This window comes from Enterococcus sp. DIV1067f, assembly GCF_050543505.1.
GTDB classification, from domain to species: domain Bacteria; phylum Bacillota; class Bacilli; order Lactobacillales; family Enterococcaceae; genus Enterococcus_D; species Enterococcus_D entomosocium.
In genome coordinates this window covers 1,745,344-2,668,089 of sequence record NZ_CP172940.1, presented here as the reverse complement: position 1 = coordinate 2,668,089, position 922,746 = coordinate 1,745,344, and the positions used below count along the sequence as shown (strand labels likewise).

830 protein-coding genes, 4 tRNA genes, 2 pseudogenes, 1 riboswitch and 6 other annotated features (2 of these 843 cut by a window edge) are annotated in these 922,746 nt (G+C 42.6%); of the genes and pseudogenes, 619 read left to right on the top strand and 217 right to left on the bottom strand.

Features of this window, described 5'->3' with window-relative positions; genetic code table 11:
* Nucleotides 1-4,060, top strand: the final stretch of a protein-coding gene (locus tag IGJ42_RS12270; protein WP_430615616.1) for a KxYKxGKxW signal peptide domain-containing protein. It extends 8,936 nt beyond the left edge of the window; the window shows 4,060 of its 12,996 coding nt (coding positions 8,937-12,996); the start codon falls outside the window, past its left edge; the stop codon is at nt 4,058-4,060.
* Between the two features lie 135 nt (nt 4,061-4,195).
* On the opposite strand, the gene secA2 is transcribed toward IGJ42_RS12270, so the two are convergent.
* A complete protein-coding gene (gene secA2, locus IGJ42_RS12265) occupies nt 4,196-6,565 on the bottom strand; it encodes an accessory Sec system translocase SecA2 (protein WP_430615613.1) in 2,370 nt (789 codons plus the stop codon).
* A 47-nt stretch (nt 6,566-6,612) separates the two neighbouring features.
* Complete coding sequence (locus IGJ42_RS12260) at nt 6,613-7,008, bottom strand: hypothetical protein (RefSeq protein WP_228085301.1); 396 nt, start codon at nt 7,006-7,008, stop codon at nt 6,613-6,615.
* A gap of 320 nt (nt 7,009-7,328) precedes the next feature.
* On the opposite strand from IGJ42_RS12260, the gene IGJ42_RS12255 reads away from it, so the two are divergent.
* From IGJ42_RS12255 to IGJ42_RS11975, 57 genes and pseudogenes are all read left to right on the top strand, one after another.
* Nucleotides 7,329-8,546 (top strand): accessory Sec system protein translocase subunit SecY2, encoded by a 1,218-nt coding sequence (locus tag IGJ42_RS12255; RefSeq protein WP_086316472.1) that lies wholly within the window; start codon nt 7,329-7,331, stop codon nt 8,544-8,546.
* A 21-nt stretch (nt 8,547-8,567) separates the two neighbouring features.
* Nucleotides 8,568-10,169 carry an accessory Sec system protein Asp1 gene (gene asp1, locus IGJ42_RS12250; protein WP_430615610.1) on the top strand — a complete coding sequence of 534 codons (1,602 nt, stop codon included), beginning with the start codon at nt 8,568-8,570 and terminating at the stop codon, nt 10,167-10,169.
* Nucleotides 10,159-11,742, top strand: coding sequence for an accessory Sec system protein Asp2 (gene asp2, locus IGJ42_RS12245; protein WP_430615607.1), 1,584 nt, complete (start codon nt 10,159-10,161; stop codon nt 11,740-11,742). The genes asp1 and asp2 overlap by 11 nt, the downstream gene beginning before the upstream one ends.
* A gap of 15 nt (nt 11,743-11,757) precedes the next feature.
* Nucleotides 11,758-12,663 carry an accessory Sec system protein Asp3 gene (gene asp3 / locus IGJ42_RS12240; protein WP_430615605.1) on the top strand — a complete coding sequence of 302 codons (906 nt, stop codon included), beginning with the start codon at nt 11,758-11,760 and terminating at the stop codon, nt 12,661-12,663.
* Nucleotides 12,664-12,679: 16 nt separating this feature from the next.
* Nucleotides 12,680-14,119, top strand: coding sequence for a glycosyltransferase (locus IGJ42_RS12235; RefSeq protein ID WP_430615602.1), 1,440 nt, complete (start codon nt 12,680-12,682; stop codon nt 14,117-14,119).
* Nucleotides 14,109-14,957, top strand: coding sequence for a hypothetical protein (locus tag IGJ42_RS12230; RefSeq protein WP_061053137.1), 849 nt, complete (start codon nt 14,109-14,111; stop codon nt 14,955-14,957). The genes IGJ42_RS12235 and IGJ42_RS12230 overlap by 11 nt, the downstream gene beginning before the upstream one ends.
* Nucleotides 14,958-14,964: 7 nt before the next feature.
* Entirely contained in the window at nt 14,965-15,522 is a 558-nt protein-coding gene (locus tag IGJ42_RS12225) for a hypothetical protein (RefSeq protein ID WP_430615600.1), read from the top strand.
* 58 nt (nt 15,523-15,580) lie between these two features.
* The gene (locus tag IGJ42_RS12220; protein ID WP_034872028.1) at nt 15,581-15,763 is read left to right on the top strand and encodes a hypothetical protein; all 183 of its coding nucleotides are present in this window, start codon (nt 15,581-15,583) and stop codon (nt 15,761-15,763) included.
* A gap of 45 nt (nt 15,764-15,808) precedes the next feature.
* Entirely contained in the window at nt 15,809-16,795 is a 987-nt protein-coding gene (locus IGJ42_RS12215) for a helix-turn-helix domain-containing protein (RefSeq protein ID WP_081117484.1), read from the top strand.
* Nucleotides 16,792-17,808 (top strand): sugar transferase, encoded by a 1,017-nt coding sequence (locus IGJ42_RS12210; protein WP_430615596.1) that lies wholly within the window; start codon nt 16,792-16,794, stop codon nt 17,806-17,808. The genes IGJ42_RS12215 and IGJ42_RS12210 overlap by 4 nt, the downstream gene beginning before the upstream one ends.
* Entirely contained in the window at nt 17,805-18,188 is a 384-nt protein-coding gene (locus IGJ42_RS12205; protein WP_430615593.1) for a hypothetical protein, read from the top strand. The genes IGJ42_RS12210 and IGJ42_RS12205 overlap by 4 nt, the downstream gene beginning before the upstream one ends.
* Before the next feature lie 71 nt (nt 18,189-18,259).
* A complete protein-coding gene (locus IGJ42_RS12200) occupies nt 18,260-19,597 on the top strand; it encodes a hypothetical protein (RefSeq protein ID WP_430615591.1) in 1,338 nt (445 codons plus the stop codon).
* Nucleotides 19,598-20,259: 662 nt separating this feature from the next.
* A pseudogene (locus IGJ42_RS12195) lies at nt 20,260-23,319 on the top strand (Cna B-type domain-containing protein); the annotation flags it as partial.
* A gap of 18 nt (nt 23,320-23,337) precedes the next feature.
* Nucleotides 23,338-24,417, top strand: a pseudogene (locus IGJ42_RS12190) (Cna B-type domain-containing protein); the annotation flags it as partial.
* Nucleotides 24,418-24,699: an LPXTG cell wall anchor domain-containing protein gene (locus IGJ42_RS12185; RefSeq protein WP_225869363.1), complete on the top strand. Its 282-nt coding sequence runs from the start codon at nt 24,418-24,420 to the stop codon at nt 24,697-24,699.
* A gap of 144 nt (nt 24,700-24,843) precedes the next feature.
* Entirely contained in the window at nt 24,844-25,800 is a 957-nt protein-coding gene (locus tag IGJ42_RS12180) for an alpha/beta hydrolase (protein ID WP_429960554.1), read from the top strand.
* 17 nt (nt 25,801-25,817) lie between these two features.
* Nucleotides 25,818-26,090, top strand: coding sequence for a GNAT family N-acetyltransferase (locus tag IGJ42_RS12175; RefSeq protein WP_005234370.1), 273 nt, complete (start codon nt 25,818-25,820; stop codon nt 26,088-26,090).
* A gap of 156 nt (nt 26,091-26,246) precedes the next feature.
* Complete coding sequence (secG, locus tag IGJ42_RS12170; protein WP_005228700.1) at nt 26,247-26,483, top strand: preprotein translocase subunit SecG; 237 nt, start codon at nt 26,247-26,249, stop codon at nt 26,481-26,483.
* A 123-nt stretch (nt 26,484-26,606) separates the two neighbouring features.
* Nucleotides 26,607-27,359, top strand: a complete 753-nt coding sequence (locus IGJ42_RS12165; RefSeq protein ID WP_005234371.1) for an alpha/beta hydrolase — start codon at nt 26,607-26,609, stop codon at nt 27,357-27,359.
* Nucleotides 27,360-27,362: 3 nt separating this feature from the next.
* Entirely contained in the window at nt 27,363-29,723 is a 2,361-nt protein-coding gene (gene rnr / locus IGJ42_RS12160) for a ribonuclease R (RefSeq protein WP_430615589.1), read from the top strand.
* A 15-nt stretch (nt 29,724-29,738) separates the two neighbouring features.
* Entirely contained in the window at nt 29,739-30,197 is a 459-nt protein-coding gene (gene smpB / locus IGJ42_RS12155; protein ID WP_008380870.1) for an SsrA-binding protein SmpB, read from the top strand.
* Nucleotides 30,198-30,490: 293 nt separating this feature from the next.
* Nucleotides 30,491-31,210 (top strand): F0F1 ATP synthase subunit A, encoded by a 720-nt coding sequence (gene atpB, locus IGJ42_RS12150; protein WP_008380872.1) that lies wholly within the window; start codon nt 30,491-30,493, stop codon nt 31,208-31,210.
* Nucleotides 31,211-31,242: 32 nt separating this feature from the next.
* Complete coding sequence (atpE, locus tag IGJ42_RS12145; RefSeq protein WP_005228705.1) at nt 31,243-31,455, top strand: ATP synthase F0 subunit C; 213 nt, start codon at nt 31,243-31,245, stop codon at nt 31,453-31,455.
* A gap of 88 nt (nt 31,456-31,543) precedes the next feature.
* Nucleotides 31,544-32,068 (top strand): F0F1 ATP synthase subunit B, encoded by a 525-nt coding sequence (gene atpF, locus IGJ42_RS12140; protein WP_005228706.1) that lies wholly within the window; start codon nt 31,544-31,546, stop codon nt 32,066-32,068.
* The gene (atpH, locus tag IGJ42_RS12135) at nt 32,055-32,597 is read left to right on the top strand and encodes an ATP synthase F1 subunit delta (RefSeq protein ID WP_430615586.1); all 543 of its coding nucleotides are present in this window, start codon (nt 32,055-32,057) and stop codon (nt 32,595-32,597) included. The genes atpF and atpH overlap by 14 nt, the downstream gene beginning before the upstream one ends.
* A gap of 23 nt (nt 32,598-32,620) precedes the next feature.
* Entirely contained in the window at nt 32,621-34,177 is a 1,557-nt protein-coding gene (atpA, locus tag IGJ42_RS12130) for a F0F1 ATP synthase subunit alpha (protein ID WP_008380876.1), read from the top strand.
* Between the two features lie 16 nt (nt 34,178-34,193).
* Nucleotides 34,194-35,096 (top strand): F0F1 ATP synthase subunit gamma, encoded by a 903-nt coding sequence (locus tag IGJ42_RS12125; protein WP_005228710.1) that lies wholly within the window; start codon nt 34,194-34,196, stop codon nt 35,094-35,096.
* Nucleotides 35,097-35,122: 26 nt separating this feature from the next.
* Complete coding sequence (gene atpD, locus IGJ42_RS12120) at nt 35,123-36,529, top strand: F0F1 ATP synthase subunit beta (RefSeq protein ID WP_005234377.1); 1,407 nt, start codon at nt 35,123-35,125, stop codon at nt 36,527-36,529.
* Nucleotides 36,530-36,560: 31 nt separating this feature from the next.
* Nucleotides 36,561-36,983, top strand: a complete 423-nt coding sequence (locus IGJ42_RS12115) for a F0F1 ATP synthase subunit epsilon (protein ID WP_005228716.1) — start codon at nt 36,561-36,563, stop codon at nt 36,981-36,983.
* 157 nt (nt 36,984-37,140) lie between these two features.
* Entirely contained in the window at nt 37,141-37,374 is a 234-nt protein-coding gene (locus IGJ42_RS12110) for a DUF1146 family protein (protein WP_008380880.1), read from the top strand.
* A 90-nt stretch (nt 37,375-37,464) separates the two neighbouring features.
* Nucleotides 37,465-38,757, top strand: a complete 1,293-nt coding sequence (gene murA / locus IGJ42_RS12105) for a UDP-N-acetylglucosamine 1-carboxyvinyltransferase (RefSeq protein ID WP_139960543.1) — start codon at nt 37,465-37,467, stop codon at nt 38,755-38,757.
* A 20-nt stretch (nt 38,758-38,777) separates the two neighbouring features.
* A complete protein-coding gene (locus IGJ42_RS12100) occupies nt 38,778-38,954 on the top strand; it encodes a DNA-directed RNA polymerase subunit beta (protein ID WP_005228723.1) in 177 nt (58 codons plus the stop codon).
* 92 nt (nt 38,955-39,046) lie between these two features.
* Nucleotides 39,047-39,322, top strand: a complete 276-nt coding sequence (gene yidD / locus IGJ42_RS12095) for a membrane protein insertion efficiency factor YidD (RefSeq protein ID WP_008380886.1) — start codon at nt 39,047-39,049, stop codon at nt 39,320-39,322.
* A 39-nt stretch (nt 39,323-39,361) separates the two neighbouring features.
* Nucleotides 39,362-39,820: a GNAT family N-acetyltransferase gene (locus IGJ42_RS12090; protein ID WP_005234382.1), complete on the top strand. Its 459-nt coding sequence runs from the start codon at nt 39,362-39,364 to the stop codon at nt 39,818-39,820.
* A gap of 126 nt (nt 39,821-39,946) precedes the next feature.
* On the top strand, nt 39,947-40,828 hold the full coding sequence (locus tag IGJ42_RS12085) for an ROK family protein (protein WP_005234383.1): 882 nt from the start codon (nt 39,947-39,949) through the stop codon (nt 40,826-40,828).
* 284 nt (nt 40,829-41,112) lie between these two features.
* Nucleotides 41,113-42,300: an ABC transporter substrate-binding protein gene (locus tag IGJ42_RS12080; RefSeq protein ID WP_008380891.1), complete on the top strand. Its 1,188-nt coding sequence runs from the start codon at nt 41,113-41,115 to the stop codon at nt 42,298-42,300.
* Between the two features lie 108 nt (nt 42,301-42,408).
* Nucleotides 42,409-43,287, top strand: coding sequence for a branched-chain amino acid ABC transporter permease (locus tag IGJ42_RS12075; protein ID WP_008380893.1), 879 nt, complete (start codon nt 42,409-42,411; stop codon nt 43,285-43,287).
* Nucleotides 43,288-43,296: 9 nt separating this feature from the next.
* Complete coding sequence (locus IGJ42_RS12070; RefSeq protein ID WP_005228744.1) at nt 43,297-44,274, top strand: branched-chain amino acid ABC transporter permease; 978 nt, start codon at nt 43,297-43,299, stop codon at nt 44,272-44,274.
* Complete coding sequence (locus IGJ42_RS12065) at nt 44,255-45,031, top strand: ABC transporter ATP-binding protein (protein WP_008380898.1); 777 nt, start codon at nt 44,255-44,257, stop codon at nt 45,029-45,031. The genes IGJ42_RS12070 and IGJ42_RS12065 overlap by 20 nt, the downstream gene beginning before the upstream one ends.
* The gene (locus tag IGJ42_RS12060) at nt 45,031-45,732 is read left to right on the top strand and encodes an ABC transporter ATP-binding protein (protein WP_005234392.1); all 702 of its coding nucleotides are present in this window, start codon (nt 45,031-45,033) and stop codon (nt 45,730-45,732) included. The genes IGJ42_RS12065 and IGJ42_RS12060 overlap by 1 nt, the downstream gene beginning before the upstream one ends.
* Nucleotides 45,733-45,735: 3 nt before the next feature.
* A complete protein-coding gene (locus tag IGJ42_RS12055) occupies nt 45,736-46,383 on the top strand; it encodes a CBS and ACT domain-containing protein (RefSeq protein ID WP_142437615.1) in 648 nt (215 codons plus the stop codon).
* Nucleotides 46,384-46,505: 122 nt separating this feature from the next.
* On the top strand, nt 46,506-46,739 hold the full coding sequence (locus IGJ42_RS12050) for a DUF2969 domain-containing protein (RefSeq protein WP_005228752.1): 234 nt from the start codon (nt 46,506-46,508) through the stop codon (nt 46,737-46,739).
* 85 nt (nt 46,740-46,824) lie between these two features.
* A tRNA-Tyr gene (locus IGJ42_RS12045) sits at nt 46,825-46,908 on the top strand.
* 4 nt (nt 46,909-46,912) lie between these two features.
* Nucleotides 46,913-46,984 (top strand) — tRNA-Gln (locus IGJ42_RS12040).
* 103 nt (nt 46,985-47,087) lie between these two features.
* Nucleotides 47,088-47,270 carry a hypothetical protein gene (locus IGJ42_RS12035; protein WP_086297747.1) on the top strand — a complete coding sequence of 61 codons (183 nt, stop codon included), beginning with the start codon at nt 47,088-47,090 and terminating at the stop codon, nt 47,268-47,270.
* A gap of 110 nt (nt 47,271-47,380) precedes the next feature.
* Nucleotides 47,381-48,088: an EAL domain-containing protein gene (locus IGJ42_RS12030; RefSeq protein WP_005234399.1), complete on the top strand. Its 708-nt coding sequence runs from the start codon at nt 47,381-47,383 to the stop codon at nt 48,086-48,088.
* 4 nt (nt 48,089-48,092) lie between these two features.
* Nucleotides 48,093-49,202 (top strand): GGDEF domain-containing protein, encoded by a 1,110-nt coding sequence (locus tag IGJ42_RS12025; protein WP_430615583.1) that lies wholly within the window; start codon nt 48,093-48,095, stop codon nt 49,200-49,202.
* A gap of 332 nt (nt 49,203-49,534) precedes the next feature.
* The gene (locus IGJ42_RS12020; protein ID WP_016612596.1) at nt 49,535-50,587 is read left to right on the top strand and encodes a GGDEF domain-containing protein; all 1,053 of its coding nucleotides are present in this window, start codon (nt 49,535-49,537) and stop codon (nt 50,585-50,587) included.
* Between the two features lie 61 nt (nt 50,588-50,648).
* The gene (locus IGJ42_RS12015; RefSeq protein WP_005225347.1) at nt 50,649-51,689 is read left to right on the top strand and encodes a bifunctional glycosyltransferase family 2/GtrA family protein; all 1,041 of its coding nucleotides are present in this window, start codon (nt 50,649-50,651) and stop codon (nt 51,687-51,689) included.
* Nucleotides 51,686-53,950 (top strand): glycosyltransferase family 2 protein, encoded by a 2,265-nt coding sequence (locus IGJ42_RS12010; RefSeq protein WP_005234403.1) that lies wholly within the window; start codon nt 51,686-51,688, stop codon nt 53,948-53,950. The genes IGJ42_RS12015 and IGJ42_RS12010 overlap by 4 nt, the downstream gene beginning before the upstream one ends.
* Nucleotides 53,925-55,754, top strand: coding sequence for a lantibiotic ABC transporter permease (locus IGJ42_RS12005; RefSeq protein ID WP_430615580.1), 1,830 nt, complete (start codon nt 53,925-53,927; stop codon nt 55,752-55,754). Before IGJ42_RS12010 ends, IGJ42_RS12005 begins: the two co-directional genes overlap by 26 nt.
* Nucleotides 55,755-56,057: 303 nt before the next feature.
* A complete protein-coding gene (locus IGJ42_RS12000) occupies nt 56,058-57,962 on the top strand; it encodes a BglG family transcription antiterminator (protein WP_430615578.1) in 1,905 nt (634 codons plus the stop codon).
* 1 nt (nt 57,963) lies between these two features.
* On the top strand, nt 57,964-58,413 hold the full coding sequence (locus IGJ42_RS11995) for a PTS sugar transporter subunit IIA (protein WP_005234407.1): 450 nt from the start codon (nt 57,964-57,966) through the stop codon (nt 58,411-58,413).
* Nucleotides 58,414-58,436: 23 nt separating this feature from the next.
* Complete coding sequence (locus tag IGJ42_RS11990) at nt 58,437-58,754, top strand: PTS fructose transporter subunit IIB (RefSeq protein ID WP_005234408.1); 318 nt, start codon at nt 58,437-58,439, stop codon at nt 58,752-58,754.
* Entirely contained in the window at nt 58,744-59,880 is a 1,137-nt protein-coding gene (locus IGJ42_RS11985) for a PTS fructose transporter subunit IIC (RefSeq protein WP_430615575.1), read from the top strand. The genes IGJ42_RS11990 and IGJ42_RS11985 overlap by 11 nt, the downstream gene beginning before the upstream one ends.
* A gap of 2 nt (nt 59,881-59,882) precedes the next feature.
* A complete protein-coding gene (locus IGJ42_RS11980) occupies nt 59,883-62,468 on the top strand; it encodes an alpha-mannosidase (RefSeq protein WP_430615572.1) in 2,586 nt (861 codons plus the stop codon).
* 103 nt (nt 62,469-62,571) lie between these two features.
* A complete protein-coding gene (locus IGJ42_RS11975; protein WP_005234411.1) occupies nt 62,572-63,426 on the top strand; it encodes a GRP family sugar transporter in 855 nt (284 codons plus the stop codon).
* Between the two features lie 172 nt (nt 63,427-63,598).
* Here IGJ42_RS11975 and IGJ42_RS11970 read toward each other — a convergent pair whose 3' ends face one another.
* Complete coding sequence (locus IGJ42_RS11970) at nt 63,599-64,567, bottom strand: AraC family transcriptional regulator (RefSeq protein ID WP_430615570.1); 969 nt, start codon at nt 64,565-64,567, stop codon at nt 63,599-63,601.
* Between the two features lie 152 nt (nt 64,568-64,719).
* Between IGJ42_RS11970 and IGJ42_RS11965 the strand changes: the two genes are divergently transcribed.
* Both IGJ42_RS11965 and IGJ42_RS11960 read left to right on the top strand, forming a co-directional pair.
* Nucleotides 64,720-67,377: a glycosyl hydrolase gene (locus IGJ42_RS11965; protein ID WP_430615565.1), complete on the top strand. Its 2,658-nt coding sequence runs from the start codon at nt 64,720-64,722 to the stop codon at nt 67,375-67,377.
* Nucleotides 67,374-69,188, top strand: coding sequence for a beta-glucoside-specific PTS transporter subunit IIABC (locus tag IGJ42_RS11960; RefSeq protein WP_061053121.1), 1,815 nt, complete (start codon nt 67,374-67,376; stop codon nt 69,186-69,188). Before IGJ42_RS11965 ends, IGJ42_RS11960 begins: the two co-directional genes overlap by 4 nt.
* Nucleotides 69,189-69,245: 57 nt before the next feature.
* On the opposite strand, the gene IGJ42_RS11955 is transcribed toward IGJ42_RS11960, so the two are convergent.
* Entirely contained in the window at nt 69,246-70,127 is an 882-nt protein-coding gene (locus tag IGJ42_RS11955) for an AraC family transcriptional regulator (protein WP_034872044.1), read from the bottom strand.
* A 151-nt stretch (nt 70,128-70,278) separates the two neighbouring features.
* On the opposite strand from IGJ42_RS11955, the gene rhaB reads away from it, so the two are divergent.
* From rhaB to tkt, 11 genes are all read left to right on the top strand, one after another.
* Nucleotides 70,279-71,763 carry a rhamnulokinase gene (gene rhaB, locus IGJ42_RS11950; RefSeq protein ID WP_430615561.1) on the top strand — a complete coding sequence of 495 codons (1,485 nt, stop codon included), beginning with the start codon at nt 70,279-70,281 and terminating at the stop codon, nt 71,761-71,763.
* A complete protein-coding gene (gene rhaA / locus IGJ42_RS11945; RefSeq protein ID WP_005234414.1) occupies nt 71,738-72,991 on the top strand; it encodes an L-rhamnose isomerase in 1,254 nt (417 codons plus the stop codon). The genes rhaB and rhaA overlap by 26 nt, the downstream gene beginning before the upstream one ends.
* A gap of 7 nt (nt 72,992-72,998) precedes the next feature.
* The gene (gene rhaD, locus IGJ42_RS11940; RefSeq protein WP_005234418.1) at nt 72,999-73,823 is read left to right on the top strand and encodes a rhamnulose-1-phosphate aldolase; all 825 of its coding nucleotides are present in this window, start codon (nt 72,999-73,001) and stop codon (nt 73,821-73,823) included.
* A gap of 84 nt (nt 73,824-73,907) precedes the next feature.
* On the top strand, nt 73,908-75,059 hold the full coding sequence (gene fucO, locus IGJ42_RS11935) for a lactaldehyde reductase (protein ID WP_430615559.1): 1,152 nt from the start codon (nt 73,908-73,910) through the stop codon (nt 75,057-75,059).
* A gap of 345 nt (nt 75,060-75,404) precedes the next feature.
* A complete protein-coding gene (locus IGJ42_RS11930; RefSeq protein ID WP_430615557.1) occupies nt 75,405-76,883 on the top strand; it encodes a BglG family transcription antiterminator in 1,479 nt (492 codons plus the stop codon).
* Complete coding sequence (locus tag IGJ42_RS11925; RefSeq protein ID WP_086316451.1) at nt 76,876-77,313, top strand: PTS sugar transporter subunit IIA; 438 nt, start codon at nt 76,876-76,878, stop codon at nt 77,311-77,313. Before IGJ42_RS11930 ends, IGJ42_RS11925 begins: the two co-directional genes overlap by 8 nt.
* 58 nt (nt 77,314-77,371) lie before the next feature.
* On the top strand, nt 77,372-77,824 hold the full coding sequence (locus IGJ42_RS11920; protein WP_430615555.1) for a PTS sugar transporter subunit IIA: 453 nt from the start codon (nt 77,372-77,374) through the stop codon (nt 77,822-77,824).
* A gap of 25 nt (nt 77,825-77,849) precedes the next feature.
* Nucleotides 77,850-78,170, top strand: a complete 321-nt coding sequence (locus tag IGJ42_RS11915; RefSeq protein ID WP_008380953.1) for a PTS fructose transporter subunit IIB — start codon at nt 77,850-77,852, stop codon at nt 78,168-78,170.
* Nucleotides 78,171-78,194: 24 nt separating this feature from the next.
* A complete protein-coding gene (locus IGJ42_RS11910) occupies nt 78,195-79,295 on the top strand; it encodes a PTS fructose transporter subunit IIC (protein WP_087665010.1) in 1,101 nt (366 codons plus the stop codon).
* A gap of 71 nt (nt 79,296-79,366) precedes the next feature.
* Nucleotides 79,367-80,059, top strand: coding sequence for a D-allulose 6-phosphate 3-epimerase (gene alsE / locus IGJ42_RS11905; RefSeq protein ID WP_422705759.1), 693 nt, complete (start codon nt 79,367-79,369; stop codon nt 80,057-80,059).
* Nucleotides 80,060-80,224: 165 nt separating this feature from the next.
* Nucleotides 80,225-82,228, top strand: coding sequence for a transketolase (gene tkt / locus IGJ42_RS11900; RefSeq protein ID WP_430615552.1), 2,004 nt, complete (start codon nt 80,225-80,227; stop codon nt 82,226-82,228).
* Nucleotides 82,229-82,314: 86 nt separating this feature from the next.
* Here the strand turns inward: tkt and IGJ42_RS11895 are convergent, their stop codons facing one another.
* Nucleotides 82,315-83,187 (bottom strand): alpha/beta hydrolase, encoded by an 873-nt coding sequence (locus IGJ42_RS11895; RefSeq protein ID WP_430615550.1) that lies wholly within the window; start codon nt 83,185-83,187, stop codon nt 82,315-82,317.
* A 169-nt stretch (nt 83,188-83,356) separates the two neighbouring features.
* Between IGJ42_RS11895 and allC the strand changes: the two genes are divergently transcribed.
* The 7 genes from allC to arcC (IGJ42_RS11860) are packed head-to-tail and all read left to right on the top strand — an operon-like array spanning nt 83,357 to nt 91,324.
* A complete protein-coding gene (gene allC / locus IGJ42_RS11890) occupies nt 83,357-84,586 on the top strand; it encodes an allantoate deiminase (protein WP_422705763.1) in 1,230 nt (409 codons plus the stop codon).
* Between the two features lie 15 nt (nt 84,587-84,601).
* Nucleotides 84,602-85,387 (top strand): (S)-ureidoglycine aminohydrolase, encoded by a 786-nt coding sequence (gene allE, locus IGJ42_RS11885; protein WP_430615547.1) that lies wholly within the window; start codon nt 84,602-84,604, stop codon nt 85,385-85,387.
* A gap of 13 nt (nt 85,388-85,400) precedes the next feature.
* Complete coding sequence (gene allD / locus IGJ42_RS11880; RefSeq protein WP_430615544.1) at nt 85,401-86,477, top strand: ureidoglycolate dehydrogenase; 1,077 nt, start codon at nt 85,401-85,403, stop codon at nt 86,475-86,477.
* A gap of 8 nt (nt 86,478-86,485) precedes the next feature.
* Nucleotides 86,486-88,240, top strand: a complete 1,755-nt coding sequence (gene fdrA / locus IGJ42_RS11875) for an acyl-CoA synthetase FdrA (RefSeq protein ID WP_430615541.1) — start codon at nt 86,486-86,488, stop codon at nt 88,238-88,240.
* Nucleotides 88,241-88,252: 12 nt separating this feature from the next.
* The gene (locus IGJ42_RS11870) at nt 88,253-89,515 is read left to right on the top strand and encodes a DUF1116 domain-containing protein (RefSeq protein ID WP_005234461.1); all 1,263 of its coding nucleotides are present in this window, start codon (nt 88,253-88,255) and stop codon (nt 89,513-89,515) included.
* A 37-nt stretch (nt 89,516-89,552) separates the two neighbouring features.
* Nucleotides 89,553-90,416: a DUF2877 domain-containing protein gene (locus IGJ42_RS11865; RefSeq protein ID WP_430615539.1), complete on the top strand. Its 864-nt coding sequence runs from the start codon at nt 89,553-89,555 to the stop codon at nt 90,414-90,416.
* Nucleotides 90,389-91,324 (top strand): carbamate kinase, encoded by a 936-nt coding sequence (gene arcC, locus IGJ42_RS11860; RefSeq protein WP_008379225.1) that lies wholly within the window; start codon nt 90,389-90,391, stop codon nt 91,322-91,324. Before IGJ42_RS11865 ends, arcC (IGJ42_RS11860) begins: the two co-directional genes overlap by 28 nt.
* 30 nt (nt 91,325-91,354) lie before the next feature.
* On the opposite strand, the gene IGJ42_RS11855 is transcribed toward arcC (IGJ42_RS11860), so the two are convergent.
* Nucleotides 91,355-92,986 carry a PucR family transcriptional regulator gene (locus tag IGJ42_RS11855; RefSeq protein ID WP_430615536.1) on the bottom strand — a complete coding sequence of 544 codons (1,632 nt, stop codon included), beginning with the start codon at nt 92,984-92,986 and terminating at the stop codon, nt 91,355-91,357.
* Nucleotides 92,987-93,116: 130 nt separating this feature from the next.
* Between IGJ42_RS11855 and IGJ42_RS11850 the strand changes: the two genes are divergently transcribed.
* From IGJ42_RS11850 to abc-f, 4 genes are all read left to right on the top strand, one after another.
* Complete coding sequence (locus IGJ42_RS11850; RefSeq protein ID WP_005234468.1) at nt 93,117-94,331, top strand: pyridoxal-phosphate-dependent aminotransferase family protein; 1,215 nt, start codon at nt 93,117-93,119, stop codon at nt 94,329-94,331.
* Nucleotides 94,332-94,482: 151 nt separating this feature from the next.
* Nucleotides 94,483-95,733 carry an MFS transporter gene (locus tag IGJ42_RS11845; protein WP_005225368.1) on the top strand — a complete coding sequence of 417 codons (1,251 nt, stop codon included), beginning with the start codon at nt 94,483-94,485 and terminating at the stop codon, nt 95,731-95,733.
* 18 nt (nt 95,734-95,751) lie between these two features.
* The gene (locus IGJ42_RS11840) at nt 95,752-97,020 is read left to right on the top strand and encodes a dicarboxylate/amino acid:cation symporter (protein ID WP_430615533.1); all 1,269 of its coding nucleotides are present in this window, start codon (nt 95,752-95,754) and stop codon (nt 97,018-97,020) included.
* Between the two features lie 359 nt (nt 97,021-97,379).
* On the top strand, nt 97,380-98,849 hold the full coding sequence (gene abc-f / locus IGJ42_RS11835) for a ribosomal protection-like ABC-F family protein (RefSeq protein WP_034872367.1): 1,470 nt from the start codon (nt 97,380-97,382) through the stop codon (nt 98,847-98,849).
* Nucleotides 98,850-99,007: 158 nt separating this feature from the next.
* Here abc-f and IGJ42_RS11830 read toward each other — a convergent pair whose 3' ends face one another.
* From IGJ42_RS11830 to IGJ42_RS11820, 3 genes are all read right to left on the bottom strand, one after another.
* On the bottom strand, nt 99,008-100,153 hold the full coding sequence (locus IGJ42_RS11830) for a cation:proton antiporter (RefSeq protein WP_005234488.1): 1,146 nt from the start codon (nt 100,151-100,153) through the stop codon (nt 99,008-99,010).
* Nucleotides 100,154-100,357: 204 nt separating this feature from the next.
* Complete coding sequence (locus IGJ42_RS11825; RefSeq protein ID WP_430615530.1) at nt 100,358-101,155, bottom strand: alpha/beta hydrolase; 798 nt, start codon at nt 101,153-101,155, stop codon at nt 100,358-100,360.
* Nucleotides 101,152-102,729: a PucR family transcriptional regulator gene (locus tag IGJ42_RS11820; RefSeq protein ID WP_430615528.1), complete on the bottom strand. Its 1,578-nt coding sequence runs from the start codon at nt 102,727-102,729 to the stop codon at nt 101,152-101,154. Before IGJ42_RS11820 ends, IGJ42_RS11825 begins: the two co-directional genes overlap by 4 nt.
* Before the next feature lie 116 nt (nt 102,730-102,845).
* Here IGJ42_RS11820 and fdrA (IGJ42_RS11815) point away from each other — a divergent pair, with 116 nt between their 5' ends.
* The 11 genes from fdrA (IGJ42_RS11815) to IGJ42_RS11765 all read left to right on the top strand — a co-directional run bounded on the left by fdrA (IGJ42_RS11815) (nt 102,846) and on the right by IGJ42_RS11765 (nt 118,537).
* Nucleotides 102,846-105,854: an acyl-CoA synthetase FdrA gene (gene fdrA / locus IGJ42_RS11815; protein WP_430615526.1), complete on the top strand. Its 3,009-nt coding sequence runs from the start codon at nt 102,846-102,848 to the stop codon at nt 105,852-105,854.
* A complete protein-coding gene (locus tag IGJ42_RS11810; RefSeq protein WP_430615523.1) occupies nt 105,844-106,665 on the top strand; it encodes a DUF2877 domain-containing protein in 822 nt (273 codons plus the stop codon). Before fdrA (IGJ42_RS11815) ends, IGJ42_RS11810 begins: the two co-directional genes overlap by 11 nt.
* Before the next feature lie 15 nt (nt 106,666-106,680).
* Nucleotides 106,681-107,931, top strand: coding sequence for an MFS transporter (locus IGJ42_RS11805; RefSeq protein WP_008379204.1), 1,251 nt, complete (start codon nt 106,681-106,683; stop codon nt 107,929-107,931).
* Nucleotides 107,928-108,860 carry a carbamate kinase gene (gene arcC, locus IGJ42_RS11800; RefSeq protein WP_008379201.1) on the top strand — a complete coding sequence of 311 codons (933 nt, stop codon included), beginning with the start codon at nt 107,928-107,930 and terminating at the stop codon, nt 108,858-108,860. Before IGJ42_RS11805 ends, arcC (IGJ42_RS11800) begins: the two co-directional genes overlap by 4 nt.
* A 13-nt stretch (nt 108,861-108,873) precedes the next feature.
* Nucleotides 108,874-110,091 (top strand): dicarboxylate/amino acid:cation symporter, encoded by a 1,218-nt coding sequence (locus tag IGJ42_RS11795; RefSeq protein WP_081343838.1) that lies wholly within the window; start codon nt 108,874-108,876, stop codon nt 110,089-110,091.
* Between the two features lie 48 nt (nt 110,092-110,139).
* Entirely contained in the window at nt 110,140-111,201 is a 1,062-nt protein-coding gene (gene allD / locus IGJ42_RS11790; protein ID WP_086297667.1) for an ureidoglycolate dehydrogenase, read from the top strand.
* Nucleotides 111,202-111,428: 227 nt separating this feature from the next.
* Nucleotides 111,429-111,911, top strand: a complete 483-nt coding sequence (gene ssb, locus IGJ42_RS11785; RefSeq protein ID WP_016613685.1) for a single-stranded DNA-binding protein — start codon at nt 111,429-111,431, stop codon at nt 111,909-111,911.
* Nucleotides 111,912-112,204: 293 nt separating this feature from the next.
* Complete coding sequence (locus tag IGJ42_RS11780) at nt 112,205-112,915, top strand: gamma-glutamyl-gamma-aminobutyrate hydrolase family protein (protein ID WP_005234504.1); 711 nt, start codon at nt 112,205-112,207, stop codon at nt 112,913-112,915.
* Between the two features lie 28 nt (nt 112,916-112,943).
* A complete protein-coding gene (locus tag IGJ42_RS11775) occupies nt 112,944-114,587 on the top strand; it encodes a peptide ABC transporter substrate-binding protein (protein WP_430615520.1) in 1,644 nt (547 codons plus the stop codon).
* A gap of 463 nt (nt 114,588-115,050) precedes the next feature.
* A complete protein-coding gene (locus IGJ42_RS11770; protein ID WP_430615517.1) occupies nt 115,051-116,805 on the top strand; it encodes an ABC transporter ATP-binding protein in 1,755 nt (584 codons plus the stop codon).
* Entirely contained in the window at nt 116,789-118,537 is a 1,749-nt protein-coding gene (locus IGJ42_RS11765) for an ABC transporter ATP-binding protein (RefSeq protein ID WP_016621448.1), read from the top strand. The genes IGJ42_RS11770 and IGJ42_RS11765 overlap by 17 nt, the downstream gene beginning before the upstream one ends.
* A gap of 137 nt (nt 118,538-118,674) precedes the next feature.
* Here the strand turns inward: IGJ42_RS11765 and IGJ42_RS11760 are convergent, their stop codons facing one another.
* Nucleotides 118,675-119,586 (bottom strand): LysR family transcriptional regulator, encoded by a 912-nt coding sequence (locus tag IGJ42_RS11760; RefSeq protein ID WP_008379185.1) that lies wholly within the window; start codon nt 119,584-119,586, stop codon nt 118,675-118,677.
* Nucleotides 119,587-119,724: 138 nt separating this feature from the next.
* Nucleotides 119,725-120,564 (bottom strand): MetQ/NlpA family ABC transporter substrate-binding protein, encoded by an 840-nt coding sequence (locus IGJ42_RS11755; protein ID WP_142971462.1) that lies wholly within the window; start codon nt 120,562-120,564, stop codon nt 119,725-119,727.
* Between the two features lie 49 nt (nt 120,565-120,613).
* Nucleotides 120,614-120,845 (bottom strand) — a binding site (T-box leader).
* Between the two features lie 201 nt (nt 120,846-121,046).
* Here IGJ42_RS11755 and IGJ42_RS11750 point away from each other — a divergent pair.
* Nucleotides 121,047-121,652, top strand: a complete 606-nt coding sequence (locus IGJ42_RS11750) for a short chain dehydrogenase (protein ID WP_086316436.1) — start codon at nt 121,047-121,049, stop codon at nt 121,650-121,652.
* Nucleotides 121,653-121,734: 82 nt separating this feature from the next.
* Here IGJ42_RS11750 and IGJ42_RS11745 read toward each other — a convergent pair whose 3' ends face one another.
* Together IGJ42_RS11745 and IGJ42_RS11740 are read right to left on the bottom strand one after the other, a co-directional pair.
* On the bottom strand, nt 121,735-122,319 hold the full coding sequence (locus tag IGJ42_RS11745) for an SOS response-associated peptidase (protein ID WP_005234526.1): 585 nt from the start codon (nt 122,317-122,319) through the stop codon (nt 121,735-121,737).
* Nucleotides 122,320-122,538: 219 nt separating this feature from the next.
* The gene (locus tag IGJ42_RS11740) at nt 122,539-122,685 is read right to left on the bottom strand and encodes a hypothetical protein (protein WP_005234527.1); all 147 of its coding nucleotides are present in this window, start codon (nt 122,683-122,685) and stop codon (nt 122,539-122,541) included.
* 717 nt (nt 122,686-123,402) lie between these two features.
* Here IGJ42_RS11740 and IGJ42_RS11735 point away from each other — a divergent pair.
* Genes IGJ42_RS11735 through IGJ42_RS11725 form a run of 3 tightly spaced genes read left to right on the top strand, consistent with a single transcriptional unit; the run spans nt 123,403 to nt 127,580 of the window.
* Nucleotides 123,403-124,260 (top strand): PRD domain-containing protein, encoded by an 858-nt coding sequence (locus tag IGJ42_RS11735; protein WP_034872360.1) that lies wholly within the window; start codon nt 123,403-123,405, stop codon nt 124,258-124,260.
* A complete protein-coding gene (locus IGJ42_RS11730; RefSeq protein ID WP_086297655.1) occupies nt 124,250-126,121 on the top strand; it encodes a beta-glucoside-specific PTS transporter subunit IIABC in 1,872 nt (623 codons plus the stop codon). Before IGJ42_RS11735 ends, IGJ42_RS11730 begins: the two co-directional genes overlap by 11 nt.
* Nucleotides 126,122-126,149: 28 nt before the next feature.
* Nucleotides 126,150-127,580: a glycoside hydrolase family 1 protein gene (locus IGJ42_RS11725; RefSeq protein WP_086316434.1), complete on the top strand. Its 1,431-nt coding sequence runs from the start codon at nt 126,150-126,152 to the stop codon at nt 127,578-127,580.
* Nucleotides 127,581-127,697: 117 nt separating this feature from the next.
* Here the strand turns inward: IGJ42_RS11725 and IGJ42_RS11720 are convergent, their stop codons facing one another.
* Nucleotides 127,698-129,302, bottom strand: a complete 1,605-nt coding sequence (locus tag IGJ42_RS11720; RefSeq protein ID WP_086373199.1) for an amidohydrolase — start codon at nt 129,300-129,302, stop codon at nt 127,698-127,700.
* Nucleotides 129,303-130,382 (bottom strand): ABC transporter substrate-binding protein, encoded by a 1,080-nt coding sequence (locus IGJ42_RS11715; protein WP_061054440.1) that lies wholly within the window; start codon nt 130,380-130,382, stop codon nt 129,303-129,305.
* A 267-nt stretch (nt 130,383-130,649) separates the two neighbouring features.
* Between IGJ42_RS11715 and IGJ42_RS11710 the strand changes: the two genes are divergently transcribed.
* The 4 genes from IGJ42_RS11710 to IGJ42_RS11695 all read left to right on the top strand — a co-directional run bounded on the left by IGJ42_RS11710 (nt 130,650) and on the right by IGJ42_RS11695 (nt 133,919).
* Complete coding sequence (locus IGJ42_RS11710; protein WP_034878421.1) at nt 130,650-131,618, top strand: NADP-dependent oxidoreductase; 969 nt, start codon at nt 130,650-130,652, stop codon at nt 131,616-131,618.
* Nucleotides 131,619-131,632: 14 nt separating this feature from the next.
* The gene (locus IGJ42_RS11705) at nt 131,633-131,995 is read left to right on the top strand and encodes a TIGR02328 family protein (RefSeq protein WP_005234536.1); all 363 of its coding nucleotides are present in this window, start codon (nt 131,633-131,635) and stop codon (nt 131,993-131,995) included.
* A 153-nt stretch (nt 131,996-132,148) separates the two neighbouring features.
* A complete protein-coding gene (locus IGJ42_RS11700) occupies nt 132,149-133,210 on the top strand; it encodes an LLM class flavin-dependent oxidoreductase (RefSeq protein ID WP_034878423.1) in 1,062 nt (353 codons plus the stop codon).
* Entirely contained in the window at nt 133,203-133,919 is a 717-nt protein-coding gene (locus IGJ42_RS11695; RefSeq protein WP_086373197.1) for an NADPH-dependent F420 reductase, read from the top strand. The genes IGJ42_RS11700 and IGJ42_RS11695 overlap by 8 nt, the downstream gene beginning before the upstream one ends.
* Nucleotides 133,920-134,154: 235 nt before the next feature.
* On the opposite strand, the gene IGJ42_RS11690 is transcribed toward IGJ42_RS11695, so the two are convergent.
* Complete coding sequence (locus IGJ42_RS11690) at nt 134,155-134,607, bottom strand: DIP1984 family protein (RefSeq protein WP_005234539.1); 453 nt, start codon at nt 134,605-134,607, stop codon at nt 134,155-134,157.
* A gap of 562 nt (nt 134,608-135,169) precedes the next feature.
* Between IGJ42_RS11690 and IGJ42_RS11685 the strand changes: the two genes are divergently transcribed.
* Nucleotides 135,170-136,822, top strand: a complete 1,653-nt coding sequence (locus IGJ42_RS11685; protein WP_430615508.1) for a peptide ABC transporter substrate-binding protein — start codon at nt 135,170-135,172, stop codon at nt 136,820-136,822.
* Nucleotides 136,823-136,915: 93 nt separating this feature from the next.
* On the opposite strand, the gene IGJ42_RS11680 is transcribed toward IGJ42_RS11685, so the two are convergent.
* Nucleotides 136,916-136,997: transfer RNA gene (locus IGJ42_RS11680), tRNA-Leu, on the bottom strand.
* Nucleotides 136,998-137,807: 810 nt separating this feature from the next.
* Nucleotides 137,808-138,047, top strand: a binding site (T-box leader).
* 92 nt (nt 138,048-138,139) lie between these two features.
* Between IGJ42_RS11680 and IGJ42_RS11675 the strand changes: the two genes are divergently transcribed.
* The 6 genes from IGJ42_RS11675 to IGJ42_RS11650 all read left to right on the top strand — a co-directional run bounded on the left by IGJ42_RS11675 (nt 138,140) and on the right by IGJ42_RS11650 (nt 144,237).
* Nucleotides 138,140-138,988 carry an SAM hydrolase/SAM-dependent halogenase family protein gene (locus IGJ42_RS11675; RefSeq protein WP_008379156.1) on the top strand — a complete coding sequence of 283 codons (849 nt, stop codon included), beginning with the start codon at nt 138,140-138,142 and terminating at the stop codon, nt 138,986-138,988.
* Nucleotides 138,985-139,539: an ECF-type riboflavin transporter substrate-binding protein gene (locus tag IGJ42_RS11670; RefSeq protein WP_005234545.1), complete on the top strand. Its 555-nt coding sequence runs from the start codon at nt 138,985-138,987 to the stop codon at nt 139,537-139,539. The genes IGJ42_RS11675 and IGJ42_RS11670 overlap by 4 nt, the downstream gene beginning before the upstream one ends.
* Nucleotides 139,540-139,565: 26 nt before the next feature.
* A complete protein-coding gene (locus tag IGJ42_RS11665) occupies nt 139,566-141,275 on the top strand; it encodes an ABC transporter ATP-binding protein (RefSeq protein WP_430615505.1) in 1,710 nt (569 codons plus the stop codon).
* Nucleotides 141,265-142,095: an energy-coupling factor transporter transmembrane component T family protein gene (locus IGJ42_RS11660; protein ID WP_430615503.1), complete on the top strand. Its 831-nt coding sequence runs from the start codon at nt 141,265-141,267 to the stop codon at nt 142,093-142,095. The genes IGJ42_RS11665 and IGJ42_RS11660 overlap by 11 nt, the downstream gene beginning before the upstream one ends.
* A gap of 445 nt (nt 142,096-142,540) precedes the next feature.
* Nucleotides 142,541-143,425, top strand: a complete 885-nt coding sequence (locus IGJ42_RS11655) for an ABC transporter ATP-binding protein (RefSeq protein WP_430615500.1) — start codon at nt 142,541-142,543, stop codon at nt 143,423-143,425.
* Entirely contained in the window at nt 143,422-144,237 is an 816-nt protein-coding gene (locus tag IGJ42_RS11650; protein WP_430615497.1) for an ABC transporter permease subunit, read from the top strand. Before IGJ42_RS11655 ends, IGJ42_RS11650 begins: the two co-directional genes overlap by 4 nt.
* Before the next feature lie 285 nt (nt 144,238-144,522).
* Here IGJ42_RS11650 and ypfJ read toward each other — a convergent pair whose 3' ends face one another.
* Nucleotides 144,523-145,413 carry a KPN_02809 family neutral zinc metallopeptidase gene (gene ypfJ / locus IGJ42_RS11645; RefSeq protein WP_008379150.1) on the bottom strand — a complete coding sequence of 297 codons (891 nt, stop codon included), beginning with the start codon at nt 145,411-145,413 and terminating at the stop codon, nt 144,523-144,525.
* 201 nt (nt 145,414-145,614) lie between these two features.
* On the opposite strand from ypfJ, the gene IGJ42_RS11640 reads away from it, so the two are divergent.
* From IGJ42_RS11640 to IGJ42_RS11620, 5 genes are read left to right on the top strand one after another with little or no spacing between them, the layout of a single operon-like run.
* Entirely contained in the window at nt 145,615-147,255 is a 1,641-nt protein-coding gene (locus IGJ42_RS11640; RefSeq protein ID WP_430615495.1) for a BglG family transcription antiterminator, read from the top strand.
* The gene (locus IGJ42_RS11635) at nt 147,252-147,680 is read left to right on the top strand and encodes a PTS sugar transporter subunit IIA (protein ID WP_005234553.1); all 429 of its coding nucleotides are present in this window, start codon (nt 147,252-147,254) and stop codon (nt 147,678-147,680) included. The genes IGJ42_RS11640 and IGJ42_RS11635 overlap by 4 nt, the downstream gene beginning before the upstream one ends.
* Before the next feature lie 12 nt (nt 147,681-147,692).
* Complete coding sequence (locus IGJ42_RS11630; RefSeq protein ID WP_005225413.1) at nt 147,693-147,974, top strand: PTS sugar transporter subunit IIB; 282 nt, start codon at nt 147,693-147,695, stop codon at nt 147,972-147,974.
* A gap of 2 nt (nt 147,975-147,976) precedes the next feature.
* Nucleotides 147,977-149,227 (top strand): PTS ascorbate transporter subunit IIC, encoded by a 1,251-nt coding sequence (locus tag IGJ42_RS11625; protein ID WP_005234555.1) that lies wholly within the window; start codon nt 147,977-147,979, stop codon nt 149,225-149,227.
* Nucleotides 149,228-149,965, top strand: a complete 738-nt coding sequence (locus IGJ42_RS11620; RefSeq protein WP_430615493.1) for an SIS domain-containing protein — start codon at nt 149,228-149,230, stop codon at nt 149,963-149,965.
* Nucleotides 149,966-150,060: 95 nt separating this feature from the next.
* Here IGJ42_RS11620 and IGJ42_RS11615 read toward each other — a convergent pair whose 3' ends face one another.
* Nucleotides 150,061-150,900, bottom strand: coding sequence for an aldo/keto reductase (locus IGJ42_RS11615; protein ID WP_016621425.1), 840 nt, complete (start codon nt 150,898-150,900; stop codon nt 150,061-150,063).
* 128 nt (nt 150,901-151,028) lie between these two features.
* Nucleotides 151,029-151,856: a manganese catalase family protein gene (locus tag IGJ42_RS11610; RefSeq protein ID WP_034872349.1), complete on the bottom strand. Its 828-nt coding sequence runs from the start codon at nt 151,854-151,856 to the stop codon at nt 151,029-151,031.
* A 186-nt stretch (nt 151,857-152,042) separates the two neighbouring features.
* On the opposite strand from IGJ42_RS11610, the gene IGJ42_RS11605 reads away from it, so the two are divergent.
* On the top strand, nt 152,043-152,984 hold the full coding sequence (locus tag IGJ42_RS11605) for a magnesium transporter CorA family protein (RefSeq protein WP_016621424.1): 942 nt from the start codon (nt 152,043-152,045) through the stop codon (nt 152,982-152,984).
* Between the two features lie 71 nt (nt 152,985-153,055).
* On the opposite strand, the gene IGJ42_RS11600 is transcribed toward IGJ42_RS11605, so the two are convergent.
* Nucleotides 153,056-153,244: a hypothetical protein gene (locus tag IGJ42_RS11600; protein WP_061054430.1), complete on the bottom strand. Its 189-nt coding sequence runs from the start codon at nt 153,242-153,244 to the stop codon at nt 153,056-153,058.
* Nucleotides 153,245-153,257: 13 nt separating this feature from the next.
* Entirely contained in the window at nt 153,258-153,479 is a 222-nt protein-coding gene (locus IGJ42_RS11595) for a hypothetical protein (RefSeq protein WP_225869361.1), read from the bottom strand.
* 425 nt (nt 153,480-153,904) lie between these two features.
* On the opposite strand from IGJ42_RS11595, the gene IGJ42_RS11590 reads away from it, so the two are divergent.
* From IGJ42_RS11590 to IGJ42_RS11580, 3 genes are all read left to right on the top strand, one after another.
* Nucleotides 153,905-154,153, top strand: a complete 249-nt coding sequence (locus tag IGJ42_RS11590) for a GlsB/YeaQ/YmgE family stress response membrane protein (RefSeq protein WP_005225422.1) — start codon at nt 153,905-153,907, stop codon at nt 154,151-154,153.
* A gap of 181 nt (nt 154,154-154,334) precedes the next feature.
* Entirely contained in the window at nt 154,335-154,736 is a 402-nt protein-coding gene (locus IGJ42_RS11585; protein ID WP_005225423.1) for an Ohr family peroxiredoxin, read from the top strand.
* A 77-nt stretch (nt 154,737-154,813) separates the two neighbouring features.
* The gene (locus IGJ42_RS11580; RefSeq protein WP_430615490.1) at nt 154,814-155,848 is read left to right on the top strand and encodes a hypothetical protein; all 1,035 of its coding nucleotides are present in this window, start codon (nt 154,814-154,816) and stop codon (nt 155,846-155,848) included.
* Nucleotides 155,849-155,908: 60 nt separating this feature from the next.
* Here IGJ42_RS11580 and IGJ42_RS11575 read toward each other — a convergent pair whose 3' ends face one another.
* Complete coding sequence (locus tag IGJ42_RS11575; RefSeq protein WP_005234590.1) at nt 155,909-156,253, bottom strand: peptidase; 345 nt, start codon at nt 156,251-156,253, stop codon at nt 155,909-155,911.
* A 292-nt stretch (nt 156,254-156,545) separates the two neighbouring features.
* Between IGJ42_RS11575 and pepA the strand changes: the two genes are divergently transcribed.
* The 4 genes from pepA to ytpR all read left to right on the top strand — a co-directional run bounded on the left by pepA (nt 156,546) and on the right by ytpR (nt 159,437).
* Nucleotides 156,546-157,622, top strand: coding sequence for a glutamyl aminopeptidase (gene pepA, locus IGJ42_RS11570; RefSeq protein WP_034872382.1), 1,077 nt, complete (start codon nt 156,546-156,548; stop codon nt 157,620-157,622).
* A 133-nt stretch (nt 157,623-157,755) separates the two neighbouring features.
* Complete coding sequence (locus tag IGJ42_RS11565; RefSeq protein WP_016613643.1) at nt 157,756-158,076, top strand: thioredoxin family protein; 321 nt, start codon at nt 157,756-157,758, stop codon at nt 158,074-158,076.
* Nucleotides 158,077-158,088: 12 nt separating this feature from the next.
* Entirely contained in the window at nt 158,089-158,550 is a 462-nt protein-coding gene (locus IGJ42_RS11560) for a universal stress protein (RefSeq protein ID WP_005225429.1), read from the top strand.
* Between the two features lie 272 nt (nt 158,551-158,822).
* Complete coding sequence (gene ytpR / locus IGJ42_RS11555) at nt 158,823-159,437, top strand: YtpR family tRNA-binding protein (protein ID WP_430615488.1); 615 nt, start codon at nt 158,823-158,825, stop codon at nt 159,435-159,437.
* Between the two features lie 76 nt (nt 159,438-159,513).
* Here ytpR and IGJ42_RS11550 read toward each other — a convergent pair whose 3' ends face one another.
* Nucleotides 159,514-160,818: a S1C family serine protease gene (locus tag IGJ42_RS11550; RefSeq protein WP_194199690.1), complete on the bottom strand. Its 1,305-nt coding sequence runs from the start codon at nt 160,816-160,818 to the stop codon at nt 159,514-159,516.
* Nucleotides 160,819-161,191: 373 nt separating this feature from the next.
* Here IGJ42_RS11550 and rlmH point away from each other — a divergent pair, with 373 nt between their 5' ends.
* From rlmH to map, 3 genes are all read left to right on the top strand, one after another.
* Nucleotides 161,192-161,671 carry a 23S rRNA (pseudouridine(1915)-N(3))-methyltransferase RlmH gene (gene rlmH / locus IGJ42_RS11545; protein ID WP_005234604.1) on the top strand — a complete coding sequence of 160 codons (480 nt, stop codon included), beginning with the start codon at nt 161,192-161,194 and terminating at the stop codon, nt 161,669-161,671.
* Nucleotides 161,672-161,736: 65 nt separating this feature from the next.
* Nucleotides 161,737-162,474, top strand: coding sequence for a tRNA pseudouridine(38-40) synthase TruA (truA, locus tag IGJ42_RS11540; RefSeq protein ID WP_005225435.1), 738 nt, complete (start codon nt 161,737-161,739; stop codon nt 162,472-162,474).
* A gap of 42 nt (nt 162,475-162,516) precedes the next feature.
* Nucleotides 162,517-163,302 (top strand): type I methionyl aminopeptidase, encoded by a 786-nt coding sequence (gene map / locus IGJ42_RS11535; protein WP_195960359.1) that lies wholly within the window; start codon nt 162,517-162,519, stop codon nt 163,300-163,302.
* Nucleotides 163,303-163,793: 491 nt separating this feature from the next.
* Here the strand turns inward: map and IGJ42_RS11530 are convergent, their stop codons facing one another.
* Nucleotides 163,794-165,776 carry a hypothetical protein gene (locus IGJ42_RS11530; RefSeq protein WP_430615485.1) on the bottom strand — a complete coding sequence of 661 codons (1,983 nt, stop codon included), beginning with the start codon at nt 165,774-165,776 and terminating at the stop codon, nt 163,794-163,796.
* Between the two features lie 665 nt (nt 165,777-166,441).
* Between IGJ42_RS11530 and IGJ42_RS11525 the strand changes: the two genes are divergently transcribed.
* Entirely contained in the window at nt 166,442-166,786 is a 345-nt protein-coding gene (locus tag IGJ42_RS11525) for a DUF7006 family protein (RefSeq protein ID WP_005234616.1), read from the top strand.
* 259 nt (nt 166,787-167,045) lie between these two features.
* Here IGJ42_RS11525 and IGJ42_RS11520 read toward each other — a convergent pair whose 3' ends face one another.
* Entirely contained in the window at nt 167,046-167,642 is a 597-nt protein-coding gene (locus IGJ42_RS11520; RefSeq protein ID WP_430615482.1) for a hypothetical protein, read from the bottom strand.
* 371 nt (nt 167,643-168,013) lie between these two features.
* Between IGJ42_RS11520 and IGJ42_RS11515 the strand changes: the two genes are divergently transcribed.
* The 34 genes from IGJ42_RS11515 to IGJ42_RS11350 all read left to right on the top strand — a co-directional run bounded on the left by IGJ42_RS11515 (nt 168,014) and on the right by IGJ42_RS11350 (nt 207,931).
* Nucleotides 168,014-168,631: a CPBP family intramembrane glutamic endopeptidase gene (locus IGJ42_RS11515; RefSeq protein WP_430615480.1), complete on the top strand. Its 618-nt coding sequence runs from the start codon at nt 168,014-168,016 to the stop codon at nt 168,629-168,631.
* Between the two features lie 249 nt (nt 168,632-168,880).
* Nucleotides 168,881-169,732: a helix-turn-helix domain-containing protein gene (locus tag IGJ42_RS11510; protein WP_430615477.1), complete on the top strand. Its 852-nt coding sequence runs from the start codon at nt 168,881-168,883 to the stop codon at nt 169,730-169,732.
* A gap of 87 nt (nt 169,733-169,819) precedes the next feature.
* Nucleotides 169,820-170,026: a DUF3955 domain-containing protein gene (locus IGJ42_RS11505; RefSeq protein ID WP_194188424.1), complete on the top strand. Its 207-nt coding sequence runs from the start codon at nt 169,820-169,822 to the stop codon at nt 170,024-170,026.
* A gap of 259 nt (nt 170,027-170,285) precedes the next feature.
* Entirely contained in the window at nt 170,286-171,137 is an 852-nt protein-coding gene (locus IGJ42_RS11500) for an Rgg/GadR/MutR family transcriptional regulator (RefSeq protein ID WP_034878435.1), read from the top strand.
* A gap of 364 nt (nt 171,138-171,501) precedes the next feature.
* Nucleotides 171,502-171,666, top strand: a complete 165-nt coding sequence (locus IGJ42_RS11495; RefSeq protein ID WP_194188423.1) for a hypothetical protein — start codon at nt 171,502-171,504, stop codon at nt 171,664-171,666.
* A 3-nt stretch (nt 171,667-171,669) separates the two neighbouring features.
* A complete protein-coding gene (locus IGJ42_RS11490; protein ID WP_087664983.1) occupies nt 171,670-172,056 on the top strand; it encodes a hypothetical protein in 387 nt (128 codons plus the stop codon).
* Nucleotides 172,057-172,513: 457 nt separating this feature from the next.
* Nucleotides 172,514-172,777, top strand: coding sequence for an AbrB/MazE/SpoVT family DNA-binding domain-containing protein (locus IGJ42_RS11485; protein ID WP_087664981.1), 264 nt, complete (start codon nt 172,514-172,516; stop codon nt 172,775-172,777).
* Nucleotides 172,771-173,121, top strand: coding sequence for a type II toxin-antitoxin system PemK/MazF family toxin (locus IGJ42_RS11480; RefSeq protein ID WP_430615473.1), 351 nt, complete (start codon nt 172,771-172,773; stop codon nt 173,119-173,121). The genes IGJ42_RS11485 and IGJ42_RS11480 overlap by 7 nt, the downstream gene beginning before the upstream one ends.
* Nucleotides 173,122-173,396: 275 nt before the next feature.
* On the top strand, nt 173,397-174,320 hold the full coding sequence (msrA, locus tag IGJ42_RS11475) for a peptide-methionine (S)-S-oxide reductase MsrA (protein WP_430615471.1): 924 nt from the start codon (nt 173,397-173,399) through the stop codon (nt 174,318-174,320).
* Nucleotides 174,321-174,668: 348 nt separating this feature from the next.
* Nucleotides 174,669-176,030 (top strand): citrate transporter, encoded by a 1,362-nt coding sequence (locus IGJ42_RS11470; protein ID WP_430615468.1) that lies wholly within the window; start codon nt 174,669-174,671, stop codon nt 176,028-176,030.
* 16 nt (nt 176,031-176,046) lie between these two features.
* On the top strand, nt 176,047-177,270 hold the full coding sequence (locus tag IGJ42_RS11465; RefSeq protein WP_430615466.1) for an amidohydrolase family protein: 1,224 nt from the start codon (nt 176,047-176,049) through the stop codon (nt 177,268-177,270).
* A 246-nt stretch (nt 177,271-177,516) separates the two neighbouring features.
* A complete protein-coding gene (locus IGJ42_RS11460; RefSeq protein WP_061054425.1) occupies nt 177,517-177,924 on the top strand; it encodes a helix-turn-helix domain-containing protein in 408 nt (135 codons plus the stop codon).
* Between the two features lie 322 nt (nt 177,925-178,246).
* Entirely contained in the window at nt 178,247-178,825 is a 579-nt protein-coding gene (locus IGJ42_RS11455) for an LOG family protein (RefSeq protein WP_101699226.1), read from the top strand.
* Nucleotides 178,822-179,262, top strand: coding sequence for a nucleoside 2-deoxyribosyltransferase (locus tag IGJ42_RS11450; protein WP_430615464.1), 441 nt, complete (start codon nt 178,822-178,824; stop codon nt 179,260-179,262). The genes IGJ42_RS11455 and IGJ42_RS11450 overlap by 4 nt, the downstream gene beginning before the upstream one ends.
* 16 nt (nt 179,263-179,278) lie before the next feature.
* On the top strand, nt 179,279-180,001 hold the full coding sequence (locus IGJ42_RS11445) for a deoxynucleoside kinase (RefSeq protein ID WP_139960047.1): 723 nt from the start codon (nt 179,279-179,281) through the stop codon (nt 179,999-180,001).
* Between the two features lie 66 nt (nt 180,002-180,067).
* Nucleotides 180,068-180,919 (top strand): helix-turn-helix domain-containing protein, encoded by an 852-nt coding sequence (locus tag IGJ42_RS11440; RefSeq protein WP_015509261.1) that lies wholly within the window; start codon nt 180,068-180,070, stop codon nt 180,917-180,919.
* Between the two features lie 201 nt (nt 180,920-181,120).
* On the top strand, nt 181,121-182,059 hold the full coding sequence (locus IGJ42_RS11435) for an FAD:protein FMN transferase (protein WP_252708488.1): 939 nt from the start codon (nt 181,121-181,123) through the stop codon (nt 182,057-182,059).
* A 24-nt stretch (nt 182,060-182,083) separates the two neighbouring features.
* Nucleotides 182,084-182,689, top strand: a complete 606-nt coding sequence (locus IGJ42_RS11430) for an NADPH-dependent FMN reductase (protein ID WP_430615461.1) — start codon at nt 182,084-182,086, stop codon at nt 182,687-182,689.
* 26 nt (nt 182,690-182,715) lie between these two features.
* The gene (locus IGJ42_RS11425; RefSeq protein ID WP_430615458.1) at nt 182,716-183,936 is read left to right on the top strand and encodes an NAD(P)H-dependent oxidoreductase; all 1,221 of its coding nucleotides are present in this window, start codon (nt 182,716-182,718) and stop codon (nt 183,934-183,936) included.
* 261 nt (nt 183,937-184,197) lie between these two features.
* Nucleotides 184,198-185,247: an FUSC family protein gene (locus IGJ42_RS11420; protein WP_005234658.1), complete on the top strand. Its 1,050-nt coding sequence runs from the start codon at nt 184,198-184,200 to the stop codon at nt 185,245-185,247.
* 235 nt (nt 185,248-185,482) lie between these two features.
* Nucleotides 185,483-187,552, top strand: coding sequence for a BglG family transcription antiterminator (locus IGJ42_RS11415; protein WP_252708485.1), 2,070 nt, complete (start codon nt 185,483-185,485; stop codon nt 187,550-187,552).
* A gap of 24 nt (nt 187,553-187,576) precedes the next feature.
* Nucleotides 187,577-187,879, top strand: coding sequence for a PTS sugar transporter subunit IIB (locus tag IGJ42_RS11410; RefSeq protein ID WP_015509266.1), 303 nt, complete (start codon nt 187,577-187,579; stop codon nt 187,877-187,879).
* A 31-nt stretch (nt 187,880-187,910) separates the two neighbouring features.
* Nucleotides 187,911-189,200: a PTS sugar transporter subunit IIC gene (locus tag IGJ42_RS11405; protein ID WP_430615455.1), complete on the top strand. Its 1,290-nt coding sequence runs from the start codon at nt 187,911-187,913 to the stop codon at nt 189,198-189,200.
* Between the two features lie 18 nt (nt 189,201-189,218).
* Nucleotides 189,219-189,611, top strand: a complete 393-nt coding sequence (locus IGJ42_RS11400; RefSeq protein ID WP_430615453.1) for a tetratricopeptide repeat protein — start codon at nt 189,219-189,221, stop codon at nt 189,609-189,611.
* A 22-nt stretch (nt 189,612-189,633) separates the two neighbouring features.
* Complete coding sequence (locus tag IGJ42_RS11395; RefSeq protein ID WP_430607092.1) at nt 189,634-190,500, top strand: class II fructose-bisphosphate aldolase; 867 nt, start codon at nt 189,634-189,636, stop codon at nt 190,498-190,500.
* Nucleotides 190,501-191,121, top strand: a complete 621-nt coding sequence (locus IGJ42_RS11390; RefSeq protein ID WP_194188416.1) for a zeta toxin family protein — start codon at nt 190,501-190,503, stop codon at nt 191,119-191,121.
* Between the two features lie 206 nt (nt 191,122-191,327).
* Complete coding sequence (locus IGJ42_RS11385; protein WP_008379067.1) at nt 191,328-191,927, top strand: NUDIX hydrolase N-terminal domain-containing protein; 600 nt, start codon at nt 191,328-191,330, stop codon at nt 191,925-191,927.
* A 161-nt stretch (nt 191,928-192,088) separates the two neighbouring features.
* Nucleotides 192,089-193,399 (top strand): NCS2 family permease, encoded by a 1,311-nt coding sequence (locus IGJ42_RS11380; protein WP_086332582.1) that lies wholly within the window; start codon nt 192,089-192,091, stop codon nt 193,397-193,399.
* A 568-nt stretch (nt 193,400-193,967) separates the two neighbouring features.
* Complete coding sequence (locus tag IGJ42_RS11375) at nt 193,968-195,446, top strand: helix-turn-helix domain-containing protein (RefSeq protein WP_430615449.1); 1,479 nt, start codon at nt 193,968-193,970, stop codon at nt 195,444-195,446.
* A gap of 242 nt (nt 195,447-195,688) precedes the next feature.
* Nucleotides 195,689-203,209: a MucBP domain-containing protein gene (locus IGJ42_RS11370; RefSeq protein ID WP_430615447.1), complete on the top strand. Its 7,521-nt coding sequence runs from the start codon at nt 195,689-195,691 to the stop codon at nt 203,207-203,209.
* Nucleotides 203,210-203,378: 169 nt separating this feature from the next.
* A complete protein-coding gene (locus IGJ42_RS11365; RefSeq protein WP_430615445.1) occupies nt 203,379-203,723 on the top strand; it encodes a DUF7006 family protein in 345 nt (114 codons plus the stop codon).
* Nucleotides 203,724-203,926: 203 nt separating this feature from the next.
* Nucleotides 203,927-204,922, top strand: coding sequence for a LacI family DNA-binding transcriptional regulator (locus IGJ42_RS11360; RefSeq protein WP_430615443.1), 996 nt, complete (start codon nt 203,927-203,929; stop codon nt 204,920-204,922).
* A gap of 146 nt (nt 204,923-205,068) precedes the next feature.
* Nucleotides 205,069-206,445: a PTS transporter subunit EIIC gene (locus IGJ42_RS11355; RefSeq protein ID WP_086297404.1), complete on the top strand. Its 1,377-nt coding sequence runs from the start codon at nt 205,069-205,071 to the stop codon at nt 206,443-206,445.
* A gap of 43 nt (nt 206,446-206,488) precedes the next feature.
* Nucleotides 206,489-207,931, top strand: a complete 1,443-nt coding sequence (locus IGJ42_RS11350; RefSeq protein WP_430615441.1) for a glycoside hydrolase family 32 protein — start codon at nt 206,489-206,491, stop codon at nt 207,929-207,931.
* Nucleotides 207,932-208,052: 121 nt separating this feature from the next.
* Here IGJ42_RS11350 and IGJ42_RS11345 read toward each other — a convergent pair whose 3' ends face one another.
* Nucleotides 208,053-208,724 carry a cyclic nucleotide-binding domain-containing protein gene (locus tag IGJ42_RS11345; RefSeq protein ID WP_005234674.1) on the bottom strand — a complete coding sequence of 224 codons (672 nt, stop codon included), beginning with the start codon at nt 208,722-208,724 and terminating at the stop codon, nt 208,053-208,055.
* A gap of 92 nt (nt 208,725-208,816) precedes the next feature.
* On the opposite strand from IGJ42_RS11345, the gene IGJ42_RS11340 reads away from it, so the two are divergent.
* The gene (locus tag IGJ42_RS11340) at nt 208,817-209,476 is read left to right on the top strand and encodes a YczE/YyaS/YitT family protein (protein ID WP_034878443.1); all 660 of its coding nucleotides are present in this window, start codon (nt 208,817-208,819) and stop codon (nt 209,474-209,476) included.
* 21 nt (nt 209,477-209,497) lie between these two features.
* Here the strand turns inward: IGJ42_RS11340 and IGJ42_RS11335 are convergent, their stop codons facing one another.
* Genes IGJ42_RS11335 through IGJ42_RS11325 form a run of 3 tightly spaced genes read right to left on the bottom strand, consistent with a single transcriptional unit; the run spans nt 209,498 to nt 211,679 of the window.
* Complete coding sequence (locus IGJ42_RS11335) at nt 209,498-209,902, bottom strand: arsenic metallochaperone ArsD family protein (RefSeq protein ID WP_430616152.1); 405 nt, start codon at nt 209,900-209,902, stop codon at nt 209,498-209,500.
* 50 nt (nt 209,903-209,952) lie between these two features.
* Nucleotides 209,953-210,930 carry an ABC transporter substrate-binding protein gene (locus IGJ42_RS11330; protein ID WP_429961423.1) on the bottom strand — a complete coding sequence of 326 codons (978 nt, stop codon included), beginning with the start codon at nt 210,928-210,930 and terminating at the stop codon, nt 209,953-209,955.
* Complete coding sequence (locus tag IGJ42_RS11325) at nt 210,927-211,679, bottom strand: polysaccharide deacetylase family protein (RefSeq protein ID WP_430616151.1); 753 nt, start codon at nt 211,677-211,679, stop codon at nt 210,927-210,929. Before IGJ42_RS11325 ends, IGJ42_RS11330 begins: the two co-directional genes overlap by 4 nt.
* 96 nt (nt 211,680-211,775) lie before the next feature.
* Between IGJ42_RS11325 and IGJ42_RS11320 the strand changes: the two genes are divergently transcribed.
* From IGJ42_RS11320 to IGJ42_RS11310, 3 genes are all read left to right on the top strand, one after another.
* A complete protein-coding gene (locus IGJ42_RS11320; protein ID WP_244732207.1) occupies nt 211,776-212,495 on the top strand; it encodes an ABC transporter ATP-binding protein in 720 nt (239 codons plus the stop codon).
* A complete protein-coding gene (locus tag IGJ42_RS11315; RefSeq protein WP_194199666.1) occupies nt 212,492-213,226 on the top strand; it encodes an ABC transporter permease in 735 nt (244 codons plus the stop codon). Before IGJ42_RS11320 ends, IGJ42_RS11315 begins: the two co-directional genes overlap by 4 nt.
* A gap of 99 nt (nt 213,227-213,325) precedes the next feature.
* A complete protein-coding gene (locus IGJ42_RS11310) occupies nt 213,326-214,105 on the top strand; it encodes a sulfite exporter TauE/SafE family protein (protein WP_194199665.1) in 780 nt (259 codons plus the stop codon).
* A gap of 63 nt (nt 214,106-214,168) precedes the next feature.
* Here the strand turns inward: IGJ42_RS11310 and IGJ42_RS11305 are convergent, their stop codons facing one another.
* The 4 genes from IGJ42_RS11305 to IGJ42_RS11290 all read right to left on the bottom strand — a co-directional run bounded on the left by IGJ42_RS11305 (nt 214,169) and on the right by IGJ42_RS11290 (nt 216,934).
* On the bottom strand, nt 214,169-215,011 hold the full coding sequence (locus tag IGJ42_RS11305; protein ID WP_008379024.1) for a hypothetical protein: 843 nt from the start codon (nt 215,009-215,011) through the stop codon (nt 214,169-214,171).
* 181 nt (nt 215,012-215,192) lie between these two features.
* The gene (locus tag IGJ42_RS11300) at nt 215,193-215,408 is read right to left on the bottom strand and encodes a DUF378 domain-containing protein (RefSeq protein ID WP_008379021.1); all 216 of its coding nucleotides are present in this window, start codon (nt 215,406-215,408) and stop codon (nt 215,193-215,195) included.
* Between the two features lie 28 nt (nt 215,409-215,436).
* Nucleotides 215,437-215,781 (bottom strand): YrhK family protein, encoded by a 345-nt coding sequence (locus IGJ42_RS11295; RefSeq protein WP_034868385.1) that lies wholly within the window; start codon nt 215,779-215,781, stop codon nt 215,437-215,439.
* Nucleotides 215,782-215,800: 19 nt separating this feature from the next.
* The gene (locus IGJ42_RS11290; protein WP_086299276.1) at nt 215,801-216,934 is read right to left on the bottom strand and encodes an alcohol dehydrogenase catalytic domain-containing protein; all 1,134 of its coding nucleotides are present in this window, start codon (nt 216,932-216,934) and stop codon (nt 215,801-215,803) included.
* Nucleotides 216,935-217,222: 288 nt separating this feature from the next.
* On the opposite strand from IGJ42_RS11290, the gene IGJ42_RS11285 reads away from it, so the two are divergent.
* Nucleotides 217,223-217,507 carry a hypothetical protein gene (locus IGJ42_RS11285; RefSeq protein WP_005234711.1) on the top strand — a complete coding sequence of 95 codons (285 nt, stop codon included), beginning with the start codon at nt 217,223-217,225 and terminating at the stop codon, nt 217,505-217,507.
* A gap of 84 nt (nt 217,508-217,591) precedes the next feature.
* On the opposite strand, the gene IGJ42_RS11280 is transcribed toward IGJ42_RS11285, so the two are convergent.
* Nucleotides 217,592-218,893, bottom strand: coding sequence for an ISL3 family transposase (locus IGJ42_RS11280; protein ID WP_430615438.1), 1,302 nt, complete (start codon nt 218,891-218,893; stop codon nt 217,592-217,594).
* 196 nt (nt 218,894-219,089) lie between these two features.
* Nucleotides 219,090-219,593, bottom strand: coding sequence for an isochorismatase family cysteine hydrolase (locus IGJ42_RS11275; protein WP_139960061.1), 504 nt, complete (start codon nt 219,591-219,593; stop codon nt 219,090-219,092).
* Nucleotides 219,594-219,835: 242 nt separating this feature from the next.
* Here IGJ42_RS11275 and IGJ42_RS11270 point away from each other — a divergent pair, with 242 nt between their 5' ends.
* The 9 genes from IGJ42_RS11270 to IGJ42_RS11230 all read left to right on the top strand — a co-directional run bounded on the left by IGJ42_RS11270 (nt 219,836) and on the right by IGJ42_RS11230 (nt 231,083).
* Nucleotides 219,836-221,152 (top strand): ABC transporter substrate-binding protein, encoded by a 1,317-nt coding sequence (locus IGJ42_RS11270; RefSeq protein WP_430615436.1) that lies wholly within the window; start codon nt 219,836-219,838, stop codon nt 221,150-221,152.
* A gap of 132 nt (nt 221,153-221,284) precedes the next feature.
* Complete coding sequence (locus IGJ42_RS11265) at nt 221,285-222,196, top strand: carbohydrate ABC transporter permease (RefSeq protein ID WP_430615433.1); 912 nt, start codon at nt 221,285-221,287, stop codon at nt 222,194-222,196.
* Nucleotides 222,196-223,056: a carbohydrate ABC transporter permease gene (locus IGJ42_RS11260; RefSeq protein ID WP_005225484.1), complete on the top strand. Its 861-nt coding sequence runs from the start codon at nt 222,196-222,198 to the stop codon at nt 223,054-223,056. The genes IGJ42_RS11265 and IGJ42_RS11260 overlap by 1 nt, the downstream gene beginning before the upstream one ends.
* Nucleotides 223,053-223,655 carry a hypothetical protein gene (locus IGJ42_RS11255; RefSeq protein ID WP_430615430.1) on the top strand — a complete coding sequence of 201 codons (603 nt, stop codon included), beginning with the start codon at nt 223,053-223,055 and terminating at the stop codon, nt 223,653-223,655. The genes IGJ42_RS11260 and IGJ42_RS11255 overlap by 4 nt, the downstream gene beginning before the upstream one ends.
* A gap of 140 nt (nt 223,656-223,795) precedes the next feature.
* On the top strand, nt 223,796-224,830 hold the full coding sequence (locus IGJ42_RS11250) for a LacI family DNA-binding transcriptional regulator (protein ID WP_081118221.1): 1,035 nt from the start codon (nt 223,796-223,798) through the stop codon (nt 224,828-224,830).
* Between the two features lie 100 nt (nt 224,831-224,930).
* The gene (locus IGJ42_RS11245; protein ID WP_430615427.1) at nt 224,931-226,265 is read left to right on the top strand and encodes a PTS sugar transporter subunit IIC; all 1,335 of its coding nucleotides are present in this window, start codon (nt 224,931-224,933) and stop codon (nt 226,263-226,265) included.
* Between the two features lie 53 nt (nt 226,266-226,318).
* Nucleotides 226,319-226,786 (top strand): hypothetical protein, encoded by a 468-nt coding sequence (locus IGJ42_RS11240; RefSeq protein ID WP_042890335.1) that lies wholly within the window; start codon nt 226,319-226,321, stop codon nt 226,784-226,786.
* Nucleotides 226,787-226,794: 8 nt separating this feature from the next.
* Nucleotides 226,795-229,032 (top strand): alpha-galactosidase, encoded by a 2,238-nt coding sequence (locus IGJ42_RS11235; RefSeq protein ID WP_275626578.1) that lies wholly within the window; start codon nt 226,795-226,797, stop codon nt 229,030-229,032.
* Nucleotides 229,029-231,083 (top strand): beta-galactosidase, encoded by a 2,055-nt coding sequence (locus tag IGJ42_RS11230; RefSeq protein ID WP_430615424.1) that lies wholly within the window; start codon nt 229,029-229,031, stop codon nt 231,081-231,083. Before IGJ42_RS11235 ends, IGJ42_RS11230 begins: the two co-directional genes overlap by 4 nt.
* Nucleotides 231,084-231,157: 74 nt before the next feature.
* Here the strand turns inward: IGJ42_RS11230 and IGJ42_RS11225 are convergent, their stop codons facing one another.
* The gene (locus IGJ42_RS11225) at nt 231,158-231,994 is read right to left on the bottom strand and encodes an NAD(P)H-hydrate dehydratase (RefSeq protein ID WP_008378992.1); all 837 of its coding nucleotides are present in this window, start codon (nt 231,992-231,994) and stop codon (nt 231,158-231,160) included.
* A 159-nt stretch (nt 231,995-232,153) separates the two neighbouring features.
* On the opposite strand from IGJ42_RS11225, the gene pepV reads away from it, so the two are divergent.
* On the top strand, nt 232,154-233,578 hold the full coding sequence (gene pepV, locus IGJ42_RS11220; protein ID WP_008378990.1) for a dipeptidase PepV: 1,425 nt from the start codon (nt 232,154-232,156) through the stop codon (nt 233,576-233,578).
* Nucleotides 233,579-233,762: 184 nt separating this feature from the next.
* On the opposite strand, the gene IGJ42_RS11215 is transcribed toward pepV, so the two are convergent.
* Complete coding sequence (locus IGJ42_RS11215) at nt 233,763-235,058, bottom strand: ISL3-like element ISEfa11 family transposase (RefSeq protein WP_422705353.1); 1,296 nt, start codon at nt 235,056-235,058, stop codon at nt 233,763-233,765.
* A gap of 262 nt (nt 235,059-235,320) precedes the next feature.
* On the opposite strand from IGJ42_RS11215, the gene IGJ42_RS11210 reads away from it, so the two are divergent.
* The gene (locus IGJ42_RS11210; RefSeq protein ID WP_016613595.1) at nt 235,321-235,614 is read left to right on the top strand and encodes a hypothetical protein; all 294 of its coding nucleotides are present in this window, start codon (nt 235,321-235,323) and stop codon (nt 235,612-235,614) included.
* Nucleotides 235,615-235,757: 143 nt separating this feature from the next.
* On the opposite strand, the gene IGJ42_RS11205 is transcribed toward IGJ42_RS11210, so the two are convergent.
* Together IGJ42_RS11205 and IGJ42_RS11200 are read right to left on the bottom strand one after the other, a co-directional pair.
* A complete protein-coding gene (locus IGJ42_RS11205; protein WP_008378986.1) occupies nt 235,758-235,964 on the bottom strand; it encodes a hypothetical protein in 207 nt (68 codons plus the stop codon).
* Nucleotides 235,965-236,095: 131 nt separating this feature from the next.
* Entirely contained in the window at nt 236,096-236,404 is a 309-nt protein-coding gene (locus IGJ42_RS11200; protein WP_008378984.1) for a DUF5960 family protein, read from the bottom strand.
* 162 nt (nt 236,405-236,566) lie between these two features.
* Between IGJ42_RS11200 and IGJ42_RS11195 the strand changes: the two genes are divergently transcribed.
* The gene (locus IGJ42_RS11195; protein ID WP_429960607.1) at nt 236,567-236,917 is read left to right on the top strand and encodes a hypothetical protein; all 351 of its coding nucleotides are present in this window, start codon (nt 236,567-236,569) and stop codon (nt 236,915-236,917) included.
* A gap of 120 nt (nt 236,918-237,037) precedes the next feature.
* Here the strand turns inward: IGJ42_RS11195 and IGJ42_RS11190 are convergent, their stop codons facing one another.
* Nucleotides 237,038-237,781, bottom strand: a complete 744-nt coding sequence (locus IGJ42_RS11190; protein ID WP_008378980.1) for an NADPH-dependent oxidoreductase — start codon at nt 237,779-237,781, stop codon at nt 237,038-237,040.
* Nucleotides 237,782-238,130: 349 nt separating this feature from the next.
* Here IGJ42_RS11190 and IGJ42_RS11185 point away from each other — a divergent pair, with 349 nt between their 5' ends.
* Nucleotides 238,131-240,782, top strand: a complete 2,652-nt coding sequence (locus IGJ42_RS11185; protein WP_086299275.1) for a cation-translocating P-type ATPase — start codon at nt 238,131-238,133, stop codon at nt 240,780-240,782.
* 58 nt (nt 240,783-240,840) lie between these two features.
* Here IGJ42_RS11185 and IGJ42_RS11180 read toward each other — a convergent pair whose 3' ends face one another.
* The 5 genes from IGJ42_RS11180 to IGJ42_RS11160 all read right to left on the bottom strand — a co-directional run bounded on the left by IGJ42_RS11180 (nt 240,841) and on the right by IGJ42_RS11160 (nt 248,027).
* A complete protein-coding gene (locus tag IGJ42_RS11180) occupies nt 240,841-242,979 on the bottom strand; it encodes a transglutaminase-like domain-containing protein (RefSeq protein WP_430615421.1) in 2,139 nt (712 codons plus the stop codon).
* On the bottom strand, nt 242,976-244,019 hold the full coding sequence (locus tag IGJ42_RS11175; protein WP_005234735.1) for a DUF58 domain-containing protein: 1,044 nt from the start codon (nt 244,017-244,019) through the stop codon (nt 242,976-242,978). The genes IGJ42_RS11180 and IGJ42_RS11175 overlap by 4 nt, the downstream gene beginning before the upstream one ends.
* A gap of 2 nt (nt 244,020-244,021) precedes the next feature.
* Complete coding sequence (locus IGJ42_RS11170; protein WP_005234736.1) at nt 244,022-244,960, bottom strand: AAA family ATPase; 939 nt, start codon at nt 244,958-244,960, stop codon at nt 244,022-244,024.
* A gap of 192 nt (nt 244,961-245,152) precedes the next feature.
* Nucleotides 245,153-246,994 carry an FAD/NAD(P)-binding protein gene (locus tag IGJ42_RS11165; protein ID WP_430615418.1) on the bottom strand — a complete coding sequence of 614 codons (1,842 nt, stop codon included), beginning with the start codon at nt 246,992-246,994 and terminating at the stop codon, nt 245,153-245,155.
* A 37-nt stretch (nt 246,995-247,031) separates the two neighbouring features.
* On the bottom strand, nt 247,032-248,027 hold the full coding sequence (locus tag IGJ42_RS11160; protein WP_005234738.1) for an ROK family protein: 996 nt from the start codon (nt 248,025-248,027) through the stop codon (nt 247,032-247,034).
* Between the two features lie 172 nt (nt 248,028-248,199).
* Here IGJ42_RS11160 and IGJ42_RS11155 point away from each other — a divergent pair, with 172 nt between their 5' ends.
* A complete protein-coding gene (locus IGJ42_RS11155; protein ID WP_034872313.1) occupies nt 248,200-249,006 on the top strand; it encodes a Cof-type HAD-IIB family hydrolase in 807 nt (268 codons plus the stop codon).
* Nucleotides 249,007-249,091: 85 nt separating this feature from the next.
* On the opposite strand, the gene IGJ42_RS11150 is transcribed toward IGJ42_RS11155, so the two are convergent.
* Nucleotides 249,092-251,242 carry a GH92 family glycosyl hydrolase gene (locus tag IGJ42_RS11150; RefSeq protein ID WP_034878458.1) on the bottom strand — a complete coding sequence of 717 codons (2,151 nt, stop codon included), beginning with the start codon at nt 251,240-251,242 and terminating at the stop codon, nt 249,092-249,094.
* A gap of 5 nt (nt 251,243-251,247) precedes the next feature.
* Nucleotides 251,248-252,300 carry a GntR family transcriptional regulator gene (locus IGJ42_RS11145; RefSeq protein ID WP_005234743.1) on the bottom strand — a complete coding sequence of 351 codons (1,053 nt, stop codon included), beginning with the start codon at nt 252,298-252,300 and terminating at the stop codon, nt 251,248-251,250.
* A 155-nt stretch (nt 252,301-252,455) separates the two neighbouring features.
* On the opposite strand from IGJ42_RS11145, the gene IGJ42_RS11140 reads away from it, so the two are divergent.
* The 17 genes from IGJ42_RS11140 to IGJ42_RS11060 all read left to right on the top strand — a co-directional run bounded on the left by IGJ42_RS11140 (nt 252,456) and on the right by IGJ42_RS11060 (nt 273,454).
* Complete coding sequence (locus IGJ42_RS11140; RefSeq protein ID WP_005234748.1) at nt 252,456-253,745, top strand: glycoside hydrolase family 125 protein; 1,290 nt, start codon at nt 252,456-252,458, stop codon at nt 253,743-253,745.
* A gap of 73 nt (nt 253,746-253,818) precedes the next feature.
* Nucleotides 253,819-256,497 carry an alpha-mannosidase gene (locus IGJ42_RS11135; protein WP_430615414.1) on the top strand — a complete coding sequence of 893 codons (2,679 nt, stop codon included), beginning with the start codon at nt 253,819-253,821 and terminating at the stop codon, nt 256,495-256,497.
* Between the two features lie 3 nt (nt 256,498-256,500).
* Entirely contained in the window at nt 256,501-257,376 is an 876-nt protein-coding gene (locus IGJ42_RS11130; RefSeq protein WP_430615411.1) for an ROK family protein, read from the top strand.
* Complete coding sequence (locus IGJ42_RS11125; protein ID WP_430615410.1) at nt 257,369-258,760, top strand: glycoside hydrolase family 1 protein; 1,392 nt, start codon at nt 257,369-257,371, stop codon at nt 258,758-258,760. The genes IGJ42_RS11130 and IGJ42_RS11125 overlap by 8 nt, the downstream gene beginning before the upstream one ends.
* A 240-nt stretch (nt 258,761-259,000) precedes the next feature.
* Nucleotides 259,001-259,882, top strand: a complete 882-nt coding sequence (locus tag IGJ42_RS11120) for an ABC transporter permease (RefSeq protein WP_086294872.1) — start codon at nt 259,001-259,003, stop codon at nt 259,880-259,882.
* Between the two features lie 13 nt (nt 259,883-259,895).
* A complete protein-coding gene (locus IGJ42_RS11115; protein WP_005225516.1) occupies nt 259,896-260,816 on the top strand; it encodes a carbohydrate ABC transporter permease in 921 nt (306 codons plus the stop codon).
* A gap of 27 nt (nt 260,817-260,843) precedes the next feature.
* Entirely contained in the window at nt 260,844-262,313 is a 1,470-nt protein-coding gene (locus IGJ42_RS11110; RefSeq protein ID WP_016613578.1) for an ABC transporter substrate-binding protein, read from the top strand.
* 278 nt (nt 262,314-262,591) lie between these two features.
* Nucleotides 262,592-263,212, top strand: a complete 621-nt coding sequence (locus IGJ42_RS11105) for a DUF624 domain-containing protein (RefSeq protein ID WP_429969283.1) — start codon at nt 262,592-262,594, stop codon at nt 263,210-263,212.
* Entirely contained in the window at nt 263,205-264,953 is a 1,749-nt protein-coding gene (locus tag IGJ42_RS11100) for a sensor histidine kinase (RefSeq protein WP_429969282.1), read from the top strand. Before IGJ42_RS11105 ends, IGJ42_RS11100 begins: the two co-directional genes overlap by 8 nt.
* Entirely contained in the window at nt 264,946-266,430 is a 1,485-nt protein-coding gene (locus tag IGJ42_RS11095) for a response regulator transcription factor (RefSeq protein ID WP_301389151.1), read from the top strand. Before IGJ42_RS11100 ends, IGJ42_RS11095 begins: the two co-directional genes overlap by 8 nt.
* Before the next feature lie 107 nt (nt 266,431-266,537).
* A complete protein-coding gene (locus tag IGJ42_RS11090; RefSeq protein WP_005234774.1) occupies nt 266,538-267,137 on the top strand; it encodes a YczE/YyaS/YitT family protein in 600 nt (199 codons plus the stop codon).
* A 188-nt stretch (nt 267,138-267,325) separates the two neighbouring features.
* On the top strand, nt 267,326-268,546 hold the full coding sequence (locus tag IGJ42_RS11085; protein ID WP_429969281.1) for an MFS transporter: 1,221 nt from the start codon (nt 267,326-267,328) through the stop codon (nt 268,544-268,546).
* 123 nt (nt 268,547-268,669) lie between these two features.
* The gene (locus IGJ42_RS11080) at nt 268,670-270,001 is read left to right on the top strand and encodes an APC family permease (protein ID WP_430607043.1); all 1,332 of its coding nucleotides are present in this window, start codon (nt 268,670-268,672) and stop codon (nt 269,999-270,001) included.
* The gene (locus tag IGJ42_RS11075) at nt 269,998-270,957 is read left to right on the top strand and encodes a D-2-hydroxyacid dehydrogenase (protein WP_016613573.1); all 960 of its coding nucleotides are present in this window, start codon (nt 269,998-270,000) and stop codon (nt 270,955-270,957) included. Before IGJ42_RS11080 ends, IGJ42_RS11075 begins: the two co-directional genes overlap by 4 nt.
* 168 nt (nt 270,958-271,125) lie before the next feature.
* The gene (locus tag IGJ42_RS11070; RefSeq protein WP_194188398.1) at nt 271,126-272,157 is read left to right on the top strand and encodes a YibE/F family protein; all 1,032 of its coding nucleotides are present in this window, start codon (nt 271,126-271,128) and stop codon (nt 272,155-272,157) included.
* On the top strand, nt 272,154-272,915 hold the full coding sequence (locus IGJ42_RS11065) for a YibE/F family protein (RefSeq protein ID WP_121261909.1): 762 nt from the start codon (nt 272,154-272,156) through the stop codon (nt 272,913-272,915). The genes IGJ42_RS11070 and IGJ42_RS11065 overlap by 4 nt, the downstream gene beginning before the upstream one ends.
* 17 nt (nt 272,916-272,932) lie before the next feature.
* The gene (locus tag IGJ42_RS11060; RefSeq protein ID WP_121261907.1) at nt 272,933-273,454 is read left to right on the top strand and encodes a GNAT family N-acetyltransferase; all 522 of its coding nucleotides are present in this window, start codon (nt 272,933-272,935) and stop codon (nt 273,452-273,454) included.
* An 82-nt stretch (nt 273,455-273,536) separates the two neighbouring features.
* On the opposite strand, the gene IGJ42_RS11055 is transcribed toward IGJ42_RS11060, so the two are convergent.
* The gene (locus IGJ42_RS11055; protein ID WP_429969279.1) at nt 273,537-274,535 is read right to left on the bottom strand and encodes a LacI family DNA-binding transcriptional regulator; all 999 of its coding nucleotides are present in this window, start codon (nt 274,533-274,535) and stop codon (nt 273,537-273,539) included.
* Between the two features lie 255 nt (nt 274,536-274,790).
* Here IGJ42_RS11055 and IGJ42_RS11050 point away from each other — a divergent pair, with 255 nt between their 5' ends.
* From IGJ42_RS11050 to IGJ42_RS11035, 4 genes are all read left to right on the top strand, one after another.
* On the top strand, nt 274,791-276,062 hold the full coding sequence (locus IGJ42_RS11050) for an extracellular solute-binding protein (protein ID WP_429969278.1): 1,272 nt from the start codon (nt 274,791-274,793) through the stop codon (nt 276,060-276,062).
* Nucleotides 276,063-276,201: 139 nt separating this feature from the next.
* Nucleotides 276,202-277,437 (top strand): carbohydrate ABC transporter permease, encoded by a 1,236-nt coding sequence (locus IGJ42_RS11045; RefSeq protein WP_016613570.1) that lies wholly within the window; start codon nt 276,202-276,204, stop codon nt 277,435-277,437.
* Between the two features lies 1 nt (nt 277,438).
* Complete coding sequence (locus tag IGJ42_RS11040) at nt 277,439-278,293, top strand: sugar ABC transporter permease (RefSeq protein ID WP_008378938.1); 855 nt, start codon at nt 277,439-277,441, stop codon at nt 278,291-278,293.
* A 9-nt stretch (nt 278,294-278,302) separates the two neighbouring features.
* Complete coding sequence (locus tag IGJ42_RS11035; RefSeq protein WP_429969277.1) at nt 278,303-280,360, top strand: beta-galactosidase; 2,058 nt, start codon at nt 278,303-278,305, stop codon at nt 280,358-280,360.
* A gap of 91 nt (nt 280,361-280,451) precedes the next feature.
* On the opposite strand, the gene IGJ42_RS11030 is transcribed toward IGJ42_RS11035, so the two are convergent.
* Complete coding sequence (locus tag IGJ42_RS11030) at nt 280,452-281,966, bottom strand: flavocytochrome c (protein WP_008378933.1); 1,515 nt, start codon at nt 281,964-281,966, stop codon at nt 280,452-280,454.
* A 572-nt stretch (nt 281,967-282,538) separates the two neighbouring features.
* Between IGJ42_RS11030 and IGJ42_RS11025 the strand changes: the two genes are divergently transcribed.
* Both IGJ42_RS11025 and IGJ42_RS11020 read left to right on the top strand, forming a co-directional pair.
* Nucleotides 282,539-283,261, top strand: a complete 723-nt coding sequence (locus tag IGJ42_RS11025) for a metal ABC transporter ATP-binding protein (RefSeq protein WP_194188393.1) — start codon at nt 282,539-282,541, stop codon at nt 283,259-283,261.
* A gap of 1 nt (nt 283,262) precedes the next feature.
* A complete protein-coding gene (locus IGJ42_RS11020; protein WP_008378930.1) occupies nt 283,263-285,020 on the top strand; it encodes a metal ABC transporter permease subunit in 1,758 nt (585 codons plus the stop codon).
* A 27-nt stretch (nt 285,021-285,047) separates the two neighbouring features.
* On the opposite strand, the gene IGJ42_RS11015 is transcribed toward IGJ42_RS11020, so the two are convergent.
* The 3 genes from IGJ42_RS11015 to IGJ42_RS11005 form a co-directional block, all read right to left on the bottom strand.
* The gene (locus IGJ42_RS11015) at nt 285,048-285,221 is read right to left on the bottom strand and encodes a hypothetical protein (RefSeq protein ID WP_005234804.1); all 174 of its coding nucleotides are present in this window, start codon (nt 285,219-285,221) and stop codon (nt 285,048-285,050) included.
* Between the two features lie 134 nt (nt 285,222-285,355).
* On the bottom strand, nt 285,356-286,216 hold the full coding sequence (locus tag IGJ42_RS11010; protein ID WP_005234806.1) for a metallophosphoesterase: 861 nt from the start codon (nt 286,214-286,216) through the stop codon (nt 285,356-285,358).
* 173 nt (nt 286,217-286,389) lie between these two features.
* A complete protein-coding gene (locus IGJ42_RS11005) occupies nt 286,390-287,106 on the bottom strand; it encodes a hypothetical protein (protein WP_005234809.1) in 717 nt (238 codons plus the stop codon).
* Nucleotides 287,107-287,291: 185 nt separating this feature from the next.
* Here IGJ42_RS11005 and IGJ42_RS11000 point away from each other — a divergent pair, with 185 nt between their 5' ends.
* From IGJ42_RS11000 to IGJ42_RS10930, 15 genes are all read left to right on the top strand, one after another.
* Entirely contained in the window at nt 287,292-288,062 is a 771-nt protein-coding gene (locus IGJ42_RS11000) for a TatD family hydrolase (RefSeq protein ID WP_429969276.1), read from the top strand.
* Nucleotides 288,055-288,627 carry a ribonuclease M5 gene (rnmV, locus tag IGJ42_RS10995; protein WP_005234813.1) on the top strand — a complete coding sequence of 191 codons (573 nt, stop codon included), beginning with the start codon at nt 288,055-288,057 and terminating at the stop codon, nt 288,625-288,627. Before IGJ42_RS11000 ends, rnmV begins: the two co-directional genes overlap by 8 nt.
* The gene (gene rsmA, locus IGJ42_RS10990) at nt 288,624-289,511 is read left to right on the top strand and encodes a 16S rRNA (adenine(1518)-N(6)/adenine(1519)-N(6))-dimethyltransferase RsmA (protein ID WP_008378923.1); all 888 of its coding nucleotides are present in this window, start codon (nt 288,624-288,626) and stop codon (nt 289,509-289,511) included. The genes rnmV and rsmA overlap by 4 nt, the downstream gene beginning before the upstream one ends.
* A 130-nt stretch (nt 289,512-289,641) precedes the next feature.
* Entirely contained in the window at nt 289,642-290,253 is a 612-nt protein-coding gene (locus tag IGJ42_RS10985; RefSeq protein WP_042890476.1) for a hypothetical protein, read from the top strand.
* 138 nt (nt 290,254-290,391) lie between these two features.
* Complete coding sequence (locus IGJ42_RS10980; protein ID WP_016621560.1) at nt 290,392-291,162, top strand: C39 family peptidase; 771 nt, start codon at nt 290,392-290,394, stop codon at nt 291,160-291,162.
* A 399-nt stretch (nt 291,163-291,561) separates the two neighbouring features.
* Nucleotides 291,562-292,530 (top strand): homoserine O-succinyltransferase, encoded by a 969-nt coding sequence (locus tag IGJ42_RS10975; protein ID WP_244732169.1) that lies wholly within the window; start codon nt 291,562-291,564, stop codon nt 292,528-292,530.
* A complete protein-coding gene (locus IGJ42_RS10970; protein WP_429969274.1) occupies nt 292,520-293,719 on the top strand; it encodes a MalY/PatB family protein in 1,200 nt (399 codons plus the stop codon). The genes IGJ42_RS10975 and IGJ42_RS10970 overlap by 11 nt, the downstream gene beginning before the upstream one ends.
* The gene (locus IGJ42_RS10965) at nt 293,709-294,803 is read left to right on the top strand and encodes an aminotransferase class I/II-fold pyridoxal phosphate-dependent enzyme (protein ID WP_430615401.1); all 1,095 of its coding nucleotides are present in this window, start codon (nt 293,709-293,711) and stop codon (nt 294,801-294,803) included. The genes IGJ42_RS10970 and IGJ42_RS10965 overlap by 11 nt, the downstream gene beginning before the upstream one ends.
* A 255-nt stretch (nt 294,804-295,058) precedes the next feature.
* Nucleotides 295,059-295,889 carry a MetQ/NlpA family ABC transporter substrate-binding protein gene (locus IGJ42_RS10960; protein WP_005234826.1) on the top strand — a complete coding sequence of 277 codons (831 nt, stop codon included), beginning with the start codon at nt 295,059-295,061 and terminating at the stop codon, nt 295,887-295,889.
* Nucleotides 295,890-295,939: 50 nt separating this feature from the next.
* Complete coding sequence (locus IGJ42_RS10955) at nt 295,940-297,520, top strand: ABC transporter substrate-binding protein (protein WP_301389159.1); 1,581 nt, start codon at nt 295,940-295,942, stop codon at nt 297,518-297,520.
* 72 nt (nt 297,521-297,592) lie between these two features.
* Nucleotides 297,593-298,552, top strand: coding sequence for an ABC transporter permease (locus tag IGJ42_RS10950; RefSeq protein WP_005234830.1), 960 nt, complete (start codon nt 297,593-297,595; stop codon nt 298,550-298,552).
* The gene (locus IGJ42_RS10945; protein ID WP_430615398.1) at nt 298,552-299,382 is read left to right on the top strand and encodes an ABC transporter permease; all 831 of its coding nucleotides are present in this window, start codon (nt 298,552-298,554) and stop codon (nt 299,380-299,382) included. The genes IGJ42_RS10950 and IGJ42_RS10945 overlap by 1 nt, the downstream gene beginning before the upstream one ends.
* A gap of 3 nt (nt 299,383-299,385) precedes the next feature.
* Nucleotides 299,386-300,264, top strand: a complete 879-nt coding sequence (locus IGJ42_RS10940; RefSeq protein ID WP_144330505.1) for an ABC transporter ATP-binding protein — start codon at nt 299,386-299,388, stop codon at nt 300,262-300,264.
* Entirely contained in the window at nt 300,264-301,154 is an 891-nt protein-coding gene (locus tag IGJ42_RS10935; RefSeq protein WP_144330506.1) for an ATP-binding cassette domain-containing protein, read from the top strand. Before IGJ42_RS10940 ends, IGJ42_RS10935 begins: the two co-directional genes overlap by 1 nt.
* Nucleotides 301,151-301,543, top strand: a complete 393-nt coding sequence (locus tag IGJ42_RS10930) for an OsmC family protein (protein WP_016613552.1) — start codon at nt 301,151-301,153, stop codon at nt 301,541-301,543. The genes IGJ42_RS10935 and IGJ42_RS10930 overlap by 4 nt, the downstream gene beginning before the upstream one ends.
* Before the next feature lie 54 nt (nt 301,544-301,597).
* Here the strand turns inward: IGJ42_RS10930 and IGJ42_RS10925 are convergent, their stop codons facing one another.
* On the bottom strand, nt 301,598-302,254 hold the full coding sequence (locus IGJ42_RS10925) for a Crp/Fnr family transcriptional regulator (protein WP_061054390.1): 657 nt from the start codon (nt 302,252-302,254) through the stop codon (nt 301,598-301,600).
* A gap of 222 nt (nt 302,255-302,476) precedes the next feature.
* On the opposite strand from IGJ42_RS10925, the gene IGJ42_RS10920 reads away from it, so the two are divergent.
* The 4 genes from IGJ42_RS10920 (at nt 302,477) to IGJ42_RS10905 (ending at nt 306,202) form a co-directional block, all read left to right on the top strand.
* Nucleotides 302,477-303,742, top strand: a complete 1,266-nt coding sequence (locus IGJ42_RS10920; RefSeq protein ID WP_429969271.1) for an MFS transporter — start codon at nt 302,477-302,479, stop codon at nt 303,740-303,742.
* Between the two features lie 31 nt (nt 303,743-303,773).
* Complete coding sequence (locus IGJ42_RS10915; RefSeq protein WP_005225550.1) at nt 303,774-303,956, top strand: hypothetical protein; 183 nt, start codon at nt 303,774-303,776, stop codon at nt 303,954-303,956.
* A gap of 230 nt (nt 303,957-304,186) precedes the next feature.
* Nucleotides 304,187-304,288: riboswitch (THF riboswitch) on the top strand.
* A gap of 26 nt (nt 304,289-304,314) precedes the next feature.
* Entirely contained in the window at nt 304,315-304,845 is a 531-nt protein-coding gene (locus IGJ42_RS10910) for a folate family ECF transporter S component (protein WP_005234846.1), read from the top strand.
* 130 nt (nt 304,846-304,975) lie between these two features.
* Entirely contained in the window at nt 304,976-306,202 is a 1,227-nt protein-coding gene (locus tag IGJ42_RS10905) for a glycoside hydrolase family 3 protein (protein WP_194193055.1), read from the top strand.
* Nucleotides 306,203-306,273: 71 nt separating this feature from the next.
* Here the strand turns inward: IGJ42_RS10905 and IGJ42_RS10900 are convergent, their stop codons facing one another.
* The 10 genes from IGJ42_RS10900 to IGJ42_RS10855 form a co-directional block, all read right to left on the bottom strand.
* On the bottom strand, nt 306,274-307,125 hold the full coding sequence (locus IGJ42_RS10900) for an Rgg/GadR/MutR family transcriptional regulator (RefSeq protein WP_008378897.1): 852 nt from the start codon (nt 307,123-307,125) through the stop codon (nt 306,274-306,276).
* Between the two features lie 404 nt (nt 307,126-307,529).
* Nucleotides 307,530-307,718: a hypothetical protein gene (locus IGJ42_RS10895; protein WP_005234854.1), complete on the bottom strand. Its 189-nt coding sequence runs from the start codon at nt 307,716-307,718 to the stop codon at nt 307,530-307,532.
* Between the two features lie 130 nt (nt 307,719-307,848).
* Nucleotides 307,849-308,001, bottom strand: coding sequence for a hypothetical protein (locus IGJ42_RS10890; protein WP_429969270.1), 153 nt, complete (start codon nt 307,999-308,001; stop codon nt 307,849-307,851).
* Between the two features lie 213 nt (nt 308,002-308,214).
* Nucleotides 308,215-308,469, bottom strand: coding sequence for a hypothetical protein (locus IGJ42_RS10885; protein WP_430615394.1), 255 nt, complete (start codon nt 308,467-308,469; stop codon nt 308,215-308,217).
* Between the two features lie 6 nt (nt 308,470-308,475).
* Entirely contained in the window at nt 308,476-308,637 is a 162-nt protein-coding gene (locus tag IGJ42_RS10880) for a hypothetical protein (protein ID WP_430615392.1), read from the bottom strand.
* A gap of 103 nt (nt 308,638-308,740) precedes the next feature.
* A complete protein-coding gene (locus IGJ42_RS10875) occupies nt 308,741-309,325 on the bottom strand; it encodes an AAA family ATPase (protein ID WP_005234861.1) in 585 nt (194 codons plus the stop codon).
* A 116-nt stretch (nt 309,326-309,441) separates the two neighbouring features.
* Nucleotides 309,442-309,813: a hypothetical protein gene (locus tag IGJ42_RS10870; RefSeq protein WP_429969269.1), complete on the bottom strand. Its 372-nt coding sequence runs from the start codon at nt 309,811-309,813 to the stop codon at nt 309,442-309,444.
* A gap of 257 nt (nt 309,814-310,070) precedes the next feature.
* Nucleotides 310,071-310,556: a tetratricopeptide repeat protein gene (locus IGJ42_RS10865; protein WP_429969268.1), complete on the bottom strand. Its 486-nt coding sequence runs from the start codon at nt 310,554-310,556 to the stop codon at nt 310,071-310,073.
* A gap of 57 nt (nt 310,557-310,613) precedes the next feature.
* Complete coding sequence (locus IGJ42_RS10860; protein WP_061054384.1) at nt 310,614-311,141, bottom strand: GNAT family N-acetyltransferase; 528 nt, start codon at nt 311,139-311,141, stop codon at nt 310,614-310,616.
* A 24-nt stretch (nt 311,142-311,165) separates the two neighbouring features.
* On the bottom strand, nt 311,166-311,378 hold the full coding sequence (locus IGJ42_RS10855) for a hypothetical protein (RefSeq protein ID WP_008378885.1): 213 nt from the start codon (nt 311,376-311,378) through the stop codon (nt 311,166-311,168).
* A gap of 720 nt (nt 311,379-312,098) precedes the next feature.
* Nucleotides 312,099-312,152, top strand: a sequence feature (sodium ion sensor (DUF1646 type); this cis-regulatory element may regulate processes involved in with the transportation of sodium ions).
* A gap of 112 nt (nt 312,153-312,264) precedes the next feature.
* On the opposite strand from IGJ42_RS10855, the gene IGJ42_RS10850 reads away from it, so the two are divergent.
* From IGJ42_RS10850 to IGJ42_RS10805, 10 genes are all read left to right on the top strand, one after another.
* Nucleotides 312,265-312,597 carry a V-type ATPase, subunit F family protein gene (locus IGJ42_RS10850; protein ID WP_172634712.1) on the top strand — a complete coding sequence of 111 codons (333 nt, stop codon included), beginning with the start codon at nt 312,265-312,267 and terminating at the stop codon, nt 312,595-312,597.
* A complete protein-coding gene (locus IGJ42_RS10845; protein ID WP_429969267.1) occupies nt 312,575-314,536 on the top strand; it encodes a V-type ATP synthase subunit I in 1,962 nt (653 codons plus the stop codon). The genes IGJ42_RS10850 and IGJ42_RS10845 overlap by 23 nt, the downstream gene beginning before the upstream one ends.
* Entirely contained in the window at nt 314,533-315,003 is a 471-nt protein-coding gene (locus IGJ42_RS10840; protein WP_005225567.1) for a V-type ATP synthase subunit K, read from the top strand. The genes IGJ42_RS10845 and IGJ42_RS10840 overlap by 4 nt, the downstream gene beginning before the upstream one ends.
* Before the next feature lie 13 nt (nt 315,004-315,016).
* On the top strand, nt 315,017-315,601 hold the full coding sequence (locus IGJ42_RS10835) for a hypothetical protein (protein ID WP_016621539.1): 585 nt from the start codon (nt 315,017-315,019) through the stop codon (nt 315,599-315,601).
* 3 nt (nt 315,602-315,604) lie between these two features.
* Nucleotides 315,605-316,591: a V-type ATPase subunit gene (locus tag IGJ42_RS10830; protein WP_429969266.1), complete on the top strand. Its 987-nt coding sequence runs from the start codon at nt 315,605-315,607 to the stop codon at nt 316,589-316,591.
* Entirely contained in the window at nt 316,581-316,889 is a 309-nt protein-coding gene (locus IGJ42_RS10825; protein ID WP_005225570.1) for a V-type ATP synthase subunit F, read from the top strand. The genes IGJ42_RS10830 and IGJ42_RS10825 overlap by 11 nt, the downstream gene beginning before the upstream one ends.
* A gap of 15 nt (nt 316,890-316,904) precedes the next feature.
* The gene (locus tag IGJ42_RS10820; protein WP_016621536.1) at nt 316,905-318,692 is read left to right on the top strand and encodes a V-type ATP synthase subunit A; all 1,788 of its coding nucleotides are present in this window, start codon (nt 316,905-316,907) and stop codon (nt 318,690-318,692) included.
* Nucleotides 318,676-320,073 (top strand): V-type ATP synthase subunit B, encoded by a 1,398-nt coding sequence (locus IGJ42_RS10815; RefSeq protein ID WP_016621535.1) that lies wholly within the window; start codon nt 318,676-318,678, stop codon nt 320,071-320,073. The genes IGJ42_RS10820 and IGJ42_RS10815 overlap by 17 nt, the downstream gene beginning before the upstream one ends.
* Nucleotides 320,054-320,683: a V-type ATP synthase subunit D gene (locus IGJ42_RS10810; RefSeq protein WP_008378868.1), complete on the top strand. Its 630-nt coding sequence runs from the start codon at nt 320,054-320,056 to the stop codon at nt 320,681-320,683. The genes IGJ42_RS10815 and IGJ42_RS10810 overlap by 20 nt, the downstream gene beginning before the upstream one ends.
* Nucleotides 320,684-320,760: 77 nt before the next feature.
* Complete coding sequence (locus IGJ42_RS10805) at nt 320,761-322,137, top strand: TrkH family potassium uptake protein (protein WP_086296973.1); 1,377 nt, start codon at nt 320,761-320,763, stop codon at nt 322,135-322,137.
* Between the two features lie 43 nt (nt 322,138-322,180).
* Here the strand turns inward: IGJ42_RS10805 and IGJ42_RS10800 are convergent, their stop codons facing one another.
* A complete protein-coding gene (locus IGJ42_RS10800; protein WP_016621533.1) occupies nt 322,181-322,840 on the bottom strand; it encodes a hypothetical protein in 660 nt (219 codons plus the stop codon).
* Nucleotides 322,841-323,161: 321 nt separating this feature from the next.
* Here IGJ42_RS10800 and IGJ42_RS10795 point away from each other — a divergent pair, with 321 nt between their 5' ends.
* The 6 genes from IGJ42_RS10795 (at nt 323,162) to IGJ42_RS10770 (ending at nt 330,707) form a co-directional block, all read left to right on the top strand.
* On the top strand, nt 323,162-323,533 hold the full coding sequence (locus IGJ42_RS10795; protein ID WP_016613534.1) for a MarR family winged helix-turn-helix transcriptional regulator: 372 nt from the start codon (nt 323,162-323,164) through the stop codon (nt 323,531-323,533).
* A gap of 171 nt (nt 323,534-323,704) precedes the next feature.
* Entirely contained in the window at nt 323,705-324,817 is a 1,113-nt protein-coding gene (locus IGJ42_RS10790) for an NADH-dependent flavin oxidoreductase (RefSeq protein WP_429969265.1), read from the top strand.
* Nucleotides 324,818-325,163: 346 nt separating this feature from the next.
* Complete coding sequence (locus tag IGJ42_RS10785; protein ID WP_430615386.1) at nt 325,164-326,210, top strand: hypothetical protein; 1,047 nt, start codon at nt 325,164-325,166, stop codon at nt 326,208-326,210.
* Nucleotides 326,211-326,438: 228 nt separating this feature from the next.
* Nucleotides 326,439-327,275 carry a BglG family transcription antiterminator LicT gene (licT, locus tag IGJ42_RS10780; RefSeq protein ID WP_005234912.1) on the top strand — a complete coding sequence of 279 codons (837 nt, stop codon included), beginning with the start codon at nt 326,439-326,441 and terminating at the stop codon, nt 327,273-327,275.
* 116 nt (nt 327,276-327,391) lie between these two features.
* Nucleotides 327,392-329,263: a beta-glucoside-specific PTS transporter subunit IIABC gene (locus IGJ42_RS10775; protein ID WP_429969264.1), complete on the top strand. Its 1,872-nt coding sequence runs from the start codon at nt 327,392-327,394 to the stop codon at nt 329,261-329,263.
* Between the two features lie 16 nt (nt 329,264-329,279).
* Nucleotides 329,280-330,707 (top strand): 6-phospho-beta-glucosidase, encoded by a 1,428-nt coding sequence (locus IGJ42_RS10770; RefSeq protein WP_139960097.1) that lies wholly within the window; start codon nt 329,280-329,282, stop codon nt 330,705-330,707.
* A gap of 106 nt (nt 330,708-330,813) precedes the next feature.
* Here IGJ42_RS10770 and IGJ42_RS10765 read toward each other — a convergent pair whose 3' ends face one another.
* Nucleotides 330,814-332,517, bottom strand: a complete 1,704-nt coding sequence (locus tag IGJ42_RS10765) for a sensor histidine kinase (protein ID WP_139960098.1) — start codon at nt 332,515-332,517, stop codon at nt 330,814-330,816.
* Nucleotides 332,514-334,037 carry a response regulator transcription factor gene (locus IGJ42_RS10760; protein ID WP_139960099.1) on the bottom strand — a complete coding sequence of 508 codons (1,524 nt, stop codon included), beginning with the start codon at nt 334,035-334,037 and terminating at the stop codon, nt 332,514-332,516. The genes IGJ42_RS10765 and IGJ42_RS10760 overlap by 4 nt, the downstream gene beginning before the upstream one ends.
* A 168-nt stretch (nt 334,038-334,205) precedes the next feature.
* Here IGJ42_RS10760 and IGJ42_RS10755 point away from each other — a divergent pair, with 168 nt between their 5' ends.
* The 6 genes from IGJ42_RS10755 to IGJ42_RS10730 all read left to right on the top strand — a co-directional run bounded on the left by IGJ42_RS10755 (nt 334,206) and on the right by IGJ42_RS10730 (nt 340,212).
* Complete coding sequence (locus IGJ42_RS10755; protein WP_008378836.1) at nt 334,206-335,495, top strand: ABC transporter substrate-binding protein; 1,290 nt, start codon at nt 334,206-334,208, stop codon at nt 335,493-335,495.
* 61 nt (nt 335,496-335,556) lie between these two features.
* Nucleotides 335,557-336,432, top strand: a complete 876-nt coding sequence (locus tag IGJ42_RS10750; RefSeq protein ID WP_005225588.1) for a carbohydrate ABC transporter permease — start codon at nt 335,557-335,559, stop codon at nt 336,430-336,432.
* Nucleotides 336,429-337,250 carry a carbohydrate ABC transporter permease gene (locus IGJ42_RS10745; protein WP_008378833.1) on the top strand — a complete coding sequence of 274 codons (822 nt, stop codon included), beginning with the start codon at nt 336,429-336,431 and terminating at the stop codon, nt 337,248-337,250. Before IGJ42_RS10750 ends, IGJ42_RS10745 begins: the two co-directional genes overlap by 4 nt.
* Before the next feature lie 40 nt (nt 337,251-337,290).
* Nucleotides 337,291-339,483, top strand: a complete 2,193-nt coding sequence (locus IGJ42_RS10740) for an alpha-galactosidase (protein WP_429969263.1) — start codon at nt 337,291-337,293, stop codon at nt 339,481-339,483.
* Between the two features lie 190 nt (nt 339,484-339,673).
* Complete coding sequence (locus tag IGJ42_RS10735) at nt 339,674-339,952, top strand: (4Fe-4S)-binding protein (RefSeq protein ID WP_008378829.1); 279 nt, start codon at nt 339,674-339,676, stop codon at nt 339,950-339,952.
* Nucleotides 339,940-340,212 (top strand): GNAT family N-acetyltransferase, encoded by a 273-nt coding sequence (locus IGJ42_RS10730; protein WP_005234932.1) that lies wholly within the window; start codon nt 339,940-339,942, stop codon nt 340,210-340,212. Before IGJ42_RS10735 ends, IGJ42_RS10730 begins: the two co-directional genes overlap by 13 nt.
* A 69-nt stretch (nt 340,213-340,281) precedes the next feature.
* Here IGJ42_RS10730 and IGJ42_RS10725 read toward each other — a convergent pair whose 3' ends face one another.
* The 5 genes from IGJ42_RS10725 to IGJ42_RS10705 all read right to left on the bottom strand — a co-directional run bounded on the left by IGJ42_RS10725 (nt 340,282) and on the right by IGJ42_RS10705 (nt 345,833).
* Nucleotides 340,282-342,036 (bottom strand): ABC transporter ATP-binding protein, encoded by a 1,755-nt coding sequence (locus IGJ42_RS10725; protein ID WP_429969261.1) that lies wholly within the window; start codon nt 342,034-342,036, stop codon nt 340,282-340,284.
* Nucleotides 342,033-343,763 carry an ABC transporter ATP-binding protein gene (locus tag IGJ42_RS10720; RefSeq protein WP_313151197.1) on the bottom strand — a complete coding sequence of 577 codons (1,731 nt, stop codon included), beginning with the start codon at nt 343,761-343,763 and terminating at the stop codon, nt 342,033-342,035. Before IGJ42_RS10720 ends, IGJ42_RS10725 begins: the two co-directional genes overlap by 4 nt.
* Nucleotides 343,764-343,778: 15 nt before the next feature.
* Nucleotides 343,779-344,318 carry a GNAT family N-acetyltransferase gene (locus IGJ42_RS10715; protein WP_429969260.1) on the bottom strand — a complete coding sequence of 180 codons (540 nt, stop codon included), beginning with the start codon at nt 344,316-344,318 and terminating at the stop codon, nt 343,779-343,781.
* Nucleotides 344,319-344,467: 149 nt separating this feature from the next.
* Entirely contained in the window at nt 344,468-344,827 is a 360-nt protein-coding gene (locus IGJ42_RS10710; RefSeq protein ID WP_429969259.1) for a hypothetical protein, read from the bottom strand.
* Between the two features lie 73 nt (nt 344,828-344,900).
* Nucleotides 344,901-345,833, bottom strand: coding sequence for a helix-turn-helix transcriptional regulator (locus tag IGJ42_RS10705; RefSeq protein ID WP_313151199.1), 933 nt, complete (start codon nt 345,831-345,833; stop codon nt 344,901-344,903).
* Nucleotides 345,834-345,910: 77 nt separating this feature from the next.
* Between IGJ42_RS10705 and IGJ42_RS10700 the strand changes: the two genes are divergently transcribed.
* The 8 genes from IGJ42_RS10700 (at nt 345,911) to IGJ42_RS10665 (ending at nt 354,159) form a co-directional block, all read left to right on the top strand.
* Nucleotides 345,911-346,375 (top strand): VOC family protein, encoded by a 465-nt coding sequence (locus tag IGJ42_RS10700; RefSeq protein WP_042890471.1) that lies wholly within the window; start codon nt 345,911-345,913, stop codon nt 346,373-346,375.
* A gap of 193 nt (nt 346,376-346,568) precedes the next feature.
* Complete coding sequence (locus IGJ42_RS10695) at nt 346,569-347,696, top strand: LCP family protein (protein ID WP_008378814.1); 1,128 nt, start codon at nt 346,569-346,571, stop codon at nt 347,694-347,696.
* A gap of 176 nt (nt 347,697-347,872) precedes the next feature.
* Nucleotides 347,873-348,790, top strand: a complete 918-nt coding sequence (locus tag IGJ42_RS10690) for a cation diffusion facilitator family transporter (protein ID WP_144330518.1) — start codon at nt 347,873-347,875, stop codon at nt 348,788-348,790.
* Between the two features lie 771 nt (nt 348,791-349,561).
* A complete protein-coding gene (locus IGJ42_RS10685) occupies nt 349,562-352,228 on the top strand; it encodes a cation-translocating P-type ATPase (RefSeq protein WP_429969258.1) in 2,667 nt (888 codons plus the stop codon).
* Nucleotides 352,229-352,437: 209 nt separating this feature from the next.
* The gene (locus IGJ42_RS10680; protein ID WP_008378808.1) at nt 352,438-352,845 is read left to right on the top strand and encodes a MarR family winged helix-turn-helix transcriptional regulator; all 408 of its coding nucleotides are present in this window, start codon (nt 352,438-352,440) and stop codon (nt 352,843-352,845) included.
* A gap of 14 nt (nt 352,846-352,859) precedes the next feature.
* Nucleotides 352,860-353,495, top strand: a complete 636-nt coding sequence (locus IGJ42_RS10675) for a nitroreductase family protein (RefSeq protein WP_008378805.1) — start codon at nt 352,860-352,862, stop codon at nt 353,493-353,495.
* 14 nt (nt 353,496-353,509) lie between these two features.
* Nucleotides 353,510-353,797 carry a putative quinol monooxygenase gene (locus IGJ42_RS10670; RefSeq protein ID WP_429961381.1) on the top strand — a complete coding sequence of 96 codons (288 nt, stop codon included), beginning with the start codon at nt 353,510-353,512 and terminating at the stop codon, nt 353,795-353,797.
* 2 nt (nt 353,798-353,799) lie between these two features.
* Complete coding sequence (locus tag IGJ42_RS10665; protein ID WP_016613516.1) at nt 353,800-354,159, top strand: DUF1304 domain-containing protein; 360 nt, start codon at nt 353,800-353,802, stop codon at nt 354,157-354,159.
* Nucleotides 354,160-354,291: 132 nt separating this feature from the next.
* On the opposite strand, the gene IGJ42_RS10660 is transcribed toward IGJ42_RS10665, so the two are convergent.
* The gene (locus IGJ42_RS10660; RefSeq protein ID WP_005234954.1) at nt 354,292-354,894 is read right to left on the bottom strand and encodes an ECF transporter S component; all 603 of its coding nucleotides are present in this window, start codon (nt 354,892-354,894) and stop codon (nt 354,292-354,294) included.
* A 109-nt stretch (nt 354,895-355,003) separates the two neighbouring features.
* Between IGJ42_RS10660 and IGJ42_RS10655 the strand changes: the two genes are divergently transcribed.
* From IGJ42_RS10655 to IGJ42_RS10645, 3 genes are all read left to right on the top strand, one after another.
* Nucleotides 355,004-355,624 (top strand): TetR/AcrR family transcriptional regulator, encoded by a 621-nt coding sequence (locus IGJ42_RS10655; RefSeq protein ID WP_005225615.1) that lies wholly within the window; start codon nt 355,004-355,006, stop codon nt 355,622-355,624.
* Nucleotides 355,625-355,991: 367 nt separating this feature from the next.
* Nucleotides 355,992-357,482 (top strand): NlpC/P60 family protein, encoded by a 1,491-nt coding sequence (locus tag IGJ42_RS10650; protein ID WP_429967948.1) that lies wholly within the window; start codon nt 355,992-355,994, stop codon nt 357,480-357,482.
* 33 nt (nt 357,483-357,515) lie between these two features.
* Nucleotides 357,516-359,378: a glucosaminidase domain-containing protein gene (locus tag IGJ42_RS10645; RefSeq protein WP_429967947.1), complete on the top strand. Its 1,863-nt coding sequence runs from the start codon at nt 357,516-357,518 to the stop codon at nt 359,376-359,378.
* A 71-nt stretch (nt 359,379-359,449) separates the two neighbouring features.
* Here IGJ42_RS10645 and IGJ42_RS10640 read toward each other — a convergent pair whose 3' ends face one another.
* A complete protein-coding gene (locus tag IGJ42_RS10640) occupies nt 359,450-360,073 on the bottom strand; it encodes a hypothetical protein (protein WP_429969256.1) in 624 nt (207 codons plus the stop codon).
* Between the two features lie 489 nt (nt 360,074-360,562).
* Here IGJ42_RS10640 and IGJ42_RS10635 point away from each other — a divergent pair, with 489 nt between their 5' ends.
* The 3 genes from IGJ42_RS10635 to IGJ42_RS10625 all read left to right on the top strand — a co-directional run bounded on the left by IGJ42_RS10635 (nt 360,563) and on the right by IGJ42_RS10625 (nt 363,245).
* Complete coding sequence (locus IGJ42_RS10635; protein WP_005234961.1) at nt 360,563-360,940, top strand: DUF7006 family protein; 378 nt, start codon at nt 360,563-360,565, stop codon at nt 360,938-360,940.
* 138 nt (nt 360,941-361,078) lie between these two features.
* The gene (locus IGJ42_RS10630; RefSeq protein ID WP_400451138.1) at nt 361,079-361,846 is read left to right on the top strand and encodes a putative ABC transporter permease; all 768 of its coding nucleotides are present in this window, start codon (nt 361,079-361,081) and stop codon (nt 361,844-361,846) included.
* A gap of 205 nt (nt 361,847-362,051) precedes the next feature.
* Nucleotides 362,052-363,245, top strand: a complete 1,194-nt coding sequence (locus IGJ42_RS10625; RefSeq protein ID WP_429969255.1) for a 3D domain-containing protein — start codon at nt 362,052-362,054, stop codon at nt 363,243-363,245.
* 299 nt (nt 363,246-363,544) lie between these two features.
* Here IGJ42_RS10625 and IGJ42_RS10620 read toward each other — a convergent pair whose 3' ends face one another.
* Complete coding sequence (locus IGJ42_RS10620; RefSeq protein WP_429969254.1) at nt 363,545-365,014, bottom strand: helix-turn-helix domain-containing protein; 1,470 nt, start codon at nt 365,012-365,014, stop codon at nt 363,545-363,547.
* Between the two features lie 861 nt (nt 365,015-365,875).
* Between IGJ42_RS10620 and IGJ42_RS10615 the strand changes: the two genes are divergently transcribed.
* The 19 genes from IGJ42_RS10615 to rfbD are packed head-to-tail and all read left to right on the top strand — an operon-like array spanning nt 365,876 to nt 384,511.
* Nucleotides 365,876-366,745 (top strand): hypothetical protein, encoded by an 870-nt coding sequence (locus IGJ42_RS10615; protein WP_429967944.1) that lies wholly within the window; start codon nt 365,876-365,878, stop codon nt 366,743-366,745.
* Between the two features lie 45 nt (nt 366,746-366,790).
* Nucleotides 366,791-367,723, top strand: a complete 933-nt coding sequence (locus IGJ42_RS10610; protein WP_005234969.1) for an LCP family protein — start codon at nt 366,791-366,793, stop codon at nt 367,721-367,723.
* A gap of 15 nt (nt 367,724-367,738) precedes the next feature.
* Nucleotides 367,739-368,518, top strand: coding sequence for a YveK family protein (locus IGJ42_RS10605; protein ID WP_008378786.1), 780 nt, complete (start codon nt 367,739-367,741; stop codon nt 368,516-368,518).
* A gap of 9 nt (nt 368,519-368,527) precedes the next feature.
* Complete coding sequence (locus IGJ42_RS10600) at nt 368,528-369,235, top strand: CpsD/CapB family tyrosine-protein kinase (protein ID WP_005234973.1); 708 nt, start codon at nt 368,528-368,530, stop codon at nt 369,233-369,235.
* A 23-nt stretch (nt 369,236-369,258) separates the two neighbouring features.
* The gene (locus tag IGJ42_RS10595; protein WP_008378782.1) at nt 369,259-370,023 is read left to right on the top strand and encodes a tyrosine-protein phosphatase; all 765 of its coding nucleotides are present in this window, start codon (nt 369,259-369,261) and stop codon (nt 370,021-370,023) included.
* A gap of 12 nt (nt 370,024-370,035) precedes the next feature.
* Nucleotides 370,036-371,853: a polysaccharide biosynthesis protein gene (locus IGJ42_RS10590; protein ID WP_429967943.1), complete on the top strand. Its 1,818-nt coding sequence runs from the start codon at nt 370,036-370,038 to the stop codon at nt 371,851-371,853.
* Between the two features lie 12 nt (nt 371,854-371,865).
* Nucleotides 371,866-372,480, top strand: a complete 615-nt coding sequence (locus IGJ42_RS10585) for a sugar transferase (RefSeq protein WP_429967942.1) — start codon at nt 371,866-371,868, stop codon at nt 372,478-372,480.
* Nucleotides 372,477-373,301 carry an NAD-dependent epimerase/dehydratase family protein gene (locus IGJ42_RS10580; RefSeq protein WP_429967941.1) on the top strand — a complete coding sequence of 275 codons (825 nt, stop codon included), beginning with the start codon at nt 372,477-372,479 and terminating at the stop codon, nt 373,299-373,301. Before IGJ42_RS10585 ends, IGJ42_RS10580 begins: the two co-directional genes overlap by 4 nt.
* Before the next feature lie 23 nt (nt 373,302-373,324).
* The gene (locus IGJ42_RS10575; protein ID WP_429967940.1) at nt 373,325-374,464 is read left to right on the top strand and encodes a glycosyltransferase; all 1,140 of its coding nucleotides are present in this window, start codon (nt 373,325-373,327) and stop codon (nt 374,462-374,464) included.
* 12 nt (nt 374,465-374,476) lie between these two features.
* A complete protein-coding gene (locus IGJ42_RS10570; RefSeq protein ID WP_429967939.1) occupies nt 374,477-375,388 on the top strand; it encodes a glycosyltransferase in 912 nt (303 codons plus the stop codon).
* Nucleotides 375,389-376,297 carry a glycosyltransferase gene (locus tag IGJ42_RS10565; RefSeq protein ID WP_430615375.1) on the top strand — a complete coding sequence of 303 codons (909 nt, stop codon included), beginning with the start codon at nt 375,389-375,391 and terminating at the stop codon, nt 376,295-376,297.
* Between the two features lie 13 nt (nt 376,298-376,310).
* Nucleotides 376,311-377,474: an O-antigen ligase family protein gene (locus tag IGJ42_RS10560; RefSeq protein WP_429967937.1), complete on the top strand. Its 1,164-nt coding sequence runs from the start codon at nt 376,311-376,313 to the stop codon at nt 377,472-377,474.
* 5 nt (nt 377,475-377,479) lie between these two features.
* Entirely contained in the window at nt 377,480-378,703 is a 1,224-nt protein-coding gene (locus tag IGJ42_RS10555; protein ID WP_430615373.1) for a CDP-glycerol glycerophosphotransferase family protein, read from the top strand.
* Between the two features lie 12 nt (nt 378,704-378,715).
* On the top strand, nt 378,716-379,699 hold the full coding sequence (locus tag IGJ42_RS10550; RefSeq protein WP_429967935.1) for a glycosyltransferase family 2 protein: 984 nt from the start codon (nt 378,716-378,718) through the stop codon (nt 379,697-379,699).
* Nucleotides 379,696-381,129, top strand: coding sequence for an oligosaccharide flippase family protein (locus tag IGJ42_RS10545; RefSeq protein ID WP_429967934.1), 1,434 nt, complete (start codon nt 379,696-379,698; stop codon nt 381,127-381,129). The genes IGJ42_RS10550 and IGJ42_RS10545 overlap by 4 nt, the downstream gene beginning before the upstream one ends.
* A complete protein-coding gene (rfbA, locus tag IGJ42_RS10540; RefSeq protein ID WP_429967933.1) occupies nt 381,129-381,998 on the top strand; it encodes a glucose-1-phosphate thymidylyltransferase RfbA in 870 nt (289 codons plus the stop codon). The genes IGJ42_RS10545 and rfbA overlap by 1 nt, the downstream gene beginning before the upstream one ends.
* 2 nt (nt 381,999-382,000) lie before the next feature.
* Nucleotides 382,001-382,582, top strand: coding sequence for a dTDP-4-dehydrorhamnose 3,5-epimerase (gene rfbC / locus IGJ42_RS10535; RefSeq protein WP_144770828.1), 582 nt, complete (start codon nt 382,001-382,003; stop codon nt 382,580-382,582).
* Nucleotides 382,583-382,595: 13 nt separating this feature from the next.
* Entirely contained in the window at nt 382,596-383,624 is a 1,029-nt protein-coding gene (rfbB, locus tag IGJ42_RS10530; protein ID WP_429967932.1) for a dTDP-glucose 4,6-dehydratase, read from the top strand.
* Nucleotides 383,625-383,674: 50 nt separating this feature from the next.
* A complete protein-coding gene (gene rfbD, locus IGJ42_RS10525; protein WP_429967931.1) occupies nt 383,675-384,511 on the top strand; it encodes a dTDP-4-dehydrorhamnose reductase in 837 nt (278 codons plus the stop codon).
* Nucleotides 384,512-384,566: 55 nt separating this feature from the next.
* Here the strand turns inward: rfbD and IGJ42_RS10520 are convergent, their stop codons facing one another.
* Complete coding sequence (locus IGJ42_RS10520) at nt 384,567-385,181, bottom strand: helix-turn-helix domain-containing protein (RefSeq protein WP_429969248.1); 615 nt, start codon at nt 385,179-385,181, stop codon at nt 384,567-384,569.
* A gap of 636 nt (nt 385,182-385,817) precedes the next feature.
* On the opposite strand from IGJ42_RS10520, the gene IGJ42_RS10515 reads away from it, so the two are divergent.
* On the top strand, nt 385,818-388,721 hold the full coding sequence (locus tag IGJ42_RS10515) for a MucBP domain-containing protein (RefSeq protein WP_430615368.1): 2,904 nt from the start codon (nt 385,818-385,820) through the stop codon (nt 388,719-388,721).
* An 81-nt stretch (nt 388,722-388,802) separates the two neighbouring features.
* On the opposite strand, the gene IGJ42_RS10510 is transcribed toward IGJ42_RS10515, so the two are convergent.
* Nucleotides 388,803-389,474 carry a CPBP family intramembrane glutamic endopeptidase gene (locus IGJ42_RS10510; RefSeq protein WP_430616149.1) on the bottom strand — a complete coding sequence of 224 codons (672 nt, stop codon included), beginning with the start codon at nt 389,472-389,474 and terminating at the stop codon, nt 388,803-388,805.
* A gap of 234 nt (nt 389,475-389,708) precedes the next feature.
* Here IGJ42_RS10510 and IGJ42_RS10505 point away from each other — a divergent pair, with 234 nt between their 5' ends.
* Nucleotides 389,709-391,271 (top strand): polysaccharide deacetylase family protein, encoded by a 1,563-nt coding sequence (locus tag IGJ42_RS10505; protein WP_429969246.1) that lies wholly within the window; start codon nt 389,709-389,711, stop codon nt 391,269-391,271.
* Between the two features lie 71 nt (nt 391,272-391,342).
* Here the strand turns inward: IGJ42_RS10505 and IGJ42_RS10500 are convergent, their stop codons facing one another.
* Nucleotides 391,343-392,227: a helix-turn-helix domain-containing protein gene (locus IGJ42_RS10500; protein ID WP_429969245.1), complete on the bottom strand. Its 885-nt coding sequence runs from the start codon at nt 392,225-392,227 to the stop codon at nt 391,343-391,345.
* Between the two features lie 1,153 nt (nt 392,228-393,380).
* Between IGJ42_RS10500 and IGJ42_RS10495 the strand changes: the two genes are divergently transcribed.
* The 12 genes from IGJ42_RS10495 (at nt 393,381) to IGJ42_RS10440 (ending at nt 421,706) form a co-directional block, all read left to right on the top strand.
* Complete coding sequence (locus IGJ42_RS10495; RefSeq protein WP_430615366.1) at nt 393,381-402,773, top strand: Ig-like domain-containing protein; 9,393 nt, start codon at nt 393,381-393,383, stop codon at nt 402,771-402,773.
* Between the two features lie 102 nt (nt 402,774-402,875).
* Nucleotides 402,876-404,345, top strand: a complete 1,470-nt coding sequence (locus IGJ42_RS10490) for an adhesive domain-containing protein (protein ID WP_086332526.1) — start codon at nt 402,876-402,878, stop codon at nt 404,343-404,345.
* A 14-nt stretch (nt 404,346-404,359) separates the two neighbouring features.
* Nucleotides 404,360-404,668: a hypothetical protein gene (locus IGJ42_RS10485; RefSeq protein ID WP_016620539.1), complete on the top strand. Its 309-nt coding sequence runs from the start codon at nt 404,360-404,362 to the stop codon at nt 404,666-404,668.
* Nucleotides 404,665-405,312, top strand: coding sequence for a WxL domain-containing protein (locus tag IGJ42_RS10480; protein ID WP_005235021.1), 648 nt, complete (start codon nt 404,665-404,667; stop codon nt 405,310-405,312). The genes IGJ42_RS10485 and IGJ42_RS10480 overlap by 4 nt, the downstream gene beginning before the upstream one ends.
* 111 nt (nt 405,313-405,423) lie before the next feature.
* Nucleotides 405,424-406,467 (top strand): DUF916 and DUF3324 domain-containing protein, encoded by a 1,044-nt coding sequence (locus IGJ42_RS10475; RefSeq protein ID WP_430615363.1) that lies wholly within the window; start codon nt 405,424-405,426, stop codon nt 406,465-406,467.
* Nucleotides 406,468-407,124: 657 nt separating this feature from the next.
* A complete protein-coding gene (locus IGJ42_RS10470) occupies nt 407,125-407,853 on the top strand; it encodes a LytTR family transcriptional regulator DNA-binding domain-containing protein (protein ID WP_430615361.1) in 729 nt (242 codons plus the stop codon).
* Between the two features lie 28 nt (nt 407,854-407,881).
* Nucleotides 407,882-413,812 carry a bacterial Ig-like domain-containing protein gene (locus tag IGJ42_RS10465; RefSeq protein WP_430615359.1) on the top strand — a complete coding sequence of 1,977 codons (5,931 nt, stop codon included), beginning with the start codon at nt 407,882-407,884 and terminating at the stop codon, nt 413,810-413,812.
* A 270-nt stretch (nt 413,813-414,082) separates the two neighbouring features.
* Nucleotides 414,083-415,759, top strand: coding sequence for a potassium-transporting ATPase subunit KdpA (gene kdpA / locus IGJ42_RS10460; protein WP_430615357.1), 1,677 nt, complete (start codon nt 414,083-414,085; stop codon nt 415,757-415,759).
* A gap of 12 nt (nt 415,760-415,771) precedes the next feature.
* Nucleotides 415,772-417,802, top strand: a complete 2,031-nt coding sequence (kdpB, locus tag IGJ42_RS10455) for a potassium-transporting ATPase subunit KdpB (protein WP_430615355.1) — start codon at nt 415,772-415,774, stop codon at nt 417,800-417,802.
* A gap of 41 nt (nt 417,803-417,843) precedes the next feature.
* Entirely contained in the window at nt 417,844-418,380 is a 537-nt protein-coding gene (locus tag IGJ42_RS10450) for a potassium-transporting ATPase subunit C (RefSeq protein ID WP_086299310.1), read from the top strand.
* Nucleotides 418,381-418,392: 12 nt separating this feature from the next.
* Nucleotides 418,393-420,993 carry a sensor histidine kinase gene (locus IGJ42_RS10445; RefSeq protein ID WP_086299311.1) on the top strand — a complete coding sequence of 867 codons (2,601 nt, stop codon included), beginning with the start codon at nt 418,393-418,395 and terminating at the stop codon, nt 420,991-420,993.
* Nucleotides 420,994-421,004: 11 nt separating this feature from the next.
* Complete coding sequence (locus IGJ42_RS10440; protein ID WP_016613477.1) at nt 421,005-421,706, top strand: response regulator transcription factor; 702 nt, start codon at nt 421,005-421,007, stop codon at nt 421,704-421,706.
* A gap of 286 nt (nt 421,707-421,992) precedes the next feature.
* Here IGJ42_RS10440 and IGJ42_RS10435 read toward each other — a convergent pair whose 3' ends face one another.
* Nucleotides 421,993-422,424, bottom strand: coding sequence for a GNAT family N-acetyltransferase (locus IGJ42_RS10435; RefSeq protein WP_016613476.1), 432 nt, complete (start codon nt 422,422-422,424; stop codon nt 421,993-421,995).
* 282 nt (nt 422,425-422,706) lie between these two features.
* On the opposite strand from IGJ42_RS10435, the gene IGJ42_RS10430 reads away from it, so the two are divergent.
* Complete coding sequence (locus IGJ42_RS10430) at nt 422,707-424,047, top strand: peptidoglycan DD-metalloendopeptidase family protein (RefSeq protein ID WP_016613475.1); 1,341 nt, start codon at nt 422,707-422,709, stop codon at nt 424,045-424,047.
* Between the two features lie 77 nt (nt 424,048-424,124).
* On the opposite strand, the gene IGJ42_RS10425 is transcribed toward IGJ42_RS10430, so the two are convergent.
* Nucleotides 424,125-424,493 carry an iron chaperone gene (locus IGJ42_RS10425; RefSeq protein WP_005235074.1) on the bottom strand — a complete coding sequence of 123 codons (369 nt, stop codon included), beginning with the start codon at nt 424,491-424,493 and terminating at the stop codon, nt 424,125-424,127.
* Between the two features lie 418 nt (nt 424,494-424,911).
* Here IGJ42_RS10425 and IGJ42_RS10420 point away from each other — a divergent pair, with 418 nt between their 5' ends.
* The 23 genes from IGJ42_RS10420 to IGJ42_RS10310 all read left to right on the top strand — a co-directional run bounded on the left by IGJ42_RS10420 (nt 424,912) and on the right by IGJ42_RS10310 (nt 452,034).
* The gene (locus tag IGJ42_RS10420; protein WP_430615352.1) at nt 424,912-425,424 is read left to right on the top strand and encodes a hypothetical protein; all 513 of its coding nucleotides are present in this window, start codon (nt 424,912-424,914) and stop codon (nt 425,422-425,424) included.
* Entirely contained in the window at nt 425,408-426,763 is a 1,356-nt protein-coding gene (gene celB, locus IGJ42_RS10415) for a PTS cellobiose transporter subunit IIC (RefSeq protein ID WP_016613472.1), read from the top strand. The genes IGJ42_RS10420 and celB overlap by 17 nt, the downstream gene beginning before the upstream one ends.
* A 101-nt stretch (nt 426,764-426,864) precedes the next feature.
* Nucleotides 426,865-427,593: a GntR family transcriptional regulator gene (locus IGJ42_RS10410; RefSeq protein ID WP_008378710.1), complete on the top strand. Its 729-nt coding sequence runs from the start codon at nt 426,865-426,867 to the stop codon at nt 427,591-427,593.
* A 790-nt stretch (nt 427,594-428,383) separates the two neighbouring features.
* A complete protein-coding gene (locus IGJ42_RS10405; RefSeq protein ID WP_430615350.1) occupies nt 428,384-429,469 on the top strand; it encodes a DivIVA domain-containing protein in 1,086 nt (361 codons plus the stop codon).
* A gap of 137 nt (nt 429,470-429,606) precedes the next feature.
* Complete coding sequence (locus IGJ42_RS10400; protein ID WP_422705855.1) at nt 429,607-430,914, top strand: hypothetical protein; 1,308 nt, start codon at nt 429,607-429,609, stop codon at nt 430,912-430,914.
* Nucleotides 430,911-431,285, top strand: coding sequence for a hypothetical protein (locus IGJ42_RS10395; RefSeq protein ID WP_005235091.1), 375 nt, complete (start codon nt 430,911-430,913; stop codon nt 431,283-431,285). Before IGJ42_RS10400 ends, IGJ42_RS10395 begins: the two co-directional genes overlap by 4 nt.
* Nucleotides 431,218-432,597 carry a glucosaminidase domain-containing protein gene (locus IGJ42_RS10390; RefSeq protein WP_034872257.1) on the top strand — a complete coding sequence of 460 codons (1,380 nt, stop codon included), beginning with the start codon at nt 431,218-431,220 and terminating at the stop codon, nt 432,595-432,597. Before IGJ42_RS10395 ends, IGJ42_RS10390 begins: the two co-directional genes overlap by 68 nt.
* Nucleotides 432,590-433,633, top strand: coding sequence for a hypothetical protein (locus IGJ42_RS10385; protein WP_008378699.1), 1,044 nt, complete (start codon nt 432,590-432,592; stop codon nt 433,631-433,633). Before IGJ42_RS10390 ends, IGJ42_RS10385 begins: the two co-directional genes overlap by 8 nt.
* Nucleotides 433,634-433,646: 13 nt before the next feature.
* Nucleotides 433,647-435,101, top strand: a complete 1,455-nt coding sequence (locus IGJ42_RS10380) for a hypothetical protein (RefSeq protein ID WP_430615348.1) — start codon at nt 433,647-433,649, stop codon at nt 435,099-435,101.
* Between the two features lie 38 nt (nt 435,102-435,139).
* Nucleotides 435,140-435,463 (top strand): hypothetical protein, encoded by a 324-nt coding sequence (locus IGJ42_RS10375; RefSeq protein WP_016610400.1) that lies wholly within the window; start codon nt 435,140-435,142, stop codon nt 435,461-435,463.
* Between the two features lie 22 nt (nt 435,464-435,485).
* A complete protein-coding gene (locus IGJ42_RS10370) occupies nt 435,486-436,184 on the top strand; it encodes a type IV pilus modification PilV family protein (protein ID WP_254908531.1) in 699 nt (232 codons plus the stop codon).
* A gap of 42 nt (nt 436,185-436,226) precedes the next feature.
* The gene (locus IGJ42_RS10365) at nt 436,227-436,913 is read left to right on the top strand and encodes a PulJ/GspJ family protein (RefSeq protein WP_101699182.1); all 687 of its coding nucleotides are present in this window, start codon (nt 436,227-436,229) and stop codon (nt 436,911-436,913) included.
* Nucleotides 436,900-438,948, top strand: a complete 2,049-nt coding sequence (locus tag IGJ42_RS10360) for a type II secretion system protein (protein WP_422705859.1) — start codon at nt 436,900-436,902, stop codon at nt 438,946-438,948. Before IGJ42_RS10365 ends, IGJ42_RS10360 begins: the two co-directional genes overlap by 14 nt.
* A gap of 14 nt (nt 438,949-438,962) precedes the next feature.
* Nucleotides 438,963-440,537 carry a GspE/PulE family protein gene (locus IGJ42_RS10355; protein WP_430615346.1) on the top strand — a complete coding sequence of 525 codons (1,575 nt, stop codon included), beginning with the start codon at nt 438,963-438,965 and terminating at the stop codon, nt 440,535-440,537.
* A 91-nt stretch (nt 440,538-440,628) separates the two neighbouring features.
* Complete coding sequence (locus IGJ42_RS10350) at nt 440,629-441,939, top strand: type IV pilus twitching motility protein PilT (RefSeq protein ID WP_430615344.1); 1,311 nt, start codon at nt 440,629-440,631, stop codon at nt 441,937-441,939.
* A gap of 3 nt (nt 441,940-441,942) precedes the next feature.
* Nucleotides 441,943-443,154, top strand: a complete 1,212-nt coding sequence (locus tag IGJ42_RS10345) for a type II secretion system F family protein (RefSeq protein ID WP_430615342.1) — start codon at nt 441,943-441,945, stop codon at nt 443,152-443,154.
* A 75-nt stretch (nt 443,155-443,229) separates the two neighbouring features.
* Nucleotides 443,230-443,754, top strand: coding sequence for a type II secretion system protein (locus IGJ42_RS10340; RefSeq protein ID WP_008378681.1), 525 nt, complete (start codon nt 443,230-443,232; stop codon nt 443,752-443,754).
* Between the two features lie 96 nt (nt 443,755-443,850).
* Entirely contained in the window at nt 443,851-444,603 is a 753-nt protein-coding gene (locus IGJ42_RS10335; RefSeq protein WP_008378680.1) for a prepilin peptidase, read from the top strand.
* Between the two features lie 108 nt (nt 444,604-444,711).
* A complete protein-coding gene (gene pilM / locus IGJ42_RS10330) occupies nt 444,712-445,758 on the top strand; it encodes a type IV pilus biogenesis protein PilM (protein ID WP_086316320.1) in 1,047 nt (348 codons plus the stop codon).
* Between the two features lie 2 nt (nt 445,759-445,760).
* The gene (locus IGJ42_RS10325; RefSeq protein WP_016620510.1) at nt 445,761-446,384 is read left to right on the top strand and encodes a hypothetical protein; all 624 of its coding nucleotides are present in this window, start codon (nt 445,761-445,763) and stop codon (nt 446,382-446,384) included.
* A complete protein-coding gene (locus IGJ42_RS10320; RefSeq protein ID WP_086316318.1) occupies nt 446,377-447,003 on the top strand; it encodes a hypothetical protein in 627 nt (208 codons plus the stop codon). The genes IGJ42_RS10325 and IGJ42_RS10320 overlap by 8 nt, the downstream gene beginning before the upstream one ends.
* Nucleotides 447,004-447,024: 21 nt before the next feature.
* On the top strand, nt 447,025-451,068 hold the full coding sequence (locus IGJ42_RS10315; RefSeq protein ID WP_430615339.1) for a pectate lyase-like adhesive domain-containing protein: 4,044 nt from the start codon (nt 447,025-447,027) through the stop codon (nt 451,066-451,068).
* A gap of 252 nt (nt 451,069-451,320) precedes the next feature.
* The gene (locus IGJ42_RS10310) at nt 451,321-452,034 is read left to right on the top strand and encodes a demethylmenaquinone methyltransferase (protein WP_430615337.1); all 714 of its coding nucleotides are present in this window, start codon (nt 451,321-451,323) and stop codon (nt 452,032-452,034) included.
* A gap of 97 nt (nt 452,035-452,131) precedes the next feature.
* Here IGJ42_RS10310 and IGJ42_RS10305 read toward each other — a convergent pair whose 3' ends face one another.
* The 5 genes from IGJ42_RS10305 to IGJ42_RS10285 all read right to left on the bottom strand — a co-directional run bounded on the left by IGJ42_RS10305 (nt 452,132) and on the right by IGJ42_RS10285 (nt 456,890).
* Nucleotides 452,132-453,937: an ABC transporter permease gene (locus IGJ42_RS10305; RefSeq protein ID WP_430615335.1), complete on the bottom strand. Its 1,806-nt coding sequence runs from the start codon at nt 453,935-453,937 to the stop codon at nt 452,132-452,134.
* A gap of 13 nt (nt 453,938-453,950) precedes the next feature.
* A complete protein-coding gene (locus IGJ42_RS10300) occupies nt 453,951-454,703 on the bottom strand; it encodes an ABC transporter ATP-binding protein (protein WP_005235131.1) in 753 nt (250 codons plus the stop codon).
* 7 nt (nt 454,704-454,710) lie between these two features.
* Nucleotides 454,711-455,073 carry a YxeA family protein gene (locus tag IGJ42_RS10295; RefSeq protein ID WP_005235132.1) on the bottom strand — a complete coding sequence of 121 codons (363 nt, stop codon included), beginning with the start codon at nt 455,071-455,073 and terminating at the stop codon, nt 454,711-454,713.
* Between the two features lie 168 nt (nt 455,074-455,241).
* Nucleotides 455,242-455,592, bottom strand: coding sequence for a hypothetical protein (locus IGJ42_RS10290; protein ID WP_008378669.1), 351 nt, complete (start codon nt 455,590-455,592; stop codon nt 455,242-455,244).
* The gene (locus IGJ42_RS10285) at nt 455,589-456,890 is read right to left on the bottom strand and encodes a DUF1576 domain-containing protein (RefSeq protein ID WP_218192944.1); all 1,302 of its coding nucleotides are present in this window, start codon (nt 456,888-456,890) and stop codon (nt 455,589-455,591) included. Before IGJ42_RS10285 ends, IGJ42_RS10290 begins: the two co-directional genes overlap by 4 nt.
* Nucleotides 456,891-457,252: 362 nt before the next feature.
* On the opposite strand from IGJ42_RS10285, the gene IGJ42_RS10280 reads away from it, so the two are divergent.
* Entirely contained in the window at nt 457,253-459,046 is a 1,794-nt protein-coding gene (locus IGJ42_RS10280) for an oligopeptide ABC transporter substrate-binding protein (protein ID WP_008378667.1), read from the top strand.
* A 311-nt stretch (nt 459,047-459,357) separates the two neighbouring features.
* Here the strand turns inward: IGJ42_RS10280 and IGJ42_RS10275 are convergent, their stop codons facing one another.
* A complete protein-coding gene (locus IGJ42_RS10275; protein ID WP_008378664.1) occupies nt 459,358-460,221 on the bottom strand; it encodes a helix-turn-helix domain-containing protein in 864 nt (287 codons plus the stop codon).
* Nucleotides 460,222-461,269: 1,048 nt separating this feature from the next.
* On the opposite strand from IGJ42_RS10275, the gene IGJ42_RS10270 reads away from it, so the two are divergent.
* From IGJ42_RS10270 to IGJ42_RS10260, 3 genes are all read left to right on the top strand, one after another.
* Complete coding sequence (locus IGJ42_RS10270; RefSeq protein ID WP_008378663.1) at nt 461,270-462,112, top strand: PRD domain-containing protein; 843 nt, start codon at nt 461,270-461,272, stop codon at nt 462,110-462,112.
* 169 nt (nt 462,113-462,281) lie between these two features.
* Nucleotides 462,282-464,183: a beta-glucoside-specific PTS transporter subunit IIABC gene (locus IGJ42_RS10265; RefSeq protein WP_016613444.1), complete on the top strand. Its 1,902-nt coding sequence runs from the start codon at nt 462,282-462,284 to the stop codon at nt 464,181-464,183.
* Nucleotides 464,184-464,274: 91 nt separating this feature from the next.
* On the top strand, nt 464,275-465,744 hold the full coding sequence (locus IGJ42_RS10260; protein WP_008378658.1) for a glycoside hydrolase family 1 protein: 1,470 nt from the start codon (nt 464,275-464,277) through the stop codon (nt 465,742-465,744).
* Between the two features lie 20 nt (nt 465,745-465,764).
* Here the strand turns inward: IGJ42_RS10260 and IGJ42_RS10255 are convergent, their stop codons facing one another.
* From IGJ42_RS10255 to IGJ42_RS10245, 3 genes are all read right to left on the bottom strand, one after another.
* Nucleotides 465,765-465,980 (bottom strand): hypothetical protein, encoded by a 216-nt coding sequence (locus IGJ42_RS10255; RefSeq protein ID WP_061054308.1) that lies wholly within the window; start codon nt 465,978-465,980, stop codon nt 465,765-465,767.
* A gap of 346 nt (nt 465,981-466,326) precedes the next feature.
* On the bottom strand, nt 466,327-466,584 hold the full coding sequence (locus IGJ42_RS10250; protein ID WP_061054307.1) for a hypothetical protein: 258 nt from the start codon (nt 466,582-466,584) through the stop codon (nt 466,327-466,329).
* Nucleotides 466,585-466,690: 106 nt separating this feature from the next.
* Nucleotides 466,691-467,926: a helix-turn-helix domain-containing protein gene (locus IGJ42_RS10245; RefSeq protein ID WP_016613441.1), complete on the bottom strand. Its 1,236-nt coding sequence runs from the start codon at nt 467,924-467,926 to the stop codon at nt 466,691-466,693.
* Nucleotides 467,927-468,026: 100 nt separating this feature from the next.
* Here IGJ42_RS10245 and IGJ42_RS10240 point away from each other — a divergent pair, with 100 nt between their 5' ends.
* From IGJ42_RS10240 to IGJ42_RS10210, 7 genes are all read left to right on the top strand, one after another.
* Nucleotides 468,027-470,228: a glycoside hydrolase family 3 N-terminal domain-containing protein gene (locus IGJ42_RS10240; RefSeq protein WP_144330550.1), complete on the top strand. Its 2,202-nt coding sequence runs from the start codon at nt 468,027-468,029 to the stop codon at nt 470,226-470,228.
* 19 nt (nt 470,229-470,247) lie between these two features.
* On the top strand, nt 470,248-471,600 hold the full coding sequence (locus IGJ42_RS10235; protein ID WP_061054305.1) for a PTS sugar transporter subunit IIC: 1,353 nt from the start codon (nt 470,248-470,250) through the stop codon (nt 471,598-471,600).
* A gap of 9 nt (nt 471,601-471,609) precedes the next feature.
* Nucleotides 471,610-472,515 (top strand): ROK family protein, encoded by a 906-nt coding sequence (locus IGJ42_RS10230; protein WP_061054304.1) that lies wholly within the window; start codon nt 471,610-471,612, stop codon nt 472,513-472,515.
* Nucleotides 472,508-473,872, top strand: coding sequence for a glycoside hydrolase family 1 protein (locus IGJ42_RS10225; protein WP_430615331.1), 1,365 nt, complete (start codon nt 472,508-472,510; stop codon nt 473,870-473,872). The genes IGJ42_RS10230 and IGJ42_RS10225 overlap by 8 nt, the downstream gene beginning before the upstream one ends.
* A 3-nt stretch (nt 473,873-473,875) precedes the next feature.
* The gene (locus IGJ42_RS10220) at nt 473,876-474,847 is read left to right on the top strand and encodes an alpha/beta hydrolase (RefSeq protein ID WP_430615329.1); all 972 of its coding nucleotides are present in this window, start codon (nt 473,876-473,878) and stop codon (nt 474,845-474,847) included.
* A gap of 2 nt (nt 474,848-474,849) precedes the next feature.
* Entirely contained in the window at nt 474,850-476,550 is a 1,701-nt protein-coding gene (locus tag IGJ42_RS10215; protein ID WP_430615327.1) for a DUF4091 domain-containing protein, read from the top strand.
* Between the two features lie 245 nt (nt 476,551-476,795).
* A complete protein-coding gene (locus IGJ42_RS10210; RefSeq protein ID WP_005235175.1) occupies nt 476,796-477,683 on the top strand; it encodes an SDR family oxidoreductase in 888 nt (295 codons plus the stop codon).
* Between the two features lie 83 nt (nt 477,684-477,766).
* Here the strand turns inward: IGJ42_RS10210 and IGJ42_RS10205 are convergent, their stop codons facing one another.
* A complete protein-coding gene (locus IGJ42_RS10205; RefSeq protein WP_430615325.1) occupies nt 477,767-479,272 on the bottom strand; it encodes a helix-turn-helix domain-containing protein in 1,506 nt (501 codons plus the stop codon).
* Between the two features lie 182 nt (nt 479,273-479,454).
* On the opposite strand from IGJ42_RS10205, the gene IGJ42_RS10200 reads away from it, so the two are divergent.
* Genes IGJ42_RS10200 through IGJ42_RS10190 form a run of 3 tightly spaced genes read left to right on the top strand, consistent with a single transcriptional unit; the run spans nt 479,455 to nt 483,277 of the window.
* Complete coding sequence (locus IGJ42_RS10200) at nt 479,455-480,030, top strand: WxL domain-containing protein (protein WP_008378634.1); 576 nt, start codon at nt 479,455-479,457, stop codon at nt 480,028-480,030.
* Nucleotides 480,031-480,046: 16 nt separating this feature from the next.
* Nucleotides 480,047-481,096, top strand: coding sequence for a DUF916 and DUF3324 domain-containing protein (locus IGJ42_RS10195; protein ID WP_430615323.1), 1,050 nt, complete (start codon nt 480,047-480,049; stop codon nt 481,094-481,096).
* Between the two features lie 18 nt (nt 481,097-481,114).
* Nucleotides 481,115-483,277 (top strand): lectin-like domain-containing protein, encoded by a 2,163-nt coding sequence (locus tag IGJ42_RS10190; protein WP_430615321.1) that lies wholly within the window; start codon nt 481,115-481,117, stop codon nt 483,275-483,277.
* Nucleotides 483,278-483,331: 54 nt separating this feature from the next.
* Here the strand turns inward: IGJ42_RS10190 and IGJ42_RS10185 are convergent, their stop codons facing one another.
* Complete coding sequence (locus IGJ42_RS10185) at nt 483,332-483,508, bottom strand: hypothetical protein (RefSeq protein WP_005235184.1); 177 nt, start codon at nt 483,506-483,508, stop codon at nt 483,332-483,334.
* Between the two features lie 455 nt (nt 483,509-483,963).
* Here IGJ42_RS10185 and IGJ42_RS10180 point away from each other — a divergent pair, with 455 nt between their 5' ends.
* Entirely contained in the window at nt 483,964-484,332 is a 369-nt protein-coding gene (locus tag IGJ42_RS10180; RefSeq protein ID WP_005235188.1) for a DUF7006 family protein, read from the top strand.
* Nucleotides 484,333-484,610: 278 nt separating this feature from the next.
* On the top strand, nt 484,611-484,973 hold the full coding sequence (locus tag IGJ42_RS10175) for a hypothetical protein (protein WP_008378626.1): 363 nt from the start codon (nt 484,611-484,613) through the stop codon (nt 484,971-484,973).
* Nucleotides 484,974-485,023: 50 nt separating this feature from the next.
* On the opposite strand, the gene IGJ42_RS10170 is transcribed toward IGJ42_RS10175, so the two are convergent.
* The gene (locus IGJ42_RS10170; protein ID WP_008378623.1) at nt 485,024-485,458 is read right to left on the bottom strand and encodes a MarR family winged helix-turn-helix transcriptional regulator; all 435 of its coding nucleotides are present in this window, start codon (nt 485,456-485,458) and stop codon (nt 485,024-485,026) included.
* Nucleotides 485,459-485,516: 58 nt separating this feature from the next.
* Nucleotides 485,517-485,927: an organic hydroperoxide resistance protein gene (locus tag IGJ42_RS10165; protein ID WP_034872372.1), complete on the bottom strand. Its 411-nt coding sequence runs from the start codon at nt 485,925-485,927 to the stop codon at nt 485,517-485,519.
* Between the two features lie 183 nt (nt 485,928-486,110).
* Here IGJ42_RS10165 and IGJ42_RS10160 point away from each other — a divergent pair, with 183 nt between their 5' ends.
* Together IGJ42_RS10160 and IGJ42_RS10155 are read left to right on the top strand one after the other, a co-directional pair.
* Nucleotides 486,111-486,386: a hypothetical protein gene (locus IGJ42_RS10160; RefSeq protein WP_016620494.1), complete on the top strand. Its 276-nt coding sequence runs from the start codon at nt 486,111-486,113 to the stop codon at nt 486,384-486,386.
* A complete protein-coding gene (locus IGJ42_RS10155) occupies nt 486,383-487,342 on the top strand; it encodes an SPFH domain-containing protein (RefSeq protein WP_005235198.1) in 960 nt (319 codons plus the stop codon). The genes IGJ42_RS10160 and IGJ42_RS10155 overlap by 4 nt, the downstream gene beginning before the upstream one ends.
* Before the next feature lie 65 nt (nt 487,343-487,407).
* Here IGJ42_RS10155 and mprF read toward each other — a convergent pair whose 3' ends face one another.
* Nucleotides 487,408-489,954, bottom strand: a complete 2,547-nt coding sequence (mprF, locus tag IGJ42_RS10150) for a bifunctional lysylphosphatidylglycerol flippase/synthetase MprF (protein WP_430615319.1) — start codon at nt 489,952-489,954, stop codon at nt 487,408-487,410.
* Nucleotides 489,955-489,956: 2 nt separating this feature from the next.
* On the bottom strand, nt 489,957-490,682 hold the full coding sequence (locus IGJ42_RS10145; RefSeq protein ID WP_008378615.1) for an alpha/beta fold hydrolase: 726 nt from the start codon (nt 490,680-490,682) through the stop codon (nt 489,957-489,959).
* A gap of 266 nt (nt 490,683-490,948) precedes the next feature.
* On the opposite strand from IGJ42_RS10145, the gene IGJ42_RS10140 reads away from it, so the two are divergent.
* The 3 genes from IGJ42_RS10140 to IGJ42_RS10130 all read left to right on the top strand — a co-directional run bounded on the left by IGJ42_RS10140 (nt 490,949) and on the right by IGJ42_RS10130 (nt 493,352).
* Complete coding sequence (locus IGJ42_RS10140; RefSeq protein ID WP_430615317.1) at nt 490,949-491,974, top strand: NAD(P)/FAD-dependent oxidoreductase; 1,026 nt, start codon at nt 490,949-490,951, stop codon at nt 491,972-491,974.
* Between the two features lie 200 nt (nt 491,975-492,174).
* The gene (locus IGJ42_RS10135) at nt 492,175-493,050 is read left to right on the top strand and encodes a cation diffusion facilitator family transporter (RefSeq protein WP_086332491.1); all 876 of its coding nucleotides are present in this window, start codon (nt 492,175-492,177) and stop codon (nt 493,048-493,050) included.
* A 131-nt stretch (nt 493,051-493,181) separates the two neighbouring features.
* The gene (locus IGJ42_RS10130; protein WP_005235207.1) at nt 493,182-493,352 is read left to right on the top strand and encodes a hypothetical protein; all 171 of its coding nucleotides are present in this window, start codon (nt 493,182-493,184) and stop codon (nt 493,350-493,352) included.
* Between the two features lie 112 nt (nt 493,353-493,464).
* On the opposite strand, the gene IGJ42_RS10125 is transcribed toward IGJ42_RS10130, so the two are convergent.
* Nucleotides 493,465-493,728, bottom strand: a complete 264-nt coding sequence (locus IGJ42_RS10125) for a hypothetical protein (protein ID WP_275626638.1) — start codon at nt 493,726-493,728, stop codon at nt 493,465-493,467.
* Between the two features lie 172 nt (nt 493,729-493,900).
* Here IGJ42_RS10125 and IGJ42_RS10120 point away from each other — a divergent pair, with 172 nt between their 5' ends.
* From IGJ42_RS10120 to IGJ42_RS10085, 8 genes are all read left to right on the top strand, one after another.
* Nucleotides 493,901-494,386, top strand: coding sequence for a GNAT family N-acetyltransferase (locus IGJ42_RS10120; protein ID WP_430615315.1), 486 nt, complete (start codon nt 493,901-493,903; stop codon nt 494,384-494,386).
* 306 nt (nt 494,387-494,692) lie between these two features.
* On the top strand, nt 494,693-495,991 hold the full coding sequence (locus tag IGJ42_RS10115) for a PTS sugar transporter subunit IIC (RefSeq protein WP_005225702.1): 1,299 nt from the start codon (nt 494,693-494,695) through the stop codon (nt 495,989-495,991).
* A 28-nt stretch (nt 495,992-496,019) separates the two neighbouring features.
* The gene (locus IGJ42_RS10110) at nt 496,020-496,271 is read left to right on the top strand and encodes a hypothetical protein (protein ID WP_005235223.1); all 252 of its coding nucleotides are present in this window, start codon (nt 496,020-496,022) and stop codon (nt 496,269-496,271) included.
* 1 nt (nt 496,272) lies between these two features.
* A complete protein-coding gene (locus IGJ42_RS10105; RefSeq protein ID WP_035006620.1) occupies nt 496,273-497,367 on the top strand; it encodes a DUF871 domain-containing protein in 1,095 nt (364 codons plus the stop codon).
* Between the two features lie 4 nt (nt 497,368-497,371).
* On the top strand, nt 497,372-498,484 hold the full coding sequence (locus tag IGJ42_RS10100) for an amidohydrolase/deacetylase family metallohydrolase (RefSeq protein WP_430615313.1): 1,113 nt from the start codon (nt 497,372-497,374) through the stop codon (nt 498,482-498,484).
* Nucleotides 498,468-499,574: a DgaE family pyridoxal phosphate-dependent ammonia lyase gene (locus IGJ42_RS10095; RefSeq protein WP_430615311.1), complete on the top strand. Its 1,107-nt coding sequence runs from the start codon at nt 498,468-498,470 to the stop codon at nt 499,572-499,574. The genes IGJ42_RS10100 and IGJ42_RS10095 overlap by 17 nt, the downstream gene beginning before the upstream one ends.
* Nucleotides 499,571-500,320: a 2-dehydro-3-deoxy-phosphogluconate aldolase gene (gene dagF, locus IGJ42_RS10090; RefSeq protein ID WP_200124811.1), complete on the top strand. Its 750-nt coding sequence runs from the start codon at nt 499,571-499,573 to the stop codon at nt 500,318-500,320. The genes IGJ42_RS10095 and dagF overlap by 4 nt, the downstream gene beginning before the upstream one ends.
* A gap of 10 nt (nt 500,321-500,330) precedes the next feature.
* The gene (locus tag IGJ42_RS10085) at nt 500,331-501,335 is read left to right on the top strand and encodes a sugar kinase (RefSeq protein WP_016620482.1); all 1,005 of its coding nucleotides are present in this window, start codon (nt 500,331-500,333) and stop codon (nt 501,333-501,335) included.
* A 106-nt stretch (nt 501,336-501,441) separates the two neighbouring features.
* Here IGJ42_RS10085 and IGJ42_RS10080 read toward each other — a convergent pair whose 3' ends face one another.
* The 8 genes from IGJ42_RS10080 to IGJ42_RS10045 form a co-directional block, all read right to left on the bottom strand.
* On the bottom strand, nt 501,442-502,020 hold the full coding sequence (locus IGJ42_RS10080; protein ID WP_042890962.1) for a TMEM175 family protein: 579 nt from the start codon (nt 502,018-502,020) through the stop codon (nt 501,442-501,444).
* 99 nt (nt 502,021-502,119) lie between these two features.
* Entirely contained in the window at nt 502,120-502,680 is a 561-nt protein-coding gene (locus IGJ42_RS10075; RefSeq protein ID WP_008378578.1) for a TetR/AcrR family transcriptional regulator, read from the bottom strand.
* Between the two features lie 2 nt (nt 502,681-502,682).
* A complete protein-coding gene (locus tag IGJ42_RS10070; protein WP_016620479.1) occupies nt 502,683-503,606 on the bottom strand; it encodes a phytoene/squalene synthase family protein in 924 nt (307 codons plus the stop codon).
* Nucleotides 503,596-505,083: a phytoene desaturase family protein gene (locus IGJ42_RS10065; protein WP_005235239.1), complete on the bottom strand. Its 1,488-nt coding sequence runs from the start codon at nt 505,081-505,083 to the stop codon at nt 503,596-503,598. Before IGJ42_RS10065 ends, IGJ42_RS10070 begins: the two co-directional genes overlap by 11 nt.
* The gene (locus IGJ42_RS10060; protein ID WP_005235241.1) at nt 505,080-505,796 is read right to left on the bottom strand and encodes an ABC transporter ATP-binding protein; all 717 of its coding nucleotides are present in this window, start codon (nt 505,794-505,796) and stop codon (nt 505,080-505,082) included. The genes IGJ42_RS10065 and IGJ42_RS10060 overlap by 4 nt, the downstream gene beginning before the upstream one ends.
* An 11-nt stretch (nt 505,797-505,807) precedes the next feature.
* The gene (locus tag IGJ42_RS10055) at nt 505,808-506,872 is read right to left on the bottom strand and encodes an ABC transporter permease (protein ID WP_016613416.1); all 1,065 of its coding nucleotides are present in this window, start codon (nt 506,870-506,872) and stop codon (nt 505,808-505,810) included.
* A gap of 316 nt (nt 506,873-507,188) precedes the next feature.
* The gene (locus IGJ42_RS10050) at nt 507,189-507,836 is read right to left on the bottom strand and encodes an HD domain-containing protein (protein ID WP_430615308.1); all 648 of its coding nucleotides are present in this window, start codon (nt 507,834-507,836) and stop codon (nt 507,189-507,191) included.
* Nucleotides 507,837-507,858: 22 nt separating this feature from the next.
* Nucleotides 507,859-508,749, bottom strand: coding sequence for a dihydrodipicolinate synthase family protein (locus tag IGJ42_RS10045; protein ID WP_430615306.1), 891 nt, complete (start codon nt 508,747-508,749; stop codon nt 507,859-507,861).
* A gap of 336 nt (nt 508,750-509,085) precedes the next feature.
* Here IGJ42_RS10045 and IGJ42_RS10040 point away from each other — a divergent pair, with 336 nt between their 5' ends.
* From IGJ42_RS10040 to IGJ42_RS10030, 3 genes are read left to right on the top strand one after another with little or no spacing between them, the layout of a single operon-like run.
* A complete protein-coding gene (locus IGJ42_RS10040; protein WP_430615304.1) occupies nt 509,086-510,918 on the top strand; it encodes a beta-glucoside-specific PTS transporter subunit IIABC in 1,833 nt (610 codons plus the stop codon).
* 46 nt (nt 510,919-510,964) lie between these two features.
* Nucleotides 510,965-512,428, top strand: coding sequence for a glycoside hydrolase family 1 protein (locus IGJ42_RS10035; protein WP_005235257.1), 1,464 nt, complete (start codon nt 510,965-510,967; stop codon nt 512,426-512,428).
* 20 nt (nt 512,429-512,448) lie between these two features.
* Nucleotides 512,449-513,297, top strand: coding sequence for a PRD domain-containing protein (locus tag IGJ42_RS10030; protein ID WP_005235258.1), 849 nt, complete (start codon nt 512,449-512,451; stop codon nt 513,295-513,297).
* Between the two features lie 67 nt (nt 513,298-513,364).
* Here the strand turns inward: IGJ42_RS10030 and IGJ42_RS10025 are convergent, their stop codons facing one another.
* A complete protein-coding gene (locus tag IGJ42_RS10025; RefSeq protein ID WP_430615302.1) occupies nt 513,365-513,730 on the bottom strand; it encodes an HIT family protein in 366 nt (121 codons plus the stop codon).
* 209 nt (nt 513,731-513,939) lie between these two features.
* On the opposite strand from IGJ42_RS10025, the gene IGJ42_RS10020 reads away from it, so the two are divergent.
* From IGJ42_RS10020 to IGJ42_RS10005, 4 genes are all read left to right on the top strand, one after another.
* Nucleotides 513,940-514,920, top strand: a complete 981-nt coding sequence (locus tag IGJ42_RS10020) for an aldo/keto reductase (RefSeq protein ID WP_430615300.1) — start codon at nt 513,940-513,942, stop codon at nt 514,918-514,920.
* A gap of 75 nt (nt 514,921-514,995) precedes the next feature.
* A complete protein-coding gene (locus IGJ42_RS10015; RefSeq protein WP_005235261.1) occupies nt 514,996-515,400 on the top strand; it encodes a MerR family transcriptional regulator in 405 nt (134 codons plus the stop codon).
* Nucleotides 515,401-515,466: 66 nt separating this feature from the next.
* Nucleotides 515,467-516,027, top strand: a complete 561-nt coding sequence (locus IGJ42_RS10010) for an NAD(P)H-binding protein (protein ID WP_086332477.1) — start codon at nt 515,467-515,469, stop codon at nt 516,025-516,027.
* A 168-nt stretch (nt 516,028-516,195) separates the two neighbouring features.
* Nucleotides 516,196-516,813 carry a YitT family protein gene (locus IGJ42_RS10005; RefSeq protein WP_008378566.1) on the top strand — a complete coding sequence of 206 codons (618 nt, stop codon included), beginning with the start codon at nt 516,196-516,198 and terminating at the stop codon, nt 516,811-516,813.
* Between the two features lie 52 nt (nt 516,814-516,865).
* Here the strand turns inward: IGJ42_RS10005 and IGJ42_RS10000 are convergent, their stop codons facing one another.
* From IGJ42_RS10000 to IGJ42_RS09985, 4 genes are read right to left on the bottom strand one after another with little or no spacing between them, the layout of a single operon-like run.
* Nucleotides 516,866-517,630 (bottom strand): ABC transporter permease, encoded by a 765-nt coding sequence (locus IGJ42_RS10000; RefSeq protein ID WP_086332476.1) that lies wholly within the window; start codon nt 517,628-517,630, stop codon nt 516,866-516,868.
* On the bottom strand, nt 517,627-518,538 hold the full coding sequence (locus tag IGJ42_RS09995) for an ABC transporter ATP-binding protein (RefSeq protein WP_086332475.1): 912 nt from the start codon (nt 518,536-518,538) through the stop codon (nt 517,627-517,629). Before IGJ42_RS09995 ends, IGJ42_RS10000 begins: the two co-directional genes overlap by 4 nt.
* Nucleotides 518,535-518,762 carry a PLD nuclease N-terminal domain-containing protein gene (locus tag IGJ42_RS09990; RefSeq protein ID WP_005235274.1) on the bottom strand — a complete coding sequence of 76 codons (228 nt, stop codon included), beginning with the start codon at nt 518,760-518,762 and terminating at the stop codon, nt 518,535-518,537. Before IGJ42_RS09990 ends, IGJ42_RS09995 begins: the two co-directional genes overlap by 4 nt.
* On the bottom strand, nt 518,755-519,945 hold the full coding sequence (locus IGJ42_RS09985; protein ID WP_086299351.1) for a helix-turn-helix domain-containing protein: 1,191 nt from the start codon (nt 519,943-519,945) through the stop codon (nt 518,755-518,757). Before IGJ42_RS09985 ends, IGJ42_RS09990 begins: the two co-directional genes overlap by 8 nt.
* Before the next feature lie 167 nt (nt 519,946-520,112).
* Here IGJ42_RS09985 and IGJ42_RS09980 point away from each other — a divergent pair, with 167 nt between their 5' ends.
* Nucleotides 520,113-521,279: a glycerate kinase family protein gene (locus IGJ42_RS09980; RefSeq protein ID WP_086332474.1), complete on the top strand. Its 1,167-nt coding sequence runs from the start codon at nt 520,113-520,115 to the stop codon at nt 521,277-521,279.
* A gap of 69 nt (nt 521,280-521,348) precedes the next feature.
* On the opposite strand, the gene IGJ42_RS09975 is transcribed toward IGJ42_RS09980, so the two are convergent.
* Entirely contained in the window at nt 521,349-521,687 is a 339-nt protein-coding gene (locus IGJ42_RS09975; RefSeq protein ID WP_016613408.1) for a RidA family protein, read from the bottom strand.
* Between the two features lie 269 nt (nt 521,688-521,956).
* Between IGJ42_RS09975 and IGJ42_RS09970 the strand changes: the two genes are divergently transcribed.
* Nucleotides 521,957-524,521 (top strand): HAD-IC family P-type ATPase, encoded by a 2,565-nt coding sequence (locus IGJ42_RS09970; protein WP_430615297.1) that lies wholly within the window; start codon nt 521,957-521,959, stop codon nt 524,519-524,521.
* A gap of 16 nt (nt 524,522-524,537) precedes the next feature.
* Here IGJ42_RS09970 and IGJ42_RS09965 read toward each other — a convergent pair whose 3' ends face one another.
* A complete protein-coding gene (locus IGJ42_RS09965) occupies nt 524,538-525,989 on the bottom strand; it encodes a helix-turn-helix domain-containing protein (protein ID WP_087665207.1) in 1,452 nt (483 codons plus the stop codon).
* 812 nt (nt 525,990-526,801) lie between these two features.
* Nucleotides 526,802-527,014, top strand: a binding site (T-box leader).
* Between the two features lie 66 nt (nt 527,015-527,080).
* Nucleotides 527,081-527,326 (top strand) — a binding site (T-box leader).
* Between the two features lie 58 nt (nt 527,327-527,384).
* Between IGJ42_RS09965 and trpE the strand changes: the two genes are divergently transcribed.
* From trpE to IGJ42_RS09925, 8 genes are all read left to right on the top strand, one after another.
* Nucleotides 527,385-528,791, top strand: coding sequence for an anthranilate synthase component I (gene trpE, locus IGJ42_RS09960; protein WP_430615295.1), 1,407 nt, complete (start codon nt 527,385-527,387; stop codon nt 528,789-528,791).
* The gene (locus IGJ42_RS09955) at nt 528,772-529,368 is read left to right on the top strand and encodes an aminodeoxychorismate/anthranilate synthase component II (RefSeq protein WP_430615293.1); all 597 of its coding nucleotides are present in this window, start codon (nt 528,772-528,774) and stop codon (nt 529,366-529,368) included. The genes trpE and IGJ42_RS09955 overlap by 20 nt, the downstream gene beginning before the upstream one ends.
* Nucleotides 529,368-530,402, top strand: a complete 1,035-nt coding sequence (gene trpD / locus IGJ42_RS09950) for an anthranilate phosphoribosyltransferase (RefSeq protein ID WP_430615291.1) — start codon at nt 529,368-529,370, stop codon at nt 530,400-530,402. Before IGJ42_RS09955 ends, trpD begins: the two co-directional genes overlap by 1 nt.
* Before the next feature lie 26 nt (nt 530,403-530,428).
* Nucleotides 530,429-531,187: an indole-3-glycerol phosphate synthase TrpC gene (gene trpC / locus IGJ42_RS09945; RefSeq protein WP_086316286.1), complete on the top strand. Its 759-nt coding sequence runs from the start codon at nt 530,429-530,431 to the stop codon at nt 531,185-531,187.
* Complete coding sequence (locus IGJ42_RS09940) at nt 531,184-531,831, top strand: phosphoribosylanthranilate isomerase (RefSeq protein ID WP_422705906.1); 648 nt, start codon at nt 531,184-531,186, stop codon at nt 531,829-531,831. The genes trpC and IGJ42_RS09940 overlap by 4 nt, the downstream gene beginning before the upstream one ends.
* Nucleotides 531,828-533,021: a tryptophan synthase subunit beta gene (gene trpB, locus IGJ42_RS09935; RefSeq protein ID WP_315040054.1), complete on the top strand. Its 1,194-nt coding sequence runs from the start codon at nt 531,828-531,830 to the stop codon at nt 533,019-533,021. Before IGJ42_RS09940 ends, trpB begins: the two co-directional genes overlap by 4 nt.
* Nucleotides 533,018-533,794: a tryptophan synthase subunit alpha gene (trpA, locus tag IGJ42_RS09930; protein ID WP_005235298.1), complete on the top strand. Its 777-nt coding sequence runs from the start codon at nt 533,018-533,020 to the stop codon at nt 533,792-533,794. Before trpB ends, trpA begins: the two co-directional genes overlap by 4 nt.
* 703 nt (nt 533,795-534,497) lie before the next feature.
* The gene (locus IGJ42_RS09925) at nt 534,498-536,678 is read left to right on the top strand and encodes an AAA family ATPase (RefSeq protein WP_430615288.1); all 2,181 of its coding nucleotides are present in this window, start codon (nt 534,498-534,500) and stop codon (nt 536,676-536,678) included.
* Nucleotides 536,679-536,997: 319 nt separating this feature from the next.
* On the opposite strand, the gene IGJ42_RS09920 is transcribed toward IGJ42_RS09925, so the two are convergent.
* Both IGJ42_RS09920 and IGJ42_RS09915 read right to left on the bottom strand, forming a co-directional pair.
* A tRNA-Arg gene (locus tag IGJ42_RS09920) sits at nt 536,998-537,071 on the bottom strand.
* A 145-nt stretch (nt 537,072-537,216) separates the two neighbouring features.
* On the bottom strand, nt 537,217-537,915 hold the full coding sequence (locus IGJ42_RS09915) for an O-methyltransferase (protein WP_034872576.1): 699 nt from the start codon (nt 537,913-537,915) through the stop codon (nt 537,217-537,219).
* A gap of 575 nt (nt 537,916-538,490) precedes the next feature.
* Between IGJ42_RS09915 and IGJ42_RS09910 the strand changes: the two genes are divergently transcribed.
* From IGJ42_RS09910 to leuD, 4 genes are read left to right on the top strand one after another with little or no spacing between them, the layout of a single operon-like run.
* Nucleotides 538,491-540,011, top strand: a complete 1,521-nt coding sequence (locus IGJ42_RS09910) for a 2-isopropylmalate synthase (protein WP_430615286.1) — start codon at nt 538,491-538,493, stop codon at nt 540,009-540,011.
* A complete protein-coding gene (gene leuB, locus IGJ42_RS09905) occupies nt 540,008-541,072 on the top strand; it encodes a 3-isopropylmalate dehydrogenase (RefSeq protein WP_142971930.1) in 1,065 nt (354 codons plus the stop codon). The genes IGJ42_RS09910 and leuB overlap by 4 nt, the downstream gene beginning before the upstream one ends.
* Nucleotides 541,053-542,435 (top strand): 3-isopropylmalate dehydratase large subunit, encoded by a 1,383-nt coding sequence (gene leuC / locus IGJ42_RS09900; RefSeq protein ID WP_016612253.1) that lies wholly within the window; start codon nt 541,053-541,055, stop codon nt 542,433-542,435. The genes leuB and leuC overlap by 20 nt, the downstream gene beginning before the upstream one ends.
* On the top strand, nt 542,435-543,022 hold the full coding sequence (gene leuD / locus IGJ42_RS09895; RefSeq protein WP_016612252.1) for a 3-isopropylmalate dehydratase small subunit: 588 nt from the start codon (nt 542,435-542,437) through the stop codon (nt 543,020-543,022). Before leuC ends, leuD begins: the two co-directional genes overlap by 1 nt.
* Nucleotides 543,023-543,039: 17 nt before the next feature.
* Here the strand turns inward: leuD and IGJ42_RS09890 are convergent, their stop codons facing one another.
* On the bottom strand, nt 543,040-543,693 hold the full coding sequence (locus IGJ42_RS09890; RefSeq protein WP_034872574.1) for a uracil-DNA glycosylase: 654 nt from the start codon (nt 543,691-543,693) through the stop codon (nt 543,040-543,042).
* A gap of 169 nt (nt 543,694-543,862) precedes the next feature.
* Nucleotides 543,863-543,933 (top strand) — a sequence feature (ribosomal protein L21 leader region).
* A gap of 19 nt (nt 543,934-543,952) precedes the next feature.
* Here IGJ42_RS09890 and rplU point away from each other — a divergent pair.
* The 37 genes from rplU (at nt 543,953) to IGJ42_RS09705 (ending at nt 576,502) form a co-directional block, all read left to right on the top strand.
* Complete coding sequence (rplU, locus tag IGJ42_RS09885; RefSeq protein WP_430615283.1) at nt 543,953-544,261, top strand: 50S ribosomal protein L21; 309 nt, start codon at nt 543,953-543,955, stop codon at nt 544,259-544,261.
* Nucleotides 544,262-544,287: 26 nt separating this feature from the next.
* On the top strand, nt 544,288-544,632 hold the full coding sequence (locus IGJ42_RS09880) for a ribosomal-processing cysteine protease Prp (protein ID WP_005225752.1): 345 nt from the start codon (nt 544,288-544,290) through the stop codon (nt 544,630-544,632).
* Nucleotides 544,633-544,644: 12 nt separating this feature from the next.
* On the top strand, nt 544,645-544,938 hold the full coding sequence (rpmA, locus tag IGJ42_RS09875) for a 50S ribosomal protein L27 (RefSeq protein ID WP_003126181.1): 294 nt from the start codon (nt 544,645-544,647) through the stop codon (nt 544,936-544,938).
* 109 nt (nt 544,939-545,047) lie between these two features.
* Complete coding sequence (locus tag IGJ42_RS09870; RefSeq protein ID WP_005235322.1) at nt 545,048-545,512, top strand: GNAT family N-acetyltransferase; 465 nt, start codon at nt 545,048-545,050, stop codon at nt 545,510-545,512.
* A 463-nt stretch (nt 545,513-545,975) separates the two neighbouring features.
* Nucleotides 545,976-546,911, top strand: coding sequence for a phosphate/phosphite/phosphonate ABC transporter substrate-binding protein (phnD, locus tag IGJ42_RS09865; protein ID WP_005235326.1), 936 nt, complete (start codon nt 545,976-545,978; stop codon nt 546,909-546,911).
* Between the two features lie 95 nt (nt 546,912-547,006).
* Nucleotides 547,007-547,795: a phosphonate ABC transporter ATP-binding protein gene (gene phnC / locus IGJ42_RS09860; protein WP_005235328.1), complete on the top strand. Its 789-nt coding sequence runs from the start codon at nt 547,007-547,009 to the stop codon at nt 547,793-547,795.
* Nucleotides 547,792-548,574: a phosphonate ABC transporter, permease protein PhnE gene (gene phnE / locus IGJ42_RS09855; protein WP_005235330.1), complete on the top strand. Its 783-nt coding sequence runs from the start codon at nt 547,792-547,794 to the stop codon at nt 548,572-548,574. Before phnC ends, phnE (IGJ42_RS09855) begins: the two co-directional genes overlap by 4 nt.
* Nucleotides 548,571-549,362, top strand: a complete 792-nt coding sequence (gene phnE / locus IGJ42_RS09850) for a phosphonate ABC transporter, permease protein PhnE (RefSeq protein ID WP_008378503.1) — start codon at nt 548,571-548,573, stop codon at nt 549,360-549,362. Before phnE (IGJ42_RS09855) ends, phnE (IGJ42_RS09850) begins: the two co-directional genes overlap by 4 nt.
* A gap of 145 nt (nt 549,363-549,507) precedes the next feature.
* The gene (locus tag IGJ42_RS09845; protein ID WP_008378502.1) at nt 549,508-550,416 is read left to right on the top strand and encodes a diacylglycerol/lipid kinase family protein; all 909 of its coding nucleotides are present in this window, start codon (nt 549,508-549,510) and stop codon (nt 550,414-550,416) included.
* 96 nt (nt 550,417-550,512) lie between these two features.
* Nucleotides 550,513-551,046, top strand: a complete 534-nt coding sequence (locus IGJ42_RS09840; protein ID WP_016620451.1) for a GNAT family N-acetyltransferase — start codon at nt 550,513-550,515, stop codon at nt 551,044-551,046.
* 230 nt (nt 551,047-551,276) lie between these two features.
* Complete coding sequence (locus IGJ42_RS09835; RefSeq protein WP_086333089.1) at nt 551,277-554,051, top strand: sigma-54-dependent transcriptional regulator; 2,775 nt, start codon at nt 551,277-551,279, stop codon at nt 554,049-554,051.
* A gap of 229 nt (nt 554,052-554,280) precedes the next feature.
* Nucleotides 554,281-554,775, top strand: coding sequence for a PTS system mannose/fructose/N-acetylgalactosamine-transporter subunit IIB (locus IGJ42_RS09830; protein ID WP_026008065.1), 495 nt, complete (start codon nt 554,281-554,283; stop codon nt 554,773-554,775).
* Nucleotides 554,776-554,843: 68 nt separating this feature from the next.
* Nucleotides 554,844-555,836: a mannose/fructose/sorbose PTS transporter subunit IIA gene (locus tag IGJ42_RS09825; protein WP_008378493.1), complete on the top strand. Its 993-nt coding sequence runs from the start codon at nt 554,844-554,846 to the stop codon at nt 555,834-555,836.
* A 30-nt stretch (nt 555,837-555,866) separates the two neighbouring features.
* A complete protein-coding gene (locus IGJ42_RS09820; protein WP_008378492.1) occupies nt 555,867-556,670 on the top strand; it encodes a PTS mannose/fructose/sorbose transporter subunit IIC in 804 nt (267 codons plus the stop codon).
* A gap of 20 nt (nt 556,671-556,690) precedes the next feature.
* On the top strand, nt 556,691-557,602 hold the full coding sequence (locus IGJ42_RS09815; RefSeq protein ID WP_005235347.1) for a PTS system mannose/fructose/sorbose family transporter subunit IID: 912 nt from the start codon (nt 556,691-556,693) through the stop codon (nt 557,600-557,602).
* Nucleotides 557,603-557,718: 116 nt separating this feature from the next.
* On the top strand, nt 557,719-558,084 hold the full coding sequence (locus IGJ42_RS09810) for a DUF956 family protein (RefSeq protein WP_005235348.1): 366 nt from the start codon (nt 557,719-557,721) through the stop codon (nt 558,082-558,084).
* A gap of 74 nt (nt 558,085-558,158) precedes the next feature.
* The gene (locus tag IGJ42_RS09805) at nt 558,159-558,398 is read left to right on the top strand and encodes a GlsB/YeaQ/YmgE family stress response membrane protein (protein ID WP_005225767.1); all 240 of its coding nucleotides are present in this window, start codon (nt 558,159-558,161) and stop codon (nt 558,396-558,398) included.
* A gap of 214 nt (nt 558,399-558,612) precedes the next feature.
* The gene (locus IGJ42_RS09800; protein WP_005235349.1) at nt 558,613-559,677 is read left to right on the top strand and encodes a M24 family metallopeptidase; all 1,065 of its coding nucleotides are present in this window, start codon (nt 558,613-558,615) and stop codon (nt 559,675-559,677) included.
* 209 nt (nt 559,678-559,886) lie between these two features.
* The gene (locus tag IGJ42_RS09795; protein WP_005225770.1) at nt 559,887-560,312 is read left to right on the top strand and encodes an Asp23/Gls24 family envelope stress response protein; all 426 of its coding nucleotides are present in this window, start codon (nt 559,887-559,889) and stop codon (nt 560,310-560,312) included.
* On the top strand, nt 560,305-560,769 hold the full coding sequence (nusB, locus tag IGJ42_RS09790; RefSeq protein ID WP_005235350.1) for a transcription antitermination factor NusB: 465 nt from the start codon (nt 560,305-560,307) through the stop codon (nt 560,767-560,769). Before IGJ42_RS09795 ends, nusB begins: the two co-directional genes overlap by 8 nt.
* 293 nt (nt 560,770-561,062) lie before the next feature.
* A complete protein-coding gene (locus IGJ42_RS09785) occupies nt 561,063-561,914 on the top strand; it encodes a bifunctional methylenetetrahydrofolate dehydrogenase/methenyltetrahydrofolate cyclohydrolase (RefSeq protein ID WP_005235351.1) in 852 nt (283 codons plus the stop codon).
* The gene (gene xseA, locus IGJ42_RS09780; RefSeq protein ID WP_005235354.1) at nt 561,915-563,267 is read left to right on the top strand and encodes an exodeoxyribonuclease VII large subunit; all 1,353 of its coding nucleotides are present in this window, start codon (nt 561,915-561,917) and stop codon (nt 563,265-563,267) included.
* Nucleotides 563,248-563,469: an exodeoxyribonuclease VII small subunit gene (locus tag IGJ42_RS09775; protein WP_086299366.1), complete on the top strand. Its 222-nt coding sequence runs from the start codon at nt 563,248-563,250 to the stop codon at nt 563,467-563,469. The genes xseA and IGJ42_RS09775 overlap by 20 nt, the downstream gene beginning before the upstream one ends.
* Nucleotides 563,466-564,362 (top strand): polyprenyl synthetase family protein, encoded by an 897-nt coding sequence (locus tag IGJ42_RS09770; protein ID WP_005235358.1) that lies wholly within the window; start codon nt 563,466-563,468, stop codon nt 564,360-564,362. Before IGJ42_RS09775 ends, IGJ42_RS09770 begins: the two co-directional genes overlap by 4 nt.
* Nucleotides 564,359-565,180, top strand: coding sequence for a TlyA family RNA methyltransferase (locus IGJ42_RS09765; protein ID WP_005235360.1), 822 nt, complete (start codon nt 564,359-564,361; stop codon nt 565,178-565,180). The genes IGJ42_RS09770 and IGJ42_RS09765 overlap by 4 nt, the downstream gene beginning before the upstream one ends.
* Nucleotides 565,181-565,277: 97 nt before the next feature.
* Nucleotides 565,278-565,727, top strand: a complete 450-nt coding sequence (argR, locus tag IGJ42_RS09760) for an arginine repressor (protein ID WP_005235362.1) — start codon at nt 565,278-565,280, stop codon at nt 565,725-565,727.
* A 15-nt stretch (nt 565,728-565,742) separates the two neighbouring features.
* Nucleotides 565,743-567,416 carry a DNA repair protein RecN gene (gene recN / locus IGJ42_RS09755; protein WP_005235363.1) on the top strand — a complete coding sequence of 558 codons (1,674 nt, stop codon included), beginning with the start codon at nt 565,743-565,745 and terminating at the stop codon, nt 567,414-567,416.
* 96 nt (nt 567,417-567,512) lie between these two features.
* Complete coding sequence (locus tag IGJ42_RS09750; protein ID WP_172634716.1) at nt 567,513-568,244, top strand: alpha/beta hydrolase; 732 nt, start codon at nt 567,513-567,515, stop codon at nt 568,242-568,244.
* A gap of 399 nt (nt 568,245-568,643) precedes the next feature.
* A complete protein-coding gene (locus tag IGJ42_RS09745; RefSeq protein WP_008378479.1) occupies nt 568,644-569,498 on the top strand; it encodes a phosphate ABC transporter substrate-binding protein PstS in 855 nt (284 codons plus the stop codon).
* Between the two features lie 97 nt (nt 569,499-569,595).
* Nucleotides 569,596-570,516: a phosphate ABC transporter permease subunit PstC gene (gene pstC / locus IGJ42_RS09740; RefSeq protein ID WP_005235375.1), complete on the top strand. Its 921-nt coding sequence runs from the start codon at nt 569,596-569,598 to the stop codon at nt 570,514-570,516.
* The gene (pstA, locus tag IGJ42_RS09735) at nt 570,516-571,400 is read left to right on the top strand and encodes a phosphate ABC transporter permease PstA (protein ID WP_008378478.1); all 885 of its coding nucleotides are present in this window, start codon (nt 570,516-570,518) and stop codon (nt 571,398-571,400) included. Before pstC ends, pstA begins: the two co-directional genes overlap by 1 nt.
* Nucleotides 571,401-571,413: 13 nt before the next feature.
* On the top strand, nt 571,414-572,220 hold the full coding sequence (gene pstB / locus IGJ42_RS09730) for a phosphate ABC transporter ATP-binding protein PstB (protein WP_005225783.1): 807 nt from the start codon (nt 571,414-571,416) through the stop codon (nt 572,218-572,220).
* A 31-nt stretch (nt 572,221-572,251) separates the two neighbouring features.
* A complete protein-coding gene (gene pstB, locus IGJ42_RS09725) occupies nt 572,252-573,010 on the top strand; it encodes a phosphate ABC transporter ATP-binding protein PstB (RefSeq protein ID WP_005235379.1) in 759 nt (252 codons plus the stop codon).
* Between the two features lie 11 nt (nt 573,011-573,021).
* Nucleotides 573,022-573,699: a phosphate signaling complex protein PhoU gene (gene phoU, locus IGJ42_RS09720; RefSeq protein ID WP_008378477.1), complete on the top strand. Its 678-nt coding sequence runs from the start codon at nt 573,022-573,024 to the stop codon at nt 573,697-573,699.
* Nucleotides 573,700-574,222: 523 nt separating this feature from the next.
* Nucleotides 574,223-575,785, top strand: coding sequence for a daptomycin-sensing surface protein LiaX (gene liaX, locus IGJ42_RS09715; protein ID WP_016612240.1), 1,563 nt, complete (start codon nt 574,223-574,225; stop codon nt 575,783-575,785).
* Nucleotides 575,786-575,834: 49 nt separating this feature from the next.
* The gene (locus tag IGJ42_RS09710; RefSeq protein WP_086332457.1) at nt 575,835-576,143 is read left to right on the top strand and encodes a PspC domain-containing protein; all 309 of its coding nucleotides are present in this window, start codon (nt 575,835-575,837) and stop codon (nt 576,141-576,143) included.
* Nucleotides 576,143-576,502, top strand: a complete 360-nt coding sequence (locus IGJ42_RS09705) for a phage holin family protein (protein ID WP_005225788.1) — start codon at nt 576,143-576,145, stop codon at nt 576,500-576,502. The genes IGJ42_RS09710 and IGJ42_RS09705 overlap by 1 nt, the downstream gene beginning before the upstream one ends.
* Nucleotides 576,503-576,565: 63 nt before the next feature.
* Here the strand turns inward: IGJ42_RS09705 and IGJ42_RS09700 are convergent, their stop codons facing one another.
* Nucleotides 576,566-578,266 carry a M3 family oligoendopeptidase gene (locus IGJ42_RS09700; RefSeq protein WP_086332456.1) on the bottom strand — a complete coding sequence of 567 codons (1,701 nt, stop codon included), beginning with the start codon at nt 578,264-578,266 and terminating at the stop codon, nt 576,566-576,568.
* Nucleotides 578,267-578,423: 157 nt separating this feature from the next.
* Between IGJ42_RS09700 and hprK the strand changes: the two genes are divergently transcribed.
* From hprK to IGJ42_RS09670, 6 genes are all read left to right on the top strand, one after another.
* The gene (gene hprK / locus IGJ42_RS09695; RefSeq protein WP_005235388.1) at nt 578,424-579,359 is read left to right on the top strand and encodes an HPr(Ser) kinase/phosphatase; all 936 of its coding nucleotides are present in this window, start codon (nt 578,424-578,426) and stop codon (nt 579,357-579,359) included.
* A gap of 14 nt (nt 579,360-579,373) precedes the next feature.
* Nucleotides 579,374-580,204: a prolipoprotein diacylglyceryl transferase gene (lgt, locus tag IGJ42_RS09690; protein WP_005235390.1), complete on the top strand. Its 831-nt coding sequence runs from the start codon at nt 579,374-579,376 to the stop codon at nt 580,202-580,204.
* A gap of 75 nt (nt 580,205-580,279) precedes the next feature.
* Nucleotides 580,280-581,308, top strand: coding sequence for an NAD(P)H-dependent glycerol-3-phosphate dehydrogenase (locus tag IGJ42_RS09685; RefSeq protein WP_008378474.1), 1,029 nt, complete (start codon nt 580,280-580,282; stop codon nt 581,306-581,308).
* Nucleotides 581,309-581,325: 17 nt separating this feature from the next.
* Entirely contained in the window at nt 581,326-582,243 is a 918-nt protein-coding gene (galU, locus tag IGJ42_RS09680) for a UTP--glucose-1-phosphate uridylyltransferase GalU (RefSeq protein WP_008378473.1), read from the top strand.
* 160 nt (nt 582,244-582,403) lie between these two features.
* Nucleotides 582,404-582,829 (top strand): DUF948 domain-containing protein, encoded by a 426-nt coding sequence (locus IGJ42_RS09675; protein WP_005235398.1) that lies wholly within the window; start codon nt 582,404-582,406, stop codon nt 582,827-582,829.
* A 14-nt stretch (nt 582,830-582,843) separates the two neighbouring features.
* On the top strand, nt 582,844-583,524 hold the full coding sequence (locus IGJ42_RS09670) for a YtxH domain-containing protein (RefSeq protein WP_005235400.1): 681 nt from the start codon (nt 582,844-582,846) through the stop codon (nt 583,522-583,524).
* An 82-nt stretch (nt 583,525-583,606) separates the two neighbouring features.
* On the opposite strand, the gene IGJ42_RS09665 is transcribed toward IGJ42_RS09670, so the two are convergent.
* Nucleotides 583,607-584,485 carry an NAD-dependent epimerase/dehydratase family protein gene (locus IGJ42_RS09665; protein ID WP_086299372.1) on the bottom strand — a complete coding sequence of 293 codons (879 nt, stop codon included), beginning with the start codon at nt 584,483-584,485 and terminating at the stop codon, nt 583,607-583,609.
* Between the two features lie 54 nt (nt 584,486-584,539).
* A complete protein-coding gene (locus IGJ42_RS09660) occupies nt 584,540-585,640 on the bottom strand; it encodes a M24 family metallopeptidase (RefSeq protein ID WP_008378471.1) in 1,101 nt (366 codons plus the stop codon).
* A gap of 194 nt (nt 585,641-585,834) precedes the next feature.
* Here IGJ42_RS09660 and ccpA point away from each other — a divergent pair, with 194 nt between their 5' ends.
* Nucleotides 585,835-586,833, top strand: a complete 999-nt coding sequence (gene ccpA, locus IGJ42_RS09655) for a catabolite control protein A (protein WP_008378470.1) — start codon at nt 585,835-585,837, stop codon at nt 586,831-586,833.
* 178 nt (nt 586,834-587,011) lie between these two features.
* Here the strand turns inward: ccpA and IGJ42_RS09650 are convergent, their stop codons facing one another.
* Nucleotides 587,012-589,414, bottom strand: a complete 2,403-nt coding sequence (locus tag IGJ42_RS09650; RefSeq protein WP_086299374.1) for a transglycosylase domain-containing protein — start codon at nt 589,412-589,414, stop codon at nt 587,012-587,014.
* A gap of 262 nt (nt 589,415-589,676) precedes the next feature.
* Here IGJ42_RS09650 and tyrS point away from each other — a divergent pair, with 262 nt between their 5' ends.
* The 4 genes from tyrS (at nt 589,677) to IGJ42_RS09630 (ending at nt 593,334) form a co-directional block, all read left to right on the top strand.
* Nucleotides 589,677-590,939 carry a tyrosine--tRNA ligase gene (gene tyrS, locus IGJ42_RS09645; RefSeq protein WP_008378466.1) on the top strand — a complete coding sequence of 421 codons (1,263 nt, stop codon included), beginning with the start codon at nt 589,677-589,679 and terminating at the stop codon, nt 590,937-590,939.
* Between the two features lie 70 nt (nt 590,940-591,009).
* The gene (locus IGJ42_RS09640) at nt 591,010-591,921 is read left to right on the top strand and encodes an AEC family transporter (RefSeq protein WP_005235411.1); all 912 of its coding nucleotides are present in this window, start codon (nt 591,010-591,012) and stop codon (nt 591,919-591,921) included.
* Nucleotides 591,922-592,009: 88 nt separating this feature from the next.
* Nucleotides 592,010-592,903 (top strand): deoxyribonuclease IV, encoded by an 894-nt coding sequence (locus IGJ42_RS09635; RefSeq protein WP_008378462.1) that lies wholly within the window; start codon nt 592,010-592,012, stop codon nt 592,901-592,903.
* A 44-nt stretch (nt 592,904-592,947) separates the two neighbouring features.
* Entirely contained in the window at nt 592,948-593,334 is a 387-nt protein-coding gene (locus IGJ42_RS09630) for a cytidine deaminase family protein (RefSeq protein ID WP_430615278.1), read from the top strand.
* Between the two features lie 140 nt (nt 593,335-593,474).
* Here IGJ42_RS09630 and IGJ42_RS09625 read toward each other — a convergent pair whose 3' ends face one another.
* Complete coding sequence (locus IGJ42_RS09625) at nt 593,475-594,092, bottom strand: FMN-dependent NADH-azoreductase (RefSeq protein ID WP_005225804.1); 618 nt, start codon at nt 594,090-594,092, stop codon at nt 593,475-593,477.
* 162 nt (nt 594,093-594,254) lie between these two features.
* On the opposite strand from IGJ42_RS09625, the gene IGJ42_RS09620 reads away from it, so the two are divergent.
* From IGJ42_RS09620 to IGJ42_RS09535, 18 genes are all read left to right on the top strand, one after another.
* Nucleotides 594,255-594,950 carry a response regulator transcription factor gene (locus tag IGJ42_RS09620; protein ID WP_008378457.1) on the top strand — a complete coding sequence of 232 codons (696 nt, stop codon included), beginning with the start codon at nt 594,255-594,257 and terminating at the stop codon, nt 594,948-594,950.
* Nucleotides 594,947-595,894 carry a sensor histidine kinase gene (locus IGJ42_RS09615; protein ID WP_086332453.1) on the top strand — a complete coding sequence of 316 codons (948 nt, stop codon included), beginning with the start codon at nt 594,947-594,949 and terminating at the stop codon, nt 595,892-595,894. The genes IGJ42_RS09620 and IGJ42_RS09615 overlap by 4 nt, the downstream gene beginning before the upstream one ends.
* Before the next feature lie 89 nt (nt 595,895-595,983).
* The gene (locus tag IGJ42_RS09610; protein WP_008378452.1) at nt 595,984-596,760 is read left to right on the top strand and encodes an ABC transporter ATP-binding protein; all 777 of its coding nucleotides are present in this window, start codon (nt 595,984-595,986) and stop codon (nt 596,758-596,760) included.
* On the top strand, nt 596,732-598,822 hold the full coding sequence (locus tag IGJ42_RS09605) for an ABC transporter permease (RefSeq protein ID WP_429946699.1): 2,091 nt from the start codon (nt 596,732-596,734) through the stop codon (nt 598,820-598,822). The genes IGJ42_RS09610 and IGJ42_RS09605 overlap by 29 nt, the downstream gene beginning before the upstream one ends.
* Nucleotides 598,823-599,087: 265 nt before the next feature.
* The gene (locus tag IGJ42_RS09600; RefSeq protein ID WP_429946698.1) at nt 599,088-600,746 is read left to right on the top strand and encodes an Ig-like domain-containing protein; all 1,659 of its coding nucleotides are present in this window, start codon (nt 599,088-599,090) and stop codon (nt 600,744-600,746) included.
* 182 nt (nt 600,747-600,928) lie between these two features.
* Nucleotides 600,929-601,978, top strand: coding sequence for an LPXTG cell wall anchor domain-containing protein (locus tag IGJ42_RS09595; protein WP_005235425.1), 1,050 nt, complete (start codon nt 600,929-600,931; stop codon nt 601,976-601,978).
* A 298-nt stretch (nt 601,979-602,276) separates the two neighbouring features.
* Nucleotides 602,277-603,800: a helix-turn-helix domain-containing protein gene (locus IGJ42_RS09590; protein ID WP_086333088.1), complete on the top strand. Its 1,524-nt coding sequence runs from the start codon at nt 602,277-602,279 to the stop codon at nt 603,798-603,800.
* 252 nt (nt 603,801-604,052) lie between these two features.
* Entirely contained in the window at nt 604,053-604,961 is a 909-nt protein-coding gene (locus IGJ42_RS09585) for an ABC transporter ATP-binding protein (RefSeq protein WP_086332451.1), read from the top strand.
* Nucleotides 604,962-604,963: 2 nt separating this feature from the next.
* Complete coding sequence (locus IGJ42_RS09580; RefSeq protein WP_430615273.1) at nt 604,964-605,767, top strand: ABC transporter permease; 804 nt, start codon at nt 604,964-604,966, stop codon at nt 605,765-605,767.
* Nucleotides 605,768-605,874: 107 nt separating this feature from the next.
* Nucleotides 605,875-606,093 (top strand): YneF family protein, encoded by a 219-nt coding sequence (locus tag IGJ42_RS09575; protein WP_005235432.1) that lies wholly within the window; start codon nt 605,875-605,877, stop codon nt 606,091-606,093.
* Nucleotides 606,094-606,291: 198 nt separating this feature from the next.
* Nucleotides 606,292-608,040, top strand: a complete 1,749-nt coding sequence (locus tag IGJ42_RS09570; RefSeq protein WP_086332450.1) for an ABC transporter ATP-binding protein — start codon at nt 606,292-606,294, stop codon at nt 608,038-608,040.
* Complete coding sequence (locus IGJ42_RS09565) at nt 608,040-609,815, top strand: ABC transporter ATP-binding protein (RefSeq protein ID WP_005235438.1); 1,776 nt, start codon at nt 608,040-608,042, stop codon at nt 609,813-609,815. Before IGJ42_RS09570 ends, IGJ42_RS09565 begins: the two co-directional genes overlap by 1 nt.
* Before the next feature lie 668 nt (nt 609,816-610,483).
* Complete coding sequence (locus IGJ42_RS09560; RefSeq protein WP_008378434.1) at nt 610,484-611,836, top strand: SLC13 family permease; 1,353 nt, start codon at nt 610,484-610,486, stop codon at nt 611,834-611,836.
* 62 nt (nt 611,837-611,898) lie between these two features.
* On the top strand, nt 611,899-614,028 hold the full coding sequence (locus IGJ42_RS09555; protein ID WP_430615271.1) for a hydantoinase/oxoprolinase family protein: 2,130 nt from the start codon (nt 611,899-611,901) through the stop codon (nt 614,026-614,028).
* Complete coding sequence (locus IGJ42_RS09550) at nt 614,025-614,759, top strand: hypothetical protein (protein WP_430615269.1); 735 nt, start codon at nt 614,025-614,027, stop codon at nt 614,757-614,759. Before IGJ42_RS09555 ends, IGJ42_RS09550 begins: the two co-directional genes overlap by 4 nt.
* A 148-nt stretch (nt 614,760-614,907) precedes the next feature.
* Entirely contained in the window at nt 614,908-616,017 is a 1,110-nt protein-coding gene (locus IGJ42_RS09545; protein WP_430615267.1) for a LacI family DNA-binding transcriptional regulator, read from the top strand.
* 414 nt (nt 616,018-616,431) lie between these two features.
* Nucleotides 616,432-617,274, top strand: coding sequence for a BglG family transcription antiterminator LicT (gene licT / locus IGJ42_RS09540; protein ID WP_005235451.1), 843 nt, complete (start codon nt 616,432-616,434; stop codon nt 617,272-617,274).
* A 197-nt stretch (nt 617,275-617,471) separates the two neighbouring features.
* Nucleotides 617,472-619,391: a beta-glucoside-specific PTS transporter subunit IIABC gene (locus tag IGJ42_RS09535; RefSeq protein ID WP_005235453.1), complete on the top strand. Its 1,920-nt coding sequence runs from the start codon at nt 617,472-617,474 to the stop codon at nt 619,389-619,391.
* Nucleotides 619,392-619,467: 76 nt separating this feature from the next.
* Here the strand turns inward: IGJ42_RS09535 and IGJ42_RS09530 are convergent, their stop codons facing one another.
* Nucleotides 619,468-620,388, bottom strand: coding sequence for a MurR/RpiR family transcriptional regulator (locus IGJ42_RS09530; protein WP_005235454.1), 921 nt, complete (start codon nt 620,386-620,388; stop codon nt 619,468-619,470).
* A 260-nt stretch (nt 620,389-620,648) separates the two neighbouring features.
* On the opposite strand from IGJ42_RS09530, the gene IGJ42_RS09525 reads away from it, so the two are divergent.
* Together IGJ42_RS09525 and IGJ42_RS09520 are read left to right on the top strand one after the other, a co-directional pair.
* The gene (locus IGJ42_RS09525) at nt 620,649-622,040 is read left to right on the top strand and encodes a 6-phospho-beta-glucosidase (protein ID WP_430615265.1); all 1,392 of its coding nucleotides are present in this window, start codon (nt 620,649-620,651) and stop codon (nt 622,038-622,040) included.
* Between the two features lie 20 nt (nt 622,041-622,060).
* Nucleotides 622,061-623,494 carry a 6-phospho-beta-glucosidase gene (locus tag IGJ42_RS09520; protein ID WP_430615263.1) on the top strand — a complete coding sequence of 478 codons (1,434 nt, stop codon included), beginning with the start codon at nt 622,061-622,063 and terminating at the stop codon, nt 623,492-623,494.
* Between the two features lie 231 nt (nt 623,495-623,725).
* On the opposite strand, the gene IGJ42_RS09515 is transcribed toward IGJ42_RS09520, so the two are convergent.
* Nucleotides 623,726-624,196 carry a glutathione peroxidase gene (locus IGJ42_RS09515; RefSeq protein WP_005235460.1) on the bottom strand — a complete coding sequence of 157 codons (471 nt, stop codon included), beginning with the start codon at nt 624,194-624,196 and terminating at the stop codon, nt 623,726-623,728.
* A gap of 153 nt (nt 624,197-624,349) precedes the next feature.
* A complete protein-coding gene (locus tag IGJ42_RS09510; RefSeq protein WP_008378420.1) occupies nt 624,350-625,735 on the bottom strand; it encodes an MATE family efflux transporter in 1,386 nt (461 codons plus the stop codon).
* 185 nt (nt 625,736-625,920) lie between these two features.
* Here IGJ42_RS09510 and trxB point away from each other — a divergent pair, with 185 nt between their 5' ends.
* From trxB to thrB, 6 genes are all read left to right on the top strand, one after another.
* On the top strand, nt 625,921-626,853 hold the full coding sequence (gene trxB, locus IGJ42_RS09505; protein ID WP_430615261.1) for a thioredoxin-disulfide reductase: 933 nt from the start codon (nt 625,921-625,923) through the stop codon (nt 626,851-626,853).
* A gap of 147 nt (nt 626,854-627,000) precedes the next feature.
* Nucleotides 627,001-628,728 carry a phospho-sugar mutase gene (locus IGJ42_RS09500; RefSeq protein WP_016620427.1) on the top strand — a complete coding sequence of 576 codons (1,728 nt, stop codon included), beginning with the start codon at nt 627,001-627,003 and terminating at the stop codon, nt 628,726-628,728.
* A gap of 246 nt (nt 628,729-628,974) precedes the next feature.
* Nucleotides 628,975-629,268 carry an ArsR/SmtB family transcription factor gene (locus IGJ42_RS09495; RefSeq protein ID WP_005235473.1) on the top strand — a complete coding sequence of 98 codons (294 nt, stop codon included), beginning with the start codon at nt 628,975-628,977 and terminating at the stop codon, nt 629,266-629,268.
* 116 nt (nt 629,269-629,384) lie between these two features.
* Nucleotides 629,385-630,635 carry a homoserine dehydrogenase gene (locus tag IGJ42_RS09490; protein ID WP_101699152.1) on the top strand — a complete coding sequence of 417 codons (1,251 nt, stop codon included), beginning with the start codon at nt 629,385-629,387 and terminating at the stop codon, nt 630,633-630,635.
* A gap of 2 nt (nt 630,636-630,637) precedes the next feature.
* A complete protein-coding gene (gene thrC / locus IGJ42_RS09485; RefSeq protein ID WP_005235476.1) occupies nt 630,638-631,696 on the top strand; it encodes a threonine synthase in 1,059 nt (352 codons plus the stop codon).
* Nucleotides 631,693-632,562 carry a homoserine kinase gene (thrB, locus tag IGJ42_RS09480; RefSeq protein ID WP_429961308.1) on the top strand — a complete coding sequence of 290 codons (870 nt, stop codon included), beginning with the start codon at nt 631,693-631,695 and terminating at the stop codon, nt 632,560-632,562. The genes thrC and thrB overlap by 4 nt, the downstream gene beginning before the upstream one ends.
* Nucleotides 632,563-632,641: 79 nt before the next feature.
* Here the strand turns inward: thrB and IGJ42_RS09475 are convergent, their stop codons facing one another.
* Nucleotides 632,642-633,529 (bottom strand): pyruvate, water dikinase regulatory protein, encoded by an 888-nt coding sequence (locus IGJ42_RS09475; RefSeq protein WP_008378409.1) that lies wholly within the window; start codon nt 633,527-633,529, stop codon nt 632,642-632,644.
* Between the two features lie 95 nt (nt 633,530-633,624).
* On the opposite strand from IGJ42_RS09475, the gene IGJ42_RS09470 reads away from it, so the two are divergent.
* From IGJ42_RS09470 to recO, 9 genes are all read left to right on the top strand, one after another.
* Nucleotides 633,625-634,056 (top strand): Fur family transcriptional regulator, encoded by a 432-nt coding sequence (locus IGJ42_RS09470; protein WP_008378408.1) that lies wholly within the window; start codon nt 633,625-633,627, stop codon nt 634,054-634,056.
* 160 nt (nt 634,057-634,216) lie between these two features.
* Nucleotides 634,217-634,393 (top strand): 30S ribosomal protein S21, encoded by a 177-nt coding sequence (rpsU, locus tag IGJ42_RS09465; protein WP_002356740.1) that lies wholly within the window; start codon nt 634,217-634,219, stop codon nt 634,391-634,393.
* A gap of 33 nt (nt 634,394-634,426) precedes the next feature.
* A complete protein-coding gene (locus tag IGJ42_RS09460; RefSeq protein WP_005235483.1) occupies nt 634,427-634,876 on the top strand; it encodes a GatB/YqeY domain-containing protein in 450 nt (149 codons plus the stop codon).
* A 186-nt stretch (nt 634,877-635,062) separates the two neighbouring features.
* Entirely contained in the window at nt 635,063-636,022 is a 960-nt protein-coding gene (locus IGJ42_RS09455) for a PhoH family protein (RefSeq protein ID WP_016612213.1), read from the top strand.
* Between the two features lie 21 nt (nt 636,023-636,043).
* Nucleotides 636,044-638,245, top strand: coding sequence for an HD family phosphohydrolase (locus tag IGJ42_RS09450; RefSeq protein ID WP_016612212.1), 2,202 nt, complete (start codon nt 636,044-636,046; stop codon nt 638,243-638,245).
* A complete protein-coding gene (gene ybeY / locus IGJ42_RS09445) occupies nt 638,245-638,721 on the top strand; it encodes an rRNA maturation RNase YbeY (RefSeq protein ID WP_430615258.1) in 477 nt (158 codons plus the stop codon). The genes IGJ42_RS09450 and ybeY overlap by 1 nt, the downstream gene beginning before the upstream one ends.
* Nucleotides 638,705-639,094, top strand: coding sequence for a diacylglycerol kinase family protein (locus IGJ42_RS09440; RefSeq protein WP_016612211.1), 390 nt, complete (start codon nt 638,705-638,707; stop codon nt 639,092-639,094). The genes ybeY and IGJ42_RS09440 overlap by 17 nt, the downstream gene beginning before the upstream one ends.
* Before the next feature lie 35 nt (nt 639,095-639,129).
* Entirely contained in the window at nt 639,130-640,029 is a 900-nt protein-coding gene (era, locus tag IGJ42_RS09435; RefSeq protein ID WP_430615256.1) for a GTPase Era, read from the top strand.
* Between the two features lie 93 nt (nt 640,030-640,122).
* A complete protein-coding gene (gene recO, locus IGJ42_RS09430; protein ID WP_101699151.1) occupies nt 640,123-640,896 on the top strand; it encodes a DNA repair protein RecO in 774 nt (257 codons plus the stop codon).
* On the opposite strand, the gene IGJ42_RS09425 is transcribed toward recO, so the two are convergent.
* Nucleotides 640,890-641,696, bottom strand: coding sequence for an AraC family transcriptional regulator (locus tag IGJ42_RS09425; RefSeq protein ID WP_430615254.1), 807 nt, complete (start codon nt 641,694-641,696; stop codon nt 640,890-640,892). The two genes, recO and IGJ42_RS09425, sit on opposite strands and share 7 nt — an antisense overlap.
* A gap of 121 nt (nt 641,697-641,817) precedes the next feature.
* Between IGJ42_RS09425 and IGJ42_RS09420 the strand changes: the two genes are divergently transcribed.
* The 5 genes from IGJ42_RS09420 (at nt 641,818) to glyS (ending at nt 649,127) form a co-directional block, all read left to right on the top strand.
* Nucleotides 641,818-643,830: a beta-galactosidase gene (locus IGJ42_RS09420; RefSeq protein ID WP_430615252.1), complete on the top strand. Its 2,013-nt coding sequence runs from the start codon at nt 641,818-641,820 to the stop codon at nt 643,828-643,830.
* Nucleotides 643,830-645,587: a glycoside hydrolase family 35 protein gene (locus IGJ42_RS09415; protein ID WP_005235498.1), complete on the top strand. Its 1,758-nt coding sequence runs from the start codon at nt 643,830-643,832 to the stop codon at nt 645,585-645,587. The genes IGJ42_RS09420 and IGJ42_RS09415 overlap by 1 nt, the downstream gene beginning before the upstream one ends.
* Before the next feature lie 299 nt (nt 645,588-645,886).
* The gene (locus IGJ42_RS09410) at nt 645,887-646,126 is read left to right on the top strand and encodes a hypothetical protein (RefSeq protein ID WP_008378255.1); all 240 of its coding nucleotides are present in this window, start codon (nt 645,887-645,889) and stop codon (nt 646,124-646,126) included.
* 15 nt (nt 646,127-646,141) lie between these two features.
* Nucleotides 646,142-647,053 carry a glycine--tRNA ligase subunit alpha gene (glyQ, locus tag IGJ42_RS09405; protein ID WP_005225852.1) on the top strand — a complete coding sequence of 304 codons (912 nt, stop codon included), beginning with the start codon at nt 646,142-646,144 and terminating at the stop codon, nt 647,051-647,053.
* 1 nt (nt 647,054) lies between these two features.
* Nucleotides 647,055-649,127: a glycine--tRNA ligase subunit beta gene (gene glyS, locus IGJ42_RS09400; protein WP_086332442.1), complete on the top strand. Its 2,073-nt coding sequence runs from the start codon at nt 647,055-647,057 to the stop codon at nt 649,125-649,127.
* 329 nt (nt 649,128-649,456) lie between these two features.
* Here glyS and rlmD read toward each other — a convergent pair whose 3' ends face one another.
* Nucleotides 649,457-650,833: a 23S rRNA (uracil(1939)-C(5))-methyltransferase RlmD gene (gene rlmD / locus IGJ42_RS09395; protein WP_008378249.1), complete on the bottom strand. Its 1,377-nt coding sequence runs from the start codon at nt 650,831-650,833 to the stop codon at nt 649,457-649,459.
* Nucleotides 650,834-650,947: 114 nt separating this feature from the next.
* Between rlmD and recX the strand changes: the two genes are divergently transcribed.
* From recX to IGJ42_RS09375, 4 genes are all read left to right on the top strand, one after another.
* The gene (gene recX, locus IGJ42_RS09390; protein ID WP_008378247.1) at nt 650,948-651,742 is read left to right on the top strand and encodes a recombination regulator RecX; all 795 of its coding nucleotides are present in this window, start codon (nt 650,948-650,950) and stop codon (nt 651,740-651,742) included.
* A complete protein-coding gene (mutY, locus tag IGJ42_RS09385; RefSeq protein ID WP_430615249.1) occupies nt 651,735-652,886 on the top strand; it encodes an A/G-specific adenine glycosylase in 1,152 nt (383 codons plus the stop codon). Before recX ends, mutY begins: the two co-directional genes overlap by 8 nt.
* A gap of 93 nt (nt 652,887-652,979) precedes the next feature.
* Nucleotides 652,980-653,513, top strand: a complete 534-nt coding sequence (ntdP, locus tag IGJ42_RS09380; RefSeq protein ID WP_005225863.1) for a nucleoside tri-diphosphate phosphatase — start codon at nt 652,980-652,982, stop codon at nt 653,511-653,513.
* A gap of 161 nt (nt 653,514-653,674) precedes the next feature.
* On the top strand, nt 653,675-654,637 hold the full coding sequence (locus IGJ42_RS09375) for an N-acetylmuramoyl-L-alanine amidase (RefSeq protein WP_430615247.1): 963 nt from the start codon (nt 653,675-653,677) through the stop codon (nt 654,635-654,637).
* A gap of 57 nt (nt 654,638-654,694) precedes the next feature.
* Here IGJ42_RS09375 and IGJ42_RS09370 read toward each other — a convergent pair whose 3' ends face one another.
* Nucleotides 654,695-655,138, bottom strand: a complete 444-nt coding sequence (locus tag IGJ42_RS09370; protein WP_430615245.1) for a GNAT family N-acetyltransferase — start codon at nt 655,136-655,138, stop codon at nt 654,695-654,697.
* Nucleotides 655,139-655,280: 142 nt separating this feature from the next.
* Here IGJ42_RS09370 and IGJ42_RS09365 point away from each other — a divergent pair, with 142 nt between their 5' ends.
* From IGJ42_RS09365 to IGJ42_RS09330, 8 genes are all read left to right on the top strand, one after another.
* Complete coding sequence (locus IGJ42_RS09365) at nt 655,281-656,396, top strand: AI-2E family transporter (protein ID WP_008378242.1); 1,116 nt, start codon at nt 655,281-655,283, stop codon at nt 656,394-656,396.
* Between the two features lie 112 nt (nt 656,397-656,508).
* Nucleotides 656,509-657,885, top strand: a complete 1,377-nt coding sequence (locus tag IGJ42_RS09360) for a hemolysin family protein (protein ID WP_005235523.1) — start codon at nt 656,509-656,511, stop codon at nt 657,883-657,885.
* Between the two features lie 238 nt (nt 657,886-658,123).
* Nucleotides 658,124-659,140 (top strand): lipoate--protein ligase, encoded by a 1,017-nt coding sequence (locus IGJ42_RS09355; protein ID WP_430615243.1) that lies wholly within the window; start codon nt 658,124-658,126, stop codon nt 659,138-659,140.
* 10 nt (nt 659,141-659,150) lie between these two features.
* A complete protein-coding gene (locus IGJ42_RS09350; protein WP_144330601.1) occupies nt 659,151-659,876 on the top strand; it encodes a methionine ABC transporter ATP-binding protein in 726 nt (241 codons plus the stop codon).
* Nucleotides 659,863-660,531 carry a methionine ABC transporter permease gene (locus IGJ42_RS09345; protein ID WP_086332439.1) on the top strand — a complete coding sequence of 223 codons (669 nt, stop codon included), beginning with the start codon at nt 659,863-659,865 and terminating at the stop codon, nt 660,529-660,531. The genes IGJ42_RS09350 and IGJ42_RS09345 overlap by 14 nt, the downstream gene beginning before the upstream one ends.
* Before the next feature lie 5 nt (nt 660,532-660,536).
* Nucleotides 660,537-661,352, top strand: coding sequence for a MetQ/NlpA family ABC transporter substrate-binding protein (locus tag IGJ42_RS09340; RefSeq protein ID WP_016612200.1), 816 nt, complete (start codon nt 660,537-660,539; stop codon nt 661,350-661,352).
* 192 nt (nt 661,353-661,544) lie between these two features.
* Nucleotides 661,545-663,125 carry a peptide chain release factor 3 gene (locus tag IGJ42_RS09335; protein ID WP_430615240.1) on the top strand — a complete coding sequence of 527 codons (1,581 nt, stop codon included), beginning with the start codon at nt 661,545-661,547 and terminating at the stop codon, nt 663,123-663,125.
* A gap of 664 nt (nt 663,126-663,789) precedes the next feature.
* Nucleotides 663,790-664,527 carry a hypothetical protein gene (locus IGJ42_RS09330; RefSeq protein ID WP_430615238.1) on the top strand — a complete coding sequence of 246 codons (738 nt, stop codon included), beginning with the start codon at nt 663,790-663,792 and terminating at the stop codon, nt 664,525-664,527.
* 174 nt (nt 664,528-664,701) lie between these two features.
* Here the strand turns inward: IGJ42_RS09330 and IGJ42_RS09325 are convergent, their stop codons facing one another.
* Together IGJ42_RS09325 and IGJ42_RS09320 are read right to left on the bottom strand one after the other, a co-directional pair.
* Complete coding sequence (locus IGJ42_RS09325; RefSeq protein WP_430615236.1) at nt 664,702-665,754, bottom strand: WxL protein peptidoglycan domain-containing protein; 1,053 nt, start codon at nt 665,752-665,754, stop codon at nt 664,702-664,704.
* A gap of 19 nt (nt 665,755-665,773) precedes the next feature.
* Nucleotides 665,774-666,256 (bottom strand): hypothetical protein, encoded by a 483-nt coding sequence (locus IGJ42_RS09320; RefSeq protein ID WP_118214898.1) that lies wholly within the window; start codon nt 666,254-666,256, stop codon nt 665,774-665,776.
* 1,031 nt (nt 666,257-667,287) lie between these two features.
* Between IGJ42_RS09320 and IGJ42_RS09315 the strand changes: the two genes are divergently transcribed.
* Both IGJ42_RS09315 and IGJ42_RS09310 read left to right on the top strand, forming a co-directional pair.
* The gene (locus tag IGJ42_RS09315) at nt 667,288-667,755 is read left to right on the top strand and encodes a hypothetical protein (protein ID WP_101699139.1); all 468 of its coding nucleotides are present in this window, start codon (nt 667,288-667,290) and stop codon (nt 667,753-667,755) included.
* Nucleotides 667,756-668,228: 473 nt separating this feature from the next.
* Nucleotides 668,229-669,548 (top strand): helix-turn-helix domain-containing protein, encoded by a 1,320-nt coding sequence (locus tag IGJ42_RS09310; protein ID WP_223347168.1) that lies wholly within the window; start codon nt 668,229-668,231, stop codon nt 669,546-669,548.
* A 161-nt stretch (nt 669,549-669,709) separates the two neighbouring features.
* Here IGJ42_RS09310 and IGJ42_RS09305 read toward each other — a convergent pair whose 3' ends face one another.
* Both IGJ42_RS09305 and IGJ42_RS09300 read right to left on the bottom strand, forming a co-directional pair.
* The gene (locus IGJ42_RS09305) at nt 669,710-670,021 is read right to left on the bottom strand and encodes a DUF1827 family protein (protein ID WP_008378223.1); all 312 of its coding nucleotides are present in this window, start codon (nt 670,019-670,021) and stop codon (nt 669,710-669,712) included.
* A 151-nt stretch (nt 670,022-670,172) separates the two neighbouring features.
* Complete coding sequence (locus tag IGJ42_RS09300) at nt 670,173-672,434, bottom strand: ATP-dependent Clp protease ATP-binding subunit (RefSeq protein WP_185932199.1); 2,262 nt, start codon at nt 672,432-672,434, stop codon at nt 670,173-670,175.
* A 271-nt stretch (nt 672,435-672,705) separates the two neighbouring features.
* Here IGJ42_RS09300 and IGJ42_RS09295 point away from each other — a divergent pair, with 271 nt between their 5' ends.
* From IGJ42_RS09295 to IGJ42_RS09265, 7 genes are all read left to right on the top strand, one after another.
* On the top strand, nt 672,706-672,897 hold the full coding sequence (locus IGJ42_RS09295; protein WP_005235564.1) for a hypothetical protein: 192 nt from the start codon (nt 672,706-672,708) through the stop codon (nt 672,895-672,897).
* 160 nt (nt 672,898-673,057) lie between these two features.
* Nucleotides 673,058-673,324 (top strand): phosphocarrier protein HPr, encoded by a 267-nt coding sequence (locus IGJ42_RS09290; RefSeq protein ID WP_003126335.1) that lies wholly within the window; start codon nt 673,058-673,060, stop codon nt 673,322-673,324.
* Complete coding sequence (gene ptsP / locus IGJ42_RS09285) at nt 673,324-675,051, top strand: phosphoenolpyruvate--protein phosphotransferase (protein WP_008378209.1); 1,728 nt, start codon at nt 673,324-673,326, stop codon at nt 675,049-675,051. The genes IGJ42_RS09290 and ptsP overlap by 1 nt, the downstream gene beginning before the upstream one ends.
* A gap of 265 nt (nt 675,052-675,316) precedes the next feature.
* Nucleotides 675,317-676,327, top strand: a complete 1,011-nt coding sequence (locus tag IGJ42_RS09280) for a glycosyltransferase (protein ID WP_005235568.1) — start codon at nt 675,317-675,319, stop codon at nt 676,325-676,327.
* 31 nt (nt 676,328-676,358) lie between these two features.
* Nucleotides 676,359-677,591 (top strand): glycosyltransferase family 4 protein, encoded by a 1,233-nt coding sequence (locus IGJ42_RS09275; RefSeq protein ID WP_005235570.1) that lies wholly within the window; start codon nt 676,359-676,361, stop codon nt 677,589-677,591.
* Between the two features lie 74 nt (nt 677,592-677,665).
* Nucleotides 677,666-678,541, top strand: a complete 876-nt coding sequence (locus IGJ42_RS09270; protein ID WP_005235572.1) for an NAD(P)-dependent oxidoreductase — start codon at nt 677,666-677,668, stop codon at nt 678,539-678,541.
* An 83-nt stretch (nt 678,542-678,624) separates the two neighbouring features.
* Nucleotides 678,625-678,855 carry a YkuJ family protein gene (locus IGJ42_RS09265; protein WP_005225886.1) on the top strand — a complete coding sequence of 77 codons (231 nt, stop codon included), beginning with the start codon at nt 678,625-678,627 and terminating at the stop codon, nt 678,853-678,855.
* A 68-nt stretch (nt 678,856-678,923) separates the two neighbouring features.
* On the opposite strand, the gene IGJ42_RS09260 is transcribed toward IGJ42_RS09265, so the two are convergent.
* Nucleotides 678,924-679,856, bottom strand: coding sequence for a GIY-YIG nuclease family protein (locus IGJ42_RS09260; RefSeq protein WP_005235574.1), 933 nt, complete (start codon nt 679,854-679,856; stop codon nt 678,924-678,926).
* 320 nt (nt 679,857-680,176) lie between these two features.
* Here IGJ42_RS09260 and fabT point away from each other — a divergent pair, with 320 nt between their 5' ends.
* From fabT to IGJ42_RS09140, 24 genes are all read left to right on the top strand, one after another.
* Nucleotides 680,177-680,617 (top strand): fatty acid biosynthesis transcriptional regulator FabT, encoded by a 441-nt coding sequence (fabT, locus tag IGJ42_RS09255; protein WP_008378199.1) that lies wholly within the window; start codon nt 680,177-680,179, stop codon nt 680,615-680,617.
* Between the two features lie 9 nt (nt 680,618-680,626).
* Nucleotides 680,627-681,589: a beta-ketoacyl-ACP synthase III gene (locus IGJ42_RS09250; RefSeq protein ID WP_005235580.1), complete on the top strand. Its 963-nt coding sequence runs from the start codon at nt 680,627-680,629 to the stop codon at nt 681,587-681,589.
* Nucleotides 681,590-681,641: 52 nt separating this feature from the next.
* On the top strand, nt 681,642-681,866 hold the full coding sequence (locus tag IGJ42_RS09245; protein WP_005225890.1) for an acyl carrier protein: 225 nt from the start codon (nt 681,642-681,644) through the stop codon (nt 681,864-681,866).
* A 123-nt stretch (nt 681,867-681,989) separates the two neighbouring features.
* Complete coding sequence (gene fabD / locus IGJ42_RS09240; protein WP_430615232.1) at nt 681,990-682,913, top strand: ACP S-malonyltransferase; 924 nt, start codon at nt 681,990-681,992, stop codon at nt 682,911-682,913.
* 9 nt (nt 682,914-682,922) lie between these two features.
* Nucleotides 682,923-683,660 carry a 3-oxoacyl-[acyl-carrier-protein] reductase gene (gene fabG / locus IGJ42_RS09235; protein ID WP_008378189.1) on the top strand — a complete coding sequence of 246 codons (738 nt, stop codon included), beginning with the start codon at nt 682,923-682,925 and terminating at the stop codon, nt 683,658-683,660.
* A 12-nt stretch (nt 683,661-683,672) separates the two neighbouring features.
* A complete protein-coding gene (gene fabF / locus IGJ42_RS09230; RefSeq protein WP_016610185.1) occupies nt 683,673-684,911 on the top strand; it encodes a beta-ketoacyl-ACP synthase II in 1,239 nt (412 codons plus the stop codon).
* Nucleotides 684,912-685,394: an acetyl-CoA carboxylase biotin carboxyl carrier protein gene (gene accB, locus IGJ42_RS09225; protein ID WP_101699135.1), complete on the top strand. Its 483-nt coding sequence runs from the start codon at nt 684,912-684,914 to the stop codon at nt 685,392-685,394.
* Between the two features lie 4 nt (nt 685,395-685,398).
* Nucleotides 685,399-685,827 (top strand): 3-hydroxyacyl-ACP dehydratase FabZ, encoded by a 429-nt coding sequence (fabZ, locus tag IGJ42_RS09220; RefSeq protein WP_005225895.1) that lies wholly within the window; start codon nt 685,399-685,401, stop codon nt 685,825-685,827.
* Nucleotides 685,828-685,834: 7 nt separating this feature from the next.
* Nucleotides 685,835-687,199 (top strand): acetyl-CoA carboxylase biotin carboxylase subunit, encoded by a 1,365-nt coding sequence (locus tag IGJ42_RS09215; RefSeq protein ID WP_005235585.1) that lies wholly within the window; start codon nt 685,835-685,837, stop codon nt 687,197-687,199.
* 12 nt (nt 687,200-687,211) lie between these two features.
* A complete protein-coding gene (gene accD, locus IGJ42_RS09210) occupies nt 687,212-688,081 on the top strand; it encodes an acetyl-CoA carboxylase, carboxyltransferase subunit beta (RefSeq protein WP_430615229.1) in 870 nt (289 codons plus the stop codon).
* Nucleotides 688,074-688,859 (top strand): acetyl-CoA carboxylase carboxyl transferase subunit alpha, encoded by a 786-nt coding sequence (locus IGJ42_RS09205; protein WP_005235587.1) that lies wholly within the window; start codon nt 688,074-688,076, stop codon nt 688,857-688,859. The genes accD and IGJ42_RS09205 overlap by 8 nt, the downstream gene beginning before the upstream one ends.
* Nucleotides 688,860-689,049: 190 nt before the next feature.
* On the top strand, nt 689,050-689,895 hold the full coding sequence (locus IGJ42_RS09200; RefSeq protein ID WP_005235588.1) for a transporter substrate-binding domain-containing protein: 846 nt from the start codon (nt 689,050-689,052) through the stop codon (nt 689,893-689,895).
* 22 nt (nt 689,896-689,917) lie between these two features.
* Nucleotides 689,918-690,607 carry an amino acid ABC transporter permease gene (locus IGJ42_RS09195; RefSeq protein ID WP_005225900.1) on the top strand — a complete coding sequence of 230 codons (690 nt, stop codon included), beginning with the start codon at nt 689,918-689,920 and terminating at the stop codon, nt 690,605-690,607.
* A gap of 16 nt (nt 690,608-690,623) precedes the next feature.
* Complete coding sequence (locus tag IGJ42_RS09190; RefSeq protein WP_430615227.1) at nt 690,624-691,349, top strand: amino acid ABC transporter ATP-binding protein; 726 nt, start codon at nt 690,624-690,626, stop codon at nt 691,347-691,349.
* 360 nt (nt 691,350-691,709) lie between these two features.
* Nucleotides 691,710-692,234: a YqeG family HAD IIIA-type phosphatase gene (locus tag IGJ42_RS09185; RefSeq protein ID WP_086332431.1), complete on the top strand. Its 525-nt coding sequence runs from the start codon at nt 691,710-691,712 to the stop codon at nt 692,232-692,234.
* A 1-nt stretch (nt 692,235) separates the two neighbouring features.
* Nucleotides 692,236-693,354 (top strand): ribosome biogenesis GTPase YqeH, encoded by a 1,119-nt coding sequence (gene yqeH, locus IGJ42_RS09180; RefSeq protein ID WP_194188502.1) that lies wholly within the window; start codon nt 692,236-692,238, stop codon nt 693,352-693,354.
* Nucleotides 693,355-693,369: 15 nt separating this feature from the next.
* Nucleotides 693,370-693,681: a ribosome assembly RNA-binding protein YhbY gene (gene yhbY / locus IGJ42_RS09175; protein ID WP_005225905.1), complete on the top strand. Its 312-nt coding sequence runs from the start codon at nt 693,370-693,372 to the stop codon at nt 693,679-693,681.
* Nucleotides 693,682-693,693: 12 nt separating this feature from the next.
* On the top strand, nt 693,694-694,335 hold the full coding sequence (locus IGJ42_RS09170) for a nicotinate-nucleotide adenylyltransferase (protein WP_016620357.1): 642 nt from the start codon (nt 693,694-693,696) through the stop codon (nt 694,333-694,335).
* Nucleotides 694,325-694,924, top strand: a complete 600-nt coding sequence (gene yqeK / locus IGJ42_RS09165; RefSeq protein ID WP_430615224.1) for a bis(5'-nucleosyl)-tetraphosphatase (symmetrical) YqeK — start codon at nt 694,325-694,327, stop codon at nt 694,922-694,924. The genes IGJ42_RS09170 and yqeK overlap by 11 nt, the downstream gene beginning before the upstream one ends.
* An 11-nt stretch (nt 694,925-694,935) precedes the next feature.
* Nucleotides 694,936-695,277, top strand: a complete 342-nt coding sequence (gene rsfS / locus IGJ42_RS09160; RefSeq protein WP_034878521.1) for a ribosome silencing factor — start codon at nt 694,936-694,938, stop codon at nt 695,275-695,277.
* Nucleotides 695,277-696,005 (top strand): class I SAM-dependent DNA methyltransferase, encoded by a 729-nt coding sequence (locus tag IGJ42_RS09155; protein ID WP_430616148.1) that lies wholly within the window; start codon nt 695,277-695,279, stop codon nt 696,003-696,005. The genes rsfS and IGJ42_RS09155 overlap by 1 nt, the downstream gene beginning before the upstream one ends.
* Nucleotides 696,006-696,032: 27 nt before the next feature.
* Nucleotides 696,033-697,199, top strand: coding sequence for a nucleotidyltransferase (locus tag IGJ42_RS09150; protein ID WP_430615222.1), 1,167 nt, complete (start codon nt 696,033-696,035; stop codon nt 697,197-697,199).
* A gap of 79 nt (nt 697,200-697,278) precedes the next feature.
* On the top strand, nt 697,279-698,001 hold the full coding sequence (locus IGJ42_RS09145; RefSeq protein ID WP_005225911.1) for a YebC/PmpR family DNA-binding transcriptional regulator: 723 nt from the start codon (nt 697,279-697,281) through the stop codon (nt 697,999-698,001).
* A 210-nt stretch (nt 698,002-698,211) separates the two neighbouring features.
* Nucleotides 698,212-698,871: a hypothetical protein gene (locus IGJ42_RS09140; RefSeq protein WP_034872543.1), complete on the top strand. Its 660-nt coding sequence runs from the start codon at nt 698,212-698,214 to the stop codon at nt 698,869-698,871.
* Between the two features lie 62 nt (nt 698,872-698,933).
* Here IGJ42_RS09140 and helD read toward each other — a convergent pair whose 3' ends face one another.
* Nucleotides 698,934-701,216, bottom strand: coding sequence for an RNA polymerase recycling motor HelD (gene helD / locus IGJ42_RS09135; RefSeq protein ID WP_430615220.1), 2,283 nt, complete (start codon nt 701,214-701,216; stop codon nt 698,934-698,936).
* 140 nt (nt 701,217-701,356) lie between these two features.
* Here helD and IGJ42_RS09130 point away from each other — a divergent pair, with 140 nt between their 5' ends.
* The 12 genes from IGJ42_RS09130 to rbfA all read left to right on the top strand — a co-directional run bounded on the left by IGJ42_RS09130 (nt 701,357) and on the right by rbfA (nt 711,839).
* Nucleotides 701,357-702,229: an aminoglycoside 6-adenylyltransferase gene (locus tag IGJ42_RS09130; RefSeq protein WP_034872541.1), complete on the top strand. Its 873-nt coding sequence runs from the start codon at nt 701,357-701,359 to the stop codon at nt 702,227-702,229.
* Nucleotides 702,199-702,696, top strand: a complete 498-nt coding sequence (locus IGJ42_RS09125) for an ASCH domain-containing protein (RefSeq protein WP_005235615.1) — start codon at nt 702,199-702,201, stop codon at nt 702,694-702,696. Before IGJ42_RS09130 ends, IGJ42_RS09125 begins: the two co-directional genes overlap by 31 nt.
* Nucleotides 702,697-702,784: 88 nt before the next feature.
* Complete coding sequence (locus IGJ42_RS09120; protein ID WP_005225916.1) at nt 702,785-702,961, top strand: 2-hydroxymuconate tautomerase; 177 nt, start codon at nt 702,785-702,787, stop codon at nt 702,959-702,961.
* A gap of 310 nt (nt 702,962-703,271) precedes the next feature.
* Complete coding sequence (gene thrS / locus IGJ42_RS09115) at nt 703,272-705,212, top strand: threonine--tRNA ligase (RefSeq protein WP_005235617.1); 1,941 nt, start codon at nt 703,272-703,274, stop codon at nt 705,210-705,212.
* A gap of 174 nt (nt 705,213-705,386) precedes the next feature.
* A complete protein-coding gene (locus IGJ42_RS09110; RefSeq protein WP_008378150.1) occupies nt 705,387-705,821 on the top strand; it encodes a DUF4234 domain-containing protein in 435 nt (144 codons plus the stop codon).
* Nucleotides 705,806-706,159 carry a DUF2752 domain-containing protein gene (locus IGJ42_RS09105; protein ID WP_034695542.1) on the top strand — a complete coding sequence of 118 codons (354 nt, stop codon included), beginning with the start codon at nt 705,806-705,808 and terminating at the stop codon, nt 706,157-706,159. The genes IGJ42_RS09110 and IGJ42_RS09105 overlap by 16 nt, the downstream gene beginning before the upstream one ends.
* Before the next feature lie 207 nt (nt 706,160-706,366).
* On the top strand, nt 706,367-706,840 hold the full coding sequence (gene rimP / locus IGJ42_RS09100) for a ribosome maturation factor RimP (RefSeq protein WP_008378146.1): 474 nt from the start codon (nt 706,367-706,369) through the stop codon (nt 706,838-706,840).
* A 21-nt stretch (nt 706,841-706,861) separates the two neighbouring features.
* Entirely contained in the window at nt 706,862-708,076 is a 1,215-nt protein-coding gene (nusA, locus tag IGJ42_RS09095) for a transcription termination factor NusA (protein ID WP_008378144.1), read from the top strand.
* A 16-nt stretch (nt 708,077-708,092) separates the two neighbouring features.
* Nucleotides 708,093-708,389 carry an RNase P modulator RnpM gene (gene rnpM / locus IGJ42_RS09090; protein ID WP_005225922.1) on the top strand — a complete coding sequence of 99 codons (297 nt, stop codon included), beginning with the start codon at nt 708,093-708,095 and terminating at the stop codon, nt 708,387-708,389.
* Nucleotides 708,382-708,684, top strand: coding sequence for a YlxQ-related RNA-binding protein (locus IGJ42_RS09085; RefSeq protein ID WP_005235626.1), 303 nt, complete (start codon nt 708,382-708,384; stop codon nt 708,682-708,684). Before rnpM ends, IGJ42_RS09085 begins: the two co-directional genes overlap by 8 nt.
* Before the next feature lie 12 nt (nt 708,685-708,696).
* Nucleotides 708,697-711,456, top strand: a complete 2,760-nt coding sequence (gene infB, locus IGJ42_RS09080) for a translation initiation factor IF-2 (RefSeq protein WP_430615218.1) — start codon at nt 708,697-708,699, stop codon at nt 711,454-711,456.
* Between the two features lie 32 nt (nt 711,457-711,488).
* A complete protein-coding gene (rbfA, locus tag IGJ42_RS09075) occupies nt 711,489-711,839 on the top strand; it encodes a 30S ribosome-binding factor RbfA (RefSeq protein WP_005225925.1) in 351 nt (116 codons plus the stop codon).
* A 51-nt stretch (nt 711,840-711,890) separates the two neighbouring features.
* On the opposite strand, the gene IGJ42_RS09070 is transcribed toward rbfA, so the two are convergent.
* Nucleotides 711,891-712,469, bottom strand: coding sequence for a phosphatase PAP2 family protein (locus IGJ42_RS09070; RefSeq protein ID WP_005235629.1), 579 nt, complete (start codon nt 712,467-712,469; stop codon nt 711,891-711,893).
* A gap of 122 nt (nt 712,470-712,591) precedes the next feature.
* Here IGJ42_RS09070 and truB point away from each other — a divergent pair, with 122 nt between their 5' ends.
* From truB to iadA, 4 genes are all read left to right on the top strand, one after another.
* A complete protein-coding gene (truB, locus tag IGJ42_RS09065; protein WP_016610162.1) occupies nt 712,592-713,518 on the top strand; it encodes a tRNA pseudouridine(55) synthase TruB in 927 nt (308 codons plus the stop codon).
* Nucleotides 713,519-713,520: 2 nt separating this feature from the next.
* Complete coding sequence (gene ribF, locus IGJ42_RS09060) at nt 713,521-714,474, top strand: riboflavin biosynthesis protein RibF (protein ID WP_034878526.1); 954 nt, start codon at nt 713,521-713,523, stop codon at nt 714,472-714,474.
* A 239-nt stretch (nt 714,475-714,713) separates the two neighbouring features.
* A complete protein-coding gene (yfcC, locus tag IGJ42_RS09055) occupies nt 714,714-716,405 on the top strand; it encodes a putative basic amino acid antiporter YfcC (RefSeq protein ID WP_176273503.1) in 1,692 nt (563 codons plus the stop codon).
* Nucleotides 716,406-716,435: 30 nt separating this feature from the next.
* Nucleotides 716,436-717,620: a beta-aspartyl-peptidase gene (gene iadA / locus IGJ42_RS09050; protein WP_142437131.1), complete on the top strand. Its 1,185-nt coding sequence runs from the start codon at nt 716,436-716,438 to the stop codon at nt 717,618-717,620.
* A 136-nt stretch (nt 717,621-717,756) separates the two neighbouring features.
* On the opposite strand, the gene IGJ42_RS09045 is transcribed toward iadA, so the two are convergent.
* Nucleotides 717,757-718,623: an aldo/keto reductase gene (locus IGJ42_RS09045; RefSeq protein ID WP_005235638.1), complete on the bottom strand. Its 867-nt coding sequence runs from the start codon at nt 718,621-718,623 to the stop codon at nt 717,757-717,759.
* Nucleotides 718,624-718,740: 117 nt separating this feature from the next.
* On the opposite strand from IGJ42_RS09045, the gene IGJ42_RS09040 reads away from it, so the two are divergent.
* From IGJ42_RS09040 to IGJ42_RS08990, 11 genes are all read left to right on the top strand, one after another.
* On the top strand, nt 718,741-719,388 hold the full coding sequence (locus IGJ42_RS09040) for a hypothetical protein (RefSeq protein WP_430615215.1): 648 nt from the start codon (nt 718,741-718,743) through the stop codon (nt 719,386-719,388).
* 443 nt (nt 719,389-719,831) lie between these two features.
* A complete protein-coding gene (gene hemW, locus IGJ42_RS09035; RefSeq protein ID WP_008378119.1) occupies nt 719,832-721,022 on the top strand; it encodes a radical SAM family heme chaperone HemW in 1,191 nt (396 codons plus the stop codon).
* Nucleotides 721,023-721,204: 182 nt separating this feature from the next.
* A complete protein-coding gene (hrcA, locus tag IGJ42_RS09030; RefSeq protein WP_008378117.1) occupies nt 721,205-722,248 on the top strand; it encodes a heat-inducible transcriptional repressor HrcA in 1,044 nt (347 codons plus the stop codon).
* A gap of 38 nt (nt 722,249-722,286) precedes the next feature.
* Nucleotides 722,287-722,874, top strand: a complete 588-nt coding sequence (gene grpE, locus IGJ42_RS09025; protein WP_005235647.1) for a nucleotide exchange factor GrpE — start codon at nt 722,287-722,289, stop codon at nt 722,872-722,874.
* A gap of 52 nt (nt 722,875-722,926) precedes the next feature.
* Complete coding sequence (dnaK, locus tag IGJ42_RS09020) at nt 722,927-724,756, top strand: molecular chaperone DnaK (protein ID WP_005235649.1); 1,830 nt, start codon at nt 722,927-722,929, stop codon at nt 724,754-724,756.
* A gap of 126 nt (nt 724,757-724,882) precedes the next feature.
* Nucleotides 724,883-726,052: a molecular chaperone DnaJ gene (dnaJ, locus tag IGJ42_RS09015; RefSeq protein WP_005235650.1), complete on the top strand. Its 1,170-nt coding sequence runs from the start codon at nt 724,883-724,885 to the stop codon at nt 726,050-726,052.
* A 187-nt stretch (nt 726,053-726,239) separates the two neighbouring features.
* A complete protein-coding gene (locus IGJ42_RS09010) occupies nt 726,240-727,340 on the top strand; it encodes a glycerol dehydrogenase (protein WP_008382170.1) in 1,101 nt (366 codons plus the stop codon).
* 405 nt (nt 727,341-727,745) lie between these two features.
* Nucleotides 727,746-728,711, top strand: a complete 966-nt coding sequence (locus IGJ42_RS09005) for a PLP-dependent cysteine synthase family protein (RefSeq protein WP_016611883.1) — start codon at nt 727,746-727,748, stop codon at nt 728,709-728,711.
* A complete protein-coding gene (locus tag IGJ42_RS09000; RefSeq protein ID WP_430600993.1) occupies nt 728,701-729,846 on the top strand; it encodes a cystathionine gamma-synthase in 1,146 nt (381 codons plus the stop codon). The genes IGJ42_RS09005 and IGJ42_RS09000 overlap by 11 nt, the downstream gene beginning before the upstream one ends.
* 2 nt (nt 729,847-729,848) lie before the next feature.
* Nucleotides 729,849-730,493 carry a class I SAM-dependent methyltransferase gene (locus IGJ42_RS08995; RefSeq protein ID WP_430615213.1) on the top strand — a complete coding sequence of 215 codons (645 nt, stop codon included), beginning with the start codon at nt 729,849-729,851 and terminating at the stop codon, nt 730,491-730,493.
* Nucleotides 730,494-730,505: 12 nt separating this feature from the next.
* Nucleotides 730,506-730,961 (top strand): S-ribosylhomocysteine lyase, encoded by a 456-nt coding sequence (locus tag IGJ42_RS08990; RefSeq protein WP_008382180.1) that lies wholly within the window; start codon nt 730,506-730,508, stop codon nt 730,959-730,961.
* 95 nt (nt 730,962-731,056) lie between these two features.
* On the opposite strand, the gene IGJ42_RS08985 is transcribed toward IGJ42_RS08990, so the two are convergent.
* Nucleotides 731,057-731,812: a Tat pathway signal sequence domain protein gene (locus IGJ42_RS08985; protein WP_430615211.1), complete on the bottom strand. Its 756-nt coding sequence runs from the start codon at nt 731,810-731,812 to the stop codon at nt 731,057-731,059.
* Nucleotides 731,813-731,917: 105 nt separating this feature from the next.
* On the bottom strand, nt 731,918-732,460 hold the full coding sequence (locus IGJ42_RS08980) for a hypothetical protein (RefSeq protein ID WP_016620337.1): 543 nt from the start codon (nt 732,458-732,460) through the stop codon (nt 731,918-731,920).
* A 390-nt stretch (nt 732,461-732,850) separates the two neighbouring features.
* On the opposite strand from IGJ42_RS08980, the gene IGJ42_RS08975 reads away from it, so the two are divergent.
* Nucleotides 732,851-733,090, top strand: a complete 240-nt coding sequence (locus tag IGJ42_RS08975; RefSeq protein WP_008382185.1) for a hypothetical protein — start codon at nt 732,851-732,853, stop codon at nt 733,088-733,090.
* A gap of 51 nt (nt 733,091-733,141) precedes the next feature.
* Here the strand turns inward: IGJ42_RS08975 and IGJ42_RS08970 are convergent, their stop codons facing one another.
* Both IGJ42_RS08970 and IGJ42_RS08965 read right to left on the bottom strand, forming a co-directional pair.
* On the bottom strand, nt 733,142-733,879 hold the full coding sequence (locus tag IGJ42_RS08970; protein ID WP_005235668.1) for an amino acid ABC transporter ATP-binding protein: 738 nt from the start codon (nt 733,877-733,879) through the stop codon (nt 733,142-733,144).
* Nucleotide 733,880: 1 nt separating this feature from the next.
* Nucleotides 733,881-736,034, bottom strand: a complete 2,154-nt coding sequence (locus IGJ42_RS08965; RefSeq protein WP_244731756.1) for an amino acid ABC transporter substrate-binding protein/permease — start codon at nt 736,032-736,034, stop codon at nt 733,881-733,883.
* A 270-nt stretch (nt 736,035-736,304) separates the two neighbouring features.
* Between IGJ42_RS08965 and uvrB the strand changes: the two genes are divergently transcribed.
* The 7 genes from uvrB (at nt 736,305) to whiA (ending at nt 746,358) form a co-directional block, all read left to right on the top strand.
* Complete coding sequence (gene uvrB / locus IGJ42_RS08960; RefSeq protein WP_008382187.1) at nt 736,305-738,296, top strand: excinuclease ABC subunit UvrB; 1,992 nt, start codon at nt 736,305-736,307, stop codon at nt 738,294-738,296.
* Nucleotides 738,297-738,309: 13 nt separating this feature from the next.
* Entirely contained in the window at nt 738,310-741,126 is a 2,817-nt protein-coding gene (gene uvrA, locus IGJ42_RS08955; RefSeq protein ID WP_430615210.1) for an excinuclease ABC subunit UvrA, read from the top strand.
* Nucleotides 741,127-741,434: 308 nt separating this feature from the next.
* Nucleotides 741,435-742,688, top strand: coding sequence for a hypothetical protein (locus tag IGJ42_RS08950; protein WP_016611874.1), 1,254 nt, complete (start codon nt 741,435-741,437; stop codon nt 742,686-742,688).
* A 3-nt stretch (nt 742,689-742,691) separates the two neighbouring features.
* Complete coding sequence (locus IGJ42_RS08945) at nt 742,692-743,402, top strand: amino acid racemase (protein WP_005235674.1); 711 nt, start codon at nt 742,692-742,694, stop codon at nt 743,400-743,402.
* A 113-nt stretch (nt 743,403-743,515) separates the two neighbouring features.
* A complete protein-coding gene (rapZ, locus tag IGJ42_RS08940) occupies nt 743,516-744,406 on the top strand; it encodes an RNase adapter RapZ (RefSeq protein WP_016611873.1) in 891 nt (296 codons plus the stop codon).
* The gene (locus IGJ42_RS08935; protein ID WP_008382192.1) at nt 744,403-745,404 is read left to right on the top strand and encodes a gluconeogenesis factor YvcK family protein; all 1,002 of its coding nucleotides are present in this window, start codon (nt 744,403-744,405) and stop codon (nt 745,402-745,404) included. Before rapZ ends, IGJ42_RS08935 begins: the two co-directional genes overlap by 4 nt.
* An 18-nt stretch (nt 745,405-745,422) precedes the next feature.
* Nucleotides 745,423-746,358, top strand: a complete 936-nt coding sequence (whiA, locus tag IGJ42_RS08930; protein ID WP_005235679.1) for a DNA-binding protein WhiA — start codon at nt 745,423-745,425, stop codon at nt 746,356-746,358.
* A gap of 88 nt (nt 746,359-746,446) precedes the next feature.
* Here whiA and IGJ42_RS08925 read toward each other — a convergent pair whose 3' ends face one another.
* Complete coding sequence (locus tag IGJ42_RS08925) at nt 746,447-746,962, bottom strand: DsbA family protein (RefSeq protein WP_430615208.1); 516 nt, start codon at nt 746,960-746,962, stop codon at nt 746,447-746,449.
* A 227-nt stretch (nt 746,963-747,189) separates the two neighbouring features.
* Here IGJ42_RS08925 and nifJ point away from each other — a divergent pair, with 227 nt between their 5' ends.
* The 4 genes from nifJ to glmM all read left to right on the top strand — a co-directional run bounded on the left by nifJ (nt 747,190) and on the right by glmM (nt 754,508).
* On the top strand, nt 747,190-750,873 hold the full coding sequence (gene nifJ, locus IGJ42_RS08920) for a pyruvate:ferredoxin (flavodoxin) oxidoreductase (RefSeq protein ID WP_430615206.1): 3,684 nt from the start codon (nt 747,190-747,192) through the stop codon (nt 750,871-750,873).
* 270 nt (nt 750,874-751,143) lie between these two features.
* Nucleotides 751,144-752,025: a diadenylate cyclase CdaA gene (gene cdaA, locus IGJ42_RS08915; RefSeq protein WP_005235688.1), complete on the top strand. Its 882-nt coding sequence runs from the start codon at nt 751,144-751,146 to the stop codon at nt 752,023-752,025.
* Nucleotides 752,022-753,113, top strand: a complete 1,092-nt coding sequence (locus IGJ42_RS08910; RefSeq protein WP_016620048.1) for a CdaR family protein — start codon at nt 752,022-752,024, stop codon at nt 753,111-753,113. Before cdaA ends, IGJ42_RS08910 begins: the two co-directional genes overlap by 4 nt.
* 39 nt (nt 753,114-753,152) lie before the next feature.
* On the top strand, nt 753,153-754,508 hold the full coding sequence (gene glmM / locus IGJ42_RS08905; protein ID WP_430615204.1) for a phosphoglucosamine mutase: 1,356 nt from the start codon (nt 753,153-753,155) through the stop codon (nt 754,506-754,508).
* Nucleotides 754,509-754,797: 289 nt separating this feature from the next.
* Here the strand turns inward: glmM and glmS are convergent, their stop codons facing one another.
* On the bottom strand, nt 754,798-756,609 hold the full coding sequence (gene glmS / locus IGJ42_RS08900; protein WP_430615202.1) for a glutamine--fructose-6-phosphate transaminase (isomerizing): 1,812 nt from the start codon (nt 756,607-756,609) through the stop codon (nt 754,798-754,800).
* A gap of 445 nt (nt 756,610-757,054) precedes the next feature.
* Here glmS and IGJ42_RS08895 point away from each other — a divergent pair, with 445 nt between their 5' ends.
* From IGJ42_RS08895 to yihA, 7 genes are all read left to right on the top strand, one after another.
* The gene (locus IGJ42_RS08895; protein ID WP_005235701.1) at nt 757,055-757,345 is read left to right on the top strand and encodes a hypothetical protein; all 291 of its coding nucleotides are present in this window, start codon (nt 757,055-757,057) and stop codon (nt 757,343-757,345) included.
* Nucleotides 757,346-757,377: 32 nt separating this feature from the next.
* Complete coding sequence (gene sppA / locus IGJ42_RS08890) at nt 757,378-758,409, top strand: signal peptide peptidase SppA (RefSeq protein WP_005235703.1); 1,032 nt, start codon at nt 757,378-757,380, stop codon at nt 758,407-758,409.
* A 2-nt stretch (nt 758,410-758,411) separates the two neighbouring features.
* Nucleotides 758,412-759,242: an RDD family protein gene (locus tag IGJ42_RS08885; RefSeq protein WP_429960750.1), complete on the top strand. Its 831-nt coding sequence runs from the start codon at nt 758,412-758,414 to the stop codon at nt 759,240-759,242.
* Nucleotides 759,243-759,279: 37 nt separating this feature from the next.
* Nucleotides 759,280-760,227, top strand: a complete 948-nt coding sequence (locus tag IGJ42_RS08880; RefSeq protein ID WP_301389851.1) for a hypothetical protein — start codon at nt 759,280-759,282, stop codon at nt 760,225-760,227.
* 119 nt (nt 760,228-760,346) lie between these two features.
* Complete coding sequence (gene tig / locus IGJ42_RS08875) at nt 760,347-761,630, top strand: trigger factor (protein WP_005235710.1); 1,284 nt, start codon at nt 760,347-760,349, stop codon at nt 761,628-761,630.
* A 225-nt stretch (nt 761,631-761,855) separates the two neighbouring features.
* Nucleotides 761,856-763,100 (top strand): ATP-dependent Clp protease ATP-binding subunit ClpX, encoded by a 1,245-nt coding sequence (clpX, locus tag IGJ42_RS08870; RefSeq protein WP_005235713.1) that lies wholly within the window; start codon nt 761,856-761,858, stop codon nt 763,098-763,100.
* A 70-nt stretch (nt 763,101-763,170) separates the two neighbouring features.
* Nucleotides 763,171-763,755, top strand: a complete 585-nt coding sequence (gene yihA, locus IGJ42_RS08865; protein ID WP_008382206.1) for a ribosome biogenesis GTP-binding protein YihA/YsxC — start codon at nt 763,171-763,173, stop codon at nt 763,753-763,755.
* Between the two features lie 129 nt (nt 763,756-763,884).
* Here yihA and tnpA read toward each other — a convergent pair whose 3' ends face one another.
* The gene (gene tnpA / locus IGJ42_RS08860) at nt 763,885-764,337 is read right to left on the bottom strand and encodes an IS200/IS605 family transposase (protein WP_430615199.1); all 453 of its coding nucleotides are present in this window, start codon (nt 764,335-764,337) and stop codon (nt 763,885-763,887) included.
* A gap of 316 nt (nt 764,338-764,653) precedes the next feature.
* Between tnpA and IGJ42_RS08855 the strand changes: the two genes are divergently transcribed.
* Entirely contained in the window at nt 764,654-765,535 is an 882-nt protein-coding gene (locus tag IGJ42_RS08855) for a helix-turn-helix transcriptional regulator (RefSeq protein WP_005235716.1), read from the top strand.
* 111 nt (nt 765,536-765,646) lie between these two features.
* Here IGJ42_RS08855 and IGJ42_RS08850 read toward each other — a convergent pair whose 3' ends face one another.
* Nucleotides 765,647-765,823, bottom strand: coding sequence for an SPJ_0845 family protein (locus IGJ42_RS08850; RefSeq protein ID WP_005235717.1), 177 nt, complete (start codon nt 765,821-765,823; stop codon nt 765,647-765,649).
* A gap of 130 nt (nt 765,824-765,953) precedes the next feature.
* Between IGJ42_RS08850 and IGJ42_RS08845 the strand changes: the two genes are divergently transcribed.
* Nucleotides 765,954-767,285, top strand: coding sequence for a hypothetical protein (locus IGJ42_RS08845; RefSeq protein ID WP_016611865.1), 1,332 nt, complete (start codon nt 765,954-765,956; stop codon nt 767,283-767,285).
* Between the two features lie 42 nt (nt 767,286-767,327).
* Here the strand turns inward: IGJ42_RS08845 and IGJ42_RS08840 are convergent, their stop codons facing one another.
* From IGJ42_RS08840 to IGJ42_RS08830, 3 genes are read right to left on the bottom strand one after another with little or no spacing between them, the layout of a single operon-like run.
* Nucleotides 767,328-769,253 carry a PTS fructose transporter subunit IIABC gene (locus IGJ42_RS08840; RefSeq protein WP_005235722.1) on the bottom strand — a complete coding sequence of 642 codons (1,926 nt, stop codon included), beginning with the start codon at nt 769,251-769,253 and terminating at the stop codon, nt 767,328-767,330.
* A gap of 13 nt (nt 769,254-769,266) precedes the next feature.
* Nucleotides 769,267-770,184 carry a 1-phosphofructokinase gene (gene pfkB / locus IGJ42_RS08835; RefSeq protein ID WP_008380122.1) on the bottom strand — a complete coding sequence of 306 codons (918 nt, stop codon included), beginning with the start codon at nt 770,182-770,184 and terminating at the stop codon, nt 769,267-769,269.
* Nucleotides 770,181-770,936 (bottom strand): DeoR/GlpR family DNA-binding transcription regulator, encoded by a 756-nt coding sequence (locus tag IGJ42_RS08830; protein ID WP_420657524.1) that lies wholly within the window; start codon nt 770,934-770,936, stop codon nt 770,181-770,183. The genes pfkB and IGJ42_RS08830 overlap by 4 nt, the downstream gene beginning before the upstream one ends.
* A gap of 205 nt (nt 770,937-771,141) precedes the next feature.
* Between IGJ42_RS08830 and IGJ42_RS08825 the strand changes: the two genes are divergently transcribed.
* From IGJ42_RS08825 to coaE, 27 genes are all read left to right on the top strand, one after another.
* Complete coding sequence (locus tag IGJ42_RS08825) at nt 771,142-772,608, top strand: alpha-amylase (RefSeq protein ID WP_420657525.1); 1,467 nt, start codon at nt 771,142-771,144, stop codon at nt 772,606-772,608.
* A gap of 214 nt (nt 772,609-772,822) precedes the next feature.
* Nucleotides 772,823-775,066 (top strand): DNA helicase PcrA, encoded by a 2,244-nt coding sequence (gene pcrA, locus IGJ42_RS08820; protein WP_430615197.1) that lies wholly within the window; start codon nt 772,823-772,825, stop codon nt 775,064-775,066.
* Between the two features lie 13 nt (nt 775,067-775,079).
* On the top strand, nt 775,080-777,110 hold the full coding sequence (gene ligA, locus IGJ42_RS08815) for an NAD-dependent DNA ligase LigA (RefSeq protein ID WP_086299399.1): 2,031 nt from the start codon (nt 775,080-775,082) through the stop codon (nt 777,108-777,110).
* A 215-nt stretch (nt 777,111-777,325) separates the two neighbouring features.
* A complete protein-coding gene (gatC, locus tag IGJ42_RS08810; protein ID WP_005225977.1) occupies nt 777,326-777,631 on the top strand; it encodes an Asp-tRNA(Asn)/Glu-tRNA(Gln) amidotransferase subunit GatC in 306 nt (101 codons plus the stop codon).
* The gene (gene gatA, locus IGJ42_RS08805; RefSeq protein WP_005235733.1) at nt 777,631-779,103 is read left to right on the top strand and encodes an Asp-tRNA(Asn)/Glu-tRNA(Gln) amidotransferase subunit GatA; all 1,473 of its coding nucleotides are present in this window, start codon (nt 777,631-777,633) and stop codon (nt 779,101-779,103) included. The genes gatC and gatA overlap by 1 nt, the downstream gene beginning before the upstream one ends.
* Nucleotides 779,100-780,530 (top strand): Asp-tRNA(Asn)/Glu-tRNA(Gln) amidotransferase subunit GatB, encoded by a 1,431-nt coding sequence (gatB, locus tag IGJ42_RS08800; RefSeq protein ID WP_005225979.1) that lies wholly within the window; start codon nt 779,100-779,102, stop codon nt 780,528-780,530. Before gatA ends, gatB begins: the two co-directional genes overlap by 4 nt.
* 10 nt (nt 780,531-780,540) lie before the next feature.
* Nucleotides 780,541-781,575 (top strand): diacylglycerol kinase, encoded by a 1,035-nt coding sequence (locus tag IGJ42_RS08795; protein ID WP_005235735.1) that lies wholly within the window; start codon nt 780,541-780,543, stop codon nt 781,573-781,575.
* A 371-nt stretch (nt 781,576-781,946) separates the two neighbouring features.
* Nucleotides 781,947-782,246, top strand: a complete 300-nt coding sequence (locus IGJ42_RS08790) for a YlaN family protein (RefSeq protein WP_008380108.1) — start codon at nt 781,947-781,949, stop codon at nt 782,244-782,246.
* 2 nt (nt 782,247-782,248) lie between these two features.
* A complete protein-coding gene (locus IGJ42_RS08785; protein WP_005235746.1) occupies nt 782,249-783,412 on the top strand; it encodes an FtsW/RodA/SpoVE family cell cycle protein in 1,164 nt (387 codons plus the stop codon).
* Nucleotides 783,413-783,434: 22 nt separating this feature from the next.
* Nucleotides 783,435-786,863: a pyruvate carboxylase gene (locus IGJ42_RS08780; protein ID WP_005235747.1), complete on the top strand. Its 3,429-nt coding sequence runs from the start codon at nt 783,435-783,437 to the stop codon at nt 786,861-786,863.
* Nucleotides 786,864-786,878: 15 nt separating this feature from the next.
* Nucleotides 786,879-788,009, top strand: coding sequence for a CAP-associated domain-containing protein (locus tag IGJ42_RS08775; RefSeq protein WP_086316172.1), 1,131 nt, complete (start codon nt 786,879-786,881; stop codon nt 788,007-788,009).
* A complete protein-coding gene (locus IGJ42_RS08770) occupies nt 787,996-788,424 on the top strand; it encodes a YlbF family regulator (RefSeq protein ID WP_086316171.1) in 429 nt (142 codons plus the stop codon). Before IGJ42_RS08775 ends, IGJ42_RS08770 begins: the two co-directional genes overlap by 14 nt.
* Entirely contained in the window at nt 788,411-788,755 is a 345-nt protein-coding gene (locus IGJ42_RS08765) for a YlbG family protein (RefSeq protein ID WP_086316170.1), read from the top strand. Before IGJ42_RS08770 ends, IGJ42_RS08765 begins: the two co-directional genes overlap by 14 nt.
* A 100-nt stretch (nt 788,756-788,855) precedes the next feature.
* On the top strand, nt 788,856-789,410 hold the full coding sequence (gene rsmD / locus IGJ42_RS08760; RefSeq protein ID WP_430615194.1) for a 16S rRNA (guanine(966)-N(2))-methyltransferase RsmD: 555 nt from the start codon (nt 788,856-788,858) through the stop codon (nt 789,408-789,410).
* A 1-nt stretch (nt 789,411) separates the two neighbouring features.
* The gene (gene coaD, locus IGJ42_RS08755; protein ID WP_086316168.1) at nt 789,412-789,906 is read left to right on the top strand and encodes a pantetheine-phosphate adenylyltransferase; all 495 of its coding nucleotides are present in this window, start codon (nt 789,412-789,414) and stop codon (nt 789,904-789,906) included.
* Nucleotides 789,896-790,948: a SepM family pheromone-processing serine protease gene (locus IGJ42_RS08750; RefSeq protein WP_005235759.1), complete on the top strand. Its 1,053-nt coding sequence runs from the start codon at nt 789,896-789,898 to the stop codon at nt 790,946-790,948. The genes coaD and IGJ42_RS08750 overlap by 11 nt, the downstream gene beginning before the upstream one ends.
* 92 nt (nt 790,949-791,040) lie before the next feature.
* Nucleotides 791,041-791,454, top strand: coding sequence for a DUF1149 family protein (locus IGJ42_RS08745; RefSeq protein ID WP_008380094.1), 414 nt, complete (start codon nt 791,041-791,043; stop codon nt 791,452-791,454).
* A 22-nt stretch (nt 791,455-791,476) separates the two neighbouring features.
* On the top strand, nt 791,477-791,848 hold the full coding sequence (locus tag IGJ42_RS08740; protein WP_005235761.1) for a VOC family protein: 372 nt from the start codon (nt 791,477-791,479) through the stop codon (nt 791,846-791,848).
* Between the two features lie 163 nt (nt 791,849-792,011).
* Nucleotides 792,012-792,746, top strand: a complete 735-nt coding sequence (locus IGJ42_RS08735) for a metallophosphoesterase family protein (RefSeq protein WP_086316167.1) — start codon at nt 792,012-792,014, stop codon at nt 792,744-792,746.
* A 135-nt stretch (nt 792,747-792,881) separates the two neighbouring features.
* Complete coding sequence (locus tag IGJ42_RS08730) at nt 792,882-795,068, top strand: Tex family protein (protein ID WP_429961889.1); 2,187 nt, start codon at nt 792,882-792,884, stop codon at nt 795,066-795,068.
* Nucleotides 795,065-795,529, top strand: coding sequence for a SprT family protein (locus IGJ42_RS08725; protein WP_086332403.1), 465 nt, complete (start codon nt 795,065-795,067; stop codon nt 795,527-795,529). The genes IGJ42_RS08730 and IGJ42_RS08725 overlap by 4 nt, the downstream gene beginning before the upstream one ends.
* Nucleotides 795,530-795,643: 114 nt before the next feature.
* Complete coding sequence (murC, locus tag IGJ42_RS08720) at nt 795,644-796,978, top strand: UDP-N-acetylmuramate--L-alanine ligase (protein WP_005235767.1); 1,335 nt, start codon at nt 795,644-795,646, stop codon at nt 796,976-796,978.
* A 141-nt stretch (nt 796,979-797,119) separates the two neighbouring features.
* Nucleotides 797,120-797,593 (top strand): MaoC family dehydratase, encoded by a 474-nt coding sequence (locus IGJ42_RS08715; protein ID WP_005235769.1) that lies wholly within the window; start codon nt 797,120-797,122, stop codon nt 797,591-797,593.
* The gene (locus tag IGJ42_RS08710; protein ID WP_005235771.1) at nt 797,586-798,278 is read left to right on the top strand and encodes a Bax inhibitor-1/YccA family protein; all 693 of its coding nucleotides are present in this window, start codon (nt 797,586-797,588) and stop codon (nt 798,276-798,278) included. The genes IGJ42_RS08715 and IGJ42_RS08710 overlap by 8 nt, the downstream gene beginning before the upstream one ends.
* A gap of 125 nt (nt 798,279-798,403) precedes the next feature.
* On the top strand, nt 798,404-801,049 hold the full coding sequence (polA, locus tag IGJ42_RS08705; RefSeq protein WP_430615192.1) for a DNA polymerase I: 2,646 nt from the start codon (nt 798,404-798,406) through the stop codon (nt 801,047-801,049).
* A gap of 15 nt (nt 801,050-801,064) precedes the next feature.
* On the top strand, nt 801,065-801,907 hold the full coding sequence (gene mutM, locus IGJ42_RS08700) for a DNA-formamidopyrimidine glycosylase (protein WP_016611848.1): 843 nt from the start codon (nt 801,065-801,067) through the stop codon (nt 801,905-801,907).
* Nucleotides 801,904-802,497 carry a dephospho-CoA kinase gene (gene coaE, locus IGJ42_RS08695; protein ID WP_016611847.1) on the top strand — a complete coding sequence of 198 codons (594 nt, stop codon included), beginning with the start codon at nt 801,904-801,906 and terminating at the stop codon, nt 802,495-802,497. Before mutM ends, coaE begins: the two co-directional genes overlap by 4 nt.
* Nucleotides 802,498-802,671: 174 nt before the next feature.
* On the opposite strand, the gene IGJ42_RS08690 is transcribed toward coaE, so the two are convergent.
* Nucleotides 802,672-803,451, bottom strand: a complete 780-nt coding sequence (locus tag IGJ42_RS08690) for an ABC transporter ATP-binding protein (RefSeq protein ID WP_086332401.1) — start codon at nt 803,449-803,451, stop codon at nt 802,672-802,674.
* Between the two features lie 177 nt (nt 803,452-803,628).
* Here IGJ42_RS08690 and IGJ42_RS08685 point away from each other — a divergent pair, with 177 nt between their 5' ends.
* The 12 genes from IGJ42_RS08685 (at nt 803,629) to IGJ42_RS08630 (ending at nt 813,849) form a co-directional block, all read left to right on the top strand.
* A complete protein-coding gene (locus tag IGJ42_RS08685) occupies nt 803,629-803,958 on the top strand; it encodes a hypothetical protein (protein ID WP_008380072.1) in 330 nt (109 codons plus the stop codon).
* A 246-nt stretch (nt 803,959-804,204) separates the two neighbouring features.
* A complete protein-coding gene (locus IGJ42_RS08680; RefSeq protein ID WP_016611844.1) occupies nt 804,205-804,846 on the top strand; it encodes a FusB/FusC family EF-G-binding protein in 642 nt (213 codons plus the stop codon).
* Nucleotides 804,847-805,049: 203 nt separating this feature from the next.
* Nucleotides 805,050-805,520, top strand: coding sequence for a transcriptional regulator NrdR (gene nrdR / locus IGJ42_RS08675; RefSeq protein WP_005226004.1), 471 nt, complete (start codon nt 805,050-805,052; stop codon nt 805,518-805,520).
* A gap of 13 nt (nt 805,521-805,533) precedes the next feature.
* Entirely contained in the window at nt 805,534-806,910 is a 1,377-nt protein-coding gene (locus IGJ42_RS08670; RefSeq protein ID WP_005235791.1) for a replication initiation and membrane attachment family protein, read from the top strand.
* Nucleotides 806,910-807,842, top strand: a complete 933-nt coding sequence (dnaI, locus tag IGJ42_RS08665) for a primosomal protein DnaI (RefSeq protein ID WP_008380067.1) — start codon at nt 806,910-806,912, stop codon at nt 807,840-807,842. Before IGJ42_RS08670 ends, dnaI begins: the two co-directional genes overlap by 1 nt.
* A 23-nt stretch (nt 807,843-807,865) precedes the next feature.
* Complete coding sequence (locus IGJ42_RS08660) at nt 807,866-808,324, top strand: hypothetical protein (protein WP_008380064.1); 459 nt, start codon at nt 807,866-807,868, stop codon at nt 808,322-808,324.
* Between the two features lie 95 nt (nt 808,325-808,419).
* Nucleotides 808,420-809,115, top strand: a complete 696-nt coding sequence (locus tag IGJ42_RS08655; RefSeq protein WP_008380063.1) for a tRNA (adenine(22)-N(1))-methyltransferase — start codon at nt 808,420-808,422, stop codon at nt 809,113-809,115.
* On the top strand, nt 809,112-810,230 hold the full coding sequence (locus IGJ42_RS08650; protein ID WP_301280254.1) for a Nif3-like dinuclear metal center hexameric protein: 1,119 nt from the start codon (nt 809,112-809,114) through the stop codon (nt 810,228-810,230). The genes IGJ42_RS08655 and IGJ42_RS08650 overlap by 4 nt, the downstream gene beginning before the upstream one ends.
* Before the next feature lie 11 nt (nt 810,231-810,241).
* Nucleotides 810,242-811,474 carry a peptidase T gene (pepT, locus tag IGJ42_RS08645; RefSeq protein ID WP_430615189.1) on the top strand — a complete coding sequence of 411 codons (1,233 nt, stop codon included), beginning with the start codon at nt 810,242-810,244 and terminating at the stop codon, nt 811,472-811,474.
* Nucleotides 811,475-811,575: 101 nt separating this feature from the next.
* Complete coding sequence (locus tag IGJ42_RS08640; protein ID WP_008380060.1) at nt 811,576-812,484, top strand: diacylglycerol/lipid kinase family protein; 909 nt, start codon at nt 811,576-811,578, stop codon at nt 812,482-812,484.
* 33 nt (nt 812,485-812,517) lie between these two features.
* Nucleotides 812,518-812,790 carry a DUF1294 domain-containing protein gene (locus IGJ42_RS08635; protein WP_005235800.1) on the top strand — a complete coding sequence of 91 codons (273 nt, stop codon included), beginning with the start codon at nt 812,518-812,520 and terminating at the stop codon, nt 812,788-812,790.
* A 27-nt stretch (nt 812,791-812,817) separates the two neighbouring features.
* A complete protein-coding gene (locus IGJ42_RS08630) occupies nt 812,818-813,849 on the top strand; it encodes a lysylphosphatidylglycerol synthase transmembrane domain-containing protein (protein ID WP_016620081.1) in 1,032 nt (343 codons plus the stop codon).
* A 39-nt stretch (nt 813,850-813,888) separates the two neighbouring features.
* On the opposite strand, the gene IGJ42_RS08625 is transcribed toward IGJ42_RS08630, so the two are convergent.
* Nucleotides 813,889-815,415, bottom strand: coding sequence for an ABC-F family ATP-binding cassette domain-containing protein (locus IGJ42_RS08625; RefSeq protein WP_430615187.1), 1,527 nt, complete (start codon nt 815,413-815,415; stop codon nt 813,889-813,891).
* Nucleotides 815,416-815,722: 307 nt separating this feature from the next.
* On the opposite strand from IGJ42_RS08625, the gene clpB reads away from it, so the two are divergent.
* From clpB to lepB, 4 genes are all read left to right on the top strand, one after another.
* Nucleotides 815,723-818,329, top strand: coding sequence for an ATP-dependent chaperone ClpB (gene clpB, locus IGJ42_RS08620; RefSeq protein WP_005235805.1), 2,607 nt, complete (start codon nt 815,723-815,725; stop codon nt 818,327-818,329).
* A 165-nt stretch (nt 818,330-818,494) separates the two neighbouring features.
* Nucleotides 818,495-820,036, top strand: coding sequence for an ABC transporter permease/substrate-binding protein (locus IGJ42_RS08615; protein WP_005235809.1), 1,542 nt, complete (start codon nt 818,495-818,497; stop codon nt 820,034-820,036).
* On the top strand, nt 820,033-820,986 hold the full coding sequence (locus IGJ42_RS08610; protein ID WP_005235811.1) for an ABC transporter ATP-binding protein: 954 nt from the start codon (nt 820,033-820,035) through the stop codon (nt 820,984-820,986). The genes IGJ42_RS08615 and IGJ42_RS08610 overlap by 4 nt, the downstream gene beginning before the upstream one ends.
* A 167-nt stretch (nt 820,987-821,153) precedes the next feature.
* Nucleotides 821,154-821,723, top strand: a complete 570-nt coding sequence (lepB, locus tag IGJ42_RS08605) for a signal peptidase I (protein ID WP_060792036.1) — start codon at nt 821,154-821,156, stop codon at nt 821,721-821,723.
* A 59-nt stretch (nt 821,724-821,782) separates the two neighbouring features.
* Here lepB and IGJ42_RS08600 read toward each other — a convergent pair whose 3' ends face one another.
* The 4 genes from IGJ42_RS08600 to IGJ42_RS08585 form a co-directional block, all read right to left on the bottom strand.
* Entirely contained in the window at nt 821,783-821,968 is a 186-nt protein-coding gene (locus tag IGJ42_RS08600) for a hypothetical protein (RefSeq protein WP_005226019.1), read from the bottom strand.
* 276 nt (nt 821,969-822,244) lie between these two features.
* Nucleotides 822,245-822,910: a hypothetical protein gene (locus IGJ42_RS08595; RefSeq protein ID WP_008380055.1), complete on the bottom strand. Its 666-nt coding sequence runs from the start codon at nt 822,908-822,910 to the stop codon at nt 822,245-822,247.
* Entirely contained in the window at nt 822,911-823,396 is a 486-nt protein-coding gene (locus tag IGJ42_RS08590) for a nucleoside 2-deoxyribosyltransferase (protein ID WP_010748216.1), read from the bottom strand.
* Between the two features lie 51 nt (nt 823,397-823,447).
* On the bottom strand, nt 823,448-824,662 hold the full coding sequence (locus tag IGJ42_RS08585; protein WP_005235821.1) for a GNAT family N-acetyltransferase: 1,215 nt from the start codon (nt 824,660-824,662) through the stop codon (nt 823,448-823,450).
* A gap of 145 nt (nt 824,663-824,807) precedes the next feature.
* On the opposite strand from IGJ42_RS08585, the gene lepA reads away from it, so the two are divergent.
* Nucleotides 824,808-826,643: a translation elongation factor 4 gene (lepA, locus tag IGJ42_RS08580; protein WP_005235823.1), complete on the top strand. Its 1,836-nt coding sequence runs from the start codon at nt 824,808-824,810 to the stop codon at nt 826,641-826,643.
* A gap of 72 nt (nt 826,644-826,715) precedes the next feature.
* Here lepA and IGJ42_RS08575 read toward each other — a convergent pair whose 3' ends face one another.
* Together IGJ42_RS08575 and IGJ42_RS08570 are read right to left on the bottom strand one after the other, a co-directional pair.
* Nucleotides 826,716-827,783 (bottom strand): type I restriction endonuclease, encoded by a 1,068-nt coding sequence (locus tag IGJ42_RS08575; RefSeq protein ID WP_144330393.1) that lies wholly within the window; start codon nt 827,781-827,783, stop codon nt 826,716-826,718.
* A 451-nt stretch (nt 827,784-828,234) separates the two neighbouring features.
* On the bottom strand, nt 828,235-828,576 hold the full coding sequence (locus IGJ42_RS08570) for a helix-turn-helix domain-containing protein (protein ID WP_185953751.1): 342 nt from the start codon (nt 828,574-828,576) through the stop codon (nt 828,235-828,237).
* 463 nt (nt 828,577-829,039) lie between these two features.
* Here IGJ42_RS08570 and IGJ42_RS08565 point away from each other — a divergent pair, with 463 nt between their 5' ends.
* From IGJ42_RS08565 to IGJ42_RS08555, 3 genes are all read left to right on the top strand, one after another.
* A complete protein-coding gene (locus IGJ42_RS08565; protein WP_144330391.1) occupies nt 829,040-829,990 on the top strand; it encodes a zinc-binding dehydrogenase in 951 nt (316 codons plus the stop codon).
* Nucleotides 829,991-830,263: 273 nt separating this feature from the next.
* Nucleotides 830,264-830,515 (top strand): hypothetical protein, encoded by a 252-nt coding sequence (locus IGJ42_RS08560; RefSeq protein ID WP_008380019.1) that lies wholly within the window; start codon nt 830,264-830,266, stop codon nt 830,513-830,515.
* A 498-nt stretch (nt 830,516-831,013) separates the two neighbouring features.
* Nucleotides 831,014-833,056: a glycosyl hydrolase 115 family protein gene (locus IGJ42_RS08555; RefSeq protein WP_185933410.1), complete on the top strand. Its 2,043-nt coding sequence runs from the start codon at nt 831,014-831,016 to the stop codon at nt 833,054-833,056.
* An 85-nt stretch (nt 833,057-833,141) separates the two neighbouring features.
* Here the strand turns inward: IGJ42_RS08555 and IGJ42_RS08550 are convergent, their stop codons facing one another.
* Nucleotides 833,142-833,654, bottom strand: coding sequence for a GNAT family N-acetyltransferase (locus tag IGJ42_RS08550; RefSeq protein WP_430615183.1), 513 nt, complete (start codon nt 833,652-833,654; stop codon nt 833,142-833,144).
* A 289-nt stretch (nt 833,655-833,943) separates the two neighbouring features.
* Complete coding sequence (locus IGJ42_RS08545) at nt 833,944-834,933, bottom strand: AraC family transcriptional regulator (protein WP_430615181.1); 990 nt, start codon at nt 834,931-834,933, stop codon at nt 833,944-833,946.
* A gap of 177 nt (nt 834,934-835,110) precedes the next feature.
* Here IGJ42_RS08545 and IGJ42_RS08540 point away from each other — a divergent pair, with 177 nt between their 5' ends.
* The 8 genes from IGJ42_RS08540 (at nt 835,111) to IGJ42_RS08505 (ending at nt 843,917) form a co-directional block, all read left to right on the top strand.
* Nucleotides 835,111-836,388, top strand: coding sequence for a PTS sugar transporter subunit IIC (locus IGJ42_RS08540; RefSeq protein WP_430615179.1), 1,278 nt, complete (start codon nt 835,111-835,113; stop codon nt 836,386-836,388).
* A 72-nt stretch (nt 836,389-836,460) separates the two neighbouring features.
* Complete coding sequence (locus IGJ42_RS08535) at nt 836,461-837,927, top strand: glycoside hydrolase family 43 protein (protein ID WP_430615177.1); 1,467 nt, start codon at nt 836,461-836,463, stop codon at nt 837,925-837,927.
* The gene (gene bglX / locus IGJ42_RS08530) at nt 837,920-840,163 is read left to right on the top strand and encodes a beta-glucosidase BglX (protein WP_430616146.1); all 2,244 of its coding nucleotides are present in this window, start codon (nt 837,920-837,922) and stop codon (nt 840,161-840,163) included. Before IGJ42_RS08535 ends, bglX begins: the two co-directional genes overlap by 8 nt.
* A 246-nt stretch (nt 840,164-840,409) precedes the next feature.
* Complete coding sequence (locus IGJ42_RS08525) at nt 840,410-841,102, top strand: flavodoxin (RefSeq protein ID WP_430615175.1); 693 nt, start codon at nt 840,410-840,412, stop codon at nt 841,100-841,102.
* A 469-nt stretch (nt 841,103-841,571) separates the two neighbouring features.
* Nucleotides 841,572-842,453 carry a LysR family transcriptional regulator gene (locus IGJ42_RS08520; protein ID WP_430615173.1) on the top strand — a complete coding sequence of 294 codons (882 nt, stop codon included), beginning with the start codon at nt 841,572-841,574 and terminating at the stop codon, nt 842,451-842,453.
* A 164-nt stretch (nt 842,454-842,617) separates the two neighbouring features.
* The gene (locus tag IGJ42_RS08515) at nt 842,618-843,184 is read left to right on the top strand and encodes a flavodoxin (RefSeq protein WP_430615171.1); all 567 of its coding nucleotides are present in this window, start codon (nt 842,618-842,620) and stop codon (nt 843,182-843,184) included.
* Nucleotides 843,153-843,497, top strand: a complete 345-nt coding sequence (locus tag IGJ42_RS08510) for a carboxymuconolactone decarboxylase family protein (protein ID WP_430615169.1) — start codon at nt 843,153-843,155, stop codon at nt 843,495-843,497. Before IGJ42_RS08515 ends, IGJ42_RS08510 begins: the two co-directional genes overlap by 32 nt.
* Complete coding sequence (locus IGJ42_RS08505; protein ID WP_430615167.1) at nt 843,498-843,917, top strand: cupin domain-containing protein; 420 nt, start codon at nt 843,498-843,500, stop codon at nt 843,915-843,917.
* 211 nt (nt 843,918-844,128) lie between these two features.
* Here the strand turns inward: IGJ42_RS08505 and IGJ42_RS08500 are convergent, their stop codons facing one another.
* The gene (locus tag IGJ42_RS08500; RefSeq protein ID WP_142968422.1) at nt 844,129-844,983 is read right to left on the bottom strand and encodes a LysR family transcriptional regulator; all 855 of its coding nucleotides are present in this window, start codon (nt 844,981-844,983) and stop codon (nt 844,129-844,131) included.
* 117 nt (nt 844,984-845,100) lie between these two features.
* Here IGJ42_RS08500 and IGJ42_RS08495 point away from each other — a divergent pair, with 117 nt between their 5' ends.
* From IGJ42_RS08495 to IGJ42_RS08460, 8 genes are all read left to right on the top strand, one after another.
* Nucleotides 845,101-846,015 (top strand): ACP S-malonyltransferase, encoded by a 915-nt coding sequence (locus IGJ42_RS08495; protein WP_430615164.1) that lies wholly within the window; start codon nt 845,101-845,103, stop codon nt 846,013-846,015.
* Nucleotides 846,016-846,020: 5 nt separating this feature from the next.
* Complete coding sequence (gene mdcA, locus IGJ42_RS08490; RefSeq protein ID WP_430615162.1) at nt 846,021-847,667, top strand: malonate decarboxylase subunit alpha; 1,647 nt, start codon at nt 846,021-846,023, stop codon at nt 847,665-847,667.
* A gap of 25 nt (nt 847,668-847,692) precedes the next feature.
* Entirely contained in the window at nt 847,693-847,992 is a 300-nt protein-coding gene (locus IGJ42_RS08485) for a malonate decarboxylase subunit delta (RefSeq protein WP_005226050.1), read from the top strand.
* A complete protein-coding gene (gene mdcD, locus IGJ42_RS08480) occupies nt 847,982-849,664 on the top strand; it encodes a biotin-independent malonate decarboxylase subunit beta (RefSeq protein ID WP_086372983.1) in 1,683 nt (560 codons plus the stop codon). The genes IGJ42_RS08485 and mdcD overlap by 11 nt, the downstream gene beginning before the upstream one ends.
* 3 nt (nt 849,665-849,667) lie before the next feature.
* The gene (locus tag IGJ42_RS08475; protein ID WP_005231351.1) at nt 849,668-850,261 is read left to right on the top strand and encodes a malonate decarboxylase holo-ACP synthase; all 594 of its coding nucleotides are present in this window, start codon (nt 849,668-849,670) and stop codon (nt 850,259-850,261) included.
* Nucleotides 850,262-850,285: 24 nt separating this feature from the next.
* Complete coding sequence (locus tag IGJ42_RS08470) at nt 850,286-851,371, top strand: acyltransferase family protein (RefSeq protein WP_086372982.1); 1,086 nt, start codon at nt 850,286-850,288, stop codon at nt 851,369-851,371.
* 12 nt (nt 851,372-851,383) lie between these two features.
* A complete protein-coding gene (locus IGJ42_RS08465) occupies nt 851,384-852,241 on the top strand; it encodes a triphosphoribosyl-dephospho-CoA synthase (RefSeq protein ID WP_301389459.1) in 858 nt (285 codons plus the stop codon).
* 172 nt (nt 852,242-852,413) lie between these two features.
* Complete coding sequence (locus IGJ42_RS08460; RefSeq protein ID WP_008379977.1) at nt 852,414-853,457, top strand: AI-2E family transporter; 1,044 nt, start codon at nt 852,414-852,416, stop codon at nt 853,455-853,457.
* 71 nt (nt 853,458-853,528) lie between these two features.
* Here the strand turns inward: IGJ42_RS08460 and IGJ42_RS08455 are convergent, their stop codons facing one another.
* From IGJ42_RS08455 to IGJ42_RS08440, 4 genes are all read right to left on the bottom strand, one after another.
* The gene (locus tag IGJ42_RS08455; protein ID WP_430616128.1) at nt 853,529-854,005 is read right to left on the bottom strand and encodes a GNAT family N-acetyltransferase; all 477 of its coding nucleotides are present in this window, start codon (nt 854,003-854,005) and stop codon (nt 853,529-853,531) included.
* Between the two features lie 177 nt (nt 854,006-854,182).
* Nucleotides 854,183-854,407 carry a hypothetical protein gene (locus IGJ42_RS08450; RefSeq protein ID WP_005235901.1) on the bottom strand — a complete coding sequence of 75 codons (225 nt, stop codon included), beginning with the start codon at nt 854,405-854,407 and terminating at the stop codon, nt 854,183-854,185.
* A 159-nt stretch (nt 854,408-854,566) separates the two neighbouring features.
* Nucleotides 854,567-855,532 carry a Gfo/Idh/MocA family protein gene (locus tag IGJ42_RS08445; RefSeq protein ID WP_086299428.1) on the bottom strand — a complete coding sequence of 322 codons (966 nt, stop codon included), beginning with the start codon at nt 855,530-855,532 and terminating at the stop codon, nt 854,567-854,569.
* Nucleotides 855,529-856,422 carry a MurR/RpiR family transcriptional regulator gene (locus IGJ42_RS08440; RefSeq protein ID WP_430616127.1) on the bottom strand — a complete coding sequence of 298 codons (894 nt, stop codon included), beginning with the start codon at nt 856,420-856,422 and terminating at the stop codon, nt 855,529-855,531. The genes IGJ42_RS08445 and IGJ42_RS08440 overlap by 4 nt, the downstream gene beginning before the upstream one ends.
* A 204-nt stretch (nt 856,423-856,626) precedes the next feature.
* Between IGJ42_RS08440 and IGJ42_RS08435 the strand changes: the two genes are divergently transcribed.
* The 4 genes from IGJ42_RS08435 to IGJ42_RS08420 all read left to right on the top strand — a co-directional run bounded on the left by IGJ42_RS08435 (nt 856,627) and on the right by IGJ42_RS08420 (nt 860,922).
* Nucleotides 856,627-857,652 carry a Gfo/Idh/MocA family oxidoreductase gene (locus IGJ42_RS08435; protein ID WP_016620121.1) on the top strand — a complete coding sequence of 342 codons (1,026 nt, stop codon included), beginning with the start codon at nt 856,627-856,629 and terminating at the stop codon, nt 857,650-857,652.
* Nucleotides 857,653-857,724: 72 nt separating this feature from the next.
* Nucleotides 857,725-858,165, top strand: a complete 441-nt coding sequence (locus IGJ42_RS08430) for a heme-binding protein (RefSeq protein WP_308810356.1) — start codon at nt 857,725-857,727, stop codon at nt 858,163-858,165.
* Between the two features lie 23 nt (nt 858,166-858,188).
* Complete coding sequence (locus IGJ42_RS08425; RefSeq protein WP_430616126.1) at nt 858,189-859,166, top strand: Gfo/Idh/MocA family protein; 978 nt, start codon at nt 858,189-858,191, stop codon at nt 859,164-859,166.
* 430 nt (nt 859,167-859,596) lie between these two features.
* Entirely contained in the window at nt 859,597-860,922 is a 1,326-nt protein-coding gene (locus tag IGJ42_RS08420; protein ID WP_430616125.1) for a dihydrolipoyl dehydrogenase family protein, read from the top strand.
* A gap of 242 nt (nt 860,923-861,164) precedes the next feature.
* Here IGJ42_RS08420 and IGJ42_RS08415 read toward each other — a convergent pair whose 3' ends face one another.
* The 4 genes from IGJ42_RS08415 to IGJ42_RS08400 all read right to left on the bottom strand — a co-directional run bounded on the left by IGJ42_RS08415 (nt 861,165) and on the right by IGJ42_RS08400 (nt 863,418).
* On the bottom strand, nt 861,165-861,332 hold the full coding sequence (locus IGJ42_RS08415; RefSeq protein WP_005235914.1) for a hypothetical protein: 168 nt from the start codon (nt 861,330-861,332) through the stop codon (nt 861,165-861,167).
* Nucleotides 861,333-861,640: 308 nt separating this feature from the next.
* Complete coding sequence (locus tag IGJ42_RS08410) at nt 861,641-862,435, bottom strand: hypothetical protein (RefSeq protein WP_005235915.1); 795 nt, start codon at nt 862,433-862,435, stop codon at nt 861,641-861,643.
* Nucleotides 862,425-862,964, bottom strand: coding sequence for a sigma-70 family RNA polymerase sigma factor (locus IGJ42_RS08405; protein ID WP_051013026.1), 540 nt, complete (start codon nt 862,962-862,964; stop codon nt 862,425-862,427). Before IGJ42_RS08405 ends, IGJ42_RS08410 begins: the two co-directional genes overlap by 11 nt.
* 61 nt (nt 862,965-863,025) lie before the next feature.
* Nucleotides 863,026-863,418 carry a hypothetical protein gene (locus tag IGJ42_RS08400; protein ID WP_008379958.1) on the bottom strand — a complete coding sequence of 131 codons (393 nt, stop codon included), beginning with the start codon at nt 863,416-863,418 and terminating at the stop codon, nt 863,026-863,028.
* Nucleotides 863,419-863,579: 161 nt separating this feature from the next.
* Between IGJ42_RS08400 and IGJ42_RS08395 the strand changes: the two genes are divergently transcribed.
* Nucleotides 863,580-864,824, top strand: coding sequence for a glycosyltransferase (locus IGJ42_RS08395; RefSeq protein WP_144330307.1), 1,245 nt, complete (start codon nt 863,580-863,582; stop codon nt 864,822-864,824).
* 16 nt (nt 864,825-864,840) lie between these two features.
* Here IGJ42_RS08395 and IGJ42_RS08390 read toward each other — a convergent pair whose 3' ends face one another.
* Nucleotides 864,841-865,326 carry an AmiS/UreI family transporter gene (locus IGJ42_RS08390; RefSeq protein ID WP_429947602.1) on the bottom strand — a complete coding sequence of 162 codons (486 nt, stop codon included), beginning with the start codon at nt 865,324-865,326 and terminating at the stop codon, nt 864,841-864,843.
* 341 nt (nt 865,327-865,667) lie between these two features.
* On the opposite strand from IGJ42_RS08390, the gene IGJ42_RS08385 reads away from it, so the two are divergent.
* Nucleotides 865,668-865,922, top strand: coding sequence for a LexA family protein (locus IGJ42_RS08385; protein ID WP_016620130.1), 255 nt, complete (start codon nt 865,668-865,670; stop codon nt 865,920-865,922).
* A gap of 32 nt (nt 865,923-865,954) precedes the next feature.
* Here IGJ42_RS08385 and IGJ42_RS08380 read toward each other — a convergent pair whose 3' ends face one another.
* Nucleotides 865,955-866,941, bottom strand: coding sequence for a DNA/RNA non-specific endonuclease (locus IGJ42_RS08380; protein WP_429947601.1), 987 nt, complete (start codon nt 866,939-866,941; stop codon nt 865,955-865,957).
* 409 nt (nt 866,942-867,350) lie between these two features.
* Here IGJ42_RS08380 and mgtE point away from each other — a divergent pair, with 409 nt between their 5' ends.
* Both mgtE and rsgA read left to right on the top strand, forming a co-directional pair.
* Nucleotides 867,351-868,715 carry a magnesium transporter gene (mgtE, locus tag IGJ42_RS08375; RefSeq protein ID WP_016611788.1) on the top strand — a complete coding sequence of 455 codons (1,365 nt, stop codon included), beginning with the start codon at nt 867,351-867,353 and terminating at the stop codon, nt 868,713-868,715.
* Nucleotides 868,716-868,867: 152 nt separating this feature from the next.
* Complete coding sequence (rsgA, locus tag IGJ42_RS08370) at nt 868,868-869,809, top strand: ribosome small subunit-dependent GTPase A (RefSeq protein WP_430616122.1); 942 nt, start codon at nt 868,868-868,870, stop codon at nt 869,807-869,809.
* Nucleotides 869,810-870,125: 316 nt separating this feature from the next.
* On the opposite strand, the gene IGJ42_RS08365 is transcribed toward rsgA, so the two are convergent.
* The 4 genes from IGJ42_RS08365 to IGJ42_RS08350 all read right to left on the bottom strand — a co-directional run bounded on the left by IGJ42_RS08365 (nt 870,126) and on the right by IGJ42_RS08350 (nt 871,545).
* The gene (locus IGJ42_RS08365; RefSeq protein WP_400450955.1) at nt 870,126-870,476 is read right to left on the bottom strand and encodes a DUF2200 domain-containing protein; all 351 of its coding nucleotides are present in this window, start codon (nt 870,474-870,476) and stop codon (nt 870,126-870,128) included.
* A gap of 96 nt (nt 870,477-870,572) precedes the next feature.
* Nucleotides 870,573-870,860 (bottom strand): hypothetical protein, encoded by a 288-nt coding sequence (locus tag IGJ42_RS08360; RefSeq protein ID WP_400450957.1) that lies wholly within the window; start codon nt 870,858-870,860, stop codon nt 870,573-870,575.
* The gene (locus tag IGJ42_RS08355; protein ID WP_016611786.1) at nt 870,857-871,135 is read right to left on the bottom strand and encodes a hypothetical protein; all 279 of its coding nucleotides are present in this window, start codon (nt 871,133-871,135) and stop codon (nt 870,857-870,859) included. Before IGJ42_RS08355 ends, IGJ42_RS08360 begins: the two co-directional genes overlap by 4 nt.
* Nucleotides 871,136-871,176: 41 nt before the next feature.
* Nucleotides 871,177-871,545, bottom strand: coding sequence for a hypothetical protein (locus IGJ42_RS08350; RefSeq protein WP_008379938.1), 369 nt, complete (start codon nt 871,543-871,545; stop codon nt 871,177-871,179).
* Nucleotides 871,546-871,758: 213 nt separating this feature from the next.
* On the opposite strand from IGJ42_RS08350, the gene IGJ42_RS08345 reads away from it, so the two are divergent.
* Complete coding sequence (locus tag IGJ42_RS08345; protein ID WP_086316130.1) at nt 871,759-872,145, top strand: hypothetical protein; 387 nt, start codon at nt 871,759-871,761, stop codon at nt 872,143-872,145.
* Between the two features lie 160 nt (nt 872,146-872,305).
* Here the strand turns inward: IGJ42_RS08345 and IGJ42_RS08340 are convergent, their stop codons facing one another.
* The 23 genes from IGJ42_RS08340 to IGJ42_RS08230 all read right to left on the bottom strand — a co-directional run bounded on the left by IGJ42_RS08340 (nt 872,306) and on the right by IGJ42_RS08230 (nt 895,370).
* Nucleotides 872,306-872,716 carry a hypothetical protein gene (locus IGJ42_RS08340; protein ID WP_144330359.1) on the bottom strand — a complete coding sequence of 137 codons (411 nt, stop codon included), beginning with the start codon at nt 872,714-872,716 and terminating at the stop codon, nt 872,306-872,308.
* Between the two features lie 1,465 nt (nt 872,717-874,181).
* Nucleotides 874,182-874,334, bottom strand: a complete 153-nt coding sequence (locus IGJ42_RS08335; protein ID WP_008379912.1) for a hypothetical protein — start codon at nt 874,332-874,334, stop codon at nt 874,182-874,184.
* A 120-nt stretch (nt 874,335-874,454) separates the two neighbouring features.
* Nucleotides 874,455-875,303 carry a sce7725 family protein gene (locus IGJ42_RS08330; RefSeq protein WP_016611778.1) on the bottom strand — a complete coding sequence of 283 codons (849 nt, stop codon included), beginning with the start codon at nt 875,301-875,303 and terminating at the stop codon, nt 874,455-874,457.
* 15 nt (nt 875,304-875,318) lie between these two features.
* Nucleotides 875,319-875,987 (bottom strand): hypothetical protein, encoded by a 669-nt coding sequence (locus IGJ42_RS08325; RefSeq protein ID WP_008379910.1) that lies wholly within the window; start codon nt 875,985-875,987, stop codon nt 875,319-875,321.
* 87 nt (nt 875,988-876,074) lie between these two features.
* Complete coding sequence (locus IGJ42_RS08320) at nt 876,075-876,713, bottom strand: hypothetical protein (protein ID WP_034872646.1); 639 nt, start codon at nt 876,711-876,713, stop codon at nt 876,075-876,077.
* Nucleotides 876,714-876,849: 136 nt separating this feature from the next.
* On the bottom strand, nt 876,850-879,117 hold the full coding sequence (locus IGJ42_RS08315) for an AAA family ATPase (protein ID WP_301388657.1): 2,268 nt from the start codon (nt 879,115-879,117) through the stop codon (nt 876,850-876,852).
* A gap of 18 nt (nt 879,118-879,135) precedes the next feature.
* The gene (locus IGJ42_RS08310; protein WP_005235941.1) at nt 879,136-879,615 is read right to left on the bottom strand and encodes a DUF6530 family protein; all 480 of its coding nucleotides are present in this window, start codon (nt 879,613-879,615) and stop codon (nt 879,136-879,138) included.
* Nucleotides 879,616-879,907: 292 nt separating this feature from the next.
* Nucleotides 879,908-880,168 (bottom strand): TfoX/Sxy family protein, encoded by a 261-nt coding sequence (locus IGJ42_RS08305; RefSeq protein ID WP_430616144.1) that lies wholly within the window; start codon nt 880,166-880,168, stop codon nt 879,908-879,910.
* 255 nt (nt 880,169-880,423) lie between these two features.
* Nucleotides 880,424-881,272, bottom strand: coding sequence for a DegV family protein (locus IGJ42_RS08300; RefSeq protein ID WP_430616119.1), 849 nt, complete (start codon nt 881,270-881,272; stop codon nt 880,424-880,426).
* Nucleotides 881,273-881,365: 93 nt separating this feature from the next.
* Nucleotides 881,366-882,640, bottom strand: a complete 1,275-nt coding sequence (locus IGJ42_RS08295) for an LCP family protein (RefSeq protein ID WP_430616117.1) — start codon at nt 882,638-882,640, stop codon at nt 881,366-881,368.
* 116 nt (nt 882,641-882,756) lie between these two features.
* Complete coding sequence (locus tag IGJ42_RS08290; RefSeq protein ID WP_005235950.1) at nt 882,757-883,227, bottom strand: GNAT family N-acetyltransferase; 471 nt, start codon at nt 883,225-883,227, stop codon at nt 882,757-882,759.
* Complete coding sequence (pheA, locus tag IGJ42_RS08285) at nt 883,202-884,083, bottom strand: prephenate dehydratase (protein ID WP_086299442.1); 882 nt, start codon at nt 884,081-884,083, stop codon at nt 883,202-883,204. Before pheA ends, IGJ42_RS08290 begins: the two co-directional genes overlap by 26 nt.
* A 1-nt stretch (nt 884,084) precedes the next feature.
* The gene (locus tag IGJ42_RS08280; RefSeq protein ID WP_008379901.1) at nt 884,085-884,591 is read right to left on the bottom strand and encodes a shikimate kinase; all 507 of its coding nucleotides are present in this window, start codon (nt 884,589-884,591) and stop codon (nt 884,085-884,087) included.
* Complete coding sequence (aroA, locus tag IGJ42_RS08275) at nt 884,588-885,877, bottom strand: 3-phosphoshikimate 1-carboxyvinyltransferase (protein ID WP_008379900.1); 1,290 nt, start codon at nt 885,875-885,877, stop codon at nt 884,588-884,590. The genes IGJ42_RS08280 and aroA overlap by 4 nt, the downstream gene beginning before the upstream one ends.
* Nucleotides 885,878-885,886: 9 nt before the next feature.
* Nucleotides 885,887-886,972, bottom strand: a complete 1,086-nt coding sequence (locus IGJ42_RS08270; protein WP_422705956.1) for a prephenate dehydrogenase — start codon at nt 886,970-886,972, stop codon at nt 885,887-885,889.
* Nucleotides 886,973-887,016: 44 nt separating this feature from the next.
* On the bottom strand, nt 887,017-888,183 hold the full coding sequence (gene aroC, locus IGJ42_RS08265) for a chorismate synthase (RefSeq protein WP_422705957.1): 1,167 nt from the start codon (nt 888,181-888,183) through the stop codon (nt 887,017-887,019).
* A gap of 19 nt (nt 888,184-888,202) precedes the next feature.
* Nucleotides 888,203-889,258, bottom strand: a complete 1,056-nt coding sequence (aroB, locus tag IGJ42_RS08260) for a 3-dehydroquinate synthase (protein WP_422705958.1) — start codon at nt 889,256-889,258, stop codon at nt 888,203-888,205.
* 36 nt (nt 889,259-889,294) lie between these two features.
* Nucleotides 889,295-890,320, bottom strand: coding sequence for a 3-deoxy-7-phosphoheptulonate synthase (gene aroF / locus IGJ42_RS08255; protein WP_422705959.1), 1,026 nt, complete (start codon nt 890,318-890,320; stop codon nt 889,295-889,297).
* Between the two features lie 40 nt (nt 890,321-890,360).
* Entirely contained in the window at nt 890,361-891,230 is an 870-nt protein-coding gene (locus IGJ42_RS08250; RefSeq protein ID WP_422705960.1) for a shikimate dehydrogenase, read from the bottom strand.
* A gap of 413 nt (nt 891,231-891,643) precedes the next feature.
* A complete protein-coding gene (locus IGJ42_RS08245; RefSeq protein ID WP_005235966.1) occupies nt 891,644-892,402 on the bottom strand; it encodes an ABC transporter ATP-binding protein in 759 nt (252 codons plus the stop codon).
* Nucleotides 892,402-893,286: an ABC transporter permease gene (locus IGJ42_RS08240; protein ID WP_008379889.1), complete on the bottom strand. Its 885-nt coding sequence runs from the start codon at nt 893,284-893,286 to the stop codon at nt 892,402-892,404. The genes IGJ42_RS08245 and IGJ42_RS08240 overlap by 1 nt, the downstream gene beginning before the upstream one ends.
* 78 nt (nt 893,287-893,364) lie before the next feature.
* Nucleotides 893,365-894,417, bottom strand: coding sequence for a tryptophan ABC transporter substrate-binding protein (gene trpX, locus IGJ42_RS08235; protein WP_010748363.1), 1,053 nt, complete (start codon nt 894,415-894,417; stop codon nt 893,365-893,367).
* Between the two features lie 377 nt (nt 894,418-894,794).
* Nucleotides 894,795-895,370 carry a hypothetical protein gene (locus IGJ42_RS08230; protein ID WP_430616113.1) on the bottom strand — a complete coding sequence of 192 codons (576 nt, stop codon included), beginning with the start codon at nt 895,368-895,370 and terminating at the stop codon, nt 894,795-894,797.
* Between the two features lie 126 nt (nt 895,371-895,496).
* On the opposite strand from IGJ42_RS08230, the gene IGJ42_RS08225 reads away from it, so the two are divergent.
* Both IGJ42_RS08225 and efbA read left to right on the top strand, forming a co-directional pair.
* Entirely contained in the window at nt 895,497-895,895 is a 399-nt protein-coding gene (locus IGJ42_RS08225) for a DUF1622 domain-containing protein (protein ID WP_005235970.1), read from the top strand.
* 108 nt (nt 895,896-896,003) lie between these two features.
* Nucleotides 896,004-897,704: a fibronectin-binding protein EfbA gene (efbA, locus tag IGJ42_RS08220; RefSeq protein WP_086332386.1), complete on the top strand. Its 1,701-nt coding sequence runs from the start codon at nt 896,004-896,006 to the stop codon at nt 897,702-897,704.
* A gap of 253 nt (nt 897,705-897,957) precedes the next feature.
* On the opposite strand, the gene IGJ42_RS08215 is transcribed toward efbA, so the two are convergent.
* The 21 genes from IGJ42_RS08215 to IGJ42_RS08115 form a co-directional block, all read right to left on the bottom strand.
* Nucleotides 897,958-898,449 (bottom strand): pyridoxamine 5'-phosphate oxidase family protein, encoded by a 492-nt coding sequence (locus tag IGJ42_RS08215; RefSeq protein WP_016620151.1) that lies wholly within the window; start codon nt 898,447-898,449, stop codon nt 897,958-897,960.
* Nucleotides 898,449-899,366: a helix-turn-helix domain-containing protein gene (locus IGJ42_RS08210; protein WP_086332385.1), complete on the bottom strand. Its 918-nt coding sequence runs from the start codon at nt 899,364-899,366 to the stop codon at nt 898,449-898,451. The genes IGJ42_RS08215 and IGJ42_RS08210 overlap by 1 nt, the downstream gene beginning before the upstream one ends.
* A 364-nt stretch (nt 899,367-899,730) precedes the next feature.
* Nucleotides 899,731-900,588, bottom strand: coding sequence for an IS3 family transposase (locus IGJ42_RS08205; protein WP_430616140.1), 858 nt, complete (start codon nt 900,586-900,588; stop codon nt 899,731-899,733).
* A gap of 35 nt (nt 900,589-900,623) precedes the next feature.
* Complete coding sequence (locus IGJ42_RS08200) at nt 900,624-901,316, bottom strand: helix-turn-helix domain-containing protein (RefSeq protein WP_074935028.1); 693 nt, start codon at nt 901,314-901,316, stop codon at nt 900,624-900,626.
* Between the two features lie 201 nt (nt 901,317-901,517).
* Nucleotides 901,518-902,195: a carbonic anhydrase family protein gene (locus IGJ42_RS08195; RefSeq protein ID WP_016620153.1), complete on the bottom strand. Its 678-nt coding sequence runs from the start codon at nt 902,193-902,195 to the stop codon at nt 901,518-901,520.
* Between the two features lie 157 nt (nt 902,196-902,352).
* On the bottom strand, nt 902,353-902,988 hold the full coding sequence (pyrE, locus tag IGJ42_RS08190) for an orotate phosphoribosyltransferase (protein ID WP_005226111.1): 636 nt from the start codon (nt 902,986-902,988) through the stop codon (nt 902,353-902,355).
* Nucleotides 902,985-903,704: an orotidine-5'-phosphate decarboxylase gene (gene pyrF, locus IGJ42_RS08185; protein ID WP_015509722.1), complete on the bottom strand. Its 720-nt coding sequence runs from the start codon at nt 903,702-903,704 to the stop codon at nt 902,985-902,987. Before pyrF ends, pyrE begins: the two co-directional genes overlap by 4 nt.
* Entirely contained in the window at nt 903,704-904,627 is a 924-nt protein-coding gene (locus IGJ42_RS08180; protein ID WP_005226113.1) for a dihydroorotate dehydrogenase, read from the bottom strand. The genes pyrF and IGJ42_RS08180 overlap by 1 nt, the downstream gene beginning before the upstream one ends.
* Nucleotides 904,627-905,403 carry a dihydroorotate dehydrogenase electron transfer subunit gene (locus IGJ42_RS08175; protein ID WP_086332384.1) on the bottom strand — a complete coding sequence of 259 codons (777 nt, stop codon included), beginning with the start codon at nt 905,401-905,403 and terminating at the stop codon, nt 904,627-904,629. The genes IGJ42_RS08180 and IGJ42_RS08175 overlap by 1 nt, the downstream gene beginning before the upstream one ends.
* Before the next feature lie 21 nt (nt 905,404-905,424).
* Nucleotides 905,425-908,610 carry a carbamoyl-phosphate synthase large subunit gene (carB, locus tag IGJ42_RS08170; RefSeq protein WP_086332383.1) on the bottom strand — a complete coding sequence of 1,062 codons (3,186 nt, stop codon included), beginning with the start codon at nt 908,608-908,610 and terminating at the stop codon, nt 905,425-905,427.
* Between the two features lies 1 nt (nt 908,611).
* Nucleotides 908,612-909,691, bottom strand: coding sequence for a carbamoyl phosphate synthase small subunit (locus tag IGJ42_RS08165; protein WP_086332382.1), 1,080 nt, complete (start codon nt 909,689-909,691; stop codon nt 908,612-908,614).
* Nucleotide 909,692: 1 nt separating this feature from the next.
* Nucleotides 909,693-910,976 carry a dihydroorotase gene (locus IGJ42_RS08160; RefSeq protein WP_086332381.1) on the bottom strand — a complete coding sequence of 428 codons (1,284 nt, stop codon included), beginning with the start codon at nt 910,974-910,976 and terminating at the stop codon, nt 909,693-909,695.
* Between the two features lie 36 nt (nt 910,977-911,012).
* Nucleotides 911,013-911,939 (bottom strand): aspartate carbamoyltransferase catalytic subunit, encoded by a 927-nt coding sequence (locus IGJ42_RS08155; protein ID WP_086332380.1) that lies wholly within the window; start codon nt 911,937-911,939, stop codon nt 911,013-911,015.
* A gap of 47 nt (nt 911,940-911,986) precedes the next feature.
* Complete coding sequence (locus IGJ42_RS08150; protein ID WP_005226119.1) at nt 911,987-913,267, bottom strand: solute carrier family 23 protein; 1,281 nt, start codon at nt 913,265-913,267, stop codon at nt 911,987-911,989.
* 19 nt (nt 913,268-913,286) lie between these two features.
* Nucleotides 913,287-913,823, bottom strand: a complete 537-nt coding sequence (pyrR, locus tag IGJ42_RS08145) for a bifunctional pyr operon transcriptional regulator/uracil phosphoribosyltransferase PyrR (protein ID WP_005231374.1) — start codon at nt 913,821-913,823, stop codon at nt 913,287-913,289.
* Nucleotides 913,824-914,066: 243 nt separating this feature from the next.
* The gene (locus tag IGJ42_RS08140) at nt 914,067-914,975 is read right to left on the bottom strand and encodes an RluA family pseudouridine synthase (protein ID WP_086332379.1); all 909 of its coding nucleotides are present in this window, start codon (nt 914,973-914,975) and stop codon (nt 914,067-914,069) included.
* Nucleotides 914,959-915,444, bottom strand: coding sequence for a signal peptidase II (gene lspA, locus IGJ42_RS08135; RefSeq protein ID WP_430616108.1), 486 nt, complete (start codon nt 915,442-915,444; stop codon nt 914,959-914,961). Before lspA ends, IGJ42_RS08140 begins: the two co-directional genes overlap by 17 nt.
* Complete coding sequence (locus IGJ42_RS08130; protein WP_430616106.1) at nt 915,441-916,148, bottom strand: CBS domain-containing protein; 708 nt, start codon at nt 916,146-916,148, stop codon at nt 915,441-915,443. The genes lspA and IGJ42_RS08130 overlap by 4 nt, the downstream gene beginning before the upstream one ends.
* Nucleotides 916,141-916,548: a hypothetical protein gene (locus tag IGJ42_RS08125; protein ID WP_430616104.1), complete on the bottom strand. Its 408-nt coding sequence runs from the start codon at nt 916,546-916,548 to the stop codon at nt 916,141-916,143. Before IGJ42_RS08125 ends, IGJ42_RS08130 begins: the two co-directional genes overlap by 8 nt.
* 228 nt (nt 916,549-916,776) lie before the next feature.
* Nucleotides 916,777-918,447, bottom strand: a complete 1,671-nt coding sequence (locus IGJ42_RS08120; protein WP_422705962.1) for a formate--tetrahydrofolate ligase — start codon at nt 918,445-918,447, stop codon at nt 916,777-916,779.
* Between the two features lie 209 nt (nt 918,448-918,656).
* On the bottom strand, nt 918,657-919,067 hold the full coding sequence (locus IGJ42_RS08115) for an EbsA family protein (protein WP_061054167.1): 411 nt from the start codon (nt 919,065-919,067) through the stop codon (nt 918,657-918,659).
* 65 nt (nt 919,068-919,132) lie between these two features.
* Between IGJ42_RS08115 and IGJ42_RS08110 the strand changes: the two genes are divergently transcribed.
* Entirely contained in the window at nt 919,133-919,549 is a 417-nt protein-coding gene (locus IGJ42_RS08110; protein WP_005236004.1) for a ribonuclease HI family protein, read from the top strand.
* On the opposite strand, the gene cls is transcribed toward IGJ42_RS08110, so the two are convergent.
* The 3 genes from cls to alaS all read right to left on the bottom strand — a co-directional run.
* Entirely contained in the window at nt 919,529-920,995 is a 1,467-nt protein-coding gene (gene cls / locus IGJ42_RS08105; RefSeq protein ID WP_008379854.1) for a cardiolipin synthase, read from the bottom strand. The genes IGJ42_RS08110 and cls overlap by 21 nt on opposite strands.
* 24 nt (nt 920,996-921,019) lie before the next feature.
* Entirely contained in the window at nt 921,020-922,162 is a 1,143-nt protein-coding gene (locus IGJ42_RS08100) for a cation diffusion facilitator family transporter (protein WP_005236009.1), read from the bottom strand.
* A 277-nt stretch (nt 922,163-922,439) separates the two neighbouring features.
* Nucleotides 922,440-922,746, bottom strand: partial view of an alanine--tRNA ligase gene (gene alaS / locus IGJ42_RS08095; RefSeq protein WP_005236010.1) — the 3' end only. It continues 2,336 nt past the right edge of the window; the window shows 307 of its 2,643 coding nt (coding positions 2,337-2,643); the start codon falls outside the window, past its right edge — the gene reads right to left on this strand; the stop codon is at nt 922,440-922,442.

Below are 922,746 nucleotides of genomic sequence, written 5' to 3'. Positions count from 1 at the left end.
ATCAGCAAGTATAAGCACATCAATCAGTGATTCATCATCATTGAGTACAAGTGTTTCGACATCTCTAAGTGCGAGTGATTCAGCAAGCTTCAGTGGCAGCACAAGTGTAAGCAACAGTGAGTCCATAAGTACAAGCACGTCGATCAGTGATTCATCATCATTGAGCACAAGCATTTCGACATCTCTAAGTGCGAGTGATTCAGCAAGCTTTAGTGGTAGTACAAGTGTAAGCAACAGTGACTCGACAAGTACAAGCACGTCGATCAGCGATTCATTGTCTGTAAGTACAAGCATTAGTAACAGTGAATCAGCAAGCCTGAGCACATCAGTCAGTGATTCATCATCATTGAGTACAAGTGTTTCGGCATCACTAAGTGCGAGTGATTCTGCAAGTTACAGTGGTAGCACAAGTGTTAGCAGTAGCGAGTCCACAAGCGTAAGTACGTCATTAAGTGATTCATCATCGCTAAGTACAAGTATCAGTAACAGTGAATCAGCAAGTCTGAGCGCATCAATCAGTGGTTCATCATCATTGAGTACAAGTATTTCGGCATCCTTAAGTGCGAGTGATTCTGCAAGCTTTAGTGGTAGCACAAGTGTAAGCAATAGCGACTCCACAAGTGCAAGTACGTCGATCAGTGATTCATCATCGTTAAGTACAAGTGTAAGCAACAGTGACTCGACAAGTACAAGCACGTCGATCAGTGATTCATCATCGTTAAGTACCAGTGTGAGTGATAGTGATTCGACAAGTACAAGTGCCTCAATTAGCGATTCAATGTCTGTAAGTACAAGCATCAGTAACAGTGAATCAACAAGCTTGAGTACGTCCATCAGTGACTCTTCGTCATTGAGCACAAGTAGCTCAGTATCACAAAGTGCGAGCGATTCTACAAGCTTTAGTGGTAGCACAAGCGTAAGTACTAGTGAATCAACAAGTGCAAGTACGTCGATCAGTGACTCGTTATCTCTAAGCACAAGTACTTCGTTGTCATTAAGTGCGAGCGATTCTACAAGCTTTAGTGGCAGCACAAGTGTAAGCAACAGTGAGTCAACAAGTACGAGTACGTCATTGAGTGACTCATTATCAGTAAGTACAAGCATTAGTAACAGTGAGTCAGCAAGTATTAGTACTTCACTAAGTGATTCATCATCATTGAGTACTAGTGGTTTAATGTCACAAAGTGCAAGCGACTCTGCAAGCTACAGCGGTAGCACAAGTACAAGTAATAGTGAATCAACAAGCATTAGTACGTCTGTGAGCGATTCACGGACTAGTGAAAGTCAAAGCTATAGCAGCAGTACTTCAGCCAGCTTGAGCATGAGTACTAGTGTCAGTACTTCGGTTAGTGACTCTGCTTCAATTAGTACAAGTAGCAGTAATAGTGAATCGAATAGTTTGAGTACGTCAATTAGTGATTCACGTTCAAGTATGAGTGAAAGCTTTAGCAGCAGTACCTCAGCAAGTATTAGTCTAAGTACTAGTGACAGTACTAGCTACAGTAGCAGCACCTCAGCAAGCATAAGTACAAGTACTAGCGATAGTACAAGTATTAGTAATAGTGCTTCTGAAAGTATGAGTGAAAGCTTGAGTATCAGTACATCAATGAGCGACTCATCGTCAATCAGTGCTAGCTTGAGCAATAGCGATAGTCTTTCAGAAAGCAGATCACTAGCAAGTGAAAGTCAAAGCTACAGTAGTAGTACTTCTGCGAGTCTAAGTCTCAGCACAAGTACTAGCAGTTCATTAAGTGATTCATCGTCAACTAGTGCGAGCGACAGCTACAGTTTGAGTAATAGTTTGAGCCAATTGACAAGTGACTCACTTTCCGAAGGTATTAGTTTAAGTAATAGCCTAAGTAATAGTTTCAGTCAAAGTACTTCAGCTAGCACGAGTTTGAGTTCAAGTACAAGTCTAAGTGAACAATTATCTCAATCAGTCAGTGCCAGCGAGTCACGGAGTGATAGCCTAAGCTATAGTAGCAGCACATCAATTAGTACGAGTGAAAGTAGCAGTACTAGCTTGAGCGAATTACTATCTCGTTCAACCAGTGCCAGTGAATCACGGAGCAATAGCTTGAGCCAAAGCACAAGTACTTCGTTGAGTGGCAGCAACAGCTCTAGCTTAAGTTTAAGTGAAATGAACTCTCAATCTAGCAGTGCGAGCGAATCACGGAGTGATAGTGTAAGCAATAGCATGAGCACATCAACTAGTGACAGCTTAAGTTCTAGTACGAGTGTAAGTGATTTACTTTCTAGATCAGAGAGTGCAAGTGAATCTAGAAGTGATAGCCTAAGCTATAGCGGTAGCACGAGCGTAAGTAACAGCTTAAGTTTAAGCGCGAGTCTAAGTGATTTACTATCTAGATCTGAAAGTGCCAGCGAATCACGTAGTTTCAGTACGAGTGATAGTGCAAGCACATCACTCAGCAATAGCGATAGTGCAAGTGATAGCTTAAGCGATCTATATTCAAGATCGAACAGTTCTAGCCTTTCAACCAGTGACAGTACAAGTACAAATGATTCTGTCTCAGCAAGTGCTAGTGAGAGCACCAGCATTTCACAATCTACTAGTACAAGTCTAAGCGAATCGGCATCAATCAGCACATCGCTTAGCGAAAAACAAGAAGTGATTGAATCTCAAAGTGTGAGTGCTTCGACAAGTGATTCACAAAGCTCTAGCACCAGTGAATCAGTTAGCGTCAGCATCAGTACTAGCGAAAGCGAGCGGAATAGTACGGAAGTTACACCTAGCGAATCAACCTCCATTAGCGAAAGCATTAGTACAAGTGAAAGTGTCCGAGATTCCGAATCGGTTAGTTCAAGTGACAGTACAAGTTTGAGTCAATCTATGAGTACGAGCGATCAAGCCTCCGCTTCTGAAAGTACAAGCAACAGTTCTAGCATTCGTGATTCTGAGTCTGAAAGCGCAAGTATTTCTACGGAAGAAAGCCGCAGCTTCAGTACAAGTGAGTCGATTTTTGCAAGTGAGAGCACATCAATCAGTCAAAGTGACAGTACAAGTATGAGCGAATCAGCTAGTGAAAGTACTAGCATTAGTGACAGTGAACGTGGTTCAATGTCTGATAGTGCAAGTGTAAGTGATTCGACTTCAACCAGTGACAGTAAAAGTGTGAGTGAATCTGTTAGCGAAAGTACCAGCATTAGTGACAGTGAACGTGGTTCAATGTCTGATAGTGCAAGTGTAAGTGCTTCGTCTTCAACAAGCGAAAGCCTAAGTGTGAGTGAATCTGTTAGCGAAAGCACCAGCATCAGCGATAGTGAACGTGGTTCAATGTCTGATAGTGCAAGTGTAAGTGATTCGACTTCAGCAAGCGAAAGCCTAAGTGTGAGTGAATCAGCAAGCGAAAGCACCAGCATCAGCGATAGTGAACGTGATTCAATGTCAAATAGTGCAAGTGTAAGTGATTCGACTTCTATCAGTGACAGTACAAGTGTAAGTGAATCTGCAAGCGAAAGCACCAGCATCAGTGATAGTGAACGTGATTCAGTATCACTTAGCGCCGAATCAAGTGATTCAGGGTCAACAAGCGACAGTCTGAGTGCTAGCAACTCGGCTAGTCAGAGTGAAAGCTTTAGTGCCTCTGATCGAGATTCAGTCTCCATGAGCGCTAGTGAATCAATCAGCGATAGTACCAGCGTGAGTGACTCTGCTTCGCTAAGCACAAGTACAAGTGATATCAACTCTGATATCGTCAGTGAATATCACAGTAATAGCTTGTCTGAGAGTCTATCAGAGCTGCAATCACAATCAACTAGCCAAGATCATTCACTTTCGGCAAGTGAGTCTAACAGCGGCTCTACTTCAACACCATCAAGTTCTGATCAGAACAATGGAGTAAATGGAAATACAATAACGCCAATTGGCAACACAGAAGTAGGGAGTCATACGACCGGTGCAACTGGTTCTACTCTTCCTAAGACTGGCGAATCTGATGCAAGTGGTATTCAAATGTCTCTTGCTGGAATTGCCACGCTGTTAGCTGCTATTGCTTTAATGAAAAAGAAAAAAGATGAAGCAAAGCGTGAAACAGAGTAACTCGTTAGTTTTGTTTTGTGAAGAGCTAGGATAAATTTCCTAGCTCTTCTAAAATGATAAAAATACTTCTATTAAATAAAAAAGCATCACAGTTAGGCAAACTAACTGTGATGCTTTTTTATTGGCTATGGTTGGCTATGGAAATTCAACATCGAATGAACCATCTTCTGTTTTTACCAACTCGGATAATAATAAATTTCTGACTGCTTCTAGATAAATGGCTTCACGCATTTCAGTAAAAGAACGATGTGCTTCTACTTGAAATTCATAGATGGGGCGATGTTGTCCCCAGTTTCGCCCATTGATGACTGTTTTCAATTGTTGCAGGTTGTCTGATTGTTCGATCCAAAGAGTATCTAAGGCTTTTAAAAGAATGATTCGCTTGAAAAACAGTTGTTGGAAACTATCTGGCATAAATTGTTGAATGTGAATCAAACGCTCTGAAATCAGATCCAATAAAAATTTTTTGACCGTTCGCTTATTAAATTTATCTAGTTTCTCGATTTCAAAAACATCAAAATTATAGTCCAAATTATTAAAGATAAAATCAAGGATCGCTTGTTGATTTAGGTTCTCTTTTTTAGTGGTGAATTGATTGATTGTTTCTTCTATGCATTGATTAATGATGTTTTCTAACTCGACAGGGGTACCTTTCATAATGCTGTTTCTCATGCTGTACATTTTGTCTCTTTGAATGGTAATAATTGAGTCAAATTCTAGCGTCGTTTGACGTCCGGCAATTTCTTGATTTTTGCGATTGCTTTGTGACTGATTGATTAGTTTATTGTATTTTTTCTTTTTTAAGGGCGTGAGATCACTGGATAATTCTTCTTGTTCAGTTAATAATTCTCGTTCGTCGGCGGCCCATTTGGGTGCACTTTCAACCACGATTTTGTCTTCCATAGATACATAGAAAATACTGTCACCCGGATCTCCTTGACGTCCAGAGCGGCCCCGAAGCTGATTGTCAATTCGGTCACTGGTCATCCGCTCAGTTCCTACTACTAATAGACCACCATTTTCCCGTGCGTCTTCTTCCAGTTTAATATCTGTACCACGCCCAGCCATTGAAGTAGCCACAGTTACGGCACCTTTTTTACCAGCTTCTGAGATGATCCAGGATTCCTTGGTCGCTGTTGTAGCGTTTAAAAGATTATGAGGGATTCGATTCTTTAAGAGAATCAGGGAGTATAACGTCGACATTGAGACTGATCCTGTCTCAATCAATACGGGGCGTTCTTGCGTCAAAGCATTTCTTACTGCTTCTAAAGAAGCCATGATTTTCGACTGATTGGTCACATAGACCAGATCCTGATGATCTTTTCGGCGAATGGGTTTATTTGTCGGAATTTCGATTACGTCAATATCATACGTTTCTCGAAATTCGTCGGCGTCTGTTTTGGCAGTACCAGTCATTCCGGACAAAATTTTAAATTTTCGGAATAGGTTTTGGTAGGTAATGGAGCCCATGGAGCGGCTCTCTGTAGTAATCTCTACGCCTTCTTTCGCTTCGATTGCTTGATGAAGGCCAGCTTGTAGTTTTGTTCCAATCAGCTTACGTCCATTTGCTTCATCAAGCAAAAGAATCTCGTTGTCCTCCACAACATAGTCTTTGTTTAAGTGTAAGAGATAATTGGCCCGTAAGGCAATGACTAAATGACGGTAAAGACTTTTCCATTTTTCTGAAAGAATAGTTTCAATACCTAAGTAGTCTTCGGCTTTTTTTATGCCTGCTTCTGTAAACCAAGCGTGACGTTTGTTTTCACTTCTCATAAAGTCTTTACCTTCAATCAAGCTTTTCACAAACCAATCAGATAGCGTAAAAAAATTTGACTGAACTTTGGGTGCTCCTGAAATGATCAATGGCGTTTGCGCCATATCAAGTAATATTGCATCGATTTCATCTATCAGTACATAATTGAAGTGGGTGACATATTGTTCGTCTGGAGAAACAGCCAAGTTGTCAAATAAATAGTCAAATCCCAGTGCGCTATGCGTCGTATAGACGATGTCTGCTGCATAGACCACCTCTTTATCGATTTCTTCTCCTTCATCTTCATGTTCAGGAACACCTGCAGCCACGGATAGTCCTAGAAAACGATAGACTTTTCCCGTTTCTTCAATATCTCGCAAGGCTAAATACGTATTAGAAGTAATCAAGAAATTGCCTTTGCCTCCCAGACCATGTAAATACATCGGCATGGTTGCGGTCAATGTTTTTCCTTCTCCGGTTTTCATTTCAGCAACATTGCCGTAAAAAAGAGCAATTGCGCCAAGAATTTGAACAAAATAAGGCTCCATTCCTAAGACACGACGGTCTGCTTCGACAACGACAGCATAGGCTTGCGGGAGTAAACTCTCCAGTTTTTTACCCTGTTCGAGTTGTTGTCGAAAATGAATGGTTTGCATTTGCAATTCTTGATCTGATAATTGCCGATAGTTTTCTGCAAGACTTTGAACTTTTCTCGCCAACCGAATATACTTGCGAAACTTTTTATCTTTCATTTTTGTTGTTCCTCCTTTCAAAAACTTAAATTGCTTGTGGCTTAAGCTTAATCAGCAATGCTTTCTAATTTAGCACGAATCATGACGTCGTCTAGTTCAAAAAGATATTCCCTCATCAAATCATTGGCTTCTAAAAAAAAGACGATTTTTCCCTTCTGAGTAACTAGTTTCATCTTTCTTGATGCAATAAGTGGTTCTTTGTTTTGATCCAGTAGCGCTTCACCAGAACTTGTTACGAAGTGAAGTGAAAACGTATAGGTTTTGGTGCTATCCATATTATAGTAGGGAAATTCACCATGATAGATGGACTCTTGATCAACTGCTTCCAAAGAGTCATCAGTCCGCAAAACGACAGCTTTTAGGTTTAACTTAGGCGTCGGTTCATTGTCAGGGACCCTAGATTCTGCAGTCGGTGTTTCGTTGACTGTTAAATTTTCTTTCAAAAAAAAGATACCTCCTAAGAGCAAAACGAGAGGTATGATGACTTCAATTAGTTTTTTCATAGTAACGACCTTCTTTTGGGGGCTATTTCTCAGGAAATTCTCCCTTTTTTTTTCCAATCCTTGTATTTCTCTGATGACTATTTAAAGTGAGTAGTTTTTACTTATTTGAATTTAAAACGATGATACCACAATGACCAACCTCACCTTTTCCTTTTTTTTTTTCATTTCAACAAAAAACAAGTACAAAAGGCAATTTTAAACCTGTTACTATTTTGTTAAACCTTGCAGATTAAAAAAAAGTAAGAAAATTGGAGATGAAAATGAAGAATCAAAAAGAACTCATTCGAAGAATAATCGCGAGCTTTTTCCTTTTGTTCATTGTTGAGATAGGTAAGCATATCCAGGTTCCTTTTTTTATTTCAGAAAAGATACCAGAGGAATCAACTAGTTTGATTCTGAAATTTTTAGCGACATCAACCGGTGGGAATTTTACTGTTCCAACGCTTTTTTCTTTAGGGATGGGCCCGTATATGACTGCCCTGATCATCTGGACAACGATCAGCATGATTGATACAGAAAGTATCGGAAATCTTTCCACCAAACGAATTGGGTATATTCAACGCAGTTTGACTCTTTTATTTGCTATCCTTCAAAGTTGCGCACTGGTTTTAAAATTTCGTTCCTCAATGATTGATCAAAAAGCAATTGGAGGCTCTATTGTCCTGTTGTTTTTAGGAGCAGTTCTTCTTTTGACGGCTGGGGGATTGTTCGTTGCATGGCTAGCTGATATCAACATTGATAAAGGAATTGGAGGTCAAAGTCTGTTTATTGTTCCAGGTTTACTGATGAATATCCCAGCTATGTTAATTTCGGGACAAACAGAATCCGTTCATTTAAGTCAAAACTTTCTTATCGGGTTAGTTATGGTGACCTTAGTTTTTATTTATCTCACACTCTTCCTTTACAATGCAGAATACCGTATCAATATTGAACGGACAGGTATCGACAGTCGCTTTAACAATTCGTATATTCCTATTCGACTTTTACCTGCCGGGGCAATGCCTTTCATGTTTGCAGTAACTGTCTTTTCAATGCCGCAGCTTTTACTATTGAACGAAAAGTGGGGAGACACAGGCTTTTCAAATTTTATTACGACTTACTTTTCCTTTAATAATGTGCGGGGTGTTTTCACTTATGGTCTGATTCTCTATGTTTTAGGTTACGGATTTAGTTTTATAAATGTTCGACCATACGATATAGCCAAAAATCTAAAAGAGACGGGAGATTACATTTTAAATGTTGCTCCTGGTAAACAGACAGAGCGATATATATTGAAGCGTTTATCAACCGTTGCATTACTTGGCAACAGTTATCTTGTGATCGTTTCAATGATTCCCTTATTGATAGGATTGCAAAATCAAATCATTTCCAACTTAGCTTTTTATTTCGGAAGTATTTTTATGTTGATCATCATTTTAGAAACTATCACAAATGAAATACGGTTCCTCTTTTCCAGACATACTTACCGGATTTTTTAGAGGATGTTAGGAGGCAATTTTTTGAATTATTTTATCCCTGATTGGACGACCAGTAGTGGCAATTTAGAAAGTGATTATATGATGAATATCATTCAGCTTTTCAAGAACAATCGAGAACCGTATCACTTATTGTTATTGGAGCATATACCGTTTTTACGTTATCAGATGCATGCATATGAATTAGAAGTAGCGCAAATGACTTCGCTTTATGATCGCTTGCAAGACATTCAAAAAACCAATGGATTTCCCTTAGATGTCGATGACTTGCCTCTTGCTCAGAATGTGGAGAAGGTCTATACACCGTTTGGGATCACGCTGATTAAGGAAAATCAACCATTTGGTGAAATTCGGTTCAATTCATTTGGTTTTGCAGAACAGATGTCTATAATGACGGAACCTTATCGACAAATTCTCTTCTTCGATGATCGGGGATTTATTTCTGCAAAATCGTTCCAGAATGACAAAGGAGAACAAGTAAAGAAGATTTACTATAACGAATCAGGAAGGGAAAAATGTGTGGAATACTTTAGAGAAAATCCACACATTGAGCTGATAAATCCTCAAAGAATTGGGCTAAATAAAAGTCAGTATCAAAGCATGGATGAACTTCTTTTAGAGATGATGAATCAATTTCAACTGAATCTTGAGCCAGAAGATCAAACAATTTGTTTGACAAATGAGCGGAGTCTACGATTGGTCAAAACGAACGAGGAACGAAAAAGAGTGATCCAGATCGTTTCTGATGCCCACAGACTTTCAACTTGTGCATCAGATGAAAAAGCAGCATTATGGGCTGGCGAAAATAAAATCATTACGGATTCGACTAGTAATCAAACAGCGCTTTTCTCTTTAATGAAACAGTCCGGTGTCAATGACCTATCTCGGATACAGCGCATACCTATTTACACAACTTCTTTTCAGCTGGGCAATAGCAACTCCATTCCCCAGCTGGTTCTTTATTGGAACGCCGGTGAGCTTAACGAAGACGTTCGGAGAATCCATCATCTATTACTGCAAAAAGTTATTCAGAATGATCGTTATGACTTAATTATCGAAACGACGACATTCCAAAGCGAAGTCGTTTTACGAGAAGCACAAAAAGAACTGGTTGATACTCACTTCGGTGTCGATAGTGAATCTGAGGAGTATCAAAAGGTATTAAAATATTTTGAAGCAAAAAAGGCGAAAAAGTTATTTAAAACGGATGAAGAGGCGATTGAAGAGATCCGAGAAAGCAAAAATTGGCGAAATCTAGTAGAGGCAGTTGATGTCAATTTTAGGATTCACTTTCGTTTGGATTCTCATCTCACCACGATTCGTCAGGATTTCAATGAAACACGGTTGTATATTGATTTGTCTGCTGAAGTTGATGTCCAGAAACAAGCACTAGCTGTTAGTGCAGGGATTCCTCAGCTTGTTAGGAAGAAAACCGATTATGTGGATGACCAAAAGAATGGGCAAATCATTGGTCAAATTAGAGAATTAGATGCAGCAATCGCTTTTTACATGGACGATTTAAATAATTGGAACCAAGCATTAGTGGAAAATATTAGTTATATTGAGCGTTTTAGTGAGGAAAATATTATTAAACAATGGAGGGAGTTGCTAGAGGGTGTCGTCTAAACAGATTCAGGTATTTCATGTTGCAGCTGTTTCTTCTGAGGGGCAAAAGCAGCTTTCTCCTTTGTTTGCCTATCAGTGGCTTCCGTTGGCCTATGATTTCAGAAAAGATGAGCAGGAGCTACAGCTGTTTAAGAAAGACAAATATAATACCAAATACCATCGGGCAATTTTTCTTCTAGAGGAAAATGCCGCGATTCTTGAAAATTTGGAATATTTAAAACAATTGCCAGCCTACCAAATATTTTACGAAGAAAATGGGCGGCTATCTTCAGAAGTTCAAGCGCTATTCACATTAAAAGCAGCGAATCCTTTTGATAAAAAGCAGCTAGAAAATGTTTTTCGTACGATCAATGAGCAATTCTCAGCAAAGCAACAAGGATATAAGCTATCTATGGATCACATGAAATTTAATAAAACTGTCCCGTTGCAGATCGTTAAAGAAGGACATGCAGCCTGTCAGGTAAAGGCACACCTGACATCAGACGATCAGCAAATAATTACTTGGAAAATGACTAACCTGATTCCTAAAAATGAACGCACCTGTTTTTATCCGGAGATCGCAGATGTTCAAGGAGAAGTGACACTAAAAATCAAACTCTTTTTCATTAAAGAAAACACGAATCAAGTCATCCAAGTGATTGAGATCCTTCACGATCAAATCATAAATGGGGAGCCGGTTTACTTCAAATTAGATCAAAATTCATACATCAATGTTTCGTTGTATGCCAAAGGAAATCGAGGGCAATTTACGATCGGGCAGATGCACCTGCGAAGAGCAATGGCGGATGAAAGTGTCATGATTCCAGGAGGTGGTCGGATTCGGGATGAAGAGAATCTGGGGGGAGAAGTGATCTATTACTTTAATCCGGGAGATTTAAAACCTCCATTGGCGGTTTATTTTTCTGGCTATCGTTCAGCGGAAGGATTTGAAGGGCGTGGGATGATGGGAAGTATGGGTTGTCCGTTTCTGCTGATTGGTGACCCTCGTTTAGAAGGTGGGAATTTCTATCTAGGCAGCCAGAAATTCGAACAAGAAATCGTAGCGATCATCTTAGGGAAACTAGCACTGCTAGGATTTGAAAAGTCAGACCTCATTTTATCCGGATTATCGATGGGCACGTTTGGGGCGCTGTATTTTGCTAGCGATTTAAGCCCAAACAGTGTCATCGTGGGAAAACCGTTGACGAATCTTGGTTCCATTGCTCTAAATGAACGCATCAATCGACCAACTGGATTTCCAACCTCATTGGATATGTTGCTATACAATATTGGGGTTGTTTCAAAAGAAGCGAGCAGTCAATTGAATGAACGGTTCTGGAGCAAATTCAAAAGTGGCGATTATCGGGAGACAACCTTTGCGATCGCCTATATGAAACAAGACGATTACGACATGGAGGCATTTCCAATGTTGTTTGAATTTTTAAAAAATAATTTCCCCATGACTCGTGTTCTGTATAAAGGCATGATCGGCCGACATAACGATAATAGTCCTGCCATCAATAATTGGTTTTTGAAACAATACAAAAATATTCTCGTGTATACATTTCACCGCGATATCAAGAAAATATTATAGGGAATGAGGGAGTCGATGAATAGTTTATATCGTATCAAGTGGGGGATCGACTTTAATGACAATTATAATTATGGCGCAAAAATAGCTTATATGCCCTCTGGGGATGTCTTGTACTCTTCTCCTTTGATGCCTCCAGGCGTCAGTATTAAATCTTGGTATTCGAAAACAGAATTTCATATTAGTCGGAAATCACCAATGCTACCAATGTTACTGCCTGGATACAAGTACGAGTTAACACTTCATGCTGCATTCGATCGTAAGGAAGCAGTACAGCTATTGGTGGAATTTTTTGATAAGGATGGGTTTTTCCTTGAAAAACTAGTCTTCGAAACAAACCAAGAATGTTTTCTCTTTCCGCAAGGTGCCACTGATTATCAGATTCATATGGTAAACAAAAAGCATCAAGAGATTCATTTTAAGGAATTGGTTTTATCCACTAAGGAGAATCAAGCATTTGAAGTGGTTCCTATAAATGCAACCACTGGAGCAAACCAAGGCTCAAACATAGCAACCAGCGTTGTTGCGGTTACACCGTTGGTTGAGAAACATGCTGCCTTATCGGTCGTATTTGAAAAACAGAACAGCTATGTCAAAGAATATTCACTTTCAGATTTTGAAGTAGGATTGTTTGTTGAACCGGATACTAAGGCTGCATCATCGTATTTGGAAGTATTGCTTGAACAAATCTATCAGCGAAGCGACAGTCCCGAAAAAATCAACCTTAAAATGGGACAAAATTTTTCTTTGCTGGAGTCTTGTTACCACGAAGATTTTTCTGTATTAGCTTTATTATTTGCAAAGCCAAATGAAGAAGCCGAAGCACCCGAGCTTATGGATCGTCTGCAAAAAAAGATCGCACTTAATCAAAGGGCACTAAAAGTTTTAGAGAATGTAAAAGAAAACAGGAAAAAATCAACCTAATAAAGAGGGGGACATCATGAATTTTTTTGTAAATAAAGCAATGGGGATTGGTAATTCTGGTGTGGAACATGCACAGTTCTATCGTGCTGCTTGTTTTGATAGAAAAAATATTCCCTATAAGTATATTTTTATGGAGCTAGTGAAGAATATCCATGAAGCCATGGCGGCTTGGAAAATACCAGATGATAAAGTCATCTCCATGTGGGAATATTTTGCACTAGAAGGTGATTATTTAAGGCAAGGGGCTAAAGCAGTTTTTACTGCACAACAAGATCTCTTAGTAGATGCTACGAACACACATAGAATCAAAGAAACCATCACGTCATCAGGATTAAAAATCGTTGAGCATATGGAAAAATCTCCTAGTCCAAAAAAGGAAGGCTTACTGCTAGTTTCGGATTATCGGGTAGAGATTTTTGACTATCGAACGAATCAAAGAAAAATCATGTACAGTTATCGAAATGATTCGCATCGAGGAAGAGTAATGACGAATATTCATTTGTTTGCTTTCAAAGGCAAACATCGTTTCTTTAGAAATGAAGTCTTATTGCAGCGATTTTTCTTTAAACAACTGATAGAAGAATTCCCAGAAACCAAAAGTATCATCATTGATCGGGGGGAGGAAAGCGAGGCTGCTTTATATGATCATTGTCCTCCGGAAATCAAATTGATTGAGATCGTTCATGCCGATCATTTATCTGATCGTGACGTAGCTAGCGCACCTCTTTGGAACAATTACTATGAATTTGCTTTGACGCATTTGGAACAAGTCGCTCATATCGTTGTTGCGACAGAATTGCAAAGGCAAGATTTGTTGATCGATTTCCCAAACGAGTCCAAAAAAATTGTGACGATCCCGGTGGGAGGGATTCGCGATGTGACAGAAGATTCATTTGAATTAGGCAAACAACAGGCAGAAAAGTTTGTGACAGTCTCTCGTTTGGCATCCGAAAAGCACATTGATCTTGTGATGCGGGCAATTGCTGCAGCAAAAAAAGAACATCCAACGATCTCTTTAGACATCTATGGTCAAGGGGGAGAAGAAGGTAAGTTAAAAGCAGTGATCAAGGAGTTGAATGCAGAAGAGTACATTCGGTTAAAAGGGCATTCTCATGCAATCAATGAAGTATATCCTGATTATGATGCATTTATCTCTGGTTCTTTTTCAGAAGGTTTCGGATTGACTTATATTGAAGCTTTAAATGCAGGATTGCCAATTGTAACCTTCAAGGCTCGTTTTGGGGCCATGGAGTTGATCAAAGAAGGAGTCAATGGTTATTTGAAAGATTTTTCTAGAACTGATGAAGCTTATACTATTCAGCAACTAACAGATGGCATTCGTCAGTTGACTGCTTCTGATCTGAACCAACTTAAAGCCAATACCCGCAAGTCTGTACGAATGTTTCAAGACGCGATAATTGCAGAGAAATGGAGTGAGTTGATCGATGCATTATGAATTAGTCACCGTGATCCGACCAAATGACCGAATTTGGATGGCACAAAAATCACGAATCAAAGAAGGAAGTCAAGTGTTGTCCATCTCACCGAGTCCAAATTTTCAAGCGATGCTCCAAAAAGAAGCATTGCAGGGAATAAATATTTTAGATCAAGTGACACAGCGCAGTCACGATCCAGAAGCCTTTCTGTTTTTTAACCAAGTACCAACAGCTTACTCTACAGAAGTTTATATGAACGAGGACCGGACCATTTCCTTGATCACTGATGGAGATGAAGTAGGTAAAGTGAGCTTGTATCCTATGACTAGAAGACATGTCAAAGAAGTTCGCTACTTTTATCCTGATGGCACGACAGATTTCATTGAAGAATATGCCGCAGATGGGAAATTATTCTCAACTATTTATTACTGCAATGACCAGGTTCAAGAGATTGCTTTTTTCAATGATCAGCAACAAAGTATTCTGAATTACTATTTTTATCAAGGCACCATCAATTTAGTCACGATTCGTGATACAGAAACATTCAAGGTAACTCAAAAATTTAACACAACACTTGATTTCATTCGTGATCAGTTAGCTTTTCGGTTAACAGAAAATGATACAGTTGGCATTTCATATATGGGGTTAGAATTATTTTCTCTAGCAAAATCCAACTCGACAAATACACTTTATCTGGAAGAATCGCCGCTTGATGGCAAAGGGAATATCAAAGGGAACTTAATGAGTATTTTAGATGACCGCGTTCCTTATATTCATAAGGTAGAAGTCGATCAAAAGAATTATCAGTTGTTGGCAAACAAAAATGTATGCTTGGACAAAGTTGTGTTGAAAGGATGAAGACAAAATGAAAAAAATGAAAACCACTGAATTGTATGAGCAAATTATGTTGTTAATAAAAGAGAACAGCGGGTCCATGCTCACTTTTGAGAAGGAACAAGAGGAAGCAAAGAAACTTTTTGCTCATCAAAACGCATTGATTGATCAGCTGATTCAAATCAATCAAGAAATGAAAGCAATGATGAACAAGTCAGAAAACGATATCGATCTAAATGTGATCCAAACATTAAAAAAACAATTCAATGCATCTTTTGAGCAGCAACAGGAGGAGCAAAATAAATTACAAATGATTTATGAGAAGCTCTTTTCTGCTTATGAGGTTGAAAAGCAAATGCTTCGAACCTATTTTTTGAATGAAACCGAGCAGATCATTGAACGGTTAACCTCAACCGTCGAAAGACAAGATAACGATGTGAATCAATTGAGTCAAGAGCTGATTGATGAGCTTCGGGCAGTGGAAGTAGCAGAGGTAGTGAATGAGATAGCTACAAACGAAAATGAACCAGTAGAAAATGTTTCAGAACTGAGTGAATCACTACAACTGGCACACGATCAGAACCAGTAGATAAACCAGTTTTCTTCATAGTTGTTTGCCGAAAATAAACTGGGAAGAGGTGATTTCGTTGGCGAATAATCAGCTAGAAAAAACGATTCAAGCGGGATTTCAAGAAGAACGAGAAAACGTAAGAAATCACTCAGAAGAAAAGAAAAAGGGCAAAGCGATCACCATCGTGCTTTCCTTAGTTATGTCGATCGTGATCCTTGGATCGTTGGTTTATTCTTTATTGGAAGCATTACAGAAGTAAGAATAAAAATAGGTCCTGCATTTTAGAAAAAAGGATTTGAAAAATATGGAAACTAGATTACTAAGCGTTTGTCGATTAATTAGCACGATCAACCCAGACTTAAAGATACCTGATACATCAGTCGTTGCTGTCAATATTGATCGCGAGAAATTAGAAGAGATACGCAAATGTAAAGGACTATCTGTGAAATCTTTTGAAAGAAAGATTGGGTTATCTCGCTCACGGTACTATAGATGGGTACAATATGAGATCGACTTGCCCTTCGAATTGGTTGTTGGCATCAAGAAAATGTTGAGCATATCTGATACCGAATTGTTAGACATGTTTGCAATGTCAACAGATGAACAACTTCATCTATTAAGTGTATTGATTTATAGCTCTTTATCAACGAAAGAGGACATGTTTGTTACCTTTATGAAAGTCAGAAAAGAGTTAGAAAAATTTCGCTCCTCTACTGAGGATAATACGATGTTTAAACTTATGTTGGCCTATTCTGACCTCGTATTTGGTTGTATGAACCAGAAAGTTCCGGATGCAAGTTTAGAAATGCTTGAAACATTTTTTCTGGGAACTGATTTTTATACATTATTTGACAGCCTTTTATATTTAGCTACATTACGCATCAAACAGCGCTATGGCTTGCACGCTTCATCTTTAGAAAAACAAATTTTTTTGTTAGAGAGCTGCCTTTTAAAGAAAATAAATTCGACTGATTTTACGGAACTGCGGCCAGTCTTGGTAGGCGCCGTATTAGATTTATCAGAATGTTTGGTAGACATCCAACGCTGTGATGATGCGGTTCAATTACTTCAACATGCAAGTCGTTTAATGGAGGAACATTGGCATATTGATGTCTATAATCAGACAGTTCTAAAACTAGTCAAATATTTGCTGCTTACAAGGAATACTGCACAAGAAGATCCTGCTGTACAACTGTTTTCTAAAAATTTGAAGGGTGCAGAATGGTGCTTACCGAAAGATGAAGTGATGTTTGTGCGGGCAATGATGGAAAAGGAGATGGGACAAGCGTGAATCGGTGGGTGACGACGATCATTGAATCGAATGCAGCAGATTCAGTCAAAAAAGCGAAAGTAGATGTTTTTCACATTGCCAATGGGATGGATTATCAACCTTTATATATTTATCGTTATATCGATGAGAATGAAGATGATTATGCACTTATGTCAAGGATTGATGGCATTACAGCTGGTGTCGCTTATGAAGATATCGTGGTCTATCAATATCCAAGTTATAACGGAGCCCATTTTGACCGAATGTTCTTACAAAGAATGAAACAAAGAGGGATTTACACGAGTTTATTCATCCATGACGCTGAGATGTTGCGTGGGAAAGTCGATTTTGATGAATCTGCTCTTTTCAATGAAGCAACAGTATTGATCGTTCATAGCCAAGCTATGCAGACAGCCTTAGTCGAAAGAGGCGTGACACGGAGAATGATCCAAAAACCATTTTTCGACTATCAGCATCAAGAAGTTAGTGTCAGTCATGAAAGACCAGAAAAACGAGTTGTCTTTGCAGGAAATTTGGCAAAAACCCGTTTTCTACAGCAGTGGCCCAATCGCACGGAAATTCTTGTATACGGCGATAAAAACGACAGTCATTTTGGTCCGAATGTTCATTATTGTGGTGTTTTTGAGCAAGAAGAATTGGTTCGTAGGATGGAGAAAAATGGTTTCGGACTTGCGTGGGATGATAAGTTGCCTGATGGTGGTGACTACCAACAATATACGAAGTATAATGCACCGCACAAAATCTCGTTGTATCTCTCGTTAGGAATCCCTGTCATTGTATGGAAAGAAGCAGCTATAGCAGAGATGGTACAGAAACTGGAGCTTGGCATTACTATCAACGCAATTGAAGACATTGATCATCAATTAAGTGAGTTAACAGATGAAGAGCTGCTGCGGATAAAAAATAATGTTCTTTCATTTAGTTGTTTACTGCAATCAGGAATATTTACTAGAACGGCACTGATGGATTCAGAAGTGAAAATACTCCTAGGCAAAGGAGCAAGTCAAGCATGAAACAATCGATGAGTACAAAGAAGTTATCCGCAATCATTCAAATCAGCGAACTAGATCAGATGTTGACTGATTTGAAACAAGCGATCGAACAACGGGATAGTAAAATTGCGCGATTACAACAAATGATTTCAGAAAAACGACAGTCAGCCATTGGTTATCGCGATTTTATTGTCTTAAAGAATAGCCAAGAAGAATTGAGAGAGTTATGCAAAAAAATTGACTTGCAGCTGGTCAAAACCAATGAGCTTTTACGGCATATACGTAATACAAAAGTAATTTTCAGCGACTTGTTGCTTTTAGAAGCAGAAGTCAACGAACAAATGAGTAAAATTCAGGAACTGTCCAATGCATTCTTTATCCAAGAAGAGGCAGGAAAATAGAGGATGAAATAGCAATAGTGTTATTAGGGAAGCTGTAAGTCATGATAAATAGGGAAGTTAGGGGGATTAGTGTGAACAAAATCATTGCATTAGACATTGATGAATTTCGAGTAGGCGTTGTTGGCTACGGTTATCAAGATGTCAGAAGTTCTGTTTATTCAGAAGTCAAAAAAAATAATCTACAATATCTTTTAGGAAAGAATAATGAACCGATCTACCTAAAAAACAAAGTAGGGAAACGAATACTTCTCGGGGGCAGCGAGAAAGAAATCACTTGGGGGCTCGACAAGTTGTATAGTCGACGATCAGAAGCCTATCAAACATTTGGCAATCCGTTGGCAACCCTGGGAGACCAAAAATTTAAGACATATATCAAAACGATACTCTCTTATTTAGTAGCGAAAAGACCCTCACTTTTTACTGAAATTGCAGAGGATTACTTTAGCTGTTCATTATGCCTTGGCGTAGCAACAGAAAATTTTGAGCGGCTTGCTGACATTGAGAGACAACTGGCAGATGAATTCGAGACAGTTGTTGATGGCACGCACTATCGGATTCGCATCGAGCGAGTAAAGCTGATCCCAAAATCTCTGGGCGCAATTTTTGAAAGCAAACGAAATGATATTCATTTGATGTTAGGTGTGGAAGAAATTCTGGCTGGGTTGACCTATGTGATTGAAATCAATGATCATTCACTCACTTGTGATAGCTACGAAAATGGGGAACTGATCAAAAGTTCAAAAGTCACAGACGGCTTGTTTGAATTGGCAGGCAACGTGGTACAAGCTTATCAAGAAAATGAGGGGGATCCTCCCGCACCTATCTTTGCGCTGGATCATGGCGTCGTTTACGATATGCTTGTCACAGCTAAGAAAAACAATCCATTTGTCGTGACGATCAATGGAGGTCAGACAATAGATTTAACTGAGATCGTTAAAAAAGAGACGACTGCTTTGACAGATCAATTGATTGATTATGTAAACAGTGATCAAGATATTCAATATGCTGATACAATTCTAATCAGAGATATTCCTTCAGAAACGATCAACGAAAACACAGTAAATCAGACACTCACCAAGATGGGGTTATCTTGTAAAGTGTTTAACAATAAAAATGCTCTTGGCGTGTATCTTTTCGGAGAGTTATTTTGGAAAAGTCAACTGAATGCTTCGATAGATCACTTTGAGGATAATAGTCCATTTCCAATGAAGCCAGACGGTTTAGAGTCGAAAGTGAATGCAGAACCTTTACCAGTTGAGATGTCCCTCGAATCTTCAACTAACCAAATTGATTCTGAGCTACCAGAAGCTACCAAGCAAAAGAGTCATCATAGAAGCTTATCTGTAGAAGCAATCTTTGCGGAACAGTCGGAATTGCTTGATTTCTTGATCAGCAACGACAAAGAATAGTCAATTTGGAGAAGGAAACGTGAATTTCGAGCGGATTGCAATAACCTTTCCCTTTTTCCAATGGTCAGTCTTTTGTACTAGATCAGAACATCGGACTTTGCAATAAAGTCTTGTCGTCAATAAGGATTGATATGTTGTACAAAAATCACACTTGGGACTGAAGAATCAATTATGAGTCATCAGTCCCAAAAATGATAGAGACGTTTCTTTGTACAGTAAAAGTTAAGAGAACTTATAAATAGAGGGAAAATAACAGTAAGATTTTAAAGAATCTGCTAAAATTTTTGTAACCAAAAATGAAAATAATATGATTGTTTATGAAAATTTTCATTTTCAGTTTACAATTATTTTTTTTTGACAAGTGAAATTTTAGCAAGTAGCTAATCACTCCTGGTGTTTAAGCGTTTTGAAGGAAAGAGCTTTTATCACAAACAAAAGATTCTTTCTGGATTTTGAGTATTTATCATGAAAAAAATATTCTAATGTTTTTCAAACTAAAGAAATCCTATTTCATTTTCACAAATTCCCTTGAGAGCAGGAACCATTTTTTGGCTTTTGCTCTCATTTTTCTCACAGAATCAAAATTTGGGTCATTTTGCATTTTCTCTTTTTTCCGATTAGGATAATCACCTGAGTAAAATTTGTTGTTTGGAGGAAGAGAAATGCGTACTTATGTGAAAAAAATAGCTTACCCAATGTTCATGCTGTCCTTACTTATTTTATCCTATTTGGCGCCTTTATTATCAGTCATCACAGCCAATGCGGACACCGAGGAGAATCCCAAAACAATCCTATTTCAAAACGAAAAGGGCATAGCGCAAGTGACATCATTACCAGATCCTACCACAGGGGAGATCACTTGGACGATCCAAGTAGAAAAGAATCAACAAGCAGCAAATCAACTGGCATTCAGCTTGAGTGAAGGGGAACAAACGGTTCTGCCGAACTCGATTCAAAGCAGCGGCACGCCATTTACATATGATCCGCAAAGACAGCAGCTGATGGAAGAAACCGCTAGCAGTTCTTTTAGCCAAATGACGCTAACGTTTCAAACAAAAAGTCTTCAAACATTGACAATCAAATCCGCCTTTCTTCAAACAGATGAAAAAAATGGACAAGTGAAAGAAGACATCATCAACACAACAGATGTAGCAGTTGTTCTACCTGAAAATGAATCCACAGAAGCAACGAGTACAGAAGCCGTACTTTCTGATACTCAGGATCAAACAGAGGCTTCTGAAAAAAAGGTTGTATCAACAAGCAGCGAGTCACAACAACAAACGGCGTCAAATACTGCATCAAAAACCATAGAATCAACGCCTGATACCCAAGCAAGTGCGTCAGCAGCTTCACAACTTTCAAGTGGGGGCATTTTTAAAAATGATGTTCCTGAAGTTGATGACGCACTTCTAGGAGAAGCGCAATATTTTCATATTTTTGCTAACCATGCGACGCTAAATACACACACGAACGGAAATTTGGCCGTTGGTGAATTAAACGGAAATGTCAATTTTGGGACCAGTATTCAGGATGGTTCTTTGCCAACAGAAATCAATTATATTCAAAAGGTCAATTCCATCGCAAACTCTTCTTTTGTATCAGGAAGTGATAGTAGAAAAAACAAAGTTGTTTTTGGCCCATCAGTCACAGTAGATTTAGCAGATCAAAATCAGCAACCTGCCGTTTTTGTAAATGGTCAGAGAATGGATCACTTGAAGACTTCCGAAGTTTTTCAAGATCAATCCGTGAGTGAGCCTTATATAGACTTTGAACAGGCATTTTCAACGTTACAGGCGACGTCAGAAAGACTGGGAGCTTATCCGCAGACACCCGGTGTAACCAAGGATTTCACTGATAATAATCAGCGGGTCATCAATACAGCCGATGCCGAAGATGAGACACAAGCGGTTGTTTTGACCTTGACAGACGAACAAGGAAATCCACTTGATGATGGTGTTTACGAACTTCAAAACAACAAGACGCATAAGGAAGTCGATGAAGAAGTCACAAATGATGATGGGCAGGTGATCGAAGCTGGTCTTCCAGAGGGAGAATATTCCTTTGTGGAAACGGAAGCGCCAGACGGCTATCTGATTGATAAAAAACCCATTTCTTTTTCAGAAGATACAATTGCGAAAGAAGATCAAAAGGTTGTTGTTTCTCTTTCAAAAACGGAATTAGAAAAAGATACGCCAATCACCATTAAAGGGCTAACAAGAGGAAATACGCCTGTAATCATCAATGTGGACACTGAGGGAGCCAGCACCGTTAATGTTAAGTCCCAAATCAAACTAGAATATACGGATGGTACGTCTCGTAATAGCCATGAAACAGAAGAGTTTGATGATGCTGTTATCTTATGGAATTTTGTTGGCCAATCAGAGGGCCAAACGATTTCGATTAATAGTCCATTCCAAGGAACCATCTTGGCTGTTGGTGATACAGTCGATGTCCATCAAAATGTTGACGGCAGTATCATTGCTGATACAGTGCTGGTCAACGCAGAAACCCATCGCTGGGATCTGCAAGCAAATGAAACAATCGTGCCGACTATTAAACTAGCTGCCATGAATCAATTACTTTCTTTTGATACAACGACAATCAGCGGGACCAAAACGTGGGATGATTATGACAACAAATTCAATACCCGTCCGACAAGCATTATGGTTCAATTATTGCAAAACGGTGAAGTATTCCAAACAAAAACGGTTACCCAAAGTAAAGAGGGGGACTGACATTATGAATTTACTGATCTACCGAAAACTGACGAATCTGGTCAGACTTATGAATACACAATCCAAGAAACACCTGTTGAAGGGTATTCTACTAAAGTAAACGGTTATGACCTGGTCAACACGTACCGCAATACTGAAACGACAGAAGTAGCCGGAACAAAGACATGGAATGACTACGATAACAAATTCGAAACAAGACCAGAAAGCATCACTGTCAAGCTGATGCAAAATGATAAAGAAATCGACAAGCAAGTCGTAAAAGCAGATAACCAAGGCGACTGGACTTATCACTTCGAGAATCTGCCTAAGTATGATGAAAAAGGTCAAGCATACACCTACACGATCCAAGAAGAAAAAGTTTCAGGTTACACCACTGAAATCAACGGCTATGACCTAGTCAACACCTATCGCAATACTGAAACGACAGACGTAGCTGGAACAAAGACATGGGATGACTATGGCAACAAGTTCAATACCCGCCCTGAAAGCATCACTGTCGACTTAATGCAAAATGATAAAGAAATCGACAAGCAAGTCATAAAAGCAGATAACCAAGGCGACTGGACTTATCACTTCGAGAATCTGCCTAAGTATGATGCCGAAGGAAAAGTGTACACGTACACGATCCAAGAAGAAAAAGTTTCAGGTTACACCAGTGAAATCAACGGTTATGACCTAGTCAACACGTACCGCAATACTGAAACGACAGACGTAGCTGGAACAAAGACATGGAATGACTACGATAACAAATTCGAAACAAGACCAGAAAGCATCACTGTCAAGCTGATGCAAAATGATAAAGAAATCGACAAGCAAGTCGTAAAAGCGGATAACCAAGGCGACTGGACTTATCACTTTGAGAATCTGCCTAAGTACGATGCCGAAGGTAAAGCTTACACCTACACGATCCAAGAAGAAAAAGTGCCAGGTTACACCAGTGAAATCAACGGCTATGACCTAGTCAACACGTACCGCAATACTGAAACGACAGACGTAGCCGGAACAAAGACATGGAATGACTATGACAACAAATTCGAAACAAGACCAGAAAGCATCACTGTCAAGCTGATGCAAAATGATAAAGAAATTGCCAAGCAGGTCGTAAAAGCGGATAACCAAGGCGACTGGACTTATCACTTTGAGAATCTGCCTAAGTACGATGCCGAAGGTAAAGCTTACACCTACACGATCCAAGAAGAAAAAGTGCCAGGTTACACCAGTGAAATCAACGGCTATGACCTAGTCAACACGTACCGCAATACTGAAACGACAGACGTAGCCGGAACAAAGACATGGAATGACTATGACAACAAATTCGAAACAAGACCAGAAAGCATCACTGTCAAGCTGATGCAAAATGATAAAGAAATTGCCAAGCAGGTCGTAAAAGCAGATAACCAAGGGAACTGGACCTATCGCTTTGAAAATTTGCCTAAGTATGATGAAAAAGGTCAAGCATACACGTACACGATCCAAGAAGAAAAAGTTTCAGGTTACACTACTGAAATCAACGGCTATGACCTAGTCAACACCTATCGCAATACTGAAACAACGGTAGTATCGGGAACGAAGACGTGGAATGACTATGGCAACAAGTTCCACACCCGTCCAGAGAGTATCACTGTGAAGCTGATGCAAAATGATAAAAAAATTGCCAAGCAGGTCGTAAAAGCAGATAACCAAGGGAACTGGACCTATCGCTTTGAAAATTTGCCTAAGTATGATGCCGAAGGAAAAGTGTACACGTACACGATCCAAGAAGAAAAAGTGCCAGGTTACACCACTAAAGTCAACGGCTATGATTTAGTAAACACGTACCATAACACCGATACAACAGACGTAGCTGGAACAAAGACATGGAAAGACTATGATAACAAGTTCAATACCCGCCCTGAAAGCATCACTGTCGAATTAATGCAAAACGGTAAAGAAATCGACAAGCAAACCGTAAAAGCAGATAAAGAAGGCAACTGGACCTATCGTTTTGAAGATCTGCCAAAATATGATGAAAAAGGTCAAGCGTACACCTATAGCATTCAAGAAGTGGCTGTCAAAGGATACAAGTCAGAAGTCCATGACTATGATTTGATCAATACTTATGTCGAACCAAAAACGCCTGAGACACCGAATGATCCTAGCGGTCCCAAAGTACCAACACCTTCTGACAAGTCTGATAAACCGAAAAAAATAGCCGGAAACGCCGAGCAAAAGCTGGATGACAAAAAGAACCAGACAGAGTCATCACAGACAGATAATGAAAAACGATTGCCAAAGACAAATGAGGAATCCTCTTATGAACTAAGTGTTCTTGGAAGTATTTTACTCACCATGATCGCCTTCCTATTCTATAAACAGAAACATATTTAACCAAACAAATCTTTGTACTGCTCCTTCGCTAGAAGTCAGTACAAAGATTTTTTCTTAAAAAAGTATAGGACTTATTTAAGACTTGCGACAAAACTTTGGCTGAAAACCGGTGTAAATGGTAAACTAAAATGAAGGGGGGATCCTATGGTTTGGCTATTGCTACTACTGCTAATTTTTATTTTTTTGGTGTACTATGTATATCGCACGTCTGTGATGAAAAAGGGCGTACGCTATTTTGTTTCGGCAATTATTATGCGTAACAATGAATGGTATGAAAAAGAAGGCAGAAAGAAACTGGGGATTCCATACAAAGAGCGGATCGCGAAAAGCAGTTCGGCTTTTTGGTCACAAGGTTCGGAATGTACGGTAACGACCACCGATGATCTGATCCTGAGAGCAGAAGTCTTTGATCAGTGTGCTAAAACGTGGGTGATCTGCTTGCATGGGTATCGCAGTGATGGGCAAGCAGACTGTCAAGATGCGGCCGAGAAATTCTGGGCTGCGGGTTACAATGTTTTAGTTCCTGATTTGCGTGGACATGGCCGTAGTGAAGGCAAAGAGATCGGCTTAGGGTGGCTAGATCGGATGGATCTGCTTTTGTGGATCGATAAGATTTTGGAAAAAGACCCACAAACCCAAATCTTCCTCTATGGTTTAGGGATGGGAGCGGCGACTTTGCTGCTGGCCAGTGGAGAAGTCATGCCGGTGCAAGTTGCGGGTTTGATCTCAGACAGCAGTTATACGTCCGTTTATAGTGCCATTCGGGCAAGTCTACCACAATTTTCTCGGTTACCCGTCAAGCGCTTTTTGCGATTAGCCAATCGTTACAGTAAACACTTAGTCGGCTACCCCTTCCTACAAATCTCAGTGACCCGACAAGTCGGCAGCAACCATTTACCTGTGCTGTTTTTACAAGGAGAAAAGGATACGTTTCTTTCTGAAAAAGAAATCAATACTTTAATGGAAGCAACGGCTGGTCCGAAACAAAAAGTCCTTTTTCCCAATATGGGACATTTACAGGCAGTTAAAGATGCCCCAGAATATTGGCCAACCGTTTTGCAATTTATTGAGAAGATCAAACAAAAAACAGACATTGTCTGATAGAAAGGGCGAAAACAATGGAAATAAAAGAAGAAAATAAGCGTTTTGCTTTATATGATGGAGAAACAGAAATTGGTGAGATTACATGGCAAGAAACACCAGATGATGTACTTGAAGTTGATCACACCTTCGTCAACCCTGATTATCGTGGACAGCAATTGGCGCAAAAATTGCTCAAAGCAGTTGTTGAAAAAGCACGACGGGAAGAGAAAAAAATTATGCCTGTCTGCTCCTTTGCGGTCAAAGAGTTCAAAGAAAAACCAGAATATGATGACGTACTCGTTCGCTGATTTGAACGAAAGCGATCTATGAGAAAAAGGCTGTCAGAAAGGACAGTCTTTTTTTTAAACCGTCACGCAACGAGCAATGACAAAAAGGGAGTAGTAATTTCTAGCGGAAAATGCTAAAATAGAAAGGACGACTTTAGCAAGCAAGGAGGAGCTAACGTGTATAATATCTTATTAACTGCTGTAATTGTTATTTCGATTTTAATGGTCATTACGATCATGATGCAGCCTAGCAAGCAAAATAGTGCAGCTAGTGCCTTTACTGGCGGTGCGGATCAATTGTTTGGTAAGCAAAAAGCCCGTGGATTTGAAGCAGTGATGCAGCGCTCAACGGCCATTTTAGGGTTTGTTTGGATGGTCTTGCTCTTTATTTTGGCTTTTCTTTCATCAAACTAATCATTTTGCTAGCGAACCTCTCGTAAAGAGAGGTTTTTTTCTTTTTAAGGGGAAGATTTTGATCGCATTTGTCGAAGTATTCTTCTTAACTATGGTAGAATTGGACGTGAGGTGAAAGGAAACATGAAAACATTTAATCAACCAAAACCGGTTTTTGCTGAACACGGCAAGCGAGCAGTCATTTTGTTCCATGCCTATTCAGGTAGTCCTAACGATGTGCGTATGCTTTGTCGTTCGTTAGAACAAAAAGACTACACGGTTTATACTCCGATGTTTACTGGACATGGTACGCCCAATCCAGATGATATCTTAAATCAAGGGATGGCTGTTTGGCAGCAGGATGCTGCAGATGCAGTTACTTATGTAAGAGAAAAAGGCTATGAAGAAGTTGCCGTTCTTGGACTTTCGATGGGCGGGATTTTAGCGATGGATCGTTTGACACAAGATCCAACATTGATGGGGGGCGGACTGTTTTGTTCGCCATTATTTGAAACCAAGAATGAAGTGCCAGTCAATTTTGAAAAGTATGCTGAAATGGTCATACCCTATGCTGATTTAGACGAGGCGACCCAAAAAGAAATATTGGCAGAAGTCCCTCGTAAGGTCAGAGAGCAACTGCAAGGAATCGAAACAGTCGGACAAACCACAGCTGGGCATTTAGGGAAAATCGAGCGCCCAGTCTTTCTAGCACAAGCAGGAAAGGATCAAATGATCGATCCACAGACGGTTTTCAAAACAGCAGGGGCACTGTCCCATGTTCCCTATACGCTTCAATGGTATCCCGAAAGCGGTCATGTGGTGACCGTTGGACCAGAACGGAAAAAATTAGAGCAGGATGTGTTTGCTTTCTTAGAAACACTTGCTTGGAAAGAGTGAGTTATGACAGAAACGATTAAAACAAAAATCATTCAGTTTCTCGAAGAAAGCCGCAAAAAAAGTTTTTCAATGGAAGAAATTGCTGAAGGTCTAGGACTTCAAAAAAGTTCAGACTTTAAGAATCTTGTTCAGACAGTAGCGGCGATGGAACGAGAAGGCAGCGTGATTTTTAACAAAAAAGGCAAAGTGAAATTACCCATGAAACGAGTGTTTGTGGAAGGAACCTTCCGTGCCAACGAGCGGGGCTTCGGCTTTGTCACTTTGGATGAAGAAGAAGACGATATTTATATCCCTAAAGAAGCAACAGGCTATGCCATGGACGGCGATACCGTTGCTGTGGACATCGTGCACGTTGCGGATCCTTTCTCAGATCGTGGTGCAGAGGGGAAAGTCGTTGAGATCAAACAACGGGCCATCAGTCAGTTGGTCGGCGAGTTTACATTATTTGATGAAAAAGAGATCGAAGAGTCGGATCTATATGGCGTTGTTCAGCCTAAAGATAAAAAACTAAGTGAATTAAAGGTGTTTATTGGTGCTCAAGGGATTCGACCTGTAGATGGGAGCATTGTGATCGTTGAAATCAGCCATTACCCAGAAAAAGGTTATTCGAAAAGCTTAGAGGGGTTGATCACGAAAGTTGTAGGACATAAAAACGATCCTGGAATGGATATATTATCGATCGTCGTGGCGAACGGGATTCCAACAAAATTCGAGGAAGAAACCTTAGCAGCGGCAGATGCAGTACCAGATACGATCGATCCTGCCGACTTTCCGGAACGGCGGGATTTACGAGATCAACAGATTGTAACAATCGATGGAGCGGATGCCAAAGATTTGGATGATGCGGTGACCGTAAAAGCATTGCCTGACGGTAGCTTCTATTTGGGCGTGCATATCGCCGATGTTTCTTATTATGTGACCGAAAACAGCGCATTGGATAAAGAAGCGTTTGATCGGGGAACGAGTGTCTATCTTACGGATCGTGTGATTCCGATGATCCCACAGCGTTTATCAAACGGGATCTGTTCGTTGAATCCGAATGTCCCAAGGTTGACTATGAGCTGTGAAATGTGGATCAACCAAGAGGGGATCGTCACAGATTACAATATTTTCCAAAGTATTATTCAAACAAGTGCCCGTATGACGTATCAAGCAGTCAATCAAATCATTGAAGACAATGATCCAGAAACCACCAAAGAATATGCGGAATTAGTACCGATGTTCCATGATATGGCCGCCTTGCATCACGTGTTAGAAGCGATGCGCATCAAACGTGGGGCAGTTTCTTTTGAAGACCGAGAAGCAAAAGTCTTGGTCGATGGAGAAGGACACCCGCAAGAAATCGTTCTACGAGCACGGGGCGTCGGCGAACGATTGATCGAATCATTCATGTTGGCAGCCAATGAAACCGTGGCGCGTCATTTCAATCAGAAGCATTTACCATTTATTTACCGGATCCATGAGGAACCAAAAGAAGAGAAAATGCGCCGCTTCTTTGATTTTGCATCTGCTTTAGGGATCGTAGTCAAACAGACCAATGGCTCGATCTCACCAAAACAATTGCAAAAAGTGGTTGAAGATGTCGCAGATAAGCCAGAGGCAATGGTTGTCAATACAATGCTGCTAAGAAGTATGCAGCAAGCGAAGTATTCAGAAGAAAACGTCGGCCACTATGGTTTGGCAGCGGAAGATTATACCCACTTTACATCACCGATCCGTCGTTACCCCGACTTGATCGTACACCGCTTGATTCGTTCTTACAGTGAAGATGTCTCTGAAGCCAACCAAAACAAATGGGCGGAAATCTTGCCTGACATCGCCATGCACAGCTCCCAGATGGAACGACGAGCAGTCGATGCAGAAAGAGAAGTCGATGCGCTTAAAAAAGCTGAGTATATGGCCGATAAAGTAGGAGAAGAGTTTGACGGTATCATCAGTTCCGTCGTTAAGTTTGGCTTGTTTATTGAACTGCCTAACACGATTGAAGGGTTGATCCATATCAATAATCTGAAGCAAGATTACTTCCATTATTTGGAAAACCATCTGGCACTTGTGGGTGAACGGACAGGCCTGACCTTTAAAATTGGTCAGAAAGTTCGCATCAAAGTCGTAAAGGCTGATCCAGAAACAAGAGAGATCGATTTCGAACTGGTAGCAGCAGAAGAAGTTGAAAAACTGCAAGCACCAAAAGCCAACAAACGTAACAACAATCAAAAAAATGAAGCTAGCCGCCGTGGAAAAAAACAACGAAACCCTGAGAAAAACCAAGGGAAACGCTTTGAGCAATCAGGCAAAGGCAAGCCGAAAAAAGCTGGCAAAGTGAAAAAGAAAAAACCTTTTTACAAAGGAATCAAGAAAAAATAATTGGAGGGATGGCCCGTGCCTAAAGGAGAAGGGAAATTAATCGCCCAAAACAAAAAGGCCCGCCATGATTACACGATCCTCGATACGATCGAAGCGGGGATCGTCTTACAGGGAACAGAGATCAAAGCGATCCGTAACAGCCGGATCAATTTGAAAGACGGCTTTGTACGCATTCGTAACGGTGAGGCATTCTTAGTCAATGTGCATATCAGTCCTTACGAGCAAGGAAACATTTTTAATCACGATCCATTGCGGACGAGAAAACTGTTGCTACACAAAAAGCAGATCGCTCGTCTGATTGGCGAAACAAAAAATACCGGTATGACGATTGTGCCATTAAAGGTGTATATCAAGGATGGTTATGCCAAAGTTTTGATTGGTTTAGCGAAAGGAAAACGCGAATATGACAAGCGGGAATCCTTGAAACGCAAAGATCAAGAAAGACAAATTGACCGAGTTCTTAGAAATTTCTAATTTTCTAAGAACTTCTTTTAGAATCCGATAGAGGTTATTGCTTTGAAAATCACGCTAAATTTGGTAGCATTTAAGGGAAAGCTGTTGATATAACAGGCTTTTTCTTCCACATAGCGACACGAGAATTTTTCAATTAATTTAGGATTTTTGGCATTGTGAGTTTTTTGTCTAATTTTCTTGAAAATGCTTTGAAATTTTCCATTCGTGGTGGTATGATACCGATTGTTATGAGAGGAAACGCATTGTAACACCAGATTTTTTTCTGGAGATGACAGGAAAAGAGGTGAGAAAGATTGGAAGATAAATCGCTTATGTTTCATATCGGTCCTATATGGTTTGATGGAACTGTAGCTATGATGACAATCATTTCTTGTATTATTGTTTTTTTGGTGGTCTTTATTTGTACACGTAACCTGCAAATGAAACCGAAAGGGAAGCAGAACTTCATTGAATGGGTCATTGACTTTGTTCGTGGCATCGTGGCGGACAATCTACCAGGATCTCAAGTGAACAACTTTCATTTGCTCGGTGTAACAATGTTTCTTTTTGTGTTTGTGGCAAATGAGATCGGCTTAGTCACAAAAATCGTGACGACAGATGACATTACCTTATGGAAAAGTCCGACAGCAGACCCGTTTGTTACATTGACACTTGCACTTATGGTTATTTCCTTGACACATTTCTTTGGGATCAAGTCGTTGGGCTTCAAAAATTACTTGATCAATTCGTATCTAAAACCGGTGGGCTTTTTATTGCCGCTAAAAATCATCGAAGAATTTACGAATGTCATCACGTTAGGCTTGCGTTTATATGGAAATATATTCGCTGGTGAAGTGTTATTAGGATTGATTGCCAACATGTTTATTAGTCTTGGTTGGTGGTCATTGCCGATCGTGATGCCGCTAGAAATGATCTGGATTGGCTTCTCGCTCTTTATTGGAGCGATCCAAGCTTATGTATTTGTTACATTGACCATGGTATTTATGAGCCACAAAATCGTGGCAGAACATTAATCGAATCGACATACAATTAGGAGGAAAAAAGAATGAACTTTATTGGAGCAGGATTAGCAATTATCGGAGCAGCAATTGGTGCAGGGTATGGTAACGGACAAGTAATCGCAAAAACAATCGAATCAATGGCACGCCAACCTGAAATGTCAGGTCAACTACGTTCAACAATGTTTATCGGGGTAGCGTTAGTCGAAGCTGTACCGATTCTAGGGGTAGTTATCGCGCTGTTATTAGTCTTCCGATAAGACGAGCACGAAAAGGCAGAAACGAACAATTGCACTCGTTTTTGCTTTTTTCTAATGAAACAATGACTTTCAGAAAGGAAGAATCGTTATGCTAAATCAGTTGGTTATAGCGGAAGTTCAAAATCCAATGCTTGGCAATATTATCGTTGTCAGCGGGTCAATTCTTCTTTTGCTATTCTTATTGAAACATTTTGCATGGGATGCCATCAGCAGCATGATGCAAAAACGGGAAGATAAAATCGCCAATGATTTGGATTCAGCGGAACAATCACGCTTGAATGCAGCAAAATTAGAAAAAGAACGCCAAGAAAAATTGGCACGTTCTCATTCTGAAGCTGCGGAGATCATCAAGAGCGCCAAAGATAGCGGGGAATTGAGTCGGCAAAATATTTTGAGCGAGACCAAAGAAGAAGTGGCTCGTTTGAAAGAAAAAGCAAACTCAGATATCACCCTTGAAAAAGAAACTGCGTTAAAAGAAGTGAAAGATGATGTTGCAGAACTTTCGCTTCAAATCGCAGAAAAAATCTTAGGCCGCGAATTGACTCCCGAAAATCATGAATCCCTAATCAATCAATATATCGAAGGATTGGGTTCAGTTAATGAAACTCGATAAATTCACAGTGGGAAAACGTTATGGAAAAGCGTTGTTCGAATTGGCGATGGAAGAACAGCGCTTGACAGAAGTTTACCAAGAATTATTGACCTTGCGTCAGATTTATCAGGAAATTCCAACATTCGGCCAAATCGTGACCGATAACCGTTTGGATCTTCATGAGAAAAGACAATTAGTCGATCAATTGCTGAAGGGCTTTGAAGGTTTAGTCAGAAATTTCTTGGAGATCGTTTACGAATATGATCGCATGGATGATTTATTGCTGATCATTGATGAATACGAACGTCTTTACGATGAATATCAAGGTCTTGTTCTCGGAACGATCACAACGGCTGTTGCTTTGTCAGCAGAACAAAAAAGCAAAATCGAAAAGCAAATCGCCGATAAGCTTGGGTACAAGCAGGCACAATTGAAAGAAACGATCGATCCAACGATTTTAGGCGGTGTCATCGTTGAAGCAAATCATCAAGTGATCGACGGTAGTATTAAGAGCCAACTGGATTATCTGCGACAAAAAATCGGCAGATAAACAAGAGATAAGAGGTGAATCGGATGGCCATCAAAGCAGAAGAAATTAGTGCCTTGATCAAAGAGCAAATTAAAAATTATCAGAACGAACTTTCTGTAGAAGAAATCGGTACTGTCACATATGTTGGGGACGGGATCGCCCGCGCCCACGGTTTAGAAAATGCCATGAGTGGAGAACTGCTTGAGTTTTCAAACGGTTCTTATGGGATGGCACAAAACTTAGAGTCAAACGATGTCGGAATCATCATCCTAGGTGATTTTGAAACCATTCGTGAAGGGGACAAAGTAAAACGAACTGGTAAAATCATGGAAGTTCCTGTCGGCGATGCATTAATTGGCCGGGTAGTAAATCCATTAGGGCAACCAATCGATGGTTTAGGTCCGATCGAAACAGATAAATCACGCCCAGTCGAAGCAGCTGCACCAGGTGTTATGCAACGGAAATCCGTTTCGGAACCAATGCAAACAGGGTTGAAAGCTATTGATGCTTTAGTACCAATCGGTCGTGGCCAACGGGAATTAGTCATCGGTGACCGGAAAACCGGAAAAACAACGATCGCTATTGATGCGATCATCAACCAAAAAGGGCAAGACATGATCTGTATTTATGTCGCAATTGGCCAAAAAGATTCAACTGTTCGTGCACAAGTGGAAACATTGCGTCGTTACGGTGCGCTTGATTACACGATCGTGGTCTCAGCAGGTGCTTCACAACCAGCACCACTGCTTTATATCGCACCTTATGCGGGGGCTGCGATGGGGGAAGAATTCATGTATAACGGCAAACATGTTTTGATCGTCTTTGATGACTTATCAAAACAAGCGGTCGCTTATCGTGAACTTTCTCTACTTCTACGTCGTCCGCCAGGTCGTGAAGCATACCCAGGGGATGTCTTCTACTTGCATTCTCGTTTATTGGAACGTGCAGCGAAATTAAGTGATGAACTAGGTGGTGGATCGATGACGGCATTGCCGTTTGTTGAAACACAAGCAGGGGATATTTCAGCCTATATCCCAACCAACGTGATTTCTATCACAGATGGACAAATTTTCTTAGAAAACGACCTTTTCTATTCTGGTGTTCGTCCTGCCGTAGCGGCTGGATTATCCGTTTCACGGGTTGGGGGGTCTGCGCAGATCAAAGCAATGAAAAAAGTTGCCGGTACCTTGCGTTTGGACTTGGCTAGCTATCGCGAACTAGAGGCCTTTACGCAGTTTGGGTCTGATCTAGATGCTGCAACACAAGCCAAATTAAACCGCGGTCGTCGAACCGTTGAAATCTTGAAGCAAAAACTGCATGAACCACTGGCAGTAGAAAAACAAGTCGTGATTCTTTATGCCTTGACGCATGGATTCATTGATAGTGTACCAGTCAATAAACTATTGGACTTTGAAGCAGAATTATTTGAATATATCGAAGCAAATGCAGCGACGATTTTTGAAACCATTCGGACAACGAAAGACTTGCCAGAAGAAAGCTTGTTAGATGACACCATTAAAGCATTCAAAGATATTTTCATGGCATCCAACGGTTCTCGGGTGACACCCCAAGATAAAATATCGACAATGCAAAACGCATAAAAAGAGGTGAGAGAAAATGGCTGCTTCATTAAATGAAATCAAGCAACGAATTGCCTCAACAAAAAAAACCAGCCAAATCACAAAGGCCATGCAAATGGTTTCAGCTGCAAAATTAACAAAATCTGAAGCTCATTCGAAACAGTTTCAAGTGTATGCCAACAAAGTACGTGAAATCGTGACGCATTTAACTGCGCAGCAGCTTTCCGATCTTGCAGGTTCTGGTCCTAAAGATGGTGTGAACTATAACAGTATGTTGGTTAGTCGTCCGGTCAAACGCACAGGCTACATCGTCATCACTTCTGATGGCGGTCTAGTGGGCGGCTACAATAGTTCCATCTTGAAGCAAATGATGACCATGCTGGATGAAGACCATGCAAAAGAAGAAGAGTATGTCATGATTGCCATTGGTGCAACTGGCGCTGACTTTTTCAAAGCACGGGGCATCAATTTGGCGTACGAGCTAAGAAACCTTTCGGATCAACCAAGCTTTGACGAGGTGCGTAAAATCGTAACATTGGCGACAACGATGTACCAAAACGAAGTCTTCGATGAATTATATGTGTGTTATAACCATCACATCAACTCATTGACTAGCCAATTTCGTGTGGAGAAAATGTTGCCGATTTCCGATCTAGATCCTGAAGAAGCCGAAAGTTATGAACAAGAATACTTGTTTGAACCTTCCAGAGAAGCAATTTTGAATCAATTACTGCCTCAATACGCTGAAAGCTTGATTTATGGTGCGATTGTTGACGCAAAAACAGCCGAGCATGCTGCCGGAATGACAGCGATGAAAACAGCAACAGATAATGCCAAAAATATTATTGGGGACTTGACGATCTCTTATAACCGAGCGCGCCAAGGAGCGATCACCCAAGAAATTACTGAAATTGTGGCGGGGGCATCCGCGTTAGAATAGTTTCAAGAACGAATGGAGGAATACGAATGAGTTCAGGCAAGATTGTTCAAGTCATTGGTCCCGTTGTTGACGTGGAATTCTCTCTAGACCAATCATTACCAGATATCAACAATGCGTTGATTGTTTACAAAAAAGATGAGCAGAAAACAAAAGTTGTGTTAGAAGCTGCCTTAGAACTTGGCGACGGCGTTATCCGTACGATTGCCATGGAATCAACAGATGGCTTACAACGAGGAATGGAAGTAATCGATACAGGCGCCTCCATTTCTGTTCCAGTTGGGACAGAAACCTTAGGACGGGTGTTTAATGTCTTAGGGGACACCATCGATTTAGAAGCACCGTTTCCTGAAGAAGCACCCCGCAGTGGGATCCACAAAAAAGCTCCTGACTTTGATGAATTGTCAACAAGTACCGAGATCCTTGAGACTGGGATCAAAGTTATCGACTTATTAGCCCCTTATTTAAAAGGGGGGAAAGTTGGTCTTTTCGGTGGTGCCGGTGTTGGTAAAACTGTCTTGATCCAAGAACTGATCCACAACATTGCCCAAGAGCATGGGGGGATCTCTGTCTTCACAGGTGTTGGTGAACGGACACGTGAAGGAAACGACCTTTATAATGAAATGAAAGAATCTGGCGTTATCGAAAAAACAGCCATGGTGTTTGGACAAATGAACGAACCACCAGGTGCCCGGATGCGGGTTGCCTTGACTGGGTTGACCTTAGCGGAGTACTTCCGCGATGTAGAAGGACAAGACGTGCTCTTGTTTATCGATAATATCTTCCGATTTACTCAAGCTGGTTCTGAAGTATCTGCCTTACTAGGTCGGATGCCTTCTGCCGTTGGATATCAACCGACACTAGCAACCGAAATGGGACAATTGCAAGAACGGATCACTTCAACAAAAAAAGGATCGGTTACTTCTATTCAAGCAATCTATGTTCCTGCCGATGACTACACGGACCCGGCACCAGCGACTGCTTTTGCCCATTTGGATGCAACAACCAACTTGGAACGTAAATTGACTGAACAAGGGATCTATCCAGCTGTTGATCCGCTAGCTTCTTCTTCTAGTGCGTTAGCACCTGAAATCGTTGGTGAAAAACACTATGAAGTAGCGACTGAAGTACAGCATGCGTTGCAACGTTATCGCGAACTACAAGACATCATCGCTATCTTAGGGATGGATGAGTTGTCTGATGAAGAAAAAACGTTAGTGGCTCGTGCGCGTCGGATCCAATTCTTCTTGTCGCAAAACTTCCACGTAGCGGAACAGTTTACTGGACAACCTGGTTCTTATGTACCAGTTGAAGAAACGATCAAAGGCTTTGCTGAGATTCTTGAAGGAAAATATGATGATCTTCCAGAAGAAGCCTTCCGTAGTGTAGGACGAATTGAAGACGTCATTGAAAAAGCGAAAAAAATTGGCTATTAATTAACCAGCCTTGAAGAAAGAGGGGAACCTCATGGATCAATTTTTAACAGTCAATGTGGTGACACCTGCTGGTTTGGTTTACGATCATCACGCGAAAATCGTGGTTGCACGTACGACAGATGGTGAGATCGGTATTTTGCCGCATCATGCCCCAATCATCGTTCCTTTGACGATTGATGAAGTCCGGGTCAAACGGATCGATTCAGATACTCACGTCGACTGGGTCGCCGTCAATGGCGGTATCCTTGAAGTGCGGGACAATGTTGTCTCCATCGTAGCCGATAGTGCGGAACGTGATCGTGATATCGACGTTTCACGGGCAGAAAGAGCAAAACAACGTGCAGAACGTCAAATCGAAGAGGCCAAACAAGTCGAAGATATCGACCAGCTTCGTCGCGCAACGGTTGCTTTGCACCGCGCCATTAATCGAATCAACGTGTCAAAACATTCCTAAAAAAACAAGGGCATCTTGCCTTTGTTTTTTTTATTTGAGAAAACGTTTTAAAAACTTTTTAAAGTCTTTTCATGAAGGTTTCAAGAAAGATTATTTTTTATCTTGACATCTTTGTGGTATGATAGGAATGTTCAATTATGAAAAAGGAGCAGGAAGTATGCAAGTGTATGGAATTGATGCAATCATTCGAATCGTGAGTCATTTAGCGTTCATCTATTTAGCATTTTGGGCATTGCAATCTGTGCGGATCGATGCTTTTTTTAAAGCCTTACGAACGACTCAGATACGAATGGTCATGGTGTTTCTTGCGATTGCATTAGGCTACACCGCCAGTACTTTTTTCCTTGAGTTGATTGCGTTATGTCGTAATTTATTTTTAACAGGTTTTTAAGAATTTCATTAATATATGCAAAAACACCGAATATTATGCTATAATTGGCAAGATTTGTGTGAGTCACTGCATTATTTGGAGGGAACATAAATGGAAGAGATGATCGTTCAAGGTGGTAATCGATTAACTGGAACAGTGAAGATCGAAGGGGCAAAAAATGCTGTTCTACCTATCTTAGCGGCAAGCTTATTAGCGGAAGAAGGAACAACGACATTAACAAATGTACCGATCCTTTCCGATGTATTAACAATGAAAGAAGTGATTCGGCATTTAAATGTCGCAATCGATTTTGAAGAAGAAAACAATACGATGACGATCGATGCATCACAAGAGTTAGCGATCGAAGCACCTTATGAGTATGTAAGCCAAATGCGCGCTTCAATCGTAGTCATGGGGCCTTTGTTAGCCCGTAATGGTCATGCCAAAGTGGCAATGCCTGGCGGCTGTGCAATCGGCAAACGACCAATTGATTTGCATTTGAAGGGATTTCAAGCACTAGGCGCTCAAATCATCCAAAAAGATGGATACATAGAAGCGATCGCCGATGAGTTAAAAGGCAATAGCATTTACTTGGATTTCCCAAGTGTCGGCGCAACGCAAAATATCATGATGGCTGCCGTAAAAGCTAAAGGTATCACCATCATTGAAAACGTCGCTCGTGAACCTGAAATCGTCGATTTAGCAAACATTTTAAACAAAATGGGTGCCAAAGTCTTTGGTGCAGGAACCGAAACGATGCGTATCGAAGGGGTCGATCACCTTCATGCGGTGGAACATTCGATCGTCCAAGACCGTATCGAAGCAGGAACCTTTATGGTTGCAGCAGCGATGACCCAAGGAGACATCATTATTAAAGATGCGATCTCAGAACACAATCGTCCATTGATCTCAAAATTGATCGAAATGGGCGCAGAAGTGACTGAAGTAGCTGAAGGGATTCGTGTCGTTGGACCTGAACAATTGAAGGCAACAGATGTGAAAACAATGCCTCATCCAGGTTTTCCTACGGACATGCAAGCGCAAATGTCTGCTATTCAACTTTTAGCAGCTGGAACGAGTGTTGTGAACGAAACTGTATTTGAGAACCGTTTCCAACATTTAGAAGAAATGCGTCGGATGAATGCTCATGTCAAAATAGACGGCAACGTAGCAGTGATCGAAGGCGGCCATGAATTGCAAGGTGCGCTGGTCTATGCAACGGATTTACGTGCAGCAGCAGCGTTAATTTTATTAGGTCTACGTTCAACTGGTCGGACACGTGTCCGTAATCTAAAATATTTGGATCGTGGCTATTACAAATTCCATGAAAAATTGCAGCAATTAGGTGCTTCTGTGGAACGAGTTTCTGAAGCAGTTGAAGAAACCGTACCAGTAAACGCATAGTAGGAGTAGGAGAGAATAAAGTGAAGTTGAACCGTTACATTCTAACTAGCTTGATAAAAATTCTAATCGTCATATTATTAGCTATTTTATTGTTCTTAGCCGGAACGATGATTGGCTATGGGGTGATTGGCGACGGTAGTCCTTTTAAAGTCTTCTCTCCAAGTCTTTGGAATCATATCTTTGAGTTTATGAAGTAACCCCAAACTAGGACTTATGCCTCGTGCTGAGTCCTAGTTTTTTCTATCTGTCTTCACTGAATCGTGATCATAAAAAGAAAGGTTGGCAAGAAATGAGTAAACTTTTGATTGGCTTTGTTCGTTTCTATCAACGTTTTATTTCCCCATTATTTCCTCCTAGCTGTCGTTATTATCCGACTTGCTCAGGATACATGATCCAAGCGATCCAAGTCCATGGCGCAGCCAAAGGAGGTTTGATGGGGGTAGCTCGTATCTTACGCTGCCATCCCTTTGTAAAAGGCGGTATAGATTACGTACCCCAGACGTTTACTTTAAAACGAAATACGCAAGACAAAGTCAAACCAACGTACCGTTATCGGAAAAGTTAAAAGGAATCAACAAAAATGTAAAAAAGGAGCCAAAAAGCCATGATTCGTCCAATCGACTCTAATGAAGCGTATCCTTGGGCGTTGCTGCTGGATGCAGATCCTGAAAAAGCAGTCGTAGAAAGCTATCTATATAATAGCCAAACACTTGTTTATGAAGAAGCTGGAGAAATGATTGGTGTGCTAGTTTATCAAAATCAAGGCAACAACTGGGAGATTATGAATGTGGCCGTTTCTCCAGAAAAGCAAGGAATGGGCATTGGTCGTCAATTGCTGCAAGCTGCCGAAGAAGCGATCCTCAGTCAACACCTTGGGGCAAAACGGCCGATTGTAGTGATCAAAACTGGTAGTCTGCCCTCTGCAGCCCTGACTTTGTACCAAACGCAAGGCTATGTTGAAAAAGACCGGATGGAAAATTATTTCACCACTCACTATGCTGAACCGATTTTCGAAAATGGGCAGCAGTTGATCGATCAAGTTATTTTGGAAAAGCAGCTCTAATCCCATAGAGACAGTCTATGGCGATTTTAGGCTGTTTTTTTTATTGTTCTCGGAAATCGCTTTCTTCAAGTGGGGACTTACGGTAAAATAGATAGTATCAGAATAATAAAGGATTGAGGGAAAAAAATGGCGATTTTAGTCTTTGATATGGGTGGTTCAGCAGTAAAATATGGCGTCTGGGCACAGGATTCTTTGGTGAGTAAAGGCAAATTTACTACACCAAGCACGTGGCAAGAAATGAAAGCCCAGTTGCAGCAAGTAAGAGCAAGCGTAAACGAAGAGATCGAAGGGGTCGGGATCAGTGCTCCAGGTGCAGTCAATGCCCAAGAACGTCGAATCGACGGTATCAGTGCGATTCCTTATATCCATGGGTTTGACATCTACTCTGAACTCGAAGGAGTGTTTGGGGTACCAGTAACCATCGAAAATGATGCTAATTGCGCTGGGATGGCTGAATTCTATCAAGGAGCGGGCAAAGAGTATCAGCAAGCAGCTTTCGTTGTGATCGGAACAGGCGTTGGCGGTACCCTGTTTCAAAATGGTGAGCTAGTCCGTGGGGCACATTTATACGGCGGTGAATTTGGGTTGATGATTTTAGATCAAGGCAAAACATTTTCGCAACTAGGGACAGCGGTTCAGATGGCTTGGCGTTATTGTGATCGAATTGGTGTAGATCGAACCACAATTACCGGCGAAGAGGTCTTTCAACGTGCAGAAGATGGGGATGCCATTGCGATCGAGGAAGTCAATAAATTTTACCGCTATTTAGCGCAAGGACTATTCAGTATTCAATTTGCTTTTGATCCTGAAGTGATCATTATCGGTGGCGGTGTCAGTGCCAAAAATGGCTTGTTAGAAGAAGTGAATCAACGGTTGAAAAAAATGTTGGCAGATCAAGCTTTAAATGATTTTGTCCCACTGATCAAGCTATGTGACTATCGCAACGATGCCAATCTAGTTGGGGCGGCAGCCAATTTTCAAGCATTGTATCCACGAAATAGCCGCTAACATCTTGATGTAATGTTTTCAAACGTCCTTTTGACAAAAAATGAAGCAATTCGAAACGATCAAAAAGTAAGCAAAGGAAAAAAAACTTTGCTTGCTTTTCTTTTTGTTCAAAAAAATGAAAAGCGATTCCATTATTGATGGAACAGTGTTTTAAAAACACCATTTTTTCCTAGTAAAAAAAATAAATTCTGAATAGGTGAAATATTCTGATAATTCGTTGACATTTTCCAGATTTTTCAGTATATTGGATAACATATTCAGGGGAAGTGAAGGAGAGGAAAATTATGAAAAAGAAATTTGCGTTTTTGTTTGCGAGTTTGTTTTTGTTGACAGCATGTAGCGCTGGACCAACAGGTGGATCAACGGATGGCAGCGGGGCTGCTGAAGGTGGCAATAAACAAGAGGGAGATACCATCAAGATCGGAACCAACTTAGAGTTGTCAGGAGCCGTAGCTGCTTATGGGACGGCTGAAAAAGAAGGAATCGACTTAGCAGTAGAAGAAATCAATGCTGCCGGCGGTATTCTTGGAAAACAAATTGAAATTATTTCGAAAGATAACAAATCAGATAACAATGAAGCTGCAACGGTAGCAGCCAACTTAGCTACAAATGATAAAGTTGTAGCCATCATTGGTCCAGCAACTTCTGGTGCTACGAAAGCGGCTTTGCCTAACGTGACCAGAGCACAAGTACCAATGGTTACACCTTCAGGTACTGACGATGCGATTACTTATACTAGTGGGAAAGTGCAAGAATTTGCCTTCCGTTCTTGTTTCCAAGATAGCTTCCAAGGAACGATCTTAGCGAAATATGCGGCTGAAAATTTGGATGCATCAAAAGCCGTGATCTTGGGAGACAACTCAAGTGATTACGCAATTGGATTGACGGAAGCATTTAAAGAAAGTTACCCAGGCGAAATTGTCTTAGAAGATAACTTTACTGAAGGCGACAAAGATTTCCAAGCAGTTCTTACAAGAATCAAAGATGTCGACTTCGATGTCTTGTTCATTCCAGGCTACTACACAGAAGCTGGTTTGATCATCAAGCAAGCGCGAGAATTAGGAATTGATCAAGCAATCATTGGTGCCGATGGATTCGGTGATGAAAAAATGGTTCAAACAGCTGGTGCAGAAAATGTCAGCAATGTTTACTATACCGGTCACTTCTCTACCAAAGCACCAGCAAACGACAAAGTTGAGCCGTTTGTGGCAGCTTTCAATGAAAAGTATGGCAAAGAACCTTCTGCTTTTAATGCGTTAGCCTATGATGCAGTTTACATGATCAAACAAGCAATCGAAGATCAAAACTCAGCAGATTCATTGGCAATTGCAGCTGGTTTGTCTGAACTGAAAGACTTTGTCGGCGTGACAGGTGAAATCACAATGGATGAAAATCATAACCCTGAGAAATCAGCAGTTGTTTTAGGATTGACTGACGGGAAGGAAACCTCAGCAGACACTGTGGAACCTTAAAAACCTGTAGTTGTTTGGCAGTGAAAACTGGGACAGACCTGATGTGTTTGTCTCAGTTTCTTTTCTCTAATGAGAAGAACCATAATAAATGATATTGGAAGTGAGTATATGGAAATGATGATCCAACAATTGATCAACGGCTTGTTTCTAGGCAGTATCTACGCCTTGTTAGCGTTGGGTTATACGATGGTGTATGGCATCATCAAGCTGATCAACTTCGCCCACGGAGAAGTTTATATGATTGGTAGTTTTATCGGTTACTTTTTGATCAATCAATGGCAATTGGGCTTTTTCCCAGCGTTATTCATTTCGATGATCGCCAGTGCAGCACTTGGGGTAACGATTGAATTTTTAGCCTATCGTCCTTTGAGAAATTCCACGCGAATTTCGGCATTGATTACGGCAATCGGGGTTTCTTATTTTTTGCAAAATGTCATGATCTTTTTCTTTTCTGCCAACGTGCGCCCGTTTCCGCAAGCAATCGAACGAAAAACCTATTCCATCGGGTTTGTTCAAGTAAGTAATGTCCAGTTATTGATTTTGGCTGTTTCGGTTACCTTAATGATTCTCTTGCAATTGATCGTGAAAAAGACCCGTATGGGAAAAGCGATGCGTGCAGTAAGTGTTGATGCAGATGCAGCGCGTTTGATGGGGATCAATGTTAATCGAACGATTTCCTTTACCTTTGCCTTAGGCTCGGCTTTAGCTGCAGCTGGCGGGATGCTGATCGGTTTGTATTATAATTCCATTGATCCATCAATGGGGGTCGTTCCTGGTCTGAAGTCTTTTGTTGCGGCGGTTCTCGGCGGGATCGGGATCATTCCTGGTGCAGCTTTAGGCGGCTTTGTGATCGGTTTAGTGGAGACAGCAGCGACAGCGCTTGGTTTTTCTGATTACAAGGATGCTTTAGTGTATGTCATTTTAATAATTATATTGTTGGTTCGTCCAGCTGGGATCCTCGGCAAAAATATCAAAGAGAAAGTGTAGGTGGCAGAAATGAAAAAGAATTTACGTTACAACTTAATCTGGCTCGCTCTGGCAGCTATTCTTTATTTTGGATTATTTGCAGCCTACAATGGCGGAATGATTAATTTGTTCTCTGATGCGATCATCGTCAATATCGGAATCAATATCATCTTGGCAGTCAGTTTGAATCTAATCATCGGCTTTTCAGGGCAATTCTCCTTAGGACATGCTGGGTTTATGGCAATCGGTGCTTATGCTGGCGCGATCCTGTCGGCAAGCAATCCAACCTTTGGCGGCTTTTTAACTGGTTTACTAGTGGGGATGCTGGTTTCAGGTGCAGTCGCATTAGTGGTTGGGATTCCGACCCTCCGTTTAAAAGGCGACTATCTAGCGATCGCTACCCTAGGTGTGGCAGAGATCATTCGGATCTTGTTGGTGAACCTACGAGGCTTGACCAATGGTCCTGCTGGAATTTTCGGATTGCCCCAATTCAGTAATTGGCAGATCGTCTTTCTCTTTGCCGTTCTATCGATTCTTGTCGTTTCAAACTTTATCCATAGCGGACCAGGCAGAGCGACTTTAGCGATTCGGGAAGATGAGATCGCTGCAGAATCGATGGGGGTCAACACAACGAAATACAAGGTAATTGCGTTTGTGATGGGGGCAGTGATGGCAAGCATTGCTGGTACCCTTTATGCCAGCTATCAGCAGTCGGTTTTTCCACGAGATTACGGTTTTATGAAATCGATCGATGTGTTGATCATCGTCGTTTTTGGAGGGCTTGGGAGTACCACAGGAGCGGTTGTTTCGGCAGTAGTGCTAGGAATCTTAAACATGTACTTGCAAGGCTTCTCTGATTTGCGCATGATCATTTATGCATTGGCTTTGATCATCATCATGATCTTTAAACCAAGCGGACTTTTAGGGACCTGGGAATTCTCCGTAAAAGGACTGTTGGACAAATTTAGAAAAAAGGGGGATGACAACGATGCCTCTATTAGAAGTTAAAAGCTTAACGAAAAACTTCGGTGGTTTAGCTGCTGTTTCTCATGTAGACCTCCATCTAGATACCAATGAGCTGGTCGGGTTGATTGGACCAAACGGTGCCGGCAAGACAACGCTCTTTAACCTCCTGACAGGTGTTTATGAGCCTAGTGAAGGCGAAGTGCTTTTTGAGACCCAAGGTAAGCCAAAACGTTTAAATGGCGTGAAGCCTTATAAAATCGCGGATTTAGGCCTTTCAAGAACCTTCCAAAATATTCGCTTGTTTAAAAACTTGACCGTAATGGATAACGTCTTGATCGCTATGAACAGTAAGCATAAAGAAGGACTACTGACGAGCATCTTGCGTTTGCCAAAGTATTACAAAAACGAAGAATCCATGAAGAAAAAAGCCTTAGAGCTGTTACGGATCTTTGATATGGATGGCAAAAGCCAAACGTTAGCGAAAAATTTGCCTTATGGCGAGCAACGCCGTTTAGAGATCGTACGCGCATTGGCTACAGAGCCAAAAATTTTGTTTCTTGACGAGCCGGCAGCGGGGATGAATCCTCAGGAAACAACAGAACTGACAAAGCTGATCTATAAGATCCAAAAAGATTTTCAATTGACGATCCTCTTGATCGAGCATGATATGAGTTTGGTCATGGAAGTGTGCGAACGGATCTATGTACTGGAATACGGGCAAGTCATCGCCCACGGTGAACCAGAAGAGATCAAAAACAATCCACGGGTAATCGAAGCCTATCTAGGAGGGGAAATCTGATGCTGGAAATTCAAAATTTAAGTGTTCACTACGGCATGATCCAAGCAGTTCATGATGTTTCCTTCCACGTCAATCAAGGAGAGATCGTTTCGCTGATTGGTGCCAATGGTGCCGGAAAAACCACGATTTTACGGACGATTTCTGGATTGATCCGTCCTTCAAAAGGCTCCGTCACTTTTGAAGGAAAGCAAATTGAGAAAGAAGCACCGCAAAAAATCGTCGCAAACGGCTTGTCGCAGGTGCCAGAAGGGCGGCACGTCTTTTCCGGTTTGACGGTTCAAGAAAACTTAGAGATGGGCGCCTTCTTGCGTAAAGACAGTGGTGTCAAAGAAGACTATGAACAAGTTTACCGCAAGTTTCCTGTATTGAAAGAACGCCTCTCGCAAGATGCGTCGACATTATCTGGCGGTGAGCAGCAGATGTTGGCAATGGGGCGGGCATTGATGTCAAAACCGCGCTTGCTTTTGCTGGATGAGCCATCGATGGGCTTGGCGCCAATTTTTATCAAAGAAATTTTTTCCATCATTCAAGAAATCAAGCAGCAAGGAACGACTGTGCTGCTGATCGAACAAAATGCGAAAATGGCTTTATCGATTGCTGATCGCGGCTATGTATTAGAAACCGGGAAAATCGTTTTAGAAGGTACCGGAGAAGAATTACTAGCAAGCGATGAAGTAAGAAAAGCGTATCTAGGAGGTTAAATAATGAGCGTAAGTGATTTTATGACGAAGACGGTCATCACCGTCGATTCACAAACACCGATCTTTGATGCAATAGATGTGATGAAGCAGCACGATATCCATCGTCTACCTGTCGTTGATGATGGCAAATTAGTAGGGTTGATCACGGAAGGAACGATCGCTGAAGCAACCCCCTCAAAAGCGACAAGTTTAAGTGTTTATGAAATGAACTATCTCTTAAATAAAACGACAGTCGCTGATATCATGTTGAAAAAAGTGACTACGATTGAACCAGATGCACTATTAGAGGACGCCATTTCCGTCATGCGTAGTGAGAACGTGGGGGTTTTACCAGTCATGGATGATGATGACCTAGTGGGAATCATTACCAACAATGATATTTTCGATGCCTTTTTGAAAATCACTGGCTACCACGATGGCGGAACCCGAGTATCGATCGAGATCACGGATGATCATGTGGGGGTTTTAGCAGACGTGACGAAACTCCTTGCCGATCATCAAATGAGTATTTTGACGATTGTGGTAAATCGGATGGCACTAAAAACAGTTGTTGAGATCCAAGTAGAATCACGGCAAGTCGCAGCAATCGAGAAAATTTTAAGTGATGCAGGCTATACCGTGACGAGTGCTGTCTTGACGAACCAGAAGTGATCTAAGGAAAAGTAGCTGATCGTAAAGATTGGCTACTTTTTTTACTTCTAGAAGAGATTTTCTTTTTCTTTTGCTGCTTTTCTGTTAAAATAGGAAGGTGCTGTAAAGAAAGAGGTGCAACCATGTCTAAGAAAAATAAAGATATCGAAGTACGTATTGAAGAAACAACAAAAGCCATTCATGGCAAAGACTATACCGTCAATGAATTATTCATCGGAAAAAAACGCATTGGTGAGATTTTAACAACTGGACCAAAAGAATTTCAAAGCTTTTTAGGGGATGAAGATCTAGGTTCGAGCAGAAGCTTAGAAGCTGCCATCGAGATGATTATTCGTCAATGGAATTTACATGAATAATTTCTAGAAAAATTTACTTTTTGCTCTTGCAATTTGTTATCTTTTTCGGTATTATAACTATTGTCAGGTTTGAGAAAAACCTTTTGGAGGAGTAGCGAAGTGGCTAAACGCGACGGACTGTAAATCCGTTCCTTAGGGTTCAGTGGTTCGAATCCACTCTCCTCCACCATTATTGGGGTATAGCCAAGCGGTAAGGCAACGGACTTTGACTCCGTCATGCGTTGGTTCGAATCCAGCTACCCCAGTCAAAGAGATACGTAGAAAAAAACAGCAAGCACTCTTGCTGTTTTTTTGTTATTTAAAAAGAATCGTGTTTTTTATAAGTACTTAAAGAAACAGGAGACTGATATGGAAGAAGCCACTTTCAACAAGCTAGTTTCTACGAAATTGAAAAAAGCAATGGTTGCTTTGGGGCATTTCTATGAAACAGGCATGGAGTGGAACGGAAAATCACAGTCGATTCTTTCACAGAAATTTCTTTCAGAGAATTTAAAATATTTGGGCATTTTTGGTTCTGTTTGGTATACTTAGGCAAATCAGTTCCTTTGAGAGAACCATTTTATAGCATGAGAAACGAGCGATGACAGGAATATTACCGATTTTCGGAAGTGATAACTTTACTAGATGGGGGCTTAACGAAGATGGGAAATGAAACGACTTGGGAGAACACAGACCGCCTTTATCTGTTGTGTCAACCAATCATGCAGGTAAAATCGCTAAGTCAGCAAGAGGTGAATGGCTATGAAGTCTTGCTACGTAGCGAGAAGAACAACCGATTTCCACAGCAAGAATTCAGCACAATGATTCAAACTGAAAGTGGCAATCAGCAATTGATGAGATGGTATGCCAAGGAATTGCGGCGTTTATGCAAAAAAAAGCCGGAAACCCGCTTTAGTGTCAATATACATCCACAACAGCTGCTGTGGCAGTCTACGTGGTCCTTTTTTGAAACGATGGCTGTTTATAAGGCGCAGTTGCAGATTGAATTGACGGAACACCCCGTACGCATACAGCAAGAGTCATTTGATTTGTCTGTAGCCATTGCAAAAATTAAAGCTTATGGTTATGTGATTGCGGTCGATGATATCGGTTGCGGACAAAATACCCTCTCGTTGGTCTTTGCCAATCTTGCCAGCGTTGATTGTTTGAAATTTTCGTTGTTACCGTTTATTCAGCTTGATGAGGAGATTGGCTTCAGCTTTTTGGCTTGTTGGCTGAAGGTTGCCCAAAAATATCAGCTTGAGCTGATCGTTGAAGGGATCGAGAACCGCGAAAAAATGGTCCAGTTGCTTGAGATGGGGGTGCATTTGCAACAAGGATATTTATGGTCTAAAGGAGAGCGATTGTGATGGAATGTTAGAACGAGGCGTGCTTTTGGCGTTTGGTTTGCCGCTGATGATTGCCAGTTTACTGGTGACCGCAGATGTTTTTGTACGAAGTGTGCAAAAAATATTGGTTTCTCGTCCATTTAAGTATTTTATTATTGGTATTCTGACGTTTACGCATTTGTATTTTATTCTTTCTTTTTCAATGAATTCAGTTGGGTTTATCTGTTATCAATACACAACTGCTTTTATTGCGAGTCATTTTTTCTATGGTGATCGTGGCAAGATCTTGATTTTGATAACGCCGTGTATGGTCGTCTTTTATTTGTGGTTTGTCGGTTTTTCTGATGTGGGTAAAGCTTTTTATCTTCCATTATTCGGAGTGGGGATCTTTGTCCTTGATTTTCTTTTATCAAAAGTCAAGCTGATCCGTCCGCAACAGCAATTTTATATGATGTATTTTTTGACCTGCCTGCTCTCACCGCGTTTTTCGATGCTAGTCCATCATACGACGACCTATGACTGGGAAGCGATGCTGGCAGTATTTGTTGGTTCTTTCGTGCTGCTAGGAAGTTTTATGTGGTTGCATCGATTGATTGAGGGGCAAGAATACCAAGTACTGGCAGAGCTGGCGAATAGTAAGATCGATGCGTTGACCGGCTGCTTCAACTATGGGACCTATAACCAGGATCTGCTTCAAGCCGTTTCACAGAAAAAGACTGTGACGATCGCCATGATTGATCTCGATCACTTCAAAAAGGTCAACGACCGTTATGGTCATATCGCCGGAAATGAGTTGTTGAGAACCTTTGCCTCACGGACGACTACTTTTTTAGAGGCGCATTTTGCCGAGACCTATTCCTTTTATCGTTATGGCGGCGAAGAGTTCTGTCTCGTGATCGAAGGGGATGTCAAAGAACGGACCGTAGCTGCAATGACGACACTGTGTCAAACCATTTCCAGCAGTATGTTTCCTGTGGCTAATTTTGAAAAAGGGACGATGTCTTTGTCTTGCGGCGTTGAAGCGAGCACCGTTTGTCATGGGGATATCTTGGCAGCCGTCGAAAGAGCCGATCAAGCACTCTATCTCGCAAAACAAAGTGGCCGAAATCGGGTGTGCACCTTGCCTGAGACGTAAAAAAATAATGGAAAAATAATTTACACAAATTCACAAAGAATTAAATCTTTATGCACAAAAAGTTAGTAATAATAAAGAAATAATGTTATTTATTTACAAAATATACATTTTGATTATTTTATTTATCTTGAGAATCTTCGCATATCAACAAAAAGATTGAAACTATGTATAATTTCTGGTAAATTATTCTAAATCAAGAGTGATAAAAACTGTCAATAATAAATAGTGATCCTTACTTGATGCTTTGTCCGCTTTTCCAATGAAATGTCTCTGGAATTGTCCCGTCGAATCAGCAAGTAAGGGTTCTTTTTTTTAGAAAGGAAGCACAGGAAATGGCAAATACGCTGGTTGTCAATACACTCGCAAATTTAGGCGCAATTATCATCAATATTTATTTGTTATTCAAAATCAGTGATGGCTTCGTAGGTCAAGGGACATTCAAAGCGAAACAGATCGCAGCGGCGATTGCTTGTGAAACCGTGGTGGGGATGCTGATGATGAATTTCTCTTACGTCGTATACGAAACGCGATTTGACCTGCGCTTTTTACTTTACGCTTTTTCCATGAAATATCTGGGGTGGAAGGTGACCGTACCGACGATGGTCAATCTAGCGTTAGGGCGTTTCTTGTTTGAAGTATCAAAATCTTCTTGGCTGAACTTATATCTTACGTTTTTTTTGATGGTGACACTGACATTTCTGCATGCCTGGGCCAAACGGCGATTTACTGACAAACAAGAGTTGTTCCTATCAATAACCTACTTGATCGCTATCTCCTTTCTTTTTGGTTTTTATTTGACGGGTGATATTCAAAAAACGACCCTAATTTATATAGTTTATGGCATTCTCGCCTATACGTTGGCGTTTTTCCTTTACTCGATAGTAAATGATATGCAGCGCATTTTGGCATTGGTCAAAATCGATGATCTTACGCAGTTGAATAACTTCCGTAAGTTTCAAGATGACCGCCAACGCCTAGATACGACCGATGTGGACTTATCGATCGCTTTGATCGATATCGATCATTTCAAAAATTACAATGACCGTTACGGACACCGTGCCGGGGATGTGATTTTGCAAGAAATCGCTCGTATTTTTTCGACCTACTGTACGGCGAGCAATCCGGTCTATCGCATCGGTGGGGAAGAGTTTGCAATCTTGATTCAAGGAGACGCACAGGCTGCTGCTTATCTCCTTGAAAAAATTCAAAAGCGCATCCGTTACCAAGAAATCATCTTGGATGCCGGTGATTCGGTCAGCATCACGTTGTCGATTGGGATCGCACAACGGCAAAGGGGTGAGTTGCTACAGCAAACGCAAGAACGTGCGGATCAAGCATTGTATCGAGCCAAACGCAGCGGTCGCGACCAACTCTGTCTTTACTGATGGGGGTGGCTTCTTTTCTTTTTTTTGTTTTCAAAAATACTACCTTAAATGAGGGGCGCATATGGAAAATAGTTTAATCATGATTCCTTCGCTAGAACCGGACCACAAACTGCTGGCTCTGGTGGAGAAAATTCGTTTGCATAACCAGCACCTGCCGATTTTGGTCGTGGATGATGGCAGTGGGGCAGCTTATCAGCCTGTCTTTTCAGCATTGGCACAGCAGTTTGGCTGTCAGGTTTTGACCCATCCAAAGAATCTTGGAAAAGGCGCAGCCATCAAAACCGCCCTCACCGAAGTGCTGACAAACCAGCCAGCTGTTGAATTTATGGTGACCATTGATTCGGATGGGCAGCATGAGTATACCGATATGATGGCTTGCTTAGCAAAGGCCCAAGCCCATCCCGACAGTATTATTTTAGGGACCCGATCCTTTGGCAAAGAAGTGCCTTTGCGGAGTAAGTTCGGCAACATTTTGACCCGAAATATCCTACGTTTAGCGACTGGTCTTGCCATCGAGGATTCGCAGACGGGCTTAAGGGTTTTCCCTCGGAAATTCATGACAGATTTGTTGGCGATCTCAGGTGAGCGCTTTGAATATGAAACGCGGATGCTGATCGAAGCCCAGAAACGGGGGTGGCCGATTCTCTCGCAACCGATCGCCACCATCTATATTGAAGAAAATGCCTCTTCCCATTTTCGGGTCTTGGCAGATTCCGTCGCTATCTATAGCGTCTTTTTGAAGTATTTGTTTTCATCTGTGGTCTCCTTTTTTGTCGATGTGATCGCCTATGCGTTATTGATCCATTTCTTGTCTGTCATCGATCTGTCCTCCATCGTGATCGCTTCGTTGGGTGCCCGCTTGATTTCGGCGATCGTCAATTACTACATCAATCGCGAGCTTGTTTTTGGTCAACGGACAAAGAACAGTATGCTGCAGTATTTTTTATTGGTGATCGTACAGATTTTGCTGTCCTCTTTCCTCGTCTACCTGATCTATTTGATCCTGCCGATCGGGGATTCTGTGTTGTTAAAAATAGGCGTCGATTGCCTGCTCTTTTTCTTTAGTTACCATGTGCAAAAAAATGTCATCTTTAAGGAGTGATTGAGGTGGAACAAAAACGTTTGCCTTGGGCGAAAAAAGTCGTTTACTTTCTAGCGTTTGTCTTTTCGCTGATCTATTTATCATGGCGGGGGCTGTATACATTGCCATGGCACGAGTCTTGGTTTGCCCTGCTGTTTGGTTTGCTGCTTTGGGGCAGTGAGATCGTATCGAACTTTACGGGCTTGCTGTTGATTTGGAACAAAAACAAAGCAAAGCCTTTTGAAAAACCGATCGTGCCAGAAGCCGACTATCCGGCGATCGATGTGTTGATTGCTACTCATAATGAAGAAGTGCCGCTTTTATTAAAAACGGTCAATGCGGCAGTTCATATGAAATACCCCGATCCAAAAAAAGTTCACATCTATTTGTCAGATGACACCAACCGTCCAGAGGTCAAAGCACTGGCAGATAAATTTGGCATCGGCTATATCGGATTGATCGGCAATCAGCATGCCAAGTCAGGCAATCTCAATCATGCATTATCAAAAACCAATTCGCCGCTAGTGGCGACCTTTGATGCAGATATGATTCCTTACTCAGATTTTTTGCTGGAAACAGTGCCATATTTTGTGGCAAATCAGCAGGAACGCCGCAATGACCAGACCATCAAACCGTTGGGCTTTGTTCAAACACCGCAAAGTTTTTACAATGCGGATCTTTTTCAGTACAATCTTTTTTCAGAAGCGGCGATCCCTAACGAGCAGGACTTCTTTTCCAGAGAAGTCAATGTTTTGAACAACGCCCATGATACCGCTATTTATACAGGTTCCAATACGGTGATTGCACGAGAAGCGATCGAAGCCGCTGGCGGATTTCCGACGGACACGATCACGGAAGATTTTGAATTAGGCGCCTTGATCAATTGCCAAGGTTATCGCAGTTTATCAACACTGCAGCCAATGGCCAGCGGTCTGTCTCCAATTGATATCCCAAGTGCCTTAAAGCAGCGGATTCGCTGGGGAAGAGGAGTGGTCCAAAGTGTCCACAATCTCCATCTTTTTAAGAATAAGACGTTGTCTTTGGCGCAAAAAATGGTTTTCTTAAACAGCTATTTGTATTGGTGGTCGTTTCTACGACGGCTACTATTTATTTTCGCGCCGATTTTGTACACCGTCTTTAATGTAAGGGTCGTAGAGACAAACTTTTGGGTCTTGCTGCTGTTTTGGCTGCCAAGCTATACGTTCTTGCATTTGGCGATGCAGGATTTGAGCAGTGATATTCGAACGCAGCGTTGGGGCGAGATCCAGGAAACGATTTTTGCACCTTACCTAGTGATTCCTGTCTTTTTGCAAGCCATTGGCATCAAAGAGACCCGCTTCAAGGTGACTAATAAAGCAGCAACTCAGTCTAAAAAAGACTTGTTGTTTGTGGTGCCGCATTTGTTGCTGTTGACTTTGACGATTATCGGCTTAGTGAAGTTTAATTACGGCAAATTCGGCTCAGAGATTTTCTACGGCAGTGTGTTGACCTTCTGGCTGCTGACCCATTTCTTTAACTTAACCTTTGCGGTCTTATTTTATCTCGGTCGCCCGATTTATCGAACGACGGAACGGTTCAGAGCCCATTATCCTGTTGAAGTTTCCGACCAAGACGCCAGCTATTCTTTGATGACAGAAAATATCTCAGAAAATGGCTTGTCCTTCGTTTCTGACGTTCCTCTTTATTTTCCGCCAGATGCGCCGCTGACTTTTAAAATCACTCGTAATGGCTACCAAGCAGAGATGACTGGAAATATTGTCCGCGTCTTTTCTGGAAAAGATCGCTGGGTCTATGGCGTTGCTTTAAACCAGTTGACAGAAAAAGATTACTTAGCCTATCTGCAGATCATTTATGATGGCTTCAATCAAAGCCTGCCGGTTCTGCGGGATCCGTGGATGACCTTCTTTGACAGTCTTTTTGAAAATCTCGGTAAGCATCTGCTGCAAGCCAAACAAAAGCCATTGCCGCCTCAACGAGTGCCCATACTGACCATTGATCAAAAATGGCACTTTGATGAAGGAACCTATGCGGTCACAACATTTGGTTTTGATCAGTTCACGTTGGCAAAAACAGAAGAGGTCGAGATGCCGGTCCATCTAAACTTACCGATCAGTAATCTTGTGCTTCACGCTGAAAAAGCGACGCTTCAGCCAAAAGAAAATCAAGTGATATATCAAGTAAGCAATCTTTCAGAGCTGCGTTCCACAGTAGCCCTCCAAGAATGGGTAGACAGCTTGCTGAGAAAGGAGGCAGACGATGATCGAGATCCTGCTGCGATTTAGTCTATTTGGTTTATCATTAGCTGGCTATGCCTATCTTTTTGTACGAGTTTGTCATTTTACCAAATACATTAGCTGGATCGCTGCCTGCTGTTTGCCGATCCTCGTTCTTTCCTTTGTCGCATATGGTCCCAAAGGATGGTTGATCTGGGGGGCCTGGTTTTTATTTGGTCTTGGCTTACTATTATGCGTTTGGCGTTTTTGGCAGGAGCGCCATCAGGTGCGGTGGGGTTTACAAGAGCCCATCATGCTGTGGTTTTATGGCTATTTTGCTTTGTTCGTTTTAACCTTGCTTCACAGTCATTTGACCCACTATGACAACTTCTCTCATTGGGCGACGATCGTTAAATTCCTTTATACGCAGGGACAATTGCCAACGGCAACCGATGCCATCATCAGTTTTACTTCCTATCCTTTAGGCAGCTCACTGTTTGTTACTTATACAGCAATCATCGTTGGCTATCATGAGAATATCTTGCTGATTGGTCAATTGATTTTTATTTTCTGTAGTCTGTATAGTTTTTTTGCGATTATTCGTGATCCGAAAAGAAAGCTGGCTTTTGTCTTGGTATTCACCAGCATGGCCGTATTCAATTATTTTAATATTGCGATTCGAATGAATAATTTGCTGGTAGACTTCATTCTTCCCGTTTTAACTTTGGCAGGAATCTCCGGGTTATTTTCTTTAAAAGGCAAAGTGCTGCCTTCAATCAGCTACTTTCTTTTGATTGGCGCCTCTCTTGATTTGGTCAAAAATAGTGCTGTCTTTTTTCTGCTGATTTTAGGCGGCTATTTACTAGTCTGCTTATGGCAGGCATCAATTCGTTGGCGGCAACGGCTAGGCTTGATGATTGTAGGATTAGCTGCCATTGGGCTATCTGTCCTGCCGGCGATTCTTTGGAACCTGCATGTCAAAGCGAATTTTCCTAAATCGAAGCATGAAGTCAGCGTGACCGCTTATAAACAGATTTTTGGCGAAAAGGATTCACAGATACTGCAGCAAATTACGGATATTTTTGTCAAAACGATCACGGATGTTACGACGGTTTCCACGCAAGGGATTCTCTTGATCCAGGTCATCCTGTTGGGTAGTTGGCTATTTGTCCGATTTATCATGAAAAAACGCAATCCATTTTTCAAAGAACTGCTGTTGATCGATGGTATCATTGGTGGGTATTATTTAGGAATCTATGCCATGTTCTTGTTCTCGATGCCCACTGATGAAGCATTGTCTTTGGCAGGGTTCGATCGCTATGCCTCAAGTATCGTGATTTTAGCACTTGGATTAATGACCTTTTTCATGGTCAGAGGCATTGATCATTTGTATCATGAACAAGCGATCGATCGGCGAAACTACCGTAGTTTTGCCAGCTTGACCACGAAAAAAATCTATCAATACAGTACCTTGATTCTGCTATTTTTTGCGACATTGCTGATCCTTTCAGAGAATAATGGCATGCGTTATACCAATCGTGAATATGCTGCTTCGATTCCAGCACAAGTTTCAGCCGTTACTGGCGATCACTTTGACCTAAACGAGAAAAAATATTTGATGGTCAGTACTAACAAAGAAGCAGTAGATAGCTACTTAGTTGGCTATGTCGGAAAATATTACTTGTTTTCACCTAATGTCGATGGCCGAGAGAATTTCCTCTTATCCGATGCTGAATTTCGCACGCTATTAAAGCAATACGATGAAGTCGTCGTCTTAGAAGAGCACTATACCTTTAATGCCATGACGAAGAAGCTAACAGGCAAGACCTTTGCCCCTGGTGTTTATTCGGTGGCGGAGGTGTTGGGGCAATAAATGAAGGAATTTCTCAAGCGCGTCTCCTTATTAGAGAATCAATAGTAAAAATACCAATGAAACAGACGTATCGTTTGTTCATTGGTATTTTTTTTCTGTTCCCACTGAGTAATATCCTCTATACTATGAAAATACCAAAGGATATGTAAATAATCTGTATTAAACGAAAGGGTACACATGAATAAAAAAACGGCGCAATATTTTCAGTGCCTATGATTTACTGTAATCAATGCAGTAAAAGTAAGTGTTTTCATTTTTTTGAGAAACAGCTACCATTAGAAATGTAGACGAGGTGAAAGTTTCATGATCAGTGAACGGGAAAAAGCAATTATTCGATATCTCTTAGAGAATGGACCAACAACGGTTGCTAAAATTGGGTTGCATATGTCGCTTTCGCAAAAGACAGTTTCGCAATCGCTAAAGAGAATGGATGAATTTTTGCAGGAAACAGCAATAAGGCTTGTTCGCAAACCTAGAGTAGGTGTATTTCTTGATGGCGATTCAGCTGAAATTCTAAAGTATCTTGATGGGAACGAGGAATCAAACTTACCGACGAGCAAAAAAGATCGTATTCAGTTTCTTTGCTTTGAAATACTGAAACAAAAAACGTATTTTACGCGTCAACAACTGCAAGATGCACTTTACATCAGTAAATCAACTTTAGAAAATGACATGGGGCAGGTAAGCGAGATCTTTCGTCATTTTAACGTTACGATTGAAGTTTTACCGGGGAAGGGTTCCTTTTTGAATTTGTCAGAACAAGAAAAACGTCGTTTAGCATTTGATTTGATCTACTATTTCTGGGGTGGAAATTGGAAAATAACACAAGAGCAGCAACGCTATTTGCATTCGATTCAAGGAATTCCTCAGTTTGTTAATGATTTTATTGACCTGACAAAAATTTCTTTAGTTGATACGCTCTTACAAGAGTATTTGAAAAAAGAACAAATTACGCTTAATGATGCTGCCTATCACTCACTATTGCTTCATCTAATCATCATGATTGATCGGGTCAAAGAGAAGAATTATCTGACTTTCGAAGAAAGAAGCCATCCTTTGATGGAGAATAGAGCTTTTTATCGATTTATCGCATCAATAGAAGAAACGTTTTCTCTGTCGTTGCCAGTTTCGGAAGTTCATTATATTTCGCTTCATATCTATGGGGATTCGTTGATGAAGAAGAATGACTCCGATGATTTGCTTGATGAAACGATACGAAAATTGATTCATGAGACGATCTCCCTACGCAATGAAAGTCTTTTGTTAGGATTGGTATCACATATCAAAGAAGCTATTTATCGCATTCAAAAAGGATTAGTCATTCATAACCCGTTTCTAAATGATGTGAAGAAGAATTTCCCTTTGTCTTTTGAGGAAGCGCTTCGATTAGCTCATGCCTTAAATTGGCAGTTTTCGATTTCGATCCCCGAAGATGAGGTTGCTTTTCTGGCCGTACACATCCAAGTGATGAAAGAACAGCGAGAAGAAAAACAACCGCAGAAAGTGAGTGTCTTATTAGTTTGTAGCAGTGGGAAAGGCACTTCACAGCTATTAGCTGCTCGCATTCGGAGAAATTATGAGCAAATCGATATTTCCAGAATTCTTTCTATTCAAGAGTTGATTCAGACCAATATTTATGAGGACTTGATTTTATCGACAGTGGATTTAAAAATCGATTCGATTCCAACAATCAATGTTTCACCTGTACTGAATAAAGATGAGCAGCGAAAAATAGAAACCTTTTTAAAAAATGTCGAAGAAAAGCAAAATGGTTCTTTCAGTCAGTTTGCGAAACTGATTCACGAGGACTTGATTTTTTTAGATCATCATTTTGAAAATTATCAAGAGGTGATTACATTTATTGGAGAGCAGTTGGTTACTCGTGGGTATGTGATCGAGGAAATGATTGATTCTTCCCTAAAAAGGGAACAGCTTTCCTTTACTTCTTTTGGACGATTCGCAACGCCTCATGGGACGCCAGAATACGTGAAAAAATCAGCGATTGTATTTTTACGTCTTAATAATGAGATCCACTGGGGAGAAACAAAGGTGAAATATGTCTTTTTCATCTGTATCAAGGATGAAACTGTACAAGACCTTGAGGAAATCTATGACACGATGCTTAATGTGATGGAATCAGATGAACGAACCTTCCTCCTTAAAGGGACGAAAGATGAATTAAAAAAGTATTTACAAGGGGGAACATAAAATGAATATAGAAACACTACTACCTTTTGAACATATTGTTCTTGGTCTAGAGGCAACCACTAAAGAAGAAGTGGTCCGTCAATTAGCAAAAATATTAGTAATTGAAGGAATCGTTCAATCCGAAAATGAGTATGTTCAATCAGTCATGGAAAGAGAAGATCACTCGACCACAGGAATAGGCAATAATATAGCTATCCCTCATGGAAAAAGTCGTGCAGTTTCTGAACCCGCAATCGTTTTTGCTCGGTTAAAGGCACCATTAGAATGGCAATCTTTAGATGATGAACCGGTAACGGTTGTGATTATGCTTGCTATTCCTGAAGAACATCAAGGAGACACCCATTTACGGATTTTATCAGAAATTGCCATGAAATTGATGGATGAAGACATCACAGAAGCGCTGAAAAGCGAAACAGATAAAGAGATTATCGCGAAATTATTAAGCGAATAAAATGGAGAAAAGGGGAAAGACGAATGAAGAGAAAAATTATTGCAGTAACGGCGTGTGCCACAGGAGTTGCTCATACCTTTATGGCGGCACAGGCGCTAAAAAAAGCAGCAGCGAAACGTGGCGATTTAATCAAGGTTGAGACACAAGGAGCAACAGGTATCGAAAATGAATTGAACGAGCGGGATTGTCAAATTGGGGAAGTCGTGATTTTTGCCGTTGATACGAAAGTGAGAAATGAGGAGCGTTTCAATGGCAAAATGATTCTCAAAGTCCCGGTAGCAGCCCCTATAAAAAACGCAGAAAAAGTAATTGAAGATGCATTAAAGCTGATTGATCAATAAAGAGGAGGAAAATCAGATGAAAAAGTTGGCAAGTGAAATGAAAAATCATGTTTTAACAGGAATATCTTATATGATTCCTCTAGTGATTGCCGGAGCAGTTATCATGGCGATTTCTCGAGTAGGTGGATCAATATTTGGGATTGTTGATATTTGGGACGCCTCTCATGGAGAAAGTGCGAATACGATCATCCGATTACTCCATAGTTTAGATGGATTCGGTGGCATTGCGTTAGGACTGATGTTTCCCGTAATATCGGCATTTATTGCTTATTCGATTTCCGATAAGCTAGGGATTGCCCCTGGTCTTGTTGGAGGTATGTTAGTAAAAGACATTAACGCAGGCTTCTTAGGCGCAATTGTTTCAGGGCTGATCGCTGGGTACATCTGCTTGTGGATCAAAAACCATATCAAACTGCCAAAATCGATGGCATCGGTAGTTCCAGTGTTCTTAGTTCCTGTTTTAGGTACTTTAGTCACTGTCCTACTTGTGAACTATGTGATCGGTACACCATTTGCAGCTATCAATGTGTGCTTAGAGTCATGGTTGAACGGATTGAGTGGCGGAAATGCGGTCGTGATGGCGGCAGTTGTAGGGGCAATGGTTGGATTTGATCTTGGAGGGCCAGTAAATAAGGCAGCTGTGACAACCGCGATGGCTTTATTGACAAGTAACGTTTATGCACCAAACACTGCAGCACAAGTGGCGATTATCATTCCGCCAATTGGTTTAGGATTAGCGACTGTTTTTGCAAAGAATAAATACAATAACGAACTAAAAGAAGCAGGAAAATCGTCGATCATTATGGGACTAGTAGGTATTTCAGAAGGAGCGATCCCATTTGCGGTGGAAAATCCACTAAAAGTGATCCCAGTGAATATGATTGGTTCAGCGATTGGTTCTGCAATGGCTGTAGGTCTAGGAGCTGTCAATACAGCGCCAATCTCTGGTTTTTATGGTTGGTTCACCGTAGAAAAATGGCCACTGTATGTTTTATCGATTGCTACTGGCTCATTATTCATTGCGATTTGTACAAGCTTGCTACGTTCAAAAGATGCGGGGAAAGAAACAGATGCCACGATGGAAGAGTTTGACGAAGCGGCTTGGGAAGAGCAGTGGGCAGCATAGCTATGACAAATGTACACATAGTAAACCACACCCATTGGGATCGTGAATGGTATTTTACTTCGATGGACTGTGTCGTTTTGAGTGACCAATTATTTAGTGATGTACTAAAAGAACTAAAGAGGCAACCGACTGCATCTTTCGTGCTAGATGGACAACTGTCTATTCTGGACGATTATTTAGAACTCTATCCTGAGCGCTTGACTGAGGTCAAAGAGTTGATCGCCAATGGTCAATTGTTCATCGGGCCTTGGTACACCCAAACAGATGCCTTTTTCGCTTCTGGTGAGTCCATCATTCGAAATGCCATGATTGGTATATTTGATAGCAAAAAATATGGCAGCTATATGCCGATCGGCTATTTGCCAGATACATTTGGTTTTAATGCTCAAATGCCAACCATATTGAACGAAGTTGGACTTGATAACATTATCTTTTGGCGAGGCATCGATTTAGGGGAACAGGTCAAATCCCCTTACTTTAAATGGACGAGTTTAAGTGGGCAAGGTTCACTGTATGCGGTGAATTTTCCTCAAGGATATGGTGCACAGCAGCAATTGGAGCCAACGAGCAGTTATGTAGATGGCAGACTCGATAGAGGTGTTGATTTTATTAAGAGCTACGCGAATGAACCTGAAATCTTGATTCCAACTGGAAATGATCAGTTAGGCATTGTTTCTGCCATAGAAGAAAAACTAACGAAAATCAATCAGCTTGGAAAATACAAGTATCAATTGAGCACCTATCCAGCATTTATGGAGATCGTCCGTCAAAAAGAACTGGAAGTTTATCAAGGAGAGTTTCGTGCACCGGTTTTTGCACGGGTTCACAAAACGATTGGTTCTGTACGAATGGATCTGAAACGTGAGATTTTTCGATTAGAAAACAAATTAGTTTTAGAAATTGAACCAATGTTAGTTATTGCGAAAGATTTAGGGATCGAATTAAGCAATCGCTTGCTAATGAAAGCTTGGAAAAAGTTATTTGAATGTCAAGCCCATGATAGTTTGGCAGGCTGTGTATCAGATAGTGTTGCACAAGATATCAGTCATCGGTTAAAAGAAATCAGTGAGATTTGTGAGAGCATTGAAAATTTGATTTTAAAAAGAATCAGTGAAGGACTCGCTTTACAAGCCAACCAATTTCTGATTCTTCATCCAACACCAGTGCCATTTCAAGGAGAGAAATTCGTTAAGATCGTATCCAGAACCAACAATATCAAGGTTATTGGAGCTGATTCATCTGTACTTGAAGCAGTGTATATCCCAAGCAGGAAAAATATTATGGAAGAAACTCCGGCTGGCAACCGTTTTATTGAAGAAGAGGGGTATTATCTGTTAACCGTTCAAGTGACCTGTGCCTTTTCAGGCCTTGGTTATCAAGTCCTTACATTTGAAGAGCAAGAGACAACTCCCGATTCGTCTTTAGATCAAAACACATGGATTAGAAATGGAAAATACATGCTTTCCTTTGAAGACGGCCATCTGATTTATTCAGATGGAAAACAACAGATCGTGGATTTCTTGTCGATCATCGATGATAGTAATGCCGGTGATACGTATGACTATTCGCCTATTTTGAATGATCAACCGATCACGCTTCGTTTTGCCAGCTGCAAAGGGAAGCAAGAAACATTGGCTTTAGAAGGAAGTTTACAGCTACCGTATACGATCGAAGAACGGATGAAAGGAATCGCCACCAAAACATTCGATTATACATTGACCCTCCAACTGACAAAAAATGGTGAGGTAAACGCAAAGCTACGTTTTAAAAATACGCTTTTAAATCATCGGATTCGAGTGAAAGCTCGATTAAACAAGCCGATAGAAAGAGCGGTTGCGGCCATTCAATTTGGCTATCTTGAAAAAAGAAATCAAACACTGGAAAATTGGCAAGAAAAATATGCAGAAAAACCTGTCAATATTGAACCATTTGAAAAACAAGTGGTTGTTTATGATCAAGAGAACGCCCTCGTTTTTTATAGCGAGCAGAGCAAAGAGTATGAATATATCGATGACTCCTTATATGTAACGGTACTAGCTACAACCGACTCTCTAGGAAAACCAGATTTGTTGTATCGACCAGGTCGTGCTTCTGGCGATACAACCAAAAAGGGACATATTATGATGGAAACACCTCTTGCTCAAATGGAAAACTATGAGATGGTCTTCGATTTTTCCCTAAGGGTCGCATCAACAGCTATTTCTGAAGATTTGTTGGCTACTTGGAAAACTGTTAAAGAACAGCCATCGATTTCTTATCAATTGCAAGATTTGAATTACTTTATTTATCGTATAGACAATAAAATTCAAAAGCGCATTGATCCATTATCTCTGACCGACATGTCTCTTTCTTTGTTGTCTTGCAGCTTAGAACCAGGTGTGGGAGTCAGTGCGCTCCATAATGCGTATTACTCTGAGGGAATCGTTGTCCGTTTCGTCAATTCAACGAACAAAGAACGTCCTCTTGAGCCCAAAAAATTATTTAATGGGTACGAATATCAGCGAATCAATGCCTTAGAAGAACCGCTTGAAGCGGATCATATCATCCACGCTTATGGAGTAGCAACCTATTTATTAACTAAAAACTAGGAATAAAGAACACAAAATTTGTCGAGAAGGAATTGCTTCTGTAACGCTTTCCTCTACAAGATTTTGTGTTCTCGCTTTTTTACAATATTTAGAAGGAGTTTTTATGTCCGTACAACTTTTATTGCTTGCCTCACTGCCTGCACTAGGATGGGGCTTAATGCCAATCGTCGCTAAATTGATGGGAGGAAAATCAGAGGAACAACTGCTAGGAACAACAATCGCAGCCTTGATTTTCGGTAGTGTATTTGGTTTCTTGAATCAAGTGAGTTATGCCATGGTGCCATTTTTCATCAGTTTATTATCTGGGGTTTTTTGGGCTTGCGGACAATACTTCCAATTTCTCGCTTTGGAGAAAGCGGAGGTTTCTAAAGTAATGCCCGTCTCCGTCGGGACCCAATTATTATTTGTTACATTAGCATCTGGCTTCTTTCTCAAAGAATGGACAGATTTAACGACTGTAATTTTCTCAATCATGGCATTAGGAGTCATACTAACAGGTGTTTTCCTTGTAACTAAGACAACTCATCAGCAAACAGGCTTAACACAGCAAGTACTTCTTTATCTATGTTGTTCTTCAGCTTTTTTGATGCTATATGTGACAGTCACTGGTCTGTTTCAGATAAGTGGCGCACAGATTTTCTTGCCTCAGGCAGTAGGGATGTTTCTCGGGGGAAGCGTAATTTCCTTGAAAAGTAAGCAACAGTTGCGTTTCCGCAAAATAATCCACAATTTAGGTACTGGTAGCACATGGGTTATCGCGAATACTTCGTTATTCGCTGTATCGTCTTCTTTAGGTGTAGGCGTAACCTATTCATTTTCTCAAATGAGCTTACTTGTTGCTACTTATGGAAGTATTGTCCTCTTAAAGGAACAAAAAGTTGGCAGAGAAAAGCAATTTGTAGCTCTTGGTAGCTTGCTCTATATTGTTGGTGTATTAGGGATGAGTTGGTTGAAATAACTTTGCACCTGAGCAATTTTAGTTAGTGATCAATAAAGTAGCAGATAACAGTTTAACCAATAAAGAACTTATCTTAAAAATCAAAGAGTGGGTAACCACTCTTTTTTTTGTTTAGAACATGAATATTTAACTTATGCCACATTTTTTTATTTAAGCAAGTAGCGACATAGAATCATTTTTTCTTTTTTGGCGTATGCCCATAATACAGTTTGTATTTTTTATAGAAAAAAGTGATATTGGTGAAACCTGCTTCAGCCGCACATTGGGTGATTGGTTTGGTGGAGGAAGCAATTAAGTTGTGGGCGAGATTCAATTTCTTTTCGATAATCAATTCGGTCAAATTTTTACTAGTTTCTCGTTTGATCAATGCACTTAAATAGGAAGGAGAATAGTTAAAAAGGGTGGCGAGTTTTGGCAAAGTAACCGTTTGGAAGTTCTCTTCGATATAGGTCAAGATCGCTAGAATGTGCTTTTTTTTTGCCGCTTCTTGCTTGTTGGTCTGATAGTCGAACTCACGTACGAGAAAAGTGAAAAGAATGGCTATTAGATTGCTGATGATTCGTTTACTACCAATGGCTTTTTCATAAGTTTCTTTCAGCATTTCTTGAATCACAGCATGGATCCGATCATCTTTATTGTTCTTAAAGACAATATATTGGTCATGCGCGTGCTTGTCTGACAATGCAGTCAGAACAAAATCAAGCACGACCCCTTCATTAAACTGTTCTCGACTAATCAATTGAGCGAAATAATCCCGCTTGATCAAAAGATTGATCAAAACATCGTCTTCACCAGTCATTTCAATCGAATGGGGAATTCCGGTATCAATCAGACAAATTTGTCCTTTTGTCAGCGTAACTTTCTGATCATCGATCAATTGGGTGCATGTTCCTGAGTAGATATAATTTAATTCGATAAAACTGTGGTTATGATAAGGAACTGGACTGAAGCGGCTTTGCTTTAACAGAGTAAAGTTTTCTTGTTCTTCCATCAGATTATCGAATAAGTAAACTTGTCGGCCATTGATCATCACTTTTTCCAGCTGTTGATAATAGTCAGAAAGGTGGTTTGGATGGTCTCTGTGATAGCATTCCCGCTCAGATAACTGAAAAAGCTTTTTTTCCATTTCTTCGGTTGTCATTATGATCTCCTCCTTTCGTAAATCTAAAAATGTGATAATTATCTGCAAAGAAGATGACATTGTTTCAATCTGCAGAATTGCTTATGATACATTTGAAAGCGTATTTATTATGATTTTAAATGAAGTTGAATGAGAAAGAAAGAGGAATTTGTATGAAAAAGATAACGAATTTATTGAACGAAAAATATGATAATCATATTTTTCCGTTTTTATGGATGCATGGAGAAGAGAAGGAGACGATTCAAACTTACATCAATAAAATTTACGAAGCCGGCATCCGATCTGTCTGCATCGAATCACGCCCTCATGAAGAATTTTTGAAAGCGCAATGGTGGGACGAGTTGGCGATCATCATTGAAGAGTGTGAAAAAAGACAAATGACACTTTGGATTTTGGATGACAAGCACTTTCCAACAGGCTACGCCGCAGGAGAAATTGAGAAGAATCATCGACATTTGCAGAAAGAATTTTTGAATTTTCGACAATTTGATTTTGTAGGCCCAAAAAAGAATGCTGGAATTATGTTGGATTGGTGTTTCAATGCAGAGCGACCGAATATTTTGAATTCCGAAGGGGAAACGGTTAACGAGAGTGGCAAATCATTTTTTTCTGCTGAAATCATCAGCGCCGTTGCGGTCAAAAAAACTGGATTTAAGCAGATCAGCGAGGAGGAGTGGATCGACCTTACAGACTCAATGATTGATGAGACATTGTATTGGTCTATTCCTGAAGGAGAGTGGAGTATCTTTGTCTTTTACACGACACAAGAAGGAGGGGAAGCTTCGACACAAGGGTACTTGAATCCTTTGGTACCAGAAGCAACGGATGTTTTGCTGGAAACGGTTTATCAAAGTCATTATCAACACTTTGGAGAGAAATTTGGCACAACGATCCAAGGATTTTTCTCAGATGAACCGCGGTTTGGGAATATCAAGGGTCCTGATGCAGTCCTTGGAAAAGTAGATATGCCATTGCCGTGGCGGTATGATTTGTTGACTTTGTTAGCAAACCAGCTAGCCATATCTGAAACTGAGCTTCGAGGGCTGTTGCCGGCTCTCTATCGTGGTGAATCAAAACAGACGGCTAAGATTCGTTACAATTATATGTCGTTGGTTTCTGAGCTATATAGTCAACACTTTTCTCAGCGGATCGGACGCTGGTGTCGGGAACATAAGGTCGACTATATCGGACATGTGATTGAGGATAACAATGCCCATGCACGTTTAGGCTATGGGGCAGGTCACTTCTTTCAATCGATGAAAGGACAATCGATGGCAGGGATCGATGTCGTTTTGCATCAATTGATGCCGCAACAAAATGACGGATACTTTGAAGCCATGACATCTACTGGCTGGGATGGCGAATTTTTCCATTACGCATTAGGGAAAATGGGGGCATCTTTAGGAAACTTAGACCCTGTGAAACAAGGTCGAACGATGTGCGAAGTATTCGGTGCATATGGTTGGTCAGAAGGAACCAAACTGATGAAATGGCTAACCGATCACATGCTGGTGCGAGGGGTCAATCATTTTGTCCCTCATGCTTTTTCAATGAATGACTTTCCTGATGCCGATTGCCCGCCACACTTTTATGCGCAAGGCCATAATCCACAATTTGAGGGCTTCAAACAGCTGATGACGTATATGAATCGTTTGAGTTATCTATTTAGCGACGGGAAACATCAAGCGGATATTGCTGTGCTGTACCATGCTGAAGCGGAGTGGGCAGGCGCTTATATGCCGATTCAAAAAGTTGCTCGTGAACTGATGGAACATCAATACGAATTTGAAATCGTTTCGGTTGAGATGATGCTTGATGCGCAATTTACGGATCAAACGTTTGTCATCAATGAGTATGCCTTTCAAACACTAGTCATTCCATATACTGAGCGAATGTCTGGTCCATTGATCAAAAAGCTGACAGCTCTCGCAGAATCTGGAATTCAAATTATTTTTGTTGAGGAAATGGTGAAAGAAGCCCTTGAACAAACTCTGCTTACCCATGAACTGCGGCTTCTCGCTCGCCTTACGGAAGTAACACCGCTCACAGCACTTACTGATAACGTTGGCTTGAAGGTACGGGATCGTTTAGAAACATCAAAAGCTCTGCCGTATTTGCGCTACTATCATTATCAGCAGCAGACAGATGAAATATTCATGCTTTTCAATGAAAATGACAGTGAATCGCTGCAGTTTCAGGCTGTTTTTCCTGCTAAGAAGCCTTTAGTTCAATATGATCCAGTAGAAAATAAACTGAAACCTGTGTCATATAAAAATGGCAGCTATGAGATTCATTTAGCACCAGCAGAGAGTATGATTCTTTTTGAAGCTACCTCGGAACAACCATTGCGTATTGATAGAAGCAAACCAGTGAAAGAAGTTCATCTAAACGATCAGCCATGGCAAGTCACTTTCGAAGGAATCGGGAAAGAGCAAGCGGTAGTTGCCTGTCAAAAACAATATTCGTCATTGCCTTTACTGGGAGTCGGTGATGACTTCAGTCGGTTTAGCGGGAAAATCACTTATACCGTGGACTTCCCTAAAGCAGCAGGAGAGGTTTTATTAAGTATTAAAGATGCTTCAGAAGTTGTGACTGTTTCAGTGAACGGTCATTGTGTAGGCACAAGAATCAGTACACCGTATACATTTGAGTTGACGGACCTGCTTCAAGAAACGAATAATTCCATCCAGATTGAAGTGATCAATAATTTAGGTCGCAGTATGCGGGATTATCTTTCACAGTTTGTCCTGTTCGAGCCTTTGGGGATCACTGGCGAAATCAAACTTTTTATTGAGGAGGAGCAAAAATGAACAACCAGCAGTTGGCAACAGAGGTTTTAAAGGAAATTGGTGGAAAAGCCAATATCGAATCGGTGACCCATTGCGTCACACGTCTGCGTTTTGTATTGCATGATACAGATACCCCAAGTAAGGAGACCATTGCTAGTCTTGACGGAGTGATTTCAGTCGTTGAACAGGGCGGACAGTACCAGATCGTTTTAGGAAATCGTGTAAACGATGTCTATGAAGCGGTCCTGCAACAAGTCGGCGAATTAATAGAAGACACTACCCATGAAAAAACAAAAAAATCTCTTTTTGATCAGTTTACCTCCACGATTTCAGGGATTTTCACGCCAGCTTTAGGCGCTATGGCTGCGTCAGGAACGATCAAAGGGATCTTGACGATTTTATCAGTAGCAGGCATTTTGTCAGAAACTTCGGGAACCTATATCGTTTTGTATGCATTGTCTAATGCTTTCTTTTACTTCATGCCAATCTTATTAGGTGCTTCGGCGGCAAATTATTTTAAATTAAACAGCTATGTCGGAATGTTGATTGGGGCATCATTGATCTATCCTACTTTGCTGCCGTATGCGACAGAAGGTAGTTTGACCTTTTTGTCGATTCCCGTGAATATGATGGACTATACTTCTTCCGTTTTTCCGGCAATCATTGCTGTCTGGGTGGCAGCCAAAATCAATGGCTTCGTTCAGAATTGGCCGTTGAAAGATTTGCGATTCATGGTACAGCCTCTTATCGTGTTACTAGTTTCTGTCCCCCTTGCCTTGCTGGTCGTTGGTCCAATTATATCCAACTTATCAAGTCTACTGGCAACGCTTGTTAATAATGTTTATCACTTCAGTCCGGTTTTGGGCGGGCTGGTGATTGGGGGACCATGGATCTTGATGGTCATGTTCGGATTGCATTGGGCATTCATTCCAATTTTTCTTAACAACATGGCGATGCAAGGATTCGATCCTGTGATGGGTCTGCTCTTAGCGAACCAAATGGCAATGGCTGGAGCTGTCGTGGCGGTTGGTCTACGAACGAAAAACGATAAAACGAAAGCACTCGCATACTCAACAGGTCTGACAACCCTGATTGGTGTCAGTGAACCAGCATTGTACGGAGTATTACTTCCTTATAAACGTCCGTTGATCGCTGCTGTCATCGGTGGAAGTTTAGGTGGTGTTATTGCAGGATTTATGCAGACAGTGCAGTATTCTTTTGGTGGTTCAGGATTGTTGGGTATTCCTTTGATTATCAATCCAGCAGGAATCGATGGTGGATTTTATGGTGGGATTGCTTCGCAGGTAGTAGGGCTTGTTGCGGCATTTCTAATCACCTATTTTTGGGGAATTGTAGAACCTGAAAAAAGGAAAGCAGTCAATTCAAAAGAGCCAGTGAATACAAAAATCAATTTTCAAGAAGTCGTTCAAGGAGAAGTCGTTCCCTTAACAGAGGTTCCTGACAAAGTTTTTTCAGAAGGCTTGATGGGGCAAGGGAAAGCAATCAAACCACAATCAAACACCTTTTATGCCCCTTTTGATGGCGTGGTCACTGCTTTATTTCCAACAAAGCATGCGATCGGCTTGACCAGTGATCAAGGCGTTGAACTTTTGATCCATATCGGTGTTGACACAGTAGAGCTAGAGGGAAGGCACTTTACGACCCTTATTGAAGCAAATCAAGCAATCAAAAAGGGCCAGCCGCTGATAAAAGCCGATCTCGCAGCTATCCAAGCAGAGGGATATGCGACCATTACGCCAGTTGTGGTAACGAATGCGTCAGCATTTGAGAAGATCATGAATGAAAAAGAGTCACTTATTGTTGCCAACTAAAACCTTAGATTCAATGAAAAGAAACATGAAATCAGTGAATGATTTCATGTTTCTTTTTTACCGTCCATTCTCCGTTTGTCGATAATCACTAGGTGAAATGCCGACTTTTTTCTTGAATAAACGGCTGAAATAGGCGGTGTTTTCGATGCCGATCGCCAATGAGATCTCTTTGATGGAAAGACGAGAATAGCGCAAAAGGTCTTTCGAGTAAGAGATGCGTTTGCTGATCTGGTACTCGATGGGGGGCAAGCCCATGTATTTGGAAAACTCCTTGACGATTTGATACTTATTGATATGGTACCTTTCCTCCAAAGATTCCAAGGTGATCCCTTGACGGAAATCCTCTTCTAGCTGGTCACGAATCTGCAAAATATAAGGCGGGATCTCACTATCCGAAAAATCGAGATGATATTTTTGCAGGAGCAGTTCATTGAGTAGCTGATGGATCAAAACAGAGCTTTGGAAGGCAGTTTTCGCATTTGGTTCTGGCTGTAACATCAATAAATCTTGTAAGACCAAATGGATCGGATTTTGGCGGCTGCTGGCAGGATTTGTGTGAAAAACTGGACTGCCATTTTTGAGAAATTCATCATAAAACGCTGCGACGTTGGCGCCATATAGATGGATCCAGTCCATTTCCCAGGGCTCTTGACTAACGGTGCGGTAGTACTGATAGTCTAGGCAGTCGATAAAAAACACATCACCTGCTTTTAATTGATAGCTTTTTCCTTTGTAGCGCAATTCACCGCAACCGGACAATGTATATTTGATCAAATAAGAAGGCAGGTTCTCTCGTTCTGTAAAGTAAGGTTTGCTGGCTTTGAAATAGCCGATTTCTTGAATGTAATAGAAAAGTTCACGCTGCTTTTGGGTTGAAGTATTGATGTAACGCAGTGAATCGGTTGACCATGAGTGGTTGGCTTTTTCCCAGTAATCCATCGGATCCTCCTTTTTACCAAGATTGTGCAAGTCTTTATCAAAATTGTGTGATGAAACTCGTTGATTGTCAAGCTAAAATTGAGGCAACAAGAATGAATCAGTAAATTGTAATCGATTTATTTTTAACCAAGATAATGAAAGGTGGAGACCAGTGAACACATTTATCGCAATCGATATCGGCGCATCAAGCGGTCGTCTGATGTTGAGCCGTTGGGAAAATGAGCAGATCACTTTAGAAGAGATCCATCGCTTTAAAAACGGCTTTCGTCCCCTTGAAGGCTTTGACCGCTGGGCGATCGATTATTTGATCCAAGAGATTTTAGTAGGACTGCAAAAAGTGAAACAAGCCGGTATCAATGACTGCTTCGTCGGAATCGACACCTGGGCAGTGGACTACTGTTTGATCGATCAAGCAGGCGAACGTTTAGGCGACCCAGTCGCTTATCGAGATAGTCGCACCAATGATGCGATCGCGGCTTTTGGCCAGCGCTATTCTTTGCAAAAACTGTATGAGAAAACAGGCATTCAGCTGCAGCCCTTCAACACGATTTTTCAATTAGCCACAGAAGAAGCGCAACTGTTGCAAAAAGCCGACAAACTGCTGTTGATTCCAGATTATTTGGGCTACGTTTTTACCGGCAAGATGGTCACGGAAAAAACCAATGCCTCGACGATGCAGCTTCTAAATGCCAATACCCAAACATGGGATGTAGAATTATTAGCTGAGATTGGCGTAACAGAAGGACTGTTCCCACCATTGGTTGATGCTGGGACGGTTTTAGGCGCACTGCAAACTCAGAAGTTTCCAGCCTATGATTTGCCACAAGCGACCTTTGTCACTGTCGCTAGTCATGATACGGCTTCGGCGATCATCGGTACACCCGGAGAAGGGTCAGAGTGGGGCTACATCAGCAGCGGGACATGGTCATTGCTGGGGATCGAAACCAAAGTACCCAATGTTTCCCTTGCCGCCTTTGATGAAAATTATACGAACGAATGGGGTGCCCACAACACGATTCGCTTTTTAAAAAATATTATGGGCATGTGGCTGATCCAAGAAGTGGCTCGGCAGCAAGATTATCAGTATTCCTATGCAGAACTGGCGGAATTGGCGCAAGCAACGCCTGCTTTTCAACAGTTTGTCGATGTCAATGATCCTCGTTTTTTGAATCCAGAAAATATGATTACTGAACTGCAAGCGTATTGTCGAGAAACCCAGCAGAAAGTTCCAGAAACCGCAGGGGAACTGGCTCGCTGTGTGTATGATAACTTAGCGCTTTGTTATGCCAGCGAATTGCAAAAGCTGGAACAGCTGACAGGTACGACGAACAAGCTGCAAAAACTGCATATCGTGGGGGGCGGTTCCAACAATCGCTTTTTAAATCAACTGACGGCTGATGCTGCGCAGCTGACGATCGAAGCTGGCCCAAGTGAAGCAACGGCGATCGGCAATCTTTTAATGCAGATGATGAGTGCTGGCATCTTCACGTCGCTGGTTGAAGCACGCCGCGCGGTCAAACACTCATTTCCTTGCAGTGTTCATGAACCACAGCCTTTTGATCACAAGATTTTAAGCAACTATCAACGTTTTATAGAAGGAGAAGGAAAAAATGACAACGATTCAACAGCGTTATGAAGAAGCTAAGACAGCATATGCCAAATTAGACGTCGACACGGATGCGGTTTTGAAAAAATTAGCCGATGTGAAAATCTCGATGCATGTTTGGCAAGGGGACGATGTGCAAGGATTTTTGAGTGATGAAGCGTTATCTGGTGGGATCTCTGTAACAGGGAATTATCCTGGTGCTGCGCATACCCCTGAGGAGTTGCGCCAAGATTTAGAAAAAGCCTACTCTTTGATTCCTGGAAAACACAAATTGAACCTTCACGCCATCTATTTAGACACCGAGGAAGCAGTGGATCTAAATGAATTGGAGCCTAAGCATTTTGAAAAATGGGTTGCTTGGGCGAAGGAACAAGGCTTAGGTTTAGACTTCAATCCAACCTTTTTCTCACATCCCATGTTCAAAGATGGCTTTACCCTTGCTTCACCAGATGAAGAAGTTCGTCAGTTTTGGATCGAACACGGCAAACGTTCGCGTCAAATCGCTGCCTATATGGGCAAAGAAACTGGGCAAGTCTGTGTCAATAATTTCTGGGTGCCAGATGGCTACAAAGACAACCCGATCGATCGTTTTACACCACGGGAACGCTTGATGACAGCATTAGATGAGATTTTTGCTGAAGAATTGCCAGCGGAATACACGGTAGATGCCGTGGAAAGCAAGTTGTTTGGTCTTGGTGCCGAAGCCTACACCGTCGGCTCTCATGAATTTTATATGGGCTATGGCTTGACGCGCGATAAATTGATTTGTTTGGATGCTGGACATTTCCATCCAACCGAGGTGATCTCCAATAAATTGTCTTCATTGGCACTATTTAGCAAAGGCATTTTGCTGCATGTCAGCCGTCCTGTACGCTGGGATAGTGATCATGTCGTGATCATGGATGATGAATTGCAAGAGATTGGCCGCGAATTGGTTCGCAATGACTTATTGCCAAAAACCAACATTGGGTTAGATTTCTTTGATGCGACGATCAATCGGGTCGCTGCGTGGGTGATCGGGACGCGCAATACTCAAAAAGCGTTGCTAAAAGCGATGCTAGAACCGATCGAAGAACTAAAAGCAATCGAATTGTCAGGTGATTTCACCACTCGTTTAGCCATGACGGAAGAATTAAAAGACTATCCGTATGCAGATGTTTGGAATTACTTCTGTGAAAGCCAAGGGGTACCAGCAGGTCTGGATTGGCTATCAGAAGTGAAAGCCTATGAAGAAACCGTCTTAAAAGCCAGAAAGTAGGAGAACGATGAAAAAGATTGATATTTTACAAGCGAATTTTGTACAAGAAATGATGGAAACAACAGCAAATCTTTACCGTTTAGGGTGGGATGAGCGCAACGGCGGCAATATTTCTTACTTATTAACAGAAGAAGAGATCTTGCCTTTCATCGATCCGCAAAGCGTCTTGCGGGAAATCCCCATGATTTTTGATGCCACGGCACTGGCTGGCAAGTACTTTATCGTGACAGGTTCAGGAAAATACTTTAAAAATGTAGCGGCACATCCAGCGGAAAACCTTGGTGTGATCCGAGTCAAAGAAGATGGGCAAACATTGGAATTGCTTTGGGGCTTGGAAAATGGTGCGGTGCCAACGAGTGAACTGCCAAGTCATTTCATGAGTCATATCGCACGCTTGTCGGTCGATCCAGAAAACCGAATCATCATGCATAACCACGCATCTCATCTTTTAGCCATGAGTTTTACCCATGAGTTGGATGAACGCAGTTTCACGAGGACCCTGTGGCAGATGTGTACGGAGTGCTTGGTGGTCTTCCCAGAAGGTGTTTCCATCATTCCTTGGATGGTTCCAGGAACGAACGAGATCGGCGAAGCAACAGCTGCTAAAATGAAAGAAACCCGTTTGGTACTTTGGCCGCAACATGGCATCTACGGTGCTGGCAAAGATATGGATGAAGTCTTTGGCTTGATTGAAACGGCAGAGAAAGCTGCGGAAGTGTACACCTATGTTAAAGCGCAAGGCCCAATCTTACAAACCATTACAGATGAAAATCTGAAAAAATTGGCTGACGCTTTCAAAGTCACTCCCCGAGCAGGCTATCTTGAGGTATAAGTAATGGTAGAAGAATAGAAAAGGCTCTCAGTCTTTTCTATTTAAACTATATTGTGAATAAACAAACAAATGGAGGTAGGAAGAATGGCAAATAGAATGATTTTGAATGAAACATCGTATTTTGGAAAAGGAGCGATCGAGAACGTACCGACCGAATTCAAAGCACGAGGGTTCAAAAAAGCGGCTGTGATCACCGACAAAGATTTGGTGGAATTTGAAGTAGCAACCAAAGTGACGAAATTATTGGATGAAGCAGGTGTCGACTATGCGTTATATGATGGGATCGTGCCCAACCCAACGATCCAAAATGTCAAAGACGGCTTAGCCTTTGTCAAAGAAGCCCAAGCCGATTGTATCATTGCGATTGGCGGTGGTTCACCGATCGATACGGCAAAAGCGATCGCAATCATTGCTACGAATCCTGAATTTTCAGATGTGATTAGTTTGGAAGGCGTGGCAGACACGAAACATCCATGCTTGCCGATTTTAGCGGTACCGACAACTTCTGGGACTGCAGCCGAAGTAACGATTAACTATGTGATTACAGATGAAGAAAATCATCGGAAATTTGTTTGTGTAGATCCTCACGATATTCCTCTAGTAGCCTTTGTGGACAGCGATATGATGATGGGGATGCCGAAGAGCCTGGCAGCTGCAACGGGGATGGATGCCATGACCCACGCCATCGAAGGCTTCATCACCAAAGGCGCTTGGGAAATGACTGACATGCTGCACATCAAAGCAATCGAGATCATCGGGCGCTCATTGAGAGATTCCGTGAATGGCGATCAAGCAGGACGAGAAGCGATGGCACTAGGGCAATACATTGCCGGTATGGGCTTTTCAAACGTCGGCTTGGGCTTAGTCCACGGCATGGCACATCCATTGTCCGCTTGGTACAACATTCCTCACGGAGTAGCGTGCGCGTCTTTGTTGCCAACCATCATGAAATACAACAAAGACTTTACGGGTGAAAAATACCGTGAGATCGCGATCGTTTTAGGCATTGAAGGGGCAGAAACGATGTCACTTGAAGACGTCCGAGATGCTGCTTGCCAAGCAATCGATCAGTTAAGCAAAGATGTGGGCATTCCAGCGACCATTTCTGAATTAGGCGTCAAAGAAGAAGATATCCCAGCCATCGCCAAAGATGCCTTGAACGATGTCTGCACACCAGGCAACCCGCGGGAAACGACTTTAGAAGAGATTATTGAGCTTTATCGTTCGATGATGTAAAAGCTCAAATCGTTCCTTTCAATGAGCGTGCTTATTTCGCTTGCTGTATAGGCGCTCAAACCTGGATTGCTCCTTAACGACGGTTGAAGGGTTTGGATAAAAGGCGTTTTCCTTCTCGTTTCATGGGAACTAGCAGCTTTTCTTATTCCAACAGTTGAATAATGAACATTGATGATAACACTGACTTTGTTACAGCCATTTTGAAAAATGGCTGTTTTTTTTGTCCTTAACGTTGTATTGTAATTCTTATTATTGATCATCTTTGTCCCATGAAGGGGACAAAGAATGATAGAACGCTTACATTTCCTAGTGCTATGATAAGTGTGTAGAAAGGAGAACGGTTACATGACTGTTATGGAACAACGAAAGAGAAAAATCATCCATATTCTTTCCAATACGAGAGAATTTGTCACGGCCGATGAACTATCCGCAGCGCTTCGACTTTCTACAAAGTCGATTTATCGCATCGTAAAAGCAATCAATGAGGATGCCGCGATTGACTATGTGATTCTCTCAGAAAAAGGGAAAGGCTACCGCTTAAGTTTCCATCATCAAGAAAAGTCCCAGAGTCAGAAAGCGGAAATGCCGAATGCGCTGACACCAGTGGAACGCCGGAACAAGGTGATGGAGGAGCTATTGCTTATTTCCCCAAAAAGAAAGAATATTTTTTCCCTGTATCAGCCTTTTTATGTGAGTGAAACGGTTATCAACAGTGATGAGAAATTAATTTCTGAAGCTTTGCAGCGTTTTGAGCTGACGGTTTCCCGCAAAAATAAAATGATCGGGGTGAACGGTGCAGAAAAAAATATCCGTCGTGCATTGCAGGATTATATCCAACAAACCCGCAATATCCGCTTGGATGATCTGCATGTGACGAATGAGGCGTTCAACCGCTATGATGCGGAGTTTGTTTTGCGACAGCTGAATTTGATTGAAAATCACCTAGGATTAGTAATACCACATCCTTATAACATTAATCTTTTTTCTCACCTGTATATCTTATTGCGACGGTTTCGCAAAGTAGGGAATTCATTTAATGAGGATATTTTAGATGAGAAAGAGAAACAGCAAATGCAAGAAAACCCAGAATTAGCCACCATCGCCAAAGAGATCATTGGCAATAGCGAACAGTACTTGCATACGAAATTACCGGAAAACGAAAGCTATTATATGTATCAATACCTCGTCTCCTCACGGATGCAAAAGGCCACGGATGAATTAGAGGATCTGTCAGAACAAGTAAAACTAATTTCTAATGCATTTATAGAAAAAATGAGCACTCAGCTGCAGCGGTCATTTGAAGACGAGGAGTTATTCGGTAAATTGGCTCGCCATATCAAACCAATGATCAATCGGTTGCGACATGGGATCGAAGTCAAAAACAATCTTTTGGAGCAAATCAAATTAGAATATACAGATTTGTTTTTTGCTACCGAAGAGACTGCAAGAGAAATCTGCCAAGTGTACGATTTGCCAGCGCTCACAGAAGATGAAATCGGCTTTGTCACCCTTTACTTTGCTCAAGCGATCGAAGAACATCCTCAACAACTCAAGGTAATGATCGTCTGTACTACAGGAATCGGGACCTCCGAATTATTAAAAGTAAAAGTGCATAAGAAATTTCGTGAGTTAGCAATCACCGCTGTCCTACCTTCTCGTGATGTGGAAGCGGCTTTAAAGCAACACCCGGATACGGAGATGATCATCTCAACCGTTCAATTAACGATCGATAGTCCGATTCCGGTTGTGATCGTGAGCGCCATGCTGACGATGGAAGACCAAAAACGCCTTGAAGTGATGATTGGGAGGGTGAGAAATGACTAAATTCCCTTTGTCCCTTACTTTAGTTTCAACAGAAGCAGGAGAGACGAAAGTCGATGTTTTAAGGAAGATTGCAGGTGTTAGCCAAACAATCGGGCTGACGGAGAGCAAAACCCTGCTATTTGAAGCACTGCAAGCCCGAGAAGCGAGCGGCAATACGATGATTGCTGAAGATTTTGCGCTACCGCACATTGAAAGTGCTGTGGTGAAAAAAAGCGGAATCGTTCTAGTCAGAGGTGAAGAAGTCCTTTGGCAGGGAACGCTGCAAGCAAAAACGATTTTTGCGATCCTGATGAAGACTAACGAAACAACCGCGGTGAAACAAGCAGTCATCCGCTTAATGAAATGTTTCGCCTATGAAGAAAATCTGCAATTCATTGCAGAAAAATCAAAAGAAGAAATCGAAGCCTTCCTTCTCAACCAATGCGGCTGATAGGAATGAATGGTCAATTCAGTAAGGCAAGAGGTACTCAACTAGAGGAGGAAAACGAATGGATATTTCAACAGTGATTGATCCAAAAATAATCAAAACCAACATGGAGGCCGCTTCTAAAGAAGAAGCCCTGCAGCAATTGAGTCAGCTTTTATATACCAATGAGTACTTGACGGATCAGGCAGCATTTTTAAAAGATGTCTATGAGCGGGAAGCAGTTGGTCAAACAGGGATTGGTAATTACATTGCCATTCCCCATGGAAAAAGTGCTCATGTGAAGGAGAGCGGCGTAGCAATCGGGGTTTTAAAACAAGAGATCCCTTGGGAAACGTTGGATGGCAAGGGAGTGAAAGGAATTATCTTATTTGCCGTCGGTGATGACACGGAAGGGGCGCAAAAGCATTTGAAACTGCTCTCTTTGTTCGCTCGGAAATTAGGAAATGACGAGGTGACGGCTGCCTTGTTGAAAGCAAAAGAGCCGCAGCAAGTGATTGAAGCATTTCAAGGATAACAGAAAATTTAAGGAGGAATTATTTATGAAAATCGTCGGAGTATGTGCATGTACAGTAGGGATCGCTCACACTTATATTGCGCAAGAAAAGTTAGAAAATGCGGCTAAAAAGGCAGGTTACGAGATCCATGTGGAGACACAAGGAACGATCGGTCGTGAAAATGAATTGTCACCTGAAGCGATTGCGGCTGCAGATGTCGTGATTTTAGCAGTTGACGTCAAAGTAGCAGGACGTGAACGATTTGAAGGGAAACGGATCATTCAAGTGCCGACCGAAGTTGCCATCAAGTCCCCAAGCAAATTGTTGGAAAAAGCCAAAGAGGTCGTTCAACAGCAGGCGGTCTAAGCAAACCGAAGGAGGAAGGAAACTATGGAAAAAATCAAAGCATTGAATTTAAAAGGACATTTGTTGACAGCCATCTCCTATTTGATTCCGATCGTCTGCGGTGCCGGATTCTTGATTGCCATTGGCATGGCTTTCGGCGGCACCAGTCAGGGACAACTGGTGCCAGGTGAATTTACGATTTGGGATGCTTTAGCTACGATGGGAGGCGCAGGACTCGGGTTGCTTCCGGTGGTCATTGCGACAGGAATTTCTTATGCGATTGCCGAAAAACCGGGGATCGCGCCAGGGTTTATTATTGGTTTGACAGCCAATGCCATTGGTGCAGGTTTTATTGGAGGAATCTTGGGCGGCTACTTAGCTGGATATCTTGTAATTGCTATTTTACGATTTATTAAAGTACCAAATTGGGCGAAAGGCTTGATGCCGACATTGATCATTCCCTTTTTGACCTCTTTGATCGGTGGTCTGATCATGGTCTATATTATCGGTACACCGATCACTGCCTTTACGAACTTACTAACGAACGCATTAAATAGCTTAGGCTCCTCTTCATTATTGGTTTTTGGTGCCGTCATCGGCTTGTTGAGCGGCGTTGATTATGGTGGACCAATCAATAAAACGGTCTTTGCTTTTGTTCTGACGATGCAAGCAGAAGGGATCAATGGACCGATCACTGCACTGCAATTAGTCAATACTGCAACACCGATCGGCTTTGGTTTAGCATTCTTTATTGCAAAACTGTTCGGCAAAAACATCTATACGCCTGTAGAAGTGGAAACGTTAAAATCTGCCGTACCAATGGGTGTGATCAATATCGTTGAAGGGGTGATCCCAATCGTTATGAACGATATCGTCCGAGGGCTGATCGCAACAGCTATTGGCGGCGCTGCTGGCGGGGCTGTTTCAATGGTCTTAGGAGCAGATGCAACGGTACCGTTTGGTGGTGTGCTGATGCTGCCGACCATGACTCGTCCGTGGGCTGGGGCAGTAGCTTTGCTGGTAAATATAGTAGTGACTGGGATCACCTTGGCTTTGATTAAGAAAAATGTCACTGAAGAACAAGTAGTCGCACAAGCAGAAGTGGAAGAAGAAGAAATCGATTTAGATGATATTCAAATTTTCTAAGAAAAGCGATTCAATTGGAAGAAGAATCGTTCCTCTCAGTAGAAGACTGATTGAGGAGAAAGGATAAGTCTATGAACAAAGTTGAATTTTCACCGTCATTGATGACGATGGATCTAGATAAATTTAAAGAACAAATCACTTTTTTGAATGACCAAGTTGACTCCTATCATATTGATATTATGGATGGTCATTACGTACCCAATATTTCCCTATCCCCATGGTTTATTCAAGAGGTCCGCAAAATCAGTACGTTGCCTCTGTCCGCTCATTTGATGGTCACTGAACCTGCTTTTTGGGTGCAGCAGCTGATCGATATCAACTGTGAATGGATCTGCATGCACGCTGAGGTTTTGGATGGATTAGCATTTCGTCTGATCGATCAAATCCATGATGCTGGATTAAAAGCCGGGATCGTTTTAAATCCTGAAACGCCAGTATCGGTCATTTTGCCTTATATCGATCTTTTGGATAAAGTCACGATCATGACGGTTGATCCAGGGTTTGCGGGCCAACGCTTTATTGAAGGGGCGTTAGATAAAATTGTTGAACTGCGGGAATTACGGGAAGAATACGACTATCACTATGTCATTGAAATGGACGGTTCCTCCAATCGGAAATCCTTCAAACGGATCGATGAAGCCAATCCAGACATCTATATTGTCGGACGCAGTGGATTGTTTAGTTTAGATGACGACATTGCCAAAGCATGGTCGATCATGGTCGCAGATTATCAAGAAATGACTGGAAAAGTTTTGAGCAGCTAAGCAAAGCCGAAAGCAAAAGAATCGGACGACCAAAGTTAGGACTGTTAAAAAGAGGAGCATTCGTTGCCTATTAGCCAGTAAACTTTGGACGTCCGGTTCTTTTCAATTGTGAAAAGGCAGCGAATAGAAACATGCTGGCTGAAGAAAGTGAAGGAGGCAATTTAATTGAAAAAATTATTTGATAAAATCGATCAATTAGGAGTGAACACCCTTCGTACATTAAGTATCGAAGCCGTACAAAAAGCCAATTCAGGACATCCGGGATTACCGATGGGGGCAGCACCCATGGCCTATGCCTTGTGGACCAAACACTTGAAAGTCAATCCAACGACTTCTCGCAAGTGGGTGGATCGTGACCGTTTTGTTTTGTCTGCTGGACACGGTTCGGCGTTATTGTACAGCTTGTTGCATGTGTCTGGTTACGATGTGACCATTGAGGATCTAAAAAACTTCCGTCAATGGGATAGCCGCACGCCAGGACATCCAGAAGTCGATCACACAGACGGCGTGGAAGCAACCACTGGACCTTTAGGACAAGGGATCGCCATGGCAGTCGGTATGGCAATGGCCGAAGCCCACTTGGCTGCAACCTACAATCGCGACAAGTATCAAGTCATCGATCACTATACCTACGCTCTATGTGGCGATGGGGATTTGATGGAAGGTGTTTCGCAAGAAGCTGCATCCATGGCGGGTCACATGAAATTAGATAAACTGATCGTCTTGTACGATTCAAACGACATTTCCCTAGATGGTCCGACCTCAAAAGCCTTTACAGAAAATGTCGGTGCGCGTTTTGAGGCGTATGGCTGGCAACACATTCTCGTTGAAGACGGCAATGATTTAGAAGCGATCTCGAAAGCGATCGACGAAGCAAAAGCTGAAAGCGACAAACCAACCTTGATCGAAATCAAGACTGTGATCGGATACGGTGCGCCAAATCAAGGCACCTCTGCCGTTCATGGTGCGCCGATCGGTGCCAAAGGCATTTCAGCAGCCAAAGCGATTTATGGCTGGGAATACCCAGAATTTACCGTACCTGACGAAGTTGCCGCGCGCTTCAAAGAAACCATGATCGATGAAGGACAAAAAGCTGAAGCCGCTTGGAACGAAACTTTCCATGCCTATGAAGCAGCCTACCCAGAACTTGCGGCGCAATTCAAACAAGCCTTTGCGGGTGAATTGCCAGCAGATTGGGCTGCAGCATTACCAAGCTACGAAGTTGGCAGCTCACAAGCTAGCCGGGTATCCAGCAAAGAGATGATCCAAGCCTTATCCAAAGCCGTCCCTAGTCTCTGGGGCGGATCGGCTGACCTTTCTGGTTCCAACAACACGATGGTGGCAGCAGAAAAAGACTTTGAACCTGGCCAATACGAAGGCCGCAACATTTGGTTTGGTGTCCGAGAATTTGCGATGGCGGCAGCCATGAACGGCATCCAATTGCATGGCGGTACGCGAATCTATGGCGGGACCTTCTTCGTCTTCGTTGATTACTTGCGTCCAGCGGTGCGCTTGTCTGCGATCCAGCATGCACCTGTGATCTATGTCTTGACACATGACTCCGTGGCGGTTGGGGAAGATGGACCGACCCACGAGCCGATCGAGCAATTAGCTAGCGTCCGTTGCATGCCAAATGTCCAAGTGATTCGTCCAGCAGACGGCAATGAAACCCGTGCTGCTTGGAAACTGGCTATGACAACAACGGATAAACCAACGGTCTTAGTCTTAAGCCGACAAAACCTACCAGTGATCGAAGGCACGCAAACTGGTGCGGATGAAAATGTCGCAAAAGGTGGCTATGTGATTTCAAAACAAGCCGGTGAAACACCAGCGGGGATTTTGATCGCCACAGGTTCTGAAGTGAATCTTGCGGTTCAAGCACAAGCTAAATTGGCAGAAGAAGGCATCGATGTATCGGTGGTCTCCTTACCAAGCTTTGATTTGTTTGAAGCACAAAGTTCAGAATACAAAGAAAGTGTCTTGCCAAAAGCAGTGAAGAAACGGGTAGCGATTGAAGCGGCTTCCCCATTTGGTTGGGAACGTTACACCAGTTGTCATGGAAAAGTGATCGCGATCGATCACTTCGGTGCATCAGCACCTGGCGACAAAGTATTAGCAGAATTCGGCTTTAGTGTTGAAAATGTTGTGAATACTTTTAAATCACTATAATAAAATAACAGGCGATCTTTAAAGGGGGATACTCCTTTGAAGATCGCCTGTTTTTATTTATTAAGGAAACGCGGATAAGTTTACGCTCATTGTTTCTCTATTATTAAAAGGAGCCATGAAATCATCTGTCGATAGCAGTCATCAGCGACAGTGTTTGGTGTCCGATCAAAGTCATGCTGATCTAAATCGAGCCAAAGTGTTTTGGCACGGGGGACTTGTGCTGCGAAAGCTTCGGAGGCGCTGAAGGGAACGTCTGGATCTTTTTTGCAATGAACGACAAAGCAAGGAGGAAAGTCTTTGTAAGCGGCAGCAGGAATCGCCAAGGCTGCCAGCTGTTCCCGATTGCCTAAATAACGCTGCCAGTTGCCATATTGACGGGCGGAAAGGTACAAAGGGAATCGTTTTTCTAACGTGCCGTGGGTGATTGGTTGGCTTTCGATCATAGCTTCGGCGTCGAGTGGCGGGACTTTCGGAAATTGCGTGTAAAAGCGTGCCGGCTGCAAAAATTCTTTATAAAACAACTCTTGGTATCCGTAAAATCGGATCAAGCCTTTTTGCTCCGGATGCTTTGTGCGTGCGGTCTGTAAGGTCGCTAAAAAACCGCCGGCGGAGCGACCGAATAGAATGTACTCATTTGCACCAACGCCGCTGAAGTGCCAGCCCTCTGTCAAAAACCATTCCACTGCCTTTTTTGTATGAAGGTAAATGTCGTTCAGCGCTACTTCGGGAGCCAGTGGATAATCAAAGAGATAAAGGCTAACACCGGCAGCCAGCAATTGGTGGACATAATCCTGCGGAAGGTCTTCTCGCTGACCATAGAGGAAGCCACCACCATGAAAATACAAAAGGCTGATCCGAGGCTGCGCTGCTTTTAGGATCGTCACTTCTAACGGCAAAGTGCCGTAGGTGTCAAATTGGATTTTTTCTGTTTGCGCAAAGGCATTTTTAGGATAAACCATTGTTTTCTTCCTTTCTCTTCTTCGATAGTATAAGGAAGAGTATAGGAGAAGGAAGCGGTTTAAAAAACAGCGTTATGACTAAAAATAGAAACGGTTTTGTCGAAAGTGAACAATGATGTCCTTCAGTAACACGCTTACAATAACCGTATAAATTAAAGGAGGCAGAACAATGGAGTTGAAAAAAGAAGTAGCGGCAATGATCGATGCATTATCTCAGATTGGGAATGATCCAACTGGAGGAATGACTAGACTGCTTTATACCGATTCATGGAAAGAAGCGCAATCATTTGTAGAAAAACAATTAAAAAAAACTGGCTTAACGACGTCCTATGATGCAGTCGGCAATCTCTTCGGCAGAATGGAAGGCAGCCAGTATCCAGAAGAAACGATTCTTTCAGGGTCACATATCGATACCGTCGTCAACGGTGGCACATTAGACGGTCAATACGGGGTCGTTGCTGCTGCTTTAGCGATCAAGTATTTAAAAGAGACCTATGGGCAACCTTTACGCTCCTTGGAAGTCATCTCAATGGCAGAAGAAGAAGGCAGTCGTTTTCCAACCGTTTTTTGGGGAAGTAAAAACTTTGTCGGAGAGGCCAAAAAAGCCGATGTTGAAGCGATCGCAGATTTTGAAGGCAATAGCTTCGTGGCAGAGATGCAACGCCAAGGCTTTGATTTTCGCGACCCACAAGAACCGGTTCGATCAGACATCAAAGCCTTCGTGGAAATCCATATCGAACAAGGCAGTGTTTTAGAAAAAGAAAACTTGCAGATCGGAGTCGTCAATAGTATCGCTGGTCAAAAGCGCTACACCTTTGTCTTAAAAGGACAAGCCAATCATGCAGGCACCACACCGATGGGCTATCGTCAAGATGCTGTGTATGGTTTTGCCAAAATGTGTGCCGCAGTGATTGACCGTGGCTTAGAGCTTGGGGATCCATTAGTAGTGACATTCGGTAAAGTTGAGCCAAAACCGAATACGGTCAACGTGGTTCCTGGTGAAGTGTTGTTTACGATGGATTGTCGCCATACCGATGGGCAACTATTGGATGCCTTTACTGCTGAAGCAGAACAGATCATTCAAGCGATCGCCCAAGAGCATGACCTGACAGTGGAGATGGATCTATGGATGGATGAACGCCCTGTGCCGATGGACGATACGATCGTTGCCACGGTGGAACAAGCGGTGAAGCAAACCGGCAAACGCTACAAAGTGATGCATAGTGGGGCGGGTCATGATTCCCAAATCATTGCACCACATTTTCCAACGGCGATGCTGTTTGTACCAAGTATTGATGGGATTAGCCACAACCCAGCCGAAGCAACGACTATCGAAGATTTAACAGCTGGGGTAGAAGTTTTAGCAGCTTCCCTTTACGAGCTAGCATACAAAGAATAGAAAGCAGGGACACACATGGGATACAAAAATAATAATACGGGCTATTTAGATGGATTGCTGCAATCACGAGCAGTTATTAGAAAAAATAATTTTGCGATCTTGCCGCATGATGGGCTAGTGAATAATGTCATTCCAGGCTTCGAAAACTGTGAATGTTCGATACTCGGCACACCAAAATTAGGGGCGTCTTTTGTCGATTACATCATTTCATTCAAAAAAGATGGCGCCAACCAATTGGGCTTCGGCGGACCAGATATCGAGAGTTTCTTGTATGTCATCTCGGGCAAACTGGAAGTGAGTGATGGTAAAGAAACCCATACATTGACGGACGGAGGCTATATCTATCTGCCTGCTGGAGAAAAACTGTATATGAGAAATCTCCAAGAAGAAGCGACAGAAGTGTTCTTATATAAGAAGCGTTACCAACCGTTAGAAAATCACCAAGCCTACAAAGTAGTGGGGAATCTTTCAGAGTTGATACCGATCCAATACGAAGGGATGGAAGACGTCTTGCTTTGGGATTTCTTACCGAAAGAGTTGGGTTTTGACATGAATATCCATATCCTTTCCTTTGAACCAGGGGCAAGTCATGGCTACATTGAGACCCACTACCAAGAACACGGGGCGTACTTACTGTCAGGTAAAGGGATGTATAACTTAGACAATGAGTGGTTCCCAGTGGAAAAAGGCGACTATATTTTCATGAGTGCCTATGTACAGCAAGCGGCCTATGGTGTCGGTCGTGATGAACCATTGACCTATATTTATTCCAAAGATTGCAACCGCGATCCGGAAATTTAAAGGAGTTTAGAAAATGGAAGAGACGGTTATTGTACAGTCACAAGAGTTACAGCAATTGATCCAAAAAAAATTATCGGCTGCTGGTTTGTCTGAAGCGCACGCAGCCATCGTTGCAGAGCATTTGGTCTTTGCCGATGCCAGCGGGATCCACTCTCATGGGGCTGTACGGGTAGACTATTACGCAGAGCGGATCGCTAAAGGTGGAATGAATCGCACTCCACAGATCACGTTTGAAGAGACTGGGCCTAGCAGCGGGATCGTTCACGGTCAAAATGGCGCAGGGCAGGTCGTTGTATTAGAAGCGACAAAGCATGCCATTGAGATGGCCAAACGTTCTGGGATCGCGGCGGTTGGTGTACGGAAAACGAGTCATAGTGGGGCGCTATCCTATTATGTCAAAAAAGCTGCAGAAGCTGACTTGATTGCATTATCTATGTGCCAATCAGATTCAATGGTGGTTCCTTTTGGCGGTAAAGAAAATTATTTTGGTACCAATCCAATCGCATTTGCCGCACCACGAAAGCAGGGGGCACCGGTGGTCTTTGATATGGCAACGACGGTCCAAGCGTGGGGCAAAATATTAGATGCTCGCTCCAAAAATAAAGAGATTCCTGCGACATGGGCCGTGGATGCTCATGGCAAGCCAACGACGAATCCACATCATGTCCACGGCTTACTGCCGATCTCAGGGCCAAAAGGCTTTGGGTTGATGATGATGGTGGATATCTTATCAGGAATGCTCCTTGGGCTGCCTTTTGGCAAGCATGTTTCCTCTATGTACAACGATCTGACGAAAGGTCGCGACTTAGGGCAATTTATTTTGCTGATCGATCCGCAACGCTTTACAGATTTAGACACATTTAAAGAGTCAGTCGAAACGATGATCGAAGAGCTGCACGACATACCGGCTGCTGAACAGTTCCAGCAAGTCTATTATCCAGGCGAGATCAATCAACTAACCTATGAAAAATATATGGCAGAAGGCATTCCCATCGAGAAGAACATTTATCGCTATCTCATTAGCGACACGGTTCATTTTGACCAGTATTCTGGGTCAGATGCCTTTGCACAGACAGGAACAGGAGAGTGAGGAGACCCATGTTACACACTATTATTCAAAAAAACAATTACCAAGATTCCATTGTTTTAATGCTTTTGACCAATCGTCTACTGACGATCGCAGGGATCAACAACGCTTCGGTCATGATGGGCACACCTGCCAATAAGGACATTTTCAAGACGGGTGGTCTTAATACCGAGGAGATGAGCAATGCGACATCCAACGATATGGTGCTCGTTTTAGACCTCGAAGAGGAAAAAATCATCGAAACAGTCCTGTCAGAAATCGATGCCTTCTTATCGGACCAAAGCAATAGTGCAGGAGAGGAAACCCAAAGCGTCAAAACTTGGGAAAAAGCCTTAGATCTTGGAAAAGATGCGAAGGTCGCTGTCTTATCGATTCCCGGTACTATGGCAGCACCAGAAATTGAAACCGCATTAGCAGCGGGCAAACATGTATTTTGTTTCAGTGATAACGTTTCATTGGAAGAGGAAGTTCGGCTAAAGAAACTGGCGCATGAAAAAGGACTTCTTTTAATGGGACCAGATTGTGGCACAGGGATTCTCAATGGGATACCAGTAGCCTTCACCAATGCCGTCCGTAAAGGGAAAATCGGTGTTGTCGGCGCTTCGGGTACTGGCATCCAAGAAGTCACCACTATTATTCATAAATTAGGTGCCGGTGTGACACAAGCCATCGGAACCGGTGGACGAGATCTCAAAGAAGCCGTCGGTGGGATCACCATGAAAGATAGCATTCTTGCCTTGGAACACGATCCTGATACGGAGGTGATCGTGGTGATCTCCAAACCACCTGCACCACGTGTCCGAGATGAAGTGTTGGCACTTTTAAGAAGAGGAACAAAACCTGCAGTCACGATTTTTCTTGGGGAAGAGCCAACGGACCACGAAGAAAATCTTTACCGAGCCTACACGCTGGAAGAAGCGGCTCAATTAGCCGTGCAGCTGCTACGTCAAGAACAGATTGGACTAGAGCCAGTGAAAGAGGAAACAGCAGCTGCCACTTTCGGACCTGAACAACAAAAAATCAAAGCTTACTATTCTGGCGGAACATTGGCGTACGAAGCAGCGATGCTTGTTAAAGCAGGATTAAATCTGGAACAAGAAGATACCTATCAGGAAGGGTACATCTTAAAAGCAGCTGGCCATGAGATCATCGATTTAGGTGATGACATTTATACTCAAGGCAAGCCCCATCCGATGATCGACCCAACAAAGCGGATCGAACTGTTGAAACAAGCGGGGGAAGATCTTGAAACGGCAGTGATTTTGTTAGATATCGTTTTAGGGTACGGCTCTCATCAAGATATGGCGAGTGAATTGGCACCGACCATCAAATCATTGAAGGAAGAAGCACAAGCAGCTGGTCGGGAGTTAGCGGTGATCGCTACGATCGTTGGAACTGATTTAGACCCCCAAGATAGCAACGAGCAAGCAGAGATTTTAACCGCAGCTGGCGTGATTTTGTGTCAAAGCAATGCCCAAGCAGTCAAAAAAGCTTTAGCAATGCTCGGCCATCCCTTTTCCCCGATTAGTCGTAAGCTGTTGCCAAAAGCAGTGACAACTGCCGATGGGTTGCCAGAGCCATCTGAAAAGAGCCGCGAATTGTTGTCGAATGACGCGTTCATCAATGTAGGGTTGCGTAGCTTTGCAGAAGCGATCCAGACGCATCACGGTCAAGTCGTTCAATATGACTGGCAGCCAATTGCTGGTGGGAACGTAACGTTACAAAAAGCCTTACGTTTCTTAGCACAAGTGTCACTATCAGAGTAGGAGGAAGTTATCGTGTACGAAACTATTGAAGAAGCAAACCAAGCCGTTATTGCCAAGATCGTTGCCGGTTCGCCTTTTTTGTTGGATGTCGTTCCAGCAGTCAGTGTCATTCCAGAATTAGGTGAAGGAAAAGTCCTATTGCACGCAGGACCACCGATCCGCTACGACCAGATGATCGATCCGATTCAAGGCGCTTGTGTTGGAGCGGGACTTTTTGAAGGCTGGGGCGAAACGGAAGAAGAGGTACGTCATTTATTAGCATCTGGGGAAGTTCAACTGATTCCTTGTCACCACGTGCAAGCGGTTGGCCCAATGGGGGGCATCACCTCTGCCAATATGCCGGTTCTCGTGGTGGAAAACAAAACAGACGGCAACCGAGCGTACTGTACGATGAACGAAGGGATTGGGGCAGTTTTACGTTTTGGCGCCTATTCTCAAGAAGTCATTGATCGCTTGCATTGGATGAAAAATACGTTAGCACCAGTTTTAAGTGCTGCACTACAAACAAAACCCGATGGCTTGAACATCAATGTCTTAGTCGCAAAAGCAATCGCCATGGGGGATGAGTTCCATCAACGGAATATCGCTGCTTCGTTGGCGTTCTTAAAAGAAGTAGCACCAGCGATCGTTACCCTTGAAGGATTTGAAAAAGAAAAACCAGAAGTCATTCAGTTTCTAGCAGACACGGATCAGTTTTTCTTGAATATCATGATGGCTTCTTCAAAAGCGGTGCTTGATGGCGCCCGGACGATTGAAGAAGGAACGGTTGTGACAGCAATGTGTCGCAACGGGCATGAATTCGGTATCCGTATTTCTGGTATGGGGGACGAGTGGTTTACCGGTCCTGTCAATACACCAAAAGGGTTGTATTTCTCAGGATTCAGTGAAGAAGATGCCTCTCCAGATATGGGCGACAGTGCCATTACGGAAACCTTTGGTGTTGGGGGAATGGCGATGATTGCTGCCCCAGCTGTGACACGCTTCGTTGGTTCCGGCGGATTTCACGATGCGTTGAAAACCAGCAATGAGATGTTAGAGATCTCCATTGATACCAATCCGAATTTTCCCGTTCCTACATGGGACTTCAAAGGGATCTGTTTAGGGATCGATGCTCGGAAAGTCGTGGAAACAGGGATCTTACCGGTGATCAATACAGGGATCGCCAACAAACAAGCTGGACGGGGACAAATTGGGGCCGGGACAGTGACACCACCAATGGATTGCTTTGAAAAAGCTGTCTTGGCTTATGCAAAAAAATTAGGATTTGAAGAATAACTCAGGGGCTGAAAACGTGAAAAGGAGCAACCTAGCGATGATACAGGCAAAATGGATCGACCAAGCTTTATTTGAACCCGCATTTATCAATGGCAACTGGATCGTTCACAGTGTGTTTCAGCATAGTTTCAATCTGCAAGATCCTCGTCAGGATCAGCTGATCTGTGTCTCCAAACAAGCGGCTCGCGTGCCCAAAGGGATGATTTTAGCTGCCGACGATTATGCAGCGTTGGCGACAGGCTTAGTTGCTGGTACCACTCTTTTGGTTCAGCAACGGGTGATCCATTTTCCGCATCATCGTCTGTCTTTTCAAAAGGCAGCCATGTTTACAACCACCTTCCCAGCTGGCACAGCCCCATTTGATCGAGAACTGTTTTGGTCAACCCTCCAACATGTCACGGAAAAGACGGGGATTCAAGAAGCTGTTTCACAAACCATCAGCAGCAATCATCCGTTTTATGACGCAATCGATCAGCTATGCACGCCTTCATTTAAAGAACAACGGCAAGCAGTCGCTTATTTAGTCGGACGGGGTGTCGGATTGACCCCCACAGGCGATGATATGCTAGTTGGTCATTTGCTGGCTCGCCGAGTGATGGGGCAAGAAGATACCCGCTTGGTGGCTTATCTACAAAGAAGGCTGTTGACAGTCAATGATTTGACGACTGACGTCAGTAAACATTATCTTCTGCATGCGTTGACAGGCGCATTCAATCAATCGGCGTTATCCTTGACCAGGTGTACCGATTCAGCGGCTTTTTACCAAGTAATCAAAGAGATACTAGCGATCGGTCATACCTCGGGGGCTGACTTTTTGGCAGGGTTTGCTCGCAGTATCAATCAATTTCAAAACAATAGAAATGAGGAATTCATATGGCAAAACGAGTGGTCATCGCTCTAGGGGGCAATGCAATTTTAAAACCGAATCAACCAGCGACCGTAGAGACACAGCTTGCAAATATCCAGTTAAGTGCAGAACAGATCGCTAAAATCGAGAAACTTGACCATCAAATCGTTGTGACGCATGGCAATGGGCCGCAAGTCGGCAATATTTTACGACAAAATGAAGAAGCCAAAGAAGTCGTGCCGCCTTTTCCACTGGATGTCTGCAATGCAGAGTCACAAGGCTTTATCGGTTATTTGATGGAGCAAAGCATCAAAAATAAAATCGATCAAGAAGAACTGACCAGCAATGTCGTGACCTTATTGACTCAAGTGGAAGTGGCAGCGGATGATCCCGCGTTTGAAAAGCCAACGAAGCCGATCGGCTTGTTCTACTCAGAAGAAGAAGCAAAAACAATGGCTGAGGAAAAACATTGGGTTATGGAAGAAGATGCTGGACGTGGGTACCGTCGCGTCGTGCCATCCCCACAACCTGTGACGATCCACGGCGTGGAATCAATGGTTCATTTATTGAATCAAAATACCATCGTGATCGCTGGTGGCGGCGGTGGGATTCCAGTCGTAAAACAAGCGGAAGGCTTGAAAGGGATCGAAGCAGTCATCGATAAAGACCGAACTGGGAAAAAATTGGCAGAACAAGTGGATGCCGATGTATTTATGATGCTGACCGACGTCAGCAACGTTTATATCAATTACGGAACACCGGAGCAAGAAAAATTAACGGGTTTATCCGTAAGTGAAGCGCAAGCATATTTTGATGCGGGGCATTTTGCAGAAGGCAGTATGGGGCCGAAAATGGAAGCAGCGATTGCGTTTGCCAAGCAAGGAAAGACGGCAATCATCTGCTCATTGGAAGAAGCAGACTTAGCATTGTTAGGTGAAGCAGGCACAAGGATCGCTGGGTAACACCAGCGATCCAACTGCTTGATTCGCCTATTAGTCGCCTTCTTCGGACAGCTCAAGGGCTAAGCGCAGATCCAGGCTAATGCTAGGATCATGCACGTTTTTTCCTAGTAGCTTTTGGCACTGTTCGATGCGGTATTTGATCGTATTGCGATGAACGAACAAGGCTTTGGCGGTGCGGGTGATCTCACATTGATAATCCAAGTAAGCCCGTAAGGTTTTGCGCAATTCGATGGTGGCATCTTCTTGCGGAAACGCCAATTCTTTGAGGATCGTGCGGCAGAAATAATGGATATCTTCAGGGCTCATTTTTTCAAATAGACTCCGCATTCCCCGTTGATGGTAGAAAGAGACGATGGGAGAATCATGTTGGCCTCTTCGTTCTTCATAAGCAGTCTTTGCTTCAATGTAGGAGCTGGCTAAATCATTGATGCTTTCACAGACACTCCCTACACCAAAGGCCATTCGAAAAGGCAACCGATTGGTCAAAGCATTGGCGGTCTCAATCAAATGGTCTTCTAAGGCATCACACTTATGCTGCACGAAAATCGCAAAGTGATTGCTGCCCTTTAAGCGAAAGAGACAAACATCTTTGATGCGATAAGGCAGTTGTTCACTAAACCACTGATAGACCAAGTCACTTTCTTCTTTTAGGTATTTGTCTTTGTCTTTGGTTTCTTTGGTTGGTTCACAGGCACCATAGATGACACGATAATGGCGGGCTTTGACCAACCCGTAAGTCTTTCCGAGATCTAACCAATCTTTTTGTTCCTGTTTGGAAGATTGCTGGTATTCGATCATCCGTGTTAAAAAGTCACTTTTTAAATCTTCAAAAGATTCTTGCACTTTTTGGTTTTTGTAGAGCATAAACGACAAGACCAATGCTGCTTGTTCCAGCGCAAAATCCGAGACAGGATAAGGAATCGCCTCAGGATTCAAAATGACTAAATAATGCGGGAAATAAGTGGAGGTTTCAATGGCATAATAAGAAATTTGTGACGTTTTTTCATGGAGATCTTTGATAGGGATCGCCCCACTTTTTTCACCAGTAAAAACCCCTTTCGTTTTTCCTAATTGATGGATGTAGTACTCCGCGGGTTTTGTCATGCGGGTGAAATGCTTGGAGTGGGCAATCACTTGTTTAAAAGGATTCAACAAAATGATCGGTGTATTGACCATTTGGCCAAAATCAGCGATAAAGCGAGCGATGCTGACATCCTTCATCAAGGAAGCAGAGAACCGTTTTTGGATATCTAAGGCATAACTCAGCTGCTCGGTTTTGGTGTTCCATAGTAAATTCAAAAGCTGGTGCATCAAACGGCCCAGCGGCATCGTGGCAGGTACTTCTACGATGGGGAAACCTAAACTATCGGCGTAAGCGATGACTTCAGGATCGATGACATCCAAAAAACGACCGATCTTGATGCCTAATCCAGCGGCATTTTTGGCTACGAGGGAATCGATCAGTTCAAGCAGTGCTCCTTGATTATCTTTATAAACCATCGCCGTGCTTAAGATAAAGGTATGCTCAGGAATATAGTGGGCGATATCGGGGGTCTCAGTGATTTCGATACTGTCGACGGGAATTTCCGCGGTAATGGGATCTGTCAACAAACGCAAATTGGAAAAGCGTGGTGTAGCAAGCAATTCAGCAACTAACTTCATAGAGAAACTCCTTTTAGAATTGAACAAAACAAACAAAAACATGTCCTTTTTTAGCTTTATTGTACAACAAACTTGGAAACGTTGACAAGGCGTTGGGCAGTGAAATCAAAAAGAGAAATGAGGGGAAAAGATGTATAAAGAGTTAACGATCGCACAACGTACGATCATGACACCTGGGCCTGTAGAAGCCCATCCAGCTGTTCTTCAAGCAATGACCAATCGTATTTTGGGACAGTTTGATCCGAATTTTTTGGCGATCATGGATGAGGTCAAAGAAATGATCAAACAACCGTTTGGAACCAAAAACAAAGAGGCATTTGCCATTGATGGGACTTCCCGAGCTGGTTTAGAAGCGGCGCTGATCGCTTTGATCGAACCAGGGGACAAAGTCTTGATCCCCGCCTATGGGCGCTTTGCTTTCTTACTTGGAGAAATCTGTGAACGTGCCCAAGCGCAAGTCAAATATGTAGAAAAAGAATGGACGGCTCCTTTTGCACCCGCAGAGGTCATCAAAGAAATCGACGCATTTCAACCCAAGATCGTGGCGATGGTCCACGGGGAAACTGCCAATGGGCAAATGCAGCCGTTAGCAGAAATCGGGCAGTATTGTCGCGCAAAAGATATTTTCTTTGTCGTTGACATGGTGGCGACTTATGGTGGCGTGGCCCTGTCAGTCGATGATTGGTGTGTCGATTTGGCAATTGCCGGTACACAGAAGTGTTTAAGTGTGCCGTCTGGTCTTTCATTAGTGACCTACAACGATCGCGTCGAAGCCGTCCTTAATGCCCGTTACCAAAAAGAATTAGGCTTGAGCAAAACGGATCGAAACAAGCGGCACATTATGAGTAATTACTTGGATTTGAGTCAATTGCAACGCTACTGGAACAAAGAGCGAATCAACCATCACACAGAAGCGACGAGTATGATCTATGCGCTTCATGAAGGATTACGGATGTTGCTAAACGAAGGCCTCGATGCAGCCTATCAACGTCATTTGACGAATGAAGGGGCGTTGGTCGCTGGACTGGAGGCAATGGGGCTTTCGATTTATGGCGAAAAAGCAACCAAAATGCCGACAGTTACCCCCATCTTTATTCCAGAAGGTGTTGATGGCGAAGCTGTCCGAGAAGAGATGCTTCACTCCTTTGGTGTAGAGATCGCTAGTTCATTTGGTGATCTAAAAGGAAAAATCTGGCGGATTGGAAATATGGGCTACAGCAGCCGCAAAGAAAATATTTTACATGTCCTAGCCGCGTTAGAAGGGGCACTATTGTACCAGCAAGCACCAATTTCTGCCGGCAAAGCGCTCATCGCTGCGTTAAATTACTACCAAAAAACGACTTAAAATTTTAGCACAAATGCACAACGACTGAAAGCGTTTTGTGAAAAATGACAAATGCAATAGTCGGCAAAAAAACGTACACTAAGACTATCTTAAAGCGCTTTCGTTGGCGTGCTTCACAAACTTTACTTGTGTAACTGATGGAGGGAAAAAAATGGAAATCAATAAAGAACGTGGTGGGCTTGCCTACTGGAAACAAATTATTATCTTAATGTGTTCAGGCTGGGTCACTATCTGGATTTATCGCGCTGCGTTATCACCGGTCTATCCGCAAATCAATGAGTCACTTGGCGGCAATATTTCTGATACAGCATTAGGATCGATCGCCAGCTTTTACTTTTTCGGCTATGTGATCATGCAGATCCCTGCCGGCTTTTTAGTGGATAAGATTGGGAAGAAAACAGTTCTGCTCCCAGGATTTGTGGTATTTGCACTGGCAGCTTTACTGATTTCACAAGCCTCTTCAATCTCCATGATCTATACCGGTAGCTTTTTAGCAGGGATCGGCTGTGGATCATTTTATGGTTCCGCGTATTCTTTGACCTCACAGAACATTCCGAAAGAAAAGAAGAGCTTCTCAACAGCGATCGTCAATAGTGGTTCTGCCGTTGGTTCAGGGTTTGGGATGATCTTATCAAGCTTTATCGTTATTCAGATGAATATGCCTTGGCAAACAATGATGTATTTATCCGCTTTCTTGATCGTTTGTATGACGATCGCTTTCGCATTGGTTATCCGCAGCAACAAAGAAGACGTAGCTTTCTTGGAGAGTCAAGCAGCAGCTGAAGAAGAAACAACGGATCAGCCGAAAGAAAAAGTTTCCCTTTCGACCTTGTTCTCCCTGCGGATGCTCTTTACGTATGTGTTATATTTTGCGACGTGTTATGCCTACTATATGACGGTTACTTGGCTACCAAACTTCTTAGGAACAGAACGAGGCTTCCAAGGAGTCGCAATCGGCTTCTCTTCTTCATTGGTGGCATTTGCTTCGATTCCTGGGGCCTTGTTCTTTAGCCGCTTGGCAGACAAATACATGCATAAAAAAGTTACCTTTATCGTTATTTTAGAAGTATTAGCGGCGTTGATGTTATTAGTAACGGTGCAAGCAACAAATTCGACTTTCTTAATGATCGCGTTGATCTTGTACGGGTTCCTTGGAAAACTAGCGGTTGAACCAATCATCATTTCTTGGCTAGGGGAAAATGCACCAAAAGTTGGGGTCGGTACGACATTAGGGGTCTTCAACTTTTTCGGCATGATGTCTTCCGTTATCGCACCAACATTGACCGGATCGATCTCGGATGCAACAGGGTCAAAAGTAATGGGCTTTTATATCGCAATTATTTTGTTGATCGGTGGTACATTCTTATTCTTGACTGTAAACTCTAAGAAAACAGCAAAGTAGAAAAGTGAGGAACAACAGATGAAAAAACGATCCTTAAAAATCAGTTTGACCAACCAAATCATGATTGCAACGGTATTGGGGATTTTTTGGGGCGTTTCCTTTCCCGGTTTAGGTGATCAAATGCAGCTAGTCGGGGACTTCTTCTTGCGACTGATTCAAATGTCTGTGGTCGTGTTGGTCATGGGCTCGGTGATTGAAGCGGTGGGGGGACTTGATCCAAAAGAATTAGGTGGGATCGGCGGGAAAGTCTTCCTCTGGTTTACCGGTTCGACCCTCGTCGCCGCTATTTTCGGTCTCTTGTTCGCCTTGATCCTCAAGCCCGGCGCAGGCCTTGACCAGTCGCTGCTGCAAAGTACAGAAACTGCATTAAGTACCAGCAGCATAGAAGAAGTCATCTTGAACTTTGTTCCACTGAACATTATTCAAGCCATGGTGGAGCAGAATATGATCCAAGTGATTTTTTTTTCGCTCTTCTTTGGCCTTGCCTTGAGCTTAATCAAGCATGAAAAAAAGAATCAGCTGTTTCTAGATATGATCGGTAGTTTTAATCATATTTTGTTAAAAATGGTCAGCATGATCATGAAGTTGGCGCCGATCGGGATTTTCGGCCTTGTTGCTTCCTTGGTAGAAGATACCGGCATTCGTGTGTTGGGAATGTTAGCCAGTTTTTTATTGACGTTAGCAGCGGCATCTTTGCTCTTTTTGTTTCTTTGGTTTCTCTTGACGTCGCTCTATTGCAAAGTTTCCTTGTTTCGTTTGATAAAGAATATGTGGCGTCTATCGGTGATTTCCTTTACGACCACCTCTTCTGCTGTTTCATTGCCGTTTCAAATCGAAGATGGCAAAGAACGATTTGGGATCAGTGATCGAATCAATAAGCTCGTGATGCCTCTAGGCATGACCTTAAATAGCAATGGGCTCTCCTTATTTTTAGCCCTGGCAATCGTAACCGTTGCTCAGGCGTACCAGATCCAATTGAGCTGGGGGGATCTTTTGCAAGTGGTCTTGTTGTCCTCGTTGGCATGCTTGGGAACGATCGTCGTTCCAGGCGGCGGATTAGTCACACTGGCTACGGTTTTACCTATGTTAGGACTGCCTAATGAAAGCATCGCCTTACTGGCAGGGATCGATTGGTTTTCTGGGATGTTTCGGACCCTCTTGAATGTTGACCCTGACGTCACGGTGGCGTTGATCGTTGCTCATGATGAAGGAGAACTGGATCGTGCAATCTTCAATGGTGAAAAAGCCCAGGTCAAATTAGCAGAAAAAATCACCGATGGCGTATAAGACCAATCATTCTTGTGATGAAACTTTACTCTTTTTTGGAAACGTGCTACGATTGATTCGTTGATAGACTAAAGAAGCTTCCTGAAATACCGTAAACGGTAAACAGTAGCGGCTGATTTTCCGCTTGTCATTCAACAGACAACTACGACAAAAAGAGGAGGAAAAAACATGACAGCATCGATGAAATTGTGGATTGACCTTTTGAATAGCTAATTTAAATCTATTTCAAAAGTCTAGGCAATCGTGATTTCAAGGGATGAGTGTCCTCTTTTTTCCAATTTCTTATTAAAATCAGGGTATAGCGGTAGGCTATGCCCTTTTTTTGTGCTTGCGTTTTCCTAGACGGGAAGGACAGACTGATGGAACAATTAAGTGTAAAAATAAACAATCTAATCAAAAATTATGGGGCCAAAGAAGTACTGAACATTGAAGAACTGAGTGCCTATCAAACGGATCGTATCGGGATCGTGGGCGCAAACGGGCAAGGCAAGTCTACCTTGCTGAAGTTGATTGCGGGAGTGGTCGATCCTGATTCAGGAACGATCCAAAAAGAAAATTCGTTTCACTATTTCCCGCAAATCGCTGAGGTGACTGAAAAGACGGAGGCCCTTGACTGGGCGCTGTTCGGTCGTTTTTCGATCCCAACAAATGAATTGGCGACACTAAGCGGCGGGGAGGAGACCAAATACCGGTTGGCACAAACGTTATCTTCCTATCAGTTAGGACTTTTGCTCGATGAGCCAACGACCCACTTGGACCAGCAAGGAATTCAAGTCTTGATTGATGAACTGCAGTATTATTATGGCACCCTGATCGTGGTCAGTCATGATCGGTATCTATTGAATCAGCTGGCAACGAAAATCTGGGAAGTCGATCAAGGCAAAGTCACCGAGTATTCTGGCAATTATGACAGTTACCGACAGCAAAAAGAGCAAGCGGCACAGCGTGTTGCCTGGGAGGCTGCGCAGTATCAGCAACAAAAACAGCAGTTGACCCAAGCGATCCAAAAGAAAAAAGAACAAGCGATCAAGAGCAGTCGCATTTCTGAAAAAAAGCGGCAGCAGAACATCCGACCAGACCGTTTGTCGTCATCAAAACAAAAAGACACGGTGCAAAAGTCATTGCAAAAAACAGTCAAAGCCATGGAAAGCCGCTTGGATCAGTTGGAAGAAGTGAAGGGTGTTGCCCGGCAGCAGGTGATTCGTTTTCCGGTAGTCCCTGCAGTGGAGCTGCATAATAAACGACCGATTCGTGGGGAGCAAGTAACCATTCAAAGAGGGGCGAAACGTTTGCTAGACAGCAGCAGTTTCCAGTTTGCTGCCGGGAAGAAAATCGCTATCGTGGGTCCGAACGGTTCGGGAAAGTCGACTTTACTAAAAGAAATCATCGCAGGCGGAGAGGGAATCTATGTATCACCGAAAATCGTCTTTGCGGTCTACGAGCAAATGGGCTATCGAAAAAACAGCACCACACCGCTTTTGACGGAATTGATGGCTCAAACAGACTATCAGGAACCACTGGTCCGCAGTATTTTACACAATCTGGGATTTAGCCAGATTGACGTGATGAAGCCAGTCAATGTGCTAAGCGGCGGGGAAGCGACACGGGTCGAGCTCGCACGCATCTTTACTCAATCTGCCAATGTCTTGATACTTGATGAACCGACGAACTTTATTGATCTACCGACAATCACCGTCTTGGAACAATTGATTCGCAGCTATCGAGGCATCGTTTTGTTCACATCTCACGATCAAGCGTTTATCGATGCCGTCGCGGATGACGTGTATCTAATCGATCATGGGAAATTAACATTGGTTTCTAGTAACTAGCAGCATAGTCGCTTTTATACCTGTATAGAGAAAAACAGCGCGGGAAAGGAAGCGACCGCCCAACGTTCGATCAACAATCGGCCGTTGAGCGGTCACTACAAAACCCGCGCTGTTTTTTTTTTGCAATCATCGGTATCGCCTCGCTGTTGCTACATCGCTTAATAAATCTTTTTCGTAAAGTATTTTAAGATCAGGGGAGAGATCAAGGTACTCAACAAGACAACGATCACCAAAGGGGAATACAATGCGGATGAGATCAATTGGTTTTGTTGACCAATCTGCAAAATGATCAATGCCATTTCACCTCGGGAAATCATTCCAGCTCCCACCATCCAAGCACTGTTGTTTGAGAATTTCGCGATTTTCGCCCCGACATAGCCGCCGACCAATTTGGTCATGATCGCGACCACGGTAAAGGCAAGAATAAAGAATAATTGCTCATTTAAGCGGGAAAAATCAACTTCTAAGCCAACGCTGACAAAGAACACCGGAATGAAGACGGCGTAACCTAATGCTTCGACACTGTGTTCCACTTCCTCACGAACCTTCGTTTGACTGACAGCGATCCCTGCGAAGAAGGCACCAATGACCGAGCTTAACCCAACGAGGTCAGCAAGATACGCCATTCCTAAGCAGATGATCAGTGACATGATGATCACCGCGGAATTTGCAAATAGCTTTTCTGCAAGTGCCAATAAGAACGGAGCAATCCATTTCACTAATAGAAAAATCAACACAAAATAAATCAATTCTACCAATAAGGTGACCGGCAGTGGTGTTGCTTGGCTGCTTTCGCCGCCTAAAAAGGAGAGGCTAAGACTCAAAACCAACACGACCAAAATATCATCCACGACGGAAGCACCAAGAATCGTCGACCCTTCTTTCGTATTCACCACATTCAACTCTTTCAATACTTCGACAGAAATACTGACTGAGGTGGCAGCTAATACGATCCCGAAAAAGAACGCTTCTGTGGGACTGCTTTGAAAACCGACCCCCGTGGCATACCCGAAGAGCATAGGGAACACGATCCCCAAAAGGGCAACGAGCATCCCTGGACGAAAATAGCGTTTCAATAAAGAAATATCACTTTCCAATCCCGCTAAAAACATCAGCAAAATAACACCAATCTCTGAAAAATCATGAACCAGAATATCTGGATGGACCCAATTGAGTCCTGCGCCTCCTAATAAAACCCCCGCTAACAACTGCCCGATAACAGCAGGAACGCCCATCCGTCTCGCCAGATGCGAGAAGAGGGTCGTCGTGATTAGGATCAAACACAAAATCCCGACAAAATGCATAAAACCTCATCCTTCTTTCCTATAACATACTCCCCTTTAGTATAGCATTCTCTCTTGAATTGAGCCTGTATCAAGCCTTTTTTTATTAAAAGAGTTTCATTAAACCACACGTTTTTTGAGATAAGGAGGAAGCGAAGGCAATCAGAGTTTTTCTGTGCACTCGTCGAAATAAAAAAACATTATTTTCACTTTACTTGTATCAAATTATTGTTTGAGCCAACGGGCGAGCTGCTGAAACACCATTTGGACTTGCGGCTCCTCGACGTTTTTCAAAAAGTCGTGGGGCAAATCATAGACAGGGACAAATTTGCTTTTAGGCACTTTCTTCAAGCCTTTGCTGTAACGAAAAGGAACTTCCTCATCGGTACTGCTGGCACTGCTGAAAATTGGAGGAAATTGAGCAAGCAGCTCAGGATCAATGGCATAGTCAGAAAGATCCTCAGCTGTTAGCCCATAGATCGTGGCGAGTTCTTGCTGTTGGACCCAATAAACATAAGGCAAATAGCGCTGAAACTGCGGATCATCCCAAACGATCTCGGTTTGATCCAAAGGAGGAACTTGCTCTTTGCTTAAGAGCGGCTGCTGCAAGACTCGTTTGTTTTCAATAAAAGAAAGATCGGTATACCCATAAAAATTGACTAGTTTTTCAGGCAATCTCTGTTGTTCCTTCAGTAATTGCTGGGTCAGCGCCAGCATCAAATAACCGCCAGCTGAGCGTCCGCAGAAACAAAACGGATTATCTTTAAGCACAGTTGCTTGCAATTCTTGAAAATTTTGCCAGTTCAGCGCCAAAATCTCCGCTAACGAGGAATTGGGCGCCAGTAAATAATCGACTGTGAGGACGCTGTATTGCTGCTCTTGAAATAGTGTGATCAGTGATGCGGGAATGTCTTGACGGGTTCCATAAACAAAACCGCCGCCGTGAAAGTAAATCACGTATTTCTCCGAAGCAGGATAAAGGGACACCGAAGCACCGGTGGTCAATTGCCATTCTTTTTTCATTTTGCTTGACTCCTTTTCTGAAGCTCTAATAAATAGGTGCCGATCTCGTAATTGACTAATTGGATCGGACTTGTCAGATCGATCTCTAGTAGCTGTTCGATTTTGCTTAGCCGATAACGAATCGTTTTGGCATGAAGAAACAAGGTTTCAGCCGTATTTTTGTAATTGCGATTCGTGATAAAAAAGGTATACAGCGTTTTGAACAGCTCTTCATTTTCTTCCGAGAGTTGATACAGCTTCGGGGGAATGCTTTGCTGCAGCTTTTCCAGTTGGTTCTCCTTGATAAAGGAACTAAAGATACCTAAGTCGCTATAGGCAATGATCGGCGCCAAATAAAACTGCCGATTGAAGCGGATCGCATCCAAACACTCTGGCAGGATCTCTTTGATCTGTTCCTTGCGCAAGACTTCGCTGACCACCAAGCAGCCATGTTCATCGGCTAACAGGGCATCATCAAAATGTGTCTGCAGCATCTGTTTCGTCACCTGGTGGGCGATCGATTGGAAATTATAGAGGATCACCAAATAATTGTGGTGTTCAAAAAAGACGTGGGGTGTTTTCAACGCCCGTAGCTTGTGCAAAACGACGGACTTACGCTCCTTATCTTTAAAGCTGTTGGAAGCAAAGGCAATGCCTTGGTAGAAATCGTAGCGATCCAGTTGCGCTTCTTCTAACAAAAGATCCAGCTCAGCCAAATTGCTAGGAGTGTTTTGCAAGATCGCATCGGCAAGATTGTTCATGCGATTGTAGCGCTCTTTCTTCAACAAATACGCCATTTGGAGGCGTTCATAGATGACGTCGATCACATTTTCAATAATCATGACTTTTGCCTCAGGGATCTGCGAATCTTTCTGATAAACGATCAAGGTACATAAATCATTGTAAGGATTGATGATCTCTACTTTGATGGCAGTCACATATTGATTGTTCTCATGAGAAAATAATTCTAAATATTCGTAGTGGTTCTTGGTAAACTCGACGGTTTTCATGGGTTCTTGCTTGGTCACCACGAAATTCTTAAAGGATTGACCGACGGACACATGCACATCTAAATGGGGGATGCGCAAAGAACAAGGCTTTTCGATCAATTGATAGAACTCCTGCATGATCTGATCGAAAGAAGAGTGGTTGCGCTCGACTTTCATGAAGCGCTGGCGAACTTCGTAATAGGTACGCAGCAGCTGGGTTTGGTGATTCAGCAATGGTTCGTAAACCGCTAGCATGATGGCTTCATAGCTGACTTCTTGCTGCACTTTGATCAAAGGGATCTGATAAGCAAAGCTAAGCTCAATCACCCAATCTGGAATCATAGGGATCAAGCGATCCACTTTGATCACTAAACCGCTGACACCGATTTGCTGCATTTTTTCAAAAAAAACACGCAGTTCCTCAGGGGATTGGTCTTTGAAGGCATAAAAAGAAGTCAAAATCAATTGATGGGCTTTGCTCCACTTCTCAATGTCCATCGCTTCCAGCACCATGACGGAACCGACGGAATTTGTTAAACCAATGGAGCCAGTCAGGATTTTACTTTTTTCAAAAAGCGGCAATTCAACCAATTCTTTTAATTTCATAAAATGCTCCTTTTTTCTCTTTTGGATAAAAAGTATAGCATTTTTTTAGAACTTTATCCAATGAAAACGCAAACAATGCTCGTTAGAATGAGAGTATAAGAAAAGGAGGAGAACAAATGCTGCACACAGTAATCTTAAAGAATAACTACCAAGATTCCATTAACTTAATGCTGCTGACGAATACGATCAATGATCTAGGCGATGTCGAAATGAGTCAAATCATGATGGGGACGGATGCAAACAAAGACATATTAAATAACACTGGATTGCTTTCTAAAGAGGCAGAAGGTGCTTCACCCAACGATATGATGATCGTGGTCGATAGCCAAAACGAACAGATCATGGATCAAGTAATGCCAGCGATCGATTCATTTTTAGCTGATCTTTCAGCAAAAGATCAAGGCAAAGAAACGCCAGCGGCGGCTTCATGGCAAGAAGCCTTGAGCGCAATGCCAGATGCCAATGTTGCATTATTTAGTATTCCTGGGGAATATGGCGCAGCCGAGATGGAAAAAGCGCTAAAAAATGACTTGCATGTTTTCTCGTTTACGGACAATGTCGCTATCGAAGATGAAGTGCGTTTGAAAAAGCTGGCTCATGAAAAAGGCTTATTGATGATGGGGCCTGACTGTGGGACTGGTATTATTTCTAGCATTCCGATTGCCTTCACGAATGTCGTGGCACCAGGAAACATCGGTGTTGTTGGTGCCTCTGGTACGGGGATTCAAGAAGTGACGACGATCATTGACCGATTAGGCGGTGGTGTCGTTCATGCCATCGGGACCGGCGGACGTGACTTAAGCGACAAAGTTGGGGCGATCACTGTCAAAGATGCCATCGTTGCTTTAGAAAATCATGAACCGACAGATGTGATTTGCGTGATCTCGAAACCACCTGCAAAAGAAGTGCGGGATGAAGTCGTTCAATTGCTACAAAGTATCAGCAAACCTGTAGTAGCGATTTTCTTAGGAGAAAAACCAGAAGCCCATGAAGGAAAAGTCTATTTGGCACATACTCTGGAAGAAACAGCGCGCATTGCTGTTGATCTTGCCAATGAAGAACCAGTCAAGGCGAACTATTTTGAACGCGTGGAAACCCCAGATGTGCCCAAGCTCGCTGCCGACAAAGTGGTTAAAGGTCTTTATTCTGGCGGAACATTAGCTGCCGAAGCAGGAATGCTGATCTCCGAATCCTTGAATTTAGAAGGCCTTGTAAAACAAGAAGGCTATATCTTACATTCCCACGGCTACGATGTGATCGACCTTGGTGATGATATCTATACCCAAGGCAAACCGCATCCAATGATCGATCCTGAAGTGCGCATCAAAAAAATCGAAGACTATGCGCAAGATGAGCAAACCGGGGTCATTCTATTTGATGTGGTGCTAGGTTACGGCGCGCATGCAGATATGGTAGGAGCTTTGTTACCAGCTATCGAAGCTGCACAGCAAACAGCCCAAGCAGCTGATCGAGCGTTGTACTTTGTTGCTACCGTCTGCGGAACTGAAAAAGATCCGCAAAACTACCAAGAAGCAGTCAACCGTTTGAAAGCAGCTGGCGTCTATGTGGCACCAAGCAATGCTCAAGCAGTGCAATTAGCCCTCGCTTTAAAAGGGGCGACTCTTTCTGAAGCAGACAAAACAGTCAATGACTATACTGGTAGCAAGGTTGAGGTGCCGACAGTCAGCGAGAAAGTAATGGAGCTGTTGACCACCAAACCACGGATCATCAATGTTGGCTTGCAAAGCTTCAATGAATCGATCCTGCAATATGGCGGGAAAACAGAACAATTCAACTGGCGTCCTCGTGCTAACGGCAACAAGAAAATGATCCGTATTTTAGACGCGTTAGAAGAATTTGACGAAAAAATCACAGCTGAAAACCAAGCAGTGACGGATAAAATCAAAAATGCCCAACCATTCTTGATCGATGTCGTTCCGGCTAAATCAGTGATCGCTGAATTAAACGAAAGTCAGAAAACCTTGCTGCATGCAGGACCGCCGATCCAATGGTCGGAAATGACGGGACCGATGCAAGGATCTTGTATCGGCGCTGCCTTGTTTGAACGCTGGGCGAAGGATGAAGACGAAGCCCGCCGCCTACTCGAAAGTGGGGAAGTCCGCTTTATGCCATGTCACCATGTCCAGGCAGTCGGTCCAATGGGCGGGATCACTTCAGGGAATATGCCTGTCTTTGTGGTTGAAAACCGCCTTGTCGGCAACAAAGCCTACTGTATTTTGAACGAAGGGATCGGTAAAGTCTTGCGATTCGGTGCTTATTCACAAGAAGTCATCGATCGTTTGGATTGGATCAAAGACGTCTTAGGACCAACCATTGCCAAGGCATTAAAACTAACTGAAGAAGGCATCAATTTGAATGTATTGATTGCCCGGTCGATCACAATGGGGGATGAATTCCATCAACGAAATATTGCAGCATCATTGAACTTCTTGAAAGAGATCGCGCCGTTGATCATCCAAACAGAAATCGATGAAAAGCAAAAATATGAAGTGATCAAGTTCTTAGCAGATACCGATCAGTTCTTCTTGAATATCATGATGGCAACCGGCAAAGCCATCGTTGACGGTGCCCGTGTCGATGCCAAAGGAACGATCGTGACCACCATGACGAGAAACGGCGTCAATTTTGGGGTTCGTGTCGCCCAAACAGAAGACCAATGGCATACTGCACCAGTCAATACGCCGAAAGGTTTGTACTTTACTGGGTTTACCGAAGCAGATGGCAATCCTGATATTGGGGACAGTGCCATTACTGAAACCGTCGGTGTCGGAGCAATGGCGATGGTAGCCGCACCAGGTGTAACACGCTTTGTCGGCGCTGGTGGCTTTGAAGATGCGCTAGAAACTTCCAATGAAATGGCAAAAATCTGTTTCGGTCATAATCCGACCTTCTCGATCCCAACATGGGACTTCCAGGGGACTTGTTTGGGGATCGACATCCGGAAAGTCGTTGAAACAGGCATCACCCCAATCATCAATACTGGGATCGCCCATAAAGAAGCAGGTGTCGGTCAAGTCGGTGCAGGGACGGTGCGTGCACCGTTAGGCTGTTTTGAAAATGCCTTGACGGCTTATGCGAAGGATCTGGGGATCGATGTTGACTGAGAAAATCAAAATCAGTGATTATCTAGACCCATTGCAACGATTCGGTCGTACCGGTCGGGTGCATAGCGTGTTTGATCGTTCATTCAATGTGATGATCGGGCAGCAGCTGGTCAATATCAACAACTATCGCAACTATTTGACTGGCTTCGGAGTCTTTTTACCAGATGCATTGTTTGAGCAAGTCCTGCCTTTGATCGAGGTCGGCAATCGCGTGCAAGTCCGAGAGCATGGTCTGACCTTTTACAGCACAAAAGGAACATTTTCTCTTTCATTAGAGGAAAAAGAATTGGTTTCGCTGCAGGTGAAGGAGCTATCCTTCACCTCTGCGGAATTGCAGTTTTTGAAAGAAATCCTGCTTCAACAAAAACTAGAAACCAAGATTGGGTTGCCCGAAGATGAGAAAACCCAAGCAGTGTTTGCGGCATTGCGGCAGCCTGTCTCAGATTGGGAACCAATCATTGCTCACCTGATTGGCCGCGGCAAAGGATTGACACCTAGCGGCGATGATCTTTTAGTTGCCTATCAAGCGATGCTCTATGCCTTGCAGCAGCCGGAAGCTGACGCGTTAGCGCAAGCATTGGCAAAACCGCTGTCTACGACGGATGTCAGCCTTGCTTATATTCAAAGTGCCAGTCAAGGGTATGTCAATTCGGTGATGCTGCAATTATTTAAAGACTTAAAAAAGCAAAACCCACAGGTGATTGAAAAAGATGTGCAGCAGTTGATGTCCGTTGGTCATTCGTCAGGCAAAGATCTTAGTTTTGGGTTGTTGTTAGCGTTGGAGTCATTGTCACTTGAGGAAAAAGAATAGAAATGGGGAGAAATCATGGAAATCAGTAACCAGAAAGATGCGGTCAAAGTAAGCAATTCTTACTGGAAAAAAGTCGTTGCTATTTTCTTTGTCGGCTGGATTTTAATGTACGCCACACGGACGATCTTCAATCCAATCATGGGTGTGATCGGAGAAGAATTCAATTTAAGCAACACACAACTAGGACTTGCCAATAGTATTTTCTTTTTGACATATGCCGTTGCGCAAATTCCTTTTGGCATCATCGGCGACAAAATCGGTCGCAAATTGGTGATCGCCCTAGGTTTTGTTTTATTGGCAGTGACTACTTACTTCAGTGGGCTAGCCACAAGCTTCGTTTTGTTCTTAGTGATTCGTGCCATTGCAGGGATTGGTCAAGGTGCCTATTACGGTCCGCAATACGCATTGTCTACCGAAGCGATTCCCGACAACAAACGGACCGTCGGAAATGCCATTATCAACAGTGGGATGGCGTTTGGAACGTCTGGCGGGTACTTGCTTTCTAGTAAATTGGTCTTGGATAACGGGGGCCATTGGAGCCAACCCTTCTTCCTAATGGCGTTTCCGACCTTGATTGTCGGTGTCTTGTTCTATTTTGTTTTGAAAGAAAAAGTGATTCGTCCAGAAGATGAAGGACAAGAAATAAAAGAAGAGGGGCCAAAAGAAAAGATTTCCTTGAAGCAGATTTTTTCAAACCGCAATCTCGTGGCAGCCTTTGTTCTATGCTTTACCAGCATTTATGCAAACTTTGTGATTATAACTTGGCTGCCGCAATTCTTGATTGCCGAGCGTGGCTTTGAAGGGGCGAGTGTCGGCTTTATTGCTTCCTTAGTCCCATGGGCATCGATTCCAGGTGCGTTGATTTTTGCTCGATTGAATGATAAAACTGGCGCGACGAAAAAATTAGTCTATTTATTGGTCCCATTGGCAACCCTTTCCGTATTTGCCATTGCCTTTGTAACGGATCGTACCTTATTGATCACTGTTTTGATTTTGTATGGATTGACTGGCAAGCTGGCGCTTGATCCAATCGTCGTGACCTTTGTGACGAAAAACGCACCAAAAGGCGCCTTAGGAACGACCTTGAGTGCCTATAACTTTATCGGGATGTCGGGGTCGATCTTAGCACCTTATGTTACTGGCTTTTTAGCCGATTCTTTAGGATCGATGCAGGTCGGGTTTTACCTGTCTTGTCTATTACTGCTGATCGGATTAGGTGTTTTTGCCGTATTAGCAAAGGAAAATCAGAAGGAGAGCATAAAATGAGTTTGAATGTGATCGCGTTAGGCGGCAATGCTATTTTAGATAAAGACCCTAGTGATGAAGGACAAAAAGCAGTTGTTGCGCAAGCAGCACGTTATATTGCCGATTTTGTCGAAAAAGGGGAAAAAGTCATTGTTTGTCACGGCAATGGACCACAAGTCGGCAACTTACTGTTGCAGCAAAAAGCAGGGGAAAGTGAAAAAAATCCCCAATTGAAATTAGACAGCTGCGTGGCAATGACCCAAGGAAGTATCGGTTATTGGCTGCAAAATGCCTTGATCAATGAGTTTGCCACACGACAAGCACATCCATCGGTGATCTCATTAGTCACCCAAGTTCGTGTCGATCCAGCAGATCCATCGTTTGAGAAACCTTCCAAACCAGTCGGACCTTTTTATAGTGAAGAGGAAGCCAATGCTGCGATGGCAGCCAATGGCGGGGTGTATCAAGAAGACGCTGGGCGTGGTTACCGCAAAGTGGTTCCATCGCCGAAACCGCAAGAAATTGTTGAAAAAGAAGCCATCAAAACATTGGTCGATGCAGGTGTGATCACGATTTGTGCCGGTGGCGGTGGCGTACCTGTCGTTCGCAACGATAATGGGTTTACTGGCGTGGAAGCCGTCAACGACAAAGACTTTACCGCCAGTGTCTTAGCAAAAGATGTGCAGGCCGATCGCCTGATTATTTTGACCGGTGTCGACAATATCTACATCAATTACAATCAGCCGAATCAGCAAGCCTTAGGGGAAATCAGTGTGGCACAAGCCAAGGGCTACATCGAGGAAGGCCATTTTGCAGCGGGCAGTATGTTGCCAAAAATAGAAGCTGCGATTGATTTTGTTGAAGAAGATGCAGCCAGAACCGCGATTATTACCTCAATCGAAAAGTTAGCTGAACTGGATCAGCATACAGGAACCATACTTCGAAAATAAAGAGGGGATCAAAGTGAAAGCAAAAAAACTACCGATGGTGACGCAGATCGTTATTGCCGTTCTTCTAGGGATTCTTTGCGGTTTGTTCTTTGGGCAAGCCGCTTCATTCCTAAAAATCTTGGGCGATCTTTTCTTGCGTCTGATGCAAATGGCGATCCCGTTATTGATCGTTGGCCAAATCATTCAAGCAGTTGGGGGGATTGCCCCGAAAGAACTCACTCGTTTGGGTGGAAAAACGATCGCTGTCTTTGGGATTTCCTCCTTATTCGCTGCTGCATGGGGCGTGCTGATGGCGCTCTTCTTTGCTCCAGGCAAAGGGATCGACTTTTCACAAGCTGCCGGCGAACCTCTGCAAGCACAAGAAATTTCTATATCAGAGACTGTAATCAACTTTATTCCCACGAATATTTTCGATGCGTTGAGTAAAGGGTCAATTATTCAAATCATCGTTTTTGGGTTGTTCTTTGGTGTTGCTCTCAATCGCTTTATGCAAAAGAAACCTGAGTCATCTCTTTATGGGCTGATCGTGGATCTAAATGAGGTTGTCATTGCTATCATTCGTTACGTGATGATCGTGGCACCAATCGGTATTTTTGCTTTGATCGCTTCAACGATCAGCTCCCTGGGCTTGCAGATCATTTTGCCATTAGGCAGCTATTTGCTCGTCTACGGTCTAGCCACCGTCACGTTCCTTGGGCTGTGGCTAGTCTTATTGACCGTGTATTGTCGGATCAATCCGTTACGATTGATCAAAAATATGAAGAATATGTCGGTCATGGCATTGGCGACAACCTCCTCTGCCATCACGCTGCCGATCGCTATGGAAGAATCCCAGAACAAATTAGGACTCAGTAGCCGCATCACCAATTTGGTATTGCCATTGGGCATGTCTTTGAACAGCAATGGGTCAGCGATGCATATGGCGATTACCGTCATGACAATCGCCCAAATGTATCAAATCAACTTTGACGGGATCCAAATGGTGACGGTAGCTGTAACTGCGACTTTCGTTTCTTTAGCCAATGCAGTTGTTCCCGGAGCGGGGTTAGTTTCCTTGGCAATCATCGTTCCCCAGCTCGGTTTACCAATCGAAAGCATTGCGCTATTTGCTGGTGTCGAATGGTTTGTTGGCATGCTGCGGACAATTTTGAACGTGAACTCAGACGTCTATTCAGCGCTGCTGATCGCTAAGTCAGCCGATGAACTGGATTATCGCGTGTTTAATCAATAAGAGAAGCCGTTGCCAAGCGTGCTTCTCTTTTTCTAAGGAGGAGAAAAGATGGAAGAAATGAGCAGACGTTCTCTGCTGGAATTAGAAGCATTGATGAAAAAGAAACTATTGGCTGCTGGTTTGCCAGAAGCCGCTGCCAGTGAAACAGCGGCGCATTTGACCTTTGCGGATGCTTGCGGGATCCATTCTCATGGTGCCGTGCGGATGGACTACTATGCCGAGCGTTTAGTAAAAGGTGGCATCACGCTGGAACCAAACATGTCTTTTGAAAAAACAGGCGCCGCTACCGGAATTTTCCACGGAGATAACGGCATGGGGCATTATGTGTGCAATGAAGCGATGGCGATCGCCATTCATCTGGCAAAAGAAGCCGGGATCGCTGCAGTAGGAATCGAGCAGACCAGCCATAGCGGGACGATGGCGTATTACGTCAAACAGGCTGCTGAAGCCGACTTAGTAGCGATCGCCATGTGTCAATCGGATCCGATGGCGGTGCCTTTTGGTGGGACCGAAAACTATTTTGGCACCAATCCAATCGCGTTTGCTGCACCACGAGCCAATCATCCACCGGTGGTTTTTGATATGGCGACGACGGTTCAAGCGTGGGGCAAAATTTTGGATGCTCGCTCGAAGAAGCAGCAGATCCCCGATACTTGGGCAGTAGACGAGCATGGCTTGCCTACCACCGATCCCTATGCTGTCCAAGGATTATTGCCAATCGCTGGTGCTAAAGGATATGGCTTGATGATGATGGTGGATATTTTAGCTGGCTCGATGCTAGGCTTGGCTTTTGGTAAACAGGTCACCTCCATGTATGCGGACTTGACGGAAAAACGCCGCTTAGGACAATTCCTTCTTGTGATCGATCCATCTCGTTTTACCAACACCGAAACCTTCAAGCAAAGCATCGATCAGATGGTGACTGAGCTGCATGCAATCCCGCCAGTAGAAGGGCAATCACAAGTCTACTATCCTGGAGAGATCAGCCAAATACACTTTGAAAAAGCCCAGCAAGAAGGGGTCATGATCCCCAAAGCGATCATCGACTACCTCGAAAGCGAAACCCTCCATTTTGATCGCTATGGTAGTCAAGATTCCTTTGCTAAATAAAAATCCGCAAAAGGCAGTTGGTTCATAGGGGGATTGAACCAATTGTTTTTTGCTGTCTGGAGCAAAGAGAAGTTTTCAGTCAGAAAATCGCACATTATTGGCAGGATCAGATGAATTCTTTGAGTTGGTTCATTTTGTTCAAAGCATTTCTTAAGCCATTCGACCTTTGATTGCTTGTTTTTTGGAATGTGGTAGAATAGGTCGCATAAGTTAAGATCACTCAAGAAATGAGAGAAAAGCGAGGATGCAACGTGGCAATGAATAAAGTGGTTCTTACTGGGAAAATCGCAGAGATGCCTAGTAAAGAAGCGTTTGATGCGGCGGACGATCAAAGCGTACGTTTTGATCTTGTCATTGTGTCTCAATGGCAAAACAGTGAAGAAGTGCACCATGAATGGTTTGCTTGCGTCATTCATGGAAAGCAGGCAGAGACCTTTTTACGGTATACTCAAAAAGGGGCAAGTATCAAAATCAATGGACACTTGCAAGGCTGTCCTTATGAAACACCAGAAGGTCAGAGACTTTGTGCGGCAGAAGTGGTGGTGGATAGCTTCCAAATCATAGAGTTGGCAGAAGAACCAGCGGCGCCTTTTCCTAAAAAGCGGCCATCGACACTTGATGAAACGACGCAAACAAAGTCGATCCGTAATGAAAAAGATCCCCTAAAAACACAGATGCTGGAGTTTTTAAAAGACAATCGATTATTTTAATGACGAAACATGCGGAAAGCAACGGCTTCTCGCATGTTTTTTTACGTAGAGAAAGCATTGGCAAAATTCAACTATATCTGACTAGCGGTGTTCTTTATTGCTTATCAAAGAGGGGGTTAAATAGAATGGTGATTGTAATAAATGATCGCGAAAGTGAAAATAGTGTTTCACAAAAAGTGCGGATTGGTTTAGAATAGTTGAAACATATCTTGAGAAAAAGTGCGGCGCTTGCCTTGTTCAACTGCTAGATACCGCTTTTTTTTGAAAAAATCGTTAATCAGGGAGGGATGTCGATGGGCAAACCAATTATAGGGATCGCTGCGAATGAAGTGCAAGATGCTGGCGATGTGCTGCATCATTTGCCGATCGCCTACACACCATTAGGGTATGTGCGAGCGATCCAGCAAGCGGGCGGACTGCCATTGCTCGTGCCAATCAGTGAGCCAGCTGCAGCCAAGGACTATGTTTCACAGATCGATAAACTGGTATTAGCTGGTGGACAAGATGTTTCACCCAAGTTTTATGGGCAGGAGGCCCATCAGGCAACTGGAAGCGGCTTGTTGGCACGGGATGAGTTTGAACTAGCGCTGATCGATGAAGCGCTGCTGCAAAAGAAACCAATTTTTGCGGTTTGTCGGGGAATGCAGCTGGTCAACGTGGCATTCGGTGGCACGCTGCAGCAAGACATCAGTACCTTCAGTGAGATCATTCATATGCAGGCGCCGATTCCGAAAGAAGTGCCGACCCATGCCATCGTGACGGCTGAAAAAAGCATGTTGGCTCGTGTTTACGGTCAAAAAACAAAGGTTAATTCCTTTCATCATCAAGCGGTGGATCGATTGGCTCGTCCATTGCAAAAGACAGCTTGGAGTCCTGATGGCATCATTGAAGGCATTGAACACGTGGGTCAGCGCTTGTTGGCGGTTCAATGGCATCCTGATTTTGCCTATGATGCGCTTATACAAGAACAAGCGGTTTTCAAGTATGTCGTTGACGTATTGTAAGAAAGAGGATCACGCAAGGAGGAGAAAAATGAAAAAGAGAATGATGGGTATCACTGCTTTCACAGTATTGGTTTTAAGTGCCTGCAGTACCACGAGCCCCACGACGGATTCTGGACAGCAAGAGGAGCAAGGAGCCGTTGCGCAAGAAATTCAAGTGTCAACCGCTGGCGCCTTATCAACCCTTGATAGCGGACAATACACGGATGTCAATAGTTCCGATATGATCGGACAAGTGGCAGAAGGGTTATACCGTCTGGATCAAGAGGGGGATCCTGAGCTTGCGATGGCCGCTGAAGAGCCTACGGTATCAGAAGACGGACTGGTTTATACCTTCACCATTCGTGATGCAAAATGGAGCAATGGCGATCCTGTTACTGCGGATGATTTTGTCTACGCCTTTCAATATGTTGCTAATCCAGAGAATGGTTCTAGTAGCAGTAATCAAATGGATGTGTTGAAAAATGGCAGTCAAGTGCGTCAAGGGGACGCTGAGGTGAGTGAGTTAGGTGCAAAAGCATTGGACCAGCAGACGTTAGAGCTGACATTGGCAAGTCCAATCTCGTATCTGGATCAAATTTTGGTCGGGACACCTTTTATGCCAAAAAACCAAGCGTTTGCTGAAGAAAAAGGTGCCGATTATGGGTTATCAGCGGAAAATTTTGTCGGCAATGGCCCATTCTTGATCGAAGGGTGGAACGGGACCAACGAATCATGGACGTTAACGAAAAATCCTGATTATTGGGATGCTGAGAATGTCCAATTGACCAAGATCGACGTGCAAGTAGTGAAGGAAACGGCGACTGGTGTCAGCCTTTTTGAAACAGGAGAACTGGACTACACCACCTTAACGGATACTTACGCGCAGCAATACCAAAACTCAGCTCAAGCCAACTATGTGCCAAAGGCGCTGGTGGGGTATTTAAGTGCCAACCAAAAACGAGAAGTCACAGGCAATGTCAAAGTACGTCAAGCAATTTTACAAGCCATCGACAAAGAGGCATTTGCCGAAAATATCTTAGGTGATGGGTCCACTGCATTGAACGGCTTTGTGCCAAGCAACTTTGCCAAAGATCCTGAAACAGACCAAGATTTTCGTGAAGAAAATGGCGATTTACTGCCGTACGATTTAACAGCCGCACAAGAGCTTTGGGCACAAGCCAAAGAAGAGTTGGGACAAGAGGAAATCACTTTGGAACTGTTGTCAGCAGATACAGCAGCAGCCAAGAAAACCATCGAGTTTGTCCAAGGGCAGTTAGAAACCAATTTGCCAGGATTAACCATCGATGCCAAGTCGATTCCTTTACAAAACCGTTTGGACTTGCAATCCCAAGGTGAATTTGATCTCGTTTTTGGGACTTGGACACCAGATTACGCGGACCCGATCAACTTCTTAGAATTTTATGATTCAACAGGTGGCTTGAATACGTCTGGGTATGCTAGTGAAAGTTACGATCAAGGGTTAGCAGAAGCACGGACGACTTTAGCAAACGACCCAGCTGCCCGTTGGGACTTATTGAAAGAACTGGAAAAACAATTGATCGTTGAAGATACAGCCGTTTTGCCGTTATATCAAGGGGCGGTGGCGTATTTGAAAACAGATCGTTTGCAAGGGGTGCAAGTGTTTCCTTTTGGACGAACAGTATCCTATCGCCTAGCATCTGTCACAGAATAAACAGGTAGTAAGAAAACAGAGGAACTTTTTTTCAACCAAGTGTGCTGATCAAACAGCGTTTGTTGAAGAGAAGGGCATCTGTTTTTTTATTTTAGCCAAAATCGTTGCAACTCTTGGGGTAAAACAGGAATTCGTTTTCAAAAAAAGGTTGTTAAAAAGGGCTGTTTTCACATCTGTGTTTTTAGAAAAGTCAATCTTTTTTAAAGAAAATTAATAAAAGTTGTTGCATTCTCAGAAACTTATCTGTAAAGTGTTAGGTGTAGTCAGCAAAATAAAAAGAGAAGGAGGGATTACGATGCAAAAAGTATTTGATAAAAAAACAACCAAATTGAATAAAGTGAATCCCTCATTCGGTAACCATTAGTGTACAGATAATGTCTATAATAACGACGTTTATGCTCTGTCCTTTTTCCGAAGGGACAGAGCTTTTTTGTGTACTTTTTTAGAATGTGAGGGATAAAACATGAAGTATGTATTAAAACAATTAACAACGTATTTTAAAGAACATAAGGTGCGCTATACCTTCGTATTCGTCTTTATGGTGATTGCTAGTGCGATGTATGTCGCACCAATCTATATCTTGCGCTTATTCATTGATGCGCTGATCCAAGATAATTTTGATTATTCGATACTGGTCCAATACGTGACCCTCTTTGCTGGAGCTATCTTGTTAGGATATCTGGCCGAATTTGTTTGGACGTTTAATTTATTTATTGGTTCCTACGATTTGCAAAAACAATTGCGGGAACAATTGATGAGCCACTTTCTTAAAATGGGGGCGCCGTTTTACCATCGTTTCCGAACAGGCGATTTAATGACTCGTTCCAGTGACGATGTCCAAGTGATGGGGATGACCGTTGGGTATGGACTGATGGTTTTCTTAAATACTAGTTTGTATCTAAGTTTTATCGTGGCGATGATGGCTGGGACGGTTTCTTGGCTATTGACGTTGATTGCCTTGATCCCAATGCCGCTTTTAGCCTATTACATTTTCAAATGGGGCTCGCAAGTCGATAAGGCGTTTACGGAAGCGCAGAATTCTGTTTCTGAGATGAACAGTGAAGTGTTGGAGATCATTGATGGCATTCGGGTCGTCCGAGCTTATGGACTAGAAGGAGCCACCACTGAACAGTTTCAAAAGAAAACACTGGAAACAAGAGCAAAAAACAATATCGTTTCTGAGATCGATTCCCGTTTCGGGCCGCTGATTACCATCATCTTAGCGATCAGTTTTGTGATGAGCTTTGGTGTTGGGGCGTTTCTTGTTGCCAACCAAACGATCACCATCGGTGCGATGGTCTCTTTCCAAGTGTACTTGACAATGGTCGTTTGGCCGATGATCTCAGCAGGAGATCTTGTGAATGTGATGCAACAAGGTGCCGCATCCTGGCGTCGGATCAATGAAGTGCTGCAGACGGGTGATGAATTAGAAACTCCTGGTGAAGCCGACCTGCAAGCCATCAATACGATCCGTTTTGAAGCATACCATTTCCAATACCCACAAGCAGCTCGTTATGTGTTAGAAGGACTGGATTTGACGATCACTCGTGGAGAAGTCTTAGGGATCGTTGGGAAGACCGGTAGCGGAAAAACGACGCTGCTAAGACAATTCGGTCACCGCTATCCATACTCTGATCAAGTACCCTTGATTAACGAGCAGCCGTTGACGACCTATCAAACAACAGCAGTGCGCAACCACTTTGCAGAAGTGCCGCAAGAACATACCTTGTTTTCACGAACAATTCGCGAGAACTTGCTATTCGGACAGCCAGATGCTTCAGAAGAAGTGTTGTGGGAAGCACTGGAAGCCGCTTGCTTTAGTGAAGACATCAAGCGGATGCCAGAAGGGCTCGAAACGGTCGTCGGTGAGAAAGGCGTTTCCCTGTCTGGTGGACAAAAACAACGCTTGTCCTTAGCACGGGCGTTTATACGAAACAGTGAAGTCCTCTTACTGGATGATGCCCTTTCGGCAGTTGATGCCAAAACGGAACAAGCCATCATCACGAATTTGAAAACGATGAAGCAGGCACCGACCTCCATCATCGTGACCCATCGATTGTCCGCCATCACCGAAGCGGATCAAATCATCGTCTTAGAAGACGGACGGATCACACAGCGTGGTACCCATCAGGAGTTGATCGAAACGCCAGGCTGGTACCAAGAACAGTATTACCATCAACAGTTAAAGGAGGACGATACAAGTGTTCTCAACGATTAAGCGTTTGCTCACGTATTTGAGCTATTATAAAAAACAATTTACCGTGGGCGCAATCTTGCTGTTGTTGGCAGCAGCGCTCGAACTGACTTCACCACTGATTGCCAAACAGCTGATCGACCGAGTGATGACACCGGCGGTTGACAGCAGAAACCTAAACACGATGCTTTTGATCCAATTACTCGCTGGGTATTTGCTGGTCAATTTGATTGGTTCTCTCTTTCGTTATATCAGCTTGCTGCAATTGCGAAAAATGTCCAACAGTATTGTCAAAAAAATGCGGGATCAGCTTTTTGACCATATGCACAAATTACCGGTTTCTTACTTTGACCAGATCCCAGCTGGTAAAGTCGTCGCACGGATTACGAATGACACCGAAGTTTTGCGGTCTAATTTCTACGTGATCGTGATCAGTAATTTGTTAAGCAACATTATCCAAATCATTGGTGCGTTTATTGCATTATTTCTTTTGAACCGCACCTTAGGAGCAGCGATGCTGATCCTGATCCCGATTTTAGGAATCTGGCAGCATTTTTACACAAAATATGCCTCTCGTTACAATTTAGCAATGCGGGAATACATCTCACAAATCAGTGGGCAGTTAAATGAATTTGTCCAAGGAATGGCGATCATCCAAGCCTTCCAACGAGAAAATCAGTTGCAGAAAGAATTTAATGAGACAGTAGAGAAATGGTTCAAAACCGGACGTAAATACCTCTTACTCGATTCAAGTATCGCTTGGGGATTAGGCAATTTGTTGCGAAATTCAACGATCTTGATTTTGATCACGACCTTGGCTGCCTTTTTCCTTGATGGCCGCTTGGCGATCTCAGCAGGCTTGCTGTATGCCTTTATTGATTACATCAACCGCCTGTATGATCCCATCGAAGGGCTTGTCCAAACCATCACCAATGTGCAGCAATCATTGGCAGCCGGACAGCGGGTCTTTGAGTTTGCTGATCAGCCGGTTGAAAAACAACAAAGTGAGCAGCTGACTGTCACGAATGGCGATGTTTCTTTCCAACAAGTGACCTTTGGCTACGATCCTGAGCAAGCAATCTTGCACGATATCAACTTTGACGTTGCAGCAGGAGAGACCATTGCTCTAGTCGGTCATACTGGTTCTGGAAAATCGAGTATTTTGAACCTGTTGTTCCGTTTTTATGATCCGCAGCACGGAAAAATCGTTGTGGATGGACAAGTGATCGCTGATTTTGATCGTCATAGTTTAAGAGATTCAATGGCGATCGTCATGCAAGATCCCTATCTATTTACTGGAACGATCGCCAGCAACATCGGAATGAACGATCCAACGATCACCGAAGCGATGATTATCGATGCCTTGAAACAAGTCGGCGCTGACTACCTTTTGAGCCGCTACGAAAAAGGCATCCATCATCCAGTCGTTGAAAAAGGCAATGAGTTTTCTAGTGGAGAACGCCAGCTGATCAGTTTTGCCCGTGCATTGGTGTTTGATCCGAAAATCTTGATTCTGGATGAAGCGACGAGCCATGTGGACACTGAAACAGAATCCATCATTCAAAAGGCGATGACCATCTTGCAAAAAGGACGGACGACCTTTATGATCGCTCACCGTTTGTCAACGATCAAACAAGCAGATCAAATCTTGGTCTTGGATCAAGGGAAGATCGTGGAACGGGGAACCCATTCGAGTCTTGTCCAAGGGCAAGGAATCTATCAGCAAATGTATCAAATGCAGGCAGAGCAGCTGTAATCAGCGGTGATTGCCGACAATGTTAACCGTAAAAGAAAATCCTTGAGCCTCCTGCATGGGAAGTGGCTCAAGGATTTTTTATATAATGCGAAGGAGCAGCCAATCATCTATGGGGAGTTGGAAGAGGAGGCCTTCGCTTATATATCAATAGGAAAAGCTGTAAGATGATGCCGTAATTTTGCTAAGAAACGCTCGCCGATCACTGATAACGGGCGATCGTTCTTTTTAATGAGGATGATCTCACCCTCGGACGCGTCGATCAAAGGAAGAAAAGCCAAGTCTTGGCGTTCTGGTTGGGCAACGATCCCCGAGCCGGTTCCATAAAGATCCGTCTGTTGTAATAGCTGGACCATCGTGCCTCGATCGCTGACATGCACCACTTGAGGGCTTTGAGCGAAGTCGATCAAATCTTCTGAGAAGAACGAATAGCGTTCATCTTCTTGCAAAAAGCGTACTTGTGGATAAGGGGCGAGATCTCTTAAGGAAAGCTGCCTTTTTTCTGTCAAGGGATGAGCTGCTCGCAAAAAGACATGGGGGCGAAACCGTCCCAACGCCTCGAAGGACAATTGGGCGCCTTGCAGCAGTCGTTCCAATCCTGCTTGGTTTTGCTCATTCAAATAAAGGATCCCAAATTCACTTCGATATTGTTGCACGTCCGTGATCACCTTTAAGGTCGTGGTTTCTAATAAGCGAAACTGGCGGCAGTCGGGAAATTCCTGCAGCAGCTCACTGAAAATTCCAGCCGTGAAATCATAGTGCTGGCTTGCGATAGCGAAGGTTTGACTCGCTGCTTGCTTGCTGGAAAAACGCGTTTGCAGCTGCGCCACTTGACTCAAGATCGGCTGGGCATGGTCTAGAAATTCCGAGCCTTCGGCAGTCAAGCGGGCGCCTTGATTCGTACGCTCGAAAAGCTGGACCTCCAATTCTGTTTCCAACTCTTTCACGGCTTGGGAAAGACTTGGCTGCGAAAGATACAGCCGTTTGGCTGCTTCACGAAAACTTCCATGGTCAGCGATCGCTTGCACGATGCGCATTTGTTGAATATTCAATTTTTGACCTCCTTTACAAAGATTCAGACGGGGAATGGTCCACTAATCAATAGTAGTCATGTCTTTTCCTTCTATAGTAATAGAAGCTTCTTTAAAAAATACGACGATATTTGCTGCTTATTGCTACTTGTGAAGCGGTCATTGCAATTCTTCAGGAATAAACCAATAACCCGTTTGATTCTCTTCTGCCAGCAGTTCTTTAAAGGCTTCAGAATGATAAGCTGCCACCACTGCCTGTGCCCAGTCACTATCTTTGTTGGCTTTTTTTACCGTTGCCACCAGTTCATATTCTTGCAAAATGTCTTCACTTAATAGGCTTTCCTCTGCAGCGATTCCAGCACTATAAACGATGCTGCCGGGAATCACCGCATAGTCTAAATCTGCTAAGCTGCGGGGGATTTGGGCAGAATCCATCTCGACGATGTCCAGGTCATAAGGATTGTTAGTAATGTTTCTCAAAGTCGCGTCAATGGGCGCCACTTCGGAGTCAAGCTCGATCCAGCCGGCTTTTTGTAGCAGCAACAGGGCCCGGGCACTATTTGACGGATCATTGGGGATCCCGATGGTATCGTTTGCTTCAATCGCTGTTAAACTGTCCTTTCTGCCAGGATACAAGCCGGCTGGAACGGTAGGAATTGGTGTGATACCCACTAAATCGGCATCCGTGTTTTCATTGAAGTTTTCTAAATAGGCGGTGTGCTGATCGACGTTTAAGTCGATCTCGCCATCGTTCAATGCAATGTCCGCTTCCAAGACCCCAGTAAAGCCAATATCCGTCACAGTATAGCCAGCTTCTTCTAAAATCGGTTTGATTCCTTTGAGAAACAGTTCGCTGTAAGGCCCTGGTGTCGTCCCCAATCTGATTTCTGTCTGCTGTTCCTCGGCATTTCCCGTTACTTCTTCTTGATTGCCACAACCGGCAAATAAAACTAAGGACAATAAACCAAAGCCCACACCCAATCGAATCTTTCGTTTCATAACTTTTCCTCCTTTTTTATAAAAAAAGCCTTCCCAAAGAATAGTCTTTGGGAAGGACGATCATTTCGCGGTACCACCTTCGTTTGTTTTTTGCTGAAACAAAAAACCTCAGTCAGTTCATCAAATAAACTGCATTGCGCTATCGGGCTTTCTCCGTCGGGGATTGTTCGTCCACGAATGCTCAAAGGTCATTTTCGGATCGTCTTCCTTACTCGTTTCCACCAGTTCCGAGTTCTCTTGAAAGAAAGGGGGGATCGTACTCTTCTTCTCACTGCATGTGTATGAAATTAGTAGTATCTTAGAACAAGATGAGAAAGTTGTCAATTGCTTTCGTGATAGGTGATTCCAATCACTACGCAGGTAGTAGGGGAACAAATGGACAAGGGCAAGAATAGACCTAAAAAGCAGGAAAAACAGATGAATGGTCGAAATCGCTTGGTTGGGTTAGAATCGAAACACAAAACAAAAAAAGAGGCGAGCAAATGAAATTACTTTTGATTGGACATACCGGCACACTTGGGCAGCTTTTAGTTGAAGGCTTTCAGCAGCTACCAGAGGTGGAGCTGATCACGGCTAGCCGTAGCAGCGGCGATCATCAAGTCGAAATTGCGGATGCAGCCAGTGTCAGCCAGCTATTTGCAGCTACTGGGAAAGTGGATGCCATTGTTTCCGCTGCGGGAAGCACAGTGTTTAAACCCTTTGAGGAATTGACGCCAGCAGATATTCAACAGTCGGTGGCTTCGAAGCTGCAAGGACAAGTCAACCTTGCGTTGATTGGCCAGCATTTTCTCAATGAAGGTGGCAGTATCACGCTGACTTCTGGAATTATCAAAGACGAATTTATCCCAATGGGCACGCCTTCAGCACTGGTCAACGGCGGTTTAGAAGCCTTCGTGGCATCGGCAGCTTTTGAGATCGGTCAGGGGATACGAATCAATGCAGTCAGTCCCAATGCGCTTGTGGGCTCTTGGGAAACCTTCGCCGATTCTTTCAAAGGCTTTATTCCCGTTGGTGACGCACCCGTTTTTGCAGCGTATCAAAAAGCAGTCTTTGGAATCATGACTGGCAAGACCTTCACCGTTTATTAAGAAAAAGCAGAAGTAGAAAAAAACCGCCAAATCAAAGCTGACTTGGCGGTTTTTGTTCTGCTGAAAAAGAAGTAGCAAGCAGTTAAGAAGAGAGCAATTGGGTTTTCAGCTTGGGCATTTCTGCTTTGAGTTGTTGGCGAGCAAAAGCCAAGTCATTGATCCAAGAAGCAATCGCTTCTTTTTCTAAGAACAGAGGCATTCGATCATGGACTGGTTCAACAGAATCGTTCGCGGCAGTCGTTAGAATGATTGATTCGGTTTCGATCTGATCCTCTTTTTGAAGGATGCGATAAAAACCAGCAGCATAAATCACGTGATCTTGCGAAAAGAGGAACTTTTCTTTTTCATGATTCCATTCATAGAAACCAGACATCGGAAAGACACAGCGATGCTCTTGGAAAGGCTGGCGAAAAGTCGGTTTCTCTTCAACGGTCTCAGAACGCGCATTGATCATCAAATGCCCTTTTTTAAAGCCGGTAAAGCCCCATCTTGTCACACCAGCTACAACTTGTTGTTGTTGATTTGCACCGATGGTTACGACGTGATTGGAGGGGAAAACATCATTGATAGCGACAGTCTGTTGGCGCTTGCGGGCTTTCGCCGCGGCTTCTTGATAATATTCTGACAATTCGCCAGTTGATGGATCAAATAAGTATCGGCCGCACATGGACAGGTCACTCCTTTTTTTGGATTGGCTGGTGCCTTTGTTTCAGTATAAAGACTCAAGGCGTCAAAACCAACTAACTTGCTTCACAGCGTGATTCGACAACGAAAGGATAGGGGCGGTTATGTAAAAAGTTAGTACCGCGAAAAGAGTTAAAAGAAATCAGATAACAAAAAAAGGCAGTCACCTACTGAGGTTGACAGCCTTTTTTATTCTAGTTGGTTAGCCAATTTTTTTAACTCTCCCGCCGATTTTATTTGCGAAACGTTCAGCATCTTCTCTGCAAGTATAGGTCAATGCAATTGTTTTGTCCCGTGTTCTTTTTCCTTCGGCGGTTAGATAACCATGAAAGATTTTAATCGCATACAATCGATAAACACCTCCTTATCCTTCGTAATAATAACAAATTTACCGCTTACATTCAAGAGATATAGTAAAACTTTATTTTTTGTTAGTTATTTTATTAAGAAATTGTTCAAACGCTTAAGAAAAGATTGAGGGATAAAGGGAGGTGTGGAATAGACCAATGCGCATTTGAAAGGAAAGACGAAGGAACCTAGATGTATAAAGTTACTGCTACTTGCTTTCCAGCATAGAAGGACAAAAAATGAGAGCGATTTTGTTTTGAAATTTAAACAAATAGACCAATCGAGGAATAGCTAAGATAGGTGTCAAAAGTAGAGAAGAGAATCTATTTTCGTTTTTGCGTGTTATTGAGACATTTTCCCCTCAAAAAATGGTTTGTAGAAAGAAACGATGATTCAAGCGCTGCATAAGCACGAAGATTGTTGTTTATTGTGCCGGCAAGTTGTTGGTTTGGGGATAAAAAAAGCAAAAGTTGTTCTTAAAACACCAGTCTGACAAAAATAGCTTTTGTGAGAAGCTCAACGGGGGCTTAACGATCGTGCGAAAAAATTTAAGGAAGCGATTGACAAGTTTTTTTTGAAGTGCTATGATACCGATGTAATTAGATAACGGTTACAGAAGTGCTGTGACCAAGAGGCGTGTTACTGTAAGAAGGCAAACCTCATATTCCACCAAGGGTGGAGTATGAGGTTTTTTAGTGTTTTTAAGGTGGAGGAAATCATGAAAATAAAGAAGTTTTTAAATAATAATGTTGTCTTACTAAAGAAAGGCAGCAATGAAATTATCGGATTTTCTACAGGCATCAGCTTCAATAAGAAGGTAGGAGATGATGTAGAAGAACAAGATTTTGAAAAGATTTTTGTATTGGATACTCACGCAATGTTGGAACATTTTAGCTATCAATTAGGAAAGTGCGATCCGAAATACGTAGCGATCGTTGCTAAAATCGTGGCTTATGCCAAACAGAATTATCGCTTAGCAGTCAGCGACTATATTTATTTGACTTTGCTGGATCATATTGATTTCACTGTTCATCGGATCAAGCAGCAAATGACTTTTCATAGTCCTTTGCAATGGGATATTCGGCGATTTTATCCCGATGAATATGCCATTGGGGTGTATGCTGTCCAACTTATGGAGCAAGAACTAACGATCGATGTACCAACAGAAGAAGCGATCTCCATCGCATTGCATTTTGTAAATGTCCAATCACAAAAGAAGGATATGGCGGTTACCAATCAAATCGCGAAATTTATAGAAGACGTACTGACGATCGTAAAGTATGAGTACAAACAAAATTTTGATGAGAATAGTTTCCATTATTCTCGCTTTGTCACGCATCTGCACTATTTTGCACAAAATGTGATCAATCATACACTTCCCAGCTATGAAGCGTCGACGCTCTATGCACAAATTGAGAAGATGTATCCGCAAGCGTTTCACTGTGTGGAAAAAATCAAGGTTTATATCAAAAATACGTATGATATCAACATCTCAGAAAATGAAGAAATTTATCTATCACTCCATATCCAGAAATTGACGGAACAAGGAGAAAGGGAGAAAAACAATGGACTATAAACAACTAGCCAATGAAATTTATGAAAATGTCGGCGGTGGTAAAAATATCCAGCACGTGACCCATTGTGCAACAAGACTGCGTTTCACGCTGGCCGACGACAAAAAAGCTGACAGTGAAGCAATCAAACAGTTAAAAGGAGTGACTGGACTCGTTCAGGGAAATGGTCAATACCAAGTGATTATTGGGCCAGATGTATCGAGTGTATACGCTCAACTACCGACGACAGAAACGACGGCTGATCAAAGCAGTAGCGATCAATCGATCATCTCACGACTCCTTGACTTTATCGCAGGCTGTTTTACACCGATGATTGCAATCATAGCAGCTGGAGGAATGCTGCAAGTGGTCCTTTCACTATTGGAGTTATCAGGAATTTTAGCTGCAACTGACGATACGTATCTCGTATTGTATCAAGTATCGCAAGCAGCCTTCTTTTTCATTCCCGTTTATTTAGGAAATTCTGTGGCCAAACGATTGAAAATTGATCCTTTCTTAGGAAGCTACGTCGGAGCGATTTTTGTGATGCCAGGATTGACGGCCCTTCTTAGCCAAGAAGGAGGAATCACATTATTTGGATTGCTCGTACCGAATGTGAGCTACAATGCCTCCGTTTTGCCAGTTTTATTAAGTGTCTGGGTTATGTCTTATGTCTATCGGTTCGCCGATCGGATTTTACCGAACAGTGTCAAATTTATTCTACGTCCATTGATCGCCATCATCGTGATCACACCGCTGGCTCTATTGCTAATCGGACCATTAGGTGTGACGATCGGCAACTATGTGTCACAGTTTTTGAACTACTTAACAAACAATTTTGGTCCGTTAGCCGTCTTGTTTATGGGTGCCTTTGCTCAATTGCTAGTAATGACGGGCATGCACACGACGCTGACCCCTATTTTATTAACTTCTTTGGCAACGTACGGGTATGATGATTTGATCGTCCCTGGTATGCTGCTTGGATTGGCTGCCGAAGCAGCGATTTGTTTAGCGGCTGGAATCAAAGCTAAGGATACGGAATTTAAACAAGTGAGTTTTTCATCGGCAATTACTGCCTTGATGGGTGTGTCTGAACCTGCTTTGTACGGAGTAACCTTACGTCTGAAAAAACCGATTGTCGGAATGATCCTTGGGGGTGCTGCTGGGGGACTTTATTTTGGTTTGATGAAAATCAATACGCCAGTAGTCATTGCTTCATTTGTGGCGCTTCCATCATACAGCAGTGTGTTTCATGCGCTGATCGGCTCATTGATTACTTTTGCGATTGCCTTTGCTTACACCTGGGTCATGGTCAAAGATGCAGATTTTCCTAATAATAATCAGCCGCAAGCAGTCAAATCTGGAGCGCAAGATGTGACAGCCAAAGCAACTGATGTTTCTTCTGAAACGAAGAAAGAACAATCAGCGATTGAAAAAATTGTATTATCACCTTTAAAAGGAACTGCCGTTCCATTGACAGAAACCAATGATCAGGCGTTTGCTTCATTGGCATTAGGCAAAGGAATTGCTGTTAAGCCACAAGATCAACAGGTGATTGCCCCATTTACGGGACAGGTTTCTGCCGTTTTTCCAGGAAATCATGCGATTGGACTTACCAGTACCGAGGGGATTGAACTTCTGATCCACATCGGTATTGATACGGTGAATATGCAAGGAAGTGCCTTTGAACGACTAGTCAATGAAGGTGATCAAATCACTATGGGAGAAACATTATTGCACTTTGATGCAGAAAAAATCGCTCAGGCAGGGTATGAAGATACCGTTATGATAACTGTTACCAATACGGCAGACTTCTTAGATGTTGTGGCACTTGCCCAAAATCAAGAAATTAAAGCTGGCGATCAGTTATTAGCCATTTTTTAACCATTAGAAAGAAGAAAGGATGACAGCAATGAGTTTCCCAAAACATTTTTTATGGGGCGGCGCTTCGGCGGCAAACCAATATGAAGGCGGCTATAATGAGGGCGGAAAAGGGCTCGCTTGTGCTGACTTGATCAGCGGTGGCAGCCATACGACTTCTCGGAAAATCACAGCAAAAATTGAAGAAGAGTTGTTGTATCCAAGCCACGAAGCAACTGATTTTTATCATCATTATCAAGAAGATATTGCATTGTTTGCAGAAGCTGGATTTAAAGCTTTCCGCATGTCTATCAACTGGACCCGGATTTTTCCCAAGGGCAACGACGCTGAACCGAATGAAGAAGGCCTGGCCTTTTATGATCGCGTGTTTGACGAGTGTCGGAAGTACGGGATTGAACCAATTGTAACCATTGCTCATTTTGATGTTCCCGCATATTTGAGCCAAGAATACAATGGTTGGGCGAGTCGTGAAGTGATCGACTTTTATGCGAGATATGCGGCGGTGTTGTTTGAACGCTATCACGAAAAAGTAAACTATTGGATCACTTTTAATGAAATCAACACGGCCACCTTAAGTATCGGAAACTTTTTATCACTGGGACTGCAAGTTGGTGAATCTGAATTTATCAATCAGCCGGATAATCTACAGCAACGCTACCAAGCCCTGCATCATCAATTTGTTGCCAGTGCAAAGGTTGTCGCTTACGGACATGAGCATTATCCAGACCTGAAAATCGGCTGTATGATTTCTTATATGCCACGCTATCCTTATACTAGCCATCCAAATGATGTATTACTAGCCAAACAAGAAGAAAATATGCACTCGAAATTTTGTGGCGATGTGCAGGTCACAGGGAAATATCCTTATTATGCAAAGAAATATTTTGCTGATCATGGCTTTGCAATCGAGTTTGCACCAGAAGATCAAGCGATCCTAGCTAAGGGAACAGTGGATTACTACACGTTTAGTTACTATCTAACACTTTGTGTCTCTGCAGATGAGAAAGTTACCAAAAATGGGCACAGTATGATTGGCGGTTCAGGCGTAAATAATCCTTATCTAGAGCAGACGGAATGGAATGCGATGATTGATCCAGTAGGATTGAGAATTGCGTTGAATGATATTTATGATCGCTACCAACTGCCATTGATGATCGTGGAAAATGGGATCGGGGTTTCAGAAACTGTTGCTGAAGATGGACAGATTCATGATGATTACCGTATCGATTATTTAGAAAAGCATATTGCTGAAATGGAGAAAGCCATCGATGATGGTGTCGAGTTGATTGGTTACACGATTTGGAGTGCCGTTGATATTGTCAGTGCTTCTACAGGAGAAATGAAAAAAAGGTATGGCATCATTTTTGTGGATAAATATGACGACGGGACAGGGACTTTAGATAGAAAGAAAAAAGACAGTTTCTATTGGTATCAAAAAGTGATTGAACGAAACGGCTTATGATTAAATACTCCAGTACTTGCGGTGTACAAGTGCTGGAGTTTTTTTGCGTATCAATTTCAGCGCGTACAAAACAAAAACCACGCGTAAAACACGCGTGGTCCATATCAGGGGTTCATGTTAGTTGCCCCGATAAACAAATCGTCCATCAAATACGGTGGCTTCAACGGTCGTTTGAAGCAATTCTTCGGCAGTTAAAGGCAAGATGTTTTGTGACAAAATACAAAGATCGGCTAAACAGCCAACTTCTAATTGACCGATATCTTGCCGACTCAAGGCTTTGGCGGCGCCTGCGGTGTGGGCATAGAGGGCATCGGCGATGGTGATTTTTTCCTGTGGCATCAATCCGCCTGCTGGCTGGCCATTTTTTTCTTTCCGAGCAACCGCATAATACAGCGAGTCTAAAGGGGGCACGTCGATCACGACCGGCGTATCAGTCCCAAAAGCCAAGGTGGCACCTTGCTCTAGAAAGGATTGAAAAGGAAACATTTGACTGGCACGCTGAGGTCCTACTTCTTCATCGAGGGTCTCATAACCGACTAATAAATGGCTAGGCTGTACGGAGAGTACCAGTTGTTCTTGGCGAACTAGTGGCAAATCGGCGGCATCCATCACTTCCAAGTGTTCCAAGGTATTGGCTTTTCCTTTAGAAAGCGGGTGAGCAGCAGCACTTTCTTGATAAAAGAGGAGTGCTTGTCGAATCGCTTCATCACCGATGGTATGGATGCGCATCGGCCAGTCTTGCTGGTTAGCTTGTAATATAAAGCGGCGCATCCGTTGAACATCGATCAACGGCATCCCGACATCACCAGCAAAATACGGTGTTTCATATTCCGCTTTTAAAAAAGCGGTGTGAGTACTCGTCACGCCGTCAAAAAATTGTTTGACGCCGCCCATTTGTACTTTTTCGGAGCGATACGTACGGTAAGTTTCTTTTAGTTGTGTGATGTCTTCTCGCATGGCTGGATAAAAGACAGCGCGCAAGGTCGCTTCTGCTTCCGTTTGTCGATAAAGATTGGGGTAGACCAAATCGTCCCAGCTTTCTCCTGTCAAGGCAACATCGCCGATCGTCGTGATGCCGTATTGATTGAGCTGTTTCATATAGGTCAGAAAAGCAGCAGGGCTTTGAGCTTGGAATGACTGTAAGACCTTTGCTAAATAATGAATGGCGATCGCTTCTAAAAAGCAGCCGCTTAATTGTCCGCTGTTTTCGTCAAGCAATGCCTCCCCGCTGATCCCCGTTGGCAAGTTCTCAGGTGTGATCCCTAAAGCAGCGATCCCTTGGCTATTCAACCAAATGCTGTGGGCATCACCGGAAATCAGCATGACAGGCGTGTCGGCACAATAGTTGTCGATCGAATCTTTCGTTGGGTAGACTTGCTGACCGAAATCACTGCTGAACCAGCCGATGCCGATTTTCCATCCATGGGTGATGGGCAGCGCGGGCACTTGCTGGGCAACGGCTTCTTCTGTCACTCCCGTAAGATGGGTCAGTGCCCCTTGATGGAGTAATGCGGAAAGATAAAAATGAACATGAGCATCAATAAAGCCCGGGATGATCATTTGTTCTTTGAGATCAATGACCTGGGTGTCTTCAGCAAGTGTTGGCAGCGCTGAAAGAGGACCCACAGCCGTGATTTTCTGGTCTTCTATCAGGAGAAAGCCCGCAAAAGTCGTTTTCGTTTTGGTATCAAAGATGTGTTCAGATTTTAGTAATAGTGACAATTATAATCCCAACTTCCATTCAAGGAAAAGGTCGTTGTAAAGCTCAACCGCTTCTTTTCCTAAGTATTCATAATGTTCCATTTGTTCCATCGCACTTGGCTCAGGGTAGAAAGCTTTGTCAGCAGTCAGTTCAGCCGGCAGCATGGCTTTGGCCGTTTCACTCGGCGTGGCATAGCCTACGTATTCGGCATTTTGTGCGGCATTTTCTGGGCGGAGCATAAAATTGATGAAGGCGTAGGCTCCTTCAAGATTACCAACGGTTTTCGGGATCGCAAAATTGTCTGTCCAAATCGCACCGCCGTCATTGGGAACGATATAGGTGACGGCAGGATTTTCCGCCATCACATAAGCGGCATCGCCCGAATACCCGATTCCTAAAGGGGCATCGTTGTTGATCATCAAGGTTTTGATCTCGTCGGTCAAAACTGCTTTGACATTGGGACGGATACTTTCCAGCTTCTTCAAGGCTTTGGCGACTTTGGTCGGGTCTTTTTCATTTTGGGAAAGACCGAGCGTCTGTAACGCGATTCCTAAGGTTTCGCGAGCACCATCCACCATCAATACATCATTTTTAAATGCAGGGTTCCATAAATCCCCCCAGCCATGGATCGAAGAAACATCGACTTCTTCAGTATTTGCCATGATCCCGATCGTGCCCCAAAAATAGGGGATCGAATAGGTATTGTTTGGATCAAAGGCTTGATCCATCAAAAAAGGCGACAGATCTTCCGTTCCCGTCAATTTCTGATGATCTAAAGGCACTAACAGTCCTTCTTCGATCATTTTCGGAATGATCGATTCGCTAGGGAAAACCAAATCATAGCGTGAGCCGCCTTGTTTGATTTTTGTTTCCATCGCTTCGTTGGAGTCAAATGTATTATAAATCACTGAGTAACCAGTCTCAGTTTCGAATGTTTTGATCAATTCGGGGTCAATATATTCGCCCCAATTGTAAATAATCACTGTATTTTTGTCGGACGACGTTGCTGCCCCCGATTCTTTCGTTAACACCGAAGCACCGAAAAACAGCAATGCGGTGATGCCGATCACACCGCCAAAAAATACCCACAACCTTTTCAATTCATCAATTCCTTCTTTCTTTACAATTTCGTATTTCTTGAGTAGCGTAATTGATTTTTAAAGAAAAGGCAATAAAAAAATGAAGAAAAAATAAACCCGTTTCTTTCAAGGCTTAGCAGGAGGAATGGCCAGGTGGCTGCGGCAGTTTCCAAACATATCATTTGTCAAATTTCTTCCTTTTGCCTAAGCTAGGGAAGTGAGAAATCAAGGGATGGAAAAACAGGAACCTCTCTTTGATGAAGAATGAATGTAAGGAGTGAAGCATCAATGGAAACACGTGCTGTCGTTATTGAAGCCTATGGTGGAAAAGACCAATTAAAAGAAGCAACGGTCCAATTACCAGAATTAAAAGCAAATCAATTATTAGTCAAAGTTGCCGCAACATCCATCAACCCAATCGATTGGAAATTAAGAGAAGGCTATTTGAAACAAATGTTTCCATGGGACTTCCCAATTATTTTAGGATGGGATGTCGCAGGGGATATCGTAGAAATAGGCGCTGACGTGACAGAATTCAAAGTTGGTGATGCAATCTATGCCCGCCCTGAAACGACTCGTTTTGGGACGTATGCTGATTATGCCATCGTGGATGCTGAGTTAGCAGCGATTAAACCAGAAAACCAAAACTACGCAGAAGCAGCTGCAGTGCCATTAGCTGGTTTGACTGCTTACCAAGCGTTGTTTGAACACGGTCGTTTAAAAGAAGGGGAAAAAGTCTTGATCCATGCCGGAGCAGGCGGAGTTGGTACCTATGCGATCCAACTGGCCAAAGCAGTTGGCGCTTACGTCATCACGACGGCTAGTCCACGTAACCATGAGTTATTGCAAAAACTTGGTGCCGATGAGATCATCGATTACCACACGACAGATTTTGAAGAAGTCTTGCAAGACATCGATTTGGTCTTTGATACGATGGGGGGCGACACCCAGAAGAAAAGTTTCACTGTCTTAAAACCTAAGGGCCGTCTGATCTCGATTTTGAGTATTGAAGACGAAGACTTGGCAAAAGAAAAAGACATCTTCGCCAAAGCAGTTTGGTTACGAACCAACGGCAAACAATTGGCAGAATTGACAGAGCTGATCGAAGCAGAAAAAGTCAACAGTGTCATCGGTGCAACCTTCCCATTGACGGCACAAGGAATTTACGATGCCCACGCATTGAGTGAGACACATCATGCGGTCGGCAAGATCGTTATTGAAAATCAAGACAATTTCATCAGCCAAGACGCAGAATAAAGGAGGCTGAACCGATGCGCTTATGGCATGAAGCACTGATACTTGCTTTGCCTCGGCAGCAGCTGTTAGGCCAGCATCGTGAAGCAGCAGCCTTACGAGGGTTAGGCTGGGGCAAGAAGCATGCAACCGTCGATTACGTTTTTACTCATCCACCCTATAAATTGTTTCAATACCATCAGTTAGTGCTGGATGAAATGACTCGTCGAGGCTATCGGCCAGCACCTGAATGGTACGATCCGGCGTATCGTGGCAAAAATCTGCCGCTGGAATCATCCGTTCAAGCCGTCCCTTTGACTACGCCGATCTATCCAGAACATGATGAAGCATACTTGGAAGAATGCTTAGTGAATCTCCATCGTAAGGGGATCTATCTTTAAAGACCAAACACTTTCCTGAATTTTTGTTCGGGAAAGTGTTTTTTTCGCTTTAAAATCGGTAACTTACAAAAAGTAAGCATATTGTTCGCAACTTTTTTTGTTCCTTGTTATAGTGAGAACAGAGAATCAGTAATGAGAAATGAGGAAAAGAAAATGACCATCAATCACAGAAATCTTGAATTTGGGTTAGATACTTTTGGCGATCTAGCCTTTGATGATACAACGAAAGAACGAATCAGTTACAGCGAATCGTTGCGCAATATCGTAGCAGAAGGAAAATTAGCCGATGAAGTCGGCATCGATGTCATTGCCTTAGGGGAGCACCATCGGGAAGAATATTCGATCTCAAGTCCTGATACGGTACTAGCGGCTTTAGCAATGGTTACCAAAACCATCAAATTAGGTACCGGTGTAACCGTCTTGAGTTCGGATGATCCTGTGCGGGTCTACGAACGGTTCGCGACCGTTGATGCGTTGTCGAACGGTCGCGCACAAATCATGCTGGGACGAGGATCTTTTACTGAATCATTCCCTCTATTCGGCTATGACTTGCAAGATTATGAAGAACTATTTGAAGAAAAAACAGCAATGTTCAGTGAATTGAGAAAAGGCAAACCATTAACTTGGGAAGGCAAGTTTACGCAATCCTTAAAAAATGCCGACGTTTTTCCAAAAATTGAGGGGCATCAACTAGATACCTATGTGGGTGTCGGTGGAACCCCTGAATCGATCATTCGTGCCGTCCGTTATGGGTTTCCTGTTATGTTAGCGATCATCGGTGGCGAACCCGCTCGTTTTGCGCCCTATGTTGACCTATATAAAAAGGCAGCGCAGCAACTAGGGCAACCGATTTTACCAATCGGCATGCACTCCCATGGTGTGATCGCCGACACCGATGAAGAAGCCTATGAAATCGGCTGGAACTACATCAAAAAGAGCATGGACAAAATCGGTCTTGATCGCGGCTGGCCAGCCATGAGCAAAGAGCGCTTTGACTTTGAAGTCGAACATGGGTCTTATTATGTAGGCAGTCCAGAAACCGTGGCGCAAAAAATCGCTCGTATGATGCCGCAAGTCGGAGTACAACGCTTTGATCTGGTATACGGTACTGGCGGCCAGCTGCAAAAAGACCGTTTCAAAACGATTGAATTGTATGGAACCAAAGTGATTCCACGGGTGAAAGAATTGTTGGCAGCAGGTGATGGCAATGCCTAAAACCATCGGTATTTTAGGCGCAGGCAAGTTAGGCTTAGCGCTCGCAAATCTTGGTGCCCAGGCGGGCTATCGGGTCTTGATCGCCAGTACGAAGCCAGCAGAAAAAATCGCCTTGTCCGTTTCTGTGTTGGCTCCGGGAGCGATCGCAAAAAATGCCGCTGAAGTGATGGCGGAAGCTCAAACGATCATTTTGGCAATCCCATTGAGTAAGTACCAACAGCTGCCGGCAGAAGCATTGGCTGGCAAGCTAGTGATCGATGCCATGAATTATTGGTGGGAAGTCGATGGCAAAGAAACAGAATACTCATCCATCGAGCAGACTTCTTCGGAACGTGTGCAACGCTATTTTTCCCAAAGTAAAGTAGTCAAAGGATTCAATCATATGGGGTACCACGACATCCAAGAGGAATCCTTGCTGACGAGAACGGCTGCTCAAGGAACTACCAAAAAAGCCATCGCCATTGCTGGTGATGACCAAACCGCCCTCGATCAGACAGACGAAATCGTTGCCGCTTTCGGTTTTGATCCCTTTCCTATCGGTGCTTTAGCTAATGGCATCATGTTAGAACCCGGCAGCCCTTTCTTCGGAGCCAATCAAAACAAAGAGGGATTGACGGCATTGATGAAGGAGTTTTGGAGCAGTGAGAAAGGGCAAGCGTTTCTGGCGCGTCCTTCCGCTGTGAGTAACAAGCAGCAGGCTTCGCAGTAAAAGAGCCGCCTCCATGTACGACTGGATACGATAAAAACAACCCTCTTCTCAAAAAAGAAGAGGGTTTTTCCCATCCAGTCAAATCAGCACGTGGTCGCTAAAAAATACAATGTGATTGTTACGATTGTGATTCGTAAGCAGTGGTTGTTACGTTTACGTCTCTGCCAGACGTTCCATAGTGTACATATCAGCCTGTACCTGCTTTGTGCTCGCCTTTGACACCCACCCATATTGATTAAAGATCGACCAGCCAGTTGGTTTGTTGGATCTTTCCATCTAATTCTCGCAGCTGCTTGGCGGTCGCATTCAATTGCTCCGTTAGCGTTTTTGTATCGATCGTACGCACCAGTCGAATTTCGTTGCGACCTATTCGGGGAGCTGCTTTGGTTTCATCCAGTGCTTGCGTTAGCAGTGCATGCTTGCGGCGCAGCTGTTCTCGCTGTTCTAGTGCTTCCATCAGCAATAACGCACTATCTGCTAAAGAGGCAGTCGCATTTTTCCGATTGATGGCAACGACTAATTCTGAATATTGTTGATTGATCTCATCGTATTCCTTGAACAATTCTGTGATACTACGATCCAAGGTATCGCCTTCTTGGACTAACACACTGCTAGAGATCTCGTTACGTAATTGAAACAGACGATTGTTCAAATCCCGTCTTAAAAGTAACGCTTCTGCTAATTTCATTTTGGCACACTCCTTTTTACAAATGAGAACAGCTTATCTAGTTCTTATCCTAGAGAAGAACGTGATGAAAGGCAAGCAAGATGCAAAAAAAGGTCTGCCAGAAAAATCATAAAAAACTGAATATTCGCAATTCTTGTTGACTTCCAAAAACACCAATAGTATACTTTATAACAATCATGAAATAGACAAAAAAACGTCATTTACCTGTTTTTTAGATAAAAAGAAAGACGATGAAGAGAAGAGTAGCTTTGGAATCTGTTAGAAGAGAACCCGGATGGTGAGAAAGGGCAGCAGAAAAAAAGTGAAGATGAGCTCTGAGTGATCTGATTTGTTCACGCAAATCAGACGGAAAGCAGCCGTTATCGTGCCAAGTATCTTAGCGTACTGTTGAGGTGCCATTTGTGAGGATGGTGCGAAAAAGGGTGGTAACACGAAAATCTCGTCCCTTTGTTTGTCAAAATTGATAAGCAAAGGGATGAGGTTTTTTCTTTTTATCGATGAATGCGTTTTTTGCCGTCATGAAAAACACTTGCGTTGGTTGCGCAATCACATAGGAGGAAGAATGGAAATGATCTGGAAGAAGCGTTTATTGGTTGCAGCAGGAGTGATTGGGTTGACCCTTTCCGGCTGCACGACAACAGGAAATACCGAGGGATCAGAGGCTGAAACTAACGGAGCGCCGAATCAAGCGATTGCGGTGAGTCTACCGGCTGAGCTGACGACTCTCGATACGACTCAAACGACGGATAAAGCAACATTTACCATCGTTCAACATTTATTCGAAGGGCTTTACCGTTTCGATGAAAACAGTGAACCAGTTCCGGGCTTGGCAGAAGGAGTCGAAATCAGTGAAGATGGCAAAACCTATACCTTTACCTTGCGAGAGGATGCGAAGTGGAGCAATGGCGAAGCGATCACTTCAGCTGACTTTGCTTATGCGTGGAAAAAGTTAGTCGATCCAGCAACGATGGGACCTAACGCCTATTTGTTAGATAATGTAGTTAATAGTAAAGACATTCGTGAAGGCAATGCAGATATAGAAACGATTGGTCTGGAGACCCCAGATGACGCGACCTTTATCGTGCAGTTGGAGCAGCCACAGCCATCCTTTTTATCCTTGATTTCCATCGGCTGGTTGGCACCGCAAAACCAAGCCTTTGTTGAAGAAAAAGGTGATACCTATGCTCGTACAAGTGAAGATTTGCTGTATTCTGGTCCCTTTACCTTGACCGATTGGCAACAGACTGGGGATGAGTGGACATTGGTGAAAAATGACCAATACTATGATGCTGATGTCGTTCAATTGGAGGAGATCAAAGGCTCCACCATCAAAGAAGAAAATACTGGGATCCAATTGTTTGAAAGCGGCGACCTGGATTTGCAAAAAATCAGTGGGATCTACGTTCAACAATATGGAGACAATGAAGAGCTAGTTACGCAAAATGATGTTGCGAACTTTTTCTTAGACTTTAACAAAACGGCCAACGATGCCTTGGCAAATGTTCATGTGCGTAAAGCGATCGCGTTGGCGATCGACAAAGAAAGTCTCGTGGCTAATGTGTTGAACGATGGAGCGAAAGTTTTAAACGGGCTGGTCCCCACCGGCTTAGCTACGAATCCAAATACTGGCGAAGATTTTCGAGCATATAGCGGTGATTACAACTTGTATGATTTAGAGGCGGCCAAGGAAGAGTGGGAAAAAGCCCAAGCGGAAATTGGCGAAAGTACGACGTTGCGTTTATTAGTGACAGATGATGACAATGGTCAAAAAATCGGGGAGTACTTGCAAAGCCAACTGCAAGAAAACTTGCCAGGCTTGTCGATCTCCATCAACAAACAGCCACGTGCCAGCTTGAATCAATCAAGAGCAAATAGTGATTACGAGCTTTCCGTTTCTGGCTGGATCGCTGGAAGTAGTGACATGGATATGTTCTTTATCTTATACAAAAATGGCGCTTCCTTTAACTACGGCGGCTATGTCAACGAAGAATATACGGCATTGACGGAAGATGCTCGCACCGTTCATGCCAATGACCCCGATCAATATTTTGAAGATTACAAAGCGGCAGAAGAAATTTTGTTGGAACAAGATGCTGCGCAAGTCCCTCTATACCAGAGTGCTTCAAATTATCTGATCAAATCAAATGTAAAAGACATCCAATTCCCAGCCTATGGCGCGCATTTCTTTTTCCGCACCGCCTATGTCAGTGAATAAGGAGAAAAATAGCTGAATGAAGAGCGCATGTTTATTCGATGAACATGCGCTTTTTGCAACAAAAAAAGCAGTTCAGAAAGCTGAACTGCTAAATGCGGAAGATGGGAGTTGAACCCACACGAGATAAACTCACACGCGCCTGAAGCGTGCGCGTCTGCCATTCCGCCACTTCCGCATAAGATAAAGATAATCCTTTCTAGGAAGAAATGCAAGTCCATTCTCACAAAAAGGAGCCCGCCAGCGGGGACTGGCGGGATAGGAGTAAAAATGAAAAAGTGTTAGGGTTGTTGGTTGGTATGCATTTATAATAGCGTGAAAATGTGAAAAAAAATTGACGAATCAAACAGAATTCTGAGAAGAAATCGCCAAGAAAAAGTGAAACCATGTAAAACAGTCAGAAGACAAAAAGGAGCCCGCCAGCGGGGACTGACGGGATAGGAGTAAAAATGAAAAAGTGTTAGGGTTGTTGGTTGGTATGCATTTATAATAGCGTGAAAATGTGAAAAAAAATTGACGAATCAAACAGAATTCTGAGAAGAAATCGCCAAGAAAAAGTGAAACCATGTAAAACAGTCAGAAGACAAAAAGGAGCCCGCCAGCGGGGACTGACGGGATAGGAGTAAAAATGAAAAAGTGTTAGGGTTGTTGGTTGGTATGCATTTATAATAGCGTGAAAATGTGAAAAAAAATTGACGAATCAAACAGAATTCTGAGAAGAAATCGCCAAGAAAAAGTGAAACCATGTAAAACAGTCAGAAGACAAAAAGGAGCCCGCCAGCGGGGACTGGCGGGAAGGAGTAAAAATGAAAAAGTGTTAGGGTTGTTTGTTGGTATACAAGTATCATACCGAGAAAATATGAAGAATTTTCGAGCGAAATTCAGGAATTGCGTGAATCTTTTGACAAATTATGCCTTCTGTTTGAATTTTTTCTTAAAAGAGAATTGACAAAAGGCACAAGCTTTGATAATTTAAATGAAACAAAATGCAAACGCGATGAAAAAGAAAGTAGAATCAAGGAAGTTGTCTAGCAGAGAGTTCCGGTAGGTGGGAAGGAACGACAACGAATGATTTGAAAATGACTTTGGAGCGGATTTTCTGACTAATTAGGAAAATACGGTTGCCCCGTTAACAAGCGACAGTCTCCGAGTGTTTTCGGGTACTGAATGAGGTGAAGCCTGTGAAGGTTTTGCAGATTAAGGTGGTACCGCAGGTGATGCCCTTAGCTTTGGCTAAGGGCTTTTTTTGTGTCTGCACGGTCAGCTGTTTCAAGCGCAGGTTTTGTTAAAAAGGAGAAAGGTTGTTGGGAGGAGAGAAAAATGCACAAATTAGTGGTTCAAACCGATTTTGGTTTGCAAGATGGAGCGGTTAATGCGATGTACGGGGTAGCTTATCAAGTGGCACCAGAGCTGGTCATTGCTGATTTGACTCATGAGATCGAGCCATACAACATTCATGATGCCAGCTATCGTCTGCTGCAAAGCGTCACCTATTGGCCGGCAGGAACGGTCTTTGTTTCAGTGGTCGATCCTGGCGTAGGGTCTGATCGACGAAGTGTGGTTGCCAAGTTGGCGACCGGACAGTTGGTTTTGACACCAGATAATGGCACACTGACCTATTTAGCGACTTATATCGGAATCACTGAACTACGGGTGATCAATGAGGCAACTGAGCGGTTGGCAGGATCAGCCGAAAGCCATACATTTCATGGTCGGGATGTTTATATGTATAACGCCGCGCGTCTCGCCAGTGGCGCCATCAGCTTTGATGAGCTAGGAACACCTGAACCTAAAAAAGCGATCCAAGTCTTTGCCATTGAAAAGCCAAGCCAAACAGCAGAAACGATCACTGGCACGATCGATATTCTTGATATTCGTTTTGGTTCGTTGTGGACGAATATTCCCCATACGTTCTTTAAGCAATGGCAGGTACAGTACAATGAGCCGCTGCTCGTCAGTATTTATTACCAAGATACGCTGCGTTATCAAGAAGAAGTGCGCTTCGGACGCTCTTTTGCGCAAGTGTCGGAAAATGAACCTGTCTTATATGTCAATTCCCTATTGAATATTGGTTTAGGGCTCAACTTGGCTTCATTTGCTGAAACCTATAAAATCGGGACTGGCACGAATTGGAAAATTACCCTCAAAAAAAGGAGAAATGAAAAATGAATCAATCAAAATTTACAGTAAAACACATTGTTGCTATCGGAATCGGTGCTGCCGTCTTTTTCGTCTTAAAACGTTTCGTCACGATTCCGACTGGTTTTCCAAATACAGATATCGCCACAGCCTATCCTTTCTTGGCATTATTAGGCGTTGTCTACGGTCCAATCGTTGCTGGTTTAGCGGGCTTTATCGGCCATGCCCTAGGAGATTTGACGACTTATGGTCCGTGGTGGTCTTGGATCGCCGCCTCTGGGATCTTAGGTGTGTTCTTCGGACTTTTGACTCGTTGGATTCCAATCCAGCAAGGAACCTTTGGCGCTAAAGAAATTCGGACCTTCTTGATTGGTGAATCGATCGCAAATTTGGTCGTCTGGGTGATCATTGCCCCAATCGGTGATATTTTGATCTATGGCGAACCAGCGAACAAAGTCTTTGCGCAAGGAGTCATTGCGGGATTGACCAACGCAGTCGTAACTGGGATAATCGGAGTGATCCTGCTAAAAGCCTATGCCCAAACCAAAACCAAAAAAGGCAGCTTGAGCAAGGAATCCTAAACAAAGAAATGTGTGAAGGCTAAAAAATGAAACAAAAAATCATTCAATTTACGAATTTTTCTTTCCAATATGATGCACAAGCGGAACCGACCTTGAAAAACATCGATCTAACGATCTATGAAGGAGAAAAAGTACTGATCGTCGGTGCTAGCGGTTCTGGCAAAAGTACATTAGGAAAATGTTTGAACGGTTTGATCCCGCAAAATGACGAAGGTAGTAGTACCGGAGCATTGACGATCGGTACCAATGCCTTTGGGCAAGCTTCCATCTACGAGCTGTCTTTGAGCGTCGGCACGGTGCTGCAAGACACCGATAGCCAATTTGTAGGCTTGACCGTAGCAGAAGATATCGTGTTTTCCTTGGAAAACGATCAGCGTAGTCAAGCTGTGATGCAGGAGGCGCTGCGCGTTTGGGCAGAAAAGACCGACTTAATGGATCATTTGTCAAAAAAACCGCAGGAATTATCGGGTGGCCAAAAGCAGCGTGTTTCAATGGCAGGTGTTTTGATCGATGAAACACCGATTCTACTGTTTGATGAGCCGCTAGCCAACTTAGATCCGCAAACAGGTGTGGAAGCCATCAAAATGATCGACCAGCTGTATCAAGAGAAGCGTTTTACTACCATCATCATCGAACATCGCTTAGAAGAAGTGTTAGCCGCCGCTGTCGATCGCATCATCGTGATGGAAGAAGGCCGCATCATTGCCGACAGTACACCGAATGAACTATTAAAAACGGACATGCTGCAGCAAGTCGGCATTCGTGAACCACTGTATTTAGCCGCCTTAAAAAAAGCGGGGGTTCCTGTGACCGATGCTGCTGATTTGGTCGCGGTAGAAGCATTTGCATCACCTGAGATTGCCGAAAAACTGACTAGGTTTCAAAAGGAATATCCGAAATCGGCACTTCCTAGCCAACAGCCGCCGTTGTTGGAAGCGAAGAATTTATCGTTTTCTTACCAAGTGGGCAAACCAATCTTGCAGGCACTGGATTTTACCATCCATCAAGGAGAAATGATTAGTTTGGTTGGGCATAATGGCGCAGGAAAATCGACCTTGTCCCATTTGATTACCGGCTTTTTGACACCGACTTCTGGCAAGTTGCTTTGGCAAGGAACAGACATGGGCAATGATTCCATCAAAGAACGAGCGCAAAAAATCGGGTATGTTTTGCAAAACAGCAATCAAATGCTGTCAAAAAACTTCCTGTTTGACGAAGTTGCCTTAGGCTTGCGCAACCGAAATGTCCCAGAGGCTGAAATCACAGAAAAAGTTCATCAGACCTTGAAAATTTGTGGTCTTTATCCGTTTCGCTCATGGCCATTGTCGGCACTAAGTCATGGGCAAAAACGCCGAGCCGCCATTGCAGCGATCCTCGTCTTAGATCCTGAACTCATTTTATTGGATGAGCCGACAGCGGGACAAGACTATCGCCATTACACCGAAATGATGCAATTTTTACAGGAGTTGAACCTGCGGGGATTAACGATTGTTATGATCACCCACGATATGCACCTGATGTTGGAGTATACACAGCGGACGATCGTTTTGACGCAAGGAACGATTTTGCTGGACGCACCGCCAGAAGTTGTTTTAGCAGACAAACAAGTGGTGAGTGCCGCGAACCTTAAAGAAACTAGCTTGTATATACTGGCGACCCTTAACCAGTTGACAGATCCCGCCGCTTTTACTGCCGCCTTCATTGCCAGCGAGAAGGAGGGACACTATGGAGAGTAATCTAATCGGCTATCTTGACCGCAAAACGTGGATCCACCAATTAAGCGGTGCCGCAAAACTGATTTGTTTTTTGCTGCTATCCGTTATCGGGATGATCTCTTATGATACGCGTTTTCTTATTGGACTGGCATTGTTTTCGGTCTTTCTATTTGCCAGTGCTGGAATTTGCTACCGAGATATCGCTTTTGTATTAAAATTTATCATCTTCTTTTCGATTTTGAATTTGGTGGCGGTCTATCTTTTCGCTCCAGAATACGGGGTGGAGATCTACGGGACGCGCCACGTGATTTTCGAAGGGATCGGTCGGTATACATTGACCCAAGAGCAAGTGTTTTATGAGTTGAATCTGTTGATCAAATATTTTGTCACGATTCCGCCAGGGTTGATTTTCCTGTTTACCACTAATCCAAGCGAGTTGGCGTCCAGTATCAACCGCATCGGGATTTCCTACAAGATCGCCTATGCAGTCGCACTGGCTTTGCGTTACATCCCTGATATTCAAGAGGATTTTCGAACCATTGCCAAAGCGCAGCAAGCACGGGGCGTGGAGCTTTCTAAAAAAGCACCTTTGCGCAAACGAGTGGCAGGCAATGTCGCGATCGCGATTCCTTTGATTTTTTCCAGCTTGGAACGGATCGACCATATTTCTGCTGCCATGGAGCTAAGAAGGTTTGGCAAGCATAAGCAGCGTACCTGGCTGAAAGCTAAGCCGATCCAAGGCAAAGATCTCTTGGCGATTGCTGTCGTTTGCTTGATCGTGGCGCTTGGATTGTTCTTGATGGTCCTTAATGGCGGACGCTTCTACAATCCGTTTCGTTAACAAATCAACACATGAAAACTTAAAAAAACGGACTCATTGTCAATAATGAAAGTGGGACGGATGAATCAACTCTGATTCATCCGGTCCCATAAATGATCGAGACAAAAAACGCAGGACAGTCAGTCAATTGACTTTAGCGAGTGCTACATTTGCTAAAGCCAGTTGCTGCTAGGTCTGCGTTTTTTTGCCGATAAAAAAAAGGAGCCCGCCAGCGGGGACTGGCGGGATAGGAGTAAAAATGAAAAAGTGTTAGGGTTGTTTGTTGGTATGTATTGATAATAGCGGGAAAATGTGAAAAATATCGGAAGAGAAAGCAATAGAAGTGTGTCAATCTGTTGATGATTTTCGTAAAACATTCCAGCGGAACCCTTTTAGATCTTTGATTGACGGAAACACGAAATAAGGCTACACTGATGGCATCAAAGCAGTACAAGGAGGGGACAGGATGGATGCCATTACGATCAACGGATTAAGCAAACAATACAACAAGAAGTACGCCATCGAGAATGTATCATTGCAAGTGGCAGAAGGAGAGATTTTTGGCTTTATCGGACCAAATGGTGCGGGAAAATCAACGACCATCAAAGTATTGTTGAATTTTATTAAACCGGATGCAGGGCAGGCGGCTATTTTTGGACGAGATTGCCAACAAGCTGCCAAAGAAATCAAAACGTTTACTGGATATGTTTCCAGTGATGTACGGTTTTATTCAAAAATGACGACAGCAGAATTGCTGGCATTTACGGCAGATTTTCATCAAGTCAAGCAGCCAAAAAAAGAGATTCAGAATTTGATGGAGCTTTTTCAAATTGATCCAAACAAATCGATCGCAGAACTTTCTTTGGGCAACAAGAAAAAAGTCGGGCTTGCGAGCGCCTTGATTGCACAACCGAGAATGTTGATTTTAGATGAACCGACCAATGGCTTAGATCCCTTGATTCAAAAACGGCTGTTTGAAGAGCTCCTTAGAAGAAACAAACAGGGGATGACGATTTTTCTATCTAGCCATGATTTGCATGAAATTCAGACCTATGCCCATCGGACCGCCTTTATTCGTGAAGGACAGATCATCACCGTGAAAGAACTGAGTGAGGAAGAAAATTTCGGCAAAGTTGTAACGCTCACGAATGAGGGGAGCCTCTCATTAGCCGGCTTGGAAAACGTACAAGTTCTTGCTCAGGAATCACACACCTTGCGTTTTTTCTATCAAGGGGACATGAATCAGCTGGCACATTTTTTAACCAATCCTGCCATTAAAGAGTTCACGATCGAACACCCAACCCTTGAACAGCAATTTATGCTGCTCTATGAAGGAGGTTCTCAAAAATGACTTTAATGAAAATCGACCTTAAAAATACCTTCAAAGGCTGGCTGGTCTGGACGATCCTTTTTGCAGCAATCATTTTTGGATTTACGGCTATCTATCCTCAAATGATCACGCCAGAAATGAAAACGTCCTTAGACCAGATGTTGGGCTCTTTCAGCCCAGAATTACTAGGCATCTTTAACATCCAACTGACAGGACCCTCAAGCTTGGTTTCACCGACAGGCTTTTTCGGGTACTACTTTCAATACTTATTTATCGCCGCGTGTATTTATGGGATGCTTTTAGGCTTGAACAGTCTGATCACTGAAGAATCAGAAGGAACGATCGAGTATTTATATGCTCAGCCTATTAGCCGCAGAGAAATCGTTGGGTGGAAGTTCCTCGCCCGATTGTTGCTGCTGACTGGCTTTTGGCTGATTGCCTATGGCAGTAGTCTGGCCTCGTTTGCTCTATTCAAACTACCAGGAGACGACCTGTCCTCTTTTATAGAAGAAATTAGCAAAATCTTCGTTGCCGAGTATGGTGTCTTAGTCTTCTTCCTCTATCTAGGTTTCTTTTTATCCACGATCTTGCGTTCCAGCAAACAAACCGCCAGCGTCGGCTTAGGCTGCGTGTTCGGTCTGTATTTGCTTGGCATCGTGGGGGAACTCTACGATAAATTGGAATGGCTGGCAGGACTTTCGCCTGTGCGGATGGCATTACCCGTCCAACTCATGGATAACGGCGCCACATCAGTCCTATGGGTCCTGCTGATCGGTGTATTGTGTTTCTTTGGCACCTTTTACCGTTACGAGCGCAAAGACTTGCAGGTCTGAGCACAACAATCAAAAAACAAAAAAAGAGCCTGTCAGCGGGGACTGACAGGCAAAGGAGTAAAAATGAAAAAGTGTTAGGGTTGTTTGTTGGTATGCTTATATAATAGTCTCGAAATGTGAAAAAAGTATGACGAAGCAGGCACGTTTTTGCGAAAAAATCATTGCGAAAGTTAAGAAAGCGTAAAGCATCCCTTCACCAAAAGGCTTGAAGGGGCAACAAGAACCTAAAATCACTCCGAAGCAGCAGGCGGTTCATGCTGTTTCGGAGTGATTTTTTAGTTGAAGCTACTTGCTCAAATCAAGGCTATCGACATTGAAGGTGTCGCCATGTGCTAAGTCACCATAATGATAGCCACGGTTAAACCAGTCCACGCGCTGCTGCGATGTGCCGTGCGTAAAACTATCTGGAACAACATAGCCTTGGTATTCTTTTTGCAGCGTATCATCCCCGATGGCATTGGCAGCCGTGATCGCTTCTTGAATATCGCCAGCTTCTAAAATCGGCTGTCCTTGATAGGTTTCGCCTTGCAAATATTTCGCAAAGGTACCAGCTAAGTAGTCAGCTTGCAACTCCAAGCGAACGCTGTACTGGTTGTACTCCTTCTCTGAAACTTGCTGGCGGATTTTGTCCAATTGTTGGGTGATCCCCAGCTCATTTTGCACATGATGACCGACTTCATGGGCGATGACATAGGCCATTGCAAAGTCGCCGCTTGCGCCATATTTATCAGAAAGCTCATTGGCAAAACTCAGATCAAGGTACACATTCTCATCTGCTGGGCAATAAAACGGACCAACCTGTGACGTGGCATAGCCGCATGCCGACTGGACACTTCCCGTAAATAATACGAGTGTTGGGTCTTGATAGGTTTCTTGCCGCTCTTGAAAAACGTCTTGCCAGTAATCTTCTAAATAGCCGAACACGACTGCGGAAAACTCTTTTTCTTCCGTGTACTCACTGGTGCCCACATTTTCTGTCTGGTAATTGGCTGCTTGTCCGCTGCCACCCAAGACATCCGGCAACGAATTTAAATCACCACCGCTAAACAGGAAAAATAAAACAGCGATGATCACCGTACCGATCCCGCCACCAGCAGCCAACATCCCACCTGAGCCAGATGATCGCCCCGTTCGATCATCGACATTGCTGCTTTGTCTACCCCCACGCCATTTCATGTTATCTCCTCCTATATAAATCCTAGCTTAATTATAAGAGAAAGGCGGCAGATTGTGAAAAAAAGCGCCTTGAAATTGTTATAAAATGCCTTCAGGATCCTTAAAAATCAAAGTGTACACTCCTTTTAATCATTCTTTAATCTAACAATTAGCCTTCTAATTTGGTACAGTAGCAATAAAATAGATGTAGAGGGTGAGCGTATGAAAATGAATTATTCGGGGACATCGGAACGAAGGATTTTGATTTTTAAACGGTTGATTGCTGGCGAGCACCTCAGCTATCAGCAGTTAGCAGAGGATTATTTCGTTTCCCGCAGCAGTATTGCAAAAGATATTTCTTATTTAAAAGAACTGTTTCAAAAAGAAAGCTTACGTCTGAGATTTGATAATTCAGGTACATTTTTTGAAGGAAGTGAATCCCAGATCCATCGGGTGCTCAAACGCTTTTGCTTAATGATGCTGGATCAACCAGCGGCGTTTTCCTTGTTGGTGGAACCAGCGAAATACCAGGAAGTAAATCAGGCGTTTCGTCGAGCGTTAGTGGAAAAACAAGTGGAAATGCCCGACAGCTATATCCAAAGTATCGTCCTTTCCATCGTGCTGCTGATCGAACGGGCGAGTCATGCGGAAAACTTAGTGATTGAAGAAAATCGCCAAGTGGGGAAACTGTTTTTGGAGTTCGACAAATATCCGTTAGTCTATGAGCTACTGAAAGAAATCGAAGAACAGCACATTTATCAATTTTCACCAAAAGAAGTGCAATATCTAACCTACCTGATTGTCGGTAGCGGCTTGAAATTTTTTATGAAAAGTGAAAAAGTTCCTTTCGTCTTTCGGGGGAAAGTGCGCAACTTGATTCAAAAAATCAGCGAAGGCTTAGGCACCGACTTGACCCAAGACAATCGATTGGAAGAAGATGTGACGATTCATCTGTATCAACTGCTGTTGCGGATCGAAGCGCAAACCACAGTCATCAACCCTTTGTTACAGGAAATCAAACAAAACTATCCTGCCTTGTATGGCGTGGTCTGGTTCTCGCTCCATGATTTTTTGAAAGCGTATCAAGTGGGGATCTCTGATGATGAGATCGGATTTGTCACAATCCATTTTCAAGCAGCGATCGAGCGAATGCGCCGCATGAACAAAATCATTTTTGTCTGTCCCAATGGCGTCGGCACTAGCTCGTTTGTCTCTGCGAAAATTCGTCGCATTCTGCCTGAGATCGACAGTATCGAAACCGTTTCAGTAGAAAAATTAAAGCAGATGGACATCTCGGCGATCGATTTTATTATTTCAACCATCGATCTTGTCGGGATTCAAAAACCTGTGGTGCGGATCTCGCCTATGGTGACCAATCGCGACATGAAGCGGATCATGAATCACTACATCGATTTAGTCATCGATAATGAGGCGGTGGTCGATCAAAATGGTTTACTTCTTCAAGCCCAATCGATGATCCAGCCAACCGTCTTTTTCGAGCGATTTGCCAGCAAAACAGAAGCCATCAATTTTCTGATCGAACAAACCCCTTTTAGTGATGAAAAACGAAAAGCGCAGTTTCAGCAATCCGTCATTGAAAGAGAGCAGCTACAATCAACCTATTTAGATAATGGCTTTGCCATCCCTCATGGCAATCCGAATTATGTCGAAAAAACAGCCATCTCGATCCTGCTTTTGGATCAGCCAGTAGAATGGGGCAACCAAAAAGCCGACATCATTATTTTATTGATGATCCGAGAGGATGAGACGCAAAAGGTGGAACCAATGATGAAATTGATCATGCAAGGAATCGAAAACAAAGAATGGTTCCTATCAAAAATGTTGGAGGTTAAATCAGAATGAAAGTGAAGGATTATTTGCCTGAGAAGCATATACAGACGGATGAGACAGTGGCAGATTGGCGCTCAGCCGTAAAATTAGCCAGTCAGCCCTTGCTCGATGAAGCGCTGATCACGTCAGAATACATCGAAGCGATGATTCAAAGCGTGGAAGAAAATGGTCCTTACATGGTGTTGGCGGATTACTTTGCGCTGATGCATGCCCGTCCTGGAGAAGGGGTTTTGGAGCAAAGTATGAGCCTTTTAGTAACGAAACAGCCCATCGATCTTGAGGGCAAACCGGTGCGGATATTTCTTGTCTTAGCCGCCGCAGATAGTGAAAGCCATCTAGAAAGCTTGAAAGAGATCATGGCGATCTTTATGGATGAAGAAAAATACAACGTGATATTAAACGGCGATCGGGAACAAATTTGTCAATTATTCCATTAGGAGGAAAAGAATATGAAAATTTTAGCAGTATGTGGATTTGGTGTAGGAAGCTCAATGGTATTGAAGATGACGATCGATAAGGTGATCAAAGAGTTAGGGTTGACGGCAACTGCCGAGAATACTGATTTATCAACGGCAAAAGCGACACCAGCAGATGTCTATTTTACGAGTAATGAATTATTGAATGAGTTAAAAGCATCCGTGAAAGCACCCGTTTATCCAATCAAAAAGTATATGGATAAAGAAGAAGTCAAACAGCAAATGGAAAAATTTTTAGCTGAAAGAGAGGGATAATCATGAATTTTGTCACGGATTATATTTTAAAAAATCCGCCAGTCCTACTGGGGATCATTGCCATGATTGGGTTATTGGTACAAAGAAAGCCCTTCGCAGAAGTCGTCAAAGGAACCTTAACAGCTTCCTTCGGGATGGTGGCATTGACGGCTGGGGTAAACATGTTGGTGGGAACGATCGCACCGATCAATGCTGCGGTTCAAACACAATTAGGCGTTGCTGTGTCAGATGGACTCTCTGACATCACCTTTACGGCAGAATACGGCGGAACAGTTGGTTTAGCGATGTTTTTCGGCCTGATCATTCATTTATTGATTGCTCGCTTTACACCTGTGAAGACGATTTTCCTCACCGGTCACATGTTGTGGTGGTTCCCATTCGTCATCGTCGCTGGGGGCGTTGAAGGCGGACTTACCGGAATCCCACTGTTGATCTTAGGGGCGGTTCTATCTGCTTGTTACTGGTCCTTCATGCCATGGATCATGCGTAAATATGTGTGGGATGCCACAGGCGATGATTCATTCTTGATCGGTCATCCAACGGGGATCTTGTCATTGGTTTCAGGCTTTGTTGCAAAACGGGTCGGAAACAAAGAAAAATCGACGGAAGATTTGAAAGTGCCAGAAAATCTATCGTTTTTCCGTGAAATATCGATTACTGGCGCGTTAGTGATGTTTTTGATGAATATCGTTATCGGTCTGATTGCGCCCGTATTAGTTCCTGAAGGGGGCAACTTGGTGATGTTTGCGGTTGATGCTGGCTTGAACTTCGGTGCAGGATTATTGATCATGTTGTATGGGGTACGTCTATTGATCAACCAAATCATTCCCGCCTTTCAAGGGATCGCAGAAAAAGTCGTTCCTGGAGCAAAACCAGCTTTTGATGTGCCAATCTTGTTCAACTACCGTCCAAATGCTGTAATCATCGGCTTTATCGTGGCGATGATCACCTCAACGATTTTAGTGGTGATTGCCAATACCACCAACGTCTTTGGCATTTTGATCGTTCCTTTAGTCATCACCAGCTTCTTTGAATGTGGCGGTGCTGCGGTGATCGGTGAAGGACAAGGGGGCTTGCGAGGGGCCATTATTGGTACGATCACAGCTTCTGTCGTTATGGTAGCACTCGTTGGGATCTCTGCAGCGTTATTCTCAACGACGATTCAAAACTGGATCTTGATTTTCGGTGGGAACGATTTATCTCTATGGGGCATCCTTGGTGAATTGATCGGCAAGCTGTTTGGAGGGTTTTAAATGTTTCAATACTTTGAAAAAGCAAAAGAACTATTGTCTATTGTAGAAGAAAAAGAAGCACCAGCGATTGAGCAAGCCATTGAATTGCTGACGCAAGCCAACTTGACCAAAAAAGCCATCTACATTTTTGGCGCTAGTCACGCTGGGATCTTAGCCGAAGAGATGTATTATCGAGCAGGCGGCATGATGACGATCAACGCGATCTTTGGAAGAGAACTGATGCTTGATCGCAGCCCAATCACCTTCACTAGTAAAATGGAGCGCTTAGAAGGCTACGGTAGTGCCTTGGCGGCGACACAGCCCTTTACAGCAGACGATGTGCTGATCTTGCATTCGGTGTCTGGGCGAAACCCAGTTATCATCGATATGGCGCTTCATGCCAAAGAAAAAGGGGTCAAGATCATCGCATTAACGAACCTTACCTATTCGAAAACAGTCAGCAGCCGTCATACATCAGGCTTGCGTTTGTTTGAAACGGCGGATATCGTCATCGACAATCATGGGGAGATTGGCGATGCTGCGTGTACGATTCCAGACGTAGAACAAAAAGTCGGACCTACATCCACCGTAGTCGGCGCAACGATCTTAAATGCGATCATCGTTGAAGTTTGCCAAAAACTAAAAGAAGCCGGTGTCGACTATCCGCCGATTTTTTACTCAGCGAATCTAGACGGCGGGGATGAATTGAACCAGTCCCTGTTTGAAAAGTACCAAGAAGCGATCCATTATCAGCTGTAAGTAGGGAAGCAAATTCGTTTATTATTGATATTAAAACATCATCTGTTACTCCGTTGATCAAGGAGCAGCAGATGATGTTTTTTAGGTATCATTGTTTATTCAAACTCTTCATACTCATTTGGGTCTTGACCATCGATGCGGCCGTCTGCTTTGTTTAACTGATTGATTTGATTGATTTCATCTTCAGTCAGTTCAAAGTCGAAGATCGCAAGATTTTCTCGTTGATGGGCGAGGTTTCTTGATTTAGGTAGGGGCAAAATGCCACGTTCCACATGCCAGCGCAAGATGATTTGACCAGCTGATTTTTGGTATTTCTCAGCTAATTCAGTGATCAGTGGTTCTTTCAGGGCATCGCTGCCGCGGCCTAATGGGCTCCAAGCTTCAGTTACGATGCCGCGTTTTTTGTTCTCTGTAACCATTCGTTCTTGGACCCAGTAAGGATGGATCTCAATTTGATTTAGCGCAGGGGTCACACCAGTTGCTTCAATGATGGCATCCAAATGTTCTGGCTCGAAATTGGAAACGCCGATGGAACGGATCAAACCTAATTTCTGGGCGGTCACTAAGGCTTGCCAAGCTTCGACATATTTGCCGCGTTTTGGTAATGGCCAGTGGATCAAAAAGGCATCGAAGTAGTCGAGTCCCATGCGAGCAAGGGATTCTTGAATGCTGGTTAAGGCATCATCATAGCCATGGTATTTTCCCGGTAATTTTGAGGTGATATAAAATTCTGAACGTGGGATACCAGAGCGACGGATCGCTTTGCCGACAATGCCTTCATTGTCATAATTGGTTGAAGAATCGATTAATCGATACCCGTCAGCGATCGCTGCTTGCAGCTGGCTCAACCCTTCGCCACCGCGGATCTGATAGGTACCGATGCCCACGGCGGGGCGTAAATTGCCGTCGTTTAATGTCAGTAAAGGTGCTTTCATAAAATGATTCCTCCTTTTCTTTACATTCTACTCTAACGCTTTTTTGCCAGGAACGTAACCAACTTGCTCAGACAAAGAAAAAAGAGCAACGGTTTCTGTTTCAGAAACAATTGCTCTTTTTGATTAAATTATTTTTCAGGCGGTGTGCCATACATTTTTGGTGTGACTTGATCGAGTTTTGGCGCTTTTCCTTCGATCTTTGGTTCGTCTAGCCATTGGTATTCGCCTTCACCATCAAGGGCTTTGCCTTTCGCCCAAGAGCCTTCTTTACTTTGGTCGCCTTCTGAGAAGTTATAGAAATCATAAGCGATATCTAAGCGTTCGTTTTTGCGGTCAAAGGTAGTCGGCACTAAAATCGAGCCTTCGTTTTCTTCCAATTCTTTCACGGCAGCTGCCCAAAGATTTTGGTGGTAGCTATCACGCGCTAATAAGACCGAAAGTAAGTCTTTGACCCCACGGTCATCGATCATTTCATAGATGCGTGCTACTTGCAGACGACCTTGTGATTCTGCATTTAAGTTGGCACGGAAATCAGCAAGCAAGTTGCCACTAGCAATGATATACGCACCTGACCATGGATTGCCGACGCTATCAGCAGGACGTGGTCCTAAGCCGGCAACGATGGCATGTTGCGGATTCATTCCGGAAATGATCGCACCGATCGTTGGGTCTTTTTTCATGGCAGCTTCCTGATCTTCCACAGGTGCACCTTCCAGCAGACGTGCAACCATCGTTGCCAACATTTCAACGTGTCCAAGCTCTTCAGTAGCGATATCCATTAACATGTCTTTGTATTTTTCTTCCCCACGGCAGCTCCATCCTTGGAATAAGTATTGCATGGCAACACTCATCTCTCCATATTGTCCACCGATTAATTCTTGAAGGTATTTCGCAACTAACGGATTTGGTTTTTCTGGTTTAGCTTCAAACTGTAGTTCTTTTTGATGACGAAACATACTATTCCTCCTAAAATTTTTTATTGGGCCCATAAAAAGTTTCTCATGAATCGAAAGGTTCGTCTAATAAAATGCACTTAGTTCAAAATGAAAAAAGCTCCAAAAAGAAAAGCCATTTACTTTGACAAAAAGCGAGAAGCGTTAGATAGTTAAATTAAGAGAGAATTAGAAAAGGAGCGAGTCACCATGTTTCAGTATTACAAAATGGACGACCGAAAAATAAGGGAATCCTCGGAGGAAGATTACAATTGGCTGGTGGTTTCTGGGACAGATCCAGAGGAACAACGCCACTTGTTAGATAAGTATCAACTGCCCGAAGATATTTTTATTGGCGCCAATGAACCGGAAGAAGTCTCACGTTTGGAATACTTACGTAACACTAAGTTAAATCATCCGATTCTTTATACCTTGATCGATTTGTCAGAAGTGACACAAGACCGCATCGAAGATCGTTTAGAACCGGTGACGTTTATTTATACCAAAGATCTTTTAATCACGTATGTCTCTCATCAATCTACACTGATTAAACGCCTGATTGAAAAGCATGAGCAAGATATTCAACGGTATGAAGATATTGTTGCCTACTCGACGCTGATGATCTACACCCATTACATCAAAGGTCTGCAGGAAATGAAGAAACAGATCGATGCACTAGATGAAGCAGCCCGTAAAACGACGGAAAACAACGAATTGTTTAATTTAGCCGATACCGAACGAGACATGGTCTATCTGGATCACACCTTACGGGATCAGAACCATACTGTCGATCGTTTGATGGATCGCAAAGAATTTTTGGATCGTTTGGATAATGAAGCACTCGTTTATGACATTAAGCTACGACAGAAGTTTGCCATGAAAATGGTCACTATCTATCGCGACTTGTTAGAAACCATTGGTGGCTTGTTCTCCGATATGATGGACAACAATCTAAACCATCTGATGAAATACTTAGATTCTGCGGCATTGGTGGTGGCTGTGCCGTCCTTGATCGCGGGGCTATGGGGGATCAACACCGGGGGACTGCCAGGAAAAGACAATGCCATCGGTACGATCATTGTCTTTGGTTTGGCTATTTTAGTTGGGATATTAACCGCCATTTACTTGTCACGGAAAGACTTTTCAAAATAAAAAGCGCCGCTGCTCTGTGGCACCGTTCATCCATAAAAGGAGAATGGTGCGACGAAGCAGTTGGCATTTTTTTATTTTAACCCGCTGTCCAAATTGCTGTCGAGAATCCAGCGCTGAAAGGCGAGGAAGACCAGCAGCAAAGGCAAGATGTAAATTACCAAGGCAGCAATCAAAATCGTCCAATGGATATTTTCCGCGCCCACCAAGCTGCGGTTCGCCACTTGCAAGGTGTATTTTTTCGGATTATTCAAGACGATCAAGGGCCAGATATAATCATTCCATCGCTACTGGAAGGAGAAGATCTCCAGTGTCATAATGATTGGTCGGGCAATCGGCAGCATGGTGATGGCGATGATAGAGGAAGAAAAAAATGGCATCGTATTTTGTAAGCGCATAGCTGCAGTCGGCACTGACTAGAATCCTCAATAAATCCGCGTAAGGCAAATCAGGAACTTCTACAGTCACACCGTTTTTTTCTGAGTATTTTCCCGTCATTTTCAAATAAGTACCGCTTTCGCTGGGAGCTCTAGAAGCAAACATGGGAATCTGCGAAGACATTTCCAATCGGCAACGATCGAAACGTCCTCTAATGAAAAATAGCTGAAGTGCTGAAAAGATAGCTGTCCTAAAACGCACTGAGGAGTAAAAAGTGCCAATTATCTGACAAAATGAGAGTGGCTCTCCCTCAGTTTAGCGAAGAAGATGCAAAATGAAAAATAAAGCGATTTCAAAAAATGCACGAATATTAAAAAAAACGAATTAAAGCTCTTACAACGATAATTAAGAAGTACTGGTAAACGTTAATATAACAAGGTTTGAAATTTTTTTTTGCAAATTGAGTGCAAATCTTTTGTCTAAAACGGGGATTAAGCGTAACATAATATGTGTAATAACTACTTAAAAGAAAGAAGGAGAAAAATATGCATTGGTTATGGGTATTAATCGTAGGAGCTATTATCGGTTTGATCGCCGGAGCTATCACAAATAAAGGTGGATCAATGGGTTGGATCGCCAACATCGTTGCAGGTTTAGTAGGTTCAGCTATTGGACAAGCAATCTTAGGTTCTTGGGGTCCATCACTTGCTGGAATGGCAATCGTCCCATCAATTATTGGTGCGGTTATTGTAGTTGCTGTTGTTTCATTCTTCTTAGGACGTTCAAACGGCTAGTCCATTCAGCAATTGTTTCCATTCATTTATTTCGGGTAGTAATTACCTCGAATAGACAGGCAAATCCAGATTTTCTGGGTTTGCCTTTTTTGTTTTTAAGGAAGCATAAGCAATCCTTTTGTCATATCGGGAAATTGTCGTTACACTTGAAGTAGGTCAAAAAAAGAAAGGAAGAGGTTCAATGAAAAAGCAATATGAAACAGCGATGATCAATCGAGGCGGACGTGTCGGAGAGGTCGAAGCACCAAATGGCAGTTTTCACCTGAAAATCGACAAACCGGGTCTTCACAGTGAGGGCACAAACCCAGAACAATTATTTGCCGCTGGCTATGCTTCTTGTTTCAACGGTGCCGTACAGCATATGCTGAAAGAGCATAACATCGAATCCGAATCCGAAGTTAAAGCAAGAGTGTCTTTGTATCAGCATGAGGACGGCAGTTACCAAATCGGCGTGATTTTAGAAGTGTCGTTACCAGGCGTTGAAAAAGCCGAGGCAGAGAAAATCGCAGAAGAAGCCCATGATTTTTGTCCGTATTCTCGGGCAACTCGTGGCAACATTGATGTCGAAGTACAAGTAGTCTAAGCATTATTGCAGCTAGACAAACAATCAGCGGCTGATGAATCAGCCGACAAGAGGGAATTCATCAAGGAGGCCAATCAATGAGACAAACAGAGATCTTGCTGCTTTTGGGCGTGTTTGTGGTTGGCCTTTTTGTGGTGTACTGGCTGAAAAAGCACCGACATGCGCGCCACAATCAAGCACTGGCAGCTCAGCTGAAGCGTTATCCCAGCGTGCGGAAAGCGTGGCTGGCAGCCGGGGCAAAAAGGGAAGCAGTCCTTTTGGTTCCCGGTTTAAAAAAAGCTACTGCCGCAGTTGCAACGACGGCAACGGCGAAAGCAGAAACGAGGCTGTACAAGCATGCGGATCAGTGTCAGGCAATGACTCCACAAGGGTTGGCCGTTTCGGAGGACTATTTGTTCCTCTCTGCGTACTGTTCGCAGCAGGAACATCACTCACAGCTTTATATAATAGAAAGAACGAGCGGACGGCATCTGAAAACGGTGGTTCTGCCAAAACGCCCCCATGTCGGCGGATTAGTCTTTGATCGAGCAACGCAAGTGCTGTGGCTAACCATCACTGGGAAAGGAATGGGACGAGTGGCGTGTGTTTCTTTGCAGACACTGCTGGAAGATGATTCCTTGGCAACCAGTCAGCCGATCGCTTATCAGCAAGTCATCGAATTGGCAGGCATCACTCACAGCTCCTATTTGGCAGCCGATAGCGGTGAACTTGTCTCAGGGACCTTTGCCTTGAAAAACGGTGGTGTGGTGGCGAATTATCCGCTGCCTGTTCTTTCAGACAGCGGTCGCAAAGCATCTCCTCGCATCAAGCCGCGTAAGAGAAGGGTCACCACCACGAAAGTCCAAAGTGTCGCCTTTACCACTGAATACTTGTTGCTGGCACGTTCCTTTGGACCAGGGTCGGCTGAGTTATGGGTCTTTTCAAAGGATGCAACGGTGCTGACCCGCAAACATGCGTTGCGGCGCATCAAGTTTCCCCATTACCTTGAACAGATCGTGGTAGAAAAAGGGCAGCTGTACTGCTTGTTTGAAAGTGGGGCATGGGCGTATCGCCAAAAAGGCGGCAGCATCGATGAAGTCGTGGTATTGGACCTTGCGACCTTACTTCAGTAAAATCACTGCTTAAAAAGAAAAAAGACCAGCCTCTTAAGAAGCTGGTCGTAAGTGCAGTAATTATTCCACGATTGCTCGTTGGATATCTAAGACGGTGCCGGTATGAGCATCTGCCAAAAATTCATAGGTGACAAGCTGTCCGTCTTCGGTGCGGGTGATGCCGCCAGTATATCCTTGGGAAGTGATCGCAAATTTGCGCAAAGGTTGTTTTTCGAAATTGATCCAAGAACCTTCGATCGGTCCTTCTTTGATAAACGCCGCTTTTATATTGTCTAAGACATCATCGGCATTCATGGCTTGCCTTTTCTTCAACCAGATCGTTGAAAAAATCCCTCCTGCAAAGCCAAGACCTAAACCGATGGTCAGTCCATTTTTAAAATAATGCAATGGATGCTCATTCTCCATCTAATGTCCCTCCTAAAGTAAGTTTTCCCGAATGTTTTGATCTCGGTGAAAGCACAGGTTCTCTTAACAATAGTTTACCATAGTTTAGAAATATTCTATAAGAAAAATAACCAACAATAGAAATTTGCGCTATAATAAAGAATATCAGTAGGAATAAGGAGGAAGAGAGCACATCCGTTGTTTCACCCAAAAATTGCTGGAAAACACAGCAACAGCAAGCGTTGCTTTTTCAAAAAAAGCAGCTTTGTTTCTTTGGGGCAGCAAACAACCGATACGTGTTTCTCGAATGATCATGGAAGAAAAAACATTTCAACGCATCAAAGAACTAACGGAGTTACAAGGAACCAGCGGGTTTGAACACGACGTGCGAGCGTATATGCGTGAAGCGATGACTCCATTGGTAGATGAAATCCAACAAGATGGCTTAGGCGGCATCTTCGGTTTGCGTCACCACCAAGAAGCAGATGCACCACGAGTGATGTTAGCTGCTCACATGGACGAAGTTGGTTTCTTATTGACGACGATCACCGATCGCGGCTTATTCAAAGTCACTCCTTTAGGTGGATGGAACCCTTATGTGGTATCTGCTCAACGGTTTACATTGAAAACAGCGAAGGGCGATTACCCATGCGTTTCTTCTTCAGTACCGCCACATTTGTTGCGAGGAAGCAGCGGTCAAAAAAATGTCGAAGTGACAGATATTTTGTTTGATGCTGGTTTTGAATCAAAAGAAGAAGCAGAAAGCTTTGGCGTACGTCCTGGCGATACGATCGTCCCACAAGTGGAAACCATCAAAACAGCGAATGGGAAAAACATCATCTCGAAAGCTTGGGACAACCGTTACGGCTGTGCGGTCGTATTAGAAGCACTTGAAGCCTTGAAAGAGGAAACATTAGGCCATACGTTGATTGCTGGTGCCAACGTTCAGGAAGAAGTCGGCTTACGGGGTTCTCGTCCGTCTGTGACGAAATTCAAACCAGACTTGTTCTTTGCAGTAGATTGCTCGCCAGCGGATGACACAGTCACGAAAAATGGCACCTTTGGTCATCTAGGAGCCGGGACTTTGATGCGAATCTATGATCCAGGCATGATCATGTTGCCACGGATGAAAGAATTCTTGTTGGATACAGCAGAAAGCAACAACATTCCTTACCAATACTTTGTTTCAAAAGGTGGTACCGATGCTGGTGCAGCACACATGGCAAATGAAGGGATCCCAAGTTCTGTCATCGGTGTTCCTGGACGGTACATCCATACTCACCAAACCTTATTCAGTATCGCTGATTTTGAAGCGGCACGGGAAATGGTGATTCAAGTCTTGAAAGGATTGGATCGTTCAACCGTTGATACGATCTTAGCAGGACAATAAGCGAGAACGAACGAAAGCAAAGAGACAGCCACCCGTTGTCTCTTTTTTTCTGCAGGGCTTTGCAAGATCAGCATGTCAGTTGGTAGTCCCTGAAAGAAAGGTGTATACTTAAAGAAAAGAAAGTGGTGAGTATTTGATTATTCCAAAAGATTTAGCAGAGTTAGCAACATATGTGGAGAAAGGCAAAAATGTCTTCTTTTTCACCGCCGATTGGTGTGGCGATTGCCGCTACATCAAACCGCAATTGCCTGAGATCGAAGCGGACTTTCCAGATCTTCAATTTGTCGAAGTCGACCGTGATGAATACATGGATGTAGCGGTTGAATGGAATATTTTTGGTATTCCTAGCCTCGTCGTTATCGAAGACGGCAAGGAGCTGGGACGGTTAGTTAACAAGGATCGCAAAACCAAAGAAGAGATCGAAGCCTTTTTAACCAGCGTACAATCAGCATAGGAGGGGAAAAAGATGGAAGCACAAAGATATCAAAATATTTTAGTAGGGATCGACGGTTCAGATCAAGCGATGTCAGCCTTCAAAAAAGCAGTGGAAGTCGCTCGTCGAAACCAAGGGAAGGTTTATGCCGCAACGATCATCGATCAGCAAGTGCCGACCATGATGGGTTATGCACCTTTGGATAGTTCCATCTTAGAACAAGAAAAAGACACGGCGAAAAATCTGATCGACGACTGCAAAGCCTACGCAAAATCAGTGGATTTTGATCTAGTAGAAGGCATCGTCGCTTACGGCTCCATCAAAGACGCCCTTGCCACCCAATTACCGGATCAATACGACATCGATTTGATCATGGTGGGGCAATCCGGGCTGAACGCCGTGGAACGCTTCATGATGGGGAGTGTCGCCAGCTTCGTTATCCGTGAAGCCCGGTGCGACGTGCTGATCGTATCTCCTGAAGAAACCAAAGCGTAAGGTCATTTTTGAAAAAATAAGCTTGTCGCTGCCGTGTTCTTTTCCTTAGTTCGCATGGTAGTAACAAGTGACAAAAGGAAGTTCCTGAGAATCAGCGATTTTGCTCGCTAATGAAGCATTGTCTTTAGCAAATGAGCAGTAGCTGGTTTTCAGGCTTTTTTGTCTTTGAAAATAACTAGAATTTCAAGGAAAACAAAGAAATTCCATGACGGATGCCGAAAAATTTGTTAAGATTATGGGCGGAATGTGTAAGTACCTAAGGAGGAAAAAACGTGATTTTTGCTTATAACAAAGAATATGTCAGTGATACACTGCTTGCCATCACAGCAGATGATAAAGGATTAGAACAAACCGTCGAACGCAAAGGCAATGTTGCCCAAATCAAAAATGAAGAAGGCACGATCGTTGGCTGGAACTTTTTTGCGATCTCAGAAGTGATGACGATCGAAGGCCGTGGTCAAGTGACGTTGACGAAAGAACAAATCCAACAATTGAACAGCATGATCAAAGAAGCAGGATTCAGCGAAGAACTGCCTGCAGACACAGAACCAAAAATCGTCGTTGGCTATGTGAAGTCTTGTGTGGAACATCCAGACAGCGACCATTTGTCTATCACGGAAACAGAAGTTGGAGATGGGGAAGTCTTGCAAATCGTCTGTGGCGCTGCCAATATTCGTAAAGGATTGAAAGTCGTTGTCGCAAAACCTGGCGCAATGATGCCGGATGGCTTGATGATTTGGCCGGGGACGCTTCGTGGCGTAGAAAGCTTCGGAATGATCTGTTCTGCTAAAGAACTACATTTAGAAGGTGCCCCAATAAAAAAAGGCATCCTTGAGCTGCCTCAAGATGCCGTTGTAGGTGAAGCTTTTCCGGTCGGTAAAGCCTAAAAAAATGAACTGCCGCTTCCTGTTTTTGCGGCAGTTCATTTTTTGATTGTTTCGATTGGTTTTGGTGATTGGCTGCTTAGTTGCTGCTGTCTGTTGATTGTTCGTTGATCGATGTATCAACGGAAAGTTTTACTTCTGCTGTTTTTTCTTCATCGCCACGATAGAAGGTTACAGTGATCGTGTCACCGACTTTGTGTTTGTACAACGCAGATTGCAGATCCGTTGTGGTGCTGACTTCTGTATCATCGATTTTCGTGATAACGTCATATTGTTGCAATCCTGCTTGTTCTGCTGGTGTTGCATTGTTGACTGAGTAGATCACAACGCCTGAAGTTACAGATGAAGGAACTTTCAAGATTTGTTCTTGTTGTTGTGATGTGATGGAACCTAAATCGATCGTTTGGATACCTAGTGCAGGTCGGACCACTTTGCCGTCTGCTTCTAGTTGATTGATGATTTCAACGACATCGTTACTTGGGATCGCAAAGCCCATTCCTTCGACACTAACGCCTGAAGCAGAGCCCGAGGTGCTGGCGATTTTACTTGAGTTGATCCCAATCACTTGACCATCAACGTTGATCAGTGGACCACCTGAGTTCCCTGGGTTGATCGCAGCATCCGTTTGGATCGCATTGATACTGATCGTACCACCAGATTCGTTTTGGCTTGTTACTTGACGATTCAAGGAAGACACGATCCCTTGTGTCACAGAGTTTGCATAGTCAGAGCCTAGAGGAGAACCGATCGCGATTGCTGGTTCGCCGACTTTCAAGGCACTTGAATCGCCAAATGTTGCGGCAGTTGTAACTTTTTCAGAAGAGATTTTTAAGACGGCTAAGTCTGTGTAAGAATCGGTACCTACCAATTCAGCTTTGACTTTTGTACCATCTGCTAAGACAACTTCCAAACCATCTTGACCCTCAACGACGTGGTTGTTGGTTACGACATAGGCATCGTCGCCATCAATTTTGTAGATGACCCCACTACCTTCAGAAGAAGCTTCTAAGGCGCTGTCGTCTTCGCTTTGGCTATCGCCTTCACTTTGTCCACCTTGCTGACCAAAGAGGCTGTTCCAATCGTTGCTTTGACTTTGTTGTAAATTAATGATGGAAACGACGGAATCTTGTACTTTTTCAACTGCTTCAGTGACATCGCTGGTCACATCAAGTTTGACATTAGATACTTGTGTTTGCCCGTTAGAATCTTGGACCCCACTGTTGGTCGTGGTTTCTGGTGTTGAACTCAAGGATGAACCCATTGCCAGATATAGACCGCCGAAGGTCAATAATCCGCCGACCATACCGCCTAAAATCCCAATACCTAATCGTTTTAATAAACCAGGAGAAGTTTTCTTACCTGGTGTGACATATTTTCTTGCCATTACTATTTCCCCCTTAATGAATAATTCGTTATAATCAGTATATTCCTTCTATCTGAGATTAGTCTACTAAGAGATTTTGAAAAAAATATGAAGAAGTTGCGTAAGAATCTGTTTCAAACGATGAAATTTTCTTCGTAAGACCCGTTCATTTTTGAATAAAAATAGCAGAAAAATCTGGGGAGAAGTAAAGGTCTTTTTATCCACAGTGTGTGGACAAACTTGATGGGGTTGGTTGGGTGGATGAAGAAATCGTTGAAGTGTCGCAGTTTTATAGATAAGATAGAAGGATTTCAAAGAAAGTCAAAGTGTGTAAAAGGTTGTGGATAGCATTGTCCACATTTTCATAAAATAAGGGGATAACGAGGAGAAATCTATGAAAATCAAAATCGTCACGGTAGGAAAACTAAAAGAAAAGTACCTCGTTCAAGGAATCAACGAGTACGCCAAACGATTGGGGGCATACGCAAAGCTTGAGTTTATCGAAGTACCAGATGAAAAAGCACCAGAAACCTTGAGTGAAGCCCAAATGCTGCAAATCAAAGAAAAAGAAGGCCAGCGCATTTTAGCCAAAATCAAAGACACCGAATATGTCTTTGCCTTAGCAATCGAAGGCACCAATCCCACCAGCGAAGCCTTCGCCAAACAAATCGATCAACTCGGCATCCAAGGAAAAAGCCAACTGACCTTCGTCATCGGCGGCTCCCTAGGCTTAAGCCAAGAAGTCATGACTCGCAGTGATGCCAAAATCTCCTTTGGCAAAATGACCTACCCCCACCAACTCATGAAACTGATCTTATTGGAGCAGATTTATCGCGCGTATCGAATCAATACGGGGGCGCCGTATCATAAGTAAATATCTTAAGCAGTATAATAGAAAAAATTAACCACCGGTACTACCGGTAAAAAGGAGCAACAACCATGCGAAATATCAAACTAACGATTGAATACGACGGCAAGCGCTACTTAGGGTGGCAACGACTAGGAGATTCTGAAAAAACGATCCAAGAAAAAGTTGAAGGGGTCATCAAATTATTGACGGGAGAAGAAATTGAGATCGTGGGTTCTGGTAGAACCGATGCGGGCACGCATGCTCGAGGACAAGTGGCAAATTTCAAGACGACCCATCAAATGAGTTTGCCAGAGATGCAGCAGTTCTTTAACCGCTATTTGCCGCAAGACATCGTTGTCAACAAGATTGAAGAAGTGCCTGAACGATTCCATGCACGCTATCACGCTAAAGGCAAGCAATACAGCTATTATGTTTGGAACAACGCGATCCCATCGGTCTTTGCTCGCAATACCAGTTTTCATTGCCCGCAGCCCCTTGATTTGGAAAAAATGCAGCAAGCGGCTGAGAAGTTGATCGGCACCCATGATTTTATTGGCTTTTCTGCGTTGAAAAAATCAAAAAAATCAACGGTGCGCACAATCGATGAAATCACTATCACACCAGAAGGCGACCTATTGCGGTTTACCTTCAAAGGCAACGGCTTTTTGCATAAAATGGTCCGAATCTTGACAGGCACACTGATTGCCATTGGCGATGGCACGCTACCGCCAGAAGTGATCGATCAAGTGTTAGCCGATAAAGTACGACAAGCAGCTGGTGAAACAGTGCCTTCTCATGGCTTATTTCTAGATGAGGTGTATTATTAAAAGAAACATGGTAATGGCTATTTAAGGAAAGGAGATCATCTATTGATCACATTAAAATCCCCACGAGAGATCGAACAAATGAAAACTTCTGGTCGTATCTTGGCAAGTATTCACGAGCAGCTACGGGAAAAAATCGTTCCCGGTATCACCACGAACCAAATCAACGCCTTTGTCCATCAACAGATAGAAGCTGCAGGGGCAACAGCCGCGCAAATCGGGTTTGAAGGGTATGAATTTGCGACGTGTATCAGTGTCAATGAAGAGATTTGTCATGGTTTCCCTTCAGAATATGTTTTAAAATCAGGCGATGTCGTCAAAGTCGATTTTTGTGTCGATTACAAAGGAGCAATCTCTGACAGCTGTTGGACATATGCTGTAGGAGAGATTTCGCCAGAACATCAAGCACTGATGGAAGTAACGAAAGAAGCCTTGATGAGAGGCATCGAGCAAGCACAGGTTGGCAACCGAGTCGGCGATATTGGTTATGCGATCCAAAGCTTCGCTGAAGAAAAAGGGTATGGTGTCGTGCGGGACTTTATTGCTCACGGCATTGGCCCAACCATTCATGAAGAACCATTCTTTCCTCATTTCGGGTTACCTGGCAAAGGAATTCGTTTGAAAGAGGGCATGACGATCACCATCGAACCGATGATCACGACCGGCACTTGGCGCATGAAGATGGACCCAAACGGCTGGACAGCACGCACCATTGACGGCAGTTATTGTGCCCAATATGAACATTCGATCGCCATCACCAAAGAAGGTCCTGTCATCATGACGTTGCAAAAGGAAGAAACGCCAACATCACTTAATGTCTTTGAAAAATAACTGTGTGGAACTTCCGTAACATGAGTATTTCCTACTTCTCTTAAAGGGCATACCTAACTGATGGTACGCCCTTTCGATGTGTGCTTTTTTCAAAAAGACTCATAAAAGAACTCAGTAATCAACGAGTGCTTGTCTATTCATATTGGTATTTTTGATGGAGTCGTTCATATAGTATATCGTGTCCTTAGTTGTTTTGGGGTGATTTAAACAAACTAGAGAATGATCTTTTTTCTACTTAAAATGAAAATGAGATTGGAGAGTCAATTCTGATTCATCAGTCCCATAAATTATATCGCCTTTTTTATAGATTAAGAAAAGAGGGGCAGAAACTTAAAATTTTGATCTCTATTTTATTAATATTTTCATAGATTATTAGTACTAGCGATCTATGAAAATATATTAACTTAAGTTTACAAATAATAATACTTTATATGTCAAATTTCAATAAAGCATAAAAAGACTAGCCATATAGAGCTAGTCTTTTTTATATCTTATTTCTTGTAACCTTTTCTACTTTTAAATGATAAACCTAACAGACTTAGACTAGCCAAAACAAAACCAATGATTCGTAAACTTTCTTGAAAAGTAAAAGAGTCGACGTCTCCTGTTTTAGGCATCATTGCTAGGCTTGAAGATTTTAAGAGTGTGGATTTCACGTCATGCCTTGAAGACCTAGTAGGCAGGGGAATCGTCTCTCTATTTACCTGATTTTCTTTTTTTGTTAAAGATTGCGCTGTTTGTTTACTTTCAGATTTCATGAGCGCTGTTTTGAATTGGATTGTTTTAATTGTTTGCTTTTCTTCAGAAGTCTTAGGGACAGGTCGGCTTGTTTTCTGTTCACTTAGTTGTTCCAATTTCATAATTACTGGTTTTTCAATAATTGGTACTCTACTAGCTTGAATAAACTGTTTATGATCAAAAGGGTTTAAATTTTTAGGGATATCTCCATCGATAAGTGATGGCTGTTTTTCGACTAGTACATTAGTTGCAGGAGTAATCTTTTCTGTATTTGTAGAGAATGTATTATCAATTATAGTAGTCGCAAAAGTATTGATTGCTTGCATAGAAAAATTAAAAGTATTCATTTGTGGAAATTTTTTAATAGGAACATTTATTGTCATTTCTACTGGTTGGCTAGGTATCATACTAGGTACTTCTTTTAGCTGTTTATTTATTGGATCCTCGTATTTTTTATTCGGTACTTTTTGCTCAGAGACAGGTTTAACTGGTGCGATATACTCGGCTTTTGTAGGAACAGCAGGAGTAGCAGGAACCAATTGAACCGGTGTATTCGGCTGCAAATCAGGCACGTTTATCACAGGAGTTGCAGGAACAGCTGGCGTATTCGGTACTTTTTGCTCAGAGACAGGTTTAACCGGTGCGATATACTCGGCTTTTGTAGGAACAGCAGGAGTAGCAGGAACCAATTGCACAGGCGTATTCGGCTGCAAATCAGGCACGTTTATCACAGGAGTAGCAGGAACAGCTGGCGTATTCGGTACTTTTTGCTCAGAGACAGGTTTAACCGGTGCGATATACTCAGCTTTTGTAGGAACAGCAGGAGTAGCAGGAACCAATTGCACAGGCGTATTCGGCTGCAAATCAGGCACGTTTATCACAGGAGTTGCAGGAACAGCTGGCGTATTCGGTACTTTTTGCTCAGAGACAGGTTTAACCGGTGCGATATACTCAGCTTTTGTAGGAACAGCAGGAGTAGCAGGAACCAATTGAACCGATGCATTCGGCTGCAAATCAGGGACATTTATCACAGGAGTAGCAGGTACAAAGGGCGTATTTGGTACTTTTTGCTCAGAGACAGGTTTAACTGGTGCGATATACTCGGCTTTTGTAGGAACAGCAGGAGTAGCAGGAACCAATTGAACCGATGCATTCGGCTGCAAATCAGGCACGTTTATCACAGGAGTTGCAGGAACAGCTGGCGTATTCGGTACTTTTTGCTCAGAGACAGGTTTAACCGGTGCGATATACTCGGCTTTTGTAGGAACAGCAGGAGTAGCAGGAACCAATTGAACCGATGCATTCGGCTGCAAATCAGGGACATTTATCACAGGAGTAGCAGGAACAGCTGGCGTATTCGATACTTTTTGCTCAGAGATAGGTTTAGCTGGTGCGATATACTCGGCTTTTGTAGGTACCGATGGTGCAGATGGGTTTTCTTGCTTAATAATCGGCGGTGTTTGATTAGGTTCAGCAGGCGTTAAAGACTGCTCAGGTTTTTGCTGACCGGGAGTATTCGGTGGTGTAATGATACCGTTATCCCCTGAAGTTTGGTTATACCATACATTATTATCATTAACCCAAGTTTCACCATTTTCACTGGTGGCTTTTTTTTGTGTTTGATCAGTTGTTACATCAACGCCATTGATGGAGTCTGCATTGGCTTGAGCCTCAGTCGCGATTACGGTAGTTATGCTAGCTAATATGATTGATGTGGCAATGATTTGTTTTTTCATGATTAAAATTTCTCCTCAAATTCGATTTGTGATTGGTTTTTCTCGTAGAAATACAAGTATCTTGTCTAAGAACTTAGAATAAGATAGTCAATCCACGGCAAAATAAAAGACAAATCTCCATGAACACCAGTGAAAATGGAAGTAAATACTGAATGGTATTTAAATTCAATGAATTATTTCATGAAAATTTCTTGATTCTGTCTGACAAAACTTATCATATAAGGTTTTGGCTTATTCTACATAGAAGGTCTTAAATTTAGTACCTCAATGATAATTATGGTGAGTGCTATTATATTATTTATTGAAATTCTTGTTCTAAAACAGCCCATTGTTTCTTCTTTTGTTTCTAGTAATCATATTCTTACTTGTATTCAAAGATAATAAGGACAAAATGGTTAATTAATTTTTCTGAATATGTGTGTACATAAAGATGATTAATATCTCTTTTGTAACTCAATTCCATGAATAACAATAAACTTCCAAAGTCATATGTTCTTTTATAAGTCCTAAATTAAAGACTTTTTTTTCTTTGACCAAATTCAAGAGGTAAAATAAATGGAAATTCGCAGACTGCTTTTAAAATGACAAGTAGAAGAGGAAACATTTTGAATAAACGAATAGGTATTGTGCGGATCTCTTAGAATAAATTTGAAAGGAGATAACAAGTGACAATAAAATCAGCTAACGAATATTTCTTATTTTTCGATGATTTTTTCGAAAAATATAACTATCCATTAATTAACGAGTACTATATAACGACAAAAGAAAATTTCATTAAATTGATTCAGAATATTTCTACCAAAAATGCGTTTGCAACCATCAAAGAATTGGTACGAATCGATGCTAAGTTGCAAATTTTATCTAGTTTAATTGATGACAATATTTTCAAATTATCTGAAACTGAAATAATAAGATTGGCAGAAATAGATAGCGGAACTTACTATGAAGAAATATTCAGGATGGATGGAATGACAAATATTAGTAAGATTCACTCACTTATACTTCTATAAAATAAATGACTTCAGGAGACTGTTCAAAGTGAATTTTATTCAGATAATATAAAATTTTAATATGCGATTTAAATATATATTTACAATAAAAAGACAGGTCAGAACTTTACTTTCCTGACCTGACATTTTTATTTATGACGGGTTGCTTTTTTATTATTTACCTCAAAGTTTATTATCTATTGAGCAGAATACTTTGTATAAACCTATTTAATGTTAGGGTTCATGATTTACAGTTTGATATTAGAAGAACTAAACAAATTTATGAATTACCTTGATTCACTTTTTCAGTTTGATTCTTATTGGCGTCATCGACAGCTTTTGCTGCATCATCGCTACCTTTTAATGCTTCTACACTATCTTTATTACTGTCAGGAAGCACATTGTGCTCAGACAGGATACTATCAACTGCAGTTTTAAGTGCGCCTAGTTGTTCATCTTTTGCAGCTGCTACGGCACTTCCTTTATCTTCAGCAGTTTTTTTATCAAGAGCTGCACTGGCTTGCGCTTCTGTGACAGCGTTATTGGCATTTGTAAGTTGTGTTCTTAAATCAGTAATTGTGTTATTTGCCGTTTCGAGATTATTTTCGACAGCTTTCTTCTCATTCTCAGCTTTTATTTTATCAGCTTCTGCTTTTGCTTTATCTACTAACGCTGTTGCCAAGTCTGTCTTAGTGCCGCTTAAAGTTCGGGATAAGGCATGAACACCTTGGTAGATAGCTTCTGTAGTTGCCGTGGAGTCACGATAAAGTGCAGTGCTGGCTGCAAATGTTGTAACACTCCCGAATATTGTACAAAGTAAGCCAGTGGCTATTAAAGATTTTGATAATTGCTTTTTTTCATGTTCTAAATTCTCCATTTATTTATTTTGTTGCAAAATCTATTTTAGGTTATTTTAGGTTCAAATTACCTAAAAAGACAGATATTTCATACTTCAAAAAAGTAAAATATAGGTACATATAATATAAATAATGATTTATCTATATGATCGTATGTTTCATTTTTAGCAAGCACGATAATGCTGGGAAAATTAGTTGTCCTTGGTATAGTATCAGTCTTTCTCAATCTTCCTGGTATTCAATATGAATATGTTATAATTAAAATACAAAACTTTACAAAATTTTGTATGAAACAGAAAATTAGTATGTATATTTATTTTTCCCGAGAAGGCTACCATGTTTGAATAGTTTTAAAATAATAATCAGATAAAAATAAGGAGGTTGGGTAAATATGAAAAAACAATCAGCTAATTTCTTGTTATTGACTACTATAGGAATTGCTTTGATTTATCAAATTTTATCTTTTATAAATTTTCCCGAGCTACTTCATGTCGTTTTTGGAACGGTTTGGAATTTAGTATTTGCCTTTATTGCCGGGTATTATTTATTAAGAAAGGACTTTCTAAATCAGTTCAAGCACTTCAACTTTAAATCATTCGCCTGGGGATTACCTCTTGTTTTGTTTTCTGGAATGCTTTTTTCATTCCTCTATTCATTAATTTTTGGGCAACCTACGCCGAATGCGATTAATGATACACTTTCAGTAAAAATGATTTTGTTTCAAGTGCCCTTTATGCTGATGGGAGAAGAACTATTAAGTACAAATATCCTAATCGCTCTTCAGAAAAAAGGCCTTTCTTTTTTCTGGTCAACAATTATCTGCAGCATTCTTTTTGCATTCTGGCACATTCCTGCGTATGGATTTCACCCTATACAATTAATATTCACCCTAGCACCGGCTAGGTTAGCACTAAACTATGTATGGAAGAAATCATCTAGTGTTTGGGTGAGTTGGATCTGTCATTTTATCTATGACTCGCTAGGCTTTGTTATCTTTTTTCTCAAATAGTGTTTTTTTAATTCCTATATTGATATATAGACGAATAAGAGAATTAGCAAGAACTTGCTAGTTCTCTTTTTTTCTATTTATATAAAGAACCTTATTGTTCAATACATGACTCGTAATAGTTATAAAAAAATTATTGTTTCGAATTTTTCGGTCTCATATTTCATACCTGATGATCCAAAAAAAGAAAGATTACTATAATAAGAAATGTAAGAAGTTTTTTAATACAATCTTATGATAGGAGGATAATAAATGTATGGAGAAACGTTAAGGAAAATTCGTCTGAAAAAAGGGTTAACTCAAAAAGAAGTGTATGAAAACATCATATCAAAATCATATGCAGTAGAATTCGAAAAAGGAAAGCATCAAATTTCTACTTATATATTGCTTGAAATTTTACAGAATCTATCTATAGAAATAGACGAATTTTTATTTATTGCTAATAACTATAATATGAACGAAAAAACGTATTATGATTATACGTACAGTAAGTTAGCCAACAAGCATGATATTGAAGGTCTAGAAGATTTATTAAAAACATTAAAAAGTAGGGAAGGTAGATTAAATGATATTAGAATAGCTGAAGTAAGGTCTCGTCTCCGAATTTTACGAAATTTCAGAGACAATGGTGTTTATGATACAAATGTGATTTTACAAGAAGATAGACAGACTATTTTAACCTACCTAATTGAGAGGGAAAGTTGGACACTTCAAGAAATTAAGCTTTTCGCTAATACGATAGATTTGTTAGACAATGAATCAATATTTATTCTTTTTAAAAGAGTTTCTCGTGTGCTTGAATATTATGCCGATCTAGAGAAGGGGAAAGAAATATATTGCGCATTGATTATAAATTTATTGGAATATACATTTAAGAAAAAGCAATACGACTATACAGAAATATTACTTATCCAATTGGATCTTTTATCATCCAACTATAAAGAGTTTTTTTTTAGAACCGTTTATAATTTTTTTGAGGGACTCTTGGTAATGAAAAAACTTGATCAAGAAAAGGGAAGAGCTATTGCAGAAAATATGTTAGATATTATGAAAAAATTAAACCAAGAACCACTAGCGAAGTTGTACGCCCTTTTATTGATTTAACGGATTTTTTCATAGATGATAATAAATCCATTACTTGTTAAACTGAACCAATCATTTAAATAAATTAAAAAGCAGGAGGAATATAAAATGAAACAATTTGGCAGTTCAATTTTCTTTTTTTTATTAGCAGTAGTGCTCTTTATGGTTAGTAACTTGGTAGGGTCGCATCTGGACTCAAGAGGATTTGTTGTAGAGCCAGCATTCTTTTGTATACCACTAGGATATTTATCAATCTTTATTTCAATTTCTATAACTACTACTAAGCTATTAAGAAATAAATTAAAGACTAAATGATACAGATGAGATGTTTTTCACGATTAGGACTTCTTGTTTTTAATCTAAACGAAAGAAAAAGAGGAGCGAATGAGATGTATCCAAGTCATTCACTCCTCTTTTTCTTTCATCTTATAGGTTAAGTCACTATAATGATCAGAAAACAAATTGTATAATAAGATCAAATATTATTTTAAAGAAATTTAATGAATAATATGCTAGCATACATATTTCTTTGTTGATATGGATGAGAGAATCTTGAATGTGAGAGGAGTACTATATGTACGGAGAAACTATAAGGGAAATAAGATTAAAAAAAGGATTTAGCCAGAAAGATGTATATGGAAATATTATATCTAAATCATATGCTATTGAATTTGAAAAAGGAAAACATCAAATATCAGCCAATATACTGATGCAAATATTAGACAATATTTCTATGGACATTGATGAATTTATGTTTATTTCTAATGGATACCAATTAAATGAACAGAATAACTATAATTATATTTATAATAAACTGGCGAACAATCAAGATATCAAAGGACTCAAACATCTTTTAGAAGATCTGCAAGTAAAATCCGGCAAGTTAAATGGAATTAGAATTGCTGAGGTCAGATCTCGGATACGCCTCTTAGAATATTTTGAAGAGTATGGGGAATATAATACCAAAGTAGTTTTAGAAGCTGATAGACATACCATTTTAACCTATCTGATCGATGTGGAAAGTTGGTCTCTGCAAGAAATTCAACTATTTACGAATACACTCGAATTTTTAGATAGTGAAATTATTCTAGTTTTTTTTAAAAGAGTTTCAAAATTGATGGAACGTTATGTGAAACTTGAAAAAGGAAGAGAAATATATTGTGTTTTGTTGATCAACCTAATTGAATATACATTTAAAAGACAGCAGTATGACTATACAGAAGTATTATTAACACAGCTAGATTTACTATCAACCGATTATAAAGAATTTTTTCACCGAACGGTATATAAGTTTTTTAGCGGGTTACTATTAATAAAAAGAGGGCCTGAGCAAGAGGGAAGAGATCTTACACAAAAAATGCTTCAGATAATGAGAGATTTAAATCAAGACTCTTTAGCTGAGCTTTATTCACAATTAGTTTCATAATTATATAGGGCATGTAGTTTTCGATTGTGCATCTATTTAAAAGTAGATATTAAGACTTAAATTAGAAAGCTATTTAAGTTTTAAAATACTATGGTTTATTTTTCATTCTAAATATGTTTACTAATTTGAATTAGATGGTCAAATTAGATGAATTTGCCCAAATAGGAAGCTGAAGGTATTTAAAGAGAATTATGATTTATATTAATTAAAGGGATAATAACTATAAACATAGTTGTCAATAACTTATTTGGGGAATGAATATTTATATAGAAATTGTTGGGAAGTCCATTATATCGGACTTTTTTTATTTTCTTCTTAAATAGCCTTATTATAAGATTTACATTGTAAGGAAAGAGGAAATCAAATGGAAGAATTAACATATAAAACATACCGATGCGGATCCCTTAAGTTCAAAAGCCCAATCGATCAGAAACGTCAGAAAGAAATTGAGAGAAAATGTAATCGACAAGAGGTTCAAAAGTTAGCACAGATACTCTTGAAGCAAGAGTTATTATTAATAGGAAATTAATCTATGAAAAAATCAACTCTTTCATCTGTGATTGTATCTGGTATAACTTGCGCATTGGTAATTTTATTTGGCTATGTATTGGCAAAATCGGAGCACCCAATAAATCGGTTTGTCGAGGCGATGAAGGAACCAACGTTTATGGAGTCTATTGGGAGTACCGAACAATCAGGAAGGAGCACAAGCGAAACTATGGCGCCATCTACATCGGAGCCGCAATGGTATAACCAAGCAGAAAGTTTGATATCGGATTTTCATGAACGGATGACTTTGGCACAAAACCAAAACACTACTTTCAATATTGGCGCCACTGTCGACGAGTTAGAACATGCTATTCAACTGATGGCACGGTCTAATCAAGATAGTGGCATGTTATTAATCTATTCTAGGTAAATATTATATGACCACGGCTACCCTACAGATAATCCAAATTTTGTTGAAGACTTAATAACAAGAGCATTTCATAGTGCTGGGTGGCAAGTTGCGCCTAATGAAGAAGGTTTCACCGAATCAAGCAACTAATCATAGTATGATATTATACAATTTTGATTTTTAAGAATGCGACAGAGTCTAATTTATGTATTTTGTTCTTGTTGTGAGATAATATTGGTACAATATTATTGAGGATCAGAAACTTAATAATTTTTGATCCTTTTTCTATTCTTCATTTCAAAATTCCTTTAGTAGCTCAATTAGTTAGGATAGAAAGATCCTAATTTAGGACAGCAGAGTAAACTTTTAAGAACAATTCTTTTTAAATGAATTTAGGTGCTTCGACAAAAGGATAATTATGTATATACTCCGTCGTGATATATCTTATACTATGTATATATAGAAAGAGGTGTCGCGCATGGAAATGTTACCTATAAAAAAATGGGGCAATAGTAACGGTCTTAGATTGCCAAAGTACATTATGGAGTATCTTGGCATTCATACTGATGACAAAGTGAAGATAATACAAGAAGAAGTAAACGGGCATAAGCGACTAATCATCGAAGCGGCAAATTCAGAAAACGAGTTAACGATTGAAAAGTTATTTGAAAATTACACTGCTGAGAGAAATCAGGTGGAAATTCAACGTTTAGGTGAAGCCGTAGGGAATGAAAGGTGGTAAAAAAAACTAGACAAGGTGATATTTTGTTGTTGGATACAGCTCCTCGTTCTGGACATGAACAAACGGAAAAAAGGCCCTATATTGTTTTAAGTCATGACATGATTGCAGATTATAGTAACGTTGCCACCATTGCTCCGATTTCTAGTACAAGTAGAAACTATTCGTTATACGTAAGTATTGATCCAGATTATGGCATGAAAACAACAGGAAAAGTATTGCTAGATCAATTAACGACAATTGATTATGAAGCCAGAGCATGTGTTTTTTTGGAAAAAGGGCATGAGCACTTGGTTGATGAGTTATTGATAAAAGTTAGAACAGTATTTCAAAAAGTAAGTAGATAAAAACAGCATGATCATCTAATCGATGTTGACCATGCTGTTTTCTTTTATTCTATAGACAGTGTGTCCGTAAACTTATACTCCTTTGTAATCTTTGAGATAGCAACGCCATTCTCAAAAGCCTGAACGATTTATACGCCAACCCATACAAAAGCCAAAAACGTTCGAGGATTTCTCTCGAACGTTTTTTGGGCATCAAATTGGTCGAATCGGCGAAACTATGGTACAGTGCAACCAAACAAGGAGCGAGAGCCGCTCCTTCATGAGACAAAGGGGCAATGGTGATGAAGCAAACAACGATGGCGTGGCTGTCAGAAATCTATAATTTGATCTTGCATCCTGGCACGAGACAGTGGGAACGAGAACAACTGGTGCAAGTAAAAAATACACTGGAAACTCAGCTGGCGACCAAACAAAAAGCAGGCAAACACGAAAAGGAATCGTCAAATAGTCTTGAAGACCAACAGACCAGGCGGGTTTTGGAAAAACTAGAAACGTCGTTGCGTCCTTTGGCACTGAGAAACAATCTGACCCCGAATGTCGCCGAGTTTTATCAAACAATCAGCCAGCCAGCACCGAAAAAGGCAATGAATGAAGAAACAAGCAAAGCCCAACCAGCAGAAGTTTCCATGGAGCCGACCGAAACAGGTGGAAAAGCACAAGAAGTGGCTATTTTTGCTGGCGGCTGCTTTTGGTGTATGGTAGAGCCTTTTGAAGACCAGCAGGGCATTCTTTCCGTTTTGTCGGGGTATACTGGGGGAACAGTCCCGAATCCGACGTATGATCAAGTACTAAGTGGAACAACAGGGCATGTCGAAGCAGTAGAGATCATTTTTGATCCCAAAATCATCACCTATCAGGACTTGTTACAGTTGTATTGGCAAGTGACAGACCCGACTGATGCTTTCGGACAATTTCAAGATCGCGGCAATTTTTATCGTCCAATCATTTTCTATACGACTGCTGAGCAAGAAGTGCTTGCGCAACGAGCCAAAAAGGAACTAGCACAATCTGGTTATTATCAGCAACCCATCGTGACCGAGATCCGCATGGCTGCACCCTTTTGGCCAGCGGAAAACTACCATCAAGCATTTTACAAGAAGCAGCCCAAGCGCTACCAGCGGATCAAGCGAGCGCGCAAGCAACTGATGCTTTTTTATAAACTGAAACGCTGGACAAACCGAGGGGAAAAACGATCATAGGCAGAAGATACATCAAAAAAGCGGGGCTCCGAGAAAAGGCCAGAGGATCAAATGAAGGCTCTTTTCTCCACAAGCCGCGCTTTTTTCTGCGCTTTTAGCCAATTGGATAAAAAACGTAGATTTATTTTAGAATAATGTCCAAAGAAAGCGTTAACAACAAGAATTATAATAGAGAAAGAAAAAGTGGCGAAAAAGGTCGAAAAAGCAGGTGTCTTTTGCTTGATTCCTTTCTTCGAGGAAAGAAGGTGGGAAACACCAGAGAATAATCAGCGGAAAAATCAATCAGCAACACCCCATAGCAACACAACATTTATTATATGAAGATTCATATAAGTTAGGAGAAATGTGATGAAAAAAAAGGGAACGTTCGTCTCACTGTTTATGGCTCTCATTCTTTTTATCTTTTCAGAAAGAACAGTGTTTGCGGCAGAAGCGATCAATGAGATCGTTGCACCAACTGGAGTCAAAGCATTTTTAGTACTGATTCCGTTAGTGTTAGTACTGGTTTTACTCTTTAAAAAAGTAGATATGATCATTGCTGGCTTGATTGCTGGGATATTGGCGATGATTATTGGCGGGATCAGTTTAGCTGAAGCCAATTCGCAACTGTTGGAAGCTATTCCGACGATGTTAAGTATTACGGTGCCAATCATCAATTCCGCTGTAGCGATGGCGGTCTTCAAAGCCGGTAGTTATACGGCAGCCTTAACCTTAGCCAAAAGAGGGACCAAAGGAAAAGTGGAATATGTGGCTGGTTTTATTGTCATCTTATTGGCAGCAGCGACTTATATGTCTGGGATCGGCGGCGGGAGTGCAATGGTGATCGCACCGTTAGCATTTGCGGCAGTTGGGGTGGTACCCGAATTGATCGCAGCGATGTCGTTGGCAGCAGCGGTCTCCTTTACGACTTCTCCTGCCTCTTTGGAATCTAGTATCGTGTCTGAACTAGGCGGCTTTAGTGTCGCTTCTTATGTCGATCAAATGCGCCCATTTTGGTTGTTATTCGTTGGTTTGGCGATTTTATTGGCATTCTTCGGGACCAAGCGTCGTCATCTGGGCTTCAAAGAATCAGCCAATCAAGAGTATGAGAACAAAAGCAATGGCGAGTTGTTCAAAACGACACTGCCTGCGATCTTCTTGCTTTTTGCGGTCATCTTTGGTCCGTTGATCAATGACCTGATCGGCTTTGTCCTCTTTACACCGCTAGTTTATATGGTGGTCACGTTGGCGTTGATTTTTGTTTGTACCGACTTTTCGATGAATCAATCGGTGGAAGCGATGGTGGACGGATCCACGTATATTTTGACCCGCTTGTTCCAAGTGGGGATCTTTTTAGCCTTCATCAACGTAATCGCTGAAACTGGGACGTTTGCTGTAATTGCAGGTGCGGCACAAAATGCCCCCGCAGCGATCGTCGTTCCCGTGGCGATCTTGACGGGTGTCTTGATTGGGATTCCCGCAGGTGCCTATGTCGGCTCCGTTTTAACATTAGTGCTACCAGTTGCCGTTTCATTAGGCTTCCCAGTCTTAGCTCTTGGCTTTGTAACGATGGGGGTTGGCCTCGGCAGTCAAATGAGTTTCGTCAACATTACGATGCAAGCTTTATCTTCTGGTTTCCAAATTCCGATTCTGGCTGTAGTCAAAGGAAACGTGAAGTGGTTGAGTTTAGCAGCCGTATTATTATTAGTCATCGGCTTAGTGTTTGGCTGATGGATAGGAGGAAAACATGGATTTATTGATCAAGCAAGCACGTCTTGAAGACGATGCAGTATTAGTAGACATTGCAATTTCAGAAGGAAAAATCACCGCAGTTGCACCCAACATTGAAGAATCAGCAGCAACAACGATTGAGGCGAAAGGCAAAGTGGTGATCCCTGGATTGATCGAAAGCCATATCCACTTAGACAAAGCCTTGATCGCCGATCGTGAGCCCAATAATTCAGGTACATTGCAAGAAGCGATCCAAGTTACGGCAAAACTGAAACCGACCTTTACCGAAGAAGACATTTACGATCGGGCGAAACGCGCATTAGAAATGCTGATCGTACATGGCACGACTGCTGTGCGCACCCATGCCGAATTTGATCCAGCACAAGGCTTCACTGGATTTGACACCATCATGCGCTTAAAAGAAGAATACCGCGACTTGATCGATATTCAGGTCGTTGCCTTTCCGCAAGAAGGGATTTTTAAAGCTCCAGGGACGGATAAAATGATGATCGAAGCGATGGAAAAAGGCGCCGATGTCGTTGGCGGCATTCCTTACAATGATGCGCCAGCCAATGAACACATCGACTTGATCTTTGAGATCGCCAAACAATTTGACAAAGACATTGACTTGCATCAGGATTTTGCTGACGAAGCAGACGATACATCGATCGTCTACCTGTGTGAAAAAACCATCGCAGAAGGCTACCAAGGTCGGGTATCTGTAGGACATTTGACTGCGCTGCACGCCATGGAACCGGATCAGCTGGCAGAAGTTATCGATTTGATGGTCAAAGCCCAAATCAATGTGATGCCGTTGCCTGCGACCGACTTACACTTAGGTGCTAGAAACGATGCCTACAACGTTCGTCGTGCCGTGACGCCGATTCGCAAATTACGTGATGCCGGTGTGAATATCTGCTTAGGCAGCAACAATATTCGTAACGCCTTTACGCCATATGGCAACGGTGATTTGATTCAAATCGCTATGTTGGCTGTGCCAGTGGCACACTTAGGCGGCGCCGATGACCTGCCGACGGTCTTGCCAATGATTACGACCAATACCGCCAAAGCATTAAATATCAAAGACTATGGGATCGCTGTTGGCAACCGCGCAGATTTGATTCTTTTAGATACCCAGAGAAAAGCCGATGTGCTGATCGATATTCCTGAACGTTTAGTGGTCATCAAAAATGGCCGTGTCACTGTGGAAGTAAAAAAAGAAGTGACGATCCACCGTTAACAACAGATCGTGTTTTCTCAAGTAGTACGATTTATTCGTGCTACTTTTTTTGTAGTAATATAGTCGAGATAAAAAAATCATTTTCTAGTCATTTGTTCTTTTTTCATCTATGATAGAAAGAAAACCGCTATCACGGAGAGTTCGTTTAAGAAAATCCTGTCAAAACTGTTTGACAACGCCATGATATCAATGGATTTGAGCAGAAACCACAGCAGGTCTGCGTTAAGGTAGAAGAAGGAGGCCAAGATGACGATTGGGGAAGCACTAAAGAACCATCGAGTCACACAGCAAATGAGCCAAGAAGAAGTAGCAAAAAAAATTTTAGTGACCCGCACATCGATCTCAAATTGGGAAACCGGCAAGACGGTACCAGACAGTTTGAATTTATTGAAACTGAGTACCCTTTATGGGTGCAGTGTCGATGAGCTATTAAAAAAGGAGCGAGCAGGAATGAAAAAGAACTTTCGTACGATGACCTATGGTGCTGGATTGAAAGACGGAACGATGCGTTTGAAAATCGAGACTGATGCCAGCAAGTTTTTCCCACGAGGGGTTGAAGTCAAAGCATCCGTCGATTTAGAAACAGGAGAAGTGACCTTTTTTGTCGAGCAAGAGGATTTGAAAAAGCTGAAAGCAGCCACCGACGAAAAATAATTTTTTTATACAGATTTTTGCTAAATTTTGCTTGGACAAGAGAAAAAAAGTGATGGATAAAAAAACACGAGCCTACCTGCATCGTGTTTTTTTATGTGGGATGAAAGAGGACTGAGGCAATCGATGGAAGCTGATTCTGTTTTTTCTTATCTGCTATTTTCAAAGTTTGTAACGTTTAAGGGAAAGCGAAAAGATGTAAATGGATATATACAATATATAGTGAATAGATCGATTTTTATCTAAATGAAGCACAATATGTAGTATTTACTTTTTTAATAGATTGTGTAAAATAGCAGGTGTAGTGAAGAAGGAGCTGTTGTTTTTGAGAGTAACTGTATTTTGCGGTACCCGTTTAGAAAATGAGGAAAAGTTGGCAAAGACCGCTCGTGCCATCGGCAATGCCTTAGCAAAAAATCACATCGAGTTGATTTATTGCGCCCCTTTGGCTGGCTTGATGAGGGAGATCGTTAATGGGGTCTTTGAAAAAGAAGGCGCAGTGACGGGGATCTATCCATCAGGTTCCTTTGCAGAAGATTTGCCGTCAATCGTCACTGGATCAAGCACATACACCGAGTTCTATACGGATACGAGGGAGGAGCAAACACAACAATTGCTGGAAATGAGCGATGCCTACCTTGTATTACCTGGTGGATTTGGTACACTAGAGGAGTTGTCATCAATATGCTCTTTTATGACTCTTGGGAAATTGCCAGTCAAGCCAATCGGTGTGTTGATGAACGAAGTCTTGAAGGATGGACTGAAGCCACTGCTAAAAATGTTTGAAGCTTCCAGCTTTGCTTGGGCTGAACTGCCGGAAACGCTCTTTTTCCTATCTGACGTTGAGTCGTTGATCCAACGATTGGCGGCGAAGGGGTCAGGAAAGGAGTGCTTGGCAGGATGAAGCATGTCTATTTAGCTGGACCGTTTTTTTCAAACGAACAAGTCGCACGACTCAAACAGGTAGAACGCAGTTTAGCTGAAAACCCACAGCCTTTGGCGGTCTATTCGCCGCGCCTGTATCAAGAAGGTTCATCTGAAACCAATACACCGGAATGGGCGAGAGAAATTTTTGAAAAAGACGTGCTGGAATTGACACGAGCCGACGTCGTCGTTGCCGTTTTGGATTACCATGAAGGAATCACTGATCCGGGAACAGCCTTTGAAATCGGCGCAGCACACGTACTAAATAAACCAGTGATCGCTTTTCAGGAAAAAGCCGCGGCGGTCAATCTGATGTTGACGGAGTCGGTACAAGCGTATTTGACTGATTTGACGGCACTAAGAGCGTATGATTTTGAAGAGATGGCGCACCGAGCATTTGTCGGTGACTATATTTAATAAAGGATGGATGAATGTGTTATTAATCGCAGGTACGATCGGGGCAGGAAAAAGCAGTTTGACTGATTTTTTATCGAAGGAAATGGCGTCGAAGCCTTTTTATGAAAACGTGGAGGACAACGATGTTCTGCCATTGTTTTATTCCAATCCAGAACGATACGCCTTTTTATTGCAGATTTTTTTCTTAAACAAAAGTTTTTTAGGGATGCGAGAAGCTTTGTCGAATGATGACAATGTCATTGATCGCTCCATCTATGAGGACAGTTTGATGTTTCATCTAAATGCGGATCTAGGTCGAATCGCACCGATGGAGGTCGAACAATACGATAACCTGTTGAATACGATGCTTCGGGAATTGGAAGAATCGGCGCCGTTGAAACATCCAGATTTAATGGTTCATATCAAGGTTTCCTTGAATACGATGATCGAACGGATCAATAAACGTGGTCGTTCCTATGAACAAATTGCCAATGATCCGACATTGTACGACTATTACAAAGAATTGAATCAGCGATACGATGAATGGTATGAAAACTTTGACGTTTGTCCGAAAATGCAAATTGATGGGGATCAATTGGACTTTGTTGCCAATGAAGACAACCTCATGGTGATCCTCGAGATGATCCAAGAAAAATTGGCAGAAGTCCGTCAGACCCATGGCAAAGGCCACTATTGTACGGACAAAGCCATCGCAAAAGGTGATTTTTCTAAGAAAAACGCAGCATCTGTGACAAGCTGACCCAGCAGTTGAGGACGGCTTACGAAAAAAAGAAGTGTCTTATCGACAATGGGAGGGAGCAAGGCGATGAATGTTGAACGATTTATTGAGGCGAGGAAACAGGCAGGCTTCTCGCAGCAAGAACTTTCGGAAGGAATCTGTACGCAAGCCACTTTGAGTAAATTTGAAAACAACGGGCAGGCACCGTCCCTCAAAATTTTGATCAAATTGTGTAATCGGATCGGCTTGCCATTGGTCGACTTGTTTTCTTCCATGAATGTCGCAACGACCAAAATCAAAGAAGAATTGGCAAAAGCCGAATTCTACTTGATCACGAGCGAGTATGAACAGTTGGCTGCATTGTTAAGTCAAATCGAAGTGAAGTTGATCGATGAACCAGCATTAAAAGCGCAATATGATTATTTAAAAGGCTTTGAAATGATTTTTAATGAAGCTGCGATTACCGATGTCTTGTTTCAATTCGATCAGTTATTGATGAATGAAACGGCGGAGGAATTGTTTGATCTCTTAGCGTATACTGGGATCGGTTTGGTGTATGCCAGAGAAGAAGAATGGGCAAAGGCTGAATTTTATGTGACGAAGGTCTTTGAGAAAATTTATACCTATCCGATCAAAACGATCGAAGACACGTGGCGGGTGTTGAACATCGTCTTTCATTGCGGCGTCTTTTATGCCAAAGTCGATGATTTGGAAACTAGTGATACCTTGTTGAATTATGTGTTGGCGATTTGTTCCGACAATCATTTGACTTACTACTTGGCTCGCGCGGCAGCCCAACTGACCGAAAATGCCATTCGCGAACAACAGCCGAAAGAAACAATTTTGGAAATGTTACACGATGCACGAGCATATGCCAAAATCAATAAAAATGTAAAATTACTGGCGCATTTAAAAGCGGTCGAAGAAACGATCGAATAAAAATATATTTTCGACAAAAAAGTTTTGTTGCGCAAATGCTTGATAAATAGCAGTCCTTTCGACGAAGGGACTGCTTTTTTCGATTTTTCTTATATAAAAAAATATATAATCTTGTTGACAAAAAAATATATCGAGAGTATTCTTTAATTGTGAAAAAACTAACATAATTTGAAATGCATCGTTTTTAGGAGAAGGGATTCTATGAAGGCAGCAGTGAGAGAAGCCGCTCGCACGATTCAGCGGATGGGCACGTTCATTGAGTTAAAAGTCGCTCATACAAAACCAGAAAGTTTACTGGACGAGCTGGAGACCCAGCTGAAAGTATACGACCATCGCTTTAGTGCCAATAATCCGCAATCGGAATTGAATCAGCTGAATCAGTTGGCAGGACAAAAGGGGCTTGCGCTTGATCCAGAATTGTACCAGCTGATCGAAATCGGCAAACATCATAGCTGTGCTCCCCACAGTCAGTTGAATATTGCCATCGGTCCACTGGTCCAAGCATGGCGTATCGGGTTTGAAGATGCCCGCATCGTATCAGAGACGCAGGTCAAAAAATTGCTTGCGCTAACAGACCCGCAACAGATCCAATTGGCAGCAGGCAAGGTTTTTTTGAAAAAAGCTGGAATGAGGATCGACCTCGGAGCATTAGCAAAAGGCTACATCGCTGATAAGTTACGCACCCTTTGCCAAGCCCGTGGAGTAGCGTATGGATTGATCAACTTAGGCGGAAATATTGTCTGTTTCGGCGCTGCACCAAATCATTCGGACGGACATTGGCGGATCGGGATCCGAGACCCCAAGGGCGGTCGGGCCGACACCTTGGGCATTTTACCGATCAAGGACCAAACCGTCGTCACTTCGGGGATCTATGAGCGGGTCTTGACCACCGCTGAAGGAACGTATCATCATTTGATTGATCCTCAGAGTGGCTTTCCTATCGAATGTGGGTATTTGAGCATCACGATCGTTGCAGCGACATCGTTACTGGGGGAAATCTGGACTTCGCGCTTGTTTGGCAAGCCCATTCCAGTTGTTTTGCAAGAGATTCAGCAGCAGCCAGAAATCGAAGGAATCATCGTAACCAAAGAAAATGAAGTCATTGCCTCTAAAGGCATTCAGGCAAGACTTTTAAGATAGCCCAACCAGAAAGGAAGAGACAGGATGAAATTTATCGGATTCGTGGGAACCAATACCACTCGTTCCACCAATCGTACGTTGTTGCAGTTTATGAAAAAAATGTTTGCCAATGAGGCAGAGATCGAACTAGTCGAGATCAAAGATCTTACAATGTTCAACAAACCAGAATCAAAGGAGTTGCCCGTACAAGTAACCCAGCTTGCCGAAAAAATCGCAGCAGCAGACGGTGTGATTATCAGTACACCAGAATACGATCATGCCGTACCCGCAGCGTTGATCAATGCCCTGAACTGGTTGTCCTATGGAATTTTCCCTTTTGTTGACAAGCCAGTGATGATCACTGGTGCTTCTTATGGGACGTTAGGTTCTTCTCGTGCCCAAGCCCATCTAAGACAGATTCTGGACTCTCCAGAGTTAAAAGCACGGATCATGCCTAGCTCTGAATTTCTATTAGGTCATTCGCTGCAAGCGTTTGACGAGCAAGGCAACTTGATCGATGAAGAGCAGACCCAAAAACTGCAAGGACTGTTCAACGATTTTCTATTATTTGTAAAAATTACCAGCCAGTTGCAGCACGCCCATGCCGCTAATCAAAAAGAAGCTGCTGAATTTTCATGGGAAACCATCTAATCGCAAAAGATAGGAGCGTAAAGACAATGAAATTGATCGGAATCGTCGGATCAGCCGCTGAAGTCTCCACCAATCGTCAGCTGCTGAACTTTATCAAAAATCAATACAAAAAGGAATTCACGTTAGAACTTGTAGAGATCAAAGACTTTCCTCTCTTTAATCAAGAGGAAGATCAAACCCAAAGCCCAGCCATCCAGCGTTTGAATCGGCAATTGCTGATGGCAGACGGTGTGATCATTGCTACACCAGAGCACAACCATACCGTGACGGCAGGACTGAAAAGCTTGCTAGAATGGCTTTCATTCAAGATCCATCCTCTGGAAAACAAACCAGTGATGATCGTGGGTGCCTCTTACTACGATCAAGGAACTTCAAGGGCCCAGCTGCATCTGCGCCAGATTTTGGACGCACCGGGAGTCAATGCTTTAGTGATGCCAGGGAATGAGTTTTTGTTGGGCAAAGCCAAAGAAGCTTTCGATGAAGCGGGTGATTTGATCGATGCCCGAACGGTTGCTTTTTTAGATGCGACGATCAACAGCTTCTTGCAATTTATCAAAGTCGTTTCTGCCTTAGCGGGTCCCAAACAATTGCCGCCCGAAGACCTCTACGCCACAGGGAAAATCGCAACCACCGTGGAAGGGGTGGATATGTATGATGATCAATGGCTGGAAAAAGCCGCTGAAGCAGTCGGTGCTGTTTCTGGCAATACCTACGTCAAACTAAATCGCGGCTTGCTGACAGTCGATCAGATCAATTACTTCTTAGATTCGATGCCGATGGAATTGACATTTGCCGATAGCAACAACCAATTCTTGTATTACAATCTGCGCGAAGAAGCCCAAAATATGCTGGCAGCACGTGTGCCAGGACAAGTCGGCAATCCGTTAGCAAAATGCCATCCTGAAAAATCCTTCAAAAATGTTGAGTGGGTGATCCAACAGCTGCGCAGTGGGGCAACCGACGCGGTTCGGGTCAATGTGCCGAAACAGGTGCCAGAAAAATACATTGTCCACAATTATCAAGCGATGCACGATGAAAACGGCGAATATGCGGGGATCAACGAATACATCCTTGATTTCAAGCCAATCATCGAATGGTATTTGCAACAAACCGGTCAAAAACTTGTCGGCAATGAAGACGCCATTTCCAGTGCTTCTGTGCACCAAGAACCGACCGATGCGGTCACTAGTGCCAGTACTCATGACGCACCTGCAGCAGATGCGGTCACCAGCGCTTCAGTGAAATAAGGGTTGTCTAAAGGGAGAGAAGGAATCGCTAGAAGCATTCGCTTGCAATCAGTTGCCAAGCGAATGCTTCTCTTTTTGCTGCTTTTTCATGAATAAACGGTTTTCTATGAGCGTTTGATTTGATCAAGGACATCATTGCGAGGATTTCACAAAGTTTCTGAAAAAAATTTGCATATTCATCTTTTGCTTCGTATACTAGTTTAGGACGTTGTTTATAAAACGCTGTATCATCGTACATATTTTTTTGATAGGAGGAATTGCATGAAAGACAAACGAAAAGTCTTGCGTCCATTAGGATCAGGGTTTGCGATGGCGGTTCCTTTGTTTATAGGGATTCTTGTTCAGGACCCTTTGATAAGTTCTGTGGGGGCGATGGGGGCTTTTTCATACTTAGCTTTTCAACATCGGTCCCTTTTTTATAATCTGCGCGCCATTTTGACCCACGGCGCTGCGCTGCTGCTGGCATTTATTTTAGGCGCTGGGACAGCACTGATTCCTTGGAGCGCGCCTTTTATCATCGGTGCGTTATCGTTTTCTGCGTTTTTGTTGTCAAAAGTGATGCGGATCCCCAAGCCGGATTATTTCTTCGTGTTGATGCTTTATGCCACCGGCTTTAACTTTCACGCCGCTCATCTTGGAGAAATCTTGCACCACAGTTCCTATTTGCTTTACGGCATCGCAGGCTCATTGCTTGCTGGACTGGTGATTTCGTTAGCTGAACAGCTACCGTTGAAAGAAGAAAAAACGGCCTTTCAACAACTGAGCTTGCACGAGAAATATTCGCTGGCATTATCTCAGCAACCAGAAATGGTCATCAAAGCACTGCACTTTTCTTTGATATTGTTTATTGCGACCTACATTGCCTATCTGTTGCGGGACAGCAACGGGTATTGGATCTTGATTTCCGCTGCTGCCGTATTGGCAGGGGAACATATGGAAAAAATCAAAAATCGCACGATCGGCAGGGTACTGGGAGGAATCGTAGGGCTGCTGCTGGGTTTCTTATTGATGTCCTTGCATATGCCCCTTGAAGCGATCGCAGTTGTCTTGATCATTCTAAACATATTGACGGAGTTTTTTATGCCAGTCAATTATACCGTTGCTAATTTCTTTACCAACCCACAAGTCCTGCTGTTAATGACGATCGGTACTAGTTTTACGCCACTGAAATTGATCCCATTGCGTTTTTCAGGGGCATTGATTGGCAGTGTGCTGGCAATGCTGTTGATCTTTCTAATGGATTGGGCAGTAAAGCAAATGGAGCAAGCGCTGGGAAATAAGCCAGAAGACACGACGGATCAAACACAATAGAATGCACCATCATCGAAAAGCAAGAGCAGCTGCTCTTGCTTTTTTTGTATCTGATCCTCTATCTAAACGTTTTCTCCATCGGATAGGAAAAATAAGGAAAATATGAAATAATCGAGCAAAGATTCCTATTTCGAAATAGAAGCGTTTACATTTTTGCAAACTAAAGTGGCAGAAACATCTACTTTTTTTGTTGTAAGCGAAATCATATACTCAAATCAGAGAAGGAGAGAAAGTTGTGAAAAAACGAATCGTAGATGTTTTGCATCGCCTGTTGGTGACTGATTATCCACTATCCATCGAGCAACTGGCAGAAGAGACCGCAGCGAGTGGGCGGACGATCCGCAATGATTTGAATGAGATCAACACGTTTCTTGCTGACTTACACATCGGACCGATCCAAACCCTTCGAGGAAAGGGCATCCTTTTGAAAATGCCCTCAAAGCAGCAAGCCATCGTTTGGCAGGCATTACAGGCACAACAGTCGGAATATATGACCCGTGAAGAGCGGAGTTTTGATCTGCTACTGCATCTGACATTTTCAAAAGAGATCCTGGTGTTGAATAAAAAAGAAGAAGCGTACCAGATATCGAAAAGCAGCATGGATGAAGACATGCGCCGTTTGCGGGCGGACATCAATAAATATGGCATTGAGATCATTAGTCTAGGAAAAAAAGGACTGCGGTTGAATGGATCGGAACGAGCGATTCGGACGATGATTTTTGACATCATCAATCAGCGGATCGGTAGGCTGCCACTTGATAAACAGACCCCAGATTTAGTCTTTACAAAATTGCTTTATCGCTATTTGCCGCAAAAAGAAATCAAGCAGATCCAACAAGTGATGCAAGCAGTGTTGCCGCCAAATCAAAATGAGCTGTACAGCAGCCAAATCTTATTGTTTACCGCCATTTGGCTGATGCGCATCAGAATGAAGGAATTTATCACTCGCATGAATTGGTCTACTTCCAGCAATCCGCTCCAAGGGTCAGCCTATATTCAGGCGATCGCTGAAACCTTTTCGATCGAGCCACCAGAAATCGAAGTCAACTATCTTTCTTTCATCATCGAATCACTGAATTTTAAAGATTTGTCCAATTCCATCGAATGGGCGCATGCGCAACTCTTGTCGCTGCAGCTGATCCAATTTGTGGAATGCCAAACCAAGATCCCTTTTAGTAAAAAGGAAGAAGAGTTGTTAGAGGGATTGTATAAACATATGGCAGCGCTGATCGTTCGAGCCAAGAGCGGCATTCAAGTACCCAATCCGATCAAAGAGACCGTTCGCAAAAATTATGGACAAATCTACCAAGCCGTCAAGGGATTCGCCCCCACGATCGAAGAGATCGTCGGTCAACCACTATCAGAAGATGAACTGACATTTCTCGTGATTCATTTTTCTACAGCCCTAAGTTCATTGAACCACGAGATTATTACGATCTATAAGGCGGTCGTCGTCTGTAACCATGGAATGGCAACCGGCAATCTGCTGGCAGCCAGCCTCAAGGAGAAGTTTCCAGAAGTAGAAGTTGCGGCAGTCTTGAATTCACAAGAAGTCAATTTGATCACGAAATTCGATGTGGATCTGGTTTTTTCAACCTATGAGATCGATTATCGAGAAAAGCCGGTATTACTGATCCCACCGATCATCAATGAAGAAAATCACCAAGTGATCCGCCGTTTCTTAAAAAACAATGAACAATTCAAGCGGATCGCCTTTGACCAAAAAAATGCCACGCTGTTCTTCAATCAATTGCTTACAGTCATTGAAGAAAGCGGTGGGACGGTCGATGCTGCCGCCTATCGCAAATTGACACACTTGTTTGAACAAAATCAATTAGCCATTAATGCAAGGGAGATTCAGCCAATGTTAAAAGATGTTTTATCCGCTAGTCATATTCAATTAAACGTTCCTGTTCAAAATTGGGAAGAAGCCATTGAACGCTCGGCGCAGCCGCTAGTAAAAGAACAGATCATCGAAAAACGCTATATCGAGGCAATGGTTGCGGCGGTGGAGGAATACGGTCCTTATATCGTCATTGGCAAACATTTGGCGCTTGCGCATGCCCGACCAGAAGATGGCGCCCAGCAGTTGGGTGTGAGTGTCCTCACCTTGGCGCCGCCAGTCGCATTTGGGAACCCAGAAATGGACCCTGTCAAAATCATTTTTTGCTTGGCTGCGGTGGACTCCTACTCTCATCTTGCCATCATGAAGGAATTGATCGAACTGATCAATGATGAAGAAAAAGTCACGCAGTTGCTGGCTTGTTCCACGATTGAAGCTTTTCAATCATTGCTATTTTCATAAAAAACAAGAAAAGGGGAAAAAATCATGAACAAATTATCGATCTTATTCGTATGCGGTGCAGGTCTTGGCAGCAGCTTTGCGGCTCAGATGTCAACAGAAGATGTCTTAACGAAATTAGGAGTGGAGGCGAAATTGGATCATGTCGATATCTCATCAGCAGTATCAATGAAACCAGACATCATCATTACGGCAGAGAATTTTCGGACGCAATTTGAAAAGTTTGCTTTGGACCCGACAACCGCAATCATTTATTTACGCAACATCGTTTCAAAACCAGAAATCGAAGAAAAAATCATCCCAGTATTAACGGAAAAAGGCGCACTGTAAGGAAGAGGCATGACGAAGGGAGTTTGAAAAAATGGGCATCATCAATTTTATCATTGATAATATTTTAACGCAGGCATCGATCACGATCGCTTTGATCGCGATGTTAGGGCTGTTGCTTCAGAAAAAGTCAGCAGGTCAAGTCATTTCAGGAAGTTTGAAGACGCTATTGGGCTTCCAGGTTTTAAGCGCTGGTTCTAGCATCATCGTCGGTAGTTTGACCTATTTCGGCGAGATTTTCACAGAAGGATTCGACATGCAAGGCATAATCCCTTCCATCGAAGCCATCAACGGGCAAGCGATGAATGAGTTGGGCTTGGGTCGGGACATAGCGCTGACATTTTTAGCCATCTTTGTTTTTAATATTTTATTGGCACGCTTTACAAAATGGAAATATATTTTCTTGACGGGTCAAGCCATTTTATGGATGGCGACCATGACGACGGTCTTTGGCTATTTCGCTGGTTTACGGGGCGTTGTCTTGATTCTTGTCGGTGGGTTGATTGGGGCGATCTTTGCCGTAGCGATGCCAGCGATGGCTCAGCCCATCATCCGCAAAGTCACTGGGGCAGACGACATTGCTCTCGGACATTTCTGTACGATCGGTTACCTCTTTGAAGCAGGCGTTGCCTATCTGTTTGGAGAAAGAGGCGAGAAGAAAAAATCGATCGAAGACATCAAACTGCCACGTTCTTTTGAATTTTTACAAGATACCTATCTTTCTGTCATGGTCGTGATGGTTCCACTGTATATCGTGACGGTCTTGTTTGCTGGAGAAACCTTTGCTTCTACGCTCTCTGGTGATCAAAACTATATCATGTATGCCTTCTTGCAAGCCATCCAATTCGTGGTTGGGGTCTATGTTTTGTTAGCCGGTGTGCGATTGCTCTTAGGCGAGATTGTCCCGGCGTTTCGTGGGATCGCCATGAAATTGGTGCCCGATGCAAAACCAGCACTCGATTGCCCGGTGTTCTTCCCATATAGCCCAAACGCAGTTATTTTAGGCTTCATTACTACAACGATTGGGACAGTCATCGCCATGTTCGTTTTACCAGTCTTTGGCTTGGCGATGATCTTGCCGGGGATGCTGACGAACTTCTTTGCAGGCGGTACCGCTGGGATCTTCGGCAATGCGGTCGGTGGACGTCGAGGGGCGATCATCGGAGGGATCTTTCACGGCTTCTTCATTACGTCACTGCCAGCCCTACTTGTAACGATCTTCAATCAAATGGGCTTTGTTAACGCTACGGCAACTGATGTGGATACCGTCACGGCAGCCTTGCTATATGCTTGGATCATCAGTCCCTTATTGAAAAACTTTTAATCGCTAGGAGGAAGACCCATGTTCTCTTTTTTCAAAAAAGAAAAAAAGCCCACAGAAACACCAGCGGTTCCTTTGACCGCTGAAGAAAGCCAAGAGGCAGAAGCGCTTATTGCAAATCTAGAAAGTCAGTTGCAAGCAGAAACCGACATCGACGAACAGGCAAAATTGTATGAAGTGTTAGGCTTAGCCCAGGCAAAACTTTCTCGCACAGAAGAAGCGATCGACGCATTGGAAAAAAGTTTGCAGGCGAAGAAATCGATCGGGGACGGCTACAAAAAACTGATGTCCCTTTACAATGCTCAGCGTGCCGCCGCCGCACGAAATGGCGACGATGCAAAGATCGACTATTACATGGATAAAATGGAAGAAATGCGGCAAATCGCCAAACAACTTACGATCAGCGGCAATTAAACTAGACGAGGTGGAATCAAGGATGTATACAACATTAAAAGAAGTAACGAAAACAGCAGAAGCATTGAATTTTACAGTGGGGGCTTTTAATACCCATAATTTAGAAATGCTGCCAAGCATGCTGCGGGCAGCCAAAGAGATGGGGGCACCTATCATCATTCAAACAAGTATCGATACGGCGAAATACATCGGCTATGATGTCTTGGTCAATGTCGTCAAAACGATTGCCGATCACGAGCTGGTGGACGCTGTCTTGCATTTGGACCATGCCAGAGATTTCGATGAGATCAAAGCGGCGATTGATAGCGGCTATAGCTCGGTGATGTATGATGGTTCGCATTTGCCCTTCAAAGAGAATATTTTGAAAACGCGCGCAGTCGTAGAATACGCCCATGCCCATGGGGTGTCCGTCGAAGGAGAACTAGGAACGATCGGCGGCACAGAAGAAGGCATTCATGTGGAAGAAGACGATAAAGTCTTCACATGCCCAGAAGATGCAGTAGAATTTGTCGCTGCTACTGGCGTCGATGCGCTAGCCATCGCTATCGGAACCAATCACGGCCAATTCCGCTCCAAAACCGAAGTGAATGTTGCGTTATTGAAGAAGATCCATGCAGTCGTCGACGTGCCGCTAGTCATTCATGGAGGAACTGGCGTCAAAGAAGAAGATTATCCTGAATTGATCAATAACGGCATTCGCAAGTTTAATGTAGGTACTGAATTGTTGGTCAATTGGACGAAGATTGCGAAAGAAAATTTTGGGGCAACGGAAGTCAACAAATCATTGCGCCACAACGTGATCCCATCCAATGAAGCCATCAAAGAAATCGTCAAGCACAAGATCGGCCTTTTCATGAATACGAAAGCGCCGACTGCGATCGGCAAATAGATGGTACGCAAAAAGATGCTTGTTTTATTGGCAGGCAGCCCTGGGACTGGAAAAAGTTATTTACTGAATCTGCTGAAGGCACGTTTTCCCGATCTTTTCGCTCTTACGCCAGATGAAATCAAAGAGTGCTATGCCGAATCCCTTGGCTTTGATTCATTGGCAGAAAAAGCCCAGATCGAAAAGCAGTATGTTTGGCCTTTTTACTATCAGTCATTGGGCTTGTATATGTCTCTAGGAAAACGCTTGGTGGTCTCGGAATACCCCTTTAGTGAAAAGCAGAAGCCCTTGCTGACTTTTCTCGCTCAAAGTTATGGCTACGACTGCTTGACCATACGTTTGACTGCCTCGTTTGAAACCTTATGGGAAAGACGTTTCATACGTGATCGAGCGGATGACCGTCATTTGAGTTTTATCATGGAACGATACCATTACGGGGATGTGCTGGAAGATAGACAAGCTGCAACCAACCATATAACCAAAGAAGCGTTTCGGCAAATCATCACCGATCGCCGTTACGATGACTTTCAGTTAGGGGAGCTTATCGAAGTCAATGTGGAAGATTACAAGCAAGTGGATTATCGTCCGTTGATCGAGAGAATCGCAATTGAGCTAAGTAAATAAGCAAAGCAGTGGGCGTTATACCTGTTCTAGGTACATGCCAACTGCTTTTTTTTATGAGCTATTTCTCATGACTCAGCTTTTGGGGAAGTTTAGCTGTCACAGCAAGACGGATTGTTTCTTATGTCTCAGAAGACTTTCTTTTGCAAAACCGCCGATTTCCTCTAGAATAAGAAGCATAACAGAGAAATGGAAAAGGCGGGGAATGGATGAAAGATTATTTTGCGCAATACAAACGCCTGTTATCGATCGCTGAAGCAGGTTTGTACTATGGCAAAGATGTGTACGATAAGGAACGATACCAAGAAATCAAAGAGTTGGCATTGCATTTGATGAGTACCGTCGTGGATCAAGACGCAGCTGCGTTGACCCTTTTAACAGAAAAAAATGAGGGGTATCCTACACCTAAAGTCGACGTACGAGCATTGATCCAAAAAGACGAAAAAATCTTGCTAGTGGAAGACAGCCTGACGAAAGAATGGTCACTGCCGGGTGGCTATGCAGAGATTGGCTTGACGCCTCGGGAAAACATCAAAAAAGAAGTGCTGGAAGAAACCGGTTTGCTAGTAGAGGTGAAGGAGCTGCGAGCAATTTTTGATACGAATCTAAGACAAGACATTCCGCAAGTGTTTCAATACTATAAGTTGGTCTTTGAATGTGAGGTTCTGGCAGGGGACTTTATCAAAAACAGTGAAACCTCCAACAGCGATTACTTTGCGTTGAACGAGTTGCCAAAGCTTTCCATCAAGCGCACCACCAAGGAACAGCTGGAGCAATTGGTGAATGAGAAGTCGTTACACGTTGATTAGAAACAACTAAGGGTAAGATGTTGGAAAAAGCGTTTTATTGGTTTTTTTAACCGGATAATATTTACTTGCAGATAAAGTTGGTTTATGATTGATTTCGTCGTTTTCATTATAAAAAAATCAAGCAATGGCGACACCTTTGCTTGATTGCTGGAGGAGTAAAAATGAAGAATCAAATCAATTCCTTTTTTGGGCTAGATACCTTACAAACAACGGTCAAACGAGAAATCTTAGCTGGTTTCACCACCTTTATCTCAATGGCCTATATTTTATTCGTCAATCCAACGGTCCTCGGGGCATCTGGGATGGACGAAGGTGCCGTCTTTACAGCAACGGCGTTAGCCAGTGCATTGGGCTGTATCTTGATGGGGGTTTTAGCAAAATACCCGATCGCTACAGCACCCGCATTAGGGATCAACGCCTTCTTTTCTTATTCAGTTTGTATTGGAATGGGGGTTCCATGGCAAACAGCATTAGCGGGTGTGTTTGTGGCATCACTGATTTTCATCGTGATCACGATCTTCAAATTAAGGGAGCTGATCATTGATGCGATCCCTGCTGATTTAAAATACGCCATCTCTGGCGGGATCGGTCTGTTCATCGCCTTTTTGGGACTGAGCGAAGGCGGGATCATCGTTTCCGACGATTCGACCCTTGTGGCACTGGGCTCATTGAGTGTCGGTACGACGTGGCTGACGATTTTTGGTCTAGTGATCACTGCCGTCTTGATGGTTCGCAGAGTTCCTGGTGGAATTTTTATCGGGATGGCCGCAACAACTGTTTTAGGTCTTTTGACTGGCTTGATCCAAGCACCATCCAGTATCGTTTCTGCTGCACCAAGTATTTCTTCCACATTCTTAGTGGCGCTAAACCATGTAGGAGACATCAACTCCCTGCAAATGTGGGTCGTAGTACTGACTTTCTTACTCGTCACTTTCTTTGATACCGCAGGCACCTTGGTGGGGCTTGCCAACCAAGCAGGCTTCATGAAAGACAACAAAATGCCGCGGGTCGGCAAAGCACTTGCTTCTGACTCCACCGCCATGCTCGCCGGTTCTTTATTAGGGACCTCACCAGTAGGGGCGTATGTGGAATCTTCCGCTGGGATCGCCGTGGGCGGTCGTTCTGGCTTGACTGCTGTGACGACTGGAATTTTCTTCTTGTTCGGCTTGTTCTTTTCACCATTGCTATCCGTTGTCACTTCTCAAGTGACGGCACCAGCACTGATCGTCGTAGGTGTATTGATGGCGCAATCGCTGCGAGAGATCAAATGGCACGAAATGGAAATCGCAATCCCAGCCTTCTTGATTCTATTAGGCATGCCGTTGACCTACAGCATCTCCGATGGGATCGCGTTGGGCTTCATCTTTTACCCAATTACCATGTTAGCAGCCAAACGCGGCAAAGAAGTCTCACCAATCATGTACGCCTTGTTCTTTGTCTTTCTTGGGTTTATGTGGATTTTGAATGTGTGAGGGACAATTTAAGAGTAGGAATTGTATTCCTATATGAAATGAAAAAACAGTCAAGCTTGAGGCTTGGCTGTTTTTTTATTTGGAATAACTGGAAAATAGATGTGAACATTGATTTTTAAAATGTCTATATGATAGTACGTATGATTGAGGATTTTCTATTCAATCAGAAATAGTCAGAGTTGTGTTCTAACTACTATTGAGAAGAACGCTACCTCTCAATAAAAAAGTGATTTGATTTTCAACTTATAATTTTTCACCATATTTAGCTTTAAGGTGAAATATAAAATATCCTGAGAGATGTTGTTTCAGTTTTCCATTCTTATTTTTTACAATTTCTTCAACTGATCTATTTCATTATAATATCTTGTTAAAATTGTGGTAGCTGTTTAATATACTGTTTGGCTTCGCTTTAATTATTTTTAAATTATCATTAAATAGAAATAGTTTATAGGAAATGGATATTTTTAGCTTATTTTTTCAAATATCATAGATCAAATAAGGTATGATTAAATGAATATACAATGTTAAGATAGGTATAGTGATTTTGATTTGAATTGGAGGTGTGTAGATGAAAAACTTACAACTGAAGTTTATTGCTGACCCGACAACTGTTCGTTGGTTTCGGATACTAAACCTTTTTGAACGCACTCAAATAGCGACCAAAGGCCAATTAGCTAAACTAAATGAAGTTTCTGAACGGACGATTTTAACTGATATAAACAAGTTAAAAGAATATTTTTCTGATAGTGCTAAAATTGTTTCAACCAATAATGGCTATCTTTTCGAAAAAAAGAATTCCCTACGATTTATTGAACAAAAAGAAAAGCTATTGCAAAATGAAATTCTGTTTGAATTGTTAGGGAATATTTTCTATGGTGAACTAGAGGATGTAGCGGAATTGATCGACCGTTTTCACCTTTCTGAAACGTCTTTTCGACGCTATTTGAGACGAATTGAGCCGGTTCTTAAAGAATACGGCTTAAAACTATCACTTACTCCAATTGATTTAAAAGGTGATGAAGCAAACATCCGAAAATTTTTCAAAGACTTTTATTATGAAGGAGAAATGACCCCTCACACGTTGGTTCCTCCTAAAGAGATTCATGGATTAATCTATCAGACTTTTTTATCGAAGTTAACTGAAGCATCAGTTGGAACAGGTACTTCACCGATTGAATTTTATTACAGTCTATATATTGCTATTGAGCGAGTACGACAAGGAAAAACAATCAAAGTACCATCAAAGCTTTATAAAAATGTAATGAATAGCAAGGACTCCAATAATCTACTTTTGATCCAGCAAAGAATTCAAAAGAACTATCAAGTTGAATTAGGAGTAAACGAGCTTTGTTGGTTATATTTAGCTACTATTGCCAAGCGTCCTTTTGATCGAGTCGATCAAGATAAACTATTTTGTGAACTGTTACAATTAAATGATTCTTTAACTGATCTAACGGAAAATTATCTAAAAAACTACTTTCCAGAATTACACACAACCGAACTATTTTGGGTTTTCGACGCTTTTTTCCTTTCGAGATATATCAATCACTTGATTTCTCCGGTCCAAAATAAAATAATGTCTGAGATTATAGAAAAAACCAAGTTTGAATGTAAAGAATCATACATGAAAAATCGCCATTTTCTGCGCTCCTTTCTATTTAAATTAGATCTAACAGAAGACTTTTTGGAAGATATGGCGACTAGCTTAACATTGCTATCAGAAAGACTGCGGGAACAATGGTTATACAAAAGGAAGAAAATTGTTTTTTTATTAGAGGGCGATCTATATGTTTGTCAAATGATAAAATCTCGAATTTTTCAATATTTTGGTGATCGGCATCAAATCTTTTTCATTACGATTCCTGCTTTGACGGAAGATTTTTTGAATCAAGAAGATATTGATCTAGTTGTCACGAATTATAGTGAATATCTATCAGAGTATAATCTAAGTACCAACTGGTTACTATTAAAAACAGTACCTGATAAACAGGACTGGGAACTATTATTCAGAACAGTCGAACCTCAAATGTTCGAACTTATAAAATAATTAAATAATAAACATATTTTTAGTCTATTCGAAAGCAGGGAAAGCCTTTTGAATAGGCTTTTTTATGCTGTATTTCCCCCCAGGGTGAAAAATACGATTTTTGTATTCAAAAGCAACCTTATATACTCTTCTTTAGAACTTAGTTTCCTTTTATGACTATACGGATTTCGAAGGTGACTGCCTGAATAATAAATGATCATGATTTGAGAAATTGAAGCGAAAAGAATAGGAGTGTTAGGAAAGTGACACGCAAGTTAGGGTATATTATGTTGGTCATTACAATGGCATTAGGACATCCCATCACTGTATTAGCAAATACAGTTGTAGATGTTTCCCAAAATGACAGGGTTAAAAATAATCAGGAAATGACGGATCTTTCTATTGGTGAAGCTTTTACAGCTGAAGAAACGGAGGGGAGTACGGAGCAGTTTGAAGAGAGTCGATTGACAGATGCAGAACAATCGACGCTACCTACTGAAGAGAGTTTAGATACTACTGAATCTGTGGACCCTAGCGAAACAGAAACCAGTATAGAGGCAGAAACATCTGAAAGCTCTTCTAAGGATGAATCCAGTGAAGCTAGTTTAGATAGTAAGGTGGAAGTCAATCAAGAGGAATCAGGAGAAGTGGCTGAAGGTCTATGGGGAACCGTTCCTTGGACATGGGATGAGGAAACGAAAACAATTGCGTTAGAAGAAGGGGCAGCCGGCACGTCAGCCACAGCACCTTGGAAAACCTACACGAATGTTGTTCAAATTTCTGTTAATGGCAAGGTTATTTTTCCAGAAGACGTTTCATGGTTGTTTGGATCACCGCAAGCGCAAGCAGCAGAACGTCTAACTGATTTGCTGACGATTGAGCATGCAGGAAATATTGATGTGTCAAATGTGACAAACATGGATCGCATGTTTCATGGCGTTACTACACTAAAAAATATTGATGTATCAAATTGGAATGTATCGAATGTGACGGACATGAATGGAATGTTTGGACAAACCAGATCTTTAGCAAGCTTAGATGTGTCAAATTGGGATGTATCAAATGTACAAAATATGGGAGGAATGTTTAATTCAGCAGAGTCTTTAACGAGTTTGGATGTTGCAAGTTGGGACGTATCAAGCGTGACGAATATGCGTAGCATGTTTGGTCTAGCCAGATCCCTATCCGACTTAGACCTTTCAAACTGGGATGTTTCCAGTGTAACTGATATGGGCTTGATGTTTAATGCGGTTAACTCTCTCTCAAGCTTGGATCTTTCACGTTGGGATGTTTCGAGTGTAACAAACATGTCGGATATGTTTGGAATAGCGACTTCATTAACCACGATTGATGTGTCAAACTGGGACGTGTCAAATGTCTCATCGATGTTGAGGATGTTTAGTTCGGCTAGAGCGTTAACGAGTCTTGATCTTTCGAGCTGGGATGTAACGAATGTTGCAAATACAAATAATATGTTTGAATCAACTCAATCTCTACGTGAGCTGACCTTAGGTGAGAAATCAGTCTTTGCTTCAAACGTTAGATTGCCAAGGATCAATGCAGGTCTACCTTACTCTGGAAGATGGATAGAGCGTATCAATGATGAAGGGGAGAATGGTTTAACTCCAGTAACTTATGCTTCATCTGATGAATTTATGAATCAGTATGATGGTACTAACCCAGGAACGTACGTTTGGGAAAGATTAATCTCAGCACCAGTGACTATACGTTATGAAGATACCGAAGGGAATGAGTTATCTGAACCAGACATGCTAGATGGGGAGGTAGGAGAACGATACATAAGTGAGCCAAAAGAGATTCCCGGTTGGTCTGTTGTAGAAACACCAGCCAATGCATCAGGTAGATTTACTGAAGAAGAACAGGAAGTCATTTATGTCTATGAGCGATCAGACTCATTAGTCAGAGGAACATGGGGAACCGTTCCTTGGACATGGGATGAGGAAACTCGAACAGTTGTGCTAGAAGAAGGAACAGCTGGCACGCCAGCCACATCCCCTTGGCGAATAACTTATAGAAATGTTACTCGAATTGTTGTAAATGGTACGGTCATTTTTCCAGCCAATTCAGCCTATATGTTTTCTGGTCATACCCTTGATACACGATTAACAAGTCTGGAGACTATCGAGAATGCAGAGAAAATCGATGTCTCGAATGTAACAAACTTTGGTTACATGTTTCATAGCGCTAGCGCATTACGTTCAGTGAACGTTTCAAATTGGGATACATCTAATGGAACAATCATGAACTATATGTTTAATGGAAACAGCAGCTTAACTGAATTGGACGTTTCAAATTGGGATACCTCCAATGTCACTGGTATGTTCTTTATGTTTCAAAATGTGAATCAGTTAACCGAGCTGGATGTCTCCAATTGGGAAACAGGCAATGTTACGAATATAAATAATATGTTTAATGGTGTTAGAAGAGTGACCAAGTTGGATGTCTCAAACTGGGATACCTCTAAAGTCGAAGGAATGCAGGGGGTCTTTCAAAATACTGCTAGTTTAACAGAAATCGATGTCTCGAATTGGGATACCTCTAAAGTAAAACGAACAGACTATATGTTCTATAATAATTTGACCGGTGATTGGGTCAGTAAATTGACTACGATTGATGTTTCAAATTGGGATACTTCAAATATAGAAAACATGATGAGTATGTTTGGGGGAGCAAGAAACTTACTTCATTTAGATGTGTCAAATTGGGATACCTCAAGCGTTACCAGTATGTTTAACTTATTTGAAGTAACACCGAAAATAGAAGAATTGGATTTATCAAATTGGGACACCACAAATGTTGGTTCTTCTAGTTCTGCATTTGCTGTTGCTAGTGGGATGTTTAGAGGAATGAATGGACTCAAAAGATTACATTTAGGAGATAAGACGACCTTTTTACATCTAGCAGAAAATCTCCGTCCTACTTTGCCAGAGAATGTGATGCCTGCTGAACTGTATACAGGTAATTGGATCTTTGAAAAAGACCTTGAGGGGAATCTTTCCACCGAACATTTAACCCTGACACCAACTAACTTTTTTCATGAATATGACGGAAGCAAGACTGGTACTTATGTGTGGGAAAAAAAGGAAGCACAACCAGTTACAGTTCGATATGAGGATGTCGATGGGAATCCACTGTCGACTGAGACAATTTTAAACGGTACGATAGGACTTCCTTATGAAACTGAAGCAAAGGAAATACCAGGGTGGTTCTTGACAGAAACACCGAGTAACGCTTTTGGAATATTTACCGCAGAACCTCAAGAAGTGATCTACGTTTATGCTCGATCGGATGCAGCACCTGTAACAGTCAAATATGAAGATGCCGAAGGAAATCAATTATCGGAACCGACGATCTTAAGCGGGAAAGTTGGTCTGCCATATGAAAGCGAACCAAAAGAAATACAAGGCTGGTATGTGCCTGAGACACCCAGCAATGCTCATGGGATTTTCGGAAAAGAAGCGCAGGAAGTAATTTATGTCTATGCTCGATCGGATGCGGCACCTGTAACAGTCAAATATGAAGATGCCGAAGGAAATCAATTGTCAGAACCTACGATTCTAAGTGGGAAAGTTGGTCTGCCATATGAAAGCGAACCAAAAGAAATCCCGGGCTGGTATGTGCCTGAGACACCAAGCAATGCTCATGGAACTTTTGGAAAAGAGTCACAGGAAGTGATCTATGTTTACGATCGATCCGATGCGGCACCAGTGACGGTCAAGTATGAGGATACTGAAGGAAATCAACTATCTGAATCAACGATCTTAAGCGGGAAAGTTGGTCTACCATACGAAAGCGAACCAAAAGAAATTCCAGGCTGGTATGTGCCTGAGACACCAAGCAATGCTCATGGAATTTTTGGCGAAGAAGCGCAGGAAGTAATTTATGTCTATGATCGATCGGATGCGGCACCAGTGACGGTCAAGTATGAGGATACTGAAGGAAATCAACTATCTGAATCAACGATCTTAAGCGGGAAAGTTGGTCTACCATACGAAAGCGAACCAAAAGAAATTCCAGGCTGGTATGTGCCTGAGACACCAAGCAATGCTCATGGAATTTTTGGCGAAGAAGCGCAGGAAGTAATTTATGTCTATGATCGATCGGATGCGGCACCAGTGACGGTCAAGTATGAGGATACTGAAGGAAATCAACTATCTGAATCAACGATCTTAAGCGGGAAAGTTGGTCTACCATACGAAAGCGAACCAAAAGAAATTCCAGGCTGGTATGTGCCTGAGACACCAAGCAATGCTCATGGAATTTTTGGCGAAGAAGCGCAGGAAGTAATTTATGTCTATGATCGATCGGATGCGGCACCAGTGACGGTCAAGTATGAAGATACCGAAGGAAATCAACTGTCGACACCGACGATCTTAAGCGGGAAAGTTGGTCTGCCCTACGAGAGTGAACCAAAAGAAATTCCAGGCTGGTATGTGCCAGAAACTCCGAGTAATGCTCGTGGGATTTTCGGAAAAGAAGCGCAAGAAGTGGTCTATGTCTATGACCGATCGGATGCAGCACCTGTAACAGTCAAATATGAAGATGCCGAAGGAAATCAATTGTCAGAACCTACGATTCTAAGCGGGAAAGTTGGTCTACCATACGAAAGCGAACCAAAAGAAATTCCAGGTTGGTATGTGCCAGAGGCACCAAGCAATGCCCATGGGATTTTTGGCAAAGCCCCACAGGAAGTGATCTATGTTTATGATCGATCGGATGCGGCACCTGTAACAGTCAAATATGAAGATAACGAAGGGAATCAGCTTTCGGAACCAACGATTTTAAGCGGGAAAGTCGGTCTGCCCTACGAAAGCGAACCAAAAGAAATTCCAGGCTGGTATGTGCCTGAGACACCAAGCAATGCTCATGGAATTTTCGGAAAAGAAGCGCAAGAAGTGGTCTATGTCTATGACCGTTCGGATGCAGCACCAGTGACGGTCAAGTATGAAGATACCGAAGGAAATCAATTGTCAGAACCAACGATTTTAAGCGGGAAAGTCGGTCTGCCCTACGAAAGCGAACCAAAAGAAATTCCAGGCTGGTATGTGCCTGAGACACCAAGCAATGCTCATGGAATTTTCGGAAAAGAAGCGCAAGAAGTGGTCTATGTCTATGACCGTTCGGATGCAGCACCAGTGACGGTCAAGTATGAAGATACCGAAGGAAATCAATTGTCAGAACCAACGATTTTAAGCGGGAAAGTCGGTCTGCCCTACGAAAGCGAACCAAAAGAAATTCCAGGTTGGTATGTGCCAGAGGCACCAAGCAATGCCCATGGGATTTTTGGCGAAGACCCACAGGAAGTAATTTATGTCTATGATCGATCTGATGCGGCACCAGTGACGGTCAAGTATGAAGATACCGAAGGAAATCAACTGTCGACACCGACGATCTTAAGCGGGAAAGTTGGTCTGCCCTACGAAAGCGAGCCAAAAGAAATCCCTGGTTGGTATGTGCCAGAGGCACCAAGCAATGCCCATGGGATTTTTGGCGAAGACCCACAGGAAGTGATCTACGTTTATGATCGCTCTGATGCAGCACCTGTAACAGTTAAGTATGAAGACACAGAAGGGAAGCAGCTCTCGGAGCCAACGATATTAAGTGGGAAAGTTGGTCTGCCCTACGAGAGCAAGCCAAAAGAAATTCCAGGTTGGTATGTGCCAGAAACGCCAAGCAATGCTCAAGGAATTTTTAGCGAAGACCCACAGGAAGTGATCTATGTTTACGATCGATCCGATGCGGCACCAGTGACGGTCAAGTATGAGGATACTGAAGGAAATCAACTATCTAAATCAACGATTTTAAGCGGAAAAGTTGGTCTGCCCTACGAAAGCGAACCAAAAGAAATTCCAGGTTGGTATGTGCCAGAGGCACCAAGCAATGCCCATGGGATTTTTGGCGAAGACCCACAGGAAGTAATTTATGTCTATGATCGATCTGATGCGGCACCAGTGACGGTCAAGTATGAAGATACCGAAGGAAATCAACTGTCGACACCGACGATCTTAAGCGGGAAAGTTGGTCTGCCCTACGAAAGCGAGCCAAAAGAAATCCCTGGTTGGTATGTGCCAGAGGCACCAAGCAATGCCCATGGGATTTTTGGCGAAGACCCACAGGAAGTGATCTACGTTTATGATCGCTCTGATGCAGCACCTGTAACAGTTAAGTATGAAGACACAGAAGGGAAGCAGCTCTCGGAGCCAACGATATTAAGTGGGAAAGTTGGTCTGCCCTACGAGAGCAAGCCAAAAGAAATTCCAGGTTGGTATGTGCCAGAAACGCCAAGCAATGCTCAAGGAATTTTTAGCGAAGACCCACAGGAAGTGATCTATGTTTACGATCGATCCGATGCGGCACCAGTGACGGTCAAGTATGAGGATACTGAAGGAAATCAACTATCTAAATCAACGATTTTAAGCGGAAAAGTTGGTCTGCCATACGAAAGCGAACCAAAAGAAATTCCAGGTTGGTATGTGCCAGAGACACCAAGCAATGCTCAAGGAATTTTTAGCGAAGACCCACAGAAAGTGATCTATGTTTACGACTGCTCGGATGCGGCACCTGTAACAGTTAAGTATGAAGACACCGAAGGGAATCAACTGTCGGAACCAACGATTCTAAGCGGAAAAGTTGGATTGCCCTATGAAAGCGAACCGAAAGAAATTCCTGGGTGGTATGTACCAGAGACACCAAGCAATGCTCAAGGAATTTTTAGCGAAGACCCACAGGAAGTGATCTATGTTTACGACCGCTCGGATGCGGCACCGGTGACAGTCAAATATGAGGATACCGAAGGAAATCAACTGTCAGAACCAACGATCTTAAGCGGGAAAGTTGGATTGCCCTATGAAAGCGAACCAAAAGAAATTCCAGGCTGGTATGTGCCAGAAACACCGACTAATGCTCAAGGAATTTTTAGCGAAGACGCACAGGAAGTAATCTATGTTTACGATCGCTCCCATGCGGCACCAGTGACGGTCAAGTATGAAGATACCGAAGGAAATCAACTGTCAGAACCAACGATCTTAAGCGGAAAAGTTGGTCTGCCATACGAAAGCGAACCAAAAGAAATTCCAGGTTGGTATGTGCCAGAAACACCGACTAATGCTCAAGGAATTTTTAGCGAAGACGCACAGGAAGTAATCTATGTTTACGATCGCTCCCATGCGGCACCAGTGACGGTCAAGTATGAAGATACCGAAGGAAATCAACTGTCAGAACCAACGATCTTAAGCGGAAAAGTTGGTCTGCCATACGAAAGCGAACCAAAAGAAATTCCAGGTTGGTATGTGCCAGAGGCACCAAGCAATGCCCATGGGATTTTTGGCGAAGACCCACAGGAAGTGATCTACCTTTATGATCGCTCTGATGCGGCACCAGTGATAGTTAAGTATGAGGATACTGAAGGGAATCAACTATCGAAGCCAACGATTCTAACTGGGAAAGTCGACATGCCATATGAAAGCAAGCCAAAAGAAATTTCTGGTTGGACCGTGATGGAAATACCAACCAACGCCTCTGGAACGTTTACGAATGACGTCCAAAAAGTGATTTATGTCTATCAAAAAGAAGGAAATAATGGTGGACAAACTTCGCCTGAAAAAGAGAATCCAGAAAATGACAAAAGAGATCCTGCAGATCCAAAACTTCCCCATACTGGGGAAATGATGGCGGGGCAACGAATCATGCTCATTGTTGGATCACTACTACTATTAATTACCTTAATCATTATCTTTGACAAAAAGAAAAATAAAGACAGGTAAGACTTACATTAGTCAATATTAAAAAAAGCAGCAAAGCCCATGAAGGTTTTGCTGCTTTCTCAAATCTAAAACTAGTTACAAAATAGAGTATTCAATAAATGAAAAGGGATGCGTAGTCCTTTTATGGTATGTGAGAATAATCAGTAAGAGCGGAGAGGAGTATAAGAAAATGTTGTTTGCGACGAAAAAAGAGTATATCAATTATTTTCAAAAAGAGATAGATCGTTTGCCAAGAGAGAAAGACACGCTGGAAGACTATTTAGAAAAACAAGTAGAACGATTAAATCAACTAATTGAAGCAATTTCGAAAGAAACCTTTTGGGAGGTCATTCCACAAATTCTTGGGATTGATGCAAAATTGGGCCTTTTAGTTGATTTATCTAAGTATGAGGAGTTTTCAGACAACGACATCATAAGAATTATTGAGAGCGACTATAAAAATTATTTTAAAGAATTGTGTGGGTATGATCTTAGTATGGAAACGAAAAACTCAATCGTTTTTAATGTCTGCTGAAGACACTCTTTTTTATTGATCTTAGTACTTGTAAAAAAGAAGATATCTGAATCAATACTTTGTCTGCAATTATTTTTATCAGCACTTAGCATTAGGAGATGAAAAAAATACTTGATCTTTCCCTCCTATTTGTTTTTTACGCAAAACCTGCGCTTTTCTTTCAGTTATTGTTATAATAAAAGAAAATGCGAAGGTGGGAAATCATGACAACGATCAAGGACATTGCTGAAAAGGCGGGAGTAGCGAAAAGTACGGTTTCCCGCTATCTGAACAATGGCTATATCAGTGAAGAAAAGCGCAAAAAAATTGATCAGATCATTGCTGAAACTGGCTATCGCCCCAATACATTTGCTCGTTCGCTGAAAGCCCAAGACACGAAATTGCTGGGCGTGATTATTCCTCGGTTGAATTCACCCTCGACAAATGATGTGTTGAAAGGGATCGATACGACGGCACGGGAAAACGGCTATCAAATGCTGATCACCAACTCTGATCAAAGCGATGAACGGGAATTAGAAAATATCGAAATGCTGGTCAAACAAAAAGTAGCAGGGATGATCCTGTTTGCGCGCAAAATCACGCCGCAGCTGCAAGCGGTGCTGGCAGAGGTTCCTATGCCTGTTTTATTGTTAGGTCAACAGTTAGCTGGCATTCATTCCATCGTCCATGAAGATTATCAAGCTGGCAAAACCATGGCAGAATATGCAGTCAGCGCTGGCCACCGACGTTATTTATTTGTTGGTGTCAGCGAAAATGATTATGCGGTAGGTGTCTTGCGGAAAAAAGGATTTCTTGATGTCTTGGCACAAACGCCCAACGTCAAAGTCGACTTTATCGAAACGTCTTTTTCAAGAAGAGAAACGTACCAAAAAGCCCTTGTGTTCTTGAAAGATCAAACGGCAACGTACATCGCCTGTGCTACCGACAATATTGCTGTTGCTGTATTGAAAGCCGCCCATGAACTAGGGTATCAAGTGCCGCAAGACTTTTCCTTGAACGGCTTTGGCGGCTATGATTCGACGGATTATGTCTATCCGACCATCACAACGACCCAATATCCCTATGTCCAATTAGGCATCGATGCCGTCTTAACAATCCAAAAACTGACGCAAGGGGAAGAGGTTCCTGAGGTGATCGAATTACCGAATCGATTAGTGGTCAAACAGTCGACTGCCAAGCGTGAAAAGCAGGAGAAATAAAGCAAATATTTTTAGAGAAAACAGGACGACCATTTGCGGCGTTCTGTTTTTTTATTTTCTTTGCTTGCAAATGCAAACGGTTTCTGTTAATCTACAAATGTAGAACCGGTTCCACAAATGAACCGACGATCAAAGGAGTGGGAAAAATGAAGGAACAAAAAACGATCGACCAAGTGTTAGAAGCTGTTGGCGGCAAAGAAAATGTCAAAAACTTTGAACACTGTGCCACACGTTTGCGCTTGATTTTGAAAGACGATCAGTTAGTAGATAAAGACAAAGCGGAAGCAGTTGAGGGCAGCAAGGGCTATTTTTTCAACACGGGACAGCATCAGTTCATTTTTGGAACAGGAAAAGTCAATGAAGTGTATCAAGCCTTCGCCGCTGAAATGGGCAATGACGCCTCCGCTGAAAAAGCTGGCTTCAAAGATGATGTTTATTCGAATCTGTCACCCGTCCAAAAAGTTGTCCGCACGTTGTCAGATGTCTTGGTGCCATTGATTCCAGCTTTGGTAACGACAGGGCTCTTGATGGGGATTCGGGGGTTATTGACCGAGTTGGGGGTCACCTATAGTGCTGACTGGTTAGCCATGTTTGAAATGTTAACGGATACAGCCTTTGCCTTTTTACCTGTTTTGATCGCCTATAGTGCGACGAAAAAATTCGGCGGTAATCCGATCATCGGGATCGTGGTAGGGTTAATGATGGTGGCACCGCAATTGCCGAACGCTTGGGCAGTTGCCAGCGGGGATGCAGAGCCATTGCACTTATTCGGTTTATCGATCTCTGGGTATCAAGGGTCGATTTTTCCAGCAATTATTGTCGGGATCTTAGTTTCTAAGCTAGAAAAATGGTTCCGTAAATTTGTTCCACAAATGATGGATTTGATCGTGACACCATTCTTAACGATCGTCATTACTTTAGGTTTGATTTTGTTTGCGTTAGGACCAATCTTGCAAGTAGCTGAAAGAGCAGTCATCAACAGTATCGTCTACTTGGTGCAAGCGCCATTGGGCATCGGTTATATCATTTACGGAGGGGTTCAGCAAGTGATCGTGATCACTGGATTGCACCATTCGTTAAGTATTATTGAGTTAGGGTTATTGAATACGACAGGCGAAAACGTCCTACAAGTCTTAGGTACAGCAAGTATGGCGGGACAATTCGGGGCTGCGATCGCTGCGGCATTTATTTATAAAAACAAAGTCAAACGCTCAAATGCCATCAGTGCGGCGGTTCCAACCTTATTTGGGATCACTGAACCTTTACTATTTGGGGTCAACTTACGCTCGATGCGGATTTTTGGCGCAGGCATGCTGGGGGGCGCAGTCGGCGGGTTTGCGACGTATGTCTTCCAATTAGCTGCCACTGGGATGGGCATCACTTTTATACCAGGACTGTTGTTGTATACTGGAGATTTCGGTGCCATGCTGAAATACGTTGTCGTGATTTTGATTGCCTTTGCAGTCGGTTTTGCTGGTGTCCAATTGCAGCGCAAACCGCTAGCCAAAGAGTTGAATCAATAAATAATCCCTTGCTGTTCATCGGCAAGAGAAAAGAGGTACCGCATTGTTAACGAAGGAATACTGGGCACAGCTTGCCCAAACACAAAACGAATTAGCAGAAAAAATCAGTGCCGATGCGTGGCGCTTGAACTATCATTTGATGCCAGAAACAGGATGGATGAACGACCCGAATGGTCTTTGTCAATTCAAAGGCGTGGTTCATTTTTACCATCAATATGTACCGCAAACGCCCCATGGCGGAGAACCACCCCACTGGGGACACAAAACGTCGACGGATTATGTCACGTTTCAAGAAGAAGCGCTGTTTCTTACTCCCGAACATGAGTATGACAAAGATGGAGTCTACTCGGGTTCTGCCTTTATCGAGAATGACGCGATCCATTTCTTCTATACTGGGAATGTCAAACATCCTGGTGATCATGACTATACCTTTAGTGGACGAGAACAAAACACGGTCCATGTAATCAGCAAAGACGGCTATACCGTCGAAAAGCAAGAAGTCGTGATTCCTCATGAGGACTACCCTGAAGGATTTACCGATCATATTCGTGACCCAAAGGTTTTTGCCCACGAAGACACCTACTATATGCTGCTAGGCGCGCGTACGTTGGAAAACGAAGGCAAAATTTTGATTTATGAATCGACGGATTTAAATGAATGGACCTATCGAGGAATCTTTTTCGGTGAGGACTATGCTCTAGGCTACATGTGGGAATGCCCAGACTACTTCCATTTAGATGGCAAAGATGTGTTGGTCTTCTCACCGCAAGGCTTGGCAGCCAAAGAACATGCCTACCAAAATATTCATCAATCAGGGTATCTGATTGGTGAGGTGGATTGGGAGACCCTGACGTTTAAAGAAACTTCTGCGTTTCGTGAACTTGATTATGGGTTTGACTTCTATGCCCCGCAAACCTTTGAAGATGAGCAGAAACGTCGGATCTTGTGGGGCTGGATGGGGCTAGGGGATACCAGTCCTGAATACAGCAATCCGACGATCCCTCGCGGCTGGCAGCATGCCGCAACGCTGCCAAGACAGCTTTCGGTCAAAAATGACCAGTTGTATCAAGAACCTTTGCCAGAATTCCAAAAATTGCGAGACAAGCAAGTCAGCCAAAAAATTGTGCTTTCAGAGAAACCGCAGCACTTGTCTTTCGATGAATTGGCATATGAGTTGCAAGTTACGGCGGAAGCCCCATTGCAGCAGTTCCAGCTTGGACTTTTGCAAGATACGACTTTGGCTTATGAAGCTGGTGTCTTCACGATCCATCATGGCGTTTCTGGCTACGGTCGTAAACAGCGCAGTGTCAAGGTCGATGAACTGACGCAGCTGCAGATTTTTGTCGATACGTCTTCGATTGAGATCTTCCTAAATGGCGGGCAATATTGTTTGACCTCTCGCGTGTATCCAAAACGGACCGAGGCGATCGCTCTCAGCGGAACCGGCACGGTTACTGTCAATGCTTGGGCATTGGCGAAAAAATAAAGCAACGATCCGAAAACGACAGCAAACAGTTGGTTTTTCTTGTTGCACCCCCAAGAGTCAGCTTTTTCTCTGGCTTTTAGGGGGGCATCATACCAACTATTTCGCTGTCGTTATTTGCTTGTTACTGCTTTTGTTGGTTTTGGATAAAGGTCTGCAGCGCAGGCGCATCGATCCGATAGCCGTCTTCAGTTTTTGTGACTAGTTTTTGCGTTTTGAAATCTTTTAAGGTATACGTCAAATGGCGATAGCTCACGCCTAAGTATTCTGCGGTCTCCGTCAATTTTTCTTGAAAAAGATCATCGATCGAAGCTTCCAACAGTAGATGAGCAAGGCGCCAAGCTAAGGGATAGGTTTGATTGACGGAAAAATGATCCATACGCAGCAGCAATTTTTCACCGATAGTTTTGCCTAGTGTTTGTACGAAAGCCAGGTCTTGCATGAGCCCGTGAGCTGCTGCTTGCATCGGAATGCCCAGACATGTTGTTTCACCGATCGCAACCACGGCTTTCGGTACTGTTTCGGCGCCAATCAACGTGAGATCGCCAATGCAATCACCAGGATGGAGAAACTGCAGCAAGGCACGTTTGCCGTTTTCTTGCGTTTGAATGATCTTGGCTTTGCCAGTCAATAGGACGAAAAAGACCGACATCGGCACCGTTTCTTTTTGGATCGCTTCTCGATGATCAAAGGTCCAGAGGGCACTTTGTTGTAAAATCTCCTCAGGAATCGGCAAGGGGCAGCTTTCTTTGATTGGTACCTGCTTTATTGCCAAGGCATAAGCGGTTTTTTTCACTTTTTTCCTCCAAACTAGGAGAAATCTCCTATTTGTTTTTAGTCAGTATAGCACATACTTAGAAAAGCAAAAACGAAAGTGTGGGAGAAAAAATGAATAAAAAGCAATGGATAGGATCAGGGATTTTTTATGGGCTGAGTGCATTCGGGATCAGCTTGACCATTAAAGCAAGCGTTGGGGTCAGTAGTTTTAATGCCTTGAATGTTACGCTGGCAACGATGTCAGGAATCAAAGTCGGCACCATCACAACAGCCATCAACTTGGGCTTTTTAGCTGCCTGTTGGCTATTGGATCGGCGGCAGACGTCCCTCAAACAAAAAGGCAGTGAGTACTTGATTATGTTTTTCGCTTTGCTGGCTTTCGGCTATTTGATCAATGGCTTTGTTTACTACTTCTTGGCATCGCTGCACTTGACGAATTATTGGAGCCAACTAGCTGCTTTGATCGGTGGGATCTTAATTTCTGGAACGGCGACGGGGCAAGTCCTACGGTTGCAGGTCTTGAAATTTCCAATCGAGCACTGGTGTCATTTGCTGGCGCAACGCAGTCGTTGGACATTTAAGCAGTACCGTTATGGCGTTGATGCAGTCTGTATTTCGGGGGCACTCTTGCTAGCAATCAGTTTGGGCTTACCGCTAGCGGTGAGGGAAGGGACGGTCATTAGTTTCTTTTTGCTGTCAGGTGCCATCGCTTGGTCGAAAGAACGTGATTTGACTTTGGGAATACCGACACGGCAAAAGCGTCAAGGGTAAATCCTTCAACGCCTTTTGATCTTACGCATCGAATTGCAAAGTGATCCCGGATTTGGTCAATTGTTCCCATTCACGGATCGTTGGCAAGCGACCTTGGCAAAATAGCTGATCGTCGACATAAACGAGTGGCAGACAGCTGCGGCCATTGCTTGCTAATTGCTGCTTGACGGCTTGATTCGTATGAAAAGGGGCAGGATCTTCTGTAAAGAAGTATTCGTCGATCGTTAAAGGTTCGTTATGAAATGTTTGATGAGCCTGGGTCCTTTCTTCATTTATTTTTAACTGGTGAGTCAAGTGTGCTTCCCAAGTATCTTCTTTCTGGTAGGCATAAACAGCGATCGTTGGCATTAAATCATATCCTTTCATGGCAGCTGATTTGTCAAAAGTATACCTGAATTTCTTGCCACGAGCAAAAAAGAGTGTCAAAAAGAAGTGAAAAGACAAAAAAGACGCAAATGCGTCTTTTTTGTTGTTTCTTATTCGTCAGCGGGTAAAAAATCGAAATTGGTCAACTCGTTGTAGGAATATGCTTGGTCGATTTGTCCTTTGTCTTTCGTCCAAGCAATGATCGCGTCGTATTGCTCTTGCGGTACAGCTTGGGCATAAGGATAGTCTTCCTGGCTGTCTAAGTAAGTGCTCATAGCATCTGGGAATTGATAGTCTGCCAAGATGTCGGCATAGTCTTTTGCTGAATGAGCATTCATATAATCGATGGCTTCGTTGTAAGCAGTATAAAATGCTGTTAGGTCTTGCGGGCGATTTTGGATGACTTCGTCCATAAATTGCAGTGTGCCGCCTTTGATGCCAGCTTCTTTAGAGCTGCCTAAAACAATCGCCCCTTGGGCAGCCAACATGCTGGCTTGCGGTTCCGTATAAACAGCGCCATCGACTTGGTCATTGAGCAATGCTTCGGAACGGGCAGAAAAAGAAGCGATATCCACGATGTCATAAGTAAAATCATTTTCTTGTGCAAATTGATCCATGATGTATTCTAAAATGAAATTCGGTACAAGGGTGATTTTTTTATCCGCTAACCCTTTCATCTCAGTAATCCCTGAATTCGGTGAAGCGAGAATCTTGAAGTTTTCCAAAATATCAGAAGTGATCGTCATATCGATGCCGTTTTGCTTGAAGGTCGCTTCTGTCATGACATCGCTGATAGTACCATCCAACTCGCCTGCCTGCACTGCCACATTGCGGTCATTTGGGGAAGTGAAGGATTTGAGTTCCACAGTCAATCCTTGCTTTTCGAAAAAGCCTTCTTCTTTTGCTAGAATGATCGGAATCGCTGATTCTGCTGGTAATACCCCGATCGTCAATGTTTGATCCGTGACCGCAGCTTCTGTACTGCTAGTGCTGGAATTGCTGGTACTTGCTGTTTCGCCAGTGTTGCCGCAGGCGGCAGCGCCGACAGCGAATAGTGCTAGGATACTTGCTAAAATCGTTTTTTTCATTGGTTCATTTCCTCGTTTCTAAATCGTTGTTCAAAAGCAGCCATTGGTAGTGAGAACGGGATGACTGCCCGATGGAGTTCCATTGGCTTGGTTTTTGTCGTATTGATGCCTGGTTTGGTTGTAAATGCCAGAACAAAGCCTTCATGTTCTAGTGTTGCGATCGTCTGCTGATCATAAAAGCCAAAGGGATAGGCAAAAACATCCTTGATGGCCACGTGCTGATTGCAGCTTCGTAAGTCTTGCGCAAAGGCTGCCGGTGTTTCCCACATTGACCGCCCTTGCTGGTTCTTGCGTTCGTGAAAATGAGCGGTATGATTGGCATATTCGAAGACATCGCTCATTTCGGCTAATTCGGCACTGCTCAATGTCCGCGAAACTTCTGGTTCGTAAGGCTGAGGGGCATCAAAAAGCCAGCCGGTCACGACAAAGGCAGTGGCCTTGAAACCAGCTTCCTTCAACAGTGGGTAGGCATATTCTTTCATTGATTGATAACAGTCGTCAAAGGTCAGCAACACGGATTTTTCTGGTAGCGGCTGCTGCCGGAAATAAAAATCTTTGACTTCTGCAAGGGTCAACGTATGGTAATTTTCTGCTTTCAAAAAGTCGATTTGTTGTTTAAAATGAGAAGTGCTATTGAATAAGGGCAGAGGCAAGGCATCTTGATAGCCGTCTGCGACTTTGATCGGGCGCACCTGATCATAAAGTTCTGCTTCGGGACGTATTTCATGAAATACGAGGGTCTGAAACATCATAAACCATCCTTTCTTGTCAATCACGCAAAAAATAGTATAGCATAAAATGTGAAAACCAACACAAATAATTTTAAGAAAGAAGTTTATTCTCTGATGAGTATTCGATTCGATTCCGTTTCCTTTACGTATGGGGAAACCGTCATTTTTAAGGATCTTTCGTTTTGTTTTGAACAAGGCACGACCTATGTGCTGCTGGGAGAATCGGGGATTGGCAAAAGCACGCTTTTATCCTTGATCAAAGGGTTGCAGCGACCGCAATCAGGCACGATCACTTACCAAGGCTGTTCCCCTGACAACATCGAGGTCGTTTTCCAAGAACTGCATTTGTTTCCTTGGCAAACAGTCTACCAAGCGCTGGAAATGCCGCTGCTTATCAATCAAACACCCAGTGAGAGCCGTAAAAAAAGGGTCACAAGCTGTTTGGCGGAGTTGGGATTGACGCAGGTGCAGGACCGCTATCCACATCAGCTTAGCGGCGGTCAAAAACAGCGGACCGCCATGGGGCGGGGACTGATCACACAGCCCGATGTTTTATTATTGGATGAGCCGACTGCTTCGCTGGATCAAGAAACCAAAGCAAACGCCCAAGCCTTGATCGCTGCCCAACAGCAGCGCTGGCAAAACGGCTTGATTGTGGTCACCCACGATCCGGAAGAAGCAGTGTTTTTGGGGCAGACGATTTTGTTACTAAAAGATCAGGGCGTTACGCCGATCAGTAATCCATTTTACGGCAGCCAGCAGGAACGAGACTCATTGGCTTTTTATGAAGTCGTCTTGCAGTTGAAAGAACAAATGAGGGAGGCGAGGCAATGAAACCCATCAAATCTTTTGTTTGGGGCTTCTGTTCGTTTGTCGTGGTTTGGTGGGGTGTAAGCTGGGTGACCAACAATCGCTCGTTGCCTAATCCTTTAGAAACCGCTGAACGTTTTTGGGCATTACGAGAAGTCTTACTGATCCACGCAGGTGCCAGTTTGCTACGGGTGTTTGCGGCGTTGAGTGGGGCGTTGCTGGTCGGGGTGCCGTTAGGAATCTTGATTGGGCGATCCAAAAGAACGGATCGGCTGCTTGGTCCACTGCTTTACTTTTTATATCCGATTCCTAAAGTTGCGTTTTTACCCGTCTTTATGATTTTCTTTGGCTTAGGCAATCTCTCAAAAGTTCTCTTGATTTTTGCGGTAATCGTCATTCAAGTGATCGTCTCGATTCGTGATGCAGTCACAAAGATTCCGTCAGCTTACTTTCAGGTCATGAAAAATTATACCAATCAATGGCGCCATGTCTTGCGCTTCGTTATTTTGCCCGCACTCATGCCCGCACTTTTTGCCAGTGTGCGGGTCAGTATCGGGATTGCGTTGGCTTCCCTCTTTTTTGCCGAAAACTACAACACGACGTATGGTGTCGGCTATCTGATCTTAAGTGCGTGGTCAAAAATGGACTACCCGCAAATGCTTTCCGGAATCCTTCTGATTGCTTTGATGGGCTATCTGCTTTTTGCCAGTATCGATTGGTTGGAAAGAGTGGTTTGCCGTTACCGGCAATCTTAGAAAATGAATGGTTGCTCCATTGTATGATAGTATTTATTGATAAGAAAAAGCGATCGAGCAAGAAAAACGAAGTTGATCGCAATACTAAGGAGTGAGCGAGTGATAGGGTTTATCTATTTTATTGTCATTGTTTTGGCGAATGCAGTAGGCGCTGTTTCGGGTATGGGTGGTGGTGTATTGATCAAACCGATTTTCGATTTTATCGGTGCCCATTCTGTTGCTGCGATCTCTTTTTACTCGGCGACAGCGGTCTTCACGATGTCCATCGTTTCGACAGCTAGACAATTAGCCAGTGGACGAAAAATCAATTGGTCGATTGCCTTGTGGATTTCTGGCGGCGCTGTGTTAGGTGGTATCTTAGGAAATGTTGCCTTTGAACGACTATTGCTGGTCTTTCGAGACGACAAGATGGTTCAGCTGATCCAAATCCTTTTGACTGTGCTGACACTATTGTTTGCTTTTTTATATACAAAATATAACTGGCGCGGGTTTGCGTTGGAAAAAGTCGGCTGGTATACAGCTTGCGGCTTGATCCTTGGTTTTTTAGCCAGTTTGCTGGGGATCGGCGGCGGACCCATCAATGTTTCTTTATTGATGCTGCTGTTTGCCATGCCGATCAAAGAGGCGACGATTTATTCCATTTGTACGATTTTTTTCTCACAGCTGGCAAAAATTTTGACGATCGCTTTTTCGACAGGTTTTGGTCTATATGACCTCAAGGTTTTATGGTTTGTCATTCCGGCAGCCATTGTTGGGGGACTCATCGGGGCAAAGGCTAGCAATGTCCTTTCGCCCCAGCGGGTGACACTGGTTTTTCAAACAGTGATCGTTTTGGTTTTGCTGATCAATATTTACAATGGCATGCAACTATTTTTCTAATTCAATCGGCTTGCTTAACTATGAAAAAGCGGCACCTATTCACGGGGATAGGTGCCGCTTGTTTTATTGCCATTCGGATTGATAATTTCCTTTGAGATCATAGACATAATTGATCTCGGTTCGATTACGAATCCCATTTAAACCAACGGTCCAAGTCCATTCACCTTGGAAGCCGTTTAAAATGACGATGCTGACACCAGGAACATAGTGATCTAGCTGAGCTGCTCGCGCCTCAGAATCCTTGATGATCTTGGGAATGACGCCCCAGTCGATGGCATCAAAGGCAATGGTATCTTCCATCGAAAGCTCGATCGTATCGTCGTCTTTTTTCCATTTGGTCAACAGATTTTCTGGGTAATACCAATACTCGTCTTGTAGGCCTGTGTTTGGATTGATCACTCGCGCAACTGCATAAATGCCGCTTTTTAGCGGGACATTGCGGATGTGAAAACTATAGCTGACCAGTTGCAGCTCTTTGTCCTTGAATGAAGATTGATTTGGCAGCGCCGCCATAATTTCTTTGGCACTGGTTTCTTCTCGAAAGAGTTGGCGGTCTACAGGTAAAAAGGTGGAAACTACGCCAATACAAAAGAGAATCGCTGGCAGCAAGAGCAATGAGAATAACCAGTAAAATGGCGATTTTTTGTGTTTTTTGAGACCGATGATCAGACCGATCAAAAAGACCAGCAGGATCCCTGCTACCCAAAAGTAGGGGAACAAACGAATGATCTGATGCCTGGTTTCAACGACTTGGTATTCATTCAGACCAAACCAATTTTCCGCGATGGTGAGGTTATTTAAAACAATAATTCCGCCAATAATACCTAGAATAAATAAGAAAATCAATAGCAAAAGCATCCGACCGAGTATCCGACGTATCAGCGAGGGTCTAGTAGGTGGGGTCATGAGTCACGTCCTTTTTATATTTTCGAAAATAGTAGGTTAAATACAAGAGTAGTACAACTGGTGTTTTTTTTCAATGATTGTAGACAAAAAAACTACATCCACAGATGCGACCTCAAAAAGTTAGACCAAAAATCTAACTTTTTTGGGGTCAGGACACCGCAGATGCAGGTTTTATTTTCAATTAGTCGAGGGTTTGTTGGCGGGCGATAGCTGGAAAGAATTTCAGGCTATACAATGCACTGATCCCAACTAGAATATAAATGACGCGGGCAATGATCGACGTGCTGCCGCCGGTGATCGCTGCGACAAGGTCAAACTCGAAGGCGCCGACCAGCAGCCAATTGATACCGCCGATGATCAATAGCGTCAGTGCGATCCCATCAAATGTTTTTAACATAGGAAACTCCTCTCTAGTTGTCGCCCCATCAACGTTCATCGTCGGTGATGGTGACATCTTTTTCTTTCTCGCCGTCTTGATTGCGCTCATTATAAATATAGACATGGCGAACGATTTTAATCAGCGGGCGAATGGTCAAAAAGACTCCGCCGATCAAATAGGCGATCGTTCCGTATATCGCAGGCAAACTAGTTAATGAAACGATACTCCCGAAAATATAAAACAAGCCCGTCAAAATATCATTCGTAAGTGAGATCAACATGTAGCGATTTTGAAAGTAGATGCGAAAGCGGCTTGCCTTGATGATCACATCTTCTTCTTTTCCCGGATCGAATTGATGTTCACTCCGTTTGATTTTTGGCATAGGTGCCATCACTGCTCCTTTATTTGTGCTAAGGTTTCAAGACAACTTTGATGTTCTTGTCTTCTTTTTTGTCAAAAATCTCATACGCTTTGGCAGCATCTGCTAAAGGCATCGTGTGGGTGATGATCTGTGACGGGTCAAACAAACCGTCCGCGATCATATCATAAATTTTTGGCATCAAATGGATCACAGGTGCTTGCCCGTGTTTGACATCAATGTTGCGCATAAAGAATTCTTGCAATGGATAAGAAGAAGCAGGTGTCATGTAAACGCCAGTGATTTGGACGGTACCAAATTTTTTGACTGCCTTGGCGGCCATCTGGATCGGTGAGATTGTTCCACTTTGCAAGCTGACTAGATTTTTGGCTTTTTCTTTGACGGGTTCTAAACCATCCATCCCAACACAGTCGATGATCACATCAGCGCCACCTTTGGTCAGTTCATACAATTCATCGGCACTAGTAGCCAGATCATCCAATTGGAATGTTTCGACTTGATTGTAGCTGCTGGCTTTTTCTAAGCGATGAGCAACAGGGTCCACGGCAATCACCCGCTTAGCGCCTGCCATCACAGCAAATTTTTGCGCAAACAAGCCAACTGGTCCTGAGCCTAAGACGATCACGGTATCATCTTTTTTGACGCCGGCATTTTGGACGCTCCAATATGCTGTAGGTAAGATGTCAGATAAAAACAATACTTTTTCATCAGGGATCGTTGATTCAGGTACGATAAACGAGGTGAAATCTGCGAACGGTACGCGCAAGAATTCGGCTTGACCGCCCCAGTGGTTGCCGTTCATTTTTCCAAAACCGAATAAGCCGCCATACAATGTATCTTCTGAAGAATTGTCGCATTGACTTTCCATCTCATTTTGACAAAAGTGGCAGTGACCGCAACCGATATTGAAAGGGATGACGACGCGGTCGCCTTTTTTTAGTTTCTGTATTTGACTGCCGACTTCTTCGACAATACCCATTGGTTCGTGACCAACGACATAGCCTTCTTCCAAAACCGAGCCGCCATGGTGGTAAAGGTGGAGATCAGAGCCGCAGATTGCAGTTGCGGTGATTCGGATGATCGCATCCGTCGGTTCTAAAATCGTTGGATCTTCTACACGGCGAACGTCCATTTTTTGATTTCCTTGCCAGGTTACTGCTTGCATCATTTTTCCTCCTTGTTTGTTCAGATAAGTTCGGACAATCACTAATTTTTCCAACAACATGTTTTTACTTTTCAGTAACAGATAAGTTAATTCTGCAAGGATTTTAACGATTTGACAACGAAAACGCTCAAAACGGTTGATTAGGATTTTTCTTCATCAATGGTTTAAAAAAAGAAAAACAGATGATTTGCTAAAAAAGTGAAAGCGTGACACTATTAAAGTGAAGCATGCATGTGTTACGAGTATCTACTGGAACCTGCATCAACCAGTGACAAGAAATGAGGAGGGATGATCATGGATCTAACGATTCGAGGAAAAGCTTCCTGCACCAATTGCAATGAAAACTTTGATGGGAAGCTGGTCGTTCATTTACAAGAAGACAGCGAGGGGCAATTAACCATGGTACCACCGTTGGAAACGAATGAATTGGCAGAAGATGAAATCGCTATTCATTATACTTACGGGGAAGTGAAGGAAGCCATTGAAGGAACCTTCGTATGTCCAAACTGTCAGACTGAAAATGAGGTTCGGATTGAAATTCCGACCGAGCTATTAGATGGCTCAATGAATTGAATGAATAATTAAATTGAAAAAGCTGGCTCTTCGACATTTAGTGTTGGTAGAGAAAAATACAACTGAAAATTTAGTCATAACCAGTTAGGCAGCGTGCTTAACTGGTTTTTGTTTTACTTGGAAGATTAAGCCTTGAATGAGATAAATTCTTGCTCGAAAGTTGTGGAAATTTAGATAGCCGTAGGCTACTCGTTTTATCACTTTTATCTTGTTGTTTGTTCCTTCTAATGCCCCATTACTATACCTGGTTTTTAAAGCATATTGAATCCCTGATTTGTATTTATTTAAAAACGTCAGCTTCTTACAAAACCATTGTGGGAGGCGTTGATCTAAGCTGTTGATCGTATCGAAAAAGCTTTGGCTGTCCTTGTGTTTAAAGTGATAGAGGAGGAGCTGACAAGTCTCGTAAGCCCTTGTTAATTGCTCGTCATAACTCAAAAGTTCATCGACGATCGCTTTTTGCGTCATTGGTCTACGAAAGGATCGATCATATTGATAATTGGAACTATCCAGATCATAGGCATGCTTAAGGAGTAATTTCCAGAATCGCTTCAATCGTCGATACTTTGTCGGTTCCGTTTTTTGAAAGCTGTTCATTGTTTTAATTCGCAACTGGTTTAACGCACGAGTGATTTGTTGGACAATGTGAAAGCGATCGGTCACGATTTTTGCGTTTGGGAAGACCGCCTTTACAAGTTCAAAATAAGGGGCATTCATATCCATCACGACGTATTTCACGTTCGCTCGTGCTTTTCGGGTGAATTTAAGGAAATATGGTTTTAAGAATGCAAGGCGACGATTCTCCAATACACCGATCAATTGTTGGGTCTGCCCATTCATAAAGACAAAACTCATTTTTCCGCTGCAGGACTTCATTGATTTGAACTCATCAAAACAAAGGACCGAAGGTAACGTATCAAAACGAGGATGATACGTTTTTAAACAGGTGTGTAGGACACGCAGAACGGTTACGTCAGAGACAAAATAGCGATCGGCAATTTCTTTTCTTGTTGTATTCTTGGCCAGCTCCAAGGCGATTTGAATCTTTAATTCTTTTGAAAGATAGCAGTTTTCATCCACCAAGTTTGTCTGAGCATTGAATGTCGACTGACATTCTTTACAGTAAAAGCGTGTACGTACCAAGCGTAATTCTGTTTTTGTTGCTCGATAAGGCAAAAGTTGGACTTTTGTTTTGTGTGAGCCATTCTTGATGATTTGTCCTTCATTTTTGATGCCACATTTACGGCAATGGCTTGGTATATAGCTAAGTTTGGCATGGATAAGATTGGTGCGAAACCCCTCTTCTTCTATAGTCTCTAACCATTCTTCTTCGAAGAATAAATTTTCATCTGTTAAACCTAACAATTTTCTAGTACAATGATCCATGGAGATATCCTTTCTTGGTTTGGTTTTGTTTTAGACGACTAAATTCTACCAGTTAGGCTATCTCTTTTTCTATCTTTTTTTACAAAAAAAGTGTTGGTAGAAAATCCGTAGATTTTCCACCAACACTAAATATTGTAGAGCCAAAAAGCTCCCTGTTCCTTGAACAGGGAGCTTTCGTTATTTATTGGTCATTGGTTTATTTTGTTCCATCAATGATTTGGACATTGAAGTCTCGTAAGATGTCGAGTCCTTGCGACTCGTGATTTTTACCGGCGACTAATGTTTTATTGATGGTGAAATCAGCGTCAGGAAAGGCGCTTTGGATCTCGATCGTATTGGAAAGGACACAGATGTTGGTTTCAACACCGGTGATTTCGATTTTCTTTTTTTCCTCGGGTTCAAATAGATTTTTCTTGATGTCGATCAAGACTTCAGGTGGAATACTGTAATAGTATTTCTTGACGACTTTTTCATTTTCGAGAGGCTTAAGTTCTGGGATAAGCTGCAGGGCAGCGGCTTCTTCATCAGGCGTTCCTTTGACTTCGATTGGGATGTCGCGGGTGTGTAAGATGTACTCCCCATTCGCCCGCGCTTGTTCTAGGCGCTTCGCGATTCGTTTGACGAGAGCGGCGCTATCTGGCACATACGCTTCGTTCGCTTCATCGAGAATTTGGTTTTGCATATCGACAATGACTAGCATGTGGTCACTCCCTTTCTATAAACATCGTTTTTCAAATGATCTAACGAGAGGTTGAAAAATAGGTGCTATTTCTATGATGCCCCACTTTTTTTAAATTTTCAAAGAAAACGCTCTTCTTATCGTGAAACGGTAAAAATGTTATTTTTTTATTCGAATAACGATGCTTTTTGTTTGCTGAAAAGAAGAAGTAGTGATAGCTTTTAAATAGTACATTAAAAATAAATGAAAGTAGGTTAGGTTAAATGAGAAAGTTATTTTATATGGGGACTTTGCTTTTTTCAGTTGGTGTACTGGCGGCAGGATGTGGCAATAGTGAAACCGCTGATTCCTGGGGGAATGAGTCAGCAGATGGCAAAACGACGTTGGATTTTTGGTCCTTCTGGGGGTCTGGTGCAAGACAAGAAGTAATTGAAGAAATTATTGATGATTTTAATGCGTCACAAGATAAAATCGAGGTCAAATACAGCTACCAGCCTTGGGGCGATATTTGGACAAAATCACTGTCGTCGATCACTGCTGGTAATCCGCCTGATGTTATTGTACAAGATATTAATTCTGTTGCTCAGCGGGCAGAAGCGCAGCAAGCAACGAATTTAAGTGAGTATATCGAAGAGGGCTTTTCTGATGAATTTTATCCGCAATTATGGGATACGGTGGAGTACGAAGGGGATGCCTATGCCGTTCCATTCAATACAGATACGCAAGTGATTTTCTACAATAAGACACTCTTTAAAGAGGCAGGTATCAGTGAAGAGCAACTGCCCCAAACGTGGGAGGAGTTAGAAACAGTTGCTCGTAAATTAGATGTCAAAAACGGTGATGACTTTGAGCGGATCGGTTTTTACCCATTGTGGAATTTAGGCGCCGATGTGTGGGCCTTGAATGCCGACGATGGCGTCAGCTGGTTTGACAAGGATGAGAACGTCAAAATCGATACAGACAACAAAGTGGAAGCGTTGGAATGGATCTTAGACTGGCAAGAGTATTATGGTCAAGATACCATCAATCGGTTAGAAGCTGAATTTGGTTCAGGTGTTGCCGATCCATTCATTTCTGGATTAGTGGCGATGCGTGCGCAAAACATCAACTACTACTCAAGTTTAGCGGAAAATGCACCGGATGACTTTGAATTTGGGGTCATTCAAATTCCTGAAAAAGAAAGTGGTTCTGGTCACTGGTCATGGGGTGGCGGGTTCGTCTTAGAAGTGCCATACGGAACCAAAGATCCTGAAGCGTCCTATGAGTTTATCAAATACTTGTCGACACCAGAAGTTCAAGAGAAATTTGGTGAGAAAAGCTTTGATATCATGGCGAATCGAACAGCCAACGAAAACTTGGTCAACAACGACAATCTAGATGAAAACGGCCAAATGATCTACCAAATGGCAGATGAAAACTTTGCCAATACGGTGATCACACCTGTACCATTGACAGCTCCTGATTTCAGCAGTCTTGTCAATGAACAGATCGACCAAATCATGCTGGGCAGCAAAACACCGGATGAAGGGTTGGCAGATGCGCAAAAAGCGGTGGAAGATCTCGTTGAGCAAAACAAATAAATTTCAAAACGAGCGTTTTTAAAAAAGAAGGAAAGTCCAGTCGGTTAGCGGACTGGGCTTTGCTTTCTGCTTTGCGAAGCGGACGTGATTTCTTGAATAAACAATGAGTAAAAATAGAATGGAGTGGAAGGAATGCCAAAGAAGCGTTCAAAAAGTAAACGGCAAGAAGCTCTTTGGGGCTACTTCTTCGTAGCACCATTTTTGCTTGGGTTCGTGATCTTTATGTTAGGGCCCATGCTGTTTTCCTTCGTAGGAAGCTTTACCGATTACAATCTGACTTCAAAAATGAATTTTATCGGCTTTAAGAACTTTACCCGCATGTTTACGCAAGATACCCTGTTTTGGAAATCTCTTTATAACACGGCGTATTTTGTACTCTTCAATGTTCCCTTAACAACGTTATTCAGTGTTTTTCTAGCCACTTTACTGAATCAAAAAATCCGCGGAATCAGTTTTTTCCGAACGACCTTTTACTTACCAGCGATCCTTTCAGGGGTTGCCGTCTACGTCTTATGGATGCAATTATTATCTCCTTCCGCAGGATTGATCAATACCTTCTTGAGCTGGTTCAATATCAAAGGTCCGGCATGGCTGTTTGATCCAGAATGGACGAAACCAGCGTTGATTTTGATGAAGATTTGGAGTTCAGGGGGCGCGATGCTCTTGTATCTAGCTACTTTGCAAAATATTTCGCCGACGCTGTACGAATCGGCTGAGATCGATGGAGCGGGGGTTTGGGCGAAATTCAAAAATATTACGATTCCTTTGATCACGCCGATCATCTTCTATGATGTGATTACTTCAACGATCGGTTCTTTTCAAATTTTCCAAGAAGCATACGTGATGACCAAAAATGGTACCGGCGGTCCGGCGAATTCGCTGCTATTCTATAATTTGCATATGTGGAACAAAGCATTTGTTGCCTTTGATATGGGTTATGCGATGGCAATGTCGATGATCTTGTTCTTGATCGTCCTAGTCTTGACCTTTATCAATCTCAAGCTGGCACCACGCTGGGTTCAATATACCGGAGGTGGCAGCTAATGGAAATGACGACAAAAACGCGAAGCAAATCAAGCCAACAGCGAGTCAAGAAAATCATCAGCTATGTGGTGATGTCGATCATCGGGATCGTGCTGCTGATTCCGTTGCTGTGGATGGTCTTTACGTCATTGAAACCGATGGAGGAGATCGTGCGTTACCCGCCGACCTTTTTCCCAGAAGAAATCAATCTTGGCAATTATTTGGAGACCATCAACGCCTTTCCTTTTTGGCAGTATGCAAAAAATACGTTATTCATTACTGTCTTAGTGGTCTTCGGGAATGTCTTATCAAATTCCTTCATTGCTTATGGGTTTGCAAAATTGGCCTTTCCAGGAAAAAATCTGATCTTTGCCCTCGTCTTGTCTACCATGATGATTCCTGGCTTTGTGACGATGATCCCGCAGTATGTTTTGTTTTCCAAAATCGGCTGGGTCGGCACCTATCTGCCGCTGATCGTTCCAGCGTTTTTCGGGAACGCCTTTAACATTTTCTTGATGCGGCAGTTTTACTTGTCTGTCAACAATGAATTGATTGAAGCCGCTAAGATCGATGGCGCCAATCATCTTTATATTTGGAGCCATCTAATGATCCCATTGACGAAACCCGCACTGATCACGATTGCCATCAACTCCTTCAATGGGGCGTGGAATGATTTCTTAGGGCCGTTACTGTATATTCAAAACCAAGAAAAGTACACGCTACAGATTGGCCTGCAAGTCTTCCAAAACCAATCAACGACCCAGTGGAACTACTTGATGGCAGGAGCAACGCTTGTGCTATTGCCGACGATCTTGCTGTTCTTCCTCGCACAACGCTACTTTATTGAGGGAATGGATCTGACGGGAGGTTCCAAAGGATGAGAACAAAAGTTACCCCGCAACGCTTAAACCAAAGGCTGCTGACTGGCGTCAATTGGCTCCCGCATTTGCTGGTTTTACAAGGCATGTGGCTGTTGTATTCCTTGCCTTTGATTACCAGTACCACTGCTAGTCGAGCATTGATCGGGACTTTGGTGGAACTGCGGAACGATGGCTTGGAAGCAAGTAGCAAAGCTCGTTTTCAGCAGGTGTTTCATCAACAGTGGGCAACGAGAAAAGGGCAAGATCGTTTGCTCAGTCTATTCTTTCTGCTGCTTTTAGTGGACAGTTTTGTCTTTCGCCGTCTGCAGCACCCGCTGTTTCAGATCGCTAGTTACGCGTTAGCGCTCACCTTTGGCTTGTTTTGCTTGGTCTTACTTTATCAAACGAGGCTGCTTCACACCTATCCGCAGCAGCCCATCTCATTGTTTTATAGTTTTTATCAGTTTGCGCGTTCACCAAAACGAGTACTGGCGCATCTTTTAGTAACAGTGACACTTGTCTTGACCTTTTTGCTGTTTGGTCCTGTCTACTTATTGGTCTTAGGAATCAGCACCTTGTATTTGGTCAATGTCGTGCTCTGTGACAAAGCGTTCAAATAGAAAACAAACGGGTATCCCGGAACTTCTTTAGTGAAAAGCTAGGGAGTTCCGTTTTTTTGTGAAAAGAAGGTTGACAGGGTCGAAAATTATGCCTATGCTGAAGGTGAATTTAGTAAACAGTAAACAGATGAGGTGCAGCTATGGCAAGTATGAGAGATATCGCGAAATTAGCCGGGGTGTCGGTAGCAAGTGTTTCTAGAATCCTTAACAATGATGAAACCTTCAGTATCAATGAACACACGCGGCAACGAGTCATTGAGATCGCCAACCAAATGAACTATTCAAAAGAAAAAAATCAACCCCATTCCCGTGAAGTCGGCGACCAAAACACGATTGCCATCATTACCCGCCACGATCGAGAGTCGGAAAGAAACGATCCTTACTTTATGATGATCCGCAATGGGATCGAAAAAGAAGCGGCGAAGTGGCGCTTAAAAACGATTCGGGCCTTTTCCATGCGGGAGCCTCAAAAAGATTTGGCGCAATTGGCGAAGTATGGCGCAGTCATTATTATTGGAGAGATGACCAGCGATGCTTTGGCAGAGATCAGTCAGCAAAATGCCAATATTATCCTGGTGGATAATTATAGTGAAGCACCCAGCTACGATTGCATCCAAACCGATTTTGCCCAAAAGACCCACCAGATCCTCACGATGTTAAAAGAGAAGGGTCATGAGAATATCGCCTTTGTGGGTGGTGTTGCCAGCCGAGTGACGATTTCTGGCGAAGTCGTTTACGATGAACAAGAGATTCGAGCAGAAAACTACCGCCAATGGATGCTGCTCAATAAATTGGAAAAGTTCACAACCGTGCTGCAGGGGAAATGGTCACCAGAGACTGGTTTGCATTTTGGTCAGCAGATCGCGCAAATGAATCCTCGCCCCACAGCGATCGTCGTTGCCAGCGATCCTATGGCTGTCGGGGTTTACAAGGCACTCGCTGAAGCGGGGCTATCGATTCCTAAAGATGTGTCAGTCGTTAGTTTTGATGATATCGAAATGGCGCAATTTATGACGCCCGCACTGTCTTCCGTCAAGATGAAAGCTGAAGAGATGGGGCAGATGAGTGTCGAATTAGCGAAAAATAAAATCCTTGGGGTGCGGACGATGCCTGTTCGCGTCGTTTGTGGCAGTGAATTGATCATTAGAGAATCGATTGCCGAAAAAGATCAGTGACGTCTGATCTTTTTTTATTTTAGGGGTTGTGTAAACATTAACTAAACAACTATACTGATTGTAGTAAACGTTTACAGTTAAAAATAAAGGAGAAAACGAAATGAAGTTTATTGATAAATTAGCCGAAAAGATGGTGCCTTTTGCTCAGATCATTGCCAACAACAAATACTTGTTAAGTCTTCGTGATGGGTTTATGGTCGCTTTTCCTGCAACAATGTTTGCGTCAATTATGATTATTATTCAAAATCTGCCTGCTACTTTCGGACTCTCGGAAAAACTTCCAGAGGGATTCATCACGTTTCTAAACGACTTTTTTGGTCCTATCGGAAATGCGACCATGAGTATCACCGCTATTTTCGTTGTTTTTGGGATCGGCTATCAGCTGGCTGGCAAATATGGACAAGCCAAATTATTTGCGGGTGCCATCTCACTGTCTTCGTTTTTGATGCTGCTGCCTTTTGGCTCATCCGAAGAGTTAGGTACAGTGATCCCCTTGTCGAAATTAGGGGCTGAGGGAATGTTTGTTGGAATCATCACGGCCATTATCGCTACGCAGATCTATTGCAAAATCAGTGCGGCTGGGCTGACGATCAAAATGCCAGATTCGGTTCCGCCAATGATCGCAGAATCATTTGTCGCCATCATTCCTGGTGCGGCACCGTTGTTCCTTTTCAATTTGATCCGCTACTTGTTCACCTTTACTTCATGGGGCAATGCCGTTGATTTCGTTTATGAGATTTTGCAAAAACCATTGATGGGCTTAGGCGGTACGTTGCCAGCAGTACTGATCGCCGTCTTGTTCACCCAATTCTTCTGGTGGTTTGGGATTCACGGGACACTAGTGGTCAATGCGGTGATCGATCCAATCATGAATGCGTTAGCGATTGAAAACTATGAAGCTTACAAAGCAGGGGCTGAACAATTGCCCCATATCATTAACACTACGTTTATGGGCGTGTTCGTCAATCAAGGAATGCAGCTGGGGATCTCGATTACAATGGCCTTCTTTATCGCTCGTTCGATTCGGATGAAAAAATTAATGAAGACGGTGATCGCTCCATCTGTTTTCAACGTATCTGAACCGATGACCTTTGGTTTGCCTATCGTCCTGAACCCGATCGCTTTTGTCCCATGGATCTTAGCGCCATTAGCTAGTACGACGATCTCTTACTTTGTGATTGCCGCAGGCTTGGTGCCACGACCAATCGGAGCAACGGTGGTTTGGACGACCCCGGTCTTCTTATCTGGTTGGTTAGGCACGGGTTCTGTTGCCGGCGCAATCTTACAGTTAGTGACGGTTGCCGTAATGACCTTGATCTGGGTGCCATTCTTGATCGTAATGGATCGCGGCTACTTGAAAGAAGAAAAAGCGGAAGCGGCATTAAATGAACAAGCGACATCTGAGACGATCAATCAAAGGGTAGAAGAAAGATAAGCCCAGAAACGGAAAGGAATGCAATAAGCGCATCCTTTAGAAAGGAATTTGTGATGAGAACCGATACATTGTCTTGCAGTTATCAAATGAATACCACACCTACGGACTTTTCCCGTGTGTTATTGGCGGAACAAGAGAAATTCTTTCTAGCCAAACAAGCCCAAGAACCGTTCGGGGAAGGTTGCCGTATTGAAACGATGATTCAAACCAAAACCGCTCCGCGGATGGTACCAGCCGTTATGACGGTCAAAAAAATTGCCGCGGATGCGCTGTGGCTTTGTACGACCCATGAAGAAGGAGTGATCGATCAACGGTATAGTTTTGCTCCAGGACGAAAAGGGAAGCTGCAAGTCACGTATTCGGAACAAAGCCGTTTTGAGCAGCAGAAAACAACCTACAGCTTTATGTTGGCGGCGCTGTTTTACAAATTCTTTTTCAATCGTGGTGTCAAAAAACGCTTGCGTTATCTTGAAGCAGCTTGTCAACGAGCAGGGACAAATGAAAAAAATGGGGAAAATTGAGGATAGCAATGATAGAAATAAAGAACGAACAACTCTTTCACTTATACAATGAAAAAATCAGTTATATCATAAATGTGTTACCAAATCAGCAACTGGGTCATGTCTATTTTGGGCCATCTCTAGGCACACTGGCGCCGTTTGATCAAGCGTACCTTGAGAAAAAAGAGAATAAATCGGCAGGAACCGTCAAATTTTTTGAAGCAGACAATCTTTTTACCTTGGCAGACCGTTTTCAAGAATTGCCAACGTATGGGACTTCTGATTTTCGAGAAGGGGTAGTGTCGGTTTTTGAGGAAGAAACCCCACTTTATGTTGATTTTAAACTTGTGGCTTTTCACTGTTTTGAGGGCAAAGAACGAAAGCTGGCGCAACCAGCCAGCTTCGCGGCTGCCGATGAAAGCCAAAGCATCGTCTTTGAATTAGTAGATCAAGAGCGACAGCTGGAAATGGCGATCACCTATACGATCTTCAAAGGATCAGGAACCATCACGAGGCAGCAGACACTGACCAATATGGGAAGCAAGCCTAGAACCATCCAGCGCTTTTTGAGTGGTGTCTTGGAGCTGAAAAATCGCGATTTTGAACTGCTGCATCTTTCAGGCGCATGGCTGAAAGAACGGCATATCAAGACGGTCCCTTTGACCCAAGGGACGATCAGTGTTGGCTCGTTAAAAGGAGCGTCTGGTCATCAGCACAATCCTTTTGTCGCCTTAAAAGAACAGCAAGCCACCAATGACACTGGTCACGTCTACGGTGCCAACCTGATTTATTCTGGTAACTTTTTGGCGCAAGCAGAAATGGATGAATGGGACAACGTTCGATTGATGTTGGGGATACATCCTGAACATTTCAGCTGGCAGCTTTCACAAGGAGAAACCTTTGAAGCGCCGGAATGTCTCTTCACCTTCACCGCTGCTGGCCTGAATGGTTTGAGTCAAGAATCCGCCCAATTTATCGAAAAGCATGTGATTGCCCCTTATTGGCAAAAGCGGCAGCGGCCGATCGTCTTTAATAACTGGGAAGCGACTTATTTTGATTTTAATGAAGAGAAGCTGTTGACCTTAGCCCAAGAAAGCAAGGCGTTAGGGATGGAGTGCTTTGTGCTGGATGATGGTTGGTTTGGAAAACGTAACAACGACCGCAGTTCATTAGGCGATTGGGTGGCGGACCCTGCCAAATTTCCAAAAGGAATCGGCTCTTTTGCTGAGAAAATTCATGCCATGCAGCTGCAGCTGGGGATTTGGTTTGAACCGGAAATGGTTTCGCCAGATAGTCAGTTGTACCAAGAGCATCCTGAGTGGGTAGTCAAGCATCCTTATGAGCGGATCTCTGTGGGGCGCGGGCAATACGTGTTGGATTTTGCCAATCCAGCAGTGGTCGAGGCAATTTTCGAAGCGATGCAAAAAGTGATCCTTGAAACCAAGCTGGATTACATCAAATGGGATATGAACCGCAATATCACGGAAGCTTACTCTCCTTACTTAGCGGAACAGGGAATTTCTCAGACGGAGTTTTATCATCGTTATATTTTAGGCCTTTATCGCTTATATGAAAAAATCTTAGCGGCGTTTCCGACCCTTTTGATTGAAGGCTGTGCTGGCGGCGGGGGCAGATACGATTTGGGGATCTTGTTTTACAGTCCGCAGATTTGGCCTAGTGATGATAGTGATGCAGTGGAACGTTTAGCCATCCAAAGCGGAACGTTGCTAGGGTATCCGTTGTCCTCCTTCAGCAATCACGTGTCGGCGGTACCAAACCACCAAGTCGGCCGGGCAACTTCTTTAGCCTTTCGGCAAACCGTCGCAATGTTTGGGCCTTTGGGGTATGAACTCGATCTCTTTCACTTGTCTGAAACCGAAAAGCAGGCGATCAAATCCCAAATCGTCTTTTATAAAAAACAGCGGCAATTGCTGACCTTTGGCACTTTTTACCAGCTGCAGCAGTTGGACCATGCCAATGAAACGACTTGGGCAGTGTATGATCCGCAAAACGAAGAAGCATTGGTTGCTTTCTTTCGCGTGTTGGCACAAGCCAATCCGACGGCGGAAGACTTTTTGCCCGCACCCTTTCTCGATGGCCAACAGGTGTATCGGGTCAATGGCGAAACTGTCTCTGGTCAGCTGTTAAGGCAATTAGGGTTGCGTAAACCTTATCAGTTTAATGCCGTCAACCATGGAACAGCGCAAGTCACTGGCGATTTTCAATCATTTGTCTACCAGTTACAAGCCAAAAAAGGAGTAGAATGATGAGCAATCAATTGTTTGATCAGCAGTTTATGCATGGCGGGGATTACAACCCCGATCAATGGCTGGCTTATCCAGAAATCTTGCAAAAGGATCTTGCTTATATGCAGCAAGCCCATGTCAACACCGTCACATTAGGGGTGTTTGCTTGGAGTGCCTTAGAGCCGCAAGAAGGCGTTTATCAGTTTGACTGGTTGGATCGTGTGTTTGATCAGATCCATGACATCGGCGGCAAAGTCATTTTGGCCACTCCTAGCGGTGGGCGTCCTCAATGGCTGAGCCAAAAGTATCCCGAAGTCAATCGGACCAACGCCCAAGGGCAAAAACATACCCATGGGTTTCGCCACAATCACTGTTACTCTTCACCGATCTATCGGGAAAAGGTGACGCAAATCAATCAGCAGTTGGCAAAACGTTACGGCAAGCATCCGGCATTAGCCATGTGGCATATCTCCAATGAGTACTCTGGGGAATGCTTTTGCTCCTATTGTCAAGAAAACTGGCGCAGTTGGCTGCAAAAGAAATATGGTGATTTAGCCACGTTGAATCATGCCTGGTGGACTTCTTTTTGGAGTGGTACGTACTCCGATTGGTCGCAGGTTTTACCGCCTTCGCCTCTAGGAGAACACAAAGTGCATGGCATGGATCTTGATTGGAAACGATTTGTTACAGATAGGACGATCGATTTTTATTTGCATGAATGTACGCCGATTCGCCAACTGACACCGGACATTCCTGTGACGACGAATTTTATGGCGGAAGGACATGCTACCCAAGATTTTATTCCTTTAGAAGGCATTGACTACAGCAAGTTTGCTCGTCATGTGGACATCGTTAGCTGGGATAGTTACCCTGATTGGAACAACAACTTTGAATCTTTGGCAGCGACAGCAATGAAATCTGCCTATGTGCATGACCAGTACTGGTCTTTGAAGAAACAGCCCTTTTTAGTGATGGAATGCACGCCGAGTTTTGTTAACTGGCATTCCTTTAATAAAGCGAAAAAGCCTGGTGTCCATCAGTTGAGTGCCATGCAGCAGATCGCTCACGGCTCAGATAGTACCTTGTATTTTCAATGGCGCCAATCCCGCGGCAATTCAGAAAAATTCCATGGGGCAGTCGTGGGACATGATGATTCCACGGAGAATCGGGTCTTCAAAGAAGTTGCGGCTTACGGCAAGCGCTTGGAAAAAATCAAAGAGATTCAAGGAACCACAAGAAAAAAAGCAGTGGCGATCCTTTTTGACTGGGAAAGCAACTGGGCATTGAAGCGAGGCGGCGGGTTTGGTCGACCAACCAGACGGTATCCGCAAACGTTGCAGGAGCATTATCGTTATTTCTGGGAACAAGACATCGCTGTCGATATTTTGACGCCAGAGCAAGATTTTTCTGACTATCGGTTGGTGATCGCTCCGATGCTTTACTTGATGTCATCGGAGACGATGGCAAAACTTTGCCAGTACACGGAAGCTGGTGGTACCTTGATTTCCAGTTACTTTAGCGGCATGGTCAATGAAACCGACCTGTTGTATATGGGGGGCTTGCCACAGCCGTTGCGAGGGTTATTAGGCATCAACGTGCTGGAGCTGGAAACTCTTTTTGACACTGAACACAATCAAGTGGTTTTTCAAGGACAGCCCTTTGAAACACGGGACTATTCTGCAATCATCGAAGCCGAAACAGCGGAGGTACTAGGGGTGTATCAAGCGGATTTTTACCAAGGAACACCTGCGATCACCAAACATACCTTTGGTGCAGGCACCGCCTACTATCTGGCGGCTCGCACCAACTATGACTTTTTCGAACAGTTTTATGCCTCTTTGGTCCGTGAGCTGTCCTTGGCAGAGGAAAGGATCGCGCATGCCAATCCTGCAGTCTCGATCCAAGGCAGGATCAGTCCAGAACGAACGTACTTTTTCATCATGAATTTTTCTGAGAAAGAGCAGACACTACACTTGATCAAAGAAGTCGTTGATTTAGAGACCAATCAAGCAGTTCCTCCAACAGCAACCTTGGCGCCGTATGAAGTGCGAGTGGTTTATTTTAACAATTAACTGACCATTGGAAAAAACGTCCCTTTCGACAAATACAGAAAGGGACGTTTTTTTGGTGAATGGTTTATAAGAAATCATTCGGGATCAGATGCTTGGTGCTTTTTCATCCATTGAGGCAATGCGGCACTGATTTGTGTCGGCAACACGACATAGTGCTCTTTTGCCAAGTCTTCGCCAATCAGGCTATGGAGATAGACAGCCGCTTGGATCGTTTCCTCTGTTTTTTCAAACTGTGCCAAAAAGCTGGTGATCATGCCTGCCAGTGTATCCCCCATGCCGCCGGTCGCCATTGCGGGTGTTCCTAGGGGATTTTGGGCGATGCTGCTACCGTAAATTTGCGTGCGATGGCTTTTTAAGACCACCAGACTTCCGAGTTTTTGTTGGGCTTGCTGATTGTTTTCTTCGGTCTGGTCGGCAATTGCCAGTCCGCTGAGCCGTTGCCATTCCATCTGATGCGGCGTGAAGACGACTTGTTCAGGAAAGGGGATGATCAGCGGATATTTGGCAGCCAAATTGATCGCCGAACCATCGATCACCAACCATTGGTGTTCTTTTTGGGCAGAAACGATCCGCTGCAGCAGATCAAAATTGCTTTTTCCTTCTCCTAATCCGGGACCAATCAGTAGGACGTCCGCCGATTCGGTGACCGTATCGATCAGTTCTGTTTGCTGCCAATCGACAAACATCGCTTCAGGCAAGCGGGCGTGCAGGGCGGTTCGGTTGACGCCATCGGAGATCACAGTGGTCAAACCAGTTCCCCCATATACACAGGCTTGCGCCGCCATTAAGATCGCCCCACCGAATTGGCGGTTGCCCCCTACTAAAACGGCCCGGCCAAAGGTACCTTTGTGGCTTTTTGTCGGGCGCTGTTGGATCACTTTGGATAAAATCGCAGAATCAAGTTGCTCCATGCAATGACTCCATTCGTTAATCAAAATCGAGTTATATTTATTATACCTGTTTCCTAGAAATTTCATAGAAAAGACCCATGGAAAAAGGCGCAATTTTTTTTCCTTTTTTGGTTTAAGAGTGTTATCATAAATAGCGAGAACAGAAATGGAGGGAACACTATGACAATCGATTGGAAAAAAGAGGTCGAAGCCCGCAAAGACGATTTGCTGAACGACTTGATTGATCTATTGAAAGTGAAAAGTGAAAGAGAAGATGATAAAGTGACTGCGGACGCGCCATTTGGTCCTGGACCTCGTGATGCGTTGCTACACATGCTAGCTTATGGCGAACGTGATGGCTTCACAGTCAAAAACGTCGATAATTACGCTGGTCACATCGAATTTGGTGAAGGAGACGAAACATTAGGGATCTTCGGTCACATGGATGTTGTTCCTGCAGGTGACGGCTGGTCAACCGATCCTTATGATCCAGTCATCAATGACAACAAAATCTATGCTCGTGGTTCTTCTGATGATAAAGGTCCTTCAATGGCCGCCTATTATGGGATGAAAATCATTAAAGAATTGGGCTTGCCATTATCGAAAAAAATCCGTTTTGTCGTTGGTTCTGATGAAGAAAGCGGCTGGGCAGATATGGATTACTACTTTGAGCATGAAGAAAAGCCTGATTTTGGCTTCTCGCCAGATGCCAATTTCCCAATCATCAATGGAGAAAAAGGAAATGTGACATTAGGGATCCATTTCCAAGGCAACAATGAAGGAGACTTCACGCTACAAAGTTTCACTGCTGGCTTGCGAGAAAATATGGTACCAGGAACGGCAACGGCAAGCTTCATTGCTCCATCAACAGAAGAAGCATTAGCGATCGAAAAAGCCTTTTTCGATTACGTTGAAGCCAATCCAGTGACGGGCACAATTGAAACAGAAAATGAACAAGTGACGATCGAATTAGTCGGTAAAGGTGCCCATGGTGCCAGCCCACAATCAGGAATCAATGCGGGAACCTTCTTAGCTGTCTTCTTAGATAACTATGCCTTTGGCGGCGGCGCAAAACAATTCATCCATGCAGCAGCAGCCTATGTCCATGAAGATTTCTACGGTGAAAAATTAGGTGTGGCGTACGAAGACGAAAAAATGGGTAAATTAACTATGAATGCTGGCTTGTTTGCTTTTAAAGCGAACCAAGCAGGAACGCAAGCAGACAACTTTATCGCCTTGAACTTCCGTTATCCTAAAGGTGTAACTGCGGAAGGACTTGAAATCGGTGTGGAACGCACCGTCGGTATGGAAGGGGCCACCGTTACTCGCAATGACCGCAACATGGAACCTCACTACGTGCCAGCAGATGATCCATTGGTAGAAACTTTATTGGCGGTTTATGAAGAACATACCGGCGAAAAAGGCTTTGAACAAATCATCGGCGGTGGCACATACGGCCGTCTATTGAAACGCGGCGTTGCCTATGGCGCAATGTTCCCAGGCTATGTTGACACCATGCACCAAGCCAATGAATTCATGAGCTTGGATGACCTATTCAACGCAGCGGTGATCTATGCAGATGCTATCTACCGTTTGGCGAAATAAAGAGACATTGATACCGTCTATTCTTTTTTAGCGGAGTCGATTTATTGATACTTAGATGAATAGAGGCAATAAAGGAATAGCAGTACGACTGATTGTTTTAATGGCTCTTTGTCAATAAGGACTGATGAGTTGCGTAAAATCAAATCTGGGTCAGAATGAACCACATTCTGGCTCAGATTTTTTGTTATCTTACATTGATTAATTGATTGATCAAAAAGATTCTAATTCTCATGTTCTCGAATGATTTAAATCCGTAGGATACTCGTTTCATTGTCTTTATGTGGGTATTCTTCGCTTCAATTTTTCCATTGGAATAAGGATAGATCATTGCGTTGGTGATACCTTCTTCATAGGTGAGAAGGTTTTGAAGCTTCTCCCGAAAGCCGTCATCTAACGTTTCAGGAAGTTCTGCCAATAAGGAGAAAAATAAGTCAGGGTCTTTGTCTCGAAAGGCTTCGACTAATTCATGAAAAAAGGGATACGCCTCCTTTAGGGGCGCAGAAAACTCAAGCAATCGATCAATCATCATTGCTTCAGTGAGAAATGGGTATTTTGGTGCTCGGAAACTTTTCCATGTTTTGTACTCATAATGGTTGATGCTTGCACGATTTTTTAGCAAAAAGCGCCAGTTCTTTTTCAGTTTTTCTGCCTGGCTTTTCTGTCCTGCTTTACGAAGTTCATTCATTTCACGGATACGCAACTCATTGAACGCTTGATTCATGTGTTTGACAATATGAAACCGATCAATCACTATTTTCGCATTTGGCAGAACACGTTTGGTGAGCTGGAAGTAGGCAGCGTTCATGTCTGTAACCAAGAATTCTACTTCTTCTGGATTGGTACACCCTAAGAAATAGCTTGTTAATCGGGGTAATTTACGCGTAGGCAAAACATCAATTAATTTTCCTGTTTCGCCATCTGCACAAATAAAGCTCATTTTATCTTCTATGGAAGCGTGCGAACGAAATTCATCAACCATCAATACTCTGGGGAGAATCTTCTTAGATTGCTTTGGCAAATAGCTTTTAAACTCTTTCAACGTACGAATAACGGTGGTCAAAGATACCTGACAGCTTTTCGCAATAAAAGATAAAGATACTTTTTCAGTCAGTAAAGAAGCAATTTTATATCTAACATGATTTGCGATTGAATGTCTGGGTTGGACAAAATAACTTTGAGCCGTCCAATGGGTGCGACAGTTTTTACAGGTATAGCGTTGCTTTTTTAGGCGCATAACCAAAGGCATCTGATTGTATTGTTCAAAACGGACAATCGTTTCCTTTTTTCCATTTTTCACTATAATTGCTTTCCCGCTTCCATCTACCACAGTAGAACCACAACTTCTACAAGCACGAGGAGTAGGCGAGAGAACAGCATCGACGACCAACGTCTTTTTCTTCTGAAGGGTCTCGTAAGAGACCTCTGTAATCATCAAATCTTTCTCTATTATTCTCAGCATTTTTTTGATAGAATCATTCATATAGCATATCGTCCTCTCAGTTGTTTATTTTGTGGTGATTTAATCATACTAGAGAACGATATGTTTTTTAATACCTAAAATGAAAATGGGGCTGAAGAATCAATTCTGATTCATCAGTCCCATAAATTATAGAGCCGTTTTAATCATTGTCGTACTGTTATTTTATTACTTTAGAAAATAAATATTTTATTTTCGTTGGGTTATTTTATTATTGACATCAAATCATCCGAATGATTTACTTTTTGTAAGGAGTTGAAAAGTGATGCCTGATTTGGTGAAATTTATTTTGGTTATTCTGGCGATTTGGGTGGTTTATCAAATATTTACGACGGTTTTATTTACCCTTTCCCAAAAAGCAGTTGCCAAACGAATCAAAAGCGGGAAGATGTCTGATCAGCAATTGGCGAATTTGTACCACGCTGTAGCACGAGCAAATCAAGGAAGCAATTTCCAAGCGATTTTCTCTTATGGGCTCTTTTACCGCAGCCATGCAAAGCAAAGTGATGCGGTCTATGAACTGTATCGCGCGGAAATGGCGAAAAGAAATCTGCTGTAACCAACTGTGAAGCAGCTGCTTTCGAGAATATTGCTCGAAGTAGCAAAAAAGCCTAGGTCCTGTACAACAAGTGCAGAACCTAGGCTTTTTGGGTATTTACTCGGCAGCAAGCTGTGACAGATAAACACAGCTCTTTGATTCAGCTATTTCTTGTCTTTGTTGCTTTTTTGATCCATGCCGGCACCGATCGCTACACCTAGTGCGATGCCTAAACCCATGCCTAATGCCAGGTTGTCAAAAAACAGCATCCCAAATGCAGCACCTAAGGCCATTCCGACACCGATCCCCAATCCCATATTGTTAGAAGCGGCTTCTTTTTCTTCAGACGTTTGCGGCGGTTTTTTCGTCATTGTGAAAAACCCCTTTCTTTTTAGTATAGAGGGGTTTTGTTTTGATGACAAACATTCGAACTGCTGCTCAGTGATTTTCATGAGGAGAGAGCAGCCGCTTGGTACAGTAAACGGGGGTGGGGACCATTGGTCTATCTTCCGCCGGGCAAATAGTTACGCTCGGGGTTGTAGCGGCGAATAATCTTATTTTCAGCAAGTACGTGCTCATAATAATAAACAGGCGCATCCTTAGTCTCTAGTCGAAAAACAAAGACGAGCGGAACCTTTAAGACGGAATAGCGCGCGGGGATCGCAATATATGATTTTTGATTGCGCTCCATCGTCAGTGCGAATTCATCAAACAAAAGCGCCACTGGTGTGGGAAAGTTTACCAATTCATAATAGTGTTTTTCAAATGCATAGGTTTCTTGTTTTGCATAAGCAATTTTTGCAGCTGGCATACGCATTCACCTCACTTGAATTATACGAACATTTGTTCTGCTTGTAAAGTGGAAAATCGCCAGACGAGGAAAAAGGGGATGCGTTCTCTATGAAAAAGATGTTTTGCTAACAAGAAATTTGCTACACTAGAGAAAAGAAGGAATCAAAAAGGAGCAGATACCATGGATTATGAACGCTTTGCACGATTACAGGCACGCTTTACCGATGAAAAACTGCTGACCAATGAAGGGGTCTATCGGTTGCGCTTGTCAGGGAAGGCGCAGTTCGAACTAGCCTTTATCAAAACCGGACCCTGTGGCGAGTCTGTCTACCAGCCGCTGATCAAGGGCACTTTTGCTGAAAAAGAAGCAATCCCTACCTATTTGCTGGATCTTGCGGCGCAGCCTATGACGCAAATCAGTCAGCGAACCTCCGAAAATGAAGCAGTGTTAGATAAAGCGTTAGTAGCATTAATGGAAAAATGTGAGCAGGCAGTTGCCGTCAACGAAGCCGCACAAGAAGCCGCACGTTAATTAGCGCGACAAAGATACAAGAGCAGCCTGAACCTGATTTTTTACACCAAGCAAAAAAACGATCCTGACAAGATTCCTTGCCAAAGATCGTTTTTTATTTTCCCGTGGTGATTAGTGTCCTCATTCGCCGAAGTGGTCTGAGAAGCCTTGTTGCTTCATAAAGGCAGCGACATCTGGACGTCGCGGTTCACGGAAAAATTCCGTCATTTTCGTTTGCCAATTGGTTTGCTGTTGATTGCTGCTGCGCTGTGCATAATAGGCTTCCGTCGTTTGGTTGTACTGGGCTGTTTGCTCCTGCGTCAGCGGTTGATACTGATCGACACTTACGATCGCTTCTTGAGGCAAGCGGACTTTCGGCTCATTTCTATGTTGCGGATAACCGATCGTCAAGCCGAATAACGGAAACGTCAATTTTGGTAAGCCGACAAGTTCTGCGATACGAGGCAAATCATTGCGGATGCCGCCGATGTAGCAAATTCCTAAGTCTTGTGCTTCAGCATATGCTACCATATTTTGGGCAGCGATCGTCGTATCAACGACAGACACAATAAACGGTTCCATCGTGGTTAAGTGGGTATCCGGCAACCCTGCTTGGGTCAGCAGCTGCTGATGCTTATGTAAGTCGGCGACAAAAAGATAGAAGACCCCCGTTCGAGTGATGTAATTTGGGGCACCGGCAATTTTTTCGATAGCAGCCAGTTTTTCAGGATCACTGACCTCAATGATCGAATAAGCTTGAACAAAGTTCGAACTGGAACCACTTTGGGCAACCGTCACTAATTTTTGCTTGAGTTCCTTTGATAGTGGCCGGGGTTGAAAATCTCTGACAGAGCTGTGGCGGGTAAAAGTATCAAAAAGATCCATCGTTTTTCCTCCTGTAACGTACAAATTTCTTTTTTCTTTAGTGTAACAGAAAAAAAGGAATGGGAACAAAAAGAATGTTTTCAAAAAATTTTCAAATTGATGTTTTATAGTTGCCAAGCACAACAGTTTCCGTTATGATAATGATACATTCTTATTATTATTCCTTAGGGGAGTAACCGGTGGCGCAAGCTGCGATAATATCAACAGTAAGTAAGCTGGCGACAGCTTTCTGGTATTATTTGAAATGGTGAGACCTAAGACAAGCGTATACTTGTCTTAGGTCTCTTTTTTTCTAGCAGAGTGCCTAAGGAAAATAAAATTAAAAGGGGCAAAAAAATTGGCGAAAGAAATGTATCAAAAAGAAATCTCGGAAATTATGGCAGAGGTCCAGAGCAGTCCAGAGGGGTTGACGCAGCAAGAGGCAGCCAAGCGGTTAGAAAATGGCCTGAACCAGCTGAAGGAAGCACCTAAGAAATCAAGCTTTGCCTTATTCTTAGATACCTTCAAAGATGCGATGGTGATCGTCTTGTTGATTGTGGCAATCATCCAAATGGTTATGGGTGCACACGTTGAGTCCATCGTTATCTTCGCAGTACTCTTGTTGAATTCCGTCGTCAGTGTGATACAAACGAAAAAAGCCGAAGGATCGTTAGACGCTTTGAAAAGCTTGTCAGCACCAGATGCTAACGTCATTCGGGATGGCAAAGAACAAAGTGTGCTGGCGAAAGAATTGGTTGTCGGCGATATCGTTATTTTAGAAGCTGGGGACTATGTACCAGCAGATGGTCGATTGATTGAAGAGGGTTCTTTGAAGGTCGATGAAGGAATGCTGACTGGGGAATCAACGCCAGCGGAAAAAGAATTAGGTGTGATCGATCGTACCGCACCGATCGGCGACCGTGACAACATGGTCTTCAGTGGAACGATCGTCACTTATGGGCGTGGTCGGTTTATCGTAACCGCGACTGGTAATGTGACGGAAATCGGTCAAGTGGCTGGCTTATTGGAAAGTACGGTTGAACACAAAACGCCATTGCAACGAGGATTGGACAGCTTCAGTAAAAAACTGAGCTTGGCGATCTTGGTCCTTTCATTGATTATTTTAGGGGTTCAAGTAGCACGGTTGTTCTTAGGTGACGGAACAGGTGATATGACGGAAGACTTAGTCAACGCCTTTATGTTTGCGGTAGCCGTAGCCGTAGCAGCGATTCCAGAAGCATTGCAATCGATCGTGACGATCGTCCTTTCGATCGGAACAAAACAAATGGCGAAGCGTCATGCCATCATTCGAAAACTACCGGCGGTTGAAACATTGGGTTCAACGAGTATCGTTTGTACAGATAAGACAGGGACCTTGACCCAAAACAAAATGACCGTTGTTGACTACTATTTACCAAATGGGCAAACGGGCACGTTCCCCGATGAGCCAACTACCTGGACATTGCCTGAAAAACGCTTAGTAGAGATCAGTGTCTTGGCCAATGATGCTGCCATCAGTGAAGATGGGGCGAAGCTAGGAGACCCTACTGAAATTGCTTTTCTGGATTACAGTGAGAAACTAAATCAGCCATATCGGGCGATTCGTCAACAGTTTCCTCGTTTGCAAGAATTGCCTTTCGATTCTGATCGTAAATTGATGTCCACCTTACATGAGATCGATGGCGAACATTTGTTGTTGACCAAAGGTGGTCCAGACATCGTCTTTGGCCGCAGTACCAAAGTCTTGATCGATGATCAAGTCGTTCCTTTAACAGATGAAATCAGAAATAAATTGCAGCATCAAAACGAAGAATTCTCAAAACGGGCATTACGGGTCTTGGCGTTTGCTTACCGTCCATTGACCGATATCCAATCACGAGAATTGACACTTGAGGATGAAAACGAGCTGATTTTGGTTGGTTTGATGGCAATGATCGATCCTCCTCGTAAAGAAGTCAAACAAGCCGTAGCAGATGCCAAATCTGCCGGTATCAAAACAGTTATGATCACAGGGGACCACAAAACGACAGCCGTGGCGATCGCACAAGAGATCGGTATTTCAGCTGAGGGCGACTTAGCCTTGACTGGTACGGAATTGGATGCTCTTTCTGAAACCGAACTAGCGGATCAATTAGACAAAATCACGGTTTATGCTCGTGTTTCGCCGGAAAACAAAATCCGTATCGTGCGGGCTTGGCAAGACAAAGGCAAGATCTCTGCCATGACCGGAGATGGGGTCAATGATGCCCCCGCCTTGAAACAAGCGGATATCGGGATCGCAATGGGAACCGGAACGGACGTTGCCAAAGATGCAGCGGCGATGGTCTTGACGGATGATAACTTTGCCTCGATCATTCGTGCCGTAGAAGTTGGCCGAAACGTCTTTGACAACATCAAAAAAGCCATTTCGTATTTGTTTGCTGGAAACCTAGGTGCGATCATTGCGATCGTCTTTGCCTTAGTGATGGGTTGGGACAATCCATTTACTGCCTTGCAGCTACTCTTTATCAACTTAGTCAACGACTCATTACCAGCAATTGCTCTGGGAATGGAAAAAGCCGAACCAACCATCATGCAACGTCAGCCTAGAGATCCAAATGCAGGTATCTTCACTGGAAAAACTTTGATCTCAGTAACGTATCGCGGTATTTTGATTGCCGCTGTCGTGATTTTGGCACAATGGTTAGGGATGAGCCAATCACCTGAGTTAGGTGTAGCGATGGCCTTCTCAACACTTATCTGGAGCCGGACATTGCAAACATTGCCAGCACGCTCAAATACCGAGACTGCTTGGCAAGCTGGCCTTTTTGCCAATAAAATGGTGTGGTTGGCGATCGTCGTTTGTGGTGGACTATACAGCATTACCTTGATTCCTGGCATCCGTGAAGTCTTTGCGATTCCAGCAACCTTCACTTTAGGACATGTCGGTCTATGTATCGCAATGGCTGCTGTGGCAGTTGTTTTGATGGAAATCACAAAGCTGATTATTATTGCCGTTCAAAAACGTCAAGGAAACGCCTAGAGCAAAAAACGTATCGATCCTTTGATCGATACGTTTTTTTGTCGTTTCTCCTCACCGCTTAGTTGATTTTTTTCAGCTGACTGATTTGGGCAGCGACTTGCTTCAAGAAGGCTTCTTGGCCAGCCGGCTGTTCTTGACTGTAAAGGTAGGCTTCGTATTGCTGCGTCAAGCGGATAAAATCACCATGAAACAGTGGATAGAATGCTTCGAGTCGTTGGGCATAATCGATCAACGGCTCCGCCTCGTTACGGTACAAAACTTTCGTCGTTTGCCTTAAAAACAAAGGATAGGCAGCAACTAGCGGCTGTTTGTTAAAGCGGCAGATCAACCATAAACGAATACGGAAAAACGAATGGCGGAAATAGAAAAGCAGGCCAAGTCCTAGGAGAGCTAAGCCTCCAAAGAAGCCATTGCGCAGCGTTTGTTTCAGCTCCTCAGTCAACCAAACATCATTGGTAACCGAGGCTGTTGCAGAACTGCTGGTCGTGGTTTCACTACTTTCTGTTTCCGTGCTGCTCGTTGGTGTTGTCTCGCTGCTAGCGGTCGGTGTTTCTTCTGAGCTAGTAGATTCTTCGGTCAACACGGGACGATCTGGATTTTGGAAACTAGGTGTCGGTTCAAAAGGCACCCAACCGTATCCGTCAAAGTAGACTTCCACCCATGAGTGGGCATTCAAGTTACGGACAGTATAAGTAGTGATGCCGTTTTCTGTCACGGGGGATCCAGGAGAAAAGCCTTTAGCCCAGCGAGCAGGGATCTCTAAACTCCGTAGTAGCACGACCATTGCCGTGGAAAAATTGTCGCAGTAGCCGACTTGTGATTCAAATAAAAATTGATCAACGTAATCTTGCTCTTCTGCAGGCACGACGGCATCGGTCTTGGAATAGCGGAATACGAGCGGATCTTTCAAATAGCTTTCAATTGCGGTGACTCGGTCAAACAGACTGTTGCTGTCAGTGGTGATCGCAGCGGCGAGATCTCGTACCCGCTGCGGCAAAGAATCGGGTAATTGGATATAATCGATCGGAGAATCCGGATAGATCAAAGGCAGATTTTGAAGATTTTCTGCGGAAAAATCTGGATGGTCCCAATCGAGGGTCAAGGCCGTGTCTGGTAGTGAATCAATCAAATCGACCCGTTGAATAGCGTCGCTGATTTGAAAGCCACGCGCGCCGCTTTCAAGGGATAACCTACTGCGGCCATAGGGCAATGGCACATAGTCTCCATGGTTTTGGAATTGGATCCGCACTTGTTCATTCTCAGGATAGGTTTGTTGATAGCTCTGGTCAGCGATGGTGACATCGTCTGCTTCCAAGCGAACGTCTTCGCGGCTCGTACTGATCCAGCCTTTACCAGAATAAAAGTCTTTGCTTTCCACCCGCCAGTAATGCGGGGTTTCTTGTTGCGCTTCAAATAAAATCGTCGCATCATCAAGTAGTGGTCCGCCTAATTGACGATCATTTTCACTGAAACCCGTGCGAGAACCAGTGGGGGTGCCATGTTCTTCAATAAATTGATAAAAACCCAGCTGATTCAGATTTGTCCGTATAGGCGTGGAACGGGCTGCCAACTGATCCCGCACGCTCGTTTGCGGCAAGTAGACAGCAGTGACGGCTAAGCCACCAATCAATAGCATCACACCAAACCAAGGGGCGATCGTTTGACTGGATCGAAAGGTGCTGCGCTGGATCATGGAAGAAGCCAGTGCGCAAAGAAAAATACCAATCAAATGCCACGTCAAGTCAAATTGATTAAAAATCACGACTGTCAGCAAGTAGCCGATCATGGTACCGTAAATCAAGAAAAAGCGTTGATAAGCAATCGGTAAGATCGCTAAAAACAAGACCCAACTAACGATCAATGTCACCGCCGCCAGTTCGGTGATATAGCCGACTTCACCACTGAGGATCTCTTGAAAGGCACGGTGCAGGTCTAGCAAAAAACGCAGTAGCCAGTCAAAAGAAAAGGCAGTCCCATAAGGAAAGATCCGATACAAGACGATCAGCCAAGCGGCTGCCAGCAAAGGCAAACTGTAACGGACTTTCGGCACGACGGTCAAAATCAAACAGATACTAAAGGCATAAGTTAACAGGGTGAACTGATTGCCAAGGTCATAAACTGCGATAAACGGCAAGATCACCAGTGATAGACTGAGAAAGGTCAAAAGACCAATCAGTGCTTTCTTAATAAATCTCATCCTACCACCTCCTCAAGTTCATTCAACTGCCTCATTAAATCAGCGTAGGTAAACACTTGGCAGCTGTTTTTTGCTTCCAACTGACTGAGGTAGTTTTCCAGTTGTGGGGTGAAAACCGGGGTAATGAAGATAAGATGGCTGCCAGTCAAGAGCGGTACCCCTTCAGGAACTTTCTCGAAGGGAAGGATCTGGGCATAGGCAGCGGCATCCGTTTGGTAAGGAGAAGTCAATCCGTCACCAATCAAGAGCGGCTGAAAAAGTCGTTGATTTTGTGAGAAATGGTGGATCGAATAAAACAGTGTCAAGGTCTCTTCAAAAGCAGGATGATCTTCTCCCCAAAAGAGCAGAAAGATGTCTTGTTCTTCTTCGTATTCTCGTTCGCGATAGATCAATTCCTGTTGTTTGCTGGATAATTTCCAATCGATATTTTTTAATGAATCCCCTAACTGGTATTGACGGAACTGTCGAATAGAAAAATTGGGTTCCCCATGGGTTTGGCTGCGGACTTGCTGTTTAAAAAATGGCAATAGGGCAACGGCTTCTAGCTTCAATTTCGGTAGGATCAAAATCGATTGTTTCGCACCTGCAGCGTAGCTTTTTTCAAAAAAGCCAAAGAGATCATGGCTGTACAATTGAACGGGCAATTCTTCATAGCTGCCGCGCTCCTTTGGGGTCCAAGGCAGATGGAGCCGAATCAGATTGCCTCGATAAAAGGCGCTGTGATGACTATTCTTGAAACGATCGTCAAACTGCAAGGTGAAATCGACCAGCGGCAGCAGCGTCGGGCGATACTTGAAGACTTGCAGCGGTAAGGTGATCGCTGTCTGTGTTTCAGCTTGGATCGATTCTTCTAAAACGATTTGGACCTTCTTGAGGGAGGGCAGCAAGAATACTGCGTCAAGCAACAATAACAGAGTCAGTAAAAACCAGAGGCTCCAACCGGCATTATTATTAAAGATCACACAGTAAGCCAGCAGCAAAAAATAGGCAGCGCTAAACAACAGGAGGCGCAGCACGCGTTCAAGCTTTTTTTTCTTCATCGCTATTTCCTCGTAGGGACAGGCACCCGTTGGATCATCTGTTTCATCAAATCTGAAAGGGTCTCCGCGCTAGCATGAACGCCGCCTTTCAGTAATAAACGATGACCGAAGACTGCTGGTAAAATTCGCTGCAAGTCTTGCGGCGTGACAAAGGTCCGTCCTTCCGTCAACGCTAACGCTTTTGCCCCTTTTAAGAAGGCGATCCCACCACGAGGACTGATACCAAGGTCAATGGCATTATGCTGGCGGCTCGCTTGAACCAGCTGCAATGCGTAACGGGCGACCCGCTCATCGACATACACGTCGTCCACCATCGCTTTCAAAGCGGTCACTTCATCAGCATGTAAAATGGTTTGGATCTGATCCAAGCTTTGCTGTCGTTTTCCAGTCAAGAGGGCGAGCTCATCTTGAAAATCTGGGTAACCGATATGCAGGCGGAACAAAAAACGATCCAATTGGGCTTCGGGCAAGGGATACGTTCCTTCATATTCGATTGGGTTTTGGGTAGCTAACACAAAAAAGTGGGGACTCAATGGGTACGTTTGATTGTCGATGGTGACATGATTTTCTGACATGGCTTCTAAGAGCGAGGCTTGCGTCCTTGGTGTGGTTCGGTTGATCTCATCTGCCAAGAGGACGGAGGTGAAGATCGGGCCGGGACGAAACTCGAACTGGTGGCTTTGGGAATTAAAAATCGACACACCTAACACATCGTTAGGTAAAAGGTCTGGGGTAAACTGTACCCGCTTGTAGTCACTTTGAATGGCTTTGGCTAACGATTTGACCAACATCGTTTTCCCAACACCAGGGATATCTTCGAATAAAACGTGTCCGCCAGCAAGCAGCGCAGCCACGGTAAATTGGATCACATCTCGTTTGCCTAAAATCACTTTTTCCACTTCTGCGATCAAGGCATCTATTTTTTGTAATTCAGCGGTCATCTGATAACCTCCCTACATTCGTTTCTTCCATTGTAACGGTTTTCTAGGACTGTCGCAATTTTCGTGTAACAATTAAAGAAAATTTCAAGAATATTCAAAAAAAGAAAAATCCTTTCTGCGGATTTGCGAAAGAAAAACAAAAAACTTCCGAAGCGTTTCCTCGGAAGTTTGCGTTTGATAGAAAAGAAGCGACTAGAAGATGTGGTGTAAGAGGTCAGCGGCGATCTGGTCCGCCTGCCGTAAATTCCAAGCATCGGTTCCTGGCTGAGCAGTGGCAGCCGTCAGCCAGTGGATGCCTTCTGTGGGAATCCCGAAACAATAGAGGGCAGTGTAGGGGCGTTCATCTGGTCCAAGGACCTGATTGGTCTCAGGATCGATGGCGATAGCACCCGTCTCAAAAGGCACCTCATTGGGTATCGGCAACCGGTGCGGGTGAATGATCCGATCGTTTAGCAGTTGCCGCAATAAGGAATTGTTGGTTCGACGAATCGCTGTCGATGGAATGCGGGCCTCAATTAGTTGCGTCGCGTGATAGCGTGTGTCGGGAAATCGCTTTGAATACGTACAATAAGCCTCCTCAATCTCAACAGTCATGTCAGGACCTAGTAAGGTCACCACTCCGGCTTCCATCAAGGCGACCAGTTCCTGCAGTCGTTGAACCGGCGGACCGATCGATAAAAAGCTGTTAAAGGGAACGAAAGACTGCCAAAAGAGTGTTTTCAGGTCTTTTGCTGGCATTAGCTGATGATCGAGAACAAACCGAATCGGGTCACGCAGATCTTTGAAGACTTCCAAGGCACTGCTGATAGGTCCCGCTAGATTGCCTTTTTCGGCATCTTGGATTTGGGTACGTAATAGCGCAATGAAAAAGTCTTGCAAGGACTGCTGCTCTTTCTGAGCAAAGGGATCGGCTAGTTGGTGCCATGACCACCATTCCCTCTTAGGAAGCTGCCATTTTTTTAGCAAGTCTTCAGATCCTTCCGTGGCAACAAAGGCGGTGGTAAAAGCGTCAAGCTGCTCTTTGTCAAGCCGCTGTTTTTCTAAAAGCAGCGTCTGATAATAGACGAGTTCTGCCTCTTTCTTTAAATAGAAGAGCAGTGTCTTGCCAGCAACCGTTTTGGCTGCTTGCCAAGCAGCTAGGCGTTCAGGGGTCAAAAAAACGGGCTTTCGCTGCTGCGTTGGTGTTTTTTGATTGCGGCCACGAGGATGATACGGGACACCCCGACGAGAACCGGCGATGATTTGCGGTTCTTCACCAGAAGGTTGATAGACGAGGGATTCATTGACTTTGACGAAGGTTCCGCCCCGACCACTGGTCAAGCGGGTGACGTAATCGTAAAAGGCAAGTCCTAGTCCCCGTAAAATCACAGGTTCTCCGGCTTTCACAGCCGTTAGATCCGTATCTGCCGCATTGGCTGGCGGTGCATAAAACCAGCCATTATTTTCTGCGGCAGCCGCCAATTGTTGTTCCCCTGATGACAGTTGGGCCTGTGAATGGCCTGTAGCTAAGACGACGGCATCAACAAGGAATGTTTGGTGAGCCGTCGTCAACTGGTAGCGATTTTTGGAAAGAGGGATCAAAGAGCTGACACTATCTGACAGATGGTTGACGGTAATGGATTCAGGTAGCTCTATTAACAACTGCTGATAAAACCACTGTTGATAGAGTCCATATAACGCCCGCGAGCAATGCCCGTTAGGATCAAGTGAATCAAGTGCTGTGCATTTCGCAATGAGCTCAGGGGCATGGATGGCTGCGAAATGTTTCCCTTCTGTCACTGCCCATTCGTATAAGGTAGGTCCTTTGACCACGGGGCCGCCGGTGCTTAATGTGTCATCCGTGAAAAGGGTGACTTGGCTGGTCACAGAATTCAATAGCAAATCTGCCGATTGGTCCGTGCGCCAAACTGCCCCAGGAAGAAAAGGATCAAACAGCAGCAAGTCGATGGCTTGTTTGTTTTGTTTGCTATGAGCAATCAGCCGTTCTGAAAGTGAAAGTCCACGAGGACCAGCACCAATGATCGCTATTTTCATATCACACCACCTCAATTATTCTATGGTCTTTGTGTCATCAACGGGCTAAGTCAAAAGGTGTCTTGCGGAAAATCAGCCAGTGCATGCCTAGCACCATGGCTTCCTCGATAGCATCGATATAATGGAAAGCGGGCTGATTGGGTTGTTGCTGCAGCAATGGATTTTTTTGGATCGCGTCTAAGAGATCGGTTTTTACTGCATCACTGCTGGCTAAAATGATACAGTGGGGGGCAAAAGCTGCATTGTAAAATGGCAGTAAGCTTGTCAGGCGCTGGACCAAAGCCGTGCGGTCTTGCGGTGCCCCTTGATCCAAGTAGCCGGGTAAAAATTTTGCCTCTCCCGCTAGGGCATCTTTTCCTTCTAAAAGCGCACCATTGACTAGGAGCGTGATACCGGGCATGCTTTTTTCGGGATTGTACATGCCAACGATGGTTTGCTGCAAGGAGATCTGTTGGGCGATGCAATAGCCGATTGTTAAAATATGGGCATCGTTTTGACAGTAGAAGGGCAGTGCAGTGACCTCTGCCACGAGGGCTGCCAGCTGCCAACCGTTAAATTTTTCATACCAGCTGGAAGTCACGGTTCCTCTACTGATTTTTCCTGGTAAAAAGAGGGCGATCTGTTCCACAAAGGGAAATAATGCCAGCTCGTTCGTTACACATTCTTGAAAGCGGTGAGGGGCAACATCAGGAAAGGGCTGGTCGTGTTTTGCCAAAACCTTCCCCTTACGATCGATCAGCATGGACCAAAGAGCCAAGGAGCCATCGTGATCGATAAAGCTAAGCAAAAGAGAATGACCTCGGTCTTGATTTAGCTGATAGGTCACTGCTGGTCGTCCTAGCTCTTTTTGCTCCAGCGGACCTTTCGTGATCTCCCCCTCTGTTAACAATTCTTTTAATAATGAGTTAGTGGTGACCATGCTGATGCCGGTTTTCTTCACTAAATCGGAGGCGAATAATGCCCCGTTTTGAAACAAAGTTTTTAAAACCAGCTGTTTGTTTTGCTGGCGAATGGTATGGGTGGTAGAAGCCATAAATGTTCTCCTTAATGAAGTGATTTAATTAAGTATACCGACGGGATGAAACGATGTAAAGTTTTTAAAAGACTGACTTGACGGAAAACTTGAAAATAAGTATACTTAATTAATAACGTTAATTAAGTGATTTGGAATGAAGAGGACACGAGGTAGAGGGGAAGAGAAACGTATGATCAAATTAGTCATCACAGATTTAGACGGTACATTTTTGAACAGCCAAGGCAGTTTTGATCGGCCTTATTATGAACAAGTCAGCCAACAAATGAAAGAAGCGGGTGTTGCTTTTGCTGCGTGTACCGGCAAACAGTGTGAACGAGTGGAAGAACTGTTTGGTGAAGCAGCAGCGGATGTTTGGATTCTTGGGGATAGCGCGACCCGCATCAAACATCAAGGAGAGTACATCTTTGAATCGCTGCTGCCAAACGAATTAGGGCGGCGGATCATTGCGAAGCTCGCTGCGATTGCGCAAGATCATGTGATCATCGCTTGTACACCGACTGCGGCGTACATTGCTGACACAACCAATGAAGCGGATGCGCAGAAAGTGCGTGGCTCTTATCGGGTGGTCAAAACGGTGGCGGATTATCAAACTATCACAGAAGATTTTGTGAAGCTCACTATTTTTGATCCCAAACTACGTTGTTTTGAGCATGTCCAACAGTTAAGCGAATTTACCAATGAAGCGTACATCGTGGCTTCGGAAGCCGCTTGGATCGATATCACCAATCAAGGCGTCCACAAAGGAACGACTGTGGCACACTTGCAAGAATTGCTGCACGTCACACCCGAGGAGACAATGGTTTTCGGCGATGGCTTGAACGATTTGGAGTTGATGGCAGCTGGCACGTTTAGTTTCGCCATGAGCAATGCCTTTGAGGAAGTCAAGGCAGCGGCAGCGTTTGTGACCAAATCAAACGATGAAAATGGCGTGCTGAAAACTATCGAACGTCTGTTACCGCTACAAATGAACCAATAAAAAAATCGCTCCCTGGCAGGGACAGCGTGCACTTTCAATTGACTGAAAGTAGACTGCTGCCTGTTGCTAAGGAGCGGTTTTTTCGTTATGCATGTGGTTGACTGACGCTATAAGGATAGGCATCGGCTGACCACTCTTTGCTACGAGGGACGATACCTAGCTGGAAGTTCAATGTACCACCGGCAGTCAATTCTTGGTGGGTGAAAAATAATCGCTCGAAGGGTTCTTCGTTCAATGTAATTTTATCCACGAAGAGCTGTTGCGGCGCATTGGGCGTGCTCTTGATCACTAAGTCTTTGCCTGAAGCAAGATGCAGTGTTGCTTGATCAAATAAGGGCATGCCAATGACATATTCGCCTGTCCCCGGTGTGACTGGATAAAAGCCCAAGGCATTGAAGATGTACCAACCAGCCATGCTGCCGTTGTCTTCATCGCCAGGAAAGCCTTTTGGTGAGTCATTGAAGCACTGTGTCAGTAACTGCTTGATCAAGGGCTGTGCCATTTCTGGTTTGCCCAAATAGCTGAATAGATACGGATAGTGGAAGCTTGGCTGATTGGAGATCGCCAGCTGACCAAAATCGAGTGCGGCCATCTCACTCATTTCATGGATCTCGAACCCGTAGCCTTCTGTCGTATAGCGAGGTTCTTGATTGCACAAGTCGATCAGTTTTGCTTCAAAGGCCGCTTTGCCGCCGTGTGCAGTGATCAAGCCAGCGAAATCATGGTAAACAGCAAAACTACTTTGCCACGCACTGCCTTCTGCATAATCCAAGCCCCAGCGTGTGTCACTAAACTCTGGACGAAAAGCGCCATCTGGGTCTTTTGCCCGCATAAAGCCGGTCTCCTGATCGAAAATGTTGCGGTAATTTTGCGATTGCTGCTGATAATAGTCTGCTTGCTCGTCACCCAGCTGTTGCGCGACTTGTGAGATACAAAAATCACTGTAACAATAATCAAGGGTGTGATTGACCGATTCATGATGCGTCAATGGCACATACCCGTAAGTCAAATAGTCCGTCGTGCCGCGCCGACCATAATTGGGATTTTCACTTTGGACGGTGGCACCTTTTTTCATCGCTGCTAAAAATTCGGGCATCAAATCGGGACGAATGCCTTTTACTGCGGCATCAGCGATCACGGCATCGATCAGCGTCCCGGGCATCAACCCCCGCTCATCAGGTGATAGCCATTTTGGTAAAAAGCCGCTTTCGCGATAACTGTTCAAAAAGCCTTCCAGCATGTCTTCCAATTGTTCGACAGCCAAGAGTGAAAAGAGCGGGTAGACAGTTTTATACGTATCCCAAAAGCCGTTGTTTGTGTACAGTGGTCCTGGTTTGATCGCTTTTGCCAAGGTATCCCAGTGCACTTTGCGACACTCTTGATCGATTTCGAAGAAGGTTTGAGGAAACAAGAATAAGCGATAAAAATTATGATAAAAAGTAGAAACTTGTGCTTGATCGTGATGCTCGATCTCGATTTTTTGCAAAAAATGATTCCATTGCTGTTGGACAGAAGCCAGATAATCGGCAGGAGCCCATTGCTGTTCCCGCTGCAAGTTCAAACAAGCTTGTTCGCGACTGAGAAACGAGGTTGCAAAACGGATCGTCTGTGTTTGGCAATTATCAAAGCGGAGAACGACGAAGGCTTCTTTGCCTGTCAAGGCACCTTCGATCGCCGTGATGGGTGTTTCAAAACGATAGACGAAATGGAAGGTGAAGCTTTCGTCTTCGCATCCTGAAAATACGATCAGTTGACCAGCCACTGTCTGTTCATCCAACTGTTCTAAGACATAGTCACCCGGCAGTGACAAGCCAAGACCCGGCTGATCCCCGCAGTTTTCAATAGACAGCACACCGCCATACATACTGGGAATCAAAGTCGTTGTTGTTAAATACCGCTGCGTCTTGATTTTAAGAAAGGCTGGATTAAAGGTGCTTTCTTCCGGACGATACGAGCTTTGCGCATGGAAAAGGGTATTTTCAGAAAGCGTGCCGTTTATCGGCAGCATCGTCAGATGGCTGAAATCCCCCATCCAAGGGCTAGGCTGATGGGTGATGCGAAAGCCCTGAAAGGTTCGATCTTCTGGATGAAACCACCAACTGCCTCGTTGATCGCTGGTTTGCGGGGCAAAGTAGTTCATGCCAAAAGGAACCCCTGCATAAGGCAGGCAGTTGCCATGGGAAAAACTATATTGGTTGTCTGTTCCGTGTCGTGTGTCGATCATTGATACGTTCACTTGGTTCACTCCTTTAATTGGGTTGATTCTCTTTTGATCAAAGAAACAGCCACTAAATGGGTGGTCGTCTCCGTTGGTACTGGGGGTGCTGCCTTCGCAGCGTTGATTTTCTCAATCACTTGGTTTCCTGCCAAGCGCCCCATCTCCGCAAAATTCTGCCCGATGGTCGTTAGTGCTGGATCAACGAGGGCAGCGGCTTGGATATTATCGAAACCAACCAGGGAAATGTTGGCAGGGACGTGCAAATCTGCTTGACGCAGTGCACGCATCAATTCGATGGCGATCAAGTCATTTTCACAGACGGCTGCCGTGACCTGATGTTCTTCCAGGTAGGCAAGCGCATTTGCGATACTGGCAGCTGTGTCGTCGAGCTTGGTGCGAAAGGTTCTTTGGGCTTTTTTCAGCGCATCGATGTAACCTAGATAACGCTGACGGACGGATTGTGGATGATGGGTATCACCAAAAATATAAGCGATCCGTTGATGCCCCAACGCAAGTAAATGCTCCGTAGCTAGCTGTCCACCTTGAAAGTTATCTGGCATGACCGCTGGAAAATCAAACTCATGCAGCTTTTTATCTAAGGTCACGATAGGAAAGTGTTTTTCAGCACATTCGAACAGCAAGTCATAGTAAGAAAACGTATTGCTGGCGTAATAGATCAGGCCGTCGAATTCTTGCATCAGCTCAGCTGCCGTCGTTTTTTCCAAATAATCCACTGGTGTCATCAAAAGTTCAAAGCCGTGTTCTTGCATCACGGGGTAAATGCCTTCGGTAAAGTTTCCTAAAGAGAGATCATTGGCAAAGGGCAAGACAAACAAAATTCGTCCAGTCGCTTTTTTTTCCTTCAATTCTCGGACAAAGCTGCCGCTGCCTTGCACGCGATAGATCAGCTGATTTTGTTCCAGTTCCGTCAAGGCTCTTTTAGAGGTGATCCGACTGACTTGGTATTGTTCAGATAGTTCTTTTTCAGTAGGGACACGACTGCCCGGAGCTAATCGCCCTTCAACGATGGCTTCGTGAAGCTCCGAGTAAATTTTTTTATATAATGGTTGTTTCATAAGAAAACCCCTTTTGATATATCATATTTGTTAGCATACCATAAACCGATAAAAATGAAAACCCTTTAATTATTTTGAAAAAGCGCTAGACATTCACATGATTCATGATATACTAGGTTCATAAATTGATATATCAAATCAGGGAAGGTGATGGAATGGTTTATAAAGAAATACCAACTTCAGTAGCAATATTTATGGAAACGATTACGGATCTATGCGGAGAAACGCATGCCGATTGGGCGAAAAATTTTAATGCAGCTTTTGCCAATACACTATTAACGACGGTCAAGCGTCATGAGGATGGCACGACCTTTTTACTGACGGGGGATATTCCAGCCATGTGGCTGCGAGATTCCACTGCGCAAGTTCGTCCGTATTTAGTGATCGCCAAAGAAGATGAAGACTTAGCAAGTATGATCAGCGGGTTGGTCAAGAAGCAATTCTACTATATTACGATCGATCCTTACGCAAATGCCTTTAACGAATCAGCCAATGGCGCTGGCCACCAAACAGACGATACAGAAATGAACGATTGGATCTGGGAACGCAAATATGAGATCGATTCTTTGTGTTATCCGATCCAACTGGCCTATCTGCTATATAAAAACACAGGCAGAACAGATCAGTTCAATGATGATTTTGTAACAGGCATCAAAAAAGCCTTGGAGGTGTTTGTAACAGAACAAAACCATGAGGAATCCCCGTATCGCTTTGAACGGGATACCTGGCGAAAAGAAGATACCTTGACTCATGACGGCAAAGGCGCGCCGGTGAAACCCGTTGGCTTGACTTGGTCAGGTTTTCGACCAAGTGATGATGCCTGCAAATACGGCTATTTGATTCCCTCCAATATGTTTGCGGTGGTGGTCTTAGGCTATATCCAAGAAATCTTTACGACGGTTTTAGAAGACACAGCGATCGTGGCACAAGCGAAAAAATTGCAAGCAGAGATCGAAGCAGGGATTAAAGCATACGGGTTGACCAAAAATCAAGCTGGCGAAGAAGTCTACGCGTATGAAGTGGATGGATTCGGCAATGGCACACTGATGGATGACAGCAACGTGCCGAATTTGATCGCCGCCCCTTACTTGGGGTATGGCAGTATGGAAGATCCCCTTTATCTTCAGACCCGTAAAACGTTGTTAAGCAGTGAAAATCCGTATTTCTATGAAGGCAAATACGCTAAAGGCATTGGCAGCTCTCATACGCCAGAAAATTATGTGTGGCCGATCGCCATGGCAATGGAAGGCATGACCACCACTGACAAAGAAGAAAAGAAACGAATTTTGGATCAGTTAGTGGCGACAGATGCGGGTACAAATTTGATGCATGAAGGGTTCGATGTCGATGATCCTTCGCAATACACGAGAGAATGGTTCTCTTGGGCGAACATGATGTTTTGTGAATTGGTCATGGATTATTTCGATATCCGAGTGGAAAAATAAGCAGCACGACCCACGACCGTTCGAGTGACACAAAAAGCAGTCCAACGACGCAAACAGCGAGGAGTAAAAATCAATGAAGAAACAAGTTTATATCATCTCTCACAGCCACTGGGATCGGGAATGGTACATGCCTTACGAACAGCATCACATGCGGCTAGTTGAATTGATGGATGATCTTTTAGAGTTAATTGAAAATGACCCTGAGTTCCACAGCTTCCATCTAGATGGGCAGACGATCATCTTGGATGACTATTTAGAAGTGCGACCTGAAAAACGCGAAGCGGTCAAAGCGGCCATCAAACAAGGGGAATTACAGATCGGTCCGTTTTATATTTTGCAAGATGACTTTTTGATCAGTGCTGAATCAAACACCCGTAATATGCTGATTGGAATGGCAGAAAGCAAAAAGTGGGGCACCCCTGTTATGTTGGGGTATTTCCCAGATACTTTCGGCAATATGGGGCAAACCCCGCAAATGATGCTGCAAGCCAATCTTGAAAGTGCTGCATTTGGACGTGGCGTCAAACCAATCGGCTTTGACAACGAAGTTTTACCCGATGATCAATTTACTTCCCAATATTCTGAAATGCATTGGGAAGGACCAGATGGCAGTCAAATCTTTGGTCTACTTTTTGCCAACTGGTACTCCAATGGCAATGAGATTCCGGTGGATAAAGCAGAAGCCGAAGCTTTTTGGACGCAAAAATTGCAAGATGTAGAGAAATTTGGTGCCACCAATCATTACTTAATGATGAATGGGGTCGATCATCAACCTGTCCAAAAAGACATTTCGGCAGCGATTCGTACAGCTAACGAGCTTTTCCCAGAGTATGAATTCAAACACGCCAGCTTTACCGAATACCTTGAAGCGGTGCAAGCAGATCTGCCAGATGACCTAGGAACTGTCACCGGTGAATTGACCAGTCAAGAAACCGATGGTTGGTATACTCTAGCCAATACCGCCTCTTCCCGAGTCTATCTGAAACAATGGAATACAAAGGTTTCCCGCCAATTAGAAAATGTCGCTGAACCATTAGCAACTATGGCTTATGAAGCAAGCGACAGCTATCCTCACGATATGTTGGATCATGCGTGGAAAACACTGATGCAAAATCATCCTCACGACAGTATCTGCGGCTGTTCAGTGGACGAAGTACACCGAGAAATGATGCCGCGCTTTGAAAAAGCCAATGAAATTGGTAAGTTCGTGGCAGATGAAGCGTTACGCAATTTAGTAGCCGCCATCGACACGAGCAGGTTTCCTGAGGAGAGTCGTCCCTTTGTGGTCTTCAACACCACTGGCAGCACCCGTTCTGGTTTAGTGGAAGTCGTGATCGAACTTGAGCGTAAAACATTCCGTGAAGGATTGCCAAGCAAGCTTTACCACGAATTATTGGCGAAGCCAAAAGGTTCTTATTCGGTGATCGATGAACAGGGGAAACCTGTTGCTGCGATCATCAGTGAAGAAGAGGTCCTTTTTGACTATGAATTGCCTAAAGATGCCTTTCGGATTCCTTTCATGAAACGCTTTGTCACGGTCCAAGTAGAAGCAAACCAGTTGCCAGAATTCTCATGGCAGACCTTTGCCCTAGTGGAAAAAGCCGCTACGCCAGTAGAGAGTGCACCGATCGTTTCAGAAGGAGGGCGTAAACTTGCCAACGCACATTTGGAAGCCGTCATTACTGAAAACGGCAGCTTGACGATTACAGACAAAGCAACCCAAAAAACGTATCGCAATTTACTGGTTTTCGAGGATGTGGGGGATATCGCCAATGAGTACATCTTCAAACAACCAGAAGGGGATCAAGCAATCTTATCGACGCAATTTCCGCATCAGGTGACGATCGAACAAAACGATCCGCTGGTGGGAATTGTGCGACTGACACAAGAATTACAGATTCCTGTTTCAGCAGATGACCGTTTGTTAGAAGAACAAAAAGCTGTCGTCGATTTCCGTTTCCGTAAAGCACAGCGGAGTCAAGAATTGGTTGCTTTCAAGATCGAGACGGAGATTCGCTTAGAACGAACCAGCAACCGCCTGGCATTTAAAACCACCGTCAACAACCAAAGCAAAGATCACCGACTGCGGGTTTTATTCCCAACAGGGATCATCACGGATTTCCATGAAGCTGACAGCATTTATGAAGTCGTAAAACGGCCGAATCAGGTTTCCAGTCATTGGGAAAACCCAACGAATCCGCAGCATCAACACGCCTTTGTCAACTTGCATGATGAAACAGGCGGCATGACGGTTTCTAATTTTGGTTTGAACGAATATGAAATCGTGAAGGATCAGATCTGCTTGACCTTGTTGCGCTGTACGGGAGAGCTAGGCGATTGGGGCTACTTCCCAACACCAGAAGCGCAATGCTTAGGCAGCCACACCTTTGAATATGGCGTAGCCTGTCATGGGGCTCCTGAAGAACGTTATGAAACGTATCGCCAAGCACAAGCTGCCCAAGTTCCTTGGACGGCAAGCCAGACCGACAAGCATCAAGGCAAGCTAGCCAGCAGCAACCAATACATGGAAGCTCATGGAACGACGGTAGCTATCACCGCCTTAAAACGCAATCGCCAAGACCAGCAGATCGTTTTGCGGGGCTATAATTTGGCGGATCAAGCCACTGCCTTTCATGTGCAAAAAGAGCAGGCGACACTCTGTCTGTTGAACCTATTAGAGGAAGAACAAGCATCGTCCGTCAATGAGAAATTACACCCATATGAAATTCGAACCATTGGAGTAAAGGAGTGAGAAATGATGGTTTACGGAGGAATTGAAGCCGGCGGCACAAAAATGATTTGTGCCGTTGCCGATGAACAGCTGACGATCATCGCCCAAGAGTCGATCCCAACGACAACGCCAGAGGAAACGTTAGCGGCGATCTTTGCCTTTTTCGATCCCTACGATCTCGTGTCATTAGGGGTCGGTTCCTTTGGTCCGATCGGGATCGATCCAACCCAAGCGACCTATGGCCACATACTAGCCACGCCGAAACAGGGCTGGCAGCAGTTCGATTTTCTCGGTGCGTTGAAGAAGCGCTACCCAGAGACAGCATTTGCTTGGACAACAGATGTCAATGCTGCCGCTTATGGAGAATTACGCCAAGGAGCGGCACAAGGCAAAGACAGCTGTGTCTATTTTACGGTAGGGACCGGCATTGGCGCCGGGGTCGTTCGTGAAGGAAAGATTTTCGAAGGGATCGGTCATCCAGAAATCGGTCATATCTATGTCAAACGTCACAGTGAAGATATGTATGCTGGTACATGCCCGTATCACGGCGACTGTCTGGAAGGATTAGCCGCAGGGCCTTCTTTGGAAGGACGTACGGGGATCAAAGGACAAGACTTGCCGCAAGCGCACGAGATTTGGGGGTTGCAGGCCTTTTATCTAGGGCAAGCGCTGGTCAATATCACGTTAACTTTAGCACCTGAGATAATCATTTTAGGCGGTGGGGTCATGAATCAGCCGCATTTACTCGCTCAAATCCAACAAGCCTTCCTGAAACAAATGGCAGGCTATATGGAGACACCACCAGTGGAAGACTACATCGTCACTTGGGGCTTGCCGAACAAAAGTGGCATTATCGGCTGTCTCTTGTTAGGCAAAGAGCAGGTGACTGCCCATGACTAACCTGCATTTTCCTAAAGATTTTTGGTGGGGAGCCGCTGCCAGCGGTCCGCAAACTGAAGGACGAACGGCCGATGATGGCAAAGGGGATTCGATTTGGGACTATTGGTACGCAACGGAACCAGAACGCTTTTATCAAAAACGGGGACCCAAAGATACCGTCCAGCTGCTGCAGCGTTACCCAGAAGATGTAGCATTGATGAAAGAGATCGGCTTTAATTCTTTTCGAACCTCGATCCAGTGGAGTCGCTTGCTGCCAGAAGGAAGAGGAGCGGTCAATCAACAAGCGGTGGCGTTTTATCGCGAGTACTTCGCCACTTTGATCGAAAATGGCATCGAGCCTTTCATCAATTTGTATCATTTTGATATGCCGATGGCACTGCAAAAAGAAGGCGGCTGGCTCAATCGCGAGACTGTCACAGCATTTGCAGATTATGCCGCTTTGTGTTTTGAGTTGTTCGGTGATCAAGCCCGTCATTGGTTCACGCAAAATGAACCGATCGTGCCAGTGGAGATGGGGTATTTGTATCAACAGCATTACCCAGCAGAAATCAACTTGGCACATGCGGTGCAAGTCGGCTACCATGAAGCACTCGCCAGCGCTTTAGCGATCCAACGCTTCCGTCAGTCTCAGCAATCAGGCGAAATCGGCATCATCTTGAATTTGACACCGACCTATCCGAAAGATCCGAATGATGAAAAAGATGGCCAAGCGGCGCAACTGGCAGATGCCTTTTTCAACCGTTCCTTCTTAGATCCAGCGGTCAAAGGCACCTTTCCGGAAGAATTGATCACTGTCTTAAACGAGTTGGCGATCATGCCAGAAACCAGAGCAGAAGATTTGCAGATCATTAAAGAAAACACGGTCGATCTCTTGGGGGTCAACTATTATCAGCCGCGGCGGGTGCAGCAAAAGCGTTCTGCCAAAACAGCGGACACTCCAATGCCAGAAGATTACTTCGATGTTTATGATTGGCCAGAAAAGAAAATCAATCCCCATCGAGGCTGGGAAATTTATGAACGAGGCATTTATGATACCTTGATCAACCTACGAGACAACTACGGCAATATCCCTTGTTATATTTCAGAAAACGGCATGGGAGTCGAAGATGAAACACGCTTTATCGATGCCAGCGGTCAGATCCAAGATGAGTACCGCATCACCTTTATCAAAGATCATTTGCGGTATGTTCACCAAGCAATCCAAGAAGGCAGCCGGTGCCGCGGGTATCACATGTGGACTTGCATGGATAATTGGTCTTGGCTGAATGAATTCAAAAATCGTTACGGGTTTATTGCCGTTGATTTGGCTACCCAAAAACGCACCATCAAAAAGTCAGGTGAGTGGTTCCGCAAAGTGATTCAGCAAAACGGCTTTGTCGATTGATCCTTTGTAAAAAACAACTCAATGAAGCGTCCTATCTTGCAAAAGGTAGGACGTTTTTCTGGTTTTTAGAGAATAAAAACAAAATATAAACAAAGACCTTTAATTTGTTTCATTTTATCTTTAGTTTGTTCCTTATTTTTTAGGGATGAAAGCGTTATTCTAGTAGCATGAAGGAGATGATGAGATGTGAAGAAAAAGGGGTTTTGGAGGAATGTCTGGCAATACAAAGCGTTAATATTGATGGCTTTGCCAGGTGTTGTCTGGTTTATCTTTTTTTTCTATATACCTGTATTCGCAAATGTGGTGGCGTTCAAAGATTTCCACATTTCACCAGACGGCTTTTTTGCCAGTTTGAAACAAAGCCCATGGGTCGGCTTTGATAACTTTAAATTTTTATTTGCATCCAATGATGCTTGGCTGATCACTAGAAATACCCTACTCTACAATATCGTATTTTTAGCATTCAACCTATTCTTTGCGATTGCCTTTGCCATTATAATGAGTGAGCTACGCAATAAGCGTTTGGTAAAAGTTTATCACACGATGTCACTGTTGCCGTACTTCCTTTCTTGGGTGGTTATTTCGTACTTTGTCTATGCCTTTTTGAGTCCAGACAAAGGGATCATCAACCAATGGATCACGGGTATGGGCGGTGAAGGAATCAACTGGTATGCTGATCCGAAATGGTGGCCGTTTATTTTCGTCTTTATGAATGTCTGGAAGAGCTTAGGCTACAACAGCATCATCTATTATGCGTCAGTGGTCGGGATCGATCAAACGTATTACGAAGCCGCGATGGTCGATGGTGCCAGCAAATGGCAGCAGATTAAAAATGTGACGTTGCCACAACTGATTCCAATGATTTCCGTCTTGTTGATTTTGAACATCGGTGGGATCTTCCGTGCCGACTTCGGACTTTTCTATCAAGTCCCACGAAACTCTGGGGCGTTGTACCAAGTCACCTCCGTTTTAGATACGTACATTTATAATGGACTGACTGCCACAGGCGACTTCGGGATGACCGCAGCTGCCGGCCTTTATCAATCAGTGGTTGGGGCATTATTATTACTAACAGCGAATTTGGTTGTTCGTAAACTAGAACCAGATTCAGCATTATTCTAAGGAGGATGGATAAATGAAGAAAAAAGTAACGAAAGTCGAGATCCGCTCCTTTAACCCAACGGTCAACCTGATTTTTAATATCGTGATCGGTCTGTTCGCGATTTCCTGTGTCTTGCCGTTTCTCTTTGTGATCGCGATCTCATTGACCAGTGAAACCTCTTTGGCAGAAAACGGCTATCGCTTTTGGCCACAAGAATTTTCGTTCGCAGCATATACCTACCTGTTTAGCGGACAAATGAGCAGCAAAATTTTCCAAGCATTTGGCGTATCTATTTTTATCACTGTTTTTGGTACCTTCGTCAATGCAACGATGACTTCGCTATATGCCTATGTCATCTCTCGCTCAAATTTTCCATTCCGTCGGTTCTTTACGATCTTCGCTTTGATCACCATGTTATTTGCGCCAGGGATGGTTGCCAATTACTTAGTGATGGTCAACTTGATCCAATTGAAAGACACGATTTGGGCATTGATCTTACCCCTTGCCTTAGGGCCTTTTAATATCCTTGTTATGCGGACCTTCTTTAAAAAGACGGTACCAGATAGTATTATAGAATCTGCGCGGATCGACGGTGCCAGCGAAATGAAGATTTTTCTGTCCATCGTGTTGCCCTTAGCGGTTCCAGGGATCGCAACAATCAGTCTATTTGCCGCTCTTGGCTATTGGAACGACTGGTTCAATGCATTGTTGTATATTCAAAAAGACTCTTTAGTGCCGTTACAAGCACTTTTGATGCGGATTCAAAGCAACTTGGACTATCTAGCCAAAAGCTCCGGCATGGCTGCCCAGATCCAAGGCGGTTTGGCCGCTTTGCCAAGCGAAACTGCTCGCATGGCAATCGTTGTTGTTGCAACCTTACCGATTGCGATCACCTATCCATTCTTCCAACGGTATTTTGTCGGTGGTCTGACAATTGGTGGCGTCAAAGAATAATCAAATAAGTATAGGGAGGAAACAAAAATGAATTTGTGGAAAAAAACAGCTTTTGCTGGGATGGCCGCAGCGGCAACTTTGGGAATGGCTGCCTGTGGGTCGAACGGCGCAACATCCGATTCAGAAAACAATGCAGACGGCGTAACGACTTTATTGATGTATCAAGTCGGGGACAAGCCAGAAAACTTTGATCAATTAATGGAGATCGCCAATAAACGCATTGAAGAAAAAACCAACGCTCGCATCGATCTGCAGTATATCGGCTGGGGTGATTGGGATCAAAAAATGAGTACCATCATTTCATCGGGTGAAAACTACGATATTTCCTTTGCCTCAAACTATGTTGCCAATGCGCAAAAAGGCGCGTATGCAGATTTGACGGAGTTAGCACCAAAATATGCCAAAGAAGCGTATGATCAATTAGACGAATCTTATATCAAAGGCAATACGATCGACGGAAAATTATATGCCTTTCCAGTCAACGGCAATATTTATGCCCAACAAGTCTTGACCTTCAATAAACAATATTTAGACAAATATGATTTGGATATCAGCGGGATCGAATCTTATGCAGATGCCGAAGACGTGTTGAAGAAGTTCAAAGAAGAAGAACCAAACATCGCACCGTTTGCGATCGGACAAACCTTTAATGTTTCTGGAAACTATGATTATGTGATTGGGAAAGATTACCCATTTGCTGTCAAATTGGATGGCGATACAACGAAGATCATCAATCAATACGAAGATGATGAACAAATGGAAAACTTGAAATTGATGCACAAATGGTACAACGAAGGCTTGATCCCAACCGATGCAGCCACCAATACAACTGGTTACCCATTAGAAGGCAACACATGGTTCATGCGTGAAGAAACCCAAGGACCAATGGATTACGGCGACACGATCTTAAGCAATGCCGCAGGTCATGAATTGGTTTCACGTCCAATCACGAAACAATTAAAATCAACCGGACAAGCGCAAATGGCAAACTTTGTCGTAGCGAATGTTTCGAAAAACAAAGAAAAAGCAGTGGAAGTGTTGGGCTTGTTGAACAGCGATCCTGAATTGTTGAATGGATTGGTTTGGGGTGTCGAAGGTGAAGCATGGGAAAAAATCGAAGGCCAAGACAACAAAATCCGTCTCCTTGATGGCTACTTGCCAAATACCCGGATGGCTGCTTGGAACACTGGGAACAACATGATCCTTTACACACAAGAATCCATCACAGACGATATGATCAAAGAGCGTGATGAAAACATTGCTAACGCGGAAGCATCACCAATCTTAGGGTTCAACTTCAAGACTGATAATGTGAAAACAGAAATCACGAATATCGCCAATGTCATGAACCGTTACAAAGCAAGTTTAGCAACCGGAACGATCGATCCAGAAGAAAATGTTCCGAAACTAAACGAAGAATTAAAAACCGCTGGCTGGGAGAAGGTCCGCGATGAAATGCAAAAACAATTTGATGAGTACCGCGCAAGCCAAGAATAAGCAACAGGCGCCGCTCACCAATCAATAGATCAAGCAAGCCGGAGGCTAAACGCATCAGGACCAATGGTTCCCACGTCTAGCTTCTGGCTGCTTTTTCTTTAAAGTAAGTAGCAAAATCTTTGATGAAAAAATAACGTTACTTTTGTTTTTTAACCTTCAAGCAGCAAGCATGGAGCATCTAAAACGTACATAGCATTAAAAGATTCTCAGGTAGCTTGAGTAGGAAGCTAAAATCATGCTACATTTTCGATAGGGAACAAATAAGGGAGGAATTTTAAATGGAAGAAACAGCAAATAGTGGGTTGGTCAAGGGCTTTCGCTTGATTTGGGCGATCGTGAAGTTGAATTTGTTTTTCGTCGTATTGACATTGGCAGGTGGCGGAATCTTAGGGATCGGTCCAGCGTTTCATACCATTAGTACTTTGATCCACGAAGATGGACTGAATTATGAGAATCAAAGCTTTCGTAGTGCATGGCGCATTTGGCGCAACGTCTTTGTCAAGGCCAATAAGCAGTTTTATCTGTTCTTCCTACTGACAGGGTTCTTAGTGTATAACCTGTATTTAGCTACCCAGATCCAAGGCTTGATTTGGTTGATGATCTCTTTTGTTTTAGTTGTTGTCAGTGGATTGAGTGTTTTACTGTACCTGTTAAGTGTGGTTTTTGACACGTCCTATGAGATTTCCTTGTGGAATAACCTGAAATTGTCCTTTGTGTGTCTGTTTCTTCATATGGCGACCTTTCTAAAATTGCTGGTTGGGATCGCTAGTATTCTAGTTTTTACTTGGATGATGAAAGGGCTCTTGCTCTTTGGAACCTTCAGCTTACTGATTTTATGGTGCCATGTGGCGATCAGTCAGGAAAAAAACGTCATTGATCGGGATTTGGCACATGACTAAGTGGCGTTTTCGTTTGTTCAAACACGATTTTTTGATCAATCAGTTGATGCAGCTGTACAGTGTACTCTTGGTGATCATCTCCATCATTATTATGTTGGTCCTGACCGCTTATACCGGAGCGGATCGTTTTACTACGAGTGAACGTTTAGTGGAGAGCACAAGCTTGCAGCTGGATGCTTACGTGCAAGATCAAAATACCGTTGTTTCAACGGTACTTGGCGAATTTACTAGTTCAGATACCGCCTTTGAATCATTACGCAACTATTTGCAGCTTTCACTGCCAGATTATTTTTCCTATAGTAATGATATTTTTCGCCAGACGGGACAGAGTGTATACTTGCCCAATATTCTCTATCGTTTGATTCGTAATCATCCTAGTATCGAAGAGATCATCATTCAATTGGATGAAAGCAATGAGACACTAGTGGCAACGCCGGATACACCTTATGGAGAAAAACACAGCGGCAAACAGATTGATTTAAAAAATCGTCTGTTTTTTGTTCGTTCGATCGCCCAACCAAGTAATTATGCCCAACCCTTAGGACAAGTCTACGTGATCTTTCGTTCAGACGATGTTTTAGCCAATCGACAAGAAGACAACCAAATTCATGGAATCAACAGTTTTTTGTATACCTCAAATGGTCAGCGGCTGTACAAGGATGCCACGAACCTCAGCAAGGAAACTTTAGCCAAAATTGATCAGGCGGTTGCTCACGGAACCATTCACGACACTCTTTCGAAAGACTTTTATATCAAAAAACAAACCACTGTCAGCGGAGAAGTGTCCCTTGTTTTGTTGTCAAAAAGGGTGATTTGGCGGGATATTTTTTCCAGCGCCATTTGGATCTTTAGTTTTGGGATTGGGATTCTATTATTGGTCCTATGGGTGCTTCATCGCACCTTTAAGCGCTATACATCGCAAGTAGAGCAGATCGTCTATGCGACGAAAGAAGTCAGCCAAGGGAATTTTGACAAACGGATCGATACCGCCAATGTCCAACAAGAACTGAAAGAAATCGCAGAAGCCATTAATCAAATGACTTACAGTATCAACGAGTACATCAAAGATATTTACACACTGGAGATCAAACAACGGGATGCCGACATGCGGGCATTGCAAGCCCAGATCAATCCGCATTTTCTCTATAACACCTTAGAATACATTCGAATGTATGCCTTGAGCCGCAACCAAGAAGAGCTGGCAGATGTCGTCTATGCCTTTTCGGCACTGCTACGGAACAATACGACGCAAGAAAAGACGAAGACCTTAAAAGAAGAAATCGATTTTTGTGAAAAATATGTCTACTTGTTTCAGATGCGCTACCCAGATAAGATCGCCTATCATGTAACCATCGATCCGACATTAGAACAGTTGGAATTACCGAAGTTCACGCTGCAGCCGCTTGTCGAAAACTATTTTGTTCACGGTATCGATTATCAGCGCAATGATAACGCCATCAGTATCAAAGCTTATAAAGAAGCCGATCAGATCGTGATTGAAGTCAAAGACAATGGCAAAGGCGCAGATCCGCAGCAGTTAGCGATGATTCATGAAGAACTGCAAAATCAGGAGATCGGAGCCCAAACCTCGATCGGGATCAAAAATGTTCACGAACGGTTGCGGGGGATGTTCAACGGCGCCTATCAAATGGATGTTACGTCTCAAGCAGCCGCTGGGTTTACGGTCAAGATCCGTCTAGATGAAAACAATTTGCAAAGGGGGCATGAGGCAGATGTATAAAGTAATGTTCGTTGATGATGAATATATGATCTTGCAAGGGCTGCAAATGATCTTGCCTTGGCAAGAGCTGGGCTTTGAGGTGGTGCATACAGCGAAAAGTGCTAGTGAGGCCCTCGAGTATCTACAAGAACATTCCGTTGATTTGCTGATCACGGATATTCGGATGCCAGAAATGAACGGCATCGATATGATCCGCCAAGCGCAAGCGTTTGGGAATCGATTTTTTTCGATCATTCTATCTGGTTATCAAGAGTTTGCCTTTGTCAAACAAGGCATGGCGTTAGGTGTGCGTAATTATCTAGTCAAACCTGTTAACAAAGAAGAACTGCGTAGCAGTGTTCAAGCGATTGCAGCTGAGTTAGAGGAGCAGCAAAAACTGTTGGCAGAAAAAGAACTTTATCAAGAATCAAGCCTGCTGCTTTGGTTGAATGATGAATTGAACGAAAGCGAGTACCTCCATTTGCTGGCGCAGCAGAGGGTGCCGCTAGCAGCCCCCTTTACCGTTTTGCAGTTCAATGGGACTGCCGAGATCTTACAAAAAATCACGACGTTTTTTCAGCAACACGATCAGCCATTGATCTTACCAGGGCGATTAGATGAAAACCAAGTGATCATTACCGCAGCCGGACCAAGACAACAAATCAACGCTGTCTTAAAAGCATTAGCCCAGCAACTTAATAGTAAAGACTGGCAGTTGATCATGAGCGAAACCATCAACGAGTGGGAGAATTTGTATAAAGCCTATGAGAAAATCAAGCAAGTTCAATCGCTGCAAGCCTTCTATCCAGATCTGTTTTTACAAGAACAGACGATCCACGTGGATATATTAGAGCGAAACGAAGAACTACCGTTTCTATCTTTTAACAAAGCGCTGACCATCGGGGATGTTAAAACGATCCAACATGAGCTAGATAAAATGTTCGCTATTTTGGAACAAACCCAAGCAGACCCTGAACATGTTCGCTATGTTTCTTTTTTGTTGTTCAATGATATTTATCGGCAACTGCCGGTGCTTTCCCAAGAAAACCATGAGCAGATTTTAGCACGAATCCGCGAGTCCAATACATTGGCAGATTTGCGGCAACTCTTTGATGATGTGCTGGAATTGGCTAAATCACAACCGCCGCAAAAACGTTATTCAGAGATCGTTCAAAAGACGATCCAGCTGATTGAAGAAGGTTATACCCATGATTTGACGGTCAAATCAGCGGCAGAAGAACTGCACGTTAGTGTTGTTTATTTGGGGCAGCTCTTTAAGAAAGAAACGGAAATGAGCTTTAATCAGTATGTCAATCTGGTGCGCATCAAGCAAGCCCAACAGCTGCTGCTTCATTCGAAAGCCACGATCAGTGAGATCGGGGATCGCATTGGTTACAACAATACCAACTATTTTTCGAAGATGTTTAAGAAGTTAAATGGCTTGACCCCCAAAGAGTTTCGCGATACCTATGAACAGCATTATGAATCTCTTGATTGAATTTAGATTTCTTCAAAAAAAATCCGGTTTTTGTGATTAAATGATAGTAATTGTGACGCTTTCACGGTAAACTAAGAGAGGAAAAATAAAGAAGAGAGCGTGATGTTGTGAAAGAAACCAAAAAATTTGCACAAGTTTTGATAGGTACCGGGCTGATTGCGTTAGCCATATCCTTATTGATCACTGCCCATCAAGGATATGATACGATCAGTACGTTTTTGTTAGGAATTTTGAATTTTATCGATGTCCCTTTTTGGATAGCCAGTTTGTGTTTTAACATTGTTGTTTTGTTGATCGTTGCAGTCTTTGATCGTGCCGAATTAGGCATTGGCAGTTTTATCAACGGGATCGGCTTAGGCTTGTTGATTGGGATCTTTGAACCAGTGATGGACAAAGTATCAATTCATTTGCCTTTCTACCCATGGATCGCTATTTTCGCGGCACCGATCTTATTTGGCATCGGCGCCGGCATTTACGTTTCTTCCAACAAAGGTTCAGCGGCGTTAGAAGCCTTGACGGCCTTGATCTACAAACGAAGCAAATTGACCCAAAAAACGATCCGTATCGGCTTGGATGCTGCGATGGTCTTGATCGGTTTTGCGTTAGGCGCCAGTGTGGGGTTAGGTACTCTCTTGTGTATCGTCTTTATTGGCCCAATCTTTGAAGCCACCATGAAAACCATCGCTGCCCGAAGGAAAAACGCCTAGCCTTGAGAATAAGTCGGAAAAAGCTGTTTGTGAGGGCAGCTTTTTTGCTGCTTCCATTTAAGGAAATCATCTGAAGAAAGAGGAATCCTGATTTCCTTAAGATTCTCTGGGTAAAAAAAGTGTTTTCTCCATGGTTCCCGACTGATTGGACTTGGTATACTGATAAGACGAGTAAAGGAGAAGTGAAAATGAAAAGTTATCGTTCGACGATTGCGGCTTGCTTTGTAGGGTACATCGTTCAAGCCGTGATCAATAATTTTGCCCCCTTATTATTTTTGACCTTTCAAAGCCAATACCAGCTACCAATCAGCCAGATAACTTTGTTGGTCAGTTTTAACTTTTTGACTCAGTTAGCCGTCGATTTTGCAGCAATCTTTTTTGTAGACCGTATCGGCTATCGTATTTCGATCGTAGCGGCGCATTTTTTTGCAGCGATCGGCTTGATTGGTCTAGCCGTTTTTCCCTTATGGTTTCCGACCCCGTTTAGCGGATTGTTAGCAGCGGTTTTGTTGTATGCCATTGGCGGTGGCTTGCTGGAAGTCTTAGTCAGTCCCATCGTTGAAGCCTGTCCAACGGAACATAAGGAAAAAACGATGAGCATGCTGCACTCGTTTTATTGCTGGGGGTACGTGGGGGTCGTTTTGTTCTCAACGGCGTTCTTCATGGTGTTCGGTATTCAACAGTGGCCGATTTTAGCGATCGTCTGGGCGCTGATCCCGTTGGTCAATTTGTATTTCTTTACCAAAGTCCCGTTGGCGCCAATCGTTGCCGAAGGAGAACGAGGGTTGACCACTCGGCAGCTCTTTTCCTTGAAAAGCTTTTGGCTGTTTCTGGTGATGATGGTCTGTGCTGGAGCCAGCGAACAAGCAGTCAGCCAATGGGCATCAACCTTTGCTGAACAGGGCTTAGGTGTTAGTAAGACACTAGGCGATTTGGCAGGACCGATGGTTTTTGCCTTGATGATGGGGATCTCCCGCTTGCTTTACGGCAAATTTGGAGAACGAATCGATTTGAAACGCTTTATGTTTTTGAGTGTTTTGCTTTGCCTACTGGCGTATATGATGATCGGCTTTGCTTCATTGCCATTGATCGGGTTCCTTGGCTGCGGCTTAAGCGGTTTTGCCGTAGGGATCATGTGGCCGGGGGTCTTTAGTCTTTCTGCGCAATACATTCGCAACGGCGGGACGGCGCTATTTGCTTATTTGGCATTAGCGGGAGATCTAGGATGTTCAATCGGACCCGCTGTCGTCGGTAGCATCGTCGAATGGACGGGACAACAGCTGCAGGTTGGGATTTTAGGTGCGATCATTTTCCCGATCATCTTGCTGGCAGGAATTTATTTGGTTCAACAAATGCACAAAAAACGACAGCTTCCGTTGCTGGTTTTTCAAGAATCCACAAAAGAATAAAAAAATTTTGGAGCAAATGCCGTCTTTTCATGGTATTTGCTTTTTGTTTTCTGAAATTCCTCTAGTCAAGATAGTTTCTATCCGCTATACTTTGACTTATTCATTTAAAAAGGAAGTGATGTTGTGAAAAGTCAATTGAAAAAAGAAATCAGTTTTTTTGGGGCATTATCGACAGTAATGGGAACGGTGATTGGCGCCGGCGTGTTTTTCAAAGCAGCGGCTGTGGTCCAGCAGACCCAATCGACTGGATTGACCTTGTTGGTTTGGCTGCTTGCCGGCTTTCTAACGATTTGCGGCGGCTTGACCGTGGCAGAGTTAGCGACGGCGATTCCTGAGACCGGCGGACCTATTCGATATATCGAAAGAATTTATGGGAAATTACCCTCCTTTTTATTAGGCTGGGCACAAAGTATCATTTACTTTCCAGCGAACGTGGCGGCTTTAAGTATTATTTTCGCAACACAATGTTTGAACTTATTTCATCTACCTAGCAATTATTTGCTTCCTTTATCGATTTTGACCGGAACGAGTGTGACCTTGATTAATCTTTTGGGAACAAAAGCTGCAGCTCAAGTCCAGTCCGTCACCTTAGCAGTCAAGCTGATTCCGATTGCGGTGATTATCGTGGCTGGCCTGATGACACCAGGGCAAGTATCGGTCTCATTGGTGGATTTTTCTTCCAATACTCAAGGCTCCCTTGCAGCTGGTATCAGTAGTGCCCTCTTAGCAACCCTTTTTGCTTATGATGGCTGGATGGGGGTCGGCAATGTCGCTGGAGAAATGAAGCGACCCGAAAAAGATTTGCCTAAAGCCATCATCTTTGGGTTGAGTTTTGTCACCTTGGTGTACGTGTTGATCAATGTTGCGTTTTTAAAAACATTGCCGATCGATCAAATCGCTGGTAATTTGAACAGTGCCTCAGAAACTGCGATGGCCTTGTTCGGCAGTTTTGGCGGAAAACTGGTCACGATCGGTATCTTGATCTCTGTTTATGGCGCATTGAACGGCTATACAATGACTGGCTTGCGGGTCCCATATGCGATGGCGTTGGAAGATGAGATTCCTCTCAGTAAGACCTTTGCGACCCTAAGCAAAACCACCAATGCACCCTATGCGGCGGCCTTTTTACAATTAGGGATCGCTTGTATCATGATGCTTTTAGGCACCTTTGATCTTTTGACCGATATGCTGGTTTTTGTTATGTGGTTCTTTAGTGTATTATTGTTTGTAGGAGTTTTTCGTTTGCGAAAAACAGAACCGCAGATGAAGCGTCCGTATAAAGTTCCCTTCTATCCAATCATTCCCTTGGTTGCGATTTTAGGCGGCTGTTTTATCTTGATCATGACCTTGATCACTGACACGTGGTTAGCAGTCGTGGGAATCGGCGTGACGTTACTAGGAATTCCCGTTTTTTATGGAAAAGCAAAAGGAAAAGCGAGAGGGGCGAAAGAATGAAGATCGTTGTACTTGATGGCTATGCGTTGAATCCAGGGGATTTGGCTTGGCAAGGGTTTGAAAAATTAGGAGAGGTGACGGTGTATGATCGTACCTCATATACAGATAAACAAGAAATAATTGAGCGAATCGGTGATGCCGAAGCGATTTTGACAAATAAAACACCGATCACCGCTGATGTGCTCAAAGCATGTCCGCAATTGACCTACATTGGGGTATTAGCAACTGGATACAATGTCGTTGATTTTGCAGCAGCGAAGGAACAAGGAATCACCGTGACCAATATTCCTAGCTATAGTACCAATGCAGTGGCACAAGCGACCTTTGCTTTGCTGCTGGAAGTGACGAATCAAGTGGGACACCATAATCGTTCCGTGCATCAGGGCGACTGGCAAACCAGCAAAGATTTTTCTTATTGGCAGACACCGTTGATGGAATTGGCAGGCAAAACGATTGGGCTGATTGGATATGGTGCGATTGCTCAAGCAGTTGCCACGATCGCTCATGCGTTTCAGTTGAAGGTGATCTATTTTAATCATCGACCAAAACCAGCACAAGCGGATTGGGCAAAACAAGTTTCGCTGGCGGAATTGTATCAAGAAGCAGATATCATCAGCCTTCATGTTCCGCAGTTTCCTGAGACAGAAAAAATGATCGATCGCACAGCATTGGCACAAATGAAATCTTCTGCGATCCTGATCAATACCGCCCGTGGCGGCTTGATCGATGAAGCGGCAGTTGCTGAAGCGCTGAAAACCGGGCAGATCGCAGCCTTGGCGGCAGATGTCGTTTCAAAAGAACCGATCGCAGCTGACAATCCCTTATTACAGACGCCAAATTGCTATTTGACACCGCATATCGCTTGGGCACCCGTCGAAACGCGGCGTCGTTTGATGGGGATCGCTGTGGCGAACTTAAGCGGTTTTAAAGCAGGTACACCGCAAAATGTCGTGTAAGCAAAACGAGCAAGTAAAAGGACTTTGACAAAGCAGGCGACTAGCAAAGCAGTTAGTCTCGCCAACACAGTAACCATTTCGACCAGTCATCCAGCCTCACAAGGTGATTGGTCGTAGGACTGGTGGTTTGTCTAAGTCTTTTTTTGCTGAAAATGAAAGGAGACGGTCTTGAAAAAGTATTATTATCTAGCGGCCTTTGTTAGCTTGCTGGTCTTGAGCTGGCTGATCCAAACCCAAAGCAGTCGCTTTTATACACAGCCGATCATAGAAGTACAAACGGTTCAAGTCACCGCCGACCAGCAGCAGATTCAAGGGATCCTTCGCAACGGAGAAGAAGCTGGGGCACTGCGGACAGTCACTACAGAATACACGCCGAATGGTGCGATTCATCCGTTGTATCAGACCGGACAACAGCTGCTTTTGCAAAAAGAAGGGGATGGCTGGAAGGTACAAACACAAAAACGGGATGGGTATCTCTTTTTCTTCCTTGCCTTATTCCTGATGGCAGTAGTCGCAATTGGTGGCAAAAAAGGCTTACGGGCTTTGCTTAGTATCTTTGTGAATACTGGCTTGCTGCTCCTTTTTCTTTGGTTTCACAAAGGCAACAGCTCCTTTTCATTGGTCTTTTTGATGATCGTTTTTACGATCGTCTCGTTGGTTATGACGATGGGGATTTCTTATGGCTTTCGCACGATCGACAGCCGCAAAATCATTGCCTCCTTAGCCAGCGTTCTCTTGGCGTTTTTTCTCTGTCGATTCGCCATGGATCTTTTGCAAGATCATGGGTTGCGCTATGAGGAAATGTCGTTTCTGACCCGTCCGTATCGCAGTGTCTATCTAGGAAGTCTGCTGATTGGCGCAATCGGTGCCAGCATGGACAATATCGTCATGCTGATTGCCAGTTTAGATGAGATCCAACGCATCAATCCCCAGACGAGCCGCAAGGAACGATTAGCGATCGGTCGGTCCATCGCGCAAGATACGACTTCTTCGATGATCAATGTCTTGTTGTTTGCCTATTTAAGTGGGAGTATGCCAGCGCTATTGTTTTACCTAGCCAATGGCTGGCTGCTTTCGCAAGCATTGCCGATGCATCTTTCTTTAGAAATAGTGCGTACAGTATGCGGCGGCTTTGCGTTGGTTTTATCGGTACCGTTGACGCTCCTTTGTTTTGAAGTGCATAGGAGGAAAGCAAAATGACTGTTTTGTTTGTGTTGATCTTGCTTTTTCTCTTGCTGACTTTCGCTGTTTTTCGGATCGAAGGGCTGTTTCAAGTCACAGGTCTGTTTATGAATGTGGCCGTCTTTCTAGCGCTACTGGTCCTGATTGACCGAGGGGCACCGATTTTACCAGCGGCTTGTGTTGCCTTTTTAGCCGTGGCGGCGATCACCTTGTTTTTCGTGAACGGCGTCAATCAGAAAACCAAAATTGCCTTTGTCTGTGTGTTGGTCTTTCTAGGGCTTTTTCTACTATTATTTCCTCTTGTGCTCTCTGCAATGAATCTTCATGGGTTTTCGGCAGAGGAACTCGATGAGTTGGCGATGTATTCCTTTGATGTAGCCATCGATTTTAAGGCATTGATGACTGCGATCATTTTGATGAGTTTTTCGGGGGCGGTGGCAGATGGGAGTATGGCGATCAGCACTGCGACCTATGAACTTTTTCAAGCAAACCCGCAAGTCTCAATCAAGGCATTAAGTAAAAGTAGTATGACAGTGGTATCAGACGTATTGTCTTCGACGATCAATACCTTATTGTTTGCCTTTATGGGAAGTAATCTGGCGTTGATTGCGTGGTTTCAAGATTTGTCGATCTCCTTTGGTGAAATGATCAATTCAAAGGCGTTCGTCTCAGAATTGATCGTTTGTTTGATCACGGGTCTGGCAGCGGTGATTATTTTACCCATCACCGCATGGTCAGCGAGTTGGTATTTTTGGAAAAGGAACCGAATGGAATAGAAGGGAGCGCAACAACTATGGAACCACTAATTGAAACCGAGCGATTATTGTTGCGAGAAATGAGTCATGACGATCGTCCAGCGATTGAAAAGATTTTGCAAGATCCAGAAGTCATGATTGCCTATGAAGGACCCTTCAGTGAGCAGGAAGTCACTGGTTGGATCGACAAACAGCTGCAACGCTATCAAAACGATCACATTGGCTTGTGGCTAGTGATTGAGAAAGCATCCGGGCAAGCGATCGGTCAATGCGGCTTGACGTGGCAAGACGTCAAGGGAGAAGCTGTTTTAGAAATTGGGTACTTGTTTCAAAAGAACTTCTGGCATCATGGGTTTGCCACAGAAGCCGCCCAGGCTTGTAAAGACTATGCGTTTGGAACGCTGAATGCCGATATTGTTTATTCGATCATTCGTGAGTCCAATCAAGCCTCCATAAATGTGGCATTGCGCAATGGAATGAAGCTGGTGGATCGCTTTGTTAAACACTATCGACAAGTGGACATGCCGCATCTTGTGTATGCTGTGGCGAAAGAGAGGTGAAAAACGAAAGAATGCTTTTTTCGATTTAGACAATGAAACGCCCCTAGAAAGTTAGCTTTTTCTAACTTTCTAGGGGCGTTTTTTAAGCTTGCGTAAAGCTTTTTCGCTCGATGAGTTCAGCCCCTAAAAGGACTGTTTTGGTGATCGCTCGAGGATGAACGATCTGATCCACCAGCAAATCGATCGCGGTTTTGGCGATTTCCTCCACATCGATGTTAAACGTTGTTAGTGGGGGAGCCACAAATTTTGCGATCTCATTGTCATTGATACTGATTAATTCCAAGCGATCAGGAATGATGATAGATCGTTCATTTAACGCTTGGAGCACACCAACTGCGACGGTGTCAGAAGCCACAAAGAGCGCCTCTGGCAAATTGTCACCAAGGGATTCCACCATTTTTTTCGCCAAACGATAGCCGGTTTCAACGGAAAAATTGCCACCAGTAAACAGGAACGCCTCATCGAACGCATCTCGACGAGCCAACGTTTGACGGAAGATGACCTCGCGACTATCCATTTCTGCACGTTGGGTATCAGGATTTAGATAAGCACCACCAATAAAACCGATCTTTCGGTATCCTTTTGTTAAAAATAGATCGATCGCCAGTTGCGTCATTCGATCAGTATCAGGTTTGACCGTATCGAACAGTTCTGGACAGGGGTTGATTTCCAAAAGGACGCCATAGGGGCAAACGGATTTGAACTGCTGCGTTTCATTCTCAGTGAAAGAGCCAATCCCAATAAATCCGGCGACTTCTTGCAGTGTTTCTAAAACATCATCTTCATGGGTGATTAGTTGAATTTCCAAATTGTTGATTTTCGCATATTTTTCTAAAGAGATACGCAATTGTCGAAAATAGACATCTTGCAGCTCTTCTTGTTCTGTCAGCCAGAAAAGGACGGCGATTTTTTCTAGTGTTGTTTTTATTTTTGAGCGATCATAACCTAGTGATAAAGCGGTATGAATAATTTTTTGACGCGTATCGGCTGCGATCGACAACGATTCGTCGCCTTTCAATAATCGGGAAACAGTCGCTTGTGAAAAGCCTGATTGCTCGGCAATTTTTTTTATTGTAACCAATCTTCTTCACCTCTTTCTTCTAGTATACGCTAACAACTTTACCAAGTAAATGAATTTACTAAATATATTTACTGAATAGTGGAAGTTAATAACATAGAGGTATTTCGAAAAAAATATTTGTGTGATAAACCTTGATTTTATCCGTTTATTTACTCCTTTTAAGAAATTAATTTAGTAAAACTATTTACATATTAAGTAAAATAATTTATTATAAACAAGAAGATAGCGTTTGCAAAATAAAGAAAAGGTGGAGAAATGATGATGAAAAAAATGTCTCGAGTTCTTTTTTTAAGTGTAGCAGCTTTAGGATTAGGTGCTTGCGGTCCACAAAGTGAAGGGACAGATAGTACTGCAGCAAATAGTGGCAGCGATAATGACTATGATCTATTGGTCTGGGAAGACCAAGCAAAATCAGCTGGGATTGAAGAGGCAGTCAAACAATTTGAAGAAGAACACGATGTGACGATCAAAGTGGTCGAAAAAGCCTATGGTGGACAGATTGAAGATTTACGATTGGATGGACCCGCTGGTACAGGTGCGGATGTCATCACAATTCCTGGTGATCAAATCGGTACAGCAGTTACCGAAGGGTTGTTGAAAGAATTAACAGTCGATCAAACGCTACAAGATCTGTATACGGAATCAGCAATGCAATCGCAAATCGTTGACGGCAAAGTCTATGGTTTACCGAAAGCGGTTGAAACACAAATTTTGTATTATAACAAAGAACTAATTTCTGAAGAAGACTTGCCACAAACAACGGATGAGTGGCTGGAGTATTCCGAGTCTGTTTTAGGTGCTGACAGTTATGGGTTACTGGCATTGTGGGATCAAATTTATTACGCACAAGGTGTATTGAGCGGTTATGGTGGTTATGTTTTTGGCGAGAAAGCCGATGGATCCTATGACCCTGAAGATATTGGATTAGCTAATGAAGGCGCGATCGAAGGGGCAGACTATATCCAACAGTTTTATGATGCCGGTGTTTTTCCATCCGGATTGGTCGGTGAACAAGGAATCAATGTGTTGGACTCTTTATTTACGGAAGGAAAAGCTGCAGCTGTCGTCTCTGGTCCATGGAACTTGTCTCCTTATAAAGAAGCGGGCATCGACTATGGTGTGAAAGAATTGCCATTATTAGGCAATGGTGAACATATGGGCTCCTTTATCGGTGTCAAAAGCTACAACGTAAGCAGTTATTCCCAAAACCCTGAATTAGCTGAAGCGTTCGTGAAATTCATCAGCAATGAGGAAAATTCAAAAGTCCGTTATGAAAAAACGCAAGAAGTACCAGCGGTTGCTTCATTGGCAGATGATCCAGCAGTTCAAGAAAGCGAAAGTGCTGCAGCCATTGCTGCTCAGTCCCAATACGCAGAACTAACGCCTGGGATCACTGAAATGAATTCAGTATGGGAACCAATGGATGCCGCATTGCAGACAATTGCTACTGGAAAGGCTGAACCGAAAACAGCTCTACCACAGGCAGTCGATCAGATCAAATCAGCCATTGCAGTAATTCAAAACTAAAAAGTCGTTACGAGGACAAACGTTTCGGATGGTGATTCAGTACTAGGAATCAAGTAATGCCGAACGAAACGTTTGTCAGCGGCTTTTTCTTACAGGGGGCGAAAATGTGAAAAACACGCAGTCGTATGCAAAACGAGCAATGCTATTCTCGATAATACCAGGATTCGGTCAATTTTATAATCGGCAAAAAATCAAAGGCGCTTTATTTTTCTTCTTTTTTGCTATGTATCTTGTCGTCTTTAAAGATTTATTTAATATGGGACTTTGGGGCATCGTGACATTAGGCGTGGAAGTGCCGAGAGACAATTCCATCTTTTTATTAGCAGAAGGATTAGTTGCCTTGATCGTCATCGGTTTTGGTCTGTTGTTCTATTATTTAAACATCCGTGATGCCTATAAAAACGGCGAATTAAGAGACAATGAGCTACCAGTCAACTCTATCCGTGAAAGCTACCAGGCACTATTAAGAGAAGGCTATCCTTATTTAATGAGTAGCCCAGCATTTTTCTTACTCGTGTTTTCTGTTATTTTTCCGATTCTCTTTAGTATCGCGTTAGCTTTTACGAACTATGATCTCTATCATTCTGCACCTGCCAATTTAGCAGATTGGGTGGGATTAGAGACCTTTAAGAAGATTTTTACTGTCGATATTTGGCGTAGTACCTTCTTCAATGTTCTAGGCTGGACAGTTATCTGGACCTTGATCGCCTCAACGTTACAAGTTTCTATCGGAATATTTTTAGCGGTGCTGGTGCATCAAAAAGAACTACGATTCAAAAAGTTCTTTCGAACGATTTTGATCCTCCCATGGGCAGTTCCGGGATTTGTTACGATCTTGGTATTTTCAGGAATGTTCAATGATTCCTTTGGTGCGATCAATAATACGATTTTGAATTTCTTCCAGATTTCACCGATTCCTTGGCTAACGAGTGCGAATTGGACCCGTTTAGCTTTGTTACTGATTCAAGGCTGGCTAGGCTTTCCGTATATTTTTATCGTGACTACAGGGACGCTGCAATCCATTCCTGATGATTTGTATGAGGCGGCGACCATCGATGGTGCTTCAGCTATGCAAAAATTCCGACGAATCACATTGCCATTACTGCTTTATGCAATGGCACCAATTTTGATTACGCAATATACGTTTAACTTCAACAATTTCAATATCATTTATCTGTTTAATTCTGGCGGACCGGCAGTTCCTGGTTCGACCGCTGGTGGTACCGATATTTTGGTTTCATGGATCTATAAGCTCACGATGCAAAATAGTCAATATGCACTAGCAGCAGCATTGACGATTCTCTTATCGATCGTCGTGATCGCGATTGCTTTATGGCAATTCCGCCGAACAAATTCATTCAAGGAGGTTGGATAACATGAAGGCAGCAAGTATGAAAAAACAAAAATTTGTCCGCCTATCCTTGACATATCTTGTACTGATTTTTACGGTAGTGGTGATCGTCTACCCTTTACTATGGACGATCGGGGCTAGTTTTAATCCTGGGAACAGTTTAATAAGTACGAGTCTGATTCCGACGAGTCCGACATTAAGTCACTACACGAAATTGTTTGCTGGTGACAACTCGCTATATTATAGTCAATGGTATTTGAATTCATTGAAAATCAGTGTATGCACTATGTTCCTGTCACTGATCTTTGTCTCCATGACGGCTTATTCCTTTTCACGGTTTCGTTTTACAGGCCGTAAAAATGGATTGATGCTGTTCTTACTACTACAAATGATCCCGCAGTTCTCTGCCTTGATCGCAATTTTTGTACTGGCGCAAATGCTCGGCTTGATCAATAGTCATTGGTTGCTGATCTTGATTTACGTTGGGGGTCAGATTCCCATGAACACGTACTTATTGAAAGGATATTTTGACTCGATTCCGTTAGATTTAGACGAGAGTGCCAAGATAGATGGTGCAAGCAATACGCGAATATTCTGGCAAATTTTGATTCCATTATCTCGACCAATGCTGGCAGTGGTTGCCATGAATGGTTTCACCGGACCACTGGGAGACTTTGCCCTGTCTTCAGTGATTTTACGTAATCCTGAGTACTATACATTACCCATCGGGTTATACAAATTAGTCACGGATAAAATGGGTGCCAGCTATACGACTTTTGCGGCAGGGGCCATTTTGATCAGTATTCCGATCGCGCTCGTCTTTATTGCATTACAAAAACATTTTGTCACCGGTTTGACCGCTGGCGGCACAAAAGGATAGGAAGAGAAGATGACAAGATATAACTTAGAAGAACGCTTTTTACATGGTGGGGATTATAATCCTGACCAGTGGCTAAATTATCCCGAGATCTTAGCCAAAGATTTAGAACTAATGGAAAAAGCTCATGCTAATACATTTTCCCTTGGTATTTTTGCTTGGAGTGCCTTAGAGCCAGCAGAAGGGGTGTTTCAATTTGAATGGTTAGACAAAATCATGGATGAGCTTGCCGAACGAAACAGTAACGTCATTTTAGCGACGCCAAGCGGCGCGCGTCCTGCCTGGTTGTCTAAAGCATACCCTGAAGTTCTCCGGACCAATGAAAAACGGGAAAAAATGTTACACGGTGGGCGACACAATCACTGCTTTTCTTCGCCAATCTATCGTGAGAAAGTGGCGATCATCAATCGGAAATTAGCTGAACGCTACCACGATCACCCAGCACTATTGATGTGGCATATTTCCAATGAGTATTCTGGAGATTGTCATTGTCCTATTTGCCAAGAAAACTTTCGTCAGTGGGTCAAGCAGAAGTACCAAACGCTAGCAGCCTTGAATGAGGCCTGGTGGGGACCGTTCTGGAGCCATACCATCACCGATTGGTCGCAAATCGAATCTCCTTCACCGATCGGCGAAATGCAAGTTCATGGACTAAATCTAGACTGGCATCGTTTTGTAACCGATCAGACTATTGATTTCTATGAACATGAGATCAAAGACATTCGTCGTTTGTCTCCAGATGTGCCGATCACAACGAATTTCATGGCAGATACCCGTGATTTGATTCCCTTTTATAGTCTTGATTATGGAAAATTTGCCCAGCATGTGGATGTCATTAGTTGGGACTGTTATCCTGCTTGGCATAATGATTGGGGAACGACAGCTGATTTGGCAAGTAAGGTTGGGTTTATCAATGATCAATATCGTAGCTTGAAAAAGCAACCATTTTTGATCATGGAATCAACCCCTAGTGGTGTGAATTGGCATCCAGTCAATCGCACGAAACGTCCCGGGATGCATCTTTTGTCTTCTATGCAATTTATTGCTCACGGTTCAGATAGTAATCTTTATTTTCAATGGCGAAAATCTCGAGGCTCATCTGAGAAGTTCCATGGGGCCGTCGTGGACCATGACAACGACGAGCAAAATCGTGTTTTTCAAGATGTAGCAGAAGTGGGGAAAGCCTTAGAAGAAATCAAAGAAATCAAAGGATTGCACAAAAAAGCCAAAGTGGCGATCATCTATGATTGGGATAACAATTGGGCGCTCAATGATGCGCAAGGTTTTGGTTTAGAGAGCAAACGCTACCCACAAACGTTGCAAGAGCATTACCGCTATTTTTGGGATCATGACATCGCGGTTGATGTCATCACGAAAGATCATGACTTTGATGCTTATCAATTGATCATCGCTCCGATGCTTTACCTCTTACCAAAAGAAACTATGAAAAAATTTCAACAGTATACGAAAAATGGCGGGACACTGGTTTCCACTTATTTGACGGGGATCGTGAATGAAACGGACTTGACCTATTTAGGAGGATGGCCCCAAGAGTTAGAAGAACTGTTTGGTGTGTCTGTGAAAGAAATCGATACGTTATATCTGAAGCAAAAAAATCTGCTTTTAATGAAGGAACAGCAGTACCAAATTCATGATTATTGTAGTATTGTCCAAACAAACACCGCCCAAACGTTAGGGGTGTACGGTGCAGATTTTTATCAAGGTCAAGCTGCAGTGACCGTAAATGATTATGGTGAAGGAAGTGCCTACTATCTTGGGGGACGGACGGATCAAGCCTTTTTGGAAGACTTCTATCAAGAAGTAACACAACAGCTTCGCTTACAAAATGAGTGGGTCCGCCAAGGTTCAACGAACGTGTCGATTCAAAGTAGAGAAAGTCAGCAAGAGCAGCTCGCTCCGACTACCTATTATTTTGTGATGAATTTTTCCGAAGAAAATCAAGAAGTAGAGGTAGCAACTTCAGGAATCGACTTGCTTACAGGAAAAACGACAAACCAACTTCTTCAGTTGGCGCCTTATGAGGTGCAGATCATCAAAGTGACAGCATAAGATCAATAAAACTATTGTGTCAATTATATGAGAAAAAAGAAGTACTAACGCTGATGAAAAGCGTTAGTACTTCTTTTTTATAGAGAATGGTTTAATTTTCTTGCGCAAATTCGGCAGCTTTTGTTCCTGCTTGGCGTCCGAAGATGATGATATCGGCAACTGCATTTCCGCCAATTCGGTTTTCACCATGCAACCCACCAGTTACTTCTCCGGCTGCAAAGAGACCTGGAATGATCTCGTTATCCGTAGCGATCACTTCTGTGTTCGTGTTGATCTTCACGCCGCCCATCGTGTGGTGGATACCAGGAGCAATGGCGATGGCATAGTAAGGTCCTGTTGACAAATCGTTGTCCATTGCTGTGCTGCGTCCAAAGGCTTCGTCTTCACCAGCAGCCACACTGCTGTTCCAGGTAGCGATCGTTTCAGCAAGCGCTGCTTCTGGCATGTCCAATTCTTTTGCTAATTCTTCGATCGTGTCAGCGGATTTGACTAACCCTTGTTGCTCGTAAAAATCAATGGCTGTTACGCGTTCTTTGACACCTGCATCAAAAACTAACGTTGCCGATTTTTCAGGTAGGGCAATAATCGCTTCAGAGACTTTGTCTCGTGTTTCCATTTCATTGAAGAACCGTTCGCCTTCTTGATTGACCAAGATCGCGCCTTCTCCACGGACAGCTTCAGTGATCAACAGTGATTTAGACTGATCCACTGTTGGGTGGATTTGGATTTGCTCTAAATCAACCGTTTGTCCGCCTAACGCTTCGATCATTTTGATTCCATCACCAGTCGAACCCTCTTGGTTCGTTGTCACGTAGTCTGCCAATTCTGGTTTGTACTCGGTGATCATGTCGAAATTGGCACCGAAACCGCCTGTTGTAACGACAACTGCTTTGGCATCAATGGTTTGTTCGTTTCCTTCTACTTCAACGGTCACCCCGTTGACTTGACCATCTTCTTCATTGATTTCTTTGACATCGGCATTTACAAAAATTGGGATTTCCAATTCATGGATGTTGCGCATCAAGCCATCAACTAAGTATTCCCCAACCGCGGAACCATCAGATGGACGGTGCGTTCTTTTTTCACTCATCCCGCCAGTCGTTGTTAAGTTGTCTAAAGTGATACCCATGGAATCTAACCAATCGATCGCTTCTGCTGAATGATCCACAAAGTAGCGCAACAATTCTTCATCATTGGTGTTGTGACCGCCAGCTAATGTTTCTTCATAGAATAGATCGTTTGAATCTTCAATGCCTTCTGCTTCTTGGAATTTGGTTTCTGAAGCGTTCATTCCTGCAGAAGATTTCAATGTATTCCCACCAGAAATTGGCATTTTTTCTAAAATAACTGGGTTTGCGCCAGCTTCCTTTGCTTGGATCGCAGCGGCCATTCCAGCGCCACCCGCACCGACAATCACGACATCGTAGCTGTCTGCAAGTTCGCTAGGGTCTGTGTATTCTTGACCAGATGCAGCTGAAGTTGCATCTGTTTCTTCATTAGCAGATGAACCAGTACTTGTGCTGCTGCTTGTTTGTGAATCAGCGCCACAAGCACTCAAAGTTGCTAACGAGGTTAGGACTAATAGTGTTTGGAAAATTTTCTTCATTGTTTTTATTCCTCCTAAAACTTTTTCCAAATCAAAGACTAACATAGTTGTCATGTTATTTTTAGGTTTTGTTCGAAAAATCACATAATAATTAGAAAAGTTTAATTTATAAAGCGTTTTAGTCGAGATGAAAGGGTTTCTTGGTCATCATAAAAAAGAGTAGATTCGTGAATTTGTGGAAATAGAAGAATTACTAATTCTTTGATTTGTTTGGTATTAATCATGAAGGGAGTATGAAATGAGATTTGATTTGTCTCTTTTCTGTTATTGAAAAAAAGTACGTCACTGAGGTGCCGAGGAACGATCTCTTTTATTGAAAATAAATTAAACGCTTTGCGATCAAAAGATAGAAAGAAATTAGTGGAATCAGTATTTGTGGTCGCCAATTTTTATTCAATAAATAGAGATAGAATCTTGGGTTTCAAGAACCATTGCCAAAAAATTGCGGTGTTTCTTAAAAAAATCAAGAGAACTGTCTTGCAAAACCAATCCTTTCTTGTATAATAAAAATAAGTTAGGTCTACCTAAAAAATAAATAAACTATCCTTAACTATGGAAATGGAGTGAAAATAATGATTACTTTTTCAGAAATATCCGCAGCCTATGATGGCAATCATCAAGTGATCTCGGATTTGTCGTTTCAAGTAGAGAAACCAGCAATCGTAGGGATCATCGGACCAAATGGGGCAGGGAAGTCGACGCTGATCAAAGCGGCGTTGAAGTTGATCCCTTCCAGTGGGAACATGAGTGTCAACAAAAAAGCGTTAAAAGACTTTCAAAAGGAAATTGCCTATGTCGAACAAAAGACAGCGGTTGATTACACGTTTCCGATCACAGTCAAAGAAGTCGTATCTTTAGGCTTGTATCCTAAGATGCGCATGTTCCAAAGAATGTCGGCCTACGATTGGCAGAAAGTGACAGCCGCTCTGGCAGCGGTAGAAATGGAATCCTTTGCGGAGCGTCAGATTGGGGAATTGTCCGGTGGGCAGTTTCAGCGGGTCTTGATTGCTCGAACGTTGGTGCAAGATGCTAACTATATCTTCCTCGATGAGCCCTTTGTAGGGATCGATGCCACCAGTGAAGCGATCATCGTCGGCCTGTTGCGTAACTTGCGAGATGCCGGAAAGACGATTTTTATCGTTCATCATGATCTGGGGAAAATCACCGAATACTTTGATTACTTGGTTTTTCTCAATCAAACCCTGATCGCTGCGGGACCAGTCAGTGAAGTCTTTACCGAAAGCAATTTGAAGCAAACATTTGGTGATGCGATCATCGTGAAAGGAGGCGTTTAACATGTTGACAAGCTTTTTTACGAGTTTAAGTAACTATCATTTCTTACAAAATGCCTTGATCACGGCAGTCGCGATCGGGATCGTCGCAGGGGTGATTGGTTGTTTTATCATCTTACGAGGGATGTCCTTGATGGGGGATGCAATCTCTCATGCGGTCTTACCAGGGGTAGCCTTGTCTTATATCTTCGGCGTTCACTTTTTTGTCGGGGCAATCTTCTTTGGGATTTTAGCCTCCATGATCATTACCTATATCGCCAATAACAGCCTGATCAAAAGCGATACGGCGATCGGTATCACCTTTAGTTCGTTTCTAGCTTTAGGGGTTATCTTAATTGGGGTAGCAAACAGTTCGACTGATTTGTTTCACATTTTGTTTGGGAATGTGCTAGCGGTGCAAGATAGCGACAAATGGCTGACGATCGCTATCGCTATCCTTGTGCTGGCAGTGATCATCCTCTTCTTCCGTCCACTGCTGATCACTTCTTTTGATCCGATGATGGCAAAGGCCTTTGGGATGAAAGTGCAAGCCTATCACTACTTATTGATGTTCTTATTAACTTTGGTTTCAGTGACAGCGATGCAAAGCGTCGGAACGATCTTGATCGTGGCTTTATTAGTCACTCCAGCAGCAACGGCTTATTTATATACAAAACAATTGAAGCATATGATGATCATCGCAGGGGTTTTAGGTGGTCTCGCCTCATTTATCGGCTTGTTTATCGGGTACAGCTTTAATATTGCCGCAGGATCAAGTATCGTTTTGACCGCAGGAGCCTTTTTCGTGATCGGTTTCTTGTTCTCACCAAAACAAAAGACCAGTCCAGTCAAGCGCTGGTCAGCGACAGCGGTTTTAGCAACGGCAGCTGTAGCCGGTGGCTTCTTTTTGGCACAGCAAAACGGACAGATGGCCCAAACAGAAGGGAAACTTTCAGTAGTAGCGACCAATTCGATCATTGCTGATATTACGGAAAACATTGCCGGTGATCGAATCGATCTTCACAGTATCGTACCAGTGGGGCGTGATCCCCATGAATATGAACCTTTAGTGGAAGATGTTCGAAAAGCGACCGATGCTGATCTTATCCTTTACAACGGCTTGAATCTAGAAACTGGCGGCAATGGCTGGTTTACCAAATTGATGAACAATGCCAATAAGGTAGAAAATGAAGATTACTTTGCCGTCAGTGATGGCGTGGATGTGCTTTATTTATCTGATGATGAAGACCACAGCAAAGCCGATCCTCATGCATGGTTAAATCTAGAAAACGGCATGATCTATGCCCGTAACATCGCTCAACGCCTGAGTGAAAAGGACCCTGACAATCGCTCTTTCTATGAAGAAAACCTTGAACGCTACTTGGCTTCATTAGAAGAACTGGATCAGCAAGCGAAGGAAAACTTCCAATCGATTCCTGAAGAGAAGAAATTGATCGTCACCAGTGAGGGAGCCTTCAAATACTTCTCTAAAGCCTATGGTGTACCGTCTGCCTATATTTGGGAAATCAATACCGAAGAAGAAGGTACCCCTGCGCAAATCAAAAACTTAGTGGATCAGCTGCAAAACTCAGCCGTCGCTTCCTTGTTTGTCGAAAGCAGCGTCAATACTCGTCCAATGCAAAGTGTTTCTCGTGATGCGGGCATTCCGATTTTCGGAACCGTCTTTACCGATTCGATTGCAGAACCGGGAGAAGAAGGCGACAGCTACTATAACATGATGAAGTGGAATCTCGAGACGATTTATCAAGGCTTGAATCAATAATACAAAAACATCCTTAGCTCGTTCTGGCTAAGGATGTTTTTTCGTCGTATTTTTGTGCTGGAGAAAAGCAAAGAGATAAAATCCGCAGCCCATCAAGGCAGCAAGAAATGCGATGACAGGAAAGTACAACCCCTGACCGTAAACATAGGCTGTATAAGCAAAGAAGGCGATCAAAAACCAGAGTGTTCCTGAGATGACCATTTTTTGGTTCCTCCTAATTGTTTAAAAGTATTTATTTGGTATATTTTAACACGATAGGGGCAAAAAGAAAATCAGCGAATCGAACGTTTGCTGAAACGATTTGCTGATTTTTTCCCAATTACAACGATGAACAGTTAAGAAACGTTCAATTGCTGTTGCGGTTCTAAATGGTAATAAAGGATCTCTGGCGGGACGCCGAGTCGGGCGGGAATCTTGGTCATACCGACCCCACTGGAAACACTCAATAAGGTCTCATTTCCTAAAAGGTAGAGCCCATCGGTATATTTCAACGCGCCCTTTGTTTTCGCATAATAAAAAGGCAAGCGAATCTGCCCGCCATGGCTATGGCCAGAAAGAATCAAGTCGTAGTTTGGCAGATTGGTGATCCGAGAAACATAATCGGGTTCATGGAGCAAAAGCAGCTGCCATTCTGCTAAGGTTGCTTCATAGGTAAAACTGACTTTCGGACTTTCTATATCGATACCGACAATATTCATCGACGTCTTGTCATCAGAACCAAAAACCGACTCATTATCAAGTAAGGTAAACCCTGCATGCTGGTATATTTCCTTAACAAAGTAATGACCGTCATTCAAATGGTCATGGTTCCCCATAACTGCGATCTTACCCAGAGGCGCTTGCAATTTTTTCAGCTTTTCGATCAGTCGCTTGGTTGAACGATGCGGCCATTTTTTATAATTATCGATCAGATCCCCCGTGATGATGATCAGATCCGGCTTGTTTTGGATCGTTGATCGAATGATGCGATTCATTCGTCTTGGTTTAAACCAACGAGAAAAATGGAGATCACTGATATGGGCAATCACGATATTGCTTTCTGCTTGGTAAAGGTCATAAGCTTTTGAAATATCTAAGACGGTGCGCTTGTCTTTTTTTATGAGATAATGCCGTTGTTTGAGAAGATGCGGTTCAATAATAAAGGAGTAAACTAGCAAGCCCGTAAGGAGGAATGCAATAAGAATGAGGGTGTACATGGCGTGGCTCCTTTTTTGATTTGCTAGTTTCTAGCATAGTAGATTCTTACAAAAAAAGCAATCATACGGAAGCAAAAATAACAAAAAATATCCATCGTATTTCGCTTGATTTTTCCATTAAAAAAGATACAAAAGAAGCTGCAACAGCCTATCTTTTGTATCCTAGATCGCAATTATTTGATTTTCACCAATCGTTTGAAGCGTGCCTTGTGTTTGACAGGGATCAAAGCCATGACACAATCATAAGGGACAGAGATGATCGCCCATGCGAGACTTTTACTTGAAGCAAAGGGATAGTTTTGCTGTAAGACAAAATGGCCACTGATCAAGGCAAAACCGATACTCCCGACCCACAGCCATTGCGGGTCCCAATTCGTGAAGTGCTGGAGGGCTGTGATGACAAACGGATAGCCGTAAAAGTACAATGCAGTCAAAACGAAAGTGACATTTTTGGTTAATTGACGCAAGGTCAGTAAGAAAAACAAGCCAGAAAGAACGATACCCAATGGAGGAAACAGACTAACTAAGAAGGAATAAACGATGCCCCATAAGATCATGCCTGGGCCTTTGACGAGAGCAGCTATGACAAAGACAAAAAGTAGGAATAAGAGCTGTTGCGAAAAACTTGCTGCCGTCAAAAGTCCGAAGAAACCAACCAATAACCAGTGAGAAAAAGTCGCTGTTTGATTCTTTTGTGGCGTCTGCTGCTGCAGTTTTAGCCATGTAGCAAAATTGGGGAAATCTTGCTGGAAATTTCGCTGAAAATCGCTATTGAATGCTTGATGGGCATTTTGCTGCCGATAGTAGTGATATTGATTTTTTAACGTGCCTTTAGTTGCTGCTTTTTGGCCAGAAAAAAAGCGGCCGGGATCAATTTTTGATCGTTCCATATTTCCACCTCCATACGATTTCGTTACCCTCAGTATAGAGAAAATAAGCTTCGGCGTCCTCCAACTTTGGGCGGATTTTTTTTGCTTGCTGAAAGTTTTCTTAAACTGCTGAAAAAAGCGGAGAGGATTCGTTTCTTAAACCGTCAAAATATGCTAGAGTATAGAAGGACTAAGGAGGAGATTTCATGATTTTTGATTCTCATACACATTTGAATGCAGAACAGTTTAACGAAGACATTCCCGAAACCGTCGCCCGTGCGCATGAACTAGGAGTAACGGAGATGGCGGTCGTCGGTTTCGATCAGCCAACGATTGAAAAATCGTTAGCATTAAGCAAAGAATATCCTGGCATTTACAGCATTATCGGTTGGCATCCCACCGAAGCTGGTTCTTATACCCCACACGTAGAAACCTATTTGCAAGAGCGCTTGGAACGACCAAAAGTCGTTGCCTTAGGTGAAATCGGTTTAGACTACCATTGGATGGAAGATCCGAAAGAAGTTCAAGAAAAGGTCTTTCGTCGGCAAATGGCAATCGCTCGTGAACATCAGCTGCCCATCAGTATTCATACCCGTGAAGCCTTAGAAGATACCTATGCGATCTTAAAGGATGAAAAAGTCCAAACAATCGGTGGTATTATGCACAGCTTTAGTGGAGACGGAGAATGGGCGAAAAAGTTCTTGGATATAGGAATGTACATTTCCTTTAGTGGTGTCGTGACCTTCAAAAAGGCCACGGAGGTACAAGAAGCTGCACTAGTCGTACCACAAGATCGGCTACTCGTTGAGACTGACGCGCCGTATTTAGCCCCTGTTCCTTATCGCGGCAAACGCAATGAACCCGGCTATACCCATTATGTGGTGGATAAAATCGCGGAGCTGCGGCAAGAAGCGGTCGCTGATGTTGCGGCCTACACGACAAAAAATGCCCACCGCTTGTTTAGGATCAATGACTGATAAACCGAAAATCGAAGAAATCATTGTCGTCGAAGGCAAAGACGACACCCGTCGATTGCAAGAAGTGTTCGAAGTAGATACGATCGAAACGATCGGTTCAGCGATCGATGATACGATCCTTGATCAAATCGAGCATGCCCAAGAAACACGAGGGGTCATCGTGTTTACCGATCCCGATTTTTCGGGAGAAAAGATCCGCAAAATCATTATGGAAGTGGTTCCGGATGCCAAGCATGCCTTTTTACCGCGCAGTCAGGCAGCACCGAAAAGCAAAGGCAGTTTGGGCGTGGAACACGCCAGCCATGAAGCATTGAAAGAAGCCTTGCGAAAAGTCGTAACCCCGATTGCTTCAAATGAAGTCAGTGAAGGAACCATTGATCGCCAACAGTTATTAGCGTATGGCTTGATCGCAGGCGCTGGAGCAAAAGAGAAACGAGAGCGGCTAGGAGATCTTTTACGCATCGGCTATACGAACGGCAAACAATTAGAGAAGCGGCTGGCAATGTTTCGTATCACCGATGCAGAGTTGGCAGAAGCTATGAAAACAGTGGAGGAAGAATTGTGAAGGAAGAACGGGATATAGCAACCCCCTCAAGAACCAAAGAGATTTTAGCGAAACATGGCTTTACCTTTAAAAAAAGTTTAGGACAAAACTTCTTAACAGAACCGAATATTTTACGGAAAATCGTAGAAACAGCAGGCATCGACGAAACGACAAACGTCATTGAGGTTGGACCTGGAATCGGTGCGCTGACCGAACAGTTGGCAAAACACGCCAAGCAAGTGTTGGCGTTTGAAATCGATGATCGGTTGATCCCTGTATTAGCTGATACGATGCAGCCTTACGCAAACGTAAAGATCATTCATCAAGATGTCTTGCAAGCAGACCTATCAACGACCATTCGGTCAGAATTCAGCGATACGGCTGCTTCATTAAAAGTTGTCGCAAATCTGCCTTATTATATTACTACGCCTATCATGATGCACTTTTTAGAGTCTCAGGTACCAGTAGATGAAATGGTCGTGATGATGCAAAAAGAAGTGGCTGATCGAATCTCAGCAGTTCCCGGGACCAAAGCCTATGGCTCGTTGTCGATCGCTGTGCAATACTACATGGAAGCAAAACTGGCATTCATCGTCCCGAAAACCGTTTTTGTACCCCAACCGAATGTTGATTCGGCTATTTTGAAATTGACGCGCCGTCCACAACCAGCGGTCGCAGTCACCGATGAAAAAGAGTTCTTTAAATTAACGAAAGCAGCCTTTCAGTTGCGTCGTAAAACCCTTTGGAACAATTTGCAAAATAGCTATGGAAAAGATGAAGAAACCAAACAGTGGTTGGCAGACAGTTTAGAAGCAAGTGGGATCGATCCGAAACGTCGTGGAGAAACGCTGTCGTTAGCGGAATTTGCCAAATTAAGCAATGAAATGCAAGCGCGCAAAGGATAACTTCTATAAAAACGGATGTTGAATAAACATTCGTTTTTTTTTTTTTTTTTGTGTGTCTTGACACCTTGTGGAAATACCAGTAGAATAAGCAAGACAGAACTGTCATGACACATTTAAGGAGAGAGTATAAATGAAAAATCATTCCATCCGCCATTTAACGATCGCTGCATTGTTAATCGGCATGGGGATCGTCATTCCCATGGTAATGCCCAAAATCGTCATCGGACCTGCATCTTTTACCTTAGCTAGCCATGTTCCCGTATTTGTGGCGATGTTCTTTTCACCAGCGATGGCGATCGCTGTAGCTTTAGGAACGACCTTTGGCTTTTTCTTAACACTACCACCAATCATTGCATTACGGGCATTGTCCCATGTTGTTTTTGCAGTCATCGGTGCCTTTTATTTACAGAAGCACCCAGATATTTTACTGAAAGATGGCAAACCCTCTTTATTGAATATCAAATTTCAGAGCTTTAACTTGATTATCGGACTGATTCATTCTGCCGTTGAAATGGCAGTCGTTGCCGCCTTTTACTTCACAGGAAATGTACCAGGGACAGCATTCGATGGCAATTTCTACTATTTCTTGTTCGTTTTGATGGGGATCGGTGGCTTGATCCATAGCTTGATCGATTTCAATTTGGCTTATTTTGTTGCAGGTGCCTTAAGCAAACAATTTGATATTCGTTCGTTTTCAAAAGCAAAAGGACGCTTTATTCAGAAACAGAAGAAAGCGGCATAAGCGCCAGTTTGAATAGACCCGCTGCGTAAACGGGTCTATTTTTTTGTATTCAGATTAAGAAAATACTCCTTCTTAAAACGTTTATTATAGTGAAATAATAAACAGAAATAAGTTATAATATAAAAGAGGAGGAAGTAGATGAAGAAGAAAAAGTTAAAACGGTTACTTTTAGGTATGTTCGTCTTGATGCTCTTCTTTCTGCTGATTTTTTATGACAGTAAGAATGGGCAGTCCCCCTTTGAAAAGATAGAGGATGAATTGACACTAGCACTTTCGGATGAAGAACAAACACCAGAGCCTGAATACAGTGACGTTATTCAATTGGATGTTCCGTTAGAAAATCAATTCGATGAAGTTACGTTAGGAAATGGTTGTGAAGTAACGGCTTTATCGATGCTCTTGAATTTTTACGGATTTGATACCAATAAAAATCAATTGGCAGAAGAATTAGTGTATGTCCCACTTTATGAGGATTTTAATCACCATGGAGATCCGCGAGAAGGCTTTGTTGGAAACATCTATGGCGGCGATAGCGCGATGGGTGTTGACGTAGAACCGATCACTGATGTCGCCGAAAGTATTGTAAAAGAGCAATATGAAGTCGTTAGTGGACGAGACAAAAGTTTTGATGAGATCGTCAAAGTCCTGCAATCTGGGAAACCAGTTTGGATGATCGCGACGTTAGAATTACAAGTACCTACCGATGCTGATTTCTTTCAATGGAATACCCAAAATGGCGAAATCCTTGTGACTGCATTGATCCATTCGGTAGTGATCACTGGCATCGATGGTGATACGATGTATGTCAACGACCCTTATGGGCATAAGGATCGCGAAGTCAGCAAAGAAGACTTAGCAGCGATCTATGAAAAAATGGGTCAGCAATACTTATATTTAGAAGAAATCTAAGAAAAAGTCTCAACTTGCCGTTGACAGTAAATGAAAAAACAATTATAATTTTTTAAAATTAAACAAAGATTTCGATAACGTTGAAGAGAAGAGTAGCAGATCAACAAAGGTACAGAGACTCCGGTTGGTGAAAAAGGAGACATGCGGTGATCAGTGAAGATGAGCTCTGAGTTTTTTTGTTGGTTCACGCCAGCAAAACGGCATGCGCCCGTTACAGCGCCAAGTATCATAGTGTACTGTTGAGGTGTTATTTGTGAGAATAGCACGAATTAGGGTGGTAACGCGCATCAAGTCGTCCCTTTTATCCATAAGGATAAAAGGGCGGCTTTTTTTGTTTTTCACAGCCGAAACTGTTCGCTTTCTCTTCAACAAGAAATTTATCTGTAAGGGGTTGAAGCAATGCCAATCATTATTCCCAAAGAATTACCCGCTGCAGCGGTCCTGCAAAAAGAAAATGTCTTTGCCTTACTGCAGCATAAAGCGGCGAAGCAAGAGATCCGTCCCTTGAAAATCGCGATCGTCAATTTGATGCCGAAAAAGATCGCTACAGAAAATCAGTTGTTGCGTTTACTTTCCCAAAGTCCACTGCAAATTGAGGTGACTTTACTAAAAATGAAATACCACGAAAGCAAAAACACCTCTGTCGATCACATGGAAAAGTTTTATCAAGAATTTTCAGTGATCCAGCCGCAACGATTCGATGGCTTGATCATCACCGGAGCCCCAGTTGAAAAAATGGCATTCGAAGCCATTGACTATTGGCAAGAACTACAAAAAATCATGGATTGGAGTCAGACGAATTGCACTTCAGTCCTACATATTTGCTGGGGGGCACAAGCGGGGCTTTATTACCATTACGGTATCGACAAAGTGTTGTACCAAAGCAAATTGTTCGGTGTCTTCGAACAAACAGTCACGCATTTTCATCCACTGGTTCGGGGCTTTGACGACGTCTTTTATACACCGCATTCGCGCTATACTGGCATCGATGATGTCCAGCTGGCCCAAGCGCCTTTAGAAATATTGGCAGCGGGCGTTGAAACAGGGCCTTCCATCTTCGTATCAGAAGATCATAAAAATGCCTTCTTGCTAGGACATTTTGAATACCATTCAGCGACCTTGAATGAAGAGTACTTGCGAGACATGGAACGGGGCTTAGATACCGCGTTGCCCAAAAATTACTTTGCTTATGACCGCTTAGGGGGAAAAATCACCAACCGTTGGCGGGGACATGCCTCTTTGTTTTTCAGCAATTGGATCAATGAAACCTATTTGCGAACGCCGTATGACCTGTCCGTCATGCCAACGAAAGAAGGTTACCGAATTGGCAGTGAGCCAGAAGGTCGGGTGAGTATCAATGACGATTGAGCATTTTCTCTCCCACTATGCCAGGCAGCGAAAAGGCACCAATTCTTTAAAATGGGATCTTGTGGATCAACGGTTCCAAGGAGAAAAGCTTTTGCCTTTATGGGTAGCTGATATGGATTTTGCGGCGCCAAAGGCAGTGGAAGAAGCCTTGCAGCAACTGGTTGCTCAAGGAACCTTTGGCTATGCGATTCCCCCCTCAGGCTATTTTTTAGCCTATCAAGCTTGGCAAGATCGCCACTGGGGGACGAAATTCGAAGAAAAATGGCTCTCGTTTTCCACAGGGGTCGTCCAATCTTTGGTTGATTTGCTTCATTGTTTCACAGAACCTGACGATGGCATCTTGATCCAGCCGCCCGTCTATTATCCCTTTTTTGACAGCATCAAAGAGACGAAAAGGCGCTTGATAGAAGCACCCTTGCAAAAGGTGAAGAATTCCTATCAAATCGATTTTGCTGCTTTTGAAGCCAAAATCATTGAAGAAAAAGTGAAACTATTTATTCTCTGCTCCCCCCACAATCCAGTAGGGCGGGTCTGGCAAGAGAAAGAATTGCATCAGTTATTGGCCATTTGCCAAAAACATGAGGTTGTCGTGATCGCCGACGAGATCCATCGTGAACTGATACTCGGTGAGCAGCAATTTGTTTCAGCCGTGACAGTGGCACAGGGGTTCGGCTTTGAGAAGCTGATCGTTCTGGATTCGCCCTCAAAAACCTTCAACTTAGCAGGATTGTTACTCTCTCATGTTTGGATTCCTGATTTAGAGATGCGCAGAGCCTATCAGGCTTGGTGCCGACAATACAAGCAGACGGAAGTCAATCGTTTGGGATTGGTGGCTGCGAAAGCCGCGTATGAATCGGGGGATCAATGGCTAGATGACCTGCTTTTGGTGATTGCTGCCAATGAACAAATGGTCCGCCAGCAACTGCAAGAAGCATTTCCCAAAATTGAGCTCCTGCCATTAGAAGGAACCTATCTTCTCTGGGTCGATCTGAGGCAAGTCATCGCCAAAGAACGAACCAAGCAGGTGGTCCAAGATACTGCCGGTCTCGCAGTCGATTATGGGGAATGGTTCGCCAAAGACGGTCAGGGCATGATTCGTCTGAATCTTGCGACAACACCAACGATCATTCAAAAAGCCCTTGATCGTTTGATCGAGGCAATCAAAAAGGAGGAACGACATGACCATTGATACAGCAACTTTTCTGGCCCAATTAGGCAATCATTCGGATCAGCAAACCGGGGCGATCAGTCCGCCAATTTATCTTTCCACGACCTTTGCACATCCTGAATTGGGGCAAAGTACCGGCTATGATTATACTCGGACCAAAAATCCGACCCGGGATATTTTAGAAGCGGGTCTTGCCGAATTAGAAAAAGGAGCTCGGGCAGTAGTGACCAGCTCTGGCATGAGTGCGATCGCTTTGATTTTTGACTTATTTACCAGCGGGAGTCGCTTTTTGGTTTCTCGTGATTTGTATGGCGGCAGCTTTCGCTATTTTGCGGAATTGGAAAAAAGCCAACGGGCATTCTTCGATACCTTCAGTACTGTAACAGAATTAAGTGAAAAATTAACTGACGAGGTAACGGCTGTCTTTTTAGAGACCCCAACGAATCCTTTGATGACCGTGACGGATATTGCTGAAACCGCCAAGCTTGCTCACGATCATGGGGCACTATTGATCGTGGATAATACCTTTTTGACGCCGTTACGGCAGTTGCCATTAGAAGAAGGCGCGGATCTAGTGATCCATTCAGGCACCAAATTCTTATCTGGTCACAATGATATTTTGGCTGGTGTCGTGATCGCCAAAGATGCGCAAGTAGGGGAGCGTTTGAATTATTTAGCCAATACTTCAGGCCCGACTTTGAGCAGCTTTGATACGTGGTTATTTATCCGAAGTTTAAAGACGCTGCCGTTGCGCTTTGAACGACAGGAAGCCAACGCCAAGGAAGTCGGCCGTTTTTTACGAGCCCATCCGGCGATCAAAGAGGTGCTGTACCCGAATGCCGGCGCGATGATCAGTATTCGGGTGCTTGATGAAACCAAAATCAGCGGCTTTTTAGCAGCATTACAGGTCTTTACCTTTGCGGAAAGCCTAGGTGGTGTGGAAAGTCTCATCACGTATCCAACGACACAGACCCACGCGGATATTCCTCAAGAGGTACGAGAATCTTATGGGTTGACGCCGGATCTTTTACGGATCTCCATTGGGATCGAAAGTCGTAAAGATTTGATCGATGACTTAGAAAATGCACTGAAGATATTCAAATAACCCGACCACAGATCAGCTAGTTAAAAACTTACTTTTGTAGAGTAATTTTATTGACAGTTTTAGTTGTATAGGATAAAGTTACACTACATATGAATAGTGAGTCCGATGTTTTCAGTTGACGGCAACAGGCATTTGCCATTTCTCCTTTGAAAAAACAATTTGTTTTGAGAAACAGAGGTGAAATTGGTCTAGTTGAGCAATACGTCAAGAAAACGGGACGATTGATCTGAGGAGGGAACAAAAGGGGAAAAAGGGATGAAAAGAAACGTAGTAAAGGGATTGGCAACAGGGGCTCTTGGATTGCTGGCATTGTTCAGCTTCGCCGCTTGCGGCAGCAGTCAAGCAGATGAGGAAGCCACCGTTGTCAAATTGGGTGTCGTGGGTGAGCAAAACGAAGCCTGGGAACATGTGCAGGAAGAATTGAAGGAAAACGAAAATATCGACTTGCAATTGGTGAAATTCACCGATTATCGTCAGCCAATCGTGGCGCTTGAGGATGGCTCAATTGACCTTCACGCAGCATTGACGGAGATTTTTATGGACAATGTCAACGAAGAAAGTGGTTATTCCAACACGACGATTGCCTATACGACATTAAACCCACTTGGTATTTATTCCGATAAAATCACCGATGTCAACGAATTGGCAGATGGTGCTACGGTGGCTTTACCCAATGATGTCTCAAATGAGAGCCGTGCACTATTACTCTTACAGACCGCCGGTTTGATCACTTTGGATGAATCAAAAGGTTTACTGCCAACAACCAGTGATGTCATTGACAATCCCAAAGCCCTGAAATTTGAGCTACTTGACTCCAATCAAACTGCTCGGGCAATGACCGATGTCGACATTTCTTTGATCAATAATGGCATGGCCGTCGATGCTGGTTTGGTTCCTACAGAAGATGCGATTTTCTTAGAACCTGTGGCTGATTCCTCCAAGCCTTATTATAATGTGATCGCTGCGCGAGCAGACGAAGCAGACAATGACGTTTACCAAACGGTCGTTCGATATTATCAGACCGATGAAGTAAAAGCAATCATCGAGGAAGTAACAAAGAAATCTAGTATACCTGTATGGGAATAGAAAGTTAAAAACGACTATTACTATATAGGAACAGGAAGTAGGATGGAAAAATGATAAATTGGAAAAAAGGTTTAGCAAGTGTTGCCGTCGTTGGACTAGGATTTGTTCTAGCAGCCTGCGGTGGATCAAATACAGAAGAAACGTCAACCAGTAGTGCAGCTGGAGCTGGGGATGATTCAACATTCACTTATGCGATCAGCGGGGACCCATCGTCCACTAACCCGATCAACACCAGTGATCGTTGGGGATTGACAGTGACAAACATGATCTATTCTCCACTAGTTACAGTGGAAGCAGACGGAACAACACAAAATGCGTTGGCAGAATCAGTGGAACCAGCTGAAGACGGCCTTTCATTGACAGTACATTTGAAACAAGATGTGAAATGGTCAGATGGCGAAGACTTTACCGCCGATGACGTTGTTTTCACATATGAACAAAAAGTCAAAAAAGAAAATGGCAATGCCGATTCCCTTTGGGTCGACGACCAACCAATCGCGATCGAAAAAGTGGATGAATACACCGTCAAATTCGTGTTGCCGACACCGAGTGCGGCAGCGATCAGTAATATTGCAACCGAAACATACATCATTCCCGAGCATATCTTTAAAGATGTTACCGACTTCTCTGTCAGTGAACTGCCTGAAAAACCAGTCGGCACTGGTCCGTATCAACTGAAAGAATACAAACGTGGTGAGTACTTTACTTTTGAAGCCAATGAAAACTATTATGGCGGCAAGCCTTCGATTCAAAATGTGACGTTGCGCATCATCGAAAGTACCGATACTGCGAAAGTCGCTTTGCAAAAAGGGGAAGTGGATGCAGCCGTTGTCTTGCCTTCAGATATTGAAGATTTAGATGATGATCAGATCTCTGTTTATCCTTATACTGAAAACCGTGTCGGTTATCTAGGCTTGAACACTCACTCAGATGCTTTGCAAGATGTGAAAGTTCGACAAGCAGTTTTCTATGCGTTGAACAAAGATGAATTAAATCAAGCGGCGTATTTAGATGAAGAGTATTACGCAACACCATATTCATTCTTGCCACCAAACAATCCATACGTTACTGATGATGTTGAAAAATATGAGACGAATGCTGAAAAAGCAAAAGAACTTTTACAAGAAGCTGGTGTGACTGATTTGTCATTGAATTTGGCTTTCAACTCAACCGATCCAGCCCAAACGATCCAAGCTACGTTGATCCAACAACAATTGCAACAAGCAGGCATAACGGTTACACTTGAAGGTGGCGATGGTACAGCGATCTTTACCGAGTTGAAGAAACCTGATTCAACGAAGTACAACTTATTCCTTGGCGGGTATATCATGGGAAATGACCCTGACTTATACGGCAGTCTATTTGAAACTGGCGGTAGTGCCAACTACTTCCAAAGCAATAGCGAAACCATTGACAATTTGTTTGCCCAAGCAGCAGTTGAATTAGACACGGACAAACGTGAAGCATTGTATGATGATTTGCAAAAGGCCATTGCTGATGAAGCGATCATTTACCCAATCGTTGACAACAAGAAAATCCTAGCGGTCAATAACCGAATTGGTAATGTAGAAGATGCAGGTTTGATCCCAATCTATACATTCGAAGATATGTCTAAATTGACAATCAAGTAAATCCATTGGCTGTGATAAAGAGGAATCTTTTTTATCACAGCTTTTTTCTATGAAAAAGAAAGTAGGTCAGTTATGTTTCGATACATTGCAAAACGAGTATTGCAAGCAATCCCTTTGCTGTTTGTGATCTCTTTTATCGTTTTTTCACTTATACATATCGCACCGTATGATGTGATCGACTCCATCACGACACCCAATATGTCGCAAGAGCAAATCGATCTTTTGCGGCAGCGCTATGGCTTGGATCAACCCTTTTTGGTTCAATATTTTCTTTGGATCAGAAATATTCTTACCGGTAATCTTGGATTTTCTTTGGTGTCTCAAAGTAGTATTTCACAAGAACTTGCGACTCGGATTCCCAATACCATGCGCCTAGTGATCCCCGCTTATTTGACTGCCTTGTTGTTGGCCATCATTTTGGGCCTGTTGGCTGCTGCCAACAAAGGAAAGATTTGGGATCGGATCATTGACGCTGTGGCATCTCTAGGAATCGCTGTGCCGACCTTCTGGTTTGCGATGATCTTGATTTATGTATTTGGTTACTTATTAAATATGTTTCCAATCATTGGCATGTATACGGTCGGTAAAGAAGGGGATTTTGGCGATTTTCTGCAGCATTTTATTTTGCCATATACCACATTGACAGTCGCCTTCTTTCCAGATTTGACGCGGTATATCCGCGCATCAGCGACACAACAAGTTTCAGAAGACTACGTGATGGTGCAACGGGCATTTCATGCCAGCAAATGGCAGATTTTCAGCCGTCATATTAGTCGAAATATTTTGATTCCCGTTGTCACCCAAATCGGCTTGGCGTTGCCGATGTTAGTTACCGGTGCGATCATTACAGAAACGATCTACGGCTGGCCGGGCGTCGGCCCTTACTTGATGAGTGCGACGAAAAGCCTCGATTATCCTGTGATCATGGCCATCATGCTGTTGTCAGCAACACTGGTCATCTTAGGGAATTTGTTAGCGGATGTATTATACTCCGTGGTTGATCCACGTATCCGTAAAGGAGGGAGTAAGTAATGAAAAGTTTCAAAAAAATCAGTGAAGTCATGCTTGCTTCGCCCATCTATACCTTTTCTGTCGTTTTCCTGACGTTATTGATTATTTTGTCGCTTGTTGCACCTTTGATCCCCATCGATCCTAATGCAACGGATGTCAGCAACATGTCACAGCCGCCGAGTTGGTCTCATTTATTTGGAACCGATGAAGTGGGGCGAGATTACTTTATTCGGGTCGTCTACGGCGGTCGGGTATCATTGTTTGTAGGTGTTTTGGCAATGATCACAGCGACGTTTATTGGGACTCTTGTCGGTCTTGTTTCTGGCTACTTTGGCGGTTGGATCGACAACCTGCTGATGCGGCTCGTCGATGTATTGTCATCGATTCCTTGGTTGGTGTTAGTGATCGTTTTGAGCGTCTTTTTACGTCCCGGACTAACTACGATTATTATTGTGATCGGCGGCTTCTCCTGGATGAACATCGCTCGTTTGATTCGTGGTGAAACGTTAGCGGCGAAAGAACGGGAATATGTCGCTTACGGGAAATTTATCGGACGTTCTTCATTTAGTATTATCGTGAAGCATGTTTTCCCAGCAGTGCTTCCTACCTTGATCGTTGCGGCATCTGCAAGTATTTCAGGAGCGATCATGACCGAATCGGCTTTGAGTTTTCTAGGCTTAGGAATACAGCAACCGATGGCTTCGTGGGGCAGTCTGTTGCAAAACGCGCAAAACAGCTTGCAGCGGGCACCATACATGGCGATTCTTCCAGGGCTCTTTGTTATTTTCACCATCTATTCCTTTAACAATATCGGCGACATGATCAAACATGTCTTGCAGAGAGAGGTGTGACCGATGAAGACAGAGTTATTAGCGATCGAAGCGTTGAATGTGACATTTCAAAGCAAAACCGGTCCGAAACCGTTAGTAAAAAATCTTGATCTGGTAATTCCTAAGGGCAAAGTCGTTGGGATCGTTGGCGAATCTGGCAGCGGCAAAAGTATGACCATGAAAAGCGTCATGGATCTTTTGCCTGATAAAGTGACCGATCACTATACCAGTTATACATTTGAAGGAGCAGCAGTGACCGATCGTCGAACATTACCGATCGCCATGATTTTTCAAGACCCGATGACTTCGTTAAATCCTTTGCGCACGATTGGCTATCATTTGATCGAAGTGATTCGCCGCTCACAAAAAGTATCGAAAAAAGCAGCACAAGAAATCGCCGTCAAAGAGTTAGAAAAAGTCGGCATACCTTTTCCAGCACAACGCATGAAACAATATCCTCATGAGCTATCTGGGGGGATGCGTCAGCGGGTGATGATTGCCATGGCTTTGTTGGCGCAACCGAAATTGCTGATCGCAGATGAACCGACAACGGCTTTAGATGTGACGATCCAAGCACAGATTTTGGCATTGATCAAAAACCTGCAAAGAGAGAACCAGCTTTCCGTCGTCCTTGTGACCCATGACTTTGGGGTCGTTGCAGGAATGTGCGACTTTATTAAAGTGATGTATCAAGGCCGAGTCGTGGAAGAAGGAACCACGGAAGAAATTTTTTATCAGCCGGAACATCCTTATACGAAACAATTATTGCAGGCGGCCCATTTAGGCGACAAGCATGCCGAATTAAAAGTCTTTGACTATCATGAGACATTGGTAGATGAACTGCAAGAAACGCAACTATCTAAGACACATCGCGTCTGGCGCAATCAGGAGGTGACAGAATAATGGGAGAACTGATTCGCGTAGAACATGCGACGAAAATCTTTCGCAGTAAAAACTGGCGCGGCACTGTCAGTGAAGTCCGAGCGGTCGAAGATGTCAGTCTAACGATCCATCGGGGCGAGACATTGGGGCTAGTGGGGGAATCTGGGAGTGGGAAAACCACTTTAGGACGCAGTATTTTAAATTTAGAGACCTTAACAAGCGGGGAGATTTTCTTTGAAGGCAAAGAGCTAACAGCATTGACGGCAGAAGATCGCAAAGCAGCGTATCAGCAAATGCAGATTATTTTCCAAGATCCGTATTCATCATTGAATCCCCGTATGACGGCACTTGAACTGGTGATGGAGCCGTTGTATCATGAAACGAAAGATGCTGCTCGAGCGAAAGCCAAAGAAATCTTAGCGATCGTCGGGATCACCGGTGATGATGTCCATAAACTGCCTCGCAGTTTCAGCGGCGGACAACGGCAACGGATCGGTATCGCTCGTGCGGTGGTCAATCGCCCGGCGTTCGTCTTGTGTGACGAACCGACTTCGGCATTAGATGTCTCCATTCAGGCTCAGATTATCCAATTGCTACTGCGTCTACAAAAAGAGTTTTCATTGTCTTATTTATTCATTTCCCATGACTTGTCCGTGATTCGTCATATCAGTGATCGAACAGCCGTCATGTATCAAGGGAAATTAGTTGAATTGGCACCTACCGACCGTTTGTTTGAAAATCCGCTGCATCCTTACACGAAGAAATTATTAGCAGCAGCGCCGATCGCTGATCCTGTGTTAGCAAGAGGTGCGATGGAACAAACGGAAATTCAAAGCACGATTACTTTGACACCATTGTATGAATGGGTCGAAGTTGAACCAGATCATTTTGTGAGGAGAGAAAAACGATGACAGTAGAAACATTGACGATCCATCAAGGAAGCGACAAATTTGAAATGACGACCCCAACTGGCAATTGGGTGTTAGCACGGGAAAAAGGCTATTCGCCAGTCCAAATGCTTGTGAGTGCGGTAGCTGCTTGCGGCGGCTATGTATACGCATCTGTCTTAGAGAATTCAAAGGTTGAAGCAGAAATCGAAAAGATCGAAGTCAGCTATGACCGGGACGACAACAAAAAAGCCCAACCAGTCAGTGCTATCCACATTCAGTTTTATGCGAAAATCGCTGAAGCCGACCATGACAAAGCGACGCGTTGCCTAAAACTCGTTTCACCAAATTGCCCCGTGATCCAATCATTAGATCCAGCGATCGAAGTGACGGAAACAGTGACGTTTATTTAATCGAAAAAAGACTTTGTGTGCCTGAAACCAAAAGGCGTACAAAGTCTTTTTTGATCAATAAATAATATTCTCCCGAATAAAATCGATATCTGTCACTAAAAGTTTTCGATCGACACTCTTTAGGGCGCCAGATTCTCGTAATTTTTGCATCATTCGATTGACACTGCTGGCAGAGGTAATGCCGCAAAAGCGAGCGATCTCTTCATTGGTGACTTCAAAGTCGATCAAGACGCCCTCTGTTGTTTGAACCCCAAAAGTTTCATAGAGCTCATTGATTTGGGTACAGACAGCACCGAATTTGCCGTTCATCAGCATTTGCTGCATCTTTTTCATCGTATCCATCAAGTTTCTCCGATAATACTCTTTGACATAATCCTGTAGCAGACGGTCACGATTGACATCTGCCCAAAATTGATCCCGCACGATTTTGTATAATTCGGCTTCTTCTGATTCAACCCGCACATTAAAAGGGGCTTCGACTTCTTGAGAGGATTCGTCTTTAAACAAAGAGACGATCTCGAAATCCGTCAAATAGCGCAAGTTGAATTCGCGCCCTTCATGGGTCACTACGCTAGTTTTGATGATGCCTTTTTTTAAAATATAGACGTACCGATCCGGGATGCCTTCATACGTCAAGTAACTCTTTTTCTTGCGGATAACGACCGGTATTGCTTGTTTTTCTAAATAATCACGTAATATCTGTTTCTCCACCCACGTTACTCCTTCACTTCATGCCAACCCAACATTTTCTGAAAAAAAGATGAAATATCCTCTATTCAAGCTTCATTAAAAGACATTTCTAGTGAAAAAGCAATAACAAATGTTAATGTTTCTTGTTAATGCTCTTTTTTAACAGCAAAAGCGCATTTCAAGTAGAGGAAGTTTCGGTATAGTAAAACGCATCACAGCACAAACAGGAGGAATGGAAGAAACATGTCAGACAGGGAAACCAATCAAGAAGGAATCGTCAGCTCGACGCCGTCAACCAAAAATGAAAAACTATGGAACAAAGGGTTTATCACGATTACCTTGATCAATTTTATCGTCTTTCTCGTGTATTATTGTTTTGTCGTCATCACTGCGAAATTTGCCACTCAGGAGTTAGGGGCATCCACCGCACAAGCTGGCTTGGCAGCGGGGATCTACATTATCGGAACCTTGATCGCTCGCTTGTATGTTGGAAAAATTTTAGAATTAGTTGGTCGTAAAGCTGTTTTGCGCTGGGGGATATTGTTTTATGTCATTACCACCGCTGCTTATTTGGTCTCAGTCAACATTTATATTTTAGATACTGTGCGCTTTTTCAATGGCTTTGCTTATGGTGCTGTCTCAACTGCGGCTAATGCGATCGTCACAGCATATATCCCAGCTTCCAAACATGGCGAAGGGATCAATTACTATGGATTAAGTACCAGTTTAGCAGCGGCAGTCGGGCCTTTTATTGGCATGCTATTATTACCGACCGTCGGCTTTGATTTCATTATTTGGTTAGCAACCATCTTATCAATCGCAACAGCCATCGCGTGTTTCTGGTTCCCAGTCAAAAATATCCCATTAACAGAAGAACACAGAGCACAACTAAAAAAATGGTCCATCAAAAGCTTTGTCGAACCAAAAGTCTTTTTCATTTCCGGGATTGCCTTTTTGATCGGGTTGGCTTATTCCAGTGTTCTCGGCTTCTTGTCAATCTACGCCAGTGACCTTGGGTTAGAAACGGCCGGTGCTTTTTTCTTCATCGTCTATGCACTTTCCGTGACCTTCACACGACCAATGACTGGCAAACTATTTGACCGCCATGGCGCAGATGCGGTCATGTATCCTAGCTTTCTTTTCTTGACCCTTGGTCTTTTCCTATTGAGTATTACCGGCAACAGCTGGATGTTGTTGCTTGCGGGTTGCTTTGTCGGCTTGGGCTATGGCACCTTCATGTCGAATGGCCAAGCCGTTTGTCTAAAAGAGGTCGATCCTCACCGTGTCGGCGTAGCGCTCTCCACCTATTTCATCGGGCTGGACCTCGGCTTAGGCGTAGGTCCCTATGCATTAGGAAGCTTGCACGGTCTGTTTGATTACTCGCAGATCTACATCTTATGCGGACTGATCCCAGTCGTCGTTCTTGTTTTATACAAATTGTTTTATAAAACGAAACGCGCAGTTGCCGCCGTTGGTACTTTGAAGCAGCCAATCAACGAAGGAGAATGACCTCAACCATTACAAAAAGGAGTGTTTCACCATGGATAACAATCAATTGATTATTGAAGCATTGAACAAATTAGTGACGAACATCAACGAATTAAATGAAGAAATGCACGCTATGAAAGAGGTCACCGCAACGATGACCCATGAACAACTTGCTATCGATCATCAATTACGCGACATCAAATCGGTATTGATCAATGACAATTTAATTGGATAAATTGTCATAAGGCATAAAATGAAACAATAAACAGGAATGAACGCTTTTTTTGAGAATGTTTGTTGCTCACTTACTGGTGGCAGAAAAATTCACATAAGAAAAGCGTTTTTTTGATGCGCAAAAAAGAAAAGCGAACATTGGCAGAGTTTGTACAAGAAAATAAGCAAGAAAAATTGTGGCAGTCCGCGCTTGTATGCTATAGTGTGTCTGGGTAGTAATACCTAATAAAAATCAGAGTAGGAAATAAAGCGTTAAGTGCTGAAAGGATGGGATGTTGCCTTTCGGACGAAGAACGGTCATTCGTTCGCGGTTTTATTTTCGCATTCGCTGCATGAATTTGTAGCAACTCTAAAAGGAGATGCTCGCTATGAAAAGAAAAGTCGATGCACACATGATTGCGGTCATGGGACTTTTGATTGCCTTGATGGTGGTCTTGTCGCAAATCTTGGGGTTTGAAACCTCCTATATCAAAATCACATTTTCCTTTGTACCACAGCTGATCATGGGTATGCTGTTTGGTCCGTTTTGGACCGCAGTTGGCTCGTCATTAGCTGATATCGCAGGAATGGTGATTTTTCCAAAATCAGCCTACTTTTTCGGCTTTACCATCAATGCCTTTGTTGGTGGACTGATTTATGGCTACTTCTTCTATCGGAAAGAAGTCACATTAAAACGAGCGGCAACGGTCGTCTTGTTAAATACTATTTTGATAACCTTGATCTTAACTCCGATCTGGTTAGCTATGATGCTGAATATTCCTTTGACAAGCTGGGCCATCTGGTCGGTCCGCTTGCTAAAAGCAGTCATCATGTTCCCGATACAAACTGCGTTGATTTACATCGTAGGGCGTGCGGTACCATACAAACGGCTGATCCGACGGTTCGTTTAACGAGTAAAAAAGAACGATAACATCCATTGAAGTGAATCATCTGCGAATATTTCGTCAGTGGTTCACTTTTTTCTTTCTAAGGATGGGCTTAGTCATTCTCAATAACTTGTTTAGAGGGGAAGGTGAACCTATGAATAAAAAAGGACTCGCTATGGGACTGTTTCTTTTCTTAGTCTTAGCAGCAATGGGAGGGATGAAGTGGGTGATAGAACAGCAAAAACAGCAAACGGAGGAGTCATCCGTGATCCAGCAAAGCAGCTCGAGAGACGAAACAAAGGAAGAAAGCAGTGCAAGCCAAGAAACCACCTCAGTTTCCACGTCACCTTCTGTTTCCACTTCCACGCAAGAACAGTCAGAAGAGGCAATAGAAGAAAAAATCGCCACGATGAGTTTGGAGGAGAAGGTCGGGCAATTGTTTTTTGTGCGTGTACCTGAAAGCAATCAAATCGAAGAACTTCAAAACTATCACTTTGGCGGCTATCTGTTATTCGGCCGTGATACCGAAAATGAGACGGCGGAGAGCTTGAAACAGAAAATTTCAGATTACCAAGCAGCCAGCGCCATTCCGCTGTTGATCGGTATGGATGAAGAAGGGGGCACGGTGACTCGCATCAGCCGCAATCCGAACCTTACGGATCAGCGTTTTCTCTCACCACAACAGCTATATGCCCAAGGTGGATGGTCGGCGATCGAAGAAGATACAGCAAAGAAAGCGGAAATTTTAAAAGCGTATGGCATCAATGCCGGGCTGTTTCCCGTTGCCGATGTTTCCACTGATCCGCAGTCCTTTATCTACGACCGAACCATTGGCATGGATGCGCAGGGCACGAGTGCGTTTGTAGAACGTGTGGTTCATGTTTTGCAGAAACACCACGTGGGGTCAACCTTGAAGCATTTTCCCGGCTATGGCAACAATCGTGACTCGCATGTCGCCATCGTCACCGATGACCGCCCGCTATCTGCACTGCGGGAAACGGATTTTCTGCCTTTTGCCGCAGGGATCAAGGCTGGTGCCGATAGTATTTTGGTGGCCCATACGATTGTCAATAGTATCGATAACACTGTACCCGCCTCAATTTCAAAACCCGTGCATGAGCTGCTCCGAAATGAATTGCATTTTGAAGGGGTCATCATGACGGATGACTTGGATATGGCAGGACTTTCTGAGTTCATTCCGCAAAATGAAGCCGCATTACAGGCGTTGCAGGCGGGAAATGATCTAGTGATCTCATCTACCTACCAAGAACAGATCCCCTTTGTCGTACAAGCGGTTGAAGATGGCCGCTATTTGGAAGCTGATTTGAATGCTTCCGTCAAACGAGTTTTGCTCTGGAAAGAAGCATTGCATTTACTTTAAGAAAAAATAAACCTGCTGTTTCCTCCGTGTAAGAGAGTCGTTCTCTTACTGAGAGGAAGCAGCAGGTTTTTTTAGATACTATGAGCCAGTACCTCTAATTCTTTGGCAAAGGCTTCTTGTCCAATAAATCGCAGATAGTCCAAGGCTTTTTCAATCGTGGCCATTCCCAGCGTACGATCTCCTTGGAACAAGGCGTAAATGCCTTCGAAATAACGAATCATCAGGCGGATACGATCATTGTCCGGCGGCAGGTGATCGGCTAGATACGTCAGCACATGCGCCAACTCGGCAGGTTTTTTGCGATCGATAAACAAGAAAGCCGCATTCGTCAGCAATTTTGTGTAGATTTGATAATTGATACTTAGCGTATTGCTGTAAAAAATTTTTTTATTCAGGTGTTTCATTTGATACAAGATGTACTCGTCAGAAAAAAGGAAAAGCAGATTGGTAAATAAGGAGATTTCAAACTTTCCCCACGTGTCGATTCGTTCCAAGTATTTCTTGATGGTCGCTTCGATGATGCAACGTTCTTCCTCGTCGGTAACTACGCCTTTTTTCTCTAAAATCAAAAAGAATTGACTATACAATACATAATAGAAAAAATCCTTCGTGGTTTTATACAGTGCTTGGGCTTTGTTGATCAAAGAGAGTACTTCAGAATAATTGCTTTCATAGTAAGCGGTGGTCAACTGTTTGGATAGCTGTTTTTTCTCGCTGACTTGATTGTCATCCAAGCGATACTCAAATTCTTCTAAGGTGACATTTAAGCGGTCCAAATATTGGTGCAAAATATCAAAGGCGATGCGATGCCCTTTTTGTTCAAAGGTTGCCAGTGTACTGCGTTCTGAAATGTTCTCAACCAATTTTCGCTGTGAGATATTTCGTTCCGTTCGTAACTCTTTTAACAAGTCATTGGCCTTCAAAAAATCCCTCCTAAAAAAAGTGGACGGAAAAATAGTCCAAATATGTTACAGCATTATTTTGCGGGTAAACTTGAAGAAAGTCAATTAAAGGAGGAGAAATGGATGTTTGATTTTTTTAGTTTTCCCTGGGAAGTTGTAGAACTAATGGCTAACGTTTTTTCTTTCTTCAAATAATCGATCCTTTGTGATTGGTTAGCAATTGATTTTTTAACAGGAAAAAAGTATAAGTGGTTTCACGTAATAAGTTACTGTTCATTCGCGCATTCAAACGCCCTCTCCCCAAACAGCTTACCCTGTCAAGGTGCGTAGGTTTGCCGAATCCCTTTTAAAAAAGGAGCAAACACAACAGCGAGTGATTGCTCTTTTTTTGTTGGTCAAAAAACCTGCATACGGCATCGCAACAGTCAGTTTTGCTTTTTCTTAAACATTGGTTCATTCGGATCAGAATAGTAATCAGGATTGAATTCATCATCGATCGATACCCCGAAAAGAGAAACGAGACTGGGAAGAAACCCAATCACGCCGAGGACGACGGCAACTGGAAGGTAGAATTTTTTACGCTTGTACCACGGAAGTTGCGATTTCTTTTCCATAGGAAATCCTCCTTTTCACTTAGTGTAACATGTTCTTAAGTCGGTGTGAATAAATATGATGTTGATAAAATTTCGTTTGGGGGATGTGTATCATTCGTTACACTGATTTAGGAATTGTATAGGATCAGTTTTAGATGATCATGGCAGAATAGCCGTAAAAACTTGGGCGATACTGAATCTCAACAATTTTTAAACCATTATCCTGAATAAAGTCTAAATACTGGTTGACTTTATTCTCAAAGGATTTTTCAGAAAAACCACTTGAAATTATTTTTACGTTCATTGCGTCACTCCTTTTATTAAGATAAAACCATTATATATTTGAACAGAATTAAAAACAATGAAAGTATTCAAAATAAATAAACTATGTTCTTTTTATTTGTTTTATATGAGCAATAATTCTCTTTTGTGTTATAAGAATATATGTATTAGATAGCTGGTAATACAAAGAGAAAAAGAACCGAGTAAGAAAGCAATTCTTCTTACTCGGTTCCTTTTATTGAAAATAATCCTTGGCTTGGTCCATCAAGGTTTGAAAGTCTGATTCGTTTTTTCTTATTGCCTCTGTTAGGGTAAACAAATAACCGTTGGGGTCTTTGATGGTCATTTCAAGGGCATTCCAAGGCTTTTCCATCAAAGGTTCCACGATCCACTTTGCGGGAATTTTCTGAGCGATATTCTGAAGATCATTCATCGCTACATTCAAAATTGCCCCATCGCCAACAGTGAACGCTTCTGCTGCAATCAGCATCAAATCTTAGTAGTCAGCAAGACGCAGGTGGTCCATCATCACTTGATTTTCTTGATTGCGAAACTGATACAATGACTGGAAACCCAAGATTTCTGTGAACCATTTCGATGATTGCACAATATCTTTTGTCTTCATTTGGTAAAACATTGGCATAACATAAACTTTCATTTTGACACCTCCTCTTGATTAGAGGATACCGCTTGACGCAGCGTCAAAGTCAATAGACATTTTCGTAGTGAAGCAAAGCTTGATAATGGCGTTTCTTTGGCACTTAAGTCAAGGAAAAATGGGCAATAATTTTTTGACTCACTTCATCAGGTGACAAGTGGGTATTGTTGATTTTCAGCGAAGGAATCGTTGGGAAAAGGGTAGTTAATTCCTGTGGCAGGCTTTCTAAGCGATAGTTTTCATACGAAGACAAAAGCTCATTTCTAGAAAAAGCCAGCGCTCTTTTTGACGGCTTTGCGGCTAAACGGTCCTCATGGCAATTGCGCTTTAAACGTTCCTCAATATCAGCCACTAATTCGATAAAATAGACCTCTTGTCGGGCATCGGTAAATAGCTGGGCGATCTCTTGTAAAAAAGCTAAATCTCCCGCTTGATCGAAATCAATCAAGACCGTAAAGATGATTGATTTTGTCGTATTATTGGCTTCATTATGAACAAAGGCTTTGAAGAGTTCGATCCGCGTTTGATTAGACAAAGCAAATGCTGCTGGGCTATAGCCAAGAAAATTCGCAAATAGATCAATGGTCTGGTGATTGAATAATAGTTTTGCATCCAATCGTTTTTCCAGTTCTTTCCCCACAGTCATTTTTCCTACCGCTTGCGCGCCAATCAAGACGATCAATGGCATCACAACACATCCTTTTTATCAATCGTAACAAAGGTGGGCTATCGTGTAAATCCGTTCTTAGAAAGAAACGATTGAGAAGCTGGATTTTTTTATGTGGAAACCAAGGATGCTCTTTTTTAGGTAAAAAGGAATGAGCGAAATTTATCTGAGACAGGAAAAAAGATCATACAGCATAGTAGTACGGTTTGGAACAACAAAATGACTAGTAGATTGATCGTTTCAAATCGTGAATAAAGATAGAAGTGGATCAGCCATTCGAAGACATTGACAAAGACTAAATAAAGGTAGTGCGCTTTTTTGACCTTGCAGTTTTTCAACCAATAATAGCTTAAGTAATAATCCAGCAAGATCATCAATAATAGAAAAAGTTTGCTAAAAGCCGTCAGATTGTCATGCTGGGAGGCAAGTTTTTGAAAAAATAGCAAAAGTGTGGGTGTCGGAATATAAATAATCAATAAGGATAGAAAAAAATAGACAATAAAGGGCATAGTCATTCCTCCAAAATATTGATAAAAAAAGCATAGATAAATTAGCAAATTTGACCGTGCACGTCAATTGGTTTTGTTATCGAAATTTTCGATAATGGATGATTGGTATTGATTGAAGGAAAAAGGATCATAGGAAAGTCGATGGCTATTGATTCAGCAAAGCGCTGATAGCGAAGGAGTAATTAAGGGACAGGAAAAAAGAAATACTCCCTTTCTTTAATCGAGAAGGGAGTGGTTGATTGATCCGACGGAAACATCTAACCCCATGTCTCATTGAGTTTATCCGCATAAAACAAAAGTGCCTGTCGGTAAGACTGGATGTCTGGATCGCTAGAGGTTTCGGCAAGCAGGGTCAATAATCGTTCAGCGGCTTGCTCATACTCGGCTAGATTAAACAGTGTCATGGCATAGAAGGTTTGCAAAGCATGATTTTTTGGAAACAGCTGCATCGCGTGTAAAAACACTCCTTCGGCTTTTTGATACTTGCCGAGGGCACGATAGGTGCTGCCTAGACCTAGGTAGGCATCTGGCAAGTCGTTTTCTGATAAACCTAACGCGATTGCTTGTTCATAATAAGGAATTGCCTGTTGTTCTTCCCCTAAAAGATCATAGCTCCAAGCCGTTTGGTAGTGGACAAAGGCATCTTGGGGATTTTCGGCAGCTAATTGAATCAATTGTTCATTTGATTGTTGCAGCTTTTTTTCAGCCCGCAGTTGGATCGCAGCAGCTAGTCGTTCATTCATTGGTTCGAAGCTCCTTTTCAAATAGTAGAAAATGACACGGATAACTTGCGAGCCTAGCTAAGGGGAAAGATCAGCCCAGCTTTCACCTGCAAAGGAAAAACCGCATGCTTCATACAGCTTGTAGGCTGGCTGATTTTCAACCGTCACTACCAGATAAAGGTGAGTGAGTCCCATGGCTTTTGCTCGTTGGATCACTTCATTCATCATTAGCTTGGATAAGCCTTTGCCTTTAAAGGCTGCGCTCATAACAACAAATAATAGCAGGGGAAGCTCTTGAAACGTGCTGGTTACTACGGCACCGATAGGATAATTATCCATTTGCAACTGAAAAGAAAGCTCTGGACTCAAGGGACCGTATTTTCCGTCAGCAGTCTCTCTCAGCTCTCTTTGCCAGTCAGCAATCGATTCCCCTTCGTCATCCGTCGTTTCATGATAGGCCGAATAAAAAAGTTCTGCGACACTTCGAGAATCCGGGATAAAGGGGTCAAAAGAAAGGGCGGATTCTTGTAAAGCTTTGGGGGTATGTTGTAAGTCACAAGCCATAATGATTCGTTTCATAGAAGCACTCCTCTCTGCTCGTTTCATTTATTATAGCAGAGCAAAGCTTTCTCAAGATCGTTTTTTTCTAATGAAAGCCCAGATACAACGAATTCCTTCGTAGATTGCAGTAAAGACAGCAACCAGAAACAAAAACGACATGTAATGGATCAAAAAAGCCAGTTGAAACCACAAGCCATAGACCATCGGCAGGACGACGAGCAAACAAATTCCTAATTCGATGTTTCGCTTTCTTCTTATTTGAAACCAACGTTCATCTGACATCCTTTTTTCCTCCTGTTCATTCTTTACACACGCTCTCGGATAAATATCCATCTTTTTATAAAATATTCAATATAGTTGCGATATTTTGATTAAAAACTAGAAAACTAGTTTATTTTTTGGTAATCTTGAAGATAAGATTAGAAATAGCTGTTGTTTTTTATTTTGACTTATTATCCCACGAAAGACAAGGTGAGCACAATGGAAAGAAAACCGATGTATTTAAAAAATGGGCTTCCTCTAACAATGGAGCCCGGTAAGATTTATACATGCCTTTACCGAGGCGGTTATTTCATTTGTGAAGAAAAGGGCCAACCGCTGCCATCGATAAAAAGAGAAGCGAAATAAGCGAACTTCTCACTTAAGATTTGTCAGGGATCGAACGGGTTGTTGGAATTGTTATCTCCTTTTTAGTACCAATCAAATGATGTCTAGCATTTTCAAAAAATCTCAACGTTCTTCATTCAGACCATTCTAAGGCTTAAATTGATTTTGACCGATTTCAATTTAGTAAGAACAATCCGATCCCTGACAAATGTTAGGTGAAAAGTCCCCAAGAGACTGAACGAATAGTAATGGTTATTCGGACAGCCAATAGCAGTGGAATTACGAGCGAACATACAATAGTAGAAATCGTCTTTTTCTCATAAAAAACGATTCTACTTGAAGGGAACATTTTTTTTTGCTATAATAGTTCAGGAATTGAAAAATAAAATAGACAAAGGTTGAGCATTTTTTATGCTTCAAGGATCAGGTTTGCCAAGGGGTGAGGCAAACGTTCTTGGAGGAATGCTGGCCTTTTTTTTGTTATCAGCATACTTCTTCGTGAGGTATGCTTTTTTTGTTTATTTTTCAGTTGAGAATATAAATCACTATGGGAGGGAAATCGATGAGAGAAGCTTTGACTCGTTTACGAGAAGCAGAAGAAGCCAATGAACAGCAATTGCTCGCTTTGAAAAAAGAACTGCAGTCGGAAGAAGCGCAGCAGCAACAAGCATTGCAAGAGCGGGCTTCCGCTTTGGAAGAAGCCCTTGCTCAAGAACAAGCAACAGTCGAAGACCAGTTGGAACAGTCACTAGAAGCACAAAAGCAGCAGCTGGCAAAAGAGACCCAGCAAGTGTTAGATCGTTACCAAAAAAATATGCAAAGCTTCCAAGAGCAAGCGGTTCAACAGATCGTTGAAGGAGTGATCGGAACTTATGGCAGTAACCAAACTAAATAAATTAACGTTGATCACCCCGAAGCACTACCAAGAAAGGTTATTGACGAAGCTGCAAACGATGCAGTTTGTTGAAATCGAGAACGTATTTGAGCAGGAAGCGAACGAAACTTGGCTACGGGAATTTTTTGCAGGAGCCACCCCAGAAGGTGCTTCTCACCAACCAATGATTCGTCGACTGCAAGAAGCAATCCGCTTTATTCGCCAAAATGGTGATGCGAAAAAAGGCACGGAATGGCAACGAGATGCCTTGCGGCTGTCGGACTTTGAAACAAGCTTCGATGAAGCCGCAGCATTAACGGAGCTGGTTGAAGTCGAGAATTTGCAGGAGCGCTGGGTAGAGACGATCGAAGCGATCGAAGCAGCGACGCAGTCGGAAGAATGGGCGACACAATGGCAAAATCTTGACGTGCCGTTGGAGATCGAAGCACCTGCTCATACAAGTTTTTTTGCTGGGCGTGTCGAAGGCCCACGCTGGGAAGATCTAGCTGAAGCCTTGCGACAATTGGAAGAGGTTCATATCGAAGTGATCTATTCTGAGCCAAAAAAAGTCAATTTCAGCTGCCTATTTTTAGCAGCGATCGAAGAGCAAGTGTTCCAATTGTTTCACCGATATGGGGTGAAGAAAGAAACCGGTCTAACATCCGAATCACCAAAAGTGGTTTTGCAAAACGCGAAACAAGCGTTGACTTCCTTGACCCAGCAGCGCAAAGAACTGATTACAGAAATCAGTCAGCACAAACAACGGCTGATCCTGTTACAGCAAGCGGAAGAACTGTTTTTGACTCGTGAGAATCGGGCAATGATGCAACAGCGCTTAGCAGCTGGTCAGACCTTTGCCCTCTTGCGCGGCTGGATCGCAGAAAAGGATCAACCGTTAGTGGCGGAAATGGTCCAAGAATCCTTTGCCAACGAGATTTACTATTCGTTTGAAGAACCCACTTCAGAGGAGATCGCTGCTAATCAAGTGCCAACGAAGCTAAAAAACGCCTCGTTTATTCAACCCTTTGAAATGTTGACGGAGATGTACAGCCTGCCAAAATACGATGAGATCGATCCAACCCCATGGATGACGCCCTTTTACTATGTTTTCTTTGGTATGATGGTGGCTGACTTAGGTTATGGTGCATTAATGGCTGTAGCGACCACGATCGGGCTGCACGCCATGCGTTTGCCCAAAGGGACCAAACGGTTTCTGAAATTGTTCCAGATTTTGTCCGTGCCAACTATGATTTGGGGCGCAGTCTACGGCTCTTTCTTTGGCGCTACATTGCCCTTCCAACTTTTATCACCCTCCGAAGATTTTATGGCGATCTTTGGTCTATCCATGATTTTTGGTGGGATCCAACTGTTTACAGGCCTTTATTTAGCAGCCAAAGAAAATATCCGCAAAAAGGATCTTTTAGGTGCAGTCAACGATGGCTTTGCGTGGCTAGGACTTTTGAGTGGTCTTTTAGTGGCAGCCGCAGGCAATCTTTTGATCGATGTCCCAGCACTAACAACCGTCGGCTTGATTTTAGCAGGCTTTAGTGCCTTATTGATCATCGTGGTACCGATTCTGAAAGGGAAAACCAAAGTGGGCGGCTTCTTTTTAGGGTTGTATGACTTGTACGGTGTGACAAGTTACATCGGCGACTTTGTCAGCTACAGCCGCTTGATGGCATTAGGGATCTCCGGTGGGAGTATCGCAGCAGCTTTCAACTTATTGGTGGGCTACTTGCCGCCAGCCGCTCGTTTTTCTGTAGGCATTCTCTTATTGGTTGTCCTACAAGCTTTAAACATCTTTTTATCGTTACTGAGTGCATATGTGCATGCCGCACGTTTACAATATGTAGAGTTTTTCGGAAAATTTTTCACTGGTGGGGGGCGCCAATTTGAAACCTTCAAGCCAAGTGAGAAATACGTTGATTTTGATAAAGAAAATGGAGGAGACAATAAATGATTGATTACTTAATTAATAATAATGGTGGTATGGTGTTTGCAATTATCGGAATGGGGATCGCTACGATCTTTTCTGGGATCGGTTCAGCCAAAGGGGTGGGCCAAACTGGTGAAGCAGCGGCAGCCTTAACGACGAATCAGCCGGAGAAGTTTGGACAAGCCTTGATTTTACAATTACTTCCCGGAACGCAAGGGCTATACGGATTCGTTATTGCGTTTATGATCTATGGTAGCTTAAGTGGTGAAATGTCGACAGTGACTGGTATGGCGTATTTGATGGCCTCACTGCCAGTTGCCTTTACTGGCTTATTCTCAGGAATGGCCCAAGGGAAGGTCGCTGCAGCTGGGATTCAAATTTTAGCGAAGAAACCAGAGCATTTCTTTAAAGGGGTCATGTTCTCAGTAATGGTTGAGATGTATGCCATCTTAGGTTTTGTTATTTCTTTCTTACTTTTAGGAACGATTTAAAGGGGGCGAAGGTATGGACGCAATCGACAAAATGATTGCTGAACTAGACCAAGAAGCGCAGACAAAACGGGAACGTTTGGCTGCCGCTGAACGTGCTAGGATCAGTGAAACGATGGCACGTGACTGGGCGAAAAAAGAGTCGGACTTGCAGCTTCGTGCCCAGCAAGCAAAAAAGCAAGCCGAAAAACATTATCAGCAAGCCCTGAATCGCCAAGCAAGTGCCGCTAAGCAGCAGCAAATGGTGAAACAAAACGAATACTTGACACAACTTTTTGAGCAAGCGTATCAAAAAATGGTTGCCTGGACGCCAGAAGAGCTGCAGTCATTTGCTGAAAATGTGCTGCAGCAGTTGCCGATCAGTGGGACGGTGACCTTCCACGCTGGTCCTGAGCAAGCAGCCCATCTAGATGCCGCTTGGCTTACGTCTTGTCAATCAAAACTACCGTATCAAATCAAAGCAGGCGCACCATTGACAGAAGCGGGCTTTTTGGTAGATGACAACGGCATTCAATACAATTTAACCTATCAGGTACTGCTTGATGAATACAAGAAAGAAACCCGAGAACGGTGGTTGCAGATCATACAACAAGGAGGTTGATCCATGAGGAACTATCATCAATTGAATCCAATCATTCGGCTGAAAGAGATGACGTTGTTAAAGTCGCAAGAAGTCGAGCAAATGATTGCGGCAAAAGGGTTTGCTGAAGTCGAAGCTGTCTTGCAGCAGACCCATTATCAACGCTATTTGAAGCCAGATTTTTATGAACGATTCGAAACCTATCTCGATGAAGAATTGTTAAAGACGATCAAAGAATTGGCCGAGCTGGTTCCTGATCAAGAGATCCTCCGACTGTATATGATGCCTTTTACTTTCCATAATCTAAAAGTCTTGACCAAAGAGTCAGTCACTGGAAAAGATTATGATCATCTACTGATCGAAGACGGTTTTTACACGATCGATGAGTGTCGGACCGCCATCAAAACGGGAACCTCAGAGGTATTGCCTGAGAAAATCGTGACTACGATCCAAGAGGTGCGGGAGTACTTAGAAGGCGGCGCCGTGCTGCAAGGCATCGATATCATTTACGATCGCCGGTATTTACATGAACAACGGCGACTGGCAGATGAAATTAAGATCCCTGAGCTACAAGAAGCTGTCATCAAGATGATCGATCTGACCAATCTAACGATCGCCGCTCGTTGTGTACTTCAAAAACGATCGCGCAGTTTTATGGAGGCAGTCTTAGTGAGTGTCGGCAGTATCCCGAAAGAAGAATTTTTAGCGTTTGCGGATGCGTCCTATAGCGACTTTTTAGCCTTCTTATTAGAAAGTGATTATCAGGAAGTGTTGCGGCCTTTGATTCATGAACAGGTGATCGACTTTGCTGGCTTGGCACTTTTACAAGACAATTTGATCACAGAAAGCTATGGTCAAGCTCAAACGGATGCTTTAGGACCACTGCCTTTACTCGCATTTTTGAATGCTAAGGTTTTGGAACTGCAAAATCTGCGTATCTTGCTGGTAGGCAAACGCAGCGGCTTTACGGAAGAACAAATCAGAGAAAGGATGCGGCACTATGACTCATAAAATCGGCGTGATCGGCGAGAAAGAATCCGTCATTCCTTTTCAACTATTTGGCTTTCAGGTCTGCTATGCCTCGGAAGAAAAAGAAGTGAAGCAGGCGCTGGCAAAATTAATGAAGAACAGTACGATCATCTACCTGACTGAAAAATGTGCCGAGCTGATTCCCGATGAATTAGCAAAAGTCCAACAAAAAATGACACCTGCAGTCATCTTGATTCCTGATTACGATGGTTCCCGAGGAATCGGCAAACGAATGATTCAAGAAAATGTCGAAAAAGCAGTTGGGCAAAACATACTATAGAGAGGAGCCGATGTTGTGGAAAAAGGAACAATTATTAAAGTATCCGGTCCATTGGTGTTAGCCAAAAATATGGGCCATGCAAGTTTAGAAGATATCTGTTATGTAGGAGATTTAGGCGTGGTCGGTGAGATCATCGAAATGCGCGGCGACGTCGCTTCGATCCAAGTCTATGAAGAAACGTCCGGGATCGGACCTGGTGAACCAGTCGAAACCACCGGTGAACCGCTATCCGTAGAATTGGCGCCTGGGATCATGTCACAAATGTTTGATGGCATCCAACGTCCCTTAGAAACCTTCATGTCTGTCACCCAAAGCAACTTCTTGACGCGTGGGGTGCAATTGCCTGCGTTGGATCATGAGAAAAAGTGGCCTTTTGTACCGACCGTGGAAGTCGGCGCGGCAGTCAGTACCGGGATGGTCATCGGCACCGTGCAAGAAACACCGTTGATCAATCACAAGATCATGGTTCCTCATGGCGTTTCAGGAACAGTCAAGGCTGTTTATGCGGGGGAATTTACGATCGATGAAACGATTTATGTTTTAGATACACCCAAAGGAGAACGGTCTTTCACGATGCTGCAAAAATGGCCCGTTCGTCATAGTCGTCCTGTAAAGCAAAAACTGAATCCAGTCGAACCAATGATTACTGGCCAGCGAGTGATCGACACCTTCTTTCCAATCGCTAAAGGCGGGGCGTCAGCCGTTCCAGGACCTTTTGGTGCAGGGAAGACTGTCGTTCAGCACCAAATCGCCAAATGGGCGGATGTCGACCTAGTCGTCTATGTCGGCTGCGGCGAACGCGGCAATGAAATGACCGATGTAATGAACGAGTTCCCAGAGTTGATCGACCCTCGCAGTGGTGAATCTTTAATGGCGAGAACCGTGTTGATCGCTAACACCTCCAATATGCCGGTAGCCGCTCGGGAAGCGTCGATTTATACTGGGATCACGATTGCGGAATACTTCCGAGACATGGGGTATTCCGTGGCGATCATGGCGGATTCCACCTCACGTTGGGCAGAAGCACTGCGGGAAATGTCTGGTCGTCTGGAAGAAATGCCCGGGGATGAAGGGTATCCGGCTTACTTAGGCAGCCGCTTGGCAGAGTATTATGAGCGTTCTGGAAAAGCGATTTGCTTAGGTTCTGATCAAGAAGGCAGCATCACTGCCATCAGCGCTGTTTCACCATCAGGCGGTGATATTTCAGAACCAGTTACCCAAAATACGTTGCGGGTCGTTAAAGTCTTTTGGGGCTTAGATGCCACCTTAGCGCAAAAGCGTCATTTTCCATCGATCGATTGGTTGAAGAGCTATTCTTTATACGAAAACGAATTGGGTGCCTTTTTGGACCAACAAATGCAAGTAGATTGGTCCAAACAAGTAACAGAAGCCATGCGGATGCTGCAAAAAGAATCTGAGTTGTCAGAGATCGTTCGACTTGTCGGCATCGACGCTTTATCCGAAAAAGATCAGTTATTGCTGGAAACCACCAAGTCTTTGCGAGAAGATTTCTTGCAGCAAAACGCTTTTGACGACGTTGATACGTTTACCTCTCGTGAAAAGCAGTTCAAAATGCTGGAAACGATCTTGCTGCTCCACAAAGAAGCGGAAGATGCGTTGACACTAGGTGCGTATCTTTCAGAAATCTATGCAGGGACCGAAGAATTGCGAGACAAAGTGGCACGTATGAAGTACCTGCCTGAAGCAGAATTAGCAAAAATTCCTGCTTTGCATCAAGAGATCAAAGCAACGATGAAAGAAATTTTACAGAAAGGAGACCGCACTGATGATCAAGGAATATAAAACGATTGGAGAAGTCGTCGGACCATTGATGGCCGTCGATCGCGTCTCCGGTGTCAAATACGAAGAGTTGATCGAAGTCCGCATGCAAAACGGCGAAACGCGGCAAGGACAAGTACTGGAGATCCAAGAAGACAAAGCGTTGGTCCAAATTTTTGAAGGAACCGGCGGGATCAATTTGCGAGAATCTGCGGTCCGCTTTTTAGGACATCCTTTGGAATTAGGCGTTTCCGAGCAAATGATCGGACGAGTCTTTGACGGCTTAGGTCGGGTCAAAGATGGCGGAGTAGAGATCGTCCCAGAAAAATTTATGGACATCAACGGCGAAGTGATCAATCCAGCAGCGCGGGATTATCCTGATGAGTTTATTCAAACGGGGATCTCATCGATCGACCACTTGAATACGCTCGTTCGGGGACAAAAGCTACCGATTTTTTCTGGTTCTGGTCTGCCTCATAAAGAATTGGCTTCGCAAATTGCGCGTCAAGCACAAGTGTTGAATTCAGAAGATGATTTCGCTGTTGTGTTTGCTGGCATCGGGATCACCTTTGAAGAAGCTGAATATTTCATGGAAGATTTTCGTCAAACGGGCGCCATCGACCATTCTGTCGTCTTTATGAATCTAGCCAATGACCCAGCGATCGAGCGGATCGCTACTCCCCGAATGGCACTGACGGCGGCCGAATACTTGGCTTATGAAAAGGGCATGCATGTCTTGGTGATCATGACGGATATGACCAACTACTGTGAAGCTTTGCGGGAGATCTCCTCTGCTCGTCGTGAAGTGCCAGGACGTCGCGGCTATCCTGGGTATCTATATACCAATCTATCCACGTTATATGAACGTGCTGGACGGATTCGCGGCTTGAAAGGTTCAGTAACCCAGCTGCCGATCTTGACCATGCCAGAAGATGACAAAACCCATCCGATTCCCGATTTGACCGGCTATATCACCGAAGGACAAATCATCTTGTCTCGTGATTTGTATAAAAACGGCATCCAGCCGCCCATCGATGTCTTGCCGTCATTGTCACGGTTAAAAGATAAAGGGACCGGCGAAGGCAAGACACGTAAAGACCATGCCGCAACGATGAACCAGTTGTTTTCTGCGTATGCTCAAGGAAAGCAAGCCAAGGAATTGGCAGTCGTTTTAGGAGAATCGGCATTGTCGGAAGTAGATAAAACCTATGCCAAATTTGCAGAACGCTTCGAAAATGAATACTTGAACCAAGGGTACCGCACCAACCGTTCGATTATCGAAACCTTGGAATTAGGGTGGGACTTGTTGGCGATACTGCCAAAAGTCGAACTGAAGCGGATCAGCGATGCCTTACTGGCGGAATACTTACCGGGAGAGGAGAACAATGGCGCAAAAAACCGTTAATCCAACCCGCATGGAGCTGTCGCGCCTCAGCAAACAATTGGCGACAGCCAAACGCGGACATAAATTATTAAAAGACAAACAAGACGAACTCATGCGTCAATTTATTGAATTGATCAAAAAGAATGACCACTTGCGTAAAGAAGTAGAAGAACAATTGCAGCGTGCCATGAAGGCATTTCGCTTAGCCAATGCCACGATCAATGAAAAATACATTGAAGAAATGTTTATTTTACCAGCAACTGAGGTCTCCCTTGAGTTATCCACGAAAAATATCATGAGTGTGGAAGTGCCAGTGATGCATTTTGATTATGACGATACGGTGATGCAAGCGCCGATCGAATATGGCTTTTTGAATTCCAATGTTCCGTTAGATAATGCGGTCGCCCGTTTTACCGACGCCATGCCGAAGCTGTTGGAGCTAACGGAAATCGAAAAGACCTGTCAATTGATGGCAGGGGAAATCGAACGTACTCGCCGACGCGTCAATGCCCTAGAATATTTGACGATTCCCGAGCTGGAAGAAGCTATTTATGGAATCAAAATGCGGCTGGAAGAAAATGAACGAGCAAACGTAACAAGAATGATCAAAGTGAAGAATAAATCAAAATAAAATGGTATGATAAGTGAAAAACAACTGCAATAAACTAGGATTACCAAGCCATTGGTTTTTGCAAAAGGTCAAAGGAAATGAAAATGAAAAAAAGAAATCGTTTGAAAAAAAAGCTGGCATCGCAACGCTTTTTGATTCCGCAGATCGTCACACTGGTCTTCGTTTTGTTGATATTGGCAGGAACTGGCTTACTGATGCTGCCGGCTGTCACCCAAAGTGGTGAAGGTACCAACTTTTTAGATGCACTGTTTACTGCCACATCGGCTGTTTGCGTGACGGGTCTTTCGACCTTGACAGTAGCCGACCATTACAATCTCTGGGGCCAAGGGATCTTGCTGATGTTGATTGAGATCGGTGGGATCGGCTTCATGTCGATTCCCGTCTTCTTTTACATCTTGGCGAGAAAAAGAGTCCATCTTAGTACCAGGATGATTTTGCGGGAATCATTGAATCTGGATCGGATGTCTGGAGAGATCCATTTGGCATGGTACCTGATTCGGATCGCCTTTTTGATCCAAGTCAGCGGGATTATCTTGCTGGCTTTTGCATTCGTGCCCCGTTTTGGTTGGGAGCAAGGCCTTTGGTACAGTGTTTTTCATGCGATCTCGGCCTTTTGTAATGCTGGGTTTGATTTGTTCGGAAACAGCATGGTAGGGTTTCAAAATGACCCGTTTGTGCTGGGGATTATCAGTTTCTTGATCATTGCCGGCGGTCTTGGGTTTCTCGTTTGGTTCGATCTCCTGCATACGGCGTCCAAAAAACGGTCCCTGCATAGCCGCTTGGCATGGATCGCTATGATCGTTTTGGTGGTTTTTGGAACGGCAGGGTTCTTTTTGACCGAAGCCAATTCACAGTTGATCACGGGTGACTCGGTCATCGAACGTTTTTTCCAATACCTCTTCTTAGCGGTCACCCCAAGAACCGCGGGATTTTTCAGTATTGATTACGGACAAATGAGTCAAGCAGGCTTGATGCTGACGATGATTTTAATGTATATCGGCGGGACCTCGGGATCAACGGCTGGGGGATTGAAGACAACGACGTTTGCAGTCTTGATCATCAAGATCCGCAGTTTATTGAAAGGGCGCAGTCGAGCGGAAGTGTTCGGTCGCACGATCAAAGAATCTGCTGTATCGCGTGCCTTTACGTTGTTCTTCCTTACCTTGACGTTATGCTTCGTAGCGATTTTCTTATTGTCGATCACTGAGCGTATGCCGCAAACCCCAAACTTTGGGTTGCCAACCATTGCCTTTGAAGTTTTTTCCGCTTTTGGAACCGTGGGGTTGACCATGGGGTTGACGCCTTACTTGTCGGTTTTTGGCAAACTACTGATCATTTTTTTGATGTTCATTGGTCGAGTCGGCATCATGACCGTTGCTTTTTCATTGATGAAAAAAGCCAACAAACAAGAAGCTGGCTACAAATATCCTGATGAAACCGTGATGATCGGGTAACGAAACAGGGAAACGAAGCACGCTTCGTTTCCCTGTTTTTCGTTTATTGAAGTACTTCTAACATCACATCTCGTTGATCATCGCTGACATTCCCCGCATAATTCGGTGTGATCAAAGATAGACCACCCTTTTTATTTGTAAATAGATACATGTTTTGGTTAAAGTCAGGATTGCTATTGGGTGTGATCTCTTTTGAAAAGGTTAACTGGGTATTCACCTTTACTGTACGAATCCCATTGTCATTTGCTGAAAAGATGCGAATCTCCTTTGTTGCGATCGTATCGACTTGTGCTTCATAGCTTGCGCTGTCGCCGATCGAAATGATCAAAGGACTCGTGTTTTGAATCGTGACAGCATCTGGTACATTGACGCCATGGAAATAAAAAGTCAGTGAAGGACCATATTGGGAAAGATCAACGGCATATGGAAACTCATTGGCGGATACTGAGCTTGCTGTTGTTTGCGTTGCGTCAGAGTGATCCGTCGATTGCTGGCTTGTGGTTGAAGTTTTTGAAGTGGAGCTTGACGCTAAGGAGCTGCTTTCAGTCGTTTGCGTCGTCGTGCTTTGTTTGCTTTCAGTAGACACACGACTCTGACTTAGCTCGCTTGTTGATTGCGCGGTATCTTTTTCGTTGTTACAGCCTGTCAAAAGCCCCAAACTGACGAGCGTCAGTGTCCCAATCAAAGAAAATGTTTTTTTCATTGTTTACTTCATCCTTTCCTTAGAATACTAAAGCATCTAAAATAAGCAAACTATTGTGTCGAAATGCACAATTTTGCTGACATAGCGTTTAAATATTCTTTAATGTTAAAGATATTGTAATCCAGAACACTGAAAAAGAATAGGAAGTTTTTGCTGAATTTTTCGCCAATTCTATCATAAAATATTCATTAACGTCCGCAGCAGCTGGCTAGTTTTGTATAATAAAGTTTCAGCCATAGTGGCGAAGCTTTCTGGCGGCTTGCGTAACGCAGGGATCTAGATTAAAATACCTTGGTATAGGAGAATGGGGTGGTGAAGAGGATGGAAAAAGAACGGATGGGCCAATGGTTAGCCTTCACGAATCAGCATCAAGCGATCGAAGCTCGCTTGGAACAAGCCCTCAAAGCAGAAAGCAATCTGTCTTTGAATGAGTATTACGTGCTTTATTACTTAGAAAAGACCCCCAATCATAGCATGCGCCTCAACGATTTGATCGCCCATTTTGATTTGAGTCAAAGTGCGATGTCACGCATGATCATGCGCATGGAAGACAACCTGTGTGGTGTGATCGAACGGCATTCTTGTCAAGAGGATAAGCGGGGGATCTATATTGATTTGACCCAATCAGGGGAAAAGAAACTGCAGCGCTCAAAAGTCGTTTTTGAAAAAGTCTTGGAGGAAATGCTAGACTAAAGATGTTTTCACTTGTTTTCTCCTTGATTCTTTTGTAATATAAATGCATGTGCATGTATATTTTGGTAAAAGAGAAAAAAATGCACCGATTTGCTTTAAGTATCTCCTTAGGTAACCAAGCCAGTCAGATTTACAAAGCGAGATGAATCCAATGGAAAAGGTGGGAAACCCATGCGAAATGTAACAGACAAAGCAACATTTAAGCGCGGATTACAGTTGAAAAATCGAATCATTATGGCACCAATGACGACCAAGATGTCTTTCTTTGATGGAGTGATTACGAAAGATGAGTTGGCTTACTATGGCTTACGCTCTGGGGAAGTCGGAGCAGTCATCACAGCGGCAGCCAATGTCCAAGAAGATGGCAAGGGCTGGGAAGGGGAATTAGGCGCTTATGACGATGCCTTTTTACCTGGATTAAGCAAATTAGCCAGCACCATCAAAACAAATGGGACCAAAGCCATTTTACAGATTTTTCATGCCGGTCGGATGACGGATGACTCAGTTCTACGAGGCACACAACCCATATCCGCCAGCGCGGTTGCAGCTGAACGACCAAATGCCCAAGTTCCCCGAGAAGTTACGGTGGATGAGATATTAGCGATTATTGAAAACTTTAAAAAAGCTACCGAACGGGCGATCAAGGCGGGGTTTGATGGCGTAGAACTCCACGGAGCCAATACGTATTTGATTCAACAATTCTTTTCTTCTCACTCAAATCGTCGATCCGATGAATGGGGTGGCTCACTAGAGAACCGTTATCTTTTTATTGAGAAGCTCGTCGATGAAGTATTGGAAACAGTAGACCAATCAGGTGTGAAGGAGTTTATCGTCGGTTATCGGTTTTCACCGGAAGAATTCGAAGAACCAGGGATTCGCTTTGAAGATACGTTGTTCTTAGTGGACCAACTGGCAGAAAAAGGATTAGACTATCTGCACATTTCTCTTGCGGATTATACCCGTAAATCGATTTCAAAAGCGTATCAAGAAAAATCGATGTTGGCGTATGTCTATGAAAAAATCGCTCAGCGGGTTCCTTTGATTGGTGTAGGGGATGTCCGAACGTCGAAAGATGCCGCGGGCTTGCTAGAACATGCAGATTTTGTTGCAGTGGGGCGGGCATTGTTGATCGATCCACATTGGGGACAAAAAGTCTTAGACGGTCAAGATGAGTTGATCCGCACCACGGTTTCTACTTACGAACGTGAGGAACTCGTATTACAAAACGGCGTTTGGGGTTTTATGGAAAACATGATGCCAGATCGACTAAATGAAGAAAAATAAGTAGACAACCACCTTTGCCTTGGGCAAAGGTGGTTTTTCGCGATTGCCACTCATTTGGGTCACGTTGAGAAAAGCTGTTTTTTTCTCTAATGAAACCTTGTTAGCTTCAAATAGCGAATCAAGAGAAGAATTTGAGAAACAAGCCTGTAATCGGAAGAAAGAGCGTGGAAAGATTTTTTTAGTTAAAATACACGAATGAATTTTTGTTTTATTTTAATAAATAGTCAAACAATTCAGAATCATTCATTTTTCTTACAAAAAGATAGCGCAAGTCGAGTTGATTGATAAAAAAACAATCAGTTGTTAGACTGAATACAGGTTAAAAAAACAAAAAGGGGATGTAATGATGAAAAAAGGATTCAGAAATTATTTAGGTTCAGATGAGCGGGAGGCAGGCTATAATTTGTCTTGGGGTTCTATCTTTGCAGGGGTCGTAACATTTATCGCATTGTTCATGACACTGTCAATGATCGGCTCAGCAATCGGTTTTGGTTTGGTGGAACCAACATCAAATAATCCATTAGATGGTGTGGGTACAGGATTATTGATTTGGACAGTCATTACCTTTGTCTTGGCATTATTCGGTGCAGGTTTTGTTTCAGGTGTGGCGGCTCGACGTGTTGGATTGGTTCATGGTTTCTTAACATGGGCAACTAGTATGATCGTGATGATGGTTATGCTCTCTTACTTAACGATCGGTGCATTTTCTGTAGTCGGTTCACTTTTAGGAAACGTTGCTTCTGCTGTTGGCAGTGGCGTTGAAACAGTTGCCTCAGGTGCTGGCGATGTCGCTTCAAAAGCCTTCGATGAAATAACAGGAAACATTGAAGACGTCAATACAGATGAATTACAAGCGAATGTCAATGATGTTTTACAAGATACCGATGTTCCTGAATTGCAACCAGACTACTTGCAAAATCAATTGTCTGATGCGACGAACGACATCAAAGATGCCGGCAAAGACATTGCAACCAATCCAAATGATGCTGATAAAATCATTGATGATTTAGCAAGCAAATTACAAGATCGTGCTACAACGATCGGTGATTCAGTCGATAAAGAAGCAATCTCAAATGCAGTGGCTCAAAACACAGATCTAAGCCAACAAGAAGCGGAAGAAGCAACGAACAATATCGTGAACGGCTTACAAGATGCTTCTGATGAAGCACAAAAACAAATCGAAAATGCACAACAAAATCTTGAACAAGCCAAACAAGACATTGACCAAGCAGTGGAAGACGCTCGTCAAAAAGCGGAAGAAGCAAGTGATGCAACAGCCAAAGCGTCTATTTGGGGCTTTGTGGCAATGGTCTTAGGACTCGCTCTTACGTCAATCGGTGGTGTGGTGGGAGCAAACTTAGTTAAAACTGCTGACCACGAAAACCGTATCTAATTTTACCTCTCATCAAGAGAGCTAGCGATTTATAAACCAGTGAACAGCGTTCTGCCGAAGATTCAAATGGCAGCAGCGCTGTTTTCTGCTTTTAAACAAGCGGTTGAAAATCCCCATTGACGAGTGATTTTTCTCATGCTACACTGGCTCTGAGGATTGTTACCGCTTTAGGCGGGCTATACCTATTTTTTTGTGTGAAGAAATCTAAAGAAGAATAGGGTCGTTAAAATGAACGTAACAAAAGTGATCAATAACAACATTGTGATTTCTGAGAATGAGGAAAAACAAGAATTGGTCGTCATGGGCAAAGGCTTAGGCTTTAAGAAAAAGCCGGGCGATGCGATCGACGATACCAAGATTGAAAAAGTCTATCTCAGTACACAAGAGTGGAATGTCACAAAACTAACCCAATTACTTTCTTCTATCCCTATCGAACATATTCAAGCAGCGAATGAGATCATCAGTTTTGCAAAAGTTTCCCTTGGGAAAAAGTTGAGCGAAAAATTGTTTCTGACGCTGACCGATCATATCAATTATGCTATCGAGCGCTATCAAAACGGCATGGAAATTAAAAATGCCTTGCTATGGGAGATCAAGCGGTTTTATAACCATGAATACCTCATTGGCAAAGAAGCGTTATCGATCATTAAAAATCGCTTGGCGATCGAGCTGCCGGAAGATGAAGCCGGCTTCATTGCTCTGCACATCGTCAATGCTGAGTTGGATATGGCGCAGGTCAGTCAAGTATCGGAAATGGCGAAGATCATTCAGCATATCCTAAACATCGTCAAATATCATTTTTCAATGGAGCTTGATGAGTATTCCTTGAACTACGAACGCTTTGTGACCCATTTGAAATTTTTTGTCCAGCGCTTATTCAGCGGTACAAAGCTCGATGATGCAGGAACCGGCAGTTTTATTTTTATGTTGAAAGACCGCTACATGAAGGAATATGCGTGTGCGTTGAAAATCAGTGACTACATCAACAAAGAATTCGGTAGACCGTTAGAAGAAGACGAATTGATCTATTTAACTATACACATCAAACGAATAACAAGTGCTTAGGATTGTTACTGGATTGGCAGGCTATACCTAAATGAACTCCCAAGGGGTTTGTTTAGGTATTTTTTTATGGTTTGACACACAAAAAACAAGCGAAAGACCAAAATAGGAGGAACGACATGAATTACAAAGAGTTAGCAAAAACGATCATCACCAATGTTGGTGGGGAAGAAAATATCCAAAGCTTGACCCATTGTGCGACACGCTTGCGCTTCAACTTGAAAGATGATAGCAAACCCCAAGAAAGTACTTTAAAACATACACCAGGGATCATGGGTGTGGTCAATAAAGGTGGGCAATACCAAGTAATCATCGGTAGTGATGTTGGCAATGTCTACAACGAAATCACTGCCCAAACCAATTTGACTAGTGACCAAGAAACAGTAGAAGACGATCGCGGACGTGTTGCGAAAGTCATCGATACGATCACCGGGATCTTCACTCCAATATTACCAGCCATCACGGCAGCTGGGATGCTAAAAGCGGTTCTTTCATTGCTAGTGGTCTTCAATGTCTTGACGGCAGAGAGTCAAAGTTACCAAATATTAAACTTTATGGCGGATGCGGCGTTCTACTTCTTGCCAATTTTGCTGGCTGCTTCTTCTGCACAAAAATTCAAAGCCAATATGTACTTAGCTATGATGGTGGGGGGGATTTTACTCCATCCGAACTTTATCGCGATGGTGACAGCAGTCAATGAGGTAGGCGGCGGCATCCATTTATTCGGCTTGCCGATTTCACCAGTGAGTTATTCATCATCGGTTATCCCAATCATCTTGAGTGTTTGGTTCATGTCTTACGTTGAACCGATCGCCGATAAAGTCTCGCCAAAAGCAATCAAATTCTTCAGCAAACCGTTGCTAACGATCTTCGTCGTAGGGACAGTAGCATTAGTTGCTTTAGGCCCTCTAGGCTACATGATCAGTGAAGCGATCTCTACAGGGATCCAAGCCTTAGAAACGGTTAGCCCATGGATCGTTCCATTACTGATTGGTGCCTTCACACCATTGTTCGTGGCAACTGGTACCCACTATGGATTGGTTCCTATCGGTATCAACAACCGGATGACCACAGGTTATGACACAGTGATCTACCCTGGCATGCTGGCTTCAAACGTCAGTCAGGGAGCTGCAGCTATCGGCGTTGGTTTTAAATCAAAAGATTCTACGATCAAACAACTGGCATTTTCTGCTGGTCTGACTGGGCTATTCGGCATTACTGAACCGGCGTTGTATGGGGTCAATTTGCGGTTTAAAACACCCTTGTATGCAGCAATGATCGGTGGCGGATTTGGTGGTCTATTTATGGGGATCATGCGTGTCCGCAATTTCTCAGGCGGATCACCAGGCCTGTTGACTTTGCCAAGCTATATCGGCGATGACACCTTACGTCATTTGACCAATGCTTGTATCGGTGCGGCAATCAGTATCGTGATCACATTTATTGCGACATTATTCTTATACAAAGACCCTGTCACAGAAGAAGCACCTGAAGCAACACCGGCAGACAAAGCGCAAGAACCCGCACATCAAATCAGCGGCGCAGAGATCAAAGCACCTTTAAAAGGGGAACTAAAAAGCTTGCAAGCAGTCAATGACGGCATGTTTTCGGAAGAGATTCTTGGACAAGGGGTAGCGATTGAGCCAACCGTCGGAGAAGTGCTAGCTCCAGTAAACGGGACTGTCACAGCAGTCTTTGATTCAAAACATGCCATTGGCTTGACTAGTGAGGAAGGCATTGAGCTGTTGATCCACGTGGGGATCGATACGGTGCAATTGAATGGCGAAGGCTATGCCTATCAAGCAGAAAAAGGGCAAAAAGTATCAGTCGGGGATCCATTGATTACGTTTGATATTGAATTTATCAAAGAAAAAGGCTATCCAGTAATCACGCCGATTGTTATCACCAACAGTACTGAAGTGGGGGACATTTTGACGGCTAACAGTGGCCCGATTACGTTTGGCGATCAAATCATCAAAGTGATCGGCTAAAAAAGGAGAATAAGACATGGGATTTCCAAAAAACTTTTTATGGGGCGGTGCAACAGCCGCCAATCAATGTGAAGGCGGGTTTGATCAAGGCGGGCGTGGGCTTGCCAATGTCGATGTAATTCCGACTGGCAAGGACCGCCGAGCAGTTATTACCGGCAAGCGTGAGATGCTTGCCTTTGAAGAAGGGTATTTCTATCCAGCCAAAGAAGCGATCGATATGTACCATCATTTCAAAGAAGATATCGCCTTGTTTGCGGAGATGGGCTTTAAAACCTATCGTTTATCGATTGCTTGGTCAAGAATTTTTCCGAAGGGGGACGAAGAAACCCCTAATGAAGAAGGCTTGCGCTTTTATGAAGAACTATTTTTAGAGTGCCGGAAATACCAAATCGAACCCTTGGTGACGATCACTCATTTTGACTGTCCGATCCATTTGATCAAAGAATATGGCGGCTGGCGCAACCGCAAGATGATCAGCTTTTATGAAAATCTTTGTCAGGCAATCTTTACTCGATACAAAGGATTGGTGAAGTACTGGCTGACCTTTAACGAAATCAATATGATCTTGCATGCCCCGTTTCTCGGTGCAGGGCTGACCTTTGCTGAAGGCGAAAATGAAGAACAAGTCAAATACCAAGCTGCTCATCATGAGTTAGTCGCAAGTGCGTTGGCAACAAAAATCGCCCACGAGATCGATCCAGAAAATAAAGTTGGCTGTATGCTGGCTGCGGCTAGTTATTATCCTTACAGCTGCAATCCGAAAGATGTCTGGGAAAGCAAAAAAAGCGATCGCGGCAACTATTTCTTTATCGATGTGCAATCGCGAGGAGAATATCCAAATTATGGTTTGAAGATGCTAGCTGATAAAGGAATCACTTTGGAACGAACCGCCGAAGATGCGGCTTTATTAAAAGCCCATACCGTCGATTTTATTTCCTTTTCATACTATGCCTCTCGGGTTGCTGCTTCAGAAGATTCCGGTGTTGAGAAAACGGAAGGCAACTTGTTCCCGACCATTAAAAACCCGTATTTAGAAGCGTCAGAATGGGGCTGGCAGATTGATCCGCTTGGTTTGCGAATCACGATGAATGATCTCTATGATCGTTACCAAAAGCCGCTTTTCATCGTCGAAAACGGTCTAGGAGCGGTGGATACGCCAAACGAAGATGGAAAAATCAATGATGTGTATCGCATCGACTATCTACGTGCGCATATCGCTGCGATGAAAGAAGCGATTGACCAAGACGGTGTGGAACTGTTGGGCTATACTTCATGGGGCTGTATCGATTTGGTTTCTGCAGGAACCGGAGAAATGAAGAAACGCTATGGCTATATCTATGTCGATCGCGACAATGAAGGCAATGGCACATTAGCCCGCAGCAAAAAGCAATCCTTTTATTGGTACAAAAAAGTGATTGCCTCAAATGGGGAAGACTTGGCTTAAGCCAGTTAACTAACGATTATCATTAAGGAAAGAAACGCCAGCGGAACAGAACTGCTCATGGAAGCAGCCTGGTTCTGTTGGCGTTTTTCTTATTTAACGAAAGAAATTATTCTGCTTCCTCCCGCTGGATCGGCAGCAGCAAGCGAACGGTGGTTCCTTCGTTGATGCGTGATTCTACAGTCAATCCGTATTTTTCCCCATAGAGCAGCTTGATACGCTGATCAATATTGTCCAAGCCAATACCCGAATAGTGTTCAAAGTGGTTCGCGGAGCTGGTTGGGTGCTCTTCATTGAACCCGATGCCCGTATCGATGATCTCAATTTTCAGGCCTTCCTTACTGACACGAGAAAAAATCTGGATCAATCCTGAATCCTCTTCGGGAAAGGCATGCAGGTAGGCATTTTCGATAATCGGTTGCAAAATCATCTTCGGTACGAGAATATCTTCGCAGCCATCTTCTGAAAAAATCGTTGACTGGATGCGATTGCCGTAACGTACGTTCATTAAAACGAGGTATTCTTCCACGATCGCTAGCTCATCCTTTAAGGGGACGATCTCTTTGCGGTTAAAGGTGTGCCGCAACAATTGGACAAAGCTTTCAATCGCTTGGGTGGCGGCTTCTTGTTCGTTTTGCCAGATCAAAAACTTGATGGCAGTCAATGTGTTGTAGACAAAATGCGGTTGGATCTGCATTTGCAACGAGCGGATCTCGAACTTGCGTTTTTCGGCTTCTGTAACCATTAAATGATCGACATAAGATTCCAAGTCCTCTAGCATCAAGTTATACGCACGCCCCAATTCTCGCGTTTCGTATGTCCCGTTGATGGTAACCTTGTCGCTGAAATCGCCTTGTGTGACCGCAGGCAGCTTGGCAATCAGCTGATAAATCGGTTGGGTGATGTTGCGGATGATCCAAAATGCCAGCAGACTAAAAAGTAAAATACTGACGACAGAAATCAAAAGAGCTGGCTTGATCAGATTCATATTGCGTACTAGATGCGATTCATCCAAAACATCGTAAAAAGTAAAATGATACGAATAAAGGGGCAGCTGATTGATGCTAGTATCTCTTTTGACCGTGACGAGGCGATCTTCAAACGGCTGGCCTAAAAGGCTCGGATCAGAAGTGGAAAGAATTTGATTTTGTTCATTGACGATATAGATCGAGTGGAGACTGGTATCTAAGAGTTGACGATAAATTGAAGAAAAATCAGATTCCTTTAAGAAAATCAGGGCATAGCCGAAAATCGTTTCTTCTTTCATCAATTTGCGCACGTACATCAAGCCAGGGGAGTCGCTGGTGGAGGTACTTAAGCCTTGGTCCAAGAAATAATACTGACTGATGGCGACATTGTCATTGATTTGCTGGATAAAGGTACTGGCGAGAAAATCATCCACCGATTGATTGCGAACCGCATCGTTTTGAAAAAAAGTACCCCCGTTGACCCCAATCAACACTAAGTTTGAGGGGATGTCTTGAAACAAAGAGCGGGTGTCTTTTAATTGCTCGTTTAATTCTAAAATCGTACGGCCTTGATTCATGTCGCCTTCTAAGTATGTTTCAACGGCTTTGCTTTCATCGACGATATCAAAAATTCGATGGATATTCTCGTTCAGACGCTCATAATCTTCTTGGATTTTTTCCAGTAGCAGCTGATTGGAACTCTGGTACGAAGCAACATAGGCATCTTTCGAGCGACCATAGATCACGACGACGGTTAGCAGACAAACACTAATGACCCCGACGACAACAAAGAGGAAGATCCGACTGAATAATTCATTTTTCTGAATCCATTGGTTGATTTTCATAATTGATTCAACCGCCGATACTTCGATGGGGTGACTTGGCATTCTTTCTTAAAGATGCGAGAAAAATAGCTGATATCCGAATACCCGACCGCTTCACTGATTTCAGATAGATTCAGATCAGATTGTGTCAGTAGTTCTTTGGCTTTATCCAAGCGGGTTTTCTTTACATACTCAGAAAAGCTCATTTTCAGTTTCGCAGAAAGAAAAGCCGAAAGATAGGTGTAACTAAAATGAAAGGTTTCAGCCAGTTCAGACAAAGACAGACTTTTAGTGTAGTTGTCTTGAATGAAGCGCTGGATCGCAACGAGTAGATCATCTTCATCCAGCGGTGATAAGGTCGTCAGCTGTTGACGAATATCATCAATGGTCGCCAACAACAAATCAGAAAAATCTTCCAAATACTGCACGTGACCGATGGCATGCAAAAATTCGGCTTTTAAGCGGCTAAAGCGTGGAGCAGTGGGAAATTCTTCTTCCAAGCGGGACAGTAACGTGTAAAAAATACTGCTGGCCTGCTGTTTTAAAAATGTCGGATCGACATTGGATAAGATCATGTCATTAAAATATTCCTCAATTCTGGTGATTCCTAATAAAAAGTTGTTGTCTAACAAAGCCCGTAAGAACTTCTTCGTATCAAAGCGATCACTTTCAATGTACAAAAAGAGTTCTTGTTCTGGCACCAACCGTTGACGTTTATAAAAAAACGATTGTCCTTGGCTTTTGGCTTTGAGGGTCACAAAATGGTCCCGCAACTGTTCAATCTTTTGAAAGGGCACACTGAGAGTAAAGAAGGCGTCTGGCTCGGTAAAACGCAACTGTTCCAACGTTTCTTTCAAAGAGGAATAAACATCCGTTCCTTCTGGATAACTGATCACTAAGCCGGCATCTTTGTTACTGGTTTGAAAAAAGAGCGTCTTTACCTGCGGTTGTGATTGAGTAAATTCCGTTAATGCATGCAGCAGCTGATCATTGGCACGAAAGCCGCTAAAATTGGTGGTCAAAATTTGGGCTTGCTGTTGCGACTGATCTAATGCAAGGTAGTCCGCCAAAGGAGCCAACGGTTCTTCATACCCTGCTAAATAGCGATTCAACGATTCTTGCAGCTGCGTCTCCTCAGTCACGGAGCCTTTTGTATGTGACAGCTTTTGTGTGATGTTGTGTAGCGTCTTCAACAAGAGTGTCGGTGTCAGTGTCGGTTTTAAAAGATAATCTACGGCACCATTTCTAAAAGATTGACTGACGTATTGGAAATCATCGTAGCTGCTCAAGACCAAAAAATGGACTTCTGGATATTGTTGTTGAATGATCGTTGTGAGTTGAAGGCCGTCCATTTGTGGCATTTTCAAATCCGTAATCACGATGTCGGGATTCAGCTCATGGATCAGCGCCAATGCTTCTTGCCCGTTCGCTGCATCGCCTAAGAGACGGAACCCTTCTTGCTCCCAACGTATCATATGTTTCAATCCATCTCGGATCGTTGCCTCATCATCAACGACTAAGACCGTGCGTAAAATAGTCATGGTATCCCCCCTATATCTCTTCTTTATTATAAACGCTTTCAAAAAAGAAAGGTATTGTAACTTTTTTCTATTTTTGGACAAATTTAGTAAGCTCTTTCATAATCATTGAATACGGTTACAAAATCAGTGTATAGTTAGCCTTGTAAATAAAAGGAAAGAGGGATAAAAATGAAAAAACTACTTGCATCGATGGTAACGGCGGCTGCAGTGCTGACTTTGGCGGCTTGCGGAAACAGCAACACAAGCTCTGGGGATTCCGGCGAGTCCTCAAACAAAGTCACGGTCTGGGCATGGGATGAGACCTTCAACATCAAGGCAGTCAATGAAGCCAAAAAAGTGTATGAAAATCAAGATGTCGATGTGGAAGTTGTGACGATGTCGCAAGATGATATCGTCCAAAAATTAAATACTAGTCTGGCATCAGGAAATACGGACGGACTGCCAAATATCGTCTTGATCGAAGACTACCGCATCCAAGGGTACCTTTCTTCTTATCCAGATGCGTTTAGTGATCTAACGGATATCGTGAATGAGGAGGATTTCTCCAGCTATAAATTTGCGGTCAATAAAGTCGACGATGTCATTTATGGGGTGCCATTTGACAGTGGCGTCGCAGGACTATTTTACCGCACAGATTATTTGACCGATGCAGGCTATGAGCAAGCGGATCTCCAAGATATTACCTGGGATGATTTTATCAGCATTGCCAAAGATGTCAAAGAAAAAACGGGTCACGCTATGATGTCGTTAGACCCAAGCGATCTTGGCTTGGCACGAATCATTATGCAATCGGCAGGCGAATGGTATACCGGTGAAGATGGCTCCACCGTGACCATCAAAGACAATGAATCCTTCAAAGCCGGTCTAAATGTCTTGGCAACATTGTTGAATGAAGGCTTAGTTGAACAAGTTTCCGATTGGGATGGCGGGGTCAATGCTGTTCAATCGGGGAATGTTGCGTCTGCGCCAACCGGTGCGTGGTATTCTAGCACAATTCAAGGCGCTGAAGATCAAAGCGGCAAATGGGCGATCGCTCCGATCCCATCCATCGCTGGCGATAGCAATTCAGTCAATGCTTCCAGCATCGGCGGAGCAGGCTGGTACGTGATCAAAGGGGTTGACGGCGAAGAAAATGCCAAAGACTTTTTAGCCAATACCTTTGCTTCAAACAAAGAATTGATGGGTACATTAGCTACCGAGATCGGTCTAGTTTCAACCATGAATGCTGCAGAAGAAACGGAAGAATATACGTCGGGTCTTGATTTCTATGGCGGTCAAAAAGTCTTCCAAGATTTCTCACAATGGTCACAAGAAATTCCAGCCGTGAACTACGGCAATCACACCTATGCCATTGAATCCGTCTTGACTGAAAGCTTGCAACGAGTGATCAACGGTGAAGACATCGATAAAGTATTAGAAGAAGCACAATCACAAGTGGAAGCACAAATTGCAAACTAATCGAACAACTTTGCAGAAACTCGTGAGCGATCGCGAGTTTCTGTGTTAAGGGGGAATTACAATGAAAAACAAAACAAAAAATTGGTTTGCAAACGGCAATGCCTTTATTACCTTACCCGTCATTTTGATCACGATGCTGGTCTTTATCCCGATGGTCTCGGCATTGTTCACATCATTCCAATCAGGACCACCGACAGCGATGACCTTTAACGGTCTTGGCAACTATCAGCGGATGTTGAGCGACTCAACCTTTAAAAAAGCCTTTGGCAATACGTTTTTATACTTATTAGTCCAAGTTCCGATCATGCTCTTTTTGGCGTTGATCGTATCGAACATATTGAATGACAAAAAATTGAAATTTAAAGGGCTGTTCCGCACCGCCTTGTTTTTACCATGTATCACATCCTTGGTTTCTTATTCCTTGATCATGAAAAGTCTCTTTTCGGCAAACGGGTTAGTCAATAACTTTTTGACGCAGCTACATCTGATCGATGCGCCGATCCAATGGTTGACAGATCCTTTTTGGGCAAAAGTACTGATTATTTTTGCCATCACGTGGCGTTGGACCGGCTACAATATGATCTTTTTCATCTCAGGCATGCAGAATATCGATCCAAGTATTTATGAAGCGGCAGAGATCGATGGCGCTTCAAAATGGGATCAATTCTTCAAAATCACGATTCCCAACTTGCGTCCAATCATCCTATTTACCACGATCACTTCAACGATCGGTACGCTGCAATTATTCGATGAAGTTCAAAATATTACTGGCGGTGGACCAGCCAATGCTACGACGACCTTGTCACAATACATCTACAATTTAAGTTACAAATTCACGCCAAACTTTGGATATGCCGCTGCGGTCTCCTTTGTTATCGTGATTGCAATCGTGATTTTATCGATCATCCAAACGAAAATAGGAGGAAAAGAAAATTGAAAACAATCTCACTCACTTTAAAATACGTCTTTCTTGCGATTTTGGCTTTCATCTCTATTTTTCCATTTGTTTGGATGATCCTAGGGATGACCAATCAAACCTTTGATATCGTTGCCGGGAAAATCATGATTGGGGATCAGTTGGTCATCAACTTCCAAAATCTTTTTTCTTCCGATTTGAATTTTACTCGGGCATTAGGAAACTCAGCGGTGATTGCCGTGATTACGACCTTCTTTGCACTGTTGTTCTCCTCCATGGCAGGGTATGGCTTTGAGATCTATCGGACGAAAACCAAAGACCGTATCTTTAATATTCTATTGCTGTCGATGATGGTACCTTTTGCCGCTCTAATGATCCCGTTATATCGGATGTTCAGCAAGCTTAGCGGCACACCAATCGGGATCAATACCTTCGCTGTCGTGATTTTGCCCTCGGTCTGTACCGCCTTTTTGATTTTCTTTTTCCGCCAAAACATCAAGGCATTCCCTAGAGAATTAGTCGAAGCTGCTCGGATCGATGGCTTGAATGAACTGAGTATTTTCTTTAGAGTCTACATGCCGACGGCTAAAAATACTTATGCAGCTGCCGCGATCATTACGTTTATGGGCAGCTGGAACAATTATTTGTGGCCATTAGTTGCCTTGCAATCACCAGACAAACGGACCGTTCCACTGGTTCTTTCGGCTATGGGTGCTTCTTATACACCTGATTATGGCATGATGATGTGCGGCATCGTGATCGCCACACTGCCGACGGCCATCATTTTTTTCGTTTTACAAAAACAATTTGTCCAAGGGATGCTGGGCTCCGTGAAATAAGCGGGACATCAGCAAACAAATACAAAGTAGAGGGTACGATATGATTCTTTTTGACAAACAATTAAACGTCTTTCATTTAAGCAACGATCAAATCAGCTATCTCATACAAATAGAAGAAGGGGGCAATGTGGCACACCTTTATTTTGGAAAAAAAATCGCTCATTATTCTGGCGGCTATCGTTATCCACGTCTTGATCGGTCCTTTTCGCCCAATCCCCCAGACAGCAGCGACCGACTTTTCTCATTAGACACCTTGATGATGGAATTTCCTGGCAACGGCTTCGGAGATTTTCGAGAAGCAGCTTATAGGATTCGCCAGTCTAACGGTAGCCGAGTCAGCCATTTTGTCTTTAGTGATTACCAGATTCAACAAGGCAAACCCGCCCTAGCAGGATTGCCTCAGACCCATGGTGCCGTCGACGGGATCGAAACACTGATTCTGTCCTTAAAAGATGATGTGACGGGACTCGAACTGCAGCTGTTTTACACGATTTTCGAGGATGCGGCAGTGATCGTCCGCTCAAGTAAAGTAATCAACCACGGAAACCAGCCTGTTACGATCGAGCAGCTGGCGAGTCAAGCGCTCGATTTTCCTAACCGTCCCTTTGATTTGATCCACTTGCCGGGGGCATGGGCGAAAGAACGCCAAGTCACCCGAGAACCAATCAATCGCGGCATCAAGCGTTTGGACAGCAAGCGTGGTTCCAGTAGCCATCAGCAAAATCCCTTTGCCGTCATACTGGAACCTAATGCTACGGAGTTTGCTGGGGAGTGTTTTGGTTTTAGTTTGCTGTATAGTGGCAACCATGAAATTATCATCGAAAAAGATCCTTACCATCAGACTCGTGTGATCATGGGGATCAACAGCCATCAATTTGCCTGGCAATTGCCGCCAACTGAAAGCTTTCAAGCCCCAGAAGCCGTGATTGCTTATAGTGAGGCTGGCTTGAACCAGCTGTCAGCCACCTATCATGACTTTTATGATGAGCATTTGATTCGGGGCAAATACAAAAAGCAAGAACGGCCGATCCTGATCAATAACTGGGAAGCAACGTACTTTGATTTCAATGAAGAAAAACTGGATGCCCTCGTTGATGAAGCGAAGGAGCTGGGAATCGAACTGTTTGTTTTGGATGACGGCTGGTTTGGTCAGCGAGAAGATGACCAAACCTCATTAGGCGATTGGTTTGAAAACGAAGGCAAGCTAGCTTCTGGCTTGGCAGGATTTGCCCAAAAAGTCCATGACAAAGAGCTGCAATTCGGGCTTTGGCTGGAACCAGAAATGGTTTCGGGCGACAGTGAACTGAACCGACAACACCCCGATTGGCTGTTACAAGTACCAAATCGCAAGCCAGCGCTTAGCCGCAGTCAGTATGTGTTGGACTTTTCTCGACAAGATGTCAGAGACCATCTCTATCAGCAATTATCCCAACTGTTTGATACGGTTGCCATCGACTATATCAAATGGGACATGAACCGCAGTCTGTCGGATGTCTATTCCTTGCTCCTCGATCCTGCCCAGCAAGGGGAGGTCGCGCATCGCTATCTGCTGGGCTTGTACGAGTTCCTCGAGAAACTGACCACTGCCTATCCGACGATCCTGTTTGAAGGCTGTTCTGGCGGCGGCGGGCGCTTTGATGCCGGTTTCTTGTATTATATGCCGCAGATTTGGACCAGCGACAACACCGACGCCATCGCCCGCTTGAAGATCCAGTACGGTACCAGTCTGGTCTATCCGCCATCCACCATGGGTGCGCATGTCTCAGCGATCCCGAACCATCAGACCCAACGGGCAACGGATCTAGCGATTCGCGGCAATGCTGCGATGTCCGGCTTGCTGGGCTATGAGCTTGATTTAACACAGCTGACAGCAGAAGAAAAAACGCAAATCAAAGAACAAATCACTTTTTATAAAAAACATCGGCGCCTGCTGCAGTTGGGCCGCTTTGTTCGACTGCTCAGCCCTTATGAAGGCAATGACGCCGCCTGGCTGTATGTTTCTCAGGATAAAAAAGAAGCGATCGTCTTTTACTTCCGAGTCTTAGCTGAAGCCTCTGCACCATTGGTTACTTTAAAGCTGGCTGGTCTTGATCCTGACCTCACCTATCAAAGTGGGGGAGAGAGCTTCGGTGGCGATGAATTGATGCAACTCGGGTTGTATATCGATCCTCATTTAGCCGGGGATTACGCCACGCAGCGGTTTCATTTTGTTGCAAAAGTGCCCCACGAATGAAAAAAGCGTCCCGTCAAAGCAGCATGTTTTGACGGGACGCTTTATTGTGCTGCCGCAAGCTTTTGGCTAATGATCGGCAACTGAGAGGCTATTTTAGAACAAATGATTTATTTTTTTCTCGAGAAGTCGTATGATGAAGGAGGAGGCAGGCAGTTTGCTTCTGACAATCAGTAAGAGGAGGGTGTTCAACATGGACGAACAGCCACTAGCGAATGAAACAGAAGAAGGGTTGATTGCTGCAGGATATCGGAAGTATCGTGGTGAAGCGATCGATATTTATTACAACAAAGAGATCTGCACCCACAGCGGTAATTGTGTGCGGGGCAATCCCGCCATTTTTGAAGTTGGACGGCGTCCCTGGGTGATTCCTGATAATGGGGAAGCAGCCCAAGCGGCACAAGTGATCCATACCTGTCCAAGCGGTGCATTAAAGTATGTGTTAAAGGAGGAACAATCATGGAAATCTTAGAAGAAAATGCTCGATTTGTGTTAAAAGACGGTGACAAAGAAATTGGTGAAATGACGTGGTCAAAAGCCGGTGAAACGCGTATGATCATTGATCATACCTTTGTCGATCCTGCTTATCGGGGACAAGGACTCGCCGAAAAATTAGTGGCAAAAGGGGTGGAAAAAGCCCGCAAAGAACAAAAGAAAATCATTCCTTTGTGTCCCTTTGCCAAAAAAGAATTTGAACGCAAACCAGAATATGCGGATGTTTGGAACCAATAAATCAACCAAAACAACCCCCACCAACTCAAGAGGCTCTCTTTGAGGTGGTGGGGGTTGTTGTATGACTGATCAATGTTGGAATTGAGCATGGTACAGGCGATAGTAATAGCCTTGTTCTGCCAGTAATTCTTCATGGGTTCCTTGCTCCACGATTTGACCGGCATCCATTACAAGGATCTTGTCTGCTGCTCGAATCGTTGATAACCGATGGGCGATCACAAAGCTGGTTTTGCCTTCCATCATTTTCAAAAAGGCATCTTGAATTTTTTTCTCAGTCAGAGTATCAACCGAACTGGTTGCTTCATCCAAAATCAGCATTGGTGGGTTACTGATCATCGTGCGGGCAATCGTCAATAGCTGTCGTTGTCCGTCAGAGATCTTGATGCCTTGATGACCGATCGGTGTATCTAGTGTTTCTGGTAAGCGCATCACATATTCATACATATAGGCATGCTTTAGGGCATCATAGATTTCTTCATCTGTGGCAGTGTCATTTCCGTATTGCAAGTTTTCTCGTAAAGAGGCATCAAAGAGCCATGTATCTTGCAAGACCATTCCGAAGCTTTGCCGTAATTCTTCTCGTTTCAACTGACGAATATCGGTGCCATCGATCTTGATCGCGCCTTTATCGACATCATAGAAACGCATCAACAAATTGACCAACGTCGATTTACCGGCACCGGTTTTTCCGACGATTGCGACGGTTTCTCCAGGTTTTGCAGTAAAAGTGAAATCTTCGATCAATTTTTGACCAGGATCATAAGCAAAAGACACCTCCTCAAAGGTAATCTCGCCTTTGATCTCTCCCAGTGATTGAGATTCTTGATCATCGGCTGTTTCTGGCTCTTGATCCAACAGCTCAAAGGTTCTTGAAAGTCCAGCCAATGCCGTTTGGATCTGGGTCGTAATTCCTGACAATTCAATGAATGGTTTCGAAAACTGACTGGAGTAGATCGTAAAGCTGGAAATCATCCCAACCGTGACAGCACCTGTACCAGAAAAGTAAAGCAGACCGCCGACAAAGCCGACTGACAGATACGCCAAATGATCGACGAATCGTGAAAGGGGATTGGTCAAAGAAGAAGAAAACTGTGCCTTTTGCCCACGGACATTCAATTCTTGGTTGATCGTTTCAAAACGGTTTTGGTTGATGGTTTCTCGATCAAAGGCTTTGACGATTTTTTGATTGCCGATCATTTCCGTAACAAAGCCAGAAATTTCGCCGACGATTTCTTGTTGCCGAGCAAAATGCGATTGTGACGTTCGTGCCACGATCCAGTTGACCAAAAAGATGATCGGGGTCGAAACCAATACGACCAACGTTAAGGGCACACTCATTTGCAGCATGACGACTAAGGCGATCAAGACGACCGAAATACCAGAAAACAGCTGGTTGAAGACTGCAGCGACGGCAATGGAAATATTATCCATGTCATTGGTAAAACGACTGACGATGTTGCCGTGGGAGTTTTGGTCATAATAGCGCAAAGGCAATGTATTGAGATGCGCAAAACCTTTTTTGCGCAAATCGGCGACAGATAAATACGCCACGCGGTTACCCAGTCGCTGGATCAACCATTGACTGACCACAGTCACTAAAACCACTCCGGCAAACAGAAGCAAAATACGATAGAGAGTGCTAAATTGCACTTGATCAGCACCTATCAGCTGATCGACGGCTTGACCAATCTGATACGTCATATAAACTGAGGAGACACCAGCAGCAATCCCGAGGACAACTGCTGCCCAAGTTTCCTTCGCATAGGCAGTCAAATAAGGGAGGTAGCGACGAAAGGCCGACCAATCGAATGATTTCTTTTTCATGCTTCTTCCTCCTCTGCCTGTGATGCGACGATTTCTTGGTATTCTTTTGAAGATGCCAACAGCTCTTCATGGGTCCCTTTGCCTACCAAATTCCCTTGGTCTAAGACTAAGATCTGCTGCGCATCTTGAATGGAGCGAACCCGTTGAGAGATAATGATGACCGTGCCACGAATGCTTTCTTTTAAAGCCATCCGCAAATCAAGATCGGTTTGATAGTCAAGGGCACTTAGAGAATCATCCAAAATCAAGATATCTGGTTTAGCGATCAATGCTCTGGCAATCGTTAACCGTTGTTTTTGTCCCCCAGAAAAGTTCTTGCCCCCTTCAAAAATCGGGGTATCCAGTTGCTGCGGCAAGGCTTCAACGAAGTCGCGGCTTTGAGCGATTTCGAGTGCTCGCCAACACTCTTCATCGGTGGCATCTTTTTTGCCCCATTGCAAGTTTTCTCGAATCGTTCCCGTAAACAGCACGGCGGTTTGAGGCACCATGGCGATTTTTTGGCGTAATTGCTGTAAAGGCCATTTCCGCACATCGTGTCCGTCAACGATCACTTTGCCATCTGCCACATCGTAGAAGCGGGGGATCAATTGGGTCAAGGCAGATTTCCCACTCCCGGTTGGTCCAGTGATACCTAAAATAGACCCCGGCGCGACTTGGAAATCAATGTTTTTCAAGGCTAATCCGTATTCTTTTGAAAAGCGGAAATCAACGTGCTCAAAGCGAATCGCTCCGACGTTGTTTTTCGGCTGATCCATAAAGACTTCTGAAAGCTCGTCGCCGATCGACGGCTCAGTGGCTAACACTTCGTTGATCCGTGAACCAGATGCTGCCGCACGGGTAAAGATGATCACTAAGTTGGAAACCACGATCAAAGCTAAGAGCATTTGATTCATGTAATTGACCAGTGCCAATACTTGTCCTTGCTGCAAATTGCCAATATTGACCTTGAATCCACCGATATAAAACAACGCGATAATGCCGACATTCATGATCAAGGTGGTGGCAGGCGTCAATAAGGCAGAGAGATTTGTGACCCGTAAATAGACCTCACTTAAATCATCAGTTGCCTTATCAAAGCGTTTCGTTTCCGTTTTTGTGCGGGCAAAGGCACGAATCACCCGAATCCCGCTTAAATTTTGACTAACTAGCTCATTCAACTCATCTAAATGGACTTGAACTTTCTTATACAATGGCACGGTTTTGGCGATGATCCAGAATAAGACGATACAAAAGAGCGGTAAAACGAGTAGGAAAATCAAGCCAGCTTGCCAATCAATGACAAAGGCCATAATCACAGAACCGATACTTAAGAAGGGCGCCCGGACAACCAGCCGAATCAGCATCGCCAAAGCAATCTGCATCTGATTGATGTCGTTGGTCATTCGAGTAATCAACGTATCAGTACCGAATAAGTTCAGTTCGCTATGGGAAAGGGTGTTGATTTTTTTCATCAAGCGATTGCGTAATTCTGTCCCGAATCCTTGAGAAGCGACGGAAGCATAATACTGACAGATGACGGCACAGATCATCCCCACCACGGACATCACGATCATCCAGATCGTCATTTCAACGACCTTCGACCAATTGTTTTGCCGTAGGCCCTCATCGACTAAAGCGGCCATCTGCAAAGGCAGAACCAATTCAAACACCGCTTCTAAAAATTTGAAAAACGGACCAAGAATAATCTGTTTGCGATAATCCTTGGCGTAGCGTAACAAGCTTATCATAAAAAACCTCCTAAATTATTTCGAATGAGCAGGATATTCACTGGCTAAACAGGCAAAAACCAAACTATCGGTCCATTCCCCCTTGTTCCACCAGTCTTGGATAAAATGTGCTTCTTGGCGCAATCCAATCCGTTGGCAAAGCTTGGCTGAGGCCTGATTGCGGGCATCTAGCGTCGCTTGTACCCGATGGATCTTCTGACTGGCAAACAACCAGTCCATCAACTCTTTCAAGGCTTCTTGAGCAAACCCTTGTCCGCCAAATGACGGATGGAAGGCATAGCCGATTTCAACGGAAGACGGCTGACCAGTAGACCACACCGACAAATCGCCGATGACCGTTTGATCGTGTAGTACCGCCAAAGAAAGACCTGCTTGGTCCGTCAAGGTGTGCTGTTGACATTTTTTGGCAAAAGCCGCCGCTGCCGTTTCTGTCTGCCAAGGCTCATGAAGTAAGAAACGGCAAACTTCCGCTTGCTGATAAATAGCAAAGGTATCGGCAAAATCACTTTCTTGAAACGGACGGATCGTTAACCGTTCACTTTCCATACATACCATAGACAGCCTCCATTTCTTTAGGGACATCTTACCATAGAACGAAATAGCCGAAAACATTATCAGAAAAATACAACAACTTTCTTGTAAAAGAGTGTAAATTTCATGAAAATTCTTTCTTTTACAATTAGAACTTGCCAGTTGCTGCCTATTTACCACGCCTGCCAGCGGGCAAGAAAGGTTTTTTGCCAATCCCCCAAGGGCAAAATCACTCGCTGCATTTGAAAACGGTAGGTTTCCCCTTTATAAGTAAAGCGAATCGGGACGAGCATCCCTACAACAGGATCTTTGTGCTGTTTTTTTAGCTCAGCAAGCGGCACGATTTTGTGCTGCAGGACTTTTGTCGAGAAAAGATTCAATGCCAAAATCGTCAATTGCTGATCATCTAAGACGAGCAGGGTACGGCTGGTGATGGCATTGAAGGACTGCCATTTTGCATAGCCGATGGCAGCTCCTTCCGTCAAATAGGGGGTTGCCAACGCTTGGAAGGTTTTTTTATTTAAAAGAAACATGGGTAGAAAACTCCTTATAAGTAAGAATCGTTTTAGGCAGAGTGTCAACCATCATCGAACAGCGTGAAGACGCTTAGTCAGTTGTAAATGGCTGCAGCATCCGCCGAACTTTTTCAGTATACGCCTGTTTGAGGGCTAACGGTTCGATTTCTTTGATGGTTGGCCCAAATTGCAAGAGAAAGTCAGCTAGAAAATCAAGCTCATTGTCGGCAATGTGTCCTTCTAAGCAAAGCTCACTAGGACGTTCCACCACTGCCATATCAGGATATTTTTCTTGCCACAAGCGTTCCTTTGCCGATAGATCAAAGCGGATGTGATAGCCCAGTGTTTGTGTCAACACTTGTTGCTGCAGCTGTTTTTCAGCTAACTGCTGCAAGGTATAGCCTGTTTTTTCAGTCGGAGCAAGTCCCTGCATTGCATCACAGCGATAGCGGCGAAAGGCCTGCTTTTGACAATCAAAGGCCAAACAATACCAGTAACCAGCACGAAAATCCAGCTGATAGGGTTGTACGGTCTTGTTCGTTTTTTGATAACGCTGATAGGTAAATTGGATGACCTGTTCTTGTACGATTGCTGAAAAAAGCGCTGAGAGGATCGGTGCACTCGTCAATTGAGGCACCCCTTGAAACGAAACCGCCGTCTCCATTTTTTCTAACCAGTCGGTATCTCCTTGATAAAAAGACTGCAAAAGTTTTCGCCGCAGCCCTTGATAGCTCCGATCAAAAGGAGAATCGGACAGTTTTTGTAAGAGCTGTAAAGCAAAGAAAAGGGTATAACGTTCATTTTTGTCAAAGTACAAGGGGGTCAGTTGATTTTTTAAGATCTGATAGCCGCCATAACGACCGGCTTCTACCACGAGAGGCAAGCCCAGCTCTTCCAACGATTGGACATCGCGGACGGCTGTACGTTTTGAAATCGCAAAGGTTTCCATCAAATCAGCTAGATGAAAAGTGGTTTTTCCTTGTAAATACAATAGCTCCTGAGTTAAACGTTCTGATTTTTTCATTTCTTTCTCCAATGGTGCCAAGTTTTGGCAATATTCACAGTTACACTTATGGTAACAAGAAAAGGAGGAACCAACAAATGATCGAACCAAAAATCGCTTTATTTTTGACCTTAGACGGCAAAGCCCAAGAAGCCATCCACTTTTATCAGGAAACATTAGACGCGACCCTCTTATTCGCCATCACCAACCAAGAATATCAAAAAAAACTTGATCCAACGCTGGAGATTCTTGCAGGTCAAGAACAGTATCTTTCTCATTCCATCCTACAAATCGGAGATTTCCAGTTGCAGCTGGCTGACAATCCATTGATCGAAGGGGAGCCCATTCAAGCAGGGAATCACTTATCCTTGAGTTTGACGATAGACGACACCAAAACAGCTCAAAAGCTTTATCAACGACTAGTGGAAAAGGGCAGTCAGGTGATCCAGGCACCTAGTGAAAATCCGTTTGCGTTTTTTTATGCAAGTGTTCGCGATCCATTTGGTGTAATTATTCAGCTTACTGTCGAAAAAGAAGTTGATCCATCAAAAAAGGGTGAATGAAAAAAATCGTTTTTTAATAAAATATCCATAGAAGTTGACTAATTATCCAGCTTTCTTTCATCATCAGAATTATTTTTAAGGAATGTTTAAAGGACTTCACAGAAAAAGAATAAAACTTCTTAAAAAAATAGGCGGATCGCAAAAATTCTGGTACAATCGGGGAGAGCAATTCAGGAGAAATGAAGGAGGCACTATGGATAGAAAGACGAGATATAAACAGCAAAGAGCCCACAAAGCGCGCAACAAACGCGTGATTATTGGAGGAATCTTTCTTTTCGCCATTGCAGGCATCGTTTTATTTGCCGGCTATACGTATTATGCAGCAAAAAATTCAGTGGATAAAATGTTTAAAGAATCCGCTGTAATCAGTTCCAATAAAAGTAAAGAAGACAACTCATTGAAAGCTTCTGATGTTAATTCAAAGTTTGGGATCTTGCTGATGGGTGTCGATAATGACGCGGAACGTGAAAAGACAGAACATTTGGACAGTGCCCGTACCGACAGTTTGATTTACATGGTATATGATGGCGAAAACAAGAAAATCGATATGGTTAGTCTCCCTAGAGATATTTGGACCAATATTTATGATGGAACAGGAACTGGGACAATTGCTACTACAGCCAAGATCAATAGTGCATTCACGATTGGTGAGGAAGACGCAACGATTGAAACAGTCCAAAACTACCTGCAATTGCCAATTGACTATTACGTAAACATCAATTTTACAAGTTTTGAAAAAATAATCGATGCGATTGGCGGAATCACTGTTGATGTGCCTTACGACATCAACAAGAAATATACTTCAGACAACACGGGAGAAACGTTGATTCCAGAAGGACGTCAATTGTTGAACGGTGAACAAGCCTTGATTTTTGCCCGTATCCGGAAAATGGATACTGATGTGGATCGAGGAAACCGTCAGCAAGAAGTTATTGAAGCAGCGATCCACCAAGCTTTGAAAATCAATAATGTCACCAAGTACCAAGAAATTTTAGATTCTGTCAGCGAAGATGTGAATACAAACTTTAAGTTTGAAGACTTAGTATCTTTAGCGGGCAATATGTTGTCTGGGTTCGATATTCAAAAACATACCTTTGAATGGTACGATGGGGAATCTTATGATGGACAATCGATCGTATATATTCAAGACTATTCTTACAATGAAATCCGTAATGATATGCTGAAAGCCTTAGGTCAAGCACCAGCAGATTCGCAAGCAGATGCCAATACAGAAACACAAACCGGTGTTGGAAACGAGACAGGTGCAGGAACTGGTGACGGATACGGCTCGGATGTCGTTGATGACGGAACCGGCTACTAATCAAGAGAAAAAAGTCAGGAACATTCCTGACTTTTTTTATACCCTCAGACCTTTAAAAATCGATTGAAAACAAGTTCAGTCTCTCAAGCCGCTTTCGTTTGCATCTCAGAAGTGCAGTGCTATTCTTAAGAAAAGAGACAACTTGTTGCAGCAAGTCATACACTGGGGGAGGAACCATGATGGAAAAACAGCAAGAACAAAAAGCCCGTAGAATCGTTTTGCTGACCCACGTCTTAGGGTTGATCATGAAAGCCATCGGCTACTTCTTTAGCGGCAGTGCTGTCTTGATGAACGAAAGTATCCATAGTCTGATCGATTGCATCAATCAAGGACTTCTAGCCATCGGTGAAAACCGAGCACAGCGAGGACGCAGTGAACTGCATCAGTTTGGTGAAGGACGAGCGACCTATTTTTTTAGTACCGTAGTTGCCATGACAGTTTTTTTAGGCGGTGGGATTTTAGCGGTTGTTGAAGCCAGCCGTGATCTACTAGACCCAACCCACGAAGTGGAACAGCTCCAGCTGGTGGCAGCGATCTTATTTGTCAGTTTGTTCATTGAAGTGACGGCTGTACAAGAGGGATGGCAAGAAGTCAAAGAACAAAACAAGCAAAACCAGCCCCTCGTCCGTTTCTTAAAAGAAAGCCGCGATTCCGATCTGCTTTTAGGCTTCACGGAAAATTTGTTTGCCTTAGGTAGTGTGACGATCGCCATCGCAGGAATCTCATTGACTGCTTTGACAGGCAATCCGGTATTTGATTCCCTCGGGGGCATTTTAGGTGGATTGTTGTTGATAGCTGCTGCTGTCTTTTTAGCCAAAGAATTTTATAGCCTTTTGATTGGCGAAGGGGCATCCGCATCAGATTTAATGGCGATCAAACAAATTTTAGCCAACCCTGCCATCATTCAAATCAAAGATTTACGAACCCTCCATCTAAGCCCAGAGGAACTTTTGATCGTCGCCGACCTTAGCTTGAAACTAGCGCCGGATGAAGAACCAAGCACGTTTATTGATACCATTGAGCAGCAAATAAAGCAGGCTTTGCCTGAACTGAGGGTCTATTGCTATATCGAGAGTGAGGAAATTACCTCTTAAAGTAGAATAAATACGAAGCATTCTTCGGTTGGTGATTCACAATTCAACCCAGGAATGCTTGTTTTGGGTAGTGGTGAGCTCGTGTTGAATGAACACAAAGGATCAATGGCTTGTTTTAACTTTAGGCTTTTTTGACGATCAGGAATTAGATTGTAAGCGGAAAGATGCAGCGGTTTATCTATTTTTTTAGCAGTAAACAGTTTTTTTGTTCAAAAGTTTGTGTTTTTTTGTTAAAATAAAGTAAGGACAGTGAGCGATCTCTTTTTAAAGTTATTTTTTTGCTAGAGTTGTAACATTGTAAATCACAACATAGCGAAAGCTCAGGTTATTAAGAAAACGCCGAAACGAGTGCCTGTTTGCCATTACTGGCATGCTGTCAAATCGACACCAAAAGCTGAGGTGCTAATTTTGTCACGACTGTTTTTTTACTTTACTTGTGAAGCAAAATCCTTTGCGAACATCTTCATCCATGATAGGTTAGAAATAGGCCGAATGGTTTTTTCACAAAGTACGTACATAGAAAGATCACTTGCGACTACCAAAAAAAGTTACTTCACTGCTCGCAAAATGATCGACGCTCAACACACATACCTTTTCCCTCAGCCAGTCAATCTGCGCTTGCTTTTCTTATTGGTTATATTCCCTTCAATCAGCAATTGCCTGAACCGATTCAAAATCAAAAAATGACTGTGCAAGGTATCTGTACCGATTTATCCCTTCAGAAACGTGGAAACCCTCGGCAAGAAGTTTACAATTAAAAGGAGGAATTTGATGGAAAAATTTTACCAGCAAAAGACTGAAGAGACCTTGAAACATTTTGAAAGTGACCGCAAGCAAGGCCTAAGCGGGAAAGAAGCCGACAAACGCTTAGAAAAATACGGAGAAAACACGATCCAGCAACAAGAATCCCTTTCTGTATGGGAATTGCTGTGGCATAACTTGAACAACTTGATTGTTTATCTCTTGCTAGCAGCTGCGTTACTCTCTTTTGCGATGGGGGAAACGGTTGAAGGAATTGCAGTATTGATTGCCGTGGTGATTGCTGTAATGACCGGTTTCATTACAGAATTACGAGCACAAAAATCAATTGATTCACTTCAAAGCATGATTTACACTACCGCAAAAGTGATTCGTGATGGAGAAGTAATGGAGATCGAGTCGGCAAAGATCGTTCCAGGCGATATTCTCGTTTTGGAAGAAGGGGATGCTATTGCGGCAGATGCCCGCTTACTTGAAACGAGCAACTTTGCCTGCATCGAATCAGCGCTGACCGGTGAGTCAGAAGCTGTTGAAAAAGATGCACGAGAAACTTATGAAGAAGATGTTCCATTAGGCGATCGCCGCAATGTCGTTTTCGCAGGAACTGCGGCAACTCGCGGAAATGCCTATGCAGTAGTGACAGAAACCGGCATGAAGACCGAGGTTGGAAAAATCAGTGATATGCTGACGGGGGACAAAAAGCGTCAAACGCCGTTAGATATCGAATTGGACAAGCTAGGAAAAGCAATCATTATTGCAGCACTCTTTGCTGCGGTGGCAGTTTTGATCGCTGGGGTCTTGACGAATCAACCATTTGTCGAAATGATCCATATCTCGATTATTTTAGCGGTCGCAGCGATACCTGAAGCAATGCCAGCCGTTTCGACGATCACATTGTCTCGAGGCATGCGGACGATGGCCGAGCACAAAGCACTCGTCAAATCGTTATCAGCCGTAGAGACTCTTGGCGCCACCAGTATCATTGCCAGTGACAAAACTGGGACGCTGACAGAAAACCAAATGACGGTTGCTGAGATCATTTTAGGTTCAGGAGAAATGTTCAAAGTGACAGGAAATGGGTATGAACCCAACGGAAAATTCTATAAGGCAGACTCGGATGATAATTCCGAGATCGATGCAGCCAATCATGATGCGCTGCAAGGGATGATCGCAAATGGCGCTTTATGTACCACCGCCACTTTACGTGAAAACGAGGGACAATACGAGATCCTCGGTGATCCAACGGATGGTGCGTTCGTCGTTTTAGGTCAAAAAATCGGTATCGATCGGCAAAAAGAGCAGGATAGCGGGCTGAAGAAAATCGCAGAAATGCCCTTTGATTCCGACAACAAATACATGGTGACCGTGTATGAAGGAGAGCAACGGACATTGATTATCAAAGGGGCACCAGATGTCTTGATTGATTTAGCCGATGCTGATGCCAAAGAAAAAGAACAGCTTCATGAATACAATGACACGTTAGCCAGTCATGGGCAGCGGGTGATCGCTGTCGGTTATATCGAGGATTATCAAGGTGGAATGGACAAAGCAGAGCTGAAAGCAGCACTGCAGGAAATCAAGATCCAAGGCTTTGCGGGCATCGTCGATCCGCCACGAACAGATGTCAAAGAAGCAGTGAAGGTCGCCCAAGAAGCGGGGATCCGAGTGAAGATGATCACGGGGGACCATCCGAAGACCGCATCAATGATCGCCAAAGAAATTGGCTTAAAAGATCATGAAAAAACCATGACAGGTCGCGAGATCGATGAATTGGCAGGGCAGGAAGGCTTTAACGAAAAAATCGAAGAAGTCGCTGTCTTTGCTCGAGTCTCTCCAAAAAATAAATTACAACTTGTGGAAGCCTTGCGTGAAGAAGGCGATATCGTTTCTATGACTGGCGATGGCGTTAACGACGCGCCGGCACTCAACGGCGCCGATATCGGGATCGCCATGGGGATTCGTGGGACAGAAGTAGCCAAAGAATCTTCCGATATGATTTTAACGGATGACCGTTTTGGAACAATCGTCGATGCCATCAAAGAAGGACGCATCATTTTTGACAACATCAAAAAATATGTTTCTTTCTTATTCTCATGTAATATGGTTGAGATCGTGACGATCTTTTTAAGTGTCATCTTCTTGATGCCAATGCCGATCCAACCGCTGCATATCCTTTTCTTAAATCTAGTCATCGATATTGCGCCAGCAATGGCGTTAGCCTTTGAACCAGCAGAAGACGATATCATGAAACGTCAGCCACGGTCGAAAGCTGATGGCCTCGTCAACAAACGCTTCTTAGGACGCATCATTTTAAGTGGTGTTGTGATTGGTTTGGTGGCGTTTGGCTTCTTCAATTTCTTGATGTTGACGGATCACGAGTTGCTTTATGCACAAACAGCGACCTTTACCTTTATGGCAGTAGCACAATTGATGCATATTTTCAACGTTCGTAAGAGCAGCGGTTTTGGCTTAGACAAAACTCTCTTGAAAAACAAACCGTTGATGGGGGCATTGCTCCTTTCCGTAGGTTTGCAGCTTTCAGCAGTCTATGTACCGTTTATGAATGAGCTATTAGACACGATGCCAATTCAAGCCGGCACGTGGGGGATCATCTTCGCTGCTGCAGCGATCTCTACACTGATTGTGATGGGCTTGAAGAAACTCTTCCAATTAAAATAAAATAAATTCTCCAGTATTTTCTCAATACCGGAGTAACGAAGACCCGCAGCCTAATGGCGCAACTTCGCCAAAGGATTCTTGATTCGATCCTTGATGAAGTTCGCCTAGCTGCGGGTCTTTTTTGCTTACTCTTTACAAGCAAAAGAAAATGATTTATACTTGACTAGTCAACAGTTGACAAGTCAATGATGAAAGGAGCGGTTTATGCAATGAATTTACGTGAGCTAAGCGGATTGCTGTATCGGATGAAAATCGTGAATCAAGAATTAACGGCGATCTTTGAAAAAGAGACTGGCTTTAGTCTGACCCGTTATCAGTTGCTGCAGTTTTTGAATGAGCAAGGACGCTGTACCCAAAATCAAGTACAGAATGAATTGAAGATCGATAGTGCAGCGGTCACTCGGCATTTGAAGATTCTCGAAGAAAAACAATTTGTGACACGGGAACGAAACAAAGACAATAACCGCGAGATTTTTGTTTCTTTGACACCGAAAGCACAAGCCGATTTGGCTAGTTGTGCTTCAAAGCATGCCAGCTCTGAGGAGTCGTTAGGCATCAATTTGACCGAAGAAGAAGAAGCACAGCTTCTAACATTACTTATGAAATTAGTTCCATGAAAGAAGGCAAACCCATGACAGAATACAGCAATAACAATTTTTCAGAGATTACCTTTGGCCGAAAATCGGTCCGTGTCTATGATGAAACCTACAAAATCCCTCATGAAGAAATGTTGACCATGATCCAAGAGTCAACGACAGCACCTTCCTCAGTCAATATGCAGCCTTGGCGCTTTGTCGTTGTGGAAAGCGATGAGCAAAAAGCAAAATTGAAACCGTTGATTCGTTTCAACGTCCGACAAAATGATACATCTTCTGCAATGGTCTTGATTTTTGGCGATATGCTTTGTCATGAACTAGGAGAAGAAATTTATAACAAAGCAGTAGCAGAAGGCAAAATGCCAGCGGAAGTACGTGACCAACAATTAGCAGCGATCATTCCTCATTACGAAAATCTTACAAAAGAACAAATGAATGATGTGGTGAAGATCGACGCTAGTTTAGCAGCGATGCAATTTATGTTAGTTGCGCGGGCGCATGGCTATGAAACCAACCCAATCGGCGGTTTTGAAGCAGATCAATTAGCAGAAGCTTTTGGCTTAGACAAAGAACGTTATGTTCCTGTCATGATCCTTTCAGTCGGAAAAGCCAAAGAATTAGGCTATGAATCCGTTCGGTTAGACGCAGAACAAATTACGACATTTCTATAAGAGGAGGGAAAACGATGGAAATCATCAATGCAACGTTTTACATCAAAGAAGAAAAGCGGGCAGATTTTTTAGCCGCTGTTACCCCATTAATAGCATCGGCAAGAACTGAGGATGGCTGCCACGGCTATCATCTCTATGAATCATTGGAAGAGAACAATCGGTTTGTCATGGTCGAAAAATGGGCGAATCAAGAAGCGATCACCGCTCACAATCAAAACCCGCTGCTGCAACAATTATTCCAACAAATGCCTGACTTTGCAACCAAACCGAGCGAGATCGTTGTCGCTCATCAAGGAGAATAAAGATGACGATTTTATCGACGATTTTGATTGTACTGGTTGCCTTAGAGTTTTTCTATATTCTCTATTTAGAAACATTTGCCACTACGTCCAAAGCAACGGCGCGGGTCTTCAACGTGACGAAAGCAGAACTTGAACGACCGATCGTTGTGACCTTGTTCAAAAACCAAGGGGTTTACAATGGACTCATTGGTTTGGGGTTACTGTATAGTATTACCTTTGCTTCAGCACCATTGGAAATCAGTCGCTTGTTGCTGATCTACATTATCTTAGTAGCTGCATATGGCAGTGTGACTAGCGACAAGAAAATTATTTTGACCCAAGGCGGTCTAGCGATCCTTGCCTTGCTGTCCACCTTTTTTTAACCAATAAAAGAAGAAGCCCCCTAATCTAAGAAAGCCTTTCTATACAATAGAAGCTTTCTTAAATCGGGGGCTTTTAATGTTTGGGCAAAGAGTACTCAGAACGTGAAAAAAATGATAGGATAAGAGAAGGGACTAACGATTTTCTGGACGTAAACTGGTTGCCGCAAATAAGGCTTTTACTAGAATGGGTGTTAAGATCGCAGCTGTGATCACCTCAGAGATTCCATTCGTTATAGCAATTCCACCGAGGGTCACGAATAAAGCCGAAGCATCGACACCATAGGTATTGGCAACTAACCCAGTATATAAGGTTCCCATTAGGGTTAAGACCAAAACTGTATTTGTGATGGTCCCAAAGATCGCTGCAACAATCGAAGCAGCGACGACTTTTTTGGTCTTTTTGTAAATGATCGTAAATAAGAGACCAGCCACTAAGCCAACCAACACACGGGGGACCACCGAGATGATTGGGTTGGTGAAAACGGCAATGTCCAAGGGCGTTGTCGGGGAGGTAAACGCACGGATCATGGTAAAAATGCCCCAGACTAAGCCAATGAACATCCCGTCTTTTGTCCCTAAAACGATGGCAGCGACGATTACCGTGATATGGATGATCGTCAAACTAGTGATACCGATCGGAATAAATCCAAGGAAAGGCACCATCGTCTGTAAAATAATAATAGCAGTCAAAATGGCACGAATGACAAGGCGATAGGTTTTGCTTTTTGTATTCATTGTAAAAACTCCTTTTTTATAATGACACTCGTGTCATTTTTAAGTTAGGTTGATTATACAACAAAATGACACGAGTGTCATTAATAATGTGATGAAAGGAGCCAAAAAAATGGCGAAGAAGCAGCAGAGTGAATTGACTACAGCTGAAAAGAAAAAACAACAAAAGCGTGATTTGATTCTTGAAAGTGCCAAAGTCGTCTTTAGTAAGAAAGGTTTGATTGATGCGACAATGAAGGACATTATCGAAGAGTGCGGCATTAGTCGCGGCGGCATTTATTTGTACTTTCGTTCGGTGGATGAGATTTTTTTGGCAGTGTTAGAGCAGCGTTCCAAACGAAAATTTGATGATGTACGAGAGATGATCATGGAGCAAGTACCCTTTGAAACGATTTTAAACAAATATTTTTCCGACCATCGCAAGCGTCTACTCCACAGCATTTCTGACGGTATGCTGCGAGCCGTCTATGAGTATTACTATACGCATAAAACCGAAGCCTCCAGTTCACTGCAGCAAGCTCAACTCGCTGAGACGAAACGGACGATCCATGAGATTTTTCAAGTGGGCGTTCAGCAAGGTGTATTAAAAGATGAAAACTTGGCAGTGATTGCAGAAAACTATATGTTCGTGATTGAAGGATTAGGGATTTTGGCTCTGACCGGTCACATCACAGAACAGACCATTGATGACCAAATCGCCGTAATGAGACAACTACTCCCTTATCGTGAATAACACAGACAAAAAAACTCGCTCTTTTCTAGAAAACACTAGGAAGGAGCTTTTTTCGTCTGTTTATAACTTTGTGAATCAAGCATATTTTGCAGAAAATTAATGTAATAAAAGTGAAATCTACAACATTATTTATTTTTTCTTAAGAAAAAGGACTTTTTCTATGAAGTTTTCTTGAACAGTTGATACATAGGGATTCAATCGGCGTGTCGGTGGGATAGGAGTGGGGAACATGTAATAAAAAAACAGAGCTTATTTATGTAACTAAAATGTAAATCGCTTACGGATTGGGTTTGTTGCTGAACTATGGTAAAATGAAAATGGTCAAATAAATGAAAAAAAAGTTTTAAAATTGAATTTGGAGGATCAGATGAAGAAGAAAATCTTTGCAACAGTGTGTATGTGCGGCATTGTATTGTCATCATTCGGCGGACCTGTGACCGTTTTTGCTACGAATCACGATCAATTGATCGAACAAAAAAATAACGAAATTGATCAGTTGAGACAGCAACGTCAAAGCGTACAAGGGGAAATTGACGGATTGTCTGCAGAAATTGATTCGTTAAATCAAGAAGCAGCAATCATTTTAGCGCAGCAAAGTGATTTGTTGCAAGCGATCGAAGGATTGGATCAGGAAATCAGTCAGTTAGAAGAGCGCATTGCCAAACGCTCAGAAAACATTGAAAAGCAAGCCAGAGAAACACAAGTTAATGGAAAAGGCGACCATTTTCTAACAGCGGTACTAGAGGCGGACTCTGTCAGTGATCTAGTCGGTCGTTTGCATGCGATGACGACGATCATTCGAGCGAATAATGAAGTGATCGAACAGCAAAAAGCCGACCAACAAGCTGTTGAACAAAAGCGTGCGGAATCACAAGAAAAAGTGGCAGAATTGCAAGCAGCACAGAGCCATCTGGAAGCACAAAAAGGTATTTTGGAAGCAAGCCAAGCAGAATTAAATGTCTTAGTTAGTAATTTAGCCTACGAAGAAGCAACGAAAGAAGAAGAAAAAGAACAGCTGCGTGCGGAAAAAGAAGCCTATGAAGCGGAGCAAGCGAGAATTCGTGAAGAAGCTGCCCGAGTAGCTGCTTTACAAGCCCAAGCGGAACAAGCGGCGCAACAGCAGGCAGAACAAGCTGCAGCGGAAGAAGCAGCCTTGAATGAAGCAGCTGTTCAAGTAGAGAGCACAGAACCTGACGCAGAAACAGAGAGCCCAGCGCCAGTGGAAGAGCCAGAAGCACCAGCAGAAACGCAACCAGAGGAAACGCAAGAATCTGAACCGGTTGAAACACCAGAGGTTCCAGAGGAAACACCAGTAGATACACCAGAAATTCATGAGCCAGAAACACCAGTGACACCTGCAGCACCGGAGACGCCAGCGGACAGTGCACCTGCAGTTCCTGCACCAACGCCAGCACCGACGCCAGTTACACCAACACCGGCGCCAACGCCTGCTCCGTCACCTGCACCGATCGTGACGCCGCCAGCACCTTCTGCACCAGCATCAACAAATGGTGCTGCAATCGTGGCAGAAGCCTATAAGCATATCGGAAAACCCTATGTGTGGGGTGCCAAAGGACCGGACAGCTTTGACTGTTCTGGGTTTACTCGCTATGTCTTTTTACAAGTAACAGGGAGAGATATTGGTGGATGGACGGTGCCACAAGAAACAGCCGGTACAGTGATTTCCGTTAGCCAAGCACAACCAGGAGATCTTTTATTCTGGGGTTCATCAGGTAGCACCTATCATGTAGCCATTGCTTTAGGTGGCGGACAATACATTCATGCACCACGCCCAGGACAAAATATTTCTGTTGGCAGCACCGCTCATTTTACACCTAGCTTTGCAGTAAGAATGTAAGAAGTAGCTAGCTGTAGTTTTAAGGAGAGACAAATGGAAGAAAGAAAACAACTTCGTTATCGTGCGAAGAAACAAAAAAGAGGGCTTCTTTACCGTAAAAGTGCGGCGGCAACCGCTGCACTTGTTAGTACGGTGAATATTTTGCCGATGAATGTTTTAGCAGATACACTCGAGTCAGCAGAAGCCCAAAATGGTGTTCAAGTAGTTGAAACAGCAGAGTCAACCCAAGACACATCGACGCATGATTCAGTGAGCATTGTAGAAGATCAAGAAGTGAACGAGGGATCACCAGCAACTCAAGGTAGTACCGATCCATCAGAAGCTGAAAGTGCGGATGGAGTAGACATCCAAGAGGTACCCGAAAATGCACCAGCAGATGATGCTTCTGAACAGAATGAAGCAGAAACCGATAGTGATATTCCTGTTCTGTCAGAAGAAGAGCGGATCGCCATTGAAACGAAGGTCATGCCCAACTACAATAATCCAATGGCACGTTCCAACAATCAGCAAGCATTTATTCAGCAAGTAGGACCAATGGCACAAGAAGTTGCCGGGGCAAATGACCTCTACGCTTCGGTCATGATTGCCCAAGCGATCTTAGAATCAGGTTGGGGGCAATCCACGCTGACCACTCTTGCAAATAATATGTTTGGTATCAAGGGATCTTACAATGGACAATTTGTAGAGATGCAAACCATGGAAGATGACGGGAATGGCAATCTCTATCCGATTATTGCTAGGTTTCGTAAATACCCCTCATTAAAAGAATCTTTTCAAGACAATGCGCACGTTTTGAGAACTACCTCATTTTCGCCGGGTGTTTTCTTCTACCATGGGGCATGGAAGTCTAATACAAATTCTTATCGTGACGCGACTCAATGGCTGCAAGGACGTTATGCCACCGATACTTCTTATGCAAGTAAGCTAAACAACTTGATTGAAACGCACAATTTGACCCAGTACGATACATCAAGTGGTGGCGGTTCAAATGATAACAACAGTAACAATTCTGAGCAGGCGATCAATAAGCAATTCAGAACAAATGCAGCACTCAATATCCGTTCGGATGCTTCCACTAGCGCCTCGATCGTTGGTTCATTGGCTGCCAATGCAACATTTGAAGCAGTAGCGCAAAAAACTGGTACCAGTGTGAACGGCAATACGACGTGGTATCGAATTCAAGGACGTGGCTGGGTAAGTGCTGCTCACGTGACGGAGATCTCATCGAATACGGGTGGGAATGATAACAACAATAATAATGGTAACAACAACAACAACAATAACAACAATGCCGAACAAAGCATCAACAAAGAGTTCCGCACAACTGCTGCCTTGAACATCCGTTCAGATGCATCGACTAGCGCTTCTGTTGTTGGCTCCTTGGCAAGTAATGCGACATTTCGAGCAGTCGCTCAAAAGACGGGAACGAGTGTCAACGGAAACAATGTGTGGTATCGAATTCAAGGACGCGGCTGGGTGAGTGCTACGTACGTGACAGAAGTGAACGCTGGAAGTAATAGCTCTGAGCAAAGCATCAACAAAGAGTTTCGTACAACCGCAACATTGAATATTCGCTCTGATGCGTCTACCAGTGCCAGAATTGTTGGTTCTTTGTTAAACAACTCCTCTTTTCGCGCGGTTGCGCAAAAGACCGGAACCAGTGTGAATGGCAACAACGTCTGGTATCGAATTGAAGGGCGTGGCTGGGTAAGTGCAGCGTATGTTCAAGAAACGAACACTTCCTCATCAAACAGCACCACCTATACCGTACGTTCGGGAGACACTCTATGGGGCATTTCGCAACGCTACAGTGTGACTGTGAATCAGTTGATGCAGTGGAATAATCTTTCTGGCTCATTGATTCTTGTAGGACAGCGTCTTGTAGTCCGTAGATAAAGTAGATAAAATGAAAAAACATCTGGAACCATTTTTGCGGCTATTTGCCAAAATGGTTCCAGATGTTTTGTTTATTCTTCTTTGAAGCTGTTCATGATCGCTGTTAGCTCGTCTTTTGAAGAGTCGTATAAGCTTTCTAACGTCCAACCATACAACTGAACATAATTATTGTCGGTTTCAAGTACATAATAAATATAGTGGATATTTAGCCCTTCAACTGTCGCTGGGAAATCAACGAAATAGGCCTTCGTGTCAGGAATTGGTAAAAAGGTGGCGGTCGTATCGAAGCTTGTTGCCAAATTTTCTTGAACCAATCCGAGATAAGTTTCTAAATCGGCAAAATCTTGTTTCGATTCAACGACTGCAGCTAAGTATTTCGTTTCTAACGCATCTGACAACATGAAATCATTGTCAGGATTCAATGAAGTGAAATCGGGTACCTCTTGCCAATTACTAGGCAAATCGATGGTATAGTTTGTTCCACTCACGCCTGTGATGGTTTGTTCCGAACTCGGTAAAGCCGCTTCGCTGGAAGAGCCCGTCGATTCTTGCGTGACTTCTGTTGACGAAGTCATAGATAAGCTTGTAGCGCTTGCATTTTCCGTGCTTTCTGAAGCTGGTTTCTCCTCTTTTGGCGTACAGCCAGCAAAAAGAAGTGTGAACCCCAATAAACTAAAAACAACACTTTTTCTCATTATTCTCACGTTCCCCTTTGTTTTCTATTTTCAAATAACCAACATTATTTAGTTAATCGTATAATAGGAAAGGAAATAACGCAATAAAATATTCTCAGTTACTGCATGAAAAGAAAAAAATAAAGGATTGTTAAATAATAAATTTAAAAAAATGAAGCCGAAATAACTGACTGTTACCGCTTATTTTCACTTTTTTCTTAGATTGATGCAAAAGTTGATTATAAATACGGGGCGACTTTTGCTATGCTTTAGAAAAGAAAGGAAGCATTAAAAGAATAGTGAAGTTAAAAATTGTGTCGGTTATATCTATAAAATAATAGTGTGTTTTTTATTTATCTATTTGTTTTGAATAATTGTCAGAATTTTGTTGCGAAATACTATGGCTTCTTTCGATACAAAAAGTAGGGCGACATCAGCGACAGCCGGATAGAGAAAGATAGCTCAAAGCGGCGAGGAATAGAAGAAACATAAGATCTACGTTTAAAAAAAATGGAACTAGGGGGAAGGAAATTGTTTTATCAATCAGTAAATGAGTATCTAGTAAAAATGAGAGAAGGATTATCTGCTGAAACCATTAAAGGTGAAATGCCATCAGTCTATGCGTACTGGTTAGCACAGGAAGCAGAATTGAAAAAAATATTGAAAAACAAAGACATGGCTTTTTGGATGGATATCCAAAGAGTTCTCTTGATCGATGCAAAATTAGTATTACTTCGCAGTTATATCAATGACTACGATTTTCACGGATTTTCCGAAGATGAGATCATTGCAAATGTGGAACAAGATCATTTTACCTTTAACAAAGAACTGTGTGGCTATAGTTTGAAAGAACAAGTGCACCCATCAATTATTTTTGGTGATCAATAAGCAACGAAAAAAGAACGTTCAAACAGGGAATAAGCTACTGCACTGATTCAAAATAAGACTGATTGATTTGTGGTATGATTGTGATGACAAGTACGATTGCACAAATCATTGTGACAGTTTGAAAAGGAGCGGATAGGTATGGTTCAATTTGAACGGATCATTTTATTATTTTTCTTGTACTCATTTATCGGTTGGCTTTGGGAAACCATTTATTGCTCACTAAAAGCCAAGCACTTTGTTTATCGGGGCTTCCTTGTTGGTCCCATCACACCCATCTACGGCTTTGGGATTCTTGGCGTTGTCTATTTATTGCGGCCATTGCATGAGCAAGTGATTCCACTGTTCTTTGCGGCAGCGTTGTTGGTTACCGTGCTTGAATATGTGACAAGTTATTTACTTGAGCGTTTTTTTCATGCCTCATGGTGGGATTATAAAGAAGTCCCATTAAATATCAATGGACGGGTGGCATTGCCGATTTCTCTTTTTTGGGGCGTGTGCTGTGTGCTCATTGTTCGATTTGTTCATCCGCAAATGCTGGAGATTGTTCAAACATTGAGTGCTCGCGTAGGATTCTTATTGCCAGTTTTCTTATTGATGGTTCTCTCTTTTGATATGGGCTATACCCTAGCTAACTTGGTTGCCTTTCAGAAAGCGGTGCAACAGGTCAATCAAGCCTTTGAACAGCACAAAAAAGAATTGGCTGAAAATATTGAGCTATATAAAAACGATTGGCAAGGGCGCTTCGCAGCGTTTCCAGAAGAATGGCGCGTATTAAAACAGAATCTACCGAGATTGAATTTCCATCAAAGAAGACTCTTAAAAAACTTTCAAAAGTTAGAAATCAATCAGATAAAAAGCAGTCAGGAATTGTCTCGATTTATTGAAGCGATCCGTAAGAAAAAATAGGTTTGTTACGGTAAGGTTACAAAAAATAAACCCTTATCAATGCTGATTCTTCCCACTTCTGACTCATTTCAGTTGAAAAAGACGATTAAAACACCCACTTTTACGATAATTTGTAACAAATTGTAAAGGTCCTGCAATAAAATTCTTCTTAAGAATTTGTATAATAGGATATGTTGGAAAACATAGTGAGAAGTGAGGGAATTTTTTGAAGGCAAAGAAACTACGAACAATCGTTGTCGCTGTCTTTGCGGCAGGAATCGTTTCTCCAATCTTTGCGCAGGCTGAGTCACTTGAATCATTGCAAGAGCAAGAAAGTGCCGTCATGCAGCAAAGTCAGGAAATCAGTACGGAAGTACAGATTGCATTGACTGATGTGAATGCGAAATACAGTGAGGTAGAAGAGCTAAAAGCTCAAATCGCTGAAAATGAAGAATCATTAGCAACAACCAAAGCAGAAATCAAAACTGCACAAGAAACAATTGAAAAGCGTGAAGCAGTCGTTGCGGAACGTATGAAAGACATCCAAGTCAATGGCGGGGCTACCAGAGACTGGACGGTACTGTTAGAATCATCAAACATCCAAGATTTTATCAATCGTGCCTATGCGATGACGATGTTACAAAACTTGGAAAAAGAAAAGATCGATTCATTAACAGCTGAAAAAGAAAAGCTAGAAGCTTTAGAAGAAAAAGCACAGTCAACACAGCAATCATTGAAAGAAAATCAAACCGCATTAGAATCAGAAGCCAAAACACTGGATTCAAAAATTGCGAATCTACAAGCCCAATTGAAAGAAAACGAATCAACCTTGGCACAAATCGCTTCAAGCAAAGAAGCTGAAACAGCTCGCTTAGCTGCTGAAAAAGCAGCAGAAGAACGAGCAGCCAAAGAAGCGGCAGAACAAGCAGCGAAAGAAAAAGCAGAAAAAGAAGCAGCCCAAGCTGCCGAACGTTCAAGCGCTTCTGAATCACAAGCGGCTGCTTCATCGAGCAGCAATACGACTGAAAGCAGCACCTCATCATCGAGCAGCTCTTCAAGCAGTAACAATAGCTCAAATAGCAGCTCAAGCAATAACAACAACAATAACAATAGCAACAACAGCAATACAAGTAGTGGTCGGACATTGATGATGGAATCAACTGCCTACTCTTATAAAGAAGCTGGCTCCAGTTTCTTTACAGCAAGCGGTACAGACTTACGTAAAAATCCAATGGCAGTTGCCGTGGATCCAAGCGTGATTCCGTTAGGCACCTTAGTCAATGTTGAAGGCTATGGCGTAGCACTAGCGCTTGATACTGGTGGCGCGATCAAAGGAAATATCATTGATGTTCACTTTGATAACGTAGCACAATGTATCCAATGGGGACGTCGTCAAGTAAAAGTAACGATTCTTGATTAATCAATCAACTAGCAAGAAGCAGCTCACTGAATGAAGTGGCTGCTTCTTTTTTTGCTTTTAATAGAATAAGGCATAAGTAGAGAGCGTATCGCTGTGTCAGTGCCGACCCGAACGGATACGCTCTGTTTTGATTTAAATTGCCCATAAGTCCTTACAATCGTTTTCTCAGTTATTTATTTTGTGGTGATCTAATCATACTAGAGAACGATATGTTTTTTAATACCTAAAATGAAAATGGGGCTGAAGAATCAGTTATGATTCCTCAGTCCCATAAATTAAAGAGCCAAGATTTTCATTTATCAAGGATTGAAGTTGGCATTCAGTTTTTCTTCTAAAGCTTCCCAGTCATGCTCATCGGGAAAAGTTTTGAATAGCAAATAATCAATGTCTTGGGCATATTCGGTAATGTATTCCGTATAGTTGGTGACGATCAAATCAATTTGATTTTTTTCCAAATAGCCTGCCGACAATTCATTAGAGTCTGGAAAATAAAATGTCCGAGAGCTGCGCAAATAACGAACAGATTTGCATTTTAATAATTGACATAAATAAAAGGGGCCTTCAAACAAAAAAGCGACATTCTTCTTTGCTTGCCAGTACAAAGATTTAATAGAGGTAACGTACATCGTAAGACTCGTTCCTAAGTGTTCCAGTGTGATACTGTCCCAAATTTCTCTGGCTAATGGTTGCGTCAACAGATAGTTTTTAAATAAATGGTAATCATCCATATACGCCTCTTCGACAAAATGAACGGTATCCGAAATCATATGGTTTAATAAGGGGGATAATAATTGCTTGATTTTTGCTACCGTAAAAAAGGATTCTACTAAGAGCCGGTCACGAGCGCTATCTTGAGTATCTGGCAAACAATCCTTGACAAAGGCTGCAGCAAGCTGCTTAATTTCAGGCCAATGATTATACTCTTTACAAAAGGTTTGTTCGATCGCCAAGTTGCTGATCGAGCGACGGGTTTTCACCAATAAGAACAAATAAAGGACTTCCTCATAGGGAAGTTCTTTTTGGTATTGTTCATTCATTGCCTCGTTGATTTCAGAAAATAGCCGAAAATCATTATATTGCTCAAATATTTTTTTTATTTGCTTAGGCAACTCGATACCTTGACCCGCACAATGGCGCTCAAAGGTGATATACAAGTAGTAATTGAATTCACCAAATGAACAAGCATGCTGGTCAAGTTGATAACATCTAGAAAAAGCGCTAGCAGTGATATTTTGGATGGCGATCGGCGGAAAAATCGTATGGGCAGTAATTTCCGATTCGTAATAGAAATCATGGAAAAACTTGCGAATATTGATCTCCTCACCAATAAAGCAAATAGGATTGGTTTGGATCTCCAAACGATAGAAAGAAAAAATCGGTTGCACTTTCCGCAAATAGCGAAGAACAGTGCTTTCTGATATATGGTATTTCTCAGCCCATTCAGATGAGCTATAAAGATCATTGTGGAAAATACTTTCGATGATATGGAAGAGAATCTCATTGGCAATCAGCGCACGTTTTTTCGTTAAATAAACAGCGGAATGTTTGATCGAAAAAATATACCCCTTGTGAGAAGAGTCGATCGATAAACAATCGCCAAAGTACTCTTTTAGATCCGTCACATCCGTAACGATCGTTCGCGTGGTACTTCCTGAAATTTTTGCCAAACCTTGAGTCGAACATTGATAATTTTTCTCGAATGCCCTCAAAATTTTCAGCCATCGAATCGTTGCAGTATTAGTAATAAAATTTATTTGAAAATTTCTCAAGACGTGGCTCCTTTCATGAACAAAATCGCAAATCTTACTTATTCATCTTAAAGAAGATAGGGAAGAAAAAACAAATCATGTATTTCATCAATTGGTGAAATCTATACCTGAGTCTATGCGAGATTTTTTGCATTTTCTATAAATCAACTGACGATCGGCATATATATAGGTAGAAACACGTTTTTCCCAGCATGTCGAAGAAGATTGATGGAAATTGAATAGCCAGAGAGGGGGCGAGACGATAAGTTTTTAGTGGTGGAATAAAAATTAAATGATTATTGTTTTTCGGGGGGGCGATTGAATATTAAGGAGAACAGAATTGAAGAAAAAAGTCACTTTGCGAAAGACAACTTATAATTTTAACAGGGACGATTGACGTAAATAAATAGCAGCCGCAAAGGAAACCCTAAGTGCGCCAAGAAAAGAATTCAGCTTTGCCAAATTAATTTATAATAACAAGAAAAGTGTATAAAAATACTTTCTGAATTTCTTATCTTTTCTATTTATAATGAAAAGATGTTGAGAAAGTGAACGAATATAATCTCTTAAGGTTATTTTTCTATAATGTGACAACCTTCAAAGGTGATGAGAACAACGATTATAACTGAATTATTCATTATTTAAAATGAGGGTTTAAAAAAACTGTCAAGTAAAGTAGACGTTATTTATGGTTTTTTAAAATAACTGATGTTTGGCATTATATAAGTCTTTTATTGACGAAAAATATACCTTAATAAATAAAAAACGGGAATTTCCTTTATTTAATGATACATTTCTCTTATAATAAACTAGAATTGCCTTTATTATGTGAGAGGAAGGCAGAATGCTTAAACAAGCACAATTGAAGTAGGGAGTGTGTTCATGGGAAAGCCGTTAATAAAGACTTTGACTGTTTTAGCCGTTGGTATTGGCGCCGTTGCAATTTGTTTTATTGGTTACCGACAAAATAACCAAAGGCAATATCAGCAACGAGTCGAATATGCACAGACAGCGATTGCCAGCGAAAAAGATCGCATCAATGAGTTGTCAAATGAAATTGCTGAATTTTACAGCAACGAAGATCAAACGTTTTTGCGAAAAGATCTTAAAGAAGAAGACGTTCTTAAAACAGTCGCAAAACTTTCTGCAGTGAAAGTATCTGCAGACGATTATGGGATCGATGATGATGCACTGCCAAGTGAGTCAGTGGAGATCCAACAAGAAAAAACCGCCCTTGATGATCAGCTAAAAGACATCGAGGCAAAATTAAAAGTACAAGCGGATACGGAAGCCTTATTTACTGAAGGTGTTTCAAATTGGCAAAGTGCTGAAAATGATGTCATCATTAGAGCTGATCTAAAAGAAACGGATGTCGGGAATGTCCGTGAAAATCTGAGCTTTTTTGAGGATAGTAAATGGAAAGAGTTAGTTGTTTCCTATTTAGAATATGCGGATACTCAATTGGACCGCACTGCAAAATTACAAGAAACTTTTGATGAAATGCTTGATGGGGATGAGGTGACAAGTGAAGTCACCTTAGAAAAATACCTGAGTGCAGTCGACAGTATCAGCAAAGTTCGCAACGAAGAATTGAAAGAGAAATTCACCGAATTGGCAGATAAAGTCGCTACCCAAATGGGGTACACAGGATACAGCACGTATACACCCCCCGCTTCAACGGAAAGTTATTCAGAGGATACATCCGCAGGAGATGGCACCTGGACAGATCAAAGTTCAGACACTGTTTACTAATTTAAAGATGTATCGAAGAAAATAGAGATAACTGGAGGAAAGCAAATGTCAAAAGGAAAAAAAATCTTTTTAATCATCTTTTCAATCGTTGCAGTTTTAGTCATCGGAATGATCGGTGTCGCTGCAAAATTATATTTTGATGTATCAAACTCAATTCAAGAAACCTATCAATCAGTCGAACGTGATCGAGAAGATCGTCTACGTGAAAATGATGTCGACCTATCCCAAAAAGATTCCTTCTCGGTTTTACTGATGGGGATCGATACCGGTGATTTAGGAAGAGTCGAACAAGGACGTTCTGATACCATGATGGTGGCGACCATCAGCCCACAAGACAATCAGACGACGGTGGTGAGTATTGGAAGAGATTCCTATGTTGATATCGTTGGACATGGGACGACAGATAAAATTAATCATGCCTATGCTTTTGGTGGACCAGCGATGGCAATGAATACCGTAGAAAAATTCTTGGATATTCCGATCGATCATTATGTATCAATCAATATGGCTGGTTTGAAAGAATTAGTCGATGCGGTTGGCGGCATTGAAGTTGATAATGAAATCACCTTTTCGCAAGATGGCTTTGATTTTGCTATCGGACGTACATCACTAAATGGCGAACAAGCCCTTGCCTATTCAAGAATGCGTTATGAAGATCCAAACGGCGATTATGGACGTCAAGAACGCCAACGTAAAATCGTTGAAGGGATCGTTAAGAAAGTCTTGAGTCTTGATGGAATCACCCAATATCAAACGATCTTAAATGCCGTTGAGCAAAACATGAAGACAGATATGAGTTTCGATGACATGCGAACCTTAGCATTTAACTATCGCAGTGCCTTTCAAACGATCAAACAAGATCAGTTGCAAGGGGAAGGATTCATGCAAGACGGCATCTCATATCAGCGTGTGAGTGACGAAGAACTAGCAAGAGTTCAAAAAGAGTTGAAAGCTCAACTAAATCTAGAGAATGAATAGGAAAGTGGAGAAAAGATGGAAGAAACAATTAGCTTAAAAGAAATATTCGCAATTCTACGGAAACACTTAGCTGCTATTTTTATTTCAATGTTTGCTGGTTTAGCTTTAGCAGGAATATTCACCTTCTTTGTCATTACACCGAAATACAGTTCACAAGCTCAGTTGATTGTGACATTGCCGCAATCCGAAACTACCAATGCCAACGATGTGAATACAAACTTGCAAATGATCAATACGTATAAAGATATGATTGTCAGTGACTTGGTTATGACACAAGTAAAGGATCGTTTGGAGTCTGAAAATAACCTTGACTTGACTGTCGGACAATTGAAAGAATCCATTTCGATCAACCAGTCACAGAACTCACAGATGTTTTCCATTCAGGCAACTAGTACAAATGCAGTGTCAGCGCAAAATATTGCCAATACGACAGCATTGGTCTTTCAAGAAAATGCTCAAGATGTTATGAATGTTGATAAAATCTCAATCATTTCAAGTGCGGTAGCTAGTACTACACCAGTTTCACCTAACAACAAACTAAATTTAGCCATTGGTCTGGTATTAGGGATCATGGTCGGTGTCGGTTTAGCCTTCTTATTGGAGCTACTAGATCGAACTGTCAAAGATGATAAATTTGTAACCGAAACATTAGGCTTTACCGTATTGGGTACTGTACCCCAAATGTCACCAAAAGAATTGGCTGCGACCATTCAGAAAAAGCCAAGCGCACCATTTATTAAGAAACCACAAGGCGACAAAACGGCAGAATCACGCCGTAGTCGTAGCCGGGTCTAGGAGGGAACAATGATGGCAAAAAAACAAGAACGTACTGGGACACAGACACATGCAGTAAGCTTGATCACGCTAATTGATCCTTCTTCGCCAATCTCAGAGCAATATCGTACGATTCGTACAAACATTCAATTTGCATCTTCAGCAGATAAACAAATTAAGACCATTGTTGTTACTTCTTCTGGTCCAGGGGAAGGCAAATCGACAACTTCAGCTAATCTAGCGGTTGTTTTTGCAAAATCAGGACAACGAGTATTGTTAGTTGATGCCGATATGCGAAAGCCTACTGTATACAAAACATTTAGCTTAAACAATGCGAGTGGATTGAGTACCGTATTAAGTACCTCAACGAGCGTCCTTGAAGCAGCTCAAAAAACGGTGATTGATAATTTATCTGTCTTAACCAGCGGACCAAAACCACCAAATCCATCTGAGCTACTTGGGTCAGCACGAATGAACCAAGTGATGGAAGAAGCGAAAAACCTTTACGATGTGGTTATCTTTGATATGCCACCAGTTGTAGCAGTCACCGATGCACAAATCATGGCATCTAAAGCAGATGGGACGATCTTAGTGGTTCGAGAAAATGTTGCACGTAAAGAATCCTTAACAAAAGCGAGAGATCTTTTGAATATGGTTCAAGCAAGAATCATTGGGGTGGTCTATAACGGTGCCGAACACTCGAAAGATTCAGGTTACTACTATTATTATGGAAATTAATTAATTTGAAGGAGACGAGAGAAATGATTGATTTACATTGCCACATTTTACCAGGAATTGATGATGGTGCAGAAGACATCAATGCGAGCATTGCTATGGCTGAAAAAGCGATTAGCCAAGGAATTACGCATATCCTTTGTACCCCACATCATAACAATGGAAAATACCGCAATCCGAAGTCAGAGGTCATTTCTCTCGTTACTTCTTTACAAGAAGAATTAGACGCACGGAACCTGCCCTTGACAGTTCTTGAGGGGCAAGAGGTTAGGATAACAGGAGATTTAATTGAGGATATACAGAAAAATGACATCCTTTTTACAGATCTTGATGATACGTATATCTTGATAGAATTTCCTACGATTGAAGTGCCTACGTATACAGAACAAATATTCTTCGATTTACTACAGCTGGGAAAGATTCCAGTCATTGTCCACCCCGAGCGGAATGCTCATTTTAGAAAAGACCCTAACAATCTCATCCCTTTTTTGGATATGGGCTGTTTGGCACAGTTAACTGCGCCAAGTTATGTCGGCGTATTTGGAAAAGAAATCCAAAAAACAGCAAAAACAATGGTTGAACATAATCTTGTTCAGATGGTCGCTTCGGATGCTCATGGCGTTACAAAACGCACCTTTAATTTAAAAGAAGCTTATGAGCAAATTGAGCAAGATTTTGGCATGCTCAAAGTAACATTGATGAAACAAGTAGCAAAAGATTTGATAAACGGGGATCAAATCAGTTTTCCAGCTTTTACAGAAGTGAAAAAAAAGAAATTCGGGTTATTTTAGGGGGCAACTGGGTTGTTTGAATTAACGAGAAGAAGAAAAATTGTAACTTTGATAGTTGTAGATAGTTTATTGATCATAGCAGCGAATATAGCAGCAGTTTATTTTATGAAACCCTTTGTGGCGATTCCAAAAGAATTTACATTGATGTCGGTGAGCCTTTCTGTCGGTTTCTATCTTTTTTATGGTTCCGTGTTTCGTGTTTTTTCTCGAATCAATCGTTACACGAACTTGAAAGAAATGATTGCTATCTTCTTGGCTGTATCATGCAGCGCTTTTACTTGTAACGTGATCTTGTTTTTCGGTGATGAAACCTATAGCGTGCGCTTAGTGATCTTTACGTACTTTCTTTCGCTCTTTCTGATTATTGCTAGTCGATTGATTTGGCGGATCTATATTGAAAGAAAAAACATGAGGGGGACGTCCAATGAGGTTGTCAAAAATACCCTGATCGTCGGTGCAGGAGAAGGCGGCCGTATTCTTTATAATAGCTTTGTAGGTTCGAAAACGGCAAGTGACATTAATATTATCGGATTTGTCGATGATGATCCGAATAAACGAAACACTTATCTTTCTGGGAAAAAAGTCTTGGGTTGTATCAGTGATTTACCTGATTTGATTCAAAAGTATGAGATCAATATGGTTACGATCGCTATTCCATCCTTGTCACGGAAAAAATTGCGGAGTATTTTTAGCTTAATTGAACCTTTGCATGTCAAAGTCAACACGATGCCATCAATGGAAGAAATCGCCTCTGGAAAAATCAGCACATCACGTTTGAAGAAAATCGATGTCGTTGATTTGCTAGGCAGAGACGAAGTCAAATTGGATATCGACTCCATCAAAGATCAAATTACTGGAAAGACGATATTAGTGACTGGTGCTGGTGGATCGATCGGTTCCGAAATCTGTCGCCAAGTGATCCAATTCAATCCTAAAAAACTAGTTTTGTTAGGACACGGAGAAAACTCGATTTACTTAATTGACCGCGAGTTGAACATCAATTTTAAAGACAATATTACCGAAATCGTTCCCCTTATAGCCGATATACAAGATCGTGAAAAGATGTTTGAAATCATGAACGAAGTCAAACCGGATATCGTTTATCATGCAGCAGCCCATAAGCACGTACCGTTGATGGAATACAATCCTAAAGAGGCAGTCAAAAACAATATTTACGGAACTAAAAATACTGCTGAAGCTGCTAAAGCTGCGAAGGTGAAAAACTTTGTAATGGTCTCTACAGATAAGGCCAATAATCCGCCAAACGTCATGGGGGCAACAAAGCGCATCTCTGAGATGATTGTTACCGGCTTAAATGAAAAAGGTTGCACGAAATTTTCTGCTGTACGTTTTGGTAATGTCTTAGGTTCAAGAGGCAGTGTGATTCCAGTATTCCGTGAGCAAATAGCAAAAGGCGGACCAATTACAGTGACTGATTTTCGCATGACTCGCTATTTCATGACGATCCCAGAAGCTAGCCGCTTAGTTATTCAGTCAGGCGCACTTGCTAAGGGTGGCGAAATCTTTATTTTAGATATGGGCGAACCGGTGAAAATCGTTGATCTTGCGAAGAATATGATTCGTCTAAGTGGTTATAGCGAAGAAGAGATTGAGATTATTGAAACTGGGATTCGACCTGGGGAAAAATTATACGAAGAATTACTATTGGATAAAGAACGGAATGATGAAGCAGTCTTCGAGAAAATCTTTGTTGGCAATATCAAAGGTTATTCCTTGGAAGAGGTACTTTATTTTGTAGAAGCACTTCCTAAAGAAAGTGCTACTTTGGCTAATGAAATTGTGAAATTTGCAAATGCTTCAAACAAATAGGAGTGGGTTTTGTTGTATAAGGATGGATTGAAACGAATCATTGATTTTATTTTATCGTTAATGGGGATCGTTGTGTTATCACCAGTTTTATTACTTTTATGCTTAGCAATAAAACTAGATTCTAAGGGACCAATTATTTTCAAGCAAAAACGGGTTGGAAAGAATAAAACCTATTTTAATATTTATAAATTCAGAACAATGAAGATTGATACACCAAAAGAAATGCCGACACATCTATTAGCAGACCCTGATTTTTATATCACCAAGGTCGGAAAATTTTTAAGAAAAACAAGTTTAGATGAATTACCTCAATTATTCAACATTATCAAAGGTGATATGGCTGTCATTGGACCTCGTCCGGCTCTCTGGAATCAATATGACTTGATTGAAGAGCGTGATAAGTATGGAGCAAATGATATTCGTCCAGGATTGACTGGGTTAGCTCAGATTAGTGGTCGAGATGAGCTTGAGATTCCAATTAAGGCCAAGTTAGATGGCAAATATACGGATAATATTAGTTTAAGGATGGATATAAAATGCTTCCTTGGTACGATTACTTCTGTTTTCAAAAGTGACGGTGTCGTTGAAGGCGGGACTGGAACGATGAAGAAGGAGGAAATCGAATGAAAAGAATCCTAATTACAGGAGCGAACAGTTATATCGGTACATCCTTCGAGAAATGGATGCAGCAATTTGGCGATAATTATCAAATTGATACAGTTGATATGCATGGAGATCAATGGAAAGAAAAAGATTTCTCTCAGTATGATTCTGTTTTTCATGTTGCTGGAATTGCTCATGCAGATGTATCAAAAGTCAGTGAAGAAACGAAACAACTTTATTATAAAGTGAATTGCGATCTTGCAGTTGAGACAGCAGAAAAGTACAAAAATGATTTAAATGGAAAAAATGGACAATTTATTTACATGAGTTCGATTATTATTTATGGTGAGGAAACAAATATAAATAGAAAAAGAATTATAACAGCTCATACTGAACCTAACCCTTCTAATTTTTATGGTGACAGCAAGTGGCAGGCTGAAAAAAATTTAAAAATGCTGAAGGATAAAAATTTAAAAATAGTTTTTGTTCGTCCGCCAATGATATATGGACCAAACAGTAGAGGAAATTATCAGCAATTGGTTAAGATTGCAAAAAGGATTCCTGTTTTTCCTAATGTTAAAAACGAAAGGTCTATGTTAAACATTTTTAGATTATGTGAGTTTATCAAGAATAGAGTGGACAATTCTGATGAAGGAATATTTTTCCCACAAGATGACCAATATGTTAGAACAAGTTATATGGTAAGGGATTTAGCGCTAGAACATGGAAAGAAAATCTATTTGTTTTCGTGGTTAAATTGGCTAATCTATTTAATGGGTTATTTTCCGGGGAAAGTAGGCAAGATTGTCAATAAAGCTTTTGGAAATTTAGTTTATGAAAAATAGATATATTTTAAGGAGTTTCAGGTATGAAAAGAGCGCTATTCGTTGCTTCAGTAGCTTCCATGATAGAGCAATTTAACTTAGACAATATCCAAATTCTTATTGATTTAGGATTTACAGTGGATGTAGCTACTAACTTTACAAATCCAGGTACTATTACAGAGACAATTGTTGAGAATCTGAAAAAGAAATTAAAAGAAAAAGGAGTTAACTGCATTCAAATTGATTTTCCAAGGGGAATAGGTACTTTTAAGCAAGATAAGCAATGTTATGAAAAGCTAAAACAATTATCTAATAACAATTATGCTTTGGTACACTGTCATTCTCCGATTGGTGGAGCAATTACACGATTAGCATTTAGAAGTACACAAACTAAAGTTATCTATACTGCTCATGGATTTCATTTTTTTAAAGGAGGTCCAGTAAAAAATTGGCTAATCTTCTATCCAATTGAAAGGTATCTTTCAAGATATACTGATGTATTGCTAACTATAAATAATGAAGATTATGAAATAGCTCAAAAATTTCATGCGGAAAAAGCGATCAAAATTCCAGGAGTAGGTATTAAAAAAGTTGATCACCCAGTAACTACAAAAAATGAAAGAGAGCAATTAAGAAAAAGACTCGGTATCGATGACGATGCATTAGTAATTATTTCTGTAGGCGAGTTAAGTAAAAGAAAAAACCATGTTACAGCAATAAAGGCTCTACATAATCTTGATTTTAATTTTCACTATATAATATGTGGAACTGGCGATGAACTTGCTTTTTTAAAACAGCTAGTCAAGGATTTTAGTCTGGAAGAAAAAGTACATTTCACTGGCTATCAAAGTAATATAGAACCTTACTTGGAAATTTCTAATTTGTCAATCTTTATTTCGAAAAGAGAGGGTCTCGGATTAGCAGGTTTAGAAGCTATGGCAGCAGGTGTCCCGCTTATCTCTTCATATGTTGGTGGTATAAAAGATTATACGGAGGATGGGATCACTGGTTTTGTAATAAAGGATCCCTCAGATGAAAACGAATTATTAGAAAAACTGCAACAGTGGGTATCGCTTAGTCAAGATGAAAAAGTATCTATGAGTAGGAAGTGTGAACAGATTTCTCAAAATTATACGATTCAAGAAGTTAATAAAATAATGTCTGGAATTTATTCTAATATGTGAAGGAATGTAGATATGTATAATGTAACAGTCATAATGTCAACATATAACGGGGAACGATTTATTGAGGAACAAATAGAAAGTATTTTTGCACAAGTCAATTGTAAAGTAACCCTTTTTATACGTGACGATAATTCGACGGATAATACGCTATTTATTGTAAACAAATTGCAAAATAAATACCCGATAGAGATTATTACAGACCAGAAGAACTTTGGTCCGGCTGTAAGCTTTTTAACAGCTCTTAGAAAGTGTCCAAACAAAACTGAATTTTATGCATATGCTGATCAAGATGATGTCTGGTACTCTGATAAGTTAAATAAGGCATGCTCTAAATTAAGCTTGTTTTCACAAGAAGAGCCCTCGTTATATTGCTCTACTTATGATGTTGTTGATGAAAATTTAGATGTACTATTCACAAGAAATTTAAATGAATATGGGCAAATAACTATGGAAAAGACTTTAATGGGAATATCTCCATCAGGATGTACAATGGTATTTAATCAAAGTCTAAAAGAAAAAATTGATAAGTCAACACCAAATTATATGAGAATGCATGATTTTTGGACATTATTAACACTTCAAGCCTATTCGGGGAATTTGTTCATTGATAATGAGCCAACAATGGCTTATAGACAACATGGTAATAATACAGTTGGTTTTTCAAATAAGTTCGAAATGAAACACTGGAGACGCTTATTTTTAAGTATTAAAAATAATAATGAGCGACTAAAACAAGCACAATCGGTTTGGGAAAATTACAAAGATATTTTGAATGATAAAAATAAAATAAGTATTCTAAAACTATTGAGATATAAAGATAGTTTAAAATCAAAATTTGACTTAATCTTGGATGATACCTATGATTCCTGCATACCTCGAATAAACATTCTTTTTAAAATATCTATTTTGATGGGGATTTTTTAAATGAACAAAACAAAAGTGAATGTATTACTCTCATATTATAATGGAGAAAAATATATAGATGAATTAATAAATAGCATTAAGAATCAAGAAGGTTCACTGAAGATAAAAATAATAATTAGAAATGATGGCTCTGATAAAGTTTTGGACAATGATTTATTATATGAAGATGTCGAAGTCATTAATTGTCATAATATAGGTGTGAAAATGAGTTTCTTGAAACTCATTGAATTGTCTGATGATGATGCTGAGTATTTTTGTTTTTGCGATCAAGATGATATATGGGATACTGATAAAATAATTTCGGCTATTAAGAAGCTTGAAACAAGTAATGATAGACCATCATTGTATTTTGGGAAAACGAGATTAGTAGATAATAACAAAAAATACATAGGAGAAGATTCTTTTGAAAAAGGCGTTTTTAGTTTTGGAAGAACCCTAATTAAAAATAATGCTATAGGATGTACAATGGTTTTTAATAAGAAACTTCGAGATTTGGTTCGAACAAATACAGAGAATTATAAATCTTTTTCAAAAGAATTACTTCATGATCATTTACTTTATATGATATGTTTAGGAATGGATGGATTCGTTTATTATGATGAGTTTCCTCACATTAATTATCGCCAACATACGAATAATGTTGTTGGAGGAACTAGAACATTTATTGATAAGATTAAGTCTAATGGTTTGACTGGTAAAAAAAATGTCAGGTTGGATTGGGTAAATGAACTATATGCAAATTTTGGAGATGTATTAACAAATGAGAATAGAAATTTATTATTAGAAATTATTAAATACAGATCAAATATTAGACAAAGAATCAAATTTTTTTTCCTAAATCCATTACCAACAAAATCATTACTAGAGAAATTGAATATTAGTTTGTTATTTTTACTGGGAAAATATTAGGATAGAGGTAAGTATGAATAAAATTTTAAATAAGAAACTAGGATTTAATGATTTTAATAAATATATGATCATATTTTTTCTTTTTTTTGCATTATTAACTCCAGCTGATTCTTTGAAGTTAAAGTTATTAAGTTTTGTCTGTATATTAATTATAAATATCAATAAAATATTAAGTTTTCTCACAATGAAAAAAAATCTGTTTTATACCTTCTTTATAGTAATTTTTCCTTTCATGTTATTTGTATTGTCGTCATTAAAAAATCAAGATTGGATAGAGCTGGTAAAGTTCTTTTATATTTTTAGTTATCTATTGCTGATTCCGATATGTGAGTATAGGGGAATCAATTTGTTGAAATATTTCATCTATGTTTTGAATGTTATAGCGTTTATAATTGTTGTTAGTGCTATTTTAGATAGCGTTGGTATATTAACAATTAACACTAATCCGTTATTAATGTTTTTAAATGATGCAGGAGAAGCTCAAATAAGTGTATCTCAATTTGCTATCTTTCACTATGTTATTTTTTTGAATGCTTCTCCTCTTGTCCTGATTTCTTTTTCATACTACCTTTTTAAGAGAAATTATAGTTTAGCTTTAATTCATTTCTTAGCATTGATATGGTCTGGAACTCGTGCAAATATTTATCTGGGAATTGCAATGATACTATTATATATTTTCTTTGATAAGAGAATTAGAATAATGAAACCTTTACTAGTTTTAAGTTTAATTATTATAGTTATTCTTTATGGAAGGGGTTTTTATGAAAGAGTAACCAGAATAAACTGGGCAAAAAGTTATGGTGATGAAATTAGATCTTTAAATTTGGAATCAATCAAGTTAGCTATGAATAATTCCTGGGCAAATTATATTTTTGGGATGGGAGCAAGGTCCTACTATTTTAGTTATGCTAGAAATGAGTTAATTAATCAGTCTGAGTTAAGCTATGTAGAATTACTTAGGCAAATCGGATTGATTGGATTAGTCCCTTTTATGTCATTTCTAATAAAGCCTATATATCGTCTTCTGACGAATAAAAACTTTACTTGGCTAGCACTCTCATTTGCATTGTATTTGATTAAATGCTATTTTGATCCTTTTTTATTTACTTCAACTGGTTTCATCTTGATAGCTGTTGTATATTTTGAATATAGAAAAACGCAAATGGAAGTAGGATAATTTCAATGTTTTATATTTACAAGTTTAGCTTAAATATTATTATGAATTTTATTGTATGTGTATTAAATGTTTTTATAAAGAGAGAAAATAATATTGTTATATTTGGTTCTTGGATGGGCAAAACTTTTTCTGACAATTCAAGATATTTATTTCAGTATATGCACAAATACACAGATAAAAAAGTAATATTTGTAACAAGGAATAGTGATATTTTAAAAGAATTAAATGATATAGGTTATAAAGCATATAAACTTCATAGCTTTAGTAGCTACTATTATCATTTGAAGTCAGGAATTCATGTGGTATGTAATGTTCCATTTAAAACCAAGCAGTACAAAGGTGATATCTTGGGAGAATTATCATATGGGGCTAAAAAGATACAATTATGGCATGGAATTCCATTGAAAGGAATTGGACGTAATGCTAATAACAGTGAGTATATGTTTGATAATAAAATAATCAATAAAATTTTAGCACTCGCCAAATCTAATACATTTTTTAATAGTTTTGTTAAAGTTTCAGGCGGTTGGAATAATTATCTTATGCTTGCTACGAGTAAACAAATTGGACATATTTTTTCAGATGCATTTAATTTACCAGAAAAAAACATCGTAATTTCGTCGTATCCACGCAACTGTGAATGTTTAGAATTAATCAGCGATGAAGAAGTAATCCTCAGAAAAATAAATGAATCTAAAAAAAAATTTTTACTCTACGTACCTACATTTAGAGAAACTAGTGTAAGCATTGACAATCCCATTGAAAATAAAGATTTTAGAAAGTATCTGAAAAAAAACGATATTATTTGGATGCAAAAAAAGCATCTGGCTGATAAGAGTACTAACAGTGAGCATAGCAATGATGTCGAGACAATTATGTTACCTGCGACATTTGATCTGAATGTTCTTGTATCAAAAATTGATATTTTAATAACAGATTACTCTAGCATTTCTTTTGATTGTATTTTTTTTAATAAACCAGTTCAATATTATGTTCCAGATATAGAACACTATGTTAACGCAGAAAGAGGCTTCTCGCTTACTTTTGATGATTATACTGCAGGTTGGATCTCTAAAAATTTGAGTGAGTTAGAGCAAAATATTAGTGATCAGATCAATAATCGTGAAACGTATGATGATATAAATAGAAAAGTTATTCAAGTGAGGAATAAAGTTTACGATAATGATAAAGCAAGTTATTCTTCAATAGTTCAGGATTTATTTAACTAAAAGGAGTAAGTTATGATTGGAATATCTGTAATAATACCAGTGTATAATTCAGAAAAATATATTAGATATACATTAGATAAAATTGCTAAGTGGAATTACCCTAATTTAGAAATTATTTTTGTGGATGATGGTTCAACAGATAATACCTTTGAGATAATAAAAAATTCACAAATAAAAAATATTAAAGTGCAACATCAAGAAAATACTGGGGTGTCAAAAGCAAGAAATATGGGGTTTCAACTAGCAGAAAAAGAGTATGTTTTTTTTATGGATTCGGACGATTACGTAAAGGATACTTTTTTTTATGAAATGGATGAAATAATAGAGAAGAATAGTAAAGTTGACTTAATAATTAGTAAATTCATGTTTCTTTTTGAGGGGGATAATAAAAAAGTATTGCAAGATTTTGGTACTTTTTGTGGAGTAAAAGATTCGATAACAAGTTTGAGATTACTTCTTTCCAATAAAATAGGGCCATTGGGAAGAAATGTCTTATTTTCAAGAAAGTATATTTTGGATACATTTGGCACCAAGCCTTTCCCAGAAGGAAGGACAAAAGAGGATGGGGCTACTGCTTACCAATTTATTGGATATTCCAATAAAATATATTTTTATAATAAAGCATGCTACTATTATAGGCAGCGAAGTGAGTCAATGGTTCATTCATATAAATTAGAAGATATGGATAATATTATAAAAAATTCAGAAGAGCTATTATATTTTGTAAAAAAAGCTAATTTAAATCAATTTGTTGCCTTATCTACAAACTTTATATTTCATAATTTGTTTCAGGAATATAGGAAACAAGTGATTCTAAATATAGACAACAAAGAGTTAAAGATGAATAAACAAAAGATTAATTTATTTCTAAATGATTTCATTGATGTAAAGTTGCTCTCACACAAAAACTTTTTAAAACTCTTATTATTCAAGGCGAATTTATTTGAGAATGTCTTAAAAATTAATCTGAGAATTAATAGAGGAAGAAAAGTATGAAGAAATTTATGTCCAATATAATTTACAATTCACTTTATCAAGTTTTTATATTGATTGTTCCAATTGTAACAATACCATATGTTTCTAGGGTTCTGGGACCGTATTATATAGGTGATTATAGTTATTACTCTTCTATTATATTGTTTTTAGGGTCTCTTATACTTTTTGGTAAGAACCAACAAGGTGTAAAAGAAATCGCACAGAAAAATTTTGATGAGAGAAAGCAAGCTTTTTATGATGAATGGATCATTCAAATCATTTCATTTATTCCTATAATGATTTTAAATATTACTTGGTTTTACTTTGTTAGTGAAGACTTCCTAAAGATATTTTTTTTGTTTTTTCCGTACCTCTTATCTTTTCTTTTTGATATATCATGGTTTTATATAGGTATTGGTGAAATAAAAAAAGTTGTTACTAGAAATACAGTAATTAAAATAATTAGTATTATATGTATTTTTATTTTTGTCAAGAATGAAACTGATTACTATCTATATATAGCGATTAATAGTTTTGGGACAGTAATTTCTAATATTGTTTTTTTTATTTCTCTAAGAAAATATTACAATAAAAGTTCGAAAATAAAGATTAGAATAAACTCCAATTACTTAGGCGAGTCACTAAAATTATTAATTTCAGTAATTGCGGTTCAAATATACACAAATATTGATAAGCCAATAGTTGGAACTTTTTCTGATCAGATTTCATTAGCATATTATACGCAATCACAAAAAATAGCGAGGATTATAATCGCAATAATAGTTTCATTTAGTACTATTATTATGCCCAAATTAGCACGCTTGAAAAAAGATGGTAACAAAAATGTTATGCTAAATATTTTTCGAAAATCGTTAGACTATACAACAATAATAGCGTTACTTTCAACTTTGTTACTAATCTTAAATGCTAAAGATTTTGTACCATGGTTTTTTGGAACTGAATTTTCTCCTATGATTCCAGAGATGATAGTATCATCTTTATTAGTATATCTTATATCAATTGGTGGGGTGTATAGTAGTCAATTCAGTTTGGCAAATGGTGATTATAATGGGTATACAATACCTTTAGTTGTTGGAGCTGTTTGTAGTATGCCTTTGCTAGTGATATTGACATCATCTATGGGATCAATCGGGTCAGTAATAGCCATCGTTACGACTGAATTTTTAGTTTTCATATTTAGAGTAATTTTAGTAAAAGATGAATTACCAGTCCTAAAATTATTTAAAAATCAACTTCCTTACTATTTTTCTTTTTTCTTTACAATGTTTATCTTCTTTTTATTCAATCTTGATTTTATAAATAACGTTTTCATTAGAATGGTAGTGAAATCAGTATTTACAACGTTTATATTTATTATGAGTATCTATGTTTCAGATAAAAATATTAGAAATGATATTTCAAAATTTAGGAAAAAAGGAGAATTAGTATAATGAAAGGAATCATTCTAGCTGGCGGATCCGGCACGCGTCTGTATCCATTAACTAAAGCAACTTCGAAACAATTAATGCCAATTTATGATAAACCGATGATTTACTATCCAATGTCTACTTTGATGTTAGCAGGAATAACAGAAATAATGATAATCTCTACACCGCAAGATACCCCTCGTTTCCAAGAATTATTTGGCAATGGACGAGAATTAGGACTTCAGATAGAATATGCTGTTCAACCAACACCAGATGGACTTGCCCAAGCTTTCATCATTGGGGAAGAATTTATTGGAAATGAGAGTGTCTGCCTGATTTTAGGAGACAATATCTACTATGGCGGTGGCTTATCTAAGATGTTACAAAAAGCTGCTCAAAAAGAAGAAGGTGCCACGGTATTTGGTTATCATGTCAACGATCCAGAACGTTTTGGTGTGGTAGAATTTGATGAGTCGATGCAAGCTGTTTCGATTGAAGAGAAACCTGCTATGCCAAAGTCTAGCTATGCCGTGACAGGTTTATACTTCTATGATAATCAAGTTGTTGAGATTGCTAAAAAAATTGTCCCTTCTGAACGAGGAGAATTGGAAATCACCGATATCAATCAAAAGTATCTTGAAAAAGGAAAACTCTCAGTAGAAGTGATGGGACGGGGATTTGCTTGGTTAGATACAGGTACACATGAGTCCTTACTAGAAGCATCCACGTTCATTGAAACCATTGAAAAGCGACAAAATCTTAAAGTTGCTTGTTTAGAAGAAATTGCTTATCGAATGGGTTATATCAATCAGGAACAATTGATCGCATTAGCACAACCTCTGAAAAAAAATCAATATGGTCAATATTTATTGAACCTGGCAAGTGAGGCATAAACATGGGAAAACTAACTGTAACAAAAACAAAATTGACAGATGTCTTGATTATAGAGCCAGCTGTCTTTGGTGATCATCGCGGATTCTTCACCGAAAGCTATTCCCAGGCCGATTTTCAAGAAGCAGGAATCACACAAAACTTTGTACAGGACAATCATTCTTTATCTGTCGAAGCAGGTGTTTTGCGAGGACTTCATTTCCAAAAAGGAACTGCCGCGCAAACCAAATTGATTCGTGTGGTGACGGGAGCCGTTTTAGATGTAATCGTTGATATCAGAAAAGGTAGTCCAACCTATGGAGAATGGGAAGGGTATATTTTATCTGAAAGTAATCAGCGACAATTGTTGGTCCCTAAGGGATTTGCTCATGGGTTCATGACATTGACTTCAAACGTAAACTTTTTGTACAAGTGTGATAATTATTATGATGCTCAGGCTGATGCAGGTATTGCATTTGATGATCCTGATTTGGCGATCGATTGGCCCATTGCAAAAGAAAAAGCGATTCTTTCGGAAAAAGACCAACATCACCCAACTTTAAAAGCGTTTGAAGAACAAAACCCGTTTATTTATGGCGAGATATAAGGAGCGAGTGGACATGAAAAAAATCATTGTAACCGGAGGGGCAGGCTTCATTGGGTCAAATTTCGTTCATTATGTCGTTAATCATCACCCAGAGATCCATGTCACTGTTTTAGATAAACTAACTTATGCTGGAAACAAAGAAAATCTAGCGGGTCTTCCAAAAGATCGTGTAGAGTTAGTGGTTGGCGATATTGCTGACAGCGCATTAGTCGATCAGTTGGTCCAGCAAACCGATGCGGTGGTTCATTATGCTGCAGAATCACACAATGATAACTCATTGAAAGATCCATTTCCTTTTGTTCAGACAAATCTGATTGGTACCTATACATTGATTGAAGCTTGTCGAAAATACGATGTGCGTTATCACCACGTATCAACCGATGAAGTGTACGGCGATCTACCGTTACGAAAAGATCTTCCAGGGCATGGGGAAGGACCAGGGGAGAAGTTTACCGACCAAACAGCCTATAACCCATCTAGTCCCTATTCTTCCACAAAGGCTGGCTCTGATTTATTAGTCAAAGCTTGGGTTCGTTCGTTCGGTTTGCGGGCAACCCTTTCTAACTGTTCCAATAATTATGGTCCCTACCAACATATCGAAAAATTTATTCCACGCCAAATTACGAATATTCTGAGTGGCATTCGACCAAAATTATATGGTGAAGGAAAAAATGTTCGCGATTGGATCCATACAAATGATCATTCTTCAGCAGTATGGACAATCTTAACAAAAGGTCGAATTGGCGAGACTTACTTGATTGGTGCTGATGGAGAAGCAGACAACAAATCAGTCATTGAAACGATTTTAACATTGATGGGAGAGCCAAAAGATGCCTATGATCATGTGACTGATCGCCCCGGTCATGACTTGCGGTATGCCATCGATTCCTCAAAATTAAAAGAAGAATTGGGTTGGCAGCCGATGTTCACGGATTTTGAAGAAGGTCTAGCTGATACGATCGACTGGTATCGAAACAATCCTTCTTGGTGGCAAGATGAAAAAGCACAAGTTGAGAAAAGTTACGCAGAACAAGGACAATAAGGAATCAAAAGCAGGAGAGATCCTGCTTTTTTGAAAGGAAGCGATCATTTATGTACTTAATCACAGGAGGAAATGGCCAATTAGGCAGTGAATTACGTCATCTATTTGATGAAAAAGGTATTGACTACGTGTCTACCGATGCGAAAGAGATGGATATCACAGATGAAACGGTCACGATGGAGAAAGTAAAAGAAATCCACCCATCGGTTATCTTTCATTGTGCTGCGTATACCGCAGTTGATAAAGCAGAAGAAGAAGGCAAAGAATTAGATGAGTTAATCAATGTCACCGGCACAAGAAATGTGGCCCTGGCTGCAAAAGCTATAGGAGCAAAACTTGTTTATATCAGTACTGACTATGTTTTTGATGGAGAAAAGCAAGTTGGTGAATACCAAGTCGATGATCAAGTAAATCCCCAAAATGAATACGGAAGAACCAAATTATTAGGAGAACGAGCTGTACAAGGAATATTGGATGATTACTATATTATTCGTACTTCTTGGGTTTTTGGACGGTACGGACACAATTTTGTCTATACCATGCAGCGATTAGCTAAGGAACATAAGACTTTAACAGTAGTCAATGATCAATATGGGCGCCCAACTTGGACACGAACATTAGCAGAATTTATGCTTTATGTTATCGAAAAGCAAGCACCGACTGGAATTTATCATCTTTCCAATGATAACAGCTGCTCATGGCATGAATTTGCGTGCGAAATACTAAAAGATTCAGATGTAGTTGTCAAGCCGATTCCTTCTTCCGAGTTCCCACAAAAGGCGAAGCGACCACAATATTCGGTGATGAATCTTTCAAAAGCAAAAGAGTTGGGATTTGAAATTCCTACATGGCAAGAAGCTCTTTCGAAAATGCTTTATTTAGATTAAGTTACTTGCAATAGTAAATAGTAAGAAATTTTAGATGTATTCATCTGATTGATTTTTACATCTCAAACTTCCGCCAATCAAACAAATAAATCACCCCAATTGCTTTAAACATCAAATAGACAAAATGACCATAATTATGGCCGATCAGATGTAACGCATCAGCGGAAGCTCCTTTATTCGACCAAAGAGTAAAACCTAATATAATGGCTAAGATCAACAGACCTTTTCCTAATGCAAAGACAATTGTTTTTGCAGGGAGGGGTCTTTTTTTTGTGAGGAAAAAGCTGAATAAAAGGACAAAATTAACTAGTAACAGAAAATGTGCAGCAGCTGTCCATAGGGTCATTGTTCCTGTAGGTGTTAAGAAGTCGGTGAAAACGCAAGCGACGACTGCAGTTAAATTAAGCAAGTATAGAGGAAGGCGAAAGTTTGGGTTCTTTTCGTCACTCTTTATTTCTGGTTCTTCTGCTAATTGTTCTGGTTTTAGTAGTGACTCTAAATCGATTTGATAGAGATCACTTAATTTGATCAATGTGTCGATGTCTGGGGTACTTCGATTGTTTTCCCAATTTGAGATCGTTTGTCTAGTAACAAATAATTTTTCGGAAACTTCTTGTTGGGTGAGTCCTAATTTCAAGCGACTCTCTTTTATTTTTTCAGCTATAGTCATTTCAATGCTCCTTCTGACCTATCCTATCATAAAGCGGTTCAAAGAAACAATTGTAAAGCTCCATTTAACGAAGAAATGCACAAGTGTATTTCTTCGTTCTCAAAAAATGAAAATAAAATGAGTTTAGCTTAGAATTTCGCATTGGATATTCACGGCAACTCGATTATTTTTAGTGTTTTTTTCTTTTAAATAATACCTAATTCTATTGTTCTGAGTTGGAAACTTGAAAAAAATATCTCTTTTGAAAATTAGGAGGTATTTTTATATGAGTCATTCAAAAAAGAAAGGAAATCTTAGGTGAAAATAGTGTCCTGTTTTCGGGAAACGGAAATCGTTGATAAAACAAGGATGCAAAGAAGCTTTGCGCTGATTTGCACTGGATTTGCTTGAAGGGAAGGGTACTTGAATTATAAAATTCTGAAGAGGTGATGTAGTGCAATGATAAATGAATCAGGTATACACAAGATAAAGGGCATTTCATGAGTCCGCATAAAAACTTCAGCTAGGAGTGGAGAATACTATAAATAAAAAAATGTTTGTAAATTAAAATTTAATAAATTATAATGATTTTCAGGCGTGAAAAAAGCTTGAATAAAAAAGTATAAATTTTGAAAAAGAAGGTTAAGGTGAAAGTTTGTGAAAAAGAAATTTAAACATATTATGTCTTTAATAATCCTATTAAGTGCTGCGGTGGTAACGCCAGCATTTCAGGTAATGGCGGAAAGCGAAGGTTTTTCAGATTCCCAACAGTTGGAGCAAGACGAAAAGATAGCTACACCATCTAATGATACAAATGATTCAACGGAAGCAGATAATGCTGCGATGACATCAATGACCTCATCGAGTGTGGATGCTAAAAACGAGCAAACGCAAGTCAACAGTGATAATGAAAAAAATATTTCTGAATCAGATATTAAAGAAGATTCTGCTGTAAGCACTGTAGATAAGGTCCCCTCATCTGTTAATGCTTCAGCTGCAAGAGTTGTCAATGGGCAACTGACGGTTCAAGTGTTAGATGGTAATTCAAACCAACCGATCCAAGGAGCTTATTTCACATTGACCTCCTCGACATCTGGTGAAGTGACATTGTTAGTCACGGACAGTTCAGGAAAGGTTACAATTCAACTTCCTTCAGATGGCTATTTTATTAAGCAAGTTGGTACCACGAATCAAAGACAAAACTATGCATTCACGTCGGTTGGAAATTCCATCACCTTGCAGCCTGGGGAAACGAAAACACTTGAACTCTACGAGCGTTTAATTACGGGTGAGTATGCTTTTGGAAACAGTCCCGATACGATTCATATTCCTGTAAACAGTACGTTTGATTTCTCAACCAAAGCATTAGGCATTGAGGCGTTTAAACTAAATTTTAGCGGCAATATAGAAAAAAGCATTTCTGACTCGCAAATCTATCCTTACTACACCAATGTTGACCCAAGCAACCCAGGTTCCTATGTAGCAATTTTTATGGCTCGACAAGCCTCCTATAGCGTGAATACCACACATGTGGTCAATGTCATTGTCGATCTGGAGCAGATTGGAGAGGTAAATGTCCGATACCTTGATGGCCAAGGGCAAGAAATCCATGAGATGCAGACCTTGACCGGTACGATTGGTGAACCATATGATGTCAGCAACGAAGAATATAAGTTAACAATTGATGGCTACACGTTAGATGAAACTAAGTTACCAGAAAACAGTAAAGGTATCTTGGGAGAAACAGCACAGACGGTCACCTATGTGTATACAAAAAATCCCGTACCAGCAGCAGATGTAACAGTCGAGTACGTAGATACAGAAGGCAAAGAAGTTCATCCTTCTCAAACGATCAGTGGAAATGTAGGGGACCCATACGATGCTAGCACAGAACAATATCAATTAAAAATCGAAGGCTACACTTTAGACGAAACTAAACTACCAGAAAATGGTATCGGTGTATTTGGCGAAACGGTGCAAACAGTCACTTATGTGTATACAAAAAATCCCGTACCAGCAGCGGATATCACGGTCGAATATATAGATACCGAAGGCAACGAAATCCACGCTTCTCAGACGATTAGCGGTAATGTGGGCAATCCATACGATGCCAGTACAGAGAACTATCAATTAACGATCGACGGCTATACACTGGATGAAAGCCAACTGCCAGAAAATACCACAGGAGTATTTGGTGAAACGGTGCAAACAGTCACTTATGTGTATACAAAAAATCCCGTACCAGCAGCAGATGTAACGATTGAGTATGTGGATACAGAAGGCAACGAAATCCACGCTAGCCAAACGATTAGCGGTAATGTAGGTGAATCATACGATGCCAGCGTAGAAAAATATCAATTAAAAATCGAAGGCTACACTTTAGACGAAACTAAGCTACCAGAAAATGGTATCGGTGTATTCAGCGATACGGCCCAAACTGTTACCTACATTTACATAAAAAATCCGATACCAGCAGCGGATATAACAGTAAAATACGTTGATACAGAGGGCAATGAAATTCATGACTCCCGAACCATTAGCGGAAGTATAGGTGATTCATACGATGCCAGCACACATCAATATAAAGTAACGATCGAAGGCTATACTCTAGATGAAACCCAGTTGCCAGAAAATAGTAAAGGTATTTTTAGCGAAACCGCGGAAACAGTTGCGTATATCTATATAAAAAATCCGGTACCAGCAGCTGATGTCACAGTGGAGTACGTGGATACAGAAGGCAAAGAAATTCACTCTTCACAAACGATCAGTGGAAACGTAGGCGAATCTTACGATGCTAGTACAGAAAAATATCAACTAACAATCGAAGGCTACACCTTAGATCAAAGTCAATTACCAGAAAATAGTAAAGGTTTGTTTAGCGAAACAGCACAAACAGTCACATACATCTACACAAAAAATTCTGTACCAGCAGCGGATATAACGGTCGAGTATGTGGATACAGAAGGCAAAGAAATTCACCCTTCTCAAATCATAACTGGAAACGTAGGCGAGTCTTACGATGCCAGCACAGAAAAATACCAAGTAACAATCGAAGGCTATACCTTAGATCAAAGTCAATTACCAGAAAATAGTAAAGGTGTGTTTGAAGAAACAGCACAAACTGTCACCTACATCTACAAAAAAAATCCGATACCAGCAGCGGATATAACAGTGGAGTATATGGACACCGAAGGCAAAGAAATTCACCCTCCACAAAGGATCAGTGGAAACTTAGGCGACTCTTATGATGCCAGCACAGAAAAATATCAACTAACAATCGACGGCTACATATTAGACGGAAGTCAGCTGCCGCAAAATGCCAAAGGCACATTCGGTAAGCAGGGGGCAACTGTGACGTATGTTTATACAAAAGAAAACGTAGCAACAGTGGATAGTTCTGATAAAAAAGAAAAAGACCCAACAGCGACTGTCACTTCGAAAAAAAGCAATTCTGCGCAAAGATTGCCGCAAACCGATGAGCAGGGGACGTTGTTCCCATTTGTAGTTGGTTTGTGCTTCGTCGCCACAGCAAGCTGGCTTTATTTCAGAAAGCGAAAATAGCGATCAAGTAAGTCATTGGGGAAAGGCGTTACTGACTATCAAAAAAAGACAGCTACGATTCAGCTGTCTTTTTTTGATTATTTAACGAAAGAATGAAATAAAACCGAGTCCATCATAAAGAAAATGGCAGATCCAGCTGACCCAAACACTATTGGATTTTTTCCAGACGTAGTTGAGTGCCAATCTTGCGGGCATCAAGGTGATCAATAATTGTGCTGGATGAAAACCGTACGCTGGGATATGCCACAAAGCGAACAGCACACTGCAAATGATGGAAGACCAGAGGAAAGAGAATCCTTTTTTCTGTAAAGCTAACAAGAGATTGGTACTAAGCAACTCTTCTCCCATCAACATGAAGGGTACTTGTAAAAAGACCATTTGGACAGTGATGGTTTCGCCGATCGAGTTAGTTGTTGTTTGTCCAAAAATAGCGGCATAAATAAAGGAAAAGAACACGCCAGTCAAAATGACGAAAGGCACACCCCATAATAAAACGATGAAACGAAAATGTTTGAATTGTTCCAAAAAGGTCCTTCGTAAGAGAAAGTACCCTGCACCAAATGCCAAAATCACATTCCATACAGTACCAATGATGGATAAAACGGAATCGCTTAGGGGTGTATAGGGAAGCATTTGATAGGTTAAACCGATGACTAATGTAAGAATAAATAAATACGTTGCTGACTTGTGTTTCATTTTGAACACATCCTTTAAAGTAATTGCCACACGCTGAATTATAAACAGAAAAAACATCAAAGTACAAAAAGATATCTCTCATTATTTTTAAACGAAAATAAAACGGAGTGAATACGATATCATGGCTGATAGGCTTGCTTTTATTAGTATCAGAATAAAAGATTTCTTAGAACAATTCTCAAAAATGGTGAACAAAAAGAGAAGTTTATAAGAATCTCTGTAACACTGTTGAAATATTATTACGCTTATGTTACATTTTGTTTACGTTATTATGTTTTAGGGAGAATGTTTATGAAGAAATCAAGTAATTATTCAAATAATTCACAACATAAAGAAGCGACGTCTGAAAAACAAGCACCTTTTTCAAGGGTCGAATCACATCAAAAGCAAACAACGGGAACGGCAAGACGCACGCAAATCAACGATCGTCAAGTTTCTAAAAAGAAGCCAACCCATCGCAAGTATCTCTTTTCATTGATGACGCTGCTGACAATCGTCATTATCGCCACTGGCGGCTATATTGCTTTCACGTTGAAGCAGCAAGAAGCCTTGGCACGGGAAAAATATGAGGCTGCTGCTGAAAAGTTATTGGCATCGATCCAAGAAGAACAAGCTAAAGAGGGAATCCCAGCAAAACTCGAAACATTGTCTAATGGGGACAAGAAAGAATTGATTTTCCGACCAAAAGAAGAAAGTACGATTCCTGTCAAAGATGCAAGCAAGAAATTGTCGACCATGGCGAACAAATTATGCAAAAAACACACCGACAAAGAGACAGTCACCGTTGCTCGGATTGAAGCACAAGCGGTCGCATCGAAAGTGTCAACCTATTCTTTAAAAGCGGACAGCTATGTTTGGAATCGGGAAACTGGTCGCTTTGAAGATGCGGATAGCGTGGTTGCCGATCCAATTTTTATTTCCGAGAAAACCGGCAATGAATTATCCTTGAAAGACTTGGTTCCAGACGAGGGCAGCTTGCTAGGGATCCAGCAAGTCATTCAGCAAAAGATTTTAGACCAAGCCAAGGAACCTGATAAAGTCATTGATGCGGTCTTGGCGATGGATCGAATCACCTATGAGTCGAAATTTACGTATGATCCTGAAAAAATAACGATTCAGTTGCCACAAAATCAAACTGGTGTATCTGAGATCACGTTGGCGTACAAAGAGATTGCACCGTTTATTGATCCGGAACTTGTTAACGCGGATCAATTGAAAGAGCAACAATCGACATTGGACGAAAACAAAAAATATGTTGCACTGACTTTCGATGATGGCCCTAACGACACAACCACATTAGATCTTTTGAAGATTTTAAAGGACAACGATGTCAAAGCAACGTTTTTTGAATTAGGACAAATGGTGGATCGATATCCTGAAGTATCGAGAAAAGTCCATGAGGAAGGGCATGAAATTGCCAGTCACTCCTATTCACATCCGCAATTAAATACGTTGTCGCCGGAGGATGTCAAAGCTGAAATAACTAAGACCGACAAAGCAATCTATCAGGCAACAGGAGTCTTACCTAAGAATTTGCGCCCGCCGTATGGGGCGATTGATCAACAGAGCGCCCAAGCGGCAGGAAAATCGATCATTCAATGGAGTGTTGATACCGAGGATTGGAAGCTAAAAGATTCGAATAAGATTCTAAAGGTCGTACAAAACAATGTCTACGATGGATCGATTATTTTGCTTCATGATATTCATCCGAAATCCGTTCAAGCTGTACCAGGTATTATCCAAACGCTGAAAGCGCAAGGTTTTGAATTTGTGACGGTGGATCAGTTGTTAAATAGTAAACAAAAACCAATGTATCAATATTTTGGTGAAACAGATGAACGTAGCGTTAGCTAATAGCTGAAAAAGGAAGTGATGATCGCTATCACTTCCTTTTTTTATTAACGAACGCTGCAGTTGCCGCTTTATCACTCGGAGGAGGCAAATGCTCGGAGATAATCTTCATCCAATAGCAAAGCAAAATCATCGGCAAGGGCTTCTTGATCCAGTTCTCGCATAATAGCCAACATCTTTTGCGTGATCGTTTCACCAGCTTTTTGATCGCCGGTTCTTATGAGCAACACGCCTTGGAAAAACTTGCAGACGGTTTGGTGGAAAAATTCTTTGTAGTCTGTCGCTAAAAGTTTCAATTGGACAACGAGAACTTCCGTCGCATCGTACTGCTGGTGTTTTAGCGTATATTCAATCAAATTGATCAGCAAGGCGCAGTAAATTTCACGACCTTTTTCCATATCGATGTAGTACTCGAGCATCTTGGATACTTTTTTGAAAAAGAAGAAATTATGGTCGTTGTCCAGAAGATCGATGGTGTTGCCAAATAGTTGGATTTCTTGTAACGTCCAGCTCTCAACATCAATGAGGTAAGAAGTGATCGTTTGGCGATCGCATTCTAAAACAGCACTTTGTCGATAGACCCCATGTTCTGCCAAGCATTGTAGCATGCGAATTCGTGAGCGAACCTCTGCAATACGGATATTGTTCAGTCTACTAGTGGTTTTTTGTAGTTCCTGTAACAGCTTTTGTAAATTTGGCAGATCGTGTTTGTTTGAATATTGATTATACCGATGATTATAGCTGTTTTGCTCATCCAGGCGATAGCCATTCGCGATATAGAGAAATTCATCGATATCCATTGAGAGATTTTCTAAAATTTGCAACAGCAAGTTGGCAGCAATTTGATGCTTGCCTTTTTTGAACTCGATGGCATAAGACTTTGAAATAATCGTGCCATAGACTTCTTTTTGGGTGAAGCCTTTTTTCAATCGGATTTGTCTGATCGTTTCGCCATACATAAGAAAGCCTCCGCTCTCGTTGAATTAATGAGATCTTGTATCCCCATTATAGTAAAGTAAAGCCAATAGAGGAATCTAAAAGGTCTTTTATTTCAGACTTTCCTTGATTTGGTGGAAGAAATCGTTCAGTAATCTTTGTGATAGAGGATCCTCAGAGGGGGATCGTAGAAAAGCGTGAGAACATTCGGTTCTCACGCTTTTTTTAGACAAAACTGAGGCAGATCAATAGAAAAATCATTACTAGCCAATGCATCGTTTGTTGCTCCTTAAGTCGTATTAGAAGAAGCCAATTGGGCAGCGGTGTTTCCTTCTTACCAACAAGTATAACCGCTTCGAGTAGAATGAACGTTTACGTCCGAAATGTAGGACCAAATAACTAGGTGAGGATGAAAAGCAGTGAAGAGCAACTGAAGAAATAATCGTTCATAATAGTGCAACGTTGATTTTGATAGAATAGTTTCATTCTTTTTTCACAGAACTTTCTGCGAGCGTTTCGATTCCTTTTTTTCGTTAGCAAGAGTTATTTTAGGTGATATAGTGAAAAAACGTCTAAATTATTTTTGTTTTTTTATTTGCGGAGGTAAAAAACGAGGTTAAAATCATGAAAAAACACAATCATCATTTTTCTCTATCCAGATGTATAAACATGCAATTGAAATCGTATTCATTATATTGATTAAACATAAAAAAAAGAAAGGTTAACTGACGAAAAAAGGCAATATTTTATCATTATACATTTGTTTATAAGATAAATATAAATAATTTCTGCTTGTTTATAAAATAAACCTTTTATGTTTTGAAAGGTGAAATTAAGTGTTTTTTTAATTATTTATCGTGTTTATAATTTGTTGGAAAGAAATAAATTTGCTAGAATTTTGGTACACAGTGTGTTCGTTTAGTTATTTTATTTTTTAGTTTCACAAGAGTGAGCTAATGTGCTTCTAAACTATTTGAACAAAAATCACTGGGTTTTTCAGAAAGCATGCGAAAAAATCTTCGCTTTGCGATCGGTTACTTTTTGTTTTCTCTCTATGCCTTTAGGTGTTGGGTTGAAATAGATTTTCATCTGGTTTTAAAGGGGGAAAGAAGGATTCCAGAGATCATCAGTTTTATCTTTTGTCGGTTAAATTTTTTTCGAACAGGAGGAGAATGAATGAAAGGCATTAATTATAAAAAGCTCATGGATTCAAAGAAAAACACACGCGTTCGAACAAAGAAAAATATTATTGCGAATTTAACTGTCAGTGGAATGTTGTTGACAAGTACGGTGGTCGTGCCAGCAAGTTTGTTATGGGCACCAACGACGGTTGAAGCTGCTTTGGTTTCAGCTGAACTTTTCTCAGATATCACAGCGTCTAATAACTCAGGCACGAGTGCGTCTGCACCTTATGCAACTCCTGGTGCAACGAACCAAGTCAATTTCTCGATTTCTGGATCGAATGCAGTAACGGTTGATGTCTTGAATGGGGATAAAGTCGCGGTTGTTGGGGTTCCTCAAGGCCTTACTGGTTTGGTTCAACCGGCAGGGAATGCATCGATTTCCACCAATGTGATACTCCAACTGGGGAATTTCCCAGCCTTGCAAACACTGATCGGTACAGTCACATCAGCAGTCAATACCTTGATCAGCACGGTGGATGGAATCGTCAATCAAAATTTAGCTGATGCACTTGATATTCCGCCAACAATCGTTGGCGGCTTGCCAAATCCGTTGTATACGGCGGCTTCAATCGTGGATGTTAGCCAAGTGATATCCGTCAACTTAGATGAAATCACTACCCAGTTAGACTTATTAAATCAACTTGGACAATTTGGCCAAGCGAATTTTGAAGTTCCAGCTGGACTAACCGATAACGAACGTGCCCTGATTGCCAATGTGGATGATGGTTTATTTATCGTTATCAATCAACGCATCAATCAAATTCTCGATAATTTACAAGCAGCCCAGATTCAAGTCAGTATTTTGGATGGTGCAAGTGGGATTCCAGGCATCGGTACCTTGATCGGTCAAATCAATACGTTGGTACAAAGTACCGTTAATACAGCTAAAGCCACTTTAAACGCAACGGTTGAAACAGCACAAACAGTCTTCAATGCAACGACAGATTTAGCAGATCAAATCGCTTCTGCATCTGTTTTAGGTCAAACCAATGTGGTCATTCCAACGAATGTCACCAGTCCGACCTATGCACAATTGGTTGAAAACGGCGTGGCGAATCCATCTAATCCTTACGAAGCCCGCTTCGAAGGAACGATGTCTCAACTTGATTTGATCACCATTGATTTATTTACGGATGCTGACGGCAATAACTCGATTTGGTTTGCGCCAGATACACCAGAAGATCAAACCGATACACCAACAATCAATCCATTGACAGCAGGGGAAACGACGATCAGCGGAACAGCTGAGCCAGGCGCAGCCATCACATTGGCGATCAACGGCGGTGCACCTATTACAACAACCGCAGATGGTGACGGCAATTGGACGGCAGATGTCCCTGAATTGGTGGAAGGCGATACAGTCACAGCAGTAGCGGAAGCTGATGGGGAATCGGCGAGTGAGCCTGCAACGGCAACGGTAGCAGCACCAGTGGTTAATGCACCAACGGCTTCGATTACAGGAAATAGTACCGATGGGTACCCTGTGACGGGGACAGCCGCAGCAAATGCAGCCATTGAAATCACCAATGCCGAAGGTGAAGTCGTTGGCTCTGGTACGGCAAATGAGAACGGCAACTACAGTATCACGTTGAACCCAGCAGATGTAGCAGAAAATGAAAACTTGAATGTTGCCGCAATCGTCACTGCCGGTGGGCAAACTTACCGTAGTGGTAATACGCCAATCGTCGTTCCAGCAGACGATGCGGAGCAACAAACGGGAACACCAACGATTCAACCGGTGACTGCCGGGGATACAAGCGTCAGCGGAACTGCTGAGCCTGGTGCCTCGATTACTGTGACCGTCAACGGTGCAGATCCGATCGTGACGGAAGCCGATGAAGAGGGCAATTGGCGTGTTGATGTGGACGAAGTGTCAGAGGGCGATACGGTTTCAGCTATCGCCGAACTAGCAGGACAAACGCCAAGCCAACCGGCTAGCACCACCGTGTCCGCCTTAACAGTCAACGCACCAACGGCTTCGATCACAGGAAATAGTCAAGAGGGCTATCCAGTGACTGGAACCGCAGCACCAAATGCGGCCATTGAGATCACCAATGCGGATGGCGAAATTGTCGGAACAGGTACCGCCAATGAGAATGGTATTTATACAGTCACGTTAGATCCAGCGGATGTTGACGCGGAAGAAACCCTGAATGTGACAGCGGTTGTGACCGCTGGCGGCGAAACCTATCGAAGCAACCCAACACCTGTTGTGGTGCCTGCAGATATCCTGCAGACGGAAACACCAACGATCGATCCAGTCAGTGCTGGAGATACGACCGTTAGTGGGACAGCGGAACCGGGGGCAACGGTAACGATCACGCTTCCTGAAGGCGATCCAATCACGGCTGAAGCCGATGATGAAGGCAACTGGGAAGCAACGGTTCCTGAATTATCAGAAGGCGATTCCGTGACCGTCGTAGCTGAGTCTGAAGGCAAAGATCCGAGTGCACCAATCACCGTGAGTGTAAACGGTTTAACCGTGGCGGCGCCAACGGCTACGATCACCGGAAATAGCACAGATGGGTATCCAGTAACGGGAACAGCGACTGCCAATGCAGCAATTGAAATTTTGAATGAAGTAGGAGATGTCGTTGGTAGCGGAACAGCTGATGAGGATGGCAACTTCACGATCACCCTTGATCCTCAAGAGGTGACAGCTGGCGACAACTTACGAGTGGAAGCGATCGTGACGGCTGGTGGTGAAGACTATCGCAGTACAGGCACACCGCTTGTAGTTCCTGCAGATGATGTCGAAAATTTAACTGAAACACCAACGATCGACCCAGTAACAGCTGGGGATACGACCGTCAGCGGAACGGCTGAACCAGGGGCAACGGTGACGATCACGTTGCCTGAAGGCGATCCGATCACGGCAGAAGCCGATGACGAAGGCAATTGGGAAGCGACGGTACCAGAATTAACGGAAGGTGATACGGTAACAGTCGTTGCCGAAGTAGAAGGCAAAGAGCCAAGTGCACCGATTACCGTGACCGTTGATGGTGTGACTGTCAGTGCACCGAGCGCTTCCATCACAGGCAATAGTACGGATGGCTATCCGGTCAGTGGAACAACCACGCCGAATGCGGCAATTGAGATTTTGAATGAAGCAGGAGATGTCGTTGGTAGCACGACGGCGGATGACACGGGTGTTTATACCGTCATCTTAGATCCAGCTGATGTGACGCCAGAAGAAGCCTTGCAGGTGGTGGCAGTTGTGACAGCGGGCGGTCAAGACTACCGCAGTAATGCCACGCCAATCACGGTACCAGCAGACATTGAACAAACAGGGACACCAACGATCGATCCGGTCACAGCAGGTGATACCACGATTAGCGGAACGGCAGATCCAGGTTCGACGGTTACTGTTACGATTACCGGTCAAGAACCAGTAACGGCTGAAACGGATGACGAAGGAAACTGGCTTGCGGAAGTGCCAGCAGTCTCTGGTGATGATACAGTCACAGTCGTTGCGGAAGCCGAAGGCAAAGAGCCAAGCGCGCCAGTCAGCGTTGGAGTCAATGGAGTCACCGTTGCAGCACCAACAGCGATCATCAGCGGCAATAGTACCGATGGCTATCCAATCACGGGGACTGCTCCAGCGAACGCAGCGATCGAAGTGTTGAATGAGTCAGGCGATGTGATCGGTACTGGGACAGCCGATGGGGATGGAAACTATACGGTAACCATCGCACCATCCGATGCAGCACCAGAAGAAACCTTGTCTGTCGTTGCGATCGTTACAGCAGGCGGAGATCAGTACCGCAGTCCTGCCACACCGGTGACGGTCCCAGCAGATGAGCTTGAACAAACAGCATCACCAACCATCGATCCAATCAATGCCGGGGATACGACGATCAGTGGGACCGCAGAACCAGGCGCTACGGTGACGGTAACGATCCCAGGTGAAGAACCTGTTACTGGTGAAGCCGATGACGAGGGGAACTGGACAGTTGAAGTTCCTGAAGTTTCTGAAGGAGAAACCGTCACAGTGGTCGCACAAGCACCAGACAAAGACCCAAGTGCACCGATCAGTGTTGGAGTCAATGGGTTGACGATCGCTACACCAACCGCGACGATCAGCGGCAATAGTACCGCAGGTTACCCAGTAACGGGGACGGCACCAGCCAATGCAGCCATCAAAATCTTGAATGCCGATGACGAGGTCATAGGTACTGGCACCGCCAATGACGAAGGCCAATATACGATCACGTTAACGAGTAATGACGCGTCTCCAGCTGAAGCCTTACGGGTGGTGGCGGTAGTCACAGCCGGTGGTCAAGAGTACCGCAGTGCGGCTGCACCAATCACAGTACCTTTGGATCAAACTGCAGTCCCAACGATTGAATCGGTGACAGCCGGCGACACGACCATCAGTGGTACGGCTGAACCTGGCGCGACAGTCTCAGTCACGATTGGTGACGCAGAGCCAGTCACTGCCGAAGCGGATGACGAAGGCAATTGGACGGCAACTGTGCCCGAGGTTTCTCAAGGAGAAATTGTTTCTGTGGTAGCGACCCTTGATGGGGAAACACCAAGTGATGCAGCTACGGTCGTCGTAAATCCACTCAGTGTGGCGACACCGACAGCAGCGATCAGCGGCAATAGTTCGGAGGGGTATCCAGTAACCGGAACGGCCACGCCAAATGCAGCGATTGAGATCTTAAATGCAGCCGGTGAGGTTGTTGGTAGCGGTGAAGCAAATGAGGAAGGTGCTTACAGCATCACCTTGAGCAGTAGTGATGTTGATCCTTCAGAACCACTTCAGGTGGTGGCAGTGGTAACAGCTGGCGGCGATGAATACCGCAGTGCGCCGCTTTCCATCGTGGTACCAGCAGACCAGACGACCACACCAACGATCGAGCCAGTGCAAGCAGGGGATACATCCGTCGGAGGAACTGCCGAACCTGGTTCAACGGTAACGGTGGAGATTCCTGGAGAAGATCCAGTGACTGCCGAAACGGATGAGGAAGGCAATTGGACGGTCACCGTACCAGAGCTTTCAGAAGGCGACACGGTCACAGTGGTTGCTGAAGCTGAAGGCAAAGACCCAAGTGCACCAATCAGTGTCGGTGTCGGTGCCTTGAACGTGGCAGCACCAACGGCAACGATCACTGGCAACAGTACTGACGGCTATCCAGTCACAGGGACAGCACCAGCCAACGCAGCCATTGAAATCTTAAATGATGACAATGAAGTGGTGGGCAGTGGGACTGCCAATGGAGACGGTGAGTATACGATCACCTTGACAGAAGGTGTTTCACCAGCAGAAACCTTGCGAGTGGTGGCTATCGTATCAGCCGGCGGTCAAGACTATCGCAGTCCGGCAACTACTATCGTGGTGCCAGAAGATAACGCAGAAGACCAAACAGCGGCACCGACTGTCGCACCAGTGATTGCTGGGGCTACAACCGTTAGCGGAACGGCTGAACCTGGGGCAGATGTAACGGTTGAACTACCAAACGGCGATACTGTTACAGTGGCAGCGAATGACGAAGGTGAGTGGACGGCAACTGTGCCGACGGTTTCTCTGGATGATGTCTTGACAGTTACTGCCTTGGCAAACGGCAAAACAGAAAGTTTACCAGTAACAGTGACGGTGCAAGGGCTGATCGTGGCAGCACCAACGGCAACGATTTCTGGCAATAGTGCAGATGGCTATCCAGTAACTGGTACAGCACCAGCTAATGCGGCAATCGAAATCTTAAATGCTGATGATCAAGTGATTGGCACAGGGACGGCCAATGAGAATGGTGTTTACACCGTTACCTTGACCAGTGAAGAGGCATCAGCAGGAGAAACGGTCCGTGTCATTGCCATCGTTTCAGCAGGTGGGGATGACTTCCGTAGTCAACCAACGGCTGTCGTGGTACCTGCGGATCAAACGGCGACACCAACGATCAATCCAGCAGTTGCCGGCGCAACAGAAATCAGCGGGACAGCCGAACCAGGAGCAATAGTCAACGTGACGGTCGGTGAGCAAGACCCAATCTCAGCCGAAGTTGACGAAGAGGGCAATTGGCAAGTTGATGTGCCAGAGCTTTCCGAAGGGACGACTGTTACGGCAGTAGCAGAAGTAGAAAATGAAACACCAAGTACACCAGCAACGATCACAGTCGGTGCATTAACGGTGGTGGCTCCTAGTGCGTCCATCAGTGGCAATGCAGCCGATGGTTATCCAGTGACCGGAACAGGACCAGCGAATGCGACCATCGAAATCTTGAACGAAGCTGGCGAGACAGTTGGAACGGGTACGACCAATGATGCAGGGCTTTACACGATCGATTTGACCAGTGAAAATGTCTCTCCTGAAGAGAACTTGACGGTAGTTGCGGTGGTCACAGCTGGTGGTACAGATTATCGTAGTCCAGCGACACCAATCATGGTGCCAGCTGAACCGGGTGAAAATCAAACAACGGCACCAACGGTTGATCCAATCAAAGCAGGCGATGAAACAGTTAGCGGAACGGCAGAACCAGGCTCAACTGTGACTGTGACACTACCTGACGGCACAGAAGAAACCGCCGAAACAGATGATGAGGGCAACTGGAGTGTCGATGTGCCTGAATTGTCTGAAGGGGATACCATCACAGTCGTCGCAGACAGTGACGGCAAAGACCCAAGTGATCCAATCACTGTCATCGTTGAAGGAGTGACTGTCGCAGCACCAACAGCTTCCATCAGCGGCAACAGCACGGATGGCTACCCAGTGACTGGTACAGCACCAGCCAATGCAGCGATCGAGATCTTGAACGCAGACAATGAAGTCGTTGGAACAGGCACTGCCGATGGAGACGGCAACTATACAGTGGACTTAACTGCTGAAACTGTCGATCCAGAAGAAACCTTAAATGTCGTTGCCATCGTAACAGCTGGTGGGAAAGAGTATCGCAGTAATCCAACAGCGGTCATCGTACCAGCAGATACGGTAGTGGATCAGACAGCTGCACCAACGATCAATCCAATCACGGCAGGAGATACCAGCATCAGTGGGACCGCAGAACCAGGTTCAACCGTGACGATCACTGTACCAGATGCGGAACCAATCACGGCTGAAACGGATGACGAAGGCAATTGGACAGCAGAAGTACCAGAAGTTTCTGAAGGCGATGCAGTCACTGTTGTGGCTCAATCACCTGACAAAGAGCCAAGCGCTCCAGTAACAGTTGGTGTGGGGGCGTTGACGGTCACTGCTCCTAGTGCAACCATCACAGGCAATAGCACGGATGGCTATCCAGTAAGTGGAACGGCACCAGCCAATGCCACCATACAAATCTTGAATAGCGATGGACAAATCGTCGGTTCAGGAACCGCAGACGCGGAAGGAAACTACAGTATCACTCTTGAACCAACAGCTGTTGCACCAGCGGAAAGCCTAACAGTCGTCGCAGTTCTGACAGCTGGCGGCAAAGAATACCGCAGTAATGCGACACCAATCGTGGTACCTTTGGATCAAGAAGAGCAACAAACTGCAACACCAACGATCGATCCAGTCAAAGCTGGCGATACGACGATCAGCGGGACTGCCGAACCAGGTTCGACGGTGACGGTAACGATTGGTGAAAATGAACCGATCACAACTGAAACGGACGAAGAGGGCAATTGGACAGTCGAAGTACCTGAAGTTGCGGAGGGTGATACCGTCACTGTTGTGGCACAATCCCCTGAAAAAGACCCTAGTGCACCAATCACAGTGAGTGTGGATGGCATCACGGTTTCAGCACCGACCGCTTCCATCACTGGCAATCCAGAGGATGGTTATCCAGTGACGGGGGTGGCAGCACCAAATGCGGCGATTGAAATCGTGAATGAAGCGGGGGATGTCGTTGGATCAGGCAATACCGATGAAAATGGCAACTACACCATCACGCTCTCTGGTGAAGATGTTTCTCCTGAAGAATCATTGAACGTCGTTGCGATCATTACAGCCGGCGGCAAAGACTACCGAAGTAATGCCACACCAATCGTAGTGCCCGTTGAGAATACGATCGATCAAACGGCCACACCAATCATCGAACCAGTCACAGCTGGTGACACGACCATCACTGGTACTGCTGTACCGGGATCGATGGTCACCGTGACGGTAATGGGAGAAGAAGCGGTTGAAACCGAAGCAGATGAAGCAGGAAATTGGTCAGTGGAAGTTGCAGAAGTTTCTCGAGATGAAATCGTAACAGCAGTGGCGCAAAGTGAAGGAGAAACCACCAGTGAACCAGCAACGACCGTTGTTAATGGCATCACGGTCAACGCACCTTCAGCGTCCATTACGGGTAATTCCCAAGAAGGCTATCCAGTAACCGGAAACGGGCCTGCCAATGCAGCAATTGAAATCCTTAATGAAGCGGGTGATGTCGTAGGAACAGGCACGACCGATGAAAATGGTGACTATACGATCACATTGACTAGTGAGGATGTCGCACCAGAAGAAAACTTATCGGTTGTGGCGATCGTTACTGCTGGTGGGGATGACTACCGCAGTAATGCGACGCCAATCGTCGTACCTGTCGATGATGAAAATATCAAGACAGATACACCAACCATTGACCCAGTCACGGCTGGTGATACAACGATCAGCGGAACGAGTGAGCCGGGTGCTACGATCACCGTTACCATCAGTGATCCGTTAACAAGCAGATTCCTAACCATCTTTGCGGCTGAAGGACCGATCACAACGATCGCCGATCAAAATGGCGACTGGCGTGTTGAGTTATCCGCGGAAGCGACGGAAGGTGAAACCGTTACGGTTCTTGCCTTAGCCGAAGGCGAAACCTTAAGTGATCCGACGACGACCGTAGTCGGTGCCTTGACGGTTGACGCACCGGTTGCCACGATCACTGGCAATCCTACCGATGGCTATCCAGTCTTCGGGAATGGGCCAGCCAATGCGACGATCGAAATCTTGAATGAAGCGGGTGACGTTGTCGGAACTGGAACGACCAATGGAAATGGTGCGTTTAGCATCACATTAGATCCAGAGGATGTTTCACCAGAAGAAACCCTTAACGTTGTGGCGATCGTTACAGCAGGTGGCAGAGAATACCGCAGTGCTGCAACACCAATCGTGGTACCAACGGGTGACAATGGCACGGATGGTTCAGATGGTACTGACGGCACGGACGGTACCGATGGCACGGATGGCACCAATGGTTCAGATGGTACGAATGGTACCGACGGAAGCAACGGCGCTTGGGGCAACTGGGGCAATTGGGGAAACAATAACTGGAATAGCAACAATAACAACCAAAGCTGGTGGGGAAGTAAATTCTTACCGAAAACGGGATCAGAAGGAACCTGGTACGCTTCAGTAATCGGAGCAGCAGTCTTCGTTGTCGGAGGAATCGGCTTGTTCTTCAAAGCAAGAAAGAAAAAAGACCAACAAAAATAGCATGACTTTACCAGCGGAGTGGACATCCTCCGCTGGTATCTCTAGTGAACAATAGTTTTGAAGCAATGATCATCGTTTCGTAAAGAAAGGGTTAGAAATGGTATGGAAAGCAGAAGGAGGGAAAAACGTCTTTACAAATGGACGATCGCTCAGTTGATTTTCTTGTTGACCAGCATCAGTTTCGTCAATTTGTATCTTTTAACAACGACAATAAAAGCCGAAGCAGCAGTGAATGTTTTAGATGTGGAGATTTTAAGCAATTTAACGAGTGCCAATACAAGTGGCACCTCAGTAAGCGTTCCATGGCCAGGTAGCGTGACAAATCGACCAGTGACTTTTTCTATTAAAGGCAACGGCGGGTTGAACGCTTCTGTCAATGTCAGTGGGGAAGATAAATTTGCTTTATTAGCGATCCCAGCAGAATTGAGAACTAGCATTAGTGCCAATGGATCCGCATCGATCAAGACGTCGACCACAGTCAATATTGCCAATGTCCCACTTTTGAATGCGATCTTAACAGCGCTTGATTCCTTGACCAGTTCACTAAATCTCAACCTTGGGATTGTTCAAATCGATTTGACAGCGATCAATCAGCAGATTTCTTTACTAAAGACTGTCGGAAATATTGGGAATGTTGAATTTACCAGTCCGTTGCAGTTTACGACCCAGAAAGAAGCTTTATATGCCAATATGAGTTCGAACCTTGGTGTCGTCTTAGGAACCAATGTCCCGCAAATTCTACGGAATTTAAGTACCGCGATTCAAAATACCCAGATCCGAGTGATCGGCATCGATATTGGCGGCGTCGTGCGCGCATTGCTGCAAGGGTTGCTCAATACTCTGCTTAGCACCGTGAACTCAGCGTTGAATGATTTGACAACTGTCCAAGAACAGCTGGCGGATGCAGCTGTTTTAGGAGCAACGGATGTTCAAATTCCGACGTTACTTTCAGGTCCGGGTCAGTTGACTGCAAATTGGACCGCTAATTTTTCCGCTTCTGTTTTGAAAGCAAAGCCGACGGACATCAATCTCTTGAACTTTAGTGCGCTAAATATCAGCAGTCGCCAAACCATGATTTATTTCATGGTCGAAGCACTGACGATGGATCGGACGAATCTACCGACTCAGCTGAATTTTGGCCGACATGCCATTCAAACGAAAAAGAGTGAGACGTGGCGGGCAACCGCCAACGGCGATCAAAGCGCAGCTGCTACAACTGGGATTTTACGGATCAATGATACCCGCAATCGGCAGAAAAAATGGCAAGTAAAGGTCAGACAATCCACCAATTGGGTCAATGGTACACGCACATTGCCAGCCGCCGAATTAAGGGTTCAGCTTGGCACTGTCAATTCGACCTTTACGGATGGTCGAGTGGTTTTACCTGATAATGCAACGATTGCCCTGCAGCAAAATGTCGAAAAAAATGTGGTGGCGTTGGAAAATGCGGCATCGACTGGTGGACTGACCGTTAATTTTTCCCAGTTCAATTTATTTGTACCTGAGAAAACACCTAAATTTCAAGGTCAGTATCGCGCCACAGTCGTGTGGACCGTTTCCGATACACCTTGAAAAGGAAGAGCAGAATGAAAAAGAATTCCCTTGTGCTGCTTCTGATTTTGATGATCGGCAGTTTCTGCAGTTTCGTTCCATCAGCAGTAGCCAATACGACGACCGGCAACATTGAGTTTTATGAAGGACCAACGGAAACAGCTAGCAGTGATTCAATTGATGAAGAAATTGAACCACCGCCCAGTCAAGAAACGGTCACTAACGTAGAAGAACCACTGCCGCAGCTTGCTGAAACCAATCACTTTTGGCTGCCCTTAATAGGTGGATTCTTCATTAGTCTGACATTGATCATTTGCATCAAAAAAAGGAGGATGGCAAAATGATTTCAAAGAAATCGGTAATAGGCGCATTGGGGGTATTGACCGCCCTTAGTATTGTGACCACGGTGCAAGCGGACGATACGACCGGTGTCGTAGAATATACCTCTGGTGGCATCGTGTTTGACCCGGATAAAGGCGGGAGTGATCCCAATACGCAGCTACCAACGAATTTAGATTTTGGTGCCCATGAGATCCAAACAGAAAATGCCGAAACGTGGGTGGCTACTACGGATGGGACTGGACTACCTGGCGATGGGTCCACGCTGCAAAGAGGGGCAGTTGCAGTCAGTGATAACCGAGGACAGGCGAACTCTTCTTGGGCAATTAAAGTACGGCAAGCAACCCAATTTACGGCAGGAGACAGTACGTTGGACGGTGCGGTATTAACGGTAGATACGGGTACATTGACCAACAACTTAAGTTCGCCGCCAACCGGAACCAGTGATATTGCCAATGGCGAGCTTGATTTTGCGGCGATCAACAATGAATATGCTTTCTTGACCGCCAATGCTGGTGAAGGGATCGGTGAAACGTCGATGCCTCTAGAACAATTTACCCTTTCGATCCCAGCCAATACGGAAAAACAATCGGCAACCTATCAAACGACCCTCGTTTGGACGATCAGCAGTGCTCCGACGACCCCATAGGTTAGTAGTCATTGCTTAACAGTTAGCAGAAAAAAAGCAGCTTGCCTAAGCGGCTGCTTTTTATGCTAGCTGATTTTTCTTTCCTATTTTGTGTAGAAAGGATCTGACAGGATGCATCAGAACAAACTTCGAGGCAAAGGATTTCAGTATTGGGTAGTAAGTATTCTAACGGTCTTATTTTTCATTGGTACTAGTAGTACGGGGGCAGCAGATTCACTTGATACCTTCGATGTTCAAATCAAATTGCCGGAGTCACAGCGGGACAAAGAGTTAATGTACTATGATTTGTTGCTGGAGCCCAAGGTAGAAGAAAAACTAGCAGTCATGGTTTCCAATAAAAGCGAGCAACCAATCAATCTACAGCTATCGTTTAATCGAGCGGTCACGAACATGACTGGCGTCGTTGAGTACTCTGGGGCAAATGAGGAAGCAACGCCTTCTGCTCCGTTCGCGATCGAAGAACTCGTTACTTTGAGTGATGAAACACTTTCATTAGCCCCTAATGAACAAAAAGAAATCACCTTGACAGTCCGGATGCCATCTAAATCCTTTGATGGGATTTTGGCAGGGGGACTATACGTACAGCAAACCGGCAGTGAAGAATTTCAAGGGAATGTTCAAAACCTATTAGCAAGAGAAGTGGCGGTATTGCTCCGAAATAAAGAGTCAGACATCCCGCCAGCGGTCCGAATTGAAGAAGCCCATTTGGAAGAGATCAACCGCCGCAATGTCATCATCGTAGCGGTGGAAAATGCAGCAGCCGATTATCTCAGTAAAGCCACGCTTGCTTATGAAGTGTTTCATGAAGGAAAAGCAACAGCCATCAAAGGAGAAAAAGAGATCCAATTAGCGCCCAATGCATTAATGAATTACGCACTTCCGCTGGATGGAAAGGAACTGCTATCAGGAGAGTATGAAATAAAAGCGACCCTCAAAGCAGCCGATCAAGAATGGCAGGGAGAGCCGACCTTCCAAGTTGCAAGGCAAGAAGCGCAAGAAAGAAACGAGCAAGATGTCAGTATTGAAGAAACCGCTTCGCCGATCCTTCTCTATCTATCGATTGGTGGTGTTTTATGTTTGATCATCGCTTATCTGATTTGGCATAATCGAAAACTAAAACGAGCATTAAAAAAAACAGATGATAAAACCCCATGAGCACTTGTAAGAAATTCCGTATTAATATAGAAGGAAAAAAAGAAAACAATTAAAATTCACGGGATGCATGTAAATCAGAAGCATAATAAAAGCAGCAATCAGGCCATTTATTGTTCGAAATAAATGGTTTTTTGTCGTGTCCATGAAGATTCGATATGGTAAATTAAGTAGAAAATTTTTTTTGATTGCATCTTGCAGCAGCGAACGATCACTTTTATTTTGATGGAAAATCTTCAGAGGAAACAGTTGATTACCCTTAACCGGACTGCCCAAAGAGAAGGGTAGCTTTTTTTTGCGAAAAAACGAAGAATAAATAACGATTAATATTTTATTTGAACGAAGGTTATTTTTTTGGAAATCATTAGAAAGGTTGGGCAGTAGTCGGTAAGTTTTGGAATTGTTAATTAGTTAAACTACTTAAAAAAACATAAGTTTTATTGTTGTTTGCGCTTTCTGTCTTATAAATGTGTTAAGAAAGCAGTACGACGGGAACTCCTTTACTATAATAGGTTTAGACCAATTATAAAGTCTTTTCTTACTTTGTTTTTAATTTAAACTACCTTTTTTGCATAAACGTTTCGCTAATTCGTTTGAAAGTGCAAGCAGGCATTTTTAATTAAGAATACAATTAGAAATGATGTGAAAAGGAGAATTAAGATGTCTGCAAATTTGAGCAATTTCGCTGTTTATATAGTAGATGACAACTTTTTTAATGGAAATTTGATGAAAAAAATGATCACTGAAAGTCATGTTCCTTATTCTATGGTGGAGGTCATTTCACCGGAAGAACTAGATTCTTTTCTTGAAGGGTACTTAACAGATGTTAACGATTTATTTTTATTTTCCATTGAAATGATGGGCTTTGATCGAAGTTTTCAATTAGCAGGGCGATTGAGGGAGCAGTGCAAAAAGTGTCAAATTGCTTTTTATGGTGCCTATGCGTCCAAAATCGAAATCAAGAAACTGAATCTTATCTGTCCTTTAGGAATCATCGATACAGAAGAAAAGGATGTGGCAATGCAGTTAAGAAATTTGTTAACAGAAGCAATTGAAGTGAAACGATCATTGCTGGGAAAAAAACACTTATTAAAAATTGTTAGTAAACGAGAGTTGATGATCGTTGATGCAGAAGCAATCAACTACATAACAACGATCAAAGGTGAGCGAAACCGAATCGTATTCCATCAAAAGAAGTCAGTTGAGTGCATTGAAACTTCGTTAAAGGTCATCAAACAGCTAGATTTGCCTGAGTATTATAAAGTATTCAAATCGTACATTATTAATGCGCGACAAATCAAAATGATTGATCGAACAAACAATGTTCTTTGCTTTTTTAATGGGGAAGAATTAGAAGTTGGAAAAAAAATCCGTAAAGCAATCAGTTAAAACTACATATATTTAATGGAGGAAAAAAATGAAAAAGAGAAATAAACGAATTCGTCATGGCATTGTTGTTACCGCTTTAGGTCTGTCCCAAGTGATCACTCCGGTCATGGCGCTTGCGGAAACCACGGAACAGGAACAGACCATTCGTACTTTAGATAACTCAAATCATCTGCTGGAATCAACCAGCGGCGTTGCCAATGAAACAAACACAAGCGACGCGCAAACAACTGAGACTACTCAAACGGATCGTTCTTCAGAAGAAAGCGGCGAAGCAACCTCCAAGACGGATGCAGCAACAACGAGTCAAAGTGAAACGCCTGCTACAACTTCATCAACGCATACAGCAGACACTACAGATTCGACGCAAACAAGTTCTTCAGAAACTGAATCGAAAGAGGCAAAAGGAGCCGAAAAGAGTTCCCGTGTCAGCACCCGCATCAATGGACAAGAGCTTTTAGAAAAAGGCACATTACTGACGATTGCTGGTGAGGAGTTCAGTCAAACGGAAGAAACGCGGATTTTAAACAATAGTCCGGTGAAACTGAAATTAGACTTTGAAATCAATGACGAAGACTATTTAGCCGGCACCACTGCTGTTTTTGACCTGCCGGAAGGCCTTGGTTTTAGTGATATGCAAGGAACAAATGAAGCAATCAATGCTTCGTGGGCAGTAGATAGTGCCGCCCATCAATTAACGATCACCTTTAACCAATCCATTCATGATGCATCGTTTTCGATCGAGTTGACCAGTTATCTTTATTCAGAAGACAAGCCTCAGCTAACCATTGAGATGGGCGATCAAAACCAGACAAGCTACGCCATTGATTTGTATGAAGAAGTTGACCCGATTCAATATGTGTCAGAAAAAAATGTCTTTGGGATGCAAGGAATGGTTTACTACAATACCGATCGGACATTATCTGGAACGGAAACTCTTTCACTGCATTTGGTTGATACGCCGGGTGCGTCCTTCAAAAAGATTGAGACCCAACCGTTAAAAGTCTTCAGCTATGAAGTGGATATCAAAGGAAAGATCAAGCCAGAAACACAAACAGCATTGACTGAAGGGACGGACTACACAATCACCTCAAATAGTCTCTACAATACTGCTGTTGAAGTCAAACAAATGGACAAGCAAAAGGCCTATGGTGTTTCTTATCAATTCACGATGAGTTTGACCGCGTTGACGGATTATACTTCTTCTTTTTCAAAAGGGTATCCGACGACCGGATTTGGTTCGGTACAGCTAAAACAAACAGCTGCCCAAAACAGAGGGTTTTCCTTCACGGCAGCAACCAGTAAAGATGAAAAAGAAGTCGATTCTAGGTATTATATGGGGGTTGCTTCTGCCAGTTTTATGAATGGCCTTTCTAAAGGAAACTACTATGTATCAATTCATCAAATGCCGACGGAGATGAAAGCAGGTCAACAAATCATTCTTTCGAGTCAAAACGGACAGCCGATCACGGCGAAACAGTTAACAGCAAGAGACGCCTTCTATCAAAATGTGACTTTTACGGATTATTTTTCTGTCGAAAATAATGGGGACAAACTGATTGTGACGGCCACAAAAGACAGCAATCTCACTCTTGGTTCCACGAACATAACCGTACCCTTTGATCAGAAAGATATCATCCTCAATGTCTCGACACCGTTAATTGCTAATAAAGAATTCAAAATCGTTGAAGACAACTACGTCGAACCAATCAGTGTTCTTAATCCCAATAACGCTGAAACTGCTTGGGGAAATTATGATCAAAATGGTGCCTATGCCAGTGACACTTCAGTCAATATCGAAGGCAGCACCTCACAACCGATCGAAAATTTACAAATGTTTATTGAACATCCCGAGTATCTTTCTTTAAGAAAGGTACCAAAAGTCGGCTTCTATTATACTTTAGGAACTGATTATACGATTGAAGAAGTAGCAGGCGGAACGATGGTCACCTTTACGTCGCCCATTACCTATTCTGTTCAATTTGATATTGGCTTCAATTATGTGCCAGATAGTTTAGCACCGACAAAATCAATTCCTAACGATACAATTCCAATCACGATTTCCGCGACAGGACTTGACACGGTTCATACCTCCGTCTATACCGGAAGAAAACTGTATTCTGAACGCACGCTCCAAAGCAGTAAGAATCAGTTTTTAGTCAACGCTCGTCAAGATACCATCAGTGATTTGACTGTTGAGACCCATGTTCCGAACAATACGGATGTTGTGTTTTCGATCATCGATGTTTCCAATGAACAAGTCAGTGGCATTTATCCACAGTACTGGGATCGTGGTTATTATGATAATCAAGCCATGAAAGAAAGCGATCCGAATTATCCAACGATCACCCATGATGAGGCAACCAACTATTACACCTTTGACTTTGGGACGACGAATCGACGCTACATCATTTCCTATCAGTACGCCAATGGTTGGCAGGAAATGAGTACGATTTATGTACCTGGTTTTGCAAAAGAGCCGCTATCAAATAATCAGCAAGGCTCAACTACCGTTTCGGTTTCCAATACAGCGACGGATATTATTGGGATTACTCAAAATACCGTGAATAATACAAAAAACATGACTCAGGTCAAGGTCACAACAAAAAATATCGATGATGGCTCGAAAAAAGTAGCAAATCCAACGATCCTTCTAAAATCATTGGGAAATACCAATGGTGAAATCGATCTTAGGTCAATCAATGTTTCAAATGTGCCAGACGATAGCTACGAAATCAAAGAAGTTGACGGAGACGTACAGCTTGTCTTTTCAAACTATGTTTTAACGAAAAATATCGAAATCAGTTACAACGTACTTTCACAAAACGCCGGCCAAATCTCAGCTTCAGCAACGATCGTTTCTGATACGATTGATACCTTGTCGGAAGCCAAACGGACGGCTACTTCGACGGTGACTAACCTGCAATTTTCGGCAGGTGATTCAAACGGGATCATTTACAAAACTAGTGCGTCACTTGATGTTTATAATACCGAAGAACCAACTCAGAAAATCGCAGGCGTTACATTGATGCTTTGGAATCAGTTGACTGGAGATGTTATTTCTGTTGTAACGGATGAGAAGGGAGAGTATCAATTAGCTGATATTTATACAGGGACCTATACGCTTTATGTTTCTTACGTCCCAGAAGGCTACGTTGTGCCCCAGGAGCTTCAACTCGGAAAAGAAGTCCAAGTGAATCGAACGGGCAATCATTTCTCTGTGGGCATCACGCCAGAAGAAGACTTGTCGACGATCGACGCCAAAGATAGCACGATCTACGTGGGAGATGAATGGCATGCTGAAGACAACTTTGTTTCAGCGACAGACAAGCATGGCAATGCGTTGACCTTCTCGGAAATTACCGTCAACGGTGAGGTCGACACATCTAAAGTCGGCACTTATGAAGTCAAATACATGAATGGCACCGTGAGCGAGACAGCGACGATCACTGTGGTGGCTAACCAAGAAACGGTGGCAGCCAAAGACAGCACGTTATATGTGGGCGATGCATGGACAGCAGCTGATAATTTTCTAGCGGCAACGGATAAAGACGGCAACACAGTGGCAATCACAGAAGTGACCATCAACGGCGAAGTTGATACGGATACACCAGGAGAATACCAAGTAATCTATCGTAATGGCAAAGCCGAAGCAACAGCGACGATCACGGTCTTAGCAGACCAAACTTCGGTTAAAGCCAAAGACAGCACCTTATACATCGGGGACGACTGGCATGCGGTTGATAACTTTGTTTCGGCAACGGACAAAACCGGAGCGAACGTTCCATTTTCAAATGTGACAGTTAGTGGAGCCGTGGATACTTCCAAAGAAGGCCAATATTTAGTGGTTTATCAAAATGGCAATCAAAAAGCAGTCGCCACGATCACCGTGGTTGCCAATCAAGAAACAGTCGTTGCCAAGGATAGTACACTTTATGTTGGAGATGCATGGGAGCTTGCGGACAACTTTGTTTCAGCAACGGATAAGAAGGGGCAACCGTTAAGCTTGGCAGAAGTCACCACCAGTGGTGACGTGGATACGAAAGTACCAGGAGAATACCAAGTAATCTATCGCAATGGCAAAGCCGAAGCAACTGCCACGATTACCGTGTTAGCGGATCAAACGAGCGTTCAAGCTAAAGACAGTACTTTATATGTCGGTGATGAATGGGAAGCCGCCGACAACTTTGTTTCCGCAACGGACAAAACCGGATCAAACCTACCATTTTCAGGAGTGACGGTTAGTGGGTCAGTCGATACCTCCAAAGTAGGCGAATATCCAGTGGTTTACCAGAATGGCCATGTTAAAGCAACGGCGACGATTACGGTCGTTGCCAACCAAGAAACGGTAGTCGCCAAAGATAGTACGATTTATGAAGGCGATGACTGGCAAGTCGCCGATAACTTTGTGTCGGCAACAGACAAAGACGGCAACGCAGTAAAACTGGCTGATATCACAACGATAGGTACAGTCGACAGCGCCATACCAGGGAAATATGAAGTAATTTATCGCAATGGCAAAGCTGAGGCGAAAGCGACGATCACCGTGTTAGCTGAGCAAACATCAGTTAAAGCCAAAGATAGCACCTTATATGTCGGGGAAGACTGGCAAGCAATCGACAACTTTGTCTCAGCCACAGACAAAACCGGAGCAAACCTACCATTTTCAGGAGTGATTGTTAGCGGATCAGTTGATACGAGCAAAGAAGGTCAGTATAAAGTTACTTATAGCAATGAGAAAATGGAAGCTATTGCTACGATTACGGTCGTTGCCAACCAAGAAACGGTAGTCGCCAAAGATAGTACGATTTATGAAGGTGATGACTGGCAAGTCGCCGATAACTTTGTGTCGGCAACAGATAAAGACGGCAATGCAGTAAAACTGGCTGATATCACAACGATAGGTACAGTCGACAGCGCCATACCAGGGAAATATGAAGTAATTTATCGCAATGGCAAAGCTGAGGCGAAAGCGACGATCACCGTGTTAGCTGATCAAACAAGCATTAAAGCTAAAGACAGTACCTTATACGTCGGCGACGATTGGGAAGCTGCCGACAACTTTGTCTCAGCAACAGACAAAACGGGAGCAAATCTACCGTTTTCAGGAGTGACGGTTAGTGGCACAGTCGATACCTCCAAAGCAGACGAGTACCCAGTGGTTTATCAAAATGGCAATGTAAAAGCAACTGCGATGATTACCGTGGTGGCTGACCAAGAAACGGTAGTTGCCAAAGACAGTACGATTTATGAGGGTGAAGACTGGCAAGCAGCCGATAACTTTGTGTCGGCAACAGACAAAGACGGCAACGCAGTAAAACTGGCTGATATCACAACGATAGGTACAGTCGACAGCGCCATACCAGGGAAATATGAAGTAATTTATCGCAATGGCAAAGCCGAAGCCACTGCCACAATTACCGTGTTGGCAGACCAGACCTCTGTGACTGTGAAAGATAGCATGATTTATGTTGGTGACAACTGGACAGCTGCCGACAATTTTGTCTCCGCTACAGATCGTGATGGTAAGACACTTACGTTGGAGCAACTGTTGGTGGACGGTTCGGTTGATACCAAAAAAACCGGAACCTATCAAGTCACCTATTCAATCGTAACCGATGAAGCAGCAACCCCTAACTTTTTCGCACGCTTATTTGGTACTGACTCACAAGAAGCAGTCACCGCCACAGCGACGATCAAAGTCATTGAAAAAGCAGAAGAACCAGAGGAAAATGATCAGCAGCCAGAGAAAGATGATTCTAATAAAGGGCAAGAAAAACCAACGGATGCAGGACAGCCTGGTAAACAAAGCAAAGCGACCGCAAAGGACAAACGGGTGTTACCAAAGACTGGTACAGCCATCACTCAAGGCTATTCAATTGTAGGAGCGAGCCTTGTGGCACTAGCGGGGATCGTCTTCTTTCGTAAGAAACACACGAACAAAAGCAGAAAAACGAAATAAGTCTCAATGACTCTAGCAGCGGATATCGTGAAGGATATCCGCTGTTTTTGTTTTTGTTTTTTTAAAACCTGCTGTATTGCGGTTTTTTTGTCCGATAAGCAGCCGTATAAAGAAGATATAAAGATGCTAGCAGAAGATTTACACTATTTTTATTTCTTTTTGCGTATGCTTACGTCATGAAGGAGTGAAGAATATGAATCTTGTTTTAGGAATAATCGGAGTGATCGTAATGATCTATCTCTTTTGGTACTTGTTTGAGGGGGGAGAACGATGAGTAGCTATTTTGTGCAAGGCTTTTTATTTTTACTGATCTTACTAGCAGCAGCGGTTCCTTTGGGCTGGTATATCAAAGAAATCATGCAAGGAAAAACACCGCGGTTTGTCCGCTTTATTCAACCCATTGAACGGTTGACCTATCGAGTGATTGGTTCGGTCAGCAAAAAAGAAATGACCGCCAAAACCTATCTATTTTCCGTCTTGGCCGTCAGCGTCTTTTCCATCATCGGATTGACCGGATTATTGATGGTCCAGCACTGGTTACCGCAAGGGGCGGCCGTTGAGAATTTGTCCTTTGACTTAGCATTGAACACAGCCGTCAGTTTTGTGACGAACACGAACTGGCAAGCTTACGCTGGGGAAGAAGCACTGACCAATCTTTCCCAAGCATTAGGATTAACGGTGCAAAATTTCTTATCTGCGGCAGTAGGACTAGCTGTACTGTGTGCCTTGATTCGTGGGCTGCAGCAAAAACAAAAACGAACAGTAGGAAATTTTTGGCAAGACATCACCCGTTCCTTGCTCTATATCCTTTTACCACTCTCATTGATTTTAGCAATCTTGCTCCTGTCTCAAGGCGTCGTCCAAACGTTGAGGAGCGGCGTGGAAGTCAATGGATTTGAAGGGAAATCCTTTTGGATGGCGCTCGGGCCGATAGCGAGTCAAATCGCCATCAAGCAATTAGGGACCAACGGCGGCGGTTTCTTTGGCGCTAACGCCGCCCATCCATTTGAAAACCCAACGATGTTCAGTAATTTTTTAGAAAACTTAGCGATCTTGTTGCTGCCAGCTGCTGTGATTTTTGCCTTTGGCTTTTGGATCAAAGAGTGGAAACAAGGACGTACGATCTTGATCACCGCAACCGTCTTTTTGATCCTGGCTTTTATTGGCGTAGTGATCAGTGAAGCTTATGGGCCGCAATTCAGTCAAGTGCTTGGGAATGCCAACCTAGAAGGCAAAGAAGTACGTTTCGGTATCGGTTGGTCGAGTCTCTGGGCAGTGAGTACCACCGCCGCTTCCAGTGGATCAGTCAATGCCATGCTGGATAGTTTCACACCACTCGGGGGTGCGATCCCGATGTTCTTGATGCAGCTGGGGGAAATCATCTTTGGCGGTGTCGGCAGCGGGCTTTATGGCATGATCGCTTTTCTATTATTGACGGTCTTTATCGCTGGTTTACTCGTGGGACGAACACCAGAATATATCGGCAAAAAAATCGAAGCTTTTGATATTAAAATGACGAGTATCGTTATTTTGACGCCATTGCTACTGACGCTTTTCGGGGCTATGTTGATGACCTTGCATCCTGACATCATGAGCTGGCTAACCAACCAAGGCGCCCATGGCTTTAGCGAACTATTGTATGCAGCAACTTCCTTCAGCAACAACAACGGGAGTGCCTTTGGCGGCTTGACCGCAGATACTGTTTTCCTGAATAGTTTGGGTAGTATCTTGATGTTCGTTTCACGTTTCGTTCCCATCGCAGCCATCTTGTATCTGGCAGAAAACATGGGTGCCAAAAAGAAAACCGTTCGTAATGAAGGAACCTTGTCAACCACGAGTCCAGTCTTTGTCACGATGCTAATCATTGTGATCATCGTGATCGGTGCACTGAGCTTTTTACCAGCGATGGCTTTAGGACCAATCGCAGACTTTTTTACAACGAAATAGGAGAGAGAAAAAATGAAAAAAATCTATCAATGGGCGGTCGGCGAATCCTTTAAGAAATTGGACCCTCGCCAACAAATCAAAAACCCCGTGATGTTTGTGGTTTACCTAGGGGCGATCTTGACAACGATTTTATGTTTTCAAGAACAAACGGTCCCGTTGTGGTTTAGCATCAGTGTGACCGTCTTCTTATGGTTGACTATATTGTTTGCCAATTTTGCCGAAGCAGTGGCAGAAGGGCGCGGCAAAGCACAAGCGGATAGTTTGAAGCAAGCCAAAAAAGACATCATGACCTACAAAGTCATGTCCTTGGAAGATGTCGCCAAAGAGGCTTTTATCGAAGTCCGTTCCTCCGATTTGAAAAAAGGCGACTTGGTTTATGTTCCTTCTGGCGAACAAATTCCTGCCGATGGGGATGTCGTGGAAGGTGCTGCTTCGGTGGACGAAAGTGCCATCACAGGAGAATCAGCACCTGTCATTCGTGAATCTGGTGGCGACCGTAGTGCAGTCACGGGAGGAACCTTAGTCGTTTCCGATTACTTGGTCATTAAAGTGACCGCTGAAAATGGTCATTCTTTTTTGGATAAGATGATTGCGATGGTGGAAGGGACACAGCGGAAAAAAACACCCAATGAGATTGGCTTGCAGCTGTTCTTAGTGACACTGACCATCATCTTCTTGGCTGTTTCCATCACATTGATTCCCTTTACTGATTTTAGCAGTCAGTTATCTGGTCGGGGAACGGCGATTTCCAGTGTGATCGTGATCGCTTTACTGATTTGTCTCGCACCAACCACGATCGGCGCCTTGATTTCCTCGATTGGGATCGCTGGAATGAGCCGTTTGACCAAAGAAAACGTCATCGCCATGAGTGGACGCGCGATTGAAGCTGCAGGAGATGTGGATGTTTTGCTGCTGGATAAAACAGGAACCATTACTCTGGGAAACCGCCGTGCCAGCGAGTTCTTACCGGTACCGGGGGTCACCGCCAAAGAGTTAGCAGATGCAGCGCAGTTGGCATCTTTTGCCGATGAAACGGCAGAAGGACGCAGTATCTTAATTTTAGCCAAAGAAGCCTTCAATATTCGTGAACGGGTATTTCAGCAAGCTGATGTCCATTGGATCGATTTTAGTGCCAAAACACGGATGTCTGGGATCGACTATCGTGGTGATGAGATCCGTAAAGGAGCTGCTGATACGATCAAGCAATACGTGACGGCAAAAGGGCAGACCTATCCCACTGCATGTGACGAGATCGTGGAAAAAGTCGCTAAAGCTGGTGGAACCCCATTGGTCGTAGTGAAAAATGGCCAGGTACTCGGGGTCGTTTATTTAAAAGACATCGTGAAAAACGGCGTCAAAGAAAAATTTGCCGACATGCGAAAGATGGGCATCAAGACGATCATGATCACTGGAGACAACCCTTTGACGGCAGCTGCTATTGCTGCCGAAGCGGGCGTCGATGATTTCTTAGCCGAAGCAACACCAGAAAACAAAATGAACCTGATTCGCGAATATCAGGAAAAAGGGCATTTGGTGGCGATGACGGGGGATGGAACCAACGATGCACCCGCACTCGCCCAAGCCGATGTGGCAATGGCGATGAATACCGGTACGCAAGCAGCCAAAGAAGCAGGGAATATGATCGACCTTGATTCCAGCCCAACCAAATTACTGCAAGTGGTGCAGATCGGTAAACAGCTGCTGATGACCCGTGGGGCATTGACGACCTTTAGTATCGCGAATGATATCGCCAAATATTTCGCAGTGATCCCTGTCCTGTTTTATGCGATTTATCCAGAACTTGCAGCGCTGAATATCATGAATCTTGGTAGTCCCTTAACGGCGATTTTGTCCGCAGTCATTTACAATGCAGTCGTGATCATCGCCTTGATCCCTCTGGCGTTAAAGGGGGTCAAATACCAAGAAAAACCAGCCAGCCAAATGCTGCGGCACAATCTTGTCGTCTACGGCCTAGGCGGCATCATCGCACCATTCATTTGTATCAAGCTAATAGATTTGCTTTTGTCAGCTGTTCTACTATAAGAGAAGTCCATCAGAGTCAAAGAGTCATTTAGGAGGAAAACATGATGAAGAACACCCTCTTTGCCAGTATCAAATTTTTACTATTTAGTACCGTGCTATTTGGCGGTCTCTATACATTATTGGTCACCGGTGTCGGACAAGTCTTTTTTGCCCATCAAGCCAACGGCAGTCAGATCGTGGAAGACGGAGCGGTTAAAGGGTCTGAGCTGCTTGCACAACCCTTTGACCAAGCAGGTTACTTCCAAGGCCGTGATCGAACCGTTTCACAATTGTCGCCCTATGATCCGACCCAAAAAAAGACTGTAGCTGAGCGGACAGCGGCGTTACTGGCAGAAAACCCAACCCAAACCAGTGTGCCGATCGATCTCGTGACCGCTTCGGGTAGTGGCGTTGATCCTGATATCAGTGTCGAAGCGGCACTTTTTCAACTGCCGCGGATCGCTGACACAAGAGGCATCGATGAACAAACAATTCATGATATAATAAACAGAAATAAAGTAGCTGATCTGTTCTCCACGAGAGAATATGTCAATATCATGACCTTGAATCAGCAGCTCGATCAATTACCCGAAGAATAGGGGGAAGCATCTATGAGTGAAAACAACCAGCAGACGATCCCAGAAGAGATGCTGCTGCAAGCCGGATTTGGCCCCAAACGTGGCAAGCTGCGGGTATTTTTCGGTTTTGCTGCCGGTGTCGGAAAAACCTATACGATGTTAACCGAAGCCCATGAGTGTTTGCTCATGGGCAAAAATGTGGTGATCGGCTATATCGAACCCCACAAACGTCCCGATACCAATCGATTGCTTGAAGGGTTACCACAAGTACCATTAAAGCAATACCAGCACAAGCAATTGACCCTATATGAGCCGGATATCGATCGACTGATCCAACTAAAACCAGATATCGTCTTGATCGATGAGTTAGCACATACCAATCCCATTGGTGCGCGAAACAAAAAACGTTACCAAGATGTTGATGAACTTTTGCATGCAGGAATCACCGTCTACACGACCATCAATGTCCAGCATATCGAAAGTCTGAATGACATCGTGGAAAAGGTCACGGAAGTGGAAGTCAGAGAAACTGTACCCGACACCTTTTTCCAGCACGCCAGCTTACGAGTGGTGGACGTTGAACCAGACGAACTGATTGATCGGTTGGAACAAGGCAAAATCTATGCCGATGAAAATGCCAAGCGGGCACTAAAAAACTTTTTTACGCCAGAAAAACTTGATCATTTACGTGGATTAGCGATCCAAAAAGCTTCCAATCATATCAATCAAATGAACGGCGGTCGAAAACGAGTCCAAAGCAAGCTTTTGACGATCATTGATGATCGCTTGCCGAAAATGGCAGAGAAATGCATTCGTTGGACCGCCCGCTTAGCCCAAGGAGTGGGGGCGGAATGGACGGTGATTCAAGTTCGATCGTTAGATGATACACCTACCGAGGTGCCATTGGCAGAGCGTTTGGGAGCAGAAGTCATCAACATCGAAGCGGATGACAGTTTTGAGACCATCGTAGAGTATGCCAAAATGACGGGTGCCAGTGACATTATCATGGGGAAACAGGTTTCTCAGAAGTGGTTCCAAAAATTGTTTGTCGAGGATTTGGAAGACCGCTTGATTCGGCGCCTTGATGATATTGAGATCCATTTGATTCCTTTTAAAGAAAAAATGCAGCGACCACGGCTGACGTTTTCGCAATTATTTGAAGGCGGTGGTCGAGATTTCAGCTTGACCTTTGGGCTGATCATGCTCGCTACCATAGTGACAGAAGGCATGCAGTACTTACATTTCGGCGATCAGAATTTGATGCTGGTTTATATCTTTTTTGTTCTCTTAGTGGCACGTTACACGAGTGGCTATCTATGGAGTGCCATGGCATCGATCATTAGTGTCCTTTCTTACAACTGGTTCTTTGTCGAACCTTTGTATTCCTTGACGGTCTATAAAGCAGGCTATCCAATCACATTAGTGATCATGCTGATCGTTGCCTTAATGATCAGTAATTTGATGGTTCGATTGAAGACCCAGGCAGAAAATGCCAAGGAAAAAGAGCATCAAATGGAGATATTGTATGAGTTGAACAAACAATACATGGAAACGCGGAATGAGCAAGACATTTATGAAAGTACGACCACCTATTTGGCACGCTTACTCCAGCGAGAAGTGGCGTTATATGACAGGGAAGGTCACTTGAGAAGTCTGCATTCTTCAAGAGAAACATTGTCTCAAATGACTGGCAAGGATGAGAAAGCCGTCGCTTTTTGGGTCGTGAAAAATCAAAAAGAAGCCGGTCGCGGCACAGATACTCTGATTGGTGCCAATGGATTTTACTTGCCGATCGTTTTAAACGGCAAACCACTAGGCGCCCTTGGGGTAGAACGCAACGAGGAGCATCAGTTGGCCAATAGTCAATTGAATTACTTGCGCCTTGTGATCACCCAAATTGCTACCGTGTTGGAGCAAGTCTCTCTGGCGAGTGAGAAAGAACAGATCCAATTAGAAAACGAACGGGAAAAAGTCCGCAGCAATCTACTGCGTGCGGTTTCTCATGACTTGCGGACGCCACTGACGACGATTTCTGGCATTGCCGAAACATTGAGCGAAACCGAAGGCGCGATCAAAAAGGAAACGAAACAAAAGCTGCTAGGAGATATCCAAAGTGAATCCCAGTGGTTGATCCGCATGGTCGAAAACTTACTGTCGGTGACCCGCATCAATTTGACTAACATGGCGGTCAAGCGCAGTGAAGAACCAATCGAAGAAATTATCGAAGCGGTTTTAACGCACCTAAAAAAAGTCTATCCGCAACAAAAAATCATCGTGAAGATGCCCGATCAGCTGATTTTTGTCAAAGTCGATCCAATCTTGATCGAACAAGCCTTGTTTAATTTGATTGAAAATGGCGTACGCCATGGAACCGCCGATACACCGATTTTCTTGCGAGTTTTTCAGGAGCAAGAAGTGGTCATTGAAATCGAGAACCAAGGGGAGATCCCCCTAGGGCAATACCAAAAAATCCAAGCGAATTTGACTAATGACACCGAAGTGCCGGTGGATTCCAAAAATGGACTAGGCATCGGACTGAGTATCGTTAAAACCATCATCCATGCCCATGAAGGCAAATTGGCGATCGAAACGAAAGCTGGCAGTACCATCTTTCGTATTTATTTAAAGCAGTAAGGAGGAAGAGCATGCAGCGACATTTTTTATTGATTGAAGATGATTCGAATATCGTTGATTTTATGGAGGTCGTCTTGCAAAGAGAACACTACAACTTTACGTCAGTTGGCACGGGCATGGAGGCATTGATGCTCTTGCAGGAAGAAACTATCGACTTCATCTTGCTGGATCTGGGCTTACCGGACATTGACGGCATGGAGCTGCTGAAAATCATTCGTAAGCGCATGAACACACCGATCATCGTGATCTCTGCCCGCAAAGATGAACAAGACAAAGTGCAAGCGTTAGACCTCGGTGCCGATGATTATGTAACAAAGCCCTTCAGTACCAATGAATTATTTGCCCGTATCCGCACGGCATTGCGGCACAAGGAGTCAGCTGCCTTTAGCAGCAGCCCGATTCTCGTAAACAAGGAGTTAACGATCGATTTTGAGAAGAAAATCCTGTACAAGAATCAAAATGAGATCCATTTGACCAAAAACGAATACCGCATCATGGCAGTAATGTTCAAGAATTTAGGCAAAGTCGTCACTTACGATACGCTGACCAGTGAAGTCTGGGGACCTTTTGCAGCGGATGCACAAACCTTACGAGTCAATATCTCAAACATTCGCAAAAAAATCGAAACCAATACGCTGCAGCCAGAATATTTGATCACTGAAATCGGTGTCGGGTATCGCTTGCGGGAGTATCCAGCAGAATCTTCTGTATAAGTTCGATTCAATCCTAAACAGCCTCCTCCTAAAATTTAGGAGGAGGCTGTTTACTTTCATTGCATCGATGACCATAGTATCCACTGCTTTATACCATTTGACAGTGCCAATCCAAAGGAAGATGGGACTGCACGAAGGGGAAAATGTCGCTCATTCAAATTTTGTATATTTGTCCTATATGTATTGCTGGGAAATATGTTGTTTGATCAGTTATACTTTTTTTATTAAACAGTTTCCAAAGGGTTCGTTAACTAACAGGTAGAAAAAAATAGGAAAAAGAGCAGCATCAACGATGCCACTCCATGGTGTTTTCGATTTCATTGGTATCAGAATCCAGTTGTTCAGAAACGATGGTAAAGCCGTTTTTGAGATAAAACGCAATAGCAGCTGTATTTTTTTGGTAGACATTCAGAGTCAGCTTCTCGTGTTCTGCTTGTGCTTTTTGTAAAAGCTGCTTGCCAATGCCGTGGGCACGATAGTCTTTCAAAACGAAAATACCAGCGATATAATCACCCAACATCCCGATGAAGCCGACGGGCTGATCATCCACCGAATAGGTGTAAATAAGGGCATCAGAGAAGGCTTTTTTCACAAAATCATAGTTATCTTGCCAATGGGCAGCCGAAATAAAGTCATGGGCATCCAAATTACTTTGCAGCCAAATCTGGGCGATGGTTTCTAATTCAGAATCAGTAAATTGGGTCACTTGTTGTATCATGAGATCCTCCGTTTTTATTCAGTATAGCATAGGTACATTGCTGATTGCTGCAAATAGCGGCACTTTTGTAGGCAATCGGTCAGGAGACGAACCGCTTGATAAGTAACGAAGGTTAAATGACGAAGAAAAGCAATCTTTTTCGTTGAAATATTCTAACAATTTTGTTTCAGCTAGATGTCAATTTCTTGCAGCCAGATGTTATTTGTGTGAAAACAACCCCAAGAATGAAATCTTTCGGTATGCTAGAGAAAGCGATAAGACACATCTAGTTAAGGAGAAAAAATGAAAAAGACACTTTTGGTTGCAAGTTCACTTGTTTTGCTGACGCTGCCTGTCGTGACGGTATCCGCAGACAGCTTTGATCAGAAGATCCAGCAGCAAAATGAAAAAATCAATGACATAAAAAATGAATCTACCTCATTAGAATCACTGAAACGCTCCACAGAGGCAGAGATTCAATCGATTGAAGGAGAAATCCAAGCAATCCTACAAAAGAAAACGACGACGGAAGAAGAAGTCAATTCCTTGGCACAAGAGATCCAAGTCCTTGAAGAAAAAATCATCAAGCGCACAGAGGTACTGGCTAATCAAGCGCGTGACATTCAAACGTCGGAACCTTCCAATCGGTTGTTCCAAAAAATCGTTGATGCTGAATCCATCGGAGAAGCCATTCAACGGGCGATCGCTTCAGTAACGATCATGAATGCCAGCAATAGCATCGTCGAACAACAGCAAGAAGATATCGCAACGAGCCAGCAATTGGAAAAAGAGTTGCAGGAACAATTGGTTGTGATCGAAGAGCAGTCAAACGCATTGCAAGGAAAACAAGCGGAATTAGCTGATGTCAAATTGAATCAAGAAGTTGAACTAGCGGACCTTGCCTTGGCATTGAACACCGAAGAAGAGAAAAAAGACCGATTGGAAGCGGACCAAGCAGAAGCAAAACGGCAACGAGAAGCAGCGTTGAAGCAACTGGCTGAGCAAGAAGCACAAGAAGCAAAAGCGCGCAAAGAAGCAGAAGAAGCAGCAAAACGCCAGCAAGCAGCAGAAGCCGAGTCAGCTAAAACTGCTGAAAATCCTGCCGTTCAACAAGCAGCAGTGGCAGCAGCACAGCCGAAGACGGAAGCAGCAGTGGCGCCAGAAACATCGGTGGCTCCAGAAAAAACTGCAGCTACTCCTGCACCTGTGAAGCAAGCAACTGAGCCAAAAGAACAAGCAAGCACAGGTGGATGGCAAATGCCAGTCGATTCGGTTCATATTTCGAGTCGTTTTGGGTATCGAACAGATCCAACAGGGGCATCAGGAAATCAACATAATGGCATCGACTTTACCGGGGGGACAGGAACACCGATCTATGCGATTCAAGCAGGCGAAGTTGTCGAAGCGGGCTATGGTCCGTCAACTGGTAACTATGTGATCATCAAACATGCCAATGGCATTTACAGCTACTACATGCACTTTAGTACACTGCCAGCTGTCTCGGTCGGACAAAGCGTCTCAGCTAGACAATATGTAGGCGGTATGGGAACGACTGGAAATTCAACTGGCGTCCATCTACATTTAGGGATGTCAACAAGCTTATGGTCAGGATTCTTTGATCCGGCACCAGAATTGGGCTTATAATAGTCAGAAAATCCGCAGAAGCGAACAGGCTTCTGCGGATTTTTTGGTTGCTATTCTTTTACGAAGTCTCAATTGGCTCAGCGCCAAAAGCGGGTCATCTCCGCTTTGTCTTTCAGGTTGAAAGCGATCATGTCTTCAATCAATGCTTGATCGATCGGCTCAGTCCACTTGATGCGAAAAATGTTATCCGTATGGCTGTAGCCAGCTTTTTCAATGGCATCGATAAACTGTTCAAGACACTTGGTTTCTGGAGAGACAGAAAAGTGCGGTTTTGAAACGCTGAAACCGATAATAAAGGTTTCATGGGCGGTGAACATCGGCTGATTCCATTTAATGACTGGAACGAGGTCAGGAAATTTCTTGGTAATAGCGGCAAATAAGGCACGCAGTTTTTCTTGTTTTACTGGATCTTCAATGCTGGTTAAGTAAGTTTCTAATACATCCATTGGGAGATCTCCTTTCGTTTTAAGGAACGAGTACAGGCAATGTCGATTAATAAAAATAACGCATGTTTGAAATCAACTATTTTGTTACTTAGAGTGTACTGTAAAGTTAGTAAGTTGACAAACCTGTTGCCTTGCATGGGGGATAAAGCCTTCAGAAACAAACATTTTTTGCAAAAAGTAACGCTAAAAACAACTTTTTTTCTGCTCGAACAAAAGCCAAACATCAGGAACATTCCAGTATTATCCTGCACGGTTCCTTGAGATCAGCTTAACTTTTCAGAAATAACAAATGAAAAAGCAGATTATTTTCAGAGAAAACTTTCAAAAAGAAATCGGTTGCATTCAACAAGAATTCTGCTAGAATATAACTTGTTCGAACAAGTTGTTGAGCGAAAGCAAAAAGAAAGGAGGAGGACTTGTGACCAAAAGGAAACCGGTAACCCAAGCAGCCAAGAAAGAATATGCAAACAAAAGTATGCGGTTTAATCGTTTTTTACTTTTTCGTTATATGACTGCGATCTTTTTCTTTGTCAATCTTTATTGGACCCTAATGAGTCTGTCTCAATGGACATGGGCTGGTTTGATTCCCATTGCCTTATTGATCGTTGATGGACTTATACTTATTGAACAAACTCAAAAATATTGGCAGCAATCGAATCGTTTACTGGTGACAAAAATCGGATATTGGCTCCAATTCGGTGTCAATCTGATTGCAATTCTATTTATTTTGATCGGACAGCAAGCAACATTGATTCCTTTTATGAATCAATCGGGTAGAGGCATCTTACTTGCCTTGTTTACTGTCGGCATGATCGCGTGCCTGTTCATCCAGCGTAAAGCGTGGTTGATCGAGCATGACCGCGACAAATATTTCACGTATTTGACTACATTTGAAACTCAAGGAGGAACAGTCAATGGATTCAGAAAATAACAAAATGTTTGCCTTCTTGGACCGCTACTTAATGGGTCCAATGGGGAAAATCTCACAATTACGGATCGTTCGTGGGGTCATGGCAGCCGGGATGGCGTCGATTCCTTTCACTATTGTAGGATCTATGTTCTTGATCATCAGCGTTTTACCCCAAAGTTTTCCTGTATTAGAGGGCATTTGGAGCACATCATTTGATAAAGTAGTTAATCTATATATGCTGGGTAATACTGCAACAATGGGGATTTTAGCACTATATTTTTGTATTGTCTTTGGATATGAGTATACTAAGATTCAAGCACAAGAAGAAAAACTTGTTTTAAGTCCAGTCAATGGGGCATTGCTTTCAATGATGGCGTTCTTTATGTGCTTACCGCAACTAGTGTTTGAAGGCGGAGTAGCCACGCTAGTAGAAGTGATTTCTGACGATCAAAAAATCATTAATGGTTGGGAAATCGGAGGAGGCGTTACTCGTTTAGGAACAACTGGGATCTTTACAGCGATCATCATGGCGATCATTGCGGTAAAAATCTACGCGTTTTGTGTGAAGCGCAATATTGTCATCAAAATGCCTGATACAGTGCCTACAGGTGTTTCTTCCTCATTTACTGCTTTGATTCCTACAGCGCTAATCGCACTTACTGTAATCGTCATCAATGGTGTATTAGTCGCAATGGGCACAGATATTTTCAAAGTCATTGCGATTCCTTTTAGTTTCGTGACGCAATTGACCAGTACTTGGGTCGGACTACTTGTTATCTACTTCTTCATGCATGCGCTCTGGATCGTGGGTATTCATGGGGCAACGATCGTGACCTCATTCTTGACGCCAATCGTATTGTCGAATATGGTGGAAAACCAAAATGGTGCCAACATTGCCTTTGCGGGTGAGTTTAACAATAGTTTCGTAACGATCGGTGGTTCAGGAGCGACGTTAGGAATGGTGATTTTCATCGCCTTCTTTGCAAAATCAGCGCAGTTAAGTGCTTTAGGAAAAGCAGCGATCGTGCCATCCTTCTTCAATATCAATGAACCGATTTTGTTCGGGATGCCAGTGGTATACAACCCGTACACAGCGATCCCATTCTTCTTAGCACCGATGGTTTCAATGTCCGTTGCTTATTTTGGCATCAACTTAGGCTTTGTTAACCCACCGATTGCCCAAGTAGCGTGGCCGACCCCAATTGGCTTATCCGGCTTTATTGGTTCAGGTGGTGACTGGCGTGCCTTTGTCTTAGCAATCATCTGTGCAGTCGTTGCTTTCTTGATTTGGTTCCCATTCATCAAAATGTATGATGGCAAATTATACAAGGACGAACAAGCAAACGCAACGAAGGCATAATCAATCCGTTTTTTTGATAAGCCGGCTATGAAAAATAGCTGGCTTTTTTTACGCCAAAGATCATAATAGTAGTAGAGAATCCGAAGGAAAGGAGTAGGCAGATGACGAAACTCAGTATTGAAGACTTAGCAGCAGAATTGATCAGAAAGATCGAAGCCGGTGATATTGGAAATGAGCAGGGGAAGATGCCTAGTGAACGAGAGCTTTTGGCAATTTATCCAGTTTCTCGTTATACGTTACGCCAAGCCCTCAATAAGTTGAGCAAGATGGGCTGGATCTACCAGATGCAAGGCCGCGGCTCGTATATTCGTTTTCATAACAACCAAAAACCGACCATTGAACAAGGTGATCTTGGCTTCAATGAAGACTTGACACGGGGCGAGAAAAACATTCGAACGGTCAAAGCCTCAAAGCGACTGGTCAAAGTATCAGAGGCGTTGTTTCTCCCAAGTCAAAAACAATTTGCGAAAGATCAGCACTTTATCGAAGTCCAACGGTTTCGCACGCTAGATGACAAACCGTATTTGATTGAGCGTTCCTATTATATACCTGAAATCGTAGGGGAGATCTCCGAAACAATGATGGAGGGGTCAATGTTCCAAGCTTTGGCAGAAGAAAAACAACTGACAGTTGCCTTCATCGACAAGTTCATCCAAAGCAAACCGCTATCACAGGAACAAGCTGCGTTTTTTCATCTAGAAGAAGGCATGCCCGCACTGATCGTACGAGACGACAGCTATCTGAGAAATGGGGAGCTATTAGCCTTTTCGATGATCCATTATGATTATCGGATGGCGACATTATACATGCATAAAAAGTTATTCGTTTAAAGCAAACTGATTTTCAAGAAACGGTTCTTTCTTTTTTTGAAGGCAAGAGAAAAGCAGCCCATCAGGGAGAAAAAAGACTTACAGTTGCTGAGCAGCGGACTGGAACCGGCTTTCAAACTGAGAGAAAAAGGATCGCTTCCAATGGATGAAAGATGACTGAGCAGTAAAACTATATAATAGGTAAAGAATCGATCAGCGACCTTGGCTTATAAGGTCGCTGTTTTTTTTTGAGGGGATTGATCGGCGGTTAGGAAGGCGTGATTGTTGATTTAAGATAAAGATCGTTTAAAGAAGACTATTCGTTTCCTTAATACGAGGATATTTTGCTCATTTTTTAACAATATCATGTGGATAACCGACTTGCTCTGACAAATATTTCATCAAGTGAAGAAATATCTGATTTTTCAATCTGTTTTTGCTTTGATACTATCAAATAGACAACAGATGTTTTGCGAACGGAAGCCGTCTTTTCGTTTAATGGCTATTTTATTGAGAAACAGGCCGATTCACTGACTTGATTTCTATCCTCCAAAATAAATGGAGGTCGTGGAAATCATGGGGTGTGGTGGTTTTGCTTTCTTTTTTTGAACGAATGATGGCAAGAAGGAAACGGACATCACTGCTCAAAAGGTCACAGCAGAAACGTCAGCTCGTTTGAAAGAACGACCGCGGATAGAACAGCAAAAGTGCAACTTTTCACGAAAGCAGACGAACAAGCAGACCAATTTGTAGACACACTAAATTGTTAACGAATCAAATCATCGATGAGTGAGGAATCAGGAGGGGTAACATGGCATTATTTCGCAAAAAGAAAGATGAAGAAACTTACGAAGGCGTTCATGTCTACGACGAGGAATATGATGAAGAAGAGTACGACGAAGACGAGTACGATGATGAAGAATATGATGACGATGAGTATGACGATGAAGAATATGAGGACGACGAGTACGAGGACGATGAGTACGATGATGAAGAATACGAGGAAGACGAGTATGACGATGATGCCCAAGAAGAGCTGCTGGCATTAGAAAATACCGTTTCACAACTGACCAAGACCGTCGAACATTTGACCAAGCAATTGGAAAACAAACAAGAATCCATCAATCGGATGGCTTCGCAAGCGACGCAACAAGAAAGTATCATTTATGAAAATAAGCAGCTGCAAATGCGTTACAACGAGTTACAGCAGCAGTTAAAAGAAGCAGAACGTCAACAAGAAGCCCTCAAAACCAATTATGAGCAGGAAATTGAGCAGTTGACGAGTCAAGAAGACGAATTGATCGATGTGGAAGAAGAGCTCGAACAATTGCGTCAAAGAGAGGATGAATTACTAAAAGAATTAGAAGAGAAAAGCAAACAAGTCCAAGCTTTTGAAGAAAAAGCGATTCATTTAGAAGAAAAAGCGGCGATAATCGAAAACTACAAATTAAAAGAAGTCGAAAGCATGCGGCGGATCACTTCGCTTGAAAATGAAAATCAACAGTTGAACTTGCGCTTGCAAGAAGCGGAAGCGAAATATCGGGATCTCGAACGTTCAAGAGTCGAACAATTGGCAGATAAGAATGTCTTACAGCGTGACTTGGAACGTGAGCTGGCAAAGGTCGAACAAATGAAGGACGAGCTGGCGACGATTTTGATCGAAGCAAAAGAAAAAGCACGGGAAACCGCTGCTGAAGCAGAACTGGAAGCCGACAGAAGACGTCAGATGGCGGAAAATGAAGCCCACAAGATCATTTCAGAAGCATCGATGGAAGTGATGAAAATCCGTCAAGAGATCAAGCAATACCAAGAACGACTTACGACGTTTCATCATGAATCGAAAGGGTTGTTTGAGCAGTTGATCCAACATAGCAAAGTGTTGAATCTTCCAGACTAAAAAGAAGGTTATGAGTCGGAATAGACGAAAAGGTCTGCTAAATAATTTCCGAGAGCGACACGACAAAGGAGGGAAACCCACTAGGACCATATGTGCTGTATAAGAAATCACAAGCAACAACTACGACTTGATTTCTTATGAGCATGTTGGTCATTGGGACGAATGTGACGAATGATATTTTAAAAATTGCCATCTATCCAACCTTGAGTCCAAATCTTGAGGAATTATTTTACAAACAAGAGGCACTTCCATCAGTAATCACTGCCTGCGACAACCTCTATCAAAAAAAGTGGCCGCTCAAATCGTCGATTCGCAAACAAGTGACGCATTACTTTGAGCAATTTTATTCCATCGAAGCCTTCACCCATCATATCGAGATGGAGATCTTACGGAAAAAAATCGATTACTCAAAATTACGCATTCCCTTGGAACAGCAATTTCCTCAGTTTGTGTGGACGCAAATCGGCATCAATCATGTGTCCGATGAGAAAAGCAATTTGTTTTTGGAGTTTGTACCAATCGCATACACAGAAGAAGAGTTTCCCTTTACGATGCAGTTGCATGCTAGCTTGCAGCAGCAAGCCCCCGCTGGTGTAAGTGATGCGAACGACTTTAAAGAGCAACTGGTAAAAATCGTACAAAGCGTGATCGACGAACAAAATGTCACGTTTGTGAGTCGCCCGAAAGCGCAAGTCCATGAAGAAAAACGTCAGGGCAAAACCAATGCAGTGAAAAAAGAACTGGAAGACACGCTCGAGTTCCAAAAGGTCAGTGCGGATGAGCCACCAAAGTTCAAAAAGAAAGTTCGAAAAAAAAGCAGCAAAAAAAAACAGTCAAAAAAAGCCAAGCAATTGTCCAAAGTCAACGCCAATGAATTAGCGTTGGAGGAAGAGGCGAAACGAGAACGAGCAAGCAAAGAGCGCTTGCGCTTGGCCAATCAAAAGCTTGAGATCTACATCGAAAACTTAGAAGCCTCTTTGATCAAAAATAGTATCCACTATTTAAACAGTTTGACCGATGAAGAAGACGAGAACTGGCATACGCAATTGAAAATCAGCTTACGAGAATATACCTATCTTTTTCAAAAAGCCAAATACCTCGAACAGGTTTGGCGCATCAATGACAATCTCGTACAAAAGATCGAAAAAATGACCTTGAACGAAAAAGAATTGACCTATGAGAGAGGGCAAGTGCAGCAAGTGGTCGACAACAACCTATCTGCTAAAGATATCAGTTTGGTTTTTTATGAATGCAGCGTGATTGAGTCACGAGTCAAATTGTATGAGCGACCATGGTTTAGAAAACCTTACGCACGCATTATGAAGATGGACTATGACAATCTTTTACGAAAAGCCGCTTACTTTGATCTTCTCCAAAGCGAAAGCTATCTATTAGAAAAAAAAGCATTGATCGAAGGCAATACAGACGTTAGGAGCAGTCTATGAGAACCCAAAAGCAAAAACAACGATTCTTATTCTTATACCGCATCTACTTTATTGCTTCTTTGATCCCATTAGCGGTATTTTTGCAGCTGACCGCCTATTTTTATCTCTCTGCCTTTCGAGAATATGTCACTATCAGTCACTTGTTTTTACTCGCTCTTTTGCTAGGTTTTACGATGTATTTGCGGAACAATGCCTTTCATTATCAATTGCTGCTTGTGCAGCTTGAGAAAAATGAAAGCAAAGACCATGAACGACCAAAAAAAGGCACCAGCAAGAACAGCCCCAAGGAGGAGGATCAAGAAGATGAAAAAGCCCAGAAGAAACGTAAAAAGTCTGTTAGCGATCGGAGCATTTATCGGAATCATCAATAATCAAACGATTTCTGAAGCCATGGTTCGATCGATCTTAGGTGTAGAACCATCTACTTATATGGAAACCATCGATGCACAACGAGAAAGTCGTGGGCAATCGATAACGGATGCCCTCCGACCGGTCTCTTACGAAGGAGCTGACAGGATAACGGAGCAACTTGATACTCCTCCAGAACAAACAAAAGAAACCCTTCCAGAAGAAGCGGAGCAGGGCGAAAAAGGAACGGAAGTCCAAGTCGTAAATGATGTGGAACGACCGGCAGACGAGGGACAGACAGACGAGGAAGAAATGGAGAGCGGCACGGATGAAACAGAAAATCAAGAGGCCGAAGACGTTCCGTCGACGCCAGATCCTTCAGAAGGCGATCAACAGCCGAATCAGCCTGCTGGACCTGAAACGAATGAGCAAGAAACCAACGATACCAACAGCAGCAACAATAGCGGAAACAACCAATCAAATGGGAATCAAACCAATCAGGACAAAGAAAAAGAGCCCGATCCAATCACTGAAGAACCCGAATCGCCGATCGATGAAGAAGAGCGGGAAAGCAACTTTCAATTTTCGGTTTCTCGTAATCTAACGACACAACAATTCATCAATGAGATTGGTTCTGACGCGCAGGATGTTGCCTATAACAATGATCTTTATGCTTCAGTGATGATCGCACAAGCCATCTTGGAGACTGGCTCAGGAAATAGTGCCTTATCCAGTCCGCCAAACCACAATCTCTTTGGCATCAAGGGCAGCTTTCGTGGGCAAAAAGTGACCTTCAATACGCAAGAAGATGATGGAAGTGGTGCGTGGTATACGATCTCTTCCAATTTCCGTAAATACCCAAGTTACCGTGAATCCATCGAAGATTACGCTCGCTTACTAAGAGGAGGCATCACAGGCAACCCGCGCTTTTATGCCCCCGTTTGGAAAGAAAATGCCCCAACTTATCGGGAAGCAACTGCGTGGTTGACAGGGCGCTATGCTACGGACATCCATTATGACCAAAAGCTGAATGCGTTGATTGAGGCCTATGATCTAACCATTTATGATAATGAGCCGACCGAAGAGATTTTGGAAGAGATTGAACGCACACGTGCACAAGCAATCGAAGCAGCCCGCAAGGAAGAAGCGGAGACGACCCGTTCGTTGTTTGAAGACTTGCAAAGAAGCGCGGCAAATCGTCGAGGCTCAGGGAATTTGCCAGCGTCCATTCGGACCGTCAAGGATCGCTTGCAGGAAAATGCCAATGCCAATACTTATGCAAACCAATTAAGAGGGATGGAACGAGCGGGCAGCGAGGTAGATGCCAATGAGTAATCAGTCGCAAGCACCTAGAAGAAAAAAACGTCCGCCACAGCCTGCCAAACGTGAAAAAAAACGAGACCAATCAGAGGATACACCGAGAAATCCCCGAATCGAAAAGTTTCAGGCGCAAGGAAAGCAAGCCAGCCCTTCTAGTGGCAAGAAACGACCAAAAAAGCCGACCCAAAAAGAACCGACAGGACAGGCGCCTGTGAAAAAGAAACGAAAAAAAGCGGCTGGCACAGCGAATCGCCCCAAATTACCGACCGAAAAGCAGCATCCTAGCAAGCAAAAAGAAAGAGCAGCTGCCAGTACGACCAGTGAAGCACCACGCAAAAAGAAAAAGCGTCCACCGCAGCAAGCACGTCCAAGTCAGCACAACGAGCAGGGGAAAATCAAAAAATCAAGTCATCCTAATGCCAAATCAAAAGGGACCCACAAGCACGGCAAAAAACCAGCGGAAGTTTCCCAGAAACGACGTCCCCCGCAAAAAGGCAAAGCCGCGACGAAGAAACCAACAGCCAAAAAGAAATCTGGCAATCTCGTACTGAAAATCATCTATCTGATTTTCTTGGTTTGTAGCATGACTGTCCTATTTACGTTTATCGGCTTATATGTGACTGATCAAAACGAAATGACAGTTTTTAATCATCGGGTGGTGCGTTTATCAGATAATGGGATGGCGAATCTTGACAGCTCCGCATTACGCACACAAGATTTGATCATTTTAAGAGAACAAGCCTTCACTCAAGTACAGCCAAACGGGCTCGCGGTCTTTACAAATGGCTCAGGAACCGGCTATATTGCTCGCCGAGTACTATCGATCGAGGCTGACGAAGAGCAGGGCTATCATTTATCCGTCATTGGTGATGGACAGGCATTTGGGGAAGAAGCCATCGAAGCAGACCGTTTCGTTGGAGAAGTCTCAATGAGTATCAACCATGTAGCAGATGTGTTTCGTTTTATTGATCAAAACTTGATATTATCCATCATCTTCTGTGTATCATTGATCGCCTTATTCATTCTATTAGGCATTTATCTCTTTACTTGAGAGCCGTCATTACTTGAGAAAAGAGGAAACAAGGGTGCAAAAAAAAATTGTGTTAAGAAATAGTATCGCGGGTCTGCTTTTCTTTCTTTTGTTGCTTAGCATCTTGATTTGGCAGAATAATCAGTCTATTCATATTCGTCGATTAGCGGATGAAAATGAAGTGTTCGAAAAAATCGAGATTTTGGAAGAATGGCAGGAACGAATGACCCTTACAGGGACGACGATCCAACGATCCGTTCGGGTAATGAACGCTAGTGAAGTGCCAGTCTTTGTCCGAGCAAGTTTTGAAGAAGTGTTGCGCTATATCGCGCCAGACAGTGAGGAAGCAGCTTTTGAGCAGGCGGCAGATGCGAGTGATGCGCCAGACTTATTACCAGTACTGTCTCGCTTTGATGAAAACGAAATTTTAGCAAGGGGGTATCAGAACGTGACCCAGCAGATCCCAGAACTCATTGGAAATGCTCTTGATGGTCAAGTGATGGTTTGGATCAGCGATGAGACGATCGAAGAGTTGGCACCCACGCCTCCCTTGGATGCCTTCGATAGTGAAGAGATGCAGGAGTTATTGGGGGAACTAGACGCTGAAGAACAGGAAAATCCTGAGAACTTCTACGATCGCACCGAAGGCAATGAAGAAATGGAGGAGCTACCGTCATCAGACTTGATCGATGGTCCACCAGATCTCTGGCAAGAACCGGTCCTTGTCGAAGCTCACTTCAGCTATTCCTTTCGACGAAACCAACAACCGGTCATGCAGAAAATGAGTGGGGAACTGCTGCTGCTCAATCCTGCTGATCCGGTTGCTGAGTGGACCTTTGAAGCAGCCAACTTGACCTATAGTTATTATCTTGAAGGGTATCGTTATTTTGTTCGAAACTGGGCGGAGTCGCAGCTAGCCAGCCCCTTTTCCACCAGTGAGGAACCTACGGGATTCACGTATCTCGGAGAACAGGGAACGATTGACCAGTCGTCATTTGATTACACGACGACAGAATCTGGGTTAGGCAGTGCCTTTCACTTGCCAGAGATGATCAGTGCGTTTCCCGATGCTGCTGGCTTGTATCCGACCCAAACGGTGAAAACGCTAAGCAGCTTTGTCTCTGAAAGTCCCGCCCAGATCGATTCAGAAGCCATTATGATCGAATTCGGTTCTTTGAGCGATTACCGTCAGATTGATCGAAATACTTGGATCTATAATCCCGATGATGGCTGGTTTTATTATAGTTTCCCTTTGGACCGATCCTATCAAAGTGAAGACGGTTATGGCGTCACCCGTTCACTGATCGAACAAGTGATGATCGATACAAGTGTCGCAGACGATAGCCATCTTGCCTACGAACTTTTACCGAAAGTCGAAGTCATTCAGGCTTCTGATCGACAATCATTAAAGGAGGTCTTTCAGTTAGACAATGATCGGCCAGAGAGTGCCACTGCGATCATCTATCGGCATTTGCACTCACTTCAATAAGTTGCTAGAAAATAAGTCAAGGAGAGATTCACGTGAAAATGGTCATTGAAGAAATTGAATACCGTTATTTTCTTCAATACGGGAAGTATTTGGATTATTTCTATCAACAATACATGCAAGCGAATGTCGAAGATCCTGATGTTGAAAAAGGGATCGCCGAGATTCAGCGACTGGTTGAAGAAGAAAGGTATCATTATATCAGGGAACGAATCCGCATCACACGCAAAGCCAAAAAAAGTATTCCATTAGCTGACTACCCTGATTTCAATAAACTGATTCACTGGGGGTTTACCCTTAGCAAATTATCTTTTCTTGACCCAGATACAAGTATCAACCAGCTAGAAGAAAAGGATTCTCCTTGATCGGAGGCTAGGCAAAAAGCAGGTGATAAAACTGAAAAACGGCAGACATGCACATAGTGTACTTGATGAATCGGGGTTCAGCCTGGTTGAGATCCTTGGAGCGATCGTCATTCTCGGGATCGCAATGGTCATGATCGCCATGCTGATCATCCAAAACAACCTGATCCTTAGCTACAATACCCGAATGGAAGAAGCCATCGCAGCACGAGATGATGTCAAGGAATGGCTAATATACCGGGCACAGACTCAAGACTTGGCGGATTTGAATATCGGGATCTTTACGGCTAGACCTTCTTGGATGATGGTCGATCCAGATGATCCCTCAGAAGTTCGCCGACACCATTTGGTCCTCGATAATTCAGGGATTCAATACAATGCGCAAGGGCAACCGATGTATGAAGAAATCCCGATTGCTGTAGATGATCTCAATCGGGGCCGATTTATTCGCAAGGTGGTATACGATCATTCTGGCGCTCATTTGCCGCAGCCCTTGGTAAATTCGGAAGAAAATCGCCTCTATATGGGAACGTACTTGTCGGAGAATGAAGAAACCACCAACTATTTGGTCAAGGTCTCCATTCGCGAAGACCCCAGTCATGGACTGCGAGAAGACAGTTACGACCGTCGTCAGCTCGGGCTCGGACTTATTATTCAGGTCTTCGATAAACAAACGGGCGCATTTTTGACAGAAACGTATCTGCATTGGGTAGTAGACTATTGAAAGGGCTGGCTGTTCTTGCGGAGTTGCAAAGGAGGGGCGCAGATGAAGCATCGATTACAGGATGAGCAAGGAATCACGCTTGTCGAATTGTTAGGGGCGATGGTCATATTCGGCATCATCATTGCACTCTTTTCTGGGACACTCTTTTTGATCGTCCAAGCCTCTGTTCGTCAAGGTCGAATTGCTGCCTTTCAAGGGATAGCGAATGAAATCTTGGCGCAAGCAGACCAAATCGCCAAAATTGATGGTATCTATGAACATGCGGGGTATTTAGGAAAATATGATAGTCTTCTTTTCCACGAGGAACATATTGTCAAAACAATGCCCGAAGGAACCTTAGGGGCAACGATTACGGAAGAGGGCAGTCCTCGAATGGTTGTGACGGATATCACAGATACCAACAATATTCGTGCCAGAGTCTATGATACGAAAGATCCTACGATTAAGTTAAAGATCATTCAACAAAAAAATGAGAATGAAGCGACGTTGACCCATCACTATACGCCAAATTATCGCGATACGTTCAGTATCCAGACCAAGTTTTTCGTTTTATTTTACACGGAAACGATCAACTTTGCGGATTATTATGATGATTTGACTGGCTGGTGGCAGATGGAGGATCTGGTCACTGATTACCACAAGCAGATTATCTATAAACGAGAATTTACGATCAATTATCGTGACAATGAGAAAGCAAGAGGGGGGGTACCCGGGAATGGAAGATGGTAGACAAAATGAAGCTGGTTTTGCGCTGATTTATGCCCTTGCGGCGATCATTCTTTCCTCTTTGATGATTGGCTTGGTCTTCCTTGTTGCTCGAAATGTCAATTCACAAATTCGAACGATAGATAGCTTCCGTCGAGTGGAAGATGTACACGAATATTCCTTTCAACTCGCTTCTCAGGAGCTAAAACTGAGAATAGATGATTTCATCACTCGAACCATGCAGAATGGCGGCTTCTATTCTAATAATAATGACTGGCAAGACCATCTAGATAACGAATTGAGATTTGTGCTGGACGAAGTCGATGTGAATGAGACCATCGATGATAAATTTTCTTTTACCTCCTCTGTCGTTGACTATGAATATAATGAGATCGCCCCTTATGTAATGACCAAATCTGGTGGGGAGCAAGGATGGATCCAATCCGCCTCGATGCTGCCAGATAAAACCAATCTTCAAATCATTATTCGAATTCAATCGCAAGTCACGGATCAGACGCAATTGGCTGAAGGGCAACCGCGAGTACATACAGCTTCTGCCGAATATATCTATGAAATGCAGCTTGAAGAAGAAGACCTCGAACAAAGACAAACACAGCTGGATATTTGGCGAAACATTTTTTATCCCTATTACTTACCCTCTACAGCAGGGCAAGCTGTATCCGCCGATACTTGGGTTCGAAAATTGTTTGAAGTCGCCGATTTTCAACGCGTACGTCCATCGTTTGATTATCTCGCTTTTGAATCGGATGACTTCTTGCAATTCGGGTTTGCCAACAATGTCCTGCAAGATTTTCAAGACGGCAGATTTTTAGATTTTCGAACAAAGCCGATTCTTAATTGGCTGCATTTCGATGGTTCCTTTTTCTTTAATCATGGGGTCCAGATGGAAGGACAGGGAAGCGGGCAATTTTCGGCAAAAAGTCTGCTTGCGATCCAGAATGATGGCGGACAGCCTAGTAACGGGTTGAACGTGATCAAAGACATCTTCTTGCAAGCCGGTTTAGGAATGTATATCGATTTGGGCAGTCGAGCTGGCAGTCGCTTGGTCCTCTCACAAGCATATACGGATATCCTTGCTGGAAACGTATGGATCAACAACACCAATAGTTCGGCTTCGAGAGTTGAGCAAGAAGGGGTTCTCTTTGCTGAAGGCCATCTGAATGTTTCCGTAAATTCACCGGATGCGGGCACTGGGTTAGGCGAATTAAATACCAATTATTTTAATTTTTATCATCGAGAAGCTACGAAACAGAACCCTGCGGCAGATGATAGTTTGACGTTTATGAAGCCGTCGATGGTTCTGACGAGCAGCAATTTTTATGCGGGACCAGTCACGGAAGGCTCGATCGTGCATAGTACCGAAGATACGGAACGAAGGATTACTGTTTATGGTGATTTTATGCTGACGAATACGATGATGCCTAGTGGTGGAACGATCGATGATTTCTCGTATTTTCAGAATCAAAATCAATTCACAGTGCCCCATGACCCGTCAAGAATCACATTGGATGGCAGCAATACCATAATGGAGGTTCACGGGCTTTCATTTATCGATGCGCCGAAAACTGCTCGTAGATTGGCATTAGCAGAAGCCGGCAGTTCCGCGGTTTTTGATTCTTATTATGAAGATCCAGCGTATTGGAATCAAATCACCTTAAAAAATGGTGCCCAGCTGATCTTGGGTCATACAGGCGTTGAACCCTTTCATTTAGCTGTGGATAGAGAGTCGACCTTTGTCATGGAAATACTGCCAGATTTGGCATTATTTGACCCGACTTTTTTAGCAACAGGGGCTCATAACCGTCGTCTTGAAGGAACGGTCGTTCTCGTACCTTACTATATGGATGACCAGGTGGAACTAGAAAATCAACTGCAACAATTAGGCGTCAATTATCGCGTCCGCGACTTTGAAAGTCAGGCGCAATCGGGGGAGGTAACGATCCTCAGAAGTTTTTTGGATCGAAACATGTGGTCTGATGATGAAGCATATTTAACCGTTACACGAATGTTTGACTATATCAACAAACTCGATTATTGAAAGGAGGGCGCCAGTTGCCGCAATCAAGTGAAAGAACGCCACGTAGAAAACCTAGAAGGCCTCTCAAAAAGTCAGAGAACACCACAAGTTCAACCACTGCTGAGAAAACACAAACAGGCAACCTGTTTGACTTAGAGATCAGCTCAGAGGTTTTGTCCTTGATCCCCCGCTCGTTTGCCAAACAGCACAGCGTCTTTCCATTAGAAAAAAAAGGCAACCGCTTGACCGTTGCGATGGCAAACCCTGGGGATTATGCGGCGATCAATGAAATGCGTTTGATCACTGGGTTATTGATTCGTCCGCAAAAAGCCCACAATGCCGATATCCAACAACTGATCGTTCGCGATTACCCTTCTGAGATCAGTTTGGATGGCTTGAGCGACTCTCTCGTTGAAACCATCGACCCAGAAGGCGACTCAAAATTAGATGATTCGCCAATCGTAAAATTGGTCAATACCCTGCTGCAAGATGCGGTGGATCGGGGCGCCAGTGATATCCATTTCGATCCCCAAGAAAAAGGATTAGTCGTCCGCTTACGGGTCGATGGGGAGCTTCGTACCCATGAAAACTTGCCTAAGAGTATTCAGACTGGTGTTACTTCACGACTGAAAATCATTTCCTCCTTGGATATCACCGAAACACGTGTGCCACAAGATGGTCGGGCAATGATTCGTAACGGGGGCAACGTGGTTGATTTGCGGGTCTCGGTTTTGCCTGTCATTCATGGGGAGAAAGTCGTGATTCGGGTGTTGGATCGCTCCAGTGGCATTCGGCGCCTAGATGAGTTTCGCTTTGAACCGAAGGTATTGGCGACCTTTAAAGCGATTTTGCATAAACCCCATGGAATCATTCTTGTCACAGGACCGACAGGATCAGGGAAATCATCTTCCTTGTATGCGGCGCTGCAAGAGTTGAACACGCCGGAGATCAATATTATCACCGTCGAAGACCCAGTAGAGTTTCAGCTGCAAGGTATCAACCAAGTGGCAGTCAACAGCAATGTCGGTTTGACCTTTTCCGCTGGGTTACGGTCGATCTTGCGACAAGACCCCAATGTCGTGATGGTGGGAGAGATTCGAGATGGCGAAACGGCGGAGATTGCGATTCGGGCTTCCATGACCGGGCACTTGGTAGTATCCACCCTGCATACCAATGATTCCGTCAGCACCATCAATCGCTTAGTCGACATGGGGGTAGAACCGTTTCTGGTCGCTAATGCGTTAGAAGGCATCTTAGCTCAACGGCTCGTCCGAACCCTTTGTTCTTCTTGTAAGACAGTAGGACCAGCCAGCGACAAGGACAAGCAGTTATTTGAATCCTATGGCATCACGGTTACGGAACTGGCACAGCCTGTGGGCTGTCCAAAGTGTGGCAATACGGGATTCAAAGGGCGAATGGCCGTCCAAGAGCTGTTGACGATCGATGCCAAGCTGCGTCGTATGATCACGAACAAAGCGACTAACGACCAGCTGATGGATTATGTTCAGGAACGAAAGATGCGCTTTTTGTTGGATGATGGGTTAGACAAAGTGCAACAAGGCTTTTCCACCATCGAAGAAGTCTTGAAGGTGGTCGCTGCAGAAGAGTGAGGCGCTGATTGATTTATCGGTGATCCAGGGATCACCGGAGAACTACATACATTGTTTTAGAAGAAAATGCACATAGAAAGGGGCTGGTTTAATGGATCAAACGAGAGTGGCAACACAAGAGCGAGCAACCAAAAGGACGACGAGAGAAAAAACAGCTCCGACCCGTACCCGCATTCGGGAAAATCGTGAACTGAGAGAAAAAAAACGTGCCCACAGTCGCCAGAGCGATCAAGACCGATCTGTCTCGACGCGGGAGATCATTCAAAAAGCAGAACGGCAAGCAGTGACAAAAACGACGACTGCCAACAGTACACAGGGCGTCAATCGCAACGAAGCGGCGCAATTTGCTGCCATGTCACCTAAAGAGCGGATCGATCATTGGTTGATGATCGCCGTCGAACAAAAAGCATCGGATATCCATTTAGTCGAAGGCGTCCCACCGATTTTTCGTCGCCACGGCGACTTGCTACCGATCGAAGGGGTGCCGACCATCAACACCAAGGACATCGAAGCCATTGCCGAAATCCTTTGCAACCAACGGCAATGGGAGGAATTCAAGGAAAAAGGCGAAACCGATTTGGCCTACGAATTAGGCGACATCTGCCGCTTTCGGGTCAATATTTTCCGTCAAAAAGATACCGTTTCGATCGCCTTGCGGCAGATCCCCATCGAGATCCCGAAATTAAGCAAACTCGGTATGCCGACCGTCTTGCGGACTCTGATCCATAAAAGCCAAGGCTTGTTCTTAGTTACAGGGCCGACCGGCTCAGGGAAATCAACGACACTGGCTGCGATGCTGGACTATTTGAATGACACCAAAAAGACGCATATTTTGACGTTGGAAGACCCGATCGAGTACATCCATAACCACAAAAAAAGCATCGTTGCCCAGCGCGAAGTCGGCAGCGACACCCTGTCCTTTGGCAATGGCTTACGAGCTGCCCTGCGTCAAGATCCAGACGTCATCTTAGTAGGGGAGCTGCGGGATTTTGAAACAATCTCGATTGCTTTGACGGCAGCGGAAACGGGACACTTGGTATTAGGAACCTTGCATACGTCAAGTGCCCCAGCGACTATTGAACGGATCGTCGATGTCTTTCCTGCCGATCAGCAGACTCAGATTCGTACACAGCTTGCTGGCGCATTACTAGGGATCTTGTCCCAGCGCTTGCTGCCAACGATCGATGGCAACGGACGGGTAGCAGCAACCGAAATGATGCTCAATACCCGAGGGATCGCCAGCTTGATCCGTCAAGGGAAAACCCACCAGATCCATAATATGCTGCAGATGGGAAAAAACGAAGGCATGCATACCATGAGCGCTTCTTTAGAAGAACTCGTTGCTGCGGAACGGGTCGATGCCGATGTGGCAGATAACTTGATGGAGGAAGGGGGCGAATAGCCGATGGCACTCTTTGCCTATCAAGGCACCAATGTCCGAGGCGAAACGTTTTCTGGCAGCTTACGTGCCAATTCCTCCGTTGAAGCCCGCCAAAAGCTGCGCCAAAAGCATATCAAAGTCAACAGTTTGATCGAACAGCCAGAAACCTTGGCGAATAAAGAGATTCAATTGTTCAACAAAGTATCTCTAAAATTATTAGTTGCATACTTACGCCAGTTTTCGACATTGATCGCTTCGGGGATTACGATTGTTGATGCTTCACGAATGCTGGAAGAACAGCAAAAAAATCCGAATTTCAAGAAAATTCTTGGCGAAGTTCGGGATGAGATTGATAGCGGACGCCCGCTCTCAGAAGCCTACAAAGATCATCCCAATGCCTTTCCGACACTTCTGACCAGTGTCATCGCTGTTTCGGAGATGTCTGGATCACTGGAAGGAAATTTGAAGGATATGGCGGATTACTATGAAAAAAGCGCCGAAAACCGCAGCGGGATCGTCACAGCGATGGTCTATCCGATTATTTTAGTGATTTTAACCTTTATCGTGGGGATCATTTTATTGGTGATGATCGTACCGATGTTCGTGGAAGTATTTGAAGGATTTGATGCGGATCTGCCGACGATCACCGTCGTAACGATGGCGATCAGCGAGTTCCTTCAGACCAGAGGGTGGGTTTTAGCCGTCTTGATCGTCGGATTTTTCGTCGGACTGTGGATCGCGCGACGCAATCCAACCTTCGATTTCGCTTTTCAAAGTTTTCTATTACGTATTCCGTTGGTGGGCGATATGATCACCAAAAATAGTTTTTCATTATTTATGACAACCATGTCGACACTGCTTAGCAGCTCTGTCGGTATGGTGACCGCCTTGAATATGAGTCGGGATGTCGTTTCCAATAAATACATCAAGCGAATCATCGATAATTGTGCCTTTCAAATTGAAGAAGGTGGCAAGATGAGTGATATCTTTCGTGGCAACATGATGGTCCCGATGTTAGTGACCCAGATGGTCGAGATTGGCGAAAGTACTGGTTCCCTAGAGGACATGCTGAAACGATTGAGTATCATCTATCAAAAAGAAGTTGATGAAACCAGTAAGCGACTGAAAACGATCATGGAACCGATTGTCATCTTGATAATCTGTGTGATCGTTGGCTTGATCGTTGCGGCGATCATGATCCCGATGTTCGATTTATTCGGTGCGATCCAAGGGTAATGAATTTTGGTATTATCAAGCCACCTAGACGGCTTGTTTAATATATATGGAAGAAACAGGAGGAGTAAACACACTATGATTGATGCAATTTTAGCAGAAGAAACAACGGACAATCGATTGAATAAATTATTGAAAGACGAGCGCGGCCTCTCCTTGGTCGAGTTGCTGGCAGTAGTCGTTATCTTAGCGATCATCGCTGGGATCGGGGTTATTGCGATTGGGAACGTGATTCAAAATGCTCGAGAAGATGCAGTTGTTTCTGATATTCAACAAGCTTTCTCAGCAGCAGTGCTCTATCAATCAACTAATAGCAACTTGAATGACGGGACAGCTAACGCGGTTTTAGATTTTACCTTAGAAGATGTAATGGATGATGGATTACTAAACAGTACATCATGGGAAGATACTGATAATGTTATGTTTTATATCGGATCAACAGGTGCTTTAACAATGTATGCTCCAGCTGGCGTTTTAAAGGCTGGACAAGAAAATAGCAACGAGATAGGTGTTCTCGGTACTGGGTTAACACAAAATCAAATCAATGGTTTAACTCGAGAGTATGTATTTGGAGATCCTCAACCAGCTCCTCCACCGTTATAAGATATTAATTTTTTTAGGAAACTAAAAACACCTCAAGTCACTAACCTGACCTAAGGTGTACGGCAACTCAACCCCCCAGGAAAAAAGGAGTTTTTTATGAACGAAATTTTGCAACAGATCCCAATGGGCCTAATCATTGGTTATCTTTTCATCATAGGAATGTGTCTAGGTTCTTTTTTCCTAGTGGTTGGTTGGCGGGTTCCCAAAAAGGAATCCCTGCTGACTCGCTCGCACTGTGATGACTGCCAACAGACATTGGGTGCAAGGGACCTCATTCCAGTTTTATCATACCTTATTTTAAAAGGCAAGTGCCGCAAGTGTCAAAAAAAGATCCCGCTGATTGCTTTTCTTTATGAAGTGTTGATCGGCATGCTATTTACGGGTACGACCTTGCTGTTTTGGGGCACTGCTGAAGTGATTGCCGCTTGGTGTTTATTAGCCTTATTAGCCATTATTTCTGCCAGCGACATCTTCTATCAGCTGATCCCCAATAAAGTGTTAGCCCCTTTTTTCGCTGGAGGGATCGGTTTACGGTTGATCCAACCGCAAAATGAATTTTGGTGGTATTGGCTCGTTGGCTTCTTTGCTGGCTTCTTGCCATTGTATCTCTTAGCGGAGCTCAGTAAAAAAGGCATGGGTGGCGGCGATATCAAATTATTTGCCGTCTTAGGCGTGTATATCGGCCCTGTGCAAGTCTTGACGGTTTTATTTGTCGCTTCTTGCTTGGCAGTGATCTTTTACGTGATCCAAATGCTACGGGGCAAAGTCAAAAGCCGCTACATTGCTTTTGGTCCCTTTATCGCCATTGCTACCGGCATGGTTTATCTTGGCAGCGGCTGGTTCCTTTGAATTGGGTTGCTGACCTTGGCGTTTGCTTGATTTGCTAAGCAAGCGTTGTACATAGAAATAACGTTGGTTCCTTCATATAAAACCAACAAGAAGAAAGCAGGTCCTCGTATGTTTGGCAAAAAAACAATTCCCCGCTTAGTAGGGATCGACATCCAAAAAAACTGCATCCGTTACTGTACCAAAAAAGGTGACCGTCTCAAATACGGCGAGCTGGTTGTGAATGGTACGATTTTTAAAGATGATAAGCTGCGCAATCCTGATAGTCTTGAAGCCGCCTTCAATGAGATTGCCAAACGCTTGGGATTACGCACGATGAGTGTGGTGATCACGGCACTAAATTCTCGTCTGCTGATCAAACAGATCCCAATCGGTAAGATGAACTCGGAAAAAGAGATTCGCGAGTACTTGTATTTTGAATTGGGGGAGTCCATCTCTTTGCCTTTTGAAAACCCGATTTTTGATCTACTGATCCTTGGTAAAGGTAACAAGGAAAAAGCACCAAAAGCACAAAAGAAAAAAGCCAGCAAGAAGGAAGAGAAAGCAGAACCGCAAGCTGTGGTCATCCAGCGGAATCGGTTTACCATCAATGGCAATGTGCCAGTCGTGGTCACATCAGAGCCGATTTTGATTCAACTCGGCGACACATTGAAAAAAGGCGGCCATCAGCTGATGGGCGTCGATTGCAGTTTTCTGGCGTATAGTCGTATGTTTCAGCGACAGATCAACTGGAGTGAAAATTTTGTGCTGGTCGAGTTAGATGCTGGCATCGCTAATATCACCTTTTTTGAAGAATTGGTGCCGACTTACGTGCAGTATGAAGATTATAATCAAGCCAACTGGAAATATATTGAAAAAGCCCAATCTGTGCAAGTGAACTTTAGGGAAAGTGCGGAGATCCAAGCACTGGAAGGGTTAGCAGAAACCTTGAATTCGGTGATTGCTTACTATTATCAGGAAATCTCGCCTGATTGTGAATTGAAAAAAATCTACTTAGTCGGCGGTCATCCAATGCTGCGGAAAGAAGTCCAAGAAATATTTCATGAGTTGTCTTCTTTGCCGGTCAAAACGATTTCCGCAAAAGTAAGTGAAACCAGCAAGAAAAAAATTCCCGACCGCTATATCTTGGCTGCGGGATTAGCGACGAAAGAGGTGTAACCATGAACATCAATCTATTGCCTAATAAATTTATCCGTAATCGGGCGTTTGAAGTCATTCTTTCGGTTTCGCTTCTCCTTTCGTTAGTAGTCGTTGGGGTTTGTGGGTTAGGCTTTTGGTATTATCAAAGGCTGGTGACCAATAATCAAAGCAATATCATGTCTAGTCAAGCAGAGCGCATCGTTTTCCAGCGCCAGTTAGAAGAGATGCTAGCGTCAAAATCTCAAGACCTGCAAGAATTCATTGCCTTGCAAAAGCAAGAGAAATATTTCACAGCGCCTATTATGGAAACCTTTGAGGAAGTGGCATCAGGAATCGATGTGACCATCAATTCGTATAATTTGCTGCTAAATGGCGAGGGGACAATGTCCGAAACAGCCCAAGACGGTACACCATTGTTTCCTTTGGTGAGCATGGCAGTCCAAGGGGATGTTTATGAAAGTCTGATTCGCCTTAAATCGGCTTTTGAAGCAATCGATTGGGTACATCATGTGACTTATCAATCTTTTTCTCATAGTTCAACGCCGCAAGATGGGCGCATCACTGTCTACCTCTCACGAATCGCTGCACCACAAGTGATCAGTGAAGAGAGCGAAGAGGAAAGCGAGGTGGAAGCGGATGACTAAAGTCTTTTTCTCCAAAAAACACATCATCATCTCCGCGGTAATTGCGCTAGTTCTCGCTACCTCCGTACTTATTTTCTGGCTATTTTTACTGAATCCCAAACGTGCCGAAGGGATCGAATTGGCTCAGGAATTAGCTGGGATCGAAGCAGAGATCCGCGACATTCAGGAACAGCTGGTTTACCTGCAAGGGGAACCAGACCTTCTTTCCTCAGAGACGGTCAATGAGGTGCCGATCATTCCCAATGGCATGGCGATCGAGTCTTATTTTACCGATCTCGCTGCCCTTGAAACGGAATTGCCGATCACGATTTTGCAATCGACCTTTAATGAGGAGATGCTTTACCCTACACCAGAACAAATGGCAGATCAGACTGGTGACAATCCTTTGGCTACGCAATTTCGGGTCACAAGGATCGGCTTTGACCTCCTGAGTGAGACGAATGAAGGAATCGTGCGTTTTATTGATCGGATGGAAAACCTGAATCGCTTTTTAAAAGTTGAATCAGTCGAATATCGGCAAGGAAGCAATACGTCAGGAGCAGATGCGTTTTCGGCAAGTGTCGTTATCAAGCTGTATTATCTATCAAGCTTTGAAACGGGACAAGAACTGTTGGAGTAATCAAAGGAAAGGGGTGCCTAGATGAAATCATTTACTGTTCTAGCGACTGTCTCGAAAATCAAACTGGCTGCCGCTGCATTAGGGGTCTTTATCGTTATTTCTGTCTTGTATGCGGTCTTTGCTATCCATGGTGGCAATTCTTATGAAGTGTCCGGTCACTTTGACCCAGAAACAGGACAATATGTAGTGACGATCGAATCGGAACAAGCCGCTGGCGAGACGCTTTTCTTGATGGCAAATCATGAAGCGCTGGTGTCATTAGAAATGTTTGAAATGCTTGAGCTTGAGGAAGCGACCTTGCATCCAGCTGAACAAGAGGGTGTTTATGGTGTGGCGATCGAAGTGGCGCCTACGGAAGAAACGTTGTCCTTGGCATTACCAGTTTCTTTAGGAGAAGAAGAAGCCATCGAATTTGTCCTTAAGCGGGGAAATCGGACGCTGCAAAAAATCGCTCCGCCTTCTCTCGAGGAACGACAAGCCTTGCGATTGGAAGCTGACAAGGCTGTAGAAGAAGTAGCCTTGCTTGACATTCAGCAGCAGGAAACCAATGAGTCAGCGGCAGTCGAACTGCTTTCAGAACGGGCGACGCAAGGAGAGCGTGCCGAAGTTTCGGACTATCAAGCGCTGCGGGCTGCTTTTAGTGATTCATCGATCTCTGAAATCGTGTTTCTCGCTGACATTACCGCTGATTATACGGATGAGGCCAACAATCGTTTAACAGCGTTGGATCGGTCGGTGTCCATCGATGGGAATGGCTTTACCTTAACCACACCGAAGCGTTTCAACACGAACGGGACACCAAACTATAGCACGAATCCTACTGGACGTTTCTTTGAACTGACGACTACCCATGATCATCAGCCAGCGGTCTTTGAGTTGAAAAATATGACGATCGATTTTCAGGGAAACAATCTAGGATTAAACGCGTTGATCTATCAACAATCGTTGGCAGCCTCAGCTTTTTGGACGGTCAAAATAGAAAATATCGAGGCAAAAAGTGGTGTGCTAGAGGGAAGTACAGGCAATAATTTCCTTTATTTGCAACAAGGAAATCTCGAGATTCGCGGAACGTTCCATTGGGTGGCTCACAGGAACCCAGCCGCGGGCAACAGTTCAGATACTGGCAGCTTTAATGTCAAAAGTGTCTTGATCACAGATGAGGCGGATGTCAAGATCTCAAATACGCAGCCGATTTTTCGGCTCCGACCAGACAACAATAATATCTCAACCTCGTTTCGGGTCAATAAGGGTTCCAAAGTAGATCTCTATAGTGTCCAGTGGCAAGCAATTTGGGCAAATCTCGAAGGACGTACTAACGAGGTGATTTTTGAAGTCGATGGAGAAGGCACGGTCTTAAATGCCTCATCACAAATGAATTTAGCGGGAGCGAACGGCGCAATAATTTCCTTGATTGGACAACGGGATGAAACGCAAAATAAGTTTTCTCGTACGATTATTTCTGGTGGTGCGGTCGTAAACTCCTATTCTAGAGCGCCTGCTCCCACGAGTGGTGTACCGAGAGGAACCACTGCTTTTGTCAATCAAATTTCAAAAGCGGGATCGACCACCAAACTCGGCGGCAATGTGACGGTAACTGGGGAAGGGTCGCAGTTTAATATGTTTGGTGATGGGCAACATCATGAGTATGGTTCAGTTATGCGGTTTCGCTTAGTCGGGGAACAGACCTTTGTGCTTGCCGACCAAGGGAAAATGAATATCGTCAAATACCACGGAAATGCGGCTGCAGTGCGGATGTACGGGCGGAACAACGAGTTCTATGTGGAGTCAGCCGGTCAGTTGAATATCTTTAACCATGCAGGCACCAGAACTGCGGCAGATGATGGCATCTATATTGATGAAACAGGTTTTGCCGTATTTGATCAGTACAATGATGAAGAACGAGAATTTGACCCATCTGCTGATTCCACCATTACTGCCAGTAATGGCTCAGATACGGCTGGTCGACAAGGCATTCAATTTCCTCTTGATGGCAGTGGAACTTCGGTTTTTCATGCACAAGGTGAAAACAGTCGAATCCATATCTATGCACATCGTGGACCTGCTGTTTGGATGCAAGGCGGAGAAGCCGAGTTCTTAGCTGGAAAAGACGCGACTTTTCGAATGGAAGGTCGGACCCTAGGTGCAAATAATGGAATAATCAGTTCGGTTGCCAGAAGCAATTTTGTGATTGATGAACCACTGTTTTATGACTTCCGAAATAATCGTCCGAATGGCGGACAAGCTTTTTCTAATTCGAACCGTAACAGTACCTTTATGTCTAATCGTGTTGGACTAGCGGTTTGGGAAAAACGCAACGAAGTGAATCTAGATGGTGATCCGGACAATTTCTGGAATCCATTGAGCTATCAACTAGGCAATGTCAATTTTGCACAAATCGTTAGTCCGCAGCCGGGAGAGCCTTTTTCAAATGAGTTCAACAGTACGACTTTTAGGGGCGGGAATGCCTACACGCGATTTTCTGCCAATAATTATCCGCCAATGATCCAGCACTTAGTGACCCCGACCAATGCCGACAAAACCTTTTATGCCAAAGCGGTCGTTCCGTATGAATACACGGGGGCGATTCGCGATGCTTGGGATGATGAGGTCTGGGTAGAAGTTGCTTTGAAGGACGAAGCAGGCAACCAGCTTGAAACGCAATGGCTTTCCTCCAAATCAACTGTCGATGTTTTTGGTGAGGTGCATAATGGTGTGATCGCATGGACGCGGGACGACTTTTTCAAGACAGGTCAACGTTTTGAAGTGCTGCGTGCCCACCGAGGATTAGACCCAACGATGGAGGATGTTGATGATTCGATTTTCATTCATGCAACAGAAGAGAGTATTGCCGCTTTGCCTGATGCGGTCGTCGTGGATGTACGACCACCGACTGGTCTGCAAGTGGCAGAGGATCAGGTCTTTAATGAACGGACGACAACAGTTTCGGGGATCATGGATTTTCATTCTCCGCAAGACGACCAGCCAAAAGAGCGCGTCGCCATTTATGCGAGTACCGCGCAAGGATTGATCCGTGATGCTTCAGGTGACCCATATGTCATTACGCTTGATGCCGAACAAGGCAACTCCGTGCCATGGCAGTATCAATTACCACGTCGCCTTGATCCTGAAGAGGATGTGTATATCGAATTTTACGCGAAAGATTTTGCAAATGATCGTTACGACGATTTCGTAGGAACCTTACCAGATACGACCACGACGGAACCCAATGGTCAGTTGGGGAGCACGAATCCGTCCGCCAGCGATTACGAGGACTATTTAGGGTATCGTGATGCCATTGGCGATGAACGTTTCCCACCAGCGCTCTCCTTTGAAGTCACCAGTATTCGACCTTCTGACCCATCGATTACGTTGCGAGTACCGCAAAGCTTTGATCGTGATGAAGAAGGCAATCCGATTATCACAGTGGGTAATCAATTGATCTTGCGGACGATCGTAGAAAGCAACGATGCGCGAAATTCTGGGAAAGACGATATTGAGAATGCTGTCGTGACGTTAGATATCTCGCCGAATTTATTGACGTTCTTAAATGTCGATGCGCTCGTGTACCAAGACAATATCGCCTCGGCTAGTCTTTCTGGCGATCGTATCACGATCCACTTAGAACGACCAATCGCACCGGGGGATCGCATGGAATGGAACTTGACTGCTCGAGTGGATGAACAGGCAGCTGCTGGTAATGTTCTGACCCCGGTAACGATCAACGGTAGAGTTTCGGGGAATCAGCCAGAGACGGAAAATATTCTGATAGGGGAAGACAGTCTCACGCTTCAGACCGGCACACGCGCTGTCACTGGTGAGTTGATCAATCTTGCTGTTCATAACAATCAGCTGCAGATTTTTTATTCCAATCTTAGTACCTTTGACGTCTATATGGATGGCACCTTTTATCGAACATACAACGTGCAGCAAAGACCCGTAACGGATTCTGTCACCCTTGATATTCCTGTTCATGACATCCGTAATTTGATTTCTGTGCGCTACAAAGATGAAAATGGCGCAGACCGTGTTTCTTATTGGAACAATATCTGGGACTTCATCGATTAAACGTGAACAACCTTTTTTAAAACAAACAGAAGAAGAACAGTCTTTCACTGCTGGATCCGCTTGTTGCTGACCGAATTGCCTTGGTCAACAAGCGGGGAGCTATGTAGGAAAGGCTGTTTTTTTGTGGGGAAATTACTGGAGGAAAAGGGGAAAGCAGGGTTTTTGTTCCGCAGGTTTTTTCGTGCTAGACTAAAAAGCAGAAGCACGTGAAGCAACAGCAAAACGGAGGGAACAAAGAAAGGACGTGCCGCAATGGCAACAACAGCCAAAGAAACCAAAGTACATGATGTATTTGAATCGATCGCTTCCCGTTATGATCGAATGAACGGTATTATCTCCTTTCAGCTGCACAAACGGTGGCGCAAGGACACCATGAAACGGATGGCAGTACCAATGGGTGCTGAGATATTAGATTTATGCTGCGGGACCGGGGATTGGGCGTTTGCTTTAAATGAAGCGGTCGGTCCGACGGGGCAAGTGACCGGCGTTGATTTTAGCGAAGAAATGTTAACGGTTGCCAAAGCAAAGGCAAAGAAAAAGCAACAAACGCAGATCCAGTGGCAGACTGGCAATGCGATGGCATTAAGCTTTCCAGACGAGCACTTTGATTATGTGACGATCGGGTTCGGGTTGAGAAATGTCGCGGATCGCCAACAAGTCTTGGCGGAGATCCATCGGATGCTGCGCCCAGGCGGGAAAATCGTTTGTCTGGAAACATCACAGCCCACACTGATCGGCTGGCGGCAACTGTTTACTTTTTATTTTCACCATGTCATGCCGTTATTTGGCAAATTGTTCGCCAAAAGCTATCAAGAATATTCCTGGCTCCAGGAGTCTGCGCGGGATTTTCCTGACAAGGAGGCATTGAAACGGGAGTTTCAGGCAGCTGGCTTTGATGTGTTGCAAGTCAAAAGCTATGCAGGAGGTGCGGCCGCGATGCATATGGGCGTTAAACCTCAAAGCTAACGGCGTTTTTTTTCGATAGAAGAGCGACGAAATGAAAGAGACCATCAAGCGGATTGATGGTCTCTTTGCGTTGAGCAATTCAGAAAGTCTGTACGAGTTATTTTTTGTTTGGTCGTAAAACGATGTTGGTGTATAACCAGATGGTCACCACGTAATAAATGGCATAGAGAGCAATAAAGATGCCAAAGGGCAGCCATAGATCGTGGTACGGATCGATCATCAATGTTGTGAACATTTGTAATCCGAACAAGACATGGATCATCCCTAAGATACCAGGAACTAGGAAGAGCACACCAATCTCTTTGCGGATCGATCCTTTCAATAAGCTAGTCCGGGTTCCGATTTTTTTCAACATCGTATAGCGTTGAATGTCGCTGTTGGCCCCAGAAAGAATTTTAAACATCAAGCAGCTTGCTAACATCGTCAAGAAGGCGATCCCCAAGAAAAAGCCCATAAATTCAAAACCGGAGAAGAGACCATTATACGTGTCATAGACGAAGACCCGTTGCGAAAAATTCGTATCGGCAGTTTCAGTAGTATTGGTTTCTTGGTTTGTTTGCGCCAATTCATGTAATGCATCGTAACTTGTTTGAAAGTCTTTGACTTGCACCATTCGCAAGCTGGATTCAGGGGCATTGATTGTGTCAAAAGCGGTTTGATCGACAACTTGGATCTCTTTGCCTCGTTGTTCTGGCAAGAGGTAGCTACGCAATTGGTCCTGCGCGGTGATATCTTTGGCTAATTGGTCTCCCGACAGCTTGTTGTAGGTAACGTTGATACTCAACTGATTCGTACTGGTGCTGAGCAAGTTGTTCTTGTTGAATTGATCTTTATTGTAATAAAGGGTGTCGTCTGTTTCCTTCAGACTATAAGTGACATCAAGAGTCGGCTTTAAGGCTGCAACTTTTTCGTCAGAAGCATTTTGGGCATTATTCAAATACAAGTCATAAGGGGCAACGGATTTTGCCATAATTGGGATCTCGTTTTTGAAGCCCAGACCAACAGTCAAGGCACCTAATGCAAGAGCAAAGAGCATGGCTACCATCGATAGCATCTGCGTATAATCACGAATCCGAAAGCTTAGCTGAGACAAGGTGAAATTGTTTAACCTTTTCAAAGCAATGGCATCGGTCCTCTTCAGCAAAGATAAAATCGTGATGATCACGGAACGAAAGACAAGGTAGGTCCCTAAAATAATAGTAACTAGGGCAACACCGATCCCCACTAATTGGAATTTCATCAAGTCGCTCATCATATAATAACCGACTGCTAAAGAACAAATCCCTAAGACAGTTTGCAAAAAGAGCATGAAAGGACGTTGCTTGACTTGCGCCGGAGTGCTGGTTTCTCGTAACAAGGCTAAAATTGATTTCTTGGCAATTGCCCGTGCATTAAAGATAGCAGCGATCAAAAAGAGAATCGAGAAGAATGCAAGTGTCACGACTAATGCTTGTAGATTAAAGGCCGCATAATGGCTGATCTGTAAATTTAATTGGTTCACTAGTAAGGTATTGACACCACTGGCTAATCCAATACCTAGTAAAGAACCAACAGCAGTGGCGGCGATCCCGACCAAGAATGTTTCAATGAAAATCATTTGGGCGATCTTACGTCCTTTGGCTCCTAACATCATAAACATGGCATAGTCTTTTTGCCGCATCGCCATTAAGAAAGAATTGGCGTATAAAATGTATGCAAAGGTGATGATTCCTAGTAAGACAGAACCAAAGCGAAAGATAAAAACCACCATACTGATGATCGAGTTGCTTTTTAAAAAGGCTTCATTGCTGGCCATTGATTCGAACATATAGAAGATGGCTGAGGCCATGACTAAACCAGAAAAGAGGACGATATAATCCTTCAACCGGCCTTTGATTCCGGTAAGTGATAATTTCCAAAGCATGTGTTCTTCCTCCTTATTGTTCCAAGTTTCCTAGAATGACAAGGATCTTGCGGTAAAATTCTTCCCGGCTTTGATCCTCACGTTTCACTTCTTGATGGATCTTCCCGTCCTTGATAAATAAAATACGTTGGCAATAGCTGGCAGAAAGGGGATCATGAGTGACCAATAAAATCGATACTTGGTCATTGGTATTCAAGTCGTCCATCATATTTAATAAGTCTTTGGCACTTTTTGAATCCAAGGCACCTGTCGGTTCATCCGCAAAAAGAATCGTTGGTTCCGTGATCAAAGCTCGAGCGGCTGCCACCCGTTGTTTTTGCCCACCTGAGATTGCTGCCGGATAGTTGTCGAGGATATGCGTGATAGACAAACGTTCTGCGACTCGTTTGATCCGTTGTTGGATGATCTTTGGTTTGACCCCTTGTAAAGAAAGGGGCACCGCAATGTTTTCAGAAGCTGTTAAGTTTTCTAGGAGATTGAAATCTTGGAAGATGAAGCCAATTTCACGGCTGCGAAAATCTGCCAAGGCATCGCCTTTTAGTTTGGTGATGTCGCTGTTGTTGATGCGGATCGTACCTTTGGTTGGATGATCCAAGGTTGAAAGAATGTTCAACAAGGTAGACTTACCGGAGCCTGAAGCTCCCATGATTCCGATAAATTCACCTTTTTCAATATCAAAGCTGATGCCTTTCAAGGCTTCGGTTTGTTTTTCGTTGGCTTTTCCGTAAACTTTAGTAAGTTCACTTGCTTGAATAATTTTTTCCATGATTAAGTTACGCTCCTTTTAATTGAGTTAGTGCTTTTGCGGGAATGTCTTTTTCTTTGACCTCTTCATAGCTGGTCACGCCTTTTTTCTCATTCCATGTAAGTTTCAAATAGGCTTCTTTACGCAAAGGCCGCTCTTGGAAACCATTGAAATCAAGGGTTTTGCTTTTGCCATTTTCGTCATAAGCCGGTAGTTCATAGTGGTATTGAGTATAGACATTGCCACTGTCATCTTTAGAAGTCGTTTTTTCGCCATCTGTCGTGATTTGGACATAATAGCTGTCGCCCCCCATGATGACTGATTCAGCAATTTGCAATGCACCAAATCCCACAAGCACGACAACTGCTAGTCCAATCAAAAATTTTTTCATAAATAGGTCACCTCGTTTTTTATTATGATGAAAGTATAACGCTAGTTTTCTGAAAAGGAGTGTGAAAAATCTATCAATAAACTTTCAATTTTGTCACGAGGAACGAACAAAAAAACGTTTCTGAATTGTGTGATCCACAAATCAGAAACGTCGTTTGCTTGTTACTCTTCAGTCATATTTTTTGCGAAACAGTTCAACGACTAGTTGTCCCTCATCATACATAATGGCGGCTTCATCGATCATTAATCCCAATAAATAGTAATCTTTTTCTTCATGGATCGTTTGATGACCGCCCAACAGTTCAACGTAATAGTTTTCCAAGGTACTGTCTCTTGGTGTATTGAGCATGTTGATAAAATGTTCTAGATCAGAGGGCTGTTCAGGGAAAGGGCCCTGCACGACTGCTTTGAAACCTTCTGCTTCAAAGGCCATCTCGCTCGTTATCTTTTGACAGTCATGGGACAAAAAGTAGGTGACTACTTCATCGACGATTCGTCGTGCCCGTTCTTTTTCAATCATTTTTTTCGCCGCCTTCTGATTTGTTGGTATTCATCTAACAATGGTACCATTGCCGCCGCGACAAATCCACTGGAAAAACCGTTATTGTATAAGTTCAATCCTCCATGTAAATAAGTGATATTTGTGACCAGTGCTGCATGGACGATGCCTGCTAAGATACCAGCTACAGGACCATAATACCCACTGATCGGAGCTAAACTTGTTCCAAAGATCGCTGTGAGTAATAAGCTGAAGGTGGATACATCAGAAGTCAAACCGACTTTGGTGGCTAAGACCACCCCAATCATCACGGGCAAACTATTTTTCCAATGGTTTCCAAAGGCACTGAAACCAATCACGGTCAATACAGCCCCTAAAAGTGGACCGGAAAGCTCGCCTTGCAGCAGGAAAATAAAGACTAACATCAAGAGCCCCATCATTGCCATGTTCATCATGGTGATTCCTAGTGAAAAAATTGTGACATAATCGGTCATCAGTTTCCCAGAAGTTTTAAAAAGATCCGTTAAACCTTTTACCGATCGTTTATTTAAAAAATAACCAATAAAAAACAAGAAAAAACAAAGGATGAGCAAGAAAGCCGTCAGATAATAGTGATAGTCAGTCGTCAATTGCTTGTTCGAATAGACTTCCATGTCGAATAATCGTAAAAAGCTAGTGAAAAACATAGTGATAATACCGGTAGCAAAGCCAATATTGTACAAAGAAAATCCTTGATGGAATTGTAAAAATTGTGCTGCCAGTGGGGGGAGTGTTAAGCCAATCAAAATGCCGATTCCATAACCTAACGCGATTCCTAGGGGCAAAGGTAAGCCTAAGCCAAATGCTAAGTAACTAATGACGGGTGAGGCAGCACTACCAAATAAAGCGACAAGTGAGTACTGGGTTGAGGGCCGTTGCTGTATGTAAGAGTATAGATAGACACCCAAGGGAATGGGGATTGAGTTAAAGATGTTTTTTCCAAAAAAAGAAAAGCCGGATATGGTAAAGAAAGCGGCGATCATCGGACCACTAATAATGGTTCCTTGCTTTTTAGCAAGCAGGATACTAATCAAAGTCAATAAGCCGCTATTCAAAAAGGCGCTTCCGAGATTGCCGATTGCAAAATAATCAGAAATCAAATTGCTAGGGGCATTCAAAATAGCCAACGATCCTTGCCACAATGCCTGAGGCGGCGAGGTGAACAAGCCGAGTAGAATCAACACACAGCTGTAAGCCAGAAGCAACCGCTGAGTTAAGAGCTGTGAGATCGGTGCAAAAGGTTTCGATTTCGTTTGTAAGAAAATTCGTTTGTCTGACATAGTTTCACTGAACGCTCCTTTTTTTTCATAGTATCACATCTTTTCTCGTCTAAGAAGGTTTTTTTGACAGTTTCCACAAGGCGTTTTTCGAAAAATATGAGAGAAAAGGAACGTCATAAAAGAAAAACTTAAGAATATTTGAAAAAAAGCAATAGCGATTTATCAATGATTTTCGTCTTATTTTCAATAATTTCATAGATTGATGAAATTATTGACGGAAAGAGTTTTGAGAAAATTGTTATAATTTAGTTAATCTCGTTCAGATTTTCTAATAAAAAAGCCATTTTAAGATAAAAAAAACTGTTTGCTTGGTTTTTTTATCAGTGAATCACAAATGAGGGGATTTAATAAGGAGGAAGAGTATGAAGAAAACGAAGTTTGGCATGATTACTTTATTGGCAGCGCTTGTTTTAGGGGCTTGCGGACAAAGTAACGGAGGTGGAACAGGTTCGACAGATACAGGAGAGTCGTCATCAGACGCTGCAGCATCAGATATCAGCACATTACCGCTAGCGGTAGTCAATGATGATGAAGTGATTGAAGGTGGAGTTTTAGACGTTGCTGTAGTAATGGACACTCAGTTCCAAGGATTATTCCAGTGGGAGTTCTATCAGGATGCCTATGACCGTGACTTTATGTTACCAAGTCATGAATATCTATTCTTACAAGATGAGGATTTTAAGATTATTGATGGTGGACCTGCAGACTTAGACTTGGATGTCGAAAACAATAAAGCGACGATCACATTACGTGATGAACTAAAATGGTCGGACGGGGTAGATGTTACAGCCGAAGATGTCATTTTTTCTTATGAAGTCATTGGTCATCAAGACTATGATGGCGTTCGCTACAATAATGACTTTACTAATATTGTTGGAATGGAAGAATACCATAGCGGTGAAGCAGATACGATTTCTGGGATCACAGCAGTTAGCGATAAAGTAGTTGAGATCGAATTTAAGGAAATGCATCCTGGAATGCAGCAATCCGGTGGAGCAATTTGGAACGCGGCATTACCAAAACATACCTTTGAAGGTATTGAAGTAGCAGATATGCCATCCAGTGATCCTGTACGGACAAACCCAATTGGTTTTGGTCCTTACAAGATGACGAATATCGTACCTGGGGAAACCGTAGAGTATGTTCCGAATGAACATTATTATGGGGGAACACCAACATTAGAAAAAATTGTGATGCGTAATGTTCCATCTGCATCGATCAATGAAGCACTAAATGCAAAACAATATGATTTAGTATTGAAAATGCCAACAGATACGTTCGATACGTATCAAGATATGGATGGCTACCAAATGTTAGGACGACCAGAACAATCTTACACCTATCTTGGTTTTAATTTAGGAACATGGAATGACGAAACAAATAGTGTTGATTTTGATCCAAACGCAAAAATGGCCAACAAAGCATTGCGTCAAGCAATGGGCTATGCTATCGATAATGATGCGATTGGTGAGCGTTTCTACCATGGCTTGCGTTCAAATGGTACAACATTGATCCCACCGGTTTATGGTAGTTTGCACAGCACTGATGTGGAAGGTTACCACTTAGATATGGATAAAGCAAATCAACTCCTAGATGATGCTGGCTTTATCGATGTTGATGGTGATGGCTTCCGGGAAGATCCAGATGGCAATAAATTAACCATCAATTTTGCTTCAATGTCAGGTGGAGAAGTGGCACAACCACTGGCAGATTACTATGTCCAACAATGGCAAGAAATCGGTTTGGATGTCCAATACTCTACAGGACGTTTGATCGACTTCCAAGCATTCTATGACAAGTTGAAAAATGATGATCCAGATATCGATGTTTTCCAAGCTGCTTGGTCTACTGGATCAGATCCATCACCAACTAGCTTATGGGGACCAAATTCAGCCTTTAACTACACTCGTTACGAGTCTGAACGCAATACAGAATTGTTAGCAGCCATCGATTCAAATGATTCCTTCGATGAAGAAAAACGTAAAGAAGCATTTGATGCATGGCAAGAATATGCATTTGAAGAAGCGTTTGCTATTCCGACATTGTACCGTAACCAAGTTTTGCCGGTCTCTGATCGTGTCGCAAACTTTACGTGGGCATATGATCCAGATCATAATCCATGGGCACGAGTTGGAGTGACTTCAGAATCTCGCTAATCGATTTGTTGAATCACTGAAATCAAAAAAGAACAACGCTTTTGTCGTTTTCTGAAAAGCCAGCTCAGTTTACTTCTATAGTTAACCGGAGGGATGAGTTGTGCAAAATCAAATCTGGGTCAAGATAAACCAGATACGTTTTAAGATTTTAGCCCGAAAACCAGTTAGGTCTACGCACCTAACTGGTTTTTTGTGTACAAGTTAGGCTAGCATTTGACTGAAAAACGCCTGTCCTTCAATAAGCAGACAGGCGTTTACGAAAAAGATAAATCATGTTTGTAAGGATATAGGATGATTCAAAGGGAAAAATGTTAAATGGAGATATTCGTCACGGTATGAATCAAGTTTTGCAGGTCATTTTTATGGTTCTGGTAACCGGCTTGTTCGATAACGATTAAGCTGTTTCTTAACACTTCTTTGTTTAATTGAGAAGATTGCAAATAGGAGTAAATTTCTTGATACAAGACTTGATGGATTTTCAAATAAAAATACAGAGGTGTATTAGGCAAGGGATGAGACAAAAGCAGAAACTTGTTAAGCAGATAGGAATCCTTACTTTCACTGGCAAAGGCGCAGCCATTTAAGATCACAACACTTAACAAATTTGCATAAAAGGGATCATTGGCATAGCGAAGAATTTTTTTGATCCCATGATCTAAATAGTAACTGATGGTTTCTTGGTCGAAAATAAATAACAAATTTGAGAATAAGTTCAACTCAAAGCGCCCCCAGGTTTCGATATCAAACAAGTATTGCTTTACCAGTTCAACTTCTTGGGTGTAAGCTCCTCGATTCATCAGAAATGATTCACGGTTGAGCAGCAGCAGGCCTTGGACATACAAAGAATAATAAAAAAAATTTTGTGTCTCAAAGTAGCGTTCCTCAAGGCTAGTCAAGTAGTCGATAGTCAGTGTTCGATCATAATATCGGGTATAGAAATCTTGCACCAGCTGACGTTTCTGACCAGTGGCTTCGCTGTCGATCAACAGACTGAACTCATGAACCGTGATATTCATTTTGTCTAAGTAGTCAAACAAGGTTTGTGAAGAGAGATTTGTTTTGCGATTTTCGAAAGAAGAAAGGGTGGTGCGAGAGGAAATACCTTCGGCAAGCTTGGCTTGCGAGATTTTGCGATCTGTGCGCAGTTTCTTGATTAAAGAGCCTTGCTGTTTCATGGGGGACCTCCTTAATTGTGACGCATTTCTGAACAATGTGATTTTAATAACATGTTATCAAATATAATAGGGTATAGCAAATAATAAAGGAGGTCGTTTTTCATGGAATTTGAACCATTTGGTCCTTGGGAAATCAACCCATTTAAAAACTAGTACAGGCTTTCATTTAGATACTTGTCATTGAAGGATCAGTGACAGATTGATAAATGAAATTTAGTTTACGTCCTGCTTTTTTCGCGGCGAACTGCGAACATTCTAAGCAGGAAAGAGAAGATCTTGAAGAATCGAAAGGTTATTTGGTTGATTCCCCCACTCAAAGAGACCTTTTCGTTTGTGGAAGTCATGAAACGCATGAATCGCGCAAGGTGGTCAGTCCCATTGAATGTCTGTCATGCACCAGACCTTCCCCAATTTTCTGATTCTTTGTGATTGATCGTCTTTCAAGCATCATACTTCCAGCTATGACCGTAATGCACGAAGATTACGGTTTTTTTGTGGTCTTATTGTGCTACACAGTAAACCATGTATTTCAAGTGAACTAAAAGACCAAAGCTAGACAAGAAATTCAGTGAGAAAGATAGTGAAAAAAAGTCAAAATCAAAAAAAGAAAAACGTTTGCAAAAAAAGTGTTGACATTTTTTCTCAGAATGAGTACTATTATCTCAACGGAACACGAGAGTGTTCTCATTACTGGATTCGTTACTGTTCGGCAGGCAAGACCAGAGGAAAAAAGTGCATTGATTACCCAAAGTTTCTTGGGTTGTACACTTTTTTGCTTTGGTCTTCTTTTTTTGCTCCATTATTTCTATTCGCTAAAAAAGAACCGGTTCCAAGGTAAGGTCCAGTCATTGATCATCAAAGGAGGGGAGAAGTAAAACGCAATGAAGTGCCAGCTAGGTTTGACGATATCCTGCAGTACTGCCTGGAGCAGACATTCACCTCGTCACTTAATGGCAAGTCAGAGAAAGAAAAAAATACAAGACCTTCTGCATAGACGTCAAACGATGCAAAGTTGTGTATGCGCTATGCTGATCAAGGAGGATCGTTCGTGAAGATTATCAAGAGGATCAACAACAATGTTGTACTTTCAAAAGAAGATGAAGTTGAAGTGATCCTAATGGGAAAAGGGATCGGCTTTCAAACGAAACCGGGTGACCTGATTCCGGCTGAGCGAATCGAAAAAAAATACTACCCAGAAGATGACTTGACAGTGGAACATATGTCGAAAGTCATGACGAAGGCTGACGAGAAACAAATGGCCGTCATTTATGAAATCGTGCGTCTTTTTCGGGAAAGTGTTGGAACCGATTTCAATCCAAACGTTTATTTCACACTGATGGATCATATCTTGTTTGCCATCAGTCGTCAAAAGCAAGAAATTGTTTTGACCAATCCCATGCATTGGGAAATCAAGAAAATCTATGCCAAGGAATATGCGGTCAGTGTCCAAGCGGTCGAGTTGATCCGCAAAGAGCTGTATCCCGATTTTTCGCAAGAAGAAGCTGCGTTTATCACTTTGCATTTCGTCAATGCGCAAATTGAAAAAAGCGCCAATCAAAGTGCCTATGAGCACACCGAGTTGACCAACAATATTTTACGGATCGTTAAGTATAGCATGAACATCGAGTACGATGAGAATTCTTCCTACTTCCAACGGTTTGTGACCCACATTCGCTATTATTTAATTCGACAAAGTCAAGAAAAAGAAGAGCCAGTATTGGCTAATCCGATGATTGCCTTGGCTTTCAGCAGCTATCCGAAAGAAAAAGAAACCGCAGATTCGATCAAAGAATACTTATTTGAACAAAAGGGCTGGCATGTCAACGATATGGAATTGATGTATTTGATTCTGCATATCGGTAACTTAGCCGCTCACTCAAAATTAACCTAAGAATGGAAATGGATTCGTTACAGTTCGGCTGGCAAGACCTGCACTTTCTTACAATACTCGTTGAGGAGACCCGTCTCGTTTTTTATGGGTGATACTCCTGCTTGTTTATTGTAGAAATGGCCGGTCTTTTTATTTTTATTAAATGATCTATTAAAAAGGAGAAATCAAAATGGCAAAATATACTGAATTAGCACAAGACATTTTGGCCCACGTTGGCGGCAAAGAAAATGTCTCTTCTGTAAAACACTGTGTGACTCGCTTACGTTTCCACTTAAAAGACGAAAGCAAAGCAGACACAGATTATTTGCAAAAACGTGACGGTGTCGTGACCGTTGTCAAAGCAGGCGGACAATACCAAGTGGTTATCGGTAATCATGTGCCAGATGTTTACGATGAAGTGCTGAAAGTCGGCGGATTAGCCGATGGCGGCAGTCTTGATATCGACGAAGGCGACGAAAAGAAAGGCAGTTTGTTTGACCGCTTTATCGATGTCATCTCAAGCTTGTTTCAACCGTTCTTAGGTCCATTAGCGGCAGCCGGTATTTTAAAAGGGATCACGGCGCTACTTGCAGCAACTGGGATGGAAGCGACCAATGGAATCTATGTAGTAATGAATACCCTAGGCGATGGTTTGTTCCAATACTTACCTATGATCTTAGCCGTAACTGCTGCAAAGAAATTCAAGATGAATACCTATACAGCATTAGCGATTGCAGGTGCGATGGTCTATCCTGGTTTAGCAGAAAGCGTTGCTGAAGCGAGCAAAGTCTTTGGTCTAACCTTGACCTTACCAGCAGGTGGCTACTTTAATAGCGTATTGCCGATTATTTTAGCGATTTTTGTCGCTTCGAAAATTGAACAGTTTATGCGCAAAGTTACACCTGATGTAGTCAAAATGTTTGTGGTTCCTTTTGTAACGATTTTGATCACTGTGCCGTTGACCTTCTTTGTGGTAGGTCCAGTCGCAAATACAGCATCTAGCTGGATCGGTATTGCTTTCCAAGCGGTTTATGATTTCAGCCCAATCATTTATGGATTTGCTTTAGGGGCATTATGGCAAGTATTGGTAATGTTTGGTCTTCACTGGGGTCTTGTGCCATTGGCGATCATGGATATGGCGCAAAACGGCTCTTCGATTATTTTGACCGCCGCAGTGCTACCATGTTTCACGCAAACGGGTGTGCTAGCAGCGATTTGGTTGAAAACGAAAGAACCAAAAGTCAAACAAGGCGCAATGCCAGCATTGATCTCATCGATCTTCGGTGTGACTGAACCTGCGATCTACGGTTATACTTTGCCAATGAAAACACCATTTATCGTTTCTTGTTTAGTTTCAGGTTTCGTTGGTATCTACTTGTCAATCTTTAACGTTACTGGTTACGCAATGGGCGGTATGGGTATCTTCTTGTACCCTGCATATATCGATCCAGCAACAGGCAGCTTCCATAGCGTGATCCACTTAGCCATCGGTACAGTTATTGCAATCGTAGCGTCATTTATCATCATGATGTTATTGAAAGTACCAACTTTGTATACAACTGTTGATTCACCAGTCGACGGTCAAGCAACACCAGCAGCACCAGCACCAGAAGTAAAAACCGTTTCTGCCAGCGTCAAAGATGAAACAGTCAAAAGCCCAGTAACCGGTCAAGTGGTTGCTTTAGCAGATGTGGAAGACAAAGTCTTTTCTTCAGGTGCTATGGGAAAAGGGATCGCCGTTGAACCAGCGATCGGTGAAATCACTGCTCCAGCAGATGCAGAAGTCAAAATCTTGTTTCCAACAAAACATGCCATCGGCTTAGTCACTGAGGATGGGACAGAATTATTGATCCACATCGGCATGAATACGGTGGAACTTGAAGGCAATCACTTTACTGCCTACATCAACCAAGGAGACAAAGTCAAAGCCGGTCAAAAATTGATCTCTTTTGATACTGAAGCGATTCGTGCGGAAGGCTATTCCTTACTGACACCAGTCATCGTCACAAACTCTAACGACTACAGTGACATCCAAACGACACAGTCAAAAGAAGTAACAGCGAACGACAATTTGATCGAAGTCGTAAAATAAATGCGTTTATCGGCACGTCGTAGGATCAGTAAGAATGCTTTCTTACTGATCCGCTGTGTCGATCAATAAAGAAAAAGAAAGTAGGCTAATCATGACAGAAAAACAATTTCCAAAAGGCTTTTTATGGGGCGGCGCCACTGCAGCCAACCAATTTGAAGGAGCATGGAACGAAGGCGGACGTGGCCCAGCGACATCCGATACGGCGATCGCTGTCAAACCAGAAGACCGTAAAAACATGGCAGAATTTGCTGCACCAATGACTCGGGAAAAAGTCTTGTTTGCCTTAAATGACAAAGAGGGCTTGTATCCAAAACGTTGGGGATCAGATTTCTACCATCGTTACAAAGAAGATATCGCCTTGTACGCAGAGATGGGCTTTAAAACGTTCCGTCTGTCCATCGCTTGGTCAAGAATTTTTCCAAATGGTGACGATGTTCAGCCAAATGAAGAAGGCTTGCAATTTTATGACAACGTGTTTGATGAGTGTGCAAAATACGGGATCGAACCCTTAGTGACCCTCTCTCACTACGAAACACCTATCGGGATCGCGTTAAACTATGGCGGCTGGAAAAATCGCCAAGTGATCGATTTGTTCGTCAAATACGCAGAAACTGTGTTGACCCGCTACAAAGACAAAGTCAAATATTGGTTGACCTTCAATGAAATCAATATCATGGGGATCTCTGGCTATGTTGGCGGTGCCTTGTTATCCGAAGATGGCACGCAAAACCTTTCTGACATGTATCAAGCTGTGCATCATCAATTTGTGGCTTCTAGTTTAGCAACAAAATTTGCCCACGAAATCAATCCTGATATCAAAGTAGGGATGATGTTGGCACGGATGCAAGCCTACCCAGCTACACCAAATCCAGCAGATGTGATGGAAGAAATCAAGCGTGACCACGAGAATCTCTTCTTCTCTGATGTCCAAGTTCGTGGGAAGTATCCAGCGTATACGAAGCGCTTCTTTAAAGAAAACGGCATCGAAGTGACCTTCGAAGATGGCGATTTAGACATTCTTGCGCAATACCCTGTCGACTTCATGTCCTTTTCTTACTACATGAGTTCTATTGCCCGCCACAATCCTGAAGAAGGCGGCGAAGCAACGGCCGGCAACTTTTCTTTAGGCGAATCAAACCCATACTTGGAAGCCTCTGACTGGGGGTGGCAAATCGATCCAATCGGCTTGCGTGTGACTTTGAATAACTTGTACGACCGCTACCAAGTACCATTGTTTATCGTTGAAAACGGCTTAGGTGCCTTGGATACGGTGGAAGAGGATGGTTCGATCCATGACAGCTATCGAATCGATTATTTGAAGGCGCATATCGAACAAATGTATGAAGCGATCGAAGATGGTGTGGAATTGATGGGCTATACGCCTTGGGGTTGTACCGACTTAGTTTCGGCTTCAACGTCAGAAATGTCGAAACGCTACGGCTTTGTCTATGTAGACGCGGATGATGAAGGAAACGGTAGCTTTGACCGTTCCCGTAAAGATAGTTTTTACTGGTACAAAGAAGTCATTGCTACCAATGGCGGTAGTTTGTTACAGGATTAAAAAATAAACCAAAGCGGCTCTCAAAAAAGAGAGCCGCTTTTTTGTTGTGCTCGGTAAAAAAAGAAGAGAAAGGGGGTTAGCAGCTGCCATGCTAGAAAGATCAATGAAACAGTCAACGCCCATTTTTTCATTTTGGGCTTAGGCACAACGGCTTCGGGCATCAAATAGACAAGAGAGAATACTGTAAGAAAAAACAACAGGGTCAGTGGTTGGACGACAAACGTCAGCCAGTTCATAGGGCAAGCTCCTTTTATGAGGATTGATGATTTGTTCTTTCGTGTTATTATTTTGCAAATTCATTATATATTTAGTTCGTTAAAAAGGCAAGGAGCTCATGGAATAACGATTGTGTGCAGGAAGGGGGGAGAAAAACGAGTGGCACATCCTTGTATTTTGATTCGAATCTTTCTAGAGTAACACAGTAAGCTTGAGGTTAGAATCAGAACTAGCAATAAAAAAGCCCCTTTTCAGGGGAGGGGAGTTCTTTAAAAAGATAGGAAGAAACCCGTGTATTTGATGAAGCTATTGGTCCCTAGTTACTGGGGACCTGACTAATTTACGTGGAAAACCCGCCACTGTCATTCACCGTTTTCTGATCCTCAAGTAGAAAATAAAACAAAGAAGACTAGCCGAAATCAAGAAACCCATAAAATAGAAAGTTAGCTGCATGTCAGTCATCGTATAGGAATACTCTAAAATCTTACAAACAAAGATCACTAAAGAAACCGTGATGGATAAGGAAACCCATGTGAAACGCGGCAATCGTTTCGTTACGATGATCAATCCTAACGAAAAAAAGATGACTGGTACCCAAAAGATCAAGCGAGCAAGTTGGATCATTTTATCTCTCCTCATTCAAATTGATTTGAGTAAAAGGATAGCTTACAACGTTTGTTATTAAAAATAATAACCATTGTTTCTGAGCATTTTTTCGGAAATTGTGTTTTCAACTTAAAGCATGGGCGTAATGCTGTTCTTTAAATTCTTTTGGTGTTTGCCCCGTAACTGCTTTGAAATTGCGGATAAAATGGCTTTGATTGGCAAAGGCTAATTGGGTGCTGATTTTTTCGTAGGAATAGTCTGTGAACAACAATAAATGTTTGGCTTCACTGATTTTTCGTTCCTGAATGTAACTGTGGATCGTTTTGTTCATTTCTTTTTTGAACTGATTACATAGATGGGTCTTATGTTTTTGAGTGATGGCTGCGAGGTCATCAATGGTCACTTTTTCATAGAGATGGCTGTCGACATAATTAACAATCGTCTTGACCAACAGTGATTTTTGCGCCAGCGGATAGCTATGCAGAAGCTCCATAAAGCGGTAGGTGGCTTCTTTGATATAGCGGAGGCACTCCTCGGCAGAATGAATATAAACCAGACCTTGGATCAATGAATCAGATAAGCCGAATGCTTGGTTGACTGGTACTCCTTCATCAATGCTCATGCGGGTCACGACAGCGACAAAGGCCGAAAACTTTAGTTTTAAGCCTTCCAGTTCATGAGGGGAAAGGGAAACACTGTAGGTCTCTTTCATTTTGTTAAATACCCAGACTACTTTTTCCGGCTCGTTTCGTTTGATGTAGTCAAGATAGCGCAATTCAAAATGATAGGAATCAAAGGTAGCTTCATGCACACGGCGTTCATAAAGATTGGTTTCCAAGCTAAGATCTGTTTGCATGGATCGGTCGTGGGATTCAGTTTGGTAATGCCAATGGATTTGGTCTTTTGCCAACGGCTGCTCCGCAAACAGCGTATAAAGCAGCTGGATGTATTCTTCAAAGGAGTATTTGTCTTCTTTGGAATAGTGCACATTGTAGTGGTATTCATGTTCAAGAAATAGGTAAGACGTATCTGGTGTACCAATCACTCCACAGGGTCCGATGACCATATAACAGGTTTTTCCAGCTAACTGAAACGCAAAACAACCAAGCATATATTTGCCGAAATGATAGAGATTTGCAACTGGGCCGTTCGTTTCTTCCAAATAGTGTTTCAGAGGATTCTTGGCTGTTAAGGTGAGTGGGGGATACAGCGGAGTCCCTTCTTGATCCAAGAGAATCATCGGGATCAAATATTTGCGATAAAGCAGATCCATGGCGGTCGTAAGTGTTGTTTTGTTCATGAGACACCTCAAAGTCCAAACATTGTTTTTTCTTTTAGTATAACGTAAATTTTTTAGCATTCAATAAACAATTTATTATAAACACTAGTTTTTTAGTATATCTAAGGAAGGATTCTTTCTATAATTCAGATAAATAAAACGGTTACAGGAAGGAGTAAACATGGATAGTAAAAAATTGAAAGAATTGTTTCAGCAATTGACGCCAGAAGAAAAAATCGCTCAGACGATTCAATTGAATGGCAGTTTAGTCATTGAAAATGAGGTGATGACTACTGGCCCGATGCAAGATTTAGGGCTTCCACCAAATTTGAAGATTCACGAGATTGGTTCGATTTATAATGTGAACGATTACCAAAAATTGATTCAGTTACAGAGGGAAACGTTAGCACACAGCCGACTCAAGATTCCTATGCTGTTTATGTCGGACGTCATCTACGGGTTTCGGACCATTTTTCCGATTCCCCTTGCCCAAGCAGGTTCCTACGATTTTAATTTGATCGAGCAAGCCGCTGAGATGACCGCCAAAGAATGTTACCAAAATGGCCTTCATGTGATCTTTTCACCCATGCTGGATCTTGTTCGCGATCCTCGCTGGGGCAGAGTGATGGAGTCGCCAGGAGAGGATGTGTATACGGCAAAACGTTTTGCTAAAAGCGTCGTGACCGGCTACCAAGGCAATCTTGATCAAGGAGTGGCAGAAAATCACGTTGCTGCTTGCATCAAACATTTTGCTGGTTATGGTGCACCCGAAGCGGGCAGAGAATACAATACGGTCGATATGTCCAATCAGCGCTTATTCAATGAATATTTGCAACCCTATCAAGCGGCGATCGAAGCCCAAGCACTGCTAGTGATGACAGCCTTCAACCTATTGAATGGTGAACCTGCAACGGGTAGCCGCTGGTTGAACCGAGAGATTTTGCGCGAACGTTTCGGTTTTGATGGGGTACTGGTCTCCGATCATGCCGCCATCAAAGAATTGGTCCCCCACGGTTTTGTCAAAGATGAACGGGAGGCCGCTCAGAAAGGTTTGGAAGCGGGCGTTGATTTTGATATGATGACATCGGTCTATGCAACTTACTTACCAGAACTGATCAAGCAACCTGAACTCGCGGCTTTATTAGACGAAGCAGTTTGGCGTATTCTGGTATTAAAAAATCAACTAGGACTGTTTGAAGACCCTTATCGAGGGTTGAAAACGCAACAGACGGGAGAAGTTTTGTCGGATGAAGCCAAAGAGCTAGCCGTTAAGCTAGTAGAAAAAAGCTGTGTGCTGTTAAAAAATGAGGGCAGCTTACCTTTGAAAAAGGACCAAACCGTCGCTGTGATCGGTCCTTATGGAGAAAGCCGGTTGACCTTAGGTTTTTGGGCGTCAGTCAGCGGCAAGCCACAAGACACGATTCCTTTAAAAACCGGTTTGCTGCAGCATTTCGCACCCGAAAACTTGATCTTTGCTCGTGGATACAATCTATTCGACTCGTATGAGCAATTTGGTCCTTTAAAAGCCGGGATCGAACAGCTGAATGGACCGATCGAACCAGAAGATCAGTTGCTTTTGGAAGCCATGGAAGCCGCCGAAGCCGCCGAAGTTATCGTCTTGACTTTTGGAGAGCAGTTTTTGGAGAGCGGCGAAGGGGCATCAAAAGCTCATTTGCAGCTGCCATTGAAACAAATTCGTTTGATCCAAGCGTTGAAAAAGACTGGCAAGCCTTTGATTGGCGTGCTTTACACTGGCAGACCGTTAGTCTTAACGCAAGTGGAAGCATTATTTGATAGTCTGTTGCTGGTTTGGTATCCGGGAACGATGGGCGGGATCGGAATCGGCAATCTGCTGAGTGGGCAGGCTTCTCCGACAGCAAAACTGGCGATGACCTTTCCTCGGAGTGAAGGACAGATCCCACTATACAGTGCCCAACTGCCAACGGGCAGACCTTTGACAGATAGTGAGCATTCTGATCGCTTTTTGTCAAAATACCGAGATGAATCAAATGAACCCTTATTCGCATTCGGAACAGGTCTTAGTTACAGTTCGTTTACTGGTGAATGGCTTGGTAGTGAAGTATCTAGCGAGACAATCCATTTGGCTTATCGAGTGAAAAACCAATCGGCAATAGCTGCAGAAACCGTCATCCAACTTTATCTCATGCAGCGTCCAGCGGCAATGGTTCGTCCAAGTCGCCAATTAATTGCGAGTGACCTCATCTCATTCGCGCCCCAAGAAGAAAAAGAGCGCAGATTGTCACTGCCGTTGTCAGAACTTGTTTTCTATGACAATCAAGGGAAGAAACACATAACCAAAGGTACTTATCGATTCCTAATGCGGATCGATCAAAAAGAAACGATGCTTAGTGTAACGATCTAAACTAAAGGAGTGAGAAAGAATGGAAAAATTAGAAGCATTTTTAAGTAGCAAACTATTACCAATGTCACAAAAATTACAACAAAACAAAGAATTGGCCGCTTTGATGGAGGGGTTTATTCGAACAAGTCCCATCACTTTAGGAATTGCGTTTATCACGATCATTGGAAATTTTCCGATTCCTGGTTGGACGGACTATTTGACGAAAATTGGCATCTTCCAGCATGTTGAAGCGATCACCAACGGAGCAACTGGCGTTTTTGCCTTGTATGTTGTATACAGTTTGGCGTATTCTTACGCAAAACAATTAGGAAGCAATGAACGCAATTCAGCGATTATTTCTTTAGCTAGTTTCATTATGTTGATGCCTCAAACCGTTGCAACGACTGTCATGCAAGATGGTCAAGCAGTGGAACAAACGATTGGAGCTTTGAAGCTTGATTTCTTAGGCGGACAAGGACTGTTTATCGGCATGCTGACCGCTTTATTGGTGACACGTTTCTATGCTTTCTTATCAAGAAAAAATATTATGATCAAGCTACCGGATAGTGTTCCCCCAATGGTAACCCAATCCTTAGCACCAGTGTTTGTGGTCACGATTATTTTTGTCGTCGTCTTTGTCATACGCGTCTTGTTTGGGTTTACTTCATCCGGCTCGATTTTCCAATTCTTTATCGATGTGATCAATGCGCCGTTGAACTCCTTAGTTGCTAGCCCGCTATCGATCATCATCATTATGGAATTATTAGCTGTTTTATGGTTTTTCGGAATTCATAATGCAGTTTTACAAGGACCGCTCGGGGCGATTAGTATGACCATGGTCGTTTCAAATATTGCCGCTTACCAACAAGGACAAGCGCTGCCTTATCTGATTCCTTCAGTGATTTATATGGGCATGTATGCTGCTGGCTTCATGGGCTTTGTGACCTTCTTTATGATTCGCAGCAAATCGGCAAAAATGAAACAATTAGGAAAATTGTCGTTTATCCCGTCGATCTTTAACATCACAGAGCCAATCATGTTCGGGATGCCGATTATTTTGAATCCGTTGTTCTTTATTCCGCAAGTCTTTACACAATTGATCGCTGGCTTTGTGACCTGGGGATTGGCAACAACGATCCTCCCAATCAGCTTGAATCCAACCATGAGTCTATTGCCATGGACCACACCGACTTTTATCAAAATGCCCTTTTCAGGAGGGCTTAACTACACGATCTTAATGATCATCTGTATGCTGATCGGTATTGTTATGTGGTATCCGTTTCTAAAAATTGCGGATAAAAAAGAGTACGAATTAGAAATGGCTGCTGAAAAAAAGCAAGCAAGTGAAGCAGCAAAAATGACAGAAAAAGTCGTGGAAGAAATTCAAGCGTAAACAAAGGAAGTGGCACATTTGGTTTATTTAGGAATTGATATCGGTGGGACGCACATCAAAACGGGATGGGTTGAAAACAATGAAGTCACCGACGGACGAAGTTTTCCCACCCCGGCAACGCTGGCGGCATTTAGTGAAACTATCAAAACGATCCTCCAAAGCTATGCCCGTCAAGTTTCTTTCACGAAAGTGGCTATCGCAGTCCCTGGTTCAGTTAATGAAACAGGGACGGTCTTCTTTGGTGGTGCCTTGCCATACCTTGATGGGGTAAATTTGCCAGAATTGATCTGCCAGTTAAGCGATGGCATGGTGACAGAGGTTACTGTCGAAAACGACGCAAAAGCCGCCGCGCTAGGGGAAATGAAAGCCGGCAATCTGCAAGGGATCCAAAATGGTGCGGCGATCATTTTAGGAACCGGCGTGGGAGTTGGTCTTTGTCTCAATGGAAAACTCTATCGTGGGCATCATGGACAAGCTGGTGAAGTCAGTTTTATGATTCGTGACCGACAAATGAGAGGCGCGGACTCTTTTGTGGGGATCGGTCTTTCGGCTGTCGGATTAATTGAGCGTTTGGCTGCTAGTATGGCTATCGCGCCTGATGGTCCTTTGGTCTTTGATACCCTTACGAAAACTGCTGATCCTGAGGCAGAGGCTTTATTTTTAACTTATACCAAAGAAGTCGCTGTCTTGTGTTTCGATCTTCAGTGTCTTTTAGCTCTGGAGAAAATCGTTATCGGTGGCGGGATCAGCCGTCAGCCACGCTTGATCGAAGCCATAGCTAGCAGCTATCAAACTATTTTTAAAACCGCACCAATCATTGAGAAAACGCTGCAGCCAGTTGCGATCCAAGCCGCTTATTTTCAAGCGGACGCCAATTTGATCGGCGCAGCCAAGGAGGAACCGTGGGATGAGTAAATTTCCGGAAGCATTTTTGTGGGGAGCATCCACTAGTGCTTATCAAGTAGAGGGCGCATGGGCAGAAGACGGCAAAGGTCCCTCAGTGCAAGATATCAAAGAGATTCCGCAAGGGACCACTAATTTTAAAGTAGCATCAGATCACTATCACCGATATGAAGAAGATGTGAAATTGTTTAAAGAATTAGGGTTAAAAGCCTATCGTTTTTCCATATCATGGAGTCGAGTCATTCCCGATGGTCAGGTCAACCCAGCAGGATTGGCGTTTTATCAAAAACTGATCGATCTGCTACTAGAAAACGAGATTCAACCGATCGTCACCGTTTTCCATTTTGACCTGCCCGTTGCGATCGCGAAGCAAGGTGGGTGGGAAAACCGAGAGACGATCCAAGCATTTGCTGATTACTGCCAAGTACTGTTCGAAAACTTTGGTCATCAAGTACCGCTATGGCAAACCATCAACGAGCAAAATGTGATGGCACTTGCTGGTTCGGTCATTGGTACGAGTCAAAAATCCATGAAAGAAAAATTTCAAGAAAATCACCATATGCTAGTGGCCCAAGCATTGGTGACCCAACAGTTTCATGCCGGTAATTTTAGCGGCAAGATTGGCCCAGCACCGAATATCGCCAGTGTCTATCCAGCTTCTGAAAAACCAGCCGATCAGCTGGCAGCTCTTTCTATGAGTGCGCTGAGAAATTGGTTATTCCTAGATGCGGCTGTTTTCGGCACATACAACCATAACGCATGGCATTTGTTAGAGACGATTGGTGCAGCACCGACAGTCACTGAAGCAGATCGAAAGATTTTGGCAGCTGGAACATGTGATTACATCGCATTGAATTATTATAATACGATGACCGTCAGCAGCTATTTTCAAAAAGAGACAAAACTCGATCAACAGTCTGGTTTCGGGATTCCTGGCTTTTTCCAAGTAGTAGAAAACACCCATTTGCCCATGACTGAATTCGGTTGGCCTATTGATCCAGAAGGCTTTCGCTTTACGTTGAACGAAATCTATTCCCGTTATCGTCTGCCTCTTTTGATCACGGAAAACGGAATCGGTGCCAAGGATGTTTTGACAACTGATGGTAAAATCCACGATGATTATCGCATCGACTACTTGCAGCAGCACATAAAACAGATGGCATTGGCGATCGAAGACGGCGTCGATGTGATCGGCTATTGTCCATGGAGTGCGATTGACCTAGTCAGTACTCATGAAGGCATCGCTAAACGCTACGGGTTTATCTATGTCAATCGTACGGACGAGCAGCTGTTGGACTTGGCGCGATACAAGAAAGATAGTTTTTATTGGTATCAAAACGTCATCGATAAAAACGGGTTAGGAGAGTAAGCGATGTTTTTTCAGGAATATCTATTTGATCCAGAAGCGCAAGCCGGTTTGACAGTGTACCTGCATGAGGAAAAAGCCGAGTATGAACGGGTGGGCGATCGTCCGTTTGTCTTGGTGATTCCCGGTGGCGGCTACTCCTTTTGTAGTGAGCGGGAAGCTGAGCCGATTGCTTTAAATTTTGCTGCCCAAGGTTTTCACGCCGGGGTCTTACGCTATCATGTAGGGACACATCGCAGTTTCAGCCATTCCTTAGCAGATGCCGAAAAAGCGATTGTCAAAATCCAAGAACTTGCAAGTGAATGGGGAATCGATGCCGAAAAAATCGCTGTGATCGGCTTTTCTGCCGGCGGCCATTTGGCAGCGGCGTTATCAACACTCTCCTCAATGAAACCGAGCTTATGTATTTTAGGCTACCCAGCGATATTGTCTTCATTTGCTACTGTGATGAAGATCGATGCCCCTTCATTAGAGGAATGTGTCACAAAAGATACGCCGCCCACCTTTTTGTTTTCAACCTTTGAAGACAATGTCGTTCCTATCGAAAATTCATTGGCGTATCTGCAGGCCCTAGAAGATCACGAGGTTCCCTTTGAAAGTCATATTTTCCAAAAAGGACGTCACGGTCTTTCTTTGGCGACCGAACGCTTCGGTAATCGTAAAGAAATGGTTGATCCACGTTTTGCCCGTTGGTTTGATGAATGCGTCGAATGGCTAGAGTTGAACTGGGCAGATAAAGTTGCCCAGCCAGCTTTGTTTCCTGATTTAGGGCAGTGGCCAATTCGGGCATTACTCGAGTCAGGTGAAAACAAACGCTTGCTGTTGCAGGCTTTTCCATCATTGGCAGACAAAAGCCGCTTAAAAATCGTAAAAAACATCAGCTTGCAGCAACTACTAACGATCATGCCAGAAGCTTTTGAGAATGTTTCTTATCAAGCGCTTGTTTTGCAGCTGATTGATCCTAGAAAGGAAGAGTAAAAATGAAAGCAATCCTGGTCCATGAAAGCTATAAGGCTTCAACAGAATTGATCACCCAAGAGCCACAAGCGATTGAACAGTTATCAGCTGTTCGTAACAGTACTGCTGCTTGTCAGTTGCTGCTGCACGATGGCAACCGCAATCATTATATTATTGGCGACGAGTTTTCGATCCCCGATGAAATCGAGATTCCCATGATACGCGTTGAGATTTTTAGCGAATTGCCGGTCAAAGCGCAATTCGTCGACTATTATGTCGGTCAGCAGGAATTGGCGTACGCCGATAAATTACTTGAACGAACTGCCAAAACCTATCCTGGCGATCGCTTTGCGCCTCTTTATTTGGAGTGGCAGATCGATGAGACAATCAAACCGAAAGTTTATCCCGTGAAAATCAAGGTCTATCGGGCACACTTGACTAGCCAAGAGGAGTGCTTGTTAGAAAAGAACCTAACGATTGAAGTGGGCACTTTTACTTTTCCAAAAGAATATTTAGAAACGTTCCACTTAAATATGTGGCAGCAGCCCAGCAATTTGGCTCGCACCTTTGACGTTCCGTTATGGAGCGATGCCCACTTTGACTTGATCAAGGAAATGGCTGAGAGTCTCGCTGTGATCGGACAAAAAGCGATCACAGTGATCGCCGGAGAGATTCCTTGGAAGGGCTGGTTCAATTACATCGTCAAAGATTATCCCGCCAATTTATATGAGTATTCGATGGTAAAGGTCAAAAAGACGCCAGACGGAGAACTTTCCTGCGATTTTTCTGTGCTGACACGTTACCTTGATTGTTTTTTTGCTGCGGGTATCAAAGAAGAAATTGACGTGTTTGGTTTATTAGGGGTCTGGGAACCGCCATTTTTTCCGTTAGTCAACTTGGACCATCCAGAAAAATTGGTGATTCGCTTTTATGATGAAGGGAAAGGCGCCTTTGGCTTTATTAATCAAAAAGCTGAGTTGCAGGAGTATCTACGCCAAGTATTTGATTATTTTAAAGGAAAGAATCTGTGGGAGAAGGTTCGCATCGTTTCTGACGAACCGAAGAAACATCAAATCGACAGTTTCCGAGCCTCGTTAGCTGTTTTAAAAGAAATTGATCCGTCGATCCAGATCAAAGCTGCTTTTGATAAAGAAGACGTGTTATTTGAGCTGCTGCCAGTGATCGATCATCCTGTGACTTCCTATTACTGTACTTGCAACCATTACGAAACACTAGCACAAAGCCATCCGGGCAAGATGCAGTACTATGTCTGCAATTATCCGGACAAACCAAATACCTTTTTGCATAGTCCCCTGTTAGAGACGCGAATGCAAGGAATCTTATCGTATCAGTTCAAAACAGACGGCTTTCTGCGTTGGGCCTACAATTGCTGGCCAGAACATGCTCGGTCCGATATTCGGTACAATACGAGCTCACTACCGATCGGTGATCTTTGTTTCGTCTATCCTGGCAATCACGGACATTTATTGTTGTCCCTAAGGTATAAACAACTACAGCGGGGGATTGAAGATTTCTATCTCTTGAAGACCGCTCAAGCTGCACAACCGCATCAAACCGACGCCGTAGTAGCAGATTTTCTTAAAGTTACAGACACGAAACACTGGATGATCGACAGCCATCACAGTCATCCCGATGTTTTTCTACAGACCGCGGAGGAGATTGAGGCCTTTCATCGGGCCCTCCTCGAACTGCTAGAAAAGTAGCAAAATCAAACACTGCACCCAGAAATTTCACTACGATTTTCCAGAAGAATAGTGAGATACCTGTGGGCGTTTTCACTACTGATTCACGCAGCTTTTTCGTTTTACTAGGCATCTGTTTTCTTACAGATGCTTTTTTTCTGGTGAGCGTTTCGTTTTTCATTCCCTCCATCTTCCTTTACACTTTTAAGTAAGGTCATAACAAACTATGACAAATAGAAGTAGAAATAATCAAGGAGGAAACGAGCATGTCAGAAAAAATCAACAATCCGTTAACGAAGTATTATGATGGCAAATTTGAAAAACAGGTGCAAGAAGCACCGGCAATTCAAGGAAAGATGCAGCCAGTACCTGATTGCGGGGAAGAAAGCTACGCAGGTTCAGGCAAATTAGCTGGACGCAAAGCATTAGTGACCGGTGGTGATTCTGGTATTGGTCGAGCAGCAGCGATTGCTTTTGCCAAAGAAGGCGCCGATGTTGCAATCAACTATCTTCCTTTTGAAGAAGAAGACGCGCAAGAAGTCAAGGCAGTCATTGAAAAAGCCGGACGCAAAGCAGTTTTGATCCCAGGAGACTTGAAAGATGAAACTTTCGCTCGTCAATTGGTTCATGAAGCAGCCAAAGAATTAGGCGGGTTAGATACGTTGGTTCTAAATGCTGGGATGCAACAAGCGGTGAAGGACATCAAAGAGTTGACTACACAACAAATTCAAGATACCTTTACAACGAATATCATCTCGATGTATTGGACAGTCCAAGAAGCGTTGGATTATCTGCCAGCTGGTGGGAGCATCATCACGACCACTTCGATCCAAAGTGCGGAGCCTAGTGCCCATCTTTTAGACTATGCAGCCACGAAAGGTGCTATTACTTCCTTTAGTAAAGGGCTAGCTGCTCAATTAAGTGAAAAAGGCATTCGGGTCAATACGGTGGCTCCGGGTCCAATCTGGACACCACTTCAAATTTCGGGTGGACAGCCACAATCTGCGATCCCAGAATTTGGTCAAAAAGAACTGATGAAACGTGCTGGACAACCAGTCGAATTAGCACCAGTCTATGTTTTCTTAGCCTCTGATGAAGCAAGTTATGTAACTGGTCAAGTTTACAGTGTAACTGGCGGTAGCTTCTTCGCTTAAAATTCCTAGGACTAAAATAGTAGAAAAAAAGCTCGAGCAAAGAGGCTCGGGCTTTTTTTGCGGATGAAAATGGAATCGGCAACTTATTTTCCTTGTTCGGCAAACATCTTGGTCATCATCAGTTGATTGATCTTTGCAAAAACGGCTGCCCACTCTTGCTCGGCTTGCAGGTTAGACAGTAAGACTAATTTTTCGGAAAACATCACTTCTTCATAATTATCCGTGATCAATAAATCTGCGGCTTCCATTTGTTTGACGAAAGTCACAGAAGCTTTAGAATAAATCGAACGAATCCTCGTCTCAATCATTTGCTTTGTGCGGTATTGAATCGTCGTTTGAATATAGATCGACACGGTCGGGGGCGTATTCATCTGTGTTTCCAAATACAAGAGATGAGCCAGATAAGGCAACTGTGTCTGTTCAAAATACTCTTTATCCAAGTCAGCAAATAGATACTTTTCAACATGGGTCAGTAAAAGTGTGCAGATTGCTTCATAGGTTCTGTCTTTGGAAGGAGCATTTTCAGTCAACAGTTGGTGTTCTAGCTGCCACACTTCCAGAAGATCGATGCCGATAATGATCGATAGATTGAAGACCAGCATACAGCTGCTTAATAATTTTTCGAATTCGGCGGCTTCCTGACTTGGAGCAAAGGTATCGTGCCAATCTTTGATCATTGCAGTGAAAAAGCGCACAAGATCAGTATCAGAATGTTTGATCTCTTGGATGATCGTTTGATTCTTTTCTTGGGGAACAACCCCTGGCAAAAAGACATGCAAAAAGAAATTCAAGTAAAGATACTCTGACTGAAGCATCTTTTCTGAGGCATAATCGGCACTCAAAAAAAGTGATTCGAGAATTTCTTCTGGTAAAAAACAATAGAAATTCATCAATCCCATGTATTTTTCAGGAATCGGCGGTAAATATTTTTTCTGGATCGTTCGGCTGACCACTGCTTGCCAAAATGCAGCGAGTTTATTTTTCGTCAACGGATCAAAGTGAGAAACAGCAAAGAATGCCGTAAATTCTTCGACATTTTTATGGGAAACACTCGGCAAAAGCCACAAATCAGCAGGCGCACTTTGGGTCAAGAAACTGTAGGTGAAAATACGGATATCAAGCTCTTTTCCAGCAAGAACGATGCGATTATTCAGGTCTGTTCGAATTCGGATTTGAAATTTTTCCAATAGTTGGTTGATTTTCTTGATCAACCGATACATATGCGATTGGCTGACATGCAAATCCAAACATAATTGAGTCAAGGTCATTTGCGGGCGCCCAATCAAGTAATGAATCAGGTTGTATTGTGTGGAGTTGAGCAAGTAATGATACATCAATTGTGCATAGAAAGGTTCATCATCCTCTGTTCGATCAAGAAAATACTGATTGTAATGATTTTTTGATAGAAGCAGGTGAGGTGAGAGCAGCTGCAAATCTTCATTTAAAAAATAGATATATTTTTGCAGGCTTTTTTGCGGGATATTCAAAACTTCTGACAGTTGGACCAATGTCACTCCGTTGGAATTGCAGACAACTTTGAAAATCTCTAATTTCTTTTCTTCTGCGGGAGAAATGAATTCTCGATACATAAGGGATTCTCCTTTTTGGCGTTTTTTTACGCTAAATCTGTGAACCGTATGATAACCATGATGGATTATACTTATGATAGATGAGAATAGAATGAAAAAACACCAATTAAATTATTATTTTTAAGGCTGTTTTTTTGATGACCCTCGGTTTCTCATAAAAAAAAGTGAAGGAAGAGATGAAAATGAACAAAAAGGTACGAATGTTAGGTTTGGTCGGAATGGGTTTAGGAATGGCGCCCACTGCGGCAGCTGCAGCAGAAGCGAATCCAACGGCTTCAATGACGAGTCAAGCAACACTAACGATCGAACAAGGAATCTTGTCACTGGATCAGGTGACCAATTTTAACTTCGGTACAAGCAGTATCCAAGATATCGCTACCGATGAACAAGTAATTCAAACAACGTCGGATGAAGTGACATCGATCACGGATTACCGTGGACCAAATCAAGCTGGCTGGCAGTTGACTGCGCAATTATCGAAAATGACGAATGCCAGCGATAACGAGCTAGCAAATGCCAAAGTCACTTTAAATGGTTCAACGGCTTCGGGCGATGCAACGCTAGTATCGGGCACCGAATTGATGGTAGGGGCAACAGAACCTACATTGATCGCTTCTGCTAATGGGACGACCGGCTTAGCAACCAATGACTTTAACTTTTCCAATGCTTCATTAACCGTACCAAAACAAAATGTGAACAGCGGCACTTATAGTGGAACGATCACTTGGACATTATCAAACACCTATCAAGCAGAATAGCAAGGAAAGGGCGACAATGAAAAAACAAATCAAGTGCTTCGTACTCATTAGTTTCTTTATCAGTTTGTGTTGCTTTACGAAAGTCACCGGTCATGCACAGACCACACGGTTCACTGTAACCCCAGAACTTCCCCAAAATCAAGTCAGTGACGTCAGTTATTTCGACTTACTGGTAAATCATGAGACCGAACAGAATTTGACCGTTGCCCTTCATAATACAAGTTCAGAGCCGTTGACCATTAAAGCAGCAGCACTAAATAGTTATACGGCCTCTACTGGGATCATCGCGTACCAAGCAGAACAGACCGCCGAAGAGAACCAAGGAATCTCGTTTAGTCAATTGATTGAAAATCCGAGACAGACGATCCAGCTTGACCCTGGAGAAAGTCGTCAGGTCCATTTTACCCTTTCAATGAAGGCAAAAGAATTTGCAGGAGAAATACTTGGTGTGTTTGACTTTGAAGAAGAACCGGCGGAAACAACTGAAAGTCAGCAAACAAATCTGCAAGCCAACTATAAAATTCAACAAGGGGTCCGCTTGCGTCAGAATGTAGCAACCATGCCTGACCCCCAGTTGTCTTTGGTCAATTCTGAGGCGGTGGAAAGATATGGTTCTACAGCTTTCAAAAGTAGGATCCGCAATGATCAGCCCACAGCCTTTGGCAACATCACTGTCAAAACAGTGATACGTGAGCAAGATAGCGGCAACAAGGTCGGTGGGTTTTCTGCAGAGAATTTTCAAATAGCTCCGAATTCGGTTTTGGAGCTGTTTAGTGCCTTTGATCAGAACATTCTCGAACCGGGGACCTATCTATTACGGATTGAGTTGAATGCGCCTAAAGGAACATGGGTGTTTGAGGATTCGGTGGTGGTTGATCGCAAGCAAGCCAACCTTATCAACCGTCAGACAACGTTAGGTGCAGCGTATCTTCAAAAACAGTACTGGCTCTATGCAGGAGGGCTACTTCTCTTCCTGTTTGTCCTACTTCTCTTGTTCATTTTATATAGGAGACGTAAAAAAGCAGAAGCAGATGTTAGGCTGTCAGTGCAAGAAGAATCAGAATGAAGAAAGCGGAGGACAGTGATGAAAAAGTTTGGCATTATCCGATGGGGCTATGTGTTCTTTTTTAGCATTTTGCTGCTATGTGGGAAACAAGAAATCGTCCATGCTGCGGTATCTGCGCCAGATTTTCCTACGTTAGCGATTGACCATTCTCTGATCACTCCTGTGGGACAAGCGGGGTCGCCACAAGGGGAACCGGGCGTTAATTATGTTCAGATTAATGATGGAGCTACTACCAACTCCAGTGGTGGTGTCTGGTTCAATAAGCCGGTTTCTTTTACTCGCTCTTTTCGGTTAGAAATGGCATTTTGTATCGATAATACAGCAACGGACAGCGATGGGCTCGCTTTTGTGATGCAAAGCAATGGCTTAAATGCGCTGGCAGAACAAGCAGGACCGACGATTGGCGTCTGGTCAAATACAGGAGGAACGACTCCTTTAAATACGGGGGCAATCCCGCAAAGTTTTGCGATTGAATTCGATACGTTCTATAATAATGCCGGTTTGACTGGGGACGGTATGATGGATCGCGATGTTCCTTCCGGCCATCATATCGCATGGAATTTTCCCGGCTCAAATGACGCATATACCACCGATGGCTGGCTGATTATCGATAAAGTCTTAAATCATCGTGATACGGTATCAGTGAGTGATATTTCCGATGGGGTGTGGCATAGTTTTACAGTAGTTTTTGATCAGCCAACGCAAACGTTGCGTTACACCGTACCAGATTTCGGTGTTGATGTGACGGTACCTGTTGATGACACCTTCAAATCAAATTTGAACCTGACTAATAGTGCACCGGTCTATTTTGGTTTTACTGGTGCAAACGGGGGCTATGTTCAAGAAAAAGCAGTGGCGTTTGTCGATGTTGAAGGATTAGTAGAACTTGAGATGCGAACCGGTGTTTTTGAAAAAGACCCAGTCAAACTATTGTTGGATACTGGTACGACACTTTCCCAGCCAGCCACTGTCGACAATAGCAAAACCATTACTTATGCGACCTATCTCTCCTATAAAAGCACCAGTGATCTAGCTGACTTGGAATCGGGAATCTTGCTCTCATCGCTTTTTCCAAAAGGACTATCATTAGTTCCCGAGGCGGTTTATTTTGGAAAAGCCAGTGAAATCATGGTTAATGGCATGCCGGAAGGCGGAACTGCCTTACCTTTTGTCATTGAAAATGGGCAATTGGTTGCGACACTGCCTGACATGGTCAAAGGGAATGAATACATCGTTCACTTTTCCGTCAATTACACAGAAGCGCCGCTCAATCAGAATTTAGATATAGCCATCCCTGTCCAAACTGTTTTTAATGGAAATGCTTTTGTTTCCAGTATGACGTCAGGTGATCCAGAAATTCATTATTATCAAATGACTGGAATCTTTCCACCAACGCTTACAACAGGTTCGGCGTCATTGGCAGAAGCAAAAGCAGACCTGCAGATCGTGCGGCAAAAGCGCAATTCCTATATACCGATCACGATTGATGACCAAAACTCGACCCAAGCCAAAATATATGTCACGGAGTTCTTTACGGAGGATGTGACAATCACCGAAACCGATTTCTCTGAAGCAGCGTTGGTTGAACGGGGAACATTGTCGGAGCCGCTAACGGATACATTGGTGTTAGACACCGAAGAACTAGAACCAGGCACAACCTATTATCTGGCTTCCTATGTGATCGATACAGAAGGCAATCGATCGGCGACACGTTATTATGGCATTGACTTTCGAGGGATCGTGGTATTTGAGCGTGCGCCTGCTTCAATCAACGCAGCGGCAGTGACCTTGAATGAACTCGCACGATCCATCAGAGACGATGGCTTTGCTTATTTAACGATTTCTTTTGATCAAGAAGCTCTTTTGTCTGTCAGCAATACCAGCGAAGGGACCTGGCAGTTAAGTGGACAGATAAAGGATTTTATGCAAGAGCAGCAACTATTGGCAGAGGAAATTCAGTTGGTACTCTATGATCCGGTGACCAATCAGCTGGTGGCTTCTGTCACTTCTGAAGAACAAGTGATTTTCCAGCAGGAGCCAACAGGAGCAACGGACTTAACCTTGGATCTTCAGGAATATGATTGCTACTTTCGCTTTGTCCCCAATTTAGATTTGATTTTACCAGGTACCTATACAGGCACAGTCAACTGGCTGTTGGAGAGTACAATCATTAATGAATAGAAAAAAAAACGCCTAGAAGGCGTTTTTTTCGTCTAAAAGTTTATGTCGGTCCCTTTAACTTTGGCGGCTTTTCGCAATTTTTAAAACTAATGATAGGCCTGCTAAAGCAAAACTGCCGTATTTAACGAATTTTTCCAAGGATTCTAAGGTTTGCTGTTTTTTGTGTTTGCAGTCTGGACAGCTTTTTTCATGGGCATTCATTTTTTTTCCACATTTACAATGACTCTTCATCTGTGATCCACTCCTCGTTTCGTTTTATTTTGATGACTTTCTATAATTTAATTATACATGTTGTATAAGGTTCTGTCTGAAATTATGCTGTGTAAGACGTTTGTTAAAATGAGAAAAAACCTACGTTTATTGGGGGGAGGCGTGGAAGTGTGTAATTGCGAGGCTATTGGCAGTTACAGAGCCCGATGGGTAGGAATCGCTATAGATAAAAAAGGAAGGAAATCTGACAATTTTCTCATTTTCGATAGGTGCTGAATCGCTTTGCTTATCAGTTTAGCAAAATTTTGCTATTGTGGAGTAAGATTAGGGGACAAGAAAAGACGCTTCTCTTTTTTTTCTATATTCTATCCTTAATCTGAGAACGAAAATCACCGATAGTATGCTATATATAAGAACAAGGAGCCATCCTTGACAATGTCGAATATGGCATTTGAATGAAAGGATTGATGAAATAAGTGATTTCTTCAATAATTTATACCGATACAAAGGCTTATTTAGATAAAGTGCTAGACCAAGCACTGTTGGATCTACTAAAATCTGATTATCCTAAAGTCTATGAACACGTGCAAAACTTGATTGTTGCTATGGAACAAACGATCCAACAAATTGACAGCACAAATTTTTGGCGGTTGATGCCGGAAATTTTAGGCTATGATTCTCGCTTTGTTTTGTTGAACTCGCTGCAATTGTCAGAAGACAAACTGTTGACCGAAATCGAGATTATTCAGATGATCGAACGTGATTTTCCGAATTTGAATAAAGAATTTTGTGGCTATTCCTTAAAAGAACAAGAGCATGAGAGTTTGATCTTCAGTGTTCAATAAACACTTCTCGTAGGAATATCAAGTAGAGTAAGAAAACGACTAGCTGATCTAGTCGTTTTTTTTTATCAAGAAAAAGAATAATTAAACATGTTATTTATCATTAAAATAAAAATTATTTTGAAATTATGAATAAAATAGATTATTATTGGTATATAATCCTTTTAGTGAAAGAAAAAACAATCGAAAAAAGGAAGAGGAAAGCCAGCTGACTGAAATAGCTGCGATTGTTTTAATTTAGAAAATAAGAACCAGCCTCATCGGCATGGAAAGGAGCAATTATGGATTACTTGAGTTTTTCAAAAAAAGAGTGGGAAGTCTTAGTTTGTTTTTGGGCTGTGGATGAACCTCTGTGCTGTACAGAATTTAGTGAACGTTTCGGCTTAAACCGTAACACATCACTGTCCGTGATTCGCAAGTTAGTAAACAAAGGAGTTCTGGAGATTGCAAGTATCAAAATGAGCGGATCAGTCTTGGCTCGTCGCTTTCAGCCAGCTGTAAGTGAATTGGAGATATTACAGACAGGCCTAACCGATGACCAGATTTTTGAATTAGTGAAAATCGCCATCAGAAAAATCGAAGATCCTGAACAATTAACCCAGTTGCTAAATGTGATTGGTGAATTGAAAACTAAAGCTTCTTAAAGAATACTCGTTTGCATGATAAAAAAATGATCCGCTGTGAAAACAGCGGATCATTTTTCTTGTTCTTGAAATTTTTGTACCATTTTTGTCGTCAATTGATGGAGCACGGACAGTTCTTCCGGTTCAAGAGGCAAGAATTCGGTCACTCTGTAGGGGATCTCTAACGCTTGTTCATGGAGCGCTTTGCCTGAGTCAGTCAATGTGACCCGCAAAGAACGTTCATCGTCTTGATTTCGATTTCTTGCTAGGTAGCCTTTTGCTTCAAGCTTTTTTAAAACCGGTGTCAGTGTGCCAGAGTCGAGACATAATTGCTTCCCCAATGCTTTGACACTGATCGCTTCATCTTCCCATAACACCAACATCACTAAATATTGGGTATAGGTCAAATTCAACGGGTCCAGTAAGTCTTTGTACTGTTTGATAATTTCTTTTGAAGCGGCGTATAGAGGAAAACACAATTGGTTTTCTAACGCTAAGACATTCATGTTTTCACCCCTTTTTCTAATATCCGCCTCTTATCATAGCTGTTTTTTCAACGAAAGTCTACTCGCTAACGGCTTTGACAGTCACTTCAATGTTGCCAGCTGTGGCTTTTGAATAAGGACATACGGTATGAGCGATCTCAAGCAATTCTTGTGTTTCTTCTGTTGACAATCCTTCGATTTGACCTTCGATCTCAACACCCAAGACAAAACTGGATTCGCTTTCTGCGTATAAGGTCACTTGTGCGCTCACCGTAGAAGCACCATCGATTCCTTTGCTGCTTTTCACCAATTCAAGGGCACTGTTGAAGCAAGCACTAAAACCAGCTGCAAAAAGTTGTTCTGGATTGGTAGCATTTTCGACACGTTTGCCAGGTGCAGTGATGTTTAGCTCAAATGAATGATCGGGACTGTGTACTTCTCCTGAACGGCCACCAGTGTTGATCATTTTAGTCGAATACATTTTTTTCATCATTTCTTCACTCCTGATTTTTATATTTTGTACAATTAAATTGTATGCAATTCAAATGAAAAATGCAAGGAATTGGTTTTCGTTCTATTTTTTTTCTAAAAAAAAGCGGAATCAGCATAAGTTTACTGTTCTCTTGGGTGAAACGTGCTATCATAGTTAGTAACACTTGTAATAGATTAACAAATGAGTTTGAAGCTTCAAATTTACTGCATGAAAGCAAAGAGGGTGAAAATCATCGTAGATTATATGGAAAAACGAGCGGTAGGGCGCTATTTTCGATCGTTGACGGATCATTATTCAGGCTATATACGGCTTTATGGCACCTATACAGAATATCGGGTGATTGCAGGGATTCCTGCTGAAAATGTCATGTTAGAGATTATCGGGGTTGAAAACGGTGTCTTATTGACCCGTGTAAACAATACATTATTTGAAAATGGAAGAGGGTTTTTACAATGATCATTATCCAAATTATTTTAGTTATTTTAGTATTAGTGATTCTGATTTGGCTGATTGCAAGCACTGCTGTGATCGTTCGTCAAGGGGAAGTCAAAGTTGTCGAAAGTTTTGGGAAGTACGTTCGAACGTTGGAACCAGGGCTTCATTTTCTTGTTCCGATTTTGTATACAGTTAGAGAAAGAGTGTCCTTGAAACAGATTCCTTTGGAGATCGAACCCCAAAGTGCAATCACAAAAGATAATGTAATCGTTCAAATTGATGAAGCAATCAAATACCATGTCACAGATGTGCGTGCCTTTGTCTACGAAAATGAAAACTCCGTTGTTTCAATGATCCAAGATGCCCAGTCGAACTTGCGGGGAATCATCGGGAAAATGGATTTAAATGAAGTTTTAAATGGGACTGAAGAAATCAACGTAGCATTGTTTACTTCAATCAAAGATATCACGGCAGGCTATGGGTTAGCGATCGACCGAATCAACATTGGGGAAATCAAAGTTTCGCAAGAAATCATTGAATCAATGAACAAATTGATCACTGCCTCTAGAGACAAAGAATCGATGATCACAAGAGCCCAAGGTGAGAAATCTTCTTCAGTCTTGAGTGCAGAAGCCAAAGCTTCTCAAATGACGATCGACGCCGAAGCCCGAGCGGAACAAACTCAAATCGATGCCGAGGCGCGGGCAAAGCGTGTACGGATTGATGCCGAGGCGGAAGCAGAACGAATCGCGAAAATCACTGAAGCTGAACGCAAACGGATTTTAGCCATCAATGAAGCAATCAAAGAAAGCCAGCTCGACGAGCGCTCACTATCATATCTAGGGATCGAAGCCTTCAGAGATGTGGTGAATAGCAATACCAATACGGTCATTCTGCCATCAAATATGACGGAACTGGGAAATATTCCAGTCGTCAAACAACTTTGGGAAAATGCACCATCTAAATCGGCTGAATAAGTTAAGCACAACAATTGAAAAAGGTTCCCATACTCCGAAAAGAAAGAGGAGTATGGGAACCTTTTTTACTTCGTTTTTTCCGCCGATTGATTATCGACGATCAAGAGGGCCATCATGACATACCCGATCCAACTATCCCGAGAGTATAAAATGTAGCGAGGGGACCAAGAAGCGGCATATTTCTGTTTGTATTCGCGTAACCCTTCAAAAGAATAGAAACGAGAACCAAAGGTGTAAACGAGATAGGCGATCCGCTCTTGCAAGAAACTGCTGCGGAAAGTACCAACGTTGGCTAATGGTGCCATGCCTAAATCAAATTGTTGGTAGCCTTGTTCTTTAAAATAGTCGAATAGCTGAATAAACAAGAAATCCATCGTTCCATTCGGCGCTTTTTCAGGATCGTGGCGCATCAAATCAATGGATGCTAGGCCTGTTTGATAGGTGGGCATAAAGGAAGCGAATGCGACGATCTCCTGTTGCTGATTTCGGACGACAGCAATTGGTGCGGTGCTTAGATAGGATTCTGAAAAGAACCCAAGGGAGAACCCTTTTTCTTTCCGTCCATCTAGCCAGTTGTCAGAAATTTCCTTAAGCGTTGCAAATGTTTCGGCTGAAAAGGGTGGGGTGAGCACATCAAAAGTAAAGCCTTCTTTAGTAATCTTATTGTTCAATGCTCGCTGTCCCTTCATTTTCTTTCCTGAGAGGGTGAAGCTAGGTAGATCCACATAAGCTTTCTCACCGAATTTGATAAAGTCATACCCAAATTCATGCAGCAGCATCACCATTTCTTCACTACTTTCATAAAAGACCGGCAGATAATTCCATTGATCCATTTCTGTTAAGAAAGTTTCCAGTGCCTGTGGAAAGTCTGCTTGCTTCCCAGAAGGATCCCCCATGACTAAACATTTGTTATTAAAGGTCGTAAATTGAAAAAAGACCGTCGGCTCGCCAATTTCTGGATACACGTATACTTTCTTGTCTTTTAGATACACCAGATGGCTGTCGCTGTTGCCACCGTAAGTATTTAAAACATGTTTCACTTTATCAGTGGCAGCACTGACGCCTAATTGGTGTTTTGGTCCCATCAAGTACCGGGCAAACAGCAGCATCGCAATGGCGACGAATAAAATCGCAACGAACCCTTGCAGCCATAATTTTTCAGAAGGGAAAAGCAAAAAATCCATCGAATGGTGATGCGTTGGATGTCGATTGATATGAGGCATATTGTAGACCCCGATAATGACATAGAGGATCGTCAACGAACCAATTAACAAACCATCGATCGTCAGCCATTCCCACGAGAAGACGAGTTGTTTACGGAACAACTCGCTTTTTGAAAAAATCATGATTGCTAATAATAATAGAAGAAACAGCATGGTCGAAAAACGGAAGCCCGCAAAAATAGCATAACCGATTGTTGCTGCAATCAACAAAAGCGTCGGCACGTACGCGCGACTGACACGGGCAGATATCCCTCGACCGGCAATTAAAAAGAGGTAACCGAGAAAAATACTCGGGTACTGCATCACAAAATTCAAGCGAATCGGATTGAGGTGGGCTAACCATTTGATTTGATCAAAGGCTTCTGGAATCGTGGCGGAGAGCACCAACATCGTTCCCGTCAAATAAAGCAGCAACACTTCGATCTTGTGGAACACTTCCAACAACAAGCTTTTTGGAATACCAGAAAAGCGCTGGTTGAGGGAGACGCCGACATTTTTTGAGAAAAAAAGCAAACCGATCAAAAAGGGAATGATGTAATAAAACAGGCGGAAAAGCAACAGCCAAGCAATGACACTTTCACGGGGAATCTGCAGTGAGCCCATTCCCATGATCATCATTACATCAAAGGTTCCAAGTTCTCCGGGAATCATCGAAACGATCCCAATCACGGAGGCAGCGATGAAAAGTGGCAACAATTGAAACACATCCACCGAGATGCCCATCAAGAGACCAGTCGTAAAGAAGGCTGCAAAAACACCTAGCCATTCTAATAAGGAAGCGGCGATCAACTGCAGACGATCACGCCGTTGCAGTCCACCTAAGTAAGCATTTTTTTTGGAAAAACTAAGGGCATAGACAACTGGAAAATAAAGACTACCGCCTAAAAGCCAGATCCAATACTGTTGCAGATAATCTGTCGTTGGACCAAATAGGACGAAGGCTAGTGCAGCAAGGGATAAAATCGAAAGACCAGACATCAGGTAAATAAAAATCTTCGAAATTGCTTGGGCAACTTCTTTGCCTTTTTTTCCTTTGCCGTAAAATTCCGAGCGTAATCCGATGCTGATGAAGCCGCCGAAGCCGATTAAGTTGTTCATAGTGTTGATGATCCAGCTGGTTTCCAGCAAATAACGGCGATCAGGTTTGTCCCCTAATAGGAGGTTCAAGACAATGTCATATAAGACCATTGGCAAGACACATAATAACCCAATGACAGCCATTAATGCCACTCGCCAAAGTGCCAGTTGCGCAAACAACTCTTTTAATTGATCAATGGAGATCGTCTTGCTTAATGAAAGCAGTTCGCCCAACACGATCACGGCTACTGCAATCAAGAAGAGTGTTTTAAACAGTGAGCGGTGGTCGCGGAGCCAAGTAAAGATTCTCATAGTTATTCACCGACCTTTTCTAAAAAAGATAATACTTTCGTGTTAAATACCTCTGGATTCTTTCGTGCAAAACTATGTCCTTGTCCTTTGACGACGATAAAATTGGACTGAGGGATACTGTTTGCAATATAAAATGAATGGGAAAGCTTGATCGAATCACGTTTACCGACCAAAATCAATGTCGGCACACTGAGGTGATTCAAATCGGCTGTAGATAAACCGATTGGACGAAACAACAATCCCAAAATAGGGAGAAAGCCCCGCATTCCTTTTGAGAATGGGGAACAAAGCCAAACGATCAGATATTGCAAGACACTCCCCATTCGAGAAAAGAGTCTAACTCCCCGTGGCTCAGTATTGCCCGAGTTTAAAATCATACAACTAACATACTCAGGGTAAAGATGACAAAAGACCATTGCTAGATTAGCCCCATCACTAAATCCTAATAGGGCGATTTTAGACAAATTTTCTTGCTGAATGATTGCTAAAAGATCCGTTGCCATTTTAAAAAAATCGATCTTTTTCTGTGTGTTAGTGGACTTGCCATGCCCACGGCTATCGATTAAGTACAATTGATGTTTTTGTCGCAATGCGTCGACCTGCTTTGAGAAATAGGCACTGCTACCGCCGTTTCCGTGCAATAAAAAAAGAGGGCATCCTGAACCGGTTTTTTCATAATAGAGGACAGACCCATCCGGTAAGGGTGCGTAACATTTTTCAACTTCCATTTTTTCACCTACTTTCTAAGAGTATACCTTGAAGTCAGTAGCTATCACAAACATATCACTAGATAAAATGAGAAAAAATAACATTCTACTCATTTTTTCTTTAGCAGATATTTAGGAAAAGGCTTTTTTCTTTACAATGTAAATAAAAATAATCGGCTAAGTTAATTAATTTGTTTTCAGAAAATTCTTTACAAACACGGTTTCGTTGACTATAATCGAACTAACTAATTGAGAATGATTTTCATTTATGAAAGAGAGGCTAGCCAATGACCACTATAGCAGATGTTCTGATTATCGGAGGAGGGCCCACGGGGCTCTATGCGAGTTTTTATGCTGGATTACGTGATCTATCGGTCGTATTGTTTGAAGCACAAGCCGAATTAGGCGGGAAGATCAATTTTTATCCTGAAAAAATGGTCTGGGATGTGGGTGCATTGCCGCCAACCAAGGGGAAGAAAGTCAAAGAACACTTGATTGAACAGGCTAAGTTGTTTGATCCAACGATCTATCTGAAAACGAAAATCATCGAATTGACCAAGGGAGACGATCTTTTTTATGCAGTGGATGACAAAGGGAGGACCCATGTTGGACGCACCGTTTTAGTTTGTATTGGCGGCGGTGTCGTTTCTCCGCAAAAATTGCCTTGTTTCATCCATAATAATGTCGACAACTATATCCACTATCAGTTTCCTGACCAGCAAGCGATCCAAGGCAAACATCTTGTGATCTCTGGCGGCGGGGATGCAGCAGTTGATTATGCGATTGAAGCGGCGTCTTATGGGGCAAAAGTTTCGCTTTGTTATCGGGGCGAGAAATTGAAGGCCCATGAAGCACAAGTAAAGAAGATGAAAGCAGAAGGGATTCAAGTGCTGATGAATCACACGATTGACGGGGTGAATCAAGCCGAAACCTTCAATATGGTTCTAAGATTAAAAAACAGTGCTAACCAAGAAACGATCGATTTTTTATGCGATCATTTGTTGATCCAACATGGCTATGACCGGGACAGTGCCTTGTTAGATAAAGTTTCCTTTGATCTCGCACGTCATGAAGATTTTTATCTCAATTGCGAGATCCCCACAAAAACTAGCCATCCCGGTGTGTTTGCAGCTGGTGACATCCATTACTTCAAAGGCAAAGTGAATCTTTTGGCAGGCGCCTTTCAAGATGCTGCGCAAGCAGTTAACCAGATCAAACAGTATTTAGAGCCCGCTAGTGTCCCACAAGCGATGGTTTCTTCCCATAACGAGAAATTTAGTGAAAGAAATCGACAGCTGCTGGTGAACGAGTAGCAGCGATTCTTTGTGAAAGAAAAAAAGCAAAAAACAGGATTCCCTTGGAAGTCCTGTTTTTTTGGTAACCTCAGAACAGAAATTCGTTTCACTAGAAGTGAATGTTTGCCACTCCTAAAAAATAAAATCTCTCAAATAAATGATGCAATTGATGAAAATTTCAGCTATTATTTTCAAGTTGACTAATTGGAGGGGATGACATGAATCAAACAAGATATGCAGAATTAAAACAAGCAGAAAGAGGCGCTATCTTAAGTATCGTTGCCTACATTTTTGTTTCCATCGCCAAACTAGTTATTGGTCGTTTGGCAAACTCTGAAGGATTATGGGCGGATGGATTAAACAATGCGACGGATATCGTAGCTTCTATCGCTGTTTTGATCGGTTTGCGTTTGGCTCAAAAGCCAGCAGATGAAGACCATAAATATGGTCATTGGAAAGCAGAAAATGTGGCGAGTCTCGTAACATCCTTGATTATGCTGGCGGTCGGTCTGCAGGTTTTATGGTCCTCCATTCAAACGATTCTACTCGGTGAAACGCAAAGTCCCGATATGATTGCGGCAGTCGTCGGTATCATTTCAGCTATTTTGATGTATAGTATGTATTACTACAATAAGCGATTATCCGCTCGCGTAAAAAGCTCCGCTTTGCTAGCAGCTGCTAAAGACAACCGCAGCGATGCGTGGACGAGTATTGGAACGGCGATCGCTATTTTTGCCGCCTCATTTGGTATCGGTTGGTTAGACAGTTTGACTGCGATCGTGGTAGCTCTTTTGATTATCAAAACCGCCGTTGACATTTTTCGCGAGAGTGCCTTTTCACTTTCTGATGGGTTTGATGAATCGTTAGTCGTGGAGTATGAAGCGGCAATCGCTGGTTTTTCTGAAGTGAAATCTGTTAAATCGATTCGAGGAAGAATGTATGGTGCCAATGTTTTTCTCGATGTCGTCGTGACGATGGACAAATCTTTGACGGTTGAAAAGAGTCATAACGTGGCAGATGCTATTGAAGATCTCTTAGCTGATCGTTTTCAGGTGTTTGATACTGACATCCACATTGAGCCAGCTACCGAATAAATTTTCTGGCAAAACCTTGGTAGGACAAGGATGTAAACCACCCGTTTCCTGTTTGTAAACTGAAAAGTTCTTACGGAACCTGCTCATTCATGGCAAACTAGAGGTAACAAAGGAAGAAAGTAGGGAGCCCTATGAATAATAAGCAGGTAGTAGAAAATGAATTAGTTATTTCTTTAGATAAAATGGATGAAACAGAAATGATGGCAATTTGCCAACAATATATTGCGGCTATCGATGATAGCCAAGTCCTCTTCGCTTTACTGAAAAAAGTTCAAGCCTCTAAAGCAGCAGTAAGCAAATAAAAAAACCGGCATCTTATGCATTGATGTTCCCCGCAGCGAAAGCGAAGGAGCATTGATCAACAGGAAAAGATGCCGGTTATTTTTCGATTTGTTCAAGTCTTTTTAAAAACTTTTAAAGGACGTTTAATAGTGCGGTTAATCCATAGACGAGCAAAGAGGCTATACCTAAAGGAATAATGCGTCGAAATATAATCTCTTTCAAGCGCTTGCCTGCTTGTCGTTCTTTTTCATAGTTAGAATCATGAGCGTGTGCTTTAAATTGCTGAGGAGAACGAGAAAAGATCAAGCCATTGGTCATCGATAAAACCCATCCAATCAACACCATGAAGAAAGAAACAAAAATGATTGCCAGTAAAAGTAGTTGTAAGAGTTGCATCGTGTTGCTACCTCCTTTTCGTCACCTTTTTTTTCACTTCTAGTTTACCATCTTTTGAAACTTTTAGGGATCTTTATTCAACGTGCCCTTTCTTTTTTTGGTTCTTCCCTTATAATAGAGATATTTATAAGCGAGTTTCTGTTTCGCACAGCAACAGAGAGAAGGGATTCTTATGGCAATTACACAAAAAATCATTCAATCACCAGAAGACTTCAAAACGTTGGATCGTTTGATCAAAGAAATCTGGCCAGAAGTGTTTACACCAATCATTGGTTCGGATCAAGTCGCGTATATGCTGGCTCATTATCAATCACCAGCAGCGATTCAAAACGAAGTCCAGCAAGGAGCCGTCTATCTTTTACTAATGGAAGGTGACCAAGCAGTGGGGTATACAGCGTATGAAGAAACGCCGCAGCAGATTTATTTAAGTAAATTGTATCTCCACCAATCCACTAGAGGCAAAGGCTATGCCAGCCAAGTCTTTGATTGGTATGAGGAAATCGCCTCAGGCAAAACGTTGCATTTAAACGTCAACAAACAAAATCAGCAAGCGATCGCTGTTTATGAACATCGCGGCTTTGAACGCGTTTCTGAACGCACCGTTACGATTGGTTCGGGATTTGTTATGGATGATTTTATTTATGAGAAGAAAGTATAATTAAGTAGAAAATTCATTTGATAAACCAAAAAACATTAAATGAATCAAGAATCTTATTTTTGATTTTAATATCGTGCCTATTGGGAAACATTGCCAATAGGTTTTTTTGTATCTAGCTAATTCTAAAATTCCTTATCAACATATAAATTTTTAAGTCGTGCTACTGTGTAAAATTACAATGAATAAATGTTCTTTTGAGCTGTTAAAATAGTTTCGTCTATTCGTAAAAAACATATTTACTCCCAGGAAGCACTGTGCTATTATCCTTGTATAAACATTATAATGTTATAAACTAAGGAGGCAATTATGAAAGGGTTTGTAGAATTTATTGAACAGAAATTGATGCCGATTGCAAATAAAGTGGGGATGCAACGGCATATGGTAGCGATTCGTAAGGGGATCATCGCTACTTTACCATTAACGATCGTTGGGTCGTTCTTCACGATCTTACTGAATTTTCCCATCGAATCAGTCGCTGCCGTGATCGAACCGTATCGGGAAGTTTTGGATATTCCCTTTCGTTATACAGTCGGGTTATTGGCATTGTATGCAACGTATGGGATTGCTTCATCGCTAGCCAAAAGCTACAAGCTGGATTCATTGACTGCAGGTATTTTAGCAACGATGTCCTTTCTTGTAACCGCTGCACCACCGTTGCGAGTCTTTGATTCTGTGGAAGGTATCATTGATGCGGGACGTTATATCAATGTGGCCAACCTAGGCTCCGGCTCTTTGTTTGGCGCGATCGTCACGGCAATCTTGTCCGTTGAAATCTATCGTTTCTTTATCGTAAAAAACATTACCATCAAAATGCCAGATGGCGTGCCACCAGAAGTGACGAATTCATTCATGGCGTTGATTCCTGGAGGAGCGATCCTGATTTTGTTCTGGGTGATCCGTCATATGTTAGGCTTTGACATCAATGGCTTTTTAAGTAACTTGTTGATGCCGTTAAAAGACGTGCTTGCTGGTAATAGCTTGTTTGGTGGTTTGCTGACTGTCTTCTTGATCTGTTTCTTCTGGGTACTGGGAATTCATGGACCAGCCATCATGGGTCCTGTCATTCGTCCCTTCTGGGATATTTCCATCGCTGAAAATATGGAAGCCTTCCAAGCATCTGGCAATGCGCATGAATTGCCTAATATTTTTACGGAACAATTTTTACAATGGTTCGTATGGATCGGTGGAGCCGGTACGACCTTAGCGTTGGTCGTTTTGTTCTTCTTCTCCAAATCAAAATACTTGAAACAATTGGGACGTTTGTCCATCTTGCCAGGCCTATTCAATATCAATGAACCAGTGATTTTCGGTGCACCGATCGTAATGAACCCAATCTTAGGTATTCCTTTCTTGGTGGCACCGTTGATTACGACAACGATTTCTTACTTCGCTACCATTACCGGTGTTGTACCGATGATGGCTGCCAGACTTGGGTTTGCCATTCCAGCACCAATCGCCGCCTGGATGAGTACGGACTGGAGTATCGCAGCAGCGATTTTAGTGATCGTCAACTTCTTTATCACACTCGCAATCTATTACCCATTCTTTAAAGTCTTTGAGAAACAGCAGATTGCTCGAGAGCAAGAAGAAGAAACAGCCGCTTAAGCAAAACAAAAAAGAGTGAGGTGCAAACATGGGGATTTATGCCATTTGTTTATTTTTTGGTTGTCAAATTTGGTTAACAAAATCAGCACAAGGGAAAAAAATTCAAGAAGTGCCGTTTTGGCGGATGCTTTTGTTCGGGATTCTTGGCGTTGCTGCAGCGATCCTACTGAGCCGTCAGTTTCCGTGGGGACCATTTTTGACGATGACGGCGACGATTGTTTGCAGTTCGCTTTTACTGACACGTTTTACTGCTTTTTATGAAGAAATGAGGATGAGATAAGTTGAAAAGAAAACTAGGAGTATCGGTGTATCCCGATCACAGTGATTTTGAAACAGATAAAGCCTATCTGCAATTAGCCCATGATTATGGCTTTAGCCGCATTTTTATGAGTATGTTGGAAGTGAGTGACGGCAAAGAAAACGTGCAGAAAAAATTTAAAGCGTTGATTGATTTTGCCAAAGGATTAGGCTATGAAACGATTTTAGACGTGGCACCAGCCATCTTTTCTGAACTAGGCATCTCCTATGATGACTTGACCTTTTTCCATGAACTAGGTGCCGATGGGATTCGTTTAGATTTAGGTTTTGACGGCAACAAAGAAGCGATGTTGACCTACAATCCCTTTGGTTTAGCTGTTGAATTGAATATGAGCAATGATGTGGCGTATTTAGACAATATTTTGACCTATCAAGCCAACATTCCTTACTTATACGGCTGCCACAATTTCTATCCGCAAGAAGGGACTGCCTTACCCTATGATTTCTTTGAAAAATGCAGTCGTCGTTTCAAGGAAAAAGGCATTCGAACCGCCGCATTTATCTCTTCTCAAACGGGAACGATCGGACCTTGGGATATCAATGATGGCTTACCGACCTTAGAAATGCACCGAAGAATGCCTGTAGAAACTGCCGCAAAGCATTTGTTTGCCACAGGCTTGATTGATGATGTCATTATCGGCAATGCTTATGCTTCGGAAGCAGAATTGGCGGCACTAGGAGCGATTGATCGCTACCAGACGGCATTTGCGATTGAATTTGTGCCTGAAATCAATGAAGTTGAACGCCGAATCGCCCTTGACGAGCAGCATTACCGCCGAGGCGACATCACTGACCGGATGATCCGTTCCACAGAAGTTCGTAAAAAGTATAAGAACCATGACAATCCTGCCCATGACCACGAAGGCGTCTTTCAACGAGGGGATGTTGTGATCGGCAATGATCGTTTTGGCAAGTACAAAAACGAGCTGCAAGTCGTGCTAGAGCCTCACTCAGACCCACGAAAAAATAAAATCGGTTCGATCGTCGAACAAGAGTTAGTTCTGCTGCCCTTTATCCATCCTTGGTCGAAATTCACTTTCACAGAGAGGAAGGTGTAACGAAATGTTTGATTTGATTATTCGTCAAGCCCGCACGATCGATGAAGAAGTATTTGATATTGGGGTTCAAGACGGCAAAATCACTGCTTTGGCACCCACGTTGAAGGAGCAGGCGAAACAAGAGCTGACCTTAGCAGAAGGGGAGTTCTTGTCAGCTGGTTGGATCGATGACCATGTCCATTGTTTCGAGGAAATGACGCTCTATTATGATTATCCAGACGAGATCGGTGTCAAACGAGGCGTCACGACCGTTATCGATGCGGGGACGACTGGCGCCGAAAATATCCATCGGTTTTATGATTTAGCCAAAGAAGCCAAAACCAATGTCTTTGCTTTAGTCAATATTTCCAAATGGGGGATCGTAGAGCAGGATGAACTTGCGGATCTGTCAAAAGTCAAAAAAGAATTGGTCAAAGAAGCGTTGCAGAAGTTTCCTGACTTTATCGTCGGGATCAAAGCCCGAATGAGTAAAACGGTGATCGGCGAAAATGGCATCACGCCGTTGAAATTAGCCAAAGCGATCCAAGCTGAAAATCAACCGTTGCCTCTGATGGTCCATATTGGTTCAGCACCACCGAATTTAGCAGAGATTCTCGCTGAATTGGAAGCAGGTGATGTGGTGACCCATTGCTTTAACGGCAAAGCCAATGGGATTTTGGATCAGACGAACCAAACCATCAAGCCTTACGTCTTTGCTGCCTATGAAAAAGGCTTGGTCTTCGATATTGGTCATGGGACAGACAGTTTCAATTTTGACGTGGCGGAGACGGCCTTTGCCAATCAGCTAAAGGCTTCTTCCATTAGTACGGATATCTACATCCGCAATCGTACCAATGGACCTGTTTTTGATTTAGCGACGACTATGGAAAAATTAGCGGTCGTAGGGTATGATTGGCGTGAGATCATCGAGAAGGTGACCAGTGCCCCTGCGAAGCAATTTCATTTACAGAACAAAGGCGAGATCGCATTGGGATATGATGCTGATTTTACGATTTTCCGCTTTGAAGAGGGCGAAAAGGAATTGACGGATTCTAACGGCAATCGCCGAATCACGACACAACAGATCGTGCCGCAAAAAGCGGTGATAGGAGGGGAACTTTTTGACACTGAATATTGAAGAACTAGGCTTGAAAGAAGTCATCAATGCTTCCGGCAAAATGACGATTCTAGGTGTCTCGAAAGTCAGCGAAGGCGTGCTTGCAGCCCAGCGCTATGGCGGGGAGCATTTCTTTGAAATGGCAGATCTAGCAGAAAAAACCGGTGCCTATTTAGCAAAATTGTTGAAAACGGAAGATGCGCAAATCGTTTCTTCCGCTTCGGCGGGAATCGCCCAATCAGTGGCGGCACTCATCGGTCAAGGAGACAGCTATCATTTGTACCACCCATATAGTGAGAAAATCAGCAAGCGGGAGATCATTTTGCCCAAAGGCCACAACGTAGATTATGGCACACCGGTGGAAGTGATGGTGGCGCAAGGCGGCGGAAAAGTCGTAGAAGCAGGCTATGCCAATATGTGCACACCCGAGCACATTGAACAGATGATTACGCCCGAAACGGCGGGGATCCTCTACATAAAGAGTCATCATACCGTTCAAAAAAGTATGCTGACGGTAGCAGAAACGGCCCAAGTTGCCAAGGCACACGATCTTCCATTGATCGTTGATGCGGCTGCTGAGGAAGATTTGTTTGCCTATACCCAAGCAGGTGCTGATTTAGTGATCTATTCAGGTGCGAAAGCACTGTCAGGACCAAGTGCTGGCTTAGTGATCGGCAAGCAGCCCTATGTCTCTTGGGTGCGCCTGCAATCCAAAGGTATTGGTCGAGCAATGAAAATCGGTAAAGACAATATTCTCGGATTTACCCAAGCCGTGACGGATTATCTAGCGAAGGGAACAGAATCTGGCGCTTCGATGCAAGAGCGCCTACAACCATTTATTGCAGCAATCAATGAAATCACTGGTTTCGAAGCAAAAATCGTTCAAGACAGCGCCGGCAGAGACATTTATCGAGCGAGTGTCAAAGTGAAAGAACCAAGTGCTAAAGCAGTGATCGACGCGCTAAAAGCGGGAGAGCCAGCGATTTATACCCGTGAATACCAAGCCAATAACGGCATTATTGAATTTGATATCCGAGCAGTCAATGAACAAGAAATGGCAGTGATTACCGATCGCTTACAAGAAATTATGTTAGGAGCAACCCAAAAATGAAAACTTCACCCAATTATTTCGCTGACCGTGTCTGTCTGAATGTGTTAGCAAACTCTATTGAAAATGCGAAAGCTTGTTATGAAGCAGCAGAGGGCAACATCGTCCTAGGTGTTTTATCAAAAAATTATGCTAGCGATGAGGCAGCCATCGCTGACATGAAAAACTATCAAGCGGCAACAAATAATGCCCTTTCTGTAGGGCTTGGTGCTGGCGACCCCAACCAAAGTGAAATGGTCTCCCGAATTTCCGCTGTTCTGCAGCCACAGCATGTCAACCAAGTATTCACGGGGGCAGGGACCTCACGAGCTTTGTTAGGACAATCTGAAACGATCGTCAATGCCCTTGTTTCACCAACCGGAAAAGTCGGCTATGTCAATATTGCTACTGGACCATTGAGTTCACAAACTCCAGCTGCAGAAGTCCCCGTCGAAACAGCGATCGCTTTATTAAAAGACATGGGGGCTAGTTCTATCAAGTATTTTCCAATGAAAGGGTTGGCTCATAAAGCAGAGTATCAAGCAGTAGCAGAGGCTTGTGCTGCGAATGATTTTTATTTGGAACCGACCGGCGGCATCGATTTAGAAAACTTTGAAGAAATCTTGCAGATCGCTGTTGATGCAGGAGTAAAAAAAATCATTCCACATATTTACAGCTCGATCATCGATGGCGAAACAGGGGACACACGCCCTGAAGATGTACAGACATTAGCAGAAATGACGAAAAAGGTGTTGGCAGCAGCCAAATAGGGAGGGATCAATGATGCGGATCGGTGCTTACGGTGAGGTAATGATGCGATTGACGCCACCAGAATATCGAACACTGGAACAGACCCACTCTTTGCGTATGGATTTTACAGGAACAGGGGTCAATCTGTTAGGCAATTTGGCGCATTTCGGCTTAACGACGTCGATGCTGACACAAGTGCCAGCCAACCGTTTAGGGGATACGGCGAAAGCCAGCTTGCGTTCCTATGGGATTCAAACAGCATTTGTTGGCAAAAAATACAGCCATATCGGCAGTTATTTCGCCGAGATCGGCTACGGCGCTCGTCCGACTTACGTGACTTATCAAAATCGCCATCATAGTTCCTTTGGCGTTTCAGGTCCAGAAGAATATGCCATCGATGGATTTCTAGAAACAGTCGATCTCATTCATATTTGCGGGATCTCTCTTAGTTTGACTGAGAAAACCTGGCAAACTGCATTGGCTTTGGCGAAACAGGCCCATGTAAAGCAGATTCGCGTCTGCTTTGATTTTAACTTCCGCCCAAGCTTGAATGAAGAATTAAATCGTGAGGTACTAAAACAACGGTATGAAACGATTCTACCTTATTGTGATCTAGTTTTCGGCTCTGTCCGTGACTTGGAGGAGCTGCTGGCATATCCCTTAGAGGAAACAGAAGGTGCCGAGCTTGCGTTGATCCAATCCTTTATTGACCAGTATCAACTAGAATGGTTCTGCGGGACACGCCGTCTAGCCGTGGAAGACAAGCAATTTATCAGTGGAAGAATCATTACGGCGCAGGATGCCTATGAAACGGCACCGCAGCTGCTGCAAGTATTGGATCGGATCGGGGCAGGGGATGCCTATGCCGCTGGTGTATTATTAGGCTATGCCGAAAAATGGTCGCTCCAACGCACCGCTGATTTTGCAATCACGAATGCTGTATTGGCTCATACGATGCTGGGAGATGTCCCATTAACCACCAAAGAACAAGTGGAACAAGTCTTACAGGCACCAGGAAAAGACTTGATTCGCTAGAAAAAACACTTGCGTCCTTCTCTTGATGGATAACTGCGCAAAAGCAGAACAATCGGCTGCTTTTGCGCAATCATCCATCGATTTTAGGAGAAGACCGCAAGTGTTTTTATTGTTTTAAAAAGGTTTCTACTTTTTTCTCAGGGATCACCCACAACAATAGCACGAGACTATCCAGCGTGATGATAAGTAGTGGATGGACCAGCCAGCCGAGGAGCAATGCCAGCACGTTGATAAACAACGTAAAGTAGAGTTTCTTGTATCCGCGAAACAGTTCTACGATGGCTTGATTGTCAGGGTTGGCACGCACCAAAGACTTTCCTACAAGGAAATAGCTGAAATCCGTCAATAAAATGACAGACCCGTATAGCAGCTGAGGGGCAAGAGCGACTGGATAACGACTGACCCATGACGTTACAAAAGGAAAGAGGGTTAGTGCCAGGATCAATAAATGATTCGCCCACAAGGTCCAACCGTCAATTTTAGATACTACTTGAAATAGATGATGGTGATTGTTCCAGTAGATCGCTAACATCACAAAGCTGATCAAATAAATAATAAATTGCTGTTCCACTCCTAAAAAAGAGGCAAAGGTATCGCCTTCGGGCTGGTGCAATTCCAGTACTAATAAGGTCATTACGATCGCAATGACCGCATCCGTAAAGGCTTCGATTCGATTTTTTGACATGTACATCCATCCTTTTATGTTCCAGTTTACAGGATCAGTGTACGCGATTGTCAGAAATTCGTCTAATAATTTTTCTCGCGCATTACCCAATTGGACTCGCTATTTCGCAATTGGCCCACTGCCTAGTGCACCGAATAAAAACAAATCGATCGCTTCTGGCATTTTGTCTTCTTTTCCCGGTGAGTCCAAGTGAGCCGCCATCAGCACTAACAACTGGCTGGTAACAAATTCTGGATCGACATCCGAACGAAGATTGGAATCACTGCGACGGAACAAGTCAAGAAACGGTTCTTTGTAATTTTTCCGCCAAAGCAAGTACAGTTTTTTTGAAGTGTCCTCAGAAACGGTATGCTGAATGTCGTGCATCATCATATAAAAATTGATGCGATGCCGACTTCTTAAAAAAAGAAACATGTTTAAGATTTTTTCAGAGATCGTCAAGGAAGTATCTTCAACAGTCTGATTTAGTTTTCCAGAAACCTCTTGTGCCAAAGAGACCATCACTTCATAATAGATGGCTTCTTTGCCTTTGAAGTGATAATAAAGATTGGGTTGGGTGATGCCGACGGCTTCTGCGATCTGTCTAGTAGAAGTTGCTTGATACCCCTGCTGCATAAACAGGTTTTCTGCGACTCGTAATATTTTTTCTCGCAAGTTCAAAGTCAGCCCTCCCAACGTTCCTGACGAAGCATTTTTTTCGCGGTAAACAAAAGTTGGATTTTCCGTTGTTTCGGTACCGCTGTTTTTTCAGCAAATACTTGATAGTTGTTTTTGCGGATCACAGTCAAGATTTCCCGATAGATCAAAGCAGCTGCTAATAGAGCTTCACGGCAATCTTCATCGATTTGCGGCATCATTACAAAAGATTCCTGATAAAGCGTCTCAGCAAGTTGCGCTTCGTGTTCCCACATCTCGATAAACTGCTGGTTTTGATTGCCAGCTGCTAATGCCTCTCGCGAAAGGTTGAATTGCGCCAAGACCGTTTGTGGCAAATAGATGCGGCCCATTCGCAGATCCTCGCCAATATCACGTAAAATATTGGTGCGTTGCATCGCTTCACCCAATTTTATGGCGGGCTCTTGAATCGCAGCGGCTGTTTGTGAGAGAATCGGCAAGAGCATCAGACCCACACTGCCGGCTACGTAGTAACTATAGTCGGAAAGCTCTTTTTCAGAGGTGGGCTGCTGGAAGTCAAGGTCTTGTTTTTGTCCCACCAATAGATCGAAAAAGGGCTGAAACTGTAGGTCAAACTGTTGGAAAGAAAGGGTCAATGCCCGCCAAATGGCTTCATCAGGATCTTCTTCCTTGATGGCTTGCGGCAAGTCGATCGCATCGCCGGTTAATAGTTCTTGTATTTTTTCCAAGCGTTTTTTCATGGCTTCGATCAACAATGGGTCTTGCTTTTCATCGACGGCATCATCGGCACGTCGACAAAAGGCGTAGACGGCATAGACGGCGCGTGCTTTGTCTTTTGGCAATTGAGAAAAGGCGGTATGAAAGTTTTTCGAATGCTTTTTTATGATGGCCTCACAGTATAAAAAATCGTTGTCGTATTCATCAAAGACGCTTAATGATTTAACGGTCATCTTTTAACAACTCCTCCACAGCTAACTTGGCACTTTGCATCACGATTGGCACACCCGCTCCCGGATGCGTACTGCTGCCGCAGAAGTATAGGCCTTCTGCATAATCAAATTTATTATGGGGACGATAGTAATTGCTTTGCGCCAAGGTTGGTTTCAAGCCAAATGTCGCACCGTTGTAAGCATTGAACCGATCATTGAACGTATCTGGCGTATACATTTTTTCATACACGATGTGTTCATCGATATCCGTAAAGATCGTTTTTTCTTTTAATAATCCAATGATCTGCTGGCGGTAGCTTTGGATCGTTTCATCCGTCCATTGATCAAATTTAGATAATTCAGGTACTGGGACTAAAACATAAAGACCTTCTTGACCATCAGGTGCTAAGGAAGCATCTTTCAGGGTTGGACGATACAAGTAGAAGGATGGATCTTCTGGCAGCTTGCCAGCCTCGAAAAGATCGTCTACATTGCGTTTGAAATCATTGGCAAAATAAATGCTATGGAGTGCGCTATCTTCATATTTTTTGTCCAGTCCTAAATAAAGCAAGAAACAAGAACAAGAGTAATCCATCGAAGCGATTTTTTGATTGGTGTATTTGCCGCGTTTTGATTCATCAGGAATCAAGCTTTCCATAGCATAAGGAAAATCAGCCGCACAAATCACGGCATCTGCGGTGATCGTTTCTCCATTGACACGAACGCCTTTGGTTTGCTTGTTTTCGATCAATAATTCATCGATTGGGGTATTGTAATGGATCGTTCCGCCTAATTCTTGGAACAAACGTGCCATACCAGTGGCTAATGTATACATGCCGCCTTTGATGAAATAGACCCCATACATCAACTCGATCATAGGGATGATGGTATAAAGGGACGGCCCTTGGTAAGGGGAGACACCGATATACAAGGTTTGAAACGCCAATGATTTTCGCAGGCGATCATCTTTGACAAATTTAGAAATGGAAGAGTAGGCGTCACTAAACGTTCGCAGCTTTAACCCTGCCCATAATGATTTGGGATTGTAAAAGTCTCGCCATGTCCGAAACGACTTGGTGATGAAGGACTCTTTGGCGATCACATAGCGTTTGTAAATATCTGCTAAAAAGGCAAAATAGCCTTGAGCATCTTCTTCCGAGATCGCTTCTAGCGTTTTGGTCAATTCTACTAAGTCGTTTGAGAAGGTCAGCGGTTCGTCTTGAGCAAAATACAGCTGCAGCATCGGATCGACTTTCTCCATAGGAATATAGTCATTCGGATCAACGCCAGCAAATTCAAACACTTCACGATAAATTTCAGGCATCATCACGATGGTGGGTCCCACATCAAAGGTAAAGCCGTTTTCCTTGATCTGATTCATTTTGCCCCCAGGTTGACCTTCTTTTTCGTAGAGGGTGACGTCATAGCCAAGTTTTTGCAAACGGACAGCAGCAGCTAATCCTGACACGCCCGCACCGACAACAATAATTTTTTTCATGCTTGCTCCTTCTGCGAATCACTTGATTCGGCTTCTTTTTTCGTGTGTTCTTTTTCTTCTAAAACGCCATCCTTCATGACGAGGACCCGATCACAATAATCTGTCAAACGGGTATCATGGGTCACCATAATGGTGGCTTTTTGTTTTTCTTTGGTTTCTTTTGCTAAGATTTTGACGACTTCGACGGCTTTTTTTGAATCAAGACTCGCCGTTGGTTCATCTGCCAAAATGATGGTGGGATCATGATAGAGCGCTCGGGCAATAGCCACACGCTGCCTTTCACCACCAGATAGTTCATCGGGGTATTTGTTCTGCAGCTTTTCAATCCCTAGTTGTTCAAACAATTCAGTAGCTGATTGCTCTTGGGGTTCTTTGCTGACCTTATCCACCAATTGAAGTTGCTTTTTGACCGTCAAAAAAGGGACAAGGTTGGAAGCTTGTAAAATAAAGCCGATCTTTTTGAAACGAGTTTTTGCCCTTTGCTTTTCTTTTTGTTTACTAAAGGGTTCGTCATTGATAAATACTTCGCCTTCAGAGGGAGCTTGTAGACCACCGGCAATCGTCAGAAAGGTACTTTTCCCAGAGCCGGAAGGACCGATGATGGCGACAAATTCGCCTTTTTCTACCGAAAAGTTGGTTTCTTTCAAGGCTTCAATCGTCGCGTCCCCATCTTTAAATGATTTTTTGACTTGTTTGAATTCAATGGCACTCATGTTTTTTCCTCCTATCCGATTGCTTTCAATGGGTCGATTTTTACAATCGTTCGCACCGAGAAGAAAGCACCTAGCATCGCGATCAGAATCATCATTACACTGATACTAGCAAAGAATAATAGATTGATTTGGAATGGGACTGCCGCAGGTAACACGAGGGCGGTACCGATCGTTGCCAACCCACCGATCAAAACACCCGAGGTTGCCAATAAGAACGTTTGGGCAATCACCGAAAAAGCAATGTAGCGGCTAGAGATCCCTTGGGCTTTCATGACACCGAAAATTTCTGATTTTTGCATCGTTAGCACATAGATAAAAATACCGATAACGATGGCAGCGATCACGATCAAGAACCCGATCATAAATCCAAAGGTCAGCACTTGTGCGTTGTAACCAGGCAATTCATTAATAAATTTGCTGATATCCGTAGCGACTAGATCATCTGGCACTTCTTTGATTTTGCCACGAGTTACGATCGCGTTGATACGGGCATTTTCTGAATCATCTTCTTTTTCAAAACGAATTTCTTGATAGGCACCGATCGAGGTGTAGAGGACCGGAGCAACACTGAAGCGGGCGTTATCTGTAAAACCGACGATTTTCAATTTTTTGTCACTGCCGGCTAATTTGATGGTGTCACCAATGGAAATCCCGTATTCTTCCTCAATGCTGCTGTCTGCGACCGCTTCATCATCTGACGCAAACATCTCGCCATCGATAATATTTGGTGCTAGAAATTGATCTGGATCAATGCCGAAAAAGGTGACATCGACTTTTTCACCGTTGTCTTCTTTGGTCACTACCCCAGCGGTTTGCGCCAAAACAGCTTTTTCTGGTGCATCGACTTCGTCATAAAGACTGCGAGGAAGCATCGACATGTTTAAATTATCATTTGCTTCTTCAGTCAACAAAATTTGATCTGCCTCCCATTTGTCGACCGCCATCCGATTATCTTGAGCCAACCCATACGCTAAGCCAGTTAAAAAAAAGACCAGATAGGCGATTAAAAACATGACTCCTGTTACTAGGGCGTAACGCAATTTGGAATGGCGTATTTCATTGATTGCCAAAAACATAACGATTCCTCCTATTATTTTATCACTTGATAAAATAAAAATACCATTTTTTTTATTTTCAGCAAACTATCTTGCTTACAAAGAGTAAATTCGGTGAAAAAAGCAAGGTTATTTAGAAGGGCGTCTGTCGATTGAAGAAAACCAATTACTGCTCTTTTATTTTGATAGAATCGTTTGAGCAATGAAGGAGAGGGGCGACTTCCGTGAAAAAAGAACTAGGATAACAGTAAAAGCCCTCTGATTCAGCGCACGCAAACACTTGGCGTATTTTGAAATCAGAGGGTTTCTATTTAAAGTCTGGTGTTGGATCAAAGTGTCAATCGTCAATTTCTTTGCTTGTAGGGATAACTAATGGCACGATTTTTTCAAAGGAGTGGCGGAAGCTTTCAGGTTGTGCTAATTTTTGATAGATGATCGCCAAACCGTCTTGGTTTTTGCGATAATCCAACCAAACCTTCAGCTCACTTTGAGGACCATATTTCTTTGAAATGTACTGATACGCTTCTTTGTGCAATTGTTCTAGATCTGTGAGCTGCTTTTTCTCATAAGCAAAAAGCAAGGTTCGCTTGAGGATTCGCTCAAAGTCTAAGTCGCGATCGGCTTCGGAAATAATTTTGCCATAAAGCGAGCGAGGCTCATAGGGCAGCGAGGCGCGATGGTCTTCTACTGCTTCGCCGATCATTGAAATGACTGGAGGAGAGAAAAAGCGTGGCAACACAGCATCTTGTTCAACGATCTTGCGGGAATTGCTTTCGTGGTTTTTGCGGCCATAGAGCAAGCCGATATCATGGTAGCCAGCTACCGTATAGACGATATTCAGGTCAACAGGCAATGTTTCAGCAATCTCAAAACTATTTTGGATCACTTGGTGGACGTGCGCTGGGGAGTGACTGCTATCCAATTGGTTGTATTGCGGGATGATGGAGCTTTCAATATAGTGCTTTAGTTGTGGATCAATCTTCATTTGTCTGGTTCTCCTGCCTTTCTTATGCTAGATGAGGGGGAATTGAGCCAGTGTTAAACCGATCACTCGTTTCTAGACCTAGCGGCTGACGACAAAAGCCAAAGGGCTGTCCATCAATGGTGATTTGCTGCTTGAGCCACGGAAGGTAACTGATGGTATCTGTTGGATCGCCGGCAGCTGCTTGTTCCATTTTCTGCCATTCATTCGACGTAGAAATCGTTGCAACACCTTTGAGTAACCCTTGCCAAATCACCTGGATCTCCTCGGGACAAAGGTTGCCTGCCATTGATGACAGACCATTAAATCCTAGTGCGACCTTTTCCGACAAGTCCGCTTCACCACCAGCATAAAAGCGAAAATCGACAGCCGCCTTTGTTTTTAGTTGAGGCACTCGCTCCTTACTGCCAGCTTCTTTTAAGCCGATCACCCGAGGGTCAGCGATCAAGGTCAAGAGACTTTCTGCAGATAAATCAAAGCCCGTGCGGCGGGGATTGTTGTATAAAATAACTGGTTTTTCGCAAGTATGGATCAATCCCTGAGCATAGAGTACGGCTTCCTTTTGGGTCAGGCAAAGATAAGGGGGAAAGCCTAAAACCACACCATCGATTCGGGGATTTTTGCTGATTGTTTCTGCCAACGCGAGCGTTTCATGAAATACAATGCCAGCTAAACCGAAGAGAACTTCGAAATCGGCTGCCCAGCTGGTTTCTTGCGCTAAGGCATGTAGAAGCTGTTTTTTTTCTGTTAAAGTCAATGAATGCTGTTCACCGGTGGAGCCACACACCAAAACCGATTTGATCCCTTGCTTTTGCAGTTGCAAGATATGAGCGATCGTCCTTTTCGTGTCAAGTCTTTCTGCATGGACAAATGCTGTTGGGACGGCAACATGCAGTGAGTGATTCAATGAAGTCATCCGATTCATCCTTTCTTGTGATACGTTTACTCAGCGATGTTCTTCTTGCTTCTGGTGCAAGCCAAGGAAGACGAAATAACTGATTATCCACTAAGTGTAGCAAACTTCTCGTTTCAGCAAAAGGCTTAGCAAAATATTTTTAAAACGGTGGTTGCGTTTTCAAATGAAGCATGGTATTATGCAAGTAATAAAACAGGCATGTGACTGGTAATGCAGGCAGGACCTATAAAAAACATGGAAGGGATCGTTGGATTCCGTTCAATGTTTTTGTAGGTGTTGCCTGCTTTTTTCTTTGTTTGGCCAACAAAGGAAAACTAATTAAAGGAGAAGAAAATTATGAATCTAAAAGAAACGGCAACTACCATCGTTGAGTTGATTGGCGGAAAAGAAAATATCGCACATTTGGAACATTGCTCCACACGCTTGCGCTTTACCTTAAAAGACAATGGCCTCGTACAAAAAGATGCCTTGGAAAAAGTCGATGGCGTGATTGGTGTGCGACAAAATGTCCAATGCCAAGTCATCATCGGCAATGATGTCGTCGAAGTGTATGATGAGGTTATGAACGTGTTAGGTCATGAGCTAACAGCGGATGGAGGAAGTGAAGCGAAACAAAAACAATCGTGGGGTGCTGTCCTGCTTGATTTTATTATCTCGATTTTTCAACCGTTGATTCCAGCAGTCGCTGGTGGGGGCGTCTTGAAATCCTTACTGTTACTTGCTTCTGTCACTGGATTGATGGACAATACGAGCCAAACGTATCAAATTTTGAATCTGATCGGTGGCGCACCATTGTATTTCTTACCGATTTTAGTGGCGATCACCACGGCAAATAAATTAAAGGTCAACCAATTGGTGGCGGTTTCCGCTGTCGGTGCCTTGATTTTGCCTGAACTAACGACACTATTGACAGATGGCGCAGCTTTCATGAGCTTCGGTTTACAAAATATCGCTTATGCGTCACAAGTATTTCCAGCAATTTTAACGGTTTTATTTTACGCTCAAATTGAAAAACTGTTTACCCGAATCTCACCAAAACCGATCCGTATCTTCTTTGTTCCAATGATGAGCTTAGTTATTACGGTTCCAGTTGCTTTATTGATTTTAGGCCCATTAGGCTTTGAAGTCGGAACGATTTTTTCAGCAGCGATCATTTGGCTGTATGCCCATTTAGGTTGGGTGGCAACAGGGATCTTAGCCGCTGTTTTACCATTGATGGTGGTTACCGGTATGCACAAAGCTATGATTCCTTATGCTGTTTCGTCTATGAGTGAGATGGGGGCAGAGCTGTTATACTTACCTGCCTCATTGGCACATAACATCGCAGAAGCCGGTGCTTGTTTTGCGGTGAGTGTTCGGACCAAAGACCAAAAACTTCGTTCAACCGCTGTTTCTGCAGGCATCTCCGCCCTTTTTGGCATAACCGAGCCTGCTTTGTATGGGGTGACGATCCTGCACAAACGAGTGCTTTACGGCGTGATGGCTTCCAGCCTAGTTGGTGGTGCAGTGGCTGGGTTATTTGCCATCAAGGCCTTCGCATTAGTTGGTCCCGGTCTAGCAAGTATCACTATGTTCGTCGATGAAGCCAACCCGATGAATCTTGTGTGGGCATTAGTCACGTTAGGGGTATCCTTTACTGTTTCCTTCGTCCTTGTCCTTTTCTTATTCAAAGACAAAACAGTGGAAAATAAGACGACAGTTGCCGATCCGAAAGCCGAAGTATTGAGTAAACCAGTAGAAGGCCAAGTGGTAGCCCTATCTGAAGTCAACGATGAAGTCTTTTCAAGCGGTATGATCGGAGAAGGTTTCGGGATCATCCCGACGTCTGGCGAATTGATCGCACCAGAAGATGGCGAAATCACGATGTTGTTTGAAACCAACCATGCGATCGGGTTAAAAACTCGTAATGGCGCAGAATTGCTCTTTCATATCGGCTTGGATACCGTTCAATTAGAAGGCAAACACTTTACCCCTTACGTGAAAGCGGGGGATCAAGTGAAACAAGGGCAACCCCTGATTCAATTTGATCTAGATGCCATCAAAGCAGCTGGGTTTGATCCAATCGTGATCTGTGTGGTCACCAATCAAGAAAACTTTACGGTCAAACCGATCGAATCAACCGATGAGCACAACGAACAAGGTGTTTTATCGATTGCACCGATCGTCTAAACCAATGAGCAATGCAACAAAAACAATGTAAAAGGGGATTGAAAAAATGACTGAAACAACTTTTCCAAAGGACTTCTTATGGGGTGGCGCTATCGCCGCAAATCAAGTAGAAGGGGGATGGAATCTTGGCGGCAAAGGCTTGTCGGTAGCGGATGTGGCTACTTACAAACCTCATGTCGACGTGAAAAACTTTGCAGCACATATGAGCGTGACTGTTGAAGCCGTCAAAGAAGCAATGGCGGATTCAACGGATACCATCTATCCAAAACGCCGAGGGATCGACTTCTATCATCGCTATCCAGAAGATTTGGCTTTATTTGCGGAGATAGGTTTTAAAGTATTGCGTTTATCGATTGCATGGACCCGCTTGTTCCCAACTGGGGAAGAAACGACACCCAATCCAGAAGGGATCGCTTTTTACCGCAATGTCTTCCAAGAAATGCAGCGTTTGGGAATCAAACCGATCGTAACGTTGTCTCACTATGAGATGCCGTTAGCGCTTAGCTTGAAGTACAATGGCTGGGTGGAACGTAAAGTGATCGATGACTTTGTCCGTTTTGCGACCGTTTGCTTTGAAGAATTTGGGGAGTATGTGGAGTATTGGCTGACCTTTAACGAAATCGACAGTATCCATCGTCATCCCTTTACAACAGCAGGTCTCATTCCTGAGCAATCAGAAGCTGGTAAGGAAGAGCAAGACGTGTATCAAGCCCTCCATCACCAATTTGTGGCCAGCTCATTAGTGACAAAAATCGCCCATGAAATAAATCCCGACAACAAAGTCGGCTGTATGATCACGAAGTTGATGACGTATCCATTGACTTGTGACCCATTGGATGTTGAATTAACTTTAAAGAAAAACTTGGAAAATGATTTTTATGCGGACGTTCAAGTCAAAGGTGCTTATCCGCGAATGATTGAAAAAGATCTGGAAAAACGGGGCATCAAGATTGAAATGGCACCAGAAGACCGCCAAATCTTAAAAGATCACACCGTTGATTTTCTTTCTTTCAGTTATTATATGTCTATGGCTGAATCAGGCGACCCACATGCGGAACGGACACCGGGCAATACGGTTTTAGGGGTAAAAAATCCCAAGCTGCCGTCAACTGAATGGGGCTGGCAGATCGATCCTAAAGGCTTGAAAATCTCCTTGCTTTCATTGTATGATCGGTATCAAGTGCCATTGATGATCGTTGAAAATGGTATGGGTGCCGTGGATGTCCTTGAAGACGGTCAAGTGCATGATCCGTATCGGGTCGATTATTTCAAGGCACACTTCAAACAAATGAAGGAAGCCATCGATGAAGGAGTCGATTTGATTGGTTATACTTCATGGGCACCGATCGATCTGGTCAGTGCTGGGACGTCACAAGTGACGAAACGCTACGGCTTCATTTATGTGGATGCCGATGATGAAGGAAACGGCAGTTATGACCGTTTGAAAAAAGATTCCTTCGATTGGTACAAAGAAGTGATCGCTACCAATGGCGCAAGTTTGGCAGAATAAACAGTGAGGAGCGAGAGTGCATGATTTACATCAAGAAAGTCTTAAATTCAAGTGTCGTACTTGTTGATAAGGAAGGCCAGGAAATGATTGCACTTGGGAAGGGGATCGGCTATGGAAAGAAAGTCGGCGACAGCATAGCCGATACCCAGATCGATCAAGTTTTTCTGCCAATCGATGAAAAAAAATCGGGTCAGTTTGCCGATTTGGTGGATGAGATTCCGTTGTACTATTTTGAAATGACCAAAGAAATCGTTCAGCTGGCGCAAAAAATGCTGCCCTATCCGCTAAATTCAACGATTTACCTTACCTTATCGGATCACTTGCACTTTGCTGTGGAACGTCAGCAAAAAGGCTTGAGTGTGACGAATCGACTCTATTGGGAAATCAAGAATTACTATACGGAGGAATTTCGAGCCGCCGAACAGGCACTACGCTTGTTGAAAGAGAAGTATCAAATTGATCTGCCGGAAGAAGAAGCCTCCAATATCGCGTTTCATTTGATCAATGCCCAGTCGAACACCGAGGAAAATCAAGATGGGTTGAAAAAAGCCAAATTGATCGGGTTGATCGTCAATATGGTACGCTACTCGATCCAGCAAGACGTCAACACCAATTCGATCCATTATAATCGCTTTATCACCCACGTGCGTTTCTTCGTTGACCGGTTCTTTTTGGATGGTCTGCTGCAAGAAGAAGACGAAGGACTATACCGTCAAATGTGGGCTCTTTATCCAAATGCTATGGAGATCGCGACAAAAGTCAAAGCCTATATCGATAAAGAATATCAAACGAAGATCCCTGTCAATGAAATCGTCTATCTAGGCGTTCATATCAATCGGTTGATGAACCATTCAGCGATCAATTCCTAAGCGTCCTCATTTTTAACAAACACAAACAAGCCGTTTCCCTTTGCTGGAAGAAACGGCTTGTTTGTATTTAGTAGGCTTGCTTGTCAGGAATCACGCCTCGAACGCCGCCTTTTGGTTCCTCCACGTCGCCTTGGTAGCGTGGGATCAAATGACAATGGCAATGAAAGACCGTCTGTCCGGCAGCCTCCCCGCAATTGAAGCCGATGTTGAAGCCGTCTGGTCGATAGGTTTCCAACAAATAGGCTTTGCCTTCCTGCAACAAAGCCTGCAAGTCTTGTAATTCCTCTTGGGTGAGGGCAAAATAATCCCTTCGATGTTCTTTGGGGATCAATAGCAGGTGTCCAGGGGTGACGGGAAACTTATCAAAGATCGCATAAAAGCGTTCGTTTTCAATGATCGCATGTTTTGAGGCAGTCCAAAAAATACAAGTCAAAATCTTCCGCTCCTTTTTCTCAGCTAGATAGCGTATCGATACTTATCTTTAGTGTACCAAAAGCTGATTCGAAATGAAACGCACGACAAAAAGCATGTCATTATGAGTCATTTGCGAGTAAAATGAAAAAAAGTTTGCTGATTCGCTTGACTTAGAGTGCACTTCAACCTGTATGCTTAGTGTAACTTAAAAAACAGGAGGACGAGCAAATGAACTATGTAAAATTTGGCAATACGGGACTTGATGTGTCACCATTATGTTTAGGGACAATGGGATTTGGCGATCCCAATAGTGGCTTTCATGAGTGGGTGTTAGAAGAAGCAGATAGTCGCGAAGTCATCAAAAAAGCCTTGGATCTAGGCATTAACTTTTTTGATACGGCAAATGTCTATTCTTATGGAGCGAGCGAAGAAATCGTCGGTCGAGCATTGAATGATTTTGCTCCGCGGGATGAGATCGTGGTTGCCACAAAACTGTATTCAAAAATGAAGCAACGGCCAAACAGTGGAGGGCTGTCTCGAAAAGCGATCTTTTATCAAGTCGAACAAAGCTTAAAACGCCTACAAATGGACTACATTGATTTGTATATCATCCATCGTTGGGATTACCACACGCCAATTGAAGAAACCATGAAGGCCTTACATGATTTGGTGGTTTCTGGAAAAGTGCGCTATATTGGTGCATCCGCGATGTACGCTTGGCAATTTGCCAAAGCACAAGCAGTTGCAGAGAAAAATGGCTGGACCAAATTTGTTTCGATGCAAAATCACTTAAACTTGCTTTATCGAGAAGAAGAGCGAGAAATGATGCCCTTGTGTGCCGATCAAAAAATTGCCGTGACGCCATATAGTCCTTTGGCTGCTGGACGTTTAACAAGAGATTGGGGTGCAGAGACCAAACGGTACTTAACGGATAAAACCGCCAATCAAAAGTACGACAAAACGATGGAACAAGACCGGGAGATCGTGGCACGAGTCGCAAAGATCGCTGACCATCACCAAAGCAAACGGTCGCAAATCGCCTTGGCTTGGTTATTGCAAAAAGAACAAGTGGTCGCACCAATTATTGGCGCAACAAAAGAAAGCCACTTATTGGATGCTTTACCTGCCCTTGATCTAAAGCTGACTGCCGAAGAGATTGCTTATTTGGAAGAGCCTTACTTGCCTCATGCAGTGGTAGGAGCGGAATAACGAGTAACAAAAGGGCTTCTGGCTCGTAGCATACAAAACGATCTAGGAAAAAATGCAAAACAAGGAAGTGAAGCCATGAATATCAAAAAAGTCAGTGAACTGAGCGGTGTCTCAGCTGATACCATCCGTTACTATGAAAAAATTGGGCTGATTCCGCCGGTCAAACGCAATAAAAACGGTGTTCGTGAATTTGATGATGACGACTTAAAATGGATCACCTTTACTAGGCAAATGCGTAATGCTGGACTATCGATTGATGGGTTGAGTCATTACCTGGCTTTATTTGAAGAAGGGCGAGGGACGGTTCCTGAGCGCAAGCAGCTCTTAGCAGAACAAATTGCGGTACTCAGGGAGAAAATCTCAGATATGACGGAAGCTGTTGAACGTTTAGAATACAAACTAGAACATTACGACGAGCATGTTCTGCCGACAGAAGAACGATTGCGTCAACGAAAAGCCAATTTGGTCACTAAGTCTTAATGACTGAATTCGCTACTATGGAAATTGAAACGTTCTGCTCAATGGAATCCAATAGAAAGGAAGCTTATGAAACGACTTGCGATTTTAGGTGCTGCTGGAACGATTGGGCAGCTGACACGCCAAACACTTTTAGAAAGAACCAATTTCTCCCTAGTACTCTATGCCCGCCAGGCAACGGAGCGTTTGCAACAGATTGATGCTGCGCGTGAGACGATCATTGATGGTGACTTTCTCGATTTAGGGCGACTCGTTCGGGCATTGCAAGGTTGCCAGTCGGTTTTTTTGACGGATATCCATGATCCGCGGGCAACGCTGCGGGTGATCGAGGCGATGAAATTAGCAGAGGTCAGCCAATTGATCAGTGTCGCACCAGAAAGAAACCTTTGTCATTCAGAGGCATTAAAGCAATTGGTGTCCGCAACTGATCTTTCCCTTTCCCCGAAAAAGCATCAGCTGCTTTTGCAGCAAAAAAATCGCTTGATGTCCTATCAATTGATTAAAGGATCAGAATTGTCGGTTTACTTTGTTCATTTGCCGTCAGAGAAGAAACGTATGGCGAATAGAAGAGCATGGCGGGAATCTGTTGTAGAAGAAATCCTTTCCGCTTGTGATTGCTGTGCAGCTTAACAGCAATCTTAAAGGAATGAAAAAATAGCAGAATACTTTCTTGAAGGTCAGAATCAATTTTTTCATGTTTTCATGAAAAAATTGGTTCTTTCTTTTACGATTTTTTTGATAGAATAGACAGAAGCTTTTATACATAAAAATAGTTGCCAGATCGAAAGGAGAACGTTGATGGAAACACTTATCAAAAAAAATCTTGCTTTATTGCTTGGGGTGCTATGGATCTGCATCGCATTAAACTTCTTCCTTTTACCTCACAGCATTGCTTCTGCCGGTGTCGGGTCGATTGGCTACCTCATCGAAACTGGCTGGTCGATCAATCGCCATATCGTTGTCTGGGGTATAAATTTATTGATGCTGGCCCTTGCGTTTTTACTTTTGAAACGAGAGGTCTTTGTCAATACAGTTATCGGTAGTTTGGCATTTCCCGTTCTTCTAGCACTTTTACCAGAAATTATGCTGCTGCGCTTTTATTCCATCTCATTGATTTTAGGTAGTTTCTTCTTTAGCTTCGGCATCTTTTCGCTCTACAAAATTGGTGCGTCTAATGGCGGCGTGACGATTCCGCCACTAATTTTGGAAAAATACTATGGCATTCGCAGATCTAGTGGGGTTTTCTTGACCAATTTGATCATCATCTTATTGAACCTTCTGATCTTTTCTTGGCAAGAAGCACTTATTTCTGCCTTTTCAATCTACTTGATTGCCTTCTTCATGCGGCTCTTCATGAGAATCGAACAAAAAATGCAGGCCAAGAAATCTGTGAAAGTCCAAGGAACAGCAAAATAGAGTAACATATCAGAAGCAAAACATCGGTGCAAAAAATCTGCACCGATGTTTTTTAATATTTTCTTTTTCTTAGAACAGCTATGGAACCAGTCAAACAAGCGATGATCAAAAAGCAAGTTAACAACAGTGCTGGCAGCAGTTCCCCTAGTTTGATTTGGTCGGTTAAGTAGTTAGGAAATTGGCTGGAAAGGGAATATGGATTCCAGTTTGTTACTTGACTCCATAGGTTGCCTAACATGCCCATCAGATAACAGACGCCAATAAACAACAAACCTTGATAGATACTTTTAGCAAAGCTGGAACCTAGCAGCAGGATGCTGATTGCTAGTAAACCGAAAAGCCAATAGCTGACCAAAGCGCTAGGGACTTGAGCAGCACTGGAATCATCGAAATAAATCATCGTATAAAAAGCACTGACACTGGCACTTAGGAGGTAACTCAAAGACCAAAGAATCATTAAATAGCAAGCTTTTGCTATGACGATCGTGGTTTTTGGTAAGCCTCTGGTGATCAGCTGAATAAAGGTACCCTGATTTATTTCGGCTGAGAGCGTATCGGTAAAAAGAATCACAAATACTAGCAGGCCAATCGTGCCGATGTTGCTGTAAAACTGAAGCCACGCATCGATCGATGTCGGATCAGCAATCGTGATTTCAATCGATTCCGGCATCATACTGGCCATCAGATCTGGCATGATTTTGGCAGTAAAGGGAGAAAGCATACCAATCAGGGCAAACAGGATCAAGCAAATCAGTAGTTTTTTGCTGCGAAGACCGCCGAGAAACTCTTTCTTTAAGAAAACAAGAAACGCATTCATTTGATCACCTCCAAATAAATCGACTCTAACGATGGTTCGATTCTTTGAAAGGATTCTGGGACAATGTGTTGTTCGTTCAGCAATTGTAGCAGCTGTGAACCGATATTGGTTCCAGTTTGTTCATCGATCAGTAATTGATTGTTCTTTCTTTTTGCCGATATGCCGTGGATTGCTAACACTTTGGCAAATTTTAAATGGTCACCTTCGTCGGTAAAGACAATCCCAAAGACGGTTTTTCGATAACGGTTTTTTAAGGAATCCATCGTTTCGAACGCACGGATCTGACCTTTGTGCAAAATCGCAATATAATCTGACAGCTGTTCGACATCTGCGAGAATATGAGAGGAAAAAAGCACTGTCGTTTCTTCTTTGATTTTTTCCAATACATCAAGAAATGCTTTGCGTCCTAGAGGGTCTAGTGCGGATGTTGGTTCATCACAAATCAAGATGGCGGGGCGGTTGATCAGAGCTTGGGCTAACCCTAGACGTTGCTTCATGCCGCGAGAAAAGCCAGCGATTTTTTGTTTCGAAGCTTTCAGGCCTACCAACTCTAAGACTTCCATCACTCGCTGAGGCTGAAAAGATTCTTTATTTGGCTGAATTTTTCCGCAGAAAGTCAAATATTCTACAGCTGTCATAAAAGAGTAAAACTGCGGCAAATCTGGTAAATAGCCGATCCAGCGATTGGTCTTGGTTGAGCCAAATTGTACTGGTTCGCCACAGACAGTGATTTCGCCTTCATCAATAGGGAGTAACCCTAAAATCGCTTTCATGGTGGTTGTTTTGCCGGCGCCGTTTTCCCCTACAAATCCCACGACACTCCCTTTGGGGACCGAAAAGGATAGGTCTTGTAGCACTTGTTTATGCCCAAAACGTTTGGATAAGTGATTGATCTCGATCATCTTCATTGTTGATCCCCTTTTCCAAAAGCAAAATAAAGGATAGGACCGATCAGGCTAACAAAACAGGCGATGAAGAGCCAAAGAATACGAGAGCCGAACTTAAATTGTTCTTGTTTTAAAATATCTCGAACTGCCAAAACGATCAAGATCAATTGCAAAAGAATCAGAGGGATCAGTATGGGCAAATAATCAGATATATTTTCTGGTACGTTTAGTGAAAAACTATTCATGTGAGTCACTCCTTTGCGAATTAGATACTTGTTCAGCCAGATTGCTCAAGCGCTGAAACAACTCTTTAAATGGGGGTTTTTCTTGATACGGTTCAAACAAGGGTGTCAGCTGTGCTATTGCAAGAAATTGTTTTTTGACACTACCTGAGTTACGCGGGATCTGACTCCCTAATTCTAATTCACTGATCCACTCATCGATGCTGTTGAAATAATCATCTCCTTTCAAAACGATTTCCTCTGGAGTAGCTTCTAATGTTTTGACATACAGCGTTAATGCTTGTAACAATAAGCTTTCTTTTCCTAAAGCAGCAAACGAAACCATCCCAGCGGCTAGAAAATTCAGTAAAGAGAGGGGATGCAATTCGGCCAGTTGGAAGCTCTCGCTGAGTGCCAGTCCACGTGCATAGGTTTTTTCCAGTTGCTCCTCGTCTTGTGTGAGCATTGCTAAATAATTCGTTAGCAAACTCATAAAAATAATTAAGTACTGGTAAATCGCACTTTGCGTAACGATCTCAGCTTGTTGCAACTGATTGTTTTGCTGAAATGCTGCGGCAATCAACGGTTCGCTAGGTAAAAAAGAGAGAGTTTTCGTGCCAAGGATCGCCAAGACTTCTTCTGGCTTGTTTCTCATCAGAAGACAATAAGCATCGATCTGTTTCGCTTGTTGTGCCAGCTCACTGTCTCCTTGGTCCATGATCCGTTGGTACAGGGTTTCTGCTTCCTTCAAATAGGTATTTTTCTTTGCTTCCATCAAAGCGTCTTCGTAAGTTTGCCCTTTCGGGACGCCTTCTACGGGGACATCCGGCAACAGATCCCAATGATTCAAGTAAAAGGACCCCATTTGTAATAAGAATGGATAACAAGAGTAATACCGTTTGGTAAAACTTTGAGCAAGAGCGAGAACTTCCGTTGGTGTTTTTGTTTGGAAGGCGTCTTTTAATAATTGGTAGATTCGCTGGATCTCTTTAGGTGATAGCTGCGAATCTAAAATCAATAATTCATCGACGCTGCAATCAAAATACGCCGCTAATAAGGGCAGTGAAGTGATATCTGGATACGTCTGTCCCGTTTCCCATTTTGAAACGGATGCTTTTGACACGTTCATAAATGCTGCTAATTCTTGCTGCGTAACGCCTCTGTGTTTTCTTCTCCGGGCGATTTCCTCGCCAATTGGTAAGTCCATAGTACACCTCCGATAGGTTTGTTTGATATACTTCTATCATAAGAGGAGAAGGGATAACTTACAATGGATTACTAGTTAACTTTTGGTTGATTTGATTAACCATAGGTTGATTATTAACGTAGGTGCCCCCATCTCTGACAAAGAGATGATCTAGAAGGAGAGGCAGAATGATGAAAATTGTAGCAGCGATTGATTCCTTCAAAGGAAGCGCCACTTCCGCAGAATTAAATCAAGCGGTCTTAAGCGGGTTTTCAGACCAGTGGGAAAAATGTAGTATTCCCATCGCTGATGGGGGAGAAGGCTCAATAGCAGCAGTCTTTGCTGCGTTTGGAGGCAATTACGAAACGGTTCCAGTGACCGACCCATTAGGTGGTAAGTTGCAAGCCCGTATGTTGGTCACAAAAATCAATGAAGAAAAAATCGCTTTGATTGAATCTGCGGAAGTGATCGGATTGCAACTCGTGGAACCTAGTGACGAGACCACCCGCAATAGCTCTTCTTTTGGTTTAGGCCAAATGGTCTTAGCAGCTTGCAGACAAGGAGTGAAAAAGATTTACCTGACCCTTGGCGGTAGCGGCACTTCTGATGGGGGCGTAGGCTTTTTACTTGCGTTAGGAGCAACCATTCAAAGAAACGAGCGAATGGAAAACAATCCTTTGCTGCAGGCAGAATCTCTGGAGCTCAGCCAGTTGAACCCTCTGCTTGCACAAATTGACCTGTTTGCTTTAGCCGATGTAACAAATCCTTATTCAGGTGAACAAGGATTTGCGTCAGTTTTTGGTTCACAGAAAGGGGCAACCAAAGAAACGATCCAGCAGTTGGATCAACAAGCAAAGCGTTTGGCTGAACACATCAAGCGGACCACGGGGATCGATTTGGAAGTCCCTGGTTCTGGTGCAGCTGGGGGCCTTGGTGGTGCGGTTTATTTGGCAGGTGGTCAGTTGGTTCCGGGATTTTCGACGATTGCTTCCTTGATTGGATTTGAGGAAAAAATCAAAGGAGCAGACTTATTGATCACCGGTGAAGGTCGTATCGATGGCCAAACAGCTAGGGGGAAAGTACCCTACGGTGTCGCTTTGATCGCTCAAAAACGCCAACTCCCAATTGTTGCAATCTGTGGCTCCCGAACCGAACGTCTCGGTGAACTGTCGCAATTGCTTCCAACAGTCTTCAGTATCCAACAAGGACCAGTTTCCTTGGCAGAAGCGATGGAAAAAAAGCGAACCTTGATTAATGCTCAACAGATTGCTCAAGCCATCGCCGGCTTTGTGGAGCAGTGGCAAAAAAAGACCGGATCAGCTCCTTCAGAAGTCACTGATTTTCCAACCAAATAAGAAGCAAACACCAAAAAACTTCGTAGGGAAGGCAATCGCCAGTACGAAGTTTTTTGGTGTTGCGCCTTTTTAAGCCAAGGTGGCTTGTGCTTCAATCTCCACTTTAAATTCAGGGGCAACCAAGCCGGCAACGATGACGAGACTCATGGCCGGTTTGTTTTCTGCCAAAATGGTTGTGAATGCCGTACGGACAGCAGCTAAGTAAGCAGCATCCGTTAAAAAGACGGTCATTTTGACCACTGATGACCAAGACAGTTGATTGGCTGATAAATGCTCTTCGATTTTCTTCAAAACGATGGCTGTTTGCTCTTGCGGGTCCTCAGGTGTGGCTCCGTCTTGTGACGGCGTTTGACCAGAAATGAAAAGAAAAGGTCCTTGCGCGATTTTTGTATCGGTATAGATTGCCATTAATTTGGCTCCTTTCTTCTATCTTACCTTTGGATGATGGGGACAGATAGCAATTGATTGGGTGTGTCTTAGTTTACTTGATTACACCTGCAAAAACAATCAACAAACGTTTTCTGTTGGTTTTGTGAAACCACGGGACGAAGCCGCCCTTCCCCTTTAATAAAAACACTCATTTTTTTCAGGCTCCACTGAAATTATCGCCAGAATTTTATGGTTTTAATGTCTTATACTATGTTCAGATCAAATAAATAAACAAGGAGGAAAAAAATATGAATTGGTACAAAAACACAACAGAAGAACTATTACATACGTTGCAAACAACACGGCAGGGCCTTTCCTCCGAAGAACGCAACCAGCGTTTAGCAAAGCAAGGTGAAAATAAAATTACTGAGGCTGCGCAGATCCCTACATGGAAGAAAGTCGGCAAGCATTTTACAGACTTACTGATGTTGGTCTTAATCGTCGCAGCCGTCTTAAAAGGGGTTTCGGGTGATTATATCGAAAGCGGCATTATTATGGCGGTCGTCGTCATCAATGGATTAGTCGGCTACTGGCAAGAGCGTAAAGCCCAAGAGTCACTGGATGGGTTGAAGCAATTCATGGGGCAAGAAGCAACAATTTATGTTCATGGCCGCAAGAAGAAAATTGCTGTTTCTTCCTTAGTAAACGGAGATTTAGTCGTTTTAGGACCAGGAGATGTCGTACCAGCAGATATGCGCTTGATCGAAACCCATGATCTTGTGATTGAAGAGTCTATCTTAACCGGCGAATCTGAGCCAGTTCAAAAAATGACCGAACCCATTACTCAAGAAAGTACGATTGGTGACCAGCGGAACATGGCGTTTTCTGGTACCCATGTAGAAAGCGGAACTGCCAGCGGGATCGTCGTTGAAACAGGAGACGATACACAAATCGGCCAGATCAATCAAGCAATTCAGTCTGTGAAAGCGCAAGAAACCCCGTTGATCAAAAAAATGAAGCAATTGAATCACCAAATCTTTAAAGGCATTATCGGATTAGTGATTTTCTTGATCTTCTTTACTACCTTCCGCTACGGCTTTGATCTTGATCTCTTGTTCTCATCAGGTATCGCATTAGTTGTAGCAATGATTCCTGAGGGCTTGCCAGCCGTGCTGACCATGATTTTATCGATGGGTGTCAAGGAAATGTCTGAGGAGCAAGCAATCATCAAAACGATGCCATCAGTGGAGACACTAGGTGCCATGACGGTGATTTGTTCAGACAAAACAGGAACCTTGACCAAAAATGAAATGACGGTCGTCGATGTCTTAGTTGAGTCAATCGTGGATAAAGCAACGGTGCTTGATATCATGGCAAATTGTCAAGATTTGAAGCAAGACGAAGGACAAAAGGCGGCTGAACTCGTTGGAAACCCAACCGAAAAAGCCTTGTTACAATACGCAGAATTAGCGCAGCAACCATTGCGTAAAACAGTCGATAAAATTCCTTTTAGTTCCTCTTACAAGTACATGGCAACACGCCATCAAAATCAAGAAGAGCCGAATGACTCGGTAGTGTTTGTCAAAGGTGCGCCCGAAGTGTTGCTTGAGAAAAGCCAACTGACTTCAGATCAAAAGCAATGGTGGTTAGATGAAAGTGCAAAATTAGCAGCGAAAGGGCAGCGACTGATCGGCTTTGCGCATCTGACGCTGTCGGCACAGGAGTCCTTGTCCCACGAAGCACTCATCAATTTAACCTTTGTTGGGATCGCTGGCATCATTGATCCTCCGAAAGACAGTGCCATCAAAGCGGTAAAAGAGTGCTTGCAAGCGGGCATCCAAGTCAAAATGATCACAGGAGATCATGGCAAGACCGCTCAAGCTATCGGCAAGCAAATTGGATTGAAGCACACGAATCACGTGTTGGAAGGGCTGGAAATCGATCTGCTGTCTGAGGAGGAGTTGCAGCAAGCAGTCCAAAAGACAGATATCTTTGCTCGAACGACCCCAGAGCATAAATTACGGATCGTTAGTGCTTTGCAGGCGAATGAAGAGATTGTCGGAATGACCGGCGATGGTGTAAACGATGCACCAGCGCTGAAAAAAGCCGACATTGGGATCGCTATGGGGATCAAAGGCAGTGAAGTAACCAAGCAAGCAGCCGATATGGTTTTGGCAGACGATAATTTTCATACGATCGCCAATGCCGTCCGAGTGGGTCGACGGATCTACGATAATTTGAAGAAAACCATCAACTTCTTCTTACCAACGGCTGTTGCACAAGGATTGATCGTTATTGCGGCACTCTTGTTGAACCGACCACTGCCACTGACACCTGTACAAATTTTATGGGTAAATATGGTGACAACCATCACGCTTTCTTACGCACTCGGTTTTGAGAAGGCAAGTGCGGATGTCATGAATCGACCACCACGGCCAATCAAAGAAGGTATCTTATCTTGGTACAGTCTGTTCCGCATCTTCTATGTCTCGCTGTTAATCATGATTCCTTCCTACGTCTTAGCGATTCAGTTTGAAGGAACGGTCCTTCAACAAAGCATGCTACTGCAAAGTATCGTCTTTGCTCAAGCAGTCTACTTACTGAACTGTCGTGAGCTGGTAAAGCCGGCGTTGAATCGCCAACTCTTTGCCAATAAAGCACTCTTAGTCTCCCTGGCACTACTGATTGTATTGCAGGCAGCGATTTTCCTAACACCTATCGGACACCAGCTTTTAGGGATTGGTTCTTTGACGCTGATGCAGCAGTTGAGTATTGCAGCCAACGGGGCACTTCTTTTCACAGTCGTCGAAGGTGAGAAATTTATTACAAACAAGCTGCAAGGACGTCAAAAAGCTGCCCCAGTGAAACAATAAAGGCAGCTTGATGATTCTAGTGATAACTTAAATAATAGGTTTGAATGAGCTCAGTCACTTGATTGAGCTCATTTTTGGTCGGTACCATCGATAAATAAAAGACTGGGACAGGGGCATCATCTAATGGGAAGTTTGACAAAACAAAATCAACGTCGGTTGCCGATAGCCCTTCTAGTTGACCTGGTTCGATCGCCGATAGTAGAATACGTGCTCCGAGAAAGTCATTCAATTCTTGCATAAGGTAAGCTTTCCATGCTGGCTCCCCTTGAAAGATAAAGTATCCCTTTGCCCGGATAGGGTTGATTTGTAAAATAGCCTGTTGGATCAACAAGGTGGTGGTTGACCATAAAGGAAAACTCGTTTCCCTTTGACTGTTTGTCTGTTCTTCTAAAAAGTCATGGATCGTTGCTTCTATCGGTAGCGAATAGGGCTGATTCAAGCGCTGGATCTCGTGAAATTCTAACCCAAACCATTCTGAGAGTTTGGCAGACTCTTGCGTTTTGATCAAGAGCAGCAACAGATTCTCAATCAGCTGCGTCCCGCTAGCGAGAGGTAGCTGCAACGAGCGGGCTAATTGTTCGACAAAATGGGTCGTTTTATCGTGAATGGTTTGATACGTTTCAAGAGTCGCTTGAATCGTTTGGGACCAATCGTTATTGTAGTTCCAGCTTTCTAAAAAACAGTAGAAGCTAAAGAAGTGTTCGCTGCATTCTAAATATACGCCTTCTTTTTGGTAGAGATAACTTAATGGCTGTTGGAAAAGACCGTAGAGGGGATCATCCCCATTAAATTCGAAGGAATCCATGCGGCAATTGGCCTTGATACGGATTGTATTGATAAAAAACCAGCAAGTACCGAAGATTTGTTCTACGTCGATTTGGAGTTTATCTTTGCCCAGACGCTGTAAAAAATGTTGATAGTGGGACTCATGAATTGTATATTCCTCAAAAAAGTAATTGTTATGGGTATAAGGCAGTAAAAGTCGATGGAAAAAGACCCGAATATTGATCTCACTTCCTTCAAAGCGGATCACGCGATTTGTGATGCGAATCCGTATGGAAAAATCCGTCAAACTTTTATTTAATTTTGTAATATGCCGCCGCAAAGTTTCATAGGAAGTTCCCGCTTGGCCAAGAATTTCTTGCGTGCTAAGTTCGCTGGAAAAAAGCAATGCTTTCATTAAAGAAACACCGATCGATTGAGGGAAAAACGTTTCCCATAGCTGACTCATCAACAATGGCCCATCATGGGTCAAAGCAAAGCCATTACTGGCGGCTTCAATCTGCCAACCTTCGGGTAATTGTTGACGAATATAGGTTATATCAGAAAAAACCGTTCGTTCCGTCGTATCGATCAATTTTGCTAGTTGCTTGGCAGTGATCATTTTGTGATTCGCCAGTTGTTCCAAGAGAAGGATCTGACGTAATAAATCCTTCTCGGTAATGATTTTTTTCATCATCCCATCCATGACAAAAACTTCCTTTCTGAGTCTTTCGTGTTCTTTTTGATTTTATACGAAAAAGGCAAGTTTTGCTATTTCCAATTCACCGAATGATGTTTTTCTATTAAAAAAGATGGAATGGGTATCCTTCTGAGTAACTGTCTAAAGGAATGAGGTTTTTTATGTGTTTTAACGGTTAGAGGTCTATCATATGTTCGTATTTCTTCATTCGCAAATACAAAGAATAACTTTCTTTCGATAATTTTATTTTTGAGGAAAAAAGACTCTTTTTGCGAGAGGCGTAGAGTTTTCGATGGAGAGCAGAGTCGATGATCCATTCAATTTCTGCTTGTTCTTCCTCTGATAAATCGGCATTTTTCTCATTGGATTGAATGAGAGAGTAAGTAAATTCTAAGCAGCTCATTTTATAAATAAAGGTGGAGAAATATAATTTGTCTATGTGCATTTAATCACCCTTTCTTATATCCGGTTCAATCATATAGAATAATATTTTGAATAACAATTCTGTTTTTTCATGATGTCATGAAAATTTTGGGTAAATGTCTATTTTTTGGTAAAAGATAGCGAATATTTCGTAGCTTGATCTTCACGAAAGGGTTATAAAAAAACAAATATTATTTAAATGGATCAGCAACTATAATTAAGTAATCTGAAAGAAGTGAAGGGCATTTTTGGCCTAAAGAATGTGTCGTCATTTTGGTTAAGACAAACCGTTGCAGGATGTTTTCTTGTTTTGTCAAAAGGAGTCAAAAAAATAAAATTCGCTTTTTCCTGTTGACAGATCAACAAAAGCCGCGTAATATAGCTACCAATAACTCATTAAGACTAGACAAAAGAGAAGTATGAGGACGTTCGTCTTGCAGAGAGCTGATGGTGGTGCAAATCAGCAGATTGACGCTTCAGAAATGGACTTTTGTGTCGAAAGGCTGAAATCAGTAGGCTTTTTCCGGGAACTCCCGTTACAGAGAACGATCGTTGATAGACGATCTAGAGAACCAATTGAGGTGGCACCGTGAGTAATCGCCCTCAGGCAGACAAGTTTGTTTGCCTGAGGGCTTTTTTGTTTTTCTTGCCCTTCAACCAATTAAAAAATAAACGTAAAATCAAACTAAGAGAAGTACTTGAGTCTTTTTTGGTTACAGAAAGTCGGCGGTGATGAGAGTCCGGCACCAAGAAATCAAGGAAATGGCCTTAGCCGATCATTTTTTGAACCCTTTTTTGGCAGTAGGAAAATGCGGGAACTCCCGTTATAGAGGAAGACCGTTGTTAGACGGTTGATAGAGAAGAAGTTGTTTATTTGGGCAACTTCAATTGAGGTGGTACCGCGATCATTCGCCCTCAAGCAGACGTTTTTATGGCGTTTGCTTGAGGGCTTTTTGTTTACAAAGAAAGGAGCAGCTTATGTATCGAATGGAACGAATCAACAGCGATTGTTTGACACCTGTCTCAGTTTTTTTACGGATTCAAGGGGCGCATAAATGTTTATTGGAAAGTATTCCCAGAGAAGAAGATACCGGACGCTATTCGATCCTTACCTTTGATCCCGTTCAGAAAATGACCTTTAAGGATGGTGTTTTTCAAGTGGAGGATCTTTTGAAAAAAACGGTCAACAAGTACCCGTGTCAGGATCCTTTAAAAGAAATGGAAGGGTATGTAGTCAAAAAGGAAATTAGCGCTTTACCGAATCTACCGCTGCAAAGTGGGGCTATCGGGTATGCGGGCTATGATATCGCCGCTTGCTATGAAGACATCGGACAACTGCCCGCAGATGAATTGCAAGTGCCTGATATGGCCTTTTGGCTTTTCGAAACTTTTCTCGTTTTTGACCATCAGACGGAAACTTTAACGATCATTCTTGAAAATTGCTATAGCCAAAGAGGAACCGTCGAGATGGAGCAGGTAATGCAAGCAGTGAAGCAGCAGTTAAGGACACCAGTCGCCGCTGAGACCCGTGTATTGTCAAATGAAAAACTGCATTTTACCAGCAATGTTACTCAACATGCCTATGAAGCGATCGTTCAAGAGGCGAAAGCCCGAATTACGGCGGGAGACATGTTCCAAGTCGTTCCTTCGCAACGTCTGAAAGCGTCATTTAAACAAGAGCCCTTTGACTATTACCGCAAACTACGAGTGACAAATCCTTCCGCGTATCTCTATTATCTTGATTTCGATCACGGATTTAAAGTGATTGGTAGCTCACCTGAAAGCCTGATTTGCGTTCAAGGCGACGAAATCACCACGAATCCGATCGCTGGTACCCGCAAACGAGGTGCAACCAAAGCAGAAGACGAAGCTTTGGCAAATGAACTATTGGCAGATGAAAAAGAACGTGCAGAGCATCAGATGCTGATCGATCTTGGGCGCAATGATTTAGGGCGGATCGCTGAACATGGTACGGTTCATGTTCCTTTATACATGGTGATCGAGAAATACCGCTATGTCATGCACATCGTTTCGGTAGTGGCTGCCAAGCGCAGAGCAGGTGTGACGGCAATGGATGCCTTGAAAGCAACCCTGCCAGCAGGCACGGTCAGCGGGGCACCAAAGATTCGTGCCATGACTCGCATCTATCAGTGGGAAGCTGTTCGAAGAGGGGTCTATGCTGGTGCAGTTGGTTATTTTTCACGAAATGATCAAGCGGATTTTGCCATCGGGATTCGGACATTGGTATTGAAAGACGAGATCGCTTATGTCCAAGCAGGGGCGGGGATCGTTTATGATTCTGATCCCTCATCTGAATACCAAGAGACATTACACAAAGCCAAAGCACTATTGGAGGTGTCAGCCAATGATTTTACTCGTCGATAATTATGATTCCTTTACGTATAACTTAGTCCAGCAATGTCCAGCGGATACGATCGTCTTGCGAAATGACGATCCAGAGCTTTTTATTGTTGCTAAAGAAGCAGATGGCATCATTTTTTCCCCGGGACCAGGCCGTCCCGAAGAGGCAGGATTCATGATTTCTTTGATCAAAACATACCATGATAGCAAGCCGCTTTTAGGCATCTGCTTAGGTCATCAAGCCATTGGTGAAGCGTTTGGTGCCAAAGTGGTCCAAGCACCAGCTATTATGCACGGCAAGCAATCGACCCTTACGTATCAGAAAAAAGGCGTATTCGAAACCTACCTAGGAGACATGACTGTCATGCGCTATCACTCGCTTGTCATTGAGCCAGCGACACTTTCAGCGGAATTTGAGGTGTTGGCTGAAACAGAAGGGATCATCATGGCGATTCAGCATCGCGAAAAACCAATCGTAGGACTCCAATTCCATCCAGAATCAATGGGAACAAACGAGGGGGTATTTTTCATAGAACAGTTTCTTAAACTCGTCTCGGATAATACAGAAAAAACACAAGATGAAAAAAGGAGGAATCTTTAATGCAAGCACTAAAAAAGCAGCCGCCGCAACAAATCACTCAGCAATTATTTAATGGCCGTCATTTAAGTTATCAGGAGATGCGTCACTTTGCTCAAGGAATTTTAAGCGGGGTGTTTTCAGAAAGTCAATTGGGCGCAGCATTAGTTGCGATGAAGATCAACGGCATCACATCTGCCGAATTGACTGCTTTAGCAGAAATTATGTTAGAGCATGCCGTGACCATTCCTTATGAAGGAGGAGACACCATGGACAATTGCGGCACTGGTGGCGACCACGCCAATAGTTTTAATATCTCTACTACGGCTGCCTTCGTTTTAGCAGCTGGGGGAATCACGATGGCAAAACACGGCAATCGCAGTATCTCTAGTCGTTCAGGCAGTGCCGATGTCTTAGCATGCTTGGGGGTGGCAATTCAAGCATCACCAGAAAAAATCGCCGATCTATTAGCGACAGTCGGCATTGCTTTTCTCTTCGCCCCGTCGTTGCATCCGGGCATGAAAGCAGTGATGAAAATACGGCAAGAATTAGCGACACCAACGATTTTTAATCTATTAGGCCCTTTGATCAATCCTGTTCCGTTGACTACGCAACTGATCGGTACTTACGCTGGCGAGAGCTTGGTAGACACCGCTCAGGCGTTAGGCAGTCTTGGTCGGCAACGAGCAATGGTGATCCATGGATGTAATGGGATGGATGAAGCCAATTTGGCAGGTGAAACGGCGATCAGTTTTTATCACGAACGAAAGGTGACGAATTTTTCTTTGGATCCGCAAGCGTATGGCTTTACGCCAGCACCGATCGAGGCGATCGTCGGCGGAGATGCGGCTCAAAACGCTGCGATCTTAACAGCAGTTTTGAAAAATCACCCTTCCGTTTATCTAGAGACAGTGGTCTTAAATGCAGGGTTAGGCTTTTATACCAACGGCAAAGCCGCCACCCTAGCGGAAGGCTTTGCGATGGCACGAGCGTGTATCGCTTCGGGCGCGGCCTACGACAAACTGCAGATGCTGATTCGTCAGTCAAATAGCCATTAACTACGAAAGCTGTAAGGAGGAGAATCATGGATTTTTTAGAAACGATCATCCAGAAAAAAGTTGAAGAAGTTGCCGCGATGCCACAAGAAATCGAAAAGGTCGTAGCGAAACGTCCATCATTTTATCAGCAAGTCAAGGACCAACCACAAAAGATGCACCTCATTGCTGAAATCAAGCGTGCTTCACCCTCAAAAGGAGATATCAACCAAGGGATTGACCCAGTCACACAAGCGCAAGCTTATGAAGCCGCGGGTGTCAGCGGGATTTCCGTTTTGACCGACCAGCAGTTTTTTAAAGGCTCGCTGGCAGATCTTGAAGCAGTCAGTAATGCCGTTTCGGTGCCTATACTATGCAAAGACTTTATTATCGACAGAAAACAATTGATTCGCGCCAAGAATGCGGGTGCCAGTATTGTTTTATTGATCGTGGCCGCTTTAAAACCAGAACGCTTAGCCATACTTCATCAAGAGGCAATAGCACTAGGGTTGGAAGTACTCGTTGAGACTCATAATGCGGCTGAATTTCAACAAGCCCAAGCCTTAGGGGCCAAAATCATCGGCGTCAACAATCGTGACCTAAAAACCTTTGACGTTTCCTTGGATGTCAGTGTTGCTTTAGCACCTCAGCCGTCAGAGGCGGTTTACATCAGTGAATCTGGTATTCGAACTTCCTCCGATGTGCTGCAGCTAGCACCGTTTTATCATGGAGTCCTCGTTGGAGAAACGTTGATGAGAAGCAATCGAATTGCTGAAACAGCTGCAGATTTGCAGGTGAGCCGCCGATGACCAAAGTGAAAATTTGTGGACTCACCGAACGGCTGCATGTCGAAACTGCCATCAGTGCAGGAGCAGATTACCTTGGCTTTGTTTTTGCCGAAAGCCGTCGGAGAATCGATCCGACACAAGTCCGCAAGATAACGGAGCAAGTACCCCAAAATGTAGGGAAAGTCGGGGTTTTCGTTTCTCCAAGTTTTGAAGAAGTGCAAGTGGCAATTCAAGCCGCCCAGCTGACAGCGATTCAGCTCCATGGAAAGGTTCTGCCATCTTTGCAAACAGCCATCCAGACAGGCATTTTTGCGCATCAAAAGATCGCAGTGATCCAAGCCTTTGATGGAGAAGCAGAGACTTTAGAACAAGATTTCCTAAGCTGCGATGCAGATTTTGGGTTATTGGACGCTCCAGTAAGAGATCACCCTTATGCTGGCGGCAACGGCCAATCCTTTGATTGGCAAAAAGCGGCGAGAAAACCGTTGCCGTTGTCTGAGCGATTTTTTATTGCTGGCGGTTTGCACGCGGAAAATGTAGAAGAGGCGATCCAACTTTTTAGGCCTTATGCTGTCGATGTTTCTTCAGGCGTTGAAACCCAGGGGAAGAAAGACAGTCGGAAAATCGAACAATTTATTTACTTAGTAAAGGAGAAGATAAAATGACCCAATACCCCACAGAAGCAGGTTTTTATGGTTCTTTTGGCGGGCTGTTTGTGCCAGAGACATTGATGTATGCAGTCAAGCAATTGGAAACTGTCTATCGTGAAGCACAAGCGGACGCAAGTTTTCAAGCAGAATTACAGGAATATTTGCAAGAGTATGTAGGAAGAGAGACCCCCCTTTATCATGCACAGCGCTTGTCACAACACTTAGGCGGTGCCAAAATTTATCTGAAGCGAGAAGATTTGAATCATACGGGCGCCCATAAAATCAATAATGCGCTAGGGCAAGTGTTATTAGCAAAGCGGATGGGGAAAAAGAAAGTGGTAGCGGAGACCGGTGCTGGACAGCATGGCGTCGCCACAGCGACTGCGGCCGCGTTGTTCGGTATGGAATGCACGATTTTTATGGGTGCGGTAGATGTTCAGCGCCAAGCACTAAACGTCTTTCGAATGGAATTGTTGGGAGCAAAAGTGGTTTCAGTCACTTCAGGCAATCAGACATTGAAAGATGCTGTCAATGAAGCGCTGCGTTACTGGGTCGCAACCGTCGAGGACACCCATTACGTGATGGGTTCCGTACTCGGTCCGCATCCTTTTCCAGAGATCGTTCGAGATTTTCAAAGTGTGATTGGCAGTGAGACACGACGGCAACTATTAGAAAAAGAAGGACGACTACCGACGACAGTCGTTGCTTGTGTTGGCGGCGGCAGCAATGCGATGGGAATGTTTTACCCTTTTATCGATGATCAGACCGTTCGTTTGATTGGCGTTGAAGCAGCTGGGAAAGGTGTGGATACTACTGAGCATGCGGCGACCTTGACGAAAGGCAGTATCGGTATTTTACATGGTACCAAAATGTATCTGCTGCAAGACGATGATGGGCAAGTGATCGAACCTTATTCGATTTCAGCTGGTTTGGATTATCCAGGGGTCGGTCCCGAGCATTCTTACTTGAAGGAGATTGAGCGAGCGGAGTATTTCGCTGTCACTGATGAAGAAGCCGTTGACGCCTTTTATCTCTTGTCTCAAATCGAAGGCATTATTCCTGCTTTGGAAAGTGCTCATGCCGTTGCCTATGCCCTAAAGCTAGCCCCAATCATGACACCCGAAGAACGCTTAGTGATCTGCTTGTCTGGGCGAGGGGACAAAGATGTTCAACAAATCAAAGACCGGAAAGGAGCAGCGAAATGACCAGCAAAACATTGACGATGAAACTAAAGGAGCGCCAAAAACAAGGCAAGCCACTATTTGTTCCTTATATTATGGCGGGTGCCAACGGACTGGAACGCCTGCCAGCAGAAATCGAACTGTTGACGACACATGGCGCAGCCGCCATTGAAATCGGCGTGCCCTTTTCAGACCCAGTCGCAGATGGAGCGGTCATCCAAGCAGCTGGAATGCAGGCATTAGCCAATGGGACCACTTTAAAAAAGATCATTGCTTTGCTGCAAACCATCCATTCCGAGGTTCCACTGGTATTGATGGGGTATGCCAATTCATTCTTTCATTATGGGATTGAACAGTTAGCAAATGAGTTAAAAGCGACAAATGTGAAAGGGTTGATTATTCCAGATTTACCTTTTGAACATCGATCACTAGTAACCCCTACTTTTGATGCGGCGGATCTCGCGCTGATCACACTGGTCTCTTTGACCAGTCCTCCAGACAGAATTCAGACGCTGATCGAAGACGCGGAAGGATTCGTTTATGCTGTGACAGTGAACGGTGTCACTGGAGAAGATCGCCAATACAACGAACAGCTGGATCAGCATTTGCAAGCCATTTCGGAAAAAAGTCCGATTCCAGTATTAGCTGGTTTCGGGGTCTCGACCCACGCAGATGTGCAGCGCTTTGCCAGTGTGTGTGAGGGGGTAGTGATCGGTTCAAAAATCGTAGCAGCGCTACAAAACGAGCCACTGCCTAAAGTCAGTGAGCTGTTAGCAGAACTTGTTGGTAAGCCATAGAAAACAATGTGAAGGAAAGAACCCGAGTTGGGTTCTTTTTTTTATGAGAAAATAGTATTCGAGATACTGATGGGTTGCTATGGAAAAAAAGAACGTGATATGTGAAGTGGAAAAGAAAAAAGGTTGATGGAAGATCAGCCTAAATTGTTGTGATTATGCCAGTGTATCGGTGTCGATGGTGACTGTCTCGCATACAATGTTTAGGAAATTTAGGTTGTTTGCTTGCGCCAATAATAGTAGTGAAAATTTGCAGTCTCCTTTTTGTGTTGGGATTAATGTGTGGCATTTTTCGTAAACCTATTCAAGGAGCATCAGAAGTTCTTCTTTTTTATTAGTATTATGTTAAATAGGATTCCTCGTAGTAAGTATATTATTGTTAAACAAGATTCAACCTGATGAAAAGAAGCTTTATTATTATGTGTTTGATCTTGTAATTTACATGATATGATTTATTGGCGAGATACATATTTCTTTAACGGAAAAGCATTTAGACAATCAAATATAAACGAAGTAATTGGATTCAAAAAATAGACGAAAATATTGTTGAATTTATTATGATATCTATTTTATAAACGTTTTTATATTTAATTTTACAATTTAACTAGGTATGCTTCAATTCGTTTTGCTATAATGAAATAAATCACAATCTGTTTCTTATATTAGAACAAGGTATTTACTTATGAGAAGAGACAAGGAGGCAATTATGAAGCTGGATTTTAGTAGCACAGTATTTTTTTCGAATAGTGATATTGAATTTGACAAACCTATTAATTTTGTTTTTGGAAAAAATGGTACTGGTAAATCGACAATTACTAATCTTGTGAATGAACAGTATGGCGATAGTCTAGATATTCGTGTATTTCAAGGTTTTGATTCTATTATCGGAGAAGATAAAAAATTGAATGCAGTTACACTCGGCGAAGAGAATACTTCTATAAACGAACAAATTACAGATAAAGAGGCTGAAAAAGACAATTTAATTTTAAACATAGAAAAAATGTCAAAGGAAATTAGGGAGCCTGAAAACAAAAAGATAGTGAATGTATTTTCGAAACTTGAAGATAGTAAGAAGGAAAAGAAGAACAAGAATAAAGAAATCGAGTCATTCTATACTCAGTCTGCAGCAAAAATAGCTAAGGATAACCGACTAGTTGAAAATGCACGCACATACCGTAAAGACACCTTTAAACGCGAGATTCCATATGCAAATCTTCTTGAACAAAACGATATTAAAAAAAATAACAGTATACTAAAATCAGAAAAGAAAACAGCGAAAACTATAACATTTCCCAAAATTAATTTTGCTAAATATCAAGAGTCTGTGAATGAGATACTTGAAGCTAAAGTAGAAAGTAAAATAGTGCTAGAAGAATTATCTGATAATCCTCAAAAAACCAACTTTGCAGAAAAAGGAATTCATATACACAATTCGGGAGATAAATGTTCCTTTTGTGGAAATATAGTTACAGAAGAACGATTGACCAAACTAAAAAAATATTTTTCGGCAGATGAGGTAGAGCTTTTAAAAAAAAGAATTCTAAACGGAAAAGAGAAAATTGAAGCTTTGAGAAACACTATTTCAGCTTTAACAGTAAACACAAATGATTTTTACCCTGATTACTTAGAAAGGGTAGGAGATCTCAACAATAATATGACCTTATTAGTTAAGAATCAAATTTCTTTTTTAGAAGCTCTTTTGTCTGCCTTAAATGAAAAAGAAAAGAACTTGTTCAAAGAGGATGCAGCATTAAATTTAGATTTTCCAGAAAATTTTGATGATGTTATTTTTGAATATGAGGAAATAGTAAATTTGAATAATAATTTTTCAAATAATCTGAAAACTAAACAAAGTGAAGCAATGCGTGCTTTAAGACTTCATGAAGTAAAAAAAACAATTGATAAATTCAAGTTGGATTCTGAGCTAGTTAAGTTGGAAGCACTAGATAGAAGAGAAGCAGAAGCACAAAGTAATTTTAATGTTGAAGTAGCTAAAATAAAAAATGAGAAAGATAAAATTGGTGAAATTGACAATGAAATATCTGCTCTCAAAAACAAGACAAAAAATACTGAAAAGCTTGCGCATAATATCAACAACAAGTTAAGATATTTGGTATCATTTGAAATGATCAGAAAGAAAGTTGATGATCAAGAATTTTACGAAATAAAAAACCATCAAGGAGAAATAAGACCCATAACTGAGTTATCAACGGGCGAAAAGAATATTATTGCATTTTTATATTTTATTGAAAAACTCTCGGAAGTTTCAGATTTATCGAATGTTACTAACAAGGTTATTGTTTTTGATGATCCAATGACTTCAAATGATGATACAATGCAATACTTGATTATTGATGAACTACAAAAAGTAATAAAAATGTGCGATAAGAAAAGTTGTTCAGACCAGTTCATTTTGCTTACACACAATACTTTTTTCTACTTGAACTGCTCGTTTGAGATTAAAAATAGAAGAGATAAAAAAAATGCTTTTGAAGAAAGCAATTTTTACAAGTTACAACGATGTGATAATCAAACAAAAATTAGTAGAATTGAGAATAAAAATCAAGACTTTAAGACAAACTATGAAGCTTTATGGCATGAACTAGTATTCTTGTACACAGAAGATAAACCCGAAATGATGTTAAATCCTATCAGACGTATTATTGAAACATATGTTGTCTTCAATGGAAAGGAAGACTTTTATAAGAGCAACAAAGATGCAAAAAATTTATTTAATACTAATTCTCACTATTTTCCAGATTTGGAGGCTGATTTAAATGGGAAAGGTAGAGAAGATATCAAAAATATGATGAAAAAATGTTTTGATGATAATGGAGCGGTAGTTCATTTTAATAAACATTGGAAGAATGCTACAAAAAATGGATAAGACGGGACTGTGACATAAGTCCAAAAAGAAAACCACAAGAAATGACGACTAAGGCTCATTTCTTGTGGTTTTCTGGATAAAATAAAAAAAGAGCACCAATCGCCGCCGATGCCTTCAAAGATGTGAACACCGCTAGTAATCCTAGAGAAACTAAAGTTGTAGAAATCATCAATCTTTAAAAGAAATGTTTATGAGAAAGACAAGGTTTGACTGAATTTTTAATACGAAGCAGTGGGAAATAGGTTCGTGATAATCTCATAAAAAAAAGCTAGGAATCAAGATTCCTAACGATTTGCTAGCGCTGTGCACGATAATATAACGTTCCAGGAGGGATTCGAACCCCCGACCGTTCGCTTAGAAGGCGAATGCTCTATCCGGCTGAGCTACTGGAACAAATAAATTTCAGCGAATGCTCACTTCGCCTAAGCTGTTGAAATCAATCAGCAACAAATAACATTATAGAAAAAGGGCGCAGCAATGTCAATCGCTTTTCGCCCTTTTCTTATTTTTTCTTTGAAAAAAGGAAGCGCAGCTGCCCTCAACCTTTCTCAGGTTCCTCAAGAATTACGCTATCTGCTTCTTTCGTAATGAGAATCACACCATCTCCTAAAGGGACAAGCGTGGAGGTCAGCTGAGGATGGTTCATCACGGTATCCAAGAAAAGATTCAATTTGCGATGGATCGCTCGCTGGTTACGAGGGATTTCTTCGATGGGGTGTAGAATCGTTCCAGCTTGAAATACGTCATCCACCATCAGCACACCGCCTTTGCGTAATAGACGCAGACATTCTGGTAAAAATTCAATGTATTTTGATTTGGCGCTGTCCATGAAGATAAAATCATAAGGGCCACTCAATGTAGGTAGAACGTCTGCCGCTTGTCCTTCTAATAGCGTGATTTTTTCTTCATTTCCTAAGCGAGCGTAAGTTTCTTTGGCTTTGCGGATCATGACGTCAAAGCGATCGATCGTTGTGACATGACCATCTTTCACACATTGCGCCATCAAGCTTGAAGAAAAACCGATCGCTGTGCCGATCTCAAGGATTTCTTTTGGCTGGAGTTGTCCTAATAAAAACTGCAAAAAGACCACTGTTTCATGTGGGATGATTGGCACTTCTTTTTCATGAGCGGCTTGCTCGATTTCACCAAGTTCGCCGGGTAATTGCTTTTGTTTTTCACGCATAAACGCCACTAGTTCTGGTTTGACTACTGGACGATGCATCATTTCGTTGCGCATCTTCATCCTCCTAATTTATCGCTGCCCCTTATTATACGAATAACTCACCTTAAGTTCAATCTTTTCGAGTCTTTGGAACAACAAAAAAACCAGTCATAAGACTGGCAGGATAAAGGGGTGAAAAATATTTTTGGGATATTTCTATCATAACGGTGTTATGTGGAGGTTTGGTTAAAATCCTGTGAAGATCTCGTCAGGTTCTGCTTAAATTTTCATCAAGAAGAAAAGCAACCCATCAACAGGGCAAAAACGAACTTTTTATCGAAATATTCAGAAAATTCAGGGAAAAGTGTTGACAGAGGAACCTGCTGTTTGGTATCTTCATAACAAGATAAAAAAAGTGATAGGTGACGACGATGGATAAACGATTGAAACAAACAGCTGCATTTTTATTATTATTATCGTAAGGACTCTTTTTCTATGACCCGCCTTTTTTAAGGCATCATTTGAAGAGTCCTATTCGCATTGCATGAAGGAAACCCTTTATGGAGTGCTTTTTTTATACCATTTTTTCAATTGTGTTTGAATGAGGTCGCGCCAAGCGTGCTCCTACCACTGCTAAGGAGGAAATAGTGATGAGAAAAATCCAGTTTTTTGATACGACATTGCGAGACGGTGAACAGACCCCGGGAGTCAACTTTAATACGAAAGAGAAGGTTCAACTGGCGCTGCAATTAGAAAAATGGGGCATCGATACGATCGAAGCAGGTTTTCCGATTGCATCAGAAGGAGATTTTCAAGCAGTCAAAGCGATTGCTGGGGCGGTGACGAAAATGACCGTTGCAGGACTTGCCCGTTGTCAAAAAAAAGACATTGATCGTGCCTATGAAGCTCTTTATCAAGCCGTCGATCCACAGATCCATGTCTTTCTAGCAACGAGTAAGGTGCATCGCCAGTACAAGCTGAATATGACGAAAGCAGAAGTACTCGCTTCCATCAAAGAACATGTGACTTATGCGCGTGAACGCTTTGAAAAAGTTCAATTCTCGCCAGAAGATGCCACCCGCACCGATAAAGCCTTCTTGCTTGAGGCGGTTCAAACAGCGATTGATGCCGGCGCGACGATCATCAATGTGCCCGATACAGTAGGATTTACCAATCCTACAGAATATGGTGCGCTTTTTGCCTATTTGATCGCCAATATCAAAAGCGAGCAGCAGATCATTTTTTCTTCCCATTGTCATGATGACTTGGGAATGGCGACAGCCAATGCGCTGGCGGCTATTGAAAATGGTGCTGATCGGGTGGAAGGAACGATCAACGGGATCGGCGAACGAGCGGGCAATACTGCATTAGAAGAAGTGGCCTTGGCGTTGCATATTCGCAATGATTTCTATCAGGCTACCTCCAACATCAAATTAAACGAAACAAAACGAACCAGCGATCTGGTGGCACGTTTGTCAGGAATCACGGTACCGAAAAACAAAGCGATCGTCGGAGGCAATGCTTATGCCCATGAATCAGGGATTCATCAAGATGGCGTCTTGAAAAATCCTGAGACCTACGAAATTATTACCCCACAGTTGGTGGGGGTAGAAACCAACTCGTTGCCTTTAGGCAAACTTTCTGGCCGCCATGCGTTTGTCGATAAAATGCAGCAACTGGGCTACCAGTTTGACCAAGAAGAAACCAACGAATTGTTTAAACGCTTCAAAGAATTGGCAGATAAAAAGAAGCAAGTGACCGAACAAGATTTGCTGGCTTTGGTGGCCGATCAAGGCCGCAGCCAAAAAGGCGGCTGCGAGTTGGACGCCGTTCAGCTACAATACGTGTCCAATGGCCATCAAGGAGCAGTGGTTTCTATCATCAAAGACGAGGAAAAACAAGTGGCATCAGCCATCGGTGCCGGCAGTATCCAAGCTATCTACAACTCGATCGATCAGATTTTCCAGCAGCAGCCGAAGTTGTTAAATTATGAGATCACTGCCTTGACCAGTGGGGAAGATGCGCAAGCGGAAGTGCACGTGGTCATTGAATGCCAGAAAACCAATGAAAAAATCAGCGGGATCGGCTTAGACTTTGATGTCTTGCAGGCGTCAGCCAAAGCATATGTACAGGCTAGCGCAGCTCTAAAGAATCGAGGTGTCCTTGTTTGAAAAAGATCGTGGTTTTAGCAGGAGATGGCATCGGACCAGAAATTATGGACAGTGCCCTTGCGGTATTGAAAGCGGCTTGTCCGAACCATCTCCAACGCTTTCATTTTGACCAGCGGCCATTTGGTGGGGCGGCGCTGGCACTTACTGGAGAGCCATTGCCGCAAGAAACACTACAAGCTTGCCAGCAGGCGGATGCGATCCTTTTAGGAGCCATCGGTGATCCAGCTTGGGAAAACGCACCGACAACACCCGAGAAAGGACTTTTGAATCTGCGTCAAGCGTTAGGTCTATACGCCAATATTCGACCCATCAAAGTAGTTGATGCGGTGATTGCTTTGTCTCCCATCAAAGAAACGATCCTTCGAGGGACAGATTTTGTCATCGTTCGTGAGTTGACTGGCGGTATCTATTTTGGCGAAAAAGCAGAAAAACCTGAAGAAGCCTACGACATCAATCATTATCACCAAGCAGAGATTCGACGGATTTTGCGTAAAGCCTTTGAGATCGCCCGTACGCGGAAGAAGCGGGTTCTCTCTGTCGATAAAGCAAATGTGTTGGCGACTAGCCGGCTTTGGCGCCGATTAGCGGAAGAAACGGCACAGGATTTCCCGGATTGTCAGTTGACTCATCAATATGTTGATTCCGCCGCTATGAAAATCATCCAAAATCCCAAAGACTTTGATGTAATCGTGACCGAAAATCTCTTTGGCGACATTTTAAGTGATGAAGCCTCGGTTTTGCCGGGGTCATTAGGGGTGCTACCAAGCGCAAGCCATGGTGCAGAAGGGGTTTCTTTATATGAACCGATCCATGGCTCGGCACCGGATATTGCTAGGCAAAATTGTGCCAATCCGGTTTCCATGATTTTGTCTGTCGTGATGATGCTAAGAGAGTCCTTTCAAGAGGAACAGCTGGCAGATACCATCGAAAGTGCGTGTTATGAGGTAATGAATGCGGGAATCTTGACCCGTGATTTAGGTGGGACGGCAACGACAACTGCCTTTACAGAAGCGGTTATTGCACAGTTAGGAGTGAGCAATTATGGGGAAAACGCTGTTTGATAAACTATGGGATCGGCATGTGATCACAGGAGAAGAAGGGCAGGCGCAGCTGCTTTATGTCGATCTGCATATGATCCATGAAGTGACGACGCCGCAAGCCTTCGAAGGATTGCGGCAAGCGGGACGGACAGTTCGCTGTCCCGAAAAAACCTTCGCAACAATGGATCATAATGTGCCTACCAAAGATATTTTTACCATCACCGATCTGGTTGCAAAAAAGCAAATGGATACGTTACGTAAAAACTGTCATGATTTTGGGATCGAATTGTGTGACAATGGCTCTGCCAACCAAGGAATTGTCCATATGGTTGGCCCAGAAGTAGGCTTGACCCAACCAGGAAAAACGATCGTTTGCGGTGATTCCCATACTGCCACCCATGGTGCTTTCGGCGCGATCGCATTTGGGATCGGTACGAGTGAAGTGGAGCATGTCTTTGCGACACAGACGATTTGGCAGACAAAACCGAAACGCATGGGAGTTGAGATCACCGGTCAGCTGCAGCCGGGGGTGTACGCCAAAGATATTATTTTGGCATTGATCGCGACGCATGGCACAGATTTTGGTGGTGGCTATGCCGTAGAATTCTTTGGCGAAACGATCCGCAACCTGACGATGGAAGAGCGCATGACCATTTGCAATATGTCGATCGAAGGTGGGGCGAAAATGGGCTTGATCGCACCTGATGAAACGACCTTTGCTTATGTGAAGGATCGACGCTTTGCGCCACAAGCGTTTGCCAGTGCGGTGACGGATTGGGAAACCCTGTATACCGATGAAGGTGCCAACTATGATGCCCTGATCACCTTAGACGCAGCAACCTTAGAACCTTACATCACTTGGGGCACCAATCCAGAAATGGGAGTACCGGTCAGCGAAACGTTTCCTGAAGTGCGAGATCACAATGATCAGCAAGCCTATGAATATATGGCACTGCACCCCGGACAGACGGCTGCCGATATCCCCATCGAATACATCTTTATCGGATCGTGTACCAATGGTCGTTTGTCTGATCTGCAAGAAGCAGCGGCGATTTTGAAAGGTCAGACCATCAAAGAAGGGGTCACTGGCATTATCGTTCCTGGTTCACGCCCTGTTCGTAAAGCAGCGGAAGCTATCGGTTTAGACAAAGTCTTTATTGAGGCTGGTTTTGAATGGCGGGAGCCTGGCTGCTCCATGTGCCTAGGAATGAATCCTGATAAAGTACCAGAAGGCGTCCACTGTGCCTCCACGTCAAACCGGAATTTTGTTGGACGGCAAGGGAAAAACGCTCGGACGCACCTTTGTAGTCCAGCAATGGCGGCAGCAGCTGCGATCCATGGGCGTTTTGTCGATGTACGAGAAGTGGTTGGAGGTGTTGGTTAATGGAAGCTTTTACGCAATTTGAAGGTACGACGCTGCCTTTGATGAATGACAATATCGATACCGATCAAATCCTACCGAAAAATTATTTGAAGCGCGTTGAAAAAACGGGGTTTGGCGAATTTTTATTTGACGATTGGCGCTATTTGCCGCAACGCAAGCCTAATCCAGCATTTATCTTGAATGATCCAGCATATCAGACCGCTCAAGTCCTCGTCACTGGTGATAATTTTGGTTCTGGCTCTTCTCGAGAGCATGCGGCATGGGCGCTGTTGGATTACGGCTTTAAAGCCGTGATTGCTGGCAGCTTCGGTGATATTTTCTATATGAATGCCACCAAAAACGGGCTGCTGCCCATCGAGCTGCCTTTGACTGTTCGCCAAAGGATCGCCTCGCTGCCTGCTTCTGAAAAAATCAGCATCGACTTGCCGAGGCAATGTGTGATCGTTGCCGGGGAGGAGCATTTCTTTGCAATCGATGCTACCTGGAAACACAAATTGATCCACGGTCTCGATGAGATCAGTATCACCTTGCAGGAAGAGGCGAAAATCACCGCCTATGAGCAGACGATTCCAGCGTATTGGCAGTAGGGCTAGGGGACTGGTCGTTATTCGTCGGCTGGTATTTGTGAAAGAATGTTTCTTAACCCTCGCCAATCAGCTTCGATTTGCGGAGTCAACGTCCGATTATAAAAGATCGCAGCGGGATGATACATCGGCACGATCAGATATTCTTTTTCCGACCATTGATAGCCATCCTTTGTCGGATTGCTTTCTTGAATTTTGGAACGGATCACTTCGCCATGGTGGTCTTTGATATAATAGGCGTTGCCTAATAATCGCTGTAGTCCGATATTGCCAACAGTTGCAATGACGGGCGGATCCACGATGGACAACTCGTAGTCAAGCAGTGGTGCGTGTAGCAAGACTTCCTTTTTGGTAGGTGTCCGATTGGGATGGACGATCTCATGGGCACCGCTGCGCTTGTTGATTCGTTCTTTGACGGAATATGGACGGCTGCGGACAGCGCTGGTGATGTAGACATCCTCACGGGTCAAACCGGCTAAAGCCAACGATTTCATCAATTCTTTTCCTGCTTGTCCGCTAAAAGGAATAAAATTCTCGATTTCGGTTCGACCAGGGGCTTCACCAACGATCATCAATTTGGGCTGCAGCGGTCCTTGACCTGGAACAAATCCTTCCAACGGATAACTGCGGGATGCCTGTTGAACGGCAGTGGCTAATTCTTTGGGGTATTGCATGAAAACTCCTCCCATTCTGTTTCGCTTGTGCTCTTTCTTCTATAGTAATAGAAAATAAAAAATGCACAAAAGGAAATGACTAGTAGCAAAAGAATTCTGTCTTTTCCTTAATTAGTGATTGACTTTAGGAAAACATTTTGATAAAGTTAATCTGTTGTAATTGTGGACTCCACAGCTACAACCGCACAGAACAAGTAGTAAGTACGAAAGTCACTTGGGATGGCGAGTCTAAGTATATTATAAGGAGGTGCTGTAGAGCATGTACGCAATTATCAAAACTGGTGGTAAACAAGTAAAAGTTGAAGTGGGTCAAGCAATCTACGTTGAAAAATTAGACGTTGAAGCTGGACAAAAGGTTACTTTTGATGAAGTTATCTTAGTAGGTGGCGAATCAACAAAAGTAGGTGCCCCAATCGTTGCAGGAGCAACTGTTGAAGGAACTGTTGAAAAACACGGCAAACAAAAGAAAGTCGTAACTTTCAAATACAAACCTAAAAAACATTCACACCGTAAACAAGGTCACCGTCAACCTTACACAAAAATTGTTATTGACGCGATCAACGCTTAATTCTTACGAAAAGCAGGGTAACGAATATGATCAAAGGGACATTCAAACGAAATGACTCTGGTCGGATTGTTTCTTTTGAACTAGCTGGACACGCACAAGCAGGAGAATACGGCAAAGACATCGTCTGTGCTGCAGCATCCGCTTTAGCGATCAGTGCAGTCAATGGGATCGATGCTTTGGCTGGCGTTGCGCCAAAAGTTGAAGCAGATAACGAAAATGGTGGGTACTTATTAGTCACACTGCCTTCTCGTTTGACCCAAGAGCAGTCGAATATCGCACAAATTCTTTTAGAAAATTTGTTGATCGGCTTGCAATCAGTTCAAGAAGAGTACAACGATTATATCCAAATCAAAACTACTAAAGAAAACTAGGAGGTGCATCTCATGTTGATGAAAATGAATTTGCAATTCTTCGCTCACAAAAAAGGTGGGGGTTCTACTTCTAACGGACGTGACTCTCAATCAAAACGTTTAGGTGCGAAACGTGCTGACGGTCAAACCGTTTCAGGCGGATCAATCCTTTATCGCCAACGCGGTACTAAAATTTACCCAGGGGTAAACGTAGGTATCGGTGGAGATGATACATTGTTTGCAAAAGTTGATGGCGTTGTTCGTTTCGAACGTAAAGGCCGCGACAAAAAACAAGTATCTGTTTATCCAGTAGCGCAAGAAGCATAAGAAAATGACATCCAGATTACGTAAAAGTAACCTGGGTGTTTTTTTATACACCAATGAAACCGTTTTAACGAAATAGTTATTTATAATAGCTTAGATAAGGAGTGAAGCAATGATTCAATTAAAAGAAATCACGAAGGAAAACTATCGTGCGTGCATGAATTTGAAGACAACGAAGGAGCAAGAAGATTTTGTTGCGCCCAATTGGTACTCAATGTTAGAGGCGATCTATGAGGAACCACGTCAGGCATTTGCCCTCTACAATGGTGAGGATATGGTCGGCTTTCTCTTATTTAGTTTTTACGAAGCGGATGAGGATTATCCAAAAGCTTCGTGGTGGATCGAGCGGTTTATGATCGCAGAAAAATTCCAAAATCAAGGGTTAGGCAGTCAGGCGTTTCTTGCTGGGTTAGATTGGTTCAAAACCCATATCCAAGCGCAAGAATTAAGGATCTCCGCTGTAGATGGCAACGAGATCGCAACAAAGCTTTACGAACGAAACGGCTTTGTCTTGACAGGTGAAATGATTGATAACGAGCATGTACTCTTGTTGCAGCTGCCAACGGATCAAGGGTAAATGACTCTTTCTACAGTAAAAAATGAGGTCAAAGGCAGAGGTTCTTAAGGGGATTCTCTGCTTTTTTTATTGGTGTTTTTCCGGTCCAAAAAGTGTGCCGTCATTTTCTGGCTAGATTTTTCAAGAAATTTTGTGCACTTAGGGTAAGAATTACGAGTATATCCATGCTTTGTTGTTCACAAAGTTCCTTTTGCGATTAACGAAATCTTTACACGTTGACAACACAAACCTTATATTCATTTGATACTCTGAGGAAGTAGAACAAATGGAAAGAAACTTTCGAAAAACGTTGATTATTGAGAATGTGCTCACGAATGATTTTGGTAAAAACACGAACATTATCAAAAAAGAAAACGTTCGTAATTCGAAAAAGATTGTTTTTGGTTCGTTGATTTTTTATAATCAAAAAGGAAAGTTCGGAATTCCGTGAGTTCGATTTTTTTAATGAAAAGGAGAAAAAGTGATGAAAGTTTGGAAGAAAACGGCAATGTTTGGTTTAGGTTTGGTGGCAGCAGTTACGCTGGCGGCATGTGGCTCAGGTGGAGCAAGTACTGACTCGGCGGCTGAAGAAGCAGGATATGTACCAGAAAAGTTGACCGTTCAATTTGTTCCATCACAAGCAGCAGAAACATTAGAAGCAAAAGCAAAACCACTTGAGCAATTATTAAGTGATGAATTGGGGATTCCAGTCACTGTGAGTGTTTCCACTGACTACAATACAATCGTCGAAGCAATGGCTTCGAAACAAGTAGATGTCGGCTTTTTACCGCCGAATGCCTATGTTTTAGCAAATGAACAAAGCAATGTTAAGGTGCTATTACAAGCACAGCGTTATGGCATCAAGCAGCCTGGTGGGGAATCAACGGATGAATTGGTTGATAGCTATCGCTCAATGATCGTCGTAAAAAGCGGCAGCGATATCAAAGAGTTGGAAGATTTAAAAGGCAAAACGATTGCCACGCAAGATGTTACTTCTTCTGCCGGTTATGTTTGGCCAGTAGCAGAAATGAAAAAAGCAGGCATCGATATCAATACGGATGTGACGACTGTTCAAGTCAAAGGCCATGACCAAGCGGTCTTATCTGTCTTGAATGGCGACGTTGACGCAGCGTTCGTTTTTGAAGATGCCCGCAACACGGTCAAAAATGATTACCCAGAAATCATGGATGAGGTAGAACCAATGTACTTTACCGAACCGATCCCGAACGATACGATCAGTGTTCGCAGCGATATGAGTGAAGAGTGGGACAAAAAAATCCAAGATGCCTTTATCGCGATCGGTAAAGATGAAGAAGGAAAACAAATCATCTCTGATATTTACTCTCATGAAGGATACGTTGTTTCACAAGACAGCAATTTCGACATCGTAAGAGAGTATGCGGAACAAGTCGGACAATAACTAATAGATGAATAGATCGGGAGGGTACCGGTAGTTGAGGTACCCTTTTCGAATGGAAAGCAATTTTTACCTAATGGAAAGAAAGTAGGAGAATCATGGCTCTAGAGAACGAAACGATTATTTCATTTCAGAATGTGACCAAGCAATACCCAAATGGGGTATTAGGTTTGAAGGACTTAAACATCGATATCAAAAAAGGGGAATTTGTCATCGTAGTGGGTTTATCAGGAGCAGGAAAATCAACGATGCTGCGCTCCATCAATCGACTGCACGAGATCACGAGTGGCGAGATTTTAATCGATAGCAAGTCGATCACAAAAGCAAAAGGAAGAGAGCTACGCTTGATTCGTCGAGACATTGGCATGATTTTCCAAAGCTTTAATTTGGTGAAACGTTCGAGTGTCTTGCGAAATGTCTTAACTGGGCGAGTAGCTTATCACCCAACGATCAAAATGTTGCTTGGTTTGTTCCCGCAAGCGGATAAAGAGCTGGCTTATCAATCGCTGCAGCGGGTCAATTTAGCAGAAAAAGTCTATACTCGAGCCGATGAATTGTCTGGCGGTCAGCAGCAGCGGGTTTCGATTGCCCGTGCTTTGACGCAAGAGCCGAAGATTATTTTAGCGGATGAACCGGTTGCTTCCTTAGATCCTTTAACCACTGAAAAAGTCATGAATGACTTAAAACGGATCAATCAAGATCTGGGGATTACCATCGTAGTCAATTTGCATTCTGTCCAATTGGCAAGAGAGTACGGCACGCGGATCATCGGGTTGCGAGACGGAGGCTTGGTTTTTGATGGCCCTGTCAGTGAAGCGACCGATCAGCGATTGAAACAGATTTATGGCAGCGAGATCATAGAAGAGCAGGAAGGGGCAGGACAATGACGACAAATACGTTGCCGAAACGCAGCGGACTATGGAAAAATGTTCTGTGGCTCGTCATTTTTTTAGTGGTATTGTTCGTTAGCGGCTCTATTTCAGGCGTTGATTTGGCACGGTTCTTTAGCAATAGCAGTCAAATGAATGTCATTTTACAAAAGATGGCTCATCCTGATTGGGCATATGCCAAAATCATTGTTGAGCCGATTTTGCAAACGATCCAAATGGCGATCATCGGCACGACCTTTGGTGCACTGGCGGCCTTTCCGTTTTCGCTTTTAGCAGCACGAAATATCATGACGAATCATTGGATCAGCGGTTGTTTCCGTTTTGTTTTAAATATCATTCGGACAGTACCTGATTTGATGCTGGCGGCTTTATTTGTTGCCATTGTCGGAATCGGTCCCGTTGCCGGGGTGATCTCCATCTCTGTGTTTTCTTTTGGGATGATCACCAAATTGTTTTATGAATCGATTGAAACGATTGATGAAGGTCCGATCGAAGCAATCACAGCTTCTGGAGGATCGAAGTTTGACATCATCCGCTATGCAGTCGTACCGCAAGTCATGAGCCATTTTCTTAGTTACTTGCTTTATGCCTTTGAGATCAATGTGCGGGCATCGACGATTCTTGGGTATATCGGCGCAGGCGGAATCGGTGTTTTCTTACAACGATCTTTAAGCCAATTTCGATATGACCAGACGTCGATTATCGTCTTAGTGATTTTTGCAGTTGTTTTGGTGATTGATACCATCAGTAATAGATTAAGGGAGCGATTGTTATGATGTTGCCAGCAGAACCGAAAAAGAAAAAAATACGGAATTGGCTGATCGCAGTAGTCGTTATCCTCCTTTATATTTGGGCTTTTGCTGGCGTGCCTTTTGCGGGTGTTAAAGAAAATGTCGGTCAAATTGTCGGCTCAATCTTTTATGGCCTGATCCATCCTGATTGGGGCTATGTTTATACCGGTGATGGCGAAGATTTGATCAGTTTGATGATCGAAACCGTTGCGATCGCCTTTGTGGGTACGTTTTTATCCTCAATATTAAGTATTCCTTTTGCCTTTTGGGCGGCGCGCAGCAAAAACAGCCCTCGCTGGCTATCAGGTTTCGGTAAAATCGTGCTGACGGCGATTCGAACGTTTCCAGAAATCGTCTTAGCGATCATGTTCATCAAAACAGTGGGTCCCGGATCCTTTGCTGGTGTTTTGGCAGTTAGTGTCCATTCCATTGGGATGTTGGCGAAACTCTATAGCGAAGCGATCGAGAACATGGATCACGGTCCTTCAGAATCGGTCGTTAGTGCGGGAGGAAATCGTTGGGATGTGTTAGGCTTTGCGACATTGCCACAATTGATTCCAGAATTTCTTTCTTTTACCTTGTATCGTTTTGAACTGGCTGTCCGTTCAGCTTCGATCTTAGGGATCGTAGGGGCAGGTGGGATCGGTACGCCGATGATCTTTGCCATCAATGCGCGATCATGGAGCCGTGTAGGAATCATTTTATTAGGGATCGTTGTGACGGTCACGATCATTGATTTTATTTCTGGGCGCTTGCGTAAACGATTGGTTTAATAAAATGAGGTGCGTACTCGAAAAAACACAGTCTGCATAGGCTGTGTTTTTTTGCAGCGGATAGGCGGATGTCGTTTAAGACAGGTTTCGTGAAACTTGTTATACTGGATTCATAGAAAATGAACCCAAACAAGGAGGCTGTTTTATGAAAGCATTATTGATCGTCAATCCAAGTTCTGGTGGGGAACAAGCGAAAGAATTTGAGGAGATGGCAGAAGAAAAGCTGCGGGAAGCTTTTTCAGAAGTCGTTGTCAAACATACCGAAAAAGAAGGAGATGCTACACGTTTTGCCTCTGAGGCAGCAGCAGAATTTGACAGTGTCTTCGCAATGGGCGGTGATGGTACCGTCAATGAAGCGGTCAATGGCTTAGCTCCTCATGACAAACGACCAAATTTCGGTTTCTTCCCGCTGGGCACAGTAAATGATTTAGCCAGAGCATTAGCGATTCCACTAGATCCCAAGGAAGCCATCGAATCATTTGCAGTGGATCACACCCGCAAAATCGATATTGGGCAGGTTAATCAAGACTATTTTACCAATGTAGTGGCGATTGGTATGATTCCAGCGGCGATCAACAATGTGGAAGTTGAAGAAAAAACCAAGCTGGGAAAAATGGCCTATTTTGTTTCTGGTCTACGGGAAGTGCGGAAAAATGAAAGTCATCCGTTTGAAGTGACCGCCGAAAATAATGGCGAAAAAACGACGATCGCTGTGGAAAGCAGTACGATGATCGTTGGTTCATCCAATACGATCGGCGGTTTCGAATCTCTTTTGCCTAAAGCGAGTACCGATGACGGCAAATTACATCTGATCTACTTAAAGGATACGAATCTTTGGGAAACTGTCAAAAGCGTGCCTGAGCTTCTCAAAGGAGTTACGGAATCAAATGATGTTCTTGGTTATCAAACTTTTGATAAAGCAACGATTCGTTTGACGGATGGGGCAACGATCGAAACGAATGTCGATGGTGATCCAGGGCCGGAATTGCCAATCACAGTAGCGGTGCTGCCGCAACATCTTACCGTGTATTGCGGAGTTGAAAAAGCCCGTTAAATCATTCATAACTAGGAAACTATCCGTCAAAAGCGGATTGTTTTTTTTATTCAGAAAGAGTATACTGGGAAAAAATTTACTGAAAGAAGGGGTTCTATGACGATACGTTCTGCCACGATTGCAGATGCCCAAGCCTTGACAGCAATCTATGCTTATTATGTAGAAAATACACCGATTACCTTTGAAACTGAGGTGCCATCGGTTCAAGAATTCGCGGAACGCATCGCCAAGACCTTGAAACGCTACCCGTATCTCGTTGCAGAAGAGGCTGGTGAAATTGTCGGTTATGCCTATGCGTCAGCCTATAAAGAACGGGCGGCGTATGATTGGACCGTTGAAGTAACCGTTTATTTAGCGCCGGATGCCAAAGCAAAAGGGCTCGGCACCGCTCTTTATCAAGGGCTTGAAGAAAAATTAAAAGTGCAAAACGTGGTCAATCTGACTGCGTGTATTACAGGAGGCAATCAACAAAGCGAGGCTTTTCATGAGAAGCTTGGGTATCGGAAAGTTGCTGATTTTGCGCATGTCGGCTATAAGTTCAATCAATGGCACGATGTGATTTGGATGCAAAAAGAACTGCAATGGTTTCCTGATCAGGTGCCAACGTTCATTCCCAATGAAAAAGCCTAACACATCCTGACTTTTGAATATCTTTTTTTGGCAAAATGCTTTATGCTGAGAGTAGCATGTGAAAGGACGTTCTATTGTTCTTTCGAACAAAGTATTTTGCTTTTTCTGTGTGGAAAAAAAGTTGCTTTTTTATAGAAAAATGAGTAAAGTATTCAAGTGGAAAAAACAAGGAGGCGAAGCTGTTGGGCAAGCGAATCGAACGGATTTATCAATATATCGTCGAAAATACGATGAGCGGCTTAGGGGAAAAGAAGGGGTTGTCTACTTCAGAAGTTGCCGATCATTTAGCCATTCAGCGCAGTAATGCCAGTAAGGATTTAAATAAGCTTGTTAAAGAAGGGCGCGTCGAAAAAAGCGACTCGCGGCCTGTTCGTTATTGGGCGGCAGGGGTCGATCCCAGCAGTAAGGAAAAGTATGTCCCAAGCTACAAAGAAAGTCGCCCGCAAAGAGAAAAAGCCTTCCCTCAACGAGTACAAGGAAAACCCTCTGACCGAGATATTTTTGCGACGATCATCGGTGCCAACGGAAGTATGAAAAACGCTGTTGAGCAGGCGAAAGCAGCGATCTTGTATCCGCCGAAAGGGCTAAACTGCTTGATCACAGGGCCTACTGGTTCTGGGAAAACGTACTTTGCCCATGCGATGTTCCAGTTTGCCAAAAGCAATCAAGTAATTGCCGATGACAAAGAATTGATCGTCTTTAACTGTGCGGACTATGCAAATAACCCAGAGCTTTTGATGAGCCATTTGTTTGGTTATGTACGGGGGGCATTTACGGGTGCCGATCAAGAGAAGATTGGTATTATTGATCAAGCGGATGAGAGTATGTTGTTTCTCGATGAGATCCATCGATTACCGCCAGAAGGGCAAGAAATGATTTTTTACTTTATGGATCATGGAACCTTTAGCCGTCTAGGAGAGACGGGCAAAAATCATCAAGCGAATGTCCGAATCGTTGGTGCTACTACCGAAGACCCCAACTCAACGCTATTAGATACCTTTACCCGACGCATTCCCATCAATATTCAACTGCCCTTTTTTGAGAAACGACCCGCATCAGAAAAAGTCGATCTCGTTCGGGTATTAGTCGGGCAAGAGGCGACCCGTATTCAGCGGACGATCTCCTTGACAGAAGATGTGGTCAAAGCGTTGATCGGCAGTGTCAGTTTTGGGAATATCGGTCAATTGAAATCCAATGTCCAGCTAGTCTGTGCACGGGGCTTTTTGAATCATATGCAACAAGATGAGATTGAAATCGATTTGATCGATTTGCCAGAAGGGATTCGTTCAGGATTGATCGTTTTGGGGAATCGCCGCAATGAGCTGGCAGAGCTTTCTAAGATCCTTGAACCGAAGATCAGCATTCAACCGAATCAAAACTTAAACAATATTCAATCAGATTCCTATGAATTGCCTTATAATCTTTACGATATTATCGGCGACAAGGCTGCTCTGCTAAAAGCAGATGGGTTAGATCAAGAAGCGATCAATCATTTTATCTCAACAGATATCAATGTTCACCTAAAGTCTTTTTATAAAGATCACGGGTTTTCCTTTAACTCGGTCAATAAATTAAGTGAATTCGTCGATCAGAAAGTGATCAGTGTAACAAATCAAATCTATGAGCTGGTTCGACAACGCTTAAATTATGATTTTCAGCAAAATTTCATCTATGCCATGAGCTTACACATCAGCTCGTTTTTGAAAAAAATCCATTTGGGAGAAGAACGACAAACCAATGACAATATTCGTCAGATGGTAGCTGATTATCCTCAAGAGTTTGAAGTCGCCAAAGAAGTCCGCGATTTTATTGGTGATAGTTTCCAAGTGGCGATTCCTGAGAGCGAATCTTATTATTTAGCGGTTCTTCTGGTTTCTCTTAGAACCTCTCATTCCTCTGGGAAAATCGGCGTCGTCGTTGCAGCCCACGGCAACAGCACAGCCAGTAGCATGGTACAAGTGGTCAAACAATTGCTGGAAGTCGATCAAGTGACAGCGGTGGACATGCCATTAGATATGCCCCCGGCTGTGGCGTTGAAAAAAATCGTGGATAGTGTACGGGCAGTCAATGATGGCAGTGGGGTGATCCTCTTAGTCGATATGGGGTCCTTAGCGACCTTTAATAATGAAATCCAGCGAGAAACGGGTGTGGCTGTTCGAACAGTCGATATGGTGACCACCTCCATCGTCCTAGAGACGGTCCGTAAAGCGTCAGTGATCGGCACGGACCTCGATCAGCTCTATGATTCATTACGGAAGTTCCGCGGATATGGAGCGGTCACTGTGGAAGAACCAGTGACACAAAACCACCATCCTAAAGCGATTCTAGCGGTCTGCGCTTCGGGAAAGGGAACGGCGCAGCGCATCAAAGAATTGATCCAAAGCTCATTGTCAAAACGTCAAAACCAAAATGTCGAAGTGGTGACGTTATCGGTGGCGGATCTGAGGACGGACTTGGATCAGATTCAACAGCGCTACCGTCTGATTGCCGCAACAGGGATCATCGATCCCCATATCGACGCACCGTTTATTTCATTAGAACGTTTTATTGACCAAGATGTTGATCTTTTGTTGGATGATATCCTATTAGAGAATGATTTGAGTTTTGAAGATGAAGTACAGCTAGATGATCGGCAGGCGAAAGAAATCTGTATCCGGTATTTAGAGGAAAACTTTACCTATGTCAATGCGAAAAAAGTAGTAGAGCCGTTGTGGAAATTTGGCGAAGAGATCATTCACGATTTGGATTTGGTAGGGGCGCAGCAAGGCTTTCAGATCAATTTTGTGATGCATGGCGCAGGTATGCTGGAGCGGATCTTACTGCGGCAGCCATTGACTGTTTCTGAAATTGATTTAGCAGCGATGGAGGAGAATCCGCTTTATGGCCAATTGCATGTGCATGTCCAATCGTTTTCACGCTTGATGAATATCGAAGTGCCTAAGACTGAAGAGTACTATCTGCTAGAGCTGATCAAAAACCATCACGAAAAAGAAATGTATTTTTAATTCTTACAAATAATACAGATACACTAAAAAAGATACAGTATTTTTTAGTGTATCTTTTTTAGTGTATTATCTGAATGCTGATTCTTAAGGTTTTTTCAAGAATAGTGTATCGGAAAAACTTGGCACGCTTCTTGCTTCTATATAAGTGGATACAGGAGGTGATTGAAAAAAGAACAGATCCTCAATATGAAAAGCGGATCGATGGATGTAGGAGGCTTGCGCAATGGGAATGGATATACGTCTTGCCCGAATCGACGATCGGTTGATTCATGGTCAGGTCGCCACAGCTTGGTCGAAAATGACTGGTATCAATCGAATCATCGTGGTCAGTGATGAAGTCGCAAATGACCAATTACGAAAGTTTCTCTTGAAAGAAGCTGCTCCACCAGGGATCAAATCCAATGTGGTGACAGTAGCGAAAATGCTTGAGGTGGCGCATAACACATTATTTAATACGCAAAAAGTCATGTTATTATTTACCAACCCTCAAGATGTCGTGACTCTGGTTAAAGGAGGCATTGACATTCGTTCCGTCAATATCGGCGGTATGAGTTTTTCAATGGGAAAACGAATGATCACTAATTTCGTGTCAGTCAATGATCAAGATCTTGCTTCATTGCTTTACTTGCAAAACCAAGGCATTGAAGTGGAGATACGCAAAGTTCCAGCTGATCGTAAAATCTTTTTGAAGGATATTTTGGAAAAAGAAGGTAGTCACCCTTAGTTTTTCGATGTTGTTTTTTCTTTCGTATTCGTGTCACATTTTTCAATTTTGATATAGGAGGTAAAAAGATGGTAGGAATTATCCTAGCAAGTCATGGAGAATTTGCTAACGGCATTTTGCAATCTGGTTCAATGATCTTCGGCGAACAAGAAAATGTTAAAGCTGTTACATTGATGCCAAGTGAAGGTCCAGATGACATCAAGGCAAAAATGCAAGAAGCAATTGCTACATTTGACGATCAAGAAGAAGTATTATTCTTAGTTGATCTTTGGGGTGGTACTCCTTTCAACCAAGCGAACAGCTTGTTTGAAGATCACAAAGACAAATGGGCAATCGTTGCTGGTATGAATTTACCAATGGTGATCGAAGCCTATGCTTCACGTTTTTCAATGAATACAGCGCATGAAATTGCTGCGCATATCGTTGAAACAGCTAAAGAAGGGGTCAAGGTCAAACCAGAAGAACTTGAACCAGAAGAAGCTTCAGCACCAAAAGCAGTGCAAGACGATCAACCTAAAGGATCACTTCCTCCGGGAACTGTTCTAGGCGATGGCAAAATCAAAATCGTACTTGCTCGTGTCGATTCACGTTTGTTGCATGGTCAAGTTGCTACAGCTTGGACAAAATCAGTGAATCCATCTCGGATCATCGTTGTTTCTGACGCGGTGGCAAAAGATGACTTGCGTAAAAAACTGATCGAACAAGCAGCTCCTCCAGGAGTAAAAGCGAACGTCATTCCAGTGGACAAAATGATTGAAGTTTCTAAAGACCCTCGTTTCGGGAATACGAAAGCTTTACTATTATTTGAAAACCCACAAGATGTATTACGTGCTGTTGAAGGTGGCGTTGATATAACTGAAGTGAACGTTGGTTCAATGGCTCACTCTGTTGGGAAAGTTGTTGTAAGTAAAGTATTGTCGATGGGTACAGATGATGTGAATACATTTGAAGATTTGAAAGAACGCGGCATCAAATTCGATGTGCGTAAAGTACCAAATGACTCTCGAGACAACATGGATGAAATCTTACGCAAAGCCAAAAATGAATTGGCAAATAAATAGAAACGTATTCAACTAAATAGGAGGTCTATCATGACTATTATATCTATGGTATTAGTAGTACTCGTTGCCTTTTTAGCTGGTATGGAAGGGATCTTGGATGAATTCCAATTCCATCAACCGCTAATCGCGTGTACTTTGATCGGTTTAGTGACCGGTAATTTGGAAGCATGTATCATTTTGGGCGGATCATTACAAATGATCGCACTTGGATGGGCAAATATCGGTGCCGCTGTTGCACCTGATGCTGCATTGGCGTCTGTCGCATCTGCAATTATTTTAGTTTTAGGTGGACAAGGAACTGCTGGTGTTGATACAGCGATTGCCGTTGCGATCCCTCTAGCTGTTGCTGGGTTGTTCTTGACAATGATCGTTCGTACATTGGCTGTGCCAATCGTTCACTTTATGGATGCTGCTGCTGAAGAAGGCAACATTCGTAAAATCGAAATGTGGCACGTGATCGCTGTATGTATGCAAGGGGTTCGTATTGCGATTCCTGCAGCTGCATTGTTGGCTATCCCTGCTGCAACTGTTCAAAACTTCTTAGAATCAATGCCTGCATGGTTAACTGATGGTATGGCTATCGGTGGTGGTATGGTTGTTGCCGTTGGTTACGCAATGGTTATCAACATGATGGCAACTCGCGAAGTATGGCCATTCTTTATTATCGGTTTCGTAATCGCAGCTATCTCTCAATTGACATTGATCGCTATCGGTGCCTTGGCAGTAGCAATCGCATTGATCTACTTGAACCTAACTAAAATGGGCGGATCATCAAATGGAGGCGGCGGCAGCAACACTGGCGACCCTCTAGGCGATATCTTGAATGACTATTAGAATCGAAGGAGGAGAAAAAAATGGCAGAAAAAATTCAATTAAATAAAAAAGATCGTTTAGCCGTAGCATGGCGCTCTACCTTCATTCAAGGTTCATGGAACTATGAACGTATGCAAAATGGTGGTTGGGCATTCTCAATGATTCCAGCAATCAAAAAATTATACAAAACAAAAGAAGACCGTGCCGCTGCTTTGAAGCGTCACTTAGAATTCTTTAATACTCACCCATATATCGCATCACCAATCTTAGGTGTAACTTTAGCGTTAGAAGAAGAACGTGCCAATGGCGCGCCTGTCGATGACGTAGCGATCCAAGGGGTAAAAGTTGGGATGATGGGTCCTTTAGCCGGTGTCGGTGACCCTGTGTTCTGGTTTACTGTACGTCCGATGTTAGGTGCATTAGGTGCTTCTCTTGCTTTAGGCGGAAACATCTTAGGCCCAATCATCTTCTTCGTTGCTTGGAACATCATCCGTTGGGCATTTATGTGGTACACACAAGAATTCGGCTACCGTGCTGGTTCTAAAATCACAGATGACCTTTCAGGTGGTTTGCTACAAGATGTAACAAAAGGTGCTTCTATTTTAGGGATGTTCGTATTAGGGTCACTTGTTCAACGTTGGGTATCGATTTCCTTTGCACCAGTTGTCTCAAGCGTACCGCTTGATGAAGGTGCTTATGTCGACTGGGCGAACTTGCCTTCTGGTTCAGCTGGTTTGCAACAAGCCTTCCAACAAGTAGCTGAAGGCCGTGCATTGACTGATACAAAAGTAACAACATTGCAAAACAACTTGGATCAATTGATTCCTGGTTTAGCTGCACTATTGCTTACTTTATTATGTATGTGGTTATTGAAGAAAAAAGTTTCTCCAATCGTCATTATTATCGGTCTATTCTTAGTCGGTATCGGTGGACACTTGATCGGATTGTTATAATCTTTTCAATGATAGGTGCTTGGGGAGACCCAAGCATCTTTTTATTTATTCGCCAAACATGCCGCAAACACGTATAATAGGTAACGATAAGACGATATAGAATGGAGTAAGTGCAAATGGTACAATCCCTTAATACAAAAGTTGATTTGACGATCGATGCTACGTCTTTTTTAGGTATCAATGAATACGGCAAAATAATGATCGGCGATAATGCCTTTGAGTTTTATAATGATCGTGACAAACGCAAGTTTATTCAAATTCCTTGGGAAGATGTCGACTATGTGATCGCTTCGGTCTTGTTCAAAGGACGCTGGATCCCACGGTATGCGATTCGGACCAAAAAGAATGGGACATATACCTTCTCATCAAAAGAACCAAAAAAAGTTCTTCGGGCAATTCGCGAATACGTTGACCCAGATCATATGGTCCATTCTCTTGGATTTTTCGATATCTTGAAACGGGCAATTACCCGTAGAAAATAACAAGAGAGCATATGTTTTTCCAATTGATTCTCAATATGTTACCCTTTTTATAAGAAAGTTTAGGAGGGGTTATTATGCACTTTTTATGGACATTGATCGTGGGAGCGGTCATCGGTTCAATCGGTGGCGCCATCGCAGGAGAAAAACGCGGTTGCATTTTTGATATCGTGGCAGGACTTGTGGGCGCATCAATCGGACAAGGCTTATTCGGCACTTGGGGACCGCAAGTGGCAGGAATGGCAATCGTGCCAGCAATCATTGGGGCAGTCATTTTCGTGGCTGTCGTATCATTCTTTTTGGGACGTAAAAGATAATTATCAAAGAAGCAATCCGTTGATTGGGTTGCTTTTTTTGTGGATTAAAGTTATCTAGAAAAGAACAACGAGAGAGCCAACTAGAGTCTTTTTAAAACACCATTCTTTAGGTTCGTATTGTTTGATTTTTTAGAAAACTTTTCGCTTACTTTCCGCTTTTTCTGGAAGTTTGTTATAATACTATCGTATAGAACAAGAAAGTAGGGAACGATACATGTTAAGAGTTGAAAAATTACGTGAAGCAATGAGAAAAGATTCGATTGATGGGTTCTTGATCACCAGCCCATACAATTTGCGTTACTTGACAAACTTTACTGGTACAACTGGTTTAGCAGTCATTACGTTGGACAAAGCTTTTTTTGTAACTGATTTCCGATATACAGAGCAAGCAGCTGCCCAAGCCCAAGGATTTGAGATCGTAAAAAATAGTGGACCGATTTTTGAAGAAGTTGCAACTATCTGCCAAAAGGAAGAAATCAATGTCTTAGCATTTGAAGAAAGTTTCGTCAGCTTTGCTGAATACTCCGTCTTAGAAGACTTGATTGAGGAATCCTCATTAGCTCCTGTATCTGGTATGATCGAGGCATTGCGGGAAGTCAAAGATGAGGAAGAGATCGCATTGATCCAACAAGCCTGCCATATCGCCGATCAAGGGTTCGAACATATTTTGAAAATGATCCGCCCAGGGATGACCGAAATCGAAGTGGCGAATCAGTTAGATTTCTTTATGCGTTCATTAGGTGCCACAAGCGTATCTTTTGAAACGATTGTGGCCAGTGGTCTTCGTTCAGCAATGCCCCATGGGGTTGCCAGTGAAAAAGTGATTGAACAAGGCGATCTGATCACGTTAGACTTTGGCTGTTACTATCAAGGCTATGTGTCTGATATGACCAGAACTTTTGCTGTGGGGGATCCTGGCGATAAATTGAAAGAAATCTATCAAATCGTGCTAGAAGCACAAGAAAAAGTCTTGGCAGCAGCAAAACCTGGAATGACCGGAATTGAGCTAGATGCGATCGCCCGGGATCACATAGCTTCCTTTGGCTACGGGGATGCTTTTGGTCATTCAACAGGCCATGGGATTGGTTTAGAAATCCACGAAGGACCAAATGTCTCCTTCCGTGCTGATAAAGCATTTGTTGTCGGAAACGTCATTACAGATGAACCAGGCATCTATCTTCCAGGAATTGGCGGCGTTCGTATCGAGGATGATCTTTTGATCACTGAAACTGGTAATAAAGTGTTGACACATTCACCGAAAGAATTGATCATTCTCTGATTCATCGACCTTGTTTTTCAGAAAATTCATTGAGAATAGTGGGTTATTATAGATTCTCAGTGCAGAAAATGATAAACTTAGAGCGAGAAGAAACACTGTGCCATGGATGTTATTGATTGAATCAAGCGCTGGCTTGCTTCAAACGGAAAAAACGAGCGATTTTTTTACAAACAATACGGTACAGCTGTTTAGAATGGAGGCAAAAACGTATGAATGAAGATAAAAACCTTGTATTAAATGCAAGTCCTGAATTAGGCGAAATCGTCATCGCGCCAGAAGTGATCGAGATCATTATTGGGATCGCTGCTTCTAAAGTGGAAGGTGTCTATGGGATGCGAGGAACACTGGCAAACAGTGTCACTGAATTACTAGGCCGCGCAGCTCATGGCAAAGGAGTCTACTTAACGATCGATGAAACAGGGATCAAAGTGGATATCTACTGCTATATCACTTATGGGATGTCAGTGCCTAAAGTGGCAATGGAGATCCAAGAACGGGTCAAACAGCAAGTCTTATTTATGACAGATGTGCAACTGGCTGAAGTAAATGTTCATGTTGTGGCAGTCGTGCCAGAAAAAGTAGATTTACCAGACATCGAAGAATTATTTGGAAACGACGAGGAAGAAAATGAGTAAAGAATTATCACGGCATGAAATACGGAAAATGGCGTTACAAGCTTTATTTCCACTAGACTTTAACAAAGATTTAACGAAACAAGATGCCATCATGCATGCCATCGAGTTGGAACACCATGAATTGATTGATGAAGAACAAGAGCATTTTGTCCCTGTTTATTTAGATCAATTAGTGGCAGGTGTCTGTCATTACAAAGAAGCCTTGGATGAAGTCATTCAAAGTCATCTAAAAGCCGGTTGGAAAATCCAGCGTTTATCAAAAATGGACGTGACGATTTTACGAATCGCTTTGTATGAAATGATCTATGTGGATAATGTGCCGAATCGTGTGGCTTTGAATGAAGCGATCGAATTAGCGAAAACCTTTAGTGACGATCAGTCAAGAAAGTTTGTCAACGGTATTTTATCGACAGTCAATCAAGAGCTAGAAACAAAAAACAACCAAGTAAGTGAGTAGTTTTCAGCCTTAACACTATCGAACAAAAGAAAACAGCCTTTATTCGATCGAGGCAGAAACCGAACGATTTATGAGCAACCGCCTTGTTTTGACGGTCCTGCTTGATCGTTCGGTTTTTTTGCATACACTTTGTCGGTTTGACCTCGTTTTTTCCGAAAAAAGGGAGCCTTAGACGGTGTTTTTCTTTTCAGAAAATGCTATGATAGAAAACATGAAGAAGCAGATCGACAAACGATTGGTGCGTTTCTTTTTACAAAATAAGTCAGTATAATCAGGTTGGAGGAGTTGTCAGAATGGGTACATTGATCAATGGAAAAGAATTGGCTGAAAAAATGCAAGCGGCGTTTCTTTCAGAGACAGCAACACTAAAAGAGCAGGGTGTGACACCGGGATTAGTTGTTTTACTTGTTGGAGAAGACAAAGCAAGCCAGACTTATGTGAAAAATAAAGAACTAGCTGCGGCGAAAATCGGCATCAATTCCCGTGTTGCCCGCTATCCTGAATCCATTACTGAGGCAGAATTATTAGCAGAAATCGAACAGTTCAATAACGATGATGCCTTTCACGGCATTTTGGTTCAACTTCCTTTGCCAAAACATATCAATGAAGAAAAAGTGCTGTTAGCCATCAAACCGGAAAAAGATGTCGACGGTTTTCATCCAATCAATTTAGGAAAATTATTTGCCGGTGTACCTGACCGAATTCCTTGTACCCCTTATGGCATCATGAAAATGTTTGCTGCGTATGGGATCGAATTGGAAGGGAAAAATGCTTTAGTTATCGGCCGCAGCAACATTGTCGGAAAACCGATGGCGCACTTGCTCTTAGGGGCAAATGCCACCGTGACTATTGCTCATTCAAAAACCAAAAATCTGCCTGAGTTAGCGAAGCAAGCGGACATTTTAGTCGTGGCGATCGGCCGCGGTCATTTTGTCACAAAAGACTTCGTAAAAGAAGGGGCCGTGGTGATCGATGTAGGAATGAATCGGGATGCCAATGGCAAGTTGATCGGCGATGTGAAATTTGATGAAGTCGAACCGATCGCTAGCTATATCACCCCGGTACCTAGAGGTGTAGGACCAATGACGATCACGATGTTGATGGCCCAAACGATCGAGGCAGCAAAGGAGACAATGAAAAACTAAATGGCGCAAGAATATTTAACGGTGACCGCATTAACAAAATATATCAAGCGTAAGTTTGACGTCGATCCGTATTTAGAGCGGGTTTATTTGACGGGGGAGATCTCTAATTTTCGTCGTCGCCCCAATCACCAATACTTTAGTTTAAAGGATGATGGTGCAAAAATTTCGACCGTCATGTTCAAGGGCGCTTTTGACAAGCTGCGCTTTCAACCAGAAGAGGGCATGAAAGTCATGGCGGTTGGACGTATCACCTTGTATGAGGCAAGCGGAAATTACCAGATGGTGATCGATCACATGGAACCAGACGGTGTCGGTGCCCTTTATCAAGCCTATGAACAATTAAAGCAGAAATTGGCAGCGGAAGGATTATTTTCTGCACCGAAGCAGTCGTTGCCGAAATACCCGAAACGCATCGCAGTCTTGACCAGTCCTAGTGGGGCGGTGATCAGAGATATCATCACGACGACCCAGCGGCGTTATCCCATTGCTCAGATCGTTTTGTATCCAACCGTGGTACAAGGCAACAAAGCCGCGGATGATGTGGTGAAAAATATCCAACGAGTCGAAGCCGATGGTACCTTTGATACTATGATCATCGGACGTGGGGGTGGGTCGATTGAGGACCTCTGGCCTTTCAATGAAGAACGAGTGGCAAGAGCCATTTTTGACGCAAAAACCCCCGTTATTTCTTCAGTGGGGCATGAAACTGATACGACAATTGCCGATTTAGTGGCGGATGTGCGGGCGGCAACTCCGACCGCAGCTGCCGAATTAGCAGTGCCCGTCCTATCAGAAGAGATTTTGCGGATCGAAGAAAGACAAGCCCGATTAGAGCAAGCTTTTATGCACCAGATCCAGTACAAACAAGAACGCTATCAGCGAGTGATTGGATCATATGTTTTTCGACAACCAGAGCGCTTGTATGAGGCACAGTCCATCAAACTCGATCAGTTGCAGCAGCGGATGCAGCAAGGTCTGCAAACCTTGCTTTATGACAAGGATCGCCATGCACAGCAATTGATTTCACGTTTAGCACAACAACAACCAAAAGCGCGATTGCAAGCTAGTAACCAAGAGGTCAGTTATCTTTCCCAACGCTTAATGAAAGCTATGAAAGATATTTATGCAGCAAAAGAAAATCAATTTGCAAATGCAGTCCAATCTCTTGATTTGCTAAGCCCACTGAAAATCATGGGTCGGGGCTACAGCTATACCACGAAAAATGAGCAGGTGATCAAATCGATTGATACGATCGAGCCAGAAGACCAGCTGACGATCCATTACCAAGATGGCCAAGCACTTGTCGAAGTTATTAGTACAGAAGGAGTTAATCATGGCAAATCCAATATTTGAAGAATCATTACAAGAATTAGAACAAATTGTAACCCGTTTGGAACAAGGGGATGTTCCCTTAGAAGAGGCACTAGATGCTTTTCAAAAAGGGATGGTTTTGAGTAAGCAATGCAAGGACACTTTGAGTAAAGCAGAAAAGTCCTTAACAAAAATGATGACAGAATCTAACGAAGAAGTGCCTTTTGAAGAGGAAAACCAATGAGTGCTTTAACAGAATTCACAAAAGAACACGCCCCATTGATTGAAGAAGTCATGGAGCGCTTTGTCAAAGAACACACCTCTGATCAACGATTGTTTAAAAGCATGCAGTATTCGATCCAAGCTGGCGGCAAACGTATTCGCCCGCTTTTATTGGCAGCAACAGTCGCCGCTTTTCACAAACCCGTCAATACCGCGGTGTACCAGTGTGCGGCAGCCCTAGAAATGGTGCATACGTATTCGCTGATCCATGATGATCTTCCAGCAATGGACAACGATGATCTGCGTCGAGGCAAACCTACCAACCATAAGGTTTTTGGTGAAGCTTTAGCGATTTTAGCTGGAGATGGTCTTTTGACGGCTGCATTTCAATTAGTCGCTATGGCGGAGATCGAAGCCAATCAAAAAGTCTTGCTGCTGCAGCAATTGAGTAAAGCGGCGGGAACACAAGGCATGGTCGCCGGCCAAGCAGCTGATATTCAAGGAGAAAACCAAGCCCTTAGTCTTGAGGAACTGATGTCCATTCATGAACGGAAAACTGGAGAATTGATCCGCTTTGCGGTGATTGCTGGAGGTGTCTTAGCCGACCAGACGGAAGAAGTTCTGCATGAATTGGATCGCTTTGCCCAGCATATTGGGTTAGCCTTTCAAATTCGCGACGATCTGCTGGATGCCACTAGTACGACCGAAGAGCTAGGCAAAGTTGTCCGTCGAGATGACGAATTGGCGAAAAGTACCTATCCTGCTTTACTTGGCTTAGCAGGCGCGCAGCAAGCCTTGACAGAAGAATTAGGCAAGGCCAAAGAAATTCTGGCGCAATTAAGTCAATACGGTCAATTTACGCCGGATGTTTTATTGGCATTTGTGGAACGATTTGAGATTCGAGGGAACGCATGAAGAAAGAACGAGTAGATGTTTTAGCTGTCCAGCAAGGCCTGTTTGAGACCCGAGAGCAAGCCAAACGGGGAGTGATGGCTGGATTGGTGTACAAAGAAAAAAATAATGAGCGCCTAGATAAGCCGGGAGAAAAAATTGCCGCAGATACACTGCTGCAGATCAAAGGCAAAAAGCTGCCTTATGTTTCTCGTGGTGGTCTCAAGTTAGAAAAAGCACTCAAAGTCTTTGATTTTGACGTAACCGATAAAATCATGTTAGACATCGGCGCATCCACCGGTGGTTTTACTGATGCGGCATTGCAAAATGGTGCCAAAAAAAGCTATGCATTGGATGTCGGTTACAATCAGTTAGCCTGGAAGCTGCGGCAAGATGAGCGAGTGATCGTAATGGAGCGGGTCAACTTCCGTTATGCAAAACCAACTGATTTTTTAGACGGTCTTCCAGATGCCGCTACGATCGATGTTTCTTTTATTTCACTTAAACTGATTTTACCCCCGCTGTATGATATTTTGGTAGCGGATGGCGAAGTGATGGCGCTGATTAAACCGCAATTTGAAGCGGGCAAAGAAGCAGTCGGGAAAAATGGGATCGTTCGTGATCCCAGAACCCATGAACGAGTTTTGGAGGAAGTACTAGCATTTGCTAAGAAAACAAATTTCGATGTCTTAAACCTAAGTTTTTCACCAATCACTGGTGGCGAAGGGAATATCGAGTTTATCGTACATTTAAAGAAAAGCCTGCAAGAAGGTACCGCAGCAGGGATCGATATCCCGAAAGTTGTTGCATCAGCACATGAGACCTTTCATCAACCAAAATAAAGAATGGAAGAGAGTGGACATTTTACTTGTCGGCTCTCTTTCTTTCTTGCGCAAAATAGGATAAAATTAGTAGGAATTCATTCAGGAGGAACAAGAGATGAGAAAAAAAGAACGGCATCGCTTGATTACACGATTGTTAAGTGAACAAGATATTCAGAAACAAGAAGATTTTGTCGAGTTGTTAAAAGATCGCGGCGTCTCAGTCACACAAGCAACAATATCAAGAGATATCAAGGAATTGAAGTTAGTAAAAGTTCCTTCCCAAAAAGGTGGCTATCGCTACAGTATCCCACAAGAGACAACGGAAGACGTGAGTGGTAAACTAGATAAAATCCTAAAAACGGCTTTTGTTTCTGTCGATCGAATGGACAAATTTGTGATCCTGCGCACACTGCCAGGTAATGCCTCGGCTTTGGCGAATTTAATCGATAAACGTTATGCCAAGGAATTATTTGGCACGTTAAACGATGATGACAACGTCTTGATGATCACTAGAACAGAAGCAGATACCGAGAACCTATTCAGGGATTTCCAACGTTACGTTTAGAAGAGGAGGCAAGGGATGCTTTTAGAATTGTCGATCCAAAATTTTGCGATTATTTCCAACTTGCACTTATCTTTCCATGAGGGAATGACGGCACTGACAGGTGAGACAGGTGCCGGGAAATCAATTATTATCGATGCGATGGGTTTGCTAGCAGGCGGTAGAGGTTCCAGCGACTATTTGCGTCAAGGAGCAGAGAAATGCCGTTTAGAAGGGATCTTCGAATGGCCGAATCAGCAGGAGTTCAAAGACTTGACCGCAGATTTAGGTATTGATGAAGAAGAAGTTTTGATCGTACAACGAGATATCTCTCAATCGGGGAAAAATATTTGTCGTGTCAATGGTCGAACCGTTACCTTGTCGGTTTTGCGTCAAATCGGTTTATTCTTGGTCGATATCCAAGGACAAAATGAGCATCAAGAGCTGCTGCAGCCAGAAAAACATTTGACCTTGATGGATGGGTTTGGGGATGATAGCTTTAAAGCGGAGCTTGCGGATTACCGTCAAGCCTATCAAAGCTATCGCTCTTTAGAAAAACACGTCAGGACCATTCAAGAAAATGAACAGCTATATGTCCAGCGAATGGACATGTTGCGTTTTCAACAAGAAGAAATCGCCCAAGCAGAATTGATGGAAAATGAAGAAGAACTGCTGATCGATGAACGAGAAAAACTGACCAATTATCAAAAAATCGTGGATGCTCTAGGGCAAAGCTATGGTGCCTTATCTGCCGAAGAAGTCAATAGCCTAGATGGGGTCAGTGTAGCTTTATCCGAGATCCAGTCAATCGCCCATCTTGATCCGGCTTACGAAAAAATCAGTGAAGTGATCCAAAGTGCGTATTACTTGTTGCAAGATGCAGCTACTGATATTTCGCGGCAAGTCGACAATCTTGAATTAGATGAAGGCCGACTGGAAGAAGTCATTTCGCGGCTGGAAACGATTCGTCAATTGAAGCGCAAATACGGGGAGTCGATTCCTGTGATTCTTGCTTACTATGATGAGATCAGTAAAGAAATCAGCGAGTCTGCCTATACAGAAGGTCAGTTGGAGCAATTAGAAGAAGAGCTTGCCCAAAAAGCTGAAGCAGTTTGGCAGCTGGCGGAAGCCTTGCACGTCAAACGACGTGAACTGGCTCATCGTTTAGAAAAAGAAATCGTTCAAGAGTTAAAAGAGCTGTATATGGAGCACGCACAATTTGAAGTACGGTTTGCACCTGGCTCAAAACAATTGAGTAGCAGCGGATTTGACACCGTAGAATTTTATTTGACCACAAATCCTGGTGAAGGCATGAAGCCGTTGGTGCGGGTTGCTTCTGGGGGAGAACTTTCACGGATCTTACTGGCCCTCAAATCAATTTTCTCTCGGAAACAAGGAATCACCAGTATTGTTTTTGACGAAGTTGATACTGGGGTTAGTGGCCGAGTAGCCCAAGCAATTGCTGAAAAAATCGCCAAGATCGCAGCCAATTCGCAAGTTTTGTGTATCACTCACTTGCCGCAAGTAGCTGCTGTAGCGGATAATCAATATTTTATTGAAAAAGCAATCCAAGAAGGACGGACAGAAACCCACGTCCGTAAACTATCTAAAGAAGAACGGGTGGCAGAGATCGCCCGTATGCTCTCAGGTGCAGAAATCACCGATTTAACGATCGAACATGCACGAGAACTATTGGCACTTGCACACCGATAAAAATTGGGAAACATTCGTAGAAAGATTCAGGAGATGATGGACCAGCAAGTTTCGTCTGCCATCCTTTCCTGATCTTCTTTTTTGCAGGAGGATATGATGAGAAAAAGAACAAAAGTTTTGATTGGTGTATTGGTCACCGTTGTTATTTTAACTATTGCCGGTTGGATCGGTTGGCAACAACTACACTACCCAGCAGTTGATGCTGCAGTCACAGCTGCGAAAGAGGCAGAAGATGAGGGGAATGCCCTTTATTTTGTTGGAGATGAAGAAAAGCCATTGGTTATTTTCTATCCCGGCGCCCTTGTCGATGCGGAAAGCTATAGTGTATGGGCAGCAGGTTTAGCGGAAAAAGGCTATCCTGTCGCGATCGTTAAAATGCCCTTTAACATGGCTGTTTTATCAGGCAATCGTGCAGAAGAGGTCTTGAAAGAAATTCCCCATAACTCCTATGTCATTGGTGGTCATTCATTAGGTGGGGTAATGGCGAGCCGTTTTGCAGCGAATCAATTGGCTGCAAACGACAAGGATTTAAAAGGGGTCTTTTTCTTCGCAAGCTATCCCGATGAAAAAGGGTCTTTGGCTGATCAGTCGATTTCTGTGCTATCGTTGACAGGGAGTCAAGATCAGGTGGTCAATCAAGAAAATTGGCAAGCTGCCCGCAGCTTCCTTCCAGAATCTACCACGTTCCAAACGATCGAAGGCGGCAATCATGCTGGCTTTGGTACCTATGGGTTACAAAAAGGAGAAGCCGCCGCTGATTTATCAAATGAAGCGCAGCAAAAAGCCATCGTTGTGCAGATGGCTGCGTGGCTAAGTGAATTAGAGTAAAAAAAGACGGCAGAAGATGCATAGAAATGCTTCTTTCTGCCGTTTCGATTCAACAGACATTTTGGGGAAATGTTGATGAAATCGTGAAAACGCTGAACATAACAACATATTGTACTTGATTGGGGAAGCAAGATTAATAATTATGTTCTTTTAAAATACGTTTCCTCTCACAGTATAGCATAGCATACCTTCTGGATGCACGTAATTTAATTAAGAAATTCTGTCATTTTTTTTACGAAACAGTTATTTTGAAAAAGAAAAAAAGCGTTTTAAATAAACGAACGGACGCTGTTCCAGAAAAAAAAGCAAATAATAATTTTCATTAAATTCAACTAATGGTAAAATGAAAATAATTGATTTTTAAGATCAATGACTTACGAAAGTACAAGGAGCGTTATGATGAAAAAATTTAAACTTCTAAGTCCTATTATCGGATTGGTTATTTTACTCTCAGGATGTGCAAGCTGGGCAGATAGAGGAGAATCGATCACCGCAGTCGGTTCCTCTGCTTTGCAGCCGCTAGTAGAAACAGTTGCAGAAGAATTTCAAAACTCAAATCCAGGACGGTTCATCAATGTCCAAGGAGGCGGAAGCGGAACCGGACTAAGTCAAGTCCAAGCCGGTGCAGTCGATATCGGAAATTCTGATTTGTTTGCGGAAGAAAAGCCAGGAATCGATGCTGATGCCCTTGTTGATCATCGGGTGGCAACGGTGGGAATCACACCAATCGTTAACAAAGGAGTTGGTATCACAGACATTTCCACAGAAGATCTAAAAAATATCTTCTTAGGAAAGATCACCAATTGGAGCGAAGTCGGTGGAAATGATCTGCCGATCGTTTTATTGAACCGGGCGACAGGTAGTGGTACGAGAAGCACGTTTGAAAAATGGATCATGGATGGCGAAACCGCTATTCCTTCTCAAGAGCAAGATTCTAGTGGGATGGTACGCTCGATCGTTTCTGATACACCAGGGGCTATTAGCTACGTTGCATTTTCTTATGTGACTGATGAAGTCAATGTCCTTTCAATTGATGGCGTTGAACCTACGATTGAAAATGTGACGACGAATGATTGGAAAGTTTGGGCGTATGAGCATATGTATACAAAAGGAGAACCAACCGGATTAACTGCTGAGTTTTTAGAATATATGCTTTCTGACGAAGTCCAAGAGCATATCGTTGGGGATCTAGGCTATATTCCAATTTCCATCATGCAGGTGGAAAGAGACTGGGAAGGCAACATTGTTGAATAATCTTTACACAAAATTTACACAAGCTTTAACAGAAATTGATGTTGAACCGATAAACTAATGGTTATGAGTTTAGTTTGATTTTTGAGGAGGAACCCTCGTGGAAAATGTAAAAGAAGTGTTAACAAAAAAATCTAAGCGCGCAAGAATGGAACAAAGAGGAAAACTAATCAGTTTTCTTTGTATCGCGTTGATTGTTTTGGTTGTGATCTCCATTTTTTATTTCGTTGCTAGCCGAGGATTAGCGACATTCTTTGTAGACAAAGTCAATGTGTTTGACTTTTTGTTTGGTACCCAATGGAATCCGAGTGCTGTGGGACCTGATGGACAACCGTTAGTTGGTGCCTTGCCGATGATTCTAGGATCGTTCTTCGTAACGTTCTTATCAGCGATCGTGGCAACACCTTTTGCCATCGGTGCAGCCGTCTTTATGGTAGAAATCTCACCTCGTAATGGAGAGAAGATCTTGCAGCCGGTCATCGAACTTTTAGTCGGTATCCCTTCAGTTGTTTATGGATTCATCGGTTTGTCTGTCGTTGTACCAGCAGTCCGCTCCGTTTTTGGCGGTACTGGTTTTGGGATCTTGGCAGGGACGTTTGTCCTGTTTATCATGATCTTACCGACAGTGACTACGATGACTGTCGACGCTTTGCGGGCAGTTCCACGGCATTATCGTGAAGCTTCGTTAGCTTTAGGTGCGACTCGCTGGCAAACGATTTACAAAGTTGTTTTACGAGCAGCTGTTCCTGGTATTTTAACAGCGGTTGTTTTTGGAATGGCGCGGGCGTTTGGTGAAGCATTGGCGATTCAAATGGTTATTGGTAATGCGGCATTGATGCCAACTAGCTTAGTGACACCAGCTTCAACATTGACTTCTATCCTAACGATGGGTATCGGAAATACGATCATGGGGACAGTCCAAAATAATGTTTTATGGTCATTAGCCTTGATCTTGTTATTGATGTCCTTACTATTTAACATTGTTATTCGCTTTATTGGGAAGAAAGGAGCCTTGAAATAATGAATGCAAAACGTTCAGATAAAATTGCTACCGGCGTCTTGTATGCCGTTGCTGGAATCATTGTTTTGATTTTGGCTTCCTTATTACTGTACATTTTGGTTCGGGGGGTTCCTCACATTAGCTGGGAATTTCTGACCTCTTCTTCAAAAGCGTATCAAGAAGGCGGCGGGATCGGCATCCAATTGTTCAATTCCCTTTACTTGCTTTTAGTAACAATGATCATTAGCTTCCCGATTTCTTTAGGAGCGGGGATCTACTTATCAGAGTATGCAAAGAAAAACTGGTTAACGGATATCATTCGGACATCGATCGAGATTTTGAGCTCACTGCCTTCAGTGGTTGTCGGTCTCTTTGGTTTCTTAGTCTTTGTTATTCAGTTTGGTTATGGCTTTTCAATTATTTCTGGTGCCTTGGCATTGACCTTCTTCAATTTGCCACTATTGACGAGAAATGTAGAAGAATCACTTCAAGCGATTCATTACACGCAACGTGAAGCAGGCTTGTCTCTTGGGTTGTCACGTTGGGAAACGGTCACACGCATCATTGTTCCAGAAGCAACACCAGGGATTTTGACTGGGGTCATTCTAAGTTCTGGTCGGATTTTTGGTGAAGCGGCAGCGCTGATCTATACTGCAGGACAAAGTGCACCGGCCCTTGATTTTACAAACTGGAATCCATTGAGTGTTTCCAGCCCGATCGGTCTTTTCCGACAAGCGGAGACGCTGGCAGTCCATATTTGGAAAATCAATACAGAGGGCACGATGCCTGATGGCGCACAAGTTTCAGCTGGAGCTTCGGCAGTATTGATCATTGCCGTCTTGCTATTTAACTTTGGCGCCCGTGCAGCTGGCAAACGGTTGTACAAGAAAATGACGTCAGCATAAGGAGAATGACAGTATGAACGATTACAATTGGGATGATCGAAATATCATTACCTTCGATAAACCAGAAGATGTGGCGCTTTATACCACTGACTTGCATGTATGGTATGGATCAAATGAAGCCATCAAAGGCATTGATCTACAATTTGAAAAGAATAAAATCACCGCATTGATCGGTCCCTCTGGTTGCGGAAAATCAACGTATCTGCGTTCCTTGAATCGAATGAATGACGGAATCGCAAATACGAGAGTCACAGGAAACATCATGTACAAAGGGGTCGACGTGAACACGAAAGAAGTCGATGTCTTCGAAATGCGTAAGCGGATCGGCATGGTTTTCCAACGACCAAACCCTTTCAGTAAATCGATCTATGACAACATCGCCTTTGCTTTGCGACGTCATGGAGAAAGAAACAAAAAGAAATTGGATGAAGCAGTCGAAACCAGCTTGAAACAAGCCGCACTTTGGGATCAAGTAAAGGACAGCTTAGACAAAAGTGCTTTGGCATTGTCCGGTGGACAGCAGCAACGTCTGTGTATCGCTCGAGCAATTGCGATGAAACCAGATATTTTGCTTCTAGATGAACCAGCTAGTGCCCTTGACCCCATCTCAACCGGGACAGTGGAAGAAACTCTTATCAACTTGAAAAACGACTATTCAATCATCATCGTGACCCACAACATGCAGCAAGCTGCTCGGATCAGCGATTATACCGCCTTTTTCTACTTAGGAAATGCGATCGAGTACGATGAGACCCGTAAGATATTTACTCGTCCAAAAATTAAAGCAACAGAAGATTACGTATCCGGTCATTTTGGCTGAGCCGATTCGATCAGTAAACGGAGGCAAAACAATGGCAGAAGAAATTATTACATCGAAAGATCTGCATTTATACTACGGAAAAAAAGAAGCATTAAAAGGAATCGACCTTTCCATCAAAAAAGGCGAGATCACTGCGATGATCGGTCCTTCAGGTTGTGGGAAATCGACCTACTTGCGTTCTCTTAATCGAATGAATGATTTGATCCCTGGTGTGACAATTACAGGAAGTGTTGTCTATAAAGGGAAAGACATTTATAGTCCGAAGCAAGACATCGTTGATTTGCGTAAAGAAATCGGAATGGTTTTTCAGCAACCGAATCCATTTCCCTTTTCAATTTACGAAAATGTGATTTATGGGTTAAAATTAAAAGGAGTCACGGACAAGGCGATTCTTGATAAGACGGTAGAGGAAAGCTTGAAAGCAGCGTCTGTCTGGGAAGATGTCAAAGATAAGCTTCACCAAAGTGCGCTATCTTTATCCGGTGGACAACAGCAGCGGGTATGCATCGCTCGGGTATTGGCTGTCGATCCAGAAATCATTTTGCTGGATGAACCAACCAGTGCGTTAGACCCAATTTCATCTGGGAAAATCGAGAATACCCTTTTGGCACTGAAAGAACGCTATACCATGATCATCGTGACTCACAACATGTCACAAGCTTCAAGAATCTCAGATAAAACCGCGTTCTTTTTGGACGGCAACTTGATCGAGTTTAATGACACGAAAAAAGTGTTCCTAAGTCCAAGCAAAAAAGAAACAGAAGATTATATCTCAGGAAGATTTGGTTAGGAGGAAAAGGGATGTTGCGTACACAGTTTGAAGAAGAATTATTAAATCTACACAATCAATTTTATGAGATGGGGATGCTAGTCAGCAGCGCGATCCACAAATCCGTACGAGCATATGTCAGACATGATAAAGCAATTGCTCAAGAAGTGATTGAAAATGATTTGGCGATCAACAATATGGAAGTTCGTTTGGAGAAAAAGAGCTTTGAAATGATTGCTTTGCAGCAACCAGTAACCACCGATCTACGAATGATCATTACTGTAATGAAAGCCAGCTCTGACTTGGAACGAATGGGAGACCATGCAGTATCGATCGCGAAGTCAACGATTCGGGTCAAAGGTGAAACACGGATCGCCGAAATCGAAAAAGAAATTTCTGATATGTCGGATTATGTGAAGAAAATGGTCGATAATGTTTTAGTTGCCTATGTAAAAACTGACCAAGAAGATGCCCGTATGATTGCCCAAATGGATGATCGGGTCAATGAGTATTACAAAGACATCTATTACAAAACGATCGAGAGTATGAAAGAAAATCCGGAAACCGTTGTTAGTGGAACCGATTATTTATCTGTTGCACAGTACTTAGAACGTATCGGTGACTACGTAACGAATATTTGTGAATGGATCGTGTATCTTGCTACTGGGAAAATCAGTGAATTGAATACAAACCGTACGGAAATGATTTAAGAAACCAGCTTAGGTTCTTGATCACTTATCTCTTTTAAAAGAGATGGGACAGACCGCCGAAAGAAGTTGACCTTTAAGGAGTAACTTCTCTCGGCGGTCTTTTTGATTTGGAAGAATCACTGAAATAGATGACGTGAACAAGATAGACAAATTATAAAATGGCTTCCCTAAAGATGGACAATGGAAATCGATTCTATCGTACCCGAATTTTTCAAGTTGAACCTTCTGCTCTTTTCATCCCCGACGCAGTGAAATGAACAATAGATCATTTACTCTAGCAGGCCTATTCCTCAAGGCTGCTATTAGCTGAAACTTTTGTTTCCAATGGTTTTTCGTGGTACTGTTAAGATAAGGAAGATCGTTTTGTGCCTAAAGTAATGAAGAAAAGTGCCGGTTCTGCTTGCCAATCTGCAGATTGAGAAAAACTTGGTACTTAAGACCTATGACACTTTTGCAAAAACAAGGCATAATAGGTTCGTAAGCTAAACTTGCAATCACACATTTGCTGAAGGAGGCAATTTCCATGAACGAAAGAGAACGTATATTGGATCTAGTAAAAAAAGGTGTGCTTTCTACAGAAGAAGCCTTAGATTTACTAGAAGGTATGGCAAAAGCCAAAGACGAAAAACAAATTAACAAAGCTGCTGCTGAGGTAACCGCGGATAAGAATGCGACAAGCCCATTTGATGATACTGAAAATGACGATGAGATGTTCACGTTTGACGGCGAAGAAAAACTTCGTCAAAACGAAGCGCAAGACAAAGAAAATCTTGAAAAGATTCTTGATGGCTTAGCAACGGAAGCCAACCAAGCATCTGCTGAGTTGGACGAAATCAATGCTGAAATTCTTGGCGTCAAAGAAGAATTAAAAGAAGCGCAAGAAACTCTGATGCAATTGAATACCAAAGAAGAATTGGATCAATTGTCAGAAGAGGAATTGGCAACACGTCATGAAACAGAAGCGACCATTACTGGCTTAGAAGAAACGTTAGATGGCTTAACCGAAGAAAAAGCAGAATTGGAAGCAAAACTAAAAAATATTCGCAAAGACCAATGGTCTCAAACGAAAGAGAAAATCTCTCAAAAATTAGATATTCCAGAAGATTGGAAAGAGCAAGCGACCGATACTATCAATCAAGTAAGTGAAAAAATGGTCGATGCCAGCACCCACTTCGGACACTTCTTGAAGAAAACGGTTCGAGCAGTAACGGATTCTGTTAACGACAACATGGAATGGAAAGATATCAACTTGAAAGTTCCCGGTGTTGCAGCGACGAAATTTGAACACACATTCAGCTATGACGAAACGGCAGCGACATTGATCGATGTGAAGTTAGCCAACGGCAATGTTTCCTTCCAATTATGGGATGAACCAGGTGTCAAAGTAGATGCCAAAATCAAACTATATGGTAAAATGGATGCGGCGGAGCCTTTCGATGCTTTTGAAGCAAGAAGCCAAATCAATGTCGATGATGAACGCATCTCCTTCCAAATTCCAAACAAACGCATTCGTGCCGATCTGGTTTTCTATTTACCAAAACGTACCTATGATCATGTGGCAGTAAAACTATTGAACGGAAATGTTACATTCAATGAATTGGATGCAAAAGATGTTTATACAAAATCAACAAATGGCAATATCGATTTCCGCAAAGTAAACGCATCGATGTTAGAGATTGAAGGCGTGAATGGAACGATCACTGTTCAAGAGGGTGAGATTTTAGATGCCATCATCGAAACAGTGAATGGCGACGTGACGTTGACAGCCACACCACAAAACACCGGTATTTCTTTAGTAAACGGCAATATCCGTGTGACCTACAAAGAAGAAACGGTCCAAAAATTAAACGCCAGCTCTGTAAATGGCAATGTTAAAGTAGCATTACCTGCAGGGATCGGTTTTGAAGGGATCGCCAAAACAAGTTTAGGTAGCATTAACAATCGCTTAAGTGAGATGGAAGTTGTACGGGAGAAAAAAGAACGCCTAAACCAACTATTGCAATTCCGTCGGGTTGCCGATAAAGTCGCACAAATCGATCTATCCACAACAACAGGAAATGTCTTTATCAAAGATACAGATAAATAAGAATAGTTGAGTATACACTCATTAAAGAAAAGAAGGAAGGTGTAGATAAATGAACAAAAAATTAACAAAATCAGCCAATAACGTTGTCATTACAGGGACTCTAGGGGGTCTGGCAGAATACTTACGAATTGATCCAACTATCGTTCGCGTGATCTATGTCTTTCTATCTTTAGTGACTGCTGCGTTTCCTGGAATCACTTTATATATCATCATGGCGGTCTTGATTCCTTCAGGACGCAAGAGCACCTCAGGATATGGTCATGACAATCGATATTACAAACAAAACAAATACAATGAAGCAAATCGTCCCCGTAAAGAAGCGGAAAAGGTAGAGGATGAGGACTGGAGTGACTTCTAGTGTCTTATTTTCAACGGCTTATCATGAATACACTGACGTTTGTCACATTGGCGGTTCTATTACCAAATATGATCCACGTTCAAAGTATTATGACTGCAGTGATCGCCAGTTTTGTACTGTCGATCCTGAATGCTTTGATTAAACCAATTCTGATCGTCATTTCATTTCCATTGACTTTACTGACGCTTGGGTTTTTCACCTTTGTGATCAATGCGCTCATGCTGAATTTGACTTCGTATTTTGTTGGGTCAGCCAACTTCGGCTTTTCCTCGTTTGGGGCTGCTTTATTAGTGGCACTGATCATGTCAGTGATCAATATGATCGTGACCGAACACCATATCGAAAAATATTCACGTTAAAAAGACGTTTCACGTTTTCTCCTACTAGCTACGAAGCTAGTGGAGAAACGGAAACGTCTTTTTTTAGTTTAACTGTTCTTCTTTGATGGCTGACAGATACGTATCTACTGCCTGTAACGTTTCATCAAGCGCTCCTTTTTCAAAAGGTGAACGTAGATGAGCCAGAGCCAGGATCTCAAGAAATGTTTTCGTGCCGCCGACTTCGCAAATGGCCAAATAATCTTGCCAAGCGGTTTCGTCTTTTGCCACGATGAATCGATACCAAAATTGGAACGCACACACTTGTGCCAATGTGTAATCGATATAGTAGAAAGGTGATTCAAAAATATGCCCCTGTCTGAACCAATACAAGCCACGATCAAGGTCTGGATACTCTGAATAATCCCGTTCTGGACAGTATTGGCGCTCTAATTCCCGCCAACGGGCTTTGCGCTGTGCTGGTGACCACTCAGGATGCTCATAAACCTCTTGTTGGAAGTGATCCACTAAAACGCCATAAGGCAGAAATTGCAGGCTGCTAGCAAGATGCGCAAATTTGTATTTTTCTGTTTCTTCTTCGAAAAAGGCATCCATCCATGGCCAGGCGATAAACTCCATCGACATTGAATGGATCTCGCAAGATTCATAATTGGGAAAGAGAATTTCCGGTTCTTTGATCCAACGAGAGCGAAAGGCTTGAAAGGCGTGGCCAGCTTCGTGGGTCAAAACATCGACATCGCCCGAAGTACCGTTAAAGTTGGCAAAGATAAATGGCGCTTGATAGTCTTGGATAAAGGTACAGTAGCCGCCAGATTGTTTGCCTTTTTTGCTTAGTAGATCAAGTAGGTCATGCTCGACCATAAAATCAAAAAATTCGCCAGTTTCAGGGGATAGTTCCTGATACATCACACGGGCTTTTTCTACTAGTTCTTCAGGAGTTCCTTTAGGCTCTGCGTTACCACTAGGATAAACAAGTGGCAAGTCGGTAAAGGTTGCCTGAGTCAATTGATTACGCTGCGCCTGTCTTTGGTACAGCTTTTGGGTAATTGGGACGACTTTTTCTAAAATTTCCCGACGATAGGTCTCGATCATTGAACGATCATAGTCCCAACGATTCATTTGGGTATCCGCAAAGGCAACATAATTTTCAAAGCCGAGCTTGTGGGCGATCTTAGTACGAACCTTGACCATCTCGTCATAAATTTGGTCAAAACGTTCTTCATTTTCCGTGAAGAAAGCCGTTTGTTTTTCAAATGCTTCTTTACGAACGCTGCGATCTTTATTTTCGGTAAATGGTCGCAGTTGTGCGAGGGTATAGGTTTCTCCTTGGAAGTCGATTTGGGCAGAAGCGACCAATTTGCTGTAATCGGAAGCCAATTGGTTTTCTTTTTGAAACAATTCGATCAAGGCATCATCAAAAAGCTTCACGCGGCTTTCGGCAAACAAGAAAAGTGTTTCTGGATATTCGGCTTTTAATTCATCTAAGACCGGTGAAGCCAAGAGTGCTTGATAGAATTGAAAATCCAGAGCTTCAAAATGAGGCTGGTATTCATTCCAGAAGGTATCTTCTGTTTCATAAAAGGCATCGTTGGTATCGATCGAATAACGGATCGAAGCCAAGTTCATTGCGGTATCGATCGTTCCTCTTAGTTCGTTCAAAGCATCAAGAGCTTGCTTCGCCTCCGAGAAGGTATCGGCTGACTGAAGGTTTGCTAATGCTTTTTTGAATGTTTCTTGATAGACTGGAAAATCAGGGCGTTGATACGTGTATGCTGAAAATTTCATTAAAAATCCCTCCTTAGTAAAATAATAACACAAACGAAAAAGAATGAGGACTTCTATTGGCGAAGGTAGTAACTTTACTGATAGAATGATAAAATAGAACCAGAGTGTCGTTTACAAGAAGCAGCGGCAAGAATCATTGAGAAAAGAGGGGAAACCTATGGCAGAAACCGTCAAAGTCAGCGAGCTGGCGGAGGCTTTAAATTTAGAGATAGTTGAAGGAACTGAAAACAGTTTAGAAAGAGAAATCATTACCGGCGATATTTCCCGACCTGGTTTGGAATTGACGGGTTATTTTAATTACTATTCCCATGATCGTCTGCAATTATTCGGCAGCAAAGAGATCACCTTTGCGGAACGAATGATGCCAGAAGAACGCTTGATGGTGATGCGCAAAATGTGTGCCGATGATACACCGGGATTTATTGTTTCTCGCGGCTTGGAAGTACCAGCAGAAATGATTCAAGCCTGCAAAGAACATGAGATTACGATTCTACGTTCGCCCATCTCAACGTCACGTCTGCAAGGAGAGCTTTCTAGTTTTCTCGATGGGCGTTTAGCAACAAGAACCAGTGTCCATGGGGTATTAGTGGATGTCTATGGCTTGGGCGTTTTGATCCAAGGCGATAGCGGAATTGGTAAAAGCGAAACAGCATTAGAGTTGATCAAACGTGGGCATCGGTTGATCGCTGATGACCGTGTGGATGTGTATAAGCAAGATGAGTTGACTTTGGTGGGGGAACCGCCGAAAATCTTGCAACACTTGATCGAGATCCGGGGAATCGGGATCATCGATGTCATGAATCTTTTTGGTGCCAGTGCCGTACGAGGGTATATGCAGGTTCAAGTAGCGGTGTATTTAGAAGCTTGGGCGAAAGACAAAAAGTATGATCGACTAGGAACCGATGATACGACGGTTGAAATTGGTGGCGTTGATGTACCACAAATCAAAATCCCCGTGAAAACTGGTCGAAATGTTGCGATCATTATCGAAGTTGCTGCCATGAATTTCCGGGCGAAAACGATGGGTTATGATGCAACGAAGACCTTTGAAAATCGATTGACGCAATTGATCGAAGAAAATTCTGGAAACTAGAGAGGATAAGATAGATGTTAGGTTTAGTAAATCGAGTCGCATTTGAATTATTTGGTTTGCCGATTTATTGGTATGCGATCATTATCGTATCAGGCGTGATCATTGCTATGTGGTTAAGTACGAGAGAGGCGGTTCGTGTCGGGCTCAAGCCAGATGATGTGACTGATTTTATGTTGATTGGATTGCCAGTATCGATCATTGGTGCGCGGCTTTATTATATTCTATTTGACTTGCAATACTACATTGATGACCCGAGTCAAATTTTCAATATTCGGTCTGGTGGGATCGCTATCTACGGTGCATTGATTGCCGGGGGGATTTGGCTGTACTTTTTCTGCCAACGAAATTTTATTTCTCCCTGGACCTTTTTAGATATCGCTGCACCAAGTGTCCTATTGGCACAAGGCATCGGGCGTTGGGGCAACTTCATGAATCATGAAGCATTTGGAGCCGAAGTCAGCCGCTCCTTCTTAGAAAGTTTGTATATACCGAAATTTATTATCGATAATATGTATATCGACGAAGCGTATCGGCAGCCGACGTTTCTTTATGAATCGGTTTGGAATGTGATCGGATTTATCGTTTTGATTTTCTTGCGCAAGAAAACTGGGTTATTAAAAGAAGGCGAAGTTTTCTTGAGCTACTTAATTTGGTATGGGTTCGGACGCTTCTTTATTGAAGGAATGCGCACCGATAGTTTATACTTATTTGGGGATATCCGTGTGTCACAAGCACTTTCCGCTTTATTATTCTTTGGAGCGATTGGGCTATTGATCTGGCGTCGGAAAAACCAAACTTTAAAAGACTACAATCGCAGCTTTGGCAAAAACCAAACGATTATCTAAACAGTTATTTTATCGAAATTATGGTAAAATGATAAAGTGCATGAATTTGCGAAAAGGATAGAGGAGGTTTCCATAGTGAAACAGAAAATCGCCGTTTTAGGTCCCGGATCATGGGGGACTGCTTTGGCACAAGTCTTGTCTGAAAACGGACATGAAGTGACTATTTGGGGCAACAATCCCGCCCAAATCGATGAAATCAATACGTATCATACCAATCGGCATTATTTGCCTGATTTGAAATTACCTGAAAATATTTTAGGCTGCAAAAATCTAGAAGAGGCGATCCAAGGGGCAGATGCTGTCTTGTTTGTAGTACCAACCAAAGCGATTCGTGCCGTGGCACAAGAATTCACTAAGAAGACAACCGGTAAACCAGTCATCATCCATGCCTCAAAAGGATTAGAACAAGGCAGTCATAAACGAATCTCAGAAGTACTTGCCGAAGAGATCCCAGCAGATAAACGGCAAGAAATCGTTGTCCTGTCAGGACCATCACATGCCGAAGAAGTCGCTGTCCATGATATTACCACGATCACGGCAGCTTCAGAAAATGAATCGGCTGCTAAATATGTACAAGAGCTATTTATGAATGATTACTTTAGAATCTACACCAATAACGATGTGATCGGTGTCGAAACTGGCGCCGCGCTGAAAAACATCATCGCTATTGGTGCCGGAGCGATTGCTGGACTGGGCTTTGGGGATGATGCGAAGGCTGCGATCATGACCCGTGGGTTAGCAGAAATCAGTCGTCTCGGTGTGGCAATGGGTGCAAATCCATTAACCTTTATCGGATTGAGTGGTGTTGGCGATTTGATCGTCACGTGTACCAGTGTCCATTCGCGGAATTGGCGTGCCGGAAACCTATTAGGAAAAGGCCATAGCTTAGACGAAGTGTTAGACAATATGGGCATGATCGTTGAAGGAGTTTCAACCACCAAAGCTGCCCGCGAATTAGCAGAAGCTTTGTCAGTGGAAATGCCAATCACAGAAACGATTTATTCGGTCTTGTATGAAGGCAAAGACATCAAGCAAGCAGCTAAAGATATTATGCTGCGAGACGGCAAAGAAGAAAACGAATTTACGGTAGATCAATCATTATGATTAAAGGAGCGAGTCACATGAATGTCAAAAAAGCAGTTATCCCAGCAGCCGGTCTAGGTACCCGATTTTTACCAGCTACAAAGGCAATGGCAAAGGAAATGTTGCCGATCGTTGACAAACCAACGATCCAATTTATCGTGGAAGAAGCTTTACAATCAGGGATCGAAGATATTTTGATCGTAACAGGAAAAGCAAAGCGTCCGATCGAAGACCATTTCGATGCCAATTTAGAATTAGAGATGAATCTAAAAGAAAAAGGCAAGACAGAGCTTTTGAAATTAGTGGAAGAAACAACTGACGTAAATCTGCATTTCATTCGCCAATCTCATCCGAAAGGATTAGGCCATGCCGTATTACAGGCTCGGGCATTTGTCGGAAATGAACCGTTTGTAGTCATGCTAGGTGATGACTTGATGGAAGATCAAGTGCCATTGACGAAACAGCTGATCGATAATTATGAAAAAACGCATGCATCAACGATCGCTGTCATGGATGTTCCTCATGAAGATACATCAAAATACGGAATCATTGATCCTGGTATGGAAGTTGAAAAAGGTTTGTTCAATGTCAAAAACTTTGTTGAAAAACCAGCGCCAGAAAATGCGCCAAGTGATTTAGCAATTATTGGTCGCTACTTGCTGACCCCTGAAATTTTTGATATTTTAGCCAATCAGGAACCTGGTGCTGGCGGCGAGATCCAATTGACGGATGCCATCGACACATTAAACAAAACCCAACGCGTGTTTGCTCATCAATTTACCGGCAAGCGTTACGATGTAGGAGACAAATTTGGTTTCTTAAAAACAAGTATTGAGTATGGTTTAGTACACCCTGAAGTCAAGGACAACTTGAAAGAGTATTTGATCGAGTTAGGAAAAGAACTAGCTCCGGCTCAAAAAGAAGTCAAAGAAGCACCGAAAGAGTCAAAAAAATAACAAAAACTCCTAAACAAGGCAATTTCTGATGAAATTGCTTTGTTTTTTTATTATTTCCTGTTGAAAGCGGATAATTTTCTTAAAAATGCAGTCTTTTATTTGTAGAAAGTGCAGTGAAATGCTATTCTTAATATAAGTAAATGGGGAAAGGAGCCATTCTATGTCAGGAGGAGAACTAGCTGCATTGATTGCTGCGATCGCATTTGTCGTATTGGTCATTTTCGTCGTTCGTTTGTTGATGCAAGTCAGCAAGACAATGACCAAAGTAGACAAAACGGTCGAAGAAGCAAACACAACCATCCGTGTCATTACCAAAGACGTTGATATTCTTTCAAAAGAGGTTGAAGGTCTTTTGGTAAAAACGAATGAGCTTTTACAAGATGTGAACGGAAAAGTCGCAACCATCGATCCTTTGTTCACAGCAGTTGCAGATCTAAGTACCAGTGTTTCAGAACTAAATGTTTCTGGAAAAAATTTAATTACGCGCGTGGGTAGTCTTGGCCGGACCACTGCCAAAGCAACGGTAGCTGGAAAAGTCGGTCAAACAGCCATGAAATTTTTCAAAGACAAAAATAACCAAAAATAAAAGGAGGACTTTCAATGAGTAAAAAAGGCGGATTTTTATTAGGAGCAATCATCGGAGGAACAGCGGCAGCAGCAGCAGCACTTTTGTTGGCGCCAGAATCTGGTAAAACATTAAGAAATAAATTAGCAAAACAAGCAGACGATTTATTAGATAAAGCATCTGATTATGGTGATTTAGCCAAAGAAAGAAGTACGGATCTTGTCGATATCGCTAAAGATAAAGCAGCAAAATTAAGCGAGCAAGCATCTGACTTTACCGGTTCTTTAACAGCGAAAGTCGATGACTTAAAAGAAACAGCAGCTGGTTCATCAGAAGAAACCGTTGAAGAGTTAAAGAAACAAGCAGGTGATCTATCAGAACGCTTCAAAAAATCAGCAAGCGATGTGAAAGAAACAGCGAAAGATGCCAAAGAAGATGCAGATGATACAGTCCAAGATATCATCATTGATGCAAAATCTTCTGCAGCGGATATGAAACAAACCGTCAAAGAAGGGGCACAAGAAGCAAAACCTGTAGTTGAAGAAGCCAAAAAAGACGGTCAAGCAGCCGCAGCTGATTTGAAAAAAGAAGCTGGAAAAGCAGCGGATGATGCCAAAAAAACAGCGAAAGCAGAAACAAAAGAAGCTAAAGCTGACTTGGAAGATGCAAAAGAAGAATTAAAAGATACATTAGAAAAAAACAATCCTGAAGCATAAGCAAGGATACAAAATTTGATTACTTTAAAAGATAAAAACGTTCGCCAGTTAAATCGGCGAACGTTTTTTGTGACTTCAGTAGCTATTCGTTTGATGCTTGGGTGATTTCCCAATCGCAAAGTTGATAGATCCAATCCCGCAGTTGACTGAATGGAAACCCAATTCCCTCAGCGAGAGCAACGTTGATCGAATAAACAGGTGTACCATTGTAAGGGCCTTGATCACCTGTTTCTGAAAAGAGAGGGGAAAGACCGGTTTTTTCCGTTACGTATTGCAGCACTTCTTCTAAAGAAATCGTGCCTTTTGACGCACCGTTGATGGGTCCTGTGAAAGAGCTGGTACCTAAAAACGCTAAAAATTGGCCAGCTTCTTGGGCATCCACAAAGCCCATTTGATGCGTTAGATTATCGACAGCCATTGGCTTTTGCTTTATCAGATGGTCGATGTAAAAGGCAAAACGTTTTGTATAATCATCTGCACCGATCACGTAAGGAAAGCGGACAAAAACGGACGGAATCTGACTGTAGTTTTGGGTAAGAATCTCTTCAACGGTTCGTTTGCCTTCAGCATAATTGACTTCCTCAGAGCAGACAATTTTGACCGCTTCTTTGGCAGGGTCAAAATCCGTTTCTTTCAAATCGAAGTGCAGTTCATGATAGGCAGACATCGAACTAGTGACAATGTAGCGTTTGGGTGTGACATGACGCAGTAGAATCTCAATGTCGTTGGAAGTATAAGCAATATTGTCGTAAATAACATCATAGGTTTCTTGTGTCAACGTCGTTTTGATACTTTCTTCATCCGTGCGATCAAAGACAAGTCGGTTGACTTGATCGCCAAAAGAATCAGTCGTCTTCCCTCTGGTAGCGATCGTGACATCACAGCCTTGATCCACTAAAGATTGGACCAAATATTTACCGAAAAAACGCGTGCCGCCTAAAACTAACACTTTTTTACTCATAAGAACACTCCTTTTCATGTAATTACAACATATTGCGCCGTTTCATTAAAAGAATCAAGATAAAATCAACAATTCTTTTTTTGTTTTGGTAAATGGTACACAGCCATCTGCAGTGACATAGATGCAATCTTCAATACGAACACCGACTTGATCTGGCAAATAAATCCCTGGTTCGATAGAGAAGCACATGCCTTCTTCAATCACTAAATCATTGCCAGTGATCAAAGAGGGGAACTCATGAACCGTGGTCCCGATGCCATGACCTAAACGATGGTTGAAGTAGTCGCCATAGCCATAACCCGTAATCACATCACGAGCGATCTTGTCTAATTCTCCAGCGGTGATCCCAGGTTTGACCGCTGCTTGAGCCGCTAGTTCTGCTTCAAGAACGATGTCATAAATTTTTCTTTGTAATGCAGTCGGTTCTTTATAGGCAACCGTTCTGGTTGCATCGCTGCAATACCCTTTCCAGATGACTCCTAAATCAAATAAGACGAGTTCATTAGCAGTCACTTTGCGATCCCCAGGTACGCCATGAGGACTTGCTGCATTGGCACCAGCTAATACGGTCGTATCGAAGGACATATGGGAAACCCCACGTTTTTTCAACTCGTACTCAATTTCTGCCACGATTTCCATTTCGCTAACGCCTTCTTTGATGGCAGCAAACCCAACCTCAAAAGCAACATCTGCCCAGTTGCCAGCTTCTAGTAAGGTGTCAATCTCAGACGCGGTTTTTGTTAATTGCATTTTTTGAATCACCGGGGTCACATCTAAAGAAAAATCGGTTTTTGGCAAGAACCGTTTCAATGCTTCATAGCGCTCGACGGAAAGGTCATTTTTTTCTAATGCCAAGGAAGAAACCTCGTAACGAGAGGTCAATTCTTGGCAGATTTTCGCCCAAGGGTCTTCACTATCGAGATAACCGATAATGTCAAAGGGCCAGCCGCTATTTTTTGCTTCTTCTACTTCCAGAGCTGGTGTGAAAAGAAAGGGATCTTTTCCAGGTGCGACGAACAAAGCAAGGACCCGTTCATGAGGTTCACTTTTAAAACCAGAAAAATAAGCGATCGTTGCTGGATTAGAAATATAGGTAACATCGGCGCCATTGGTTTTCAACCAGGCATTTAACTCATTGATTTTTTTATCATTCATTTGATAAAACCTTCTTTCAAGTATTCTTTTTCTATTTTATCATGCTTTCGAAGAGAATAGGGGAGGGGAAAGTAGGAAATTGCTAAGTTTTCATGAAAACAAAATTAAAACGGTTGCAAATCCAGAAAAAATTTGCTATCCTAACAAAGAAATGTAAATAAGATTTTCTGAAAATAGAATAAGGGAGATATATCATGGAAAAACAAACAATTACGATTTATGATGTTGCACGGGAAGCGAATGTATCGATGGCAACTGTTTCGCGGGTAGTCAACGGAAATCCAAATGTAAAACCAGCAACTCGTAAGAAAGTGCTGGAAGTGATCGACCGCTTGGATTATCGTCCAAACGCAGTTGCTCGAGGGTTGGCAAGTAAAAAGACCACAACTGTTGGTGTTATCATTCCTGATGTCAGCAATATGTTCTTCTCATCACTTGCTCGTGGGATCGATGATGTAGCGACCATGTATAAATACAATATCATCTTAGCCAACTCTGATGGCGATACGATGAAAGAAGTCAACGTATTGAACAACTTGTTAGCAAAACAAGTGGACGGCGTTATCTTCATGGGTCATCGCATCACGGATGAAATTCGCGGGGAATTCTCTCGCTCAAAAACACCAGTCGTTTTAGCTGGTTCGATCGATCCTGATGAACAAGTAGGAAGTGTCAATATCGATTACACAGCAGCTGCCAAAGATGCTGTTTCATTATTGGCGAAAAACAATCAAAAAATCGCTTTTGTCAGCGGTGCTTTGATCGATCCAATCAATGGCCAAAACCGCTTGAAAGGCTATAAAGAAGCCTTGAAAGAAAACAACCTTGACTATTCTGAAGGGTTGATCTTTGAATCACCATACAGCTTTAAAGAAGGCTTAGCATTAGTTGATCGCATCATCAACAGTGGTGCAACAGCAGCTTATGTTACAGACGATGAGTTAGCCATCGGCGTCTTAGATGGTTTGTTAGACAAAGGCGTTAAAGTTCCTGAGGATTTCGAGATCATCACCAGCAACAACTCATTATTGGCTGAAGCAGCTCGTCCACGCTTATCAAGTGTGACGCAACCATTGTATGATATGGGTGCCGTTGCGATGCGTCTATTAACTAAAATGATGAACAAAGAAGATGTAGAACAAAAAACGATCGTCTTGCCTTACGGTATTTCAGAAAAAAGCTCTACGAAATAAGCAGCGATTTAATAAAAAGACTAGTGGAGCAACGCTTTGTTGTTCCACTTTTTGCTTCAACGATCGTTCGTGTGGGTAGAAAATCTATGGATTTTCTACCCACACTTTTTTTGTATAAAAAAACTGATCAGCACAAGGCTGATCAGTCATCATCATCATTTGTATTAGGTTGGTTATTTTATTGCTCGTCCTCGTCGTCATCATTTGCAGTAGGTGTAACATTGTTGGATGCGTTATTCGATGATGTATTCGACGAACGATTTGTTGAACGGCTAGAAGATGCTTTTTTCCAATAGTCAGCATAGTTTGCATCTGAACCACCGAGTCCAAATTTGAAATCGACCGTATCTGGTCCGCCAGTTGCCCAATAAGAAGTAACGGTACTACTTGGATTCGTATAGGTTCGATTATCGACTCGCACGGTTCCTCCTGGTTGGGTACCAGTAAACTTGGAAACTTGAGCTTTTTTGACATCACTAGAAAGTTCAAACTTCTGATTTACACCAAAGACTTCTTGGTTTGTTTGATAGATACGATTGATCAAGTAAGCCATGTAATTGGCTGTCCGAGTTCCTGCTGCACTATCGGTAGCTTTATTGTCATCCCGCCCTGACCAGCTGCTGATTGTGATCGATGGGGTGGAAACGACTAGCCAAGAGTCAGACCAATTATTGGTAGACCCAGTTTTACCGACCCAATCGGCATTCCCGAGGTTCCAATCTAATCCGCTGATAACCGATTTAAAGGAACTGGTTTTTTGCTCATCGATAACACTACGCATCATGTCGGTCATGATGGAAGCTGTCGCTTCAGAAAAGACTTGGACCGGTTTGGCTTCATGCTGATAAAGCACTTCGCCTTCATTATCCTTGATTGATTCGATGATGTAGCCTTGCTGATAGACACCGTTATTGGCAAATGTTTGGAAGCCATTTGTTTGATTCAACACTGTGACATCGGTAACCCCTAATGGCGCTGATTCATATGCCCAGCTGTTATCTTCAGGATAGCCCATTTTGCTCAAATAATTTGAATAGGCATAAAAATGATCGCCTTCTTTTTCCCACAGATCTTGGAAAATATTTGTCGCTGCGATATTACTGGATACTTCCAATGATTCGCGAATCGACATAAAAGTATTGGTTCCACGGTTTGTGGCATTGACGATCGGCTCACCGGCGTTTTCTCCTGTCCGCCATTTTGCGGCATAATCAGAAACCATTGATTCAGAGCCCATCAAGCCACTTTCGATCGCCGGTCCGTAAACCAGCATTGGTTTGATACTTGAACCTGCTTGGCGTTTAGCATCAAAGGCATGGTTGAATTGATTGTCAGCATAGTTACGACCACCAATAAAGCCTAATACTTTCCCGGTGGCATTGTCCATCATGACGTTGCCGACTTCGATGGTGGAGTCGCCCCAGTTGTCTAACATATAGCCGTATTTATCGACGGCATCTTGCATTGCATTATAAATATCTTTATCGATCGTTGATGTGACGGTATAGCCACCATTAACCAGTTTTTGCTGCGCCAATTCGAAGTATTTTTGGTAGGTTTCGTCTTTGGCATATTCTTCGTCACTGACATCATCTTCATCTGCCAGCTGTTTGGCAATAATGTCTTTTGCTTCATTTAACACAGTGTAATAAAGGAAGCTTTGATCCGTTTGTTCAATGGCTTCTTGTTTTTTGAAGTCTTGCTTCAAGTCATAATTAAGCGCCTCTTCGTATTCTTCTTTCGTAATATCGTGGTTACGATACATACTGAAGAGCACGAAGTCTTTCCGCTCTAAGCCAGCGGTCAAGTTTTCCTTGATCTCGCCCGTATTTGTATAAGGGCTGTAGACGATCGGGCTTTGTGGCAGACCCGCAATAAAGGCTGCTTGCGGTAAAGACAGGTCAGCTGCGTTAACGCCAAAAATTCCTTGCGCCGCTTCTTGCACACCTGCGATATTTTGCCCTTTATTGTTCCGGCCAAAAGGGGAGATGTTTAGATACATGGTGACGATCTCATCTTTATCGAAAAATTTCTCCACTTCCATGGCTAATAAAATCTCATTGGCTTTGCGTTTGAAGGTCGTTTCACTGGAAAGGATTTGTTGTTTCACCAGCTGCTGGGTCAAAGTGGAACCCCCGCTGCCGCCAAAGCCTGTCGCTTCGGATAATAACGCCCGCACGACTGCTTTTGGTACGACGCCATTATGAATATTAAAATATTCGTCCTCTGTTGCGATGATCGCTTTTTTCAAGTAGTCTGAAATTTGATCGGAATTAACCGACGTTCGCATCAGATCTGAGCGAATCGTTGCGATTTTACTGCCATCAGCGTATGCGAGTTGAGAAGTCTCTGTGATGTCGGTCAGTTCTTTCTGCAACTCATCTTTAGAAGGAGCTGCGGTATCTTCCACAAGAAAAGCAAAGTAGCCGGCACCGATCCCTAAAGCTAAAGAACCGCCTAGCACCAGTAAAGAAATAGCCACTAAGAACAAGGCATGTAAAACCCTAAGACTGATATTGAAATAGAACCAGCCTCTATTTTTGTTTTCTGTATTCTTTTGATTTTTCGTTTTCTGGGACAAAAAGAGTCACCTCAATAAATTAGAATAGATTCCGTGTAATTATAGCAAAAAACAAGGCGCTTGGGTAGCACCCTATCTGTTATCGAAAGAAGTGTGCGAGAAAATGCCAGTTGGTATTTGTATTGAACCAGCGATAATAAGGGAAAACGAACAGATTTGCCTAAAAGTTTCTTTTTTGGTAAAGGACTTTGAGAGAAAGACTTTTCATTGCCCTCTTTTTCAGTTAAGATGAACAATGAAGCAATTATTAGGAGGAGAAAGAATGAGTACAGACTTTTTTGAAGAACTAAAGCAACGCGGATTAGTTCATCAGACCACAGACGAAGCAGCCTTGACCAAACAATTAAATGAAGAGTCTGTGAAACTATATATCGGCTTTGATCCTACCGCAGATAGCCTGCATATTGGTCATTTATTGCCTATTTTGATGTTGCGCCGTTTCCAACAAAACGGACATGTGCCGATCGCATTAGTTGGTGGCGGTACAGGAATGATCGGTGACCCATCCTTTAAAGATCAAGAACGTCAATTAAACACATTAGATACCGTTTTGGAATGGTCACAAAGTATCAAAAGCCAATTATCTCGCTTTATTGATTTTGATGACCAAGAAAATCCTGCCATCATTGCCAATAACTATGAATGGTTAGGGGAATTGAAACTGATTGATTTCTTACGGGACACGGGGAAAAACTTTACCATCAACTACATGATGAGCAAAGAAAGTGTCAAACGTCGGATCGAAACAGGAATTTCCTACACGGAATTTGCATACCAGCTTTTACAAGCCTATGACTTTTTGAACCTTTACGACAACCACGGTTGCTTGTTGCAATTAGGTGGTAGCGATCAATGGGGGAATATCACTTCTGGAATCGAATTATTGCGTCGTGAGCGTGAAGTCCAAGGGTTCGGTTTGACTATGCCATTGATCACAAAAGCAGATGGAACGAAATTTGGGAAAACAGAAGGCAATGCGGTTTGGCTAGATGCCAAGAAAACAACGCCTTACGAGTTCTACCAATTCTGGATCAATACGGATGATCGTGATGCAGTCAAATTCTTGAAATATTTCACCTTCTTATCATTAGAAGAAATCGCTGCGATCGAAGCTGAATTTAACGCTGCACCAGAATCTCGAGCAGCACAAAAAGCTTTGGCAAAAGAAGTCACTACTTTGGTTCATGGGGCAGAGGCTTATGAACAAGCCGTACGCATCTCAGCAAGTTTATTCAGCGGCAATATCAAAGAATTGAACGCTGAAGAGATCGAACAAGGCTTTAAAGGGGTTCCTAGTCATCAGGTAACAGCGGATGATTCTTTGAACATCGTTGAAGTGTTGACGACTGCTAAAATCGAACCATCAAAACGTCAAGCAAGAGAAGACGTACAAAATGGGGCCATCTACATCAATGGGGAACGCGTCCAAGACCTAACGTACGAGATCCAAGCAAGTGATCGGATCGGTGGAAAATACGTCGTGATTCGTCGTGGCAAGAAAAAATATTTCTTATTAACATTTTAATCGCAAAAAGCGAACCGACCTGTTGGTTCGCTTTTTTTCAAATTTTTGTAGAGGAAGGGTCTTTGTTGGAATGGGAAATATAGTGTTGAATGCCGCCGGTTTATTTGCCATGATCTTCTTAGGGTATTTTCTTAAACGGCTAAATGTCCTTTCAAAAGCGGATGGCTCGATCTTATCCAAAATTATTTTGAATGTGACGTTACCGGCAGCAATCATTTTGAATTTAGCTTCAATGCAAGTACAAGTCAGTGCGCTTAGTTTGATTGTGATCGCTTTGATCATTACGGTCGTCCAGATCCTCTTCGCATTTTTCTTGACCAAAAAAGAATCGAACACGCTGCAACAGTTTGCTATGTACTGCGGGTCAGGCTTTAATATCGGCAATTTTGCAATTCCTTTTGCCCAAAGTTTTTATCCTTTAGGGATTCCACTGATTTCGCTGTTTGATATGGGGAACAGTATCATGTTGGCAGGGGGAACGACGATTTTCATCGAGTTCTTGATTGGAAAGCGGACGACGTTTGAACCAGGAAAAATCTTTTTGAATCTCCTGCGCTCGCCAACATTTACCATTTATCTAGTGATGCTGATTATCCGCAGTGCGGATTGGAGGATTCCCGAGTCAGCCTTGGCGCTCGTTCAGCCAATCGGGATCGCAAATACGTTTCTGTCCATGTTTATGATTGGCTTATTTTTGGATTTCCGCTTACCGAAGCACACTACGCCAACGGTAATCAAAATTTTAAGCTTACGCTACGGACTGGCTTTCGTGCTGTTCGCGGCTTTCTATGTTTTACCGATCCCAGTTTTATTAAAACCAGTACTTTGTTTGTTAGTGTTTGCTCCGATCCCTTTATTTGGGGTCATTAATTCCGTGATTGCTGGGATGGAGGAAGAGGCGGTGGGATTTGTTTCTTCCATTAGCTTTTTGATAAGTATGCCGCTAATGACGGGTGTCCTGATGTTATTTGGACTCGCTTGATAAAAAAATACGGCAATGAGCAAAATAATCGCTTTACAAGGTGCTTTTATCGATAATAGAGAAGACTAGATTTAGGAGGAAAAGAAAAATGTTGATTGGTTCACACGTTTCAATGAGCGGCAAAAAAATGCTTTTAGGAGCAGCAGAAGAGGCGGCTAGCTATCAAGCTACTACGTTTATGATCTATACCGGAGCTCCGCAAAACACGCGGCGCAAACCGATCGAAGAGATGCAGATCGCAGCTGGACAAGATTTTATGACGGAAAAGGGAATTTCGAATATCGTTGTCCATGCCCCTTACATCATTAATTTAGGTAATACCATCAAACCAGAAAACTTTGGCTTTGCCGTTTCGTTCTTACAAGAAGAAATCCAACGAGCCCAAGCTTTAGGTGCAACTCAAATCACGTTGCACCCCGGTGCCCATGTCGGTGCAGGACCCGAAGCTGGGATCAAGCAGATCATTAAAGGCTTGAACGAGGTCCTTGAAAAAAATCAAACCGCCCAGATCGCATTAGAAACAATGGCAGGTAAAGGCACCGAGATTGGTCGCAGCTTTGAAGAATTGGCAGCAATTATCGATGGCGTTACCTTAAATGAAAAATTATCCGTTACACTAGATACTTGTCACACGAATGATGCCGGCTACAATGTCAAAGAAGACTTTGACGGCGTCTTAAACGAGTTTGACAAAATCATCGGATTGGATCGCTTGAAGGTCATCCATGTCAATGATTCAAAAAATCCACAGGGCAGCCACAAAGACCGACATGCGAACATTGGTTTTGGCACGATCGGCTTTGAAGCCTTGAATAAGATCGTTCATCATGAGCAATTATCAGCGTTACCAAAAATTTTGGAAACACCGTATGTCGGCGAAGACAAAAAGAACAAAAAAGCCCCTTATGGCTATGAAATCGCGATGCTGCGGGAAAAGAACTTTGATCCTGAGCTATTAACAAAAATCATGGCGGGTGCTTAAACGGTTCATTTAACTATGAACCAGCTTATTTTGGAGGAAGAAAAATGGACTTTCAGTTGCTGATCGATGCCGCGAAACAAAAACTGGGATTCAGACAGCTCTCTCAATTTGCAGAAGCAGGGAGTGTCGCGGCAGCTCTGGCTACTGCAGATGGACAGATTTATACAGGGATCTGTATCGATACCAGCTGTTCCATGGGTTTTTGCGCCGAACAAGCTGCGGCTGCGCAAATGATCACCGATGAGCAGCAGCGGGTGTTACAGATGGTTGCAATCAATTCGGCAGGTGAGCCGATCCCACCTTGTGGTCGTTGCCGTGAATTCATCAGCCAGCTGGATCCTGCCAACCACAACACGCAGGTCATGATCGCAGCAGGAAAAATCATGACGATAGAAGAGCTGTTGCCTTTTGATTGGAAAGCATCAAAATAAAAAGAGATTTAGCCCCTTAGACCGCTCTGTTCTAAGGGGCATCTTTGTTTTATCGATCCAATGGACGATCAACATGTTTAGATAAAAAAACTCCTCAACCAGCAATAGTGCTTTGTTGAGGAGTTGATCGATAGCAATGATTAGAATTTTTTCGCAGCTGCTGCTACGCGTTCTAAACCTTCAGCAATGATTTCTGCTGTTTTAGAAGGATCTGCATTGTGACCTTCGATGATTACTTCTTCTGTGATGTTCATGCCGAACATACCACCGAAAACTTTTTCCATAAAGGTTACAGCGTTTTCCATTGCGCTCATTTCGCCTGAGTAAACACCACCACGGGCATTCAGTAGAACGATTTCTTTGTCTTTCAACAATTGGTTCATTGAACCATCTTCGTTATAAGAGAAAGTAAAGCCAGCTTGGAAGATATAGTCGATGAATGTGTGCAAAGCTGCTGGGATCGTTAGGTTCCACATTGGGAAAGCGAAAACGATGGTATCTGCTGCTGCGAATTTGTTCATCACATCTTGACGGACAGTCATCAATTCTTGTTCTTCTTGGTTTAATTCTTGTTCTTGTGAAAGTTTGCCAAATGCTTCAAATAACGTTTGACCGATATAAGGCATTGGTTGTGCGTACACATCAAAGGTTACAACGTCCACATTGTTCGTATCAAGATTTTCAACGAACGTATCAAACATTTTTGCAGATACTCCATCAGGACGGTTATTGGCTTTAACAACTAAAATATTTTTCATTTTTTTCCACCTTTACTTTAAGTAAGTTTTAATCACAAAACGTAGTATACTATAAAATAATTTTGCTTACAATAAATAAGTGTACTTTTTTTAAAAAAGCTGGAATTTTGCAGTATTTTTCACGTAGTTTTGGTAAACTTTAGAGAAAACAGGAGGGGTTCTATGAAAATATTCGTGGTCGAAGATGACAAATCGTTAGTCAAAATGATGGAAAATCAATTATCCCGCTATGCGTATCAAACCTTTGTTCCAGAAAATTTCGCTGCGGTTTTAGCTGAATTTTTGCTGATCCAACCTGATTTGGTTTTGTTAGATGTCAATCTGCCTTATTATGATGGGTTTTATTGGTGCCAAAAAATCAGGGAACATTCATTGGTTCCAATTCTCTTCATCTCCGCACGTGACGGCAATATGGACCAAGTGATGGCATTAGAATACGGTGCTGATGATTATCTGGTCAAACCTTTTTCTTATGACTTGCTGCTGGCTAAAGTGAAGAGCCATATTCGCAGAGTCTATGGGGATTATGCACAGTCTGATCGGGCGAGAAGCTTGAAAGCTGGCGAATTGACCTATTATCCGGAAGCGTTGAAGATGGTCTATCGTGAAGCCAGTGAATGGCTGACTGTTCGAGAAGGAGAATTATTGACCCTTTTAATGTCAGCGCACCCAGAAATGGTCAAACGGGAACGGATTTTAAATCTATTATGGGATGATGAGCGTTTTGTTGATGACAATACGCTTTCTGTCAATGTTGGCCGTTTGCGAAAAAAATTGGCGGCAATGGGCATCAATGATCCGATCCAAACGATTCGCGGAAAGGGTTACGCCTTATCGGTAGTAGGTACAGAAGAATGAGAGCATATGTAAGTGTTCATTTACCTAAACTACTCGTTACCTTCCTAGCCATTTCATTGTTCGTTTTAGTGATTTGGTTGGATGGCTATCGAAATTACCTCGTGATTGGTTATGGTCTGCTTCTATTCGGGCTGTTCATTGTTCTTGTTTATTTGGCAGATTACCTTTCCAATACTACGTTTTATCATTATATCAAGCATGGAAGAGCGACACACCGAAGCAATGGCTACCTTTCCAGGCAATGGCGCAAGCAGTTCGATGGACAAGAGCAGCATGAGCAAGAGCGGCTGACAGAATTAGATCAGCACCATCAAAATCATATTCGTTTCATGAATATCTGGGTTCATCAAATGAAAACACCTGTCTCAGTTTTGGCGCTAATGGCTGAAAGTGAAGAAGTCGATAGCTATGATCTTTTGGCTGAAACAGATCGCTTAAAAAGTGGCTTGGCGACTGCGCTGAATTTTGTGCGCTTGGAAGATTTCACGGAGGACTTCGTTATCGAGTCAGCCTCACTGTTGGAATTGTTAAAACACAGTATCGGTGACCAGAAGCGGAATTTCATTCGCAGTGAAGTCTATCCGAAGCTGATGAGTGAAGCAGATATCACGGTGACAACAGATAAAAAATGGCTAGGTATTTTGCTCTTTCAGCTCATCAGCAACGCCGTCAAGTACTCAAAGCCAGACAGTAAGGTCTATTTTGAGATCGATCCTTTTTCTAGAAAATTGACGATCTCAGATGAAGGGTGCGGAATTGCAGAAGCGGATCTGCCAAGGGTTTTTCGCCCCTTTTATACAGGTCAGAATGGTCGGCAAACAGGCGAGGCAACTGGAATCGGACTTTACTTAGTCGAAACGATCAGCAAGCAATTGGATATCGATATCGCTTTGGTCTCTAAGGAGAATCTAGGCACGACGGTTACATTAACGTTTCGGACGTAAAGACTTTCTTACAATTTTGTAAGCTTTCTATCATGAAATCGATAACTGATTGCGGTGCCGCCTGCTAAACTGGTAGCAAAGGAGTGAAGATGATGGCTTTACTAGAATTGAAAAATGTATCGAAAACCTATACAGGGGAAGTGTCTGTTGAGGTTTTACAGCAAATCGATCTCAAAGTGCCAGAAGGAGAATTTATCAGCATTATGGGTCCATCTGGCAGTGGCAAGACCACCATGCTGAATTTGGTGGCAACATTGGATAAACCGACTTCAGGTTCGGTGATCATCAAGGGCGAGCAGCCCCTAGAATTATCTAAGCAAAAACTCGCGGAGTTTCGTCGTCGGCAACTAGGTTTTGTTTTTCAAAACTACAATTTACTTTCGCCATTGAGCGTGCTTGAGAATGTGATTTTACCACTGACATTGGATCGGGTGCCGGTTCTTGAGATGAAAGAACGTTCGGAACAGCTATTACGTGAGCTTGGGATCTATGAGAAAAAAGACAAACGCATCTATCAGCTTTCCGGTGGAGAGCAGCAGAGAGTTGCGATTGCTAGAGCTTTGATCCATCAACCGGAATTGCTTTTAGCAGATGAACCGACGGGCAATCTTGATTCAAAGGCAGCACGAGATGTCATGGAAATACTAAGTCAGATGAACAAGCAACTTAAGGTCACCACCATGATGGTCACCCATGATCCTTATTCTGCCAGCTTTTCTGATCGGGTCGTTTTCATCAAAGATGGAAAGCTGTATAACGAAGTCTATCGCGGGGCTGATCAACAGCAATTTTATCAAAAAATTCTTGAAGTCCTAGCACATTTAGGAGGTCGCCGTCATGAATTTCAGACAGTTGATCATTCGTAATCTGCGGGGGAATTTTCGAACCTATGCGGCCTACTTCGTCAGTAGCGCCTTTGCGGCGATGGTGTTTTATATCTTTAGTCTTTTGCTCTTTCATCCGCAATTGGAAGAAAATTTGTCCAATAGCGGTACACTTTCAGAATTGGCGAAGGTCGGTCTATCCGTCGCACTTGTGGTGATCGCTTTACTGTCGCTGTTGTTTTTATGGTATACATTTGTGGTCTTTTTAAAACGACGCAAACGTGATCTGGCAATCTACTTGATTTTGGGGATCGAAGAAAAAGATCTGCGAAAGATTTTGTTTGTCGAAAATGCCCTTTTAGGAACCTGTGCCACAGTGACCGGTATTGGGTTAGGGATTTTATTGACGAAATTATTGCTGCTGATTGCGCAAAATGTCATGTATCTAACAGAAGGACTGAAATTTATGGTTCCTATGGAAGGTTTAGGATTGACCTTTGGGATCTATGTCTTTATTTTTCTCTTGATCTCCTTTTTCAGTACCCGCGCCTTGCAAGGAGAACAGATCATCTCATTGATCAAGGAAAATGAAAAGCCACGTCCTGAACCAAAAAGCCATTGGGCATTGGCTTTTTCAGGAATTGTGCTGTTACTAATTGGCTATGGATCGGTCTTTTATTTTAGCTACCAAACGTACTCGATGCTGCCGCTTATGCTAGGAGTCTTGTTGACTGTTGCGGGCACGATTTTGTCATTCCATCAGTTCAGCGTATTTCTATTGAAACGATTAAAGAAACGCCCGACCTTCTTACGAGGGACTCGGATGCTGACTATCAGCGAATGGATTTTTCGCATGCGAGACAATGCGGCGATGTATAGTCTGATTGCTATTAGTACCTCCGTGGCATTCGTTGGGATTTCCGTGATGCTGGCGATTGGCAGTTCTTCTTTTTCTTCGATCCAAGGAATTAGTGTAGCCTATGTATTTCCGTGGTCTGGGCCAGAAGACCTCGATCATACCGAGGGAAAAGTAAACGAAATTAAAACTGCTATAGAAGAAAAAGGGTATGCGCCTGTAACGGATAGTGTTTCCTTACTATGGGCATATGCGAATCTTGATGAATCTGCAGTTACGAATGATTCATTCTATACGACGAATGGCTTTTCAATTATGCGAGAAAGCGACTATCAGAAAATGATGAAACAAATTGGTGAGGAAGCTGATTCTGTTGCAGATAATCAAATAATGACACTTAGTGCTAATTATTCACGTCGAAAACAGCTTCTAGAAGTCCCTGAGAACGAACGTACAAGTATCTATCCAATCGAATTGGGATCAGAGACCGGTATAAAAAAAGATGTTACGATTGTCCACAGTCCCTCAATGCTTTCTCTGGATTACTTTGGACTGTCAGTTGTGACAGATAAAACCTTTGAGGAGTGGCAAGCCCTCTTGCAAAAATCCACCGACGATATGGAATCTGGTTTTATTTGGTTAGACTATCCAGAATGGGCTGAAACACCTGAATTGGTATCTGATTTCAATGGGGATTTAGATAAAGAAAATGCCTTGATCGATCAGCAATACGAAGAGCTCAGTCAGGAGTTTGAAGCCAAAGGTGACTATACGGATGAAGAGTGGTCAGAAGCGGCAAAAGACATTCCGATGCGTACGTCTTATACCTCGAAATACCAAGTTTTCCAAGAAAATCGTCAGGGAAATGGCATCATTTTAATGATCACGGTATTACTGGGTTCGGTTTTCTTTATTTTCTCCGCTTCGATTATCTATTTCCGTTTATTTGCAGATTTAGATAAAGATGGGGCGTACCATCGTTCCTTGCATATTTTAGGTGTGTCGCCGAAGGAGCGGCACAAAGTTCTGCGACGCCAGCTGCAAGTAATGTACTTCTTGCCAACAGTCGTTGCAATGATCCATTTCGCGGTAGCGATGACCGCTTTGCGTATCTTAGTAGAATTGCCTGTTTGGCAATACTACGGTGTGATCGCTAGTCTCTTTTTGATTTTTCAAATCGTTTTTTACTTGATTTGTCAATATCGATACTTCCAGCAAATTGATAGGATCGCCGATCCTACAGAGTAATTTATTCTTCAAGCCAAATCTCTTTCAGTTTGTACTGATTGGGATTTGGCTTTTTATTAGCTAGTTTGTCTAAATTTCTATCCATGAAGCCTTTTAATTGTGCAAATCATTGAAAAGCAGATAAAATTAAGTAACGCTCATTTTGTCAAACAAACGAAGAGACACTGTTAGAACACGACAACTGTCAGATGCAAAATTCATTTCGAGTACAGTGAAGGCTGCGGTCGATGGATTTAGGGAAGCACTTATTTGAGGGAGGAGACCAATGATCACACGACTTGGAAAAGCATTTGCAGTCTTACTGTTGCTGATTCCTTTATTTGCTGGTATCCGGATTGTTTATGGGGAAACCGATGTGGGTGCCAACCTGATCACAAATGTATCGATCGTTAATAGCCGCAACGAGGTCATCACAAGTATTGAAAAGGATGATTCCTTCAAAATAGATATGACCTGGAGTTTGGAGGATTTAGGAGATTTAAAAGCCGGTGACAAAGCGACTGTCACCTTGCCAGTTGAGATTGAAGGCGTCAATAATACGTATGCTTTATACGATGAAAATAACAACTTAGTGGTCAATGTTACCCAAGTTGGCAATCAGCTGACCTTTGTTTTCACGGAATTTGTCGAACAAAATACCAATGTACACGGGGACTTTTATTTTTGGACAAAGTTCAGCGATGAAGTGACAGAGAACCAAATCAACAACATCAACTTCGAAACAGTAAATGGAACGCAATCGGTGCCTATTTTTATTCAAGCAGTGGATGATACAGGGGAGGGAGCCTTACTCACCAAACAAGGACTGTATTTAGGTACGCAAGAACCCAAACGGATTATTGATTGGCGTGTGTACATCAACTCGTTTGATACAAATCAAGTGACGATCAAAGATGGAACGTTTATTGATATTTTAGGTCCCCATCAGACACTCATCAGTACGACTGCCCGAGTGGTTTACGGCCCCAGCGTTTCCAACCCAACGTATGTTGAGCAAGTACCGATCGTTTTAAATAGTGATGGCTCCTTTGAAATTCCTTTGCGGGATACGGAGGAACGGATCTACATTACCTACAAAACAGAAACGGATGGTTCATTGGAACAATATACCAATCGGGGCATCCTTGATGCCGTGGTCAATGATGTGCCAAGAACAAGCAGTATTACTGGCTATACGCCACGCTATGGTGGCGGTGGTGGCGGAACCGGTGAACCAGGGGAGTCCAGCAGCACGGAACCAAGTAGTGAAAGCAGCACCAGTAGTACTACCGAACCAAGTAGTGGAAGCAGTACCAGCAGTAGCACAGAACCAAGTAGTGAAAGCAGCACCAGTAATAGCACGGAACCAAGTAGTGAAAGCAGCACCAGCAGTAGCACAGAACCAAGTAGTGAAAGCAGCACTAGTAGTACTACCGAACCAAGTAGTGAAAGTAGTACAAGTAGTAGCACGGAACCAAGTAGTGAAAGCAGCACCAGCAGTAGCACAGAACCAAGTAGTGAAAGCAGCACTAGTAGTACTACCGAACCAAGTAGTGAAAGTAGTACAAGTAGTACCACCGAACCAAGTAGTGAAAGCAGTACAAGTAGTAACACGGAACCAAGTAGTGAAAGCAGTACAAGTAGTAACACGGAACCAAGTAGTGAAAGCCGCACTAGTAGTAGTACGGAACCAAGTAGCGACAGTAGCACCAGTGAATCCACCGAAGCAACTAACAGGAGTAGTTCTAGTAATACTGGGGCGGTGTCACCTGAAAATTCATCCTCTGGGATCAATAAGTTATCCAAAACAAATAATTTGCATAATCAATCAGAAAAACAGCACTTTCCTCAAACGAATGAAGTGTCTAATCATTTATGGATTGCAATAGGAATGGTTTTAGCAGGATGCGCATTGAAGTTAGGTTGGAGTAAATTTATCAGGTAGATAGAAACTGAAATTTTGGAGGCAGTTTTATTACTTGGAAGAAAAATTAATAAAGACTTATTTAAAGGAAAGATGCCATTTTATGGCCACTTTCCTTTTTTTTTCGGCGCATGTTTTCTCTGAGATTTTATTATAATTTCTTTATCAAGTTATCTTGAAATATTCATTTAGGAAGTGAGGAAATGAGAAAACTGGTTGGTGTATTAATCACAATACTGCTAATAGGGTTATTGATTCTTGTGTTTGGTTTCGATCATACTTCAGCAAAAGAACGTTCCAGAGGAAATCTGTCGTTTTCTGTACAAACGAACCGAGTGATTTATGACGAAGCCTTGAAAATGATCACGGTTCCGGTACGTCCGAACAAAACACTGACTTCACAAAAGGTTCGTGTCTTACTAACTTATGGTTGGGATGGGAACGGACACAGTGAAAAAGTGATCGGCGAAACAGTTTTAACGAAAGTCGATTGGTTTTCAGGTGTTGAAAACTACTTAAGGATCCATGCGGAGATGGCTATTGATGAGATAAAAAGTATGGATAAAGTTGATTTAGTTGTTATATATGATGGTGAAACAACAATAACTGAAAACCTGAAGCCCGGTCATTGGCAAGTAACCGCGCCGCCAAGCAGTAATGAGAGTACGACAGCTGAGACAAGTAAAAGCTCAAACGAAACGGTAGCAACAAGCGCTTCCTCTAGTAGTATCGAGCCGAAATTTAGCGAGTCTCAATCGACGAGTCCAACGACTTCTGAGGCTGAAATTACCAGTGAAGACATCCAAAGCACACAAAGCACTATCGATATCAGTGATTCGGAAACCGTCAGCACCCAACCAGTCACTAAAAGCGAGCCAAGTCAGACAGAGAGCTGTCAAGAAAACGCAGCGACAGCCATAACGTCTACCGAGAAGGAATCTGCTTCGTCAAAGCATTCAGATTCACAAAAGAAAACCAAAGGATTGCCAGCCAATCAATCCCAGAAAAGTCAGGCGAGCGTTTCATCTAGTGTCCGTACAGAAGAGCACCAAGCGACAACATCTTCTCAAGACAAAAAGGAACAACTTCAACCCACGGAGATAAGCAGTGGCAAGGAGGTCAATGCAGCCGTACTACCGAAAACCGGCAGCAAAACTACCAATCTTCGCTATCTACTCTTTGGTCTAGTAGTGGTTCTGACTGTGTTTCTTTACTGGCTGAAGCGAAAGTTATTTTATGATGAGAAGCTGTAACGAACATACCCAAAAATCATGAGAAAATTGATAACCCACGATTGGAAATTTCTTCCCCAGAATGCACAATCACGTGTTGTTTTGCCGTAATTCATAATTAGTCTGACGATCGTTTTGAGGCGTCAGACTTTTTTTATGAAAATATACAGATAACAAAAGGAAAATTTGTTAAAAGTAATTTGACAGAAAAGAGGGCACAGTGGTACGATCACCAAACATTCACAGCTTACAATTTTGTAAGGTGATAGATTCAAAGCAAAAAACAGCTTTGGCTGACCATACAAGCGAGGGAATTTTCATGTTACACGCACTTTTGGATACCACAGAAAAACAAATTTTTCAGTTTCTAAGTTATTGTTACGAAACGAACAAACCAAAATATACAATTAAAGAGCTTTCTGATGTTTTCAATAGGAGAACGAATAAAATGCAGTCGATCGTGCAACAAGTCGAATGGTTTTGTGCCCGCTATCCTCAGTTTACGTTGATTTATGATGAACAAGAAAAAGAAGTGGTGATTGCTTTTTCTCCACGATTTTTATTGAGTCAAGCATATAATGTATTGTTACAGGGAACCGTTGGGTTTATCTTACTCGATGCACTCTTTCATGGGGACTATCACTCCCTTGAACAACTCAGCCTCAAAACCTTCAGCAGTCTCCGAACGGTCCAACGAAAATTGAAAGAACTAAATCACATTTTGGCGAACTATCATTTGTCCTATAGTCTGAAGAAAGGAGATCCCTTGACAGGTGAGGAATACGCAATCCGCTATTTTTATCATTTAACCTATTGGCAGATTTTCGATGAGAAGCACTCACAGGTCGTGGCATCGATCAAGGATAAAGAAAGCGTTATGGCTTTGTTTGAAACTCATGCTTCTTATATGAGAAAAATCGATATCGATAAGTTTCTTAATCTATTCGCTATCTCCCTGCAAAGAATTCATCAAAAGCATCCAATCACTTTTTTACCAGAGGAAGTAAGTACCTTTGAACATCCACTGATTGAAAGGAATCAGTTTTTTGAGGTCTTTTTAAAGCCATTATTCAACGGCAATCACCTTTCTCTAACTGAAATCTCGGAGCCTGAATGCAGCTTCTTGTATTTTATGTTTGGCGTAATGAACACCTATCTTGAAGAGGATCTTTGCGAGGCGGAACTCTCGTGGTTGACCCAACCCAAGTATCAGCCAGAAGTATTACTTGTTGAACAACTAGCCCAGTGTTTTCGTCTGAGGTTTACCGATGCTGAAAAAAACTATTTACTAGTTAATTTCGTAATGATCCATTCTGCTTCCAACCTTTTTGGTACCCGACAAAAAAGTGATAGTTTTGGTAAACCGACCGACAAGCAAGAGCTACAAGCGGCTTTCCCAGTGCTTTATCCGACCGTGAAACGATTTTTTGAGGAAGCGACTGTTTCTTTACCTGATTTGCGTGCATTGCTGCAAAAGAATGACCGATTGATTTTCCAATACTGTATGTTATTGAGAGTTATTTTTATCAAATATGAACAGCCAGTCACTTTCTCGATCCATTCGAAATACGGAAAAACGCAAGAACTTTGGATGAAGAACCGACTATTGAATGCAACGCATCGAGCGATGGCGCATCTTTCACTTACTCAAAAACCAGATTTGGTCATCAGTGATTATCCGATTCATCAAGAATTTTCTGAGGAAGAACAGCCCTATATCTTTTATTGGAACGGTCAACCAAGCGCAAAGGAGTGGAAACAACTTAAACAAACGATCAAACAGATCAGAAGTGCCAAGAACAAGGCAGCTTTTGAAAAGCTCGTTTTTGCCCAATCGATTTGATCGTACCATGTAAATAATCAGCCGCGTGGGTTGGCTGAGCAGACAGAACTTATAATTTCGTAAGTTTCGGCAGTAAGGCGAAAGTGAAAAGCGACTTTGATAAACACAGGTGTCAAGAAGCAAAAACAGGAACATCGTCGTTCCTTTTTCGCTTCTTGACTTTTTTTTACAGAGATGGCATGGTATACATATTATCATAACGTTTTTTATTTAAAATCGTTGCAGAAAAGGTGTTAGGAAGAAGGGGTAACTTTGACAGAAGTATTAGCACTGCAAAATGTTTCCAAATTGATTGGAACCAAACGAATCATTGAGGATGTTTCCTTTGTGGTGGACCAAGGACAAGTCGTTGGTTTATTAGGGCCTAATGGGGCTGGGAAGACGACGATCATTCGGATGATTGTTGGGTTGATGAAGCACAACACAGGATCGATTGCCATTATGGGGAATTTACTGGATTCTTCTTTTAAAACCGCGATTGCCTCAGTCGGTGCGATCGTTGAAAATCCTGAGTTTTATAATTATATGACAGGCTATGAAAATTTGATGCAGTATCAGCGCATGGCGAAGAAAAAAAGTACGACAGCAGAATTAGAAGCTCTTATTCGTCAGGTACATTTAGAAGGACACATCCATCAAAAAGTCAAAACCTATTCATTAGGGATGCGTCAGCGTTTAGGTGTTGCCCAGGCATTGGTCCATCAACCAGACTTATTAGTTTTAGATGAACCGATGAATGGCCTGGATCCTAAAGGCATGCGGGAGTTTCGAGAAATGATTCTTTCTTTGAGAGAAAAAGGCGTTTCTGTCTTAGTTTCCAGTCATCAATTAAGCGATATCGAACAAATTGCCGATCATTTGATCGTGGTGCAAAAAGGAAAAGTCACTCATCAAGTAGCAATGGCAGAGTTGAAAGCAGAGAAAAATGTACTGATTATTAAAACTGATGATAATGCGGAAACAGAAGCAATGTTAAAAGCTTCCTTTGAGGTCGAGGTCTTGCAGGTTGCAGATGAATTGCAAGTCACTCTAGCAACAGATCAGCGTTCGGCAATCGCTGCAGCGATCGTGACGGCTGGGATCGGCTTGAAAGAACTACGGACAAAGCAATCTTCTCTAGAAGATACATTCTTGGCTTGGACCGAAGAAGGAGGTTTGTAAGCATGCTGACATTGATTAAAAATGAATGGATCAAATTAACCAAAAAACGTTCTACTTGGATCATGCTGCTTTTATTGGTTCTAATGACTTTTGGGTTGACCTATGTGGTTCGCTTAGGTAGTCCCGAGATTGGTGCCAATGATTTATTCGCTTCTTTGAGCGACATGACTTCCTTTTTAAACTTATTTGTGGTGATTGTGGCAGCTTCTTCAGTGGCGGAAGAGTTCAGTCGTGGAACAATCAAGTTCTTATTGATTCGGCCTTTTTCCAGAAGCCAAATCTTAGCAGCAAAAGCCATCAACACGTTTTTATTTGCGCTTTTAGGGACTGCTGTTTTACTAATCAGTAGTTTAGCAGCCGCCAATTTATTTTTAGCAGCTGAATCACCTTTTGCTGCTACTGGCTACAACGGGCTAGCGGCGATTCTCGTTGCCTTTGTTTTTGCGGGAACCAACTTGCTATTGATTGTCTTTTATATTGCATTGACCATCTTTATCTCAGCCGTCATTCGCTCTCAAAGCCTGGCGGTTGGCTTAGGCTTGGGTATGTTGTTTGGAAGCAGCATCATCAACTCGATCATGCTTTTTGCTCAAGAAAAATACCCATGGCTGCAGTGGAACCCGTTTAATTTTATGAATATCAAAGAGCAGATACCGAGTTTATTAAATAGTCCTGACATGCAGATGACTGCCTTTGATCCGGGATTGGGCTATTGGGAAATGGCGATCGGGATCCTTGTTTATAGTGTTTTAATCTACCTTTTAACAAATTGGTTATTCAATAAAAGAGATGTCGCATTAAGTTGAGGAAACGAGTGAAAGTTTTTGGATAAATCCAACTTTCACTCTTTCTTTTTGTGTTTTTTTCTAGTAAAATGATTCATTGAGAGTACAAGAGAAAGGAGAGTTTTCAAATGGTTAGTGTAGGAATCGTAATCGTGATCGCTGTTGTTGCAGCATTACTAGGCGCTGTCGGCGGCTTCTTTTTGGCGCGTAAATATATGCAAGATTATCTAAAGAAAAATCCTCCCGTTAATGAGGATATGCTTCGCTCGATGATGATGTCAATGGGTCAAAAACCTTCTGAGAAAAAGATTCGTCAGATGATGCAGCAAATGAAAAACCAAAAGTAGGTTTTTTTCTAAGAAGCGGGCTGATTTTATCAGCTCGCTTTTTATTGCGGCAAAATGAAGAAACTAAAAGAATGTCCCCAGGCTGCTTTTTCTATTTACGTTCTGTGAATAGCGGGGTAGCAATCGAATCTGAATCTAATAAATATTCGGAAAAATCGCAAAATTTAGGCAACAGGTCACAAAGAAATGGAGAGTGTTATGTCAATATTTAGGAAGTTAGGTTGGTTTTTTAAACAAGAAAAGAAACATTATTTGTTAGGCGTAGGCTCTTTAGTCCTAGTCGCCTTGGTACAGTTGGCCCCTCCCAAAGTTATCGGGATCATCATCGATGAAATTGCTGAAAAAGAGATCTCGATGCAGACGATCTTTTTTTGGGTCATGATCTTGATTGCTTCAGCTATCGCTCAATATGTGTTTCGTTTTGTCTGGCGAACGCATATCTGGGGCAGTGCCGCTCGGCTAGAAAAAACGTTACGCAGACAGTTATTTGCACATTTTACAAGGATGGATCAGTTGTTTTATCAAAAGCATCGGACAGGTGATTTGATGGCCCATGCCACCAATGACTTGAATGCCATCCAGAATGTGGCAGGGGCGGGGATCTTGACCTTTGCTGATTCCTTCATCTCTGGTGGAGCTACCATCATTGCGATGGTTCTCTTTATCGATTGGCGGTTAACGATCATTGCTCTATTGCCGCTGCCTTTCTTAGCAGTCATGGCACGGGTTCTTGGTAGCAAATTGCATGATGCGTTTCGTGACTCGCAAGAAGCATTTTCTTCCATCAACGACAAAGCCCAAGAAAGTATTACTGGGATGAAAGTCATCAAAACCTTTGGACAGGAAAAAGAGGACATCGCTGATTTTCAAACCAAAATCGACCATGCCATCATCAAAAACCGCAAAGTCAATTTTCTGGATGCCTTATTTGATCCGTTTATTACGATCATCATTGGAATCTCCTATGTGCTGACGATCATCGTTGGCGGCAATTATGTCATGGACGGTACCATCTCGATCGGTCAATTGGTATCTTTCATCAGTTATATCGGTATGTTAGTTTGGCCAATGTTTGCCATCGGACGCCTGTTCAATGTGCTGGAACGAGGCAATGCAAGTTATGATCGGGTTGCCGAATTATTGGCGGCAAAGACCCATATCATTGAAGCCAAAGATGCGGTCGATACCCCAGCCCAAGGAACGGTGAACGTTCAAATCAATGATTTTCACTATCAAGGAGATGATTTTGCCCTGCAAGACATCCACTTTACTTTGCCTGCCGGGCAAACACTTGGTGTGGTCGGGAAAACTGGTGCAGGAAAAACCTCTTTGATGAAGCTCTTGTTGCGAGAGTATGATTCATTTGATGGGGCGATCACCTTCGGGGGCATCGACAGCAAGCAATACTCTTTGAATGCTCTTTTGGGTTCGATCGGTTATGTTCCGCAAGATCATTTCTTATTTTCCATGACGATTCGAGACAATATCCGCTTCGCGCAACCACGGTCTTCTCAAGCAGAAGTTGAAGCGGCTGCTAGATTAGCAGTGATCCACGAGGATATCAGTCAGTTTCCTGAAGGGTACGAAACGATGGTGGGGGAACGTGGTGTTTCTCTTTCCGGCGGACAAAAACAGCGTTTATCCATTGCCCGTGCCTTGATCACTGACCCAGAATTATTGATTTTAGATGACGCCCTTTCAGCAGTAGATGCCAAAACGGAAGAAGCTATTTTACAACAATTACGGACATTCCGTCAGAATAAAACAACGATCATTGCTGCCCACCGCCTAAGCAGTGTCAAGCATGCAGAAGAAATTCTCGTGATCGACAATGGGAAAATCAGTGAACGTGGGACCCATGAACAATTATTGGCTGCAAATGGCTGGTATAAAAAAATGTGGGACAAGCAGCAACTAGAAGCCAAAATCGAAGGGAGTGAAGCCTAATGCAAGAATCAGAATGGAGCAAATCGATTCCCTTTAAAGAGCAAAAAAACATCATCAAACGAATGTTTCTTTTTGCCAAACCGTTTCGAAAAACCTTCTATGCAGCGATCTTTTTTGCTTTTGTGCTATCGATCATCAATATCTTGTTGCCTTTGATCATTCAAACCTTTATGGATAATTATTTGACCAATCAGACGGCGACCCAGCAAGTCATTTATTTCTTTGCTGCGTTGTATTTCTTTGGGGTGTTGGTAAAAGCCGTGATTTGGTTTTTCCAATGGTTCCTTTATTCAATGGGTTCTTTAAAAACCTATCAATATATTCGAGCAAAATTATTTGAAAAATTGCATAGTCTTGGGATGCGCTATTTCGATCAGACGCCAGCGGGTTCAATCGTTTCACGGGTCAGCAACGACACAGAAACATTGTATGAATTTTGGTATGTCTTCTTGATGGTATTGACAGGAATTTTTGCGGTGGTTTCTTCTTTTGCCGCCATGTTCCGCATCAACGTCAAAATTGCCTTACTAAACTTGATTTTTCTGCCAATCCTAATGGTAGTCATCTGGTATTATCAAAAATTCAGCTCTCGTATCTATCGTCAAATGCGGGAAAAACTGAGTCAGCTGAATACGAAATTGAATGAATCGATTTCTGGCATGCAGATCATTCAGCAATTCCGCCAAGAGGCGCGGCTGAATGAAGAATTCGAAGCGACCAACGATGATTATTTGAAAACTAGATACGCCATGATCCGCACGAATGCGCTGCTACTATCACCAATCATTAGTTTGTTGTATGCCTTAGCGATTGCCTTGTCATTGACGCTCTTTGGGTTTGATGCTTTAGAATCGCCGATTGAAGTTGGGTTAATTTTCGCCTTTACGACCTATATTCAAGGATTCTTTAATCCAATGACACAGATGATGGATTTTCTCAGCGTCTTTACTGATGGGATGGTAGCCGGCAGCCGGATTTTGAAGATTATGGATAACGAAGAATATACGCCGCAGCAAAACTCCGATGCCAGTCAAACCATCACCAAAGGAAAAATTGAATTTCGCGATGTCAGTTTTTCCTATGATGGAAAAAACAACGTATTGAATCATATTTCTTTCATCGCCTATCCAGGTGAGACCGTGGCTCTAGTCGGTCACACAGGAAGTGGCAAGAGCTCGATCATCAATGTGTTGATGCGTTTTTACGAATTTGGGGAAGGGCAAATTTTGATCGATGATCAAGATATCCGCGACTTCACGATGGAAGAGCTTCGGAAAAAAGTTGGACTCGTATTGCAAGATGCTTTCATGTTTTATGGGGACATCGCTGACAATATCCGCTTATTGAATCAGGATATTCGTGAAGAACAGATCGAAGCAGCAGCAAAATTTGTTCAAGCAGATGCCTTTATTCAAAAACTACCTGGTAAATACCACGCCAAAGTGATTGAACGGGGTGCCAGTTATTCAAGCGGGCAACGGCAATTGATTTCCTTTGCCCGAACGATGGTGACCGATCCGAAAGTGCTGGTCTTGGATGAGGCGACTGCCAATATCGATACTGAAACAGAAGGACTGATCCAAGAAGGCTTGGCAAATATGCGTCAAGGGCGAACCACGATCGCGATCGCCCATCGATTGTCTACCATTCGCGATGCTGAGTTGATTTTGGTGCTTGATAAAGGCTCGATCGTCGAACGAGGCACCCATGATGAACTTTTGGCTCAAAAAGGGTTGTATGCCGATATGTACCGTTTGCAGGCAAGTGAAGTTTAAACGGCCAATAGACCTTAAAATACCACGTAGGTATTTTAAGGTCTATTTTGTATAAATTGAACAAATGAAGCAAAAATTTCTATTTGTGATTGACAGCGTTTTCACCCTTTGCTATCATGTAGACATTAAAACAACTAGCACCTAGTCAAACAAATGATTAATCGGTTAGGATCCTTTTCGGTTTAGACTAGTAATTACGCTCGGTCAGGCGAGCGTCAGAGGAGCCTTATGTGAAATGTTGTGCAAACAAGAGGATCGAATCATAGAGGAGAAACAGGAGGGAAGCGGCTCTAAGCAAAAGGCAAGCATCCTGAGCCTATCTTTTACGAAGAGCCCAACCGACGAGAGTGGAATATGGAGGTTGATTTGAATAGTGGCAGCTCCCCATCGAGAAGGGATCGAAGGAGAATCGAGTGGAAGCTTAAAGATAGTGGATAAGCACGAGATATTATTCGTTGTTTTATTTTTTTAAAATTTTTGTTAACCGGTTAACTAAAACGGTTAACAAAAAAGAGGAGGGAAGCAAACGTGGGAAATGGTCACAAGTTTAGCCGATTATTTCATGATAAAGGTCGCATTCAGCGAGAATAGGGGAAGTAGCAAACGTAGAAACTTGCAACACGATGTATGAACAAAAAAAGTTCAAATGGAAAGATGAGGGAAAATTTATGGTAGAAATTATAATTGGTATTTTAATGATCGTTTCTTTCTTAGGAATGGTTTGGTACTGCGTCAAAGGGTTCAACCTGATGGTGGGTTTCTTCGTTATGGCAACACTTTGGACCGTTTTAGCTTTTATTGGCAATGCGTTGAGTCCGGATTTAACAGCTTTGAATTTTGTCGATACGATCACAAATATTTATCAAACAGGACCCGCCGGTTTTGCTAGTTCGATTCTGGTCAATATTTTCTTCGGTTCCTTCTTTGGTCGGATTTTGATGGATACAGGGATCGCAGCAACGCTGATTCGCAAGGTTGTTGAGCTTGGTGGGGATAAACCACGGATCACCATGACCCTTTTATGTACTGTTACTGCTTTATGTTTCACATCCATGACGGGCATTGGTCCTGTAATCTCTATCGCAGTGATCGTTATGCCAATTTTGCAAGCGTTGGGTATTCCAACAGCGATCGCTTTATTCGCTTTTATGGGTTCCATCATGGCGGGAATTTTTGCCAATGTAACAAATTTTGTGCAATACCAAGGTATTTTAGCGGCATTACAACCTGACGGAAGTCAATCCATGATGGAATATGGGTTTTCCGATTATTTCACATTCGGCATGATTGCACTAGTCGTTTCCTTACTTGTGACATTGGTTTTTGCCAATATTGCTTTAAGTCGTGCGAAATCATCAAAAGTCAAAGCGTGGGCTTCCACACCTGGCGCAACTTCAGGCGATGCTCCTTGGTATTCTTGGGTAGCTGTGATCGCACCAGTCTTACTCGTTGTGTTTGCTGAATTTCCTATTATTCCAGCATTTATTCTCGCAGCTTTGTACGCCTTACTGACTTGCGGAAAATTAAAAGGTGGTTTCGTGAATATTTGCCGCATGTTAGCTAAACAATTTGCAGATGGTGCTGTCGATGTTGCGCCCCTGGTAGGTTTCTTATTAGTACTGGCTATGTTTAATTCAGCTGCAAGTCTAGCGGTTCCTTTCTTTGAACCAATCGTTGGCGGTCTAGTTCCTCATAGTACCGTGGCTCTTGCGATCTTATTTGCCATCTTAGCGCCCCTTGGTTTCTTCCGCGGTCCTTTGAACTTAGTCGGATCAGGAGGCGCAGTAGCGGCAGTGATCTTAGCTGCCACAAATTGGGATCTGGCATTCATTTTTCCACTTTTCGCTGTGGTCACGATCGCTCCTCAGCATTTGGATATTACTCAGTCATGGGTAGCATGGGGGCTAGGACATCATAAAGTTGGTTCTAAAGATTTCATGAAGTTTTCGATACCAGCTGGGTGGCTTTCTAGTGCGATCCTGTGTATCATTGCGCTCATTTTGTTCGGTTTGAATAACTAGTCGATGAAAGAACGTAGCTAATCAATAAATCATGCAACTATGGATGTAGGAGGAAAGTGGAAATGAGTGAATTAAGAAAAGTTAGAATGGGGATCGATGTAGGCGGTACCCATACAAAAGCTGTCGCTATCGATAATCTGACTCACGAGATCATAGGAAAATCCAGCGTGAAGACCACTCATGATCATGAACGGGGGGTAGCTGCTGGCGTTGTCGAGAGTTTTCAAAATTGTATGAAAGAAAATGATATTGACCCAAAAAGTGTGATTTTTGTTGCTCATTCAACCACCCAAGCAACGAACGCTTTGATTGAAGGGGATGTGGCTGACATTGGTGTTTTCGGTATGGCTCGTGGTGGTTTCGAAGGATTTCTGGCAAGGCGTCAATTAAAAATTGCCGATATCGTTCTAGGGAATCAGCGATCCATTAAGATCATCAATGCCTTCTCAAAACTCAAAGGAATGAATAAAGCGAGTGTTGAAGAAATGATCGATGATCTAGTGAGGCAAGGATCAGAAGTGATCGTCGCTAGTATGGCTTTTGGTGTAGATAATAATGATGCTGAGAATCTAGTGATGGAAGTTTGTACAGAAAAAGGAATTCCATGTACTGTTGCTTCAGATATCACGAAACTTTACGGATTGACCAGAAGGACACGAACTGCCACTATCAATGCAAGTATTTTACCTAAAATGTTATCTGTCGCAAATTCCACGGAAGTCTCTGTGAAGGAGTCTGGTGTAGATGTACCCTTAATGATCATGAGAGGCGATGGTGGGGTTATGGAGATTGCTGAGATGAAAAAGCGGCCAGTTCTGACCATGCTCTCGGGTCCGGCAGCTTCAGTAATGGGTTCACTGATGTATTTACGAGCATCAAATGGCGTGTATTTTGAAGTAGGCGGCACAACCACCAATATCGGTGTCATTAAAAACGGACGGCCAGCGATCGACTATTCTGTCGTGGGCGGACATGAAACATACATTTCCAGTTTGGATGTACGAATCACGGGCTGTGCAGGGGGGTCCATGATTCGCGCAACTGCTAATGGAGTGGTAGATGTAGGACCTCGTTCTGCACATATTGCCGGTCTTGACTACGCAGTTTACTCTGATCCAATCAACTGGACAGGAGGAACGGTGGAATTCTTTAGTCCGAAAGAAGGCGATCCTGCAGATTATGTTGCAATCAAATTTGATAATGGTGATCGGGTAACCATCACCAACTCATGTGCAGCAAACGTGTTGGGCTTGATCAAACCGGAACATTTCTCTTATGGGAATATCGAAGCGGCTCGAAAAGCGATGGGCGTATTAGCGGATTATTGTGGCACGACGATCGAAGATATCGCGACTCAAATCATGGAGCGTTCTTACGCAAAATTAGAGCCAGTCATTTTGGCTTTAGCAGAAAAATACAAACTAGAAAAAAGCCAAATTTCATTAGTAGGAGTTGGTGGCGGCGCTTCGTCATTAATTATCTACTTGTCAGAAAAAATGGGCGTAAAATATTCGATTCCGGAGAATGCTGAAGTGATTTCCTCTATTGGCGTCGCCCTAGCGATGGTACGAGATGTCGTTGAACGGATTATTCCTTCACCTTCGAAAGAAGACTTGCGATCAATCAAAACAGAGGCTATCAATAAAGCCATTGAGAGTGGGGCTACCCCAGAAAGTGTGGAAGTCTTTATCGAAATCGATCCTCAAACGTCTAAAGTCACAGCCATTGCAACTGGTTCCACCGAAGTCAAGACGACGGATCTTTTAGCAGAGGCAACCGTCGAGGAAGCCCAAGAATTAGCAGCGGGCGATTTAGGTCTACCTACTAACGAAATTGATCTTTTAGAGAAAAGCTCGCATTTTTATGTGTTTGGAACCCGTGTTTCTACAGGAGACAATCCGGCAATTCGAATCCTTGATAAAAAAGGCTTTATTAAAGTACAACGAGCTTCAGGGAAGGTCATCAAAACCACCGCGGAGAATTATGTGCAAGCAGTCGAGCAACTATGGGATGATTTGGCGATCTATCAGACAGAAGTGATTTTGCGTCCAGATTTCTATATTTGTGCCGGACCTCGGGTGATGGATTTTTCAGTAAACGATTTGGAGGCATTGATGTTGTTGATCGATATCGAAATGTCGACTTTAGATTCTAATGAAGAAGTGATGATTCTGGCGGCGAATTCCCTATGATCAAGCAGAGGTTTTTCTTAAAACAGCAACATACGGTTGATCTGGCATTATTAGAAAAGTGGTATGAACAGCTCATGCCCATGAGCGAATTCAGTTGGGGAGTATTTGAGTTTACCCGCGAGATGCTACGTAATAAAGTGAGGGAAGAGGAAAAAAACGAAATCATTGAAGAAGCCATCTTATGTGGTAGAACATGGGCGCAAAAAATGCTCGACCAGTTTGATTTGAAAAAACAGGAAAAGGCAGATCGTGCCTGGTACTTGGCGAATAAGCTTGGTTTATCAATTACGGAAAGATCTGGAAAACCGACGAAGTTTCGCATGGTCTTTGCGCAGTTTGTCATGGAGCGCTCCATTGAATTGATCACTGAACCCATTGCTGCCTACACTGTGCTGACTCAATCTTCGCAAATATTGCCTAAACCAGCAGTTGTCCGAGGGATCTTGATCGCCCATGAAATTTTTCACTATTTAGAAGAGCAACATGGTGCCACGATGTACCATATCACCAAAACGATCCCACTGTGGCGCTTTTTTTCCTACGAGCACCGGTCAACGGTTGGTTGTGCTTCGGAAATTGCTGCGATGGCTTTTGCAAAAGAACTGTGTGAGGCAGACTTTGTGCCTCAAATATTAGATATTTTGCTTTCTTATCCGTTGGAAGTGGACTTTTCAAAAAATATATATGAAGTCGTGCAGCAAGAAATGCGCCACATTGAAGCAATGGGCTAGTTCTTTGAAAATAGCTCACTTAGCGGCTTCTTTACGATCCGTCACTATTGAGATAGGACAGTCCGTGTCGAACGAAATCGGTCCTTGTTCATTTTTCAAGGGTTCCATGATATAATTGACCAACAGCAAAAAGCAAGGCGTGGATTGAATGGCAAATGAGAAAATCACCATTAAGATGGTGTCAGAAAAAGCAAATGTTTCAAAAACCACCGTTTCTAGATATTTGAATGGCAAATATGAATTTATGTCAGCAGAGACAAAAAAGCGCATCGAAGAAGTGATCGCAGAGCTTGAATACCGTCCAAATGCGCTAGCACAGGGGTTGAAAAACAATAAAACGGGATTGATCGGCATCGTTGTCAGCAATATCATGATCCCGGAAGTAGCAGCTTTAGTTCGAGGCGTCAATGATTATTGTATACGAAAATCTTTTCAGGTGATTCTTGTTGAAATCGATCAAAAAAATATTTCTCAGCAGGATCAAATCCAAGCGTTGATCGACCGTCAAGTGGAAGGGCTTATTCTATCGTCGAATCAGGACGAAGCATTCGTGAAAAGCTTGACTGAGCAAAAGGTCAAAATCGTGCTGGCTGATTGCACGATCGAAGAATTGATGATTGATACAGTCATCGTTGATAATGAAAAAGCGACGGCCGAGATGATTCAACGTATTTATTCAGAAGGCTTTGATCGAGTCGCTTACTTTACACCACCGCTCACAACGCCTAGTCGGAAGAAAAAACTTGCTCTTTTTCTGGAAAGTTCTAAAATCGCAGTCAGAAATCCTGAGCAACTAGCATTTGAGATCGAAGAAACACAAGTGGCATTTGACGCGTGTAAGGAATCACTAAACGAATTGTTGAAAAAAAATCAAGGCTATCGTTTAGCAATATTAGCTGAAAACAGTGAGTTGATGTTTGCATTGATCCATGTGATCTATAGCTTGGGCTTGCGGATTCCAGAAGACGTTGCGATCGGGGGCTATGATGATTTAGGCTGGAACAAACTTTATCATCATGAAATGTCTGTGATTGAAAAACCGTCGTATGAAATTGGTTCGCAAGCTGCTGAACTTTTAGTCAAGCGGATCTCAAAAGGGAAAATGCAGTATAAACCAAAAGTGATCGAAGTACAGCCAAAAATCAAAATGAGTGGTTCGACACAAGTGAGTGACAATAGTTTTGATAAAATCGTTATCCGTATGAACCAAGAAAACCAGCCTTACATCAAAAAAAATTATCGTAAACAAGATGATTAGCTTTTTTTGAAAAAACAAGAAGCAAATGACATAATAGCCGACTCCCCATCATTAGACTGATCAGTCAAGTCTTTGGGGAGCGGTTTTTTATCGTTCGTTAAGGTTTTGTCTTTATCTAAGATAAGAACGAATAAAAATTGATCCCTCGTGTTTTCAACAAACGATCAATAGATTCGTATTAGGTGTCAGTAAAAATAACGAACAACGATTGACAGCGCTTTCTACCTTTGCTATGATAAAGATAATAGAACTGGTTCTAATGGATAGTGATTGTTGATTTTTAACAAGCTAAACCTGATGAAGCTGCGGTATTTGCGCTGCTTTCATGAGGTTTTTTCTGTGTTGACTGTTGGCTAAACAATAAAGACAAGCAATGAACCATATCCGCAATGATAAAGTAAGTGGGGGTAGGACATGAAAATCAGTAAAGTGTTAAACAATAATGTTGTGATCACTACCGATCAAAGTCAAAACGAGATTATTGTTATGGGGCGGGGGATTGCCTTTAAGAAAAAAGTGGGAGATGACATTTCTTCAGAAACGGTCGATAAAGTATATCGCTTAGAAAATCAGACGATCTTATCTCAATTTCAAGAGCTGCTTGCTGACTTACCACTGGAATATCTTGAATTATCCAATGAGATCATTGAGTATGCTCGGCGAGAATTGTCATCCCCCATCAATGATTCCATCTACATCTCGCTGACAGATCATATGCACTGTGCCATTGAACGATCGAAAAAAGGAATGACGGTCAAAAATGTCTTATTGTGGGATATCAAGCGTTTTTTCCCCGATGAGTACCAAATAGGCTGCAAAACAGTAGAAAAAATCAAAGAACATTACGGGATTCAGCTGCCAGATGATGAAGCTGGCTTTATTGCTCTGCATCTGGTCAATGCGCAAACCGAAAATGGTGACCAAGGCAATATTGCTGAGCTAACCCAAACGATGCAAGACATCATTAACATTGTTAAATATTTTTTCAAAACCACCTTTGATGAAGAGTCCGTTTATTTTTATCGCTTCACTACGCATTTGAAATTTTTTGTCTCAAGAATGCAAAACCATACCCCTCATACGGATGAAACCGATGAAGATCTTTTGGCTATGGTCAAAGTGAAGTACCGAAATGCGTATCAATGCGTACAAAAAATCGCTGAACTATTAGAAAATCAATATCAGTATCAAATGTCCAGTGACGAAAGTTTGTATTTAACGATTCATATTGCCAGACTTGTGCAAAAAAATCGTTGATTGAAATAAAGAAGAAAGGAGAAGGAGTTTTACTCAGTGCAAGATATAGAAGAAAGAATAATTTTTTGGCAATGATTTTTATTAAAACGTATTTTTAGGACCGCTAGTTAAGAAGCAGCATATCAAAGACGAAACATTTTGGATAGTGACATTCAGTTGGCTAAACCTTCAATACAAAAAAATTGGAGGAATCAAAAATGGGTAAATATCGTGAATTAGCAGAAAAAATTGTCGCAAATGTCGGTGGGAAAGAGAACATCAATAGCTTGACGCATTGTATCACACGCCTGCGTTTTAAATTAAAGGATGAAGGCGTCGCAAATGATGAAGTCTTAAAGAACATGGAAGGTGTCGTGACGGTCATGAAGAGTGGCGGTCAATACCAGGTGGTTATCGGAAACCATGTGCCAGATGTCTATGCAGAAGTGATCGATGTTGCAGGAATCAGTGGTGATGCTGAAGAAACAGCCTCAGGTGGCAACTTGTTTGATCGTTTGATCGATATTTTGAGCGGCTGCTTCCAACCCTTCTTAGGTGCTTTGTGTGCGGCTGGGATGATCAAAGGACTAAACGCACTGTTGCTTTTTATTGGTACAACAGGTTTGATCGATTATACAACAACGACTGGTACCTATGTGATGTTCAATGCGATCGGTGATTCGATCTTCATGTTTATGCCGGTGATTTTAGGGTATACGTCAGCAAAAAAATTCCGCTTAAATCCAATGGTGGGAATCGTGATCGGGTCGGCGCTTTGCTATCCGACGATTCAAGGATCAGCCTTGCAAGCGGCATTTGTTGCCGGAGCTGGCGAGGGAGCTGCTGCACCTTATAGCTTATTAGGCTTGCCAGCGTATGAAACCTTCTTAGGGATTCCGTGGGTTGGTGCGACATATACTAGTAGTGTGGTTCCAGTAATCTTTATCATCGCATTCGCTGCACAAGTTCAAAAATTGGCGAAGAAAATCATTCCGTCTGTTGTCCAAACATTTTTAGTGCCTTTCTTGGTTTTATTGATTGCATTGCCAATTGGCTTTTTGGTGATTGGACCTGTGATCAGTATGTTGACGGATCTTTTAAGCTCAGGATTTGAAGCATTGATGGACTTCTCTCCAGCGATTTATGGTTTGTTATTAGGCTTCTTCTGGCAAGTCTTGGTTATTTTCGGCTTGCATTGGTCAGTTGTGCCACTACACATTATGCAAGTGACACAGCTCGGCTACAGTCAAATTTTGGTAGCATCATTTGGTGCCAGCTTTGCCCAAACAGCGGTAGTGATGGCTATGTACTTTAAACTTAAAGACAAAAAACTAAAAGCTCTATGTCCACCAGCCATTATCTCAGGACTTTTTGGTGTAACAGAACCAGCAATTTATGGGATCACGTTACCGAAAAAAATGCCGTTTTTCTTCTCAATGATTGGTGGGGCGGTCGCAGGTGCCTTCTTAATGATCAATGGCACAACGAGCTATACCTCTGGTGGTTTAGGCGTCTTTGGAATCTTTAACTATATCACTCCAGAAGGCGATGCCAGTGGCATGTGGTTCTCGGTCATCGGGATCTTGATCGCTGCAGCGATTGGTTTTGGTTTGACGATGGCTTTCTGGAAAGATGATGCGGTGGAAGAAGAAATCGCAGAAGGACAACCAGCGATGACTGTTCGGAAAGAAGTAATCACTTCCCCTGTTGAAGGAACGATCGCACCACTAAGCAGTGCAAAAGATGAAGCCTTCGCACAAGGGATTCTAGGAAAAGGCATCTTGATCCATCCCTCAAAAGGCGAAGTTGTGGCTCCTTTTGACGGAACAGTAATGACCTTGTTCCCAACCAAACATGCCATTGGGTTGATCTCTGAGAACGGCTTAGAGCTTTTGATCCATATTGGTTTAGATACTGTTCAATTAAACGGTGAATACTTTGAAGCCCATGTGAAGCAAGGAGACACGGTGACTCGCGGACAAAAATTGATCACCTTTGATAAGGATGCATTGATCAAAGCTGGATTTAATATTGAGACCCCAGTGTTAGTCACCAACTCCGCCGATTATTTGGATATCATCGAGTCAGACAAACGTGAGGTAGGCTGTTCCGATGATTTGATCACGGCTTTAGTTTAGCCAAAAACTTTCTAACAAGTTCTGCGTAAGGTTAAAAGCGATCGCCCATGTGAAGCGATCGCTTTTTGTCAGTCATTTAATTGGGAAACAGTGAGTCTTTATAATGAAGATTTTTATCGTAGGTTGGCTCAGCGATTATCGTCGATGATGTAGGGCGCTTGTCATAAGCCATGCCAATATCGATCAAATGCTGCAAGTTTTTTTCATAATGCTCCGAAAAGACGACTGCGTACAACAAATCCAGCAAGTAGCAAACGGACGTATTGATCGTAAAGTTGGCGATCTTTGAGTAGAGCCGTTCTCTTGTCGTGATATTCAAAACACAATTACTTAATTTCGCCAAGGAGTTCTCCCCGATACTCGTCATGCCAATGATGGAAACCTGCCGCTCGGCAAGGATCTTCCCGATTTCTTTGACCATTTTGTTTTCACCGGTGTAAGAAATCAAGATCGCGGTCGTATCGGAGGTACAGTTAGATGCCTCGTAAGCACTCTCGCCGAAGGTGTCGCAGACGTGAATGTTTTTTCCTAAACGCCGCATCTTCAAAACAAAGTCTTGAGAAATCAAGGTATTGGCATTACTGGCGAAGATCTTGATATGGTTGGCGTTGAGCAACGATTGTTTCGCTTTTTGTAATTCATCATGATGGATCAAGGAAAGCGTATCTTCAATTGTTGTTTGTTCAAGCTTTGCCAACTTTTTGGCGATGGTCATAATGCCGTCATGGGAGGAAAAAGGGAAGTTCGCATCTACATCAGTAAAATGGCTGCTCATATAAGTTTGCTCTTCCACAAAGGCCGTTTTTAAGTCGAGCCAACCATTGAAGCCTAATTTTTTGGCAATCCGAATAAAAGTAGAAGGATGAACGTAGGTCTTTTCTGACAATTCCTTAATGGTTTGATCCGCCATCGCAGTCGGGTTGGCTAATAAATAATCGATCAACGATCGTTCCGCTGGTGCTAGTTTGATTTGGCGCATTTTTTCTTGTAACAACATGGTATATATGCTCCTTTTTACATTTTTTTATGATTATTTGTAAATGGTTTTTACAAAAATTCGTTTTTATTCAGTACCTAGCGAATCGTTTACATCCTAATTATTCCTTATTTGATGCTCTTTGTAAATCTTTTTTACAAAACATCTGCAAGAAGAAGCGAGATTTGCAAACGCTTTTTCTAAATATGCTATTTACATTGAATCAAATGTTTTTATGAATGATAATAAGAATGTAAATAAAATAGCAAAGGAGCAATACAATGACAAAAGGAATTAAAATTGCAACCATTGGTGGCGGCAGCAGCTATACCCCGGAGTTAATGGAAGGCTTTATCAAACGCTATGAAGAATTGCCGATTCGTGAGATTTGGCTAGTAGATATCGAAGCAGGAAAAGAAAAATTAGCAATCGTTGGTGCGATGGCACAACGGATGTGGGATGCGTCACCCTACGATGTAAAAATCCACATGACATTGGATCGAGAAGAAGCGTTAAAAGATGCTGATTTCGTTACGACTCAATTCCGAGTAGGATTGCTGCATGCCCGTATCAAAGATGAACGAATTCCTGCCTATTATGGCATGATTGGTCAAGAAACCAACGGCCCTGGTGGTATGTTCAAAGCGTTTCGTACGGTTCCAATCATTCTTGAAATCGTTGAAGACATGAAACGCTTGTGTCCCGATGCCTGGTTGATCAACTTTGCGAATCCAAGCGGTATGGTGACTGAAGCAATCGTGCGTTACGGAAAATGGGACAAAGTCATCGGGTTGTGTAACGTGCCTGTCATGGCAACGATGGTTGAACCTGCGTTGCTTGGCAAAGAACCTGACGAATTGATTTACAAATTTGCAGGATTGAACCACTTTCACTGGCACAAAGTTACCGACTCACACGGCAATGACGTTACGATGGACATTATTGATAAAATGTATGAAGAAGACAATGGCTTACCGAAGAATATCTTTGATGTACCATTTTACAAAGAACAGCTGGAACAAATGAAGATGATTCCTTGCGGGTATCACCGTTATTACTATCGTCAAGAAGAAATGTTGAATCATGCGATCGAAGAGTACAAGACTGTCGGTACACGCGCACAGCAAGTGAAACAAACCGAAGCCGAATTGTTTGAGTTGTACAAAGATCCTGAATTGGATCATAAACCAGAACAGCTGCAAAAACGTGGTGGTGCTTACTACTCAGATGCAGCGTGTGAAACGATTGCTTCCATTTATGCTAATAAAAATACCCAAATCGTCGTTTCAACCAAAAATGAAGGCGCCGTTCCAGATCTTCCTGCCGATTGCGTAGTCGAAGTAACAGCTTACGTTGGCGGACAAGGGGCTAGAAATGTTGCCTTTGGTGAGTTACCGACAGCTGAAAAAGGTTGGTTACAGGTAATGAAAGCAATGGAATTATTAACGATCGAAGCAGCTGTGACGGGGGATTACAATATCGCATTACAAGCCTTCACCATCAACCCATTGGTTCCATCAGGTGATACGGCAAAACGTGTCATGGACGAACTGTTTATTGCCCACAAAGATCACTTGCCTAAATTTAAGGAAACGATCGCACGTCTTGAAAAAGAAGGCGTAGAAGTACAAGATGAAGTAGCCCGCGAACTTGATCGCGAACTAGTTAAATAAAGAGAAAGTAGGAAAGAAACATGGCATTTAGAAAAGACTTTTTATGGGGCGGCGCAACAGCTGCCAATCAATGTGAAGGAGGCTACCAAGAAGGCGGACGCGGCTTGGCAAACGTTGACGTGGTACCGATCGGCAAAGATCGTTTTCCAGTCATTACTGGTCAAATGAAAATGTTCGATTTTGATGACGAACATTTCTACCCAGCAAAAGAAGCGATTGATATGTATCATCGCTACAAAGAAGACATCGCGCTATTTGGCGAAATGGGCTTTAAAACCTACCGTTTGTCGATCGCTTGGAGTCGGATTTTCCCTAAAGGGGATGAAACAGAACCAAATGAAGACGGCTTGAAGTTCTATGAAGATCTTTTCAAAGAATGCCACAAATATGGGATCGAACCATTAGTAACGATCACTCACTTTGATTGCCCAATGCATTTAGTTGAAAAATACGGAGCATGGCGTTCTCGTGAATTAGTCGGATTCTATGAAAACTTGTGTAACGTGATTTTCAACCGCTACAAAGGATTAGTAAAATACTGGTTGACCTTCAACGAAATCAACATGATTCTACATGCGCCATTTATGGGAGCGGGACTTTATTTTGAAGAAGGCGATAACGTTGAGCAAGTGAAATATCAAGCGGCTCACCACGAGTTGTTGGCATCCGCAATCGCAACGAAAATCGCTCACGAAGTTGATCCTGAAAACAAAGTAGGTTGTATGCTGGCTGCTGGCGCGTACTATCCATATACAAGCAAACCAGAAGATGTCTGGGAATCACGCAAAGCAGATCGCGAAAACTATTTCTTTATTGATGTTCAATCACGTGGGGAATATCCACAATATGCGCTGAAAGAAATGGAACGCAATGGGATCAAAATCAAAATGGAAGAAGGCGACCTTGAGCTGTTGAAAGCTCACACCGTAGACTTTATTTCTTTCTCTTACTATTCTTCACGCGTATCAACAACGGACGCTGAATTGTTAGAACAAACGGCTGGCAATATTTTTGCCTCTGTGAAAAACCCATACTTGGAAGCAAGTGAGTGGGGTTGGCAAATTGATCCACTTGGTTTGCGGATTACAATGAATGACATTTATGACCGTTACCAAAAACCATTGTTTATCGTTGAAAATGGTCTAGGCGCTGTGGATACACCAGATGCAGATGGCTATGTGGAAGATGATTACCGCATCCAATATTTGGCAGAGCATATCCAAGCAATGAAAGATGCGGTTGAACAAGATGGTGTCGACTTATTGGGTTACACTACTTGGGGTTGTATCGATTTAGTTTCAGCTGGAACAGGTGAAATGAAAAAACGCTATGGTTTCATTTATGTGGACCGTGACAATGAAGGAAACGGCACCTTGAAACGAACAAAGAAAAAATCATTTGATTGGTACAAACAAGTGATTGCTTCAAATGGTGAAGATTTATCGAATAACTAATCAAAAGAAGCTGCAGTTGATCCCGTTGAGAAATCAAAGGGGATCAACTGCAGTTTTTTTAAAGTCTTTTTGAAATCTTTGTAACGAATGGTTTCTTTAAGAAGAAATAGACATTCAGATATTTTGACAAGCGCCAATGTGATTGTTGTATAATGTTTATGTTGTAGCAATCACAAAAAGGTGACCTTAAGGATGACATGTTTTGTCCTCAAAATCGCCTTTCTCTGTTTTTTAAAGAACTTTTTCAATTTCTGGAATCATTTTTTGAGGATTTGTCTGGGGAGCGAAACGCTCAACGACTTTACCTTGGCGATCCACCAAGAATTTCGTGAAATTCCATTTAATGGCTTTTCCTAGCGTGCCAGGTGCTTCTTCTTCCAAATAGCGAAACAAGGGATCCGCGTCTTTTCCATTGATCACTGTTAACTTGTGCATCGGAAAGTCGACACCATAGGTGGTTCGGCAAGCGGCTGCGGCTTCTTCGGCTGACCCGACTTCTTGTTTGAACTGATCAGAAGGAAACCCTAAAACGACCAATCCTTGGTCTTTATAAGTTTCATAAAGACCTTGTAATTCTTTGAACTGCGGGCTCAAACCACACTTCGTAGCTGTATTGACGATCACTAGCGGTTGACCTTCGTATTTTGCTAGCGAATAAGTTTCGCCATTTTCCAATGTTGCTTGGTAGTCATAGATTGACATAGCAAACGCTCCTTTTAATGTAAATCGTAGTCGATAGCTTCTGAGACAAGTATAGAGCAAAGTCTTCAAAAAAACCAAGCAAACTTCTTGGCGCATTTTATTTTTTATGGAAAACAAAAAAGTCCAGCAGTCACCGAGACCGCTGGACTTTAATTATGCTTCTGGCAATACTTCGGGTTCTGTTTCTTGTGGATGAACGACAGATTTAGTTTTCCATACACCGGAGTGCCAACGATAAATCATTAAGACGCTGCGCAATGCTTCGTCAATGGCATAAGCGATCCAAACGCCGATCAAGCCGAATTTAAAGACGATCGCCAGTGAATAGGAAAACGGTAAGCTGATGACCCATAGAACAACTAGACTACAGATCAATGGGAACTTCACATCGCCACTTGCATTTAAGGAACCCACAAGGATCATATTGACTGCACGCGCCGTTTCTAAAACGATCTCTACCAAAAAGACACCTTTGGCAATCTCGATCACTTCCGCGTTGGTGGTAAAGATTCCCATGATTGGCTCAATAAACAAGTAAGTCAATAAACAGATCGTTACCGAGGCAATGATCCCGATCACCATCGTGCGCATGCCTCGCTGATGCGCGCGATCGTATTCTCCAGCACCGACATTGCGGCCAATCATGATTTGATTCCCTTGACTCAATGCGGAGGCAATCAAATAAACAAATTGGGTGATAGCTGTTACGTAAGATTTTGCAATCAAGACGCTGGCACCAAGTTGAGCCACGATCATCGTCACTACGACTTGCGCTCCTTGATAGGAAAGAGACTCGCCAGAAGAAGGCAATCCGTAAGTCAAAATGTTTTTCATCACACCCCAAGAGACATTCGAGAAACGGGCAGATAAAACAGAAAAATTCACATGCTTCTTCAGCAACATTGCGGCAATTATTAAACCAATCGAATTACCAAAGACGCTAGAAAATGCCAATCCGGTCACACCAAAATTCGGTAAACCAAAGGGGCTATATAAGACAAAGTAATTCCCAATGACGGCTAGGATACTAGCAAACATCGGCACCAATAACGCAGGTTTTGTGAAACTGTGGCTACGCATGACAGCAATTATGACCGCCGTGATCGATGAAAGGAACAGACTTCCCCCATACACTTGTAAGTATCCATGACCTAAAGCAACTAATTCAGCATCCAATCCCATGAAACGAAGGAGATAGGTTGAGCCGAAAAGGAACATTAAGCTGATCAAAATCCCGATGAACAATGAGCCAAAAAGAGCGGTATTGATGACTTTCGGTATCTGGTCGCGTTTTTTCGCACCAATCAATTGTGCGATAATGATCTGAGTACCCACGGTGATGAAACCGTAAATAAAGACCGTTAAATTCAATAGTTGATTGGCAGCACTGACGGCCGCTACTGCTGGCTCGGAGTAATGAGAAATCATCCAAACGTTGACATTCCCAATAACGACCCGCAAAAATAGCTCAACAAAAATCGGCCAGCTGAGGAAAAGCAGTTCACGGTCTGATTTTCCTAAAAGTTTTTTCTTATTCAATTGTAAGGACTCCTTATTTTCTATATAATAGACGTATCGTGAAAATTTTACAAAAATTGAAAAGAAAGTCAATGTAATTTTCAAAAGTAAAAGCAGGAATATCTTATTATTTTTTGTAAGCAGATGAGTTGAAAGAATTTGCTTTTGAAAGTAAAGTATGGGTAGTCCAAATTGGAGGGAAATATATGTATGATGTAATTATCATCGGCGCAGGCCCTGCGGGGATGACAGCAGCGCTTTATGCGTCAAGATCGAATTTATCAGTACTAATGATTGAACGAGGCGCACCTGGCGGTCAAATGAACAATACGGCTGAAGTTGAAAACTACCCAGGATACGAATCAATCTTAGGCCCTGAATTAGCATTTAAAATGTATGAAGGTGCCATTAAATTTGGTGTTGAAAATGCCTATGGGATCGTTCAGAGCATCACGGATCAAGGTGAATTCAAAGAAGTTGCCACCGAAGACAAAACTTATCAAGGGAAAACAATCATCATTGCCACAGGATGCGTACATAGAAAGTTAGGCGTCAAAGGCGAAGAAGAATTCGCGGGACGCGGTGTTTCATACTGTGCGGTTTGTGACGGTGCCTTTTTCCGTAACAAACGCTTGATTGTTGTTGGCGGAGGCGACTCGGCAGTCGAAGAAGCTATCTACTTAACACAATTTGCTTCCGAAGTAACGATCGTTCACCGTCGTGACGAATTACGAGCACAAAAAATCATTCAAGACCGCGCATTTACCAACGAGAAAATCTCTTTTATTTGGGATTCTGTTGTTGAAGAAATCAAAGGCAATGAGATGGTCGTGACTGGCGTGGAAATCAGAAACGTAAAAACGGATGAAGTGACAGAAGAAGCTGCTGGCGGTGTCTTTATCTATGTTGGCTTAGATCCGTTGACAGAACCATTCAAAGCCAGCGGTATCACGAATGATGCTGGCTGGATTTTAACCAATGAGCAGATGGAAACTTCAATTCCTGGTGTTTACGCGGTTGGCGATGTTCGTGAAAAAGGCTTGCGTCAAATCACGACGGCAGTCGGCGATGGCAGTATTGCTGGTCAACAAGTGTTTGATTTTATTGAAACACAAAAGGATGCTCAATTAACGAAATAGTTTAATGGAATCAGCTGTTATTTTTAAAGTGTCAATCACTTTTGATAGCAGCTGTTTTTATTTTTCGTTTGGTTATTCTTTGAGAAATCTGTAAGTAGTGTTATACTAATTTTAGAGCATTTTAACGGAAAAAGGAGAGGTTATTTTATGGCATGGGAACAAACATTTAATCAATGGAAAAACAGTGAACACTTAGATCCACAATTAAAAGAACAATTGACCGCATTAGAAGCAGATCCTGCGATGTTAGAAGACGCTTTTTATATGCCTTTGGAGTTTGGGACTGCCGGTATGCGAGGAATTTTAGGACCTGGTATCAATCGGATGAACATTTATACGATTCGTCAAGCAACCGAAGGATTGGCTCGCTTTATGGATACACAAGATCCTGAAACAAGACGTCGTGGCGTAGCGATCGCCTATGATTCCCGTCATTTTTCACCTGAGTTCGCGATGGAAGCGGCAAAAACATTGGCAAAACACGATATTCCAGCCTTCGTCTTTGAAAGCTTACGTCCGACGCCAGAATTATCTTTTGCTGTGCGTTACTTAAAAACCTTTACTGGAATCATGATCACAGCTTCTCACAATCCAGCCGAATACAATGGCTACAAAGTATATGGGGAAGATGGTGGACAAATGCCACCAGCAGATGCGGATGCATTGACAAAATTCGTTCGGGAAATTGAAAATCCGTTAGAGATCCCTGTATTAAGTGAAGAAGAAGCCAAAAACAGCGGCTTGATCTCTATTATTGGCGAAGAAATCGATACTGCCTATCTGAAAGAGATCAAAGAAGTCACGATCGATCAAGAATTGATCGATACGGTGGGCAAAGATTTGAAACTTGTCTATACACCACTTCACGGAACAGGGCGGATGCTTGGGGAGAAAGCGTTGAAACAAGCTGGTTTCCAACAATTCATTATTGAACCTTCTCAAGCGGTTGCTGATCCAAATTTCAGTACAGTAAAATCACCGAATCCAGAAGAGCACTCTGCCTTTGAATATGCGATTGCTTTAGGAGAAAAAGAAGGTGCTGACCTGTTGATCGCAACAGATCCAGATGCCGATCGCTTAGGAGCTGCAGTAAGAATGCCAGATGGCAACTACCAAGTGTTGACAGGTAATCAGTTAGGCGCATTGATGATCCGTTACATTTTAGAAGCCCATAAAACAGCTGGGACATTGCCAGAAAATGCAGCAGTCTTAAAATCGATCGTTTCTAGTGAATTACCAACAGCGATCGCTAAATCCTACGATGTGGATATGATCAACGTATTGACCGGCTTTAAATTTATTGCCGAAAAAATCCAACAATTTGAAAAAGACCATTCTCAAACCTTTATGTTTGGCTTTGAAGAAAGCTATGGCTACTTAGTAAAACCATTCGTACGGGACAAGGACGCGATCCAAGCGCTCGTTTTATTAGCAGAAGTGGCTGCTTTTTACAAACAATCAAACAAAACATTGTATGACGGTCTGCAAGATATTTTTGAAGAGTACGGTTATTATGCAGAAAAAACGATTTCTGTAACGATGAGCGGCATGGAAGGGGCAACTAAGATTGCTGCCTTGATGAAGACTTTCCGTGAAAAAGCACCTTCTGTCTTTGCAGGAACCCCTGTCGTACAAACAGAAGACTTTAAACTGTTGACTCGTGTGGGCTTAGATGGTCACCAACAAAAAATGACCACACCGCCTTCTGATGTTTTGAAATACACCTTGGAAGATGAAAGCTGGATTGCGGTTCGTCCTTCTGGGACCGAACCGAAAATCAAGTTTTATATTGGTGTAAAAGGCGAAACGGCAGAAGCAGCAGAACAAAAAATTGCTGATCTGCAAGCAGCGATTGAAGAAATCACAGGTGAATAAAGTCATCTGCTGCCTTCATAATCAAAAAATTGCAATTTGACTGAATGATCCGAGTGGTAGAAAAAGAAGCATTTGTTTCGCCAACGAACAGTTGTTGAGGGACCTAAGCTTCTAAAGGGAATTTTCTGACACTTGGATCTATTCTTGTCTTTTATCTAATTACTTCTCCTTGTTTGGCGGCCGCTGATTGACAAGCCGTCTATCAAGGGCTAAAATGCAAAAGGAAATAAGAGAGGATGTGGCGCGATGACTCCGCCTAAATTAGAGGAAATTCAGCAAGTAACGCAGATTTTTAAGATGCTTAGTGATCCGACCAGATTAAAAATTTTGTTGTCCCTTCAAGAGGGTGAACGCAATGTCACTTCAATCGCGGAACAAGTACATATGGAACAATCAGCAGTCTCTCATCAGTTGAAACTCTTGAAAGATAATCGGATCGTAAAGTCGGAAAGACAAGGAAAAACCATCCTTTATAGTCTTGATGACAAACATGTTGTGGATATTTTGCAAAAAACATTCGAACATATCCATCACCGTTAAAACTAGGGCGAGAATTTCTCAAAAGTCCTAGTTTTTTCTTATTGTTTTTGGTATGCTAGTGGAAATATTAAAATTGGATGAACGGTTTTTAATAACGTTTTCAGTTAGGGGGCATTATGGGTAAGCAATTGAACATTGGATTATTAGGAATGGGTGTTGTCGGCAGCGGGGTATGCCAAGTGTTGGCAGAGCAAAAAGAAGCCATTCTGGCACGCACAGGAGTCAGCGTGCAAATCACGAAAGCATTAGCTTCGCCTTATGAGGATAAGTCTGCGTTAGCAGCTAAGTATGGGTTTGCTTTGACGAATGAGGCAAATGAGTTGTTTGAAGATGAGACCATCGACGTAATTGTGGAATTGATCGGGAAGATCGATCCGGCAAAAGCGTTTATTTCAGCTGCTTTAGAAAATAAAAAGCATGTTGTGACGGCAAATAAAGATCTGATTGCCACCCATGGACCTGAACTGCTGGCAATTGCTGAAAAAGCCGGTGTTTCTCTTTATTATGAAGCCAGTGTGGGGGGAGGAATTCCGATTTTGCGCACATTGAGCACCCACTATCTACCTGATACGATCACAGGGATTTTTGGCATCGTCAATGGGACGACCAATTATATGCTGACGAAAATGACGGAAGATGGCATGACCTATGAAGATGCGTTGTCACAAGCTCAAGTAAAAGGTTTTGCCGAATCAGATCCTTCCAATGATGTTGACGGTATCGATGCGGCTTATAAAATGGTGATCCTGACCAAATTTGCTTTTGGGAAAACAATCGACGTTGCTGATGTTGCAACAAAAGGTATTCGCGGATTAGCTGTAGAAGATATTAAGCAGGCACAAGCTTTTGGCTATGAAGTGAAATTGATTGGCGCAGCTCAAAAGACTGATGACGGTTCCCTTACTGTATCGGTTGGGCCGGTGTTAGTGCCAAAAAACCACGCCTTGGCGACGATCCAAAATGAGTTCAATGGTATTTTTATCAAAAGCGACGGAATTGATCAGTCGATGGTTTATGGACCAGGGGCTGGATCGCGTCCGACAGCCACTAGTGTGGTTGCCGATTTGACGGTATTGGCTAAAAACAAAACATTCGGGATCGTTGAACCTTTTTTAACCTTTGAAAAAGAAACTGCATTGGCTTCGGTACAAGAAGTTCCTGTGCAACACTATGTTTCCTTTTCAAGTAAAGACCTTAATGCAGCTTCTTTCCCAGAATGGTTTGAATCAAAGCACACAGCATTTGATGAAGCAAGCCAACGAATAGCTGGAATCACGAAGCCAATCAGTGAAAAGGAACTAACAGTAGCACTCAAGGCATACGCGAATACGCAAAACGTGCAAATAATGAAAGTGATGGAGGAATAAACATGTATCAAGGATTATTGCATCAATACAAGGAATATCTCCCAGTTAATGAAAATACCCCAGCATTGTCGCTGGCTGAAGGAAATACACCTCTGATTCCATTACCAAGTCTTTCAAATGAATTAGGGATCCAATTGTATGGAAAATACGAAGGCCTGAATCCGACAGGCTCATTTAAAGACCGCGGCATGGTGATGGCGGTGGCAAAAGCGGTGGAAGAAGGTGCGAAAGCGATCGTTTGTGCCTCGACAGGAAATACTAGTGCAGCCGCAGCCGCTTATGCGACCAGAGCAGGAATCAAAGCTTATGTCGTCATTCCAGAAGGCAAGATCGCTATGGGGAAACTGGCGCAAGCGATCGTTTATGGAGCGGACATCATTTCGATTCCAGGAAACTTTGATGAAGCGTTAAAAGCAGTCCGGGATATTGCGAAAACAGAAGCTGTGGCATTAGTGAACTCTGTCAATCCTTATCGTTTAGAAGGACAAAAAACAGCTGCCTTTGAAGTATGCGAACAGCTAGGACAGGCGCCTGATGTTCTTGCAATTCCAGTTGGTAATGCTGGGAATATCTCGGCTTATTGGAAAGGATTCAAAGAATGGCATGAGAAAAAAGGCACCACGTTGCCAAGAATGCATGGGTTTGAAGCTGAAGGTGCTGCTGCGATCGTCCGTGGGGAAGTCATCGAACAGCCAGAAACGATCGCTACAGCGATTCGGATCGGCAATCCAGCCAGCTGGCAGTTGGCAGAAGCCGCTCGTGATGAATCAAATGGACACATCGATGCAGTAACCGATGAGGAAATTTTGAATGCTTACCGTAAAATTGCTGCGCAAGATGGTGTGTTTATTGAACCAGGCTCAGCTGCATCGCTGGCTGGTGTCATCCAGCACGTGAAAGCAGGGAAAATCAAACCAGGTGAGACTGTCGTTGCCGTCTTTACTGGAAATGGTCTGAAGGATCCTGATACAGCTATCAAAGCGACAGAAGTAACCATCAACAAGATGAGTGATTTAGAAGAAATGCGCCAGCATCTTCGTGAAGGAGTTGCCAAGTTATGAAGATCCGCGTTCCTGCAACCAGTGCGAATTTAGGGCCTGGCTTTGATTCCTGCGGGATTGCCCTGTCAAAGTATTTGTTCATCGAAGTTTTAAAAGAAAACGATACATGGGAAATCATCCATGAGCTAGGCTCAGAGATCCCAAACGATGAAACTAACTTACTTTTGCGTGTGGCACTAAAATTAGCACCAGACATGAATCCCCTGAAGATCCGTATGAGTTCGGATATTCCTTTGGCACGAGGCTTAGGCAGTAGTTCCTCGGTGATCGTCGCTGGTATTGAACTAGCCAACCGAATGGCACACATGAATCTGAGTGCAGCACAAAAGCTTGAGATCGCAACTGCCATTGAAGGGCATCCTGACAATGTTGGACCAGCGATCTATGGAGATTTTGCAGTTGCTGCTTATGACCATCAGCACAAGCATACGTATTTAGTAAAGCATCATTTTCCAGAATGCGAGATCATTGCCTATATTCCTCATGAAGAACTTTTGACTGAAGCAAGTCGTCAAGTCTTGCCGCAAACACTTTCTCACGAGCAAGCAGTTGAGGCCAGTGCGATCGCCAATGTTATGATCGCAGCGGTCATCAATGGCAATCTGCCTCTTGCAGGGAAATTAATGCAGCAGGATCGTTTTCATGAAGCCTATCGGGAAAAGCTTGTGCCACACTTGTCGACCATTCGCCAGATTTGCGAAGAAGAAGGCGGCTATGGCTGTTTCTTAAGCGGCGCTGGACCAACGGTCTTAGCGATCGTCCCAGAGGAACGGGCAGAACGAATCTCAAAACTTCTACATGCCTTGGAGAGCAATGCGTATATCGAACAATTACAAATCGATCGTGAAGGGCTGCAAGTTTTTTAAAACACTTTGAAATGATAGATATCCTAAAAAAGATGAGCAGACGGCAGTCTGTTCATCTTTTTTTATTGCTTTATCGTTGTCAGTCTTTTGTCTCTGAAGTGTAATAGCTATGGTCTTCTAAGTTTAATGCATTTAAAATCATTGAGGCGGTTTCTTCGATGGAAAGGGAAGCGACATTGATCACGACACAACCTAATTTCTCATAAAGATCATTAGCAAACGTCAGCTCTGCTTTGATTTTTTCAATATCGGAATATGCAGAGTCAGGGTTCAGGCCATAAGAACGCATCCGTTCTTTGCGGATACTGTTTAACACATTCGGATCATTTGTTAACCCGACGATTTTTTTCGGATCGATTTCCCAGAGCTGTTTCGGGATGTGGGCTTGTGGAACCAAAGGCAAATTAGCGACTTTTAAGTTTTTGTTCGCTAAAAATAGACTCAACGGTGTTTTTGAGGTTCGAGAAACCCCTAGTAACACGACATCTGCTTCCAAGAAGCCACGAGGGTCTTTTCCGTCATCGTACATGACCGCAAATTCCATGGCTTTGATGCGTTTGAAATAATTTTCGTTCAGGTGGTGCAAAGCCCCTGGCTCTCGCGAAGGTGCTACTCCAGTGCGGCGTGCCACTTCACTGACAGGCGGTGTTAATACGTCGAAATGATAGAGATCCGCTTCTTCACAAAAATGATTCGTCAAATCCACGAGTTCTTCTTTGATCAAAGTGTGAAGAATAATGGCATTGTGTTTCTTAGCATCTGATAATGCTTTGATCAAGTGCTCTTTCGTGTGGATAAACGTGCGTCTAAAAAGGTTAAATTCGACGCTGGGGTACTGTGCCATTGTCGCTTGGGCAAGCTTCGATGCTGTTTCACCGGCAGAGTCCGACAAAACGAACATCGTCACTGCAGCACTGGTTTGCAATTTTTCTTGCAAGTCTAGTTGTTCTGGTTCATTTGGCTTCATAAGAAAAATCCTCTCTTGCTTTTTTATTGATTTCATTATACCATACTTAAGATTGATAGAATCGGAATGATTTTGATTTATCAGGAGGGTCTACGATGAAAAATCAAACGCTCATAGAGCATGCCATGACAACGTTGAAAGAAAATGGCTTTAAAAATACGAAAAAAAGAGAAGCGATCATTACCTATTTAGTGAAACGCAATCGCTATTTACCGGCAAAAGAAATTCATGAATACATGTCGGAAAAGTACCCTGGCTTGAGTTATGATACGATCTACCGGAATTTGCACGATTTTTCTGAGATCGGTATTTTAGAAGAAACAGAACTGAACGGTGAGATGAAGTTTCGCTATAACTGTTGTGCAGAATTAGAAGACCATCATCACCATCACTTTATTTGCACGGTTTGTGGCAAAACAAAAGAACTGCATATTTGCCCAATGGACTTCTTTCAAGAACAGCTTCCCGGTTGCTTGATCGAGGGTCATCGCTTCGAGATTTTGGGTCGTTGTGAAGAATGTCAATGAAAACCCAAACAAACTTGACAGTATCGAAGACTTTTTTAACAGAATGCCTTGACACTTTTTCAGGGGTTAGCTATAATTTTTAAAGGACAGTCGTGTTTTTTGGGATTTTATTTCAATAACAACTACGGTTACTTTTTAAGCTCGGAGGGAGGGAATTTACATGTCAAAAACAGTCGTTCGCAAAAACGAATCACTTGACGATGCTCTTCGTCGCTTCAAACGTTCCGTGTCAAAAGCGGGTACTTTACAGGAATCTCGTAAACGTGAATTTTACGAAAAACCTAGCGTAAAGCGTAAGAAAAAATCTGAAGCAGCTAGAAAACGCAAAAAATTCTAATTTTCTACTGTTTTGAGAATTGGAGCTGGTAGTGTGACACTACTAAGTACACTGAATGATGACATGAAGACAGCGATGAAAGCCAAAGACAAGGAAACCTTGCAGGTGATCCGCATGTTGAAAGCATCAATTCAAAATGAGCAGATCAAAAAAGGTTCTGACTTGAATGAAGAAGAAGAGTTGACCGTTTTATCTCGTGAGATGAAGCAACGTCGGGACTCTTTACATGAGTTTGAGAAAGCTGACCGAAATGATCTAGCTGAGAAAGTCAAAGTTGAAATTGCAGTTGTTGAAAAATATTTGCCAGCACAACTTGATGAAGCGGAAATCCGCCAAATCGTTGCTGGAGCGATTGAAAAGACTGGTGCTTCTTCTTCCAAAGAATTTGGAAAAGTGATGGGTGCTGTAATGCCGCAAGTCAAAGGCAAAGCAGACGGCAATCAAGTCAATGCGATCGTTAAAGAATTATTGGATCAAATGTAAGCTCACGCCGCGAGTATGGATGACATGCTCGCGGCTTTTTTTCTGATTTCAAAAACTTAAAAAAAGCATAAGGACAAAAAGGAAACTACCCTTGGACTTTATAAGTAATTTTTCTTTTTTCCATCTTATGTTATTATTAATAAGAACGCCAAAAAAGGAGCTGTAACATATTTGACAGACAAAACTATGACGATCGAGATAACACTTAGTGAGAACGATGACGTTCGTTTACTCTTAGGTGCTCACGATAAGAACATTAAAATCATTGAAGACTCGACGGGGACGGTCATTCACACTCGTGGGGAGCTGATCCAAATCGTCGGCGAAGCGGAAGCTACAGAAAAAGCACAATCCGTGATCCGAGCGTTGCAAGAGTTGATCAAACGAGGCATCAATATCAGTACTCCTGATGTGATCACAGCTTTGAACATGGTAAACAAAGGCAGTCTTGATTATTTCAAAGATATGTATGAAGAAGAAATCATCAAGGACCGTAATGGGAAACCGATTCGGGCAAAAAATGCCGGTCAAAAGAAATATATCGAAGCTGTCCGTAAACATGATGTGGTCTTTGGGGTCGGACCAGCCGGAACCGGAAAAACCTTTCTGGCCGTCGTAATGGCGATCGCTGCTTTAAAGAAAGGTCAAGTGCAAAAGATTATTTTGACACGGCCCGCGGTTGAAGCAGGAGAGAACCTTGGCTTTCTGCCAGGCGATTTGAAAGAAAAAGTCGATCCTTACTTGCGACCGGTTTATGATGCGTTGTATCAAATTTTCGGGATGGATCATACCAATCGTTTGATGGAACGAGGCGTCATAGAGATCGCCCCATTAGCATATATGCGAGGGCGTACATTAGAAGATGCCTTTGTCATTTTAGATGAAGCGCAAAATACGACGATCGCTCAAATGAAAATGTTTCTGACGCGTTTAGGATTCAACTCCAAAATGATCGTCAATGGCGATACGAGTCAGATCGACTTGCCAAAAGGGACTTTAAGCGGTTTGATCCATGCGGAGCGAACGTTGCAGGAGATCCCTAAAATTGCTTTTGCTAATTTTGAAGCAGGAGATGTGGTGCGGCACCCAGTTGTGGCCGATATCATTCGAGCTTATGAAGAAGCAGATCTTAAAGACAAGCGCTGATCGTCTTTCAGGAGGAGAACTATGATCATTCAACCACTACGGAAACTTAGAGAAAGACTCGGGAAGTTTTATTTACCAGTTTTGATGTTTCTCTTCTTTCTTTTTTCGATTGGTATCATGTACACCAGTGTCAAACAGAATAATGTCGATTATAGCGAAGGCCAGGTGGCGGAAGAAAACATTCGTGCCAATAAAACGATCGAAAACACTACTGCAACGGAACAAAAACGCAAATTGGCAGCAGAAGCGGTTCCGCCAGAGTACACCTATCAGGATACTCTAGCGCAGACACAGCACGATCGCATCGACCACCTTTTTGACTTAGTTGATTCAGTCAAAAAATCAACGGATGAGACACATGCAAAAGAAGTTGCTGAGGCGGATGAGGATGAAAATATCCCTAAACCGAGTACGGATGAATACATTGCAGCCTTAAAAAAAGAGTTTGAAAAAATGAGTGATGATGAACTCGATTTCTATCAGTCATTGACGAATAATTTTTTGTCGACATTGTTTTCATTAAGTACCGATGAATTGAATACGGTACGAACCTATGCGTTGCAGCTAGTAGACGAGCAAATGGCCAAACAGATCCGTCAAACAGAACTCAGTACTTTCCGCTCAGAGGCGGAAGACAAGATCCAATTTCTAGATGTTACTTCGGATATGGCGTCCGTTTTACGCTTCATTGTCAATCAAGGAATCGTCGTCAATGATATTCCCAATGAAAAGCGGACGGAAGAAGCGAGACAAACCGCCATGGATGCTGTTCCACCGGTAATGATCTATCAAGGGGAGATCATTGTTCGTGAAGGATCACAGATCGATGCCAACGCATTGGAAAAGCTGCAGCTTTTAGGAATGACCAATCAGACCTTCTCAGTTTTTCCATTAATCGCCTTAGTTTTAGCGACCTGCTTACAAATGCTCATGCTGTTTTATTATACAAGACAGACAAAAGATGTTGAAAAGCGAATGAACGCCGTCACTTTTTATATTTTGGCGATGGCATTCAGTATCTTGATCATGAAATTTTTCCAACTGTTCCAATCAGAATTAGTGACCTTTATCCCGCTCTTTTTCCCAGCAGCCTTTACACCGCTGATTCTAAGCATTTTCTCCAGCAGACGTTTAGGGATATTAGCCGCGATTTTCCAAGTGGTCAGTGCACTCTTCATTTACTTTGATTCCAGCGGGACCAACTTGTTGACGACTGTTTTAGTGACCTATCTCTTCTCTGGGTTGATGGGGACGATGATCAAACGAGCACGTATCGCCAGTCAAGGGAAAATCGCAGTCATGTGGGTGATCGTTTTCCCATTACTCTTAAGCATCATGTTGGTCATTTTCCAAGGAATGGATTTGGCCCGCGGCAATACGTGGACAACACTCGTCTGTGGATTGGCCGGCTCGCTTCTTAGCTATTTGCTGACGATGGGGCTGCATCCATATATCGAATTATTGGTAACGGATGAAAGTATGATCGTGTTGAATGAATTGAGTAACCCGAACCACCCGTTATTGAAGCAGTTGCTGGAAGAAGCACCAGGGACCTATCATCACAGTATGATGGTTGCTAATCTTAGCGCCAATGCCGTCGCCGAGATCGGTGGGCAAAGCTTACTGACCCGCGTGGCTTGTTATTACCATGATATTGGCAAAGTCAAACATGCCAATTTCTTCGTAGAAAATTTACCTGCTGGTGCCGAAAACCCGCATAATTTTTTGCTGCCGGAAGACAGCAAACAAATCATCTTCGGTCACGTGATCGACGGAGCGGAAATTCTCGAAGAAGCCAAAATGCCGCGGATGGTGATCGATATTTGCCGTCAACACCATGGCACAACTCTGATGCGTTATTTCTATGTAAAAGCTCAAGAGCGTAATCCCGAGGTGACGGAAGAAGATTTCCGTTATCCTGGGCCAAAACCGCAGACACGAGAAGCGGGTGTCGTGAGTATCGCTGACAGTTGTGAAGCAGCTGTTCGAGCGATGGAAAATCCGACCAATCAAAAAATTCAAGAATTTGTTGCGAATCTCATCAATGATCGGATCTTAGACGGTCAATTAGATGAAACGGGACTAACGTTGAAAGAAATCCGGATGATTGAAAAATCACTGGTCAACGGACTATGCAGTACCTTCCATTCACGGATCAAATACCCAAAAATGAAATCGGAAGCAGAGAAAATGAAAGAAGAACAAGAAAGAAGAGAGCGCTAATGGAGATTACCTTTTTAGATGAGACAAATTCAGTGGGGGAAACGAAGATCAAAGAGATCGAAGGACTTCTGCAATTTGCTGCAGGACATTTAGACCTTCCAGAGGATACGGAAATGTCCGTCACGTTTATGGACAATGCAGCCATCCAAGAAATCAATCGGGAGTATCGCGGCAAAGATATGCCGACAGATGTCATCAGTTTTGCCTTCGAAGAAGAAACGGCGGAGGAGATGCCGATTATTTTTGACGAAGCCCTTGAAGAGCTGCCGCGTGATCTAGGAGACATTATGATCTCCATTGAACGGGCAAAGGAACAAGCTGCTGAATATGGGCATACCTATGATCGGGAACTTGGTTTCTTGGCGCTGCATGGTTTCTTGCATATCAACGGCTATGATCATATGACACCAGAAGATGAAAAGGAAATGTTTGGATTGCAAAAGGAAATACTGGATGCCTATGGACTCAAAAGATAAGAATATTGGGAAAAATAAACAGTTTATCTCGTCAATCGAATTTGCTTTCACCGGTATAAAAACCGTCTTTAAAGAGGAACGTAATATGCGTAAACATGTTGGGTTAGGCATCGTTGCGATCATTGCAGGCTTTATTTTCCGATTGAATCAAATGGAATGGCTTTGGCTGCTGTTAGCCGTTTTCTTGGTCTGGATCGTGGAGATCATCAATACAGTCTTTGAGAATGTCGTTGACATGTTTACGGACTTTCATTTCCATCCAATCGGGAAAAAAATCAAAGATATGGCAGCTGGTGCTGTGCTGATGACCGCAGTTTTTGCATTAGTGGTCGCAGCGATCATCTTCTTGCCAAAATTACTGCAGCTCTTCTGATACGCACTAAAACCACAAGATAAAGGGGAACAACAATGACAACACACAAATCAGGCTTCGTTGCGATCGTCGGACGGCCAAATGTTGGAAAATCCACACTTCTAAATCGAGTTGTAGGACAAAAAATCGCTATTATGAGTGACAAGGCGCAAACGACTCGTAATAAAATCCAAGGGGTCTATACGACAGATGACGCACAGCTCATCTTTATCGATACACCAGGGATCCATAAACCCAAACACCGTCTAGGTGATTTTATGGTGGAAACCGCCTATAGCGCACTTCGTGAAGTTGACGTGACACTATTTATGATCAGTGCCGATCAAAAGCGCGGCAAGGGTGATGATTTTATCATCGAACGGTTGCGTCAAAGCCAGATGCCGGTTTTCCTAGTGATCAATAAAATTGATAAAGTCCATCCGGATGCTTTATTGGCAATCATTGAAGATTACTCCTCACAAATGGACTTTGCTGAGATCGTACCGATTTCTGCAACGGAAGGCAATAATTTCGAAACGCTAATGAAACTATTGGTCGATGAAATGCCTGAAGGTCCTCAGTATTTCCCAGAAGATCAAATCACGGATCATCCAGAATACTTTATCGTTTCCGAGTTGGTACGGGAAAAAGTCTTGCTGCTGACCAGAGATGAAGTGCCTCACTCGGTAGCGGTCGTCGTTGACTCCATGAAACGAGATCATAATGATAAGGTGCATATTCAAGCGACGATCATTGTCGAACGTGACAGCCAAAAAGGCATTATCATCGGTAAAGGCGGTAAAATGCTGAAGCAGATCGGGACGAAAGCCCGTCTAGATATTGAACACTTATTAGATGACAAAGTCTTCTTGGAATTATGGGTGAAAGTTCAAAAAGATTGGCGCGACAAGCAGACCTTCTTAACGGATTACGGCTATCGTAAAGATGAGTATTAAGGAAAGGCAGATCCATCACGGTCTGCTTTAAAGAGGAAAAACTGATGCAGTTAGCCAACTGGATCAGTTTTTTTCAAGAAATGAGGTGCGACGATGAATCTTGTTGAAACAAAAGGAATTTTGCTTTTTTCAAAGGACCATAAAGAAAAAGACAAGCTAGTCAAAATCTTTACGGAATCTGCCGGGAAGCAAATGTTTTATGTCAAGGGTGCTCATCGGAAAAATAACCCCTTGGCACCAGCGTTGCTCTCCTATACTGAAGCCACCTACATGGGAACCATCAAAACGGAAGGCTTGTCCTTTTTAAACAATGCCAAAGACATTCATCCTTTTCGTACGATCCAAAGTGATATTTTTATTGCTGGTTATGCGACCTACTTGTTGAATTTGGCTGATTCTGCTATCGATGATCGGGTCTATGACCCACATCTATACCACTTTTTACATGAGGCATTGCACTTAATGGATCAAGGGAACGACGCAGAGATCATCACCAATATCTTTGAGATCCAGATTTTGCATCGTTTCGGGATCAGCCCGAATTGGACCCATTGTGCCATCTGCGGAAAAACCGACGGTCGGTTTGACTATTCCTCAAAATATAGTGGCATTTTATGCGAACAACACTGGGGGATGGACGAACGTCGCTATCATGCGGATTCTCGTGCGATCCATTTTATTCGCTTATTTTCGCAAATATCCTACGAGCAGATTGCTTCGATCAAATTAAAGCCAGAAACGAAAGCAGCGATTCGACAAGTGATCGATCTATTGTATGATGAATATGTGGGCATTCATTTAAAAAGTAAGAAGTTTATCGATCAGATGGGGCAATGGCAAGACGTCTTAAAACCGAAAAATCAATGATAGAGTTGGCGAAACTTCAATGGAGTTAAGCCGACTCTTTTTTTGAATAATGCGGTAAAGTGACTCGCATCCTGAAACCCTACAGCAAAAGCGGCTTGCTGAATGGGCAGATCCGGCTGTGCCACCAAAAGCTCTTTGGCACGGGTCATGCGATAGTTTAATAAGTATTGGGCGGTGGATTGTCCTAAAAAACGCTGGAACAACCGAGAGAGATATTGAGGCGAAACATAGACTAAACCAGCCAAGTTTTTGATCGTGATCGCCTGATCATAATTGGTTTCGATTTCTTGTATAACAGGGACCAGATATTGTTGAAACAAGGGGTGTTTTTCGGTTGGATTCCCAGAGCGCTCTTGCATGATCGCCAGCAAAAAACGATAACACTCACTAGAAGCCCGTAACGGATCCCAGCTTATTTTTTGGTCTTCTTTAATGCGTTGTTTGATCCAAGTCATATAGGAAAAAGTTTTAGAATCTTCAACTAAAAGATAAGGTTGACTTGTAAATTGTTTTAATATCTCAGCTGCCAAAGGTCCTTGAAAGGTAGCGAAGGAGGTTTTCCAATCTGATAAGGGATAGTAGCGATGAGGAGTGAAAGGGTAAATCAAGATGCCTTCACTGGGACGTAAAATAAAGGATTCTTGACCAAAGGTGACGCGACCTTCTCCTTGTTCTGTCTGAAGCCAATGAAAGTAAGGGTAGCCATCGAGACGAACAACGTCATCTTGTGGCCAATCGTTGCCGATACTTTCAAGCGACAAAGGCAACTGCTGGTTTGTTTGATAAAAATAAATAGGCATGTTCAACCTCCATGTTTCGAAAAGTTATAAAATAGTGTTTCATGTATTATACTACAACAAAATGAAAAGCCTTACAATAAGAGAGTGGAAATCATTTTATTTTAAAGGAGCGTTCACTTATATGACAAAATTTTTTGATCGAATTCTATTCGGCGGCGATTATAATCCAAATCAGTGGCCGAAAGAGATTTGGGAAGAAGACATTCGGATCTTTAAAAAAGCAAGTATCAATAGCGCGACCGTCAATGTTTTTTCATGGGCAAAGATCCAACCCTCTGAAAATTGTTATGATTTTGAGGAATTGGATCAAATCATCGAAAAATTAAGTACGGAGGGCTTCGACATCGTCTTAGCCACTTCCACAGCCGCTTTGCCAGCTTGGATGTTTAAGAAGTATCCGGAAGTCGCTCGCACCGATTATGATGGACGCCATCATAAGTTTGGGCAACGGCATAATGCCTGTCCCAATAGTTTGGTTTATCAAAAATACGCAGAACGTCTGGCAACGAAATTAGCCGAACGTTACGGCGAAAATCCACAAGTGACTTGTTGGCACATCAATAATGAATACGGCGGCGAATGTTATTGCGAGAACTGTGAAAAAGCGTTTCGTGTTTGGCTAAAGGATAAATATCAAACGATCGAAGCACTGAATAAAGCCTGGAATATGGAATTTTGGGGTCATACTGTATATGAATGGGATGAAATCGTTCTGCCAAATGCGCTGTCAGAAGGAATCGGCTATGACAAGACGGCATTTGCAGGAATTTCTATTGACTACCGACGCTTCAACTCGGATAGCCTTTTAAAAAACTATATGATGGAGCGGGACGCTATTCGGAAAATCGATCCCACGACACCGATTACAACGAATTTGATGGGAACCTTTAAAGGACTGGATTATTTCAAGTGGGCGAAGGAAATGGACCTTATTTCGTGGGATAATTATCCAGCGTATAATACGCCATGGAGTTTAGTAGCCATGACACATGATCTAATGCGCGGCTTGAAACAACAGCCCTTTATGCTGATGGAACAAACACCCTCCCAACAAAACTGGCAACCCTATAACTCATTAAAAAAACCGGGACAAATGCGGGCGCAAAGCTATCAAACGATCGCTCATGGGGCGGACACGATCCAATATTTCCAATTGCGACGTTCCATCGGTGCTTGTGAGAAATTCCATGGAGCTGTTATCGAACATGTCGGTCATGAAGACACGCGAGTTTTCCGAGAAACGGCAGCTCTTGGTGCTGAATTAGCGCAGCTTTCAGACATTATTGGGACGCAAACTCAAGCACAGGTTGCCGTGATTTTCGATTGGGACAATTATTGGGCATTAGAATATACGAGTGGTCCGACCGTTGATCTGAAGTATGTAGAACAGATCCATCGCTACTATCGTTATTTTCATGAACAAAATATTGCCGTCGACTTGGTTCCCGTGGATGCTGACTTGTCAAAATACAAATTAATCGCAGCACCTGTTCTCTACATGATCAAAGAAGGAATGCAAGAGCGGCTCACTGATTTCGTCAAACAAGGTGGTTCTTTACTTACCACGTATATGAGCGGTATCGTTGATCAATCTGACAACGTTCACTTAGGGGGCTATCCTGGGCCATTGCGGAAGTTAGCTGGCATCTGGGTGGAAGAAATCGATGCATTAGCCCCAGAACAATCAAACGGCGTTTCCTTAGTCAATGAAGAACTGACAGGAACCAGTAATTTAGTCAGCGATCTGATCCATTTAGAAACCGCCGAAGCGCTAGCGCATTACACAAGCAATTTCTATGCAGGAATGCCGGCAGTGACGAAAAATATGTTTGGCGATGGCACCGTCTATTACTTTGGTGGACAGTTGGAAGATCAGCTGCAAGATCAGCTTTTCAAAACGATTGTCGAAGAAAACGATATCACCCCAGTGATCGAGGAAGCAACAAAACTAGAAGTTGCCTGTCGTGAAAATGCAGAGGCGAAATTCTTCGTTATCATCAATTTCCACGAAGAAGCACAACCGTTGCCAGCAATGTTTGTTGGAAAGACGGATCTTCTGACGGGTGAGGTTCTTTCTTCAGAAATGATGCTGACACAATACACCACCTATATCGTCAAAGAGGAGCGTAACTGATGCGAACTTTTGCTATCGAAGATGACTTTTATCTAGACAAAAAGCCGTTCAAAGTGATCTCTGGAGCGATCCATTATTTTCGGGTCGTTCCTGAATATTGGCAAGATCGATTAGAGAAACTACGCTTGATGGGTTGTAATACTGTGGAAACCTATGTTCCGTGGAATCTCCATGAAGCACAGGAAGGCGTCTATCAATTTGAGGGGATCCTTGATTTGCGGCGATTTATCCAAACGGCACAAGAAGTAGGGCTTTATGTCATTTTGCGACCAGCACCTTATATTTGTGCAGAATGGGAATTTGGGGGACTGCCTTATTGGCTTTTGCAAGATCCCATGATGAAGCTTCGGTTTGATTATCCACCATTTATGGAAAAAATCACTCGTTATTTCGCCCATTTGTTTCCACAAGTGCGGGATCTGCAGATCACCCAAGGCGGTCCGATTTTAATGATGCAAGTAGAAAATGAATACGGCAGCTACGCCAATGATAAAGAGTATTTGCGGAAAATGGTGGCTGCGATGCGGCAACAGGGTGTAGAAACGCCGTTAGTGACCTCTGACGGACCTTGGCACGATATGTTAGAAAACGGCACTATCAAAGACTTGGCATTGCCTACGATCAACTGCGGCTCCAACATCAAGGAAAACTTTGAAAAACTTCGAAGATTTCACGGAGAAAAACGGCCACTGATGGTCATGGAATTTTGGATCGGCTGGTTTGATGCTTGGGGTGATGACCATCATCATACAACATCAACGGCTGATGCAGTAAAGGAACTTCAGGATTGCTTGGCAGAAGGTTCTGTCAATATTTATATGTTCCATGGCGGGACCAATTTTGGCTTTATGAACGGGTCAAACTATTACGAGCGCTTAGCGCCGGATGTCACTAGCTATGATTATGATGCCTTGTTGACAGAATGGGGAGAACCTACTGCCAAATACCAAGCCTTCAAAAAAGTGATCGCTGACTATGCGGAAATTCCTGAGTTTCCCTTGAGTATGAAACTTGAGCGAAAAGCTTATGGAACATTCTCAGTGAAAGAACGAGTCTCCTTGTTTTCGACGATCGACACGATCAGTCAACCGATCATAAGGAATTACCCTTTATCGATGGAAGCCTGCAATCAAGCGACAGGTTATATCTACTATCGCTCACTGATTGGGCCTGCACGGAAGATTGCCGACTACCGTCTGATCAATACGATGGATCGTGCCCATACGTTTATCAACCAGGAACTTTTGCGCATCGATTACGATCGAGAAATCGGTCAATCCTACAGTTTCGATCTATCAGAATCAGAAAACGAGTTGGGGATCTTGGTGGAGAATATGGGGCGGGTCAATTATTCCGTTAAAATGAACCATCAGCACAAAGGCATTAAAGACGGTGTGATCATCAATGGCGCATTCCAAAGCAACTGGGAAATCTATCCCTTGCCGATGGATAATTTGCATGCCATTGATTTCCAAGGGAAATGGCAAAAAGGCCAACCAAGTTTCTCACGCTTTGAATGTGTTTTTGATGAATGTGCAGATACCTTTATCGAATTGCCGGGCTGGGGCAAAGGGTTTGTCCAAGTCAATGGTCATATGATCGGCCGTTTCTGGGAAAAAGGACCGCAGCAGCGCTTGTACGTCCCGGCGCCGTTTTTAAAAACTGGAATGAATGAGATCATTGTTTTTGAAAGTGATGGGAAAATCGCTGATGAGATCGTCTTTCATGATCAGGCGGATTTAGGTCCAGAAGGATAAAAGTTCAAATTAATCATTGACAAACCCTAGCTTCAACTACTATCATAAGGGTAATCGAATCCGTGCTATGACCGGAAGAAAGAAAGAAGACCATTCCATGAAGCGAACTTGGGAGAGTGAAAGCCAAGTTGGAACCTTATTTCGCAGGCGTCCGTGAGCATGATCAATGAAGCTGCCGACTTGTCGGAAGTAGGGTGGAACCGCGAATGTATCGTCCCTATATCTATACACTTTGTATAGATATAGGGACTTTTTTATGTTTCACACCAAGAATAGCCAAAAACAAAGGAGGTTTTTTTATGTTATTTGATATGACGATTCCAGCAAGTGCGTTTACCGAAAAAAAGCTCAAAGTATTAGCAAGTATTCCACTTCAGGTTCGCCTTTTAAAGGATGAACAGCTTTTACATGAATTTACAACGAGTCCAGACCAAATGCTTTACGACTTATCTGATATTTTAGAAGCAGATGCCGTGGTCGAAGTAAAATTGATCCCCGGATCAGTTGTCGAGTTTTATCCTGTCGTCAATGCGTTATAAGAAAGGAAGAAAAAGATGAGTAAACTAACTGTGCAAGAGATGATTTTGACTTTGCAAAAATTCTGGTCTGAAAACGGCTGTATGCTGATGCAGGCCTATGATACAGAAAAAGGGGCTGGAACCATGAGCCCATACACATTTTTACGTGCAATCGGTCCAGAACCATGGAACGCCGCTTACGTAGAACCTTCTCGCCGTCCAGCTGATGGCCGCTACGGGGAAAACCCAAATCGTTTGTATCAGCACCACCAGTTCCAAGTCGTGATGAAGCCCTCTCCTGAAAATATCCAAGAGCTTTATTTAGAAAGCTTGCGTCTTTTAGGGATCGATCCATTAGAACATGATATTCGTTTCGTCGAAGATAACTGGGAAAACCCCTCAATGGGTTGTGCAGGTCTTGGTTGGGAAGTTTGGTTAGATGGGATGGAGATCACCCAGTTTACTTACTTCCAACAAGTTGGTGGCTTAGCGTGTAAGCCAGTGACATCAGAGATCACTTACGGCTTAGAACGTCTAGCATCTTATATTCAAGAAGTTGAAAGTGTCTACGATCTTGAATGGTCTGCAGGTGTCAAATATGGTGAGATTTTCCGCCAACCTGAGTATGAACATTCAAAATACTCCTTTGAAGTCAGTGACCAAGACTTGCTTTTAGGGAACTTCGATCGTTTTGAAAAAGAAGCAAAACGCTGTATCGATGAACGCTTAGTTCATCCAGCTTACGACTATATCTTAAAATGCAGCCATACCTTCAACCTGTTGGATGCTCGTGGCGCAGTCTCCGTCACTGAACGTGCTGGGTACCTCGCACGTATCCGTAATATGGCCCGTCAAGTAGCAAAACTATTTGTAGCAGAACGGGAAAACCTCGGTTATCCATTGCTTGATCCAGAAGTGGCGCAAAAACTGATTGAGGAGGGAAAATAAGATGGCACAAAACCTATTATTAGAAATCGGCTTAGAGGAATTACCTGCGCATGTCGTAACCCCAAGTATGAAACAATTACAAGAAAAAACGGCAGCTTTCTTAGATGCTCATGCATTACCTTATACAGCGATTGAAGCTTATTCGACACCTCGTCGTTTGGCAGTCTATGTCACCGGTCTTCCTGAAAAACAAGCCGATACACAAGAAGACGTCAAAGGGCCAGCGAAAAAAATCGCCTTAGACGAAGCAGGCAATTGGTCGAAAGCAGCTCAAGGATTTGTTCGGGGGCAAGGATTGACAACCGATGACATCACCTTCCGTGAATTAAAAGGTGTTGAGTATGTCTATGTAACGAAACATACCCAAGGTCAACCAACCGTTGAGGTATTGAAAGGATTGCAGGAAGTAATCACGAGTTTGACTTTCCCAGTAACGATGCACTGGGCAGACTACGATTTTGAATATATCCGACCAATTCATTGGATCGTCGCACTCTTTGGTGAGCAAGTCATTCCTTTCCAAATTCTTGATATTGTTACCGGACGCGAGTCAAAAGGTCATCGTTTCTTAGGTGAGGCAGTCACGTTTGATCATGCGGACGACTATTTGGAGAAAATGAAGCATCAGTTTGTCATTGCTGATCCAAGCGAACGTCAACAAATGATCACCTCACAAATCAATGCGATCGCTCAAGAAAACAACTGGCGGATCGATTTAGATGAAGACCTACTCGAAGAAGTGACAAATCTGGTTGAATACCCAACAGCTTTTGTAGGGGACTTTGAAGAAAAATATCTTTCTGTACCTGAAGAAGTGTTAGTTACTTCTATGAAAGAACATCAACGCTACTTCGATGTCCGCACCCTTGATGGAGAATTGCTGCCGCATTTCATCTCTGCCCGCAACGGGGATGCCGTGAAAATTGATAATGTCATCAAAGGAAACCAAAAAGTACTGACCGCCCGTCTAGAAGATGCTGAGTTTTTCTATAATGAGGACAAAAAATTGACCATCGACCATTGCGTGGAAAAGCTTAAGCAAGTCACCTTCCACGAAAAAATTGGCAGTTTGTATGAAAAAATGCAGCGTGTTGGATTAGCTGCACAAATCATCGGGAATACTGTTGGTTTAACACAAGAAGAACTGACTGATCTCCAACGGGCAGCTCAAATCTATAAATTTGATTTAGTGACAAATATGGTGGGAGAATTCCCTGAATTGCAAGGAATCATGGGGGAAAAGTATGCCTTGATCCAAGGAGAAAAACCAACAGTTGCCCAAGCGATTCGTGAACACTACATGCCGATCTCAGCAGAAGGTGAACTGCCGCAATCGAAAATCGGGGCTGTTTTAGCCATTGCGGATAAATTGGACAGCTTGCTTGCGTTCTTCGCTGTCGATATGGTTCCAAGTGGTTCAAACGATCCTTACGCACTCCGCCGGCAAACGTACGGAATTATCCGCATCCTAGCTGAAAAACGCTGGTATTTCCCATTTGCTCAGTTACAAGAAGAGATTCGTGAAGCTATTAATGCCCAACCGGAAATTTTTGGTATTCAACTTGCCGCAGGTCAAGAACAAGTGACCGATTTTGTGAAAGGCCGTCTGCGTCAATTCTTACTCAGCAAAAATACGCGTCATGATGTCATTGAAGCTGTTTTAGGCGCACGCCAAGCAGATATCAGTACGCTATTTGAAACGGCTCAGATGTTAAGAGAACATTTGCAAGACACCGACTTCAAACCATCGATGGAAGCCTTGACCCGAGTAATCAATTTAGCGAAAAAAGCCGAATTGGAACAAGTAGCAATTGATCCTGCCTTGTTTGAAAACGACTCTGAAACTGCCTTGTATGAAGCGGTCTTAACAGTAGAGAACAAGTTCCCACATCAAACGATGGAAGAAAACTACCAAAGCTTAGTGGCACTGCGCCCATTGATCGAAGCTTATTTTGATCAAACAATGGTCATGGTGGAAGATGAACAGATTCGCCGCAACCGTTTTGCCTTGTTGGATAAAATCGCGAAGATGAGTCTGGCAGTGGCTAGTTTAGATGCTTTGATTACGAAATAAAAGAAGCTTGCAGTTGCACGTTTCTAAATAAAATAAGCTGGAACTGAAAGAATCAGTTCCAGTTTTTTTTCTAAATTTCTCGATTTTTTTGTACTTAGAATTGCTTTCTTGCAGTGTTAAATATTATATAATAAAAAACATTTTGACCCATTACTTTTCAAGGGATCGAACGATTCTTCGGCTTTAATGATTGGGGATTTGATGATGCTTATAATGATACAAAGATTCTCATCATACAGACCGATTCATTTTTCCATTGAAAATACGCTGAAACGATAGGTGCAATAAAATAGCCTGGCAGATCACAAAATGATTTGTCAGGCGAATGTTTATTTGCGGGTCAATTTTACCACCACTTCGCAGCGGGCGGTTTGTGGAAACATATCTACTGATTGCAGATATTCTACGTGAAACACTTTGGCTAATTGGACTAAGTCTCTTGCTAAAGTAGAAACATTACAAGATATATAGACCATCTTCTTCGGTGGTTGTTTCAGCAAAGCTTGCAATAATCGTTCATCCAAGCCTGTCCTTGGCGGATCAACAATGATGCTATCAGGTTTGAAGCCTTCATTGAACCATTTTGGTAATAGCTCCTCCGCAGTTCCCGTTTCATAATGGGTATTTTGGGCACCAATACGGTGGGCATTTTCTTGGGCATTTTCGATCGCTTGAGGAATAATGTCCATGCCGCGGACTTCTTTGGCATAAGGTGCCACACTCAACCCAATCGTCCCCACACCACAGTAAGCATCAACAACTGTTTCATTTTTGCTTAAGTCAAGGGCTTTTAACCCTTCTTGATACAAGACGCTGGTTTGCTGCGGATTCAGCTGGAAGAATGCGCGGGCGGACAAGTCGAAGGTCAGTTCATTCAACCGTTCTTCGATCGCTTCTTTGCCCCAAAGATGAATCGTTTCCTCTCCCATGACGACGGACGTTTTTTTGTTTTGCACATTTTGCATGATGGAAACGACTTGCGGCAAGCGCTGATTGATCTCGCGAATCAGCGCATTTTTTTGCGGCAGTTTGACAGAATTGGTAATGAAAACAACTTGGACTTCGCCAGTGGCGATCCCGATGCGAACCATCAATGTTCGTAAAATCCCGCTATTTTTTCGTTCATCGTAAATCGGGATCTGGTATTTGTTCAACAATTGGACGATGCCGTTGATCACTTTTTGCGTATCTTGTTCTTGTACGAGGCAATCATCAATGGCGACTAAGCGATGAGACTCCATTTCGTATAAACCCGCTTCGATTCGTTTGGTTTGACTGTTGTAACGCAATTGAAATTGTGCTTTGTTACGGTAATGCCAAGGAACATCCATGCCTAAAGTATCCCTTAGTTCAAACTGTTGGTAACCTTTTGGCTTAAATTTTTCAAGTGCTTGTTTCAATAGGTCTTTTTTGAAGTCTAATTGTTTGTCGTAGACTAAGTGCTGCAATTGGCAGCCGCCGCACCGGTCGTAAAACTTGCAGGGTGGTTGGATGCGATCGCTGCTTGGCTTGATGATTTTGGTCATCTTAGCTTCAGCAAAGCGGGGAGAGGCTTTGGTGACTTCGGCAATGACCTGTTCCCCCGGTAGAACACGGGGAACAAAGATGATCAGCTTTTTGTAATACCCGATGCCTTCTCCGTTGATCCCCAAGCGTTTGATCGTTAGTTGTAGTTTTTGTCCAAGCTGGACTTGTGTATTTGCCATGTGAACTCCTTAAATAAAATAGTCAGTTCATTTTACCACATTTTTTCAGCTTGATTAGAAGGAATTTCATCGTAGTTGTGGTAAAATAGAATGTACGTTCGCGAGGTGAAGAAGATGAATACAATTATTCGTATCAATAAAGGAAAAGGACCATTTTATGAAGTGGCGACATCAGAAGGTGAAACGCTGCGGGTCTCAGAAGATCTTTTGGTCCGTTTTCGGCTATTAAAAGGCAAGGAACTGAGTGAAGAAGAATTAAAAGAAATCAAAAAAAGTGCGGGGTTTGATTTAGGCTTGCAGCAAGCCATGAACTATATCAGCTATCAGCTGCGTTCTGAAATGGAAGTCCGTACCTATTTGAAAGACAAAGAAATCGAAAAACAAGACCGAGACTTAGTCGTTGAACGTCTGAAAGAGTTGAATTTGATCGATGACAAAAACTACGGAGAAAGCTACATTCGCACCCAAGTCCGCATGAGTGATAAAGGACCCGTGGTCATCAGTCAGCAATTGAGAAAAAAAGGATTAAAAGATCCCGTGATTCAGGAAGTATTGCCTTTGTATACCGAGGAAATGCAGTTTGAAGTCGGGTATCATACGGCTGAAAAAGCGATGCGTCGTTTTCACAACAAAAGCCATAAAGAAATGATCCAAAAGATAAAAATGCATTTGATGCAAAAAGGTTTTCATCAAGGAGTCATTCAGATGATTTTGGATGAATTACCGATGGAAAAAGATGAGGACCAAGAAAATGAAGCGCTCCAAAGAGAAGGGGCCCGACTTATGCGGCGGCATCAGCGGTTACCATTGATGAAACGAAAAATGAAAATCAAGCAAGGCCTTTATCAAAAAGGGTTTGCCATCGATGATATACAACGATTCTTAGATGAGGAAGTAATGGATGAGTAAGCAATGGGAAACTTGGGATGAAGAAAAAATCAAGACGTTCCAAGAAACATTTTTAACTTGGTATCATAAAGAAAAACGCAATCTGCCTTGGCGGGCGACCAACGATCCGTATGCAATCTGGATCTCAGAGATCATGCTTCAACAAACACGAGTGGAAACAGTGATTGGCTATTTCTATCGTTTTATGGAACAATTCCCGACGATCCAAGACTTGGCGGCAGCCGAAGAACAAAAGCTTTTAAAGGTTTGGGAAGGTTTAGGTTATTACTCTCGTGCCCGTAACCTTAAGGCTGCTGCACAGCAAATCGTTGCCGAATTCGACGGAGAAATGCCCCAATCAATTGAAGAGATTCGCTCATTAAAAGGAATTGGTCCCTACACAGCTGGAGCCATTGGCAGTATTGCTTTTGGCTTGCCAGAACCGGCAATCGATGGAAATGTGATGCGGGTCGTCAGTCGGTTATTTTGTATCGAAGCAGATATTGCGAAAGCCAGCAGCCGAAGACCATTTGACGAGGCGATGAGAACAATCATTTCCCCCGATGAACCTGGTGAGTTTAATCAAGCCTTGATGGATCTTGGCTCACGAATCTGTACACCCCCTACACCGAAATGTGAAGAGTGTCCCATCAGTCAGTATTGTCTTGCTTATGCGGAGAATCGACAAACAGACTTTCCAGTGAAATCGAAAAAAGCAAAGCCAAAAGATGTCTATTACATCGCAGGCGCCATCGAAGATCAAGGCTCGTTTTTACTCGTGCAGCGACCTGAAACAGGCTTATTAGCTTCTATGTGGCATTTTCCTTTGGTAGAAGTGACGAAAGAACAGTACGAGGCTCTGCAGCGAACATGGGCAAAAGAGGAGCAGCTGCAGTTGGATTTGATTGCCGAAGATGATGCGCTCGAAATTTTTCCTGATCTGCCTGTCGTTTGGCAAAAACGACATTTTGGCGAGATCACTCATATCTTTAGTCATTTGAAATGGCACGTCCTTTTATTTTACGGTAGAAAACGGGGAGAAATCCCATTACAAGACAGCGAATGGGCTGCCAAAGAATCCTTTGAAAACTATGTTTTTCCAAAACCTCAGCAGAAATTAGTCGAGCAATTAAAGAAATATCAGAAACTCGATAAAGATTTCTAGGCAAAGCTTTCTTTTATTGCTATAATATTAACGATGTCGGTGTAATGAACACCCAAACAAAACGCAAGTTTTCTTGCTGAGGGAAGGGTTGCTATGCGAGTTCCAAAAGAAGGAGAGTTTGTCAGCATTCAAAGCTACAAACATGACGGCAATTTGCATCGAACGTGGCGGGATACGATGGTCTTAAAGACCAGTGAATTCTCAGTGATAGGGGTCAACGATCATACATTAGTGACCGAATCAGATGGAAGACGCTGGGTTACCCGTGAACCAGCAATTGTATATTTTCATAAAAAATACTGGTTTAATGTTATTGCAATGATTCGAGAAAAGGGGGTTTCCTATTATTGTAATCTTGCTTCACCGTATTTACTTGATGAAGAGGCATTGAAATATATCGATTATGACCTTGATATCAAAGTATTTCCTGATGGCGAGAAACGTTTACTAGATGTGGATGAGTATGAATTGCACAGTAAGATTATGCAATATCCGCAAGACATTGATTTTATCTTGAAAGAAAATGTCAAAATTTTAGTAGATTGGATCAATAATGGCAAAGGACCCTTTTCGCAAGGGTATGTGGACATTTGGTATGATCGCTACAAGCAGTTGTCTCAAAAATAAGTAAAATGGGTCGAATCGCTCATTTTCCCTAAGAAACTTCAACCAAGTTGGTTGGAGTTTTTTTGTGTTTCTAATGGATTGCTTCAATCAGCAGGTTTTAAGTTCTGTTTAAGCTGACAGTCCCATGATAGAGAGACCAAGAAAATTAGTGGGGGAAGCACATGAAGAAAAAAGGGAAGCTTGTTATCGGGACCACCATGATTCTGCTTTTTGCAGCGGGGTTTGCTGTGTTGAGAAACGACCAATCCGCTCGTGAGGAGAGTCAAGAAAGTACTTCTCAAACTGAGCTTAACGCTCAAACTGAAGAGACCGCTCAGACTGCCAGTATGGTTCAAATTTATGTAGATCCCTCAGAATACGATGCAGCGATTGAAAGTGAGAACGATTATGTACCGATTTATCAGTCAACAAGTCAAGAGACAGTCATTGGGAAAATCCATCGGGGAAGTTGGGCAACCTTCATCAGTCAAACAGAAGACATGGTTGAAATTCAAACAGACGATGGGGTAACTGGTTATATTGAAAAGCAATCAGCATCGATTCAAGAAGTCGCGCTTTCGGCAATACCAAAAGATTTATCGAACTTCAAAGTCGTCCTTGATGCAGGTCACGGTGGCGAAGATTCTGGGGCACTTTCGACAGATCAAACGATCATGGAAAAAGACTTGACGCTAGCAACGGTCCAAACGATCGGCGAAGTGTTGACAGAAGCAGGTATTCAAGTCAGTTACACTCGCACTGAAGATCGTTATCTCTCGCTGTCTGATATCACCGCTGCTTCGCTTTCAGAAGAACCAGATTTATTTATCAGTATTCATTACGATAATTCAGAAATACCAAACAGTAATCAAGGACTGACAACTTACTATTACTATACTGGGGCAAAAGAGATGGCAGAAACGATCACTGCCAATTTGAGTTCTTCGGTGGCATTGAGTTCCAACGGCACTCGTTTTGGTAACTATTATGTGTTGCGAGAACAATATCTTCCAGCAGTTTTGTTGGAGTTAGGCTATTTGAACAGTGACACTGATCTGGCAGTGATTACAAGTGAAGGGTATGATCAAAGGGTGGCGCAAGCACTGCTGGCAGCGATTGAAGAGATCGTTGAAGCAAAGGAATAAAAAACGGCGACTACAAAACAGAGGAAGGATCTGTTTTGTGGTCGCTGTTTTAAGGAATCACTTCTCGTTAAAGGTTTTGCTCATTTTGATATGGGGCATATCCGCGTCTAAAAAAACATCGCCTTCAGGCTGATAGCCTAACTTCAAGTAAAACTCTTTGGCGTTTATTTGTGCCCCTAAAGTGACTTTTTTGATTCCTTGTTTTTGAATGAAGGCTTCCGCACCTTCGATCAGTTGACTGCCATAACCTGAACCTCGATAAGCAGCGGGGACCGCCATTCGCTGCAACTTCACTTCATGAGCAGAGATAGGTAAGAAACGCAAGGTTGCGACTGCTTCATTATCGTCGTCATATAAGACAAAGTGGACTGCCAATGCTTCATTTTCATCTACTTCCAATGCTAATGGAACACCTTGCTCTTTCACGAATACTTGATTTCGTATTTTCAATGACGCCAAATAAATGTCACTCAGCGTATCTTTTGTTTGTGCAATATGCATAAAAAATTCACCTCAGCTAAGATTTCTCCGTTATTTTTAATAGTATACCACTTTTTTTACAAATTTTTTTTGTTTGCGGCTAAAGTCGCAAGCTTTTTTTTTCAAAATCATCTATAATGTTATAAAAAAGGGAGGGAATCTTTTGTTCGACAAATTCAAACAATCAAAACTGTTCTTTTGGTCATTGGAAGCATTGGTTTTAGTGACACTCGTGTTTGTGTTAAGTAAAGTCAATTTTCTATTTGCACCGATTGGCACGTTTTTTTCTACTTTATTTGCACCAGTATTGATTGCTGGCTTTCTGTATTACCTGCTAAATCCAATCGTCTTATTTTTGATGAAAACCACAAAAATAAAACGACTGTTTGCTGTCATATTGGTTCTGTTGTTATTAGTAGCAGCAATCATCTTGATTTTCGTCAGCGTTATTCCTAATCTAGTGAGTCAGATTACTTCATTGGCGGAAAATATTCCAACATTTGCCAAAAATATGGAAAGCTGGATCTCAAGAATCGCAGATGATCCATTTTTCAAACAAATCGATATCGCGCAGCAGTTAGAAAACCTAAATCTTTCTTATGGTTCTTTGCTGCAGCAGTTTCTTAGTGGGTTATCCACTAGCTTAGGATCGATCGTCAGTACGATTGCTTCCGCGACGATGATCATCGTTACAGTACCATTCATCCTTTTTTACATGTTGAAGGATGGAGAAAAGCTAGTTCCTAATCTGAAAACTGTCTTTCCAGAAAGAAGACGAGATCAGATTGTTGGGTTGCTAGGTGACTTAAACAAGACATTATCCAATTACATTAGTGGGCAAGCGATCGAATGTATTTTTGTCGCTACCTTCACGTTTATTGGTTACTGGATGATCGGCGTTAACTATGCCTTTCTTTTTGGGGTAATTGCAGGCGTCACAAACTTGATCCCTTATTTAGGCCCATATCTTGGTTTGATTCCGGCGGTGTTAGTGACGGTCTTTGATGAACCATTTCGCGCATTATTATGCTGTATCGTGGTTCTGGTCGTCCAACAATTAGACGGAAATGTTATTTACCCGAATGTAATCGGAAAATCATTGGCGATCCATCCGTTAACGATCATTTTGGTCTTATTAGTTGCTGGAAATCTAGCTGGCTTGCTGGGGATTTTCCTAGGTGTGCCATTTTATGCGATTTGCCGAACGATCGTCGTCTTTATTGTTCGCCTGATCAAAGACGACAAAATCAAGAAAAATCAGGAACGGTTGATCGAATAATCAATGACTGGTGTTTTTTATTGCAAAGAAAAAAACTTTGTGATAGGATTTTATCGTGGGCTAAGCCCACGATTTTTTTTAGAAAATGAAAAAATAAGGAGAGAATGCTATTATGAATGCTGACCCCGAGAGTCAGTCGCTTCTAGCGCAAATTTTATTATTGATCGTTTTGACATTGATCAACGCTTTTCTAGCGGCCTCTGAGATCGCAGTTGTCTCAGTTAACAAAAACCGTGTGGAGCAAAAAGCGGAAGAAGGAAATGTCAAATCACAAAAATTATTGAAAATCATTGATAATCCAACAAATTTCTTGTCAACGATCCAAGTTGGGATTACCTTGGTGAATATTTTATCTGGGGCATCTCTGGCAGATACCTTGTCGACCCGTTTGGCACCTTTATTAGGTGGAGGGACGGCGGCTAAAAGCTTAGCGAACATTATTGTTTTAGCGATCTTGACGTATGTGTCGATCGTTTTCGGTGAGTTGTATCCAAAACGGATCGCCATGAACAAATCAGAAGAAGTTGCCCAGTTCACTTCTGGTGTCATTCGAACGATCGGGATTATTGCAAAACCTTTCGTCTGGTTCTTATCTGCTTCGACAAGTTTATTGGCGCGCATCACTCCAATGGAATTTGACGATGAAGACACGAAGATGACCCGTGATGAAATGCGGTATATGTTGGAAACAGAAGGGGTCTTTGAAGAAGATGAATTAGAGATGCTGCAAGGGATCTTTTCATTAGACACGAAAGTCGCCCGGGAAGTCATGGTTCCTAGAACCTCAGCCTTTATGGTGGACATCAATGACTCAGTAGAAGAAATTTTGACTGAAATTTTAGCAGAAAATTATTCTCGTATTCCTGTATATAATGAAGATAAAGACAAAGTCGTAGGGATTTTACATACCAAAAATCTTTTGAAATGTGCGTACAAATACGGCTTTGATACGATGGACATCAAACAAATCCTGCAGGAACCATTGTTTGTGCCAGAAACGGTCTTTATCGATGATTTGCTTTATGAATTAAAGAAAACCCAAAACCAAATGGCGATTTTACTTGATGAATATGGCGGCGTCGTTGGGTTGGTTACACTAGAAGACTTGCTAGAAGAAATCGTCGGCGAGATCGATGATGAATCAGATGAAGTCGAAGAGCTTTATGAAAAAATCTCTGATAAAGAATATGTCATCCAAGGACGCATGTTGATCGATGATTTTAATGAAGCCTTCAACATGAGCTTGCATATGAGTGATGTGGATACGATGGCAGGATATTTGATCACTGCTTTAGGATTAATCCCCGATGAAGGAGAAAAACTATCCTTCGAAGTGGACAATGTGAAGCTGATCTCTGAAGAAATGGAAGGATCACGCGTCTTGAAGATCCGGGTGATTTTCCACGACCCAGAAGAAGGGGAAGTGGAACCAGAGGAAGAGCGGCGCTATTTCCGTAAAGATTTTGAGGAAGATGAGCCTCGCCGTTAAAGTTCCGTATAAATGAAATGAGAAAGACCAAGGCAGTTGCTTTGGTCTTTTTTGTCCGTTTTTTTACGTATTCCCCTTGATTTGTATGGAAGAAACGGTTACGATAAATTTATTGAATAATACAGTTTAAAAACAGATAAAAAAACACATGTATCTTATCGTTAAGCAGTTTGATTGCAATTTTCCGTAAGAAAAGCGAGAATATCCATAGAAATATAATGAGAATGAGGGGCTTGAAATGAAATTTTACCGTATGCTTAGTGAAGATATCCGTTACAATTTGGCGACTGAAGAGTATTTGATGAATAACGTAGATGTTTCGGAGCCTTGTCTTCTGTTATACATACAAAAACCATGTGTTATAATCGGCAGAAATCAAAATGCGTATCAAGAGATTGATTTTGACTATCTAAGAAGCCGTAAGATCGTTTTGACTCGCAGAACGTCTGGTGGTGGAGCGGTTTATGACGATCTAGGCAATATGAGTTTTAGTTTTGTCACCAAAAAAGATGCCACGAGCTTTGGTGACTATCAAAGTGCAACACAACCTATCATGAAAGGCTTAGCGGCAATGGGAGCCAAGGATGTTGAAGTACATGGCCGTAATGATCTGTTCATTGATGGGAAAAAGTTTTCTGGCAATGCGATGTATACAAAAAAAGGCCGGACGTATTCCCATGGCACATTGATGTATGATGTGGATCTAGAAGAATTGACGAAAGTTCTACATGTTGCCCAAGAAAAAATTGCTTCTAAAGCCACGAAATCAGTTCGGAAAAGTGTGACGAATATCAAGCCCTTTTTGGCAGAGCAATACCAATCAATGGATACCAAGGAATTTCGAGATACACTGCTTTGCCGAATCTATGAAGTAGAATCGATTGATGAAATCAGTGAGCAAGAGATCGTCTTAACGGAAACCGATCGACAAGCGATCCAAACACTGTTTGAAGAACGATATGCCAATAATGAGTGGATTTTTAATGAAGCGCCTGCTTTCGAATGGCAAAAAAGAAAGCGGTTTGAGCAGGTTGGGATTGTTGAAGTCGATTTTACTGTCGACAAAGGCAAGATTGCAGCGATTCAAATTACCGGTGATTTTTTTGGACAAAAAGAGATCAGTGAACTTGAAGCGATGTTGCAAGGTATTGATTTTGAAAAAAGCACCATTAGCCGCTTGCTAGAGGGAATCGCCATCGATCAGTTTATCCATCAGATGACCGCTTCTGAATTTTTAGCATTGCTGTTTGATTAGGAGGAAAAAGATGTTAGAAGCGATCAATCTCACAAAGCGTTACGATCGAAAGGTTCTCGGTGGTTTGTCTTTTTCTGTTCAGGCAGGAGAAATCGTTGGGGTCGTCGGCAAAAGCGGCTCAGGAAAATCGACGTTGTTGCGGCTTTTAAACTTGATTGAAACCCCTGACAGCGGGGAATTACTTTTTGATGGCAAAAAAATCGATACATCGAATAAAAAGCATCTGCTACGTGCACAACAAGAAATCGGCATGATTTTTCAAAATTACAATCTGTTACACAATCGAACCGTTTTCGAAAATGTCTATTTGCCCTTGAAGTTAATGGGAAAGTCAGCAGATATGGTACTTGAGATGCTTTCGTTTGTTGGCATGGAAGATAAAGCCCACATCTATCCGGCCAAGTTAAGCGGCGGAGAGAAACAACGAGTGGCTATTGCACGGGCTTTGATCCGTGAGCCCAAAATCTTGCTGTGTGACGAGCCCACTAGTGCGCTGGACGAAGATACGAAAGCCGATGTTCTTGCTTTGCTCCAAAAAGTTCAACAGACGTTTCAACCAGCTGTCGTCTTTGTCAGTCATGAGCTATCGGCCGTCCGACAAATTTGTCAACGTGTGTTTGTATTGGAGGATGCCGTCTTTGAGGCGGAGTTTGCCAATCAGCCACAACCAATCGTCCGCATTGAAAGCTCTTATGTGAACAAAGTGGAGAGGAGTCTGCTGCATGACGATCAGTGAGAGTATTTTGTATTATCTGCCTGAATTGCTGCAATCTTTGAAAGAAACAGCGATCATGATGGGCATTTCGATGCTCGCAGCCATTGTCTTAGGTCTACCGTTAGGTGTCTGGCTTTTTCTCAGTCGCAGCCGAGGGAAAAAAATCTCATTTCTTTATGAGTGTTTGAATCTCGTTGTGACGATCATCCGCTCGTTTCCTTTTTTATTATTTGTTGTAGCTTTGATCCCGTTGACGCGGATGCTTTTAGGCAGCTCATTTGGACCGATTCCCGCCAGTTTTCCTTTGAGCATCGTTGCTATGAGTATTTTTGCTCGTTTGACGGAGCAAGTGCTGTTGGATGTTCCAGAAGAAGTTTCTTATTTGGCGAAATCTCTTGGTGTCAGTCAATGGCAGTATGTTTGGTCGTTTTTACTAGTGGAAGCTAGAAGCGGCTTGATTTTATCTTTAACGACGACAGCAGTCAGCATGGTTTCTTATTCGACGGTGATGGGGATCGTTGGTGGCGGCGGTATCGGCGATTTTGCGATCCGTTATGGGTACCAGCGTTATGAGTATGGCGTGATGTATTTTGCAATTATCATCATGATTCTTTTGGTCTTTATCCTGCAAGGGATTGGCAATCAAGCAGCAAGAAAACTTGATAAACGAAAATAGGAGGAATGAAAGTGAAAAAAGGATTTGTTTTAGGATTGAGTGTATTGGCATTAGGTGTATTGGGGGCTTGCGGTACAGGTTCTGATGAGGCGAGCGAAGAGAAAATCATCAAGGTCGCTTCGCAAACGACGCCAATGACCGATGTCGTAAAGGTTGCAGCTGAAGCAGTGGAAGATGGCTGGGAAATCCAATTGGTCCAAGTCAATGACAATATCCAGTACAATGAGTTGCTGAATAATGACGAGGTTGATGCTAACTTTGCGCAACATGAACCATATATGCAAATGTATAATGAAGAAAAAGATGCAAACCTAGTGGCACTAGATAAAATCTACAACGCAAAAGTCGGTTTTTATTCCAAAGAGTATACGGATATCAATGATATTCCAGAAGGAACGAAAGTCGCATTGCCAAATGATGTGTCCAATGAAGGTCGAGCGTTAGCGATTTTAGCAGAAGAAGGATTGATTACCCTTAAAGAAGGCGTTGGTGTCAATGGGACATTAAAAGACATTACCGAAAATCCGAAAAAATTTGAGTGGTTATCTGTCGATTTACTGAATCTTGCGGAAGCCTATGATGAACCAAACGTATCTTTGGTATATAATTACCCAACCTATATCGCGAAAATCGGTTTGAAACCAGCAGATGCCCTTTTCTTAGAAAAAACCATCGATGATCGCTTTGCTATCTCATTGGTTGCTCGAGAAGACAATCAAGATTCTGAAAAAATCGCTGTATTGCGCCGTGCCATGACTAGCGATAAAGTTCGTGAGTTTTTAGAAAACGAGCATAGCGATACCTTATTGCCAGCATTTTAATTTATTTCTATCAAAATGGAAGGAGCGCCCTTTGCCTAACTCTCTAAAAGAGAGTAGTCAAAGGGGTTTCTTGTCTTTTTTTGCTTTTTTATCACCCTTATCCATGATATACTGATTTGGTCAGAAAACTAGCGACAGTCTAAAATAGACACTGTTCGCATTGTAAATACAAGAAATGGAGCAATAGAATCAATGGATAATCCAAAATTAAAACAACAAGTCGATAGTCGCCGTACCTTTGCGATTATTTCCCATCCGGATGCGGGGAAAACAACCATTACAGAACAATTATTATTATTCGGTGGCGCGATTCGCCAAGCTGGTACGGTCAAAGGGAAAAAGACTGGTAATTTCGCAAAGTCCGACTGGATGGAAATCGAAAAACAACGGGGGATCTCCGTTACCAGTTCCGTTATGCAGTTTGATTACCAAGGCAAACGGGTCAATATTTTAGATACCCCTGGGCATGAGGACTTTTCTGAAGATACCTACCGTACCTTGATGGCGGTGGATAGTGCTGTCATGGTGATCGATAGCGCAAAAGGGATCGAAGCACAAACGAAAAAACTCTTCCAGGTCGTTAAAAAACGTGGTATTCCGATTTTTACTTTTATCAATAAACTCGACCGTGATGGCCGCGAATCATTAGAATTATTAGAAGAACTAGAAGATCTTTTAGAGATCGAATCATTTCCAATGAATTGGCCGATCGGCATGGGGAAAGGCTTGGAAGGACTGTATGATATCCACAACCAACGGGTCGAATTTTACCGTCCTGACAATCACGGTGGGGAACGTTTAGTTGCCCTAGATGAAAATGGTCAATTCCCAGCAGATCATCCATTTGCCGAAGATGGGCTGTTCCAACAAGTTTTAGAAGAAGTGGAATTGCTGCAAGAAGCTGGCGACGCCTTTGATACAGAAAAAATCGCTCGGGGCGATCAAACCCCTGTATTCTTTGGTTCTGCTCTCACAAATTTTGGCGTACAGACCTTTTTAGAAACCTTCTTGACTTTTGCACCAGCACCTTACGGACATAAAACACTAGCTGGTGAGGAAGTCAGTCCTTATGAACCAGAAATGTCTGGGTTTGTATTCAAGATCCAAGCAAACATGAATCCTGCCCATCGTGACCGGATCGCCTTTGTCCGCATTTGTTCAGGAACCTTTGAACGAGGCATGGACGTTACTTTAGAACGTACTGGCAAAAAAATGAAACTCAGTAATGTGACTCAATTTATGGCTGATACCCGTGAAAATATTGAAGAAGCTGTCGCCGGAGATATCATTGGTGTCTATGACACGGGGAATTATCAAATCGGTGACACGATTTATGAAGGAAAACTAAAAGTTGCTTACGAAGAGCTGCCATCGTTTACTCCGGAACTCTTTATGAAAGTTACTGCGAAAAATGTGATGAAGCAAAAATCTTTCCATAAAGGAATCTATCAGTTGGTCCAAGAAGGGGCTATCCAGTTGTACAAGACGTATCTTAGTGATGAGTATATCATCGGTGCTGTCGGGCAACTGCAATTTGAAGTTTTCCAATATCGCATGATGAATGAGTACAATGCGGAAGTCATCATGACCCCAATGGGCCACAAGATCGCCCGTTGGATCGATCCGAAAGACTTGGATGAGCGTATGAGCTCCAGTCGTAACATTTTAGCGAAAGACCGTTTCGACCAGCCATTGTTCTTGTTTGAGAATCAATTTGCGATGCGTTGGTTCGCAGATAAGTACCCAGATGTCGAATTGAAGAGCTTGATGTAAGAGCCGTTTCCCGCGAGCCTGTCTAGGTATGCGCAACTCTGTACGTAAGGCTGATCTTTTTGAATTGAACGATCGTAGAAAGTCCTTTCTTATCAAAATGGATAAGAAGGGGCTTTTTTTGCTGAAAACGTGCTTTTGATACAGAAGGAAGGCTGTGTGATTGGGGCAATGGTCCAATGATCAGACAATTATCCTAATTTATAAGCATTCTTTTAAAAGAAGATAAAAAGAGTTGGAAAAAGAGCGTAGTATTAAAGATGACCGCAAGGAAGTGCACTTGAAATGAATAGAAAAATATCATAGGCACATTTGGTGATTCAGGAAATTTTCACTTGTTTGAAAGTAGAGGGAAAGCAGAGAATAGATTGCCAGTGATAGAGGTCATTTAATCATTTGATCGAGGGATAAGTTCTTTTTGTCAGATGCTACTAGTGAAGACTAAACTTTCTTTATCTGAGCATGATTCGGTTATAGCCCTTAAAACTTCATTTGAAGCACTGCTAACAGATGGCTTAAGTTTTCCGTTGGTGAACCATGGCTTCATAAATCCAAAATGAATTAGTCTCATTGCTAGTCTACTAGTTATCTATAGATCGATTTTGCTAAAGCGAATGATTATTTGTTAAATAAAAGTGATTTCTGAAAGAAGAAAGGGGACCATGTAGTGCTAAAAAGTTTGTTATTCATATTTTCGGCGATATTTTTCTTTCCAACAGTAGAGGCTGCGGCTGATGAGGTTTCCGAAACGTTGATTTTTGATTTGAACACGATTGACTTTAATGACGAACACTATTATTTGTTGAAAACCACACAAGATCTTCAGTTGACCGTCGATAGCAACGGCAGTGAAGGTGCTTTTGGCGTAGAGATCACAGCTGTCGGGAAGGCATTTTCAGCAGAACTAAACAGCGTGAACGGTTCGGAAGAGAAAATCATTCAGATTGAGGATACTGATGAAGCATCAATGATTCTTAACGTAGCTGCAACATTGAACATAAAGGAATATCTTGATTCCAACTCTGAGCACTACCTATCAGTCACTTTTACAGCAATTGATGATTCAGAGACCTTTACGAAAGATATAAAAATGAATCAGACGGATGAGGAAAAAGAAGAGATATCGGATGAGAACTTAATGACTGAAGACCAAGACGATGAAAAGCAAGAAGACAATGGCATCGAAGATGATTCTGAGAGCCAAAAGGAAGAAGCAGAATCTATTTACGACGAGCAAGCAAACTTGGAAGAAGACTCGCTTGATAAGGATTGTACCAAACTAGAAGATTCAATCAGTGATGTTGAGGATGAGGCTGGTACTGAGTTTTTTTTAGGGAAGAAAAGCCAATGTGAGACAGCAACATTTTTTTCAAAAGAAGTGATCATTGAAAAAAAATATGTTTAGATTTATATTAGGAAAAACCGCTTATTTGATATGAGCGGTTTTTCTTGTCTCACTTCTTCTATTTCTTCCTAAAGAGGAAACCATGGAGAGAAGATACGCAACATTTCTTTAAAAAGGAATCTCTCAATAATTGATGACCAATGGAATAAGTAGAAGCAGAACAAAAGAGAGGAACTAGCCCTCTCTTTTTCTTTTTGATTTTAAAATGTAGATGACTGCAGCTGCCAGCGCTGCAATGAGAACAAAGATGATCCAGATAAGGATTTGATTATTTGTCTGAACGTTGGCGGCGTTCGTTGGACGGTTCTCTTTTTTGAAGTTATCCAAGTCCTCTTTCTCATAAGAAAAAGTAGTGGTGATCGCTTTTCTAGTTGTTTCTATTGTTAAACGGTATTCGCCTTCAATAAGCTCACTATCGTCTATTAAAGGAATCTGCATTCTTGGTTTGGTTAACGGCGTTAAAAGAACGGAATCTGCTAACTCTCCAGAGGCAATTGTTTCTCCATTTGGGTTTATTAGTTCGTAGAGCGCATTGTTTAAGTTGCCTAAAATAGGATTATAGTTGAGGGCATAAAATTGTAGGTTTACCGTGTCCTGAAGAGCAACAAATGAGAAATCTTGATAAATAATATCTTGAATATCCTCATATTTGCTAAAAATTAAGTTGATAAAAATGATAGACTCGTAGGCAGACGCAATACTAATAGAATCTTCAGCTGTTTGAACACCTAATATTTGCTTGAAATTAATTCCACCCATTACAGTACCTTCAAGCTCTATGTCGTCTGGAACATTTATGGTAATGCTGACACCAACAGATTCATTAGGGGCAATTTCTATTTGATTCTCTTTGTCTATAGCATCTGAAGCGATAGTAACATAATTTGAAAAGTCGTATTTATCATCGAGAAGGTTCTCTGTATTCGAAGTGTACAAAATAGAGGATTCTCTTGAAATAGCAGTTGAAGCAAAGGGAGTGACCACTATTGATGAATCACCAGCTCCGATGTTTTCCAATTTAATGTCAAATGTATACTTTTTATCAACATCAGAAGGAAGAGTAATAGTATTTCTTGATGTTTCATACTCGGTATCGCTAAGCGATAGTTTTAAAGTATTCGTTGTCTCATTCGCTGTTGCAATATTTATATTTGCGATTATTGTCAATATGAGGAAGAACACAGAAACTCTTAGAAAGGAGTATCTGTGTTTTGATATTTTATCCATATGTTATCCTTTTTAAGAATTAAAGGTCTTGGCCATTGTCTGAGTCAGTAGTATCTGATGCAGTAACTGTGATAGTGGGTGTGCCATCTAGCAAAGCAGTTTGACGATTGAATGTGAAAGTTGTATCTACGCTGGTAGCTACTGATTGGGAAATAGCTTCTGCTTCAACGGCAACATCACCATTTTCGGTGATAACGATTCCTTCAGAATCAGAAGAAACTGTAATTGTAACTTTATTAACTGAACGAGTTAAGTTTGTTAATGTTCCGCCAACGTTTTCAATAGTTCCTGTCATTGTTCCGTTGACAAATAATGCTGGACTTATTTCGAACGTTTCGTTTAAATTCATATCATTAAATGCAAAACTAGATGTTCCTTCTGTTATAGTAACAGCAAATGGAACAGAGGGAACCTCTGGCATAGCAACATCTGCTGTCGCAGTGATTCCTCCTACTAGTAGTAAAGATGTTGCCAATGTAGTACCCAAAATAACTTTTTTCATAATAAAACCTCACTTTAATTTTTGCAGATGATTTACTGCTTAAATAAAGTATACAATGATGATGTATTAAGTTATTATCCGTTTTTGCGCTATTTTTAATGAAAAAGTAGAAAGTATTTTATTAATCTGATTTTTTATAAAATAATTTAATCAAATTTTCTAGTAGTCCAGTGATGTTGATTATCAAGTCAACATATCTTTCTGTGTAGCAATTGTCCGTGCGGTAATGATTTATATGAAAATAATTTTGTTGCAATGTTACAATTTGGCTAATATTTTAAGTCAAGATCTTCTCAGAGTTGAAAGAATTGTCGTTCCAACTAGGATTCGACCTAGCAAAGTAATTATATTGTTATTCGTAGTCTCTGAGAATTTGCTCTGAATCAGTCGCTGTAAGGGGAATCAGTTCTGAAGATTCATATCTGTTATTTCTTTCGTGAACATCTGCAATTCAGTAGAATACAATCTTCTATCATTTTTAAGATACTATTTATAGAAGTAGTTTTACGAGTATGAACTATTGCATAGGTGGGGATTGAACGTATTGTTCTATTTATGCATTTCTATTGAATGGGCAATCAAAGTCATAGATTTGAAAATTATCAATTAATGTTTTTATTCAATTTGTAATCTGTACCTATAAATCTTCTACCTTAACGGGACAGAGATATTAAAGGTTGCTTCAAGCTTAAAATTATAAATCCGTACTTGTTTCATTTTAAAAATATCTCAAAAAAATTAGCTGTTTAGAATTACTATCTCATCAATACTAGATTTTAGTAGGATTCATAATATTAGGAGAATATACAATAAGACTCTTTGAAGAAACCTTAGAGTTTTTTTGTCTCTTTTATTTTTATGAAGTTGCTACTCGTTTCTAATTAACAGGTCTTTTAGTCAGTAGAAAGAAAAATGAGGAACAATGATTATTTTATTTGTAGTTTTTTTGAAAAAAAGACGATAAAAATCGGCTGGTTCTTACTATATCCTTAATAGCAGAGGATCAAAGTTCTTTTAAGGAGTGAATCAAAATGCTGCAAACCAGAATAAATTTCAGTCGACAAAAGAATGCTACCATGTTGACTGTGCGCTTTTTCAGCAACAAGACGAATACGATTTTAGAGAGAAATTTAATTGTGGATCAAGAAGATGATCGCCAATCGGTTCTTGACTACTTAGCACAATCACTAGGGGAAATCAACATCTTGCAATACTCTTCGAAAAACGTTTTGTGTATCGCTGAACGTTCAAGGTTAGAAAAAGCAGGCGGCAGTCATCGATTGGAACATTTTTGGGGAGATGTGATCAGCTATATCGTTGAGTGCGTGGATAAATCTGGTGTTCATTATGATTTGCATGTCATTGGCAATGTTGATTCGGATGATGAAGAAATCATGCGGTCAATCAATCAAATGAGTGATGAATTGTCGATCATCAACATTTATGAATACAAAGATTGCTGGCTAAAAAGAGAAGATATTTTATTACAAGCTCTTTGAAATGAACTTGATTCCTCAAAGAAGTTTGTCCAGCTAGAAAATGATTTTACTCTCCAAGTCACTTACCAATCAATGAAAGAATACGAATTTTTTCTAAGTTTATGGAAACAGCTAATTCACAGGTTCTTTTTCATGGTTTCCAACACTTTTATGTTACAAAAAATAAGAATCGTTTCACAAGTTTTTCTCACCCGTACTGTTTTAAAGAAGAGGGGATTTTTCTGAAGTTTTTATTAAAATTGTCCGTTTAATGAAAAAAGAGGCTTGAATTTAAGTTTATTTTACTATAATTGGATACTGGGATACTTTTTAAATAAGGCGGGTAAAAAATTTTGGAGTATATAGAAAAATTGTATAGGTTTTATTTAACCAAAAAACAGGTAGATAAATTAACTATTGTTAGAAATATCATTTTGGAGAAGCAGCTATCTCTCGATAAAATATGTGAAACGACAAACAAATCTTTGTATCAGGTGAAAATATTGATCAATGAAATCGCCGAAGATATGAGAGAGTTTACGACTTTTGACGAGTCAATTTTTTTGCTGAAAAAGAGAACTGTTTATTTGTCACGAGAATTAAATGAAGAACAAAGCCTGCATATTTTTGTGAATCTAAAGAAAAAATATTTCTTAGAATCTCCTTATTATCGTCTATTATCCTATTTGTTAAGAAAAAGAAAGACCCGTATGGTGGACATCTCGGAAGAATTGATTTTTAGTATTTCTTATTGTTATAAATTGATCAGCTATCTTAAGAAAATGCTGGTTATCCAAAATGTTCCGATTACTATCAATAACAATACAGATTCCATTGATTTGACAGGGGCAGAGCCGTGTGTGAGGATGTACCATTATTTAGTTGAGATCATGGCTTGTAATGTATACATCAATCAGCGAACCCGTGCCAGCGTTGAATTAGCAGCTAAAGAATATGAGCCGTTAAAAACCACAAAAGTGAAGCACGACATTATGTTTTCAATCATTGAAAATGCGGTGTTGAGAGGCTATATTGTCAATGAGTTAGACGATGCTTCCATCACTATTTATGAGCAAATCAAGCAACTAGATGGGGAAAAGCAAGTGATCAAGCTGCTGCCGATCAGAAGTCAGCAAGATATTGAGAAAGAACAGATTTTTTATCATTTCTGGGTTTTTCTTTTCATACCTGAAACGATCTCGGATCAAGAAAAACTACTTTTGGGCCAAAAGCTGAGAAATCTTTTAGGAAATCCGCTGGTCGAATTTTCTGCCGATGTTGTAGCTGTCTTGTCGCAAAAGTATAATCTTTCTAAAGAGATCGAAGAATTCATTACCTATGAATTAGTGATGAATACATGGGGCTGTCTTCATCTCTTTTTGGATAGTTTTGTGTCTACTGAAGATTTGTCCTCTACGAACGAACGAGTATTAGAGGTGGAAGAGCTGATTGCAGCTGCCTTGCAGCGCCATTCGTTTGTAATAGAAAAAGAAGCCCTCTTCTTAAGGAAAATCGCTCAGATCACAGCGTCTTATTTACCTATCCAGGAAGAGGAACCGATTCGTATTGGTATTTCTCTTTTGAACCATCCAGAATATATTCCGGTCATTAAAAACAAACTGTTGAAAATTTACAATGAAAATGTGATTCACTTTAGTTCGAATTTAGGAGACTCAGATATATTGGTTTCTGATGGCGTGCTAATCCATAATGAGTCGCAGAAATTCACATTTTTTGGCAATGTTCATAGTACCAAGGATTGGCACAATCTAAATGTGATGATCCAGTCGATGATTTCTAATAAATATACTTAAAAAGAGAGCGTATGGCTCTCTTTTTTTACTTGAACATCAGGTATCGTTGGTCGAAGTACTAACCAAAAGAAGGAAGAGAGAAGACAAAAAAAGATATCTATAAAAGAGGGCTGCGACAGTCACCTTTTATAGATATTTTTTAAACCCATGATCAGGCAAAGCTAACGTGATGAGGATAGCGTTTTTTTGATGGAGATTTCCACCACTTCGGGCATTTGGATCACAGAGATCGTTGCAGGATCATAAGAGCCATCAGGTAATTTTTTCAAGAAGTAATTTTTGATTTCTTCAACTTCCGTCGGGCGAATAGTTCTTTTTTTATTGATCAGCAAAATTTCATTGTGGTTCGGCGCTGAGGTAAAGATCACGGTTGTATCTCCGGCTGTGTAAACCTTTACAAGTTCCGCGTCGGTATTTTCAAGTTGATTCAATACTAGTCGAGAATGGCTGTTCGTAACATTGATTAATTTCACCAGACTCACCTCACATTCTATGTATTTATTAATAACATTATAGGGCGTTTTTTTTCAAAAGAAAAGCCAGACAACTCGGAATTACCCAATTTTTTGGCAAAACATGGTTGTCTGGCAAAGGAAACGTTTCGTTACACGTTTTGGCAGCTTGTTACTCGTTTGTTCCCGATGCTTCTTCTTCAGAAGCCGGATTGGCTTCTTCAAGAGGTGCAGGGGACTCAGCGGAGGTCACAATGATTATATCTGCATCTTCTAATTGTGCTTTTAGTTGATGTACTTGTGGATGCTCAAGATAAAATTCTGCAATGCCGTCTTCGATTTGATCTTGGATGGTTCTACGCAAGGGGCGAGCCCCCATCGTTGCACTGTAACCAAGATCCACCAATTTTTCTTGCACGTCTTGTGGAACGTCGATATGCAGTTTTTGTTGGCTAAGGGTTTGATTGACTTCATGCAGCATGAGAGACACGATCGATAACAAGTTTTCCTTGCTTAAAGCTTTAAATTCGATGATGCCGTCAAAGCGGTTGAGAAACTCTGGTGTAAAGTAATTATTCAATTGATTCAAAACGGAACGAGTGATACCTTCACGCGCCGCACCGAAGCCAACGTTAGCTTCAACTTTGCCGGTTCCGGCATTACTTGTCATGATGATCAAGGTGTCCTTAAAGCTGACGGTACGTCCTTGAGCATCGGTCAAGCGACCATCATCGAGAATTTGCAAGAACATATGCAATACATCAGGATGGGCTTTTTCTACTTCATCTAATAGAATCAAGCTGTAAGGATTCCGACGAACTTTTTCAGTCAATTGACCTGCTTCTTCATAGCCAACATAGCCTGGAGGAGAACCAATCAATTTGGATACACTGTGTTTCTCCATGTATTCTGACATGTCGAAACGAATCATTGATTCTTCAGAACCAAACATTTCATAAGCTAATTGTTTTGCTAATTCGGTTTTCCCGACACCGGTTGGACCGACGAATAGGAAAGAGCCGATCGGACGGTTTTGTTTGCCTAAACCGACGCGATTTCTGCGGATCGCTTTTGCAACTTTGTCGATTGCTTCGTCTTGACCAATAACTTTAGCTTTCAAGTCATCCGCAAGATTCCTCAACTGGGTTTGTTCTTTTTCTTTTAATTCCCCAACAGGGATATTTGTCCGTTCTTCAACAATTTGTTCCATGTCTTTTTCGGTGATGACAGGCGTTTCTTCTTCGCTGATTTGACGTTCTTTCATTTTTTGAAGCTTGTTGATTTGATCGCGATAGTAAGCAGCTTTTTCAAAATCTTCTTCTCGAGAGGCAGCTTGTTTTTGTTCTTCCGCTTCTTGTAATTTCTTTTCGATCGTTTTTGGATCAACGATTTGGATCGTCAAGTTTTTCTTCGAACCTGTTTCATCTAGCAGATCGATCGCTTTATCAGGCAAGAATCGATCTTGAATGTAACGGTTAGAAAGGGTAGCGGCAGCTGCGATCGCTTCATCCGTATATTTCACATGATGGTAATCTTCATAACGCGGTTGTAGGCCTTTTAAAATACGAATGGTTTCTTCCACAGAAGGTTCATCCACACGTACTGGTTGCAAACGCCGTTCTAAAGCGGCGTCTTTTTCGATAATGCGGTATTCATTTAACGTCGTTGCTCCGACCATTTGTAGTTCTCCACGGGCAAGAGCTGGTTTTAAGATATTTCCAGCATCCATATTTCCGTCGCCGGCTGCACCAGCGCCAACGATTTCATGGACTTCATCGATAAACAAGATCACATTTTCCGCTTGCTTGATTTCTTCGATCAATTTTTGGATGCGTTCTTCAAATTGGCCACGAATACCTGTGCCTTGAACAAGCGACGCAACGTCCAAACGAATAACTTCTTTTTCCATCAATTTTTGTGGCACATCACCATCAACGATTTTTTGGGCTAACCCTTCAACAACGGCAGTTTTCCCAACCCCAGGTTCACCAATCAATACAGGATTATTTTTGGTTCGGCGATTAAGGATCTCGATCACGCGTTTGATTTCTGAATCACGACCGACCACTGGATCGACTTCACCATCACGAGCCATTTGAGTGATATTGATGCCATATTCTCCCAGCAGACCCGCAGGCGCTTGGTTATTGCGTGGTGGTTGCCCGCCAACAAAACCGTTACCGCCAGTTTGTGTCGGTGGGGTTTGTTCATAAGGGGTATTTCCTTGCTGCATTTGACGAGACATTTGACGGAATAAATCATCAAGATTGCCAAATCCAAAAGGATCTTGCGCCATTGCAGCTGCAGCATTCCCAGATTGTGCTTTTAATTTTTGGTAACAACTTTGACAATAATCGAGTTGTTTTCTTTGACCATTGACATTGGCATATAAATGAATTGAAGCTTCATTTTTGCCGCAATTTTGACAAAGCATAGATTCACGACCTTTCATATTTGTTCCAACAACCCTATTTTACGGCGCATTTGATTGCTTGTAAAAGAAAAGGGGCTGTGGGCAAAGTAACGGTCACCTTCAAGGTAATGTGTTATTGACCTTTACTGACCATAATTCTATTATACTAACTTTTTGTCAGACTGCAAGAATTTTACCTTTAAAAATTTTCCCTTCGATTTCACTTATAGAAGCGGTCTTTTAAATAAAAAGTAATTCCTATATAATAGAAAGAAAGAGGTGAGAATAGACGTTGGAGAACAGAGATTTTGCTGCAGAAGTAGTACGTTTACGCAATGGAGAGATCCAAGAATTGATTGTCCAACAGCCGGAATTTCTGGCGTTTAGAGATGTCTGGCTCCAGTTGGAAGACCGGTCTTCTTTTGTCGGAGAAGCGGGATTAAATGGGAAGATCATCTACCGTTACGTGCAAGAAAATAAATAGGACATTTATTTCAATCGTTTATTTAAGAGAAAACGGTTGTCTATCGAGGAAAAAAATGGTAATCTTAACAGTTGAAAGGGCGATTTTTTTCGGGTATCATTGCATGCATGGAAATTTTGCCTTCACACAAAAAAACGTATCATAAAGGAGATTGATCAATATGGAAAAGAAAGATTTTCACGTAGTTGCTGAGACAGGGATTCACGCACGTCCAGCTACATTATTGGTTCAAACAGCAAGCAAATTCAACTCTGATATCAACCTAGAGTACAAAGGTAAATCAGTAAACCTTAAATCAATCATGGGCGTAATGTCATTAGGTGTTGGCCAAGGTTCTGATGTAACTATCACTGCTGAAGGTGCTGACGAAGCAGATGCAATCGCTGCAATCGTAGAAACAATGAAAAAAGAAGGTTTGTCTGAATAATGGTTGAGATGCTAAAAGGAATTGCTGCTAGTGATGGTGTAGCCGTTGCGAAAGCCTACCTGTTAGTACAACCTGATTTATCTTTTTCAAAAGTATCAGTTGAAGATACTGCAGCAGAGGAAGCACGCTTAGATGATGCGTTAGCGAAGTCAACAGCGGAATTACAACAAATCCGCGACAAAGCAGCGCAAACTTTAGGTGAAGCAGAAGCACAAGTATTTGATGCTCATTTAATGGTTCTTTCAGATCCCGAGATGATCGGTCAAATCAAACAAAACGTGACAGATAACAAAGTCAATGCAGAAGCTGCATTGAAAGAAGTTACTGACATGTATATTGGTATGTTTGAAGCAATGGATGACAATGCTTACATGCAAGAACGGGCAGCTGACATCAAAGATGTTGCTAAACGTATCTTGGCGCATTTGTTGAATGTGACTTTGCCTAATCCTTCAATGATCAACGAAGAAGTAGTCGTTGTTGCGCATGACTTGACACCAAGTGATACCGCACAATTAGACCGCAACTTTGTTAAAGCTTTTGTAACAGATATCGGTGGACGTACTTCTCATTCCGCAATCATGGCACGTTCTCTTGAAATCCCAGCAATCGTTGGAACGATGGAGATCACTGCAAAAGTGAAAGCGGGCGACATCTTAGCTGTTAACGGCATTATCGGTGACGTTATCGTCAACCCGACAGATGACCAAGCGGCTGAATTTGTTGAAGCTGGGAAAGCCTACGCAGATCAAAAAGCAGAGTGGGAAAAATTAAAAGATGCTGAAACAGTTACGGCTGATGGTAAGCACTTTGAATTAGCTGCGAACATTGGTACACCAAAAGATTTAGAAGGTGTCCACAACAATGGTGCAGAAGCAGTCGGTTTATACCGTACTGAATTCTTGTACATGGATTCTCCTGATTTCCCAACAGAAGAAGACCAATATAAAGCGTATAAAGCAGTTCTAGAAGGAATGGCTGGAAAACCAGTGGTTGTCCGCACAATGGATATCGGTGGCGATAAAGAACTTCCTTACTTAAAATTGCCTCATGAAATGAATCCTTTCTTAGGCTATCGTGCATTGCGTATCAGCTTGTCTGAACTTGGGGACGACATGTTCCGTACCCAACTTCGTGCGTTGTTACGTGCTTCTGCTCATGGTAACTTACGTATTATGTTCCCAATGGTGGCAACATTGAAAGAGTTCCGTACAGCGAAGAAAATGTATGAAGAAGAGCGTCAAAAATTGATTGACGAAGGCGTTGAGATTTCTAACGAGATCCAAGTCGGAATCATGATCGAAATTCCAGCAGCAGCTGTCTTAGCAGACAAGTTTGCGAAGGAAGTTGACTTCTTCAGTATTGGTACCAATGACTTGATCCAATACACAATGGCTGCAGACCGCATGAATGAACGCGTGTCTTACTTGTACCAACCATACAACCCATCCATCTTACGCTTGATCAAAAACGTGATCGATTCAGCGCATGCTGAAGGCAAATGGGCTGGTATGTGTGGAGAAATGGCCGGCGATCAAACTGCTGTGCCACTTCTTGTAGGTATGGGCTTAGATGAGTTCTCAATGAGTGCAACATCTGTTCTGAAAACACGTAGCTTAATGAAACGTTTGTCAACCACTGACATGCAAGAATTAGCAAAACGTGCTTTAGAAGATTGCGATACAATGGAAGAAGTTGTAGAGTTAATCGAACAGTATGTAAAATAATCATTTCTAGGCAACAAGCAATTTTTGCTTGTTGCCTTTTTTTGTTTTAAGAAGACATTTTGTTTGATTTGACTTGCAACAACTTACTACTTTTTTCAGACAACGAACAGTTTTGTCATATCTTGGAATTAAGCTATGATTCCCTGAGTTTTTCCCGTATCATGGTTAAATGGGGAACAAAATCTAGGACCATGGTAGGAGTATCTCTGCGATCGCCTATGGTATACTAATATCAGATATAAGCATTTCCAAGGAGGAATCATCTTTGAAAGTACTTCTTTATTTTGAAGGAGAAAAATTATTAGCTAAATCAGGTATCGGTCGCGCATTGGCCCATCAGCAACGAGCGCTGACATCTGTCGGGATTCCTTTTACTCTTGATAAAAATGATGAGGATTATGACATTCTTCACATCAACACGTATGGAATCAATAGTATGCATATGGTCAATAAAGCCAAAAGACAAGGAAAAAAAGTGATTTACCATGCCCATTCTACAGAAGAGGATTTTCGGAATTCATTTATCGGTTCAAATCAGCTTTCGCCATTATATAAAAAATATTTGATCAATCTTTATTCCAGAGCCGATCAATTGATCACCCCGACCCCTTATTCGAAAGAACTTTTGGAAGGGTATGGTATCCAAGTGCCGATCGAAGCGATCTCAAACGGGATCGATCTTGACAAATATCAGCCGGATCATGAGAAAGAAAAAGCCTTTCGTGAGTATTTTCAGCTTTTACCTGATCAAAAAGTCATTATATCGGTCGGCTTGTTTTTTGAACGAAAAGGCATTCTTGATTTTGTAGAGATAGCTAGACAATTGCCTGAATATACGTTTATCTGGTTTGGTCATACACCAATGATGACGATTCCTAAGCAGATTCGCGACCTTGTCAATGAAGACCATCCAGAAAATGTGCTGTTTCCCGGCTATATCAAAGGAGACATCATCGAAGGGGCATATTCAGCGGCTGATCTGTTCTTCTTTCCTTCCTATGAAGAAACAGAAGGGATCGTGGTCCTTGAGGCGTTAGCCAGCCACCAAAATGTGCTTGTTCGGGATATTCCAGTATATAAAGGGTGGCTAAGCAATGGGCACAATGCATACATGGAGAAAACCAATCAAGGGTTTATCGAGAAAATCAAAGGAATCGTAGATGGCACGTTGCCACAGTTAAGTGAAGCGGGTTATGAAACGGCCAAGCAAAAGAGTATTGATGAAATCGGATATGAGCTAAAAGAAGTTTATACAAAAGTGATGAATACGGAATAAAGAAACTAATGTAAAGTTTGGAGGTACCGTTTTGAAAATCGGATTTTTTACAGACACCTACTTCCCCCAGGTAAGTGGTGTGGCGACATCGATCAAGACATTGAAAGAAGAGCTTGAGAAAAAAGGCCATAAAGTGTATATCTTTACTACGACCGATCCCAATGCTGATCTAGACGAAGAAGATATCATTCGCATGCCAAGTGTCCCGTTTGTGTCCTTCAAAGATCGGCGAATCGTAGTGCGCGGCATGTTGTATGCCTATTTGATCGCCAAAGAGTTAGAGTTGGAATTGATCCATACCCATACCGAGTTTGGCTCTGGGATGTTAGGGAAAATGGTGGGGCGCAAATTGCAAATTCCTGTGATCCATACCTACCATACGATGTATGAAGACTACTTGCACTACATCGCCAATGGGAAGGTCTTACGGCCGTCTCACGTGAAATATCTTTCGCGGCTATTTGCCAACCACTCGACAGGTGTTGTTTGTCCAAGTGAACGAGTCATCGATACGCTGAGGGGGTATGGTGTGGTTTCACCGATGCGGATCATCCCCACAGGGATCGAAGTCGAGAAGTTTCGTCGACCGGACATTACATCTGAAATGAAAAAAGAATTGCGGGAGAAATTAGGCATCACTGAGGATCAACCCATGCTGCTTTCCCTCAGTCGTATTTCTTATGAAAAGAATATCCAAGCGATCATCGATGGGATGCCGGAAATTCTAACCAAGATTCCTGATGCGCAATTAGTGATCGTTGGGAAAGGTCCGCATAAAGAAAAATTAGAAGAAAAAGTGGTGGATATGGCGCTAACTGACCATGTTCAATTTGTCGGCGAAGTGGCGAATGATAAAGTGGCGATCTATTACCACGCTGCCGATTACTTCGTCAGTGCCTCTACTTCAGAAACACAAGGACTGACATACACGGAAGCAATGGCTGCTGGGACCCCATTAGTCGTTGAAGGCAATGATTACTTAAACACCTTGATCGATGATCCATCGTTAGGCGTCACCTTTGAGAGTGATCGGGATTTCGCAAAAGCATTTATTGATTATTATGAACAAAAGATTCCTGCTGATCCCGAAGTTCTTTCTAGGAAGATGTACGAGATCTCGGCATTACGCTTTGGTGAGTCGATGCTGTCTTTCTACCATGATATGGTTGCCTATTATGAAACCGAACGCATCGAGAAAGAAACCGAGCAGACGTTAGAAAAATTCAAAGTAAAATTAAAGGCATTTCGCCGAACGATCGATTAAACAGAAAATTTTCGCAAGTTCATGTTTTTAGCGTATACTAAAGACATGAACTTTTTTATTTTGGAGGGATCTGCATGAAATTAGGATTTATCGGTACTGGTGTCATGGGTCAAGCGATGGTTGGTCATCTCTTAGCTGCAGGACATACAGTGAATGTTTACAATCGGACGAAAGCAAAAACAGATGAACTCGTTGCGAATGGAGCAATTTGGTGTGACACCCCAACAGAAGTTGCATCAGAAAGTGAAATCATCTTTACAATGGTTGGGTATCCATCCGACGTTGAAGAGGTTTACTATGGGCCTCAAGGGATTTTTCAAACGGCTGTGACGGGCAAAACATTGGTGGATTTTACAACCAGCACACCTGATTTGGCAGAACGAATCTACCAGACAGCGAAGGAAAAAGGAGCAGCGAGTATTGATGCGCCAGTTTCTGGTGGTGATCTTGGTGCGAGAAACGCCACGCTAACGATTATGGTTGGTGGCGATGAAGAAGCTTACCAACAAGTAAAACCACTTTTTGAAGTATTAGGAAAGACGTTTCAACTTCAAGGAGGGGCTGGAAAGGGGCAGCATACGAAAATGGCCAATCAGATCATGATTGCCGGCACCATGACGGGGATGACAGAAATGCTGGTCTATGCGAACCAAGCGGGTCTAGATTTACCACGAGTGATTGACACCCTTTCTGGCGGTGGTGCAGCCAATTGGTCCATGACGAATTACAGTCCACGTATCCTAAAAGAGGATTATTCACCAGGTTTTTTTGTCAAACATTTCATCAAAGATCTGGGGATCGCTCTGGATGAAGCCAAGAAGATGGGATTGGATTTGCCAAGCACCACTTTAGCTAAAAAATTGTATGATCAGTTGGCTGAAAAAGGCTATGAAAATGACGGAACGCAGGCGCTGATTAAACTTTGGTGGCAAGATGGAAAAAAATCTTAAAATGACAAAAAAAATACGAAAAATCAATGCAAGATAGAGGATGTTTTGATACAATATAACGGACAGAAAAAGGAGGCTTACGAATGAAAAGTTCGCAATTAGTCGCTATCATCAAACGTTTAGAAGCGATGGTCGAAGCGCAAGACAATGAAGTTCAAGTACGTCGTTTTGAAAAAGAAGGCGTCGAAAAATGTACCGTTACTTATGACAATTCGACAGAAACGTTTGAATTAACGGAAGCAGAATCAAGTCAATCTTATCAATTTGATAATGTTGATATTGTAGCCATGGAAATCTATGATTTGATCCAATAAGAATGAGTGGGACGTTCGTCGTCGCTTTCTCATTTCTATACAGCAAGCCTACTTGGGCTTGCTGTTTTTTATTTTTCTGCTGCTTTTTCTTGGCGATACAGGTGATTAAGGATGATCCCTAATGGATCGAGATCTTCCGGGGCTAAAGGAAGCGCAGCGCTTGATGGCGGAAGTGGCTGGAATTTTTCTTCGGGAGAAAGAATGTTTGTTTGGATCAACTTACCAAAGCTGACTTGATAGTATTTGAGTTGAGTCGTCTGTGATACTGGCTCCTGGGGAATCGAAAAAATCACTTCCGGTTCTTGAATGAACTGATTGACCCTCACGATTTCTTGGTAAAAGCTTTCTGCTAGATGGATCTCTCGCTGCAGTACACTAGCTTGTTCAAACAATAAGTGATCAATCAGGTATGCCAAGCGTTTTTTAAGGAGTGAAAAACAGTCGGTCTTCTTTCCTGCAAAAAAACAGCCGATCTCTCGCCACTTCTCTTCCAAGGAATACGCCTCCATTTGAGGGAGTTGCTTACGTAAGGTTAATAGCGTCAGTTCGTTGACAGTCGGCAATTGAAACGTTTCTGACAATAATTGAAACAACACAGGCAATTTTTTTGTTTGTCGAAAGGGGCCATAACTGCCAATTTGTGGTGTTTGAGTGATCGTGAAGCTATGATTCGTCAAATCAACAAAGCAATAGTTCGCTGAATGGTTCATTTGGCGGTTGTAGATAGGATGAAAAGCTTGGATCAAACGACATTCAAGTAATAGTGCATCCAATTCGGTATCTGTTTCGATGGTTTCAAAATCAACGACATTATAAACAAGTCGAAGTACCTTATTGGCATGCTGCTGGTTTTTTCGGAAGTAGGAAACGACACGCTGCTTCAATGATTTGGCTTTTCCCACATACAAGACTTCGTTGTGTTGATCTTTCATTAGATAAACGCCAGGCCTTTCAGGGAGTGCATTTGCTTTGTTTTTTAGAAACTCTTTGTTCGGATTCATCGATCTTTCCTCTCCTTCCTTCAAAGAGTAGCAGATGAAGCTTAAGAGAGCAACGTTTGCTGGCCATTGACAAGAAAAAATTAGAAATAGAGTGGAAGCAACGCAATGATAAACTTTGACATTCAAAGGAAATTTCTCTATAACGGAAACGGATTATTTTGTCAACTCGCAGCTTTTAAAATCTTAGAAAATCAATTCTTAAATAAAAATGCGCTTAAAAATAAAAAAAGTTCGAAAAAATTCTTGCATTTCTCAATAACTTCCGATATAGTTTGACTATCAAATGATTTGATTATCAAAGTATTCGGATGGTGAAGGTTATGGAACCCAATTTAGAAACAGTTAATGACTACTTAGTCAGCGTCTTTAATGACATCTTAGTGATTGAAGAATCTGAATTGAAAAAATCTCAATTCAAAGACCTTTCAATTACCGAAATGCATACCATCGAAGCCATCGGGATGTACAAAAAAAAGACCACGACTGAAGTTGCCAAAGAGCTTTCGATCACTGTTGGGACTTTGACCATCGCGATCAATCGTTTGGTGAAAAAAGAATATGTAGAACGGATTCGCAGTGAAGATGATCGGCGAGTCGTCAAACTAGGTTTGACGAAAAAAGGAAAACTCCTTTATCGTGTTCATCAGCATTTTCATCGTGAGATGGTGAAGGGTGTCTTGAGTCAGATGTCTCCTGAAGAGGAACAGGCACTGTTGAAAGCACTGAAAAATCTGCATGACTTTTTACAAGATTATAAGTGAGAATAATGGATGAATATGTTTGGAAAAATTACCGCGACTGCAAGTTATGTTCCAGAAAAAATCGTAACAAATGATGATCTATCAAATTTGATGGATACTTCAGATGAATGGATCCATTCTCGCACGGGAATCAAACGAAGAAGAGTCGCTGTCGGCGAAAACACTTCAGACCTTTGTATTCGCGTCGCTCAAACGCTCTTGCAAGATGCTCAGCTTTCAGCAGAAAGTCTGGATTTTATCTTGGTAGCGACGATCACACCGGATTTCAATACACCGGCGGTTGCTTGCCAAGTCCAAGGGGCGATTGGGGCAGTCAATGCCTTTGCTTTTGATATCAGTGCAGCATGTGCTGGTTTCGTGTATGCATTGTCTATGGCTGAAAAACTGATTCGAACGGGCGCTAAAAAAGGATTGGTCATCGGTGGAGAAGTACTTTCAAAAGTCTTGGATTGGAACGACCGTTCGACGGCTGTTTTATTCGGAGATGGTGCCGGCGGTCTATTGTTGGAAGCATCTTCAGAGCAGCATTTGCTCAAAGAGTCTTTAAAAGCAGATGGGACGCGAGGCATGTCCTTAACATCTGGTTTTCGCACGAATGAGAATCCTTTTTCACAAAACGCTCCGGCGTATAGTGCTTGTATGCAAATGATTGGACGAGAAATCTTTGATTTTGCGACGCGTGATGTGGTCGCCTCGATCAATGATCTGATACAAGATGAAGCAATTGATTATTTTTTGCTTCACCAAGCAAATTCACGCATTTTAGACAAAGTTGCTCGCAAGCTGAAGCAACCCCGTGAGAAATTTTTGCAAAATATGCAAGATTATGGCAATACTTCGGCAGCCTCGATTCCGTTATTGCTAGATGAAGAAATCAAACGAGGTACACTGTCCCTTGGCAGTGGTCAAAAAGTGGTGTTCTCAGGTTTTGGCGGCGGATTGACATGGGGAACTATGTTAGCCACCTTATAACTTGTTCACGAAACAAAATTACTATTGAAAAACACATTGGAGGAATATACACATGGTATTCGAAAAAATTCAAGAAATCGTAGCAGAAGAATTAGGAAAAGAAAAAGAAGAAATCAAATTGAACACGAACATCCAAGAAGATTTAGAAGCAGACAGCTTGGATCTTTTCCAAATCATTAACGAGATCGAAGATGAATTCGATGTGAAGATCGAAACAGAAGATGGTATCACAACCGTTGAAGATCTAGTTAAATATGTAGAAAAACAACAAGCATAAAACAAAGGCTAGGCAGACAGCCTAGCCTTTCCTTTTTAAGAACGTGTTTTTGCTGATTCATAGACGAACTGCAAGAATCCATGTTCTCCAACAACAACGAACAAAGTAATGAAGGAGTGCAAGATGAAGACAGCCTTTTTATTTAGCGGTCAAGGTGCACAGTACCCCAAAATGGGGGAAGAGCTCTATCACCAAGAAGCAATCGTTCGTGAGACGTTTGAACAATCCAGCACTATTCTAGGATATGATATGGCCGAGTTATGCTTTACTGAAAACGAACGTTTAAACCAGACGGAATATACACAGCCTGCCATTTTAACAGTAAGCACAGCTTTTTGGCGACTTTTGGATGCGCAAGGAATCGAAGCAGATGCTGTTGCTGGCTTAAGTTTAGGTGAATATACAGCCTTAGTCGCTAGTGGCGCGCTTGATTTCAAGACCGCAGTCGCATTGGTGCAAAAGCGCGGTCGGTATATGGCAAGTGCGGCGCCTGCAGGTGTTGGGAAAATGGTTGCTGTGATGAACACACCCGCTGAAACGATTGAAGAAATCTGTAAAGAAGCAAGTCAAGTGGGGATCGTGACACCAGCGAATTACAATACGCCGCAGCAGATCGTCATTGGCGGTGAAGCGCCGGCAGTGGATAAAGCGGTGGAATTGTTACAAGCTGCTGGAACCAAACGGGTGATTCCTTTAAATGTCAGCGGTCCTTTCCATACTGCTTTGTTGGAACCGGCATCGCAGCAATTAGCACAGGAATTAGCTCAAATTACCTTTGATGAGTTGCAAGTACCTGTCATCAGCAATACGACCGCGCAGCCGATGCAGCAAGACCAAATCAAGGAACTGTTGACGCTGCAAGTGAAATCGCCAGTGCGTTTTTACGAAAGCATTGCGACACTGAAGCAGCTTGGCATCCAACAAGTCATCGAGATCGGACCAGGAAAAGTATTGAGCGGTTTTATGAAGAAAATAGACAAAGAAATCCAGACTGCGCGTGTAGAAGATAGCCAAACGTTGGCAGATACACTAGCCCAATTCAACTAGGAGGAATTTATGGATCTGCAAAATAGAAACGTCTTTGTAACTGGTAGCTCGCGAGGGATCGGTTTTACCATCGCGGAAGCCTTTGCCAAAGAAGGAGCGAATATCGTTTTAAATGGACGAAAAGAAATTCCCCAGTCACTGATCGATCGCATCACCAGCTACGGCGTGAAATGTGTAGCGATCAATGGGGACATTTCTGATTTTGATCAAGCGGCAGCCATGCTTTTGGAAGCAGAAGCGGCAGTCGGACCGATCCACATTTTAGTCAATAATGCCGGAATCACGAATGACAAATTATTGTTGAGAATGAAACCCGAAGATTTTGATTCAGTGATCAAAATCAATTTGACTGGTACCTTCAATATGACGCAGCACGCGTTGAAAAAAATGATGAAGTTGCGAGAAGGCCGCATCATCAATTTGACGAGTGTGGTCGGCTTGACGGGAAATATCGGGCAAGCCAACTATGCGGCAAGTAAAGCTGGCGTGATCGGTTTTACGAAATCTGCCGCTCGTGAAGGTGCCGCTCGGGGGATCACCTGCAATGCGATCGCCCCAGGATTTATCGAAACAGAGATGACTGAAGTGCTGTCGGATAAAGTCAAAGAACAATCATTGGCAAATATTCCATTACAGCGTTTTGGTTCCACACAGGATGTTGCGCAAACAGCAGTCTTTTTAGCAAAAAGCCCCTACATCACTGGTCAGGTGATCAGTGTAGACGGCGGGATGGCAATGCAAGGGTAGGAGGAAGAAAAGATGAATCGAGTAGTAGTTACAGGATACGGCGTCACTTCTCCAATCGGAAATGACCCAGAAACTTTTTTAGCAAGTTTACAAAACGGGACCAACGGCATCGGCCCGATTACAAAATTTGACGCAGAAGCAACAGGGATCTCAGTTGCTGCTGAAGTCAAAGATTTTCCGTTAGAAAAGTACTTCGTTAAAAAAGATACGAAGCGGATGGATCTTTTTTCCATTTATGGAATTTATGCGGCCTTAGAAGCGATGGAAATGGCGAAGTTAGATACAGAAACCATTGATGTGGATCGTTTTGGCGTGATGGTTGGTTCGGGGATCGGCGGCTTGCCAACGATTCAAGACCAAGTGATTCGAATGCATGACAAAGGAGCAAATCGGGTATCACCAATGTTCGTACCGATGTCGATCGTAAATATGGTTGCCGGCAACATTGCGTTACGGGTAGGTGCGAAAGGCATTTGTACGACGACTGTTTCCGCCTGTGCTTCTGGTACCCATTCAATCGGTGAAGCTTTCCGAAACATCAAGCATGGCTATGCAGATGTCATGATCGCTGGTGGTTCAGAAGCGACGATCTGTGAAATCGGTATTGCTGGTTTTGCTTCTCTGACGGCGTTAACCACTGAATCAGACCCTGACAAAGCTTCCGTTCCGTTTGATAAAAATCGTAGTGGATTTGTCATGGGTGAAGGTGCTGGCGTCTTCATTTTAGAATCATTGGCGCATGCACAAAAACGTGGGGCAACGATTTTAGGTGAAGTCGTAGGGTACGGTGCGAACTGTGATGCCTACCATATGACTGCGCCAAACCCTGATGGATCAGGTGCTGGAAAAGCAATGAAATTAGCGATGCAAGAAGCGGCGATTACCCCAGCTGAAGTTGGTTACATCAATGCCCACGGTACAAGTACGCCCGCCAATGACAGTGCAGAAGCGACATCGATCCAATACGGATTGGGCGAAGACTATAAAAAACCATATGTCAGCAGTACAAAGTCAATGACTGGTCATTTGCTTGGGGCGGCTGGTGGAATCGAAGCCATTGCTTCACTATTAGCATTACAACATCAATTTATTCCACCAACAATCAACGTGACAGAACAAGATCCTGAGATCGACTTGAACGTTGTTATCAATCAAAGCCAACCAGCAGAATTGACCTATGCCATGAGTAATTCGCTTGGGTTTGGCGGTCATAATGCAGTGATCTTGCTGAAACGTTGGGAGGAAGCGTAATTGGAAACACATGAGATAAAAGAGCTGCTCAGCCAATTCGATCAATCGACGTTAACTGAGCTTCAATTAAAAAAAGAGACGTTTGAACTTTATTTTAATAAAAATACGACAAGTGGGCTACAAAATGCACAATCTACACCTGCGTCTGCTCCTGCAGCGAATGCTGCGCCAACTCCTGTTGTACCAACGCCTGCTGTCTCAGCGACACCTGACACAGTAGAAGCGGCGAAACCTGTCTTAGAGGGCAAAGAAGTTGTCTCGCCATTAGTGGGTGTCGTTTATTTGAAACCAAGTCCTGACAAAGATAACTTTAAGCAAATCGGCGATCACGTGAAAAAAGGCGATATTCTTTGTATCGTTGAAGCGATGAAAGTCATGAATGAAATCGTCAGCGACGTCGATGGCGAATTGGTTGAAGTCTTGGTTGAAAGCGAACAAATCGTTGAATTCAATCAACCATTATTCCGTGTGAAAGAAGGGTAAAGCAATGAGCGCATTAACGATTCAAGAAATCAAAGAAATCATCCCTCATCGTTATCCGATGCTTTTAGTGGATCGCGTTGAGGAGTTAGAAGAAGGCAAACGGGTCGTTGCGAAGAAAAACGTTACCATTAATGAGCCGTTTTTCCAAGGCCATTTTCCCCATGAACCAGTGATGCCTGGAGTATTGATCGTGGAAGCAATGGCGCAAGCAGGTGCTGTGGCATTATTGTCATTGGAAGACTTTCGTGGGAAAACTGCCTACTTTGGCGGTTTAGACAAAGCGAAATTCAGAAAAAAAGTAACACCAGGCGATACCTTGATCTTAGAAGTAGAAATAATCAAAGTGAAATCTGCAGCTGGCATCGGCAAAGGAATTGCCTATGTTGATGGGAAAAAAGTGGCGGAAGCAGAATTGACTTTCATGATTGGATAGGTGAGACATGTTTTCTAAAGTATTGATCGCAAACCGTGGCGAAATCGCCGTACGTATCATTCGCGCTTGTCGCGAATTAGGTATTCAAACGGTCGCCGTTTATTCAGAAGCAGATAAAGAAGCGTTGCATACAGAGCTTGCCGATGAAGCGATTTGTATCGGACCTGCCAAAGCAGCCGACTCTTATTTGAATGTACAGCAGATCCTAAGCGCTGCGATCGTCACAAAGGCTGAGGCGATCCATCCTGGATTTGGCTTTCTTTCAGAGAATAGCCGCTTTGCTGCGATGTGCGAGGAATGCAATATCGTCTTTATTGGGCCAAAGAGTGAGACTATCGATGCAATGGGAAACAAAATCAATGCAAGACGCTTGATGATCGAAGCAGAAGTACCGGTCATTCCCGGAAGCAAAGGCGCGATTTCTGATGTGGAAGAAGCTTTAACGATCGCTGAAGAGATTGGTTACCCAGTCATGCTCAAAGCTGCGGCCGGCGGTGGCGGTAAAGGGATACGGAAAGTCGCAGATAAAGAAGCATTGCCTCATCATTTTGCTTCGGCGCAGCAAGAAGCGAAAGCGGCATTTGGCAACGATGAAATGTACATTGAAAAAATCATTTATCCTGCTCGACACATAGAAGTGCAAGTGTTAGGTGATTCTTTTGGTAATATTATCCACCTTGGTGAACGCGATTGCTCGCTACAACGCAACAACCAAAAAGTGTTGGAAGAATCTCCTTCTGTGGTGATTTCTGAAAGCAAACGAGCAGAGCTAGGAGAAGCAGCGGTACGTGCCGCACAAGCGGTAGGGTATCGCAATGCCGGCACGATCGAGTTTTTAATGGCAGACACTGGGGCGTTTTATTTCATGGAAATGAACACTCGAATCCAAGTGGAACACCCCATCACTGAAATGGTGACGAACATTGATCTAGTCAAAAAACAACTCGAAGTTGCTAGTGGTGAACCGCTAGGCTTGACACAAGCAGACATCAAGATGACAGGTGCGGCAATCGAATGTCGGATCAATGCAGAAAATCCAGCCTTCAATTTTGCACCGTCACCAGGAAAGATCAACAATTTATTTCTGCCTGGTGGAGGCTTGGGTGTACGGGTAGACAGTGCCATGTATTCCGGCTATACGATCCCGCCTTATTATGATTCCATGATCGCTAAAGTGATCGTTCACGGCGAGAACCGTTTTGAAGCATTGATGAAAATGCAGCGGGCGCTAGCCGAATTAGTGACCGATGGTGTCATTACGAATGCAGAATTCCAAATGGACTTGATCAGTCACCCGAAAGTGATTGCGGGAGACTATACAACCGCCTTTTTACAAGAGGAATTTTTGCCAAATTGGACACCTGAACAATAGGAGGGAAGATGAGTGGCTTTATTTAAGAAGAAAAACTACATTCGCATCAATCCTAATCGAGGTCAGCTGCCAACGAACGAACCAGTCGTACCAGATAATCTTTGGGCGAAATGTCCTAGTTGCAAACGAACGCTTTATACGAAGGAGATGGGGGCAGAGAAAGTCTGTCCTCACTGCGGGTATAATTTCCGAATCAGTGCCTGGGAACGGATCGCTATCACGATTGATGAGAAAAGTTTTGAAGAATGGGACACAGATGTAACCACAAAAGATCCTCTTGAATTTCCTGGATATTTGGATAAAGTCGCACAAATGCAAGAAAAAACTGGGTTGCATGAGGCTGTCCTCACAGGAGAAGCAAAAGTTCAAGGATTGCCGTTAGCGATCGGGATCATGGATGCGAATTTCATCATGGGCAGTATGGGAACGGTCGTGGGGGAGAAGATCACCCGTTTGTTTGAACGTGCGATCGAAAAACAGCTACCAGTTGTTCTTTTTACCGCTTCAGGTGGTGCGCGGATGCAAGAAGGAATTTTGTCACTGATGCAAATGGCAAAGATCTCCGCGGCAGTAAAACGCCACAGTAAAGCTGGCTTGTTTTATCTAACGGTTTTAACGGACCCGACCACCGGTGGCGTTACCGCTAGTTTTGCGATGGAAGGGGATATCATCCTGGCAGAACCGCAAGCATTGATCGGTTTTGCTGGACGACGTGTGATTGAACAAACCATTCGTCAGGAACTACCTGAAGATTTTCAAAAGGCAGAGTTCCTGTTAGATCATGGCTTTGTCGATCAAATCGTTCCACGGACGAACTTGCGGGAGAAAATCTACCATTTGATTTCTTTGCATACGCGGAAAGGATGGAATCGCAATGACTAGAGCAGCCCACGAAATCGTTGAACTCGCTCGCAGCAAAGACCGCTTGACGGCACTGGATTACTTTGAAGGCATTTTTTCTGAGTTTGAAGAGTTTCATGGAGACCGTCTGTTTGGCGAAGATGAAGCCGTTGTTGGCGGGATAGCTTGTTTAGATGGCAAGCCAGTGACCGTGATCGGTATTCAAAAAGGCCGTAATCTACCTGAAAATTTACGCAGAAACTTTGGCTCACCACATCCTGAAGGCTATCGAAAAGCGTTACGCCTAATGAAGCAAGCAGAAAAATTTCAGCGACCTGTGGTCACATTGATCAATACAGCAGGGGCGTTTTGTGGTATTGGCGCGGAAGAACGGGGAGAAGGTGAAGCGATTGCCCGTAACTTGATGGAAATGTCCGATTTAACGGTGCCGATCTTGGCAATCATCATTGGTGAAGGCGGCAGCGGCGGTGCCTTAGCACTGGCATTAGGCGATGAGGTTTGGATGATGGAACATTCGATCTATGCCATTTTATCTCCCGAAGGCTTTGCTTCGATCCTATGGAAAGATGGTAGCCGGGCCAAAGAAGCTGCTGGTTTAATGAAGATCACTGCCCAAGAACTATTTGAATTAGGCGTTATTGAAAAAGTGATTGCTGAAACCCATGAAGAGGCCTTTTTACCGAAAGAGCAATTGATGGAACAGATGAAAGCGGCAATTTCAACGAAACTCGCTGAACTTTCTACGTTGCAAACAGAAGAATTGCTTGAGGCAAGGTATCAGCGTTTTCGCCGATTTTAACAACTAGGATATCCACTCTGATTAGAGAGAGGGTATCCTAGTATTTTTTTATTAAAAGTGTTATTGAATAAATCGTGCAAATGACGAAGTTTTTAGTTTAAAATTTAATTATTCTGTGCTATTATGTATATATTCTGAATATAAGAAGATTATATTGCATAAATATTTGTTTTGAAGAGGAGCGTTTTTAATGAAAAAATTATTTGGAGCACTTGTTGTATTGACGGGGATTTTGGTTTTAGGAGCTTGTGGAAATGGCGGCTCATCGAGTACTGGCAGTTCTAGTGCCAGCGGTTCGGCGGATAACCAATTGGAAGCCATCAAAGCAGCCGGTGTGTTGAATGTGGCAACTTCTGCTGACTTTGCCCCCTTTGAATTTCATGCCTTGATTGATGGCAAAGATACGATCGTGGGCGCAGATATCGATATGGTCAATGAGATCGCTGATCGTCTTGGTGTCGAAGTGAATATTTTGGACCTTGATTTCAATGCTGTCTTGACTGCTTTGCAACAAGGAAAAGCCGATATCGCTGTTTCAGGCATCTCAGCAACTGACGAACGTAAACAGACTTTTGATTTCACCGATAACTATTTTACACCAGAACAAAAAGTAGTTGTTAATAAAAACAATGAGTCGGCATTTGATTCAATCGAAAGCTTGTCTGGCAAAAAGGTGGGCGCTCAAAAAGGCTCGATCCAAGAAATGATCGTTCAAGACCAATTAGCGGATTCGCAATTGGTTTCCATCGCCAAAGTTCCGAATCTAGTCAATGAATTGAAACAAGGATCGATCGATGGTTTGGTGCTTGAAAGTGCGGTGGCTGAATCGTATGTTGCACAAAATGATGACCTCGTGATCACTGATGTAGCATTAGAAGCGTCTGAAGGCGATTCTTATGCAATTGCTTTACCTAAAGGGAGTACCGAACTACAAGAAGAGCTAAACAGTATTTTGAAAGAATTGATTGAAGATGGTACAATCGATGAGTATGTACAAAAGAACACAGATCTAGCCAACGAAAATGCGGCGCAATAGATAGAACGGAGTAGACACAATTATGGATTTATCCTTTTTAGCGATATATTACCCTTATTTTCTTTCTGGTGTGGTGATCACCATCGTGATCTCTATCATCACCGTGATCTTTGGAACGATTCTAGGGGTGATTTTTGCCCTAATGAAATTATCAAAAGTGACGCCTTTGCGCTGGTTTGCTAATGCGTATATTGAAGTCATCCGCGGCACACCAATGTTGGTGCAGATATTGATCGCTTTTGGTCTTTTGCAAGGCATGTTTGCCTTGCCGACAGTCTCGATCGGTGTGTTGAGTCTTGATTTTGGGCGGTTATTTCCTGGGATCATTGCGCTCTCACTTAATTCTGGGGCATATGTTGCTGAGATCGTCCGAGGGGGAATCAATGCCGTTGATTACGGTCAAACAGAAGCGGCTGGTTCTTTAGGGCTGCGGCCTTTTCAAACGATGCGTTATGTCGTATTGCCACAAGCACTACGCAACATCTTGCCGCCACTAGGCAATGAATTTATCGTTTTGATCAAGGATTCCTCTTTGCTTTCAACGATCGGCATCTACGAGCTGATGAATAGTGCGCAGATCGTTGTCACCAGTTCTTTCCAACCATTAACGCCTTTCTATGTGGCGGCGGTCATTTATTTCATCTTGACGTTTACGACTTCGCGACTATTGAGTTTATGGGAAAAGAAACTAGGAAAAGGCTATCGTCGTTAAAAGGAGAAGACAAGCTATGATGTTAGATATTCAAGAGTTACACAAAACCTTTGGCAGCAATCAAGTGCTAAAAGGGATCACAACGACGATCGAGCAAGGAGAAGTCGTTGTGGTGATTGGACCATCTGGTTCAGGAAAAAGCACGTTCTTACGCTGTTTAAACTTACTAGAAGTACCGTCAAGCGGAAAAATCTTTTTTGAAGGAACCGATATTACCGATCCAAAGAATGATTTGTATAAGATGCGGGAAAAAATGGGCATGGTTTTTCAAAATTTCAATCTTTTTCCGAATATGACGGTTTTAGAAAACATTACTTTGTCCCCGACGAAAGTCAAAAAGGTAGCAAAACCAGCTGCTGAAACACTAGCAAAGCAACTATTGAATGATGTAGGTCTGCCTGATAAGGCAAACTCCTATCCACAAAGTCTATCTGGTGGACAAATGCAACGGATCGCTATTGCACGTGCCTTGGCGATGGAACCGGATGTGATGCTCTTTGATGAACCGACTTCTGCGTTAGACCCTGAAATGGTTGGCGAAGTATTGTCTGTCATGCAGCGTTTGGCTCAGCAAGGAATGACGATGGTCATCGTCACTCATGAAATGGGCTTTGCGAAGGAAGTCGCGGATCGGATTTTATTTATGGATCAGGGAATCATTATGGAGGAAGGAACGCCAGAACAGCTCTTTGATCATCCGAAAAACCCGAGAACCATTGATTTTTTAAGTAAAGTATTGTAAAATGCGAGAAGCTCGCAGTTGCAAATGACAATTTTGGACTTTTTCTAAGCATCCTTTCAGTAAAAGGATGCTTTTTTGACGGAAAAAAAGACTACTTTAAAGAAGTGATGGAACAAACTGTTGTTTCGACACCTTCGTTTTTCAGTTCTTTTACAAGAAACCTGCAGAAACTAGCGCACTTGCTAGTATTCAAAAAGATTCTATTGTATAATTACAGGTTGAAGAGGTCTGATCCTTTTAGAAACTGCCTGCTTGCTTGTCAACAGCTAGTACAGTTTCTTTTTAAAGATCGACTATGTGGATCGATGACTAGTCGCCGACTTTTAACATGCGAAGAAATCAGATAGTAAAGGAGATTCTATGTTTTCAAATTATAAACCGACTTGGATGGTCGATGCGATTTATAAAATCACCCCTAGCCAACTAAAGGCACAGGGGATCAAAGGGATTTTGACCGATCTTGATAATACCTTGATTGCTTGGAATAATCCTAATGGAACCGAAGAATTAAAAAACTGGTTATTGGAAATGAAAAACGCTGGCATACCGGTGATTGTCGTTTCTAACAACAATAGTGAACGCGTGGCACGGGCTGTTGCGCCTTTTGGTTTGAAGTACGTACACCGCGCATTAAAACCTTTTTCAAGAGGGATCAAACAAGGCTATCAACAATTAGGCTTGAAAAAAGAAGAGGTTGTCATGATCGGCGATCAAATCATGACGGATGTACGAGGTGCCAATCGTGCCGGTGTTCGTAGTATTTTAGTGAAACCAGTGATCCCAACGGATTCTTGGAAAACCCAATTTAATCGAGCCGCAGAAAGAAAAATCATGAACTATTTATTGAAGCACAACCCAGAGTTAAAATGGCGTGGAGGAATTTAATATGACAGAAGGAATCGAAGAAATTCACTGTATCGGCTGCGGGGCAGTGATTCAGACAACGAACCCCAATGAATTGGGCTACACCCCGCAATCCGCATTAGAAAAAGGACTTGAATCAGGAGAAGTCTATTGTCAACGCTGCTTCCGTTTGCGCCATTACAATGAGATCCAAGATGTTTCCCTCACCGACGATGATTTTCTGCGTCTGCTAAATGAAATCGGGGAAAAAGAAGCCTTGATCGTTAATGTCGTCGATATTTTCGATTTTAATGGTTCATTGATCCCAGGACTGCACCGCTTTGTCGGCAATAATCCTGTTTTATTAGTGGGCAACAAGGTGGATATTTTACCGAAATCTTTGAAAAAATCGAAAATGACCCAATGGATGAAGGAACGGGCTCACGAAGTCGGTTTAAGACCCGTCGATGTATTGTTGACGAGTGCCAAGAAACCGGGTGAAACCCAAGCGTTGCTACAAGCGATCGAAACGTATCGTGAAGGTCGTGATGTGTATGTGGTTGGTGTGACGAATGTTGGAAAATCAACATTGATCAATCAAATCATCAAACAAACAGCAGGGATCAACGAGCTGATTACCACTTCGCGATTCCCTGGAACTACATTGGATAAAATTGAGATTCCATTGGACGACGGGCACTTTTTGATCGACACACCAGGAATCATTCATCGTCATCAAATGGCACACTATTTAGGTAAAAAAGATCTGAAAATCGTGGCACCAGCCAAAGAAATTAAACCGAAAGTGTATCAATTGAACCCTGAACAAACCTTGTTCTTAGGGGGACTTGCCCGTTTTGATTTCATACAAGGAGAACGAAGTTCGTTTGTTGCCTATGTAGCGAATGATGTAGCGATCCATCGGACCAAATTAAGTAAAGCCGATGAATTTTATGAGAAACATGTTGGTGGGCTGCTGCAGCCGCCACGAGCAGATGAAGTGGCGGATTTTCCTGAACTCGTCCGTTTCGAATTTTCTATCAAAGAAAAAAACGATATCGTTTTTGCTGGACTTGGCTGGATCACGATCACCAAACCATGTGTCATCGCCGGGTGGGCGCCAAAAGGTGTCGATGTGCTTAGACGCAAAGCATTAGTATAAGGAAGAAGGAAGATTATGGACTTACGAGGAAAACAAAAAAGATTTTTACGAAGTGAAGCGCACCATCTAAACCCGATTTTTCAAATCGGCAAAGGCGGCTTGAATGACGCGATGATGGCGCAAATTGAAGAAGCACTAGAAAAACGAGAATTAATCAAAGTCTCATTGCTCCAAAATACCGATGAGGTTGCTGACGAAGCAGCTGAAACGATCCGGGAGAAAGTCGGCTGTGAAGTAGTTCAGATCATCGGACGAGTGATCGTTTTATTCAAACCGTCTAGTAAAGAAAAATACCAAACGATTTCAAGCAAAGTTCGTTCAATTTAGGAGGTAGAAGGCATGCAAGGACAAACATTTGGAAAGGTACAAACGGTTTTAGAGACACAAACACAAGAACTTGTACCGAAAAAGCAAGTGGGCATTCTTGGTGGAAATTTTAATCCAGTACACTACGCACATCTGGTCATGGGTGAGCAAGTAGGGCAAGCATTAGGGCTGGATAAAGTTTATTTCATGCCTGAGTATTTACCGCCTCATGTTGATGAGAAAAAGACAATCCCCGCTGAGCATCGTTTAGCGATGTTGAAGTTGGCGATCGCCGATAATCCGCGATTTGCTGTAGAGACCATTGAGTTGGAACGAAAAGGTAAGAGTTATACGGTTGATACGATGCGGGAATTGACAGCTAAGAATCCAGATACCAATTATTATTTTATCATTGGCGGGGATATGGTGAACTATTTACCAAAATGGCATCAAATCGATGAGCTGATGGAATTGGTAACTTTTGTGGGGGTTCGCCGCCCGGAAGTGCCGATCGATAGCCCATACCCGATTATTTGGATCGATATTCCTCTAATGGATGTCAGCTCAACAACAATTCGTAAAAAAGTGCAACAAGGTTGTTCGGTTCGCTACTTATTGCCAGATAATGTGTTACACTATATTCAAGAAAAGGGGTTGTACTTGGATGAAGAGTGAACACTACACACAAGCAGAACGGGAACTTTTGATGCAAAAGGTCCAAATGCAGATGAGTCAAAAGCGCTTTGAGCATGTGTTGGGTGTCGAAAAAACGGCCGTTGCCCTTGCGGAAAAATATGGTGCTTCACCGGTCAAAGCCAGCATCGCTGCTTTGACGCATGATTATGCGAAGGAACGCAGCGATGAAGAATTTCAATTAGTCATTCGTAGAGACGGATTTGAATTGGATCTCTTGAACTGGAACAATGCTATCTGGCATGGACTCGTCGGTGCTGATTTCGTTCAACGAGAATTAGAGATCGATGATGATGAAATCTTACAAGCGATCCGTTTGCACACAACCGGAGCTGCCAAGATGAGCCTACTAGATAAAATCATCTATGTGGCAGATTATATCGAACCCGGGCGTACGTTTCCTGGAGTCGTTGAGGCTAGGGAAATCGCAATGATCGACTTAGATGCCGCTGTTGCTTACGAAACGAAACATACCTTGCTTCATTTGATCGAAACAGAAGCAGTTATCTACCCAAAAACGATCGAAACCTACAATTTTTGGGTAGCCAAATATAGGAGGGAATTACCATAGATAGTCAGAAAATATTAGAAATTGCTGTAAAAGCCGCCGATTCAAAACATGCCGAAGATATTATGGCATTAGATGTGCGGGAAATCTCTTTGCTAGCAGATTACTTTGTGATCTGTTCAGGAAATAGTGAACGTCAAATCAATGCGATCATTGATGAAGTCATCGATAAAGAAGAAGAAAGTCAAGTATCTGTTCGCCGTGTCGAAGGAAAAGATGGTGGAAAATGGGTCTTGATCGACTTAGGTGACGTAATCGTTCACGTATTCAGTGCCTCAGAACGTGCTTTTTACAACCTAGAAAAATTATGGTCTGATGCGCCGCTTGTGGATCTTAATGAATGGGTCGTGGCGTAATGGCTTACGAAACCTTCGCATTTGTCTATGACGAAGTAATGGATTCCAGTCTCTATAAAAAGTGGCTGGATTTTTCTTGTCGTCATTTAGGAAAAAGAAAACAGCTGTTAGAATTGGCTTGTGGAACCGGTGCGTTAGCCGTTGAATTTGCCAAGGCTGGGTTTGATGTGACTGGGTTAGATCTTTCAGAAGAGATGCTGATGATCGCTAGTCAACGGGCTGAAAAAGAAGAGGCGGCTGTGCAATTTGTTGCGGGTGACATGCTGGATCTCGTAGATATTGGCACCTATCAAGCTATTACTTGCTATTCTGACTCCCTTTGCTACATGGAAGACGAGCAGAGTGTGCAGCAAGTGTTTGATGGTGTTTACAGTTGTTTAGAAGAAGATGGCGTCTTTTTATTTGATGTGCATTCCTTATATCAAATCGATGAAGTCTTTCCTGATTATAGCTACCATTACCAAACGGATGAATTTGCCTTTCTTTGGGAAAGCTATCAAGGAGAAAAAGACCATAGCATTGAACATTTCTTGACCTTTTTTGTTGCACAAGAGAATGGGTTGTTTGAACGCTTAGATGAGCTTCATCAAGAAAGAACCTATCCTATCGAAAGCTATTTAAGAATGTTAGAAAATGCTGGTTTTGCTAATGTTGAATGCTACGCCGATTTTATCGATACGAAACCAAATGAAAAAAGCCGTCGCTGGTTTTTTGTCTGCCATAAGTAACCGTTATGTAAAACAGGAGGGATGTCGATGAAGGCTTGCGGACTAGTCGTAGAATACAATCCATTTCACCATGGACACCAATACCATGTGGAAAAAGCACGGCAAGTAACGAACGCTGATGTCGTCGTTGCGGTGATGAGTGGAAATTTTTTACAGCGTGGCGAACCAGCAATCATCGATAAATGGCAGCGAGCTCAAACGGCATTGCAAAATGGCGTCGATTTGGTCGTTGAACTGCCATCCGCTTGGGCCGTCCAGTCTGCTGATTTTTTTGCAGCGGGAGCGATTAGGATCTTACAAGATCTGCAATGTGATTCTTTGTGTTTTGGAACAGATACGAAACACCCCTTCGACTATGCTAAGTTTGCTCAATTTGAAAAAGAAAATCAGCGGATGATCGATGACGCATTTCAACGCTTAGCTAGACAAAATACTACCTATAGTCAAAAAATGAGTGCGGTCCTCAGTGAGCTTTATCCCGAGTACCATGCAGAAAAAGACCAGCCCAATCATCTATTGGGTATGGCGTATGCACGGGAAGTGCTGCATTATGAAAAATCAATGCGCTTGGTCCCCATCCAACGCGTTGCGGCGTCTTATCATTCAGAACAATTCGATCATCCCACGATCGCCAGTGCAACAGCCATTCGCCAAGCAATCAAACAAGGTGCAGCTGTTGTGGATTTTGTTCCTGAAGCCACACAAAACTTTCTTTCACAAGCAACAGTCGACTGGGAAGCCTTTTGGCCGTATCTTCAATACCAGATCATTTCTGCCCCAATCGAAAAATTAGCTGCTATTTACCAGATGGAAGAAGGATTAGAATATCGACTAAAACAATATGTGACGGCGGCGGATTCTTTTGCAGATTTTATCAAGTTGTTAAAGACGAAACGTTATACCCAAACGCGGCTGCAGCGTCTTGCTTGTTATGTATTGTTCCAAGTGACAAAAGCTGAAATGAAGGAAGCTCAAGAACATTCCTTTATTCGAGTCTTAGGGTATACGAAGCAAGGGCAGCACTATTTAAAAGAGGTCAAAAAAGAGCTGACCCTGCCGCTGATCGCTAAATTTGGTAAGCAAGAAGCACAGCGCTATGGCTTGTCATTGCGGATCGACCAGATTTATCAGCAAGGGAATCCTCAAATCTCAGAACAAAATTTTCGAAGAATTCCGCTTTCTATTGATAAATAAGTGAAAATTGCTTCACAGAACGCCATTTGACAAGTATAATGAATAAGGATTTTTAAAAACAAGAAAGCGAAGTGAAATCATGGGTCGTAAATGGGCAAATATCGTAGCGAAAAAAACTGCTAAAGATGCAAACAATAGCCGAGTTTATGCAAAATTTGGAATCGAAATCTACGCAGCAGCAAAATCGGGTGATCCTGATCCTCACGCGAACCAAAAATTACGCTTTGTTATCGAACGTGCGAAAACCTACAATGTGCCAAAACACATTATTGACCGTGCGATTGAAAAAGCCAAAGGTTCTGGCGATGAACAATACTCAGAACTTCGATATGAAGGATTTGGACCAAATGGATCAATGGTGATCGTCGATACTTTGACAAACAACGTCAACCGTACCGCAGCCGATGTTCGGGCCGCTTTTGGTAAAAACGGCGGGAATATGGGTGTTTCTGGGGCAGTTGCTTATATGTTTGATAACACAGCATTATTTGGCTTTGCTGGTGACGATGCCGATGAGATCTTAGAATACTTGATGGACAAGGAGATCGATGTTCGTGATGTTGTTGAAGAAGATGGACAAATTATCGTTCACGGTGAACCAAGTGACTTCCATGCCATTCAGGAAGCCTTGAAAGAAAAAGGAATCACCGAATTTTCAATTGCTGAAATGCAAATGATTCCTCAAAATGAAGTAACCTTGACTGGCGATGATCTAGAAAAATTCGAAAAAATGATCGATGTATTAGAAGATCTTGAAGATGTTCAAAATGTCTATCACAATGTGGCAGACGCTGAAGAATAAGACATACTGGCAGCCTAGAGGTGATCTGGCTGCCAGTTTTTGGTGTTTTTTTCATCAACCTTCCGTTGTTTAGTCAAGTGAAAAAAACAAGAGAGCGAGAAGCACTTCTCTTGAAAATTCTTCAATATTCATCGTCTTTTCAGTTGGTTTCCAGACATTTTATATGTTATGATTTACTACATAAGCAAACAACTCGTTAGGGGGGCAGACATGGAAGAAAAAATCGTTTTAGAGCCATTTAATCGAATCTTAAGTGGTTTTGAAAAGCTAGCAGAAGTGTCTGTATCGATTTCTGACTGCTCGGCTCTTTGTCGGAAATATCAAAAGTATGGGGTGGAAGGGTATCGTCTAGGCGATTATCGTGGTTCTTCTTATTTGAATCGTTATTTAAATGTCGTCGTTGATCGCGCACCCTTGTTAATTTATAAAGAGCGATTCTTGATTCCTTTGGTCTTTCGCATGTCGGAATACTCTGAACGGCTCTTTATCGATGATTATCGAATGGAAGGGTTCTTCTTGCTGTTGGATTGGCTTTTGGAACACCGACCAGAAAAAGCAATTATTGATTATAAGCGAACGCGTGCTTTACCTCACAGAAAAGAATTGGTGATCGATAGTTCTTATGTGCTTTTTCGATTGACGGAAATTCTCGACGGTGCTGGTTTTCCTCTTAGTCGCTTTACAACGATCGAGGAATTTAGTCAATGGAATCGTACCCATCGTTTGATCGATAATGGCAGTATCGGACGTCATACAAAATTATTTGTTCCAGAAGATCCGGAACACGTTTCTGAGCTGCAGATGATTTTGACAATCGTTGGGATGCGTTATCCAGAAACCCGCTTATTTATTGGCGAATTAAAAGGCTAAAAAACATCACAATCGGCTGGTTTCATTTGAGAATCAGTCGATTGTGATGTTTTTTTGTTAGGTTATTCGTTAATCCGTGATGCTTCTTGAAACTGATAAGTGGCAGGATCAGCTTTCACTAGAAGCGGCAATTCTTCTTGGGTAAGGACGGTCAACTGATGCATCGCCCGTGTCGCCATTGTATAAAAAATCAATTGGTCTTGTTCAGTCGCGAAAGTGGTACCTGGTGTCCAGACAAATACTTGGTCAAACTCTAGCCCTTTTGCTAAAAAGGCCGGGAAGATCATGACATTGCGTTTCATGAAGTCTTCTTCAGAGGTGATCAGCTGCACTTGTTCCTGCATTGTTTCTGCCAGCTGGGCATATAACTGCTGGCAATCCTTTGCGGTTTTACAAATGATCGCGGTGCGCCAACGCTGATTCTCAGCTGCCTTTCGAATTCTGGTTTCTAAGAAAGCCAGATTTTCAGATTCAGTTCCTTTAACAATTGTTGGTACCGCACCTTTACGAGCCGTCAATTCCACTTGATCACTGCCAACTAAAAATTGATTGGCGAAATCTGTGATTTCCTTAGTCGAACGATAGCTGGTTTTCAATTGATAACGTTTCACGCTTTCGTGGGGGAATAATTCTGCTAATGCTCCGACGATCGTTTCATTGCCATAAACTTTTTGGTTCAAATCGCCGCACAGGGTGATACCAGCCTTTGGATAAAGCTGACGCAGCAGAGCCACTTGTGCTGGTGGAAAATCCTGCATTTCATCGATAAAGATAAAACGAGCTTTTTCTTCGACGTGAACAGGATAAAGCTGTTTGATCAGTAAGAAAAACAAAACGGCGTCTTCTTGTTTGATTTGTCTTTGGCGCATTTCTTGGCGAATGTTGGCAATCCTTTGCTGCCAAGCCGCAGCCTCGATGCCAGTTTCTTTGACTGCAGCAGACTCAACCGATTGTAAAAAGTGTAAGTATTGCTTGGCTTGGTTGATAAACTGAAAGTTTTTCACTCCCCGCGTCAAGGAACGGAACTTCTTACGCACGATCTGCTGTCTGAGTTTCTTCCGCAAACGGCGTTCGTTTTCTTCGCTGTATTCTTGATGAGGATCGTTGGCAAATACTTGTTGCAATTGCTCTTCGGTCGCTTCTTTGACCCAGTCTTTTTTGGCTTCATCTTTTTCCAAGCCGCCGATTTTTTTTAATAATTTTGTTTGAAGCAGTTGGGTTCTTTGGTAAATCGGCAATTCATGATTGGTTTCTTGGTACCAGCGGCGAATCTGTTCTTTTGTCAAATAGGTTTGCCCTTGGATTTTTAGATCACGGAACAAGGGGCCGATCGGTGCAATCGAACGGACATAACGGTTGATTTTTTCCACCAAGAAAAGACTACTTTTGATTTTTTCAATGGCATCATCGTCGCCGCTTAAAAAGTTCTCTTCTTGTTGGGTTTCTTTTGTTACTTCATAGCCAGTCAGAATCAATTGGATAAAGTGGTGGAAGGTTCTTGTGGGCACTTCACTTTCCCCTAATGAAGGCAGGACCATGGATATATAGTCAGAAAACAAATGATTGGGTGAAAACAGCAAGACTTGTTTTTCGTCCAGCCATTTGCGATTACGGTAAAGTAAAAAGGCGACCCGTTGCAATAAAGCAGAGGTTTTCCCACTTCCAGCAATCCCTTCGATCAGTAAAAATTTATTGGTGGTATCACGAATAATTTGGTTCTGTGCTTTTTGGATCGTTGAAACGATGTTACGCATTTGAGAAGAAGAGGCCTCATCCAAGATTTCCAATAAAAATTCGTCATTGATGATCTCCGAAGTATCGACCATCGATAAGATCTCACCATTTTGAATTTTAAACTGGCGTTTTAAGAGCAGCTCTACCGTAAAACGGTCGGTGTCTGTTTCGTAGAAGGTTTCACCAAGTTCTCCTTCATAGTAAAGATTAGCGATCGGTGCGCGCCAGTCAATGACGATCGTTTCTTCCTCTTTGTCTCGTAAAGAAGCGATCCCTAAATAGAGGGTCTCGGTTTCTTGCTCTTCTTTGAAATCGATTCGAGCAAAGTAGGGATTGCCTGCCATCGTTGTTAGGGTTTTGACGCGTTTTTCTTGTGATTCTGCGGTTTGATACTTGATCAGCAGTTCTTGTTCATGCTGCTGGTACTCGATCACTGATTCATAAAAGGCTTCACTGTCGCCTCCGCGAATTTTCTTATCGGCGATTTCTTTTAATTGATCATCCATTTTAGCGGCTAATTCTTGTTTTTGCTGCGAAAGGATCGCTTGTTCTCTGTGGATCAGAGCAATGGTTTCATTGACATGTTGTTGTTCTTTTTGACGTTCGTTCACGAAGGATCCTCCTTAAAAAAATTGCGACATAAAATTATAGCATATTTTCCCTGTGAATGTCGTGGAAAAAAAGAAACTATGCTAATATTTATAAAAAGAGCTTAGGTGTTCAAAAACGAAACGAAATAGAGGTGGAAAAGGTGAGAGAAGAAGCAGAATTGCGCCAATTGATCCTGTCTGTTGGGAAACGTGTTGGGGCACGTGCCATCGGTTTATCTGGTTCACGGACCGATCCACAGGCGCCAAAAGATATTTTGCAGGATTTTGACGTGGTCTTCGTGATGGAGGATATTCAGCCTTTGGTCGATGATTCTTCATGGTTAGAAGCCTTTGGATCAATCATGATCAGGCAAACACCGGAAGCTAGCACGATTTATCCGCCGAGTTTGGGCGGGTGTTTTACGTACTTGATGCATTTTTTAGACGGAGTAAGAATCGATCTCATGCTATGTCCACTTGCACTGGTCGATCGTCTTGCTAAAGAACCAGGCTTGCAGCCGCTGCTTGATCCAGACCAATTACTAAGTTTTGCTAATCAAGCAAATCATTCGCATTACTGGATCAAGCGCCCGACCCAAGCCGCTTTTCAAGAACACTGCAACGAATTTTGGTGGGTAAGCACGTATGTCGTGAAAGGGCTGCTTCGAAAGCAACTAATTTATGCTACGGATCATTTATACACCATTTGTTGGCAAGAATTGTTATGGATAGAAGATTTGTTTGTTGCCCATGCTCAGCAATTTCAGGTGAGTACTGGGAAAAATCATAAATACCTGCAGTCGTTTCTAACGGAAAAGGAGTGGCGGGAATTGACCTCATTGCTTGATTTTTCCACGATCACTGCTTGCGGTCAGTCCCTTTTGAAGATGCAAAAACGATTTGATAAGCAAGCAAAGAAAATCAGCGAGAAATTAGGGTTGGCCTATGATTGGCAAGAAGCTGAGAATGTCCAAACATATACGAAGTATTGGAGTGAAAAAAATTGGCAGATGAGACCAGAGAACCAAAAATAAAAGACAGTCAGATTCAAGCGTTTTGGCAGCGGTTTTTAAAAGCAAATCCAAGAAATCAATCTTCTCTGACCTATGAAGATGCTTGGTCCTTTGGTGATACTTCAGAAATGGCGGATGAACTGGCAGCACTTGTTTTAGCTGGCAAAAAGACAGCGACGACCTCCGCCGCTGCGCTCTATGAAATCGAGCAAGAAGCATTGCCACAATCAGAAACGTATAGTGTCCTTTTAGATGGTTCGGATGTACCAAGAGCTGTTCTTTATTTAGAGTCAGTGTCGATCGTGCCATTTGATGAAGTGACAGCAGCGTTTGCCTTTTTAGAAGGGGAAGGAGATCGCACTTTGGCTTATTGGCGCCGTGTTCATGAAGCTTTTTTTCGACGAGCTTATGCCTCAGCGGGGTTGTCTTTTCACGATCAAATGCTATGCGTTTGTGAAAAGTTTTCTGTCGTGTATCAGGAGGAATAAAGACACGTTTTTCTTTGGAAATCATGGGAATAGCTTTTGTCTTTTTGAAAAAGGTGTATAATCAAAAGCAAACAAAGGAGGAAATCGTATGCCATTTATTCATGTCGAACTAGTTGAAGGGCGTTCGCAAGAACAACTGACGAATATGATGAAAGAAATCACTGAGGCGGTCCATAAAAATACGGGTGCCCCTAAGGAGCATATCCATGTCATCATCAATGAAATGAAGCAAGGAACCTATGCTGTGAATGGCGATTGGAAATAATTCTCTTGCTTTTTCTTGTAGGTAGTGGTTTAATTGAGCCATAATCGATCAATAAAAAAGACACCTGAGTTTGAGAGTCTTCGATAAGAGAGGGAAATCTTGGCTGAAAATTTCCTGGAAGAAAACCAAAGGATGACCACTTTTTTAGACCTCTGTCGAAACGGAGGCGGTTGAACCGTTATCTCATGAAGAGGAAAACAGACTTTTTCTGTTTTCGAACAATAGGTGGAACCACGAGTGATCGTCCTAGTATCGTAACCGATACTAGGACTTTTTTATTGATTGAAATCATTCAAAGGAGGACATTCATATGTCATTATTTATTACATTTCCTGATGGCGCAAAAAAAGAATTTGCTGTTGGGGTAACAACTAAAGAGATTGCTGAAAGTATCTCGAAAAGTCTTGCAAAAAAAGCCTTAGCTGGAAAAGTCAATGGACAACTGATCGATCTTTCACGTCCGATCGAAGAAGATGCAACGATTGAGATCGTGACACCCGATCATGAAGACGCCTTAGGTTTACTTCGTCATTCGACAGCTCATTTAATGGCTCAAGCCATGCGCAGACTCTATCCATCGATCCATTTTGGAGTAGGACCTGCAATTGATTCTGGTTTTTACTATGACACAGACAATGGGGAAAACCCAGTAACTGCGGAAGATCTACCAGCAATCGAAGCAGAAATGATGAAAATCATTAAAGAAAATCTGCCAATTGAACGACGTGTATTAACAAAAGAGGAAGCTTTGGCTCTTTTTGCTGAAGATCCATACAAAGTTGAGTTGATCACAGAATTACCAGATGACGAAACGATTACTGCCTATCAGCAAGGAGAATTTGTTGACTTATGCCGCGGCCCTCATGTCCCATCGACAGGTCGTATCCAAGTGTACAAATTGTTATCAGTAGCCGGAGCCTATTGGCGTGGAAGTTCTGATAATCAAATGATGCAAAGGGTATATGGAACAGCCTTTTTCGATAAGAAAGACTTGAAGGAATTTATTCGTTTACGAGAAGAAGCAAAAGAACGCGATCATCGTAAATTAGGGAAAGAATTAGAATTGTTTATGTTGTCCCCTGAAGTCGGCGCGGGTTTGCCTTTCTGGTTGCCAAAAGGAGCAACGATCCGTCGTACGATCGAGCGTTATATCGTGGATAAAGAAGTTAGCCTTGGGTACCAACACGTATACACACCAATCATGGCAAACGTGGATTTATACAAAACATCAGGGCACTGGGATCATTACCACGAGGACATGTTCCCACCAATGGATATGGGGGATGGCGAAATGCTGGTTCTACGACCAATGAATTGCCCGCATCACATGATGGTTTACAAAAATGACATCCATTCGTATCGTGAACTACCAATTCGGATCGCTGAATTAGGAATGATGCACCGCTATGAAAAATCAGGGGCACTATCAGGGTTGCAACGGGTTCGGGAAATGACCTTAAATGATGGTCATACATTTGTTCGTCCTGATCAAATCAAAGAAGAATTCAAACGGACACTGGATCTTATGGTGGGCGTTTACGAAGACTTTAATATTACTGACTATCGTTTCCGTTTAAGTTATCGCGATCCACAAAACAAAGACAAATATTTTGATGACGATGCGATGTGGGAAAATGCGCAAACAATGCTAAAAGCGGCCATGGATGAATTAGAATTGGATTATTTTGAAGCTGACGGTGAAGCAGCTTTCTACGGACCTAAACTAGATGTCCAAGTGAAAACAGCTTTAGGTATGGAAGAAACCTTGTCAACGATCCAATTGGATTTCTTATTGCCTGAACGGTTTGATCTAACATATGTTGGTGAAGATGGCGAAAACAATCACCGTCCAGTGGTGATCCACCGCGGCATCGTTTCAACGATGGAACGTTTTGTGGCTTACCTGACAGAAGTCTATAAAGGGGCATTCCCGACTTGGTTGGCACCAATCCAAGCATCGATCATTCCGGTCTCAGTCGAAGCCCACAGCGACTATGCTTACGAAATCAAAGAACGCCTGCAAGCGCAAGGACTGCGAGTGGAAGTGGATGACCGCAACGAAAAAATGGGGTATAAGATCCGTGCATCACAAACCCAAAAAATTCCTTACCAAATTGTTGTTGGGGATCAAGAAGTCAATGATGCGACAGTCAATATCCGTCGCTACGGCAGCAAGGAGACCCAAGTCGAAGAATTGAATCTGTTTGTTGATGCAATGGCTGCTGAAGTGAAAAATTATAGCCGAGCATAGCTTTTGGTTCAAAGAAAACGAATGATTTTATAGTATAGGCACCTGCTTTCAGCAGGTGCTATTTACCTTTTTTAATCTATATAAAATAAAATGATTAGATTTTTTTTGTTTTTGTGAATAAAATCGTGTATAATTAGTATGTGATAAAAAGGAATAAACTAGAAGGAGTTTGTGATGAATTATAATTACGGAGTTAGAAAGAAATCGGTTGTATCGGTCATTTTATTAACATTTATTACTTGTGGCATTTATACATTCTTTTGGATGTACCAAACAACCAAAGAGCTGGCAGAATACAGCGGGGATAATCGTCTTTCGCCAGAGACGTCGATTTTACTCACGATCCTTACTTGTGGATTGTATCAAATTTATTGGTGGTACCGAATTGCGGATATCTTTATGAGTGCACAACAGCGAGCGAATATGCCTCGTCTGAGTGACAACAAAATTCTTTTTGTCGTCTTGAGCCTGTTTGCTTTTGATTTCATCAACATGGCGATTTTACAAGGTGATATGAACCAAATGTGGGAAGCGGCTGATCAAAATGCCATGACCTCATCTAACAATACAAACGATTCGTCTGATTCAGATGATTGGGTAGATTATTGATTTGTCCGTTTAAATGGTTAACGGGGTTTCCTTGTCCAGGTTGTGGCATGACGCGCGCCTACTTGCACTTATTTCAGGGTGATCTTGAAGGTGCGCTGCATTTTCATCCCTTGTTTTGGTTAGTGCCGATCGTATTCGGAATCGTTTTATTCAAAAAAAATCCGAAAATCAGCAAACTTTACTACAGTCACAACCTGTGGGTGACATTGACACTTTTGGTACTAGTGGTTTATGGTGGTCGGCTCTGGCTTCATTTCCCACATGACGCGCCAATGGACTTTGATCCAGAGAGCATTTTCCCACAACTACTACGTCGGATTGGTCAAGTGATTCACTAACAGCCATTCACCCAAGCATTAAAAATCTTTAAGAAAATGCTTTGTTTTTTTCTGAAAGCGAAGGGAACAAGTGACAGTAGTTGAATCTTTATGAAAATTGTGTTATATTTACAATGTAATGATACTTAGAGTGAGTGAGCGGTTTTTTCGCTCACTCTTTTTAATGGAATGAAGTTCGTTTCGTTGAGAAATAAAGGAGGCGATGTTGTGAGTACGGTAGTGGAAACTGTTACAGATATAGTGACCCCTATTCTGGATGCGCAAAAATTTGAATTAGTTGAAGTAGAATTCGTGAAGGAAGGGAAAAATTGGTTTCTTCGTGTGTTCATTGATAAAGAAGGCGGAATCGATATCGAGGAATGTGCCTTTGTCAGTGAACAACTTAGTGAACAATTAGACCAATGCGAACCTGATCCTATTCCACAGGCCTATTTCTTGGAAGTTTCTTCCCCTGGCGCCGAGCGTCCATTGAAGAAAGAAGCAGATTATCAACGGGCAGTCGGCGAGTACATTCATGTTTCTTTATATCAACCGATTGATGGAGAAAAACAGTTCGAAGGCTTTTTACAGTCATTCGATGAAAATCAGCTAGTTATGAAGACCCGAATCAAAACCAGAGAAAAAGAACGAACGATCGACCGGAAAAATATTGCCAAAGCTCGTTTAGCCATTCAATTTTAAACACGGAGGAATGAAAGAATCATGAGTAAAGAAATGTTGAATGCATTGGATGCATTAGAAGCAGAGAAAGGCATTTCAAAAGAGATTGTCATCGATGCCTTGGAAGCGGCATTGGTTTCAGCGTACAAACGTCATTACGGGCAAGCACAAAATGTGGAAGTAGAATTTGATCAGAAAAAAGGCAATATCCACGTCTATGCAGTCAAAGAAGTGACAGAAGAAGTCATGGACTCGCAACTAGAGGTTTCATTAAAAGAAGCGATGACAATCAACCCCGCTTATGAAATCGGCGACAAAATCCGCTTTGAAGTAACGCCTAAAGATTTTGGTCGTATTGCGGCGCAAACGGCAAAACAAGTCATTTTGCAACGGGTCCGTGAAGCGGAAAGAAACATTATCTATAACGAATTTAGTGCGTACGAAAAAGACATTTTGCAAGGAATCGTTGAACGCCAAGACAATCGTTATATCTATGTAAACTTAGGCAAAATTGAAGCCGTGCTTTCAAAACAAGACCAAATGCCAAATGAGTTTTATCAACCCCATGATCGGATCAAAGTATTCGTTTCTCGTGTTGAAAATACTTCAAAAGGACCTCAAGTATTCGTTAGCCGCAGCCATCCAGATTTGCTGCGCCGATTATTTGAACAAGAAGTGCCAGAAGTATATGATGGTACTGTAGAGATCGTAAGTATTGCTCGTGAAGCAGGGGATCGTGCCAAAGTTGCTGTTCGTTCCTTTGATGCCAACGTCGATCCAGTCGGCACTTGTGTTGGCCCTAAAGGTCAACGGGTTCAAGCGATCGTCAATGAACTAAAAGGCGAAAACATGGACATCGTGGAATGGAATGAAGATCCAGCGATCTTCATCGCCAATGCGTTGAATCCAGCAGAAGTCAGCGACGTTATTTTTGATGTTGATAATCCGAAGGCTTGTACTGTTGTCGTGCCTGATTACCAACTATCATTAGCGATCGGTAAACGCGGACAAAATGCTCGCCTAGCAGCCAAATTGACTGGCTTCAAAATCGATATCAAATCAGAAACAGACATGGAAGAATTTTATGCGAAGCTGGATGAAGGCGACTATATCGATGAGTATGATGCCAATGCTTCAGAAGCTGCTGAAGAAATCAGTACAGAAGCAACAGAATCTGCAGAAACAGTTGATGAAGCGATCCTTCCATCAGACATGACTGCGGATGATTATGAAAATGTTGAGTTTGACGAAAAATAGTTGAGGTGAGATCGTGATGAAAAAACGAAAAATTCCTTTACGAAAATCAGTGATTTCAGGCGAAATGCTACCTAAGAAAGAAATGCTTCGTATCACTCGTTCAAAAGAAGGCGTTGTTTCCATCGATCCGACAGGAAAAATGCCAGGTCGGGGAGCTTATATAGCGATCGAACCGGCTGAAGCCCAGAAAGCATGGGATAAGCGTATCTTGGATCGAGTGCTGGAAACGAAATTGACAGATGAATTTTACCAAGAACTATTGGACTATGTAACGCACCAAAAAGCGCGAAAAGAGTTATTTGCAAATGAATAAAACCAAAGCATTAAATATGTTAGGACTAGCCATGCGTGCTGGGAAATTAGTAACTGGTGAAGAAATGACTTTAAAAGAGATTCGCAATGAGAAAGCTGCTTTAGTCATTATCGCCAGTGATGCTGGTAAAAATACACAAAAGAAAATTAAGGACAAAAGTTCTTATTACGAAATTCCGCTCCTAGATGCATTTTCTGCTGATGAAATCAGTGCGGCCATTGGGAAACCAAGAATGGTCATTGGCATCTTAGATCAAGGATTTGCAAGGAAGGTGCAGGAATTAATATTAGGTTAGGAAGGTGATTGCATGGGAAAAAAAAGAATTTATGAACTTGCAAAAGAATGGAATAAGTCGAGCAAAGAGGTTGTTGAAAAAGCACAATCTTTAGGCTTTGATGTCAAAAATCATATGGGCGCGATCTCAGATGGAGAGGCGCAAAAATTGCAGCAGTCATTAGGCGGCAATCCAAATGGTAAAACATCTGCAAACTCAAATCCCGCAAATCAGAAACCAGCCAACCAGCCGGAAAAACAAGAACAAAAGAAATTTAAAACGCAAAGAAATAATCCTAACTTCCAAAACCGTCATAACAATCAAAGTCAACAGCGAAATACGCAAAGCAATAACCGTCCTGCTGGTCAAGGACAAGTAGATCGCACGAACAGTCAAGGAAGTAACAGACCAAATAACCAAGGAAGTCATAATCGAGTGAATAACCAAGAGAATCGTAACAATCAAGGGCAACAAAACCGCCCAACAAACCAAGGACAACAAAACCGTCCGAATAATCAAGGGCAACAAAATCGCCCAACAAACCAAGGACAGCAAAACCGTCCGAATAATCAAGGGCAACAAAATCGTCCGAACAATCAAGGACAGCAAAACCGTCCAAACAACCAAGGACAACAAAATCGTCCGAACAATCAAGGACAGCAAAACCGTCCGAATAATCAAGGGCAACAGAATCGCCCAACAAACCAAGGACAACAAAACCGTCCGAATAATCAAGGGCAACAAAATCGCCCAACAAACCAAGGACAGCAAAACCGTTCAAATAACCAAGGGCAACAAAACCGTCCGGCCGCTCAATCTGCAGGAAATACGCAAGGGGCAGACCGTAACAATAACCGTCCGCAAGGATCGAATGATTCTCGTGGAGGAAATCAAAACCGCGGCAAGTCAAACTACGGTGGACGCAACAATAATTTCAACAATAACAATCGCAACAAATTCAATAAAAAAGGCAAAAAAGGCCGTCAGCAGACGGAAAAGAAACCGCCAGTTCCAGCACGTAAATTCCGTGAGCTACCAGAAGTATTGGAATATTCAGAAGGCATGAACGTAGCGGATATCGCGAAAAAAATCTACCGTGAACCAGCAGAGATCATCAAGAAACTCTTTATGATGGGGGTTATGGTCAATCAAAACCAACCTTTAGATAAAGATACGATTGAACTGCTTGCTACCGATTACGGAATCGAACCACAAGAAAAAGTTCAAGTGGATATCGCAGACATCGATAAATTCTTCGAAGCAGAAGAACAAATTGAAGAGAATTTAGTATCACGACCACCTGTTGTGACGATCATGGGTCACGTTGACCACGGGAAAACAACATTGCTTGATACTTTACGTCATTCACGCGTAACAAGTGGTGAAGCTGGGGGAATTACGCAGCATATTGGCGCTTACCAAATCGACATCAATGGCAAACCAATTACTTTCTTAGATACTCCTGGACACGCGGCCTTCACTAGTATGCGTGCACGGGGAGCAAGTATCACCGATATCACGATTCTTGTTGTCGCAGCTGATGATGGAGTGATGCCACAAACAGTGGAAGCGATCAACCATGCGAAAGCAGCAAAAGTGCCGATCATCGTTGCAGTAAACAAAATCGATAAACCAGGTGCTAACCCACAACATGTGATGCAAGAATTAAGTGAACATGAGTTGATCCCAGAAGCTTGGGGTGGCGATACGATCTTCGTTGAAATCTCAGCGAAATTTGGGCAAAACATTGAAGAATTGCTTGAAATGATCCTCTTAGTAGCAGAAGTCGAAGATTTGAAAGCTGATCCTACCCAACGGGCGATCGGTACAGTCATTGAAGCGCGCCTTGATAAAGGAAAAGGTCCTGTAGCAACACTATTGGTTCAACAAGGGACTCTTCATGTAGGTGATCCAATTGTTGTAGGGAATACTTTCGGTCGTGTTCGCGTAATGACGAATGATTTAGGTCGTCGTGATAAAGCAGCTGGACCTGCTACACCAGTCGAAATCACAGGATTGAATGATGTGCCTCAAGCAGGTGATCGTTTCGTTACTTTTGAAGACGAGAAAACAGCTCGAGCAGCGGGTGAAGAACGTGCAAAACGTGCTTTGATGGAGCAACGCGCATCAAGCAGTCGTGTGACATTGGATAACTTGTTTGAAAGTCTAAAAGAAGGCGAACTGAAAGAAGTAAATGTCATCATCAAAGCAGACGTACAAGGTTCAGCTGAAGCATTAGCTGCTTCATTGAAGAAAATCGATGTTGAAGGTGTGCGAGTGAACATCGTCCATTCAGCTGTTGGTGCAATCAATGAAAGTGATGTAACGCTAGCAGCAGCAAGTAATGCCATCATCATCGGATTCAACGTCCGTCCAACACCGCAAGCCAAACAGCAAGCGGAAGCGGAAAAAGTCGATATTCGTTTGCATCGCATCATCTACAAAGCGATCGAAGAAATCGAAACTGCGATGAAAGGGATGCTTGATCCTGAATTCGAAGAAAAAATCACTGGTCAAATGATCGTTCGTGAAACATACAAAGTATCTAAAGTGGGCACGATCGCAGGTTGCTACGTAACGGAAGGCAGTATTCGCCGTGACAGTGGCGTCCGCGTGATCCGTGACGGCATCGTTATCTATGAAGGCAAACTTGCCAGCTTGAAACGCTTCAAAGATGATGTCAAAGAAGTGAAGCTAGGGTTTGAATGTGGCGCGATGATCGAGAAATTCAACGATCTTAAAGTTGATGACGTGATCGAAGGCTATGTCATGGAAGAAGTACCGACAAAATAACGGAATGACAACTATACAAGGAGGCTTTTTGAATGGCTAACTATCGAGATCGCCGAGTGGCACAAGAAATCTTAAAAGAAGTCAATCAAATTCTTCGTAAAAAAGTTCGTGATCCTCGCGTGCAAGATGTGACGATCACAGATGTACGAGTAACTGGAGATTTACAGCAAGCAACGATCTTTTACAGCACCCTAACGGACTTAGCTTCAGATAAGCAAAAAGCCCAAGCAGGACTGGAAAAAGCAACTGGCTTGGTTCGTCGTGAATTAGGTCAAGCGTTAACGCTCTATAAAGTTCCAGAAATCCAATTCGAATTGGATGAATCAGTACAATACGGGAATAAAATTGATGAAATGATTCGCGCATTGCACTCAGAAGAATAAAAAAAAGAGCAGCTTCCAATCGAAGCTGTTCTTTTTTATTTGAAAAGAGCATCAGGTATTCATCAGTAAAGTTACCAGTCCAGCAACACCTGTCCCCAAGAGCCAGCCTCCGATCACATCTGTTAAAAAATGGATCCCTAAGTAGACTCTGCTAAAGCCGATCATAAAGCTTAACAAAACTGCCAGCAGAGTCATCGGAAGGACTGCTGAGGGAACCAATTGTCCAAGATTCAAGGCGATCGTTCCGTACATGGCAGCGGATGTGGCAGCATGGGCACTAGGAAAGCTGTGATCTTTTTCTTCAACTAAACGATGATCGATCGGACGATCTCGTCGGACGATCCGTTTGATCAGGTAAGCAGCTGCTGATACTATGAAGATACTGACTGCTGTTTTTGGTGCAAGATCCGCCCGCGATGATGGAAAGACAAACAATAGTAAAGCGATCGCAACTGTCGGAAAGGCTTTTCCTAAATTGGTAAAAAAGTGCATCATGCGCGTCAAAGAAGGCGTACGGCTTTGGATGATCTGCAAAGCAAACGCTTCTTCCCAACGCTGCATCGTGCCGAGCTGAATCATGATCAAAAAGATGGCAAATCCAATAAATGACCCTATCGTTAAAACAACCATTTTAGGACCTCCTTATATGCTTAGTTTATCATGTAATGAGAAGGAGCGAAAAGGATTTTGTCGTGCAATGAATTTTTTTTATATGTTATAATAAGCAAGTTGAAGTGAAATGGAGGAATAAGATGGACGGGATTTTACCATTATGGAAAGAGCGTGGACAAACAAGTCACGACTGCGTGTTTAAATTACGAAAAATATTAAAGACAAAAAAAATCGGACACAGCGGCACACTAGATCCTGACGTGGATGGTGTCTTGCCCATTTGTATCGGAAAAGGAACGAAGATCGTCGAATACTTGGTTGATTCTGGAAAAGTCTACACCGGGGAAATCACCTTGGGCTTCAGTACCACTACAGAAGATCGGTCGGGGGATATCGTTGAACAACAAGCACTAACTCGTCCGTTTACGAAGACAGAAATCGATCAGGCAATGAAACAGTTGACGGGGACGATTACCCAGATCCCGCCGATGTATTCGGCGGTCAAAGTCAATGGCAAACGACTTTACGAATATGCTCGCAACAATGAAACTGTCGAGCGGCCACAGCGCAAAGCAGAAATTTATTCCTTCAAACGAATTTCAGAGCCGGTTTTTCATGAGGACAATACGCAAAGCTGGCGTTTTGAAGTTTCTTGTGGAAAAGGGACTTATGTTCGCACGTTAGCGGTCGACACAGGGAAATTGCTGGGTGTACCCGCGCATATGTCTGATTTGACTCGCTTAAAAAGCGGTGGTTTTTCTAAAGAACAATCTTACACGATTGCAGAGGTGCAAAAGGCAGTCGATGAACAACGTGTTTCGGAACTACTGCTACCGGTGGAATATGGGGTATCGGAGTTTGTTCAAGTGACGATCGATGCGGACCTCTGGCAGAAAGTAAAAAATGGCATGCGCTTGCCTTTCAGCGTGTTTGGATTACAAGAGCGCCCAGAGGAATTAGTGGCGATTTTTTATCGAGAACAATTGATCAGTATCTATAAAGCTCATGACAAATACCAAGATATGATGAAACCGGTAAAAGTCATCCGTACAGAAATAGGAGAATGAACATGGAAATCATTGAAATGAGACACCCTTATGATCACGCAACGATTCCTGAAGAGGAGATCGTCTTAGTGTTAGGCTTTTTCGATGGCGTACATCTAGGTCATCAGAAAGTCATTGAAACAGGACGAAAGATCGCAGAAGAAAAAGGGTTAAAATTGGCATTAATGACCTTTAATCAACATCCCTCGATCGTTTTCCAAAAAGTCGATCCTGAAAAAATGCAATACCTGACCAGCTTGGCTCAAAAGGAAGCGCATATGGAAAAGCTTGGAGTAGATATTCTTTATATCATTGAGTTTACTTCTGCTTTTGCAAATCTGGCACCACAAGTGTTTGTGGATGAATACATGATCGGTCTGCATGCAAAAGTTGTTGTTGCTGGATTCGACTATACCTACGGCAAGAAAGAGATAGCCAACATGGCGCTGTTACCAACATATGCAGAAAATCGTTTTGAAGTTGTGACTGTCGCGCAAGAATCGTTTGATGAAGAAAAGGTTAGCTCCACACGCATTCGCTCTGCCCTACAAAATGGCGATATGGCACAAGTCAATCGCTTGTTAGGGTATATTTATGAATTTGAAGGAACCGTCGTTCACGGTGATGCTAGAGGACGAGAACTTGGGTTTCCAACCGCGAATATCAAAGTAAAGAGCACCGTTCGGTTGCCAAAAGAAGGCGTCTATGTGACGGAAATCAAAGTCGGTGACAAGTGGTATCCATCGATGGGATCGATTGGTCACAATGATACGTTTGGTCAGGGGCGCCAGTTAACAGTTGAAATCTATATTCTCGATTTTCACCAAGATATCTATGGTGAAACCGTGGCGATCCGCTGGCATCATTTCTTACGTGATCAAGTCGCTTTCAATGGCGCACAAGCGTTGATCGAACAATTAAAGCAAGATGAACGAGACACTGAAACTTATTTTGATGGGCTTTCTGAAGAAAACTAAGCATTCGTAGTGAAAAGAAGCGTTTCTGGCTTCTTTTCACTTTTTCTTTTTCTTTCTTTTTATAACGTAGTTTATTTGAATTCTAATGCTTTCCCCATGAGGAAAAAACGTTTTTTCGATATACTAAAAAATAGGCAAAAATGATAATTTATGCAGAACGCTGCAAAGGGAAAGGGAGAGAAAAAGTGACAATTGGAAGAAAAGCGAAAAAGGGGAAAGAAAAGAAAGATTTAACTAAAATGAAAACGCCTCATACGTATGTCATCATCTTTGGGGTCGTATTGTTGGCGTGGTTGCTGACTTTCTTAGTTCCCGCTGGAAAATTCAGTACACAAGAAATCGAGTATACCGATGCAAATGGGGAAATAAGTACCAGAACGGTCTTGATGCAAGATTCGTTTCGTTATGCCTACCCGTTAGATAACGAATACGTCTATCAACAGTTGAATCAATTGGAAGACGATCCACAAGAGTTGGAAGAATTAGATGTCGATCCTGAGGCTTTAGCAGCTGTTCTAGCTGAAGGGCCTAAAGAGTTGTCCCAGAGTCAATTAGATGAGGTGGGACTGACCGATGACACGCTTTACAGTCTTTACGGCGAAAAAATTTATGATACTTCTGAAAAACTGCACAAAACAGCCAAGGTTTGGGGAACTGATGACTTTAACGGTTTCGGCTTCTTAAATTTTGTTTTTGAAGGATTGGTTTCTGGTGATAAATACGGCTCAGCAGTTGGGATCGCAGCACTGATCCTAGTGGTCGGTGGTGCGTTTGGTATTATCATGCAAACCGGAGCGATTGATGCGGGGATCTTTGCATTTATCAGCAAAACTCGTGGATTAGAACGCTTGGCATTGCCGCTGTTGTTCTTTGCTTTTTCATTTGGGGGCGCTACCTTTGGGATGGCAGAAGAAGTCATTCCGTTTTCGATGGTCATGGTGCCTTTCGTGATCGCATTGGGGTATGATTCGATCGTGGCGGTCACCGTCACCTATGTCGCCTCCCAGATTGGAAATGCCACCTCGTGGATGAGTCCGTTTAGTGTGGCAGTAGCTCAAGGGATCGCAGGTATTCCCGTTCTTTCAGGCGCAACGTTCCGAATCATCATGTGGGTCGTGGTTACCGCACTATCCGCAGGGTACCTCATGATCTATGCCGAAAGAATTCGCAAGAATCCTGAGAAATCGCTAACGTATCAATCGGATGCGTATTTTAGAAATCACCTTGAAAAAACCTCCAGTGAGCAAAAACCATTTTTATTAGGTCATAAATTGATCTTGGTTGAAATGCTGGCGGTTTTGATCTGGATCGTATGGGGTGTGACGCAGAAAGGCTACTATATTCCCGAGATTGCTTCTCAATTCTTTGTTATGGGCTTAGGGGCAGGAATCATAGCGGTTCTTTTCAAATTAGAAAATATGGGCTTGAATGACGTGGCGAGTGCCTTTCAATCTGGTGCCTCAGAATTGGCAGGAACTGCAATCGTTGTGGGGATGGCCAAAGGGATTCTTCTGGTTCTCGGCGGTTCTGATGCCAATGTGCCGTCAGCGTTGAATACAATTTTGCACAGCATCGGCGGTTTGTTAAGCAATGTTCCAGCATTTATTGGTGCCTGGTTCATGTACATTTTCCAAAGCTTCTTCAATTTGATCGTGACTTCAAATTCAGGTCAAGCTGCATTAACCATGCCGATCATGGCGCCATTAGCCGATCTTTTAGGTGTCTCTAGACAGATCGCTGTCTTAGCTTATCAATTAGGCTCGGGCTTTATGGATGCCTTCACTCCAGTATCGGCAAGTCTGATCGGTGTCTTGGGTGTCGCAAGAATCGAATGGGTGAAATGGGCGAAATTCCAGATCAAAATGCAAGGTTTCTTATTTGTATTAGGAACGATTTTTATCTTTATTGCGGTCGCAATCGGCTTGCAATAAGAAGCAATCAGGCACAAGGAGGAAGCACTTATGAAGGTGATACGACAAGCAGAGGTTTACGCTCCTGACTATTTAGGAAAAAAAGATATTTTATTGAATGAAGACAAAATTATTGCCATTCAAGATTCGATTGAAGGAGGATTCTCAGGGGTTCCTCTTGAAGAAATCGATGGCAGAGGGTTACTCGCTGTGCCCGGCTTTATTGACTGCCACTTTCATATCTTAGGAGGTGGCGGGGAAGGCGGCTTTCAAAACCGGACACCAGAAGTGAAACTGAGTCAATTGACCTCTGCAGGAGTAACGACAGTGGTTGGCTGTTTAGGGACTGACGGAGTAGGCAGAGATATGACTGCCTTGATCAGTAAGGCGCGTGGACTAGAGGCGGAAGGCATCACGACTTATCTTTATGACGGTTCGTATCGATTGCCTTTGACGCCCGTCACGGAATCCATCATCCAAGATTTTTTGACTATCGATAAAATTATTGGTATCGGTGAAATTGCCGTTTCTGACCATCGTTCTTCACAACCGAGTTTCGAAGAATTTACCCGTGCGGTGGCGGATGCCCGTGTCGGTGGGATGCTTTCTGGAAAAGCAGGAATCGTAAACGTCCACTTAGGTGGAGGGAAGAAAAAATATGAGCTGCTTTTACGAACCATCGAAGAGACAGAGATTCCAATCAGTCAATTTTTACCAACACATGCCAATCGAACCAGCGAGCTTTTCGAAGCAAGTATTGCTTTTGCAAAAATGGGTGGAACGATCGATTTTACGGCAAGTGAGGATCCTGATTTCTGGGAAAAAGAAGACGATGAGGTTCGCTTCAGTAAAGGTTTGAAGCGTTTGTTAGCAGAAGGGATCGGGCTGGATCAATTTACCATGACCTCTGATGGGCAAGGCAGCCTCCCGTACTTTGATGAAAACAATCAATTCATAGGTCTGGGTGTCGGCAGTTCGCGAGCGCTGATGGTAGGCATTAAAGAAGCAGTCCAAAAAGAGCAGATTCCATTGGAGATCGCCATTCGAGCAATCACTTCCAATCCAGCGAAAGTATTGAAGCTTGATCAAAAGGGACGTCTTGCAGCAGGGATGGATGCTGATATTTGCTTGCTGAACAAAGACTCATTAGCAGTAGAAACGGTTCTAGCAAAAGGCAGAACAATGGTAGAAGAACAAGAAGTAAAAGTGTGGGGTACCTTTGAACAACTAACATAAGAAGAATTCAGTTTTAACAGACTAAGAAACGGTTGTTTTTCTAAACAGAGTTGTAGAAGAAAATAAGCAGCCCGATCCATGACCAGTATTTACTGGACTTGATCGGACTGCTTTTTTCAATTAAACGCAAGTATTCTTAAGCTTGCAACTCATCCAATTTCTTCATGTCTTCTTCAGAAATTTCAAAGTCAACTTTGGCATTGTCAGCAATGTATTCTTCATGAACGGATTTTGGCAATGGCAGAATGTCTTTTTGTAGCAAGTAACGAATTGAAAGTTGTGGAATAGATTTTCCATAGGCTTCAGCAATCGTCTTCACTGCATCGTTATCGAGTAAACGACCAGTAGCGATTGGTGAATAGCCTTCCACTAAAATTTCGTGCGCTTTGCAAAATGTCAATAGTTCTTCATTTGTGCGGCCAATATGGTAAATAAACTGGTTGACCATCGGTTTCACATCGCAATGGTCAAAAATATTTTGCAAATCTTTTTGATCGAAGTTGGAAACACCAATCGATTTTACTTTTCCACTTAAGTAGGCTTCTTCTAATGCTTTCCAAACATCGATGTTTTCAAGATAAAAATCTTTGTTTTCTGGATTGTTTCCCATGATTTTCCAAGGACGAGGGGCATGGATCAAAATCAAATCGATATACCCTAAGTCAAGTTTTTTTAGAGAAGCATCAATGCTATCAACCGCTTCTTGGTAGGTCTTTAACTCAGCAGGTACTTTCGTGGTAACAAAAATTTCATCGCGGGCAACGCCTGAATCGCGCACAGCTTTCCCAACCGCTTCTTCGTTTTTGTAAGCTGCCGCTGTATCGACATGTCGATAACCATTTTGAATGGCAAATTTTGTTGCGTTGTAAGCATCTTCTGGAGAAGATTGCCAGGTTCCAAGGCCAATCTTAGGAATTGCCAGTTTGTTCTGCAAGGTAAATGTTTCTTGTAATATCACGTATCTCAACCTACTTTCATCGCTTTTTTTTGTTACATCTTCCATTATAAAACGTTTTCTTGTTTGAAACAAATCAGACGCTGAAACTTTTGAGGGAAATTGACTTTCAAAAGGATCTTTGATACATTATCAGCAACCTAAACACAGAAAGATGTGGAAAAAATGGATTTTGTTAAAGAAGATTTTGCCTATTATCGGCGCTCTTTTGAATTGATGTATCGCAGTTATTTCCGTAGAAGAATGATTGCCCTTGGTGTGGCGATTTTGATTATCTTAGGTTATTTACTTTTGTTACAAGAAAGTTTGCTTTTAAATATCATTTTGCTAGTTATATTGCTAGGCATAATGGCGTGGTTGGTTTCACTTTATCAGCGAGCGAGTGAGGTCGTACTTGCTTTCGAAGAAGAAAATCAGGTGCCGCAAATTCATCAACTGACAGAATTTGAGGATCATTATGCGTTCCAAATGAATGATGGAACAACGATGCGCGTGAAGAAAAACGGCAATCGCAACTTTCCTTCCAATAATAAGCAGTACACGTTGATGGCAGGCTATAAAAAAGTTTTCTTTGTGCAACAACCCTTGATGATTTTTTATTATGACCTCTTGGAGATGAAGTATGATGAAGCGTATCGTTTGAAACGAAACCGCCAAAACGGGTTCAATCGTTGGTCGCGTTATTTCAGTTTTCGCTCCTTTAAGGGATCGATTGGCTATGTCTTTCAATTCTTGCTGGGAAATATTTTCTTCTTATTTATTGCGTATCGGTTGATCCGCTATCTGATCGATATTTTGCTGCACATTTTATAACTGTTACCAAGGTGAAGATTCTCATCGTTTTCATAGACTGGTGAAAAAGATGATAGGACTTAATTTTTTTAAAAAGGTATACTTAAGTCAGATAAGACAAGCAATTGTCTTTCATGAATAAGAGTCCTGCTCTTGTTAAGTAAGCCGTCAACAACAACTTATCTATTGTGGCGCTAACAGTTTGGGGGAAGTGTTAGTTCTTGTAACAAACAGATTTTTTTCTGGGCGGGATAAGAACAAAAGCGGTATTTTACCGTACTTAATAAGAGTAGTGCTCTTTATTTTTTCTATGAATATTTGAAGACATCACTTCTTGGAAGTGGTGTTTTTTCTTGCTTAAAAATAGTCCAAGTGATAGGAGAATTCTAAGAACTATGCTACAATGAGTGCCGGTGCTCTCAGCGGTGGGAGCAAAAAAGAAGGTAGAGGAGAATTACTTAGGAATGCCTGAAGGTCAAACAATAAACGATCCATCTACAAAAAGCGCGCAAAATATTTCTGCGTATATACATATACCTTTCTGTGAACATATCTGCTACTACTGTGACTTCAACAAAGTGTTTTTAGAAGGGCAGCCAGTGGATGAGTACATCGAAGCGTTACTAAAAGAAATTGAGCTGACCCTCTTGCGTCAGCCTCTCAATGAGGCGAAAACGATTTATATCGGCGGCGGGACGCCAACGTCGCTTTCGGCGAACCAACTGGATCGATTGCTGTCAGGTGTGCATGAATTGCTGCCAACACACACAACCAAAGAGTTTACAGTGGAAGCAAATCCTGGTGATTTGAGTGAAGAAAAAATGCTGGTTTTGAAAAACCATCAAGTCAATCGCTTGTCGATGGGGGTCCAGACCTTTGATAATCGCTTGCTTAAAAAAATTGGCCGCAAGCATACCGCTGAAGATGTTTATTCAACTATTCAGCTGCTGGAAAAACATGATTTTCAGAATGTGACGATCGATTTGATTTATGCACTTCCGGGACAAAGCATAGAAAGCTTCCGTGATACACTGACGCGAGCGATCGATCTCGGGTTGCCTCACTATGCGATGTATTCTTTGATTTTAGAAAACAAAACCATGTTTATGAACTGGGTTCGCCAAGGGAGAATGGCACTGCCTTCTCAAGAAGCTGAAACGCAGATGTTTGATGAGGCGATCGCCGCGATGACAAAAGCTGGATTGAACCAATATGAAATCAGTAATTTTGCACGACCAGGGTATGAGTCCTTGCATAATCTAGTGTATTGGAACAATGAACATTATTTTGGCTTTGGGGCAGGCGCCAGCGGGTATCTTGGACAGACTCGCTACAAGAACAAAGGTCCAATCCAGCATTATTTGAAACCATTACAGGAAAATCAGTTGCCAATCCACGAAATCGAAGAATTGACAACCAGCAATCAAATGGAAGAGGAACTGTTTTTAGGCCTTCGTAAAAAGGTCGGCATTTCAAAAATACAGTTTGCAGAAAAATTCGGGAAGTCTTTTCAGGAAATCTATGGTTCAACGAGCGAACAGTTGATTCAAAAAGGCTGGTTGGCTAGTCAAGGTGACCGTGTCTTTTTAACGAAAGCTGGGATGTTTATTGGCAACGAAGTGTTTGAAGCATTTCTCTTGGATGGAGAAAAATAAGAAAGAACGAGTAAGAGAAGTAGCCATTTCGTGCTGCTTCTTTTTTTGATTTCTTTTTTAGCACTCTCTTAGAAAGAGTGCTAAAAAAGTGATGCAAATACTTGACATTCCTAGCAAATATGGTATATTTATAATCGTGTTAGCACTTAATAGGAATGAGTGCTAACGGAGGAGTGGATAAAATGTTGACACCTAGACAACAAATGATTTTACACCTCATCATCCAAAATTATACGAATACTGGTCAGCCCACGGGCTCGAAGCGATTGATGGAAGATGGGGTTGAAGCTAGCTCTGCCACCATTCGTAATGAGATGAAGGCGCTGGAAGAAGCTGGACTTCTGTTAAAGACACATTCATCTTCAGGGCGTGTGCCGTCAATAAAAGGGTATCGCTATTACGTTGATCACTTATTGAAGCCATCGGAAGTTGACCAAAACGAAATTCAAACCATTCGTCATTCTTTTGGAAAAGATTTTCATGAAATCAATGAAATCATCCAGCAGTCTGCCACGATCTTGTCCAACTTGACTAGCTATACAGCGTTGTCTCTCGGGCCAGATATGAAGGAAAGGAAATTGACCGGTTTTCGAATCGTCCCATTGAATGCACGACAGATCATCGCGATCATCGTGACGGATAAAGGGAATGTCGAAAATCAAGTCTTTACTCTTCCTGAATCGATGAGCAGCGAAGATTTGGAAAAAATGGTAAGGATCATCAACGACAAATTGATCGGTGAGCCTCTAATGACGGTCTACCATCGTTTAAGAACAGAGATTCCTATGATTCTGCATAAGTATTTTCAAACGACTGACGGAATCGTTGATCTCTTTGATACGATGCTGAGCCACATTTTTCAAGAAAAAATCTTCGTCGGCGGGCGAATGAATCTTCTGGATTTTGAACCGACGCAAGATGTTAGTCAGTTCAAATCGATGTATTCATTTATGAAAAATGCAGATCAGCTGACACAGCTGCTGGCGCCAAGAGATTCTGCGATTCAAATCAGAATCGGCTCTGAGCTTGGCAATGACTTGTTACAAAATATGAGTCTGATCCAAGCTAGCTATGAAATCGAAGGTCATGGACAAGGAACGATCGCTTTATTAGGTCCATCAAGTATGCCGTATTCACGGATGTTTGGTTTGATGGAAGTTTTTCGAGGCGAGTTAGCAAAAAAATTGGCCGATTATTATCGCGCATTAGACGCTGCCAATGAATAAGCGGCAATGAAACAAATCGTAGAAGGGATGGTTGAAACGTGACGGAAAAAGAAGAGCGTTTAGATGAAGAATTAGATAAAACTGCTGAAGAAACCGCAGAAACAACTGAATCTTCAAATGAATCAACTGAAACTGAAGCACAGACTCCTCAACCAGAGGAAGAAACAGTGGAAAAAAGCGAATTGGAACTTTTGCAAGAAAAGAATAATGAATTGGAAGATCAATTCCTGCGTGCTCGTGCAGAGATCGCAAATATCACTTCACGTAACCGCAACGAGCGGGAACTTTTACAAAAATACCGCTCGCAAGATCTTGGCAAAAAACTGTTGCCAGCAATCGACAATTTGGAACGAGCGATGGCAGCAGATGTCGATCAAGACCAAGCGGCGAATTTGAAAAAAGGCGTTGAAATGGTTCTTGAAAGTCTTCGTCAAGCCTTAAAAGAAGAGGGAATCGAAGAGATTCCTGCTGAAGGTGCAATGTTCGATCCGAACTTGCATCAAGCGGTGCAGACTGTACCTGCCTCTGATGAAACACCGGCAGACACAATCGTTACTGTCTTGCAAAAAGGGTATAAATTGCATGATCGTGTCTTGCGTGCAAGCATGGTCATCGTTGCACAATAGTTCTTTCTATCTATAAGTAGATGTTTAAATTAAAAAAGGGAGTGTATTACTTATGAGTAAAATTATCGGTATCGACTTAGGAACAACAAACTCAGCTGTTGCTGTCCTTGAAGGCGGCGAAGCAAAAATCATTACGAATCCAGAAGGAAACCGTACCACACCTTCTGTTGTCTCATTCAAAAATGGTGAGATCCAAGTAGGGGAAGTTGCAAAACGCCAAGCAGTGACAAATCCTAATACGATTTCTTCTATTAAACGCCATATGGGTGAAGCTGGATACAAAGTAGAAGTTGAAGGCAAATCGTATACACCACAAGAAGTTTCCGCAATGGTTCTTCAATACATCAAAGGATTTGCTGAAGACTATTTAGGGGAAAAAGTTGAAAAAGCAGTCATCACTGTTCCTGCATACTTCAACGATGCACAACGTCAAGCAACCAAAGATGCTGGTAAAATTGCCGGTCTTGAAGTAGAACGGATCGTCAATGAACCAACTGCCGCAGCTTTAGCTTATGGGTTAGATAAAACAGATAAAGATGAAAAAATCTTGGTCTTTGACTTAGGTGGCGGTACTTTCGACGTATCGATCCTTGAATTAGGTGATGGCGTCTTTGACGTATTATCAACTGCTGGGGACAACAACCTAGGTGGGGATGACTTTGATAACAAAATCATCGATCACATGGTAGCAGAATTCAAAAAAGAAAACGGCATTGATCTTGGAAAAGACAAAATGGCTTTGCAACGTTTGAAAGATGCTGCTGAAAAAGCGAAAAAAGACTTGTCAGGTGTAACAAGTACACAAATCAGCTTACCGTTTATCACAGCTGGCGATGCTGGTCCATTGCACTTGGAAATGACCTTGACTCGTGCGAAATTTGATGAATTAACAGCAGACTTAGTAGAACGTACAAAAATTCCAGTACGTCAAGCTTTGAAAGATGCTGGTCTATCACAATCAGAAATCGACGAAGTGATCTTAGTTGGTGGTTCAACTCGTATTCCGGCAGTAGTTGATGCTGTACGTAAAGAAACCAATAAAGAACCAAACAAATCAGTAAACCCAGATGAAGTGGTAGCGATGGGGGCTGCGATCCAAGGTGGCGTGATCACTGGGGATGTGAAAGATGTTGTCTTACTAGACGTTACACCATTATCATTAGGTATCGAAACGATGGGTGCTGTCTTCACAAAACTGATCGATCGTAACACAACGATCCCTACAAGTAAATCACAAGTCTTCTCAACTGCAGCAGACAATCAACCAGCCGTCGATATCCATGTCTTGCAAGGGGAACGTCCAATGGCTGCTGATAACAAAACATTAGGAAGATTCCAATTGACGGATATTCCACCAGCACCTCGTGGCATCCCTCAAATCGAAGTAACATTTGATATCGATAAAAATGGGATCGTTAATGTTTCTGCAAAAGATTTAGGTACACAAAAAGAACAAAAAATCACGATCAAATCATCTTCAGGTTTATCAGATGAAGAAATCGAACGCATGGTAAAAGATGCTGAAGCAAACGCTGAAGCTGACAAACAACGCAAAGAAGAAGTTGATCTACGCAATGACGTCGATGCATTGTTGTTCACTGTTGATAAAACATTGAAAGAGCTTGAAGGCAAAGTGGATGCAGACGAAGTCAAAAAAGCGGAAGAAGCTCGTGATGAGTTGAAAGCTGCGGTTGAAGCAAACAACTTAGAAGAAATGAAAACGAAACGTGATGCTTTGAATGAAATCGTACAAAACTTAACCGTTAAATTATACGAACAAGCAGCACAACAACAAGCACAAGAAAATCCAGAAGCTGCACAAGGCGGCGCAGACGATGTGGTTGACGCCGACTTTGAAGAAGTAGACGGTGACGATAAATAATCGCTGTTTGTGAAAAAGCCAAAGTCACCGCTTTGGCTTTTTCTTATGAATTTGCGAAACGTATTTTTCTAGAGCGAATTATATGCTAAAATACGAGAGACGCAAGAATAGAGTGGAGGGAAGCCAATGGCAGACAAAAGAGATTATTATGAGGTCTTAGGTCTACAAAAAGGGGCTTCGGATGACGAAATCAAAAAAGCTTATCGTAAGCTTTCAAAACAATATCATCCAGACATCAATAAAGAACCTGATGCAGAAGCAAAGTTTAAAGAGATTTCTGAGGCCTATGAAATATTAAGTGATTCCCAAAAAAGAGCTGCTTATGACCAGTATGGTCATGCTGGTACCGATCCGAACTACGGAGGCGGTTATGGCGGTGGATTCGGCGGCTTTAACAGTGGCGGATTCTCCGGTGGCGGTTTTGGTGGATTTGAAGACATTTTCGAATCGTTTTTTGGTGGTGGAGGCGGCAGAGCAGCCAATCCTAATGCACCTCGACAAGGAGCAGACTTGCAATATGCGGTTGATCTTTCCTTTGAAGAAGCGATTTTCGGAGTGGAAAAAACTGTTCAATACAATCGTGAAGAAACCTGTCATACCTGCGGCGGGAACGGGGCAAAACCAGGTACTTCACCAGAAACCTGTCATAAATGTCATGGTGCAGGTACTATCAATGTTGAACGTCAAACACCGCTTGGTCGTGTAATGAGCCGTCAAACCTGTGATGTTTGTCATGGAACTGGGAAAGAAATCAAAGAACCATGTACAACCTGTCATGGTACTGGCCATGAAAAGAAAAAACATAATGTAAAAGTCAACGTGCCTGCAGGTGTCGAAGATGGACAACAAATGCGTTTATCTGGCCAAGGGGAAGCTGGAACCAATGGTGGTCCTTATGGGGACCTATACGTTGTTTTCCGTGTGGAAGAAAGTGATATTTTTGATCGTGACGGTTCAGAGATTTATTACGAGTTGCCGTTGAACTTTGTCCAAGCAGCTTTAGGAGATGAGGTCAACGTGCCAACCGTTCACGGGAATGTGAAGTTAAAAATCCCAGCTGGGACCCAAACAGGTACGAACTTCCGCTTACGCGGTAAAGGAGCACCTCGCTTACGGGGAGGAGGCAATGGCGATCAACAAGTCAAAGTGAAGCTGATCACACCTAAGAACTTAAATGAGGAACAAAAAGAAGCATTGCGGGCTTATGCAAAAGCTAGTGGTCATGAAACCACCGAACAACAACCAGAAGGTTTTTTTGATAAAATGAAAGATGCTTTTGGTGGGAAAAAGAAATAACAAGTAAATAATCCAATTCATGCCCTTATAAAACCATCAGTTTTATAAGGGCATGAGTGTTTGTATGGCTATAAATGTGCAGTATGTGCGAGAATCGAATCTTCTTGGCCATCTTTTTTTCTTTTCCTTTGAAATCGCTTGCTTAGTGTGTCACAATAAAAGTAGACCAATTGAAGGAGGAGATACAATGGAAAGAATATTTGCGAGTCCGTCACGATACGTTCAAGGAAAAGGAGTATTGAAGGATGGTTTATCTCACATTAAAGATCTAGGAAAGAAAGTGCTGCTTTTGACCGATGAAACAGTTTGGAAAATTGCCGGGGAAGATTTATTTGAAAATCTCAAAGCGGCTGATTTAGGTCCGGTAAAAGAAATTTTTGGTGGAGAAGCTTCTGCAAATGAAATCGATCGTATCGTCTCTAAAGCCAAAAGCGAATCCATTGAAGTAATTGCTGCATTAGGTGGCGGGAAAGCCATCGATACTGGGAAAGCTGTTGCGGATGAATTAAACATACCGATTGCTGTTTTGCCAACGATCGCTTCTACTGATGCACCAACTTCGGCACTTTCTGTTATTTATACAGATGAAGGTCGCTTTGAAAAATATCGTTTTTACAACAAAAACCCTGAACTTGTCTTAGTGGATACAGCCGTTATTGCGAAAGCGCCTGCCAAATTACTTGCAGCGGGTATTGCGGATGCACTAGCAACCTATGTCGAAGCACGCGCCGTTGCCCGAAGCCATAGTAAGAATATGGTGGGTGGTATTCAACCAATTGCCGGCATGGCAATCGCTGAAAAATGCGAAGAGATTCTTTTTGAGAATGCACTGAAAGCCTATCAAGCAAATAAAAAACAAGTCGTTACCGAAGCTTTTGAACAAATCGTGGAAGCCAACACTCTGTTAAGTGGTTTAGGCTTTGAAAGTGCTGGTTTGGCAGCAGCTCATGCGATCCATAATGGCTTGACAGCCCTTGAAGGAGACGTCCATGATTTGACTCATGGGGAGAAAGTTGCTTACGGGACACTTACACAATTGATGCTGGAAAACGCGGATCCTGATGAAATTGACCAATATATTGAGTTGTATCAGGCGTTGGAATTACCAACGACATTAGCTGAAATGCATCTTTCTGATGTTAGCGATGCAGAGCTTATGAAAGTCGGTAAACAAGCAACCATCGAAGGGGAGACGATTCACAATATGCCGTTCACGGTATCCGCAGAAGATGTTGTAGCCGCGATCAAAGCCGTGGATGCCTATGTGACTGCTTATTATCCTCTTTAATGTTATTTTATAAACGTTCATTGATCGATACTTGTTGATTAAAAAAATATTTGACAAAAAAAAAGAGTCGTGCTATTTTGATAACAAGCAAATTAAAGGAGGGAACAAGACATGACGAACTTCAACACACAAACTACCTGTTGTTGTTGTATGGTGCAAAAAGCAGCATACCCATTTGTCATGCCTATTATTAGTTCCTTTGTCGCAGCAGATCGCTGATTTTTTTAGTGATTCGCTTCTATCCGGATAAGACGACATTTTTTTGGGGTACTGATGTAATAGTCAGTACCCCTTTTTGTTTGCTTTTTTTTACCGCTTTCAATGGCGACGGCTGATGATTGCAAGCCAAAATATGTATATGAAGCTTACAAGTTTTGCCTAAAAATCTGAATAAGGAGCCAAACGATGATCGTTAAAAATGTAAAAGAATTGATAGGGCATACCCCGCTCTTTGAATTTGATGCCGCAGCTTTAGGCGGAAAAAAGGGAAGTAAAATCTATGCGAAACTTGAATATTTAAATCCTGGTGGCAGCATTAAGGACCGCTTAGGAAAGTACTTGATCGATGAGGCATTTCGTGAGCGTACAATCAATCATGAGACAACAGTAATTGAACCGACAGCCGGAAATACCGGGATTGGCTTAGCTATTGCCGGGATCGAGCATGGACTAAAAATGATTTTTGTTATTCCAGAGAAATTCAGCATTGAAAAGCAGCAATTGATTGAGGCATTAGGCGCAACTATCGTTCATACACCAACGGAAGCTGGCATTCAAGGGGCAATCGAAAAAGCAAAGGAATTAGCAAAAGGACAGCCGAATAGTTTTATGCCATTGCAGTTTCATAATCAGAACAATCCTGCAGCCTATCAAGCAACATTGGGGCCTGAGATCTATCAGGAATTACATGGAAAAATTGACAGCTTTGTTGCAGGCGCTGGCAGTGGTGGTACTTTTGCGGGTGTCGCGACGTACTTAAAGAAGCAAAAATCAAGCACTCGTCTTGCTGTTGTTGAACCGGAAGGATCAATCTTGAACGGCGGTCCTGCCCATGGCCACGAGATTGAAGGGATCGGTGTTGAGTTCATTCCACAATTTTTTGACGATTTGCTTATTGATAACATTTATACGATAAGTGATGCCGAAGGCTTTGCCTTTACTCGTTACTTGGCAAGAAACTATGGTCTGCTTGTTGGAAGTTCAAGTGGAGCCGTGATGGCAGCATCAGTAAAAGAAAGCCTCGAATTACCAACCGGAAGCTCGATCGCCACAGTCTTTCCCGATGGTGGCGACCGCTATCTATCAAAAAAGATTTATGCTGGCGAATCAGCAATCACACCATTCATAGGAGGAACAAACAATGCATTTTAATACAAAAGTAATTCACGGCGGTATCAGCGAAGACGAACTCACCGGTGCAGTCAGTGTGCCAATCTACCAAACATCTACCTATCGGCAAAATGCTCTAGGTCAGCCAAAGCAATATGAATACAGTCGTTCAGGCAACCCAACTCGTTTTGCCTTAGAAGAATTGATTGCGGATCTTGAAGAAGGCGCTCAAGGGTTTGCTTTTGCCTCTGGATTAGCAGCCACCCATGCGATCTTCACGCTTTTTCAGACAGGAGATCATGTCATTTTAGGAGATGACGTTTATGGGGGGACATTTCGTTTGCTTCATCAAGTATTAGAAAAAAGTGGGTTGACTTATTCACTTGTCAAAACCGATGATTTAGTTGCTATTGAAACAGCAATTCTTCCGGAGACCAAAGCGATTTTTCTGGAAACACCGACGAACCCGCTGTTAAAAATCACGGATATCAAATCGGTTGCGAGACTAGCTGCCCAGCACGATCTCTTGACGATCGTGGATAATACCTTTGCGACGCCATATTTTCAAAAGCCGCTACAATTAGGCGCAGATATTGTGATTCACAGTGCTACCAAGTATCTCGGTGGACACAGTGATGTAGTAGCTGGATTAGCGGTTGCCAAAGAGCCGCTAATCGCCGAAAGAATTGCCTTTTTACAAAACGCTATTGGCGGTGTATTGGGGCCTCATGATAGCTGGTTGATCCAACGAAGCATCAAAACACTTGCTTTGCGGATGAAAGCACATCAAAACAATGCGATGAAAATTGCCCACTACTTACAAGCACATCAAGCTGTCGCAAAGGTCTATTATCCAGGATTGATTGACCATGAAGGTCATGAGATCGCCAAATCACAGATGTCTGGGTATAGCGGTATGATATCTTTTGAACTAAACGATGAATCGAAAACAGCAGAATTTGTTGAATCATTAAAGATTTTTACTTTAGCAGAAAGCTTAGGTGGCGTGGAAAGCTTGGTAGAAGTGCCAGCCGTGATGACCCATGCCTCGATCCCTAAAGAAATTCGTGAGCAATCTGGGATCAAAGATGGCTTGATTCGGTTGTCGGTGGGCATCGAAGACGGTGAGGATCTGCAGGCAGATTTAGAGCAAGCGTTTGAAAAGGCAGGTAGCTAGTGATGGGGAGAGAGTTTATTCCAATTTTTTCTGACTGGGCAGCTGAGTACGATGAAACAGTTGCAGGTAAGGATGAAGAATATCGAGCGGTTTTTTTCAAATATGAACAGTTACTCGCTGAAATAGCTGAAAAAGCAGGGCAGTCTGTGGTAGAATTTGGTAGTGGCACTGGAAATCTAACACAAGCTCTGCTTGATCAAGGAAAAAGCGTGCTGGCAATCGAGCCATCGCCAGAGATGCGGCGGATCGCCAAGTCAAAACCCAGTCTTTCTAAAGTGACTTTTGTAGATGGTGATATGGAGATTTTTCCTGAAATCACGGATGTAATCGATACGATCGTTTCTACCTATGTTTTTCATCATCTTACGGAGGACGAAAAACAACGGGCAATCGGCAAATATGCGGCGATGCTGCCAAAAGGCGGGAAAGTGCTTTTCGGGGATACGATGTTTCTTTCCCTAGCCCGAAAAATGGAGCTAATCGATGAAGCGCGGCAAGCTGGACACCAGCGACTAGCCGCTGATCTGCAACGGGAGTACTATCCAGTTACTGCGGATATCGAACGATATTTTCGCCAACATGGGTTTACCAGTCGTTTTAAGCAAATCAATGAGTATGTTTGGCTTGTGGAAGCACAAAAAGAGTAGGAGAGAAGTACAATGAAAATGAATGTTGAAAGCTTTAATTTGGATCATACGAAAGTCAAAGCACCTTATGTACGGGTTGCCGATAAAAAACAAGGAACAAATGATACCATCATCAAATATGATGTTCGTTTGAAGCAGCCGAACCAAGCACATATGGATATGGCAAGTCTGCATTCTTTAGAACATTTGACGGCAGAGTTGATTCGTAATCATGCAGATTATATCGTGGATTGGTCACCCATGGGATGCCAAACCGGCTTCTATCTGACTGTCTTGAATCATGACGATTATGAAGAGATTTTGACAGTCCTAGAAAAAACCATGAAGGATGTTTTGCAAGCAACTGAAGTACCTGCCAGCAATGAAGTGCAATGCGGTTGGGCGGCGAACCATACCTTAGAAGGTGCGCAAAAATTAGCGCAAGAATTTCTTGATGAACGTGACAATTGGTCGACCGTTTTTGCCTAAACAAAATAGAAGTAGAAAAAAGGTGCCTGCGTTTGTATTCGCGGACGCTTTTTTTGTTAATCCCGCAAAGAGAGGGGGGATTCACTATTTTTCGTTTATGGTTCTACCGCTTGGACGGTGATGCCGACTCCATTCGGATTGTAGGTATGACTAATGTAAAACTCAAATCCTTCATGAACAAAGAAAAGTCTCCGAATGGCGCTAACGTCCCTGATGTGAGCATCTAAACCATACTGTACGATCAATGTCTCTTTGATCTCCTCAACATCAGCCTCTTTCTCGAATTGTGAGAAATCAATACCGAAAAATTCTGGGACATCAACCAATGTGATTTTCGCTAATCTTTCATTACCAGAATCATCAAAGTCAAAATCAAAGCTGATTTTGGACAGTTTGTCCCGTGAACCTAAAGGCACTCTTTTTGTCTCGAGAGCGCTGCTATCAACCATTATTGATAACAAATCAATGGCTGAATCAGGTAAGCGAGTGGTTACTTTTCTTACTTCATCAACCATTGCTCCTTGATCGGGAGAAAAAACTTTTCTAGTCTCTTCTGTGACGATCACATTTTCGCGGCGCCGCTTTCGGTTGATGGCACTGCGCTCTTGGTTTACCCGATCACTACGTTTGATGAGATCGAGGCCAAGATCGCTGATGGACTCAGGGGAAGGTCTTTCTTCCAGTAAAGCAGTTAAGTAATCGATCTCTAAAAACTGCTCGTAGGCAGCTGCCGGCTGGTTTTCGCTGTAGAAGAGGGCAGCGCCAAGCAAAAAACAACTGATACCCAAAGAAAGCAAAAGGCTTCTTTTGCTATGCTCCCGGATTTTTTTTCTAAGTCGACTCAGTTTCATTTGATCCTTCAACTCCCAAGTTTTTTAGATGACTTCTGATAAAAGTGGTGATTGAATTTCATCATGCGTTTTACCAATATCAGTCACGTGAGATCGCTTAATGGATTACTCAATTTCTGATTCAGAAAACTGATCATGCCAGGCCACATCAGAAACGGTTCGGTTAATAAGAGTGACAATGATTGCTTCACCATCGGAATTGATCCAGGCATTGGATTCCACACCTACGACTGCTAGTCGCCAAGAAGGAAGGCCACCCATGGTTTCAAGAACTTGATCGCAAGACATTCCTATTTGCAGTTGATGGAGCAAGTCTTTGTTGACTGTTCGATTCCACCGTCGCGGCAGCCCGATCTGCAATTGTTCACAATACGAAAATTGAGGGGCAGCTGTTTCGGTACTGCTCTGAGCTTGTGCAACGTCATCAGGAGAATGAGTTGTTTCTGATGCGGGTTCTGATGCATGGTTCTCAGTTCTGGAAGAAGAAGCTCTGGTTTCTGAATCAGCTGACAAAGATTGAGAAGACGACGTTGCTTCTGGTGAAAAACTGCTTTTGGTGTTGTCATCCATGATTTCGTCAATCAAGGTACAGCCAGTGAGAAAGAGGGAGAGTATCATTAGTGGGAAAAATAAAATGATGGTTTTCATAAGATAGGTTCCTCCAAAATGATTTTATTGGCCTTACTATGTTATTTTAATGTTGGTTTTTTATTAGGAAAACCCCGTCATTTGCTATAAAATAAAAAAGAAAAATGTTTGTATACCTATTTTGGTTTGGAGGGAGTGTTGTTTAATAAGTGTAACATGTTGCTTCTGATCTGGCTACTTGATTTCAAATGTCCTTTCATGGTTTTAGTAAAATTAGTATCTGCAGCTTACGATGGTGAAAAGGAAATGTTATAATAGATTTAACTACTCAATAAAAATTTGCTATTTTAAAGGTGAACCCTGTTTACTCTTACCAGGTCAACAGGAATCAGCATACCGTTTGCTAAGAATTTATGTAAGGATTCATAACAAGGAGAGGAGGGAATGAAGATGAGCATCTTAAAGCAGTGGCAAGCAAAACATCAAGCGAAAAAAGAAGCAAAAAAACAAGCGTTACGTTTAAAAAATGCGCAACTTCGTGCAGCAGGGAAAGAGCCATTGAAGGGTTGGGGAAAGATGGTTGATACTGGCGTCGGAGGGGCGAACAAAGCCAACCCTATCGATACAAAAGTATTTTTAGGTGAAAATCAAAAGCGGATTTCAGAAGAAACCAAACGAAAAAATCAATAAAAAAAAAGACCTCTGCAACAGTCCGAGAAAAGAGCTGTTGCAGAGGTTTTTTTAGATATTCAATACTTTGTCTAAGAAATCTTTCGTACGATCGTGCTTAGGGTTGGAAAAGATTTGCTCAGGTGTACCGTCTTCCAAGAAATTACCGCCATCAATAAACATCACACGGTTTGCTACTTCTTTGGCAAAGCCCATCTCATGAGTAACGATTACCATGGTCATTCCTTGTTTTGCCAAATCCTTCATAACATTGAGTACATCTCCAACCATTTCTGGATCGAGGGCGGAGGTTGGTTCATCGAACAACATCACATCGGGATTCATTGCTAAGGCTCTAGCGATTGCCACTCGTTGTTTTTGTCCTCCAGACAGATTGTCAGGGTACATGTCTTTTTTATCTGCCAAACCCACCGTCTCTAATAAACGAATCGCGTTTTGTTCCGCTTCTTGCCGAGAAGCATTTTTTAGATCCATCGGAGCTAAAATAATATTTTCTAAAACCGACAAGTGAGGGAAGAGATTGAAATGCTGAAACACCATGCCGATATGTTGACGAACAGCATTGATATTGGTGTTTTTATCCATCAGATGTGCGCCGTCAACGATAATATCGCCGCTGGTTGGTTCTTCTAAGCGGTTCAAACAGCGTAAGAACGTCGATTTCCCAGATCCTGAAGGGCCGATCACACAAACGACTTCTCCTTCAGCGATTGAAACATTGATATTGTTCAATACGGTATTGTCGCCGTATTTTTTTACAAGATTTTCAACTAAGATTTTTTCTTTCATGCTATTTCACCTTCTTTTCTAAAACTTTTGCAAGTTTCGTTAAAGCTGTGATCACGACTAAGTAAATAATCGCGATGATCAAGTAGACATAGGTACTTTGTGTGGTTCGTGCAACGATGATTTTCCCAGTTTGCAATAATTCTACGACTCCAATAACCGAGATGATCGTTGTATCTTTCAACGAGATAACGAATTGGTTAACGAAAGATGGAATCATGATTTTGATCGCTTGCGGTAAAATGATTTTCTGCATTGTCCGAGTGTAGGTCATCCCCAAACTACGAGAGGCTTCCATCTGACCTTTTGGCACCGCGTTGATCCCACCACGGACGATCTCAGCGATATAGGCACTGGCATTTAAGGTCAATGTAATGACCCCGGCTGCAAAGTCCGGAATCGTGATACCAATCGCATCGGAAAGACCGAAGAAGATGAAGAAAGCCAATACCATCATAGGAATACCACGAATGATATCAACATAGATCCCTGCAAAAACCCGCAATGCTTTGATTGGAGCAACACTGAATAGTCCAAAAATGATTCCGATCACTAATGCTAAGGCAAAAGAAATCAATGCTAGTAAAAGGGTATTCCATAATCCTTTTAATAAGACGTTATAGTTGTTGCTGATCAAACCAGTGATCGTTGATTCATCCACTCGTTTTTCTGTGGCAGATCCATCTTCAATGTATTTATTGATGATTTGATCGTACTCCCCAGTCCGTTTCATTTCTTTCAATGCTTCATTGAACATTTGGATCAGTTCAGGATTTTGGCCTTTTTTCACCGCAAATCCGTACTGACCACCAGATTCTTTTTCAATCGGTGTCACTAGTTTTTGACCTTGGCTGATGGCATAACCAATCACTGGATAATCATCCATCATGGCATCGATTTGCCCACCGTTAACAGCCGCATATAATTGATCGGCAGCATCATAATATTTGATGGAATAGCCATATTTCTCTTCGTTGGCGATCAAGAAGTCTGCACTTTCTGTCCCAACTTTTGCACCGACGGTTTTTCCATCTAGATCTTCATAGGATTTGATGGAATCATTGCCTTCTTTTACAGCGAGCTGAATGCCGCTTTCAAAGTAAGAATCAGAGAAGTCGTAGGATTGACGACGCTCATCAGTGATTGTCATCCCAGCGATCATCCCATCTGCTTGGTTACCATCCAAGGCTTGCAAAGCTCCGGAAAAACCGATGAAATTGAATTCGATGTTGAACCCTTGCAATTCTGCCGCTCGGTTCATTAAATCAACATCGATCCCTACATACTCATTGTCTTCATTTTGGAATTCAAATGGAGCGAAGGCGGAGTCACTAGCAATTCGGTAAACATCTTTCTTTGGTTCGACTTTCACCATTTCACTAGTGTCTGCATCTGTATCAGACGTTGTGATGTAAGTATTGACGATTTCGTCGTATTTGCCGGAAGCTTTCATATTGGCTAAACCAGCATTGAATTTTTCAAGGAGTTCTTGGTTTTGGCCTTTTCTGACGGCAAATCCGTAAGAAGCACCTTTTTCAGGTTCGCCGACAAGTTTCATCGGTTCGCCATTGTTGATAGCATAGCCAAGCACTGGATAATCATCAAAAGCGGCTGCCACAGTACCATTGCGTACAGCGCCATATAGTCCAGTAGCGTCATCATATAATTTGATGTCGTAGCCATATTGGTCTTTATTGCTTTCTAGAAAGCGAGCACTTTCGGTACCAACCTTTGCACCGACCGTTTCGCCTTCAAGATCCTCGTAGCTAGTAATACTGTCATTGTCAGCAGCTACTGCCATTTGAATCCCACTATCGAAATAAGGATCAGAGAAATCAAAGGTCTCTTTACGTTCATCTGTGATACTCATCCCAGCGATCATGCCATCTAACTGATTTGATTGCACGCCTTGAATGGAGGCGTCAAAACCTAAAGGACGTAAATCAACTGCAAAACCTTGATCTTCTGCGATCGCATTTAATAAATCTATATCGATCCCAACGTATTCATTATTTTCATTTTGGAATTCGAAAGGAGCAAATGTTAAATCTGTTCCTATCTTATACGTAGTTTCCTCCGCACTTGCTGACTTTACTGATAGCGTAAAAATGCTGATAATCAGCGCGATTAAAGCGAAGGACATGTGTTTTCTTTTCAAGAAAATTCCCCCTTTAGATATAACGTATTTATAGATTATATGGATTTTTTCTTCAACACACAAGTCTTTCTCTTTAAAAATATGACAAAATCGTTTAAACCTCACATCAGATGTTAGAAAATCAAACATGTTAAGTTATGCTTAATCGCATGAAACTTTCATAGCAAATGATGGCGAAAGTATGTTCGCTATGATATACTTATTTATGGAAAAGCGGCAGCGAGTTTTTCTTTTTTTGTTGTCGTTTAGAATAATCGAGGGGGAATGAAGATGATCGAAAGAACAACTTCCCATGAATTTGACTTAGTATCAAAATATCAACCAGCTGGGGATCAACCAGAAGCGATCCATCAATTGGTTGACGGGGTGGTCGGTGGAAAAAAAGCACAGATTTTGTTAGGAGCCACTGGGACCGGTAAGACTTATACGATTTCTAATCTAATCAAGGAAGTCAATAAACCGACATTGATCATTGCCCATAATAAAACACTGGCTGGACAATTATATGGCGAGTTCAAGGACTTCTTCCCAAATAATGCAGTCGAGTACTTTGTCAGTTACTATGATTACTATCAACCAGAAGCGTATGTTCCTTCCAGTGATACATACATCGAAAAAGACTCCAGTGTCAACGATGAAATCGATAAGCTCCGTCACTCGGCGACAAGTTCTTTATTAGAGAGAAACGATGTGATTGTTGTAGCTTCTGTCTCTTGTATTTTCGGTTTAGGTTCGCCGATCGAGTATGCAAGACAAGTTGTTTCTTTACGAGTAGGGATGGAAAAGTCTCGGGATCAACTATTAAAAGAATTAATCGAGATCCAATTTGAACGAAACGACATCGATTTTCAACGGGGGCGTTTTCGCGTGCGCGGCGATGTTGTGGAGATTTTCCCAGCTTCTCGTGATGAGCGAGCGTTGCGCATTGAGTTTTTTGGCGATGAAATCGATCGGATTCGTGAAGTTGATGCCTTGACGGGCGAGATCATGAGTGACACCGAACATGTGTCGATCTTTCCGGCAACCCACTTTGTGACCAATGAAGACCATATGGAACATGCGATCGCTTCAATCCAAAGTGAACTCGATGAACGACTGAAAGTTTTGCGAGCAGAAAATAAGCTGCTGGAAGCACAGCGTTTAGAGCAGCGAACCAACTATGATATTGAAATGATGCGAGAAATGGGGTATACCTCAGGGATCGAAAACTACTCTCGCCACATGGATGGACGAAAAGAAGGGGAACCGCCTTATACGTTATTGGATTTCTTCCCAGATGATTTTCTATTAGTAATCGATGAATCACACGTAACGATGCCCCAAGTTCGTGGGATGTATAATGGTGACCGTGCTAGAAAACAAATGTTAGTGGATTATGGCTTCCGTTTGCCTTCTGCACTGGACAACCGTCCGTTACGCTTGGAAGAATTTGAGAAACATGTCAATCAAATCGTCTATGTGTCAGCAACACCTGGACCCTATGAATACGATCAAACCGATACCGTCGTTCAACAAATCATTCGACCAACTGGTCTGTTAGATCCGGTGATCGAAGTACGACCGATCATGGGTCAAATTGACGACCTCGTGGGAGAAATCAATGAGCGAGTCGAGCGAAATGAACGGGTCTTTGTGACGACCTTGACGAAAAAAATGTCTGAAGATTTGACGGATTACTTCAAAGAATTAGGGATCAAAGTCAAATACTTGCACAGTGACATCAAAACATTGGAACGAACAGAGATCATTCGAGACCTGCGCCTCGGTGAATTTGATGTACTGGTCGGAATCAACTTACTGCGAGAAGGGTTAGACGTGCCGGAAGTTTCTCTGGTTGCGATTCTTGATGCCGATAAGGAAGGCTTCCTGCGCAGCGAACGCTCATTAGTCCAAACCATTGGACGGGCAGCCCGAAACTCTGAAGGAAAAGTAATCATGTACGCTGATAAAATGACTGATTCGATGCAGCGAGCGATCGATGAAACGGCGCGACGCCGAAGTATCCAAGAAGCCTACAACGAAGAACATGGGATCGTACCGAAAACCATTATTAAAGAAATTCGCGATCTGATCGCGATCACAAAAGTGGCAGAAGAGACCGGTGAATACACCACGACTTCTTATGAAGAACTGAGTCGTGAGGAAAAAGCAACCTTGTTGTTGAAGCTAGAAAAAGAGATGAAAGATGCTGCGAAAGCATTGGATTTTGAAACGGCTGCTACCTTAAGAGATACTATTCTTGAGCTAAAAGCTGCTGATTAGAAGGAGAAACACTATGGCAAATGATAAAATCGTGATCCATGGGGCACGGGCCCATAATTTAAAAAATATCGATGTGACAATTCCCAGAGACCAACTCGTTGTTGTTACTGGTCTTTCGGGTTCAGGGAAAAGTTCCTTAGCTTTTGATACGTTGTATGCCGAAGGACAACGCCGATATGTAGAAAGTCTATCGGCGTATGCCCGTCAGTTTTTAGGTCAAATGGATAAACCAGACGTAGATAGCATTGATGGACTTAGTCCAGCGATTTCTATCGATCAAAAAACCACCAGCAAGAACCCGCGATCAACAGTAGGGACGGTTACTGAAATCAATGATTATCTGCGGCTTCTTTACGCTAGAATCGGTCACCCGATTTGTCCAAATGATCACATCGAGATCACTAGTCAGTCGGTTGAGCAGATGGTGGATGAAGTTTTGGCATTACCAGAACGCACCAAGATCCAATTGTTGGCACCGATCGTTTACCAAAAGAAAGGGCAGCACAAAAAAGTCTTCGAACGTATCCAAAGAGAAGGCTATGTAAGGATGCGCGTAGACGGTGAAGTCTATGATGTTTCTGAAGCGCCTGAATTAGAAAAAAATAAAAAGCACGATATTGCCATCATCATCGACCGGATTGTTGTGAAGGAAGGCATACGTTCACGCCTGTTTGATTCTTTTGAAGCGGCATTACGGTTAGCGGACGGCTATGCGGTAGTCGATGTGATCGGCCAAAAAGAAATGCTCTTCAGTGAACATTATTCTTGTCCTTATTGCGGTTTTACGGTTGGAGAATTAGAACCACGCCTCTTTTCATTCAATGCGCCTTTTGGTGCTTGTCCAGACTGTGATGGTCTTGGCGTGAAGCTAGAAGTCGATGTCGACTTAGTGATTCCCGATCAAAGCAAAACGTTGCGTGAAGGCGCACTATTGCCATGGAATCCAATCAGTTCACAATATTATCCGCAAATGCTGGAACAAGCCTGTCAAGAATTCAATATCGATATGGACACACCATTTGAAGAATTGCCAGAAGAACACAGAGATATTATCCTGAATGGTTCGAATGGGGAGATGTTCCATTTCCATTATGAGAATGATTTTGGTGGGGTGCGTGATGTTGAGGTCGCTTTTGAAGGGATCTTACCAAATATCAAACGCCGTTATCATGAAACCAACTCTGATTTTACCCGTGATCAAATGCGTTTGTATATGACAGAGTTGACTTGTAAAACCTGTCATGGCTATCGCTTGAACCCGCAAGCGCTGTGCGTGCAAGTCAATGGGAAGCATATTGGTGAAATGAGTGAGATGGCGATCAACAATGCCTTGAACTTTGTCGAAGAATTGAAACTAACGGAACAAGAGCAAATGATTGCACGTCCGATCGTGAAAGAAGTCGATGATCGTTTAAGCTTCTTAAAAAATGTCGGATTGGACTATTTGACCTTGAGTCGTGCGTCAGGCACACTCTCTGGTGGGGAAGCGCAACGAATTCGCTTGGCAACACAAATCGGCTCCAATTTGTCTGGGGTGCTTTACATTCTTGATGAGCCATCGATCGGTCTTCACCAACGAGACAATGATCGCTTGCTAGATTCATTGCGGAAAATGCGTGATCTCGGGAATACCCTGATTGTCGTTGAGCATGACGAAGACACGATGCGGGCAGCAGACTACTTGATCGATGTCGGTCCGGGTGCAGGACATGCAGGTGGCGAGATCGTCGCTGCAGGCACTCCCGATGAAGTCGCTGCCAATGAGTCTTCTTTAACAGGTCAATACTTATCTGGAAAACGAGAAATCCCAACACCGACGGAACGCCGCAAAGGCAATGGTGAAAAGATTCGTGTGACCGGTGCTTCTGAGAATAACTTGAAAAACATTTCGGTCGATTTTCCATTAGGAAAGTTCGTCGCAGTTACAGGGGTCTCTGGCTCTGGTAAATCAACATTAGTCAATGAAATTTTGAAAAAATCCTTGGCGCAAAAAATCAATCGGAATTCGAACAAACCTGGCCGCTTTAAAACCATTACTGGTTATGAAGCTATTGAGAAATTGATCGATATCGATCAGAGCCCGATTGGTCGGACACCTCGAAGCAATCCGGCAACGTATACCAGTGTCTTTGATGACATTCGTGATTTATTTGCTAAAACCAATGAGGCGAAAGTCCGTGGTTATAAAAAAGGCCGCTTTAGTTTTAATGTAAAAGGTGGACGCTGTGAAGCATGTAAAGGGGACGGAATCATCAAGATCGAGATGCACTTCTTACCTGATGTCTACGTACCTTGTGAGGTTTGTCATGGCAAACGTTATAACTCAGAAACGTTAGAAGTTCATTACAAAGGAAAAAATATTTCGGAAATCTTAGATATGACCGTGGAAGATGCAGTGGAATTTTTCCAACATATTCCCAAAATCCATCGAAAATTGCAAACGATCGTCGATGTCGGTTTAGGTTATGTCACTATGGGACAACCAGCGACTACTTTGTCTGGTGGGGAAGCGCAACGGATGAAGCTTGCCAGTGAACTGCACAAAAATTCCAATGGCAAGAGTTTTTATATCTTAGATGAACCGACGACTGGTCTGCATACGGATGATATTGCCCGTTTGTTGAAAGTTTTGGAACGATTTGTCGACGCTGGCAACACCGTTTTAGTGATCGAACACAACTTGGATGTCATCAAATCAGCGGACCATGTGATTGACCTAGGTCCAGAAGGTGGCGAAGGCGGTGGCACGATCATTGCAACTGGTACACCAGAAGAAATTGCTGCGGTTTCAGACAGCTACACCGGTCATTATTTGAAAAAAGTCCTTTAAGCAGATGAAAAAGCACTCACTTTTTCACTTGTCTGTCAATAGGTTTCGCTAAAGTTTAAGGAAGCGTGAAATATCTGCAAATTTCATGATAAGGGCTTGAAATCAAAATTTTATTTGATAGAATAGCAATAGGTATACGTATATTCGCATTGAATAAACTGCCTATAAGTTCTATCCGTTCAAAGTGGGAGAAAGCAATCAAAGATAGATACTTTGATTGCTTTTTTCTTTGTGGTATTATAATGCTATTGTAATCAAACGAAACGAGAGAGGTCGTTTTTCGTATTCAAAAGAGAGAGTGATTTTTGATGAGTCAGGAAAATTTTCTTCCCATATTATTAGGAAGTGATATGAATGTTTATGGTATGGCCAGAGCGTTCCACGAAGCATATGGTATTCAATCAGTTGCCTATGCAGGCGCCGAACTTGCACCAACCCGCTTTAGTAAAATTGTAAAAATCAATCAAGTGGAAGGTTTTGACCATGATCCCGGATTCACTGAGACGTTGATCAAGTTAGGAAAAAATACTTACAATGATCCTGCAATGAAATATTTGTTGATTCCTTGCGGCGATGGTTATGCGGAACTGTTGGCGAAGCATAAAGAAGAATTGGCGCCCTATTATACCTTTATCGCTAACGATTATTCTTTACTAAAAAGGTTGATCAACAAAGTAAGCTTTTACGAAGTCTGCGAGGAATATGGCTTGCCTTATCCTAAGACCTTCATTTTAACGCCTGAACTGTTGACGGAAGGAACGTTCAAAGGAGAGCTGCCTTTTGATTTTCCTGTGGCATTGAAACCGGCAAATAGTGTAGCATGGCTGTCAGTTGATTTTGAAGGACGCAAAAAAGCCTTTATTATTGATAATCGAATAGAATTTGAAGAAATCGTTTCTCGCATTTATCAAGCGGGTTATCAATATGAAATGATCGTCCAAGATTTTATTCCCGGTGATGACAGCAACATGCGGGTTTTAAATGCCTATGTTGATGAGAATCACGAAGTTCGCGTGATGGGCTTAGGTCATCCTTTACTAGAAGACCCAACCCCTGGCGCTGTTGGGAATTACGTAGTGATCATTCCAGACGAAAATGATCAAATTTATCAAATGATCCGTAAGTTTTTAAAAGAGATCGAGTATGTTGGATTTGCCAATTTTGACTTGAAATATGATGCGCGAGACGGGCAATATAAACTATTTGAAATCAACTTGCGCCAAGGAAGAAGCAGTTTCTTTATTACCTTAAGCGGATTGAATTTGGCAAAGTTTATCACTGAAGATTTAGTCTTCGAAAAACCTTATACAGAAACGGTTTATGGCAAAGCTGACGCGCCAGAAGCGAAATTATGGCTAGGGGTACCAAAAAACATCTTCTTGACTTATGCAAAAGAAAATCCTGCGAAAGAACGAGCAAAAAAATTATTAGCAGAAAATCGCTGGGGAACGACCGTCTTTTATAAAGAAGACTTATCTCTGAAGCGTTGGATTCTGTTAAAGAGAATGTTCCATCTATACAACAAACGATTCAAAACGTATTTCCATACGAAAGAAGGCTAGAAGATGGAGAATTTTTTTAGTATTTTAGGCGGCATGGGAACGTTAGCGACGGAAAGTTTCGTCCGCATTTTAAATCGACGGACACAGACCCATAAAGACCAAGATTACTTGAACTATGTTTTATTCAATCATGCGACAGTACCGGATCGGACGGCATATATTTTAGACAATACGTTAGAAAACCCTGTTCCTTATTTAATGGACGACATCGAAAAACAAAATTTATTAAAGCCAAATTTTATTGTGTTGACTTGTAACACAGCGCATTATTTTTTTGATGAGTTGCAAGCGGCTACTGAGATTGAGATTTTGCATATGCCTCGTGAGGCAGCGAAAGTCGTTTTTGAAAAAGGCGTCACTGGAAAAGTGGCCTTTCTTGGGACAGAAGGCAGTGTCAAAGCCGGCATCTATGAGAAAGAATTGCGCCAGTTGGGACTTGATGTCTATCTCCCAGAGCCAGCGATCCAAAAAAAGGTCAATACATTGATCTATGATCGAATCAAAGAAAATGATCATCTGGATCAAGAACTTTACTTTGAGATACTGGAAGAAGTCACCGAACGCATCGGCTGTGAAAGCGTAGTACTTGGATGTACCGAGTTATCCTTGATGGATGAATTTGTGACTGACAATCCTTATCCAGTCGTGGATGCCCAATCCATTTTAGTTGATCGGACGATTGAAAAAGCATTGGCAAATCGCCAAGCAATCTAAAGCTGATAGCGACGTTAGCGGCATTTTTTGAGCTAACGTCTTTTTTTATGCCGGTGTTCCAATGATACGCCCGGCATGATATAATAGAGTTGTTTCAGAAAGGAGTTTTACCTATGACTGAAGTGGATCATTTAGAATTGGTCATTATTACTGGGATGAGCGGAGCCGGCAAAACGGTCGCTATCCAGAGTTTTGAAGATATGGGGTACTTTTGTATCGACAATATGCCCCCAAGCTTGATCCCTAAATTTTGGGAACTGATCAAAGAATCAGGAAAAGTGACAAAAATTGCCTTAGTTGTCGATCTGCGTTCAAGATCGTTTTTTGAAGAAATCCAAAGTATGCTGATCGATATTGAAAACACGAATTTTATCGACACACGGATGCTCTTTTTAGATGCATCGGACAATGAATTGGTGTCAAGATACAAAGAAACGAGAAGAGCACATCCTTTGGCGATGGATGGCTTAGTTACGGAAGGCATTCGCAAAGAGCGAGCGATCTTAAACGATTTGAAGACGCGTGCCAGTATTGTTATCGACACAACGTCGTTGACCCCACGGCAACTGAGAGAAAAAATCAATCAAGAATTTCGTGCTTCTCATGAGACAGGGTTTCGTATTGAAATACTTTCGTTTGGCTTCAAGTATGGCTTGCCGATCGATGCTGATATCGTGATGGATGTTCGTTTCTTACCGAATCCCCATTACATTCCAGAGTTGCGTCCTTTAACGGGTAAAGATGAACCCGTGTATGATTACGTCATGTCTTTTCCAGAAACGGAAGAATTCTATCAGCAATTTAGTACACTGTTGCAAACGATCATGCCAGGCTATGTCAAGGAAGGCAAAAGCAGCTTGACGGTGGCTATCGGCTGTACTGGGGGTCAACACCGTTCGGTTGCATTATCGGAGCGCATCGGTGCGGTTTTGGCAGAAGACTATCGCGTCAATATTACTCATCGCGACAAAGATAAGCGCAAAGAGACGGTGAATCGTTCATGAAAATGAAAACGTACCGGATCAGAAAGCCGAAGATCGTTGTGGTAGGTGGCGGAACTGGGTTACCAGTCATCCTGAAGAGCTTGCGGAATCAAGGTGTCGACATCACAGCGATCGTTACGGTCGCTGATGATGGCGGTAGCAGCGGCGAGATCCGCAATTTGGTTTCCTCTATTTCACCACCGGGGGATCTGCGCAATGTTCTGGCGGCTCTATCTGATATGCCGCAATTGTATAATGATATTTTTCAATACCGTTTTAAAGCGGAAGACAAATTTTTAGCCAATCATGCCCTTGGGAACTTGATTATTGCGGCGATTGCTGAAATGCGTAGCAGTACCTATGAAGCCATTCAAATTTTGTCGAAAATCATGCATATCGATGGACGAGTATATCCTTCCTCAGATCTGCCATTGGTGTTGCACGCTGTTTTTAAAGACGGCACCGAAGCGGTAGGCGAGTCCAAAATCGCGGTTGATCGCAAAACGATCGAACGGGTCTTTGTTCGTAATCAAGAAAATAATGATGAGCCGAAAGCAGCTCGTAAAGTTGTTTCATCAATTATGGAGGCAGATATGATCGTCTTGGGTCCTGGTAGTCTCTTTACTAGTATTTTGCCCAATCTCATGATCAGCGAGATCGGCCAAGCAATGTTGGAAACACAAGCTGAAACGGTTTATATTTGTAATATCATGACCCAAAAAGGTGAAACCGAACACTTTAGTGATGCCGACCATGTGAGAGTCTTGCATAAGCATTTAGGCAAACCCTTTATTGATACGGTGTTAGTCAACACCGAGAAAGTTCCAGAAGGATATATGGACCCAGAGATTTATGATGAATATCTTGTACAAGTGAAACACGATTTCCAAGGACTGCGAGAAGAAGCCAGCCGTGTCATTTCAGCTGACTTTCTGGAGCTTAGAGATGGCGGAGTTTTTCATGACGGAGATAAAGTGATTGAAGAACTTCTACGTATCGTTTACGGGGCCAAAATCTAAGAAAGGAGGGATTTTTTTATGTCCTTTGCAGCAGAAGTAAAAAAAGAATTGACTGCATTAGAAGTTCATCGCGAACATGCCAAGGCAGAACTGGCAGCTTTGATTCGGATGAATGGGTCATTAAGTATCAACAACCAGCAATTTGTTTTAAACGTTCAAACAGAAAACGCGGCGATTGCCAGACGTATTTACTCTTTACTAAAAGATCATTACGACGTGCGCAGCGAGTTGCTGGTCCGTCGCAAAATGAAATTAAAAAAGAACAACGTCTACATCGTTCGTTTGAAGCAAGAGACAAAGCGCGTGCTTTTGGACTTAGATATCATGGACGGGCTGATGTTTCAAAGCCATGTTTCTGATGAGATCATGGGCAATACTCAAAAAATGCGTTCCTATTTACGAGGGGCTTTCATGGCATCAGGATCGATCAACAATCCAGAAACTAGCCGCTATCACTTAGAGATTTATTCCATCTACGAGGAGCATAACCAAGATATTTGCGATATGCTAAACGCATATGGTTTGAATGCCCGTGCATTAGAACGTAGAAATGGGTATATTTCTTACTTGAAAGGCGCTGAGAAAATCGCTGATTTTTTGACACTGATCGGCGCCACCAATTCCATGTTGAAATTCGAGGACGTGCGGATCGTGCGAGACATGCGTAACTCAGTCAACCGTTTGGTGAATTGTGAAACCGCCAATATGAACAAAACGATCGATGCTGCTTCGAAGCAGATCGACAATATCGAGTTTATTCAAGATCGAGTTGGCTTGCAAGCTCTACCTGAAAAGCTACAAGAAATCGCCGAATTACGTTTGGAACATCCCGAGGTCAGCTTGAAAGAGCTAGGAGAAATGATTCCATCAGGAGCGATCTCGAAATCAGGGATCAATCATCGCATTCGAAAAATCAACGAATTTGCCGATCATCTTCGTGAACAAGTCAGCTAGTCGAATGGAATAAAAATGAATCAAAAGAGCAGGAGCAGATTTGACGTGGATGTTCGCGTCAAATCTGCTCCTGCCCTTTTATTTGTGGTTACTCATTGATCAATGCAGTTAATTCCTCAGCAGTGATCGATTCATCAAAAATGTGCCCATTTAAGATAATCGTTGGCACAAATTGAATGTTGGCGTTTTTCGCTTCTTCCACAATTTCTCCGGCGATCGCAGGATGATTTTGTTCAGATAGCCCTAAGGTATTTTTCGCATATTCTGCCACTTCATTTAAAGATAGACGACCCCATTCGTCTTGTGTTTGATAAATTTTTGTAATCTCAGCGATCGTTGCCTGAGGATCTGTACTGGAAACAAACCGATGCATCACATTGCCTCGTTGCAATGATTCTTTTTCTTTGTCGAATAATTTGATGACACGGCGTAGTTTCCCAGCTGTGACAGCTTCACTTAAGGTCGGTAACGATTCCTCAAACCATTGCCGACAATAAGGACAACGCAAATTCATAAATTCGACGATCGGTTTAGCGGAAGGGTCTCCGATATGTATCCCTGTTACCGCATTTGTTTCTTGTGCTTTGATGATTGAAATATCCATTAAGATTCCTCCTTTTTCTTTTAGTTTACCGAAGTTTCTACTGAAAGAAAAGCCTCAGGTATTTTGATCCGAGTCTGTGAAATGAGGAGGGAAATTAGCTAAATACTATGTATTTCGTTTCACGAAATAAAGAAAATTACCCAGCCGGTGCTTTTATATTCCTTGATTTTCAGCTATAATGAATTGTGTTTTATTGTGCAAAATGATGATTAAAGGAAGTTATATAGATGAGAAAAAGAAAAACAATGGATGGCAATACGGCAGCTGCCTATATTTCCTATGCCTTTACGGAACTTGCGGCGATCTATCCGATAACCCCTAGTTCAACCATGGCTGAATTAGTGGATCAGTGGTCTGCTCAGGGAAAGCATAATCTTTTTGGGCAGCCGGTGAAAGTGGTTGAAATGCAATCTGAAGCAGGGGCGGCGGGTGTGGTTCACGGCTCATTAAAAACCGGCGCCTTAACGACGACCTATACGGCATCTCAGGGACTTTTGTTAATGGTACCAAATATGTACAAGATTGCTGGGGAAATGCTGCCAGGCGTCTTTCATGTCGCCAGCCGAGCAGTAACAACCAATGCCTTGAATATTTTCGGAGATCATACCGACGTAATGGCCACTCGACAAACAGGCTTTGCTATGCTAGCGGAAAGCAGTGTTCAAGAAGTAATGGATTTAGCGCCAGTCGCTCATTTAGCAGCAATTGAAGCCAACATTCCATTTTTAAACTTTTTTGATGGTTTCCGAACCAGTCACGAGATTCAAAAAATCGAGGTGCTGGACTATGAAGAACTCGCACAACTGGTTAATCATGAAAAGTTGGCTGCTTTTCGTCAAAAAGCGATGAATCCGAATCACCCAACAACGAGTGGGACGAATCAAAATCCTGATATCCATTTTCAACAGCGGGAAACGATCAATCAGCACTATCAAACATTGCCTGAGATCGTTCGTTTTTACATGAAGAAAATCAATGCTTTAAGAGGAACCAACTATGATTTAGTGGATTATTATGGTGCTGCGGACGCCGAAGAAGTTATCGTTTCGATGGGGTCCTCGACGCAAACGATCCAGCAAACGGTGGATCATTTGTGCGCTTCTGGACGCAAGGTGGGAGTCTTGTCGATCCATCTGTATCGACCATTCCCATTAGAAGTCTTCTTAGAAAAAATGCCTGCTACCGTCAAAAGTATCGCTGTATTGGATCGCAGCAAAGAACCTGGTGCCAACGGAGAGTCTTTGCTTTTGGATGTGCAAAGTGCCATGTATGATGCAGCGATTCGGCCGACGATCATTGGTGGACGCTATGGTCTTGGGTCAAAAGATGTAACGCCTGATCAAATCGTTGCCGTTTATGACGAATTGATTAAGCCAAAAGCGAGCCAAAAGAAACGCTTCACCATTGGGATCACGGATGATGTGACGCAATTGTCGTTGCCCTCAAAAGGCACGCTAGATCTAACTGATCCATCCACCTTCCAAGCGAAATTCTGGGGATTCGGCTCTGATGGGACCGTTGGGGCGAATAAGTCAGCAATCAAAATCATCGGTGATCATACCGAAAAATATGTGCAAGGCTATTTCCACTATGATTCGAAAAAATCTGGTGGTCTAACGGTTTCCCATCTGCGATTTGGGGATACCCCCATTCGTTCTACCTATCTGATCGAACACGCGGATTTCGTTGCATGTCATACGCCTGCGTATTTGCATACGTATGATTTGCTGAAAGGACTCAAAAAAGGCGGAACCTTTTTATTAAATACGACCTGGTCACAAGAGCAAATTTTAAATAATCTACCGAAGAAGATGAAACGTTATCTTGCTGAAAACGAGATCCGTTTTTATACCATCAACGCCATGCAGTTGGCAATGGAAGTTGGCTTAGGTGGGCGGATCAATACCGCGATGGAAACAGCCTTCTTTTACTTGGCAAACATCATTCCGACCGAGGAAATCTTGCCGATTTTAAAAGAAGAGGCGCTGAAAAGTTATCGGCACAAATCGATGGCGATCGTTGAAAAGAACCAAGCAGCCATTGATCGCACCATCGAATTATTACAAGAAATCCCTGTTCCAAGCGAGTGGGCAACAATCGAAGTGCCGGAAAGGACATCCACTGCTATGACACAATTTGTGCGGGAAATTGTGGAACCCATCAACCGTCAAGAAGGCAATCAACTATCCGTCGGCACCCTCGTAAGGAACCAAATGACTGAAGGGGTGATCCCTGTCGGGACAACAGCGGTTGAGAAGCGGGGCATCGCTGTTGAAGTGCCCGAGTGGCTATCAGATCGCTGTACCATGTGCAATGAGTGTGCCTTCGTCTGTCCTCATGCGGCGATCCGCCCGTTTTTGGCAGATGAAGATGAATTAACCGAAGCACCGAAAGGCTTTATCGTCAGAGAGATGCGAGGAGCGAACGGCCAAAAATATCGAATTCAAGTTTCCGTTGAAGATTGTACAGGTTGCGGCCTTTGTGTGGAGGCATGTCCCGCCAAAGGGAAAGCCTTGACGATGCGTCCTTACGAAGAACAAAAAGAGCAAGCTTTAAATTGGGCTTTTGCGATGACTTTACGCCAAAAGGAAAATCCAGCAAAACCAGGAACTGTTTTGGGCTCCCAATTCAATAAGCCCTTATTGGAGTTCTCTGGTGCTTGTGCGGGCTGTGGGGAAACCCCTTATGTCAAACTTCTGACCCAAATGTTTGGTGATCGCATGATGATCGCCAATGCGACCGGCTGCTCTTCGATTTGGGGTGGAACCTCACCAGTATCCCCTTATACAACCAATCACTTAGGACAGGGTCCAGCTTGGTCAAACTCGCTGTTTGAAGACAATGCCGAATATGGCTATGGCATGTTCTTAGCCAATCAAACCCGACGGGAGAAATTAGCAGCCCAGTTGCAGTCATTGAAAGCCGCTGTATCAGAAGAATTGCAGGCTTTGATTGATGATTGGGACCTTCATCGAGAAGAAAGTGCGGGGACACAGCAGCGAGCAGCAAAATTGATCGCCGCCTTAGAAGCTGAGGCTTCCACGACACCTCAGCTGAACAAAATTCTGCAGGAAAAAGATTTGTTTGTTAAGCCAAGCCAATGGATGATAGGTGGCGATGGCTGGGCATATGATATTGGGTTTGGCGGTATCGACCATGTTCTCGCTTCTGGTGCAGATGTCAATATTCTTGTGTTAGATAATGAAGTTTATTCCAATACGGGGGGGCAAGTCTCCAAAGCGACACCAACTTCGGCTATTGCTAAATTCGCTGCTAGTGGCAAGTTTGTTTCCAAAAAAGATTTAGGAATGATGGCGATGACCTACGGACATGTCTACGTCGCACAAATCGCATCTGGTGCTAATCAAATGCAAACGATCAAAGCCTTTGAAGAAGCCGAGCGGTTCCCGGGACCGTCAATCATCATTGCCTATACGCCATGTATCACTCACGGTCTTGCTGGCGGAATGCGTCAATCCTTGAAAGAAGCGCAAGAAGCAGTTGCATCAGGGTATTGGAGTCTCTACCGCTATAACCCGCTGTTGGCAGAAAATGGGAAACAGCCAATGACGCTCGATTTCAAAAAGCCAGCATTTGATCAAATGCCTGCCTTTATGCAGACCCAAGTCCGATTTGCTTCCTTGCAGTCTGCCAATCCCAATGCGGCGCAAGCCTTGTTTAAAAAAACCGTTTCAGATGCGAAAACTCGTTTCTATAACTATGCCCGCTTAGCAAGTCAAGAAGAAAAAATTCGAGCAAAGCTTGAAAAAAATGTAAGTACTGATACAGAACAACCAATGGCAGTAAAAACGGAGCGTGTGCGAAGAGAAAAACAGCCGTTAAGCGAAGAACAGCTCGCTGAAAGAGCAGCACGGCGTGCAGCGCGCGCAAAACGTCGTCAGCAAGAATAATCGCTAGCTGAGGAACGACCCTGGAAAAACGCTTTATCACGTTTTTTCAGGGTCGTTTGTTGTTTTTCCTATGAAATGCATGCAAGAAGCTCTTTTAGATGAAATCTTCTAAGACCTTTGACAAACAATGATTTCATGATAATGGTAAACTAAATAAAAGAGCTGTTTATTTTTTCAAAACTTTTTCATAAATTTGTTTTTTTTCAAATCTTTGAAGAGGTCCTATGTTATACTATTATCTGAAGTCTTAAGAATAAAGGAAGGCTGTTTATGTTGATAAATTTCAGGGATTTTTTTAATTTAGATTATTGGAGAGAATTGCTCTCATTTGATATATTTTCTTGGTCTTTTTTAGTAAATGTTTTAGATGTGATCGTTGTTTGGTACTTGGTTTATAAGCTTATCCAGCTTGTGCGAGGGACAAAAGCGATCCAGTTGTTCAAAGGAGTCGGACTGTTCATTGTTCTAAGGTTTTTGGCTGGTATCGTAGGATTAAAGACGCTATCTTGGTTGATGGATCAAGTCATTACTTATGGGGTGATCGCCGCAATTGTTATTTTCCAACCAGAAATTCGACGAGGGCTAGAGCATCTTGGACGCAGCTCCTTCTTCAAGACTTCTAAAAACGAAAAACGGCGGGATGAAGTTTTGGTCCAAGCATTGGACAAAGCTGTTCAATATATGGCAAAACGAAAGATCGGTGCATTGATCACGATCGAGCGGACGACTGGTTTAGAAGAATACATCGAAACTGGGATTCCCTTAGATGCGGATGTGACGGGCGAACTACTGATCAATATTTTTATTCCTAATACACCGCTGCATGATGGTGCAGTCATTTTAAGAGATGATAAGATCGCTGTTGCTAGTGCCTACTTGCCATTGTCAGAAAGTCCACTGATTCCGAAAGAATTCGGGACACGTCATAGAGCAGCTGTTGGGATATCAGAAGTCAGTGACGCATTGACCATTATCGTCTCAGAAGAAACCGGCGACGTTAGTATTACGCTAAATAATCGCATGCTGACTGAACTTTCTCGCCAAGAGTATCTCGACGTGTTGAATCGCGAATTAGTTCCGGAAGAAAAACCTGGCAAACGCAACTTGCTGCAATCTTTCTTTGAAGGGGTCAACAAAGGAGGAAGAAAATGATCAAGAAAGAGCGTCGTCAAAACGTATTTTATGGTATACTAGCGCTGTTCTTTAGTCTGGTTTTGTTTTTCATCGCCAGCGGATCAAGCCTGCAAGTCAATCTTGCGGGAACATCAAATCCTTATGAGGAAGAGATCGAAAATGTACCGATTCAGACCACCTACGACACGGATGAATACTTCATCCAAGGATTTGAAACAACAGTGGATGTGACTTTATCTAGTCGAAATCGTGTACAATTGAATGCAGAACGTAGTGAGGAAACACGGAGCTTTCGAGTCGTAGCTGATTTGACTGGGCTCGATGAAGGAACCCATGAGGTCCCTTTAGAAGTAAAAAATCTTAGTTCAAGCGTCACAGCTGAAATCGAACCAAAAACAGTCACTGTGACGATCGAGAAAAAAGTGACCCAAACGTTTACCGTTGAACCCGTCATCTCCACTGACGGAGCAACGAGTGGTTACGGCGTCGATTCAATGAGTGTCGATCCGCAGAAAGTAGAAATCACAACTGGCGATCAAACATTAGCTGAAATCGACCGAGTGGTAGCGATCGTAAATCCAGATGATATCACTGGGGATTCGATCACTGTCAATGGAACCATCGAAGCCTGGGATAGCGACAACAATCCATTAGCGATCATCGCGGATCCTGATTCGGTAGATGTTGCATTGGTGATGGAGGCTCCAAGCAAAGAAATTGAATTGTTTGTTACACAACAAGGGACAACTCCAGACGGGATCTCCCATTACATTTATCGCATGAGCAGTATCAGTGCCGTTCTGACAGGACCACAAAGTATCTTGGATGAAACCCAACAGATCGGTGTGCCGGTGGACGTTAGTGAGATCACGACAACGACGGAACGGACAGTAACCATTCCAGTGCCTGAGGGGACAACAATCAATCCAACGGTCGTGACGATCCAAATCACACCGGTTGCAGAAGCTACTACGGAGAATCAATCAAACAATGATAGCAATGAAGCAGTGAATAGTGAGAATTCTCAAGACAACTCTTCAACAGACGACACGACGAACGAACAAACAGAGAATTCCGCAAGCAGCACGACGACAAGTAGTTCTTAGTCGTTTGACTGTAGAGAATGAATAAGAGAGGTTATTAAAATGGGAAAATATTTTGGTACTGATGGTGTTAGAGGAGAAGCTAACAAGGAATTGACACCTGAGTTAGCATTTAAATTGGGGCGTTACGGCGGCTATGTACTAAGTCAACATGAAACCGGGGACCGTCGTCCTCGCGTATTGGTTGGGCGAGACACACGAATTTCTGGACAAATGCTAGAAAGCGCATTGATTGCTGGTTTGTTATCCGTTGGGATCGAGGTATTTCAATTAGGCGTTATTTCCACACCAGGAGTGGCATACTTGACGAAAGTACAAAAAGCAAGCGCAGGTGTGATGATCTCTGCCTCTCACAATCCTGCACAAGACAATGGGATCAAGTTCTTCGGAAATGATGGCTTTAAATTAGTCGATGAACAAGAAGCTGAAATTGAAGCATTGCTTGATGCGCCGGAAGATACACTTCCTCGACCTTCTGCCGATGGCTTAGGAACGGTGGATGAGTTCCCAGAAGGGTTATTGAAATACTCTCAATTTCTACGTCAAACGATTCCTGACGATTTAGAAGGGATCACGGTTTGTGTCGATGCAGCAAATGGCGCAACAGCTACAAGCGTTAATCGTTTGTTTGCCGATCTAGAAACAGAATTCTTCACAATGGGGACTTCCCCAGATGGGTTGAACATCAATGATGGTGTTGGTTCGACTCACCCCGAAACATTAGCCGAATTCGTCGTTGAAAAAGGGGCCGATGTTGGTCTTGCATTTGATGGAGATGGCGATCGGGTCATCGCAGTTGATGAACTAGGAAATATCGTTGATGGCGATAAGATCATGTATATCTGTGCAAAATATTTAGCAGAACAAAAACGCTTGAACCAAGGAACGATCGTTACAACAGTCATGAGCAATTTAGGGTTCCACAAAGCAGTGGAAGCAATTGGTCTGAAAGATGTGATCACACAAGTCGGTGACCGTTATGTCGTAGAAGAAATGCGTAAAAACGATTATAATTTCGGTGGCGAGCAATCAGGGCATATGATTTTCTTGGATTTCAATACGACAGGTGACGGTTTACTATCAGGAATTCAACTATTGAATATCATGAAACAAACGGGCAAGAAACTGTCGGAATTAGCAGGAGAGGTAACGATCTATCCACAAAAACTTGTCAACATTCGAGTGACAGATAAAAATGGTGCGATGGATGTTCCAGCTATCCGTAAAATCGTGGAAGAGACAGAAGCAGAAATGAACGGCGAAGGCCGTATCTTGGTTCGTCCTTCAGGAACAGAACCATTGCTTCGGGTGATGGCAGAAGCACCAACCATTGAAAAAGTCGATTACTATGTTGAAAAAATCGCAGCGGTCGTTCGAGAAGAAATCGGTGCGGAATAAATGAAGAAGTAAGACGATCAAAGATATTCTTTGTTCGTCTTTTTTGTCTACTTACCAGCAAGAAGCCAACTTGCGAACTAGAGAAACTTGTCAACGAATTTGTCGACAACGCTTAAAAGGGAACACGCCGTGGGCAAGCCTTGCGAAGTATAGTTGCTTTTAAAAGTCTTTTCGGATTTGTTGTGCATAAAACAAGAAAAAAGAACCCCTAGGAACGATCGAGTCATCGAACGAGGAGTTCTTTTTATTAAACAGAAGATAATCAATTCGGTTTCAGTTTTTTTAAAAACTATTCAACGGTAACGGATTTTGCTAAGTTTCTTGGTTTATCAACATCGAATCCGCGTTGTAAAGTGGCGAAGTAAGCCAGCAGCTGTGTTGGAACGACTGCCACTAAGCTGGTTACCAATGGATGAACATTTGGCAAAATGATTTGATCAGTCGCTTTTGCTAACTCTTGACTAACGATCACAAGGGTGTGAGCCCCACGAGATTCGACTTCTTTCAAATTGCCCCGCGTATGAGAGCCAGTCACTTCTTCCGTGATCACACCGATCACTGGTGTACCTTCTTCGATCAACGCGATGGTGCCGTGTTTTAATTCACCAGCCGCAAAGCCTTCCGCTTGGATATAAGAAATTTCTTTTAATTTCAATGCCGCTTCCATTGATACATAGTAATCATTCCCACGACCAATGTAAAATGCATTACGGGTTTCGGAAAGAAAATCTTCAGCAAATTGACTGATAACAGCTTTTTCATCCACTAAAGCCTCCATTGCAGAAGCAACGATGCTTAGTTCATGGAACACGTCAAAATCCAATGCTTCAGGGACAGCTTTTTCATCACCAATGGCTTTTGCTAATAAGGTCATGACAGCGATCTGTCCGGTATATGCTTTTGTAGAGGCAACGGCGATTTCTGGACCAGCATGAAGCAATAAGGTATGGTTCGCTTCTCGAGAAAGAGTAGAACCAGCAACATTGGTAATCGTGAGACTAGGAAGACCTAACTGGTTGATCGTCACTAATACTTGACGGCTATCTGCCGTTTCACCACTTTGTGATAAGAACAAGAAGAAGGGTTTTGCTGACAAGAATGGCATGTTGTAGCCAAACTCACTAGATAAGTGAACCTCAACAGGGATCTGTGTTAGCTTTTCTAAAATGGATTTTGCTGCCCAACCAGCATGATTACTGGTACCACATGCGATGATGTAGATTCGATCGCTAGCAAAAAGTTCGTTTTTTAACTCTGGATCGATTACTACTTCACCGGATTCTCCTTGATATTCTTGGATCAAGCGGCGCATCACGGTTGGTTGATCATCGATTTCTTTTAACATGTAGTAAGGGTACGTTCCTTTTTCGATGTCAGTCAGATCTAGTTGTGCTTCATAAGATTCACGGTACACAAGGTTTCCTTTTGGATCTTCGATTTCGATCGCATCGGCTGTTACGGTCACCATTTCGCCATCTTCGATCTCAACAAAATGAGTCGTTTGATCGAGCATTGCTAAGGCATCGCTGCAAATGACATTAAATCCATCTCCCAAACCGATCAATAAGGGACTTTTATTTTTAGCAACATAAATGGTTTCTGGATCTTTTTTTTCTACTAAAGCAAAGGCATAAGAGCCGCGAATCAAGGACAAAGCTTTTTTAAAGGCCGCTTTGGTCGTGCTGTTGTCTTGCTCTTTCAACACTTCAATCAAATGAACAACGATTTCGGTATCTGTTTGACCTTCAAACTGGTGGTTGCTTAAATATTCTTGATGAAGCTCTTCAAAGTTTTCGATCACACCATTATGAACCAAAACGAGTGCTTGGTTTGCCGAAGTGTGAGGATGAGCATTCATTTCTGATGGCTTGCCATGGGTCGCCCAACGGGTATGTCCGATACCGATCGTTCCTGTTACTTCAGAAGTCACTTTTTCTTCCAAGTTTTTGATTCTTCCTTGGGCTTTCACTAAATGATCCGAAGTCCGATCAGCGACATAAAGGCCTGCTGAGTCATAGCCCCGATACTCTAAGCGTTCCAATCCGTTTAAAATAATTCGTTCTGCATTTGATTTTCCTACGATTCCTACAATTCCACACATAATGATAATCCTACTTTCAAAAAATTTAGTTTGGCATTATGTATTTCTATCTGCGCAGCAAGTCTTTGTCATCATCTTACGATGAGATTTGTTCTTGCCTGTAGAGTGCAGTCCCTAGAGTCATCCGCCGAATGTTTCGATAAACTCTTTCCTCGTCATCTGTTTCCAGATCAGGCGCTATCCATATTGGTCTATCTATCCTCCTTGTGAGATATTTTATAGAAATACAAGCAATATCATAATATTTATTCCTGTTTCTGTCAACTGTAAGTTATATGAAAATAATTGGTATAGTTATTGGTAAGGTTGATTTGAACCAGTCTAAAGGGAATCAAAACAGCTGACATAGCTTTGTCGAATAAGATTCCTAAGAAATTTCCTCATAAAGCTATGCTTTTTTTTTTAAGTTCGCTACAATAAAAAAGTAAGAAAGTGAGGGAATGAAATGCCAGAATTTGTAAATTGTATGACTTTTTCAGAGCTAAAGAAAATAGTAGCTGCGATAGAAAAAGATCCTAATGTCACAGATGAAACAAAGGTCATGTTGGATACGGGCTGGGACAGCTTGCAAGAAATTTTACCCGGATCAGTCACCGTGGAAACCGCGCAAACATTCAAAGTCCAGGATGAACTAACAAAGGAATTTTTTGGCGGCTACGTCTTAGCTGAAAAAAGCGAGAAATTTGATGCGGTTGGAGACGAAGAAGCAGTGATCGTCATCAAAAATCTATACTAAATTATGGGAAAGGTGAAAAGTTAGGTGGGAAAATGAATAAAAGAAGATGGATCGCAGCGGCGATCGCAGCAGGGTTATTTATCTGCTCGGGGGTTTTTTCAGTAATCACAAATCGTCCAGAGCAAGAGGAAACTCAAACGCTGCAAGGGTTAAATGCTTTGTTCTACGGAAGTAATGCGATCGAAGAGACAACGTTAGTTGCCGGAGATCAAGACAATCGCATTGTTCGCTTATCTTTAGAAGGAACGATCGCCAGCAGCTCCAGTGGCGGCTTATTCACAACAGAATCTTATGATCATCAGCGATTTTTAGAAGAACTACGGATGATCCAAGAAGATCCAACTATTGGGGGCATCTTGATGGAAGTCAATACCCCAGGAGGCGGCGTCTATGAAAGTGCCGAGATTGCTCGTGAATTAGCAAAAATCAAAGAGTTAGGGATTCCGATGTATGTCAGTATGAAAAACATGGCAGCCAGTGGCGGTTATTATATTTCGGCAGGTGCTGATAAAATTTTCGCAACGGATGAAACGATTACCGGTTCGATCGGAGTGATCATGTCGGGGCTCAACTATGCCGGCTTATTCGAAAAGCTAGGGATCGAAGACAATACGTATAAAAGTGGTGCACTAAAAGATGTAGGTTCAGCAACGAGAGAGCCAACAGAAGCCGATAAAGAAGTCTTGCAGACCTATGTCGACAATGCTTATGGTCGGTTCGTTAAAATTGTGGCTGAAGGACGCGGCATGACAGAAGAAGCCGTTAGAAAGATCGCTGATGGCCGCATCTATGATGGTCAGCAAGCGGTGTCTGTTGGCTTAGTGGATGAAATCGGTTTTCCTGAAGATACATTAGCAGCAATGCAAGCAGATCTAGGCTTGGAAGATGCAGAGATTTTCAGCTATGACGTTTCATCTACTGGATTTGCTTCTACTTGGTTAGGTTCAAGTTTAGCCGAACTGCAAGGACTAAAAGAATCAAATACAGAACGAGTGATCCAATTGATGGAAAGCTTAGGAACAAGCGATGCCCCTAAACCTCTTTATTATTATGGAGGTGAATAACTATGACAGATAAAAACAAGTATTCCACTGGCACATCGTCAACGGATGACAGTCACACAAGTACAACAATCGATCAAAGGGAACAGCGCGAAACCTCCACACCGTCAACCGGTCATACGGATGTGCGAACTGAAGCGCAGGTTTCAGAAACAGCCGAACCAGTAAACGCCAGCAAAGCGATGAAGAACGCACAAGTAAACCATCCCGATGATTTTTATCAACAAGTCTTGACGTCTTTTCAAGAAGAAGAGTATAACCAAAGTGAGATCGAAGAAAGACAAAAAGCGTGGCAGCATTTTGAAGAACCTGAAAAACAGACCGAAGACAAACGGTTCTTTAATGACTTTCCTAGCTACTTTTTTGCCGGTTTTTGGATTCGTTTGTTTGCTTTTTTAGTGGATCTTCTAGTGATCCGGGCAATCACGCAAATAACGATTGGCAGTATCTATAATCTAGCGAATCTAACGGCAACCAATCAGCGGTTTGGTCTTTACAACATCTGTGCCTTAGCGATCTATCTGGGCTATTTTGTTCTGATGACGAAGCTGAATCATGGCCAAACAATTGGGAAAATGCTCTTTGGCATCCGAGTTATTTCTTTTGTAGAAGAAGAACTCAGTTGGCAAACGGTCTTGATTCGCGAACTTTGCGGGCGCTATGTGCTGCAATTCAATGTTTTCTTTTATCTCGGTTATTTACCAATCGTCTTTAATAAAAATAAGCAGCAGGCTGCGGATTATTTTGCAGAAACAAGTGTGGTAACCATCAATTTGATCAAGGCCTTTAATAAACAGGTGGATGCCAATCACGTAATGATTGGTGCACAAAACTAACTAGCAGATCAAGCAATTAGTAAAGGAGGGATCGTGAATGGGTGAGACGATTGATTTCCCAGGACCAAATGAGCGGCTTCGTCTGGCGGCAGAAAAAGCCTACCAGTCAAAAGAGTTTTTGCAGGCTTATCGTTTGTACAATGAACTTTATCAAAAAAACGCCAGTTTTGAGATCAATCAATGGCTCGTGGAATGCTTGCAACAGCTGAATGATTTTGCCAAAGCGTTAGATCTTGCGGAAGACTATCTAGATGATTATTTGAAACAAACTGATGGTTTTTTACAAATTGGTCATCTGCTGATCTTGGATGGTCAATACTTAAAAACTCGGCGCTGGCTTACATTAGGTCAGAAAACAAAAATTCCAAAACGCTATCAGGAACAGTTGGCTAGTGAACTAGCTAAAGTAGAAGAAGTACAACAAATTTTAGGATTGGAAGATTTTCATGGGAAACGCAAGCATTTACGCGCATTAGATGAAGCCAATCAACCGGTGAGTGCAACAGAGTGGCACGTTTTTACCCAAGCAATTACCAAATCACAATTTATCTCGCTGATGCATGACACGTTGGCTTCCATCAAAAATCCGTATTTGCTACCTAAATTAGTGGATGAGCTCGTGCGTCTTGAAGTGGACGAACCTTTTGACCTAATCGATTACCTTGGGAATATGCAGCAAATCGTTCCGAAAGAATTAAAACTTTTACAGGAGGATGACGCTGTTAAAGCGATCCATAAAGCGATCGAAGAAACGATCGCCCAAGAGGACCCGATTTTAGCGGAAAGTGTCTCAGCAGAAATCGATGATCATTTAACGATAAGTTACCCGTTTTTACCGGCAAAAGAAGAGGCAAACGCATGGGTGGCAAGCTACATTGAAGATTATCGCGGGTTATTTGAAGAAAAAGAACAGCCAAAAGCAGACAATGAAATAGAAGAACGCAAACGACACTTGCGCAATATCCTACGTTTGAGCATTCGCTGAAAGAAAAATTCGCAACTTTCATGGTAAAATGTTTACAATTAAACAACGTTAGTGTACTATTTAAAGGTATGCATGAAGCTATTTCATATGTAAATCAATTAATATTCGGAGGGAAATAAATGACTGCAAAATGGGAAAAAACAGGCACCAATGATGGTGTTTTGACATTTACGATCGCTCAAGCGGAAATCCAAAAAGGCTTGACGACTGCATTCAATAAAGTGAAAGGCAATCTTAACGTACCTGGCTTCCGTAAAGGGAAAGTTTCACGCCAAGTATTTAACCGTATGTACGGCGAAGAAGCGTTGTATGAAGATGCATTGAACGCTGTTCTTCCAGAAGCTTATGAAGCTGCTGTAAAAGAAGCAGGGATCGATCCTGTTTCGCAACCAAAAATCGACGTTGACAGCATGGAAAAAGGTCAAGACTGGGTAATCAAAGCAGAAGTTACTGTAAAACCTGAAGTAAAACTTGGTGATTACAAAGATTTAACTGTTGAAAAACAAGACCGTGAAGTAACAGAAGAAGACGTTGATGCACGCATCAAACGCGAACAAGAAGCACAAGCTGAATTAGTTATCAAAGAAGACGAAGCAGCTGAAAATGGCGACACAGTCGTTATCGACTTTGAAGGCTTCTTAGGAGAAGAAACATTTGAAGGCGGCAAAGGTGAAAACTACTCACTTGAACTTGGCTCAAACTCATTCATCCCTGGTTTTGAAGAACAATTAGTAGGAACAAAAGCTGGCGATAGCAAAGACGTTACCGTGACTTTCCCAGAAGATTATCAAGCAGAAGATTTAGCTGGTAAAGAAGCAGTCTTCAAAGTAACGGTTCACGAAGTAAAAGCAAAAGAACTTCCTGAATTAGATGATGAATTCGCAAAAGACGTTGATGACAGCGTTGAATCATTAGCTGAATTAAAAGAAAAATATCGTGCTGAATTGACTGAAACAAAAGAAAAAGCAGCAGAAGATGCAAAAGATGAAGCTGCGATCCGTCAAGCAGTTGAAAACGCAGAAATCGTTGAATTACCACATTCAATGGTACATGATGAAGTACACCGTTCAATGGATGAGTTCTTGAACAATATGCAACGTCAAGGAATCTCACCAGAAATGTATTATCAATTAACTGGTTCAACTGAAGCAGATCTTCACACACAATTTGAAGGCGAAGCAGAAACACGCGTGAAAACAAACCTTGTCATTGAAGCAATCGCTAAAGAAGAAGGTTTGGAAGCAACAGAAGAAGATATCGAAAAAGAAATCAAAGAACTTTCTGAAGCTTACAATATGCCAGTAGATCAAATCAAACGCGTCTTAACAGAAGACATGTTGAAACATGATATTACAATGAAAAAAGCAGTTGAACTTGTAACAGGTACTGCAAAAGAAGCGTAGGCAAAACTCTAAAAACGGCGAACATCTAGTGGTGTTGGCCGTTTTTTCATGGGAGTAAATAGGGGGTATTTCGGAATTACTAACAAATGATAAGAAAACGTTAGGCAAAGTAAAAATGACTTTTTCTTTCAAAAAAGTTATGATATGATTGTTTAAGACTGCAAAGTTAGTAAACCAAATTCCACTCCTTTAAATAGGTTGGAAAATTTTCAAGGGGTGAACAGTATGTACGATAATACAAACGGTAATGAAGCTGTTCGTTGTTCTTTTTGCGGAAAAACGCAAGAAGAGGTGAAAAAGATCGTTGCAGGGCCTGGGGTCTATATCTGTAATGAGTGCATTGATTTGTGCAAAGAAATCATTGATGAAGAGTTTTACGAAGAAGCAGTTCGGGAGTTTACCGAAGTGCCGAAACCGCAAGAACTATTGAATGTCCTCAATGAATATGTGATTGGACAAGATCGTGCCAAACGAACATTGGCTGTAGCGGTTTATAATCACTACAAACGCGTCAATGTAGAAACGACAGCTGAAGATGTGGAGTTACAGAAAAGCAATATTTGCTTGATCGGACCAACAGGTTCAGGTAAAACATTTTTGGCACAAACGCTAGCACGTTCACTGAATGTGCCTTTTGCAATCGCTGATGCAACCAGTTTAACAGAAGCCGGCTATGTCGGTGAAGATGTGGAAAATATTCTTTTGAAGCTTTTACAAGCTGCTGATTATAATGTAGAAATGGCTGAAAAAGGGATTATCTATATTGATGAGATCGATAAAATCGCCCGTAAGAGTGAAAATGTATCGATTACTCGTGATGTCTCCGGTGAAGGTGTTCAGCAAGCTTTGCTGAAAATCCTAGAAGGAACCACTGCTAGTGTGCCGCCTCAAGGGGGACGGAAACATCCGCATCAAGAGATGATCCAAATCGATACGACCAATATTCTCTTTATCGTTGGTGGGGCGTTTGACGGGATCGAAACAATTGTTAAAAACCGCTTAGGTGAAAAAACCATTGGGTTTGGTACAAACAACAAACGTCTTGAAGAAGGCGAGAGCGTGATGCAACAGATCATTCCTGAAGATTTGCTTAAATTCGGTTTGATCCCTGAATTTATCGGCCGTTTGCCAGTGATGGCTGCTTTAGAGAAATTGACGGTAGATGATTTAGTGCATATTTTGACTGAACCAAAAAATGCCCTTGTCAAACAATATCAAAAATTGATGGCATTAGATGACACAGAACTCGAATTTGAGCCAGAGGCTTTACGTGCGATTGCTGCGCAAGCAATTGAGCGAAACACCGGTGCTCGTGGATTACGTTCGATCATCGAAAATATCATGATGGAAGTCATGTTCAATGTTCCTTCTGATGAGTCGATTCAAAAAGTCACTATTACGGAAGAAGCTGCGAAAGGACTTGGCGAACCAAAAATCATTTACAATGAAGAGACAAAAAAAGCAGTCTAATCGAGACCAAGTCGGATAGTTTCATTGCTATCCGGCTTTCTTTTTGAAAAAAATGAAAAGGAGCGATCCAATGAAAGTACATGAAGCTGAGATCGTCATTAGTGCTGTTTCACCAGCACAATACCCAGATACACCCTTACCGGAGATTGCCTTAGCAGGGCGCTCCAATGTCGGTAAATCTTCCTTTATCAATACATTGATTAACCGTAAAAACTTAGCCCGAACCTCGTCAAAACCGGGGAAAACCCAAACATTGAATTTTTATTTGATTGAAAATACGCTGCATTTTGTCGATGTCCCTGGCTATGGCTATGCAAAAGTATCAAAAACCGAGCGAGCAAAATGGGGAAAAATGATTGAAACGTACCTCGAACAAAGAGAGCAGCTGCGAGCAGTAGTATCTTTGGTAGATTTGCGCCATGCACCTTCCCAAGAAGATGTTCAAATGTATGAATTTTTAAAGTATTATGAGATCCCTGTGATCGTTGTTGCCACCAAAGCAGACAAAATCCCTCGTGGGAAATGGAATAAGCATGAAAGTATGATCAAAAAAGCGTTGTCCTTTGATCCAGCTGATACGTTCATTCTTTTTTCTTCCATTACCAAACAAGGAAAAGAAGAAGCATGGAAAGCCATCGAAGCAGCAATCAAATAATTTTGAGTAAATATCCACCCGTGAAACGGGTGGCTTTTTAACAGCCCTAGAAGGGCTCACCACTCGCTAGCCCCTTAAAAGGGGCTTTTTAAATGACCACCAACCGCTCATAGCCCTATCTCTCTTTAACTATTTAAATGGATCTACATACTCTTGTTTACTTATACTATCTCTTATTCGATCATCTGCTTCTTGTTCTCGAATATATTTTTCGATTGTTTTTTGATTTAACCCAACCGTACTCACGTAGTATCCTTTGGACCAAAAGCTTTTATTCCCATACTTATATTTCAAATTCGCATGTTTTTCATGGATTAAGGTTGCACTTCGTCCTTTTAAGTAGCCCATAAAACTAGAAATACTAATCTTTGGTGGTATTCTTACTAACATATGAATATGGTCAGGCATGGCATGAGCTTCAATGATTTCAATATCCTTCATCTCACACAATTTTCTTAATATCTGACCAATACTTACTCTTAACTTTCCATAAATCACTTTTCGTCGATACTTCGGGGTGAAGACTATGTGATACTTACAATTCCATCTGGTATGTGCTAAACTTTTATCGTCGTTAGACATAAAAAAACTCCTTTCGATCTGATATGCGGTTGGTAGCCACTATTAGTATATCGAAAGGAGTTTTTTATCGCTAAAGCTATTTCGTCCACGCGTAGAAACGCGCGGTTTTTTTGTTTCGTACGCTACGCGAACGAAACTGACTAAAGTCATTAATAAAGAAACGAAGCGAGCAAGTCGCTCCCTTCGTTTTTTTGCTTTTTAAAAGTAAAAATTGGGGATTTAGGCTATTCTACGGAGCGTAGAGTGCCAAATTTGCCCAATTTCAGCGAAAATCTCCTTAATATTTGTTAAACTTGTAACAAGGAGGTGTGGTCGAATGCATGAAACATTAAGTAAAAAATTAAAAGACTATCGATCAAGACATAACTTAACCCAGAAGGAATTAGCTGCGAGGTTATTTGTTTCTGATAAGGCCATTTCAAAATGGGAACGAGGAAATGGGTTGCCAGACATCGAGACATTGGTTCGTCTCGCCGATTTATTAGGCACTCCAGTGGAAGAGCTATTAAAAGAAAAGAAAGAAACCTACTATTATGAATACAAAAGTGAACGGAGGGTTCTACGGCTTCCGTTAATGCACATTTTGATTCCCAATTTATTCTTATTACTGAATCAAGTGACGAGCGTTCGAGAGTTTTTTGTTCTGATGAAAGAGGTACCAACTGCCAGCGGCTGGTTTAGTCTTGGTGTCAAAGCCAAAGGGGTTATTGCTTTGGGAATTGTCAGCTTAGGTTTTTTATCGATTGGCTTATTGTCCTTCGGAATGCTGGGGATTGGGACAGTCAGCACCGGTGTTATTGCAATAGGGAACCTCTGTTTTGGCTTTTTAGTTGGGATTGGCAATCTTGCTGTCGGCTCGATTGTTGTCGGTAATCTTGGCATTGGCTGGCTCGCTTTAGCAAATGTCGCAATTGCGTGGATTGGGGTTGCCAATTACGGCGTGGGGAGTTTTATGGCTGTTTTGCCATCAAATTCAACCACAGAGGATTTTAACCAAGCCATTCAACAACTCTTAGCTTCGGAGATCCCTGACTTGATCAAGACCACTATCTTTGAACCAATGATTCATTTTACAAATTCACCGATTTTTGTGGTGATCTTCGTGATGACGATCTTAGCAGCCGTCTTCCTTATTCTCTGCTTGTTGACCATTGGCTTGGTGCGCTTACGTCAAAGCATGATGTATGAAGAGCTATAAGGAAACCATTAGATGCCAATTCTGATTGCTGCATTTAAGTAGACTCAGTGGCTCATTTTCTATTCGCATAAGTAAAAAGGCAAGGGACGGAAGCGTCCTTTGCCTTTTTTATTAGTCTGCTTTCTTACTATCTTTTGGTTGTTTTTTATTCTCATCATCAGGTTCGTTTTTTAAGAAACGTTCAATATCGTTTTGTTGCTTTTTATTGTCCTTATCGTTATCGGGAAGAAAGGCAAAATCATCAAACATTTTATCTAGCGAGTCTTCTCGTTGGAATTTTAAGCCCATAAGGTTCACCTCCAAGCGCCTTTAGTTTACCACGAACGGTCGTAGATTTCACCAAAAAAAAGCGAAATAGTGTTCAATCGTTTCTCCCTTTACTATAATTAAAGAAAGGGGATAGAAAAGAGGGATAGCGATGATCAAAACTGAAAAAATTTACGGCTTTCTACAATCGACACAAATGGAAGCATCACAGTTGCGTTTGTTGATTGAAAATTGGTTCGCTTTGGTTCGTCTTAGCTATCAGCCGACGGAATACTATTACAATCAGCAAGAAAAGAAACCTTATGATTTTGATGAGGTCAGTCAACTGCTGCATAGCGCCCCTGAAGAAATCAATACTGAATTGATTGTGACGGACGGCCAAAATGAGTCCAGTATCCATATCATTCAAGAGGCTGTTTTACAACGGCACCTGTTTACGAAAGACGTATTTTCCACACAGAAAACAGTGATTTTAAGTTACTTCGATGAAACGATGCAAAGAGATGGAATGTTTGGCTATTTGCGTTCATATGATGAGTACCTGATGCATAACGTCGAGCGAATCGAGAAAAGACAAAATTTTCAATCGATTGCTGAAATCAACGCGTTACCGAAGCGGAAAAATTTTGAACAAGAGATCGTTATTGATTGCAATCAATTTGCTGGGTACGATGTTTTTTACAATGGCTACACACTGACCTCTTGTTGGCGAATGTACTTTTCGGTATTCTATGCTCGTATTATTCCTCAGGTGATCATTACGGATGCGCAACAAGTCGAGCAGGTCCAAGTTAGAGATCAGGGAATCGTGATGGTGGAATTGTATCGCGATCCGTTTCAGTGGGATCACGAGTTGAATCTTTCATACCAGCGTTTGTTTCGCGATCAAACTGGGATCGATCAATTGACATGGGATAATGGCGTCGGTATTTTGAGGGAACCATATATTGAGTACGCCTTTGGCGACCAATTGATCCAAACCATCCAGTACCAAAATGATCGGCTGCAGCCGACGACTAAGCGTAACGCGACACATTTCGTCACTCGAAGCTTCGATTTGGTGAACGAAGAGTACCAGGAGCGACGGGTGAAAGGTTACTTGAATGCACAAGCGTATTTTCCTTGGATCGACCAAGATCGGTTGCGCATGATGGATTATATTGTATTAAAACCGGAATTGACTGTAGATGATGGGGTCGAGGCATATGCCTTTTATATTCGGAATCACCTCGAAATTGATTACTCAGAGGATCGCTTTAAAGACTACACAGCTTGCTTACAATTTTATTTACCAGAAACAGCCTTGAAGGAGCTGCCGATAGACGGATTGAAAGCAGCGATGCCGGATGTTCATTTTGGGTATTTGCACCGCACGCGCAAATATACGTGGGTCAATCTAAAAAAGAATGGCAAGAAACTTCGAGTGTATTTTATGAATACCCAAAAGCTAGTCGAACAGCAGCTCTTTACCAATCAAGAATGAAAAAGACCCGCAAGATCACGAGGATCTTGCGGGTCTTTTCAATTAGGCAGCTTGTTCAGGCGCTTTTTTCAACAAACCGAATACAACGCCAGAAACGATCGCACCGATTAAGATGAATAGCAAGAACAAAATTGGTTTAGATAATAATAGAACAACGAAGATCCCACCATGTGGTGCCATTAATTGGATATCAAAGGCACCGACAAGCGCACCAGTCAGTGCAGAACCAACGATAAAGCTTGGGATCGCCCGCAATGGATCTGCTGCTGCAAATGGGATCGCACCTTCTGTGACGAAGGATAGCCCCATGACGATGTTTGTTAAACCAGCTTCTTTTTGGTCTTTGGTGAATTTATTTTTAAACAATAACGTTGCGACAAAGATTGCCAATGGAGGAACCATTCCGCCCGCCATTACAGATGCCATCACGACGCTACCACCTTCAGCAACGGTCGTTGCCAATGTTGCAGTACCGAAAACATAAGCGGCTTTGTTGATTGGGCCACCTAGATCGGCTGCCATCATTGCTGCTAACAAAGCACCAAGTAAAGCGGCGTTGGTACCACTTAAGCCAGTCAAGAAGCTATTCAAACCGTCATTGATGGCTTTCATTGGCACGTTGATCAGTAACATCAAGAAGCCAGTGATCAATAGGCCGAAAACAGGGTAGAAAAGGATCGTTTTGATTCCTTCTAATGATTTTGGTAAACCTTTGAATAATGAACGCAAGAACTTGATGACATAACCAGCTAAGAAACCGCCAATCAATGCTCCTAAGAATCCAGCACCACCCGTATTTGCTAGGGCACCTGCTGCGAAACCGACGATCAATCCAGGTCGGTCACTGATACTTGAAGCGATGAAACCAGCTAAGACAGGTAACATAAAACCAAATGCCGCGCTACCGATTTGATTGAACCAAGAAGCGGCTTGGTTGTAGTTTCCTAATTGACTCAAGGCATCTTGAGGGACACCCATGAACTGGTCCACCATGAAGGAAATAGCGATCATGATTCCACCGGCAATAACAAATGGTAACATGTGAGAAACACCATTCATCAAATCTTTATAGATTCGTTGACCGACTGAACCATCAGCAGAAGCGTCCTCTTTATCAGAAGCTTGGCCACTACCGTGAAAAACAGGAGCAGTTCCGCTCAATGCTTCATTGATTAATTGCTCGGTCTTACGGATACCATCGCTCACAGGACGGTTTACTAAATGTTTACCGTCAAAGCGATCCATTTCAACTTTTTTATCGGCAGCTACGATCACACCAGCAGCTCGGGCGATATCAGCTTCTGTTAAACGATTTTTGATTCCTTCTGAACCATTTGTTTCGACTTTGATGTCAACACCAAGTTCTTTGGCTTTCTTTTTCAAAGCATCTTCTGCCATGTAGGTGTGGGCGATCCCTGTCGGGCAAGCTGTAACTGCGACGATATAGGGACGTTCGCTAGCAGGTGCTGCTTCTTGGTTTGCCGCTTCTTCTGCTAAAGCATCGGCTTCTTGCTGTGCCTCAGCTTCTGAGAAAAGTTGTTGTACTTGATCAGCAGTTGTCGCTGTTTTTAGTTTAGCAACGAAATCTGGATCGATCAATAAGCGAGATAGAGCTGCTAACGCTTGTAAATGAGTATCATTTGCTCCTTCTGGTGCTGCGATCATAAAGAAGAGGTACGTTGGTTGTCCATCTAACGCCTCATAGTCGACACCCGCATTACTCTTTGCGAATAAAACCGTCGCTTCTTTGACTGCACTGTTTTTGGCATGGGGCATTGCGATGCCGTCACCTAACCCTGTTGAGGTTTGGGCTTCTCGGGCAAGAATTCCTTCTTTGTAGATTTCGACATCTGAAATCCGTCCGACAGCATATAATTTTGCTACCATTTCATCAATGGCACCTTTTTTGTCTGTTGCTTGTAAGTCCATGATCATGGCATCTTTCAGCATCAACTCATTGATTTTCATTTTTTCCATCCTCCTATAGATTCACTTGTTCAATTATGACTTCCGGTAGTAATTCTTCGATAAATGACGCCTCAGCTAAATCATCTGAAAACGCAGTGGCACTGCCACAAGCGACTCCCCATTTGAATGCTTCAACCACATCTTTGGTCTTTGCATAACGCCCAATGAATCCAGCAATCATGGAATCTCCAGCGCCAACTGAATTTTTCAAAGGTCGTTTCAACACATTGGAGCGATAGATCTCATTGCCAGTAAAGAGCAGGGCACCATCACCACCTAGAGAGACGATGACATTTTTAGCGCCATCCTTTAGCATTCTTTGGCCATAAGGCAAAATATCTTCGATTGTTGAAAAAGAAGTTTCATAAAGTTCCGCTAATTCATGATTATTTGGTTTGATCAGCAAAGGCTGATCGGATAAGGCATCAAATAGTTCCGCACCAGTCGTATCAATGACAAATTCTGCACCAGCTTCTTTAACGATTTTGATCAATTCTTTATAAAAGTCGGCTGGAAGACCAGCTGGTTTACTTCCTGATAGGATGACGATGTCTTCGGCAGAAAGAGCGGCTAATTGGTGTTTCAATTCAGCGATTTCTTGCTCTTGAATGACTGGACCAAGGCCGTTGATTTCTGTTTCTTCGCCGGATTTTAATTTGATATTGATCCGGGTATCGGCAGCGACTTGCGTAAAATTGCTGTTGATTTCCTCTTTGGTCAGCCACTCTTCAATAAAACGACCAGTAAATCCGCCAACAAAACCAAGGGCAGTCGAGGAGATGCCAATTCGCTTCAAAATACGTGAGACATTGATTCCTTTGCCACCAGGTAGTTTAAAGTCTTGTTTCATTCGATTAAGGGCACCGATCTCCAAATGATCGACGTGGACGATAAAGTCGATCGATGGATTGAGTGTTACTGTGTAAATCATTGTATTACCTCCATAATGGTTGTTTTTGCTCTGAATTTCGCTAAATAGTTTTTTGGGCAATAATCGGTGATGATCGTTGCACCTTCAATAAAAGCAACTTGAGCAAAAGTTGTTTGCTGAAACTTGGAATGGTCTAGCAAGACATAGCCTTGTTGGCTATGTTCCAGAGCGATCTGCTTGATCAGCGCTTCTTCTGGATCGGGTGTGGTGAAACCAGCTTCCGAATGAGCACCGTTCATGCCCATAAAACAGCGGTTAAAGCGCAATTTACGCAACTGTTCACCGGCATTGATCCCTAACACAGCGTTCGTAGCTATCTTAATGGTTCCCCCTAAAATCATGGTGTCGATCCCGTGATCAATCAGTAGGGAAGCGTGCTTGACGGAGTTCGTGACAACTTTCAGCGCTGTGATGGTCGATAAGAAAGGAATCATTTCAAGGGTCGTTGTTCCTGCGTCTAGATAAATGACTTCACCATTTTTGATCGTTTGTGCGGCTGCGCGAGCAATTTTTTGTTTTTCTATTTGAAACTTCGCTTTTTTTTCAGACATGTTGGGTTCAAAACCTAATTGCTGGCTTTTTTTGGCCCCGCCGTGAATTCTAACTAGAAACCCTTTATCTTCCAGTTCTTGGAGATCTCTGCGGATTGTTGACTCTGAAGCATCCAGCAGTTGGATCAGTTCACTGACTTTGACGATCTCCTCTTGCTCTAATCGTGCCAAAATCGCTTGATGCCGCTCCTCTGTAAGCATTTACATCACCTCTTCACCTGCCATAGTAACATATGATTCATTCAAAATCAATCATAAACAGTGAAAAACATTCAAAATGAAAGCGTGAATAATAGAAATCGGTCACAAACGGTCATGCTAACCTTCATTTTCCTGAGATTGCTGTCCTTATATTTGACAATTTTTACTATTATTTGGCTTAATTGAATTAAGGGGGGATAAATAAATGAATAACAAAGTCATTTTACAAGGGTTCGAATGGGACCTGCCGGCAGATAGCCAACACTGGAACAAATTGAAAGAAATGAGTAAAGAAATCAAAGAGTATGGATTTACCGCAATTTGGCTGCCGCCTGCCTATAAAGGGACAGCTGGGTCCGAAGACGTTGGGTATGGTGTCTATGATTATTATGATCTAGGCGAATTCGATCAAAAGGGGTCGGTGCCAACAAAATATGGGACAAAGGATGAATACTTAGAAGCCATCAAAGCACTGCAAGAACAAGGAATAGAGGTTTATGCCGACATCGTTTTCAATCACTTGATTGGTGCCGATGAAAAAGAAGTCGTTCCAGCGGTTAAATACAATACCGAAAACCGTAATGAACCGATCAGTGATGAGGAAGAAATCGAAGCCTGGACCAAGTTCACATTCCCAGGACGTCAAGGGACGTACAATGATTACGTTTGGACGTGGCATAATTTTTCTGGTGTTGATTATGATGACCGTAACAAAGACCACGGGATTTTTAACTTCGCTGATAAGGGCTGGGAAAGCCAAGTGGATGATGAGATGGGCAATTATGACTACTTAATGGGTTGTGATCTGGACATGGAAAATCCTGAGACGGTGGAACAGCTCAATAAATGGGGGCAATGGTACCAAGAGCTGACTGGTGTTGATGGCTATCGCTTAGATGCGGTCAAACACATTGAGTTCAATTATTATGCGGACTGGATCTTGAACCGTCGGGAAGAAAAAGGCGAACCGCTATTCGTTGTGGGAGAATATTGGTCAGGGGATCTGCCAAAATTAGAAGAGTATTTAGATTCTTCAGGAAATCTGATTTATTTATTCGATGTGCCTTTGCACTATAATTTATATGAAGCATCTCACTCAAACGGCGAATATGATATGAGTCAAATTTTTGCCGGTACACTGACTGCCGCGCGCGAAGATTATGCCGTGACTTTTGTGGACAATCATGATACACAGGTTGGTCAAAGTTTACAATCTTGGATAGACGGTTGGTTTAAAGTCCATGCTTATTCATTGATCCTTTTACGAAAAGCGGGTGTACCGGTTGTTTTCTGGGGTGACTTATTCGGAATCCCAGCGCAAGAAATCGCTCCTGTTGGTGATGCTTTGATCCATATGTTAAAACTTCGAGAGAAGCTTGCATTTGGGAATCAAGTGGACTATTTTGATGATTCTAATTGTATTGGTTGGGTATTAACGGGGGATTATGAACACGAACTTTCTGGATTGGCGGTCGTGATGACCAATGCTCAAGGTGCGGAAAAAGAAATGACCATCAGCGCGATCCATGGTGGAGAGACATTCGTAGATATATTGAGAAATAATGAAGCGAAAGTTGTTTTAGATGATACCGGAAAAGGACTTTTCCCGGTAAATGATGGCCAAGTGTCAATCTATGTGAATGAAAAGCTAGTAGAGAAATACTTTAGCTGATCTCTTGCAATAGACATAATAAAAAGGCTGTAAGTTTACAGCCTTTTTATTATGTAAACAAACAATAGACTGACTTTTTTCTTTCAAAACTGATGGCATCGTGAGTACTAAAATCAAAGCGCTTTTAATTAAAAGTTTTCAAAGCGTTCGGTTTTCCCCTTTCCCGGATAATGCTATAATTGAGAAGATTGAGAAAGAAAGGATGTTTAAAAGCATGTCATCCAAAAGTGAATTACTTGAACGCATGAATCCACGGCAAAAAGAAGCCGTTATGCATACGGAAGGACCGTTGCTGCTGATGGCAGGGGCAGGAAGCGGGAAGACCCGTGTCCTAACCCACCGAATCGCCTATTTAATAGAAGAAAAAAATGTAAATCCATGGAACATTTTAGCCATCACTTTTACCAATAAAGCGGCGCGGGAAATGAAGGAACGGGTAAGCCAATTATTAGGTTCCGGTGGAGAAGACGTTTGGGTCTCGACCTTCCACTCGATGTGTGTCAGAATCTTGCGCAGAGATGTTGATCGAATCGGTTATTCGAAGAATTTTACTATCGTTGATTCTTCTGAACAAAATACCCTGATGAAACGGGTATTAAAAGAATTGAATATCGATCCCAAAAAATATGATCCTCGTTCCATTTTGGGAACGATCTCTCATGCAAAGAACGAGCTATTGACACCTGAAGCTTACCAAGCCATGGAAGGTAGTCTATTTGAGCAGATCGTGGGTCGTTGTTATGAAAAATATCAAAAAGAGCTGCGCAATAATCAATGCATGGACTTCGATGATTTAATCATGAATACGATCCGCCTCTTCCAAGACAATGAAGATGCGCTGCAATTTTACCAACGGAAATTCCACTATATCCATGTCGATGAATACCAAGATACCAACCACGCCCAATACACGCTGGTCAATTTATTGGCCGCTCGTTTTCGAAATCTTTGTGTTGTTGGGGATGCGGACCAAAGTATTTACGGTTGGCGTGGTGCCAACATGCAAAATATTTTAGACTTTGAAAAAGACTATCCGGATGCCGCGACGATTTTGTTAGAGCAAAACTATCGTTCAACGCAAACGATTTTAAATGCGGCAAACCAAGTAATCAAAAATAACCGCAACCGCCCAGACAAAAATCTGTGGACAGAAAATCGTGATGGGGAAAAAATCACTTATTATCGCGGGGATAGTGAACGAGATGAGGCGCGATTTATCGTCAGTGAAATGCAGAAACAAATTGCAGAAAAGAACCGTAAATTCGGTGATTTTGCGATTTTGTATCGGACCAACGCCCAGTCACGGATCATTGAAGAAATGCTTTTAAAAGCCAACGTTCCTTATACGATGGTCGGCGGCAGAAAGTTCTATGACCGCAAAGAAATCCGTGATATTTTGGCTTATTTATCGGCGATCGCCAATCCTCGTGATTCCATCAGCTTGGAACGAATCATCAATGTACCAAAACGTGGGATCGGTGCGACATCCGTCGAAAAACTACGAGATTTTGCGAATCTTCATGAGTGGTCATTGCTAGAAGCAGCCATGAACGTCGAGTTGGCGAATATTTCTGGAAAGGCCGGCAAAGAATTAGGAAGCTTTGGGATGATGATGGATGGCTTCGCCCAAATGGTTCCTTACCTCTCAGTAACTGAACTGACGAAAGAAATATTAGAAAAGACGGGTTATCGTCAAGAGTTAGTCAACCAGAATAATTTAGAAGCAAAAGCTAGACTTGAAAACCTGGAAGAATTTTTATCGGTTACCCAAGAATTCGATAAACGATTTGAGGCGCAAAACGAAGACGATGCAGATGCACCAGATGAGAAGTTGAGTGTTTTCTTAAATGACTTAGCTTTATTGTCAGACGTCGATAGTTATGAAGAAGAAAGTAGTCAAGTGACGTTGATGACCTTGCATGCTGCAAAAGGACTGGAGTTTCCAGTGGTATTCTTGATTGGTTTGGAAGAAAATATCTTCCCGCTTTCTCGGGCTTTAATGGAAGAAAGCGAACTCGAAGAAGAACGGCGCCTTGCTTATGTGGGAATCACTCGTGCTGAGGAAGAGCTCTTTATGACCAACGCTTTTTCCAGAACATTATACGGCCGTACCCAATACAATCGCCCGTCACGGTTTATCGAAGAAATCGAACAAGATCTGCTGCAATCATTAGGCGAGCGTTCACAGCCGAAAGCTGCTGCACCGTTTCAACCAAAAGTCTTTAAACCGAGCTATACACAGCCGCGTCAAACGACCGTCACTTCTAAGCAACAGACCTCTGCAGCGGGGAATACATGGCAAGTTGGCGAGAAAGTTCAACATAAAAAATGGGGAATCGGTACGGTCGTTCGGACGACTGGCAGCGCGCAAGACATCGAATTAGATGTGGCATTCCCACAACAAGGCGTCAAACGACTGTTGGCGGCCTTTGCGCCGATTGAAAAAGTTGAAAAATAAGGAGGATATTAGGATGGATGTCCCTTCAAAAGAAATCCAATCACGAGCAGAAGAGCTACGTACGCAATTAAATCAGTACGCGTACGAATACTATGTAAAAGATCAACCTTCTGTTGAAGATTATCTCTATGATCAGCTGTATGCAGAACTGGTTGAAATTGAAACCAACTACCCGCAGCTAGTAACCGAAGACTCGCCCACCCAACGAGTAGGTGGCATCATTTTACCTGGCTTTGAAAAAGTCACCCATGATATCCCACTTTATAGTTTGAACGATGTGTTTGATAAAGAAGGAATCGTGGCTTTTGATGCCCGTGTTCAAAAAGCATTGGGGAAAGCGGTAGATTATGTCTGCGAGTTAAAAATCGATGGATTGTCTATCTCATTAAAATATGAAGAAGGGCGCTTTGTTCGGGGAGCAACTCGAGGGGATGGTACGGTAGGTGAAAACATTACAGAAAACCTAAAGACCGTCAAATCGATCCCACTAAAATTAAAAGAACCAATCTCGTTGGAAGTTCGTGGCGAATGCTATATGCCAAAGGCTTCGTTTTTGAAGTTGAATCAACAGCGAGAAGAAGAAGGGGTGGAAGTTTTCGCCAATCCGAGAAACGCAGCTGCTGGAAGCTTGCGACAATTAGACACACGGATCGCAGCCCAAAGAAACTTAAGCACCTTCTTGTACACACTGGCTGATTTTGGTCCGATTGAAGCCAATGATCAATTTTCGGCATTGAATGAATTAGATCAATTAGGCTTTCGTACAAATCACGAACGCAGAGTGTGCCACACCATCGATGAGGTGTGGGCATATATCGAAGAGTTTCATGACAAGCGCAGTGAGCTTCCTTACGAGATTGATGGTGTTGTCATCAAAGTCAATAATTTTAAAGATCAAGATGCGCTAGGCTTTACCGTAAAAGCACCCCGATGGGCGGCGGCATATAAATTTCCACCGGAAGAAGCGGAAACAGTGATCGAAACGATCGAATGGACCGTGGGACGAACGGGTGTTGTGACACCGACCGCTGTTATGACCCCTGTCCGGGTTGCCGGAACGACGGTCAGCCGCGCCAGTTTGCATAATGTAGATTTCATTAAAATGAAGGACATTCGCATTGGCGATTCGGTCATCATCTATAAGGCGGGGGACATTATTCCAGAGGTTGCGAAAGTCTTGGAAGAAAAACGCACGGAAACAAGTGAACCCTTTGAAGCGCCTACACATTGTCCCGAATGTGGGAGTGAGCTGATCCATTTAGATGAAGAAGTTGCCTTGCGTTGTATCAATCCGAAGTGTCCAGCGCAGATTAAAGAGGGCTTAAGCCACTTTGTTTCCCGAAATGCTATGAATATTGATGGTTTAGGGCCACGTGTTTTAGAGCAAATGTTCGATAAATCCTTAGTCAAAGATGTGGCCGACTTGTACTTTTTAACAGAAGAACAATTGCTGACCCTCGATAAAATCAAAGAGAAATCAGCTAATAACCTTTTGCGTGCCATCCATCAAAGCAAAGAAAATTCAGTTGAGCGCTTGATTTTCGGGCTAGGCATCCGTCATGTTGGTGCCAAAGCGGCTCGGATTTTAGCGGAACATTTTGGTGACCTTCGGACCCTTAGCAAAGCCAAAGAAGAAGAGATCATTTCGTTGGAAACCATTGGTGCTACAATTGCAGAAAGTGTCGTTACGTATTTTGACAATCAAGAAGTTCACGACCTTTTAGATGAACTTGAAAAAGCGGGTGTTAACTTTGCTTATCTAGGGCTGAGAACGGATCAATTGGAAGAAGTGGAGTCGCCATTTAAAGAGAAAACAGTCGTTTTGACAGGGAAATTGAGTCATTTCACCCGCGAAGAAGCCAAAGAAAGAATCGAAAACCTTGGTGGAAAAGTCACCGGAAGTGTGTCGAAAAAGACTGATATCGTTGTTGCCGGGGAAGAGGCTGGCAGTAAACTGACCAAAGCCCAGTCCCTAGGCGTTACCGTTTGGGATGAAGCTCAAATGGTGGCTGCGATCGAAGGCAGTCATTCGGCAGAACAATAACTGTTAAGTATTGTCACAGACGAGAAGCAGTTGTTTCTTCTTGTCTAATTGAAATCATTTCTTCCCTGCAATACGAGGAAAGAAATGATTTCTGCTTTTATTTGCAATTATATTTGATAATTTTCAAATTCTATTTCATGATTTGTTAAAAAAATGATACAATACATTGGAAAAACGTAAACGTAGATTACGGATACGAGAAAGAGGAGGATTTTATGGCGATCAGCGAAGAACAAGTCAAACACGTTGCCAAACTAGCAAAACTTTCATTCTCAGACGATGAATTACATGAGTTTACCTCTCAGCTAGGAAAAATTATTGATATGGTTGAAACACTTGAAGAAGTGGACACCACAGGAGTACCATTCACATCGAATGTCGCAGAAACGATCAATGTGATGCGTGAAGATGTAACGACCGGTGGCTGGGACCGTGATGAATTAATGAAAAATGTTCCAGAATCTGAAGAAGGCTTTATTAAAGTGCCTGCAATCATTGACAATGGGGAGGCGGGTGCCTAATGACTGAACTATATAATAAAAGCTTAGAAGAATTGCATAGCTTATTAGTATCAAAAGAAATCACTGCGACAGATCTAACGAGCGAAACCTTTGCTCGCATTAAAGAAACAGAGCCAAAAGTTGATGCGTTTCTTGCATTGAACGAAGAAAAAGCCCATGCGTTAGCGCAAGCTATCGATCAAAAAGGTATCACTGAAAGCAATGTGTTGGCAGGGATTCCCATTGGGATCAAAGATAACATTGTTACCAAAGATCTACGCACAACAGCTGCTTCTAAAATTTTAGGCAACTTTGACCCAATCTACGATGCAACCGTCATGGACAAAGTTTACCAAGCAGACATGATTCCAGTAGGTAAGTTAAACATGGATGAATTTGCGATGGGGGCGAGTACGGAAACGTCGTTCTTTAAGAAAACAAAAAACGCTTGGGACGAGACAAAAGTACCTGGTGGTTCATCAGGTGGCTCGGCGGCTGCCGTTGCAGCGGGACAAATCCCCTTATCATTAGGTAGCGATACGGGTGGTTCGATTCGCCAACCAGCAGCTTTCAATGGAATCGTCGGGTTGAAGCCAACATACGGACGGGTTTCTCGTTTTGGTTTGATCGCGTTTGCATCTTCGTTAGATCAAATTGGTCCAATGACCCGTGGTGTGAAAGACAATGCCATCGCATTAAATGCCATCAGTGGGTTTGATGCAAAAGATAGTACGTCAGCCGGGGCAGCTGTTCCTGATTTTACAGCAGGTCTGACTGGTGATATCAAAGGCATGAAAGTTGCTTTGCCAAAAGAATACTTAGGCGAAGGAATTCAAGCGGGCGTCCGAGAAGCGATCTTAAAAGCTGCAGACACTTTCCGTGCGTTAGGTGCGACCGTGGAAGAAGTCAGCTTGCCACATTCAAAGTATGGGGTAGCTGTTTACTATATCATCGCTTCTTCAGAAGCAAGTTCTAATTTGCAACGTTTTGACGGCATCCGTTACGGTTTCCGTTCAGAAAATGTCAGCAATTTAGAAGATGTCTATGTTAATTCGCGCAGTGAAGGATTCGGGGAAGAAGTAAAACGTCGGATCATGTTAGGTACGTTTTCACTAAGTGCTGGCTACTACGATGCCTACTTCAAAAAAGCCGGTCAAGTACGAACGTTGATCAAACAAGATTTCGATAAGGTCTTCAGCCAATACGACTTGATCATTGGCCCAGCTTCCCCAACGGTAGCATTTGGTATTGGAGAAAATATCAATGATCCGATCACTATGTACTTGAATGATATTTTAACCATTCCTGTGAACTTAGCAGGACTGCCAGGGATGTCGATTCCAGCAGGTTTTTCTGAAGGACTGCCTGTCGGCTTGCAAATCATTGGGAAACATTTTGATGAAGCAACCATGTATAAAGCGGCTTATGCCTTTGAACAAGCAACTGATTTCCACACGAAAAAACCAGTGATTTTAGGAGGGGATAAGGCATGAACTTCGAAACAGTCATTGGGCTTGAAGTCCACGTAGAATTAAAAACAGAATCAAAGATTTTTTCTCCAGCACCTGCTCACTTTGGCGCTGAACCAAATAGCAACACGAATGTGATCGACTGGGGCTATCCAGGTGTTTTACCAGTAATGAACAAAGCGGCTATCGAATTTGGGATGAAAGCTGCGCTTGCGTTGAATTGTGAAATCTCAAAAGAAACACATTTCGACCGCAAAAACTATTTCTATCCTGATAATCCAAAAGCCTATCAAATTTCACAATTCGATCAACCGATAGGTCATGATGGGTGGATTGAAATCGAAGTGGAAGGTAAAAAGAAAAAAATCCGCATTGAGCGAGTTCATTTGGAAGAAGATGCCGGGAAAAACATGCACGGCAAAGGCGGTTATTCTTATGTTGATCTAAATCGTCAAGGAACCCCTTTGATCGAGATCGTTTCCGAAGCAGATATGCGTTCACCAGAAGAAGCATATGCGTATCTAGAAGCATTGCGCTCAATCATCTTGTTTACAGAAGTATCTGATGTGAAGATGGAAGAAGGTTCCATGCGTTGCGACGCCAATATTTCGTTGCGACCTTACGGCCAAGAACAATTCGGAACAAAAACAGAATTGAAAAACTTAAACTCTATGTCCTTCGTGAAAAAAGGTTTAGCATTTGAAGAAAAACGCCAAGCCAAAGTATTGCTTTCTGGAGGCGAGATCCAACAAGAAACTCGTCGTTTTGATGAAGCAACCAGCAAAACTTTATTGATGCGTGTCAAAGAAGGTTCTTCTGATTATCGTTACTTCCCAGAACCAGATATCCCACGATTTGTGATCGATGATGAATGGATCGAACGGGTACGTCAAAGCTTGCCAGAAATGCCGCAAAAACGTCGTGCCCGTTACATCTCTGAATTGGGCTTACCAGAATACGATGCAATGGTCTTGACTTTATCAAAAGAAATGTCCGATTTCTTTGAAAAAACCATTGATGCCGGTGCTGATCCCAAACAAGCTTCTAACTGGTTGATGGGGGAAGTTTCAGCGTATCTGAACAGTGAAAAATTGGAACTGCCAGAAACAAAATTAACCCCAGACAATTTAGCGGGAATGATTCGTTTGATCGCCGATGGCACCATCAGTTCGAAGATTGCGAAAAAAGTCTTCAAAGAATTGATCACAAACGGCGGCGACGCTGAAGAAGTCGTAAAAGCCAAAGGATTGATCCAATTATCAGATCCTGCGCAATTACTACCAATGATCAATGAAGTATTAGATAACAACCAACAATCCGTCGATGACTTCAAAAACGGAAAAGACCGCGCAGTTGGTTTCTTAGTTGGTCAAATCATGAAAGCAACCAAAGGACAAGCGAATCCAGGCGTTGTGAACAAGCTGTTGCAAGAAGAACTAGCAAAGCGATAAGAGGCAAGCGATGAAAAGAGCAAGAGTAATCTATAACCCGACATCTGGGAAAGAATTGATTCGAAAAAATTTAGCAGATATTTTAGATGTTTTGGAAAGAGGCGGTTATGAGGCGAGTGCGTTTGCCACGACCGCTGCACCATTTTCCGCCCGTGATGAAGCAAGAAGAGCTGGCGAAGCTGGTTTTGATTTGGTGGTAGCTGCCGGTGGTGATGGCACGATCAATGAAGTCGTCAATGGGATCGCTCCTTTAGAAAAGCGACCAAAAATGGCGATCATTCCTGGAGGAACCACCAATGACTACGCACGTGCACTAAAGATTCCTCGGACCGATATCAAAGCAGCTGCGGAAGTGATTTTGAAGCAGCAAACGGTGAAGATGGATGTTGGAAAAACACCTAACACGTATTTTATCAACATCGCTGCTGGCGGACACTTAACAGAACTGACCTATGATGTTCCTTCTGAGTTGAAAAGTGTTTTTGGCTACTTAGCTTATCTAGCAAAAGGAGCGGAATTACTCCCTCGTGTCAAACCGATCAAAATGCATCTAAAGTATGAAGACGGAGAATACATTGGCGGAGCGTCGATGTTCTTTTTAGGGCTGACGAATTCAGTGGGAGGCTTTGAACAGATTGCGCCTGATGCAAAGCTTGACGATGGGAAATTTTCGTTGATCATTGTCAAAACGGCCAATATTTTTGAGATTGTCCACTTAGTTGCTTTAATGATGAATGGTGGCAAGCACATCAACGATCGTCGTCTGATTTATACGAAAACATCTTTTCTTGAAGTAGACGCGCCAGAGCAGGTCAATCGATTAATGATCAACCTTGATGGTGAATACGGCGGAGATGCTCCTATGCGCTTTGAAAATCTACACAATCATATTGAGTTTTTTGCGAATGTCGATCAAATTCCTGATGATGCGGTCGTTGGTGAGCAGAACTATCAAGAGATGAGCGAAGGTTTTATTAAAGAAGTCGAACGTCTTTCCGATGAGGACATCAATGGAGATGGCAAGATCGGCGACGAAACAAGGTAAACGATTTTTCTTTTCATGCAAAGTGAAAGAACAGGGACTTTTGGACCTGTTCTTTTTTTAAAAAATAAATTGTGGAAAAAGTAACAGGAATATTTTTAAGAAAAGTTGATAGAACAGCTTTTCTTAAATTTTAGTAAAGGACGTTTTTTGCGTTATGTTCCACATCGGACGTTTGTTTCACGGATATTAGCGTGATTCATGAAGATAAAACGAATGAAAAATTGGAAAAACGAACGATCTTCGCTAAAAAACGAACTTTTTGAAAATATACTCGTTAAAGTTCGTTATTTACGTATTTCTATGCAATCTAATGATGCAAAAGCCAGAGAGAATATGCTATAATGGTGAAACGAAGAAATGGGGGGACCGGAATGGAGCACATCGATTCTACAAAAGCGCTAGATCTGCTTAGAGATGACGCAGAACGAATCAAAAAGCTGATCCGAAACCAAGAAAATAGTTTATGTATCGCACAATGCAAAGCATTTGAAGAAGTGGTTGATACCCAAATGTATGGTCTATCACGGCAAGTGGCATTTGCGATCCGCTTGGGGATCGTCGATAATCAAACAGGACAACAATTGATGGCGGATCTCGAAAAAGATCTGAACCAATTGTACAGCGAGGTCTATGAAGACCAGCGGACACCTGAAATCGGCAAGGAGGCATAAACTTGCCAGAAAAAGTAAAGAAAAGACATTTATTAGATTATAGTATTTTACTGCCTTATATAGTGATGTGTGTTACGGGTTTGATGATGGTCTACAGCTCCACATCCTATGTTGCGATGACCGCCACACAACCGACCACAGCTGCTTCTTACGTCATCAATCAAGCAATATTCTGGTTGTTGAGTCTAGTAGCAATCACTGTCATGTATAAAATGAAAACGGATGTTTTTCGGAACAAAAAATTTGTCCAGATCGCCATGATCGTCATTTTGTTTTTATTGATCGCTGCCTTCTTTTTCCCAAGAAGAAACGGGGCACATGGTTGGTTAACGATTGCGGGCTTTTCCATTCAACCAGCTGAGTACTTGAAATTTATTGTCATCTGGTTTTTATCTGTGACTCTTTCCTATCGTCAAAAAGGTATCCAACAAGAGTTTTGGAAAACGGTTTGGCGTCCAATCGGAATCGTCTTCGTCTACACCGGGATCATGGCCTTTTATCCCGACTTCGGGAATGCTGTGATCGTCATGCTACTGGCTTTTGTCGTTTTATTATCTAGTGGTCTGAATTACCTGTATACCCTGATATTAGGTGTGGCAGGAATCGTAGGCAGTACATTGATCGTCTTCTTGGTAAATTTAACTGGTGGAAAGCTTTTACCTGATTATGTCTATAGTCGCTTCTCATCATTTTTAAACCCATTTGCGGATGAATACAATACAGGTCATCAAATGGTTAATGGGTATTACGCAATGTTCAACGGTGGGCTTTTCGGACGCGGACTTGGAAATAGTATCCAAAAACGTGGCTTCTTAAACGAAGCGCACACCGATTATATATTTTCGATCGTTATGGAAGAATTAGGCTTGATCCCATCGATCATTATCTTAGGTGTTTTGTTCTATATGGTGGGACGGATCTTTCTTGTCGGTATCCGTTCAAGAGATCCCTTTAATTCCATGATGTGTATCGGCATAGGGACATTATTTATGTCTCAGATTTTCATCAACTTAGGGGGGATCACTGGTTTGATCCCATTGACGGGAATCACTTTTCCGTTTTTAAGTCAGGGTGGGTCAAGTTTGCTGATGCTGTCGATTTGTATTGGTTTTGTATTAAATATCAGTGCCGAAGAAAAGAGGAAACAATATTATTTGAATTATTGATCAATTGAATGGAGTGGATTAGATGAAGAAAATTCTTGTTGCCAATCGTGGAGAAATCGCGATCCGTGTCTTCCGCGCATGTGCGGAGTTAGGAATCAAAACAGTCGGTATTTATGCTGCAGAGGATGAATACTCTGTCCATCGCTTTAAAGCAGACGAAGCGTATTTAGTGGGGAAAGGCAAACGACCGATCGATGCGTATTTAGACATTGAAGATATTATTCGCACAGCGAAAAAAGCCGGGGCCGAAGGGATTCATCCAGGGTACGGCTTTTTATCAGAAAACCTGGGCTTTGCTCAGCGCTGTGAAGAAGAAGGTTTGATTTTCATCGGACCATCCACTCACCACTTAGATATTTTTGGCGACAAGATCAAAGCAAAAGCAGCAGCGATCGAGGCGGGGATTCAATCCATTCCCGGATCTGACGGTCCAGTGGCATCGATTGACGACGTTTTAGCATTCGCTGACGAACATGACTATCCAATCATGATCAAAGCAGCTCTTGGCGGCGGTGGTCGAGGCATGCGTGTCGCTCATGATGAAAAAGAAGCACGTGATGGCTACGAACGTGCCAAAAGTGAAGCGAAAGCGGCATTTGGTAGTGACGAAGTTTACGTTGAAAAATATATTAGTAATCCAAAACATATTGAAGTCCAAATTCTAGGGGATACGCACGGAAATGTCGTCCATCTATTTGAACGTGACTGCTCTGTTCAGCGCCGTCACCAAAAAGTAGTCGAAGTGGCACCTTGTGTGTCAATGACGACTGAACAACGGGAAAAAATTTGTCAAGCTGCCGTTCAATTGATGAAGCATGTTGGCTATATCAATGCCGGAACAGTGGAATTTTTAGTTGAAGGCGATAAATTTTACTTCATCGAAGTAAACCCTCGGGTCCAAGTGGAACATACAATCACTGAAATGATCACCAATTTAGATATCGTGACGACACAAATACTAATTGCACAAGGCAAGGATCTGCATAAAGAAATTGGGATTCCTGAACAAAAAGATATTCGCTTCGAAGGGGTTGCGATTCAATGTCGCGTGACAACGGAAGATCCAGCGAATAATTTTATGCCAGATACTGGTAAGATTGATACCTACCGTTCTCCAGGTGGATTTGGGGTTCGTTTGGATGTCGGAAATGCTTACGCAGGTGCGGTGGTAACCCCGTATTTTGACTCACTGCTTGTAAAAGTCTGTACACATGCGGCAACCTTTGATCAAGCGATTCAGAAAATGATGCGCTGTTTGAAAGAATTTCGTGTACGTGGGGTAAAAACAAACATTCTCTTCATGCGAAATGTCGTTTCTCATCCAGCCTTTCGTTCGGGTGAAGCCAAAACCACCTTTATCGACAATACGCCGGAACTATTCAATTTCCCTCGGATTCGTGATCGTGGAAACAAAACCATGAAGTATATCGGGGAAATTACCATCAATGGATTTCCGGGGATCGAAAAACAAAAGAAACCATTTTATAATGAGCCACGGATGCCACAACACATCCAAGCAACGCCTGATTTTGTCAGCGCCAAAAATATTTTAGATACGAAAGGTGCCGAGGGTGTCGTTGAATGGATCGGTCAACAAAACAATGTCTTACTGACGGATACAACCTTCCGAGATGCCCATCAAAGTTTGTTGGCAACTCGTGTAAGAACCCATGACTTTAAGAAAATTGCCGCGATGACGGAAGCTGGCCTGCCACAATTGTTCTCAAGTGAAATGTGGGGTGGAGCAACGTTCGACGTTGCCTACCGTTTCTTAACAGAAGATCCATGGGAAAGATTGCGGATGTTCCGGAAAAAAATGCCGAATACCTTGTTGCAAATGTTGTTTAGAGGCTCCAATGCTGTGGGATATTCCAATTATCCAGACAATGTATTGGAAGAATTCATCAAAGAATCTGCAGCGCAAGGAATTGATGTGTTCCGAATCTTTGATAGTTTAAACTGGGTTCCACAAATGGAGAAAAGTATTCAAGCCGTTCGCGATACAGGAAAAATTGCAGAAGCAACGATTTGTTATACCGGGGATATCAATGATCCGACCCGTCAAAAATATTCAGTACAATACTACAAAGATATGGCGAAAGAATTGCAAAACCTTGGTGCCCATATCATTGCTATCAAGGATATGGCTGGATTATTAAAACCGCAAGCGGCTTATCGTTTGATCAGTGAGCTAAAGGATACGATCGATGTGCCGATTCATCTGCATACCCATGATACGAGTGGAAATGGGATCATTACTTACTCAGCAGCTACTAAAGCCGGTGTTGACATCGTGGATGTCGCTATGTCAGCGGTCAGTGGCGCAACGAGTCAACCAAGTATGAGTAGTTTGTATTATGCACTATTGAACGGCGAACGCTGCCCAGAAATCAATGTAGACAATATCCAACAGTTGAACCACTACTGGGAAGATGTCCGCATGTACTACCATTCCTTTGAAAATGGCTTGAACGCACCTCAAACGGAAGTGTACAAGCATGAAATGCCGGGGGGACAATATACCAATCTCCAGCAGCAAGCCAAAGCCGTTGGTTTAGGCGAAAAATGGGATGAAATCAAAGAAATGTATCATGAAGTCAATATGATGTTTGGAGACATCGTGAAAGTGACGCCTTCTTCGAAAGTCGTTGGGGACATGGCACTCTTTATGGTTCAAAATGGCTTGTCTGAGAAAGATGTTTTTGAAAAAGGCGATACATTAAGCTTCCCTGAGTCAGTAATCACATTCTTCCAAGGTGAGTTAGGTCAGCCAGTTGGTGGCTTCCCGAAAGAATTACAGCGCATTATCTTGAAAGGACGCCCAGCCTTTACCGAACGTCCTGGAACATTCGCGAAGCCAGTTGATTTTGCTGATGTGAAGCAAGAACTAGCGGAGAAAATCGGCTATGAACCAAAACATGAAGAAGTCTTGAGCTACTTGATGTATCCGCAAGTCTTCCTTGATTATCGAAAAGCTTATGAACAGTTTGCAGATGTGAAAGTTCTTGATACTCCAACTTTCTTTAACGGCATGCGCTTAGGTGAAACGATCAATGTTGAATTAGAAAAAGGCAAAATCTTGATCATTCGTCTAGATGAGATCGGTGAGCCAGATATTGAAGGCAACCGAACACTCTTCTTTAACTTGAACGGACAACGCCGAGAAATCGTCGTTAAGGACAACTCAATCATCAGCTCTGTTCAAACGAAACGTAAAGCAGAGCCAACGAACAAAGAACAGATCGGTGCTTCGATGAGTGGCTCAGTTTTAGAAGTATTAGTCAAAAAAGGCGACCGGGTGGCACGTGGACAAACCTTGATGGTCACGGAAGCGATGAAAATGGAAACTTCGGTTGAAGCCCGCTTCTCAGGCGTAGTTGAACATGTGTATGTAACCGATGGGGAACCAATTCAGTCAGGAGATCTTTTGATTGAAGTCAAAGAGAAGTAAGGAGTCGATCCACAGATGAAGCGAAGAGGATTATTGTTTTGCGGCTTATTTGTCCTAGCCCTAATAATCGTGTATTTGCAGCCAGTTTTCATGCAAAACGCTTCAGATTCAAGAGTGACGATCGAAAACCCAATCAAAGCACCAACAAACATGAATTACGAACCAATCGCAGCTCAAGGATTAGCTGAATTGATCGGGGAACCTGTTTCGGATTTCGAAGAAGTCTATGGTCTTCCAGTTCAAACATATCGATCAGGTTACGAGTTTGAAATTCGGGTCTACAATCAATTAGACGACCAACAGTATGTTGAGATCAATACCGATGGTGAAAGTGTGCAAGCAATCAAAGTAATCGGCGCCGGGGGCTCTTCCCTGGCACCTTTTACGATGGGCATGACCTTGACTGACTTGACGGAGTTGACCATGATCTATCCTAACTTTACCTTGACACAAAATGATCGTGCGATCAGTTTCGAATTGATGGAAGAAGATATGAACTACCGTCCATTAGTGGCTTTTGACAACGGGACATTTGCTGTTTTGTTCTTTGATCAGGAGACTGCCCAACTGCAAGCCGTCACTTACTTGGATCAGACCACATTACTTAAACTGGCACCTTATCCCTTGACGGAAGGGCAGCGACCGCTGTTTCAAGTTTCGCAAACAATTGACCAAGCCCAAGCCAACCTTGAAAAAGAGACCCTGGCGTTTGTTATCATCGATAAAATTCGCCAGCAAATCGGCTTAGACAGCTTCTCACAGGATACTCAAACACATCAAGAGGCAGCTGGTCTTTTATCTGATTTGATCAATAATCTATCAGATCATTTGACTTCTCAACGAATCCATTCTTATCAGCGAGCACTTTCTTCGGAAAAGACAAGTAATTTTGTCTTATCGAATGACGAATGGCGAGAGTTGTTAGCGGAAAAGGAATTGGAAGCATCTGCTTCGATCTTTGAAGCGCCTGTTTATGATCCAACTTTTACGATTTTATCTTGGTTCAGTAATCCAAGATTTACTGAGCGCCTGACCCATGAACAATCAGAAAAGATAGGAATTGCTTTTTCTGAAGCAAATATGGTAGTCTTAGTGCAAGAAGATGTGGAAGGGACCGAGGATAGTACGTCAGATGATTTACGATGAAGCCTTTTTTGAGATTGAAGATCAAATCGAAGCACTTGTGAAGGCAATCAAAGCAAGTGAAACGTGTAAAACCTATCAAAAAGCGAAACAGGTCATGCATCAAGACCCTGATGTTCAGACATTGATGCAATCGTTTTTAGAAAAAAAACTAGATTTTGAAAGAATTGAAGCTTACGGTGAGTATGCGCCTGATTTCAAAGAAAAAAAACGGGCGTTGCGCACAGCCAAGCGGCAGTTGGATCTTAATGAACAAGTAAGTGAGTATCGCTGGAGTGAAACACAACTGCAGCGTTTGCTGGATGAACTGACTGTGGCGATCTCTACTTGTTTTTCTCCCTCTGTCAAAGTGGACGCTGGGAGTCCCTTTTTTCAATCAAAATCAAGTTGTGGAGGAAATTGTCATGCACGAGGATAAAGAGCCTTTTACGATGCAAAAGCGTCGAGGATTGATCGTATGGGTTTACAGCCTACGTCAACTAAAGAATTTGCGCCGTTTTGGTTTTGTTCATTATGTGTCACGCAAGATGAAATACGTGGTCATTTATTTGAACGAAGAAGAATACGAAAGCAAAAAAACAAAAATCGAGCAGTTTCACTTTGTTCGACAAGTTGAAGCTTCCTATCGACCAGATGTCGAAATGGATTTTGCTGAAAAAATTGGTACGTCAGCAGCCTATCCAGTGAAAGACGAAGGGTTTGATATCGAAGAAAAAAATACGATGATTCGATTGGCAGAAAACGTGTAATAAAAAAGTGGGGGTGCCTTGAGTCACCGCCATTTTTTTATTGCTATTTATAGAAACAGTGCTATATTTGTATTTACGAAGATCTTGGAGGGAAAAACGTATGCGTGTAGTAGCCGGAGAATATGGTGGCCGCAGATTAAAAGGTCTCGCTGGAGACAACACTCGCCCCACGACAGACAAAGTAAAAGGGGCGATTTTTAACATGTTAGGGCAATATTTAGATGGAGGAGTTGTACTGGATTTATTCAGCGGAAGCGGGGGCTTGGCTATCGAAGCGGTCTCTCGTGGTGCCAATCATGCGGTTTGTGTCGACCGTAGTTTTCCAGCAACCAAAGTGATCCGCGAAAATATTGCTATAACCAAAGAACCCGAAAAGTTCACGGTGTTAAAAATGGATGCGAATCAAGCTTTACGGCAGTTTGCAGCTGAGGGACAAAGTTTTGACTATTTGTTTTTAGACCCGCCATACGCAAAGCAAGAGATTCTGCATCAGTTAGAAGCTATGCTGAAGGATGAATTGATTCGCCCGTCTGCATACGTAGTTTGCGAAACAGACAAGTCCATCGACTTACCAGAACAAATCGGCTCGTTGCATTTGGTCCGTGCCCAAACCTATGGCATATCGGCAGTGACGATCTATAGAAATGAGGGATAACGTGAAAAAGATTGCTTTATTTCCAGGGAGTTTTGACCCATTGACATCCGGTCATGTTGATCTGATCGAGCGAGGAGCCACGCTTTTCGATGAATTGATCGTCGGCGTTTTTACAAACACCAATAAAAAAAGTTTTTTTACTAGTGAAGAAAAAGTTCATTTGATCGAAGAAGCCCTCGCCCATATTCCTAACGTCAAAATTCTGGCACAAGAAACAGAGCTAACAGTCACGATTGCGAAAAAATTAGGTGCCCAGTTTCTGCTTAGAGGCATTCGCAGTGTGAAAGACTATGAATATGAGCGGGACATTATGGAAATGAACCATCACCTAGAACCCTCATTAGAGACCGTTTTTCTTTTAGCAGACGCAAAGCACAGTTTCATCAGTTCCAGTTTGTTGAAAGAAATCTTGACCTTTGACGGCGATGTTGCCGAATATTTACCTCAAAATATCTACGATGCTATAGTAAAGAAGCGTGATACCAATGAATCTTAAATCAACGATCAAATATGTTCTCTTGTTTGTTTTAGCGCTGATCATCGCCGCTTGTGCCTTTTTGCCGATTCCCTATTATATCGAGCAACCAGGAGCAACGATCGATTTAAAAGAGCTGATTACCGTCAATCAAAAAGAAGACACATCAGCCGGATCCTTTTCTTTGACCAGTGTTGGGATTCGACAAGCTACCGTGTTCACAGCGATTGGAACGAAATTCAATGAATTCCAAGACTTGATCAGTGAGGAAGAACTTTTAGGCGGTGCGACAGATGAGGAGTACAACCGCATTCAACGCTACTATATGGAATCCTCGCAAAATAGTGCGATTGAGCAAGCATTAAAGCTGGCAGACTTACCTTATGAAATGACCTATAAAGGGGTCTATGTCATGGGGATCGATCCAAATTCCAGCTTTGCTGGGAAAATATCCGTTGGAGATACCGTCACCGCAGTCAATGGTAAAGAATTTAAAAGCAGTCAAGATTTTATCGACTACGTCCAAAGTCAAACCATTGGTGATGAAATCACCGTGACTTACTTGCAAGATGGCGAAGAAAAAGAAGCAACGGGCAAACTAATTGAACTGGAGAGCAATCAAAAAGCCGGTATCGGCATCTCCCTCGTCGATCATACAGAGATCACTTCTGATGAAGAGATCGTGATCGATTCTGGCAATATCGGAGGACCTTCCGCTGGTTTGATGTTCACCCTTGAAATCTATGAACAGTTGACCGGAGATAACCTACGTAAAGGTCACAACATAGCTGGGACAGGAACGATCTCAGCTGACGGAACCGTTGGTCGAATCGGTGGGATCGATAAAAAAGTAGCGAGTGCCAGTGAAAGTGGTGCAGAAATCTTCTTTGCCCCAGATGATGAAATCACTGACGAAGAGCGTGAAATAGATCCTTCCATCAAAACAAATTATGAAGAGGCAGTGGCAGCAGCGAAGAAGTTAGACACGGATATGAAAATCGTTCCGATCGCCAATGTCCAAGATGCCTTGGATTATCTAGCAACACTAAAAGAAGCAAATTAAAACGGCGCTCGCCGTTTTTTTTATTGTCTAAAGAATACAGTAGGCTCAAAGAAAAGGTTATGCTATACTTTTAGATAAGGAGTGTGAATCTAGTGGAATTAAAAAGACAACAACCGATCGTTGAAGCATATCATTTCGATATGAAACCGAAAGACAAAGAAATGGAAACTAAATTGAATGTCGGCTTTGCGCCGTTAAAAGTCAAAGATGAAGAATATATGGAAAAAAACAGTATTATTGGCGCCCGGCTAGAATTTCAATTAGTGTTCCCTGATTATGTTTTGTCAGGACGTGTCGGACAGGTCAATCATATTTTGAATCGTAAAGTCAATTCTGGAGAAGATCTAACAAAAGCTGAAACTGATCGTTTGGTTGAGCCATTATTTGATATCGTCAAACGCCTGACGTATGAGGTGACAGAAATCGTGACCGACAAACCAGGACTCCAACTGAACTTCAATACCAACTCGAACCCCACACAAGAATCGACCGAAGAAGAAAAATAAGTTGAAATAGGAGGGATTTCCATTGTTTTCCAACCAAATGCAAGTGATGCTCTACGTTGATGATGTGACGAAAGCTGTCGAATTTTGGCAAGAATTAGGCTTTGTGATCATTGAACAGCAAACGATCGATGGAACATCCGTCGTCGAAATCGCTCCTTCAAAAGAGGCAGAGGTTCATTTTGTCTTATATGACCGTGAGTTCATCGAAACGCACTCACCTGAAGTCGCATTGAATTCTCCATCGATCATGTTTTTTGCTGAGGATATTACAGCTCTCTATAAAAAACTTTTAGAGATGGAAGCAGAAGTGGGTGAATTGATTCAGATGGAAGAACAACTGGTTTTCAATTTTGCCGATCCAGATGGCAATTATTTTGCTGTATCAGGAAAATAGGTTTTGCCGATCGTAACCAATCATTCGTCTTTATGAACCCGACTCTATGCTGTCGAACCGTTCAAGGCGAATGATTGTTTTTTGTTTTAATGCAAGACATTTTGTAACTAAAGAACTAGAATTGATAATAAAAGAATCAATTGCCTTTAAGGAGGGAATGACAATGCAAAAATATCTTTATGCAATCAGTGACATTCATGGAATGGCCGATCTTTTTAAAAGTCTTCTTAAGGAATATGATCCGAAAATCCATCAGTTGCTTTTGATTGGTGATTTAAATGACCGAGGGCCAATGTCCAAAGAGTGTTTATTGCTTGGAAAGAAATTAGTCGAAGAACATCAAGCGATTTATTTACGTGGCAATCACGAAGAGTATTTTCTGCAATTTCTAAATGCCCCTGAGGATTGGTTCGCCGCCTACGTACGCAATGGTGGCAAAGAAACGATTGAAAGTCTTTTGCATACAGGCGCCACTGAGGAGTATTCGCCGACGGAAATCGCCTTAATGATCCGAAGTAGGTATGGAGACTTATTAGAGTTTTTAATGGAGCGACCACTTTATTACGAGTGGGGAAAGTACCTCTTTGTCCATGCGGGCGTGGATTTAAGTAAAAAAGATTGGCGGAAGACCACCGACCACGATTTTATCTGGATTCGCGAACCTTTTCATAAAGGGAAAAACCGTACAGGAAAAACGATCGTTTTTGGCCATACCATCACGCCCATGCTGCATGGAGATATGCAGACAACAGATCTTTGGCAACAAGACGACAAAATCGGCATCGATGGCGGGGCAGTATTTGGTGGATCGGTGCATGGCGTGATTTTTGATGACAAAGGGGTCCTTCAAGATATCGAATATCAAAATTTAGCAGGACCTTGGCAACCAGACTTTTAAAAGTCTTTTCTAAAAAGAGAAAAGCAGCCATTACAAGAGCCCCGAAGCAATGTTCCATTCGTGCCTTCTTGTTTCCTCAATGGCTGTCTTTTTTATGTTAAAATAGCAAAAGCAACAAAGGAAAGGTGAGAACGAATGGCAGAAATGAATCAAGAGGTACTTGATTTAGTGAAACAAGAACTAACCTCTTTTACCCAAAAACAAATCAGTACGGTGTTACAATTATTGCAAGAAGGAAATACCGTTCCGTTTATTGCCCGCTACCGTAAAGAAATGACGAATGGACTTGACGAAGTTCAGATTCGAGAAATCGAAGAGCGGTATCAGTACTTAGAAAACCTAGAGAAACGCAAGCAAGAAGTTTTACGCTTGATAGAAGAACAAGAAAAGCTAACGCCTGAACTATCACAGGCGATTTTAGCTGCGACAAAAATGCAGGCCGTCGAAGACCTGTATCGTCCTTATAAACAAAAACGACGCACCAAAGCAACGATAGCCAAAGAAAATGGCTTGGAACCATTTGCTCAGTGGCTGTTAAGCGTCTCAAAAATAGGTGACGTTCAAGAAAAAGCGACCGAATTTATGAGTGATGCTGTTCCTACTGTAGAAGATGTCTTGGCTGGCGCCCATGAGATCATTGCAGAAGGCGTTGGTGATACTGCAGAATTTCGAAGTTGGATTCGGAGCTATTATTCTAACAAAGGACTGTATAAGAGCACGGTCAAAAATGCTGAAAAAGATGAAAAAGGCGTTTATGAAATGTATTACGATTTCCAACATCCTATCAATAAGATGGTTTCCCACCGGGTTTTAGCCACCAATCGTGGAGAAAAAGAAGACATTTTGAAGGTAACGCTTGTGGCAGATGAAGAAAAAATCATGGAGTACCTACGTCGGAAATTGATCACAAATAGTGATTCACCCGCAGCCAGTTTTGTCCAAACTGCTGCTGCTGACGCCTTGAAACGTTTTATCTTACCAGCGATCGAACGAGAGATCCGCAATGAGTTGACAGAAAAAGCCGACGAACAAGCAATTGCGATTTTTGGAGAAAATCTTCGCAATCTGCTGCTGCAGCCTCCGTTGAAGGGGAAAGTCGTTTTAGGGTTTGATCCAGCGTATCGAACGGGCTGTAAATTGGCCGTCGTTGATGAGACAGGAAAAGTATTAGCAATCGAAGTGATCTATCCCCATAAACCGGCGCCGATGAATAAACGAGAAGCGGCTGGACCAGCGTTTCGTCGCTTATTGCAAACCTATAAAGTTGAAATGGTCGCAATCGGTAATGGGACGGCGAGTCGAGAGTCAGAGCAATTCGTCGCTGAACAATTAAAATTGATCGATCAAGAGGTATATTATGTGATCGTGAATGAGGCAGGCGCTTCTGTTTATTCGGCCAGTCCGATCGCCCGGCATGAATTCCCTGATCTGCAAGTGGAAGAACGAAGTGCCATCAGTATTGGTCGCCGTCTCCAAGATCCCTTGGCAGAATTAGTTAAAATCGATCCACAATCGGTGGGCGTCGGGCAATACCAACATGACGTTTCGCAAAAGCGCTTAGCCGAACAATTGGATTTTGTCGTGGAAACGGTCGTCAACCAAGTAGGCGTTGATGTCAATACCGCAAGTGCGGCACTTTTACAGCACGTGGCGGGCTTAAATAAAACGACTGCCCAAAATATCGTGACCTATCGAGAAGAAAACGGGGTATTTACGCAGCGCAATCAACTGAAAAAAGTCCCTCGCTTAGGGCCAAAGGCCTATGAACAGGCGATCGGTTTTATGCGGATTCCTGGCGGAAAAGTCATTTTGGACAATACCGGGATTCATCCAGAAAGTTATGACACTGCCAAAGAAATTTTGGCGCTCGCGGATATTTCTCTAGCGGAGCTTGGGAAAGAACAATCGGAAGAAAATAAAGTGAAGTTGGCGCAAATGCGTCCAGCAGAACTTTCTGCTAAATTGTCTGTCGGGAAAGAAACCATCACAGATATCTTAAAAGCGTTAATGCAGCCAGGACGTGATATGCGGGATGAAATGCCAGCCCCATTATTGCGCAAAGATGTGTTGAGTATGGAGGATCTAAAACCGGGAATGGAATTGAAAGGAACTGTTCGAAATGTGATCGACTTTGGTGCTTTCGTCGATATCGGTGTCAAACAAGATGGACTGGTTCATTTGTCGAAGCTGAGCCGTTCGTTTGTAAAACATCCGAAAGACGTTGTTTCCGTTGGTGACGTCGTAACCGTTTGGATCGAGCAAGTAGATGTCAAAAAAGGCCGTATCAGCTTAACAATGGTCGATCCAGGAAATGCTAAATGACCCAACAAGAATTGCAGCGTTTGGTGGAAGAGCTTTCGCTGTCTGTTTTCAATAAACCATTTACGCATCGAGCGGTATTTAATTCTCGCTTAAAAACAACCGGTGGCCGTTACCATCTAAGTGATCACCACTTGGATTTCAATCCAGTGATGCTTACTGAACACGGGATGGAGGTTTTTATCGGCATTATCAAGCATGAATTATGTCACTATCATTTGCATTTAGCAGGTCTTGGTCATCGTCACCAAGATCCTGCTTTTAAAGCATTGCTGGCAAAAACGGGAGGCCTGCGGTATGCACCTCCTGCCAAAAGGACAGCTAAACATCGCTATCGATGTCAAAATTGCGGCTGCGAGATTCGGCGGCAGCGGCGTGTGGATATCAAAAAATATGTTTGTGGAAAATGTCGTGGAAGTTTGCTAGAAATAGGAAATGATGAGAAAAGTCAAGTCGAAAAATAAAACTCGTTGCTATTTTTTTCATTTTGTATGATAATGTAGGTCGTGTGACAACCTGATATTTGTCAATACACGCGTTTTTTTACGACGCGGATTTGAGAAAAGAGGATTATAATAATGGAAAATCAAAACAAAATACATCATTTTGTTGGAATCAAAGGTTCCGGTATGAGTTCATTGGCTTTGATTCTGCACGAAAAAGGCTACCAAGTACAAGGCTCTGATGTGGAAGAATATTTCTTCACTCAACGTGATCTAGAAAAAGCAGCAATCAAATTGTTGCCTTTCGATAAAGCAAACATTCAACCAGAAATGGTCATTATCCAAGGGAATGCTTTCCCTGACACCCACGAAGAAATCATACGGGCCAAAGAACTTGGTTTAGAAGTCACTCGTTATCATGACTTTATTGGCCAATTCATTCAGCCCTATACGAGTATTGCTGTGACTGGTTCTCACGGAAAAACCAGTACGACAGGATTGCTTTCTCATGTTTTAAGCGGCATCCGGCCAACAAGTTTCTTGATTGGCGATGGTACCGGTCATGGAGAGCCCGATGCGGAATTCTTCTCGTTTGAAGCTTGTGAATACCGCCGTCATTTCTTAGCTTATTCACCGGACTATGCAATTATGACCAACATCGATTTTGATCATCCGGACTATTTCCACTCGATTGACGATGTCTTCTCAGCCTTTCAATCGATGGCAAGTCAAGTAAAAAAAGGCATTTTTGCTTTTGGTGATGACGAGTACCTGCGTAAACTTGAAGCAGATGTCCCGATCTACTATTACGGCGTCAACGATAACGACGATGTTCAAGCAAAAAACATTGAACGCACCACCCAAGGTTCAGAGTTCGACGTCTTTATCCATGGTGAAAATATTGGCCATTTTGTCTTGCCAGCGTTTGGTCAACACAACATCAACAACGCACTCAGTGTGATCGCTGTGGCTTACAAAGAAGGATTGGACATGAAAGAAGTTGCCGCTGAGATGCTCTCATTCCCTGGAGTGAAACGTCGCTTCAGCGAAAAAATCGTAGCGGATATGACGATCGTAGACGACTACGCCCATCATCCTGCAGAAATCAAAGCAACGATTGATGGCGCTCGTCAAAAATATCCGGATAAAGAGATTATTGCTGTCTTCCAACCTCATACCTTTACCCGTACGATCGCTTTAATGGATGAATTTGCGGAAGCGTTAGATCTTGCAGACCATGTGTATCTATGTGACATTTTTGGATCTGCCCGTGAATCTCGAGGGGATGTTAAGATTGAAGATCTGGGCAATAAAATTCAAAGAGGCGGAACTGTGATCAAAGAAGAGAACGTTTCTCCGCTACTAGATCATCAAAATGCTGTCGTGATTTTCATGGGAGCAGGAGATGTGCAAAAATTTGAAACAGCCTATGAAAAACTACTAAGCAATACAACTCGTAACGTATTGTAATCAAAGACTCTTGTGGCGTGTTTGCTGCAAGAGTTTTTTACATCTGAAGTTTTTGCAAAAGCAGCACCGCGAACTTGCACTTTTGTCGGCATCTGATAGAATATACTCAGATGAAACTATTCTTTTTGGAGGAATTAAATTTTGAATATAGGAAAACCGCGAAAAATAGGGAAAAGTATTGAAGATATCGAGGAAGGCGATTCGTTATCCTTAACAGAATCGATCGAAGACAATCAACTGTTGTTATATTTAGGACTTACTAATGATGCAAACCCTTTGTATATTCAACATGACTACACGCAAAATACTGAGTATCAGCGTCCAATCGTCCCATCCATCATGTTGATGGGGATCATCACCAGTGCCGTATCGAAACATTTGCCTGGTCCTGGCTCTCATGTAGTCAATTTTTCGGTGAACTTTATTGAACCTGTATATCATTATGAAACATTGACCTTTGAATTCGAAGTGATCAAAGTGGATAAAATGAAAGACGTGGTAACTATTTCGGTTGAAGCGATCAACACAGAAGATCATCGTATTTTAGATGCTGTGGTCATGGTCCAGCCGCCAAAAGCAGTAGCAGTAAATGAGGAGGAACAACAAGATGAATAATTTAAACAATGAAACCGTCCAAGCCCAAGGCTTAAATCGCTTTTATTCAAAAGTGTATTTATTCTTCGGCGTTGGGCTTGCGATCAGTGCGATTTCAGCCTATATTTTTGGGGAAGTCTTCAAAGCGCAAACCCTGCAATTTATCGACAATTTTCCGCTAGGATTTACCGGTCTTTGGATCTTACAGATCATTCTAGTTATTGTATTAGGGGTGAAGGCGCAGAAAAATCCGTCCTTGACCGTTGCTGGCTTTTTAGTCTATTCGCTCTTGAATGGATTGACCTTGTCTGTGACATTGATGATCTATGACTTTGGATCGATCGTGGGAGCATTTGTTTCAGCAGCCGTCACTTTTGGTGTCATGTCAGCATTTGGGATCATGACCAAACGTGATCTAAGTGTGGTTGGTCGTATCGGCTATGGTCTGTTGATCGGGATCATCATCTCAACGCTCTTGAATGTATTTATTTTACGCAGTCAACCGGTTGACTTTTTCTTATCGATCGTGACCGTCTTTGTCTTTATGGGAATCACCGCTTATGACAATCAGCAAATCCGCAATGTATACTTCGCAACGAATGGTGGCGCAAATACTGGAGTGGCCGTTTTCATGGCATTACAACTGTATTTAGACTTCATCAACTTATTCCTAGCGTTATTGCGAATCTTTGGCAAAAACAACTAAAAAAAGTGCGAGGAAACTCGCCTTTTTTTTTGTATAAAATGAGAGAGAAAACAAAGCAATTCATCGCTTTTGTGCCCGTTCTTTGATAGAATAAAGAGGAACTTTTTGAGAAAAGGAGTAATCAAATGCCAAAAAATAAATTACTACTCGTTGATGGGAATAGTGTGGCTTTTCGCGCGTTTTTTGCGTTGCATAATTCATTAGAACGGTTTAAAAATGCCAACGGGCTGCACACAAATGCCATCTATGCGTTTCATACTATGTTTGAAAATGTGATGGCAAAAGAACAGCCAACACATGTTTTAGTGGCTTTTGATGCTGGAAAAACCACCTTCAGGACAGCGATGTATGAAGATTATAAAGGTGGGCGTTCAAAAACCCCTGGGGAATTTAAAGAACAAATGCCTTACATTCGCGAATTGATCAACGCGTTAGGTGTTCAATACTACGAATTAGATTACTATGAAGCCGATGATATCATTGGCACATTGGCAAATAAAGTCGATAAAGAGCTATTTGATGTCGTCGTTTTATCTGGCGATCGCGATTTGACCCAGCTGGCAACGGAGCACGTGAAAGTTGACATTACGGTCAAAGGCGTTAGCGAAATTGAAAGTTATACGCCCGCTCATGTGGCTGAAAAATATGACGGCCTAACACCCTTACAAATCATCGACATGAAAGGACTAGCTGGCGATGCTTCCGATAATATTCCCGGCGTCACCAAAATTGGTGAGAAGACAGCCATTAAGCTTTTAAAGGAATATGGCTCCGTTGAGGGAATCTATGAACACATCGATGAAATGAAAAAAAGCAAGATGAAAGAAAACTTGATCAATGACCGTGAGATCGCCTTTCTTTCAAAACAATTAGCAACCATCGATGTGGATGCGCCCATTGAGGTCGATGTCGACAAACTGAAATATGAAGGCAAAGATTTAGAGAAATTGGTGCCATTCTACCAAGAAATGAACTTTAATAGCTTCTTAGATAAGCTGCAAATTACAGCTGAACCAGTTGAGATGGAAGACATTTTGTTTTCGGTCGTTGAAGAAGTAACGGAAGATATGTTCCAGGGAGACACAGCATTGTATGTCGAGATGATGGGGGATAACTATCATTTGGAAGACATTGTCGGTGTTGCTTGGGGCAATCAAGAAAAAATTTATGTCAGCAATCGTGAAGAATTGTTTGAAAGTCCAGCCTTTACCGATTGGTTAAAAGACGAGAAACGTAAAAAATTCGTCTATGATGCCAAACGCACGTACGTGGCGTTAAACCGGTACACGACAGCACCAAAAGGAATCGCTTTTGATGTTTTATTGGCAGCTTATCTTTTAGACACGAATGATACAAATAATGACATCGCAGGTGTTGCCGCTCACTATGGCTATGATGCGATCCAATCGGATGAAGCGATTTATGGAAAAGGAGCGAAAAAAGGGCTGCCGGCGGATGAGGAAGACTTCTTTGCTCATTTAGCCCGTAAAGTAGCGGCGATTACAAACCTAACCCCAAAACTTACGGAAGAATTGGCAGCGAAGAATCAAACAGCGCTCTTTGAAGAAATGGAATTGCCTTTATCAATGATTTTAGCTGAGATGGAGATTACCGGTATCAAAGTTGATGCGTCTCGCTTGCATCAGATGAAGGGCGAATTTGCACAACGGTTGCATGAAATTGAAGAAAAAATCTACGCCGAAGCTGGAGAAACCTTCAACTTAAACTCGCCGAAACAATTAGGTGTGATTTTATTTGAAAAAATGGGCTTACCAGTTATCAAAAAAACCAAAACTGGCTATTCGACAGCAGTCGATGTGTTAGAACAACTAAAAGAGCAAGCACCAATCGTTGAAGACATTTTGACTTATCGTCAAATCGCTAAGATCCAATCAACCTATGTAGAAGGCTTATTAAAAGTGATCCAAGGAGATGGCAAAGTCCATACGCGATATGTACAAACCTTGACCCAAACTGGTCGTTTAAGTTCTATCGATCCAAACTTACAAAACATTCCGATTCGTTTAGAAGAAGGTCGAAAGATCCGCGAAGCCTTTGTGCCACGAGAAACTGATTGGGTGATCTATTCCTCTGACTACTCTCAAATCGAACTACGGGTGTTGGCACATATTTCAGATGATACCCATTTGAAAGAAGCCTTTATCGAAGGTCAGGATATCCACTCAAGTACAGCGATGCGAGTCTTTGGTATCGAAAAAGCAGAAGATGTGACACCAAATATGCGTCGTCAAGCCAAAGCGGTCAACTTCGGTATCGTTTATGGGATTTCTGATTATGGATTATCACAGAATCTAGGAATCACCAGAAAAGCCGCCCAACAATACATCGATACGTATTTTGAAAAATATCCTGGTGTGAAAACGTATATGGAGGATGTGGTTCGTGAGGCGAAGGACAAAGGGTACGTTGAAACCTTGTATCATCGCCGTCGTTACCTACCTGATATCAATTCTCGCAATTTCAATATTCGAACTTTTGCCGAAAGAACCGCCATCAATACACCGATTCAAGGCAGTGCGGCGGATATCTTAAAAATTGCCATGATCGATTTGGCGAAACGTTTGAAAGAAGAAAAATTAGCAGCAACGATGCTGCTGCAAGTACACGATGAACTAGTCTTTGAAGTACCTGAATCTGAATTGCCTCGTCTTGACGCTTTAGTGAAAGAAGTGATGGAGCAAGCCGTTGCATTGCATGTCCCTTTACTGACAGACAGCAATTGGGGCAAAACATGGTACGATGCAAAATAAATGAGGTGAACAGAGGTGCCGGAATTACCAGAAGTTGAAACGGTCCGTAAAGGACTTGAAAAACTTGTTTTGAATAAAACGATCGAATCGGTCGAGATCCTGTGGCCGCGAATCATTGAAAGTCCTGAAGTACCGATCTTTTCGGCGCTTTTGAAAGGGCAACGTTTTGAAAAATTTGAACGACGTGGAAAATTTTTGATTTTTAAATTGACAGATTATGATCTGATCTCTCATCTACGAATGGAAGGCAAGTACGAGTATTTTGAGTCAGACCCGATTGTCGATAAACATACACATGTCATTTTCCATTTTACGGATGGCAGTCAGTTAAATTACCATGATGTAAGAAAATTTGGACGTATGACCTTAGTGGATAAAGACCAAAGCGCAGCCTATAAAGGCATCATGCAATTAGGTCCTGAGCCTAAGCCTGAATTGTTTTTATTAGAGGCATTTGAACAAGGATTGAAGCGTTCGAAAAAAGCCATCAAACCGTTATTGCTTGACCAAAAGCTCGTTACTGGTTTGGGCAATATTTATGTAGATGAGGCGCTGTGGCAAGCAAAAATCCATCCAGAGCAACCAGCGGATTCATTAATGCCAACTGAAGTAGATGTGCTGCATAAAGCAATCATCGATGTCTTAGAACGAGCTGTTGAAGCAGGCGGAACTACCATTCGGACCTATCTCAATGCACTAGGAGAAGCCGGGAAATTCCAAATGTCATTAAATGTCTATGGCCAGACAGGCAATCCTTGTGGCCGATGTGGCACACCAATCGTCAAGATCAAAGTTGCCCAACGGGGGACGCATTTTTGTCCTCAGTGTCAAAAACTGCATGTGAGGTCCAACAAATGAGTTTTGTTTTAGGCGTCACTGGGGGAATCGCCACTGGAAAAAGTACTGCAGTCGCGCATTTTCGATCACTGGGTTTACCGATTATTGATGCCGATATCATCGCAAGAGAAGTCGTTGAACCGAATACGGAGGGCTTGCAGGCGGTGACGCAAGCCTTTGGTCCGCAGATTTTGACAGATGATGGGCACCTAGATCGACAAACCCTCGGTGCTTTGATTTTTAACGATCCAGAAAAACGCCGCATGCTGAATCAGACGTTATCTCCTTTTATTCGACAAGAGATTTTGTCTCAGATCGAAGAAAAAAAACAGGAAGTGCCCTTGTTGATCGTTGACATTCCTTTGCTTTATGAAGCCGACTACGACCAATACATGGATCAAACCGCAGTCGTTTATGTGCCAGAAGCGCTTCAAAAAGAGCGGTTGATGGCACGTAATCAACTGAGTGAGCAAGAAGCGCAACAACGAATCGACAGTCAGCTTTCCATTGAGAAAAAGAAACAACGGGCAGATATTGTCTTTGATAATCAAGGAACGATCGCCCAACTCAATCAGCAGATCGATGATTGGTTAGCATCCTTAAACAAATAGATAAGACAGCAGGTTCCCTTCAGTAAAAGGGAACCTGCTATTTTATCTTTCAATAGCAAACCTAGCCCTATCATTTCCAAAAACAACTGGCGCTGAAACATGTCGGAAACTGTTTGGTTTGGAAAGTAAGACGATCGTGTATGAATGGTTAAATATCAAAGTACCAGCCCTGATTTATTTTGGGGTCACGATCACGCGATTGCTGGAAAAGGGGTGAAGAATGATCGGCTGATCATAAAAAGAGGTGAGAACCTCCTCAGTAAAAATCGTCTCTCGTTGACCAGCGGCGTGGACTTTGCCGTTTTTTAACATCAGCAAATGAGTGAAAATCGGTAGTAGCTCTTCCGTATGATGGGTAACGTAAAGAAGAGTCGGCGTATTCGGCAGATGTGAAAAAGCCTCCAGACGGGTTAGCAGTTCTTCTCGCGCAAATAGATCAAGGCCCGTACAAGGTTCGTCCAAAATCAGGATCTCTGGTTGTGCCATCATGGCCCGTGCGATCATGACAAATTGTTTTTCCCCTTGAGAAAGGACGTGATAGGAACGATTGATCAAATGCGACAAACCTAAGTCAGTCAAAAGCGCTTTTGCTTGGATCAGCTGCTCTTCTTCATAGGACTCATAAAGACCAATACTGGAATAAAGCCCCGAAAGAACGATCTCTTCGGCAAGATCGCGACCATAAAACTTGCTTTGCAGCGCTGAACTGACCCAACCAATGCGCCGTTGAAGATCGGGCACAGACGTTTTTCCGTAACGCTCACCTAAGACAGTTCGTTGACCAGAAGAAGGCCATAAACTTCCCGTGATCATTTGGAGTAATAAACTTTTGCCAGCACCATTCAGACCTAAAATCACCCAATGCTCATTTTTTTTCACTTGCCAATTGATCGCTTTTAATAAATAGTTCTTGTCGCGAACGAATGAAACCTGTTGGAAATCGAGGATTGTCATCTATTGTCGAACCTTAAACAGGTTCTTCACCTCCAGTTGTAAGAATATTCAGAAAATAATCGCTCATATTATAGCATAAAGAAAAACATTTTGCTGACTGTTTGGTATCGCATTCATATCTTTTGTCAGAATTCAGAATGCTTGTTATGATGAAACTATACAGGAGGGATGATAACTATGGGTACTTTTAAAGACGAAAAAGATGTGATCGTTGGCAAGGCTAAAGAAAAAATCGGTGAGTGGACCAATAATGAAGAACTTGCCCATTCTGGGAAAGAACAAGCACACGAAGGTCAGATCAAGAAAGAGCACGATCAAAAAAGAGTCAATGAATTAGAAGATCAAAATGACGAGCGCGATGCCCGCAATGATCGAACTACCCCAGAAAATGTCAGCAGTGAAGAATTGTTGCGAGCTGAAAATCCTGATGCCAATAAAATTTCTTCTGCCGATCGTCGAGATGCAGACCAGCTGAAGCATTATACTGGAATTGAAGATAAATTATAACTGAACACGGATGCCTTCGTCTTCTAGACGAGGCATTTTTTTGTTAACCAGAGTGGATGAAGAGTCAAGAGACTACTGCTCAGTTGACAATTGCTCAACATCTCATTATAATCCATTAAGATCGCATAGAGAGAAGCAAAGAAATTGGGAGGTGGTCATCAAATGCTTATTTATGCATTGTGTACGACTGTCAAGAAAGTAGAACAGCCGCAATAGGAAACGGAAAATTAGAAAGAAGGCTTTTTTATGATCGAACCTTACCAATTTCATTCAATTAAATATCAAGTATACCAATTAGTTCGAACCTATCAATCGGTGAATGATCCTCGAACGATCAAAACGGTTGAAACGATGACCAAAGACGCCATAGAACATTTTTTTCCTGAAGAAGAAACAGCACCACGTGAAATTTTAGCTGCTTTCTTTCAACAGGGGATGACGATCAGTCGCAGCAATGAGCTGTTAACAGAACTAAAAGAGTACGTCCGACCCTTTCAGCTGCCGACAACAAAACAAATTGAAAAAATGTTTCGGAAAGTAAAAAAACTGAAAATACCTGATTTTGCTTCCGTTGATTTAAAAGAGACCACTTATCTTGCTTGGGATGATATTGGTAGTCAAAGCAAGTTTATGATCATAGCCACTGAGCAGGGATTTACAGGACTTCACGGTCATGTGTCAACCGAGGTCAAAAAAGGGATCTGTCCCTTGTGCCAGCATGAAGGAAATGTGTCAATGTTTCTGTCTTTGACTAAGAGCAACGGCGATGGGACGTATACGAAACGCGGAAATTATATTTGCCGTGATAGCCAACGGTGTAATCAGCAGTTGGAACAGCCAGCAAATTTGCATGATTTTGTTTCTTTGCTGCAAATGAAAGATAAATAACGAATTGAAACGGCAGAAAGATTTCTGTCGTTTTTTTTAATTGAAAAAAACAACAGTTATAACATTATTTAAATTTTGTATTAAATGAACAGAATAAACCACTTTGGCTATTGTACCAATGGATTTCATGTTATAATTAATCATAGAAACCGATGACTTTACGTGAAAACGTAAGCGCATAAGAGAGAAAATGAGGTGGAACTATGCAATGTCCAAAATGTCATCATAACAATTCGAGGGTAGTTGATAGTCGACAAGCCGATGATGGACGTGTGATTCGCCGTCGTCGTGAGTGCGAAAATTGCGGCTATCGCTTTACAACATTTGAACGTATTGAAGAGGCACCCTTGCTTGTGATCAAGAAAAATGGTGCCCGTGAAGAATTCAACCGAGAAAAAATTTTACGGGGCTTGATTCGTTCTGCTGAAAAACGACCAGTGACAATGGATCAGATGGAAACAATCGTCGATCATGTGGAAAGTCGTGTCCGTGCTCTTGGTGAAAATGAAATATCTACGACACAAATTGGTGAGTATGTGATGGAAGATCTAGTTGATTTAGACGAGATCGCTTATATCCGTTTTGCCAGTGTATACCGCCAGTTTAAAGACATGTCAGTTTTCTTAAAAGAACTACAAGACATCGTCGAAAAAGCGAAAGAACCACAAGAATAGAGGGGGACAACAAGTGGGCAATAGTTTACCGAATCAATCGTACAAAGTGTTCAAAAGCCGTCCACTTACAACGGAAGGGAAAGACGCCCTCATTTATTTGTATCAACCAATTATTGAAAGTGATGCTTTAGCGTTGTATTTGACACTAGCAAGCGATGTCCAAGCCCAAAGCATTTCTGGCGAGGAGTCGATGACGACCGTGCATCTAGATATCTTGAATGCCATGAATGTCGGAATGCCTCGCTTCATAAAAGCCAAGCAAAACCTAGAAGGTATCGGCTTGCTGAAATCATATGAAAAAGCAGATTTGCAAAACGGATCCTCCTATCTGTATTGGTTGCAAGAACCGGTCCATCCAGCAGCGTTTTTTCAAGATGAATTGTATGCCTATCTGTTGTTGGAAAGAGTCGGAGAGCGTAAATTTAATCAGCTGGTCAAGCTGTATCAGCCAAAGCAGTGTTCCTTGACCGATTATCAGGAAGTGACTCAATCCTTCTCAGCCGCCTATGGGTTAAATACCGCACGTTTTGCTTCCCATGAAGAAACGTTACAGGCAGTAAGTGATTCTTTTCAAGAAACCAATGCGAACTTGGTGCTTGACGAAAAGCAGTTGGATTGGGACTTTCTTTTATATGAAGCGCAGCGTCGGTATATCCGTGCCGCTAATTTCACGCCAAGTTTTCGACAAAAGTTAGTTCTATACCATTCTTTATATGGCTATGATGTGTTGGAATTGTTGGATTTGATGGCGGACAATGTTTCTTTGACAACAGGCGAGGTCGACCAGAAAAAGCTGGAACAAGCCATCATGAAGAAATCACGACAAACATTCACGAAAACATCAAAAAGAGAAGATCCCCAAGCGGAAAGTCAGTTGCGCCGCTTCAATACCTTAAAACAGAATGGTTTTTCAGAAAATGATGTATTATTGATTCAAGAAAGTGAGAACAATGCACCGATCGCTTTTCTAAAGGCGATCAAAGCGGAGAAAAACAGTTTCATGACGGATTCAGAACAATGGCTGATCAAGAGCCTTGTCGAACGGTCACCATTGCCTAATAGTGTGATCAATGTTCTGGTTCATTATGTCTTGGTGGTCCAAAACAATGCCGCTTTGTCAGGGAATTATGTGAACAATATCGCCGCCCAATGGTCAGAATTAAAAATCGGCACGGCAGAAGATGCCATCAAACATGTTCGGAGCCTTGTTCGAAGTGCCAAGGAAAAACGCAGCCGACCACAAACTAGCGGCAAAAAAATCATTCGCGAAGAAAAGCTGCCTTCTTGGGCTGAAAAACCAGTGGAAGAGACAGCCTTAACACCAGAGCGACAAGCAGAATTAGATAAAAAACTGCAAAACTACTTGCATAAGAAAGCTGGTGACAAGTAATGGAAGATGTAGGGAAAAACTTAGGAAAACTATTGGATAAACGCAATTACCGTGATCAGTTTTCAGCAATGATGGCAGAGGTTTTACAAGATCCTGATGTCAAAGCGTTTATTGCCGAAAATGAAGAGGTATTGACCGAAGCAGATATTCAAAAAAGCTATGCGAAACTGTATGAGTTCGTCCAAGAAAAGCGGAAATTCCGCATCAATGATCCATCCATGATCGCACCGGGCTATGAGCCGCGCTTAGCATTAAATTTTCATTTTATTGACGTCACCTATGTACCAACGAAAGAACTACTGGCATATCAAAAACAAGAAGAAATTCGCAGTCGCATCAAAGCGATGGATATGCCTAAAGATATACAAGAAGCAAGTTTTGCAGATTATCAGCAAACGCCTGGCCGAATGGAGGCCATCGCAGCTGCCGTTGATTTTATTAGTGAGTTGACAGCCAATCCACAGGAGTTTCATAAAGGCCTTTACTTTGTGGGAAGTTTTGGGATCGGAAAAACCTATCTGCTTGGCGCGATCGCCAGAGATTTAGCGGAGGCAGGCTACACGACGACATTGGTTCACTTCCCGACATTTGCAGTAGAGATGAAGCAAGCAATCGGCAAAGATCAGGTGGGGGATAAGCTGAACGCAGTGAAAAAAGCCCCAATCTTAATGATGGACGATATCGGTGCTGATGCGATGAGCAGCTGGATTCGCGACGAAGTCTTCGGTGTCATATTGCAATACCGCATGCAAGAACAACTGCCGACCTTCTTTACTTCGAATTTTACTATGCATGAGTTGGAACAGCATCTTTCGGTGACGCAACGAGGTGAATCCGAACCATTAAAAGCCAAGCGCATTATGGAACGTATCCGTTATTTGACACAAGAAATTCAAATGACTGGTAAAAACCGACGAAATGATGGCCAATAACTGACTATTACTGGAGGAAGAAGATGATGACAAAACAGGTAATAATAGGATTATCCTTTGCAGCAATGCTGCTTTTAACAGCTTGCGGCAATCAGGGAAACAGCGCTGCAAATGGGGAGACTGGAACTTCTGAAACTAGCGAGCAGACCAGTTCCGTATCAAATAGTACATCAGAAACGGAAACAGCCGCAATTTTTACTGGTGTTATCCAAGAAGATGCGATAGCAGGATCGGATGATACCTTTTCACTCTTTTTGAAAGAGGTGGCGGCAGTGGAAGATGACGATCAAGTCGTCCAAAGTTTTCAAAATGATGGGGTCATCCTACATGTCCCAGTCGAGGCTTATTCAGGAGATCTGGAGGAATTGACGGAAGGTGCTACCGTCCAGGTGACGTTGCAAGGCATACCGATCATGACGATGTCGATCCCACCGCAAATTCCCGGTAACTCGATTCAAAAGGTTGAATTAGTGAACGATTAATGCAATGTGCGCCTTGGCAATGGCACCACAGTCAAGACGCACATTTTTTTCTATTTATGGAAAGCGTGTTATACTACAAAAGAAGGAGTGACAATATGAACGAACATGCATTATCGGATCGTTTGGCTTGCGTGGGCGAACAAATTCCCGACCAAGCACGTTTCGCCGACATCGGTTCCGACCATGCTTACTTGCCTGTTGCATTGATGCTGCAGAACAAAATCTCTTATGCTGTAGCTGGAGAAGTTGTTCAAGGACCTTATGATTCTGCCAGCAAACAAGTGCGTAAGAACGGGTTAGCTGATAAAATCGTGGTTCGCTTGGCAGATGGACTGGACGCGATTCAACCTGAAGACAACATCGACACCGTTGTCATTGCTGGAATGGGCGGCACACTGATACGTTCGATTTTAGAAGAAGGTAGCCGGAAAAATCGCTTAGCGGGAGTCAAACGCTTGGTCTTACAACCGAATGTTGGGGAACGGACTTTGCGAGAATGGCTCGTTAGCAACAACTTTATAATCATTCATGAAGTACTTTTAGAAGAAAACGACAAAAACTATGAAATTATCGTTGCGGAAACTGGAAAAACGACGTATACGTCCCAGCAATTATTTTTTGGTCCTTTTTTATTAAAAGAAAAAAATCCAGTTTTCCTTAAAAAATGGCAACATGAATTAAAGCAACGACAACGCGTCATTAAAGAGTTAGAGAAAGCCAAAGAACCACCTGCTGAAAAAATCAATGAATTAAAGGATCAGATCGAATGGATCAAGGAGGTGTTGGCATGATTTCTGGTCAAGAATTTATCAAACGCTTTGAAGCATACTGCCCTTTGTGGTTGGCAGAAGAAGGCGATCCTGTTGGTCTACATGTTGGCACATTAAACAAACCGCTCGAGCGAGTCATGATGACTCTTGATGTACGTCCAGAAGTGGTTGCAGAAGCCATCGAGAAAAAGATCGACTTGATCATTGCCAAACACCCACCGATCTTTCGGCCTTTGAACCGCTTGCTGACAGATGATCCACAACAAAAGATGCTAATGGATCTCGTCAAGCATGATATTGCCGTTTACGCCGCCCACACCAATATGGATATTATTGAAGATGGTTTGAACGATTGGTTTTGTGAACTATTAGAAGTTGAACCCGACACGTATTTGAAGCAAACCCATCAAGTAAAAATGAAGAAGCTAGCTGTTTTTACCCCTGTTGAATCGGCACCAGCGTTACGAAAGGCATTAGGTAAAGCAGGTGCTGGTCAGCAAGGTAATTACCAAAATACCAGCTATTCCTTGATTGGTACCGGTCGCTTTACGCCACAGCAAGCGGCACATCCTGCCATTGGTGAGATCGGAAAAGAAGAACAGGTGCAAGAAGCGAAGATCGAAGTCATTTTTCCAGAAACGATCGAGAATAAAGTGCTTTCGGCAATGATCGCTGCTCATCCTTACGAAGAGCCAGCTTATGATCTGTATGCCTTAGACAATTTGCCGAAAACCTATGGAATCGGACGGGTTGGCAACCTCGCTGAGCCTCTTTCCCTTGATCAGTTTGTCGAACGTGTCAAAGAGCGCTTTGGTTTGACTGCTTTACGCCTCGTCAGCTTTCCTGGTGCACCTGAAAAAATTCAGCGAATCGCCATTTGCGGCGGCAGTGGCCAATCGTTTTATTCGGATGCCTTACGCCATCAAGCGGATGTGTACATCACTGGCGATATCAGTTACCATTTCGCCCATGACATGCAAGCCAATGGGTTGATTGGGATCGATCCAGGGCACAACATCGAAAAGGAATGTATTCCTCGGTTTATTGAGAAATTCAACCAGTGGAAAGCAGAAGAGAACTGGGCTGTGACCTTTGTTCCTTCCACCACTTCAACAAATCCATTTGACTATAGATAGGAGAATCTTTTATGTACGAAAATTTATTGCCTCGCTTTTTGAATTATGTAAAAATAGAAACTCGCTCTGATGCGACAAGCACGACAACACCTTCTACCCAAACACAGGTCGCGTTTGCCAAAGAAGTGCAAAAAGAACTTGAAGAATTAGGATTAAGCGATGTTCATTACAATGAATCAAATGGTTTTGTGATCGCAACATTACCAAGTAACGTGGATCATGACGTACGCTCCATCGGTTTTATCGCCCATATGGATACCGCCGATTTTAATGCAGAGAATGTTGATCCGCAGATCATCGAAAATTACGATGGCGAATCAACCATTAAATTAGATAAAGAAGGAAAATACACATTAAACACAAAAGATTTTCCGAATTTAAAAAATTATGCTGGGGAAACCTTGATCACTACTGATGGTACTACTTTATTAGGTTCTGATGATAAGTCAGGTATTGCAGAAATCATGACAGCCATGGAAATTTTACTTAAAAACCCAACGATCAAACATGGGGAAATCAAAGTCGCATTTGGCCCTGATGAAGAAATTGGGGTTGGTGCAGATAAATTCGATGTTGAAGATTTCAATGTTGATTTTGCGTATACAATGGATGGCGGTCCAGTAGGAGAATTGCAATACGAGACCTTTAATGCGGCGCAAGCTGAAATTACGATCCAAGGAAAAAATGTCCACCCAGGAACTGCTAAAGACACCATGATCAACGCTTTGCAACTAGCAGTCGATTTTCAAAATGCGCTACCGGCTGATGAAGTTCCTGAGAAAACCGAAGGGACAGAAGGATTCTTCCATTTGATGAGTCTCAGCGGCTCAGTAGAAGAAGCGAAAATGGCATACATTATTCGAGACCATGACCGGACCCGTTTTGAAGAAAGAAAAGCACAATTACTAGCGGTTCAAGAAAGCTTGAATGCCCGCTTTGATGAACCGAGAGTACACGTTCATCTATATGATCAATACTACAACATGAAAGAAATCATCGAAAAAGATATGAGTATCATTGATCTAGCAAAAGATGCGATGGAAGCAGTGGGAATCACTCCGATCACAGAACCTGTTCGTGGTGGAACCGATGGCTCGAAAATCTCCTATTTAGGGATTCCAACACCGAATATCTTTGCTGGTGGAGAAAATATGCACGGACGTTATGAGTTCGTCTCACTACAATCAATGATGAAAGCGACCGATGTGATTGTGAAAATCGCCGAACTGAATGCTCAAGCATAAACGTTGATTTTTGATTTGTTGGAATAAATGAAAAACTCTTGGGCTGGGAACTCTTCACGCAGGTCTTGCGTAAGACCCGGCCTTTTTAGGATGTGAATAGGATGAAAATTCTCGTTTTATACAATGATACAGCGGGGAAAAGTGAAGCAAAAGAAACAGCAGAAAAATTCCAAGCCTATGTGAAAGAACAAGGCGAAGAGCATCAAGCGTTCTTGCAGGCCTCAAATCCAGACGTGGATCCCAAAGACGTTCGAGAGGCTGCCGAAAAACACGCAGTCGATACGATTGTGATCATTGGTGGAGATGGGACGATCCATCATGGATTGCAAACCTTTAAAGAAAAGTTAGATGAGTTGAAGGTCGGCATCATTCCTGGTGGAACCGTAAATAATTTTGCCAGAATGTTGGGGATACCGGTGAAGCCCGAAGAGGCCTTCGAGACGATCTTAACGGGGGTTGAGCGATCGATCGACTACGGGACGGTCAATGATCAAGTCATGATCTCGACCATGACCATTGGTCTTCTGGCAGATACCGCCGCAGCCACTTCCCAAGAAGAAAAACAGCAATATGGGCCGTTAGCGTTTATGAAACGGTTCATTCATCTGTTGATCAAAAAGAAACAATACAAATTAGAAGTCATTGCTGACGAACGGAAATGGCAGGGGAAAACTCAATTACTGACGATCGTCATGTCGAATTCAGCAGGTGGGTTTAAGAACTTCGATGAAGAAGCAAAGCCTGATGACGGATTGTTTCATATCATTCTTTTGCCAAAACTGAATATTTTACGATTTATTTTGTATTTACCAAGAATTATTCGTGGTAGAATTGCCAAAGTGCCAAGTGTTGAATATTTCACTGCCGCAAAGGTCTCAATAAAGGCCAAAGAAAAAACGGTTCATACTCGAACCGATGGCGACCCAACGGATGATCTACCGATTGAGATGAAAGTTATCAAACATGGTTTGACGATGCTGGTACCTGAAGAAGCACAAGAATCAAAATAATGATCCCTACGATCAATCATATGGAGGAAATGGATGAATGCACTGATTTACAATCCATTGTGGTTTTATTTAATTGCAGTCAATCTTTATCTTTTCTGTCTGATGGGGTATGATAAATATCAGGCAGTGAAACAAGGTTGGCGGGTTCCCGAAGCAAATCTCCTTTTTATGGGGGCGATTGGCGGAGGATTAGGCGGTTTAATTGCGCAACGCGTATTTCGCCACAAAACAAGAAAGAAGAAGTTTCACCTCTTTTTTGCTTTTGGCACCGTTTTTGCTATCCTGCTGATGGTCTTTTTTGCATAAATTCGGTATAACAAGCAAGGAGTTAATATGAAAACTAAAGTGAAGTTCGCCCTTAATTTACTTTTACTAGTAGGGATTCTGGGTGTGATGTATTTTTTTGTCCGTAACTCGATGATGGATATTTTGGCGGGGCTAAGAGAGACCAGCTTTCTCGTCGTCTTACTGGTTATGGGGCTTGGCACATTGTACCTAGTGATTGAAGGACGAACAGTCAAAGAGATTGCCGTGACTTTCCAACCGGAATTCACAACCAAGGCGGGGTTTCTGACCGTCTGTTACAGTGGTTTTTATCGGATTGTGACGTTTGGGGCAGGCACCTTAATCTCAGAGGTGAATTTTTACCGTAAAAATGGCTTGCAGTTGTCACAGGGCGTTGGGGTCACCACCTTACACATGGTGATGTATAAGTTCGCCATATTGACTTATGCAATCGCTGGGTTGATCATTCAATTTTCGCTATTCTATGACAATGCACCCAATATGATTTGGGTAATTTTAGCGGGGATCGTACTCGTTTTTTTGATCATTGCCGCTTTGTTAGCACTTTCGGTCAGCATCAACATTCAAGTCTTTTTCGTGATCGTCAGCAATAAGCTGTTCAAAAGTGCGACATTAAGAGGAATCGTTGACAAATGCAACACCCAAATTTATTCTTTACGAGAAACAGTCAATGCGATCATTACCGACCGCACCGCTTTCTTGCGTATCTATTTGTGGAATCTTTTGAAGATGCTGCCTTGGTATGTGATTCCTTATGTGATTCTTGTTGTGCAGCATCCAGAGATCGATTTCTTGTTGACGTTATCCTTCATCAGTTTTGCCGTCGTCTTGTCCGGGGTGATTCCAACACCGGCAGGGATCGGATCATTTGAATTTATTTATATGCTGCTTTTTGGTCCATTAGTTGGCACGGTCGATGCTGCGTCTTCCATGCTACTGTACCGTTTAGCAACATTCATTTGGCCCTTCATAATTGGTTTTGCTTATGTAATGAAAGAAAAACGCAAAGATATTAGCCAAGAGTTGACTGAATTAAGAAAAGAAAAAGTGGAAAGTTAAAAACACGCTTATCTTCGAATAGAGGATAAGCGTGTTTTTTTAGTCTTTCAAATCAATGATCCGATCAACAAAGGATTCATAAAACTCGCCTTCATGGGAAACGATCAAAACTGTTCCAGGAAAGGCCGCTAGGGTTTCTTCCAAATTGTTTTTCGTATCTTGATCGATATGGTTGGTCGGTTCATCAAGAATCAAGAAGTTACTTTTGATCAACATCATTTCGGCTAGTTTGACTTTTGTCTGTTCACCACCACTTAATAGCTTCAATTCTTCCTGGGCTAATTGGCTAGGTAAACCTGCCCGAGAAAGTTGCCGTCGCAATTCTTTGTTGGTGGCCTTCGGAAAAAGATCCTCAAGGTATTGAAGAGGGGTCTGCAATGGATATTCCCAGTCAAGGTCTTGAGAAAAGTAATTGAATTTTGTATGCTGTGGGTAAGAAACGACCCCTTCAATTGCTGGGATCACACCAAGAATCGTTTTGATCAATGTTGATTTACCGATCCCATTAAATCCCCGTATAGCAATTTTTTCGCCATAGCGGATCGTTAGGTTGATCGGGGAGAGTAAGGGCTTTTGGTCGTATCCAATGACTAGATTGGTGGTTTCCATGGCCAAGGTGGTAACGATTGGTGCCAAATCAAATCCTAAATGGGGTTTAGGGACATCTTGCGGTGGGGTCAAACGATCAATTTTTGCCAACTGCTTTTCACGACTCTTTGCCATCGTTGAACGAGAACCAGCTTTGTATTTACGAATATAGCTTTCGGTTTTCTTGATATGCTCTTGTTGTGCTTCGTATTGCTTCATATAGCTTTCATTTTGCAGCGTTTTTAGTTTTAATGCTTTGTCTAAATTCCCCGTATACTTAGAAAGCTTGCCAAATTCGATATCAATGATATGGGTCGTGATTTCGTTAAGGAATTGACGATCATGAGAAACGACTAAATAGGTACCGGTAAAGTCCTGTAAAAACTCAACTAGCCATTTGATGTGCTCATCATCTAAGTGGTTGGTCGGTTCATCTAAAATCAGCATGTCGGGTTTTTCTAGCAGCATTTTTGCCAAGATCAGTTTTGAGCGTTGACCACCACTTAAAGAAGCGAGGGGGGTATCCATTCCGAGAACCGAAATACCTAACCCTTCTGCTAGATCATCGATCAATGTATCCATTTGGTAGAAATTTCCTTGATCCAATTGATTTTGCAATTCGCCCGCTTTTTCTAAAAGCTTATCGTCGAGGCTTTCGCCATAAGAAGTATAAAGATCGGCAATCTGTTGCTCTTTTTCGAAGTCTTCTGCAAAGGCAGAGCGCAAAAAATCACGGATCGATTGCGTTTCATCAACATTGACGTATTGATCCAAATAGCCCATTTTCAAATTTTTCGGAAATTGGACGAAGCCATCATCGGGGAGAATTTCTCCTGTAATGATTTTGATTAAAGTACTTTTGCCAGCGCCGTTCCGTCCAATCAAACCGACTTTTTCACCACGGTTGATTTGAACGGAAACGTCTTCGTAAAGCAATTTGTCGCCAAATTGTTGGCTAATATTCGTTAATGTTAACATCATTTCCTCCATATAAAAAAGCTGTAAACAGTAGACGTTACAGCTAAGTAGATAATCTTACTGAATAAAAATCGCCAAAAAGCGATCAAAACGATCAGGAAAATCGATTGTTCCTGACCAATCAGGACCTAGCATACCATTGCTGCTTCCCATCTGTCAATTTTCATGAAAGAATACTGAAAAAAATCTTGATGTTCGAGGGAAAACTTTTGACCATTACTGACCAACGTTGTATAATAGAAGAGTAGAAAAAAGGATACTGCTTGCAGCGTACTTTTTTCTGACTACCATTTTGGGAGGGAAAAGTATGAACCCAGAAAAAATGACGACTACATTACAAAGTGCTATCGCTGAAGCCCAGCAGATTGCCATGACCCGTCACCATCAAGAAATTGATATTCCGCATTTATGGAAGATTTTATTGCAAGCCAATCAATTCGGCCGCAATTTTTACACGGACACAGGTCTCGATGTCGATGCTTTTGAAAAGGAAGTCGACCGACTATTAGATGAACTGCCTTCGGTTGAAGGAGGAAATGTTCGTTATGGTCAATCCATGAGTCAAAATCTGTTTCATCTTTTGTCTGAGGCAGATCAATTAAAAAATGAATTTCAAGACGAGTATCTTTCCACAGAAATCGTCCTTTATGCGTTGATGAAATTGAAAAATCATCCATTGACGGTGTATTTAAAGAAACAAGGAATCAGCGCGAAAGAAATCAAGCAAACGATCGAAACATTAAGAGGAGGGGATCGTGTGACCTCACAAAATCAAGAAGAACAATACAAAGCTTTAGAAAAATACGGCGTTGACCTGGTGCAACAAGTCCGCAGCGGAAAAATGGACCCAATTATCGGACGAGACGAAGAAATTCGCGATGTGATTCGCATCCTTTCTCGGAAGACAAAAAACAATCCCGTTTTGATTGGTGAACCAGGAGTTGGTAAAACAGCCATCGTTGAAGGATTGGCACAACGGATCGTGCGAAAAGACGTCCCAGAAAACCTAAAAGACAAAACGATCTTTTCTCTGGATATGGGTGCCTTGATCGCAGGTGCTAAATTCAGAGGTGAATTTGAAGAGCGTTTGAAAGCTGTCTTACAAGAAGTGAAAAAAGCCGATGGACGGATCATTCTCTTTATTGATGAGATCCACAATATTGTAGGTGCTGGTAAGACGGAAGGCAGCATGGATGCTGGAAACTTACTAAAACCAATGCTGGCACGGGGAGAATTGCATACGATTGGCGCAACCACCCTTGATGAATACCGTCAATACATGGAAAAGGATAAAGCTTTGGAACGTCGTTTCCAAAAAGTGCTGGTACAGGAACCAACCGTTCAAGACACGATTTCGATTTTACGTGGCTTGAAAGAACGGTTCGAGATCCATCATGGCGTCAACATCCATGACAACGCGCTTGTTGCTGCGGCGACCTTATCTGATCGGTATATCACGGACCGCTTTTTACCAGATAAAGCCATTGACTTGATCGATGAGGCGAGTGCCACAATTCGGGTGGAAATGAATTCGATGCCTACTGAGCTCGACCAAGTTACCCGTCGTTTGATGCAACTTGAGATCGAAGAAGCCGCATTGAAAAAGGAATCCGATGATGCATCGAAAAAACGCTTAGGCATTTTACAAGAAGAATTGGCGGAATTGCGTGAAGAAGTCAATACCATGAAAATGCAGTGGGAAACGGAAAAAGAAGAAGTCAATGCAGTTTCCAACAAACGGGCAGAGATCGATAAAGCCAAGCATGAGTTGGAAGATGCTGAAAATAACTATGATTTGGAACGGGCAGCTGTTCTTCGTCATGGGACGATTCCACAACTGGAAAAAGAACTAGCTGAACTGGAAGAAAAAAATCAAGATGAAGGCATTCGGATGGTCCAAGAATCAGTGACCGAAAATGAGATTGCCCTAGTCGTTGGACGTTTGACAGGGATTCCTGTTGCGAAATTAGTGGAAGGCGAACGGGAAAAACTGTTGAAATTAAATGAGACCTTGCATCAACGAGTGATCGGACAAGACGAAGCCGTCGATGCCGTCAGTGATGCCGTCATTCGTTCACGAGCTGGCCTGCAAGATCCAAATCGACCATTAGGTTCCTTCTTGTTCTTAGGTCCGACCGGCGTCGGTAAGACCGAATTAGCGAAAGCGTTGGCGGTCAACCTCTTTGATTCAGAAGAGCATATGGTTCGGATCGATATGAGCGAATACATGGAAAAACATTCGGTGTCTCGCTTAGTCGGTGCCCCTCCAGGCTATGTAGGGTTTGAAGAAGGTGGACAATTGACTGAAGCTGTTCGACGCAATCCATACACGATCGTCTTATTGGATGAGATCGAAAAAGCCCATCCTGATGTTTTCAATATCTTATTACAAGTGCTTGATGATGGCCGTTTGACAGATTCAAAAGGGCGAGTCGTTGATTTCAAAAATACAGTCTTGATCATGACTAGCAATATCGGCTCTCAAGTCTTGCTAGATGGTGTGACCGCAGAAGGGACGATCCCAGAAAACGTTGCTGAAAATGTCCGTAATCTTTTGAGAGGGCATTTTAAACCAGAATTCTTAAATCGGATCGACGACACGATTTTGTTCACACCGCTTAGTCTAAACGATGTGACAGGCATCGTCGACAAGATCATCGCACAGCTGTCACAACGACTGGAAGTCCAAGATATACTGTTGACGATCACTGAAGAAGCCAAACGCTGGATCGCTGAAAATGCTTATGAGCCAGCGTATGGTGCGCGACCTCTACGTCGGTTTATCACGAGAGAAGTCGAAACTCCGTTGGCAAAAGAAATCGTTGCTGGCAGAGTCTTACCAAAGACCCAAGTCACGATCGAATTATTGAACGAACAGCTGGTTTTTGAAAATACGCCAATTACCGAGGAATAAAAAGATAAAAAATGGACAAATGCAAAACGATGGTTGCCGTTTCATTGGTAGCCATCGTTTTTTTTGTCGCTCAACATAAGACAAAAAAGTTCCTCTTGCTTGTTGTTTGGAGGAAATTCGCACTTCGATTATACTGTTCTTATGGAGTAGGAGAGGAATGAAAAGATGAATACTTTTTTTGAAACGTTAAATGAGCGAAAAGGGGAATTGCTGACAGCTGTCTTTGAGCATTTGTCATTGTCGATCATTGCGCTGCTGGTGGCGATCGTTATTGCTGTCCCGTTAGCCATTTGGCTGGTTAATCATAAACGGGCAGCGGAAGTCGGCCTACAAATAACGAGTGTGCTACAAACGATTCCATCACTGGCACTGTTAGGTTTATTGATTCCATTTGTGGGGATCGGAACGCCGCCTGCGTTGATCGCACTAGTTATTTATGCGTTATTGCCGATCTTTCAAAATACCTATATTGGCCTTTCGGAGATCGATCCATCAATCGAAGAAGCTGCGGCGGCATTTGGCATGTCTCGGATGCGACGATTGATCAAAGTCGAATTGCCGATTGCCTTGCCTGTCATAATTTCTGGGATTCGCACAGCGCTGGTCTTGATCATCGGAACAGCAACCTTGGCCGCTTTGATTGGCGCTGGTGGACTAGGTTCCTTTATTTTACTGGGGATCGATCGAAATGCCCCTGAATTAACCTTGATCGGCGCGATCGGATCTGCTTTACTGGCTATTATTTTCAGTACGTTGATCCGTTATCTACAACACCTGAAACCGCGCTATACCTTGATTACGCTGGCAGCGATCATCTTGCTGATTGGCGGCGTTTCTTTTTCACAGAGCGGATTTTTCGCGCCGAAAACCATTACCATAGCTGGGAAGTTAGGGTCTGAACCTGATATCTTGATCAACATGTACAAAGAATTGATTGAGCAAGAAGATCCTGATGCCCAAGTTGAACTAGAGCCAAATTTTGGAAAAACCTCTTTCTTATTCAGCGCATTGGACAATGGTCAAGTTGATATATATCCAGAGTTTACTGGTACCGTGTTGGAGAGCTTAGTTGAGGTACCAGAAGAGCTTGCGAGTCAAAAACTTGACTCAGACGAAACCTATACCGAAGCAGTCAATCTGTTACAGGATCAGTTTGAGATGACCTTGCTTCAGCCGATGGCGTATCAAAATACCTATGCGTTGGCTGTGAAAAAAGAATTTGCTGAGGAAAATGGACTAACCACGATCTCTGATTTGAAGAAAATCGAAAATAAAATCAAAGCCGGCTTTACCCTCGAATTCATTGATCGGACGGACGGTTATGCGGGCATCCAAGAACTCTATGGGCTAGATTTTCCAAGTGTCCAAAGTATGGAACCAGCATTGCGTTATCAAGCCATCAATAATGGCGATATCAATCTACTGGATGCCTATTCCACGGACAGTGAATTGCGTCAATATGGCTTAGTTATTCTAGAAGACGATCAAGAACTATTTCCACCTTATCAAGGAGCGCCTTTGATGAAAGAAGCCTTTGCCAAGGAACATCCAGAAGTCGTCCGTGCATTGGAAAAGTTGGCAGGTAAAATCACCGAAGAACAAATGAGTGAAATGAATTATCAGGTCAATGTCGAAGGAAAAAATCCAGCAGAAGTCGCGCGTACCTTCCTGATAGATGAAGGATTAATTAAGGAGGGACAAGAATGACACCAATTATTGAATTTAAAAACGTCAGTAAAAAGTTTGATCAAAAAATAGTGATCGATCAATTAGATCTGAGCATCAATAAAGGGGAAATCTTTGTTTTGGTCGGTCCTTCTGGGAGTGGGAAAACGACGACTTTGAAGATGATCAACGCGTTGTCAGAACCAACGGATGGCGATATTTACTTCAAAGAAAAACGAATCAAAGAATACAATATCCAAAAAATGCGTTGGCAAATGGGGTATGTTCTCCAACAAATCGCCCTGTTTCCGACAATGGATGTGAAGCAAAATATTGAAGTAATCCCAGAGATGTTAGGGTGGTCGAAAAAAGATCGCTCAGAAGCCGTGGATCGTTTGCTGACACAGGTCAAACTTGACCCAGAACAATACCGCCATCGAATGCCTAAAGAGTTGTCAGGAGGAGAACAGCAGCGGATCGGGATTTTAAGAGCGTTAGCTGCTAACCCAGAAATTATTCTGATGGACGAGCCCTTTAGTGCTCTTGATCCAATTTCTCGAAATTCCTTACAGGAGTTAGTCCTCGATTTGCACCAAGAGCTTGGGACGACGATTATTTTTGTCACGCATAACATGAAAGAAGCGGTAAAACTAGGTACGCGCATTGCTGTCATGAATCAAGGGAAGATCGTCCAATGTGATACACCGGAAGTGATTGTCTCGCAACCAAAAACTGCTTTTGTGAAAAGTTTTTTTGAAGAGACCGGTGAAGACGAAGCAAAACTGGTCACTGCAGGGGATTTGATGCGGATGAACTTTTTCAGCGATGAAGTCAACCCAGTGGCTCCTCAAATCGCTGCATCTACTACTTTAAATGAGTTGTATACCTTATTTGCAACTCATGACACGGTAGTGATTGAAGAAGAGCAGAAACTCGTAGGGAGTCTAAGTCGAAAAGATGTGTTTGCTTTCTTGAGTCGTGATCGAACGTAAAAGGTTCTTTATGGCCACTAGAAATGTCATATTTTTTTAAAAATCGATGATTTCTCTTGCTCAATGTAAAAATTCCACGTAAGATTGAGGAAGATATCTTTTGTCAGAATGCCAGAAACGAGCTTTGATAATGACAAAAGATGCAGTAAAGGAGCGAAAGAGCAGCTATGGTAAAAATCCTAAAAGAGAATTGGTTACTGCTTTTCTTTATCGTCGCCGTGGTTCTCATCCGTTTGTTTGTCCTGACGCCAGTTCAAGTCAGTGGCCATTCTATGGATCCAACTTTGGCCGATAAGCAGCGTTTGATTGCATCAAAAATTTCTTCATATGACCGCCAAGACATCGTGATATGTGTTGAACCAGATGATCCAAGCAAAATTGCTGTCAAGCGGCTGATTGGTTTACCCGGTGATACGATTGAGATGAAAGATGATGTCCTAACAATCAATGGAGAAGTATACGAAGAACCCTATTTAGATGAGTTTAAAGAGAAATTTGCGGACGATCAATTACAAGACGAATATTCTTATCGCGAAATGTTTCAGCAAATCGCCGCTGGTGCCGAACACTTTACCGATGATTTCACGGTAACGGTTCCTGAAGGCAGCTATTTTGTGATGGGAGACAATCGTTTGATCTCTCGGGACAGTCGTAGTTTCGGGGTCGTAACAGAAGATCAAATGGAAGGGAAAGTGCTGCTGCGTTTTTGGCCTTTGAATCAAATCAAACTTTTCTAACCACAAAAAAACATTCTTGCCAATGCAGCGAAAACGCCGCAACTGGCAAGAATGTTTTTTTAGATGACCCAAGCGACAAATGCAACCATTGAAAAGAACATTGTCCAAACCGCAATAATAGCTGATGCGATAAAAATAATTTTGATTGATAAAGGTTGGACAAATTTTCGGGCATCTTTAGAGAACGCATAGGTGATCGATGAAAAAATCAAGCAGCATAAAATAAAAAACACTGTTAGAACCATAAGCCTCTCCTTTACTGACGCAATGTCAAATGAATAATGTAATTATAACAGACCATGGTTTTTTGGGGAAATAAAAATGATTAAACGAGGGAATTTTCTTGTAGTTGTAACCGTTTTATAGGGAAGTGTAAGAAAGGTCGAACCTTGTTAGACAGCGAAATTATAAAAATAAGCCGTGTTATTTAAGTATTTTTATAAATTTTTCTTTATCAATAAAAGAACAAAAGAAAAAAGCTTGTTGAAAAACGATGGTTTCAACAAGCTTTTAAAGGTTGGTTATGATAATTTTTTAATCCGATAACTTTCAAAGTAATCAGGTTTGCCTCGTCCTTGAACATACGCGATCACGCCCATCAAAGCAGCACCAATCGTGTTGGTTAGTAAATCGCCCATCGTATCCATCAATGCTTCACGACCAATAAACGGGGTGCCATCTAAGGTTGCATAACGTTGGAGATTCATTCCACCAACAGAGTCGCAGATGAATTCCCAAAACTCCCAGAAAACACCACACAAGCCAGCAAAAGCAAAGCCCATCAGTAAAAATAACCAAGGCGAAACTTTTGAAACGGGCACTTCTTTTAGTAAGAGACAGATCAATCCATAGCCTACAGCCGTCAAGACCATTGGGCTTACCGCATGCAGAATTTTATCCCAGAAAGCAATGGTTTCGATCAAATGTAAGATCGTCCCCATGAATACGGAGATCAGCAAGAAAAACCAATAAAAGTAGACGGTGGCATTTGGTAGCTGGATTTTTAAGAACTTTTTACTCATTTCTGGGACAAAGATCAATAAAATCCCAAGTAATGCTTGACCCAAGAAAATCAGTCCTTGTGTTTGCGGATAGACGCCACGGAAAAATTCCCACAAAGAAAAACAAAACACGAGAATACCGAAAATAGTGAATACCTTTTGCAGTCGCTGATAATTTTGCCCCATTTAGTTGTCCTCCGAAAGATAGTCTGCTAAGCCAGCTAAAAGGGCTGCTTCAGAGGAATAAATCTCACCGTTTAGCTTGATCAAACCCACCGTATAAAGATTGACATAGTGGAACTGATTTTCCGCAACGGTTTGTAATGCTGCCAGCTTTTGCTGATTGTCGGCACCTTGTTGGCGACTATCCGTATAAAGCCCTAAAACAGGAATACCTTTTGCATAAGCCACCCCGATCTCAGAGGCAACGCCAGCATCGATGGTTAAACCATCCAGCAATGCAATCATCAAATCACTTTCTAGTACTTTTTCGGTATCTGCCAACGCGATCATTTTGCTATCCGCATAGGCGGACTTATCATTGATCGCGGCATTTTCTTGAGGTAAATAAATCTCCAGCTGCGGATACTGCTGACGAATCGACGCAACAAGTTCGGCGTTGTAGCGAAGGTCACTAGCAGCAAACAGGGGAGCAGCAAAATATAGTTTCATTCAAAAACACTCCTTAATCATTCATAGTTGTACGTTTTGTTGATTCGTTGTTTAGAAATAATCACTGAAATAGGCTTCCATATCAGGGATGATCGATTCTAGTAATGCCAGTGTTTCTGAATCGGTATTTAGCCGTTCCACACGCTCTAAGTAAGCTGGACGGCGGTAATTCATCAACAGACACGACAATGTCTGAATATCCAACTGGACCGCTTTTCCGATGGCTTCTCTTGAAACCACGATCTCCCCGTGATTGTATTGGACACCGAAGATTCCGTTGTTCCAATCGGCAACTGGGTCAGAAACAACAAAGTGAAAGGGTGTTTGAAAGGCTTCAAATGGGAAGTTTTTCAAAAACTGTTCAACATCGACGATCCGCGCCATGTAATAAGGCTCAATGGTTTCTTTGATTTGGCTATCATCCAGGTAGAAGGACAGGGGTTCATTTGAATAAATGTCTCCTTTGACCCAATAGACCATTGAGAAATGAGCAGAGATAAAATTCCAAAGACCATTGCGGGCTTCTTGATTTAAGTAGAACATTTCCTTTACATGGAAGACTTCTTCGGCTACCCAATAAAAAAGTACACCAGTCGGATGACCACTGGCATTGTAATAGACAGCCGCGGTGCGCTCTTCTTCATTTTCATAGCGCCAATACTCTTCCCAGTGAAAAGAGGTCCGCTGCAAGGCGCCATGGTTTTCCCGGGAGAATTGGTTATAGACAGTAAAGACATCAGGGTCATCTACTTCTTTGCGCTCTACGATCCCAGGGACTTCTTTGGTTTTCGGAAGCTGGGTATCACGAATTTTGAAGGTCAGCTTGTCGGACATGATCTCCCAGCCTTTGCGACGATAGTAGGGCACATTGTATGGATAAAGGTAGGAGATCCATTGCTGATCTTCCCGCATGGTTTCTAAGGCAAGCTTGATCAAGTCTTTCATCAGGCCATGTCCGGCATATTCAGGGTAGGTCCCAACACCGGTCACTCCGCCCATTTTGATCAATTTGCCGTGTATATTGACTTCACAAGGATAAACGGCGATTTGCGAGATCAACTTGTCTTCATTGAACCAGCCAAAGACCTTGGAAAGCTCTAAGATCGGGCGCTTAGATTTAATCATTTCCCGTTTGCTCTCATAGCCGCTTTCTTCAATATCCGATTCAGTGATCTGAAAAACGTAGCTTAACAGTTCATTGAACTGATCAACGTCTTTTTCATCCACCGCTCGAATATGTAGATTTTGATGAAAATTATTGTCCATTCTTTCAACTCCAATTTATTTGCTAGCTCTAGTATAGCAAAACCTGAATGAATATGTCTAAATAACGGTTAAGAAAAATACTTTAACTATTGGCGTTTCGTTGGTATAATAGAAAAGCTGACTAAAAGAAATGAGGAACGTATCCATGAACATAGAAGAAATGAAAAAACGACAGGAGAAGATTCGTAATTTCTCCATTATCGCCCATATCGACCATGGGAAATCAACACTGGCGGACCGTATTTTGGAACAAACCCATACGGTGACGTCTCGGGAAATGCAAAACCAATTATTGGACTCCATGGATCTTGAACGTGAACGAGGAATCACGATCAAATTAAATGCTGTGGAACTTAACTATACCGCCAAAGATGGAGAAACCTACATCTTCCATTTGATCGACACCCCAGGGCACGTCGATTTCACCTATGAAGTTTCCCGCAGTTTGGCCGCTTGTGAAGGCGCCGTACTCGTCGTTGATGCGGCTCAAGGGATCGAAGCACAGACATTGGCAAACGTCTACTTGGCGTTAGACAATGATTTAGAGATCCTACCAGTCATTAATAAAATAGACTTGCCAGCTGCCGATCCTGAGCGGGTACGAACAGAGATCGAAGATGTTATCGGAATCGATGCCAGTGAAGCTGTTTTAGCGAGTGCCAAAGCAGGTATTGGGATCGAAGACATTTTGGAACAAATCGTTGAGTATGTCCCAGCTCCAGCAGGTGATATTGAAGCACCGTTAAAAGCGTTGATCTTTGACTCCGTGTACGATTCCTATCGTGGGGTGGTCTTAAACGTCCGCATTATGGACGGGATGGTCAAACCTGGAGATAAAATCAAAATGATGAGCAATGGCAAGACCTTTGATGTCACGGAAGTCGGCGTCTTTTCACCCAAAGCCATTCAACGAGATGCGTTGATGGTGGGTGATGTTGGTTATATCACTGCTGCCATCAAGACTGTTAAAGATACGCAAGTCGGAGATACGGTGACTTTAGCCAACAATCCAGCAGCCGAAGCATTGGAAGGCTACCGCCAAATGAATCCAATGGTTTATTGCGGATTGTACCCAATCGATACCTCACGCTACAACGACCTTCGAGAAGCATTGGAAAAATTACAACTGAATGATGCAGCATTGCAATTTGAGCCAGAAACCTCTCAAGCGTTAGGATTTGGGTTCCGCTGCGGCTTCTTAGGCCTATTACACATGGATGTCGTGCAAGAACGGCTAGAACGTGAATTTAACCTTGAGCTGATTACGACTGCACCATCCGTAATCTATCATGTCAACAAGACAGATGGCTCAATGGTCGTCGTTGATAACCCAGCAGAATTTCCTGAACCAGTCACGATCGACAACGTGCAAGAACCTTACGTCAAAGCACAAATCATGGTCCCTAATGATTACGTCGGTGCTGTAATGGAATTGTCCCAACGCAAACGGGGAGACTTTGTCACGATGGATTACTTGGATGATTATCGAGTAAACGTCGTTTATGAGATCCCATTATCGGAAATCGTCTTTGATTTCTTTGATAAATTGAAATCCAGCACGAAAGGGTATGCATCACTCGATTACGAAATGTCTGGTTACCGCACTAGCAAGCTAGTGAAGATGGACATCTTGCTGAATACTGAAAAAGTCGATGCGTTAAGCTTTATCGTTCACCGTGACTTTGCTTATGAACGCGGCAAAGCCATCGTTGAAAAACTGAAGAAACTGATCCCACGACAACAATTTGAAGTACCGATCCAAGCAGCCATCGGACAAAAAATCGTTGCCCGTTCAGACATTAAAGCCTTGCGTAAAAACGTATTGGCGAAATGTTATGGCGGTGACGTTTCTCGGAAACGCAAACTTCTGGAGAAACAAAAAGAAGGGAAGAAGCGGATGAAACAAATCGGCTCTGTCGAAGTACCGCAAGAAGCCTTCATGGCAGTTCTTAAGATGGATGAGGATGAACCGAAGAAATAAAGAAAAATGTCTAGCCGAAAATTGGCTAGACATTTTCTTTAAATTTTTGTATACAGGAACGATGACAGTCTTCTATAAAAATTTTTTTGTAACCTCAATAATCTCGTTAGAAAAGTTATATATATCAATGGGTGACTTTATATCATAAATGGTTTTTTCTTCATTATTAAGTTCGATTTTACTCGAATTTTGACCGATTCTCACACGTAAAATCCATTTTCTGATGTTATCATCCAGCAATATATTAAAGTAACTTTTGTTATCTCTATAAAAAAGCCTATCCAAAGAGATAAGATCTTTTAAAACAATTTTCACTATTGTATAAGATTCTAATTCTTCAGGAGTAGTAATAATATCTCCACCATCTTTTATTATCACTTCTTCATCATTTTCTTCAACTATTACCTCATCTGGAGAAGCAGAAGTTTTTAATGCTGCATTTAACTTATCGTTCACTTTTTCTTGTATATATTGATTAAGCCCTTTTTTTATAACAGGTTGAAATTTGTCAATTGTTTGCTTGGTTTTCATTCCATCATATATTTCCCCTAAAAGGTATTTGACGAAGTTATCACTCGGACATTCCCATTCTTTATTTAAATAGCTTTTTAAGTTGTTCAAATATTTTAGTTCAGAAGCACTACTGATAATTTTATCAACATCAAAATTATCTTTATGGAATTTAGCTAATTCAGGGAACTGGGAATCTTTAATTTTTGTAATATCTACTGTTAAAAAAGGAGTTAAGTCCATTTTATTCGGCTCATCTAAGTCTGTAAAAAATTTATACTCTTTTCCATTTGTGAGAATGCCAAATTTTGATTCAGTAGTACCAAAATATCTAAAAAGTTGTGAATCATGCTTAGTTAGTGGCTCGTTAATAGACTTAGCTTCAACAAGAATCATTGGTTTGCCATCTAGAACTATTGCATAGTCAACTTTCTCTCCTTTTTTTATACCGACATCTGCTGTGAATTCAGGAACAAATTCAGTAGGGTTGAACAAATCATAACCTAAACCGGCAAAAAATGGCATAATAAGAGACGTTTTTGTAGCTTCTTCCGTAGCAATATTGTCTTTCAAACTTGTTACCCTTTTACCTAGATTTTTTAAATCATCTCTAAATTTTTCGATTTCCAAATTAAACCCTCCAAAAAATAATAATTCAAAACTGCTACAATCCTATAAGATTTAATAGGAGAGTGTAGTTGTTTTCATTTTACTGCTCGAAAACGTTTCTGACTAATTGAAGAGCACGTATTCTGGCATCTTTATTAGTTTATAAATATACAGATTACAAAGAAATTATCAGCAATTTTTAAATCACTCGATCTTTCAATAACAAAAATTACTCGGAAGAGGTCATTATTAAATACTAGTTGATTATTATCTTATTTGAACATATTGAATAAGGTAAAGGAGTGGTGATCGGTCTGTTTACAAACGTAAAATTAATTATCTAATTTGAATAAAATTCATATCAAAAAGAAAAACATTTATTCACTTTAATTAGGTATACAAATGAAGATAAATAACGCTGAAATTTCGAAACTTTCTCTTCCCGTTTCATGTACCAGGTATTAATAAGAATTTATGTTATTGAATCTCGACGTTTAACAAATTCAATAAAATTCAATATTTCTATCAATTGGGCTTGTGATAGATCATCAATAGATGATGTAATATTATTGGTTAAAAAAGACACTTGATTGTCTGATTCAGAAAAATTAGATTGGTGCCCATTTAAAATATAATCAGTAGAAACATTGAAATAATTTGACAATTGACGTATTACATCGTCTTTAAGTCCGCGTTTTCCTATCTCCCACATTCCAATAGTGCTAGTTGCTACATTAAGCTCTTTTGCTAATTGTGGTTGGGAAAGATTTCTTTGTTCTCTTAAAATAGCTAATCGCTCACCTACAGTCTGCATAAAAATAACTCCTTTAAATATTATATTACTATCACTAAATGTGATTGCATAGATAAAAACAAAAAAATCACAAAACGTGATAAATTGAAGTATATTATATCCATAAATATGGCTCCAATACATAGAGTGAAGTGAAAATGGGTTTATGTATTTAATAAATTCATTTGTCATAATATTACCTTAGAGTGATTATTCGAGAGAGGAAATCTATAATTTTTTTATTCGTATAATATAAATAATCATTATTCATTTTAAAATGTATTAGACGAACTGAAGAAATAATCTGTTTTGACGGATATCAACAAGAGGAATAGAATGAAAGTACCTTCGAGAGAAGGTGCTTTTTTTGATCAAAAAGAATAATCTAAAATGACCGTAGGAACATTCACTGGTTGTTTAGTAGATAGTTTCAATCGATTGATGCGTGGCTTGTGATAGATTGAAGATCGGAGAGGATTTGCACATGAAGGCGTTATATTTTAATGAATTCGGTGATTCAACTGTTTTAACATATGGGGATTTGCCTGATCCCACTATTCATGAAAATGAACTATTGGTAGAAATGATGTATATTGGGTTAAATTATGCAGATATTTATCGAAGAAAGGGCAGCTATCATATTGAATCCCGAGACCCTCTTATTAATGGCTATGAAGGTGTAGGGAGGATTATTCAAAAAGGAAGATCAGTCTCTAAGTTTCAGCTAGGGGAAACGATTCTTTTTGTGGATGTTCCTTTTGCTAATGCAGAATTGGTGGCTGTTCCTGAGGAAAATGCCATCCATATTCCACCAGATATACCACCTAAATTAGCAGCCAGTATTGGTCTGCAAGGGTTGACAGCTGATTTTTTAGCTCATGATCTTGGCAATAATGTGAATAATAGTAAGGTCTTCGTCCATGGGATAAGTGGTGGTGTCGGACAAATTTTATCGCAACTATTAACCGCAGATGGTCTAGAAGTTTATGGCGTCACTTCTACGGAAGAAAAGCGACAACTGGCTTTAGACCAAGGAGCAAAACAAGTCTTTTTAAGAAATACAGAATGGCAAGAAACCTATACTTCTTTCTTTGATACCGTTTATGATGGCATTGGGCATACATTAGCCGAAAGTGTCGACTTGCTCAAAAATAGAGGGAAGGTTATCTTTTTTGGCATGGCCGGCGGAAATCCGCCAGCGATCGACTTTATTCCCTTGTTATCAAAATCAAAAAGTATTTTGACAGGGGATCTGTGGGATTACTTGACAAGTTTTCAAGAGCGGGTGAGAAGAAGCACCCGACTGTTTACTTACTTTAGCAAGGATCAAATGAAAATCAGTCAACCAACCATTTTTTCCTTAGCTGACGGAAAAGCTGCCCATGATTATTTAGAATCTGGAAAAAGTGTCGGGAAAATTTTGCTGCAACCATAAGAAAGTAAAAAAGCTAAATGACTTTATCATAAAAGATACACCGAATGTTTGCTAATTCACTAAACTATCTTTTTATATAATCGATACTTCTCTTATTATAAATCATTAAGGATAAAAATAAGTATAAAATGAGTAGAATATTGCAAGAATCTAATGTTTTCTATTTATTCAGTGAGAATCAGATAAAACTTTGTGATAAACAATACATTTAATTTGAAAATATTTAATTACAGCAGTAAGATAAATATATCAAATACTTAAGGAGTGATTTCTATGACAAACTATGAAGAAAAGGAAGCAAAAGCATTGGTAAAGATTGCCGAGGTTCTTGATAAGTTAGATGAGAATTTAGCTGAATTAGACACACTAGATGCTGACGCAAAAAAACATAGTATGAAGAAATGGATCGTTGAGAAAAAAGCGATTCACGAAATCAAAAAGATCGCACACGAAGCCGGTAAGTATGAAAAGTACGATGAAAAAGCACTACAAAAAGAAATTAATGAAGTTGAGAAGTATATGTAATTGAAGAAAAATAAGAAATTGTCTTCATTATTCAGCAATTGAAATCTGAACTGATAAAAGCCAGATTTTAATTGAAGATTTAGAATTGACGATGATCTCACTAAGCCCATGCTCTTATGAGTGTGGGCTTGTTTGCTGTACATATGATTAAACACGACAAGCTGAATAGGCATAAAAGATCATGTTCTACAACGACAAGATAAAACCTTAGTTAAAGGGAGACGGGGAAAAATCAAAAAAAACAAAGAAAGTCTGTTTTTTCGTTTTTTTCATCGACTTTCTCCATTTTTTTAGACAAGCTTTTCGCTTATTCTAAATTTATGAGCGGTATCAAAGTAAAAAGTTAACAAAACGTTTAGACCATTTGAAAATACCTTTGCAGAAAATAGTGACGAGAGATTTATGGCTGATAAGCAATTAGATTGCCTTTTACAACATAGTAGAAAGTTCTTTATTGAAGATAAAATAATAAACTATATAGATGAAACGGGTGATTACATGGAAACAACATTTTTCATTTCTAAAAATACTTCTGTCACGTCAAAACAGCTGGAAAATGAAGTGATTGGGCATGCTTGCGAGATCTTGCAACGTGACATTTTAACCGTTGTGGCAGACACAAAGAAGGCAAATGAAATTGAATTGGTTTTACTTGATGAAAAAAATGAAACGGATGCTTTTCATATACTTTTCGTATCGCCAGATAAAGTAAAAGTGTGTGCTGAAACACCGTTAGGATTAATGTATGGGGTTCTTGAAATCTCTCATAAAATTTTAGGTGTTCAACCCTTTTGGTATTTCATGGAGATTCCCCCAATAAAAAAGCCATTTATTGAATGGACAGGTTTTGACTTAACATTGCCTGATTTTGCAACGGACTATCGGGGCTGGTTCGTTAATGATGAGTTGCTGCTGGATCAATGGGAAGATAATGGTTCAAATGAATATGTATGGGAACGTATTTATGAAACATTGTTACGTTTAGGCGGAAATGTCATCATCCCTGGAACAGATAAGAACAGTCATAGACATCGAGAAAGTGCGCAAGCGATGGGGTTGATCTATACACATCATCATGCCGAGCCACTAGGCGCTGAGATGTTTGCTAGAAGGTATCCCAGTTTGAAGGCTTCATACGAGGAACATTTTGTGTTGTTTCAGGAATTATGGAAAAAAGCCTTACACGAGCAAAAAGGTACCAAGGTTATTTACACACTCGGTTTTCGTGGACAAGGGGATTGTCCTTTTTGGTCAGAAGATCTTGATCGTCAGTGGTCTGCAGCGGAAAAAGCAGCAGTGATCAACGAAATCGTCCATCTACAATATCATATGGTTAAAGAAGTCGATCCTCATGCAGTATGCTCGATGAACATTTATGGGGAGATGACGGAATTATTTAATCTTGGCTTACTTGAGCTTCCAGATGATGTGATTGAGATTTGGGCGGATAATGGTTATGGCAAAATGGTTTCTCGTAGACAAGGGAATCACGATCCACGAGATGAGGTGTTAACAAACACACCAAAACCAAATCAATCAAGAGGAATCTATTATCACGTTGCCTTTCATGATTTACAAGCATCTAATTTCTTGACGATCTTGCCTAATAGCCCAGAATTTGTTTCTAGAGAGTTAATGGCGGTTAGAGAAGTCAAGATGGATAAGTTTGTCTTAGTTAATACAGGTAACATAAAACCGCATATTTTGTTCTTACAAGAAATAGCGAATTTCTGGCGAGCAGATTATCAGTTACGAACCAATCAAGAGATAATTTTAGAGCATGTAACACAATACTATCAAAATCAGCAAGAAGAGATCCAAGCTGTCTACGAAGCTTACTTTGAAGCGGTTATCCGCTATGGAACATATGAGGATCAAACCGCTGGGGATGAGTTTGCCTGTTATTTGATTCGAAAAATTATTCAATCCTGGCTCAAGCAAGAAACAAAAATTCCGAGGTTAGAATGGTTGACGGGTGATCGGAAAATCAAGGAGCAAGTCACAGAAATTTTCTCTATGGTAGGAGAAAAGATAGTAGCCTGGGAGAATCTATTGCTGAGATGCCAGCAGATTACATTATCCCTTCAGGATAAAAATCCGGAAAATGCTCGCTTTTTTAATGATATTTACCTCTCAGTAGCCGTTCAATGCAAAACATTAAAAGCACTGCTCCGTTTGTTAGACGCTTATCAGATGATTGATCGGGAAGAAATGGTTTTTGTATTTGTAAAAGTTTTCGATGCGTTAGAAGAAATCCATCAACTAATTCAAATACTGAAAGAAAATCCAAGTGATACATGGTATGATTTTTATGAAAACGATGGCTATACCAACCTAACATTGACAAAAGAGATGATTAAAAGTCTGTTGTCTTACATTCGCATCATTGGCGATGGTCCAGATCAAGACCAGTGGGAGAGGAAATATATTATGGACTCCACTGAATCAAGAGTTATGTTGCTTTCAAATACAAAAAAAGCATTGACGGATGAAAAGTTAGCAAGAAAAATCAGAGTAAGTTTTAGAAAAGTTCGTAAATAATATTAATTTGAGATGAAACGCCATTCAAAAGTTAGACTTAATATCTTACTTTTGAATGGCGTTTCATCTAGTATGCAGTTTTTTATTAGAATTCATTAGGCGTGTTGGCCAATTCTAGCACCATATTATACCAAGCAACACCTGCATGTTGTGATTCTGACAGTCCTTCTAGTTGATAGCCATGCTTTTTGTAATATGGAACCAATGATTCTAAACAAGTTAAGGTGATTCCTTTTCTGTTTTGAAGACGACATTTTTCTTCAAGGGCTGACAGTAGTTTGTTACCAATTTGGCAATTTCTATAATCAGGAGCGACAGCTAAGCTAAGAATACTTTGGTAGCCACCAAAAGGCTGATTAGGACGAGTACTTTCAAAAAGATCGTCAGAGAGATAACGTTTAAAAATAATGGGTCCTACAACGTAGCCGATCGGATAATCCTTTTCATTTACTGCAACAATAAAACTGTCACTTATTGTAAGTATACGATCCATCATCGCAGATTTGGATGCTGCTTCATCCGCTGTAAATCCTGCATTTTCAATCTGCATGATTTGATCAATATCATCTTCTTTTGGTGGTCTGAAAAAAACGTTCATTCAATCACTCCTATACTATTTAGGAATAGTTTATCATATAATGATCCTTTTAAAATCCATCTTACGCGCTTCTATTTTATTTTTGCTTGTCTAACGTTTTTTAACATAAATGCGTTGACTTTTTCGCCACATATTTGAGGAAAATCGAAAGATAAATGGAAAAGTCGTTAATAAATTATTGTTTACAACTTTCTTTCAAACTCTTTAATAAGCCTTAGAAATTTTATATGGAAAGATAATTAAAAAAAAGATTGGACAGCCTTAGTGGTAAATCAACTTTATGATTTATTCAAAAATGAAGCTTTCTTCTTGTACCAGGAGTAATGCCATATGTTTCTTTAAATTTTTGGTAAAAGAAATTAATATTCTCAAATCCGACTTGTTGCGAAATATCAACGATATCCATGTCAGTTGAAAGTAAAAAACGATCAGCTGCCAAGATACGTTGATTGATTACAAGTTTTTTGTAAGAATAGCCGGTGTGTTTTTTTAAAAGATTGGACAGATAATTAGGATTAAGGTTGAATTGTTTCGATAATTCTGTCAAAGTCACATTTGCATAATTTTTCTCAATGTATTTCAAAATTGGAACAATCGGGCTCTTTCGATATCGATCAGAACGATCCGTATAAGAGTCTTGATAGATATTCACAAGATCCGAAATGATCAAACTCAACAACCCTTCACAAATGTCGGTATATGCTGTTGAACGATCGAACCATTCGCATAACAACTCTTTAAAAAAGTACTGTAGACGTGTCCTTGTTTCTGAAGCAAAATGAATAAATCGATCATGTTTCATTCCATGAGTGATGGCTTCAATAAAAAATGAAGTCAAAACGCTGTCCGAGGAAAAACGGTTGAAGAAATTTGCAGTTAAATAGTACTTGGGAATAATCAAATTAATGAGAATATCATTTTCGCCAAGTGGTTCAATCTTGTGAACAGTGTTTGCATCCATCAGCAAAATTTGCCCTTCATACAGAAAATGTGGCTCATTGTTAATGATCTGCTGACATTTTCCAGCATACATATAATTAAACTCGATCCAATCATGGCAGTGAATCGGATAATTTTGAAAACGAGAATGCCGTTTTATAAAAAAAGGCTGTTCTTGCGTAATCATCTGTGAATTTGTCAGTTCCATGCAAAGAACTTCTTGACCATTGACAACTACTTTTTTATAGTCGGAATAATCAGGTTTCAAATTTCCGTTTCGATACGCCTTTTCATGATTAGAAACCTTACGGATCAGCCTGTCTAGGGATAAATGGTCCATCGTTGCGCTCCTTTTTTATCGATTTTAACAATCAAGAATCAAGTAGTCAAATCTGTGTTTTTGTCAAAAACAAGTCAGGAATTGATATTCGTTTTCGCTAAAGAGTCTGTTATATTGATAACAAGTTGAAATTGAAGGCGCTATCAAATCAACAATAAATGATTGGAAGGAAATATTATGAAAGAAAAAATCACAGGTCATTTCGATAAATTAAGTCCTTTTTTTGACAAATTAGGCAACAATGCTTATTTAAAATCGATCTCCGGGGCGATGATGGGGACACTAGGTCCTATTTTGATCGGCTCGATCGCTGTTTTACTTCTAGTATTACCTAATAGTCTTCCAGCACTTTCATTTTTAGCTGGTTTCGCAAATGTTTTTAGCAAACTAAATCAAATAACTATTGGCTCGATGGCTGTTTATGTCGTGGTATTAATGGCTTATCATTTAGTGAAAAATCTACGTCCGACAGAAGATGGTATTTCTGCTGCTATTATCGCATTGCTTAGTTTCTTTATCATTACCCCTCTAGGTACAACGACGGATGAAGTCAGCGCAATTCCAGCTACTTGGCTAAGTGCACAAGGAGTATTTTCCGCAATGATCGTTGGTTTGGTAAGTGGAAGGGTATATATTTGGCTGAAAGACAAAGGTTGGACAATCAAAATGCCAGCAGGTGTACCTCCTATGGTAACAAAAGTGTTTGAATCAATTTCACCTACGATTCTTATCAGTGTGCTCTTCATTGTACTAAATTCACTCTTTGAAGCAACCAGCTTCGGCAACATGCATCAGTTTGTTTACAGTATCATACAAGAACCGCTTCAAGGGATCGGAGGATCAATCAGTGCAGTCATTCTGATCTCACTGATTCAACAGGTTTTGTGGTTTTTCGGTATTCATGGAACAAATGTCGTTATGCCGATCGTTCAAGCCCTGTGGATGGCAATGGACGTCGAGAACTTAAACGCTGTTGCGGCAGGCCAAACACCGCCAAACATTACTGGCTATGCATTCTTTATGATCATAACTTGGAGCGGTATGGGCTTAGGATTAGCATTATTAATGCTGCGAGCGAAAAGCAAGCAGTATCGAGAAACAGGGAAAGTCGCAATTGTTCCAGCTCTTTTCGGAATCACTGAACCATTGATTTTTGGTACGCCTTTGGTATTAAACTTTAAATTAGCGGTACCATTCATTACCAATAATAGCATTGCTTTAATTTTAGCTTATGTTTTAACACATTTTGGATTTGTCGCTCGTTTTACTGGTGTTACTGCCATTTTCGGTTTACCAATTGGGTTCCATGCTGCTATTCAAGGGAAACTGTCGATTATCATCTTACAGTTGTTCATTCAACTGATTTTGTCCCCAATACTATGGTATCCGTGGTTTCGAAAGCTGGATAAAGAAACCTATCAATTGGAACAAGCCGCATTGAAGGAGCAAGTGTAAACCCGAAAAAGAAAGCGGCTAGTGTCGCTTTCTTTTTTCTATGTGGCAATACAAAGAGAAAAGAGGAGCACAATGAAGTATACCAATCCGGTTATCAAAGGATTTCATCCTGATCCGAGTATTTGTTTCGATGGAAAATCCTACTATTTAGTCTGTTCAAGTTTCGAATATTTTCCTTGTCTGCCGATTTTTAAAAGCCAGGATCTACTCAATTGGCAATTTAAACAGTATGCGATTGATTGTCCAGATCATATCAATCTGAAAGAAATCAGCAACTCGATGGGACTTTTTGCCCCAACGATCCGCTTCTTTGAGGAAACATATTTTCTGGTATGTACAAATGTCACTCAAGGGAATTTCATCTGCCATACGAAAAACCTTGACCATGGCTGGTCTGATCCAATCTGGATCAACTGTCCTTTTGGGATCGATCCCTCGCTTTCATTTATTGATGGCCGATTTTTCTTCCAACTTGCTGCATCAATGAAAGGGAAAAACAGCATTCTACAATTTGAAATCGATCCTTACAGCGGGAAAATGCTGACAGATCCGGTAGAAATCAGCCAAGGGTGCGGTGGACGCGACGCGGAAGCACCACATCTTTTCAAGAAAGACGAATGGTACTATCTTATATTGGCGGAAGGTGGCACAAGAGAAGGACATATGGTAACGATTCAAAGAAGTAAATCAATCAATGGTCCATATGAAGGAGCAAGTATGAATCCTATCCTCTCGAATAGAGATATCAAGTCGCCGCTTCAAGCCGTAGGGCATGCAGATTTCTTTCAAGATAAAGAAGGTTTTTGGTGGCTGACAGCTCTTGCGACTAGGCCCAAACGTCATTTTACCCTGCTTGGTCGTGAAACGATTCTATTACCTGTAGAGTGGATTGACGGTTGGCCAGTTGTCAACCAGACAGGGAACGCATCGGTTGAAGTTGAAACAGATCGTTTTTCAAAGAGCGTTAAGCAGCGGAATGAACCGGTACCTTTTCTCTGCAAGAAGTTGCAGAGTGTACGTTTGCCAATTGATTATACGTATGATACTGATTTGGTCATTGATAACTTACCGACCCGTTTAGGAACTTCTAAGGACGAGCCCATTGCCTTTTTGTCCTTAAGTCAAGCTGATACTGACTGCTGCTTTGAAACGACATTGATGGTCGACGAATGTCAGGAGGGAACTTTTGGCATAGCAATCTATAAGGATGACCTGCATTTTTGCCAATTCGGATTGCGAAAAACAAAACACCAAACAGAGCTTTTTTCCAGCAAAATCATCTTCGATTTACATCTGCATCGATCCAATAATTTAAAAGATAGAAAGAGACTGACCCTGAAATTATCTGGAGACAGCAATAGCTACAATCTGCTGATTATAGATGGAACGAGTACTGTAGTGTTTAAAGATCAAATCGCTGTACGTCATTTTACAAACGAATGTTCTGACTCAAAATTTACCGGTGTCCAGTTAGGAGTTTTTGCAGAAGCAGCTACAGGAAAGACTCGCTTTATCACACCAGAACTAAGATATCAATAGAAAAAACTATGCGAGGAGTAATAATATGAAAAATCAAACACTGGTACAATTAGTCAACCAACTGACCTTAGATGAAAAAATCGGCCAATTGGTGCAGTTATCTGGAGAATTCTTTCACGGAAGCGATTTGTCTTTGGGTCCTCAGCAAAAACTTGGCATCGAACAACAAACCATCGATTTTGTCGGTTCGGTACTAAATGTCACAGGGGCTCAAGTAACTCGAAAGATTCAAACAGACTACTTAAGAAAAAGCCGACACAAAATCCCTCTATTGTTCATGGCAGATATCATTTATGGATACCGAACAGTCTTCCCGATTCCTCTAGGATTGGGAGCAACATGGAATCCGGCGTTGATTCAAAGCGCCTACCAAGCCGCAGCCCAAGAAGCAAGAGCGGCTGGCGCGCATGTAACTTATGCACCGATGGTCGACTTAGTACGCGATGCTCGCTGGGGCCGATGCTTGGAGTCGACAGGAGAGGATCCGATGCTAAATGCTGATTTTGCGAAAGCGATGGTAGAAGGCATTCAGCAGGAAAAAAGGGGGGATCTGTCCGGAATCGCTGCCTGTGTTAAACATTTTGCTGCTTATGGAGCAGCAGAAGGCGGACGCGATTATAATACAGTTGATATGAGTGAACGCAAACTGCGTCAAGACTACTTAATCGGCTATAAAGCGGCTGTCGAGGCTGGATGCAAACTAGTCATGACTTCTTTTAACACGTATGATGGTATTCCCGCTACTGCTAATCAATTTCTGATCAAACAAATTCTAAGAGAAGAATGGCAGTTTGACGGAGTCGTTATTTCGGATTATGCAGCTGTTCAAGAATTGATTCCTCATGGGATTGCTGCGGATGATCGAGAAGCGGCCAAATTAGCGATCGAAGCAACAAATGACATCGATATGAAAACCCGCTGTTATGCGAAAGAGCTTCGTCCGCTGCTGGAAAGCGGTGAGATTGATCAGCGGTTGATCGATGACGCTGTGTATCGTGTCTTGAAACTTAAAGAGGATTTAGGGCTGTTTGAAGATCCTTTCCGTGGCAGTTCAGAAGAAGTAGAGGCTCAAATACTTTTATCCGAAGAGAACCGGAAACTTGCACGAAAAGTTGCCTCCGAAGCGATCGTTTTATTGCAGAATAAGCAAGAGGTACTTCCTCTTATTCCAAACAAAGAGAAAATATTACTCGTTGGTCCCTATGGTGACAACCAAGCAATGATTGGTTTATGGGCAGTACACGGAAAAACAGAGGATGTCACAACATTAAAAACGGCGCTCCAAAATGCAGTTACGGAAAAATATGTTCATTACGAACCAGGTTGTCCGCTTTTAGAAGATGATTCTATACTTGGAGACTTTGGCTATACTGCCAGCGGCAATTCCTCATCAGCTGCACAGCAAGATCTTTGGCTGAAAGAAGCGTTGAAATCTGGCACTGAGGCAGACATTATTCTTTTTGCTATGGGGGAACACAGTTTGCAAAGTGGGGAAGCTGGCAGTCGAACGGACCTTCATTTACCAGCTGTTCAAAGAGCTTTTATTAAAAAAATGACCGCTCTTGGTAAAAAAAATATCTTGATCAATTTCAGTGGTCGCCCACTGGTGTTAAAAGAAGAAACAAAACAAATGGATGCAATATTACAGGCATGGTTTCCTGGTACAGAAGGAGCACAAGCAATCGTTGATATACTTTTTGGGAAGGTCAATCCTTCTGGTCGTTTAAGTATGAGCTTCCCAGAAGATGTAGGGCAGCTGCCACTTTACTACAATCACTTCAATACTGGAAGACCATTGAACAGCAAGACACATACAGGACGTTTCGTTTCGAAGTATCTGGATTGCTCAAACGAGCCGCTCTTTCCATTTGGTTATGGGTTGAGTTTTGGGGAAGCATCATACCATTCGTTAAAATTGAGTGATTCAACCATGAATGAAACATTGGAAGCTGAAATTACGATCCGCAACAATTCTGCTTACTCCAGATTGGAGACAGTCCAGCTTTACATCAGAGATCACGTTGGATCGGTAGTTAGGCCTGTGAAAGAATTAAAGAAATATCAAAAAATCTCTTTGTCAGCTTATGAAGAAAAAACCGTTCAGTTCACAATAACAAAAGAAGATCTTTATTATTATCAAAAAGACATGAATTATGGCGTCGAACCAGGAATGTTTACTTTGTTTATTGGAAAAAATTCATCTGAGGGCGAATCAACAACTTTTGAACTTCTCTGAATTTCCTTCGCTGGCCCAGATTAAACACTGAAAAACAAGATAGAACAATAAGAGATGAGACTTGGGAGAGCTGTAGAACAACAGGAATTGTTTTACGGCTTTTCATTGTGTTGATTTTGTGAGAAATTGGTAAAAGAAAATCTAAAAACGCTTCTAGCGTATTGCCCTAAAGTACACTTCAGGAAATATACTTAAAAAGTCAATCTGATTGATAATAAGAAAAAGGGGTAATATGATAAAAAAATTTTGTATGGAATACTTTTTTTAGTGATCTTTCTCACCGGATGTGGTCAATCACAAAATGAAGAGACAGAAAATGGTGCGACGACTGACAATACAGCAGAAGTTGATGGTCTAGAAAGTGAACAAGTAGGGAATGGAGGGGTAGAAGCTACGATTGCCATAGCATACTTTACACGTCCAGAGAATTTAGAACAAGAGCCTGAGATCGAAGCTGTTTCAAGAGCCAGTTTTAATATAGTAGACGGTGAACTCGCAGGAGATGTGCGCATTTTGGCTGAAATGATCGCAGAGGAGACAGGTGGTGAAATATTCTCCATTCAGACAGTATCAGGCTATCCAAATATTTATGATGAACATACAGCTACAGCCACTGTAGAGGTGGAAGAGGATGCGAGACCACAATTGATAGAGAATACTGAAGAACTAGAAAATGCAGACGTTCTTTTTATTGGATTTCCTATTTGGTGGAACCGGGCACCGAGAGCTATTTTAACATTTCTTGAATCAAATGATTTTAGCAACAAACAAATCGTTCCATTTGCAACACACGGTGGTAATGGATTAACAAATAGTCAAAATGAATTGGAATTGCTATATCCAGACTACGAATTTCTCCCAGGATTTGGGGTAAGAGGGGGAAATGTGGAAGCGTCTGAAACGAACCTGCAGGATTGGCTAACGGAAATTGGATTCTAGCTATTTCTTTAGGTATCAGCAGATGGATGATACCTTTCTTGAAAAATAAAATGAAACATAATATTGTTATGGTAAACTAAATTTAATCGGAAGTCACAGCTACAATGAAGGAACATAAGGATCTTCATCGCAGCTGATTTGTAAAAAAAATCTATTATTAACTTGCTACATGAGCTTGTATAGATATTTAGACTATCTCGGGTAAGAATAAGCATAACAAAAACCCACTTATCCTACGTCAAATGCCATAAAATAAATAGCTGATAAACCTGTTCGTTTGTGCGAACAGGTTTTACATGTCATTCCATAAAACGATCTTCTTAAAATTCTACAGTCTTCTCCGCTTTTTTTAGCATGATTCGCTGAATTAGCGATTCTTTGTTATTATTAAAAATGAATAGACCAAGAAGTAGGATGATTCTTTTCATTGCTAAGAGTTAAAATGTTGCAAAAAAGAGGAGGCGATTTAGTGGAATTTCGTTTATTAAAATATTTCTTCACGATTGCAGAGGAAGGGACGATCTCACAAGCCGCAGAAGTGCTCCACATCACCCAACCGACATTGAGTCGTCAATTAAAAGAATTAGAAGATGAATTAGGAACGGCTCTTTTCATTCGTGATAATCGTACAATGCTCTTAACGGAAGCAGGTCGTTTTTTAAAAAGCCGTGCCGAGGAGATATTGAGTCTAACGGATCAAACCTTGCAAGAGTTTGAAGCTCGTAAGAAACAGTTGTTTAGTGGTCATTTCACAATTGGCTGTGTGGAAGCAGATAATTCCGACACGCTTTCTTTGATGTTGGAAGAATTTATCAGTGACTATCCAGATGTCCGCTTTCATATTCACAGCGGCACAGGAGATGATATCAACGAGCGTTTGGAGAAAGGCTTATTGGATTTGGCGATTTTGATCGAACCTATCGAGATCGAGAAATACGAAAAAATCGTTCTACCAAGAAAAGAGACTTGGGGCATACTGACATCGGCTGATTCTTTTCTCGCCCATAAAGAGGAGATCACACCAGAAGATATCAAAGGGGTGCCTTTGCTAGTGTCAAGGCGCCCGGAAGTTCAGCAAATGTTCAGTCAATGGTCAAAAATACCAATAGAAGAATTACCGATCGTTGGAACATATAACTTGATTTTCAATGTCTTTTCCTTAGTAGAAAACCATGTTGGTTCGGCGTTGACCATCAGCGGAGCTGTCGGAGAACGGAGGGATGAAACGATCAAATTTTTGCCTTTAGTCCCTCAAATCGAAACCAGCTGTGTCTTGGTGTGGAAAAGAAATCGTGTGATGTCGCCGGTTGTGACGGCGTTCATTGCCCGCTTTCGTGACGCTTTTGAATAATTGCATCCTAAAAGCCAAAAGAAGTGGAGTGATCCGCTTCTTTTGGCTTCCACCTCTCCCTATGCTTCGTAAGCATAGGGACTTTTTATAGAAAGCATTATTCAACGGCTCCGCTTTGCCTTACTATTAAATATACCAAGAAGAGATACCAAGGAGGTGACAAAATGCCGGCAATACTTGTGTATTCACGAGCAGGGGAGAATCTTATTGAAGGGCAGCGAAAAAAGCTGATAGTGGGAAATACGCGGGTTCTAGCAGAGAAAATAGCAGAGAAATTACAATGCCCGCTTTATTCTCTTGAACCGGCTTATCCTTACCCTGAAAGCTATCAAGCAATGGTCGAGCTAGCAAAAAAAGAAAAAGCGGCCAATGAATTCCCTTTCTATCAAGAGGTATCGGCAGCGTTTTTTAAAGAACGGGTCTTGTTTATCGGTTTTCCCAATTGGTGGGGCACATACCCGATGATCCTAGCGAGTTTTTTAAAAGATCACCGATTGGAAGGGAAGATTATTTTTCCGTTTTGTACTCATGAAGGCTCAGGATTCGGCAATAGCATTGAAGACTTTAAAAAGACTTGTCCTGATGCAGTTGTTTATCCTGGATTAGCTGTTCGTGGTTCAAGAATAGAGAAAGCGGATACAGCTATTCGAAATTGGTTAAATCAGCATTTCATTAAAATAGATGAAGGAGACGATCGATATGGTCAAGAAACAAACAGCAGGAAGAGATAACTTAGGCAACTTTGCGCCGAAATTCGCGCAACTAAATGATGATGTGTTATTTGGTGAAGTTTGGTCACGTGAGGCAGAATTGGCTCCTCATACGAGAAGTTTATTGACGATATCTGCCTTGATTTCTGGGGGCAATTTTGAACAATTGACTCCCCATCTGATGATTGGCAAGGAAAACGGGATCACTGTAGAGGAAATTGCAGAAGTAATCACTCATCTGGCTTTCTATGTTGGCTGGCCTAAAGCTTGGTCTGCTTTTAACATCGCCAAAACGGTTTATCAAGAAGAGTTAGCAGAACTGGAGGATAAATAAATGTCAGAACTCGATGCAGCAAAAGAAGCAGGAATCTTTTTATTGGGCAACACAAATGATGCCTATGCGCAATATTTTAGCGGTCAGAGTTACTTGAATCCTTTAGTAGCTGATTCAGCGATTCCAGTCAACGTTGGCAATGTGACCTTTGAACCGGGTTGTCGCAACAATTGGCATCGGCATATCGATGGTGGGTATCAATTGTTGTTGGTGACCGCAGGAAAAGGCTGGTACCAAGAAGCAGGGAAGAAACCGCAAAAACTTACTGTTGGTGATGTCGTAGTCATCAAGGAAGGGGTCAAACATTGGCATGGTGCAGCAAAAAATAGTTGGTTTGCCCATGTAGCGATTACTGCTGGTGCTTCAGAATGGTTAGAAGCAGTCAGTGATGAAGAATACGATCAATTGCCTGACGCATAAGTGATGGTAAGGCAGCCGTACTTGAAGGCGTGTAACAAATCTTATGAGGTCTCACCTGACTGGCAGCCAATACTGTGGCTAGTCAAAAGAGATCGAAGAGATCAATGTGAATGAATGTACGGTCGATTCGATGATTCAATCGGGGTAAATAGGAAAGAAAAAAGAAGCGTCCACTTGCACAACTAACGTGCGAATGGACGCTTCTTTTTGTTTAGCCAAGATAAAATTCAATCAAGGTTTTTGCAATCAATTTTGTCATGGGATGACCTTTCGTAAAGCTTGATGCTAAATAGATCGTCCTTGATAAGGGGAAATCTGCTAGTTCACGTAAAACGAAAGGTGCCTGATCTTCATAGCCCCAAGTAATTTTAGGAAAGAACGTGATTCCTAGTCCTTGATTGATAAGGGAGCGCAACGTCGCCGGATCGTCCGTCGTTGAACCGATAGCCAAACTGATTTTTTTTGCTTCAAAAGCTTCGTCGATGGTTCTACGCAGCGGGCTGTTTTCAACCAGCATCAGCAAAGGCACGTGTTGGATATCGGCAACTTGCAAGTCTTTTTTTTCTGCCAAGGGATGCTTTTTGGGGATCGCCAATAAGATGGGTTCCGTGAATATTGGTAGATTGGTCAAGCCGTTCTTTGGCTCAGAGGTAATGTAGAAGGCTTGTTCTTTGTTGGTCTCCTTACTGCCGTGCTGCTTGATCGAAAGTTGGATCTCAGGGTGCTTTTCAACGAATGTCGCCACCAAATTGGGCAAGGAAACAGAAGCGACTTCAGAGTAGATCGTCACTGCCGGGACCATTTCTCCATTTAAGGCTTGGATCGCACTCATTCCTTCGTCGAAACGTGCTAACGTCTCAACGACATAGGGATAAAATTCTTCAGCATACATCGTCAACTCGATATGCCGACCGGCATGATAGAACAAAGGAACGCCTAGTTCACTTTCTAAGTGTTTCATGGCACGGCTCAAGGCAGGTTGCGAGATGTATAATTCTTGTGCAGATTGGGTAATATTTTTCGATTCGGCTACTTTTTTAAAGTAGCGTAAATGATCAAGGTTCATCAGATACTCCTCTTTCCATACCTTTTGGTTATGGATATTCACGAAACTGGTATTTTTTATTATAACAAACTTCCGTTATTATGACACAGGAAAGAGAAATTGTTTAGGAGGTGCTTCATGAGTACAGGTTTCTTATACCCAGGACAAGGCAGTCAGACCAGCAAGATGCTTGAGGACGTGCCTGCCAGTTATTTCCATCGGCTAGAACAGGCGACAGGCTTTGATTTACACCGTGTATCGGAGAATCTAGAACAAGATACCGTCTCTATTCAGTTGGCGCTTTTAGTAAAAGCGGCTTTTTACACGGACCAGATGAAAGCCTCTGGTGTGCAACCACAGCTTGTGGCGGGGCATTCGATTGGCGCTTTTTCCGCTGCGTTAGCTTGTGAAAGTTTGAGTTTCGAAAACGCCGCTAGCTTGGTCTATCATCGGGCGACACTGATGAAAGAAGCCTATCCGACTGATTATGCCATGGGGGTACTGGTTGGTGTAACGAGAAGTGAAGCAGAAGCGCTCGTGGCAAAAACATTTGATCCTGCTGCTCCCGTCTATTTGTCAAATGAAAATTGCCCCATGCAGCATACGATCTCTGGTCATCTCAAAGGCTTGCGCAAGACGCTGGCTCAAGCGAAAGACTATCATGCGCAAACCGCCAAACTTTTAGCAGTGCCTGTGCCGTCCCATTGTATGTTGATGACAGAACCCGTGAAACGGTTTGCGCCATTTATGAACACGTTATCTCTTGATGTGCCTATCTGTCCGTACCTCAAAAATACAGATGGGCGGATGACCATGAATCCTGAAGAGATCCGCCGTGATTTGCTGCAAAATATTGCTTTTCCGGTGCAGTGGAACAAGATCATGGATGTTGCCTACGAAGCAGGACTTGATTTGGCTCTTGAATTTCCTCCGGGCAACACCTTAACAAAACTGATCCAAGCAAAATTTGGTGAAAACAAAGCGATCCGTGTGATCAATTTGGATCAACATGGCATGGATGATGCTTTATTCCTATATCAAAAATGGAGATGAATACAATGGAAAAACCTGCAAGAAACTGGGCAAGTAAACGTGAAAAGAAAGCCCAAACCATGAAAAAAATCGAGCATCTTCTCGATGGAAAATATGTCCCAACGGAAGCAATCATTGAAGTCTTAGAACAGTTGATCCGTCCGGGAGACAAAGTGGTCCTTGAAGGCGACAATCAAAAACAAGCAAGCTTTCTATCAAAAAGCTTAGAACAAGTCGATGCTCAAAAAGTCAACAATTTGCATATGATCATGTCGAGTATCTCCCGTCCAGAACATTTGACGATATTTGAAAAAGGCATTGCAGCGAAAATCGATTTTTCTTATGCAGGCGCACAAAGTACGCGCGTTGCCCAAATGATTGAAGACAAAACCATGAAATTAGGGGACATTCATACGTATTTGGAATTATATGGTCGCTTATTTATCGACTTGATTCCGAATGTGGTCCTTGTGGCGGCGGACAAAGCCGATCGCCAAGGAAATCTTTATACAGGTTACAATACGGAAGAAACACCAACGATCGTCGAAGCAGCAGCCTTTAAAGATGGGATTGTGATCGTCCAAGTTAATGAAGTGGTCGATCGTTTGCCGCGGGTCGACATTCCCAGCGATTGGATCGATGTCGTCGTGGTAGCAGACCAACCGTATCAATTAGAAGCGCTCTTTACTAGAGATCCGCAAAACATTACGGAATTACAAATTTTGATGGCGATGATGGCATTAAAAGGAATCTATGCAGAACATGAAGTACAATCGTTGAATCATGGGATCGGTTTTAATACCGCTGCGATCGAGTTACTTTTACCAACCTATGGAGAAACCCTTGGAATCAAAGGAAAAGTAGCGAAAAACTGGGTCTTGAATCCTCATCCAACGATGATTCCAGCTATCGAATCTGGTTGGGTCGAAAGCATCCACAGTTTTGGTGGGGAAGTTGGTATGGAAAAATACATTGCCGCTCGTCCAGATGTATTCTTTGTAGGAAAAGACGGCACGATGCGCAGCAATCGAGCATTATCCCAAACTGCAGGTCAATATGCCATCGATATGTTTATCGGTTCGACCTTACAACTGGATTATCAAGGAAATTCTTCTACAGTGACGAAAGGCCGCTTATCTGGATTTGGTGGTGCACCAAATATGGGGCATAATCCGGGGGGCCGTCGGCATTCGACTCCAGCTTGGCAATCCTTGCGGGATGAAACAGATCCTTTAGCAAAAGGACAAAAATTAGTCGTTCAAATGGTTGAAACGTATGGTTCCAATAAAAAACCTGTTTTTGTAGAAACGTTAGATGCGTTGGCTGTCCAAAAGCAAGCTGGTTTAGCCAATGCCCCAATTATGATCTATAGCGAAGATACGACGCATATCGTGACAGAAGAAGGCATCGCTTATCTTTATAAAGCAAACTCAAAAGAGGAAAAACAAGCAGCAATCGCAGCCATCGGTGGTGTAACCCCACTAGGAATGACCAGCACAAAAGCTTCTCTGAATGCCTTGCGCAAAGCGGGAATCGTGAAATTACCAGAAGACTTAGGGATCAAACGCAGTGATGCCAAACGATCATTGCTAGCAGCTCAAACCGTTGATGATTTGATCGAATGGTCCGATGGGTTGTATGAACCGCCAATGAAATTCAGAACGTGGTCTTAATAAGAGCAAGAGGAGAGAAGAAGAGATGGAAAAATTAGCTTATACGTATCAAACAACGAAACCAGTCACCAAAAAAGTCCATGTTGGCGTGGTTGGTTCTGGTGACTTGGAAATTCTGCTTTTTCCAACAGACAAACAAGAAACCACCGTTTCAGTTTGTACAGGAAGTGATGGCTTTGGCGATGTGTGGCAAAATGTCTTGACACGTTTTTTTGAGCGCTATCCAATCAGTGCGCAAATAGTGATCAACGACTTTGGCGCTACTCCCGGTGTGGTTTACCTACGATTAACCCAAGCAATGGAGGAACTAGCAGATGAAGAATAGTTTTGTAGAATTAAATGCCCGAGAACGGGTGCACGCATTATTGGATGCCAAGAGCGGTCGTGAATTGATCGATCCATTCGACCAAATGATCGCACCCAATCTGGTGGCTCAAGACATCGTGCCACAAAGCGATGATGGGATCGTTGTTTGCCGTGGAACGATTTCTGGAGAAAACGTGGTCGTGATCGCTATGGAAGGAAAATTCCAAGGTGGCGGGATCGGTGAAGTTTCTGGTGCTAAAATCATCGCGGCATTGACTCATGTGTTGGAAGAAAACCAAAAGGGCAATCCGATCACACCGATCATCATCCTCGATACTGGTGGCGTACGCCTCCAAGAAGCGAATTACGGCTTATTGTCGATTGCAGAAATCGGCAATTTGATCGTTGCAATAAAATCGTATGTGCCAGTGATTGGATTAGTGCCAGGTCGGGTGGGTTCTTTTGGCGGTATGTCGATTACCTCAGCACTTATGAGCTACTTGATAGCGACGAAGAAAGCCCGTATCGGTTTGAACGGTCCTGAAGTCATCGAACAAGAAGCTGGCGTGAGAGAATTTGATTCCAGTGATAAAGATTTGATTTGGAATACCATTGGCGCCAAACAACGTTTGGCAGCACAAATGATCGATGAACTAGTGACTGACAGTGTCGAATCGATCCAAGAAGCTGTGATTGCGGCGATGGTTGAAAAGAAAGACAGTCATCGCAGCGAAAAAAGTGGTTTTTATCTTTCTCTTTTAAACGAACTTGATCTATCAAAGCCGCTGACTATCGAGGCATACAATAAGGCTCTTGCAACGCATAAAGCAACTGAAGTGGCACCTATTACTGTAACAGAAGGCCAAGAAGCTGCTGCTGACAGTATCGGTTATCATTGGTTTTCAGCATTGACGAATCTGCAGTTCCCAACCTCAACTAGTGCAACAGTCTATGCAGCTGCATCTGACCTTTTTACTGAAGAAGTCGTTGTTACAGCGATCGTGCCAAACCCAACTAATCCGATGTATCGGGTACGCAATGGAGAAGTTGGTTTAGTCGAAGGGTACGAGATGGGCCACCTGTTAGAAACTGTTTATCAAGAAGACAAAGAGAAAGCAGTCAAACGACCAATCATTGCGGTCATCGATGTCCCTAGCCAAGCGTATGGCTACAATGAAGAATTGATTGGTATTCATGCAGCTTTAGCAAACAGTGCGGCAGCTTATGCCAAACTACGCCAAGCGGGTCATCCAGTGATCGGTTTTATCGCTGGTAATGCGATCTCTGGGGCTTTCTTAGCGCATGGCTTGCAATCAAGTCGTCTGATCGCATTAAATAGTGAAAAGATCACTGTTCAAGCAATGTCAAAAGAAAGTGCAAGTCGGGTCACCAAACGGTCGATTGCAGCGATTGAAGCCGCGGCGGAAAAAGTACCAAGTATTGCTTATGATATCAAAAATTATACGAAACTTGGGGCAATCTTCACTTTCTTATCCTCCATTACGGATCAGTCTGTCACCTCTGAAAGCAAAGCGACTGTAATTGAAGCGATCAATGAGGCGATTGATGATGTGCGTAAAACGAATGACACGATGTTGACCAGTCGCTACACCAATCCGATCGCTAAAAAGAGCGGCCGGCTGGAAACGAATAACGTATTTGAAAAAATGAATGCAGAATGGAATGAGTAACGAATGAACCGTGCCCACGATATCGTTCAATTAGATAAAGAAGTTCTTGATATGATTGATATTCCCAAATGGTTTTCTGAAAAAGAACAGCTTTTTGCGACCGTCCGTCGTGGGAAACCCCGTAACCCCAGCTATTTACCCGTGGGGTTGCGCGGGGAAAAGCGGCAAGAACGGTTTGCCTTTGAGGCACCTTGCAACATGATCAAACGAACGATCCATCCTTGGGAATTGATCACTCGTGAGAGCTTTCGATTCAATGAAGTAGCCAATTATCCAGTTTACCGCAACTATCAACAAGCACGGCTTTTATTGAAGCACTATTCTTGGGGAATCGGTGGCAGCTTGGGTTTTGAATTGGCTGCAAAACAGGCAGCAATCAAGCCGACAAGTGATTTAGATCTGTTGCTTTATGCCGACACGAAAGAAAAGCTGCCACTGGAACTATTGGAAAAGCAGGCAGCCTTTTTTCAACAGATCGATGTTCAAGTTATCACAAAACAAGGCGGGTTTGCCTTAAAGGAGTATTTGGAACATCCATCAAAAAAAATCTTAGTAAAAACAGACGAAGGGCCAAAACTCACCACTGAGATTTGGTAATTATTAGAAAAGTGAGCGAAAAACATGTTTGAGAACAACGATTTAAAAATCAACATCAGTGATTTCCAAAAAGTATTTGCCGTGACAGCAGTAATGATGCAAACGATTTTGACTTTTGCCTTATCCAATACCCAAGATGAAAAGACTGCAGCATTCATCGGTACCTTTTATGTCTTGGTGAAATTTACCGCACCCCTGTTTATTTTTGCTATTGTTTATAACATGGTTAAGACAAGTCAACATCTGTCTTATCTAGAATTTTTGAAAGAAAAGTTTTTTGAACTTGTCGTGCCATATGTGCTTTGGACGACGGCTTATTTATGGCTCTTTCCCGCTGTCCAACAAGGAAAACCTTATACTGATACAGCAACGTTTTTACTGAAATATGTGACGGGGGATGCGGCGCCACACTTGTGGTATACGATCATGATGCTGCAGATCCAATTGTTGATGCCGTTTTTTGTCTGGTTAGGCTACAAAGTGTTGACGAAGAAAAAAACTGTTTGGCCAGTATTGATCGTCGCAACTGCTTTGTATGTCGCTTGGTATGTGTTTTATGATCGCCAAGTTTTTGAAGGACCGCATCATGAAAGCTGGTATTTATTGGATCGGTTTGTCTTTAGCTTTGTGATCTATGGGATCTATGGCGAAGCCGCTTTGATTTATCACGAAACCGTCTATCGCTTCCTATACAAGATTCGCTATGCTTTCTTGCCAGTGGGTTTAGCATTGGGGCTATTATCTGCCAATCATCTGCTACATTATGCAGGTGATCTAAGTTTCGCTCATGCACCGTATTTAAATACATTGCAAAGCTTATATAGCTTAGTATTGATTTTTGCAGTCTTTATGTTTGGGTCAACTATGATCAAGAACAATGCCCCTCAGTTAGGGACATTTAAGTGGCTATCTACTTATGCGTATCGAACCTATCTTGCCAATGTTTTTGTCTTTCAAGTTTTGTTGCTATGCTTCAAAGATTTGTTGCTGCAACTGCCAATGGGCATCATGATCATCGTCGCTTATTTGGCAACTGCCAGCTGTGGTTTTTTAACAAGCTATGTTTTGCATGTTTTATGGGTAACGATCAAAGGTCAAATCAAAAAATAGAGGAGGAGTTGGATGTTTGCATTTGCTGTAGAAGAAAATTGTCAACGACTCGCCCAATTGGTAGAAGAAGCCTTGATTGTAGAAGTGACATTGTCCCCAAAACCTGGGTTAGTGGATGCCATTGATTCAGGTGCCCATCACGATATGGATCAAGCACTCTTTCTGCGATCAGCTCGAGCATTGACGCCATACTTTGAAGAAATGGCCTTGGTGTCTTGGGGAAGCAGCATGTCTCAAGAGTTGCGGGAAGCAATCGCTGCAATCGGTCGGAAGGCAGAACAGGCGATGTTGGCAGCCACTGGTGGCATCAACACTCATAAAGGAGCCATTTGGGCATTAGGCTTGCTCATCAGCGCCGTCAGTAGCCAACTTAGTCGCAAACAGCGGATTTTTTTGCCAGAAGTCTTTTCTGACATCCAGCTTCTCACTGCATTTCCTGATCGTGCGCTGACTCAACAAACGGAAAGTCATGGCAAAACTGTTCAAGCCAAATATGGACATCTCGGTGCGTATGGGGAAGCTGCTGCTGGGTTCCCCCATGTTCAAATCGCTCTAGCGGATTATTTTTCTCGGGATTGTTCCAATGAGACTGAAAAAAGGCTCCACATGCTGTTGGCGATCATCGCTACACTGGACGATACGTGTATTTTATACCGCAGCAATCAAGAGGTACTGGCACTGGTTCAGCAACTCGCACAAAAAGCCAATCAGCAAGCGTTGCCGAACCCAGCATTTCATGCACTAGCAGCCTTCTGCCAGTCAGAAAATGTGTCTCCAGGCGGCAGTGCTGATCTGTTGGCTGCCAGCTTCTTTTTATTGTCCATCAACTCGGTTTTACCCGTAAACGAAGGAAAGACCGTTTACCAATAACTCTTTTCCTTAGAAGAAAGCCAACGATTCTTCTAAGGATTTTTTGTTTCATTTTTTCGCTCGATTAAGAAAAATAAAATCTCTTGCTATTTGCATAGTTTAATGATTAGATAATTCTTAGGCACTACTGAAATGCTTCGTTGCTCCATTGCAACGAATAAAGGAGTTACAGATGAAATACTATAATGCTTTTCTTCAAAATCTTGTGTTGCGGCGCTGGACGGTCCTGTTTATGCTTGCGGGCATTCTTTTTTTGTTTCGCAGTATGATGACCATTCTTTTGCTGACCTTTATCTTTACGTATCTGATTTATCGGCTGGTTCTTTTGCTCCATCGAAAAAGTCATCTGCCCATTAAGCTTACGAGCATCCTGACTTACAGCTTGATTGTTTTTATTCTTTATTTAGTAGCAACAAATTATGTACCAATCATCATCAAACAATCCGTCCAATTAGTCAATTCCGTTGCTGATTTCTACCAACGGACAGACTCCAATAATGAATTGATCGAATATGTCTTGAATTTATTGCAGACCAGCGAATACATCCAGAAATTACAAAGCGGCGTTCTAGTCGTGATCAATTATCTGTATAATTTCGGTGAGTTGGCATTGACGGTGCTGATCTCATTTCTGCTTAGTTTCTTCTTTATGATCGATAACAAAAAGACCGTTGCGTTTTCTCGGCTATTTTTGCAAGGGCGAGGGGCGTGGTTCTTTGAAGATGTTTACTATTTAGGAGCTAAGTTTACGCGTGCTTTCGGAAATGTGATTGAGACGCAGTTGGTGATCGCCTTAGTTAATACAGCAATCACTGTCTTCGCCTTAGCGGTGATGGGCTTTCCGCAGCTGTTGAGTTTGGCGTTGATGATTTTCTTTCTCAGCTTGATTCCTGTTGCTGGTGTGATCATCTCGTGTATTCCATTGACGTTTATTGCGTATTCTATCGGCGGATTTAATGACGTGATCTACATTCTATTGATCATAGTGTTTGTTCATGCGTTGGAATCCTATATCTTAAATCCCCGCTTGATGGCCAATAAAACAGAGATCCCGATGTTTTACACGTTTATTCTCCTGTATCTTAGCGAACATCTCTTTGGCTTGTGGGGCTTGATCATCGGGATCCCATTGTTCACCTTCTTTTTAGATTTAATGAATGTGAAAGAGATTCCGCGATTGCGTAAAAAAACCGATGACACCTTGCAGGACCAATAAAAATGATTGCTGTAAAGGATGGCAATTGATAGAAAAAACCATCTCTGCCGATGAAAGGCGAGATGGCTTTTTTATTTCGCAGCAATTTTTTTCGTAAAGGAGACAAAGCAGATTGCTGAAGAGGTGCTTTGAAACCTGCCTGTTTGGGAATACCCCAAAGAATGATAAAAGTGAACCAGCTTGTGTTCTTGCAGGATCGTATTCAAATGTATCGTATCTGTTTGTACGTTCCTTTCAATCAAGGTCATTGCTTGTCTACCGATCCCGCGGTTCTCGTAGGAGGGAAGAAGGGCGATGGAAGATAGCTTCGTCGTATGCTCCTGCTCAACCGTCAGTTTTAGGAAGCCCACGGTTTTCTGAGCGGTCATGATTAAATAATAAGTGGTATTCGACGCAGAAAACTTTGCGTTTAGCTTCTCAAAACTTTGTAAATAGGGAGAAGTTTCTCCATCTTGATAACGGAGAAAGAGAGATTTGAAGGCAGCTTTTTGTATCAAGTAGATAGAAAGTAAATCGGAAAGCTTCGCTTCTTTAAGCTGAATGAGCATGCACACCTCCATAAAAAGTCAGACATCATTTGTTGAAAGACATTGATTCGGTATAGAAGGTCCTGATGAAAAAGCCATCGAAGAGCAGTCTTTCATTGGCTCGTTTCCGTTTTGATCCTTCCCTCAACCAGAGGTTCAAAAACGAAGAGATCCGCAGGGCTTCGTGCCAACGGTGTTTTATTGAAAAAGATCATTTATCGATGTAACCAAGTCGTCATAGGTTTGACCGGTAGCGATTGCATAAACGGAAAGCAAAAAGACGAGGGCTGCTGCCAGCACGTAAAAAATTCGGAGGCGATAACCGTCACCTGTCCGGCGATTTTTTACAAAAGTAAAAATCGTCACAGCTAGATAAGCGAAGGTCAATAAACAAATAAGATAAGTAATAATTTCTGGTGTCATGGGCGTTTTCCTTTCTTTTTCTATTTGTATAAAAATATACTCAATAAATATAATATAACCATTTCGATACCGTCAAAGAAAGCGCTCAATTTTTGATACAAAAAACTGACCGAGTGGTAGCCACTGGTCAGTTCTATTCAAAAACGATGGGGCATGATCTTAATTGTCTTTTTTTTCCGCATCTAGCAAGCTTCTTAGTTCATCTGCTAAAGCGATACAGGCAATACTATCCGTTAAGGACATCAGGGAATTTTCGAGTTGTCCTTGTGCAAGAGCGGTGTGAACTGCTTGAATCTCTGAATGGAAATCATCGATCTCGTACCCAATATCATAGACCGTGTCTTCTTGGTCAATCGTCACGGTAAAAGAAGCGGGGCGATGGAAGTTGGGGATCGTGATTTTCCCTTTTGTTCCTTGTAATTCCGCCACCGTCTCTTTTGTTTGGTCAAATCCAGTCTCAATCACTGCGACAAAGTCTTCACTGACAAAGCGTGCTTCAACGTAGGTATCAACCCCAGTTTCATAAAGGCTGTAACCGATCAATTCGGCAGTTAAATTTTCTGGTGAAAAATCTTGAATAAAGGCTAAGTTATAGATCCCCATATCCAGTAAAGCACCACCTTGTTTTGGCAGATAATGATAAGAACTGCCTTCGACTGGTAAATGGCGGCGAAAAGTAGTCGTAACACTGGTCAGCTCGCCGATATAACCACCATCCACAAGTTCTTTTAGTTTGCGATACGCTGGGGTGAAGCGTGGCTTCATGGCTTCCATAAAGAAGACTTCGTGTGCTTGGGCTTGTTTTTGTACATCGCGCATTTCTTGTGCAGTCAAGGTTGCTGGTTTTTCACATAAAACAGCTTTTTTTGCTTGAAAGGCTTTGATGATCCATTCATAGTGATACAAATGCGGCAAAGCAATATAAACGATATCGATAGCTGGATCATCTAATAGGTTTTGGTAGTTATCAAAGACGGCATCACACGGAAATTTTGCTTGAAACGCTTGCGCTTTTTCCATCGTACGACAAGCAACCCCATAAAGCTGGGCATCTTGAAAATTTTCTAGACTTGCAGCAAAGCGATTGGCGATATTTCCGGCACCAATAATTCCCCAATTGATCATTTCATTTCCCTCTTTTCTTCAGTTGACGGGTATTCTGAGAGAATCCCTGATTCCAAAACAGATTGTTTTTTTCTTAACTCGACAATATTTTTTTGATATTCTTTGGCATACAGCAATGCAAACAGTGAATCTAAAATATACTCAAAGGCGACCTGTGAAGAAAAGGTACCGACTTTGAGAAAATCACGTTCATCATGAGAAGCGATGATCGCATGGGTCGCTAATGGGATGATTTTCGCATGGGCGTTGCCAGAGATTACGATCACTGGTACCCCAACATCACGAAAGTGTTGCATGATTTTTTCGTATTGTGTATTTTTCCCACGATAGGTAATAAACACGGCACAATCATTTTGCGTGACGTTCGATGCATTCCACGCGTCATCCCCATATTCATCAGCTACGATCAGATACTTATTGATTTTGACCAACTTATTTTGAAAACTTCTTGCCCGGATCTGAGAATCGCCGCGAGCAAATAAGAAAATCCGTTGCGCAGCTTCCAACGATTGCACCACTGCTTCCATCGTTTCTGGAGCGACCTGAGCGTGGGTTTTGTGGATCGAGTTGATCGTTAGATCGGCCATTTTTTTCATAATATCAGGTGTTTGATCCTTGGGCGAAAAGGGAAAATTCGCGTCAACAAAGGTTGGGTTGAACATCTGATTATGGGCAATTTCAGCCAGACCTAAGCGAAAACTTTTAAATCCTTCATACCCCATCTTTTTGGCTAGACGAATGACGGAAGAGTGGGATGTGTATGTATGCTTAGCGATGACTTCAATCGTCAACGAAGGCACATCATTGATATTTTGCAAAATATAATCGGCAATCCGTTTCTCCGTATTGGTCAATCCTTCTTGAAGCCGTAATTTATCTCCTAATAACATCAAACCACCTCTTTCTAATCATAGCCTAGGACAAAGAAAACCAAAAGCAAAAACTGTGCCTTTTTGGCAATTTGGTAAAAATGTTCAGAACCACTCAGCAGTTTGCGAAAAAGTCTGGTCAAAAGAACCTGTTTTTGGCAAAAGACTTCCCATTTCGAAGGATTTCATCAATAATCAAGCTATCAATTCATAGGAGGCGTTACAATGTTAACTATCGCATATCTCGGAAACGGAAAAAGCACCAATCGCTACCATCTGCCTTTTTCAACCAAGCTACAGGATAAGATCAAAGTAAAGACGATCTATTCTCCAAGCGGAAAGCTGACCTGGCCAACACTGGAAGACGTTCATTACACCTCTGACTTAGAGGATATTTACCGTGATCCTGAAATTCAATTAGTTGTGGTCACGACCCCTAGTCATTTGCATTATAAATTAGGCAAGGATGTCTTGCTCCATGGGAAAAATGTCTTGATCGAAAAACCTTTTACGGAAACCTCGGCACAAGCAAAGGAATTGTTCGCACTGGCGCAGGAAAAAGGCTTGTTTGTGCAATGCTATCAAAATCGACGCTTTGATTCTGATTTTTTGACCACGCAAAAAGTGATCGAAAGCGGCGTGCTCGGAGATCTCTTAGAAGTAGAGATGCATTATGATTATTTTCGCCCAGAGATTCCACGGTCAGTGACCGAATTTTCACTGAATACTAGCTACTTGTATGGACACGCTTGTCATACACTGGATCAAGTGATCTCCTATTTTGGGCAACCAGACGATGTCCATTATGAGGTTCGGCAATTGCTTGGAAAAAATCGCATGAATGATTACTTCGATTTGGATCTGTTTTATGGTCGAATGAAAGTCTCAGTCAAATCTAGTTACTTCCGATTAAAAGAACGGCCTAGTTTCGTCGTTTATGGTGAAAACGGCGTTTTTGTTAAACAAACGAAGGATCGACAAGAAGAGCATCTAAAACAGTTTTATCTCCCGGATCATGCCGATTTTGGGATCGATTTACCGGAACACTATGGCACACTAACTTATATGGATGCTAACGGTGACTACCATGAAGAAAAAGTCATCTCTGAAATTGGTGATTATAGCCGTGTGTACGAGGGCGTCTATGAAACGATCATCAATGGCAAAGAGAAAATCGTGAAAGACGAAGAAACGATTTTACAAATCGAAATGCTAGAAACAGGCATCAATCAAATGATCACTGAGTCATAAGGCAGAGTGATTACGAGGCTTTTGACAAACAAAGCGCCTGAAGGCATCAACTGACTCATCGTAAAGGAGTAGATACGAATCGAATCTTCAGAAATCCTGCAAGAAGAACAGCAGCTGCAGTTTGCTCATTTTGACAATGACCTCGCATTGCGATTGGTAATTGCCATTGATCAGTACGTTAAAAGGAACTACCCGAAGCCTGTAGGGATCAAAGTTGTTCATCATGGCTTGCCGATCATTCGATTTTTAATGGCAGGGCGAAAAGAAAGCCCTTGGCTTGAAAGAAAAGAACGAACGGTACTAGAAAGCGGGCATAGTTCACTATACGTCTATGCGCAAAAAGATAGAGATATACAATTTGCTAAATGGGCACAAGACGAACATTATGCAGTTTGTGGTGGTGGTTTTCCAATTATCGAAGATAGAGAAGTCACTGGTGCTATCTGTGTGTCAGGTTTGGCCCATTTAGAGGATCATAAAGTGATCACCGAGGTATTGAAACAAATGATCTAAGAAGATAGAAAAGGGGAAGCAAGATGAACTTAGCGATTTTAGGGGCAGGCATGATCGTCCATGATTTTTTGACGGTGGCAGGGGATGTCCCGCAGCTTGAACTGTCCGCTATTTTTGGGACAGAAAATGATTTAGAGAAAATGAATCACTTAAAACAGCAATACGGGATTCAAACCGTCTATACAGAGTTAGGGGCATGTTTGGCGGATCCCTTCGTTGACACCGTGTATGTCGCATTGCCCAATCATTTGCATTTTTCCTTTGCCAAAGAAGCGATCCTCGCTGGCAAACACGTCATTTGTGAAAAGCCATTTACGTTGCAGACACGAGAATTAGTAGAATTAACAGAATTGGCTGCTGCCCATGGGGTGCTTTTGATGGAAGCCATCACGAATCAGTACTTAGCCAACTACCAAGGAATAAAAGCGCAGCTTGAAACATTGGGAGAGCTGAAAGTGATTGAATGCAACTATTCGCAATATTCTTCTCGTTATGATTCATTCAAAGAGGGAACCGTTTTACCTGCATTTAACCCAAAAATGGGTGGTGGGGCATTGATGGATATCAATATCTATAATATTCATTTTGTGGTCGGGCTTTTAGGAAAACCTAAAAGTGTCCGCTATTTTGCTAATGTCGAAGAGGGGATCGATACTTCTGGCATGCTGTTTTTAGACTATGAACAAACAAAAGTCGTTTGTATTGGCGCCAAAGATTCGACAGCGACGATTCGCTCAACGATCCAAGGGACGAAAGGATCGATCATCGTCAACGGGCCGACGAATGTGCTTGCCAGCTATGACGTTGAACCGGTCAATGGGGCAAAAAGCTATCAGGATCAAAGCGTTCACGGACATCGTATGTTTGAAGAATTTGCCCGTTTTGCACAAGCCATTCACGAAAATGATCATGCCTTTGTCAAGGAACGCCTTGCCCATAGCAAGCTGGTGATGGAAGTAGTGGAAAAAGCATTGGCAGATGCCCAGATCGTATTAGGATAATCGCATCAATGTGGAAAGACACCAGCTTCTTAGAGAAGTTGCTGGTGTCTTTGTGTGTTGTCTTATTTTTTCTTCTTTAAACTCAATAAGGTTAGTGGGATACCCAAGGTGAGATAGCCGACAATTGTCATCAAACAGACGACCAGCCAAAAGTTATCTACTGCTAGAACGCAATCAGGCCATAGGCCACCAGAATCGAGAGGAAATAAAAAAGAAAGAGCTGAAAAAAACGCTTAAAACTCACAGTCATTCATTCTCCTTTGTCGTTAAACTGACAAGAAAAGTATACCATATCAAACGCAATTTTAAGGGATGATTGTGATCATTCGCAGGAGCCGTTAAAGGCGAATTGTTTTGTGGGCTGACCGTGATTCGCTATACTTGAAGGGAAGAGAAAGAGCAGGATTTTTTTAAGAGAAGGAGGAGACAGATGAAAAAGGTGGATGTACTGATTATCGGAGCGGGTCCAGCTGGTACGGCTGCTGCCTACGGGTTAAAAGCCAAAGGAAAGACAGTGGCGATCGTCGAAGCTGATTTATGGGGTGGCACGTGCCCCAATCGCGGGTGCGATCCGAAAAAACTACTGATGCGAGGCGTAGAAGTCAAAACAGAGGCGAAACGTATGCAAGGCAATGGCGTTCAAGGGCAGGTAGCCATTGATTGGCCGGCACTGATGGCGTTTAAGCGCTCGTATACTGATCGTGTGCCGGAGTCAACCAAACAAGGGTTACTGGCAGAAGGGATCACTACTTACTACGGACAAGCCACTTTTCGTGATGCCCATACGGTCGTCGTGGGTGCAGAAGAGATTCAAGCAGAAAAAATAATCATTGCGACAGGACAGCGTCCAGCCGTACTACCAATCGTCGGCAAGGAGCATCTACAAAGCAGTACTGATTTTCTTTCCTTTGAAAAGATGCCAGCAACGATTGCTTTCATAGGTGCTGGATATATTACCTTCGAATTGGCAATGATCGCTCAAGCAGCAGGTGCTGAAGTTCATGTGATCCATCATAATGACCAGCCGCTAAAAGGATTTGATGCAGAATTAACCACAGAAATGGTTCGCTCAATGCAGGACCAAGGCGTTTCGTTTCACTTTAATCAGAATACACAGCGAATCACGAAAGAACAAAACCACTATACGATTCAGACACAAGCAGTGTCTCTCACAGTAGAAGCAGTGATTGGTGCCACGGGACGCAGACCCAATAGCGATCAGCTGCAACTGGAAAAGGCAGGGGTAGAAACGTCAAAACAAGGGATCGTAGTAAATGAGTTTTTGCAGACTAGTCAAACACACATCTACGCAATCGGAGATGTGCTAGCGAAAAAGCAGCCAAAACTGACGCCTGTTGCTAGCTTTGAAGCCGCCTATCTTGTCGAGCATATAGATGACCAGAAAACGCCCATCCGCTATCCGCTGATCCCTACACTAGTTTTTGGTGCGGAAAAACTGGCAAGAATCGGGATCAGTGAGCAAGAGATTGCCGATCATGCCTCAGAATATCATAGCGAGGTGATGGATCTTTCTTCTTGGTACACCTATCGACGAATCAATGATCAAGAGGCAAAAATCAAATTGGTTTATGACACATCTGATACCATCGTTGCTGTCACGATTTTTTCTGCATTGGCGGATGAGTTGATCAACCACTTCGTTTTTGTGTTGGAAAATCAGCTATCGAAAGAAGCACTGGCACAAATGATTTTTGCCTACCCCACACCTGCTAGCGATTTGTCCTATTTTCTATAAATAAACAAACAAGCCTGCGCTAGTTTCCGCTAGCACAGGCTCTAAATTATTATGTCCGTATTGACTATAGTCCGTGAACCTTAAATGAACCTTAAAGTTAGGCTGGGTTTCATTTAAGCAATGTCTTTGTTTTCTAGTAACCCTAGGTTTAGGCTTTTTTTGAAAGCCGACGGACAGCAACAATCAGTAAGATCGATGACAAGAAGAGTCCGACCAAATAGATGATGAAAATAGAATCTGGCTCATAGTGCCGATAATTGAATATTTTTACCATAAAAAAGAGAAACGGGATCGCTGCAATAAGGGTTGAAACGAAACGTTTCCGCCATTGTATGAAAAACGATCCAATCACTAGAAAAAGACAAAACGGGATCCAAAAGACCAAATGTCCGATAAGTTCGATTTTTCACACCTCCTAGCAAGTAAAATCATCATAACGTTTCTTCCTAAAAAGCAAGCGTGAATGAAAAAATAATCTCATTAGGCATGTATGAAATTATGAGTGGAGTCTTCTGAAAAGTTCACAAGAAATCTGAGAATTTCAAAAGGAAATGAAAAAACGGGCGGTTAGGAATGTCCCAATAGTCCGAGACAAGAAAGCACCTGTTGCAGCATTCGTTTTCACTTGAATCCTGCAAGAGGTGCTCTTCCGTAGAAAATCTGGTGCTTTATTCAATTGATATCAAAGAAATGATTAGGAAGGAACGGCAGTCTTTTTTTATGGCAAGATATTCTTACTATACAAAAGGGAAATGATCATACCTATATCCAATAGATCCTTATAATAAAATCCTTTCAGTGGACCAAAGTGTAAGAAAAATCCGAGAATCAGTAATACAAACAGCAGCAGGAAGAGCAGGTTGAAAATGGTCATCAAGCGAAAACTGAAATGCCAATTACTCAAGAAATACTGATATTTGGCTGCTCTGTAAATTTTGTTTTGAATTGGAATTTTCTTGAGTGCAGGGATCGATTCATGATAGGACGTAAATAATTCGTAGTCTTTTTTCGTCAGCACTTCTGAGAAAATGTGCGTCCCCGCTTGAAAGTCGAAATAGCCCCAATGGAATTGTTCTTTATCCTCTGGTGATTCGTGCTTCATCAGCTTTCTTGGCTTGATGGTGAACGCCTTGATGTTCTCATAGGGGTAACTGAAATAGGTGTTACTTTCTAAATAGTCGATGATGACCAGAAAAAGCATTCGGGTTTCTGTGAAAACCAACAAACGATTGCCGCGGGTATCATGAAAGATGTCACGGTATGCTTTTGCTTTCTCAGTTGTTGCATACGCATAGGCGCCAAGCCCTTGGTTGGCGAAGGCGAGGTTTCCATCTGGCGTCAAAGGCAGATAGCCAAGAATCGTTTCGTCTTTTGCTAAAAGCGTCCGAAGCTCCTCTAATAGATCTTGCAAGAAAACATATTGTTTGGACAGCTCGAAGGTTGTTGCTTTTTCTTGTTCAGTTACTTTTATCAGTGATTTATTTTCATTTAAGACTAACTGTTTAAAATCCATCGATAGTCATCCTTTCTTTTAAGCGTTTGCGGCCACGGGAAAGACGATTGTAGATTGCTGAGACATTTAAGTCCGTCTGCTCTGCGATGGTTTCGGGTGATTCCTGATAAAAATAGTAGAGCAGAAAGATCCTTTGATCAAGGGCTTCAAGGTCTTCAATAAAGCCCAAAAAGTTTTCCTTTGTTAAAGGTGATTCTTCAATAGCTAGTTCCTGCTCATCAACAGGTTTTTCTTCCAATGAGCGCTTGTTCAACTTTCGCTTGTGGTCAATCGCACGACTACGACTGATCAAAAGCAGCCAAGTAATCAAGCGGCTTCTGTCAGGTTGATACGCAGCTATCTTTTGCCAAACCTCGTAAAAAACTTCGTTCGCTACATCTTGGCGCTCGCTCACTTCATGCGGTTGGGAGAGGACACTATGAATCGTCCTCAGCATGCTATCACCATAAACAGCTAACAGTTCTTCTAAGCCGGCATAGTCTTTCTTTTTGATTCGTTTAATGATTTCTTCATCCTGCACCTTTTTCACCCCTTCACACTATATACGAAGAATTTTTGTCTTTTCTATCAGAAAAAGAAAAAAACCTCTGTTAACGAGGTTCATGTTCTTTGGCCATAAGATCTGTTGCTAAGCGCTGTGCCAAATACTCCCAAAGAATGCCACCAAAAAAAGCGCCTATCATATAAAGAGTGGCTGCTTGCAGCTCCAATGGATTATTTGCTAGCCGGAAAGAAAACAGCGAGCCGATGATGAATAGGTAGCTGCCAAAAAGCACTTGCCGCCACGAGCGTTTTTTAACAAACTTGCTAATGAGAAAGGTTGAAAGGATCATCAAGAGAATTTGGATGAATGCCAGAGAAGGAAAAAGTGCAAAGTCAGAAACAACCATTTCCCTCAATTGTTGAATCAAGAAAAAGAAAGCAAAGAGAATGAGCCCGCGTGAGAATATACTAAGCCGCAAGGAAGATATTTTTTTTCGCATTGGTTTACTCCTTGAAAGGTTTTCTTTATTATAGCAAATTTTTAGTTAAACAATGTAAAAAGATGAACGAGAAAGTCTGCAAAAAACTTCTCCTAAGTATGCGCTCTTTTAGTATACTTGAAAGAAACGAGTGGATGGACTCGATACATGAGGAGGATTGCATGCCAATGATTCTTTTTGCACCTGCGGTATTCAACTTGGCTGAAACGACACGGATGATCGAAGTCGCTAAACAAATGCAAGGAAATCACCACTGTGAGTTCTTTGGTTTTTCAAAGACCTTTGCTTCACTTATCATTGAAAGTGGTTTTACGTACCATTTATTGACGCCGACTCTGACAGAAAAACAAGAGGAACAGATCATAAAATTAGATCAACTGCGCTCATTCAAAAATCCCTTCACCAAAGAGATGGTTGCTGCGCGTATCCTGAGCGAAAAAAAACTGGTCGACAAGCTTGCTCCTCAGGTGATTGTAACTGGATCGAATGTCACGATCTTTCTATCTGCTCGCAGCAAACAGATTCCCTTAGTCTACGTAAAACCCTATGCGATGAGTGATCCCTTTTTTCGATCAGATAGCGCGTTTATCCCTTCTAGTTTGCGTTTCTTCGGACCGTTAAGGAAACCACTTTGGTATTGGACAAGAAAACAATTGGTAAAATCCCGCTGGATGCCCCGAGCATTCAAACACGCTGCCCAAACAGAAAAACTTTCTATGCCTGAAACGAGCTTACGAATGATGGACGCTGATTTAAATCTCATCACCACTCCTGAACGCTTTATAACAAAAGAGCTGCTGCCAGATAATTATCGAATCGTGGGGCCGATTTTTGCCAAGATGGGGGCGTCCTTGCCAGAAGAAGTGTTGACTTTTATTGAACAAAAGCGGCGGGAAAGAAAACGAATCGTTTATTTTGCAATGGGCAGTTCGGGGAATCCGCGCATGGTGCGAAAAATCTTAGCTTTCTTACAAAACCGTTCGGAACTAGCGATCATTGCTCCGGTTACTCATCTACTCAAGGGGAAACACAACGTCTCAAAGAATTTGTTCCTGACCGAATATCTGCCAAGTCATCTATTGCATGAGCATATCGATTTTTCTTTTATCCATGGTGGGGAAGGGACTGTTCAAACAGCTTGTGCCTCTGGGAAGCCGTTTATCGGAATCGGGATGCACTATGAGCAAAGCTGCAATATTCAGTACTGCATGGCGTATGGCAATGCAATTGCACTAACAAAACCAGTAACTGTGAAAAAGCTAGAAGTTGCCCTGACTGAGGTTTGTTTACCGAAAATCCGACAACAAGCCTGCCAGCTAAAGAAGCATTTCCCGACAAATGGTCCTCAGAAAGCGATGCAGGAGATTGAACACTTTTTAGAAATAAACAATAGTGATTATCATTGAGATAATCACTCTTTTTTTAATAGAGATCTAATAGCATCAGCAAACCTGGGACCCACGTAGTGAAGATACCGCAAGCGATCGCAAAATAATGAATCTTACGACCAAAGTTTACCTTCACGATCGTATCCAAAAAGCCGCAAAACCATAACGCTCCCCATGTTAACCAAATCAGTGCAAAAAGGGGATCTTGCTCCCATCGCCAAGAAACCCAGGCAAAAGGCAAGGTATTGATGGCTACGAATAGCGCAAAAATCCCATAAATACGTAGATCTAAATCAAAAAGGTAAATGATCCCTACCAATAAATACGTGAAGGCAAAGAGAAAGCCAGTGCCTGCTTCATAATAAGCGCCTTGAAGCATATAGATTAGATTGATAATGAAAGATAACGAACCTGTAAAAAGATTAATTAAAGCAAGTGAACGATAGTCAATGTGAAGTAAACTTCCCCAGCCGTTGATTATCAAAGTAATTCCTACAAAAAATAAGCCGATCCCTAACATAAAATCCTCCTTTACTTAAATTTAGAATAACAAATTCCAAGAAAAAATAATACCTTTATTTATTTTTATGTCAATAAAAAGGAAAATAATTTTCAAATTTACTATTTTTTGCTGTTAAATTTGATAAAATCAATAACAAAGGGCGCTGCTTGCCGATGTTTTTCTCGTTAAGGGGAAAATTCCAGCGTTTAAAAGGAACTTTAACTCGTTGGAAGAATGGGAAAAGAGAGAGGAACAATAGATTTTCAGTGTATTAATTGGACAAAAAGCTGACGAGGCAGTAGCTTATCGGTTTTTACGAATTTGCAGCAGTGAAGACTGTTTTGCGGAAAGGAGGAATTATGCCGAGAAAAGATCGAATCTTACTTTTTATTGACGAATATATGCAAGCTCAAGGTTGCGCACCTACCATACGAGAAATCTGTGCCAATGAAGAGATAAAAACAACTTCTTTGGTTTATCGTCATTTATTGCGTCTTGAAAAAAGAGGCCTGATTTACCGAGCTTATCGCTTTAAGTCACGTTCGGTTCGTTTTACAGACGAAGGGAAGGCCTATGTCAAAGTGTTGCGACAAGCACAAGCCAACGAAGAATAAATAAAACCAAAATAAAAAAGCCTAAGGCTTTTTTATTTTGGTGCACGGTAGCCGGCAGCTTCCGCTTCAGCGATGGTTTTGAACCATTCTTTCGGGTTGGTAGTATCCTCGTAGTATTTAGATCCGGGCAAATGATAGATGCCGCTTCTTGATCCTTTGATCAAACCGTTTCCTTGTTGATCGACATATTCTTTCTGTTTTTCCTCTGTTTCACTGCTTTGAGAAGTGGCTGTTGTCGTGTTGTTTTCACTACTTGTAGCATTCTCCGGCTGCGTCATATCTTCGTTGGAAATCTCGCTGCTACCATCCGCATAGTTGATTGTGACACCATCTTGGATGTTGAAGATATAATAGTTGAATTGGATCGTATCCTCGCCAATAGATTTGGCTTGCATCTGTACCCCACGGGCAACTAGCTCGTCATCGCGATAGATCGGGGTGACGGAATATCGGACATAATGATTTTTATCTTGCTTGAGATAATAGTTGATATCCATTTCTAAGCGCAACATCTCGGGATTGTTCAACTGACTTGTCCCTGTGATCAGATTCTTCCAGTTTGCATTTTCGCCAGCTAAAGCAAAGCCAATCAAGTGGGTTCGATTATATAAATATTTCCCATTGGGGAGCTGTTTATTACGCCAACCTGTCGGTTTCACACTGGAAATATCGCCACGCTTTTCCGTGGGCATCAAGGATTGATTCAACATTGCTTCAGCAGAGGTCGCACGATTGAGGTGATCGAGGTCGCCGTATGCTTCCCAGGCGCCATTTTCAAGGGAAAGATCATCTTCTGAAAACTCAGGAATGTTCTGATTGACTTCAATCGTTTGGGTGCCTTGGTAAGTTAACTGTGCCAGCTCATCTGCACGAATATCCTTAGCAGAAGTGACTGCCACTTCTGATGATGGTGTTTTGTGATTTGGGAATAGATCATTACTGTGTAGGAAACTAAATCCGACTGCTGCGAGTGCGAGAAGCGCAGTGACCGATCCGATAAATGTTTTTTTCTTTGCCATCTTTTTTTGCCTCTCTTTTCATTGATGTATAGTTAGCATAAACGGGGAGTAAAAAAACTGCAACCCATTCATCATACCATTTGCATGGAGCGTTTTACAGAACTTTCAGGTTTCTTTTGCTTTTTGATCTCAAATGTTCTTAACCCACTTTCTTTACCAAGGGAACATGCCTGAATGGTTTTTTTTATTTGCAAGTCAAATTTTTCATGTTTTAAAAAAACTATGTGATATAATGAATAAAGTTGTTGCTATTTCCCTTTGATGCTTGTTTTAATAACAGGCATCTCCAGCTGCGGAACGAAATTTCAGCTGTATAGCACGCAACCTTCAAACGAAAGAAATCTGGACAATTTTCTGAACGATTTCCTTTCTTTCTTTGAGCAAAATTACAGGAGAAGGAGTGTATCCCATGAACCAGCAAGAAACCATCTTACATTATTTAAATCAGAAAGACTCTGAAAAATTAAAAGAACTCGTATCAGGAATGGAAGAGCTGCCGCTGTTACAATTGTTCAGCAATTTATCCGCGGATGAAAAAGTGATCGTTTTCCGACTATTACCGAAAGATAAAGCACTTATCCTGTTTGAAGATTTGACACCAGCTACACAACAACACTTATTACGCTCTTTCACCGATGAACGGGCAACCGAGTTTGTGAACGAAATGGCACCAGATGTCCGAGTAAGACTCTTGGATGAGTTGCCAGCGACCGTAACACAAAAACTTTTACAATCAATGGCACCGGATGAACGTGCTGCAACAAACCTCTTATTAGGGTATGAGGCTGAGACTGCTGGACGTTTGATGACACCGGAATTCATCACATTGAAAAAAAATATGACGGTCAATCAAGCGTTAGAAAAAGTGCGAATGCAAGCCAAAGAAAAAGAAACGATTTATACGCTTTATGTTACTGATCAAACGAAAACATTAGAAGGTGTTTTGTCGCTGAAAGATCTCTTAATGGCGCAAGGGGATCAACTCATCAGTGAAATCATGTCCCAAAAAGTTATTTATGTTACCACGGACACGGACCAGGAAGAAGCGGCACGTTTGCTAAATGAACTAGATATCATTGCGCTACCAGTCGTAGACAAGGAATCGCGAATCGTTGGGATCATCACTGTCGATGACGCCATCGATGTCATCGAGCAAGAAACGACAGAAGACATGTTTAATGCCGCTGGTTTAGTCGATGTTGCTTCTAATGAAGCAGACCGTAGTAACGTTCTGATCAACGGCACCCTTTGGCAAATTTGGAAAGTCCGATTGCCGTTCCTAGTGATCACTTTGGTTGCCGGTCTTTTAGCTGGGGTAGTCATTGATGAATTTGAACAAACATTGGAATCGGTGGCAGCCGTTGCGATTTTTATCCCTTTGATCATGGATATGGGTGGAAACGTTGGTACACAGTCCTCAACTGTTTTTGTTCGCGGGATGTCATTAGGGCATATTGATCTTTCGACCTTCACTCGCCATTTCTTTAAAGAAGTTTGGATAGGCTTAAGTCTAGGTTTGATCGTAGGGGTCATCTCTGGGGCTGCTGCATCACTTTGGCAAGGAATCCCGATGTTAGGTGTGGCTGTTGGTATTTCGTTAGTTTTTGCCATGACCTTAGCCGCAGCACTTGGCTTTTTAGTCCCGTTTGTACTGATTAAACTAAACATCGACCAAGCAGCCGGTTCGGCACCGATCATCACATCGATCAAAGATATTGCTGGCTTGTTTATCTACTTCGTTTCAGTAAATGTCCTTTTGGGTCATTTGCTTTAGCATACTGTCCGTTCCAGTGGTATAATAAAGCGACATCACATGATGAGCACAACATAGAAAGGGGAAATGTCCTATGACAAATCAAATGAAGCAACATCAACTCGGAGGTTTCTCTTTTTAAGTGCGGCCTCCTAATTAACTGGAGGGAAATCATGGAAAAACAAGGAATCGTGGTTTTTCAGGCTAAGGATATCGCAAAAGTCCGCCTGACTACAGGAGAAGAATGTTTAGCAACCGTTTCAGGAAAATTTCGTCAACAGGCACGAGCGCCAAAGGATTATCCTATTGTTGGTGATTTTGTCCAAGGGCAGGTGTATGATCAAGATCATTTCTTGATTGATGCTTTGCTGCCACGAAAAAGTTTTTTACAACGAAAAGTAGCTGGAAATCGCACGGACGAGCAAGGCATTGCGGCGAACATCGACACAGTTTTTATTGCAACTAGTGCCAATGAAGAATTCAATTTGGCTCGGTTAGAGCGCTTTGTAACGATCGCTTGGGACAGTGGGGCTAATCCGGTGATTCTCTTGACCAAAGCCGATCAAGTTACTGCTGATAAAAAAGCAGAGCTGCTGCAAGCATTAAACGATGCATTTGGTGTGAAAACATTTGCTACGTCCATTTTTGAACCAAACGAATTGCTGATGGAAACGTATTTTTCTGACGGACAGATCAGCGCATTTATCGGTTCATCTGGGGTCGGAAAGTCCAGCTTATTAAATCAGCTTATGGCGCAAGACGTTCAAAAAACCAATGACATACGAGAGGATAGTCGAGGACGACACACGACGACGAGTCGCCAGTTGTTCACTCTGTCCTCTGGCGCAATGATCATTGATACTCCTGGCATGCGGGAAGTTGGCATCAGTACCGTCCGTTCAGCTTCGATCGACCAATCCTTTGAAGCGATCAGCCAGTATGCTGAAGGTTGTTTTTTCAGAGACTGTCGTCATGAAACAGAACCGAAATGCGCGGTCAAAGCAGCCATTGCTGCCGGTGAACTTTCAGAAGAAGCTTTCGCCCGCTATCGTAAAATGGAAAAAGAACTGGCGTATTTGAAGCGAAAAGAACAGATCAAAGAATTGAAAAAGTAAAAGTTAGCACTCCTTTCTTTAAGAGGAGTGCTTTTTTGTACGTGTTAAGAGAGTCTTGTTGAGTAAAGAAGAGGGACGTAGACAATGTCCTTGTGTTTTCACGAAAAGGCGGCCAATTCCACTGGGCACTACATGCTAAGTGGTTGAACTAAGCTAAGAACGCCTGTCTGGTTGAAAGCTACCGTCAAGAAAGTCAGTATAAAAAAACACAGTGGGGTGTTTTCCCACTGTGTTTTGAGCAATGATTTGCCCCTGCCAAGGTATTTCAAGTATAAAGCGTTGATTCTTAAATAGCAACTCGAAAAAAATCGCCTCATTAAGCAGAGCGCAGAATTTTCGTCATGGCTTTTCCTTTCGCCAGTTCATCGATCAGTTTATCTAGATAACGAATTTCTTGGACCATTGGCTCTTCGATCTCTTCTACCCGAATGCCGCAAATGACACCAGTGATCTGCTTTCGTGCGGGATTGAGCTGAGGGGCTTGACTAAAAAAACGTTCAAAAGAAAGCTCTTCATTCATCTGTTGCAGCGTTTCTTGGTCATAACCGGTCAGCCAGGTAATAATCTGATCCACTTCTTCTTTTGTTCGATTTTTCCGCTCTGCTTTGGCAATATATAGGGGATAGACTTTCGCGAAACTCATTTGGGTGATCTTTTGATTTTTCATGATATACTCCTTTAGTCTTTACACAAAGTATACTTTATTTTCTTCGTTTTGCCGAGATTTTCGACACTTGTTGTGTGCCAAAAATAGGCGAGGGGACTAAAGAATGATCTTTTCTTCTTGTTCACGAAACCCTAGAACTTTTTGACGTGACTCGCCATCCCAATAGAGTAAGTCCAAATTCTTATGCAGCATTAGCTGTGTATATAATTCTTTCAGCGTCAGAGCGGGTTTTTTTGGTTCAAAAAATAAAATCAATTGGTTATGGCTATCTTGGGCGATCGCCGTAAAAGGAATCAAGTTTTCTTTGTACGTTAAATAAATTCCTTGGTAATCTGCTGCACTCGACGACGTTGTCAGTGCTGTCAAGAGGTCTCTTGCTCTCATAATGAACCCGCCTTTACTGTTTTTTGCCGATAGGCATCGATATCCAACATTATTTTCGTTTTGCCGTACACCGTATACTTTTGCACCACGAATTGACGGCGCTTATTCCAATAGCCGCCCACGGTTAGAAACATGCCGTCATCAACATCCCCTAAAAAATTCAAACTGTGTTTCGCAATCAAACAGTTGGTGGTACCTAGTGTAAAGCGGACCAAAGGGGAGGGGGCAAAGGAGACGATTCTTATTTTTGAGACAGATCCTTTTTGTGTTTCCATCATTTCTTCCTCCTTTAGTTTAAGTAGTGTAAACAGTTGTATTATTCGCTGAGATCAAACCATTTTCTTTCTTCGTAGAAAGCAACGTGACGAATCTCATCATAATGGATTTTTTCCGTTGTTTCTCCCGTCAAATAAATACCTAATGGGTCATAACCGCTGATTTTCCCGATAATATCTGGAGGATAGCCGCCTTCTTCATTAACTTCTTCTCGTTGGATCGCCACAGTTAGGTTCTTTTTCATGGCTTCAAATAAACACTGATTGATTTCTTCCGTTGTGAGTGACGGCTTAGGTGGACAATCAAACTTACGTGTCGGTTCCTCTTCAATTTCAGTTGTATGCTCAGATAAAAAGAATCCTTGCCACTTTAGCTTTTTTCGATCTTCATATGGTTGTAGCATACCCATAGCAATCACCTCTTATCTATATAATACAAACATACGTTCTCTTTTGTAAAGCGAACAGATTTTTAAATTTCTGATTCTTCTATGAAACATCTAAAAAGGGCATCAAACAAGGGGCTAGTGGTGGGTATCGTTTTTTTGCACTATATCTGTTATAATTTATCCTGAAGCGACGATGAACGTTTTGGAAAATAGCTGGCGAAAAAGGAGAATAGTATGTCTGGATTAATCGTGGTCCTGCTTACGATCTACTTTGCAAGTAGGAAAGATAAAGAACAGTGGCTTTTTGATCGCAAACGATTGACTATTCTGGCGCTTATGTTTGTGATCGTCGGCATAAGTTGGGGCTTAAATGACAAAATAATGAAGGATCCTCTGAACCAAAATATTAGAAGTGATTTACTGTTTAATTATTCGTTCCCCTTATTGATATGTATGCTAGGTTTATTTATCAAAGAAATACCACGTTGGGGACGGATCGTGACTTTGTCATTTGGCTTTATGATTTTCGGGTATTTAGCTTTGCACTATTTGATAGGGTTTCACAACCCGTATTGGGAAAATCTACAGCTAAGTCCATTGTATTGGCTGCCAAGTGACTAGCCATACGAAAGTATCGCCAATGGAAACGCAAAAAAGCACTCCCTTTATTGAGTGCTTTTTTGCGGCTAAATAACTGCAGCAAGGTGTTTCTTTTCCCAAAAAAATAGGTTAGACCTAAGTAACGAGGGGATCATATAAGGAGAAGTCATGACTGTTTAAATCAAAACGATTGATTCTTGACTAAACCGTGTCTTTTGATCATTGCCAAAGTAAAATATGCGACGAGCGTTCCTGCAATCCCAAAAAGTAAATCGATTCGATCAGGGGTGTTCATAAAGCCAAAGACAGTCTCACTTAATAGATTGGCAATGAGCAAAAGCAGGGTCAATAGCGTGACGGCTTTAAATGGCGCACCCAACAAGAGCCAAAAGTACCCCAGTAAGCCAATAATCAAACTAATCGAAAAATTGGAGATATGAAGATAAAAGTCAGGATACATCGAAGTAAAGAAAGAAATGTCCAAGTACTTTGATAAGTAGAGGAAGAGGGCTGTGAACACGAAAAGCAAGTAGAGGAGTGACGCCCATATTTTTGGTAAAAAGACTAGCTTTAGTTGCGTATTCTTTTTCATTTTTATTCTCCTTTTAGGAATTATCAGCTATACTGATGGAATTGCTTTTATCGGGCATTAATTACACAAATGGAAAAACAAGCTGCAAACTAGGCAAGTCAGTAGTCTGCACCTCATTAATGGTAAAATGAGGTGAGGTGATAAAATGACAATAATAAACAATCAGCGATTATGGTTAGGCATAGGGATAGAAATTATTTTGCTCATATCATTCAGCATGATTATGTATTTCATCCTGACGAGTGGCAATTTGAAGCAAAACCCGTTCACAAGTCGACAAAAAGGAAAAATGAGCTTATGGATAGCTGCTGGTTTGATTTTACTTGCCATGGTTCTAGTATTCCAAGGAATGATCAACGGCGCTTTATTCAGGCTTTTTTAGCAGAATATGGACGTTTATGGTGACCTACGAACATTACAATTATATTAAATAACGAAATGCCCTAAGTTATCTACATAATTTTAGGGTTCTTTTTTATAGAATCATGTAACGGATATTTGTCAGTATTTGCAACATCTGAGCACTAGTGTAAGAACTTTGAAACGGATTGGCTGTATATGAATAAAATTTGAGAAAAAAGCTCAAAGATTTTCAAAATGATTATAGCATACAATCAAACCGATTGGTTCGTGAATCAAGGCTGATAGCTTGAATCTGTATTTGCTGAGATAAAAAAGACGAATCCGCAAGTAACTTGCTACCAGACAGTTATCAATCTGTTAATCAGCAAATCAAAAAAAGAATCTGAAGAACATGTAAAACAAGAAATTCTTAGTTTTAATTGAATTTTAGGTGCATTAGCGACAATCTACTGATAAAAGTCATTCGGAGGGAGGTAAAATGATACAAAATTGTCTTGAACTATTTAGAATGGCACGAACCCTTTTTTGAATGTAACTTTGTATAATATATATTATGTAAACTAAAATAAAAAAATTTTTAAACACCGTATTTAGCTAGTAATTGTGCGACTCTCCTCTCTCTTATTCATGATTATTTCCTTCAAATTAACCTAAATAGCAGCATAATCCAAAAAAACGGTTATTTAAGCGATAGTTTAAGATTTTTGTTTATTTTACGACTGACAAGAAAATCAATTGACAAATTATATCTGTACCTTTGTCTGTATTTGATCTTGTTGATCCTTTAATCTTTGAATTCAAACATTGCTTGCAACTGCTAGCCAATCTCAATGAATCACTCAGCGCTTAATGAATCGCTGTTCACGATTTTATCAGTAGTGATTCGTACATAACCCAGCCAAATTTGTGCTAACTAAATAGCCTAATGGGAATCTTGATCACAGGCAAACCAGCAACGATAAACAAGAAAAGTTGAGTTGCGTTCAGTTTTCACCTAAACGGATCCGATTCCCATAGCGAGTCCTAATCAAGGGATCACAGTCATCTAAGTACAATTTTCTTTTTGTTGCTGCTAATAAAGCAATGACAGCTACGGAAAGTTTCAAACTATGTAATACAGGATCGCCGAAAAGACAATGATCAAAACGACCAAAACAATGATTAGTTGATTTAAACGTCGAATAAGCAGGTTTTTCTTATTTTTTTCAAATTCTTTTCCTTCATTTCGATAATATTCTCTATCTTTTGTTCCCACGAGCGCCAACTCCTTTTCCCTGATTTTATCACTATCCTGAAAACAATGGGTGCAATCAAGGTGTTTTGTACAATAAATGGCAGTATTTTGTTAGAGCTTACCATCGTATACGTATAGAGACTAAATAAGACGACTGACGAGTTCCAAGTGATTCATAACCGCAGCTTTCCGAATAACGCCCATACCTGGAAACGACCTTTGCTGATAGGCAGCAATTAATAGCTGCAGCCCAGCTGTTTGTGTAGGATATTCTTCTTCATGCTGTAACAAAGCTTCCATGACTTCGAAAAATTTTTCTTTCTGATTTGGTAATTCTTCCTCAGAAAATAAGTGAACGATTCGCAAATCTTGCTCAGTTGTCGGATAGATCCAATGCAAAACCAACCGCTTTGAGGGATAACTGTGCTCATAATAAATTTTGCTATCGACAGAAAAATCACTAAACCCAGCATAACCCAATTTTTGATAAAGATGATGGGTTTTTGAAAACCCTTCGTCCGGACATTCTGTATAAAAACTATTTTTAGGTAAACGTGTAAACGGATCTTCCATCAGTAGTTTCGGGCCGTTGATTTTATTTAACAAACGAAACTCTTTGCCTACCAGCACCGGCAGTGTATTTTCCCGCCAATCACTAGCGAGTGCTGGGTCCGCTTGATGAACGATCCAAAGATCAGGCGTTTCTTCCACTGTTTCAATGGGTCGATCTACGATCATTGCTTTAGGGGCAGCAACATTTTGCAACTCTGCTAACCCCTCTGCAGTCAGAAAAGCCCCAGCCTGTGGATTGCGAACAAGATAAAAAGGATGCTGCTTCCTTTGAAACAGGTCAATGGTCGTCCAAAACGTTTTTGATTGCTTGACCGGTTCAATGATCGGCTGGATCGCTTCTGACAAGCGATCTTGTTCCAACAGTGCTTTCAATGCCAATAAATCAAATTGTTTTCCACGAATATACGGGAAGTACATCTTCTTCTCTCCTTCTTACTCGCCTGATAAAAAACGTTTTTCCAGCGCTTCATAGGCTGCTCTCGTAGCGGCCAATTCTTCTTTCAAGGCTTCGATCGCTTGCAGCTGAGTATCTTCAATAAATCGATCATAGTAATTGACTCCACCACCGAACAAGTCATACTCAGGCTGGCGTTTCTTCAGTTCTTGGTACAAACGTTCTGTTGAAAATACCCGCAATCCTCGAGCAGTCTGTTTTGCTTTGCCGACTTCTCTCGCTTGTGCCGAAATCAACCGAAACAATAAGCCATTTTCTGGAACCTGCAGCTCTTGCCGTTGGGGTTTCTTTTCGACACTGAAATACCCTTTGCTGCCCGTTTCTTTTTCAAGAAATGCATGATAGACCAAAACACCAATTGTAGGTGCAATCTGATCTTTGACTTTTTCATACAATGACTTGGGTAAGACAAAATAATTATAATTCCCAATAAAGGATAGTTTTGCTTTTGAGCGAAAATCTGCCAAACTAACTTTGAGTTCGTAGCAACGCCATTCAAATGTATTTTCAGTCGTCAAGCGACAACTCAAAGTATCCACGATGCCGTGATCATCTGGCATGACTACCTCTTCTACCACAATATCACTGTTTTCACGACAATAATAATAAAGTGCCTCTTCCATTTCTAAAGTTAAGGATGTCTTCACAAATTCACGACCTTTGTCTTGTTTCACCTATTATAAAACATATGTTCGCATTTTAAAAGAGGGAAATAAAAGCAACCTATCATCCCCTCACTCATTCGGGCATCCGTTACCGAGAATCTCTTCAACCGTCCTCTTTGTACCGCGGAATCGTAACAAAAAAAGCAGCAAGAGCACACCAAGTTGCGTGATTAATAGACCTTTAAAGGGAAATTCAAAAGTAAAGCCTGCGGGAAGATGAAAGAAATGAAAAAAATCCTGCAGTGCTTTTTGACTAAGCCACAAACCGCTGACAAGCCCTATCAAACCAATAACAATGCTTTGAATGCCTACAAAGAAAAGCTCTTCTAAGGTGACCACCAACGGAGACTGTCCTAACAACAACCGAATACTCAGGGATTGCTGCTCCTCCCCCATCAAATGAAAACGATACATGTGATTGCAGTGCCATAAAAAGGCGGCGATCAATCCTATAGCTAGAATGCTAAGTACGAAGCGCAGCAAATGCAAAAAGAAAAGCCAACTGGCATATGTGAGATCCATCTGATTCTCACCACTATTTGTTTCGTAGTGCAGCCATTGATGAAAAAAAACTAGCCAATTCTCTGCAAAGATGGCAATGATCAGTAGAAGAATCGCCAATACACCACTCATCAGCAAACTGCGCCTACGAAGTGCTGCGTGCCAGCCGAATTGGCAAGGATAGTAGAAGTACCGCCATTTGTTCATGATATCCCTCCTTTTGGCGTCTATTTTACAGAACTTTTCAAATTTAGACAAACATCTTCTTGTTTACATAATATAATTATGATCAAAAAAGAGTGCGGCACGTAGCCCACACTCTTTTCCCTTTAGCTATCGACGTCTACAAATACCTTGTCAGCAGCTGCAACAAGCGCTGCGGAAATTCTGTTAGATTGGAAAGATCAATAAAGCGTTCTTCCCCATAAATCGCTTTGATCACCTCTTTGTCTTGGCCAATGGCAGCTGCCAGAAACAGCACCCCTTGTCGTTCATAGTCAGCGATCACCTGCTGAATATCTTCTTTGGCTTTTACCCCTGTATAATCAGGAAGAGCTTTTGGCTGGCCATCACTGATATTCAAGAGTAATTTAGTGGTTGCCGGCTGATGAGCGAGCTTTTCAGCTAGCACGCGCAAGACAGCCCCATCACGGTTATTTTGCCGAGGCTTCATTGTCATGAGTTTCTCTGGCACAAATTCAAAGCCTTCATTAAATTCTTTGTATGCAAAAAGCGAGGTTTTTTCACGAGCGGTCACGTCTGCTGTATCGCCATAGATCATCAATGGCAAAGATAAACGTTCGGCAAAAGCATTCACCGCTAAGACCGCCTGTTGCGCATACAATATCCGATCTTCTCGAATCATCGAACCCGATTCATCGATGCGCAAAGCAAGAGCTAAGGAAGGCTGTTCATGAGGTGGATTCTTCTTGTCAAAGGTCCGGAAATCTTGATACGCAACCTTGCTGGCATCAAAGCGTGTGCCGCTGTACTTACCTTTACTGTATGCCGAAGCTTGTTCATTTTCCAATACTTCTTGGGTTTGCTTGATCAATGACTCTACGATCGGCAGCAACGGCTGCAAACGCTGTTGGGCTTCAGTCGCTTTTTCTAAATCGACGGGTGGTCGATGAACGATCAGCCCTTCTTTGACATGGATTGATTCTTTCAATGCTTGTCGTGCTGTCTTTGATGCCGTGGTTTTCTTTTCTTTCTCCTGGGTTTCATACGCTTCGATCGACAAAGAATGAGCAGCAGGAGCTGCCTCTTGTGCCTCACTCCCAGCTTTTGCTTGGCCATCATGACTATTGCGTTCCAGTTCTTCTGAAAACGTCGCCTCAGTTGCTGCGCTTTTCGCTTCTTGTTTGTCAGAATCACTGGTTTCCATCGTTTCCGCCTCAGTTTCTTGATTGGGGGTCTCAAGGACTTGTTCATTTTTTAGGACGGGCGTACCTTCTTCCACTACATTGCGCTGGTCCGCCTCTTCGCTGCTGATTCGACGCCCTTTGATTTGTTCTTTAAAGGCATTTAGTGGTTGTCCAGAAAACAAAAGTCGCAGTTGCGCCAATAACCCTGAAGCTTCTAGTGCCTGTTGTAAAAGAGAAAGCTCATTTGGATCGGTGGTGATTTTGTATAGCACTTTGCTATCAATTGCAGTAAAAGGATCTTGTCCTTGTTTGACTGCATTTAGCCAATAAAAATAGGAACGCATGCCCGCCACCCCTTTGATGGCATTGGCTTTGGCGGTCACGTCTAGCAAGCGTATGATCTCAGCCATTTTCTCCGCAGTCGTTTTGTCTGGATAATTGGTTTTGGCAATGCCTCGCTGCACCATGACTGCCAGCTCAGGTAAATCCATTTTTTCAGCATGCTGCATCCGGTCTCGCAAGGATTCGTTCAAGGGGCGGTTGCCTTGGTAATTCCGATTCGTTGTGATGATCACCACACAGTCAGGGTGTCGTCGGACGAAGCCAGTCGGGATATTCAGCATTCCATTTTGTTCAAGGGCCGAGTTTAGTGCCACTAGTACCGAAGCATCACGAATGACCGTTGGCTCTTGAATCTCAAGCAAGTAGCCTTTTTCCAGCGCCCGTACGATTTCGGAGGGATAAAATTTGTATTGAATCGTAGGTTGTTGATCACTGGTTTCGATTCGTTCGATCAGTTCTGCAAATTTCGCCCGTGCCCGCTCACGAGTCAGGGAAAAATGCCGCTGGATCAACCCCAAAACATCTTCAAAACAATCACTTTGATAAATCGCATCCAGCAAGTCCTTGTCCTCTTCTTGGTCGGTGTTGATCACTGGTAATAAAGCACCAAACACATCTGACTTATCCATATCCGCAAAGCAGGTGATTTTGGTGTAGGGCAGTTGCAGGTCGGCAGAAAGTGCCTTTGCCAACTGGGTCTTGCCGGAACCAGCATCGCCTTCCAGCAACACATTGAAAATCTTCATCTCTGGATCCGCCCAATTCAACGCGATCTCTGAAGCGATTCGTAGTTCTTCAGCACTGGTCTGATGACTTTGTGGTTTTTTCCAAATCATGGTTTGTTCTAATTTGCTAAAAGCGCGTCCTTTCGTTACGACAAAAGACGGTTGATTTTGTGTCATGGCAATCTGCTCCTTTTCTTAATAACCTAGCTCATCTAAAAGCCGCTTTAGGATTTTGAAGCGTTCGCCGTATAGCTCGCCATCTTTTTGCAAGGAATCATAAAAAAGTAGAATGTCTTCATCGATCTTAGGATTTTCGGTGTCTACTTCAACGGTCATACGATTTCCTTGTAAGCCAATGATCTCGATCAACGGATTTTCAGGATCGTAAAACTTTTCATGGCGATAAGCCTCTTGAAAATACAAACTGGATTGCGCCACTAAGATTGCTAGATCTAAGATTCTAGTGAGCGGTAGTTCTTCTGACTGACGAGACCATTTTTCACCTGTGTGGCGCCAAACCTTGCCTGAGATATCGACTTTTCCCCGGTCGTTCCATTGTGCCAATCCGAGGGAAAGGCCTTTTGCATCCGTATGTAACGCATTTTTTCCGTCAACAGTATCATAGTCTTCCACTTTAATGACGGGCTTATGTTTCAAGTTTTCTGGTATTTTCATTGTTCTCACTCCTTGTTTAGTAAATTACTAATTTACTAGATAGAGTAAGTATAATGAGGAAGCTGGTTTGGAACAAGCAAAAGGTCTTTTCTAGTAGCTAGGGACAGATGTCTAGTTGATTTTCAGTGGCAAACGATTCTGTCCATGACTTCGGCGATTTCAGGAACCAATACCAATGTGACCAATGTGTCTTCGCTGAATGAGGAAACAAGTCGTAAAAAAGCACTTGATAAGAAGTATCTAAAAACAAACGCTCTTAAAAAGTGCTTTTTTATGACGCATTACTTCAACTTCAATAACTCAATCGATTGAAAAAAAGGCGCAATTCTTGCTTTCTCTCACTTGCAAGCTGCGCTTTGGGAATGCCTTGGATCGCCCCTTCAATGCCGTAGAGCATATGCAAGCAAGCGCCCGTATCGCATTGTTGGCGGATAGCTAGAAAAACCTCTTCGGCCGTTTTTGTGCGTAGTTGTTCAGGGGTATTGATGCCGATACGAACCAGGTGATCCGCTAAAACTTGACCTACATTTGGTAACTTTTGCAGTTCATTCATAGGTTTCTCCTTTTTGATTGTTGTCATCCTGCCCGTCTTCCTATCGCTCATTTGCCACCTTCTTAAGGAACACTTCATAGCAATTCCTCCTTTGCCAGTCCTTCATTTTGATCCTATTGTACGAGTTTGTGTGATTTTTTACAAGCGAATCTCAAAAAAGCAGAAAAAAGAACCAGCTAGACGAACGTCTAACTGATTCTTACATACATTGTCTTGAGGAGATAATGGCGTGAATAAACATAGAAAAAATAAAAATTATTGCGCTGAAATAGCGATGCCAATGGCTTTTTCCCCTAAATGCGTGCCGATAACTGGTCCGAAGTGACCAATCTCAATTTCTGCATTTGGGTATTTCGCTTGTAGCTTCGCTTTTTCTTCTTTCGCTACTTCTAAATTATTGGCGTGGATTACATAAAATTTAACAGGCAATGCGATTTCTTGCTCCCGTTGACCAATGATATCTTCCGCGCGATTGAATGCTTTTTTGCTGGAACGAATGCGCTCGTAAAGCACAATTTTTCCTTGATCAAAGGTCAAAATCGGTTTGATTTTTAATAATCCGCCAATCAAGGCTGCTCCATTGGTTAAGCGACCGCCACGAACCAAGTTATTCAAGTCGTCAACGATCAAATAGGCATAGGTATTGTCTCTGATAGTGTCCAGATGGGAAATGATCTCTTCTACGGTTTTGCCTTGACTTGACAGATCAAGAGCGGTTTCTACCATGTGCCCCATCGGCATACTTGTGATTTTCGAATCGTAAGGAATGATTTGAACGCCTTCGATTTCATCGGTAATTCCATAAAGCGTTCCGATAAATCCAGAGATACCGCTTGATAAGTGGATACTAATGATCGTGTCGTAACCGCGATCTTTCAATGACTCATATAAGGCTAACACTTCTCCTAATACCGGTTGAGAAGTGGTTGGGAATTCTTTGCTGTTTTTCAACAAAGCGTAATACTCATCAGCTTCAATGTCGATGCCCTCATTGTAGACTTTTCCATCTAAAATAACAGGGATCGGTATGATAAACAAATCTTCATGGTTTTTGATCCGTTCCGGCAGATAAGCTGTACTGTCAGTAATAACGGCTAATTTCATTCTTTTTCCTCGTTTCAACAAATTTCAAACGTCATTAATAATATAGCATAAATTTACTTACTTTCAAATGGTTTTCAGAACTTTTCATTCTGCTTACTCATTAAGAAAATTCCTGATCGCTTGTTGATTGGTTTCAAGATTGACGACTAACACACTTCCGGCACTCGCACTTGAACCGTATTGCCAAGAGTCAGCGACAGGGACAGTCAAGCTGTCGACTCCTCCCGCCCCTCGAGCAATCGAGAAGGTATTTTTTAATAGGAAAGACATTGGCAGGTTGGTGGAAGCATAGCCTAAGACTTTTCCAGCTGCATAAGGCAATTTTAAAATAGCTAAAGGATTTTTCATTTCGCTAAAGATCGCATCCATTACTTGCTGCTGTCGTCTTACACGACCGAAGTCACCTTCTTCGTCCATCCGAAAGCGTGCGTATTGCAACAGCTCAAGCCCATTCATTTGTTGTTGCCCTTGCTTGATGGCAACTTCAAGATTTTTACTCATATCTTTTTCCGCGTTGATAGCAACGCCTGAGGGAAACAATGTGTCGATCACTTTTTCAAAGGAACGAAAGTCAACTTTTGCATAATAGTTGGTTTCTAGCCCGAAGTTCTCCGCTAACGTTTGTCTAACCAAATCAGCACCACCAAAGGCATAAGCCGCATTGATCTTGTTTTCGCCATAACCGGGAATCGTAACTAAAGTATCCCGCATAAAGGAAAGTAGCTTCGGTTGCTTACTGGGACCATCTAATTGCAAAACCATAATAGTGTCTGCTCGTCCAGCTTCTCCTTCACGACTATCACTACCAATGAGCAATATATTCCGAGCACCATTTGCAGCGGGCGTACCATTAAAGGTCTCTTCATCAGTCGTAGCAAAAGCAGCGTCACTTCTTGCGACTTGCTGACCGACAAGAAACGCAATCAATGAATAGGCAAAAAGCACCAATAGTACCCGAACCACAATACGCAGAACTGGGTGCTTCCGCTTTTTCTTTTGTTTGGGTTGCTTGGTCTTCTTAAGCTTTGACGGTTTTTGTTTGCTTTGTTCCTGGCTTTGATGCATCGCAGGCCTCTGAGCAGATAGCGGAGGGATCGCGCTTTTTCGTCCCTCAGATTTTATTGCTCCTACTTGTGACTGTTCTCGAGAACTTTGAGCCGCACGAGAGTCGCTTGCCCTAGGATGCTCGGTGTTTTGATAAGGAATGTCTCCTAATCGCTCATCAGCAGAAGAAGTAGAATCACTCGGTCTGACGCGCTGGTTTCTTCTTTTGGCTTCTCGACGGGCAAAGATACTTTCTTTGGCTGCCTGACTGGATTCCTTTTCTAGCCGTTCATGCAGTTTTTTATTTTTTTCCATCCTGCTCATTGCTTCTGATCCTCCAACTAAAAAATAGCTCTCTGTCTATAAGGATACCCTAGACCTTATAGAAAGAAAGCTATTTTCTGAAATTTTAACCTTTTTCTAGGAAATTTCTTCATATTTTACCTTAGATGCTTTGATGCACCTTGTCGTATGCTCACAAATCCTGCTTGCTCATAAAATGATTTCACTTGGTTTGCCGACCAAAAGTTTAGTGAGAGATCATCGAAGCCTTTTTCCAGCGCAACGTTTTCAGCAAATGCCAACAATTGTTTTCCAATATGCATCCCTTGGTACCGAGGGTCAACAGCGATCGCTGCAATTTCCAGCCACTTTCGTTCATGCATCATCGCATTTTGTGGCAAACAGACCTCTTGAAGATGCACAAAGCCACAAGGCTGGTCCGCCAACCAAGCGATAAAAAAGTGGTGGCTTGGCTCTTGCAGCTGCTGTGTGATTGCTTGTTCAAATCTTGACTGATCAAAGGGCTTAAAAATCGTTGGGTACCATTGATGGTGCTGTGTTTGGATCTCTTTATGAAACGTTGCTAAAAGGGTTTCATCTTGGCTAAATTTTATTTTGACTTGAGTCATTTTTTGTCACTTCCTCAACAACATTTACGGAATACACGCCGAGAAGATGGACTTGACCACCCAACAACTGAATCTCTTCAAAAGCATTTACAATCAGTTGCCACGGCTTGTCCATCACCAGATCGATCACGAAAAAGTATTCCCCTAAGGTGGTTTTTGAAGGCCGCGATTCAATTTTGCTTAAATCAATTTCTCGCCAGCCAAAGGTTGCTAAGATTTTGTGCAAGATCCCCGGTCGGTTTGCTGGGAGCGTCACAAAAATCGTTGCTTTCTCAGCAGTCTGCTCTGGTAACTGGGTGTTTGCTGCTTTCTTCGTCAAAACCCAAAAACGGGTTTGATTAAAGGCAACATCTTGAATATTGGTTTCTTTGATCGTTAATTGATAGGCCAATGCCGCTTCTTTGGAAGCAATCGCCGCAACTGCTTCTTCTGGATGTTTTGCTACGTAGGCTGCTGCAGTCGTTGTGGAAGCAACCGCCTCAACAGTAGCTCCAGCAAATCGGGCTTCGATGAAGTCGGCACATTGCGCTAAGGCTTGCGGATGAGAAATAATCTTAGTGATGGGACGGTTGTCTTTTGATGTTTGCTGAGAAACTAACAATTGATGATTGATCGGTAAAATAACTTCCTGTTCGATGCTCAACTGATTTTGACGAAAGAGCGTATCAATCGTGGCATGAACAGACCCTTCTAATGAGTTCTCGTTCGGAACGACCGCGCGATCGATCACGCCGTTAGCTAGCGCTTGAATACAAAGCGGAATCGATCCATAGGGGATACAGGTATTTTCCGGATAAGCTTCTTGCGCAGCTATATGCGTAAAGGAACTTTTCGGTCCTAAATAACCAATCTTCATTTTATGCACCCGCTTTGATCAAAATTTCCTGTACGATTTCTTCTGGTGCTTTGTTCGTCGTTTCAACGATCAATGAAGCAGTTTCTTCATAAAGAGGGATCCGAGGACGGTAAACAGCCAATATTTCTTCTGGTGATTTTGAGACGACTAAGGGACGAATGCTGCCATTATCCGCCTTTAAGCGATGAATCAGCTCCTCGGGATCTGTTTTTAAATACACGACGAGCGGCATCTCTTTTAAAAGTTGACGATTTTCTTCTTTTAATACGATGCCCCCACCAGTGGAAATAATTTGTTCCTTTGCCAAAGTTTTAGCTAAAATATCCGTTTCGATTTTGCGAAAGGCTTCCTCACCGTGTTGGTCGAAAAATTCTTGAATGGTCATGCCGATCTCAGCAACGATCAAGTCATCAAAATCCACATGAGACTGTTTCGTTTCTTCAGCCAAAAGACGACCAATCGTGGTTTTTCCAGCACCCATAAATCCAATTAATATCACTTTTTTCACTCGCTGTTTCCTCCTTTAGCCAAACGTGCGACATCCTCAAAAAAATCAGGATAAGAAACTGCTACGGCTTCGGCTTTTTCTAATTCTACCTCTTCATCTGTCAATAAGGCGGCAATTTGCAGCATCATGCCGATGCGATGGTCCCCCCGACTTGACACACGTCCGCCATGCAAAGGGGTTGGACCGTTGATGATCAACCCGTCCTCGGTGGGAGTGATGTCCGCTCCAAGTTTTGTCAACTCTTCGGCAGTTGCATCAATTCGGTTGGTTTCTTTTACTTTTAGTTCTTCCGCATCTTTGATCACCGTTTTGCCATGAGCCTGCGTGGCTAACAACGCAATGATCGGCAATTCATCGATCAAACGTGGGATAATATCGCCAGCGATGGTCACTGCCTGCAAGGTAGAACTTCGAACGGTAAGGTCAGCTGATTGATTCTGATCGTCTTGATTAGAAAAAGCAATTGAAGCACCCATCTCCTCTAGTACGTCAAGAATTCCTGTACGAGTGGGGTTGATCCCGACATTTTTTAAAACGATCTCACTTTCTGGCATAATCGCGCCGGCTGTTAGGAAAAAAGCAGCGGAGGAAATATCACCAGGAACAATTACTTCTTGTCCTTGGAGTGTTTGAGGTCCCGTCACAGTGATCGTTTTGCCTTGTGTTGTAATGACACCACCGAATTGACGAATCATTTCTTCGGTATGGTTGCGACTTGTCTCTTTTTCAATAATCGTCGAGGTACCTTGTGCTTGCAATGCCGCAAAAATCAGCGCCGATTTTACTTGGGCACTTGCTACGGGCATCTGATAATTGATGGGCTGTAAAGAAGCAGTACCATTAACGGTGATCGGTGGGAACTCCGTCTGCTCATGCCCTCTCACATTGGCACCCATTTCTCTTAATGGCAGCATCACTCGGTTCATCGGACGTTTATTCAAAGAGTTATCGCCGAATAAGGTGGTTGTAAATGGCTGTCCAGCCAAAATCCCCATCATTAAGCGAATCGTTGTACCAGAATTGCCGATATCAATTGGGTCTTGGGCAGGCTTAAGGCCATTAAAGCCCTGTCCTTCAATCGTGATCGTCTGACCGTCATCATGGATTGGAACGCCTAATGATTGAAATGCATGAAGGGTGCTATAGCAGTCTTCTCCACGCAAGAAATTACGGACAATCGTTGTCCCTTCGGCTAACGCCCCGAACATGATACTACGATGCGAGATTGATTTGTCAGCAGGGACTGCTATCGTCCCTTTTAGATGTGTTGCTTTTTTTAGTTTCATAACGGCCTCCTATTTTTTTCGACATGAATAGGTCGTCTTTTTTTGAATCAGCTGCTCTGCTTGCAGCAAATCATTTTGCGTTTTGAATGAAATCTGTAAAACACCAATAATATCTTCTCGAGTTTCAAGAATTTTCAAGTTGATCAAAGAGAGCTGATGTTCGCTCAATAGCCCCGTCACTTCAGCGACAACGCCGGGATGATCCGGTACATCGATGAATAGATCATAGAATGCTGGGATCGCCCCATTTTGATGAACCGGCAATTGATCCCGTGTTTCCTTCGCGGATTCAAAAAACCGAAAGATCGCCCTTTCGTCTTTTTTCTGCAACCAGTGAGCCATGGTCGTCATTTGTTTTTGCCACTCATCGATCAGCTGCAGCAGCTCCTGTCGATTACTCAATAAGATATCGGTCCACATACGAGGATCTGAAGAAGCAATGCGAGTGATATCGCGAAAACCGCCTGCTGCAAGTTGCTGCGCTCTAGGGTGTTCGTGGTTGAAGGCATCTGCCTGATTGACTAATCCCGAAGCAATAATATGGGGCAAATGGCTCAACATCCCTGTGATTTGATCATGCTCTTTTGGCGCAAGCGCCACATATTTGGCTCTAGTGCCGCGAAAAAGCTCTTGCAGCTCTTCCATCCGCTGACTTTTCGTCGGTGTAAAGATATAGTAAGCATTCTCGAAAAGGTTCTCATCGGCTGCTGTGATCCCTGATTTATGAGAGCCAGCCATCGGATGGCCCCCAATAAAATCAAAGGAAAAGGACTCGGCGAATTGCGTGATTTCTGCTTTGGTACTGCCGGTGTCTGTTACCAGGACCGAAGGCTTTAATGAAAGTGCCCCCAGTTCGGCAAGATATTTTTTGGTGATTTCTACCGGCAATGCCAACAGAATCACGTCGGCACGGACAGCACCTTCAGAAAATGAAGGGGGCACTTTATCTACTAATCTTGTTGCTAATGCGATCTCATTGGTTTTGCGACAGTGATCCCACCCCATTAGATAGGTTTGGGGATGTGACGTTTTGATACATTTTGCTAAGGAAGCGCCGATCAACCCTAGACCGGCGACAAAGATATTTTGGTTCATGAAAAGAATCCTCATTTCTACTGGAATTTTTGCTGGTTCTTTAATCAGTAGGTTAACAAGTATTCTCGATACGCTTGAACAGATGCAGTCAATTCTGCGAATGAATCACTTGGGAACTTTTCTAATAGTTCATTGGCCACCACTGTCGCCACCACACTCTCACAAACAACACTGGCTGCTGGTACAGCGGTGCTATCTGAGCGTTCGACGCTTGCTTTATACGGTTCTTTGCTGTCGATATCCACACTTTGCAATGGCTTGTACAAGGTTGGGATCGGCTTCATAACACCACGAACCACGATTGGTTCACCGTTCGTCATGCCACCTTCAAACCCGCCTAGGTTGTTGCTGCGACGGGTGTAGCCCCGTTGTTCGTCCCATAAAATCTCATCCATGACTTTAGAACCCGGTAAAACACCTGCCTCAAAGCCAACACCGAACTCAGCACCTTTAAAGGCGTTGATACTGACCACGGCTTGGGCAATCTTCGCATCAAGTTTTTTGTCCCATTGCACGTAACTGCCAAGACCAGCAGGAACGCCGCCAACAAGCACTTCCACTACGCCGCCGATCGTATCACCATTTTTCTTCGTTTGATCGATCAACTGTTTAATTTCTTCCTCGACAGATGGATCTAAGACTCTTACTTCCGAGGCTTCAGAGCGTTGTGCGATTTCTTTGACAGTCAAGCCTTCTGGAATTTCTGCTTTGATGCCGCCTAACATCGTTACATGACCTGCCACATCGATGCCAAGCTCCTTCAAAATTTTCTTCGCGATTGCGCCGATGGCTACCCGCATAGTCGTTTCCCGGGCAGATGAACGTTCCAGGACGTTTCGTAGATCTTGATGGTGGTATTTCATGCCGCCGACCAAGTCAGCATGACCAGGTCTTGGTCGTGCCACTCGTCGTAGTTTGCGGTCTTTTTCTGGTACCTCTTCGATTGCCATGACCTTGGTCCAATTTTTCCAATCTTTGTTCTCGACCACTAAAGTCACAGGAGAGCCTAATGTTTTTCCATGACGGATACCGGAAGTGATACGGACTTGGTCTTTTTCAATCAACATCCGTCCCCCACGACCATAGCCGGTTTGTCGTCTCGCTAATTCAAAATTGATGTCTTCCGCTGTTAATGGCAATCCTGCCGGTAACCCTTCGATAATGGCGGTCAACTCTGGTCCATGTGATTCGCCTGCTGTAATATAACGCATGATCCGTTACCTTCCTTTCTTATACTAGGTAGTCTTTGATTTTTTCAGTCGGGATCGTCACGATTTTCGCCTGACCGATCGCTTCTAATAGAATAATCTTCAATTGTTGCCCGCGGGCTTTTTTATCATGAGTGATTGCTTGGTATAATTGCTCTTTATCTATTTCCCTTGGTGTAATCGGCAAGTGAAACTTCTCAACCATTTCTGTAAGTTGCTGGGTCGTACCTTTTGGTGTTAATCCGGTGACTTCTGCATGTCGGGTGATCATAATCATCCCCATCGCAACGCCTTCTCCGTGACTTGTCTCAAAAGCAGCCGTTCTTTCTAAGCCATGACCGATCGTATGACCGAAGTTCAGTGTCAGACGACTACCATGATCAAAGGGGTCTTCTTCCACTACTTTTTGTTTAACCTTTAAAGAAGCTGTGATCACATTTTCAGCGTGGGCCAACAAATCGGCTTCATCATTCAAACCTGCTAACGTTTGCCAAAGTTCAGGATCTGCAATAGCGGCTGACTTGATGATTTCAGCAATGCCTTCTTGGACGCGTTTAAGCGGCAAACTTTCAAGTAAATCTGGATCGATCATCACACCGGCTGGTTGGGCAAACGTGCCAACGAGATTCTTGGCACTGCCAGTATTTACAGCTGTTTTTCCGCCGATACTTGAATCGACCTGTGCCAATAACGTCGTCGGAATCTGCAAGAAATCAATGCCGCGCATATAAGTAGAAGCAACAAATCCTCCGAGATCACCGATCACACCGCCACCAAGGGCAATGATCCCATCGCTTCTGGTCATTCCGAATTGGGCAAGACCATCATATAAACTAGCTGCTTGCTCTAGTGATTTGCTTTTTTCGCCGGCTGGTACGATTAACAGTGTCGCTTCAAACCCGGCAGCGGTTATGGAATCGACGATTTGTCCGCCATACAGGGGTGCGACATTGCTGTCTGTAATGACGGCAATGCGCTGTTTGTCCCACAACTGTTGCACCCAGGTTCCGACTTTTTGAAACGCCCCTCGTTTAATGAGGATATCATAGGAATGGTCTTCTAAGTGAATGTGTAACATTGATTTTTGCACCTCTTTTATTGGTTGTCTTCACGCTTAGTCTTGCAACGCTTTGATTTCTTTCATCGCTTTTTCCATGATATGGACTTCTTTCATCATGTTCATGTACGTTTTTTCGTTAAGTGATTGAGGACCATCAGACCAAGCATTGGCTGGATCTGGATGGATCTCTACGATCATCCCATCGGCGCCGGCAGCAACACCCGCTCTTGCCATTGGTGGTACGAGATCCCAGATACCTGTTCCATGACTAGGATCGACGATGATTGGGAAGTGGCTCAGTTTTTTGATGATTGGTACTGCACTTAGATCAAAGGTATTACGGGTTGCTGTTTCGTAAGTTCGGATCCCACGTTCAATGAAAATCACTTCACTTTTATCTTGAACAGCGATGTATTCCGCTGCATTCAACCATTCGTCGATCGTGCCTGAGATGCCTCGTTTAAGGCCAATTGGTTTCCCAGTTTTTCCAACGGCAGCTAGCAATTTGAAGTTTTGCATGTTCCGAGCACCAATCTGCAAAATATCACTGTATTCCGCCACCATATCGATATGTCCTTCGTCCATGACTTCTGTGATGATTTTCATGCCAGTTTCATCAGCAGCTTGGCGAATGTATTTTAGCCCTTCTTCTTCAAGCCCTTGGAATGCGTAAGGCGACGTGCGGGGTTTGAAGGCACCACCACGTAAGATTTGTGCACCACCAGCTTTGGCGATTCGGGCACATTCACGAATTTGGTCTAAGCCTTCAATCGAACATGGACCAGCCATCGTAACAAAGTTGCCGTCACCGATTTTCACACCATCTACATCCACAACCGTATCTTGCGGATGGAACTCACGAGAGGTCAATTTGTAAGTATTTGAGATCCGAATGGCATCTTCGACACCTTCGTAGCTGCGAAAAGCAACATCTTGGATGCGGCGTGTATCCCCTTTTAACCCGATAACGACCTGTTCTTTTCCTTGGTTGACTTGAACATCTAAGCCTTCTTTTTTGATTCTAGTTACAACAACTTCAACTTGTTCTGGCGTAGCGCCTGGTTTCATAATTACGATCATTTTTTCTTCCTACTTTCGTTTTTTCTAATTTTTTTATTTTTTACATGGACTCAATAAGTGCTTTTACTTTTTCAACAGGCATTTCTTGGCCTGTCCAAAGTTTAAATGCAGCTGCACCTTGATACAGCAACATGCTTAAGCCGTTTGCAGTTTTGGCACCGACTTCTTTCGCATCTTTCAAAAGCTGCGTTTCTCTTGGATTATAGATGACATCATAGACAGCTAATGATTCCCGCAAGAGTGTTTTGTCTTTTAGAGGACTTACCGTATCATTCGACTTCATCCCCACGCCAGTAGCATTAACTAAAAGACTGCTTTGATCGATGGCTGTTTTTAGAGCCGTCTGATCTTCTAAATCCGTTAATGTGATTTCAGAGGCGGTCTTTTCTGCGATCTGTGTCAATTTTTCCTGGATGATTGGATAAAACTCATCCTTGCGGTTAAAGACACGGATTGTTTTGACACCATCTAGTGCAGCTTGACTAATGATTGCTGTCGCTGCTCCACCTGCACCGATCACAGTCATCGTTTTTCCAATGATCGACACTTGAATGTCTTCAAGTGCGCGCATAAAGCCGATACCATCTGTATTGTGCCCAATCAATCGCCCCTCTTGATTGACGATTGTATTGATTGCGCCGATCAGCTCGGCTGCTGGTGAGCATTCATCCATCAACGGTACTGCTGCCATTTTATGGGGCATTGATAGATTGACACCTAAGAGATCCAACTGACGGATGCTTTGGATACTAGCGGCTAAATCATCCGGCTCAACATCAAAGGCCAGATACACGGCGTCGATCCCTTGTTCTTCAAAAGAAAGATTGTGCATCGCTGGAGAGATGCTGTGTTTGGCTGGTTTGGCAAATAGTGCCGCCAACCGTGTGTGACCGGTTATCATTTGTTTCATCTGGTTCATTCCTTTCAACAAAAAAAGATGTCCACCGTAAATTTAAGAATCTACAGTGAACACCTTCAAACATTACATAGCGACAGCGCCGATATGTGAATATAAAAAATAGCCACTATAGATTTTACGATCTACGTGGCTGCGAATTCATTACGAAATGCTCTAGCCATCATAGATACAAACTTAGCGTTTGTACCCATGCCTTCATGAATACAAACCTATCTAAAATAGCTAAAGTAATATTTATTCAGTTGTGTGGGGTTCGTTAGCAATAATTTTTGCATAGTCCTTCGCTCCAAACTGATGTAAGATTGACCTAAGTATAGGTTTAACTTTGAAAGATGTCAATGATTTTTTCTTATTTTTTTCATTTATTTGATTATTTTTTTTGAAAACACTGTTCTATCAAGGGCTTATAAGTCGTCTTCAAAGAACAGTAACAGTTCTGGTAAACTTAAGCGAGCTTTTTCATCTGCTGAAAGATCCTTGACGATTTCCCCTTTTCTGAGCAGGATCAGGCGGTCTCCGTATTTTAATGCATCTTCCATCCGATGGGTGATCATGAGACAAGTTAGGTTTTGTTCTTCCACGCGTCTTGCAGTGATTTGCATCAGCTGTTTGGAGGTCTTTGGGTCTAACGCAGCCGTATGTTCATCTAGCAACAACAGTTTTGGTGTTTGAATCGTTGCCATCAATAAACTTAGTGCCTGTCGTTGACCACCAGATAAACTGCCCGTTGGCGTATCCAAATGATTTTCCAACCCATTGCCGATTTCTTTACAAAGCGCAAAGAACATTTCCCTTTGTCCTTGGAGTTGTCGAAGACCAAGTGACCGTTTTTGCCCTCTTTTTTGTGCTAACAGCAGATTTTCTGCCACTGTCATACGGGGAGCAGTGCCCATTTTCGGGTCTTGGAAGACACGTGCCAAAAAGCGGGCACGTTTTTCTTCCGAAAGTGCGGTCACGTTTTGATCATCGATCATCACTTGCCCACTCGTCAAGGGCATGGTGCCTGAGATGCAGTTGAATAGCGTACTTTTGCCGGCGCCATTTCCTCCGACGACCGTGACAAATTCTCCTGGTTTTAAAGAAAGATCGATTTTATTCAAGAGCACTTTTTTCTCATTCGGTCCGTTGCCGACAACTTTAAAGGCTTTTTTTAAGGCTAACATTATTCATCCTCCGTTTCAAAACCAGTGCGTAGATGCAAGGCTTGTTTAAATTGAGGGATCAACAGGCAGATCGTCAAGACGATTGCAGAGAAGATCTTCAAGTAAGTCGTATCAAATCCAGCTTTGATCACAAATAGTATCAATAATTGGTAGATAATGCTGCCGATCACGATAGCGATCAGACGTTCCAGCAAGGTCAATTCACCATATAATACCTCACCAATGATGATTGACGCCAGTCCGATAACGATCACACCGATTCCCTTGCTTATGTCGGCGTAGCCGTCGTTTTGAGCGATCAATGCGCCTGAGAGTGCGATCACGCCATTGGAGACGATCAGTCCAATGATTTTCATTCGATCCGTATTGATTCCCATTGACTTGGCCATGTGTTCATTATCCCCGGTAGCAATATAAGCTTGACCCAAGTTGGTATGGAAAAAGTAAACCAAGACGCCCCCAATCAACAAGACCATGATCAATCCGATAATCACCGTATCATAATAATTCGGTAAATTCATTCTAGTAAAAAAATCTTGAATTTTCGGTTGGTTTAATAAAGAGAGGTTTGGTGAGCGCATCACAAACAGCATGACCGAGTTCAATGAAGACATCACCAAAATACCTGCTAAAATCACGGGAATTTTGCCTTTTGTATAAAGAAGTCCTGTCACACAGCCCGCACACATCCCAGCCAATACTCCTAACAAAGTCGCTAAGACGGGCGACACCCCATGGGTGATCGCTGTCACACAGACAGCACCGCCTAACGGAAAGGACCCTTCCGTCGTCATATCCGGGAAATTCAAAATACGATAGGTCATAAAAATCCCTAATCCCAGGATTCCCCAAAGTAGCCCTTGCCCTATTGCTGAAACAATCATCATTCTTCCTCCATATTCTTACAAGTTTTCTCTTTCAAGACTCTCTCGGTGATCGCAGGTGATTGCTGTTCCTAATTGTTACTCATCACTTGCTTCACTTTCCGGTGTCGTTGTAATCAATTTTGCCTCGTCTTTGAGGTTTTCTGGGATAGTGATTCCCAATAACTGCGCTTGTGTTTCATTAATGATCGTTTCGCCATCGCTGAATGTATAGATCGGCGTTGTCGCAGGTTCGGCCGTCCCGTCAAGAATTGCTGCCACCATCTTCCCGGTTTCGACCCCAATCGTAAATTGATCTTGCCCAACCGTTGCTAAGCCGCCTTGTTCCACCATCGTATCAACAGACGTGATGATGGGCGTTTTTGATTTATTGGCTTCTTGTACTACCGTCTGCATTGCGTTTGCAATCGTATTATCTAACGGAATATAGATAAAGTCGACTTCTCGTGCCATCACTTGCACCATTTGAGCAATTTCGTTACTTGAAGGAACGGCATACGATTTGCTGGTCAAGCCATTTTCTTCGGCAGCAGCTTCTGCTTCTGCCACTTGGTATTTCGAATTGTCTTCGGTCGAAGAATACAAAATGCCGACTGTTTTTGCCTCCGGTAGCAAATCTTTTGCTAGTTTGATTTGCGCAGCGACGGGTGCTTTATCTGAAACACCAGTGATATTTCCGCCGGGTTGATCCATATCTGCCACGAGATTTGCCCCAACTGGATCAGTGACCGCTCCTAAAACGATTGGTACATCCTGAGTGACATTCGCCAACGCTTGTGCTGCGGGTGTTGCTACCCCAACCAAAACGTCGGCATCTTTATTTAGCAGCTGCTGACTCATCGTTGCCAATTTACTTTGATCCGCTTGGCCGTTTTGGAATTCGATCGTCAAGTTGTCCCCTTCGGTATAGCCTGATTCTTTAAGGCCTTCTTTGATCCCCTCGGTGATCGCATCTAACGCTTCATGACTGACAAATTGTAGGATCCCGACTGTTTTTTCAGCTTTTTCTACTGGTTCCGAAGTCTCACTGGCTTGATTGGTCCCACTTCTCATTCCTAACTGATAGACAAAGGTCGCTCCTAAAAATAATAAAATAACGGCAACCGATGCAATTAATCCCTTGTTTTTCATTTTTCATTCTCCTTTTTCTGCTTAAGTTTTTCGTGTTTTCGTTTTTACGGTTTTTGAGAACAAAAAAAGCAACTGCCTATGTGACGGCAATTGCAAGTAAGCAAAAGCCGCATAGAAGGTTGTCCTATGCGGCGATAAATTCAACTACCAGCATAGATACAGCACTTTAGAAGGTTCTCTAAAAAGTTGTATCTATGGAATGAGGTCCCATCAATACAACTATCTACGCCAGTTTTGCCATGATTTCACTTGCAATGGAATAAATAGTTTCATGATTGTTCCTCCTTCTCAACTTGTTTTCTTTCTTGATTGAATTCAGTTTAGCCTATTGATAAAAAAACGTCAACAATTTTCTGTCAAATTGTCAGATTTTTTTATCAATCATTGGCAGAAGGACGAATCGTCCACATGGGTAAACGATTCAATTCTGGGATGAATTCCGTCGTTGGCTGCTCAAATGAATCAAAAGTAAAGCGATTTTTCTCGACTCCTTCTTCATAGAAGACAAAGGTCACTTTATCAGGATCAATGTCATATTCATTGGAGAAAAATGCCACGTCATAGACGATCGGATAATAAAAAAATGTTCGATTCATTTCGTCTTCCTGTGCTTGGATCAGATCAAACACTTGATCCAGCTGTGGGCCATTTGGTTTACTGTACATCACAGAAATCGCTCTTGTTTCTCGAATCGTCTTATCAGCTGTCAAATATGGTAATGGCTGTACTTTTTCCGAAGGTAACTTGTCGAAAGCGATTCGATCCACTAAAGAGGCGTTGATGCGATTTTGAGAAAAAACGATCAAGCCTGCAAAAACCAGCGCGAAAAGAATGCCTCCGATCAGCGTGAAAATCGTTTTTTTCTGATCTCGGTATAGATCATCTAACAAAGCCTGCCAGCTTTCCACTGTTTTTTCTTTCGTGTAATGAACAAAGTTCCTAACTTGTTCCATAATTTGCCCACCTTTTTTAAAAATCCTACTATTAATTCATACTATCAATTCCCTTCTAGAACGTCAAGAAACTTCACATTTCTTCGATAATTCGGTAAGATAAAAGAAAACGGTAAAGGAGTCATTATGCATAATCTAGCTAGTTCTTTGATGACTGGAGCCAACCCAATCTTCGATTTCATTGTTGTCTGTTTAAACTTTCTCTCCATTTTCGTCATCGTTTGGGGTGTATTGATCGCAGGCATTGATTTCGTGCGCTACGAATTAACAGAAAAGGACCGTTTGGTGGCAGCCAGAGAGAATAATTTTATCCGCAATTATTTAGGGAGTTATGTCTTATTAGGTCTTGAGATCTTGATTGCAGCAGATATTATTGAGACGATCATCCACCCTACTTTCGAAGACATCGTACGTCTAGCTGCAGTCGTTATTATTCGAACAGTCATCTCTTATTTCTTGAACAAAGAAATTGAGCGTGCACTGCAAACCACCGATCACCAACCTAACAAGAAAAAGGAAAGCTAGCTGCCATGGCTTTTCTTTGGATTCTTCGGTATAATAGATAGGAATATTTGACATTGGAAGGATCAATCCCTCAGTCAAACTATCCTTATAAGAAAAGAGGGAAACAATATGTCTTTTGATGGTGTTTTTACCCATTTAATGGTCAAAGAATTACAAAATCAATTAACCAGTGGACGTGTGAACAAAATTCATCAACCTTATGAAAATGAGGTCGTATTTGTGCTCCGTGCCCAAGGGAAAAATCATAAACTTTTGCTATCCGCACATCCCACCTATGCTCGTGTGCAATGCACAACGATCGCCTATAGCAATCCAGAAACCCCACCGAATTTCTTGATGATGCTGCGGAAATATTTAGAAGGGGCGATCTTAGAATCAATCGAACAAATCGACAATGACCGTGTGATCCATTTTCATTTTACTCGACGAGATGAACTAGGTGATTTACAATCCCTCGTCTTGATTGTCGAATTGATGGGCCGTCACAGCACGATTTTATTAATGAATAAGACGAGCGGAAAAATTGTCGATACAATCAAACACATTGGTCATTCACAAAATACGTATCGTACTTTATTACCGGGTGCTACTTATATTGCACCACCAAAGCAAACAACACTTAATCCTTTTACAGCCTCTCGCACCAAAATTTTTGAAGAATTATCGACCATCGATCCCTTGACGGCAAAAGAACTTCAACAACGATTCCAAGGCTTAGGCCGCGATACAGCAGAAGAATTAATCGCTCGAATCAATGCCAATCCCAATGAAAAACTGCGTCAGTGGGAAGCTTTCTTTACAGAGCTTACCCAGGAGCTAGCACCAAGTTATCTCCAGTCAGAGAAAAAGGAATATTTTACACCAATTCCCTATCCATCATTGATCGATGCGACCACCACTGTCACCTCTTATCAGAGTCTGAGCGAGCTTTTAGATGCGTTTTATCACGACAAGGCGGAAAGAGATCGGGTCAAACAACAAGGTGGCGAATTACTAAAGAAGATTGAGAATGAACTGAAACGGAACCAATTGAAGTTAAAGAAACGCCAACAAACGTTAATCGATTCAGAAAACGCCGAAGAATTTCGTCAAAAAGGTGAGCTTTTGACGACCTTTATGAATCAAGTCCCCCGTGGTGCTGCTTCAGTTGATTTGGAAAATTACTATGATGAGAATCGGCTTTTGACGATCAAATTAGATCCCGCTCTTTCTCCCAATCAAAATGCTCAGAAATATTTTCAACGTTATCAGAAATTAAAAAATGCTGTCAAACTGGTCCATCAGCAGATTGCCGAAACGAAAGAAGAAATCGCGTATCTCGAATCCGTGTTAGCCCAATTAGAAATCGCCTCTCCAATGGATCTGGCGGTTATTCGGGAAGAACTGATTGCACAAGGCTATGTCAAAAATCGGACGAAACAGCGTAAAAAAGCCGCTCCTTCGCAACCAGAACGATTTCTTTCTTCAGACGGAACTGAAATTTTCGTCGGAAAAAACAATTTACAAAATGACCAACTGACCTTAAAAACAGCTCGTAAGAGTGATATCTGGCTGCACACTAAAAACATTCCTGGTTCGCATGTCATCATTCGTTCGGATGATCCTAGTGAGACAACCTTAATGGAAGCTGCAGAGCTTGCCGCATATTTCTCAAAATATCGTCAATCTGCCCAAGTACCGGTGGACTACGTGCAAGTCAAACATATTCGGAAACCGAATGGTGCCAAGCCTGGATTCGTCATTTATGAGAATCAAAAAACGCTTTTTGTGACACCTGATGAGGGAATTTTGAGATTAAAACAGTCCTAGCTGCTCTCAGTCTATTCGGATCAAAAAATCATAGTGTAATCAATAAAAGAACCGACCACAAAAGCGCTGCGAAGAGGCACGCGCTTGTGATCGGTTTTTATGCTTTTTCCTTCTATCTACTGCTCTTTCAGCGACAATTTTCCTTAGCTTAAACCACAAAAGGCAAACCTTCTCAGAATTTAGCCATCGAAGTATCTGCTAGATCCGATAGAATGGCAATTGAAACTCACCTGCAGCCAGTAGGTTCTGTTGGCTAATAAATTCCACCATCCTCCATAGTGACTTTCTTCTCGAAATCAAAATGATACAGCTTTTCCCAATGATTGATATTCAACGTTCCTTTGGTCAAATGGATTGCTAGAAAGCAACAGCCTTTATCATTCTCATTGTTGACTTCGTCGTACCAGACAAAGGCTTTGCGAATTTTGCTTCTTAATTCTGCATTTTTAGGGTCTAGCACCCAACCTAAATTCTCCCCTTGACCGACCGCAGTAAACCATTCACCGCTAACGGCAATGGAAACTGCTGGATTCTTTTTGATTTGCTTGATTTTATTGGATTGCTCGTGTGTCGACACGTAAAAAACGCCCTCTTCATAAAAAGCATCAACTTCTCGAACGACTGGTTGTATGTGTCCCTCTACAGTTTTGTCACAAGCTGTCGTCGCAAGGGCAATCACATTGTCTTTAAAATGTCCGAATTTTTCTTCAAGCAGCTTTATTCCTTCTTCATACTGGTGGGTCATTATTCTGTTCCTCCTTGCATCTTAATTCTTTTTTTAAAAGGAATCCATAATTCGACATGAACCACATGATTTTCCCCTTTTTGATAAAGCTCAGGAAAAAAATTCTCAGCAATCCAGCCATTTTTCTTGAGCCAAAAACGGGTATAACGCATCGCCTTTCCCATATTGATGATCAGTTGCTCTGAGACCGTATCAAAACTGCAAACAATATACTCACGTTCTGGTAAAGTCCATTCAGTGCAGTTGAGAAATTGCGAACCATCAGATATTTGACCAACAAAATAACTTGAATAGCCTTCAGGCGCATCTCCCGGAAATGAAACACCGATCAGGCAATGATCGGTGCGAGGCTGATTGGCAGTCTTTTGATAAAAATCATGCCAAATATCGTCAATCGGATCAATCCCTGTTCGTTGGCCCAGCATTTTTCCATACTTAAATGGATAGTAACCAACAACGCCACAAAAAACCAGCGGTTGCTGATTTCGCTTCTTCTGAATCTCCAAAACGACTCCTTCGCTGATCAATGGATTGCCTTCTTCTGTGACAATATACCCTAAAGATAGATCCGGCTTATCAAAATTTTGCAAACCGATCGGCGCTTTTTGGTAAAGAGAAGGTGAAAGTCCATAAACGGTCTTAAAGGTTCTTGAAAATGCTGCATGGCTGTTAAAACCAACCTCAAATGCGACCTCAATGACTCGACTTTTTCTGTCTTTTAATAAAACAGCGGCTCTGGCCAGACGACGCAGTTTTATATATTCCCTAACAGAAATTTTAACTAAGCGAGTAAATAAGCGTTGATAATAAAATACAGAAAGTGATGCGACTTGTGCTAACGTTTCGATCTCTAGCGACTCATCAAGATTGTCTTCGATAAAATCGATGGATTTTTGGATTGCTTCCCATGCATGCATATGGATTTCCTTTCTTTCACTATAAAATACTCAGCCAAAAAAGCTTTACCGTGTCTGCTCTTTTTCCCAAAAAAACTTTATTTGTATTTATTTTCACAATGCATTAACTGCCGAGAATCAGCTTATTTAAAATTTTAGCATAGCCTTCATGGTCATAGAATATAAAAATAAAAAAAGACGAAGAGTTGCTGGGCTCCCCGTCAAGTGGACAATGAAATAGAATAAAATTATTTTGACGACTGTCTACCGAAATTCGGTAGGCAGTTTTTATGTTTTTTACTTTGTTTAACCTCAACTTTGCTCGACTGGCCTCCTTCTTGGTTAAGCGGATTTATTCTATTCGCTTGTCCAAGAGGGGGAGTGATTAAGCTGCCATTAATAATTCTTGATGAACTTGGATCGGTGTTTTGCTCATCAAACATCGTTGATAGCGACCATTGTTGTAATAGTTCATGTATTTCTCGATCATTTCAACGAGACTTTCTCTACTGATAAACTTTCGCCGATAATATTTTTCTCGCTTAAGCATTCCCCAGAAGCCTTCCATTGGACCATTATCGGTACAACGGGCGACACGAGACATACTCTGCTTCATTTTCGCTTTCTTTAGCTTTGTGCAAAAAACTTTACTTGTATATTGAAATCCGCGATCGCTATGAAATAGCGGATGAGCGGTTGGTTCGGCGGCGACTGCTTGATCGAAGGTATCAAAGACTAATTTATTGTCATTTTTGTCGCTGATGACAAATGAAACAATGCGACGATCGGCGAGATCGAGAATAGCGCTCAAATAGATTTTCTTCACTTCGGCCCCTTCATAATACTTGAATTCACTCACATCTGTTAGCCATTTTTGATTCGGTTGATCCGCATAGAACTTTCGATTCAAATAATTTTTCGCAATATGATACGGAGTCTTGGATGCCTTAGTGATACTATTGCCTGAATGCTTGATGGTTGATTGGATTTGAAGTTTGCGACAGATTCGAAGAATACGCTTGTCATTCACTTGAAAGCCATAATCATTCACGAGATCTTCACAGATTCTGCGATATCCTTTATCGTTGTCTGCTTCATAAATATAACGAATAAGGTCTGCCAACTGTTCATTCAATACCACTTCAGGCAGTTTGGGATTTTTTAACCAACGATAATAGGCCGATCTTGTGACATGGAGCAGGGTACACATGGTGTTAATTGGATAGCTTTTTGTCTCGTGCAGCTCTTTGATCGATTGGTATTCAAACGTATGACGAACTAATTCAAATCCCGCCTCCTTTCTAACTCGCTGACTTTTTTTAATAGGTCATTTTCCATTTCAAGCAACTTGATCCGTCGTTCTTGTTGAGCCAGTTTATCGCGCATTTCTTCTTCGGGTGTTCTGGCAGGTTTACTTCCCGCTCGTTGCCCTCGACGGTCTTCTAAGCCTTTTTCTCCCATCTCGTCGTATTTCAACACCCAGTTCCGAACTTGTTGGTAAGAGACTTGGTACTGAATCGCGGTTTTCCCATAGTCTCGACCGTTGATAATACAGTCATGCACAATTTTAATTCGTTCATTCAATGTTGTTTTTCTGGATTTACTCATTCTACTTCCACCACTTTCTGATTTGAAGTTTCTATGAGTATTATATATCTTTAACCAGTCTTCTAATTGTTTTTTGTTACGAAGCCCGTATTTCTTGGCGACAGCTCTTAAGCTACCATGTGTTCCAGCTAAATAATCATGGACCGCATTCAGTTTCAACTCTGTTGAGTATGATTGATTCCTTTTTGTAGGGAGTAAACCTGTGGGTCCTTCATTCTCATAAAGAGTGATCCACCTTTCTATCGTACTGAAACTTACTTGTGCTTCTTTGGCCAGGCTGTTTATGCTAGCTTCATTTTTTAAAGCTCTTTCTACAAAAGCTAGCCGTTCTTCTGAACTTAATTTCATTTTTCCTCTAGACATACAAACTCCCCCTATATAAGCCACTTTATATTTCAGTGTCCTATATAGGGGGAGCATATCAAGTTTTCGTCTTTTTCTAGTCAATGACATTCTAAAAATTCTAACATCATTTTTAAAGATTACCCTTACGAAGTGGTTTCTATACTGACCATCAAATGAAGTCAGTGATAAACACTACGTAAAAGGATCTATTTTTATAAATTAATAGAAATAAATAGGCCGATCTTTGCGGTCTTGTAATGGGCGATTATTGTTTTCTAACACTTCTTCCCGGAATTCCAAAATGAAGCGGCGGCTCATCTCCCCGATCCAGTCAAAGACGAACCAATTGATTGGCCCTTTGGTTGGCGGTGTCGTCAACGAACCCACATAATGGAAATGGTGGGTGCGTTCTGGTAAGAACATAGTCGGATCAAACCATTGCGTATGGTTTTCAAAGTCCCAGATGCTGTCGTCTTGCTGATTGCAGATCCAGTTGAGCTTATCCGTCAATTTGAATAAGATGCCCACAACCAAGTTTTCTCCGTCCTCATTCATATGGACGAGATGAAACTCTAATTCTTGCTGTTCATCATCGATAATATGTTCAGATGGCATGTGGAAATGAATATCCGTCAAATAGTAATTGATCCCTTTAAATGTGACATAACTTTCTTTGTTATATGGAACGAAGTGAATCGTATTTTTGAATTCTTTTTCCGTGAACCGCTCTCGTTTATAGTGAAAAGCCAAGTCCTGATCGATGGGTTCTTCGGTCTCATCGTGGACTAAAGCGATTGGGGATTGGTAAGGAAATTCGGCACCTTGTGCATACCAGTCGCACAAAGTATGCCAATGTTCAGGTCCATTGTCTCCGGAATAACTCCAGGGAACGTCCATATTTCTTTTCAAAAAAAACAGCCTCCTAATTCAAGTTGACAGCAAGGTATAGCCCTTCCTATCAAAAAACTTTCTCCCAATGCTATCAGAAAATAGGTAAAAATAAAACGAATATGCTTGGTCATTCCCTCACATATCCGTTTCTTATTTCAATTCCTTATTCACTCAACCAAGCAGCAGGATCTTTACGCCACTCTTGTAACAGGGCAACATCAGATTCTTGAATAGCACCCGTTTCTAAAGCCGACTCGATCAACGCTGTATAGTTTGTCAAAGTCACATAGGATAAACCTGCTTGATCAAAATTTTCTTGGACTTGAGGCAGCTCGTAAGTAAAGATCGCAGCGACGCCTAATACATCGGCTCCTTCTCTTTTGGCTGCTTCACAAGCTTCTAAGACACTGCCACCTGTTGACAATAAATCTTCAATGACGACCATTTTTTGATTTGGTTGAATACGCCCTTCAATTTGATTGCCTTTACCGTGTTCTTTTGCTTTGCTGCGAATATAAACCATTGGCAAATCTAACAATTCAGCGACCCATGCAGCATGGGGAATCCCAGCTGTTGCGGTCCCTGCAATCACTTCTGCTTCTGGGTAAGTCGTTTTGATGACTGCAGCTAAGCCTTTCGCAATGGCGCGACGTACATGTGGATAACTCATAGTAATTCGATTGTCGCAGTAAATAGGGCTTTTGATGCCGCTTGCCCAAGTAAATGGTTCATTCGGTCGTAAGAAAATCGCCTCGATGTCTAAAAGATCTTTGGCGATTTGATTGGATTGTTCTTTCATTGGCTAGCTTCCTTCCATTCTTGTTTTATTTGCAGATAACTTTCATACGGTGCCTTAGATTGGGTGATTGGACGTCCCACAACGATCATGGTAGCCCCTGCTTTACGAGCTTGTGCAGGTGTCATGATCCGTTTTTGATCACCAACTTCACTGCCAGCTGGTCGGATACCAGGCGTCAAACGTATGAAGGCATCCGTTGTCCTTTGTTTGATCTGCTTTGCTTCGTGAGCGGAGCAAACAACACCGTCTAACCCAGCTTTTTGGGCACAAGTGGCGTAATGCATGACACTTTCTTGCAGTGACGTCATGATCTGCTGATCATGATGCATTTGTGCCTCACTAGTGGAGGTCAATTGGGTAACTGCAATCAAATCAGGAACTTTGTGCCCTGCGGGGGTTCCTTGCTGCAGGCCTTTTTTAGCAGCAGTCATCATTTCGATCCCACCGGCTGCATGAACATTCGTCAAAGCCACACCTAAAGAAGCTAAGCGTTCCATTGCTCGTCCTACTGTATTGGGAATATCATGTAGTTTTAAATCTAAAAAAATATCATGACCACAGTCTTTTAACCAAGTAACGATCGCTGGTCCTTCTTGGTAGAAAATCTCCATTCCCACTTTCACAAACAACTTTTCCTCTTTAGGAAATTGCGCTAAAAAAGTTTCAATAGCCTGTTTGTTAGGAAAATCTAAGGCAATAATTGGCCGTTCACTCATCACATGTGCTCCTCTCTCACTTCTTTTATCAGCTGTTCCAAAGAAGGTATTCCTAATTCTGCCATTCGTATAGGCAATTCTTCAATCAACTTTGGACAAATGTAAGGATCGGTAAAGTTTGCGGTTCCGACTGCAACAGCACTAGCACCTGCCAGATACATTTCAAGGACATCATCCACTGACATCACGCCCCCCATGCCAATAATTGGTAATTGAGAAACTTGCGCCACTTGTTTGATCAGGCGAATCGCCACTGGTTTGATTGACGGACCAGACAAGCCCCCCGTTTGGTTAGCTAAAATTGGTTTCCGTGTTTTTAGATCGATCCGCATGCCTAAAAGTGTATTGATCATCGTAAACCCGTCGGCGCCGCCTGCTTCGATCGCTTGTGCAATTGGGACGATATCCGTCACATTCGGCGAAAGTTTGACATAGATCGGCACTTGCGAGACTTTTTTGACCGCTTCAGTCAATGCACCAGCAACCGCAGGATCGGTTCCGAACGTGATGCCGCCATGCTTGACGTTCGGGCAAGAGATATTCAATTCGATCGCTTTGACATTTTCTGCCTGACTGATTTCCTGACACACAAGAACATAATCTTCGACGGTCGAACCGGCAACATTCGCGATGATTGGCAAATCGGGGTGTTTTTGAGCCAAGTCGGGTAAAATTTGATTCATGACCGCTTCTAACCCAGGATTTTGTAACCCGATGGCATTTAACATACCGCTAGGCGTTTCTGCTACCCTTGGGGTCGGATTGCCGAAACGTGGTTCAGGTGTAGTCGCTTTGATCATCACCGCACCTAATTGACTGATGTCATAATATTTATCATATTCTGCACCAAACCCAAAACAGCCGCTGGCAGGCATGATCGGATTTTTTAGACTCAATCCGGGTAGCTCGACATTGATCGACATTAAATGACCACCTTTCTCGCCTGAAATACAGGCCCTTGGTCACAAACTTTGACACTTTTTGTGCCTTGTTCATCATCTTTCGTATGGCAAACACAGGCATAACAGGCACCCATCCCGCAAGCCATTCGCGCCTCCATGGATAATTGAACATCTGGAAGGTCTTCGAAAAGCTGGGCGGTGGTTTTTAAAAGACCGTTATTTCCGCAAGCAAAGACCGCCGCAGGTGTTTGCTCTGCAGCTAATAACAGGTTGCCAACATTTCCTTGTAAACCCGCGCTGCCATCATCGGTAGCGATCCTCGTATCTCCCAGTGCGCGAAATTCCTCTTCATAATACATGACGTCTTTGCTGGCAAAGCCCAAAAAGTGAATGACGTGGACGCCTTGTTGCGTCAGGCGTTTCGATAATTCATAGAGCGGCGGTACACCGATACCGCCCCCTACGATAAATGCAGTGTCCCCCTGGTTTAAATGATGATAGCGAAACCCATTTCCTAACGGCCCCATCACATCGATTGGATCACCAACAGTCATTTCTGAAAAAATTCTTGTGCCATCTCCTTCGACCCGATAAATGATTCGGCATTCTTTTTTCTCAGCATCGATATGATTGATACTGATCGGTCGGCGAAGAAGAAAGGCATTTTGAGGAACCCGCAGGTGTAGAAATTGCCCTGGGGTCCTCATCTCATTGACTAATTCACCCGTCAATGTCATTTCAAAAATCCGCGGTGCCAGTTGACGCTGTTTGCTGATGGTCATGATTTCTTGCTTCATCAAAAAACTCCTTTATCTGCGTTAAATTGCTTTCGTTGAAAAACTGCGGGATTCCATCACTTTTAGAATCGCATCCGCTGTATCAAGAGAAGTAAAGGTCGGTACACCATGTTCCACCGCTTCTCGGCGAATGATAAATCCGTCTTCCGTTGCATTTTGGCGATCTTTGTCCATGGTATTGACTACTACTTGGGTCGTTCCTTTACGGATCAAATCAACAACCGTTTCTTCTGCTTGTTGATCAGAGATTTTAGCAACTCGTGTCACTTGCAGGCCTTTTTCTTCAAAGTAATCAGCGGTTCCATTGGTAGCCATTAAGGTGAACCCGACCTCTACGAAACGCGCCGCCAGTGCTGCTGCCTCTTCTTTGCTTTCGTCTGCAACGGTGAAAAGTGCTTTTCCAAATTCAGGAATATGCAGGCCTGATGCCTCAAAAGCTTTATAAAGTGCTTTTGCCAAATCTTTATCTGATCCCATTACTTCACCCGTTGATTTCATTTCAGGGCCTAAGTAAGTATCGACTTTTAAAAGTTTTGTAAAGGAGAAGACAGGTGCTTTGATGTGTACTTCATTTGGTGTTGGAGCAAGTCCGTCTTGATAACCTAACGCTGTGATCTCTTCCCCGAGAATCGCCTTCGTGGCAATTTGTGCCATTGGGATCTCTGTTACCTTGCTTAAAAATGGCACGGTTCGGCTAGCACGAGGATTTACTTCAATGACATACACTTTGTTCTCATGGATGACAAATTGGATATTCATCATACCGATACAATTTAAACCTAATGCCAAGCGTTTGGTATATTCTTCGATCGTAGCAATTAGTTCATCCGAAAGATTTTGCGGTGGATAGACCGCCATTGAATCTCCTGAATGGACCCCTGCACGCTCGATATGTTCCATGATTCCAGGAATCAAAACAGTTTTGCCGTCACAGATAGCATCGACTTCACATTCTTTACCAACCAAGTAACGATCGACCAAGACAGGATGTTCTGGTGATGCTTTCACTGCATGACGCATATAATCTTCTAAATCTGCTTGGTTTTCCACGATTTCCATCGCACGTCCCCCTAAGACATAACTTGGGCGGACTAAAACAGGATAGCCGATTTTTTGTGCGATGGCGATCGCTTCTTGTTCGTTCGTCGCCGTGTCGCCTGGTGGTTGCGGAATATCTAATGCTTGTAATGCTTGCTCAAAGAGATCGCGGTTTTCGGCACGATCAAGATCTTCAATGCTGGTGCCTAGGATTTTGACTCCGGCTTTCACCAAAGGTTCGGCTAAATTGATCGCCGTTTGCCCGCCAAATTGGACGATGACCCCAATTGGCTGTTCCAAATCAATCACATGCAAGACATCTTCTAAGGTCAACGGTTCAAAATACAGCTTGTCGGAGATAGAAAAATCAGTCGAAACCGTTTCAGGATTACTGTTCATGATGATCGCTTCATAGCCAGCAGCTTGGATCGCTTTCACCGAGTGCACTGTTGCATAGTCGAACTCCACCCCTTGTCCGATTCGGATCGGTCCAGAACCTAGGACAAGAACAGATTCTTTTTCACTGCGCTTGCTTTCATTCTCAAACTCATAGGTGCTGTAGAAATAAGGTGTTGCTGATTCAAATTCTGCGGCACATGTATCTACCATTTTGTAGACGGGCAAAATCTTTTGCTCATGACGCAGCGTGCGGATCTCAGCTTCCGTGGTTTCCCACAGCTCAGCGATCTTTTTATCCGTAAAGCCGTTTTGCTTGGCTTTTTTCAACACATCAAGGGAATGTGGATCGTTTGCTAATGCTTGTTCGATCTCAAAGATGTGAAGCATTTTATCTAAGAAGAATAAATCGATTTTCGTCATTTCATTCAAATCTTCGATAGTATACCCTCTTCGGATGGCTTCCATGACGTAGAACAGGCGATCATCTTGGGCCTTGATGACCTTCTCCATCAGATCATTGTCAGAAAGAGCTTCTAATTCTTTCATTTCGATATGGTGTGTGCCGATCTCCAATGAGCGAACGGCTTTTAATAATGACTCTTCAATATTACGACCGATCGCCATCACTTCACCAGTCGCTTTCATTTGTGTTCCTAATCGACGTTCCCCAGTTTCAAACTTGTCAAACGGCCAGCGAGGAATTTTTGCGACGACATAGTCAAGGGCGGGTTCAAATTCTGCATACGTCGTTTCTGTGACTGGATTTTTCATTTCATCCAATGTTAAACCGACGGCAATTTTCGCTGCCAGTTTGGCAATCGGGTACCCTGTAGCTTTACTTGCTAACGCAGAGGAACGTGAGACCCGTGGATTTACTTCAATGACATAGTAGTTGAAGCTATGAGGATCAAGCGCCAATTGAACGTTACAGCCACCTTCGATTTTTAACGCGCGGATGATTTTTAATGAGGCATCCCGTAACATTTGGTATTCATGGTCTGACAAAGTTTGGCTCGGCGCAAAGACGATGGAATCGCCGGTGTGGATACCGACTGGATCGAAGTTTTCCATATTACAAACGACGATCGCGTTGTCAGCAGAATCTCGCATCACTTCATATTCAATCTCTTTATATCCAGCAATACTCCGTTCAATCAAGCATTGGGTCACTGGCGAGAGCTTCAAGCCGTTTTCAGCGATTTGGCGAAGTTCTTCTTCATTGTTACACATGCCGCCGCCCGTTCCCCCTAGCGTAAATGCTGGACGAACAATGATTGGAAAGCCGATTTTTTTCGCAAATTCAACTGCTGCTTCCACCGTTGACACGATTTCTGATTCTGGGATCGGTTGATCCAATTCTTCCATTAATTGTTTGAATAAATCTCTGTCTTCTGCCTGGTCGATTGCTGCTAATTTGGTTCCTAGCAACTCAATTCCTAATTCATCCAAAATACCTGAGTTGGCTAATTCCATCGCCATATTCAAGCCCGTTTGTCCGCCTAATGTCGGTAAAATTGCATCAGGCTGTTCTTTACGTAAAATCCGTGAGACGAACTCAAATGTGATTGGTTCAATGTAGACTTTGTCAGCAATTTCTTTGTCCGTCATGATCGTTGCGGGATTCGAATTGACTAACACCACTTCGTAGCCTTCTTCTCGTAAAGCTAAACAAGCTTGTGTACCGGCATAATCAAACTCTGCCGCTTGTCCTATAATAATCGGTCCAGAACCGATAACCATGATTTTCTTGATATCTGTACGTTTTGGCATATTAGTTCTGCTCCTTCCATGCATCGATCATCTCTAAAAATTCGTCAAATAAGTGGACTGCATCGTGCGGGCCTGGTGCCGCATCTGGGTGGTACTGGACACTGAATGCTGGGTAACGGCGATGACGAACCCCTTCGATCGTGCCATCGTTTACTTCGACGTGGGTCACCATTAGTTTTTCTGGATCGATGGATGCTTCATCCACAGCAAAGCCATGGTTTTGTGAGGTAAAATCGATCCGACCAGTGGCGATCTCTCTTACCGGATGATTTAGTCCGCGGTGACCGAACTTCATTTTATAGGTATTTGCTCCATTCGCTAATGAGAAGAGCTGATGGCCTAAACAAATCCCGAAGATCGGTACCTTGCCTTGAATCCCTTGTATCATTTTAATTGCTTCTGGCAAGCTTTTAGGATCACCCGGTCCATTTGTCAGCATTACACCATCTGGTGCGAGGTCTAAAATTTCTTGCGCTGTCGTATTGTATGGCAAAATCGTTAAATTGCAGTTGCGGCGTGACAACTCCCGTAAAATACTGTGCTTCAAGCCGAAGTCGATGACCACGATATTGCGACCCGTTCCAGGACTTGGATAAGGTTTTGAGGTAGAAACTTGTGCCACTTGATTGGTTGGTAAAACCGCCGCTTTTAATTGATCAAAGGCATGGTCAAAGACATCTCCTGCATCAACGATACTCGCTTTCATGGTCCCATGTTGACGGATCTTTCTTGTCAGCGCGCGTGTATCGATTCCTGCGATCCCTGGAATATTTTTGCGTTTTAAAAATTCATCTAACGTCAGCTGTTTCCGCCAATTGCTCGCTAGACGCGCGTGTTCTTTCACAACGACCCCTTTACAAGTCGGTGAAATTGATTCGTAGTCGTCTCGGTTGACGCCGTAATTGCCAACCATCGGATACGTAAACGTAATGATTTGTCCGTTAAAGCTTTGATCCGTAATGGCTTCTTGATAGCCCGTCATGCTGGTGGTAAAAACAATCTCACCAAAAACATTGATACTGGCACCAAACCCTTCGCCTTCAAAGTATGTTCCATCTTCTAAAATAAGCCAACGTTTCATATTATTGCCCCCCTTTTTGCCATACTAATTTTCCATTTACAAATGTATAACTTGTATCCCCATATAACGTCCATCCACCGAAAGGCGTATTGACTCCTTTTGATAGAAATTGCTTAGGATCCACGTTATAAGCTGATTCTAAGTCAAAAATCGCGAGATCGGCTTTGTCTCCGACCATCATCGTTCCGGCGCTTAGACCAAAGAGCGATGCTGGTTTCACGGTCATCCAATCCACTAGTTGCTGCAAGGTAAAGCGTCCTGTTTTGACAAAATGAGTGTACAACAATTGGAAGGCATATTCTGATCCGACGATGCCAAATGGTGCTTTTAAAAAGCTTTGCATTTTTTCTTCATAGCCATGTGGGGCATGATCCGTCGCGATACAATCGATCGTGCCATCCAGCAGACCTTCGATCAACGCTTCACGGTCTTGTTGCCCACGTAACGGTGGGTTCATTTTCCAAAAGCCTTCATCGGCAGGAATATCTTCATCGATGAGAAGCAAATGGTGGGGAGAAACTTCGGCTGTCACATGGATCCCAGCTTTTTTGGCATCTCGAATCACTCGAACACTTTCTTTCGTAGAGACATGGCAGACATGGTAATGGGCTCCTGTTGCTTCCGCCAAAAGCACATCCCGAGCGATTTGAGAAGCTTCTGTTACACTCAAGATCCCTGGCAATCCAAGTTCTTCCGCTTTTTTACCAGCATGCATCACGCCGCCAAAGAGTAAGGAATCATCTTCTGTATGGGCAACCAATGCCAAGTCATTTTCGGCGGCTTGCTTCATTGCCAAATACATTGTGCCAGCAGTCTGAACCCCGACACCGTCATTTGTTAAGGCAAATGCCCCCGCGGCTTTCATTCCAGCTGCATCTGTCAACGTTTCGCTGCGCAAGTTTTCGGTGATCGGGGCGTATTGTAAGACATTGATTGATGCATCTGCGTTGATTTTTTCGTAAACAGCTGCTAATTTTTCTGGTGTATCAGGAACTGGGTCAAGGTTTGGCATTGCGCAAACTGTCGTAAACCCGCCACGAGCGGCTGCCATGCTGCCCGTTTCGATTGTTTCTTTGTATTCAAAGCCCGGTTCTCTGAAGTGTACATGAACATCCACTAAACCTGGTGTGATCAATTGCTCTTTGGCATCGATGACTTCGTCAAAATCTGTTTCGGGAAATTCTGTACCGATCCCGCGAATGATTCCGTCTTCGATCCAAATTGCTGCAGGAACACAGTGATTATCTTTTTTGATGATTTTACCGTTTTTAATGAGTGTTTTCATGTAAACTTCCTCCTCTAATTCATTCCTTTTTGCCTGTTAGGCCTTACCGTTCAACACCGCTTCAAGAATTGCCATTCGAACAAAGACGCCATTGGACATCTGGGTGATGATGCGCGAGCGTAAGCTTTCAACTAAGGCATCAGCTAACTCCACATCGCGATTGACTGGTGCTGGGTGCATAATGATCGCATGCTCTTTCATTCTTGCGGCGCGTTCGACGGTCAACCCGTGATTTTTTAAGTATTCTTCTTTTGAAAAGCTTTCCGTTCCATCATGGCGCTCGTGCTGGACACGAAGCATCATCATGACATCGACTTCTGCGACCAATTCGTCGAGTGGCATCCAGTGACCGTATACTTCAAATTCTTCGTCATACCATTCCATTGGACCTGAGAAGAAGACTTTCGCTCCGAGACGCTTCAACATTTGCATGTTTGATTTTGCGACCCGTGAGTGGGTGATGTCGCCTACGATTGCGACTTTCAAGTCGTCAAAGTGCCCGAACTCTTCATAGATCGTCATCAGATCTAGCAAACATTGCGTCGGGTGTTGGCCGCTGCCGTCCCCGCCATTGATGATACTGCACTGGATCGTTTTGCTTTGGATCAAAGAGTCGTAGTAGTTTTCATCGCCGTGGCGAATGACCGCAACGTCTACACCTAAAGCCGACATCGTCAAGACCGTGTCATACAAGGTCTCGCCTTTTTGAACAGAACTGGTGGAGGCTTCAAATTCGATGACTTCGATCCCTAGTTTTTTCTCAGCAACATCGAAGCTTTTGTGGGTTCTGGTACTGTTCTCAAAAAAGAGATTTGTTGCGAAATATTGTTCTTTTTGGGGCATCCATTTCGCACCTCTTTTGAATTCTTGTCCTCTGCGGATGAGTCCCATCACTTCACGGTCCGTCAATGCTTCGACCGTCAAAAGATGCTTTAAGCTGATTCTTTCGGATTGAATAATCATGAATGAATTCCTCCTTTGATTCTGTTTAAACGATGAGTTGGCACAAGTTATTTTTCTTCGCTGCGGGAGCTGTCAGGTAAAATAAGATTCAAGAAGATTCCTAGGACAGTTGCTAACGCCATTGCGGATAAGGTGAAGGTCCCGACCGTGAAGACAAGCCCGCCGATTCCTACCACAAGGATCACTGACGCAATGATCAAATTCTTCTTACGATCAAAATCGATTTTATTGTCGATCAAAATTTTCAACCCGCTGGCAGCGATGACGCCAAAGAGCAGAAAGCTGATCCCTGAGATGACTGGACCAGGAATACTTAAGATCAATGCGCTTAGTTTTCCAACGAAGCCTAGTACGATGGCTAGAATTGCCGCACCACCGATGACGAACACACTGTGGACCCGTGTAATTGCTAAAACCCCGATGTTTTCTCCGTAACTTGTCACTGGGGGGCCCCCAACGAGACCGGCTGCGATTTGAGCAAAACCATCGCCCAAAAGTGTTCGGTTCAAGCCTGGCTCTTCAAAAAAGTTTCGCTTGGTTAATTTGTTCAAGACCATCAGATGACCGATGTGTTCGGTCATGGTAACAAAAGCGATCGGCGCCATCGTCGTGATCGCATTCAGATACAGTTTTGGTTCATAGTTAATGAAGGGAATCTCGAAGCTCGGCATGCCAAACCAGTTGGCGTCAATGATGGGCTGTACATCGACGATTCCCGCTGCTAAGGCGATCAAGTATCCGCCCACGATCCCCAGAAGGATCGGAATCAGTCCTAAGAACCCTCGCAGAAACATATTGAAGAAAATCGTTAATCCTAAGGTAGCCAACGCTACCAGAATGTACTTGAAATCGTAGACTGAGTCATTGTACATCGCATTCTGAGCTGCGTTAGCAGCTAACCCTAATCCAATCACCATAATCACAGGACCGACAATGATCGGTGGTAAGATCTTATCCAACCAAGCAGCACCTGCACGTTTAATGATCATCGAAACGATCACGTAGACCAACCCAGTCGTGATGGCGCCTTGTGCGATAGCTGGGTAGCCGTCAGATTTCATCAGCATCTGCATCGCCGCGATAAACGCAAAGCTACTGCCTAGATACGCTGGAATCTTCCCTTTCGTCGTAACCAAGTAAACCAATGTTCCAATACCTGAACTAACTAAAGCGATGCTGGGGTTGATCCCAACGAGGATCGGAACTAAAACGGTTGCCCCAAACATCGTGAAAAGATGTTGTAAGCTTAGGCCTAACCACGGCAGTGCTTTGGGCCGATCTTTGATGTCTAAAACTGCGTCTGGATTACGAAATTCTTGCTTCTGCATGTTGCTGTCACTCTTCTTCCTAGTCGTTTTCTTTATTGATCATGATCCGGTCAGAACCATCGGATTCTTCCATCTCCACGATAATTTCTTCACTTAAAGCAGTTGGAATATTTTTTCCAACAAAATCTGCCCGAATCGGCAGTTCACGATGACCGCGGTCAACTAAAACGGCGAGTGAGATTCTTTTTGGTCGACCAATATCCATGATGGCATCCAAAGCTGCCCGAATCGTCCGTCCTGTAAACAAGACATCATCGATCAAGATGACTTCTTTGCCATCAATGGCAGTCGGGATGTCTGATGAATGGATCTCTGGATCATCTTCTGTCTTTTTGTCATCTCGGTACAAGGTGATGTCCAATTCACCGACAGGTACTTCTACGCCTTCTAGTTGTTTTAAACGTTCTGCTATTCGTTGCGCGATATAGATGCCGCGGGTTTTGATCCCTACCAGCACCAAGTTATCAATGCCGCGATTTCTTTCTATAATTTCATAGGTGATCCGCGTTAACGCTCGTTTCATTGTTACTGCATCTACTACTTCTTTCGCTGCCATATGTTATTCCCTCCTAATTTTGAACATAAAAAAACTCCTACCTGCTTGAGGTAGGAGTCATGTTTTCCGATCGTTGCCTAAAATCCCATTCTGTGGATTTTGGGTACACGTTATCATCTAGTAAGGGTTCGAATCTCCAACGCGGGAGTCGTCTGCTTACTCATTCCTTCTTAGCCTCACGGGACTACATTTAAAGGAGCTATTTAGTTGTTACAATTACTATACAGTTCTCACACAAAAAAATCAATCATTTTTTCGCAATTTTTTTAGGGTGTCCTCAAATAGTTCTGGTAATGGGGCTTCAAAGACCATTGACTCACCCGTTGTGGGATGTGTGAAACCTAAAAGTTTGGCATGTAAAAACTGGCCGTTGCCTTTTAAGGTGCGCTTTGGTCCGTAGATTGGGTCACCGGCTAACGGAAACCCGATATATTGCATATGCACTCTAATTTGGTGGGTTCGTCCAGTTTCCAATTGCAATTCCACCAAGGTAAATTGATCAAAGCGTTCCAACACGGTGAAATGCGTCACTGCGGGTTTGCCGTTCTCAATCACCGCCTGCATTTTACGATTGACTTTCGAGCGGCCGATCGGTGCATTGATCGTGCCTTTTTCGTGGCTGATATTGCCATGGACCAATGCCACATACTTGCGTAACGAGGCTTTGTCTTTCAATTGTTTCGCTAACGACTCATGCGCCTGATCATTTTTGGCAATCATTAACAGACCCGACGTATCTTTGTCGATTCGATGAACGATGCCCGGCCGAACAACATCGTTGATCGTCGATAGGTCCTCCATATGGTACAACAATGCGTTGACTAAAGTGCCACTCGGATGACCAGCGGATGGATGAACCACCATCCCTTGCGGCTTGTTGATGACTGCCACATCAGCATCTTGATAGACGATCGTCAAAGGAATATTTTCTGGCTCTAAATCTACTACTTCCGGCTCTGGCACTTGGATGACCAAGTGATCGCCTGCTTTTACTTTATAATTAGCCCGAACCGTCTCACCTTCTAAAGTAACGGCATCTTCTTTCAGCCATTGTTGGACTTGTGAACGGCTATGGTCAGGCAAGCGTTCAGCCAACACTTTGTCGACCCGCCCTTTTTCTTCTTTAATGATTACTTCAATTTGCTTTTCCATTTGATTCTCCTTGTTTCCCTTTTGCTATATCATCTACCAGTGCATAAATAAAAATCAAGATTACCCCAAACACTAATGACATATCAGCGATATTGAATATTGGGAAATTGATAAAATCAAGCTGGAACATGTCCACCACAAAGCCATGCTGCAAGCGATCGATGAAGTTTCCGATAGCGCCACCTAGAACAAATGCCAATCCAAAGCGAAACCACAAACTGCTTTTTTGGTAACGAAACAATAGGTAAACAACGACGGCAACCGCGATAACGGTGATGATCGCAAAAAAAGTGATTTTTCCTTCTAGAATACTCCAAGCTGCACCGGTATTCTGAAGATAGGTCAGGGACAACACATTGTCGATCAGAGAATGTGTTTCACCTAGTTGATAATTGGCAACGATCCAAATTTTCAGCCATTGATCCAAGCCAATGACAACAGCACTTAACAAAAAAAACAACGCGATCATAAATTTTCCACTCTTTCTTCTTTAAAAATATCTCGCGGACGGATGATGCCCAAGAGATTTCCATTCGGATTTTTATCCTTGGTGATCAAAACCGCCTCAAGCAGGGCATTTTTTTGAAACAATTCTTCCACTTCTACGATGGTCGTTTCAGCCGACACGAAACAATAATTTGATCGTTTCCCATCTCCTGCTAATAATTCATCTGCCGTTCTGCCTGTCAACTTGATTTCACCATGGAGGCTTTCTTTCGCTAACCAGTATCCCAGCATCCGCAAAGTGATCAAGCCCAAAAATCGACCATTATCATAGATCGGAAATTGTGAATAGCGCTTTTGGGCAACGATTTTCAATAACTCTGGTAATGGCAGGTGCTTTTCAAAACCAGTCACTCGTTTCGCAAAACGCGGCATGACTTTTTCAGGTGCCAGTAAAGAGCGTTCAATTTCTTGAATGCGATTGACGACCCATTCATTCGGTTCAGCAATGACAAAGTTTTCTCCGATTTTTTCATGTACGATGGCATTGCGCAGCTGAGCCATTTGTAATAGATCATCTTCTGCTCTTCTGACATTGATATTTTTGCTTTTTGACAAGCGACGAACCATTTCAGAAAAACCCATATTCCGTGGATTATCCAATTCGTCACGAAGCCGCTTTTCGATTCGATTAAAACTACTCAAAAATTGATCTGCACCACTAGTCATGAGGAACCTCCTTGATAAGATACGCTTTTTTCAAATAAATCAAAACAAAGACAAAATATGCCACCAAATACACCCCGACAAAAAGCAACGAGTAAAGGGAGATAGAGAATAAGCCCAATACCCCCATCATGAGAAAAAGGCTTAAATAAAAGCCGATATATAATCTTTTAAGCGTAAGATTCATCACGATCTCCAGCTTGAGCGCTGATTGGCCTTGTGGTAGCTGAAAAGGCTGACTTTCTAAAAAAAACATGCGCACACGAATCGGTGTCTGCTCAGCTAACTCTAAAAAAATCGTTTGCTGATGATTGATGGCAGCGATTCTTTTTTTCCCTTGCATGACCTCTAAGGGACTGCCCATTCCATAAAAACCAGTCCTCCTAGTTAGTTGTAGCTCCATTGACAAAGATCACCTCAATTGGTTAAGTATACTTGATTATCAAAAGAAAGAAAATAGACTTTTGCTTGCTTCCTTGATTATTATAACAAGAATCCCTACTTTTATCTTCCATCACGTCTAATGAACGAGAAAAAGACGAATGCCGCTTGCATCCGTCCTTTCAAATCATCTCTTTCCGTTTTTTCGTTTCAAATGCAGCGAATGTCTTCTTTGCTTGTGATCACTCTTTTAGAAAAGACCGATCGCTTGGCCATCAGAAGTCACGTCCATATTGATAGCCGCAGGTTTCTTCGGTAATCCAGGCATTGTCATCACGGCACCAGTCAAGGCAACGATAAAACCAGCACCTAATTTTGGCACGAATTCGCGAATCGTTACTGTGAAGTCATCTGGTGCGCCCAATCGCTTTGGATCATCACTGAATGAATACTGGGTTTTTGCCATACAAATCGGCAGCTGATCCCAGCCTTGCTCTTTGAAGCTTTGCAACTGTGCCTTGGCTTTAGGCGCAAACTCAACCTCTGCCCCGCCGTAGATCTCACGCACAATCAAAGAAGCTTTATCCGCTAAAGGCAAATCGTCGGTATACAAGCGATGATAGTTGGCGGGTTTTTCCTCAATTACTTGTACCAGCGCTTTTGCTAGATCCGTTCCACCGGCGCCACCTTCTGCCCAAACGGCTGTCCGTGCGATGGTGACGTCGATTTGCTGACACATGGTTTCAACTAATTTCCGCTCTGCTTCGGTGTCTTGTGAGAACTCATTAAGCGCAACGACAACTGGAATACCGTATTTACGCATGTTTCCAACATGTCGCTTTAAATTACTGAAGCCCCGCTCTAATGCTTCTATGTTTTCTGTCCCTAATTCAGCGACAGCGACCCCACCATGCATCTTCAGTGCTCTGATCGTCGCTACCACTACGATCGCATCTGGTGCCTTTGATAAGTTCGGTGTTTTGATATCAAGAAATTTCTCTGCGCCTAAGTCAGCACCAAACCCAGCTTCGGTCACCGTGTATTCGCCTACGTGCAAAGCCGTCTCGGTTGCGATGACACTATTACACCCATGGGCGATATTCGCAAAAGGACCGCCATGGATCAGCGCAGGGGTTCCTTCAATCGTTTGAACGAGATTCGGTTTGAGGGCATCTTTTAAAAGTAAGGCTAAAGCACCTTGGACCGCCAGATCTTTTACGTAAATCGGTTGTTTCCCAAAAGAATAACCAATTAAAATCTTTCCTAATCGCTCTTTTAAATTATCAATGCTTGTTGCCAAGCACAAAATCGCCATGATCTCACTAGCAACGGTAATGTCAAAACCGTCTTCTCGGGGAACGCCTTGTAACGGTCCCCCTAGACCGACGATCACTTGTCGTAACGCTCGATCATTCAAATCGACAACGCGTTTCCATGTGACCCGACGTCCGTCGATCCCTAATTCGTTACCTTGTTGGATATGATTGTCGATCAACGCAGACAAGGCGTTATTGGCAGCCGTGATCGCATGCATATCACCTGTGAAATGTAAGTTGATGTCTTCCATCGGTAGAACTTGTGCTTTGCCGCCGCCGGTGGCGCCGCCTTTGATGCCCATTACTGGGCCCAATGATGGCTCCCGCAAAGCAATGACGGTTTGTTTCCCGATTTGATTCAGGGCATCCGCAAGTCCGATGGTCACCGTTGATTTACCTTCCCCTGCTGGTGTCGGGCTGATGGCTGTGACTAAAATAAGCTTACCTAACGGCTTGTTTGCTTTTTCTTTGATTGCCGACCATTCGATTTTTGCTTTATATTTGCCATAAAGTTCCAGGTCATCCCCTGTTAAACCAAGTGGTTCAGCAATTTCAATAATCGGTTTAGGCATTGATTCTTGTGCAATTTCGATATCTGATTTCATTTTTACCCTCAATTCACGAACTATTTAGCACTTTAAAATGTATTTTGTTTGCTATGCTCTTATTATACTTGATTTTATTCAGAAAGAAAGAGAGATTTTCCACACTTTTACAAGAAGTTTGCCGAATTCTCTATGTAAACAAAAAACAACGTCCTTCCTAAGGCTGTACCGCCAAAAGGAGTGATCGCTGTTTTCTAGATTTCTATGAATTACTCGTTGGTTTCGACCTGCACCCTTTTTTCAGGGATTTTTTCTTGAAAAAAAGTTTCTAACCATACCACATCTTTTTTACGCAACGTGAAGGTATACGTTTTTTGATGATCGGTAATGCTTATTAAATAGTTTACAATTTGCCATTTTTCTATCTCAGGTAAAGAAACAAGACTTTTCTTCCATAAGCGGGCATAGCGAATAAGGAGCAAATCATTCCTGATGAGTATGCTTCGATGAATACCTAACCATACAAAAAAGAAAAAGACGGCTAAAACGAGGTTGCTTTTCCAATAAGGTCTGGTATTTTCTAACGAAAGAATCAAACTGATAAATAATATCATCATAGTAAACGACCAATAAATGATCGCTGTAGCAGCTTCCGGTTGCCAATACAATTTACGCTTCATAAAAGTTCCTCACAACATAAAATTTCTAGTATACTATCTTTATCATATCAAAAAAGGGTGAGACAATGTTAAAAGTTTATCTTGATGCTTCCACGAAAGGCAACCCCGGCCCTAGTGGCGGTGGAATCGTCATTGTCGGTACTGATCTGCATGAGCAAATTGCGTTTCCGCTACCTGATTCAACCAACCACCAAGCAGAGTTCGCTGTGATGGTAAACGCGTTGCAGCTGCTGATTGACAAAGGGTTACAGGAACAGACGATTATGCTCTATACCGACAGCAAAGTCGTTGCGCAGACTATCGACAAGAATTATACCAAAAACCCTGCTTTTTCTGATTATTTAACGGAAATTCAATGCTTGTTGAAACAGTTCCCTTTAGCGATCATCCAATGGATCCCTGAGAGCCAAAACAAAGGTGCCGACCATTTGGCACGCCAAGGATTAGCAAAGGCGTTGAAATTAAAGGATCGGAGACAATAACCGAGAGAAGTTTTGTTTGAAGCGCAACCAGTAAGACTGCTTAGCTAAAATTTCATCCGTCAGTAATGTGGATTGCGCCATATCCTCTTCAAAGAAGCCTTTCAACGTTTGCGTGACATCGTGATCGTAGGCAAAAGCATTGACTTCAAAATTCAAGGCATAACTCCGAATGTCTTGATTTGTCGTCCCAAAGGAACTAATGGTATCATCCATCATGACCGTCTTCGCATGGAGGAAACCATTGTTATAGATGTAGATTTTTGCACCACGACGATGCAAATAATTGGCATAATGCTGTGTTGCCCGGTAAATGAATGGGTGGTCAGGCATACATGGGATCATGATTCGGACGTCTACACCTGAGTGGATGGCAATTTCCAATGCGTTCATCATACTGTCATCAGGAATCAAATAAGGCGTTTGGATCCAAATCGATTCTTTGGCAGCTAAGATCATTTTTACAAAACCGCCTTTGAGAATTTGGGTCTCACTTTCAGGACCATCAGCGACAATCTGCAAATCAACATTTCCAGAGAGCTCTTTCGGCGGTAGAATAAAGTAGCGATCCTCGTATTCCAGTTGATCCTCCTCTTTTTTTACAGATGCGTTCCAGTCACGAATAAAAATCTCTTGTAGTGTAAAACTGGCAGTACCTACGATTCTCGCATGGGTGTCTCGCCAATAGCCAAATTTGGCCTTTTTCCCTAAATATTGATCGCCGACATTAAAGCCGCCAGTCCACCCAATTTGACCATCGATCACAACGATTTTTCGATGTAGATGATAGTTCAATCGTGTGTTACGGATCAGGTTCTTCGAAGTGATGAAAGGCACGACTTTTCCACCGGCATCAATCAACGGTTGAAAGAATTTCCGATTGGCTTTCGGTGACCCCCATGGATCATAGACCAAACGCACTTCAACACCTTCACGGGCTTTATCGATCAAGATAGACAGAAATTGGCCACCGATCTCATCATTAAAAAACGAATAATATTCCACATGCAGATTATCTTCTGCTTGCTTCATGTCTTCAAACAATGCTGCAAATTTTTCTTTTCCATCTGTATAAAATTCTACTTTGTTTCCTTTAGTCAAGGGCGATTCATCAAGGTTCTTAAAATAGCGCTCTAATAGATGATTGTCATCTGAGTAAGGATGTTCAGGAAAAGAATAATTGTGCACTTTGATGATTTGATTCAACTCATTGATCCTACTTTGGTGGTGCTCACTAAATTTATAAATAATTTCTCCGTCGATCCCCCGACCACAAAACAAGTACAACAAAAACCCGATGCCGGGGATGAATACCAACGTCATCATCCAAGCAAAGACACTTGCAATCGAGCGTGGTTTCCGAAAAACAGTAATAAAGGCAGCAATCGTATTAATAAACAAAAGTGCCAATAATACCGTGGAAATCATGCTCATATCCATTTTTATCATAGTTTCCTCCTATATCCTGTAACCCTATAATAGGTAACTATGATCGAAAGCAAGCTTCAATTCATAGTCCCCTAGTGTTTCTTTGATTTTTTGTTTCAGCATTTCTTCGATTTCTTGATCACTATACGCCGATTTTGCGGGAATCACTAAATCAAACGCCAACAGATCTCCTTTGACCTGAAAATCATGCATCCGTAACTGCGGATCAACGAAGCGAATGATCTTTGACACTTCTTTTTTTAAATACCGATACTGCTGATCTTGAATTGGTACTGGATCAAGGTGACAGACAAGGTCGACCTTTAAAGATTGGCGAAAATCTTGTTCAATAGCATCAATCACCTCATGCGCTTCTCGTAAAGACCACGTTTCATCCACTTCGATATGCACACTGGCAAAGCGATTTTTCGGTCCATAATTATGAACCAGTAAATCATGGTAACCGAGAATCGTCGGATAGTGATCCAAGCGCTGCTCCATGGCAGCTACTTCTTCTTGCGTTGGGCGTGCCCCTAATAATTCGTTGATAAAGGAACGAATCATTTTGATTCCGCTAATCAAAATATACAAGGCAATCAGACAGCCGACAAAGCCATCGATACGTAGGCCAGTCAACCACTCGATCGTCGCTGAAAACAAAACCGCACCCGTTGTATACACATCGTTGAGACTGTCTTGCCCACTGGCTTTAAGTGTTTGAGAGCCAATCAGGTTCGCCAGTTTGCGGTACATCGCTCCCTGCCAGATTTTGATCAAAATCGATAAAACCAAAACGATAAACAATAGTGGTGAAAGACGGATACTCGTCGGTTCCATGATGCGTTGCACAGAGCTGATGAGAAATTGACCGCCAACAAACGTGATGATCAAAGATACCACAAACCCACTGATGGCTTCAAATCGCTCATGTCCATATGGATGTTCACTGTCGGCTGGTTTCGCCGAGATCCGAAAACCGATCAATGTTAAAATAGACGAGGCTGTATCTGAAAGACTGTTGATGGCATCGGCCATAATCGAAACAGATTGTGCAGATAAGCCAATGATAAATTTTCCGGCAAATAATAGGAGGTTGGAAAGCAACCCGAGGCTACCCGCTAACTTCCCAATGGCTGTGCGTTCGTAGACACCATTTTTTTTGCTACGATTTAAAAAAAAGTTTAGCAAATCATCACCCTCTCAAAAAACCATCTTTCTTATTTTACCCCGAAGGAATTCAATTAAACAACTATTCGTATCGTTTTTTCGAAAAAAAAGCGAATTCCCTTCAATTATCAAACGCATTTTCAGATAACACGTAGGAAAAAAGGAAAAAGATAACGGAAGGGTCTCCCCCTCCGTCATCTTCGTTCAAAAAAGGAATGTGTTAAAGACCTACGCTCCTCTTTCACCTATCTTCTTAGAAGGAAAGGAACTCGCGGGTACAGATTCAACCATAGTGTGCTTACTTGGCAGCTAACCACGCTGCTGCGGTCTCAAGTGCTGCTGTGATTCCTTCAGGATTCTTCCCGCCGGCTTGTGCCATATCAGGACGGCCGCCACCGCCGCCACCAACTTTAGGTGCGATCTCTTTGATCAAATCGCCCGCTTTCAATCCTTTTTCATTGGCTACTTTGTTCATAGCAGCTAAAAGATTCACTTTGCCATCATTCGCGGTAGCTAACACTAAAATATCAGAATGGTCTTTTTGTTTCCATTGATCGGCTAGTTGACGTAATTGGTTCATGTCCTTAACAGTCACTTTCGCTGTG

What these genes read in the sequence shown, in the direction of transcription:
- secA2 (WP_430615613.1), bottom strand. Translation starts at nt 6,565, where the DNA reads ATGAAAGATAAAAAGTTTCGCAAGTATATTCGGTTGGCGAGAAAAGTT.
- IGJ42_RS12255 (WP_086316472.1), top strand. Translation starts at nt 7,329, where the DNA reads ATGAAGAATCAAAAAGAACTCATTCGAAGAATAATCGCGAGCTTTTTC.
- asp3 (WP_430615605.1), top strand. Translation starts at nt 11,758, where the DNA reads ATGAATAGTTTATATCGTATCAAGTGGGGGATCGACTTTAATGACAAT.
- IGJ42_RS12235 (WP_430615602.1), top strand. Translation starts at nt 12,680, where the DNA reads ATGAATTTTTTTGTAAATAAAGCAATGGGGATTGGTAATTCTGGTGTG.
- IGJ42_RS12230 (WP_061053137.1), top strand. Translation starts at nt 14,109, where the DNA reads ATGCATTATGAATTAGTCACCGTGATCCGACCAAATGACCGAATTTGG.
- IGJ42_RS12225 (WP_430615600.1), top strand. Translation starts at nt 14,965, where the DNA reads ATGAAAAAAATGAAAACCACTGAATTGTATGAGCAAATTATGTTGTTA.
- IGJ42_RS12215 (WP_081117484.1), top strand. Translation starts at nt 15,809, where the DNA reads ATGGAAACTAGATTACTAAGCGTTTGTCGATTAATTAGCACGATCAAC.
- IGJ42_RS12205 (WP_430615593.1), top strand. Translation starts at nt 17,805, where the DNA reads ATGAAACAATCGATGAGTACAAAGAAGTTATCCGCAATCATTCAAATC.
- IGJ42_RS12180 (WP_429960554.1), top strand. Translation starts at nt 24,844, where the DNA reads ATGGTTTGGCTATTGCTACTACTGCTAATTTTTATTTTTTTGGTGTAC.
- IGJ42_RS12175 (WP_005234370.1), top strand. Translation starts at nt 25,818, where the DNA reads ATGGAAATAAAAGAAGAAAATAAGCGTTTTGCTTTATATGATGGAGAA.
- IGJ42_RS12165 (WP_005234371.1), top strand. Translation starts at nt 26,607, where the DNA reads ATGAAAACATTTAATCAACCAAAACCGGTTTTTGCTGAACACGGCAAG.
- rnr (WP_430615589.1), top strand. Translation starts at nt 27,363, where the DNA reads ATGACAGAAACGATTAAAACAAAAATCATTCAGTTTCTCGAAGAAAGC.
- atpE (WP_005228705.1), top strand. Translation starts at nt 31,243, where the DNA reads ATGAACTTTATTGGAGCAGGATTAGCAATTATCGGAGCAGCAATTGGT.
- atpF (WP_005228706.1), top strand. Translation starts at nt 31,544, where the DNA reads ATGCTAAATCAGTTGGTTATAGCGGAAGTTCAAAATCCAATGCTTGGC.
- atpH (WP_430615586.1), top strand. Translation starts at nt 32,055, where the DNA reads ATGAAACTCGATAAATTCACAGTGGGAAAACGTTATGGAAAAGCGTTG.
- atpA (WP_008380876.1), top strand. Translation starts at nt 32,621, where the DNA reads ATGGCCATCAAAGCAGAAGAAATTAGTGCCTTGATCAAAGAGCAAATT.
- IGJ42_RS12125 (WP_005228710.1), top strand. Translation starts at nt 34,194, where the DNA reads ATGGCTGCTTCATTAAATGAAATCAAGCAACGAATTGCCTCAACAAAA.
- atpD (WP_005234377.1), top strand. Translation starts at nt 35,123, where the DNA reads ATGAGTTCAGGCAAGATTGTTCAAGTCATTGGTCCCGTTGTTGACGTG.
- IGJ42_RS12115 (WP_005228716.1), top strand. Translation starts at nt 36,561, where the DNA reads ATGGATCAATTTTTAACAGTCAATGTGGTGACACCTGCTGGTTTGGTT.
- IGJ42_RS12110 (WP_008380880.1), top strand. Translation starts at nt 37,141, where the DNA reads ATGCAAGTGTATGGAATTGATGCAATCATTCGAATCGTGAGTCATTTA.
- murA (WP_139960543.1), top strand. Translation starts at nt 37,465, where the DNA reads ATGGAAGAGATGATCGTTCAAGGTGGTAATCGATTAACTGGAACAGTG.
- yidD (WP_008380886.1), top strand. Translation starts at nt 39,047, where the DNA reads ATGAGTAAACTTTTGATTGGCTTTGTTCGTTTCTATCAACGTTTTATT.
- IGJ42_RS12090 (WP_005234382.1), top strand. Translation starts at nt 39,362, where the DNA reads ATGATTCGTCCAATCGACTCTAATGAAGCGTATCCTTGGGCGTTGCTG.
- IGJ42_RS12085 (WP_005234383.1), top strand. Translation starts at nt 39,947, where the DNA reads ATGGCGATTTTAGTCTTTGATATGGGTGGTTCAGCAGTAAAATATGGC.
- IGJ42_RS12080 (WP_008380891.1), top strand. Translation starts at nt 41,113, where the DNA reads ATGAAAAAGAAATTTGCGTTTTTGTTTGCGAGTTTGTTTTTGTTGACA.
- IGJ42_RS12075 (WP_008380893.1), top strand. Translation starts at nt 42,409, where the DNA reads ATGGAAATGATGATCCAACAATTGATCAACGGCTTGTTTCTAGGCAGT.
- IGJ42_RS12070 (WP_005228744.1), top strand. Translation starts at nt 43,297, where the DNA reads ATGAAAAAGAATTTACGTTACAACTTAATCTGGCTCGCTCTGGCAGCT.
- IGJ42_RS12065 (WP_008380898.1), top strand. Translation starts at nt 44,255, where the DNA reads ATGCCTCTATTAGAAGTTAAAAGCTTAACGAAAAACTTCGGTGGTTTA.
- IGJ42_RS12060 (WP_005234392.1), top strand. Translation starts at nt 45,031, where the DNA reads ATGCTGGAAATTCAAAATTTAAGTGTTCACTACGGCATGATCCAAGCA.
- IGJ42_RS12055 (WP_142437615.1), top strand. Translation starts at nt 45,736, where the DNA reads ATGAGCGTAAGTGATTTTATGACGAAGACGGTCATCACCGTCGATTCA.
- IGJ42_RS12050 (WP_005228752.1), top strand. Translation starts at nt 46,506, where the DNA reads ATGTCTAAGAAAAATAAAGATATCGAAGTACGTATTGAAGAAACAACA.
- IGJ42_RS12035 (WP_086297747.1), top strand. Translation starts at nt 47,088, where the DNA reads ATGGAAGAAGCCACTTTCAACAAGCTAGTTTCTACGAAATTGAAAAAA.
- IGJ42_RS12030 (WP_005234399.1), top strand. Translation starts at nt 47,381, where the DNA reads ATGGGAAATGAAACGACTTGGGAGAACACAGACCGCCTTTATCTGTTG.
- IGJ42_RS12025 (WP_430615583.1), top strand. Translation starts at nt 48,093, where the DNA reads ATGTTAGAACGAGGCGTGCTTTTGGCGTTTGGTTTGCCGCTGATGATT.
- IGJ42_RS12020 (WP_016612596.1), top strand. Translation starts at nt 49,535, where the DNA reads ATGGCAAATACGCTGGTTGTCAATACACTCGCAAATTTAGGCGCAATT.
- IGJ42_RS12015 (WP_005225347.1), top strand. Translation starts at nt 50,649, where the DNA reads ATGGAAAATAGTTTAATCATGATTCCTTCGCTAGAACCGGACCACAAA.
- IGJ42_RS12005 (WP_430615580.1), top strand. Translation starts at nt 53,925, where the DNA reads ATGATCGAGATCCTGCTGCGATTTAGTCTATTTGGTTTATCATTAGCT.
- IGJ42_RS12000 (WP_430615578.1), top strand. Translation starts at nt 56,058, where the DNA reads ATGATCAGTGAACGGGAAAAAGCAATTATTCGATATCTCTTAGAGAAT.
- IGJ42_RS11995 (WP_005234407.1), top strand. Translation starts at nt 57,964, where the DNA reads ATGAATATAGAAACACTACTACCTTTTGAACATATTGTTCTTGGTCTA.
- IGJ42_RS11990 (WP_005234408.1), top strand. Translation starts at nt 58,437, where the DNA reads ATGAAGAGAAAAATTATTGCAGTAACGGCGTGTGCCACAGGAGTTGCT.
- IGJ42_RS11980 (WP_430615572.1), top strand. Translation starts at nt 59,883, where the DNA reads ATGACAAATGTACACATAGTAAACCACACCCATTGGGATCGTGAATGG.
- IGJ42_RS11975 (WP_005234411.1), top strand. Translation starts at nt 62,572, where the DNA reads ATGTCCGTACAACTTTTATTGCTTGCCTCACTGCCTGCACTAGGATGG.
- IGJ42_RS11970 (WP_430615570.1), bottom strand. Translation starts at nt 64,567, where the DNA reads ATGACAACCGAAGAAATGGAAAAAAAGCTTTTTCAGTTATCTGAGCGG.
- IGJ42_RS11965 (WP_430615565.1), top strand. Translation starts at nt 64,720, where the DNA reads ATGAAAAAGATAACGAATTTATTGAACGAAAAATATGATAATCATATT.
- IGJ42_RS11960 (WP_061053121.1), top strand. Translation starts at nt 67,374, where the DNA reads ATGAACAACCAGCAGTTGGCAACAGAGGTTTTAAAGGAAATTGGTGGA.
- IGJ42_RS11955 (WP_034872044.1), bottom strand. Translation starts at nt 70,127, where the DNA reads ATGGATTACTGGGAAAAAGCCAACCACTCATGGTCAACCGATTCACTG.
- rhaA (WP_005234414.1), top strand. Translation starts at nt 71,738, where the DNA reads ATGACAACGATTCAACAGCGTTATGAAGAAGCTAAGACAGCATATGCC.
- rhaD (WP_005234418.1), top strand. Translation starts at nt 72,999, where the DNA reads ATGAAAAAGATTGATATTTTACAAGCGAATTTTGTACAAGAAATGATG.
- fucO (WP_430615559.1), top strand. Translation starts at nt 73,908, where the DNA reads ATGGCAAATAGAATGATTTTGAATGAAACATCGTATTTTGGAAAAGGA.
- IGJ42_RS11930 (WP_430615557.1), top strand. Translation starts at nt 75,405, where the DNA reads ATGACTGTTATGGAACAACGAAAGAGAAAAATCATCCATATTCTTTCC.
- IGJ42_RS11925 (WP_086316451.1), top strand. Translation starts at nt 76,876, where the DNA reads ATGACTAAATTCCCTTTGTCCCTTACTTTAGTTTCAACAGAAGCAGGA.
- IGJ42_RS11920 (WP_430615555.1), top strand. Translation starts at nt 77,372, where the DNA reads ATGGATATTTCAACAGTGATTGATCCAAAAATAATCAAAACCAACATG.
- IGJ42_RS11915 (WP_008380953.1), top strand. Translation starts at nt 77,850, where the DNA reads ATGAAAATCGTCGGAGTATGTGCATGTACAGTAGGGATCGCTCACACT.
- IGJ42_RS11910 (WP_087665010.1), top strand. Translation starts at nt 78,195, where the DNA reads ATGGAAAAAATCAAAGCATTGAATTTAAAAGGACATTTGTTGACAGCC.
- alsE (WP_422705759.1), top strand. Translation starts at nt 79,367, where the DNA reads ATGAACAAAGTTGAATTTTCACCGTCATTGATGACGATGGATCTAGAT.
- IGJ42_RS11895 (WP_430615550.1), bottom strand. Translation starts at nt 83,187, where the DNA reads ATGGTTTATCCTAAAAATGCCTTTGCGCAAACAGAAAAAATCCAATTT.
- allC (WP_422705763.1), top strand. Translation starts at nt 83,357, where the DNA reads ATGGAGTTGAAAAAAGAAGTAGCGGCAATGATCGATGCATTATCTCAG.
- allE (WP_430615547.1), top strand. Translation starts at nt 84,602, where the DNA reads ATGGGATACAAAAATAATAATACGGGCTATTTAGATGGATTGCTGCAA.
- allD (WP_430615544.1), top strand. Translation starts at nt 85,401, where the DNA reads ATGGAAGAGACGGTTATTGTACAGTCACAAGAGTTACAGCAATTGATC.
- fdrA (WP_430615541.1), top strand. Translation starts at nt 86,486, where the DNA reads ATGTTACACACTATTATTCAAAAAAACAATTACCAAGATTCCATTGTT.
- IGJ42_RS11865 (WP_430615539.1), top strand. Translation starts at nt 89,553, where the DNA reads ATGATACAGGCAAAATGGATCGACCAAGCTTTATTTGAACCCGCATTT.
- arcC (WP_008379225.1), top strand. Translation starts at nt 90,389, where the DNA reads ATGGCAAAACGAGTGGTCATCGCTCTAGGGGGCAATGCAATTTTAAAA.
- IGJ42_RS11855 (WP_430615536.1), bottom strand. Translation starts at nt 92,986, where the DNA reads ATGAAGTTAGTTGCTGAATTGCTTGCTACACCACGCTTTTCCAATTTG.
- IGJ42_RS11850 (WP_005234468.1), top strand. Translation starts at nt 93,117, where the DNA reads ATGTATAAAGAGTTAACGATCGCACAACGTACGATCATGACACCTGGG.
- IGJ42_RS11845 (WP_005225368.1), top strand. Translation starts at nt 94,483, where the DNA reads ATGGAAATCAATAAAGAACGTGGTGGGCTTGCCTACTGGAAACAAATT.
- IGJ42_RS11840 (WP_430615533.1), top strand. Translation starts at nt 95,752, where the DNA reads ATGAAAAAACGATCCTTAAAAATCAGTTTGACCAACCAAATCATGATT.
- abc-f (WP_034872367.1), top strand. Translation starts at nt 97,380, where the DNA reads ATGGAACAATTAAGTGTAAAAATAAACAATCTAATCAAAAATTATGGG.
- IGJ42_RS11830 (WP_005234488.1), bottom strand. Translation starts at nt 100,153, where the DNA reads ATGCATTTTGTCGGGATTTTGTGTTTGATCCTAATCACGACGACCCTC.
- IGJ42_RS11825 (WP_430615530.1), bottom strand. Translation starts at nt 101,155, where the DNA reads ATGAAAAAAGAATGGCAATTGACCACCGGTGCTTCGGTGTCCCTTTAT.
- IGJ42_RS11820 (WP_430615528.1), bottom strand. Translation starts at nt 102,729, where the DNA reads ATGAAATTAAAAGAATTGGTTGAATTGCCGCTTTTTGAAAAAAGTAAA.
- fdrA (WP_430615526.1), top strand. Translation starts at nt 102,846, where the DNA reads ATGCTGCACACAGTAATCTTAAAGAATAACTACCAAGATTCCATTAAC.
- IGJ42_RS11810 (WP_430615523.1), top strand. Translation starts at nt 105,844, where the DNA reads ATGTTGACTGAGAAAATCAAAATCAGTGATTATCTAGACCCATTGCAA.
- IGJ42_RS11805 (WP_008379204.1), top strand. Translation starts at nt 106,681, where the DNA reads ATGGAAATCAGTAACCAGAAAGATGCGGTCAAAGTAAGCAATTCTTAC.
- arcC (WP_008379201.1), top strand. Translation starts at nt 107,928, where the DNA reads ATGAGTTTGAATGTGATCGCGTTAGGCGGCAATGCTATTTTAGATAAA.
- allD (WP_086297667.1), top strand. Translation starts at nt 110,140, where the DNA reads ATGGAAGAAATGAGCAGACGTTCTCTGCTGGAATTAGAAGCATTGATG.
- ssb (WP_016613685.1), top strand. Translation starts at nt 111,429, where the DNA reads ATGAGAGAAAAGCGAGGATGCAACGTGGCAATGAATAAAGTGGTTCTT.
- IGJ42_RS11780 (WP_005234504.1), top strand. Translation starts at nt 112,205, where the DNA reads ATGGGCAAACCAATTATAGGGATCGCTGCGAATGAAGTGCAAGATGCT.
- IGJ42_RS11775 (WP_430615520.1), top strand. Translation starts at nt 112,944, where the DNA reads ATGAAAAAGAGAATGATGGGTATCACTGCTTTCACAGTATTGGTTTTA.
- IGJ42_RS11770 (WP_430615517.1), top strand. Translation starts at nt 115,051, where the DNA reads ATGAAGTATGTATTAAAACAATTAACAACGTATTTTAAAGAACATAAG.
- IGJ42_RS11755 (WP_142971462.1), bottom strand. Translation starts at nt 120,564, where the DNA reads ATGAAACGAAAGATTCGATTGGGTGTGGGCTTTGGTTTATTGTCCTTA.
- IGJ42_RS11750 (WP_086316436.1), top strand. Translation starts at nt 121,047, where the DNA reads ATGAAATTACTTTTGATTGGACATACCGGCACACTTGGGCAGCTTTTA.
- IGJ42_RS11745 (WP_005234526.1), bottom strand. Translation starts at nt 122,319, where the DNA reads ATGTGCGGCCGATACTTATTTGATCCATCAACTGGCGAATTGTCAGAA.
- IGJ42_RS11735 (WP_034872360.1), top strand. Translation starts at nt 123,403, where the DNA reads ATGAAAATAAAGAAGTTTTTAAATAATAATGTTGTCTTACTAAAGAAA.
- IGJ42_RS11730 (WP_086297655.1), top strand. Translation starts at nt 124,250, where the DNA reads ATGGACTATAAACAACTAGCCAATGAAATTTATGAAAATGTCGGCGGT.
- IGJ42_RS11725 (WP_086316434.1), top strand. Translation starts at nt 126,150, where the DNA reads ATGAGTTTCCCAAAACATTTTTTATGGGGCGGCGCTTCGGCGGCAAAC.
- IGJ42_RS11710 (WP_034878421.1), top strand. Translation starts at nt 130,650, where the DNA reads ATGGAAACACGTGCTGTCGTTATTGAAGCCTATGGTGGAAAAGACCAA.
- IGJ42_RS11705 (WP_005234536.1), top strand. Translation starts at nt 131,633, where the DNA reads ATGCGCTTATGGCATGAAGCACTGATACTTGCTTTGCCTCGGCAGCAG.
- IGJ42_RS11700 (WP_034878423.1), top strand. Translation starts at nt 132,149, where the DNA reads ATGACCATCAATCACAGAAATCTTGAATTTGGGTTAGATACTTTTGGC.
- IGJ42_RS11695 (WP_086373197.1), top strand. Translation starts at nt 133,203, where the DNA reads ATGCCTAAAACCATCGGTATTTTAGGCGCAGGCAAGTTAGGCTTAGCG.
- IGJ42_RS11690 (WP_005234539.1), bottom strand. Translation starts at nt 134,607, where the DNA reads ATGAAATTAGCAGAAGCGTTACTTTTAAGACGGGATTTGAACAATCGT.
- IGJ42_RS11685 (WP_430615508.1), top strand. Translation starts at nt 135,170, where the DNA reads ATGGAAATGATCTGGAAGAAGCGTTTATTGGTTGCAGCAGGAGTGATT.
- IGJ42_RS11675 (WP_008379156.1), top strand. Translation starts at nt 138,140, where the DNA reads ATGCACAAATTAGTGGTTCAAACCGATTTTGGTTTGCAAGATGGAGCG.
- IGJ42_RS11670 (WP_005234545.1), top strand. Translation starts at nt 138,985, where the DNA reads ATGAATCAATCAAAATTTACAGTAAAACACATTGTTGCTATCGGAATC.
- IGJ42_RS11665 (WP_430615505.1), top strand. Translation starts at nt 139,566, where the DNA reads ATGAAACAAAAAATCATTCAATTTACGAATTTTTCTTTCCAATATGAT.
- IGJ42_RS11660 (WP_430615503.1), top strand. Translation starts at nt 141,265, where the DNA reads ATGGAGAGTAATCTAATCGGCTATCTTGACCGCAAAACGTGGATCCAC.
- IGJ42_RS11655 (WP_430615500.1), top strand. Translation starts at nt 142,541, where the DNA reads ATGGATGCCATTACGATCAACGGATTAAGCAAACAATACAACAAGAAG.
- IGJ42_RS11650 (WP_430615497.1), top strand. Translation starts at nt 143,422, where the DNA reads ATGACTTTAATGAAAATCGACCTTAAAAATACCTTCAAAGGCTGGCTG.
- ypfJ (WP_008379150.1), bottom strand. Translation starts at nt 145,413, where the DNA reads ATGAAATGGCGTGGGGGTAGACAAAGCAGCAATGTCGATGATCGAACG.
- IGJ42_RS11640 (WP_430615495.1), top strand. Translation starts at nt 145,615, where the DNA reads ATGAAAATGAATTATTCGGGGACATCGGAACGAAGGATTTTGATTTTT.
- IGJ42_RS11635 (WP_005234553.1), top strand. Translation starts at nt 147,252, where the DNA reads ATGAAAGTGAAGGATTATTTGCCTGAGAAGCATATACAGACGGATGAG.
- IGJ42_RS11630 (WP_005225413.1), top strand. Translation starts at nt 147,693, where the DNA reads ATGAAAATTTTAGCAGTATGTGGATTTGGTGTAGGAAGCTCAATGGTA.
- IGJ42_RS11625 (WP_005234555.1), top strand. Translation starts at nt 147,977, where the DNA reads ATGAATTTTGTCACGGATTATATTTTAAAAAATCCGCCAGTCCTACTG.
- IGJ42_RS11620 (WP_430615493.1), top strand. Translation starts at nt 149,228, where the DNA reads ATGTTTCAATACTTTGAAAAAGCAAAAGAACTATTGTCTATTGTAGAA.
- IGJ42_RS11615 (WP_016621425.1), bottom strand. Translation starts at nt 150,900, where the DNA reads ATGAAAGCACCTTTACTGACATTAAACGACGGCAATTTACGCCCCGCC.
- IGJ42_RS11610 (WP_034872349.1), bottom strand. Translation starts at nt 151,856, where the DNA reads ATGTTTCGTCATCAAAAAGAACTACAGTTTGAAGCTAAACCAGAAAAA.
- IGJ42_RS11605 (WP_016621424.1), top strand. Translation starts at nt 152,043, where the DNA reads ATGTTTCAGTATTACAAAATGGACGACCGAAAAATAAGGGAATCCTCG.
- IGJ42_RS11595 (WP_225869361.1), bottom strand. Translation starts at nt 153,479, where the DNA reads ATGACGGGAAAATACTCAGAAAAAAACGGTGTGACTGTAGAAGTTCCT.
- IGJ42_RS11590 (WP_005225422.1), top strand. Translation starts at nt 153,905, where the DNA reads ATGCATTGGTTATGGGTATTAATCGTAGGAGCTATTATCGGTTTGATC.
- IGJ42_RS11585 (WP_005225423.1), top strand. Translation starts at nt 154,335, where the DNA reads ATGAAAAAGCAATATGAAACAGCGATGATCAATCGAGGCGGACGTGTC.
- IGJ42_RS11580 (WP_430615490.1), top strand. Translation starts at nt 154,814, where the DNA reads ATGAGACAAACAGAGATCTTGCTGCTTTTGGGCGTGTTTGTGGTTGGC.
- IGJ42_RS11575 (WP_005234590.1), bottom strand. Translation starts at nt 156,253, where the DNA reads ATGGAGAATGAGCATCCATTGCATTATTTTAAAAATGGACTGACCATC.
- pepA (WP_034872382.1), top strand. Translation starts at nt 156,546, where the DNA reads ATGGAAGAAAAAACATTTCAACGCATCAAAGAACTAACGGAGTTACAA.
- IGJ42_RS11560 (WP_005225429.1), top strand. Translation starts at nt 158,089, where the DNA reads ATGGAAGCACAAAGATATCAAAATATTTTAGTAGGGATCGACGGTTCA.
- IGJ42_RS11550 (WP_194199690.1), bottom strand. Translation starts at nt 160,818, where the DNA reads ATGGCAAGAAAATATGTCACACCAGGTAAGAAAACTTCTCCTGGTTTA.
- rlmH (WP_005234604.1), top strand. Translation starts at nt 161,192, where the DNA reads ATGAAAATCAAAATCGTCACGGTAGGAAAACTAAAAGAAAAGTACCTC.
- truA (WP_005225435.1), top strand. Translation starts at nt 161,737, where the DNA reads ATGCGAAATATCAAACTAACGATTGAATACGACGGCAAGCGCTACTTA.
- IGJ42_RS11530 (WP_430615485.1), bottom strand. Translation starts at nt 165,776, where the DNA reads ATGAAAAAACAAATCATTGCCACATCAATCATATTAGCTAGCATAACT.
- IGJ42_RS11520 (WP_430615482.1), bottom strand. Translation starts at nt 167,642, where the DNA reads ATGGAGAATTTAGAACATGAAAAAAAGCAATTATCAAAATCTTTAATA.
- IGJ42_RS11515 (WP_430615480.1), top strand. Translation starts at nt 168,014, where the DNA reads ATGAAAAAACAATCAGCTAATTTCTTGTTATTGACTACTATAGGAATT.
- IGJ42_RS11510 (WP_430615477.1), top strand. Translation starts at nt 168,881, where the DNA reads ATGTATGGAGAAACGTTAAGGAAAATTCGTCTGAAAAAAGGGTTAACT.
- IGJ42_RS11505 (WP_194188424.1), top strand. Translation starts at nt 169,820, where the DNA reads ATGAAACAATTTGGCAGTTCAATTTTCTTTTTTTTATTAGCAGTAGTG.
- IGJ42_RS11500 (WP_034878435.1), top strand. Translation starts at nt 170,286, where the DNA reads ATGTACGGAGAAACTATAAGGGAAATAAGATTAAAAAAAGGATTTAGC.
- IGJ42_RS11495 (WP_194188423.1), top strand. Translation starts at nt 171,502, where the DNA reads ATGGAAGAATTAACATATAAAACATACCGATGCGGATCCCTTAAGTTC.
- IGJ42_RS11490 (WP_087664983.1), top strand. Translation starts at nt 171,670, where the DNA reads ATGAAAAAATCAACTCTTTCATCTGTGATTGTATCTGGTATAACTTGC.
- IGJ42_RS11485 (WP_087664981.1), top strand. Translation starts at nt 172,514, where the DNA reads ATGGAAATGTTACCTATAAAAAAATGGGGCAATAGTAACGGTCTTAGA.
- msrA (WP_430615471.1), top strand. Translation starts at nt 173,397, where the DNA reads ATGGTGATGAAGCAAACAACGATGGCGTGGCTGTCAGAAATCTATAAT.
- IGJ42_RS11470 (WP_430615468.1), top strand. Translation starts at nt 174,669, where the DNA reads ATGAAAAAAAAGGGAACGTTCGTCTCACTGTTTATGGCTCTCATTCTT.
- IGJ42_RS11465 (WP_430615466.1), top strand. Translation starts at nt 176,047, where the DNA reads ATGGATTTATTGATCAAGCAAGCACGTCTTGAAGACGATGCAGTATTA.
- IGJ42_RS11460 (WP_061054425.1), top strand. Translation starts at nt 177,517, where the DNA reads ATGACGATTGGGGAAGCACTAAAGAACCATCGAGTCACACAGCAAATG.
- IGJ42_RS11450 (WP_430615464.1), top strand. Translation starts at nt 178,822, where the DNA reads ATGAAGCATGTCTATTTAGCTGGACCGTTTTTTTCAAACGAACAAGTC.
- IGJ42_RS11440 (WP_015509261.1), top strand. Translation starts at nt 180,068, where the DNA reads ATGAATGTTGAACGATTTATTGAGGCGAGGAAACAGGCAGGCTTCTCG.
- IGJ42_RS11435 (WP_252708488.1), top strand. Translation starts at nt 181,121, where the DNA reads ATGAAGGCAGCAGTGAGAGAAGCCGCTCGCACGATTCAGCGGATGGGC.
- IGJ42_RS11430 (WP_430615461.1), top strand. Translation starts at nt 182,084, where the DNA reads ATGAAATTTATCGGATTCGTGGGAACCAATACCACTCGTTCCACCAAT.
- IGJ42_RS11425 (WP_430615458.1), top strand. Translation starts at nt 182,716, where the DNA reads ATGAAATTGATCGGAATCGTCGGATCAGCCGCTGAAGTCTCCACCAAT.
- IGJ42_RS11420 (WP_005234658.1), top strand. Translation starts at nt 184,198, where the DNA reads ATGAAAGACAAACGAAAAGTCTTGCGTCCATTAGGATCAGGGTTTGCG.
- IGJ42_RS11410 (WP_015509266.1), top strand. Translation starts at nt 187,577, where the DNA reads ATGAACAAATTATCGATCTTATTCGTATGCGGTGCAGGTCTTGGCAGC.
- IGJ42_RS11405 (WP_430615455.1), top strand. Translation starts at nt 187,911, where the DNA reads ATGGGCATCATCAATTTTATCATTGATAATATTTTAACGCAGGCATCG.
- IGJ42_RS11400 (WP_430615453.1), top strand. Translation starts at nt 189,219, where the DNA reads ATGTTCTCTTTTTTCAAAAAAGAAAAAAAGCCCACAGAAACACCAGCG.
- IGJ42_RS11395 (WP_430607092.1), top strand. Translation starts at nt 189,634, where the DNA reads ATGTATACAACATTAAAAGAAGTAACGAAAACAGCAGAAGCATTGAAT.
- IGJ42_RS11390 (WP_194188416.1), top strand. Translation starts at nt 190,501, where the DNA reads ATGGTACGCAAAAAGATGCTTGTTTTATTGGCAGGCAGCCCTGGGACT.
- IGJ42_RS11385 (WP_008379067.1), top strand. Translation starts at nt 191,328, where the DNA reads ATGAAAGATTATTTTGCGCAATACAAACGCCTGTTATCGATCGCTGAA.
- IGJ42_RS11380 (WP_086332582.1), top strand. Translation starts at nt 192,089, where the DNA reads ATGAAGAATCAAATCAATTCCTTTTTTGGGCTAGATACCTTACAAACA.
- IGJ42_RS11375 (WP_430615449.1), top strand. Translation starts at nt 193,968, where the DNA reads ATGAAAAACTTACAACTGAAGTTTATTGCTGACCCGACAACTGTTCGT.
- IGJ42_RS11365 (WP_430615445.1), top strand. Translation starts at nt 203,379, where the DNA reads ATGTTGTTTGCGACGAAAAAAGAGTATATCAATTATTTTCAAAAAGAG.
- IGJ42_RS11360 (WP_430615443.1), top strand. Translation starts at nt 203,927, where the DNA reads ATGACAACGATCAAGGACATTGCTGAAAAGGCGGGAGTAGCGAAAAGT.
- IGJ42_RS11355 (WP_086297404.1), top strand. Translation starts at nt 205,069, where the DNA reads ATGAAGGAACAAAAAACGATCGACCAAGTGTTAGAAGCTGTTGGCGGC.
- IGJ42_RS11340 (WP_034878443.1), top strand. Translation starts at nt 208,817, where the DNA reads ATGAATAAAAAGCAATGGATAGGATCAGGGATTTTTTATGGGCTGAGT.
- IGJ42_RS11330 (WP_429961423.1), bottom strand. Translation starts at nt 210,930, where the DNA reads ATGAAAAAAACGATTTTAGCAAGTATCCTAGCACTATTCGCTGTCGGC.
- IGJ42_RS11325 (WP_430616151.1), bottom strand. Translation starts at nt 211,679, where the DNA reads ATGTTTCAGACCCTCGTATTTCATGAAATACGTCCCGAAGCAGAACTT.
- IGJ42_RS11320 (WP_244732207.1), top strand. Translation starts at nt 211,776, where the DNA reads ATGAGTATTCGATTCGATTCCGTTTCCTTTACGTATGGGGAAACCGTC.
- IGJ42_RS11315 (WP_194199666.1), top strand. Translation starts at nt 212,492, where the DNA reads ATGAAACCCATCAAATCTTTTGTTTGGGGCTTCTGTTCGTTTGTCGTG.
- IGJ42_RS11305 (WP_008379024.1), bottom strand. Translation starts at nt 215,011, where the DNA reads ATGACCCCACCTACTAGACCCTCGCTGATACGTCGGATACTCGGTCGG.
- IGJ42_RS11300 (WP_008379021.1), bottom strand. Translation starts at nt 215,408, where the DNA reads ATGTTAAAAACATTTGATGGGATCGCACTGACGCTATTGATCATCGGC.
- IGJ42_RS11295 (WP_034868385.1), bottom strand. Translation starts at nt 215,781, where the DNA reads ATGGCACCTATGCCAAAAATCAAACGGAGTGAACATCAATTCGATCCG.
- IGJ42_RS11290 (WP_086299276.1), bottom strand. Translation starts at nt 216,934, where the DNA reads ATGCAAGCAGTAACCTGGCAAGGAAATCAAAAAATGGACGTTCGCCGT.
- IGJ42_RS11285 (WP_005234711.1), top strand. Translation starts at nt 217,223, where the DNA reads ATGATCATGGATCTAACGATTCGAGGAAAAGCTTCCTGCACCAATTGC.
- IGJ42_RS11280 (WP_430615438.1), bottom strand. Translation starts at nt 218,893, where the DNA reads ATGGATCATTGTACTAGAAAATTGTTAGGTTTAACAGATGAAAATTTA.
- IGJ42_RS11275 (WP_139960061.1), bottom strand. Translation starts at nt 219,593, where the DNA reads ATGCTAGTCATTGTCGATATGCAAAACCAAATTCTCGATGAAGCGAAC.
- IGJ42_RS11270 (WP_430615436.1), top strand. Translation starts at nt 219,836, where the DNA reads ATGAGAAAGTTATTTTATATGGGGACTTTGCTTTTTTCAGTTGGTGTA.
- IGJ42_RS11265 (WP_430615433.1), top strand. Translation starts at nt 221,285, where the DNA reads ATGCCAAAGAAGCGTTCAAAAAGTAAACGGCAAGAAGCTCTTTGGGGC.
- IGJ42_RS11260 (WP_005225484.1), top strand. Translation starts at nt 222,196, where the DNA reads ATGGAAATGACGACAAAAACGCGAAGCAAATCAAGCCAACAGCGAGTC.
- IGJ42_RS11255 (WP_430615430.1), top strand. Translation starts at nt 223,053, where the DNA reads ATGAGAACAAAAGTTACCCCGCAACGCTTAAACCAAAGGCTGCTGACT.
- IGJ42_RS11250 (WP_081118221.1), top strand. Translation starts at nt 223,796, where the DNA reads ATGGCAAGTATGAGAGATATCGCGAAATTAGCCGGGGTGTCGGTAGCA.
- IGJ42_RS11245 (WP_430615427.1), top strand. Translation starts at nt 224,931, where the DNA reads ATGAAGTTTATTGATAAATTAGCCGAAAAGATGGTGCCTTTTGCTCAG.
- IGJ42_RS11240 (WP_042890335.1), top strand. Translation starts at nt 226,319, where the DNA reads ATGAGAACCGATACATTGTCTTGCAGTTATCAAATGAATACCACACCT.
- IGJ42_RS11235 (WP_275626578.1), top strand. Translation starts at nt 226,795, where the DNA reads ATGATAGAAATAAAGAACGAACAACTCTTTCACTTATACAATGAAAAA.
- IGJ42_RS11230 (WP_430615424.1), top strand. Translation starts at nt 229,029, where the DNA reads ATGATGAGCAATCAATTGTTTGATCAGCAGTTTATGCATGGCGGGGAT.
- IGJ42_RS11225 (WP_008378992.1), bottom strand. Translation starts at nt 231,994, where the DNA reads ATGGAGCAACTTGATTCTGCGATTTTATCCAAAGTGATCCAACAGCGC.
- pepV (WP_008378990.1), top strand. Translation starts at nt 232,154, where the DNA reads ATGACAATCGATTGGAAAAAAGAGGTCGAAGCCCGCAAAGACGATTTG.
- IGJ42_RS11215 (WP_422705353.1), bottom strand. Translation starts at nt 235,058, where the DNA reads ATGAATGATTCTATCAAAAAAATGCTGAGAATAATAGAGAAAGATTTG.
- IGJ42_RS11210 (WP_016613595.1), top strand. Translation starts at nt 235,321, where the DNA reads ATGCCTGATTTGGTGAAATTTATTTTGGTTATTCTGGCGATTTGGGTG.
- IGJ42_RS11205 (WP_008378986.1), bottom strand. Translation starts at nt 235,964, where the DNA reads ATGACGAAAAAACCGCCGCAAACGTCTGAAGAAAAAGAAGCCGCTTCT.
- IGJ42_RS11200 (WP_008378984.1), bottom strand. Translation starts at nt 236,404, where the DNA reads ATGCCAGCTGCAAAAATTGCTTATGCAAAACAAGAAACCTATGCATTT.
- IGJ42_RS11195 (WP_429960607.1), top strand. Translation starts at nt 236,567, where the DNA reads ATGGATTATGAACGCTTTGCACGATTACAGGCACGCTTTACCGATGAA.
- IGJ42_RS11190 (WP_008378980.1), bottom strand. Translation starts at nt 237,781, where the DNA reads ATGGATCTTTTTGATACTTTTACCCGCCACAGCTCTGTCAGAGATTTT.
- IGJ42_RS11185 (WP_086299275.1), top strand. Translation starts at nt 238,131, where the DNA reads ATGTATCAAAAAGAAATCTCGGAAATTATGGCAGAGGTCCAGAGCAGT.
- IGJ42_RS11180 (WP_430615421.1), bottom strand. Translation starts at nt 242,979, where the DNA reads ATGAGATTTATTAAGAAAGCACTGATTGGTCTTTTGACCTTTCTCAGT.
- IGJ42_RS11175 (WP_005234735.1), bottom strand. Translation starts at nt 244,019, where the DNA reads ATGAAGAAAAAAAAGCTTGAACGCGTGCTGCGCCTCCTGTTGTTTAGC.
- IGJ42_RS11170 (WP_005234736.1), bottom strand. Translation starts at nt 244,960, where the DNA reads ATGACCGCTGAATTACAAAAAATAGATGCCTTGATCGCAGAAGTGGAA.
- IGJ42_RS11165 (WP_430615418.1), bottom strand. Translation starts at nt 246,994, where the DNA reads ATGAAAATAGCGATCATTGGTGCTGGTCCTCGTGGACTTTCACTTTCA.
- IGJ42_RS11160 (WP_005234738.1), bottom strand. Translation starts at nt 248,027, where the DNA reads ATGGCTTCTACCACCCATACCATTCGCCAGCAAAACAAACAGCTGGTT.
- IGJ42_RS11155 (WP_034872313.1), top strand. Translation starts at nt 248,200, where the DNA reads ATGATCAAATTAGTCATCACAGATTTAGACGGTACATTTTTGAACAGC.
- IGJ42_RS11145 (WP_005234743.1), bottom strand. Translation starts at nt 252,300, where the DNA reads ATGAAACAACCATTATATAAAAAAATTTACTCGGAGCTTCACGAAGCC.
- IGJ42_RS11140 (WP_005234748.1), top strand. Translation starts at nt 252,456, where the DNA reads ATGGTTTATAAAGAAATACCAACTTCAGTAGCAATATTTATGGAAACG.
- IGJ42_RS11135 (WP_430615414.1), top strand. Translation starts at nt 253,819, where the DNA reads ATGAAGAAACAAGTTTATATCATCTCTCACAGCCACTGGGATCGGGAA.
- IGJ42_RS11130 (WP_430615411.1), top strand. Translation starts at nt 256,501, where the DNA reads ATGATGGTTTACGGAGGAATTGAAGCCGGCGGCACAAAAATGATTTGT.
- IGJ42_RS11125 (WP_430615410.1), top strand. Translation starts at nt 257,369, where the DNA reads ATGACTAACCTGCATTTTCCTAAAGATTTTTGGTGGGGAGCCGCTGCC.
- IGJ42_RS11120 (WP_086294872.1), top strand. Translation starts at nt 259,001, where the DNA reads ATGGCTTTGCCAGGTGTTGTCTGGTTTATCTTTTTTTTCTATATACCT.
- IGJ42_RS11115 (WP_005225516.1), top strand. Translation starts at nt 259,896, where the DNA reads ATGAAGAAAAAAGTAACGAAAGTCGAGATCCGCTCCTTTAACCCAACG.
- IGJ42_RS11110 (WP_016613578.1), top strand. Translation starts at nt 260,844, where the DNA reads ATGAATTTGTGGAAAAAAACAGCTTTTGCTGGGATGGCCGCAGCGGCA.
- IGJ42_RS11105 (WP_429969283.1), top strand. Translation starts at nt 262,592, where the DNA reads ATGGAAGAAACAGCAAATAGTGGGTTGGTCAAGGGCTTTCGCTTGATT.
- IGJ42_RS11100 (WP_429969282.1), top strand. Translation starts at nt 263,205, where the DNA reads ATGACTAAGTGGCGTTTTCGTTTGTTCAAACACGATTTTTTGATCAAT.
- IGJ42_RS11095 (WP_301389151.1), top strand. Translation starts at nt 264,946, where the DNA reads ATGTATAAAGTAATGTTCGTTGATGATGAATATATGATCTTGCAAGGG.
- IGJ42_RS11085 (WP_429969281.1), top strand. Translation starts at nt 267,326, where the DNA reads ATGAAAAGTTATCGTTCGACGATTGCGGCTTGCTTTGTAGGGTACATC.
- IGJ42_RS11075 (WP_016613573.1), top strand. Translation starts at nt 269,998, where the DNA reads ATGAAGATCGTTGTACTTGATGGCTATGCGTTGAATCCAGGGGATTTG.
- IGJ42_RS11065 (WP_121261909.1), top strand. Translation starts at nt 272,154, where the DNA reads ATGACTGTTTTGTTTGTGTTGATCTTGCTTTTTCTCTTGCTGACTTTC.
- IGJ42_RS11060 (WP_121261907.1), top strand. Translation starts at nt 272,933, where the DNA reads ATGGAACCACTAATTGAAACCGAGCGATTATTGTTGCGAGAAATGAGT.
- IGJ42_RS11050 (WP_429969278.1), top strand. Translation starts at nt 274,791, where the DNA reads ATGATGATGAAAAAAATGTCTCGAGTTCTTTTTTTAAGTGTAGCAGCT.
- IGJ42_RS11045 (WP_016613570.1), top strand. Translation starts at nt 276,202, where the DNA reads ATGCTATTCTCGATAATACCAGGATTCGGTCAATTTTATAATCGGCAA.
- IGJ42_RS11040 (WP_008378938.1), top strand. Translation starts at nt 277,439, where the DNA reads ATGAAGGCAGCAAGTATGAAAAAACAAAAATTTGTCCGCCTATCCTTG.
- IGJ42_RS11035 (WP_429969277.1), top strand. Translation starts at nt 278,303, where the DNA reads ATGACAAGATATAACTTAGAAGAACGCTTTTTACATGGTGGGGATTAT.
- IGJ42_RS11030 (WP_008378933.1), bottom strand. Translation starts at nt 281,966, where the DNA reads ATGAAGAAAATTTTCCAAACACTATTAGTCCTAACCTCGTTAGCAACT.
- IGJ42_RS11025 (WP_194188393.1), top strand. Translation starts at nt 282,539, where the DNA reads ATGATTACTTTTTCAGAAATATCCGCAGCCTATGATGGCAATCATCAA.
- IGJ42_RS11020 (WP_008378930.1), top strand. Translation starts at nt 283,263, where the DNA reads ATGTTGACAAGCTTTTTTACGAGTTTAAGTAACTATCATTTCTTACAA.
- IGJ42_RS11015 (WP_005234804.1), bottom strand. Translation starts at nt 285,221, where the DNA reads ATGGTCATCTCAGGAACACTCTGGTTTTTGATCGCCTTCTTTGCTTAT.
- IGJ42_RS11010 (WP_005234806.1), bottom strand. Translation starts at nt 286,216, where the DNA reads ATGTACACCCTCATTCTTATTGCATTCCTCCTTACGGGCTTGCTAGTT.
- IGJ42_RS11005 (WP_005234809.1), bottom strand. Translation starts at nt 287,106, where the DNA reads ATGGAACGATCAAAAATTGATCCCGGCCGCTTTTTTTCTGGCCAAAAA.
- IGJ42_RS11000 (WP_429969276.1), top strand. Translation starts at nt 287,292, where the DNA reads ATGATTTTTGATTCTCATACACATTTGAATGCAGAACAGTTTAACGAA.
- rnmV (WP_005234813.1), top strand. Translation starts at nt 288,055, where the DNA reads ATGACTGATAAACCGAAAATCGAAGAAATCATTGTCGTCGAAGGCAAA.
- IGJ42_RS10985 (WP_042890476.1), top strand. Translation starts at nt 289,642, where the DNA reads ATGAAAAATCATTCCATCCGCCATTTAACGATCGCTGCATTGTTAATC.
- IGJ42_RS10980 (WP_016621560.1), top strand. Translation starts at nt 290,392, where the DNA reads ATGAAGAAGAAAAAGTTAAAACGGTTACTTTTAGGTATGTTCGTCTTG.
- IGJ42_RS10975 (WP_244732169.1), top strand. Translation starts at nt 291,562, where the DNA reads ATGCCAATCATTATTCCCAAAGAATTACCCGCTGCAGCGGTCCTGCAA.
- IGJ42_RS10970 (WP_429969274.1), top strand. Translation starts at nt 292,520, where the DNA reads ATGACGATTGAGCATTTTCTCTCCCACTATGCCAGGCAGCGAAAAGGC.
- IGJ42_RS10965 (WP_430615401.1), top strand. Translation starts at nt 293,709, where the DNA reads ATGACCATTGATACAGCAACTTTTCTGGCCCAATTAGGCAATCATTCG.
- IGJ42_RS10960 (WP_005234826.1), top strand. Translation starts at nt 295,059, where the DNA reads ATGAAAAGAAACGTAGTAAAGGGATTGGCAACAGGGGCTCTTGGATTG.
- IGJ42_RS10955 (WP_301389159.1), top strand. Translation starts at nt 295,940, where the DNA reads ATGATAAATTGGAAAAAAGGTTTAGCAAGTGTTGCCGTCGTTGGACTA.
- IGJ42_RS10950 (WP_005234830.1), top strand. Translation starts at nt 297,593, where the DNA reads ATGTTTCGATACATTGCAAAACGAGTATTGCAAGCAATCCCTTTGCTG.
- IGJ42_RS10945 (WP_430615398.1), top strand. Translation starts at nt 298,552, where the DNA reads ATGAAAAGTTTCAAAAAAATCAGTGAAGTCATGCTTGCTTCGCCCATC.
- IGJ42_RS10940 (WP_144330505.1), top strand. Translation starts at nt 299,386, where the DNA reads ATGAAGACAGAGTTATTAGCGATCGAAGCGTTGAATGTGACATTTCAA.
- IGJ42_RS10935 (WP_144330506.1), top strand. Translation starts at nt 300,264, where the DNA reads ATGGGAGAACTGATTCGCGTAGAACATGCGACGAAAATCTTTCGCAGT.
- IGJ42_RS10930 (WP_016613552.1), top strand. Translation starts at nt 301,151, where the DNA reads ATGACAGTAGAAACATTGACGATCCATCAAGGAAGCGACAAATTTGAA.
- IGJ42_RS10920 (WP_429969271.1), top strand. Translation starts at nt 302,477, where the DNA reads ATGTCAGACAGGGAAACCAATCAAGAAGGAATCGTCAGCTCGACGCCG.
- IGJ42_RS10915 (WP_005225550.1), top strand. Translation starts at nt 303,774, where the DNA reads ATGGATAACAATCAATTGATTATTGAAGCATTGAACAAATTAGTGACG.
- IGJ42_RS10910 (WP_005234846.1), top strand. Translation starts at nt 304,315, where the DNA reads ATGCTCGCTATGAAAAGAAAAGTCGATGCACACATGATTGCGGTCATG.
- IGJ42_RS10905 (WP_194193055.1), top strand. Translation starts at nt 304,976, where the DNA reads ATGAATAAAAAAGGACTCGCTATGGGACTGTTTCTTTTCTTAGTCTTA.
- IGJ42_RS10895 (WP_005234854.1), bottom strand. Translation starts at nt 307,718, where the DNA reads ATGGAAAAGAAATCGCAACTTCCGTGGTACAAGCGTAAAAAATTCTAC.
- IGJ42_RS10890 (WP_429969270.1), bottom strand. Translation starts at nt 308,001, where the DNA reads ATGAACGTAAAAATAATTTCAAGTGGTTTTTCTGAAAAATCCTTTGAG.
- IGJ42_RS10885 (WP_430615394.1), bottom strand. Translation starts at nt 308,469, where the DNA reads ATGCTGATTGCAGCAGAAGCGTTCACTGTTGGCGATGGGGCAATTTTG.
- IGJ42_RS10880 (WP_430615392.1), bottom strand. Translation starts at nt 308,637, where the DNA reads ATGAAAGTTTATGTTATGCCAATGTTTTACCAAATGAAGACAAAAGAT.
- IGJ42_RS10875 (WP_005234861.1), bottom strand. Translation starts at nt 309,325, where the DNA reads ATGCCATTGATCGTCTTGATTGGCGCGCAAGCGGTAGGAAAAATGACT.
- IGJ42_RS10870 (WP_429969269.1), bottom strand. Translation starts at nt 309,813, where the DNA reads ATGCCCTTTATTGTCTATTTTTTTCTATCCTTATTGATTATTTATATT.
- IGJ42_RS10865 (WP_429969268.1), bottom strand. Translation starts at nt 310,556, where the DNA reads ATGAATGAACGACTAGCTGCTGCGATCCAACTGCGGGCTGAAAAAAAG.
- IGJ42_RS10860 (WP_061054384.1), bottom strand. Translation starts at nt 311,141, where the DNA reads ATGAAACGAGCAGAGAGGAGTGCTTCTATGAAACGAATCATTATGGCT.
- IGJ42_RS10855 (WP_008378885.1), bottom strand. Translation starts at nt 311,378, where the DNA reads ATGTCAGATGAACGTTGGTTTCAAATAAGAAGAAAGCGAAACATCGAA.
- IGJ42_RS10850 (WP_172634712.1), top strand. Translation starts at nt 312,265, where the DNA reads ATGAGAGAAGCTTTGACTCGTTTACGAGAAGCAGAAGAAGCCAATGAA.
- IGJ42_RS10845 (WP_429969267.1), top strand. Translation starts at nt 312,575, where the DNA reads ATGGCAGTAACCAAACTAAATAAATTAACGTTGATCACCCCGAAGCAC.
- IGJ42_RS10840 (WP_005225567.1), top strand. Translation starts at nt 314,533, where the DNA reads ATGATTGATTACTTAATTAATAATAATGGTGGTATGGTGTTTGCAATT.
- IGJ42_RS10835 (WP_016621539.1), top strand. Translation starts at nt 315,017, where the DNA reads ATGGACGCAATCGACAAAATGATTGCTGAACTAGACCAAGAAGCGCAG.
- IGJ42_RS10830 (WP_429969266.1), top strand. Translation starts at nt 315,605, where the DNA reads ATGAGGAACTATCATCAATTGAATCCAATCATTCGGCTGAAAGAGATG.
- IGJ42_RS10825 (WP_005225570.1), top strand. Translation starts at nt 316,581, where the DNA reads ATGACTCATAAAATCGGCGTGATCGGCGAGAAAGAATCCGTCATTCCT.
- IGJ42_RS10815 (WP_016621535.1), top strand. Translation starts at nt 318,676, where the DNA reads ATGATCAAGGAATATAAAACGATTGGAGAAGTCGTCGGACCATTGATG.
- IGJ42_RS10810 (WP_008378868.1), top strand. Translation starts at nt 320,054, where the DNA reads ATGGCGCAAAAAACCGTTAATCCAACCCGCATGGAGCTGTCGCGCCTC.
- IGJ42_RS10805 (WP_086296973.1), top strand. Translation starts at nt 320,761, where the DNA reads ATGAAAATGAAAAAAAGAAATCGTTTGAAAAAAAAGCTGGCATCGCAA.
- IGJ42_RS10800 (WP_016621533.1), bottom strand. Translation starts at nt 322,840, where the DNA reads ATGAAAAAAACATTTTCTTTGATTGGGACACTGACGCTCGTCAGTTTG.
- IGJ42_RS10795 (WP_016613534.1), top strand. Translation starts at nt 323,162, where the DNA reads ATGGAAAAAGAACGGATGGGCCAATGGTTAGCCTTCACGAATCAGCAT.
- IGJ42_RS10790 (WP_429969265.1), top strand. Translation starts at nt 323,705, where the DNA reads ATGCGAAATGTAACAGACAAAGCAACATTTAAGCGCGGATTACAGTTG.
- IGJ42_RS10785 (WP_430615386.1), top strand. Translation starts at nt 325,164, where the DNA reads ATGAAAAAAGGATTCAGAAATTATTTAGGTTCAGATGAGCGGGAGGCA.
- licT (WP_005234912.1), top strand. Translation starts at nt 326,439, where the DNA reads ATGAACGTAACAAAAGTGATCAATAACAACATTGTGATTTCTGAGAAT.
- IGJ42_RS10775 (WP_429969264.1), top strand. Translation starts at nt 327,392, where the DNA reads ATGAATTACAAAGAGTTAGCAAAAACGATCATCACCAATGTTGGTGGG.
- IGJ42_RS10770 (WP_139960097.1), top strand. Translation starts at nt 329,280, where the DNA reads ATGGGATTTCCAAAAAACTTTTTATGGGGCGGTGCAACAGCCGCCAAT.
- IGJ42_RS10765 (WP_139960098.1), bottom strand. Translation starts at nt 332,517, where the DNA reads ATGAAAATCAACCAATGGATTCAGAAAAATGAATTATTCAGTCGGATC.
- IGJ42_RS10760 (WP_139960099.1), bottom strand. Translation starts at nt 334,037, where the DNA reads ATGACTATTTTACGCACGGTCTTAGTCGTTGATGATGAGGCAACGATC.
- IGJ42_RS10755 (WP_008378836.1), top strand. Translation starts at nt 334,206, where the DNA reads ATGAAAAAACTACTTGCATCGATGGTAACGGCGGCTGCAGTGCTGACT.
- IGJ42_RS10750 (WP_005225588.1), top strand. Translation starts at nt 335,557, where the DNA reads ATGAAAAACAAAACAAAAAATTGGTTTGCAAACGGCAATGCCTTTATT.
- IGJ42_RS10740 (WP_429969263.1), top strand. Translation starts at nt 337,291, where the DNA reads ATGATTCTTTTTGACAAACAATTAAACGTCTTTCATTTAAGCAACGAT.
- IGJ42_RS10735 (WP_008378829.1), top strand. Translation starts at nt 339,674, where the DNA reads ATGGACGAACAGCCACTAGCGAATGAAACAGAAGAAGGGTTGATTGCT.
- IGJ42_RS10730 (WP_005234932.1), top strand. Translation starts at nt 339,940, where the DNA reads ATGGAAATCTTAGAAGAAAATGCTCGATTTGTGTTAAAAGACGGTGAC.
- IGJ42_RS10725 (WP_429969261.1), bottom strand. Translation starts at nt 342,036, where the DNA reads ATGAAAAAGAAATCATTCGATTGGTCGGCCTTTCGTCGCTACCTCCCT.
- IGJ42_RS10720 (WP_313151197.1), bottom strand. Translation starts at nt 343,763, where the DNA reads ATGATAAGCTTGTTACGCTACGCCAAGGATTATCGCAAACAGATTATT.
- IGJ42_RS10715 (WP_429969260.1), bottom strand. Translation starts at nt 344,318, where the DNA reads ATGGTATGTATGGAAAGTGAACGGTTAACGATCCGTCCGTTTCAAGAA.
- IGJ42_RS10710 (WP_429969259.1), bottom strand. Translation starts at nt 344,827, where the DNA reads ATGTTTCTTTTAAATAAAAAAACCTTCCAAGCGTTGGCAACCCCCTAT.
- IGJ42_RS10705 (WP_313151199.1), bottom strand. Translation starts at nt 345,833, where the DNA reads ATGAAAAAATCAGAACGTTTAACTCAGGAGCTATTGTATTTACAAGGA.
- IGJ42_RS10700 (WP_042890471.1), top strand. Translation starts at nt 345,911, where the DNA reads ATGATCGAACCAAAAATCGCTTTATTTTTGACCTTAGACGGCAAAGCC.
- IGJ42_RS10695 (WP_008378814.1), top strand. Translation starts at nt 346,569, where the DNA reads ATGGATAGAAAGACGAGATATAAACAGCAAAGAGCCCACAAAGCGCGC.
- IGJ42_RS10690 (WP_144330518.1), top strand. Translation starts at nt 347,873, where the DNA reads ATGATGGAAAAACAGCAAGAACAAAAAGCCCGTAGAATCGTTTTGCTG.
- IGJ42_RS10685 (WP_429969258.1), top strand. Translation starts at nt 349,562, where the DNA reads ATGGAAAAATTTTACCAGCAAAAGACTGAAGAGACCTTGAAACATTTT.
- IGJ42_RS10680 (WP_008378808.1), top strand. Translation starts at nt 352,438, where the DNA reads ATGAATTTACGTGAGCTAAGCGGATTGCTGTATCGGATGAAAATCGTG.
- IGJ42_RS10675 (WP_008378805.1), top strand. Translation starts at nt 352,860, where the DNA reads ATGACAGAATACAGCAATAACAATTTTTCAGAGATTACCTTTGGCCGA.
- IGJ42_RS10670 (WP_429961381.1), top strand. Translation starts at nt 353,510, where the DNA reads ATGGAAATCATCAATGCAACGTTTTACATCAAAGAAGAAAAGCGGGCA.
- IGJ42_RS10665 (WP_016613516.1), top strand. Translation starts at nt 353,800, where the DNA reads ATGACGATTTTATCGACGATTTTGATTGTACTGGTTGCCTTAGAGTTT.
- IGJ42_RS10660 (WP_005234954.1), bottom strand. Translation starts at nt 354,894, where the DNA reads ATGAATACAAAAAGCAAAACCTATCGCCTTGTCATTCGTGCCATTTTG.
- IGJ42_RS10655 (WP_005225615.1), top strand. Translation starts at nt 355,004, where the DNA reads ATGGCGAAGAAGCAGCAGAGTGAATTGACTACAGCTGAAAAGAAAAAA.
- IGJ42_RS10650 (WP_429967948.1), top strand. Translation starts at nt 355,992, where the DNA reads ATGAAGAAGAAAATCTTTGCAACAGTGTGTATGTGCGGCATTGTATTG.
- IGJ42_RS10645 (WP_429967947.1), top strand. Translation starts at nt 357,516, where the DNA reads ATGGAAGAAAGAAAACAACTTCGTTATCGTGCGAAGAAACAAAAAAGA.
- IGJ42_RS10640 (WP_429969256.1), bottom strand. Translation starts at nt 360,073, where the DNA reads ATGAGAAAAAGTGTTGTTTTTAGTTTATTGGGGTTCACACTTCTTTTT.
- IGJ42_RS10635 (WP_005234961.1), top strand. Translation starts at nt 360,563, where the DNA reads ATGGAACTAGGGGGAAGGAAATTGTTTTATCAATCAGTAAATGAGTAT.
- IGJ42_RS10630 (WP_400451138.1), top strand. Translation starts at nt 361,079, where the DNA reads ATGGTTCAATTTGAACGGATCATTTTATTATTTTTCTTGTACTCATTT.
- IGJ42_RS10615 (WP_429967944.1), top strand. Translation starts at nt 365,876, where the DNA reads ATGGGAAAGCCGTTAATAAAGACTTTGACTGTTTTAGCCGTTGGTATT.
- IGJ42_RS10610 (WP_005234969.1), top strand. Translation starts at nt 366,791, where the DNA reads ATGTCAAAAGGAAAAAAAATCTTTTTAATCATCTTTTCAATCGTTGCA.
- IGJ42_RS10605 (WP_008378786.1), top strand. Translation starts at nt 367,739, where the DNA reads ATGGAAGAAACAATTAGCTTAAAAGAAATATTCGCAATTCTACGGAAA.
- IGJ42_RS10600 (WP_005234973.1), top strand. Translation starts at nt 368,528, where the DNA reads ATGATGGCAAAAAAACAAGAACGTACTGGGACACAGACACATGCAGTA.
- IGJ42_RS10595 (WP_008378782.1), top strand. Translation starts at nt 369,259, where the DNA reads ATGATTGATTTACATTGCCACATTTTACCAGGAATTGATGATGGTGCA.
- IGJ42_RS10580 (WP_429967941.1), top strand. Translation starts at nt 372,477, where the DNA reads ATGAAAAGAATCCTAATTACAGGAGCGAACAGTTATATCGGTACATCC.
- IGJ42_RS10575 (WP_429967940.1), top strand. Translation starts at nt 373,325, where the DNA reads ATGAAAAGAGCGCTATTCGTTGCTTCAGTAGCTTCCATGATAGAGCAA.
- IGJ42_RS10570 (WP_429967939.1), top strand. Translation starts at nt 374,477, where the DNA reads ATGTATAATGTAACAGTCATAATGTCAACATATAACGGGGAACGATTT.
- IGJ42_RS10565 (WP_430615375.1), top strand. Translation starts at nt 375,389, where the DNA reads ATGAACAAAACAAAAGTGAATGTATTACTCTCATATTATAATGGAGAA.
- IGJ42_RS10560 (WP_429967937.1), top strand. Translation starts at nt 376,311, where the DNA reads ATGAATAAAATTTTAAATAAGAAACTAGGATTTAATGATTTTAATAAA.
- IGJ42_RS10555 (WP_430615373.1), top strand. Translation starts at nt 377,480, where the DNA reads ATGTTTTATATTTACAAGTTTAGCTTAAATATTATTATGAATTTTATT.
- IGJ42_RS10550 (WP_429967935.1), top strand. Translation starts at nt 378,716, where the DNA reads ATGATTGGAATATCTGTAATAATACCAGTGTATAATTCAGAAAAATAT.
- IGJ42_RS10545 (WP_429967934.1), top strand. Translation starts at nt 379,696, where the DNA reads ATGAAGAAATTTATGTCCAATATAATTTACAATTCACTTTATCAAGTT.
- rfbA (WP_429967933.1), top strand. Translation starts at nt 381,129, where the DNA reads ATGAAAGGAATCATTCTAGCTGGCGGATCCGGCACGCGTCTGTATCCA.
- rfbC (WP_144770828.1), top strand. Translation starts at nt 382,001, where the DNA reads ATGGGAAAACTAACTGTAACAAAAACAAAATTGACAGATGTCTTGATT.
- rfbB (WP_429967932.1), top strand. Translation starts at nt 382,596, where the DNA reads ATGAAAAAAATCATTGTAACCGGAGGGGCAGGCTTCATTGGGTCAAAT.
- rfbD (WP_429967931.1), top strand. Translation starts at nt 383,675, where the DNA reads ATGTACTTAATCACAGGAGGAAATGGCCAATTAGGCAGTGAATTACGT.
- IGJ42_RS10520 (WP_429969248.1), bottom strand. Translation starts at nt 385,181, where the DNA reads ATGACTATAGCTGAAAAAATAAAAGAGAGTCGCTTGAAATTAGGACTC.
- IGJ42_RS10510 (WP_430616149.1), bottom strand. Translation starts at nt 389,474, where the DNA reads ATGTTTTTTCTGTTTATAATTCAGCGTGTGGCAATTACTTTAAAGGAT.
- IGJ42_RS10505 (WP_429969246.1), top strand. Translation starts at nt 389,709, where the DNA reads ATGAAGAAATCAAGTAATTATTCAAATAATTCACAACATAAAGAAGCG.
- IGJ42_RS10500 (WP_429969245.1), bottom strand. Translation starts at nt 392,227, where the DNA reads ATGTATGGCGAAACGATCAGACAAATCCGATTGAAAAAAGGCTTCACC.
- IGJ42_RS10495 (WP_430615366.1), top strand. Translation starts at nt 393,381, where the DNA reads ATGAAAGGCATTAATTATAAAAAGCTCATGGATTCAAAGAAAAACACA.
- IGJ42_RS10490 (WP_086332526.1), top strand. Translation starts at nt 402,876, where the DNA reads ATGGAAAGCAGAAGGAGGGAAAAACGTCTTTACAAATGGACGATCGCT.
- IGJ42_RS10485 (WP_016620539.1), top strand. Translation starts at nt 404,360, where the DNA reads ATGAAAAAGAATTCCCTTGTGCTGCTTCTGATTTTGATGATCGGCAGT.
- IGJ42_RS10480 (WP_005235021.1), top strand. Translation starts at nt 404,665, where the DNA reads ATGATTTCAAAGAAATCGGTAATAGGCGCATTGGGGGTATTGACCGCC.
- IGJ42_RS10475 (WP_430615363.1), top strand. Translation starts at nt 405,424, where the DNA reads ATGCATCAGAACAAACTTCGAGGCAAAGGATTTCAGTATTGGGTAGTA.
- IGJ42_RS10470 (WP_430615361.1), top strand. Translation starts at nt 407,125, where the DNA reads ATGTCTGCAAATTTGAGCAATTTCGCTGTTTATATAGTAGATGACAAC.
- IGJ42_RS10465 (WP_430615359.1), top strand. Translation starts at nt 407,882, where the DNA reads ATGAAAAAGAGAAATAAACGAATTCGTCATGGCATTGTTGTTACCGCT.
- kdpA (WP_430615357.1), top strand. Translation starts at nt 414,083, where the DNA reads ATGAGTAGCTATTTTGTGCAAGGCTTTTTATTTTTACTGATCTTACTA.
- kdpB (WP_430615355.1), top strand. Translation starts at nt 415,772, where the DNA reads ATGAAAAAAATCTATCAATGGGCGGTCGGCGAATCCTTTAAGAAATTG.
- IGJ42_RS10450 (WP_086299310.1), top strand. Translation starts at nt 417,844, where the DNA reads ATGATGAAGAACACCCTCTTTGCCAGTATCAAATTTTTACTATTTAGT.
- IGJ42_RS10445 (WP_086299311.1), top strand. Translation starts at nt 418,393, where the DNA reads ATGAGTGAAAACAACCAGCAGACGATCCCAGAAGAGATGCTGCTGCAA.
- IGJ42_RS10440 (WP_016613477.1), top strand. Translation starts at nt 421,005, where the DNA reads ATGCAGCGACATTTTTTATTGATTGAAGATGATTCGAATATCGTTGAT.
- IGJ42_RS10435 (WP_016613476.1), bottom strand. Translation starts at nt 422,424, where the DNA reads ATGATACAACAAGTGACCCAATTTACTGATTCTGAATTAGAAACCATC.
- IGJ42_RS10430 (WP_016613475.1), top strand. Translation starts at nt 422,707, where the DNA reads ATGAAAAAGACACTTTTGGTTGCAAGTTCACTTGTTTTGCTGACGCTG.
- IGJ42_RS10425 (WP_005235074.1), bottom strand. Translation starts at nt 424,493, where the DNA reads ATGGATGTATTAGAAACTTACTTAACCAGCATTGAAGATCCAGTAAAA.
- celB (WP_016613472.1), top strand. Translation starts at nt 425,408, where the DNA reads ATGGATTCAGAAAATAACAAAATGTTTGCCTTCTTGGACCGCTACTTA.
- IGJ42_RS10410 (WP_008378710.1), top strand. Translation starts at nt 426,865, where the DNA reads ATGACGAAACTCAGTATTGAAGACTTAGCAGCAGAATTGATCAGAAAG.
- IGJ42_RS10405 (WP_430615350.1), top strand. Translation starts at nt 428,384, where the DNA reads ATGGCATTATTTCGCAAAAAGAAAGATGAAGAAACTTACGAAGGCGTT.
- IGJ42_RS10400 (WP_422705855.1), top strand. Translation starts at nt 429,607, where the DNA reads ATGAGCATGTTGGTCATTGGGACGAATGTGACGAATGATATTTTAAAA.
- IGJ42_RS10395 (WP_005235091.1), top strand. Translation starts at nt 430,911, where the DNA reads ATGAGAACCCAAAAGCAAAAACAACGATTCTTATTCTTATACCGCATC.
- IGJ42_RS10390 (WP_034872257.1), top strand. Translation starts at nt 431,218, where the DNA reads ATGAAAAAGCCCAGAAGAAACGTAAAAAGTCTGTTAGCGATCGGAGCA.
- IGJ42_RS10385 (WP_008378699.1), top strand. Translation starts at nt 432,590, where the DNA reads ATGAGTAATCAGTCGCAAGCACCTAGAAGAAAAAAACGTCCGCCACAG.
- IGJ42_RS10375 (WP_016610400.1), top strand. Translation starts at nt 435,140, where the DNA reads ATGGTCATTGAAGAAATTGAATACCGTTATTTTCTTCAATACGGGAAG.
- IGJ42_RS10365 (WP_101699182.1), top strand. Translation starts at nt 436,227, where the DNA reads ATGAAGCATCGATTACAGGATGAGCAAGGAATCACGCTTGTCGAATTG.
- IGJ42_RS10360 (WP_422705859.1), top strand. Translation starts at nt 436,900, where the DNA reads ATGGAAGATGGTAGACAAAATGAAGCTGGTTTTGCGCTGATTTATGCC.
- IGJ42_RS10350 (WP_430615344.1), top strand. Translation starts at nt 440,629, where the DNA reads ATGGATCAAACGAGAGTGGCAACACAAGAGCGAGCAACCAAAAGGACG.
- IGJ42_RS10345 (WP_430615342.1), top strand. Translation starts at nt 441,943, where the DNA reads ATGGCACTCTTTGCCTATCAAGGCACCAATGTCCGAGGCGAAACGTTT.
- IGJ42_RS10340 (WP_008378681.1), top strand. Translation starts at nt 443,230, where the DNA reads ATGATTGATGCAATTTTAGCAGAAGAAACAACGGACAATCGATTGAAT.
- IGJ42_RS10335 (WP_008378680.1), top strand. Translation starts at nt 443,851, where the DNA reads ATGAACGAAATTTTGCAACAGATCCCAATGGGCCTAATCATTGGTTAT.
- pilM (WP_086316320.1), top strand. Translation starts at nt 444,712, where the DNA reads ATGTTTGGCAAAAAAACAATTCCCCGCTTAGTAGGGATCGACATCCAA.
- IGJ42_RS10325 (WP_016620510.1), top strand. Translation starts at nt 445,761, where the DNA reads ATGAACATCAATCTATTGCCTAATAAATTTATCCGTAATCGGGCGTTT.
- IGJ42_RS10320 (WP_086316318.1), top strand. Translation starts at nt 446,377, where the DNA reads ATGACTAAAGTCTTTTTCTCCAAAAAACACATCATCATCTCCGCGGTA.
- IGJ42_RS10315 (WP_430615339.1), top strand. Translation starts at nt 447,025, where the DNA reads ATGAAATCATTTACTGTTCTAGCGACTGTCTCGAAAATCAAACTGGCT.
- IGJ42_RS10310 (WP_430615337.1), top strand. Translation starts at nt 451,321, where the DNA reads ATGGCAACAACAGCCAAAGAAACCAAAGTACATGATGTATTTGAATCG.
- IGJ42_RS10305 (WP_430615335.1), bottom strand. Translation starts at nt 453,937, where the DNA reads ATGCTTTGGAAATTATCACTTACCGGAATCAAAGGCCGGTTGAAGGAT.
- IGJ42_RS10300 (WP_005235131.1), bottom strand. Translation starts at nt 454,703, where the DNA reads ATGGAAAAAATTATTCAAGCAAGTGAACTTACTAAAGTTTACGGAAAA.
- IGJ42_RS10295 (WP_005235132.1), bottom strand. Translation starts at nt 455,073, where the DNA reads ATGAAAAAATTTTTGATTGGACTAGCAGTTGTCGTGCTTGTGGGATTT.
- IGJ42_RS10290 (WP_008378669.1), bottom strand. Translation starts at nt 455,592, where the DNA reads ATGATTGAAAAAGAACGGGCACGACGAATCGTCGATGAAGTAGTCACC.
- IGJ42_RS10285 (WP_218192944.1), bottom strand. Translation starts at nt 456,890, where the DNA reads ATGTCAGACAAACGAATTTTCTTACAAACGAAATCGAAACCTTTTGCA.
- IGJ42_RS10280 (WP_008378667.1), top strand. Translation starts at nt 457,253, where the DNA reads ATGAAGAAAACGAAGTTTGGCATGATTACTTTATTGGCAGCGCTTGTT.
- IGJ42_RS10275 (WP_008378664.1), bottom strand. Translation starts at nt 460,221, where the DNA reads ATGAAACAGCAAGGCTCTTTAATCAAGAAACTGCGCACAGATCGCAAA.
- IGJ42_RS10265 (WP_016613444.1), top strand. Translation starts at nt 462,282, where the DNA reads ATGGCAAAATATACTGAATTAGCACAAGACATTTTGGCCCACGTTGGC.
- IGJ42_RS10260 (WP_008378658.1), top strand. Translation starts at nt 464,275, where the DNA reads ATGACAGAAAAACAATTTCCAAAAGGCTTTTTATGGGGCGGCGCCACT.
- IGJ42_RS10255 (WP_061054308.1), bottom strand. Translation starts at nt 465,980, where the DNA reads ATGAACTGGCTGACGTTTGTCGTCCAACCACTGACCCTGTTGTTTTTT.
- IGJ42_RS10250 (WP_061054307.1), bottom strand. Translation starts at nt 466,584, where the DNA reads ATGATCCAACTTGCTCGCTTGATCTTTTGGGTACCAGTCATCTTTTTT.
- IGJ42_RS10245 (WP_016613441.1), bottom strand. Translation starts at nt 467,926, where the DNA reads ATGCTAAAAAATTTACGTTATACTAAAAGAAAAAACAATGTTTGGACT.
- IGJ42_RS10240 (WP_144330550.1), top strand. Translation starts at nt 468,027, where the DNA reads ATGGATAGTAAAAAATTGAAAGAATTGTTTCAGCAATTGACGCCAGAA.
- IGJ42_RS10235 (WP_061054305.1), top strand. Translation starts at nt 470,248, where the DNA reads ATGGAAAAATTAGAAGCATTTTTAAGTAGCAAACTATTACCAATGTCA.
- IGJ42_RS10225 (WP_430615331.1), top strand. Translation starts at nt 472,508, where the DNA reads ATGAGTAAATTTCCGGAAGCATTTTTGTGGGGAGCATCCACTAGTGCT.
- IGJ42_RS10220 (WP_430615329.1), top strand. Translation starts at nt 473,876, where the DNA reads ATGTTTTTTCAGGAATATCTATTTGATCCAGAAGCGCAAGCCGGTTTG.
- IGJ42_RS10215 (WP_430615327.1), top strand. Translation starts at nt 474,850, where the DNA reads ATGAAAGCAATCCTGGTCCATGAAAGCTATAAGGCTTCAACAGAATTG.
- IGJ42_RS10210 (WP_005235175.1), top strand. Translation starts at nt 476,796, where the DNA reads ATGTCAGAAAAAATCAACAATCCGTTAACGAAGTATTATGATGGCAAA.
- IGJ42_RS10205 (WP_430615325.1), bottom strand. Translation starts at nt 479,272, where the DNA reads ATGTATCGAGAATTCATTTCTCCCGCAGAAGAAAAGAAATTAGAGATT.
- IGJ42_RS10200 (WP_008378634.1), top strand. Translation starts at nt 479,455, where the DNA reads ATGAACAAAAAGGTACGAATGTTAGGTTTGGTCGGAATGGGTTTAGGA.
- IGJ42_RS10195 (WP_430615323.1), top strand. Translation starts at nt 480,047, where the DNA reads ATGAAAAAACAAATCAAGTGCTTCGTACTCATTAGTTTCTTTATCAGT.
- IGJ42_RS10190 (WP_430615321.1), top strand. Translation starts at nt 481,115, where the DNA reads ATGAAAAAGTTTGGCATTATCCGATGGGGCTATGTGTTCTTTTTTAGC.
- IGJ42_RS10185 (WP_005235184.1), bottom strand. Translation starts at nt 483,508, where the DNA reads ATGAAGAGTCATTGTAAATGTGGAAAAAAAATGAATGCCCATGAAAAA.
- IGJ42_RS10175 (WP_008378626.1), top strand. Translation starts at nt 484,611, where the DNA reads ATGGATTACTTGAGTTTTTCAAAAAAAGAGTGGGAAGTCTTAGTTTGT.
- IGJ42_RS10170 (WP_008378623.1), bottom strand. Translation starts at nt 485,458, where the DNA reads ATGAATGTCTTAGCGTTAGAAAACCAATTGTGTTTTCCTCTATACGCC.
- IGJ42_RS10165 (WP_034872372.1), bottom strand. Translation starts at nt 485,927, where the DNA reads ATGAAAAAAATGTATTCGACTAAAATGATCAACACTGGTGGCCGTTCA.
- IGJ42_RS10160 (WP_016620494.1), top strand. Translation starts at nt 486,111, where the DNA reads ATGAGTTTGAAGCTTCAAATTTACTGCATGAAAGCAAAGAGGGTGAAA.
- IGJ42_RS10155 (WP_005235198.1), top strand. Translation starts at nt 486,383, where the DNA reads ATGATCATTATCCAAATTATTTTAGTTATTTTAGTATTAGTGATTCTG.
- mprF (WP_430615319.1), bottom strand. Translation starts at nt 489,954, where the DNA reads ATGAGAATCTTTACTTGGCTCCGCGACCACCGCTCACTGTTTAAAACA.
- IGJ42_RS10145 (WP_008378615.1), bottom strand. Translation starts at nt 490,682, where the DNA reads ATGGAAGTTGAAAAATGTTACGCACCCTTACCGGATGGGTCTGTCCTC.
- IGJ42_RS10140 (WP_430615317.1), top strand. Translation starts at nt 490,949, where the DNA reads ATGACCACTATAGCAGATGTTCTGATTATCGGAGGAGGGCCCACGGGG.
- IGJ42_RS10135 (WP_086332491.1), top strand. Translation starts at nt 492,175, where the DNA reads ATGAATCAAACAAGATATGCAGAATTAAAACAAGCAGAAAGAGGCGCT.
- IGJ42_RS10130 (WP_005235207.1), top strand. Translation starts at nt 493,182, where the DNA reads ATGAATAATAAGCAGGTAGTAGAAAATGAATTAGTTATTTCTTTAGAT.
- IGJ42_RS10125 (WP_275626638.1), bottom strand. Translation starts at nt 493,728, where the DNA reads ATGCAACTCTTACAACTACTTTTACTGGCAATCATTTTTGTTTCTTTC.
- IGJ42_RS10120 (WP_430615315.1), top strand. Translation starts at nt 493,901, where the DNA reads ATGGCAATTACACAAAAAATCATTCAATCACCAGAAGACTTCAAAACG.
- IGJ42_RS10115 (WP_005225702.1), top strand. Translation starts at nt 494,693, where the DNA reads ATGAAAGGGTTTGTAGAATTTATTGAACAGAAATTGATGCCGATTGCA.
- IGJ42_RS10110 (WP_005235223.1), top strand. Translation starts at nt 496,020, where the DNA reads ATGGGGATTTATGCCATTTGTTTATTTTTTGGTTGTCAAATTTGGTTA.
- IGJ42_RS10100 (WP_430615313.1), top strand. Translation starts at nt 497,372, where the DNA reads ATGTTTGATTTGATTATTCGTCAAGCCCGCACGATCGATGAAGAAGTA.
- dagF (WP_200124811.1), top strand. Translation starts at nt 499,571, where the DNA reads ATGAAAACTTCACCCAATTATTTCGCTGACCGTGTCTGTCTGAATGTG.
- IGJ42_RS10085 (WP_016620482.1), top strand. Translation starts at nt 500,331, where the DNA reads ATGATGCGGATCGGTGCTTACGGTGAGGTAATGATGCGATTGACGCCA.
- IGJ42_RS10080 (WP_042890962.1), bottom strand. Translation starts at nt 502,020, where the DNA reads ATGTCAAAAAATCGAATCGAAGCCTTTACGGATGCGGTCATTGCGATC.
- IGJ42_RS10070 (WP_016620479.1), bottom strand. Translation starts at nt 503,606, where the DNA reads ATGACCGTTAAATCATTAAGCGTCTTTGATGAATACGACAACGATTTT.
- IGJ42_RS10065 (WP_005235239.1), bottom strand. Translation starts at nt 505,083, where the DNA reads ATGAAAAAAATTATTGTTGTCGGTGCGGGCGTGTCAGGATTAGCTGCT.
- IGJ42_RS10060 (WP_005235241.1), bottom strand. Translation starts at nt 505,796, where the DNA reads ATGAGTGCCATTGAATTCAAACAAGTCAAAAAATCATTTAAAGATGGG.
- IGJ42_RS10055 (WP_016613416.1), bottom strand. Translation starts at nt 506,872, where the DNA reads ATGTTTTTGGCAATCAATGAAATACGCCATTCCAAATTGCGTTACGCC.
- IGJ42_RS10050 (WP_430615308.1), bottom strand. Translation starts at nt 507,836, where the DNA reads ATGAAGATTGATCCACAACTAAAGCACTATATTGAAAGCTCCATCATC.
- IGJ42_RS10045 (WP_430615306.1), bottom strand. Translation starts at nt 508,749, where the DNA reads ATGACTTCATTGAATCACTCACTGCATGTTGCCGTCCCAACAGCATTT.
- IGJ42_RS10040 (WP_430615304.1), top strand. Translation starts at nt 509,086, where the DNA reads ATGAATCTAAAAGAAACGGCAACTACCATCGTTGAGTTGATTGGCGGA.
- IGJ42_RS10035 (WP_005235257.1), top strand. Translation starts at nt 510,965, where the DNA reads ATGACTGAAACAACTTTTCCAAAGGACTTCTTATGGGGTGGCGCTATC.
- IGJ42_RS10030 (WP_005235258.1), top strand. Translation starts at nt 512,449, where the DNA reads ATGATTTACATCAAGAAAGTCTTAAATTCAAGTGTCGTACTTGTTGAT.
- IGJ42_RS10020 (WP_430615300.1), top strand. Translation starts at nt 513,940, where the DNA reads ATGAACTATGTAAAATTTGGCAATACGGGACTTGATGTGTCACCATTA.
- IGJ42_RS10015 (WP_005235261.1), top strand. Translation starts at nt 514,996, where the DNA reads ATGAATATCAAAAAAGTCAGTGAACTGAGCGGTGTCTCAGCTGATACC.
- IGJ42_RS10010 (WP_086332477.1), top strand. Translation starts at nt 515,467, where the DNA reads ATGAAACGACTTGCGATTTTAGGTGCTGCTGGAACGATTGGGCAGCTG.
- IGJ42_RS10005 (WP_008378566.1), top strand. Translation starts at nt 516,196, where the DNA reads ATGGAAACACTTATCAAAAAAAATCTTGCTTTATTGCTTGGGGTGCTA.
- IGJ42_RS10000 (WP_086332476.1), bottom strand. Translation starts at nt 517,630, where the DNA reads ATGAATGCGTTTCTTGTTTTCTTAAAGAAAGAGTTTCTCGGCGGTCTT.
- IGJ42_RS09995 (WP_086332475.1), bottom strand. Translation starts at nt 518,538, where the DNA reads ATGAAGATGATCGAGATCAATCACTTATCCAAACGTTTTGGGCATAAA.
- IGJ42_RS09990 (WP_005235274.1), bottom strand. Translation starts at nt 518,762, where the DNA reads ATGAATAGTTTTTCACTAAACGTACCAGAAAATATATCTGATTATTTG.
- IGJ42_RS09985 (WP_086299351.1), bottom strand. Translation starts at nt 519,945, where the DNA reads ATGGACTTACCAATTGGCGAGGAAATCGCCCGGAGAAGAAAACACAGA.
- IGJ42_RS09980 (WP_086332474.1), top strand. Translation starts at nt 520,113, where the DNA reads ATGATGAAAATTGTAGCAGCGATTGATTCCTTCAAAGGAAGCGCCACT.
- IGJ42_RS09975 (WP_016613408.1), bottom strand. Translation starts at nt 521,687, where the DNA reads ATGGCAATCTATACCGATACAAAAATCGCGCAAGGACCTTTTCTTTTC.
- IGJ42_RS09970 (WP_430615297.1), top strand. Translation starts at nt 521,957, where the DNA reads ATGAATTGGTACAAAAACACAACAGAAGAACTATTACATACGTTGCAA.
- IGJ42_RS09965 (WP_087665207.1), bottom strand. Translation starts at nt 525,989, where the DNA reads ATGGATGGGATGATGAAAAAAATCATTACCGAGAAGGATTTATTACGT.
- trpE (WP_430615295.1), top strand. Translation starts at nt 527,385, where the DNA reads ATGTATCGAATGGAACGAATCAACAGCGATTGTTTGACACCTGTCTCA.
- IGJ42_RS09955 (WP_430615293.1), top strand. Translation starts at nt 528,772, where the DNA reads ATGATTTTACTCGTCGATAATTATGATTCCTTTACGTATAACTTAGTC.
- trpD (WP_430615291.1), top strand. Translation starts at nt 529,368, where the DNA reads ATGCAAGCACTAAAAAAGCAGCCGCCGCAACAAATCACTCAGCAATTA.
- trpC (WP_086316286.1), top strand. Translation starts at nt 530,429, where the DNA reads ATGGATTTTTTAGAAACGATCATCCAGAAAAAAGTTGAAGAAGTTGCC.
- IGJ42_RS09940 (WP_422705906.1), top strand. Translation starts at nt 531,184, where the DNA reads ATGACCAAAGTGAAAATTTGTGGACTCACCGAACGGCTGCATGTCGAA.
- trpB (WP_315040054.1), top strand. Translation starts at nt 531,828, where the DNA reads ATGACCCAATACCCCACAGAAGCAGGTTTTTATGGTTCTTTTGGCGGG.
- trpA (WP_005235298.1), top strand. Translation starts at nt 533,018, where the DNA reads ATGACCAGCAAAACATTGACGATGAAACTAAAGGAGCGCCAAAAACAA.
- IGJ42_RS09925 (WP_430615288.1), top strand. Translation starts at nt 534,498, where the DNA reads ATGAAGCTGGATTTTAGTAGCACAGTATTTTTTTCGAATAGTGATATT.
- IGJ42_RS09915 (WP_034872576.1), bottom strand. Translation starts at nt 537,915, where the DNA reads ATGCGCAACGAAATGATGCATCGTCCAGTAGTCAAACCAGAACTAGTG.
- IGJ42_RS09910 (WP_430615286.1), top strand. Translation starts at nt 538,491, where the DNA reads ATGAGAAAAATCCAGTTTTTTGATACGACATTGCGAGACGGTGAACAG.
- leuC (WP_016612253.1), top strand. Translation starts at nt 541,053, where the DNA reads ATGGGGAAAACGCTGTTTGATAAACTATGGGATCGGCATGTGATCACA.
- leuD (WP_016612252.1), top strand. Translation starts at nt 542,435, where the DNA reads ATGGAAGCTTTTACGCAATTTGAAGGTACGACGCTGCCTTTGATGAAT.
- IGJ42_RS09890 (WP_034872574.1), bottom strand. Translation starts at nt 543,693, where the DNA reads ATGCAATACCCCAAAGAATTAGCCACTGCCGTTCAACAGGCATCCCGC.
- rplU (WP_430615283.1), top strand. Translation starts at nt 543,953, where the DNA reads ATGTACGCAATTATCAAAACTGGTGGTAAACAAGTAAAAGTTGAAGTG.
- IGJ42_RS09880 (WP_005225752.1), top strand. Translation starts at nt 544,288, where the DNA reads ATGATCAAAGGGACATTCAAACGAAATGACTCTGGTCGGATTGTTTCT.
- rpmA (WP_003126181.1), top strand. Translation starts at nt 544,645, where the DNA reads ATGTTGATGAAAATGAATTTGCAATTCTTCGCTCACAAAAAAGGTGGG.
- IGJ42_RS09870 (WP_005235322.1), top strand. Translation starts at nt 545,048, where the DNA reads ATGATTCAATTAAAAGAAATCACGAAGGAAAACTATCGTGCGTGCATG.
- phnD (WP_005235326.1), top strand. Translation starts at nt 545,976, where the DNA reads ATGAAAGTTTGGAAGAAAACGGCAATGTTTGGTTTAGGTTTGGTGGCA.
- phnC (WP_005235328.1), top strand. Translation starts at nt 547,007, where the DNA reads ATGGCTCTAGAGAACGAAACGATTATTTCATTTCAGAATGTGACCAAG.
- phnE (WP_005235330.1), top strand. Translation starts at nt 547,792, where the DNA reads ATGACGACAAATACGTTGCCGAAACGCAGCGGACTATGGAAAAATGTT.
- phnE (WP_008378503.1), top strand. Translation starts at nt 548,571, where the DNA reads ATGATGTTGCCAGCAGAACCGAAAAAGAAAAAAATACGGAATTGGCTG.
- IGJ42_RS09845 (WP_008378502.1), top strand. Translation starts at nt 549,508, where the DNA reads ATGAAAGCATTATTGATCGTCAATCCAAGTTCTGGTGGGGAACAAGCG.
- IGJ42_RS09840 (WP_016620451.1), top strand. Translation starts at nt 550,513, where the DNA reads ATGACGATACGTTCTGCCACGATTGCAGATGCCCAAGCCTTGACAGCA.
- IGJ42_RS09835 (WP_086333089.1), top strand. Translation starts at nt 551,277, where the DNA reads ATGAGCGGCTTAGGGGAAAAGAAGGGGTTGTCTACTTCAGAAGTTGCC.
- IGJ42_RS09830 (WP_026008065.1), top strand. Translation starts at nt 554,281, where the DNA reads ATGGATATACGTCTTGCCCGAATCGACGATCGGTTGATTCATGGTCAG.
- IGJ42_RS09825 (WP_008378493.1), top strand. Translation starts at nt 554,844, where the DNA reads ATGGTAGGAATTATCCTAGCAAGTCATGGAGAATTTGCTAACGGCATT.
- IGJ42_RS09820 (WP_008378492.1), top strand. Translation starts at nt 555,867, where the DNA reads ATGACTATTATATCTATGGTATTAGTAGTACTCGTTGCCTTTTTAGCT.
- IGJ42_RS09815 (WP_005235347.1), top strand. Translation starts at nt 556,691, where the DNA reads ATGGCAGAAAAAATTCAATTAAATAAAAAAGATCGTTTAGCCGTAGCA.
- IGJ42_RS09810 (WP_005235348.1), top strand. Translation starts at nt 557,719, where the DNA reads ATGGTACAATCCCTTAATACAAAAGTTGATTTGACGATCGATGCTACG.
- IGJ42_RS09805 (WP_005225767.1), top strand. Translation starts at nt 558,159, where the DNA reads ATGCACTTTTTATGGACATTGATCGTGGGAGCGGTCATCGGTTCAATC.
- IGJ42_RS09800 (WP_005235349.1), top strand. Translation starts at nt 558,613, where the DNA reads ATGTTAAGAGTTGAAAAATTACGTGAAGCAATGAGAAAAGATTCGATT.
- IGJ42_RS09795 (WP_005225770.1), top strand. Translation starts at nt 559,887, where the DNA reads ATGAATGAAGATAAAAACCTTGTATTAAATGCAAGTCCTGAATTAGGC.
- nusB (WP_005235350.1), top strand. Translation starts at nt 560,305, where the DNA reads ATGAGTAAAGAATTATCACGGCATGAAATACGGAAAATGGCGTTACAA.
- IGJ42_RS09785 (WP_005235351.1), top strand. Translation starts at nt 561,063, where the DNA reads ATGGGTACATTGATCAATGGAAAAGAATTGGCTGAAAAAATGCAAGCG.
- xseA (WP_005235354.1), top strand. Translation starts at nt 561,915, where the DNA reads ATGGCGCAAGAATATTTAACGGTGACCGCATTAACAAAATATATCAAG.
- IGJ42_RS09775 (WP_086299366.1), top strand. Translation starts at nt 563,248, where the DNA reads ATGGCAAATCCAATATTTGAAGAATCATTACAAGAATTAGAACAAATT.
- IGJ42_RS09770 (WP_005235358.1), top strand. Translation starts at nt 563,466, where the DNA reads ATGAGTGCTTTAACAGAATTCACAAAAGAACACGCCCCATTGATTGAA.
- IGJ42_RS09765 (WP_005235360.1), top strand. Translation starts at nt 564,359, where the DNA reads ATGAAGAAAGAACGAGTAGATGTTTTAGCTGTCCAGCAAGGCCTGTTT.
- argR (WP_005235362.1), top strand. Translation starts at nt 565,278, where the DNA reads ATGAGAAAAAAAGAACGGCATCGCTTGATTACACGATTGTTAAGTGAA.
- recN (WP_005235363.1), top strand. Translation starts at nt 565,743, where the DNA reads ATGCTTTTAGAATTGTCGATCCAAAATTTTGCGATTATTTCCAACTTG.
- IGJ42_RS09750 (WP_172634716.1), top strand. Translation starts at nt 567,513, where the DNA reads ATGAGAAAAAGAACAAAAGTTTTGATTGGTGTATTGGTCACCGTTGTT.
- IGJ42_RS09745 (WP_008378479.1), top strand. Translation starts at nt 568,644, where the DNA reads ATGAAAAAATTTAAACTTCTAAGTCCTATTATCGGATTGGTTATTTTA.
- pstA (WP_008378478.1), top strand. Translation starts at nt 570,516, where the DNA reads ATGAATGCAAAACGTTCAGATAAAATTGCTACCGGCGTCTTGTATGCC.
- pstB (WP_005225783.1), top strand. Translation starts at nt 571,414, where the DNA reads ATGAACGATTACAATTGGGATGATCGAAATATCATTACCTTCGATAAA.
- pstB (WP_005235379.1), top strand. Translation starts at nt 572,252, where the DNA reads ATGGCAGAAGAAATTATTACATCGAAAGATCTGCATTTATACTACGGA.
- phoU (WP_008378477.1), top strand. Translation starts at nt 573,022, where the DNA reads ATGTTGCGTACACAGTTTGAAGAAGAATTATTAAATCTACACAATCAA.
- liaX (WP_016612240.1), top strand. Translation starts at nt 574,223, where the DNA reads ATGAACGAAAGAGAACGTATATTGGATCTAGTAAAAAAAGGTGTGCTT.
- IGJ42_RS09710 (WP_086332457.1), top strand. Translation starts at nt 575,835, where the DNA reads ATGAACAAAAAATTAACAAAATCAGCCAATAACGTTGTCATTACAGGG.
- IGJ42_RS09700 (WP_086332456.1), bottom strand. Translation starts at nt 578,266, where the DNA reads ATGAAATTTTCAGCATACACGTATCAACGCCCTGATTTTCCAGTCTAT.
- hprK (WP_005235388.1), top strand. Translation starts at nt 578,424, where the DNA reads ATGGCAGAAACCGTCAAAGTCAGCGAGCTGGCGGAGGCTTTAAATTTA.
- lgt (WP_005235390.1), top strand. Translation starts at nt 579,374, where the DNA reads ATGTTAGGTTTAGTAAATCGAGTCGCATTTGAATTATTTGGTTTGCCG.
- galU (WP_008378473.1), top strand. Translation starts at nt 581,326, where the DNA reads ATGAATGTCAAAAAAGCAGTTATCCCAGCAGCCGGTCTAGGTACCCGA.
- IGJ42_RS09675 (WP_005235398.1), top strand. Translation starts at nt 582,404, where the DNA reads ATGTCAGGAGGAGAACTAGCTGCATTGATTGCTGCGATCGCATTTGTC.
- IGJ42_RS09670 (WP_005235400.1), top strand. Translation starts at nt 582,844, where the DNA reads ATGAGTAAAAAAGGCGGATTTTTATTAGGAGCAATCATCGGAGGAACA.
- IGJ42_RS09665 (WP_086299372.1), bottom strand. Translation starts at nt 584,485, where the DNA reads ATGAGTAAAAAAGTGTTAGTTTTAGGCGGCACGCGTTTTTTCGGTAAA.
- IGJ42_RS09660 (WP_008378471.1), bottom strand. Translation starts at nt 585,640, where the DNA reads ATGAATGATAAAAAAATCAATGAGTTAAATGCCTGGTTGAAAACCAAT.
- ccpA (WP_008378470.1), top strand. Translation starts at nt 585,835, where the DNA reads ATGGAAAAACAAACAATTACGATTTATGATGTTGCACGGGAAGCGAAT.
- tyrS (WP_008378466.1), top strand. Translation starts at nt 589,677, where the DNA reads ATGAGTACAGACTTTTTTGAAGAACTAAAGCAACGCGGATTAGTTCAT.
- IGJ42_RS09640 (WP_005235411.1), top strand. Translation starts at nt 591,010, where the DNA reads ATGGGAAATATAGTGTTGAATGCCGCCGGTTTATTTGCCATGATCTTC.
- IGJ42_RS09635 (WP_008378462.1), top strand. Translation starts at nt 592,010, where the DNA reads ATGTTGATTGGTTCACACGTTTCAATGAGCGGCAAAAAAATGCTTTTA.
- IGJ42_RS09630 (WP_430615278.1), top strand. Translation starts at nt 592,948, where the DNA reads ATGGACTTTCAGTTGCTGATCGATGCCGCGAAACAAAAACTGGGATTC.
- IGJ42_RS09625 (WP_005225804.1), bottom strand. Translation starts at nt 594,092, where the DNA reads ATGAAAAATATTTTAGTTGTTAAAGCCAATAACCGTCCTGATGGAGTA.
- IGJ42_RS09620 (WP_008378457.1), top strand. Translation starts at nt 594,255, where the DNA reads ATGAAAATATTCGTGGTCGAAGATGACAAATCGTTAGTCAAAATGATG.
- IGJ42_RS09615 (WP_086332453.1), top strand. Translation starts at nt 594,947, where the DNA reads ATGAGAGCATATGTAAGTGTTCATTTACCTAAACTACTCGTTACCTTC.
- IGJ42_RS09610 (WP_008378452.1), top strand. Translation starts at nt 595,984, where the DNA reads ATGATGGCTTTACTAGAATTGAAAAATGTATCGAAAACCTATACAGGG.
- IGJ42_RS09605 (WP_429946699.1), top strand. Translation starts at nt 596,732, where the DNA reads ATGAATTTCAGACAGTTGATCATTCGTAATCTGCGGGGGAATTTTCGA.
- IGJ42_RS09600 (WP_429946698.1), top strand. Translation starts at nt 599,088, where the DNA reads ATGATCACACGACTTGGAAAAGCATTTGCAGTCTTACTGTTGCTGATT.
- IGJ42_RS09595 (WP_005235425.1), top strand. Translation starts at nt 600,929, where the DNA reads ATGAGAAAACTGGTTGGTGTATTAATCACAATACTGCTAATAGGGTTA.
- IGJ42_RS09590 (WP_086333088.1), top strand. Translation starts at nt 602,277, where the DNA reads ATGTTACACGCACTTTTGGATACCACAGAAAAACAAATTTTTCAGTTT.
- IGJ42_RS09580 (WP_430615273.1), top strand. Translation starts at nt 604,964, where the DNA reads ATGCTGACATTGATTAAAAATGAATGGATCAAATTAACCAAAAAACGT.
- IGJ42_RS09575 (WP_005235432.1), top strand. Translation starts at nt 605,875, where the DNA reads ATGGTTAGTGTAGGAATCGTAATCGTGATCGCTGTTGTTGCAGCATTA.
- IGJ42_RS09570 (WP_086332450.1), top strand. Translation starts at nt 606,292, where the DNA reads ATGTCAATATTTAGGAAGTTAGGTTGGTTTTTTAAACAAGAAAAGAAA.
- IGJ42_RS09565 (WP_005235438.1), top strand. Translation starts at nt 608,040, where the DNA reads ATGCAAGAATCAGAATGGAGCAAATCGATTCCCTTTAAAGAGCAAAAA.
- IGJ42_RS09560 (WP_008378434.1), top strand. Translation starts at nt 610,484, where the DNA reads ATGGTAGAAATTATAATTGGTATTTTAATGATCGTTTCTTTCTTAGGA.
- IGJ42_RS09555 (WP_430615271.1), top strand. Translation starts at nt 611,899, where the DNA reads ATGAGTGAATTAAGAAAAGTTAGAATGGGGATCGATGTAGGCGGTACC.
- IGJ42_RS09550 (WP_430615269.1), top strand. Translation starts at nt 614,025, where the DNA reads ATGATCAAGCAGAGGTTTTTCTTAAAACAGCAACATACGGTTGATCTG.
- IGJ42_RS09545 (WP_430615267.1), top strand. Translation starts at nt 614,908, where the DNA reads ATGGCAAATGAGAAAATCACCATTAAGATGGTGTCAGAAAAAGCAAAT.
- licT (WP_005235451.1), top strand. Translation starts at nt 616,432, where the DNA reads ATGAAAATCAGTAAAGTGTTAAACAATAATGTTGTGATCACTACCGAT.
- IGJ42_RS09535 (WP_005235453.1), top strand. Translation starts at nt 617,472, where the DNA reads ATGGGTAAATATCGTGAATTAGCAGAAAAAATTGTCGCAAATGTCGGT.
- IGJ42_RS09530 (WP_005235454.1), bottom strand. Translation starts at nt 620,388, where the DNA reads ATGTTGTTACAAGAAAAAATGCGCCAAATCAAACTAGCACCAGCGGAA.
- IGJ42_RS09525 (WP_430615265.1), top strand. Translation starts at nt 620,649, where the DNA reads ATGACAAAAGGAATTAAAATTGCAACCATTGGTGGCGGCAGCAGCTAT.
- IGJ42_RS09520 (WP_430615263.1), top strand. Translation starts at nt 622,061, where the DNA reads ATGGCATTTAGAAAAGACTTTTTATGGGGCGGCGCAACAGCTGCCAAT.
- IGJ42_RS09515 (WP_005235460.1), bottom strand. Translation starts at nt 624,196, where the DNA reads ATGTCAATCTATGACTACCAAGCAACATTGGAAAATGGCGAAACTTAT.
- trxB (WP_430615261.1), top strand. Translation starts at nt 625,921, where the DNA reads ATGTATGATGTAATTATCATCGGCGCAGGCCCTGCGGGGATGACAGCA.
- IGJ42_RS09500 (WP_016620427.1), top strand. Translation starts at nt 627,001, where the DNA reads ATGGCATGGGAACAAACATTTAATCAATGGAAAAACAGTGAACACTTA.
- IGJ42_RS09495 (WP_005235473.1), top strand. Translation starts at nt 628,975, where the DNA reads ATGACTCCGCCTAAATTAGAGGAAATTCAGCAAGTAACGCAGATTTTT.
- IGJ42_RS09490 (WP_101699152.1), top strand. Translation starts at nt 629,385, where the DNA reads ATGGGTAAGCAATTGAACATTGGATTATTAGGAATGGGTGTTGTCGGC.
- thrC (WP_005235476.1), top strand. Translation starts at nt 630,638, where the DNA reads ATGTATCAAGGATTATTGCATCAATACAAGGAATATCTCCCAGTTAAT.
- thrB (WP_429961308.1), top strand. Translation starts at nt 631,693, where the DNA reads ATGAAGATCCGCGTTCCTGCAACCAGTGCGAATTTAGGGCCTGGCTTT.
- IGJ42_RS09475 (WP_008378409.1), bottom strand. Translation starts at nt 633,529, where the DNA reads ATGAAGCCAAATGAACCAGAACAACTAGACTTGCAAGAAAAATTGCAA.
- IGJ42_RS09470 (WP_008378408.1), top strand. Translation starts at nt 633,625, where the DNA reads ATGAAAAATCAAACGCTCATAGAGCATGCCATGACAACGTTGAAAGAA.
- rpsU (WP_002356740.1), top strand. Translation starts at nt 634,217, where the DNA reads ATGTCAAAAACAGTCGTTCGCAAAAACGAATCACTTGACGATGCTCTT.
- IGJ42_RS09455 (WP_016612213.1), top strand. Translation starts at nt 635,063, where the DNA reads ATGACGATCGAGATAACACTTAGTGAGAACGATGACGTTCGTTTACTC.
- IGJ42_RS09450 (WP_016612212.1), top strand. Translation starts at nt 636,044, where the DNA reads ATGATCATTCAACCACTACGGAAACTTAGAGAAAGACTCGGGAAGTTT.
- ybeY (WP_430615258.1), top strand. Translation starts at nt 638,245, where the DNA reads ATGGAGATTACCTTTTTAGATGAGACAAATTCAGTGGGGGAAACGAAG.
- IGJ42_RS09440 (WP_016612211.1), top strand. Translation starts at nt 638,705, where the DNA reads ATGGACTCAAAAGATAAGAATATTGGGAAAAATAAACAGTTTATCTCG.
- era (WP_430615256.1), top strand. Translation starts at nt 639,130, where the DNA reads ATGACAACACACAAATCAGGCTTCGTTGCGATCGTCGGACGGCCAAAT.
- recO (WP_101699151.1), top strand. Translation starts at nt 640,123, where the DNA reads ATGAATCTTGTTGAAACAAAAGGAATTTTGCTTTTTTCAAAGGACCAT.
- IGJ42_RS09425 (WP_430615254.1), bottom strand. Translation starts at nt 641,696, where the DNA reads ATGCCTATTTATTTTTATCAAACAAACCAGCAGTTGCCTTTGTCGCTT.
- IGJ42_RS09420 (WP_430615252.1), top strand. Translation starts at nt 641,818, where the DNA reads ATGACAAAATTTTTTGATCGAATTCTATTCGGCGGCGATTATAATCCA.
- IGJ42_RS09415 (WP_005235498.1), top strand. Translation starts at nt 643,830, where the DNA reads ATGCGAACTTTTGCTATCGAAGATGACTTTTATCTAGACAAAAAGCCG.
- IGJ42_RS09410 (WP_008378255.1), top strand. Translation starts at nt 645,887, where the DNA reads ATGTTATTTGATATGACGATTCCAGCAAGTGCGTTTACCGAAAAAAAG.
- glyQ (WP_005225852.1), top strand. Translation starts at nt 646,142, where the DNA reads ATGAGTAAACTAACTGTGCAAGAGATGATTTTGACTTTGCAAAAATTC.
- glyS (WP_086332442.1), top strand. Translation starts at nt 647,055, where the DNA reads ATGGCACAAAACCTATTATTAGAAATCGGCTTAGAGGAATTACCTGCG.
- rlmD (WP_008378249.1), bottom strand. Translation starts at nt 650,833, where the DNA reads ATGGCAAATACACAAGTCCAGCTTGGACAAAAACTACAACTAACGATC.
- recX (WP_008378247.1), top strand. Translation starts at nt 650,948, where the DNA reads ATGAATACAATTATTCGTATCAATAAAGGAAAAGGACCATTTTATGAA.
- mutY (WP_430615249.1), top strand. Translation starts at nt 651,735, where the DNA reads ATGAGTAAGCAATGGGAAACTTGGGATGAAGAAAAAATCAAGACGTTC.
- ntdP (WP_005225863.1), top strand. Translation starts at nt 652,980, where the DNA reads ATGCGAGTTCCAAAAGAAGGAGAGTTTGTCAGCATTCAAAGCTACAAA.
- IGJ42_RS09375 (WP_430615247.1), top strand. Translation starts at nt 653,675, where the DNA reads ATGAAGAAAAAAGGGAAGCTTGTTATCGGGACCACCATGATTCTGCTT.
- IGJ42_RS09370 (WP_430615245.1), bottom strand. Translation starts at nt 655,138, where the DNA reads ATGCATATTGCACAAACAAAAGATACGCTGAGTGACATTTATTTGGCG.
- IGJ42_RS09360 (WP_005235523.1), top strand. Translation starts at nt 656,509, where the DNA reads ATGAATGCTGACCCCGAGAGTCAGTCGCTTCTAGCGCAAATTTTATTA.
- IGJ42_RS09355 (WP_430615243.1), top strand. Translation starts at nt 658,124, where the DNA reads ATGAAATTTTACCGTATGCTTAGTGAAGATATCCGTTACAATTTGGCG.
- IGJ42_RS09350 (WP_144330601.1), top strand. Translation starts at nt 659,151, where the DNA reads ATGTTAGAAGCGATCAATCTCACAAAGCGTTACGATCGAAAGGTTCTC.
- IGJ42_RS09345 (WP_086332439.1), top strand. Translation starts at nt 659,863, where the DNA reads ATGACGATCAGTGAGAGTATTTTGTATTATCTGCCTGAATTGCTGCAA.
- IGJ42_RS09340 (WP_016612200.1), top strand. Translation starts at nt 660,537, where the DNA reads ATGAAAGTGAAAAAAGGATTTGTTTTAGGATTGAGTGTATTGGCATTA.
- IGJ42_RS09335 (WP_430615240.1), top strand. Translation starts at nt 661,545, where the DNA reads ATGGATAATCCAAAATTAAAACAACAAGTCGATAGTCGCCGTACCTTT.
- IGJ42_RS09325 (WP_430615236.1), bottom strand. Translation starts at nt 665,754, where the DNA reads ATGGATAAAATATCAAAACACAGATACTCCTTTCTAAGAGTTTCTGTG.
- IGJ42_RS09320 (WP_118214898.1), bottom strand. Translation starts at nt 666,256, where the DNA reads ATGAAAAAAGTTATTTTGGGTACTACATTGGCAACATCTTTACTACTA.
- IGJ42_RS09315 (WP_101699139.1), top strand. Translation starts at nt 667,288, where the DNA reads ATGCTGCAAACCAGAATAAATTTCAGTCGACAAAAGAATGCTACCATG.
- IGJ42_RS09300 (WP_185932199.1), bottom strand. Translation starts at nt 672,434, where the DNA reads ATGCTTTGTCAAAATTGCGGCAAAAATGAAGCTTCAATTCATTTATAT.
- IGJ42_RS09290 (WP_003126335.1), top strand. Translation starts at nt 673,058, where the DNA reads ATGGAAAAGAAAGATTTTCACGTAGTTGCTGAGACAGGGATTCACGCA.
- ptsP (WP_008378209.1), top strand. Translation starts at nt 673,324, where the DNA reads ATGGTTGAGATGCTAAAAGGAATTGCTGCTAGTGATGGTGTAGCCGTT.
- IGJ42_RS09270 (WP_005235572.1), top strand. Translation starts at nt 677,666, where the DNA reads ATGAAATTAGGATTTATCGGTACTGGTGTCATGGGTCAAGCGATGGTT.
- IGJ42_RS09265 (WP_005225886.1), top strand. Translation starts at nt 678,625, where the DNA reads ATGAAAAGTTCGCAATTAGTCGCTATCATCAAACGTTTAGAAGCGATG.
- IGJ42_RS09260 (WP_005235574.1), bottom strand. Translation starts at nt 679,856, where the DNA reads ATGAATCCGAACAAAGAGTTTCTAAAAAACAAAGCAAATGCACTCCCT.
- fabT (WP_008378199.1), top strand. Translation starts at nt 680,177, where the DNA reads ATGGAACCCAATTTAGAAACAGTTAATGACTACTTAGTCAGCGTCTTT.
- IGJ42_RS09250 (WP_005235580.1), top strand. Translation starts at nt 680,627, where the DNA reads ATGAATATGTTTGGAAAAATTACCGCGACTGCAAGTTATGTTCCAGAA.
- IGJ42_RS09245 (WP_005225890.1), top strand. Translation starts at nt 681,642, where the DNA reads ATGGTATTCGAAAAAATTCAAGAAATCGTAGCAGAAGAATTAGGAAAA.
- fabD (WP_430615232.1), top strand. Translation starts at nt 681,990, where the DNA reads ATGAAGACAGCCTTTTTATTTAGCGGTCAAGGTGCACAGTACCCCAAA.
- fabG (WP_008378189.1), top strand. Translation starts at nt 682,923, where the DNA reads ATGGATCTGCAAAATAGAAACGTCTTTGTAACTGGTAGCTCGCGAGGG.
- fabF (WP_016610185.1), top strand. Translation starts at nt 683,673, where the DNA reads ATGAATCGAGTAGTAGTTACAGGATACGGCGTCACTTCTCCAATCGGA.
- fabZ (WP_005225895.1), top strand. Translation starts at nt 685,399, where the DNA reads ATGAGCGCATTAACGATTCAAGAAATCAAAGAAATCATCCCTCATCGT.
- IGJ42_RS09215 (WP_005235585.1), top strand. Translation starts at nt 685,835, where the DNA reads ATGTTTTCTAAAGTATTGATCGCAAACCGTGGCGAAATCGCCGTACGT.
- IGJ42_RS09205 (WP_005235587.1), top strand. Translation starts at nt 688,074, where the DNA reads ATGACTAGAGCAGCCCACGAAATCGTTGAACTCGCTCGCAGCAAAGAC.
- IGJ42_RS09200 (WP_005235588.1), top strand. Translation starts at nt 689,050, where the DNA reads ATGAAAAAATTATTTGGAGCACTTGTTGTATTGACGGGGATTTTGGTT.
- IGJ42_RS09195 (WP_005225900.1), top strand. Translation starts at nt 689,918, where the DNA reads ATGGATTTATCCTTTTTAGCGATATATTACCCTTATTTTCTTTCTGGT.
- IGJ42_RS09190 (WP_430615227.1), top strand. Translation starts at nt 690,624, where the DNA reads ATGATGTTAGATATTCAAGAGTTACACAAAACCTTTGGCAGCAATCAA.
- IGJ42_RS09185 (WP_086332431.1), top strand. Translation starts at nt 691,710, where the DNA reads ATGTTTTCAAATTATAAACCGACTTGGATGGTCGATGCGATTTATAAA.
- yqeH (WP_194188502.1), top strand. Translation starts at nt 692,236, where the DNA reads ATGACAGAAGGAATCGAAGAAATTCACTGTATCGGCTGCGGGGCAGTG.
- yhbY (WP_005225905.1), top strand. Translation starts at nt 693,370, where the DNA reads ATGGACTTACGAGGAAAACAAAAAAGATTTTTACGAAGTGAAGCGCAC.
- IGJ42_RS09170 (WP_016620357.1), top strand. Translation starts at nt 693,694, where the DNA reads ATGCAAGGACAAACATTTGGAAAGGTACAAACGGTTTTAGAGACACAA.
- yqeK (WP_430615224.1), top strand. Translation starts at nt 694,325, where the DNA reads ATGAAGAGTGAACACTACACACAAGCAGAACGGGAACTTTTGATGCAA.
- IGJ42_RS09155 (WP_430616148.1), top strand. Translation starts at nt 695,277, where the DNA reads ATGGCTTACGAAACCTTCGCATTTGTCTATGACGAAGTAATGGATTCC.
- IGJ42_RS09150 (WP_430615222.1), top strand. Translation starts at nt 696,033, where the DNA reads ATGAAGGCTTGCGGACTAGTCGTAGAATACAATCCATTTCACCATGGA.
- IGJ42_RS09145 (WP_005225911.1), top strand. Translation starts at nt 697,279, where the DNA reads ATGGGTCGTAAATGGGCAAATATCGTAGCGAAAAAAACTGCTAAAGAT.
- IGJ42_RS09140 (WP_034872543.1), top strand. Translation starts at nt 698,212, where the DNA reads ATGGAAGAAAAAATCGTTTTAGAGCCATTTAATCGAATCTTAAGTGGT.
- IGJ42_RS09120 (WP_005225916.1), top strand. Translation starts at nt 702,785, where the DNA reads ATGCCATTTATTCATGTCGAACTAGTTGAAGGGCGTTCGCAAGAACAA.
- thrS (WP_005235617.1), top strand. Translation starts at nt 703,272, where the DNA reads ATGTCATTATTTATTACATTTCCTGATGGCGCAAAAAAAGAATTTGCT.
- IGJ42_RS09110 (WP_008378150.1), top strand. Translation starts at nt 705,387, where the DNA reads ATGAATTATAATTACGGAGTTAGAAAGAAATCGGTTGTATCGGTCATT.
- nusA (WP_008378144.1), top strand. Translation starts at nt 706,862, where the DNA reads ATGAGTAAAGAAATGTTGAATGCATTGGATGCATTAGAAGCAGAGAAA.
- rnpM (WP_005225922.1), top strand. Translation starts at nt 708,093, where the DNA reads ATGAAAAAACGAAAAATTCCTTTACGAAAATCAGTGATTTCAGGCGAA.
- IGJ42_RS09085 (WP_005235626.1), top strand. Translation starts at nt 708,382, where the DNA reads ATGAATAAAACCAAAGCATTAAATATGTTAGGACTAGCCATGCGTGCT.
- infB (WP_430615218.1), top strand. Translation starts at nt 708,697, where the DNA reads ATGGGAAAAAAAAGAATTTATGAACTTGCAAAAGAATGGAATAAGTCG.
- rbfA (WP_005225925.1), top strand. Translation starts at nt 711,489, where the DNA reads ATGGCTAACTATCGAGATCGCCGAGTGGCACAAGAAATCTTAAAAGAA.
- IGJ42_RS09070 (WP_005235629.1), bottom strand. Translation starts at nt 712,469, where the DNA reads ATGGTTGTTTTAACGATAGGGTCATTTATTGGATTTGCCATCTTTTTG.
- truB (WP_016610162.1), top strand. Translation starts at nt 712,592, where the DNA reads ATGGACGGGATTTTACCATTATGGAAAGAGCGTGGACAAACAAGTCAC.
- ribF (WP_034878526.1), top strand. Translation starts at nt 713,521, where the DNA reads ATGGAAATCATTGAAATGAGACACCCTTATGATCACGCAACGATTCCT.
- yfcC (WP_176273503.1), top strand. Translation starts at nt 714,714, where the DNA reads ATGAAAACGCCTCATACGTATGTCATCATCTTTGGGGTCGTATTGTTG.
- iadA (WP_142437131.1), top strand. Translation starts at nt 716,436, where the DNA reads ATGAAGGTGATACGACAAGCAGAGGTTTACGCTCCTGACTATTTAGGA.
- IGJ42_RS09045 (WP_005235638.1), bottom strand. Translation starts at nt 718,623, where the DNA reads ATGGAAGATGTAACAAAAAAAAGCGATGAAAGTAGGTTGAGATACGTG.
- IGJ42_RS09040 (WP_430615215.1), top strand. Translation starts at nt 718,741, where the DNA reads ATGGATTTTGTTAAAGAAGATTTTGCCTATTATCGGCGCTCTTTTGAA.
- hemW (WP_008378119.1), top strand. Translation starts at nt 719,832, where the DNA reads ATGCCTGAAGGTCAAACAATAAACGATCCATCTACAAAAAGCGCGCAA.
- hrcA (WP_008378117.1), top strand. Translation starts at nt 721,205, where the DNA reads ATGTTGACACCTAGACAACAAATGATTTTACACCTCATCATCCAAAAT.
- dnaK (WP_005235649.1), top strand. Translation starts at nt 722,927, where the DNA reads ATGAGTAAAATTATCGGTATCGACTTAGGAACAACAAACTCAGCTGTT.
- dnaJ (WP_005235650.1), top strand. Translation starts at nt 724,883, where the DNA reads ATGGCAGACAAAAGAGATTATTATGAGGTCTTAGGTCTACAAAAAGGG.
- IGJ42_RS09010 (WP_008382170.1), top strand. Translation starts at nt 726,240, where the DNA reads ATGGAAAGAATATTTGCGAGTCCGTCACGATACGTTCAAGGAAAAGGA.
- IGJ42_RS09005 (WP_016611883.1), top strand. Translation starts at nt 727,746, where the DNA reads ATGATCGTTAAAAATGTAAAAGAATTGATAGGGCATACCCCGCTCTTT.
- IGJ42_RS09000 (WP_430600993.1), top strand. Translation starts at nt 728,701, where the DNA reads ATGCATTTTAATACAAAAGTAATTCACGGCGGTATCAGCGAAGACGAA.
- IGJ42_RS08995 (WP_430615213.1), top strand. Translation starts at nt 729,849, where the DNA reads ATGGGGAGAGAGTTTATTCCAATTTTTTCTGACTGGGCAGCTGAGTAC.
- IGJ42_RS08990 (WP_008382180.1), top strand. Translation starts at nt 730,506, where the DNA reads ATGAAAATGAATGTTGAAAGCTTTAATTTGGATCATACGAAAGTCAAA.
- IGJ42_RS08985 (WP_430615211.1), bottom strand. Translation starts at nt 731,812, where the DNA reads ATGAAACTGAGTCGACTTAGAAAAAAAATCCGGGAGCATAGCAAAAGA.
- IGJ42_RS08980 (WP_016620337.1), bottom strand. Translation starts at nt 732,460, where the DNA reads ATGAAAACCATCATTTTATTTTTCCCACTAATGATACTCTCCCTCTTT.
- IGJ42_RS08975 (WP_008382185.1), top strand. Translation starts at nt 732,851, where the DNA reads ATGAGCATCTTAAAGCAGTGGCAAGCAAAACATCAAGCGAAAAAAGAA.
- IGJ42_RS08970 (WP_005235668.1), bottom strand. Translation starts at nt 733,879, where the DNA reads ATGAAAGAAAAAATCTTAGTTGAAAATCTTGTAAAAAAATACGGCGAC.
- uvrB (WP_008382187.1), top strand. Translation starts at nt 736,305, where the DNA reads ATGATCGAAAGAACAACTTCCCATGAATTTGACTTAGTATCAAAATAT.
- uvrA (WP_430615210.1), top strand. Translation starts at nt 738,310, where the DNA reads ATGGCAAATGATAAAATCGTGATCCATGGGGCACGGGCCCATAATTTA.
- IGJ42_RS08950 (WP_016611874.1), top strand. Translation starts at nt 741,435, where the DNA reads ATGAGTCAGGAAAATTTTCTTCCCATATTATTAGGAAGTGATATGAAT.
- IGJ42_RS08945 (WP_005235674.1), top strand. Translation starts at nt 742,692, where the DNA reads ATGGAGAATTTTTTTAGTATTTTAGGCGGCATGGGAACGTTAGCGACG.
- rapZ (WP_016611873.1), top strand. Translation starts at nt 743,516, where the DNA reads ATGACTGAAGTGGATCATTTAGAATTGGTCATTATTACTGGGATGAGC.
- IGJ42_RS08935 (WP_008382192.1), top strand. Translation starts at nt 744,403, where the DNA reads ATGAAAATGAAAACGTACCGGATCAGAAAGCCGAAGATCGTTGTGGTA.
- whiA (WP_005235679.1), top strand. Translation starts at nt 745,423, where the DNA reads ATGTCCTTTGCAGCAGAAGTAAAAAAAGAATTGACTGCATTAGAAGTT.
- IGJ42_RS08925 (WP_430615208.1), bottom strand. Translation starts at nt 746,962, where the DNA reads ATGGATATTTCAATCATCAAAGCACAAGAAACAAATGCGGTAACAGGG.
- nifJ (WP_430615206.1), top strand. Translation starts at nt 747,190, where the DNA reads ATGAGAAAAAGAAAAACAATGGATGGCAATACGGCAGCTGCCTATATT.
- cdaA (WP_005235688.1), top strand. Translation starts at nt 751,144, where the DNA reads ATGTTGATAAATTTCAGGGATTTTTTTAATTTAGATTATTGGAGAGAA.
- IGJ42_RS08910 (WP_016620048.1), top strand. Translation starts at nt 752,022, where the DNA reads ATGATCAAGAAAGAGCGTCGTCAAAACGTATTTTATGGTATACTAGCG.
- glmM (WP_430615204.1), top strand. Translation starts at nt 753,153, where the DNA reads ATGGGAAAATATTTTGGTACTGATGGTGTTAGAGGAGAAGCTAACAAG.
- glmS (WP_430615202.1), bottom strand. Translation starts at nt 756,609, where the DNA reads ATGTGTGGAATTGTAGGAATCGTAGGAAAATCAAATGCAGAACGAATT.
- IGJ42_RS08895 (WP_005235701.1), top strand. Translation starts at nt 757,055, where the DNA reads ATGCCAGAATTTGTAAATTGTATGACTTTTTCAGAGCTAAAGAAAATA.
- sppA (WP_005235703.1), top strand. Translation starts at nt 757,378, where the DNA reads ATGAATAAAAGAAGATGGATCGCAGCGGCGATCGCAGCAGGGTTATTT.
- IGJ42_RS08885 (WP_429960750.1), top strand. Translation starts at nt 758,412, where the DNA reads ATGACAGATAAAAACAAGTATTCCACTGGCACATCGTCAACGGATGAC.
- IGJ42_RS08880 (WP_301389851.1), top strand. Translation starts at nt 759,280, where the DNA reads ATGGGTGAGACGATTGATTTCCCAGGACCAAATGAGCGGCTTCGTCTG.
- tig (WP_005235710.1), top strand. Translation starts at nt 760,347, where the DNA reads ATGACTGCAAAATGGGAAAAAACAGGCACCAATGATGGTGTTTTGACA.
- clpX (WP_005235713.1), top strand. Translation starts at nt 761,856, where the DNA reads ATGTACGATAATACAAACGGTAATGAAGCTGTTCGTTGTTCTTTTTGC.
- yihA (WP_008382206.1), top strand. Translation starts at nt 763,171, where the DNA reads ATGAAAGTACATGAAGCTGAGATCGTCATTAGTGCTGTTTCACCAGCA.
- tnpA (WP_430615199.1), bottom strand. Translation starts at nt 764,337, where the DNA reads ATGTCTAACGACGATAAAAGTTTAGCACATACCAGATGGAATTGTAAG.
- IGJ42_RS08855 (WP_005235716.1), top strand. Translation starts at nt 764,654, where the DNA reads ATGCATGAAACATTAAGTAAAAAATTAAAAGACTATCGATCAAGACAT.
- IGJ42_RS08850 (WP_005235717.1), bottom strand. Translation starts at nt 765,823, where the DNA reads ATGGGCTTAAAATTCCAACGAGAAGACTCGCTAGATAAAATGTTTGAT.
- IGJ42_RS08845 (WP_016611865.1), top strand. Translation starts at nt 765,954, where the DNA reads ATGATCAAAACTGAAAAAATTTACGGCTTTCTACAATCGACACAAATG.
- IGJ42_RS08840 (WP_005235722.1), bottom strand. Translation starts at nt 769,253, where the DNA reads ATGAAAATCAATGAGTTGATGCTGAAAGATGCCATGATCATGGACTTA.
- pfkB (WP_008380122.1), bottom strand. Translation starts at nt 770,184, where the DNA reads ATGATTTACACAGTAACACTCAATCCATCGATCGACTTTATCGTCCAC.
- IGJ42_RS08830 (WP_420657524.1), bottom strand. Translation starts at nt 770,936, where the DNA reads ATGCTTACAGAGGAGCGGCATCAAGCGATTTTGGCACGATTAGAGCAA.
- IGJ42_RS08825 (WP_420657525.1), top strand. Translation starts at nt 771,142, where the DNA reads ATGAATAACAAAGTCATTTTACAAGGGTTCGAATGGGACCTGCCGGCA.
- pcrA (WP_430615197.1), top strand. Translation starts at nt 772,823, where the DNA reads ATGTCATCCAAAAGTGAATTACTTGAACGCATGAATCCACGGCAAAAA.
- ligA (WP_086299399.1), top strand. Translation starts at nt 775,080, where the DNA reads ATGGATGTCCCTTCAAAAGAAATCCAATCACGAGCAGAAGAGCTACGT.
- gatC (WP_005225977.1), top strand. Translation starts at nt 777,326, where the DNA reads ATGGCGATCAGCGAAGAACAAGTCAAACACGTTGCCAAACTAGCAAAA.
- gatA (WP_005235733.1), top strand. Translation starts at nt 777,631, where the DNA reads ATGACTGAACTATATAATAAAAGCTTAGAAGAATTGCATAGCTTATTA.
- gatB (WP_005225979.1), top strand. Translation starts at nt 779,100, where the DNA reads ATGAACTTCGAAACAGTCATTGGGCTTGAAGTCCACGTAGAATTAAAA.
- IGJ42_RS08795 (WP_005235735.1), top strand. Translation starts at nt 780,541, where the DNA reads ATGAAAAGAGCAAGAGTAATCTATAACCCGACATCTGGGAAAGAATTG.
- IGJ42_RS08790 (WP_008380108.1), top strand. Translation starts at nt 781,947, where the DNA reads ATGGAGCACATCGATTCTACAAAAGCGCTAGATCTGCTTAGAGATGAC.
- IGJ42_RS08780 (WP_005235747.1), top strand. Translation starts at nt 783,435, where the DNA reads ATGAAGAAAATTCTTGTTGCCAATCGTGGAGAAATCGCGATCCGTGTC.
- IGJ42_RS08775 (WP_086316172.1), top strand. Translation starts at nt 786,879, where the DNA reads ATGAAGCGAAGAGGATTATTGTTTTGCGGCTTATTTGTCCTAGCCCTA.
- IGJ42_RS08770 (WP_086316171.1), top strand. Translation starts at nt 787,996, where the DNA reads ATGATTTACGATGAAGCCTTTTTTGAGATTGAAGATCAAATCGAAGCA.
- IGJ42_RS08765 (WP_086316170.1), top strand. Translation starts at nt 788,411, where the DNA reads ATGCACGAGGATAAAGAGCCTTTTACGATGCAAAAGCGTCGAGGATTG.
- rsmD (WP_430615194.1), top strand. Translation starts at nt 788,856, where the DNA reads ATGCGTGTAGTAGCCGGAGAATATGGTGGCCGCAGATTAAAAGGTCTC.
- IGJ42_RS08750 (WP_005235759.1), top strand. Translation starts at nt 789,896, where the DNA reads ATGAATCTTAAATCAACGATCAAATATGTTCTCTTGTTTGTTTTAGCG.
- IGJ42_RS08735 (WP_086316167.1), top strand. Translation starts at nt 792,012, where the DNA reads ATGCAAAAATATCTTTATGCAATCAGTGACATTCATGGAATGGCCGAT.
- IGJ42_RS08730 (WP_429961889.1), top strand. Translation starts at nt 792,882, where the DNA reads ATGGCAGAAATGAATCAAGAGGTACTTGATTTAGTGAAACAAGAACTA.
- IGJ42_RS08725 (WP_086332403.1), top strand. Translation starts at nt 795,065, where the DNA reads ATGACCCAACAAGAATTGCAGCGTTTGGTGGAAGAGCTTTCGCTGTCT.
- murC (WP_005235767.1), top strand. Translation starts at nt 795,644, where the DNA reads ATGGAAAATCAAAACAAAATACATCATTTTGTTGGAATCAAAGGTTCC.
- IGJ42_RS08710 (WP_005235771.1), top strand. Translation starts at nt 797,586, where the DNA reads ATGAATAATTTAAACAATGAAACCGTCCAAGCCCAAGGCTTAAATCGC.
- polA (WP_430615192.1), top strand. Translation starts at nt 798,404, where the DNA reads ATGCCAAAAAATAAATTACTACTCGTTGATGGGAATAGTGTGGCTTTT.
- coaE (WP_016611847.1), top strand. Translation starts at nt 801,904, where the DNA reads ATGAGTTTTGTTTTAGGCGTCACTGGGGGAATCGCCACTGGAAAAAGT.
- IGJ42_RS08690 (WP_086332401.1), bottom strand. Translation starts at nt 803,451, where the DNA reads ATGACAATCCTCGATTTCCAACAGGTTTCATTCGTTCGCGACAAGAAC.
- IGJ42_RS08685 (WP_008380072.1), top strand. Translation starts at nt 803,629, where the DNA reads ATGGGTACTTTTAAAGACGAAAAAGATGTGATCGTTGGCAAGGCTAAA.
- IGJ42_RS08680 (WP_016611844.1), top strand. Translation starts at nt 804,205, where the DNA reads ATGATCGAACCTTACCAATTTCATTCAATTAAATATCAAGTATACCAA.
- nrdR (WP_005226004.1), top strand. Translation starts at nt 805,050, where the DNA reads ATGCAATGTCCAAAATGTCATCATAACAATTCGAGGGTAGTTGATAGT.
- dnaI (WP_008380067.1), top strand. Translation starts at nt 806,910, where the DNA reads ATGGAAGATGTAGGGAAAAACTTAGGAAAACTATTGGATAAACGCAAT.
- IGJ42_RS08660 (WP_008380064.1), top strand. Translation starts at nt 807,866, where the DNA reads ATGATGACAAAACAGGTAATAATAGGATTATCCTTTGCAGCAATGCTG.
- IGJ42_RS08655 (WP_008380063.1), top strand. Translation starts at nt 808,420, where the DNA reads ATGAACGAACATGCATTATCGGATCGTTTGGCTTGCGTGGGCGAACAA.
- IGJ42_RS08650 (WP_301280254.1), top strand. Translation starts at nt 809,112, where the DNA reads ATGATTTCTGGTCAAGAATTTATCAAACGCTTTGAAGCATACTGCCCT.
- pepT (WP_430615189.1), top strand. Translation starts at nt 810,242, where the DNA reads ATGTACGAAAATTTATTGCCTCGCTTTTTGAATTATGTAAAAATAGAA.
- IGJ42_RS08640 (WP_008380060.1), top strand. Translation starts at nt 811,576, where the DNA reads ATGAAAATTCTCGTTTTATACAATGATACAGCGGGGAAAAGTGAAGCA.
- IGJ42_RS08635 (WP_005235800.1), top strand. Translation starts at nt 812,518, where the DNA reads ATGAATGCACTGATTTACAATCCATTGTGGTTTTATTTAATTGCAGTC.
- IGJ42_RS08630 (WP_016620081.1), top strand. Translation starts at nt 812,818, where the DNA reads ATGAAAACTAAAGTGAAGTTCGCCCTTAATTTACTTTTACTAGTAGGG.
- IGJ42_RS08625 (WP_430615187.1), bottom strand. Translation starts at nt 815,415, where the DNA reads ATGTTAACATTAACGAATATTAGCCAACAATTTGGCGACAAATTGCTT.
- clpB (WP_005235805.1), top strand. Translation starts at nt 815,723, where the DNA reads ATGAACCCAGAAAAAATGACGACTACATTACAAAGTGCTATCGCTGAA.
- IGJ42_RS08615 (WP_005235809.1), top strand. Translation starts at nt 818,495, where the DNA reads ATGAATACTTTTTTTGAAACGTTAAATGAGCGAAAAGGGGAATTGCTG.
- IGJ42_RS08610 (WP_005235811.1), top strand. Translation starts at nt 820,033, where the DNA reads ATGACACCAATTATTGAATTTAAAAACGTCAGTAAAAAGTTTGATCAA.
- lepB (WP_060792036.1), top strand. Translation starts at nt 821,154, where the DNA reads ATGGTAAAAATCCTAAAAGAGAATTGGTTACTGCTTTTCTTTATCGTC.
- IGJ42_RS08600 (WP_005226019.1), bottom strand. Translation starts at nt 821,968, where the DNA reads ATGGTTCTAACAGTGTTTTTTATTTTATGCTGCTTGATTTTTTCATCG.
- IGJ42_RS08595 (WP_008380055.1), bottom strand. Translation starts at nt 822,910, where the DNA reads ATGGGGCAAAATTATCAGCGACTGCAAAAGGTATTCACTATTTTCGGT.
- IGJ42_RS08590 (WP_010748216.1), bottom strand. Translation starts at nt 823,396, where the DNA reads ATGAAACTATATTTTGCTGCTCCCCTGTTTGCTGCTAGTGACCTTCGC.
- IGJ42_RS08585 (WP_005235821.1), bottom strand. Translation starts at nt 824,662, where the DNA reads ATGGACAATAATTTTCATCAAAATCTACATATTCGAGCGGTGGATGAA.
- lepA (WP_005235823.1), top strand. Translation starts at nt 824,808, where the DNA reads ATGAACATAGAAGAAATGAAAAAACGACAGGAGAAGATTCGTAATTTC.
- IGJ42_RS08570 (WP_185953751.1), bottom strand. Translation starts at nt 828,576, where the DNA reads ATGCAGACTGTAGGTGAGCGATTAGCTATTTTAAGAGAACAAAGAAAT.
- IGJ42_RS08565 (WP_144330391.1), top strand. Translation starts at nt 829,040, where the DNA reads ATGAAGGCGTTATATTTTAATGAATTCGGTGATTCAACTGTTTTAACA.
- IGJ42_RS08560 (WP_008380019.1), top strand. Translation starts at nt 830,264, where the DNA reads ATGACAAACTATGAAGAAAAGGAAGCAAAAGCATTGGTAAAGATTGCC.
- IGJ42_RS08555 (WP_185933410.1), top strand. Translation starts at nt 831,014, where the DNA reads ATGGAAACAACATTTTTCATTTCTAAAAATACTTCTGTCACGTCAAAA.
- IGJ42_RS08550 (WP_430615183.1), bottom strand. Translation starts at nt 833,654, where the DNA reads ATGAACGTTTTTTTCAGACCACCAAAAGAAGATGATATTGATCAAATC.
- IGJ42_RS08545 (WP_430615181.1), bottom strand. Translation starts at nt 834,933, where the DNA reads ATGGACCATTTATCCCTAGACAGGCTGATCCGTAAGGTTTCTAATCAT.
- IGJ42_RS08540 (WP_430615179.1), top strand. Translation starts at nt 835,111, where the DNA reads ATGAAAGAAAAAATCACAGGTCATTTCGATAAATTAAGTCCTTTTTTT.
- IGJ42_RS08535 (WP_430615177.1), top strand. Translation starts at nt 836,461, where the DNA reads ATGAAGTATACCAATCCGGTTATCAAAGGATTTCATCCTGATCCGAGT.
- IGJ42_RS08515 (WP_430615171.1), top strand. Translation starts at nt 842,618, where the DNA reads ATGCCGGCAATACTTGTGTATTCACGAGCAGGGGAGAATCTTATTGAA.
- IGJ42_RS08510 (WP_430615169.1), top strand. Translation starts at nt 843,153, where the DNA reads ATGGTCAAGAAACAAACAGCAGGAAGAGATAACTTAGGCAACTTTGCG.
- IGJ42_RS08505 (WP_430615167.1), top strand. Translation starts at nt 843,498, where the DNA reads ATGTCAGAACTCGATGCAGCAAAAGAAGCAGGAATCTTTTTATTGGGC.
- IGJ42_RS08500 (WP_142968422.1), bottom strand. Translation starts at nt 844,983, where the DNA reads ATGAACCTTGATCATTTACGCTACTTTAAAAAAGTAGCCGAATCGAAA.
- IGJ42_RS08495 (WP_430615164.1), top strand. Translation starts at nt 845,101, where the DNA reads ATGAGTACAGGTTTCTTATACCCAGGACAAGGCAGTCAGACCAGCAAG.
- mdcA (WP_430615162.1), top strand. Translation starts at nt 846,021, where the DNA reads ATGGAAAAACCTGCAAGAAACTGGGCAAGTAAACGTGAAAAGAAAGCC.
- IGJ42_RS08485 (WP_005226050.1), top strand. Translation starts at nt 847,693, where the DNA reads ATGGAAAAATTAGCTTATACGTATCAAACAACGAAACCAGTCACCAAA.
- mdcD (WP_086372983.1), top strand. Translation starts at nt 847,982, where the DNA reads ATGAAGAATAGTTTTGTAGAATTAAATGCCCGAGAACGGGTGCACGCA.
- IGJ42_RS08475 (WP_005231351.1), top strand. Translation starts at nt 849,668, where the DNA reads ATGAACCGTGCCCACGATATCGTTCAATTAGATAAAGAAGTTCTTGAT.
- IGJ42_RS08470 (WP_086372982.1), top strand. Translation starts at nt 850,286, where the DNA reads ATGTTTGAGAACAACGATTTAAAAATCAACATCAGTGATTTCCAAAAA.
- IGJ42_RS08465 (WP_301389459.1), top strand. Translation starts at nt 851,384, where the DNA reads ATGTTTGCATTTGCTGTAGAAGAAAATTGTCAACGACTCGCCCAATTG.
- IGJ42_RS08460 (WP_008379977.1), top strand. Translation starts at nt 852,414, where the DNA reads ATGAAATACTATAATGCTTTTCTTCAAAATCTTGTGTTGCGGCGCTGG.
- IGJ42_RS08455 (WP_430616128.1), bottom strand. Translation starts at nt 854,005, where the DNA reads ATGCTCATTCAGCTTAAAGAAGCGAAGCTTTCCGATTTACTTTCTATC.
- IGJ42_RS08450 (WP_005235901.1), bottom strand. Translation starts at nt 854,407, where the DNA reads ATGACACCAGAAATTATTACTTATCTTATTTGTTTATTGACCTTCGCT.
- IGJ42_RS08445 (WP_086299428.1), bottom strand. Translation starts at nt 855,532, where the DNA reads ATGATCAATTGGGGAATTATTGGTGCCGGAAATATCGCCAATCGCTTT.
- IGJ42_RS08440 (WP_430616127.1), bottom strand. Translation starts at nt 856,422, where the DNA reads ATGTTATTAGGAGATAAATTACGGCTTCAAGAAGGATTGACCAATACG.
- IGJ42_RS08435 (WP_016620121.1), top strand. Translation starts at nt 856,627, where the DNA reads ATGTTAACTATCGCATATCTCGGAAACGGAAAAAGCACCAATCGCTAC.
- IGJ42_RS08425 (WP_430616126.1), top strand. Translation starts at nt 858,189, where the DNA reads ATGAACTTAGCGATTTTAGGGGCAGGCATGATCGTCCATGATTTTTTG.
- IGJ42_RS08420 (WP_430616125.1), top strand. Translation starts at nt 859,597, where the DNA reads ATGAAAAAGGTGGATGTACTGATTATCGGAGCGGGTCCAGCTGGTACG.
- IGJ42_RS08410 (WP_005235915.1), bottom strand. Translation starts at nt 862,435, where the DNA reads ATGGATTTTAAACAGTTAGTCTTAAATGAAAATAAATCACTGATAAAA.
- IGJ42_RS08400 (WP_008379958.1), bottom strand. Translation starts at nt 863,418, where the DNA reads ATGCGAAAAAAAATATCTTCCTTGCGGCTTAGTATATTCTCACGCGGG.
- IGJ42_RS08395 (WP_144330307.1), top strand. Translation starts at nt 863,580, where the DNA reads ATGCCAATGATTCTTTTTGCACCTGCGGTATTCAACTTGGCTGAAACG.
- IGJ42_RS08390 (WP_429947602.1), bottom strand. Translation starts at nt 865,326, where the DNA reads ATGTTAGGGATCGGCTTATTTTTTGTAGGAATTACTTTGATAATCAAC.
- IGJ42_RS08385 (WP_016620130.1), top strand. Translation starts at nt 865,668, where the DNA reads ATGCCGAGAAAAGATCGAATCTTACTTTTTATTGACGAATATATGCAA.
- IGJ42_RS08380 (WP_429947601.1), bottom strand. Translation starts at nt 866,941, where the DNA reads ATGGCAAAGAAAAAAACATTTATCGGATCGGTCACTGCGCTTCTCGCA.
- mgtE (WP_016611788.1), top strand. Translation starts at nt 867,351, where the DNA reads ATGAACCAGCAAGAAACCATCTTACATTATTTAAATCAGAAAGACTCT.
- rsgA (WP_430616122.1), top strand. Translation starts at nt 868,868, where the DNA reads ATGGAAAAACAAGGAATCGTGGTTTTTCAGGCTAAGGATATCGCAAAA.
- IGJ42_RS08365 (WP_400450955.1), bottom strand. Translation starts at nt 870,476, where the DNA reads ATGAAAAATCAAAAGATCACCCAAATGAGTTTCGCGAAAGTCTATCCC.
- IGJ42_RS08360 (WP_400450957.1), bottom strand. Translation starts at nt 870,860, where the DNA reads ATGAGAGCAAGAGACCTCTTGACAGCACTGACAACGTCGTCGAGTGCA.
- IGJ42_RS08355 (WP_016611786.1), bottom strand. Translation starts at nt 871,135, where the DNA reads ATGGAAACACAAAAAGGATCTGTCTCAAAAATAAGAATCGTCTCCTTT.
- IGJ42_RS08350 (WP_008379938.1), bottom strand. Translation starts at nt 871,545, where the DNA reads ATGGGTATGCTACAACCATATGAAGATCGAAAAAAGCTAAAGTGGCAA.
- IGJ42_RS08345 (WP_086316130.1), top strand. Translation starts at nt 871,759, where the DNA reads ATGTCTGGATTAATCGTGGTCCTGCTTACGATCTACTTTGCAAGTAGG.
- IGJ42_RS08340 (WP_144330359.1), bottom strand. Translation starts at nt 872,716, where the DNA reads ATGAAAAAGAATACGCAACTAAAGCTAGTCTTTTTACCAAAAATATGG.
- IGJ42_RS08330 (WP_016611778.1), bottom strand. Translation starts at nt 875,303, where the DNA reads ATGTACTTCCCGTATATTCGTGGAAAACAATTTGATTTATTGGCATTG.
- IGJ42_RS08320 (WP_034872646.1), bottom strand. Translation starts at nt 876,713, where the DNA reads ATGAACAAATGGCGGTACTTCTACTATCCTTGCCAATTCGGCTGGCAC.
- IGJ42_RS08315 (WP_301388657.1), bottom strand. Translation starts at nt 879,117, where the DNA reads ATGACACAAAATCAACCGTCTTTTGTCGTAACGAAAGGACGCGCTTTT.
- IGJ42_RS08310 (WP_005235941.1), bottom strand. Translation starts at nt 879,615, where the DNA reads ATGAAAATACCAGAAAACTTGAAACATAAGCCCGTCATTAAAGTGGAA.
- IGJ42_RS08305 (WP_430616144.1), bottom strand. Translation starts at nt 880,168, where the DNA reads ATGAATGAACTGCAAAAGTTACCAAATGTAGGTCAAGTTTTAGCGGAT.
- IGJ42_RS08300 (WP_430616119.1), bottom strand. Translation starts at nt 881,272, where the DNA reads ATGAAATTAGCCGTTATTACTGACAGTACAGCTTATCTGCCGGAACGG.
- IGJ42_RS08295 (WP_430616117.1), bottom strand. Translation starts at nt 882,640, where the DNA reads ATGAGCAGGATGGAAAAAAATAAAAAACTGCATGAACGGCTAGAAAAG.
- IGJ42_RS08290 (WP_005235950.1), bottom strand. Translation starts at nt 883,227, where the DNA reads ATGACTCAAGTCAAAATAAAATTTAGCCAAGATGAAACCCTTTTAGCA.
- pheA (WP_086299442.1), bottom strand. Translation starts at nt 884,083, where the DNA reads ATGAAGATTGGTTATTTAGGACCGAAAAGTTCCTTTACGCATATAGCT.
- aroA (WP_008379900.1), bottom strand. Translation starts at nt 885,877, where the DNA reads ATGAAACTAAAAAAAGCAACACATCTAAAAGGGACGATAGCAGTCCCT.
- IGJ42_RS08270 (WP_422705956.1), bottom strand. Translation starts at nt 886,972, where the DNA reads ATGAACCAAAATATCTTTGTCGCCGGTCTAGGGTTGATCGGCGCTTCC.
- aroC (WP_422705957.1), bottom strand. Translation starts at nt 888,183, where the DNA reads ATGCGTTATATTACAGCAGGCGAATCACATGGACCAGAGTTGACCGCC.
- aroB (WP_422705958.1), bottom strand. Translation starts at nt 889,258, where the DNA reads ATGTTACACATTCACTTAGAAGACCATTCCTATGATATCCTCATTAAA.
- aroF (WP_422705959.1), bottom strand. Translation starts at nt 890,320, where the DNA reads ATGATCGTAATTATGAAACCAGGCGCTACGCCAGAACAAGTTGAAGTT.
- IGJ42_RS08250 (WP_422705960.1), bottom strand. Translation starts at nt 891,230, where the DNA reads ATGAAACAAATGATAACCGGTCACACACGGTTGGCGGCACTATTTGCC.
- IGJ42_RS08245 (WP_005235966.1), bottom strand. Translation starts at nt 892,402, where the DNA reads ATGTTAGCCTTAAAAAAAGCCTTTAAAGTTGTCGGCAACGGACCGAAT.
- IGJ42_RS08240 (WP_008379889.1), bottom strand. Translation starts at nt 893,286, where the DNA reads ATGATTGTTTCAGCAATAGGGCAAGGGCTACTTTGGGGAATCCTGGGA.
- trpX (WP_010748363.1), bottom strand. Translation starts at nt 894,417, where the DNA reads ATGAAAAACAAGGGATTAATTGCATCGGTTGCCGTTATTTTATTATTT.
- IGJ42_RS08230 (WP_430616113.1), bottom strand. Translation starts at nt 895,370, where the DNA reads ATGGAACAAGTTAGGAACTTTGTTCATTACACGAAAGAAAAAACAGTG.
- IGJ42_RS08225 (WP_005235970.1), top strand. Translation starts at nt 895,497, where the DNA reads ATGCATAATCTAGCTAGTTCTTTGATGACTGGAGCCAACCCAATCTTC.
- efbA (WP_086332386.1), top strand. Translation starts at nt 896,004, where the DNA reads ATGTCTTTTGATGGTGTTTTTACCCATTTAATGGTCAAAGAATTACAA.
- IGJ42_RS08215 (WP_016620151.1), bottom strand. Translation starts at nt 898,449, where the DNA reads ATGACCCACCAGTATGAAGAAGGAATAAAGCTGCTTGAAGAAAAATTC.
- IGJ42_RS08210 (WP_086332385.1), bottom strand. Translation starts at nt 899,366, where the DNA reads ATGCATGCATGGGAAGCAATCCAAAAATCCATCGATTTTATCGAAGAC.
- IGJ42_RS08200 (WP_074935028.1), bottom strand. Translation starts at nt 901,316, where the DNA reads ATGTCTAGAGGAAAAATGAAATTAAGTTCAGAAGAACGGCTAGCTTTT.
- IGJ42_RS08195 (WP_016620153.1), bottom strand. Translation starts at nt 902,195, where the DNA reads ATGGACGTTCCCTGGAGTTATTCCGGAGACAATGGACCTGAACATTGG.
- pyrE (WP_005226111.1), bottom strand. Translation starts at nt 902,988, where the DNA reads ATGAAAGAACAATCCAATCAAATCGCCAAAGATCTTTTAGACATCGAG.
- pyrF (WP_015509722.1), bottom strand. Translation starts at nt 903,704, where the DNA reads ATGAGTGAACGGCCAATTATTGCCTTAGATTTTCCTAACAAACAGGCT.
- IGJ42_RS08180 (WP_005226113.1), bottom strand. Translation starts at nt 904,627, where the DNA reads ATGTCGATCAATGTCGAGCTACCCGGATTGAGTCTAAAAAATCCGATC.
- IGJ42_RS08175 (WP_086332384.1), bottom strand. Translation starts at nt 905,403, where the DNA reads ATGAAGCAAGAAATCATGACCATCAGCAAACAGCGTCAACTGGCACCG.
- carB (WP_086332383.1), bottom strand. Translation starts at nt 908,610, where the DNA reads ATGCCAAAACGTACAGATATCAAGAAAATCATGGTTATCGGTTCTGGA.
- IGJ42_RS08165 (WP_086332382.1), bottom strand. Translation starts at nt 909,691, where the DNA reads ATGAAACGTTGGCTTATTTTAGAAGATGGAACATACTTTGAAGGCGAA.
- IGJ42_RS08160 (WP_086332381.1), bottom strand. Translation starts at nt 910,976, where the DNA reads ATGAAAACACTCATTAAAAACGGTAAAATCATCAAAAAAGATAATCAC.
- IGJ42_RS08155 (WP_086332380.1), bottom strand. Translation starts at nt 911,939, where the DNA reads ATGATTATTCAATCCGAAAGAATCAGCTTAAAGCATCTTTTGACGGTC.
- IGJ42_RS08150 (WP_005226119.1), bottom strand. Translation starts at nt 913,267, where the DNA reads ATGCAGAAGCAAGAATTTCGTAATCCAGACGCAGTTTTAGACATCAAA.
- pyrR (WP_005231374.1), bottom strand. Translation starts at nt 913,823, where the DNA reads ATGGCAGCGAAAGAAGTAGTAGATGCAGTAACAATGAAACGAGCGTTA.
- IGJ42_RS08140 (WP_086332379.1), bottom strand. Translation starts at nt 914,975, where the DNA reads ATGGAAAAGCAAATTGAAGTAATCATTAAAGAAGAAAAAGGGCGGGTC.
- lspA (WP_430616108.1), bottom strand. Translation starts at nt 915,444, where the DNA reads ATGATCGCGTTGTTTTTTTTGTTAAGTGCTGTTGTCATTGGCTTGGAT.
- IGJ42_RS08130 (WP_430616106.1), bottom strand. Translation starts at nt 916,148, where the DNA reads ATGACTAGTGGTGCAGATCAATTTTTGAGTAGTTTTAATCGAATCGAA.
- IGJ42_RS08125 (WP_430616104.1), bottom strand. Translation starts at nt 916,548, where the DNA reads ATGGAGCTACAACTAACTAGGAGGACTGGTTTTTATGGAATGGGCAGT.
- IGJ42_RS08120 (WP_422705962.1), bottom strand. Translation starts at nt 918,447, where the DNA reads ATGAAATCAGATATCGAAATTGCACAAGAATCAATGCCTAAACCGATT.
- IGJ42_RS08115 (WP_061054167.1), bottom strand. Translation starts at nt 919,067, where the DNA reads ATGAAGCGTAAATTGTATTGGCAACCGGAAGCTGCTACAGCGATCATT.
- IGJ42_RS08110 (WP_005236004.1), top strand. Translation starts at nt 919,133, where the DNA reads ATGTTAAAAGTTTATCTTGATGCTTCCACGAAAGGCAACCCCGGCCCT.
- cls (WP_008379854.1), bottom strand. Translation starts at nt 920,995, where the DNA reads ATGATAAAAATGGATATGAGCATGATTTCCACGGTATTATTGGCACTT.